Origin of the sequence: Leisingera sp. NJS201, from assembly GCF_004535885.1 — a bacterium.
Taxonomy (GTDB): domain Bacteria; phylum Pseudomonadota; class Alphaproteobacteria; order Rhodobacterales; family Rhodobacteraceae; genus Leisingera.
On sequence record NZ_CP038234.1, the window covers coordinates 429,774 to 1,326,411 of the forward strand.

At 62.3% G+C, this 896,638-nt stretch carries 815 protein-coding genes, 12 tRNA genes, 82 pseudogenes and 3 riboswitches (2 of these 912 only partly in view); of the genes and pseudogenes, 479 read left to right on the forward strand and 430 right to left on the reverse strand.

The features are described from left to right. From ETW23_RS02120 to smpB, 3 genes are all read left to right on the forward strand, one after another. On the forward strand, positions 1-552 hold the 3' portion of the coding sequence (locus ETW23_RS02120; RefSeq protein ID WP_129372119.1) for a helix-turn-helix domain-containing protein. 9 nt of this gene lie to the left of the window's left edge; the window shows 552 of its 561 coding nt (coding positions 10-561); its start codon lies off the left edge, out of view; its stop codon occupies positions 550-552. Positions 553-634: 82 nt separating this feature from the next. Further along, entirely contained in the window at positions 635-1,489 is an 855-nt protein-coding gene (locus ETW23_RS02125; protein ID WP_134828972.1) for a DMT family transporter, read from the forward strand. 45 nt (positions 1,490-1,534) lie between these two features. Beyond that, the gene (gene smpB, locus ETW23_RS02130) at positions 1,535-2,017 is read left to right on the forward strand and encodes an SsrA-binding protein SmpB (RefSeq protein ID WP_129372117.1); all 483 of its coding nucleotides are present in this window, start codon (positions 1,535-1,537) and stop codon (positions 2,015-2,017) included. Positions 2,018-2,355: 338 nt separating this feature from the next. Here the strand turns inward: smpB and ETW23_RS02135 are convergent, their stop codons facing one another. Further along, the gene (locus ETW23_RS02135; RefSeq protein ID WP_254695114.1) at positions 2,356-3,288 is read right to left on the reverse strand and encodes a leucine-rich repeat domain-containing protein; all 933 of its coding nucleotides are present in this window, start codon (positions 3,286-3,288) and stop codon (positions 2,356-2,358) included. Further along, positions 3,252-3,563, reverse strand: a complete 312-nt coding sequence (locus ETW23_RS25605; protein ID WP_254695115.1) for a hypothetical protein — start codon at positions 3,561-3,563, stop codon at positions 3,252-3,254. The genes ETW23_RS02135 and ETW23_RS25605 overlap by 37 nt, the downstream gene beginning before the upstream one ends. Positions 3,564-3,727: 164 nt before the next feature. Between ETW23_RS25605 and sseA the strand changes: the two genes are divergently transcribed. Both sseA and ETW23_RS02145 read left to right on the forward strand, forming a co-directional pair. Beyond that, a complete protein-coding gene (sseA, locus tag ETW23_RS02140) occupies positions 3,728-4,582 on the forward strand; it encodes a 3-mercaptopyruvate sulfurtransferase (RefSeq protein WP_134828973.1) in 855 nt (284 codons plus the stop codon). Next, positions 4,582-5,766: an amino acid aminotransferase gene (locus ETW23_RS02145; protein ID WP_129372115.1), complete on the forward strand. Its 1,185-nt coding sequence runs from the start codon at positions 4,582-4,584 to the stop codon at positions 5,764-5,766. Before sseA ends, ETW23_RS02145 begins: the two co-directional genes overlap by 1 nt. Positions 5,767-5,948: 182 nt before the next feature. Here ETW23_RS02145 and ETW23_RS02150 read toward each other — a convergent pair whose 3' ends face one another. Together ETW23_RS02150 and ETW23_RS02155 are read right to left on the reverse strand one after the other, a co-directional pair. Continuing rightward, a complete protein-coding gene (locus ETW23_RS02150) occupies positions 5,949-7,283 on the reverse strand; it encodes an ammonium transporter (RefSeq protein WP_134828974.1) in 1,335 nt (444 codons plus the stop codon). Positions 7,284-7,309: 26 nt separating this feature from the next. Beyond that, complete coding sequence (locus ETW23_RS02155) at positions 7,310-7,663, reverse strand: P-II family nitrogen regulator (protein ID WP_134828975.1); 354 nt, start codon at positions 7,661-7,663, stop codon at positions 7,310-7,312. A 285-nt stretch (positions 7,664-7,948) separates the two neighbouring features. Between ETW23_RS02155 and ETW23_RS02160 the strand changes: the two genes are divergently transcribed. After that, entirely contained in the window at positions 7,949-10,168 is a 2,220-nt protein-coding gene (locus ETW23_RS02160; RefSeq protein ID WP_134828976.1) for a transglycosylase domain-containing protein, read from the forward strand. A 266-nt stretch (positions 10,169-10,434) separates the two neighbouring features. Here the strand turns inward: ETW23_RS02160 and ETW23_RS02165 are convergent, their stop codons facing one another. Continuing rightward, entirely contained in the window at positions 10,435-11,031 is a 597-nt protein-coding gene (locus ETW23_RS02165) for a phospholipid-binding protein MlaC (RefSeq protein WP_129372111.1), read from the reverse strand. 2 nt (positions 11,032-11,033) lie between these two features. Beyond that, positions 11,034-11,795, reverse strand: a complete 762-nt coding sequence (locus ETW23_RS02170; protein ID WP_129372110.1) for a VacJ family lipoprotein — start codon at positions 11,793-11,795, stop codon at positions 11,034-11,036. 162 nt (positions 11,796-11,957) lie between these two features. Between ETW23_RS02170 and ETW23_RS02175 the strand changes: the two genes are divergently transcribed. The 6 genes from ETW23_RS02175 (at position 11,958) to ETW23_RS02200 (ending at position 17,905) form a co-directional block, all read left to right on the forward strand. After that, positions 11,958-13,691, forward strand: coding sequence for a type I secretion system permease/ATPase (locus tag ETW23_RS02175; RefSeq protein WP_134828977.1), 1,734 nt, complete (start codon positions 11,958-11,960; stop codon positions 13,689-13,691). Then, a complete protein-coding gene (locus ETW23_RS02180; protein ID WP_134828978.1) occupies positions 13,688-14,992 on the forward strand; it encodes an HlyD family type I secretion periplasmic adaptor subunit in 1,305 nt (434 codons plus the stop codon). Before ETW23_RS02175 ends, ETW23_RS02180 begins: the two co-directional genes overlap by 4 nt. A 143-nt stretch (positions 14,993-15,135) precedes the next feature. Further along, complete coding sequence (locus tag ETW23_RS02185) at positions 15,136-15,594, forward strand: RidA family protein (RefSeq protein ID WP_129372107.1); 459 nt, start codon at positions 15,136-15,138, stop codon at positions 15,592-15,594. After that, entirely contained in the window at positions 15,591-16,364 is a 774-nt protein-coding gene (locus tag ETW23_RS02190) for a glycerophosphodiester phosphodiesterase family protein (RefSeq protein ID WP_134828979.1), read from the forward strand. The genes ETW23_RS02185 and ETW23_RS02190 overlap by 4 nt, the downstream gene beginning before the upstream one ends. Positions 16,365-16,412: 48 nt before the next feature. Further along, positions 16,413-17,600, forward strand: coding sequence for a GNAT family N-acetyltransferase (locus tag ETW23_RS02195; protein WP_134828980.1), 1,188 nt, complete (start codon positions 16,413-16,415; stop codon positions 17,598-17,600). Continuing rightward, positions 17,597-17,905 (forward strand): 4a-hydroxytetrahydrobiopterin dehydratase, encoded by a 309-nt coding sequence (locus ETW23_RS02200; protein WP_129372104.1) that lies wholly within the window; start codon positions 17,597-17,599, stop codon positions 17,903-17,905. The genes ETW23_RS02195 and ETW23_RS02200 overlap by 4 nt, the downstream gene beginning before the upstream one ends. A 147-nt stretch (positions 17,906-18,052) precedes the next feature. Here the strand turns inward: ETW23_RS02200 and ETW23_RS02205 are convergent, their stop codons facing one another. Then, positions 18,053-18,541 carry a peroxiredoxin gene (locus ETW23_RS02205; RefSeq protein WP_129372103.1) on the reverse strand — a complete coding sequence of 163 codons (489 nt, stop codon included), beginning with the start codon at positions 18,539-18,541 and terminating at the stop codon, positions 18,053-18,055. 95 nt (positions 18,542-18,636) lie between these two features. Between ETW23_RS02205 and ETW23_RS02210 the strand changes: the two genes are divergently transcribed. From ETW23_RS02210 to ETW23_RS02220, 3 genes are all read left to right on the forward strand, one after another. Continuing rightward, positions 18,637-19,848 (forward strand): NAD(P)/FAD-dependent oxidoreductase, encoded by a 1,212-nt coding sequence (locus ETW23_RS02210; protein ID WP_134828981.1) that lies wholly within the window; start codon positions 18,637-18,639, stop codon positions 19,846-19,848. Beyond that, entirely contained in the window at positions 19,845-20,399 is a 555-nt protein-coding gene (rsmD, locus tag ETW23_RS02215) for a 16S rRNA (guanine(966)-N(2))-methyltransferase RsmD (RefSeq protein WP_129372101.1), read from the forward strand. The genes ETW23_RS02210 and rsmD overlap by 4 nt, the downstream gene beginning before the upstream one ends. A gap of 286 nt (positions 20,400-20,685) precedes the next feature. Continuing rightward, on the forward strand, positions 20,686-21,597 hold the full coding sequence (locus ETW23_RS02220; RefSeq protein WP_129372100.1) for a LysR family transcriptional regulator: 912 nt from the start codon (positions 20,686-20,688) through the stop codon (positions 21,595-21,597). A gap of 272 nt (positions 21,598-21,869) precedes the next feature. Here the strand turns inward: ETW23_RS02220 and ETW23_RS02225 are convergent, their stop codons facing one another. Genes ETW23_RS02225 through ETW23_RS02240 form a run of 4 tightly spaced genes read right to left on the reverse strand, consistent with a single transcriptional unit; the run spans position 21,870 to position 24,813 of the window. After that, on the reverse strand, positions 21,870-22,766 hold the full coding sequence (locus ETW23_RS02225) for an OmpA family protein (protein ID WP_134828982.1): 897 nt from the start codon (positions 22,764-22,766) through the stop codon (positions 21,870-21,872). A gap of 26 nt (positions 22,767-22,792) precedes the next feature. Continuing rightward, positions 22,793-23,365, reverse strand: coding sequence for a peroxidase-related enzyme (locus ETW23_RS02230; RefSeq protein WP_134828983.1), 573 nt, complete (start codon positions 23,363-23,365; stop codon positions 22,793-22,795). A gap of 3 nt (positions 23,366-23,368) precedes the next feature. Next, positions 23,369-24,094 carry a GNAT family N-acetyltransferase gene (locus ETW23_RS02235; RefSeq protein WP_134828984.1) on the reverse strand — a complete coding sequence of 242 codons (726 nt, stop codon included), beginning with the start codon at positions 24,092-24,094 and terminating at the stop codon, positions 23,369-23,371. Continuing rightward, a complete protein-coding gene (locus tag ETW23_RS02240) occupies positions 24,091-24,813 on the reverse strand; it encodes a molybdopterin-binding protein (RefSeq protein WP_134828985.1) in 723 nt (240 codons plus the stop codon). Before ETW23_RS02240 ends, ETW23_RS02235 begins: the two co-directional genes overlap by 4 nt. Positions 24,814-24,861: 48 nt before the next feature. Between ETW23_RS02240 and sfsA the strand changes: the two genes are divergently transcribed. After that, entirely contained in the window at positions 24,862-25,566 is a 705-nt protein-coding gene (sfsA, locus tag ETW23_RS02245) for a DNA/RNA nuclease SfsA (protein ID WP_134828986.1), read from the forward strand. A gap of 17 nt (positions 25,567-25,583) precedes the next feature. Here sfsA and ETW23_RS02250 read toward each other — a convergent pair whose 3' ends face one another. Continuing rightward, positions 25,584-26,471, reverse strand: coding sequence for a mechanosensitive ion channel family protein (locus tag ETW23_RS02250; RefSeq protein ID WP_129372094.1), 888 nt, complete (start codon positions 26,469-26,471; stop codon positions 25,584-25,586). A 155-nt stretch (positions 26,472-26,626) separates the two neighbouring features. Between ETW23_RS02250 and map the strand changes: the two genes are divergently transcribed. Continuing rightward, positions 26,627-27,436 (forward strand): type I methionyl aminopeptidase, encoded by an 810-nt coding sequence (gene map / locus ETW23_RS02255; protein ID WP_129372093.1) that lies wholly within the window; start codon positions 26,627-26,629, stop codon positions 27,434-27,436. Positions 27,437-27,517: 81 nt separating this feature from the next. Here map and ETW23_RS02260 read toward each other — a convergent pair whose 3' ends face one another. The 3 genes from ETW23_RS02260 to ETW23_RS02270 form a co-directional block, all read right to left on the reverse strand. Next, positions 27,518-27,688, reverse strand: a complete 171-nt coding sequence (locus tag ETW23_RS02260) for a hypothetical protein (RefSeq protein ID WP_254695116.1) — start codon at positions 27,686-27,688, stop codon at positions 27,518-27,520. 36 nt (positions 27,689-27,724) lie between these two features. Next, on the reverse strand, positions 27,725-28,387 hold the full coding sequence (locus ETW23_RS02265; protein ID WP_134828988.1) for an HAD family phosphatase: 663 nt from the start codon (positions 28,385-28,387) through the stop codon (positions 27,725-27,727). A gap of 126 nt (positions 28,388-28,513) precedes the next feature. After that, positions 28,514-28,849 carry a hypothetical protein gene (locus ETW23_RS02270; RefSeq protein WP_129372090.1) on the reverse strand — a complete coding sequence of 112 codons (336 nt, stop codon included), beginning with the start codon at positions 28,847-28,849 and terminating at the stop codon, positions 28,514-28,516. A gap of 117 nt (positions 28,850-28,966) precedes the next feature. On the opposite strand from ETW23_RS02270, the gene ETW23_RS25475 reads away from it, so the two are divergent. The 3 genes from ETW23_RS25475 (at position 28,967) to ETW23_RS02285 (ending at position 29,832) form a co-directional block, all read left to right on the forward strand. After that, on the forward strand, positions 28,967-29,080 hold the full coding sequence (locus tag ETW23_RS25475) for a DUF4399 domain-containing protein (protein WP_217621250.1): 114 nt from the start codon (positions 28,967-28,969) through the stop codon (positions 29,078-29,080). 77 nt (positions 29,081-29,157) lie between these two features. Then, positions 29,158-29,478, forward strand: a complete 321-nt coding sequence (locus tag ETW23_RS02280) for an NIPSNAP family protein (RefSeq protein ID WP_134828989.1) — start codon at positions 29,158-29,160, stop codon at positions 29,476-29,478. A 9-nt stretch (positions 29,479-29,487) separates the two neighbouring features. Beyond that, entirely contained in the window at positions 29,488-29,832 is a 345-nt protein-coding gene (locus ETW23_RS02285) for an antibiotic biosynthesis monooxygenase (protein ID WP_134828990.1), read from the forward strand. Between the two features lie 256 nt (positions 29,833-30,088). Here ETW23_RS02285 and ETW23_RS02290 read toward each other — a convergent pair whose 3' ends face one another. Continuing rightward, complete coding sequence (locus ETW23_RS02290) at positions 30,089-32,116, reverse strand: NADPH-dependent 2,4-dienoyl-CoA reductase (RefSeq protein ID WP_134828991.1); 2,028 nt, start codon at positions 32,114-32,116, stop codon at positions 30,089-30,091. A 136-nt stretch (positions 32,117-32,252) separates the two neighbouring features. Between ETW23_RS02290 and ETW23_RS02295 the strand changes: the two genes are divergently transcribed. Together ETW23_RS02295 and ETW23_RS02300 are read left to right on the forward strand one after the other, a co-directional pair. Further along, positions 32,253-32,735 (forward strand): RNA pyrophosphohydrolase, encoded by a 483-nt coding sequence (locus tag ETW23_RS02295; protein WP_134828992.1) that lies wholly within the window; start codon positions 32,253-32,255, stop codon positions 32,733-32,735. 138 nt (positions 32,736-32,873) lie between these two features. Then, complete coding sequence (locus ETW23_RS02300) at positions 32,874-33,335, forward strand: hypothetical protein (protein WP_254695117.1); 462 nt, start codon at positions 32,874-32,876, stop codon at positions 33,333-33,335. Positions 33,336-33,341: 6 nt separating this feature from the next. On the opposite strand, the gene ETW23_RS02305 is transcribed toward ETW23_RS02300, so the two are convergent. Continuing rightward, positions 33,342-34,217 (reverse strand): EamA family transporter, encoded by an 876-nt coding sequence (locus ETW23_RS02305; RefSeq protein WP_134828993.1) that lies wholly within the window; start codon positions 34,215-34,217, stop codon positions 33,342-33,344. A 75-nt stretch (positions 34,218-34,292) separates the two neighbouring features. Here ETW23_RS02305 and ETW23_RS02310 point away from each other — a divergent pair, with 75 nt between their 5' ends. Then, on the forward strand, positions 34,293-34,778 hold the full coding sequence (locus ETW23_RS02310; protein ID WP_129372085.1) for a MarR family winged helix-turn-helix transcriptional regulator: 486 nt from the start codon (positions 34,293-34,295) through the stop codon (positions 34,776-34,778). 182 nt (positions 34,779-34,960) lie between these two features. On the opposite strand, the gene ETW23_RS02315 is transcribed toward ETW23_RS02310, so the two are convergent. Together ETW23_RS02315 and nth are read right to left on the reverse strand one after the other, a co-directional pair. After that, positions 34,961-35,953: an adenosine kinase gene (locus tag ETW23_RS02315; protein WP_134828994.1), complete on the reverse strand. Its 993-nt coding sequence runs from the start codon at positions 35,951-35,953 to the stop codon at positions 34,961-34,963. A gap of 60 nt (positions 35,954-36,013) precedes the next feature. Continuing rightward, positions 36,014-36,658, reverse strand: a complete 645-nt coding sequence (nth, locus tag ETW23_RS02320) for an endonuclease III (protein WP_134828995.1) — start codon at positions 36,656-36,658, stop codon at positions 36,014-36,016. A gap of 281 nt (positions 36,659-36,939) precedes the next feature. Between nth and ETW23_RS02325 the strand changes: the two genes are divergently transcribed. From ETW23_RS02325 to ETW23_RS02345, 5 genes and pseudogenes are all read left to right on the forward strand, one after another. Beyond that, positions 36,940-37,809 carry a bifunctional helix-turn-helix domain-containing protein/methylated-DNA--[protein]-cysteine S-methyltransferase gene (locus tag ETW23_RS02325; RefSeq protein ID WP_129372082.1) on the forward strand — a complete coding sequence of 290 codons (870 nt, stop codon included), beginning with the start codon at positions 36,940-36,942 and terminating at the stop codon, positions 37,807-37,809. 269 nt (positions 37,810-38,078) lie between these two features. Continuing rightward, positions 38,079-38,768, forward strand: coding sequence for a YafY family protein (locus ETW23_RS02330; protein WP_129372081.1), 690 nt, complete (start codon positions 38,079-38,081; stop codon positions 38,766-38,768). Positions 38,769-38,902: 134 nt separating this feature from the next. After that, positions 38,903-39,561 (forward strand): annotated as a pseudogene (locus ETW23_RS02335) (OmpA family protein). A 177-nt stretch (positions 39,562-39,738) separates the two neighbouring features. After that, positions 39,739-40,281, forward strand: coding sequence for an NADPH-dependent FMN reductase (locus tag ETW23_RS02340; RefSeq protein ID WP_134828996.1), 543 nt, complete (start codon positions 39,739-39,741; stop codon positions 40,279-40,281). Between the two features lie 36 nt (positions 40,282-40,317). Further along, on the forward strand, positions 40,318-41,139 hold the full coding sequence (locus ETW23_RS02345) for an acyl dehydratase (protein ID WP_247676751.1): 822 nt from the start codon (positions 40,318-40,320) through the stop codon (positions 41,137-41,139). A gap of 232 nt (positions 41,140-41,371) precedes the next feature. Here the strand turns inward: ETW23_RS02345 and ETW23_RS02350 are convergent. Next, a pseudogene (locus tag ETW23_RS02350) lies at positions 41,372-42,411 on the reverse strand (NAD(P)/FAD-dependent oxidoreductase). A gap of 58 nt (positions 42,412-42,469) precedes the next feature. On the opposite strand from ETW23_RS02350, the gene mnmD reads away from it, so the two are divergent. Together mnmD and ETW23_RS02360 are read left to right on the forward strand one after the other, a co-directional pair. Continuing rightward, positions 42,470-43,138, forward strand: a complete 669-nt coding sequence (gene mnmD, locus ETW23_RS02355; RefSeq protein WP_134828997.1) for a tRNA (5-methylaminomethyl-2-thiouridine)(34)-methyltransferase MnmD — start codon at positions 42,470-42,472, stop codon at positions 43,136-43,138. Beyond that, positions 43,135-44,025 carry a DMT family transporter gene (locus ETW23_RS02360; RefSeq protein ID WP_134828998.1) on the forward strand — a complete coding sequence of 297 codons (891 nt, stop codon included), beginning with the start codon at positions 43,135-43,137 and terminating at the stop codon, positions 44,023-44,025. Before mnmD ends, ETW23_RS02360 begins: the two co-directional genes overlap by 4 nt. Here ETW23_RS02360 and ETW23_RS02365 read toward each other — a convergent pair. After that, complete coding sequence (locus ETW23_RS02365) at positions 43,999-45,957, reverse strand: lytic transglycosylase domain-containing protein (RefSeq protein ID WP_134828999.1); 1,959 nt, start codon at positions 45,955-45,957, stop codon at positions 43,999-44,001. The two genes, ETW23_RS02360 and ETW23_RS02365, sit on opposite strands and share 27 nt — an antisense overlap. Before the next feature lie 139 nt (positions 45,958-46,096). On the opposite strand from ETW23_RS02365, the gene dapA reads away from it, so the two are divergent. Further along, positions 46,097-46,969: a 4-hydroxy-tetrahydrodipicolinate synthase gene (gene dapA, locus ETW23_RS02370; RefSeq protein ID WP_134829000.1), complete on the forward strand. Its 873-nt coding sequence runs from the start codon at positions 46,097-46,099 to the stop codon at positions 46,967-46,969. Positions 46,970-47,101: 132 nt separating this feature from the next. On the opposite strand, the pseudogene ETW23_RS02375 reads toward dapA, so the two are convergent. The 9 genes and pseudogenes from ETW23_RS02375 to ETW23_RS02415 all read right to left on the reverse strand — a co-directional run bounded on the left by ETW23_RS02375 (position 47,102) and on the right by ETW23_RS02415 (position 58,576). Beyond that, positions 47,102-47,982 (reverse strand): annotated as a pseudogene (locus tag ETW23_RS02375) (sigma-70 family RNA polymerase sigma factor). Next, the gene (locus ETW23_RS02380; protein WP_129372072.1) at positions 47,979-48,440 is read right to left on the reverse strand and encodes a carboxymuconolactone decarboxylase family protein; all 462 of its coding nucleotides are present in this window, start codon (positions 48,438-48,440) and stop codon (positions 47,979-47,981) included. The pseudogene ETW23_RS02375 and the gene ETW23_RS02380 overlap by 4 nt, the downstream one beginning before the upstream one ends. 120 nt (positions 48,441-48,560) lie before the next feature. Then, on the reverse strand, positions 48,561-49,448 hold the full coding sequence (locus ETW23_RS02385) for a DmsC/YnfH family molybdoenzyme membrane anchor subunit (protein WP_134829001.1): 888 nt from the start codon (positions 49,446-49,448) through the stop codon (positions 48,561-48,563). Further along, a pseudogene (locus ETW23_RS02390) lies at positions 49,448-50,265 on the reverse strand (4Fe-4S dicluster domain-containing protein). Before ETW23_RS02390 ends, ETW23_RS02385 begins: the two are co-directional and overlap by 1 nt. Positions 50,266-50,344: 79 nt before the next feature. Then, positions 50,345-53,166 (reverse strand): annotated as a pseudogene (locus ETW23_RS02395) (molybdopterin oxidoreductase family protein). A 96-nt stretch (positions 53,167-53,262) separates the two neighbouring features. After that, positions 53,263-54,291, reverse strand: a complete 1,029-nt coding sequence (gene pta, locus ETW23_RS02400) for a phosphate acetyltransferase (RefSeq protein ID WP_254695118.1) — start codon at positions 54,289-54,291, stop codon at positions 53,263-53,265. A 40-nt stretch (positions 54,292-54,331) separates the two neighbouring features. Beyond that, positions 54,332-55,078 (reverse strand): sulfite exporter TauE/SafE family protein, encoded by a 747-nt coding sequence (locus tag ETW23_RS02405; RefSeq protein ID WP_129372067.1) that lies wholly within the window; start codon positions 55,076-55,078, stop codon positions 54,332-54,334. Between the two features lie 5 nt (positions 55,079-55,083). Continuing rightward, on the reverse strand, positions 55,084-56,856 hold the full coding sequence (xsc, locus tag ETW23_RS02410; protein ID WP_134829003.1) for a sulfoacetaldehyde acetyltransferase: 1,773 nt from the start codon (positions 56,854-56,856) through the stop codon (positions 55,084-55,086). A 259-nt stretch (positions 56,857-57,115) separates the two neighbouring features. Beyond that, positions 57,116-58,576 (reverse strand): PLP-dependent aminotransferase family protein, encoded by a 1,461-nt coding sequence (locus ETW23_RS02415; RefSeq protein WP_129372065.1) that lies wholly within the window; start codon positions 58,574-58,576, stop codon positions 57,116-57,118. Between the two features lie 107 nt (positions 58,577-58,683). On the opposite strand from ETW23_RS02415, the gene ETW23_RS02420 reads away from it, so the two are divergent. After that, a complete protein-coding gene (locus tag ETW23_RS02420) occupies positions 58,684-59,427 on the forward strand; it encodes a hypothetical protein (protein WP_167738057.1) in 744 nt (247 codons plus the stop codon). A gap of 198 nt (positions 59,428-59,625) precedes the next feature. Further along, positions 59,626-60,381: an SDR family oxidoreductase gene (locus tag ETW23_RS02425; RefSeq protein WP_134829004.1), complete on the forward strand. Its 756-nt coding sequence runs from the start codon at positions 59,626-59,628 to the stop codon at positions 60,379-60,381. Between the two features lie 81 nt (positions 60,382-60,462). On the opposite strand, the gene ETW23_RS02430 is transcribed toward ETW23_RS02425, so the two are convergent. Next, positions 60,463-61,860 (reverse strand): aspartate aminotransferase family protein, encoded by a 1,398-nt coding sequence (locus tag ETW23_RS02430; protein ID WP_129372063.1) that lies wholly within the window; start codon positions 61,858-61,860, stop codon positions 60,463-60,465. Positions 61,861-62,153: 293 nt separating this feature from the next. Here ETW23_RS02430 and ETW23_RS02435 point away from each other — a divergent pair, with 293 nt between their 5' ends. Continuing rightward, on the forward strand, positions 62,154-62,930 hold the full coding sequence (locus ETW23_RS02435) for a 3-keto-5-aminohexanoate cleavage protein (RefSeq protein WP_254695119.1): 777 nt from the start codon (positions 62,154-62,156) through the stop codon (positions 62,928-62,930). Between the two features lie 2 nt (positions 62,931-62,932). After that, positions 62,933-64,261: an aspartate aminotransferase family protein gene (locus tag ETW23_RS02440; protein ID WP_134829005.1), complete on the forward strand. Its 1,329-nt coding sequence runs from the start codon at positions 62,933-62,935 to the stop codon at positions 64,259-64,261. Positions 64,262-64,331: 70 nt separating this feature from the next. On the opposite strand, the gene ETW23_RS02445 is transcribed toward ETW23_RS02440, so the two are convergent. Next, the gene (locus ETW23_RS02445) at positions 64,332-65,000 is read right to left on the reverse strand and encodes a DsbA family oxidoreductase (RefSeq protein WP_134829006.1); all 669 of its coding nucleotides are present in this window, start codon (positions 64,998-65,000) and stop codon (positions 64,332-64,334) included. Positions 65,001-65,287: 287 nt separating this feature from the next. On the opposite strand from ETW23_RS02445, the gene ETW23_RS02450 reads away from it, so the two are divergent. Beyond that, positions 65,288-66,316 (forward strand): D-cysteine desulfhydrase family protein, encoded by a 1,029-nt coding sequence (locus ETW23_RS02450; RefSeq protein ID WP_134829007.1) that lies wholly within the window; start codon positions 65,288-65,290, stop codon positions 66,314-66,316. A 143-nt stretch (positions 66,317-66,459) separates the two neighbouring features. Here ETW23_RS02450 and eda read toward each other — a convergent pair whose 3' ends face one another. Genes eda through zwf form a run of 3 tightly spaced genes read right to left on the reverse strand, consistent with a single transcriptional unit; the run spans position 66,460 to position 70,432 of the window. Next, a complete protein-coding gene (eda, locus tag ETW23_RS02455; protein ID WP_134829008.1) occupies positions 66,460-67,113 on the reverse strand; it encodes a bifunctional 4-hydroxy-2-oxoglutarate aldolase/2-dehydro-3-deoxy-phosphogluconate aldolase in 654 nt (217 codons plus the stop codon). A 1-nt stretch (position 67,114) separates the two neighbouring features. After that, positions 67,115-68,923 (reverse strand): phosphogluconate dehydratase, encoded by a 1,809-nt coding sequence (gene edd / locus ETW23_RS02460; protein WP_134829009.1) that lies wholly within the window; start codon positions 68,921-68,923, stop codon positions 67,115-67,117. A 48-nt stretch (positions 68,924-68,971) separates the two neighbouring features. Continuing rightward, positions 68,972-70,432 carry a glucose-6-phosphate dehydrogenase gene (gene zwf / locus ETW23_RS02465; RefSeq protein ID WP_129372057.1) on the reverse strand — a complete coding sequence of 487 codons (1,461 nt, stop codon included), beginning with the start codon at positions 70,430-70,432 and terminating at the stop codon, positions 68,972-68,974. A 287-nt stretch (positions 70,433-70,719) separates the two neighbouring features. On the opposite strand from zwf, the gene ETW23_RS02470 reads away from it, so the two are divergent. The 6 genes from ETW23_RS02470 to ETW23_RS02490 all read left to right on the forward strand — a co-directional run bounded on the left by ETW23_RS02470 (position 70,720) and on the right by ETW23_RS02490 (position 75,871). Continuing rightward, a complete protein-coding gene (locus tag ETW23_RS02470; protein WP_134829010.1) occupies positions 70,720-71,328 on the forward strand; it encodes a DUF4178 domain-containing protein in 609 nt (202 codons plus the stop codon). Next, positions 71,325-72,659: a DUF4178 domain-containing protein gene (locus ETW23_RS02475; RefSeq protein WP_134829011.1), complete on the forward strand. Its 1,335-nt coding sequence runs from the start codon at positions 71,325-71,327 to the stop codon at positions 72,657-72,659. The genes ETW23_RS02470 and ETW23_RS02475 overlap by 4 nt, the downstream gene beginning before the upstream one ends. After that, positions 72,659-72,817, forward strand: a complete 159-nt coding sequence (locus tag ETW23_RS24995) for a hypothetical protein (protein ID WP_167738058.1) — start codon at positions 72,659-72,661, stop codon at positions 72,815-72,817. The genes ETW23_RS02475 and ETW23_RS24995 overlap by 1 nt, the downstream gene beginning before the upstream one ends. A 12-nt stretch (positions 72,818-72,829) precedes the next feature. Beyond that, a complete protein-coding gene (locus ETW23_RS02480; RefSeq protein WP_129372054.1) occupies positions 72,830-73,054 on the forward strand; it encodes a DUF350 domain-containing protein in 225 nt (74 codons plus the stop codon). Continuing rightward, a complete protein-coding gene (locus tag ETW23_RS02485) occupies positions 73,051-74,604 on the forward strand; it encodes a polyamine aminopropyltransferase (RefSeq protein ID WP_134829012.1) in 1,554 nt (517 codons plus the stop codon). Before ETW23_RS02480 ends, ETW23_RS02485 begins: the two co-directional genes overlap by 4 nt. A 163-nt stretch (positions 74,605-74,767) precedes the next feature. Then, positions 74,768-75,871, forward strand: coding sequence for a CaiB/BaiF CoA-transferase family protein (locus tag ETW23_RS02490; RefSeq protein ID WP_134829013.1), 1,104 nt, complete (start codon positions 74,768-74,770; stop codon positions 75,869-75,871). A gap of 33 nt (positions 75,872-75,904) precedes the next feature. Here the strand turns inward: ETW23_RS02490 and ETW23_RS02495 are convergent, their stop codons facing one another. Beyond that, positions 75,905-76,693 (reverse strand): helix-turn-helix transcriptional regulator, encoded by a 789-nt coding sequence (locus ETW23_RS02495; protein ID WP_134829014.1) that lies wholly within the window; start codon positions 76,691-76,693, stop codon positions 75,905-75,907. 141 nt (positions 76,694-76,834) lie between these two features. Between ETW23_RS02495 and ETW23_RS02500 the strand changes: the two are divergent. From ETW23_RS02500 to ETW23_RS02515, 4 genes and pseudogenes are all read left to right on the forward strand, one after another. After that, positions 76,835-78,819 (forward strand): annotated as a pseudogene (locus ETW23_RS02500) (CocE/NonD family hydrolase). 202 nt (positions 78,820-79,021) lie between these two features. Continuing rightward, complete coding sequence (locus ETW23_RS02505; RefSeq protein WP_129372049.1) at positions 79,022-79,999, forward strand: glycosyltransferase family 2 protein; 978 nt, start codon at positions 79,022-79,024, stop codon at positions 79,997-79,999. A gap of 2 nt (positions 80,000-80,001) precedes the next feature. Then, positions 80,002-80,382 (forward strand): GtrA family protein, encoded by a 381-nt coding sequence (locus tag ETW23_RS02510; protein WP_134831238.1) that lies wholly within the window; start codon positions 80,002-80,004, stop codon positions 80,380-80,382. 81 nt (positions 80,383-80,463) lie between these two features. After that, complete coding sequence (locus ETW23_RS02515) at positions 80,464-81,936, forward strand: hypothetical protein (protein WP_205879930.1); 1,473 nt, start codon at positions 80,464-80,466, stop codon at positions 81,934-81,936. Between the two features lie 45 nt (positions 81,937-81,981). Here the strand turns inward: ETW23_RS02515 and nadC are convergent, their stop codons facing one another. The 3 genes from nadC to nadA are packed head-to-tail and all read right to left on the reverse strand — an operon-like array spanning position 81,982 to position 85,456. Further along, entirely contained in the window at positions 81,982-82,836 is an 855-nt protein-coding gene (nadC, locus tag ETW23_RS02520; protein ID WP_134829015.1) for a carboxylating nicotinate-nucleotide diphosphorylase, read from the reverse strand. Between the two features lie 10 nt (positions 82,837-82,846). Beyond that, positions 82,847-84,400: an L-aspartate oxidase gene (locus tag ETW23_RS02525; protein ID WP_134829016.1), complete on the reverse strand. Its 1,554-nt coding sequence runs from the start codon at positions 84,398-84,400 to the stop codon at positions 82,847-82,849. Between the two features lie 3 nt (positions 84,401-84,403). After that, positions 84,404-85,456, reverse strand: coding sequence for a quinolinate synthase NadA (gene nadA, locus ETW23_RS02530; RefSeq protein WP_129372043.1), 1,053 nt, complete (start codon positions 85,454-85,456; stop codon positions 84,404-84,406). A gap of 289 nt (positions 85,457-85,745) precedes the next feature. On the opposite strand from nadA, the gene ETW23_RS02535 reads away from it, so the two are divergent. From ETW23_RS02535 to ETW23_RS02545, 3 genes are read left to right on the forward strand one after another with little or no spacing between them, the layout of a single operon-like run. Beyond that, complete coding sequence (locus tag ETW23_RS02535; protein ID WP_129372042.1) at positions 85,746-86,450, forward strand: ABC transporter permease; 705 nt, start codon at positions 85,746-85,748, stop codon at positions 86,448-86,450. Further along, on the forward strand, positions 86,450-87,160 hold the full coding sequence (locus ETW23_RS02540; RefSeq protein ID WP_129372041.1) for an ATP-binding cassette domain-containing protein: 711 nt from the start codon (positions 86,450-86,452) through the stop codon (positions 87,158-87,160). The genes ETW23_RS02535 and ETW23_RS02540 overlap by 1 nt, the downstream gene beginning before the upstream one ends. Continuing rightward, positions 87,157-87,960 (forward strand): substrate-binding domain-containing protein, encoded by an 804-nt coding sequence (locus ETW23_RS02545; protein WP_134829017.1) that lies wholly within the window; start codon positions 87,157-87,159, stop codon positions 87,958-87,960. The genes ETW23_RS02540 and ETW23_RS02545 overlap by 4 nt, the downstream gene beginning before the upstream one ends. A gap of 258 nt (positions 87,961-88,218) precedes the next feature. Here ETW23_RS02545 and phnF read toward each other — a convergent pair whose 3' ends face one another. Then, complete coding sequence (gene phnF, locus ETW23_RS02550; RefSeq protein WP_134829018.1) at positions 88,219-88,932, reverse strand: phosphonate metabolism transcriptional regulator PhnF; 714 nt, start codon at positions 88,930-88,932, stop codon at positions 88,219-88,221. 107 nt (positions 88,933-89,039) lie between these two features. On the opposite strand from phnF, the gene phnG reads away from it, so the two are divergent. From phnG to phnN, 7 genes and pseudogenes are all read left to right on the forward strand, one after another. Further along, positions 89,040-89,492: a phosphonate C-P lyase system protein PhnG gene (gene phnG, locus ETW23_RS02555; RefSeq protein WP_134829019.1), complete on the forward strand. Its 453-nt coding sequence runs from the start codon at positions 89,040-89,042 to the stop codon at positions 89,490-89,492. After that, positions 89,492-90,076 (forward strand): phosphonate C-P lyase system protein PhnH, encoded by a 585-nt coding sequence (phnH, locus tag ETW23_RS02560; protein WP_134829020.1) that lies wholly within the window; start codon positions 89,492-89,494, stop codon positions 90,074-90,076. The genes phnG and phnH overlap by 1 nt, the downstream gene beginning before the upstream one ends. A 3-nt stretch (positions 90,077-90,079) precedes the next feature. After that, positions 90,080-91,179 (forward strand): annotated as a pseudogene (locus tag ETW23_RS02565) (carbon-phosphorus lyase complex subunit PhnI). Beyond that, entirely contained in the window at positions 91,176-92,036 is an 861-nt protein-coding gene (locus ETW23_RS02570) for an alpha-D-ribose 1-methylphosphonate 5-phosphate C-P-lyase PhnJ (protein ID WP_134829021.1), read from the forward strand. The pseudogene ETW23_RS02565 and the gene ETW23_RS02570 overlap by 4 nt, the downstream one beginning before the upstream one ends. Beyond that, positions 92,033-92,803, forward strand: coding sequence for a phosphonate C-P lyase system protein PhnK (phnK, locus tag ETW23_RS02575; protein ID WP_134829022.1), 771 nt, complete (start codon positions 92,033-92,035; stop codon positions 92,801-92,803). Before ETW23_RS02570 ends, phnK begins: the two co-directional genes overlap by 4 nt. 10 nt (positions 92,804-92,813) lie before the next feature. Beyond that, complete coding sequence (phnL, locus tag ETW23_RS02580) at positions 92,814-93,497, forward strand: phosphonate C-P lyase system protein PhnL (protein ID WP_134829023.1); 684 nt, start codon at positions 92,814-92,816, stop codon at positions 93,495-93,497. Continuing rightward, complete coding sequence (gene phnN, locus ETW23_RS02585) at positions 93,494-94,054, forward strand: phosphonate metabolism protein/1,5-bisphosphokinase (PRPP-forming) PhnN (protein WP_134829024.1); 561 nt, start codon at positions 93,494-93,496, stop codon at positions 94,052-94,054. The genes phnL and phnN overlap by 4 nt, the downstream gene beginning before the upstream one ends. On the opposite strand, the gene ETW23_RS02590 is transcribed toward phnN, so the two are convergent. After that, complete coding sequence (locus ETW23_RS02590; RefSeq protein ID WP_134829025.1) at positions 94,036-94,719, reverse strand: DUF1045 domain-containing protein; 684 nt, start codon at positions 94,717-94,719, stop codon at positions 94,036-94,038. The genes phnN and ETW23_RS02590 overlap by 19 nt on opposite strands. Before the next feature lie 50 nt (positions 94,720-94,769). On the opposite strand from ETW23_RS02590, the gene ETW23_RS02595 reads away from it, so the two are divergent. Beyond that, on the forward strand, positions 94,770-95,912 hold the full coding sequence (locus ETW23_RS02595) for an alpha-D-ribose 1-methylphosphonate 5-triphosphate diphosphatase (RefSeq protein WP_134829026.1): 1,143 nt from the start codon (positions 94,770-94,772) through the stop codon (positions 95,910-95,912). Positions 95,913-96,003: 91 nt separating this feature from the next. Here ETW23_RS02595 and ETW23_RS02600 read toward each other — a convergent pair whose 3' ends face one another. From ETW23_RS02600 to ETW23_RS02630, 7 genes and pseudogenes are all read right to left on the reverse strand, one after another. Next, positions 96,004-96,483: a class I SAM-dependent methyltransferase gene (locus ETW23_RS02600; RefSeq protein ID WP_134829027.1), complete on the reverse strand. Its 480-nt coding sequence runs from the start codon at positions 96,481-96,483 to the stop codon at positions 96,004-96,006. Then, positions 96,484-97,242, reverse strand: coding sequence for a polysaccharide deacetylase family protein (locus ETW23_RS02605; RefSeq protein ID WP_134829028.1), 759 nt, complete (start codon positions 97,240-97,242; stop codon positions 96,484-96,486). Further along, on the reverse strand, positions 97,239-98,375 hold the full coding sequence (locus tag ETW23_RS02610) for a glycosyltransferase family protein (protein WP_134829029.1): 1,137 nt from the start codon (positions 98,373-98,375) through the stop codon (positions 97,239-97,241). Before ETW23_RS02610 ends, ETW23_RS02605 begins: the two co-directional genes overlap by 4 nt. After that, a pseudogene (locus tag ETW23_RS02615) lies at positions 98,372-98,958 on the reverse strand (histidine phosphatase family protein). Before ETW23_RS02615 ends, ETW23_RS02610 begins: the two are co-directional and overlap by 4 nt. Next, a complete protein-coding gene (locus tag ETW23_RS02620) occupies positions 98,955-100,043 on the reverse strand; it encodes a glycosyltransferase family 4 protein (protein WP_134829030.1) in 1,089 nt (362 codons plus the stop codon). The pseudogene ETW23_RS02615 and the gene ETW23_RS02620 overlap by 4 nt, the downstream one beginning before the upstream one ends. Before the next feature lie 6 nt (positions 100,044-100,049). Beyond that, positions 100,050-101,294 carry a glycosyltransferase family 4 protein gene (locus ETW23_RS02625; RefSeq protein WP_134829031.1) on the reverse strand — a complete coding sequence of 415 codons (1,245 nt, stop codon included), beginning with the start codon at positions 101,292-101,294 and terminating at the stop codon, positions 100,050-100,052. After that, positions 101,291-102,511 carry a glycosyltransferase gene (locus tag ETW23_RS02630; RefSeq protein ID WP_348773116.1) on the reverse strand — a complete coding sequence of 407 codons (1,221 nt, stop codon included), beginning with the start codon at positions 102,509-102,511 and terminating at the stop codon, positions 101,291-101,293. The genes ETW23_RS02625 and ETW23_RS02630 overlap by 4 nt, the downstream gene beginning before the upstream one ends. 395 nt (positions 102,512-102,906) lie before the next feature. Between ETW23_RS02630 and ETW23_RS02635 the strand changes: the two genes are divergently transcribed. Next, positions 102,907-105,291 (forward strand): mechanosensitive ion channel family protein, encoded by a 2,385-nt coding sequence (locus ETW23_RS02635; protein WP_134829032.1) that lies wholly within the window; start codon positions 102,907-102,909, stop codon positions 105,289-105,291. A gap of 219 nt (positions 105,292-105,510) precedes the next feature. Here the strand turns inward: ETW23_RS02635 and ETW23_RS02640 are convergent, their stop codons facing one another. From ETW23_RS02640 to ETW23_RS02660, 5 genes are read right to left on the reverse strand one after another with little or no spacing between them, the layout of a single operon-like run. Continuing rightward, positions 105,511-106,857 (reverse strand): CoA transferase, encoded by a 1,347-nt coding sequence (locus tag ETW23_RS02640; protein ID WP_134829033.1) that lies wholly within the window; start codon positions 106,855-106,857, stop codon positions 105,511-105,513. Beyond that, a complete protein-coding gene (locus tag ETW23_RS02645) occupies positions 106,854-108,008 on the reverse strand; it encodes an ABC transporter permease (RefSeq protein WP_134829034.1) in 1,155 nt (384 codons plus the stop codon). The genes ETW23_RS02640 and ETW23_RS02645 overlap by 4 nt, the downstream gene beginning before the upstream one ends. Continuing rightward, on the reverse strand, positions 108,005-109,033 hold the full coding sequence (locus ETW23_RS02650; protein WP_129372020.1) for an ABC transporter permease: 1,029 nt from the start codon (positions 109,031-109,033) through the stop codon (positions 108,005-108,007). Before ETW23_RS02650 ends, ETW23_RS02645 begins: the two co-directional genes overlap by 4 nt. Further along, a complete protein-coding gene (locus ETW23_RS02655) occupies positions 109,033-110,946 on the reverse strand; it encodes an ABC transporter substrate-binding protein (RefSeq protein ID WP_134829035.1) in 1,914 nt (637 codons plus the stop codon). The genes ETW23_RS02650 and ETW23_RS02655 overlap by 1 nt, the downstream gene beginning before the upstream one ends. Next, on the reverse strand, positions 110,939-112,720 hold the full coding sequence (locus ETW23_RS02660) for an ABC transporter ATP-binding protein (RefSeq protein WP_134829036.1): 1,782 nt from the start codon (positions 112,718-112,720) through the stop codon (positions 110,939-110,941). Before ETW23_RS02660 ends, ETW23_RS02655 begins: the two co-directional genes overlap by 8 nt. Before the next feature lie 436 nt (positions 112,721-113,156). On the opposite strand from ETW23_RS02660, the gene ETW23_RS02665 reads away from it, so the two are divergent. Next, positions 113,157-113,822, forward strand: coding sequence for a TetR/AcrR family transcriptional regulator (locus ETW23_RS02665; protein ID WP_134829037.1), 666 nt, complete (start codon positions 113,157-113,159; stop codon positions 113,820-113,822). 30 nt (positions 113,823-113,852) lie between these two features. Here ETW23_RS02665 and ETW23_RS02670 read toward each other — a convergent pair whose 3' ends face one another. Then, on the reverse strand, positions 113,853-117,275 hold the full coding sequence (locus ETW23_RS02670; protein ID WP_134829038.1) for an indolepyruvate ferredoxin oxidoreductase family protein: 3,423 nt from the start codon (positions 117,273-117,275) through the stop codon (positions 113,853-113,855). Positions 117,276-117,420: 145 nt separating this feature from the next. Here ETW23_RS02670 and ETW23_RS02675 point away from each other — a divergent pair, with 145 nt between their 5' ends. Further along, on the forward strand, positions 117,421-117,879 hold the full coding sequence (locus tag ETW23_RS02675; RefSeq protein ID WP_129372015.1) for an Lrp/AsnC family transcriptional regulator: 459 nt from the start codon (positions 117,421-117,423) through the stop codon (positions 117,877-117,879). Between the two features lie 133 nt (positions 117,880-118,012). Here the strand turns inward: ETW23_RS02675 and ETW23_RS02680 are convergent, their stop codons facing one another. Continuing rightward, entirely contained in the window at positions 118,013-118,405 is a 393-nt protein-coding gene (locus ETW23_RS02680; RefSeq protein ID WP_129372014.1) for a DUF3307 domain-containing protein, read from the reverse strand. Between the two features lie 197 nt (positions 118,406-118,602). Between ETW23_RS02680 and ETW23_RS02685 the strand changes: the two genes are divergently transcribed. Together ETW23_RS02685 and ETW23_RS02690 are read left to right on the forward strand one after the other, a co-directional pair. Then, entirely contained in the window at positions 118,603-121,599 is a 2,997-nt protein-coding gene (locus ETW23_RS02685; RefSeq protein ID WP_205879931.1) for an ABC transporter transmembrane domain-containing protein, read from the forward strand. Between the two features lie 28 nt (positions 121,600-121,627). After that, positions 121,628-122,476, forward strand: coding sequence for a fumarylacetoacetate hydrolase family protein (locus ETW23_RS02690; RefSeq protein ID WP_134829039.1), 849 nt, complete (start codon positions 121,628-121,630; stop codon positions 122,474-122,476). A 178-nt stretch (positions 122,477-122,654) separates the two neighbouring features. Here ETW23_RS02690 and ETW23_RS02695 read toward each other — a convergent pair whose 3' ends face one another. From ETW23_RS02695 to ETW23_RS02750, 12 genes and pseudogenes are all read right to left on the reverse strand, one after another. Further along, positions 122,655-122,939, reverse strand: coding sequence for a helix-turn-helix transcriptional regulator (locus ETW23_RS02695; RefSeq protein ID WP_129372959.1), 285 nt, complete (start codon positions 122,937-122,939; stop codon positions 122,655-122,657). Between the two features lie 123 nt (positions 122,940-123,062). After that, positions 123,063-124,295, reverse strand: coding sequence for a mandelate racemase/muconate lactonizing enzyme family protein (locus tag ETW23_RS02700; protein ID WP_134829040.1), 1,233 nt, complete (start codon positions 124,293-124,295; stop codon positions 123,063-123,065). 3 nt (positions 124,296-124,298) lie between these two features. Continuing rightward, a complete protein-coding gene (locus ETW23_RS02705; protein WP_134829041.1) occupies positions 124,299-124,667 on the reverse strand; it encodes a hypothetical protein in 369 nt (122 codons plus the stop codon). Positions 124,668-124,691: 24 nt separating this feature from the next. Further along, positions 124,692-125,779: pseudogene (locus ETW23_RS02710) on the reverse strand (Zn-dependent alcohol dehydrogenase). Positions 125,780-125,868: 89 nt separating this feature from the next. Further along, positions 125,869-127,098 (reverse strand): TCR/Tet family MFS transporter, encoded by a 1,230-nt coding sequence (locus ETW23_RS02715; protein WP_134831240.1) that lies wholly within the window; start codon positions 127,096-127,098, stop codon positions 125,869-125,871. Positions 127,099-127,140: 42 nt separating this feature from the next. Beyond that, on the reverse strand, positions 127,141-128,478 hold the full coding sequence (locus tag ETW23_RS02720) for an adenylosuccinate lyase family protein (protein ID WP_134829042.1): 1,338 nt from the start codon (positions 128,476-128,478) through the stop codon (positions 127,141-127,143). Beyond that, positions 128,478-129,188 (reverse strand): alpha/beta fold hydrolase, encoded by a 711-nt coding sequence (locus ETW23_RS02725; protein ID WP_134829043.1) that lies wholly within the window; start codon positions 129,186-129,188, stop codon positions 128,478-128,480. The genes ETW23_RS02720 and ETW23_RS02725 overlap by 1 nt, the downstream gene beginning before the upstream one ends. Then, positions 129,181-129,971, reverse strand: a pseudogene (pcaD, locus tag ETW23_RS02730) (3-oxoadipate enol-lactonase). The gene ETW23_RS02725 and the pseudogene pcaD overlap by 8 nt, the downstream one beginning before the upstream one ends. A gap of 133 nt (positions 129,972-130,104) precedes the next feature. Beyond that, entirely contained in the window at positions 130,105-131,301 is a 1,197-nt protein-coding gene (locus tag ETW23_RS02735) for an endonuclease/exonuclease/phosphatase family protein (RefSeq protein WP_134829044.1), read from the reverse strand. Positions 131,302-131,346: 45 nt separating this feature from the next. Further along, the gene (locus tag ETW23_RS02740) at positions 131,347-132,324 is read right to left on the reverse strand and encodes a threonine/serine dehydratase (RefSeq protein WP_134829045.1); all 978 of its coding nucleotides are present in this window, start codon (positions 132,322-132,324) and stop codon (positions 131,347-131,349) included. Beyond that, positions 132,321-133,151, reverse strand: a complete 831-nt coding sequence (locus tag ETW23_RS02745) for an alpha/beta fold hydrolase (RefSeq protein WP_134829046.1) — start codon at positions 133,149-133,151, stop codon at positions 132,321-132,323. The genes ETW23_RS02740 and ETW23_RS02745 overlap by 4 nt, the downstream gene beginning before the upstream one ends. Before the next feature lie 10 nt (positions 133,152-133,161). Then, complete coding sequence (locus tag ETW23_RS02750) at positions 133,162-133,848, reverse strand: haloacid dehalogenase type II (protein WP_134829047.1); 687 nt, start codon at positions 133,846-133,848, stop codon at positions 133,162-133,164. A 136-nt stretch (positions 133,849-133,984) separates the two neighbouring features. Here ETW23_RS02750 and ETW23_RS02755 point away from each other — a divergent pair. Next, a pseudogene (locus ETW23_RS02755) lies at positions 133,985-134,412 on the forward strand (peptidylprolyl isomerase). A gap of 271 nt (positions 134,413-134,683) precedes the next feature. On the opposite strand, the gene ETW23_RS02760 reads toward ETW23_RS02755, so the two are convergent. From ETW23_RS02760 to fabA, 3 genes are read right to left on the reverse strand one after another with little or no spacing between them, the layout of a single operon-like run. Beyond that, complete coding sequence (locus tag ETW23_RS02760) at positions 134,684-135,475, reverse strand: enoyl-ACP reductase (RefSeq protein WP_129372001.1); 792 nt, start codon at positions 135,473-135,475, stop codon at positions 134,684-134,686. A 6-nt stretch (positions 135,476-135,481) separates the two neighbouring features. Further along, entirely contained in the window at positions 135,482-136,711 is a 1,230-nt protein-coding gene (gene fabB / locus ETW23_RS02765; RefSeq protein ID WP_129372000.1) for a beta-ketoacyl-ACP synthase I, read from the reverse strand. 36 nt (positions 136,712-136,747) lie between these two features. After that, complete coding sequence (gene fabA, locus ETW23_RS02770) at positions 136,748-137,257, reverse strand: bifunctional 3-hydroxydecanoyl-ACP dehydratase/trans-2-decenoyl-ACP isomerase (protein ID WP_129371999.1); 510 nt, start codon at positions 137,255-137,257, stop codon at positions 136,748-136,750. A 218-nt stretch (positions 137,258-137,475) separates the two neighbouring features. On the opposite strand from fabA, the gene irrA reads away from it, so the two are divergent. Then, a complete protein-coding gene (gene irrA / locus ETW23_RS02775) occupies positions 137,476-137,892 on the forward strand; it encodes an iron response transcriptional regulator IrrA (protein ID WP_129371998.1) in 417 nt (138 codons plus the stop codon). Here irrA and ETW23_RS02780 read toward each other — a convergent pair. Continuing rightward, on the reverse strand, positions 137,857-138,789 hold the full coding sequence (locus tag ETW23_RS02780) for a LysR family transcriptional regulator (RefSeq protein ID WP_134829048.1): 933 nt from the start codon (positions 138,787-138,789) through the stop codon (positions 137,857-137,859). The genes irrA and ETW23_RS02780 overlap by 36 nt on opposite strands. A gap of 99 nt (positions 138,790-138,888) precedes the next feature. On the opposite strand from ETW23_RS02780, the gene ETW23_RS02785 reads away from it, so the two are divergent. Then, positions 138,889-139,686 (forward strand): phytanoyl-CoA dioxygenase family protein, encoded by a 798-nt coding sequence (locus ETW23_RS02785; RefSeq protein WP_134829049.1) that lies wholly within the window; start codon positions 138,889-138,891, stop codon positions 139,684-139,686. Positions 139,687-139,783: 97 nt separating this feature from the next. Here ETW23_RS02785 and ETW23_RS02790 read toward each other — a convergent pair whose 3' ends face one another. The 10 genes from ETW23_RS02790 to ETW23_RS02830 all read right to left on the reverse strand — a co-directional run bounded on the left by ETW23_RS02790 (position 139,784) and on the right by ETW23_RS02830 (position 150,537). Then, positions 139,784-140,824, reverse strand: a complete 1,041-nt coding sequence (locus tag ETW23_RS02790) for a radical SAM/SPASM domain-containing protein (RefSeq protein ID WP_134829050.1) — start codon at positions 140,822-140,824, stop codon at positions 139,784-139,786. A gap of 535 nt (positions 140,825-141,359) precedes the next feature. Further along, positions 141,360-142,190, reverse strand: a complete 831-nt coding sequence (locus tag ETW23_RS02795; RefSeq protein WP_134829051.1) for an energy transducer TonB — start codon at positions 142,188-142,190, stop codon at positions 141,360-141,362. After that, positions 142,187-142,570, reverse strand: coding sequence for a biopolymer transporter ExbD (locus tag ETW23_RS02800; protein ID WP_129371993.1), 384 nt, complete (start codon positions 142,568-142,570; stop codon positions 142,187-142,189). The genes ETW23_RS02795 and ETW23_RS02800 overlap by 4 nt, the downstream gene beginning before the upstream one ends. Before the next feature lie 10 nt (positions 142,571-142,580). Then, entirely contained in the window at positions 142,581-142,958 is a 378-nt protein-coding gene (locus tag ETW23_RS02805) for a biopolymer transporter ExbD (RefSeq protein WP_129371992.1), read from the reverse strand. A 4-nt stretch (positions 142,959-142,962) separates the two neighbouring features. Beyond that, positions 142,963-143,868, reverse strand: a complete 906-nt coding sequence (locus ETW23_RS02810; protein ID WP_134829052.1) for a MotA/TolQ/ExbB proton channel family protein — start codon at positions 143,866-143,868, stop codon at positions 142,963-142,965. After that, positions 143,865-144,164 (reverse strand): hypothetical protein, encoded by a 300-nt coding sequence (locus ETW23_RS02815; protein WP_134829053.1) that lies wholly within the window; start codon positions 144,162-144,164, stop codon positions 143,865-143,867. The genes ETW23_RS02810 and ETW23_RS02815 overlap by 4 nt, the downstream gene beginning before the upstream one ends. Positions 144,165-145,306: 1,142 nt before the next feature. After that, positions 145,307-146,962, reverse strand: coding sequence for an OFA family MFS transporter (locus tag ETW23_RS02820; protein ID WP_254695120.1), 1,656 nt, complete (start codon positions 146,960-146,962; stop codon positions 145,307-145,309). A 249-nt stretch (positions 146,963-147,211) separates the two neighbouring features. Then, complete coding sequence (locus ETW23_RS26655; RefSeq protein WP_368075866.1) at positions 147,212-148,132, reverse strand: sensor histidine kinase; 921 nt, start codon at positions 148,130-148,132, stop codon at positions 147,212-147,214. A 64-nt stretch (positions 148,133-148,196) separates the two neighbouring features. Further along, the gene (locus ETW23_RS26660) at positions 148,197-149,174 is read right to left on the reverse strand and encodes a cache domain-containing protein (protein WP_368075867.1); all 978 of its coding nucleotides are present in this window, start codon (positions 149,172-149,174) and stop codon (positions 148,197-148,199) included. Positions 149,175-149,178: 4 nt separating this feature from the next. Continuing rightward, on the reverse strand, positions 149,179-150,537 hold the full coding sequence (locus tag ETW23_RS02830) for a sigma-54 dependent transcriptional regulator (protein WP_134829054.1): 1,359 nt from the start codon (positions 150,535-150,537) through the stop codon (positions 149,179-149,181). 268 nt (positions 150,538-150,805) lie between these two features. Between ETW23_RS02830 and ETW23_RS02835 the strand changes: the two are divergent. The 4 genes and pseudogenes from ETW23_RS02835 to ETW23_RS02850 form a co-directional block, all read left to right on the forward strand. Then, positions 150,806-151,012, forward strand: a pseudogene (locus ETW23_RS02835) (transposase); the annotation flags it as partial. A 109-nt stretch (positions 151,013-151,121) separates the two neighbouring features. After that, positions 151,122-151,349, forward strand: coding sequence for a hypothetical protein (locus tag ETW23_RS25000; RefSeq protein ID WP_167738059.1), 228 nt, complete (start codon positions 151,122-151,124; stop codon positions 151,347-151,349). Beyond that, a pseudogene (locus ETW23_RS02845) lies at positions 151,336-151,829 on the forward strand (transposase); the annotation flags it as partial. The gene ETW23_RS25000 and the pseudogene ETW23_RS02845, both read left to right, overlap by 14 nt. Before the next feature lie 267 nt (positions 151,830-152,096). Further along, positions 152,097-154,975, forward strand: a pseudogene (locus ETW23_RS02850) (Hint domain-containing protein). Positions 154,976-155,105: 130 nt separating this feature from the next. Here the strand turns inward: ETW23_RS02850 and ETW23_RS02855 are convergent. From ETW23_RS02855 to ETW23_RS02895, 10 genes are read right to left on the reverse strand one after another with little or no spacing between them, the layout of a single operon-like run. After that, positions 155,106-155,930 carry a 3-keto-5-aminohexanoate cleavage protein gene (locus ETW23_RS02855; RefSeq protein WP_129371969.1) on the reverse strand — a complete coding sequence of 275 codons (825 nt, stop codon included), beginning with the start codon at positions 155,928-155,930 and terminating at the stop codon, positions 155,106-155,108. 4 nt (positions 155,931-155,934) lie between these two features. Further along, positions 155,935-156,816, reverse strand: a complete 882-nt coding sequence (locus ETW23_RS02860) for an intradiol ring-cleavage dioxygenase (protein ID WP_134829056.1) — start codon at positions 156,814-156,816, stop codon at positions 155,935-155,937. Between the two features lie 4 nt (positions 156,817-156,820). Then, complete coding sequence (locus ETW23_RS25610; RefSeq protein ID WP_254695121.1) at positions 156,821-157,135, reverse strand: hypothetical protein; 315 nt, start codon at positions 157,133-157,135, stop codon at positions 156,821-156,823. After that, positions 157,108-158,604 carry an FAD-dependent monooxygenase gene (locus ETW23_RS02865; protein WP_254695122.1) on the reverse strand — a complete coding sequence of 499 codons (1,497 nt, stop codon included), beginning with the start codon at positions 158,602-158,604 and terminating at the stop codon, positions 157,108-157,110. The genes ETW23_RS25610 and ETW23_RS02865 overlap by 28 nt, the downstream gene beginning before the upstream one ends. Before the next feature lie 2 nt (positions 158,605-158,606). Continuing rightward, positions 158,607-159,707: a branched-chain amino acid ABC transporter permease gene (locus ETW23_RS02870; RefSeq protein WP_134829057.1), complete on the reverse strand. Its 1,101-nt coding sequence runs from the start codon at positions 159,705-159,707 to the stop codon at positions 158,607-158,609. Next, positions 159,707-160,570: a branched-chain amino acid ABC transporter permease gene (locus ETW23_RS02875; RefSeq protein WP_134829058.1), complete on the reverse strand. Its 864-nt coding sequence runs from the start codon at positions 160,568-160,570 to the stop codon at positions 159,707-159,709. Before ETW23_RS02875 ends, ETW23_RS02870 begins: the two co-directional genes overlap by 1 nt. Continuing rightward, on the reverse strand, positions 160,567-161,274 hold the full coding sequence (locus ETW23_RS02880) for an ABC transporter ATP-binding protein (protein WP_134829059.1): 708 nt from the start codon (positions 161,272-161,274) through the stop codon (positions 160,567-160,569). Before ETW23_RS02880 ends, ETW23_RS02875 begins: the two co-directional genes overlap by 4 nt. After that, positions 161,274-161,993: an ABC transporter ATP-binding protein gene (locus tag ETW23_RS02885; protein WP_134829060.1), complete on the reverse strand. Its 720-nt coding sequence runs from the start codon at positions 161,991-161,993 to the stop codon at positions 161,274-161,276. The genes ETW23_RS02880 and ETW23_RS02885 overlap by 1 nt, the downstream gene beginning before the upstream one ends. 58 nt (positions 161,994-162,051) lie before the next feature. Further along, positions 162,052-163,323: an ABC transporter substrate-binding protein gene (locus ETW23_RS02890; protein ID WP_134829061.1), complete on the reverse strand. Its 1,272-nt coding sequence runs from the start codon at positions 163,321-163,323 to the stop codon at positions 162,052-162,054. 30 nt (positions 163,324-163,353) lie between these two features. Continuing rightward, on the reverse strand, positions 163,354-164,415 hold the full coding sequence (locus tag ETW23_RS02895) for a maleylacetate reductase (RefSeq protein WP_134829062.1): 1,062 nt from the start codon (positions 164,413-164,415) through the stop codon (positions 163,354-163,356). A gap of 91 nt (positions 164,416-164,506) precedes the next feature. Between ETW23_RS02895 and ETW23_RS02900 the strand changes: the two genes are divergently transcribed. Beyond that, positions 164,507-165,457: a LysR family transcriptional regulator gene (locus ETW23_RS02900; RefSeq protein WP_134829063.1), complete on the forward strand. Its 951-nt coding sequence runs from the start codon at positions 164,507-164,509 to the stop codon at positions 165,455-165,457. Positions 165,458-165,539: 82 nt separating this feature from the next. On the opposite strand, the gene ETW23_RS02905 is transcribed toward ETW23_RS02900, so the two are convergent. Next, the gene (locus ETW23_RS02905; protein WP_254695123.1) at positions 165,540-166,244 is read right to left on the reverse strand and encodes a GntR family transcriptional regulator; all 705 of its coding nucleotides are present in this window, start codon (positions 166,242-166,244) and stop codon (positions 165,540-165,542) included. A gap of 17 nt (positions 166,245-166,261) precedes the next feature. After that, positions 166,262-166,618: a hypothetical protein gene (locus tag ETW23_RS02910; protein WP_134829064.1), complete on the reverse strand. Its 357-nt coding sequence runs from the start codon at positions 166,616-166,618 to the stop codon at positions 166,262-166,264. A gap of 215 nt (positions 166,619-166,833) precedes the next feature. On the opposite strand from ETW23_RS02910, the pseudogene ETW23_RS25615 reads away from it, so the two are divergent. Next, positions 166,834-167,311 (forward strand): annotated as a pseudogene (locus ETW23_RS25615) (hypothetical protein); the annotation flags it as partial. 215 nt (positions 167,312-167,526) lie between these two features. Here ETW23_RS25615 and ETW23_RS02920 read toward each other — a convergent pair. Together ETW23_RS02920 and ETW23_RS02925 are read right to left on the reverse strand one after the other, a co-directional pair. Next, positions 167,527-167,919: a hypothetical protein gene (locus ETW23_RS02920; RefSeq protein ID WP_134829065.1), complete on the reverse strand. Its 393-nt coding sequence runs from the start codon at positions 167,917-167,919 to the stop codon at positions 167,527-167,529. 23 nt (positions 167,920-167,942) lie between these two features. Continuing rightward, on the reverse strand, positions 167,943-168,224 hold the full coding sequence (locus ETW23_RS02925) for a sulfatase-like hydrolase/transferase (RefSeq protein WP_247676731.1): 282 nt from the start codon (positions 168,222-168,224) through the stop codon (positions 167,943-167,945). 190 nt (positions 168,225-168,414) lie between these two features. On the opposite strand from ETW23_RS02925, the gene ETW23_RS02930 reads away from it, so the two are divergent. Together ETW23_RS02930 and ETW23_RS02935 are read left to right on the forward strand one after the other, a co-directional pair. Continuing rightward, entirely contained in the window at positions 168,415-169,617 is a 1,203-nt protein-coding gene (locus tag ETW23_RS02930; protein ID WP_134829066.1) for a GTP-binding protein, read from the forward strand. Beyond that, positions 169,610-169,879 carry a DUF6525 family protein gene (locus ETW23_RS02935; RefSeq protein ID WP_134829067.1) on the forward strand — a complete coding sequence of 90 codons (270 nt, stop codon included), beginning with the start codon at positions 169,610-169,612 and terminating at the stop codon, positions 169,877-169,879. The genes ETW23_RS02930 and ETW23_RS02935 overlap by 8 nt, the downstream gene beginning before the upstream one ends. A gap of 49 nt (positions 169,880-169,928) precedes the next feature. Here the strand turns inward: ETW23_RS02935 and ETW23_RS02940 are convergent, their stop codons facing one another. Further along, the gene (locus ETW23_RS02940; RefSeq protein ID WP_129371956.1) at positions 169,929-170,309 is read right to left on the reverse strand and encodes a helix-turn-helix domain-containing protein; all 381 of its coding nucleotides are present in this window, start codon (positions 170,307-170,309) and stop codon (positions 169,929-169,931) included. 124 nt (positions 170,310-170,433) lie between these two features. Here ETW23_RS02940 and ETW23_RS02945 point away from each other — a divergent pair, with 124 nt between their 5' ends. The 10 genes and pseudogenes from ETW23_RS02945 to ETW23_RS26665 all read left to right on the forward strand — a co-directional run. Further along, positions 170,434-171,075, forward strand: coding sequence for an NAD(P)H-dependent oxidoreductase (locus tag ETW23_RS02945; RefSeq protein ID WP_134829068.1), 642 nt, complete (start codon positions 170,434-170,436; stop codon positions 171,073-171,075). 276 nt (positions 171,076-171,351) lie between these two features. Then, the gene (gene rpsA / locus ETW23_RS02950; RefSeq protein WP_129371954.1) at positions 171,352-173,034 is read left to right on the forward strand and encodes a 30S ribosomal protein S1; all 1,683 of its coding nucleotides are present in this window, start codon (positions 171,352-171,354) and stop codon (positions 173,032-173,034) included. 600 nt (positions 173,035-173,634) lie between these two features. Continuing rightward, positions 173,635-173,844: riboswitch (cobalamin riboswitch) on the forward strand. Between the two features lie 155 nt (positions 173,845-173,999). Next, positions 174,000-175,883 carry a TonB-dependent siderophore receptor gene (locus tag ETW23_RS02955; RefSeq protein ID WP_247676732.1) on the forward strand — a complete coding sequence of 628 codons (1,884 nt, stop codon included), beginning with the start codon at positions 174,000-174,002 and terminating at the stop codon, positions 175,881-175,883. Positions 175,884-175,892: 9 nt separating this feature from the next. Then, positions 175,893-176,723, forward strand: a complete 831-nt coding sequence (locus tag ETW23_RS02960; protein WP_254695124.1) for an ABC transporter substrate-binding protein — start codon at positions 175,893-175,895, stop codon at positions 176,721-176,723. Beyond that, complete coding sequence (locus ETW23_RS02965) at positions 176,720-177,703, forward strand: iron ABC transporter permease (protein WP_129371952.1); 984 nt, start codon at positions 176,720-176,722, stop codon at positions 177,701-177,703. The genes ETW23_RS02960 and ETW23_RS02965 overlap by 4 nt, the downstream gene beginning before the upstream one ends. Beyond that, the gene (locus ETW23_RS02970; protein WP_134829070.1) at positions 177,700-178,455 is read left to right on the forward strand and encodes an ABC transporter ATP-binding protein; all 756 of its coding nucleotides are present in this window, start codon (positions 177,700-177,702) and stop codon (positions 178,453-178,455) included. Before ETW23_RS02965 ends, ETW23_RS02970 begins: the two co-directional genes overlap by 4 nt. Continuing rightward, the gene (locus ETW23_RS02975; protein WP_134829071.1) at positions 178,455-179,111 is read left to right on the forward strand and encodes an adenosylcobinamide amidohydrolase; all 657 of its coding nucleotides are present in this window, start codon (positions 178,455-178,457) and stop codon (positions 179,109-179,111) included. The genes ETW23_RS02970 and ETW23_RS02975 overlap by 1 nt, the downstream gene beginning before the upstream one ends. Beyond that, a complete protein-coding gene (locus tag ETW23_RS02980; RefSeq protein ID WP_134829072.1) occupies positions 179,104-180,105 on the forward strand; it encodes a hypothetical protein in 1,002 nt (333 codons plus the stop codon). Before ETW23_RS02975 ends, ETW23_RS02980 begins: the two co-directional genes overlap by 8 nt. Positions 180,106-180,284: 179 nt before the next feature. After that, positions 180,285-180,656 carry a biopolymer transporter ExbD gene (locus ETW23_RS02985; protein WP_254695125.1) on the forward strand — a complete coding sequence of 124 codons (372 nt, stop codon included), beginning with the start codon at positions 180,285-180,287 and terminating at the stop codon, positions 180,654-180,656. Positions 180,657-180,682: 26 nt separating this feature from the next. Further along, a pseudogene (locus ETW23_RS26665) lies at positions 180,683-180,829 on the forward strand (energy transducer TonB); the annotation flags it as partial. On the opposite strand, the gene ETW23_RS02995 reads toward ETW23_RS26665, so the two are convergent. From ETW23_RS02995 to ETW23_RS03015, 4 genes are all read right to left on the reverse strand, one after another. Further along, entirely contained in the window at positions 180,806-181,072 is a 267-nt protein-coding gene (locus tag ETW23_RS02995) for a transposase domain-containing protein (RefSeq protein WP_134829074.1), read from the reverse strand. The pseudogene ETW23_RS26665 and the gene ETW23_RS02995 sit on opposite strands and share 24 nt — an antisense overlap. Before the next feature lie 178 nt (positions 181,073-181,250). Beyond that, positions 181,251-181,400, reverse strand: a complete 150-nt coding sequence (locus ETW23_RS26670; protein WP_205879932.1) for a transposase zinc-binding domain-containing protein — start codon at positions 181,398-181,400, stop codon at positions 181,251-181,253. 931 nt (positions 181,401-182,331) lie between these two features. Further along, positions 182,332-182,529, reverse strand: a complete 198-nt coding sequence (locus ETW23_RS03010) for a hypothetical protein (protein ID WP_129371948.1) — start codon at positions 182,527-182,529, stop codon at positions 182,332-182,334. A 113-nt stretch (positions 182,530-182,642) separates the two neighbouring features. Further along, complete coding sequence (locus tag ETW23_RS03015; RefSeq protein ID WP_134829075.1) at positions 182,643-184,016, reverse strand: ammonium transporter; 1,374 nt, start codon at positions 184,014-184,016, stop codon at positions 182,643-182,645. A 620-nt stretch (positions 184,017-184,636) separates the two neighbouring features. Between ETW23_RS03015 and ihfB the strand changes: the two genes are divergently transcribed. The 4 genes from ihfB (at position 184,637) to trpB (ending at position 187,649) form a co-directional block, all read left to right on the forward strand. Continuing rightward, positions 184,637-184,921, forward strand: a complete 285-nt coding sequence (gene ihfB, locus ETW23_RS03020; protein ID WP_129371946.1) for an integration host factor subunit beta — start codon at positions 184,637-184,639, stop codon at positions 184,919-184,921. Beyond that, complete coding sequence (locus ETW23_RS03025; protein ID WP_129371945.1) at positions 184,921-185,271, forward strand: LapA family protein; 351 nt, start codon at positions 184,921-184,923, stop codon at positions 185,269-185,271. Before ihfB ends, ETW23_RS03025 begins: the two co-directional genes overlap by 1 nt. Before the next feature lie 7 nt (positions 185,272-185,278). Beyond that, on the forward strand, positions 185,279-185,932 hold the full coding sequence (locus tag ETW23_RS03030) for a phosphoribosylanthranilate isomerase (protein ID WP_134829076.1): 654 nt from the start codon (positions 185,279-185,281) through the stop codon (positions 185,930-185,932). 457 nt (positions 185,933-186,389) lie between these two features. After that, positions 186,390-187,649: a tryptophan synthase subunit beta gene (gene trpB, locus ETW23_RS03035; RefSeq protein WP_134829077.1), complete on the forward strand. Its 1,260-nt coding sequence runs from the start codon at positions 186,390-186,392 to the stop codon at positions 187,647-187,649. A gap of 56 nt (positions 187,650-187,705) precedes the next feature. Here the strand turns inward: trpB and ETW23_RS03040 are convergent, their stop codons facing one another. The 3 genes from ETW23_RS03040 to ychF all read right to left on the reverse strand — a co-directional run bounded on the left by ETW23_RS03040 (position 187,706) and on the right by ychF (position 189,827). Then, complete coding sequence (locus ETW23_RS03040; protein ID WP_134829078.1) at positions 187,706-188,026, reverse strand: antibiotic biosynthesis monooxygenase; 321 nt, start codon at positions 188,024-188,026, stop codon at positions 187,706-187,708. A gap of 152 nt (positions 188,027-188,178) precedes the next feature. Then, a complete protein-coding gene (locus tag ETW23_RS03045) occupies positions 188,179-188,556 on the reverse strand; it encodes a DUF2237 family protein (protein WP_134829079.1) in 378 nt (125 codons plus the stop codon). Between the two features lie 173 nt (positions 188,557-188,729). Continuing rightward, a complete protein-coding gene (ychF, locus tag ETW23_RS03050; RefSeq protein WP_129371940.1) occupies positions 188,730-189,827 on the reverse strand; it encodes a redox-regulated ATPase YchF in 1,098 nt (365 codons plus the stop codon). A gap of 206 nt (positions 189,828-190,033) precedes the next feature. On the opposite strand from ychF, the gene ETW23_RS03055 reads away from it, so the two are divergent. From ETW23_RS03055 to ETW23_RS03085, 7 genes and pseudogenes are all read left to right on the forward strand, one after another. Continuing rightward, positions 190,034-190,531, forward strand: a complete 498-nt coding sequence (locus ETW23_RS03055; protein WP_134829080.1) for an acyloxyacyl hydrolase — start codon at positions 190,034-190,036, stop codon at positions 190,529-190,531. Positions 190,532-190,624: 93 nt separating this feature from the next. Then, positions 190,625-191,416 carry a tryptophan synthase subunit alpha gene (trpA, locus tag ETW23_RS03060; protein WP_134829081.1) on the forward strand — a complete coding sequence of 264 codons (792 nt, stop codon included), beginning with the start codon at positions 190,625-190,627 and terminating at the stop codon, positions 191,414-191,416. 140 nt (positions 191,417-191,556) lie between these two features. Further along, a complete protein-coding gene (locus tag ETW23_RS03065; protein ID WP_134829082.1) occupies positions 191,557-192,723 on the forward strand; it encodes an alpha-hydroxy acid oxidase in 1,167 nt (388 codons plus the stop codon). Positions 192,724-192,849: 126 nt separating this feature from the next. Then, a pseudogene (locus ETW23_RS03070) lies at positions 192,850-193,484 on the forward strand (50S ribosomal protein L25/general stress protein Ctc). Positions 193,485-193,622: 138 nt separating this feature from the next. Next, on the forward strand, positions 193,623-194,864 hold the full coding sequence (locus tag ETW23_RS03075) for an FAD-binding oxidoreductase (protein ID WP_134829083.1): 1,242 nt from the start codon (positions 193,623-193,625) through the stop codon (positions 194,862-194,864). 75 nt (positions 194,865-194,939) lie between these two features. Further along, positions 194,940-195,617: an aminoacyl-tRNA hydrolase gene (pth, locus tag ETW23_RS03080; RefSeq protein ID WP_134829084.1), complete on the forward strand. Its 678-nt coding sequence runs from the start codon at positions 194,940-194,942 to the stop codon at positions 195,615-195,617. A 16-nt stretch (positions 195,618-195,633) separates the two neighbouring features. Further along, entirely contained in the window at positions 195,634-196,554 is a 921-nt protein-coding gene (locus ETW23_RS03085; RefSeq protein WP_134829085.1) for a nucleoside hydrolase, read from the forward strand. A gap of 1,147 nt (positions 196,555-197,701) precedes the next feature. Here ETW23_RS03085 and ETW23_RS03090 read toward each other — a convergent pair. Both ETW23_RS03090 and ETW23_RS03095 read right to left on the reverse strand, forming a co-directional pair. Next, positions 197,702-197,833 (reverse strand): annotated as a pseudogene (locus ETW23_RS03090) (transposase); the annotation flags it as partial. A 189-nt stretch (positions 197,834-198,022) separates the two neighbouring features. Next, positions 198,023-199,166 (reverse strand): annotated as a pseudogene (locus tag ETW23_RS03095) (IS3 family transposase). A 94-nt stretch (positions 199,167-199,260) separates the two neighbouring features. Here ETW23_RS03095 and ETW23_RS03100 point away from each other — a divergent pair. After that, entirely contained in the window at positions 199,261-200,127 is an 867-nt protein-coding gene (locus ETW23_RS03100) for an IS110 family transposase (protein ID WP_167738060.1), read from the forward strand. A 222-nt stretch (positions 200,128-200,349) separates the two neighbouring features. On the opposite strand, the gene ETW23_RS03105 is transcribed toward ETW23_RS03100, so the two are convergent. The 8 genes from ETW23_RS03105 to ETW23_RS03135 all read right to left on the reverse strand — a co-directional run bounded on the left by ETW23_RS03105 (position 200,350) and on the right by ETW23_RS03135 (position 208,265). Then, positions 200,350-201,479, reverse strand: a protein-coding gene (locus tag ETW23_RS03105) for an IS3 family transposase (protein ID WP_134828802.1) whose coding sequence is annotated in 2 segments (ribosomal slippage) — positions 200,350-201,245 and positions 201,245-201,479 — 1,131 coding nt in all. Because the reading frame shifts where the segments join, the coding sequence is not laid out codon by codon here. Between the two features lie 95 nt (positions 201,480-201,574). Then, positions 201,575-202,102, reverse strand: a complete 528-nt coding sequence (locus tag ETW23_RS03110; RefSeq protein WP_134829086.1) for a sigma-70 family RNA polymerase sigma factor — start codon at positions 202,100-202,102, stop codon at positions 201,575-201,577. Positions 202,103-202,303: 201 nt separating this feature from the next. After that, on the reverse strand, positions 202,304-203,608 hold the full coding sequence (locus tag ETW23_RS03115; protein WP_134829087.1) for a lysine N(6)-hydroxylase/L-ornithine N(5)-oxygenase family protein: 1,305 nt from the start codon (positions 203,606-203,608) through the stop codon (positions 202,304-202,306). Continuing rightward, complete coding sequence (locus ETW23_RS03120) at positions 203,605-204,678, reverse strand: GNAT family N-acetyltransferase (protein WP_205879933.1); 1,074 nt, start codon at positions 204,676-204,678, stop codon at positions 203,605-203,607. The genes ETW23_RS03115 and ETW23_RS03120 overlap by 4 nt, the downstream gene beginning before the upstream one ends. Before the next feature lie 195 nt (positions 204,679-204,873). Further along, complete coding sequence (locus tag ETW23_RS03125; protein ID WP_134829088.1) at positions 204,874-205,593, reverse strand: alpha/beta hydrolase; 720 nt, start codon at positions 205,591-205,593, stop codon at positions 204,874-204,876. Further along, positions 205,590-205,745 carry a hypothetical protein gene (locus ETW23_RS25005; protein WP_167738061.1) on the reverse strand — a complete coding sequence of 52 codons (156 nt, stop codon included), beginning with the start codon at positions 205,743-205,745 and terminating at the stop codon, positions 205,590-205,592. The genes ETW23_RS03125 and ETW23_RS25005 overlap by 4 nt, the downstream gene beginning before the upstream one ends. Next, positions 205,742-206,929, reverse strand: coding sequence for a PLP-dependent transferase (locus tag ETW23_RS03130; protein ID WP_134829089.1), 1,188 nt, complete (start codon positions 206,927-206,929; stop codon positions 205,742-205,744). Before ETW23_RS03130 ends, ETW23_RS25005 begins: the two co-directional genes overlap by 4 nt. Positions 206,930-206,972: 43 nt before the next feature. After that, positions 206,973-208,265: an MATE family efflux transporter gene (locus tag ETW23_RS03135; protein WP_134829090.1), complete on the reverse strand. Its 1,293-nt coding sequence runs from the start codon at positions 208,263-208,265 to the stop codon at positions 206,973-206,975. 157 nt (positions 208,266-208,422) lie between these two features. Here ETW23_RS03135 and ETW23_RS03140 point away from each other — a divergent pair, with 157 nt between their 5' ends. Together ETW23_RS03140 and ETW23_RS03145 are read left to right on the forward strand one after the other, a co-directional pair. Beyond that, on the forward strand, positions 208,423-208,620 hold the full coding sequence (locus ETW23_RS03140; RefSeq protein WP_134829091.1) for an MbtH family NRPS accessory protein: 198 nt from the start codon (positions 208,423-208,425) through the stop codon (positions 208,618-208,620). After that, entirely contained in the window at positions 208,617-212,483 is a 3,867-nt protein-coding gene (locus ETW23_RS03145; protein ID WP_134829092.1) for a non-ribosomal peptide synthetase, read from the forward strand. Before ETW23_RS03140 ends, ETW23_RS03145 begins: the two co-directional genes overlap by 4 nt. 86 nt (positions 212,484-212,569) lie before the next feature. Here ETW23_RS03145 and ETW23_RS25630 read toward each other — a convergent pair whose 3' ends face one another. From ETW23_RS25630 to ETW23_RS03175, 5 genes and pseudogenes are all read right to left on the reverse strand, one after another. Then, the gene (locus ETW23_RS25630; protein ID WP_254695126.1) at positions 212,570-216,037 is read right to left on the reverse strand and encodes a TonB-dependent siderophore receptor; all 3,468 of its coding nucleotides are present in this window, start codon (positions 216,035-216,037) and stop codon (positions 212,570-212,572) included. A gap of 11 nt (positions 216,038-216,048) precedes the next feature. Further along, on the reverse strand, positions 216,049-216,846 hold the full coding sequence (locus ETW23_RS03160; RefSeq protein WP_134829094.1) for an ABC transporter ATP-binding protein: 798 nt from the start codon (positions 216,844-216,846) through the stop codon (positions 216,049-216,051). Further along, positions 216,846-217,780: pseudogene (locus ETW23_RS26675) on the reverse strand (FecCD family ABC transporter permease). The gene ETW23_RS03160 and the pseudogene ETW23_RS26675 overlap by 1 nt, the downstream one beginning before the upstream one ends. Before the next feature lie 77 nt (positions 217,781-217,857). Continuing rightward, positions 217,858-218,894: pseudogene (locus ETW23_RS03170) on the reverse strand (FecCD family ABC transporter permease). A 1-nt stretch (position 218,895) separates the two neighbouring features. Then, positions 218,896-219,810, reverse strand: a complete 915-nt coding sequence (locus tag ETW23_RS03175; protein ID WP_254695130.1) for an ABC transporter substrate-binding protein — start codon at positions 219,808-219,810, stop codon at positions 218,896-218,898. Positions 219,811-220,367: 557 nt separating this feature from the next. Between ETW23_RS03175 and ETW23_RS03180 the strand changes: the two are divergent. After that, positions 220,368-220,934: pseudogene (locus ETW23_RS03180) on the forward strand (transposase); the annotation flags it as partial. Between the two features lie 71 nt (positions 220,935-221,005). Here the strand turns inward: ETW23_RS03180 and ETW23_RS03185 are convergent. The 7 genes and pseudogenes from ETW23_RS03185 to ETW23_RS03220 form a co-directional block, all read right to left on the reverse strand. Further along, positions 221,006-222,014: pseudogene (locus tag ETW23_RS03185) on the reverse strand (IS5 family transposase). Between the two features lie 561 nt (positions 222,015-222,575). After that, a complete protein-coding gene (locus tag ETW23_RS03190) occupies positions 222,576-224,222 on the reverse strand; it encodes an amidohydrolase (RefSeq protein ID WP_134829096.1) in 1,647 nt (548 codons plus the stop codon). Positions 224,223-224,320: 98 nt separating this feature from the next. Further along, positions 224,321-225,771: pseudogene (locus tag ETW23_RS26680) on the reverse strand (amidase). Then, a complete protein-coding gene (locus tag ETW23_RS03205) occupies positions 225,758-227,467 on the reverse strand; it encodes an ABC transporter ATP-binding protein (RefSeq protein ID WP_134829099.1) in 1,710 nt (569 codons plus the stop codon). Before ETW23_RS03205 ends, ETW23_RS26680 begins: the two are co-directional and overlap by 14 nt. Before the next feature lie 3 nt (positions 227,468-227,470). Beyond that, on the reverse strand, positions 227,471-228,265 hold the full coding sequence (locus ETW23_RS03210) for an ABC transporter permease (protein WP_247676951.1): 795 nt from the start codon (positions 228,263-228,265) through the stop codon (positions 227,471-227,473). Between the two features lie 77 nt (positions 228,266-228,342). Next, complete coding sequence (locus tag ETW23_RS03215; protein WP_134829101.1) at positions 228,343-229,290, reverse strand: ABC transporter permease; 948 nt, start codon at positions 229,288-229,290, stop codon at positions 228,343-228,345. 64 nt (positions 229,291-229,354) lie between these two features. Then, positions 229,355-230,890, reverse strand: coding sequence for an ABC transporter substrate-binding protein (locus tag ETW23_RS03220; RefSeq protein ID WP_167738064.1), 1,536 nt, complete (start codon positions 230,888-230,890; stop codon positions 229,355-229,357). 124 nt (positions 230,891-231,014) lie between these two features. On the opposite strand from ETW23_RS03220, the gene ETW23_RS03225 reads away from it, so the two are divergent. Then, a complete protein-coding gene (locus tag ETW23_RS03225; protein ID WP_134829103.1) occupies positions 231,015-231,833 on the forward strand; it encodes a helix-turn-helix transcriptional regulator in 819 nt (272 codons plus the stop codon). Between the two features lie 428 nt (positions 231,834-232,261). Here the strand turns inward: ETW23_RS03225 and ETW23_RS25655 are convergent, their stop codons facing one another. From ETW23_RS25655 to ETW23_RS03235, 5 genes and pseudogenes are all read right to left on the reverse strand, one after another. Beyond that, positions 232,262-232,837, reverse strand: coding sequence for a hypothetical protein (locus ETW23_RS25655; protein ID WP_247676950.1), 576 nt, complete (start codon positions 232,835-232,837; stop codon positions 232,262-232,264). 72 nt (positions 232,838-232,909) lie between these two features. Further along, positions 232,910-232,981: pseudogene (locus ETW23_RS25660) on the reverse strand (hypothetical protein); the annotation flags it as partial. Between the two features lie 99 nt (positions 232,982-233,080). Continuing rightward, positions 233,081-233,902, reverse strand: a complete 822-nt coding sequence (locus ETW23_RS25665; RefSeq protein WP_247676949.1) for a recombinase family protein — start codon at positions 233,900-233,902, stop codon at positions 233,081-233,083. Positions 233,903-234,434: 532 nt separating this feature from the next. Then, the gene (locus tag ETW23_RS25010; RefSeq protein ID WP_167738065.1) at positions 234,435-234,590 is read right to left on the reverse strand and encodes a hypothetical protein; all 156 of its coding nucleotides are present in this window, start codon (positions 234,588-234,590) and stop codon (positions 234,435-234,437) included. 177 nt (positions 234,591-234,767) lie between these two features. Beyond that, positions 234,768-235,823: pseudogene (locus ETW23_RS03235) on the reverse strand (IS5 family transposase). A 135-nt stretch (positions 235,824-235,958) separates the two neighbouring features. Between ETW23_RS03235 and ETW23_RS03240 the strand changes: the two are divergent. Then, positions 235,959-236,637: pseudogene (locus tag ETW23_RS03240) on the forward strand (hypothetical protein); the annotation flags it as partial. 38 nt (positions 236,638-236,675) lie between these two features. Here ETW23_RS03240 and ETW23_RS03245 read toward each other — a convergent pair. Beyond that, positions 236,676-237,844 (reverse strand): IS3 family transposase gene (locus tag ETW23_RS03245; protein WP_134829104.1). Its coding sequence is split into 2 segments (ribosomal slippage): positions 236,676-237,598 and positions 237,598-237,844, totalling 1,170 coding nucleotides; the frame shifts between segments, so codons are not numbered across the junction. 199 nt (positions 237,845-238,043) lie between these two features. Between ETW23_RS03245 and ETW23_RS03255 the strand changes: the two genes are divergently transcribed. From ETW23_RS03255 to ETW23_RS03290, 8 genes and pseudogenes are all read left to right on the forward strand, one after another. Then, positions 238,044-238,463, forward strand: coding sequence for a PRC-barrel domain-containing protein (locus ETW23_RS03255; protein ID WP_134829105.1), 420 nt, complete (start codon positions 238,044-238,046; stop codon positions 238,461-238,463). Positions 238,464-238,580: 117 nt separating this feature from the next. Further along, a complete protein-coding gene (locus ETW23_RS03260; protein ID WP_247677004.1) occupies positions 238,581-239,219 on the forward strand; it encodes a DUF998 domain-containing protein in 639 nt (212 codons plus the stop codon). Between the two features lie 62 nt (positions 239,220-239,281). Further along, positions 239,282-239,788 (forward strand): DUF421 domain-containing protein, encoded by a 507-nt coding sequence (locus ETW23_RS03265; protein ID WP_134829106.1) that lies wholly within the window; start codon positions 239,282-239,284, stop codon positions 239,786-239,788. Positions 239,789-240,188: 400 nt separating this feature from the next. Continuing rightward, a complete protein-coding gene (locus ETW23_RS03270) occupies positions 240,189-241,022 on the forward strand; it encodes a YihY/virulence factor BrkB family protein (protein ID WP_368075868.1) in 834 nt (277 codons plus the stop codon). A 170-nt stretch (positions 241,023-241,192) separates the two neighbouring features. Next, positions 241,193-241,367, forward strand: a pseudogene (locus ETW23_RS03275) (YqaE/Pmp3 family membrane protein). Beyond that, a complete protein-coding gene (locus ETW23_RS03280) occupies positions 241,357-241,692 on the forward strand; it encodes a DUF4112 domain-containing protein (protein ID WP_134829107.1) in 336 nt (111 codons plus the stop codon). The pseudogene ETW23_RS03275 and the gene ETW23_RS03280 overlap by 11 nt, the downstream one beginning before the upstream one ends. After that, a complete protein-coding gene (locus ETW23_RS03285) occupies positions 241,689-242,696 on the forward strand; it encodes an endonuclease/exonuclease/phosphatase family protein (protein ID WP_247677005.1) in 1,008 nt (335 codons plus the stop codon). Before ETW23_RS03280 ends, ETW23_RS03285 begins: the two co-directional genes overlap by 4 nt. Continuing rightward, positions 242,697-243,821, forward strand: coding sequence for an AI-2E family transporter (locus ETW23_RS03290; protein WP_134829108.1), 1,125 nt, complete (start codon positions 242,697-242,699; stop codon positions 243,819-243,821). Between the two features lie 402 nt (positions 243,822-244,223). On the opposite strand, the pseudogene ETW23_RS03295 reads toward ETW23_RS03290, so the two are convergent. From ETW23_RS03295 to ETW23_RS03325, 8 genes and pseudogenes are all read right to left on the reverse strand, one after another. Beyond that, positions 244,224-244,361, reverse strand: a pseudogene (locus tag ETW23_RS03295) (IS5/IS1182 family transposase); the annotation flags it as partial. A gap of 46 nt (positions 244,362-244,407) precedes the next feature. Further along, positions 244,408-245,853, reverse strand: a pseudogene (locus ETW23_RS03300) (IS66 family transposase); the annotation flags it as partial. A gap of 177 nt (positions 245,854-246,030) precedes the next feature. After that, positions 246,031-246,189: a transposase gene (gene tnpB, locus ETW23_RS25670; protein ID WP_254695131.1), complete on the reverse strand. Its 159-nt coding sequence runs from the start codon at positions 246,187-246,189 to the stop codon at positions 246,031-246,033. Between the two features lie 82 nt (positions 246,190-246,271). Beyond that, a pseudogene (gene tnpB, locus ETW23_RS26685) lies at positions 246,272-246,451 on the reverse strand (IS66 family insertion sequence element accessory protein TnpB); the annotation flags it as partial. Beyond that, entirely contained in the window at positions 246,445-246,855 is a 411-nt protein-coding gene (locus tag ETW23_RS03310) for a transposase (protein ID WP_247677011.1), read from the reverse strand. The gene ETW23_RS03310 and the pseudogene tnpB (ETW23_RS26685), both read right to left, overlap by 7 nt. Positions 246,856-247,014: 159 nt before the next feature. After that, positions 247,015-247,879: pseudogene (locus ETW23_RS03315) on the reverse strand (transposase); the annotation flags it as partial. A 331-nt stretch (positions 247,880-248,210) separates the two neighbouring features. Then, on the reverse strand, positions 248,211-249,212 hold the full coding sequence (locus ETW23_RS03320) for an App1 family protein (RefSeq protein WP_134829109.1): 1,002 nt from the start codon (positions 249,210-249,212) through the stop codon (positions 248,211-248,213). A 100-nt stretch (positions 249,213-249,312) separates the two neighbouring features. Continuing rightward, positions 249,313-250,098 (reverse strand): hypothetical protein, encoded by a 786-nt coding sequence (locus ETW23_RS03325; protein ID WP_134829110.1) that lies wholly within the window; start codon positions 250,096-250,098, stop codon positions 249,313-249,315. Positions 250,099-250,201: 103 nt separating this feature from the next. On the opposite strand from ETW23_RS03325, the gene ETW23_RS03330 reads away from it, so the two are divergent. Then, a complete protein-coding gene (locus ETW23_RS03330; RefSeq protein WP_134829111.1) occupies positions 250,202-251,437 on the forward strand; it encodes a putative DNA modification/repair radical SAM protein in 1,236 nt (411 codons plus the stop codon). Further along, positions 251,437-252,905: pseudogene (locus tag ETW23_RS03335) on the forward strand (UdgX family uracil-DNA binding protein). The gene ETW23_RS03330 and the pseudogene ETW23_RS03335 overlap by 1 nt, the downstream one beginning before the upstream one ends. Here the strand turns inward: ETW23_RS03335 and ETW23_RS25675 are convergent. The 3 genes and pseudogenes from ETW23_RS25675 to ETW23_RS03345 all read right to left on the reverse strand — a co-directional run. Next, positions 252,902-253,168, reverse strand: coding sequence for a hypothetical protein (locus ETW23_RS25675; RefSeq protein ID WP_247677001.1), 267 nt, complete (start codon positions 253,166-253,168; stop codon positions 252,902-252,904). The pseudogene ETW23_RS03335 and the gene ETW23_RS25675 overlap by 4 nt on opposite strands. 9 nt (positions 253,169-253,177) lie before the next feature. Beyond that, positions 253,178-253,615, reverse strand: a complete 438-nt coding sequence (locus tag ETW23_RS25680) for a mechanosensitive ion channel domain-containing protein (protein WP_247677002.1) — start codon at positions 253,613-253,615, stop codon at positions 253,178-253,180. Then, positions 253,589-254,772, reverse strand: a pseudogene (locus ETW23_RS03345) (IS110 family transposase); the annotation flags it as partial. The gene ETW23_RS25680 and the pseudogene ETW23_RS03345, both read right to left, overlap by 27 nt. 137 nt (positions 254,773-254,909) lie before the next feature. Here ETW23_RS03345 and ETW23_RS03350 point away from each other — a divergent pair. Continuing rightward, a pseudogene (locus ETW23_RS03350) lies at positions 254,910-255,168 on the forward strand (transposase); the annotation flags it as partial. A 304-nt stretch (positions 255,169-255,472) separates the two neighbouring features. Here the strand turns inward: ETW23_RS03350 and ETW23_RS03355 are convergent. Beyond that, the gene (locus ETW23_RS03355) at positions 255,473-256,231 is read right to left on the reverse strand and encodes an IS110 family transposase (protein WP_254695132.1); all 759 of its coding nucleotides are present in this window, start codon (positions 256,229-256,231) and stop codon (positions 255,473-255,475) included. On the opposite strand from ETW23_RS03355, the pseudogene ETW23_RS03360 reads away from it, so the two are divergent. Further along, a pseudogene (locus tag ETW23_RS03360) lies at positions 256,217-257,345 on the forward strand (IS3 family transposase). The gene ETW23_RS03355 and the pseudogene ETW23_RS03360 overlap by 15 nt on opposite strands. Before the next feature lie 524 nt (positions 257,346-257,869). Here the strand turns inward: ETW23_RS03360 and ETW23_RS03365 are convergent. The 5 genes from ETW23_RS03365 to ETW23_RS03380 form a co-directional block, all read right to left on the reverse strand. Next, positions 257,870-258,505: a tyrosine-type recombinase/integrase gene (locus tag ETW23_RS03365; protein ID WP_167738067.1), complete on the reverse strand. Its 636-nt coding sequence runs from the start codon at positions 258,503-258,505 to the stop codon at positions 257,870-257,872. Between the two features lie 170 nt (positions 258,506-258,675). Then, positions 258,676-258,990: a hypothetical protein gene (locus ETW23_RS25015; protein WP_167738068.1), complete on the reverse strand. Its 315-nt coding sequence runs from the start codon at positions 258,988-258,990 to the stop codon at positions 258,676-258,678. A 181-nt stretch (positions 258,991-259,171) separates the two neighbouring features. Then, entirely contained in the window at positions 259,172-260,833 is a 1,662-nt protein-coding gene (locus ETW23_RS03370; RefSeq protein ID WP_134829114.1) for a hypothetical protein, read from the reverse strand. Continuing rightward, complete coding sequence (locus ETW23_RS03375; RefSeq protein ID WP_134829115.1) at positions 260,830-262,692, reverse strand: site-specific integrase; 1,863 nt, start codon at positions 262,690-262,692, stop codon at positions 260,830-260,832. The genes ETW23_RS03370 and ETW23_RS03375 overlap by 4 nt, the downstream gene beginning before the upstream one ends. Before the next feature lie 213 nt (positions 262,693-262,905). After that, a complete protein-coding gene (locus ETW23_RS03380; protein WP_134829116.1) occupies positions 262,906-263,421 on the reverse strand; it encodes a hypothetical protein in 516 nt (171 codons plus the stop codon). Between the two features lie 1,036 nt (positions 263,422-264,457). Here ETW23_RS03380 and ETW23_RS03385 point away from each other — a divergent pair. Next, positions 264,458-265,111, forward strand: coding sequence for a cytochrome c biogenesis CcdA family protein (locus ETW23_RS03385; RefSeq protein ID WP_134829117.1), 654 nt, complete (start codon positions 264,458-264,460; stop codon positions 265,109-265,111). Between the two features lie 705 nt (positions 265,112-265,816). After that, on the forward strand, positions 265,817-266,482 hold the full coding sequence (locus tag ETW23_RS03390) for a L,D-transpeptidase (protein WP_134829118.1): 666 nt from the start codon (positions 265,817-265,819) through the stop codon (positions 266,480-266,482). A 22-nt stretch (positions 266,483-266,504) separates the two neighbouring features. On the opposite strand, the gene ETW23_RS25685 is transcribed toward ETW23_RS03390, so the two are convergent. Next, complete coding sequence (locus ETW23_RS25685) at positions 266,505-266,744, reverse strand: hypothetical protein (RefSeq protein ID WP_245596825.1); 240 nt, start codon at positions 266,742-266,744, stop codon at positions 266,505-266,507. Positions 266,745-266,973: 229 nt separating this feature from the next. Here ETW23_RS25685 and ETW23_RS03400 point away from each other — a divergent pair. Together ETW23_RS03400 and ETW23_RS03405 are read left to right on the forward strand one after the other, a co-directional pair. After that, a pseudogene (locus ETW23_RS03400) lies at positions 266,974-269,324 on the forward strand (heavy metal translocating P-type ATPase). A 63-nt stretch (positions 269,325-269,387) separates the two neighbouring features. Further along, the gene (locus tag ETW23_RS03405) at positions 269,388-269,897 is read left to right on the forward strand and encodes a murein L,D-transpeptidase family protein (RefSeq protein WP_134829119.1); all 510 of its coding nucleotides are present in this window, start codon (positions 269,388-269,390) and stop codon (positions 269,895-269,897) included. A gap of 223 nt (positions 269,898-270,120) precedes the next feature. On the opposite strand, the gene ETW23_RS03410 is transcribed toward ETW23_RS03405, so the two are convergent. Genes ETW23_RS03410 through ETW23_RS03440 form a run of 7 tightly spaced genes read right to left on the reverse strand, consistent with a single transcriptional unit; the run spans position 270,121 to position 274,741 of the window. Next, on the reverse strand, positions 270,121-270,576 hold the full coding sequence (locus ETW23_RS03410; RefSeq protein WP_134829120.1) for a DUF411 domain-containing protein: 456 nt from the start codon (positions 270,574-270,576) through the stop codon (positions 270,121-270,123). A 2-nt stretch (positions 270,577-270,578) separates the two neighbouring features. Further along, positions 270,579-271,952, reverse strand: coding sequence for a M23 family metallopeptidase (locus ETW23_RS03415; protein WP_134829121.1), 1,374 nt, complete (start codon positions 271,950-271,952; stop codon positions 270,579-270,581). After that, positions 271,949-272,575, reverse strand: a complete 627-nt coding sequence (locus ETW23_RS03420) for an SCO family protein (RefSeq protein WP_134829122.1) — start codon at positions 272,573-272,575, stop codon at positions 271,949-271,951. The genes ETW23_RS03415 and ETW23_RS03420 overlap by 4 nt, the downstream gene beginning before the upstream one ends. Then, complete coding sequence (locus tag ETW23_RS03425) at positions 272,575-273,039, reverse strand: copper chaperone PCu(A)C (RefSeq protein ID WP_134829123.1); 465 nt, start codon at positions 273,037-273,039, stop codon at positions 272,575-272,577. The genes ETW23_RS03420 and ETW23_RS03425 overlap by 1 nt, the downstream gene beginning before the upstream one ends. A 27-nt stretch (positions 273,040-273,066) precedes the next feature. Next, the gene (locus tag ETW23_RS03430; RefSeq protein WP_134829124.1) at positions 273,067-273,726 is read right to left on the reverse strand and encodes a thioredoxin domain-containing protein; all 660 of its coding nucleotides are present in this window, start codon (positions 273,724-273,726) and stop codon (positions 273,067-273,069) included. Beyond that, positions 273,723-274,148, reverse strand: a complete 426-nt coding sequence (locus tag ETW23_RS03435; RefSeq protein WP_134829125.1) for a disulfide bond formation protein B — start codon at positions 274,146-274,148, stop codon at positions 273,723-273,725. Before ETW23_RS03435 ends, ETW23_RS03430 begins: the two co-directional genes overlap by 4 nt. Further along, a complete protein-coding gene (locus ETW23_RS03440; protein WP_134829126.1) occupies positions 274,145-274,741 on the reverse strand; it encodes an SCO family protein in 597 nt (198 codons plus the stop codon). Before ETW23_RS03440 ends, ETW23_RS03435 begins: the two co-directional genes overlap by 4 nt. Positions 274,742-274,916: 175 nt before the next feature. On the opposite strand from ETW23_RS03440, the gene ETW23_RS03445 reads away from it, so the two are divergent. The 3 genes and pseudogenes from ETW23_RS03445 (at position 274,917) to ETW23_RS03455 (ending at position 277,259) form a co-directional block, all read left to right on the forward strand. Further along, a complete protein-coding gene (locus ETW23_RS03445) occupies positions 274,917-275,345 on the forward strand; it encodes a helix-turn-helix domain-containing protein (RefSeq protein WP_027236534.1) in 429 nt (142 codons plus the stop codon). A 237-nt stretch (positions 275,346-275,582) separates the two neighbouring features. Next, positions 275,583-276,353, forward strand: coding sequence for a transglutaminase family protein (locus ETW23_RS03450; RefSeq protein WP_134829127.1), 771 nt, complete (start codon positions 275,583-275,585; stop codon positions 276,351-276,353). Beyond that, a pseudogene (locus ETW23_RS03455) lies at positions 276,343-277,259 on the forward strand (cation diffusion facilitator family transporter). The gene ETW23_RS03450 and the pseudogene ETW23_RS03455 overlap by 11 nt, the downstream one beginning before the upstream one ends. A 297-nt stretch (positions 277,260-277,556) precedes the next feature. On the opposite strand, the gene mntR reads toward ETW23_RS03455, so the two are convergent. Next, complete coding sequence (gene mntR, locus ETW23_RS03460; RefSeq protein WP_134829128.1) at positions 277,557-278,015, reverse strand: manganese-binding transcriptional regulator MntR; 459 nt, start codon at positions 278,013-278,015, stop codon at positions 277,557-277,559. A gap of 109 nt (positions 278,016-278,124) precedes the next feature. On the opposite strand from mntR, the gene ETW23_RS03465 reads away from it, so the two are divergent. The 4 genes and pseudogenes from ETW23_RS03465 to phnE all read left to right on the forward strand — a co-directional run bounded on the left by ETW23_RS03465 (position 278,125) and on the right by phnE (position 282,344). After that, complete coding sequence (locus ETW23_RS03465; protein ID WP_134829129.1) at positions 278,125-279,978, forward strand: cytochrome c peroxidase; 1,854 nt, start codon at positions 278,125-278,127, stop codon at positions 279,976-279,978. After that, positions 279,978-280,834 (forward strand): annotated as a pseudogene (locus ETW23_RS03470) (phosphate/phosphite/phosphonate ABC transporter substrate-binding protein). The gene ETW23_RS03465 and the pseudogene ETW23_RS03470 overlap by 1 nt, the downstream one beginning before the upstream one ends. Next, positions 280,831-281,601 (forward strand): phosphonate ABC transporter ATP-binding protein, encoded by a 771-nt coding sequence (locus tag ETW23_RS03475; RefSeq protein ID WP_134829130.1) that lies wholly within the window; start codon positions 280,831-280,833, stop codon positions 281,599-281,601. Before ETW23_RS03470 ends, ETW23_RS03475 begins: the two are co-directional and overlap by 4 nt. An 8-nt stretch (positions 281,602-281,609) precedes the next feature. Beyond that, on the forward strand, positions 281,610-282,344 hold the full coding sequence (phnE, locus tag ETW23_RS03480) for a phosphonate ABC transporter, permease protein PhnE (RefSeq protein ID WP_254695133.1): 735 nt from the start codon (positions 281,610-281,612) through the stop codon (positions 282,342-282,344). A 158-nt stretch (positions 282,345-282,502) separates the two neighbouring features. On the opposite strand, the gene ETW23_RS03485 is transcribed toward phnE, so the two are convergent. Together ETW23_RS03485 and ETW23_RS03490 are read right to left on the reverse strand one after the other, a co-directional pair. After that, the gene (locus ETW23_RS03485; protein ID WP_247676742.1) at positions 282,503-282,829 is read right to left on the reverse strand and encodes a YnfA family protein; all 327 of its coding nucleotides are present in this window, start codon (positions 282,827-282,829) and stop codon (positions 282,503-282,505) included. Then, positions 282,826-283,197: a helix-turn-helix domain-containing protein gene (locus ETW23_RS03490; protein ID WP_254695134.1), complete on the reverse strand. Its 372-nt coding sequence runs from the start codon at positions 283,195-283,197 to the stop codon at positions 282,826-282,828. The genes ETW23_RS03485 and ETW23_RS03490 overlap by 4 nt, the downstream gene beginning before the upstream one ends. Before the next feature lie 117 nt (positions 283,198-283,314). Here ETW23_RS03490 and ETW23_RS03495 point away from each other — a divergent pair, with 117 nt between their 5' ends. The 3 genes from ETW23_RS03495 to merA all read left to right on the forward strand — a co-directional run bounded on the left by ETW23_RS03495 (position 283,315) and on the right by merA (position 285,779). Further along, positions 283,315-283,707 (forward strand): mercuric transporter MerT family protein, encoded by a 393-nt coding sequence (locus ETW23_RS03495; RefSeq protein WP_134829133.1) that lies wholly within the window; start codon positions 283,315-283,317, stop codon positions 283,705-283,707. Between the two features lie 57 nt (positions 283,708-283,764). Next, positions 283,765-284,034, forward strand: coding sequence for a heavy-metal-associated domain-containing protein (locus ETW23_RS03500; RefSeq protein WP_205879961.1), 270 nt, complete (start codon positions 283,765-283,767; stop codon positions 284,032-284,034). 320 nt (positions 284,035-284,354) lie between these two features. Next, positions 284,355-285,779, forward strand: coding sequence for a mercury(II) reductase (gene merA / locus ETW23_RS03505; RefSeq protein WP_134829135.1), 1,425 nt, complete (start codon positions 284,355-284,357; stop codon positions 285,777-285,779). Between the two features lie 475 nt (positions 285,780-286,254). On the opposite strand, the gene qatD is transcribed toward merA, so the two are convergent. The 10 genes and pseudogenes from qatD to ETW23_RS03550 form a co-directional block, all read right to left on the reverse strand. Further along, positions 286,255-286,998, reverse strand: coding sequence for a Qat anti-phage system TatD family nuclease QatD (gene qatD, locus ETW23_RS26690; protein WP_134829136.1), 744 nt, complete (start codon positions 286,996-286,998; stop codon positions 286,255-286,257). Then, positions 286,995-288,275 carry a Qat anti-phage system QueC-like protein QatC gene (gene qatC / locus ETW23_RS03515; protein ID WP_348773113.1) on the reverse strand — a complete coding sequence of 427 codons (1,281 nt, stop codon included), beginning with the start codon at positions 288,273-288,275 and terminating at the stop codon, positions 286,995-286,997. Before qatC ends, qatD begins: the two co-directional genes overlap by 4 nt. Beyond that, positions 288,272-288,421 carry a hypothetical protein gene (locus ETW23_RS25020; protein ID WP_167738069.1) on the reverse strand — a complete coding sequence of 50 codons (150 nt, stop codon included), beginning with the start codon at positions 288,419-288,421 and terminating at the stop codon, positions 288,272-288,274. Before ETW23_RS25020 ends, qatC begins: the two co-directional genes overlap by 4 nt. 744 nt (positions 288,422-289,165) lie before the next feature. After that, on the reverse strand, positions 289,166-291,052 hold the full coding sequence (locus ETW23_RS03520; RefSeq protein ID WP_134829138.1) for a P-loop NTPase fold protein: 1,887 nt from the start codon (positions 291,050-291,052) through the stop codon (positions 289,166-289,168). 116 nt (positions 291,053-291,168) lie between these two features. Continuing rightward, positions 291,169-291,296: pseudogene (locus ETW23_RS03525) on the reverse strand (IS5/IS1182 family transposase); the annotation flags it as partial. A 69-nt stretch (positions 291,297-291,365) separates the two neighbouring features. Then, positions 291,366-291,992 (reverse strand): hypothetical protein, encoded by a 627-nt coding sequence (locus tag ETW23_RS03530; RefSeq protein ID WP_134829139.1) that lies wholly within the window; start codon positions 291,990-291,992, stop codon positions 291,366-291,368. Continuing rightward, entirely contained in the window at positions 291,989-292,744 is a 756-nt protein-coding gene (locus tag ETW23_RS03535; RefSeq protein ID WP_134829140.1) for a hypothetical protein, read from the reverse strand. The genes ETW23_RS03530 and ETW23_RS03535 overlap by 4 nt, the downstream gene beginning before the upstream one ends. 569 nt (positions 292,745-293,313) lie before the next feature. After that, positions 293,314-294,736 (reverse strand): annotated as a pseudogene (locus ETW23_RS03540) (IS1182 family transposase). A 504-nt stretch (positions 294,737-295,240) separates the two neighbouring features. After that, entirely contained in the window at positions 295,241-296,308 is a 1,068-nt protein-coding gene (locus tag ETW23_RS03545) for a site-specific integrase (protein WP_254695135.1), read from the reverse strand. Between the two features lie 630 nt (positions 296,309-296,938). Continuing rightward, complete coding sequence (locus ETW23_RS03550; protein ID WP_134829141.1) at positions 296,939-299,170, reverse strand: AAA family ATPase; 2,232 nt, start codon at positions 299,168-299,170, stop codon at positions 296,939-296,941. Positions 299,171-299,273: 103 nt separating this feature from the next. Here ETW23_RS03550 and ETW23_RS25025 point away from each other — a divergent pair, with 103 nt between their 5' ends. Continuing rightward, positions 299,274-300,152 (forward strand): hypothetical protein, encoded by an 879-nt coding sequence (locus ETW23_RS25025; RefSeq protein ID WP_167738070.1) that lies wholly within the window; start codon positions 299,274-299,276, stop codon positions 300,150-300,152. 149 nt (positions 300,153-300,301) lie between these two features. On the opposite strand, the gene ETW23_RS03560 is transcribed toward ETW23_RS25025, so the two are convergent. Then, the gene (locus tag ETW23_RS03560; protein ID WP_247676740.1) at positions 300,302-300,793 is read right to left on the reverse strand and encodes a hypothetical protein; all 492 of its coding nucleotides are present in this window, start codon (positions 300,791-300,793) and stop codon (positions 300,302-300,304) included. A gap of 438 nt (positions 300,794-301,231) precedes the next feature. On the opposite strand from ETW23_RS03560, the gene ETW23_RS03570 reads away from it, so the two are divergent. Then, a complete protein-coding gene (locus tag ETW23_RS03570) occupies positions 301,232-303,157 on the forward strand; it encodes a plasmid recombination protein (RefSeq protein WP_134829144.1) in 1,926 nt (641 codons plus the stop codon). A gap of 384 nt (positions 303,158-303,541) precedes the next feature. On the opposite strand, the gene ETW23_RS03575 is transcribed toward ETW23_RS03570, so the two are convergent. Both ETW23_RS03575 and ETW23_RS03580 read right to left on the reverse strand, forming a co-directional pair. After that, positions 303,542-303,901, reverse strand: a complete 360-nt coding sequence (locus ETW23_RS03575; RefSeq protein ID WP_134829145.1) for a hypothetical protein — start codon at positions 303,899-303,901, stop codon at positions 303,542-303,544. Between the two features lie 519 nt (positions 303,902-304,420). After that, complete coding sequence (locus ETW23_RS03580; protein ID WP_247676739.1) at positions 304,421-304,984, reverse strand: EF-hand domain-containing protein; 564 nt, start codon at positions 304,982-304,984, stop codon at positions 304,421-304,423. 172 nt (positions 304,985-305,156) lie between these two features. Between ETW23_RS03580 and ETW23_RS03585 the strand changes: the two genes are divergently transcribed. The 18 genes and pseudogenes from ETW23_RS03585 to ETW23_RS03670 all read left to right on the forward strand — a co-directional run bounded on the left by ETW23_RS03585 (position 305,157) and on the right by ETW23_RS03670 (position 323,499). Beyond that, positions 305,157-305,882 (forward strand): response regulator, encoded by a 726-nt coding sequence (locus tag ETW23_RS03585; RefSeq protein WP_134829146.1) that lies wholly within the window; start codon positions 305,157-305,159, stop codon positions 305,880-305,882. Next, the gene (locus ETW23_RS03590) at positions 305,879-307,279 is read left to right on the forward strand and encodes an ATP-binding protein (protein ID WP_134829147.1); all 1,401 of its coding nucleotides are present in this window, start codon (positions 305,879-305,881) and stop codon (positions 307,277-307,279) included. The genes ETW23_RS03585 and ETW23_RS03590 overlap by 4 nt, the downstream gene beginning before the upstream one ends. A 13-nt stretch (positions 307,280-307,292) precedes the next feature. After that, positions 307,293-307,619, forward strand: coding sequence for an SHOCT domain-containing protein (locus tag ETW23_RS03595; protein ID WP_247676738.1), 327 nt, complete (start codon positions 307,293-307,295; stop codon positions 307,617-307,619). Between the two features lie 176 nt (positions 307,620-307,795). Then, positions 307,796-308,382 (forward strand): annotated as a pseudogene (locus ETW23_RS03600) (L,D-transpeptidase). 392 nt (positions 308,383-308,774) lie between these two features. Beyond that, the gene (locus ETW23_RS03605) at positions 308,775-308,867 is read left to right on the forward strand and encodes a twin-arginine translocation signal domain-containing protein (RefSeq protein WP_134829148.1); all 93 of its coding nucleotides are present in this window, start codon (positions 308,775-308,777) and stop codon (positions 308,865-308,867) included. Then, positions 308,864-310,168, forward strand: a complete 1,305-nt coding sequence (locus tag ETW23_RS03610; RefSeq protein ID WP_134831252.1) for a multicopper oxidase family protein — start codon at positions 308,864-308,866, stop codon at positions 310,166-310,168. Before ETW23_RS03605 ends, ETW23_RS03610 begins: the two co-directional genes overlap by 4 nt. Positions 310,169-310,257: 89 nt before the next feature. Then, positions 310,258-310,637: pseudogene (locus ETW23_RS03615) on the forward strand (cytochrome c). Between the two features lie 5 nt (positions 310,638-310,642). Continuing rightward, on the forward strand, positions 310,643-311,374 hold the full coding sequence (locus ETW23_RS03620) for a DsbA family protein (protein ID WP_134831253.1): 732 nt from the start codon (positions 310,643-310,645) through the stop codon (positions 311,372-311,374). Positions 311,375-311,713: 339 nt separating this feature from the next. Further along, positions 311,714-312,274, forward strand: a complete 561-nt coding sequence (locus tag ETW23_RS03625; protein WP_134829149.1) for a TVP38/TMEM64 family protein — start codon at positions 311,714-311,716, stop codon at positions 312,272-312,274. Positions 312,275-312,818: 544 nt separating this feature from the next. Beyond that, on the forward strand, positions 312,819-313,193 hold the full coding sequence (locus tag ETW23_RS03630; protein ID WP_167738071.1) for a DUF5676 family membrane protein: 375 nt from the start codon (positions 312,819-312,821) through the stop codon (positions 313,191-313,193). Positions 313,194-313,253: 60 nt separating this feature from the next. Then, positions 313,254-314,639, forward strand: coding sequence for an MBL fold metallo-hydrolase RNA specificity domain-containing protein (locus tag ETW23_RS03635; protein WP_134829150.1), 1,386 nt, complete (start codon positions 313,254-313,256; stop codon positions 314,637-314,639). Next, positions 314,636-316,141 carry a thymidine phosphorylase family protein gene (locus tag ETW23_RS03640; RefSeq protein ID WP_134829151.1) on the forward strand — a complete coding sequence of 502 codons (1,506 nt, stop codon included), beginning with the start codon at positions 314,636-314,638 and terminating at the stop codon, positions 316,139-316,141. Before ETW23_RS03635 ends, ETW23_RS03640 begins: the two co-directional genes overlap by 4 nt. A gap of 59 nt (positions 316,142-316,200) precedes the next feature. Next, on the forward strand, positions 316,201-317,040 hold the full coding sequence (locus tag ETW23_RS03645; protein ID WP_254695196.1) for a ribose-phosphate diphosphokinase: 840 nt from the start codon (positions 316,201-316,203) through the stop codon (positions 317,038-317,040). A 110-nt stretch (positions 317,041-317,150) separates the two neighbouring features. Further along, positions 317,151-319,447, forward strand: a pseudogene (locus ETW23_RS03650) (copper-translocating P-type ATPase). Positions 319,448-319,688: 241 nt separating this feature from the next. Beyond that, positions 319,689-321,074: an APC family permease gene (locus ETW23_RS03655; protein WP_134829153.1), complete on the forward strand. Its 1,386-nt coding sequence runs from the start codon at positions 319,689-319,691 to the stop codon at positions 321,072-321,074. Then, the gene (locus ETW23_RS26695) at positions 321,071-321,361 is read left to right on the forward strand and encodes a DUF2933 domain-containing protein (RefSeq protein ID WP_082649436.1); all 291 of its coding nucleotides are present in this window, start codon (positions 321,071-321,073) and stop codon (positions 321,359-321,361) included. Before ETW23_RS03655 ends, ETW23_RS26695 begins: the two co-directional genes overlap by 4 nt. A gap of 320 nt (positions 321,362-321,681) precedes the next feature. Then, positions 321,682-322,230, forward strand: coding sequence for a ubiquinol-cytochrome c reductase iron-sulfur subunit (gene petA, locus ETW23_RS03665; RefSeq protein ID WP_205879936.1), 549 nt, complete (start codon positions 321,682-321,684; stop codon positions 322,228-322,230). A 115-nt stretch (positions 322,231-322,345) separates the two neighbouring features. After that, positions 322,346-323,499 (forward strand): IS3 family transposase gene (locus ETW23_RS03670; RefSeq protein WP_254695136.1). Its coding sequence is split into 2 segments (ribosomal slippage): positions 322,346-322,624 and positions 322,627-323,499, totalling 1,152 coding nucleotides; the frame shifts between segments, so codons are not numbered across the junction. A 190-nt stretch (positions 323,500-323,689) separates the two neighbouring features. Here ETW23_RS03670 and ETW23_RS03675 read toward each other — a convergent pair. Beyond that, a complete protein-coding gene (locus tag ETW23_RS03675) occupies positions 323,690-323,887 on the reverse strand; it encodes a heavy-metal-associated domain-containing protein (protein ID WP_027258020.1) in 198 nt (65 codons plus the stop codon). A gap of 177 nt (positions 323,888-324,064) precedes the next feature. Between ETW23_RS03675 and ETW23_RS03680 the strand changes: the two genes are divergently transcribed. From ETW23_RS03680 to ETW23_RS03715, 8 genes are all read left to right on the forward strand, one after another. Further along, complete coding sequence (locus tag ETW23_RS03680) at positions 324,065-326,575, forward strand: heavy metal translocating P-type ATPase (protein ID WP_134829155.1); 2,511 nt, start codon at positions 324,065-324,067, stop codon at positions 326,573-326,575. A 23-nt stretch (positions 326,576-326,598) separates the two neighbouring features. Further along, positions 326,599-327,000, forward strand: a complete 402-nt coding sequence (cueR, locus tag ETW23_RS03685; protein ID WP_134829156.1) for a Cu(I)-responsive transcriptional regulator — start codon at positions 326,599-326,601, stop codon at positions 326,998-327,000. Between the two features lie 1,082 nt (positions 327,001-328,082). Continuing rightward, complete coding sequence (locus ETW23_RS03690) at positions 328,083-328,307, forward strand: hypothetical protein (RefSeq protein ID WP_134829157.1); 225 nt, start codon at positions 328,083-328,085, stop codon at positions 328,305-328,307. After that, positions 328,307-329,767 carry a TolC family protein gene (locus ETW23_RS03695; RefSeq protein WP_134829158.1) on the forward strand — a complete coding sequence of 487 codons (1,461 nt, stop codon included), beginning with the start codon at positions 328,307-328,309 and terminating at the stop codon, positions 329,765-329,767. The genes ETW23_RS03690 and ETW23_RS03695 overlap by 1 nt, the downstream gene beginning before the upstream one ends. A gap of 14 nt (positions 329,768-329,781) precedes the next feature. Beyond that, entirely contained in the window at positions 329,782-331,140 is a 1,359-nt protein-coding gene (locus tag ETW23_RS03700) for a multicopper oxidase family protein (protein ID WP_134829159.1), read from the forward strand. A gap of 41 nt (positions 331,141-331,181) precedes the next feature. Continuing rightward, positions 331,182-331,877, forward strand: a complete 696-nt coding sequence (locus ETW23_RS03705; protein ID WP_134829160.1) for a copper-binding protein — start codon at positions 331,182-331,184, stop codon at positions 331,875-331,877. Positions 331,878-331,977: 100 nt separating this feature from the next. Next, the gene (locus ETW23_RS03710; RefSeq protein WP_205879938.1) at positions 331,978-333,273 is read left to right on the forward strand and encodes an ABC transporter ATP-binding protein; all 1,296 of its coding nucleotides are present in this window, start codon (positions 331,978-331,980) and stop codon (positions 333,271-333,273) included. Next, positions 333,270-333,710, forward strand: coding sequence for a cytochrome c (locus ETW23_RS03715; protein ID WP_134829161.1), 441 nt, complete (start codon positions 333,270-333,272; stop codon positions 333,708-333,710). Before ETW23_RS03710 ends, ETW23_RS03715 begins: the two co-directional genes overlap by 4 nt. A gap of 40 nt (positions 333,711-333,750) precedes the next feature. On the opposite strand, the gene ETW23_RS03720 is transcribed toward ETW23_RS03715, so the two are convergent. Together ETW23_RS03720 and ETW23_RS03725 are read right to left on the reverse strand one after the other, a co-directional pair. Next, positions 333,751-335,034, reverse strand: coding sequence for an MFS transporter (locus tag ETW23_RS03720; RefSeq protein WP_058284630.1), 1,284 nt, complete (start codon positions 335,032-335,034; stop codon positions 333,751-333,753). After that, entirely contained in the window at positions 335,021-336,049 is a 1,029-nt protein-coding gene (locus tag ETW23_RS03725) for a lysylphosphatidylglycerol synthase domain-containing protein (RefSeq protein WP_167738072.1), read from the reverse strand. The genes ETW23_RS03720 and ETW23_RS03725 overlap by 14 nt, the downstream gene beginning before the upstream one ends. Positions 336,050-336,138: 89 nt before the next feature. Here ETW23_RS03725 and ETW23_RS03730 point away from each other — a divergent pair, with 89 nt between their 5' ends. Then, positions 336,139-336,564, forward strand: coding sequence for a MerR family DNA-binding protein (locus tag ETW23_RS03730; protein WP_134829163.1), 426 nt, complete (start codon positions 336,139-336,141; stop codon positions 336,562-336,564). A gap of 217 nt (positions 336,565-336,781) precedes the next feature. Beyond that, on the forward strand, positions 336,782-337,456 hold the full coding sequence (locus ETW23_RS03735; protein WP_247676973.1) for a hypothetical protein: 675 nt from the start codon (positions 336,782-336,784) through the stop codon (positions 337,454-337,456). Positions 337,457-337,668: 212 nt separating this feature from the next. On the opposite strand, the gene ETW23_RS03740 is transcribed toward ETW23_RS03735, so the two are convergent. The 3 genes from ETW23_RS03740 to ETW23_RS03750 are packed head-to-tail and all read right to left on the reverse strand — an operon-like array spanning position 337,669 to position 343,411. Further along, positions 337,669-338,010 (reverse strand): copper-binding protein, encoded by a 342-nt coding sequence (locus ETW23_RS03740; protein ID WP_247676972.1) that lies wholly within the window; start codon positions 338,008-338,010, stop codon positions 337,669-337,671. A gap of 35 nt (positions 338,011-338,045) precedes the next feature. Continuing rightward, positions 338,046-341,225 carry an efflux RND transporter permease subunit gene (locus ETW23_RS03745; protein ID WP_134829164.1) on the reverse strand — a complete coding sequence of 1,060 codons (3,180 nt, stop codon included), beginning with the start codon at positions 341,223-341,225 and terminating at the stop codon, positions 338,046-338,048. Next, positions 341,225-343,411, reverse strand: coding sequence for an efflux RND transporter periplasmic adaptor subunit (locus ETW23_RS03750; RefSeq protein WP_134829165.1), 2,187 nt, complete (start codon positions 343,409-343,411; stop codon positions 341,225-341,227). The genes ETW23_RS03745 and ETW23_RS03750 overlap by 1 nt, the downstream gene beginning before the upstream one ends. Before the next feature lie 749 nt (positions 343,412-344,160). Here ETW23_RS03750 and ETW23_RS25690 point away from each other — a divergent pair. Next, positions 344,161-344,313, forward strand: a pseudogene (locus ETW23_RS25690) (IS6 family transposase); the annotation flags it as partial. Positions 344,314-344,572: 259 nt separating this feature from the next. On the opposite strand, the gene ETW23_RS03755 reads toward ETW23_RS25690, so the two are convergent. Further along, on the reverse strand, positions 344,573-345,007 hold the full coding sequence (locus ETW23_RS03755; RefSeq protein ID WP_134829166.1) for a hypothetical protein: 435 nt from the start codon (positions 345,005-345,007) through the stop codon (positions 344,573-344,575). Positions 345,008-346,264: 1,257 nt separating this feature from the next. On the opposite strand from ETW23_RS03755, the gene ETW23_RS03760 reads away from it, so the two are divergent. Continuing rightward, positions 346,265-346,352 (forward strand) — tRNA-Ser (locus ETW23_RS03760). Between the two features lie 248 nt (positions 346,353-346,600). After that, positions 346,601-346,861, forward strand: coding sequence for a hypothetical protein (locus ETW23_RS03765; protein WP_134829167.1), 261 nt, complete (start codon positions 346,601-346,603; stop codon positions 346,859-346,861). A 187-nt stretch (positions 346,862-347,048) separates the two neighbouring features. Here ETW23_RS03765 and ETW23_RS03770 read toward each other — a convergent pair whose 3' ends face one another. The 6 genes from ETW23_RS03770 to ETW23_RS03795 all read right to left on the reverse strand — a co-directional run bounded on the left by ETW23_RS03770 (position 347,049) and on the right by ETW23_RS03795 (position 350,958). Further along, the gene (locus ETW23_RS03770; RefSeq protein ID WP_134829168.1) at positions 347,049-347,429 is read right to left on the reverse strand and encodes a hypothetical protein; all 381 of its coding nucleotides are present in this window, start codon (positions 347,427-347,429) and stop codon (positions 347,049-347,051) included. A gap of 128 nt (positions 347,430-347,557) precedes the next feature. Beyond that, positions 347,558-347,794, reverse strand: coding sequence for a hypothetical protein (locus tag ETW23_RS03775; RefSeq protein WP_134829169.1), 237 nt, complete (start codon positions 347,792-347,794; stop codon positions 347,558-347,560). 282 nt (positions 347,795-348,076) lie between these two features. Further along, entirely contained in the window at positions 348,077-348,679 is a 603-nt protein-coding gene (locus ETW23_RS25345; protein WP_205879939.1) for a hypothetical protein, read from the reverse strand. Between the two features lie 12 nt (positions 348,680-348,691). Further along, positions 348,692-348,997, reverse strand: a complete 306-nt coding sequence (locus tag ETW23_RS03785; RefSeq protein ID WP_134829170.1) for a hypothetical protein — start codon at positions 348,995-348,997, stop codon at positions 348,692-348,694. A 20-nt stretch (positions 348,998-349,017) separates the two neighbouring features. Beyond that, the gene (locus ETW23_RS03790) at positions 349,018-349,929 is read right to left on the reverse strand and encodes a site-specific integrase (RefSeq protein WP_254695137.1); all 912 of its coding nucleotides are present in this window, start codon (positions 349,927-349,929) and stop codon (positions 349,018-349,020) included. 717 nt (positions 349,930-350,646) lie between these two features. Beyond that, positions 350,647-350,958 carry a hypothetical protein gene (locus tag ETW23_RS03795; RefSeq protein ID WP_134829172.1) on the reverse strand — a complete coding sequence of 104 codons (312 nt, stop codon included), beginning with the start codon at positions 350,956-350,958 and terminating at the stop codon, positions 350,647-350,649. A gap of 191 nt (positions 350,959-351,149) precedes the next feature. Here ETW23_RS03795 and ETW23_RS03800 point away from each other — a divergent pair, with 191 nt between their 5' ends. From ETW23_RS03800 to ETW23_RS03990, 38 genes are all read left to right on the forward strand, one after another. Then, positions 351,150-351,449 (forward strand): hypothetical protein, encoded by a 300-nt coding sequence (locus tag ETW23_RS03800; RefSeq protein WP_134829173.1) that lies wholly within the window; start codon positions 351,150-351,152, stop codon positions 351,447-351,449. A 443-nt stretch (positions 351,450-351,892) separates the two neighbouring features. Next, entirely contained in the window at positions 351,893-352,330 is a 438-nt protein-coding gene (locus tag ETW23_RS03805) for a helix-turn-helix domain-containing protein (RefSeq protein ID WP_134829174.1), read from the forward strand. After that, positions 352,327-353,487, forward strand: a complete 1,161-nt coding sequence (locus ETW23_RS03810) for a primase-helicase zinc-binding domain-containing protein (RefSeq protein ID WP_134829175.1) — start codon at positions 352,327-352,329, stop codon at positions 353,485-353,487. The genes ETW23_RS03805 and ETW23_RS03810 overlap by 4 nt, the downstream gene beginning before the upstream one ends. After that, positions 353,471-355,093 carry a phage/plasmid primase, P4 family gene (locus ETW23_RS03815; protein WP_134829176.1) on the forward strand — a complete coding sequence of 541 codons (1,623 nt, stop codon included), beginning with the start codon at positions 353,471-353,473 and terminating at the stop codon, positions 355,091-355,093. The genes ETW23_RS03810 and ETW23_RS03815 overlap by 17 nt, the downstream gene beginning before the upstream one ends. After that, the gene (locus tag ETW23_RS03820) at positions 355,090-355,461 is read left to right on the forward strand and encodes a hypothetical protein (protein WP_134829177.1); all 372 of its coding nucleotides are present in this window, start codon (positions 355,090-355,092) and stop codon (positions 355,459-355,461) included. The genes ETW23_RS03815 and ETW23_RS03820 overlap by 4 nt, the downstream gene beginning before the upstream one ends. A 591-nt stretch (positions 355,462-356,052) precedes the next feature. Further along, positions 356,053-356,289: a hypothetical protein gene (locus ETW23_RS03825; protein ID WP_134829178.1), complete on the forward strand. Its 237-nt coding sequence runs from the start codon at positions 356,053-356,055 to the stop codon at positions 356,287-356,289. Between the two features lie 527 nt (positions 356,290-356,816). Next, positions 356,817-357,539 (forward strand): hypothetical protein, encoded by a 723-nt coding sequence (locus tag ETW23_RS03830; RefSeq protein ID WP_134829179.1) that lies wholly within the window; start codon positions 356,817-356,819, stop codon positions 357,537-357,539. Between the two features lie 123 nt (positions 357,540-357,662). Further along, entirely contained in the window at positions 357,663-358,064 is a 402-nt protein-coding gene (locus tag ETW23_RS03835; protein WP_134829180.1) for an HNH endonuclease signature motif containing protein, read from the forward strand. A gap of 61 nt (positions 358,065-358,125) precedes the next feature. Further along, positions 358,126-358,605 carry a hypothetical protein gene (locus ETW23_RS03840; protein WP_134829181.1) on the forward strand — a complete coding sequence of 160 codons (480 nt, stop codon included), beginning with the start codon at positions 358,126-358,128 and terminating at the stop codon, positions 358,603-358,605. Continuing rightward, positions 358,605-360,323 (forward strand): terminase large subunit, encoded by a 1,719-nt coding sequence (locus ETW23_RS03845; RefSeq protein ID WP_134829182.1) that lies wholly within the window; start codon positions 358,605-358,607, stop codon positions 360,321-360,323. Before ETW23_RS03840 ends, ETW23_RS03845 begins: the two co-directional genes overlap by 1 nt. Positions 360,324-360,336: 13 nt before the next feature. Beyond that, on the forward strand, positions 360,337-361,653 hold the full coding sequence (locus ETW23_RS03850; protein WP_167738073.1) for a phage portal protein: 1,317 nt from the start codon (positions 360,337-360,339) through the stop codon (positions 361,651-361,653). Next, complete coding sequence (locus tag ETW23_RS03855) at positions 361,646-362,239, forward strand: HK97 family phage prohead protease (RefSeq protein ID WP_134829184.1); 594 nt, start codon at positions 361,646-361,648, stop codon at positions 362,237-362,239. The genes ETW23_RS03850 and ETW23_RS03855 overlap by 8 nt, the downstream gene beginning before the upstream one ends. A gap of 58 nt (positions 362,240-362,297) precedes the next feature. Next, a complete protein-coding gene (locus ETW23_RS03860; RefSeq protein WP_134829185.1) occupies positions 362,298-363,578 on the forward strand; it encodes a phage major capsid protein in 1,281 nt (426 codons plus the stop codon). Between the two features lie 105 nt (positions 363,579-363,683). Beyond that, complete coding sequence (locus tag ETW23_RS03865) at positions 363,684-364,082, forward strand: hypothetical protein (protein WP_134829186.1); 399 nt, start codon at positions 363,684-363,686, stop codon at positions 364,080-364,082. Between the two features lie 6 nt (positions 364,083-364,088). After that, complete coding sequence (locus ETW23_RS03870) at positions 364,089-364,670, forward strand: hypothetical protein (RefSeq protein ID WP_134829187.1); 582 nt, start codon at positions 364,089-364,091, stop codon at positions 364,668-364,670. After that, a complete protein-coding gene (locus ETW23_RS03875; RefSeq protein ID WP_134829188.1) occupies positions 364,667-365,023 on the forward strand; it encodes a phage head closure protein in 357 nt (118 codons plus the stop codon). The genes ETW23_RS03870 and ETW23_RS03875 overlap by 4 nt, the downstream gene beginning before the upstream one ends. Next, on the forward strand, positions 365,020-365,418 hold the full coding sequence (locus tag ETW23_RS03880; RefSeq protein WP_134829189.1) for a hypothetical protein: 399 nt from the start codon (positions 365,020-365,022) through the stop codon (positions 365,416-365,418). The genes ETW23_RS03875 and ETW23_RS03880 overlap by 4 nt, the downstream gene beginning before the upstream one ends. Continuing rightward, complete coding sequence (locus tag ETW23_RS03885; RefSeq protein WP_134829190.1) at positions 365,411-365,827, forward strand: DUF3168 domain-containing protein; 417 nt, start codon at positions 365,411-365,413, stop codon at positions 365,825-365,827. Before ETW23_RS03880 ends, ETW23_RS03885 begins: the two co-directional genes overlap by 8 nt. A gap of 80 nt (positions 365,828-365,907) precedes the next feature. After that, positions 365,908-366,321 (forward strand): phage tail tube protein, encoded by a 414-nt coding sequence (locus ETW23_RS03890; RefSeq protein ID WP_134829191.1) that lies wholly within the window; start codon positions 365,908-365,910, stop codon positions 366,319-366,321. After that, positions 366,322-366,759, forward strand: a complete 438-nt coding sequence (locus tag ETW23_RS03895; protein ID WP_134829192.1) for a GTA-gp10 family protein — start codon at positions 366,322-366,324, stop codon at positions 366,757-366,759. A 174-nt stretch (positions 366,760-366,933) separates the two neighbouring features. Then, positions 366,934-369,000 carry a hypothetical protein gene (locus tag ETW23_RS03900; protein ID WP_134829193.1) on the forward strand — a complete coding sequence of 689 codons (2,067 nt, stop codon included), beginning with the start codon at positions 366,934-366,936 and terminating at the stop codon, positions 368,998-369,000. Beyond that, complete coding sequence (locus ETW23_RS03905) at positions 368,978-369,676, forward strand: hypothetical protein (protein WP_134829194.1); 699 nt, start codon at positions 368,978-368,980, stop codon at positions 369,674-369,676. Before ETW23_RS03900 ends, ETW23_RS03905 begins: the two co-directional genes overlap by 23 nt. Before the next feature lies 1 nt (position 369,677). After that, the gene (locus ETW23_RS03910) at positions 369,678-370,337 is read left to right on the forward strand and encodes a hypothetical protein (protein ID WP_254695138.1); all 660 of its coding nucleotides are present in this window, start codon (positions 369,678-369,680) and stop codon (positions 370,335-370,337) included. Between the two features lie 2 nt (positions 370,338-370,339). Then, positions 370,340-370,765, forward strand: coding sequence for a hypothetical protein (locus tag ETW23_RS03915; RefSeq protein WP_134829195.1), 426 nt, complete (start codon positions 370,340-370,342; stop codon positions 370,763-370,765). A gap of 8 nt (positions 370,766-370,773) precedes the next feature. Further along, positions 370,774-375,882, forward strand: a complete 5,109-nt coding sequence (locus tag ETW23_RS03920) for a phage tail protein (protein ID WP_167738074.1) — start codon at positions 370,774-370,776, stop codon at positions 375,880-375,882. Further along, positions 375,879-376,271 carry a hypothetical protein gene (locus ETW23_RS03925; RefSeq protein WP_134829197.1) on the forward strand — a complete coding sequence of 131 codons (393 nt, stop codon included), beginning with the start codon at positions 375,879-375,881 and terminating at the stop codon, positions 376,269-376,271. Before ETW23_RS03920 ends, ETW23_RS03925 begins: the two co-directional genes overlap by 4 nt. Then, complete coding sequence (locus tag ETW23_RS03930) at positions 376,271-376,699, forward strand: hypothetical protein (RefSeq protein WP_134829198.1); 429 nt, start codon at positions 376,271-376,273, stop codon at positions 376,697-376,699. Before ETW23_RS03925 ends, ETW23_RS03930 begins: the two co-directional genes overlap by 1 nt. Continuing rightward, on the forward strand, positions 376,699-377,628 hold the full coding sequence (locus ETW23_RS03935) for a GNAT family N-acetyltransferase (protein WP_134829199.1): 930 nt from the start codon (positions 376,699-376,701) through the stop codon (positions 377,626-377,628). Before ETW23_RS03930 ends, ETW23_RS03935 begins: the two co-directional genes overlap by 1 nt. Continuing rightward, positions 377,625-377,975 carry a hypothetical protein gene (locus ETW23_RS03940; RefSeq protein WP_134829200.1) on the forward strand — a complete coding sequence of 117 codons (351 nt, stop codon included), beginning with the start codon at positions 377,625-377,627 and terminating at the stop codon, positions 377,973-377,975. The genes ETW23_RS03935 and ETW23_RS03940 overlap by 4 nt, the downstream gene beginning before the upstream one ends. A gap of 110 nt (positions 377,976-378,085) precedes the next feature. Beyond that, a complete protein-coding gene (locus ETW23_RS03945) occupies positions 378,086-378,835 on the forward strand; it encodes a M15 family metallopeptidase (RefSeq protein ID WP_134829201.1) in 750 nt (249 codons plus the stop codon). Positions 378,836-378,843: 8 nt separating this feature from the next. After that, positions 378,844-379,293, forward strand: a complete 450-nt coding sequence (locus tag ETW23_RS03950) for a bacteriophage spanin2 family protein (RefSeq protein ID WP_134829202.1) — start codon at positions 378,844-378,846, stop codon at positions 379,291-379,293. Continuing rightward, entirely contained in the window at positions 379,287-380,525 is a 1,239-nt protein-coding gene (locus tag ETW23_RS03955; RefSeq protein WP_134829203.1) for a sigma factor-like helix-turn-helix DNA-binding protein, read from the forward strand. Before ETW23_RS03950 ends, ETW23_RS03955 begins: the two co-directional genes overlap by 7 nt. Further along, a complete protein-coding gene (locus ETW23_RS03960) occupies positions 380,525-380,758 on the forward strand; it encodes a hypothetical protein (RefSeq protein ID WP_134829204.1) in 234 nt (77 codons plus the stop codon). The genes ETW23_RS03955 and ETW23_RS03960 overlap by 1 nt, the downstream gene beginning before the upstream one ends. After that, complete coding sequence (gene ssb, locus ETW23_RS03965; RefSeq protein ID WP_134829205.1) at positions 380,745-381,188, forward strand: single-stranded DNA-binding protein; 444 nt, start codon at positions 380,745-380,747, stop codon at positions 381,186-381,188. Before ETW23_RS03960 ends, ssb begins: the two co-directional genes overlap by 14 nt. 334 nt (positions 381,189-381,522) lie before the next feature. Next, positions 381,523-382,536 carry a hypothetical protein gene (locus ETW23_RS03970; RefSeq protein WP_134829206.1) on the forward strand — a complete coding sequence of 338 codons (1,014 nt, stop codon included), beginning with the start codon at positions 381,523-381,525 and terminating at the stop codon, positions 382,534-382,536. Between the two features lie 393 nt (positions 382,537-382,929). Beyond that, positions 382,930-384,168, forward strand: a complete 1,239-nt coding sequence (locus ETW23_RS03980) for a site-specific integrase (RefSeq protein WP_123619028.1) — start codon at positions 382,930-382,932, stop codon at positions 384,166-384,168. A 194-nt stretch (positions 384,169-384,362) separates the two neighbouring features. After that, complete coding sequence (locus ETW23_RS03985) at positions 384,363-385,526, forward strand: AAA family ATPase (RefSeq protein WP_123619029.1); 1,164 nt, start codon at positions 384,363-384,365, stop codon at positions 385,524-385,526. Between the two features lie 105 nt (positions 385,527-385,631). Continuing rightward, a complete protein-coding gene (locus tag ETW23_RS03990) occupies positions 385,632-385,880 on the forward strand; it encodes a hypothetical protein (protein WP_096870596.1) in 249 nt (82 codons plus the stop codon). A gap of 16 nt (positions 385,881-385,896) precedes the next feature. Here the strand turns inward: ETW23_RS03990 and ETW23_RS03995 are convergent, their stop codons facing one another. The 10 genes from ETW23_RS03995 to ETW23_RS04040 form a co-directional block, all read right to left on the reverse strand. Beyond that, positions 385,897-386,211 carry a hypothetical protein gene (locus ETW23_RS03995; RefSeq protein WP_096870597.1) on the reverse strand — a complete coding sequence of 105 codons (315 nt, stop codon included), beginning with the start codon at positions 386,209-386,211 and terminating at the stop codon, positions 385,897-385,899. Then, positions 386,208-386,642 (reverse strand): hypothetical protein, encoded by a 435-nt coding sequence (locus ETW23_RS04000; protein ID WP_134829207.1) that lies wholly within the window; start codon positions 386,640-386,642, stop codon positions 386,208-386,210. The genes ETW23_RS03995 and ETW23_RS04000 overlap by 4 nt, the downstream gene beginning before the upstream one ends. Before the next feature lie 128 nt (positions 386,643-386,770). Beyond that, positions 386,771-387,900, reverse strand: a protein-coding gene (locus ETW23_RS04005; protein ID WP_134828802.1) for an IS3 family transposase whose coding sequence is annotated in 2 segments (ribosomal slippage) — positions 386,771-387,666 and positions 387,666-387,900 — 1,131 coding nt in all. Because the reading frame shifts where the segments join, the coding sequence is not laid out codon by codon here. Beyond that, complete coding sequence (locus ETW23_RS04010; RefSeq protein WP_134829208.1) at positions 387,881-388,234, reverse strand: hypothetical protein; 354 nt, start codon at positions 388,232-388,234, stop codon at positions 387,881-387,883. The genes ETW23_RS04005 and ETW23_RS04010 overlap by 20 nt, the downstream gene beginning before the upstream one ends. Positions 388,235-389,230: 996 nt before the next feature. Next, positions 389,231-389,305, reverse strand: a tRNA-Gln gene (locus tag ETW23_RS04015). A gap of 299 nt (positions 389,306-389,604) precedes the next feature. Beyond that, positions 389,605-391,536 (reverse strand): acyl CoA:acetate/3-ketoacid CoA transferase, encoded by a 1,932-nt coding sequence (locus ETW23_RS04020; protein ID WP_134829209.1) that lies wholly within the window; start codon positions 391,534-391,536, stop codon positions 389,605-389,607. A gap of 240 nt (positions 391,537-391,776) precedes the next feature. Continuing rightward, positions 391,777-393,876, reverse strand: a complete 2,100-nt coding sequence (locus ETW23_RS04025) for a peroxidase family protein (RefSeq protein WP_254695139.1) — start codon at positions 393,874-393,876, stop codon at positions 391,777-391,779. Between the two features lie 220 nt (positions 393,877-394,096). After that, on the reverse strand, positions 394,097-396,475 hold the full coding sequence (locus ETW23_RS04030) for a response regulator (RefSeq protein ID WP_134829211.1): 2,379 nt from the start codon (positions 396,473-396,475) through the stop codon (positions 394,097-394,099). Between the two features lie 25 nt (positions 396,476-396,500). Beyond that, entirely contained in the window at positions 396,501-397,502 is a 1,002-nt protein-coding gene (locus ETW23_RS04035; RefSeq protein ID WP_134829212.1) for a cytochrome-c peroxidase, read from the reverse strand. A gap of 107 nt (positions 397,503-397,609) precedes the next feature. After that, positions 397,610-398,818 carry an NnrS family protein gene (locus ETW23_RS04040; protein WP_134829213.1) on the reverse strand — a complete coding sequence of 403 codons (1,209 nt, stop codon included), beginning with the start codon at positions 398,816-398,818 and terminating at the stop codon, positions 397,610-397,612. Between the two features lie 241 nt (positions 398,819-399,059). Here ETW23_RS04040 and ETW23_RS04045 point away from each other — a divergent pair, with 241 nt between their 5' ends. Then, positions 399,060-399,755 carry a Crp/Fnr family transcriptional regulator gene (locus tag ETW23_RS04045; protein ID WP_134829214.1) on the forward strand — a complete coding sequence of 232 codons (696 nt, stop codon included), beginning with the start codon at positions 399,060-399,062 and terminating at the stop codon, positions 399,753-399,755. 213 nt (positions 399,756-399,968) lie between these two features. Here the strand turns inward: ETW23_RS04045 and ETW23_RS04050 are convergent, their stop codons facing one another. From ETW23_RS04050 to ETW23_RS04065, 4 genes are all read right to left on the reverse strand, one after another. After that, positions 399,969-400,166, reverse strand: a complete 198-nt coding sequence (locus ETW23_RS04050) for a hypothetical protein (RefSeq protein WP_134829215.1) — start codon at positions 400,164-400,166, stop codon at positions 399,969-399,971. A 112-nt stretch (positions 400,167-400,278) separates the two neighbouring features. Next, positions 400,279-400,509: a DUF982 domain-containing protein gene (locus ETW23_RS04055; RefSeq protein WP_134829216.1), complete on the reverse strand. Its 231-nt coding sequence runs from the start codon at positions 400,507-400,509 to the stop codon at positions 400,279-400,281. A gap of 144 nt (positions 400,510-400,653) precedes the next feature. Further along, the gene (locus ETW23_RS04060) at positions 400,654-400,860 is read right to left on the reverse strand and encodes a cold-shock protein (RefSeq protein WP_129371830.1); all 207 of its coding nucleotides are present in this window, start codon (positions 400,858-400,860) and stop codon (positions 400,654-400,656) included. A gap of 176 nt (positions 400,861-401,036) precedes the next feature. Continuing rightward, a complete protein-coding gene (locus tag ETW23_RS04065) occupies positions 401,037-401,249 on the reverse strand; it encodes a hypothetical protein (RefSeq protein WP_129371829.1) in 213 nt (70 codons plus the stop codon). A 124-nt stretch (positions 401,250-401,373) separates the two neighbouring features. Between ETW23_RS04065 and ETW23_RS04070 the strand changes: the two genes are divergently transcribed. The 6 genes and pseudogenes from ETW23_RS04070 (at position 401,374) to ETW23_RS04095 (ending at position 406,275) form a co-directional block, all read left to right on the forward strand. Beyond that, entirely contained in the window at positions 401,374-401,826 is a 453-nt protein-coding gene (locus ETW23_RS04070; protein WP_129371828.1) for a cytochrome c, read from the forward strand. 12 nt (positions 401,827-401,838) lie between these two features. Beyond that, positions 401,839-403,181 (forward strand): annotated as a pseudogene (locus ETW23_RS04075) (cbb3-type cytochrome c oxidase subunit I). 3 nt (positions 403,182-403,184) lie between these two features. Beyond that, complete coding sequence (locus ETW23_RS04080) at positions 403,185-403,979, forward strand: CbbQ/NirQ/NorQ/GpvN family protein (protein ID WP_134829217.1); 795 nt, start codon at positions 403,185-403,187, stop codon at positions 403,977-403,979. 4 nt (positions 403,980-403,983) lie between these two features. Beyond that, on the forward strand, positions 403,984-405,861 hold the full coding sequence (locus ETW23_RS04085) for a nitric oxide reductase activation protein NorD (protein WP_134829218.1): 1,878 nt from the start codon (positions 403,984-403,986) through the stop codon (positions 405,859-405,861). Position 405,862: 1 nt separating this feature from the next. Beyond that, complete coding sequence (locus tag ETW23_RS04090; protein ID WP_134829219.1) at positions 405,863-406,054, forward strand: hypothetical protein; 192 nt, start codon at positions 405,863-405,865, stop codon at positions 406,052-406,054. After that, positions 406,051-406,275, forward strand: coding sequence for an NnrT protein (locus tag ETW23_RS04095; RefSeq protein WP_134829220.1), 225 nt, complete (start codon positions 406,051-406,053; stop codon positions 406,273-406,275). Before ETW23_RS04090 ends, ETW23_RS04095 begins: the two co-directional genes overlap by 4 nt. A gap of 117 nt (positions 406,276-406,392) precedes the next feature. Here ETW23_RS04095 and ETW23_RS04100 read toward each other — a convergent pair whose 3' ends face one another. The 9 genes from ETW23_RS04100 to ETW23_RS04140 all read right to left on the reverse strand — a co-directional run bounded on the left by ETW23_RS04100 (position 406,393) and on the right by ETW23_RS04140 (position 414,946). After that, positions 406,393-406,641 carry an EF-hand domain-containing protein gene (locus ETW23_RS04100; protein ID WP_129371822.1) on the reverse strand — a complete coding sequence of 83 codons (249 nt, stop codon included), beginning with the start codon at positions 406,639-406,641 and terminating at the stop codon, positions 406,393-406,395. Positions 406,642-407,044: 403 nt separating this feature from the next. Then, positions 407,045-408,187, reverse strand: a complete 1,143-nt coding sequence (locus tag ETW23_RS04105; protein WP_134829221.1) for a M56 family metallopeptidase — start codon at positions 408,185-408,187, stop codon at positions 407,045-407,047. Beyond that, positions 408,177-408,593: a BlaI/MecI/CopY family transcriptional regulator gene (locus ETW23_RS04110; protein ID WP_237456562.1), complete on the reverse strand. Its 417-nt coding sequence runs from the start codon at positions 408,591-408,593 to the stop codon at positions 408,177-408,179. Before ETW23_RS04110 ends, ETW23_RS04105 begins: the two co-directional genes overlap by 11 nt. Before the next feature lie 323 nt (positions 408,594-408,916). Further along, the gene (locus ETW23_RS04115; protein ID WP_027259960.1) at positions 408,917-409,195 is read right to left on the reverse strand and encodes a DUF2160 domain-containing protein; all 279 of its coding nucleotides are present in this window, start codon (positions 409,193-409,195) and stop codon (positions 408,917-408,919) included. After that, complete coding sequence (locus tag ETW23_RS04120) at positions 409,195-409,992, reverse strand: carbohydrate ABC transporter permease (RefSeq protein WP_129371820.1); 798 nt, start codon at positions 409,990-409,992, stop codon at positions 409,195-409,197. Before ETW23_RS04120 ends, ETW23_RS04115 begins: the two co-directional genes overlap by 1 nt. Before the next feature lie 11 nt (positions 409,993-410,003). Beyond that, a complete protein-coding gene (locus tag ETW23_RS04125; RefSeq protein ID WP_129371819.1) occupies positions 410,004-410,867 on the reverse strand; it encodes a carbohydrate ABC transporter permease in 864 nt (287 codons plus the stop codon). Next, the gene (locus ETW23_RS04130; RefSeq protein ID WP_134829222.1) at positions 410,867-411,961 is read right to left on the reverse strand and encodes an ABC transporter ATP-binding protein; all 1,095 of its coding nucleotides are present in this window, start codon (positions 411,959-411,961) and stop codon (positions 410,867-410,869) included. The genes ETW23_RS04125 and ETW23_RS04130 overlap by 1 nt, the downstream gene beginning before the upstream one ends. Before the next feature lie 7 nt (positions 411,962-411,968). Next, the gene (locus tag ETW23_RS04135; RefSeq protein ID WP_129371817.1) at positions 411,969-413,045 is read right to left on the reverse strand and encodes an ABC transporter ATP-binding protein; all 1,077 of its coding nucleotides are present in this window, start codon (positions 413,043-413,045) and stop codon (positions 411,969-411,971) included. A gap of 167 nt (positions 413,046-413,212) precedes the next feature. Next, positions 413,213-414,946 (reverse strand): ABC transporter substrate-binding protein, encoded by a 1,734-nt coding sequence (locus ETW23_RS04140; protein WP_129371816.1) that lies wholly within the window; start codon positions 414,944-414,946, stop codon positions 413,213-413,215. Positions 414,947-415,222: 276 nt separating this feature from the next. Between ETW23_RS04140 and ETW23_RS04145 the strand changes: the two genes are divergently transcribed. After that, positions 415,223-416,341 (forward strand): class I SAM-dependent RNA methyltransferase, encoded by a 1,119-nt coding sequence (locus ETW23_RS04145; protein ID WP_134829223.1) that lies wholly within the window; start codon positions 415,223-415,225, stop codon positions 416,339-416,341. 68 nt (positions 416,342-416,409) lie between these two features. Here ETW23_RS04145 and ETW23_RS25030 read toward each other — a convergent pair whose 3' ends face one another. Then, positions 416,410-417,744, reverse strand: a complete 1,335-nt coding sequence (locus ETW23_RS25030; protein ID WP_167738075.1) for a hypothetical protein — start codon at positions 417,742-417,744, stop codon at positions 416,410-416,412. Positions 417,745-418,218: 474 nt separating this feature from the next. Here ETW23_RS25030 and ETW23_RS04155 point away from each other — a divergent pair, with 474 nt between their 5' ends. Both ETW23_RS04155 and ETW23_RS04160 read left to right on the forward strand, forming a co-directional pair. After that, positions 418,219-419,118, forward strand: a complete 900-nt coding sequence (locus ETW23_RS04155) for a hypothetical protein (protein WP_254695140.1) — start codon at positions 418,219-418,221, stop codon at positions 419,116-419,118. Between the two features lie 91 nt (positions 419,119-419,209). After that, positions 419,210-420,010, forward strand: coding sequence for a TIGR03084 family metal-binding protein (locus ETW23_RS04160; protein ID WP_134829225.1), 801 nt, complete (start codon positions 419,210-419,212; stop codon positions 420,008-420,010). 249 nt (positions 420,011-420,259) lie between these two features. Here ETW23_RS04160 and ETW23_RS04165 read toward each other — a convergent pair whose 3' ends face one another. After that, on the reverse strand, positions 420,260-421,102 hold the full coding sequence (locus ETW23_RS04165) for a 2-dehydro-3-deoxygalactonokinase (protein WP_134829226.1): 843 nt from the start codon (positions 421,100-421,102) through the stop codon (positions 420,260-420,262). A 350-nt stretch (positions 421,103-421,452) separates the two neighbouring features. Here ETW23_RS04165 and ETW23_RS04170 point away from each other — a divergent pair, with 350 nt between their 5' ends. The 4 genes from ETW23_RS04170 to ETW23_RS04185 all read left to right on the forward strand — a co-directional run bounded on the left by ETW23_RS04170 (position 421,453) and on the right by ETW23_RS04185 (position 426,020). Then, entirely contained in the window at positions 421,453-422,469 is a 1,017-nt protein-coding gene (locus tag ETW23_RS04170) for an AraC family transcriptional regulator ligand-binding domain-containing protein (protein ID WP_134829227.1), read from the forward strand. A 468-nt stretch (positions 422,470-422,937) separates the two neighbouring features. Further along, positions 422,938-423,633 carry a sugar transferase gene (locus ETW23_RS04175; RefSeq protein ID WP_134829228.1) on the forward strand — a complete coding sequence of 232 codons (696 nt, stop codon included), beginning with the start codon at positions 422,938-422,940 and terminating at the stop codon, positions 423,631-423,633. A 150-nt stretch (positions 423,634-423,783) separates the two neighbouring features. After that, positions 423,784-424,638, forward strand: a complete 855-nt coding sequence (locus ETW23_RS04180; RefSeq protein ID WP_348773157.1) for a CpsD/CapB family tyrosine-protein kinase — start codon at positions 423,784-423,786, stop codon at positions 424,636-424,638. A 131-nt stretch (positions 424,639-424,769) separates the two neighbouring features. Next, positions 424,770-426,020 carry a DUF874 domain-containing protein gene (locus ETW23_RS04185; protein ID WP_134829230.1) on the forward strand — a complete coding sequence of 417 codons (1,251 nt, stop codon included), beginning with the start codon at positions 424,770-424,772 and terminating at the stop codon, positions 426,018-426,020. Positions 426,021-426,022: 2 nt separating this feature from the next. On the opposite strand, the pseudogene ETW23_RS04190 reads toward ETW23_RS04185, so the two are convergent. Next, positions 426,023-427,392, reverse strand: a pseudogene (locus ETW23_RS04190) (oligosaccharide flippase family protein). A 235-nt stretch (positions 427,393-427,627) separates the two neighbouring features. Between ETW23_RS04190 and ETW23_RS04195 the strand changes: the two are divergent. Next, positions 427,628-428,833 carry a glycosyltransferase gene (locus ETW23_RS04195; protein ID WP_134829231.1) on the forward strand — a complete coding sequence of 402 codons (1,206 nt, stop codon included), beginning with the start codon at positions 427,628-427,630 and terminating at the stop codon, positions 428,831-428,833. 177 nt (positions 428,834-429,010) lie between these two features. On the opposite strand, the gene ETW23_RS04200 is transcribed toward ETW23_RS04195, so the two are convergent. The 8 genes and pseudogenes from ETW23_RS04200 to ETW23_RS04235 all read right to left on the reverse strand — a co-directional run bounded on the left by ETW23_RS04200 (position 429,011) and on the right by ETW23_RS04235 (position 447,727). Next, positions 429,011-429,847: a glycosyltransferase family 2 protein gene (locus ETW23_RS04200; protein WP_134829232.1), complete on the reverse strand. Its 837-nt coding sequence runs from the start codon at positions 429,845-429,847 to the stop codon at positions 429,011-429,013. Further along, positions 429,844-432,368, reverse strand: a pseudogene (locus ETW23_RS04205) (hypothetical protein). The gene ETW23_RS04200 and the pseudogene ETW23_RS04205 overlap by 4 nt, the downstream one beginning before the upstream one ends. Next, a complete protein-coding gene (locus ETW23_RS04210) occupies positions 432,365-433,303 on the reverse strand; it encodes a hypothetical protein (protein WP_247676843.1) in 939 nt (312 codons plus the stop codon). The pseudogene ETW23_RS04205 and the gene ETW23_RS04210 overlap by 4 nt, the downstream one beginning before the upstream one ends. Further along, on the reverse strand, positions 433,300-433,989 hold the full coding sequence (locus ETW23_RS04215) for a 4'-phosphopantetheinyl transferase (protein ID WP_134829233.1): 690 nt from the start codon (positions 433,987-433,989) through the stop codon (positions 433,300-433,302). Before ETW23_RS04215 ends, ETW23_RS04210 begins: the two co-directional genes overlap by 4 nt. Then, positions 433,986-438,561: pseudogene (locus ETW23_RS04220) on the reverse strand (MupA/Atu3671 family FMN-dependent luciferase-like monooxygenase). Before ETW23_RS04220 ends, ETW23_RS04215 begins: the two are co-directional and overlap by 4 nt. Further along, positions 438,558-439,574: a glycosyltransferase family 2 protein gene (locus tag ETW23_RS04225; RefSeq protein WP_134829234.1), complete on the reverse strand. Its 1,017-nt coding sequence runs from the start codon at positions 439,572-439,574 to the stop codon at positions 438,558-438,560. The pseudogene ETW23_RS04220 and the gene ETW23_RS04225 overlap by 4 nt, the downstream one beginning before the upstream one ends. A gap of 5 nt (positions 439,575-439,579) precedes the next feature. Next, positions 439,580-446,010, reverse strand: a pseudogene (locus tag ETW23_RS04230) (beta-ketoacyl synthase N-terminal-like domain-containing protein). Positions 446,011-446,263: 253 nt separating this feature from the next. Continuing rightward, a complete protein-coding gene (locus ETW23_RS04235; RefSeq protein ID WP_134829235.1) occupies positions 446,264-447,727 on the reverse strand; it encodes a hypothetical protein in 1,464 nt (487 codons plus the stop codon). 193 nt (positions 447,728-447,920) lie between these two features. On the opposite strand from ETW23_RS04235, the gene ETW23_RS04240 reads away from it, so the two are divergent. Continuing rightward, the gene (locus ETW23_RS04240; RefSeq protein ID WP_134831258.1) at positions 447,921-448,673 is read left to right on the forward strand and encodes a WecB/TagA/CpsF family glycosyltransferase; all 753 of its coding nucleotides are present in this window, start codon (positions 447,921-447,923) and stop codon (positions 448,671-448,673) included. A 152-nt stretch (positions 448,674-448,825) separates the two neighbouring features. Here the strand turns inward: ETW23_RS04240 and ETW23_RS04245 are convergent, their stop codons facing one another. Beyond that, positions 448,826-449,776, reverse strand: coding sequence for a glycosyltransferase family 2 protein (locus ETW23_RS04245; RefSeq protein WP_134829236.1), 951 nt, complete (start codon positions 449,774-449,776; stop codon positions 448,826-448,828). Then, positions 449,773-450,765, reverse strand: coding sequence for a glycosyltransferase family 2 protein (locus ETW23_RS04250; protein ID WP_134829237.1), 993 nt, complete (start codon positions 450,763-450,765; stop codon positions 449,773-449,775). Before ETW23_RS04250 ends, ETW23_RS04245 begins: the two co-directional genes overlap by 4 nt. A gap of 198 nt (positions 450,766-450,963) precedes the next feature. On the opposite strand from ETW23_RS04250, the gene ETW23_RS25695 reads away from it, so the two are divergent. After that, the gene (locus tag ETW23_RS25695; protein ID WP_254695141.1) at positions 450,964-451,566 is read left to right on the forward strand and encodes a glucokinase; all 603 of its coding nucleotides are present in this window, start codon (positions 450,964-450,966) and stop codon (positions 451,564-451,566) included. After that, positions 451,545-451,925 (forward strand): glucokinase, encoded by a 381-nt coding sequence (locus tag ETW23_RS25700; RefSeq protein WP_254695142.1) that lies wholly within the window; start codon positions 451,545-451,547, stop codon positions 451,923-451,925. Before ETW23_RS25695 ends, ETW23_RS25700 begins: the two co-directional genes overlap by 22 nt. Here ETW23_RS25700 and ETW23_RS04260 read toward each other — a convergent pair. Genes ETW23_RS04260 through ETW23_RS04265 form a run of 3 tightly spaced genes read right to left on the reverse strand, consistent with a single transcriptional unit; the run spans position 451,909 to position 457,333 of the window. Further along, the gene (locus tag ETW23_RS04260; protein WP_368075869.1) at positions 451,909-454,362 is read right to left on the reverse strand and encodes a translocation/assembly module TamB domain-containing protein; all 2,454 of its coding nucleotides are present in this window, start codon (positions 454,360-454,362) and stop codon (positions 451,909-451,911) included. The two genes, ETW23_RS25700 and ETW23_RS04260, sit on opposite strands and share 17 nt — an antisense overlap. Further along, on the reverse strand, positions 454,347-455,534 hold the full coding sequence (locus tag ETW23_RS26700) for a hypothetical protein (protein WP_368075870.1): 1,188 nt from the start codon (positions 455,532-455,534) through the stop codon (positions 454,347-454,349). Before ETW23_RS26700 ends, ETW23_RS04260 begins: the two co-directional genes overlap by 16 nt. Beyond that, positions 455,531-457,333, reverse strand: coding sequence for an autotransporter assembly complex family protein (locus ETW23_RS04265; RefSeq protein WP_134829238.1), 1,803 nt, complete (start codon positions 457,331-457,333; stop codon positions 455,531-455,533). Before ETW23_RS04265 ends, ETW23_RS26700 begins: the two co-directional genes overlap by 4 nt. Positions 457,334-457,817: 484 nt before the next feature. Between ETW23_RS04265 and ETW23_RS04270 the strand changes: the two genes are divergently transcribed. Further along, complete coding sequence (locus tag ETW23_RS04270) at positions 457,818-458,162, forward strand: hypothetical protein (protein ID WP_348773134.1); 345 nt, start codon at positions 457,818-457,820, stop codon at positions 458,160-458,162. Between the two features lie 64 nt (positions 458,163-458,226). Further along, complete coding sequence (locus ETW23_RS04275; RefSeq protein ID WP_134829239.1) at positions 458,227-458,835, forward strand: hypothetical protein; 609 nt, start codon at positions 458,227-458,229, stop codon at positions 458,833-458,835. 52 nt (positions 458,836-458,887) lie between these two features. Here ETW23_RS04275 and ETW23_RS04280 read toward each other — a convergent pair whose 3' ends face one another. From ETW23_RS04280 to ETW23_RS04290, 3 genes are all read right to left on the reverse strand, one after another. After that, the gene (locus tag ETW23_RS04280) at positions 458,888-459,871 is read right to left on the reverse strand and encodes a type I glyceraldehyde-3-phosphate dehydrogenase (protein WP_205879940.1); all 984 of its coding nucleotides are present in this window, start codon (positions 459,869-459,871) and stop codon (positions 458,888-458,890) included. Positions 459,872-459,992: 121 nt separating this feature from the next. Beyond that, a complete protein-coding gene (locus ETW23_RS04285) occupies positions 459,993-460,307 on the reverse strand; it encodes a hypothetical protein (RefSeq protein ID WP_134829241.1) in 315 nt (104 codons plus the stop codon). 83 nt (positions 460,308-460,390) lie between these two features. Beyond that, a complete protein-coding gene (locus tag ETW23_RS04290) occupies positions 460,391-461,167 on the reverse strand; it encodes an IclR family transcriptional regulator C-terminal domain-containing protein (protein ID WP_134829242.1) in 777 nt (258 codons plus the stop codon). 212 nt (positions 461,168-461,379) lie between these two features. On the opposite strand from ETW23_RS04290, the gene ETW23_RS04295 reads away from it, so the two are divergent. The 3 genes from ETW23_RS04295 (at position 461,380) to ETW23_RS04305 (ending at position 464,268) form a co-directional block, all read left to right on the forward strand. Continuing rightward, positions 461,380-462,828 carry a glutamine synthetase family protein gene (locus tag ETW23_RS04295; protein WP_134829243.1) on the forward strand — a complete coding sequence of 483 codons (1,449 nt, stop codon included), beginning with the start codon at positions 461,380-461,382 and terminating at the stop codon, positions 462,826-462,828. Between the two features lie 229 nt (positions 462,829-463,057). Then, entirely contained in the window at positions 463,058-463,417 is a 360-nt protein-coding gene (gcvH, locus tag ETW23_RS04300) for a glycine cleavage system protein GcvH (RefSeq protein WP_134831259.1), read from the forward strand. A 134-nt stretch (positions 463,418-463,551) separates the two neighbouring features. Then, positions 463,552-464,268 (forward strand): flavodoxin family protein, encoded by a 717-nt coding sequence (locus ETW23_RS04305; protein ID WP_134829244.1) that lies wholly within the window; start codon positions 463,552-463,554, stop codon positions 464,266-464,268. 124 nt (positions 464,269-464,392) lie between these two features. Here the strand turns inward: ETW23_RS04305 and ETW23_RS04310 are convergent, their stop codons facing one another. The 3 genes from ETW23_RS04310 to truA form a co-directional block, all read right to left on the reverse strand. Then, positions 464,393-465,328 (reverse strand): glyoxylate/hydroxypyruvate reductase A, encoded by a 936-nt coding sequence (locus ETW23_RS04310; RefSeq protein WP_134829245.1) that lies wholly within the window; start codon positions 465,326-465,328, stop codon positions 464,393-464,395. 99 nt (positions 465,329-465,427) lie between these two features. Further along, a complete protein-coding gene (locus ETW23_RS04315) occupies positions 465,428-466,168 on the reverse strand; it encodes an NYN domain-containing protein (RefSeq protein WP_129371783.1) in 741 nt (246 codons plus the stop codon). Between the two features lie 192 nt (positions 466,169-466,360). Next, entirely contained in the window at positions 466,361-467,128 is a 768-nt protein-coding gene (gene truA / locus ETW23_RS04320; protein WP_134829246.1) for a tRNA pseudouridine(38-40) synthase TruA, read from the reverse strand. 112 nt (positions 467,129-467,240) lie between these two features. Here truA and ETW23_RS04325 point away from each other — a divergent pair, with 112 nt between their 5' ends. From ETW23_RS04325 to ETW23_RS04335, 3 genes and pseudogenes are all read left to right on the forward strand, one after another. After that, on the forward strand, positions 467,241-468,656 hold the full coding sequence (locus ETW23_RS04325) for a YcjX family protein (RefSeq protein ID WP_134829247.1): 1,416 nt from the start codon (positions 467,241-467,243) through the stop codon (positions 468,654-468,656). Then, a pseudogene (locus ETW23_RS04330) lies at positions 468,653-469,107 on the forward strand (GNAT family N-acetyltransferase). Before ETW23_RS04325 ends, ETW23_RS04330 begins: the two are co-directional and overlap by 4 nt. Then, positions 469,104-470,093, forward strand: coding sequence for a YcjF family protein (locus ETW23_RS04335; RefSeq protein ID WP_134829248.1), 990 nt, complete (start codon positions 469,104-469,106; stop codon positions 470,091-470,093). Before ETW23_RS04330 ends, ETW23_RS04335 begins: the two are co-directional and overlap by 4 nt. A 104-nt stretch (positions 470,094-470,197) precedes the next feature. On the opposite strand, the gene ETW23_RS04340 is transcribed toward ETW23_RS04335, so the two are convergent. Further along, the gene (locus tag ETW23_RS04340; RefSeq protein ID WP_134829249.1) at positions 470,198-470,620 is read right to left on the reverse strand and encodes a group III truncated hemoglobin; all 423 of its coding nucleotides are present in this window, start codon (positions 470,618-470,620) and stop codon (positions 470,198-470,200) included. A gap of 160 nt (positions 470,621-470,780) precedes the next feature. Here ETW23_RS04340 and ETW23_RS25705 point away from each other — a divergent pair, with 160 nt between their 5' ends. The 7 genes and pseudogenes from ETW23_RS25705 (at position 470,781) to ETW23_RS04370 (ending at position 479,049) form a co-directional block, all read left to right on the forward strand. Beyond that, the gene (locus ETW23_RS25705) at positions 470,781-471,242 is read left to right on the forward strand and encodes an NAD(P)H-binding protein (protein ID WP_254695143.1); all 462 of its coding nucleotides are present in this window, start codon (positions 470,781-470,783) and stop codon (positions 471,240-471,242) included. Continuing rightward, on the forward strand, positions 471,164-472,087 hold the full coding sequence (locus ETW23_RS04345) for an SDR family oxidoreductase (protein ID WP_254695144.1): 924 nt from the start codon (positions 471,164-471,166) through the stop codon (positions 472,085-472,087). Before ETW23_RS25705 ends, ETW23_RS04345 begins: the two co-directional genes overlap by 79 nt. Position 472,088: 1 nt before the next feature. Further along, positions 472,089-472,576: pseudogene (locus ETW23_RS04350) on the forward strand (DUF2269 family protein). 236 nt (positions 472,577-472,812) lie between these two features. Next, a complete protein-coding gene (gene ileS, locus ETW23_RS04355; RefSeq protein WP_134829250.1) occupies positions 472,813-475,755 on the forward strand; it encodes an isoleucine--tRNA ligase in 2,943 nt (980 codons plus the stop codon). Positions 475,756-475,890: 135 nt separating this feature from the next. Then, complete coding sequence (locus tag ETW23_RS04360; RefSeq protein WP_254695145.1) at positions 475,891-476,784, forward strand: hypothetical protein; 894 nt, start codon at positions 475,891-475,893, stop codon at positions 476,782-476,784. 148 nt (positions 476,785-476,932) lie between these two features. Beyond that, entirely contained in the window at positions 476,933-478,012 is a 1,080-nt protein-coding gene (locus ETW23_RS04365; protein WP_134829251.1) for a transporter substrate-binding domain-containing protein, read from the forward strand. An 11-nt stretch (positions 478,013-478,023) separates the two neighbouring features. Further along, positions 478,024-479,049, forward strand: coding sequence for a transporter substrate-binding domain-containing protein (locus ETW23_RS04370; RefSeq protein WP_129371773.1), 1,026 nt, complete (start codon positions 478,024-478,026; stop codon positions 479,047-479,049). A gap of 456 nt (positions 479,050-479,505) precedes the next feature. On the opposite strand, the gene ETW23_RS04375 is transcribed toward ETW23_RS04370, so the two are convergent. Further along, positions 479,506-479,892: a hypothetical protein gene (locus tag ETW23_RS04375; protein WP_129371771.1), complete on the reverse strand. Its 387-nt coding sequence runs from the start codon at positions 479,890-479,892 to the stop codon at positions 479,506-479,508. Positions 479,893-480,086: 194 nt separating this feature from the next. Between ETW23_RS04375 and ETW23_RS04380 the strand changes: the two genes are divergently transcribed. Beyond that, positions 480,087-480,539 (forward strand): methylated-DNA--[protein]-cysteine S-methyltransferase, encoded by a 453-nt coding sequence (locus ETW23_RS04380; RefSeq protein ID WP_134829252.1) that lies wholly within the window; start codon positions 480,087-480,089, stop codon positions 480,537-480,539. Between the two features lie 112 nt (positions 480,540-480,651). On the opposite strand, the gene ETW23_RS04385 is transcribed toward ETW23_RS04380, so the two are convergent. From ETW23_RS04385 to fsa, 6 genes are all read right to left on the reverse strand, one after another. Next, entirely contained in the window at positions 480,652-481,362 is a 711-nt protein-coding gene (locus ETW23_RS04385; RefSeq protein ID WP_129371769.1) for a phosphatidylcholine/phosphatidylserine synthase, read from the reverse strand. A 39-nt stretch (positions 481,363-481,401) separates the two neighbouring features. Then, positions 481,402-481,614, reverse strand: a complete 213-nt coding sequence (locus tag ETW23_RS04390) for a hypothetical protein (RefSeq protein WP_134829253.1) — start codon at positions 481,612-481,614, stop codon at positions 481,402-481,404. A 114-nt stretch (positions 481,615-481,728) separates the two neighbouring features. Further along, complete coding sequence (locus ETW23_RS25710) at positions 481,729-481,956, reverse strand: GDCCVxC domain-containing (seleno)protein (RefSeq protein ID WP_134829254.1); 228 nt, start codon at positions 481,954-481,956, stop codon at positions 481,729-481,731. A 51-nt stretch (positions 481,957-482,007) separates the two neighbouring features. Beyond that, positions 482,008-482,928 (reverse strand): tyrosine recombinase XerC, encoded by a 921-nt coding sequence (locus ETW23_RS04400; protein WP_129371766.1) that lies wholly within the window; start codon positions 482,926-482,928, stop codon positions 482,008-482,010. Then, positions 482,925-483,623 carry a DUF484 family protein gene (locus ETW23_RS04405; protein WP_129371765.1) on the reverse strand — a complete coding sequence of 233 codons (699 nt, stop codon included), beginning with the start codon at positions 483,621-483,623 and terminating at the stop codon, positions 482,925-482,927. Before ETW23_RS04405 ends, ETW23_RS04400 begins: the two co-directional genes overlap by 4 nt. Before the next feature lie 396 nt (positions 483,624-484,019). Continuing rightward, positions 484,020-484,673: a fructose-6-phosphate aldolase gene (gene fsa, locus ETW23_RS04410; protein ID WP_134829255.1), complete on the reverse strand. Its 654-nt coding sequence runs from the start codon at positions 484,671-484,673 to the stop codon at positions 484,020-484,022. Between the two features lie 81 nt (positions 484,674-484,754). Here fsa and ETW23_RS04415 point away from each other — a divergent pair, with 81 nt between their 5' ends. Beyond that, entirely contained in the window at positions 484,755-486,950 is a 2,196-nt protein-coding gene (locus ETW23_RS04415; RefSeq protein WP_134831261.1) for a primosomal protein N', read from the forward strand. A gap of 138 nt (positions 486,951-487,088) precedes the next feature. Here the strand turns inward: ETW23_RS04415 and ETW23_RS04420 are convergent, their stop codons facing one another. Then, positions 487,089-488,150, reverse strand: coding sequence for a YeeE/YedE family protein (locus ETW23_RS04420; protein ID WP_134829256.1), 1,062 nt, complete (start codon positions 488,148-488,150; stop codon positions 487,089-487,091). Positions 488,151-488,272: 122 nt separating this feature from the next. Here ETW23_RS04420 and ETW23_RS04425 point away from each other — a divergent pair, with 122 nt between their 5' ends. From ETW23_RS04425 to ETW23_RS04435, 3 genes are all read left to right on the forward strand, one after another. After that, on the forward strand, positions 488,273-489,508 hold the full coding sequence (locus ETW23_RS04425) for an MFS transporter (RefSeq protein WP_129371761.1): 1,236 nt from the start codon (positions 488,273-488,275) through the stop codon (positions 489,506-489,508). A gap of 146 nt (positions 489,509-489,654) precedes the next feature. Next, positions 489,655-490,527 carry a 50S ribosomal protein L11 methyltransferase gene (locus ETW23_RS04430; protein WP_134829257.1) on the forward strand — a complete coding sequence of 291 codons (873 nt, stop codon included), beginning with the start codon at positions 489,655-489,657 and terminating at the stop codon, positions 490,525-490,527. 103 nt (positions 490,528-490,630) lie between these two features. Next, positions 490,631-490,975 carry a hypothetical protein gene (locus ETW23_RS04435; RefSeq protein WP_134829258.1) on the forward strand — a complete coding sequence of 115 codons (345 nt, stop codon included), beginning with the start codon at positions 490,631-490,633 and terminating at the stop codon, positions 490,973-490,975. A gap of 169 nt (positions 490,976-491,144) precedes the next feature. Here ETW23_RS04435 and ETW23_RS04440 read toward each other — a convergent pair whose 3' ends face one another. After that, positions 491,145-491,363 (reverse strand): DUF1127 domain-containing protein, encoded by a 219-nt coding sequence (locus ETW23_RS04440; protein ID WP_129371758.1) that lies wholly within the window; start codon positions 491,361-491,363, stop codon positions 491,145-491,147. A gap of 326 nt (positions 491,364-491,689) precedes the next feature. Here ETW23_RS04440 and ruvC point away from each other — a divergent pair, with 326 nt between their 5' ends. The 18 genes and pseudogenes from ruvC (at position 491,690) to folD (ending at position 508,607) form a co-directional block, all read left to right on the forward strand. Then, the gene (ruvC, locus tag ETW23_RS04445; RefSeq protein WP_129371757.1) at positions 491,690-492,187 is read left to right on the forward strand and encodes a crossover junction endodeoxyribonuclease RuvC; all 498 of its coding nucleotides are present in this window, start codon (positions 491,690-491,692) and stop codon (positions 492,185-492,187) included. Positions 492,188-492,200: 13 nt separating this feature from the next. Continuing rightward, a complete protein-coding gene (gene ruvA / locus ETW23_RS04450) occupies positions 492,201-492,890 on the forward strand; it encodes a Holliday junction branch migration protein RuvA (RefSeq protein WP_129371756.1) in 690 nt (229 codons plus the stop codon). Positions 492,891-493,034: 144 nt separating this feature from the next. After that, entirely contained in the window at positions 493,035-494,066 is a 1,032-nt protein-coding gene (ruvB, locus tag ETW23_RS04455) for a Holliday junction branch migration DNA helicase RuvB (protein ID WP_129371755.1), read from the forward strand. 323 nt (positions 494,067-494,389) lie between these two features. Continuing rightward, a pseudogene (locus tag ETW23_RS04460) lies at positions 494,390-495,057 on the forward strand (hypothetical protein). After that, a complete protein-coding gene (thpR, locus tag ETW23_RS04465; RefSeq protein ID WP_134829259.1) occupies positions 495,057-495,599 on the forward strand; it encodes an RNA 2',3'-cyclic phosphodiesterase in 543 nt (180 codons plus the stop codon). The pseudogene ETW23_RS04460 and the gene thpR overlap by 1 nt, the downstream one beginning before the upstream one ends. Positions 495,600-495,660: 61 nt before the next feature. Then, positions 495,661-496,044 (forward strand): tol-pal system-associated acyl-CoA thioesterase, encoded by a 384-nt coding sequence (gene ybgC / locus ETW23_RS04470; RefSeq protein WP_134829260.1) that lies wholly within the window; start codon positions 495,661-495,663, stop codon positions 496,042-496,044. A gap of 105 nt (positions 496,045-496,149) precedes the next feature. After that, positions 496,150-496,845: a protein TolQ gene (tolQ, locus tag ETW23_RS04475; RefSeq protein WP_129371751.1), complete on the forward strand. Its 696-nt coding sequence runs from the start codon at positions 496,150-496,152 to the stop codon at positions 496,843-496,845. 3 nt (positions 496,846-496,848) lie between these two features. Beyond that, positions 496,849-497,340, forward strand: a complete 492-nt coding sequence (gene tolR, locus ETW23_RS04480) for a protein TolR (protein ID WP_134829261.1) — start codon at positions 496,849-496,851, stop codon at positions 497,338-497,340. 15 nt (positions 497,341-497,355) lie between these two features. Further along, positions 497,356-498,501: an energy transducer TonB gene (locus tag ETW23_RS04485; RefSeq protein ID WP_134829262.1), complete on the forward strand. Its 1,146-nt coding sequence runs from the start codon at positions 497,356-497,358 to the stop codon at positions 498,499-498,501. Next, on the forward strand, positions 498,498-499,823 hold the full coding sequence (tolB, locus tag ETW23_RS04490; RefSeq protein WP_134829263.1) for a Tol-Pal system beta propeller repeat protein TolB: 1,326 nt from the start codon (positions 498,498-498,500) through the stop codon (positions 499,821-499,823). Before ETW23_RS04485 ends, tolB begins: the two co-directional genes overlap by 4 nt. Positions 499,824-499,914: 91 nt before the next feature. Then, positions 499,915-500,424, forward strand: a complete 510-nt coding sequence (gene pal, locus ETW23_RS04495) for a peptidoglycan-associated lipoprotein Pal (protein WP_027259881.1) — start codon at positions 499,915-499,917, stop codon at positions 500,422-500,424. Positions 500,425-500,428: 4 nt separating this feature from the next. Then, positions 500,429-501,259 (forward strand): tol-pal system protein YbgF, encoded by an 831-nt coding sequence (gene ybgF, locus ETW23_RS04500; protein ID WP_134829264.1) that lies wholly within the window; start codon positions 500,429-500,431, stop codon positions 501,257-501,259. Beyond that, the gene (gene tilS / locus ETW23_RS04505; RefSeq protein ID WP_134829265.1) at positions 501,256-502,509 is read left to right on the forward strand and encodes a tRNA lysidine(34) synthetase TilS; all 1,254 of its coding nucleotides are present in this window, start codon (positions 501,256-501,258) and stop codon (positions 502,507-502,509) included. The genes ybgF and tilS overlap by 4 nt, the downstream gene beginning before the upstream one ends. Positions 502,510-502,587: 78 nt before the next feature. After that, a complete protein-coding gene (gene ftsH, locus ETW23_RS04510) occupies positions 502,588-504,501 on the forward strand; it encodes an ATP-dependent zinc metalloprotease FtsH (protein WP_129371745.1) in 1,914 nt (637 codons plus the stop codon). A gap of 226 nt (positions 504,502-504,727) precedes the next feature. Continuing rightward, entirely contained in the window at positions 504,728-505,303 is a 576-nt protein-coding gene (locus tag ETW23_RS04515; RefSeq protein WP_134829266.1) for a sulfurase, read from the forward strand. A gap of 188 nt (positions 505,304-505,491) precedes the next feature. Further along, positions 505,492-507,168, forward strand: coding sequence for a formate--tetrahydrofolate ligase (locus ETW23_RS04520; protein ID WP_134828728.1), 1,677 nt, complete (start codon positions 505,492-505,494; stop codon positions 507,166-507,168). Positions 507,169-507,362: 194 nt separating this feature from the next. Then, positions 507,363-507,668 (forward strand): chorismate mutase, encoded by a 306-nt coding sequence (locus ETW23_RS04525; protein WP_134828729.1) that lies wholly within the window; start codon positions 507,363-507,365, stop codon positions 507,666-507,668. A 36-nt stretch (positions 507,669-507,704) separates the two neighbouring features. Beyond that, positions 507,705-508,607 (forward strand): bifunctional methylenetetrahydrofolate dehydrogenase/methenyltetrahydrofolate cyclohydrolase FolD, encoded by a 903-nt coding sequence (folD, locus tag ETW23_RS04530; protein WP_134828730.1) that lies wholly within the window; start codon positions 507,705-507,707, stop codon positions 508,605-508,607. Between the two features lie 150 nt (positions 508,608-508,757). On the opposite strand, the gene ETW23_RS04535 is transcribed toward folD, so the two are convergent. The 17 genes and pseudogenes from ETW23_RS04535 to ETW23_RS04610 form a co-directional block, all read right to left on the reverse strand. Then, positions 508,758-509,165 (reverse strand): PaaI family thioesterase, encoded by a 408-nt coding sequence (locus ETW23_RS04535; protein WP_134829267.1) that lies wholly within the window; start codon positions 509,163-509,165, stop codon positions 508,758-508,760. A 74-nt stretch (positions 509,166-509,239) separates the two neighbouring features. Next, the gene (pdeM, locus tag ETW23_RS04540; protein WP_134829268.1) at positions 509,240-509,890 is read right to left on the reverse strand and encodes a ligase-associated DNA damage response endonuclease PdeM; all 651 of its coding nucleotides are present in this window, start codon (positions 509,888-509,890) and stop codon (positions 509,240-509,242) included. A gap of 37 nt (positions 509,891-509,927) precedes the next feature. Continuing rightward, positions 509,928-512,344: pseudogene (locus tag ETW23_RS04545) on the reverse strand (ligase-associated DNA damage response DEXH box helicase). A gap of 90 nt (positions 512,345-512,434) precedes the next feature. Beyond that, complete coding sequence (locus tag ETW23_RS04550) at positions 512,435-513,742, reverse strand: ATPase (RefSeq protein ID WP_134829269.1); 1,308 nt, start codon at positions 513,740-513,742, stop codon at positions 512,435-512,437. 151 nt (positions 513,743-513,893) lie between these two features. Continuing rightward, positions 513,894-514,391, reverse strand: coding sequence for a prepilin peptidase (locus tag ETW23_RS04555; RefSeq protein WP_134829270.1), 498 nt, complete (start codon positions 514,389-514,391; stop codon positions 513,894-513,896). 3 nt (positions 514,392-514,394) lie between these two features. Then, entirely contained in the window at positions 514,395-515,243 is an 849-nt protein-coding gene (locus ETW23_RS04560; RefSeq protein WP_129371735.1) for a lipopolysaccharide assembly protein LapB, read from the reverse strand. 30 nt (positions 515,244-515,273) lie between these two features. Beyond that, a complete protein-coding gene (locus ETW23_RS04565; RefSeq protein WP_134829271.1) occupies positions 515,274-515,864 on the reverse strand; it encodes a tetratricopeptide repeat protein in 591 nt (196 codons plus the stop codon). 11 nt (positions 515,865-515,875) lie between these two features. Next, positions 515,876-516,847, reverse strand: a complete 972-nt coding sequence (locus tag ETW23_RS04570) for a type II secretion system F family protein (protein ID WP_129371733.1) — start codon at positions 516,845-516,847, stop codon at positions 515,876-515,878. 10 nt (positions 516,848-516,857) lie between these two features. Beyond that, positions 516,858-517,826, reverse strand: coding sequence for a type II secretion system F family protein (locus ETW23_RS04575; protein WP_129371732.1), 969 nt, complete (start codon positions 517,824-517,826; stop codon positions 516,858-516,860). Continuing rightward, on the reverse strand, positions 517,826-519,262 hold the full coding sequence (locus ETW23_RS04580; protein ID WP_129371731.1) for a CpaF family protein: 1,437 nt from the start codon (positions 519,260-519,262) through the stop codon (positions 517,826-517,828). The genes ETW23_RS04575 and ETW23_RS04580 overlap by 1 nt, the downstream gene beginning before the upstream one ends. A 23-nt stretch (positions 519,263-519,285) precedes the next feature. Beyond that, complete coding sequence (locus ETW23_RS04585; RefSeq protein WP_167738076.1) at positions 519,286-520,515, reverse strand: AAA family ATPase; 1,230 nt, start codon at positions 520,513-520,515, stop codon at positions 519,286-519,288. Positions 520,516-520,669: 154 nt separating this feature from the next. Next, complete coding sequence (locus ETW23_RS04590) at positions 520,670-521,299, reverse strand: OmpA family protein (protein WP_129371729.1); 630 nt, start codon at positions 521,297-521,299, stop codon at positions 520,670-520,672. Positions 521,300-521,314: 15 nt separating this feature from the next. After that, positions 521,315-522,721, reverse strand: coding sequence for a type II and III secretion system protein family protein (locus ETW23_RS04595; RefSeq protein WP_134829273.1), 1,407 nt, complete (start codon positions 522,719-522,721; stop codon positions 521,315-521,317). Between the two features lie 215 nt (positions 522,722-522,936). Beyond that, the gene (gene cpaB / locus ETW23_RS04600) at positions 522,937-523,794 is read right to left on the reverse strand and encodes a Flp pilus assembly protein CpaB (RefSeq protein ID WP_134829274.1); all 858 of its coding nucleotides are present in this window, start codon (positions 523,792-523,794) and stop codon (positions 522,937-522,939) included. Between the two features lie 98 nt (positions 523,795-523,892). After that, positions 523,893-524,069: a hypothetical protein gene (locus ETW23_RS25035; protein ID WP_167738077.1), complete on the reverse strand. Its 177-nt coding sequence runs from the start codon at positions 524,067-524,069 to the stop codon at positions 523,893-523,895. Positions 524,070-524,382: 313 nt separating this feature from the next. After that, positions 524,383-524,595 (reverse strand): Flp family type IVb pilin, encoded by a 213-nt coding sequence (locus ETW23_RS04605; RefSeq protein ID WP_134829275.1) that lies wholly within the window; start codon positions 524,593-524,595, stop codon positions 524,383-524,385. A gap of 394 nt (positions 524,596-524,989) precedes the next feature. Beyond that, positions 524,990-525,202 carry a Flp family type IVb pilin gene (locus ETW23_RS04610; RefSeq protein WP_134829275.1) on the reverse strand — a complete coding sequence of 71 codons (213 nt, stop codon included), beginning with the start codon at positions 525,200-525,202 and terminating at the stop codon, positions 524,990-524,992. 397 nt (positions 525,203-525,599) lie between these two features. Here ETW23_RS04610 and ETW23_RS04615 point away from each other — a divergent pair, with 397 nt between their 5' ends. Next, positions 525,600-526,367 (forward strand): lytic transglycosylase domain-containing protein, encoded by a 768-nt coding sequence (locus tag ETW23_RS04615; protein WP_247676754.1) that lies wholly within the window; start codon positions 525,600-525,602, stop codon positions 526,365-526,367. Here ETW23_RS04615 and ETW23_RS04620 read toward each other — a convergent pair. Continuing rightward, positions 526,292-526,597 carry a TetR/AcrR family transcriptional regulator gene (locus tag ETW23_RS04620; protein WP_247676752.1) on the reverse strand — a complete coding sequence of 102 codons (306 nt, stop codon included), beginning with the start codon at positions 526,595-526,597 and terminating at the stop codon, positions 526,292-526,294. The genes ETW23_RS04615 and ETW23_RS04620 overlap by 76 nt on opposite strands. A 271-nt stretch (positions 526,598-526,868) precedes the next feature. On the opposite strand from ETW23_RS04620, the gene ETW23_RS04625 reads away from it, so the two are divergent. Then, complete coding sequence (locus ETW23_RS04625) at positions 526,869-527,345, forward strand: hypothetical protein (protein ID WP_134829277.1); 477 nt, start codon at positions 526,869-526,871, stop codon at positions 527,343-527,345. 76 nt (positions 527,346-527,421) lie between these two features. On the opposite strand, the gene ETW23_RS04630 is transcribed toward ETW23_RS04625, so the two are convergent. The 5 genes from ETW23_RS04630 to tldD all read right to left on the reverse strand — a co-directional run bounded on the left by ETW23_RS04630 (position 527,422) and on the right by tldD (position 534,898). Next, positions 527,422-528,066: a 3-oxoacid CoA-transferase subunit B gene (locus ETW23_RS04630; protein ID WP_129371721.1), complete on the reverse strand. Its 645-nt coding sequence runs from the start codon at positions 528,064-528,066 to the stop codon at positions 527,422-527,424. Further along, positions 528,066-528,788, reverse strand: coding sequence for a CoA transferase subunit A (locus tag ETW23_RS04635; protein WP_129371720.1), 723 nt, complete (start codon positions 528,786-528,788; stop codon positions 528,066-528,068). The genes ETW23_RS04630 and ETW23_RS04635 overlap by 1 nt, the downstream gene beginning before the upstream one ends. Before the next feature lie 444 nt (positions 528,789-529,232). Then, a complete protein-coding gene (gene topA / locus ETW23_RS04640; protein WP_134829278.1) occupies positions 529,233-531,860 on the reverse strand; it encodes a type I DNA topoisomerase in 2,628 nt (875 codons plus the stop codon). Between the two features lie 195 nt (positions 531,861-532,055). After that, entirely contained in the window at positions 532,056-533,237 is a 1,182-nt protein-coding gene (gene dprA / locus ETW23_RS04645) for a DNA-processing protein DprA (RefSeq protein WP_134829279.1), read from the reverse strand. A 239-nt stretch (positions 533,238-533,476) separates the two neighbouring features. After that, positions 533,477-534,898, reverse strand: coding sequence for a metalloprotease TldD (tldD, locus tag ETW23_RS04650; protein WP_134829280.1), 1,422 nt, complete (start codon positions 534,896-534,898; stop codon positions 533,477-533,479). Between the two features lie 198 nt (positions 534,899-535,096). Between tldD and coxB the strand changes: the two genes are divergently transcribed. The 11 genes and pseudogenes from coxB (at position 535,097) to ETW23_RS04705 (ending at position 545,108) form a co-directional block, all read left to right on the forward strand. Continuing rightward, on the forward strand, positions 535,097-535,942 hold the full coding sequence (gene coxB, locus ETW23_RS04655) for a cytochrome c oxidase subunit II (RefSeq protein ID WP_129371716.1): 846 nt from the start codon (positions 535,097-535,099) through the stop codon (positions 535,940-535,942). 96 nt (positions 535,943-536,038) lie between these two features. Further along, the gene (gene cyoE, locus ETW23_RS04660) at positions 536,039-536,980 is read left to right on the forward strand and encodes a heme o synthase (protein ID WP_129371715.1); all 942 of its coding nucleotides are present in this window, start codon (positions 536,039-536,041) and stop codon (positions 536,978-536,980) included. Position 536,981: 1 nt separating this feature from the next. Then, positions 536,982-537,146: a cytochrome C oxidase assembly protein gene (locus ETW23_RS04665; protein ID WP_129371714.1), complete on the forward strand. Its 165-nt coding sequence runs from the start codon at positions 536,982-536,984 to the stop codon at positions 537,144-537,146. Continuing rightward, positions 537,146-537,733, forward strand: coding sequence for a cytochrome c oxidase assembly protein (locus ETW23_RS04670; RefSeq protein ID WP_129371713.1), 588 nt, complete (start codon positions 537,146-537,148; stop codon positions 537,731-537,733). The genes ETW23_RS04665 and ETW23_RS04670 overlap by 1 nt, the downstream gene beginning before the upstream one ends. 24 nt (positions 537,734-537,757) lie before the next feature. Beyond that, complete coding sequence (locus ETW23_RS04675; protein WP_129371712.1) at positions 537,758-538,567, forward strand: cytochrome c oxidase subunit 3; 810 nt, start codon at positions 537,758-537,760, stop codon at positions 538,565-538,567. A gap of 133 nt (positions 538,568-538,700) precedes the next feature. Next, positions 538,701-539,369: an SURF1 family protein gene (locus ETW23_RS04680; RefSeq protein ID WP_134829281.1), complete on the forward strand. Its 669-nt coding sequence runs from the start codon at positions 538,701-538,703 to the stop codon at positions 539,367-539,369. Positions 539,370-539,381: 12 nt separating this feature from the next. After that, positions 539,382-540,768, forward strand: a pseudogene (gene thrC, locus ETW23_RS04685) (threonine synthase). Beyond that, on the forward strand, positions 540,765-542,027 hold the full coding sequence (locus ETW23_RS04690) for a pitrilysin family protein (RefSeq protein WP_134829282.1): 1,263 nt from the start codon (positions 540,765-540,767) through the stop codon (positions 542,025-542,027). Before thrC ends, ETW23_RS04690 begins: the two are co-directional and overlap by 4 nt. Then, the gene (locus ETW23_RS04695) at positions 542,027-542,617 is read left to right on the forward strand and encodes a GNAT family N-acetyltransferase (protein WP_129371708.1); all 591 of its coding nucleotides are present in this window, start codon (positions 542,027-542,029) and stop codon (positions 542,615-542,617) included. Before ETW23_RS04690 ends, ETW23_RS04695 begins: the two co-directional genes overlap by 1 nt. A gap of 206 nt (positions 542,618-542,823) precedes the next feature. Next, positions 542,824-543,648 carry an MBL fold metallo-hydrolase gene (locus ETW23_RS04700; RefSeq protein WP_134829283.1) on the forward strand — a complete coding sequence of 275 codons (825 nt, stop codon included), beginning with the start codon at positions 542,824-542,826 and terminating at the stop codon, positions 543,646-543,648. Positions 543,649-543,689: 41 nt separating this feature from the next. Continuing rightward, on the forward strand, positions 543,690-545,108 hold the full coding sequence (locus ETW23_RS04705) for an FAD-binding oxidoreductase (protein WP_134829284.1): 1,419 nt from the start codon (positions 543,690-543,692) through the stop codon (positions 545,106-545,108). Positions 545,109-545,320: 212 nt separating this feature from the next. Here ETW23_RS04705 and ETW23_RS04715 read toward each other — a convergent pair whose 3' ends face one another. From ETW23_RS04715 to ETW23_RS04730, 4 genes and pseudogenes are all read right to left on the reverse strand, one after another. Further along, a complete protein-coding gene (locus ETW23_RS04715) occupies positions 545,321-545,860 on the reverse strand; it encodes an adenine phosphoribosyltransferase (protein WP_134829286.1) in 540 nt (179 codons plus the stop codon). A gap of 174 nt (positions 545,861-546,034) precedes the next feature. Beyond that, positions 546,035-547,045, reverse strand: coding sequence for a DUF418 domain-containing protein (locus ETW23_RS04720; RefSeq protein WP_134829287.1), 1,011 nt, complete (start codon positions 547,043-547,045; stop codon positions 546,035-546,037). A gap of 127 nt (positions 547,046-547,172) precedes the next feature. Further along, a pseudogene (locus ETW23_RS04725) lies at positions 547,173-548,035 on the reverse strand (S-methyl-5'-thioadenosine phosphorylase). A gap of 495 nt (positions 548,036-548,530) precedes the next feature. Next, positions 548,531-549,175 carry a PRC-barrel domain-containing protein gene (locus ETW23_RS04730; RefSeq protein ID WP_167738078.1) on the reverse strand — a complete coding sequence of 215 codons (645 nt, stop codon included), beginning with the start codon at positions 549,173-549,175 and terminating at the stop codon, positions 548,531-548,533. A 238-nt stretch (positions 549,176-549,413) separates the two neighbouring features. On the opposite strand from ETW23_RS04730, the gene ETW23_RS04735 reads away from it, so the two are divergent. Continuing rightward, the gene (locus tag ETW23_RS04735; protein ID WP_134829289.1) at positions 549,414-551,054 is read left to right on the forward strand and encodes a SulP family inorganic anion transporter; all 1,641 of its coding nucleotides are present in this window, start codon (positions 549,414-549,416) and stop codon (positions 551,052-551,054) included. 100 nt (positions 551,055-551,154) lie between these two features. On the opposite strand, the gene ETW23_RS04740 is transcribed toward ETW23_RS04735, so the two are convergent. Continuing rightward, positions 551,155-551,796, reverse strand: coding sequence for a CatB-related O-acetyltransferase (locus tag ETW23_RS04740; protein ID WP_134829290.1), 642 nt, complete (start codon positions 551,794-551,796; stop codon positions 551,155-551,157). 8 nt (positions 551,797-551,804) lie between these two features. After that, positions 551,805-552,410, reverse strand: coding sequence for a flavin reductase family protein (locus ETW23_RS04745; RefSeq protein ID WP_129371699.1), 606 nt, complete (start codon positions 552,408-552,410; stop codon positions 551,805-551,807). A 121-nt stretch (positions 552,411-552,531) separates the two neighbouring features. Here ETW23_RS04745 and ETW23_RS04750 point away from each other — a divergent pair, with 121 nt between their 5' ends. The 4 genes from ETW23_RS04750 (at position 552,532) to ETW23_RS04765 (ending at position 555,076) form a co-directional block, all read left to right on the forward strand. Then, entirely contained in the window at positions 552,532-553,020 is a 489-nt protein-coding gene (locus ETW23_RS04750; protein ID WP_129371698.1) for a GNAT family N-acetyltransferase, read from the forward strand. 48 nt (positions 553,021-553,068) lie between these two features. Further along, entirely contained in the window at positions 553,069-553,842 is a 774-nt protein-coding gene (locus ETW23_RS04755; RefSeq protein WP_134829291.1) for an EcsC family protein, read from the forward strand. A 68-nt stretch (positions 553,843-553,910) separates the two neighbouring features. Continuing rightward, on the forward strand, positions 553,911-554,420 hold the full coding sequence (locus ETW23_RS04760) for a DUF1178 family protein (protein ID WP_134829292.1): 510 nt from the start codon (positions 553,911-553,913) through the stop codon (positions 554,418-554,420). Positions 554,421-554,434: 14 nt separating this feature from the next. Beyond that, positions 554,435-555,076: an SDR family oxidoreductase gene (locus tag ETW23_RS04765; protein WP_129371695.1), complete on the forward strand. Its 642-nt coding sequence runs from the start codon at positions 554,435-554,437 to the stop codon at positions 555,074-555,076. A gap of 294 nt (positions 555,077-555,370) precedes the next feature. Here the strand turns inward: ETW23_RS04765 and ETW23_RS04770 are convergent, their stop codons facing one another. After that, positions 555,371-557,143, reverse strand: a complete 1,773-nt coding sequence (locus tag ETW23_RS04770; RefSeq protein ID WP_134829293.1) for a trypsin-like peptidase domain-containing protein — start codon at positions 557,141-557,143, stop codon at positions 555,371-555,373. Positions 557,144-557,400: 257 nt separating this feature from the next. On the opposite strand from ETW23_RS04770, the gene ETW23_RS04775 reads away from it, so the two are divergent. The 11 genes and pseudogenes from ETW23_RS04775 to glmM all read left to right on the forward strand — a co-directional run bounded on the left by ETW23_RS04775 (position 557,401) and on the right by glmM (position 570,006). After that, a complete protein-coding gene (locus ETW23_RS04775; RefSeq protein WP_134829294.1) occupies positions 557,401-558,333 on the forward strand; it encodes a glycine--tRNA ligase subunit alpha in 933 nt (310 codons plus the stop codon). Further along, the gene (locus ETW23_RS04780) at positions 558,330-558,980 is read left to right on the forward strand and encodes an FkbM family methyltransferase (protein WP_167738079.1); all 651 of its coding nucleotides are present in this window, start codon (positions 558,330-558,332) and stop codon (positions 558,978-558,980) included. The genes ETW23_RS04775 and ETW23_RS04780 overlap by 4 nt, the downstream gene beginning before the upstream one ends. A gap of 3 nt (positions 558,981-558,983) precedes the next feature. Next, entirely contained in the window at positions 558,984-559,511 is a 528-nt protein-coding gene (locus ETW23_RS04785) for a DUF6446 family protein (RefSeq protein ID WP_134829296.1), read from the forward strand. A 33-nt stretch (positions 559,512-559,544) separates the two neighbouring features. Continuing rightward, a complete protein-coding gene (gene gltS / locus ETW23_RS04790; protein ID WP_134829297.1) occupies positions 559,545-560,753 on the forward strand; it encodes a sodium/glutamate symporter in 1,209 nt (402 codons plus the stop codon). A gap of 9 nt (positions 560,754-560,762) precedes the next feature. Then, positions 560,763-562,901: a glycine--tRNA ligase subunit beta gene (gene glyS, locus ETW23_RS04795; protein WP_368075872.1), complete on the forward strand. Its 2,139-nt coding sequence runs from the start codon at positions 560,763-560,765 to the stop codon at positions 562,899-562,901. Beyond that, positions 562,864-563,016, forward strand: a complete 153-nt coding sequence (locus tag ETW23_RS26705) for a DALR anticodon-binding domain-containing protein (protein WP_368075873.1) — start codon at positions 562,864-562,866, stop codon at positions 563,014-563,016. Before glyS ends, ETW23_RS26705 begins: the two co-directional genes overlap by 38 nt. Before the next feature lie 135 nt (positions 563,017-563,151). After that, positions 563,152-565,769 (forward strand): annotated as a pseudogene (locus ETW23_RS04800) (putative PEP-binding protein). 171 nt (positions 565,770-565,940) lie between these two features. Continuing rightward, positions 565,941-566,594, forward strand: coding sequence for a cell wall hydrolase (locus tag ETW23_RS04805; RefSeq protein ID WP_237455669.1), 654 nt, complete (start codon positions 565,941-565,943; stop codon positions 566,592-566,594). Positions 566,595-566,724: 130 nt separating this feature from the next. Next, complete coding sequence (locus tag ETW23_RS04810; protein WP_129371688.1) at positions 566,725-567,645, forward strand: dihydroneopterin aldolase; 921 nt, start codon at positions 566,725-566,727, stop codon at positions 567,643-567,645. Next, complete coding sequence (gene folP, locus ETW23_RS04815; RefSeq protein ID WP_134829298.1) at positions 567,642-568,637, forward strand: dihydropteroate synthase; 996 nt, start codon at positions 567,642-567,644, stop codon at positions 568,635-568,637. The genes ETW23_RS04810 and folP overlap by 4 nt, the downstream gene beginning before the upstream one ends. Before the next feature lie 22 nt (positions 568,638-568,659). Then, entirely contained in the window at positions 568,660-570,006 is a 1,347-nt protein-coding gene (glmM, locus tag ETW23_RS04820) for a phosphoglucosamine mutase (protein WP_134829299.1), read from the forward strand. A gap of 15 nt (positions 570,007-570,021) precedes the next feature. Here the strand turns inward: glmM and ETW23_RS04825 are convergent, their stop codons facing one another. The 3 genes and pseudogenes from ETW23_RS04825 to ilvC form a co-directional block, all read right to left on the reverse strand. After that, positions 570,022-570,927, reverse strand: a complete 906-nt coding sequence (locus ETW23_RS04825) for a DMT family transporter (RefSeq protein ID WP_134829300.1) — start codon at positions 570,925-570,927, stop codon at positions 570,022-570,024. Positions 570,928-571,020: 93 nt separating this feature from the next. Beyond that, positions 571,021-571,928, reverse strand: a pseudogene (locus ETW23_RS04830) (DMT family transporter). A gap of 90 nt (positions 571,929-572,018) precedes the next feature. Further along, positions 572,019-573,041 (reverse strand): ketol-acid reductoisomerase, encoded by a 1,023-nt coding sequence (gene ilvC, locus ETW23_RS04835; RefSeq protein ID WP_024090926.1) that lies wholly within the window; start codon positions 573,039-573,041, stop codon positions 572,019-572,021. 132 nt (positions 573,042-573,173) lie between these two features. Between ilvC and ETW23_RS04840 the strand changes: the two genes are divergently transcribed. The 3 genes from ETW23_RS04840 (at position 573,174) to ETW23_RS04850 (ending at position 575,398) form a co-directional block, all read left to right on the forward strand. Beyond that, a complete protein-coding gene (locus ETW23_RS04840) occupies positions 573,174-573,629 on the forward strand; it encodes an Lrp/AsnC family transcriptional regulator (RefSeq protein ID WP_129371683.1) in 456 nt (151 codons plus the stop codon). Further along, positions 573,626-574,084, forward strand: a complete 459-nt coding sequence (locus ETW23_RS04845) for an Lrp/AsnC family transcriptional regulator (RefSeq protein ID WP_129371682.1) — start codon at positions 573,626-573,628, stop codon at positions 574,082-574,084. The genes ETW23_RS04840 and ETW23_RS04845 overlap by 4 nt, the downstream gene beginning before the upstream one ends. 189 nt (positions 574,085-574,273) lie before the next feature. Continuing rightward, the gene (locus ETW23_RS04850; RefSeq protein WP_134829301.1) at positions 574,274-575,398 is read left to right on the forward strand and encodes an aminotransferase class V-fold PLP-dependent enzyme; all 1,125 of its coding nucleotides are present in this window, start codon (positions 574,274-574,276) and stop codon (positions 575,396-575,398) included. Here ETW23_RS04850 and ETW23_RS04855 read toward each other — a convergent pair. The 4 genes and pseudogenes from ETW23_RS04855 to ETW23_RS04870 form a co-directional block, all read right to left on the reverse strand. After that, entirely contained in the window at positions 575,395-576,099 is a 705-nt protein-coding gene (locus ETW23_RS04855) for a M50 family metallopeptidase (RefSeq protein WP_134829302.1), read from the reverse strand. The genes ETW23_RS04850 and ETW23_RS04855 overlap by 4 nt on opposite strands. Positions 576,100-576,114: 15 nt before the next feature. Next, entirely contained in the window at positions 576,115-577,311 is a 1,197-nt protein-coding gene (locus tag ETW23_RS04860) for a UbiH/UbiF family hydroxylase (RefSeq protein ID WP_134829303.1), read from the reverse strand. A 79-nt stretch (positions 577,312-577,390) separates the two neighbouring features. Then, positions 577,391-577,639 (reverse strand): hypothetical protein, encoded by a 249-nt coding sequence (locus tag ETW23_RS04865; RefSeq protein ID WP_129371678.1) that lies wholly within the window; start codon positions 577,637-577,639, stop codon positions 577,391-577,393. 163 nt (positions 577,640-577,802) lie between these two features. Then, positions 577,803-578,446: pseudogene (locus ETW23_RS04870) on the reverse strand (pyrimidine 5'-nucleotidase). Positions 578,447-578,588: 142 nt separating this feature from the next. Here ETW23_RS04870 and ETW23_RS04875 point away from each other — a divergent pair. After that, positions 578,589-579,233, forward strand: coding sequence for a GntR family transcriptional regulator (locus ETW23_RS04875; RefSeq protein ID WP_027259808.1), 645 nt, complete (start codon positions 578,589-578,591; stop codon positions 579,231-579,233). Here ETW23_RS04875 and ETW23_RS04880 read toward each other — a convergent pair. Next, a complete protein-coding gene (locus ETW23_RS04880; protein WP_134829304.1) occupies positions 579,193-581,127 on the reverse strand; it encodes a glycosyltransferase in 1,935 nt (644 codons plus the stop codon). The two genes, ETW23_RS04875 and ETW23_RS04880, sit on opposite strands and share 41 nt — an antisense overlap. Positions 581,128-581,236: 109 nt before the next feature. Further along, complete coding sequence (carA, locus tag ETW23_RS04885; protein WP_134829305.1) at positions 581,237-582,397, reverse strand: glutamine-hydrolyzing carbamoyl-phosphate synthase small subunit; 1,161 nt, start codon at positions 582,395-582,397, stop codon at positions 581,237-581,239. A gap of 179 nt (positions 582,398-582,576) precedes the next feature. Between carA and ETW23_RS04890 the strand changes: the two genes are divergently transcribed. Then, positions 582,577-583,050, forward strand: coding sequence for a GatB/YqeY domain-containing protein (locus tag ETW23_RS04890; protein WP_129371674.1), 474 nt, complete (start codon positions 582,577-582,579; stop codon positions 583,048-583,050). 94 nt (positions 583,051-583,144) lie between these two features. On the opposite strand, the gene ETW23_RS04895 is transcribed toward ETW23_RS04890, so the two are convergent. Together ETW23_RS04895 and ETW23_RS04900 are read right to left on the reverse strand one after the other, a co-directional pair. Beyond that, the gene (locus ETW23_RS04895; RefSeq protein ID WP_129372939.1) at positions 583,145-583,627 is read right to left on the reverse strand and encodes a DUF2244 domain-containing protein; all 483 of its coding nucleotides are present in this window, start codon (positions 583,625-583,627) and stop codon (positions 583,145-583,147) included. A 156-nt stretch (positions 583,628-583,783) separates the two neighbouring features. Beyond that, positions 583,784-585,457 (reverse strand): cytochrome c oxidase subunit 1, encoded by a 1,674-nt coding sequence (locus ETW23_RS04900; protein ID WP_134829306.1) that lies wholly within the window; start codon positions 585,455-585,457, stop codon positions 583,784-583,786. A gap of 236 nt (positions 585,458-585,693) precedes the next feature. Between ETW23_RS04900 and ETW23_RS04905 the strand changes: the two genes are divergently transcribed. Continuing rightward, complete coding sequence (locus tag ETW23_RS04905) at positions 585,694-586,119, forward strand: HIT family protein (RefSeq protein WP_134829307.1); 426 nt, start codon at positions 585,694-585,696, stop codon at positions 586,117-586,119. 354 nt (positions 586,120-586,473) lie between these two features. Further along, positions 586,474-588,168, forward strand: a complete 1,695-nt coding sequence (locus ETW23_RS04910; protein ID WP_134829308.1) for an alpha/beta fold hydrolase — start codon at positions 586,474-586,476, stop codon at positions 588,166-588,168. On the opposite strand, the gene lipB is transcribed toward ETW23_RS04910, so the two are convergent. After that, on the reverse strand, positions 588,165-588,815 hold the full coding sequence (lipB, locus tag ETW23_RS04915; RefSeq protein ID WP_129371670.1) for a lipoyl(octanoyl) transferase LipB: 651 nt from the start codon (positions 588,813-588,815) through the stop codon (positions 588,165-588,167). The genes ETW23_RS04910 and lipB overlap by 4 nt on opposite strands. Positions 588,816-588,943: 128 nt before the next feature. Between lipB and ETW23_RS04920 the strand changes: the two genes are divergently transcribed. The 10 genes from ETW23_RS04920 (at position 588,944) to ETW23_RS04950 (ending at position 599,288) form a co-directional block, all read left to right on the forward strand. After that, positions 588,944-590,554 carry a peptidoglycan-binding domain-containing protein gene (locus ETW23_RS04920; RefSeq protein ID WP_134829309.1) on the forward strand — a complete coding sequence of 537 codons (1,611 nt, stop codon included), beginning with the start codon at positions 588,944-588,946 and terminating at the stop codon, positions 590,552-590,554. Between the two features lie 208 nt (positions 590,555-590,762). Next, the gene (locus tag ETW23_RS04925; RefSeq protein WP_134829310.1) at positions 590,763-592,379 is read left to right on the forward strand and encodes a caspase family protein; all 1,617 of its coding nucleotides are present in this window, start codon (positions 590,763-590,765) and stop codon (positions 592,377-592,379) included. Between the two features lie 171 nt (positions 592,380-592,550). Beyond that, positions 592,551-592,637 (forward strand) — tRNA-Leu (locus tag ETW23_RS04930). Positions 592,638-592,848: 211 nt separating this feature from the next. Then, the gene (locus ETW23_RS04935; protein WP_368075874.1) at positions 592,849-594,558 is read left to right on the forward strand and encodes a glycosyltransferase family 2 protein; all 1,710 of its coding nucleotides are present in this window, start codon (positions 592,849-592,851) and stop codon (positions 594,556-594,558) included. Beyond that, positions 594,555-595,124, forward strand: coding sequence for a hypothetical protein (locus ETW23_RS26710; RefSeq protein WP_368075875.1), 570 nt, complete (start codon positions 594,555-594,557; stop codon positions 595,122-595,124). The genes ETW23_RS04935 and ETW23_RS26710 overlap by 4 nt, the downstream gene beginning before the upstream one ends. Positions 595,125-595,232: 108 nt before the next feature. After that, the gene (locus ETW23_RS25715; RefSeq protein ID WP_254695146.1) at positions 595,233-595,835 is read left to right on the forward strand and encodes a hypothetical protein; all 603 of its coding nucleotides are present in this window, start codon (positions 595,233-595,235) and stop codon (positions 595,833-595,835) included. Beyond that, on the forward strand, positions 595,832-596,800 hold the full coding sequence (locus ETW23_RS25720) for a class I SAM-dependent methyltransferase (RefSeq protein ID WP_254695147.1): 969 nt from the start codon (positions 595,832-595,834) through the stop codon (positions 596,798-596,800). Before ETW23_RS25715 ends, ETW23_RS25720 begins: the two co-directional genes overlap by 4 nt. A gap of 143 nt (positions 596,801-596,943) precedes the next feature. After that, positions 596,944-597,564, forward strand: coding sequence for a hypothetical protein (locus ETW23_RS25725; RefSeq protein WP_254695148.1), 621 nt, complete (start codon positions 596,944-596,946; stop codon positions 597,562-597,564). Continuing rightward, positions 597,471-598,313: a hypothetical protein gene (locus ETW23_RS25730; protein ID WP_254695149.1), complete on the forward strand. Its 843-nt coding sequence runs from the start codon at positions 597,471-597,473 to the stop codon at positions 598,311-598,313. The genes ETW23_RS25725 and ETW23_RS25730 overlap by 94 nt, the downstream gene beginning before the upstream one ends. Positions 598,314-598,385: 72 nt before the next feature. After that, positions 598,386-599,288 (forward strand): hypothetical protein, encoded by a 903-nt coding sequence (locus ETW23_RS04950; RefSeq protein WP_134829311.1) that lies wholly within the window; start codon positions 598,386-598,388, stop codon positions 599,286-599,288. Here the strand turns inward: ETW23_RS04950 and ETW23_RS04955 are convergent. From ETW23_RS04955 to ETW23_RS04980, 6 genes are all read right to left on the reverse strand, one after another. Then, the gene (locus ETW23_RS04955) at positions 599,272-600,210 is read right to left on the reverse strand and encodes a hypothetical protein (protein WP_134829312.1); all 939 of its coding nucleotides are present in this window, start codon (positions 600,208-600,210) and stop codon (positions 599,272-599,274) included. The genes ETW23_RS04950 and ETW23_RS04955 overlap by 17 nt on opposite strands. A 4-nt stretch (positions 600,211-600,214) precedes the next feature. Then, positions 600,215-601,525 (reverse strand): TRAP transporter large permease, encoded by a 1,311-nt coding sequence (locus ETW23_RS04960; protein ID WP_129371662.1) that lies wholly within the window; start codon positions 601,523-601,525, stop codon positions 600,215-600,217. A 5-nt stretch (positions 601,526-601,530) separates the two neighbouring features. Then, a complete protein-coding gene (locus tag ETW23_RS04965; protein WP_134829313.1) occupies positions 601,531-602,064 on the reverse strand; it encodes a TRAP transporter small permease in 534 nt (177 codons plus the stop codon). A gap of 73 nt (positions 602,065-602,137) precedes the next feature. After that, positions 602,138-603,112 carry a TRAP transporter substrate-binding protein gene (locus tag ETW23_RS04970; protein ID WP_129371660.1) on the reverse strand — a complete coding sequence of 325 codons (975 nt, stop codon included), beginning with the start codon at positions 603,110-603,112 and terminating at the stop codon, positions 602,138-602,140. Between the two features lie 49 nt (positions 603,113-603,161). Then, positions 603,162-604,415: an FAD-binding oxidoreductase gene (locus ETW23_RS04975; RefSeq protein ID WP_134829314.1), complete on the reverse strand. Its 1,254-nt coding sequence runs from the start codon at positions 604,413-604,415 to the stop codon at positions 603,162-603,164. Further along, positions 604,412-605,539, reverse strand: a complete 1,128-nt coding sequence (locus ETW23_RS04980) for an enolase C-terminal domain-like protein (RefSeq protein ID WP_254695150.1) — start codon at positions 605,537-605,539, stop codon at positions 604,412-604,414. The genes ETW23_RS04975 and ETW23_RS04980 overlap by 4 nt, the downstream gene beginning before the upstream one ends. Positions 605,540-605,641: 102 nt before the next feature. Between ETW23_RS04980 and ETW23_RS04985 the strand changes: the two genes are divergently transcribed. From ETW23_RS04985 to ETW23_RS04995, 3 genes are all read left to right on the forward strand, one after another. After that, the gene (locus ETW23_RS04985; protein WP_129371658.1) at positions 605,642-606,556 is read left to right on the forward strand and encodes a LysR family transcriptional regulator; all 915 of its coding nucleotides are present in this window, start codon (positions 605,642-605,644) and stop codon (positions 606,554-606,556) included. An 83-nt stretch (positions 606,557-606,639) separates the two neighbouring features. After that, entirely contained in the window at positions 606,640-607,332 is a 693-nt protein-coding gene (locus ETW23_RS04990) for a GntR family transcriptional regulator (protein WP_129371657.1), read from the forward strand. Positions 607,333-607,340: 8 nt separating this feature from the next. Next, positions 607,341-608,075, forward strand: a complete 735-nt coding sequence (locus ETW23_RS04995; protein WP_134829315.1) for an aspartate/glutamate racemase family protein — start codon at positions 607,341-607,343, stop codon at positions 608,073-608,075. 87 nt (positions 608,076-608,162) lie between these two features. Here the strand turns inward: ETW23_RS04995 and ETW23_RS05000 are convergent, their stop codons facing one another. From ETW23_RS05000 to ETW23_RS05030, 7 genes are all read right to left on the reverse strand, one after another. Continuing rightward, complete coding sequence (locus tag ETW23_RS05000; RefSeq protein ID WP_134829316.1) at positions 608,163-609,095, reverse strand: AEC family transporter; 933 nt, start codon at positions 609,093-609,095, stop codon at positions 608,163-608,165. A gap of 153 nt (positions 609,096-609,248) precedes the next feature. Next, the gene (locus ETW23_RS05005) at positions 609,249-610,046 is read right to left on the reverse strand and encodes an MBL fold metallo-hydrolase (RefSeq protein WP_134829317.1); all 798 of its coding nucleotides are present in this window, start codon (positions 610,044-610,046) and stop codon (positions 609,249-609,251) included. After that, entirely contained in the window at positions 610,046-610,855 is an 810-nt protein-coding gene (locus tag ETW23_RS05010) for a TatD family hydrolase (protein ID WP_134829318.1), read from the reverse strand. The genes ETW23_RS05005 and ETW23_RS05010 overlap by 1 nt, the downstream gene beginning before the upstream one ends. A gap of 41 nt (positions 610,856-610,896) precedes the next feature. Further along, a complete protein-coding gene (locus ETW23_RS05015; RefSeq protein WP_134829319.1) occupies positions 610,897-612,015 on the reverse strand; it encodes a DNA polymerase III subunit delta' in 1,119 nt (372 codons plus the stop codon). Next, positions 612,012-612,659, reverse strand: a complete 648-nt coding sequence (gene tmk / locus ETW23_RS05020) for a dTMP kinase (RefSeq protein WP_134829320.1) — start codon at positions 612,657-612,659, stop codon at positions 612,012-612,014. Before tmk ends, ETW23_RS05015 begins: the two co-directional genes overlap by 4 nt. Continuing rightward, complete coding sequence (locus tag ETW23_RS05025; RefSeq protein ID WP_134831263.1) at positions 612,656-613,870, reverse strand: D-alanyl-D-alanine carboxypeptidase family protein; 1,215 nt, start codon at positions 613,868-613,870, stop codon at positions 612,656-612,658. The genes tmk and ETW23_RS05025 overlap by 4 nt, the downstream gene beginning before the upstream one ends. Then, a complete protein-coding gene (locus ETW23_RS05030; protein WP_368075876.1) occupies positions 613,854-614,612 on the reverse strand; it encodes an SPOR domain-containing protein in 759 nt (252 codons plus the stop codon). Before ETW23_RS05030 ends, ETW23_RS05025 begins: the two co-directional genes overlap by 17 nt. 412 nt (positions 614,613-615,024) lie before the next feature. Here ETW23_RS05030 and ETW23_RS05035 point away from each other — a divergent pair. Continuing rightward, positions 615,025-615,114: transfer RNA gene (locus ETW23_RS05035), tRNA-Ser, on the forward strand. 56 nt (positions 615,115-615,170) lie between these two features. Here the strand turns inward: ETW23_RS05035 and cobF are convergent. The 6 genes and pseudogenes from cobF to cbiE all read right to left on the reverse strand — a co-directional run bounded on the left by cobF (position 615,171) and on the right by cbiE (position 620,365). Continuing rightward, on the reverse strand, positions 615,171-615,923 hold the full coding sequence (gene cobF, locus ETW23_RS05040; protein ID WP_134831264.1) for a precorrin-6A synthase (deacetylating): 753 nt from the start codon (positions 615,921-615,923) through the stop codon (positions 615,171-615,173). 26 nt (positions 615,924-615,949) lie between these two features. Next, the gene (gene cobA, locus ETW23_RS05045) at positions 615,950-616,672 is read right to left on the reverse strand and encodes a uroporphyrinogen-III C-methyltransferase (RefSeq protein ID WP_129371646.1); all 723 of its coding nucleotides are present in this window, start codon (positions 616,670-616,672) and stop codon (positions 615,950-615,952) included. Beyond that, positions 616,669-617,988 carry a cobyrinate a,c-diamide synthase gene (locus tag ETW23_RS05050; protein WP_129372935.1) on the reverse strand — a complete coding sequence of 440 codons (1,320 nt, stop codon included), beginning with the start codon at positions 617,986-617,988 and terminating at the stop codon, positions 616,669-616,671. The genes cobA and ETW23_RS05050 overlap by 4 nt, the downstream gene beginning before the upstream one ends. Positions 617,989-618,004: 16 nt before the next feature. Then, complete coding sequence (gene cobM / locus ETW23_RS05055) at positions 618,005-618,799, reverse strand: precorrin-4 C(11)-methyltransferase (protein WP_134829321.1); 795 nt, start codon at positions 618,797-618,799, stop codon at positions 618,005-618,007. After that, positions 618,796-619,172 (reverse strand): annotated as a pseudogene (locus ETW23_RS05060) (cobalamin biosynthesis protein). Before ETW23_RS05060 ends, cobM begins: the two are co-directional and overlap by 4 nt. Then, positions 619,169-620,365, reverse strand: a complete 1,197-nt coding sequence (gene cbiE, locus ETW23_RS05065; protein ID WP_134829322.1) for a precorrin-6y C5,15-methyltransferase (decarboxylating) subunit CbiE — start codon at positions 620,363-620,365, stop codon at positions 619,169-619,171. Before cbiE ends, ETW23_RS05060 begins: the two are co-directional and overlap by 4 nt. Here cbiE and ETW23_RS05070 point away from each other — a divergent pair. Next, a complete protein-coding gene (locus tag ETW23_RS05070; RefSeq protein ID WP_134829323.1) occupies positions 620,364-621,104 on the forward strand; it encodes a cobalt-precorrin-6A reductase in 741 nt (246 codons plus the stop codon). The two genes, cbiE and ETW23_RS05070, sit on opposite strands and share 2 nt — an antisense overlap. On the opposite strand, the gene cobJ is transcribed toward ETW23_RS05070, so the two are convergent. From cobJ to ETW23_RS05105, 7 genes and pseudogenes are all read right to left on the reverse strand, one after another. Continuing rightward, on the reverse strand, positions 621,073-621,864 hold the full coding sequence (gene cobJ, locus ETW23_RS05075; RefSeq protein ID WP_134829324.1) for a precorrin-3B C(17)-methyltransferase: 792 nt from the start codon (positions 621,862-621,864) through the stop codon (positions 621,073-621,075). The genes ETW23_RS05070 and cobJ overlap by 32 nt on opposite strands. Next, complete coding sequence (locus tag ETW23_RS05080; protein WP_134829325.1) at positions 621,861-622,589, reverse strand: precorrin-2 C(20)-methyltransferase; 729 nt, start codon at positions 622,587-622,589, stop codon at positions 621,861-621,863. The genes cobJ and ETW23_RS05080 overlap by 4 nt, the downstream gene beginning before the upstream one ends. Positions 622,590-622,592: 3 nt before the next feature. Continuing rightward, positions 622,593-623,222, reverse strand: coding sequence for a precorrin-8X methylmutase (locus tag ETW23_RS05085; protein ID WP_129371640.1), 630 nt, complete (start codon positions 623,220-623,222; stop codon positions 622,593-622,595). Position 623,223: 1 nt separating this feature from the next. After that, a complete protein-coding gene (gene cobG, locus ETW23_RS05090) occupies positions 623,224-624,387 on the reverse strand; it encodes a precorrin-3B synthase (RefSeq protein ID WP_134829326.1) in 1,164 nt (387 codons plus the stop codon). Then, a pseudogene (gene cobN / locus ETW23_RS05095) lies at positions 624,384-627,626 on the reverse strand (cobaltochelatase subunit CobN). Before cobN ends, cobG begins: the two are co-directional and overlap by 4 nt. Before the next feature lie 143 nt (positions 627,627-627,769). Beyond that, positions 627,770-628,804 (reverse strand): cobalamin biosynthesis protein CobW, encoded by a 1,035-nt coding sequence (cobW, locus tag ETW23_RS05100; protein WP_134829327.1) that lies wholly within the window; start codon positions 628,802-628,804, stop codon positions 627,770-627,772. Positions 628,805-628,806: 2 nt separating this feature from the next. Further along, the gene (locus ETW23_RS05105) at positions 628,807-629,217 is read right to left on the reverse strand and encodes a DUF1636 domain-containing protein (protein ID WP_129371636.1); all 411 of its coding nucleotides are present in this window, start codon (positions 629,215-629,217) and stop codon (positions 628,807-628,809) included. 95 nt (positions 629,218-629,312) lie between these two features. Further along, positions 629,313-629,516, reverse strand: a riboswitch (cobalamin riboswitch). A 50-nt stretch (positions 629,517-629,566) separates the two neighbouring features. Between ETW23_RS05105 and cobO the strand changes: the two genes are divergently transcribed. Then, on the forward strand, positions 629,567-630,202 hold the full coding sequence (gene cobO / locus ETW23_RS05110) for a cob(I)yrinic acid a,c-diamide adenosyltransferase (RefSeq protein WP_129371635.1): 636 nt from the start codon (positions 629,567-629,569) through the stop codon (positions 630,200-630,202). A gap of 105 nt (positions 630,203-630,307) precedes the next feature. On the opposite strand, the gene glpD is transcribed toward cobO, so the two are convergent. The 12 genes and pseudogenes from glpD to metG all read right to left on the reverse strand — a co-directional run bounded on the left by glpD (position 630,308) and on the right by metG (position 642,523). Further along, the gene (gene glpD, locus ETW23_RS05115; protein ID WP_134829328.1) at positions 630,308-631,885 is read right to left on the reverse strand and encodes a glycerol-3-phosphate dehydrogenase; all 1,578 of its coding nucleotides are present in this window, start codon (positions 631,883-631,885) and stop codon (positions 630,308-630,310) included. Next, on the reverse strand, positions 631,878-632,663 hold the full coding sequence (locus ETW23_RS05120; RefSeq protein ID WP_134829329.1) for a DeoR/GlpR family DNA-binding transcription regulator: 786 nt from the start codon (positions 632,661-632,663) through the stop codon (positions 631,878-631,880). Before ETW23_RS05120 ends, glpD begins: the two co-directional genes overlap by 8 nt. 139 nt (positions 632,664-632,802) lie before the next feature. Then, positions 632,803-633,880, reverse strand: a pseudogene (locus ETW23_RS05125) (DUF1513 domain-containing protein). 1 nt (position 633,881) lies between these two features. Then, positions 633,882-634,727, reverse strand: coding sequence for an imelysin family protein (locus ETW23_RS05130; RefSeq protein WP_254695152.1), 846 nt, complete (start codon positions 634,725-634,727; stop codon positions 633,882-633,884). Between the two features lie 178 nt (positions 634,728-634,905). Then, positions 634,906-636,467: pseudogene (locus tag ETW23_RS05135) on the reverse strand (di-heme oxidoredictase family protein). Further along, positions 636,424-636,912 (reverse strand): bacterioferritin, encoded by a 489-nt coding sequence (bfr, locus tag ETW23_RS05140; RefSeq protein ID WP_027259753.1) that lies wholly within the window; start codon positions 636,910-636,912, stop codon positions 636,424-636,426. Before bfr ends, ETW23_RS05135 begins: the two are co-directional and overlap by 44 nt. Continuing rightward, complete coding sequence (locus ETW23_RS05145) at positions 636,860-637,153, reverse strand: bacterioferritin-associated ferredoxin (RefSeq protein WP_129371629.1); 294 nt, start codon at positions 637,151-637,153, stop codon at positions 636,860-636,862. The genes bfr and ETW23_RS05145 overlap by 53 nt, the downstream gene beginning before the upstream one ends. A 211-nt stretch (positions 637,154-637,364) precedes the next feature. Beyond that, the gene (locus ETW23_RS05150) at positions 637,365-638,378 is read right to left on the reverse strand and encodes a porin (RefSeq protein ID WP_134829330.1); all 1,014 of its coding nucleotides are present in this window, start codon (positions 638,376-638,378) and stop codon (positions 637,365-637,367) included. Positions 638,379-638,469: 91 nt separating this feature from the next. Beyond that, positions 638,470-639,738 (reverse strand): imelysin family protein, encoded by a 1,269-nt coding sequence (locus ETW23_RS05155; protein WP_134829331.1) that lies wholly within the window; start codon positions 639,736-639,738, stop codon positions 638,470-638,472. 28 nt (positions 639,739-639,766) lie between these two features. Next, positions 639,767-640,246, reverse strand: a complete 480-nt coding sequence (locus ETW23_RS05160; RefSeq protein WP_134829332.1) for a hypothetical protein — start codon at positions 640,244-640,246, stop codon at positions 639,767-639,769. A gap of 10 nt (positions 640,247-640,256) precedes the next feature. Continuing rightward, entirely contained in the window at positions 640,257-640,436 is a 180-nt protein-coding gene (gene hemP / locus ETW23_RS05165) for a hemin uptake protein HemP (RefSeq protein ID WP_129371625.1), read from the reverse strand. 368 nt (positions 640,437-640,804) lie between these two features. Then, positions 640,805-642,523, reverse strand: coding sequence for a methionine--tRNA ligase (gene metG, locus ETW23_RS05170; protein ID WP_205877273.1), 1,719 nt, complete (start codon positions 642,521-642,523; stop codon positions 640,805-640,807). Between the two features lie 233 nt (positions 642,524-642,756). Between metG and ETW23_RS05175 the strand changes: the two genes are divergently transcribed. Together ETW23_RS05175 and ETW23_RS05180 are read left to right on the forward strand one after the other, a co-directional pair. Continuing rightward, positions 642,757-643,527 (forward strand): OB-fold-containig protein, encoded by a 771-nt coding sequence (locus ETW23_RS05175; protein WP_134829333.1) that lies wholly within the window; start codon positions 642,757-642,759, stop codon positions 643,525-643,527. 46 nt (positions 643,528-643,573) lie between these two features. Next, entirely contained in the window at positions 643,574-645,286 is a 1,713-nt protein-coding gene (locus ETW23_RS05180; protein WP_134829334.1) for a flotillin family protein, read from the forward strand. 140 nt (positions 645,287-645,426) lie between these two features. Here ETW23_RS05180 and ETW23_RS05185 read toward each other — a convergent pair whose 3' ends face one another. The 4 genes from ETW23_RS05185 to ETW23_RS05200 form a co-directional block, all read right to left on the reverse strand. Next, on the reverse strand, positions 645,427-646,650 hold the full coding sequence (locus ETW23_RS05185) for an MFS transporter (RefSeq protein WP_134829335.1): 1,224 nt from the start codon (positions 646,648-646,650) through the stop codon (positions 645,427-645,429). A gap of 108 nt (positions 646,651-646,758) precedes the next feature. Beyond that, positions 646,759-647,364, reverse strand: a complete 606-nt coding sequence (locus ETW23_RS05190) for a YceI family protein (protein WP_247676802.1) — start codon at positions 647,362-647,364, stop codon at positions 646,759-646,761. Between the two features lie 211 nt (positions 647,365-647,575). Beyond that, positions 647,576-648,400 carry a hypothetical protein gene (locus ETW23_RS05195; RefSeq protein ID WP_205879941.1) on the reverse strand — a complete coding sequence of 275 codons (825 nt, stop codon included), beginning with the start codon at positions 648,398-648,400 and terminating at the stop codon, positions 647,576-647,578. A 508-nt stretch (positions 648,401-648,908) separates the two neighbouring features. Next, complete coding sequence (locus tag ETW23_RS05200; RefSeq protein ID WP_129371620.1) at positions 648,909-649,310, reverse strand: rhodanese-like domain-containing protein; 402 nt, start codon at positions 649,308-649,310, stop codon at positions 648,909-648,911. 122 nt (positions 649,311-649,432) lie between these two features. On the opposite strand from ETW23_RS05200, the gene ETW23_RS05205 reads away from it, so the two are divergent. Then, positions 649,433-650,476 (forward strand): aldo/keto reductase, encoded by a 1,044-nt coding sequence (locus ETW23_RS05205; RefSeq protein WP_134829336.1) that lies wholly within the window; start codon positions 649,433-649,435, stop codon positions 650,474-650,476. A 238-nt stretch (positions 650,477-650,714) separates the two neighbouring features. Here the strand turns inward: ETW23_RS05205 and ETW23_RS05210 are convergent, their stop codons facing one another. Further along, complete coding sequence (locus ETW23_RS05210) at positions 650,715-651,698, reverse strand: GlxA family transcriptional regulator (protein ID WP_129371618.1); 984 nt, start codon at positions 651,696-651,698, stop codon at positions 650,715-650,717. Between the two features lie 133 nt (positions 651,699-651,831). Here ETW23_RS05210 and ETW23_RS05215 point away from each other — a divergent pair, with 133 nt between their 5' ends. The 3 genes from ETW23_RS05215 (at position 651,832) to ETW23_RS05225 (ending at position 655,099) form a co-directional block, all read left to right on the forward strand. After that, the gene (locus ETW23_RS05215; RefSeq protein ID WP_134829337.1) at positions 651,832-652,749 is read left to right on the forward strand and encodes a 3-keto-5-aminohexanoate cleavage protein; all 918 of its coding nucleotides are present in this window, start codon (positions 651,832-651,834) and stop codon (positions 652,747-652,749) included. A 107-nt stretch (positions 652,750-652,856) separates the two neighbouring features. After that, on the forward strand, positions 652,857-654,329 hold the full coding sequence (locus ETW23_RS05220) for a carnitine 3-dehydrogenase (protein WP_134829338.1): 1,473 nt from the start codon (positions 652,857-652,859) through the stop codon (positions 654,327-654,329). Beyond that, positions 654,326-655,099 carry an SDR family oxidoreductase gene (locus ETW23_RS05225; protein WP_129371615.1) on the forward strand — a complete coding sequence of 258 codons (774 nt, stop codon included), beginning with the start codon at positions 654,326-654,328 and terminating at the stop codon, positions 655,097-655,099. Before ETW23_RS05220 ends, ETW23_RS05225 begins: the two co-directional genes overlap by 4 nt. 117 nt (positions 655,100-655,216) lie before the next feature. Here the strand turns inward: ETW23_RS05225 and ETW23_RS05230 are convergent, their stop codons facing one another. Beyond that, a complete protein-coding gene (locus ETW23_RS05230; RefSeq protein WP_129371614.1) occupies positions 655,217-656,080 on the reverse strand; it encodes a helix-turn-helix domain-containing protein in 864 nt (287 codons plus the stop codon). Between the two features lie 114 nt (positions 656,081-656,194). On the opposite strand from ETW23_RS05230, the gene ETW23_RS05235 reads away from it, so the two are divergent. The 3 genes from ETW23_RS05235 to ETW23_RS05245 are packed head-to-tail and all read left to right on the forward strand — an operon-like array spanning position 656,195 to position 658,229. Next, positions 656,195-656,401 (forward strand): DUF2061 domain-containing protein, encoded by a 207-nt coding sequence (locus tag ETW23_RS05235; protein WP_129371613.1) that lies wholly within the window; start codon positions 656,195-656,197, stop codon positions 656,399-656,401. After that, positions 656,394-657,308 (forward strand): fatty acid desaturase, encoded by a 915-nt coding sequence (locus ETW23_RS05240; RefSeq protein WP_134829339.1) that lies wholly within the window; start codon positions 656,394-656,396, stop codon positions 657,306-657,308. Before ETW23_RS05235 ends, ETW23_RS05240 begins: the two co-directional genes overlap by 8 nt. An 18-nt stretch (positions 657,309-657,326) precedes the next feature. Beyond that, positions 657,327-658,229 carry a DMT family transporter gene (locus ETW23_RS05245; RefSeq protein ID WP_134829340.1) on the forward strand — a complete coding sequence of 301 codons (903 nt, stop codon included), beginning with the start codon at positions 657,327-657,329 and terminating at the stop codon, positions 658,227-658,229. A gap of 34 nt (positions 658,230-658,263) precedes the next feature. On the opposite strand, the pseudogene ETW23_RS05250 reads toward ETW23_RS05245, so the two are convergent. Both ETW23_RS05250 and ETW23_RS05255 read right to left on the reverse strand, forming a co-directional pair. Further along, positions 658,264-658,994, reverse strand: a pseudogene (locus ETW23_RS05250) (DNA mismatch repair protein MutT). Positions 658,995-658,998: 4 nt separating this feature from the next. Continuing rightward, positions 658,999-659,433: a DUF983 domain-containing protein gene (locus tag ETW23_RS05255; RefSeq protein ID WP_134829341.1), complete on the reverse strand. Its 435-nt coding sequence runs from the start codon at positions 659,431-659,433 to the stop codon at positions 658,999-659,001. A gap of 200 nt (positions 659,434-659,633) precedes the next feature. On the opposite strand from ETW23_RS05255, the gene ETW23_RS05260 reads away from it, so the two are divergent. The 4 genes from ETW23_RS05260 to ETW23_RS05275 all read left to right on the forward strand — a co-directional run bounded on the left by ETW23_RS05260 (position 659,634) and on the right by ETW23_RS05275 (position 661,620). Then, entirely contained in the window at positions 659,634-660,110 is a 477-nt protein-coding gene (locus ETW23_RS05260) for an EF-hand domain-containing protein (RefSeq protein ID WP_129371608.1), read from the forward strand. Positions 660,111-660,177: 67 nt separating this feature from the next. Further along, the gene (locus ETW23_RS05265; RefSeq protein WP_134829342.1) at positions 660,178-660,759 is read left to right on the forward strand and encodes an RNA polymerase sigma factor; all 582 of its coding nucleotides are present in this window, start codon (positions 660,178-660,180) and stop codon (positions 660,757-660,759) included. Further along, positions 660,752-661,120, forward strand: coding sequence for a hypothetical protein (locus ETW23_RS05270; protein ID WP_134829343.1), 369 nt, complete (start codon positions 660,752-660,754; stop codon positions 661,118-661,120). Before ETW23_RS05265 ends, ETW23_RS05270 begins: the two co-directional genes overlap by 8 nt. Continuing rightward, positions 661,117-661,620, forward strand: coding sequence for a periplasmic heavy metal sensor (locus tag ETW23_RS05275; RefSeq protein ID WP_134829344.1), 504 nt, complete (start codon positions 661,117-661,119; stop codon positions 661,618-661,620). The genes ETW23_RS05270 and ETW23_RS05275 overlap by 4 nt, the downstream gene beginning before the upstream one ends. Before the next feature lie 117 nt (positions 661,621-661,737). Here the strand turns inward: ETW23_RS05275 and ETW23_RS05280 are convergent, their stop codons facing one another. Continuing rightward, positions 661,738-663,132 (reverse strand): diguanylate cyclase, encoded by a 1,395-nt coding sequence (locus ETW23_RS05280; RefSeq protein ID WP_134829345.1) that lies wholly within the window; start codon positions 663,130-663,132, stop codon positions 661,738-661,740. Between the two features lie 116 nt (positions 663,133-663,248). On the opposite strand from ETW23_RS05280, the gene ETW23_RS05285 reads away from it, so the two are divergent. The 5 genes from ETW23_RS05285 (at position 663,249) to ETW23_RS05305 (ending at position 668,151) form a co-directional block, all read left to right on the forward strand. Continuing rightward, entirely contained in the window at positions 663,249-663,533 is a 285-nt protein-coding gene (locus tag ETW23_RS05285) for a DUF3572 domain-containing protein (RefSeq protein WP_129371603.1), read from the forward strand. Between the two features lie 57 nt (positions 663,534-663,590). Next, on the forward strand, positions 663,591-664,280 hold the full coding sequence (locus ETW23_RS05290; RefSeq protein WP_129371602.1) for an HAD family hydrolase: 690 nt from the start codon (positions 663,591-663,593) through the stop codon (positions 664,278-664,280). 234 nt (positions 664,281-664,514) lie between these two features. Then, positions 664,515-666,074: a trimethylamine methyltransferase family protein gene (locus ETW23_RS05295; protein ID WP_129371601.1), complete on the forward strand. Its 1,560-nt coding sequence runs from the start codon at positions 664,515-664,517 to the stop codon at positions 666,072-666,074. A gap of 443 nt (positions 666,075-666,517) precedes the next feature. Further along, positions 666,518-667,105: a heme NO-binding domain-containing protein gene (locus ETW23_RS05300; protein WP_129371600.1), complete on the forward strand. Its 588-nt coding sequence runs from the start codon at positions 666,518-666,520 to the stop codon at positions 667,103-667,105. Continuing rightward, positions 667,102-668,151 carry a GGDEF domain-containing protein gene (locus tag ETW23_RS05305; protein WP_134829346.1) on the forward strand — a complete coding sequence of 350 codons (1,050 nt, stop codon included), beginning with the start codon at positions 667,102-667,104 and terminating at the stop codon, positions 668,149-668,151. The genes ETW23_RS05300 and ETW23_RS05305 overlap by 4 nt, the downstream gene beginning before the upstream one ends. Before the next feature lie 304 nt (positions 668,152-668,455). Here the strand turns inward: ETW23_RS05305 and ETW23_RS05310 are convergent. Then, a pseudogene (locus ETW23_RS05310) lies at positions 668,456-668,749 on the reverse strand (transposase); the annotation flags it as partial. Here ETW23_RS05310 and ETW23_RS05315 point away from each other — a divergent pair. From ETW23_RS05315 to ETW23_RS05345, 7 genes and pseudogenes are all read left to right on the forward strand, one after another. Beyond that, positions 668,724-669,833: pseudogene (locus ETW23_RS05315) on the forward strand (IS66 family transposase); the annotation flags it as partial. The pseudogenes ETW23_RS05310 and ETW23_RS05315 overlap by 26 nt on opposite strands. 271 nt (positions 669,834-670,104) lie before the next feature. Next, positions 670,105-671,124 carry an IS110 family transposase gene (locus ETW23_RS05320; RefSeq protein ID WP_134829347.1) on the forward strand — a complete coding sequence of 340 codons (1,020 nt, stop codon included), beginning with the start codon at positions 670,105-670,107 and terminating at the stop codon, positions 671,122-671,124. Positions 671,125-671,511: 387 nt separating this feature from the next. Beyond that, the gene (locus tag ETW23_RS05325; protein WP_134829348.1) at positions 671,512-672,225 is read left to right on the forward strand and encodes an IS110 family transposase; all 714 of its coding nucleotides are present in this window, start codon (positions 671,512-671,514) and stop codon (positions 672,223-672,225) included. A 77-nt stretch (positions 672,226-672,302) separates the two neighbouring features. Next, positions 672,303-673,494: pseudogene (locus ETW23_RS05330) on the forward strand (IS3 family transposase). Positions 673,495-673,533: 39 nt separating this feature from the next. Next, a pseudogene (locus ETW23_RS05335) lies at positions 673,534-673,845 on the forward strand (transposase); the annotation flags it as partial. 723 nt (positions 673,846-674,568) lie between these two features. After that, positions 674,569-675,783, forward strand: a complete 1,215-nt coding sequence (locus tag ETW23_RS26545) for a hypothetical protein (protein ID WP_302658003.1) — start codon at positions 674,569-674,571, stop codon at positions 675,781-675,783. Further along, positions 675,780-676,835: a calcium-binding protein gene (locus tag ETW23_RS05345; protein ID WP_134829349.1), complete on the forward strand. Its 1,056-nt coding sequence runs from the start codon at positions 675,780-675,782 to the stop codon at positions 676,833-676,835. Before ETW23_RS26545 ends, ETW23_RS05345 begins: the two co-directional genes overlap by 4 nt. A 177-nt stretch (positions 676,836-677,012) precedes the next feature. Here the strand turns inward: ETW23_RS05345 and ETW23_RS05350 are convergent, their stop codons facing one another. Next, positions 677,013-678,092 (reverse strand): helix-turn-helix domain-containing protein, encoded by a 1,080-nt coding sequence (locus ETW23_RS05350; protein WP_134829350.1) that lies wholly within the window; start codon positions 678,090-678,092, stop codon positions 677,013-677,015. A 743-nt stretch (positions 678,093-678,835) separates the two neighbouring features. Between ETW23_RS05350 and ETW23_RS05355 the strand changes: the two genes are divergently transcribed. Continuing rightward, a complete protein-coding gene (locus ETW23_RS05355; RefSeq protein ID WP_134829351.1) occupies positions 678,836-679,375 on the forward strand; it encodes a hypothetical protein in 540 nt (179 codons plus the stop codon). 277 nt (positions 679,376-679,652) lie between these two features. Here the strand turns inward: ETW23_RS05355 and ETW23_RS05360 are convergent, their stop codons facing one another. Then, positions 679,653-680,099 (reverse strand): hypothetical protein, encoded by a 447-nt coding sequence (locus tag ETW23_RS05360; RefSeq protein WP_134829352.1) that lies wholly within the window; start codon positions 680,097-680,099, stop codon positions 679,653-679,655. Between the two features lie 267 nt (positions 680,100-680,366). Here ETW23_RS05360 and ETW23_RS05365 point away from each other — a divergent pair, with 267 nt between their 5' ends. The 4 genes from ETW23_RS05365 to ETW23_RS05375 all read left to right on the forward strand — a co-directional run bounded on the left by ETW23_RS05365 (position 680,367) and on the right by ETW23_RS05375 (position 682,058). Further along, positions 680,367-680,930: a hypothetical protein gene (locus ETW23_RS05365; protein ID WP_134829353.1), complete on the forward strand. Its 564-nt coding sequence runs from the start codon at positions 680,367-680,369 to the stop codon at positions 680,928-680,930. A gap of 109 nt (positions 680,931-681,039) precedes the next feature. Continuing rightward, entirely contained in the window at positions 681,040-681,372 is a 333-nt protein-coding gene (locus ETW23_RS05370; RefSeq protein ID WP_167738081.1) for a phage integrase family protein, read from the forward strand. Continuing rightward, entirely contained in the window at positions 681,369-681,515 is a 147-nt protein-coding gene (locus ETW23_RS25045) for a hypothetical protein (RefSeq protein WP_167738082.1), read from the forward strand. The genes ETW23_RS05370 and ETW23_RS25045 overlap by 4 nt, the downstream gene beginning before the upstream one ends. Positions 681,516-681,608: 93 nt before the next feature. Next, the gene (locus ETW23_RS05375) at positions 681,609-682,058 is read left to right on the forward strand and encodes a hypothetical protein (protein ID WP_134829355.1); all 450 of its coding nucleotides are present in this window, start codon (positions 681,609-681,611) and stop codon (positions 682,056-682,058) included. Between the two features lie 59 nt (positions 682,059-682,117). On the opposite strand, the gene ETW23_RS05380 is transcribed toward ETW23_RS05375, so the two are convergent. Beyond that, positions 682,118-682,405: a hypothetical protein gene (locus ETW23_RS05380; RefSeq protein WP_134829356.1), complete on the reverse strand. Its 288-nt coding sequence runs from the start codon at positions 682,403-682,405 to the stop codon at positions 682,118-682,120. 89 nt (positions 682,406-682,494) lie between these two features. Between ETW23_RS05380 and ETW23_RS25050 the strand changes: the two genes are divergently transcribed. Then, positions 682,495-683,436: a hypothetical protein gene (locus tag ETW23_RS25050; protein WP_167738083.1), complete on the forward strand. Its 942-nt coding sequence runs from the start codon at positions 682,495-682,497 to the stop codon at positions 683,434-683,436. 283 nt (positions 683,437-683,719) lie between these two features. Here the strand turns inward: ETW23_RS25050 and ETW23_RS05390 are convergent. From ETW23_RS05390 to ETW23_RS05415, 6 genes are all read right to left on the reverse strand, one after another. Next, a tRNA-Glu gene (locus ETW23_RS05390) sits at positions 683,720-683,794 on the reverse strand. Positions 683,795-683,965: 171 nt separating this feature from the next. Then, a tRNA-Glu gene (locus ETW23_RS05395) sits at positions 683,966-684,040 on the reverse strand. 104 nt (positions 684,041-684,144) lie between these two features. Beyond that, positions 684,145-685,884, reverse strand: coding sequence for a single-stranded-DNA-specific exonuclease RecJ (gene recJ / locus ETW23_RS05400; RefSeq protein WP_134829358.1), 1,740 nt, complete (start codon positions 685,882-685,884; stop codon positions 684,145-684,147). Positions 685,885-685,993: 109 nt separating this feature from the next. Further along, positions 685,994-686,980, reverse strand: coding sequence for a class II fructose-bisphosphatase (gene glpX, locus ETW23_RS05405; RefSeq protein ID WP_129371597.1), 987 nt, complete (start codon positions 686,978-686,980; stop codon positions 685,994-685,996). A gap of 156 nt (positions 686,981-687,136) precedes the next feature. Beyond that, entirely contained in the window at positions 687,137-688,423 is a 1,287-nt protein-coding gene (locus ETW23_RS05410; RefSeq protein WP_134829359.1) for a homoserine dehydrogenase, read from the reverse strand. Positions 688,424-688,539: 116 nt separating this feature from the next. Next, on the reverse strand, positions 688,540-688,794 hold the full coding sequence (locus ETW23_RS05415; RefSeq protein WP_134829360.1) for a hypothetical protein: 255 nt from the start codon (positions 688,792-688,794) through the stop codon (positions 688,540-688,542). A gap of 177 nt (positions 688,795-688,971) precedes the next feature. Here ETW23_RS05415 and ETW23_RS05420 point away from each other — a divergent pair, with 177 nt between their 5' ends. Both ETW23_RS05420 and ETW23_RS05425 read left to right on the forward strand, forming a co-directional pair. Then, positions 688,972-689,559, forward strand: coding sequence for a TetR/AcrR family transcriptional regulator (locus ETW23_RS05420; protein ID WP_134829361.1), 588 nt, complete (start codon positions 688,972-688,974; stop codon positions 689,557-689,559). Beyond that, complete coding sequence (locus ETW23_RS05425; RefSeq protein WP_129371593.1) at positions 689,556-690,035, forward strand: GNAT family N-acetyltransferase; 480 nt, start codon at positions 689,556-689,558, stop codon at positions 690,033-690,035. Before ETW23_RS05420 ends, ETW23_RS05425 begins: the two co-directional genes overlap by 4 nt. Before the next feature lie 14 nt (positions 690,036-690,049). Here ETW23_RS05425 and ETW23_RS05430 read toward each other — a convergent pair whose 3' ends face one another. From ETW23_RS05430 to ETW23_RS05440, 3 genes are all read right to left on the reverse strand, one after another. After that, entirely contained in the window at positions 690,050-690,352 is a 303-nt protein-coding gene (locus ETW23_RS05430) for an antibiotic biosynthesis monooxygenase (protein ID WP_129371592.1), read from the reverse strand. 231 nt (positions 690,353-690,583) lie between these two features. Next, positions 690,584-691,495, reverse strand: coding sequence for a pirin family protein (locus ETW23_RS05435; RefSeq protein WP_129371591.1), 912 nt, complete (start codon positions 691,493-691,495; stop codon positions 690,584-690,586). A 148-nt stretch (positions 691,496-691,643) separates the two neighbouring features. Next, positions 691,644-692,519, reverse strand: coding sequence for a LysR family transcriptional regulator (locus ETW23_RS05440; RefSeq protein WP_134829362.1), 876 nt, complete (start codon positions 692,517-692,519; stop codon positions 691,644-691,646). 121 nt (positions 692,520-692,640) lie between these two features. On the opposite strand from ETW23_RS05440, the gene ETW23_RS05445 reads away from it, so the two are divergent. Next, the gene (locus ETW23_RS05445) at positions 692,641-693,597 is read left to right on the forward strand and encodes an NAD(P)-dependent oxidoreductase (protein WP_134831267.1); all 957 of its coding nucleotides are present in this window, start codon (positions 692,641-692,643) and stop codon (positions 693,595-693,597) included. A gap of 102 nt (positions 693,598-693,699) precedes the next feature. After that, a complete protein-coding gene (locus ETW23_RS05450) occupies positions 693,700-694,173 on the forward strand; it encodes a hypothetical protein (protein ID WP_129371589.1) in 474 nt (157 codons plus the stop codon). 16 nt (positions 694,174-694,189) lie between these two features. On the opposite strand, the gene ETW23_RS05455 is transcribed toward ETW23_RS05450, so the two are convergent. The 3 genes from ETW23_RS05455 to ETW23_RS05465 are packed head-to-tail and all read right to left on the reverse strand — an operon-like array spanning position 694,190 to position 696,898. Then, positions 694,190-694,813 (reverse strand): TadE/TadG family type IV pilus assembly protein, encoded by a 624-nt coding sequence (locus tag ETW23_RS05455; protein WP_247676914.1) that lies wholly within the window; start codon positions 694,811-694,813, stop codon positions 694,190-694,192. 4 nt (positions 694,814-694,817) lie between these two features. Beyond that, entirely contained in the window at positions 694,818-695,354 is a 537-nt protein-coding gene (locus ETW23_RS05460; protein ID WP_134829363.1) for a TadE/TadG family type IV pilus assembly protein, read from the reverse strand. Next, a complete protein-coding gene (locus tag ETW23_RS05465; RefSeq protein WP_247676915.1) occupies positions 695,351-696,898 on the reverse strand; it encodes a TadE/TadG family type IV pilus assembly protein in 1,548 nt (515 codons plus the stop codon). Before ETW23_RS05465 ends, ETW23_RS05460 begins: the two co-directional genes overlap by 4 nt. Positions 696,899-697,281: 383 nt before the next feature. Between ETW23_RS05465 and ETW23_RS05470 the strand changes: the two genes are divergently transcribed. From ETW23_RS05470 to ribD, 18 genes are all read left to right on the forward strand, one after another. Beyond that, positions 697,282-698,712: a Glu/Leu/Phe/Val dehydrogenase gene (locus tag ETW23_RS05470; RefSeq protein ID WP_129371585.1), complete on the forward strand. Its 1,431-nt coding sequence runs from the start codon at positions 697,282-697,284 to the stop codon at positions 698,710-698,712. A gap of 272 nt (positions 698,713-698,984) precedes the next feature. Further along, positions 698,985-700,238, forward strand: coding sequence for a sarcosine oxidase subunit beta family protein (locus ETW23_RS05475; protein WP_134829365.1), 1,254 nt, complete (start codon positions 698,985-698,987; stop codon positions 700,236-700,238). A 66-nt stretch (positions 700,239-700,304) separates the two neighbouring features. Continuing rightward, positions 700,305-700,574, forward strand: a complete 270-nt coding sequence (locus ETW23_RS05480; RefSeq protein WP_134829366.1) for a sarcosine oxidase subunit delta — start codon at positions 700,305-700,307, stop codon at positions 700,572-700,574. Beyond that, positions 700,571-703,516 (forward strand): sarcosine oxidase subunit alpha family protein, encoded by a 2,946-nt coding sequence (locus ETW23_RS05485; protein ID WP_134829367.1) that lies wholly within the window; start codon positions 700,571-700,573, stop codon positions 703,514-703,516. The genes ETW23_RS05480 and ETW23_RS05485 overlap by 4 nt, the downstream gene beginning before the upstream one ends. Then, on the forward strand, positions 703,509-704,054 hold the full coding sequence (locus ETW23_RS05490) for a sarcosine oxidase subunit gamma (RefSeq protein WP_129371581.1): 546 nt from the start codon (positions 703,509-703,511) through the stop codon (positions 704,052-704,054). Before ETW23_RS05485 ends, ETW23_RS05490 begins: the two co-directional genes overlap by 8 nt. Positions 704,055-704,091: 37 nt before the next feature. Next, positions 704,092-704,430, forward strand: a complete 339-nt coding sequence (locus tag ETW23_RS05495; protein WP_134829368.1) for a hypothetical protein — start codon at positions 704,092-704,094, stop codon at positions 704,428-704,430. A gap of 1 nt (position 704,431) precedes the next feature. Then, entirely contained in the window at positions 704,432-706,438 is a 2,007-nt protein-coding gene (gene dnaG / locus ETW23_RS05500; protein ID WP_134829369.1) for a DNA primase, read from the forward strand. Between the two features lie 134 nt (positions 706,439-706,572). Continuing rightward, the gene (gene rpoD / locus ETW23_RS05505; RefSeq protein WP_129371578.1) at positions 706,573-708,558 is read left to right on the forward strand and encodes an RNA polymerase sigma factor RpoD; all 1,986 of its coding nucleotides are present in this window, start codon (positions 706,573-706,575) and stop codon (positions 708,556-708,558) included. A gap of 83 nt (positions 708,559-708,641) precedes the next feature. After that, positions 708,642-709,253, forward strand: a complete 612-nt coding sequence (locus tag ETW23_RS05510; protein WP_134829370.1) for a hypothetical protein — start codon at positions 708,642-708,644, stop codon at positions 709,251-709,253. A gap of 22 nt (positions 709,254-709,275) precedes the next feature. Next, complete coding sequence (locus ETW23_RS05515) at positions 709,276-709,704, forward strand: thiol-disulfide oxidoreductase DCC family protein (protein WP_134829371.1); 429 nt, start codon at positions 709,276-709,278, stop codon at positions 709,702-709,704. Further along, on the forward strand, positions 709,701-710,246 hold the full coding sequence (locus ETW23_RS05520) for a DUF4166 domain-containing protein (RefSeq protein WP_134829372.1): 546 nt from the start codon (positions 709,701-709,703) through the stop codon (positions 710,244-710,246). Before ETW23_RS05515 ends, ETW23_RS05520 begins: the two co-directional genes overlap by 4 nt. A gap of 85 nt (positions 710,247-710,331) precedes the next feature. Then, positions 710,332-710,628: a hypothetical protein gene (locus tag ETW23_RS05525; protein WP_134829373.1), complete on the forward strand. Its 297-nt coding sequence runs from the start codon at positions 710,332-710,334 to the stop codon at positions 710,626-710,628. A gap of 106 nt (positions 710,629-710,734) precedes the next feature. After that, positions 710,735-711,136, forward strand: a complete 402-nt coding sequence (locus ETW23_RS05530; protein ID WP_134829374.1) for a hypothetical protein — start codon at positions 710,735-710,737, stop codon at positions 711,134-711,136. Positions 711,137-711,457: 321 nt separating this feature from the next. After that, positions 711,458-711,865, forward strand: a complete 408-nt coding sequence (locus ETW23_RS05535) for a hypothetical protein (protein ID WP_247676916.1) — start codon at positions 711,458-711,460, stop codon at positions 711,863-711,865. A gap of 49 nt (positions 711,866-711,914) precedes the next feature. After that, positions 711,915-712,340: a hypothetical protein gene (locus ETW23_RS05540; RefSeq protein WP_134829375.1), complete on the forward strand. Its 426-nt coding sequence runs from the start codon at positions 711,915-711,917 to the stop codon at positions 712,338-712,340. Between the two features lie 60 nt (positions 712,341-712,400). After that, complete coding sequence (locus ETW23_RS05545; protein WP_134829376.1) at positions 712,401-712,817, forward strand: secondary thiamine-phosphate synthase enzyme YjbQ; 417 nt, start codon at positions 712,401-712,403, stop codon at positions 712,815-712,817. 122 nt (positions 712,818-712,939) lie between these two features. After that, a complete protein-coding gene (nrdR, locus tag ETW23_RS05550) occupies positions 712,940-713,407 on the forward strand; it encodes a transcriptional regulator NrdR (RefSeq protein WP_134829377.1) in 468 nt (155 codons plus the stop codon). A 20-nt stretch (positions 713,408-713,427) separates the two neighbouring features. Beyond that, positions 713,428-714,504, forward strand: a complete 1,077-nt coding sequence (ribD, locus tag ETW23_RS05555; RefSeq protein WP_247676920.1) for a bifunctional diaminohydroxyphosphoribosylaminopyrimidine deaminase/5-amino-6-(5-phosphoribosylamino)uracil reductase RibD — start codon at positions 713,428-713,430, stop codon at positions 714,502-714,504. A gap of 181 nt (positions 714,505-714,685) precedes the next feature. Here ribD and ETW23_RS05560 read toward each other — a convergent pair whose 3' ends face one another. The 3 genes and pseudogenes from ETW23_RS05560 to ETW23_RS05570 form a co-directional block, all read right to left on the reverse strand. Next, positions 714,686-716,698, reverse strand: a complete 2,013-nt coding sequence (locus tag ETW23_RS05560; protein WP_134829378.1) for a capsular polysaccharide biosynthesis protein — start codon at positions 716,696-716,698, stop codon at positions 714,686-714,688. Positions 716,699-716,704: 6 nt separating this feature from the next. Further along, positions 716,705-717,837 (reverse strand): annotated as a pseudogene (locus ETW23_RS05565) (polysaccharide biosynthesis/export family protein). Positions 717,838-717,932: 95 nt separating this feature from the next. Beyond that, positions 717,933-719,224 (reverse strand): annotated as a pseudogene (locus ETW23_RS05570) (capsule biosynthesis protein). 163 nt (positions 719,225-719,387) lie between these two features. Between ETW23_RS05570 and ETW23_RS05575 the strand changes: the two are divergent. Then, positions 719,388-719,975: a riboflavin synthase gene (locus ETW23_RS05575; protein WP_134829379.1), complete on the forward strand. Its 588-nt coding sequence runs from the start codon at positions 719,388-719,390 to the stop codon at positions 719,973-719,975. A gap of 139 nt (positions 719,976-720,114) precedes the next feature. On the opposite strand, the gene ETW23_RS05580 is transcribed toward ETW23_RS05575, so the two are convergent. Further along, the gene (locus ETW23_RS05580) at positions 720,115-721,167 is read right to left on the reverse strand and encodes a proline racemase family protein (RefSeq protein WP_134829380.1); all 1,053 of its coding nucleotides are present in this window, start codon (positions 721,165-721,167) and stop codon (positions 720,115-720,117) included. Between the two features lie 194 nt (positions 721,168-721,361). On the opposite strand from ETW23_RS05580, the gene ribB reads away from it, so the two are divergent. The 5 genes from ribB (at position 721,362) to ETW23_RS05610 (ending at position 724,852) form a co-directional block, all read left to right on the forward strand. After that, entirely contained in the window at positions 721,362-722,489 is a 1,128-nt protein-coding gene (gene ribB / locus ETW23_RS05590; RefSeq protein WP_129371564.1) for a 3,4-dihydroxy-2-butanone-4-phosphate synthase, read from the forward strand. Position 722,490: 1 nt separating this feature from the next. Continuing rightward, on the forward strand, positions 722,491-723,042 hold the full coding sequence (locus tag ETW23_RS05595; RefSeq protein WP_129371563.1) for a 6,7-dimethyl-8-ribityllumazine synthase: 552 nt from the start codon (positions 722,491-722,493) through the stop codon (positions 723,040-723,042). Further along, complete coding sequence (gene nusB / locus ETW23_RS05600) at positions 723,039-723,521, forward strand: transcription antitermination factor NusB (protein WP_134829382.1); 483 nt, start codon at positions 723,039-723,041, stop codon at positions 723,519-723,521. The genes ETW23_RS05595 and nusB overlap by 4 nt, the downstream gene beginning before the upstream one ends. A 168-nt stretch (positions 723,522-723,689) precedes the next feature. Beyond that, positions 723,690-724,019, forward strand: coding sequence for a hypothetical protein (locus tag ETW23_RS05605; RefSeq protein WP_134829383.1), 330 nt, complete (start codon positions 723,690-723,692; stop codon positions 724,017-724,019). A 350-nt stretch (positions 724,020-724,369) separates the two neighbouring features. Continuing rightward, positions 724,370-724,852 carry an MmcB family DNA repair protein gene (locus tag ETW23_RS05610; RefSeq protein WP_134829384.1) on the forward strand — a complete coding sequence of 161 codons (483 nt, stop codon included), beginning with the start codon at positions 724,370-724,372 and terminating at the stop codon, positions 724,850-724,852. A gap of 170 nt (positions 724,853-725,022) precedes the next feature. Here ETW23_RS05610 and ETW23_RS05615 read toward each other — a convergent pair whose 3' ends face one another. Further along, a complete protein-coding gene (locus ETW23_RS05615; protein ID WP_044008416.1) occupies positions 725,023-725,208 on the reverse strand; it encodes a DUF6324 family protein in 186 nt (61 codons plus the stop codon). A gap of 89 nt (positions 725,209-725,297) precedes the next feature. Here ETW23_RS05615 and ETW23_RS05620 point away from each other — a divergent pair, with 89 nt between their 5' ends. Beyond that, a complete protein-coding gene (locus tag ETW23_RS05620; RefSeq protein ID WP_247676964.1) occupies positions 725,298-725,804 on the forward strand; it encodes a GNAT family N-acetyltransferase in 507 nt (168 codons plus the stop codon). A 171-nt stretch (positions 725,805-725,975) separates the two neighbouring features. Beyond that, a tRNA-His gene (locus ETW23_RS05625) sits at positions 725,976-726,052 on the forward strand. 346 nt (positions 726,053-726,398) lie between these two features. On the opposite strand, the gene ETW23_RS05630 is transcribed toward ETW23_RS05625, so the two are convergent. After that, on the reverse strand, positions 726,399-726,716 hold the full coding sequence (locus ETW23_RS05630) for a hypothetical protein (RefSeq protein ID WP_247676963.1): 318 nt from the start codon (positions 726,714-726,716) through the stop codon (positions 726,399-726,401). Positions 726,717-726,912: 196 nt separating this feature from the next. Here ETW23_RS05630 and ETW23_RS05635 point away from each other — a divergent pair, with 196 nt between their 5' ends. Further along, positions 726,913-727,494: a hypothetical protein gene (locus ETW23_RS05635; RefSeq protein WP_129371557.1), complete on the forward strand. Its 582-nt coding sequence runs from the start codon at positions 726,913-726,915 to the stop codon at positions 727,492-727,494. A 9-nt stretch (positions 727,495-727,503) separates the two neighbouring features. Here ETW23_RS05635 and ETW23_RS05640 read toward each other — a convergent pair whose 3' ends face one another. After that, positions 727,504-727,809, reverse strand: coding sequence for a DUF6476 family protein (locus ETW23_RS05640; protein WP_129371556.1), 306 nt, complete (start codon positions 727,807-727,809; stop codon positions 727,504-727,506). Here ETW23_RS05640 and ETW23_RS05645 point away from each other — a divergent pair. From ETW23_RS05645 to ETW23_RS05655, 3 genes and pseudogenes are all read left to right on the forward strand, one after another. Further along, positions 727,808-728,833 carry an RluA family pseudouridine synthase gene (locus ETW23_RS05645; protein WP_134829387.1) on the forward strand — a complete coding sequence of 342 codons (1,026 nt, stop codon included), beginning with the start codon at positions 727,808-727,810 and terminating at the stop codon, positions 728,831-728,833. The two genes, ETW23_RS05640 and ETW23_RS05645, sit on opposite strands and share 2 nt — an antisense overlap. A gap of 161 nt (positions 728,834-728,994) precedes the next feature. Beyond that, a complete protein-coding gene (rpoH, locus tag ETW23_RS05650) occupies positions 728,995-729,891 on the forward strand; it encodes an RNA polymerase sigma factor RpoH (RefSeq protein ID WP_129371554.1) in 897 nt (298 codons plus the stop codon). 516 nt (positions 729,892-730,407) lie between these two features. Then, a pseudogene (locus tag ETW23_RS05655) lies at positions 730,408-730,676 on the forward strand (DksA/TraR family C4-type zinc finger protein). 12 nt (positions 730,677-730,688) lie between these two features. On the opposite strand, the gene ETW23_RS05660 reads toward ETW23_RS05655, so the two are convergent. The 5 genes and pseudogenes from ETW23_RS05660 to ETW23_RS05680 all read right to left on the reverse strand — a co-directional run bounded on the left by ETW23_RS05660 (position 730,689) and on the right by ETW23_RS05680 (position 734,981). Further along, positions 730,689-731,150 (reverse strand): DUF995 domain-containing protein, encoded by a 462-nt coding sequence (locus tag ETW23_RS05660; RefSeq protein ID WP_167738084.1) that lies wholly within the window; start codon positions 731,148-731,150, stop codon positions 730,689-730,691. A 117-nt stretch (positions 731,151-731,267) separates the two neighbouring features. Beyond that, entirely contained in the window at positions 731,268-731,747 is a 480-nt protein-coding gene (locus ETW23_RS05665) for a GNAT family N-acetyltransferase (RefSeq protein WP_134829389.1), read from the reverse strand. After that, positions 731,747-733,566: pseudogene (locus tag ETW23_RS05670) on the reverse strand (M3 family oligoendopeptidase). The gene ETW23_RS05665 and the pseudogene ETW23_RS05670 overlap by 1 nt, the downstream one beginning before the upstream one ends. 162 nt (positions 733,567-733,728) lie before the next feature. Continuing rightward, on the reverse strand, positions 733,729-734,691 hold the full coding sequence (locus ETW23_RS05675; RefSeq protein ID WP_129371549.1) for an alpha/beta fold hydrolase: 963 nt from the start codon (positions 734,689-734,691) through the stop codon (positions 733,729-733,731). Continuing rightward, complete coding sequence (locus ETW23_RS05680) at positions 734,691-734,981, reverse strand: SCP2 sterol-binding domain-containing protein (protein WP_129371548.1); 291 nt, start codon at positions 734,979-734,981, stop codon at positions 734,691-734,693. Before ETW23_RS05680 ends, ETW23_RS05675 begins: the two co-directional genes overlap by 1 nt. A 100-nt stretch (positions 734,982-735,081) precedes the next feature. Here ETW23_RS05680 and ETW23_RS05685 point away from each other — a divergent pair, with 100 nt between their 5' ends. The 5 genes from ETW23_RS05685 (at position 735,082) to ETW23_RS05705 (ending at position 740,117) form a co-directional block, all read left to right on the forward strand. Continuing rightward, on the forward strand, positions 735,082-735,648 hold the full coding sequence (locus ETW23_RS05685; RefSeq protein ID WP_134829390.1) for a tetratricopeptide repeat protein: 567 nt from the start codon (positions 735,082-735,084) through the stop codon (positions 735,646-735,648). 26 nt (positions 735,649-735,674) lie between these two features. Next, positions 735,675-738,521: a helicase-related protein gene (locus ETW23_RS05690; RefSeq protein ID WP_134829391.1), complete on the forward strand. Its 2,847-nt coding sequence runs from the start codon at positions 735,675-735,677 to the stop codon at positions 738,519-738,521. Positions 738,522-738,528: 7 nt separating this feature from the next. Continuing rightward, positions 738,529-738,903: an RNA-binding S4 domain-containing protein gene (locus ETW23_RS05695; protein WP_129371545.1), complete on the forward strand. Its 375-nt coding sequence runs from the start codon at positions 738,529-738,531 to the stop codon at positions 738,901-738,903. 62 nt (positions 738,904-738,965) lie between these two features. Then, complete coding sequence (fdxA, locus tag ETW23_RS05700; RefSeq protein WP_024090808.1) at positions 738,966-739,304, forward strand: ferredoxin FdxA; 339 nt, start codon at positions 738,966-738,968, stop codon at positions 739,302-739,304. Positions 739,305-739,604: 300 nt separating this feature from the next. Beyond that, positions 739,605-740,117, forward strand: a complete 513-nt coding sequence (locus tag ETW23_RS05705; RefSeq protein WP_024090807.1) for a CarD family transcriptional regulator — start codon at positions 739,605-739,607, stop codon at positions 740,115-740,117. Positions 740,118-740,189: 72 nt separating this feature from the next. Here ETW23_RS05705 and ETW23_RS05710 read toward each other — a convergent pair whose 3' ends face one another. Beyond that, a complete protein-coding gene (locus ETW23_RS05710; protein WP_134829392.1) occupies positions 740,190-740,948 on the reverse strand; it encodes an adenosylcobinamide-GDP ribazoletransferase in 759 nt (252 codons plus the stop codon). Positions 740,949-741,049: 101 nt separating this feature from the next. On the opposite strand from ETW23_RS05710, the gene cobT (ETW23_RS05715) reads away from it, so the two are divergent. After that, positions 741,050-742,066 (forward strand): nicotinate-nucleotide--dimethylbenzimidazole phosphoribosyltransferase, encoded by a 1,017-nt coding sequence (gene cobT / locus ETW23_RS05715; protein WP_134829393.1) that lies wholly within the window; start codon positions 741,050-741,052, stop codon positions 742,064-742,066. A gap of 53 nt (positions 742,067-742,119) precedes the next feature. Here cobT (ETW23_RS05715) and ETW23_RS05720 read toward each other — a convergent pair whose 3' ends face one another. From ETW23_RS05720 to ETW23_RS05730, 3 genes are all read right to left on the reverse strand, one after another. Beyond that, complete coding sequence (locus ETW23_RS05720; RefSeq protein WP_129371542.1) at positions 742,120-744,012, reverse strand: cation:proton antiporter; 1,893 nt, start codon at positions 744,010-744,012, stop codon at positions 742,120-742,122. A gap of 134 nt (positions 744,013-744,146) precedes the next feature. Next, the gene (locus ETW23_RS05725; RefSeq protein WP_134829394.1) at positions 744,147-745,367 is read right to left on the reverse strand and encodes a PAS domain-containing protein; all 1,221 of its coding nucleotides are present in this window, start codon (positions 745,365-745,367) and stop codon (positions 744,147-744,149) included. 66 nt (positions 745,368-745,433) lie between these two features. Continuing rightward, positions 745,434-745,889 carry an Lrp/AsnC family transcriptional regulator gene (locus tag ETW23_RS05730; RefSeq protein WP_027259655.1) on the reverse strand — a complete coding sequence of 152 codons (456 nt, stop codon included), beginning with the start codon at positions 745,887-745,889 and terminating at the stop codon, positions 745,434-745,436. Between the two features lie 153 nt (positions 745,890-746,042). On the opposite strand from ETW23_RS05730, the gene hppD reads away from it, so the two are divergent. After that, complete coding sequence (gene hppD / locus ETW23_RS05735; RefSeq protein ID WP_134829395.1) at positions 746,043-747,143, forward strand: 4-hydroxyphenylpyruvate dioxygenase; 1,101 nt, start codon at positions 746,043-746,045, stop codon at positions 747,141-747,143. A gap of 141 nt (positions 747,144-747,284) precedes the next feature. On the opposite strand, the gene ETW23_RS25745 is transcribed toward hppD, so the two are convergent. The 3 genes from ETW23_RS25745 to ETW23_RS25755 form a co-directional block, all read right to left on the reverse strand. After that, positions 747,285-747,857 (reverse strand): hypothetical protein, encoded by a 573-nt coding sequence (locus ETW23_RS25745; protein WP_254695153.1) that lies wholly within the window; start codon positions 747,855-747,857, stop codon positions 747,285-747,287. Between the two features lie 98 nt (positions 747,858-747,955). After that, on the reverse strand, positions 747,956-748,501 hold the full coding sequence (locus ETW23_RS25750) for a hypothetical protein (RefSeq protein WP_254695154.1): 546 nt from the start codon (positions 748,499-748,501) through the stop codon (positions 747,956-747,958). Beyond that, entirely contained in the window at positions 748,498-749,943 is a 1,446-nt protein-coding gene (locus ETW23_RS25755; protein WP_254695155.1) for a hypothetical protein, read from the reverse strand. The genes ETW23_RS25750 and ETW23_RS25755 overlap by 4 nt, the downstream gene beginning before the upstream one ends. A gap of 176 nt (positions 749,944-750,119) precedes the next feature. Here ETW23_RS25755 and ETW23_RS05745 point away from each other — a divergent pair, with 176 nt between their 5' ends. After that, a complete protein-coding gene (locus tag ETW23_RS05745) occupies positions 750,120-750,839 on the forward strand; it encodes an SIMPL domain-containing protein (protein WP_134829396.1) in 720 nt (239 codons plus the stop codon). A 62-nt stretch (positions 750,840-750,901) separates the two neighbouring features. Here ETW23_RS05745 and ETW23_RS05750 read toward each other — a convergent pair whose 3' ends face one another. Both ETW23_RS05750 and ETW23_RS05755 read right to left on the reverse strand, forming a co-directional pair. Next, positions 750,902-752,194, reverse strand: coding sequence for an O-acetylhomoserine aminocarboxypropyltransferase/cysteine synthase family protein (locus ETW23_RS05750; RefSeq protein ID WP_134829397.1), 1,293 nt, complete (start codon positions 752,192-752,194; stop codon positions 750,902-750,904). A 228-nt stretch (positions 752,195-752,422) separates the two neighbouring features. After that, positions 752,423-753,388, reverse strand: a complete 966-nt coding sequence (locus ETW23_RS05755; protein WP_134829398.1) for a hypothetical protein — start codon at positions 753,386-753,388, stop codon at positions 752,423-752,425. Between the two features lie 166 nt (positions 753,389-753,554). Here ETW23_RS05755 and ETW23_RS05760 point away from each other — a divergent pair, with 166 nt between their 5' ends. Next, positions 753,555-754,052, forward strand: a complete 498-nt coding sequence (locus ETW23_RS05760; RefSeq protein WP_134829399.1) for a hypothetical protein — start codon at positions 753,555-753,557, stop codon at positions 754,050-754,052. Positions 754,053-754,165: 113 nt separating this feature from the next. Here the strand turns inward: ETW23_RS05760 and ETW23_RS05765 are convergent, their stop codons facing one another. After that, entirely contained in the window at positions 754,166-755,041 is an 876-nt protein-coding gene (locus tag ETW23_RS05765) for a hypothetical protein (protein ID WP_129371535.1), read from the reverse strand. 354 nt (positions 755,042-755,395) lie between these two features. On the opposite strand from ETW23_RS05765, the gene ETW23_RS05770 reads away from it, so the two are divergent. Continuing rightward, a tRNA-Thr gene (locus tag ETW23_RS05770) sits at positions 755,396-755,471 on the forward strand. 74 nt (positions 755,472-755,545) lie between these two features. Here the strand turns inward: ETW23_RS05770 and ETW23_RS05775 are convergent. The 15 genes from ETW23_RS05775 to ETW23_RS05835 all read right to left on the reverse strand — a co-directional run bounded on the left by ETW23_RS05775 (position 755,546) and on the right by ETW23_RS05835 (position 763,569). After that, positions 755,546-756,637 carry a tyrosine-type recombinase/integrase gene (locus ETW23_RS05775; RefSeq protein WP_134829400.1) on the reverse strand — a complete coding sequence of 364 codons (1,092 nt, stop codon included), beginning with the start codon at positions 756,635-756,637 and terminating at the stop codon, positions 755,546-755,548. Beyond that, a complete protein-coding gene (locus tag ETW23_RS25055) occupies positions 756,631-756,804 on the reverse strand; it encodes a hypothetical protein (RefSeq protein ID WP_167738085.1) in 174 nt (57 codons plus the stop codon). The genes ETW23_RS05775 and ETW23_RS25055 overlap by 7 nt, the downstream gene beginning before the upstream one ends. Positions 756,805-756,806: 2 nt before the next feature. Beyond that, positions 756,807-757,844, reverse strand: coding sequence for a DUF5131 family protein (locus ETW23_RS05780; protein ID WP_134829401.1), 1,038 nt, complete (start codon positions 757,842-757,844; stop codon positions 756,807-756,809). Further along, positions 757,844-758,212: a hypothetical protein gene (locus ETW23_RS05785; protein ID WP_134829402.1), complete on the reverse strand. Its 369-nt coding sequence runs from the start codon at positions 758,210-758,212 to the stop codon at positions 757,844-757,846. The genes ETW23_RS05780 and ETW23_RS05785 overlap by 1 nt, the downstream gene beginning before the upstream one ends. Next, positions 758,209-759,867, reverse strand: a complete 1,659-nt coding sequence (locus ETW23_RS05790; RefSeq protein ID WP_167738086.1) for a DEAD/DEAH box helicase — start codon at positions 759,865-759,867, stop codon at positions 758,209-758,211. The genes ETW23_RS05785 and ETW23_RS05790 overlap by 4 nt, the downstream gene beginning before the upstream one ends. Beyond that, complete coding sequence (locus ETW23_RS25060; RefSeq protein WP_167738087.1) at positions 759,864-760,223, reverse strand: hypothetical protein; 360 nt, start codon at positions 760,221-760,223, stop codon at positions 759,864-759,866. The genes ETW23_RS05790 and ETW23_RS25060 overlap by 4 nt, the downstream gene beginning before the upstream one ends. After that, positions 760,216-760,482 carry a hypothetical protein gene (locus tag ETW23_RS05795; protein ID WP_134829404.1) on the reverse strand — a complete coding sequence of 89 codons (267 nt, stop codon included), beginning with the start codon at positions 760,480-760,482 and terminating at the stop codon, positions 760,216-760,218. Before ETW23_RS05795 ends, ETW23_RS25060 begins: the two co-directional genes overlap by 8 nt. Beyond that, positions 760,482-760,709: a hypothetical protein gene (locus ETW23_RS05800; RefSeq protein ID WP_134829405.1), complete on the reverse strand. Its 228-nt coding sequence runs from the start codon at positions 760,707-760,709 to the stop codon at positions 760,482-760,484. The genes ETW23_RS05795 and ETW23_RS05800 overlap by 1 nt, the downstream gene beginning before the upstream one ends. Continuing rightward, entirely contained in the window at positions 760,702-760,917 is a 216-nt protein-coding gene (locus ETW23_RS05805) for a hypothetical protein (RefSeq protein ID WP_134829406.1), read from the reverse strand. Before ETW23_RS05805 ends, ETW23_RS05800 begins: the two co-directional genes overlap by 8 nt. A gap of 3 nt (positions 760,918-760,920) precedes the next feature. Then, the gene (locus ETW23_RS05810; RefSeq protein WP_205879942.1) at positions 760,921-761,202 is read right to left on the reverse strand and encodes a hypothetical protein; all 282 of its coding nucleotides are present in this window, start codon (positions 761,200-761,202) and stop codon (positions 760,921-760,923) included. Positions 761,203-761,246: 44 nt separating this feature from the next. Then, a complete protein-coding gene (locus ETW23_RS05815) occupies positions 761,247-761,522 on the reverse strand; it encodes a DUF2312 domain-containing protein (protein WP_134829408.1) in 276 nt (91 codons plus the stop codon). Between the two features lie 109 nt (positions 761,523-761,631). After that, the gene (locus tag ETW23_RS05820; RefSeq protein WP_134829409.1) at positions 761,632-762,177 is read right to left on the reverse strand and encodes an NYN domain-containing protein; all 546 of its coding nucleotides are present in this window, start codon (positions 762,175-762,177) and stop codon (positions 761,632-761,634) included. A gap of 88 nt (positions 762,178-762,265) precedes the next feature. Next, a complete protein-coding gene (locus tag ETW23_RS05825; protein ID WP_134829410.1) occupies positions 762,266-762,607 on the reverse strand; it encodes a hypothetical protein in 342 nt (113 codons plus the stop codon). Continuing rightward, a complete protein-coding gene (locus tag ETW23_RS05830; protein ID WP_134829411.1) occupies positions 762,607-762,975 on the reverse strand; it encodes a hypothetical protein in 369 nt (122 codons plus the stop codon). The genes ETW23_RS05825 and ETW23_RS05830 overlap by 1 nt, the downstream gene beginning before the upstream one ends. Before the next feature lie 279 nt (positions 762,976-763,254). Continuing rightward, the gene (locus tag ETW23_RS05835) at positions 763,255-763,569 is read right to left on the reverse strand and encodes a helix-turn-helix transcriptional regulator (protein ID WP_254695156.1); all 315 of its coding nucleotides are present in this window, start codon (positions 763,567-763,569) and stop codon (positions 763,255-763,257) included. Between the two features lie 108 nt (positions 763,570-763,677). Between ETW23_RS05835 and ETW23_RS05840 the strand changes: the two genes are divergently transcribed. The 35 genes from ETW23_RS05840 (at position 763,678) to ETW23_RS06005 (ending at position 786,050) form a co-directional block, all read left to right on the forward strand. Further along, entirely contained in the window at positions 763,678-764,001 is a 324-nt protein-coding gene (locus tag ETW23_RS05840) for a hypothetical protein (protein ID WP_134829412.1), read from the forward strand. A 78-nt stretch (positions 764,002-764,079) separates the two neighbouring features. Next, positions 764,080-764,532 carry a hypothetical protein gene (locus ETW23_RS05845; protein WP_134829413.1) on the forward strand — a complete coding sequence of 151 codons (453 nt, stop codon included), beginning with the start codon at positions 764,080-764,082 and terminating at the stop codon, positions 764,530-764,532. Then, entirely contained in the window at positions 764,529-764,666 is a 138-nt protein-coding gene (locus ETW23_RS25065) for a hypothetical protein (protein ID WP_167738088.1), read from the forward strand. Before ETW23_RS05845 ends, ETW23_RS25065 begins: the two co-directional genes overlap by 4 nt. Next, complete coding sequence (locus tag ETW23_RS05850) at positions 764,656-765,165, forward strand: DUF1937 family protein (protein ID WP_134829414.1); 510 nt, start codon at positions 764,656-764,658, stop codon at positions 765,163-765,165. Before ETW23_RS25065 ends, ETW23_RS05850 begins: the two co-directional genes overlap by 11 nt. Then, positions 765,162-765,941 carry a site-specific DNA-methyltransferase gene (locus ETW23_RS05855; RefSeq protein ID WP_134829415.1) on the forward strand — a complete coding sequence of 260 codons (780 nt, stop codon included), beginning with the start codon at positions 765,162-765,164 and terminating at the stop codon, positions 765,939-765,941. The genes ETW23_RS05850 and ETW23_RS05855 overlap by 4 nt, the downstream gene beginning before the upstream one ends. Then, complete coding sequence (locus ETW23_RS05860; RefSeq protein WP_134829416.1) at positions 765,938-766,240, forward strand: hypothetical protein; 303 nt, start codon at positions 765,938-765,940, stop codon at positions 766,238-766,240. The genes ETW23_RS05855 and ETW23_RS05860 overlap by 4 nt, the downstream gene beginning before the upstream one ends. Beyond that, positions 766,240-766,653, forward strand: a complete 414-nt coding sequence (locus ETW23_RS05865; RefSeq protein WP_134829417.1) for an ASCH domain-containing protein — start codon at positions 766,240-766,242, stop codon at positions 766,651-766,653. Before ETW23_RS05860 ends, ETW23_RS05865 begins: the two co-directional genes overlap by 1 nt. After that, positions 766,650-767,039 carry a hypothetical protein gene (locus ETW23_RS05870; protein WP_134829418.1) on the forward strand — a complete coding sequence of 130 codons (390 nt, stop codon included), beginning with the start codon at positions 766,650-766,652 and terminating at the stop codon, positions 767,037-767,039. Before ETW23_RS05865 ends, ETW23_RS05870 begins: the two co-directional genes overlap by 4 nt. Further along, the gene (locus ETW23_RS05875) at positions 767,036-767,686 is read left to right on the forward strand and encodes a hypothetical protein (RefSeq protein WP_134829419.1); all 651 of its coding nucleotides are present in this window, start codon (positions 767,036-767,038) and stop codon (positions 767,684-767,686) included. Before ETW23_RS05870 ends, ETW23_RS05875 begins: the two co-directional genes overlap by 4 nt. 32 nt (positions 767,687-767,718) lie before the next feature. Further along, positions 767,719-768,522: a hypothetical protein gene (locus tag ETW23_RS05880; protein ID WP_167738089.1), complete on the forward strand. Its 804-nt coding sequence runs from the start codon at positions 767,719-767,721 to the stop codon at positions 768,520-768,522. Then, on the forward strand, positions 768,519-769,178 hold the full coding sequence (locus ETW23_RS05885; protein ID WP_134829421.1) for a transcription termination/antitermination protein NusG: 660 nt from the start codon (positions 768,519-768,521) through the stop codon (positions 769,176-769,178). Before ETW23_RS05880 ends, ETW23_RS05885 begins: the two co-directional genes overlap by 4 nt. Positions 769,179-769,537: 359 nt before the next feature. Beyond that, positions 769,538-770,164, forward strand: coding sequence for a phage tail protein (locus ETW23_RS05890; protein WP_254695157.1), 627 nt, complete (start codon positions 769,538-769,540; stop codon positions 770,162-770,164). A gap of 215 nt (positions 770,165-770,379) precedes the next feature. Then, on the forward strand, positions 770,380-771,114 hold the full coding sequence (locus tag ETW23_RS05895) for a helix-turn-helix transcriptional regulator (RefSeq protein WP_134829422.1): 735 nt from the start codon (positions 770,380-770,382) through the stop codon (positions 771,112-771,114). Then, positions 771,114-773,081, forward strand: a complete 1,968-nt coding sequence (locus tag ETW23_RS05900; protein WP_134829423.1) for a phage terminase large subunit family protein — start codon at positions 771,114-771,116, stop codon at positions 773,079-773,081. Before ETW23_RS05895 ends, ETW23_RS05900 begins: the two co-directional genes overlap by 1 nt. After that, positions 773,078-774,661, forward strand: coding sequence for a phage portal protein (locus ETW23_RS05905; protein WP_134829424.1), 1,584 nt, complete (start codon positions 773,078-773,080; stop codon positions 774,659-774,661). Before ETW23_RS05900 ends, ETW23_RS05905 begins: the two co-directional genes overlap by 4 nt. After that, complete coding sequence (locus tag ETW23_RS05910) at positions 774,658-774,927, forward strand: hypothetical protein (RefSeq protein WP_134829425.1); 270 nt, start codon at positions 774,658-774,660, stop codon at positions 774,925-774,927. The genes ETW23_RS05905 and ETW23_RS05910 overlap by 4 nt, the downstream gene beginning before the upstream one ends. 17 nt (positions 774,928-774,944) lie before the next feature. Beyond that, on the forward strand, positions 774,945-775,706 hold the full coding sequence (locus ETW23_RS05915; protein ID WP_167738090.1) for a head maturation protease, ClpP-related: 762 nt from the start codon (positions 774,945-774,947) through the stop codon (positions 775,704-775,706). Continuing rightward, a complete protein-coding gene (locus ETW23_RS05920) occupies positions 775,619-776,002 on the forward strand; it encodes a hypothetical protein (RefSeq protein ID WP_134829427.1) in 384 nt (127 codons plus the stop codon). Before ETW23_RS05915 ends, ETW23_RS05920 begins: the two co-directional genes overlap by 88 nt. Before the next feature lie 3 nt (positions 776,003-776,005). After that, a complete protein-coding gene (locus ETW23_RS05925; protein ID WP_134829428.1) occupies positions 776,006-776,386 on the forward strand; it encodes a head decoration protein in 381 nt (126 codons plus the stop codon). Positions 776,387-776,396: 10 nt separating this feature from the next. Next, positions 776,397-777,410, forward strand: a complete 1,014-nt coding sequence (locus tag ETW23_RS05930) for a major capsid protein (RefSeq protein WP_134829429.1) — start codon at positions 776,397-776,399, stop codon at positions 777,408-777,410. A gap of 113 nt (positions 777,411-777,523) precedes the next feature. Continuing rightward, positions 777,524-777,910 carry a hypothetical protein gene (locus tag ETW23_RS05935; protein ID WP_134829430.1) on the forward strand — a complete coding sequence of 129 codons (387 nt, stop codon included), beginning with the start codon at positions 777,524-777,526 and terminating at the stop codon, positions 777,908-777,910. After that, positions 777,910-778,281, forward strand: a complete 372-nt coding sequence (locus ETW23_RS05940) for a hypothetical protein (protein ID WP_134829431.1) — start codon at positions 777,910-777,912, stop codon at positions 778,279-778,281. The genes ETW23_RS05935 and ETW23_RS05940 overlap by 1 nt, the downstream gene beginning before the upstream one ends. Next, positions 778,281-779,057, forward strand: a complete 777-nt coding sequence (locus ETW23_RS05945; protein ID WP_134829432.1) for a hypothetical protein — start codon at positions 778,281-778,283, stop codon at positions 779,055-779,057. The genes ETW23_RS05940 and ETW23_RS05945 overlap by 1 nt, the downstream gene beginning before the upstream one ends. Further along, positions 779,057-779,530: a phage baseplate assembly protein V gene (locus tag ETW23_RS05950; RefSeq protein ID WP_134829433.1), complete on the forward strand. Its 474-nt coding sequence runs from the start codon at positions 779,057-779,059 to the stop codon at positions 779,528-779,530. The genes ETW23_RS05945 and ETW23_RS05950 overlap by 1 nt, the downstream gene beginning before the upstream one ends. Positions 779,531-779,556: 26 nt before the next feature. Next, the gene (locus ETW23_RS26715) at positions 779,557-779,820 is read left to right on the forward strand and encodes a PAAR domain-containing protein (RefSeq protein ID WP_368075893.1); all 264 of its coding nucleotides are present in this window, start codon (positions 779,557-779,559) and stop codon (positions 779,818-779,820) included. A gap of 23 nt (positions 779,821-779,843) precedes the next feature. Continuing rightward, positions 779,844-780,071 carry a hypothetical protein gene (locus ETW23_RS05960; RefSeq protein ID WP_134829435.1) on the forward strand — a complete coding sequence of 76 codons (228 nt, stop codon included), beginning with the start codon at positions 779,844-779,846 and terminating at the stop codon, positions 780,069-780,071. Between the two features lie 6 nt (positions 780,072-780,077). After that, positions 780,078-780,467 carry a GPW/gp25 family protein gene (locus ETW23_RS05965; RefSeq protein ID WP_134829436.1) on the forward strand — a complete coding sequence of 130 codons (390 nt, stop codon included), beginning with the start codon at positions 780,078-780,080 and terminating at the stop codon, positions 780,465-780,467. Next, a complete protein-coding gene (locus ETW23_RS05970) occupies positions 780,464-781,420 on the forward strand; it encodes a baseplate J/gp47 family protein (RefSeq protein ID WP_134829437.1) in 957 nt (318 codons plus the stop codon). Before ETW23_RS05965 ends, ETW23_RS05970 begins: the two co-directional genes overlap by 4 nt. Continuing rightward, positions 781,413-782,174 (forward strand): phage tail protein I, encoded by a 762-nt coding sequence (locus tag ETW23_RS05975; protein ID WP_134829438.1) that lies wholly within the window; start codon positions 781,413-781,415, stop codon positions 782,172-782,174. Before ETW23_RS05970 ends, ETW23_RS05975 begins: the two co-directional genes overlap by 8 nt. Next, a complete protein-coding gene (locus ETW23_RS05980) occupies positions 782,174-782,689 on the forward strand; it encodes a phage tail protein (protein ID WP_134829439.1) in 516 nt (171 codons plus the stop codon). The genes ETW23_RS05975 and ETW23_RS05980 overlap by 1 nt, the downstream gene beginning before the upstream one ends. Positions 782,690-782,700: 11 nt before the next feature. Beyond that, positions 782,701-783,462 (forward strand): hypothetical protein, encoded by a 762-nt coding sequence (locus ETW23_RS05985; protein ID WP_134829440.1) that lies wholly within the window; start codon positions 782,701-782,703, stop codon positions 783,460-783,462. A gap of 14 nt (positions 783,463-783,476) precedes the next feature. Beyond that, entirely contained in the window at positions 783,477-783,875 is a 399-nt protein-coding gene (locus ETW23_RS05990) for a hypothetical protein (protein WP_134829441.1), read from the forward strand. 106 nt (positions 783,876-783,981) lie between these two features. Next, positions 783,982-785,160 (forward strand): phage tail sheath subtilisin-like domain-containing protein, encoded by a 1,179-nt coding sequence (locus ETW23_RS05995; RefSeq protein ID WP_134829442.1) that lies wholly within the window; start codon positions 783,982-783,984, stop codon positions 785,158-785,160. 83 nt (positions 785,161-785,243) lie between these two features. Further along, positions 785,244-785,750: a phage major tail tube protein gene (locus tag ETW23_RS06000; protein ID WP_134829443.1), complete on the forward strand. Its 507-nt coding sequence runs from the start codon at positions 785,244-785,246 to the stop codon at positions 785,748-785,750. Between the two features lie 12 nt (positions 785,751-785,762). Further along, entirely contained in the window at positions 785,763-786,050 is a 288-nt protein-coding gene (locus ETW23_RS06005) for a phage tail assembly protein (RefSeq protein ID WP_134829444.1), read from the forward strand. A gap of 163 nt (positions 786,051-786,213) precedes the next feature. On the opposite strand, the gene ETW23_RS06010 is transcribed toward ETW23_RS06005, so the two are convergent. Then, the gene (locus ETW23_RS06010) at positions 786,214-786,417 is read right to left on the reverse strand and encodes a hypothetical protein (protein ID WP_134829445.1); all 204 of its coding nucleotides are present in this window, start codon (positions 786,415-786,417) and stop codon (positions 786,214-786,216) included. A gap of 66 nt (positions 786,418-786,483) precedes the next feature. On the opposite strand from ETW23_RS06010, the gene ETW23_RS06015 reads away from it, so the two are divergent. The 5 genes and pseudogenes from ETW23_RS06015 to ETW23_RS06030 all read left to right on the forward strand — a co-directional run bounded on the left by ETW23_RS06015 (position 786,484) and on the right by ETW23_RS06030 (position 790,519). Continuing rightward, a complete protein-coding gene (locus ETW23_RS06015) occupies positions 786,484-788,139 on the forward strand; it encodes a phage tail tape measure protein (protein WP_134829446.1) in 1,656 nt (551 codons plus the stop codon). Positions 788,140-788,413: 274 nt separating this feature from the next. Then, a complete protein-coding gene (locus ETW23_RS25350; RefSeq protein ID WP_205879943.1) occupies positions 788,414-789,877 on the forward strand; it encodes a hypothetical protein in 1,464 nt (487 codons plus the stop codon). 26 nt (positions 789,878-789,903) lie between these two features. Beyond that, positions 789,904-790,086: pseudogene (locus ETW23_RS25765) on the forward strand (phage tail protein); the annotation flags it as partial. A 74-nt stretch (positions 790,087-790,160) separates the two neighbouring features. Then, a complete protein-coding gene (locus ETW23_RS25770) occupies positions 790,161-790,307 on the forward strand; it encodes a hypothetical protein (RefSeq protein WP_254695219.1) in 147 nt (48 codons plus the stop codon). After that, positions 790,307-790,519, forward strand: a complete 213-nt coding sequence (locus tag ETW23_RS06030) for a tail protein X (RefSeq protein ID WP_134829447.1) — start codon at positions 790,307-790,309, stop codon at positions 790,517-790,519. Before ETW23_RS25770 ends, ETW23_RS06030 begins: the two co-directional genes overlap by 1 nt. On the opposite strand, the gene ETW23_RS25070 is transcribed toward ETW23_RS06030, so the two are convergent. Beyond that, on the reverse strand, positions 790,520-790,690 hold the full coding sequence (locus ETW23_RS25070) for a hypothetical protein (RefSeq protein ID WP_167738091.1): 171 nt from the start codon (positions 790,688-790,690) through the stop codon (positions 790,520-790,522). Between the two features lie 158 nt (positions 790,691-790,848). Between ETW23_RS25070 and ETW23_RS06035 the strand changes: the two genes are divergently transcribed. The 10 genes from ETW23_RS06035 to ETW23_RS06080 all read left to right on the forward strand — a co-directional run bounded on the left by ETW23_RS06035 (position 790,849) and on the right by ETW23_RS06080 (position 796,608). After that, a complete protein-coding gene (locus ETW23_RS06035) occupies positions 790,849-791,718 on the forward strand; it encodes a phage late control D family protein (protein ID WP_254695199.1) in 870 nt (289 codons plus the stop codon). 20 nt (positions 791,719-791,738) lie between these two features. Beyond that, the gene (locus tag ETW23_RS06040; RefSeq protein ID WP_134829449.1) at positions 791,739-792,041 is read left to right on the forward strand and encodes a hypothetical protein; all 303 of its coding nucleotides are present in this window, start codon (positions 791,739-791,741) and stop codon (positions 792,039-792,041) included. Further along, a complete protein-coding gene (locus tag ETW23_RS06045; RefSeq protein WP_134829450.1) occupies positions 792,034-792,480 on the forward strand; it encodes a hypothetical protein in 447 nt (148 codons plus the stop codon). The genes ETW23_RS06040 and ETW23_RS06045 overlap by 8 nt, the downstream gene beginning before the upstream one ends. Before the next feature lie 67 nt (positions 792,481-792,547). After that, complete coding sequence (locus ETW23_RS06050) at positions 792,548-792,943, forward strand: hypothetical protein (protein WP_134829451.1); 396 nt, start codon at positions 792,548-792,550, stop codon at positions 792,941-792,943. Between the two features lie 43 nt (positions 792,944-792,986). Continuing rightward, the gene (locus tag ETW23_RS06055; protein ID WP_134829452.1) at positions 792,987-793,802 is read left to right on the forward strand and encodes a peptidoglycan-binding protein; all 816 of its coding nucleotides are present in this window, start codon (positions 792,987-792,989) and stop codon (positions 793,800-793,802) included. 1 nt (position 793,803) lies between these two features. Then, positions 793,804-794,049, forward strand: coding sequence for a hypothetical protein (locus ETW23_RS06060; RefSeq protein ID WP_134829453.1), 246 nt, complete (start codon positions 793,804-793,806; stop codon positions 794,047-794,049). Further along, positions 794,046-794,408, forward strand: coding sequence for a hypothetical protein (locus ETW23_RS06065; protein WP_134829454.1), 363 nt, complete (start codon positions 794,046-794,048; stop codon positions 794,406-794,408). Before ETW23_RS06060 ends, ETW23_RS06065 begins: the two co-directional genes overlap by 4 nt. Then, positions 794,341-794,649, forward strand: coding sequence for a hypothetical protein (locus tag ETW23_RS06070; protein ID WP_134829455.1), 309 nt, complete (start codon positions 794,341-794,343; stop codon positions 794,647-794,649). Before ETW23_RS06065 ends, ETW23_RS06070 begins: the two co-directional genes overlap by 68 nt. Beyond that, complete coding sequence (locus ETW23_RS06075) at positions 794,646-795,119, forward strand: hypothetical protein (protein WP_134829456.1); 474 nt, start codon at positions 794,646-794,648, stop codon at positions 795,117-795,119. Before ETW23_RS06070 ends, ETW23_RS06075 begins: the two co-directional genes overlap by 4 nt. A 310-nt stretch (positions 795,120-795,429) precedes the next feature. Further along, entirely contained in the window at positions 795,430-796,608 is a 1,179-nt protein-coding gene (locus tag ETW23_RS06080) for a DUF6538 domain-containing protein (protein WP_134829457.1), read from the forward strand. A gap of 1,152 nt (positions 796,609-797,760) precedes the next feature. Here the strand turns inward: ETW23_RS06080 and ETW23_RS06085 are convergent. The 7 genes and pseudogenes from ETW23_RS06085 to ETW23_RS06115 all read right to left on the reverse strand — a co-directional run bounded on the left by ETW23_RS06085 (position 797,761) and on the right by ETW23_RS06115 (position 807,062). Next, positions 797,761-798,438, reverse strand: a complete 678-nt coding sequence (locus tag ETW23_RS06085; protein ID WP_134829458.1) for a hypothetical protein — start codon at positions 798,436-798,438, stop codon at positions 797,761-797,763. A 503-nt stretch (positions 798,439-798,941) separates the two neighbouring features. Beyond that, positions 798,942-802,052: a type I restriction endonuclease subunit R gene (locus ETW23_RS06090; protein WP_134829459.1), complete on the reverse strand. Its 3,111-nt coding sequence runs from the start codon at positions 802,050-802,052 to the stop codon at positions 798,942-798,944. Beyond that, a complete protein-coding gene (locus ETW23_RS06095; RefSeq protein ID WP_134829460.1) occupies positions 802,049-802,660 on the reverse strand; it encodes a hypothetical protein in 612 nt (203 codons plus the stop codon). Before ETW23_RS06095 ends, ETW23_RS06090 begins: the two co-directional genes overlap by 4 nt. Beyond that, positions 802,660-803,451, reverse strand: coding sequence for a restriction endonuclease subunit S (locus ETW23_RS06100; protein ID WP_134829461.1), 792 nt, complete (start codon positions 803,449-803,451; stop codon positions 802,660-802,662). Before ETW23_RS06100 ends, ETW23_RS06095 begins: the two co-directional genes overlap by 1 nt. A 541-nt stretch (positions 803,452-803,992) precedes the next feature. Next, a pseudogene (locus ETW23_RS06105) lies at positions 803,993-804,937 on the reverse strand (class I SAM-dependent DNA methyltransferase); the annotation flags it as partial. A gap of 38 nt (positions 804,938-804,975) precedes the next feature. Next, positions 804,976-806,105 (reverse strand): IS3 family transposase gene (locus tag ETW23_RS06110; protein ID WP_134828802.1). Its coding sequence is split into 2 segments (ribosomal slippage): positions 804,976-805,871 and positions 805,871-806,105, totalling 1,131 coding nucleotides; the frame shifts between segments, so codons are not numbered across the junction. A gap of 12 nt (positions 806,106-806,117) precedes the next feature. Beyond that, positions 806,118-807,062, reverse strand: a complete 945-nt coding sequence (locus ETW23_RS06115) for a class I SAM-dependent DNA methyltransferase (RefSeq protein ID WP_254695158.1) — start codon at positions 807,060-807,062, stop codon at positions 806,118-806,120. A gap of 655 nt (positions 807,063-807,717) precedes the next feature. Here ETW23_RS06115 and ETW23_RS06120 point away from each other — a divergent pair. Continuing rightward, the gene (locus ETW23_RS06120; RefSeq protein WP_134829458.1) at positions 807,718-808,395 is read left to right on the forward strand and encodes a hypothetical protein; all 678 of its coding nucleotides are present in this window, start codon (positions 807,718-807,720) and stop codon (positions 808,393-808,395) included. 1,651 nt (positions 808,396-810,046) lie between these two features. Here ETW23_RS06120 and ETW23_RS06125 read toward each other — a convergent pair. From ETW23_RS06125 to thiC, 8 genes are all read right to left on the reverse strand, one after another. Further along, complete coding sequence (locus tag ETW23_RS06125; protein ID WP_134829462.1) at positions 810,047-811,405, reverse strand: amidase; 1,359 nt, start codon at positions 811,403-811,405, stop codon at positions 810,047-810,049. 113 nt (positions 811,406-811,518) lie between these two features. Further along, positions 811,519-812,223 carry a PfkB family carbohydrate kinase gene (locus tag ETW23_RS06130; protein WP_134829463.1) on the reverse strand — a complete coding sequence of 235 codons (705 nt, stop codon included), beginning with the start codon at positions 812,221-812,223 and terminating at the stop codon, positions 811,519-811,521. Then, positions 812,220-813,188, reverse strand: coding sequence for a HesA/MoeB/ThiF family protein (locus tag ETW23_RS06135; RefSeq protein WP_134829464.1), 969 nt, complete (start codon positions 813,186-813,188; stop codon positions 812,220-812,222). Before ETW23_RS06135 ends, ETW23_RS06130 begins: the two co-directional genes overlap by 4 nt. Beyond that, positions 813,185-813,790, reverse strand: a complete 606-nt coding sequence (locus ETW23_RS06140; protein ID WP_134829465.1) for a thiamine phosphate synthase — start codon at positions 813,788-813,790, stop codon at positions 813,185-813,187. The genes ETW23_RS06135 and ETW23_RS06140 overlap by 4 nt, the downstream gene beginning before the upstream one ends. Further along, positions 813,790-814,557 (reverse strand): thiazole synthase, encoded by a 768-nt coding sequence (locus ETW23_RS06145; protein WP_134829466.1) that lies wholly within the window; start codon positions 814,555-814,557, stop codon positions 813,790-813,792. The genes ETW23_RS06140 and ETW23_RS06145 overlap by 1 nt, the downstream gene beginning before the upstream one ends. Position 814,558: 1 nt before the next feature. Continuing rightward, positions 814,559-814,756, reverse strand: coding sequence for a sulfur carrier protein ThiS (thiS, locus tag ETW23_RS06150; protein ID WP_134829467.1), 198 nt, complete (start codon positions 814,754-814,756; stop codon positions 814,559-814,561). Continuing rightward, complete coding sequence (locus tag ETW23_RS06155) at positions 814,725-815,693, reverse strand: FAD-dependent oxidoreductase (RefSeq protein WP_134829468.1); 969 nt, start codon at positions 815,691-815,693, stop codon at positions 814,725-814,727. Before ETW23_RS06155 ends, thiS begins: the two co-directional genes overlap by 32 nt. Next, the gene (thiC, locus tag ETW23_RS06160; RefSeq protein ID WP_134829469.1) at positions 815,690-817,510 is read right to left on the reverse strand and encodes a phosphomethylpyrimidine synthase ThiC; all 1,821 of its coding nucleotides are present in this window, start codon (positions 817,508-817,510) and stop codon (positions 815,690-815,692) included. Before thiC ends, ETW23_RS06155 begins: the two co-directional genes overlap by 4 nt. Positions 817,511-817,644: 134 nt before the next feature. Next, a riboswitch (TPP riboswitch) is annotated at positions 817,645-817,772 on the reverse strand. 214 nt (positions 817,773-817,986) lie between these two features. Between thiC and bioB the strand changes: the two genes are divergently transcribed. From bioB to ETW23_RS06220, 12 genes are all read left to right on the forward strand, one after another. Continuing rightward, on the forward strand, positions 817,987-818,964 hold the full coding sequence (bioB, locus tag ETW23_RS06165) for a biotin synthase BioB (RefSeq protein ID WP_129371525.1): 978 nt from the start codon (positions 817,987-817,989) through the stop codon (positions 818,962-818,964). Continuing rightward, positions 818,964-820,103, forward strand: coding sequence for an 8-amino-7-oxononanoate synthase (locus tag ETW23_RS06170; RefSeq protein WP_134829470.1), 1,140 nt, complete (start codon positions 818,964-818,966; stop codon positions 820,101-820,103). Before bioB ends, ETW23_RS06170 begins: the two co-directional genes overlap by 1 nt. Further along, the gene (gene bioD, locus ETW23_RS06175; protein ID WP_134829471.1) at positions 820,100-820,726 is read left to right on the forward strand and encodes a dethiobiotin synthase; all 627 of its coding nucleotides are present in this window, start codon (positions 820,100-820,102) and stop codon (positions 820,724-820,726) included. Before ETW23_RS06170 ends, bioD begins: the two co-directional genes overlap by 4 nt. Beyond that, positions 820,723-822,021, forward strand: a complete 1,299-nt coding sequence (gene bioA / locus ETW23_RS06180) for an adenosylmethionine--8-amino-7-oxononanoate transaminase (RefSeq protein WP_134829472.1) — start codon at positions 820,723-820,725, stop codon at positions 822,019-822,021. Before bioD ends, bioA begins: the two co-directional genes overlap by 4 nt. Positions 822,022-822,024: 3 nt before the next feature. Continuing rightward, complete coding sequence (locus ETW23_RS06185; protein ID WP_134829473.1) at positions 822,025-822,645, forward strand: pimeloyl-ACP methyl esterase BioG family protein; 621 nt, start codon at positions 822,025-822,027, stop codon at positions 822,643-822,645. Further along, positions 822,642-823,433: a methyltransferase domain-containing protein gene (locus ETW23_RS06190; RefSeq protein ID WP_134829474.1), complete on the forward strand. Its 792-nt coding sequence runs from the start codon at positions 822,642-822,644 to the stop codon at positions 823,431-823,433. Before ETW23_RS06185 ends, ETW23_RS06190 begins: the two co-directional genes overlap by 4 nt. Before the next feature lie 183 nt (positions 823,434-823,616). Beyond that, complete coding sequence (locus ETW23_RS06195; RefSeq protein ID WP_134829475.1) at positions 823,617-824,585, forward strand: ABC transporter substrate-binding protein; 969 nt, start codon at positions 823,617-823,619, stop codon at positions 824,583-824,585. A gap of 396 nt (positions 824,586-824,981) precedes the next feature. Beyond that, complete coding sequence (locus tag ETW23_RS06200; RefSeq protein ID WP_129371518.1) at positions 824,982-825,947, forward strand: ABC transporter substrate-binding protein; 966 nt, start codon at positions 824,982-824,984, stop codon at positions 825,945-825,947. A gap of 10 nt (positions 825,948-825,957) precedes the next feature. Then, positions 825,958-827,022 carry a glycine betaine/L-proline ABC transporter ATP-binding protein gene (locus ETW23_RS06205; RefSeq protein WP_254695159.1) on the forward strand — a complete coding sequence of 355 codons (1,065 nt, stop codon included), beginning with the start codon at positions 825,958-825,960 and terminating at the stop codon, positions 827,020-827,022. Beyond that, positions 827,022-829,058: a proline/glycine betaine ABC transporter permease gene (locus ETW23_RS06210; protein ID WP_134829477.1), complete on the forward strand. Its 2,037-nt coding sequence runs from the start codon at positions 827,022-827,024 to the stop codon at positions 829,056-829,058. The genes ETW23_RS06205 and ETW23_RS06210 overlap by 1 nt, the downstream gene beginning before the upstream one ends. Before the next feature lie 124 nt (positions 829,059-829,182). Next, positions 829,183-829,845 (forward strand): NnrU family protein, encoded by a 663-nt coding sequence (locus ETW23_RS06215; protein WP_134829478.1) that lies wholly within the window; start codon positions 829,183-829,185, stop codon positions 829,843-829,845. 62 nt (positions 829,846-829,907) lie between these two features. Then, complete coding sequence (locus ETW23_RS06220) at positions 829,908-830,426, forward strand: DUF2478 domain-containing protein (protein ID WP_129371514.1); 519 nt, start codon at positions 829,908-829,910, stop codon at positions 830,424-830,426. A gap of 143 nt (positions 830,427-830,569) precedes the next feature. Here the strand turns inward: ETW23_RS06220 and ETW23_RS25075 are convergent. Continuing rightward, positions 830,570-830,653 (reverse strand) — tRNA-Tyr (locus ETW23_RS25075). Between the two features lie 120 nt (positions 830,654-830,773). Between ETW23_RS25075 and rlmB the strand changes: the two genes are divergently transcribed. The 3 genes from rlmB to ETW23_RS06235 all read left to right on the forward strand — a co-directional run bounded on the left by rlmB (position 830,774) and on the right by ETW23_RS06235 (position 832,789). After that, a complete protein-coding gene (gene rlmB, locus ETW23_RS06225; RefSeq protein WP_129371513.1) occupies positions 830,774-831,550 on the forward strand; it encodes a 23S rRNA (guanosine(2251)-2'-O)-methyltransferase RlmB in 777 nt (258 codons plus the stop codon). A gap of 112 nt (positions 831,551-831,662) precedes the next feature. Next, positions 831,663-832,112, forward strand: a complete 450-nt coding sequence (locus tag ETW23_RS06230; RefSeq protein ID WP_254695160.1) for a YHS domain-containing (seleno)protein — start codon at positions 831,663-831,665, stop codon at positions 832,110-832,112. 206 nt (positions 832,113-832,318) lie between these two features. Further along, positions 832,319-832,789 (forward strand): CoA-binding protein, encoded by a 471-nt coding sequence (locus ETW23_RS06235; protein WP_134829480.1) that lies wholly within the window; start codon positions 832,319-832,321, stop codon positions 832,787-832,789. 238 nt (positions 832,790-833,027) lie between these two features. Here ETW23_RS06235 and ETW23_RS06240 read toward each other — a convergent pair whose 3' ends face one another. The 3 genes from ETW23_RS06240 to ETW23_RS06250 all read right to left on the reverse strand — a co-directional run bounded on the left by ETW23_RS06240 (position 833,028) and on the right by ETW23_RS06250 (position 834,630). Continuing rightward, a complete protein-coding gene (locus ETW23_RS06240; protein WP_129371510.1) occupies positions 833,028-833,345 on the reverse strand; it encodes a phosphoribosyl-ATP diphosphatase in 318 nt (105 codons plus the stop codon). An 11-nt stretch (positions 833,346-833,356) separates the two neighbouring features. Then, entirely contained in the window at positions 833,357-834,118 is a 762-nt protein-coding gene (hisF, locus tag ETW23_RS06245; RefSeq protein WP_134829481.1) for an imidazole glycerol phosphate synthase subunit HisF, read from the reverse strand. 104 nt (positions 834,119-834,222) lie between these two features. Continuing rightward, a complete protein-coding gene (locus ETW23_RS06250) occupies positions 834,223-834,630 on the reverse strand; it encodes a hypothetical protein (protein ID WP_134829482.1) in 408 nt (135 codons plus the stop codon). Positions 834,631-834,882: 252 nt separating this feature from the next. On the opposite strand from ETW23_RS06250, the gene ETW23_RS06255 reads away from it, so the two are divergent. After that, positions 834,883-835,329: a DUF302 domain-containing protein gene (locus ETW23_RS06255; protein WP_134829483.1), complete on the forward strand. Its 447-nt coding sequence runs from the start codon at positions 834,883-834,885 to the stop codon at positions 835,327-835,329. Positions 835,330-835,359: 30 nt separating this feature from the next. Here ETW23_RS06255 and ETW23_RS06260 read toward each other — a convergent pair whose 3' ends face one another. Then, positions 835,360-835,650 (reverse strand): hypothetical protein, encoded by a 291-nt coding sequence (locus ETW23_RS06260; protein ID WP_134829484.1) that lies wholly within the window; start codon positions 835,648-835,650, stop codon positions 835,360-835,362. Between the two features lie 25 nt (positions 835,651-835,675). Continuing rightward, complete coding sequence (gene hisA, locus ETW23_RS06265) at positions 835,676-836,398, reverse strand: 1-(5-phosphoribosyl)-5-[(5-phosphoribosylamino)methylideneamino]imidazole-4-carboxamide isomerase (RefSeq protein ID WP_129371506.1); 723 nt, start codon at positions 836,396-836,398, stop codon at positions 835,676-835,678. 135 nt (positions 836,399-836,533) lie between these two features. Between hisA and ETW23_RS06270 the strand changes: the two genes are divergently transcribed. Further along, entirely contained in the window at positions 836,534-836,920 is a 387-nt protein-coding gene (locus ETW23_RS06270; RefSeq protein WP_129371505.1) for a DUF2147 domain-containing protein, read from the forward strand. Positions 836,921-836,938: 18 nt separating this feature from the next. Here ETW23_RS06270 and ETW23_RS06275 read toward each other — a convergent pair whose 3' ends face one another. Together ETW23_RS06275 and ETW23_RS06280 are read right to left on the reverse strand one after the other, a co-directional pair. Next, positions 836,939-837,190, reverse strand: a complete 252-nt coding sequence (locus ETW23_RS06275; protein ID WP_129371504.1) for a WGR domain-containing protein — start codon at positions 837,188-837,190, stop codon at positions 836,939-836,941. Between the two features lie 99 nt (positions 837,191-837,289). Further along, positions 837,290-837,795 (reverse strand): annotated as a pseudogene (locus ETW23_RS06280) (peroxiredoxin-like family protein). 132 nt (positions 837,796-837,927) lie between these two features. Between ETW23_RS06280 and ETW23_RS06285 the strand changes: the two are divergent. Beyond that, positions 837,928-838,658 (forward strand): annotated as a pseudogene (locus tag ETW23_RS06285) (AraC family transcriptional regulator). Positions 838,659-838,723: 65 nt separating this feature from the next. Here ETW23_RS06285 and hisH read toward each other — a convergent pair. Together hisH and hisB are read right to left on the reverse strand one after the other, a co-directional pair. Then, the gene (gene hisH / locus ETW23_RS06290) at positions 838,724-839,362 is read right to left on the reverse strand and encodes an imidazole glycerol phosphate synthase subunit HisH (protein ID WP_134829485.1); all 639 of its coding nucleotides are present in this window, start codon (positions 839,360-839,362) and stop codon (positions 838,724-838,726) included. Position 839,363: 1 nt separating this feature from the next. Beyond that, positions 839,364-840,127: pseudogene (hisB, locus tag ETW23_RS06295) on the reverse strand (imidazoleglycerol-phosphate dehydratase HisB). Between hisB and ETW23_RS06300 the strand changes: the two are divergent. After that, a complete protein-coding gene (locus tag ETW23_RS06300; protein WP_129371499.1) occupies positions 840,126-840,365 on the forward strand; it encodes an Lrp/AsnC family transcriptional regulator in 240 nt (79 codons plus the stop codon). The pseudogene hisB and the gene ETW23_RS06300 overlap by 2 nt on opposite strands. A 40-nt stretch (positions 840,366-840,405) precedes the next feature. Here ETW23_RS06300 and ETW23_RS06305 read toward each other — a convergent pair. The 7 genes and pseudogenes from ETW23_RS06305 to ETW23_RS06335 form a co-directional block, all read right to left on the reverse strand. Then, a pseudogene (locus ETW23_RS06305) lies at positions 840,406-841,757 on the reverse strand (aminotransferase). A 163-nt stretch (positions 841,758-841,920) separates the two neighbouring features. Continuing rightward, positions 841,921-841,995: transfer RNA gene (locus ETW23_RS06310), tRNA-Gly, on the reverse strand. Positions 841,996-842,139: 144 nt separating this feature from the next. After that, a tRNA-Gly gene (locus tag ETW23_RS06315) sits at positions 842,140-842,214 on the reverse strand. 90 nt (positions 842,215-842,304) lie between these two features. Continuing rightward, positions 842,305-842,718, reverse strand: a complete 414-nt coding sequence (locus tag ETW23_RS06320) for a very short patch repair endonuclease (protein ID WP_134829486.1) — start codon at positions 842,716-842,718, stop codon at positions 842,305-842,307. After that, on the reverse strand, positions 842,703-843,605 hold the full coding sequence (locus tag ETW23_RS06325; RefSeq protein ID WP_129371496.1) for a NaeI family type II restriction endonuclease: 903 nt from the start codon (positions 843,603-843,605) through the stop codon (positions 842,703-842,705). Before ETW23_RS06325 ends, ETW23_RS06320 begins: the two co-directional genes overlap by 16 nt. Before the next feature lie 114 nt (positions 843,606-843,719). Continuing rightward, positions 843,720-844,679 carry a DNA cytosine methyltransferase gene (locus ETW23_RS06330; RefSeq protein WP_134829487.1) on the reverse strand — a complete coding sequence of 320 codons (960 nt, stop codon included), beginning with the start codon at positions 844,677-844,679 and terminating at the stop codon, positions 843,720-843,722. 143 nt (positions 844,680-844,822) lie between these two features. Further along, positions 844,823-844,897: transfer RNA gene (locus ETW23_RS06335), tRNA-Gly, on the reverse strand. A 157-nt stretch (positions 844,898-845,054) separates the two neighbouring features. On the opposite strand from ETW23_RS06335, the gene ETW23_RS06340 reads away from it, so the two are divergent. After that, positions 845,055-845,240 carry a hypothetical protein gene (locus ETW23_RS06340; RefSeq protein WP_134829488.1) on the forward strand — a complete coding sequence of 62 codons (186 nt, stop codon included), beginning with the start codon at positions 845,055-845,057 and terminating at the stop codon, positions 845,238-845,240. Between the two features lie 218 nt (positions 845,241-845,458). On the opposite strand, the gene ETW23_RS06345 is transcribed toward ETW23_RS06340, so the two are convergent. From ETW23_RS06345 to ETW23_RS06355, 3 genes are all read right to left on the reverse strand, one after another. After that, on the reverse strand, positions 845,459-848,902 hold the full coding sequence (locus tag ETW23_RS06345) for a pyruvate carboxylase (protein WP_134829489.1): 3,444 nt from the start codon (positions 848,900-848,902) through the stop codon (positions 845,459-845,461). Positions 848,903-849,225: 323 nt separating this feature from the next. Next, on the reverse strand, positions 849,226-850,386 hold the full coding sequence (locus ETW23_RS06350) for an alpha-hydroxy acid oxidase (RefSeq protein WP_134831272.1): 1,161 nt from the start codon (positions 850,384-850,386) through the stop codon (positions 849,226-849,228). Positions 850,387-850,458: 72 nt separating this feature from the next. Beyond that, positions 850,459-852,252, reverse strand: a complete 1,794-nt coding sequence (locus tag ETW23_RS06355; protein WP_134829490.1) for a diguanylate cyclase — start codon at positions 852,250-852,252, stop codon at positions 850,459-850,461. 225 nt (positions 852,253-852,477) lie between these two features. Between ETW23_RS06355 and ETW23_RS06360 the strand changes: the two genes are divergently transcribed. Next, positions 852,478-854,859: an ATP-dependent helicase gene (locus ETW23_RS06360; protein WP_134829491.1), complete on the forward strand. Its 2,382-nt coding sequence runs from the start codon at positions 852,478-852,480 to the stop codon at positions 854,857-854,859. 388 nt (positions 854,860-855,247) lie between these two features. On the opposite strand, the gene ETW23_RS06365 is transcribed toward ETW23_RS06360, so the two are convergent. After that, positions 855,248-855,457, reverse strand: coding sequence for a DUF1127 domain-containing protein (locus ETW23_RS06365; protein ID WP_129371489.1), 210 nt, complete (start codon positions 855,455-855,457; stop codon positions 855,248-855,250). A 363-nt stretch (positions 855,458-855,820) separates the two neighbouring features. Here ETW23_RS06365 and ETW23_RS06370 point away from each other — a divergent pair, with 363 nt between their 5' ends. The 9 genes and pseudogenes from ETW23_RS06370 (at position 855,821) to murD (ending at position 867,241) form a co-directional block, all read left to right on the forward strand. Continuing rightward, on the forward strand, positions 855,821-856,885 hold the full coding sequence (locus ETW23_RS06370) for an Mrp/NBP35 family ATP-binding protein (RefSeq protein ID WP_134829492.1): 1,065 nt from the start codon (positions 855,821-855,823) through the stop codon (positions 856,883-856,885). 840 nt (positions 856,886-857,725) lie between these two features. After that, complete coding sequence (gene mraZ / locus ETW23_RS06375) at positions 857,726-858,229, forward strand: division/cell wall cluster transcriptional repressor MraZ (RefSeq protein WP_205879944.1); 504 nt, start codon at positions 857,726-857,728, stop codon at positions 858,227-858,229. A gap of 3 nt (positions 858,230-858,232) precedes the next feature. Further along, positions 858,233-859,225 carry a 16S rRNA (cytosine(1402)-N(4))-methyltransferase RsmH gene (rsmH, locus tag ETW23_RS06380; RefSeq protein ID WP_129371486.1) on the forward strand — a complete coding sequence of 331 codons (993 nt, stop codon included), beginning with the start codon at positions 858,233-858,235 and terminating at the stop codon, positions 859,223-859,225. Further along, complete coding sequence (locus ETW23_RS06385; protein ID WP_129371485.1) at positions 859,222-859,572, forward strand: cell division protein FtsL; 351 nt, start codon at positions 859,222-859,224, stop codon at positions 859,570-859,572. The genes rsmH and ETW23_RS06385 overlap by 4 nt, the downstream gene beginning before the upstream one ends. Then, positions 859,569-861,353 carry a penicillin-binding protein 2 gene (locus ETW23_RS06390; protein ID WP_129371484.1) on the forward strand — a complete coding sequence of 595 codons (1,785 nt, stop codon included), beginning with the start codon at positions 859,569-859,571 and terminating at the stop codon, positions 861,351-861,353. Before ETW23_RS06385 ends, ETW23_RS06390 begins: the two co-directional genes overlap by 4 nt. A gap of 19 nt (positions 861,354-861,372) precedes the next feature. Next, a pseudogene (locus ETW23_RS06395) lies at positions 861,373-862,859 on the forward strand (UDP-N-acetylmuramoyl-L-alanyl-D-glutamate--2,6-diaminopimelate ligase). Further along, positions 862,856-864,256 (forward strand): UDP-N-acetylmuramoyl-tripeptide--D-alanyl-D-alanine ligase, encoded by a 1,401-nt coding sequence (gene murF, locus ETW23_RS06400; protein WP_134829494.1) that lies wholly within the window; start codon positions 862,856-862,858, stop codon positions 864,254-864,256. Before ETW23_RS06395 ends, murF begins: the two are co-directional and overlap by 4 nt. A 21-nt stretch (positions 864,257-864,277) precedes the next feature. After that, the gene (mraY, locus tag ETW23_RS06405; RefSeq protein WP_129371481.1) at positions 864,278-865,360 is read left to right on the forward strand and encodes a phospho-N-acetylmuramoyl-pentapeptide-transferase; all 1,083 of its coding nucleotides are present in this window, start codon (positions 864,278-864,280) and stop codon (positions 865,358-865,360) included. 483 nt (positions 865,361-865,843) lie between these two features. Continuing rightward, positions 865,844-867,241 carry a UDP-N-acetylmuramoyl-L-alanine--D-glutamate ligase gene (gene murD / locus ETW23_RS06410; protein ID WP_134829495.1) on the forward strand — a complete coding sequence of 466 codons (1,398 nt, stop codon included), beginning with the start codon at positions 865,844-865,846 and terminating at the stop codon, positions 867,239-867,241. 207 nt (positions 867,242-867,448) lie between these two features. On the opposite strand, the gene ETW23_RS06415 is transcribed toward murD, so the two are convergent. After that, positions 867,449-867,898 carry a MarR family winged helix-turn-helix transcriptional regulator gene (locus ETW23_RS06415; RefSeq protein ID WP_134829496.1) on the reverse strand — a complete coding sequence of 150 codons (450 nt, stop codon included), beginning with the start codon at positions 867,896-867,898 and terminating at the stop codon, positions 867,449-867,451. Positions 867,899-867,903: 5 nt separating this feature from the next. Next, positions 867,904-868,197, reverse strand: a complete 294-nt coding sequence (locus ETW23_RS06420; RefSeq protein WP_129371478.1) for a putative quinol monooxygenase — start codon at positions 868,195-868,197, stop codon at positions 867,904-867,906. A gap of 83 nt (positions 868,198-868,280) precedes the next feature. On the opposite strand from ETW23_RS06420, the gene ETW23_RS06425 reads away from it, so the two are divergent. The 17 genes and pseudogenes from ETW23_RS06425 (at position 868,281) to ETW23_RS06505 (ending at position 887,877) form a co-directional block, all read left to right on the forward strand. Next, positions 868,281-868,496 (forward strand): transposase, encoded by a 216-nt coding sequence (locus ETW23_RS06425; protein ID WP_134829497.1) that lies wholly within the window; start codon positions 868,281-868,283, stop codon positions 868,494-868,496. A gap of 61 nt (positions 868,497-868,557) precedes the next feature. After that, positions 868,558-868,764, forward strand: coding sequence for an IS66 family transposase (locus ETW23_RS25775; RefSeq protein WP_247676840.1), 207 nt, complete (start codon positions 868,558-868,560; stop codon positions 868,762-868,764). 334 nt (positions 868,765-869,098) lie between these two features. Next, positions 869,099-870,270, forward strand: a pseudogene (locus tag ETW23_RS06435) (NAD(P)/FAD-dependent oxidoreductase). A gap of 594 nt (positions 870,271-870,864) precedes the next feature. Continuing rightward, positions 870,865-872,030: pseudogene (ftsW, locus tag ETW23_RS06440) on the forward strand (putative lipid II flippase FtsW). 23 nt (positions 872,031-872,053) lie between these two features. Then, positions 872,054-873,145 (forward strand): UDP-N-acetylglucosamine--N-acetylmuramyl-(pentapeptide) pyrophosphoryl-undecaprenol N-acetylglucosamine transferase, encoded by a 1,092-nt coding sequence (locus tag ETW23_RS06445; RefSeq protein ID WP_134829498.1) that lies wholly within the window; start codon positions 872,054-872,056, stop codon positions 873,143-873,145. Between the two features lie 5 nt (positions 873,146-873,150). Next, positions 873,151-874,548, forward strand: coding sequence for a UDP-N-acetylmuramate--L-alanine ligase (murC, locus tag ETW23_RS06450; RefSeq protein WP_134829499.1), 1,398 nt, complete (start codon positions 873,151-873,153; stop codon positions 874,546-874,548). A 97-nt stretch (positions 874,549-874,645) separates the two neighbouring features. Continuing rightward, positions 874,646-874,894: a DUF2484 family protein gene (locus ETW23_RS06455; RefSeq protein WP_134829500.1), complete on the forward strand. Its 249-nt coding sequence runs from the start codon at positions 874,646-874,648 to the stop codon at positions 874,892-874,894. Positions 874,895-875,289: 395 nt separating this feature from the next. Beyond that, positions 875,290-876,209 (forward strand): annotated as a pseudogene (gene murB, locus ETW23_RS06460) (UDP-N-acetylmuramate dehydrogenase). 352 nt (positions 876,210-876,561) lie between these two features. Further along, on the forward strand, positions 876,562-877,482 hold the full coding sequence (locus tag ETW23_RS06465; RefSeq protein ID WP_134829501.1) for a D-alanine--D-alanine ligase: 921 nt from the start codon (positions 876,562-876,564) through the stop codon (positions 877,480-877,482). Continuing rightward, positions 877,470-878,369: a cell division protein FtsQ/DivIB gene (locus tag ETW23_RS06470; RefSeq protein ID WP_129371467.1), complete on the forward strand. Its 900-nt coding sequence runs from the start codon at positions 877,470-877,472 to the stop codon at positions 878,367-878,369. The genes ETW23_RS06465 and ETW23_RS06470 overlap by 13 nt, the downstream gene beginning before the upstream one ends. Position 878,370: 1 nt before the next feature. Then, positions 878,371-879,705: a cell division protein FtsA gene (gene ftsA / locus ETW23_RS06475; protein WP_129371466.1), complete on the forward strand. Its 1,335-nt coding sequence runs from the start codon at positions 878,371-878,373 to the stop codon at positions 879,703-879,705. A gap of 375 nt (positions 879,706-880,080) precedes the next feature. After that, entirely contained in the window at positions 880,081-881,781 is a 1,701-nt protein-coding gene (ftsZ, locus tag ETW23_RS06480; protein ID WP_134829502.1) for a cell division protein FtsZ, read from the forward strand. A gap of 212 nt (positions 881,782-881,993) precedes the next feature. Next, entirely contained in the window at positions 881,994-882,929 is a 936-nt protein-coding gene (gene lpxC / locus ETW23_RS06485; protein WP_134829503.1) for a UDP-3-O-acyl-N-acetylglucosamine deacetylase, read from the forward strand. A gap of 236 nt (positions 882,930-883,165) precedes the next feature. After that, entirely contained in the window at positions 883,166-884,014 is an 849-nt protein-coding gene (locus ETW23_RS06490) for an outer membrane protein assembly factor BamD (RefSeq protein WP_134829504.1), read from the forward strand. A 27-nt stretch (positions 884,015-884,041) separates the two neighbouring features. Beyond that, positions 884,042-885,691: a DNA repair protein RecN gene (gene recN / locus ETW23_RS06495; RefSeq protein ID WP_134829505.1), complete on the forward strand. Its 1,650-nt coding sequence runs from the start codon at positions 884,042-884,044 to the stop codon at positions 885,689-885,691. A 103-nt stretch (positions 885,692-885,794) separates the two neighbouring features. After that, complete coding sequence (locus tag ETW23_RS06500; protein ID WP_134829506.1) at positions 885,795-887,477, forward strand: chloride channel protein; 1,683 nt, start codon at positions 885,795-885,797, stop codon at positions 887,475-887,477. Between the two features lie 208 nt (positions 887,478-887,685). Beyond that, positions 887,686-887,877: a hypothetical protein gene (locus ETW23_RS06505; protein WP_129371460.1), complete on the forward strand. Its 192-nt coding sequence runs from the start codon at positions 887,686-887,688 to the stop codon at positions 887,875-887,877. Positions 887,878-888,103: 226 nt separating this feature from the next. On the opposite strand, the gene ETW23_RS06510 is transcribed toward ETW23_RS06505, so the two are convergent. The 6 genes from ETW23_RS06510 to ETW23_RS06535 form a co-directional block, all read right to left on the reverse strand. Continuing rightward, positions 888,104-888,445 carry a DUF427 domain-containing protein gene (locus tag ETW23_RS06510; protein ID WP_129371459.1) on the reverse strand — a complete coding sequence of 114 codons (342 nt, stop codon included), beginning with the start codon at positions 888,443-888,445 and terminating at the stop codon, positions 888,104-888,106. A gap of 74 nt (positions 888,446-888,519) precedes the next feature. Next, positions 888,520-890,310: an aminopeptidase P family protein gene (locus ETW23_RS06515; protein ID WP_134829507.1), complete on the reverse strand. Its 1,791-nt coding sequence runs from the start codon at positions 890,308-890,310 to the stop codon at positions 888,520-888,522. Positions 890,311-890,661: 351 nt separating this feature from the next. Continuing rightward, on the reverse strand, positions 890,662-892,539 hold the full coding sequence (cobT, locus tag ETW23_RS06520) for a cobaltochelatase subunit CobT (RefSeq protein WP_134829508.1): 1,878 nt from the start codon (positions 892,537-892,539) through the stop codon (positions 890,662-890,664). Positions 892,540-892,735: 196 nt separating this feature from the next. After that, a complete protein-coding gene (cobS, locus tag ETW23_RS06525) occupies positions 892,736-893,722 on the reverse strand; it encodes a cobaltochelatase subunit CobS (protein ID WP_129371456.1) in 987 nt (328 codons plus the stop codon). 390 nt (positions 893,723-894,112) lie between these two features. After that, positions 894,113-894,481, reverse strand: coding sequence for a BLUF domain-containing protein (locus ETW23_RS06530; RefSeq protein ID WP_134829509.1), 369 nt, complete (start codon positions 894,479-894,481; stop codon positions 894,113-894,115). A gap of 239 nt (positions 894,482-894,720) precedes the next feature. Beyond that, the gene (locus ETW23_RS06535) at positions 894,721-895,344 is read right to left on the reverse strand and encodes a DnaJ domain-containing protein (RefSeq protein WP_027258359.1); all 624 of its coding nucleotides are present in this window, start codon (positions 895,342-895,344) and stop codon (positions 894,721-894,723) included. A gap of 108 nt (positions 895,345-895,452) precedes the next feature. Here ETW23_RS06535 and ETW23_RS06540 point away from each other — a divergent pair, with 108 nt between their 5' ends. Next, positions 895,453-895,707 (forward strand): BolA family transcriptional regulator, encoded by a 255-nt coding sequence (locus ETW23_RS06540; protein WP_134829510.1) that lies wholly within the window; start codon positions 895,453-895,455, stop codon positions 895,705-895,707. Positions 895,708-895,726: 19 nt separating this feature from the next. Here the strand turns inward: ETW23_RS06540 and ETW23_RS06545 are convergent, their stop codons facing one another. Together ETW23_RS06545 and gatB are read right to left on the reverse strand one after the other, a co-directional pair. Next, positions 895,727-896,224, reverse strand: a complete 498-nt coding sequence (locus ETW23_RS06545; protein WP_129371453.1) for a DUF4177 domain-containing protein — start codon at positions 896,222-896,224, stop codon at positions 895,727-895,729. Positions 896,225-896,441: 217 nt separating this feature from the next. Next, positions 896,442-896,638: the 3' portion of an Asp-tRNA(Asn)/Glu-tRNA(Gln) amidotransferase subunit GatB gene (gene gatB / locus ETW23_RS06550; RefSeq protein WP_134829511.1), read on the reverse strand. 1,315 nt of this gene lie beyond the right edge of the window; the window shows 197 of its 1,512 coding nt (coding positions 1,316-1,512); the start codon falls outside the window, past its right edge — the gene reads right to left on this strand; its stop codon occupies positions 896,442-896,444.

Here is an 896,638-nt window from a genome sequence, read left to right on the forward strand (position 1 = left end):
GAAACCATCACCCTGAACCTGCGGAACATCCGTACGCAGGCGGGGCTTAGCCTGTCCAAAGCGGCGGAGATCACAGGGGTCAGCAAGGCAATGCTGGGGCAGATCGAGCGCGGCGAATCCAGCCCGACGATTGCCACCCTGTGGAAGATCGCCAAAGGGTTTCACCTGCCGCTGACCGCGTTGATCGGCGAAGCGACGCGACCCGTGGGAGAGGCGGCGGGTGTCTATGAAACCGTGCAGTTTCCCGGCAGCATCGGTGTGAAAATCGTTTTTCCCTTCGATCCGCTGCTGGGGGCCGAGACCTTTAAGGTCACGCTGCGGCCAGGGCAAAGCCACCAGTCCCAGCCGCATGACACCGGTGTGACCGAGGAAGTGTTTGTGCTGCACGGGTCAATGGAGGTGCTGCGGGGCGGCGAATGGGTGCCGCTGGAGGCCGGGCAGGGCTTGCGCTTTGCCGCCGACCAGCCGCATGGCTACCGCAGTGCCGGGACCGGCGCGGCTTTTCTCAACATGCACCATTACCGGCAGGCAGGTCTGACGCAGCGGGACTGAAATCCTTCACTTGTGCATTGTCTGCGGCGGGCCTACCACTTGCCCAAGTCATTGAGTTTTCTGGATTTGAAAGGGCACCGGAATGGACACGCTGCGCGGAAGCCTGTTGATGGTGCTGGCCATGGCCACTTTTGCGCTGGAGGATATGTTCATCAAATCCGCGGCCCGCGACATTCCTGTGGGAGAGATTCTGATCCTGTTCGGGTTGGGCGGCATGGTCATCTTTGCCGCGATGGCGCGTGCGCAGGGTCACGCTCCCTGGCACCCGGGTTTCGGCACGCGCCCGATGCTGCTGCGGTCTGTGGCAGAGGTCGCAGGACGCCTGTGTTACACGCTGGCGATTGCGCTGACGCCTTTGTCCTCGGCCTCGGCCATCCTGCAGGCAACGCCTTTGGTTGTGGCTGCAGGTGCTGTGGTGTTCTTTGGCGAAACGGTGGGCTGGCGGCGCTGGCTGGCGATCGGGCTGGGGTTTGCCGGGGTGCTGCTGATCCTGCGGCCGGGGCTAAGCGGGTTTGAACCTGCCTCGCTGTTTGCGGTTGCCGGCACTTTGGGCTTTGCGGGCCGTGATCTGGCCACCCGCGCGGCGCCTAAGGACATGAGCAACAACCAGCTGGGGTTCCTTGGCTTTGCCATGCTGGTGGTTGCCGGTGTGGCCGCGCTGGGCTGGACGGGCGGGGCGGTCTGGCCAAGCCTGGGCAATTCGCTGCAAATCACGGCAGCCACGGTGATCGGCGTCATTGCCTATAACGCTTTGTCCGGGGCGATGCGGGCGGGCGAAATCTCGGTGATTGCGCCGTTCCGCTATACCAGGCTGATCTTTGCCATGGTGCTGGGGGTGCTGGTTTTTGGCGAACGGCCCGATATGCTGACCCTGATCGGCAGTGCGGTGATTGTCGGCAGCGGTGTTTTCACGCTGCTGCGCAGCCGCAAGGCGTGATGCGCGCCTTGCGCCCGCCGCCGCGCCGCCTTACATCTGCCTCCCATGGCCAATAAGAAGCAGACATCCGACCCGAATTACAAAGTGATCGCCGAAAGCCGGCGGGCGCGGTACGATTACGCGATCGAAGATGATATCGAATGCGGCATCATGCTGGAGGGTTCCGAGGTCAAGGCGCTGCGCGGGGGCGGATCCAACATCGCCGACAGCTATGCCGCGGTGGAGAACGGCGAGCTGTGGCTGGTGAACGCCTATATCCCGCCTTACGAGCAGGCCAAGCTGTTCAAGCATGAAGAGCGCCGCCGCCGCAAGCTGCTGGTATCGCGCAAAGAACTGTCGGATCTGTGGAACGCCACCCAGCGCAAGGGGATGACCCTGGTGCCGCTGGTTTTGTACTTCAACCACAAGGGCCGCGCCAAGATCAAGCTGGGCATCGCCAAGGGCAAGAAGAACCACGACAAGCGGGCGAGTGAGGCCAAGCGCGACTGGTCCCGCCAGAAGCAGCGGCTGCTGAAGGACGCGCGCTGATCAGGGCAGGGCGCTGCCCTCTTGGCCTGGCGGCCAATTCACCCGAGGGTATTTCCAACCAGAAAGAAGCAGGGTTTGTGCGCCTGCAAGCTGATACCGATGCGTGTCATGGCATTGGTGTTTTTCTGCCTGACAATCCCCTGCAGCCGGCCGGTGCCGCCGGGGCTGGTCCCGGGGTCCTGGGGGTGCTTTGGGTATCTGACTGGTTAAGTCAGATATGCGTTGCCCTGCAGGTTTGCTTTTGGATCAAGCCCGGACAGAGACCGCGGCCCGGCGGGACGTGCCGCTGCCGGTGCTGAAGATCAGCGCCAGTGCAGACAGCATTGAAACTGAACCTGTTAGGGGGTGGCTGCGATGTACTGGGCTATATTCTCTTTCCCAAGCAGGCGCCTGTGCGTCTCGAAGTCAGGGCCGGCAAAGACAATCCGCAGGTTTTTAACCTCCAGCAGCGGCTGCAGCGCCTCGACGGGCAGACCGATCGCCCGGAGAATCGAAAGCTCTTTAAGGTTCTTAAGCGGGGTGAGATCGGTGACGGCTGTTCCGGAAATGCTGAAGTCCCAAAGGGTCTCCATGTCCTGCACCGCAGCAAGGCTGGACACGGCAGTATTGGTGAGCGACAGCACACGCAGGTTTTTGCCCGCCAGAGGCGCAAGGCTGGAGACAGCCGTGTCTGTCAGGTTCAGCTTGTGCAGCGCATCCAGCCCTTTCAGCGGTGTGATGTCGCTGATCCGGGTTCCGTCCAAGGCCAGCTCCTTCAGACCGGTTGCCCCTTTTATCGGGATCAGGTCCGCCACCTGCGTGTCTGACAGGATCAGGGTGTGCAATGCAGGTTTTCCCTCCAGCCCCTCCAGGTTTTTCAGCTGGGTTCCATCTGCGCGCAGCATCTCCAGCCGGTCGGAGGCGGCCAGTGCAGCCACGCTTTGGACCGGGCAATTGGAGATCCAGGCCACCTGCAGGTTGGTGCCTGCCAGCGGGCTGAGGTCAGAGACCTGAGTGTTGAAGGCAAGAAAGACTGCCAGATCGGCAAGGCCTGACAGCGGGCTTAGGTCGGAGATACCGGAATCCGCGATATTCAGGCTTTGCAGCCGGGTCAGGCTGCTGGCAAAGGACAGATCGGTGACGTCCCCGGCGCCCCAGACCGAGAGGTGTTCAAGCTGTGTCATCCGGGCCAGCGGGGTGAAATCCGGCGCGCGGACAGAATCAAGGCTGAGCCGCTTCAGCTGCGGCAGCCGGGTCAGTGGCGCAAGGTCTGGCGCGGTGATGTTGACCAAGGCCAGCCTTTCCAGCTTTGGCATCGCGGCGAGGGGGACAGATCGACAGGCTCCTTGAACCGCAGGTCGGCCATCAGTGTAAGATCGGTCAGCTCAGTGAACTGGATCAGCCCCTGCAAGTCCGGCGTGTGGTTTCCAATCCGGACTTTTGCCTTCAAGTCGTTGCTGCCAATGCATGTTTTGCCGATATCCACGCATTCCGCGCGCAAGGCACCGGGGCAGCACATGCCCGCTGCAATCAGAAATGCTGCAAGGAAACTGGGGAAACCGGACATACAATGGGCCTTTGCAATGATATGCTGAAACTGGGGTCCATGTTATTACCGCTCCGTTAAAGCCCCGCAAGATTTTTGTAACCGCAGGTAGAGGGCGGCGCGGTCTTGCACCGCTGCGCCGCCGGATGTACCCATGGCGCATGCGCAGAAAGGGAGACGCTTTGATGCAGGATGATCCGAAGACGCTGGTTTCCACCGACTGGCTGGCCGCCCATCTGAAGGATCCGGACCTGCGGGTGCTGGACGCATCCTGGTATTTGCCGCAGGAAGACCGCGACCCCAAGGCTGAGTATGATGCGGCCCATATCCCCGGCGCGCGCTTTTTTGACATTGATGATATCTCGGACCACCGCTCGGAATTGCCGCATATGGTGCCGCCGGTTGAGAAGTTCATGTCCCGCCTGCGGGCGATGGGTGTGGGCGACGGCCATCAGGTTGTGGTCTATGACACTGCCGGGCTGAAATCCGCCGCCCGGGTCTGGTGGCTGTTCCGGCTGATGGGCCAGCACAACATCGCAGTGCTGGACGGCGGCTTCCCGAAATGGCAGGCCGAAGGCCGCCCGGTTGAAGACTTGCCGCCGGTGATCCGCGACCGCCATATGACCGTGCGGGTGCAAAACCACATGGTCCGTGATGTCACACAGGTGTCGTCTGCTGCCAAACTGGGCGACCATGAAATCATCGACGCCCGCGCCGCCGAGCGGTTCCGCGGCGATGTGCCGGAACCCCGCGAAGGTCTGCGGGCAGGGCATATCCCCGGATCGAAAAACGTGCCCTTTGGCAGTTTGCTGAATGCGGATGGCACCATGAAAGATGCTGATGGACTGGGCGCCGTGTTTACCGCGGCCGGTGCCGATCTGAACAAACCTGTGATTACCACCTGCGGGTCGGGCGTCACCGCCGCCGTCCTCAGCCTTGCACTGGAGCGCATCGGCAAGACCGATCATGCGGTCTATGATGGGTCGTGGTCGGAATGGGGTGCCTTCCCGACCCTTCCCGTTGCTACCGGAGAGAACTGATGTTCGAGACCCTGAAACCCCAGCCCGCTGACAAGATCCTGGCGCTGATGCAAATGTACCGCGACGACCCGCGCGCGGACAAGATCGACCTTGGCGTCGGTGTTTACAAGAACGCCGAGGGCGTCACCCCGGTGATGCGCGCGATCAAGGCGGCTGAGCACAAGCTGTGGGAAGAACAGACCAGCAAGGCCTACGTCGGCCTGGCCGGCGATCCGGCCTATGCGGATGCGATGATCAAGCTGATTCTGGGCGATGCGGTGGCGCGTGGCAATATCGCGGCAGCCGCGACCCCCGGCGGCACCGGCGCGGTGCGCCAGGCGTTTGAGCTGATCAGGATGGCCAACCCCAAGGCCCGGGTGTTTGTGTCGGATCCGACCTGGCCGAACCATGTGTCGATCCTGAACTATGTCGGCATTGAGACCATCACCTACCGCTATTTCGACCGCGAAACCCGCGGTGTGAACTTTGATGGCATGATGGAAGACCTGAAAGGCGCGCAAAAAGGCGACGTGGTGCTCCTGCACGGCTGCTGCCACAATCCGACCGGTGCCAACCTCAATGAAGTGCAGTGGAAAGAGGTCATCGCGCTGCTGAACGAACGCGGGTTGATCCCGATGATCGATATTGCCTATCAGGGCTTCGGCGACGGTCTGGAAGAGGATGCGCTGGGTGTGCGCCTGGTCGCCTCCAGCTGCCCCGAGGTGCTGATTGCGGCCAGCTGCTCCAAAAACTTCGGCATCTACCGCGAGCGCACCGGCCTGTTGATGGCGGTGTCCAACGATGCGGGGGCGCAAGGGTTGAACCAGGGCACGCTGGCGTTTCTGAACCGCCAGAATTACTCTTTCCCGCCGGATCACGGCGCGCGTCTGGTGACGATGATCCTGAACGATGAGGCTTTGCGCGCCGATTGGGCGGCAGAGCTGGAAGAAGTGCGCCTTGGCATGCTGGACCTGCGCCAAAACCTTGCGGATGAATTGCAGCGGCTGACCGGCTCGGACCGGTTCGGCTTCATCGCCCAGCACCGCGGCATGTTCTCGCTTCTGGGCACCACGCCGGATCTGGTCGAGAAGATGCGGCAGGACAACGGCATCTACATGGTTGGGGACAGCCGCCTGAATATCGCCGGTCTTAATGCGCAAACCGTGCCGGTGCTGGCCAAGGCGATCGTCGACGCCGGCGTCTGAGGCCACGCCGTCAGGACAACCCGAAACGCGCTCCTTCCGGGGCGCGTTTTTCTATGGCGGCTGTAGATCCAAGACTTTTGGAAAAGTCTTGGCAAAAGTTTTCCAAAACTTTTGTGCGCTGCAAATGCACAGACGGCGCTCCATGAAAGCGCCGTCCTTTTGTTTCAATGCTGTGCAATGGGTCAGCTTGGCGAGAATTCCGGATAGGCCTCCATGCCCAGCTCCGCCATGTCCAGCCCGTTGACCTCATCCTCTTCCTCCACCCGGATGCCGGTGGTGGTGCGCAGGATGATCCACACTATGGCCGAGGCGGCGATGGTGAAGACCCCCACCACGGCAATCCCGGTCAGCTGTTTCAACAGTGTTGCATCAGGGTTCGACAACACGACCGCAACAGTGCCCCAGATACCGCAAAGCAGATGCACCGGGATGGCGCCGACCACGTCGTCGATCTGCAGCTTGTCCAGGAACGGTACTGCAAAGACCACGATCACGCCGCCAATGGCACCGATCAGGGTGGAGAGCCCCAGACCCGGCGTCAGCGGTTCGGCAGTAATCGCCACCAGACCGGCCAGCGCGCCGTTCAGGATCATGGTCAAGTCCGGCTTTTTGAACAGCAGTTGCGTCAGCACCAGCGCGGCCACCGCGCCACCCGCTGCGGCGGCATTGGTATTGGCGAAGATCCGGCTAATGTCAGCCACATCCCCAATCGACCCCATCGCCAGCTGCGAGCCGCCGTTGAAGCCGAACCAGCCCATCCACAGGATGAACGTGCCAAGCGTTGCCAGCGCCAGGTTGGAGCCGGGCATCGGGACGGTCTTGCCGTCCTTGTATTTGCCAATGCGAGGCCCCAGGATCAGCGCCCCGGTCAGCGCCGCCCAGCCGCCCACCGAATGCACCACGGTCGAACCTGCGAAGTCCAGGAAACCCATCTGCTCCAGGAAGCCGCCGCCCCATTTCCAGCTGGCCTGGAACGGGTAGATCACCGAGGTCAGAACGATGGTGAAAATCAGGAAAGGCCACAGTTTGATGCGCTCTGCCAAAGTGCCCGAAACGATCGAGGCAGTGGCGGCACAGAACATCAGCTGAAAGAAGAAGTCCGAGCCGGTGGCGGCATAGGAATAGTCATCTGCACCTTCCGCGGTGATCCCCACCGCCTCCAGCACGCCGGGGCCGAATACTCCGGACAGCACACCGTCAACCGCCCAATTGCCCAGCGGATACATCAGGTTGTAGCCGATCAACCAGTAGAATACGGCAGCCAATGAAAATAGCGCCATGTTCTTGGTCAGCTGCATGGTCACGTTCTTGGAGCGCACCAGGCCGGCCTCCAGCATGGCAAAGCCAGCGGCCATCCAGAACACCAGGCAGCCGCCGATCAAAAACAGCAGCGAGTTCAGGATGAATACGGTATCGGTCGCGGGGTTCACGCCCGGCGCAGGGCCGTTTTGGGCCAGTGCCAGACCCGGCAGCGCGGCCAGTGCCAGCGCCGCCAGGGGAAGTTTCAGGGTATTCATAAGTCTTTCCTCCATGCCGGGCGCCTTCAGAGCGCCTCGAGGTTGGTTTCGCCGGTGCGCACCCGCACGGCCTGTTCCACGTCCAGAACAAAAATCTTGCCGTCGCCGATCTTGCCTTCACCCAGCTTCCCTGTGCGGGCGGACCCGGAAATTGCGCTGATGGCCTGGTCGGCCTGATCGGCGGGCACCACCAGTTCCAGCTTCAGCTTGGGGACAAAATTCACCTCGTATTCGGCGCCGCGGTAGATTTCCGTGTGCCCGGCCTGCGCGCCAAAGCCCTTGATTTCGGTGACCATCAGCCCGCTCACGCCAAGACCGGTCAGCGCCTCGCGGACCTCGTCCAGCTTGAAGGGCTTGATGGCGGCTATGATCATTTTCATCTCTGCATCCCTTGGTTTCCGCGCTGCTCCGGCCCTGAGCATCATGTCTGGGCCGATGCATTGTGCACCTGCAGCAAAACCCCCGGCCCGAGTCGTGCAAAGCCCAAGGCCAGCAAGTTTCCGCGTGTCATTCTGCGCACGCACAATAATTTTGCGCCTTTTGCCTGCTTCGCTTAAAAACCGGCCATCTGGCAAAGGGGGAAAGCTCCGGATTCTGCCCCCTCTACAAACCGGGGCGGGCAGGGTATTGTCCCGGGAAACGGGCAAACCGGGCAGGACATGACGATGGCACAAGGATCCGGGCGCAAGCCTTTGGTGGCAGAAAAACGCTATTCCGCGGGCGGCAAGGGCAAACCTTCCGCTGCGAAAAAGCCTGCGCGCAAGAAACCCGCACGCAAGGCCAAACCCAAGAAGACCGGCCTGTTCGGCCTGTTTTCCCGCAAAAAGACACGGGCGAAACCAGCGCCAAAGAAGCGCGGCTTCATCGGTCTCTTGCTGGCGCCTTTTGTCTGGGCGTTCCGGCTGGTCTGGGGCTTCAGCTGGCGCGTCGGCATGGTGGTCTGCCTGCTGGTCGGTCTGGCGGTGGCGCTGCAATATGCCAAGCTGCCCGAGGTCTCGGCCTATCTGGACGGGCGCGCGCGCGGGTCGGTCACCCTGCTGGACCGCAAGGGGGACGTCTTTGCCTGGCGCGGCGATCAGTTTGGCGGGGTTATTCGGGCAGATACCGTTTCGCCGCACCTGAAGAACGCGGTTGTCGCGACCGAGGATAAGCGGTTTTACCGCCACTTCGGCATCTCCCCGCGCGGCGTCGCCAGCGCCATCCGCATCAACCTGCGCGAAGGCCGCGGTCCGCTGTCGGGCCATGGCGGTTCCACCATCACCCAGCAAGCCGCCAAATTGCTGTGCCTGGGCCGGGTCTATGATCCGGACGAATGGAAAAGCGAAAGCGCTTATGAGGCCGACTGCCGCAAGGGCTCGCTGTGGCGCAAGGGCACCGAGGCGATCTTTGCCCTGGCGATGGAGGCAAAGTACACCAAGGACGAGATCCTCTCGATCTACATGAACCGCGCCTACATGGGCGGCGGTGCATACGGTGCCGAGGCTGCAGCGCAACGCTATTTCGGAAAGTCCGCCAACCAGCTGAACCCGGCCGAAGGTGCGATGCTGGCGGGTCTGCTGACTGCGCCCTCGACGCTGGCGCCCACCAACAACCTGCAACGTTCACAGGACCGGGCGGCCACCGTGCTGCGGCTGATGCGGGAGCAGGGCTATCTGACCACCGCCGAGATGCAGCAGAACCAGAACGCCCCCGCCGTGCTGAGCGAAGCCGCGGCGGCACGGGCAGGGGGGTACTTTGCCGATTGGGTGATGGATTCCATCCCGGATTTCCTGGGCGATCAGACCACCGAGGATGTGGTGATCCGCTCGACCCTGGATCAGCGCCTGCAGGGCGCGGCAGAGGAAGCACTGAAATACATCTTTGAGAATAAGGTCCGCCCGGGCTCCAAGGCACAGGCGGCCATTGTGGTGATGAGCGCCGATGGCGCGGTGCGCGCGATGGTGGGCGGCCGCAAGACGCGGGTCTCCGGCGTGTTCAACCGCGCGACCCAGGCCAAACGGCAAACCGGATCGGCCTTTAAACCTTTTGTTTACGCCACGGCACTGGAGTTGGGCTATTCCCCCTACGACCGGGTGCTGGACGCAAAATACTGCATGAATATTCCCGGCTCCGGCCAGTGGTGCCCCGAGAATTATACCCGGAAGTATTATGGTGAAGTCACCCTGGCACGGGCGTTGCGGGATTCGCTGAATGTGCCGGCGGTGAAAGTCTCCGAGGCGGTGGGCCGGGACAAGGTCAGCATCGTGGCCAAGGATTTCGGCATCGACAGCGATCTGGCCGCAGGCCCGGCGCTGGCGCTGGGGGCCTCGGAAAGCACTCTGCTGGAGATGACCGGAGCCTATGCGGGCATCCTCAATGGCGGTTCGTCGGTGACGCCCTATGGGGTGACCGAGCTGAAACTGGTGAACGACAGCGACGCGCTGATGGGTGCCAGCGGCGGCATCGGCGAGCGGGTGATCCGCCCCGAAGCCGCCCAGCAGCTGGTCTGGATGATGGAGAAAGTGATTTCGGGCGGCACCGGCAAGCGGGCGCAGATCCCGGGCTGGCAGGCGGCTGGCAAATCGGGGACGACTTCTGCCGCCAAGGATGCCTGGTTCATCGGGTTTACCGCGGAGTATGTGGCAGGGGTCTGGATGGGCTATGACGACAACACGCCGCTATCGGGTGTGACCGGCGGCGGCCTGCCGGCCGAGATCTGGCGCGAGACCATGGTGCGGGTGCATGACGGACTTACTCCCAAACCGCTGCCGATGCTGGAGCCTGCCCCGATCGCCCCGCCGCCGCAGCAAGCCCGGCGCGAGCGCCGCCGCCGTCAGGGGCCGCAGCTGGGCAAGGAACTGGGCCGCGCGGTGGACAACATCCTGCGCGACATCCTCGGAAACTGACCGATTGCAGCAAACGTGGGGCTCCCGCCCGGTGCAGGCCCCCTGAGGGGGGCCTCCGCCAGTTGGGTCCGGCGCCGCACCTGACGGTGCGGCGCACGTCCTGCCCGCCGGGCAGGACGCCAGGCCCAACGGGAGCGCAGCATCCTGGATGCTGCAGCGACGGGCGGGAGCCTTTGCCTTTGCTCCGCAATGCGCCAGGCCGGACTGCAAACAAGAAAAGGCTCCCCGAAGGGAGCCCTTTGACTGTCATTCTTTGTGTGCCTGTTTCAGCTCAACCGCTTCAACTCTGCAATCAGCGCGTCGATGTCGCCCTTATGGCTGTCCAGAATGGCGCCGATCTCGGTGCGTTCGGTCAAGAGCAGGTTCACGCCTTCGATGAACATATTGAAGAACAGATCCCGGCCGGAGCGGTCCGACACCAGGAAGGTCACTTCAAACGGCGACTGGCCCTTGAGGTAGGCAATGGTGCTCACCTCATACCATTTCTTCACCTTCTTGACGCCTTTGACTTCCAGCTTGCCGCCGATGAATTCGCGAAAGCGCTTGCCGTATTTGCGCGAGATGTAGCCCTGGAACGCCTTGGAAAAGGCCTTCTTCTGGGACGCAGAAGCCCGGCGCCCGTCCACACCCAGCGCATAGGCTGCGATATAGGATGTGTCGCTGTAGCGCTTGAAGATCCGCTCGAACTCGCGGAACATGGCGTTCTCACCCTTGCCGGAATCGATCACCCGGTTGATGTCGCCGACCAGGCCGTTGATCAGCGTGCTGGCTCTGTTTTCGGTCAGCGCCCACAGGGCTTGCGGTGCGGCAATCAGAGCAGCGGCTCCGGCGCCCAGGCCGGTCAGGAATTTGCGGCGGTCCATATTCAAAATCCTTCAGTGTTCAGTTCGAACGGATCGATCTCCTGGATCTCCTCTCCATCCCCCAGCTGGAACCGGCGGTTCTGCAGATAGATCAGGCGTGATTGCGCATAGCTGTCGGCGCTCTCGTAGAGAATCGAGTCGATCGTGTCGGAATAGTTGCCACGATCGCCCATGCGGCGCACGATCTCAGCGTAAATTGTGATATTGTCGGCAGTATTCTGCTCGGCGTAGCCCAGCGGGTTGGTGAAGAAATCGACAGCGACCCCCACGGCATCGCGGCTGGTGGAGGGGCCCAGCAGGGGCAGCTCCACATAGGCGCCTTCGCCGACGCCCCAGGTGTGCAATGTCTCGCCGAAATCGGTATCGACTGCGGGCACGTTGAATTCGCTGGCCGGGTCGGCAAGCCCGGCAAATCCGACGGTGGAGTTGATCACAAACCGCGAAAATGCATTGCCGGCCAGTTTCAGATCGCCCTGCAGCAGCGCATTGACCATTTGGCCGGGCATCGACAGGTTCTCGGCAAAATGCGAGAAGCTGGTCACCATCGGCGCCGGAACAATTGCCACATACCCTTTGGAGGCAGGCCGGAAGGCCAGCCGGTCAACGCCGCGGTTAAAGCTGTGAATGGTGCGGTTGGTGCGCTCATAAGGATCAAAGACTTCACCCGAGGCCCGTGCAACCGGATCCTGCGTTGCGCAGCCGGCCGCAAAAACGGCCAAAATCAGCGCAGATACAAATTTCAGCGGTCGCAAAAGAAAAGGCATTCGGGTAAGTGTCCAATTGATGCTGGAACAGACGGGTCGGAGGGCAAATAAGGGTTCCTCAGCCTATTTCCAGTGCGATTACATTTATTCACCAGCTTGTGTCTGTTCTGATACAAATTCAGGCACTACCAATGGCCCGGGAACTTCTATTGCAGACTGACCATGAATAAAAGCATTTATAAGAGCGGTTATGATGAGCTTCGGGCTGTGCGTCAGCAGAGCCGGGGGCTGTACTGGTTCACCGGGATTTTCAGTTTCTTCGTGAACCTGCTGATGCTGACCGGGCCTTTGTACATGATGCAGGTCTATGACCGGGTGCTGGGCAGCCGCTCGGAGGCGACGCTTTTGGCGCTGTCGCTCCTGGTGGTGTTCCTCTACGGCATGATGGGGCTGCTGGATTACGCCCGCGGCCGGATCATGGCGCGGGTCGGGGCGCGGCTGCAGGCGGCGCTGGACCACCGGGTGTTCGATGCGATGATCCGGCGCTCGGCGGTGGCGCAGGATCCGGCGGCGCAGACCGGGCTGCAGGATCTGGAATCGGTGCAGCGGCTGATCTCCTCGCCGGTGCTGACCGCCGCCTTCGACCTGCCCTGGACCCCGGTCTTTCTGGCGGGCATTGCCCTGTTCCATCCCTGGCTTGGGCTGCTGGCCCTGGGCGGCGGCGCAGTGCTGGTGATGATTGCGATCCTCAACCAGCTGTTCACCAGGCTGCCGGTGCAAAAGGCCAATATGACCGGCCACAAGGCCAATCTGATGTCCGAGGAGATCCGCAACGAGGCCGAGATGATCCAGTCGATGGGCATGCGCGGCGCTGCTTTCGGGCGCTGGAAGCAAGGCCGCGATGCGGCGCTCACCGACAGTGTGACGGCCAATGACACCGGCGGCGGCTTCACCACGCTGACCAAGACGCTGCGGCTGTTCCTGCAGTCGGCGATGCTGGGGCTTGGCGCCTATCTGGTGCTGCAGGGCGAGGTGACGCCGGGGGCGATGATCGCGGGGTCGATCCTGATGGGCCGCGCCCTGGCGCCGATCGAACTGGGCCTGGGCCAATGGGCGATGGTGCAGCGGGCGCTGAAGGGCTGGCACAGCCTGGCCGAACTGCTGGCCAAAGTGCCGGAGGAGGCCGAGCGCACGGCGCTGCCGAAACCCAAGGCGCTCTTGGATGTGCAGGGCATGGCGGTGGTGCCGCCGGGCAGCAAGACGCCGCTGTTGCGCAATGTCAGCTTCCGGGTGCAGCCGGGCCAGGCAATCGGGGTGATCGGGCCGTCGGGCTCGGGCAAATCGACCCTGGCACGGGCGCTGACCGGGGTCTGGGCGCCGGCCGCGGGCTCGGTGCGGCTGGACGGGGCGGCGCTGGATCAATACGCGCCGGATGTGCTGGGCGGCCACATCGGCTATCTGCCGCAGCGGGTGCAGGTGTTTGACGGCACCATTGCCCAGAACATCGCCCGGCTGCAGCAGCAGCCGGATGCCGAAAAGGTGGTGGAAGCCGCCAGGAAGGCCGCCGCCCATGAGATGATCCTGAAACTGCCCGAAGGCTATGACACCAAGGTTACCGCCACCGGCGGGCGGCTGTCGGGCGGCCAGATGCAGCGGGTCGGCCTGGCCCGGGCGCTTTATGCCGATCCGGTGATCGTGATCCTGGACGAGCCGAACTCGAACCTCGACAATGAAGGCTCGATCGCGCTCAATCAGGCGATCAAGCAGATCAAGGCCGAGGGCCGCTCGGTGCTGATCATGGCGCACCGGCCCGCGGCGATCCAGGAATGCGACATGCTGCTGGTGATCGACAAGGGCACCCAGACCGCCTTTGGCCCCAAGGACAAGGTGCTGCAGGAAATGGTCGCCAACCACCAGAACATCCGCCAGGCCACTGGCACAGGAGGCGTGCGATGAGCGGGCAAAGCAACTGGCCGGCCCGGCGGCCGCTGATCATCGGCCTTTTGGCGCTGCTGGTGCTGGTGGGCGGCTTCGGTTCCTGGTCGGTGCTGTCGTCGATTTCCGGCGCGGTGGTGGCGACGGGGCGCATCGAGGTCGACCGCAACCGCCAGATCGTGCAGCATCTGGACGGCGGCATCGTGGCTGAAATCCTGGTTGATGAGGGCGACACCGTGGCCGAAGGCGCCACGCTGATCCGGCTGGACGCCAATGAGCTGACCTCGCAGCTGGTGATCACCGAGGGCCAGCTGTTCGAGCTGATGGCGCGCCGCGGCCGGCTGGAAGCCGAGCGCGACACCGCCGCTGCGATCACCTTTGAGCCGGAGCTGCTGCAGGCGGCTGAAGTGCAGCCGGATGTCAGCGATCTGGTGCAGGGCCAGCGCCGCCTGTTCCAGGCCCGCAAGGACACCACCGCCCGCGAGATCGAGCAGCTGGAGAAGCGCCGCACCCAGATCCAGGAGCAGATCCGCGGCGTCGAGGCGCAGCAGACCTCGATGAATGTGCAGCTGGGGCTGATCGGCGAGGAGCTGGAGAGCCAGCAATCGCTCCTGGACCGCGGGCTGGCACAGGCGGCGACGGTGCTGAACCTGCGCCGCACCCAGGCCGACCTGCAGGGCCGGCTGGGCGAGCTGGTGGCCTCGGAAGCACAGTCCGAGGGCCGCATCACCGAGATCGACATCGAGATCCTGAAGCTGGCCACCAGCCAGCGCGAGGAGGCGATCAGCCGGCTGCGCGACCTGCGCTACCAGGAGCTGGAGCTGGCCGAAAACCGCCGCTCGCTGCAGGGCCGCCTGGCGCGGCTGGATATCACCGCGCCGGTTTCCGGCATTGTCTACGGGCTGCAGGTGCAGACGCCGCGCTCGGTGATCCGCCCTGCGGATCCGGTTTTGTACCTGGTGCCGCAGGACCGGCCGCTGGTGATTGCGGCGCAGGTGGCGCCGACCGATATCGACCAGCTGTACACCGGCCAGGAGGTCACTTTGCGGTTCTCGGCGCTGGACCAGCGCTCGACGCCCGAGCTGTTTGGCCATGTCACCCAGGTCTCGGCGGATTCCTTTGAGGATCAGGGCAGCGGGATTTCCTATTACCGCGCCGAGATCGAGCTCAACCCCGGCGAACGCGGCCGCCTGCCTGCGGGCACGGTGCTGATTCCGGGGATGCCGGTGGAAAGCTACATCCGCACCGCCGACCGCTCGCCGCTGGCCTATCTGGTCAAGCCGCTCGCAGACTACTTCAACAAGGCCTTCCGCGAAAGCTGAAGGCTGCCTGCCCCGGGAAAACGGCGTCCCTTCAACGGGGCCAAGAATGCGCAAAGCCGCACTGGTGCTTCGCATTTGCTCTTTCCGAATTCCATCTGTCCGGGTAGCGTCCCGGCCAGCAAAGACTCGGAAGGAAATCGGCCATGAGCATTGAAGCAAAACTGAAGGAGCTTGGCGTAACCCTGCCCGAAGCACCGGCACCGGCGGCGAACTATGTGCCTTATGTGGTTTCGGGCGATATGGTTTACATCGCGGGCCAGATCTCGGCTGATGAAAACGGGCTGATCACTGGTAAGCTGGGCGCTGATCTGGACGTCGAGGCCGGCCAGGCTGCGGCCAAGCGCTGTGCAATCGCGCTTCTGGCCCAGCTCAAGGCAGCTTGCGGCGGTGATCTGGACCGGCTGGTGCGGGTCGTCAAGCTGGGCGCATTTGTGAACTCGGCCCCTGACTTCACCGGCCAGCCGATGGTTGTGAACGGCGCCTCCGACTTCCTGGTCGAAGCCCTGGGCGATATCGGCCGCCATGCGCGTTCGGCGGTCGGCTCGGTGTCGCTGCCACTGGGTGTTGCAGTGGAAATCGACGGCGTTTTCCAGATCAAATGAAGCCTGCCCTGCCTGCCGCTATCCTGACTGTCCCGCTGGCCCATCGTGCGCTGCATGATGCCGCGGACGGGCGCCCGGAAAACAGCCGCGCTGCCATCCGGGCAGCGATTGCGGCGGGTTATGGGATTGAGATCGATCTGCAGCTGTCCAGTGACGGCTGCGCCATGGTCTTTCATGACAACGATCTGGACCGGCTGGCGGAAGCCTCGGGGCCGGTCCGCGCCAGGACCTGCAGCGCGTTGCAGGCAATTCCGTTGAAAGGCGGCGACGGGGAAGGCATTCCGGAACTGGCGGAAGTGCTGGAGTTGGTGGCAGGCCAGGTGCCGCTGCTGATCGAGCTGAAGGATCAGAACGGGGAAATGGGCCTTACAGATGGTGCGCTGGAGCGGGCCACGGCAAAGGCGCTTAAGGGCTATGCCGGCCCTGTGGCCGTGATGTCCTTTAACCCCAATTCAGTTGCGGAACTGGCCCGGCTGGCGCCGGATATTGCCCGCGGCATCACCACCAGCGCCTATGATCCCGCGGAATGGCCGGAGCTGCCCAGGGCGGTCTGCGACGGCCTGCGCGGCATTCCGGATTTCGCGCGTACCGGGTCGAGCTTTATCAGCCACGAGGCCGGCGATCTGCCCCGTCCGCGGGTGCAGGCGCTGCGCAACGATGGGGTGCCGGTGCTATGCTGGACCGTGACCTCTGCGGCGGAGGAAACCGCGGCGCGTGTCTTTGCCGACAATGTGACGTTTGAACAGTACCTCTCGCCGCTAACACCTTGATCCCGCAGGCGCAGACCCCACATCTTTGAAGCGGTGCGGAGGAATTGCATGACCCAGGCGCAAATCGAAATCCGGATGCTGGCCTCACTGTCGCAGATCGCGGCAGAGGACTGGGATGCCTGTGCCTGTCCTGAGGCGGCAGACGGCACCCGTCCGCTGGACCCGTTCACCACCCACCAGTTTCTGAGCGCGCTGGAAGACAGCGGCTCGGTCGGGCCGGGCACCGGCTGGCAGCCGCAATATCTGACAGCCTATCAGGACGGGCTGCTGATCGCCTGTGCGCCGCTTTACGCCAAGGGGCACAGCCAGGGCGAATATATCTTTGATCACAATTGGGCGCATGCTTACGAACAGGCCGGCGGGCATTACTACCCCAAGCTGCAGGTCGCGGTGCCCTTTACCCCGGCCACGGGACGGCGTTTTCTGGTGCGCCCCGGCTTTGACGGTATCGGCCATTCGGCGCTGGTTCAGGGGGCGGTGCAACTGGCAGCCGACAACAAGCTATCCTCGCTGCATGTGACCTTCTGCACGCAGGACGAGGCAAGGATGGGGGCGGAGATGGGGCTGATGCGCCGCTCTACCCAGCAGTTTCACTGGCAAAACGACGGTTATGCCGATTTCGAAGGTTTCATGCGGGCGCTGTCCTCGCGCAAGCGCAAGAACATCCGCAAGGAGCGGATGCAGGCGCAGTGCTTTGGCGGCGAGATCCGGGTGTTTCAGGGCAGCAGCCTGCAGCCTGAGCATTGGGATGCCTTCTGGGAATTCTATCAGGACACCGGTGCGCGAAAATGGGGTGCGCCTTATCTGACGCGGCAATTCTTCGATATCGCCCATCACACGATGGCGCAGAACATGGCGCTGATTCTGGCGGAGCGCAACGGGCGCTATGTTGCGGGCGCCTTGAATTTCATAGGCCGCGAAACGCTTTACGGGCGCTATTGGGGCTGTGTTGAGCACCATCCCTGCCTGCATTTCGAGCTGTGTTATTATCAGGCGATAGAGCTGGCGATAGCCCTGGGGCTTGACCGGGCTGAGGCGGGCGCGCAGGGTGAACACAAGCTGGCGCGCGGCTATCTGCCGTGCGAGACGCACAGCTTGCACTGGATCGGCGATCCCGGGTTTGCCGGGGCCGTTGAACGCTACCTCAAGGCTGAACGGGCCGCCACCGAGGAAGAGATTGAAATCCTGACCGATTACGGCCCGTTCCGCAAAGCCCAAGTGGAGGAGCAAGAATGACGGAGAAACTGTCCGACGCCACCCGCGGTCCGCTGCTGGAGCCGCTGTTTGCCACCGGCTGGGAAATGGTGGAGGGCCGGGATGCCATCACCAAGATCTTCAAGTTCAGCAATTTCGCCGATGCCTTCGGCTGGATGACCCGGGCCGCGATCTGGGCCGAAAAATGGAACCACCACCCGGAGTGGAGCAATGTCTACAATCGGGTGACGGTGGTTCTTACCACCCATGATGTGGACGGGGTCAGCGCGCTGGATGCCAAACTGGCGCGCAAGATGGACGGGCTGTTCGGCGAGCCGCAGACGTGAACGGACGCTCTGACGAAAAGGTCAGCAATTGTGTCCAAATGTTTCGCGCGCGAAACATTCCGGCAGGCATGCTGACCTTATTTTTCACCGTTTATTAAGGGGTTGCCCTGCGGCCGCCGGGGCAGGCAGCCGCAGCCGGAACAGGGGTCAGCCCATTGATTCCAGCAAACCCTCGCCCGCGGAAAGTTCGCACTGGCCGGGGTTTTCTTCCTTGTTGAGAACTTTCACTTCACCGTCCTCCACCAGCATCGCATAGCGCAGCGAGCGGCCGATCAGACCGGCTGAGGGCACGTCCAGACGCATGCCGATTGCCTCGGTCAGCGTGCATTCGGCATCCGACAGCATGGTAATCCCGGCCTCGGCCGCACCGGTGTTTTCGCCCCAGATGTTCATGACAAACGGGTCATTGCCCGCCAGGCAGATGATTTCCTCAACACCTTTGGCCGCGAACTGATCCTTGGTGCGGATGAAGCTGGGCACATGCGCCGAATGGCAGGTGCTGGTAAAGGCGCCGGGAACCGCGAACAGCACGACTTTGCGCCCCTTCAGCTTGTCTGACAGCTGCACCTGCTCGGGGCCGTTGTCTCCGATGAGCGTCAGTGTCGCGTCCGGCAGTTGGTCTCCAACAGAAATCATCGCAGGTTCCTCTTTCTCATGATTGCGTTTTGGAGCCCCGGGTATATAGGGTCCGATGAAAGCGTGACGGGAACTGCTGAGGGAGGCAAGGGATTATGTCCCACATCGTCGTTATTGGAGCAGGGCAGGCGGGATCGTCGCTGGTGGCAAAACTGCGCAAGGACGGGTTTGACGGGGAGATTACCCTGATCGGCGCTGAAGCGGCGCTGCCCTATCAGCGCCCGCCCTTGTCCAAGGCCTATTTGCTGGGCGAGATGGAGCTGGAACGCCTGTTCCTGCGGCCAGAAAGTTTCTATGCGGACAACAACATCACCCTGAAGCTGGGCCAGCGGGTGACTGGCATTGATCCCGCAGCCAGAACTGTGAGCCTGGGCGATGAGCTGATCCCTTACGACCAGCTGGCGCTGACCACCGGTTCCGACCCGCGCCGCTTGCCGGCGGCAATCGGCGGCGATCTGGACGGCGTCTATGTGGTGCGCGGATTGACCGACGTGGATGCAATGGCGCCGCATGTGACCGAGGGCAAGCGCGCGCTGATCGTCGGCGGCGGCTACATCGGGCTGGAGGCAGCCGCGGTCTGCGCCAAGCGCGGCGTGCAAGTGACGTTGGTCGAGATGGCCGACCGCATCCTGCAGCGGGTGGCGGCGCCGGAAACCTCGGACTTCTTCCGCAGCCTGCATTCCTCCCACGGAGTGGACATCCGAGAAGGCGTCGGGCTGGAGCGGCTGGAAGGCGAGAACGGCAAGGTGACCCGCGCAGTGCTGAGCGGCGGTGAAGCCGTTGAGGTGGATTTTGTCGTCGTTGGCGTCGGTATCACCCCGACGTCGCAACTGGCTGAAATGGCCGGGCTGGAGCTGGACAACGGTATTAAGGCAGACGCCAAGGGCCGCACTTCGGACGCCGCGATCTGGTCGGCGGGCGATTGTGCCTCCTTCCCGTTTCAGGGCAAGCGCATCCGCCTGGAAAGCGTGCCGAACGCCATTGATCAGGCCGAAGTGGTGGCGCAGAACATGCTGGGTGCGGACAAAGAGTATATTGCCACACCCTGGTTCTGGTCCGATCAGTATGACGTCAAATTGCAGATCGCGGGCCTGAACACCGGCTATGACAATGTAGTCACCCGCCAGGGCGAGGGCCGGCAGGTGTCGTTCTGGTATTACAAGGGCGATCAGCTGGTGGCAGTGGACGCGATGAATGACCCGCGCGCCTATATGGTGGGCAAACGCCTGATCGATATGGGTAAGACAGCGGATAAAGCGGTGGTTGCCGACCCGGCTGCCGATCTGAAGCCGCTGCTGAAAGCGTGAGGATCATCGCAGGAGACTTCCGCGGCCGTGCCTTGGCCGCGGTGGGCAAGGGCGATGCGGGCGCCCATCTGCGCCCGACCACCGACCGGGTGCGCGAAAGCCTGTTCAACGTGCTGATGCACACCGGGGCCATTCCCGGCGCCCGGGTGCTGGACCTGTTTGCAGGCACCGGCGCGCTGGGGCTGGAGGCGCTGTCACGCGGCGCGGCTGAGGCGGTTTTTGTGGACGACGGGCGCGTGTCAGGCGGTTTGATCCGCAAAAACATCACCATTTGCCGCGCCGAAAACCGCTGCACCCTGGCCCGCCGCGACGCGCTGAAGCTGGGGCAGAACCCGGCGGCACCCTTTGATCTGATCTTCCTTGATCCGCCTTATGGCAAGGGGCTGGGGGAAAAGGCCCTGGCCGCAGCTGTGGCCGGCGGCTGGGTGGCGCAAGACGCTCTGGTGGTCTGGGAAGAAAACGCACCGGTCGCCGCACCGGAAGGATTCGAGCTGCAGGACAGCCGGAAATACGGCGATACCCACATTTCGCTGATGTGGAAAGCCGCCTGAGGCAGCCTTCCTGAGGCAATTTGCTGCAAGTCCTGCACGGATAGTGGAAAACAGGGCATTTTCCGTGCAGTTTACAGCCGCTGGTCCGGCGCGTTTCCCAGTGCAGGGCCGCAGTCTTTTGGCGCATCACTGCTGCGGAACCCCGGCAGGTTTTGCCAAGGCTGTTGCCGTTTCCACAGCGAATACGATCCCGGCGAAACCTCGCAATTATCCCACCCTTGCCCCGATCTTGCCCGATTTCACCCGCATCACTGGGGGCAACACGGATACACGAGGATGGGTGAATATGGACCGACTGACCGAGATGGAGGCCTTTGCCAATGTGGTGGACCAGGGCGGCTTCACCGATGCGGCACGCAAGATGGGGATCTCGAAATCCGCAGTCTCCAAGCATGTTTCAAGCCTGGAAACCCGGCTTGGCGCGCGGCTTTTGAACCGTACCACCCGCCGGGTGTCCCCGACCGAGATTGGCCTCGCCTATTATGACCGTGCCCGCCGGGTGCTGAATGACGCAGGCGAAGCGGATGCGCTGGTCACCTCGATGCAATCTGCCCCTTCGGGTCTGCTCAGGATTTCGGTCGCCACTGATTTCGGCGTCAATCACCTGTCGCCGGTGCTGTCGGACTTCCTGCAGGATTTCCCGGACATCACCGTCAACATGGTGCTGAATAACCGCTATGTAGAGCTGATCTCCGAAGGCTTCGACATGGCGGTCCGCATCGGCGAGCTGGAAGACAGCTCCCTGCGGGCCCGCAAGCTGACCGAAACCACCAAGCGGATGATCGCCTCTCCCGCCTATCTGGAGAAATACGGCCGCCCGCAAAAGATTGATGAATTGAACAGCCACAAGCTGCTGCATTACTCCAGCCAGTCCAGCGGCAACGTCTGGAAGATCACAGCGCCGTCGGGTGAAAAACGCCAGGTGCGCACCTCAGGCTGGTTGTCGGTGAATGACGGGCAGTCACTGCTGAATGCGGCGATCTCCGGCCTCGGCATCGCCTACCTGCCCAGCTTTCTCTACTCGGAGGCGCTGGAAGAAGGGCTGGTCGAAGACGTGATGCCCAGCCTGCCGGTGGAAACCCAAGGCATCTATGCGGTCTACCCGCCCGGAAAATTCACCCAGCCAAAAGTCCGGGCCTTCATTGACTTTCTGGTGCAGGCCTTTGCCGACCGCGACCCGTCGGAATGGAAAACCTGAACCGGTACTACGGAAAACCGGACCAAGATATCCCTCGAAGACCTGCCCCCGCACCGAATGCGGGGGCCTTTTTTGGGTCGACATTCTGCCGTCCGCGAAAAACACAGCCGGAAGGCTCCCGCCCGTCCCGGATCAATCACAGATTGACCCGCGCCCGTTGGGCCTGGCTCGGCGCACAGCGCCGAGCCAGGTCCAACGCCGCCAAGGGGTCTTGGCAAAGCCAAGGCACCTGCGGTGGCGGGAGTTTTCCGGTGCGCATCTTTTGCAGCGCCTCATTCGCCGAGCAGCACCGCTTCCACCCGCCGGTTGGCTTCTCGGCCTTTCGGGATCAGATTGCTGGCAATCGGGGCCAGGAAACCGGCGCCGGCGACCTCGATCCGTGCCGCATCCGCGCCCAGCTCTTTGATCAAACGGTCTTTCACCGATTGCGCGCGGCGTTTGGAAATACCGATGTTCTGCTGCTGCGAACCCACCGTGTCGGTATGCCCCACCAGCAGCAGGCGGTATTGCGGATTGGCGGCCAGATAGTCTGCAAGCGCGCGCAGGCTGGCATAGGAGCCGTCCTGCAGCCGGGTGGAGCCGCTTTGAAACACCAGATCCGTCAGAACAGCGTGGCCGCGCACCTCCAGCAGCTTGGCCAGTTCTACCGGCCGCACCGTTCCGGACGTCCCGGCGTCAGGTTTCACCACTGCCGGCGCGGCTGTTGCCGTTGCAGCCGATCCAGGCGGATGCACTGTGATCATTTGCAAAAAAGCCGCGCCGCCTGCGCGCGACACCAGAAGCGAGACCGCCTCATCCCCCTTGGCCGCAGACAGGAAGTGATAGCTGGAGATATCCACCATCATGTCCGGCGACGGCACCACCTCGATCCCGAAGCGGAAGCCGAAACCGCCGCAATCGCGCGCGGCACAATCCAGCAGCACCTCATAGCCATCAGCCTGCAGCTGGTCCCGCAAGGGCGCCAGAATCTGCAGCACGGTGCTGTTTCCCTCGACCCGCCAGGTGCGGCGCAGAATCCGCCCTTCGAACCGGCGCGAGGGGACTTTGTCCGCCTCTTCCGGCCCGGTCGGCAGCTGGTAGACACCAAGTGCCGTGATCCGTTCCGAAACAGCAGACGCGCCGGCCGGCAGGGTGATCCCAGCCGCCGCCGGCAAAGCCGGAAGCAGCATCACCGCGGCTGCCCAAATCAAACGTCTTAGCGGCACTGGCTGTGGTATTCCGGGTTGGGAACCATGGCAGTGGCGCTGGCCACCCGGTTGGACATGTTGAAAAAACCGGCAACGTTGGCAATGTCCCAGATGTCCCGGTCGCTGAAGCCTGCATCCCGCAGGTCTTGCCGGTCCGTCTCCCCGATTTCCGCGCTGGCAGTGGTCATCCTGGCTGCAAAATCCAGCATTGCGCGCTGACGCGCCTCCAGAGGCGCCACCCGGTAGTTCATCACCAGCATTTCACCCAGAGCCGGATCGCCCGACAGCTGCCGCACTGCTGCGCCATGCGCCACCAGGCAGTAGAAACAGCGGTTGATCGCCGAGACCACCACCGCGATCATCTCCCGCTCCAGCTTGCTAAGGCCGCTGTCCGCCAGCATCAGGTCATTGTACATGGCGGTAAACGCATTCAGCTTTTCGATATCAAAGGCATTGGCCTTGAGCACGTTGGGCACAAAGCCCAGCTTTTCGACGCAGATATCGAAATACTTCTGCGTCTCAGGCGGCAGCGGATCCGCCATCGGCAGATCCAGGGCTGTGGGCGGGGTCTGATCCGTCATTGTTCAATGACCTTCCTGTAAAATCCGGTAGTGGTACTGTCCGGCGCATTTCATGCCGAGGGAAGCATAAAGCCCGTTGGCGCCCTCGTTACGTTTCGTGCACAGCACCGCCAGCTCGGTCGCGCCGTTTTCCAGCGCCCAGAATGCCGCCTGGCGCATCATCCAGGCGCCCATGCCGCAGCGGCGCTGGTGCGGCAGGATTTCCAGTGCGTGGACCATTGCCACCCCATTGTGAATGGCGACAAACCCGGCGCCTGCCGGTTTGTCCTTGTGACGGGCCAGCAGCCCGGTCTTTGGCCCCTGTACCCGCTGCATCACCGCCAGGCGTTCAGGCCCGATGCCGCCCTGCGCCCAGATCTCGCGCTGGATCGCCAGCGGTTCCCAGACGCAAAAGGCGGTGACCCGCGGCACCGGGATGTCCGTCAAATGCGCGGCCGGGCAGGTCCACAGGCTGACCGGATCCTTGACCGCATAGCCGCGTGCAGCCAGCTGCGCGTCCAGGTCCGTCTCGCCATCGCGGATCATGAACAGGCAGTTCTGGCCCATCGCGCGCATTGCGTCCTCAGCGGCGGCAATTTCCGCATCCGAGGCAGTGCCGTGTACGGTCGCCGCCGACACCCGGCTGCCGCCGCCCTGACCGTCGCGCAGGGTCACGGGGCCCAGGCTGCGGGTGGCGGCAGGCGGCCATGTCGCGTCGGTCACGGCGTAGTAACGGTGATCGGTGGTCACTGATCCAGCTCCTTTGCCAGTTCTGTCATTGCCGCATCAATGCGCGCGCCATCGGTGCCGCGGATCACGATATTGGCGCCAAAGGCGCCGTCTTTTTGGAACGGATAACAGCCGACTGACAGATCCTCGTAAGCCTCGGCCAGTACGCGCAGCGGTCCGGCAATCTCCCCTTCGCCGCGCAGCACCCGCAGGGTCTGCGACAGCATCGGCTGGCCGCCGGTCAGGGTCGGCATCACGCTGGCCACCATCGCCTGAAAGATCAGCGGCACACCGGCCATCACATGCACATTTCCAAGGGTGAACCCCGGCGCGGCCGAGACCGGATTGTCGATCAGCGCGGCGCCCTCCGGAATGCGTGCCATCCGCAGGCGGGCCTCGTTCAATTCCAAGCCTTGGGTGTCGTAATGCGCCTGCAGGATCGCGCGGGCGTCATCGCGGACACCCAGATGCGCGTCAAAGGCTTTGGCGATGCAATCGGCTGTGATGTCGTCATGTGTCGGCCCGATGCCGCCGCTGGTGAATACATGGCCGTAAGCACCGGCCAGCGCCTGTACTGCGGCTATGACCGCGGTCTCAGTATCGCTGACAATGCGCACTTCCATCAGATCAATGCCGTGTTTGGCCAGCTCGCCCGCCAGATAATGCATATTGGCATCGCGGGTGCGGCCCGACAGGATTTCATCCCCGATGACCAGCATGGCAGCCGTTGGATTGGCCATGATCTTCCTCCCTTGATACCTCGTCTTTGCAGATATAGGCCTAAGCCCATGCGCTTTGAAACCCCTCTGATCCCCGCCGTGCTGATCCGCCGCTACAAACGTTTCCTTGCCGATTGCCGGCTGGAGGACGGGCGCGAGGTTACCGCCCATTGCGCCAATCCCGGCAGCATGATGGGGCTGGCAGAGCCGGGCATGAAGGTCTGGCTGGAGCCGAACGACGACCCGAAGAAAAAGCTGAAATACGGCTGGCGCCTGGTTGAGCACGCGGACGGCCATTTCACCGGCGTTGATACTTCGGTTCCGAACCGCGCCCTGCGGGCTGCGCTGGAGGCTGGAGAGATCGCGGAACTTAGCGCTTATAATACCGTGCGCCCCGAGGTGAAATACGGCGCGAACAGCCGCGTCGACTTTCTGTTGCAGCAAGGCGGTCTGCCGGATTGCTATGTCGAAGTGAAAAGCGTGACGCTGTCGAGGGAACCGGGCCTGGCGGAATTCCCGGACAGCGTCACCGCCCGTGGCACAAAACACCTTGGCGAATTGGCCAAAATGACGGCCCAGGGCCACCGCGCGGTGATGCTGTATCTGGTGCAGCGCACCGACTGCGACCGGTTTCAACTGGCTGCAGATATCGACCCGGCCTATGCCGCCGCCTTTGCCAGCGCCTATTCTGCCGGGGTGGAGCGGCTGGTACTGGGCACCAGGATCACGCCGCAAGGGGTCGAGGCCGGCGCACCGATCGCCGCTGCACCTTAGCAACGCCGGCCTGCTGGTCAGGCGGCCTTGCTGGCCTCGTCTTCCTGGCTGGCAGCTTCGGCGTGAACCAGTGTCCGGGTCGGGAAGGGAATATCGACCCCGGCTGCATCCAGAGCTTCTTTGACCTTGCGCTTCATGTCGGCCTGATACTGAAAGTACTCGGCTGCATCGACCCAGACACGCACCAGAAAATCCACCGAACTGCTGTTCAGCGCATTGACCTGGATGAAGGGTTCCGGATCGCTGTGCGAGCGGCTGTCGGCCATGATCGTGTCGCGGATCACCTGTTCTGCCGTGGCCAGGTTGGCGCCATAGCCGACACCAAAAGTCCATTCTGCCCGGCGGGTGTCGAAAGACGAGTAATTGGTGATCGTATTGCCCCAAACCTCGGAGTTGGGAATGATCACCTTCAGATTGCTGAGGCTGGCGATGACAGTATTGTTCAGGGTCATTTCATGCACCGTGCCCATTTCGCCGTTCACATCGATGAAATCACCCAGCTTGAACGGGCGGAACAGGATGATCATCACGCCTGCTGCTACATTCGATAGCGCACCCTGCATGGCCAGGCCGATCGCCAGGCCGGCGGCACCGATGGCCGCCACAATCGAGGTGGTCTTGACGCCAAAGGTATTCAGAACAAACAGCACCGCAAAGGCGAGAATAACATAGCGCGCAAGATTGCCGAGGAAATGAAACAGGGTCACGTCGAGTTTGGCGTGGGTATCGCCCAGTGCCACGATCCGCCGCTTGACCCAGCGCGCAGCGATGAAGCCTGCCAGAAGAATGACAGTTGCGGCCAGCACGTTGCCCAAGGCCTGCGCCAGAAATTCCAGCGTCACCAGATCGGCCAGTGATTTTCCTCCGTAAATCTCAGTCTTCATCAGGTCATCAATGTTATCCATGCTGCTGCATTCCTCCTGGCTTGTGCTGTTTCCGCTCTCCCGGTCCAACGCAGCAAGGTTGAAAAAGTTCCACCAAGCCGCCGCTGCCCCCTCTGGCCCTTTTGGCCAAGACCCCTTAGATAGCTACGGAACAAAACCCGATGGAGCTCCGCCTGATGAGATCGAAAGACGGCCGCACAACCAAGGACGGCATCCGCATTCATGAAGCCGGCGATTTTGCCGGCATGCACAAGGCGGGTGCCTTGGCGGCGCGTATTCTGGACGAGATTGCCGCGCATGTGTTTCCGGGCCAGACCACTGGCGAGATCGACCGCCTGATCACCCAAAAGGTTGAGGATGCCGGCGCCAAGTCCGCAACCATCGGTTACAAAGGCTATCAGCATGCCAGCTGCATCTCGGTGAACCATGTGGTTTGCCACGGCATTCCCGGCGACAAAAAGCTGAAGGATGGCGACATCCTGAATATTGACGTGACTGTGATTGTCGACGGCTGGTTCGGCGACACGTCGCGGATGTTTGTGGCGGGCAAGCTGCCGCGCAAGTCCGAGCGTCTGATCCAGGTCACCCATGATTCGCTGATGAAAGGGATCGAGGCGGTGAAGCCCGGCAATACATTTGGCGACATCGGCCATGCGATCCAGGTGTACGCCGAAAGCCAGCGGATGAGCGTGGTGCGCGATTTCTGCGGCCACGGATTGGGCACGGTCTTTCACGCGCCGCCCAACGTGCTGCACTATGGCCGCCCCGGTACCGGCCCGGTGCTGGAAGAGGGCATGTTCTTCACTATTGAGCCGATGATCAACATCGGCCGCCCGGAGACCAAGATCCTGGCGGATGAATGGACCGCCGTCACCCGCGACAAGTCGCTGTCGGCGCAGTTTGAGCATTCGATCGGGGTCACCGCGGACGGGGCCGATATTTTCACCCTGTCGCCGGCCGGGAGATTCCACCCGACCTACGGGTAAGCTGTCAGGGCGGCGGCGGGGGCCGGCCCCCGCACCCCCGGGGTATTTTCAACCAGAAAGAAGCAGCAGCGGGCTGCGGCTTTAGCTGTCCCGGTCCTCTGCTTCCTGCTGCTGCCACAAGGCCAGCAGCATGGTGCTGCCTGCCCATGGGGTTACCGCGTCCTGAATGAACAGCGGTGCCCGCAACGGTTCCGGCTTGGGTCTTGCCCTGGTTTCAGTCTCTGCAAGGGAGGGCAGAAACGGGGTGCGCAATGTCTGCTCCATGCGGGCGACAATACCACAACGGCCTCAGATCGACAAAAGGGCCGGCACCTCTGCCATATCGTTGAACACTTCAGCCCCCAGCGCGGCAAGCCTGCTGCCGCTGCCTTGCGGAGCATACCCGAGGCAGCGCATGCCCGCGCGCACCGCAGCGGTGACGCCGCTGCCGCTGTCCTCGATCACCAGGCAATCGCGCGCCTGCACACCGAAGTGGCTGGCTGCGGCCAGGAACAACCCCGGTTCCGGCTTGGCCACACCCAAGGATTGGGCTGAGAACATCGCCTGCGGGTGGAACCGCTCCCACAGCCCGTTCTGGCCCAAAGTGATGCGCATCTTTTCCTCGCTGCCATTGGAGGCCACGCAGACCGGGATGCCATGTGCATCAAGCTGTGCCAGCAAATCGGGAATACCCGCTGTGAGCGGTATGCCCTCTTTCAGCCGGGCATAGGTCTCGGCATGGATTTCCGCGACCCAGTTTTCCGGCAGGTCCGCGCCCAGGCTGCGGGCCTTGGCCATCACATCCGCCATGGTGCCGCCGGTAAAATAAGCCATTGCCTGCTCTAAGGTCAGATCCAGCCCGTGGCGCGCAAGGTTGTCTGCCATCGCCTGGTTCGAGGCCGGCTCACTGTCTACCAGCACGCCGTCGCAGTCGAAGATCACCAGTTTCGGGGTCGGATAGGTCTTGGGCAAGGTGGTCTGCCTCTATTCGGGAATGGCTGCAGGTCACAAGCTTACCCGTCATGCCCGGCTGCGGCAAAGCCGGAAACAAAAAATGCAGGAAGAAGACCCCCTGCATTCCTGTTTATACCCCGAAGTTCAAGCGGCTTCGAACTTGCAACGCTTCTTCTTTGCCAGACCGACCAGCACTTCGTGACGTTTGTTTGCCGCCTCCAACGCCTCGTTTGCGTTGGCATAGTTCCCAATCACGGCGGGCCAGAACAGCAGTGCCGCCGCAACGTTCTTTCCAGATGCCGTTTTGCCTTTCTTGGCTTCGGCACGGATTTCATCAAGCTGGCCCATCTGGGTCTTGATCCCTTCGCAGGTCAGCGAAGCGTCATCGACATTATTTGTGGTGACAACGTCCGGTGAAACGCAGCCCGACAGGAGCAACGAACCTGCTGCGAGCAGGCCAAGAAACGATGCAGTTTTCATATTGGATCCTTTTAAACCGCAGGAAAAGGCCGCGATTTGGGTTAATTCACCTGCTAACTACAATCTGTGATTTGATCCTGCAAACAAAAATCACGCATTCGGAGAAAGCCCCATCAGATGGTACGGGCTGCGCTCTGGCGCCGCACGCTGCTGCTGGTGGCGGGCGGCGCTGGCCATGTGCCGCACGCCACGCCGGATGTTTCGGAACTGATCACCATCATCGTCGCGTAACGTTTCGGTCTGGACCGAAGCATCCAGGAGGCGGTGCGGGCTAGACAGGAGGTTCCGAAGAAACAGAGGACTTTCACATGCTGACCTGCATAATCCGTTACCGTATCGACCCTGCCAAGAGGGCGCAGTTCGAACACTACGCCCGCAACTGGGGGCAGGCGATCCCGCGCTGCGGCGCGGATTTGGTCGGGTATTTTGCGCCGCATGAAGGGTCGTCGACACTGGCTTATGGCATCTACAATGTGGAGAACTTAGCTGAGTATGAAGCTTATCGTGCCCGGCTGGCGGCGGACCCCTTAGGGCGCGAGAACTATGAGTTTGCGCAGAAAGAGCGGTTTTTGCTGTGCGAGGACCGGACCTGGCTGAAACTGGTCTCGGCACCGCATGGGGCTGGTTGAGGGGTAGATATGATAGCCGTGATGTTCGAAGCGGAGATTGCTCCGGGACAAAAAGAGTCTTATCTGCAGGCCGCGGCCGCGCTGCGAGAGCTGCTGGAGCAGGTGGACGGCTTTATCTCGGTTGAGCGGTTCCAAAGCCTGAGCGCGCCGGAGAAGCTGTTGTCACTTTCTTTCTGGCGGGATGAGGCAGCGGTGCAGCGCTGGCGCGAGGGCGCAGAGCACCGGGCAGCGCAAGGCAGCGGCCGGAAGGGTGTCTTTGCGGATTACCGGCTGCGGGTGGCTGGAGTGATCCGGGACTATGGTATGGCCGACCGGCTGCAAGCGCCGGCGGACAGCCGGTCAATGCATGGTTGACCGGGACTGAATTACAACAGATGCCCGTTCCGGGGGAACCCGGCCGGGAGGCAGCCTGTGGCGGCTGCGGAATAAGGCAGCGCACCGGGTGGCGGCTCCCGCCCGGCTTAGGAGCATGAAACATGCTCTGCGCCCGTTGGGCGTGGCAGCGCGCCTTTGCGCGCTGCCATCTGCCGCGCCGCAGGCGCGGCCGGGCCCAACTGCAGGCCGGGTCCGTCAGGGCCTGGAGCGGCAGGCGGGAGCGCCTTGCCTGCTTTTAGAGTTCCGCCGCCAGCCGCGTGCCCTGGTTGATGGCGCGCTTGGCGTCCAGTTCCGCGGCGACGTCGGCGCCGCCGATCACATGCGCAGTGATGCCATGCTCAGCCAGATCATCTGCAAGCGACCGGTCGGAGATCTGTCCGGAGCATAGGACGAGGGTGTCCGCCGGAACCAGAGTGGGATTTTCGCGTGCGTCGCCAAAGGAGACATGCAGACCGTCCTCATCGATGCGCTCGTAGTTCACGCCGCCCAGGAATTCCACGTCCTTCATCTTGAGTGTGGCGCGGTGAATCCAGCCGGTGGTCTTGCCCAGCCGCTTGCCATGGCGTTCCGCCTTGCGCTGCAGGAGTGTTACACGGCGGGCAGGGGCGGCAGGCTGCGGGCCTTCAGGGGCGAGGCCCGCGCGGTGCTCTGCCGGGTCGGTGACGCCCCATTCCTTCATCCAGGCGGGCAGATCGGTGGCGGGGCTGTGGCCCTCTTCCAGCAGGAATTCCGAAACATCAAAGCCGATGCCGCCGGCGCCGATCACCGCAACCCGCTGTCCGGCCGGTTTCTTGTGGCACAGCACGTCGATGTAGCTGAGGACATTGTCCCCGTCCTGGCCGGGAATGGCCGGATCGCGCGGGATCACACCGGTGGCGACAACGACCTCGTCAAAACCGGTCAGGTCCCCGGCGGAAACGTCGCGGCCCAGTTCCAGCTTGACGCCGGCCTCGGCCACCATGGTGCGGTACCAGTCGACCAGGCCCCAGAATTCCTCTTTGCCCGGAACCTGTTTGGCCATGTTGAGCTGGCCGCCGATTTCATCTGCCCGGTCGAACAGGGTGACCTGGTGGCCGCGCTGGGCGGCGGTGACGGCAGTGGCAAGGCCGGCAGGGCCTGCGCCCACGATGGCCACGGTTTTCACCGCGGCGGCGGGTTCGATCGCCAGCTCGGTCTCGTGGCAGGCGCGCGGGTTGACCAGACAGGACGTCAGTTTGCCGCTGAAGGTGTGGTCGAGACAGGCCTGGTTGCAGGCGATGCAGGGGGCGATGCGATCCGAATGGCCCGCCGCGGCCTTGGCCACGAAATCCGCATCTGCCAGCATCGGCCGCGCCATCGACACCATGTCTGCGCAGCCCGTTGCCAGCACGTCTTCGGCCACTTCCGGGGTGTTGATCCGGTTCGAGGTGATCACCGGAATGCCAACTTTGCCCATCAGTTTCCTGGTAACCCAGGCAAAGGCGGCACGGGGAACCGAGGTGGCAATGGTCGGTATGCGCGCCTCGTGCCAGCCGATGCCGGTGTTAAGGATGGTGGCGCCGGCCTTTTCAACCTCTTGCGCCAGCTGCACAACTTCCTCGTGGGTGGAGCCCTCAGGCACCAGGTCGATCATCGACAGCCGGTAGATGATGATGAATTCCGGGCCCGCAGCCTCGCGGGTGCGGCGTACCACTTCGATGGGCAGCCGCATCCGGTTTTCATAGGACCCGCCCCAGCGATCGGTCCGTTTGTTGGTACGGGTGACCAGGAACTGATTGAGGAAATAGCCCTCGGACCCCATGATCTCGACCCCGTCATAACCTGCCTCCTGCGCCAGGCGGGCGGCGTTAACGATGTCGGCGATCTGCTTCTCAATCCCGTCCTCGTCCAGCTCATGCGGCGGAAAGGGGGAGATCGGCGATTTCACGGGGCTGGGGCCAACGCATTTCGGCCCATAGGCATAGCGGCCAGCGTGCAGGATCTGCATGGCGATCTTGCCGCCTGCCTGATGCACGCGATCCGTCACCACACGGTGGTTCTCGACGTCTTTGGCACAGGTCATCATTGAGGCACCGGGCAGCACCGAGCCTTCGAGGTTCGGGCCGATTCCACCGGTGACCATCAGTGCGACCCCGCCGCGGGCACGGGCGGCGTAAAACTCAGCGACCCGGTTCCAGTCGCCGGTTTCCTCCAGCCCGGTGTGCATCGAACCCATCAGCACCCGGTTCTTCAGCGTGGTAAAGCCCAGATCCAGCGGGGCAAGCATTTTGGGGTACGCAGTCATCTGAAACTCTCCCTGGCAGTTGCGCCTAGGATCGTGGGCGCGGGCCGCCTTGTCACGTGCAAACGCCGCGTCACCCCCTTGCGTGCCCCGGCGGCAAGCGGTCTAAGGTTGAGCAATGTATGGTTAGGAGAGCCTGATGACGCCGGAAGAGATTGCCAAGCTGCCCTACCGCCCCAATGTCGGGGTGATGCTGATCAATGCCGAGGGCGCGGTGTTTGTCGGCCAGCGCAAGGACCGCTATAAGGACGCCTGGCAGATGCCGCAGGGCGGGATTGATGCGGGCGAGGACCCGCGCGCGGCGGCCTTGCGTGAACTGGAAGAGGAAACCGGCGTGGTGCCGGAACTGGTGGAGATCATCGCCGAGAGCGATGGCTGGCTGCCCTATGACCTGCCGCATGACGTGGTGCCCAAATTCTGGGGCGGCAAGTACCGCGGGCAGGAGCAGAAATGGTATCTGATGCGGTTTCTGGGGGCGGATGATCAGGTTGATATTGAGACGGATCACCCGGAATTCTCGGCCTGGTGCTGGCAGCCGGTGGCGCAGCTGGTGGAGAAGATCGTGCCGTTTAAGCGCGAGGTTTATGCGCGGGTTGTGGATGAGTTCAGGGAGTATTTGTGAGATGGGATTGCGACGGCCTCTCCTAAGCTTTTCAGCCTGGCCGAAAGGCCGGTTAACGCCTGACCTTCCCGCGGGACGGCGCTTTGCACCTCGCCAAGGTCAGGCGCTGCCCTAAGCGTTCTTATCGCAACCATGGTTGTGACAATATTCGCCAACTCAGCTGCCGCCCTCAGCTGCCTTCCTTGGGGACCTGCGGACGCCTATCTGCAGGCCGCAAAATCGGACAGCGTCTACAATGTCATCGCGGGGGAGCTGAGGTTCGACGAGAATCTGCTGCCGCAATCCCATGCTGACAACCCGAATGACACGCCGCCGCTGACCCGCATCCCGGCGCAGCTGTCAGGCAAGATGCTGGACGGCAAGTATTTCTCCAAACGGGTCAACGTGCAGGCAGTGCTTGAGGTGGAATGCCTCGGCCCCTGGTGCGGCGGCATGGCCTCGGGCGCGGGCCAGGTGTTCTTTGCCGAACAGCGCGGGGGCGAACTGGTGATCCGGGCGGGTGCCTGCGGCGGTTTTGTGTTTGCCGATACGTCTGAGGTGCGGCGGCAGGTTCTGGATTGCCACCGCGGCAAGGCGTGCGAGCCCGCAATGCCGCGGTGACCGGGGTTACTCCGCCGGGGCTGGGTGCCGTTTGGCGCGCAAGCGCAGCCGCGACTGGCCAAGCCACAGGCTGAACAGGGCCAGCAGGGCGCCCAGCATCTGGTTGGGCGTCAGGGTCTCAGCCAGCAGCAGCCAGCCCAGGATCACGGCCGACAGCGGGCTGAGCACACCGAGCAAAGACACCTGCGACGGCTCGATCCGGGCCAGGCCGCGGAACCACAGGATATAAGTCAGCGCGCCGCCGATCAGGCTCATATAGGCGAGGCCGGCGATGTTGGCGGCGGTGAAAACGGGGATCTCCGGCACCATCCACAGTGTTACCGGCACCAGCAGCAGCCCGCCTGCAGTCAGCTGCCATGCAGTGAAGGTGAGCGGCGGCACAGGCGGCTGCCATTTGCGGCTTAGAACCACACCGCCAGCCATTGACAGCGCCCCGCCTAGGCCGGCCAGCACGCCCCATGTGTCGAGTCCGGCCGCAGGGGTCAGCACCAAAAGAGCAACGCCGGCGATGCTCAGCAGGGCGGCGGCAACGGCGGCGGCGCGGATCTGCGATTTCAGCAGCAAGGCCGACAGAAACACCACGATCAGCGGCTGCACTGCGCCCAGCGTCGCGGCGACGCCGCCGGGCAGGCGGTAGGCGGATACAAACAGCAGCACCCAGAACAGCGAGAAATTCAGCGCCCCCAGCACCGCCAGGCGCGGCAGCCAGTTGAGCGGCGGCAGCCGGCGCACCAGCAGCAGCAGCAAAAGCCCCGCAGGCAACGCCCGCAGCAAGGCCACCACCAGCGGCGAGTGGCCGGGCAGCAAAGAGGTCGTCACGATATAGCTGCTGCCCCAGATGGCAGGGGCAAGCGCGGTCAGCAGAAGGGTCAGGATGGGCATGGGGTTCTCCTTATCTTGATGTCGAGATAATGAATTTTATCTTGACGTCAAGATGCAATCTTCTAAACCGGGGATATGGACCATGTGGATTTTATTACCCAGCAATGGGAACGGGAGCGGCCGGACCTTGATGTCACGGCCATGGGCGTGATTGGCCGGGTGGCGCGGCTGTACCTGGCGTATCAGCGCGGAATGCACACGACCTTTGCAGAGTTCGGGCTGAATGCGGCCAAATTCGATGTGCTGGCCACGCTGCGCCGTTCGGGAGATCCTTATACATTGTCGCCGGGCGAATTGCTGAAGGCAACAATGGTGGCCTCGGGCACGATGACCAACCGGATCGACCGGCTGGAAGCGGACGGGCTGGTCAAGCGCGACGTGAATCCGGAGGACAGCCGCAGCTTTCTGGTGGGTCTGACTAAGGAGGGCCTTGCCTTGGTTGACCGGGCGGTAACCGCGCATGTGCAGACGCAGGCGCGGCTGCTGGAGGGGCTGGGGACACAGGAGGTTGAGACCTTCAAGACGCTTTTGAGCAAAGCCCAGGCGGCGGCTGACAGCTGACGCCAAGAGTTCAAAAAGTCCAAATGCGCTGAAGTAAGAGGGCTGCGCGGGCTGGCGCCCTTGCGTCCTGCGGACGGCGGGGCGGGGGTGGCGCAGAGCGGCAAAGCCGCGCTGCGCCACCCCCAACGGGAGAAACTGCACCGTCAGGTGCTGGTTCGACGGGCGGGAGAACGCCGCTGAATTCAGGCCAGTCCGGCTTCTTCAAGCAGGTGCAGAACATTGGTTTCCGGGCGCGGGCCGATGTGGCGGATCACTTCGCCTGCACAGATGCAGCCCATCCGGGCGCAGACTTCCAGGCTGCGGCCAGTGGCCATGCCGAACAGGAAGCCGGCGGCAAACTGGTCGCCCGCGCCGGTGGCATCGACCGGCACAATGGCTTCGACCGGGACGTCGATGCGCACGCCGTCATTCAGCACGGTCACCCCGTCGCTGGACCGGGTGCAGACCACCAGCGGGCAGATTGCGGCGGTCGATGCCATCGCGGCCTCCAGGTCATCGGTCTCAAACAGCGCGCAAATTTCGTCCTGGTTGCCGATCACAAAATCCAGTTCGTTGCCGATCAGGCTCAGGAAGCTGTCCCGGTGCCGTTCAACGCAGAACGGGTCGGAAATCGACAGGCCGACCCGGCCGCCGCCCTCGCGGCACTTGCGGGCCGCTTCCATGAAGGCGGTCTTGCCCTTGTCCTTGTCGAACAGATAGCCTTCCAGGAACATGATCCTGGCCTTCCCGGCGGCGTCTTCGGGAACATCCTCCGAACTCAGCTCGGAAGAAATCCCCAGATAAGTGTTCATTGAGCGTTCACCGTCGGGCGACACAAAGATCATTGACCGTGACGTCGGCTGCTCGCCATCGGTAACCGGCGGGTTCACAAAGGCGACGCCTTCGTTGTTCATCGCGTCGGCATAGAATTGTCCCAGCGCATCGCCGCGGACCCGGCCGATAAAGGCGGCCTGCAGCCCCAGCGCGCCGGCGCCGGCAATGGTATTGGCGACCGAGCCGCCCGGGGTCAGCACCCGGTTGCCCATCGCAGCATAAAGATCCTCGCAGCGGTCGCGCTCGATCAGCTGCATGATGCCTTTTTCGATGCCCTGTTCGGCCAGGAAGCTGTCTTCGCATTGTGCAATCACATCGACGACGGCGTTGCCGATACCGACGAGCTGATAGGTTTTGGTCATGGTCCCTCCTCGGGAAAATCCGGAGCGGTTCCGGTTCGGAAAATATGCCGCGCCAAAGGTTTATAGGTTCTTGTCTTCATACATGCACAGATCGCGGATCAGGCAGCTGCCGCACATCGGTTTGCGTGCCTTGCAGTGATAGCGGCCATGCAGGATCAGCCAATGGTGGGCGTGCTGCTGGAAATCCGCCGGGATGTTATCCTCCACCGCGCGTTCGACGGCGTCCACATCCTTGCCCGGGGCAATGCCGGACCGGTTGCCAACGCGGAAGATATGGGTATCCACTGCTTGTGCGGGCTGTTTCCACCACATGTTCAGCACCACATTGGCAGTCTTGCGGCCCACCCCCGGCAGCGATTGCAGTGCGGCGCGGGAATTGGGCACCTCGCCGCCGTAGTCATCAACCAGGATCTGGCTGAGCTTCATCACGTTCTTGGCCTTCTGACGGAACAGGCCGATGGTCTTGATGTGGTCGGTCAGCCCTTCAAGGCCCAGATCCAGCATTTTTTGCGGGGTATCGGCGATCTTGAACAGCGCGCGGGTTGCCTTGTTCACGCCGGCATCGGTCGCCTGCGCCGACAGCGCCACTGCCACCACCAGCGTGTAGACATTGACATGTTCCAGCTCGCCCTTGGGTTCGGGCTCAGCTGCCTGGAAGCGCGTGAAAATCTCGCGCAGCGTATGATAGTCGAGTTGCTTTGCCATGGCAGCGCTTATGTACAGGTCAGACCTTAAAGAGCAATTGAAATTGCGGTGCCGGGGCAGTTTGCGGCGGCATGTAAGAGAGCAGTCGGGCAGCTTTTAATGCTGCGTTTGCGGCAGCGGATTTTACAGAATTTTTCCGGTCCGGCCCGGCACTTCTGTGATTGCCGCTCCGGTCCCGCTTTTCCAAGCGAGTGCGCGGGGCAGGGGATTTCGCAAGTTCCGGGTCGAACGGCCGGAGCGGGCGTAGTAAGTTGGTCCGTAAGTCAGAACAGGTTGGGCCGATGAATATCGAAACACGGGAAAACACCTATCATTACGGCGTCATGCGCCGGGCGATTGAGCTGATCGACGACGGCGGCGAGGATCTGACGCTGGAGCAGCTGGCCGCCCGCATGGATATGAGTCCGGCGCATTTTCAGCGGCTGTTTTCCTCCTGGGTCGGTGTTTCGCCCAAACGCTACCAGCAGTATCTGCGGCTGGGCCATGCCAAGGCGCTGCTGCGCGAGCGGTTCACCACGCTGGAGGCCTCGCACGCTGTGGGGTTGTCGGGGTCCGGCCGGCTGCATGATCTGTTCCTGCGCTGGGAGGCGATGAGCCCCGGCGAATATGCCCGCAAGGGGGATGGCCTGCGGATCTTTTGGGGCTGGTTCGACAGCCCCTTTGGCCTGGCGCTGGTGATGGGCACGGAAAAGGGCATCTGCGGGCTGGGGTTCGCTGCCGAAACCGGGGCGGAACCAGCCATGGCAGACATGCGCGCGCGGTGGCAGCAGGCGGAATTCGTCGAGGATCCCGCAGCCCTGCGCCCGCTGGCAGAGGCTGCATTTGCCCAAAAAGGCGAGACCGCGCTGCACATGATCGGCGCGCCGCTGCAGATCAAGGTCTGGGAAGCGCTGCTGCGCATCCCATCAGGTCACGTCACCACATATTCCGAGCTGGCGCAGGCAATCGGATCCCCAAAGGCAGTGCGCGCGGTTGGAACTGCCGTCGGGCGGAACCCGGTCAGCTGGCTTATCCCCTGCCATCGGGCCCTGCGCAAATCCGGGGCGCTGGGCGGCTATCACTGGGGCCTGCCGGTCAAGCGCGCGATGCTTGCTTATGAGGCGGCGCGGGACGAGGAGGCTGCGGCAGATGATATGCGCGCTGCCGGCTGAACAGGCGCCGCAGCAGGCCCGGATGTGACGGTTTGGCCGGTAACCGGGCTTCGTGGCGCTGGCGGGCGGCTTCGCGTTCCGCTTCATAAGGTTTCGGCAGATGGTGCTGCGTGTCCCAGCGGTCCTTGCCCAGGGTGATCATGGAAATCCATTCATAAGTCAGCATTGTGTGTCTCCTTCTTGGAGGTGCAGACAACCAGACCACTGCTGACAGCCTGTTGTCAGTGGATTGTGCTAGGGTGTCAGCAGACTGTCACAGGAGCCTGCCCATGCCGCGCACTGGCCGCTTGTTCGAAATCATCCAGATCCTGCGATCCGCCGCAGCCCCGCTGCGGGCCGAGGATCTGGCAGCGAAGCTGGAGGTTTCCAAACGCACCATCTACCGCGATATCTCTGCCTTGCAGGCGATGCGCACCCCGGTCGAGGGGGAGGCCGGGATCGGTTATATTCTGCGCAAAGGCTATGATCTGCCGCCGCTGAATTTTGACGAGGAAGAGCTGGAAGCGCTGCACGTGGGTCTGGCGATGCTGATGCGCACGGGGGACGGCGCCTTGCAAAAGGCCGCGGAACGGGTCAGCCACAAGATCAAGGACGTGCATGCCACCGCCGACTGGTTGCAGGTGGCTCCTTGGGGGGCACCGCTGGATGATCCCGAACTGGGCTGTGTGTCCAAGGCGCTGCTGCGCCAGGCGGTGCGGGACAGCTGCAAGCTGCACCTTACCTATCTAAGCCCGGAGCGGGGTGAAAGCCGCCGGACCTTGCGCCCCCTGGCGCTGATCTACCACATTGAATGCACCATGCTGGCTGCCTGGTGCGAGCTGCGCGGCGGGTTCCGGCATTTCCGCACTGACCGGATGCTGGCAGCGGAGTTGCTGGAGGATAGTTTTGCACCAGAGGCCGGCGCCTTGCGCAAGCTGTGGATGGAGCAGGAAAGCTGGGACTTTGCCTTTGCGCCATAACAAGGGCTTAGGCGGATTTTGCGCGGTATTTCGCCCATGATTGCGGATCCTGACTTGAGATGGCGGCGCCGCACCCCGATATTCGTTCGGAATACCGGGCGTTGCCCGGGACTGAGAAAACAGAAGGCAATTTGATGATGCAGATGAAACTCACCACGGCAGGTATTGTTGCCGCAGCACTGGGCCTGGGCGCCTGCACCGATCCGGCAACCGTTGGCACGCCGGGCAGCAACACCCAGCAGGGCGCGATCCTGGGCGGCATTATCGGCGCCGGCGTCGGCGCTATTGCCAATGATTCTGACCGCGGCCTGGGGCGGTGACCGGTGCACTGGTCGGGGCCACTGCGGGCGGCGTGATCGGCAACCAGCTGGACGCGCAGGAACGCGAGCTGCGCCAGACCCTGGCCAATGACGATATCACCATCGTCAACACCGGCGACCGGCTGATTCTGTCCTTCCCGAACGATCTGACATTTGCCACCGACAGCGCCGCAGTGGCGCCGGCTGTGCAGGGCGACCTGCGCCGGGTGGCCGACAGCCTGGTGCGCTATCCCAACAGCACCATCCAGGTGATTGGCCATACCGACAGCGATGGCGATGCCGGCTATAATCAGGGCCTGTCCGAGCGCCGCGCCAATGCGGTGGCCAGCCAGATCCAGGCTGGCGGGGTGCCCTATCACAGGATGCGCATCATCGGCCGCGGCGAAGAGCAGCCGGTGGCCTCGAACCTGACGCCCGACGGCAAGGCCCGCAACCGCCGCGTCGAGGTGGTGGTGATCCCGCAGGCGGCCTGATCCGCCGGCCCCCGGCATGTTTCGCAGCCCGCCCCTTCCCCGGGGCGGGCTTTTTCCGTCTCAGGGGCACCGGCTTACGTAACGCTGCACATGGCCTGCGCGGTGAAAGCTGTTTCTTCGCGGGGCCTGCCTCCTGCATGATGGCCGCAACAGAGACGCGAACAAAGAGGTACTCCTATGGCTGACCCTGTCTTGCTGACCCTTTCCGGCTCCCTGCGCCGCGAGGCCACCAACCGCAAACTGCTGGCCGAAGCTGCGCGGGTATTCGGGCCTGCGACCGTGGTCGAGGCGGATCTGCACCTGCCGCTGTATGACGGCGACGCCGAAGCGGCGGACGGCATCCCGCCTGCTGTGCAGCTTTTGGCGGATCAGATCGCGGCAGCAGATGCGGTGGCGATCTCTACCCCGGAATACAACAAAGGCCCGTCCGGCGTGCTGAAAAATGCGCTCGATTGGGTAAGCCGCACCGAGGGCAACCCCTGGGCGGACAAGCCGGTGGCGGTGATGTCGGCGGCGGCAGGCCGGGCCGGGGGCGAGCTGGCGCAGGCGCTGCTGCGCGGTTTTCTGGTGCCGTTCCAGCCGCGGATCCTGACTGGGCCGGGGGTGCATCTGGCGGGATCCAGCAAGGAGTTTGATGAGACCGGCAGGCTGACCAGCGATCACTATGAGGCGACGCTGAGCAAGCTGATGCTGAAGCTGCGCGGTGAACTGGACCGCTGAGCTTGCCTTGCCGCAGCGCGGGGTTAAGGTGACGGCATGAAACGTGATATGGCCTTCACTTCCGTGCAGCATTCTATGGACATGATAGACCCGGCCCGGGCGGCTGCCTTTCAGGCGGCGCTGGGGCGGCGTATGGACATTTCGGCGGGCAGTGTGCTGCCACCGTTTTTTCATCAACTCTACTTCTGGAAGCCGCTGCCGCCCGCGGATCTGGGCCGCGATGGCCACCCTAAGGTGGGCGGCGCCGGGCTGATCCCGGACATGGGCCTGCCGCGGCGGATGTGGGCCGGCGGGCGGCTGCGCTTCGCGGCGCCCTTGCGGGCCGGGATTGCGGCAGAAAAAACGTCCGTGCTGGAAAGAGCTGAGAAAAAAACGGGCCGCACCGGGCCGTTGGGGCTGGTCACGTTGCGTCATGAGATCCGCCAGCAGGGGGCGCTGTGCCTGACGGAATGGCATGATCTGGTCTACCGCGAAGACCCGGATCCGGCGGCCGCCAAACCGGTGCCGCCGACAGCCCGCACTGATGAGACAGAGGTGCGGCAGATCTCGTTCAACTCGACCCTGCTGTTCCGGTATTCTGCGCTGACTTTCAATGGGCACAGGATCCACTATGACCTGGAATATGCCCGCGAAACAGAGGGCTACGCGGGGCTGGTTGTTCACGGCCCGCTGCTGGCGCAGCATCTGATGCTGCTGGCGGAAGAACTGATGGGACCGCTGGCGGAGTTTTCCTTCCGGGCGTCTTCACCGCTGATGCATTTCGAGACCGCCAGCCTGTGCTGCAATGGCCAGGACCTGTGGGTGCGCGGCCCGGACGGGCGGCAATGCATGAGCGCAGTCGCAGTGCCCAGAGGCTGAAACGGGAGGCTCCCGCGCCCCAAGCTGCCCTTGCCGGGCAGATTAGCGGCTTGGGCGTGGCGCTGCTGCGCAGCGCAGGGAATATTGCTGAGAAGCGCTTGACGGGCAATGCTGCCCCTCAAGGCGCGAATTCAATTGTGAACTGCCCGTTGACGCCTCAAGGGTGAACCGCGCGTGCCGCGCGACGGCTGCGCCGCCCTTGACCCGCCAAAGGGCAGGAGGCGCGCGCAGGTCAAAGATTGTTTTCGACGCGGAAACCTTCGGGGATGCTGTCCGCATCCTCCAGCAGCAGGTCAGCCATCACTTGGGCCGCTTTGGGGCCATGCCAAAGCCGATCTTGAAGCCGCCGTTGGCGATGAAATGACGGTCGCGGCCTGGCCAGGCACCCAGCATCGGGGCGCGGGACTTGGCGCGAGGGCGCACGCCGGCCCAGCGTTCGATCACCTCGGCGCCGTGCAGCACCGGCACCGCGGTGCGGGCGCGTTCGACGATATCGTCGAGCTGGGCGTCGGTCGTCTTGCCGTCCTCAAATTCACGCTCGCTGGTGGAGCCGATGGCCAGGGTGCCGTCGGCGTGCGGAATGATGTGCAGGCTGTCGGCGTAAAGCTGCGGCACCGCACCCTCGTGAAAGCGCAGGAGCGCGGCCTGGCCCTTGACGCCGCCGCCCACAGTTTTGCCGAACGCCTCGTTCAGCTCCAACAGGCCGGCGTAGCCTTTGGCATGGACCACCTTGCCCTGATCGGCGGCCTCCGGCTGCACCTCGACCCCCATCACAGCCAGGGCAGAGACCAGTGCCGCACAAGCGCGGCGGGGGTGCATCCGGGCGCTGAGAGTGTCGTGAATGACATAGCCCGTTGCGCTGGGCGGCACCCAGGGGCCGAGGCTGTCCGCCTTGCAGACGCGCCATTCGGCGGCGTCCTTCCACAGCTCGCGGGCGGTGATTTCGCGTTGGCGGGCAAGTTCCAGCGTGCGCGCGTCATTGATCGGCTGCAGCCGCCCGGTGCGGCCATAGCCTGCGGAGACGCCGCCGGCCGCCTCGACCCCGGCCCAGAAACCTTCGGCCATCAGCAGGCTTTCCAGCTGAAACTGCTTCTTGGCGTTCCAGTTCTCCGGCACATGCGGTGCCAGCGCACCGACAAGACCACCGCTGGAACCGGCGCCTGCTCCGAACGGGTCCGCGACCTGCACATGCGCGCCGCGCCGGGCGCAGATCCAGGCGATGGACAGGCCGAATATGCCAGCCCCGCGCACCGTTACATCTGCCATTGCCATTTGAGGATCCTTTCGCCAGTGTCGCGCCGTTCCGGATAACCACTTAGGGGATTATAGCATGGCAGACCAGCAGGCCCGCCTCAGCTGGCGCGATGGCACCGTGCCGGTGTCGGACCAGTTCGATGATCCCTATTTCTCGCTTCAGGACGGGCTGGCGGAAACTGAGCATGTGTTTCTGGCCGGCAACGACCTGCCTGCGCGCTTTGCGCCCGGATTCCGCATTGCCGAACTGGGGTTCGGAACCGGCTTGAACATGCTGGCTGTCTGGCGCGCCTGGGAGGCGGCAGGGCAGGCAGGGCCATTGCACTTCACCAGTTTCGAGGCTTTCCCGATGGCGCCCGCCGACATGGCCAAGGCGCTGGAGGCCTTCCCCGCGGTTGCCCCCTGGGCCGCGCGGTTTCTGGAGAAATGGCAAGGCACTGGCACCTGTGATCTGGGCAGCCTGCGGCTGGAGGTGATTGCCGGCGACGCGCGCGTGTCGCTGGCGGAGTGGACAGGGCAGGCGGATGCCTGGTTTCTGGACGGGTTCTCTCCGGCCAAGAACCCCGAATTGTGGGAAGAGGCACTGATGGGCGAGGTTGCGGCGCATACCGCGCCGGGCGGTTCGGCGGCGACCTACACGGCGGCAGGTTTTGTGCGCCGCGGGCTGGAGGCCGCAGGATTTGAGGTGACCCGCATCCCCGGTTACGGGCGCAAGCGGCATATGACAAAGGCAGTGAAGCCATGACACAGGCAGCCCCGGCCCGGGCCCAGACCAATAACGTGCCGCTGGGCATTCTGCTGATGATTGGCGCGACGGTTGTCTTTGCATTGCAGGATGGTATTTCGCGCCATCTGGCGGGCACCTACAATACCTACATGGTTGTGATGGTACGCTACTGGTTTTTTGCCGCCTTTGTGATGTTCCTGGCAGCACGGGCGCCGGGCGGCATCCGGGCTGCGGCGCGGACCGATCAGCTGTGGCTGCAGATATTCCGCGGTGTTTTGCTGGTCGGTGAAATTTGCGTGGCGGTTTATGGCTTTACCGTGCTTGGCCTGATTGAGAGCCAGGCGGTGTTCATCTGCTATCCGCTGCTGGTGGCGGCTCTCAGCGGGCCGGTGCTGGGCGAAAACGTCGGCTGGCGGCGCTGGGCGGCGATTGGCGTCGGGTTGATTGGCGTGCTGATCATCCTGCAACCGGGCATGGGGGTGTTCAACCCGGCAGCAATCATCCCGTTTGTCTCGGCGCTGATGTTTGCCGTCTACGGGCTGGTCACCCGCTATGCGGCGCGCAAGGACAGCACCGCCACCAGCTTCTTCTGGACCGGGGTTGCCGGCATGGTTTTCATGACCGCCATCGGTATCTGGTACTGGGAACCGATGAGCCAGACCGACTGGTTCTGGATGGCGCTGCTGTGCGTGTCCGGCGTGACCGGCCATTGGCTGCTGATCAAATGCTACGAGATGGCCGAGGCCAGCGCGGTGCAGCCTTTTGCCTATTTCCACCTGATCTGGGCGGCGATGCTGGGCATGGCTGTGTTCGGCGAGGTGATCCGCACCAATGTCGCCATCGGCGCCGGTATCATCATCGGGGCAGGTCTGTTCACCCTATGGCGCGAACGCGTGAAGGGTTGAGCCGCGCAGTTCCTCTGAGAACGGGACGGGCAGCGGCGCCTTGCCCAGCCGGGCGCGATAGACCGGCAGGCTCTCAGTAACCCGCATTACATAGTTGCGGGTCTCGTTGAACGGGATGTGCTCGATCCAGTCGACAATATCAGGACTGCCGCCGCGCGGATCGCCATAGCGCTGCATCCACGCTGCGGGCCGGTGCGGCCCGGCATTATAGCCTGCTGCCATCATCACCACATTACCGCGGAATTTGCCGGCCAGCCCAGCCAGGTAATTGGCCCCCAGCTTGGCGTTGTAATCCCATTCGGCGGTCAGGCGGGAGGTCTTGTGGCCTGCCAGGATGCCCAGCTCAGTCGCCACCAGTTTCGCAGTGGCGGGCATCACCTGCATCAGCCCGCGCGCGCCGGCATGGCTGATCACGGCCGGGTCGAACTCGCTTTCGCGGCGGGCGATGGCCAGGGTCATTTCCTCGGCCATCGGCAGTTGCCGCTTGGCCACCGGGTGCAACGGGTAGTAGGCGCCTTCCAGCTCCACCCCGCCGCGCGCCGCGCGTTTGGAGATCATCACTGCCAGATGCGGCTGGTTCAGCTCCACCGCCATCTGCCCCAGCTGGCGCGCCTGCACCGGCGGCAGGGTTTCGACCAGATGGGTGAAAAAACGCTCAGCCAAGGCCAGATCGCCAGCTTTCAGAAGTTCGAGCCCGGCCCTGGTGACCGAGGATTTGGCAAAACCGGCCTTGCTCCAGTCCGGCAGGTCTGCTGGTTTCACCAGCGCCGGATCAAACGGGCGGCCCAGCTGTTCGGCGGCCAGCAGCCCATAGAATGACGTCTGATACTCCGCACCCTTGGCATAGGCCTCATGCGCCTTGTCCGGCTGGCCCATCGCCGCATAAGCGCGGCCCAGCCAATAGCCGCCGCGTCCGATCGAAATCGGGGTCTCGACCGAGGCCAGGAAGCGCTGAAAATGCACCGCGGCCAATTCCGGGTCCCGCAGTTTTTGCAGGGCGATGTATCCCGCCAGCCATTCACAGTCCGAGTAGCCATAACCGTCCTCGGGTGAGGAGAAATGATAAGCGGCCAGCTGATAGGCGCGTTCGTAATCCTTGTCCCGCATCACTTGCCGCGCCAGATCGCGGCGGCGGCGCAGCCATTTGGCTGGCTCGCCCAGTTTTTCGGCACTGGTGCTGCGTTCCATCAGCATCTGAATGGCGCCATCCTGCAGCCGCTTGCGGTCGCGCCAGGCAAACCGGTCATAGGCAAGGCCTGCAGATCCCTTCAGCCGGTCCGGAACGGCCTCGATTTTGGCATCCACTCCGGGCGCGCGTTCCTGCAGGGCGATGCGTGCCTCCGCCAGCTTGCGCTCGCCCTCGGGCACCAGTGGCAGCATCCGTTTGGAACTGACCAGATGATCCTCCCACAACAGCCGGTCCAGCCGCGCCGCATGATGCGGTTTCAGCAGCTTGGAAAAATCCCTCAGGTATGCCTTTTGAATTGCGCTGCCCATTGCCTTGGTGCGCCAGGCCAGAACGATCTCCGCCTCGCCATCGCCGCGCCGCCCGGCGGCAATCAGCGCCTTGCCCAGGCTCAGCGCGCCTTCGGCGGTCTGCGGGCGTTCATCCGCGTAAAACGCCAGAATGGCATCGCGGCCGGCGGCCGCAATCGCATCCTCGTTCCGGCGCCGCAGATAGGCGAGACCAGGCCAATCCCGCCGCCGCTCCAGAAACGCCATCACGTCGCGGGCCGAGCCCAGCCCGGCCCGCAGCCGGTGCCATTCGATGATATCGCGGGCGGTGCTGTGCCGTTGCCCGGCTTCGCGGGCGGCCAGATCCCATTTCTCTGCCCGCATCAGATCCAGGGCGGACCCAAGGCCGCGCGCCAAGGCAGGCGACCCGGGAAGGGCCGCCGAGATTAGCAGAATAAGGGCCAGGATGCGTGTCATCTCTTGCATTTTCCAGCGGTCCGGGGATAGAGGCTTGAACGTTACTCATTGGCGTGCCGGTATCAACTCAAATCCCCGGCATTCTATATCTTGACGGCGGCGGATTGCCGCCTGCACCTGCAGCAAAGGGAGCGTGCCCATGTTCAAAGGCTCTATGCCAGCACTCGTCACCCCGTTTTCGAACGGCGAGCTGGATCTGGATGCGCTCAAACGCTTGGTGGAATGGCTGATTGCCGAAGGCTCCACTGGTCTTGTGCCCGTCGGCACCACCGGCGAAAGCCCGACGCTGACCCATGACGAGCACGAGCTGGTCATTGCGGAAACGGTCAAGGCGGCAGCAGGCCGGGTGCCGGTGATTGCCGGTGCCGGCTCTAATAACACCGTCGAGATGATTCGATTCGTCGAGTTCGCCAAAAAGGCCGGCGCCGATGCGGCGCTGGTTGTGACCCCCTATTACAACAAGCCGACCCAGCGCGGGATGGTGCAGCATTTTACCGCAGCCCATGACTGCGCGGATCTGCCGATCATTATCTACAACATCCCGGGCCGTTCGATCGTCGACATGACCCCTGCCACTATGGGCGAGCTGGCCAAGCTGCCGCGCATTGCGGGTGTGAAGGATGCCACCGGCGATCTCGCCCGTGTCAGCCAGCAGCGCGCCTCCTGCGGTGCGGAATTTGTGCAGCTGTCCGGCGAAGACGCCACCGCGCTGGGCTTCAACGCTCATGGCGGGGTGGGGTGCATTTCGGTCACCGCCAATGTGGCGCCGAAACTTTGCGCCGAATTCCAGGCCGCGACCCTCGCAGGCGATTACACATCGGCGCTGGCCTATCAGGACAAGCTGATGCCGCTGCATGAAGCGATCTTCATCGAGCCGGGCCTGGTTGGTGCCAAATACGGCCTGTCGAAACTCGGCATGTGCAGCGAAGAGGTCCGCTCGCCGCTGACTACGCTGGAAGACAGCACCAAGGCCGCCATCGACGCTGCCATGGGGCATGCCGGCCTGCTGTAAGCCTCGGGTCACTGTCACAAAATCAAGGGCGGCCTCCGATGGAGCGCCGCCCTGTTTGCTTCTTTCTGGTCTTCAATACCCCGGGGTGAATTGCCCCTTGAGGGGCAAGAGGGGCTGGCCCCTCTCTCCCGCTCAATCCAGTGCTTTGGCCAGATGCCGCGTCTTGTCGGGATTGCGGGTCACGTAGATCCGGGAAATCCGGCCATCCCGGATTTCCAGCGCTGTTGCTTGCAGAATGCCGTCCTCTGCCCAGTTCAATATGGCCGGCTGGCCGTTCAACTGGCAGAACCGCCAGCGGTCCGGCGTCCTGCGGCCGGATTTGCGGGCAAGCCCCTCAAGCAGCCGCAGCACCTTGTGCCGCCCGTAGATCGGGTTGAGGGCCGCCATTGCCTTGCCGCCGCCGTCAGAGATCAGCTGAACCTCCTGGGTCAGCAGCCGGGTCAGCGCCGCTGTGTCGCCGGTCTTGGATGCGCGGAAAAAGGCTTCGGTCAGATCGCGTCCCTGGTCCGGATCCGCGGGGCATGCGGCCGAAGCTTCTGCACCTTGCGCCGGGCCCTTGCCGCGAGCTGGCGGCAGGACGCCGGGGTTCGGTTCAGCGCCGCGGAAATGTCCTCATAGGCGTTGTCGAAGATATCGTGCAGCAAAAAGGCGGCGCGTTCCAGCGGCGACAGGGTTTCCAGCGCCAGCAGCAGGGCAACGGTGACATCGTGATCCAGAAGCTCGGTCGCGTCTTCTGTCAGAATCGGTTCGGGCAGCCATTCACCGGGGTAGGTCTCGCGCCGGGCGCGGGCCGATTTCAGCTGGTCCAGGCACAGACGCGTGGTGATCCGTATCAGATATCCGGTCGGATCCTGCACCTGCGCTTGCGGGGCTGCCTGCCAGCGCAAAAAGGCATCCTGCAGGATGTCCTCGGCGTCGCTTACGCTGCCCAGCATCCGGTAGGCGGCCGCAAATAATCGCGGCCGCGCTTTCAGAAACGCATCGGTTTCGTCTGTTTCGGGGTTTGCAATCACGCGGCAGTGGCCTCCTGTCCGGCAGGATGCGAGGTGCGGAAGCCGATTGCAATCCGGTTCCAGGCGTTGATGGTGGAAACCACCAGTGTCAGCGCCGCCTGTTCACGGGGGGAAAACTGCTGTGCGACCAAATCATAATCCGCGTCCGGCGCCGCAGTGGCTTCAATCCTTGTCAGGGCTTCGGTCCAGGCCAGGGCGGCCTGTTCCCGTGCGGAGTAAAGCGAGGACTCCCGCCAGGCATTCAGCAGATGCATCCGGTCTTCGCTCTCACCTTTCGAGCGCATATCATGCGTGTGCATGTGAATGCAGTAAGCACAGCCGTTGATCTGCGAGGCCCGCAGTTTCACCAATTCAATCAGGCTGTGTTCCAGCCCGCTGTCTTTGAGCGTGGCTTCAAGCGTCAGCATCGGCTGAAACAAGTCGGGGGCGGCTGCGAAGTAATCAAGGCGCTGGGTCATCATTCTGTTCCTTTTCAGATGGCTTCAGGAACAGGACGAGACAGCAGGGGCGTTTGTGACATGCCGCCGTAAAAATACACAAAAAAAATCGGGGCGCCGCAGTGGGCGCCCCGGAATATGTCAGCGTTTGCCGTAATAGAGGCCGACCACATGTTCGGCCTGCGCAAAGAACAGCCAGCGCGATACGGCGATGCCTGCGATGTGCGAAATGACCGCAAGGGCTGCAAAAAGATGTTTGATCGCAACGCCCTGAACCGGGGTCAGGATCAGCAGCAGGGGCAAGGCAAAGCCCAGCACAAATGCAATCATCCGCAGCTTCTGCGCGTGTTTGCGGCCCACCACATGCACAAATTCGCGCAACAGGTAGTTGGAGCCGGTGTGCGGCGGTTCAAAGGCGCGGACCGCGCCGCGCTCACCCAGACCGGTGGCGGTGCCGATGTCGGTGCCGGAGGCTTCCAGCGCGCGGTCGCCCTTGGCCCAATAGGCCAGTTGCACAGCACCTGCGATGGCCAGCAGCCAGGGCGCCACGGCCTCGGCCCCCGCCAGCAAGGCGCCGCCAGCAAGGCTGAAGGAGAGGAACATCACCGGTGTCAGTTCCATATTCCAGCGCGGGATGGTCTTGAGCTGTGTGTAGATCATCGAGGTGGTGAATACCGTGGCAAGGCTGAGAGCGGCGCCGATCCAGCCCAGCAACGTCCATTGGCTGTCCAGGAACACCGCGCCAAGCGCGTAAAGCCCTATGACCAGCAAGGCACCGACGGCGCAGACACCCTCGCGCGACAGCCAGCTGGTTTTCCACTGGGTGAATGCACGCCAAGCACGCTCCGGGCGGCCAAGGTGGAAGGTCGAGGCCATCAGGCCGCCGCAAGCCAGGCCAAAGGCGATGGCGTAAAAGACAAAGGCCACTGTGCCGGTCACCGCGGGCTGGCCAAGACCAAGGAATGCCAGCAGGCCAAAGCCCAGCCCCGACAGTGTGGTGAAGATGATGACGGATGGTGCGGGATGCATCAGTTCGCCCCCCCTGAAGATCGGCCTGAAGATCGGCCTGAAGATTGACCTGGAATTTTGTCGAGTGCCTTGTCCAGCCAGCCCAGGAAACCCTGAGGTTCTTCAGCGACTGGCGCCAGCAGCGGGGCGAGGATGTCGATCTCTTCTTCGATTGTGTCCTTGGGCCGGGGCGGCAGGTATTTATTCACCGGTTTGGTGCCCATTTCCGGCATCAGATCCATGCCGCCGCGCTCCGCCACCAGTTTGGAGACATCGCTGCCGGGATCGCCAAGGTCGCCGAAATGGCGCGCACCTGCCGGACAGGTCCGAACGCAGGAAGGAACGCGGTCCACCTCCGGCAGGTTTTCGTTATAGATCCGGTCCACGCAAAGCGTGCATTTCTTCATCACACCTGCGGCCAGGTCCAATTCGCGTGCGCCGTAAGGGCAGGACCAGGCACACAGGCCGCAGCCGATGCAGTGGTCCTCGTTCACCAGCACGATGCCGTCTTCCACCCGTTTGTAGCTGGCGCCGGTGGGGCAGACGGTGACGCAGGGCGCGTCTTCGCAGTGCAGGCAGGATTTGGGGAAATGGATCAGCTGCGCTGCCGGGTCCGGCTGACTGCTGCAAGGGGATGGCTTCACCTCATAGGAATGCACCCGGTTCAGGAAGGTGCCCGAAGGGTCGCTGCCGTAAGGATCCTGGTCCGACAGGGGGCACCGTAGTTTTCGGTGTTCCAGCCTTTGCAGGAAATCACACAGGCATGGCATCCAACGCAGGTGTCCAGGTCGATGACCAGACCCATTTTGCGGTCGGTCTTGGCGGGAAGCTCAGTCATTGCATACTCCGTGTGCGGCTTGCGGAGCCAAGAAAATTTGAATTTTCCTGGCAATTTTCTTCGAAGAAAATTGCGCCCGTCATTTGCCTACTTTCCACTTCAGTTCTTTCGGGCCGGTGCCAACGGGCGACACCTGAGCAGGGAAGGCCGGCTGGCTTTCCTGCAGGTCAGCCGGGGCGGCGGCCTTTTCGATTTTGACTTTCAGGTCGAACCAGGCCGCCTGGCCGGTGATCGGATCCGAGTTTGCCCACCGCATGCCGTCGCCCTTGGGGGCAGCAGTTCATGGATCAGGTGATTGAGCAGGAAACCCTTGGTGGCCTCCGGCGCGTCTTCTTCCAGCGCCCAGGCGCCCTTGCGCTTGCCGATGGCATTCCAGGTCCAGACGGTGTTGTCGTTGAGCGCCGCCATTTCCATCACCGGCACGGTGATCGACCCATGCGGCGAGGTGACCTTGGCCCAGTCACCGTCCTGCAGGTTGTTCTCGCGCATCAGCTTGGTTGGAACATACAGCGGGTTGCGGCCATGCAGCTGGCGCAGCCAGGCGTTCTGCGTGCCCCAGGAGTGGTACATCGCCATCGGGCGCTGGGTCAGCGCGTTGACAGTGAAGCCCTCGTTTCCCTGCTGGTCGGTCTCGTACCAGATCGGCAGCGGGTCCATCACGTCCTTGACCCGCTGGCGCAGATGTTCGGGCGGCTGGCGGTCGCCATGGCCTTCGGCAGCCAGCTGGAACTTGCGCATCGGCTCGACGTAAAGCTGGAACAGATAGGGCTGTGGGCTGTCATAGATACCCATGTCCACGGCCCAGTCCTGATAGGCGGTGTTCCAGGGTTTGTAATACCCTGCCTCTTCGGGGATGTGGGCCACATGGAAGCCGCCGTTTTCGATGTATTGGTTCAGCTGCTCCGGGTTCACTTCGCCGCGGCCGGTCTTGCTGCCGTCTGTGCCGCGGAAACCGGACAGCGGGCCAATCCCCGGCTTGCGCTCGTGGTTGACGATGTAGTCGGCGTAGTCTTTCCACTTGGCGGTGCGGTCTGCATTGGTAAAGCCCGGCAGCTTCATCCGGTTGGCGAGCTGGACCAGCACTGTCTGGAAGCCGCGCACATCGCGGTCCGGCTCAATCACCGGCCAGCGGATGGCATCGGCTGCGGCATCCGCCTCGCAGATCGGGCGGTCCAAGAGCGAAATACAGTCGTGGCGCTCCAGATAGGTGGTATCGGGCAGGATCAGGTCGGCAAAACTCACCATCTCCGAAGAATAGGCGTCCGAATAGATGATGTGCGGGATCTTGTAGTCGCCGTTTTCATCCTTGTCGGTCAGCATCTCCATCACACCTTTGGTGTTCATGGAGGAGTTCCACGACATGTTGGCCATATACATGAACAGCGTGTCGATCTTGTAGGGGTCGCCCGCATGCGCGTTGGAGATCACCATATGCATCAGCCCGTGGGCCGACATCGGGTTTTCCCAGGTGAATGCCTTATCGATCCGCGCCGGGCTGCCGTCTTCTTTTAGTGCCAGATGTTCCGGTCCGCGCACGAAACCCAGGTGCGGACCGTCCAGCGGGGTGTCGGGGGTTGCCTTGCAGTGCGGGGTCGGGTGCGCCTCGACCGGTTTGGGGTAGGGCGGTTTGAAGCGGAAGCCGCCGGGGACCTCAACCGTGCCAAGGATGATCTGCAGCACATGCAGCGCGCGGCAGGTCTGGAAACCATTGGCATGGGCCGAGACACCGCGCATCGAGTGCATCGAGACCGGGCGGCCGGTCATCTTGGTATGTTTTTCGCCGCGGAAATCGGTCCATTCAACGTCCAGCTCAAACGCCTCGTCAAAGGCGACTCGGGCCAGCTCGCCCGCAATTGCGCGGATGCGCTTGGCCGGGATGCCGCATTTTTCCGCGATGGCTTCGGGGGCGTATTCATCGGCCAGATAACGCTCGGCCATCTGGTGGAACACCGGACGGTGGGTGACGCCGTCTGCCTCGTACACAGCCGACAGGTCGGGCCGCACGCCGGGCTGGTCAAACGGGGTCAGCTTGCCGGTGTTGCGGTCGATCACCAGCATCTTGCCGTCATCGTCCCGCAGGAACAGGCCCTTGTCCGGCCCTTCGGAGGCATTCACCAGCACCGGAGCATTGGTGTAACGGCTGAGATAGTCGAGGTCGATCTTGCCGGCCTTCATCAGCACGTGGATCATCGACAGAATGAACAGCCCGTCGGTGCCCGGCGTGATACCGACCCATTCATCTGCAATCGCGTTATAGCCTGATCGGATGGGATTGACGCCGATTACCCGCGCGCCGCGTTTCTTGATCTTGCCCAGACCCATCTTGATCGGGTTGGAATCGTGGTCCTCGGCGACGCCGAACAGCATGAACAGCTTGGTGTGGTCCCAGTCGGGCTGGCCGAACTCCCAGAACGCGCCGCCCATGGTGTAGATGCCCGCGGTCGCCATGTTGACCGAGCAGAAACCGCCGTGCGCCGCATAGTTCGGAGTGCCGAAGCTTTGCGCCCAGAAGCTGGTGAAGCTTTGCGACTGGTCGCGGCCAGTGAAGAATGCCAGCTGCTCGGGCGCCTCGTGGCGGACCGGCTCCAGCCAGCCCACCGCAATTGCCAGCGCCTCGTCCCAGGAGATTTCCTTGTATTGGCCCGAGCCGCGCGGGCCGGTGCGGATCATCGGCGCCTTCAGCCGTGACGGCGCGTTGACCTGCATAATGCCGGCCGAGCCCTTGGCGCAAAGCACGCCCTTGTTCACCGGGTGGTCGCGGTTGCCCTCGATATAGGCGACCTTGCCGTCTTTCATGTGCACGTTGATGCCGCAACGGCAGGCGCACATGTAACAGGTGGTCTGCCGGATCTCGTCCGAGACCTTGGGCGACGTGTTCAGGATTGGCTGCTGATGGGTCATGGGCGGGTCCTGTTGGGTGTTTCGGGCGACCGTATGACGGAAAGCCTCAATTTGGGAATAGTGTTCTGCGAGGGTTCGGATTTTTGGGAGGATGGTTCAAATATCCGGACCCGGGGCGCCTGCGGCCTGCAGGATGGTGACGGCGATGATCTGGGTGACGTCTTCGGCGCTGCAGCCGCGCGACAGGTCGTTGGCGGGTTTTGCCAGCCCCTGCAGCACCGGGCCGATGGCGGAATAACCGCCCAGCCGCTGGGTGATCTTATAGCCGATGTTGCCGGCATCCAGATTGGGGAAGATCATTACATTGGCCTGGCCCGCAACGCTGGAACCGGGCGATTTGCGTTCCCCGATGGCAGGCACAAAGGCGGCGTCGAACTGCAGTTCGCCATCAGCCTGCAGATCAGGATGCGCATTCTGAAACAGCCCTAAAGCCTCGGTCACCTTGTCCACCGCCGGATGCTTGGCGCTGCCTTTGGTAGAGAAGCTGAGGAAGGCCAGTTTCGGATCCACCCGCAGCAGCGCGCTGGCTGACCGGGCCGAGGCGGCGGCGATTGAGACCAGCTCAGCCGGGTTCGGATCAATCACCAGGCCGCAGTCGGAATAGAGCATCGCCCGGGCATCCTGCGGGGCGCCGCCGGGCGGGTACATCAGAAAGAAAGAGGAGACCATGCCCGCATCCGGCGCCATGCCGATCACCTGAATGGCACTGCGCACCACATCGCCGGTGGTGTGGACTGCACCGCCAACGGTTCCGGTGGCGTGGCCCAGACGCACCAGCATGGCGGCATAGACCAGCGGGGTTTCGGCAGCGGCGCGGGCCTTGGCCTCATCCACGCCCTTGTGCTTGCGCAGGCTGTGGTACTCAGCCGCGAAGGCCTCGGTCAGCCCGGATGCGGCCGGGTCATGAACCGCGACACCCTCGCTTGCGCTGGCACCTTCGGCTTGCAGGGCGGCGGTGACGTCGGCTTTGCGACCGATCAGGATCACATCGGCGATGCCGGCCTGATGCGCGGCCAGGGCACCCGCCACGACGCGGGGATCGCTGCCCTCGCTGAGCGCGACAACAGGACGGATGGCCGGGGCTTCGGCCTGCAGCAGTTCGAGGGGCGAGAGTGTTTTGGTCACGGGCATTGGTCCTGTAGCTGCGGTTCGGGGCGTCGGGCGTTCAGAACGCCAGCCGCGCAATATTGATCAGCGAAAAGGCGGTCAGCATCAGCACCACCGCGCGCCGGAACAGTCTTTGCGAGACCGCATGAAAACCGCGGGAGCCGGCCCAGATGCCAAGCCCCAGAATGGGAAAGGCCAGCAGGATGCCGGTCAGCGTTTCCGGACCAACCAATCCGTTTGCGGCCATCACCGGCAGCGCCATCAGGTCGATACCGGTCAAAAATACGATCATCGTGGCGCGGAACACCGCAGGCGGCACCGGTTGTGCGGTCAGGAAGGCCGCCACCGGCAGCCCGCCGACCCCGGCGCTGTTGGCGATGCCTGCAATGGCGCCGACGCCTGCGGTGCCATTGCGCCCGACCGGGCGTTCCAGTTGCCAGCCGCTCAGCAGTACCAGGCTCAGCACCAGGATCAGGCACGAGATCGCCAGCCTCGCCTCATACTCTCCCAGCCGGGCCATGATGGCGATGGCGGGTACAGTGGCGACCGCGGCACCGGCCAGCAGGGCAAAGGCGCGGCGCCAGTCGATATGCGGGCGGATGCCGCGCGCCTGAAAGACGGTCATGGCGATTTCGCAGGAAAACACCACCGGGATCAGCGGCAGCGGATTGGTGGTCAATGCTGCCAGAATGATAAAGATCGCGGAAAATCCAAAGCCGGAAAAGCCGCGGATCAAGGCCGCCGCGAATAACGCGGCGGCCAGATAGGCCCCCTGGCCCATTGAAAGGTCAAAGGGCAGGGGCATCAGGTTCAGACCTGCTGCGGACGCATGTCGTCCTTGCTGATGCCAGCAACGGCGACCGGTTTCTTCATTGCGTCGCGGCGGAAGGGCTCACCCAGTTCCTGGTTGATCATCGCTTCGATCAGGGTGGTGATGCCTTTCTTCTGGTTTTCGCAGGCCTGACGCAGGGCGTCGGTCAGCTCGTCCTGGGTGCGGGCAATCACACCTTTCAGGCCGCAGGCATTGGCGATGCCGGCATAGGAGACCTGCTGGTCCAGTTCTGTGCCGACAAAGTTGTCGTCGAACCACAGGGTGGAGTTACGTTTTTCCGCGCCCCACTGGTAGTTGCGGAAAACAACCTGGGTCACGGCGGGCCATTCCTCGCGGCCGATCGCGGTCAGCTCGGTCACTGCGATGCCGAATGCGCCGTCGCCCGAGAAACCAACAACCGGAACGTCCGGGCAGCCGATTTTCGCGCCGACAACCGCCGGCAGGCCGTAACCGCAGGGGCCGAACAGGCCGGGGGCCAGGTACTTGCGGCCGTCTTCAAACGACGGGTAGGCGTTGCCGATGGCGCAGTTGTTGCCGATGTCCGAGGAGATGATCGCATCTTTCGGCAGGCCGGCCTGGATTGCACGCCATGCGCGGCGCGGGCTGAGCCAGTCGGGCTTGGCAGCGCGGGCACGTTCGTTCCAGGTGGTGCCGGGATCGTCCTGCTCGCTGTCCATCGAGGACAGTTCCTGGGCCCAAGCCGACTTGGTGTGCGAGATCAGCGCCTTGCGCTCATCGCGGCCCGCGTCGCCTGCAGTGTCTGCCAGTTGGCCAAGGATCGTGTCTGCAACGGTTTTTGCGTCGCCGACGATGCCCACGGATACTTTCTTGGTCAGGCCGATGCGGTCCGGGTTGATGTCAACCTGGATGATTTTCGCGTCGGTCGGCCAATAGTCGATGCCGTAGCCGGGCAGGGTCGAGAACGGGTTCAGGCGGGTGCCAAGTGCCAGCACTACGTCAGCCTTGGAGATCAGCTCCATGCCGGCCTTGGAACCGTTGTAGCCCAGCGGGCCTGCAAACAGCGGGTGCGAGCCGGGGAAGGCGTCGTTGTGCTGGTAGCCAACGCAGACCGGGGCGTCCAGACGCTCGGCCAGGGCCATGGACGCGGGGATCGCGCCGCCGATGACAACGCCGGCACCGTTCAGGATGACCGGGAACTTGGCGTTCGACAGCAGCTCGGCTGCCTGGCTCACCGCATCCGCGCCGCCGGAGGGCAGTTCAAAGTCGACGATTGCAGGCAGGTCGATGTCGATCACCTGGGTGAAATAGTCGCGCGGCACGTTGATCTGGGCCGGCGCCGAGTTGCGCTTGGCCTGCATGATCACGCGGTTCAGGACTTCGGCCATGCGCGAGGGGTCGCGCACTTCTTCCTGGTAGCAGACGCAGTCGGCAAACATGCGCATCTGTTCCATTTCCTGGAAACCGCCCTGGCCCATGGTCTTGTTCGCGGCCTGCGGGGTGACCAGCAGCAGCGGGGTGTGGTTCCAGTAGGCGGTTTTCACGGCGGTCACAAAGTTGGTGATGCCGGGGCCGTTCTGGGCAATCATCATCGACATCTTGCCGGTGGCGCGGGTGTAGCCGTCCGCCATCATGCCGCCGGAACCTTCGTGGGCGCAGTCCCAGAAGGTGATGCCTGCCGGCTCAAAGATATCGGAAATCGGCATCATGGCCGAGCCGATGATGCCAAAGGCGTGTTCGATGCCGTGCATTTGCAGGGTTTTGACGAAGGCTTCTTCGGTGGTCATTTTCATGGCGGGTTCTCCTGAGTGAGACGCGGAATTCCCCCGGGCGCAGTGCCGGGAATTGACTCTGGTTTAGGGGGCGGGGGAGGCCGGGTTAGGGCCAGTTACCAAACCCGGATAGGTCCAAAAATGGCAAGATGAAAATAGCAAAGGTGGATTTTCATATACGCTTCAGCCGGTCACGCTGTGCAGGCGCATGAATGCAGATGGCGCGGCAAATGATACGTTTGGTATCATTTGCCGCGCCATGCTCTGCTGGATTCCGGGTTCAGCCTTGCTTCAGTGCCTTGGCGATCAATGCCAGGCCAGGCTCGATCCTTGTGACGGGTATCGAAGAATAGCCAAGCCGGTAATAATTCTGCTGCCGGTGCTCGGCGCCAAAAAACGGTGCGCCGGGCTCAATGATAACGCTCTTTTCTTTCAGCCGTTCTGCAACAGCGGTGGTATCCACCCCGTCCGGTGCCCGCATCCACAGGGCCGAGCCGCCAAAGCTGCCGACGCCGGCAATGGCGAGGCCGTGCTTGCGGATGGCATCCTCGATCACTGCGCGGCGGTCATGCAGTACCTTGGCGGTACGCCGGATCTGGGCGTCGTAATGGCCCAGCGACAGGAAATAGGCGACGGTGCGCTGGACATGGCCCGGCGGGTGCCGCAGCACGCTGGCGCGCAAGGCCCTGGCCTGGCGGATAAACGGTTCCGAGCCGACCAGATAGCCAAGCCGCAGACCGGGAAACAGCGATTTGGAAAAACTGCCGGCATAAATCACCCGCCCTTCGGTATCGAGAGACTTCAGCGAAGGGGAAGGCGCGCCCAGAAAGGACATTTCGAATTCGTAGTCATCCTCGACGATCACCGCGTCGATTTCACCGGCCCGCTGCAGCAGCTCCTTGCGCCGTTCCATCGGCATGGTGAAGGTGGTCGGGCTTTGATGGCTGGGGGTGCAGAAGATCACATCGGTGTCTTGCGAAATCTGCTCGGGCGGCAGCCCGCCGTCATCGACCGGAATGCAATCCACCTGGCAGCGGGTCTGCACCACCTGGTCGCGCAGGGTGTAATAAGCCGGATCCTCCACCGCAGCCCGCCGCCTGCGGTTCAACAGCAGCTGGCAGGTGATCCACAGCGCATTCTGGGCGCCCAGGGTGATCAAAACCTCTTCAGGCCGCGCAGTGATCCCGCGCCGCGGCAGCGTGTGGCGGGCGATGTACTCGATCAGCAGCGGATCGTCCTGGTCAAAATAATCATTTGCCAGCGCGGCAAAATCCTTTTGCCCCAGCGCCCGCAGCGCGCACAGCCGCCAATTGGCATGGTCAAACAGCGAGGCATCGGCTTGCCCGTAGATGAACGGATAGCGGTACTCGCGCCAGTTCTGGGGTTTGCGCGGGGTGTCGCCGCCGGTAAAGCTGCGCGCCAGCACCTTGCCCCAATCCATCGCATCGCCGGACTTCTGCTGCGGCGTGTAGGAGGGCGGCACCGGCGCATTGTCGGAAACAAAGTACCCCGACCGCCCGCGCGAGGTAAGGTAGTCATTGGCCAAAAGCTCGGTATAGGCCAGCGTCACGGTGATCCGGCTGATCCCCAGATGCGCCGCCAGTTTGCGCGACGACGGCAGCTTTTCCCCGACCCGGAACCGGCCGGACAGAATGCCCTCGGCAATCATCTCCTGGATCTGCGCTTGCAGAGTGCCCTGGGCGTCAGGGTTGAGGAAAAAGGTATCGACGGAAATGCCCATGCGCGCCACCTTAGGGTGGACTTAAACGCGGTGCAATCTGGACTTAGGGCCAGTTTCGGAAAATCTGCGGCTTGCTTTGGTCTAGCTGGGAGTGGCAGCTTGCCGCCATGCTTAAAGTATTAGGCCATTTGGCAATTGTTGTTCTTTTTACGATTCTCAGCCAGTTGGGCGGCATCGCCTGGTTGACCGCGCTAATCTTCCGGCGGCGGCTGTTGGCGTTCCTGATCTTATACACAGGCCTCAGCATGGCTGCCGTTTGGGTAGCGCCGCATTTCGGCCGGGTAGCACTCAGCTGCGGGGGGCGCGGGCCTTTGCATGTGCAATCCTGGGTCTACTGCGCCTTGAACCGGAACTACGTGACGCCAGAACTGGCAGAGTTGCTGCAGGACACCGCCGTGGCTATGAACCAGGCCTTTCCCGGCACGGTGACACAAGTACTGGACGCGAATTTCCCCGTGCTGCCCGGGTTCCCGCTGCTGCCGCATCTGTCCCATGACGATGGCAACAAGGCCGACCTTGCCTTTTACTATGCGGATGCCGAGGGGTATGCGCCTGGGGTTACCCGGTCGCCCTTGGGCTATTTCGCATTTGAGCAGGGGCCAACGGACTGTCCCGGCAACTGGCTGACTCTGCGCTGGGATATGGGCCTCTTGCAGCCGCTCTGGCGGGATTTGAAGGTCGACGCCGACCGGACCGGCCATCTGCTGCAGGTCTTGGCAGCGGATAAGCGGGCCGGAAAGATTTTTTTGGAACCGCATTTGCAGGACCGCTTAGGGGTTCGCTCCAGCAAGTTGCGCTTCCAGGGTTGCCGGGCGGCGCGGCATGACGACCATATTCACTTGCAACTCTGATCCGTGCTGCCTGCTTATGCTTCTCCGGGCGCAGCGTCTCATGCGGCCAAGAAGTATCAGGTGAGCCGGGCGGCACTGGTGTTTTGACCCGTTTCTTGCGGTTTTAAACACCCGGCGGCGGCAAGCGCAAGAAACGGGTCGAGCGCAGCTGGGCGGGGCGTTTAGGTCAAAGCCATTCAACCACTGGAGGCTTTGACGATGGAACTGAAAAACAAAACGCTCATCATTACCGGCGCCAGCAGCGGCATAGGCGCCGCCGCGGCACTGCTGTTTGCAGCAGAAGGGGCCAATGTTGTGCTGGGGGCCCGGCGGCAGGCCGAACTGCAGACCCTTGCCGGGCAGATCAATCAAAGCGGCGGCAAGGCTGCCTGTCTTGCCGGCGATGTCACCAGCGAAGCTTACTCGGCAAACCTGGTGGCCCTTGCCGTGGAAGAATTCGGCGGGCTGGACGGGGCCTTCAACAATGCGGGCATGATGGGCGATATGGGGCCGGTGGAGCAGATGGACGCCGCCAATTGGAACGCGGTAATCGCAGCCAATCTGACGGGGGCATTTTATTCGGCCAAGGCGCAGATACCTGCCCTGAGGGCGCGGGGCAGCGGTTCGATTGTCTTTACCGGGTCCTTTGTCGGCATCAGCAACGGCGGCATGCCCGGCATGGGGGCCTATGCCGCGTCCAAGGCCGGGCTGGTGGGGCTGGTCCAATCGCTGGCCTCTGATCATGCGGCCGAAGGCATCCGGGTGAATGCCCTGCTGCCGGGCGGGACCAAGACTGCGATGGCCGGCGATGATCCGGAGACGCACAGCTTTATCGCCGGGCTGCACCCGATGAAGCGGATGGCCGCCCCGTCTGAAATTGCTCAGGCCGCGGTGTTCCTATTGTCGGACCGGTCCAGTTTTGTGACCGGAACGCCAATGGCTGTGGACGGCGGGGTTGCCGTGCGGCTGGTCTAGGCCCCTGCACCTAAAACCTAAAACGAAAAAGCGCCCCGGAATTTCCGGGGCGCAGTTTGTTCGTCCAACAGGGAGAGGTTGTCAGCCGAATACTTTGGTCAGGGCCTTGTCGACCGCATCGCAGATCTGGTCGATGTCATCCGCAGTGGCGATCAGCGCCGGGCTGAAGCACAGGGTGTTGTTGCGGCCCGGCAGCGAGCGGTTGGTGACACCGATGATCACGCCCTGCGCGCCGCATTCCGCGACAACCTGCTGGGCCAGCTTCTCGTCCACCGGCTCCTTGGTTTCGCGGTCGGCAACCAGCTCGGCGCCCAGGAACAGGCCCTTGCCGCGCACATCGCCGATCACTGCGTGCTTTTCTTTCAGCGCGGCCAGGTTGCTGAGCATCCGCTCGCCCATGGCGGTGCAGTTGTCCAGCAGGTTCTCTTCTTCGATGATGCGCATGTTTTCCAGCGCAGCAGCGGGACCTGCGGTGCAGCCGCCAAAGGTCGAGATGTCGCGGAAATAACCCATCGGGTCCGAGGCATCTTCCTTGAACATGTTGAAGACTTCCTCGGTGGTCACCATGCAGGCAATCGCCGCATAGCCCGAAGCCACGCCTTTGGCCATGGTCACAAAGTCGGGTTTAATGCCGTACTGCTGGTAGCCGAACCATTTGCCGGTGCGGCCAACGCCGCAGACCACTTCATCGATGTGCAGCAGCACGTCGTGCTTCTTGCAGATCTCCTGCACGCGCTCCCAGTAGCCTTCGGGCGCTTCGATGACACCGCCGCCTGCGGTCACCGGCTCCAGGCACAGGGCGCCCACGGTTTCCGGGCCTTCGCGCAGGATCACTTCCTCAATGGCGTCTGCCGCGGCAATGCCGAACTCGCGGCCGGACAGATGTTCCAGGCCCAGCTCATGCTTGCGGTATTCCATGCAGTGGGGGACGCGGACAAAGTCCGGCGCAAAGGGCCCGTACTGCGCGTTGCGCTCGTCCTGGCCGCCTGCCGACATGGTCGCCAGGGTAGAGCCGTGATAGTCGCGGTCGCGGTACAGGATCTTGGTTTTCTTGCCGCCGTATTTCTTGTGGGCGATCTGGCGGATCATCTTAAAGGCCTTCTCGTTGGCCTCGGATCCGGAGTTGGTGTAGTAGACGCGGGTCATGCCCGGCATCTTCTCGATCAGTTTTTCGGCAAACAGCGCACCGGGGATGGAACCGGCGGAGTTGGCGAAATAGCAGATCTTCATCATCTGTTCGTAGACAGCTTTGCAGACGCTTTCGCGGCCATAGCCGACGTTGACGGTCCACACACCGCCAGAGACCGCATCCAGGAACTCCTTGCCGTTCTGATCCCAGACGCGCATGCCCTTGCCCTCGACAATGATGCGCGGGTCAGCAGTTTCCAGCGCCTTGTGCTGGAACAGGTGATGCCACATGTGGGCCTTGTCGGCCTCAACCACACGGGAGAGATCGTTTTCGTTGAACGTGCCGTCCATGACATGTCCTTTCGGCGTTAGAAGTGAAACTGGCTGCCCGGAACCCTACAGGGCTTCTGAGGCGTATTATGTACCAGAAACGTCAGATTCCGGGAATTCGTTAGGGCCAGAGCATGTGCTTGCTTAGGTCCAGAGACGTCCGGTTCAGCGAATTAGCGGCGCGGCGACGGCTGCGGATTGCCCTGGAACAAATGTTCTGAAGTTACCGGCTTGAGAGCGGATGTCCCAAAGGAGCAAGCTGCAGGCATCCTGGGCGCAAGTCGCGGCTGGGCAGACCGCAAAGGAGGTAACCGGTGGCGGAATACAGATTGATGGTGGCCCCGAACGGCGCCAGGCGCGGACGCGGCGATCATCCTGAATTGCCCGTGACGCCGCAGCAGACGGCAGCGGCGGCTGCAGCCTGTTATGCGGCCGGCGCCCAGGCGCTGCATCTGCATGTGCGCGACGATGCGGGGCGCCATTCGCTGGATGCGGGCCGTTACCGCGAAGCCCTTGATGCGGTGCGGGAAAGCGCGCCGGGAATGGCGGTGCAGATCACCACGGAAAGCGCCGGTGTCTACGACACATCCGCCCAGCTCGCCTGTTTGGAGGCGGTACGCCCTGCTGCGGCTTCGGTTTCCATCCGGGAAATGGCCCGGGACACCAGCGTCGCCGCGCGGGCCTATGCGCTGTGCGCGGAGGCAGGGACGCAGGTGCAGCACATCCTGTATGGTCCGGACTGCATCGCTCAGCTGCGCGTCTGGTATCAGGACGGCACCGTGCCGGGCCGTATGCGTGATGCGATCTTTGTTCTGGGCAAATACACCCCGCCGGTTCTGGCGCAGCCTGACGGGCTCGCGGCCTTCCGTGACGCGGCGGCAGATTTGCGCCTGAACTGGACTGTCTGCGCCTTTGGCCGCCACGAGCACGCCTGCCTGCTGGCCGCCATCGCCGCAGGCGGGGATGCGCGAATCGGATTTGAGAATAACATCGAAACACCGGAAGGCGGGCTGCTGGCCGACAATGCAGCCTCGGTTGCCGCCTTCGTTCAGGCCGCGCGGGATGCGGGCCATCGCCTTAAGGAGTGCTGATCATGTCCCACGTCTTTCCCCGCCACACCAAGGCTGCGCTGCCCACCGCCGTCGCGGGCGAGGGCTGCTATCTGATCGACGCAGACGGTAAGCGCTATTTCGACGGCTCTGGCGGTGCTGCGGTGTCCTGCCTCGGCCATTCCGACGCTGATGTGATCAAGGCGGTTCAGGATCAGGTCGGCAAGCTGGCCTTTGCCCACACCGGTTTCCTTACCTCGGATCCCGCCGAGGAGCTGGCGGATCTGCTGGTGGCCAACGCGCCCGGCGATATCGACCGGGTGTATTTCGTCTCCGGCGGCTCCGAGGCGACTGAGGCGGCGATCAAACTCGCCCGCCAGTACCATCTGGAACGCGGCGAGCCGCAGCGCTGCCGCATTATCGCCCGCAAGCAGAGCTATCATGGCAACACCCTTGGGGCGCTGGCCGCAGGCGGCAACGAATGGCGCCGCACCCAGTTTGCCCCGCTGCTGATCGAGATCTCCCACATTTCGCCCTGCTACGAATACGTGGGCCGGGGTGAGGGAGAGAGCAGTTTCGACTATGGCCAGCGGGTGGCAATTGAACTGGAGGCGGAAATCCTCCGCCTTGGCCCCGAGACCGTGATGGCCTTCATGGCGGAACCGGTGGTCGGTGCAACCTTGGGTGCGGTGCCGGCGGTTACGGGCTATTTCAAACGCATCCGCGAGATCTGCGACAAATACGGCGTGCTATTGATCCTGGATGAAGTCATGTGCGGCATGGGCCGCACCGGCCATCTGTTTGCCTGCGAGGCGGACGGCGTGGCGCCGGATATCCTGTGCATCGCCAAGGGGCTGGGCGCCGGTTATCAGCCGATTGGTGCAATGCTTTGCACCCGCCAGATATATGAGGCGATCGAGCACGGCTCAGGTTTTTTCCAGCACGGCCACACCTATATCGGCCACCCGGTGGCGACGGCTGCCGGCCTTGCCGTGGTCAAGGCGATGCTGGAGCGCGGGCTGGTGCAGCGTTGTGCCGACATGGGAGAAAAGCTGCAGGCAGCGCTGGAGGACCGGTTCGGCCGGCATCCCAATGTCGGCGATATCCGTGGGCGCGGGTTGTTCCGCGGGGTCGAGCTGGTCGCCGACCGCGACACCAAGGAACCTTTTGATCCGGCGCTGGGTCTGGCCAAGAGCATCAAGAAGGCAGCGTTTCAGGCCGGTTTGATCTGCTACCCGATGCCGGGCACCCGCGACGGTCAGAACGGCGACCATATCCTGCTGGCACCGCCGTTCATCATCACCGGGGAACAGATTTCCGAGGTGGTGGATAAGCTGGAGGCCGCCATCACCCAGTGCCTGCCGCAAGCTTAAGCCGCTCAAAGAAATACTAACCGCCTGGCCGCAGGCCGGGCAGCGCCCGCCCCATGGGCGGGCGCTGCCCTCAGCGCATTTTGCTCCCGGTGTCGCCTAGCTGATCCAGAATACCGGCGTAATTCTCCACCCCTTGCGCCCCGGTCACCAGATGGCGGCCATCAAGCACCATCGCAGGCACACCGCGGATGCCCTGGCTCACCCAGAACGCTTCGCGCTGGCGCACGCTGTCGGCATGATTGCCGCTGTCCAGCGCAGCACGGGCTTCTGAACCGTCCAGGCCTAGGTTGCCGGCAGCTTGCGTCAGAACCTCCGGATCGGAGACATCTTTGCCATCGGTGAAATAGGCCGCCAGCAGCGCCTGTTTCATCTCATGGCCTTTGCCGCGTTCTTCCGCCCATTCGATCAGCTGATGCGCCTGGAATGTATTGTAGATCCGCATCCCGTCAAAGAAGCGGAAGGTGAAGCCCAAGGCCTCCCCCAGTTCCGTCAGTTGCCCCCTGACCTGCGCCGATTGTTCCGCCGTGCTGCCGTATTTCGCGGCCAGATGCTCCCTCAGGTCTTCACCTTCCGCCGCCATGTCGGGGTTCAATTCAAACGGCTGCCAGTGGATGTCGAGAACCGCCCCGGCGCGGCGGGCGGCAAAGGCCAGTTGGTTGTACCCCACCGCGCACCAGGGGCAAACCACGTCCGAGATGATGTCCACCCGAAGGGCGGGGCGGGATTCGGAAGTTTCCATGAGGCGGGTCCTTTAATTTTCAATGCGTTGAAGGGGAGATGGGGGCGGCGCATTCGGAAAGCAACCTGCGAGCGGCGCCCCATCTATGCAGAATAGGCCTGGTTACGGGCTCGCCGCGAAAGGATCAGCGGACTGGAGCGGTTTGGGCGTGGCGGTATCCTTGCCGGCGGCGGCCTCGCCCGGGCCGCGATTGCGCCGGCTTGCCAGGATTGCAAATTGCGTACAGCCTTAGTTCAGGCCTGACTGCAAGCCGCCTGCTCTGCCCGGCCCCGTCAAAGGAGACTGCTATGCCCCGGATCGACACGCTCCTCTCTGCCTTCCCGCGCGCAAGCCTGCTGGCAGGACCGACACCCCTGGAACGTCTCAACCGGCTGTCCGCTGAGCTGGATATCGACCTGTGGATCAAGCGTGACGACCTTACCGGTCTGAGTTTTGGCGGCAACAAGACGCGCCAGCTGGAGTTCTATATCGGTGCTGCGCGCGCGGCTGCGGCCGACACCATCCTGATCACCGGGGCGGTGCAATCGAATTTTACCCGCACGGCCGCCGCCGCGGCTGCGAAATACGGCATGCAAGCGGTGCTGCAGCGAGAGGAGCGGGTGCCGGGCATGGATCCGCTCTACCATAGTTCAGGCAATGTTTTCCTGTCGGACATCCTTGGTGCCGGGGTGATGATCTATCCCGGGGGCGAGGATGAGACCGGCGCGGATGCCGCGCTGGAAACCCGTGCCGAAGACCTGCGCGCCGAGGGCCGCAACCCCTACATCATCCCGCTTGGCCTTGGCCATCCGCCGCTTGGCGCGCTGGGCTATGTGCAGGGCGGGGCGGAACTGGCAGCGCAGATTGGCGGCTTTGATGCAGCCGTGGTGCCGTCGGGCAGTGGAGCGACCCACGCCGGGTTTCTGACCGGAGTGCGTCTTGCGGGCATCACCTCGCCTGTCTTTGGCATCTGCGTGCGCCGTGATGCTGCGTTGGAGAAGGCGCGATTGGAGGCAGTGGCGGATGCGCTGGCAGACCTGATAGGCATCCCGCGCCCATTTGGCAGCGACGGAATCCTTACCTGGGACGGTGCGCTGGCACCGGGCTATGGCCGCGCAGGTCCCGCCACCCGCGCCGCACTGCAGCGCATGGCCAGGGCAGAAGGGATCCTGCTGGACCCGGTCTATTCTGCCAAGACCTTTGCCGGTCTGCTTGGCCTTTTGGAGGAGGGCAGCATCCGCAAGGGCCAGAAGGTGCTGCTGCTGCACACCGGCGGGCTGCCGGCGCTGTTTGCCTATCAAAACGACCTTGGATTTGGTGGCGCGCAGGCACCATGACCAGCTGCCAACGGATATCGTGCAGGCCCTGGGCTGATCTTTTGCACCGCTGTCCCCGCGGGGACAGGGCGGAATAACGACGGGCCGTGAAAAGGCCGCCGGTCATGGCAGGAGCGGAGCTGACTGGTGGGCTTTGCGGTGGCTTAACTCTTGCCCAGCTGGCTTGCGTCCCGGGCAACTGCTTCGATTGCGGCCCAGTTGCCAGCCTTGACCAGATCGGCAGGCGCCACCCAGCTGCCGCCGGCGCAGACCACGTTGGGCAGGCTCAGATAGGTTTCCGCATTGGCGGGGCTGATGCCGCCGGTGGGGCAGAAGGAGATTTGCGGCAAGGGCGCGCCGATCGCTTTCAGCGCGGGCACGCCGCCTGAGGCTTCTGCCGGGAAAAACTTAAGCATCCCATAACCGCGCGCCAGCAGGCGCATCGCCTCGGTTGCTGTCGCAGCACCGGGTAACAGCGGCAGGCCGATGGATTCGCAGGCGTCCAGCAAGTCATCCGTCGCGCCGGGAGAGACGCCGAACTGCGCGCCGGCCTCCTTGGCGGCTTCGGCGTCTTCGGGGGTGATCAGCGTGCCGGCCCCGACCACACCGCCCTTGACCTGTGCCATCTCGCGGATCACATCCAGCGCAGCACCTGTACGCAGGGTGACCTCCAGTGCCGGCAAGCCGCCCGCGATCAGCGCTTCGGCCAAGGGGCGGGCATGGGCCGCGTCGTCGACCACCAGCACCGGCATTACCGGCGCCAGGGTGCAGATCCCGCATGTGCGCAGGCTGGCGTCCTGAGGGGTTATCCGCGTCATTTCAAACTCCAAAAACGCTGGCGCCTTCGTCGGCCGAAGCGACCGAGCGGCGGAATAGGGAAAACAGCTCACGCCCGGTGCCGTGCTGATAGGCGCTGAGGTCGGCAGTGGCGGTATCGCGCTCCAGCACGCCTTCGGTGAGGATTTCCATCGTGCCGCGCACCGCGTCCAGCCGCAGCATGTCACCGTCCTTGAGTTTGGCTATCGGGCCGCCGTCCAGCGCTTCGGGCACCACATGGATCGCGGCAGGGATCTTGCCGGAGGCCCCGGACATCCGCCCGTCGGTGACCAGCGCCACCTTCTGGCCCTTGCCCTGCATGATGCCCAGCATCGGGGTCAGGCTGTGCAATTCCGGCATGCCGTTGGCCTTGGGGCCCTGGAAGCGCACCACAACAATCACGTCGCCGGTCAGCTCGCCTGCCTTGAAGGCGGCCTTGGCTTCTTCCTGGTCATGAAAGACGCGGGCGGGGGCCTCGATCACTTGGTGCTCCTTGGCCACTGCCGAGACCTTGATCACTGAAGTGCCCAGGTTTCCGGTCAGCCGCTTCAGCCCGCCGGTCGCCTGGAACGGCGCATCTGCCGGGCGCAGCACCGCGTCGTTCAGGCTTTGCCCCGGACCGGCGCGGAAAGTCAGGCCGTCTTCGGACAGGAACGGTTCCATCACGTAATTTTCCAACCCGTCGCCTGCCACGGTTTTGGTGTCGGGGTGCAGGCAGCCGGCCTTCAGCAGTTCGCCGATCATGTAGCCGAGGCCGCCGGCCGCGTGGAAATGGTTCACGTCAGCAAGGCCGTTGGGGTAGACCTTTGCCAAAAGCGGCACCGCTTCGGACAGATCTGCAAAGTCCTGCCAGTCCAGCAGGATGCCGCCCGCACGGGCCATTGCGATCAGATGGATCAGCAGATTGGTGGAACCGCCGGTGGCCATCAGCCCGACGATGCCATTGGCATAGGCTTTCTCGTCCAGAACGTCGCAGACCGGGGTATAATTGTTCCCCAATGCACTGAGCGACAGCGCACGTTTGGCGCCCTCAACCGTCAGCGCCTCGCGCAGCGGTGTGCCGGGTGTGACAAAAGAGGAGCCGGGCAGGTGCAGGCCCATGAACTCCATCAGCATCTGGTTGGTGTTGGCAGTGCCGTAGAAAGTGCAGGTGCCGGGCCCGTGATAGGCCGCCATTTCTGCCTTCAACAACTCTTCGCGGTTGATTTCCCCGGCCGCAAACTTCTGGCGGATCTTGGCTTTTTCATCGTTGGCAAGGCCGCTGGTCATCGGACCTGCCGGCAGGAAAACCGCCGGGATGTGGCCGAACGCCTGGGCGCCGATCACCAGCCCCGGCACGATCTTGTCGCAGACGCCAAGAAAAACCGCGGCGTCGAATACATTATGGCTGAGCGCGATGCCTGCGGCCATGGCAATGGTGTCGCGGGAAAACAGGCTCAGCTCCATGCCGGCCTCGCCTTGGGTGACGCCGTCGCACATGGCAGGCACCCCGCCCGCCACCTGGGCGGTGCCGCCGGCCCGGCGCACAGCGTCGCGGATCAAGCCTGGGTAGGTTTCAAACGGCTGATGCGCCGACAGCATGTCATTATAGGCGGTGACAATTCCCAGATGACCCTTGGCGCCCTGGGCCAGTGTCTGCTGATCCGCCCCGGTGGCGGCATAAGCATGGGCCTGGCCGGAGCAGGACAGATGCGCCCGCGCAGGTCCCTTGCCGCGGGCAGCAGCCATCCGTTCCAGATAGGCCGAGCGGGTGACCTCGCTGCGGGCGATGATACGGTCGGTGACGGCGGCCAGGGTGGGGTTCAGGGTCATGGGGTGCCTTTGTAGCAAACTGCGGGGGCAAAGGGGAGGGCAGTCATCTCAGGTTCCGATACTGCGCCAGCGGCGGCCGTCGCGGTGGATCAGCAGCAATGAGTCATCAGGTCCGGTGCTGCCGCTGTCATAGGGCTGCGGCGCTTCGCCCGCGTCCTCCCAGCCGGCGATGATCGGGTCGGCCCAGGCCCAGGCGGCCTCAACCTCGTCGCCGCGCATGAACAGGGTCTGGTTGCCGCGGATCACATCCATGATCAGCCGCTCATAGGCGTCCTGCGGGCGGCCCGATTCTGGCAGCTCATCCGCAAATGTCATGTCCAGATTGGCCCCCGTCAGGCGCATGCCGCCCGGACCGGGGTCCTTGATGGTGGTCTTCAGCGTAATGCCCTCATCCGGTTGCAGACGGATCACCAGCACATTGCCATGCACGGTGCCGGAACCTTCGAAGATGTTGTGCGGCGGGTCGCGGAAATAGACGGCGATCTCGCTCACCCGCTCGCGCAGGCATTTGCCGGTGCGCAGGTAGAAGGGGATCCCGGCCCATCGCCAGTTCGCCACTTCAACTTTGAGCGCGATATAGCTTTCGGTGCGGCTGGACGGGTTGGCGGCGTGGTCTCTGTAGCTGCCGCCGGCTTTGCCGCCGTTCCGGCTCCGGTACTGGCCGCGGGCGATGCTGGATTGGGGCACCGGGCGCAGCGCCTCGATCACTTTGACCTTTTCATCGCGCACGGCGTTTGGGGTGAATTGCGCGGGCGGCTCCATCGCAGTGAGGCACAGCAGCTGCATCAGATGGTTCTGCACCATGTCCCGCATGGCGCCGGATTTATCGTAGTATTCCCCGCGCCCTTCAACGTCGATGCTCTCGGCCACGGTGATCTGCACATGGTCGATGTGCGAGGAGTTCCACAAGGGTTCAAACAGCGAATTGGCAAAGCGCAGCGCCATCAGGTTCTGCACGGTTTCCTTGCCCAGATAATGGTCGATCCGGTAGATCTGCCGTTCCTCGAAATGGGCCCGCAGCGCGGTGTTCAGGGATTGGGCTGAAGCCAGATCATGGCCAAAGGGTTTTTCCAGCACGATGCGGCTGTCCGGCGTGGCAATCCCTGTCTCGCTGAGGCGGCGGGCAATGTCGGTGAACAGCGGCGGGCCGACCGAGAGGTAGAAGGCGCGCACCGCATCGTCGCGCAGTTTCCCGTGAATCACATCCCAGCCGGCATCGCCGCGTGCATCCACCGCGACATAGTCCAGAAGGGCGGTGAAAGCGGCGATTTCCGCAGGCGTGGTCTCCACATCCTGGCCGAAATCGCGGATAGCATCGGCGGTCTGGGCGCGGAATTCTTCGGCGGTCAATGTGCTGCGCGAGCTGCCGATGATACGGCACGCATCGCTGAACTGACCGATCTGGAAGCGGTGAAACAAGGCCGGCAGGATCTTGCGGCGGGCCAGGTCGCCGGTCGCGCCAAACAGCACGAGGTCAAAGGGTTCAACGGGGATGACGCGGGAAACCATTGATTTTACATCGCTGTTCTACAGAGGCCAGGCCATTGTGCCGCTTGGGGCGGGGCAATTCAATTGCCTCTGTTGCCATACGGCTGGTTAAAGTTGAGTTATCGCTAACATATGGGGCCGGTGAGGGCCATCCGGAAAAACACGGCGGCCCGTCCGCTTGCAAACAGGTCAGCCTTGCTGCCGGAATGTTTCGCGTGCGAAACATTGGGTCAACAGTACTGATCAATTGTTGCCCTGTCCCGGACTTCCCGCTTGAATTGACCGCCGGCTTGGGGAATTGGGAAGCCATGAGCATGTTTCACTGCCCCAATTGTGCCAGCCCGGTGACCCCGAAGGCCGCCACGGTCAAGCTGACCGCTTGCGAGGCCTGCGGCACTACCCTGTTCATCGAGGATGCGCGGGCGCGGCTCGCAGGCGACGCAGGTGTCATGCATGACACCCCGCTGCTGTTCGGCCTTGGCAGCGCCATCCGGTTAGGCGGCCACCAGTTGCAGATCCTGGGCCACGCGCGGTTTTCCTATGGGCGCGGATATTGGGACGAGTTTTGGGCGCTGGATGTCAAAGGCGCCCCCTGCTGGGTCTCGATAGATGAGGGCGACATCGTGATGCAGCGGGTGCTGCAGCGCGCTGCCTGGCCGCGGTATGACGGCTATCTACGGCTGGGGCAGCGCATTGACCATGACAGCGTGGAGTTCGCAGTTGCCGAAGAAGACGATGCCGAATGCATCGCAGTGCGCGGCAGTTTCGATCAGCACCTGCTGGTGGGCGAGCGCTATCGCTTTGTAAACTTGCAGGGCGATGACGGCACGCTGTTGTCAGCGGAGTTTCAGGGCAGCCGCCGCGAATGGTACCATGGCCAGTGGTATGACCCGTTTGAGGTCGAGGTGCTGGCATGACCCGGAACGCTGAATTGAAGGCGGTCAACTGCACCTCCTGCGGCGCAGGGCTGGATATCCTGGGCGGCGGCCGGGTGACGGTGCATATCTGCCCCTATTGCGGCACTGAACTGGACGCGTTGGACAATTACCGCGCTGTTCGCACGTTCAACGATATCAAACGCCCGATCAGCCCGTTCGCAATCGGCATGACCGGCACTCTGTTCGGTGCAGACTACACCGTGATCGGCACATTGCAGCACGAGGAACGCTGGGGCGTGCGGACCTGGATCTGGGTGGATCACCAGCTTTTTTCCCCGACCCACGGCTATGCCTGGCTGACGATTGAAGATGGCCATTTGGTTTTCACCCGCCGTTACCGCCGCCCGGTGTGGATGTCGGTGCATTGGGTGGAACGGGCGGAACACCGGCCAAAGGTGCATGCGGGACCCCGCACGTTTCAGTATTACGGCACCTCTACCAGCCGGATCACCTTTGCCGAAGGGGAGTTCACCTGGTCCCCGAAAAAGGGCGAAAAAACCACAACGGTCACTGCGCTTGCTGATGACGCGATGCTGAGTTTCGCCCAAACCGGCAGCGAGCGTGAAACTTGGCTGTCGCAATACTTGCCTGCCGGGGATGCTGAAGCAGGATTTGGCATCCAGACCGGGTTGAAGCCGCATGGCACACATCCGTTGCAGCCCTTTAAGACCGGGCCGGATTTCGACTTCATAAAATGGGCCTCTGCCGCCTGTGCCGTGGTGTGCCTGATCATCGGAATGAACCTGCAGGGACGCTCTGGCGAGACTGCGCTGAAGCGGACGGTTCTGACGGCTGCTGACCTGCCGGCAGAGCTTCCTGTGATAGTCAGTGAAGCCGGCAAGCTGACACGCATCAGACTCGCAGGAAATACAAATAACAGCTGGGCTTTTGTCGGGATTGAACTGACCGACCCGGAGGATGAACCCGTGTTCCAAGCTGGACGCACGGTTGAGTATTACCATGGCCGCAGCTCGGATGGGAACTGGAGCGAAGGCGACAACAAGGCGCAGCTGACCTTCCGGCCGCTGATGGCCGGCACCTACACGCTGAGCCTGGAGGTTGAGGAAAGCGGCCACTGGACGGAGCTGAGCTACCCGCAATCCACGCAAGCGCGCCCGAAAACTGCGGCACAAAACCGGCCGGCGCTCAGCAAACTTACGGTTTCAGCGAAATCCGGATTGTCCTCCGGGCTATACATGGGCTTTCTGGCCATCGCATTCGGCCTGCTGGCCGGGCAGGGTTTCCTGCGCGCCTGGTGGCACCGCAAGGCGCGCTGGCGCGGCAGTGATTGGGTGGAAGACGACGACTAATGAACCTGTTCCGCATCATCTTTCTGGTCATGTCCGGCCTCTCCATCGCCGGGGCTGCTTATGTCTCGTATCAGGGCTACGGCGGCGAGAGCCGCGATCTGGACACATCCATCCGCGCCGCCAGCGGCGGGCGCTATTCAAACGGTAACGTCAAATAACCGGGGGACCCCATGGAGTATTTCTCTGCCATCCAAGCCGCTGAGCTGATCAGCACTGTGTTTTATACCTTTGTCGGCGTGGCGCTGATGGGGGCGGTCTGGAAAGTGATCGACTGGATGACGCCCTTTCCGATCATGAAGGAGATCGAACAGGACCAGAACATGGCGCTGGCGGTGCTGATCGGTTTTCTGTTCCTGTCCATCTCGATCATCATTGCGGCTGTCATCCTGTCATGACCGGCGCGGCCCCTGACAGCGGGGGCGTGCGGCTGCGCGAGTTCTGGCTGCTGGCGGCGACCTTTCTGGTGGCGGTCTCGGGGCTGATTTACGAGCTGATCGCGGCGACGCTGTCCAGTTACCTGCTGGGAGATTCCGTGCGCCAGTTCTCGCTGGTGATCGGGGTGTTCCTGTCGGCGATGGGGCTGGGCGCCTGGCTGTCGCGTTTTGTCGGTCAGGCGATGAGCGGCTTTATCTGGGCGCAGATCGGGCTGGGGGTGGCCGGCGGTTTCATGGCGCCGGCGATCTTCTTTTCCTATGCCTGGATGGAGAGCGTTTCGGTGCCCCTGTACGGGCTGCTGGTGCTGGTTGGTGTGCTGTCTGGGATGGAAATCCCGTTGATTGCGCGGGTGCTGAAACAGATCGGCGCGCCGGAGTTCCGGTTCGAAAACGTGCTGAGCGTGGATTATGCCGGCGCGCTGGCGGCCTCGGTCGCCTTTCCGCTGCTGATCATTCCGCAGCTGGGGCTGATGTCGGCCAGCCTGAGTTTCGGGGCCTTGAACCTGGGTGTTGCCGGCCTGTCGCTATGGGTGTTCCGCGCTGATGCCAGCCGGGCGCAGGCCGCAGTCTGGACCGTGGTTTTTACCGCCACGCTCGCGGGCCTGTGGCAATCCGAGCGGCTGGTGTCGGTGGCCGAAGCCGATCTGTTTGAGGACGACATCATCCTGAGCGAGGCAACGCTGTATCAGCAGATCACCGTGACCCGCTACAAGGACCGGGTGCGGCTGTTTCTGGATTACTCGATCCAGTTCGATACGTTGGATGAGCACCGCTATCACGAAAGCCTGGTGCATCCGGCGATGGGGCTGGCGCCGCGGCGCAAGGATGTGCTGATTCTGGGCGGCGGCGATGGCATGGCAGTGCGCGAGGTGCTGCGCTGGGCGGAGGTGGAAAGTGTTACGCTGGTGGATCTTGACCCGCGGGTGACGGAGCTGTTCCGCGGCCATCCGCAGTTGTCGGCGCTGAATGGCGGGGCGCTGAAGGATTCACGTGTAACCATCCGCAACATGGATGCGTGGAAGTTTGTAGAGGGGACGGATCGCGTCTTTGACGTAATCATCGCGGATCTGCCGGACCCCAAGAATCTGGCGTTGTCCAAGCTGTATACCCGTCAGTTTTATGGCGCGCTGATGGAACGGTTGAGCGCGCAAGGGGTGGTGGTGACCCAGGCCGGCTCGCCCTTGTTTGCCCGCAGCGCTTTTTGGTCGGTGGCGGGGACGCTGAAGGCGGCGCGCAATCCCTACCGTCCGGGCGAGGGGCTGCAGGTACTGCCGTATCACGCCTATGTGCCAAGCTTTGGCGATTGGGGATTTGTCCTGGCCACGCCGCAGGCGCTAAGGCCGCGGGAACTGACACTGCCTGCGGGGCTGAAGTTCTTGAATGCCGCTGTGTGGCAGGCGGCGCAGGTCTTTGGGGATGACACCGGGCCGGTTGACGTGGCGATCAACTCGCTGCAATCCCATGCGCTGGCCGGGTATTACCAGGACGGCTGGGACCAGTGGTTTGAGTAAGGCCGTATCCCGGCACGGGAAACAGCCCGGAACATATCTGTTTTTGGCAGCCGGCCTGTCACGGGACCCGGGCAAGCGTTGATTTGATCAAATCTTGCCCGGAGCTGTTTCAGCCGTTAAGCATATCCAGCAAAGACCAACGCACCAACAGGGAGGAATGCCCATGACCCCGCTAGCCGGCCTTAAGGTGGTTGAGCTTGCCCGTATCCTGGCCGGGCCCTGGATCGGCCAGTCGCTGGCGGATCTGGGCGCTGAGGTTGTAAAGGTGGAAAGCCCGGACGGCGACGATACCCGCAAATGGGGGCCGCCGTTCATTGAGCGGGACGGCGATAAAACCGCCGCTTATTATTATGCTGCCAACCGGGGCAAGGACTGTGTCGTTGCTGATTTCCGGACTGAGGAAGGCAAGCAGACTGTCCTTGACCTGATCCGTGACGCAGACATTCTGATCGAGAACTTCAAGGTCGGCGGTCTGAAGAAATACGGACTGGATTACGACAGCCTGGCCCAGATCAACCCGCGGCTGATCTACTGCTCGGTCACCGGTTTTGGCCAGGACGGGCCTTATGCCAAGCGGGCGGGCTATGACTTTCTGCTGCAGGGCATGTCAGGCTTGATGTCGATCACCGGCGCGCAGGATGGTCAGCCGCAGAAGGTGGGGGTGGCGATCACCGATATTGTCACCGGGCTTTATGGCACGATCGGCATTCTTGCGGCGGTGGAGCAGCGCCACACAACGGGCCGCGGCCAGCATCTGGATATGTCGCTGATGGACTGCGCGACGGCCTTGCTGGCGAACCAGGCGATGAACTATCTGGCGACTGGCGACAGCCCGGTGCGGTTGGGCAATGACCATCCGAATATCGCGCCTTATCAGGTGATGGCAGTGAAGGACGGCCATGTGATCCTGGCGGTGGGCAATGACGGGCAGTTCCTGCGGCTGTGCGATGTGCTGGGGCTGGCCGAGGCCAAAGCGGATGCGCGGTTCCAGACCAACCAGCTGCGGGTTGCCAACCGCAAGGTGCTGACGGCGGTTCTGGAGGAGGTGCTGGCGGCCTGGACGCAAACGGATCTGCTGGCAGCGCTGGAGGCGGCAACAGTGCCCGCGGGGCCGATCAACACCATCGGGCAGGCATTTGAGGATCCGCAGATCCAGCACCGGCAGATGCAGATCGCGCCGGAAGGCGTACCGGGGGTGCGGGGGCCGTGGACGTTTTCGGAAGCGGAGCTGGCGCTGGAGAAATCAGCGCCGACGCTGCCGGAGTAACCCGCAGCCCGGCACGCGGCAGAGCGGGTGCGGTTAAACCTGAGGGCCTGCGCTCAGGCTCAGCGGCGGTTGTTCTCCCAGCAGGCGCCGTACCTTCGGGTCAATGCGGGGGCTGGCCTCAGGGTAAGCACCGGTTGCGGCAAGCGCCTCGCGGGCCGAGGTCCTTTCGCCGATCCGCACCCAGACGGTGTTTGTGGCGAAGGGCGCCTGGCCGGGGCCTGCGGAGATCCCCAGGGTCAGCCCCTGCAAGTAGGAGACCTGCTGCGGATGGGCGGGCATCAGCACTGTTTCGGACAGGTAGCCGCCGCCGCGGCGGGGCGTTTCATACATGCAGATCCGGTTGTTGCGGAGGGTAGCCATGCCGGCATAGCGGCTGCGCTGGCGAATACTGCCGTCGCGGGCAATGGCGCGCTCAAACGTGTGGGTAACGGCGCAGCCGTCCTGCGGGCGCAGCCAGATCAGCGTGCGCAGAATCTGGCCGGGCCAGGTCGGGGTGCGGAAATAACCGTGGTAGACGCCCATGAAACGGCTCAGCCGCCGGGCCTGATCGCGGAACAGGCTGCCGAATTGCACGGCCGGGGCCGACACCGCGGCGGCAGCACCCCTTTGCTGGCGAAAGTCCTGATGCGGGGTAAACAGCGCCTCCTCCTCCAGCCCGAAGTAACGCGCGATGCGGTGCAGATTGTGGGCCGAAGGCAGGCCGTGCCCGTTGAGATACCGGTTAAACTGCTGCCGGTTCATACCGATCTCGCGGCAGACTTGAGCGATGCTGCCGGTATCGGCGCACAGCCTTCGCAAATTGCGGGAAAAATCGTCGGGCATCGGTGCGGGCTTTCACGGAATGGCTGTCTGACTGCGTACACTCGCTTACATATGCGTACAAGTGATCACTTTTCTTTCGATGCCGGTTTGGCAAGAGTACCGCCAAAGGGCACCGCCCGGAACTGAGACAAGGAAGACCAAATGCCCGGCACATTCAGCATCATTGAAAACACCTGGATCACCCTGCCGGACGGGCGCAAGCTGGCGGCGCGGATGTGGATGCCCGAAGGCGAGGGCCGTTTCCGGCAATTTTGGAGTATTTGCCCTATCGCAAGCGCGACGGCACAGCGCCCCGCGATGAAACCACGCATCCGGTTTTCGCCACCGAAGGCTATGCCTGCATCCGGGTGGATATTGCCGGCACCGGCGACAGCGAGGGCGTGTTTGACGATGAATACTCCGAGCAGGAACTGAGCGATGGCGAGGCGGTTCTGGCCTGGATCGCAGCGCAAGACTGGTGCGATGGCAATATCGGCATGATTGGCATCAGCTGGGGCGGTTTCAACGGGTTGCAGCTGGCGTTCCGCCACCCGGAGGCGTTGAAAGCGGTGGTCTCGGTTGCCTCGACCGTGGATCGTTATGCCGATGATATCCACTACATGGGCGGTTGTCTCCTTAGCGACAACGCCAACTGGGGCAGCCAGATGTTTGCCTATCAGTCGCGCCCTGCGGATCCTGAGCTGCGCCCGGACTGGCGCGCGGATTGGATCAAGCGGATCGAAGAGATGCCTTTCATGGCCGCGGACTGGCTGCGGCAACAGACCAGGGATGGCCAGTGGAAGCATGGATCGGTCTGCGAGGACTGGCCGGCGATCCAGGCACCGGTGCTGGCAATCACCGGCTGGGCGGATGCCTATGTGAATGCGCCGCCCGCGCTGGCCGCCAATCTGACCGTGCCGGCCAAGGCGATGATCGGCCCGTGGGAACACCGCTATGCCCATATCGCCAAGCTGGATCCGGCGGATTTCCATGGCGAGGTGCTGACCTGGTTCGGCAAATGGCTGAAGGGCGAGGAGACCGGGGCGGAAGACCTGCCGGACTACCGTGTCTACATGCAGGAGCATTTCAATCCGTCGATGCAGAACAAACCGCGTCAGGGGCGCTGGGTGGCGGAAGCCGCGTGGCCCTCACCCAATGTGCAGGAGCGGGTGATGCATCTGGGCAAGGGCGTGCTGGCCGGAGAGGCTGCAAGCGGCACTCAGACAGTCAGCAGCCCGGCGACGGTGGGGCAGGCGTCGGGCTATTTCTGTCCGGGGATGCGGTTCGACAATGAACTGGCGGGCGATCAGGCTGGCGACGATGCGCTGTCTGCCTGTTTCGACAGCGCGCCGCTGGCAGAACCGCTGGAGCTGCTGGGCCGGCCGCGGGTCAAGGTGGCGTTCAGCGTCGACAGGCCGGTGGCGCAGCTGGTGGCGCGGCTGTGTGATGTCTCTCCTGAAGGTGTCTCGCAACGGATCACCTTCCGGCCGCTGAACCTGACCTGCCGCACCGGGTTTGAGGCGCCGCAAAACCTGGTGCCGGGTGAGCGGTATGAAGCGGAGATCGAGTTGAATGAATGCGCGCACCGTCTGAAGGCGGGGCACGTGCTGCGGCTGGCGCTGTCGACGTCCTACTGGCCGATTGTCTGGCCCGCGCCGGAGGCAGCAAAAGTCACGCTGCATCTCGAAGCTTGCACGCTGGTGTTGCCCGAGCGGCGGGTTTCGCAAGAGATCGACCCGCAGGCCCCTGGCGCGCCGCGGGACTATCCGGTGCTGCAGGCGGAGCAGCTGCGGGCGGCTGGCGGCACCTCCAGGACCTGGACCCGGGAAGACGGCGCGCTGGTGCTGGATACCTTTGACGATTACGGCAAGGCGGTGGATCCCAGCCACGGCATGAGCGCAGGCAGCCATGTCTCCATGCATTACGAAGTGCATCCGGATGATCCGGCCACTGCAGCCTTTGCCAGCGACTGGAACTTCGAATTCGAGCGTGGCGGCTGGCAGGTTGCAATTGACACTGAAAACAAGGTGACCTGCGACCGGGAGAATTTTTACCTCTGGCGCCGGGTGACGGCCTATGAGGGCGCAAACAGGGAAGTGGTCCTGACCAAGGAATGGCAGGAAGTGATTCCGCGCGGCGTGCTGTAATCCAGGGCGGGATGCGGGCGGGTTTTCGGCAATTCGTCCGCATTTGCCTTGGTTTTGACATAGTGCGTTACCAAAAACACACAGGCCTTTAACCATTTGATTGCAAATTAAACCCTCAGCGGGCTGCCGTTGCCTTGGCCGTGCCGGATCGGCCAGTATCTTGGTTAACGAGCGGTTAACAAACAGTATTGGGGGCGAGAAAGTGCAGCTTTCCGTTGTTGTGCCCTGCTACAATGAAGAAGAGTCGGTCCCCATGCTGGTGGAGCGGCTGGTGCAGGCCATTGAACCATGGGCGCAGGACGCCGAGATCATCCTGGCGGATGACGGATCCAGCGACCAAACCTGGGCGGCGATAGAGGCGGCCCATGCCAAATATCCTGTGGTGCGCGGCATCCGCCTGTCGGCGAACCGCGGTCATCAGGTGGCGCTGACCGCGGGGCTGGAGGCTGCGCGTGGCGCGCGTGTCTTTATGCTGGACGCCGACCTGCAGGACCCGCCGGAAATCCTGCCGGACATGATGATGATGATGGACCGCGGCTATGACGTGGTTTACGGGCGCCGGGCCGAACGGCAGGGGGAGACCCTTTTCAAGAAGATCACGGCCTATGGGTTCTACCGTTTCCTGAATACGCTGTCGGATGTGGATATCCCCAAGGACACCGGCGATTTCCGTCTGGTCAGCCGCCGCGCGCTGGACGCAGTGCTGGCAATGCCCGAGCGCGCGCGGTTCATCCGCGGCATGTTTGCCTGGGCAGGCTACAAACAGATCGGGTTGGAATATGTGCGCGATGCGCGGGTTGCCGGTGTCACCAAATACCCGTTCCGGGCCATGCTGCGCTTTGCGACGGACGCGCTGACCGGGTTCTCCACCAAGCCGCTGAAAATGGCGACACGGCTGGCGTTCCTGAGCCTTTATGTGACTTTCCTGATGGCGGTCTATGTGTTCCTGTCGCTGATCCTTCACAACACCGCGCCGGGCTGGGCGTCGATGCTGCTGGCGATTTCCTTCTTCTCGGGCATTCAGCTGCTGACGCTGGGGATCATGGGGGAATACATCGGCAGGCTCTATATGGAGAGCAAGCAGCGGCCCATGTACTTTTTGTCGGAAGAAACCGGCACTGCGGCGGCAGCAGATCCGGTGAACATCGAAACGGCCCCCCGGCACAAGGAAGCGTCGTGACAATGCGCGATTGGGGCCAGATCATCCGGTTCTGCATCGTCGGCACCTTGGTCGCCGGCATCTATTTCTCGGGCTACCTGCTGTTTCTGGCAGCCGGGCTGGCACAGGGTTTTGCCAATGCGGCGGCCTTTGCCTTTGCGGTGACGGTGCAATACGTTTTGCAAACCTGGTGGACGTTCCGCCGTCCGCTCAGCCTGCCGGATCAGATGGTGCGGTTTGCCTGCTCCATTGGTGCCGGGTTTGTTGTGTCGGCCATGATAACGGCGGTGCTGGGGCCGGCATTGGGGTGGCCGGATTGGGTTTCCGGTGCCTTGGTCACCGTTTGGCTGCCAGTGCAGAATTACATCGTCTTTCGTGTTTGGGTTTATGCCGCGGCCTGTTGAGGCCGCGCTTGGAGCTGAAATGGCACCTGATCAGCCTGCCCAAATCCCCCAGTTACCACGCTACCGGCCGGAGACCGCAGCATGACCATGTCCCTCAATTACAGCGATGTTTCCAGAGTGAAGCCATCTGCCCGGCTGTGGCAGCTGATTGCTGCCGTGTTTGCCATGCTGCTGCTGAGCGCGCTGTTTCAACTGCCGGACCCGATGATCCGGCATGATGATTACCCGGCACTGCTCGCTGATCCTGAGCTGTTTTATTCCAAAACGCTGACCGAAGGGCGCTGGGTCAATTACCTGTGGCATCTGCGCGGCGTGGTGACGCCGGCCTGGGTCAATTTTGTGCTCTATCAGCTGTTTTGGGCCATTTACCTGGGCTGCCTGGTTCACAATGCCCTGGATCGTGAAGCGGAGGTCTGGCAGCAGGTGATGGTGGCGCTGATGGCGGGTCTCTGCCTGCCGTGGGTACTGATCTCGCTGTGGTTCAACACATTGATTCCGGGGCTGGCAGTTCTGGCGCTCTATGGCTGGCTTGCCACCCGGCTGAGCGAACGGGCGTGCCGCTGGCTGATGCTGGTCTTTGTTCCGGCGGCGCTGATGTCTTATACGACCTACCCGTTTTTGATCCTCGCGATGAGGCTGACCCGCGCAGACGCCGCACGTTCGGCAAAGGACCTGGCGGGTTTGCTGGTGCTGTTCATTGCCAGCTTTGCCCTAGGAATGCTGGCAATCTACGCGCTGAACTACGCCGAGCACGGGGTGTTCGGCGTGCCGATGGCAGACTGGCGCAATCCCAGCCCTGCGAAGGATCTGGCCTCGGCATTGAAAAATTCCAAACTGGCCGCGGATTTCCTGGTGAACCTGGTGCTGAAAGGCGGTTACAGCATCACCGGGCTGGCGCTGCTTCAGACTGCGGTGCTTGGCTGTGCCGTTTGGGCCGTGTGGAGCCGGGACAAATGGCGGGCGCTGTACATGCTGTCCGGAGCCGGGCTGGGGCTGGCGCTGATCTGCCTGCAGGTCATTCGCAGCGGCATCGACATGCCGGTGCGGTCCGGCGGGTTTCTGTGGGCATTTGGCGCAATCTTTGTCGGCTTGTTCGCCCTTCAGTTGCGTGACGGCGGGCGGGCCCGGCTGAGCCGCAACCTGCTGTTTGGCTTCACGGCCCTGTATGTGATCTTTGCCGGGCTGACCCACTATTTCTCTACCGAATGGAACCGGTTGAGCCAGGACATGGCGGCAGAGCTGGCTGGCGGGGAGGGGACGGTTTATGTCACCGGAACCTATCTGTCCCTGGAAGCGGCCAACAAGTCGGACCTGCAAAAGGATCAGTCAGTCGAATTCCGGCTGAATTACCTGACGGGGCGGGACATCGTGATGTGCGAAAGCCGGCCTGAAGCCTGTGCCGGCCTGCCCGGGGAGTTGCGCGGCGGCTTGCTGGAGGGGCAGGGCTATGAGGTGCGCCATATTGATGGCGGTTCTGTGCTGATGCTGTCGCCCAAGGCGCTGCGGGAAGGCAAGCTGGAGGCCGCCCGGAAGAACCGCCAGGCTGACGAATAACGCCGGGCACTGGCCCGGCGGTATGTCCGGCGGTTCGGGGCTGCCTTAGAAATCAAGGCCCAGATCCAGGGTGCGCGCCGAATGGGTAAGCGCGCCGGAGGAAATGTAATCAACCCCGGTTGCAGCCACTTCGGCAATGCGGTCAAGGCGCATGTTGCCAGAGGCTTCGGTCACCACCTGGCCCTTGGCGATCTCCACAGCCTTGGCCAGGGTAGGGGTATCCATGTTGTCCAGCAGAACCACATCTGCACCGCCGGTGGCGATGACTTCGGTCAGCTGGTCCAGAGTGTCGACTTCGATTTCCACCTTCATCATGTGGCTGACGCTGGATTTGGCGGCGTCCAGAACGGCGCGCACCCCGCCAGCCGCGGCGATGTGGTTGTCCTTGATCAGGATGGCATCCGACAGGCCGAAACGGTGGTTGTAACCGCCGCCATGCAGAACTGCCTGCTTTTCGGCGATGCGCAGGCCCGGCGTGGTCTTGCGGGTGCAGGTGATGCGGGTGGCGGTGCCCTTGGTCTCGGCGGCAAAGGCAGCAGTAAGGGTGGCAATACCGGTCAGCCGTCCGGCAAAGTTCAGCGCCACACGCTCGCCCGACAGGATCGAGGCGGCAGAGCCGTCGATGGTCATCAGCGTGTCGCCCTTACGGCAGGGGCTGCCGTCGGGCAGGAGCGTTTCCACCTTCAGCCCGGCATCCACCAGGTGAAAGGCGATCCGGGCGATCTGCATGCCGGAGACCACGCCGTCCTCGCGGGCGTTAAGCCGGGCGGTGTAGGCGGCGGTGGCCGGGATCACAGCGCGGGTGGTGATGTCGCCGTTCTGGCCTAGGTCTTCCATCAGCGCTGCACGCACCATCGGTTCCAGGATCAAGTCGGGCAGGGTGGCGAATTGAGTGCTCATGTCGGCTCCTTCACGGCCCGGGGGCAATCCGGTCACGGATCGCCATGGCCTCGTCCAGGGTGATGCGGGTGCGGTGGGCCTGCGCAGGGTCGGCCGTGGGGAAGTCGTCGCGGAAATGACCGCCCCGGCTTTCCTTGCGCTGAAGCGCAGCGGCGGTGATCAGCGTGGCGGTAGCGCACATATTGGCGAAATTCTCGTCTGCGGCCTGCCCGGCTTCGAGCCGGGCAATGGCTGCCAGCGCCTGTTTCAGGCCTTGGGCGGTACGGCGCACGCCGGCATGCGCGGTCATGGTTTCCCGCAGGTTTTTGACCGCTGCAGCGTCCAGATTCTGTCCGCCCGGCGGGAAGCTCGGGTGGATCTCATCCACATTTACGGGGGTATCCAGCGACGCGATGTCCTGAGCTGCGTTGCGGGCATAGACCAGCGCTTCCAGCAACCCGTTAGAGGCCAGACGGTTGGCGCCATGCAGGCCGGTGGAGGACGCCTCGCCGCAGACCCAGAGGTTTTTCAGGCTGCTGCGGCCCTGCATGTCGGCCTCGACCCCGCCCATGTGGTAATGTGCGGCGACGGCAACCGGGATCGGGTTGTGCACCGGGTCGATGCCTGCACGGGCGCAGGTTTCTGCGACCGTGGGGTAGCGGGTCAGCACCTCGGCGCCGAGTGCTTCGGTTGTGTCAAGCATCGGGCGGCGGCCGCCTTGGGTCTCGGCAAAAATCGCGCGGGCAACGATGTCGCGGGGGGCCAGTTCGGCGTCCGGGTGCTCAGCCAGCATGAAGCGTTCACCATCCGCGTTGATCAGCACCGCGCCTTCGCCGCGCAATGCTTCGGTCGCCAGCGGGGCCGGGTCCTCGCCGATGTCAAAGGCGGTGGGGTGAAATTGCACAAATTCCGGGTCGGCGATGCGGGCGCCGGCGCGGGCGGCAAAACCGATCACCTGACCGCGGATGCGGGGCGGGTTGGTGGTATGGGCATAAAGCCCGCCGGAGCCGCCGCCGGCCAGCAGCACGCCAGGGCATTTGACCAGCACCGGGGCAGAAGGCGTATCGGCGCGGGTGATCCAGATGCCGGTAACGGTATTGCCTTCGGTTTCCAACCGCACTGCCTGGGTGTTTTCCAGCACCTGCACGGACGGCGCTGCGCGCACGGCAGAAATCAATGTCTGCATGATCTTGCCGCCGGCCTGGTCGCCCTTTACGCGCACCACGCGGGCGGCGGAATGGGCAGCTTCGCGGCTCATCACATAATTGCCGTCCGCATCGCGGTCAAATGGCGTGCCAAGGTCGGTCAGGTCGACGATATGCGCGCGCGCGACCCGTGTGACCATCGCGGCCACCTTAGCATCGACCGTGCCGGCGCCTGCCTGCAGAGTGTCGGCGGCGTGGGCCTCGGGCGTGTCGTGGTTGGCCATGGCTGCCGCAACGCCGCCCTGCGCCCAGGCAGAGCTTGCGCCCTTGCCCAAGGTTTCCGGTGAGATCACCAGAACCGGCCGCGGTGCCAGCTCAAGCGCGGCGTAGAGCGCGCCAAGACCTGCGCCGGCAATAACAATGCGGCCGGTTTCGATCACAGATCAGACGCCAAGTTTCTGGCTGAGGTCAATCATCCGCTGAACCGCCACACGGGCCTTTTCGGCCACAACTTCATCGACCACGACCGGCTCGGACATGGTGTGCAAAGACCAGAGGATTTTCTCCAGCGTGATCTTCTTCATGTAAGGGCACATGTTGCAGGGGCCGACAAAATCCACCTCGGGCAGCTGATCGGCGATGTTCGAGGCCATCGAACATTCAGTGATCAGCATCGCCTTTTCCGGCTTTTCATCAGTCACGTATTTAAGAATGCCGCTGGTGGAGCCTGAGAAATCGGCCTCGTTCACCACATCGGGCGGGCATTCCGGGTGGGCGATCAGCCGCGTGCCGGGATTCCATTCGCGGAAATCGCGAAGATCCTGGGCGGTGTATTGCTCGTGCACGATGCAGGAGCCTTCCCACCAGACCACGTTTTTCTGCGGCACCTGTTTGGCGACGTTCTGGGCCAGATACTGGTCCGGTGTCATGATCACGGTGTGGCTGTCTTGCGCCGCGACGATCTGTGCCGCGTTCGACGAGGTGCAGCAGATGTCAGATGCGGCTTTCACCTCAGCTGTTGTGTTCACGTAGGACACGACCGGTGCGCCGGGGTATTTGGCGCGCATTTGTTCGATGCCCTCGGCGGTGATTGATTCCGCCAGCGAGCAGCCGGCCTCCATGTCGGGAATCAGCACCGTCTTGTCCGGGCTGAGAATCTTGGAGGTCTCAGCCATGAAATGCACGCCGCACTGGACGATCACATCGGCCTCGACGTTTGCCGCCTCGATCGCCAGCTGCAGGCTGTCGCCAACTACGTCCGATACGCCGTGATAGATCTCGGGCGTCATGTAGTTATGCGCCAGGATCACCGCATTGCGCTGCTTTTTCAGCTCAAGGATGGCTGCAACATAGGGCGCATGGGCGACCCATTCGATGGGGTTCACCACACGGTTCATCCGCGCGTAAACATCCGTCATCTTTTCGGCAAGGGCAGGATTGGGCGCCAGATCATACTGGCTGGCGAGTTGATCCCGCATGGATTGCAGGTCGAACATGGCAAGTCCTCAAAGTTGCGTCCAAGGGGACACTTTGGACGGGGGTTGTTTCATGTTCATTTGGCGCACGCAAGCACGCGAGAAGGCTTTTGCAGCCAAAAGCGGTGATTTGGCGCTAACAGGCGGCATCTTCGGGAAGCCGTTACTTCTCAAATGGGTATCGGGGGCAGAATTTTCCAGCCGGATTGCCGTTTTTGGCTGTCCCGGCGTCTGCTCCTGTGATTTGGAGCCGCGCAAAGCCATGTTAGACCGGGCCGGCAGTTGGCCTTTGGGAGAGTGACCGGACGCGATGAATGATCTGTGGGCAGGACTTAGCCAGGCCTTTTGGTTGCTGGCGGCGCTGGACGCGGATCTGGTGGAAATCACCCTGCGCTCGCTGCGGGTGACGCTGACTGCGCTGGCTATTGCCTGTGCCATTGCGCTGCCCTTGGCGGCGTTTCTGGCGGTGCGCAGGTTCCGGCTGCGCCGGGCCACAATTGCGGTGCTGAATGCGCTGATGGGGCTGCCGCCGGTCGTAGTGGGGCTGGTAGTCTATGTGTTCCTGTCGCGGGCCGGACCGTTTGGCGTGTTTGGCCTGCTGTTCACGCCCACAGCGATGATCATCGCGCAGGTGATCATTGTTGTACCCTTGGTAGCCTCGATTGCGCATCAGTCATTGCGGGAACTGTGGAGCGATTACCATGATCTGCTGATCTCGATGAACGCAACCCAGCTGCAGCGCATTCGGGCGCTGTTGTGGGACGGGCGGCGGGCGCTGCTGACTGCGGCGCTGGCGGGCTTTGGCCGGGCGATTGGCGAGGTTGGCGCGATCATGGTGGTGGGCGGCAATATCGACCACGCAACGCGGGTGCTGACTACGGCAATAGCGCTGGAAACCGGCAAGGGCGAGTTTGCCATGGCGCTGGGGCTGGGATTTGTGCTGATCGCGCTGGCAATTGCCGTGAACCTGGCGATCCACTGGCTGGGCCGGACGGAGAGCGAGGGGCGCTGGTGATGCAGATGTTCCCGCTGGTGGCCAAGGGCGCCATGGTGCGCCGCCGCAGCAAGGTTCTGGTCGGGCCGGTGGATCTGACGCTGGGCGGGCAGGGTACCTCGATTGTGGTGGGTCCCAATGGGGCGGGCAAAACGACGCTGCTGAAGATGCTGCATGGCATAGTGCGGATGAACGGCGGCAGCCTGGACTGGGCCTGCCCGCTGGAAGAGGCGCAAAAGCACCAGGCCTTTGTGTTCCAGACCCCGGTGATGATGCGGCGCTCGGTGATCGAGAACATCGCCTATCCGTTGCGGTTGACCGGCCTGGCCCGCAAAGAAGCGCGTGCACGGGCGGCGGATTGGGCCGGCCGGGTGGGGCTGGGGGCAATCCTGGAGCGCCAAGCGACTATGCTGTCCGGCGGTGAGCGGCAGAAGCTGGCTCTTGCGCGCGCCCTGGTGCGTGAGCCGCAGGTCCTGTTCCTGGATGAGCCCTGCGCGGCGCTGGACGGCCGCGCCACCCGCGAGATCGAGGATATTCTGGCCCATGCATCGGAAAGCGGCACGCGGCTGGTGATGTCCACCCACAATATGGGCCAGGCCCGGCGGCTGGCGGATGAGGTGATCTTTGTCCTGCAGGGCCGCATTCATGAATTCAGCCCGGCAAAAGATTTCTTTGCCGGACCCGGAACCCCTCAGGGACGCGCATTTCTGAACGGAGATATTGTAGAATGAAACATCTGATTATTGGTGCGGTTGCCTCAATGGCAATGGCCACGGCAGTGCTTGCGGAAGAGATGAAGATGGCGGTGACCACTTCCTTCCACAATTCGGGCCTGGCCGGGATCCTGCTGCCGGAGATCAAGAGCGATCTTGGTCTGGATCTGCAGCTTTTGGTTGTTGGCACCGGTCAGGCGCTCAGGCTGGGCGAAGCCGGTGACGTTGATGCGATTCTGGTGCATTCCAAGACGGCTGAGGGAAAGTTCCTGGCTGGCGGGTACGGCACCCACCGCCGCGAGATCATGTATAATGATTTTGTCTTCATTGGTCCAAAAGCGGATCCGGCCGGCGTGTCCGGTGCCGCGGATGCTGCAAGCGCGCTGCAGAAGATTGCAGGCGCAGAGACCGCCTTTGTCAGCCGCGGCGACGACAGCGGCACCCACAAGAAAGAGCTGAGCCTGTGGGCATCGGCCAGCCTTGATCCTAAGGATTTCGGCGACTGGTACCGTGCGGTTGGTGCGGGGATGGGGGCTGCTCTGAATACGGCGTCAGGCATGGACGGTTACATCATGTCGGACCGTGCAAGCTGGCTCAACTTTGGCAACAAAGGCGGCTTGGCGCTGCAGTTTTCAGGCGATCCGGTGCTGTTCAACCAATACGCCTATATCCCGGTGAACCCGGAAAAACATGGTCACGTGAAGAACAGCCTGGCGGTGCAATTGGAGGCTTGGCTGGTTTCTGACAAAGCACAAGAGCTGATCAACGGGTATCAGATCAATGGCGAGACGCTGTTTGTGTTCAACGCCAAACCATAGCGATTTTCGATCTGCACGCTGAGCCTCCGCTGTCTGCGGGGGCTGTTCCATTGCGGTGGTACTCCCGCCCATTCCGGGTATCAAAGATACCCTGCAATGGTTGGGCGTGGCAGCCGCGCTGCGCGCGGCAGGGGGCGTTGCAATCGAACACACTGCAGTTGCGGCTGAAGCGGTTGCGCGCCGCGCGCCAGCGCGGTGCCCGGCCCAACTGAGAGGTGCATTTTCAAAATGCGCCGGAACAGGCGGGAGCTTTTTGCTTCAGGCCTCGCCGCCGACGGTCAAGGTGACCCGGTCGCCGGCAAACCAGGTTCGGCCAAACTCGACGGGGCGGTTCTCAGGATCTGTATTGATGCCGGTGGTGCGCAGGATCGGGCTGCCTTCGGCAATCTTCAGATGCAGGGCCTGGGTCGCGTTGGCGAGTTTGGCCGTGATCCGGGTTTCGGCGCGGGTGTAGTCCTCAACACCCTGTTTTTGCAATGCCGCCGTAACCGAGCGCAGATCTTTCAATGCGTTCAGAATTCCCGGAAACCGGTCCGCGGGAAAGATGCTTTGAAACAGGGCAATGGGCTGGCCGTCAGCAAGGGACAGCCCGTCATAGACATGCACCTGGGCGCCGGGATCCAGCTGCAGCGCATTGGCTTCACGGGGCGCCGCGGCGCGGGTCTCCAGCATCAGGATCTGTTTGGCAGGGCTGCGCCCCTCGCGAGTCAGGTTCTGGTGAAAGCGCACCCGCTTGCCGATTGGATAATCCGTCGGCTTGGCCGCCACGAACACCCCGGCGCCGCGGCGCGGGTGCACCAGGCCCTGTTCCGCCATATCGGCCAACGCCCGGCGCACAGTGTGGCGGTTCACTCCGAAACGGGCCGACAGCTGCGCCTCGGCGGGCAGCTTGCCGCCAGTCTCGTAGCGGCCCTGTGCGATGTCGTCTGTCAGGGCAATGGCGATGGACTTCCAAACGGGGGTGCGGGCCATGTCATGTAACTTTCACAAGTCTTGGATTGCGCCGGCAGGGGCGACTCAGATAGCATTTGTCTAGTTGTATAGTTTTTATAGACAACCTGGCCAAGAGACTTAGACAAATGAACAAGAAATTTCCCGCAGAAGACCGCAAGGGCTGGATGAGCTTGCTGGCCTCTGCTGATGAGGTCCGGCTCGCTGAGCTGTGGCAAGAATACGGGGCCGATCCCGCCTGTGAATGGCTGCGCGCGCCGGAGGCAGGCGGCGTTATGGTCCGGGGCCGGATTGGCGGGTCCGGCGCCTCGTTCAATCTGGGTGAGATGACCATCACCCGCTGTGCGCTGTCATTGGAGGACGGAACGGTTGGTCACGGCTATGTGCAGGGCCGCAGCAAGGCAAAGGCCGGAGTGGCCGCCAAGATCGACGCGTTGATGCAGACCGGTGCGGCGGCGGCCCTGCGTACTGCAGTGCTGGAACCGCTGGCCGCCGAACGCAAGGCCTGCAAGACGGCCCGGGCCGCCAAGGCTGCGGCAACCAAGGTTGAGTTTTTTACAATGGTGCGGGGGGAAGACTGATGCCTCGGCAGTCTCAGAACACGGCCTATGCCGGCGGGTTCAGCAATCCGCCGGTGGTTTCGGCCCAAGCGTTTCGCGCAGCGATGAATGCGATGGCACGGCCTGGCCGGATCGAAGATATCACCGGCGCCATACCGCCCGACGGGATATCGGTTGCTGCTGGAAGCCTGCTGCTGACCCTGTGCGATCCGGAAACCGGTGTCTATCTGGCCCCGGACGTGGACAGCGAAGCCTTGCGCTGCTGGCTGTCATTTCACACCGGCGCGCCTATCGTGGCGGCGGAACAGGCGGATTTTGTCCTTGGCAGCTGGGCTGCGCTGATGCCGCTTGACCGCTTCCGCATCGGGACGCCGGAGTATCCGGATCGCTCTGCCACCCTGATTGTGGAAGTGCCGGCGTTCGGCGCGCCCAATGCCGTCCTGTCCGGGCCCGGTATCAAGGATACCGCAAAGATGGCGCTGCCTGAGCTGGAAGCCTTGCAGAACAACGCGATGCTTTACCCGCTGGGGATGGACTTTTTTTTTACCTGCGGGGCGCAATTGGCTGCGCTGCCCCGGTCCACCCAAATCAACGCGGAGGCCTGAACGATGTATGTTGCAGTAAAAGGCGGCGAGCGGGCGATTGACAACGCCCACGCCTGGCTGGCGGAAGAGCGCCGCGGTGATAGGGATGTGGCGGAGCTGTCTCTTGCCCAGATCCGCGAACAGCTAAGTTTGGCGGTAAACCGGGTGATGGCGGAAGGGTCTCTTTATGATCCGGATCTGGCGGCGCTGGCGATCAAACAATCGCGCGGCGACCTGATTGAGGCGATCTTTTTGATCCGAGCTTACCGCACCACCTTACCGCGGTTCGGCTATACGCTGCCGGTGGAAACCGGCGGGATGGCCTGCGACCGCCGGATTTCCGCGACCTTCAAGGATGCACCGGGGGGCCAGGTGCTGGGTCCGACGTTCGACTATACCCATAGGCTTCTGGACTTTAAGCTGGCTGCGGACGGCGAAGTGCCCGAGGCTCCGGTTGCCGACCCGCGCATGGAAGAAACGCCGCATATCACCGGATTTCTGCAAGGCGAGGACATTATCGAGCGTGAGCCGTCCTCGGACGCTGCGCCGGGCGATCTGACCCGCGAGCCGATGTCCTTCCCTGCTGGGCGTGCCCTACGCCTGCAGTCGCTGACCCGCGGGACGAGGGCTTTATCCTTGGCATGGCGTACTCCACCCAGCGCGGCTATGCACGCAACCACGCCTTTGTCGGTGAGCTGCGCATCGGCACGGTGCCGGTGGAGATGGAAATCCCGGAGTTGGGCTTTGCCATCGAGATCGGCGAGGTGGAGCTGACCGAATGCGAAACGGTGAACCAGTTCAAGGGTTCCAAGACGGTGCCGCCGCAGTTCACCCGCGGCTATGGCCTGGTGTTCGGGCAGTCAGAACGCAAGTCCATCGCCATGGCGCTGGTTGACCGCGCGCTGCGCTGGAAGGAACTGGGCGAGGACAATGTCGGCGCGCCTGCGCAGGATGAGGAATTTGTCCTGAGCCATGCCGACAACATTCAGGCCACCGGGTTTCTGGAGCACATCAAGCTGCCCCACTACGTGGATTTCCAGTCCGAACTGGAACTTGTCCGCAAACTGCGCCGGGAAGCGGCGGAACTGGCAGAGACGCTGGCGGCACGGGAGGCTGCGGAATGAACGACTACAACTTTGCATATCTGGATGAGCAGACCAAGCGGATGATCCGCCGGGCAATCCTCAAAGGGCTGGCGGTGCCGGGCTATCAGGTGCCTTTTGCCAGCCGTGAGATGCCGATGCCCTATGGCTGGGGTACAGGCGGTGTGCAGGTCTCGGCAGCCACGCTGACGCCGGATGACACGCTGAAAGTGATCGACCAAGGAGCCGACGACACCACCAACGCGGTGTCGATCCGCAAGTTCTTTGAAAAGACTGCGAGTGTTGAAACCACCGAGGAAACCGAGAAGGCCAGCATCATCCAGACCCGCCACCGGATCCCCGAGGCGGAGCTGACCGAAGATCAGATCCTTGTTTATCAGGTGCCGATCCCGGAGCCGCTGCGGTTTCTGGAGCCGCGGGAAACAGAAACCCGCAAAATGCATGCCTTGCAGGAATACGGGCTGATGCATGTGAAACTGTATGAGGACATCAGCCAGCACGGTGCAATTGCCACCGCCTATGCCTATCCGGTGAAGGTCGAAGGGCGCTATGTGATGGATCCCTCGCCGATCCCGAAGTTCGACAACCCCAAGATGGAAATGGCGGCGATCCAGCTGTTCGGCGCAGGCCGGGAACAGCGCATTTATGCAGTGCCGCCCTATACCAAAGTCGTCTCGCTGGATTTTGAGGACTACCCGTTTGAAGCCAGCAAAGCGGATCACGCTTGCGATCTATGCGCGGCGGAAGACAGCTATTTGGACGAGGTGATCCTGGATGATGCGGGCAGCCGGATGTTTGTCTGTTCCGACACTGATTACTGCCGCTCGCGGCGCGGCGCAGGCCATACTGGCCGCCTGGGTGAGGAGGCAGCGCAATGATACCTTTGCTGCAAGTGAAAAACGTTGCCAAAATGTATGGCGCGCGGGTCGGCTGCACGGATGTGAGCTTTGATCTCTACCCCGGCGAGGTGATGGGGATCGTGGGTGAAAGCGGCTCGGGCAAGTCGACGCTGCTGAACAGTCTGGCGGGCCATCTGACGCCGGACCGGGGAGAGGTGATCTTTGACACCCGCGGTGATGGTCCTGTGGATACCGTCACCATGTCCGAGCCGGAACGCCGGATGCTCGGCCGCACTGACTGGGCGTTTGTGCATCAGCACGCCCGCGACGGGCTGCGCATGTCCGTCAGTGCCGGCGGTAACATCGGCGAACGGCTGATGGCAGTCGGGGACCGCCATTATGGCGCGATCCGGGAACGCGCTGCGGACTGGCTGGGCCGGGTGGAGATTTCCGGCAACCGCATTGATGACCGTCCGTCAGCCTTTTCCGGCGGCATGCAGCAGCGGCTGCAGATCGCCCGCAATCTGGTAACCGGCCCACGGCTGGTGTTCATGGATGAACCGACCGGCGGCCTTGATGTCTCGGTCCAGGCGCGATTGCTGGATCTGTTGCGGGGGCTGGTTCGCGAGATGGGGCTGAGCGCCATCATCGTCACCCACGACCTGGCGGTGGTGCGTCTTTTGGCGGACCGGCTGATGGTGATGAAGGACGGCCATGTGGTTGAAACCGGGCTGACCGATCAGGTGCTGGATGATCCCCAGCATGGCTATACCCAGCTGCTGGTCTCCAGCGTGCTGCAAGTCTGAGGACAGGGTGATGATTGAACTGAATAAGGTAAGCAAAAGCTTCACCCTGCACAATCAGGGCGGCGCAGTGATCCCGGTGATGGAAAACGCCACGCTGCGTGTAAAGCCGGGTGAGTGCGTTGGCCTGACCGGCGCGTCCGGGGCGGGTAAGTCCACCCTGATGCGGGTGATCTACGGCAACTATCTGGCAGCGTCCGGCAGTGTGATGGTCGGCGGGGTGGATGTTGCCAAAGCCGCGCCGCGTGAGATTCTGGCGTTGCGCCGCGAGACCTTGGGATATGTCAGCCAGTTCCTGCGCGTGGTGCCGCGGGTTCCGGCACTGGATGTGGTGGCTGAGCCGCTGCTTGCGGTTGGCACGCCAATAGAACAGGCGCGTGATACGGCGGCCTCGCTGCTGGCGCAGCTGAACATTCCGGAACGGCTGTGGAGCCTTAGCCCGACCACATTTTCGGGCGGGGAGCAGCAGCGGGTGAATATCGCCCGCGGCTTTGCCTATGGCTATCCGGCGCTGCTGCTGGATGAGCCGACAGCGAGCCTTGATGCCAGGAACCGCGCCATCGTGCTGGGTTTGATAGAAAGTGCCAAGGCGCGCGGGGCGGCGATCATCGGCATTTTTCATGATGAGACGGCGCGCCAGCAGGTTTGCGACCGGTTCGTGGATGTGTCGGGCTTTGCGACCCAGGCCGCGGCATGAGTGCGCCTTCTGAAAAGGGACCCGTCATCGCGGTGGTCGGGCCATCGGGGGTGGGCAAGGATAGTTTAATGTCTGCCCTGGCGGTATCCGGCCCGCAGCTGCGGCTGATGCGCCGGGTTATCACCCGCGCGCCAGAGGCGGGCGGAGAGGACTATCAGGCGGTTACGGAACCTGAGTTTTCGGCGCTGGCAGAAAATGGGGTCTTTGCCCTGCACTGGCGGGCACACGGGCTGCACTATGGCATTCCACGCGACATTGAAATGCTGCGGGAAGGATCGGGCGGCGTGCTGGTGAACCTTTCGCGTTCCGTGCTGCTGAAGGCACAGGACGTGTTCGGGGATTTCATCGTGCTGTCAGTGACAGCCGCGCCGGAGGTTCTGGCCGACCGTCTGCTGGCACGCGGGCGGGAAGATGCGCAAGAGGTGCGGCGCCGTCTGACGCGCGCCGCCAATCCGCTGCCTGAGGGGCTGGCCCGTGTGCATGAGATTGACAACAGCGGTGCGCTCAGCGCGGCGGTGCAGGCCGCGCTGGCCGCCATTCAGCCGGAAAGGGGGTAGCGATGGATCAGGTGGAACCGGCCGTCCGCTGCTTCGCCCACCAGCGCCAGATCCCGGATCACGAAGGGAGCAGGCAGCAGCGGGAGGAGATGCGTGTCGAGCGCGTCCTGCACCGCGGGCAGCTGCGGCTTGGGCAGCTTGCCGGTCAAGGTGACGTGAAAACGGAACTGGTCAAGAACATAAGGGTAGCCCCAGCGGCTGAGGTTTGCGTCCTGCTCCGGGGGCAGCCCCGCGCCGCGGCGGCGCTCCAGCTCAGCCTCAGAGGCAGGCGCGCGGAACCGGTCAAGCTCTGTCACGCAGGCGGCGGCCAGCGCCTTCAGCGCGGTCTCGTCTCCGGCCGGGCGCAGGGCCAGGAAACGGCCCAGCCGCGCCAGTTGCAGACCGTCCAGCGTGACCGGTTTATGCGTGGCGGCCAGCGCCGCGCAGGCGTCTTCAAGCGCCGAACGGGTCTGCCCCTCGGCGAGGCGCATCGGCGGCTTCAGGGTGGCGTGCAGCCCGTATTTGCGCGGGACATCGGTGATTGCCGCCACATCCAGCCCGTGAACCTGCGGGTGAGGCATGTCCAGACCCGCTTCCATGTCCCAGCCCAGCCAGCCGGCGGCAAACCGGCTCCATGCTGCCCCGGCAGGCGGGGCGTAATAGATCGCGTATCGCGTGAATGTCACATTGGCCTCCTAAACGTGGCCTTCCATAGCTCGAAAGATGTGAAGTTCAGATGACAGAAGATTTAATCTTTGCCAATGCCATGCTGGTGCTGCCGGGCGAAACCCGGACAGGCAGCGTTAAGGTCACCGGCGGTGAAATCACTGATATTGCCGAAGGGGCTTCGATCCCGGCAGGCGCAATTGACTGCGAGGGCGACTGCGTCTGCCCGGGGCTGGTGGAGTTGCACACCGATAATCTGGAACGCCACATCCAGCCCCGGCCCAAGGTGGACTGGCCGCATGCCAGCGCCATCATCGCCCATGATGCGGAACTGGCGGGCACTGGGATCACCACGGTGTTTGATGCCATGCGCGTGGGGTCGATCAGCCGCTGGGAAAGCCGCTATGGCGCCTATGCCCGCGGACTGGCGAGCGAGCTGCTGGAGCTGCGGGCGGCAGGCGCGCTGAAGATCTCGCATTTTTTGCATCTGCGGGCCGAAGTTTGCAGTGATACTCTGGTAGATGAATTGAATGCATTTGGAGATGCGGACCGTGTAGGGCTGGTTTCGCTGATGGATCACACGCCGGGTCAGCGGCAATTTCGCGATCTCGCAAAGCTTGAGCAATATGTGAAGGGAAAGCATGGGTTTGATGATGCGGCTTTTCAGGCCCATGTCGCGCATCTGAAAGGGCTGCGCGAAACCTACGGCGACGTGCATGAAGCTGAGGCGGTGAAAGCCGCCAGGCGGTTCGGTGCGGTGCTGGCCAGTCATGACGATACCACCGCGGGTCAAGTGGCTGTTTCAGCCCGTCATGGCATCAGCCTGGCGGAATTTCCGACAACGGTAGAGGCGGCGCAGGCCTGTCATACGAATGGGATCAAAGTCATGATGGGGGCGCCGAACCTGATCCGCGGCGGTTCGCATTCCGGCAATGTGGCGGCGCATGAGCTGGCGGAGCTGGAACTGCTGGACATTCTTTCGTCAGACTATGTCCCTGCGGCTTTGCTGATGGCGGCAGTTCAGCTGGGCGATCTGTGGGGCGACATGGCGCGCGGCCTGGGCACGGTAACCCATGCGCCGGCCGATGCAGTTGCGCTGGGTGATCGCGGGCGGTTGGAAACCGGTCAGCGCGCGGATCTGATCCGGTTCCGGCTGAAAGCCGGCGCACCCGTCCTGCGCGGGGTCTGGTCGCGCGGGGAGCGTGTGGCCTGAGCGGCCCAGAATCCGGAAGCGGGAGGAGCGCCCGCCCTCTTGGGGCGGGGGCGTGCGCTGCCCGGCCTTCCGGGCCGGGCGGTGACCCGGATCAGCCGGCCCGGTAGAACATGTAGCGCCCCGGCTGGATGCCATCGGGGCCGTCCAGTTCTTCAAAACCAACCAGCGGCTGGCCGGAGACGATGATGCCGCCAGGGGCCATGACCTGCGCAATGACGGGGGAGAGGCCAGCGGCCTCGGCGACGTCCTTTTCCTTGATCCCGAAGCCGAAGTCATAATGCGCCAAGGCGATTTTGCGCCCCTCAGCCGCCAGCCGTTCCAGCATTGGTTTTGCCTCGCCTTGCAGGAAATCCTGCTCCGGCGGCACGCAGGAGGGATGGCATTGCAGCAACCGGTCAATGACCCAGATCCGCCGGCTGGCGAGGGTTTCGCGCAGGTGATCATAGGTGCGGCCGTTGCCAAGCCCCATGTCCAGCACATCGCCCTGCAACGGGGCGACCTGATTTGCGGCCCAGTTCAACCCGTCGCGCTGGGCGGTTAGGCGGCGCAGCATGGAATCAAGACGGCTCATTCAGGACATCCTTTCGTCATAGATCCAGGCCTCTGCCGGGCCATCCAGCAGGCGCACTGCAAGAGCGGCGGCAAAGTTCCAGACTGCCTCGTCATGCACCAGGTGGTGGGTCAGCAGCCCGTAAGGCTCTGCATTGTCGGCATCGCCAAGCCGGCGGTCGCGCAGCTGGCGCGCCACTTGCGCAATCAGCTGCTCCGGTGGCAGCAAGCTGCGGCCGCCTTTCCAGTCGATGGGATCCAGGTGGGTGTTCACCCGCAGCAGGCCGGAGGCGGGTTTGGCGCTTTTGCGCGGTGTAAAAGTGGAAACTGCGGTGAAACCGGTACCCGCCAGCCATGTCAGCATTTCCGGAGAGACCCGGTTCCAGGGCGGCACGAACATAGGGCGCAGGCTGGTGCCGAATATCTCTTGCAGAGAGATCAGGCCGCGCTCGGCATCGTCCAGCAGTTCCTCCAGCGGGCGGTGCGCTCCAAACTCGGCTTTCTTCTCGCCGGCGGGCGCGTGGTTCTGATGCGTCCAGCCATGCACCACCGGGATCAGTTGCGGATGATCTGCAACAAAACGGCCAAGATCCGGGGTGACGCCGTGCGGGATCACCGCGAGATGCACCGGCAGGTCCAGGTCCGCAGACAGTGCTGCCAAACGCTCCAGCTCGGTTGAATGGGACATCGCGTCATCATCCCGCCACCACAAAGGCAGCGTCAATCCTGCCGTCTGCCAGTGCTCCAGTTCCCGGTCCAGACCGCTCCAATCCGGTGTCATTCGCGCCCTCCCGCAAGTTCTGCGGCAATCTCCACACTCCGGGCGGCGCCGTCAAACCTGAAACCGCCTGCAACCCGCGGCGGTGCGTGCAATACCGCCTTGACCGCAGCGCATAGCGTCTCAGCTGAGAGATCTGCGGTTTTGACCACTTGGACGCCGTTCAGGGGCGCAAGGCTGGCGGCGCGCAGACCCTGTTCGGTTTCATTCCCGGCATCAAACGGGATCAGCACCGCAGGCGTGCCGGCTTGCAGCAGATCCAGAGCAGTGTTGTAGCCGCACATGCTGACCGAGGCCGCGGCATGGGAGAGCATTTGGCGGAAATCCTTGCGCGCTGGTTCCAGCAGGGCGGGGGAGCCTGTTTCGGCAAATTCTGTGATGCGCCGGGCGGCGTTTGATCCGCCAACCAGCAACCGCCAAGGCGTGTCCGGCATCAGCTTTGCCGCGTCAAGTGCTGCCTGGTATAGCGGCGTTCCTACGCTGCCGCCGCCAGCACTGACCAGCACCTCGCCTGACCCTGCCTGTGACGGATGCGGGCCGGCAGCCGGAGGGGCAACGTAACCGGTATAGCGCAGCTTGCCTGCAAGCATGCGGGTGACCGGCCAGCTGGCCTCCAGCTTGGTTGCTGCGGGGTCGGAGTGGACCAGAACCGCATCATAAAATTGGGCGATTACAGCATCGGCTTTGTCCGCTTTCCCGGGTTTGGAAGGCGGGGCGAGAATGTCGCGGATAGAGGACAGGATCACCGGCCGCCGGGGCAACGCATGGGCGGCATCAAGCAGCGCAAGAAACTCCTTGCGCAGCGAGCGGCGGCCAAAAGGGTAAAGTTCGGTAATCAGCACATCGGGCTGCATTTCGTTCAAAGCGGCACAAAGAACGTCTTGGCGCCGGATCAAATAGGCCGCGTCCGCCAGCCCTCCGCCCTCTGCCAGCAGCCGGGTGAAATCCACTCCATCGGAACGCAACGGCGGCAACTGGATCAGATTGATTCCATCCGTGTCGAGCTGCGGGGCAGGGAAGCCGCCGGAAACCACCTGAACCTGATGGCTGGCAGCGGTGAAAGCGCGGGCCAATGTCAGCGCACGGGCCAAGTGGCCGGTGCCAAGCAGATGGGTTACGGCGATCAGGACTTTCATGGCGCGGCCTTGCGGATCAGCCGGACCGGTTCGGGCCAAGGCATAAGGGCGGAGCCGCTGATTTCCACCACAAACAGCCGGTTGCGTTTGATGCGGAAGGGGCGGGGCCGTCGAAATCCCAGCCATGGGCGCGTGCCAGGATCATCCGCATGATGCCGATGTGGCAGACCGCTACTGTATCCCGCGTCAGACTGCGCAGCCAGGGTTCTATACGGGTCCAGACCTCGGCAGGGGTTTCACCGCCGGGCGGGCGGTAGTGCCAGCCCCAGTTCTCGATATCGCGGAAACCGCTTGCCGGGTCGGCCTTCAGGTCCTGCCCATGCAGCCCCTCCCAGTCGCCCCAGTCCATTTCGGTCAGTTCATGTGCGGTGCTGGGTGCGCGGCCTGTAATCAATTCTGCGGTCTCCGCCGCGCGCATCAGCGGGCTGGACCAGAGGTCTGCCTGCGTCCAGTCAGCGGGCAGGGCGTAGCCGCGCAGCTCTTTGCGGGCCTGATCATCCAGCGGGATGTCACTGCGGCCCTGGATGCAGCCGGCGCGGTTCCAGGCGGTGTGGCCATGACGCAAAAGGGCGAGGCGGATCATACGCGGGTCTCCATTAGCGGCAGAACGGTTGCCCAGAACTGCCGGGCAGCGGCGGGAGCAAGGTGGCGGGACAAAATGAGGTCACGTGCATCCTTGCCAGCCTCAACGCGCAGTTCGGGGTTTGCAAGCAAGCCTGCGGTAAAACCTGCGAGAGCCTCGGCCCCTTGATCCGGAGCGGGATAGCCAGCGGGCAGCAGCACATCCCGCACGCCGGGCCGGTCCTGGGCTGCGATGGGCAGACCATGGGCCTGGGCTTCCAGATAGACCATGCCAAAAGCTTCGTTCACGCCCGGCCAAAGGAACAGGCTGGCGTTGCCATAGGCGGCTGCCAGCTCCGCGCGGGAAAGCTGGCCGAGGAAGCGCACTTTGTGTCCGAAAGGGGCCATCAGTGCTTCAACCTCGCTGCGGGCGGGGCCGTCGCCGGCAATGTCCAGCCGCCAATCGCCAGGCAGATGAGACAGCATTTCCGAGATAATTTGGTAGGAAGCCAGCTTGTCACCCGGACGCATCATGCCGGCGGTCAGCATCGGGCCGTCCAGCGACGAGGCTTCGGGCAGCTGATCCAGCGGCAGGAAGGGCGGCAGATGGGCCACTGCCTGCGCGCCGCAGCGGTCGCGGTTCAATGCGAAATGGTCCTGCTCGGTGAAATAGAAGATCGCCGCGGCAACGTCGGCAGCGGCATGGGCCGCTACAGCAAAACCGGCCCATGGTCCGGTCAGGCGTTTCTTGGCGCGGGTGGATTCGATCTGCACATAGGGAATTCCACGGGCGCGGGCGACAGCGGGGCCGATCAGATCCGGCGCCTTGTAATAGTTGTGATAGCTGACCCAGAGGTCCGCGCCGGGCAGGTTGCGGATCAGTCGTTCAGCCTCGGCCTCGGCCTGATTGCGCAGGCTGGACTGCAACGCCGCGTCGCCGGTCTTGTCATAGATCCGCAAGTCTGAAACCAGCTGCACCGCCGCACCGCTGGCGGTGAGCAGCTCCATCAGGTTGCGGGCAATCTCGCGGTCGCCGGAGGGCACCGGGTGATGCGGCGGCTTCATCGGTGCGTAGAAGGCGACCCGCTTTCCGGCTCCCGGCTGCATGGCCGGTCAGCTTTCTTGCAGCATGGCATGCAGCCGCCTGGACAGCTGGGCGATGCCGGGATCCATGCCGAAATCAGTGCGCAGGCGGGCAAGTGCTGCGCCGGCCATTGCTGCCAGCCGTTGCGGGTGCCGGGCCGCATACAGCAGGGTCTCGGCCAGCGTCTCGGGGCGGTCCTCGCTCAGCAGGCCATGGGTTCCATGAGTGATGAACTCCGGGATCGCAGAAACCGGCGTCGACAGGATTGGCAGGGATTGCGAGGCCGCCTCCATCAGCACATTGGGCAGCCCGTCGCGGTCGCCGTCCGCAGCCACCCGGCTGGGCAGCACAAACAGATCCGAGCGGCGCATTTCCTCGATCACTTCGGGCTGGTCGCAGGCGCCGCGCCAGGTGATGCGGTTGGCAATGCCAGCATCCTCAGCCATGCCCTGCAGCAAATCGCCCAATCCGCCGCCGCCGATATGGGTCCAGTGCCAATCAAGCCCTGGGGGCAGCAGAGCCAAGGCGGCGATCAGCCGGTCAAAGCCCTTTTTCTCGACCAAACGCCCCACGGACATGAACTGGATCGGTTCCTGCGGCCGGCGCAGGCCGCGTTCAGGGGGGGCGGGGAACCGCGACAAATCCAGCCCGTGGTAAACCAGATCGACGCGGTCGGGCGTATCGGCCATCTGTTGCAGGTGTTTGGCGCCAAAGCCGGTGCAGGTGGCGCCGAAGGCCGCGCCGTAGTGGGCGGCGGAGAGCTTTTCCTTAAGCTCCCAATCGGGCGAGGTCCAAATGTCCTTGGCGTGGGCCGAAAAGCTCCAGGGCAGCCCGCGCATGATCGCGGCATAACGCGCAACCGAGGACGGCGTGTGCAGGAAGTGGGCGTAAAGCCCCAGCACGTCCGCGGGCATTTCTGCGGCCAGCACACAGGCCTGGCCAAAGCGGCGGATGCGGTTGGGTGTCAGGTCACGGCGCAGATCGGCGCGCCAGATGCGGTAGGCCTCAGCATAACCGGGCAGTTGTTGCGCCATCGTGCGTGCGCGCCAGACCCGCTCCGGCTCATCATGGAGGTATTCGGGAAGGTAGTTCACGCGCGCCTGCAGCTGCGCATGCAGCGGGTGGCGCTTGATGTCGGTGGGGTGGCGCAGCGACCAGATCTCAAGCGCGTGGCCGGCGGCCTCCAGGGCAACCAGTTCCTGTGCAATGAAGGTCTCGGACAGCCTCGGCCAGCCCTTTACCACCACCGCGAGCGGCGGGCGGGGCGTGCTCATTCGGCGGCCTCCTGATGTGTGTCCTGCAGCAGTGCGTCCACCCGGCGGGTGACATAGTCCAACCCGTCCAGCAGCCCCTCAGACCCGGCGGCAGAGGGCGGCGGCTGGGTGGCCAGCGCGCGGATCGCCTTGGCCAGGGATGGGGGTGTCCAGCCGTCACGGGATTCGTCCAGCATGGTGGTCAGGCCGATTTCCTCGGCCCGGCTGGCGCGGATCCATTGCTCCAGCCGCGGCGTGGTGCGGGGCACGATCACGGCGGGTTTGTCAAAGGACAAGACCTCGCAGAACGTGTTGTAGCCGCCCATGCAGACCACCCCTTGGGCGCCGGCAAACAGCGTCTCGATCTGTGATTCAAAGCCAACTGCGGTAACCCTGCCATTCAGGCGGGCGACACGCTCCTCGAAATCCTCCCGGGTTTCCCCGGACAGGAAAGGGCCATAGACAAGCACGGCGCGCGGGGAGAGCTCCGCGTCGGCTTCATAGGCCGACAGCACCAGGTCCACCATCATCTCGCCATCGCCGCCGCCGCCAGGAGTGACCAGCAAATAGGGCTGTTCGGGCGGTTCCCCCACCTGGCCAAGATCGCGGCGCAGGTAGCCGGTCCAATGCATCCGGGCCTGCATCTGCGGGGTGAAGGGCAGCCCCGCGGTGGGATCGTACACGGACCGCGGCCCGTAGACCCAAATCTCATCATAGAAATCGCGAGTGGCCTCAACCGCGTGCTTGCGCTCCCATTCGGCGGCCAGCACTTCGGGCTCGTCCAGCACATCGCGCAGGCCCAGCACCATCTTGCAGCGGCCCCGTGATTTCAGCAGGTCCAGCGCCGGCATCAGCTCACCGCGAAAGCCGGTGGGTTCCTTGTCGGCCACCAGCACGTCAGGGTCGTATTGCTCTACTGTAGAGCGGATCAGCGCAGCGCGCAGATCAGCAGTTTCTTCGATGCTCATGCCCATGGTGCGCGAGGCATAAGAGCCGTCGGTACGCTTGATCACACCCGGCAGGCGGACATGATCGACCCGGGTCGGAAAGGAAAACCGCCCCGCAACCGGTGAACCTGTCAGGATCAGCGCCGAGGCGTCGGGATTGGCTGAGGTGAGTGCACCTGCCAGCGCACGTGAACGGCGCAGATGCCCCAGTCCGAAAGTGTCGTGGCTGTAGAACATGATCCGCGGCCCGCGGGTGCACGCCGCTGCCGGTGTGGTGCTTGCGGTCGTCATTGAATCGCCTGATCGGGTTGCCGGGCGGCGGATGGCCGAAATCCGGGGCCGGCGGCGCAGGAACCAGGCCAGCCGGTTTTGCCGCTCGTCCCCGGGCGCGTGCTCGTGTGCTCCGCCATCTTCCGCCTCAGTTTGCGCGCCCCTGAAGCCGGTTGCGGCGGGGGCACGGTCAGTGTTTGCTTTTGCTGCCGCTCAAGCCCGGAGGGTGTTTGCCAGTCCAGTCTCTGCAGCAGTCCGCCCAAGGGGCGGGTATATGAATTGGTATAGCCCGGAGCCTGTGTGCATGCAATCATGCGCCTTTGTTGCCTGCCGCACAGGAAATTGCGTCCGCGCCATTTGCGCAACGCTCCGCTGCGTGGTTAATTTGACGCAAGTTTCCAAAAGGATAGGCGGTCATGCTGCAAGTTTTGTTCCGGGTTCTCATTTGCGGCCTGCTGAGTTTTGGCCTGGCCGCTCACGCAGGCGCGCAGGAAAGTGAAGCGAGCGGAGCAGATACATTGTCCCGTGCGATCGAACAGGCGGCGGAAAGCGGTGTCAGTGTGGTCGTGGTGGACAGCAGCGGCAAGTTGCTGAACGCGCCGCCGGACGCGGAACAGGCAGCGGACCATCCTGCATCCGACACGATGGAGCAGCCCTCGGCGCTGATGAAAGCGCAATCCAGGGTCGGCGCCTTCCGGGCTGAATTGAGCAGCCGCCTGGAGGCGCTGCCCTATTCGCGGCTGGAGGTGGAATGGATCCTGCGGGAAACCAGCCCGGACGGCCGGATCATGACCTATGTCGAGGTGCTGTTCTGGAGCGTGCTGTTCCTGCTGATCGGCCGCTGGCTGTCGACGGAAATCTACGGAAAGCGTTTTGCCAAGCGTTTCGTCGTGGCGCGGATCCGGCAGAACCCGGAAGGTTATCAGGAAAAGATGCCCTTCCTGGTCTACCGGTTCCTGATGGGGATTGGCGGGACCGTCTTTGCGATGGTCTTTGCGGCGCTGATTTCCTATCTGATCTTCGGTGCTTCGGGCGACCCCTCAATCGAATTCACGGCAACTGCTGTCTACACGGCGTTTTTCCTGGCCCGCACGGTGTCCGATCTGTGGCGGATGGTGCTGTCGCCGTTCCTGGCCCAGTACCGGATACCGGTGTTTTCAGACCGGGACGCAAAACGGCTCTATATCTGGGCGTCCCTGCTGGCGACCTATGACATTTCCTCGACGCTGTTTGCCACCTGGGTCGGCGATTTCGGCCTGAATTACAATGTCTATGCACTGGTATACGGGGTATTGGCACTGGTCGGGATGCTGGGCAACCTGCTGATGGTGCTGGTCAACGGGCGCGCCATATCCAATGCCATCCGTGCCGGCCGAATGCCGGAAAAATGTTCCTGGCTGGTGCGTGTTCTGGCAGTTGCCTGGGCACCGGTTCTGATGGCTTACATGGCTTTTGGCTGGCTTAAGCTGGCCTTTGATCTGGTGCTGGAAAGGGATGTTTCGATCCCGTTGATGGCGGGCAGTTATTTCGTTCTGACCACGATCCTGATTGTCTATGGCGCGATCAACTACTTCATCGAGCGCTATTTCAACCGCACCCGGCGAATGCAGGCTGCCATGGCAGCAACCGGGCAGGAAGGAGCCGCCACGGAAGCGGAGGGTATTTCTGAGCAACGGGGTGAAGAGGCTGCTCCGGATGAGGCGGAGACCGCTGCGGAAGCCGCAGATGCACCGGCCGCAAGACATCCTATTGGCACGTACCAGGATCTTGCCCGCAGAGTGGCAGGCATTCTGGCTTTTGTAGTCGGGGCCTATTCACTGGTGATTGTCTGGAACCCGGACGCCCAATGGACCGAAACCACTGCGGCTGAACGGGTGATCGATGTGACGGTGATCCTGTTCATCGGCTTTATCGTCTATCACCTGTTCCGGATTTGGATCGACAGCAAGATCGATGAGGAAGCCGGCGATGTTTCGGAGGCAGAGCTGGGTGATGAAGGCGGGGCCGGGGGTGCCAGCCGTCTGGCCACTTTGCTGCCCTTGTTCCGGGGCACGATCCTGGCGGTTGTGCTGGTCTCGATCGTGCTGATCGTTCTGCTGGAACTGGGTATTAATGTCAGCCCGCTGTTCGCCGGTGCCGGTGTTGTCGGTCTTGCGGTTGGCTTTGGTTCGCAGACGCTGGTGCGGGATATTTTCTCTGGCGCCTTTTTCTTGATCGATGATGCCTTCCGCAAGGGCGAATACATCGACATCGGCGACGTGAAGGGCACGGTCGAGAAGATCTCGGTGCGGTCTTTCCAGCTGCGCCATCACCTCGGGGCGCTGCACACGATCCCCTTCGGCGAGATCAAGGTTCTGACCAATTATTCGCGTGACTGGGTGATGATGAAACTGCCGATGCGCGTGACCTATGATACTGACGTGGAGAAGGTTCGCAAGCTGATCAAGAAGCTTGGCCAAAAGCTGATGGATGACCCTGTTGTCGGACATACCTTTATTCAGCCGCTGAAGTCCCAGGGTGTGATCGAGATGCAGGATTCAGCGATGATTATCCGCGTGAAATTCATGACCAAACCGGGGGATCAGTGGATTGTCCGCAAACGGGTGTACCAGGAGATCCGTGAATTGTTTGCCCGCGAGGGCATCAGATTTGCTCATCGCGAGGTCACCGTGCGGCTGGCGCCGGACCAGGCTGATGAGATGACGCCGAAGCAGAAAGAGGCTGCCGCAGGGGCAGTGCAGGCGGCGATTGACGACGATCTTCTGGACGAAATGGGCGGCCCGGGCGGCGATGACCGCTGAGCAGATGCCTGACCGGCGACCTCCCGCCCCCGCGCTGGACCGCTAGCGCGCTCCGCTTGGGATTGGGCGTGGCGCCGCGCTGGCGCGCGCCGCTGCCTCCGGCGGAGGTATTTCTCCCAGAAAGAAGCCGCCGCTGCGGAATCCGGTTTTGTCCTGGTTGAGAATTTGCCGGGGTGAACTGGTTGCAAGCCAGGAGGGGCAGCGTCCCATTTTCATTGGTTATTCCGGCCAGCATGCCGGGGCGCTGCCGCAGTGGGAGGCGGGCCGGCCCCAGCGCATTTTGCTGGTGTCCAGGGCAAGCGGCGCAGCAAGGCGGCGGCCCGGCCCCCAGCCGCTGTTTTCGATCTCCTGGGTGAAGTCGCTGTGTGCCGGTTTGGCGACATACGGTCCTTTGGCACATTTCTGCATTCCACCAAGCAGTTCTGCGGTGCGGGCAAGCGATAGATGCGCTGCGGGCACCGCCGCCTTTTGGGCAGCAGTTGCCAAGGCCGAGAGCACCGCTGCTGCCATCAAATAACCCGTGGCATGGTCCAGCGCTTGTACCGGTAAAGGGTGCGGATCGTCCGCCTTGGCCTGGACGCGGCCTGTATCGGCGATGCCTGCACTCATCTGCACAAGGCTGTCAAAACCGCGCCGCTGGGCCCAGGGGCCGGTCCAGCCATAGGCATCCAGAGAGGCTTCAACCGCATTGGGAGCGATCCGGCGGCGGGCGTCCGCGCCGTAGCCCAGACCATCCAGCGCACCGGGACGGTAGCCATGCACCAGCACATCGGCCTTGGACAGCAACGCCTCAAACCGCTGGCGGTCCACTGTATTGCGCAGATCCAGGGAAGCCATGCGTTTACCCAGCGCAACATCGGTGATGACACCAGGTTCGTCCCAGCCAGGCGGGTCGATACGCAGCACATCGGCGCCAAATCCGGCCAGAGTGCGGGTGGAAACCGGACCGGCCAAAACCCGCGTGAGGTCCAGCACTTTCAGTCCGGCCAGCGGGCGTTCGGCTGTTGCCTTTGGCCGCTCACGCAGTTGGATGACACGGGGCGACTGCCATAGGATCAGCGGTTCCGCCGCCACAGAAAGACCTTGCGGATGCGTCAGCCAAGCCGCTCGGCTGCGCATGGCGGCGGCCACACCACCTGCGTTTACGATTTCGTTTTCGAGATGACTGGCCTGCCATTGTTTTACGGCAACTGCCGCGGCCGCGCGGTCGCCTGCGCAGTCCAGTACTTTCAGGGCAGCTTGCCGGTGGTGCGGCAGGTTGGTGTGCAGGCGGATCCAGCCATCTGCGGTTTCATAATTGCCGGCCACCGGATCCCACAGGCTGGGAAGCTCCCAGCCCTCGGGGCGGAAACTATAGCTGAACCAAAGTGATGCCAGGCGCTGGTCCACCGTGACGTCCGGTGCAACGGGCGCAAGGTTCAGCGCCTTTACCAGCCGCGCCAGCTCCAGCCCCACGGCGGCGACTGAGGCATTGGCAAGTTCCGTAACCGCAAAGGCGCTGCGCCAGTGTCCTGTGCCGGTCAGGCGGTAGCTGCCAGGCGCCGGCAGGGCAGTGAGCAGGGTCATTGCTGGTAAGGATCCAGGCTGTCGCGCAACCCGTCACCGAGGAAATTGAATGCCAGAACGACAATCACAATCGGCAGCATCGGGATCGCGGTCCAAGGGTAGATTTCGATCGAGGCCAGGTTTTGCGCGTCATTCAGCATGACGCCCCAGCTGACCGCCGGCGCGCGCAGGCCAAGGCCGAGGAATGACAACGCGGTCTCGCCCAGGATCATCGCCGGGATTGACAGGGTGGCCGAGGCGATCAGGTGCGACATAAAGTTCGGCAGCAGATGCTTGCGGATTACCCGGCCTGAAGATGCGCCCATCATTTCGGCGGCGCGCACGTATTCCTCTTCGCGCAGGGACAGGAATTTTGCCCTCACCGATCTTGCAAGCCCCGGCCAGTCGAGAATGCCAAGGATGATCGAGATGACAAAGAACACCGCAACCGGCGACCAGTTCGAGGGCACCGCGGCAGACAGCGCCAGCCACAAAGGCAGCTCGGGCAGGGATCGCAGAACTTCGATCACCCGGTTGATCAGCCAATCGGTTTTGCCGCCAAAATATCCCGCCAGCGAGCCAAAGAAGATACCGAGCACAAAGGACACGGATATGCCGATCAGCCCCACGGTAAGCGACAGCTGCGCACCATAGGAAACGCGGCTGAAGATGTCGCGGCCCAGCCGGTCGGACCCCAGGATAAAGATTGTCGCCTCTTCGGTTGCGCAGAACAGGTGGCGGTTGCTTTCGATGAGACCGGCCAGTTTATAGGTCTTGCCCTCACAGAAAAATTCAAGCTTCAGCGGGCGCGAGGTGTCGGGACTGAACTCCCACTGGAAGGTTTCCAGGTTGGCCTCGGAGGTCATTGGATAAACGAAGGGGCCCACGAATTCGCCCTCGTGGAACAGCTTGATCGATTGCGGCGGGGAATACAGATGCTCTGAAAAGCGCTGGTTTGGTCCGTAGGGCGCAAGGAAGCCGGCGAACGGGATCATGAGGTAGGCGATCAATAGGAACAGGCCTGAAATCAACCCCAGCTTGTGGGTCTTGAATTTGCGCCAGACCAGCAGCCAGTTCGGCGCGTCCAGGTCCTTGCGCTCCAGCTCCAGCAGCGAGGCCTGCGGGTCGAAAGCTTCATCATCGACATAACGTCCATCAGGCAGCCGGGTCATGCGCCGCGCCCCTCATACCGGATCCTCGGGTCAAGCAGCACCAGCAGAACATCTGAAACCATGGTGCCGATCAGCGTCAGCAAAGCGACGAACATCAACACAAAGCCCGACAGGAACATGTCCTGGGTTTTAAGCGCCGTCAGCAGGGTCGGCCCGATGGTTTGCAGCCCCAGCACCACCGACACCAGCACCGAGCCTGAGATCATTGCCGGCAGCAGGTTGCCGATGTCGGCGACAAAGGGGTTGAAGGCGACGCGCAGCGGATACTTGGCCAGCATCCGCGAGGGTTTCATGCCCTTGGCGATGGCAGTTTCCACATATGGTTTACCCAGTTCGTCCAGCATGTTGGCGCGCAGCCGCTGCATCATCGCGGACGCACCGGCGGTGCCGATCACGAAGGTTGGAACGATCAGGTGGACGAGAATGGACTTCACTTTGTCCCAGTTCATCGGCACGCCTTCGTATTCGGGGGCCATCAGCCCGCCGATCGGCAGGTCGAACCAGCGGTGGCCATAGTAGAACAGGATCAGCGCCAGCAGGAAGTTTGGCGTAGCGAGACCCAGGTAACCGATGAAAGCCGAGGTGTAATCAATCCAGGTGCGGGCCCGCGCGGCAGCCAGCACCCCCAACGGCAGCGCCACTGCATAGACAAAAACCACGGCGGACAGGTTTACCAGAACTGTAAGCCACAGGCTGTCGCCGACGATATCGGCAACCGGGCTGTCGAATTCGAATGACCAGCCGAAATTTCCCTGGATCATGCCGGAGAACCCGTGCGGGCCGGGCATGAAGCCCATCCAGATCATGTATTGCTGCCACAGCGGTTTATCGAGCGCATATTCCTGCCGCAGGAATTCCGCCTTGGCGACGCCTGCGGACTGGCCGGTGGCCTGCAGCTCGGCAATCTGGTTCGACAGATAGTCGCCCGGCGGCAGGTTGATGATGGCAAAGACCAGCACCGACACCACCAGAAGCGTAAGCAGCATGGTGCCAAACCGGTAAATGGCGTAACGCAGAATTTCCATCAGCCCTGGCCATCCTCAAAAAAGAACTCATCCGGACGGTAAAGGCCGAAATGGGCGCCGGGGTCCCAGGCCCATATTGCCTGTTTGGGCACATTGCGCAGGCGGTTGCTGACCACGACGGGCTGCGGTGCGGCGGCCACGACGCCGATGGCATAGACCTGATCAGCGTGGATCTGCAGCATGGCGCGCCAGGCGGCGGCACGCTCGGCATCTGTGGTGGCCATGTTCCAGTCCTGCATCAGATCCATCAGTTGCTGAGCCGGAGCCATGTCTGGCGGCTCGCCTGCGTCGCCGCCGGTTTGATAGAATTGGCCCCACTTCGGCCAGGACAGGAACACCTGGTCTGTTGGCGCCAGATAGGCAGGCGAGGTATAGACTTGCGGCAAGCCATTGTCCCAGCCGAACCAGGCAGACGCCATGGTGCTGCCGGAAAACACCCGGTTGCGCAGGATGTCGCGGTCCAGCGGGCGCATCACCAGTTTGACCCCGACATCGCGCCAGTCGTCCGAGATTATCTGAAGTGCATTCTCGACTTCCTGACGCTCACCGGCTGTTTCCACCACCAGCTCCATCAGCCGCCCGTCGGCCAGATAGCGGATGCCGTAGGCGTCTTTCTTTGTAAGGCCGGCCTCGTCCAGCAGCCGGTTGGCCTGCTCCGGGTCGAAATCCGCCCAGGCGGCACGCAGGGCGGGGTCGAAAAATTCGCTCTGCTCCAGCACCGTCATGGCGCCGGACTTGGCCAGATTGAAATAGAGCGCCCGGTTGATGGCCCGGCGGTTGATGGCCAGGGACAGCGCCCGGCGCACCCGGACATCGCGCAGCACCTCGCGCCAGACCGGATCCTTGGCATTCAGGTTCGGATAGATTGCAATCTGCGAGGCGGCACCGGAGCCCCAAAGATAAGTCTTGTAGTTTGCGCCGTCTTTTTCGCCTTTGCGCAGGATCGGGATATCCCGGAACCCCAAACCGCGGGCCTGCAGGTCGGCTTCCCCTGCGTTGGACTTAGCCGCTACCAGCCCGGCAGTCACAATTTCCATTTCCACGGTGTCGATATAGGGCAGCTGCACGCCGCGGCTGTCGATCCGGTGGTAATAGGGATTGCGCACGAACTGGTGGCGGATCTTCTTACCTGGCGAGGCGTTGATCCAGGGCTGCAGCGTCGGAAGCTCGTGGTTATCGAACTTGTACATGTTGTCGTATTTGTTGTGCAGCGCGGCCCAGCTTTTGACGCGGGCGTAGTCGACTTCCTCTTCCAGCGCATCCGGGTCGGCGTAATCGGCGTGGAATTGTTTCAAGTATTCTGCAGGCCGGTAGATGAAAGGCGGGCGCGCCTGGGCCAGCATGTGCAAGAAACTGGGGTTCGGGTCGTCCCATTCGTAGATGATTGTGGCTTCGTCCGGGAAGCTTACGCGCGGCAGCTTGCCGTTGACGCGCAGGAAATCCGGCGGACCGGCCGGGCTGAGCAGCTCGTGGTTGGCGACATCCTCCCACCAGTAGCGGAAATCGGCAGAGGTGAAGGGATCGCCGCTGGACCAGCGGTGGCCGCGCCGCAGTTTGAGGGTGTAACGCCGGTTTCTTTCGTTCTCATAGCCCAGCAGAATGTCAGGCTGCAGGCGGTAGCGTTCGTCATAGCCCGCCAGGCGGGCATAGCCGTACACCACCATCTGGCGGATATCCTTGGAACGGGTCACCATGGTGTTCAGCGTGCCGCCTTCGGTGCCAAAGTCCCGGCCCTTGGCTGCCAGGTCGACCACCAGCGGCACCTCTGGCAGGCGTTTGGCCACCGGGGGCAGATAGCCCGCCTTGACTTCGGAACTCCAGAACTTGCTTTCCTGGACCTCGGGGCCGCACAGGGCAGAAAGCGGGGCAAGGCAGAAGGCAGCCGTCAAAAGGGGTTTCAGGGCATCAAGCATGGCAGCGCACCTTATGGCCGGGTTCCAGGTGTTTCAGGTTTACCAGTCGCGGGGCATCAGATCCGTTAAAGCGGAATTCCTCGGGCCAGCAGTCCGGCGCGCCTGCGCCCTGGGCCACCAGTTTCAAGTCGATGGGCCGGTCGATATCGGGTTCCGGCTGGGCTGCGATCAGCGCCTTGGTGTAGGGGTGCTGAGGATTATAGAACAAGGTTTCCGGCGGTGCCTGCTCGACAATCAACCCGCGCCGCATCACGGCGACCTCATCTGCGATGCGGGCGACCACGGCCAAATCATGGCTGATGAACAGATAAGACAGGTTTTGCCGGTCGCGGATTTCCTCCAGCAGCAGCAGGATCTGCTCTTGCACTGAAACATCCAGCGCCGAGGTCGGTTCGTCGCAGACGATCAGCGCCGGCTCCAGCATCAGCGCGCGCGCGATCGACAGCCGCTGGCGCTGACCGCCGGAAAACGCGTGCGGGTAGCGTTTCAGCATGTCCGGCGACAGGCCGACCAGCCGCAGCATGTCCGCCGCCTTGTCCCGGCGTTCGGCACGAGAACCGATGCGATGGATGTCCAGCGGCTCGGCCAAAGTGTCCTGAATGCGCATCCTGGGCGAAAGCGAGGAGTAAGGGTCCTGGAACACCATCTGGGCCTGCCGCTGAAAGGCGGTGCGCGCGGCGCGGTCCATGCTGTGCACGGTGACCGCCGGCTGATCCGGATCAGGGCGGAACAGCACCTCGCCGCCGGGATCCGGAAGCTCTGCCCCCAAGGCAATTCGTGCAGCCGTGGTCTTGCCCGAGCCGCTTTCACCGACAACTGCCAGGGTTTTCCCGCGGGCTAACCGCAAATCAACCTCGCGGCAGGCGTGGATCAGGGTCGGAGCTTGCCAGCCCTTGCTGGCTCTTAATGTGTAGGTCTTGGAGACCGACTTCATTTCCATGATCAGGTCATCGCGTGACGGCGGGATGGCGACGACCGCTTCATCCGGAATTGCCGGTGCAGCGTTGAACAGGGCCTTGGTGTAGGGGTGGGCAGGGGTGCGCAGCATCGGTTCCGCACGGCCGGATTCCATCACCCGGCCCTTGTGCATCACCACCACTTGCTCTGCCATATTGGCAACCACCCCCAGATCATGAGTGACCAGGATCATCGCCATACCGGTTTCGCGCTGCAACTCTTTCATCAGCCCCAGAACCTGGGCCTGTGTGGTCACGTCCAGCGCCGTGGTCGGCTCATCCGCGATCAGCAGGTCCGGCTTGGCCACCATGGCCATGGCGATCATCGCCCGCTGGCGCATCCCGCCGGACAGTTCGAAGGGATAAGATCTGTAGGTGCGTTCCGGATCGGAGAAGCCGACCCGCTCAAAGCATTCAAGAACCTCCTTGCGTGCCTTGCGTTCGGACTTGCGGCCATGCAGCCACAGCACTTCGGACACCTGATTGCCGATCCGGTGCAGAGGCGAAAGCGAGCGCATAGGCTCCTGAAAAATCATCGCGACGGTATTGCCGCGAACGTCGCGCATCCGCCGTTCGTCGAGCGTCGCAAGGTCAAGTTCGCTGCCGCGGGTGTTCAGCAAAATGCGCCCGGAGCGCAGCTGCGCCACCTTCGGCAGGATGCGCAGCACGGCCCGGCAAGAGACCGTTTTCCCCGAGCCGCTTTCCCCGACCAAGGCGAGTGTTTCGCCTGGCTGCACAGCAAAGCTGACGTCCTTCACGACGGGGTCGCCCTTGCCAAACCCAATGCTGAGATTTTCAACGGAAAGCAGCGGGTGCATTCAGAATTGTCCGCCCGGCTGGTTCAAGGCACTCATGAGATCTTGTTTTCCCCTGTTTTTTGGCCTCACCTTCGCGCGCTGAAGGCTGCTTAGTCAAACCCCATTTGCCCAGATGCCCGTTGTGCAAGGAAAAATTGATGGGCTTCCCGGTTGCACTGCGGGCACTTCACCAGTGCCGTCATCCCGCAATCGCCCTGCATATCCGGTGTTTTCGGTCCGGTGTCCCAAGGAGGAATAACAGTTTCTCACATTAGCGTGCCGGCACGTGTTTTATGGTGCAATGCTAAATTCCGCCCTCCGGACGCTGCGGACCTGCTGTGGCCCCGGCGCCACTCGGTCCTTGCCGCAAATGGCTGCTGACAGGATTGCCTTGTTGGCGCCGGCAGTCAGCCCGGCATAGGATGCCAGGGAACGCACGCATTCCGAAAGGCCGCACATGGCGCAAAAAACTGTTCTGCACCGGGACGATCCGGAAGCCGAGCCGCTGGTCGGCAATATTAAGGTCACTCGCAACGACTGGTTGAATGTCGCGATGGACGTGCTGATCTCGGACGGGGTGGAGCAGGTGAAAGTGCTGGCGCTGGCCGAGCGGATGCAGGTTTCGCGCTCGTCGTTCTACTGGTATTTTAAGTCACGCCAGGACTTGCTGGATGCGCTGCTCAAGACCTGGGAGCAGACCAATACCGCCGGCATGGTCCGCCAGGCCGAGGCGCCGGCCAAGGCCATCACCGGGGCAGTGCTGAATGTGTTCCAGTGCATCGCCAACCCTGATCTGTTCAACACTGCGCTGGACTTTGCCGTGCGTGACTGGTCGCGCCGTTCCGGCAAGGTGCGCAGCCTGCTGGACCGCTCGGACCGGCGCCGGGTCGAGGCGCTGACGGCGATGTTTGCCCGCTACGGCTATGCGGACCGGGAAGCAGTGACCCGGGCCAAGGTGCTGTACTACATGCAGCTCGGCTATGAGATGGCGGATCCGAATGAAAGCCACGCGCACCGGCTGGAAGTGACGCCCGAGTACCTAAAGGTCTTTACCGGGCGCGACCCGTTGTCCGAAGAGATGGCGGACTTCACCGAATTCACCAAGCAGCACTGGGACGTCTGATACACCAGCCGTGGCCGCGGGCGTGTGGTGTTACAGGCTGCGGAGAATACCCTCAGCCTGCGTGCGCGCCTCCTCAGCCGCTTTCAGCCGGACCGGGCCATAGCCGCGGATATCCATCGGCGCTTTCAGTACCTTCAGGCAGGCCTCATGCGCATCGGCACGGTAACGGCTGGCGATGGTCTTCAGCGCTGCCTCGAACCAGGCCAGCAGATCGCGGTGCAGGCGGGCTTCTTCGTGATAACCGAAGATATTGAAGGCCGAACCGCGCAACGTCTTGCCCTTGGCCAGCAAGTGCATCGCCGGTCGCAGCCAGGCCCCAAAGGCCCGTTTTGCCGGGCGTCCGCGGGCGTCCTTTTTCCAGTTCAGCAAAGGCGGCGCGAGGTGGTATTTGACACTGAAATCCCCCTCGAACTCATCCTCAAGCTGGTGCTGGAAGGCGTCGCTGGTCAGGAGCCGGGCAACTTCATATTCGTCTTTGTACGCCATCAATTTGAACAGCGCCCGCGCCGCGGCTGCGGTCAATTCTTCCTGTGCCTCCGCAGGCAATGCGTCGCGGAACCGGCTCAGGGCAGCGGTGTAGCGTCCCGCATAAGCCATGTTCTGATAGCCGGTGAGGAAAGTGGCGCGGCGTTCGATCAGCGCGTCCAATGTTTCCGTCTTTGCGGGTGTCTCCTCAAAGTGGCTGGCGACCAGTTTCGGGTCCTCCGCCATGGCACGGCCTATGGCAAAGGCGAGGCGGTTTTTTTCAATGGCAACGCCGTTCAGCTCAATCGCCTGGTCCAGCGCCCCGGCACTGACCGGCACCAGCCCTTGCTGCCAGGCAAAACCCAGCATCATGACATTTGCCAGCACAGCGTCGCCCAGCATTGTCTCGGCGGCTTCATTGGCGTTGAAACCGGACAGGTTTTGCGGTCCGACGGCCTCGGCAATGGTTTTCTCGCGCAGGCCTGCCATCAGATCAGCATCGCGGCGCAGCACCAGATCGCCAGTGGGCATTTCCGCCCGGTTCAGCACCACCTTGGTGCCTGCGCGGTAATGGGCCGAGGCCTTGGGCGCCGAGCTGACCACCACGTCGCAGCCGATAACCGCATCCGCGCCGCCTTGTTCGATGCGCACCTGGTTCAAGGTGCCGGGTTCTTTGGACAGCCGGATGTAGCTGAGGACAGTTCCGAACTTCTGCGCAAAGCCGGTGAAATCCAATACGCTTGATCCCTTGCCTTCCAGATGCGCCGCCATGGTGATCAGAGCGCCGACCGTGACAACACCGGTGCCGCCGACTCCGGTGACCAGCAGGTCGAACGGCGTCTTGAGAGAGGGCAGTTCCGGCGCCGGCAGCTTGGCGGTCAATGCGGCGGCGTCCAGACCAGCGGGTTTTTTCTTCTTCCGGCTGCCCCCTTCGACAGTGACGAAAGAAGGGCAGAAGCCGTTCAGGCAGGAGAAATCCTTGTTGCAAGTGGACAGGTTGATCTTGCGCTTGCGGCCAAAGGGCGTTTCCTTCGGCTCGACGCTCAGGCAGTTGGATTCAACCGAGCAATCGCCGCACCCCTCACACACCAGGTCGTTGATGAAGGCAAAGCGTTTCGGGTCCTCCATCTTGCCCCGCTTTCGGCGGCGGCGTTTTTCAGTTGCGCAGGTTTGTTCGTAGATCAGAACAGTGACGCCGGAGATGTCGCGCAATTCCCGCTGCACCGTGTCCAGCGCGCTGCGGTCATGGAAGGTGGTGCCGGCGGGGAAGTCGCTGCGGACAAACTTGCCAATGTCGTCCGAGACCAATGCAATCCGTTCCACTCCCTCGGCGCGGCAGGTCTGGGCGATGCCATGCACCGAGACCGGCCCGTCCACCGGCTGGCCGCCCGTCATCGCCACTGCGTCATTATACAGGATTTTGTAAGTGATATTGGTGCCGGCCGCGACTGCCTGGCGGATCGCGAGGCTGCCGGAATGATACCAGGTGCCTTCGCCCAGGTTCTGGAACACATGCTTGTTTCCATTGAACTGCGAGGCCACGGTCCAGGGCACGCCTTCGCCGCCCATCTGCGCATAGCCGGCTGTATCGCGGTCCATCCAACTGGCCATCACGTGGCAGCCGATGCCGGAAAACGCCTTGGATCCTTCGGGCAGCTTGGTCGAGCTGTTGTGCGGGCAGCCGGAGCAGAAATAGGGCGTGCGGGCGGCGCCGGGCACGTTCAACAGCTTCGGCGGTTCCGCCGTGAGTGCTGCGGCTTTGGCTGGCAGGTTTTCCTCCGGGAAAAAACTATCGAGCCGCGCGGCAACAATGGGGGCAAGCAGCAGCGGGCTCAACTCCCCGGTCCAGGGGATCAGAGGTTCCCCTTGGCTGTCGTATTTGCCGACCATTTTTTCGGGCTTGCTGCCGGGCCAGTCATAGAAGTTTTCCTTGAACTGGCTTTCAATGATACCGCGCTTTTCCTCGACAACCAGCACTTCCTGCTTGCCTTTGACGAACTTCAGCGCGTCGGTGCGGTCCAGCGGCCAGACCATGCCGACTTTGTAAATGTCGATCTTCAGGCGGCGGCAGGCGGCCTCATCCAGCCCAAGAAGGCGCAGCGCTTCCATCAGATCAAGATGACCCTTTCCGGTGGAAACAAAACCAAAACGCGCGTCCTTGATGTCGTAAATCCGCTTGTCGATCGGGTTGGCCTCGGCAAAGGCGCGAACGGCATCCAGCTTGGCGTGAATGCGGGTCTCAATCTCGGGCGAGGGCAGGTCGGAGCGGCGGATATGCAGCCCGCCCGGGTAATCCGCCAGCTCCGGGCAGATGAATTCACGGTCCGGCTGCAGGTCCACCGAGCGCGCGCTCTCAACGGTCTCCGACACCGCCTTGAAGCCGACCCAAGTGCCGGAGTAGCGCGACAGGGCAAAGCCGTATTCGCCAAAAGCCAGATACTCCGACACATCTGCGGGGTTCAGCACCGGCATGAACCAGGACATGAAGGCCACATCCGACTGATGCGGCATCGAGGAGCTGACACAGCCGTGGTCGTCACCAGCCACCACCAGCACACCGCCCTTTGCGGAGGAGCCATAGGCGTTGCCGTGCTTCAGCGCATCGCCGGAGCGGTCGACGCCCGGCCCCTTGCCGTACCACATGGAAAACACACCCTCGACCTCGCAATGCGGGTCCAGCACGGCCTGCTGCGCACCCAGGACAGCTGTGGCGCCAAGATCCTCGTTCACCGCGGGCATGAACTTGATCCGGTTTGCCTGCATCCGGTCCTTGGCGCGCCAGAATTCCAGATCGACTGCCCCCAAAGGCGAGCCGCGATAACCTGAGACAAAGCCAGCGGTATTCAAGCCGGCTTCCTGATCGCGGCGCGCCTGATCAAGCATAATCCGGGCCAAAGCCTGAGTGCCGGTCAGGAAAACCCGGCCCTGGGTCATTTCGTACCGGTCGTCCAGCTTGTAGCTGCGGAAATCGTGGCTCAGCTTGGTCATCTCGGGGAGTCCTTGCGCGGAAAATGTGCTTTCCGGAAAAGTAATCCACAATGTTTGAAAAGATTTGCCCGAGTTACTGTTATTGCGGGAATTTATGGTTAGAATTTCCGAATGACAGTTATCTGGTGAAGAAAGTGACCGGAACATGAAGCTTGACGACCGCGATTCCCGTATCCTCACCTTGCTGCAGGAAGACTCCCGCATTTCCAACGCTGATCTGGCTGAGGCCGTGGGCATGTCGCCGTCGGCCCTGTGGCGCCGGGTGCGGGCGTTGGAGGAGGCGGGCATTATTGAACGTTACGGTGCGGTGGTGAACGCACCGGCAATGGGGCTGGGGTTCCAGGCTATCGTGCATGTGCATTTAACCCGCCACGATCCGGACAAACTGGTGGAGTTCATTCGCGCGGTTGAGAGCAGTCCGCTGGTTCAGGAATGTTACGCAACGACGGGGCAGTCCGACTATCACCTACGGGTTCTGGCGCCGGACCTGGATGCTTATAACCGGTTTCTGGAGGGTTTCCTGTTCCGCCTGCCAGCGGTAGCCAGCGCCCAGACCAATGTGGTGTTGCGCACGATCAAACGGGACAGGCCTGTTGTGCCTTAGAAAGTCCGCCTGCGGCGGGAGCATTGCTGCAAGAAAGACCCGCAAGATTGGCGGGAACGAGGACCGCCCTTCAATTTCATCTTTGCAAAAATACTCCGGGGGTCTGGGGGCTGGCCCCCAGCGTGCGGTTTTTTCACATCGCCGCGTATTTCACCCAGGCCCAGGCCATGGCGATATAGGTCAGCTGGTGCAGTGCCTGATCTGATCCCATGGCCTGCCAGAACATCGCTTGCTGCGGGTTCAGCTTTTTACGCTCGGAAAACCGGGCCTTGCCGAAGTCGATGTGAAAATGCACGACCCATTCCAGCGCCGCCAGCACCAGGATGAACGGCACAGGTGCGCTGAACAACGCGTAGACAATGGCTGAGCCGATCACGTGGACACCCGCATGCTGGGCACGGCCCATATGGACATAGGCGCAGCGGCCGGACAGCATCTTGGGGGTTTGCAGAAAGAAGTCGGCAAACAGGTGTTTGACCTGCAACGCGCAGAGCAGCAGCAGAACGGATCCGACATATTCCGGCAAACCTATTGACCTCCAGCATGGATACCTCGCTGGAACCTTACGGATTTTTCGCCGTCTGGCAAATGCCGCGCCGGCAGGGTGCCGCAACGGGACAAGGCGGTCTTCTGCCCATTGCCTGTTCCTGCCAAACCGCGCTACCCATAAGGCAGACCACATCCGAAGCCGCCAATTATGGAGCTTTCCCCATCGAACGCTCTTTGTTCCGTTTCATTTGGAAGTACTCGAAACGCGACCAGCTGGTGCTGCTGCTGGTCACGGCCTGCCTGTTTCCGCTTCTTTACCTGACGCTGGAGCTGCCGAAACGGATCATCAATGATGCAATCGGCGCTGAGACCTCCACCATAACCCTGATGGGGCAAAGCTTTGATCAGCTGACCTTCCTGTGGATTCTGTGCGGCGGCTTTTTGTTGGCGGTGCTGTGCCACGGCCTGCTGAAAATGCGCATCAACACCATGAAGGGGGTGCTGGCCGAGCGGATGCTGCGCCGCTTCCGGTATCAGCTGATTGCCCGGGTGCTGCGCTTTCCGCAACCATATTTTGAGCGGGTCAGCCAGGGTGAACTGGTGTCGATGGTCACCTCCGAATCCGAGCCGATGGGCGGGCTGATGGGGGATGCGGTCAGCCAGCCGGTGCTGCAAGCCGGGCAGATGCTGACCATCCTGTTTTTCCTGTTCCTGCAGAATTTCTGGTTCGGAATGGCAGCCATCGCGCTCATTCCTTTGCAGGGCTGGCTGATCCCGATGCTGCAACGGCAGATCAACCTGCTGAACAAGAAACGCATCAAACAGGTGCGGGCGCTGGCGACTGAGATCGGCGAAAGCGCCGCGGGTGCTGCGACGCTGCGGATCAATGGCGGCTGGCGCTACCGGATGGCGATCATCACGGCGCGGCTGGGGCGGCTGTATGACATCCGCTTCGAGATTTACCAGAAAAAATTCTTCATGAAGTTTCTCAACAACTTCATCACCCAGCTGACGCCGTTTTTCTTTTACGCCGTCGGCGGCTTTCTGGTGCTGCAGGGCAAAGTCTCATTGGGCGCATTGGTGGCGGCGCTTGCCGCATACAAGGATCTGGCGTCGCCCTGGAAAGAATTGCTGACCTATTACAACCAGACCCAGGACATGGGGTTGCGCTGGGACGTGATCCTGGAGCGCTTTGCACCGCAGGGCATGGTGGATGAAAAACTGCTGGTCGGCGAGCCGGAGGAGCTGGAGCGCCTGCGCGGAGATGTGGTCCTGGATGCGGTCAATGTGCGTGACACGGATGGTAATCCGGTGCTGGAGGAGCTGAGCGCAACCTTCCCCGCAGGGCAGGTCATCGGTATTGCGGCCCCCTCCGAAGAAGACCGCCGGGCCCTGGCGGAACTGCTGACGCGGGAAATCCTGCCCGCAACAGGGACGGTGACGGTGGCCGATCAGAACCTCAGCGGGCTGCACCAGGCAACGGTGGCAGCGCGGATCGGCTATGCCACCTCGCGGCCGGTTTTGTTTAAGGGATCTTTTGGCGACAACGTGATGATGCCAATGCGGCTGCGCCCGTTGGGCGCGGCCCACAACTTGCAACAGCTGGAAATAGCCAAACGCGCGGGCAACAGCCCGGACCCCTTTGATGCGCCCTGGCTTGATCCCAAACTGGCTGGCTTTTCCAACGAGGCGGAACTGCGGAGCTGGTGGCTGCAGCTGGTTGAGGGGATCGGATCCGATACCGCCCTGTTCCGCCGGGGTATCGAACAGTGTTTCGAGGCACCCGCCCACCCGGATCTGGCGGAGCGGCTGGTCGGATTGCGCGCGTCGGTGCGCAAGGCCATTCTGGACGCCGGTCTGGATGTGCACGTGCATTTTCTGGAACCAGAAGCATACAACCCGGCGCTGCCGGTTGCGGAAAACCTGCTGTTTGCAGCCTCGCAGCAGGCCATGACCGGCGAGGTCTTGCATGGTCATGCGGAATTTCTCGACCAGCTCAAGCAGCTGGGGCTGGACGAAGGGCTGGTGGCGCTGACCCGTGACGTGGTGGAGATGCTGCGCCAAATCTTCGGCATGGATGGCACTGGCCACCCGCTGTTCCGCAAGTTGGGATTGGATGTGGGCGCCTATGAAACGGCACTGTCGCTGGTCGACCGGCCCGGTACCGTCAATGCGGCGGCGCTCAGCCGTGAGGAGCTGGCGCAGCTGCTGATCGTGCCTTTCACCATCTCGGCGGAACAGATCGGTCCGGCCTTTGAAGAGGAAATGAAAGAACGGATCCTAGGCTTTCGCCGCAGCCACGGGCAAAGCTTGCTAAAAGCTTTGGGCGCGGGCTTTGTGCCGTTTGCAGAAGAGGCCATCGCCCCCACGCTGACGGTTCTGGAAAACGCTCTGTTTGGCAAAATATCGGACGCAGCCGGGGCCAAGGGCGATGAGGTGCGCAAACTGGTTTCCGAACTGATGGTGCGCGAAGGCTTGCGGGACAAGGTGGTGGAGCTGATCTTTGACATGCCGATTGCGGTGGGCGGGCAGGGGCTGGCCGCCAGTTTTGCCGAGCCGCTGGCCTTTTGCCGGGCCACAATCAAGAAACCGGATATCCTGATCCTCGATTCCGCGATGGCAAGCTATGATCAGGACACCCGGGTCGCGGTGCATAAGAACCTGCGAAAGCTGTTGCCCGGCACCACGCTGATCTATCTTGCCCCAAGCTTCCAAAGTCCGGATGTCTTTGACGTCTTCTTTGAACTGCGCCAGGGCCGTCTGGTCAGCGACGAGGCGCAGGCCGCGGCAGCGGGCGACGGGGCGGCCAGCCAGGACCTGGCCCGCAAGCTGAGGGCACTGGAACAGACTGAACTGTTCTCCGGCTTGAACCGCCGCCAGCTTCGTCTTCTGGCCTTTGGCGCCCGCTGGTATGATGCCAAGGCGGGCGAGGTGGTGTTCCTGAAGGATGATGAAGCATCGGACGGGGCGTATATGATCCTTGATGGCGAGGCAGAGCTTTTCTTGCCGCAGCCGGGCGGCGAGGACCGGCTGATTACCACGGTTGGCCCCGGGCGGCTGGTGGGGGAACTGGGTCTGATCCGGCATGAAGCCCGGGCGCTGAGCATGATTGCGGCGACGGACCTCAGCTGCCTGCGGATCGGCGAAGAAGAATTCCTGGCAGTGGTGGAAAATGACGCTTCTACGGCATTCAAGCTATTGCAGGTGGTGGCGGGCTACGTCTCCAATTGATCCAGGAATTGAGACAGGGAACAAGAACATGAAACTGCTGCGGTACCGCGCGGGCGGGCAAGTACGGCCTGGCCTTCTGGACAGTACAGGCGCAGTCCGGGATCTATCGGCGCATGTGCCGGATATCACCGGTGCGGTGCTGGGGGACGAAGCCTTGGGCCGGCTGGCAGCGTTGGACCCGGCAGAACTGCCGCTGGTGAAAGGACATCCGGAGCTGGCGCCTTGTGCCGGGCAGACGGGGAAGTTTCTTGGCATCGGCCTCAACTACACCGATCACGCCGAGGAGATGGGCATGGCGCTGCCGGAGCATCCGATCCTGTTCCTCAAGGCGTCCTCGTCGATTTGCGGACCGGATGATGACGTGATCCTGCCGCGCGGCTCAGTGGCGGCGGATTGGGAGGTCGAGCTGGGCGTGGTGATCGGCACCGCAGCCAAATATGTCTCCGAAGCAGAGGCATTGAACCATGTGGCGGGGTATTGCGTGGTTAACGATGTGTCCGAGCGCGACTATCAGACCAAGCTGACCGGCCAATGGACCAAGGGCAAGAGCTGTGACACCTTCGGGCCGATCGGCCCCTGGCTGGTGACGCGGGACGAGGTGCCGGACCCGCAGAACCTGTGGCTGACCTGTGATGTGAACGGCGCGCGGCGGCAGACTGGAACCACGGCCACGATGGTGTTCACCGTGGCACAGATCATCTCGCATCTCAGCCAGCTGATGACCTTGCATCCGGGCGATGTGATCGCCACCGGCACCCCGCCGGGCGTCGGCAAGGGGTGCAAACCGCAACCGGTCTATCTGCAGCATGGCGACGTGATGCGGCTGGAGATCGAAGGACTGGGAGTGCAGACCCAAACGGTGCGGGCTGACTGCTGACAAGCTGCTGGCGGGGTCTCCCGCCCGTTCCGGCGCATTCGCAGAATGCGCCTCCGCGGTTGGGCGTGGCGCTGCGCCATGCGCAGCGCGGGCCTGCGTGCAGCAACGTTGAAGCGGGCTGAAAGGAAGGTGCCTGGCTGCCAGATTGACCGCCGCCAGCACCCGCGGAAACAAACGTTCAAGCGCCGCTGCAGAATTGCTTGTAAAGCAAGGCTATCAATTCTTGTGTGTTGCCGTCGGTCAGAGAATAGAAAACCGTCTTGCCTTCCCGCCGAGTGGCAACCAGATCATCTTCACGCAGCCGGGCGAGCATTTGGCTGACCGCGGCCTGGCGCATATTTAACAGGGCTTCCAGCTCGCCCACGGATTTCTCGCCGGTGCCAAGATGGCACAGGATCATCAGCCGCCCTTCATGGGCAAGCGTTTTGAGGAAAGCAGCCGCTGCTGCGGCGCGCTCCTGCATGTCGACTGGCGTTTCCGGGTCGATGAGGTCGTTGATCTGGGCAGGCAATATGCGGCATCCTGGCTGGTCGTCTGCCGCATATTGCCTCTATTTTCCGGACCAAGTCACCCAGGAATTACGGCCTCAGTCCACGATCGGCGGAGAGCCACCGGCAAAGGCGTTGCCATTGGCGTAATCACAAGGCGCTTCTTGCATATTGAGGTGCAAGTCAGTTCCGGTGAACGGATGGGCGCGGGCAAGGTCTTCGTCCACCTCGATGCCCAGCCCCGGTGCCTCTGGCGGGGTGACAAACCCGTTCTCTACCCGGATAGATCCCTTGATCAGCTGATCGTGAAAGGGGGTCTCGATGGTTTCCAGCAGCAGAATGTTGGGGATCGAGGCGGCGAGGTGGATGTTGGCAGCCCATTCCACCGGTCCGGCATAAAGATGCGGCGCCATCTGCGCGTTGAACACTTCGGCGATGGCCGCGACCTTTTTCATTTCCCAGATCCCGCCGGCGCGGCCCAGGGCGGGCTGCAGAATCTCGGCGGCACCAGCCCGCAGCACTGCAGCGAATTCCGCCTTTGTGGTCATGCGTTCGCCGGTGGCCACAGGAATGCGCAGGTTGCGGGCAACGCGGGCCATGTCTTCGATATTGTCAGGCGGTGTGGGTTCTTCGAACCAAAGCGGAGAATAGGGTTCTATTGCCTGGCCCAGGCGGATGGCACCGGCGGTGCTGAACTGGCCATGGGTGCCAAACAGCAGGTCCGCCTTGTCGCCCACGGCATCGCGGATCGCCTTGCAGAACGCCACCGACATGGAGATGTCCGACATCGCAGGCATATGCCCGCCGCGCATCGTATACGGGCCTGCGGGGTCGAATTTAACCGCAGTGTAGCCTTCGCTTACCTTTTGCGCTGCGGCCTCGGCAGCCAAGTCAGGCGAAGTCCAGAACTCCGTGATGTTCTGATGCGGCAGCGGGTAGAGATAGGTATAGGCGCGGATGCGGTCATTCATCCGCCCGCCAATCAACGCATGAACGGGACGGCCGCGGTCCTTGCCCAGAATATCCCAGCAGGCGATTTCCAGGCCCGAGAAGGCCCCCATCACCGTGAGGTCCGGACGCTGGGTGAAACCCGAGGAATAGGCGCGGCGGAACATCAGTTCGATGTTTTCCGGGTTTTCCCCGGCCATGTGGCGCGCGAATACGTCGCGGATCACATGGGTCATCGCATCGGGGCCCACTGACGACGCGTAGCATTCGCCCCAGCCGGTGATGCCGGTGTCCGTGGTGACTTTCACCAGAATCCAATAGCGTCCGCCCCAGCCAGGGGCAGGCGGGGCGGTTACGATGATATCCAGATCTTGCAGTTTCATGGTTCAGGTCTCCGAAGCCTCGGCAAAGGCGGCTAGTTCCTTGCCGATCTCATCAACTGCGGCCCCTGTGCTGAAAAAGGCCAGGTCAGGGGCCTCTGCATCGTCCATGAAAACCTCGATCTCGATCTGCACCCGCGATCCGTCAAATGCGCCGTCAATCCGCCAGCGGCGGGCTTCGTTCAACGCCATGTCCTGGATCGCGCCGGTAACGGAAGTGGTGAAGTCCGCAGGCAGGCCGAAACGGGGGTTGTTGGCCAGCCGGATCAGGAATGGGCCGACACTGCCGGCTTCAAAATTCATCGAAGTCTCAGAGGTGATCGGCGGCGCCTTGGAGGCCTCGGGTTTGAAGAGATCGGTCAAAAATTTCAGCACGCCCTGCGCTCCGCCTTGAAAGTGTCAGCCGAAGACAATCACATTGCGTTTGGCTGAACCAGTCTTGGTGTCGGCAATCGCCTCGTTTATCTGGTCCAGACGCCAGCGGCCCGAGATCAGCTCATCCAGTTTCAACCTGCCCTGCTGGTAGAGGTCCACCATCCAGGGGATATCGCGCTGGATCACCACATCGCCCATTTTGGAGCCGATCAGCCCCTGGCCAACAGCTGCCAGAACCACCGGTTCATAAGCAGCCTTGGCGCCTGAATGCGGCATCCCGATCAGCACCGCCTTGCCGCCGCGCGCCAGGTAGCGGGGGCCTGGTCATAGGCCGGGATGGCGCCAACGGTGATCAGCACCGCATCAGCGCCGCGGCCGCCAAGCGCCTTGTATGCGGCCTTCCATGGCTTTTCTTCGGTGGCGAGCACCCCGTGGGTGGCGCCGAACTCCTTGGCGATCTCCAGTTTCCCGGGGCTCATGTCCACTGCAACGATGCGGCGGGCGCCGGCAATGCGGGCGCCCTGGATGGCGTTGAGGCCGACGCCGCCGGCACCGATCACCACCACATCCTGGCCCGCACGCAGCTGCGCCGCATTGACCACTGCGCCCACGCCGGTGATCACCCCGCAGGAAACCAGCGCCGCGGCGTCCTTACCCATGTCTTCCGGGATTTTCACGATCTGGCGCTGGTCCACCACAACCTTCTCGGCAAAGGCGCCGCAAGCCATGGCCTGGTCCAGCGGCTTGCCGTCCGCGGTTTTCAGCGGGCCGCGCAGGGTGTCATGCGGCGTTTCGCAGATCACCGGCCTGCCGCCAGCGCAGGAGGGGCAGGTGCCGCAGCTGCGGATCAGGGTCACCACAACAGAGTCGCCCCCGGTAAACCCCTGCACACCGGTGCCGACTGCGGTGATCACCCCTGCGGCCTCATGCCCGTAAACTGCGGGCAGATGCCCGCCCCAGGCGCCCTCGGCATAAGAAATGTCGCTGTGGCAGATGGCAACCGCGTCCAGCGTGACCTCGACCTCGCCCATTCCAGGCGGCGCCAGCTGCACCTCCTCGATCACCAGAGGAGCGCCGAATTCATGGCAGACGGCGGCTTTGATGGTTTGCATGTTCTTTCTCCCCGTTTTCAGGCAGCGTGGCGCGGTGGGCACCCGGCAAGCAAGCTGGAATGCGGCAGCAGCCCGGCAGAGCGGCGCTTTTACGCGACGGAAGTTTTGCTGCGCAGGAACACTGCGCAGCCGATCGCCATCATCAGCAGCGCCAGCAGGAACGGCGCGCCAGGCAGGTAGAGGCCGGCGCCTTCGCCGGTGAAGCGGGCAAACACCGCCGTCATCATCAGCGGTGACAGGATCATCGCCAGCGCATTGACGGCGGTCACTACGCCTTGCAGTTCACCCTGCTGGTTGTCCTCAACCGCCTGTGCCATCATTCCTTGCAGCGCGGGCTGGACAACTGCCCCCAGGGCCGAGACCGGGATCAGCAGCAATGCAAGGGTGCCGCTGGAAATAAAGGCGAGAATGCCGAGGGCAATAAACTCAAACAGCTGCCCCCAGATCACCGTCCGCCGCTCGCCGAACCAGATCACTGTATAGCGCAGCAGCCAGCCCTGCACCAAAGCCATCGAGATACCGTAGACCGCCAGCGACAGGCCGATCACCTGCGGCTGCCACCCGAAACGTTCCAGCGTGAAATAGGCCCAGATCGCAGGGTAGACATAGATCGCAACAGAATAGAGGAAATAGACCCACAGCAGCGGTTTGACGCCCGGAATGCGCCCGACTGCGCGGAAGGCACCAAACGGGTTGGCGCGGCGCCAATCAAAGGGGCGGCGGTTCTTGTCCTGCACCGTTTCGCCCATCACAAACCATCCGAGGGTGAAATTTGCCAGCACCAGAACCGCGGCGGCATAAAACGGCGCCCGCGTGCCCAACTCGCCCAGCAGCCCGCCCATCAGCGGCCCCAGCACAAACCCGGCACCAAAGGCCGCACCCAGCAGGCCGAAATTGGCGGCCTTTTTCTCCGGCGGCGAAATGTCGGCGATATAGGCGCCCGCTGTCGAATGCGTCGCGGCGGTGATCCCGCCCAGAATGCGGCCCAGAAGCAGCAGCCACATAGTGCCGGCAAGGGCCATGATCAGATAGTCCAGCGCCATCGCAAACAGCGACACCAGCAGCACCGGCCTGCGCCCCACCGCGTCGGACAGGCTGCCGAGGATCGGGCTGAACAGAAACTGCATCACTGCAAAGACAGTGCTGAGCACACCGCCCCAAACTGCTGCCTGCGCCAGCGAACCGCCCTGCACCCCGGTGATCAGGCCAGGCATCACCGGCATGATCAGCCCAATGCCCATGGCATCGATCATCACGGTCGCCAGGACAAAGATGAGGGACAGGCGGCTATGGTGTTCAGCCCTGCCGCATTCGTCCATTTTTGCCGGCAGCACAGGCAATTATGCTCTCCTTAGCGGGTTCTATTCGCCGCCCGGTTTTTCTGTCTTCTTGGCAAATTGCAAGGCTTCCCACGGGGCCCGGCCCATCTGCTGTGCCGGATCAAACAGGGCTGCCGCGTCCAGTTCCGGGTACGCCCGCGCTACCAGCTCCTGCAGCGGCGTTTGTGTGGACTGCGCTTCCTGGCACAGCATCTTGACCGCCGCCTGCGCATCAGGCCGCGGCATCTTTGCGGCGAGGGCAAAACTCAATGCCTCGGCGTGGATCATGCCCAGCCCGTCCGACAACGCGGATGCCATGGCCGCCGCATTCGGCGCGAGGCCGGCGCTGAGCGCCCGTCCGGTCTTTGCGGCACTGGCTGCACCCAGCACGATTTGGGGCAGGCACATCCATTCGGTGAACCAGGCCGCCCCGTCACGCTGATGCTGCTGGATTGAAGCGCCTTGCAGGACGGAAAGCAGACCGCTGCCCTGCCGCGCCAGCGCCGCCAGAACCGAAGGCGCCACCGGGTTCTGTTTCTGCGGCATGGTTGAGGACGCGCCGGCTCCACCCAGCGAAATCTCCCCGATACCGCTTTGCACCAGTGCAATGCAGTCTTCGCCTAGCTTGCCGAATGCCAGCGTCACGCGCACCAGCCAGTCCGCAATCCGCAGGACCGGGGTGCGGTTGGTGTGCCAGCTGTGTCCGGGATCGCCCAGCCCCAGCCCATTGGCCATGGCCGCGCGTACCTCGGCTGCTTGCGGCCCCAATGCAGATGAGGTTCCCGCAGCGCCCGACAAGGACACCAGCAGGCAGGAGCGGCGCAAGCCGGGCAGTTCCTCCAGCAACCCCAGCAGCGGCGCACCCCAGCCCGCCGCCACCGCACCGAAGCTGGTCGGGGTGGCGTGCTGGCCATAGGTGCGGGCGGCCATCGGCAGCTCTGCATGTGTTTTGGACAATGTGCCAAGCGTTTTTACTGCTGCGGTCAAATCCGTTTCTATCAGCGCCAGCACCTGGCGCAGCCGCAGCATCAGCGCGCTGTCCATGATGTCCTGCGAGGTGGCGCCCCAATGCACATACTGCGCGTGCTCTGGCGCTTTCATTTCTTCCCGGAACGCTGCGACCAGCCCTGGCACCGGCACGCCGTTCTGCCCTGTGGGCCGCTTCAAAACACCGGGATCAATGGCGATTTCCACCACGGCCCGGCTGATTGCGGCGGCGCTCTCCTGCGGGATCACTCCGGACGCGCCCTGCGCCTTGGCCAGCGCGCCTTCCACCAGCAGCATGGCGCGCACCTCTGCGCTGTCAGAGAACAGGCGGCTGGCCTCGCCGCTGCCGAAGAGATTACCGTAGACTTGGCTGTCAAAGACGGAACCTGCCATCAGAAGTCCTTTGCGATTTGCCCGATCAGATCGGCGAGCCCGTTGGGGTCCGCAAAGAAGGGCGAATGGGATGTTTTCATGTCATAGACCCGCTGCGGCGGCAGCTGCGCTGCCATTTGCGCCTGGTATTCCGGAGGGATCACCCGATCGCCTGAGCAGCGGATATAGGCCTTGGGCACGCTTTCGAACCGTTCAGACAGCTGGATCGCTGTGTCCTGAGGCCGGATCGGCTGAAGGCAGAGGTTTTGCAGAGCAAAGCGAACAGCCTCCGCCGGGCAATCGTGATAAAATAAGTCCGGCGCGGTTTCGGGCAGGAAAGTGTAGCCAGTGCCGGTCTGGTTCTTGGCGGCCGTGCCCGTCAGCGTTTGCCGTGGCCCGGCCTTGCGCATACCGATCAAGGACATGCCGTTGACAGGGATGTAGGCGCAAAGATAGATCAATCCACGCAGGTTTTCAGGTGCTGCCTCAGCCGCGGCGGAAATGGGAAAACCGCCCCAGGAATGCCCCAGCACGAGGGTGTCCGGAGTGGAGGCTGCTGCGATGACCTCAGCCGTTTCTGCCAGCGTGACGCCTGCCGGATCCCGGCCATCGCCATGACCGGGCAGAGTGATTGCACGGGCGCTGTGGCCGCTGGCTTCCAGTGCCGGGATCACATCGCGCCAGCACCAGGCGCCATGGCAGGAACCATGGATCAGAAGAACCTCAGCCAATGTGCCCGGTCTCCTGCAGAAAAGCGGTCAGGCGCGCTGCGTATTCTTCAGGTTGCTCAACGCAAGGGATATGACCTGCGCGGCGGATCAGGTGGAACCGGCTGCCGGGGATAAGATCGACCGTCTCGCGCACCAGATCGGGCGGGGTGGCACCGTCCTCCGATCCCGCGATGCCCAGGCAGGGAAGCCGCAGACCGCTGGTGGGTGTATAGAAATCAGTGCCCGCAATTGCCGCGCAGCAGCCGGCATAGCCATCGCGGGACTGTTGAACCAGCATGTTGTGCCAAAGCTGCAGTTGAGGCGACGCGCGATAGCCGCGGGAAAACCAGCGCTCCATCACGCTATCGGCCAGTGCCCCGATACCCTGCGCTTGCACCATCTGCACGCGGTCCTTCCACATCTCGGCGGTGCCGATCTTGGCCGCAGTGTTCGACAGCACCAGCGCCCGGATCTGGTCCAGCCGCTTCATTGCCAGCCCTTGTGCAATCATGCCGCCGATTGACAGCCCAACAAAGACGCAATCGCGTACCTCCAGAAGATCCAGCAACCTTTCCGCATCGCGCACCAGCGCGCCCATCGAATAGGGGGCAGGCGGGCAGGACGACAGCCCATGGCCGCGCTTGTCATAACGGATAACGCGCAGGCCCGCGGGCAGCCGCTCTACCACCGCATCCCAGACCCTCAGGTCCGTGCCCAGCGAATTGGCAAAAACGATGGGGCGCCATCCGCATTTCCGTCAATGCGGTAGTGAAGCTGGACATCGCCCAGGTCTGCGATCTGCATGAAATGCCTCATTTCTGTTCCGCCGCAGTCTACCTGCGCCTGGGCGGCGAGGTAAACCAACCGCCTGCCGCAGGCGGTGGAATTTTCTTGAGGAAGAAAATTGGCCGGGAAAATCGGATTTTTCCGGCCCCCCTCAGCTGCGCAACTCCATATGGGCCATGATCTGCCCGTGATCGGAAGCGAGTTTGTTGTAAGGCGCCTCCGGATGGCTGCCGTCGGTCAGATGATCGTTGAAGACACTGTAGTACTGCATCTCCCCCAGTGCGCCGTTCCAGGCAGGGTCGAAATGGCGGGACATGTAGATCTGGTCGATGCTTTCATGCACGCCGCCAAAGGCGGTGGTGTAGACCACATCACGCAAGCTCTTCTTCAGAAACATCTTCTCGGCCGAGCGCAACCGCACCCGATCGATTGCTTCGCGGATCTGCCTGTCTTCTTCTTCGCTATAGCGGTCGCCGCCGTGCCGGGCGTCATGGCGCAGCATCCAGGCGTAGTTCCTGAATGGTGCTTCGCCCGAGATGATTTCGCTGCTGACCGCGTGTTCGCCGTCATTGAAATCCCCCAGCACCATGACCGGGCGGCCTTGTTCCAGCTCGTCCAGCACCGCACGGCGCAGCACCCAGGCTTCTCCCATCCGCCGCAACGCTGCGCGCAAGGCCCCCAGGGCACGGCCCGCGGCGTCATAAGCTGTCAGCACGGATTCCGGGGCGTAATCCGCCCCTTGCGGCGTGATGTATTCACCCAGCTTCGATTTCAAATGGCAGTTGAAGACGGTGATAACCTGATCGCCAACCGGCACGCGCACTTTCAGAACCGGGCGCGACAGGCGGCGCAGGGTATAGAACCCAGCGTCGTCATCTTCGCCCAGGCAAGCCATCGGAATGTCCAGCGGCTGAGCCAGCTCCTGGATCACCTCTGCTTCGCCTTCGAAGCCGAACCGCGACAGCACCGCAAGACCCGGGCGCCGCTTTCCAGGCTCGCCCGTGTCATTGACATTCGGAGCGAATGCCAGCGCAGCCTCAGCATAAGACCCATAGGCCAGCTTCTGAAAAATCGCCTTGCGGTGATAGCGCTTGGAGGGGGCGGGGATGCTGGCTGCATTCGCCTCTGCCCCGCGCCGGTCCGCTTCGGCAATCACCTGGCGCAGCGGGGCCTCTTCAAAGATCTCTTGAAACCCAACGATATCCGCATTCAGTGTCAGCAGCTGGTCGGCCATCCAATCTGCTTTCCACGCATATTCCTCGGGCGTGTAGCTTTGGAAACGGTAGTATTCCCGCTCGGGTCCGATCAGATTTTTGACGTTGAACGAGGCGATGGTGAAACGTGTCATGAACGGCCCCCTTGGCTGCCGGACGGATTGCCGTGCGGTCAGAGTTCAAGCATAACGCGCCAGCGCCTCCTGGAACAGCGTTGCATCCACATTGCCGCCAGTGGCGACTGCAATCACGGCCTCGCCGCCGATCTTGCCAGGGTGGAACAGGGCCGCCGCCAGCGACGCAGCCCCACCGGGTTCCAGAACGATCTTCAGCCGCAAAAAGGCCAGCGCCATTGCCCGCAGCGCCTCTTCTTCGGTGATGACCAGGCCCGGCCCGCACAGGCGGCTGAGGATGGGAAAGGTGATCTCACCCGGCTGCGGTGTCAGGATCGCGTCGCAGATGGAGCCTGATTGGCTGGGGTTCTGCCGGATTTCACCAGCGGCCAGCGAGCGGGTCACGTCGTCGAACCCTTCCGGCTCCACCGGGCGCACCCGCAGGCCTGGCGCGTGTGCCTCCAGCGCCAAAGCGATCCCCGACGACAATCCGCCGCCGCCGCAGTTGACCAGAACATCCGCTCTGGTGACGCCTTCGCCAGCTGCCTGCTCTGCAATCTCCAACCCGCAGGTGCCTTGACCGGCAATTACCAGCGGTTCGTCATAGGGTTTGATCAGAGCCAGCCCGCGTTCTCCGGCCTGCCGGGCGCCAACGGTTTCGCGGCTTTCCCCGCCGGCGCGGTCGTACAGCACAACCTCGGCTCCCAGATCACGGGTGTTCCGGATCTTCAGCTGCGGCGCATCAGCGGGCATCACGATCACAGCAGGCGCATTGTGCGCTTTGGCTGCCGCAGCCACGCCTTGCGCATGGTTGCCGCTGGAATAGGCAAGCACGCCCCGCGCGCGGGCCTCTTCCGGCAGCGCCGAGACCGCCGACCAGCCGCCGCGGAACTTGAAGGATCCGGTGTGCTGCAGGCATTCCGCCTTCACAAACAGACGCCGTCCGGCGATTTCGTCCAGAAACGGCGAAGACAGCAGCGGCGTGACGCGGGCATGGCCTTTCAGCCGCGCTGCCGCAGCTTCGATCATGGCGATTGAGGTCATTTGATTTGGTCCAGTACAGCATGGATGAGGGCAAGCGCCTCTGGCTCGTCCAGAAAGGGCACATGGCCGCGGTTCGGAATTTCCACGGCTTGCAGTGCAGGCAGGCGGCGCTGCATTTCCACATAGGTTCCGGCGCTCAAAATGTCCGAATTTGCGCCGCGGATGATTCCGCAGGGCAGCCCGTCCAGGGTCATGAAGAGAGGCCAGAGATCCGGGGGAGGGCCAGCCGCCGCTTGTGCCAGCAGCGCGTCCCGCAGACGCGGATCATAGCGCAAGCTGAGCCCGCCGGCATCTTCGTCATAGAATGCCTCGGCCTCCTCGCGCCAGCGTGCAGCCGGAACACCGGGAAAGGCCGGCGCCATCAGGGCAGAAAGTGCTTCTGCAGCCTGTGCATGTGTCTTTGCAGCCGGGCGCCTGCCAACGTAGTCCATGATCCGGGAAATGCCATCTGCGGGGATCTCGGGGCCGACATCATTCAGGATTACCGCTACGAGCCTGTCTTTGGCGATGGCGGCCAATGTCATCGCCACCAGGCCGCCGCGCGAGGTGCCCAGAATGGCAGCGCGGCCCAATTCCAAATGATCCATCAGCTCCAGCACATCCTGTGCCTCGCGCAAAACATTGTAGGTCATGAAGTCCGGATCATGATCCGACTGCCCCCGTCCGCGGGCGTCCAGGGTGATCATCCGGCAGCCTGCGGCATGCGGCGCGAAATAGCGGAAATCGCGGCCGTCCCGGGTCAGGCCAGCCAAGCACAGCAGCGGTACACCCTCCCCGGCATCGGAGTAATGCAGCTGCAACCCGTCTGAGGTCTCAAAAAACGGCATGTGTGAACGTTTATTCCTTGGCCAGATCGGGAATTGTGGTGAGGTCCGGAAGGATATGCGCCGGCTTCCAAGGCAGCCTGTCAACAGGCTCGCCCGCCCGGTTGACCCAGGCGGTGACAAACCCGTAGCCGGATGCCCCCGCCGCGTCCCAGCCGTTGGAGGAGACAAACAGCACCTCCTCGCGGGCGCAATTGAACCGGGCGCCAACCATATCGTAGACGCGGGCGTCGGGCTTGAAGATGCCGACGCTCTCCACCGACAGCACGCCGTCCAGCACATTGCCCAGCCCGGCTGATTGTACTGCACCATCCAGCATGGCAGGGGATCCATTGGACAGGATTGCGGTGTTCATGCCGGCGGACTTCAGCGTGTTCAGCATTGCGGGCACTTCCGGATAGGCCTGCAGCTGCCAGTAAAGATCAAGCAGCCGCTGGCGCAAGGCGGCATCTGCTGCCAGCCCGGCCGCCTCCATCGCCCAATCAAGCCCGTTCTGCGTCACATCCCAGAAATCGGCATGGGCATTGGTGATCGCCCGCAGCCAGGTGTATTGCAACTGCTTCAGCCGCCAGTTGTTGGCCAGCTCCGCCCAACTGTCCTGCAGATGCGGAAATTCCGGCTCGCTGGCGGCCTGCCGCGCCGCAGCGGTCACATCGAACAAGGTCCCGTAGGCGTCAAAGATACAAGTTGTAATTGGCATGGGGCGCTCCCTTTGCTGAAGCGTTGCACGAAGCCCCGGGCGGGCAAAGCGTGAAATTGTATCCATACGGGTTTACATCACATTCGCGGACGCTAGGCTGCGCTCCTTTATCAACCCGCAACCGATTGGAGGTCATATGACCGGGGTAAAGAACGGCGACACCGTGCGCATCCACTACACAGGCAAGCTGACGGATGGCACCGTTTTCGACAGTTCCGAGGGCCGTGATCCGCTGGAATTCACCGTCGGTGCGGGGCATGTGATCGCGGGCATGGATGCGGGGCTTGAGGGCATGTCCGTGGGGGAGAGCAAGACGCTGGAAATCCCCTGCGCCGAAGGATACGGCCCGATCAACCCCGCCGCACGCCAGGAGATCCCCGCGAAGGCATCCCCGAGGATATCCCGCTGGAACTGGGTACTCAGCTGCAGATGCAAAGCCCGGACGGCCAAGTGCTGCCGGTGACCGTGGTCGAGGTCGGCGACGAGACAGTCACTCTGGATGCCAACCATTTCCTGGCGGGCAAAGATCTGGTTTTCGATATCGCGCTGGTCTCGGTATCCTGATGTCTGGCCTGCGGGCAGGCGGTACTCCCGCGCCCGCAGGTCTTCCGGCTGTGCCGGAAAACACCTGGCGGCCTTGGGCGTGGCACTGCGCCACGCGCAGTGCCACGCCCAACGGAAGCGGGCTTTGCCAAAAGTCCGGCGACGGGCGGGAGTGCGCCGGGTAAAAGGCAGGCGAACGCATTGCAAAGCCCCGGCGTCCTGAAACCACTGGTGAATAAGAAAAAAGGCGCCTCCCGGGGCGCCTTTCCAGATGTCAGCGGCTTCTGGCTGCTTACAGATAATCCTGCTGCGGCATTCCCAGCACGTGGAAGCCGCCATCGACCCGGATGACTTCACCGGTCGTGCAAGAGCCTGCATCAGACGCAAGGTATACTGCGGTTCCGCCTACCGCCTCCAGCGTGGCGTTGTCACGCATTGGCGCATTCTGGGCTGTGTGCTTGAAGGTCTTGCGCGCGCCGCCGATGGCAGCACCGGCGAGTGTCTTCATCGGACCGGGCGAAATTGCATTCACCCGGATGCCCTCGGGGCCCAGGTCATTGGCCAGGTAGCGGGTCGCCGATTCCAGCGCTGCCTTGGCCACGCCCATCACATTGTAGTTCGGCACCACCTGGTTTGATCCCTGATAGGTCAGCGTCAGCAGGGTGCCGCCGTTTTCCTTCATCAGCGGATGTGCCCGGCGCGCCACTTCGATGAAGGAATAGGCCGAGATATCCAGGGAGTTCTTAAAGTTTGCCCGGCTGGTGTCCAAGAACCGCCCGGTCAGTTCGGATTTGTCCGAATAGGCAATCGCATGGACCACGAAATCGATCGACGGCCAGCGGCTGCCAAGCTGTTCGAACGCCGTATCAAGCGAGGCGTCGTCGGTCACATCCACGTCGACCATAAAGTCCGAGCCGACGCTCTGTGCCAGCGGCTCCAGCCGCTTGCCAAAGGCTTCGCCCTGATAGGTAAAGGCCAGCTCGGCACCGGCTTCGGCCATGGCCTTGGCAATGCCCCAGGCGATGGAGCGGTCATTGGCAACGCCCATAATCAGGCCGCGTTTGCCGGTCAGCAGTCCCGCCATCGTCACTTATTCCTTGTATTTGCTCAGAACCATCGAGCCATTGGTGCCGCCAAAGCCGAAGCTGTTGGTCATCACCGAATCGAGGCCTGCGTTTTCCACCAGTGCGGTGGCAATCTCGCCCGGCTGAATGCCTTCGGCGAGGGTATCAACATTGATCGACGGCGTGATGAAATCATTGTCCAGCATCAACAGGCAGAAGATCGCCTCTAGCGCGCCGGCAGCGCCCTGGGCGTGGCCGGTCATCGACTTGGTCGAGGAGATCGGCGGTACCTGGCCTTCGCCGAATACACGGCGCGCGGCCTCGACTTCGCCGACGTCGCCGACCGGGGTCGAGGTGCCATGCGCATTGATATAGTCCACCTTACGGCCTTCAGGCAGGGTCGACAGCGCTAGCCGCATCGCCCGCTCGCCGCCTTCACCGGAGGGGGCCACCATGTCGTGGCCGTCAGAAGTGGCGGCAAAACCGGTCACTTCGGCGTAAATTTTTGCACCGCGGGCCAGCGCGTGGTCGAGGTCTTCCAGCACCACAATGCCGCCGCCGCCGGAGATCACGAACCCGTCGCGGTCCTGGTCAAAAGCCCGGCTGGCCGCGGTGGGGTCGTCGTTCTTCTTCGAAGACATTGCGCCCATAGCGTCGAACAAGCAGCTAAGGGTCCAGTCCAGCTCCTCGCCGCCGCCGGCAAACATCACGTCCTGTTTGCCCATCATGATCTGCTCGGACGCATTGCCGATGCAATGCAGCGAGGTCGAGCAGGCCGAGGTGATCGAATAGTTGACGCCCTTGATCTTGAACGCCGTTGCCAGGTTGGCGGAAATGGTCGAGGACATGCATTTTGGCACGGCGAAGGGGCCGATGCGCTTGGTGGCGCCTGTTTTGGCGACCACCTGATGCGCTGCCAGCATGGCCGAGGTCGACGGGCCGCCGGAGCCTGCCACCAGACCTGTACGCTCGTTCACCACCTGATCTTCCGAGAGACCTGCATCGGCAATTGCCTGGCTCATCGCGATATGGGCGTATGCCGCACCTGGCCCCATGAACCGCAGGGTGCGCTTGTCCACATGCTGGGCAGTGTCGATTTTCAGCGTGCCGGCCACCTGGCTGCGAAAGCCGTGCTCAGCCATCTCGGGGCTGGCTTCGATGCCGGACTTACCGGCTTTCAGCGCGGCGGTGACCTCTTCAGCATTGTTCCCGATGGAGGAGACAATCCCCAAACCGGTGACGACGACGCGACGCATAGGCGTACTCCTTGGATTCGATCAAACGGATAGAGGTCAGCTTTCGTCTGCCAGCCCGACCTTCATGTCCTTGACTTGATAGATTTCTTCACCATCCGCCAGCACACGGCCATTGGCAACGCCAAGCTTGAGCTTGCGGTCAATGACACGGGTGAAATCCACGAAATAGGTGAGCATTTTGCGGTCGGGTTTGACCATGCCTTTCAGCTTGACCTCGCCAACGCCCATGGCCATGCCCTTGCCGGTCATGCCGCGCCAGCCCAGATTAAAGCCGGTCAGCTGCCACAGCCCGTCCAGGCCCAGGCAGCCGGGCATGATCGGGTTGCCAGGAAAATGGCAGTCGAAGAACCACAGGTCCGGGGTGATGTCGAATTCCGCAACAACATGGCCTTTGCCGAACTCGCCGCCATCCGCACTGATGTCTGTAATGCGGTCCATCATCAGCATCGGCGGTGCCGGCAGCTGGGCGTTGCCCGGCCCAAACAGCTCGCCCCGCGCGCATTTCAGCAATTCGTCCTTGTCAAAGCTGCTCGGGTAATCGGCCATTCGGGCGCATCTCCTGCCTGGGGTCTGGTCTATAAGTATATCTGGTTTCCTGTAACACCCGGCCAAAGGGTCCTGCAAGGGGACCCCGCGTCACTTCCTGCGCTGAATGTGCCACACGCACACAAGAAACACCTGCCTAGCTGCGAATGAATTTCATTTGAAAAACCCTGGGTGTTGCACCTATATATACGGTCAGCAACGCGATGCAGGATCTGCTCATGACGCCAAACAGCGAAGACACGGCCACCCGCTGGCTGACAGAGGCCGGGCTAAGACCCACCCGGCAGCGGGTAGCGCTTGCCGAATTGCTGGTCGGCGACGGCAAACACCGCCATATCACCGCCGAAAGCCTGTTCGAGTCGGCCAAGAAGAAAGGCGCCGCCGTATCGCTGGCCACCGTCTATAATACTCTGCGCGCCTTTTGCGACGCCGGCGTGCTGCAAGAGATCCCGCTGGACGGCTCCAAAAGCTATTTTGACACCAACACCCATGATCATCCGCATTTCTTCTGGGAGGATGAAGGCCGCGTCAGCGACGCGCCCGCACAGGAACTGGTGATTCACAAACTGCCGGAAGCCCCTGACGGGATGGAGATCGCCTCAGTCGATGTGGTGATCCGCCTGCGCAAGGTCTGACCTGCCGGCACTTAGCACTGTGCGCAGAATGTCACGCGCCTTAAAGGCCGGCGAAGCATCCGGCAATTGCGTATGCGCCGCCAGAATCACCGGCTCTTCTGCGGTCTGGTCCGTGATCCGAACAGCGCACAATGGCTTGCCATCGTAACTCATCCCGCCAGGCGGCAGGCTGTAGCTGATGCCGACACCCTCGCCATTGGCGGCCAGGCTGCGCAGCAATTCCAGCGAATCCGCCCGGTGGGCAATCCGCGGCACCAGCCCCTGCGCCTTGAACAGTCCCAGCATGTGCTGCACAGATAAGCCTTCCTGTGACAGTACCAGCGGATGCAGCACCACCTCTGCCAGGGTAAGGCCGCTGCGCGTTGCCAGCGGATGTTCAGGCGGCACCAGCGCGTGGGGTGAAAACCGGTCCAGTTCCGCCCGGCTGAACCCGGCATCCAAACCCAGGTCATAGGTGATGGCCAGATCCGCCTCGCCTTCGGTCAGCGCATTGATCAATGGGTCTAACTCGCAGGCACGGTGGCGGACCTCCACCTCTGGCAGCGCTTGGCGCAGAGCCTTCAGCGCCGGTGCCAGCAGGAACGGCGCAAGGTCTGAGAAACAGGCCAGCATTAGCCCTCTTTGCCCGGCACCGGACCCCTTCGGGTCTTCCAGCCGCCGGGCATGATCCAGCAGTTCCTGCGCCTGTGCCGCGAAGTCCCGGCCCTGCGGTGTCAATGTCAGTGCCGTTCCGCGGCGGCGCAGGAACAATGAATAACCAAGGTGGTCTTCGATCCGGCTGAGGGCTGCAGACAGGGCAGGCTGGCTTACATGCACCGCCTCGGCCGCTGCGGACAGGCTGCCATGCTGCACTACGGCGCAGATATATTCGTAATGGCGTAACGTAAGGTATAACATGAAGTTAAATGTATAATAGAAAGATATGATTTGAAACTATGTCCGTTGACCGGCAGGAATGACGAAACAGAATTGCATCATTCAGCAGCGGAGGCCGCCATGGTCCACCCCCTTATCACCTCTGAACACATCGAACAGTTTCAGCGCGACGGCGTTGTCCTTATCCGCGGGTTGTTTGCCGAACAGGTTGAGCTGCTGCGCGCCGGGGTGGCCGCCAATATGGAAAACCCTGGGCCATATGCGTCCAATAACGAAAAGGCCGGCCAGACCGGGCGCTTCTTTGACGACTACTGCAACTGGACCCGCATCCCCGAGTTCCAGCAGGCGATCGAACAATCGCCAGCGGCCGAAGTCGCCGCTGACCTGATGCAATCCCAGTCAGTGCAAATGTTCCACGATCATGTTCTGGTCAAGGAACCGGGCACATCAATGCCGACCCCGTGGCATCAGGACGGGCCATACTATTTTGTCGAGGGGCAGCAGACCATCAGCTTCTGGTCGCCGCTGGATGAGGTGAAGGACGCCGCATTGCGCTGCGTCGCAGGCTCCCACAAATGGGAAAAGGAAGTGCTGCCGACCCGCTGGGTCTCCGAGGAGGATTTCTTTGCGGACGAAGGGCAGTATATGGCTGTTCCTGATCCTGACGCCGAAGGCATGACCGTGGTGGAATACCCGATGCAACCGGGTGATGCGATCGCCTTTAACTACAAGACGCTGCACGGATCCCGCGGCAACACCTCAACTGCGCGCCGCCGTGCGTTTTCGCTGCGGCTGGTGGGCGATGATGCACGCTATGTTGAGCGTCCCGGCCCCACATCGCCGCCCTTCCCGGGGCATGAAATGCAGCCCGGCCAGCGGCTGCGCGAGGATTGGTTTCCGGTCCTGCTGCAGCGGTAACAGGGGAGGGGGCTTTGCCCCCTCAGGCCTGGCGGCCTTCACCCCCAGGGTATTTTTGACCAGAAAGAAGCAGAAGCGGGCAGCCTTGGCCGCACGGTTATTTTTTCAGATCACGGCGGATGCCCATGTTTTCGGCGTTGGAAAACGAACAGGTTTTGCAGATGCCGAACTGTTTGAGAAAGCCGCGCTTGCGGGCGCGGGCGGCCTCGTCCGAACGGTAAGCGGCGAGGAAGCCGTCCTGCTCGACATTGGGCAGCTGGATCACCTGGTCATAGTCGATACAGCACAGGCCCAGATCGCCGTTCCAGAACACCACCGACTGAAACAGCGGCACCGTGCACATCGCATGGCTGGTGTGGCGCGGGTGGCGGCGCAGCTCTTTCTGACGCGGCAGGAAATGCGCAAACTCGCGTTTCTGGTCGGCGGAGGTATAGGAGCCGATCGAGAATGTCTTGAACCGCACCCGGTCAAAACCTGCGTTGCGCGCCCAGGTCTCCATTTCGTCCATCTGCGGTTCGGAATAGCTGGTCAGCAGTGTCTGCAGCACTGTGACCGGGGTTTTGAAGCCCAGGTCCTTTTTGATGTTCAGGAACTCTTCAATGCTGACCTTGACCTTATCAAAGTCGGAATTGACCCGGTAAGTTTCCTGAGCCTCCTTTGAAAAACCGTCCATGCACAGATTTACGCGGGCAAGTCCCGAGCGGATCAGCCGTTCACTCATATCCGGAGTGAGGCGGGTGGCATTGGTCGACAGATAGGTGTCATGGCCGTTTTCATGGGCGTAGGCGATGAAATCGGGCAGGTCTTTGTGCAGGGTCGGCTCACCCGAGAAGCTGAAATAGATCGCAGGCTTTTCCCGCTGGTCCTTGAAATCGTCGATGATCTTGCGGAACACGTTCGGTTTCATCATGCCGCGTTTGCGCTGCATGGCAAAGGTGACCGGGCACACCGGGCAACGCAGGTTGCAGCTGTTGGTGGCGTCGATGATGATGATCTTTGGAGGGCGGCGGAAGTACGCCAGTGGCAGCAGCCGGGCCAGCACATGCAGTGCCCGTTCATGCAGTGCCGGCGGTTTGGCGGGCAGGTCCGGCTGCGCTGTTTCCGGCTTCAGGTCCGGAACGGGGGCTAGATCTTTCATGCGTTGGCCTCAGTATGCTGCGTACGGGATCCACCTTAAGGTCCGGGAGAGGCGAGGCAAGCCTTTGCGGGGTCACATCGCGTGAGCATTACGTGAGCGGCCAAGCAGCAAAGTGCACCCGGCCTGTTCGGAGACGAAGCCCGCAGACAGCAATTAAAAGCTGCATTGTGTGGAAACGGAAATTCTACACTGCGGTCACCGCCGGTTTTGGACGGAATTGCTGCCTTCAATTGGTGTCAGCTGTGCGCCGCAAAGGGCAGCAATATGCTGAATGACAAGCGACGGCTGGCGGTTGCAGGCCCAGCAATGCGGCCACACCTCGGCAGAAAAGGCATCTGTGGCTGATCCAAGATAGCGTCCGGGAGCCGATCCCGGCGCCTGCCAATAACACCGGCAGCGATTGATCAGATACACCGAAGACGCCATGTGCACCGGTTGCGGCCTATGCCAGCCTGCGCCGGAACTTTCGGATTGACCTTGAGCCTCGGGATCCGGCCCTCCGGCGGGGCTGGCTGGAGCGGCAGCCTTCCGGGGCTTATTTCGAGAAACTCATAGGCAGGTTAAGGCTGATTTGATTGATCTGCAGCTTTTTCGGCGCTGATGGGAACTTGCCGGCCCGGGCGACGGCTTGCAGGGCTGCCTGATCAAAGGCTGCGACACCTGAGGATCTGGCAATCCGGTGGCTCAGCAGCTGGCCTGACCGGGAGACGGTAAGACGCACCACAACCTGGCCTTTGCCGCTGGTGCCGGCGGGGTAGCGTTTGCGCCGTTCCACACGGGCGCGGATCTTGGCGCCCCAGATACTGCGCAGCTTGGCCCGGCGGCCGGACTCTGCCGTTGCCGCCTGTGCTCCGCCGGATTGCCCGGCCTGAGCGCCGCCGCCCGATCCGGCGGCCCGCTGTTCAGCCCGGCCGGCCGAGGCCTGTTCGGATTTACGGGCCTGCTGCGGTTGCGGTTCAGGCGCGGGTTTAGGCTGCGGTTCCGGCTTTGGCTCTGGTTTCTGCGGTTTTGGCGGTGACGGCGACGCAGTGTCGATTTGCAGATTTTCCGTTCTTGCAGGCGTGGGTATTGCAATCTGTGCTGCAGCCCGCGGTGCCTGGTCAAGTGCCAGCTGCGGCAGGGAAGGGACGTTGGCCGGCGGCAACGGTTCAACGCTTTGGGCTGCGATCTGCGGGGAAGTCTGCGGCGGCTTCTCCCAGGCCTCGGCCATTTCCGCTACAGCTTCAGGCGCCGCCTGGATTGACACCATCGCCGTGCCGCCCGCGCCGCTGGATTGCGCGCCGGAACCGGGCACGCGGGCAAACAGCGCCACATGGATCAACACGGCAAGGCAGGCAAAAACGGTGAATTCAGCGGCACGTTTCATGGCTGGCGGACCACCAGTTCGGCCTGGCTGAAGCCTGCTGCCGCCAGCTGGCGCAGGAGGCGGGCCAGGGCCGTTGCCTCCAGCCGGGCGTCGGCGCGCAATTGCAGAACCGGGGTGCCGCCGCTGACTGCAGCCAGCCGTGCGAGGGCTTCGCCGCCTTCGGCCCCATCGAAATGCATCCTGCCTTCGGCATTGATGTACAGCACAGGCCCGGCTCCGGGATCTGCCTCGATTGCTGCGTCCGGCGGCGTTACCTCAAACGGATCAGGCTGCGCCAGGCGCGAGGTCATCAGGAAAAAGATCAGCAGCAGGAACACCACATTGATCATCGGTACGATGGATTCGGTCCGCGGACGGCGGGGCGCCTCTGTCAGGTCCATGCGCGGTTCCTTATTCCACCAGCACAAAGTTGCTGTAGCCCGCCTGCCGCAGCAGCCCGGTCACATCGGTGATACGCTGCAAGTCGGCGCCGTCGCGGCCGCGCAGGATCAGCATATCGGTGGGTTTTCCCATTAGCGGTGCCAGTGCCTGGGTCAGGTTGCTGTCTGCCACCGGCACGCCATTCACATCCAGATTTCCCGCACCGATTCCGACCAGCCGCGGCGGCCCCGAGTAGCTGCCGCCCTGGGCCGCCAGTGGCAGCTGCAGCACCGCATCGGTGCCAAAGCGCGACGCCAGCATGAAGAACACCAGAAGCAGAAACACCACGTCGATCATGGGCGTCAGGCTTGGCTTGCGCCGCGGTTTCAGGGTTTCGGTGAACTCCATGGCTCTACTCGGCCGCCAGTTTCATCGGCTGCGGGTCATGGGCGATAAAGATACGGGCGGCACTGTCCTCAAGGTCACGGCGGATGCGGGTGATCACCGCTTCAAACCAGGTCAGCGCGGCAGAGGCGGGGATCGCCACTGCCATACCAGCGGCAGTGGTCAGCAACGCCTCCCAGATGCCGCCCGCCAGCAGCGCAGGGTCAGCCTTGGAGCCGGCCGCTTGCAACGCCTGAAAGGCTGCAATCATGCCCAGAACGGTGCCCAGCAGGCCCAGAAGCGGGGCGATGGTGGCAATCAGCTCCAGCGCGCCAAGACCGGTGGCCACGCTGGCAAGGTGCAGTTTGGCCACCCTGGCGGTTTCCTCGCGGGCGCGGTCCTCGGGCAGGGCAGCGGCGGCGGTCAGCGCTGCGCTGACGACTTTGGACCGCACCCCGATCCGGTTTTTGACGATCGCTTGGGCCGCGGTGCGGTCCCCGCGTTCAAACGCTTGCACGGCCTGTCCTGCCTTGCCGCGCGACCAGGCGCCGATCAGCGCCAGGCGCCAGATCTTCCACAGAATCAGGGCCATTGTGATCACCGACAAGACGGTGATCGCCCAGATTGAAGGGCCGCCATCGCGCAGAAATATCAAGGCCTTGGATGAAGCGTCACGTGCCGCCTGTGTCAATTCATCCTGACTGGCGGGCGGGACTGATGGGGGCATCGGGCCGGCCTTGGGTGCTGTCACCGGGTTCCCGCTCCCCTCGGGCACTTCAGGTCCCGGCGCGCTGGCTGGAAGTTGAGTCACAGAGGCCACGGGTGCGTCCAATGCAATCTCCGGCACCGGCGCGGCAGGGGTTTCCTGGGCTGCCGCCCAGGCCGCGGTCAGCATCAAAAATGCTGCCAGCGCTGCAGGGATACGAATGGTCATGTCTGGCTCCAATTTGCTGCGGTGTAATTGGTTTTAGGATCTGCCCGTTCTGGCTTGAGCGCTGCGCGCGGGTGCTGGGTTTCGGCCTTATCACAGGCAAACAAAAAGGGAGTACCCAGAGTATTGCCCCCGCTCCGCCAGCATTCCGCTGACATCCCGGCTGAGCCACGTGAATTTGATGCTGTCATCACACCGGCCTGCATGTTGCCTCGAAACAGTGGTAAGCGGCCCAAGAGATCGGCGGCGGTCAGCAGCTGGGCGCCGATCACGGCAGACAACAGCATCACCCAGCGCATACCCGCGCCGCACAGCAGCATAATGGCAATTCCGCCCGCCCAGGCCAGGGGGCGCTGGCGCCTTCCCACTCGGGGTGCTCCCGCGGATGACGGATACCCGGCTCCCGGTCCGGGTGATGACAGTCTCGGTGCGTCCGGAAGTTCCTGTGGCGGCGCCATGCGTGTGCAGCATCTCCTGCCAGGGCGTGCCATAGGAGCCGAACTCAGCCCGGGGGGCGTCTCCCATCGCACCATGGCCCCAAGGCCACACGCCGGAGCAATCGTTGCCATGCCAATTGAGAAAATTGATTGGCGTCTGGCCCGGGGCCGGCAGAAAACTATGCCCGAAAAAGCTGACAGAGACGATGCGCTCGGGTTTGGCAGGCACGGCGGCCAAACCGGACAGGTGTTGTATTTCTACCGGAAACGTATCTGTTGCCGCGGGCAGAGCGGTGGCCAGCAGCATGGCCGCCGCCTGTACCGTCATTCCAGTTGTTCGGCGCAGCAGGCCACAGCAGATCGGCTGCGCGGGATTGGCACCCGGAGGTTTCAGCCACAGCCTCAGCGTCACAACATCTCTCCAGCCGGCTGCCTCAGGAGGTTCCGAAGGCCATGTTCTTTGGGGATGGCTGGACTGACGGCGGGAAAAACCGCCCACGTCTTGCTGAACTCGCGCCCGTATGGCGCGCGGGAATCCGTAAGAAATCCTAGTGGTTTTGTCAAGAATGTTTCGCATGCCAGCAGGCAGGGCACGGTTTCAAGCTGGTGTTCGAGGAATGCCAACACCATTTTGCCATCGGCTTTATCCACCGGCTGTGCCGTCGCGACTTTGCTGGTACGATCAATGGCCGCAAAGAGATGGAGCTTTCAGCCATTTCGCAACCGTCTTCGGGGTAATGCCAAGCTCCCGGCTCAGCTCTGCGATCGAAGCCTGCGTATCCCGGGACATTGCTGTGCAACACCCCGCCGGGTGACAGGGTGCGGCGCTGCCATCACGACGTCTGTCCCATAGTGTTTCCGTCCACTCCTACGCAAGGATCACACCATCAAACTGCGGGATCATATAGCCGGGGCGCAATGGGCGCCCCGGCTGCGGATTTATTCGCCGGGAACTGCCTGAAGCTCCGGCTCATCATGGTGGTGATGCTCTTTGACCGGGCGCATCAGCAGGTTGGCAAAGAAGGCCACCGCCAGCAGCGCCGCCATGCAATACATGGTGGTATTGTAGAGGCCGGGGTCGGATCCAGAGTGCCGGCCGGGGCGATCTCCATCAGTTTGGCGATGGTCACGGTTTTGGCCGCAACCAGCTGATCCAGCTGCGCCACGGGGGCGCCGAACTTGGCCGCAAAGGCAGCCGGGTCGACTTTGGCTGCCAGATCCTGAACCGCGCTGGTCACCGACATCTGCCGCAGCGAGGTGATGGCCAGCGGTCCAAGGACCCCTGCGGTCGACCAGGCTGTCAGCAGCCGGCCGTGGATGCCGCCCACATGCATGGTGCCGAACATGTCGGCCAGATAGGCCGGGATGGTGGCAAAACCGCCGCCATACATCGAGAATATCAGCATTGTCGCCAGGTAGAAGCCCGCCAGATAGATCAGCGACGGATTGGCTGCAGCGGCAGAGGCGAAATAGGGGATCGACAGATACAGCGCGGTGCCCAGAATGAAAAAGAACATGTAGGTGGCTTTGCGTCCGATATAGTCTGACGCAGAGGCCCAGAAAAACCGCCCGACCATGTTGAACACGGAAATCATCAGCACATAGGTTGATGCAAAGGCGGCAGTCGCCACCAGCGGCATCACCGAGCCGAAGATCTCGGACATCATGGTCTTGGCGACGCCGATCACGCCGATGCCGGCGGTCACGTTGAAGCACAGCATTACCCACAGCTGCCAGAATTGCGGTGTCTTCAGCGCCTGGTCGATATGCACGTCGTTCTGTGTCACCAGCCCCGAGGCGGCGGGTTTCGGTGTCCAGCCTTCCGGCGTCCAATCCTTGGCAGGCACCCGGTACTGGAAGGCGGCCAGGATCATCACCACGAAATAGACGATGCCAAGCGTCATGAAGGTCTGCGCAGCGCCGGTGCTGCCGGTGCCTACCGCATAGGCGCCGGCTTCGCCGCCAAAGGCAGCTGCCTGGGTGGCGCTGGCAAGCACCACTTCGACCTGTCCCTGGGCTGTCTGGGCAAACACCCGGCCGTTCTCGACCACCGTCTGCAGTGTGTCCTGGGTGCCAAGATAGGTGGGCGCGGTCTGGTACAGGCTCAGCAGCCAGCCTTTGACCGGTGCGGCGATCATCGCGCCGCCGCCAAAGCCCATGATGGCCATGCCGGTGGCCATTCCGCGGCGGTCGGGGAACCAGCGGATCAGCGTCGAGACCGGCGAGACATAGCCCAGACCAAGCCCGCAGCCGCCGAGCACGCCGTAGCCGAGATAGACCAGCCACAGCTGGTGGCTGGATATGCCGAAAGAGCCGACAATGAAACCGCCGCCCCAGAGCAGCGCGGCCACCACGCCGACCATGCGGGGGCCGACCTCTTCCAGCCATTTGCCGGCAAAAGCTGCGGCCAGGCCCAGGCAGACGATGGCCACCGAGAAGATCCAGACCACCGAAGCCAGGCTCCAGTCGTCGGCGCTGGAGGCGATCACCCCCAGTTCGCGGGTCAGCGGCGGATTGAAGACCGACCAGGCATAGACCGAGCCGATGCAGAGGTGTATGGCGATGGATGCCGGCGGCACGCGCCAGCGGTTAAAGCCGGGTCCGGCGGTGATGTGGGCCTTGTGCAGGATCCCCAGCCCGCCGGGTGATCGGTTGCTCATGTGTTGTCCTCCCTTGTGCTGTTCCGGCTGCTGCAACCTCCTATTGCGGCGGTCCGGAATGGCGTTCGGCAATGTGCCGTGGCTTGACAAAGGCGGAGGATTGCCACAGCTGTCAATTAAATAATTTAGTAATAACAACAGCTTATCGTGACACTTTGTCTGCCGGGGTAAGGGCCGCGGGGCGGTGCCGGGACATTTTGTCCGCACCTGTACAGCGGTGGCGCCGAAATTTGCGCCAAATTGTCCGGATCAGGCAACAGCCGGGCAGGGCAGAAAAATCTCGAAGCGGCTGCCTTGTCCGGGCTCCGACTGGACAGTGATCCGCCCGCCTGCGCGACTCACCAGCTGGTGGCTGATCGACAGGCCCAGCCCGGTGCCCTGCGCCTGTTTAGTGGTAAAGAACGGATCAAAGATGCGGTTCTGCAGCTCGGGCGGAATACCGGTGCCGGTGTCTGTGGCGGTCAGCAGCACGCCCTCCGGGGCATCTTCAGCGGTCAGAGTCAGGCGGCCGCCGGCGGGCATGGCCTGCACTGCGTTGAGGATCAGATTGACCAGCACCTGCTGCAGTTCTGTGCGCGACATCCGCACCTCGCGGGTGCTGGTCAGACGGGTCTCGGCCTCGACCGAACAGGCGTCGAGCTGATGGCGGGTCAGCACCAGGCAGTCCGACAGCACTTCGGCCGGGGAGATCAGCCCGGAGGCGCCAGAGTATTCTTCCGGGCGGGCGAATTGCAGCAGTTTCGAGACGATCACGCCGATCCTGTAGACCTGATCGTCGATGAGGCGGAATTCTTCCTCGACCGGGGCGGCGTGTTCGCCCAGCACCGAGCGGGCGAGGTCGAGATTGCCCTGGATCACCGCCACCGGGTTGTTGATCTCATGCGCGACGGAGGCAGTGATTTCACCAACCGCGGCAAGCTTTTCAGAGACAATCAAACGTTCGGTGGTCTGTTCCAGCCGCCGGTTTGCCTCGCGCAGGTCGGCCGTGCGTTCTCCGACCTTGGCTTCAAGGCTTTCGCCCCAGTGCCGCAATTGGCGGTCGCGCTCCTGAACCTGGTCCAGTAGGCTGTCGAAATGGGCGGCCACGCGGGCAATCTCACCGCTGGCAGCCTGCGGGCGGTTGCGCGCGGTGAAGTCGCCCTGTTCGACACGGGCGATGGTCTGGTTCATGCCCTCAAGGGGCGGAAAATACGCCCGGCCCACCGCAGAAAGATCGGCACCGACAAGGCAGCGATCAGCAGGAAAGCCCCCCCAGCGCCAGCACCGAGCTGCGCTTGGCCTGGCGGAACGGGGTTTCCAGAAAGCCGACATAAAGCATCCCGGCCCGGCTGCCGCGGCTGTCGAGGATCGGTTCATAGGCGGAGATGTACCAGTCATTCACCACAAAGGCGCGGTCGAGCCAGATGTCGCCACGCCCCAGTACCTGGCCGCGCACCTCGGCCGAGACCCGGGTGCCGAGGGCACGCACGTTTTCGAACAGCCGCACATTGGTGGAGATCCGCACGTCTTCGAGAAACAGCGTGGCGGTGCCCTGACTGCCTTCCGGCAGGCTTTGCTCGCGATAGACCAACGCGTTGATAGTGTCGATGAAACCGAGATTGCGGTTCAGCAGCCGCCCGCCGGCCAAAAGCGCAGGACGGCCATCCGGCAGGGTGACCGGGGCGGCCGAGTGAATGATCATGCCGCGGGTTTCGGCGCTGCGGCTGGTGGGCACCGCAGCTTCGGTTGCGACCAGCGGGATGGCGGCGCGGGCGGCAAGGCCGGGGACCAGCGTATCAAGCTGGGCGGCGTTCAGAATGTCGACGGCGCTTTGCCATCGCCCGGCCAAGGCACCGCTCAGAACCGGCCAGTCGGTGGGGGTAAACCCGGGCTGGCCGCCGGGGCCTGTAAGATACAGGAAATCAAGGCCGAGCCGGGCCTTTTCCTGCGCCAGGAAATCCGCGGTACTGCCCGCCGTCAGCGCGCTGCGGAGGCGGACCGATTGCGCCACCGCGTCCAGCTGCTCGCCCGAGGTGGCGGTCAGCCGAGCCAGATACTGGTCGGCAATGGTGAGATCGCCGGTCACCTTGCTGATCAGCAACCCGTCGATTTTGTCCGACCAGCGCCAGGTGGTGAAACCCAGCAGCAGCGGCATCAGCACCAGCATCGGCATCAGGGCAATCACCAGCAGCCGGACCCGGACCGATTGCAGCAGCGGGCGCAGGCGGTTCATGGGCTTACAGTCCCCAGGCCGCGCATTTGCGGTCGATTGTCTTGCGCGAGACACCCAGCTGCCGCGCTGCTTCGCTGCGGTTGCCGCCAACGGCCTCCAGCGCCTGCAGGATCTCGCGGCGTTCGACCTCCTCCAGTGGCAGGATACTGGCCGCGGGCCGGGCGGGCGCAAGCGTGTCCAGGGAGAAGCTGCCGAAGATCAGGGAGCGTTCAATGAAATTCCTGAGTTCGCGGATATTGCCGGGCCAGTCATGCCGCAGCAAAGCCGATTTGACGCCGGCGGGCAGCACCAGCGGCGGCAGCTGCAGCTGGGCGGCGATTTCAGTCAGGAACAGTTCGGCAAGGTCAATTATGTCGGAGCCGCGTTCGCGCAAGGGCGGCATCGCAATGTCGATCACATTGATGCGGAACAGCAGATCGGCGCGGAAACTTCCGGCGTTCACGGCTTCGGCCAGCGCGCGGCTGGAGCTCATCACAAAGCGCAGATCAAGCTGCACCGTGCGTTCGGTGCCGATCGGGCGGATGCGCCCGTCTTCCAGCACCCGCAGCAGCGTGCTTTGCGCCGAAGGGCTGAGCTCGCCGATTTCGTCAAAGAACACAGTGCCGCCCTGCGCCGAGGCCAGCAGCCCTTCGCGGCCTGCCGGAGCACCGGGAAAGGCGCCGGGGGCATGGCCGAACAGCTCGTATTCGATCACATCAGCAGGGATGGCGCCGCATTGCACCGGCACAAAGGGCGCCCCGGCGCGATTGGAGCGCATATGCAGGTGGCGGGCGGCGACCTCCTTGCCGGTGCCGGAGGCGCCGGTGATCAGCACCGGCGTTGAAACCTGTGCGACCCGGTCCAGGGTGCTGCAGACCCGGGCAATTGCGGGGGAGGTTCCGACCAGTTCGCGGCGGCGGCGGCGGCCGGCGCCGGTGGTTTCCAGCTCGCGGCGCAGCAGCATGTTTTCCCGCTTAAGGCGGGCGGTTTCCAGACAGCGGCGCAGGGCATTGAGGATCTGGTTCGAGCGGAATGGCTTAAGGATAAAGTCCGACGCACCGGCGCGCAGGGCGTCGATTGCGGTTTGCAGATCGGCATAGGCAGTGATCAGTATGGTGTCGGTAAAGCCGCCGTCACGGCGTTGCTCCGCCAGCCATTCGAGGCCTTTCTGGCCAGGCATGATGTTGTCGAGAATCATCACGTCATATTGCCCGGTGTTGAGCAGGGCGGCGGCAGCTTCGGTGTTTTCGGCTTCGTCCACCAGCCGGCACAGAGGGCGCAGGGTTTTCACCAGGAAATTCCGCATGCCCGGCTCATCGTCCACTATGAGTATGCTTGCCAGTTCAAGCGGGTCGGTCAGCGCTGCCAAATCTGTAACTGTCATACCTGCCGCTTTTCGGTGGGGGCGGGAACGGACTATTGTCGCTTTCCAGCGGTTTGTCGAGAGAACAGATCCATCAGCCGGGGCTGGACTGATTTGCGTAGCTGGAATGAAGCAACGAGGCTGCCAATGTGTCTCCGCAATGAGCGGCGTGTTTGCAGCAAGCCGTCACAATACCAATGCCTAGCGCGGCTAGATGCGTCAGGGCGCCGTTGCAGAAATTTGCGCCCGCAAGTTTCACATTTAGAAACCAAGAAGTTAAAGGGATTCCATGGTCAAGCCAACGCCTGCCCGCTACCATACGGCAAACTGGTCCAGCTGCAACCAAGCGCACAGGGCGCTCGGGGTTCTGCTGATCCGGGTGGACAAGAAGATGGCTTGGTACGCTCAGCATGAAGGCTGCCCAGGCCGGCCGCCGATCTTCTCGAATGCAGCAATCCAGTTCTGCCTGTCGATCAAGGTATTGTTCAATCTGCCGCGGACGCGCCGCGCCCGGGCAAGGAAACCGTCACTACGGCTCTGCCACCCTATCACATCTTCGCACTGACCTTGAACCTGCTCAGCTGCTTTTCAGTCGGCGCCAAAACGTGCTCATCGCCAATCCGCTTGACATGGGCGAGTTCATGGAAACCATGAAGAAGCATCCCTTCAGCGTCATCACCGGTGTGAACACGCTGTTCGGAGGCATGTTGCAGCATCCCGAATTCGGCAAGCTGGATTTCTCGAACTACCGTGGCGCGATCGGCGGCGGCGCGCCGGTGTTGTCCTCGACATCGGAGAAATGGCGCAAGATTACCGGTGCCGATACTGCCTGAACTGCTGGACCAGATCGAAGCGGATCAGGACATCGCATCGGTCACCGCCCCTCTCGTGCATGTAAACATGCACTGCCGGGCAATGGATCGGGCTTACGATACCCGAAAGTGCCACGAGGCAATCGCCCCCGAAATGCAGTCGCTGCCATCCCGCCCCGCAAGAACGCCAAGCCATGGAAGCCGACAAGCCCGGGTGCCGCCGCACGCAACGAAGCTCTGCGGGCCTCAAAGTACTTGGGCCGCGCTATCTGGCGGCGATGGAACGGCTTTCACCGCCGGAGCCGTGTCGAGATATGAGGAGGATCAGAAAAGGATCTGGGGGATCCTTTTCCCGACGATTGGATGAACTGCATCAAGCTGCTTGGTCAGTCATTGATGGTCCGAGACTTCGATCGCCAGATCGCGGAGCTGCAGGTCCGTATCGCCATGCTGAACGGCTGCACCGGGTTCGGCATACCTGTCACAGAGCCCGTAGGATAAATCCGTCCGGGGATAGGGGACGTCCGGCCCCAACCGGTTTGTACAACAAAGCCGGTCTGGTGGGCATTTCCGGCGGCCTAGCCCGCATCGCTGGGCCAGTCTCCCAGAAGGCAGTTCATTTGTAATTTCCGGTGAGTTTACGGTTTGTTTTCCTGCACTCGCGTATCGGTCTTTGCGACGCAAACGGCAACCACCGGCAAGGCAGCCGGCATCCGGAGGAATTTGGTTGCTCTTTTTTCACAGTAAAATTGAAAGCCGAACAAGATTATGCCGATACCAGACTGGGTCCTTGACCTCGTAGCTTCCAAAACCGGCACGAATGCTGGTGACAAATTGGATGGAACCACCGGCGACGACACAATCGAAGCCGGTGCAGGCGAGGATACTGTTGCCGGTGAAGAAGGCAGCGACCTGATTGACGCCGGCGATGGCAACGATACCGTTTATGGCGACATGGGCGATGGGTTCGACCAGGGGGTGGACGCCACGCCGCTGGTGCTGGATATCAACAACATCCAGAGCATTTCCCACGACGGCTGGTCAGGATCCACAGGCAATAATGCCGTTTTCAGCGACGTCGCCACCTTGGAGGACGGGACTAAAGTCTGGGGCAGGCTGGTGCTGGTGGAGAAATCCAACCCGGACATGTCAGTGCAATTCGGCTACACAGCCGGCGCGGAAATTCTGCTGGGCGGTGACGATCCGGGTGACCAGGCGACCTTCCGGCTTGAGTTCTTTGATCCTGACACCGGTGAGCCGGTCTACCTGAATTCAACGGCAACCTTCAATGACGTGGATGACAACAGCGGCTATGGCGATGCCGAGGCAGTCATAATCGACGGCGACAGTTTCACCTCTTTCGGGGTGTCTTCGGACACGTCGCTTGGCACGGCTGTTGACGGCAGCTTGGTCACCGCAACCGGATCCGACTACAACGATTATACCGATCAGGATGCCTGGTTTTCTGCCGGTTTCGAGGATAAATCGTCGATCGAATTCACGCTGCAAACACGCGAAGGCTGGGCGGGATTTACCCTTTCGGGCAGCACGATTGATGACCCGGTCACCACCGCCTTAGAACAAGGGGCCGATACTGTTTTGGCCGGTGACGGCAGCGACGTGGTCTATGGCCAGGGGGGGGATGACTCTCTGTTCGGCGAGGCTGGCGATGACAGTTTGGATGGCGGCGACGGCGACGATGTTCTGGATGGCGGCACCGGTGCGGACACTCTGATCGGCGGGGCCGGGGGCGACACGCTCTCTGGCGGCGAAGGCGACGATTACATCGAAGGGGGCGCAGGCAACGACAGCCTGACCACCGGCCTTGGCAACGACACGCTGATCGGTGGCGAAGGCGATGACACGCTGATGAACTCTGCCGGTGATGACAGCCTGGTCGGCGGCGTGGGCAACGACAGCATCGTGGCAACCGACGGCAACGACACGCTGATCGGGGGTGATGGCGCCGACACCATGTACGGCGGCAACGATGACGACCTGCTGGTTGGCGGCAACGATAACGATCTGATGTACGGCGAGTCAGGCCATGACAGCCTGGAGGGCGGCGGCGGCGATGATGTGATGGACGGCGGCCTCGGCAACGACACCCTGATCGGGGGTATCGGCGCCGACACGATCGCCGGTGGCGATGGCGACGACTACATCGAAGGCGGCGACGGCAACGACAGCCTGACCACCGGTCTTGGCAATGACACGCTGATCGGCGGTGCGGGCAATGACACGCTGCGGAACTCTGCCGGTGATGACAGCTTGGTAGGCGGCACCGGTGACGACAGCATCGTCGCAACCGATGGCAATGACACTCTCGAAGGCGGCGACGGCGCCGATACCATGTACGGCGGCAACGACGATGACTTGCTGGTGGGCGGCAGCGGCGACGATCAAATGCACGGCGAGGCTGATGCGGATACGTTCCAGATGTCCGACGGGTTCGGCAATGACACCCTGACCGGCGGCGAGGCGGGAAACGACTACGATACGGTCGACGTCTCGGCGGTCACCACCGGGGTCACGGTCACCTATACCGGCGATGAGGCCGGCACGATCACCGACGGCACCGACACAATCACCTTTTCCGAGATCGAGGCGCTTAAGCTGACGGATCAGGCGGATGTGGTGGATGCTTCGGCTGACAGCGCCGGGGTGTCGATCGACGCTGGAGCAGGCGATGACACGATCACGCTTGGCGCGGGCAATGATTCCATTACCACCGGGTCCGGCTATGACGAACTGATCCTGACCGGGGCGGGCGGCATCGACACTGTCAGCGATTTCAGCATTGCCGACGATGACAGCGACGGTTTCTTCAATGACCAGCTTGATGTTTCCGATCTGACCGGCGGCACCGGACCCGACGGGGCTGTCCGCACCAGCGATATCTCGGTGACAGACGATGGATCCGGCAATGCGCTGCTCACGTTTCCGGGGGTGAAAAACTTGTTCTGCAGGGGGTGGCCCCGTCACAGATCACAACCACCGCCCAGCTCATTTCTGCAGGCATCCCCTGTTTCACGCCGGGTGTGCTTCTTGCCACCAGACGCGGTGCAGTGCCTGCGGGCGGGATCCGGGTGGGCGACATGCTGCAAACCGCCGACAATGGTTTTCAGCCAGTAATCTGGGTCGGCAAGCGCACGCTGAGCCCGGCAGAGCTGGCGCAGCACCCGCATCTAAGACCATATTGTGTCCGACCGGGCGGCCTGCTGTCTCCGGAGCGCCCGATGCTGCTGTCCCCCCAGCACCGTCTGTTAACCGGCCCCAAAGCAATTGGACAAGACACGCAGCTTGGCGAAAGTTTTCTCTCGGCGAAACTGCTGGCAGCAGTTGACGAAAACTGCACACAACAGGCCGGGGCAGCCAATCCGGTCACCTATGTGCACCTCATGACCGAGCGGCATGAGGTGATTTTCGCAGAAGGTATCGCAACTGAGACATTCTGGCCCGGTCCCGAAGCCATCCGCGGGTTGTGCGCTGCAGACCGGCGGGAACTTTTCGGTCTCTTCCCTGAACTGGCTGCGGTTCATGGCTTGGCTGGTGAACACGGGCGCGGGCTGGTCCGCAGGGCTTACGGCGACCTGGCCCGCCAGGCGCTCAAGCGGCGCAACCTGCCAAACTTGCACGCCGCCTGACAGCATCCGGGCCTAGCCGTGAAGTGCCCCGCGTGGCATGCCAGGGACCTGCATTTCCGCCATCGGGTCTGCTCAGTTGATTTCGCGGCTTCAATATTGACCCGCCGCAGGTCCATGCCGAATTCCAGTGTCACGCCAAGCCGAGAATTTGCCGCGCCTGGGCCGGCGTGGCGACCGGGCGGCCGTGCCGGTGGCAGATCTCTGTCACCCTTGCCACCAGTTCGGCGTTGGACGAAGCGAGCCGGTCTTTGCCGAGACGGATGTTGTCCTCCAGTCCTGTCCGCGCGTGGCCGCCATTGGCGACGCACCATTCGTTCAGGGTCAGCTGGTCCCGGCCGATCCCCGCAGCGCACCATTCTGCACCGGGCAACAGGCGGTTTACGGTCTTCACGTAGTAGTCAAAGACATCGCGGTCGGCGGGCATGGCGTTTTTCACCCCCATCACGAATTGAATGTACAATGGCCCCTTCAAACGCCCGTCCGCCTGCATCCGTGCAGCCTGGTGAATGTGGCTGAGGTCAAATGCCTCGATCTCGGGTTTCACACCGTGGGTGATCATCTCAGCCGCCAGCCAGTCCACCAGATCCGGCGGATTCTGGTAGACGCGGGCGGGGAAGTTGTTCGACCCCACCGAAAGCGATGCCATGTCCGGCCGAAGGTGCAGCATGCCGCCCCGTTCCTTGCCCGCACCCGATCGCCCGCCGGTGGAGAACTGGACCACCATTCCGGGGCAGTGCTTTTCCAGCCCTTCCTTGAGACGCGCGAACCTCTCCGGATCCGATGAGGGGGACTCGTCTTCATTGCGCACATGCGCGTGGCAGATGCTGGCCCCGGCCTCAAACGCCGCATGGGTGCTTTCGATCTGTTCTTCGACCGTGACCGGCACTGCCGGGTTGTGCGCCTTGCGCGGCAGGGAGCCGGTGATCGCGACGCAGATGATGCAGGGTTTGCTCATGCCGTCAGCCCTTAGCCAGAACAAAGTCGTGCTCTACCAGGTAGAAAGCCTCATCGAAACCGGCCTCCTGCAGCGCTGCCGGGTCTTCGATCAGGTCGAATTTGGCCATCAGGCTTTCCTTCACACCAAAGACCGCGTCGGAGTTGATGTAGGGGTCATCCGGGTCGAAGATGTGGGTGGTCAGGCTTTCAAACCCGGCGGCCTCAAGGATGTAGTGGAAATGCGCAGGCCGGTACGGGTGGCGGCCAAGGTCGCGCAGCAGCTTGCCCACCGGGCCATCGTCCGGGATCGGGTAGAATTTCGGCTTTACGGCGCGAAAGCTGTAGCTGCCATCGGCACCGGTGCGAAACACGCCGCGCAGGTTGAAATCGGGCTGGATGCCCTTTTGCTGCACATCGTAAAACCCCTCGTCATTGGCCTGCCAGACGTCGATCTTGGCACCCGCGACCGCGTTGCCATCCGTGTCGAGGATCCGGCCCCTGACCAGCATCGGCTCGCCCTTGCCATCAAGGCAGATGTTCGAACCCATCGGCAGTTCCGGCGCCTCGGCCACGTGGAAGGGGCCAAGCACCGTGCTTTCGGAGGCGCCGGAGGGTTTGCGGTTGTTGATCGCGTCCACCAGCATGGAAACGCCCATGATGTCCGACAGCAGGATGAACTCCTGCCGCCAGTCATCGCAGGTATGGCCGGTTTCCGTCAGGAACATGATGGTCTTGAACCACTCTTCCTGGCTGGGTTCCATTTCCTTAATCGCGGCATGGACATGCTTCACCAGGATATTGACGCAGTCGCGCAGCCGCTCGTTTTCGGCCTTGGCGTTGCGGGCGGCAACAGCCTCGGCGCTGGTTTCTTCGGTGAAATAACCCTTTTCGTGTTCATCAAGCATATTGTTACTCCGCTGCCATGGAGGCCGCCGCGCCGCGGCCGAAAATATGGGAAAGCACCCGGCGCAGTTCGCCCTCGGGATCCGAGGCCATTTCTTCGGCGCGCCAGCAGACGTGATGGTCGGGACGGACCAGGATACAGCCGGAATCAGTAATTTCCGAAGCCCGCGCCCAATCGCCGGTATGGTCTGCGAATTTGCGCCGCGGTCCGATCAGACGTACCGTCAGCGGCAGACCGAACTCCGCCCCCACGGCCTTTGCCGCCTCTTCCCAGGCCTCGCCGCCGATGCCGGTCAGCAGGGTAAAGGCCCCTTGCCGCATAGATCCAGAGTTGAATGCTTTTCTCCGGTTTCAGGGTCGAAAACCCAGACATGCGGCAGCCGCGCGCCGGGCCAGGTGGTGGGCTGGTAGTGCAGTTCCGCGTCCAGCTCGAATGCCGGTTCCATCTGCCCGTCGGTGACCACGGCATCGGATTTGTAGCGCTGGTTCATTTCCACCCCATGAGCGTCGAACTCGTATTTCTTGAAAGCGATTGCGTCGCGGATTGCGGCGCGCTGCTTTTCCGCCTCCGGCGTTGTTTCGCAGCGGGCCGCGACGCTGGAGCGGATCTCCTCAAGACCGGTGCCGCCGGTCATGCCGAGGGAGTCAAAGATCGGGCCGAATTCGCTGATGGACTGGTTGGCGCGGGTCACGATCTGCTTGGCAACCGGTGCGCGCTCGGCGGTGTAACTGTCCAGCAGCGCAGGCGCGGCCTGGCCGTTCAGCACCGCGGCCAGTTTCCAGGCGAGGTTGAAACTGTCCTGGATCGAGGTATTGGAGCCAAGCCCGTTCGAGGGCGGGTGCCGGTGTGCCGCATCGCCCATGATGAAGACACGGCCGTTGTGCATCCGGGGGGCATAGGCGTTGTTCACGGTCCATGTATTGGCTGAGATCAGCTCGATTTCCAGCTCCGGGTCGCCGACCAGCTGCCGCGCGACCTGTGTTGCCATTGCCTCGTCCACAACCGGTGCGGGTTCATTGATGTCATAGCCCCAGACGATCAGCCATTCGTTCCACGGCCGCACCATGCGCACCAGCCCCATGCCGATGCCGCCGACGTCGGCGCCGGGCTGCATCACCCAGTACAGCACGCTGGGCCGGTGAGCGACGTATTTCGACAGATCCGCGCGGAACAGGATGTTCATCGACCCGCCCACGCCCATCTTGCCTTCGATCGCAAGGTTTTCGTTCTGCGCCACTAGCGAGTTGCCGCCATCAGCACCGACAAGGTACTTTGACCGGACCGTGAATTCGCGGCCAGACAGGCGGTCGCGGCAGGTGGTGGTCACGCCCTCCGCGTCCTGCGTGTGGCTCAGGTATTCGGTGCTCATCCGGGCCTGGGTGCCGCGTTTGCAGGCGGTTGCAAACAGGATCGGCTCCATGAAGGTTTGCGGCAGGTCGTTCATCATCGTCGGGCTGGACAGCAGATGCTCGGCCTTGGACAGGGGATGGTTGCCCCAGCTTTTCATACGGCCGATCTCTTCGCCGGCAAGGCTTTCGCAAAAGACATTCTCGCCCATCAGGTCCTGGTGGGCCGCATGCATATAGGCCTCCGCTTCGACATCCTGCCCCAGATCGCGCAGCACCTCCATTGTGCGCTGGTTGGTGATATGCGCGCGCGGGGTGCTGGCCAGCCAGCCGTAGCGGTTGATCGCCATATTCGCGATGCCGTAACTTGACAGAAGCGCCGCCGTTGCAGAGCCCGCAGGCCCGGTGCCGATGATAAGCACGTCGGTTTCGATCTCAGCCATGGTTATTCCTCCTTGAGTGTGCCGCCGTTCAGACGCCGCTGAACGGGAAAAAGCTGAATGCCGGTCCGGTCGGAGAAAAACCCCCATAGGCCGCGCGGCGCCAGGAGCATGACCGCGATTCCGATAAGACCAAGCGTGAACAGATACCAGCTGCCAAAGTCGGCCAGCAGCGATTGCAATGCGAAGAAAATGAGCACGCCCAGGATCGGGCCCTCGATTGTGCCGATGCCGCCGATCACCACAATGAAAATCACGTAAGCCGTCCAATCGGTGACGCTGAAGGCGGCATCGGGGCTGATGCGGGCTTTCTGCACATAGATCAGCGCCCCGGCCAGCCCGGTGCCAAAGCTGGCCGCCAGGAACACCAGCCATTTGATCCGGCCAGCATCGACGCCGACGGATTTCGCGGCTTCCGGGTTGTCGCGCACAGCCGACAGTGCCAGTCCGCGGCGCGAGCGCAAAAGCGCGTAGATCGCCGCGATCACTACCACTGCCAGCAGCAGCGCCAGCCAGTAGGTCAGGATATCGCGCGCGGCGGCGGTCTTTACATCCAGTGCGGATTTGATCCAGTCGGTCGCCCACATCCCGCGGGTGGCGGTGCGGGGCAGGGAGGTGCCGGTGCCGCCGCCAAGTGTTTTAACCTGCGCAAGGAGCAGCCGCGCGACTTCGGCCATGACCCAGGTGCCAATGGCGAAATAGGCGCCGGCAAGGCGGAAGGCGAAAAAACCCATCGGTACTGCAAGGACCGCTGCCGCCAGCCCGCCCAGCAAGATTGCAGCAATCGGATCGATGCCTGCGATGATGACGCCGCCGAACATCGCATAGGCGCCGATGCCGGCAAAGGCCTGTTGGCCGATGCTGACCAACCCGCCGTAGCCTGCAAGCAGGTTCCAAAGCTGCGCCAGCACCAGCATGGTCAGGATGAAAAACAGATCCTGGATCAGCCCGCGCCCGGCAAAGAACGGCAAAACGGCCAGCAGAAGGATCACGCCGCAGGCCAGCAGGCCGAACATATTGGACGCCTTTGTGCGGGTCGTTACGCGAAACGGTGCCGCCGCAGAAAGTGCCTCAGATTGTGCCGGAGAGTGTGTAAGATCAGCCATCAGTCCACCGCCCTTGGAAACAGCCCGCGCGGCTTCACCAGCAGCACGAGGAGGAAGGCCAGGTGCCCGGCCAGGATTTGCCATTCTGGGTTCACGGCGGCGCCCAGCGTCTGTGCGACGCCAATGATGATACCGCCCGCCAGCGTGCCCCACAGGCTGCCAAGGCCGCCGATGATCACAGCCTCAAAAGCATAGATCAGGCGGGCAGGGCCGATTGCCGGATCAAAATTCGCCCGCATCCCAAGGTAGAGCGCCGCCAGCGTCATCACCAGCATGGCAATTGCCGTAGCTGTGGCAAAAATGCGCCCGGGGCGGATGCCCATCAGGCTTGCCGTGACCGCATCATCCGAAGTGGCACGGAAGGCGCGGCCCAGCGCGGTGCGGTAAAACAGCTGATTCAGCCCCAGGATCACTAGGACGGCGGAGGCAAAGGTCAGAAGCGGCAGCACTCCGATGCTGAGATCGCCCAGCTTCACCGAGGCGGTGGCGATCGCACCGCCCGGCAGGCGCTGGCTGTCGGCGCTGAACCCTTCGAGCAGGGCGTTCTGCAGCGCGATCGACAGGCCGAACGTCACCAGCAGCGGCGGCAGGATATCCGTCCCCAGCGTGCGGTTCAGCAGGTGCAATTGCAGCAGCCACCCGGCAGCGAACATCACCGGCGCGGCCATCAGCGCCGCCGCAAACGGCGGCAATCCCAGAAGCGTTACCAGAACAAGGATCAAGTAGGCCGCGCATACAATCAGGTCGCCATGGGCCAGGTTCACCAGCCGCATAATACCGAAAACGAGGCTGAGACCAGCCGCGAACAGCGCATAAAGCCCGCCCAGCAGGATGCCCTGCAGAATTGTGTCGATCCAGATCATGCGGCGGCTCCGAAATAGGCTGCGTGGATATCCTCGCGGCGCAGATCTTCGGGCCGCCCTTCAAGGGTGATGCGACCCTCCATCATGCAGCAGACCCGGTCGGCGGCTGCCATTGCCTGGCCGATATCCTGTTCCACCACGATCAGGCTTGCGCCGCTGGCCTGGATTTTCGGCACGGCGGCATAGATGTCCCGGATCACCACCGGCGCCAGGCCGAGGCTGATTTCATCACACAACAGAACCTTGGGGTTCGACATCAGCGCGCGGCCGATGGCCACCATCTGCTGCTGCCCGCCCGAAAGCGCAGTGCCCGGATGGTGCCGCCGTTCTGCAAGGATCGGGAACAAGTCGTAGATCGCTTCCAGGCTCCAGTACCCTTGGATCTTGCGCCCGTAGGTGCCGATCAGAAGGTTCTCCTCGACCGAGAGAGACGGGAACAGTTTGCGCCCCTCTGGCACCATCGCAAGACCCAGCGGCATGATCTGATCCGCACTCAGGCCCCCTACGGGCCGGCCCGCCAGATGCACCATGCCGGGGGCCGATGGCAGTACACCTGCCAGCGCCCGCATCAGGGTTGTTTTTCCCGCGCCGTTGGCACCGATGATGGCAAGGGTTTCCCCTTCGTCCAGCCGCAAGTCGATGCCGAACAGCGCCTGAAAGTCACCGTAACGGGCGGTAAGGCCGCGTGTTTCCAAAATGGGCATCAGACGCCGGCCCCCAGATAGATCTCCCGGACCTCGGCCCGGTTCATGATTTCATCCGGCGCGCCAAGGCCGATCACCTTGCCGAAATTCAGCACCAGCAGCTGCTCCACCACCGAGTTGAGCGCATGCAGAACATGTTCGATCCAGATAATGGTAACGCCGCGGGCATGGATGCTGCGGATGGTGTCTACCAGAGACAGGCATTCGCCCTCGGTCAAACCGCCGGCGATTTCGTCAAGCAGCAGCAGCTTGGGATCCGTTGCCAGCGCACGCGCCATCTCCAGCCGCTTGCGCTGCAGCAGCGCGAGGCCGCCAGCCGGTTGGTTGGCCGCCTGCAACAGACCGCATTGGCTTAGAATGCGGGCGCAATCAGCCTGCACATCCCGTTCGGAGGCCTTGCGGCCGTGGGTGGCGGCCACCAGCAGGTTCTCGAACACGGTCATGTTGCCGAAGGGCTGCGGCACCTGGAAGGAGCGGCCGACACCGGCAAGACAGCGCTGCATGGCGGGAACCGCCGTCACGTCGCGCCCGTCAAAGCGGATGGTTCCGGCGTCGCTGCGCAGATTGCCGGTGATGAGGTTGAAAAGCGTCGACTTGCCCGCGCCATTGGGCCCGATGATGCCAAGCGCCTGGCCCGCCGGAATCTCCAGGGTGACGTCATCAGCCACTTTCAGCTGGCTAAAGCTTTTCGAAACGTTGCGCAATGAGAGAAGGGTCATGTCAGCAGCTCCACCCGCCCCATCGCGCCGATGCGGCAATACAGGGTTCCTTTCAGCATCATGAAATGGGTTCCATCACGCCGCCCGGCGGCACCTCGGGGGCGGTGGAACTGTCAACGATCACAAGGTCATAGCTGCCGCTTTCTGTCAGCCGCCATTGACCGCCCACCAGCGGTGTCTTGGCCACGTTCGCCTGCGCAAACGGCGGCAGGCCGGTGCCGTCAAAGGCGATGCGTCCGACGATGGAGGCAAGCTCGGTGGCGGCGATTGCTTCGGACACGGAATCGGCATCCCCTGCATCATCCACGCGGGCCATCACATCAGCGGCCATCTCGAACAGCGCATGGGCAAAGCCGATCGGCTGGGTCCACTGCCGCCCGGTTGCAGCGGTGAAGCCGTGGGCAAGACCGGCTGCGGACTGGCCCGTCAGTGAGGAGCTGAACGGATGGTTCGGGGACCACCAGACTTCGGAGCTGAGGTTGTGGCCTGCCTCCCCCAGTGTTTCGACAGCTTGCGGAAACAGGACCGCCTTGCCGATGGTGGCAGCCTTGGGCGCAAAGCCCTGCTGTTTGGCCTGGGTCCAGAATGTGGTGAAATCAGGCGGGACCGGCACGCCTGTCACGATCTCCGCTTCGGCCTGTTTGAAGGCGTTGATCTGGGCGGAGAAGTCATCCGTCAGGTTCTGGTAGCGCCCAGGGTCGGTCAGCCTGTAGCCGCTCTGCTCCAGTGCCGGCGGGAAGCCCAGCACCGGGTCGCCCCAGGCATTGCCGTCGCCATCGTTCGGGTAAAGCGCACCGACGGATTTGTTGGTGTCCAGCTGGCTCCACATGGCATTGAAGACCGCGATGATGTCCTCCAGCCCCCAGAAGAAGTGATAGGCATAGTGAAACCGCTCCCACGACCCCGGATCGCCGGAGTCGCCCTGTTGACCGGCGAACCACGGCTGCCAGGGGGCAACGGTGGAGATGCAGGGAATTTCCTCAGCCTCGCAGGTTGTGGCAACCGGGTTGGTTGTTTCCGGCGTAGAGGCGACAAGCATCAGGTCGATGCCGTCATCCACGATCAGCTCGCGCGCCACATCCGCCGCGCGGTTCGGGTTCGATTGGCTGTCTTTGACGATGACCTCGAAATTCCGGCCCGCGTCGGTTGCGGCAAAGCCGTCCAGGATGAACCGGTCCGCCTCGGAAAAGGCCGCGAGCGGGCCTGATTGCGGGCTGATGTAGCCCAGTTTGATTTTTGCGCCCCGGGCCAGGGCGGGCGCGGCAAGTCCGCTTGTGCTCAGCAGCCCGGCAGCGGTGCCTGTTTTCAGCAATGTTCGGCGGTTGATCATGGGGTCTCCTCCCTGATGACAGCTCATGGTTCAGTTACCCGGCGCGTCTCCTCCCCAGGCGCGCGCCAGCAGGTCCCGAATGCCCGGCCGGGTGATTTCTTTTGGGTTCCAATAGGGGTTCTGCACTGCCAGATCGGCAGCGCGGTCCAGATCCGCCTCTGCCAGCCCCAGATCGCGCAGCGCCATCGGGGCGCCGTGATCCTTGGCGAATTGCCACAGTGCGGCCGCCGGATCGGCACTTCCAAAGATTTCGCCAACGGGGGCCAGCAGGCCGGGCACGGCAGCAGCGTTATAGGCGGCGGAGTGCGGCAGCACGATGGCATGGGTTTCTGCGTGCGGCAGGCCGAAGCTGCCGCCAAGTGTGTGGCAAAGCTTGTGATGCAGCGCCATGCCCACCTGTCCCAGTACCGTGCCGCAGGCCCAGGCACCCTGCTGCGTGGCAAGGCGCGCTTCCAGACCGGCCGGATCCTCCATCACCCGCGGCAGGGCGCCGGCAAAGATACGCAGCCCGGTCAGCGCCAGTTCAGTCGACTGTGGATTGCGGTCCTGCGCATAGAGCGCCTCGACGGCATGGGCCATGGCATTGAGCGTGCTTGTCACGGTCATCGGTACCGGAAGGGTTGCCACCAGTTCCGGGTCATAAAGCACGGCGGCCGGGCGCAGATTGCTGTCATTCACCGTGGTTTTCACCCCGTTCTCAGTCTGGCCGAGGATCGGCGTGCATTCGCTGCCGGCATAAGTCGTGGGCAGGGCAATCTGGGTGACGCCGATGCGCAGAGCCAGCGCCTTGCCAAGCCCGATGGTCGAACCGCCGCCGGCCGCCAGCACTGTGTCCGCGCCGACATCCTGCAGATGTGCCAGGGCTTCCTCGGTCACCTCGACCGGCGTATGCATGGCGGCGCGGCAGAACACACCTGCCGCCTTGGCGCCCAGCTGCGCCGCCAGCTCCAGCCCGAGATCCGATTGATGCGGTGTGGTCAGCACCAGAACGCGGTTGGCATCCAGCGCAGAAACATGACGGTCCAAGGCGCGGTGCAGCCCCGCCTCAAAGATGACGGTCTGATCTGATCCGTATTTTGCAGTGTCGAACATGCCGGGTGCCTCCAAACCGGGTGTGACACCAATATGATGGATAATTTTTCGAACTTGATCGAACTTGAGGGCGTTAATATAACCTTTCGGTATGAAGCTTGATCCCCGTCACCTTGAATTGCTGTTTGCCATCGTTGATCGCGGCGGATTGACTGAAGGGGCAGAGCTGCTTGGCAAGTCGCAGCCAAGCCTGTCGCGATCGCTTGCGATGCTGGAGGAGCGAGTCGGCGCCCCCTTGTTTGAGCCGGGCAGGCGCCCGCTGCAGCCGACCGAATTGGGCCTTGCCCTGGCCGAGGAAGGCAGGAAGGTCTTTCTGGCAGTGCGCGGCAGCGGTGCGGTTCTGGAACAATTCCAGCGCGGCAAAAGCGGCGCAGTGCGGGTTGCCGGCACGCCTGTGTTCCTCGACGGGGTGATCTCGCCCATGATCGCCGAGTTTCAGATGGGCTACCCGGGCGTGCGTATCGACCAGAGCTACGGCTACCCCGGCGACCTGATGCCGAAGCTCAAGGAGGGAACCCTTGATCTGGCCGTTCTGCCGTTGCGGCAGGCGTCAATTCCCGAAGGGTTCTCCTTTGATCAGATCCTGCCTGGCCGCAATGTAATTGCCTGCCGGGCAGGGCATCCGTTGGTCCGGCGCGGTGCAGTGAAGCTGCCGGAAATTGCGCAGTATTCCTGGATCGCGCCACCGGCGGACAGCCCGCTTTACCACGACCTGCGCGCGGTGCTTGAAGGGATCGGAGTGAAGGACTTCAAGGTCAGTTTCTCCGGCGGCTCCCTCAGCGCGGTGGTTAGTATCCTTACGGGGTCCGACGCGCTGACAGTGCTGCCGTTTTCCGTGGTGTTCATGATGCGGCGCCAGAAATCAATCAGCGCCTTGCCGGTCCGCATTGGTGATCCGGACCGGCATTTGGGCATTTTACGCTATGAAGCCCAGCCAATGCGGCCCTCTGTCAAGCGGTTCGCGGGCTATATCCGGAGCGAGTTCAAGACCCTGTCCGCCAGTATCACCCGTGTGGGCCAGGATGCTGTCTGGCGGCCCTAAGATGCAGGTTGCAGGCGCTGGGCATTTCCAATTCCGAACCTGGTGCCAGCACCGCAGGCCGCCAAGCGTGCCGGCGCAAACCTTACAGATGAGTGGTCATTTTATATCCGGGAGCAAAAAACAGCTTTGCCAGCGTTACAGGCTTGGTGCGCAGCCAAGTAATCCTTTCCGCCGTGAACAACGGGTCCCCCAGAGGGGCGTCCAGAAATTCGGACACTGTCTGATCGGCCTTGGTCGCCATGAAGCTCAGCTCAAGATTTGTGAAGGGAACTTTTTGCACCAGCCAGTCATTCGGACCGGATTTGGTGAAATCCGCCTCCAGTACTTCAGGGATGCTGTCTGTCACAACCCAGCGCACTTCATACTGGAACGGAGCATTGCCGGCATAATGCATACATCTGATATGCAGAACCTCCTGCTTTTGAGGGATATCAAGCCGGGCTGACAGCCATGCCGGGGCGGGCATGATACGGCTTTCCACCAGGGAATACCGGTAGGCGGCGCCTGTTTCAGCAATTTCATCCCGCACCAGGGGGATGGAAAACTGGGCTTTGCGGACCGGTGAATTCAAAACCCGCGTCCCGGCCTTCCGCTTGCGTTCCAGATAGCCTTCTTCGGCCAGCTCCCGCAGTGCCCGGTTCACAGTGGTGCGCGTGCTTGAAAATTCAACTGCCAGGTCCGTTTCGCTGGGCAGCAGACTGTCCGGCGCCCAGATTTTGTTTTGGATCCGGTCCAGAACGACCTGCTTGATATCCCTGTAGCTCATGTTCTCGCGGGGGGCTGGCATTCGGATTCCCAATTCGATTAAAGAATTTTAATGACTATATATATACACATAATGTTCGGGCGGGAAAGCGTGATGAACGACTGAACAGCCTTGTTCGGCCGGATCTGTTGCCCGGCCGAACAAGGCCTGCAAGTACGCGCGCAGAAGTGTGGCTGGCCTTTTCCGGCAAAATAGTTGGCAATGTCAATTAGCGTGACGGTCTGGCGCTCCCAGGTCCACAACTCCCTGGGTTGCAGGATCACCCTGCTGGCACGGGTGATCGAGCGCCCTTTTGTATAGCGGAATGCCGGACGCAGGCTGACCCGCGTCACCTGGTGCGTGCTGCGTTTGACCGCCGCCAAACTGTTGCTGGTTGGGCCGCGCATCGTCGCCAAGCTGTAACACATCAGGGGCAAACCAGGGGGTGAACTGTTTTCCTGCCGCAACCGGCTTGTGCACCCGTTCGATACCCTGAAAAACGTGGCGGATCCCACCTCTATATCAATGAGGCGAACGCCGCCCGGGTGCCGGAACGGGCCGGCCTGTTCGCTCGCTCCCTGTTCGGCTATCTCGGTAAGGGCCTGCAGGAGGCCGCCAAAACGGTAGTTACGTCCGCAATCTCGGCTATCCTGCGCGAGTGCATTCGGTGATGGATGGCGGAGTGCTGCAACCGCCCTTGCTGCTGTTGTCCAGCCTCGGTGACGTTTCCCGCATCGGCGAGGTGATGCTGTACCCCGTCCTCGGCCCCCGGCTGAAATCCGGCGCCATGTGCAGCCGTTGCAGGAAAACCTGTCCCTGGAAACTCAAAGAGCTGTTTGCGGAGCTGCCGTTCCGCTGGGCTGCGAGGAACCTGCCGGGCAGCGCGCCCCTGTTGGCGAAACCAGCGGCCCGCTCAAAGTACCAGATCGCAGTGCTGTACATAGACATTGGCCGCGGCGGTTCCAAGCTCATGCACCGGATCTTCGAGGAAGGCTGGATGGTGTTCAACTCCAAGCCCATCAACCACTTCGCGCTGGTCGAGGATGCCGCCAATTCCTATTTGATACGCCGTGACGCATCGCCTGCAGGCCTTGGATAGAGACTTTGAATTCCGCTGCTCATGTTCGGAAAGGCAAACGAGAGTTTGTTGAGGACCCGCAGGCCGTGCCCTGGGTTAAAAAATACATCTGCATTTCTCGAACCAAGGCTCCCGCGCCGGCGAACCGGACGGTGTGCAGGAAATCGACCTCTAGGCGGGCGGCGCAATTTTCTTAAGTAAGAAAATTGCCAAAAGTTTTTGCAAAACTTTTGTGCGCGGCAGCGGTTAATACGGCTGCCGCTCTCCCAGCAGATACCGCGCCGCATCCACATAATCAAAGGCCAGCGAAATTGCGATCACTGTGCAGACAGCCAGAATGATCCGCCGTGGCCAAACGGGCATACCGGGCTGCGCCCGCTGCCGCCACAGCCAGATCAGCAGAGGTGTCCACAGGACTATATGCGGCAGTCCCAAGAGGCGTACATATCCAAGCTGCCCGTATAGCCAATAAACTCCGGCCCCCGCCAATACACTGGCCGCCACGGTGGCCAGCCCGGCCACCCGGCTGGGCTTCCAGATCAGCAGAGCCAGCGGCAGGACAAAAGCACCCAGGAACAGAATGTTGACCCAGATTTGCACCCAGAGCGGCTGGCTTCCGATCGCTTCGTTCAGTGTCATTGCAGACCCTCCCGTTCACGAGCCTAGGGAAAGGCCGGATCGTCAGCAAGCACTACAGCGGCGATCCGGCGGCGCTGGCCGGCATAGGCGCGGGCATTGACCTCTTCCGGATCGCAGGTCGCCCGCAGCCGCCGCCCGTGCCGGCACGCACATGGGGAGGGCGTATAGGCCGAGGTGAGCATCGTGCCGCGTGCGGCCAGCGCATCCGGGTTCGGGGTTTTCACAATCGGATGGCCGGCGCAACCCATCGCATCCTTGCGGTGCTCGCCGGAGATGATGACAAGGAAATTCAGTTGCTGGCTCATATTGTGCCCGCTTTTGACTGCCGGTCCAGACTGCAAGCGAAACACAGCGGCTGAATGCCGTTTTGCGTTATCCGGAAAGCGGAAGACACCCATTAGCCATGGCCCGTCTGCAGGTTTCAGGGTTGCGGGTTGCGATACAGGCTGCTATCCAGCCTATGATTTGTTATGATATAACACTTAGAGATCCCGCATGATAGATAAGAGGCTGCCGGTTACGGTCCTGTCCGGCTTTTTGGGGGCGGGCAAGACCACGCTCTTGAACCACGTCCTGAACAATCGCGCGGGCCGCAAGGTTGCGGTGATCGTCAATGACATGAGCGAAGTGAATATCGACGCAGACCTGGTGCGCGGCGGCTCCGAACTGTCGCTGCAGGACGAAAAACTGGTTGAGATGACCAACGGCTGCATCTGCTGCACCTTGCGCGATGACCTGCTGCAGGAGGTGCGCCGCCTCGCGGGGGAGGGGCGCTTTGACTATCTGTTGATCGAAAGCACCGGGATTGCCGAACCCTTGCCGGTGGCCGCAACGTTTGATTTCCGGGATGCCGATGGCGCCAGCTTGTCGGATGTTGCCCGGCTGGATGCGATGGTGACGGTGGTCGATGCGGTGAACCTGTTGCAGGATTTCAGCAGCCACGATTTTCTCAGCGACCGCGGCGAAAGCCTGGGCGAGGAAGACGACCGCACATTGGTCAACCTGCTGACCGACCAGATCGAGTTCGCCAATGTCATTATCCTGAACAAAGTGTCGGATGCGGGGCCGGATCAGACCGCCGCAGCCATGGCCGTCATCAAGGCGCTGAACCCGGATGCCGAAGTTATTCACGCGGATCATTCCAAGGTGGACGGTAGTAGGATCTTTAACACCGGCCGGTTCGATTTCGACCGCGCGCATGAGCACCCCCTCTGGGCCAAGGAACTCTACGGGTTTGATCGCCACGTGCCGGAGACCGAGGAATACGGCATTTCCTCCTTTGTCTACCGCGCCCGGCGGCCTTTTGATCCCGCCCGGATCCACCCGGTGCTGAATGGCGATCTGCCCGGCGTGATCCGGGCCAAAGGGCATTTCTGGCTGGCAACCCGTCCCGAATGGGCTGCTGAGTTTTCGCTGGCCGGGGCAATTTCCTCGGTCCGGCCGCTGGGGTTGTGGTGGGCCGCTGTGCCAACAGACCGCTGGCCAACCCATCCCGAAGCCCGGCGCGAGTTTCTGCAGAACTGGGATGAAACCTGGGGCGACCGCCGCCAGGAACTGGTGTTTATCGGGGCGGGCCTGGACAAGAACGCGATCACCGCCAGTCTGGACGCTTGCCTGATGCCGGAACCCGCAGGCGGCTTCGATCCCGCTTGGGCCGCGCTGGACGATCCTTTCCCGGGCTGGCGCCGCAATGGCTGACGGCAAGGCAGGCCGGAACCTGAATTCCGGCCTGAAACGCCGGCGCCGGGCAGGGGACCCGATGCAGGCCTATGACGCATTGCCGCCCGGGCTGCGGCGCTGGCTGGCCTCTGCCTGCCTGCCTTGGAGCCCGGCATCGGCCCTGAGGATCTGGAATAATGCGGGCGGCAGCAAGGATCCCGGTGCCGCCGCGACCCGGCTGAACGCCGCGGAACAGTCCCTAATGCGGCGCGATGCCGGGGTCTGGAATATCCGCAAGTAGCAAACCCTCGCGGTAGGCACTGATCCGGGTACCCTGCCATTCAGCGCCATCAGGCGGATTTCTTTTCCGCCTCCGCAGCCGCATCGAACTCCGCCCGTGCGGCATCGATCACCGGCAAATGCTCCAGCGCCCAAAGCCCCAGCGCGCGTAATGGCTCGCGGAACGACTCTCCCAGAGGTGTCAGCGCGTATTCCACCTTGGGCGGGATCGTCGGGTAATAGGTGCGGCTGACCAGCCCGTCGCGTTCCAGGCTGCGCAGGGTCAGGCTCAGCATCCGCTGGGAAATCCCCAGGTTCCGCTTCAGCTCGTTGAACCGCAGCACCCCGTATTGCGCCAGCGAGATCACCACCAGCACGCTCCAGCGGTCCCCGACCCGTGACAGCACCTCGTTTATGCGGCTGCAGTCCGGGCATTTGGCGGCGTCTGCCATGGCGGTTCCTTCCGTGTTACCGGGGCTCAAACCTGTGCCTTCTTGCGCCCCTTCCGGTACCCCTTATATAGCCAGTCACAAATGTATACCACCCCTGGCAGTCTGCCGAGAAAGGACCCAAGACATGAGCAAGAGCACCCTGATCGAGAAACTGAACTGGCGCTACGCAACCAAGAAGATGGACCCGGCAAAACCTGTGCCGCAGGAAAAGGTCGAGCAGATCATCGAGGCGATCCGCATGGCGCCGACTTCCTCGGGCACCCAGCCGTTTGAGGTGTTTGTCATCACCAACCCCGAAATCCGCGCGCAGATCCGCCCGCACGCCTGGGATCAGGCCCAGATCACCGACGGTTCGCACCTTCTGGTCTTTGCCGCCTGGGACAACTACTCGGAAGACCGTATCGACGCCGTCACCCGCCAGATGACCGAGGAGCGCGGCGAGGTACCGATGCTGAACCAGTACTATGATAACCTCAAGGCGACCTATCTGCCGCGTGAAGAGCGCACCAACCACGACCACGCTGCCCGCCAGGCCTATATCGCGCTGGGCTTCGCCCTTGCCGCCGCCGCCGAACTGGAGGTCGACAGCACGCCGATGGAAGGCTTCACGCCGGAAAAAATCGACGAAATCCTGGGGCTCAAGGACCGTGGCCTGCGCTCGGTCCTGCTCTTGCCGCTTGGCACCCGCGCCGAAGAAGGCGACTGGCTTCTGCCGATGAAAAAGGTCCGCAAATCCCGCGACACCATCGTGACCGAAATCGCCTGAGGCGTGAACAATGCGGCAAGCGGCAATCCAGGCCGCTTGCCGCAGCTCTGATCAGCTTCCTCTTGCACGCACCCGGGAATCCGCCTATACGCGCGCTGTCGGTACAAGGGCGGTCAACGTCCGGATGACACATCTGAGCAGGGCTGGGGCACACCTCGGCCCTTTGTGTTTGTTTGATCAGATGTGATCCGGGCCACGTCCTGTGCGGCTGAACCAAGACCGGCGGAGACAACCGCATGGCCAGAAAAACCGTATGAAAAGGAAATCTGAGACCTCATGGCTCAAAACGTATCAATGGAGGATTTCGAAGCCCTCCTGAATGAAAGCTTCGAAATGGACACTCCGGACGAGGGTTCGGTTGTCAAAGGCAAAGTACTGGCAATCGAAGCCGGTCAGGCCATCATCGACGTCGGCTACAAAATGGAAGGCCGCGTTGATCTGAAAGAATTCGCAAATCCCGGCGAAGCTGCTGAAATCGCTGTCGGCGACGAAGTGGAAGTCTTCCTGCGCTCGGCTGAAAACGCCCGCGGCGAAGCCGTCATCTCGCGTGAGATGGCCCGCCGCGAAGAAGCCTGGGACCGCCTGGAAAAAGCATACGCAGACGATCAGCGCGTCGAGGGCGCGATCTTCGGCCGCGTCAAGGGCGGCTTCACTGTCGACCTGGGCGGCGCTGTTGCGTTCCTGCCCGGTAGCCAGGTTGACGTGCGCCCCGTGCGCGACGCGGGCCCCCTGATGGGTCTGAAGCAGCCGTTCCAGATCCTGAAAATGGACCGCCGCCGCGGCAACATCGTTGTCTCGCGCCGCGCCATCCTGGAAGAATCGCGTGCCGAACAGCGTGCCGAAGTCATCGGCAACCTGACCGAAGGCCAAGCGGTCGACGGTGTGGTCAAGAACATCACCGAATACGGTGCGTTTGTTGACCTGGGCGGCGTTGACGGCCTGCTGCACGTCACCGACATGGCATGGCGCCGTGTGAACCACCCCTCCGAGATCCTGTCGATCGGCGAAACCGTCAAGGTTCAGGTCATCAAGATCAACAAAGAGACCCACCGTATCTCCCTCGGCATGAAGCAGCTGCAGGAAGATCCGTGGGATCTGGTTGGCGCCAAGTACCCGCTTTCCTCGGTCCACAAGGGCCGCGTCACCAACATCACCGATTACGGTGCATTTGTTGAGCTGGAGCCGGGCGTCGAAGGTCTGGTGCACGTCTCCGAGATGTCCTGGACCAAGAAGAACGTCCACCCGGGCAAGATCGTCTCCACTTCCCAGGAAGTCGACGTCATGGTTCTGGAAATCGACGGTGCCAAGCGCCGCGTGTCCCTGGGCCTCAAGCAGACCATGCGCAACCCGTGGGAAGTCTTCTCCGAAGCCAACCCGGAAGGCACCGAGGTCGAAGGCGAAGTCAAGAACATCACCGAATTCGGTCTGTTCATTGGCCTCGACGGCGACATCGACGGCATGGTTCACCTCTCCGACCTCAGCTGGGACGAGCGCGGTGAAGATGCGATCCAGAACTACCGCAAGGGCGACATGGTTTCGGCCGTTGTTTCCGAAGTGGACGTCGACAAAGAGCGTATCTCGCTGTCGATCAAAGCTCTGGGCGGCGACAAGTTTGCAGAAGCGGTTGGCGGCGTGAAGCGCGGCTCGATCGTGACCGTGAACGTGACCGCGATCGAAGACGGCGGCATCGAAGTGGAATATGAGGGCATGAAGTCCTTCATCCGCCGCTCCGACCTGGCGCGCGACCGTGCCGACCAGCGCCCCGAGCGCTTCTCGGTTGGCGACAAGGTCGACGTCCGCGTCACCAACGTCGACTCCAAGACCCGTCGTCTGGGCCTGTCGATCAAGGCACGCGAGATTGCAGAAGAGAAAGAAGCAGTGGAACAGTATGGCTCCTCGGACTCCGGCGCATCGCTGGGCGACATCCTGGGCGCCGCACTGAAGTCGGGCGACGAGTAATCTCCCCGGCCTCACGGCTGCTGAAAACGAAAGCCCCGCAGGTGTCTGCGGGGCTTTTTTCTTGGTTGGGAGGGCTGGTTCGAGCCCATTGCGGAAGTGCCGGATTCTCGCGGCGCGCGTGCAGCACGACGGCCCGCTGCACTTCCGGAAACCGCCCGCTGCATGGCAGAAGGAAGTGCGGAGGGTTAGGCATGGTGCAGGGACGTTTTGGCGGGCAGTGCCCAAGGCGCGCAGACGCCTTTCCTTCACCGCGGCTGCAAGCAGACAGGGCAAGAGGAAACACTTTTGCCACTAATCGCAGAAAGTGAACCTTCCAGTTTTCAACTGGCATTGGAAAGGAGCAACGACGGGCTTGCCTGCATTGCAAAAGCTCGCCTCATAGGTCCCGCATGAGATTGAACAGCAGTATCGGCCGCGGTTCGACATACTCCCTTTCAGACTTAAGCCGCATCCCCGGTGCTCAAAGCCGAATTTTCTTCACGAAGATTCTCGGACGTAAGTGTATAAATTTAAACAATTGTTTTTTCATTTCACCTTGCAGTCAATCCATAGCAATCTCGATTGAGTTTGCTTCCGCTTGACAGAACAAATCCGGTTTGCCTAAGTCGCGCCTATTCTGGTCCGGCTGGGAAACCACCCGGGTAAAAGGGAACACGGTGAAGTGTAGCCAACAGGCGCTGAATCCGTGACTGCCCCCGCAACTGTGAGCGGAGAGCAATGCTGCGAAATGCCACTGCCCCAAGGGGCGGGAAGGCGCGGCAAAGCTTCGACCCGCGAGTCAGGAGACCTGCCAGGATGATCACCCTATCCCGGTGCGGGGCGCGCCGTAGATAACGGATTTCCGTAGTGGTGGCAGTTTTCACCGTCTGCGGAGGCAGTGCCTTCCAAAGACCCGACCCGAATACACTGCCCGCTTGGGCAGTCACTTGGCCTGCGTTTGTTGCGCGGGCCGGGAGGAATGGAATATGCGCAAGGCAAGCTTGTCCCTGGCCGCGGCCCTGGCCGTCACCCCTGCAATCGCAACCGCCCAGGATTCAGAGGTCACTGACCTGGCGGAGATCATCGTCTCCGGCGGCCTGACGCCGATTGAGGCCCAAAAATACGGCCGCTCCGTCTCAGTTCTGACCAGCGAAGAAATCGAAGATCGCGGTATCACCACTGTCCAGGACGCGCTGCGTTCGGTCCCCGGCCTGATGATAAACGGCTCCGGCGACAGCTTTACCCAGGTCCGCATCCGCGGCGCCGAAGCAAATCACACGCTGATCCTGATCGACGGTGTCGAAGCCTCTGGCGGTGACAGCGAGTACATCCTGTCCGGCCTGGACACTGCCAACATCGAGCGGATCGAGGTCCTTCGCGGCCCGCAGTCGGTGTTCTATGGCTCCAACGCCTCAGCCGGTGTGATCAACATCATCACCAGGACCGGCGGCATCGGCACCGAATATGGCGGTAGCGCCGAGGCGGGTTCGGACGGCTACCGGGCGTCGGCGCGGATCTCGTCACGGACCGAGCGCGGCGGCATTTCCTTCAGCTTCGCCCATGACAATGACGACGGCTACGATACCTCCGGCGATGGCGGTGAAGAGGACGGCATCCGCCGCAGCACCTTGCAGCTGAAGGGCGATTACCTCGTCACCGACCGGCTGAAACTTGGCTTCAACGTCCGCACCTCGGATGAGCGCCATGACAGCGACAGCACTTCTTTCACCGCAACAGACGCAGCCAGCTATGTTGTGGATGATCCCACGCAATTCAGTGACCGCGATGAGCAACTGGCCCAGATCTACGGCGAACTGGACACGTTGGGCGGCCGCCTGAAGCATCGGTTGTCGCTGGAACGCACTGACTTTGACCGCGCTTTCAATGGCGGCACCCCGACAGAGACCAAGACCGAAGCAGCAAATTACCTGCTGAGTATTGGCCTGGACGGGCAGCCGGCGGATCAGGCAGACCACCTTTTGAACGCAATGCTGGAATGGGAAAAGGATTCCAGCAGTTCCAACCCGGCCTTTGCGCGCGAAACCAGTTCGATTGCCCTGGAATACCGCGGCAGCTTTGCCAACGGCCTGGATCTGCAGCTTGGCGTGCGCCACGACAACAACAGCGTATTCGAAGATGCCACCAGCTGGACGGCCAGTGCCTCTTATACTTTCGCAGGCAGCGGTGTGCGGCTGCACAGCTCCGCCGGGACAGGGATCGTGAACCCGTCTTACTTTGAGCTGTTTGCCAACAGTACATTTGGCGCCACCACCTACCTGGGCAATCCGAACTTGCAGCCGGAGGAAAACCGCAGCTTTGATTTCGGGGTAGAGGTGCCGTTCCTGCAAGGGCGCGGTCTGGTTGATGTGACCTATTTCGACGAGACGCTGACAGGAGAGATCGAGAGCTACATGGTGAACGCAACCACGTTCTCCTACCGCAATCAGGCAGGCGACAGCGAACGCAAAGGCGTTGAGTTGGCGGCAAGCCTGGATGCCACAGAAAACCTCTATCTGAACTTGTCCTACACCTATCTGGACGCCACCAACCCGGATGGTTCGGTTGAGGTTCGCCGTCCGGAGCACGAACTGCTGCTGAGCGCAACTCTGAAAACCTTCAACGGCCGCGGCTCTGTGACGACTGATGTCCGCCATGTAGCAGGCAACTGGGATACTCAGTTTTTCGGCTCTTTTGCTACTGCTGAACTGCCGGAATACACCACCGTCAACGTCTCGGCCCAGTATGACTTGACCGACAAAGTGGTGCTGACCGGGCGCGTCACCAACCTGTTCGACGAGGACTACGCCGACGTCTGGGGCTACGCCAAGCGCGGCCGTGCCGCCTATATCGGCGTAAGGGCCGCGTTCTGACCCATGCGCATGCTGCCCGGCATAGTCCTGGCTCTTTTGTGGGCCGCCACCGGTGCTATTGCCGGGCCGTCGCGCGTGGTCACGATGAATCTTTGTGCCGACCAGCTGGCGATGCTGCTGGCGGCCCCCGGCCAGCTGGCCTCGGTCTCCTATATCGCGCGGGACACACGCGCCTCGGCCATGGCTGACGCAGCAATGGCTTATCCCGTCAATCACGGGCTGGCTGAGGAGATATACCTGCTGCAGGCTGATCTGGTGATTGCCGGCGCCTATTCAACACCTGCCACCACGGATATGCTGCGCCGTCTTGGCGTGCCGGTGGTGGTGTTCCAGCCTGCCAGCTCACTGCAGGATGTGCGCGCACGTATCCTGCAGATGGGTCAGGTTCTGGGCCGCGAAGAGGCGGCCCGCGCATTGCTGGCAGACTATGACCAGCGGCTGGAAAAGTTCGAGCAAGCTGGGCCGGAGGCACCACGCGCCGTGCTTTATGCCGCCAACGGGTTCACTTCCGGCAGCATGACCCTCGCGGGCCAAATCCTGCGCGCGGCGGGACTGCGCAATATCGCGGATGAGCTGGGCTATGCGCACTCCGGTCATATGCCGCTGGAACTGCTGGCGTTGGCCGCGCCGGATCTGCTGATCGGCACGTCGCCCTATCCGCGCGCCTCCCGCAGCGAGGACAATCTGGCGCATCCGGTGGTGCGGCAGCTGGCCGCCCGCAGCGGTGCCGGGCAGATCCGCGATGCGGATTGGGTCTGCGGCACCCCGCATGTGCTGCGCGCGGTGGCGGCGCTGGCGGAGGAACGCCGCATTTTTCTGGAAAAGGAGGGCCGGGAATGACCCGTCTGATGCTGATGCTTGCCACGGCCGTTCTGGCGTTGTTCCCTCTGTCGCTGACCGTGGGGCCTGCGGATGTGGGCATCGGCGAAAGCCTCGCGGCCCTTTTTGACAACAGCTATGGCCCGCTGACGCTGGTGATGCGCGAAATCCGGCTGCCGCGGGCGCTGCTGGCGGTGATTATCGGCGGAGGTCTGGGGCTGACGGGGGCCGCGATGCAGGGCTATCTGCGCAATCCGCTGGCGGAGCCGGGACTGATCGGCGTGTCCTCCTCGGCGGCGCTGGGGGCGGTTTTGGCGATCAACACCGGACTGGCGGCCAGCCTCACCCTGGGCCTGCCGCTGGCCGCTCTGGCCGGTGCTTTGGCGGGTGTGTTTCTGGTGATGGCGCTGGCCGGGCCGCAGGGCGGCTCGCTGACGCTGATCCTGGCAGGGATCGCGATTTCGGCGATGGCGGCGGCGCTCACCTCGCTGGTGCTGAACCTGTCGCCCAACCCCTTTGCCGCCAATGAGATCGTGTTCTGGATGATGGGCTCGCTGGCGGACCGTTCGATGCTGCATGTCTGGCTGGTGCTGCCGTTTGCGCTGACCGGGGCCGCGATCCTGATGACGCTGTCGCGGGGTCTGGATGCGCTTACTCTGGGCGAAGATGCGGCGCAGACCATGGGAATGAACCTGAACCGCCTGCGGCTGCTGTTGGTGGTCGGGACTGCCGCCATTGTCGGCGGCGCCACTGCTGTGGCGGGCGCTATCGGCTTCATTGGCCTGGTGGTGCCGCATATCCTGCGCCCGCTGGTTGGCGGCCAGCCGTCGCGGCTGTTGTGCGCCTCGGCGCTTGGCGGGGCCATCATGCTGCAACTGTCTGATATCGCTGTGCGGATCATCCTGCCGTCGCGGGATCTCAAGCTGGGGGTGGTCACTGCGCTGGTTGGCGCGCCGCTGTTCCTGCACCTGATCTACAAGACGCGGAAGGGGCTGGCATGAGCGTGCTTTCAGTCCGGAACCTCGCTGTCACATTGCGGAACCGTCCGGTGCTTCGCGATGTGTCGTTTGAAATCCAGGCAGGTGAATTCGTCGGCCTGTTGGGGCCGAATGGCGCAGGCAAAAGCAGCCTGATGCGCGCCGCCCTGGGGCTGATCCAGGCGCAAGGGCACAGCTCGCTGGCAGCGATGAGCGCGGCGGAGCGCGCCCGCGCGGTGGCCTGGATGCCGCAATCGCGCGAGATCGCCTGGCCGATCCCGGTGGAGCGGCTGGTGGCGCTTGGCCGCCTGCCGCATCTGCCGCAGGGGCTGCGGCTGCCGCCTGGCGATCAGGCGCTGGTCAATCAATCGATTGGGCGCATGGGACTGGATCCGCTCCGCCAGCGTGCTGCATCGCGCCTCTCGGGCGGCGAGCAGGCCCGCGCGCTGATTGCCCGCGCGCTGGCGCAGGATACGCCGCTTTTGATGGCCGATGAACCTGCCGCAGGGCTGGACCCGGCGCATCAGATCTCCACTATGGAGGTCTTTGCCAGCCTCGCTGCCGAAGGCCGCGCCGCGCTGGTATCTCTGCATGATCTGGGGCTGGCGGCGCGCCATTGCACAAGGCTGATCCTGCTGGCCGAAGACAGCATCCTCGCCGACGGGCCGCCCGCCGAAGTGCTGACACCGGACTTGATGGCCCGCGCCTTTGGCATCTCGATCTGGCATGAGACCACGGCGCAAGGGCCGGTATTCCAGCCGCTGGAGGTGCTGTGATGGGCAGGGTCACCCTGGAACACCCCTGGATCGAGTTTGACCTCGGTGCAGAGATGCAAGTGCTGAGCTTGGCAGTGAACCGCCCCGGCTTGGTCACCGCCCGCCGCATCCTGTGGCGCGAAGTCCGCAACAGTGACCTGCCGCGGGATCTGGATGTCACCGAATGGTTTGCCGGTGAACTGGCACAGCGGGGTGGCGGGGATGCCGTGGCCTTTCTCACCTCGCGCGATGTGCGCCGCTACTGCGAAGCCATGGCTGAGGTGGAGGGCATCCAGGCCCATGCGGTAGCCACCGTCGGGCTGTCCAACGCCGAGCGGGTTGGGAGCCGGATGGACTACGCCGGCCGCAACTGGGGCACCATCAATGTCGCACTGCGCCTCTCCGAAGGGCTGACCCACGCCGGGCTGATCGAAGCGATGAGCATCGCGGTCCAGGCCCGCACCGCGGCCGTGATGGACGCTGGCATCATTTTGCCAAGCGGAACCGCGACCGGCACCGGAACCGACTGCGTCGCGGTGGCCGCCCTGGCCGGCGCAAACCCCTATGCAGGGCTGCACACCGCCACCGGCGAAGCCATCGGCAAAGCCGTTTATCAGGCCGTCCACACCGGCGCTCTGGAGCGGAAAACAACCAACAGGTGGGCCGCAGATGCCTAAGCTTCAACAAGTGCTGAAAGACGCGCTGATGCAGGAAGACTGCGGTTGGAACATGGGGTCTTTTGGCGCCATAGGTGAGTTCCACCACGTCTATGGCGACCCGGCGCCGCAAGAACATGCCGGGCTTATGCAGGTCACGGACCGCGGCGGGGTGCGTATTGATACGCTGGAGGGCGTGCGCCCGGTGGCCTATGAGATCCTCAGCCCCAAGCCGCACCGCTGGACCCAGGCGGTATCCCTGTGCCTGCCGCATGACGCCGCCGCGATGAACCAGCGCGATGTGCTGACCGCGCTTGGCCCCGACGAAGATGCGCTGCGCGACGAAGACCGCGGCGCCCAGTTGTTCGACATGGGGCTGGGCCAGTACCAGGCGGATTTCTGCATCCGCACCGCCGACCCGGAACTGCTGGAAGTTTTGAACGAAAACGCCGGCCGGTCGCTATTCGAGCACGGCAACCCGGCGATGGGTGCGATCCTGAAGCACCATCCGCATCGGGTGCTGCTGACCCGCCTTGGCCGGGTCGAAGTTTATCAAATGATCTGCGGTCCCGACACCGGTGGCAAATCCCCCGAAGGCCCGCACACCCATGTGCTGCCCAAGCTGCTGCGTGCCGAGCGTACCCATTCCGCCAACACCCCGATCCCCGAGGGCTGGGTGCCCTGTTGCGGCGTGCATCCGGAGAACCCGGTGGTCAACCGGCTGGGCGAGGACAAGGTGTTCAACCGTGCCGCCTTTGATGCCTTTCAGGAGCTGCTGGGTGCTTGGGGCGCCGAAGCATATTGCCAGGGTAAGCAGGCAGTGTGGGGGCTGCTGAATACAGAAACACCTGCTGAGGATGCCGAAGAGCCCGGCACCCGCGAAGGCCGGGCAGGCTGGCGCAATGGCATCCGTCAATGGCGGTTGCTGCACGGCCCCAGCCGCCTGAGCGTATCCTATGCCGAACGCTTTGACCGCGGCGCAGAGCAAACCGACCCGGAAAACCCGGGCCACTGACGGAGGCTGCGCTGTTCCTTGCCCCTCTCCTTGTTTTCATGGCCCGCGGCGGCCCCGCCCTGTGGGTGATTGCAGGGCTGTCGGTGCTGACCCCGCGCTGTTTTTCTGGTGTGCAACCCGGCTTGCGCTGGCGGGCGCCTGGCACAAACCGCTGACCGAAGCATGGCTTGTTCAATGGGGTGAGGGGCACGCGGCGCCTAGCCACCGCAGGACGCACACCGCTGGACCGGGTAACGCTGTCTGCGATGCGGGCCGCGCTGAAGCCTGAATTCACTGCGGAGACGGCAGAGAAGGAAACCACCCGCACCGCCAAGGCGGAACTGGCCGCCCGGCATTGCGGCACGCTGCAGAATGAGGCTGGCCTTTGGACCACCGCGCTCAAAAAAAAGCGCCTCAGCTTCACGCCGATGATCGACGTGGTGTTCCTGCTGCTGATCTTCTTCCTGCTGACCTCGCAGATCGCTCCGCGGGCACCTACTCCGTTTGCGCCGCCCAGGCTTGAGAACGGAGACAGCGCAACACCGGGAATTCTGCACGTGAAGACCGGCTGAAGCGACGGTAGGGTGCGGCTGTACTCTCCCGAATCGTACCTCAGATGCGGCTGCCCCGGGGAGGAGAACAGGGGAAAGCAAGGGTGCGTTTAAGGGTCTCGGCCCAAGGGCCGCTGACTGCGGCGGCGATTTCCAAAAGTTCCGGCAGTTCAAACCTGGACCGGGCTGCGTAGCAGGCCGCACAGAAGGCCGGGTATCCACGCGCTTCTATGGCGCTCGCCCCTGGGAGTTATGCATTCGAATTTCCGCCCTGTTTCACGAACTGGAACAAGCGCCTCGGCGCTGCCTTGCGCGGCGCGGCTTGACGCGGGCGGGAAGTTCCTAGGCATGAGGTCGTCGATGCGGCTTCTGGGATGGCCGTCGAGCAACGCGCGCAGCGTGCCGGAAAGGCAGCTGACCGGATCGACGTCGCACATTTTGCAATTCGCAATCAGGCTGGCGCGCAATGCCCAGTTCTCAGCGCTGATCCCGTCTTGTCGAAGACGCGCCCCGGCACGGTGTGTGTCGTGTCGAAGACGCGCCTCGCGCACAGTGTATGCAGCATGCTGGCCATACCGGTCCGTGCGCCAAGGCGCTTGGGGGCCGCAGCGATGGTCACGACCGTTTGTGCCGGCGCCCGGAACAGCAGGCCGCCCGCTTTTTCCAGAAGGCGATCTGCGTGATCCCGGCGGGCATGGTGAAGACCAAGTGGAAATACCAGGCCGGCAGCAGGTCCTCGACCCGCGCCGCCATCCAGTCGCGCACGGCCGGCCCCTGGCACCTCGGGCAGTGCCCCGCTCTCGGCAGCATGCTTTGTATGCGTCTGCCGCGCAATGGCGTCTTGAAGGAGTAATAGGCGATGTGCTTGTGACCGTACGTGGTGCAACCCGCCACAGGCCCGCCGGGCGCCTCGGTCCGGCACCCGGGCAACCTGTCACTTCAAGCTTCGCCCGAGTGTCTGATCCTGCAACTTCGCCAACATCCCGTAGGGGCTGACGTGCCGTAGATCCTCCTGGCGGCGGCATCGGTGTACTGCGCTGCCGTGCTCAGCTTAGCATGTGTGCGGAACTGAATGTAGCGTTTCGTCTCCCCGCGCCCGAAGGCCATGCCGAAGCAGGTCCTGAGCGTCACGGTCCAGGCGTTGAACGTTGCCGGCGTTATCCCAGTATCCGTCAAGTGCAATTGATAGGCGCGAAGCGCCTGCGGCGTGGCAGTATCTGCGGGTGCCCGGGGAAGACGGCAAAATCCTTGATCGCCCGGATGTGCGCTTTCTGCGCCGTACCGCCCATCCCGCGGATGCGCATGTCCTCGATCATCCGCTCTCGGAGCGGGGTCGATCTTGGGCATGATGCAGCCATTCGAACGCCGGCCACTCACACTGAAAGCGACCGTCTGTTTGTTACCTCTTCCAAAGCCATCACTGTCCCGCGTCTGGACTGTTGAGACTGACTGCAGCGAATGGGCAGATTTGATAATCTGCGCTTCAGCCTGGCCCTCAACGACCGCTCTGCCGGTAATGTTGCTTCATAGCGGAAACCATGCCGCGCCCGCGAGCGGATGCTGCGCAAGCAATAGCCGCACGGGCAAACGTCCGAAAAGTGCCGCACCGCGGACCTTAACAGCCACCGCAGCGGCCGGCGTTTCAGCCGCGTCCGAGCCAGTGCCGGGCCAGTGCCGCGCCTGTCCGCTGCGCCCGCTAGTTCGGCCGAACGGCCACCAGCACAACGCCCAGTTCCGCTTCCAGCTCCTGCAGTTTCTTCAGCTGGTCTTCGGGCAGGGAGGCGGTGTTTGCCTCGACACCCGCCAGCGCCACCACAGGGCTGCCGATGTCCTTTTCCAGACTCTTGATCGCGTCCAGTTTGTCGGCCTCAAGCGAGGCAAGCGGGTACAGCATGGCGGTCTCCTCTTTGTTGATGAGAGTGACTATAGCCGATTCCCGCCGTATCAGGGGCGCGAACGTAAAAGGCCCCGGCTCCCGCCAGGGCCTCTCTCTCGCTCCCGGCGCGATCAGGCGCGCTGCAGGCTGTCCGCGTGGGTGACCACATCCGGCTCTAGGTCCCAGTTCTTGCCGTCCAGCCCGTCGATCTGGTCGTCCTCCGGCACCCGCAGCCCCACGGTCCGCTCCAGGATGAAGGACAGAACCAGCGCAGTGACAACACCGGTGCCGATGCAGACAGCCGTGCCCGCCAGCTGCATCACCAGCGAAATTTCCCCGTGCTGGAACGCATAGGCGCCTTCCTCAACCCCGAAGTAGCCGCCGCGCGGGGTGCCGGCCTTGAACAGGCCCAGCATCACCATGCCCAGGGTGCCGCAGCCCAGGAACAGCGGGAACAGCTTGTGCTCGTCGATGCCGCGCTTCAGCGTGAACTCATAAACCGCATAGGCCGCAAAGGGCGCCACAAGCCCGACAATGAACGCCTGCCAGGGCAGGTAGACGTCGAACCCGGACGCGCCGGCGACATAGCCCGCCAGCGGCCCCAGCAGCGTATAGGCGTATTTGCCGGTCGCATAGGCGATCAGCAGGCCGGTAACCGCACCGCCGGCCCAGACCAGCGCGTAATTGTTGATCGCAATGCCGACGCTGGTGTCGGCCATGGTGATGCTGACTGCCAGCGCTTCGGGATCAAAGAAGAACAGGCAGGACAGGATCACCATCGGCAGGCCGGCAAAGATCAGCAGAAGGCCCGGAGCGCACAACCCGATGCTCGGTGCCAGATAGGCCGAGATCCGCGGGTGCGGCGCCATCATGCCGGGGCGCGCGCCCAGCTTGGGGGTGAATACCAGCGCCATTCCGGCCGGGAACAGATACACGAAACCCACACCAAAGAAGTCGTGGAAGCCCGCATTGGTCAGCGGCCCGACCGACCCCCAGGTCGCCCAGCTGAGGGCTGAGGACACCACCGTGGCCACAATGCAGGTGATGAAATAGGCCGAGGCCTTCATCCGTTCCGACACCGCGAAATGAAGCAGAATGTTGATGATGCCGGCAAACACCGCCAGGAAAAAGATGAAGATCTGGAAGGTGTTCAGCCCCGGAAAGGTCCCCGGATCCGTATGATGCGCCATCGCATTGGTCAGGGCGCCGCCCAGCCACCAATCTTTGATGGAGTCCATCATGGTCGCGCCTTCCATGATGTAATACTGCCCGGCCCACAGGCCAAAACCGATGATATAGTAGGTCGCAAACCCCAGGAAGAATCCCAGTGTCTTTTCAATCGTCGAGTTGAACAGATTCCTGCGCCGGGCAGTGCCTGCGTCGATCAGCAGCAGGCCGACGACGACCAGAATGGCTCCGACGATCCCAGAAGCGTACAGAATATTCTGCACCAGTGAATTCAGCGTAACTTGCTGAGCGTGTATCGTGCTCACGTCCAATGGCATTTCCAGTTTTCTCCAAGTTGGTTTGTCTTCCCGCCGGTTGTTTGCCACCAGCTTTGACAGGCCGGCCTATGCTGCCGCCAATGGGCCGAGCATGCCGGTTCGAAACGCACCGGGCGGGTCAGGTCCTCTGACACGCCTGGTTCACGGAAAGGATGGCGGATCCAGGGCGCTTTACAACAAATTATTTTACCTTGTGGAAATAAAGTTTCATTTGCGGCGTATGCGGCGGCTGCATGCCGCATCCTGCGCTGCCGGTTAAGTGAATGGTTTAGGCTTGGGCAGTCCTTGGCGGCGGAATCAACCGGTCTCAGCAGATTTGGCGGCAGGGAAAAATCACGCCGCTGTGGCCGGTGCACCGCAGTGGGGGGCGGGGAGCCTGTGTGATCCGGGGGCTGTTTGCCGCTCCGAATCAAGTCGCCGCAGCGCGCCTGGCAACGGGGATTGCTGCACTGCGGCGGCAGCTTGCAGCCCCGAAATGGCAGCCTGGAGGCGGAAAACCCGGTGAACTCCCGCCGATTAAGCTGCCGGACCGGCGGCATTTTGTTCCCCCACGCAAGAATTTTTCCTATACTCTCAAAATAATAGCCAGAACATACCGGCAGCCTGGGAGGAAATTGAACATGATCCGCTCTGAGTTGATTCAGATGATTGCAGACGAAAACCCGCACCTGTATCAGCGGGATGTGGAGAGGATCGTGAACACGGTGTTCGAGGAAGTGACCGATGCGATGTCCCGCGGCGACCGGGTTGAGCTGCGCGGCTTTGGCGCCTTTTCGGTCAAAAAGCGGGACTCGCGGACCGGCCGCAATCCCCGCACCGGTGAAACGGTCCATGTCGATGAAAAACATGTGCCGTTCTTCAAGACTGGTAAGCTCTTGAGGGACCGCCTGAACGGGAAAGCCTGATGCGTTACATTCGCTACGCGGTTCTGGGGTCTCTGGCCATTGTGCTGGTGTCGGTTGCCCTTGCAAACCGGTCTTTTGTTGAGCTGAAACTGATGCCCTCGGCACTGGGCGAGCTTTTTGGTTTCAACTTCACCATTGCGCTGCCGCTGTTTGCGGTGGTGCTGGGCGGGGTTGGCGCCGGGCTGGTGATCGGCTTCCTGTGGGAATGGCTGCGCGAGCATAAGCACCGCAGCGAAGCCGCGCAGAAGACGCGCGAGGCGCGCAGGCTGAACCGCGAAGTGAGCAAGCTGAAAAAGCAGAAGAACGAAGGCAAAGACGAAGTTCTGGCGCTTTTGGAAGACGCAGGCTGACACCGCCATGACAGAGATCCGGGTCAAGATCTGCGGCCTCAGCGCGCTGCAGGATTTTGCGGCCGTTGCCGGGGCAGGGGCGGCTTATGCCGGTTTTGTGTTTTTTCCCAAATCCCCGCGCCACGTCAGCATCGAACAGGCTGCAGCTTTGGCTGTCGAGGCCCCCGCCGGTCTGTGCAAGGTGGCGCTGACAGTTAACGCCTCAGATGCAGAGCTTGATGCGATCACAGCCGCGGTGCCGCTGGATATGTTGCAGCTCCATGGCAAAGAAAGCCCGCAGAGGGTGGCCGAGGTGCGCGCCCGCTACGGCCTGCCGGTGATGAAGGCAGTGGGCATCGCCGATGCCGCCGACCTGCCGCAGATTGCGCTTTACGAACAGGTGGCCGATCAGCTCTTGATCGACGCCAAACCACCCAAGGAAGCCACGCTGCCCGGTGGCAATGGCCTGGCCTTTGACTGGCGGCTGCTGGCGGGCCGCAAGTACTGGCAGAAACCCTGGATGCTGGCCGGCGGCCTGACCCCGCACAATGTCGCCGAGGCGATCCGCATGACCGGTGCGCGTCAGGTCGATGTCTCCTCCGGTGTTGAAAACGCGCCGGGACAGAAAGACGCCGCGCTAATCGAAGTTTTCACCCGGGCGGCGCACGCTGCCCGCGGCTGAAGCCCCGCACAGCAGCAGCCTATGCAAATGCGGCAGCCGGCGGGATTTGAGTATTTAGAGAAAGATGAAGATGCATCGTCCCATGTCTTCATCTTTCCAAAAATACTCACTTCGCGACCGTGCCTGCCTGGTATGCCATCCGGGTGTTGCGCAGCCGGCGTAGGCCGCCCTCACGCAGTCTTAAACCCGTCCTGCCATGCTCTCCCCTGATTGCGGTCACGCTGGTCCTGACACTTCCGGCACCTAGGAACAGGGCCTCATTCATTTGGGTCGTGCGAGACAGCGTTTAGAACGCAGGCGTATCCTCTGGATTTTCAGGACCGGCAGCAAGCAGCAGCAGACTGCCATTCCGGCAGGGCATCGGCCTTCGCCGGATGTGCCTGCTTGCTTGAACCCCTCTTTACCATGGCAGCGGCGCGCTATAGTCATTGCGGGCGCTGCGAGAGAGGGAAGAACCATGGCCGACGATCTTTTCAACAGCTTCATGAACGGTCCGGATGAACAGGGGCGTTTTGGCATCTTTGGCGGGCGGTTTGTCTCGGAAACCCTGATGCCGCTGATCCTGAGCCTTGAGGCGGAATACAACCGGGCCAAGGACGACCCTGCCTTTTGGGCGGAGATGAAGGATCTGTGGACGCATTACGTCGGCCGTCCCAGTCCGCTCTACCACGCCGAGCGTCTGAGCGCCGAATTGGGCGGCGCCAAGATCTATATGAAGCGTGACGAGCTGAACCACACCGGTGCGCATAAGGTGAACAACGTGCTGGGCCAGATCCTGCTGGCACGCCGTATGGGCAAGACCCGGATCATTGCCGAGACAGGTGCGGGCCAGCACGGGGTGGCCACCGCCACCGTCTGCGCCAAGTTCGGCCTTAAGTGCATCGTCTACATGGGCGCCCATGATGTGAAACGCCAGGCGCCGAACGTGTTCCGCATGCGCCTTTTGGGTGCTGAAGTGATCCCGGTCACCTCGGGCCGCGGCACCCTGAAGGACGCGATGAATGACGCGCTGCGCGACTGGGTGACCAATGTGCGCGATACCTTCTATTGCATCGGCACCGCAGCAGGTCCGCACCCGTATCCGGCGATGGTGCGCGATTTCCAGTCGATCATCGGAAAAGAGGTCCGCTGGCAGCTGGCCGAGCAGGAAGGCGAAGGCCGCCTGCCGGACACCGTGATCGCCGCAATCGGCGGCGGCTCTAACGCCATCGGCCTGTTTCACCCGTTCCTTGATGACCCTTCGGTGAAAATCATCGGGGTTGAGGCCGGCGGCAAAGGTGTGGATGACCGGATCCAGCATTGCGCATCGCTGACTGGCGGACGCCCCGGCGTGCTGCATGGCAACCGCACCTATCTGCTGCAGGATGAAGACGGGCAAATTCAGGAAGGTTATTCGATTTCCGCCGGTCTGGATTATCCGGGCATCGGCCCCGAACATTCCTGGCTGCATGAAACCGGGCGCGCTGAATATGTCTCGATCACCGACAAGGAAGCGCTGGAAGCCTTCCAGGTCAGCTGCCGCACCGAAGGCATCATCCCGGCGCTGGAGCCCAGCCACGCGCTGGCCCATGTGATGAAGATCGCGCCCAAGCTGCCGTCGGACCACATCATTGTGATGAACATGTGCGGCCGCGGCGACAAGGACGTGTTCACCGTTGCCAAGCATCTGGGCTTCGATATGTCCGACACCGAAGAAGGCCGCAGCTTCGAGGAGTAACGGCAACATCCCAGTAACACAAAAGGCGCCCCGCAGGGCGCCTTTTTCAGTTTAGCTCAGGCCTCATGCAGGACGGTTTCGAACCCTTCGAACTGCGGATGCCCCAGGATCGGGCTTTCGCCTTCGCGCTTGCCTGCATCGCGGTGCGCAGCGCGGAACTGTTCGGATTTGGTCCAGGCCTCAAGATCTTCGCGGCTGTCCCAGATCACATGGCTGGAATAGAGAAGGTGATCCTTGCCTTCCGGGCCTTTCAGCAGACGGAATTCGCGGAACCCCTTCAGCTCTTTCAAGCGGCTTTCCCGCTGTTTCCAGATGGTCTCAAAATCGGCTTCGCGGCCCGGGCGGATCTTGAAGCGGTTCATGGCGATGTAGCTCATGCAGGAGCCTCCTTGTCGGTGTGGTGAAATGCAGGGAGGCTGGCGCAGGCGAGGGTCCGGCGGGCTGGCTTGACGATGCAATAACGGTATTTCCCGCTGCCGGTCAATCCGGGAGGGCAATCGGGCAGGTCAATCCAGCAAGCCGGGCCGGTTCAGGCCGGATCGGCGGCATAGCTTTGCAGAATGCTGAGCGGCACAATATCGAGTGCTCGCTGATGGGTGGCCTCAAGATGCACCTTGGGGGCGCAGCCCTCATCCGCTGCCTGCAGGAACCGGGCTGCGCACAGGCACCAGCGGTCGCCGGGCTGCAGGCCGGCAAAGCCGAACTCGGCCCGCGGGGTCGACAGGTCATTGCCGACGTATTTGCTGAACGCCAGGAATTCCGCGGTCATCACCACGCAAACTGTATGGCTGCCCTGATCCTCGGCGCAGGTATTGCAATGCCCATCGCGGAAAAATCCGGTCACCGGCGCAGTGGAGCAAGGCGCCAGCGGGCCGCCCAGAACATTGATGCTGTCGTCTTTTTCCATGAGGCCCGTCCTTGGCGCGTTCAGGGGTAAGGATAGCGCGTTTGCGCCGCCGGTCCCGTAGGTTCCGGCTTGAAATGCCAGGTTTGCACAGGATTGCCGCAACTGGCTGCAAAACGCAAACCGCCCGCCAGGCTGCCTGGCGGGCGGTTGAAAATCAGGCTGCAATCCCCGGGTTACTTACTGAACAGGAAGTGCAGAACATCGCCGTCTTTGACGACATAGCTTTTGCCTTCCGCCCGCATCTTGCCGGCTTCCTTGGCGCCTTGCTCGCCATTGCAGGCGATGAATTCGTCATAGGCGATGGTTTCGGCGCGGATGAAACCCTTCTCGAAATCGCCATGGATCACGCCGGCCGCTTGCGGCGCTGCGGTGCCGGTGCGGATGGTCCAGGCGCGGGCTTCCTTGGGGCCGACAGTGAAATACGTCTCCAGGTGCAGCAGCTCGTAACCTGCGCGGATCAATCGGTCGAGACCGGCCTCGGCCAGGCCCATTTCCTCCAGGAACATCTGGGCTTCGTCGGCGTCCAGCTGGCTGATCTCTTCCTCGATCTGGGCCGAGATAATCACATGGGAATTGCCCTGCGCCGCGGCCATTTCGGCCACTTTGGCGGAATGCGCGTTGCCTTCGACCGATTCCGACTCGCCCACGTTGCAGACATAGAGCACCGGCTTGGTGGTCAAAAGCTGCAGCATCTTCCAGGCCTTGGCGTCATCGGCGTCAACCTCGACCAGGCGGGCGGGCTTGCCGTCTTCCAGCATCGCTTGCGCGGCGGCCAGCAGCCGGTCCTGCTGCAAAGCCTCCTTGTCGTTGCCCTTCAGCTTGCGCACCAGATTGGCGCGGCGCTTCTCGATGCTTTCAAGGTCCGACAGCATCAGCTCTGTCTCGATCACCTCGGCGTCCGCGACGGGGTCGACGCGGCCCTCTACATGGGTCACGTCGCCGTCTTCAAAACAGCGCAGCACATGGGCAATTGCGTCGGTTTCGCGGATGTTGGCCAGGAACTGGTTGCCCAGGCCTTCGCCCTGCGACGCGCCTTTGACCAGACCGGCGATGTCGACAAATGTCATCCGGGTCGGGATGATCTGCTTGGAGCCGGCGATTGCCGCCAGCTTGTCCAGACGCGCGTCCGGCACGCCGACCTCACCCACATTGGGCTCAATCGTGCAGAACGGAAAATTGGCCGCCTGCGCCGAGGCGGTTTTGGTGAGCGCATTGAACAGCGTCGATTTACCCACATTGGGCAGGCCGACGATTCCCATCTTAAAGCCCATACCGGCCTCCTGATACCACTTGGGAGCTGCTTCTAGGCAGCATTGGGCCTGCACGCAAGGCAAGGATGGCTGGCATATGTGCCACAATCGCTCTCTGTGCGGGGCCGCACAGTGAACCCTCATATTGCTTTTTCGTGAGGTGGCTAGGAAAAGCAGCAAATTAAAATATCTTGGTGCAAAGAAAATAATTCTGCGAGGGGCTAGAAATGAAACAGACAGCTTTGCTGGCGGCCGCGTTTTGTGCTGCTGCAGCCATGCCTGCTGCCGCCCAGGAAATGACGCTGGGGCTGGGCTATTCCAATTACTCCCGTGCGGGTTCCGAAGACAGCGCGCTGTTTGCGGTGGAGTATCTGCACGCGCCGTTCCACGAGGGGCGGCTGCTGTCGGCGCGGTTCGGCGCCGCGCTGGAGGTACAGGAGACCGGCGATGTATTTGCCGGCGTCGGCATCAGCGGCGTGGTTGACCTGAACAACAACTGGTTCATTGAGACCAGCGTGATGCCGGGCGCTTATCACGAAAGCTCGCTGGGCAATGATCTGGGCTCCACCTTTGAAATCCGCAGCCTGCTGGCGGTTGGCAAGCGGTTTCACAATGGCAAGGCGGTGTCGCTGGCGTTTAGCCACAAATCCAACGCCTCGACCGCGGATCAGAACCCGGGCGTGAATTCGCTGACGCTGCGCTGGCATATTCCGCTGAACCGCTAACAAGTGCATTCCCGGGCCTGCGCGCGGCCCGGGATTGATTTCCCGCGCAACATTCGGCACACCATGGCGGAAACCTGAATAAAAGGCCCGCCCATGACCCGCATTGATGCCAAATTCGCCGACCTGAAAGCCGCCGGAAAGAAAGCCTTTGTCACCTATGTGATGGCGGGCGACCCCGACTATGACACCTCGCTGGAAGTGGTCAAAGGGCTGCCGGGCGCCGGTGTGGACATTATTGAGCTGGGCCTGCCGTTCACCGATCCGATGGCTGACGGGCCGACAATCCAGCTGGCAGGCCAACGCGCGCTGGACGGCGGTATGACGCTGGAGAAGACGCTGCAGCTGGCGGCAGATTTTCGCAAAACCGACGACACCACCCCGATCGTGCTGATGGGCTATTACAACCCGATTTATAACCGTGGCGTCGATACCTTCCTGGAGGACGCCAAGGTGGCCGGCATTGACGGTCTGATCGTGGTGGACCTGCCGCCGGAAGAAGATGACGAGCTGTGCATCCCGGCGCAAAAAGCTGGGCTGAACTTTATCCGCCTGGCGACCCCGACCACCGATGATGCGCGCCTGCCCAAGGTGCTGCAGAACACTTCGGGCTTTGTCTATTACGTCTCGATCACCGGCATCACCGGCGCGGCAGAGGCCGAGGCCACCGACGTCGGCCCCGAGGTTGCCCGCATCAAGGCGGCCACCGATCTGCCGATTATCGTGGGCTTTGGCATCAACACGCCCCAGAAGGCGCAGAACATCGCCTCAATCTCGGACGGCGCCGTGGTGGGCAGCGCCATTGTCAGCCAGATCGGCGCAGGCAAGTCGCCGGATGAGGTGCTGGCATTTGTGAAATCGCTGGCGGATGGCGCCCATAGGGGCTGAGTTTCAAAGCGCAAATTGACTGTAAAAACCGCACCCTCGGGTGCGGTTTTTGCGTTTCCGGGGTGCGGCAATCGCGGCGTTGCCTTTGCTTTGATGAATTGGTAAGAAAACCTTACCAAATGAAAGCGGGAGAGAGTCCGGTGCCGGTGATCACAAATATCAACGACCTGAAGCGCATCTATGAACGCCGTGTGCCGCGGATGTTTTTCGACTATGCCGAAAGCGGCAGCTGGACCGAACAGACCTTCCGCGAGAATACCTCGGATTTTGAGCAGATCCGCCTGCGCCAGCGGGTGGCGGTGGACATGACGGGGCGGACAACCGCGGCCCAAATGATCGGTCAGGATGTGGCGATGCCGGTGGCGCTGGCACCGGTGGGGCTGATGGGGATGCAGCACGCCGATGGCGAGATCAAGGCGGCGCGGGCCGCCGAGGCGTTCGGGGTGCCGTTCACGCTGTCCACCATGTCGATCAACTCGATCGAGGAAGTGGCGGAAGCGACCTCCAAGCCATTCTGGTTCCAGCTCTACACGATGAAGGACGAGGACTATATCCGCCGCCTGATCCAGCGGGCCAAGGATGCCAAATGCTCGGCGCTGGTGATCACGCTGGATCTGCAGATCCTGGGCCAGCGCCATAAGGATCTGAAGAACGGGCTGTCGGCGCCGCCCAAGCTGACCCCCGCGACCATCGCCAACCTGATGACGAAATGGACCTGGGGGTTGCAGATGCTGGGTGCCAAGCGGCGCAACTTCGGCAATATCGTCGGCCATGTGCACGGCGTTTCGGACACCTCGCAGCTGGGCGCCTGGACGGCCGAGCAGTTCGACCCGGCGCTGGACTGGGGCAAGGTCGAAAAGCTGATGGAGCTATGGGGCGGCAAGGTGATTCTGAAGGGGGTCCTTGACGCCGAAGACGCCAGGATGGCCGCCAAACTGGGCGCCGATGCCATCGTTGTGTCGAACCACGGCGGGCGGCAGCTGGACGGCGCGCTGAGTTCGATCCGGATGCTGCCGGAAATCATGGATGCTGTGGGCAGTGACGTCGAGGTGCATCTGGACAGCGGCATCCGCTCTGGCCAGGACGTGCTGAAGGCACTGGCGCTGGGGGCCACCGGCACCATGATCGGCCGCGCCTTTGTTTACGGCCTGGGGGCAAGGGGCCAAAAGGGTGTTGCCGAGGCGCTGGAGGTGATTCGCAAGGAGCTGGACACCACCATGGCGCTGTGCGGCGAACGTTCGGTTGACGGCTTGGGGCGCCATAATCTGCTGGTGCCGCAGGATTTCGGCGGGCGCTGGCAGGAATAACGCGGCCCCGGAACCGGGCAGGGGGCTTTGCCCCTTCCCAAATTGCCGCAAGCGGTCTATAGGCACCGCTTCACGCGGGGTGACAGCCTTGGAGGCACTCCGCCCTAGATACATTGGAGAATTGACATGGCAAAAGAGATTCCTGATCTCGTCGCCGAAGTACGTGCGGGGACGGGCAAGGGCGCCGCTCGCGCTGCGCGCCGCGCAGGCATGGTACCGGGCGTTGTTTACGGTGGTGACGTGGATCCCGTTGCGATCCAGATCCCGTTCAACGTTCTGCTGAAAAAGCTGAAAGCCGGCCAGTTCAAGTCCACTCTGTGGAACCTGAAAGTGGAAGGCCAGGACGACGTGCGCGTGATCTGCCGCGACGTTCAGCGCGATGTGGTGAAGGACCTGCCGACCCACCTCGACCTGATGCGTCTGCGCCGCACCTCGAAAGTCAACCTGTACATCCCGGTTGAGTTCATCAACGAGGACGAAGCACCCGGCGTCAAAAAAGGCGGCATGCTGAACGTGACCCGCCCGAGGTTGAGCTGGTCGTGACCGCCGGCGACATCCCCGAGAAGCTGGTTGTCGATCTGGCAGGCCTGAACATCGGCGACGTTGTCACCATCTCGTCGATCGAGCTGCCGGCCGGCGCCAAGCCGACCATCGACCGCGACTTCGTGATCGCCAACATCGCATCCCCGGGCGGCCTGACCGCATCGGATGACGAAGAAGGCGAAGAAGGCGAAGCCGAAGCAGTGGCTGCCGAAGAATAAGCACCGCGCCCATTGGGGTAAGGTTGGCGGGCTCCCTTTGCGGGGGCCCGTTTTTTGTTTGCCGGTCCTGCAGGCGAGTGATTGACTTTTCCCTGCGCCGCTGCCCCATTTCCGCCTGAGGACAGGGGAGGGACGGGCATGGCGGATTTTGACATTGCCATAGCGGGCGCAGGCGCGGTGGGGATGAGCTGCGCGCTGTGGGCGCAGATGCGCGGGCACAGGGTGCTGCTGATGGACCCGGAGCCGCCCGGATCCGGCACCAGTTACGGCAATGCCTGCACCTTGGCGACTTATGCCTGCCTGCCGGTGAATGACCCGTCGGTGCTGACGTCGCTGCCCGGCCTGATGTTTTCCAAGGACAGCCCGCTGTCGCTGTCTTATGCCCATGCGCTGCGCAATCCGCGCTGGATGCTGTCGTTTCTGGCCAATTGCCGCGCCGCACCTTCGCACCGGATAGCGGGCCACCTGGCGGATCTGTTGTCCCATGCCGATGCCGGAATAAACCCGCTGATCGAGGCCGCAGGCGCCGGCGATCTGGTGGTGGCGCGCGGCCAGCTGTCGGTCTGGTCCACCGGGAGGGCCGGGAAGGCCGCCACAGCAGGGCTGGAGCGCCGCCGGGCGCTGGGCGTGCCCTGGCGCGAGGTCGGACCGGATGAAGCGCTTGAGATGGAGCCGGGCCTGCATCTGCCGATCAAACGCGCGGTGCATTTTCACGCCGCACGGCACTTGCGTGATCCGCAGGAATTCATCACCCGGATGCACCGGGCCTTCACTGAGCTGGGCGGTTCAACATTGACGGCGGCGGTTGAGGCCGTGAGGCCCTCAGCCTGCGGGGTGGAGTTGCAGGCAGAGGGGCAGTGCCTCACCGCTGGCCATGCGGTGATTGCCTGCGGCGCCTTCTCCCGCCGGATCGAGGGCACGGGCACGCAGAAACTGCCGCTTGGCACCGAGCGCGGCTATCATGTGATGTTCAGGGACGAGGCGCACCGGGTGACCCGGCCCGTCGGCTGGGGCGAGGCCGGGTTTTACGCGGTGCCGCACGCGAACGGTTTGCGGCTGACAGGAACGGTGGAGATCGCCGCGCTGGACGCCCCTGCGAACAAGCGCCGCCTGGCCTATATCGCCCGCAAGGGCGCAGAGATGCTGGGCGCATTGCCGGAACCGGACAGCGAGTGGCTGGGCTACCGCCCGACGATGCCTGACTCGCTGCCGGTGATTGGCCGCAGCCCGCAGTCGGAGCGGGTGCTGTATGCCTTTGGCCATCAGCACATCGGCCTGACCCTGGGCGGTATCACCGGGCGGCTGATTGCCGATCTGGCGGAGGGGCGGCAGCCCAATGTGGATCTGGCGCCCTTTGCGGCAGACCGGTCCTATGCCTGAAGCCGGCGGCACTGGATTCCGCAGCCCAAATAGGGCATCAATCGGCTTCCTTGAAACGCAGATTGAGCTCCGCCCATGAAACTCTTTGTCGGCCTTGGCAATCCCGGCCCGAAATACGAGCGCAACCGCCACAACATCGGGTTTATGGCGCTGGACAATATTGCCGGCGATCACCGGTTCAGCCCCTGGAAGTCCAAGTTCCAGGCGCTGATCTGCGAGGGCAATCTGGGTGGCGAAAAAGTGCTGCTCTTGAAGCCGCAGACCTTCATGAATCTCTCTGGCCAGTCGGTGGGCGAGGCGATGCGGTTTTACAAGCTGACGCCGGCCGACGTGGTTGTGCTGCATGACGAGCTGGACCTGGCGCCGGGCAAGGCGCGCATGAAACAGGGCGGCGGTCATGCCGGCCACAACGGTCTGCGCTCGATCCATTCCCATATCGGCGCGGAATATGCGCGGGTGCGGCTGGGGATTGGCCATCCGGGCCACAAGGACGCGGTGGCGGGCTATGTGCTGCGTGACTTCCCCAAAGCGGATGAGGGCTGGCTGGACGACGTGATGCGCGGCATCTCGGACGGCGCGGCGGACCTGGCCAGGGGCGACGGCGGCAAGTTCATGAATGCAGTTGCGCTGCGCGTGGCGCCGCCGCGCAGCTCCACCACCAAGCCCAAGGCGGAGGCGGAAAAGCCCTCCCGGGAGGAGCCTGCGCCCGACACCCGCTCAGCGATGGAAAAGCTGATGGACAAGTTCAAGTAAGCCGGGAGGCAAACAGATGGTGAAACTGATTATCGACACCGATCCGGGCATCGACGATGCGATGGCGATCTTTTATGCTGCCGCGGCGCCGGATATTGATCTGCTGGGGCTGACCACGATTTTTGGCAATGTCACGACGGCCACTGCCACCCGCAATGCACTGCGCCTGCTGGAGGCCGCCGGGCTGGATGTGCCGGTGGCCGGCGGCGCCGCCACGCCGCTGGTGCTGCCGCCGTTCAAACCCTCGGCCTATGTGCATGGCGAGGAGGGCTTTGGCGATATCCCCGCCGCTGAGCCAAAAGGCCGGGCGCTGAACGAGGAGGCTGCGGATTTCCTGTGCCGTATGGCGCGTGAGCACAAGGGCGAACTGGTGGTCTGCCCGATCGGACCGCTGACGAACATTGCGCTGGCAATGCAGCGCGATCCGGAGTTCATCGGGAACGTCAAATCCATCGTGGTGATGGGCGGTTCGCTGGAAGAGGGCGGCAATATCACGCCCCACGCCGAGGCCAATATCTATCACGACCCGCATGCTGCGGACGTGGTCTGCCAAGGCGGCGCCAAGGTGGTCTTTGTGGGTCTGGATGTTACCCACCGGATCCTGTGCCGGCCGGAGGATTTTGCCGCCATCGCCGCCAAATCTCCGGACCTGGGCGGCCTGCTGCAGCAGATGTCGCATTTCTATATCAAGTTCTACAGGGAGGTTGCGGGCCTCAACGGCTGTTCGCTGCACGACCCGGCGGCGGTGATTGCCTGCACCCATCCGGACCTGTTCGCAATGCGCGACGTGCCGCTTGAGGTGTCCTGCGAGGGCGAAACCTCTGGCGCGACCCTGGCAGCACCGGACAGCGGACGGGCGCCAGTCAAGGTCTGCATGACGGTGGAGGCGGATGCGGTGAAATCACTGTTTCTGCGGCGCCTGGCGCTGTTGCCCTAAGCCGGGACCGGACCGGGGCGAGCTCCATTGTTGGGCACTGCCCCTGAAAACTGGACCGTTTGAAGCTGGAGTTTCCCGAAGATACCCCGGCTGGGAGAGTGAGGCGGATCAGGAAACAGTCCAGTGGACTGTTTTCCCGCTGAACCGGAAATGCCTGAAGGCATCAAATTTCACGGACGCGCAGAAGGCGTTCATCATCAAGCAGACGGAGGACGGCAAGTCCGTTGCCGAGGTTTGCCCAATATCGATGCAGGCCCTCGGCCCGATTGAAGGCGCGCTTCGGTACTCTGTGTGGCTACCGGCCAGATGCTGCCTGGAATCTGCTGAAAACCCAAAACGCTCGACAGCCTTGCGGTTTCAGATTGCCGGTCCCTCAGATTGGTGTTCGAGGCCAACGTATGCCCCTCAAGGGCGCGCACCTGCCAGTTGCCGACTGTGACGTTTGATCGTTGATGCTCATAACCAGCCCTCCGTTCTCTGGAGGGGGTCGGTTCGCGGCTCGAAAGGCGGAAACACTCAACCACATGAATTGGGACCAGGGGCGCGCTCGGGAGCTTGAGTGCCGGGGATAGTACCTCTGGGTGATCCTAGGGTGGAGACGCGATCAGGGAATACACGCTTTGGGAGATGATCGAGTCTTGCCCATAACCATCGTAATTCCAGGCCTTTTGGCATCATTTCAAGGGGGTGGAGCCGCCGGTGCGATTTGTGAGAAAAAGGGAAACTTGGCTTTGCATTCCGTATGCTTGCGCAGATATACGGGTCAGCGGAGACGTGGCCGAGTGGTCGAAGGCGCTCCCCTGCTAAGGTGTATGTTCTAGTATCTAATACCCTTAAAAAACTACTAAAAATGCGATCTGCACGAGTTTTGCACGGGTTTGCTCGCCTCAAGCTTGCCGCACTCCGTCAGCGGGTGTTCCCTGCTGGAAGCTCCGCCTGCTTCCGGCAGCCTGTTCCGGACTGTCTCATTGGAGCATAGGGTGCTGTGTCGGCTGATCTGGACAATCATCACGTTAGCAGTACGTCATGCACTCCTTGAAGGCGAAAGGATGGTTCTTGTCGCGTTCTCTTACCCAATCGAATTACCGGGCTGAAGGCGCTCGAGCTCCTTCAGCCGCTTCATTTCGGACGACATCAGGCCGGCCTATTTTTTCTTCCAGTTGAAGAAGGTCGCCGTGCTGATCCCGGCCTTCCGACAGACTTCGGCGACAGTCGTGCCGTCCTCTGCCTGTTTGATGATGAACGCCTTCTGCGCGTCCGTGAACTTCGATGCCTTCATGGAATTCTTCGCGGAAATCTCTAACAAGCTTCGAGGATGTTTTCGAGGATCACATCATGCAGCGCATCCATTCGGTGATGCAGCGAATTCGCCGAACCGGACCTGAGCTACTCCCCAATTGTTGGACAGGTTCTGGCGTAATTTAAGCTACTCTCTGCTCCTGCTGATCGGGTTGGGTTTTGTGTTTTCTCAGCCAATAGACCACGGCCGGGGTTTGCCGCCAAGGGCGGAATGTGGGCGTTTTCGGTTGTAGAACTCGATCCACTTTCCGACGCCGACCTTCGCCTCTGATCCGGTCTCCCAAGCATGCAAGTAGACGCATTCGTATTTCAGGCTCCGCCAAAGCCGCTCGACGAAGATGTTATCGAGGAACCGGCCTTTGCCATCCATCGAGATGCGCACACCGGATCGCCGCAGCCTGTCCGTCCAGGCGAAGGACGTGAACTGGCTGCCCTGATCTGTATTCATGATCTCGGGCGGGCCGAACTTGTGGATGGCCTCGTTCAGCGCCTCGACACAGAAGTCCGCTTCCAGCGTGTTCGAGATGCGCCAGGCCAGCACCTTGCGGGTGTGCCAGTCAATGATCGCCACCAGATACAGGAACCCCTTGCGCATTGGCAGATAGGTGATGTCTGCCGCCCAGACCTGGTTCGGGCGCCCCACCCGCAGACCACGCAGCAGATAGGGGTAGGTCTTGTGCCCCTTCGCAGCCCTGCCCCCTTTCGCACATGCTTTGCATGTGCTGCCGGGCAGCGGGTGTTGGGCTTCTGGTAGATCGGCATGAGCCCCATCACCCTCATCAGCCGCCTGATCCGCTTTTCGTTCACCAAATGACCTTCATTGCGCAGATGCCAAGTCATCTGCCGCACACCGAAGAACGGCGTTTTCAGGAACTGTTCGTCGATCCGGCGCATCAGCATCAGGTTCAGAGCCGTCTCGCCTTTGGGCTGATAATAGAACGACGACCGCGAGATCGACAGCAGCTTGCACTGCTTGCTAATGGGCAGATTGGCATTGGCAGGCTCGATCATTTTCCTCCTCACTTGCCGATCCACGGTTTGAGCTTTCGTGACAAAAAATCGTTGGCAACGGCCAGCTCCCCAATCTTGGCGTGCAGCTCTTTGACCTGTTCTTCGTCAATCTCCTGGGGCTTCCTGCCGCCGCGCTTGAACACGCCGGACGCGCCCTCCAGAAGAGCCCGCTTCCAGCTGTGGATCATCGTTGGGTGAACGCCAAACTGGCTCGCCAGCTCAGCAACAGTCCGCTCGCCCTTCAGAGCCTCAAGCGCGACTTTCGCTTTGAAATCGGGCGAATGGTTCTTCCGTTTCGACATCTCTGATCTCCTCTTCGTCGAAGATCAGCAGACAGCAAATCGCAGCTTACGTCAGTGTCCGAAATTCAGGGGGTAGCTCAGCAAGCGTGTGAGGGTGCCGAACAACATTGAGGGTCATAAGCAAGTTGCCGGACTGGCTCGGGACCTGGATGCGCTCGGTTGTTTCGAGGCCACTGGTGGTCAGGAATGGCGGTTATGGGCAACTTTGGATGGTGCGGGTTTGACAACACGGCAATTGCCGCCTGCACAGATAAAAGCCTTTGCCGCCAGCCGAGGCACACGGGCCAAGACTGACAGGATTGACGCCGGACTAATTGCCCGGTTCATGGTGTTCCGGCCAGATTCCGGGCGCAGCCTTCCGCATGAGAAGTTACGTCTTCTCAGAGCCTTGGTGTCCGAACGTGGGCAGATCGTCGAAACACGCAAGCGGCTTCTGGCGCAGATCAAAGCGCACAGAAAGCTGGGATCATCTGAAGTGTTTTCAGATATGGACGCCGACTTGAAAGACCTTCTGGATCGTCAGATCGCTGAGTTGGAAGCCCAGATTGAGCAAATCATCGCGGCTGATGAAAACCTTGCGGAGACCTCAGAAATCTTGCGGTCAGTTCCAGGAATTGGGCCAGTCGCCAGCACAATGCTCATAGCGGAAATGCCGGAACTTGGACACATATCCGGTGAACAGGCCGCAGCTCTCACAGGCCTTGCTCCCATCGCGCATGACAGCGGTGCCCTTCGCGGAAAACGTGCCATTGGCGGAGGCAGAAGGCTATTGCGCCACGTCCTACTCCAGGCCGCACTCGTTGCCAGCCACCACAATCCGGTTCTCAAGCCCTTCGCCGATCGCCTGCGCGCGGCCGGAAAACCACACAAGGTTGTCATCAAGGCGGTCGCCCGGAAGCTCGTAACAATCGTTAACGCGCTCTGCAAATCTCGCCAGAAATGGACCTATCAGACCGTCTGAACAATACAGTTGCTAGTGCGCTCGCCATTGTGCTCGAACCAACGCGCATCAATGGCTCGTTGTACGATGGCCAGTTCGTGATCTTGTACCTCGTCGGGGACCAACTGCTCATGGTTCCCAGCTATCATGCTGGATCCGCAAGATGAATCTCATCACCCGATTTGCGCGACAAAGCTGATCGAAGTGGACCTGCACCGTTTTCGTTCCGGTGTGTAGCTCATGTTAGGCGGCGATCTTTTCGAAAGCCACGGGTGATTTCCAGCCGATGGCCGAATGCCGTCGGCGTGGGTTGTAGAAGCCGTTGATGTATTCGAAGACGGCCAGTTCGACCTCTCTGCGGGTCTGCCAGGTCCGGCGCCAGATTAATTCGGCCTTCAGCGACTTGAAGAAGCTCTCGACGGCCGAATTATCATAGCAATTTCCCTTTCCGCTCATCGACGGCACCAAGTCGTGCTTGCGCAGACGCTTTTGATACTCGTGGGCACAGTATTGGGCGCCGCGATCAGTGTGGTGGATGCAGCCCGGGGGCGGCTTTCGTAGGGCAATCGCCATGTCCAAAGCGCGCAAGGCCAGATCCTGTTTCATGCGGTTGCTCAGGGCCCAGCCGATCACCCGTCGCGAATAGAGGTCGATGATCACAGCAAGATAGGCCCATCCCTCGCGGGTCCAAATATAAGTGATGTCTCCCGCCCACTTCTGGTTCGGGGCGCTTGCGGTGAAATCCTGACGCAACAGGTTGGGCGCGATATTGAAGGTGTGATTGCTGTCGGTCGTGCGCTTGAACTTGCGGCTGCGCAGCACCTGGATGCCGTTATCACGCATGATCCGCGCCACACGGCGTTGCCCGACATGGATGCCCAGTTCATTGAGTTCCTGCGTCATGCGCGGACGACCGTAGCTGCCCAGGCTCAAGCGATGCTGCTCTCGAATATGCGCCAAGAGCACCATATCCCGACGTTGGCGGCGTGACGGCGGCCTGTGCCGCCAGGCCCGAAGACCACGATCCGTCACCTGCATCAGGCGACACAAATGGCTGCGTGGCAAATCCCCGCGGTAATCCGCAATGAACTGAAATCTCATTGCTTTTGACCCGCGAAGAAGATTGCCGCCTTTTTTAACACCTCCCTCTCCTCCCGAAGAATGCGGTTTTCTTTGCGTAGGCGTTCGTTCTCGCGCCGAAGCTCAGAATCCTGGGTCGCGGTAGAAGGATCGTCCGAGAACTGACGTATCCATTTGCCCAAGGTCGAAAGGCCGACCCCCAGATCCGACGCGACTTGGCGACGCGTCAGCCCGCTGCTTGTCGCGATCCGAACCGCTTCGCGTTTGAAATCGTCACTGTGTTTGGGTGCCATTTCCGGTCTCCTCTATGGCGAGCATTGCTCGCAGAAAACCGGAACAAAAGTGAAGCAGGTCCAAAGCCATTCAATGGGAGAAGCTTGACGCCAATTCAACTTGCCCCCTTCAGTCCGTCGGCACAGCGCTGCTGGACATTGCGTACGATCACATTGATCAACGCGCGGGAGACTTGAAGCTCCTCTGCAATTTCCTTTTGTAGCACGCCGGCCAGCCGGTGACGCAGGAATACGTCGCGGTTCCGCGGCGTGCTGTCTGCAAGGCTCTGGACAACCGCTTGCAGCGCCTGTTTGCTTTCAAGTCTTGCCCGTCCGCACAATGGAGTCACGCCGACCGCTGCCAGCTGGCCCTCGTCCTCGAAATCCGTGGGGATCTCACGGCGCGATTTGCGCAGGTAGTCGATGGCCGCATTGCGCACCATCCGCGCCACATAGGGCCGGGGTCTGTCCGGCAGGCTGCCGGGCTTGAAAGACAGGCATTTCAGGGCAGTGTTCTGGATCACGTCTTCGGCGGCGTCTAGCGAGCCTACCAGTTTCAGGGCGGAACACAGATGCAGCCTGCGGTGGCTGACAAGTTCTTCAATCAAGGCTTCACAGACGCGTGGTCGTGGATGATCCGGCATGGCAATCCCATCGGTATGAACCCGGATAAATGTCCGGAAAGGTGATGTTTTTTTGGGAAAACTGCCTTTGGGCGTGCAGGCCCTGGGTTGCGCTCCCGTTATCAACCAGGTGGATTGCAAGGTCAATCTTCGCGTGTGAAATTGGCGGGTAATTGCCGTTAACGGGTGTGCGGCCCGCTGCTGCGGGCCGCCGGAGGCGAGCTATTCCGCGGCGGCGAGTTGTGCGGGCTGCGGCGTCAGGAGTGCTTCGGCAATCTCATCCACGCGCACCGCCAGAACCGACAGCAGGGTATCGCTCAGCCCATGGGTCTCCTCGCAGTAGCCTTGCAGGAAGATGCGGGGGCGGAAGGTCCCGCAGGTCCGCATCCGGTAGTTCCGGTCCGGGCTTTCAAAATGCACGTGCGGCTCGAGCCCGGCCAGCAGGGTTTCTCCCAGACGGCGGCGGTAGCCCGTTGCCAGGATGACCAGGTCATAAGCGCCGCTGCGGGATTCGCCGCCCTGGGCCGGTTGCAAGGTCAGCAGCGTCTGTTGCCCGCTGGCTGCTGCAGCCATGACGCAGGTGCTGCGCAGCAGCCTGTAGGCAGAGCCTCCAGCCACTTCCTGTTCGTAGAACAACCCGTAAACCTGGTCGATCAGATCACCGTCCACGACTGCGTAGTTGGTGTTGGAATACTCCGCCATCAACGCCCGGCGCTGGTCTGCAGGCTGCTGGTAGACGTGGGAAGTGAAGCTGGCGTCGAAAATCTCGTTCACGAATGGACTGTCGTCCGAAGGCTTCAGCGCGTGGCTGCGGAAGATGAAGTCCACTTGGGGCCGGGCCGGGTCCTTGGCGAGGTCCATAAAAATCTCGGCACCGCTCTGGCCCGAGCCGATGACCGCTACTTTCAGCGGCTTGCCCGCTGCCGCCAGCCTGGGCTTGACGGCACTGAGGTAGCTGGAGCTGTGGACCACGCCGGGGTGGTCCTGCAGTGCAGCAAAAGTGTCCGGGATGGCGGGTTTGCCGCCGATGGCCAGCACCAGATCGCGGGTCAGGTAGCGGGTCTGCCTGCCGGTCTCGTCCTCGGCGGTGACGGCCAGCACCTCACCGCTGCCGCCGGGTTCCTGGACGGGTTCGGCACCGGTCACCCGCTGGCCATAGCGGCAGGTATCCTCCAACTGCGCGGCGGCCCAGGCGAGGTAGCTGTTGAACTCCTGCCGGCTGGGAAAGAAGCTCTTTCGGTTGACGAAACGCTCAAGCCGGCCCTGGGCATGCAGGTAGCTGAGGAAGGAGTAGGGGCTGGCTGGATTGCGCAGGGTGACCAGATCCTTGATAAAGGAAACCTGCATGTCCGAGCCTTCAAGCAGCATGTCCGGGTGCCAGGCGAAGCGGGGTTTGGCCTCCAGATAGAGGGCGTCCAGCTTTGGCGCCCCGGCCTGCGCACGCTCTTGCAGGGCGATGGCCAGGGCCAGGTTAGAGGGGCCGAAGCCCACGCCGATCATGTCATGGATGTGTTGCGGTTCGCTCATCGGGTTTCTCCGGGTTTCAGTTGGGCAAAGGGGGATAGTTGCAGCGGACGGCCGGGATTTGCGGCGCTGGGGCGGGACCAGAGGCGGGCCTGAAAGAAATGCTCCCGCTCCAGCCGCACCAGCGTTGCGCGCTTGTGGGCAAAGTCGAATTCCTTGACTGCGGCAAAGCCGGATCGGGTCAGGTTGCGCAGCTGCTGGGTGTGGCTGGCCGCGGGTTCGCCGACCAGCGCCTGGGTGCGGGGCTCCGCCAGGAACATGTAGTGCATCAGCGAGGGCAGCCAGGCGGTGATGTAGTCGGCGCCGCGGGCTTCGGGGTCACCCACCAGCACATGCCAGCCGCGGTCCCAGTCCCCGGCAGGGTAATGGGCACCAATGCGGTTTTCACGGGCCCAGTAGAGTTCGAAGTAACAGAAGGGGCGTCCGTCGAGGCAGCCAAAGACCGGCATCATATGCGGATCAACCTGCATCCGGGAGAGGTAGTTCCGGTGGTATTCCAAGGTTCCGGATTCCTCGAAGAAGGCGGCGACGCGTGTGTCGTTCATCCAGGCGTGGAACAGCTCCAGGTCCGCAGCAGGATCCAGCGCGCGCAGCGAGAAGGTCTGCTGCAGCCAGGGGATGCGGCGATGGTAGAGGAGGCCTGACGGCTTAGGCGGCCGCAGGGGGTGGCTGCCATGCGGCCCGGCCACCTGCGCCTGCGGGTAGCTGCGGGGCGGCTGCGCCAGCCATAGGTCCGGAACCTGCCAGAGCATCTCTGGAAAGACTGCTAGCCAGCTGCCGTCCAGCAGGCTGGCAGCACCGGTGGAGAGTAGTTCTTGTTCGAGAAAGGCGAAGTCTTCCCGTTTCAGCAGGACCAGCACTTCCTCGGCCGCGTGGCTGGTCAGGGCCTCGCAGGCAGCCAGCAGGGCGGCCAGGCTGAGCGTGCTGGCGGGCGCCGCGAGCTGCAGTTTGCCACCGCCATGGTCCGTGACGGCGATCTCTTGCGCGGTGCCCTGGCTGTAAACCGTGACACCGCCGGGTCCGGGCCGGGCCCAATGGGGCGGGCTGTGATCTGAGGCGTTATCCAATGACACGCAGGGTCCTCCGTTTGCTGGCCGGCGCGGGCGTGCGCCGGCACTGCTTTGAGAACGCTGCAGGGCGGAGGAAATTTACAAAAAATATCAGGTATTCTGTATTTTCCGGATTTGCACGGAGGAGCCTGTTTGGAAACCTGAAAACCCGGCGCCTGAAGACAGGGCCGGGAGACAGTTTCACAGTGAAATCGGGTGTTAACTGAGGGAAAACACCTTCTGAATGGCGCGGTTTACTGCCACAGACAGCACCGACATATGGTTTTCTCCGGCATAGGTTTCATAGTCAGATTTAAACCCCGGAAGCTGGTTCAGAGCGGCGGCCATGTCCTGTGCTGCGGCGATAGTCCGGGTCTTTTCCTTCTCGGCCAGCCGTTCGGAGGCATCTGCGGCCTCCGTCTGGAAAGGGGCGAGGTGCGCGCCCTCCCATTCGCCTGCGGAGAGATGCACATAGGGGCTGTGCGGTCCGGGATCGAAACGGATCAGATGCTGCAACAGGAAGCTGTCTTCCCAGGTGATCGCAGGGCTGGCAGCGATCCAGTGGCTGAAAGTGCCCGGCTGGTTGAACAGCAGCCACAGGGCAAACAGCCCTCCAAAGGAATGCCCGAACAATCCGCGGTGCGCAGGGTTGAGCGGCGCACAGGCCTCTGCCAGCGGCAGAACCTGTTCCAGCAGGAAGCGGGCCATTTCTTCTCCACCGCCGGTGCGCACCGGTTCGCCGCCTTCGTGGAACGGAGGATAGGTCTGCCCTGGCGGCGGACCGAGGTCCCAGCTGCGCCGGAAAGGGTCATAGGCGCCGTCCGTCGGGTAGCCGATGGCGATCAGCACGCCCCAGCCGACATTGGTGCCTGAGGGATAACAGGCTTGTGCCCGCATTGCGTCGATTGCGGTGCCGATCACTGCATTGCCGTCTGTCATGAACAGGGCGGGCCAGCCGTCGGCGGGGGCTCTTCAGGTGGCACCCAGATGAAGATGCGGCGGATGACGCCGGTCATGCTGTCGGCCACGTCGTGCCAGCGGGCGCCTGTCCAGGTCTCGCCGGTGGCGCAGGCAGGGGGCAGTGGTGTCATTGGCGCGCCTCCGCGATGGCTTGCAGGACATCCGCCACCAGGTCATCGGCGTTTTCCAGGCCGGCAGCAAGGCGCACCGATCCGGCGGGGGTGCCGAAGCGCTGGAACACATTGGCCGGCCCGGAAAGGCTCAGGGCGGCCTGAGCGGGGATCACCAGGCTTTCCGGGCCGCCCCAGCTGACGCCGATTTTCACTACTTTCAGCGCATTGGTGAAACGGGGAATGTCGACGCTGCTGTCCAGATCAAAGGCGAACAGCCCGCCATAACCCGACAGGCAGGCGTTGCCCGGGTTGGCCTCAAAGGCAGGATGGCGGACGCGGGCGACGGCGGGATGGGCAGAAAGGGCCCGCCCCAGAGCAAGCCCGTTCTGCATGTGGCGGGCCATTCGAAGATGCAGGGTGCGCATGCCTCGCAGCACCAGCCAGGCGTCGAAGGGGGAAAGCTTTCCGCCGAGAAAATGATAAGCCTCGTGGTCGATACGGGCAAGCAGCGCCTTGGGGCCTGCAATCAGGCCTGCCAGCGTGTCGGAATGGCCTGCGAGATATTTGGAGGCGGCGTGAACCGTCAGGTCGATGCCGAACTCCGCCGGGCGCTGGTACAGCGGCGTGGCCCAGCTGTTGTCGATCACCGAGATCACCCCCAGCCGGCGCGCCTCGGCACCGATGGCGCGCAAATCCTGGGTGGTGAAGCTCCAGGAGGCCGGGCTTTCCAGATAAATCAGCGCGGCGCCTGGCAGGGCATCAAGCACTGCCTGGGTATCGGTGCCGTCTACATACTGGGTGGTCACACCAAACTTCTTCAGCAGGCATTCGAACAGGCGGAAAGCGTCGGAATAGAGGTTCTCAACCGCCACAACACGATCGCCGGATTGCACAAAGGGGATCACCGCGGCAGCAATGGCCGCCATGCCGGAGGCAAAGCCGCGCGCTGCCTCCACGCCCTCCATCCGGGCGATGAGGCTTTCCAGCTCAGCCACCGTGGGGTTGTTGCCGCGGCTGTAGACATAGCGGCTGGACTCGCCTGCAAAGACGGCGGCCAGGTCCTCGTAGCGGTCGAACAGAAAGGAAGAGGTCTGGAACACCGGCACCGAACAGGCGCCATGCGGCATGGGATCATGCGGGGCGATGAGATCGGGTGTGAGCCGGTCGGACGCGGCGGGCAGGGTGGGCGAGTAATCGTTCATGCGGGAAGACCTTTCAGAGTGGTGTGCGGCAGGCGCAGCAGGATCAGAACGGCGGCGAGGCCAGTGAGGAGCGCCGCAAGCGACAGTGCTGGGGCAAGCCCGGCGAAGCCCAAAAACCGGCGGCAGTGAACAAGAGCGGCAGGAACAGCCAGCCGAGCGGTGCGAGGCCCAGGAGAGCTGCATCGCGGGCGCGGGCGGTGGCTTGCAGGCTGACTTGGGCCGCGTGGCGCAAGGCGGTTGCGGGCAGCGACAGAGCGAACGCTGCCAGCGCGGGTTCGGCAAGGGACTGAACCGCAGGATCAAGGGTGAACAGGGCGCTGATTTGCGGCGCTGCCAGCAGACCCGTCAGCAGGAACAGGCTGGCGGTTGCGGCGGCGATGGCTGCGGTGGTGAGCGCCGCGCGGGCAAAGCGGGCGGTATTGTTTGCGCCGGCGGCATAGGCCAGCACCGCCTGCGCGCCGAGACAGAAACCCTCGACCGGCAGAGTTGCGAGCACCCAGAGCCTGAGGGCGATGCCCATGGCGGCCTGGCCAGCGGTGCCCTCGTGCTCGCCGGCCAGGCGGTAGAGCAGCAGAAAGGCGAGGCTGGCCCCCAGCACTGAGGCAGCCTCAGGCAGGCCGATGCGCAGAACCGGCCAGAGGCGGGCAAGGGCGCTGCCGGAAAGGCGCGGTCGCAGCCGCAATGGGGTGCGGGAAGACGTGAAATACCAGCCATAGAGGGCGAGAGTGGCAATCTGGGCCAGTACGGTAGCCAGCGCGGCACCGCGCACGCCGAGGCCCACGGTGAAGATCAGCAGCGGATCCAGCGCCATGTTGAGCGTGAAGCAGAAGATCAGGCTGAAAAGGCTGAAACGGGCATGGCCGCTGCCGATTGCGGTAAAATCGCACAGGATTTGCACCATTCCCAGCCCCGCCGAGAGGGTAAGGATGCTGATGTACTGCAGGGCAGGCTCCCGCACCGCTCCCGTGGCGCCAAGCACATCCAGCAGCGGTAGCCGGGCCAGCCAAAGCGCAGCAGCGGACAGAGCTGCCAGCAGCAGGCAGAGCGCCATGGCGGCGGAGGCTAGACGGGCGGCCTCCTGCTTGCGGCCGGCGCCTAGGGCACGGCCGGCCGCGGCGGCGGTGCCGATGCCGAGCCCCACGCCAATCGCGGCGGTGAGGCCGGTGAGGGGCAGGGCCAGGCTGACGGCGGCCAGCGCCTCTGGTCCGAGCTGGCCGACAAAGTAGCTGTCCACTCCTTGGTGGGCGGCATTGATCGACAGGCCGCCTGCGGTGGGCAGGCCTGCGCGCAGCAGCGTCCGGAGGAGATCCGGGCTGGCAAGGTTCAAGGCGGTCATGGTCTGGGGCTTCTATCTGATGAGGGTCTGTCCTGACCTTTGACGCAGGCGGGGCGGGGAAATTCACAAGCCAGGTGCAAGTTTTCTGCTGGGAGGGGTGAATTGCGGGCGATGTGCTGCGTCTTTCCGGGGACAAGAGATGAATGGAGACCCGAAGATGACCCAACCTGGACCCGATCAATGGATCTGCGTCAGCAACAGTGAAGGCCGCTGGTCCGTCTGGCCTGCAAACCTGCCGGTTCCTGCGGGGTGGCAGGCCAAAAGCACGCCAGCGGACCGCAGCGCCTGCCTCGCGGAGATTGAGGTGCGCTGGGCCGACCCGCGTCCCGAAGCACTGCAGGAGGCGATGGCATGAGCGGCACGCTGGCGCTTGAAGATGCGGTGATGGAGCTGACACCGGGGGAAAAACAGGTTTGCGCCCATGATCAAGTGGGGCAGCTGGCGCCCTACGGGATGCAGGTGCTGCTGCTCAGGGCGGATGCGCGCTGGCAAATCGCAGAGGTCCGTCAGGCCGCGGAAGCCGTCCTGGAAGCGCATCCGGTTTTTTGTGCCCGCCTTCACCGCCAGGCGGGCGGCGAGATGCGCCGCTCTGAACAGGAGAGGAACCGGATTGGACTGGCGGAACGCCCGGCAGAGGGGTTGGAGGCCGCGCTGGCCGGGATGCGTTTTGATCTGGACGGCGGTGCGGGGGCCTTTGCTTGTGTCGCAACGGATGACAGGGACCATCTGTTCGGCGTGGCTTTGCACCCTGCCTTTGGCGATGCAGGGGTGCTGAACGCTGTGGCTCTGGGCTTTGCCCGGGCGTTGACGGGAGAGGCGGATGTTGCTGTTTCAGCGGTTGGGGCTGCAGCTGAAACGGGCCGGGATCAGCTGCCTGGCTGGCGGGAGATGCTGGAGGATACGGCCTGTGCGGTTGCCCGCTTACCGCACCGGCACGGCGGCAGCGAAGGCGTCGCACGGGGCCGTGCAGAACATGTGCTGCAGCCGGCGCTGGCGGAAACCCTGCACAGTGAAAGCACCGGAGCGGAAGCCCGGTTCGCTGCGGTACTTGGTATTGTGCTGTCGCGCTGCAGCGGGCAGGGGGATCTGCGCTTTGCAACCGGTTCCGTGCAGGCGCAGGCTGGGCGGCGCAGTGAAGACATCCTGCCGCTGCGGCTGCGAATTGATCCGGGCAGCACTGCAGGGGCAGTGCTGGCACAGGTGCAAACGGAATTGGAGCTGGGCAGGGCGCGAGCAGTGCCTTCGGAACTCCTGGTGCAGGACATGCTGCGCCGCGAGGGCGCGGACCGGCATCCTTTGGGAGCCGTCACCCTGCATGTGCGCAGGGATGTGCCGCTGCCGGACGGGCTGGCGTTCTGCGCTTTGCCGGAACCTGCGGCGCAGGGGGAGTTGATGCTGCTGGTGCGTCTGAGCGGTGATGGCAGGGTGATCCTGCGGGCCAGCTATGCGCGGGACTTGTTCGAGCCTGCCTTGATCGGGCGTTTTCTGGCGCATCTGGAGCGGGTGCTGAATGCCGGGCTGGCGGACCCGGAGCAAGCGGCAGGGCGGATTGCCTTGCTGAGCCGCGAGGAACTGGACACGCTGTCGGCGCCATATGAGGACAGCGTGGTCAACGATCCCCGCATGGTGCATGAGATCATCGCCGGCCACGCCTGCCAGACGCCGGACAAAACGGCGCTGATCTGCGGTGGCGAGGCCTGGAGCCACGGCACCCTGAACCGCAGGGCCAACCGGCTGGCGCACCGGTTGCGGGCGCTGGGGGTTGGCGCCGAAGTGCCGGTGGCCGTCATGGTCGAACGCGGCAACGAGGCGGTGATGGCGATCCTGGCGGCGCTGAAGGCAGGCGGCGCCTATATCCCAGTGGAGCCGGATCATCCGGAAAGCCGCAATCACCACATTCTGAGCGACGCAGGTGTGCAGGCGGTGATCACCCGCCGCTGCCACCTGGGCAAGCTGCCCGAGGGGCTCAAGGCCCGGATCCTGTGCCTGGACGATGATCCCGGGGCAGGTCAGCCGGAGGTGGACCCGGATGTCCCTATCCACCGGGACCAGATGGCCTATATCATGTATACTTCCGGCTCCACCGGTAAGCCGAAAGGCGTTGCAGTGGAACATGGTCCGCTCAGCGATCATCTGCAGGATACGGCGCGTGTTTATGAGATGAGCAGCGAAAGCCGCGAGCTGCCGTTCCTGCCGTTCTCCTCGGATGGCGGGCATGAGCGCTGGATGAATCCTCTGATGATGGGCGGGTCGGCGGTGATCCCGGACGGGGTGCTGTGGACGCCGGAGCAGAGCTTTGCGGCGATGCGTAAATACGGCTGCAATAATGCCTCTATCCCGACGACCTACCTGCAGCAGCTGGCGGAATGGGCGGAGGAGACCGGCGAAGCGCCGGATATGCGGCTCTATTCCTTTGGCGGCGAGGGGCTGGCGCAAGCGACCTTTGACCTGCTGTCGCGGGAGCTGCGGGCGCCCCTGCTGATCAACGGCTACGGGCCGACCGAAACCATCATGACGCCGATGGTCTGGAAGGTGCGGGCAGGCACCCGTTTCGAAGGCGCTTATGCGCCCTTGGGCCGGGCAGTGGGCAACCGCCGCGCCTATGTGCTGGATGCGCAGCTGATGCCGTGCCCCGTCGGGGTGGTGGGAGAGATCCACCTGGGCGGCGAGGGGGTTGCGCGCGGCTATGTGAACCGGCCCGGCACCACCGCGGACCGGTTCATCCCCGATCCTTTTGCACCGGAATTGGACGGGCGGGATGGTGCGCGGATGTACCGGTCCGGCGATCTAGGGCGCTGGCGCGAGGACGGCACCATCGAGTTCCTCGGCCGGGTGGATCACCAGATAAAGCTCAATGGCTACCGGATCGAGCCGGGCGAGATTGAGGCGGTGCTATTGCAGCAGCCGGGGGTCTCCGAAGCGCTGGTTCTTCTGCGCGAGGATGGCGGCGAAAAGCGGTTGGTCGGCTATGCTGTGGCGCCGCGGGAAGTGCGGGAGGAGCAACTGATGCGGGCGCTGGAGGCGCAGCTGCCCCGGCATATGGTGCCCTCGGCCATTGTTGTGCTGGAGCGGATGCCGACCAATCCCAATGCCAAGGTTGACCGGGCGGCACTGCCGCTGCCGGGGGTGCGGCGGCGGGCCGGCGAAGGTGCCGCACCAGCCGGGGAGGCCGAAGCCGCGGTGCTGGCGGTTTGGCGGGAAGAGATCGGCAATCCGGAAATGGGCGTGACCGATGACTTCTTTGACATGGGCGGCAGGTCCCTGACCGCGTTGAAGGTGCTGGCCCGCATGCGCAAAGCCTGGCCGGGCATTGCGCTGACCATTGCGGACTTGTTTGATGCGCCGACGGTCCGGGCCCTGACACGGCGGCTTGTGGCTGGGGATGCCACCGGGCGGCAGGCGATTGCGCTGCGCAGTACCGGCTCAAGGCCGATGCTGTATTGTTTCCCCGGGCTGCTGGTGTCGACCCGTGAATACCTGCGGCTGACGGCATTTCTGGGAGAGGATCAGCCAGTGACCGGCTTCCTGTGCCATTCGCTCAATGAAGAGAAGCATTTGAACGTGTCAGTGCAGGATGTGGTGGCGCCTTATGTCGAACATATCCGCCGGGAAAGCGCCGGGCGGCCCTGCGCATTTCTGGGCTGGAGCTGGGGCGGTCTTCTGGCCTGGGAGGCGGCGCGGCAGCTGCAGGGCGAGGTGGATCTGCGGATGATCGGCATGGTGGATGTCTGCGATCTGGGCCGCGATTTTGCCCCTGGCGCGGTGCCGCGCTTTGCTCTGGACGAGCGGGCGAAGCTGGAAGCGGAGCTGCAGGCGTGGCTGGGCAAGACCAGGATGCGGTCACAGTGGGACGCCCTGATCGGGGCGATGGATGCGCTCTGCTATGACCAGTTCCTGCGATTCATCGGCAACGAGGCAGAGCCGCTGCCCTTTGACGGCCCCGAGGTTTCCAGCCGCGAGCATACATTCTGGGTGCTGATCGACAACGCGCTGGTGTTTCGCCAGTACCAGATGGCACAGCTGGATGTGCCGGTGGCCTCCTTTAGTGCAGGGGACACGCTGAGCCGGGGTCTGAACCTGGTGGACTGGCGGCAGGTATCCCCGCGCGCCGAACCGGCGGAAGTGGTGCCAGGCACCAACCATCTGCACATCATTGGCGACCAACTGTTCCATGGCCGCTTCAAGGCGGCGCTGGAGCGGGCTTTTGCAGCCGTGTAATGGCAGCAGCCGGGGCTGAAAAAGCCCCGGCTGCCGGCCGGACAAAGGCGGCACGGGTTATCCCCGTGCCGCTGTTTTTTGTTTGATCAGAAAGATCTGCCGATAGTGAAGGACACGGTGCGGCCTTCACCGCGGGAGCAGCCGTAGCCGTCGTAGCAGACGCTGTCGTAGCCCTTGTCGAACAGGTTGGAGACCCGCAGGTTTACCTCCATTTCCTTCCATTCATAGCGCAGGGCCAGATCGGCAAGCGTGTAGGAGGGTGTCACCCGTGCGTTGCTTTGGGTGGCGAAGGCATCGTCATTGTAGCGGATGCCGCCGCCGATGCTGAGACCCGGCAGCAGGGCCGCGGCATCATAGTCCAGCCACAGCGACAGCTGATGCGGCGGCGCCATGGCGTTGTCGTTTCCGGTGAGGCCTGCAACCAGAGATTTGGTGATCTCGGTGTCCAGGTAAGTATAGCCGAACACACCTTGCAGATTATCCGTGATCCGGCCCCGGGCCTCCAGCTCAAACCCGCGGGAGCGGATTTCGCCTTCCTGAGTAAAGCTGCTCCAGGTCGGGTCGTTGCGGTCGTAGTCCTTCACGTTGGTCTTGCGCAGGTCAAAGATGGCGGCGCTGAGCATATAGCTGCCGTGTTCCGGCAGATAGCGCAAACCGGCTTCCCACTGTTTGCTTTCGGAGGGGTCCAGAGGCGCGCCGGCGATGGTTTTACCGAAGTTCTGGACGAAGCCCTCGGTATAGCTGACGTAGGGGGTCATGCCGTTGGCCATCTCGTAGGTCAGACCCAGCATGCCGGTGGTTGCCGCGTTCTTCTGCGACTGGGCGGTGGAATTCAGCAGATCGTCAATTTCATTTTCGAACCAGCCGCGGCGCAGGCCAGCGGTGACAGCCAGGCCGTTGCCGAACTTGTGGTGGTTCTGCAGGTAGATCCCTTTTTCAGTATACTCTTCCCGGTTATGTGCCGACAGCGGCGGGTAGGCGACGTCGAAATCGAACACCGGATTGGCGAAGCTGACGGAATAAGCGCCATAGGCCAGGTGCTGGCGGTATTCGGTTTTGCGGCGCTGGTAGTCGGCGCCGACGATCAGGCTGTTACCGCCGCGTTTCCATTCCAGGTAGTTGTCGAAGCCCAGGTTATAGGCCTCTTCGGTGTTGGCCTGTACAGTATAGCCCATGTTGCCGGTCGCAAAGTCGGTCGAGGCGAGGTACAGGTGCTGGTAGTCGATCTTGTCGCGGGCATAGCGGGTCTTCTGATTGAAAGTGAAGCCGTCGCCGAAGCGGTGCGAGAATTCCCAGCCGATGGAGCCGCTGTCGCTCTCATAGGAATTGAAGTCCGACTGCCGCGTATAGAAGTTCTCGGGCAGGCTGCCGAGGGCCGCGTCATACTCTACACCCGCTTGCGGCACCCATTGCAGCGGGGTCCGTTCGTCCTGCTGCAGATGCAACAGCACCGTCAGGCTGGTGTCATCGCTGGGCGCCCAGGTCAGGCTGCCCGCAACCAGATTCCGGTCGTTGTGGGAATTGTCCAGTTCAGTTTCGCCGTCGCGCAGCAGCACCGTCAGCCGCCCAGCCAGCGTGCCCTCGGCATTCAGCACCCGGGACACGTCCACGCCGGCCTCGGCGGCGCCAAAGCTGCCATAGCCGGCATAGGCAGAGCCTTCGTTTTCAAATGTGGGACGCTTGGTGACCAGGTTGACCAGGCCGCCTGCGTCGTTGGAGCCATAAAGAACACCCGCCGGGCCGCGCAGCACCTCGACCCGGTCCAGCATGTAGGGGTCGATCTTGAAACTGGCGAAATTGTGCGCCTTGTTCGGCAGCCCGTCGCGGTAAAGCGCACTGGTGCCCATGTCGAAGCCGCGGATCGAGAACTGGTCGAACCGGTCATCAGTGCCCCAGGTGGAGGGGTTGATGCCGGGAGTGAACTTGATTGCGTCCTCGACCTGGGCGGGCTGGCGCCGTTCCAGCTCAGTAGAGGTTACGACGGAAATCGACTGCGGCACCTCGGCCAGCGGCACGCCTGATTTGACGCCGGTCTCGGAGGCGGGCGCGAGGTAGCTGTCGACGGCGCCGGCATATTGCAGCTTGTCACGCACGATGATCGGCGCGAGCTCCAGCACGTCCTCTTCCTGTGCTGTAGCGGGTTGGGCGGCGAACGCAGAGGCGCTAAGCGCGGTGCCGCAAAGCAGCGCTCGCAAAGCGGGCCGACCGGTAGCGGCCGGGGAGGGTAGGGTTGTCATCACTGTAGTCCCAGGTTTTTCGGCCAGGCTGCGCTGCAGCAGGAAACCGGCCCTATTGGTTGGCAAATTGCAAATGTTGCCTGGGACGTTCCTGGGTGGCGGCACCATACATTTAACGGGTGAAGAGTCAACGGTGGCACCGCCGTAACTCTTGATTTGGAGCGGTTTTTCCGGCTCTTCATTTTCCGCCAGGTCCGCAGGCAGAGAGATGGAGCGCCCTGCAGACCAGAGCCTCGCCGCGGCGTTGCGGCGGCAAGACGTTGGGTTACGGCAGGCTCCAATAGGCTGCGATATAGCTTTGGCCAGGCGGCACGCCGGCGGTCCGGGCGGCGGCGCGCAAGGGTTGCGCCTCGGATTTTTCGCCGGCGAACCAGAGGAAGGCGCCGGGGGCTGCGGGAAGCCCGCCCGGGCACAGCGGCCGAGGCTGTCTCCGGCCCGCCGGTCCAGCCAGCGCAAGGAAATGCCGGGCGGGGCGGTGACCGGATACCCGCAGGCGGCGCCGCCATCCGCAAGCAGCGTGGCGCTGCCGCAAGTACCGGGCGGCAGGGTTTCGAGAATGCGGGCTGCTGCGGGAATGGCGGTCTCATCAGCGTAAAGCAGGATCTCTTCCGTATCCGGAATGCCGCCGCCGCCGGGGCCTGCGATAGCCAGCTTATCACCCGCTCCAGCGTTTTGCGCCCAGGCAGAGGCCCGGCCGCCGGCATGCAGGAACAGGTCGAATTCCAGCAGACCGCTTTGGGTGCAGACGTTGCGGGCGGTATAGACCGGCCGGTGCAGCGTCTTGGCGCCTTTGGGCCAAACTGTCCGGCCACCGGCATCGAGCTTCGGGTACTCAGGATCGGTGCAGCCCGCGGGCGGCAGCAGCAGGCGAAAGTGGATGGCATCATCGCCAAAGCCGGACAGATTCTGCGCCTGCAAGCGGATGCGCAGAAAACTGCGGCCCAGCGGAATGACGGAGAGCAAGGTGGTGAATTGCACATCCGGAGGCCGTGTGCTTGCTACGCCATTATCCGGCCAACGGAGTGAAGCCGCCGCGCCAGGCTGCAGGTGTTCGAGGTGTTCAGCAAAGCCCTCTTTCAGCATGTGGAGCCGGTCCGGCAGCGCAGCTGATACCCGGATCGCGGTGCCTGTCCCCTCCGCGGTAAAGCGGTAGCGGCCAAAAGCGGGGACTTCGATCGTGAGGCTGGCTTCAGTATCGTCGACGACCGGCAATTCATGCTCTTGCGCCATGCCGCGCAGTGCCGGCCGGGCGGCGGCAAAGGGCAGGGCAGGCAGATTGGCCTCGGCCCGCAGGGGGAAGCTGGGAAGGCTGTTCATCGGTGCGGGCCTCATTCCGGGATCACGTGGGGGGTGCCATGCAGCGGATCGGGGATGATCCGGCAGGGGAGACCGAACACCTCCTGCATGACGGTCTCGGTGACCACTTCGGCCGGAGTGCCCTGGCAATGAACGCGGCCGGATTTGAGAGTGATCATATGGGTGGCAAAGCGCGCCGCGAGGTTGATGTCGTGCAGCACCATCGCGATGGTGCGCCCGGTCTCGCGGTTGAGTGCCTGCACCAGTTTCAAAAGCTCGATCTGATGCGGCAGATCAAGGTAGGTGGTGGGTTCGTCCAGCAGCAGAATACCGGTGTCTTGGGCTAGCGCCATGGCAATCCAGGCGCGCTGGCGCTGGCCGCCGGAAAGCGCCTCAAGCGGCCTTGAGGCAAGGGGGGCCATGCCGGTGCGCTCCAGCGCTTGATCAATGGCGGCGGCATCCTGGCGGGACCATTGCCGCAACGGGGACTGATGCGGAGTGCGGCCGCGGGCGGCAAGGTCGCGGACGGTCAGCCCTTCGGGGGCTGCGGGGGATTGCGGCAGGATCGCCAGCCTTTGCGCGACAGAGCGGCTGGGCTGACGGTGGATTGCCTTGCCGTCCAGCACGACCTGGCCCGCGGCGGCAGGCTGCAGCCGTGCCAGGGCACGCAGCAGGGTGGATTTGCCGCAGGCATTGGGGCCGGCGATGACCGTAATGCTGCCATCGGGGATTTCTGCGTTCAGGTCAGTGAGCACTTGTGTCCCGGCATAGGCAGTCGACAGGTTCTCTGCACGCAGGCGGGCGTTTGGGGCGTTGGAGGCTTTGAGCATCAGAACGGTCCTTTGCGGAAGTGGCGCAGCAGCATCCAGATCAGCAGCGGTGCGCCGGCAAGGGCGGTAAAAACGCCGGCGGGCAGCTGGATCCCGGGCAGAGCACGGGAAGCGGTGTCGGCAAGCAGGGTGATCAGCGCGCCTGCAAGAGCCGCGCCTGGCAGGGCAGGGTGCCCGCCGGGTCTAAGCGCGCGGGCGAGGGGGCCCGCGGCAAAGGCCACAAAGGGCAGCGGCCCGGCGGTGCTGACCGCCAGTGCCGCCAGCAGGGTGCCGGTCACGGTGAGCGCCAGCCGCAGCGCAGGCAGGTTCAGGCCCAGCCCGGCGGCGGTCTCCTCGCCCAGGGTCAGCCGGGCGAGCGGGAACTGCAGCCAGAGCGCCAGGGGCGCCAGCAGGGCCAGCCCGGCCCAGACCTGGACCGCGTCGTCCCAGTTGCGTGCGTTCAGCGAGCCGGTGAGCCAATGCGCCATGCTGACGGCGCTTTGGATGTCAAGGCGGCTGAGCAGCAGGTCGGCGGTGGCACTGAGCGCGAGACCGGCACCGATGCCGGTGAGGATCAGCCGGGCGGGGACAACCCGCCCTTCCACGCCAGCAGGGTGACGGCGGCGGCGGTCAGCAGCGCCCCGGCGATTGCGCCGGGCAGCACCAGGCCGCCAGTGAGGATCAGCGCCGCCAGGGCACCGCAGCTGGCGCCGGCGTTGAAGCCGATCACATCGGGCGAGGCGAGCGGGTTGCGCAGCATCGCTTGGAAGATAGCCCCGGAGAGGCCAAATGCGGCTCCGGCGCCGAGAGCTGACAAGATGCGCGGCAGACGGAGATCAAGCAGAACCAGTTGTTCCATGGCGCTGCCCTGACCTGCAAGCATCTGTAAGCTGCGGGTGAGGCCAAGAGGGTAGCTGCCAAGCTGTGCTGCAAATGCGGCCAGCGCCAGCAGCATGGCCAGCAGCAGAGCACCTGCCAGAAGGGCCTGACGCGGGATCTGCAGCGAGAGGGAGGCGATACGAAAGGTCCAGTTCACAGGCTTCGGGCTCCGTTCCGGCGTACCATCCAGATCAATGCGGGCCCGCCCAGCAGCGCGGTCATCACCCCAGCCTGCAGGCTGCCGCCAAAGAACGGCAGACGACCGGCCAGATCGGCTCCAAGCAGAAGAATGGCACCAAAGGGGCAGACAGGGCAAGGCCCCAGCGCAGGCCTGGCCCAGCGGTCCAGCGGGCCAGATGCGGCACGATAAGACCCGCAAAAGCAATCGGGCCTGCCAGGGCGACGGCACTGCCGCTTAGCAAAACGATTGCGGCGCCGGCCAGCAGCCGCGCCGCGCCGGTGCGCACGCCCAGGCCACGGGCGCTGTCTTCGCCCAGCAGCAAGGCGTCGAGGCCTGACGCCGCCGCCAACGCCGCCAGCGTGCCCAAAACGAAAAAGGGAGCGAGCGCTGCGATTGTCTGTATTTGGACTCCCTCAAATCCGCCGAGTACCCAGAAACGGTAAACATCCAGCGCCTGCTGGCTGGCCAGCAGCAGCGCCCGGGTAAGAGCAAGGAACAGAGAGCTGATGGCGGCGCCGGCCAGCAGCAGCCTCAGCGGGCTGGCCAGAGCACCGCCGCTGAGCACGGCCACCAACAGGGCTGCCGCCAGCGCGCCGCCAAGGGCGGCCCAAACAAAACCCGCAGGATCGGTGATGCCCAGCAGCAGGATGCATCCGGTCACCGCCAGCGCGGCGCCGCCGTTGATGCCGAGAAGGCCCGGGTCGGCCAGAGGGTTGCGGGTCAATCCCTGGATCAGCGCTCCGGAAATTCCCAGCGCGGCTCCTGTCAGGACAGCGCCGAACAGCCGCGGCAGCCGCATCTGCCGGATGACGATCTGTTCGGCGCTGGCCGGGTCATAAGCGATCATAGCCTGCCAGACCTCGGCCCAGCTGACAGGGCGCAGGCCCAGCCGCAGCGATACTGCGGCTAGCAGTACCAATGCCACAAGCGATCCAGTCAGCCAAAGCGCACGGCTGGAGAGGGCGGCGCGGCGGCGAGGAGCTGCCAGGGCAAGTGCGGTGTCAGGCATCTCAAGATCCCCCAGGCAGAAGCCCGGCCTCAGCCATTCCGGGAACCGGTGTCGCAGGGGTCCCGTCCGCTGCTGCCTCCAGCAAAGGTACCAGGCGGTCGAGCGCGTAATCCAGGCTGAGCGGGCTGGAGTGGGAGAGGGCAGCGGCCAGTAGCGGATCGGCGTGGATTTCCCTGCCCTCCCTGTAGGCGCGCAGGGTCGGGCGCAGCGGCATCCGGGCAATCTCCGGTGCAGAACCGCCGTAGTCGAGCCAGATCAGCACATCCGCGTCGATAGGTGCGGGGGCCTCGGCCGGGATCAGCGCGTGAAAACTGTTGACGCCTGCGGCAGTGTTGATTTCAGCGGGCACTTGAAAGCCGAGATCTTCCAGGAAGCGGCCGCGGATATCGCGGCTGGTGAATGCTCCGGTCTGCCCGGCCCAGACCATGGCAGCGCTGGCGCCTTGCCAATCGGGATGGCTTGCACGCAGTTCCTCGAAACGCTTGCCGATGCGTGCGATTACCGCCTCCGCCCGGTCCGTTGTGCCAGTGGCAGCGCCGAGCCGCCGCAGCATCAGTTGCCAGGGGGTACCGTAATCACCAAACCCGGCCGGTGGTGCAAGGGTGGGGGCAATGCGGGACAAAAGGGCATATTCCCGTTCTGTGATGCCAGACCACTGGGCGGCGATCAGATCGGGTTCAAGCGCGGCAACCGCCTCGATATCTATGCCGCCCCGTAAGACCGCCGGGCGGCTCTCTCCCATTACCTCCAGTGCCCAGGGCCAGACGCCGGAAGGATCGTTGCCATACCAATTCCGCAAGGCGGCCGGGGTTTCACCAAGCGCCAGCAGGAAGTCATGGCCGATAAAGCTGATCGAAACGATGCGGCGGGGTTTTGCCGGGACGGTTGCGTCCCCGAAACGGGTTTCAAGCCTCACAGGGAAGCTTTGTGCCGCAGCAGCAACAGCAAACAAGGAAACCATAAGGCAGGCAAAGGCAAGACGCATAGCCGGTTATATGTCCAAAGGCGGGCATCGCCCGTTGTTAAAGTTTCGTTCAGCTGTCTTCAGCAGTAGAAAATTTAACGTTTTACTGGACTCTGCACCTTCGTTCAGGTGGCTGTAATCTTGCTAATACGCTTTTGATGTGTGGTGTTGACCCGATATAGACTCTCGATTCCCCGGTCAAGGAGCTTGCGGCACCAACTCTTGCCAGGGGCACGAAGCGAATGCCATTCTGCTTGTTCAGGCAAGACCGGTTGATGCTGTTATTCCGGCCGCTACTGAACAGAGGTGGTCGCGCTTTTTTGACCTGTTTGCAGCCCGTTTAAGGTGGATCAGGGTTTCACATCAGGCTGCCATTCTCATGGGTTCTATTTTGCTTTCACAGGCCTCATCCGGGTCAATATGCCATGGGCTGATGTCGTTGAAAAACTCCTACTTGATCGGCGATTAAGTGGCTGATTCAATATCCGCATTGAGCGGGAGGGTTGGCGATGACGGGACCGAGGCAGGAGGCGCAGGCCGAACTCTTTTACGAGTTCTCTCTGGAGGAGCATGTCCCGTAAGATCATCTGCTGCGATCGATTGACCGGCATCTCGATCTGAGCGGCATCCGGGGTCATCTGGCGGGTTTCTACAGCCGCACGGGCCGACCATCGGCCGATCCTGAACCAATGATCCGCATGCTTGTGGTTGGCTACTGCTTTGGCATCCGATCCGAACGGCGGCTTTGCGAAGAGGTGCATCTGAACCTGGCCTGTCGCTGGTTTTGCCGCCTTGATCTGACTGACCGCATCCCGGATTACTCGGCATTCCCCAAGAACCGGCACGGCCGCTTCCGCGACAGTGATCTGCTGCGTCATGTTTTTGAGACGACTGTTGAAAGATGCGTGTCGGAAGGGCTTGTCGGTGGCCAGTGAGTCGCCGTGGATGCCAGCCGCTCGATCCGGCAGGCAGAGGTGGGTGCCATGCGCAAGATGACCGACCGGACGGCAGAGCGCTTTGGCCTGAAGCCTGATTGGGTCGCAGCGGACACCGCCTATGGCTCATCTGATAATCTGGTTTGTGACCTGCCCCCGGCTCTGTTGCACAAATCGGAGCGTGAGCGTATTTTCCCTTTCCCCAGATGAACTTATCCTACGGTCACAGTGACGGGTAAGCCAAGAGCGGTGTAGCGGTTGAGCACCGCAATCCGGATTTGGAGCTCGGCTGCCTGCCGTTCAAAGTCCCTCGCCATGAGGCCCTGGCCGAGTAGTTTGACGCAGTGCATCTTTGTCACTGCGCGGCTGCGGCGGTGATAGCCGGTCAACTTTCGCCAGAGTGCCCGTCCAAGATACTTGCAGGCTCTCACGGCTTCGTTTCGCGCGATAGCTCCCGCCGTGGCTGGCTTCCAAAGCTGGGCATTCCTGCGCGGCGGGAGCGAGCCATTGATGCGCCATTGGTTCGAGCACAATGGCGAGCGGCTGCGGCTCCCCGAGCGGCAATCACATTGTGGCACTTGCGAGTGTCACAAGCCCCGTCAGCGGTGACGCTGGCATCCCCTGGCCGGGCGGGATTTGTTCCAGCAAGTCAGGTAGAATGGGTGCGTCGCCGACGTTGCTTGTCGTTACACCGACCGCCCGGATTTCCAGTGTTTCCTCATCCATCCCGAGGTGTAGCTTGTGCCAAAGGCGCTTTTTGCTACCGCCATGCTTGCGAGCGTTCCACTCGCCCTCACCTTCGGCCTTAATCCCTGTCGCATCAATCAGCAGATGCAGCGGCCCCTTTCCGCCACGGTAGGGGATGGCGACTTGCAACTTCTCTTGGCGACGGCAAAGAGTGCTGAAATCCGGGACCTTCCAGTCGAGCCCTGCCAGATGTAGCAGGCTTTCAACGAAGCCGCCTCGCCATGGTCTCTCGGACCAGTGGCGTTCCCATGGCTCGATCTGACGAAGTGGCATCCCGAACAGCACCTTAATCGTCAAACAAACTTGGATCGAGGCGTCGCTGAACTCAGGCTGACGACCACGCTTGCCGGTCGGAGGTGCATGCCAAGGCATCTCAGGATCAAACCAGATAGATAGCGAACCGCGCTGCTTTAGCGCTGTGTTGTACGAAGGCAAGTTCCTGGTCGTGTACTTCGTAGGGGACCAACTGCTCATGTTCGCCAGCTATCACGCTGGTTTCATAAGGTGAATCCCCTACGGATTTGTGCAACAAAGCCCACCACCATCAAAACGAGCAACCATCATCTCCTTCAAGAGATGCGCCGTCCCCATTTCAGCTTGCTGAGAAGGGGGCGGTGTCAGATCACATCAAGACTAATTCAAGTCAGCCCATTATTTCCGATTACTGCGTCTTGCTTGAACTAGCGCGAAGCTCGCAATACTGACGTTCGCCACGGAAAGCTCGGACCTTTACGTTCTCACACCGGTTTCCCGGGGCACCGTTGTGCAGCCCTCCTTGGCGGACTTTCGCTGCAGTCTCGAAGCTGTTGGCAGCGTGACCTCATGCTTAATCATCTAAGGTGGTTGCACATTCATGGATGATTAGATGAAATCTTGTCTGTGAGTAGCCAACTGCCGCCATTGAAATTCGTTTCGCAAGATGATGTGGCTGCGCGTAGCAGGAGCCCTCGGAATGGATGAATTGAAGCACGCGTTTTGTCCCAATACTGTGTCAGGAGCATGCAGAGTTGGATTCGTCCCAAAGAACGGCAAACGTCAGGCTTCGAAGGTAATCTGACCGCCGCAGATTGTCAGTGCCACCCTTGCCAAACTGAGCTGGCCTGCCTGCTGCGCCTCAAGGTCGCGGTCCATGACAGCCACATCTGCCATCATGCCCGCACGCAGCCTGCCCTTGCGGTGTTCGTTGAATTCGGCCCATGCCCCGTCGCAAGTATAGGCTGCCAGCGCATCACGCAGACTGTGGCATTGATCCTGCCAGGCGTCCGGCAGCGCCTGGCAGTCCACCGCGCCCTGGATCGTGGGCATCACATCCACCGGAACCACGGGCCAATCGGTTGAGAAAATGACCTTGGCGCCGCTATCACGGAGTGTCCGTGACGGGAAAGCCAGTGGGATCTGGTGACCGTGCAACAAGGGGGCGAGCTCAGGGATTGCCTCCGGGCTGGTATGCGGCGCGTGCAAAGGCTGCATGGAGGCGGTGACGCCAAGCTCTGCGAAGCGCGGGATGTCTTCGGGGCTGATGGTTTCGATATGTTCTATCCTGTGCCTGCTGTCGCGGGCGCCATTGGTACGCCGGGCGGCCTCAAACGCATCCAGTGTTCGCCGGACACCCGCGTCGCCGCAGGCGTGAACGGAAATCTGCAGCCCCATGGCATCGGCGCGGATGCAGGCTTCCTTGAAATGCTCATCGGAAAACAGTGGCGCGCCCCGGTCGTCAGTGCCTGGATAGGGCTGCAGCATGAAGGCGGTCCTGTTTTCAATCACACCGTCGATGAACATCTTGACCCTGGCGGACCAGAGATGGCTGCTGGCGTAGGTCCGGCGCATGAACCCGGCCTCCTCCAGCCGCTCCAGCGGGTCGGTGTGTTTGAGGTGCAGCGGCACTTCGGCCCGGCACAGCAGTTTGCCTTCCCCCTCCAGTTCCGAAAGCAACTCCAGCTGGTAAAGGTTGCCATCCATATTGTGCAGCCCGGTGATACCGTGCGACGCGCAGTGCAGCAGCCCTTTTTCCAGCACTGCCTTATCGATTGCGCGTTGCGCGGGTGTTGGTGCGGGAACCGGATCGGCGCCGGTCATCGAGCCTTCCTGATCGCGCCCGCCCAGCGGTGTGAACTTCATCAATGGCGCCAGCGCGCCGGCCTCACGCAGCTCTCCGGTTGCGGTGCCATCGCTGCCCAGGACGATTTCGGAGCCTGCCTCTACGGTTCTGCCGTGCAGAAGCCCAGCCAATTCAAGTGCCCTGGTGTTGGCCCAGGCGGTATGGCAATCCGGCGCCATGCAGGCAAAGGGGCGGTCCGGCAGGACTGCGTCCAGGTCGTGGCGGGTCAGTGAGCGGTTCCCCATCGCGTGGTAGCTGGCTGCATATGCATACAGCAGAACGTCATCCGGACGCTGTGCCGAATAGGCACGGATAGCTTGCGTCAAGGCGTCCAGTCCGGCGATACCGGTCAGATCCAGATATTCCAGTTCCGCTGCACCTTGGAACAGGTGAACATGGCTGTCGATGAACCCCGGCAGGACCGTGTTGCCCTGGGCATCGAACACGCGGGCCGTTCCGGCCATGGCCCGGATTTCGGCATTGGTCCCCACTGCGGTGATGAGGCCGCCCTTGATCGCCAAGGCCTCAGCATCGGGGCCGTCGAATGTCAGAACTTTGCCGTTCAGGATTACCAGGTCGGTCATTGCTGCCTCTGATCTTGCAAAAGTATCGGGACCGGGAGAGGTGTTTTCTCCCGAGGCTTCAGTTTGAGTATTGAAGAAGTGTGCCTCGCGGCGTTCTGCTACAGCGCTGGCCGCCGGGATGCCTGATCCAGCCAAGGCATCTTCTCTTGCAGGACCGAGGCCACATGAAACGCCCTGGGGTCGTCAAAGGCCCGCGCCACGATCTGCACCCCGATCGGCCGACCGTTTTCACCAATCCCGGCGGGCACGGCCAAGGCCGGCAGGCGCGACAGCATGTTGAACACAGCCAGCGTGTTCAGGTCGTATTCGCTGTCGAAGTCCCGGTCTCCGATTGTGATGCGGTCCCAGGGTTTTTGCTCCGCCAGCATCTCGTAGCTGGCAAAGGACGGGCAGATGAAGGCGTAGTAGCCGTTCTCCATCATCGGCCCGAATCGGCTGTAGATGTCCGCGGCGGTGTCAAATGCAGCCAGAAATTCCTCCGCCGTGGTTTCCGCCGCGCAGCCGGCAAAGTACTTTGTGTAGTCGCAGACCTGATCGGGGTGCGCCTCGACCTCGCGGGTCAGGGCGGCCCCCATCAGATGGTTGAGGTAGTTCTTACACCCCTCCCGCACCTCATGGCCCCAGCCGAGCTTGACCTCTTCCACAATGGCGCCGGCATCCGACAGCGCGTCCAGCACCTTGAAGGTCTGATTGGCAACGTCTTTCGTGACGACCTCATTGCTGATGTCCAGGCTATAGCCAATGCGTTTGCCGCTGAGGCTGCCGTATTCCATCGGAATGGTCATCTTCTGCCGCACCGTTGCGATGTCCTGCGGATGGTGGCCGGAAATCACATTCTGCATCATTGCGCAGTCATTGACCGTACGTGCCATGGCACCGACATGGCAATAGGGATCCAGATTGAAGGGGGCTGCATCCGGCACCCTTCCGTAGGGCGGTTTAAAACCGACAACCCCGCACATCGCCGCCGGGCCCCGGATTGAGCCGCCAATATCCGATCCGGTCGCCAGCGTGGTAGTGCCCGCAGCCAGCGCCGCACCGGCGCCGCCTGACGATCCCGAGGGGTATATTCCGGGTTCCAGGGATTGCGGGTCACCCCGTGCAGGCGGGTTTCGGTGGTCCAGGCACTGCAGAATTCAGGCGTGGCCGAACGGGCATGGAAAATCGCACCCGCATCGCGCAACCGCTGTGCCACGGGGTGGGTTTCGTCAGCAATATGATCCTTGTAGATCAGCGAACCCTGGGTGTTGCGCTGGCCTTTGACATCCATTTCGTCCTTGATGGCAACCGTGACACCTTCGAGAGGGCGGGCGTCGCCGGGGCGGTTCATATAAACCTCTTCGGCCGCCCGGGCGGCATCCATTGCCGCCTCGCAGTAGATGTCGGTGAAGGCGTTGATCACCGGTTCGACTGCTTCGGCACGTGCAAACTGGGCTTTCAGCACATCCACCGGGGACAGCTCTCCGGATTTGAACAGCGCAATCTGCTCCGTCGCGGGCAGGTAGCACAGATCAAGATCGGACATGGCAAGGGTGTCATTCAACGGCATGGAGTTTTCTCTCTTGGTTTGGTGACTGTTGGTCCGGCAAGGCGTGAAAAGACGCGGCAATCAGCCTGCGGGTGTATTCGTGACGTGCGCCGGCAAAGAGCTGCGCCGTGGGGCCGGTTTCAACCAGTTCGCCTTTCAGCATGACAATCATACGGTCGGCAGCGTGGCGGACGACGCTCATGTTGTGGGTGATCAGCAGGATCGACAGGCCCATCTGCTCCTGCAGAGCATTCAGCAGGTTGACGACCTCTCCCTGGACAGAGACATCCAGCCCCGCAGTCGGTTCATCCGCTACGATCAGGGACGGCGACAGCGCCAGAGCGCGCGCAACGCCGGCGCGGCGGGCCTGCCCGCCGGACATTTCATGCGGATACCTGTCGGCAAACGACGCATCCAGCCCGGCTTGGGTCAGCAGATCGATTGCCCGCGCGCGGGTTGCTTCGGATCTGCGCCCGTGGACGGCAAGAGGTTCGACCACCTGCTCGGCGATGGTGACCCGCGGCGACAGCGAACCGGCCGGGTCCTGGAACATCATCGCAACCTGCTCGCGCGCTTGGTTCCAGCCGGCGGCATCCGCCGCAGTCAACTCAGTTCCATTGAGGGTTATGCTTCCGGCGCCCGGGCGGACCAGTCCCATGATGCTGCGTGCAACCGTTGTCTTGCCCGATCCGCTCTCCCCGATCAGCGCCAGCGTCTCGCCCCGGCGGATGTCAAAGCTGACATCCTGAACCGCTTGGATGATTTCGCGCCAGCCACCCAGGGTCGGCGGCAGAATACCGGCCCGGGTGAATGAAACCGACAGGTTCCGCACGTTCAGCACCGGTTCTGCGTCCGTTTCAATCCGCCCCGCCCGGCCTTGCACGATACCGACAGGCTGTTTCAGCGCCTCGTTCATGGTCGGCAACCGCCTGGTCGGGGTATCAATCTGCGCCGGATCGCAGCGCAGCAGCGCTTTGGTGTAGTCGTCCTGCGGTTCAGTGAACACCGATTGCACGGGCCCTGCCTCGCGGATTTCGCCGGATTTCATGACCAGGACATCATCACAAAGCGACGCAACGACGCCGAGGTGATGGGTCACAAACACGACGGCACATCCAGTCTCCTGTTGCAATCTCCTCAGCAGCTCAAGGATCTCCACTTCCAGCGTCGGATCCAGCGCGGTGGTGGGCTCATCTGCCAGTACCAGGTCAGGCCCCAGCATCAGCGCCATCGCGATGGAGACCCGCTGGCGCTGACCGCCGGACAGTTCGTGCGGGTACATGTTCATCCGCGCCGCCGGGTCCGGCAGGCTGACCCAGTCCAGCGCATCGATGGCGCGCTGCCACTTCTCGCGCTTGGGCCAGGGCTCGCGGTAGAGAAGGTCTGTCATCTGCTGGCCGATGGTCAGCCCCGGCGCCAGTGATGTCATCGGATCCTGGGAGATGTAGGAGATCCGGGAACCGCGCAGCGCCCGCATCCGGGCGGGCGGCTGGCGCAGCAGGTCGTCACCGTCAAACCAGACCTCGCCCGAGTTCAGAGTGGCAGCATCCGGCAGCAGCCGTGTCAGCGCCCAGAGCAGTGTCGATTTGCCAGAACCGCTTTCCCCGACAATGCCCAGGGTGCGGCCCTTCTGCAGTGTGAAGGACACCCATTTCACCGCCTGAATGGGACCGAACCGCACGGCGAGATCGACAACTTTCAGAAGCGTATTCGTCATGGCTCAGCCCTTTCCGCCAAGTTTCGGGTCAAAGGCATCGCGGAGCGCTTCGCCAAGGAAAGTGAAGCCAAGGGTCGCCAGCACCAGCGGGATGCCGCCCGCCACCACCAGCCAGGGGGTGTGGCCGACAAAGTCGAACCCGTCCTGCAGCATCAGGCCCCAGCTGGAAGCAGGGGGCTTGACGCCCACGCCGAGAAAGCTGAGGCCGGCTTCGGCGGCAATGAAGGCGGGGATGTCCATCGATGCGACGATCAGCACCGGGCCGATAACATTGGGCAGGATGTGGCGCGCCACAATACGCACCCGCCCGGCCCCCATCGCGCGCAGCGCCTCGACATATTCCGCATTGGCCTGCGCCATCACCGACGCCCGCATGATCCGTCCGTAATAAGGCACTGAGGTCGCCACCAGCAGCCCCACCAGCACCACCATGCCGCCGCCGAAGATCGGGCCGATGGCCAGCGCCAGGATGATCACCGGATAGGCGCGCACGGTGTCGAACCCCAGCGTCAGCACATAATCCAGCCAGCGCGGCCCCATCGCCGCCATCATGCCAAGGATACCGCCCAGAATAACCGACAGCGCAGTGGATATCAGCGCCACGCTCAGCGCGATCCGGCCGCCGTAAAGGGCGCGGGACAGCACATCGCGGCCCAGCTGGTCGGTGCCCAGCCAATGGGCGGCGCTTGGCCCTTGCAGCTTGGACGGGATGTCCATGGCATTGGGGCCGTAGGGCGCGATCCAGGGGGCCAGCAGAGCCGACAGGATCAGCAGCAGCGCAAGCAGCAGCCCGAACATACCCATCGGGTCATGGAGCAGATTTGTGAACCCGCTGGGCCGCACGGGCCTGCGGGCGGGTTGAATATCAGCCGCAGTCATTGCTCCTGGCCCTCCTTGAAGCGGGGATCGATGATGGCGTTGAGGATGTCGGCGGCGGTGGTTGCCGCGATCAGCAGCGCGCTGGAAGCCAGCACCGCCCCCAGCGTCACCGGGTAGTTGCGCAAGATCACCGCGTCATACATCAGCTTGCCGATGCCCGGCCGGGCAAAGACGATTTCGGCAAAGACCGCGCTGCCGAGCATGTAGCCGACCCCGACCCCCAGCACGGTGATCGTCGGCGCCACCGCCACCCGCAGCGCATAGCGGTAGATAATGCGCGGCTCGGTCAGGCCAAAGGAGCGGGCGTTGCGGATGTAGTTTGCCGACAGCACCTCGATCATCGAGGCCCGCACCAGCCGCGCCAGATAGCCGACCCAGCCGATGCCGACAGCCACCGCGGGCATGATCAGATGATGCAGTGTGGAGCCGAAGCTGCCCTCGCCGGCACCGATGGCCGGCAGCCAGCCCAGCCGGGCGGAGAACAGCAGCATGCCGTAGATTGCGATGATCACCGAAGGCACCGCGATGACGCTGACCGACAGCACCCCGATCAGCCGGTCGAACAGCCCGTTGCGGCGCACCGCCGCCAGGCAGCCCAGCGGAATACCCAGGCCTGCCGCCAGCAGCATCGCTGCCGTGATCAGCTGCACAGTATGCGGAAGATGCGCCATCAGCACTTCGCTGACAGGGCGGCGGCTGCGCAGATCGGTGCCCAGATCGCCCTGGGCCACTGCCCCCAGATATTTCACGATCTGCACCGGCATCGGCTGATCCAGCCCCAGCCGCTCGGCAAACTCGGCTTTGATGGCAGGTGTTGCCCGTGGCCCCAGCATCGCGCTGGCCGGATCGCCGGGGGCCAGTTGCACCAGCACAAACAGCGTCGAGACTGCCAGGATCAGCACAGTCACCCCTAGACAGGTGCGGCGGAGAATATAGCCAAGCATTTCGGTGTTTCCTCAGAAGAAAAATCCGGGCGGGGCTGCAGGCCGCCGCCCGGTAGGAGGGAGGTCAGTTTGCGGTCTTCTTGAAGCCGGCAAAGACTGGACGGCCGTCCGGCAAAGTGGCCGGCACGATCTTGTCGTTCCACAGGATGGTCAGGGGTTCATTGGTCAGGAACAGGAAGTTGCCGGATTTCTCCATCATCTCCTGCATCTGTGTGTAAAGTCGGCCGCGCTCTGCGTCATCGGTGCTGCGGCGCGCCCTTTCGACCAAGGCGTCATAGTCCGGGTTGCTCAAACCTTCCCAGTTCCAGACGCCGACCTGATCGGAGGTGAAATATTGCATCGTGTAGATGCCGTCGGGATTGCCGGTCCAGGATTTTACATGCAGCTGCAGATCCGCCGCGCGGGCTTCGTCAACGCTCCAGAAGGTGCCTTCGTCCTGGCCGTTCAGCTCAACAATCAGCCCGATCTCGGCCAGGTTGGCCTGGACGATCTGGGCAATGGTGGCGCGGTTGGCGGTATTGACGAAATCCAGCCGCAGCACGGTTCCTTCGGCCCCCGCCTCGGCAATCAGCGCCCGGGCGCCCTCGAGATCCCGCTGCTTTGGCGCGGCATCGCGGTAGCCCAGCAGCCCCGGCGCCACGATACCGGTGGCGTGATCCGCCCGCCCGTTTGAGATCGCTGCCAGAATGGTGGGCACATCCACGGCCTTCTGGATGGCCTGGCGCACGCGGATATCCGACAGCCCCTCATAAGTTTCGGAAATGCCCATCCACAGCGGATCAAGCGAAGACCGCAGTTCGGTGTTGCCGGAACTCTTGGACCAATTGTCATACTCCAGCGCCGAAGCGGCATAGGTGTAGTCTATCTCGCCCGCGTCAAAGGCCACCCGGGCAGCGTTGTCATCGGCAATGGCGATGATGGCCACTTCCTCGAACTCTGCCGCCGCGCCGCTCCAGTCCGGGTCTTTCTCCAGCATGAAGGGCTGGCCCGGCTCATGCGACTTGAACCTGTAAGGGCCCGCAGTTGCGACCGGGGTGGCCTCGAAATATCCCTCCGAGGCCTCGGCTGCCGCCTTGGAGATGATCGCACCCGAAGTGTAGGACAGCGTCGCGCTCCAGAACGCAGGCGACGGCGCGCTCAGATGAATGATGCCGGTGTATTTTCCGGTGACTTCAACATCTTTCAGCAGGGAAAACTCAGCGGAAACGCCAGACTCCAGATCCGGGTCCAGATGGCGTTCAAAGGAGTATTCCACGTCCTCTGCAGTCAGCTCGCCATAGCCGCCGGACCACATGATGCCGGGCTTCAGCTCAAACGAGATGTGCTGCGGGTCTGAGAGATCGACGGATTGCGCCGCGTCCAGTTCCGCCTTCCAGCTGTCCCCGGCCGCGTATTTCGCCAGCCGCGGATACAGATTGTCGATCAGCAGCTGTTCGGAGCTGGATCCCCAGTAGGCCGGATCCAGATAGCCCGGATCGGCAGCAACCGCGATGCGGAGGGTGTCAGCAGAACCTGCACCTACTGCAGCGGTCCAGATGGCAGCAGCCACGCTTGAGCATATCGAAACCTGCCGGGCCGGCTTTGTCGGAATTCTGGTCATCTTCCACTCCATCTGTTGGCATCTTTTCCAACAGTCTAGAGGGCGCGCGACCTGCAAAGCACGCACCGTTAGACCCCAAAAATTAGGCTGGACGCAGCTATAATGCATAAAGTAGCGTAAACGCATGCCTGAAACTAATCTCTCCGCCAATCTCAGGATGCTGTGCAGCTATGGGCGTTCCGTCTCGGAGGTTTGCCGCCGAATCGGCATCAACCGGCAGCAATTCAACAAATACCTCACCGGTCAGACTGCCCCGTCGCTGGCCACGCTGCGCCGGGTCTGCGATTTTTTCGGAGTGGATGAGGCCGAGATCCTGCAGGATAAGAAGGCCTTTGCCAAACTGGTCCGGCTGCGGCCGCCGGTTCTGGCCCGGTCGGATGATCCGCTTTCGGAGCAGATGGAAAAGGTCATCCGCCGCGACCGCCGCAATGCCGGCCTGCTGGAGCGCCATGAGGGATATTACCATATCTACATGAGCCCAGACCCGTCCAAGCACAATCTCCTGAAGAGTATCGGGCAGATTTTTGGCAGCGGGAAGGACTGGTTCTCAAAGGAGCTGGAGCGCTATGAGAATGACGAATTCGCCATTCCCTCGACACTCAAACACTCTGGCCTGGTGTTTGAAGCGCACAACCGGATCTTCATAACCAGCCGCGAGCAGGGGCAAGGAAACGGCATGTGGACCACTGCCCTGATTGCTTCGGATTATGAGGAGCCCTCGTTTCTTCCCGGGCTTCTCCAGGGGATCGAACCGGAAGGCGGGCATATGCTCTATGGCACCCGCGTGGTATGGGAGTATTTGGGCAAATCACCGAACTTACGGGAAATTCTAGAGAGATGCGGGGCCTACAATAGTGACGACCTGGAAGTGCCCGAATTCGTGCGCAATTCCATTTTTTCAATGGAGGATTCTCACACGGCAACTTTGACAGCCGCTTTTTAGTCGCTGGGAAACACCCCCTATCGCAGCAGCCGGAGCGGACACAGAGGAACCAGATTATCTCTCAGATAATGGCCGCCACACAGGCCTTTTCATGCGATTTCTTTCAGACACATCGTTCAACATCCAGCGTCTACTTTAACGGTCTGTTTTAGTCATTCTTGCAACTTCGGCGAGTTATCAATTTCCGTCCTCCAGTGCATTGTCGCAAACACAATGCGCAGTTTTCCGCCATTGTGGCAGCTTGCAGCGAACGGCGGCTCCGTCCGGCACTATGTGAGCTCACCGGCTGCAATCCTCGCAGTCGCAGCGAATGGCCGGAACTGCGGGCTGCTCCGCAGCAGAAACCCTCGGTTGGTTGCGTCAAACGGCCGAGTTTGCAAAGGGCGCTCCCTGCGCAAAGGTGTCGTTAGCTGTGCGCTATCATGTGTTTATGCGATTGCGGAGAGGGCAGGTAGGATACGGCGGTTGCCTGCTCCCGCAACCAACGCCTCGCACTCATCTGGGTTAAGGTCGGACAAATCATCTGCAATGGATGAACTGTCACGCTCAGAGGCGAGAGACAGTATTCCTGCCAAATCACCAACAAGATCGATAATTGAGCCGTCACGGTCTTCTGCAGGGGTGAGCACAATGGCTTCGATCATCGACCGGATCAGGTCTGAAGCTTCGCTCCGGTGGCTTTCGCTGTTGAGCAGGTCGATCAGCCTTGCCACTTCCTTGCGGTAACGCGCAGCCATGCCAGGCTCGAACAGGACAGGCCGCTCGGTGACTCCTTCCAGTTTCCGGTTCAGCTCTTTCATGCGCCCGTCGATGCGAACCGCGTCATCCTTCAGAAGATCGCCGGGCACCCCGTTCAGGATAGACTTGACCAGAGCACTTTTTTCTTTCTCCAGTTGTGCCAGCTCCGCTTTGTAGAGATGCAGTGCAGAATTGTGGCGCTTGTTGAGATCGCTCAGATGCCGCGTGTATTCCTCGCAGAAGAGCTTGCAGAGCTCTTCGTCCATAAGATGTTCCCGCAAAGAACCCAGAACCGCTTCTTCAAGCGTGTCGCGCTTGATGGTCTGCCGGTTGCCGCAAGTGCCCTTGTTGCGGGCGTTCGAGCAACCGATACGCCCTGTTGAGACCGTGGAACAGCCGCCGCCGCACACACCGCATTTGATCAGGTAGGCAAACAGGTTGCGGGGGCGGTTGGTCTGCCAAAGCTCAGATTTGCGGGTGAGCGCAGCTTGGCGCGACTTAACCTGGTCTCACAAGGCCTGATCTAAGATCCTGAGTTCCGGAACGTCCTGAACAATCCATTCTTCTTCGGGATTGAGCTCTGACACCCGCTTGCCTGTTTCCGGATCTTTGACATAGCGCAGGCGGTTCCAGACCATTCGCCCGATATAGAGCTCGTTGTTTAGAATACCGGTTCCGCGCTGGCGGTTGCCATTGATAGTGCTTTGTCCCCAGCCTTTACCTGATGGCCCCGGAATATTTTCCCGGTTCAACTGAACGGCGATGGCTTTGGGCGACTTTCCATCTGCGTAATCTTCGAAGATCCGCTTGACGATTGCCGCATGGACGCCGTTGATGACGCGTTCGCCGCGTTCTTCACCGGGCACAACATCATAGCCAAAGCACTTTCCGCCGCCTGATTTTCCGGCTTCTACCCGGCCTCTCAGGCCACGGCGGGTTTTGTCGGCCAGATCCTTGAGAAACAGCGCATTCATGGTGCCCTTGAGGCCGATATGCAGGTGGTTTATTTCCCCTTCGGAGAGGGTGACGATTTTTACCCCTGCAAAGCTGAGCCTTTTATAGACTCCTGCGATATCTTCCTGGCCACGGCTGAAGCGGTCCAAGGCTTCCGCGTAGATGACATCCACCAATCCCGAGGCTGCGTCCTGCAAAAGCATTTGAATGCCGGGACGCATCAAGGACGCCCCTGAGACCGCGTGATCGGTGTAGCTTTGGAAGAGATTGTCCCCGTTTGCCTCCGTACGCTCTGTGCACAGCAAAATCTGGTCTTCGATGGAAGACTGTTTTTGCATGTCAGTTGAATAACGGGCGTAAATGGCGGCGCGTGGCATGGTGTGTCTCAATCCTTGTTTTTGGGTTCCTCTGTTGTTTTGGAGCGCTGGCGCGCAACGAAGCGGCCAAAATCCTCTTCAGCGGCGCGGCGCGCCAGATACCGGACCAGCTCTCGTAAATGTGGGGCCGTGCGCGCGTTGCGCAATGCCTCACGCCAGCTATTGTCTAGCCGCCGGGTCATAATATGCCACTTTCAGGACCATCCAGGTCCAAAATTCCTGTGGATAACTTTTGACCCCTCATAAGCGGCTTAGGAATGGTGTCATTGCCTGTATCGTTCATTTCGAGCCCTTTCAGCGTTTCATCAGGCCGCAGCAGACGGTTCACGCAAGTTTGCTCGGCCAGGACGTGTTTTGATCTGGTGCTTGTCTGTTGGCGCGTCTCACCCCCTTCGAGGTCGAACGCTCCGGCTCTTTACATGGGTGGATCAGACCCCGATGCGAGCCTCTTGGCGTCTATCCAGCGCTCAGCGCGGGAGATACGCCTTTTGTACATTTTCATAATGACATTCATAGGTTGAGTTGTGCAAACTTACCTCTCGCGTCCTTCGCGCTCAGAGCGCGCCTGCCGTCGGAATTCCTTCCGGCCATCGGCGGATTTGGAGCGCAGCCGTGCGCGTAAGGTCTCGATCATCTCGCGGTGTTTCTTGCGTGCCTGCGCGTTGGAGGCAGCACGGATGTCGTCCATCTCGAAGCGCAGTTCCGATGCGGGTTCTTTCGGTTCATCCCGCGCCAGCTTATCGAGATGGGCGTTGGTGAGGGTTCCTGCAGGCTGGATCGTGCCTTGTGCTTTGTTCCGATCCCGCGGGCGGGCATTGTTGCAGAACCCGCTCTTGAGGCCTGCCTCCCCCTTTCCCCTCCGAACTTAGGCGACGCGGATGATCTCGGCGGTGCCGAGTGCGTTGAAGCGGTTGATGAGTGCGATGCGGATGTGGATTTCGGCGGTTTGGCGGTCGGGGTCTCTTGCGGCAATGCGCTCGCCGAATGCCTTTAAGCAGCGCATCTTTGCCTCGATCCGGCTCCGGACGTGGTATCCTGTCCAGCGCTTCCAGAAGGCTCGACCGTAGCGTCGGGTGGCTCGCAGAGTTTCGTTTCTGACCCGCGCAGCCGGACAATCTTCTTTCCACAACCGACCATTCTTGCGGATCGGGATGATCGGGGCCGCGTCGCGTTCGAGGATCGCGGCATGGCAGCGTCGCGTGTCATCGGCACCATCGGCGATCACGGTGCCGATGTCTTCGTCCTCGGGGAACTGACCCAACAAGTCCGGTGAGACCGGGCTGTCGCCGTCGCGGCCGGGGGTGAATTCGACGGCACGGATGCCGGACGTGGCAGCATCCATCGCAAGATGAACCTTGCGCCCCTCTCATTGATTGCTTTGCAATCAATTGCCGGGCAGTGATTGGCGCCGCCCCTGAACGCCGTGCTTGCGGGCCTGCCACTCACCATCGCCAAGGAACTTGATCCCGGTGCTGTCCGCTGCCCGGCAGTGCATCACGCAGTGATGTCACGAGAGGGGACCAGCAGGTTCAGCGGCCCGTCGGCGCGGCGATATGGGATCTGGACGGCCAGCGTTCGATGGGCTTACGCGGCCCCGCTGGGGCCACGGTCCCAACTCACTCTGTCGGCGGCACAGCGTAGAGAAATCCGGAACGGGCCAATCCAGACCCGCCAGGTGCAAAAGGCTGGTGACCATCCCGACGGTCTGCCGGAGTGGCAGCTTGAACAGAACCTTGATCGACAGGCAGAACTGGATCGCCGCATCCGGGAAAACCGCAGGGCGGCCGGGGCTGCCATCATGCGGCGCGAGCCAGGTCATCTCTTTGTCCAACCAGATCAGAAGCGACCCGCGCTTTCTGAGCGCATCATTGTAGCTGGACCAATTCGTCGTACGGTAGCGGGCAGGTGCGGGCTTGCTCATCTGCCCCGTCTAACCGCATGGATTCGTGATGTGAATCCTTAGCACTCAGAGTTCTGCAGCAACGCCCATTGACGCCAGCCTCATCAGCGAGAGCGAGCCTTGTCCGCCATTGGTCCGAGGACAATGGCGAGCGCGGTGGCCGAGGAGAACCGGCGGCTGAAGCGCATGTACGCCGACGTCAGCATGCAGAACGACCTGCTGAAGGAGGCGCTCGGATAAGTGCGATCCTCAACGCCACTGGTTCGAGAGAAGGATCGAACGATCCGGCCATCCACTGCCCGGCAGGGCATTGCGAAGCAATGTCCCGAGAGGGGCAACGCCGAGAGTTGGCCGTGAAAGCGGTGGCGATGAAGGGCGTCAGCATTGCGCTGGCATGCCGGGCATTCGATGTCAGCGAGACGTGCTATCGGTACAGCCCGAAGCTGGACGGGGAGAACGAGCAAATCGCCGGCCTGCTCCTCGGCCTGACAGCTGCAAGGAAGACCTGGGGCTTTGGCCTGTGTTTCCTGTATCTGCGCAACGTGCAGGGTCACAGGTGGAACCACAAGCGTGTCTACCGGATATACCGTGAGCTGGAGTTGAACCTTCGGAGTGAGCCATTGAGGCGCCATTGGTTCAAGCTCAATGGCGAACGCCGCGCAAGCGTCTGAAGCGGGAAAAGCCGGACGAACTGGCTGTGCCTGACGCCCCGAATGAGGTCTGGTCGATCCCTGCCCGGCAGGCGATGCCAGCATCGCCGATAGGGGACTTCATGGCCGACAGGCTGGGGGATGGACGGCAATTCCGGCTGCTGAACGTTCTGGACGACTTCAACTGGACCTGTCGCGTTTTCGTGCCGCCCCAAGTGCTCGTTTAAGCCACTTTCCGTTCGAACGCGACTGGGCTTTTCCAGCCTAAGGCAGAGTGCCGTCGGCGCGGATTGTAGAAGCCGTTTATGTAGTTAAAGATCGCCATCTCCGCTTTTCGTCGCGTTGGCCATGACCTTCGCCAGATCAGCTCTGCCTTGATCGTCTTGAAGAAGGTCTCGACGGCCGCATTGTCATAGCAATTTCCTTTGCCGCTCATCCACTGCCCCGGCAGTGCATGTTTACATGCATGAGAGGGGGACACGCTGAACCCGTGTTGTCGCAGGATTATCTGATAGTCATGAGAACAGTATTGCGATCCACGATCCGTATGATGAATGCAGCCCATAGGCGGTGATCTGAAGGCTATAGCCATGTTCAGCGCCCGGATCGCCAAGTCCCGCTTCATCCGATTGCTGATGGCCCAACCGATGACCCGCCGAGAATGCAGGTCCAGGATGACAGCGAGGTATAGCCAACCCTCACGGGTCCAGACGTAACTGATATCGCCAGCCCATTTTTGGTTTGGTTGGTCGGCAATGAAGTTCCGATCCAGCAGATTGGGTGCGATGTTGAACTTGTGGTCGCTCTCCGTCGTGGCCTTGTGTTTGCGGGTCCTGACAACGGATATGCCGTTCTGTCGCATCAATCTGCCCACACGCCGATGCCCAAGATTCAGGCCGATCTCCTTCAGCTCTTCAGTCATGCGTGGCCGACCATAGCTGCCCAGGCTGAGACGCGATTGCTCCTTGATGTGGGCTAATGTCACCAGATCAGATCTCTGCCTGCGAGTGGCAGGGCGGCTGCGGAATGCACGCAAACCACGCGCACTCACGTCCATAACCTTACACAAGCGTGCTGTTGGAAACTGATTTCGCTGTTCTTCAATGAACCTGAACCTCACGGCTTTTGGCTCGCGAAGAACACCGCGGCCTTTTTTAAGATTTCCCTTTCCTCCTTAAGAATGCGGTTCTCGCGCCGAAGCCGATCATTCTCTTGGGCAAGGCTCAAATCCTCCTTCGACACTACACCGGTGTCTCGGTGCGCCGTGATCCATTTGTTCAGCGTCGACATCCCGACACCCAGATCGTCAGCCACCTGCTTGCGCGTCAGCCCACTGGTCAACGCAATGCGCACCGCGTCCTTGCGGAATTCGTCAGTCCTTCCACGTCCCATAGTTCGTCTCCTTTGTTGCAGTAAATGCTATCAAAGGAGCGGCATCAAACCGCGACAGGTCCACTGTCCACCAACTGTTGAATTGGGTGCTCGAAACTCTTGTCCGGTCTGCACGACTTCGACGGTAGGTAAATTTTCTCGGAACAAAAGTCATCTTCAGAATGTTCAGTCTGTGAAGCAAACAGAAAAGGAACATCACATGTCTCGCCTTGCCTCTATTGCCCTTATCGCTGGCATGACCGCGGCGCCGGCCGTTGCGGAATCCCTGATGGATACCGAAAATCTGATCCGGACACGCGACATCACCGGTGGTGACATCTACACGCTGAATGGTCCCATGGACGAAGATACCTGGGGGAACTGGGAAGCTGATGGTGTCGGCCCGGACTGGAATGACATCGGCGAAATCGAAGATGTGATCCTTGATCGCGGTGGCAAGATGATTGGTATTGTGGCCGAAGTCGGCGGCTTTCTCGACATTGGCGACAAGCACGTGCTGATCCCCGTTGAAGACATTCGGCTCACGCCGGTGGATGACAAGAGCTATGTCATCGTAACCCGCAAAACTGAAGAGCAGCTCGAAGAGATGGAATCGGTGGATGAAGGCTGGTGGGACTGATCCGGCCCTTATAACGGCATATCAAGCGAAGGGGCTGTCGCGAGCCCCTTTGACCTTATTCACTGGGTCTCACTCCTCAGGAGTTGTTACCCTGGCGCGATCAGGCGGTGATCCGACATGAATGACGAGACAAAATCTCCGAAGTTAGAGAATGCCCCCACGCTGATGATAGTGCTTGGTTGGTATGCGATTATTGGCTGTCTTGTGTTTTCCGCCGCCATCATTGCGGCTGACTTTATTGTCCCTGATCACGATTGGATCGCTGATACGATCAGCGACCTGGGCGCAGGCAAATACGAGTTCATTGTCGATATCGGCATATACGCTTTCTCGGGCTCTCTGATTTCCGTTGCGCTGCTGGCTGCGCATGTTCACATGGGCGGATGGGGCTGGAGTTGCGGGATCATCGGCCTCGCCCTGCTGGGGCTCATCGTCTTTCTTGTCGGGGCACGGAATGAATATGGCGACAATGACAGTGACGGCGTGGTGATCCATATCTATCTTGTCTACGCGCTGGGTCTGCTCATGGCGATCATTCCCTGGTTGATGTCCCAAGGGGCCGCCCGAGCGGGACGCTACTATGGTCAGGTGCTCGTCGGTATTTCAATCGTCTGGGCGATCTCTGCACCGGTCTTCTTTTTCCTGCCTGACGAAATTGATGGCATTTATGAACGCTATCTCGGGCTCATAGCCTTCGCATTTGTTTTTGTGCTTGCCAGACTCTTCATCAGGCGCGGGCGAAAGCTCACAGGGTAACGCCATTGCCAAGATGCGGCGCCGATTTCGTTTGCGGCGCTCATTAGGCGAAAGGACAGATTATGCTGTACGATCTCTTAGAGATACTTTTCCGCGCGGCCGTATGTGTCGCCACGGTTGTCGCACTCACCCGGCTGAACGGCCTGAGATCCTTCTCGAAGATGTCCAGCTATGATTTTGCGGTCACGGTTGCCTGCGGATCAGTCATTGCCAGTTCAATAATCTCGCCAAAGGAGAATTTGCTTCTCGGGGTTGGGGCGCTTGTTGCGCTGTTCGCCGTGCAAAGCCTGATCTCCTTCGTTCGGACGGCGTCTCCGAAGGTCCGCAAGAGTATTGAGAACGATCCAGTGCTCGTCATGGAAAACGGCGAGATTCTACATCAGAACCTCCGCGATACGCGTATGACAGAAGCTGATCTATTCGGAAAACTGCGGGAGGCGAACGCATTCGATCTGCGCCGCGTTCATGCGGTCATCCTTGAGCCGACCGGTGATGTCAGCGTTTTACATGGCTCTGGCGACGAGGACGAGGAAGTGAGCGCGCGGGTGCTGGAAGGCGTGCGAAGGTAGGCCCTTGGCAAGCTGAGAGACGATCCCGGTCTGTTGATGCGGTGATATTGCTGCGAGTCCGCTGTCTTATTACTTGGCGGAGCCACGGTTCTGCAGCCCTCTTCGAAAAATCCCAGGAACCAAAACAGGCAGCCAGGAGTTAGGTACTCATAAACGAGCCAGTCAATCCGAAGGGTGCTCAATGCGTAGCATTTCCACCCGATAGGTTTTGAATTGCTGCCCTGGCCTTCCTGAGGTTTTTTGTTTTGAGTTCGGAGAGACCCTTGATGGCCGCGAAAGGCATGAAAATCCGGTGTCGGCGCGCTTTCGGATACGTTCAAGCCGACAGGAGCGGACCTGAGCCAACTGGGGGCGGCGTTAATGCCGGCCTCTCGCACTGTCAATTCCAGCGGAGACAGACATGACACGCGGCCGCAACGCTTCAGCACCCCATGAAATTCCAAAGACCGGCTGGAAAGACATCGCCCTGCGCTTGAAAGACGAGATCGCGGAGGATCATGTCGGCCTGATTGCGGCTGGTGTGGCATTCTATGGATTGCTCGCCCTGTTCCCCGCGATCACCGCGGTTCTGGCAATCGGCGGGCTGTTGGTGGAGCCCAGCCAGATTATCGATCAGCTATCGGCCTTTGCCGGCATCGTGCCAGACGAGGTCATGACCATCGTCACCAAACAAGCCACTGAGGTTGCCGGATCACGCGAAGGCGGTTTGGGCCTCGCCGCAACAGCGGGTATCCTGATCGCGATCTATTCGGCCTCCAAAGGCATGAAGAGCCTGATTGAGGGAATGAATGTGGCATATGACGAGAAGGAAAGCCGTGGATTTGTCGTCAAGACCGCGACGACGCTGCTGCTGACCATCTTCCTCATCGCGGGCCTTCTGATCGGTCTTGGTGCAACGCTGGTTGTCCCCTCCGTGGTCGCCTATCTCCAGGCTGGGGTGATTGCCGAGATGCTTGGCACAATTGTCGTCTGGGCACTGCTCCTGTTGTTCACGCTGTTTGGACTGGCGGTTCTCTACCGCTACGGGCCGTCTCGGGATGCACCCGAGTTCCAGTGGGTATCGCCAGGTGCAGTTGCTGCCTGCCTGCTCTGGATCGTCGGCTCTGCCGGGTTTGCGTTCTATGTGGGCCATTTCGGCTCCTATAACGAAAGCTTCGGTGCGCTCGCGGGTGTTGTCGTGCTGCTGATGTGGTTCTGGATTTCGGCCTTCATCATTTTGATGGGGCGGAGTTGAATGCCGAGATCGAGGCGCAGACCCGCCATGACACGACTGTCGGCAAAGACCAGCCCATGGGGCAACGTGATGCCGTTAAGGCGGACAAGCTGGGTGAGGCAAGTCAATCCTGATCAGAGCACGTGCCGCGCGGCGGCTTCTTCCAGTCCAGAGGAGTGAGATAGAGGCCAATGGACCTTGCTCGCATCATCCTGACGGTGATTAAACCGCCGCCCGGTGTGTTCTTCAATGTGGGTCTGGGAGGTCTTTTGGCTGATTGTTCTTCTCACCCTCCTCGGCTTCATTCCGGGCACCGTTCATGACCTGTACATCATCGCCGGGAAACAGCCGGGATATGCTGTATGAACTCGACCATCTTGACCGGATCTCCACACTTCTAGACATCAAGTTCCCTCTGCCGGGCACACAGATCCCGTTTGGTTGGGATACAGTTGCGGGGCTGATCCCAAGAATTGGCGACGCGGTGACTTTGTTACCGGCAGGCTATCTGCTCTATAAAGGGTACTGGTTGGGCGCGGGAAAGCGGACAATGGCCCGCATGGCCATGAGCATCGGTCTGGACGCTAACGCCGGCGCGGCTCCGGTGGTGGGGGACGTTTTTAACAAGTTCTTCAAGTCCAAGAACCGAACCGTCACAATTTTTCGGCGCGCGCTGGAGAACCGCCAATGAAAAGCAACATGATGGAGGGCGTGGACGTGCTACTTGTATTAATGAAGACTGTGATCTGGCTGCTGAGTCTCCTTGTCCTCGCAGTCACGGTTCTGCCGCTCTTCAACTCGCATCAATGGTGGATCCGGATGTGGGACTTCCCGCGGCTGCATATACTGGTCGTTGCAGTTGCGCTTGCAGTGCTTGCATTCTTAACCTGGCGATCGGGAGCGCTGATCCTTCTTCTCATCCTTGCGGCCAGCGCGCTCAACCAGGCGCGGATGATCTTTCCGTTCACGCCCTTGGCTCAGGTCGAAATCGAACTGGGGAACTTCTCTGGCGGGGCGGAAATTTCGATCTTGTCGGCCAACGTGCTGATGGAAAACAAAGAGCATGACCAGTTAGCCGCGCTGATAGAAGAAGAAGATCCCGACGTGCTGTTTCTCATGGAGACGGATTCAAAATGGGTCGAAGGGCTGGAGCACACACTATCAGGTTTTGACACTGTGCTTACACATCCATTGGATAATCACTACGGGTTCATTTTCGCGACAAATCTTGAAGCACCATCTGCCGAGACCATTTTTCTCTCAGACGACAACACGCCAACACTTCTGGCTGAACTCAAAGCACCGGATGGCCGGGGGTTTAATTTCATCGGCATGCACCCACGTCCCCCGGTTCCGGGCAACGATACCGAAGAAAGGGATGTGCAGATCAGGCGCGCGGCGACATTGACAAAAAACTCTGCTCTCCCGGTTATCAGCATGGGCGACTTTAATGATGTCGCTTGGTCTTGGACGGCGAAGCGCTTCAAACACCACGGCAAGTACCGTGATCCGCGCGTCGGCCGTGGCATGCTGCCGAGCTTTGACGCGGAACATCCGATCCTCAGATTTCCGATTGACCAACTGTATGTGACCGAAGGGGTGGATCTCATTTCCTTCGAGCGCAAACGCGCAGTGGGATCCGATCATTTTCCGATGGGTGCAGTTGTGGCAATCAGCGGCGGGAGCGAGAAGTAAATGTCCGAATTCAAAACCCAAACAGACTCTGATCAGGATCATCGCGCGGGAATTCTCCGCGGTATCAAGCTGGCTGGCTTCGGGATATTCTTTCTGCTTCTCATACAAACACTTGTTTGGGCCAGTGATTTTCTGATCCCGGTGACAGGCGCTGTGCTTGGATACTTTGTGCTGAACCGCCCGCGGCGCTGGCTAAGCCGGATCGGCATTCCACCTGTGGTGAGCGCAGCTATGTTCACACTTTTCCTGATTTCCGCAGTTGGCTTTGCGATTGTGACACTGAGCCAGCCTGTCTCGGATTTCATCGCGGATCTGCCGGCCATAGTGAAACAAATAGACGAAAAACTCTCTACAAAAGGAGGCGCCTTTCAGGCCGTCAACGATGCGGCAGATGCCGCTGGCGAAATCCTGAATCCCAGAGAAGGCGAGACGGTAGAGGTGGAGGTCGTATCAAAGACCGGCTTCGCAACCGTGATCGCAGGTCTGGCGCCGTCGTTGCTCGGCCAGATTGCTTTTGCCATCCTGCTGCTCTTTTTCCTGATCTCTTCCGGGGATATGTTCATCCGCAAGACGCTCCAAAGCCTCGGCGGGTTCAAAGACAAGCGCCGCGCCGTCAGCGTTGTGCATGATATTGAGGACCGTCTGGGCCGGTATTTAGGGGGGATCACGGCGATAAACGCCGGTCTCGGCCTCAGCGTCGCTGCGGCGATGGCTCTCTGGGGGCTGCCTAACGTTCTGATGATCGGTGTGATGGCTTTCGCATTCAATTTCATCCCGTTCGTGGGCGCAATCCTGGGGACCGCGATCGTAGCCGTGCTGGCATTCGTATCTCTCGAAGGTCTCTGGTCGGCGCTGGGTGTCGGACTGACATACATGGCCTTGACGTCTGTTGAAGCACAGTTGGTGACCCCGGCGCTGATCTCGCGCCATATGAAATTGAACACGACCGTTGTTTTCCTCAGCATCGCCTTCTTTGCCTGGATCTGGTCGGTAATGGGAATGATTGTTGCGTTGCCGGTTCTAACGGTCATCAAGATAGCGTGCGACGAGATCGACGGCTTGAAGACGATCGGACTGTTTCTGGGGCAGGACGAAGCGGTAGAAGACAAAAATCCCGATAGCTGATTTGTGATGCCTTCTGCCAGCAAAGACGTCCCGTTTGGCGACCAACTCCACAACGAAAGTTCGTATGCAGGCCAGGCGCATTCACAAGGCCACCAGCAGCGCGGACACTCCCGATGATTTTCGGCTCAAAGCCAAAGTCAAAGCTGCGGTTAGAGTGGTGCAAGCGAATTTTGGCCGTTGGGTTCATTTTTCTCTTGGTTCCACTTGAGGAGCGGCTGAAAATCAGCGCAATACTCAGATGCCTGATTGCCCAAGGAAGCAACACGAGCAGTGCAGGTGCCGACATCGGCGCTGCTGCCGTCCGTAAAGGTGATGCGCAGCGGAAGCTCCCTTTTTATAGATGAGCGCGGCCTTGTTGCACAAATCGGGGTTTGACCGTAGTTCCCCTTTCCCCGGACGAACTTATCCCACGGGCCGCGTAACAGGTATGCCAAGCGCAGTGCAGCCGTTCAGCACGGCGATACGAACCTGCAGCTCGGCGACCTGGCGTTCGAAGTCTCGTGCCATCAAGGATTGGCCATGGAGTTTGATGCAATTCATCCAATCGTCGGGAATAGGGTAAGCGGTGTCTGCGCCCCACGCGGGATCAACTTGACGGGTTGAAGTTCCAGGGAAGCAGATCGTCGATCTGGCTGGCTGGGTGACCGGCGGCGATCACCTCAAGGCTCGCCTTGAGATACGCCAAGGGCTCCACGCCGTTGATCTTCGCGGTGGCGATCAGGGAAGCGATGCGGGCCCATGTGCGACCGCCTTCGTCATGTCCGGCGAAGAGCGCATTCTTTCTCGTCAGGGCAATCGGGCGGATCAGGTTCTCGATGGGGTTGGAGTCGATCTCGACGCGGCCGTCATGCAGGAAGGTCTGCAGGCCGCCCCACTGTCGGTGGATATAGGCCAGCTTCTCGCCCAGCTGCAACTTGGCCGGGACACGCAGGCGTTGCGCCTGCAGCCAGTCGCCGAACCCGGGCGACAAGGGGCGCGCTGCGGGCTTGGCGGGCAGACAGGCGCTGACCGGGGCCCATGCCGCGGATCTCGGCCTCAATGCGGTAGAGCTCGGCGATCCGGCGTAGCCCCTCGCCAGCGATCTCGGAGACGTCGCGGTCGAATATCTCCTTGAGCTTGCGACGAGCGTGTGCCCAACAATGCGCAACCGTGATCGGCGCGCCGCCCTTGCGGGAGGGGCGCGTCAGCCGATCGTAACCGGTGTAGCCATCCAACTGCAGGATCCCGCCGAAGCTCTGCAGGATTTGCTCGGCATGCGCGCCGGCGCGGCTGGGATGGCAGGTAAACACCACGCCGGGCGGGTCCTCTCCGCCCCATCCACGGTCATCGCGCGCCAAGGCCCATAGGTAGCCGGTCTTGGTTCGGCCTCTGCCCGGGTCGAGGACAGGAGCCGTCGTCTCGTCTATTACCCGGCAGGCGCATGCGAAGCATGCTGCCGAGAGGGCATGAAGAGCTTGGCCGATCCCTTCAGCTGCTCGGACAGCCGGTCGACCACCGGGCCAAGGTGGAACGCGGCTGTCCCGGCCCAGTCCGCCAGGGTGCTGCGGTCGATCTGGAGGCCGGAGCGGGCAAGGATCTGGCTCTGTCTGTAAAACGGAAGGTGGTCCGCGAACTTGGACACCAGGACGTGGGCGATGGCACCTTCTGTCGGCAGCCCGCCCTCGATCAGCCGCGGCGCGGCGGGCGCTTGGGTGACACCGTCCGAGCAAGCGCGGCAGGCATACTTCGGCCGGATGTCGACCAGCACCCGAAGCTGCGCGGGCACGATGTCCAGACGTTCGGTCCGATCCTCGCCGATCCGGTGCATGCGGCCGCACCCACAGGGGCAATCGAGGCTCGCCGGTTCGATGACACGTTCGATGCGCGGCAGATCCGCGGGCAGATGGCCGAGATTGCGCTGCCGCGTCCGGCGCGGCGTCGTGGTGGATGGCGCGGCCTGCTCCTTGCGGGCCTCGACCTCCGCGGCGGCGGTTTCCAGGTCTTCGAAGGCCAGCTGCCGGTCGTCTTCGCTCAGCTTCTCGGACCGTTTGCCATGCACGACATGGTTCAACTCTGCCACGAGATGCTCGAGCCGCCGGTTGGCGTCCTTCACGCACCATTCTCCTGCAGCAGCGCCAGAACGGCGGCGCGCTGGCTCTCGGGGATCGCGGACAGGTCGATGGGCGGGGCGCTGGACATGCGCGGATGCCCTATCATTCCCTGGGGCGAGTCACTCTGCCACAGCTGGTCTGCGCACCTCCAGCGATCGCACACGGCGCCAGTCCAAGCCGGCAAACAGGGCTTCGAACTGCGCACGGTTCAGCGTCATGGCCCCGTCGCGGATCGCCGGCCAGGTGAACGTGCTTTCTTCCAGCCGCTTGTAGGCCATGACCAAACCGCTGGGCTCCGCCCGTTCTTGCCTCAAACTGTCCCCCGGACAGTTTGCTGCGTTTCACGCAGGCCGGCGCAAACTCCCAGAACAGGATCTTCATCCGGTCGGCGCGCTTTGAGCGGAAGACGAAGACCGTGCCGGTGAATGGATCCTCGGCCAGCGCGGATTGAACCAAAGCCGCGAGACCATCATGGCCCTTCCGGAAGTCGACAGGCTTCGTCGCCACCAGGATCCGCACGCCCTGCGAGGGCATCAGCATGGATGCGCCTCCAGCGCGTGGACGATCTCCGCTACTCGGGCGACGGGGATGTCATGCGCGAGTTCGATCACAACAGCACCCCGAATGATCCTGATCGAGGCCGCCTGCGATGCGACTTCCGGATGCGCTTCCTCCTCGGCGACCTCGCAGACGACGAGAGGCGCAAAGACAGGTTCCTCAACTTCGGCCGCAGGCAGCACAAGCTTGCCTTGCTTGGCCTCTCGACGCCAGGCCGAGAGCTGATTGGGCAGAATGCCAAACCGTTCCGCCACGGCATTCACCGTCGCACCGGTCTCCAAGGTCATCGAGACGGCCAGGGCCTTTGCCTTATCCGGCCAACGGCGGTGACCCGACGCGTAGATCTCGACGCCCAGTGATTTGAGAAACGAATTTGTAGCGCACATTGCGAAACGCACTCCCCATCATGAGATGGAGATCACCTCGCATCCGAACCTATCATCAGCAACGTGGGGTCGAGACGCCGCTTACGGAAAAGGATCCCCCGGATCCTTTTCTGATCCTCCTCATATCTCGACACGGCTCCGGCGGTGGCAGCCGCTTCACCGTCGCCAGACGGCACGGCCCAAGTACTTCGAGGCTCGCAGCGCTTCGTTGCGGGCGACGGCGCCGGGACCCGTTGGTTTCCAAGGCTTTGCGTTCTTGCGTGGCGGTATGACAGCGGCAGCATTTCGGGCAGCGATTGCCTCGTGGCAATTTCTTGTGCCGCAGGCCCCGCCGGCTGTGACCGGCGCGATGTCCTGATCCGCTCCGGTCTGGTCCAGCAGTTCCGGTAGTATGGGGGCGTCGCCGATATTGCTACTGGTGACATCAACCGCCCGAACTTCCAGCGTTCCTCATCAATTCCCCTCTCGGGATCATGCTGTGCATGACCCTGACGGGCAGGGGATGTGTGTATTGCGCCAGATGCGCCGCTTGGAGCCACCCGCTGCCCGGCAGCGCATGCATGGCATGTGCGAGAGGGGGGCTTTCGGGCATTCCACTCACCTTCGCCCTCGGCCTTGATCCCGGTGCTGTCCGCTGCCCGGCAGTGCATCACGCAGTGATGTCACGAGAGGGGATCAACAGGTTCAGCGGGCCTTTCCCTCCACGGTAGGGGATGGCCACGTTCAGCTTCTGCTGGCGACGGCACAAGGGGCTGAAGTCCGGGACCGGCCAGTCCAGCCCGACCAGCCGCAGGAGGCTTTCGGCGAACCCAGCCGTCTGTCGCAACGGCATCGCGAACAGCATCTTCATCGTCAGGCAGGTCTGGATTGCGGCATCGCTGAAGCTCGGCTGCCGTCCCGTCGGCGCAGGTCTCCACACCATGTCGGGATCAAACCACACCGTCAGCGAACCGCGCCGCCTTAGTGCCTCATTGTAAGCCGGCCAGTTCGTGGTCTTGTACTTCCTCGCGGCCCAACTGCTCATGGCTCACAGCTACCATGCTGGTTTCACGCAGTGAATCCCTCGCCCGATTTTTGCAACAAGGCCGTCCGCTAAGGAAGATGGCAAGGGACAACGGGAGAGAAACGTGCCCTTTGCTTAGGTTCTTTCGCGCGCGATATTCGGGCGTGTTCGATAAAGCTCTGCCGCGGTACATCGCCGGTTGGCGGCAATGCTCTGAGACCATGGGAACAGCGGCGCTGGACATGGCGGAAAGCGAAGGGAATTAAATCACCTGCGCGGAAACACCGCAGCCTCTCAGGCATCCTACGGGACGGGGCTGTCACAGGCACTCAAGGAGAGCGGCCGAAGCGCCTTAGAAAACTTCCCGCTCCATTTTCAAAATGGCGCTCTGAAAGCTCGACCCGGCAAACACCATCACCCCAGTATCCTTCAACTCGGCGAGCCCGCGCTCGTCGTTCGTACTTAGACCGTCTTCGGAAATCCGAATCAGCACTGCGGCTATACGCCCTGGGTGGCGGCGCACCGCGGCGCAGTAAACCGAGGCGTCCTCCTGCCCGGTGTCGCCGATAAGAATTGCGGTCAATTCAGGATGCGCCTTCAGCAGAATGCCGATGCTTTGACCTTTGTGGCTGCCGTGGCCTGCAGAGATAAACTGGGTCTCGCTCAGGCCGAGATCCCGCAGAAACATCGGGCCGCGCAAAAGCTCCGCCTGATTGAAGACCTGGGCCAGAAAGGCGTGCATATTCCACGGGGATGAACTGACGTAATAGACCGGATTCCGCCCCTGCTCAGACAGCCGCTGCAGTAAGGCGGCGGAGTCCGGGTAGATGCGCCGCGTCAGCGCGTTGCCGCTGAAAGTTGTCCATAGGTTACGGAGCAGGGAATAGGCGGAGGTATGCAGCACAGTGTCATCGATATCGGAGATCACCATAAACCTGGCATCCGGCCGGGGCACGAACACCGGACAGGCTGCTGGGGTGCCGCCGTCTGCAACCGACACCTCAATTTCATGCCAGCCCGGTGCCCGGCCAGCCGGGAGCGGCAGCTGGAAATAGCCTTCCTCGTCGGTGATGGCTGTGGTGCCGCCGTGGCTTACCGTGACCCCGGCAACCTCATCCGTCAAAAAAAGTGAGGTCATTTGCATAAAGTTCCGCAGCACGCTTTGCCCGCTGACGGCAGCTTTGCTGCGCGCCCCAGCCAGGACGCGGCCCCGTAGGATCAGGTGCTCCGGGGTGGCGTATCCGATATACGGATCGATAACCAAGGTGCCGCTTCCATGATTGCGGCGCGGCTGCAGCCGGTCCAGCAAACGTTCGGCACCAAGGGCGGTCCGGTGCAGGACTTTTTTCAGCATGGCTTTCTCGGCTCCCATTTTTTGGCTCTAATTTGCGATGCGGTAAAATGCTGTTCCGCCGTTTCTTCCGGTGGCGGCCGCCTGACTGCCTTGCGGCTGTTCAAAAAGAGAACTGCCGCGACCACTCCTCAAGCCGGGCCAGGAAGGCCCGGTCGCCGGCGTCCTCGGGCGGCTCGAAATTCGGCAGCCCGCGGAGAATGGTCCTCAGGCCGCGCAGGTTCCCTTCGCGATCCAGCCAGTTCGCCGAGAACCGCGCCAAGCCTTCAGGCAGGCGGTAGTCAGGATCGGGGGTAGAGTAGTAGAGCGCGTGGGGAACGCTGGTCAAACCTGCCACGAGATCGGCAAGCGCGTGCAAATCCCAGGCGCGGCTGCTTTCAAAATCCTGGCAGGCTGCGGCATGGGCGAGGAACGCGCGCCCGGTCTTGACGGTTTGTGTTGTGTTCAGAACAAAGCTCACCGACAGCGTCATCACGATCATTCCATTCACGGCGACAAGCACAGTCGCCAGCTCCCAGCCTGTCGACCCCGGGCTGCTGTTGCCTGCGCCCAATGTGGACAGTGCTTCACCGATAAAACCAAGATCCATCACCCATCCGGCTGGCTGGCGGGTGTCCGTGACCAGAACTGAAGTGTCGGAGGCTTGAAATATCAGCAGCCACGACAGCGCGGTGCCGGCTATCCAAAAACCGGCAATCGATGACATCACCAGCGGGCCGATCAGGATGCGACCGCCCGGAACATGCCGCAAAACCCGTTTCAGTATCTGCCAGGCAGCCCGGGCAACCCGCCGCGACGGCAGGCGGCGGCCGGTAATCCCCACTGTTGTCAGGAGGAAGTCGCCGCAAACTGATATCAGCCCGCATATGCCAAGAAGAGCAAACCCCATAACATCTCAACGTTGGCACCCCGCTCCGGGTTCCCGGTGGTTTTTCGCCCAAGCCGGTGGGGGCAGGCTTGCCTGTTGCGGGATGGGAACATAAAGTGAACAAATGGCTGGAATGAGTATTCAAGACAAGTTAGCGATTCTAAGCGATGCCGCTAAATACGACGCCTCCTGCGCGTCGTCAGGCTCCACCCGGCGCGACTCTCGGGATGGCAAGGGGCTGGGGTCGAACACCGGCGCGGGGATCTGCCATGCGTATGCGCCGGACGGGCGCTGCATCAGCCTGCTGAAGATCCTGATGACGAATTTCTGCATCTACGACTGCGCCTATTGCATCAACCGGGTGTCGTCGAACGTCCCGCGGGCGCGGTTCACTCCGGATGAGGTGGTCAAACTGACGGTGGAGTTCTACCGGCGCAATTTTATCGAGGGTCTGTTCCTGTCGTCGGGCATCATCCGCTCGCCCGATGCAACGATGTCGGACATGGTGCAGATCGCCCGCAAGCTGCGGGAGGAGGAGAATTTCCGCGGCTATATCCACCTGAAGACGATCCCCGACGCGGCGCCGGAGCTGATTGCGGAGGCCGGGCGGCTGGCCGACCGGCTGTCGATCAATGTGGAGCTGCCGACCGATGCCTCGGTGCGCCAGCACGCGCCGGAGAAAAAGCCGGAACAGATCCGCAAGGCGATGGCCGATGTGCGGCTGCGCGGCGAAGCCGCTAAGGAGCGCAGCCATACCGGCAAGCGGCCGCCCCGGTTTGCGCCTGCCGGGCAGTCGACGCAGGTGATTGTAGGGGCCGATGGCTCCAGCGATGCGGTGATCCTTGGGCAGTCCACCCGGCTTTATGGCAGTTACGGGCTGCGGCGGGTCTATTACTCGGCCTTTTCGCCAATTCCCGATGCCTCGGCCCGGCTGCCGCTGGTCAGCCCGCCCTTGGTGCGGGAGCACCGGCTCTATCAGGCGGACTGGCTGCTGCGGTTTTACGGGTTCGGCCTGGAGGAGATCACCAGCGCCGCGCCGGACGGCAATCTGGATCTGGAGATCGACCCCAAGCTGGCCTGGGCGCTGGCGCACCGGGGGCTGTTTCCGCTGGATGTGAACCGCGCCAGCCGCGAAGAGCTGCTGCGGGTGCCGGGGTTCGGGGTCAGGACCGTGAAGCGGATCCTCAGCACCCGGCGGCACCGCAGCCTGCGGTATGAAGACCTGCAGCGGATGGGGGCGCTGCTGAAGAAGGCGCGGCCGTTTATCACCGCGGTTGGCTGGACGCCGGGGGCGCTGGCAGACACCGCGGATCTGCGGGCGCGCTTTGCGCCGCCGCCCCGGCAGCTGAGCCTGTTCTGATGCAGGTTGCGGCCCTGCCGCCCATCGGCACCGCGGCCGCCTGGCGGGAGGCCGCGCGCGGCTATCTGAGCGCCGGGGTGCCGCCGGAGGAGCTGCGCTGGCACTGCGGCGCGCAAGCTGAGGCGGGGCTGTTCGACATTGCCGCAGCGCCGCCCGCACCGGCGCGGCAAGTGGCGGTGCCGCGCAGCTTTGTCAGCCTGGCGGAAAGTGTCTCCTGGCATTCGGACCCGGCGCGGTTTGACCGGCTTTATGCGTTCCTGTGGCGGCTGAAGGACACGCCGCAGCTGATGAGCGACCGGGGCGATGCGCAGCTGGCGCATCTGCGGCGGATGGAGAAGGCGGTGCATCGCTGCCAGCATAAGATGAAGGCCTTTGTCCGGTTCCGCGAGACCGGCAGCCCGGAGGCGGCGCGGCGCAGCTTTGCCGCCTGGTTCGAGCCGGAGCACCGCACGGTCGAACCCACGGCGCCGTTCTTTGCCCGCCGGTTCGGGGACATGGACTGGCGCATCCTGACGCCGGAGGTCTGCGCTGTGTTCGAGGACGGCGTGCTGCGGTTTGAGCCGGGCGCGCCCAAGCCCGGCATGCCGGAGGATGCCAGCGAGGGGCTGTGGCTGACGTATTTCCGCAACATCTTCAACCCGGCGCGGCTGAAGGTGAAGGCGATGCAGTCGGAGATGCCGAAGAAATACTGGCGCAACATGCCCGAGGCGGCAGCGATCCCGGAGCTGATCGCCACCGCGCCGGCCCGGGCGCGGGCAATGGCGGAGGCGGCGCCGACGCTGCCGCCCGCCCGCACGGCGCGGGTGCAGGCCGCGGCAGAGCAGGCGGCCAATGCGCATTGGCAGGGACCGCAGGACGGGCTGGCGGCGGCGCTGGCGGGCTGCACCCGCTGCCCGCTGCATGGCTCGGCCACCCAGGCGGTGCCGGGAGAAGGTCCGCAGGATGCGGCGCTGATGCTGGTGGGGGAGCAGCCGGGCGACCGCGAGGATCTGACCGGACGGCCCTTTGCCGGTCCCGCCGGGCTGCTGCTGAAAGAGATTGCGGCTGAAGCCGGGGTGGAGCGCGGTGCGGTTTATCTGACCAACGCGGTGAAGCATTTCAAGTTCCGCCCGCAGGGGCGCCGCCGCCTGCATCAGCGCCCGGACGCGGGCGAGGTGCAGCGGTGCCGGTGGTGGCTCGATGCCGAAGTTAAGCTGGTGCAGCCACGGCTGATTGTGGCGATGGGGACGACGGCGGCGCTGGCCCTGACCGGCAGCGGCGACAGGCTGATGGCACGACGCGGCACGGTGGAGACCGGCCGCCAGGGGGGCCGGTTCTGCTGACGCTGCATCCGGCGCATATCCTCCGCACGCCGGACCCCGCCGCCCAGGCCCGCCTGCGCGAACTGCTGCGCAGCGACCTGGCGACGGCGCGGGACCGGGCCGGGCTGGCAGCTCAGGCAGGGGAGGCGGGGAAGGGGGCGGCTTAGGCGGCTTCGGCCGGGCGGACCTTGGGGAAGATGTCGATATTGCGCTCTTCGGCAATCCGGTTGCCGGCCGCAATGATCATCTCGCGGGCCTTGCAGGCGACATCCCAGGAGGTGTTGGGATCGGCGCAGGGCAGGGCGAACCAGACGTCCTTGGCGAACACATCCTGCCCGGCCACCTGCACTTTGGCGTCATCGGGATCGCCCAGCTCGTCCTTGTCCAGTTTGCCGACGATGTCGTCAAACGCCTCGCGCAGCGCGTCCACATCGGCATTTTAGGCGCATTTCAGCTTTATAATGCGCAGCATCTTCGGCTCTTTCATCGTCCAGTTTTCAAACGGCGTGGAGATGAACTCCTCCACCAGCACGATGAGGCGGATGCCGTCCCAGTCGCGCAGCTGCACATAGGTGAAATTGATCCGCTCCACGTGGCAGAGGTAGTCGTTATAGACGATCCGGTCGCCGATCTTGGCGGATTGATTGAGCGCGATCTGCAGCGAGGCAATGATTTTGCCCAGCACCCGGCGGGCGGCGAAGCCCAGGATCAGGATCAGGGTCAAGGTACCGGCGGTGCCCAGAATGGTAAAGCCGAGGTTCCGGAAGATGTTGCTTTGGCTCAGGAAAACACCGCCGCCGATCAGCACCGCGGCCACCACAAAGGCGCGGCGGGCCGCCGCCAGACGGGTGACCACGGCGTGAACAGTGCGCGCCATCTTGGCAGCAATCGCGGTATAGGCCTTGCGGCGCAGATGGGCATTGTGCCGGTCTTTTGAGGTGTAACGCTCGAACTTGCCGCGGAAGCTGTTCGTCTTCTTCAACGCGGCCGTCTGGCCCGCCATCCAGAGCGTGCGCCGGCGCCGGGCATTGCCATATTTGGAGATCTTGCTTTGCCCGCGGAACATCCCGGACTGTACGGTGGCAAGATCGCTCTCGGCAGATTGCTGCGCAATCGCCTTCCGGGCAATGCATGCCGCAGATCTTAAGGAACTGGCGGTGATGCCGGAAACGGCGCAGGTCACCTGCTTCAGCCAGGATGGTCATTGCGTTGATCGGGCCGATACCGGGGATGGTCGTCAGCAGCTGATAGTCAGGCAGATCGGACAGGAGCTCGACGGATCGGGCCTCAATCTCATCGCGCTGCCGGATCAGGCTGCGGCCTTCGGCGGGAACGAGGCGGAACATGCGCACTGCGTCGGAATCCGGGCGGACAGGAAGCCCGACTAGATCCGCGGAAGTCGTGTAAATATCTGAAAGCAGGCGTTCTTTGAAAAACTTGCGGCCAACGACTTGCCAGGCATCGGCGATGAAAGCCTGCCGGCTCATGGCCGAGATCATGTGTGGCGACGGGTACTTCTCGAGAAACGCCAGGAACCAATCCGTCCGGGAGCTTCTGTGAAACCGCTCGGCCTCGGGAAAATACAGAGGCAGGTAATGGGTCAGGATGCGGTGCCAGAGTTCGGTCTTCGACCGCGAAACGATCTCATGGGTCTTTGACAGTTCCTGAATGTCAGCGGTTCCGGTGGCCAGCGGATCATGGAAGAACTGCACGGCCCGATCTCCAGCTGTTGTGCAGGGCCTCCCGCGTCCGGACCAAGCCCACGGAGGACACGAGCTTCAGCTCGAAACCGGCCTGGCCGAGATGATGCGCCAATGTCCGATGATAATTGCCGGTTGCTTCGAACCCGATCCTAACCGGCAAGCCGTAACCGGAAAGAGCCGCCACCAAACGCCCGAAGTCATCCAGAGTATTGGTGATGGTCATGCGGCGGCGGCGCTTCTTGCCGGGAGCGCCAATCAGAACTTCGTGGCGGTGTTTGGAAATGTCGATGGCGACCAATAAGGTCGGCGCAGTAGAATAGGTGGCGGTTATAGCCGGTCTCCTCAGCGGTGTGGGTTACGCAAAACCACTGTTGAGACCCGAGACCCGGTTATGGCCACCCGCTGCGCGATTGGAGGGCTGCGCGCGTTGCTATAACCTCTCGGCGGCTAGTCCTCCCGACGTGCTATGGCCCGGAGTTTATTGCTCAGGCTGTTCGGGATTGGATCGCGGCTGTCGGTGCCAGGACGGCTTACATCCAGCCAGGAAGCCCCTGGGTAAATGGATACTGTGAAAGCTTCAACGCAAGGTTCCGGGATGAGTTTCTGAACGGAGAAATCTTCTACAGCCTGCGTGAGGCACAAATCCTGATCGAAAGCGGAGAAAACACTACAACACCAAACGCCCCGCAGTGCTCTGGGCTACCGCCCACCTGCGCCAGAGGCCATCGTCCTGATGGACCAAAGGCCAATCATGCATGTAAGGATGCCCCCTGGTGTGCAAGAAGTTTATGAACGGCTCGGGTATGTGATCGGATGCGGTCATGTATCAGGCCTCCTCATGCGGCAACTGTTTACTTGGCCGCGGGCCGGTATGGCGATGCGCAGACCGGGTCCAATTCACTAACGCGAGCTTTTTGCTCTGTGCATGCGGATGGTTTTCCCGGTCCGGATCTGGTCGATCCATTGCCCTTACAGTTCTTTGACCTCCTCACCTTCCGGCAGCTTCAGCACAGGTTCGCTGTTTACGCTGTTTATGCTGCCACGGCCGGATTCCGGTAATCTTCATCTTTCGTAAGCATTGCCCAGATTGACCGGGCCATCTTGCTGGCCACAGCAATGGCAACCAGCATTCGAGGTTTGCGCCCCAGCATTCTAGCAAGCCAAGAATCCTTTGCCGCGCCGTGCCGCAAGGCCGCGCGAACCACCGCCATTGCCCCAATAATCAATAGCTTCCGAATGTCGCGCTGACCCATCTTTGATGTTCGCCCCAGCCGTGATTTGCCGCCAGAGGAATGCTGCCGCGGCACGAGGCCAACCCACGCGGAGAAGTCGCGCCTGCATCTAAAGCCTGACATGTCAGGAGCGAAGGCTTCAATCGCCAGCGCCGTTACCGGCCCAACACCTGGTGCGGTCTGCAGACGCCTCAATGTCTTCGATGACTTCGAAGCTGCCCGCGTTTTTTCCTCGAGCCTGGCAATATGGATGTCAAGAGTGGCCACCTGTTCGAGAAATTGATGCCCCAATTCACGTCCCATTTCTGGCATGTCGGCGTCATCGCAGGCCAGCGCTTCAGCCAGAGCCTTGAGATGCACACGCCCGTTTGGCGCGATCATACCGAATTCGGCCAGGTGCCCGCGCAATGCATTGATCACCTGCGTGCGCTGGCCAACCGGCATTTGCCGTGTCCGGAAAAGCATCGCATGCGCCTGATGTGGACCTGCTTCACTTTTGTTCCGGTTTTCTGCGAGCAATGCTCGCCATAGAGGAGACCGGAAATGGCACCCAAACACAGTGACGATTTCAAACGCGAAGCGGTTCGGATCGCGACAAGCAGCGGGCTGACGCGTCGCCAAGTCGCGTCGGATCTGGGGGTCGGCCTTTCGACCTTGGGCAAATGGATACGTCAGTTCTCGGACGATCCTTCTACCGCGACCCAGGATTCTGAGCTTCGGCGCGAGAACGAACGCCTACGCAAAGAAAACCGCATTCTTCGGGAGGAGAGGGAGGTGTTAAAAAAGGCGGCAATCTTCTTCGCGGGTCAAAAGCAATGAGATTTCAGTTCATTGCGGATTACCGCGGGGATTTGCCACGCAGCCATTTGTGTCGCCTGATGCAGGTGACGGATCGTGGTCTTCGGGCCTGGCGGCACAGGCCGCCGTCACGCCGCCAACGTCGGGATATGGTGCTCTTGGCGCATATTCGAGAGCAGCATCGCTTGAGCCTGGGCAGCTACGGTCGTCCGCGCATGACGCAGGAACTCAATGAACTGGGCATCCATGTCGGGCAACGCCGTGTGGCGCGGATCATGCGTGATAACGGCATCCAGGTGCTGCGCAGCCGCAAGTTCAAGCGCACGACCGACAGCAATCACACCTTCAATATCGCGCCCAACCTGTTGCGTCAGGATTTCACCGCAAGCGCCCCGAACCAGAAGTGGGCGGGAGACATCACTTATATTTGGACCCGCGAGGGATGGGCCTATCTTGCTGTGATCATCGACCTCTATTCGCGACGGGTGATCGGCTGGGCCCTGAGCAACCGCATGAAACAGGATCTGGCCTTGCGCGCTTTGGACATGGCGATTGCCCTACGAAAGCCGCCCCGGGCTGCATCCACCACACTGATCGCGGCGCCCAATACTGTGCCCACGAGTATCAAAAGCGTCTGCGCAAGCACGACTTGGTGCCGTCGATGAGCGGAAAGGGAAATTGCTATGATAATTCGGCCGTCGAGAGCTTCTTCAAGTCGCTGAAGGCCGAATTAATCTGGCGCCGGACCTGGCAGACCCGCAGAGAGGTCGAACTGGCCGTCTTCGAATACATCAACGGCTTCTACAACCCACGCCGACGGCATTCGGCCATCGGCTGGAAATCACCCGTGGCTTTCGAAAAGATCGCCGCCTAACATGAGCTACACACCGGAACGAAAACGGTGCAGGTCCACTGAGATCTTTAAGGGGGTCGTGATGTAGGTCGAACATTGTCGTTCTCCTCTGCAGCACCCTCGCAAAATGCTCGGGTTTCAAGACGCCTGATTTCCTCCTTGGATTTGCGCAATTGTCTGTTCGGAGAGGCTGCGGTCTCTCGGCTGGTCGAATTTTCTGGTTTGTTTGTCCTTGTTTGGGGCTTCCTAACGACTGCCCAGAACAAGGAAAAACAAGCCAAGATGCAGGAAATATTGAAAAACCCAAGGTCTTCCCATCAATCTACGGACGCTTGCTGATGACGTCAGAAGTTAGTGAAGGAGGGCACTTGCGGTGAAGCAACGGCGCGGCCGCAAGCGCGCCCGGGGCTATCGAACGCCAATGCCCGAGGCCACACAACCCAGCCAGCGCTGCCTCTGGATTTTCTGGCGGACATTGCTGTCAGTACAGGAGGCATTGCATCTCCCTGCGCCGTGTTTGCCTGCAAATCTAAAAGAGCAGCCCCCTATTTTTCGGATCTGTCCCTTGGGGACTTTTTCGTGTTCCTGAAGCTGGGCGAGACCGAAATCAGTTCTCCGAACTTCACCGGCTTTCCTGGATCTGCACGAAAATCCCAGCCATGCGCGAACAGTTTGTTACCGAGGTTTTTCGGGGCGAGTTTGCGGTATCTGTTTGCAGTGTCGGACCGGCTCCAGCCGCCCTGATCCAGCAGAGCAGCCCAGTCCCTTGTTTGAGCGTAGAACCAGGTCGCCCAAGTGTGCCTAAGTGTGTAAGGCACGACGTCCTGGCCAAGACCGGCAGCCTTACGAATTTTGCTGAATGCGACGGCCATTTGTCCGCCGCGGTTGTCCCTTAGTATATACGCTTCGCCATTTGGTGCGGGAAATGCGGGCCCGGATCCGGGAATCTCACCAATCAGTTGGACCACCCGTTCGGGCAAAGTAACATAGCGTGCGCGATAAACCGTTTTTGTCCCCGGCAGCCACCATTCCCGTGTCTCTGGATCCCAGCCCGAGGCCGTCAAAGACATGGTTTCTCCTGGTCCCGCACCTGTCCCCAGCATGAAGGCGATTTTTCGCAATGTCTGCTTTTGCCGGTCCCGCAGACCTGCGTCTTCCGGGTTTGCGGCTGCAACAAGCAACCGCTCGGCTTCCTCCGGGCTGAGCCACCGAGTTCGCCGGACGTCGAAAGATTTTTGCCGGCGTTTTCCCTGCGCAAAATTCTGGACGGCTCTGACTGGGACACGGACCTGCCGCCTGAGTGTATCAGGCCGGGCGTTAGGGTAGATAGATTTTGCCGCTTTGGCGATTTCTATCTCGTCGATTTCGTTGGCAAGTCTTGTCTTGCCAAAGTGATGCACGAGTTTTGGTAAAAAGCGTTCTTCCCCCCGGCCTGTACATACAGGTCCGCGGCTTCAGCAAAGGTAACCTTTTTTGTCGAAGCAGACGGAGCAAGTTCCTCCGCCCATGCGTCTCGGTAGATGCCCTCAGCCAACCTGGTGGCCAGAGCCTGCATCTTGATGTCTTTGATGGGCAGGCGTCGGCGGTACCGCTTGCCGCCGACCCTGAAATCCACCGCCCATACTCCAGGTTTCTCCAGCCAGAAGGGATGCCAATTTTCTGCCACGCGGGAGGTTTTCCTCTTTCTTGTTTGTGCCGGAGAAGGCCGTTGAGGCACCTCCCGGAGTAAAGATTGGCTAAATCTCAAAATCCGAAGTGCTTCCGTTAAAAAAAGGCAGCTTCAGACCTTCCTTCAATTTGATAAGCGCCTGTTTTTTGTTTAGGGCGGTGGGGGCAGTGCGATGGGTTCATTCGACTTCGCTGGCAATCTCAACGAGCTTCTCAACCGCCAGAGTGATCCTGAGTTTCGCTGCAAGAACCTCGTACTCCTCCTGGGAGATCAAAGACTTGTGCTGCAGCACGATTGAAACCTTCAAACGGTCTGCGCCTTGTGCAACCAAATGGTCAGCCCAAATGGTTCTCAAAAGGTGGGGAGAGTACCCGACCAGGTTCTGGAAATGCTGCGTCAGCAAACTTCTGGAATGCGGCTGCCCAGTTTTCCAATCGGACCAAAGACATTGCCCCGTTCGCCGCTCGTAAGCCGGCCACAGATGGTCCGGGTCGTCTCCTTGCAGCAAAGCAGCGTCGAGAATTGGCGTGACTTCAGGTGGAAGGCGGAGGGGTTCCGTCAGCATACCTGTCTTTTGTGTTGGCAGGCCGGTGAGACACCAGCCGGTTAACACGCGATGCAACTCATGGCCAAAGCGCAACCGGATAACGTCTGCCCGTCGCAAGGGGTAGAAGCAGAGCAGTACCAGAACGGCTGCCGTATTCGACAGCCGGCTGCGGCTCTTGGCACTTGCGTTCTCAGCTTTAGCAGCCAGGTCTCGCGCCTTCAGGTAAAGGGCCGGAAGCGTAACCGGCTTTTCCGCCAGAATACGTTCCTTGCGCTTGGGTTCTTTCGCAGCTTCCACGTGATAGTCCCGTGCATCGTGCAAAATATCTTGTTTCAGTGAAACATCCTCAACAAACAGCGCCAGCTTTTCCAGAGTGCGGGCGATATAGACAGCGCTCCAGCCGCCACTGCCAGCGCGTTGAGCGAGAAACTGGTTGTTTGCATGATCCGCAAACATGTTCAGCGCTTCCCGATCAAGGCGGAAGGATTGGCCTGACGCGGCAAGCAGATCGTGGACAATGAAGAGTGCTTGCCTTTGCGCATTCTTCGTCCGTTCAGAATAGCGCCGGCCGCGGGAACCGCGTTTTTTCTGACGGGCACTCTCCACCAGTTTTTCGATATCGGCCGGGATGTCACGCCTCGCCTTTCTGACGGGATTGCGCGCTTGCCTGATTGACCTTTGGGTGATGCGGAGAAGCCCGGCGTCGGGGGAACCGGGGAGTAGCATGTCAAGTGCATGCGCCGCATATCCAAGGATTGCGCATTGCCGAAGTTTTGCAGGCGGGTGAAACCAAAATGCCTCGGCAACCCTCTTGGGGTCTTTGGGCAGAGCGCCCTCACGGTCGATGACACGCGCGTAGAGATCGAGTGCCAAGATATGCTGGCGCGTCAGCGAGCCGGCCTCAACAGCCCGCAGGGCCAGTCTCCGAATTTGGTGCGGCATATATGGCTCGGTTGCCATTTCCTCGATGCTGCGGGTGTCGATGAAGTGTTCGCGTATCTGATCACGAAGTGTGGCATTATCTCCTTCGAGGGCGATCCGGGCCAGAGCACTGGCATAGCTGTTCGCAACCGAATAAGAGATTGATGCCCACATTTGTTCCCGGTGCGCGATGAGGGTCTCGAATTCCAGGAAGCCGTGTCCAGATGTCTTGCAATAGCTGACATGGCGCCGTGCGGCATAGATAGTCTGCCTCCGGATTTGCTTGCTTTTGGCGTTGGCAAGCGCGGCCTCCAGTGCGCGCTGCCACTTTTCCGGCCAGCCCTGAGGGGCGTCCTGTTTTTTGCAGCTCACAATCCCAACTCCCTGTAGATGGTTGCGATTTCGTCGGCGGCTTGTTGCATGAGTTTTGCCCGCTCAATGTCGACGTAATTGTTAAGTACGGTATGCTCACTTATTCCGAGCAGTTCCGCGATGAAGTCGGTCTTCACCCCGCGCGCGTAAAGAACCGACCCCGCAAGGTGCCGAACCATATGCGCATCGAGCCGAAGGCCTGCTTCCGCGGTGTAGCGTTGAAACTTGCGCGCCATTGGCTCGCGTGAGATACCTCCGAAAAGCAGGTTCGGATTCCTGTTTTCTCCGCGGACCTTGTGTTCGACCACGCGGTGATGGGCCTCGCGCAGATACCAGCTGATGATCTCCGCTGGATCCACCGTCTTTGACTTGAGCAGCGGCACACCGGAGAACAATCGGTCGTTCTTGACGATGTGTCCGGGGACATGAACCCGGAGAGGGTTCTTTGAAGACGGCTCTGGAAGAACAATGTGCGGAGCCGGACCCGAAGATCTCAGTTTAATCCGTGTCGCCAGACGCAGAGGAAAACGTGTTGTGATTGCGAGATCAACGGCGAGCATGGAAAGGTCGAGCGCGCGGCCCTGCAATTTCGAAAGGCGCCCTTTCCCGGCAACCGGTCCGATTTCATCCCATCGCTGGACCAGTTCTCGGGCTTCGGAAAAAAACCGCCCAGGCATGCCGTAGAAGATTGCTTGCAAAGCGGGGCTGTCGACGAAGGAAAGGGTAGTTTCACGTTTCCACTTTGCCTTCTCATTTTCGGCGTTAGATGGTCTGTTTAGCTCTGAGTGCTCATAAAATGCCGTATCGACCCCGGATCTGTATCCTTGGAATACCGTATCCAGGAACGTCACGACCGCTTTGATCCGGTTTGCCCGTGTTTCCTCATTTGTCGATCGATGCATTGCACCGGCAACATCAAGCTCGACAATGTGATTGAGGAGGGCTGGATCGGCCACGGTATTCCATGGGAATGGCCGCTCCAGGTCGACGAGATTGCCGGCAACCAGGCCGTGGTGAAACCAGTCGATGGCTTGGCGCAGTGATTTGGCTCGGGCTGGGCTGATTTTGTTGCGGGTCGTGATTTCGACATTCTTCGAACCAAGGCGAGCACACCGGTTTCCGGAGAGACGGTCATCGAGGTATCGATCTCGTTCCTCGGCGAATTCAGGGTGAACCGCCGGGGTCTCCCAGTACCCAGCGTAGCGCACATCGGACAAGCTGCCGAACCGTTCCGGCGGCAGAAGCTCGGACGGAATTCTTGCGTCTTCGTGGAACTGGTCTAATTGAGCGGCCGCATCTTTCATTGACCGCACTTGCTCTGACGGCAATTGCACCAGAGCATTTCGCAACCAAGACGGCGTTGCAGTCCGGATTTCGATCCGGTGCTCTCTGCAAAGCCTGTCAAAATTTGTGACCGGAATGATTTCCGCGCCGGAGAGGATCGGCTCCTTGCCGTCCTTGCCTCCGAGCAACTGGAGAAGCCGGCTGCCGCTATCATCCGAGGCTTTCCGCCGCAAATGCATGTCGCGGCGTCCGGAGATGAGGTCAAAGAAACTCTTGGTTTGAGAATGCCACGCATAAAACGACTCGAAGCTGGGAAACTTGCAATTGGGCGGGGTGGATTTCGATTTCAAATAGGGTTCGGCAAGGGTCCTCAATTCATCCGGATCGCAAAGGATTTGCCGATCGGATGCTGTACCGGCCAGCACCCGGTAAACGCGGGTGGCGGTGGTAAGCGATCCGCGAATTTTTTTCCACCTGGAGTCTTTCCAGGGGATTTCGATTTCTCCGGCCTCAACGGCTGCGCGGGCGTCGGAAAGGGTAATTTTGGGCAATGCGGTTGTGTCTTGGTAGGTCACTGTTTTTTCTCCTGCGAGGGCGATGAAAACGACGCTTCATGGAAAAGTGTCGTGCTTCGTCGGGTGAGCGTGATGACGAAAAAAATGCTTGTTGACGGGGTTGTGGACACGGATGACGAAACCAGTCGGGCGGATTTCCGATGTGAACCCGCTTGAGTGTTTTCGTCACTGTCGTGCGGTGATGCGGGGTTTGGGCATTGATGGAACATGTCGTCACATTCCGCCCGGATGACCGGGGGTGAGCAGGCGCAGCCGTTCGAGATCGGAAATTTCCGGCCGGAACAGCCAGCGGTTTCCAAGCTTGAATGCGGCGCGTTTTCCGGCTCGCGCCCGCCGCCGAAAGGTTTCCAGACTGCGGTCCGAAAGACAGGGGTCGAGGAGCTGGAGATCTTCAATACTGAGGAGGGGGGCCGAGAAAATCCTGCGGTCATCGTCAGAACCAAGTGCCCAAGCAGCTTCGGGGTCCGGAATTTTTTCGATTCTAAGGATATCGATCAGATCGAAGCGCGGATGCTCGTCGGCGGGGCCGGAAGATTTCAGTTGGTATTTCTTTCTGAACCTTTCGACGGATGACCGGCTGCATTGCCAGCGCGTTACGAGGTCAAAGATGCTGAACTGGGGCGGAGGGAAGAGTTGTAAGGCCCGTGCGATTTGGCGCAGTTCGCTTGCGCCGGACTTCCTACCCGCTGCTGCCTGCGGGATCTGATCTTTTTGGTCTGGCTGTGACATGCTCTACCTCCGTTCACCGAAGGAGGTGTGTTCATGTCCGCATTCACGGAAGCCGGAGCCGGGACAGTTGCCTTTCGACCGCAGGTGATACGTTTGCAAGAAATCTGATGCCTGCCTTCCCGCCAAACCTGTTCGGTTGGATCTGTAGGCTGGCGGCAGCAAAAACGGCGCTTTTAGAAGCCTTTCCGCTTCCTTGAAGGCGGGTAAAAGTTGACCAAATCTTGCCCAAATCCAGTGCCGCAGAGTGCTATTCTGTGCCATTCCAACAGGTTCCGGCTGTTCCGAAAAAAAACCGGCCTGAGGCAGAATTGGCCTTGTACCCCCGTGACTTGCTGGGCTATACGCGTCGACGGAGACGTGGCCGAGTGGTCGAAGGCGCTCCCCTGCTAAGGGGCATGCACCCAACAGATAACACCTCTAAAACAATCGGAAAAACCAGACTACACGTACCCCTTTGCACGGATTTTGCACAGGTTTGCTCGCAGTAGGCCTACCGCACCCGGTCAGCGGATGTTCCCTGCTGGAAAGCCCCGCTTGCTTGCATCAGTCTGTCCTGATCTTCTCATTTGAGCATGCGGAGCTGCACTGGCTGACCTCATTCATCATCACGTTGGCAGTACGTCAATCACTCCATGAAGGGGAAAGGGCGGTACTTGTTGAGTTCTCTTACTTAATCCAATGACCGGGCTGAAGGTGGCCGGGCCCGAAATAGCTGGCTTGACCGGCACGTGCATTGGGGACGGGGGACGCCGGATAGGCGTGCGACGGAGCTTCTTTTGAAGGACGTGGAAGAGCAAAAAATTAGTACTGGGGTGTGTTTTTCCGAAGCGGGTGATTTTCTGAACCATTGGCGCGGCGATGCTCAATGCGGAACCAGGATCCGGCATTTTTTGATGCGGGCAGACTTCAGGAACGTGCCGACCCGTCGGATGGAAGCTGCCGGGGAGATCAGAAACTAACTTTCACCATCCCTGCCACAACTCACACAGTGCGGAACTTTGCAGCCGTTGCCTTTTCGGGTGTTTGCTGACGCAGCATCCGCTCGCAACCGCGGCACGCTCATCGCAGCTTTCCAGCCACTGCTGGTGATGTCGAAGAGGTCAGCCAGGCTCAGACCCTTTGGCTCAGCCTCTGCTTCGTGCTCGGGTTCTCAACGATATTCATGGCACTCGGGGCTTCGGCAACGGCCCTGGGTCAGGCACTGTTGCGGTGGCGTTATGAACTCAACCTCGTTGGCGGTGGCATCGTGATTCTGTTCGGGCTGTTCATGATCGGCGCGGCGCGGATCGGCGCCATGGAACGGGATCTTCGGTTCCATCTCGACGTCCCCGGCGGCAGGCCGGCCGCGTCCTATGTTCTGGGCCTCGCGTTTGGCTTCGGCTGGACCCCCTGCATTGGCCCAATTCTCGGCGCGATCCTCACCGCCAGTGCGGCGAGCGCCATGGTTGGGCAAGGGGTCTTGCTACTGGCGATTTATTCTGCAGGCCTCGGCGCGCCGTTCCTGATTGTTGCGGGTTTCACCGATCGGCTTGTCGGCCGATTGCGCGGCGCCAGACGGGTCGGGCGCCGCCTGCATCAGGCCGCGGGCGCGGTCATGGTTGTGATGGGACTGGCGATGATGACCGGGCAGCTCACCGCGTTGTCCTACTGGCTGCTGGATGTTTTTCCAGTCCTCGGGCGGATCGGCTAACAGCCAAATGATTGTCAAATTCCTAGCATCGATCCTGGGATCAAACCTGTCTGTTCCACCGCCACGAGCACAAGGCCGGAATCACAGGTGCATTCTATTTGCACAAGCCGGCAGTCGGCCAACCAGTCAATCCTCGCGGTTGGATCCAGCGCATGAACGTTCCGGGCGAGTTGGCCGTAGTCCGCTTCGCCCGTATAAAAAGGGACATCAATGATCAGCTTCCGGTTCATTGACAGACACAATGCAGCGTTCCGGCGCTGGAGGGTCAAGACTTATCCGGTAGGGCACAAGAGCTGCGCCACGTCTATAACGATGGTCTGCGTGTCAATCGGCATGATATCGGGACGCGTCATAGGCACTCAAAACGGCTCTGAACGATTTTGGCACATCTTCCCCGTCTCGAAGGTCAGAATACTTGAACGAGCCGTGACTTGAGCAGCCGATGTTCGCCCTGCCATCGAAGCCGCCGCGTGGCGCAATGGGCCGAAATCTGCCATTCAACTTCGCTGTTAGAAACCTCCATGTGATGAACTGAATAATTTTCCCTACCCACGGAGGCCTTGCCAGGTTGGGACAGTAAGCAAAAATAGCTCGGTCCAGAAATCTACGATGGCCTCGGAAACCCCTTGACCCTTTAGTAGCTGTAGATCTTATCGGAGTGGGGTAGTTTGAAGCTATCAAAGGGCACAGGAGAAAATCTCAGATATGATTACGAGACGCCATTTTGTCGCAAGTTCGTCAGCACTGTTCTCTACTGCAATCGCAGAACCGGTGTGGGCCGGATCTTGGCCGACTGCCACACAGAAGGCAACTTGGGACGCTAAAATCACACCGCCAAACTATGATCCGGCAACGTCTAATCCATGGGGGCTGCACCAACGTTTCCTTCCCACCCGGGTCGTTGCAAACGACGGGTTGGTGCCGGGGGACATCCATGTCGATGCCATTGCGAGATACCTTTACCACATTGAAGAGGGGGGAACTGCCATGCGCTATGGTGTGGCCATAGCCCGTGGCAATTTGTACGAACCTGGCACTTACACCATCCGGCGAAAAGTTGAGTGGCCGCATTGGACGCCTACTCAATCCATGATCGAACGCGACCCGGAGGCCTATTCCCAGTATGCAGATGGGCAGGAACCAGGCCCGAAGAACGCGTTAGGTTCCCGCGCTCTCTATTTGTATGTCGGAAACCGCGATACCTACCTGCGTATTCATGGAACGCCATGGCCGCGTTCGATCGGTGGCAGGGCAAGTTCAGGATGCGTCCGAATGGTGATGGCGCATATCAACGATCTCTACCCAAACGTGGAACCTGGTTCGACGGCCTTTCTATACGAGGCCGAAGACGGCATCACAGCGCAGAGTTGAGGCGGAGGTCTCTTGATCTGTACTATGCCGCCGGTTTCGAACAGATCGGGTTTCCCGCCGTTGTTCTAAGCGGCAGTAACGTGGTTTCAACTGGCCCGCTATGCTCATACCAGTAGCAGCCGTCTTCAGGCAGAAGCCGTGCAGACGCAAGATTTTGTCCCGGAGCCGCGAGATCAACGACGGCGTCAGGCACGTTTCCGACCCGCGTTGCGGCGTTTCCGGAGACACTAGTAGAGGAAGAACATCCTGCCAGAATTAGCATTGTGGCCACGATTGCCGCATTTCGTTTCTGCATCTGAACCTCTGCCGTTTGCTTTTTTGTTTCCCGTCGGCAATCTGGCATACGGTATGTTTCGCCACAAGCCAGAGGTCGGACCCTCGCAATTACGGCGCATTTGAGCGTCTAGCGAAAAAACGGGTTTGACCACTTGAAGCTCTAGGTGCTGTAGGAATTAGGTTCGAAGGATCTCGTCGAATCTGAAGGTCCGCCTATGCCGCTCGAAACCCGCCGTAACGATGACAATAGCACCTGCACGCAGGATCATGAATCTGCCTGCTGCGGCGGTGCTTCAACCTGCGGGGACATTGGTCCGGCAGGCCCGCCGCCTGCCAACGGGCGCAGTTTCCATATCTCCGGACTCGACTGCGCTGAAGAGGTGGCAATTCTGAACCGGGTGGTGGGTCCGAATGTGGGCGGTACCGGACATCTTGCGTTTGATGTGATCAACGGACGCATGACGATCCTTGATACCGCAAGAGCATTATCCAACTCAGAGGTCGCCAGGTTGGTCGCCAGTACCGGGATGAGCGCAAAGCCCTGGGACGCCGAAAACGCAGCGGAGGATCAGGCGGCGCATCTGGCACGTCAATGGCGCTTCACCGCGTTGAGTGGCAGTTTCTGGGCAGCAGGTTTCCTCTACCACATCGTCGAGACCGGTATGAGCGGGGCTATAGGGCTGTTCGCTGGCCATGGGGAGGCACCGATGCCGATGGCCGAAGCCGGGCTCTTCGCTGTTGCGATCCTCTTTGGCGTCTGGCTCGTCGCTCCCAAGGCGTGGTCCTCAGCGCGGCGGCTCTCGCCTGACATGAACCTCCTGATGGTCGTCGCCGTGGCCGGCGCCATCGGCCTCGGCGAATTCTTCGAGGCCGCGACGGTCGCCTTCTTCTTCTCGCTTTCGCTCTATCTCGAGAGCTGGAGCGTCGGCCGTGCGAGGAACGCAGTTTCGGCGCTGCTGGACCTCGCGCCCCCACGGCAAGGGTGCTTTACGACGATGGATCGGAAGCGGACATACCGGCTTCCGCTGTGGCGCTTAATGCAAAATTCATTGTGCGCGGCGGCGACCGCATTCCGCTTGACGGTGAAGTCGTAGGGGGAGCAGGTGCCGTTGATCAGGCCCCCATCACCGGTGAAAGCGCCCTGGTGCCAAAGGAACCGGGCGACGAAGTCTATGCCGGCACCATCAATGGCGAGGGAACGCTCACTGTGCGCGCAACGAAGGCGGCATCGGACACAGTGCTTTCGAAAATCATACGCATGGTTGGCGACGCGCATTCCCGCCGCGCTCCTGTGGAACAGTGGGTGGCGAAGTTCGCGCGGATATACACACCGGTAGTCATGGCACTGGCAATCGCTCTCGCGGTTCTTCCGCCACTTGCTGGCGGCGCATGGGGCTTCTGGTTCTACAATGCTCTGGTGCTCCTGGTCATCGCCTGTCCCTGTGCGCTGGTGATTTCGACGCCTGTCTCGATCGTTGCGGCGCTGGCCTCTTCGGCGCGGGCGGGCGTGCTGATCAAGGGCGGCGCCTATGTCGAGGCACCTGGCCGCACGACGGCGCTGGCCTTGGACAAGACCGGAACGATCACCGAGGGCCGACCGGAGGTTGCGGCAATCCATCCGCTTGGAATGGTGGAGGCGCGGGACCTGCTTGCGCTGGCGTCGTCGCTGGAGATGCGCTCCTCGCACCCGCTAGCGCGCGCTATCCTCGAGCGCGCCGGGCGGGACGCCGTTTCAGTAGCCGCTGCGGAGGATACCCGCACGGTGCCGGGGCGCGGGCTCGAAGGTCGCATGGGTGACCGGCCCGTCTGGCTTGGTTCTGACCGGTTCGCCGCGGAGAAAGGTTTTGGGGATGCCATTCCTGATGAGTTGCGGGACCGGATCGAAGGGGCGGGGGCGACGCTGGTCGCGTTGGGCGACGAGACGGGCGTGTTGGGCGTTCTTGAACTGCGCGACCGGATCAGGCCTGACGCCAAAGGCATCGTCTCTCGATTACACGCACAGGGTGTCAACACCATCGTCATGCTGACTGGCGACAACGAGCGCACGGCGCGCGCGGTAGCAGCCGAAGTCGGCATCGACGAGGTTCGCGCTGAACTGCTGCCAGAAGACAAGGTAACCGCCATCGAGGAACTGGTGGACAGCCATTCGGTTGTTGCCATGATTGGGGACGGCGTAAACGATGCCCCCGCCATGGCGCGGGCGCATTACGGCATCGCCATGGGCGCCGTAGGCTCGGACGCGGCCATCGAGACGGCGGACATCGCGCTGATGACAGATGACATTGCCAAGGTGCCGTGGCTGATTGCCCATTCGCGCCGCACGATGAGCATCATCCGCCAGAATATCGGCCTTTCGTTAGCGACGAAAACCGCCTTTGTCGTGGCGACTGCATTCGGAATGGCCTCGATGTGGGGGGCCATTGCTGCGGACGTGGGTGTGTCGTTGCTGGTGGTGGCCAATGCGCTGCGGCTTCTGAACGCGGACGGCCGCCACAAGTCGCCGCCGGAAGGCGGCGAGCCAGCAGGTGAACAAATGGCGAAGGGCGCTTTGGCACATGGTCATTGATTTGGTGCCGGCCCTTCAACTAGGGTTGTGGTAACAAGCCGTCAATAATGGCACCGAGCAGCGATGATCAACAGAATCCCGAGACGCAGAATTCTACTGGGCGGCATTGCCGTCCTCCTATCCGGCTGTGCAAGCAAGTTCCGTAGTTATACCGGGCCCAAAGTTACCCGTTTGCGGCTCTACAAATCAGAACGTTTGCTTGTTCTGGATGGCGCTGAGGGTGTTTTGCGCACCTACCCGGTCGGGCTGGGGTTTGCACCGGAAGGTCATAAGCAATTTGAGGGGGATGGACGAACACCCGAAGGCGCCTACCTCATTGACCGGCGCAATCCTGACAGTCTGTTCCACCTCTCCATCGGCATCTCTTATCCAAACGAGGCGGACATCGCATTTGCAGCGGCGCAAGACAAGTCTCCGGGTGGTGACATCTTCATACATGGCGGGCCGCGACGGGGCATTGACCCAATGAACAAACGCGACTGGACCGCAGGCTGTATCTCTGTGTCCGACCGCCAGATCGAAGAGGTCTATGCAATGGTGCGGGACGGGACGCCCATCGAAATATATGCATAGACCGCGCTCGACGGCGGGCAGTCACGCAAATGGTGCTTGAATTGCGGCATTTAAGGCCGAGATTGCAAACACCATCACGATCACCTCGCAGGCATCGGTATACTCCGTCCGTAGAAACGAAACCGGTCTGTGATCATCAAGTGATTTGGCTGCAAGGTAGCCTGAACGGCCAGGCGCACAGAGGAATACAGCTCCGTTCTCAGCCCGCGTGCAATCGTGCTGATCAGTTGCCGGGGTAATTGGCGTAGACTTCGGTCGAGCCGTCATTGTTGATAAGGAACACATCGTAAGCCTCTCGCCGGCTGCCCTGATCCATACCAGGCGATCCGAGCGGCATGCCGGGTACGGCAAGACCCACTGCGTCGGGACGCTCGGCAAGGAGCCTGCGAATGTCGGCCGCGGGCACATGCCCCTCAATTACGTAACCCTCGGTGAGACCTGTGTGGCAAGAAACCATGCGCTGCGGCACACCGTTGTCGAGTTTGAACCGCACGAGCAGCCCTGCGAACATGTTTTTTCCGCTTGGAACAAACCCGCTTTCCCCCAGATGTTCCATCCAGGCGAGGCAGCAACCGCAGCCATTGGTCTTTTTAACCTCAATGGGCGTCGATTGGGCCAGCACCTGTGCGGCGGGGAGCAGGGCAAGAGCACATGCCAGGGCGGCGATCGGTCGTTTCATGGTCAAAGCCTTTCATTGGGGTTCGCGGCGATCACGCTGGCAAGCTGCTCCTCCAGCCTGGCGCGTGCCGCCCTCAGGCGTGTAAGCGCCGCTGTGTCCGGTGTCGCGCGTCCGGCGGCCTCGGCGAGCCGGTCATCGGAGAGCGGGTCAGTGGGCCGGCCGTCTACGCGCACCTCGTAATGCAGATTGGGGCCGGTCGCAGTGCCCGTCGCGCCGATCCGGCCGATGGTATCCCCGGCCGACACGCGTTGACCCTCAGCAAGGCCCTCGGGCACGGCGCTGAGATGAGCATAGCGGGTCAGTGTGTCTGCGCCATGGGCGATTTCGACAACACGGCCATAGCCGCCGCGCCATCCAATAAACGCAATACTTCCGGGCGCAGTGGCGCGGACAGGCGTTCCACGCGCTGCAGCAAAGTCCACACCAGTGTGCATGCGGACATTGCCAAAGACCGGGTGTTTGCGGCGGCCGAAGACGGAAGTTAGCCGCGCGCCCTCTACTGGCTGGGAAAAGACACGCAGCACTTCGCCGTCGAGATAGATTGTAGCCTTGCCGGTTCCATCCTCTGGCCAGGCTATTTCATAGAGAGCGTCTCCAAGGTCCAATGCAGCGAACGAAATTTCGGGCTGGCGGACAGCCTTGTTCGCAACCCGCGCCTCGCGCCAGAGAAGGCGCAGCGTCTCGCCACCACTCAGTTCGCGCCGGAAATCCACTGTGCCGCCCAGCATTTGCGCCAGATCGACGGCGAACCGGGCTGGTATCCCGGCATCGTCCAGTGCCCCGAAGATCGAGGTTTCGATCCTGGTCTCGCCAGCAAGGGTCACGATTTCGGGTTCAGGGGCCACAACCCGGGTGGCGAGCTGCTCTCCAAATAATGCCTCGATCCGTATGCCCTCTTCGACAACAAGGGTCACATTGCGAGGGCTTCCATCTGTCGTGGATATGACAGTGATTGCGTGACCGGGGCGCAGTCGGCGGAGATCGTATTCTGCGCCAATCGCAAGGGCGATCTCTGCGCGGTCTGTGGCGGCAAGCCCGGCCTCGGCCAGAACCGCATCAAGCGTCTCACCCGGAGCTATTTTGCGTGACCATGTGATGAGTGGCGGTTCTATGGCAGTCAGCGGAGCATCGTTCCTTACCACGGCCGGAAGGAACGGCGGACGAAAGTCCGGCGCACTTCCAGGCCGCGTGCGGGCAAGCCTGTAAGAGGGGCCTTCCACAAACCGAGGCGGCGTGAGGGGCGCAGGTTCCCAAACGCCAGCTTCGGCAAGGGTCGGCAGTACAGGCTCTGTTGAGTAGGAGGTGGCGACCACTGCGACCGCCGCCGAAACCCCGCCCGCGGCCGCCAGCCCGGTGATCAGGCACTTCATCCTCATGTCGCTCCCCCGGGCTTCTCTTTCATTGCGCGCCGGATTTTCGGAACTGCGAATTCTCTCGGTTCGTGATAGTCGACAGTGCTGACGAAGCGCCCCTCGGCGTCGAACAGGAAGACGCTCGCCGTATGGTTCATCGTATATCCCCCATCCTCGCCCGCTACCTTTTCATAGGTCGCGCGGAAACCCTCGATTGCACGCTTGATCTCCGCTTCTGGACCGGTCCAGCCGCGGATCGCCGAATGGAAGTAGCCGACATACTCTGCCATAGCGTCGACAGTGTCGCGCTCGGGATCTACCGTGATAAAGATGGTGTTCAGCCGCTCGGCGTCCTCGCCCATCATGTCCAGCCAGCTTGAGATGTCCGAGAGCGTCGTGGGGCAGACGTCAGGACAGTAGGTGAAGCCGAAGAATATCATCGACGGGCGCCCGACAAGCGTATCAGGGCCGACAGGCTGCCCTTTGTGGTCAGTCAGGCGGAAGTCCATCGCCGTAAGCGGCAAGGGCCGCTGGCCCATGGGCTCTGGTGCGCCGGGGCCGTCCACACGCCACCAGCCCAGCAAGAGTGTCAGGCCAATCGCACCAAATGCCGCCGCGCCATATCCGAGAGCTGAACGCCGCCGCATCAGTTTCCCGGGCCGCGCGCTGCGATGCCAAGAACCGGCACGTTGACCGTTACCCAGCCACCGTCCGAAAAAACAAGCGAAAGCGGAAAAGTCTCCCCTTCCTTCATCGGGCGCTGAAGTTTCATCAGCATGGCATGCAGATCGCCGGGCTCCAGCGCGACGGTCTCTCCTGCCGCAATAGACACGTCACCCGCGGGAGCCATTGAACTGACGCCTTGTTCGTTCGTCGAACTCCGATGAATTTCAGGCATCATGGCAATATCAGTCTTGATACCTGTCAGTGTGACCGGCTCATCGCCTTCGTTCACTATCTCCATGTAGGCAGCTCCGGGACGGCTGGTGCCGATAGATGCCCGCGACCAGGCATTCTCGACGCTTACTTGGCCGGAACCGGCCAGCGCGGCGGAGGCGGCGCCGAATGGCAGCACGAGTGCTGCAAAGCCCGCATGAAGTACCAGTTTCATTTCGCCAGTTTCCTTTCAGATTGTCACTCAGCTATTGGTTGCCGCGACTTCGGCTGCGACCAGCGCGCGCAATTCTGCCTCGCCGAAAGTAGCGAGCGGCTTGCCGTTCACAAAGAAGGTCGGCGTCTGGCGCACACCCACGGCTTCGACATCGGCACGGTCCTGATTGAGGATGCCTACAATATCCGGCAGGCGCATTTGCGTCCGCGCGGCTTCTGCGTCGAGACCTGCGACCGCAGCGATATTGAGGATGAGGCCCGGCTCGGGCGCACCGTGGGACGCCCAGCGGGGCTGATCCCGCAGTATCGCTTCCAGAACTTTCTCAAAGACCCCCTGTATGCGCGCAGCTTCGAGGACCTGGATCGCTTCTTCCGAAGCTTCCCCGTGAAACGGTGTGTAGCGGATCACCACACGCACTGTATCGCCATGTTCGGCCATAATATCCTTCACGACCGGGTAGAAAGCTCGGCAGGCTTCGCACGCAGGATCGAAGAACTCCACGATCGTCACTGGGGCGTCCTCGGCACCGAGAACCGGCGAATAGGGCCGGATCAAAGCGTCGGCAATCTCCGGGGTGACTGAAGTGGCCTCCCCAATAGGCTCTGATCGCGTTGCATACCAAGAGGCGCCAGAAAAGGCCGCAACTGCGAGAGCAGAAACGGAAAGGATCAATGAGCGGCGGTTCATTCGGTATTTTCCTTCAAAGAAGCGGCTGACAGGGCAGCGGTGAGGGCAAAGGCCAGGAACGAGAGCAGCGGGATTGGCACGCTGAGGACAAGCTGGCCTTGGTCTGTGCAGGACGGACCTGCCGCAGTACAGGGCTGGATGCGTTCGGGAATGAGCCCCCAGAAAAGGCCGAGATGCCACAATGCGATGGCTCCGCCGGCGAGAGAAAGCGCGACACCGTAGCGGCCGGCCCTCCTGTCCCGCCACCAGAGCCCGCAACCCAGCACAACCGCCAGCGGGAACATGAATGCCCGTTGAAACCAGCAGAGGACACAAGGCGTCTGCCCCAGAACCTCGCCAATGAACAGAACGGCAAGTGAGGAAACTAGTGCGACGATCCACGCGGCTGCGAGCGCCGCATCGGATGTGAGCCTGAGTGTCATAAGGAAATCCTCTCTCTCAGATCGGATAGGATTTCCTCAGCCTGCGTGCCATAAGGCCACGCCGTGACATAGCCACCTTCAGGATCGAAGAGGAACAGCTGTGAGGAATGCCCCATCGTGTAGCCTTCGGGGGCCGCGGCCTCCTCAATTTTTTCGTAAAAGATGTGAAAGCTCTTCGCTGTCCGGTCGATCTGGTCCGGGGTCCCCGTGAGACCGATGATGCCGGCCTCAAAGCGCGGTACGAAATCTGCGAGCGTCATTGGTGTATCGCGCTCGGGGTCGATCGAGATGAAGAGCGGCTGGATCCGCCCGGCGTCCGGACCTAGGCCTTCCATCACAGCGGCGACCTCAGCGAGAGTCGTCGGGCAGACATCGGGGCAGTTCGCGAAGCCAAAAAAGACTAGCATCCACCGCCCGGCGAAGTCTTCCTGCGTCCGTGTTATTCCTTGATGGTCCGTGAGTTCGAAGGCCGCACGGAAAGCCGACTGCGTCTCACGTGCCTGATCCGCACGATAATCCGCCCAAAGCAAAAGCCAAATTAGCGCAACAGCCGCCAGCGCCCAGAGAACTTTCCGAAGGAGTTTAAGCTTCAAAGCAAGCAGCCCGTTTCTGATTCTACGTATTTTTTGCGCGTCTACACCCTGCAGCTACTAGAGGTTCAACCGTTTTTTTTCAGGAGAGGGACTTTGTCGCGTGTCTGTGAATTGAGTTGTGGCCAGTGCCAGACCCAATTAAACCTACCAGAACTGTAGCGTCCTGGGGGTGCGTATGCTCACGATTGGCAGTTTGGGAAAGAAGACTGGCACCAAAGTCCAGACCATCCGCTACTATGAACAGATTGGCCTGATGCCCGAACCAGGCAGGACCGAAGGCGGTCAGCGGCGCTATGGTGAAGCCGAGCTTGATCGCCTATCCTTCATCCGTCACGCGCGCCAGCTCGGCTTTTCTCTGGATGCAATCCGGGAACTACTCGATCTGAGCGACCATCCGGAACGGTCCTGCGACGAAGCCGATGCTATAGCACGGCGGCAGTTGAAGCAGGTGTATCAGCGGATCGCCAGACTTGAGGCGCTGCGCACTGAGCTAGAACGCATGGTGCATGAATGCAGTGGCGGCAAGACATCTGATTGCCGGGTCCTTGAGGTGCTCCGTGATCATGCCGAATGTCTGACGGAGCACGACGAAATCGGCGCATGAGTGCAGCTCTCAACTATCCGGGGCGTTGTGCTTTTAAGCACTGACATGCCTTCTTTCGAAGGCAGCCGCTGCGAGCACGAAGTCTGGAGGCTCACAGCCTGCAAAAGGAGTGGACCACATAACAGCTTAAAGGCAAGTGATCCTGACAATCCTGGATAGCGATTGCAGGATTAGGGCTTGAAGCTACAGTTACTGTAGCGGTTACACCCCTTCTTGCAAGATTCGAGGAGAAATGCAGTGTATCCGGCAGATCCGCTTCTTAAGCCTACGAGGCTATTGGACTTTGACCATCCGTCAATTGCCAGGCTAATAACGAACCGCGGGTGGAAGGAACTGGCCCAGCATGAGCAAATCGGCGCGGTGTACGGCTTCGTCCGCAACGAGATTGCCTTTAGTTACAACCACGCGGATGACATCCCAGCCTCCAGGGTTCTCACCGACGGCTACGGCCAGTGCAACACCAAGGGCACACTGCTCATGGCGCTTTTACGCGGAGTGGGTGTGCGGTGCCGACTGCATGGCTTCACGATCCACAAGGCGCTGCAGCGGGGCGTGGTACCAGAGATCGTTTATCCAATTGCTCCAGACGAGATCTTGCATTCATGGGTGGAGGCCGAGACAGAGGAAGGTTGGGTCAATCTCGAGGGTTTCATCCTTGACGAGGCATTCTTAGGGACGCTCCAGGCCGCCTTTTCCGGTGCCGAAAGCCTATGCGGCTATGGTGCCGGAACCAATTGTTTGAGCGCGCCACCAGTCGATTGGACAGGTGGAGACACTTACATTCAGAAAACTGGTATTGCCCGGGATTTTGGAACTTTCGGCACGCCGGACGAATTCTACCGGGACCACCGGCAGGCGTTCGGAATTTTGCGTGACTGGCTCTATCGCAAAGTTATCCGCCACTGGATGAATGCTCGTGTCCGCGCAATACGGTCCGGGCACGTGCCGCACATCCCGGGACTGGGCCTAGTGAACCACCGCCACGAGAAAAACCAAGATGCCGCATGATCATGGCCATGCTCATATCGATCCTGCTTCTGGAGACCGTCGGATTTCCATCGCGATCTGGGCGAATGCCCTTCTGACCATCGCTCAAGTCGTCGGCGGAATTTTCGCGGGCAGCCTCGCTTTGATCGCGGACGCGCTGCACAACTTTTCAGATATGGCATCTCTCCTCATCGCGTTTGCCGCGCGCAAGATCGCCCGGCGGCCCGCCGACGAGCGTATGACTTTCGGCTACGGCCGGATCGAGATTGTCGCTGCGCTGGTCAACTACACAACGCTCATACTGGTTGGTGTCTATCTCATCTACGAGGGGGGCATGCGGATGATAGACCCCCCGAGGTTGCGGGCTGGACTGTCGTAATCCTCGGCGGCATTGCGCTAGTGGTGGACACGTTAACCGCATTGCTCACTTACTCGATGCAGAAAGGCAGTGTTAACATTCGAGCACTCTTCCTGCACAACCTTTCTGATGCGCTGGCTTCAGTCGCCGTAATTATCGGTGGCTCGCTCATCATTCTCTATGACATGAAGTGGGTTGATCCTGCGATCACAATTGGTATCGCGCTTTACATTCTCTACCTCGCTGTGACCGAGATCGGCCGCCCAATCCGGACGCTGATGCTGGGCAGCCCGCCGGACATAGACGGCAAGGGGGTCGTGGAAGTGATCCGGAGCGTGGACGGTGTTGCCGATGTTCATCACGTGCATCTTTGGCAAATGCAGGAACACGAGGTCGCGCTCGATTGCCATGTGGTAGTCGAAGAGGGATGCCTTGCCAATGCTGAGCAGATCAAGTCGGATATCAAATCGTCTCTCGCAAAACACTATGGCATCCGCTATTCCGTTCTGGAGTTTGAGGCATCCGCCAACATGCACACCGGCGCGGAGTTGTTTGGACATGGTTCATGACAGTCGATGCAAGGCACACCGGTTCCAGCGGAAGCCTTGGAAAGCGTCTCATGCCGAGGAAGATTGGATGCCTCTTGCCGGTAGACAATAGATCTCCTCGTCTCCCGGCAATAAATCACTCACGGATGCTTCCAGCCTGCAGATTGATAGGGGTAAAACCGGAAGGCAATCGCGCGGGCAGCTGTATTGCTGTGCTGAAAGCCCGCCTAAATTAGCCGCACTCGTCATGGGCAGCACGATCTCATCGGGAATTTTGTGGGCTTTCTAGCCGCCCCAGTCAATAGCGCCAAAAATAGCTCAGCTTTTTGTCCGTTCACTGGTAAACGCGTGGAATACAGATAAGGTTTCTTCGCTGACGTGGTGCTCGATCCCTTCGGCATCATATTCGGCCACCTCTTGCGACACGCCAAGAGCCACAAGGAAATCCACAACGATTCTGTGCCGTTTGCGGCAGGCTTCGGCCAGCTGGCGGCCTTCTTCCGTCAGGCGGATCGAACGGTAGGGCTCCTGCAGAATCAGCCCTTCCCGTTTCAGGCGGTTCAGGTTCTTGGAGACCGTGGGCTGGGTCACGCCTAGACGCTCGGCGATTTCAACAGGCCGCGCTGCGCCGTTCATGTGAATCAACTCGGCAATCAGCTCGACATAATCTTCGACCATCTCGCTTTGATGAGCCGTGCGTACGGCCTCAAAACCGCTTGCCTGTTCATCTGGGCTTCGGCTGAGGGCGTTTTCATCTGTTTCGGTCATGTCGCTCATCAGATCGCATGTCAGTTTGGCCTCCCTGTATGCCTGCAACAAAGCGGGTTGACAACGGCATAGAAGAAACTACACAATTTAGCCAAATCTAACTTTTGTAGGTTCGACCATGAAAAACCTCATATCAGCGGCATTAGTCGGCCTTTTGCCGGTGGCCGCCGGGGCCACAGCGATTGAGCAAGCCCCATGGGCGCCGCGCTCTGCCGCTTACCGCCTGACACTGTTCATGGGGAACCTGACCCCGGTTCCCTGGGAAAAAATCGAAAACAGCTGGACCGCACCGGCACCGGGCAGCGCATTGTCTGAAGATGCCATGTCGCGGGTGAGCCCGGATGAGGCCCGCGCAATCAGCGCGGCTCTTGCAGCACAGGACCGCCAGGCACTGTTCGAGGCAGCCACGGCAGCCGTGGCCCAGGGTATCCTGCGTCACTTGGCAGCGGCAGAGACTGCGCTTGGTCAACCCAGCGCAGCACATGAGGTTGCCAATGCCGAAGCGCTGTTCCGGGCGTTCGAGGACGGCATCAAGGCGGCCGATGCGAAGGCCGCGCGCGATCTGGGGCGGGCATGGCTCGCCCTGAACTCCTCGCTTGGCACTTCTGGCGTGCTTGGCCATGGGGCACAAGAGACCGATGCAGAGCGCTTTGCCGCAGCACGTGCAACGCTCGAAACCTATCTTACGGAGAATTATTTGCCTGCCGCCTATGCGGAACGCGAAAAGCTGACCCCGGTCCCCGAAAGCGCGGTGCGCTCGGGAACGCCGGTGTCGCCGCCTGCAACCTTGCCTCCGGGGTCGAATATCGCCGATCAGCGGGAACTGCCCCGGCTGGTGCTGCAATTCGAAGAAGCTGGCGAGGATGAGGCAAACCTACCGCTGGTTGCCTATGGCGACATGCTGTTCGACAGCCCGGAAATTTTCGGCGGCCCGGCCCGCGAACTGGGTATTGCCTGTTCCACCTGCCACAACCGTTCGGATGTGAACCGGGACTTCTTCATCCCCGGACTGTCAAAGTACGCGGGCGGCATGGATGTGGACGGCTCCTTCTTCAACCCGATGTTCAATGACCGGGTGGACGACCATCTGGATACGCCTTCGATGCGGGGCATCCGCTTTACTGCGCCTTACGGGCGCGACGGGCGCGAGCCCAGTCTGCGGCGGTTCATCCGCAATGTGATCGTGACCGAGTTCGCAGGCGATGAACCGACACCCTTCCAGCTGGACGCGCTGGAAGCCTATGTCAAACAGTTCGATTTCCTCCCGAACCCGAAGATTGACCGGGCGGGCAGGCTGACGGATCTGGCCTCGGATGCTGCCAAGCGCGGGGAAGAACTGTTCAACACTGAATTTACCGGACTGGGAGACCGCTCCTGCGCCTCGTGCCACACGCCCGAGCGTAACTTCCGCGACGGTCTCACATACGACATCGGCACTGCCGAACCGCCCTTCCCGGGCGGCACGCCAATCCACTTTGAAACCCCCACCCTGCGCAATATCAACTTCACTGCGCCCTATCTGCACGACGGGTCGCTGCCAACGCTGGCCAGCGTGGTGGACTGGTTCGATGCAAGCAAGAAACTGGGGCTGGATGAGGCGCAGCGCGCCGATCTGACCGCCTACCTCGAGGCTGTCGGAGATGGCGAGGAACCCTATCAGGCGTTTGAAGGTCGCGACAGCGTGTTCCGCCTGTCCTGGGAAGAGCTGACCACCTTTGCAAGTACCCTCGACACGCTGCTGCCGATGCGGGATGCGCAAAATATCGCCCTTCTGGTGGATACGGTCGCCCCTGATCTGGCGGCAGATGCAAGCGTCATGGTTAATCAAAACTCCAAGCCGGAGATCTATAAATTCGCGGCCATCCTGCGGGCTGTCGGCGATGCAAGCGCTGCCGGCGATTGGGACGAGGCAGGCCGCCAGTGGAGCCAGTTCAAGGCAATGCAGGCTGAAATTGACGAGAGGATGTACTGATGCTGTCGCGCCGCAATTTTCTGGCCGTATCGGCCGCAATTCTCGCCGCGCCAGCCTTGGCAGCGGGTGAGGAACTGAAACTGGCCTTCATTCCGCAAGAAAACCCCGAAAAGCTGCTGGGCGACGTCAGGGCAATCACCGGCTGGCTGTCCGAACGCATGGGAATGACGGTGACAGGGTTTGTGACCTTCGACCATGCCGCCGCCGTCGAGGCGCTACGCAACGGTGATGCAGACATATCTTTCATGGGCGCCCTGCCTTATGTTCTGGCCGAGGATCAGATTGGTGCCGTGCCACTGCTGTCAGAGGTCTACCGCGGGCAGCCGAGCTATGCGGGCCGCGTGTTTGTCCGCAAGGACAGCGGCATCGAGACTCTGGCCGACCTCAAAGGGCGCGACATTGCCTTTGCCGATCCTGTGTCGGAGTCGGGCTATCTCTACCCGCTTGATCTGTTCGTGCGCGAGGGGCTCATTGCCGATGCAGCCGATGCGGACAATTTCTTTGGCCGGAAGTTCTTCGCCGGGGCTATCAGCAGGCGATGCAAGCCATGGCGAATGGCCTCGTGGATGCCGCCGGCGCCAGCCAGTATGCCGATCTTCTGCTGACACCGGATCAGCAGGCAGAAGTCAAAGTCCTGGCCGAAAGCGAACAGATCCCAAGCCACGCGGTTGTTGCCCGGCCCGGCTTGGATCAGGGTGTGCAGGCCAGGTTCGTCGAAACCATGCTGCAGCTCAATGAGCCCGGCAACCGCCACCTGCTGGCGTATCTCTATGGGCCGGACGGCTACATCGCGGCGGACCGGGACGTTTACGAAGGCGTGCGCGAGACCGCCCGGCGCTACGGGTATCTGAAATGACAGCAGCCTTCACCCTGAATGCAGTGTCCCACCACTTCGACGGCGCCGCGGCGCTGCGCGAAGTGTCGCTCAGCGCTGCACCGGGTGAACGGGTGGCACTGCTTGGCCCGTCGGGCGCCGGAAAATCCACCCTGCTCGCACTGCTCGACGGCCGCCTGCGCGGCTGGCACGGCGAGGCCGAGGTTCTGGGGGTGCCGCTTTCGGCAACGCACGCTCCGCCGCGTGAGCTGCGCACCAGTGCCGGGTTCATCTTTCAGGAATTTGCGCTGGTTGACCGGCTGACTGTCTATCAGAATGTGATGAACGGGCGGCTTGCCCGGATGCGGACCTGGCCCTCCCTTTGGGGACGGTTCGGCGAGCAGGATCACCTCAAGGTGGCCGCGGCGCTGGAAGACACCGGCCTTTCCGGCCTGGCCCGGCGCCGGGCGGACCAGCTTTCGGGCGGTCAGCGGCAGCGGGTGGCAATTGCCCGTTGCCTGGCGCAGGATCCCAGGCTGATCCTTGCCGACGAACCGGTGAGCAACCTTGACCCGGCTCATGCGGAACGGATCCTCGGCCTGATCACAGGCGCAGCTGACAAACGCGGCATCGGAGTCGTCTTCAGTTCGCATCAGCCAGAACTGGCGCGCCGATTTGCCGACCGGATTGTGGGGCTGCGGGCCGGCGCAGTGCAGTTCGACAAACCCTCCGCTCAAGTGACCAGCGATGACATCGCCGAACTTTACCACGGCACGGTTCCCGGCGCCGGGCTGCGCGTGGTCAGCTGATGAGCCAGGTGCTGACTTGGATCTTGCTGGCGGCGGCCATTCTTTGGTCCGCCACAAGCGCAGATATGGGGCTGGATAAGCTTCCCGGTGCAGGGCCTCGCCTGGGCGAATTCCTCGGACGGATGATGCCGCCGGACCTGTCGATCTGGCGCGAAGTCATGCGGGGTCTGGCAGAAACCCTGCGGATTGCCATCCTCGGTACTTTCTTTGCGGTTATCCTGTCGGCCGGGCTGGCAGTTCTCGCAGCCGAGACCTTGGTGCCTGCTGCCGTCTGGCGCCCGGTTCGCGGCCTTCTGGCGATGATCCGCTCCATTCCGCTGATCCTGGTGGCGATGCTCATGGTTGGTGCGGTGGGGCTTGGGCCCTTGCCCGGGATCCTCGCCATCACCTTCCATGCAACGGGGATGCTGGCGAAATTCTATGCCGAAGCGATCGACAATGTGGCCGCCGCCCCGGTGGTAGCACTGGAAAGTGCTGGCGCCAGCCGCACGCAGCAGCTGCGATGGGCGATCTGGCCTCAGATGGCGCCGGTCATCCTGCGGGACACCGTGTTCCGTTTCGAACTGAACCTGCGCGAAAGCCTGATCCTCGGCATTGTCGGTGCGGGCGGCATCGGGCTTTATGTCCAGACCTACGTTCGCTCGTTCCAATATGACAAGGCCGCGACGGTGACCATGGCCATTGTTGTGCTTGTGCTTGCGTCGGAGGCGGTCAACTCCGCCCTGCACAAGCGGTTTTCCTGAGCGGATCCTTACAGTTTATGACTACGGTTATAGGCGGCTGAAATGCTGAGTGGCCGGCGCCCCTCCACAGCGCGTAGCAAGGGTTTCCGAACTGAAGGCTGGAGCCAAGGGAAACAGAAGGGCTCCAGCCTTCTTCTAAGATTGCTTGCCGGCGGACGTTAACTACGCAACGGCATCAAAATGAGAGCGCTACCGATCAGGCATATCATCATTCCTGCTATATCCCAGCGGTCGGGGTGATTGCCTTCGGCCAGCCACATCCAGAACATAGAACTGGCGATATAGACGCCGCCATAGGCGGCGTAGGCCCGCCCGGCAAATGCGCTGTCTGCGCGCGTCAGAAGATACGCGAACAGCACAAGGCTTGCTATGCCGGGCACCAGCCATAACGGCGACCGGTCCAGGCGCAGCCACGCCCAGAAGGCAAAACAACCGGCGAATTCCGCCAGGGCTGCCAGGGCAAAGATCAGAAACGTCCCGGTCAAGATGCCAGCGCCTCCAGCACCGGGCACTCCGGGACATCCTCGCCGGAACATTGGCCTGCTGTTGCGGCCAGTACTTTTTCGATCCTGCGAAGGTCTTCAATTTTCCGGCGCACATCGCTGAGATGGCGTTCAGTCAGGGCTTTCACTTCGCCGCAAGTCTGGGTGCCGCCATCCACGAGGCCAAGCAACCCTTTGATTTCATCAATGGCAAAGCCGAGTTCGCGGGCTCGCAGGATGAAACGCAGACGCTGAACGTGGCTCTGCCCGTAGATGCGGTGGCCCGCAGCCGTGCGCGGCGGGTCCGGCATCATGCCGGTCTTCTCGTAATATCGGATGGTTTCAAGGTTGCAGCCCGTTGCTTTGGCCAACTCCCCCGAGTGAGAGATGTCGCGTTTTTGTGATCTGGCATCGAAAACAACCTCCTTGCCCCTGTAGTTACTACAGGCCTTACACAAGGTGCCAGCCCTATTCGCGAGGAGAAAAATATGAGGATTGCTGAAAAGCAAACCGGAGAAGTGGACACGGGTGTGAACCGGAGCAGCAAAGGCTGGCTTGCCGCGGGCGGTCTGCTTGGCGCGGTTTTTGCGTCCGCCTGTTGCGTCGGACCGCTGGTATTGCTCACGCTCGGTATCTCGGGAGCCTGGATTGGTAACCTGACCGCACTTGAGCCCTACAAGCCGGTATTCGCTCTGATCGCGCTTGGCTTCATCGGCGCCGGCTTCCGGCAAGTCTATTTCCGCAGGCCAGCCACCTGCGAACCTGGCTCCTACTGCGCCAAGCCTTCTTCGGCACGCATCACCAAAACCGCACTCTGGATCTCGCTGGTTCTTGTTGTGGCAGCTCTGACCATCATTTGGTGGGCGCCGCTCTTCTATTGAAAGGAATATCTCATGAAAAAAATGCTCGCCGCGGTTCTCGGCTTTGGCCTTCTCGGAATGGCGTCCATCGCCTCCTTTGCACTGCCCGCTGCCGCCCAAAGCGTTGCAGCGGAGGAGACTGTAACCTTCGCAGTTGAAAATATGACCTGCGCGCTCTGCCCGGTGACTGTGAAGCGCGCCATGGCGGGGGTGGAGGGCGTGCGCTCTGTAGACGTGGATTTTGAAGCAAAGACTGCCACGGTTGTTTTTGACAGCGCGGCAACAAGCGTTGAAGCTATTTCGGCAGCCTCCGCAAATGCTGGTTATCCGGCAATGGAGAAGAGCTGATCCTATGCGCGACAGTCTGATGGGAGGCCTCACCGCGACAATCCTGGCGGCACCGCTGGTGATAATCTGCTGTGGCGGCGGTGTCCTTTTGTCTGCGCTCGTCGGAACTGCTGGCGGGTGGCTGACCGGGTACGGCGTGATTGCCATTGGGCTGGCGGCTGCGACTCTTGCATTGGTCTGGCGTTCGATGCGCTGCGGCTGTTTCTGCCCCACTAGGATGGTGCTCCTTTGGGGCTGAATCTGATCCCGGCAAAGTTCGCCGGAGCATGAACCAATCACAAAACAACGGCGCCCGCGCGCGCCCTGAAAAGGATCAAAAAATGAACAGCGACTGCTGCACGCCGAATGGAGAATATGACCTTGCTGTCATTGGGGCCGGATCGGCGGGTTTCTCGGCCGCGATTACTGCGGCCAAAGGCGGCAAACGCGTGGCGCTGATCGGGCACGGCACCATCGGCGGCACCTGTGTGAATGTGGGTTGTGTGCCTTCGAAAACGATGATCCGTGCCGCCGAGGCGGTGCATGGCGCGATGGCCGCGCATCGCTTTCGCGGTCTGAAAGCCAGCGCAGAAGTCACAGACTGGGCTGCGATAATCGGGGCCAAGGATGATCTGGTCGCTATGCTGAGGCAGAAGAAGTATGCCGATTTGCTCCCAGGATACGAGGGTGTCACCTATATCGAAGAAGGCCCCGCGCGGCTGGTTGCGGGCGGTGTCGAGGCAGGAGGCCGGTTTATCCAGACGCCGAAGGTGATCATCGCAACCGGCGGGAGGCCAGCACAGCCAGACATCGCGGGAATTGAAACTGTGCCGTCCCTGGACAGCACGTCTCTGCTGGAATTGGAGCATTTGCCTGAACGCTTGATTTTTCTGGGCGGCGGATTCATCGGCGTTGAATTGGCGCAGATGATGTCCCGGATGGGCGTCAGTGTGTCTCTTGTCTGCCGCTCCCGCCTGCTGCCGCAGGCTGAGCCAGAGGTCTCCGAAGCGCTGGCGGATATCCTGCGCGACGAAGGCATTACGATTTTGGAAGGCGTTAGCTACGAGGGTAGCCACCGTGAAGGCAGCGAAGCAGTTCTGCACGTGCAAAAGGACGGTGCGGTGCAGGATCTGGAGGCAGATTATCTCGTCCTGACAACCGGGCGCACCCCGAATACCGAGGGACTTGGCCTTGCGGAGCTGGGGGTTGAAACGGATGCGCGAGGGGCCATTGCTGTCGGCGTGGATATGCAATCCAGCCGCCCCGGCGTCTATGCGGCTGGGGATGTGACAGACCGCGATCAGTTTGTCTACATGGCAGCTTATGGTGCGAAACTGGCGGCACGCAATGCAGTTTTGGGCGGTCATGAGACCTACGATAATGCCGCGATGCCCTGGGTTGTATTTACCGACCCGCAGGTGGCAGGCGTCGGCCTGACCGAAGCCCAAGCCCAAACCGCGGGCCACGAAGTGAAAACCAGCATTCTCACGCTCGACAACGTGCCTCGCGCGCTTGCGGCTCGGGACACGCGCGGCCTGATCAAACTGGTGGCCGACGCCAGGACAGACCAGCTTCTGGGAGGTGTTATCATGGCGCCGGAAGGCTCCGACAGCGTCCAGACACTGGCTATGGCCTTGAAGTTCAGAATGACTGCCAAGGCACTTGGAACTACGATCTTCCCCTATCTCACTACCGTAGAAGGGCTGAAACTCGCAGCGCAGACCTTTGACATGGATGTAGGTCAGCTCTCCTGCTGCGCAGGGTGAATTGGGAGCACATCGGATGACCGGTATTGAAGCTCTCCTGCAAGACATTGACAGCCTGTCGCTTATCACGGTCGGTCTGCTGCTTCTCGCCGGTTTGGTGGTGGCATAGGGGCTCAAAACTGACCTCGGATGGGGTGCGGCACGTGCGCGGTCGCGGTCGTTATGCGATGCAAGGACGGCCCATTGCGGCCGTTCAGGTCACGCGCACCGAATGGCAGGAATCAGCCCCATAGCTACTCGCCCCGCTATGAGCTGCACTATAGATTCAGCATAGGAGCGAGGGCGATTGCCGGGTATCATCTCTCAGCCAAAGCTATTAGAGATAACGCGGGGGAAGACCGCCGCTTTCCAGCGGCTGGTAGGCGCATTTCCTCAATACTCCCACGAAGCCCCGCACAAGCTCTAACGATCGTCACAGATCCTACGTCCGCGATCTACCCAACTACAGGCTGAAGAATGACGACGAAATGAAGTGCTAGAATGCATTGCTAGATCGTTTCGGAAGTGACCGCAGATTGTCGAGGATTTGAGTTCTAAGCTCATCAGTCTCTGCTCCCGTAATCGAACCAAGTTCGACCAAACAGTCGTATGCCTGCCACGGCATTAGCGGTTTTGAACCGGAACGGGCGAATGGCGCGTCGGTCTCAGTAAGAACTCGTTTCAGAGGCATCCTCGATGCGAGTTCCCGCCCCTTTCGTGATTTTAGCATAGCCGGGCCGATGGAAAACCAGCAGCCCATAGCGATCGCGCGCTCAAGTTCTCGATCTGTCCCGCTAAACCAATGAAGGATTGGGACGCCAGCGCCCCGATGTTTCTCCAGCGCATCCAGGACAAGCGTCGCTGCTCCGCGAGAATGAATGGACATGATCCTGCCACCCTGTTTCGCGGAAGCTTCCAGTATCCGCTCAAAGACGTCATGCTGTAGATCCAAGCTGCCACGATGTACCGAGCTGCCATCCAGACCGATTTCCCCAACAAAGCGAGCCTCTGGCAAGAGGCCACAGAGCAGTGCGACCTCGCTGTAACGTTGTGTCGCCAACTCTGGGTGCAATCCCAAGGCGACTCGCACGCGTTTTCTGGTCCCTACGAGCTTTCTGGTGCCGCGCCAGGCCTTAGGCGTCGTCGTTACTGCGAGGACATAGGTCCCGCGAACATCGACCTCATTGAGGACCGACGCCGGATCGGGGTAGAGGTCGATATGGCAGTGGAAATCTATCAAGTAACCCCCAGATTCGTATGCAACGCTGCGAGTTCGGCTATGCCATTTTCCACGACTAGGCGGTAGGGGGTCGGATCACCCAGGAGCTGTCCATTCATCGATCCTCCTATCAGAGCGTCGACACCATGGAGTCGTACAGTCTCTATGGCAATTGCAACCGAGCGAACGTCGTCAAAACCTGCGTGACGCGCATCCCTCAGACCAAGATCACCGTACTTGTAACCCTTGATCGTTTGGTCTGGTTGGCCCCATGCGAGATAGGCGCCACGACGTACCTGACATGGAACGCAACGACCACAGTGCTGGAAGCCGGTACGGGAGTAGCGGCCGCAGCTGGTCGACGCATCAACGAGCGCTGCGAGAAGGGCTGGATCCTTGCAGCCATTCAGCATCTCACCCTTGGTCTGAAGCTCATAGGGGTTCCTGATATGCACCCGCAGGCTGGCTGCATCCAACGTTTCTTGGACGAGCCGGAGGAAGTAGGGATGTGTCGTACGCGTAGAAAGAGAACCTGTACGTAGAGGCGTAAGAGGCACATTCTGGCTGATGAAGCCATTTTCGGGCACCCTAAGCTCAACGGTAGTGCCATCAGCGTGGCGTTCGAGGCATGTCGCCGCCATGACACCAAAGCCCAGGAAAGCAATCGAACGCGCTCTTTGGGAACGTTCAGACGTGCAAGGTGGTCGTGCGTGATGATTGAGTTGAAGGTGCAAACTGTGAGGGGCCACGCTATTGGCGAACGTCTTCTGGTCTTGAGTGTCGCCTTTTGCCATTTGGCTGACCAGCAGCGGACGATAACCTTCACTTACCGCATCGATCGCTCCAATGAGGCTATCCATCCCTCCAGAGAGGAGGCAGATCATATCCTCAGGTCGCGGGCGTCTAGGGCTGCGGGGGAACGGCATTCCACCGCCGGAAATAAATTGGACACTCCATATATCGCCCGACAAAAAGCGAAGTGCTTGAGTAAGGCGCCCACTTTCCGAGTTCCAGAAAACTGGATCAGAAACGGCAACCGTCAGATCAATCTTCCGCGTCCACCCATCCGGGCTTCGCACCCTCGAAACTGCCTCATCTGCTGCGACAACTGCCATAGCGAAAGACATGAAATCCCACGCAGCCCCGGACGGAAAAAGACCGAGCCGACGCAGTCGCCGCGGCACGAGATCCCCCACTCGCCCGCGACCGGGTGTTCGAGAATTCGTATAGATGTCGAAACGAATATCCGTGCCCGGAATGTCTGGCAGATCCTGCGGAAGGCAAGCTACCCTCGTCATAGGCCGGCCTCCTCTTCAAAAACCTCGAATGTCTGCTGGATTGCCTCCCGCGATATGCGTTCGATGCTGCCGTGTCCGACGACACCCCCACGTGCTCGTTCAGCCGCGTATTCAGCTGCCACAACTTCGCGAATGTAGTCCTTCATTTCCTGGAGCCTCTCCAGTCCTTCCCCTTAGTCGGAGCCTTGTCGATGATAGCCTTCCCAACGTCGAGCTCGATACGATGCGCAACATCGTAGCCAAGCGTCGATGCCGTGACCTGGTCAACCTGTTCAGGGTAAGGTTCGTGAGATCATTGTGTTGAGCCAGGATATCCGAAAGCGCCCGCGCAACGGAGTCTCGGGTCACCTCAGCATCTTGGGAGCCATCGATCGGCCTGATGGCATCCACCAGAATGTCTGCAAGTTCGGCCGGTGTCCGGCCTGCAAGCGTCTGGGGGTCGATCCCGAGATCTTGGGGAAGAGGCTGCCCGCTTGCGAGTGAGGTCAGGGCTCCATGCAGAACACTTGCCGCCTTCGCAGAGCCTCCCATTCTACGAGCCGCATTCCTGCTCCCGCCCATACCGCTGCGTGAGTAGTGGCCGAGCCCTCTCTTCAGGTGCTTGTCGCGGCCGTCACCACCACCCGCGAATTTGCCGAGCAATGTTCTTGCCCCTCGCCAGCGACCAGGCTGCGAGGGTGTTGGAGGTTCCTGAGGAGGCACCTGCGGTTGCTGCGGGGCTACAGGCGGTTGCTGAGGCGCCGACGCAGGGCCACCTGGCGCTGGCTGAACGGGAGTTCCCGGCTGAGGCTGAGGCTGTTTGGATTGCCTTGGAGGATCGTCAACCCACGGCGGGACGATCGGAATATCGGGACCGGCACCAGGGCCACGACTAGAAGCTGAAGTACCCATTACTTAAATTTTCCTGCTTTACCAATTGCGTTCTTAGCTTGAGTCGTCAGGTCAGGACGCGCAAGAAACTCAGTCAGAACGCGTTTTCCCCAATCAGCGTGGCTCAAGCGTGGCACGATGCTTGGCTTGACTTGGCTTGAAGGGACTTCGCTAAAAAATGCTACGATTGATGCTTCAGCCGACTTAGATGCGCTCGCAAGTGACTGCAGGGCATTGAGGATTTTCGGAACCCCCCATGATGTCTCCTGCCGTGCCTTCGCGATGACCTTATCGGTAAGGCGCCCAATTTCCTGGTTGGTCAGGCGCGCGACCTCCGCATCGACCGTTGTGCTTGCAGATGTCATACGCAGCAACATGTCCAAGGCCTCAAGCGCCTCGGAGGATAGCTCATCGGCACGTGTGATGACCGGGTGGCTTTCTCGACCAACGTACAATGCCCCGCGCAAATCTTTTCCTGCCAGTGGAGGATCTAGTGCCAGCCAGTTTTGGTGGAACGCGTCGTTCCAAGGCTTTTCCAAGGGCGGCGTCTCGCCCTCGCCACGCGCACGCGCTTCTTTATCCGCGAGAAATTCAGCCAACCCGTCCTCAGATTCGTTTACTGCGCGCAGAAGTTCCGCGTAGGCATCCTTGTCTCCGCACCGCTCGAAAAGCAGCAGCTTCACCAAGACTTCTTCGACCACCGCCACCTCTTGAATCCGCGCCATGGAGGATCGCAACGACAGCGTATTGAGGAAGCGCTTGATCAGTCGCGGATTGCCCTGGATATTCGGCGAGGTCGTAAGGAGCGGCGCAACCCGCTCCGCGAGAGAGAGCCGGTTAAGTAGCCCCGGGGGACAGCTCTGCATGAGCCCGGAAACAAAAGCCTTATCGACCCGCTCGCCCTTCCAGGTTCTCCCCAGGCGACGGCAGACAGCGATACGGATCTCCTCCTTCTGCTCCGGCTCCAGCGAAGCCTCTGCATCAACGAAGAGCATCATGAGATATGCCCGGACCTCGTGTGTACCGAGCGGCGGGACCCGAATTGGAAGTTGGATGAGCTTGTCGAAATAGTTGGTGACCAGATCGTCGTTGAGCGCGACATCCTCGAAATGCGAACGAACAGCCTGCCGGATCATCCGCTCATCGGCCGCTATGACAAATGCAGTATGCTTCAGGAAGAGGAAGAGACGCATTGCCTCGAGCGTAGCGATGGCAGTCTTCGGCAAGCAACGGTCTAGGTCGTCGATCATCACCACCAAGGTGATGTCCAGATCGGCGAGCGTAGCCTCCAGATCGTCACGGAACGCTTGGATGGCCTTGCGTGGCGTTTCAGCGCTCACCTCTGCGTCGTCGCCATCCTCGATTAGTTCCTTACCGTTCTTAATTCCCTCTGCGGCAAGCTCCTTCACCTTCTTCAGGTCATCGCCTGTGACATCACCATCGAGGAGGCCTCTTACCGCCGAGATCCCGCCAGCAACGAAGGGCGTTACATGCCCATGCGTCAAGTAGTCGAAGAGGGCCGATCCTGCGATGCCCAGCACGCGGAGCTTCTTGACCCGTCCGAGAAGAGACGCGGCGCGTTTGAGCGCCTTCTCACTTAGAGTGTCCTTCTTCTCCAACGCCTGATCAACCACGGCAGCGGTAATCGTTTCCATGAGTGCGGCACGGGCATCATCGTAGTTTTGGTAAAGCCACGCATTGAACTCCACAAAACGAATATTCACATTGTCGCGCTCCTCCAGAGAGGTGCGCAACAATTTCATCATTGAAGATTTCCCAACTCCCCAATCACCTGAGATTCCAAGCGACAAGGGCTCGCCTTTTGCCCCGATAATCCTCTCTGCAGCAATCTCAGCTACATGTGAGAAGTTAACTAAGTCACGAATTGTTTCGTTATCAGACCACATTCAGAGCTCACTTATCCTGAGGGAAATTGAACAAAAATATGCCACTTTAAGTCAAGTAAATAACAATTTTAGATCATCGTCGAAATGGAGGCAGTTTCGCCTTCTAGGCTAAGGAATTACAGCCTAAACCGCACGGTGGCGGCGTAAGCGACAGCTGAGATAAAAACCTTCGGGCACGTATCGTAGCGGATCGCCACGCGCTGCCAGTTTTTTTCCGACCGAACATGATCTCTATCCGTCTGCGCACTACTGCCGTTGGTGGGCTCGCGGCGAGCGTCAGTAACCCGCCCGTTACCGATGATGAAGAGCCGAGTCATCCGGCCGCACTGGGCTGCGGCGGGAGGCAGAGACTGGCTTCTACCTTGGCGAGGGAGTCGTCGACCTTGCTGAAAACGTCGCCGGGTCCGGCCCGCAGGATCTCATGCACTGGGGCGACGATGAGTTCTCGTACACATTTCGTGTCGGTTAGAAGATTGAGCGGCACGGCATAGAACCAGCTCTTGTCCTCAGTGTCCTCTCTGCGCCAGAAGCGCCTCTCTGCGACCCACTCTTCACAATAGCCCGCGTCGTTGGGTCCGTCCGTCGTGAAGACCCATGCACCGTCGTCCATTCCGTTAGGCCAATACCCGACGATGACCTTGGACCGCTTGCCGTCCGCCCAGTCGGACTCGGTGCCTTCGTCCGCTGTGAGCTGGATCGCGATCGTCACGATGCCTTTTGCCTTCGAGTTGGAGCGAGCGTTCCGCCGGTGGACGAAATAGGTATTCCAAACGGGCTGGAGAAACTCCCCATCCGACCCGTCCTCTTCGAGCTCCTCGATTTTTAGCCCTGAGTCGCTGCATTCGACCTGCCAGAACGCTTCGTAGAGCTTGTTCAGGTTCTCTTGCGCGTCGAGTAAGTTCCTCGCGGATTGCCAAAGAATAGCGTCCTGATCAATCATTCGTTCTCTCTGAAATTATATTGGGTTGCTGGCACAGCGGTAATCGGCGGCAGGGCGAACCTCTCCTCGGCATCGAAATAAAAGCTGCCTTTCATCGGCATTGTCATCGTCGGCCAGGCCCCTAGCACAGCACCCTGCGGTTGCCCTGCGAGGAAGTCAGCGGACAGCCGCGACCATGACTTGAGACCCGGATCGCCTGCTTCACGTTCGAGGGTCCGCAGTTTTTCGACAGCAGCGGTCCACTCCAGCGATCTGATGCCTGCAACGGGGACGGTTTCCAGCCCGTTCCGGACTTTAAGGCGCAGGTCAGCCACCGCCTTCTGGTGCTTGGCCTCGGCCCCGAGGAGCGTGTAGCCATGCACGTTTCGCTCACCCGCGGGCACACCGCCGCGGCGGCACCGTCCACGCGCTACGGTTCGGATCTCTCGAGCGCATTGGTCCGCGCCGAGCGGCGCTCCCCATTTCACCTCGATGACCCAGAAGGCCCGCCGCCCGTTTTCCATGAACTCCAGCACGACATCGGGTTCGGAGTTCTCGCCTCTGCCGATAAAGAACGGCCAGAGATAGATTTTGGCGTCGCTCGGCAGCGGGTGGTCGCATAGGACTGAAAGCGCCGCCTGCCGCGCCTCGGGCGCTAGAAGCCGCAGCATCCCGAAGAGAGAAGAGGTTACAAGGTCCTCGCGGGGATTACGCTTCGCGTCGTAAAGGATCTTTTCCATTCTCGCTTTCTTCGCGATCACGGCATCGAACATAAGCACTTGCCCCATAAAAGGAAATCCACGACGCCGAGGCTATGAGCGACTCGCCCCGTGCGCAAGCAAATAGGCCTCTTTTTTCGGGTTTTGGCGATGAGGTCGGCGCCGTCGTCCCCACTTTGACAGCGACTAGGGCAATGACCGCGAGCAGCAGCGCTTGCGCCACCTCCGTTGATCTAGCCCCATTCCCTTACCATTCCTCGCCGGTCGGAGGCGGTATTGCATTAGAACTAGCCTGTCAGCGGGCTTGCCAGCAACCAACTCATGCTATCCATGTAGTTTCCAATCAAAGTGCTGCCCCGGTGCTTCACAGCTGCGCCTAGCGACCAACCAAAACCTGCCCATCCGAGGCTGCTACCTACACCGTCCGGCCCATCTTGGGCGGCGCCTTCAGCTACAGATCGCGCCTAGCTGGCGACTATTTGCCCCGCTGAGTGTCAGCTATGCGCATCTCTGCCATTCGTTCAAGCCGCAGCGAACGGCAGCTCTCCGCCGATTCCGTGGAAAAACACCCGTTCGCGGGCGCAGAATATGGGTGCCCGAAAAGAGCGTGAGCGCCTTTCTTTTCAGGCTTTCTGCGGTTGCTGCGGTGCGGGAATGACCTTGGCCATTTTGCGGAGGTTTTGGGCGGTGGCGGCGAGGAGGAATTCGTCGTTTGCGCCGCATGGGCCGCGTAATCGGAGCCGACTGAGTCCAAGGATGCGCTTGAGGTGGGCGAAGAGCATCTCGACCTTCTTCCGCAGCTTCATTGAGATGATGTATTGGTCGGTCTTCGCCCCTCTCGTGCATGTAAACATGCACTGCCGGGCAGTGGATGTCGCGAGCGACTTGCCGCGCGTCTTCATGCTCCTCTCGGGTGATCGACCGGAAGTCCATGTTAGGGCAGCAACGCGACTTCGAGGGGCAGGCCTGGCACGTGTGCTTTAGGCACCGGTATTTCGCGACACCCTTGCCGGTCGGCCCTCGGTTCGGATCGGAATAGTTCCGGCGGAATTGCTTCAGTTCGTGGCCTTCCGGGCAGATGTATTGATTGTTCCCGGCATCCCACTCGAAGTCCGCGCGGGTCCAGGTTCCGTCGCTGCGCCCCGACTTGTCGAAGACGGGGATGTGCGGGGCGATCTTGCGGTCGACCAACCAGCCAAGCATCGGCGCGGTGCCATAGGCGGTGTCTGCGATCAGGCGCTCAGGGTGGAGGTCGAACCTGGCCTTCACGCGCTCGAGCATGGTCTTGGTCGACCCAACTTCGGCTTGGCAGATTGATCTCGTCGCCTCCACGTCCACAATGACGCCGTGGTCCGTGTCGATCAGGTAATTGTCGGAATAGCTGAAGAAGGCCGGACCCTTGCGGGCTGCGGTCCATTGGCTGGCAGGGTCGGAATGGGACGTAAACTTTGGCTGAACCTCGCTGGCCGCGCCGAAGGCAGCCTCGTCCAGGGTGTCGAGATACTCACGGACCGCCCGAGGCGCATCGGCGGGATCGATCTGCCTGACGTCCCATTCTTCCTTAGGCGTAGAATTTTGCTTGTTGGCATCGGCTTCGATCAGGCTGGCATCGATGGCCATGCGCTGCCCGCTGACCAGACCCTCTTCGATACACCGCGCGACGGTTGTCTCGAAGAGATGCCGCAACAGTTCGCTGTCACGGAACCGACCATGGCGGTTCTTGGAGAAGGTCGAGTGATCCGGGACCCGGTCGCTCAGATCAAGGCGGCAGAACCAGCGATAGGCGAGGTTCAGGTGGACCTCTTCACACAGCCGCCGTTCCGACCGGATGCCGAAGCAATAGCCGACCAGCAACATGCGGATCAGCAGCTCGGGATCAATCGAAGGCCGACCTGTGTGGCTGTAAAAATCGGCAAGGTAGCTACGGATCCCGGACAGATCCACAAACCGGTCGATGGAGCGCAGGAAATGGTTTTGCGGGACATGATCCTCGAGCGAGAACTCGTAAAACAGCGCCGGTTGCGCCTCTTGCCGCGGTCCCATCATCGCCGATCCTCCCACCCAATGAAGGAATTGAATCAGCCGCGGGCACCTCAATCAAGAAGGAGTTTTTCAACGGAATACGCCCTTACTTCGGGACGGCTCTAGTGCTGCGTCTGCACAAGGCATGCCCGCTTGGGGCTGACACCGGACTGATGCGTATACAGTTCCCAGACAGGGTGTCAGTGACCGCAACGGGCTCGAAACTCGATTTCGCCGCACGCAGCATGGAACGTCTGCTTGCTCCGATGGCAAACCAATGAGTTAATAATGAAGACTGGTGCGAGAGCGGGGAGTCTGCTGAAAAAAAAGATTGAGGGGTTAGTGGCGCCTTAGTGAAAAAAACTATGTGTCACCCTTCACCAATTGACGCAATCTGACGGATGAGCGCGTGGCTAGCTTGCCGCACCCCGCCTGCGAAAGTGAATGCGCTCATGGCTAAAAATGGCGTATATGCGGAGCCTAGGCTAACCAAATCAACTTTTTCACCCCGGCATCCTACCTACTTTATCACCCTGATCTTTGCCCCGAAAATAGCTTTCTGCCCCTGATCGGCCTGCAACTGTGTACGGAAGTCCCAGCCGTGCGCCAGAAGCTTTTCTGGCAGATCGGCGGGGCCAGCTTGGCATACTTGAGCGCCATATCTGGTTTCTTCCAGCCGCCACGCGTCATCAGCAGAAGCAAGTCCTTGTTCATCGCATAGTGCCATGTGGCAAAGGTATGCCGCAGCGTGTGCGGAGTCACATCGCCGCCTAGTTTGGCCGCAACACGCGCCTTGGTGAAGGCAGCTTCAATCTGACCGCCGCTGCCGGTGCTGAGCTTGTATGCCTTTCCCTTCGGCGTGCGGAAAACGGCCCCGGTTTCCGGCAGTCCTGAAGCAGCAAGCAGACGCATCACACGCGCCGGAAATTCGGCCATTTTCAGCTCGCCATTCTTGGATGTCGGAATGAGCGCTTGACGGGTTTCTAGGTGAAGGTTTTCACTTTGCAGCCCCAGCGCCTCGCTGGTGCGGCAGCCGGTTCCAAGCAGGAATGTCACGATCGGGAGCAGGTGTGGCTCGCTTGCTTCCAGTAGATCCTCGGCCTCGCCAGGTGTCAGCCAGCGGATTTTGGACTGGGGCTCCTTGCGACGGCGGAACCGGCGCGGAGTCACATGGCCATCGTCAGCGGCTAGATTGTAGATGGCGCTGATGGGGGTGATGATCTGCCGGTTGATAGTGGCGGGTGCAGCGTCGGGCATCAGGATCGCCCGTGCCGCTTTGTTCGCCGCGTCATTGTCGACGTCGGCCAGCCGTGTCTTTTCCCCGAAGTGAATCAGCAGCGGTCCGATGAACCGGGTTTCCCCACCACTTTCCATGTAGGTAAGCGCAGCCTCGGCAAAAGTCAGGGTTGCCGACTTACCAAGTGTCGCACGCTCGATGATTTCGGCTGACCGTCTTACACGGATGATTTCTGCGGCTTTTTTGTCGCTAACTCCAGTGCTCTCATAAATGCTTTGTCCTGCGAGGGTACCCCGGATGACGAAATTTCCGGTGGGTTTGCCTTGGCTGTTTTTGCGCCGAAAGAGAATGAGGGGCATCTCTGAACCTCCCCCTTAAAGAATGCGTTTAGCAGATCCGGCGGACGGTAGAGGATGCGAACTCGTCCGCTCACCTCAACCCGTGCGAGGCTGCCGCTTTTGAATTTGGAGTCCAGCCCGCTGCGACTGGTGAAGATTTTGAAGCGGGCGAGATAGGCTATAGCTTCCTCTGTGGTCAGCAGATGCTCCTCGGACAGTGCATGCATCGGATGATCCTCAAGCAGGCAGTTGATTGTGGCCGGGCGGCCGGGTGCTTCCGGCGCCTGCTGGCATTCGGCATGTCTCTTCCGGTCCCGTGCCATTGGCCGTGGTCTCCTGTCTCCGGTGGGCGGTGGCCGCCCGCGTGTGCTGATCGAGACAGTTTACTGCGCCGGATTGGGTTGGAGCGACCCAGGTTGTAACCCTGCGGAGATGGATATTGTGGATAAGGGCCTAGAAATACGGAACTTTCCCTCTGCAGAAGGAGCTGGGAAGGGATGCGGGCATAGACCGACCCGGCGGGGCTTTGGGACAAAGTATTTCCGGGAGGGAGTTTTCCGGATTTTGGGCCAACTGAAGCCTGCGCCGCGGAAGTTTGCACATAAGCTTTGTGCAAATCCGGTGGCTGGGCGGCTTGTTTGGCGGGCGCATCTACTGGTCCAGGACCGGCTTTGGACCATTTTTGCACGGCACATCGCGAAGCCAGGACCGGACCGCCTTGGTATCGAACTCTCGTTTCTGCACCAGGTCTGCAGCCATGTCCTTAAGCAACTGCTGATGGGGGTACAGCAGTGCGCGTGCGTGGTCCTCCGCATAGTCGAGCTTCTCACGGAGGCGTTTGCGGTCGGGTTCTGCAAGTTGGGCTGGATCCTGCGGTCCAAACCAGCCGTTGCCGAAGGCCCCTAAACCCAGTTCAAAATCCATCGCCAGGACCATCCGCGCAGCCTGTGCCAAATCGGACGTCGCGCCCCCGCCGGCTCCGGCCGAAACAGTCCCGAAGATGAGCCGCTCCGCCGCCCGCCCTGCGAGGTGGATATACAGCTGGCATTCAATGTCTGCCGGCAGACCTGCGTTCGGGGGAACATCCCGCTCAATTGTGCCGCCAGATGGAGACAGGCCGATCCGTGTGATCGTCTCGCCGTAGCTCCACGAGGTGATGGCGTGACCGACTTCATGAATGGCGATGCGGTAAAGCAGGTCGTGGTTCTCCTCCTGTGCCATGACTTGCAAATGGCGGCGCAGAAGCTGCAGATCGAGCGGGCAGCCGCTGTGCCGGGCTTCACTGCGGGCAGAGCGCACCGCCGCGTCCACGTCGGCAGCGGTTTTGCCAATGCAGTCCCGCGCCAGCTCCAACATCGCATCCTCGGGGACTGCGTCCTGCAGCCGCTCGGCAAGGAGGTGCTGCAGCATCGCCATGCTTGGCAGCGGCATCTCGATCTTGATGTCAAACCGTCCGGCTCTCAGAATCGCGGGGTCGATGTGCTGCGGGTGGTTGCAGGCACCGACGACCATGATCCCTGCCTCCCGGCTGATCCGGTCCATCTGCTCCAAGAAACCAGCAACCACTTGGCGCCTGTAGCTGACACTGTTGTCGCCGGCGCTGTCGCGGGAACCGATCGCGTCGATCTCATCGATGAAAAGGATACAGGGCGCATTCTTCCGGGCTTCATCGAAGCTTCTTCGCATCGCGAGCAGCAGGTTGCCCAAATGACCGGCGCTTTGCCACTCGGCGCAGCTGGTCTCGACGCAATTGACAGCGGCGCTCCGGCCCATCGCGCGCGCGAGGTGGCTCTTGCCGGTGCCCGGCAGGCCAAAAAGCAGCAAGGAGTGCGGGATCTCATTCCAGGCCACTTCGTCTTCGGCCCACAGGCGCAGGTCTGCGACCAGTTGCCGGGCGGTGTCATAGGACCGGCCAATGCCTGTGATCTCTTCCCTCGGCGCGTGGGCTTCGGGTGGTGAAGCGGCAGCGGCAGCAAGCGCCTGGGACAGGCGTTGCGCCATCTTCTTCGCTGTGGGCGCACGCAGGGCGAATGAGAGTGCGGGGATGGAGAGCTCCTGCAACTGGCCGTTCCGGGGCAGCGCGGCACGGGCGGCGGCTTCATCAATGCGGCCCGTGCAGCTGTGGGTCTGACGCAGCAGGGCGATCAGAAAATCCGCGTCCACTTGCGGCACTGTCAGTTGATGACAGTGCTCCGCCACCAGCGGCGCCGGCAGTGCCATCTCATCCGGCAGGCAGATCCACAAAGGCTGGCTGTGCGCCAGACCCTTGATGATCAGATCCTGCAGCTCATCAATGTGTTGCTGTTCAATCGCACCATCGCGGGCACTGGGGACAGCGAGGGTCACGCGCTGAGGCAGCTGCACCTGGCGCCGGGCGTCATAGGCCTGCCAGCCCGGCGGCAGCAGGGCGTGGTTAAGGAGGTTTTCCACGCTTGAAAAACCGGAAGCAGGAACGTTGCGAAGGATCAGCACGGCGCCACGGGCAAGCTGCGCGTCCACTGCAGCCGGGGTGCCGAAGGCCGCGGCGATCCGCAGCAGCAGAAGCAGCTTGTCTGCCGGCAGGTCTGTGTCCGGCAGCCATTGGCCTGTGTCGTCACAGGCATAGGGGTCTGCACCTTCCTGCTCCAGCGCTTCCCAGAGTTCCGGGGGCAGGTGCTGCACGTCCGAGTTCTCGCTCAGATGCTGCAGCAAAGAATGGGGCTGTTCCGGTGCAGGGGGCACAAGGGGCTCCTCGGCGCCAGCACTGTCGTCTGGCGCGTCTTCTTTGAGTGTCTTGCGGCGCGCCAGCTGCAGCTCATGGTAATAGAGATGATAGCGGCGGGCGCAGTCTTCGGCGAACTGCCACCAATCAGGGCGCGCGGGGGAGTGGTTGGATTGGTTCATGGCAAGCCTCCTGTGAACAGGCAAAAGGGATCGGGCGCCCGGTGAAACCGGGCGGGAAACGTTGAAAATTGAAGGGTAGGGGCGTTTAGCTGTCTTCTTCCGCTTGGATGGCGTCGAGCATCGCGAAGATCACTTGGCACACATCCGGAAAATAGACCTCACTTTTGACCCTCAATTCACCGGCGTAGAGGTCTGGCGGCGCGACGCTGTCGGGGTGCTCTGCCTTCAACCGCGCATGCAGGCCTTTTTCAATTTGCACAGCTGTGTGGCCGGAGCTGATGGGAACTGTCCGCAGGACCTGCGCCTCCGTCTCCCTGCTCCTCAAAATCTGGTGGTAAAGGCGGGAGACGGGATCGCGGCTGTAGCCCAGCTTGATCAGCTTGGCGCCATTGGCGAGTTTAAGCTGCATGACGTAGAGAAAGCTTGGCGCACTGCTCCAGCCCTCGCCGCAGTTGCTGCATTGAAACCGGCCAGTCTGCATGTTGGCACGGGCGATCCGCTGAACATGGCCGCAGGCCTGGTGCTGGTACAGGCGGTAGTTCTGGTTCCTGTTCGGATCCGGTCCAATCAGCTCCCAACCCTGCGCGGAGGCTTCTTCTTGCTCCTTCTGTTGCTGGCAGAGTTCGCAGCGTACGTCGCAGGTCCCGGCGGCAGCTCTTTTGATCAGCTCAAACTGGCGGCGCAAACGGTGTCGGCAGTCCGCGATGTAGAAGCCGTGATGGCGGCTTTGCGGGTCGCGGCCTGCCCACTGCAGCCCGGCGGCTTCGGCATCGGCCTGCCACCGGTCTTGAATGCAGTGCGGGCACTGCGGCTGGCTGTTCATCACAACGAAGAGCTTGCAGGCATGTGTCCGTCGGCAGGTGTGGCAGGACAGGAGCAGGTGATAGCGGTCTTTGATGCGCTGGACGATTTTGAAACCTTTTGCGCTGGCGGCGGCGCGCCAGTGGGGATGGACCGTTTGCGGGAAATGTTCGCAGGTTGAGTGGGGCATGGCAGCCTCCGCATAGGCAAAAAGGGGCAGGGCAGGCGCCGGAACTGGCGCTTGCTGAACCTTCAGAAATGGCATGGCTGAGCCGGGCGCAGCGGCGTGTCCGCCGCGGGCCGGGTCAGAAGAATGCTGGGAGGTTGGGTTTAGATCGGCAGGAAGTTCTGCGCTTCAGCCGCTAAGGAGAGTTCGACGAGTGCGTTCATCTGACGTGCGGCTGTTTGCATCAGGGGCCGACGTACAGCGTCCTCGACGCTGAACAGCTCCTGGTTCTCAAAGTACAGCTGCTGAAATCTGCGAGCCTCTTCCGGCCCCGTGGACTCGATGAGGAAGTGCAGCAGCATGCTCATGCGCTGCAAAGGCAAGTCGCTGGCCCGGACCACCTGTGCCGTCAGGATGTCGCCGCTGAGTTGAAGACAATCCTGCCAGCGGGCTTCGGCAGCCTCCTGAAAATTAGTGCAAGCGGGATCCCAGGACAGTGCGTGCGAAAGATCACGCTCCAGTCCGAGGGCTTTGTCCACTGCCTTGGTCAGCGTGTCGAAGGTGCGGGTGATGAAGGTGGGGCTGCCATCTGCGACAGATGCGGGCTGCAGGGCTTTCAGCGCGCATTCGCGCGTGATACGGCAAGTATCAGCCATAGTCGGTCTCCTTCCGCGAGATCGGTTTGGTTAGGGCCGGGCGGGGAGCTTCCACCTTCCCCTCGGCCCGTTGCAATTGTGTGCAACTAAATGCAATATGCACCCATTGAATCTGAATGTCAACTGCACACAAGTGAACACATGGCCAGAACATCAGCGATATCTGTACGAGTGACTGAAGAAACCAAGAAAGCCGTAGAAAAGGCAGCGGCGGAGGATGATCGGTCTGTAGCCTCTTTTGTGGAACGGCTTCTGATCGCGCACCTTAAAGAACAAGGGTATCTGCAAAAGTAAGTGCGGGCGCCTGGAGGAAATGACCCAGGTGTCTGGTTCCAACTTCGCATGATCGGCTTGCTGCCCTTCCAGATTATCGAAAAACAATAAGTCATCCCAGGCCCCCGGCAGGGCGGGTCCAGCAGGCTGCTGGCCGCAGGAAGCATGTTTGGGCGGAGCCCGGACTGCGACCGAGGAGGGGATCGAAGGGGGTATCCCCCTCGCGAACGGCAAGTTGCAATCCTGGGGCCCAGCCAGGATTGCAACTTGCATAGTGAGTACAAGCCTCACAAAAACAAAAATAAGCCTATCGGGATTTTCTTCGTCTTCGCGGAGACTCAGATCAGAGAAGCAGATCCGAGCAGCAAGATGACAGTACAGCCCAAGTTTACCAACTCAAAGCCAGTAATAATTGATGAAGCACCTGTCGTGCTGCGCTTTGCAGGCTTGTTCCCGCAGGGCCTCGGCAAGTTCAAGATGCATGACGAGCGCGGCGGCGGCGACCTGGATCATGTCGACCAGGAGCTGTCGCGGCTGAACCAGGTGCTGGCCGGCGAGCCGGGCTGGCAGCAGCAGATACGCGGCGAAATTGCTGAGATGCGCCGTCACAATCACGAGGAGCATTTGCGTGCCCTCAGAGCCAAGTCACGCATGAAGGACGCGAGGAAGCTGGAGGCGGAAGGGCCTGCAGACCCCTGGCGGTCCTGCAGCAGGGGCCCGCTTCGTGAAGGGATCATCACTGTCAATAAAGACTGGTTTGGCGGGGCAGGTCTGTTGGAATGGGATCCGGAACGTGTCTCTGCTTTCCGCAAAACGGCCATGTCGTTCCTCTGTGAAAATTTTCCAAGCGGGCAGCTGCGCTATGCAAGCGCCCACGTCGATGAAGAAGCTTACCATATCCACTTTGTCGTGGCCGTTTGGACCGAGAAACCATCCGCCAACCGCGGGCATCAGATTCTGCTGCAGGCATCTGAGAACCCGCTCATCAAAAGCTATGAGCATGCCCAGGATCTTGCCGGAGAAGCTTTTGAGACAATTGGGCTCGCCAGGGGGGAGCGCCGTGCCGAGGCCCGGCGTCAGGCGCGGGCAGAGGGAAAACCTCTGCCCGAAAAGCGACAGCATGTGCCGCCGTCAAAATGGCGTGCCGAGGAGCGCCAAAAGGCGCAGGCGGAGAAGAAACGCATCCTGGGCGATGCCCAGGATGAAGCAAAGGCGACCGTTGAAAACGGCCGGGACCTGGCCAAGGCCACGGTCAAGAAATCGCGCAAGCGCGCCATCAAAGAAGCGCGGGCCCGCAAACAGCGGACCGCGCAGGAAACGGCAAAGATGATCCGCCGCCGCAATACGGCGGAGGCAGAGGCTGTGCAGAATAAAAAAGCGGCTGACGCCGCGAATGCTCTGAAAAGGGAAATTGTGGCCGAGGTCGGGGCATTGGAGCCGAGGGTAAAGGGGTATGAGGCAAGGGCGGAGGAAGCTGCAGAAAAGTTCCGGGCCGAGACGGCAGCGCGGAAGGCCGAAGAGGAAAAACGCGCACGGGTTATCCAAGAAAGGCAACAGGCCGAGCAGGTGCTGAACGCCAAGAAGGCGGAGAAATCTGATCTGGCCGCTCAACTGCGGCTGCTAGTTCAGCACCGCCGTCAGGCAGAGAAAGCAGTTGCTGAGGCTCAGGCTGCCCGGCTGGCTGAGGAGAAGAGGCTGCAGGAGGCAGAAGAAAAGGTCCGGTTGAAGGCAACGGAGGCAGAGGTCATCACGGATGCCATCGAGTCCGGGTTGGATCTGGTTGCTGATGGTGCGATTTGCTGGCGGGAGGCGTCTGCGGATCAGCAGGCAGGCTTGACTTGGGGCGCGGCCGCCCCGGATACCAAGGGTGCGCGGGCCGAAACGCTGAAAGAAATCCGTCCAGCGATGCCGATGGTCACGCGCATTGCTCAACTGGTGGCCCGGACCTTGAAACGCGTCCTCGCCAAGGAGCGGCAAAAGCTGAAGCAGGACGCGGATTATGTTCGCGCCCTGCGTCAGAAATGGGAACCGGAAGATGCAGCGCGGCTGTCGAGGATCTCGCTCGGTGGGATAGACAGCGGACCGAAATAGGGCCGATTGCTGCCTTTTGCTGCGTGAAAAGCCAAGGTTTGCTGTGCCGGACAAAACCGACCTTGGATTTTTCTCTTCGCTGGCGCAGCATCGCTCTGCGCATGCGGCGGGCTTCTCGCTGCATTGCAACCCTAGTCACGGAAGCGGTCATTGCTTGCTGGGTTCGAACGGTAGATCGAAACCGCGCTTTCTCTGCATGGCGTTTGGACACGAAAGACGCGGGACTAATTGCCGATCGGTGCAACTATTCAAACGACCGCCTTTTTAGCATGTGTACGCAGTGACGCGTTATGAGAGAGTGGAAGACTTACTCCATTGCGATTGGCGAAAGTGAAAGAATATTTCCGAGCCGACTTCAGGGTTGATCTGACGCTTTGCTGGCTTTCAGGATGTTGCTGTTGTGCAGAGCATAGCCCAAAGGTCGTGCTGCCAATCGCCGTTGGAGGTGGCTGTGTTGATCATGAATCTTTTGAGACCAGTGTCGACATATGCTGGTTCTCCGCATTTAACCCGAACCGGGTGTTTCCTAGTGTCGTCGTAGAGAACTGTGCCGTTCGCATCTGTTTGAACCAGTTTGATGGCCACTTCAAAGTCGAAGTCTTCCTCGCTGGTGACCTGGTAATGGGTCACGCTCAATTGAACCATGGTGGCGTCCGGGAAACTGGCTGTGTGAAAGACTGTCTGTTGACCCGCGCTAGGCGTGGCAACAAGAAGAAGGCCAAACACTATTGGAAGGATATACATATCCCAACTCCCGCAGCGCTCGCCTCGTGACAAAAATAGCACAAATTGCCGCTGCGCACGATTCGAAAATTTGAAACGTAATGAGCTGTTCCTATCTCCGATGCGCCCCGCGTTGGACCCAGATGCCGCAGGCCGGCGCCAGAATGTTTAACAAACGTAGCATTTTAGAGCTTTCGCGCCGACAGGTCGGATGAGCTGTCCGGAAAGACGTGACGGCCGGTAATCTGCTCCACGGTCCACCGGGAACGCGTCCAGCAGCTGCGTGTTTCCGTGTCTCGGAAACGGTGCGAATGCATCATTTGCGGAAATGACACGGGTACGGTTATGGGGCGAGAAAAGGGATCTACTTTGCATTAGCAATCTGCAAGCGAGTAGCTGTTCGATCACCCGCCCCAAGCTTGCCGCTGCTTAGAAGTACAGCAAAGATGCCCAGCTTTTAGGGGATACGTTGAGATACTTGCCCCTAGAAAGGATGCCATCAGGCTGTGCCAGGTGGCATCCAGTAAAGTGTCTTGAGGATCAGTTATCCTTTGGCTGGTCCATCATGCCGTCGCCAGGCTGATCGCTTTCGGCTTGCGGGCCGCTGTGGGCCATGCCGGATCCTGCCATCATCTGCTTCATGCGGGCAGTCTGGGCAGAGATCTCTTCCTCGGACACCGCGCCGTCGCCGTCCGCATCCAGGTGTTGAAAACGGTCTACCATTTGTTCGCGGATTATAGCGCTGTGAAAGGATTCGAACTCATCGATCGAAAGCGTGCCATTGTTGTCCGCGTCGTACTCCTTCAGAGCGGATTGAAGTTTTTCCGCCAACATGCCGGGTTTGCCCATGCCCAACATCTGGCGGTCCATCATGGCGCTGCCCATGGCGTGCCGCCCGTGCATCTGCATCATCATGTCATGCATTCGCTTCATATCAGACATCATACCTCGGCCCATCATCTGCGAATCTGCATTTTGTTGCATCATGCCTGATGTATTGGCGCCGGGTTTGCCGCCGTGGCCGTGGCTGGCCTCTGCCAGTGCTGCGCCCGCCATTGTGCCGGATACCGCGAGAGTGAGCGCGAGAAGTTTCAAATTCGTCATGTCCAGACCTTTCCCAGAGTGTTTGGATACAGCCAATCTGGGATGTCAGGGGTGAGCTTGCCAGAGCGCGGGGGCGGGGAATTGTATCGCTCTGTCACAGCCGAAGCAGTTGATACATTCTGCGACAAAACTCTGCAGGACCATTTGCAGCAATAACCTATAATCGATGCAAATGAATGAAATGCCTCATATTCTCGTCGTTGACGATCACCGTGAAATCCGGGCCGCGGTAACACGATACCTGGAAAAGAACGGCATGCGCGCAACTGCAGCGCAAGACGCGGCGGAGATGGATGCGAAACTGGCAACCGGGCATTTCGATCTGATTGTTCTGGACGTGATGATGCCGGGCGAAGACGGGTTGTCGGTCTGCCGGAGACTGTCTGGGGAAGGCGGTATCCCAATCCTTATGCTGACGGCCCTTGGGCAGGATACAGACCGTATAGTCGGCCTGGAAATCGGTGCCGACGACTATTTGTCCAAGCCTTTCAATCCGCGTGAGCTCTTGGCACGCATCAAAGCGATCTTGCGCCGCACCGATCGTTCCGAACCATTGGCAGGCCGCTTGGCTGGTAAAAACGTTCGGTTTTCCCAGTGGGTGCTGGACAGCGACCGACGTGTCCTCATTGACGACATCGGGCAGGAAACTGCCCTGACCGGTGCCGACTTCAAGCTGTTGACGGTTTTGCTGGAGCGGGCGCGTTTGGTCCTGAGCCGGGATCAGCTTATGGACTTAACCGCGGGCCGGCGGGCGCCGCCGCTGGATCGGACAATAGACAACCAGATCAGCCGCTTGCGCCGCAAGATTGAGCAGGACCCCATGCAACCGCGCCTGATCATCACCGTGCGCAACGGAGGCTATAGCCTGGCCGCAGATGTGGAGGTGATGGACCGATGAGGCGTGTCCTCAACAGTCTGCGCGGCCAACTGGTGCTGTTGGTGATCCTGGCGCTGGCCGCCGCTCAGGCGGTCAGCCTTTGGCTATTTGTCGACGAGCGCAGTTTGGCGGTACGCGCGGCTCTCGGAGCGGAAACTGCTGGGCGTGCCGCCAATGTTGCCCGGCTGATCGAAGAAGCGCCTGCAAGTCTGCACGCCTCGATTCTGCGGGCTGCGAATTCGCCGCTGGTACGGTTCGGTATCGCACCGGAGCCCGAAGTCGAACATATGACGCATAACGGCAATGGGATTGTCGAAGAGCGAGTGCGGGCACTGCTGGATGGTAACTTCAGCCGCGAGATCCGGGTTGAGCTGCATGAGGTTGATGGCGCGGATCTACCGCTGCCGCACCTCGATCAGGAAATGGCCGCCATGCACCGGGAAATGATGCGCGGGCACATGTCGGCGATTGAATTGAAGCTGTCCCTTGCGTTGTCTGGCGGCCAATGGCTTAATGTTGGTACCCGGTTCGAACGTCCGCCTCTGCAATGGCCGCTTTATTCGACACTGACTTTTGCGCTTACCGCGGGCTTCATTCTAATTGTTGTATTCTGGTTCCTGATGAGCCGGGTAACGGGGCCGCTGCGCAGGCTTTCCGTTGCTGCTGACCGGTTGGGGAGGGGAGAAGATGTGGACGCACTGCCTGCGGTTGGGCCATGCGAAGTGCAGGATCTGACTGGTGCGTTTAACCGGATGCAAGAACGGCTGAAACGATTTGTTGCAGATCGTACCCGGCTGCTGGCGGCGTTGGGCCATGACCTTCGATCGCCTTTGACAGCTATGCGGGTCAGGGCTGAATTTGTCGACGAGGAGGAAACCCGGGACAGCCTCATTTCTTCGATCGAGGAAATGCAGAGCATGGTAGACTCGGTATTGGCTTTCGCCCGGGGGCTGGCGGTATCCGAGCCGCAAGAGGTGTGTGAACTGGGCCAGTTCCTGGAACAGCTGCGCGCTGATATGCTTGATCGCTTCGATTTACATCCAGGGGCGACGACAAAAGTCGGCCTGCGGCCAAATGCGATGCGGCGGGCTTTGCGCAACGTGATCGAGAACGCGCTGCGCTATGGTGGCTGGGCGCGGGTTGGATATGGGATCGATGGCAAAAACGCTTTGATCACGGTGGTAGACTCCGGCCCAGGTATCCCTGAGGAAGATTTGGAGCGGGTGTTTGACCCGTTTCTGCGGCTGGAGGCGTCGCGGTCGCTGGAAACCGGCGGCTACGGGCTTGGCTTATCCATCGCCCGTACGATTACGCGGGCTCATGGCGGCGACATTACCTTGGTCAACCGTCCAGATGGCGGGCTGCTGGCGACGCTCGCAATCCCTCTTGCGAAGGATCAAACCGAAATTGAAACGTGAACCGGAGACAAAGATGAAACGACAGGTTGCAACTCTGGCAATTGTGCTTCTGCCCTTGGCTTCTGCTGTGGCTTGGGCGGATACTTCGGGTGACTGGGACCGGGGATATGGCCACATGATGTGGGCAGGTGGCTTCGGTATGCTCGGCGCCCTGATGATGCTGCTGTTCTGGGGGGCGTTTATTGTTCTCATCGTAGTGGCGGTGCGATGGCTGACTGACAAGCGTAGCGCGGGCCCGGACACCTCCAGTGACGCGCTGAAGGTGCTGCGCAGCAGGTTCGCCCAAGGTGAAATTGACGAAGAGGAGTTCAGGCGCCGCAAGGCCGCACTCGACGAATGACATCTCATGCTCCGCGTATTGCGGCGCGTGTCAGGGACTGAGCTGGAAGCCGGGGCTCGCGAAGAAATGGCCGGCAAACAGATGTGCTGATTATCGAAGGTGCAGGGCGGGTGTTAATCTCTGGCAGGGGCTCAGAGGACTATACGGTACCGGTGAAACAGCCAGAAGGAGGAGTTATGCTGAGACGGGATTTCATTGCCGGGGCAGGGGCGTTGACGGTGCTGGGTTCAAAGGGCAGCGCGCATACGCCAACGCTTCCGGTCTACGATATGCCCGAAGAGCTTTTGCCGCGCGAGGTGCGCATCCAGAACGACCTTACGCCATATGAGGTGCATGTGGATCCAGAGCAGTTCGCGCTGTACTGGACGCTGCCTGAGGGCCGCGCGATCCGTTTTGCGGTCGGGGTTGGCCGGCCTGGCCTGTATGAGGCGGGTGAATTCTATGTCGGCGCCAAAAAGGTGTGGCCCAGCTGGAAGCCGACACCGGATATGATACGGCGCGAACCGCACCGCTATGCCAGGTTTGCCGATGGCATGCCCGGCGGTCTCGGTAATCCACTTGGCTCACGCGCGCTTTATCTGTTTCAGCCCGGGCGCGGGATACGTTTCTGCGTATTCACGGCACCAATGAACCGGACACAATCGGACGGCGCGTGTCGAATGGTTGTGCAAGGTTGGTAAACGATCAGATGATCAACCTCTACGACAGGGTGCCGTTGGATACCCGGGTTGTGCTTCACCCCGTGGTGAACTTGCCTACCTGAGGTTGCGCATAGGACTTGCCGGTTGTCGGGTAGGCAGAGTTCGGTCCGAGATGCAGAGAGATGCGTCCCCAAACGTTCACTAACCGCACCACGGCCTTGGCAGGGGCGCGGTGTGGGAGCTCTAGAAGCCTGTCATGGAAAAGCAGGCGCGCGGGCCCGTCCTAAGAACTTGGGCGAATGTGTCTGGGATACTCTCGGATACGAAAATGGTGATGAGGCGGCATTGACGTTCCCATGCTGGAAGGCGGCAGTGCAAAGCCAAGGGAGACGCGGTTTGGAAGCAGTAGAGGCATACCGCCCTCCGCCAAACTGAGTGAATGTTCTGATTATTGAGATAATCAGAACATCAGTGAACCGTCCCTCGCGGTTCGCTTGTCTGAGAGGAAAGAGAAATGTTTTCAAGACGAGGGTTTCTGACAGCGGCGGGTGCCGCTGGCGTGTTGGCGGAATTGCCGGTCCGGGGGATGCCCTGGTGCCGGACATGATGGAGTTGCGCGCCACCGTCAAAGCGGTGCAGCTACTGCCGTCAGACTACCCAAAAACTGAGATTTGGGGTTATTCAGACGGCACGCCGGGACCGGAAATCCGGGTGCCCCAAGGCGGCCGGGTGCAACGGCGTTTTGTCAACGATCTGCCGCAGGCAAGCACGGTCCATTGGCACGGCATCCGCGCGGCGAATTCGATGGATGGGGTTGCTGGGCTTACCCAGGCACCGGTTCAGCCACGGGGCAGCTTCGACTATGATTTCACCGTTCGGGATGCAGGCACCTATTGGTATCACGCGCACAACCGGTCCGTCGAACAGGTGGCGCGCGGACTGCACGGCCCGCTCATTGTTGACGAAAAGGCACCTCCGGATATTGACCGGGATGTCACACTGGTACTCGATGACTGGCTGCTGGAGCCGGATGGCGGGCAGCTAAATCCAGACTTCGAGACGCGCCGCGACCGTTCACATGCTGGCCGGTTGGGCAATTTTATTTCGACCAACGGACAGTCAGCTTGGGCCAGGACGGTGAAGCGGCACGAGCGGCTTCGGCTCCGGCTGATCAATGCCTCCAACGCCAGGTTTTTCCTGCTGGCGCTGGTCAACTTCGAGGGCTGGGTGATGGCGCTGGACGGGATGCCGCTGCCAGCACCCAAGACTGTTTCGGGAGATTTACTGCTCTGTCCCGGCCAGCGTGCTGATCTCCTTGTAGACGTCACAGCCGGAGACGGCGAAGAGGCGTTTCTCGCGCGGATCGAGGACAATCAAGGCTATGCCCAGGCTGCCTTCCCGGTGCGCGGCGTGTCCAGTAGCGCCCGGCGCGGCTCCCCGGCGCCGCTTCCGCCGAACCCGGCGATGCAGGTGACGGGGTTGAATGCCGCGAGGGAGCTGCGGCTCGACATGGCTGGCGGAGCAATGGGTTCGCTGCGCAGTGCTGTTCTTAACGGGCAGAACACCGGGTTCCAGCGAATGGTGGAGGCGAACCAGTTCTGGGCCTTCAACGGTACTGTTGGCATGACGCAGACTCCGCTGGCCACGGTGGCGCGGGGCGAGACTGTCCGGGTCACAGTGTCCAACGACACAGCATTCCCGCACGCTATGCATCTGCACGGGATGCATTTCCGCACCGTAAATGCCGATGGCTCGATGGGCCACCTGCGCGACACGCTTCTCAGCTTTGCCGGCGAAAGCCACGAGATTGCATTTGTTGCCGATAATCCCGGCGATTGGGCATTCCACTGTCACATGCTTTCGCATGCGGCCTCTGGCATGATGACCTGGATCCGGGTGCAGGCATGACGCGGGCGGTCATCAGTGCGGCGGCGGTGCTGGCGGTCGCCGGAGTTGCGGCGGCGTGGGTTTTCCGGCCTTCTTTCCCGGTCGCGCCAATGGCTGATGCGGTGTCAGTTGCACAGGGAAAGGTGCTCTATGCGGAGTACTGTGCGTCTTGCCACGGGGCAAATCTTGAGGGCCAGCCGAATTGGCGCAGCCCAGGGGAGGATGGCCGCCTGCCGGCGCCTCCGCATGATGAGACGGGCCACACTTGGCACCATTCTGACCGAATGCTGTTCGAATATACCAAATTGGGGGGCAGGCTGCGCTAGCAAACAGCGGAGTCGCCTTGGACAGCGGCATGCCAGGCTTTGGCAGCCAGCTGAGTGATGCGCAAATTCGCGGTATCCTGAATTTCATAAAATCAGCTTGGCCCGAGCGCGAGCAGCGGTACCAAGCAGAAAGAACAGAAGTAGAAGCCCAGCAAGAAGGATGAAACCAATGATCCGTCCTAAACGTATATTGCCGGTACTCTGTCTTACCTTTTTGCCTTTGCCCGGCTTGGCCAAAGAATTGACAGAGGCGGAGATCAAGCAACTGGTCTATGAGGCAATCCTGGAGCGGCCCGAAATCATCATGCAGGCGGTCGAAATGTTGCAGCGTGACCAGGACGCCGCCAAAGCTGAAGCTGCTCGGGTGGTTCTTGACAACAACCGTGCCACGCTGGAACGCGATCCCAACGCCCCGGTTCTGGGCAATCCCGAAGGGGATGTGACGGTTGTCGAGTTCTTCGACTACAACTGCCCCTATTGCCGCCGTGCGATGGCTCCGGTGCAGGGGCTGCTGAAAGATGATGCCAATATCCGGCTGGTCTACCGCGAGTGGCCCATCCTGGGTGACGGGTCTGTCTTTGCCGCACGTGCCGCTCTGGCTTCGCGCAAACAAGGAAAGTACGAAGAATTCCATTGGGCTCTGATGGGAATGCAGGGCAGGGCTACGGAGGCTTCGGTCATCCGTATCGCACGTGAAACCGGGCTGGACGTGGAACAGCTGCGCCGGGACATGGAAACGCCGGAAGTGGAGGAGCACATTGCGACTTCCATGGCGCTGTCACGTAAACTTGGTTTTAACGGCACGCCATCGTTCGTGATTGGCGAAAACTTAGTTCCCGGCTTTGTTGAGCAACCGCAACTGCAAGAATTGGTAAAACAGGCACGCGAAGCTGCGGAGTGACGACGATTGCTCTATTGCGGTCAACAGCACTTAGGGCCGGTGCAATATTGCTTGGAAAACTCGCATGTTTTGTATCCGACTGTCGCAAAGCGCTTCGCTACGACTGAGCGATACATTTGCCCATCCGGGCAAGGTGGATCGGCCAATCCTAAATGTCCTAGTCTGTGGAAGATGGCGATACATCAATAAACGCGCCAACGATTTCGACGAGGAAGGCACATGCTGCGCATAGGACGATTACCGGATTTCCGTCGCCGCCACAGGTCGGTGCTAGCGGTTGTGGCCGTCGCTTTGTTGCTGGTGCTTGTTCTTTGGAGGGCTGATGCTTTGCCGCCTGCAATGACGCGTGCAGACATAACAGCCTGGGTCGATGCAGCTGGCATCTTGGGGCCGCTGGTGATCGTAGGGCTCATGACTATGGCGATCGTTGCCAGCCCTTTGCCTTCAGCTCCTGTAGCGGTGGCAGCCGGGGCGGCCTACGGGCATGTGCTGGGTACCGGTCTCGTTGCACTGGGGGCCGAGTTGGGAGCGATCATCGCCTTTCTGATTGCCCGGCGGTTGGGGCGCTCGGCTATCCAGCGCTATCTGGGTGCTAAGCTTGAGACAGGTCTCATGGGATCGCAGAATGCACTGATGCTGACGGTGTTTGGCAGCCGTCTTTTGCCCTTCGTTTCATTTGACTTGATCAGCTATGCAGCAGGGCTGACTGCATTGCGGTTCTGGCGCTTCGCACTCGCAACCGCGGCTGGCATTTTGCCAGCGAGCTTCATCCTGGCGCATCTTGGCAGTGAGCTGGCCGGGCCTGATGGACCTGGTGCCATCTGGGCAGTGCTGGGGCTAGGGCTGATGACCGGAGCACCTCTTCTTTGGGCAACCTGGAAGCGAGAGCAAGGCGGTTGAGGCAAATCAAGGCCTCCGGGCAAATAACATGTAGACTTGAGTAGTCATTTGGAGAAGCGGATCGTGGGAGTTGCAGGAGTAACGTACAGGAGAATTGGACTGCGGCGGCTTCGCTCGGCGCTTCACCTGACTCTGGTCCTGCTGTTGTCTGCAATTCTGATGGCGTCTGCGGGGGCGGACCGAACGGTAGGTGCAGAGCATTCAGTATCTGGCTATTGCCATGTTCAGGCCTTAGCTGCGGATTATGGGCTGCAAGAGTCTATTCAGCACGATCGAAGCCTCTACAGCGTGCCTGCGTCTTTGGGTGGCTGTGGACTGCATGCAATGTGTCACGCTGTAGCTCTATTCCCAATATTCCTGATGCCTGAATGGAAGCCGGAAATGTCGGTTGCCGTACTCAATATCCGGCTGCTTGCGGACGGAATAGCCCTTTCACCGTCTCCACACCCTCCGAATTTTTCCTGAACCAACAACCCGGTCCAGTTGAGCGCCCAGCCAAGCGGCCCGGTTCACATGCTGTGTGGTGTGTTCAGGAGTTCGAGAAGTGTTTTCCATACTCTATTTTGCGACTGCAGCGCTGCTAGTCTTTGTTGTGCTGCGGCTTGGATGCGGCCCTTGCGCAACGGGTCAAGTTTCTGAGGTCGGCCCCGAAAACGTGATGGCGCCCCCGCGTATCCCTGTCGTCAAGCTGGGCTGGGCGCTGAGCATATTCCTGGCCGTGACTTATATGCTGTGTGTCGGCTTCGATCTGATCTTTCCGCAGTATGCGATGTACCGCGCTTGGATCTCGCTGATGCCTGGCATGACGTGGCTCACAGCAACTTCCTTCCTGATCGGTCTAGCAGAAGCCTTTGCCTACGGTTGGTTCGTGGCACTCGTATTTGGGCCAATTTTCAACGTGATCGCCGCGCGTGGATGAGGCGCAACAAGTCACCTTGCTACCCTAAAGCGTTCGGAGCAAAAGAAGAGGAGACGTGCAATGAGCAAGTCACAGCAACCGACCCTGCGCTTCCTCGGGGCCACCGGGACCGTCACTGGATCCCGCTACCTCGTTGAATGGCGCAGTCGCAGGATCCTGATCGATTGCGGACTGTTTCAAGGGTTCAAGCAGCTCCGCTTACGCAATCGGAAGCCTTTTCCGGTCCGGCCTCGATCTATCGATACTGTTCTCCTGACACATGCACATCTCGATCATTCCGGCTATATCCCTGCGCTGGTTAAGGCAGGGTTCGCGGGCAAGGTCATTTGCACACAATCGACTAAGGAATTGTGCGGCTTGATCCTGCCCGACAGTGGACATCTGCAGGAGGAAGAGGCGTCCTTTGCCCGCCGTAAGAAGTTTTCGGTCCATGCCCGCCCGACCCCCCTTTACACGCGAAAGGATGCGCAGAAGGCGCTGAGCAAGCTGGAAACTGTGCCATTCGACATGCCAGTCGATTTAGGCGACGGGATCACGGCCAACTTCATCCCGGCAGGGCATTTGCTCGGAGCGGCGCAAATACGATTATGCCTTGGTAGCACGGAATTGCATTTCAGCGGTGACCTCGGCCGTCAAAGCGACCCTTTGATGCGCTCTCCAACCCCGTTTGCGGGGGCGGACGTCCTCGTGTGTGAATCCACCTATGGCAACCGCCAGCATGAGCCTGTCGATGCCGAAGCGCAGCTCTCCCGTGTTATCCGCCGAGTTATCGGGCGGGGCGGAACAATCCTAATCCCGGCCTTTGCGGTAGGGCGGGCACAGGGGCTGATGTATCACATCGCGCGGCTTCGCAAACGCGGTGATATTCCCGAAGTGCCGGTCTTTCTAAACAGCCCGATGGCAACAAATGCCACCGAGATTTATCACCGCCATCACAAGGAGCATAAGGTCAGCTGGGCCGAATGCTCGGATATGTTTGAGCTCGCCAAGCGTGTGCGTTCTGTCGAAGAATCCAAGCAGCTCAACACCATGCCTTTCCCCAAAATCATCATTTCAGCCAGCGGCATGCTGACTGGAGGACGTATTCTGCATCACGTTCTTTCATATGGAGGAGACCGCCGGAACGCGATCCTGTTGTCGGGGTTCCAGGTCGGCGGCACGCGCGGTGCCGCGCTTGCCGCCGGAGCGGATCACTTGCGCATCTTTGGGCGTGACATCCCGATCGAGGCCGAGGTGATCTCTCTAGGCAGCTTGTCCGGCCATGCCGATGCCGACGAGCTGCTTGAATGGCTGGGCGCTGCGCCGGTTCCTCCCCGGATGACCTATGTGACTCACGGTGAGCCAGAAGCGGCGGACGCGCTGCGTTTTCGCGTCAACCATGAACTGGGCTGGAAAGCGAGGGTGCCAGAGCATCTCGAAACAATCCGTTTGGAGACGCCGCGATGACACGTGAGAGACATTGCCTTCCGCTAGTACGGGCAGAAATAGACACTTACAGCCAGCCTGTCGTCTTCATGCATCAGGACTGCCATGTTTGCCGCGCCGAAGGATTTCGTGCGCTGACCCGGGTGCGGATCGCCTGCGGCGGACGGTCGGTGATTGCATCGCTGAACGTTGTCACCGGGGCAGGATGGCTGGGGCCGGAAGCGGCAGCGCTATCCGACGCGGCTTGGGCAGCATTGCGGCCAAGGCTGGGTGATATGGGCCAGTTCTCTCACCCCGAACTGCCAGAGGCGGCTTCGCTAATCCGCGCCAAGGTCTATGGTGAGCGGCTGCACCAAGCGCAATTCGCCACGATCATAAAAGATGCGATGGCACACCGGCTGTCGGATTTGGATCTGGCTGCCTTCGTAACGGCTTGTGCAGGAGAGCATCTGAGTACCTGTGAAACCATCGCTTTGACCCGTGCCATGCAGGAGGCTGGCAGATCACTGGAATGGGGCGAAGGGCCTGTGCTGGACAAGCATTGCGTTGGCGGATTGCCCGGGAACCGCACCACACCGATCGTAGTGGCCATCGCCGCGGCAGCAGGGCTTGTGATCCCCAAGACATCCAGCCGTGCCATTACTTCGCCTTCAGGGACCGCTGACACAATGGAGGTAATGGCTCCGGTGGCGCTCGATACTGCTGCCATGCGCAAGGTTGTCGAAGCGCAGGGTGGCTGCATCGTTTGGGGCGGTGCCTTGGGGCTTAGCCCGGCCGACGACATTCTGATCCGCATTGAGCGGCCTCTCGACTTTGACAGCGACGGGCAATTGGTTGCCAGCATTCTCTCCAAAAAGGCGGCGGCCGGATCGGACCGTGTCGTGATCGACATCCCTGTGGGCCCCACCGCGAAAGTGCGTTCGGAAAATGCGGCCGAAGCCCTGTCGGCGCGGCTGCGCGCCACAGCCCGGGAGATTGGATTGGACCTGGCGATTCATGTCAGCGACGGCAGCCAGCCAGTGGGCTACGGGATCGGTCCGGCACTCGAGGCAATGGATGTGCTGAAGGTGCTGCGCCATACACCGGATGCGCCGGGCGATCTGAGAGAACGGGCGCTGGTGCTGGCTGGGCTCCTGCTGGAAATGAGCGGAGAAACCGCAGGCGTTGAGCGGGCGAGGGTTTTGCTCGACAGCGGCGCAGCGGAGCATCGGTTCATGGCGATATGCGCGGCTCAGGGCGGGTTTGCCGAGCCGGCTGAGGCCCCCTACCGGATACCTGTTGAAGCCCCTCGCGATGGAGTGATCACAGCTATCGACAACCGCCTTATTGCCCGGGTGGCAAAACTGGCCGGCGCCCCGCAGCAGGCCCGCGCAGGGGTGTTGCTTATGGCGCGGCCCGGGACACTGGTCCAGCGCGGACAACCCCTGTTCGAAATCTGGGCCGAGACGCCAGGCGAATTGGCCTATGCCCGCGATTTTGCCAACGCGCAGAAAGAGATTTTCCGCATTGAGGTGCCAAAATGAGACCCGTTCTGATCCCTTTTCACAATATGCGTCCACTGGCGGATCAACTGGCGGGGCTGATGGGGGCTGATGTGGCGCCTGTGGACTTGCACCGGTTTCCGGATGGCGAGAGCCTGATAACCTTGCATAGTGATCTCGAAGGCCGCGAGGCGGTGATCTTATGTTCTTTGTGCGACCCGGACCGGCATGCGCTGCCGCTGCGCTTTGCTGCGGATACTGCGTGTGAGATGGGCGCTGTACACGCCGGTTTAGTTGCGCCCTATTTGGGGTACATGCGCCAGGACCGGAGGTTCCACTCTGGAGAGGCGGTTAGCGCCAGATTGTTCGCCCGTTTCCTCGAGGAAAGCTTTGACTGGCTTGTGACGGTGGATCCGCATCTGCATCGGATCCAGGCCCTTGATGAGTTGTTTGCCATTCCCACTGGCCGGGTTTCTGCTGCGCCACTGCTGGCACAGTGGATCGCGGAGACTGTTGATAATCCGGTGCTGGTTGGCCCCGATAGCGAAAGCCGGCAATGGGTTGCGGAGGTCGCTTCGCTCGTCGGCTGTCCATACGAGGTTTTGCGCAAGGTGCGTTCCGGCGACCGCAGAGTTGAGGTTAGCAAATCCGGCCGCCAGTGGAGATGTTCCGGCACACCAGTTCTGGTCGATGATATTGCGTCCTCGGGGCGAACATTGGTGGGGGCAATCGAAGGGCTGGTGGAATCCGGGGCCAAGCCGCCCCTGTGTGCGGTAATCCATGCAGTCTTTGCCGGGCAAGCTCACGCCGAGATTCTGGCCGCCGGGGCAAGCCAAGTCGTGACCACCGATACGATTCCTCATGAAAGCAATGCTATCGGCATCGCCCCGCTTCTAGCTGAGGCGGCAAATCATACGCTGGCTGCGTTGACCTTACAGTGACTTGAAGACTCACGATGGCGGCATTCCCCAACCGGAAGGGCAATAACATGAAAGAACTTCCCAACAAGAAAAGATCCAGTTTAGCAGACGAAGACAAATTTGTTTGTCTGATGCACCCGCACATTCGGAGCGCTGAAGCTGAAAACTGCCCGATTTGCGGCATGCACCTTGTCCCAGAAGCTGGCAAGGAAACGGCCGGTCATGCTCACCACCATGGGCACGCAGCTTTCGGGCATGGAAAAACTGCTCCGAGCGGAGGTTATGACAAGGTTCCCATTGGCTGGGAAGGCCCTGTGTATACTTGCCCAATGCACCCGGAAGTTCGGCAAACCGAGCCGAGCGCGTGCCCCCTTTGCGGGATGGGGCTGGAGCAAGAAGCAGGTTCTGCTGCGGAGGAGGGTCCAAACCCCGAACTCACCGATTTCACCCGGCGGTTCTGGGTCGGTGCAATGTTGACCGCTCCGCTGCTGGTTCTAACCATGGGGCCTTATACCGGCCTGGCAGGTGTCCGGGAAATATTCGGGGAACGCACCACGCTGTGGATCGAGCTTCTGCTTGGCACGCCGGTTGTCTGGTGGAGCGGCTGGCCGTTTCTTGTTCGCGGCTGGAACTCTTTCCGCACCATGAACCTCAATATGTTCAGCTTGATCAGCATGGGGGTGGCGGCGGCTTGGCTGTTCAGCGTTGCAGCAGTGCTTGCACCGGGCATGTTCCCTGACGGCTTCCGTGACGCCGAAGGGCATGTCGGCGTCTATTTCGAGGCTGCGGCAGTGATTGTCACGCTTGTTCTATTGGGGCAGGTAATGGAATTGCGGGCCCGGGAAGGTACCGGGCGGGCGATCCGCGCGCTGCTGGATATGGCGCCCAAGACCGCACGGGTGATCCGCATCGGTGGACAGGAAGAAGAGATCCCCCTGGATGAGGTGCAGGTGGGAGACCGGCTGAGGGTGAGGCCGGGAGACAAGGTGCCAGTGGACGGCACGGTGTTGGAGGGACGCTCCTCGGTCGACGAAAGCATGATTTCCGGAGAGCCTGTCCCGGTCGAGAAGGTCGAGAGCTCCAGTGTTACCGGTGCGACGATCAATGGCACCGGGTCATTGGTAATTGAAGCGACGAGGGTAGGGGCCGACACGATGCTGTCCCAGATCGTCGATATGGTCGCCAAGGCCCAGAAAAGCCGCGCACCCATCCAGAAATATGCCGACAAGGTGGCAGGCTGGTTTGTGCCGGCCGTGATTGCTGTTGCGGTTCTGGCTTTTGCCGGATGGGCGATCTGGGGCCCGGCTCCTGCGCTGAGCTATGGGCTGATCGCCGCGGTTGCCGTGCTGATCATCGCCTGTCCCTGTGCGCTTGGCTTGGCAACGCCGATGTCGATCATGACTGCGACCGGCCGGGGGCACAGGCCGGGGTGCTGATCAAGAACGCCGAGGCGCTTGAGCGGTTCGAAAAGGTGGACACGCTGATCGTCGACAAGACCGGCACCCTGACCGAGGGCAAGCCGCGGCTGATCGCGGTTCTGCCGGAGCCGGGCCATGACGAAGCGGAAGTGTTGCGGCTGGCGGCGACGCTGGAGAAAGGCTCGGAACATCCTTTGGCCGAGGCCATCGTGACCGGCGCGCTGGAGCGGGGTATCGGACTTGGTGATACCACGGAATTTGATGCAGTCACCGGGAAGGGGGTGCAAGGGCGTGTGGACGGTCATGCTGTGGCGCTCGGCAACCTGCGCCTGGTGGCGGACCTGGGGCTGGAGGCTGCCGGTCTGACGGCCACGGCTGATGCCCGCCGGGATCAGGGTGAAACCGTAATGTTCGTGGTGCTGGATGGCGCCGTGGCCGGCCTGGTGGCCGTTGCCGATCCGGTGAAGGAAACCACCCCCGCCGCGCTGAAGGCGCTGCATGACCTGGGCTTCCGCATCATCATGGCCACCGGCGACAATGAACGCACGGCCCGCGCCGTGGCCGGGAAGCTGGGCATCGACGAGATTCGCGCCGATGTGCTGCCGCAGGACAAAGCCCGCATCATCCGCGAGTTGCAGGAACAGGGGCGCAGCGTCGCCATGGCCGGAGACGGCGTAAATGATGCGCCCGCGCTGGCGCAGGCGGATGTCGGTATTGCCATGGGCACCGGCGCCGATGTGGCCATCGAAAGTGCGGGTTTCACGCTGGTTCAGGGCAACCTGGACGGCATCGTGCGGGCCCGCCGGCTGGCGCGGGCCACCATGCGCAACATCCGGCAGAACCTGTTCTTCGCCTTGATCTACAACGCTTCCGGGGTGCCGGTCGCGGCGGGGATACTGTTTCCGGTCTTCGGCATTCTGATCAGTCCGATGTTCGCCGCTTTTGCAATGAGCGCGTCATCAGTTTCCGTGGTGCTCAATTCCCTGCGCCTGCGTGGGGTGAAGATATGACCGGACATATTCTCATTTCCCGCGCCTCTCTCCCCGGCGTTAAAGGCGCTGCCGGACGTGGCCGCTGTGTTCAGGGCCAGACGGCCGCCGGCAGTTGTTGTAGCACTCGGCAAGTGAAAAACCGGGGCCGGGCCGCGAGCGGAGGGCGTGTCGGTGCAGGACGTCGAGCAGGCCCGCGCCGGATCGCAGACGCCACAGCAAACAGCACAGAAACCAGGCAATTAGTTCATAGGAGCCCGCGATGAGCGAGGAAAGTGAAGGACGCACCCAGGCTGCGGAGTACAAGTCCGGTTCGATCTCCCTGACCGGGGCTGTCGCCATGGGCACCGGCGTGATGATCGGGGCCGGTATCTTTGCGCTGACGGGGCAGATTGCTGGACTGGCAGGACCCTGGTTCCCTCTGTCGTTTGCCGCAGGTGCCCTGGTCACGTTGTTCAGCGCCTACAGTTATATCGCGATGTCCAATGCCTGGCCTTCTGCCGGCGGGATCGCGATGATCCTGACCAAGGCATATGGTCCGGGCACGGTGGCGGCTGCGGCCTCGGTTCTCATGGCGCTGTCGATGGTGATCAATGAGAGCCTGGTGGCGCGTACCTTTGCGACTTATGCGCTTCGGCCTTTCGGTATCGATGGCGGACCGTTGGTGCCGCTGATCGGCGTGGCGCTGATCATCTTCGCCTACATGGTCAATGTTTCCGGAAACCGCTCGGTCGGGCGCTGGTCGATCGTGATGTCCGCCGTAAAGATCGCGGGCATCGCGTTGTTCGGTATTGCGGCACTCTGGGCCAGCGGCGGGGAATGGCAATCCGGGAACGGCGGTGCAGAGACCGGCGCGCTGGGCTTTGCCGGCTCTGTGGCCCTGTCGATCCTGGCGTTCAAGGGTTTCACCACAATAACCAACAGCGGCGCGGAAATCACCGATCCGCACCGCAATGTCGGCAGGACCATCCTGATCTCAATCGCGATCTGTACCGCAGTATATCTGCTGGTGGCCTTGGCCGTCGCCACCAGCCTCAGCACGGAACAGATCCGCGCAGCGCAGGATTATGCCCTTGCGGAAGCGGCGGGCCCGGTGCTCGGGCAGGTTGGATTCTATCTGACCGTGGCGCTGGCGCTGGTGGCAACTGCGTCGGGGCTGATCGCCAGCATATTCGCCGTTTCCCGCATGCTCACTATGCTGACCGACATGAAGATGATCCCGCACAGCCATTTCGGCATGTCCGGCTCCATCCGTTCCCACATGCTGATTTATACCGTGTTTGTTGCCGGTGCATTGACCGTTCTGTTTGACCTGGGGCGCATCGCCTCGCTGGGGGCGTTCTTCTATCTGGTCATGGATATGGCGGTGCATTGGGGCGTCTGGCGGAACCTGCGGGACAAGATCGAAGTGCGCGGCTGGATCCTGCTGACTGCATTGGCTCTCGACGCGGCGGTTCTGGCGGCATTTTCGGCGATCAAGTGGCAATCGGATCCATTGATTGTGGTGATTGCCCTGGCGGCCATCGCCTTGGTGCTGCTGGCTGAGCGGTTGTTTCTTGCCCGCAACGGGCAGCGCGACAATGCAGCCGGCACACACAGCCAGCACCCCCAGCCATCTGAACATAAAGAAGAAAGGAACCTGCAATGAGTAGCGAAACCGGACAGGACAGCATCGTTCGAAACACCCCGAAGCCATCCATCTGGCGCAAATGGGGGCCATTGGCTGGGTCACTTGCCCTTGGCGCACTTGTACTGGGATGGGAATACCGTGAGTTCGTATTGCCGCTTATCTGGTCGCCGGCCTCACTTTTGGTTGCCTGCCTGGCAATGCATTTCTTGATGCACCGGGGGCATCGGGGCCACGCGGGGACACACAGTTCCGGAAGGCGCGAAAAGGAAGGGGAGGGCGCAGATGGGCCCGGCGATCCATCATAAGGGCCATCTCCGGGCGCTGTATCGGGTCAATTTTGGAGAGCGGTCCGTTGCTCCCGGGCCAACGGGGGCGGTGTGCCGGACCGTCTTGAGCTCCCGTCCGGGACCGACGGACAGATGGATGGGTGCCGTCTCACGGCATCTTGAAAGTAAGCGGAAGCTCCTTCGAAAATTGCCATACCCAGACATGGGATGAGCACGATGCGTCGCCAAGGCGAAGCCAATCGAAGCACAAAAAGGACTGGAGAGGGGGGGCACTATAACAGTTGGGCACAGCCGCTGAGGCTCGCCCGGCTGTCACTCAAATGGAAGGGAGATTGACAATGGTACAGGACAATGCCCATCCGGAACATTCCGGCCCCGGCACCCGGCGCGACATCCTTTACTATGCAACGGGAGGGACCGCAGCCGTGGCAACAGGAGCCGTCGTCTGGCCACTGATCGACAGCATGAACCCGAGTGCAGATGTATCGGCGCTTTCGGTTGTGCAGGTCGACCTTGAGGGTGTCGAGCCAGGCAGCCGGATCACGTTGAAATGGAAAGGCAAACCCGTCTTCATCGACCACCGGACCGAAGTCCGGATTGCTCAGGCGCGCGCGGATGACGCAGAGACGCTGATAGATCCGGAATTGGACGCCGAGCGGGTACAGAAGCCCGAGTGGCTGATAGTGGTCGGCGTGTGTACTCACTTGGGCTGTATCCCGTTAGGCCAGGGAAGTGGCGATCCGACTGGCGGATACGGGGGATGGTTTTGCCCCTGTCACGGCTCGCACTATGATACTTCCGGCCGTATCCGAAAGGGCCCGGCTCCGCGCAACCTGGATGTGCCGACCTACGAATTTGTTACCGACACGCTGGTGAAGATCGGCTGATGCCGCGGAATTCTGCTGTGGTGCTTTTGCCTGTTGTGAGCTACCCCTGAATTTCGGACACTGACGTAAGCTACGAATTGCTGTCTGTTGATCTTCGACGCAGAGGAGATCAGAGATGTCGAAACGGAAGAACCATTCGCCTGAGTTCAAGGCCAAGGTCGCGCTTGAGGCTTTGAAGGGCGAGCGGACTGTTGCAGAGCTGGCAAGCCAATTTGGCGTTCATCCGACGATGATCCACAGCTGGAAGCGGGCGCTCCTGGAGGGCGCGTCCGGCGTGTTCGAGCGTGGCGGCAAGAAAACCCCGGAGATTGACGAAGAGCAGGTCAAAGAGCTGCACGCTAAGATTGGGGAGCTGGCCGTTGCCAACGATTTTTTGTCACGAAAGCTCAAACCGTGGATCGGCAAGTGAGGCGGAAAATGATCGAGCCTGCCAATGCCAATCTGCCCATTGGCAAGCAGTGCAAGCTGCTGTCGATCTCGCGGTCGTCGTTCTATTATCAACCCAAAGGCGAGACGGCTCTGAACCTGATGCTGATGCGTCGGATCGACGAACAGTTCCTGGAAACGCCGTTCTTCGGTGTGCGGCAGATGACTTGGCATCTGCGCAATGAGGGTCATTTGGTGAACGAAAAGCGGATCAGGCGGCTGATGAGGGTGATGGGGCTCATGCCGATCTACCAGAAGCCCAACACCAGCAAGGCAGCGAAGGGACACAAGACCTACCCCTATCTGCTGCGTGGTCTGCGGGTGGGGCGCCCGAACCAGGTCTGGGCGGCAGACATCACCTATCTGCCAATGCGCAAGGGGTTCCTGTATCTGGTGGCGATCATTGACTGGCACACCCGCAAGGTGCTGGCCTGGCGCATCTCGAACACGCTGGAAGCGGACTTCTGTGTCGAGGCGCTGAACGAGGCCATCCACAAGTTCGGTCCGCCCGAGATCATGAATACAGATCAGGGCAGCCAGTTCACGTCCTTCGCCTGGACGGACAGGCTGCGGCGATCCGGTGTGCGCATCTCGATGGATGGCAAAGGCCGGTTCCTCGATAACATCTTCGTCGAGCGGCTCTGGCGGAGTCTGAAATACGAGTGCGTCTACCTGCACGCTTGGAAGACTGGATCAGAGGCGAAGGCAGGCGTCGGCAGATGGATCGAGTTCTATAATCGAAAACGCCCACATTCCGCCCTTGGCGGCAAGCCTCCTGCCGTGGTCTATTGGCTGAGAAAAGACGAAACCCAACCTGGTCAGCAGCGGCAGAAAGTAGCTTAAATTACGCCAGATCCTGTCCAACGATCGGGGAGTAGCTCAGTTGTGCGAAGGGCAACGGAACTGTCGAAGGACTGATGGCTGCCCGGAAAGCGCTGGCGAAACCATGGCTTGTTCGGCAGCGGGAACGCAGGAAAAATGTGTCCCGAGCCAGAAACAAGGGTGCCGCCATTAGCGGCACCCTTGAACAGTGTCAGCAAACTTCGGAAGCGTAGCCTTCCTCCTTGAGCGCCGCCTGGATGCTCTCACGAGCAGCTTTGCTTTCGATCCGGACTTTCCGCGCACCCATATCAAACTCCAGTGTCGCGCTGCTGTCCAGGTTGGTGACTGCTTTCTCAATTGCCGCTTTGCAATGGCCGCAGCTCATGTCGTTGATCTTGAATGTGATCATGCTTGGTTCTCCTTGGTTCCATGCCAGCCGCTACCGGATTACCGCACGGGAAGGTCAAGCGGGCAATGCACTGTCAATCACCGGATGAAATTTTTGCAAGCAGGCAGGGGAATTATCATTGACCTTCCAGTCACTGGAAGCCCCATATAGCTGCAAACAACCAGCTTTGGTGATGAAATGACACAGAACGAAACAGTCCGGTTCCAAGTTGAAGGCATGAGCTGCGCATCCTGCGTGGGACGCGTGGAACGCGCGCTGCAGGCCTTGCCCGAAGTCACCGGTGCCACGGTCAATCTCGCGAACGAGACTGCGCAGGTCAGCCACGACGGGTCGCTCTCTGCCGCTGGCCTGGCTGCAGTGCTGAAGGAGGCCGGATATCCCGCTGTGACCGATGAAGCCACACTGGAAGTCCAAAACATGACCTGCGCCTCCTGTGTCGGCCGCGTGGAACGGGCGCTCAAGGCGGGAGCGGGGGTTTTGGACGCCGCCGTCAACCTGGCTACAGAAACCGCGACGGTGCGGTTTGCAGCAGGCGCCACAACACCTGCCGAACTTGCAGCGCTGGCTACGGCAGCTGGGTATCCCGCGCAGCCGAAATCCAGTGTGCAGAACAACGCAGAAGAGCGCAAAGTGGAGGAAGCCCGGCAGCTGGCTCGGCGGACGCTCTTTGCAGCCGTTCTTGCCCTGCCGGTGTTCCTGATCGAGATGGGCAGCCATGTGATTCCAGGCATGCATGAATTCGTAGCGGGCGCGGTCGGGATGCAGACCAGCTATTTCCTGCAATTCCTGCTGACCACGATCGTCCTGTTCGGGCCGGGCCTGCAATTCTACACCAAGGGCTTTCCGGCTCTCCTCAAAGGCGCGCCTGACATGAATTCGCTGGTGGCACTGGGCACATCGGCGGCCTACGGGTTCTCGCTGGTGTCGACCTTCGCGCCCTCTTTGCTGCCTGCGGGGACGGCCAATGTCTATTACGAGGCCGCCGCGGTGATCGTCGTTCTGATTCTGCTGGGCCGGCTGCTGGAAGCCCGGGCCAAGGGCCGCACGGGCGAGGCGATCCGCAAACTTGTCGGGCTGCAGGCGAAAACCGCGCGGGTTGAGCGTGGCGGCGAAATTGCGGAGCGCGCGGTCGAGGACATCGTGGTGGGCGATATCATCCACGTGCGGCCGGGCGAAAAAATCGCGGTCGATGGGGTGGTTCTGAGCGGCTCCTCTTATGTCGATGAAAGCATGATCACAGGTGAGCCCGTCCCAGTGCAGAAATCCGCAGGCTCCGAGGTCGTGGGTGCCACTGTGAACGGCACCGGCGCCTTGACCTTCCAGGCGGCGAAAGTGGGCAGCGACACCATGCTGGCGCAGATCATCCGGATGGTCGAGCAGGCGCAAGGCGCAAAGCTCCCGATCCAGGGGCTGGTGGACCGGATTACCGCCTGGTTCGTGCCCGCCGTGATGGCGGTTGCAGTGCTGACGGTTGCTGTCTGGTTTCTGTTCGGCCCGGATCCCGCGCTCAGCCTCGCTCTGGTCGCAGGGGTAGCTGTACTGATCATTGCCTGCCCCTGTGCCATGGGTCTTGCAACACCGACCTCGATCATGGTCGGGACCGGCCGTGCCGCCGAAATGGGCGTTCTGTTCCGCAAGGGGGACGCGCTGCAGCTGCTGCAGGAAAGCACTGTGGTTGCGCTCGACAAGACCGGCACGCTTACCGCTGGCCGGCCGGAGCTGACCGACCTGATCCTGGCCGGCGGCCAGGTCGAAGAAGAGGTGCTGCGGCTGGTCGCCGCCGTAGAAAAAAGTTCGGAGCATCCAATTGCCAAGGCTATCGTTGCGGCAGCGGAAGCGCGAGGGATCAAGCTTCCGGACGCCGACAGCTTTGACTCAATCACCGGCTTTGGCGTCCAGGCATCGGTCGGAGGCCGTCAGGTGCTGATCGGCGCGGACCGGTTTATGGAACGCGAAGGCGTGTCACTTGATGCGCTGGCCGGACAAAGCGATGCGCTGGCCAGCAAGGGCAAGACACCGCTTTACGCTGCTATTGACGGACGGATTGCCGCCGTGATTGCCGTGGCCGACCCGGTCAAGCCGACAACGCCTGGTGCCATTGACGCGCTGCACAGGCTGGGCCTCAAAGTTGCCATGATCACCGGCGATAACGCCGTAACGGCTCAAGCAATCGCAAGCGATCTGGGGATTGATCATGTGGTTGCCGAAGTGCTGCCCGAAGGCAAGGTTGCGGCGCTTGACAACCTGCGTGCGGACGGCAGCAAGCTGGCTTTTGTCGGGGACGGTATCAATGATGCACCGGCCCTTGCCGCTGCGGATGTAGGTATCGCTATCGGCACAGGAACCGATGTGGCCATTGAGACTGCGGATGTGGTGCTGATGTCTGGTGACCTCAACGGAGTTGTTAACGCCTTTGCAGTAAGCCAGCGCACCATGCGCAACATCCGGGAAAACCTGTTCTGGGCGTTCGGCTACAATACTCTCCTGATCCCTGTCGCAGCGGGGGTGCTATACCCATTCGGTGGGCCGTTGTTGTCACCGGTGCTAGCAGCAGGCGCTATGGCACTGTCCAGCGTATTTGTTCTGACCAATGCGTTGCGCCTGCGCTGGATTAAGCCAGCGGCAGGAAAGCACCATGTGGTAATCAGAGGGCCGAAAGCCGCATTGCAGTCCGCGCCAGCTGAATAAGGCTGACCGAAGGGAGAAATAGCATGAATATCGGGGATGTTGCAGAACGGTCGGGCGTGCCGGCCAAAACCATCCGATATTATGAGGATATCGGATTAGTCAAACCCACGCGCGGTCGCAATGGATATCGCGAATTCGAAGAGAGAGAACTGCACCGTCTTGCATTTATCGGTCGGGCCCGGTCACTTGGGTTCACGATTGAGGACTGCCGTGACCTATTGGCGCTTTATGATGACGCGTCCCGCGCCAGCGCCGAAGTAAAGCGCGTTGCGGAACAAAATCTGCAAGAGATCGACGCAAAAATATCAGGTCTGAAAGCCATGCGAGACACACTCAGGTACCTTGTTGAGCAATGCTCTGGCGACCATCGGCCCGATTGCCCGATCCTGAAATCGCTCAGCAACGGCCCCGCTCACAACTTATGAACAAAATCAAAGGGCGTCCCTCGCTAAACCGCGGGCACTAGTGATGGGCCCACAGGGCCGCAAGGGTCATAAAGCCTGTCATGCGCCAGACTACTGCCTACCGGTCTTAGGCCTGTGATCAGTGTGGAAATTACTTCGGTCATGCAGCAGCAATCAAGCCAACCCAGGGTACACCCGGCATTAGTCCTCGAAATGCATGTCAAATTTGCTGCGCAGCTCACTCCGGCTAAATTTTCTGTAGAGTAGTGATCGAAGCCGGCCTTGTCTCCAGCCGCTGGCAGACAGGGCTTACCATCTGGAAGCTAGCTTGAAAGCAAGCCGGTTAGGCCACATTTTGCATGATATTATGTGTGAGGCGTCGAGGCATGCACAGTCTCCGAAAGCTGACGGATCTCTGCGGTTGTTTCGCACCCTTCACTTAACTGTTGCTTCTCAAATGTTTCCGGTTTCGGTCACCCCTCCCGCGCGGGAAGGTTTGCTGGAAGCAATGCATGCATTGGCGGAATGTTGCGCAAAATCCAGAATTTCCTTAGAGGCACGGAAATTTGTGCAATTGATGCATCATTCCTGCCTTGACGCGGGCTACTCCCCTTGTGAGAAATGTCCGCATGGCGTGTTTGGCACATATCTTCCGGCTGGTCAGGGTGGCTGCTGTATTTACAGTGATCCTTGCGCTGGGGTTTTCATTGCCATCCGCTGCGCATTCCCTCGCTGACCATCACGGCAATGCTGCGGTTTCGCAGAATGGGCACAGTCATGCCGATGCTGCCATCTTAGACGTAGCGCATGGCGCTTCCCAGACCGGCGCACACGATTCCCCGGGCGACCCCGGAAACGCCGCCGACGCGGGGAACTGCTGCGCAGGTGCCTGTATGGCACTGGCCGTGCTGTCCTTGCAACCGGGTGAGTTTGTCCTGAAGCGCCCTGTCCGTTGGAAGCTGGCGCATGCTCAGCTGCCCTCCCATCCCCGGCTTGCGCTGCTGCGTCCCCGAGAACCTGAGTTTCTGAACCGTTTATGCGGGCACTAACCAACTCCTGCACGCAAGTGCAGGAAACGTGCAGATATTCCTCAGGAACACCATATGAAATCTTTCTTTCTGGCCGGGGCGGGTGCCCTGCTGCTGGGGGCGTGCGCCAAAGCACCGGCGGCGCTGCCTGATACCGCAGCCTTGCAAAGTGCCGCCGCGCAATCCGGCCCTTACCGCACAATGAATTACCAGTCCCCCCTCGCAGGATTTGAAACCTACGAGCCGAGCGGCCCCGCGTCCTGGCGCGGCGTCAACGAGCAGCAGCAGGAGAATCACTGATGTCAGCGAAAACTTGGCGCGTCCTCCTGGCGTCGCCCCTGGTGCTGGCCGCCTGCTCGGCTGCGGTGCCGGAGAAATACACCAGCCCGCAGGCCGGGTTTCAGGAAGTCGCCGGCCAGACCTCTGCCGCCATCGGAAAGCGCACGGCCTTCGCCCAGACACAGGCCCAGAATGAGGCGCTGGCCAAAGAGGTCCGGCAGCTGGTGCAGGGCAAGACGATCTCTGCCGATACCGCGGTGCAGGCCGCGCTCTTGAACAACAAGGGTCTGCAGGCGTCTTTCGCTGCGGTCGGCCTATCGGCGGTGGAGACCTGGCAGCAGATGACACCGGAAAACCCGGTGGTTTCGATCGGCCTGATGGGGATCGGCGCGCCGGAGCTGGGCCTGTACCGGGCGCTGGAATCCACCATCGCCGTGAACCTGCTGGACGTGAAGACCCGCAAGCAGCGCATTGCCGTGGCTGAGGCGCAGTTTCAGCAGGCCCAGCTGAACGCGGTGAACGACACTCTGGCGCTGGCGGGGCAGACCCGGGAGGCCTGGATCAATGCGGTGGCCGCCTTTGAGCGGCTGAGCTATCTGCGCCAGGCCAGCGGAACAGCTGCAGCAGGGGCGGAGCTGGCCAGCCAGCTGGGCAAGACAGGTGCGCTGAACAAGGCGGGACAGGCGCGGGAGTTTGCTTTTAATGCGGAGCTTGCGGGGCAAGTTGCCCGCGCCCGGCTGGAGGCAAAGCTCGCCAAGGAGGAGCTGACCCGGCTGATGGGCCTGTGGGGCAGCGATGCCAACTACTATGTGCCGGACGCGCTGCCGCCGCTGCCGAAGTCTCTGCCGCGGGTTTCGTCGATCGAGACGGCGGCATTGCGCAACCGCGTCGATCTTAAGGTCGCCAAGCTCGGGCTGGAGGCGCAGGCCCGCGCTTTTGGTCTTACCGACCGGACCCGGCTTGTCACCGACCTGGAGCTGATTGCCGGTGCCGAGGCAGAGCGCGAGCGCGAGGACGGGGAGACCCGCACCGAAACCCTGCCGCAGTTGGAGCTGGAGTTCGCAATTCCAGTATTCGACACCGGCAAGGCGCGGATGCGCAAGGCTGAACTCAGCTACATGCAGGCGGCCAATACGCTGGCGGAACGGGCGGTGAATGTCCGCTCGGAGGCCCGCAGTGCTGAGCTGGCGTATCACTCCTCCTATGAGATCGCGCGCCACTACCGAGATGTGCTGGTGCCTCTGCGCAAGTCGATCGAGGAGGAAGGGCTTCTCAGCTATAATGGCATGATCACCAATACCTTCGAACTGCTGACCGACGTGCGCGAAAAGCTGTCCAGCTCGCTGGAGGCGGCCAATGCCAAGCGCGACTTCTGGCTGGCGCAGGCCAATGTCACTGCCGCGATCTATGGCGGTGGCGCAGGATCGGCCCCGCAGGGCGGCGGCGCGGAGATCGCCGCCGGCGGCGGTGCAGGCCATTGAAAGGAACAACTGACATGATGAACCGACGTCAAATGCTTGGGGCCGGTGCCGCAGGGGCTGCGCTGGTCTCCAGCCAGGCCTGGGGCCAGACCTCCAACATGGGCCTGCCCGATGCCGCCACAATGGACACCGCGGCGACCCAGCCGCCGCTGGCCCCCTCCACGGGGCCGGACTACAACCCTGTGGTCACCCTGAACGGCTGGACGCTGCCGTTCCGGATGAACAACGGGGTGAAGGAGTTCCACCTGGTGGCCGAACCGGTCGAGCGCGAGCTGGCCGACGGCATGATCGCCCATCTGTGGGGCTATAACGGCCAGTCCACCGGCCCCACCATCGAAGCGGTGGAGGGCGACCGGGTCCGCATCTTTGTCACCAACAAACTGCCGGAGCATACAACGGTGCATTGGCACGGGATGATCCTGCCCTCCGGCATGGACGGGGTTGCCGGTCTCAGCCACCCGGGCAACCCGCCAGGCAAGACCTTTGTCTACGAGTTCGACCTGATCAAGTCCGGCACTTTCATGTACCACCCGCATGGGGACGAGATGGTGCAGATGGCGATGGGCATGATGGGGATGTTCATCGTGCATCCCAGGGATCCGTCCTTCATGCCGGTGGACCGGGACTTCCTGATCATGCTCAATGCCTTCGACATCGACCCAGGCTCCTATGTGCCGCGGGTGATGGAGATGACGGACTTCAACCTGTGGTGCTGGAACAGCCGGATCTTCCCGGACATCGACCCGCTGGTGGTCAACCAGGGCGACCGGGTGCGGGTGAGGGTCGGCAACCTGACCATGACCAACCACCCGATCCACATGCACGGCTATGACTTCGAGGTCACCTGCACCGACGGCGGCTGGGTGCCGGAAACAGCCCGCTGGCCGGAGGTGTCGATCGACATCCCCGTCGGCGCCATGCGCGCTTATGAGTTCGACGCGGTGCATCCGGGCGACTGGGCGATCCATTGCCATAAGTCGCATCACACGATGAACGCGATGGGCCATGACGTGCCCACCTTCATCGGCACCGACAAGCGTAAGCTGACGGGCCAGATCCGCAAGCTGCAGCCCGAATACATGCCGATGGGCACCGCAGGTATGGCCGACATGGCCGAGATGTCGATGCCGCTGCCCGACAACACCGTGCCGATGATGGCTGGCTGGGGCCCGTACGGGCCGCTGGAGATGGGCGGCATGTTCTCGGTCGTGAAGGTGCGCGAAGGCATCGATGCAAACGACTACAGCGACCCCGGCTGGTACGAGAACCCGCCCGGCACCCAGGCCTATGAGTGGACCGGCGAACTGCCGGACTTTGCCCGCGCCGAAGACGCGCAGACCCGCATTACCCCGAAACCAACCGCCAAAGGCTGAACGGCCCCAGGCACCCCCCCAAACCTCACGAGGAGACAGACATGAACAAGATCCTTTCCGCAGCCCTGATTGGAGCTCTATCCGCTGCGCCGGCCTTTGCCGGCGGCACCCACGGCGGCGGCCATGGCGGCATGGAAGTGGGCAAGCCCGGCGATGCCGCCCATGCGGACCGGGAAGTCGCCGTCACTATGAAGGAAACCGATGACGGCGAAATGCTGTTTGAGCCGTCCAGCTTTTCCTTTGCCAAGGGCGAGACGGTCAAATTCGTGATCACCAACGCCGGAGAGCTGGAGCATGAGTTTGTGCTGGACACGGCAGAGCGCAATGTCCACCACAAGGAGCTGATGGCCAAGATGGAGATGGAGCATGACGACCCGAACTCGGTGCGTCTGGACCCGGGCGCCAGCGGCGAAGTGGTCTGGACCTTCTCCAACCCCGGCACCTTCGAGTTCGCTTGCCTGATCCCCGGCCACTACGAATCCGGCATGCACGGCCCGGTTGCCGTGCTCGAAGGCAGCGGCGGCACCTTCACCGCGGGAACGGTCAAGAAGGTCGATCCCAAGTCCGGCAAGGTCACCATCATCCATGAGGAGCTTGTGGATCTGGACATGCCGGCGATGACCATGGTGTTCCGGGTCGCCGATGACACGATGCTGGAGCAGCTGAAAGCCGGCGACGCGATTGAGTTCGTCGCCGAACGGGTCAAAGGCAAACTGACCCTGACCGCCCTGAAATAACCGGTGGCGGAGGCCGCCCGCCGGCCTCCGCCTTTTTCAAACCCCAGCGGTCCCAGCCAGCGCCCAGGAGCAGAAAAACACTTACTTTTCGGCGCCGCTGGTGAACATCAGACAACAGGCAATCATTCACGCGATGCTGGATCTGCATACTCTCACACACGACGCCGCGGGCGCTTTCGGGTTCTGGTATGATGATACCGCACCCGGATGGCTGCACCCGGTGATGCATCTGGTTCTGGTGCTGGCGCCCGCGCTGCTTGTGCTGACCCTGGCAGGTCAGGCCGCCTGGCTGCTGCGCCAGCGTTTTCTGCGGGGGCGGGTGCCGTTTGCGCCGCCCCAGTTCGCGGCGGGCGGTCTGGAGCCGGGATTGCCCCGCTATATCCTGCGCACGACCGGGCCGCAGCAGAAGATCCTGATCCTGTTCAGCCTGACAGCGATGCCGATCCTCTATCTGACCCTAGAGCTGCCCAAGCAGATCGTGAACCGCGTGTTTGAAAATGGCAGCAGCCCGGTTGTGGTGTTTGGAGCCGAGCTTTCGCAAGTTTCGCTGCTGTTTCTGCTTTGCGGCGCCTATCTGGCGGCCATCACGCTCAACGGTCTCAACAAATACTGGCTGAACATCCGCAAGGGCCTGGTTGCCGAAAGCTTCGTGCGCCGGCTGCGGCTGGCCATCTACCGCCAGTGGAGGCAGGATCAGCCCGCGGAGCGCCAACCGGCCATCATGCCGGTTCTTGGCCCCGAGGTTGAACCTGTCGGCGGCTTTGCCTCCGAACTGCTGGCCGTCCCGCTGCTGCAGGGCGGAACACTGGCTACGATCCTTCTGTTCATGTTTGTGCAGGATCCCATCCTCGCCGCGGCTGCGCTCACGGTGCTTCCCCTCCAGCTGATCATCGTGCCGCGGCTGCAGCGGCGGGTGAATGCGGTGTCCCGCAAACGGATCCGCGAGATGCGCCTTCTCGGCGGGCACTTGGACCGGCAATTACGGGCGTCCGGGCAAGGCGCGCTGCCGGTTGCGCGCAGTTTCCGGCAACTACAAGAACTGCGCCTGCAGATTCACCGGCTGAAATTCCTGGCCAAGGCGATCAACAACTTCCTGACCGCCCTGACACCCTTCCTGTTCTATTCTCTGGGCGGATATTTCGTGCTGCAGGAGCGGGTCTCGCTGGGCGCGCTTGTGGCGATGCTGTCCGCCCACAAGGAGTTTTCCTCACCGCTGAAGGATCTGTTCCGTTTCTATCAGCAAAGCGAGGATGTGCGGATTCGCTATCAGGAGATCCGCGCTTTCGCGTCCGGCTCCCGCGGGGCGCCCGGACCGGCGGCGGCAGCCCGGAACCAGTACGGCCCTAGCCCGGCTCACGGCAATTCATTCACCTATGAAAGAAAGAGACCATCATGAACAAGAACCTTGCCATCGCAGCTGCCGCAGCCGTGTTAGCGGCGGCGGCCTTTTTTGTGTACAACAGCGCCGGCGGAAACGATGCGACCGCGCAACGCTCTGTTCTGGAGCCCAGTGCGCCGCTCACCGCGGTTCAGTTGCCACCGGAGTTGAGCGAAACCGCAGTGATCGGCAAGCGCGCCTTTGACGCGGTCTGCGCCGATTGCCATGGAGAGAATGCTGCGGGGCGCAACGGCATGGGGCCGCCGCTGGTCCACAAGATCTATGAGCCCTCGCACCATGGCGACGACGCCTTCTTGCTCGCCGTCCGCAACGGCGTGCGCGCACATCACTGGGATTTCGGAAGCATGCCCGCTCAGCAAGGGCTGACCGATGGCGACGTCAAAGGCATCACCCAGTACGTGCGGGAGCTGCAGCGTGCCAATGGCATAAATTAATCCGCCGGGTCGCCGGGCCAGAGGCAATGTGGATGTGGGATCAAGGTTCGGCCTCCCCGGCCAGCCGGTCCAGTTGTTTCAGCACCGCAAACTGGGCAAGAGCGGCGGTGATTGCCGCCGCAAAAACCGCGGGCGTGGCGATCAGGCTGACGAGGATGGCGCCCAGCAGGGGGGACAGGGCGGCAGGTGCAGCGAAGGTGTTGAACCACGCTGAATAGGCAGGACGTCGGTCATCCGGCGAGATTTCCATGAGAAAGCTCAGGTAGCTGATAGTCACGCCATTCATCATTGCGCCGATGACAAGATAAAGCGCCGCAAAGCCCAAAATTCCCGCTCCGGCGGCGAGCAGGGCAAGCATGAGGGTGGGCGCCAGGAGGCGGAGGAGCGTCACGCACCACAATAATGGCAGCTTGCCCATGCCGTCGCCGATGCGGCCCCAAAGCGGGTTCGAGACCAGTGCTCCTGCGGTCTGCGCGGCCAGGAGCGTGCCAACCCCGGCCAGCCCGATTCCGCTTTCACGTGCAGCTACGATGTAGAAGGGCAGCGCCATCAGCGTGGCGGAGCCAAGCCAGTGAAAGATCAGAAACAGGCGGAACGCGCGGTTCTGCCGGAAGGTGACCAGCCCCTCGCGCAGGAAGTCAGCCGCTCCCCCGTTCCGGGCGGCGGGACGCCTGCCGGGCGATGAAGGTGGCTCTCCTGCCGAGACAAACAGTGCTGAGGATAGGAACATCAGCGCCGAACCCAGCGCAAACATGAACGCATAGGCCTGCAACGGGGGCATCACTTCGAGGGCCAGACGCAGCGCCCCCGCGGCGGCGATGGCGAGCAGCCCGCCGCCGAAGAACCGCCACGCCAGCATCCGGCTGCGGCGGCTGGAGGGGATCGCACGCCCGACGATATCGTTGTATGGAACCGCAACCACACCGCTGATACAAGCATAGACAGTCCAAAGCGCAAGAAAGCCAGCGGCGAGCGGCTCCGGCGGCCAGTCAACTTGCGGCCAATCCGCTCCCCACCAGAGCAGAAGAGCGATGGCTCCGGCTGCTGCAGCCCGGCCAAAAGCACCAAAAACATAGAACGGCATCCTGCGCTTGGCGCGTTCGGCGAGGTAACCCACCGGCAGCTGCGGCAGAAGCCATCCCAGCCGCAGCACGGCGCTGGCATAGCCGACGGCCAGCGCGCTGCCTGTCAGCATGTGGGTCAGGCTGGCGACAACCGTTGCGCTGTCCACTGCCGCGGATCCGCCCTGAAAAGCAGCGCCCGCACCGGCAATCCGCCAGAACCGCCGCCGGCGTACGGCTTCTTGCGCTTCATGGCCCGGCATTGCCTGTCTCCGCCTTTACACGCACATGGCGGATGTCGAGACCCGATTGCCAAAGCACAACAAACCCGATGCCGACCACAAGGATAATCGTGAGGATATAGCTGAAGAGGATCATCAGAAGCGCAGGCTCGTCAGCAACCCCAAGCGCCTTGAGCGCAAAGCCCGCTCCGAACACAAAGCCCGCCGGGATCCGCACGAACCGCCCGAGGACCATGGCAAAGCCTGCGAATACCATCAGAAAGAGGTAGTCCCAGGGCCCCAGGAGTACTCCCACCGCAAGTCCCGCCCAAAGGAAATGCGTCGCCGCCACCAGCTTGCCCGCGACGGCCGCGATGATCGCCGCGATGCGCCGCTTGCGCGCCCTTGGCCAGACGATGCCCGCGCCAAGTGATGCCCGCAGCCCCGGACCGCTCGCGCCCATCTGCCCGGTGATCCAGTCGAAGAGGCGGCATATTAGCAGTTCCTCGCGGTTGAAGAGGCCACGGAAACGAAAGAGCACCCAGAGCAGCCCGCCGAAGAGCAGCAGATTCAAGGCACCCGCAACGCTAAGGCCTAGGCGCAGATCCCCCTCAATCTGCGGAATGCGTCCCGCAGCAGCCACCGCTCCGGCAAAAAGCGCAAACACGACTCCGTCGAGAAATCTGGCGATGACTGCTGTCGAAAGCACCGTGGCCATTTTCAATCGGTGCAGGCGCGCGACCAGCCAGGCTCGCACTAGCGGGCTGATACCCAGCGGTACAAGCACGTTCACGCCGTATCCAGCGAGCAGCGCACCTGTTAGTGGCAACGAGCCGACCGGTTTCAGATCATAAAGGATTTGCCGCCACTTCCAACCGCTCAACAGCTGTTCAAGCAGGATCGTGGCCGCCAGCACAGATAGCCAAACCGGATTGGCATGGCGCAACCCGTCAAGGAAGCGTGGGAAGTTGAGGCTCCCGTACAGTTGGAAGATCAGCCAGAGCGCCAGTGCTGCACCGAAGACAGGAAGAAGCCAGCGTTTGATGAAAAGTCCCATGCAAATCCCGCTTGCAGCCCCGCTTGCCGGATATGCTACCCTCTGTATCATGGTACGGAGTCAATGGTCGATCCTGAGAGGAGGCTGCCATGGCAGCTCTGACGATTGGAAAAGCCGCTCGTTCGGCGGGGATAGGAGTGGAAACTATTCGTTTCTATGAGCGCAAGGGGCTCATCCGCCAGCCGCCGCGGCCAACCGCCGGCGGCCCGCGGGACTATGGCGGGGGAACGCTGCAGCGGCTCAGGTTCATTGCCGGGGCCAAGCGGCTCGGCTTTTCGCTGGCAGAGACCGCCGGCCTGCTCGCGCTTCTGGAAGCGCCCGGCGCGAGCTGTAAGGACGTGCAGGCGCAGGCAAAAGCCAAGCGCGGCGAAGTTCAGGCCAAAATCGAAGGTTTAATCCGCATCCGGGATTCGCTTGACCGCCTCCTTGGTGCTTGCCCTGGAAAGGGAAGTCTTGCGGACTGCGCGATCCTCGAGGCAATTGAGAGTGCTGAGAACTCAGGAGGCACTTCCTGACAAGAGTACTAGTTGATGACGATGGTATGATAACTGGCTGTCAGGGACGGAAGCAGCTTCGCTGCCGCAGCGGATGAGTGCTTTCGTCAATGCCGTTCTCTGCCCGCCGTTTCCTGAATATATTGACGGATAACCTAACTGGTAGAACAAAACGTTCTGAGGACTATGAGCGCCGCCCATCGGCTTCGTGCCGGAATGGGTGGCAATGCGCTGTGCAATGAATACATACTTCAGCATCAACATGCCTGCCTGGAAATTTGTCCGCAACACATTGGTTGTCAGTTGTGCAGGCCTGTTTCCGCTACTGCTGCTCTATATCGCCCTCACGCCGGGCTTCGGGGCATTGCTATTGGAAAGTGGGCCCGCGTTCAGCCGGTTTCTGCGGCAGGTCGTGACAAATGGTTTACTTGTTGTATTTGCCGTCAACTACGTGAGCTTCTTTCTTTTTGCCGTAAGGACCGCCAAGAAGCGTGAAGCAGCCGTGCCGGCCCGTATCCTCCTGATCGACCTGCCTGCAAGGGTCGTCATTTTCGTCCTGTTGCATGGAGTAATATATTTCATTTCGGCTGACTGGTTCGGCTCGTTCGGAGGGGATCACTGGCAGGCGTTGCAGGTGGTTGGGCCCACACTTGTCCGGTCCGCCTTTTTTGAGAACATTTCCGGTGTTTACCTTTACGCGACGCTGGTCAGCGCCTTGCCCCTATACGCAACAGTGATCGACAGCAGTCTTGAAAGGTGCTCCGGGCGATGGGAATGGCTGCGCGGCTTGGTATGCAAGCTGCCGGGCAAGCTCGGGCCGATCCTGCTTGCGCTGGTTTTCTTCGCAATATTCACACTGGCTTTGACGGGTGCCGCAGCGGTGATCATGAAACTGCAATCGGTTTGGATTTGAGGCGCACGGATCCTTCAGCACATGAAGTGCAGAGCGGGTTTGGGCGGTGGCGGGCAATACTGCAACGGCTGGCAGCGCCGCCGCAAATGTGAACGCCGCGCATGACGGGTGATCCATACCGGTTTTACCGGTGGCACCGGATCAGCAGCGCGGCGTTCAACGCCTCGAGGGCGGGCTTCGGGGCTTCAGGTGCGGTTTCGATGCCGCGCCGGTCAATTCGGCATCATGGCACCGATTGCATACATTCCGTCAGAGCCCTTGAGCAGCATGAGGGTAACCTTGTCGCCGGGTGCAACGTCTCCCATGATTTGCGCGTCGGCCAGGAGTGGCAAGTCCATCGTCATGCCGGGCCAGCCGATTTCGGGAATGGGGTCGTGGCTGACATTTGCGGAGCCATCGCTGATTGAGTTGACGAGGGCGGTGGCGTGTACTGCGCCCTCCATTTGGCTATCACTCATGTGCATGCCGGAGTGATCCATACTGTGGGTTGTTTGAGCGAATGCGCCGCTGGCGCAAAAGGCAAGGACAATACTGGCGAAGGTGAAGCTTTTCATTGGATATCCTCTCAAGGGTTAGAGTTTCGTGGGTTTCATTCGGCCGGAACGGCCGTTTCGCCCGCTGGTGGAGGACTGCCGATCTCGCGATTAACGCGCCGCAAAGCCAGACGCTTCCAGATGACAAAGACTGCAGGGATGACGAAGAGCGTCAGCAGCGTCGCCGTGACCATGCCTCCGACCATCGGCGCCGCAATGCGCTGCATGATTTCTGATCCGGTGCCGTGGCCATACATGATCGGGATTAGACCGGCGAAAATCGTCGCAACCGTCATCACTTTAGGACGGACACGCAGCAGTGCCCCCTCGAAAACGGCTTCCTCGATGTCGAGTGGCGCCAGGGTGCGGTTTTCCGAGATGGCAAGTTTCTTACGCTTCTCCCAAGCCAGATTGAGGTACAGAAGCATCACGATCGCAGTTTCGACGGCGACACCGGCCAGCGCAATGAAACCCACCAGCACGGCGACCGAAATGTCGAAGCTGAGGTACCACAGGAACCAGACCCCGCCTGCCAGAGCAACTGGCAGCGCGGCAAGGATGATGCCCACCTCGATCACGCGGTTGAACGCCAGGAACAGCATCAGCGTGATGAGAAGAAGTGTGGCAGGTGCCACCAGTGTCAGCCGCTGCTGCATCCGCTGAATGTATTCGTACTGGCCCGACCAGGTGATGGAGTAGCCTGGTGGAAGCGCTACCTCATCCGCGACGCGGGCGCGTGCCTCGGTCACGTAGCTGCCAAGGTCTCGGCCAGCGATGTCGATGAAGACGAAGCCGGTGCGCCGGGCGTTTTCGGACCGGATCATGCCCGGGCCGTCGACGATGCGGACCTCGGCGAGGGCACCAAGCGGGATGTGTGCCCCCGAGGGGGTCACAACCGGCAGACCCTGAAGGCGTTCAGGGCTGTTTCGCCATTCCTGCGGATAGCGCAGGTTGATCGGGAAGCGTTCGAGGCCCTCGACCGTTTCCGAGACCTGCATGCCCCCGATCGCGGTCTGCACGACATCCTGAACGTCGCGCACACTCATCAGGTAACGCGCAGCGGCCTCGCGGTTGACATCAATTTCGATGAAACGCCCGCCCACGGGCCGTTCGGCGTAGGCCGATGCCGTGCCCTCGATACCGGCCACGGCACGTTCGATTTCGACCCCGATCCCTTCGATGACCGAGAGATCTGCACCCGAAATCTTCACCCCGACAGGCGTCTTGATACCGGTCGCCAGCATGTCGATCCGGTTCTTGATCGGCTGAATCCAGACGTTAGTCACTCCGGGCACCTGAACCGTACGGTCGAGCTCTTCGCGGATACGTTCCATTGTCATGCCCGGCCGCCATTCGGACTCGGGCTTCAACTGGATTGTCGTCTCGATCATTGTCAGGGGCGCCGGGTCGGTCGCGGACTCAGCGCGGCCGAGCTTGCCGTGGACCGTCTTGACCTCGGGCACCGTTGCGATCAGCCGGTCCGTCTGCTGCAGGATCTCGCGCGCCTTGCCGATGGATACGCCCGGATACAGCGAGGGCATATAGAGGAAGTCGCCTTCGTTGAGTTCCGGCATGAACTCGCTGCCTATGCGCTGAAGCGGCCACCACATCGAGGCGACCAGCGCCACCGACAGCAGCGTCGTTGCCCAAGGCCAGGCAACCGCGGCGTCGAGAAACGGGCGATAGGCCCAGATCACCGCGCGGTTAAGCGGGTTTTTATGTTCCGGCATAATCCGCCCACGCACGAAGTACCCCATCAGGACCGGAACCAGAGTAATCGACAGGATCGCCGCCGCAGCCATAGCGTAGGTCTTGGTAAAGGCCAGCGGTTTGAACAGTCTACCCTCCTGGCTTTCCAGCACGAAGACCGGGAGAAAGCTTACTGTGATGATCGCCAGCGAATAGAACAGTGCAGGCCCAACTTCCGATGCGCATTCACCGACGATCCGCCATCGGTTCTGGTCGGTCAGCTTTTCGCTTTCCAGCCTGCGGTGCATAGCCTCGATCATAACGATCGCTGCGTCCACCATGGCTCCGATGGCAATGGCTATGCCACCCAGTGACATGATGTTGGCATTCACTCCCTGCAGCTTCATGATGATGAAGGCCGCGAAGATCCCAAGAGGCAGAGACAGCAGGATCACCAGCGACGAGCGCATGTGCAGCAGGAACGCCGCACATACCAGCACAACAACGATGAACTCCTCGGTCAACTTGTCCTGCAGGTTGTCAATGGCGCGCTCGATGACGCCAGCACGGCTGTATGTTGTCACCAGCTCTACGCCTTCAGGAAGGTTCGGGCGGATTTGCTCTATCCGCTCCTCGACGTTCTTGATCGTGGCAAGCGCGTTGCCGCCCCAACGCAGGATCACAACGCCGCCCACTGCATCGCCTTCGCCGCCAAATTCTCCGACGCCGCGGCGAAGCTCTGGGCCAAAACGGATATCGGCGACATCTCCAAGTGTGACTGCCGCGCCGCGCTCGTTCACCATTAGCGGTGCGCGAGCGAGATCGGCCAGTTCATCGACATAACCGGTCGAGCGCACCATGAACTCGGCTTCGCCCATCTCGATAACACTGCCGCCTGTTTCCCGGTTCGCAGCCTGAATAGCGTCCCGCAATTGCGGAAGCGTGATGTCGTAGGCACGCAGCTTGTCCGGGTCGACCACGACTTGGTACTGACGGACCATGCCGCCGATGGTGGCGACCTCCGATACGCCGTCGACGGTCTGCAGTTCGTACTTCAAGAACCAATCCTGCAAGGTCCGGAGCTGTGCCAGATCGTGGTTCCCGCTCCGGTCGATCAGCGCGTACTGGTAGATCCAACCTACGCCGGTCGCGTCAGGCCCCAGCTGCGGAGAAACTTCTTCAGGCAGGCGGGATGCGATTTGCCCGAGGTATTCCAGGACGCGGGTCCGCGCCCAGTAAAGGTCAGTGCCGTCCTCGAAGACAATATAGACATAGCTGTCGCCGAAGAACGAAAAGCCGCGCACATCGCTAGCGCCAGGGACGGCAAGCATCGCGGTGGCAAGCGGGTAGGTGATCTGGTCCTCGACAACCTGCGGCGCTTGCCCGGGGTACGGAGTGCGGACGATCACTTGGACGTCCGAAAGGTCGGGGATGGCATCCACCGGGGTTTCGCGGATTGCCCATACCCCGGTAATTCCGATCATCACGGCAAGCGCGAGGATCATGAACCGGTTGGCCAGGGAATGACGGATGATAGCGGGTATCATTAGCTCACCTCCGGCACAGAGGTGATGCCGACCAGCGTCAGCGAGAAGTCGGGGTTACGGCGGAACAGTAGGCCTACTCTCTCGCCGATCGGAAGGGTTGCCTGGTCCAGGGTCTCTTCCACGGCGAAATCCATCGTCATTCCCGGCATTCCGAGCTCGACCATGGCGTCATGAGTGATGTTCACCATGCCCCGGCCGGGATCTGTCGAGTTGATAGTGCCAGCAACTTTCATCGGGGCGATGACAGGTTCGGCGCTCGCCAGCAATAGCGTCATCCCGTCCGGCCGAGCAAAGGTTAAGGTCATCTCGGTTCCAGTGGCCAGTGCCGCTGGTTCCAGTTCCTCCGAGACGGAAAAGTCCATCGTCATGCCGGGCATCCCGAGTTCGGTCATCGGTCCATGGCTTATCGTCGCCGTGCGAGCAGCCGGGTCAACGGCGTCAATTGTGCCGCGGACGACAATTGGAGCCGCCTCGGCCATCGCGGTTTCCCCGGACACCGGCACGGCAGTGGCTGCTTGTTCCCGGACCGCAATAATGCTGAACATGCCCGCGTCGTCCTTGGCCAGATCGAACTCGACTGGTCTGTCCAGAACCACCGAGTCGGGATCCAGCCCGGCCACGTCGAATTCCATCTCCATCGCGGGCCAGCCAAGCGCAGGAATCGGAGCGTGCGACACGGTCAGTGTGCCGTCCGGGTTCACGGCGTGGATAGTGCCAGTCCCCGTGGCGGCAACCCCGTCATCGGCACCGATCTCTATCAGGGCAAGAAGGTTATCCGCGCCCCGGGCAACCGTGAAAGCGATCCCGGAATCTTCGGCCAGAGGATCAAGCGGAACATCCGCCCGCACTGGGAAAACGGAGGTCATTGCCGGCCAGTTGAGGCTGTCGAGGGGGCCGTGCTTGATCGTCGCCAGCCGGGTCTCGCTGTCCAGCGTGACAAGCCTGCCGGTACCGCGCGCTGGCGCCTCGTCAATTGGCGCCATGCGCATAAGACCTGCGCTGAGGGCGCTTTCGCTGTCGATCAGGAACTGCGCCGACGCGACGACTTCCTCGCCCGGCGCGAGCCCTTGGACGATTTCGGTCCGGCCGCCCTCGCCGAAATTGTCACGCAGGCCGGATGTAACCAGCCGCGGCTTGAAGGTTCCTTCACCGGTCTTCAGAATCACGCGTTCGGCCGAACCGGTCCGAATAACCGCCTCCGACGGCACTGTCAGCGCCGTTCGCGTCCGGGACGGAACTAGACTTACGGTTCCGAACATATTGGGCCTCAAGAGACCCTTCGAGTTGTCGAACCTTAGCCGCACCGGCAGCGTGCGGGTTTTGGGGTCAAGTTCGGGATAGATGTAATCGATCTCTCCCTCGAACGTGCGCCCGCGCAGATGCTCGAAGCGGGCGACCGCGCGCATGTCTTCGCCGAGGCGCGCGATGTCCCGCTCGAATACGTCAACGATCAGCCAGACGGTTTTCAAGTCGCTAAGTGCAACTGCAAGCGTCCCAGGCTGAAGATACATGCCATCGGCAGCCGAAAGCGCGATCACGACGCCGTCTTGCGGAGCTTCGATCCTGATGCTCCGTGCAAGTTCACCGCTAGCTTCGATCTCCGCAATCTGAGCCTCCGACATACCGTGGCTAAGAAGCTTGTTCCGGGCGGCGTCGAGAATTCTGGCGTCTCCCGCCTTGACGGCGCGGACCAAGTCGCCGGTCGCCGCGCTGATCACTGGCGAGAACATCTCGAACAGGACGTCGCCTTTGAGCACGCGATCGCCGATGGCTCGGGTTTTTAGTTTCTCGATCCACCCGTCGGCGCGGGTGTGGACATGGCTAGTCCGATGCTCGTCGTATCCCACGAAGCCGACGGTCTCTATCCTCGCCGATATGTCCGACATCCGTGAAACCGCGGTGCGCACACCGATTGCATTGACTTCGGCCGGTGAGAGCGACACTTCAGCGGGATCACCTGCGGGCTCCTGACCGGCATAGACAGGGATCAGGTCCATGCCCATCGGTGATTTCCCGGGGTCGTCGCGCCGGTAGTTCGGATCCATCGGAGCAACCCAGTACAGGATCTCAGGGCCGTCCGAGGCCGGGCTTTCAGTGAAGTTAAGGTATGTCCGTTCCAGAAGAACCCCGCCCACCGTTCCTGCGGCAAGCGCAAGGATGCTGAGCGCTGTGTAACGTCCGCGCATGATAACCTCCAGGCTGTTCTTCCCGAAGCAGCCTATGTTGTTGACAAATTACCGGCGCGTCTCAGGACCGCCGCCGGAAGCGAAATTTGTCAAACGTGCTTGGGAGGCCGGACCGGAGGCGGTGTTTCCAGATGAACACCGAAATTGCTCGCTCCGGCTTTAAGGTGGAGCGAGGAAGCTATCATCGCGGCAGGCGGGATAGCCGCGGAGGACAAGTCGGTGCTGAAGCATGAGCCGCCGATGCAACGGGCAGAGACCGGATCGTATGCACACCCGTCGCGATCATCACTTTGCGATGGAGACACCGGTCGAAGGGAGTGATCGGACCCGGAATTTGACGAGTGACCGGCTTCTTCCGCGAGGCTTGCCTGATGTGACATGTCCATGGCCATCGCGGACATAAAATTCGTCGCAAAGGAAAAAGCCAGTGCGACGAAAATGATGGTCACGCGCCGTGCCAGACATATCAAGAATCTTCTGCCCACGATCCGCATATAGCTGCGCTTTGTCTGGTTGCCAAGCTGTCCCGCTAAGGATCCTATCTCCCAGAGTGCCTACCGCTGTCACAAACCGAGCGGCAGTTCACTTCGCGCTCTTCCAATGGGATGTGTTTCGTGAGTTGGAGCTGCAGGGGAATCTGGCGTGAGTTAGAGTGAGAAGAGGCCGCGCAAGGAACGTACCGGGAAGCTCGGTCAGATTTTGGTAGCTGGGCGTCGAGGCAAGAGTCCTTTCATTGTTACGAACAAAGCATCGGGTGCCCGCTTTTAGGATTTCGGTTTGCGCGATCCGTGATTTTCTATGCCCTTTGGGTTTGCCGTCGTTTCGTGCTGAGACTACGTGGCCTTAACGATGTGTGGGTGGAACGGGGTGTAATCTCCTCGTATGGATCTATCCGCTCGTGGTACAGGTGTTTCGGGTTTGATTTCGCTCTGTGGACACTCTCGGTGCATGCTGAAGCTGCGCAAACACCTCGCGGCTGCGACGACCATGTTTCCGCTCTCCTTCGAACCAGATCGGGCCAAAACTCGCCAGTTTGTACACCGCCCGCGGCTAGGCCATGGATTCGCTGCCCTGGCAGGCTTTCGCACCGCTGCATTCTCCCCCATGGCCTGTTGCGCGTTGATGCCGCTCCAAGCGTTGCGCTTGTTCAGTCACCGTTCACTACATGGCACTGTCTTCTTCCCATTCTTCTGTCCAGAGTTCCTCTTCGGCCTGGATTTCGCAGATAACCCGATAGTGCTCTTCGTCGTTCCAGCCATCTGCAACAAGTTTCACCAACTTGCTGAGGTTGCCGGAATCCCGCACCGCGTCCAAAAGGGTCTCAAAGGCCTCAGGGCTCTCAGAAACATTGTAACGGGTCATATAATGCTGGTCATTTCCGGCAATTTCTGAAGAAATCAGGACACCCCAGTTCACCTCGATATCACCATCGCTGGTTGCTTCTGCGATCTTGTCTACGAACAGGAACTGGGTGGACAGCTTGGTGATGGCAGCGTCACGGCTACCGCACTCCGCTACATATTCGGATAGTGCGTCCTCGCAAACCTGGTGGAGCAGATGTTCCGCGCGCATGATACGGACAAGGTTTTCGTTCATCTGGTGGTTCACCTTTCAACCTGATTTTAGTCTCGGGGGTAATGTGGGTCATGAGGTTGAAAACCAAAAGCGGCATTTTTCAGTTCTCCACAATTCCGGAAAGACATGAACCGCAGCCCTCCTCAGCCTTCGAGGGTTCCTTTGCCGAGACCTGCTGCTGTTGCGGCAAGACCAGGGCAGGCTGCCTTTCAAGCCGACCTTTGCCCCCAGTTGGCGCTTTCCCTTCTGTTCAACACGGGCATCAGGGCTCGATTAGCATGCAGGTTCCGTTACATCTTTGAAAACATTTGGTGATTGTCTTTATTTCATTAGCCGCCATACACCGAGGAGCTTGAAAATGCGATGTTCCTACCGTAGGCGGGGGCAGTGGCTCTGAAAAAAAATCATTTAAAATCAATGATGTAACGGTGTTACGCTGAGCGTTACACGCCTGTTACGGGGTTAAGTTGTTGAAAATACTGGAAGTTTGTATGTATGTCTATGTATGTAACACATAAATAGTTATATATATATAAAGAGAGAAAGAGATATCCTGCCGGAGAGAGTAAGAGGTATACACTCTCCCCCGCCGTTACAGGCGTTACGGCGTTACACTTCGTCTAAGCCATTGAAATTATTGAGGCGGTCCGTAACGCCCCAGCTCGATAAACATGAACGTAACCCCTGATATGTAACGCGGGGGTAGCTTCCCGCTGTACCGTGGCGACCAAATCACCGCCCTTCATGCACAGAGGGGATTGCGGATGTTTCCCAAGACGACGGAAGGCAGCCCTTCTATTATCCGTACCAAGCGCACACTTCTGCAGACGCGGCATTCCCGGGTCGCCTTCCCGGAAGCGGAGGCCCGGTGAGGCGGTACAGCATACTTTGATGCTGTCGGCTGCAATGGCGTCAGCGAAGCGCAATAGGCGTGCATTACATGGTCTAGGTGCAAGTACCTATCTGCCGAAGCGCTTGCAGCGATGGCCTGCGGTTTCCACTATCGCCAGGGGATAGTCTTTCGTCTCCATGTGCGGCCTTTGGAATGCGGTTTGGTGATTTGGCGACTCTCATTGCGACCGGAGCAGGGGAGGGAATCAAGTTTAGGTCGACTGCCGTGAACATTGCGCGAACACGGCTGCACGGATTTTGCACGTGAATCACGTGCAGTTCCGCAAAGGTTCCCTGAAAACCGGGGAAACTCCCTGTTTTGCTGGCGCGGAAAAAAATTGAAAAAACGCCTTGTTTCTCTGGTTTGCGGCACATATACGGGTCAGCGGAGACGTGGCCGAGTGGTCGAAGGCGCTCCCCTGCTAAGGGAGTAAACCGCAAGGTTTCGTGGGTTCGAATCCCATCGTCTCCGCCATTAACCTCATGAAATGGCTGGATAAATTTGCACCCAAAATGGGCTGTAGTGCAAAACGGTTTACCGTGCATTGCATTATGGTGTATGGCACTTTCCCGGATTTCCTGGGGAACCCGTGCAAAATCCGTGCATCCTTTGACGTCCGCTATCCGAATCACAGGGCGCTTTTTTAGCCGCGGCAGCACGGTTTAACGTGCGAATACGTCATGCACGTTAAACCGTGAATTGCATTGCAGTGAGGAAATCCCATGAGCTTCTTTAAGAAAAATAAACCGGCCACCGTTGCCGAGGCCCTGGCACCGTTCAAAGCCGCCCAGGCTGGCCTGGCGGACGTGATTGCCACCGCCCAGACCCGATGCAAGGATGCGCGGGCAGAAATCGCCCATGCCGAGGCTGTCGCCCGCCAGGTGCAACGTGAAGGCGGCGCGGTGATTGCCTCGGCAGATGCTGAGGAGGCAAAGGCCAAGAAAGTGCAGAATGCCCTGGCCGCCATTATCGGCAAAGCCTAGCGGCAGCGCGCCAGGCAGCGGCGGGTGCCGCTGCCTGGCCTGCAATGGTTCCGGGCTTGTGCAGAGTTTATGCGCCAGCCCGCCGCCGGTTTGGCCTTGTCCTGCATGTGATGGCCTCGGCCGTGTTCGGTCCTAAAAATGAAAAGGCCCCAGGTGATCCCTGGGGCTTTTCTGCTGGCCGGGCGGGTTAATGCGGCGCCAGGTGTATGTCCCGCAATTTCCACCGGCCGGTGCTGGCCTGATATTCAACATCGGCGCTGAAATTGGTGCGCCGAATGGCCCCCAAAGCGTTTTGCGCATCGACCCATGCGGAGACGCCAAACAGGCATTCGCCCTTGGTTGCAATTAGCACGTCCTCGCTAACGTGCATCGGCGCGGGCGGGTCTGCCGGAAATTCGGCGGTGCCGGGGGAGGACAGGCGCCTGGTGACTTCGGCCTGAGTGAAGTTATAGGCGGCCAGCTTTGTGCATCCGTCCTCGGCCTCGTCCGTGCTCATGGCGAATAGTACGGCGCTGGCGCCCAGCCCCGCGGCGAAAATGCCCGCCGCGGCGGTTTGCAATGGTTTCATGAGGCTGCAATCCCGTGCTGGAAATTCAGCGGAACTATGCCGCAGCCCCTGGGCTGTCGCAAGGAAAAGGCCCCAGGTGATCCCTGGGGCCTTCTGGTCGCTGCTTGGCGCTCCGCGCTAGGCGGTCCTTATTTGGAGGGCTGCCAGGGTTTAATCCCGGCGTCTTTGCGTGCCTGGTTAATGTGGATATTCCTTGCACCCGGCACTGGCGTGAGGCTGGTATAAAGGTGGCTGGATTTAAGCCTTTCGGCGCCCTTTTCGCGCCAGACTTCACCGCCAATCTTGGCGCCGTAGTGCTTGGCCAACGCCTTTTCATTGTAGGTTTTGCCTGTGCGATAATCGCCGTGAATTACAATCGGTGTCATGTGTTGGTCCTTTTAGTAAGCGGGGGTGTGCCGTTTGCCGCACCGGCGGCAGCGGACGGTGTAGAGGCGGCCAAAACGGCCGCATGATCCATCTGGCGATGCGTAGTCCAAGCGAATTTCACCGTGATAGTCGTGGCCGTGGCGGCACGGTGCGATCCAGTTGAGAAGGTGTTTCAGCATTCCGGCAGGCCATTCCATTTTCTATTGACGGTTAGTAACAAGTAATGCGTTGCACGGTTTAACGTGCAGTGCAAGCAATAAGTGAGCATGACCACGGCGGCTTCAATTCACGCGGATTGCATAGACTTCGACCGGATCGGCGCCGAAATGCGGGTGCGTGATGGTGGTTTTGCGCCAGCTGTACCAGGGGCGGCTGATGCGGCCTTCCGTGCAATCTCGGCGCGGATATCCCTTTGTAAGGATGATTTCCGAAAAGGTGCGGCCCTCCAGCCGTTTCCGCCAGTAGGGGGTGGCCTTGCGGTATTCCTCCACCTTCTCTCCGCTCTTGATTTGCTCAAAGTACGCGGCCTGGAGGGGGAGGTGCAGCGCCTTCAATTGGTGCTCCTTGTCAAGTGACATTTTCAGGGCTGCGCCTGCGTTTTGATCGGCCTTAAATGCCTTAAAGCCCTTGAACATACCGTCTGTGGAGCCGTTGTTTTCGTCCAGGTGTCCAACTACCAGGACGCGGGGTGTATCCTGCGGTCCGCCGTATTTAACCACTAGGTCGGCGCCGCAGCCGGGGGTTTCGCAGTAGTGTCCGAGGGCTTCCCAATCTGGGTAATTGCCCCCGTAATCCAGGCCGTTGTGGAATGCATTATGCCAGCCGGGTATTCCTGGCTGCTGGCAGTGTGGGCAAATCCAAAGGTTGTATCGAATGTCTTTCATTTCTGCGGCCCTCTAGGCATTGATGATTTGGCGGTTGACGCTGTAAACCATGCAGGGGCTTATGCTTTCCCCGCTCTTGGAGATAATCCAGCCGCCATCCCAGCCGTGAAAGGTGAAAGTGGCTTCGCGCGCATTGCAGCTGGCTTTGGTGGCCCGCATTTTGTCGCCAGGCTTCAAAAGGCCGCGCAGCAGTTTCTCAGCTTTTGGCCGTCTCTCCGCGAAAACTGCCTTTTTCTGTTCGAACGTCAGACTTTCCCAATCTGCATAAATTTCGCGGATGGTTTGGCCGGTTTTTGTGTTTCCCGTTTCGGTGGTCATCTGTTGGGTTCCTTTCGTGTTCACACGGCCCGCAGCCCTGCGCGCCGTTCCATTGTGTCCGGCAGATCGGCGCCAAGGCGCTGGAAGTTCCAGCCCGCTTTCAGCAGTTTAGCGGGTAGGTCGGCGGGAGAGTTCTTGCGGTAGCGTTCTGCTGTGCTGGCGGTGCGCCACCCGCCCAGATCGAGCATCCGCCCGTAATCCTTGGTGGCGGCATAGAACCAAGTGGCCCAGGTGTGGCGGATCACATGCGGAGTGACTTCCGGCCCCAGCCCGGCGTTGTCTCTGGCGAAATTGAATGCGGTTTGGATTTGCCCGCCCCCATTACTGCGCATGACATATCCTTGGCCCTTCGGGGTTTGGAGCAACTGGCCGTCCTCGGGCACCCCTTCCGCCAGGATCAGGTCGCGCGCACGCTCTGGCATCTGCACCATGCGGGCGTGCCCGTTTTTGGTTTCAGGCAGCCAAAGCTCGCCAGTAGCCGGGTGCCAGTTCTCGACCTCGGCACCCAATGCCTCGGAGGCGCGGCAGCCGGTGCCGATCAGGCAGGCCAGGATGGGCACAAGGTGAGGCGCCGCGTTGGATAGCAGGCGTTCAAATTCCGCCGGTGTCAGCCATCGGGTGCGCGCGTTGCGGACGGTTAGGCGGCGGAACTTTCTGGGAATTGCGCGGCCGTTCTCGGAGGCCATGCCGATCACTGCGGAAACCGGGCCGATCAGCTGACGATTGACGGTTGCAGGCGCCGCGTCCGGGTAAATCGCATCTGCGGCTTCCAGCATTGTGCCGTTGTCAATATCCGCCACGCGGGTATCGGGTCCGAAGTATTCCAGAACCTTCTTTAAGAACCTGCCTTCGCCGCCGGACAGCATGTATTCATGCGCCGCCTCGGCAAAGGTCAGCGTTGCCGAGGCACCAAAGGCGTGACGTTCCCGCATTTTCGTTTCAAGCCGGTTAGCCCAGGCTTCCGCTTCGCCTCGGATGCTAGTGCCAGTGCTTTGGTAAACAGACTGTCCGGCGACTGTGCCGCGCGCGAAGTAGTTGCCGCTTGGCTTCCCCGCTTTGTTTTTGCGTCTGATGAGCTTGAGGGGCATTCTGATTGCTCCTTTAGAAAAGTGGCCCGGAGGCTGGCAGGGCGGAAAAGGAATTTCACCCGGCCGTGGGTTGCTATGTAGGGCACGCCGCCAGATTGGCGCAGGCTGTCCAGTTTCCGCCTGGAGGTTTGAACCCCCTGGTTCTTGAGGTATTCCACCGCTTCATCGGTGGAGAGGTTGCGTTCGTCGCCAGGCTGATCCATCAAAATCCCCCTGTGAAACGCGCCGCTGCCGCAGCTGCGGCGACAATGGCGGTTAGCAGGATCACAGGTTGCGTAATCTCCAGGACTGCCTGGGCGAACCTGTCACGGCCTGATGCGCTTCTGTTCTGTTTCATGTGCAATGCCCTTTTTACCGTGCGCCTTGGGTAGCACTCAAAAAAGTGCGCTTGCAAGTTAAAAAGGGTATTGCATGGTTTACCGTGCAATGGCTAAGACTAAGGGGGAGAGCAGCGCCCCGGCGGCTTCACCCCGCCAGGGCTAATGAGAGAGAGGTGCCGTTATGGCGCAATCCTTTTCTGCCGCCCGTCCGGCGGTGTGTCTGAATTGGGGTTTGGTCCGGTTAGGCTTCCACAGCGTCCAGCGCCTGCTGCAGCTTGTGTTCTGGCAGCCGTTCAAGCCGCTGGTAAAGCCGGATGCGGTTTTCCGTAATGGCATCGGCGCGGTGGATTACGCCAATGGGGAGGTTTAGAGCGTCGCAAGTTCTCAGCATGTTTGCATAGGTCAGTCCCGTGCGCCCGGTGACGAATTGGCTAAGACCGTTTCGGGCCATTCCCGCCTCAACTGAGGTGGCTGATAAACTTGTTCTTCGAAATGTAACAGCCATGCGCAGGTTGTTGCGGGCAATGTCTATCCGTGGATCGGTTTTTTCCATCCGTCTAATCCCTGGTAGTATGTTCGGTATAGCGTGCATATCCCACAAAAGCGGGAAGTGCACACGAAATCAAGCGCAAGTTGGTTAAATCGGGCGATGCACAGAACAACGTGCGTTGTGCGCATTATATTGAGTGCAATGCACGGTATAGCGTGCTGTTAGGTAAGTCATAACAACATATTGGGGCGGCTTTGCCCCACAGCAAAATGGAGGCTGTTGTGCAAGTAAGGAATACTATTCCCGTTTATAACCCGCCGCCGGAGGATTTCCGGGCCTGGGTCCAGGATAGTCTGGCCCTGCTAAAGGGTGTTTCGGCCACATCCCTGGCGGTCAAGTGCAAGCTGGGCAAGAATGTCCTGCAAACCTTCCTGACCACGCCGGACCGCGATATCGCCTTGTCCACTACGCACGTTTTAACGTGCAAGCTGCACGAGTTGGCGGCGGATCAGCAGGTGCAACTCCCTCAAGTGGAGGTGCGCGCCAATGGCTGACCTGTTGAATTCCCTCCCGCCTCCCGACCGGCGCCTGGTGCGTGCGATGGCCGCTGATGCAGGCAGTAATCCCGAAGCTATGGCGGCGGAAATCGTCCGCGCTTACCTCGGCCTTGTGCGCGGTGCTCCTGATGCAATGCCGAATGATCCGTTGCGCCGTATGGCATCCAGCGCCCTGCGCAAGTCTGGAAGGTAGGCCATGACCTGTATTCTGGATGATGATGTTCTCTTGAAAAGGTGGGTCAACACCCGGCCCGCCGAGGAAAACCCTTTTGATCCCCGCTGCCAACTGCATTTGCAGCGCATCTGCGGCACCTGTGAGCACTTCCAGGGGGCTTTGCGTGGTGCAACGCCGCATGGTGCTTGTGCTTACTATGACCTGACCAAGCACCGCCGCGCCGGGGCGGCCCATTGCCCCCGCTGGGTGCGAAAGGCGGCCCCTGATGCATGATCCCATGGCCCCGATCCGCGCTGAGGTTTTGGCGCAGCCCGAGCCTGAACAGGTGGAGTATGCGCTGGACCTGATGGCCTATTACCTGGCGCCTCTGCCAGCCTTCTATGAGGGTTGCGCCGATATGGGGCTGGCGCTGGCGAATTCGGAACTGCGGATGCTGCACGCAATGGACGCCAAGCGTGGCCGCTATGTGTCGTTGGATGCTCTGCTGGCGGCGCGCTGTGTTGACGCGCACACCGATGACTGGCCATCGCCTGACCGGGTGGTGAGCGGTGTGGCAATGATCCGCAGGCGGTTGGAAAAGCTGCGCCTGCCGGTGGAAATTACCACCTGGCGCGGGGTGGGGTACTGCTTGGAGGCCCCTAATACATTCCGCTTTGAGGAGGGGGTGGTGCCGCGGCCAGCTGCGCCAGCCGTGTTGAAATGACCGGCCTGGCGGATGACGGCCGCCGCCATGAGGCTAAGGCCATCCCCATAATGGAGGTGGCCGCCCGCCTCGGCATTGAAGGGCTGCGCCGGGCCGGGCTGGAGTTTGAGGGGCCTTGCCCGGTCTGCGGCGGCCGGGACCGGTTTTCGATCAACCCGAACCGCGGCTTGTTCAACTGCCGCATTTGCGATGATGGTGGCGATGGGCTGAAGCTGGTGCAGTTCGTCCTGGCCTGTGATTTTGTCAAGGCGCTGGACTACTTGGTGGGTAAGGCGGACGTTGCGCCCGATCCGGCCGTGGTGGCCCGACGCAAGGCTAAGGCTGAGGCAGCAGAGCGCCAGCGTCGGGAAGCAGAGGAAGCGGCCCGCGCCCGTGCGATCCGGGATGCCCGCGAAATCTGGCACGCCGCATTGACTGGGGAGGGAACCCCGGCGGAGGAATACCTGGCCGCCCGCGGCGTCTGGTTTCCGAACGGTTGGCCTCCCACGCTGCGGTTTCTGCCGGATCACCCGTACATGAAGTTCTGGCCCGGCCGCGGCACAGTGGCCTGGATGCGCGGCCCCTGCATGATTGCGGCCGGTCAGAATGCGCAGGGCCGGATCACGGCCGTGCATCAAACCTGGTTTGACTTGGAACGCCCCGGCCGGAAGGCGCAAATCATCGCACCGGATGGCAGCCTGTCGGATGCCAAGGGCAAGGCGTGGCCTGCCAAGATGGTGCGCGGCAGCAAAAAGGGCTGTGCTATCCGCCTTACCCCGCTGGGCACCTCGGGTGTGATGATCATGGGGGAGGGTATCGAAACCACCGGCAGCGCGCTGGCGGAGGGTATCCGGCCTGCGGCTGCGTTCTGGGCCGGGATCGACCTCGGCAACATGAGCGGCCGTATGTTGAAAGTGCCCGGTATCCGCTGGAGCGGCCAGCCGGACCTGGAGGATGCGGACGCCTGGCGGCCGCCGGAGTGCATCAGTCAGCTGGTGTTTATCCAGGACGGTGACAGCCACCCCAAAGCTACCCGTGCAAAGTTGTTGTCGGGTTTGGAGCGGGCGGCCCACTACAGCCCCCATCCCGATTTCAAGGGCTGGATTGCCGCGGCCGCCGAGGGTGCGGACCTTAATGATATGCGAATGAAGGAAGTGAAAAATGCAGGGACAGCCTGAAACTATCCGTGACGCCTTCGTGGCCGCCGAGGCCGTTGTGGGCGGGCCGACTGAGGATTTCCCCGGCGAACTGCCACCCGATGAGGTGCCGCCAATGGAGGCTTACGAGCCCGAGAGCCTGGAGGTGAAGGGGGTGGAGTTTCCGCGCAATGACTTTGGCAACGGCCAGCGCCTGGTGCTCTATTACGGGGACAACTTCCTGTTTGTGCCCCGCCTCGGCTTCTTCCGCTGGGACGGCCGCCGGTGGGCTTCGGATGAGGATGAAATTCTGGTGCGCCGGGATGCGCAGAATATCGCTGCGCGCATCATGCACGAAATACCGTTCATTACCCTTGATCATGACGGGAAAGACGCGGAGCGCCACGCGGCGCACGCAAAGAACAGCGGCAACACAGGAAAGATTACCAACATGCTGGCAGAGGCAAAAACGGCAGTGGCCGTATCGGTTGAGGATTTGAACAAAGACCCGATGATGCTGTGCGTTGAAAACGGCGTGCTGCATTTCACCCGCCGCCCGGATGCGCATGGCGCGGCTTGGGGTGGTGCGTCTGAAGTGCCGCAAGTGGACCTGCTGCCGCACGACCGGCGCCACCGGATTACCAAAATGGCCCGCGCCAAATACCACCCAAGGGCGAAATGCCCGGCCTGGGATGCCTTCCTGGCCCGTGCGCTGCCTGACCCCGATGTGCGCGCTTTCTTTAAGCGGTGGTGCGGCTACAACCTGACTGGCTTGACCACTGAGCAAAAGCTATTGTTCCTCTTTGGGCAGGGCCGCAACGGCAAGTCCACTGCGGTGGATACGATTGCCCGCATCATGGCGGATTACTCAACCACCCTGCCAATTGAAAGCCTGACCGGTGCTGACCAGGGCAAGGGCGGTGAGGCTACCCCGGACCTGGTGCGACTGCCTGGCGCCCGATTTGTCCGCGCCTCTGAGCCGGAGCAAGGCCAGAAGATGAAGGAGGCCCGCATTAAGGCGCTGACCGGGGGTGAGCCTATCCCGATCCGCCGCTTGCACCAGGAGGCGGTGGACCTGATCCCGGAGTTCAAGCTCAACATTTCGGGCAATTACAAGCCCGATGTGCGGGGTGCTGACGATGGCATTTGGCGGCGCATTATGCTGATGCTTTGGGGGGTGCAAATTCCGGCCGATGAGGTGGACCCGTTGCTGCCCGAAAAGCTTTGGGGTGAACGCGACGGCATTCTGCGCTGGATGGTGGAGGGCTGCCTGGAGTGGATGGCAGGCGGGTTGCGGCCGCCCGCGGTGATTGATGAGGCTACCAAGGAATACCGCGCGGAAAGTGACCCTATGCGCACTTTTCTGGAGACAGAATGCCGGATCAGCGGCAGCCCTGACAACTTCGAGACAGCCCGCGATTTGGGTGATGCTTTCAATGCCTGGCTGATGGAAAGCGGCACCTCGGCCTGGACGCCGCGCCATACCTCTAACAGCCTGTTGCGCCGTGCCAATAATGTGAAGGGTGAGGATGGCGCGGTGTTTACCAGGGTCAAGCGGTCCACAACCGGATATCTGGGTATTGTTCTGCTGCCCAAGGCGCAGCAGCGAAAGACAGACTACGAGTATCAGCTGGGGCGGCTGAAATGAGCCTGCGCCCGATCTTGGAGGGGGCCAGGGACTGGCAGGTGCCTGGGGATACTGCGGCGCGGTATGGTAAGTGCCATTTCGCCAGCCAGGCAGCGGCACGCGGCGTGCGCTCCATTCCTGGGCATTTGCTGATGTGGGTGGTGAAGGAGGCGCTGCGCCTTGGCCGGGATGATATGGTGGAATGGGTTTACGATGTGGGGGACGGCGCCGCACTTTATCGCATTCTGCTGCCCGAGGGTGCCTATTACCCTGTAGTGCGCAATTCGCGGCTGGTGACGGTTTTCAGTGCGCATGAAAAGCGCGGGCAGGCGTCAAACCGGAAATTCCGCAAGCGTTGTTTTGGCACCCGCAAGCGGAGGGTGGCATAATGGCCGGCCGCATGGATGCTGCGACGCTGGCGGTACTTCCCTGTGACTTTTGCAGCGATCCGGTGGCGCCTTTTGGATTCGCCCCACCGCCCCGCTTGGGTATTCCGGTTCGGCGGCCGCTTAAAACCTGCGGGTGTAAAGCGTGCAATGAGCGTGCGGAGGCACGGGTGGCGGCTCTGATCGAAAAGAACGACCCATTATCACCCGGCCGCCGCCGTGCGGCTGCTGACGCAGGAGTGAGTCGCCAAGGAAATCTATTCTAAGTTCTGATTATTGATGCAAATCCCGGTTTTCCGTTAAACGTCTGCATTTATTTGCAGGCGTTTTTCTCAATTTTTGCGGGCGATTTGCGGTTTTCCAATCCTCCTCGGTTGCGCCCAGGGGTTGACCCTGACGCCCGAGCGCATCATGCATGGACGTGCGCTGTAGCGCGCTGGGAATTGGCGTTCCCAATCACACAGTTCTGCCCCTATGGCCGGGGGCATTGCGGGGCTGTTCCTGTGGTGGGAACAGCTGCCGTCTCTGTGTGCGGTAACGCCAACCCCTTTGCGCCCGGCCACCAGGATTAAACTATTTCCGTCTGGGGGAAGAATGCAGGATTTGAAGAAGCCCGCGCTTGCGGCTGTACCAACCAACTCTGAGAGTATTGCGGGGGAGCTATTGCCGGACCTGGAGAGGCTTGCAGTTTTGTTGCAGGCAATTGAGGCTCTGGCCAGCGGTGCCGCGGCGTTGAGTGAGGAGGGGCCGCTGGATCAGATTGAAGCGCTGGCCAGCCTGATGGGGTCCAGGGTTGAGGATATGCGGTCACGCCTTGAAGGTGTCCCTTAATATACCGGCGCGTTTCTTCCTGGCGTGCTCTGCCAAAGCGTGACTGGCCCGCCCCGGCGGGCCTTTCGCTTGTCCGCTTGGCGGCTTCCCGCGCCTGCTGCGGCCGCCGCCGCGCCTCCCGCGCACCCCGCACCCCTCCCGCTTTAAGGGGCAGCATGCATAGATTGATCCCATTAAGCGGGTGTTGGGGATCAGCTTAAGGGCCGTTTCGCTTAATGATTTCTGTTTATTTCCAACGGGATAAATCAGGGGTCTGGGTTCAATGGGGCCAACCGCTCAATATTCGGGGTTGTCTTTGTGTACGTGAAGGGGTTCGGGGTGCGTTGCGTATTACCTTGAATTATTGATCCCGATAATCCCGTAAGAGTAATAATATCGTTATATATCTGTTGGTTAAGTGGATTTTCCCTGTGCCTGCTAATCCCGGTCCGGTCCCTTGGTGGTCCCGTTCTGTGTGTATTGATCCCGCATAATTTCAACATGTTGCGGATGCTATGAATGGGCCTTCTAAATCTGGAGGCTCTTGCATGACTGAATTGGTAACCAGCGCCCGCGGCCGCGCCTCGGCCTACCTGGCGGGCAGAAACCTGGCGATTGTGAAGGCGGTGGCCGTGCGGCGCCAGCGCCAGGGCCAGGGCGCCGGGAAGCGCTTGCCTGCGGCCCTGGCGGGCGCGCCGGTGCAACTGGTGGAACTGTCGCGACCGCTGCCTGGCACAAAGGCGCAGAAAGAGCGGATCACCCTACCGGGCCAGCAGACCGCGCGCCGGGCATTGCCGCCGCTTCTGGCCAAGCTGCCGGAGAACGATCCGCGCAGCCGCGCCGCCAAGATGCTGGGGGATGCGGTGGAGCGCGTGGGGGCTGTGCGGGGGGCTGATCTGGCCGGGGCGGATAGTAAGGGCGGCGTGTCTGACGGCGGCGCCACCACCCGCGTAAAGCACGCTGCCCGGCTGCGCATGATAGAGGCTCTGGCTAACCGCTGGCCTGTTGACCGCCGCCACGGGCCGCAGCGCAGCGTCCCCCGCGTGTTGCTGACTGTTAAGCGTCCCAGCGAAAAACGCCGTAATATCAGGGCCTTTGATGCGCTCATGGCGGTTTGTGTTGATGGTGACAGCGTGGATGCGATCCTGAGGGCGCACGGCTGGAGCGCGCAAGCCTTCAATCGCAACCCGCTGCGCGATGCGATCCTGGCGGCGCTGGCAGACGTGGCAGAGGGTCTTGGCCTCGGCCGTGTGGCAGAACAGCAGGGTTGACGGCTGCTAACTGCCCGGCCATAGCTGGAAACAACGGTGCAGAAATGTGCCAAGGCAACGGCCCGCCCGCAACAGCGCGCGGGCCGTAAGTATTTCCAGACATTCAAAACAGGCGGGCGCGCAATGGCCAGGCTCAAGGGCTTGCCCAAACGCTTGGCGGCGGCGCCGCGGGCTGTGGGCTATTCGGACCGGCAGGCGGCGGAGCGTGCCCGCAACCGTGCCAGGGCGGCGGGCAATCGTCTGCGCAAGCTTTACTCCACTAAGCCCTGGCGCGATCTGCGCCTGGTGATCCTGGAGCGGGCCGGATGGATGTGCCAGGGCTGCGACCGCCCGCACCTGCTTACCGGCAAGGCGCCAGCGCCGCACAGCCCGGTGGTGGATCACATTGAACCGCACCGCGGCAACTTGGCGCTGTTCTGGGATGAAAGCAATCTGCAGGCCGTCTGCAAGGCTTGGCATGACAGTGAAAAGCAACGCCAGGAAAAGGCTGCCCGCCCTGACGGCAAGGGGGAGGGGTGGGGCTGATCCCTCTGGGGTCCGGCGCCGCTAACCCGCACATACCCGCATTCGGAGATTTTTTTTTCCCATGAATGACGAATTTCATCCAGATGAGCATCCCCGCGACCTGCTGGGCGATCCGGTGGATCAGAACCGGGAAAGCTGGGGGCGGCCGAGTTTTGAAAAAACGATTGAAAAACAAGAGCTTGTCACCGCTTTGGCTGCAGCGGGCTGGCGCCCGGCCCGCATCGCAAACCATTTGGGCTGCGATGTGAAGACCTTGCGGAAACATTTTTCCCTAGAAATGGCCAACGCCGCGGACGCGGCCGAGGCAGAGGCCATTCTGGCGATCCATAAGAGGATGCGCGAAGGGAACGTGACGGCGGCAAACCGGGTAATTGCCATGTCCGAAAAGGGCCGTGCTGTGCCGCCGCCGCCCAAGCCGGTTGAGGCACCGGAGAGCGATGGCGCAGCAGACGCTGGCAAGCCGCAGAAGCTGGGCAAGAAAGAACAGTTGGCCGAGGCTGCGAAACAGCCCAGCGGCCGCTGGAGCACTTTGCTTAACTGATGGCGTTTGATTTTGCCTGCCCGGATTGGGAAGCCCGGTTGAAAGACGGCCGGGCGCCAATCCCTGATTTGCCGCTGGATGAGGCTGCCGCGCAGAAAGCGGTGGAGATATTCAACGAATTGCGCCTGCCGGACGTGCCAGGGCAGCCTTTCATGCGGGATGCCTGCGGCGATTGGTTCCGTGCTCTGGTCCGGGCGGCCTTTGGCAGTGCTGATCCTGAGACGGGCGAAAACCGGGTGGGGGAAATCTTCTGCCTGGTGCCCAAGAAGAACAGTAAAACCACCAATTCCGGCGCCCTGGGGATTACCGCGCTGCTGGTGAACGAAACTCCAAACGCTGAAATGCTGATTGTAGGCCCGACCAAGGATGTAGCGGATACCTGTTTCAGCCAGATTAAGGGGATGATTGAGGCCGATCCCGAAGACCCGGAAACTGGCCGCAGCTATCTGCAGGACCGGTTCAACATCCGGGAGGGGTCACAAGAGATTGTAGACCGGGACAACGGCGCCAAACTGTCCGTCAAGTCTTTTGATACAAAGGTGGTCACCGGCAAAATCCCCAAGCTGGTTATCATTGATGAGTTGCACGTTCTCGGCGGCAACGCCAAGGCGGCCAAGGTGATGGCGCAGCTGCGCGGCGGGATGATCACCCAGCCGGACACGCTGCTGCTGATCATCACCACCCAAAGCGATGAGCCGCCGAAAGGCATTTTCCGGCAGGAGTTGAAATACGCCCGCGAAGTCCGGGACGGCCAGCACAAAGACGGCAACCTGCTGCCAATGCTCTATGAGTTCTCCGAAGCGGTGCAGCAGAGCGAGGACAAGCTGTGGCGTGATCCGCGGCTGTGGCCGATGGTGCTGCCGAACCTCGGCCGATCTATCACCATTGAACGCCTCATGCGCCTGTACCGCCAGGCGCTGGCCAAGGGCCATGAGGAAGAAATGGTATGGGCCACCCAGCATCTGAACATTCAGATCGGCATGGGCACCCATTCGGAAACCTGGATCGGGGCCAGGCTGTGGCCGGTGAAGGCTGATCGGGTTTCTCTGGATCAGCTGATTAAGCAATCAGATTGCATCACCGCGGGGATTGACGGTGGCGGGCTGGATGACCTGCTGGGGCTGGCGCTGATCGGGCGCCATGCAAAAACGCGGAAATGGTACGGCTGGGCGCGTGCCTGGGCGCAGCCCGAGGTGCTGGAGCGCCGCCAGGATATTGCTACCCAGCTGCAGGACTTCGCGGCGCAGGGCGATGTAAGGCTGTGTGAAGACCCCTCGCAGGACTTGCGCGAAGTTGCTGCCCTCTGCGCCCAGGTGCATGAAGCCGGTTTGCTGCCGGAAAAATATGGGATCGGCCTGGACCCGATGGGCGTTGCCGCGCTGGTGGATGAGCTTGGGGCGGCAGGTATGGAGGGCGATCTGCTAACCTCCGTAAACCAGGGCACCCGGCTGTCACCTGCGGTCTGGGGTCTGGAGCGCAAGCTGAAAGACAAGAGCTTTGTGCCTTGCGGCCAGGAAATGCTCACCTGGTGCGTGGGTAACGCCAAGACCGAACAGCGCGGCAATGCGGTGATGATCACCAAGGCCGTGGCAGGCAAGGCGAAAATTGACCCGCTGATCGGGATTTTCAATGCGGCCATGCTGATGAGCCGCAACCCGGAAGCGGCCGGGGCGTCCACGTCGCCCTGGGATGACCCGGCCTATTCTCACGGCCAATAAGAGGGAACCACCCATGTTTTTCAAGAAAAAGCGCCGCGCGGCCTCCACCGCGGCGGCTTCTGCCGTGAGCGATCCCCAGGCGGAGGCCCGCGCGGCGGATGATGTGCAGCGCATTGCCTCCAGCGATCCGGGGATTGTGGCCTTTTTCGGCGGCGCCATGGGCATTACCGATGAGGTGGTGACGGTGCAAAGCGCGCTCAAGGTACCGAGCGTCCTTGCCGCGGTGTCGTTTCTGTCGCGCACCATGGCCGGGATGCCCCTGAAGGTCTACGGCAAGGGCGAAAAAGGACGGGAGACGCGGCCGGATGACCCAGTGGCAGGGTTGCTGAACAGGGCCGCCAATGACGAAACCAGCGCCCTGGAGTGGCGCCGCGGGGTGTGGCAGGACGTGCTCACCTCGGGCCGCCATATTTCTTTCATTGAGCGCGACGGCCGCGGCAAGCCGATCAACCTATGGCCGCTGGACGTGTCCAAGGTGACGGTGGAGCGCCGCCAGGGCCGCACGCTCTACCACTACCAGGACGGTACCCGGCGCGTGACCTATGCCGCTTCCGAGGTGCTGGACCTATGTTTTATGTCCTCGGGCGACCGGCTGTCCTCTTACAGTCCGGTGTACAACAACGCCGATACAATCGGCTTGGCTATGGCGGTGACGCGCTACGGCGCGCGGTTCTTCAAGAATGGCGGCATTCCGCCCTTCACTCTGTCCGGCCCGATCAAGACGCCCGGCGGTGTACACCGGGCAGCTAACGATCTGACAGCCGCTGTGAAAGATGTGGCCGAGGGCGGCGGCAACGCGATTACGGTGCCGGAAGGGCACACGCTAGCGCCCCTGGGTCTGGACCCCGAGAAAATGCAGATGGTGGAGGTGAAGCGGTTTCTGGTGGAGGAAATCGCCCGGATTTACGGCCTGCCGCCGGTGTTTCTGCAGGACCTGACGCACGGCACGTTTTCCAACACCGAACAGCAGGATTTACACCTGGTTAAGCACCTGGTGGCGCAATGGGCGGCTGTTTTTGAAGCTGAGATTAATCTGAAACTCTGGGGCCGCGATGGCGGCGAGGTTTACGCGGAGCACGTCCTGGACGGGCTGATGCGGGGCGATTTGAAAACCCGCGTGGATGCTGCAGGGCGCCGCATCGCCACCGGCCAGACCACGATTAATGAAGAGCGTGAAATCGAAAACCGGCCGCCAGTAACCGGCGGCGGGGCGCCGCTTGTTCAGGGGGCTATGGTTCCGGTTACGTTGGCCGGGGCGCACTTGAACCAGGCGGGAACGGGTGAACCTGCGGCCTCTGGCGCCAGTGAAGAAGGGCAAGAAAATGACTGAGACAAAGGAATTCCGTGCATCGCTTCCGGTGGAGGTGCGCGCCGCTGATGAAAACGGCATCAAAGTGGCGGGCTATGCGGCCGTTTTTGACGAATGGGCCGATATTGGCGGCTATTTCCAGGAGCGGATCATGCCCGGCGTCTTTGAGGGCCGCCTGGAAGATGATGTGCAATTCCTCGTGGATCATCGCGGCTTGCCGCTGGCCCGCAATAGCGCGGGCAACCTGTCCCTGTCGGTGGATGAGCGCGGCCTGGCGGTTTCGGCCACACTGCCCGCAAAATCGCCCACTGCCCAGGACGTGGCGGCCCTGCTGGAGGCGGGCACCCTGTCGCGTATGTCTTTTGCCTTTACCGTGGCCAAGGGCGGTGATGAATGGGACGAAAGCGGCCCGGTGCCGCGCCGTTCAATCCACAAGCTCAAACGGCTTTATGACGTTTCGGTGGTGAGCGACCCCGCCTATGCCGGAACCGAAATTGGCTTGCGCAGCTTGGAGGCGGCCCGCGCTGCCCTGACTGCCGGAAATCCGCAGAAACAAGCGCGTGCGCGCCGGATGCGGATGGACCTGGCCCTGGCTGGCCTGTCCTGAAACGGGGCGCGACGGCGCCCGACACTCACAAAACTGAACCGACCAAAGAGGTAGTCATATGACCCCCAAGGAAATGCTGGCCAAACGTGCCAATCTGATCACCGAAGCCCGCGGCCTGCGCACCGAAATCGAGGCGGACGGCACCACCGAGGCCCGCGCCGCGGAACTTGAAACCCGGTTTGACGCCATGATTGCCGAGGCGGAGGGGCTGGCCGCCCGCGCCCGGAAAGAGGAACAGCTGGCGGGCCTGGAGGCATCGCTGGACGCAGGCGACCCGCGCCGTCCGAATGGCCCCGAGGGCCGCGGCCAGCCTGGCAGCCAGCCGGAGGCCGTCACCTACCGCGAAGCCTTCCATGAATACCTGGCCTGCGCCGGTGACGTGCATTCTATGTCGCAAGAGGCCCGCCGGGCGCTGCGTCATGGCGGTGTGGATGTGATGCCGGAAGAGCGTGCCCAGACCGTCGGCGCCGCATCTGCAGGCGGCCACCTCGTGCCGGATGAGGCGAATACGGAAATCGTCCGGGCGATGCTGGCCTGGGGGCCGATGTTTGATGATGGCTTTGCCCGCGTGTTCAAAACCACCGGCGGCGCAACCATTCCGCTTCCGGGTGTCGATGATACCGGCAAAATGGCCGCTGACAGCGGTGCCGAGGGCAGTGCTTTCGCTGATACCGGCACCAAGGATGTGGGTTTCACCAAGAACACCTTGGATGACTACATGGCGGACACTGAATGGCTGAAAGTCTCCATTCAGCTGGCCACCTCGGGCATGGTCGGCATGGAGGCGCTGCTGGGCGATCTGCTGGGTGAGCGTCTGGGCCGCAAGGCAAACCGCGCTTTGACCCTGGGCACCGGCGTGGGGCAGGCGCAGGGTATCGTGACCGGTGCCACCGCCTCGGGTGTGACCGTGGCCAGCAATGCCGCGATTGCCGCTGATGAGCTGATCAAGCTCTATCATTCGGTCAACTCCGCTTACCGCAAGTCTCCGAAATTCGGCTTTATGTTCAACGACAATACCCTGTCGGCTATTCATACGCTGAAAGACGGGCAGGGCAACTATCTGGTGGATGAGGCGCCGGACGGTGCTGGCCGCCTGAAAATCGGCGGTGTGCGTGCGAAATACACCATCAATGACGATATGCCGGACATTGGCGCCAGTGCCCGTTCGGTGGTTGCGGGCGACATGGGCAAATACTACGTCCGCAAGATTGGAGGCACCAACATTCTGGTGGCCCGTGACAGCAAGTTCCTGCCCGGTTTCGGTATTTCCGGTTACGTCCGCTTTGACGGTGTGGTGGCTGATCCGCTGGCTATCAAGGCCCTGGTGCACCCGGTCTAAGCTGTGACGGCTTAGCACGGTAAAGCGTTCAATGCCCTGAAAATGCGGCGGCCTGGCGAACCTGGGCCGCCCCTTTCCCCCCCCCCCTGAAAATGAGGTGACGAAATGGATACCTGTAAGGTGAAACTGACCATTTCCCGTTCTGGCCCCAATCTGGACCAGAAAGCGGGCAGTGTGGTTCCGGTGTGCCTCTTGGAGGCCGGGCGTCTGGTGCGCCAAGGCGCGTGCGAGGAACCTGACGCCAAGACCATGAAAGCGATTACCGCCGCCGAGGCGGCCGCGGCTGTGGAAGCCGCCGCCGTAGTAGCCCAGGCGATGCCCGCGGATGTGGAAAAGCGCGCAGAGGTGGCCGAAAAAGCGGCCTCTGAGGCGGAGGCCCGCGCCACTGCTGCCGAGGAAAAGACGGCTGAGGCGGAGGCGCGCGCTGCCGCGGCGGAGGGACTGCTGGCCGAGGCGGCAAAGCAGCCCGCCAAGGATGGTGCCACCGCGGAAAAGGCGGAGTAAGCGCGCATGTGGGCAAGCGTCACGATAAAGAGCGCCGGGGCGCTGCCCCTGTCCGCGGAGGAATTGCGGGACCGCCTGCGGATCGACACGGCGGCGGAGGATGATCTGCTGGCGGCCTTCCTGGCGGCCGGGGCCTCTGAAATTGACGGGCCGGACGGCGCAGGGGTGGCGATGATGGCCCAGACCTGGACCCGCACCCTTGACGGCTGGGCGCAGGAAATTGTGCTGCCGGGCTGGCCTGTCACCGGGGTGTCAGAAATCCGCTATCTGGACCCGGAGGGCAATCAGCAGACCCTGGCCCATGCCGCCGCCTTCCGCGTGGTTCTCGGCCGTGATCCGGCCCGCCTTGTGCGCAAGCCTGGTGCGCCGTTGCCCGCTCTGCTGTCCGGCCCCGGTGTGGTCGAGGTGGACTATACCCTGGGCCGCACGGATGCCGCAGAGGTGGACGCGGGGCTGGTGGCCGCTTTAGCGCTGCTGGCCGGGCATTTCTATGAAAACCGCGAAGCCACCGCACCGGGCCAGGTTGTGGAGGTGCCCCTGGGCGCCCGTCATATCCTGGACCGCTTCCGCCGCGGGGTGGTGGCATGAAGCGGGCGCGGCAATACCGGGACCGTGTGAAGGTTGAGCGCAAGAACAGCGACGGCACCCGCGACAAATACGGCAATCTGTCCGGGGATTGGGCGGATTTGCAGCCGATCAGCGAATTTTGGGGAAATCTGCGCGAAACCACTGGTAAAGAGCGTGTTGCGGCGGGCCGGTTGGAAGATGCCGCCACCGGCACACTGCGGCTGCGCAGCGGCCCGGAAACGCGCTCTATCAACGGCGCGGACCGGATTACTGCCCGCGGCCACATTTGGACCATCAAGGGCGCCCCGGTTGATCCCGATGGCACCCGCCGGGAAGTGGAGTTTCTGCTGGAACGCGGGGGTGCTGTGGAATGAAAACCGACGCGGCCAAGCTGATTAAGAAGCTGAAACAGCTTCCCGGTGCGCAGCGGAAGCATATCACCTCGGCCATTCAGAAATCCACTGAGGAAGGTGCGCGGGTGGCGCGGGTTCTGGCGCCGGAGGTGACTGGCGAAACCCGTGACGGGATCACCACGGAGTACCGTGACGACGGGATGACCGGGGAGGTTGTGGTTATCGCCTCGGATGCGCCGCGGGAAGAAAAGGACCGGGCCTATTCAATCGAGCACGGCCGCAAGAAGGGCGGCCGGGGCACTACTGAGGGCTTTCATCATGTTCACCGCACCCGCCAGTTTCTCGGCAAGAAGCATAGGAACCGGATCAAACGCGCGGTGAAGAAGGCAGCGAAAGAGGTGGCTGGAAATGGCTGATGGCTATCTGACGGCCGCCCAGGTTGGGCTGCGTGCAGCGCTGGTTGCGGACATTGGGGTGGCGGGCCTGGTTGGCACCCGTGTGGTGGATGAACCCGGCGAAAAAATCCAGCTGCCTTATGTGCGGTTCGGGCGCAGCGAGTTGGTTGCGGATGACGCGGGCAGCGAACGCGGGGCAATTGTGCAGTTCGGCTTGGAGGTTCACTCCCGGCCGGGGGCCGCCGGAAAGGTGGAGGCTTCGCGTATCTGCGAGGCTGTTTCTAATGCTCTGCACTTGCGGCCTGCAGCGGTGACCGCCGAGGGCTTTACCGTCACTGAGGTTGAAATTCAAACCTGGTATGTGGAGCGCGCCCGGAACGGCCGGGACCATGAGGGCCGCATGGCCCTGCAGGTTCACCTGGATGCCTGACACGCGGAGATAGGCGCCGCGATTTCCTGTGCCTAGACGGCACGCAAAACCGTGCAATGCACTAATAAATGAGGTAACACATGGCGAAAATTCTGGGCCGGTCCATTCTGCTGCTGGTGAAAATTGATGCGGCCTTTGTGCCAATTGCGGCGCTGACCGGGAAAAACCTGTCTGTCAACAATGAACAGATTGATGCGACGGCGCCGGACCCTGACACGCCCGAGGGCGTGCAGTGGCGTGAGTCGCTGGCGGGAACCAAGGCTGTGGATATGAGCGGCGATTACACACTGGTTTCCGGCAATGCGGCGCAGGCCAAGGCGATTGAAATTGCCATGGCTGAAAATCCTACTGCCGAATTCCAGATGTTCTATCCGACCGTTGGCACCTGGGAAGGTGTTTTCTTTGTCAATCTCCAGCTTGGGGAGGACGGCAAGGGCACCGGGTCCATTTCGCTGTCCAGTGACGGCGCTGTGACCTTCACGGCGGTCGCGTAAATGGCGATTGCAGGAACAGAGGCGCGGGACGGCGGTGCAGCCGTCGCCGCGCCGCGGGGCGGCCTGGCGGAAATGCTGGGCCAAACCCGCCGTGCCATGGTGCTGGGAAACGGCGAAATTGAGCGTTTCGAGGATCTGCACCGCGGGATTTTTGACCTGCACGACGGTTTTTTTGGCCGGGCACAGAAGCCCACCGCGCGCGAGGTGCGCGACCTGGTGGCCCTGGGCCTGGTTGGGGCCGGAGTAAGGGCAGCCGAGGCCGACGCCCTGGTAGCAGCGCTTACCCCCGGCGAAAACATGCACCTTTACAAGGTCGCGCAGGGCCTGGTCGGCATTGCGTTTTTCCCGGACATGGCCGGGCCTGGCGGTGGTGATGAACCGCCCGATGAAAATGCGGAAACCCCTGAAAAAAAGACGAAACCCGCGCCTGGGGAGTGAGGCGGATTATCCGCAGCGCGGCGCCGCTGGGGATAATGCCCGATCAGGTGCGGGGGATGATCCCGCGGGACTGGATACTGATTTCACGCGGCTATGCGGATCAGGCCAAGGCGGGAAAGCCTGGTGCGGATGCACCGAGCCGGGCGGAAACTGATGAACTTGTGAGGCTGTATTATGAGCGGCACTGACTTGGAGCGGCTGAATATCATTCTGGCGGCCCGCGACCGCGAGTTTGCCAAGGCGATGGACCGCAATATCCGGCGGGTTGAGCGCTTTGCAAAACGGTCTGATAAGCACCTGTCCAATGTGTCCCGCAAGTTCGACGTGATGGGGTTCGCCGCTAAGCGTGCTGGCGGCCTATTGGCGGCTTTTGGGGCGGCCAAGGTGATAGGCAAGCTGAAAGGCACTGTTGCGGCGCTGGATGATATCGGCAAGACCGCGGATAAAATCGGCCTAACCACCGACGCGCTGCAGGAATTGCGGACTGTTGCCGAAAGCGCAGGGGTTGCGCAGGGGGCATTGGATAGCTCGCTGGAGCGGTTCAATAAGCGGCTTGGGGAGGCGGCCCAGGGCAGCGGGGCCGCCGCCAAAACGTTGAAATCCCTGGGGCTGGAGGCCAGCGATCTGGCCACCATGGGTCTGGATGCCTCGCTGTCGGTGGTGGCTGACCGTATTGCGGCCCTGCCCGATCCGACACAGAAGGCTGCGGCCGCGGCGGCGCTGTTCGGCCGTGAGGGGGTGGCTATGGTCAACCTGCTGCGTGAAGGCAGCGACGGCATGGCCAAAATGCGCCAGGAAGCCAGGGATTTGGGTATCATCATTGATGAAGACCTGATCCGCGGCGCCGAGGATGCGCAGACACAGCTGGACCTGATGGGCCGGGTGATCAGTGCGCAGTTGAACAGCGCCTTGATTGAGCTTGCGCCGCTGCTGGTTGCCGGGGCTACGGCCACGGCCGATTTGGTTCGGGCGATTAACTCCGGCATTGATGCGTTTCAGAACTGGCTCAATCCGCAGTCCAACTTGCAGATTGCCACCGAAAACCTGGTGCTGGCCATGGGCGATGAAATCCGCCAGTCCCAGCTGCTGGACCAGGCATTGGGCAAGGGGATCACATTCAGCCAGGCGGCGGCAAAGGCAAAGCTGGAGGAAGCCACCGCCCGGCATGAAAACGCCAAGGCAGCCGTTGCCGAGCATAAAGCGATGGTGCTGGGGTCTGAGGATTGGGCAAATCTCTCCACCCAGATCAGCCAGGCGCAGGGCGCGATCAGAGCCACGGAAGGCCCCCGCGCTGACGATACGGTCAGCCGGATGGGGGATGCCTATGAGCAGCAGCAGCTGGTGCTGGCCCAGCTGATCAAAGACCGCCAGGAAATGCTGCGGCTGGATAATGAGCTGGCGGACCAGCTGGAGCGCACCGGCCAGAATATGGCCACGCTACAGGAAGCCATCGGCAATTCCGGCGGCGGGCTGGTGAAGGTTGACGGCACGGCGATAAATCCGATTGAGCCGAGCCAAAAGGGCGGGTTTCAGAGCGCTGGGGATGCGGCAAAGGCGTCTGTTCCAGAGTTGACCGATTACGCGGCCGTTGTTGAGCGGATCAAAGGTGCCTTGGGGGATGCTGTCCAGGTTGGCGGCAGCTATCAGGATATGCTGGCCCAGCTGCAGGCGCTGCATGAGGCCGGTCTGCTGAGTGCGGAAGATTATGAAGCGGCGGTGGGCACGGTTGAGGACAGGTTTGCCCAAACTAAGAACGCCTCGGACAGCCTTCGCTCCAGCGCGGCGCAAACCTTTGCGGACATTGTGACCGGCGCCCAAAGCGCTAGTGACGCAATTTCCGGGTTGTTGAGCAACTGGGCGCAGATGTTCGCAAATGCCGCTTTTACCGGCTTTCTGAAAGATACGGGGATCACTGACTGGGCGGGCGATCTGCTGAGCTTTGACGGCGGCGGATACACCGGCAGCGGGCCGCGTTCCGGCGGGCTGGATGGCAAGGGCGGTTACCTTGCCATGGTGCATCCGAATGAAAGCGTAATTGACCACACCAAAGGCCAGTCTGGGCCGTCTGGCGGCGGTGGTGGTGCGGTCAATATCAACGTGAAAGTGTCCGGCGCCCGCGGCAACAGCGAAATCCGGGACATGGTGGAGACCGGCGTGCGCCAGGGCCTCCAGCATTATGACCGCAAGCAGCTGCCGCTGTCGGTCCAGCAAATCAACAATGACCCGCGGAGGATTGGCTGATGCCGATTACTTACCCCTGGCGCTGGCCGGGTTCATGGACCATTTGCGGGTGCAGCAGGCCAGCCTGGTGCTGGAGCGTCCGCAGCAATTCAACAGCTTGGGCGGCGGGGAGTTGCTGGCGGCCGAATTGGCACCGCCGTACTGGCGCGGCTCTGTAACGCTGACGCCTATGCAATCGCGTGATGCGGATCAGCTGACCTCACGTCTGGAGGCTTTGGCCGTACCTGGGCGGTCCTTCGAAATCTGCCACCCGCACCGCATCGGCCCGCGCAGCGATCCCTTGGGCGCGGCGCTGGCGGGTTTCAGCCCGGTGATTGAGGAAGTGCCGGCCGATCCTGGCAGTCTGAAACTGGGCGGGCTGCCCTCGGGTTATGAGCTATCGCCGGGCGACCTGTTGGCCTTCAGCTACAATCCTGGCACCGGCCAGCGCCGGGCGCTGCACCGTGTTGTGGAGGGTGCCACTGCCAGCAGCGCCTCTGCCCATGGCGGCTTTCAGGCTGGGCCGTTTGAGGTGGCGCCTTACGTCCGGCCGGGGGTGGCAGCCGGTGCCTCTGTCTCGCTGATCCGGCCCGCTTGCCTGGCTGTGCTTGTTCCGGGTTCGGTTAGCAGCGGCATATCCAGAGGCAGCGTCACCTATGGGCTGACGTTCAATTTTCGCCAGAAGCTGAGGGCCTGATTTGCGTATCTATGACAGCGGCACAGCCGCCGCACTTGCGGCCCGCGACGGCCTGGTGGCGGGCAGACTGGTGTGGATCACTGCCCGCAAACGGTCCACCGGGCTGCTGGAAACCATCGGGATTTGGAGCGGTGAGGATGATCTGACGCTGGAAGTTGGCGGCCAGCCGCGTCCTTACACTGGTGCGGGCGCGCTGATGCGGTCTGATCCGATCACCGCGGGCACCGGGTTGGCCGTGCGCACCTACCAAATCGGCCTGGCAGCCGTGGCACCTGAGGTTGAGGCGCTGGTTAAGGGGTATGAAACCCGCCTGGCGCCGCTGGAAATCCACCGCGCTTTGTTTAATCCGGCTACCCGTGCGCTGGCCGGGCCGCCGCACCGCGTGTTTTCCGGCTTTATCAACGGGATCGACTTTCCCACCGCCGAGCCGGGCGGCACCGCCAGCTGCACGCTGGAACTGATCAGCGAAACCCGCGCTTTAACCCGTACACTGGCCAGCAAGAAGTCGGACGAAAGCCAGCAGCGCCGGGGCGGTGACCGCTTCCGCCGCTATGGCAATATATCCGGTGTTGTGCCGGTCTATTGGGGGGAATTGCGCATTGCTGCGCCCGCTGATCCGGCCCCCGTCACTGTCAAACCTGAAAAAACCGGGAACGCATGACAATGGATTTTCCTGCCCCTTCTCCGCGGCTGCCGGACTGGCGCCCGCGCTTGACCCAATATCTCGCCCGCGTTGCGGCGCTGCCGTTCCGCCCTGGTGCGCATGATTGTGTGCTGTTCGCAGCTGGCGCTGTGGAGGCCATGACCGGCACCGACTTGGCGGTCTCCTGGCGCGGTACTTACCGCCGCCTGGAGGACGGCCAGGCTGCCCTCCAGGGCCTCGGCTTTGAGGATCATCTGGCGCTTGCTGCGGCCCTCTTTGCCGAGGTGCCGCCCAGCTTTGCCCAGGCCGGAGATTTGGGCGTTTTTGAAGGTGGTGGCCCCGGCGGTGCGCTGGGGATCGTCCAGGGGGCCGCTGCCTATGTGCTGCGCCCCGAGGGAATGGCGGTTGTCAGCCGCCTGCATATGCAAAGGGCGTTTCGCGTATGAAAGATAGAGTGACATTTTCCGCCATCCTGATTGTGGCGCTGCTGGCGCCGGTGGCTGCTGCGGCGGACCCGATTACGGCCTGGGTGGCCACCACTCTTGCGGTGAGCACGGCCACGGCGGCTTTTATCGTGCGGATTGGGATTTCCCTGGTTCTGTCGTCGCTGTCCGCAGCGCTTCGGAAGAAGCCGGGGGCACCCCGTCCGCCGGGGATCAAGACGGAAAGCACCACCTCAGGCGGCAGTAATCCGCAAAGTTTCATACTCGGCAAATACGCCACCGCGGGCAACATGGTGGCGCCGCCTTATTCGCACCCGAATGAGGGGAACGTGCCGAATAAGTGGCTTACCTACGTCGTGGATGTGTCCGACATGCCGGGTGCCCAGCTGTCGCGGGTTATGGTTGCGGGTGAATATGTCACCGATCTGGAGGAAAACCCGGAAGAAGGCCCGGCGGAAAACCCGGACGGCAAGCATGGCTTGCGCGGGATGCTGGAGGATGGCCAGAACCACCTATACATGACCTGGCACGATGGCACCCAGACCGCTGCGGACGCCTATATGCTGGAGCACTACGGCGAGCATCCGGACCGGCCGTGGAATGCAGATATGGTGGGCACAGGCGTGGCCTATGCGGTTGTGACCTTTCTTTATAACCGCAAGCTGTTCAATCAGCTGCCCGGTGTTCGGTTCGAGGTTCTGGGTATCCCGCTGTATGATCCGCGCAAGGATGATACGGCGGGCGGCGCTGGTGCGCACCGTTGGGATGACCCGGAAACCTGGGAAATCAGCGCTAACCCCATTGTGATGGTCTATAATATTTTGCGCGGGATCACCCTGCCAGACGGCCAGCGCTGGGGTGGCAAGGTGTCTGCGTCAAACCTGCCCCTGGACAACTGGTTTGCGGCCATGAATGAGTGCGACGTGTCCATTGCGCTGGCGGACGGCGGCAGCGAGCCGCAGTATCAGGCAGGGCTGGAGGTGTCGCTGGATGAAGAGCCTGCGGAGGTTATCGGGGAGTTTCTGAAAGCCTGTTCTGCTGAGATTTCCGAATTTGGCGGTGCTTACAAGGTGCGCGTGGGTCCGCCCGCGCTGCCGGTCTATTTCTTCACCGATGAGGATGTGGTGCTGGAGCATCCGCAGAACCTGGCGCCTTATCCGGGGCTGGAGGGGGTGCATAATGCGATCCACGCCACCCACCCGGACCCGGAAAGCCTTTGGGAGACCAGGGACGCGCCGCCGCGCTACAATGCAGAATGGGAGGCCGAGGACGGCGGCCGCCAGCTGGTGGCGCAGGTGGATTTGCCCCCGGTTGCCTCGGGCACCCAGGCGCAACGGCTGATGAAGGGCTGGATTGAGGATGAACGCCGTTTCCGCCGCCACAGCCTGACCCTGCCGCCGGATGCCGCTGTGCTTGAGCCTCTGGACGCTGTTGCCTGGACAAGTGCCCGAGAGGGGTACACCTCCAAGCTGTTTGAGGTGGGGGAACTGACCGATGATCTGGTGACATGCGTGCAGGCTGTATCCTTGCGTGAGCGTGATGCCGGGGATTTCATCTGGCTGCCGGGCACCGATGAGGTGCCGGTGGAGCACCCGAGTACCGCGGTAACAGTTCCGGGGCCGCGTTTGCTGCCTGGTTTCGATCTGCTGGCGCATAGCCTGCCGGATGGTGGCGGCACCGCCCGCCGCCCGGCTCTGCGGATGGTCTGGACTGCTGAGGATTTGCTGCCCGATGACGTGGTGGAATGGGAAGTGCAGCTGGCTGATGAAACCCTGGTGGCAGCCGGAACCGCCGCCAGCCCGTTGACCGGAGAGGCGGTTTTTGCATCCGGCATTTTACCGAGCACGGTTTACCGTGCAAAGGGGCGTATCCGCGGCCGGAACGATGGGACTTGGAGTGGCTGGCAGACTGCCGCAACGGGCGATGTGCGCCTGGGTTACACTGATCTTGCAGACCAGATTTCCAATGAGATCGACGCGGCCCAGGCAGAAGCTGAAAATGCCGCAATGGACGCCCAGGCGGCAAACTCTGCCGCGGCGGCAGTGCAGGGTGAGATTGACGGATTGCTGTTGGGGTATTCCGGCAGCACGCTGAAAGGCTCGCTGGATAGTTTGCTGGGCAGTGCGACGGCTTACACCGATGTTTCCGAACAGAACCTGTCCGTGAAGGTGGGGAACGCCCAGGCCCAGTTGTTCCCGTCTGACTTTGTTGATGGGTTTGAGTTCTGGCAGACCTCGGCAAGCGGAGTGCCTGGAGCTTACACAGTGAATGGCGCCTATTATGCGATCCACCTGAGCGGCGGCAAAAATGTCGCCCGGTGTCTCTACGGCGCGGGCAACTTTAATCTTTGCCCGCGTGGGGTGATTGCTCCTGTTGTGGGGCGGACTTACCGGCTTACCGTGCGCTACCGGGTGACCGGGACTATTACTTTCTCAACCGGCACGCGCGTGATGAACGCGCATTGGCGCAAGCTGGACGGCAGCTACGTCTATACGGCAGCGGAAGTCAGCGTGAGCGGCTACGCCCCGAATGCGGCTTGGCAAACTGTCACTCTTGATTTTGTCTGCACATCCGCAAACGTGACGCCATTCATTCGCCCAAGTATGTACTTCCGCCGCTCCGACTTTACAAACACAGGGGTTTGCGAAGTTGAGGACTTCCGTGTCGAGGATGTAACGGATACAGCAGGCATCAGTGCCGATCTGAAAAACAACTACTATACCGCGGCCGACGCTGACGAGGCTATTGCGGCCCGTGAACTGGCTCTGCAGTCGCAAATAAACAGCACTAATGCAAACCTGCAAAACAATTACTATACTGCGGCCGACGCTGACGAGGCTATTGCGGCCCGTGAACTGGCTCTGCAGTCGCAAATAAACAGCACTAATGCAAACCTGCAAAACAATTACTATACCGCGGCTGACGCTGACGAGGCTATTGCGGCCCGTGAACTGGCCCTGCAATCGCAGATAAACAGCACTAATGCAAACCTGCAAAACAACTACTATACCGAGGCCGATGCTGACGAGGCTATTGCGGCGACACAAAGCACGTTGCGCGCCGAAGTTGACAACGCTGTGGCGGCAAATTTGCCGGACGATTTCAGCGAGGACGGGCTGTATTGGCAGTCCAGCACGGGCGGCGCGCCTGGGTCCGACACGCTGGATGCAGTTTGGGACTTCCAGACGGACGGCGGCGAGGGGCGTGTGGCCTTTATCGCCCCTGAAAACACCTTTTCGGGCGTTCATTGGCTGTTGACCCGCGGGACGTTCCGCCCCGTGGTTGGCCGCCGCTACCGGATCACGGCACGCGTCAAGGTTGAGGGTTCAATCACCGGGAGCGGCACAAAGCAGTTCAGCCTGTTTTTCCGCAGTATGAACCTCAGCTATGTCTATGAGGCTGCACACGGCTTCCAGGACTTCGGCAGGATTGATCCGAACTGGAACGATTATTCAATTGAGATTGAATGCACCACCGCCAATCAGGCCGAGCACTGGCGCGCCGGGATGTATTTTCGCTGCAATGACTTCACAACCACTGGGAAATGCAAAGTGGTTTCCCTGCTGGTGGAGGATATCACTGAGGCGCACGCGCTGGCTGCTTCTGTAGACATTCAAGCCACTGCCATTGCGGATCTTGAGGGTAATGCCACGGCCGGATATCTGATCAAGGCGCAGGCGGGCAGTGAGGTGTCATTGCTGCAGCTGATTGCGGCGGACGGGTCCGCGGGGTCCGTGTCCGTTGCCAAGTTGCAGGCGGAACATATCCTGCTGCAAGGGTCTGTTAGCATGGATATGCTGTCGGTTGGGGTTGGCCGTAACCTTCTGGAAAATCCCGATTTCACTCAAGGTATGGTTGGCGTGACCGCTGGCGGCTGGGGCAACATCGGCGATAGCGGCTCGGTCAGTATCAGGAGTGATGGCAGTTATTCTGAGACGTTTTCCCCGACCCTGAGAATTGAAACGGATTGGGCGGGCACAGGCGTGTCCGGCGCCAAGGTTGCCTATATGCGGCCTGTAAATGACGACGGCAGCGCGGGCCGCGGTTATCCGGTGGGTGGCGGTGTTTGGTATGAATTCAGCACGGCCCTTAAGGTCCGCCGTGCCAGGGTTGGCGCCCGCCTCTATTGGTACAAAGCGGACGGCAACTACTCCGATGTGACGACTTACACAACGGTGTTTACTGAGAGTTCGTCGGGCGGCGCCTCGGATACGCCGCCGCGGCATTGGGCGCGGTATGGCGGCTTGGCGCAGGCGCCCAGCGATGCGGCATACTGCATGGTCCGGTTTCATATTGATCAGACGCTAGAAAACAGCGGCAACCGGGACGTGCATATTTTCCAGCCCATGCTTGCCGAGTCGGCCGAGGGTGCGCAGTTGTCGCCATATGCCCCAGGCGGCAACACCTACATGCATGGCGGCCGTGTTGTAACGGATAGCCTTTATGCCGATGCGGTGAATACAGCATCTTTCGCGGCGGCGGGTCTGTCGTTGTTTGGCGGTGCGATGAAATCGACCAATTTCAACGGCACGATAGATGCCAGCGGTGAAATCACCGCCGAGGGGTCTGCGGGCTGGGTTATCAGTAAATCCGGCGGCATGGTGCTGAATAACCTCGTGGCGCGGGAGTGGGTCAAGGTGGGGGCTGTATCTGACGGAGTGGCCTGGAGCCGCGACGGGCATGCAGCATCGCTGGACAGCGTGAACGTGACCAGCCAAACGCTGGGGCCGTTTGGTCTGGGGCACTTCTGGCAGATAGCCTGCCGGGTCATGTACCGCACGCGCTCTGCCCATGATGTTTGGGTGCCGCCCGAGGGGAAGGCGGACGGGCATAATTCCAAAGAGTGGAATTTCACCAATGTGAAACTTCAGTGGCGGACCAAAACCGGCGGCAGCTGGAGCGGCTGGGGCACTTTGCACGACTTCGGAACAACCGGGGAGAACCTGAATTGGCAGGACAAGGAAGTGCTGATTTCCAAGATGGGCAACTATCAGGACGTGCAGGTCCGTCTTCGCACCTATCTGATTTTTTCCAGTGCGCCCGGCTACACCGGAGTAACCAACGGTTACTACAATAATATTGATGAAATGACTCTCTACGCAAAGGCGCTGATCAGATGACCCTGGCATTTTTGCAGCTGGATGAAACCGGCGTTTATGTCACTGGGGCGGGCTATGCCCCCGCCCTGGGTGAAAACATGGTGGCGGCCCCGGAGGGCCGCGATCCGTCCGAATTTCTGCGGCACTACTACCTGGACGGCTTTCTGGTGCCGCGGCCGCAGCCGCCGCTGCCTGTGAGAATTCCAGGCGGGTGGCAGGTGGGTGGCTGTCCGCTGGGAACAGGAATTGCCGTCTATGACGTGACCGGCGGGGAAATCCTGGATTACTTCACGGCATCGTCTGGCGGGCAGGATTATGAATTCGCATTGCCGGACGCAGGCACTTACCGCCTGGAGATTGACGCGCCGGACCCCTTTACCGATGTGAAACTGACAATTGAGGTTCCTTGATGCTGACGTTGAAAAGAAGCCAGGCCAGCCTGGACGCACCGTTGCGCGCCGCACAGGCGATTGCCCGCCAGCGGGTGGTGGAGGTGACTGATACCGTCCGCGGCAAGTTCCTGACCAGGGCCATCGGCCAGGAATTGACCTATGGGGAAAAGGAGGCCCAGGCCCAGGCGTTCCTGGCGGCCAGCCCGGAACCGCAGGAGCCTGGCACAGAATACGGCTTTGTTTTTGGGGAAGTGGGTATCACTGCGGACACGCCCCGCGCGGTAGCTGAGGCGGTGCTTGCCAAGGCGTTTGCGTACCGTGCGCACATCGGCCCGATGATTGAGCGTCTGCGGCTTCTGGCGGGCAAGCAGATCAATGAGGCCGCCACCGTTTCAGATGTGGAGCAATCGGTGGCTGAGTTCATAGAAGACATGGGGGAAATCTGATGCGTTACAGCTGTCATGCGCTTTCGGCGCTGCGGGGCCGCTTTCGGGAATTGGCTGCAATCACTGGCGGCCGGGATCAGGCAGAATACAGGCAATTCCTGCGCAGCATGGCCCAGGCCGGGCTGCACGTTTGGATTGCCGAGGATAAGGGCCGCATTGCCGGTTCCCTGGGCTTCACGCCGGAGCCGGGCCGCCTGGGAGTGCGTATTGAACCGCAGCTTGCCTTGGCCGTGGAGGCGGCCGGGCAGAACATGGGCGCGGTCCAGGTGCGGACGCTGATCTATGTCAGCCCGGAATACCGGGGGCATGGCATCGCCAGCGCTCTGGAGGCCCGCGCGGATGAGCAGGCTGCGCAAATGGGGTTCCGCCATGTTCTGGCCTATGGCTTTGACAGCCCGGAAATCAGCCAGTGGCTTGCCCGGCACGGAAACGCAATTGAACTGGGGGTGTCTGATCCGTCCGGCCTGCCGTGCTTTCTGGTGCCCATCGGGGCGGAGGTGCTGGCGGCGCCGGACACTGTGCTGGCGCTGCTGCGGCGCGATTTCACGTATTCGGCCGATGGTGTCCTGGATGCCTGGGAAATCCACCGCCGCCCTGGCCCTGTGACCGGGGATTGCGAGGACTTTGCCTTGGCGTTGGCCTGGCGCCTTGCTGGGTGCCGCTGGCCGCCTTTCCTGTGGCACCTGCTAACGTGCAAAAGCGTGGTTTGGCATACCACCAGCCGCGCCGGGATTGGTCATGCTGTGCTTTGGCACCGGGGCGCGGGCTGGGCAGATAACATCAGCCCGCACTGGACGCCCAGGACGGTACACCGCCGCCGGTTTCCATGGGGTGCGCCTCTGCTGATCTTAAAGCTCGCCGCCGGGCCGCTTTTCGCGTGGGTGAATAGCACGGTAAACCGTGCAATAGTCAAGAAAGGTATGCAATGATTTTGCGTGGTCTTGGGGCGGCTGACTTGGCTGCCTGGCTGCAAAGCGATGCGGGCGCGGCGGCGCTTGCGGGGGCGGCTGGGGGGTTAGTGCGCTGGCTGACCCTGCGGGAAAACTGGCGTGATGGCGTGGTGTCGCTGGTGGTGGGCAGTATCTGCGCCATCTACCTCGGCCCGCTGGTGGAGCCGGTGCTGGCGCCGGTGGTCGGCAAGATCACCGCAGGCGGTGACGCCGCGGGGTTTTCCTCTTTTGTGGTCGGTCTGGGCGGCATCGGGTTTTCGGGGTTTGTGATTGAAACCCTGCGCCGCTTCCGCGCCGAGAAAGCGGGCGCCGATGGCAAGAAGTGAGGCCGCCAAGAGGGCCGCCAAGCGCGCGGCCGGGCGGGAACTGCGGTTCCTGTTTGTGGCGCTGCTGGCCTGTGCGGGCTGGCTGATTTTTCAATATTTCAGGGGTAGGAATGTATTCTGACAGGATAAAGAATGCGCAGCGGCTGCTGCGCGCGGGTGCGAATTACCGCGGTGCAATCGACGGTGACGCAGGACCGCAAAGCCTGGCAGCCGCCTGGCGCGTCACCGGCGTTGAACAGCTGGCCATTGCGGGTGAATGGCCGGCGGTGCGCAGGGTCATTGCGGCCGCGCAGCTGGTGCTGGAGCGGGCGGGCCATGATCCGGGCCGGATTGATGGTTTTTGGGGGCCGTCCACCGATACCGCCTTTGCGGCCTGGCGCGGTGCGGCGCTGCCGGTGCGCGGCATGGATAAGGCGGCCCGGTTCGGCCCGGCCGGGTCTGCCGCCTGCACGGCGGGCATTGTGCGGGTGCCCTGGCGCATGGTGCTGGCCTGGGATGACACGCAGGTGATTACCAGCTTCCGCTGCCATGAACTGGTGGCGCCAAGCGCGCAGCGGGCATTTGACCGGATCGGAGCGGCGCACAGCCTGGTGCAAATCCGCGACCTCGGTCTGCACCTGTTCGGCGGCTGTTTCAACCACCGCACCATGCGCGGCGGCTCCAGCCTGTCCACCCATGCCTATGGCATCGCCATAGACTTTGATCCGGCCCGCAACCGGCTGCGCTGGGGCCGTGATCAGGCCCGTCTGGCTCAGCAGGACGCCGTCCGCTTCTGGGAAATCTGGGAGGATGAGGGCTGGACCAGCCTGGGGCGCGAAAAGGATTTTGACTGGATGCACGTCCAGGCGGTGCCGGTGTGAGGGGCGCCATGCTGGGCGGCCTGGGGTTCGAGCATCGCCGCCCCGGCCGGGCTATGCCACGCCTGATCCTGGCCTGGTGCCTGCTGGCCTGCCTGGCCCTTCTGGGCGCCTGCAGCGGCCCGGTAGGTCTGGCGGGCAAGGCGGTGGGGGCGGCTCTTGGCGGCGGCCCCCAGGTTGCGGCCAATGTGCAGGCGGGCAAAGCAAATGCCCAGGTGCTGGGGCGGTCGCAAATCAATGAGCAAAAACTGCTGCGCCCGCGGGCGCGCACGATCGAGCAAAGCGCCGGTGAGACGGCCGTGCGGGCCGAGGCGGTGCAATCCGTCACGGTCCGCAATGGGGTGCCGTCCTGGATCCTGCTGCTGGCCCTTGGGGCGGCAGTGGTGGCTGGTGCGTCTTTGAGTGATGAAATCCGCGGCCTGCTGGCGCGGCGAAAGAAAAGGGAGGGGCGCCCATGCTGACGGACAGGCAGCGCCAGGTGGTGGATTTGAAGGATGGCAGGGGGCTGACCTTCAAAGAGATTGGCAAGCAGCTGGGCGCGGATAAAGCCAGCGTCCATAAGAGCTATCACGCGGCAAAGAAAAAGCTGGCGGATAAGCAGGCCCGGCTTGATCCGGGTATCCGCAAGACGCTGGACAAGCTGGGTATGGGTGAATTGCCGGGGATGCATTCCGGCTGGGTTCACAAGGAAGATGCTGAAACCGGCGAATGGGCCAGCAGCTATTTCTTTCTGGGCAAGGATGGTGCGCCGGAGGCGGCGGACCTGGAGGCAGTGCTGGAGGATGCGGTGGCCAAGGTGTTCCGCGGCGATCTGGCGGAACCGGCACGGCCGCAGCCCGCGGGTGATAATCTGCTGGTGGTGGATATTGCTGATTTGCATATCGGCAAGCTGTGCGTGGAGTCTGAAACCGGCTTTGCCTATGACCGGGCCGAGGCGGTGCGCCGCGGGATTGAGGGCACCCGCGCGCTGCTGGACAAGGCGCAAAAGCATGGCGTGGCGCATATTCTGTTTGTCCTCGGCAATGACGTGATCCACATCGACAAGCCTGGCCGTACCACCACCAGCGGCACGCCGCAGGATACCGATGGCACCCTGGCGGTGATGTTTGACGACGCCCTGGCCTTCTATGTGGCCTGCATTGACATGTGCCGCCGGGTGGCGCCGGTGACGGTGCTTTACTGCCCGTCCAATCATGACTGGTTCACCGGCTTTGCCCTGGCCCGTGCGGTGCGCGCTTGGTTCCGGGATTGCCCGGAAGTGAATGCCAGCGATTACAACACGAGCCACAACCACCGCAAATATTTCCGTTTTGGCGCCAATCTCCTGGGCTTCACCCATGGCGATGGCGCAAAAGAGGCCGATTTGCCTGCGCTGATGCTGGATGAGGTGCCGCAGCATCTGGACGGCGGCCGCCGCCGGTACTGGTATCTGCACCACCTGCACCACAAGATCGGCAAGCGTGGCCGCGGCAGTGCGAGGCGCCAGACAGAAAAAGACCTGATCGGCATGACAGTGATGCGCGATGATGCCGGGCTGGAGGATACCCAGGCCCCGCAAATCGAATATGTGCGTTCACCCTCGCCGCCGGACGGCTGGCACCACCGCAACGGCTATGTGAACCGCCAGGCTGTGGAGGTGTTCCTGCACTGCCCGCATGACGGCCAGGTGGCCCGCTTCACCGGGTGGTTCTGATGGCGGCCGGGCAAAGCCGCCGGGGCAGCCTGCTGGAGGCGCTGGCCAATGTGGTACTTGGCTGGGGTGTGGCGGTGCTGGCAAACCTGGCGGTTCTGCCCGCCTTTGGCTTGCCGGTGACGCCAGGCCAGGCGGCCGGGATCGGAGCCGCTTTTTCCGCAATATCGCTATGCCGTAGCTATGTGCTGAGACGGATTTTTGAGAGGTTCGGAAAGCAGAATGGGACGGATTAATAAGGTTATTCTTGTGGGCCACCTCGGGCGCGATCCCGAGGTGCGCACCTTCCAGAATGGCGATAAGGTAGCAAACCTCAGCATTGCCACCACTGAGCGCTGGAAGGACCGCAATAGCGGGGAGCAGCGGGAAGAGACCGAATGGCACCGGGTGGCGATCTTTGGCAGCCTGGCGCGGGTTGCGGAGCAGTATCTGCGCAAAGGCTCGCATGTGTACCTGGAGGGCAAGTTGAAAACCCGCAAATGGCAGGACCAAGGCGGCCAGGACCGCTATTCCACTGAGGTGGTGCTGAAACCCTACGACGGCACCATGGACATGCTGGACAAGCAGGACGGCGGACCCGGTGCGGGCAGCACTCAGGGCGGCGGATATGGCCATCAGGGCGGCCAAGGCGGCGCTGGCGCCCTTGATGATGAAATCCCGTTCTGATGCGATGGAAGGGTGAAACAGATGAGCAGTGGAAGGCCCGCATTCGGCGGCCGCACCGCCGCTTTGCCTGTCTTCCGCAGCAGATGAACTGCGGCACATGGATCTGGCTGGAATGGTATTGGGCGGCTTGGGTGCCGACCCACAGCGGGCGCGGCTTCTGGAGCCAGGCGCTGACCTTTGCGGCGGCGCTGCCGCCAAGGCCATCCGGCCCGCCTCCGCCCAAGGGTGGCGGCGTTGTGTCTGCCGCCTATAGGCCGCCGCCTTTATCGGACCCGGCCGGTTGCTCAGTCTCCGCCAGGCGGTTGGCACAATCCACGGAAAATGAGGTTTGAATATGGATAAGAACGAATTCGGCTGCCCGATCAAGTGGGCGCCGATGTTTGGCTATGATTGCCTGGCCTGCGGTGCTTCCGACTATGCTGGCGGGAAGGATACTTGCGCCAGTCGCGCGGAGAGTGCCGAGCGGCAGGTGGAAGCTGCGCGGCTGGCCGGATGGCAGGCGGATCAGCTGACCGGTAGCAAGGCGGATACTGTCCTTTGCGATGAGGTGGAGGACGCCCGCCTGGGCCTGGCCGCGGCGCTGGACGGTCTGATGGCGGCGCTGGTCAAACAGCATTTTGACGGTGCGCTGCGTGTGGGCCTTGACCTGGCGTCCGGGCCGGACCGCACGGTGCATGTGGAAATCACCCGCCGGGACGATGCAGAGCCGGAATTTGCGGCCTGCCGCCATGCCGCCCCGGCCGCCTTTGATACGGCGGCGCCGGAGCCGGTGCTGGAGGTGCCGGTGGATGCGCCGCGGGTGATCGGCCTGTGCGGCCTGGCCGGATCGGGCAAGACCACCGCGGCGGAGTTCCTGGAGGGGCTGGGCTATACCCGCATTGCCTTTGCTGATCCGCTGAAAGCCATGCTGCGCGCCTTGATGGCCTCGGCCGGGGTGCCGGAGGGCTACGCGGAGCGGATGCTGGCGGGCGACTTGAAAGAGGCGGAAATCATTAACCTGGGCGGCCGCAGCCCGCGCTATGCCATGCAGACGCTGGGCACCGAATGGGGCCGCAAGCTGATGCACCCGGATTTCTGGGTGCAAATCGCTGCGCGGCGCGCGGTCGATATCCTGGATGCGGGCGGCCGGGTTGTGTTTGACGATGTGCGGATGGCCAATGAGGCCGCGGCCGCCCGCCAGCTGGGCGGCGGCCAGGTCTGGCAGGTGAAGGGGCGCGCCGTCATGATTGCCAAGGATGGCGAATTCCACGAAAGCGAGCGGCTGGAAGTGGAGCCGGACCTGGTGCTGGATAATTCCGGCTGCTTGGAGCGCTTGGAGGCCCAGGTGCTGGAGCATATTCTGGGCTGATCAGCGCGCACGGTTTACCGTGAATTGCATTATGACGGCGGCGGCTCCTGCGGGTTCCGCCGCCCCGGCCGGGGCTTTGTGAGGCCCCGGCTTTTTCGTGCAGGGCCGGGGTGCTGGAATGTGCATTCCGGGAAACCCGTGCAAAATCCGTGCAGCCCTGTTTTTCTCCCCTGTAATTGTAAATGAAATCAGCGCCTTGGCTTCGCAAGTAACTCCCCTGCTAAGGGAGTAGGCCCGGAAGGGTCTCGAGGGTTCGAATCCCTTCGTCTCCGCCATCATCCCAAATTTTGGCGCATTTTCAGAACTGAGCAGCGGCTCAGGCTTTGAAATCGCTTGATTTTTCCCATTCGTCGGATCCAGTGTGGATGCGATTATTGTGGGGTGAATTGTGGGGTGGAAGATTTGAGTACTTCAGGTATTGGCAAAGGCGCGCCGGGCGGCAAGGCGAAGGGGCGCCATTTTGAACGACGCCTCAAAGCTTCTATGATCAAGAAGGCACCGCCTGGAAGGCACACCGACGGGGGTGGGCTATATCTTGTTGTCGATCCTTCCGGCGCAAGCCGTTGGTTGCTGAGAATAACTGTGCAAGGGCGGCGGCGTGATTTCGGCCTTGGTTCGACCTCAGTGGTGAGTTTGGAGGAAGCCAGGCAAAAAGCGGATGAGTTCCGAAGGATGGCGCATGGGGGTGGCGATCCGATTGAACAGGCCGAAACTTCAGCAAAGCTTTACATCACATTTGATGAGCTGGCTGAGCGCGTTCATCAGGAATGGATCATCCCGAAGAGCAGCAACGGAAAGCATGTCGAACAGTGGATCAACACACTGCGGACCTATGCTTCGCCTGTTATCGGAAAGAAGCCAGTGCATCTGATTTCGCGGGCGGACATTTTCACTATCCTCAACCCTATCTGGAAGACCAAGCATGAAACGGCCCGCCGGGTTCGGCAAAGAATGGGGGTGGTCTTTGACTACGCGCTCGAAACGGAAATCAGGACTGATGGGAACCCTGTAGCGGATGTTCTAAAAAATCGAAGGAACGAGGCCCCTAAGGTTCAGCATTTCAGAGCCGCCGATTGGCTGGAAGCCGCGTCGATCTTTGATGAATTCAAGGCAAAGGAAGAAATTGGCGCGCTGGCGCTGTGCTTCACTATTGCCACTGCGGTCCGTTCGGGAGCGGTGCGAAAAGCGCGTTGGAATGAGATCGACGAATGCAAGTTTGTTTGGGACATTCCTGAAGGCCACATGAAGACCCGTGAACCCTTTTCAGTGCCTTTGAGCATCCAGGCGCAACTGCTCCTCGAACGAGCCGAGAAGTTCAAGACTGGCCCTGACAGCCTCATTTTCCCTTCCCCGACCGGCCCCGACAAGATGTTGTCGGAAAACACTATGCGAAAGATCCTGCAAGCGAGCCGCCCTGGGTTGACTGTGCATGGATTTAGAACGTCGTTTCGTCAGTTCGCAGAGGAGCACACGAAGTTCTCTCGGGAAGTGAAAGAGTATTCGTTGGCGCACAATGTAGGGACCAAAGTCGAGCGCGCATATAATCGCGGCGACTATTTCGAGGAGCGTTCCGAGCTGATGGAGCTATGGGGCAAAGCCCTTGCTGAAGCAGGCGTGTTGCCTCCTCAGTAGTGGCGTTGCTCAGGATTGCATTTTTGCCTTTCGGACGGACTGGACGCCCTCCCTTTAGGGGAGGCGTCCAGTCCGTCCAAAAAAATGTTCTTGTTTTGTTTTTGTCCGGACGCAAACGGACCCAATTACTTTTTGGCCACCGAGGAAACCAGACCGCAGGCCGCCAAGAAGCAACGAACATTGAGGTAAATATAGTGAAAGCCAAACAAGATACCAACTCAAACGATGGCATGCCCGCCCCGACATTCCGGGGATGTCAGCCCGTTCGAGTCAATGAATTCAAACCCGACCTGAACCGCCCATACATTGTGAAAGGCTTGCTCCTGGCGGGGCAGGTAGGAATGTTTGCTGGCCCATCAAACAAGGGGAAATCGTCCATCTCGGCTGGTGTCGCTGCGCATGTAGCGATGGGGCGCGATGTGGGAGAAACGCGGGTCAATCGATCTGCGGTGATTTACGTGGCAGCTGAAGATGCCGAAGGCATTTCCGAGAGGGCATACCCTTTCATGAGCAATGCTCCGGCTGGCAGCGCTCCATTTGAAGTGTTCGATCTGGCCCTGGACTTTAAGGACAAGGATCAGATTGCGGATTTTGCCGAATATGCCACCGCCTCTCGCGTGCGCTGGGGGTGCGAGCGGTTGTTGATCATCATCGACACTTACAATCTGAGCATTGGCGACGGGGATGAGAACTCTGCGCGCGATACAAGCCTGGTCGTAGGCAACGCGCAATGGTTGGCTAAAACTACGGGCGCGCATGTGCTGTTTATTCATCATGTTGGGACCAACGACAATGGACGCCCGCGCGGCTCCTCAGCGATGACAGCAAATGTAGATACCTTGCTCACATTGCAGCCAGCCGAGGGTGCCGGGTCTGAGAATGTAGTATTTGTTGTTCAAAACAAGCAGCGACGCATTCCAAAGGGGGCACCGATTGCCTTCCGGATTGAGCCTTACGAGGTTGGCTTTGACGCCGATGGAGACAAGGTGACTGTCCCTATGGCGGTGCCGTTTTCACCAGGCTCCTCCTTGGTTCCAAAGCAGCCGCAAAAGCGAGGAGGGACAAGCAAAGAGGCTGCTGGGAATGAACGCGCTGAAGACATCTTGAGGGTTCTCCGGGATCTGAGAGCCGCAGATGGCGGAAAGTGGCACACCCCGACCGCGATTAGAGATCTGGCTGGAACGCCGTTCAACGACGCGAGGAGGAGGAGCGCCGACGCCCTGAGGAAGGCCGTCAAGAGGGCTCTGGACGCGCTCAAAGATGGCGGCAAAATCGAAGCTAATGCCCAGGGTGGCTATCGGTTTGCCTCATCTAACACGCTGCCTGATGCAACAGACTGCCACGGCACGCTGCACTGATTTACCACCACCCAACGCTACGCCCTTCACAAAGCAATACTCGAAAAGGAATACCATGTCGAAAAACATCCCAACTACTGCCAGCCCCAGCAAGAGCTGGCTTTGATGGCCGCGCCAGCGGTCGCAGGCCGCACATATGCAGACCTGTTGACGCCGATTGAGAAGGCTGAGGCCGACGAAATGGCTCGCAATTGGATCGCAAAACACGGGGACAATGTCTGGGCTGAGGTTCTGCGTGTTATCGAAGTCCTGAAACATCCGAAAACAGACACGCCCTTCGCCGGGCGACGAGTTCTACGCGCATATATCGACAGCTTGCTTGATGAGACGAAGACGAAGCAAGGAGGCGAATGACTGCCCGCGCCTTGGGCTACTCGCCCAGGGCGCTAAGCCTCCCCTGACGATCCCAGGTCAGTGGCACTGATACCGCGGAGCGGATCAGGTCATCCCGGAGATGAGCAATCCGCTGATCCTCAGAATGGTATTCATTGCGACCGAGCCAGATGGCTTCGGAGGCAACATCCTGAGGGCGGGCTATGGGCATCAGCTTTCGCAGCTCTTTGTAGAGCTGACACCCTGCTTTCCGAGATGATGACTTCGCAGGATCGCAATCCTTCAGGATGACATTCAACGCTTCCCGCATTTTGTCCGTATATTGGTCCGGCTCAACCTGCCTGCCCTTCATCTCTCATCTCCCTCTATCGCTTTGAATGCGGCATCCACAGCCAGGGAAGCCTTCTGCGCTATGGGTGCGGTTCTGGGCGCGCGCACGGCGGTTGAATGCCCCTGCGAGCGTTTCAGACGTTCTCGCAGGCCTTTCAGCCTCTCAGCTCCCTGCGAGTCTCCTTGTCGCTTCGCCAATTCTTCCGCCGCTGCCAGCGCGGGGGCGGCTTCGGATCGTTGCTCTGCCAGCCTGTTTGCCTCGGCTGCATTCCTTGCCGCCTGTTCCTGGTTTCGTTTTCGTGCCAGCTGATCCGCCCGGAGGAGCTTCCGAGCGTTATTTTGCAGCTTTTGGCGATCCTTTCGCAGTGCAAGCTCTTCTGGCTCCACCCGGTCTTTGGCTGTGGCCTTCTTCTTCTCTGGAGGCAGAACATCGAGATTCATCTCGTCGCGCATATATTCAAACCAGGCATCTTGCAGAGCTGACCCCTGCGCCCGGCGATCCTGCTGGCCATATCGTCGCTGAGCCTCTGCCTTGGTGTGTTTTGGACCTGCACCGTTTTCGTTCCGGTGTGTAGCTCATGTTAGGCGGCGATCTTTTCGAAAGCCACGGGTGATTTCCAGCCGATGGCCGAATGCCGTCGGCGTGGGTTGTAGAAGCCGTTGATGTATTCGAAGACGGCCAGTTCGACCTCTCTGCGGGTCTGCCAGGTCCGGCGCCAGATTAATTCGGCCTTCAGCGACTTGAAGAAGCTCTCGACGGCCGAATTATCATAGCAATTTCCCTTTCCGCTCATCGACGGCACCAAGTCGTGCTTGCGCAGACGCTTTTGATACTCGTGGGCACAGTATTGGGCGCCGCGATCAGTGTGGTGGATGCAGCCCGGGGGCGGCTTTCGTAGGGCAATCGCCATGTCCAAAGCGCGCAAGGCCAGATCCTGTTTCATGCGGTTGCTCAGGGCCCAGCCGATCACCCGTCGCGAATAGAGGTCGATGATCACAGCAAGATAGGCCCATCCCTCGCGGGTCCAAATATAAGTGATGTCTCCCGCCCACTTCTGGTTCGGGGCGCTTGCGGTGAAATCCTGACGCAACAGGTTGGGCGCGATATTGAAGGTGTGATTGCTGTCGGTCGTGCGCTTGAACTTGCGGCTGCGCAGCACCTGGATGCCGTTATCACGCATGATCCGCGCCACACGGCGTTGCCCGACATGGATGCCCAGTTCATTGAGTTCCTGCGTCATGCGCGGACGACCGTAGCTGCCCAGGCTCAAGCGATGCTGCTCTCGAATATGCGCCAAGAGCACCATATCCCGACGTTGGCGGCGTGACGGCGGCCTGTGCCGCCAGGCCCGAAGACCACGATCCGTCACCTGCATCAGGCGACACAAATGGCTGCGTGGCAAATCCCCGCGGTAATCCGCAATGAACTGAAATCTCATTGCTTTTGACCCGCGAAGAAGATTGCCGCCTTTTTTAACACCTCCCTCTCCTCCCGAAGAATGCGGTTTTCTTTGCGTAGGCGTTCGTTCTCGCGCCGAAGCTCAGAATCCTGGGTCGCGGTAGAAGGATCGTCCGAGAACTGACGTATCCATTTGCCCAAGGTCGAAAGGCCGACCCCCAGATCCGACGCGACTTGGCGACGCGTCAGCCCGCTGCTTGTCGCGATCCGAACCGCTTCGCGTTTGAAATCGTCACTGTGTTTGGGTGCCATTTCCGGTCTCCTCTATGGCGAGCATTGCTCGCAGAAAACCGGAACAAAAGTGAAGCAGGTCCACAGCGACCGAGCGCTCCGGATCGTCCGCCCACGCCATGTAGAGGTCCAAAAGGATGGTTCGCAGCTGGGTTTGCGCATCGGCCTTGGGCTTCACGCCACCTTTTCGCGGGTCTGCATTCTCGGGCTGGCCGAAGCACTTGCTCCAGATAGGCTTCACTAAGTGTGAAACGCTGGAATGCTCCGAATACCTGTGAAAGTCTAATAGCTTCGAGTATCGGGGCTTTGCGATGACGCCATCCTCGAGGGTCGCACCACTTGTGATTTTTTCCATACGCCATGTCGTCCTTACCTTTGACTCCGGGCGTGATCGAACACGCCGGATTGAGGCTCAGGCAGCTCAGCAGACAGCACAGTCCGCGAGATACACTTCGCCTGTCGATTAAATTTTCGGTTGGATTGGGAGGCTCTTGTTGAACCTCATAGCGGTAAGGGCCGCTATAGCGCCTCTAGGCGCTGATCATGGTGCCCACGGAATGCGGGCGGGTTAGGAAGACCGTATCTAGAAATGTTTCCGCTAACATGCAAGAGGCGAAGTGCAGATTTCTCTGTTCTTGCTGAACTTTGCACATTGGCAGGCTGGTGATGATGTTTCTGCGGCCTAGGGGCTTGAGCCTGAGGACCGGGCTGCTAAAAGCAAGTTCATAGCTGACACCAATAAGGCATGTTCTCAAAAGAAGGCCCCGGAAGAAGGGTTTTTACCGCAGAGAGAGTTTCTTGTTGGGTCAGTAGGTTATTGAGGTTAACCGAGTAAGAGATCAGGGGGCGACCAGCGGTCGCTCCTGCTATCCCTTAGCCACATCCCCCAGCCTAGTCGACGATTACCTTCAGATACGCCACCGCCCTCGCTGCCATGCCTTTGAGGTTCGTCAGCGTCGGTTCAGGGAACGCCTAGCCTATCTGGAAACTCAGGGCGGGGGTGGGTGAGCGGCCATGGTGTTTGCTTCTCTGCTTACCTGATCCGCTGAACCGGTTGTTTCTTTGGTTCTTTGATAAGGAAGAACTTGTGGGTTGTTCGGGTGGAAGCTTCCCTAGCTAGCGGGGCGTTTTCCATTACTTATCCCTATGCCGACTATACTCAGCCATAACGCTAATGGCCTCTCCCGCGACTAGGGGGAGGTCAGATCCAAGTACAGCCTTACCCAAGATCTGAGCTAGCTAGCGGCCTCCTCAGCTTACCGAAATCGTCCAGGAAAACTGGGGCCGAAAACGGGGGCAGTTCGGCTATTTCAAGCTCGTCAGCGTCTTGTTCTATTGGAGGAAAGGCCGATGGCTGGGGTGGTAGGATTCGAACCTACGATACACAGTACCAAAAACTGCTGCCTTACCACTTGGCTACACCCCATCGGTGAGGCGCTGTCTAAAGTTTGTTGCGAGGGGGTGCAAGAGGGTTTTTAAAAAAAATGCAGTTCCTGTCCGGCTCTCGTTAGAAAATCTGCATGGCCCCGGGCTTTCATCAGCTGGCGGCAACCCGATGCCCTTGGAAACCGTATTTACCTTAAGGGCTTACGGATCTTTTACATGACATGTTTTGTGCGCCTGCCAAGTGCTGGAACGAACGGCCGGACCGGTTCTCCGGCGCGCGCGGATGGGTGCGGAAGGGGTGGCCAGCCCGATACGGGCTGGCGCGGGCTTGTGTCCGCTTCAGGACCCCCAAATGGCCTGATGCGCTTCTTCGCCGCTCTCAAAAATATGCGGTTGCACGCTGCGGCTGGCGAGGGTGCCTTGCATCTTCAGGCGCATGAAGGCGCTGGTGGTGTAGTGGGCAATCGAGGCGCTGTGGCGCTCCAGTGTCCGGCCGACCGAAGCCGCATAGGCATCCTGCAGATCCTCGGCAATGCGGAAGCCGTTCTGGTTTATCACCATGTTCACATCCTGGCCGCTTTTGACAAAGGCATCCTGCAAGACACGGGTCAGGTCCTCGATGTCGCGCTTCTTCTTGACGCTCCAGCCTTCGAGGTTGAGGAACATGGTGTGGCGTGCGGCATCATAAGTGACCCGCTCCGACAGGTTCAGGTTCAGCAGGTCATTCATCAGCCCCATCTGCTCATCCTGGAAAATGCGCGGATCCATCGGGCTGACGTTCTCGATAATCGGCTTGAACTCCATCTGATCCAGGATATCGCGCTCCAGGTCGATGCCGGGCGCAATCTCGATCAGTTCCAGTCCCTTGGGCGTCAGCTGCAGCACGCAGCGTTCGGTTACGTAAAGCACCGGCTGCGAGCGCTGCGAGGCGTAAGGGCCGGAGAAGGTGATCTGTTCGATCAGGCGGACGAACTTCTTGTTGCGGCCTTCCTGGACGATGCGCAGGTTGCCGCCCTCAACCGCAACCTTCAGCCCGCCAGCGGTGAACGTGCCGGCAAAGACCACCGCGCGCGAGTTCTGCGAGATGTTGATGAAGCCGCCGCAGCCGTTCAGCCTGCCGCCAAAGCGCGAGGCGTTGACACTGCCTTCGGCGTCGCATTCCGCCATGCCGAGACAGGTGAGGTCGAGCCCGCCGCCGTCGTAGAAATCGAACATCTGGTTCTGGTCGATGATGGCATCGGCATTGGCTGAGGAGCCGAAGCTGGAACCGCCTGCCAGCACACCGCCGACCGCGCCGGCCTCAGTTGTGAGGGTGATATAGGGGGTGGCCTTTTCCTCGTTTGCTACCGCCGCGACGCCGTCGGGCGCGCCGACGCCGAGGTTCACAGCGCCGTTGGGCGGCAGTTCAAAGGCGGCGCGGCGGGCGATGATCTTGCGCTGATCCAGCGGCATCTTGGCGATGCCCTCCACCGGCACCCGGATCTCTCCGGACAGGGCAGGGTTGTGCTGCACGCCGTAATTCATCCGGTGCATGTCCGGATCGTCCGCCAAGCAGACGCAGTCCACCAGCAAGCCGGGGATCTTCACGTCCTTCGGCTTGATCGAGCCGTCCTCGACGATGCGCTCCACCTGGGCGATGACGATGCCGCCGTTGTTGTGGGCGGCCATGGCCTGGGCCAGGCAGTCCAGCGTCAGCGCCTCGCGCTCCATGCTGATGTTGCCGGAGCGGTCGGCGCTGGTGCCGCGGATAAAGGCGACGTCGATCTTGGTGGCCTTGTAGAACAGCCATTCCTCGCCATCGACTTTGTGGTAGCGGACAATGTCCTCCTCGGTCACCTTGTTGACCTTGCCGCCGCCATGGCGGGGATCGACATAGGTGTGCAGGCCGACCTTGGAGAACAGCCCCGGCTGGCCCGCCGCGCAGGCCCGGTAAAGCTGCGAGATTACCCCCTGCGGCAGGTTGTAGCCGCAGATCTTGTTCTCTTGTGCTGCTTGCGCAACCTTGGGCATGCGGCCGAAATTGCCGGCAATCACCCGGCGCAGCAGCCCGTCGTGGTGCAGCCGACCGGTCCCCAGACCCTTGCTGTCGCCGGCGCCTGCGCACATGATCAGTGTCAGGTCGCGGGGCGCGCCCTCCTCGATGAACCGCTTTTCCAAGGCCGCGTGCAGCATTTCCGGGATGCAGCTTTGCACGAACCCGGTGGTGGTCACGACATCCCCGTCCCGGATCAGTGCCATGGCCTGTTCGGTGGTGGTTGTCTTGTCTTTCATGGCGGCGCGTCCTCCCCGATGCCTGTCGCCTTCCGCTTGGGCTTTGCGGCCTTGCGGAAACTGATCGGGCATTCTAGCCGCGGGCCAGACGGTGCCTGTCCTTTGATTGCGTCAGCGGATGGGGGACATACGACATCACGCCCCGCGGGCCGTGGCGAAGTTTCCGATCGGCGGCCGGCTGTTGCCGATGCGGCGGGCGGCGGGTCTCATCCAGGTGGCCGCGCATCAGGCCGGTTGCGGTCAGAACAGGCTGTCGCCGGATTGAAACCAGTCGCCCATGCTGATGTCCTCCAGCAACACGGACCAGTTTTCACCATCCGAGAATTTCAGGCCGCCTTCTGTGTCCTCAATAGACAATGTGCGGCGCATTGGGCCTGTCACTTTGATTTCATCAAGGCCCAGTTCGAAATCCGTAATGGTGTCATCCCCATGGTGCCGGGTCCGGAACAGAAAACAGTCGCCGCCAGCGCCGCCGGTCAGCAGGTCATTCCCGGCGCCGCCGGTCAGAGTGTCGGCATGCAGGCCGCCGTCAAGCGTGTCGTTGCCCTTGTTCCCGGACAGTCTGTCCATGCCGCGCCCGCCTGACAACTCGTCGTTGTCCTGCCCCCCTGTGAGATGATCTTTTCCAGTGCCGCCAAAAACAAAGTCTTCCCCGGATCCGCCATTCAAGCGGTCCCGGCCAGCGCCGCCGTCCAGGCAATCGTTCCCCTGGTTGCCAGCAAGCGTGTCCTTGCCGCGGCCTCCCTGAAGGTCATCGCCGCCGGCCCGGCCAGCCAGGCTGTCTGCACCATCGCTGCCGAATAGGAAATCGCGTCCGGCACCGCCTTCAAGGGTGTCATCGCCCATTGTGCCGGCAGCCCTGTCCATCGCCATAAAGATGTCTTTTTGAATGGCGCTGATATCGGTGTTACGCACAATGATATCGGACAGGCTTGTCTCCCATAGCGCCTTCATCTCGCTGGCGGGAATACCCTCGCGTCCTTCGCTCCAGAATGGATCGCCGTCGCGCAGGCGGGTGAACTGGTCCACCATGACCGTGGTAAAGGTTTCCCCAAGCAGCCCGTCGCCGGACGGGTCTTCGGCCAGCCCGCCAATCCAGGCATCGACCAGATCGGTGTCGCCATAGGCATCTTCCAGTCTGGCCGCCAGACCGGCATCCTTCGTGATATCGGTAAAGCTTTCTGCCCGGGCAAGGCCAAGCGCTTCGCGCAAGTCATTATAGCTGGCGACACCCAGGTCGCGCCCGCGTTGAATGTTCAGCGCTGCCAGGTCCAGCCCGCCTGCGCCAGGCGGCCCGAACAGGAACGAGCGCACATCCTCCACCACCATAGTGTCTACAGCTTCGGCTGCTTGGGTTGCAGCACCGCGCATGACGTTTTCGATCATGTCCGGTTCCTTCAACAGATGCGGCTGAAAGAACGCGTCCCGCAACGCCAGCAGACCGGCGGTTCCGTCAGCTGCCACCAGCTGCAGATTGGCCGGCAAAAGCGTATGCCCCAGCCGGAACACGGCAGTAGAAAACTCGATTGCAATGCCGGGGTTCACGTCCGGGTCATAGCCCTGATAGGCCTCAAGCGTGTTTTGGCCGATCAAAAGGGGGAGAAACTCCTTGAAGGTGACACTTTGCACCAGCGCTTCGACCCTGGCGCGGGCCGCCTCAAACAGCTGGTCGTCTGTCAGGCCGGGATCCCTTGCGGCCAGATCCTCAACCAATCGGTTGTGCTCGCGGGTGAAAATCGTGTGCATCGAGGACAGGGCCACATTTTCCGCGGCGCGGACGTCCCCGGTCAGGAAGCCGTCGCCATCCCGGCCCAGATACCCGTCCTTGGTCATCCGCAGCCTGCCGCCTTCGTCCCGCATTGCTGCGACAGTTTCCACCGTCGAGCCATAGATCATGGAGGCATCAATAAATGCTGTGATCTCATTGAGATACTCACCGTCCTGCTGCGCTATCCGGGTAAAGGGAATGACCGCCTCACCGGTGCCGAAAGGATCAAAAAACGGATCTCCCGCCGGGACTTCGATATCTGCCCCGGTCTCGCTTTCGGTCCCGGTCAGCGACAGATCATGATCCAGAAACTGCCCCCAGATCCACAGGAAGTCCGACGCGCCTGCAGCATTCACAGTGCCGCCGTCTTGCGCAGACAGGATATTGGAAATCTCACGCGGGTTGGGCCGGTCCGCCCCGGCCATGCCGCCGTCAGAAGTCAGGCCGCTGGGCGCTAAATGCAGCAGGCCGGTGCCGGTTGCCCCCAGTCTGGATTTTCGGAATGTGCGGCATAGCCATCGGCGGGGCGTGCGGCCCCGATCTGTAAATTGGACATGTGATCCCCCAATCACTCATTAACTTTCACCAAAACTGCCATTGTGTGCGGCTCGCCATCCCTGCGCGAGCGGTGCCGGTAAACGCCTTCCCAGGTTCCGGAAATGCACTCAAACCGGGACACAGGCAGGCGCTCATTATATCACGATTTAGTGTGGTTTTGTGTATTGTCGTGATTTTCATGGCGGATCAGCGCCATCGCGTCACAGGTAAAGCAATAGGCCGGGACCCTGCGTGTCAGGCTTGCCGGACCTGCAGCGTTGCATCAGTGGCAGACGGCGTATCAGTCCACTTGGCAATTTGTTCCAGCAGCAGCTGCTTGCGCATCGGCTTGGAAAGAAATTCAACCATGCCTGCAGCGCGGCAGGCCGCTTCGTCGGTGCTCAGCACATTGGCGGTCAGCGCAAGGACAGGACAGGGCGCCCGGCCGTTTTCCTGTTCCCAGGCCCGCAGGCGGCGGGTGGCTTCAATGCCATCCATCACCGGCATCGACATGTCCATCAGCACCAGATCGAAATGATGTGCGGCGAAGGTGTCCACCGCCTCCTGCCCATTGCTGCAAATGGTCAGCTGAATGCCGGAAGGGGCCAGCATTTTCTGCAAAACCAGTTGGTTGGTACGGTTGTCCTCAGCCGCCAGAAGGCGCAAGTGGCTGAATTGCCCGGCTGTTTGCCCGGCGCTGGGCGGCACCGCGGCGGCAGCCTGCGGCGCACCGGAGTTCAAGACCTCCTGCAGGGTCTGCAAAAGCAGTTTGTTGCGCGCCGGTTTCATCAGCACACGCAACGTCTTGCACTCCTTCAACACTTCATATTCGGCCAGCATCTGACCGCCGGTGCAGAAAACGATCGGCATCTCCCGGCACCCGGGCAAGCTGTGCAGGCTCCGGCAAAGGTTTCTGGCTTGCTCCAGCGGCAGGCTGGTTTCAACCAGCACCAGATCCGGCTGCCGCTGTTCCGCAGCCATTGCCGCCACTTTTTCCAGCAGCCCGTCCATGCCGTGAAGCGCGATTGTGTCTGCCCCCCAAAGAGCCAGCTGGCGCTGCCGCACGTCGCGGGCAAAGGCCAGATCCGCGGCCACAGCCACCAGTTTGCCCGCAAGCGGCCGGGAAAGGACCGGCGCAGGAGCGGCAACAGGCAGCGTCAGGCAGACAGTGAAACAGGACCCTGTGCCGCTCTCCGAGTCCACATCGATCCGCCCGCCCATGGCCTGCGCCAAACGGGACGAGATGGCCAGGCCCAGACCGGTGCCCTCAAATCGCCGGGCGGTGGTGCTTTCGACTTGCTCGAAGGCATGAAAGATCTGGCCGATACAGTCATTGGGGATGCCGACCCCGGTGTCGCGCACATCAATGCACAGTGGAATAGCATGGCCGGCGTCGTAGTTGAGTGTGATACTGATAAAACCTTCCAGAGTGAACTTTACCGCGTTGCCCACCAGGTTCATCAGAATCTGCCGCACCCGGCCGCTGTCGCCGGTAAAGACGGCAGGCGTGTTCTCCGGGATGTCGATACAGATTTCCAGCCCCTTGGCGGATGCGCTGGGCGACATCAGCGTGGCGACGTCATAAATCACGTCGCGCAGGTTAAAGGGCTGCTCCAGCATCTGCTCTTTTCCGGCCTCCAGCTTGGAGAAATCGAGAATGTCGTTGACGATGCGCAGCAGCGCCTCGGACGATGCCAGAATGGTTCCGGTGCAGGATTGCTGTTCAGATGTGAGGCTGGTTTCATTCAGCACTTCCGCCATCCCCAGGACCCCGTTGATCGGCGTGCGGATCTCGTGGCTCATGGTTGCCAGGAAGCGGGATTTGGTCTCGGTGGCAGCTTCTGCCCGGGCTTTTTCCTGCTGCAGACGCTCGGCGATCCGCTTCTTTTCCTCCAGACTGGTTTCCAATGTGTCCAGCGCCGCAAATACGGCAGAAATCTCACTTGCTTCCTGTGAGGGCGCAAATTGCTCGCGGCTTGCCAGCCGCCGCAGCTTGGAAGCCGCCAATTGCATCGCGCCGGAGACGGCATGCGCCTTGCGAATGGCAAAAATCAGTGCTGCAAGCATAAGCAGCGCGGTGCCGGTCAGCCCAAGAACAAAAATACGGGACAACGCCCGGTTCGCCGCCGCGATGGCCTGTTCCGCATGCACAGCCGCCAGGCCGGTCACAGTGGCAGCTTGCCGGGTAACCGCCTCGCTGCTCATCATCAATGTGCTGAGAGTGGGAATGTCTTTTGCAGGTTTGATGCCCAAAAGCACAACCGCCAATTCGCACCACTCCGTCAGCGTCTGATTCAGGGTTTCAGCCTCGGCCCGCAGCGGTCCAGGCAGCGGTTGCTTCAGCAAGGCGCTGAGATCGCTGTTGATTTCCTTGAGGTAAGATTGAAACTGGCTGGCCACGTCTTCCTGCGGGATCAGCCGCGTCATCGCCAGAACGTCTTGGGCAAAAACTTCGGCGGCCGTGATGCCGGTGCTGACGCCGCTGGCGCGCCGGGTCACCTCAAGCGAGGCTTCCAGCACCGCGTCTTTCCGGCTGGAGGCATACATCGCCATGCTGCCGATCAGCAGTGCCGCAAGCAGTGCTGCAACCGCAATCACCAGAACCGGCAGCACGGTGGACCGTTTGATATTCATAAGCGGGGACCCTCAGCCATGCGCATCAGTTTGCCGGCAGAATAGGGGTTGGCGCATTGGTTCCGGTATCCGTCAGCGTCTGCAGAAAGGCAATCAGGTCGGTGATGTCCGCTTCGGTGGCGGCAAAACCTTCGATATCCGGCATTCGGGATGCCTTGGCGCTGCCGCCGTCGGCATAATGGCGGACCACCTCCCGCAACGAGGTGAGCGAACCGTCGTGCATATACGGCGCCCGCAGAGCGATGTTGCGCAGTCCGGGGGTCTTGAAGCGGTAGTTCATCTCCGGGTCCGGCGGTGTCAGGCCGCCGCCGCCAAGATCGGTTGTTTGAATTCCGATGTCATGCAACTGGTTGTCCGTGAACATCCAGCCGGAATGACAGGACACGCAATTCGCCCGCCCGTTAAACAGCGCAAAGCCGCGTTTGGCGGCCTCCGGCACTGCAGTTGCATCCCCGCTTACCCAGCGGTCGAAACTGGCCACGCCGCTGACAATCGTGCGCTGATAGGTGGCGAGTGCGGTCAGGACGGTCTCCTTGCGGATCCCCCGCCCAGGGAACAGGCGATCGAACCAGGTTTTGTATTCATGCACCGCAGTCAGGCGGGCGGTGATGCCGTCAAAGGTTGCGTTCATCTCATCCGGAGCGGTGATCGGCCCAATGGCCTGCGTTTCCAGGCTGTCCGCGCGCCCGTCCCAGAACAGCGGGGTGATCCAGGCCGCGTTCAGGAGTGTCGGCGCATGGCGGCGCACGGGTTTGTTTGCAGCGCCGATGGCTTTGGGCACCGGGGTTTCCCAGCCGAAAGAAGGGTTGTGGCAGCTTGAGCAACTGATGTTCTGGCCGCCGGACAGGCGCGGATCAAAGAACAGCATTTTGCCCAAGGTGGCAATTTCACGGCTGTAGGGCGCAGCCGCCGGGAATGGCACGGCAGCGGGCCGCTTGAATGCGTCAAGCCCGGCGGGTTGCGCCAGGCTTTGGACGGCCCATAGCAGCAGCGGCACTACAGCAGCGGCAGCAGCTTTCCACTGCATTTAGGACCTCCCCACACTATCCAAGGCCTAGTTACCCGGAATAACACTCTCTGAGAAGGCTGTTAAATTTGCGTAAGCTTTGCCGCCTTTAAGGCCTTACATGCGCTCTAGGTCCGGTTGTGGGCCTGCGTTCCTGACACTTTCTTGGATCCCGCACTCCGGGTTGCCAGCCAAGGCCCGGTTTTCAGCACCATCAACGCGAACCCTGCGGTCCATAAACCTCCGGAAACGGTGATGCCGGTCCAGCCCGCGGCCAGTTCAGTGCTGCCTGCAACCCGCAAAGCGGCAGACGCAATGACCAGCGCAAAGGCAGCGGTCAAAGCCGGGCCTGCAACCAGCGGCCGGCCGCTGTGACCCATGGTGGCGCGCATCATGACGGCCAATGTCATGCCGCCAACAGCACCGATACCCAGGATATGCGCGGCTGCGGCGGGTTCGAGCAAGCCAAATGGCACTGCCGCGGCGGCGATCAGCCCTGCAGGCACCAGCGCATAGGCCGCATGCAGCATGAACAGCAGCGGCTCACCCAGGCTGGCCAGCCCGCACCAGCGTGCCAATCGCAGGACGTGCAACAGCCCGGCTGCCAACAGCAGCACACCGCTGACGGCAGCCCAGGGCGCTGCGGTCCAGGCGAGCAAAGCGGCAGCACCCGACGCGAGGGTCACGGCATCGAATTTGCCGAATGGGACCGGCATCTTCTCTGCGCCGTGCTTGGCCAGCCAATTGCGGGTGAAACTGGGGATGATCCGCCCGCCGATCAGCATGATCAGAAAGATCAGCACGGCAATTCCCAAACGGCGCGAGATATCAGCCGCCCCCTCGGTCATCGCCTCAATATGGAAGCAGGCATTGGCCAGGCCCAGCAGGGTGATCGGCACCAGAACCTTGAGGTTGCGCCAGTTTTCACCCGCGATGATTTCGCGCGCGATCATCACAACCACAGCGGCCAGAAAGGCGCAGTCCGCAACCATCACCCCAAGCGCCGGCAGCCCCAGCCAGCCGGCAGCGGCGATCCGGCCCAGCAGCCAAAGGCCTGAAAGCAGCGCCAGCGGCCAGCCGCGCGCAGGCATCCGCCCGGTCCAGTTGGGCACTGCGGTGAACAGGAAACCAGCCACGACCGCTGCGCCGTAGCCAAAGATCATCTCATGAATGTGCCAGTCGGTTGGCAGAAACGGTCCGCTGTACTCCAGCGTGCCCTGCCAGATCAGCAGCCAGGCGGGGATCGCCAGCAGTGCAAACAGGCAGGCCCCAAGAAAGAACGGCCTGAAGCCAAAGGAAAACAGGACGGGTCCAGAATAGTCGGTTCGCGCAGCCATTTCGGCCTCCAAGTGTCCAATCAAAGAAAGGCGGGCGGCACTGGTCAGGTGCCGCCCGCCGGTTCGGCGTAAGGGACGCAATCTTTCGCCGAACCCCGTGGATCAGCACCGGCGGGCAGGGGTGAGGGAGGCTCCCCCGGATCCGGGTTCCCGTTTTTCCCGCACAGTTGTTTCCTCTGGCGTCACTATGCGATAACGGCGGGGTCATCTCTTTGTCCTTCAGCAAACTTGCGGTGCATTCTTGTCCAAGCTCGACGAAAGCCTCCTGACCGGGCTGCCGCCCTTCAACCTTCTGGAGCGCGGCCAGATCCGCGAGATACTCGATCAAGCCCTGCCCAGGCGCTATGACGAGGGCAATGAGGTTTTTCACGAAGGCCATGACGCCGACCGCTTCCACCTGCTGCTGGACGGCTACATCCGTGTTGTGAAAACCACTGAAGGCGGCGAGCAGATCATTGCGCTGCATATCTCGCCGGGCCAGTTGTTCGGCATAGCGCCCGCGCTGAACCGAGACACCTATCCGGCGACGGCTGTGGCGGCTTCGGAATCGCTGGCGCTGTCCTGGCCGGTGCGGCTGTGGGCTGAGTTCACCGCCAAGTACCAGGGCTTTGCCACCGAAAGCTACAGCACCCTGGGCAAGCGCCTGGGGGAGATGCAGACAAGGATCACCGAACTGGCGACGCAAGCAGTGGAGCAACGGGTGGCGGCGGCGCTTTTGCGGATGGTGACCCAGTCGGGCCGCAAGGTGGAGGAGGGGATCGAGATCGCTTTTCCAGTGACCCGCCGCAATATCTCGGAGATGACCGGCACCACGCTGCACACCGTCAGCCGCCTTCTGTCGGCCTGGGAAAAGGACGGCATCGTTCATTCCACCCGCAAGCATATCGTTGTCACCGACCCGCACCGGCTGGTGGTCCTGAGCGGCGCACAGGGGTAGGGGCGGCTGAAAGACCGGGAGGTGTCCCGCTGGCAGCGCAGGTAACTTTTAGGGCAAGAAGCCGGAACGCCAAGCGGGGCAGGTTTCCTTGAAGCGCAGGCAAACGTTGCACACAAAAACTGCACAAGCCATTCGCTGCGATTGCCGCCTGGCCGGCCTGCGGGCGGGCTATGCCCGGTGTTCAGCAGGCACGATACTTCTTGGCCGGTGTCATTATTGCTGAGTGTCTTCGGGGTGCTGACTACCGTGCTCATATTGAAGCCGGGTCCGTTTAAGACGCTCAATTTTTCTGCGCCGAAGCTCGTTTTCGTCGCCGAGGATTTCACGCGCTGCACGTGAGGTCTTTTCGATCGCTGTTTCCTTGCGGGACAGACCGGCCAGGCCCAATTCTTCGATGTTTAGCTTGGTCATCTGGTCACTCTAACTGGATTGATTCCGGGGCAGGATTTACTTTAGCGGACGAACGTTCAGTATATTTTGTCTCTCAGGTGCGGCAGGGACCGGATGAGTAAGGCGCGGCGGTCTAAGCGGCGGTGCGGGAGTCCGTTTGAAACCCAGCAGTGTCAACAGCAGAGAGTAAAGCTGCGCGTGCGGCGCCGACGGGGGCGAGACAGTCCATGACGGCATCAATTTTCTCAAGCGCAATGTTTCTGTTGCGATCGGAAACCGGCCAGGCTTTCTGCAGCCAGAAGTGGGCTTGTTCAATCGTCGAGATTTTTTGTGTCCGGCCTTCCGAGGGCAGGAAAATGGTCATGGGAGAACCCCAAGAGATTTCTATCAAGATTGTTCTTTCGGTAATTTTTGGAAGAGAACCGCATCTGCAGTTTAAACAGGGCAGATGCAGGAAACGGGGGCATCGCAAGAATGCTCCCGTCAATAGTTTCATGCCTGCAATGACTTACGCAAGTGCAAGATTGCTGGCGGACTCACGTCCGTCGCGGCCGCTTTCGATGTCGAAAGTCACGGCTTGGCCATCGTCAAGCTGCTGGATGCCAGCGCGTTCCAAAGCGGAAATGTGGACAAAGATGTCCCGCGATCCCTGCTCGGGCGCGATGAAACCAAAACCTTTTTGCGAGTTGAACCATTTCACGGTGCCATTGGCCATCGTGTCGTCTCCTTGATAAATGCTATCCGCAACACGCGATAGCCCGGCCCAGTGTCGACATAGGAACAACTGGGGCCGTTAGGAAACAGAAGGTCTAAGAAGAAGCTTTGCTGGACCGAGATGGGGTATGCGATCCATGATTGCAAGAGAGCTGCAGCGATATCTTGCAAATAGTTTTATTTGGCTCCTATCATTCCCCGCAACTGCTCTCGAAAATCCATCTCCTCCAGCCCGTATTCGCCGCAGGCATCGATCAGCGTGTGAAAGGGGGCGATCGGGCAGCCGGGGCAGATCATCTGACGGCGCATGAATTCGGCCGCGCAGGCGGGCCAGTGATGAAACAGGTCTGCCAGGGGCAAATCCGGGTTGTCGAAATCGGGGCGTCGCATGGCGTGTCCTCCTTTTCTTGCATCTTGCGTGCAGCAATGGGTCCGGTCTTTGCGCTTTAACAACATACGCGGCGGTGCGCGGGTTTAGGCAGATCCCATCCGCAACTGTACTCAGGACCGCGATATGTCAGAGATACTTACCAAGTCGCGGGCCAGGAACGTGTTCTACGGGGGCTCCTTGTTCTTCGTTGTCGTGTTCGTGGCCATGACCGCGCACAGCCACCGCTACATCGTCAAGACCTCCACTGCTGGCATGGAACTGACCGACGCGGTGCGGCTGGGAAAACATGTGTGGGAGCGTCACTCCTGCATCAACTGTCACACCCTGCATGGCGAGGGCGCTTATTTCGCCCCTGAAGTCGGCAACGTTATGACCCGCTGGGGCGTGCTGGACGAACCCGAGGACGCCTATGAAATGCTGAACGGCTGGATGGAAGCCCAGCCATCAGGTGTCGAGGGCCGCCGCCAGATGCCGCATTTCGAGATCACCGAGGAAGAAATGCGCGGCCTTTCTGAATTCCTGCGCTGGGCGGATCAGACCGATACCCAGAACTGGCCTCCGAATGACGCGGGCTGAGGGAGAGAAACAATGAAGTATCAATCACAAAAGGTGGCCTATGCCTATTTCATGGTGGCAATGGGCCTGTTTGCAATCCAGGTCCTCGGCGGGCTTTTGGCGGGCTGGATCTATGTCTGGCCCAACACGCTGAGCGAGCTGCTGCCCTTCAACATCGTGCGCATGCTGCACACCAACGCGCTGATTGTCTGGCTGCTGCTGGGCTTCTTCGGCGCCGCCTATTACCTGATCCCGAGGAGTCCGAACGTGAGATTTTCTCGGTGAAGCTCGCCTATATCCAGCTGGCCATTCTTGTCGTCGGCACTCTGGGCGCGGTCGGCTCTTACCTCGTGGGCATCCACGGCGGGCGGGAGTTCCTGGAACAGCCCCTGTGGGTCAAGTTCGGCATTCTTGTCGCGGCAGTGATATTCCTCGTGAACATCTCGCTGACCGTGCTGGCGGGCCGCAAGACCGCGATCACCAACATCCTGCTGATGGGCCTGTGGCTGCTGTCGCTGTTGTGGGTTTTTGCCTTTATCAACCCGGACAACCTCAGCCTTGATAAAATGTACTGGTGGTTTGTTGTGCACCTCTGGGTGGAAGCCACCTGGGAACTGGTGATGGCCGCAATCCTTGGCTACCTGATGCTGAAACTGACAGGCGTTGACCGCGAAGTGGTCGAGAAATGGCTTTATGTCATCGTAGCCCTGGCGCTGTTCTCCGGCATCCTGGGCACTGGCCACCATTTCCTCTGGATCGGCACACCGGGTTACTGGCAGTGGGTCGGCTCGATCTTCTCAACTCTTGAGGTGATCCCCTTCTTCGCGATGATGAGCTTTGCCTTTGTCATGGTCTGGAAAGGCCGCAAGAACCACCCGAACAAGGCCGCACTGCTGTGGTCGCTGGGTGCATCGACCGTGGCTTTCTTTGGCGCCGGCGTCTGGGGTTTCCTGCACACGCTGCACGGGGTGAACTACTATACCCACGGCACCCAGATCACCGCCGCCCACGGGCACCTCGCGTTTTACGGCGCCTATGTGGCGATGAACCTGGCGATGTTCACCTATGCGATGCCGCATCTGCGCAACCGCGATCCCTATAACCAGGTGCTGAACATGGCGTCCTTCTGGCTGATGACCGGCGGCATGGCCTTTATGACCTTTGTCCTGACCTTTGCCGGCACCATCCAGACCCACATGCAGCGCATTGTCGGCGACTACTACATGGATGTGCAGGACCAGCTGGGACTGTTCTATCTGATGCGTCTCGGCTCTGGCGTGGTGGTGGTTTTGGGCGCGCTCTTGTTCATCTACGCAACCGTCGTGGTCCGCCGCGAAGTCATCAAACCCGGCCCCGCGGCCGTACCGGGAGAGTAAGCCATGAATGCGATGAACATGCCTTCCGTGCCCTTCTACCGTCCCGCAGGCGATGAATGCACCGTCTTCGAGATGGCCCAAGCCAACGGTCTGCCCCTTCTTCTGAAGGGGCCGACCGGCTGCGGCAAGACGCGGTTTGTGGAACATATGGCAGCCCGTCTGGGCCTGCCGCTGCACACCGTTGCCTGCCACGATGACCTGTCCGCCGCTGACCTGATCGGGCGCTACCTGCTGAAGGGCGGCGAAACCGTCTGGGTCGACGGGCCGTTGACCCGCGCCGTGCGCGAGGGCGGTATCTGCTACCTGGATGAAGTGGTTGAGGCGCGCAAAGACGTGGCCGTGGTGCTGCACCCTTTGACCGACGACCGCCGCCGCCTGGTGATCGACCGCACGGGCGAAGAACTGTCAGCCCCAAAACCCTTTATGCTGGTCGCCAGCTACAACCCCGGCTACCAGAACATCCTGAAAAAGCTGAAACCTTCGACCCGGCAGCGGTTCCTGTCGATCAGCTTTGATTTCCCCAAAGCCACTGCCGAAACCGCCGTGGTCGCGTCTGAAAGCGGGCTGGACGCGGACCGCTCTGCCGCACTGGTGCGGTTGGCGGGCCATATCCGCAAGCTGTCGGGCATGGACCTGGAGGAGGGGGTTTCCACCCGCCTCTTGATCTATGCCGCGACGCTGATTGCCAAAGGCATGAGCGTGGAGCGCGCGGTAGAGGCCGCCATCATCGAACCCCTCAGCGACGAGGCTGACGTGAGCCAAGCGCTGCGCGACCTTGCCGCCAGCGTCTACGGGTGATGCCATGATCCACGCTCTCGACCTTCTGGAACCCGAAGAAACGGTTGGCAACCTGTGGCATGGCATGGCCACACGGATCGGCGCCGCCGGGGACGAAGCGGAACACACCGTCCGGTTTGAGGACATGCGCGCCAGCCTGGCAGCGCTGTTCCGGGCGCTGGGCGGGGCCGGGGGCGTGGAAATCCAACCGGCGCCCTCGGTTCTGTCGGACCACCGTCCGGACCGGCTGCGCCGCATCGGCACCCCGCGGGAGATGGCGCATATGGCCAGCTTCGACGGCGAGCGCTTGCGCCTGCCGCCGGAAATGGCTGCCTTTCCCAGCAGGGCGCTGAACCGCAAGGCCTATCTGTGGCTGGCGGCGATGGCCGCCACGATAGACCTGCCGGAACGCAACGAGGACCGCTATCAGGCCGACCAGCTGGAGATCGCGGCCAATGCCCGCGCAGCCGATCGGGTGTTTGCCGCCTGTCCGGGGCTGCGGTCTGCCTATGGGGCGTTCTGCGCCCATATGGCCGAGACCCGGAAGCGCAGCGGCCTGCCGCGGTCCGAGGCGCGGATTGAACGGATGGTGCTGGATCAGATCGGTTCCGACTGCCGGATCGCCGAACCCTGCACCTGCACCGAACCGCGCGGCTACCGGACCTATCAGCCGGTGCCTTTCTGGCTGCGCCTGCCAGTTCCGCAGGCGGGCAGGGGGGCAGCGCCTGAGGCGGAAGAGATGAAAACCCCCGGCCTCGCCGTCTCCACCCGCAAAACGGCCAAGCGGCAGGATCAGGACCAGACCACCCGCAAGGACAGTTTCATCGTCCACCGGTTTGAATCCATCCTGTCCTGGGCTGAAAGCCTGAATATCAACCGGATGGTGGATGACGACGACAACGAGAACGCCCAGAAAGCGGCAGAGGATCAGGACAATCTCACCCTCTCGCAGCATATGAAGCGGGCTGCCTCGCGCCTTCGGATCTCGCTGGACCTGTCGCCGCAGGACGCCGAACATGAACGGCTGGCGGGGCAGTTCACCTATCCCGAATGGAACCACCGCCTGGGCAAGCACATGCCTGATCACACCCGTGTGCTGGAGGCCGAGGGCAAGCCCGCCGACAGCTTTCTGCCCGACCCCAGGCTGGTTGCCCGGGTGCGCCGCCAGTTCGCACCGCTGCACCCGCGCCGGGTGATGCTGCCGCGGCAGCTGGACGGCGATGAGCTGGATCTGGAAGCGGTGGTGAAGTCCCACGTTGACCTTGCCTGCGGCCAGCAGGGCAGCGACCGGGTCTGGCAAGCCAGCCGCCCGATGGCCCGCGACCTGAGCGTGGCAGTGCTGATGGACTGCTCGCGATCCACCGAGGCCACGGTCGGCGACCGCCCGGTGATTGAGACCGCGCGCGAGTCGCTTGCGGCGCTGGCAGGCGGCATTGCCACCGCGGGGGACCGGCTGGGCATTTGGGGGTTTTCCTCCCTGCGCCGCGACCGGGTGTTCCTGACCCGCGCCAAAGGGTTCGAGGACGGGATGTCCGAGGCGGTCACCGCCCGCATCGGCGGCTTCAAACCCGGCCACTACACCCGGCTTGGCGCCGCGATCCGCCATGCCTCGGCCCAGCTGTCAGCAGAAGGCGCCGAGCGCCGCCTGCTGCTGGTCATCACGGACGGCAAGCCCAATGATCTGGACCATTACGAAGGCGTGCACGGCATTGAGGACAGCCGAATGGCGGTGCGCGAGGCCCGCGCCCTGGGCCAGTCGGTGCATGGCGTGGTGATCGACGCTGACGGGCAGGACTGGTTTGCCCGCATCTTTGGCCGTGCCGGCTTTACTCTCTTGCCCGACCCGGCCCGGCTGCCGCGCGCCTTGCCGGAAATCTATCAATCCCTGACCATGGAGCACTGAGATGAAACGCATCCTCGCCCCTACTCTTTCCCTCTGCCTGCCCTTGCTGGCCCCCTCCAGCGCCTTTGCCGCCGCATTCGAGCGCCCGATCCCGCAGCCGCAGACCGAAACCGCGGAGTTCTGGTTCCTGGTGGGCTCCATCGCGCTGATCATCAGCCTGGGGTTTGTCCAGTACCTGGTGAGCCGGCGATGACACCGCAGCCCTCCTGGCGGCTGCTGGCGGCGCTCTACCCGTTCGGGGCGGGGGCTGCCGCGGTCAATATCTTCTTTGCCTCGCTGATTGGCAGCTGGATCGGTTGGCGGGTGCTGACCCCCTATGAATCGGTCGCCTGGGGTCTGCTTCTGGGCCTGCCCGCCACATTTATCTTCGCCCGTCACATCGCCCGGCTGATGCAACAGGCAGACAAAGGCTAAGCAGCATCATCACACGTAAAAAGGCCCGCAACGCGGGCCGTGGCACCATTTAACAGTGGGGGAGACACGAAGTGGCAAGGCGGCCCGGTTTCGGGGGAGAGCCGCCTTGCCGCGGGTTCAGCCGGCCGCTGCCAGCAGGCCGGCATCCGCCGCTGCCTTCACCTCGGCCAGGTCAGCCTCGCCATCGGCATTGGCGTCAATGGTGGCAAAGGTTTCTGCAGTCAGATCAGGAAAGGCCACCTGCAGCTCTTCCAGCGAATAGGTGCCGTTACCGTCCACGTCGGCCTCGGTGATGGATTCCATTGCGGCCAGCGGCGCAGCGGTCAGAACAGCAAAGGCGGCGGCGGTCAGTGCGAATTTTTTCATGTGAGACACTCCATTTATTTGTTTGGCTCGTTACCAGCGGCCACGGTGTTCCGTGTGCCGTGGCATAGAGCTAGGCTGCCGCAGAGCCAGGTTCTATCCCCTTGAGCCATAGGCGCAATTTCCGGCGCCGGACTGCCAGAACCGGCCTGTCTCCTAGGCGCTTTGCCGCCCTGGATTCTTCCTGGTCCTTTCTCCGCTCAAGCGCCGCAGCCGGTCCTGCAGAAATCTGCCTGTGCCGGCTGCGATACCTGTTCGCGTCTTGAAATCCAAGAGCGGGGAACTGCCGTGCCCTGTCCGGGAGACGGGGGCGCCAAGCAGCCGTTGCCGGTCACTAATGGCCGATCAGGCGGTGCATTTCAGAAAAACTGGGCGACTGTACCGGCCGGTACCTGAAACCGGCTGCCTACTGGGCGGGGACAGCAAAACCGCCGTTCAGCGCGCTGACGGCAAGTGCAGGTGACGTGTTACGGCTGGCCATGCGTTCCAGGTTGACGATGGTCGACAGCATGATGCGGTCATGGCTCCAGTCGCTGGGCCGCTGCAGCAGCATGGCCGTGGCCAGCACCGCCCCGGCCATGGTCAGGTACACCAGGCCCCAGCCCAGCGAGTTTTGCCCCTGCGGCTGAGCGGCAGTAACCGCAATGATACGGCGTTGCAGCGAGGCGCCGCGGCGGGTTTCGCGGCGGTCGACCAGGGCCACCGCCGGGCTGCGGCGGGTAAACAGGGCCGGGCCGCGGGCGGCATGGGCGCAGGCGCGGATCAGGCACTCGCAATAAGCACGAACTTCAAACCGGGGCCGCGCCATCAGCGCCTGATCGCAGGCAAACTCGCGCAGCAGCCGCACCTCGTGCCGCCACAGATAAAACGCCGGATTCCAGAACAGCAGCGGGCGCAGCATCTCCAGCAGGAATTCACATTCGATATCCCGCTGGCGGAAGTGCTGCAGCTCATGCGCAACGGTCAGGCGCAGATCGCGCGGATCGCTCAGCAGAGCCGAAGGAAGCACCACATAGCGGCAAAACAGCCCGCGGGTGGAATAGGCAACACGGACGGTGTCAGAGACCATCAGCTGCACCCGGCCGATCCGTTTCCAGACAAATGCGCAGCCCAGGTTCTGGCGCAGGCGGAAGATGGAAACAGCCACATGGGCGAGACAGAACAGCGCTCCGGCGGCAAACGCGGCGGACAGGGCCTGGGCCCAAAACGGCTGCAGGCTGGTGAGGCCGCGCATGGCATCCTCACGCAAGCCCAGAAGCGTCTCAAACGTGCCTGCGCTCATGCTGACATTGCCCTGCAAGTATTGCGAGACCAGCATGTCGGAGAAATTCGGCGGATGGGGGGTGACGAAATGCGTGAAGGCAATGATCAGCACTGGCGTCGCCGCCAGCAGCACCGTCATCCCGTTCAGCAACCGCAATTGCGGCCGGTAAGCGCGGCCAAGTTTGCTGCGCGCCAGCAGCTTGCGGGCTAAGAGCCACAACGCAACCCCTGCCAGCAGCAGGATATTCAGGTCAAAATAGGCATTCAGCAGAGCATCAGTTGGCATTGTCCCCCAGCCTTTCCTCCAAGAGCGCCCGCATCTCCTCGAGCATCTCGTCGGTCACATCCTCATCATCGACCAGCCGCGCCACCAGGGCGGCGGGCGCGCCGTTGAAAAGCTTGCTCGAAAGGTTTTTCAGAGATGTTTTCTGATACTCTGCCTTGGGAACGACGGGGCGGTAAACCAAAGAGCGGTCCTTGCGCTCGCTGGTCAGGAAGCCCTTTTGCTCCATGATTTTAAGAACCGTGGCCACCGAGGTATAGGCGCGTTCCTGTACCTGGTTCAGCTTGGCCAGGATATCGCGCACGGTGCCGCCGCCCATGTCCCAGACGGCGGTCATGAATTCCAGCTCCACTTCGGTGAGCAGGGAATTGTCGTGTTTCTTGCGCATTGCCTCGGCTGTCCGGCTCATTTGATGGTTCCAGTCATGCTAGGGGAAGGGGAGGCTGGTGAAAACTATTTTTTTAGGAGGCGTGAGGCGGCTGGGGCCGAAGGTGTCAATTTGTGCGCTTCCGCGCGCTCTTATTCTGAGTGTTGAGACGTGACGCGCCGGCCTTGGGGCGGGGCTTGGCGTGTCCGCTGGTGTTTTGGCTGAGAAGGCCTTGAAGGGCAGGTTTGCCTTCAAGGCCTGTCCCGATTGTGTTTGGTTTCGCGCGTCAAGGGCAAGCCGCCTGCGGCGGGGCCTTTGGCCCCCTTGACCCGCAGGGGCAGTACCGGAATTGACCCGCTGGGCAGTCAGACCTTCCAGAAGCAGAAGACGCCCCAGGCGATTGCCAGTCCCAAGGGCCACCAGAGCGGCATTCCCACCAGGCCCAGCCATGCCAGGAATATATAGGAGGTGCCAAGCAAGCTGATGAACAGCCGGTCGCCGCGGGTGGTGGTAAGGCCGAGCACACCCTTGCGGGCCGCGCCGCCGGGGTGGCGGATTTCCACCGCGATCAGCACGCCGATGGCGCTGAAGATGCCGATGAACAGCAGGGCAGTGGGCCAGGTCCAGGCCATCCATGAAAACATTACACCCTCCCCATCGCGAAACCCTTCGCGATGTAGTTGCGGACAAACCAGATCACGATGGCGCCCGGAATGATTGTCAGAGTTCCCGCAGCCGCCAGCAGGCCCAGTTCATAGCCCGCGGAGGACGCGGTTTTGGTCATGGTGGCGGCAATCGGCTTGGCGGCGACAGCGGTAAGCGTTTTGGCCAGCAGCAGTTCCACCCAGGAGAACATAAAGCAAAAGAACGCTGCCACACCTACGCCCGCCTTGATCGACGGGATAAAGATCGTCGCAAAGAAGCGCGGGAAGGAATAGCCGTCGACAAAGGCGGTTTCGTCCAGTTCTTTCGGAATGCCGCCCATGAAGCCCTCAAGGATCCAGACCGCCAGCGGGATGTTGAACAGGCAGTGTGCCAGCGCCACCGCCAGGTGGGTATCGAACAGCTCCACCGCGGAGTAGAGCTGGAAGAACGGCAGGGCAAACACCGCCGCCGGTGCCATCCGGTTGGTCAAGAGCCAGAAGAACAGCTGCTTGTCGCCTAAAAACCGGTAGCGGCTGAACGCATAGGCTGCCGGCAGCGCCACGGCGATCGAGATGCCTGTGTTGATCGTGACGTAAAGGATCGAGTTGATATAGCCCCAGTACCAGCTGGGATCGGTGAAGATGGTCGCGTAATTCTCCAGCGTGAAGGTCTGCGGGAACAGCGAGAAGCCCGACAGGATTTCGTTAGTGGTCTTGAAGCTCATCGCTACCAGCCAATAGATCGGCAGCATGAGGAACAGGATATAGATAATGGGGACGATGGATCGTTTCTGCATGTTCCCCTCCTTTAGTTCAGATCGTCCTTGGTCATCAGCGTGTAGAACAGCCAGGAGACCAGGAGCGTGATTGCGAAATAGATGAGCGACATGGCGGCTGCGGGGCCGAGATCAAACTGGCCAAGTGCAATTTTCACCAGATCGATGGACAACAGCGTGGTGGAGTTGCCGGGGCCGCCACCAGTGAGCACGAACGGCTCGGTGTAGATGTTGAAACTGTCCATGAAGCGCAACAGGATGGCGATGGTCAGGACCGTCTTCATCTTCGGCAGCTGGATGAACCGGAACACCGCCCAGTTGGAGGCACCGTCGATCTTGGCCGCCTGGTAATAGGCGTCGGGGATCGAGACCAGGCCCGCGTAGGACAGCAGCACCACCAGCGAGGTCCAGTGCCAGACATCCATGGTGACGATGGTGACCCAGGCCGCAATGGGATCTTGTGTCATGTCATAGTTGATGCCCAGCGTGTGGTTCAGGAAATACCCCAGCAGGCCGATGTCGGGCAGGGTAAAGATGTTCCACATTGCGCCAACCACGTTCCACGGGATCAGCATCGGCAGCGCCATCAGCACCAGGCACACGGGCACCCAGAAGCCGCTGCGCGGCATCGACAGGGCAATGGCGATGCCCAGCGGCACCTCGATGATCAGGATCAGGAAGGTGAACATGAACTGGCGGCCAAGCGCTGCATGGAAGCGGTCCGACCGCAGGATCTGCTGGAACCAGTCCAGCCCCTGCCAGAAGAACACGTTGTCGCCAAAGGTTTCCTGCACCGAATAGTTGACCACCGTCATCATCGGGATCAGTGCGTTAAAGGCGACCAGCAGCAGCACCGGCAGCACAAAGAACCAGGCTTTCTGGTTTTCGGTTTTCATCAGGCTGCTCCTTGTTCGTCTGCAGCGGGGGAGGTGGCAAGCCAGCCATCCACGTAAAGCCGGGTCATGTCCTGGCGGAAGGCAAGGTGCACGGCGCTGCCCTTGGCCGGGGCGTTGGCTTCGACAACGGCATTGACGCGCTGGCCGCCGGCCTCGCATTCCACCACCGTATGGCGGCCCACGTCGGAAACCTTGGTGACCGTGGCGGGCAGGCCATGGTCCGCCAGCGCGACAAACTCCGGACGGATGCCGATTTCAGTCCGGCCTTGCGCAGCGCCCTGAACGGGGCCTTCCAGCGCAACGGCCTTGCCGGCAAACATCGCAGCGCCATTCTGCAGCTCGCAGGGCAGGATGTTCATCCCCGGCGAGCCGATGAAATGGCCCACGAATGTATGGGCAGGGCGTTCGAACAGCTCGACGGGGGTGCCGATCTGCACCACTTCACCCAGTTGCATCACCACCACCTGATCGGCAAAAGTCAGCGCCTCGGTCTGGTCGTGGGTGACGTAGATCATCGTCGCCTTAACCCGCTGGTGCAGCTCCTTCAGCTTGGAGCGCAGCTTCCACTTCAGATGCGGGTCAATGACGGTGAGCGGTTCGTCGAACATCACCACGTTGACATCCTCGCGTACCAGCCCGCGGCCCATGGAGATCTTCTGCTTGTTATCGGGCGACAGGCCGGCTGCTTTTTGCTCCAGCATCTCGGTGACTTCCAGCATTTCGGCAATTGCCATTACACGCTGGTGCACGGTGGCCTCATCCCGGCCGCGGTTGCGCAGCGGGAAGGCCAGGTTGTCGTAGACCGTCATGGTGTCGTAGATCACCGGGAACTGGAACACCTGGGCGATGTTGCGCTGGTCCGGCGGCAGCGCGGTCACGTCGTTGCCGTCAAACAGGATCTGGCCCTCGGAGGGCACCAGCAGGCCTGAGATGATGTTGAGCAAGGTGGATTTGCCGCAGCCCGACGGACCCAGCAGCGCATAGGCGCCGCCATCGTTCCAATCCAGATCGATTTCCTTCAGCGCGTAGTCCGAGTCGGTCTTTGGCGTTGAAAGATAGCTGTGGCGCAGTTTTGAGAGTGTTATTTTAGCCATTGATGCCTCACGCCGCGCGGCTGCCGTCAGGGGCAAAGAAGTAGGCCTGCGCGGGGTCCATGTAAAAATCGTGCAACTCACCCACGCGGTAGGGGTGAACGCCGTGGGCCAGCGATACCCAGCTGCCGGCAGCTGGGCCGGAACCCATGTCGAAATGGGCAGAGCTTTCAGAGCCGGAAAGCTCGGTCACCTGAACCTGGCCTGACAGCCGCACCTGAGCGCCGTTTTTGGCGACGGGCAGCACGTGGTGCGGGCGGATTGCGATGGTATAGGTGCCATCGTTGAGGTTCGCAGCATCACCGCTCAGCTCCCAGGTGACGCCTGCGCCAAGGCGGGCCGTGCTGCCCTGCTTGATGATCTCGGCGGTGTTGATCGGCGGGTCGGAGAACACCCGCGCCGCATCGACATTGCCGGGGTTGCGGTAGATCTCGGCGGTGGGGCCGAACTGGGTGACGCGGCCGTCACGCATCAGCGCGGTCTTGCCGCCCAAAAGCAGCGCCTCTTCGGGTTCCGAGGTCGCATAGACCACCACGGCACCGCGGCCTGCAAACAGCTCGGGCAGCTGGTCGCGCAGCTCCTCGCGCAGCTTGTAATCGAGGTTGGCCAGCGGCTCATCGAGGAACACCGCGCGGCTTTCCTTGGCAATCGCGCGGGCCAGCGCGCAACGCTGCTGCTGGCCGCCCGACAGCTCATGCGGGCGGCGGTGCAGCATCGGCTTCAGCTGCAGAATGTCTGCGGCTTCCTCAACCCGGCCGGCAACTTCCGACTTGGCCATCCCGGCCACTTTCAGCGGTGAGGCGATGTTTTCATACACCGTCATATGCGGGTAGTTGATGAAAAACTGATGCACCAGGCTGATGTTGCGTTTCTGGGTGCTAAGACGGCTGACATCCTCGCCGTCCATTATCACCTGTCCGCTGGCCATCGGATCGAGGCCCGCCATCAGTTTGATCAGTGAGGTCTTACCGGAGCCGGTGGCGCCGAGGAGAACGTTAAAATGACCGGGTTCCAGCACCAATGAGGTGTCCTTGATGTGCTGGATCGCGCCGACGCGCTTGGTCACACCCTTAAGTTCGAGTGCCATCTTGCTTTGACTTTCTGGCAGGCGGCCTGTTTGCGCCCAGGTGCGAATGGGGGCAGGGGCGCGCAGTCTTTTGGGGAAGAAGGCCCCGGAAGACGGGAAAGTGTCTCCGGGGCCTGGGTTCAGCCCGGCCGGGCGATGGGGAGCCTGGCCGGACCGGGAGGAGAGCTTTACTCAGTCGCCCAGCGGGCCACCAGCTCGTCATAGTTGACGGTCTGGCCTGCGGGTTTCTCGTTCTCCAGCGGCGGCTTGGCGCCGCCATTGGCATACCACCACTCCGCGTCTTTCTCTTCGTTCAGGCGCGGGCCGCAGCCGCCATAGACGCTGGCCTGCTCGTCCGCACGCTGCATCCGGGCCATGGTGATGTCCATTTCCTCGGCCAGACGGTTCATCGCTTCCTGCGGGGTGAAGGCGCCAGAGTTGACGTCACCGATCTGCTGCCACCAGATTTGGGCCAGCTTCGGATAGTCAGGCACGTTCACGCCGGTCGGCGACCATGCAACACGGTCGGGCGAGCGGTAGAACTCAACCAGGCCGCCCAGCTTGGGGGCACGCTCGGTGAAGCTTTCGTGGTTGATCGAACTGTCGCGGATGAAGGTCAGACCCACATGCGATTTCTTCACGTCCACGGTTTTCGACACCACGAACTGGGCATAAAGCCAGGCCGCCTGCGCACGGTCCACCGGGGTGGACTTCAGGAAGGTCCAGGAACCCACGTCCTGATAACCGACCTTCTGGCCTTCTTCCCAATAGGGGCCATGCGGGCTGGGCGCCATCCGCCACAGCGGCGTGCCCTCGGCGTCGACAGTGTTGTTGCCTTCGGACTGCGGCTTCACCATGTCGGCGGTGAATGCGGTGTACCAGAAGATCTGCTGCGCAACGTTGCCCTGTGCCAGTGCCGGCAGCGACTGGTAGAAGTCATAAGACGCCGCACCGGGAGGCGCGTATTTGCGCAGCCATTCGTCCCATTTGCGGATTGCATAGACAGCCGCCGGGCCGTTGGCAGCACCGCCGCGGGTGACGCTGGCACCCTGCGGGTTGCAGGTGCCTTCATCCATACGGATGCCCCATTCGTCGATCGGCACGCCGTTCGGCTCACCCTTCGATCCTGCACCAGCCATCGACAGCCAGGCATCGGTCATCCGCCAGCCAAGGTCCGGCGCGCGTTTGCCGTAATCCATGTGGCCATAGATCGCGGTGCCGTCGATTTCCTTGACATGATCGCTGAAAAACTCGGCGATGTCCTCATAGGCCGACCAATTGACCGGCACACCCAGATCATAGCCGTATTTTTCCTTGAAGGCCGCCTGCAGGTCTTCGCGGTCGAACCAGTCCTTGCGGAACCAGTAGAGGTTCGCAAACTGCTGGTCGGGCATCTGGTACAGATCGCCGTCCGGGCCAGTGGTGAACTGGGTGCCCATGAAGTCATCCAGGTCCAGATCCGGGTTGGTCACGTCCTTGAAGTCGCCTGCCATCATGTCGGTCAGGTTATAGGCCAGCTGCAGACGCGAGTGGGTGCCGATCAGGTCGGAGTCATTGACATAGGCGTCATAGAGATTCCGCTTGGTCTGCATCTGGGTCTGCACGGCCTGAACGACCTCGCCTTCACCCAGGATCTGGTGGTTCACCTTGATGCCGGTGATTTCCTCAAAGGCTTTGGTCAGCACTTCGGATTCGTAGGAATGCGTCGGAATACCTTCCGACAGCACGTTGATTTCCATGCCGCTGAACGGCTGGGCCGCCTGAATGAACCACTGCATCTCAGACAGCTGTTCATCCTTGGTCAGCACCGACGGCTGGAATTCTTCATCAATCCATTTTTTGGCTGCCATTTCGTCGGCATAGCCATTTGATCCGGCAACCATCGCGCAAACGGCGGCTGCGGACAAAAGATACTTACGCATCTTTTCCTCCCTGAAAGTCGCTTAAGGCCAGTTGTGCGTGATCTGCACCTGACTGCTATAGAGCTTTCATAGGTTGGAATATCTTGTCAAACTAATTTTTTAGTAATGCGTATGCATCAGTTTTTACAGGGAATTTTTAACCACCTCCGGTCGGGAAAGATGGTAAAAAGAATGCCGCATTGCAGCATCAGCGGTTGTGACGCGACGGTACTTTCCGCTTATGCGGTTGCGGAAAAAACAGTCGCCGTGCGCAGGCTTTGCAGCTAAGGAGGCGGCATGACGCAAGAAAGCACATTTGAGATCTTCCTGACCGCACCGCCGGGACTGGAACAGGCGCTGCTGGCCGAGGCCAAGGAGCTGGGATTTGCCGCGCCCAAGGCAGTGCCGGGCGGGGTCACGGTGCAGGGCGGCTGGGCGGATGTCTGGCGCGCCAACCTGGCGGTGCGCGGCGCCGCGCGGGTGCTGGCCCGGATCGGTGAATTCCGCGCCTTCCACTTGGCCCAGCTCGACAAACGGTCGCGCAAGTTTCCCTGGGGCGACGTGCTGCGCCCGGATGTACCGGTCAAGGTGGAGGTGTCCACCAACAAAAAGTCCAAGATCTACCACGCCGGCGCCGCCGCCCAGCGGGTGGAAAAGGCCATTGCCGAGACTCTCGGCGCGCCGGTCACCAAGGATGCGGAACTGACAGTGAAGCTGCGGATCGAGGACAACCTTTGCGTCTTCAGCGTCGATACCTCGGGCGAGGGGCTGCACAAGCGCGGCCACAAATCCGCTGTCGGCAAGGCGCCGATGCGCGAGAATCTCGCCGCGATGTTCCTGCGGGAATGCGGATTTGACGGAAATGAACCTGTGGTGGACCCGATGTGCGGTTCCGGCACCTTTGTGATTGAGGCGGCCGAGATCGCCAAACACCTGTTGCCCGGCCGCAGCCGCAGCTTTGCGTTTGAACAGCTGGCCACCTTTGATGCGGCGGCCTGGGCTGCGCTGAAAAAGCAAGGTGAGGCCCGCGAAACAGATCTGCTGTTCCACGGCTCCGACCGCAACGAAGGCGCAGTTGAGATGGCCGCAGCCAATGCGGACCGCGCCAGCGTGGCGGATTGCACCCGTTTTGCCCAAGCCGCAGTCAGTGACCTGCAGCGCCCGGACGGCCCGCCGGGCCTGGTCATCGTCAACCCGCCTTATGGTGCCCGGATCGGCAACAAAAAGCTGCTCTTTGCCCTTTATGGGGCATTGGGGCAGGTACTCAAGGAACGGTTCTCCGGCTGGCGCGTCGGCATTGTCACCTCGGAAACCGGGCTGGCAAAGGCTGCAAACCTGCCGTTCCTGCCCTTTGGTGCCCCTGTGGCGCATGGCGGATTGAAAATCCGCCTGTTCAAGACGGGTCCGCTGCCCTGACAGGGCTTTAACGTCAAGAGGGCGCTCTGTTGCGCCCTCCTGCTGGATGTGTGGAACAGGTCAGGCCGTCAGGCGAACTCATACATATCTTCGGCCCCGCCCTCGGTTCCGCTGCCGGGCATGGTGCCGCCCACCGGCTGGTTCATCAGCGCCATGATATCCTCGGTGCCGGGTTCGCTTCCGCCCTGGAACTGGCCGCCCAGATTGGCGTCATACCAGTTGCTCAGCCCGTCGCCGGTCACCCCGCCATTGGCATAAGACGCACCGCTGCTGGCAGCAGCTGCCGGATCATAGCCGCCCTCCAGAACGTGCTGCGAGCCGTCCGGGTTGCTGACCACCAGCGACATGCTGCTAAGGTCGATATCGTCCAGCGTCAGCCCGGCATCGGACCACAGGGTGAAGTTGGCATTGGTGACGGTGCCATCGGTGCTGTCCGGCGCCTGGCCGAATTGCACCATGCCGTCAAAATTGCCGGGCACGGTGGTGCCGGTGTCCAGCGCATTGACCGCATTGGCGCTGGCCGCATGACCGGTGACCGGCAGCGCGTTCTCATCCGGAAAGAAGTTCAAACCGTCGACGCTGGCGTCATCCGCCATGTTGAAGAACAACCCGTCGATATCGGCAACCTCGCCATCCCAGGAGGTCGGCTCCATCTTGATGAACAGCTGCCCCTGCGGAGTCTGCAGCACCTCGACCGAGACGCTGGGGTCGCCATTGCCGCCGATCTCAAATGTGACCGAGGTTTTGCCGGTATCGCCGCCGCCATTGCCACCGCCGTCTCCGGTGCCCTTGGTTCCGCCTGTTCCCTTAGTCCCGCCGCTCCCTTTGGTGCCGCCCGTACCCGAACCGCCCGTACCCGAACCACCCGTGCCCGAACCACCTGTGCCCGTACCCTTGGTGCCGGAGCCGCACCCATGCGTGCCGCCTGATCCACCGGAACCTCCGGTGCCGCCCGATCCTCCGCTTCCATTGCTGTTCCAATCGTCTTCTTCGCGGTGCCACCAATGCTTCTTGCCGTGATGGCCCTTGCCGCCCCAGCCTTTGGAACCACCACAGCCTTTTGTGCCGCCCGATCCTTTTGTGCCACCGGAGCCCTTGGTGCCGCCGGACCCTTTGGTGCCGCCAGACCCATAGGAGCCGCCAGATCCCTTTGTGCCGCCAGACCCCTTTGTCCCACCGGATCCCTTGGTGCCACCGGTTCCGTCCTGGTCCTTGTCTTGCCACCAGGTTTTGCTGCCCTTGCCCTTCCAGCCATAGCGGTCAGACAGGTTGCTGTCGTACCAGCGGCCGAAATGCCCGCCTTGCACGCCGCCGTTGTAATAACTGTTGCCGCCGCAAGCCTGCTTGCCGCCCCAGGACGCATTCCCGCGCCCCCAGCCATATGAAAAATGTCCCCGGCCCATGTTTTTCTACCCCAGAAAAATCTTGAATCACAGTGGCGCTGCAGCTTTCCGCCAGCCGCAAACGCGAATTGCATGAGAGTAGGAAAACCGGCCGGAGGGGCCAAACTTCCACCGCATTTTAGTCAAAATTTCAACTAAGGAGGCCGGGTGCGGAAACAAATGGACTGATGGGGGCGTCATTGTTTTATTAAAGCCTCCAATTGACCCGTGCGTCCCGGTTGCTGCCGTCCGAATCAGCCAGTGGAGCGCGGGAATTGCCCAAATCTGTCCCGAAAAGCGCCGCCTTTTACTGCCAGGGTGTTAACTCACAAATGGGAATCCGCACCGGTTTCGGGCGGCTGGCTTGGAATGGGGACCGGGAATGGCTGATGGCAGATTTGACGAACGCTCAGCATATATTGCGGGGCGGCCTGGGAGGTTCTGGGCGAAGAGCCGCGGGAAATCTCGGCACCGGGCGGGAAGTCGCGGTCCTCCTTGCGGCTGCATTTCAAGGACCGCACCGTCATCGCCACCCTGCGTGCCAACTTCCGCCGCACCCATCTGGAGGCCTTTGTGCTTGAGCAGCTGGCGCCCCATTGCGATGACATTCCGCGGGTGCTGGGCGTTCACAATGATGTGCTGTTTCAATCAGACACCGGTCAGGTCCGGCTCAGCGAAGAAATTATCGAACATGCGCCGGGCGACCAGCTGGAACTGGCGGCAGAGGCCTGCGCCGCAATCTTCCGGATCCAGGCAGCAGCCCGCAAAACCGAACTGCACAGCGTCCTGCCGCATCTTGGTGCCAACCGCAGCTGGATCCGCAATTTTGTCAGCTCGGTCGGGGCTCTTGAAGCCTTTTCCATGGGCATCCCCGATTCATTCGACTATCCGGCAGTCGCCGAATTCATGGAACAGCCCGGAGTTCAGTTTCTGAAGTGGGACTGCCGCGCAGGCAACGCCGCGATCGGGGAAGACGGGTTCGTGCGCTGGTTTGATTTCGAGTATGCGGGCCTGCGCCACGGGGCCGAGGATTTCGCTTGGCTGATCGGCGATGAGACCTGGCCCATCGCTCCCGATCAAATGGCCGATGTGATGATCGAGACTTTTGACCCTGGCTGCGGCCATGAGATCGGCGCTTATCTTGAGTATCTCTCGGCCTATACCGCCTTGCATTGCATCCAGCGGCTGGAGCTGATCCAGAAAGAGGTCAAGAGCCGCGGCTGGCTCAGCCAGGAGCGGGTGCGCAAGTACGATGATGCCGGGGTGCACCCGGAGTTTGCCGCGCAGCTGTGCCGCACTGGTGCCTACTATGCCGCGCAGTCCAAGCTGACCGCGCCGCTTTGCCGCAACTTCGAGGCTGCCGGGCGCGCGTTCCAGTCAATGTCCGGGGTCTGAACGCCTTTCTTCCGTTTGTGACGTGCGGTCCAGGGTTCTGGCCTGGTGGCCCGGCCGCTAGTCTGCGGCCGTACACAACCGGGGAACAGATATGCAGCAGGCCGAAGATTTCCGTGCCGAAAGCCGCGCCTTGGCGGCCTTTCTGGAGGATCTGCCAGAGGCGGAGTTCCGCCGCGCAACCCAGTTCAAGGGTTGGACCATTGATCATGTGCTGGGGCATCTGCACCTGTTCAACGCCGCAGCGGAGGCGGCGTTGCAAGGAGACGAGGCATTTGCCGCCTTCATCGCCCCGGTGCTGCGGCACATGCAGGCGGGCCAGCCCATCCTGGACTGTCAATTCCCCTGGTTGAACGGCCTGTCAGGCCGGGCGCTGTTTGAAGCTTGGCGGCTTGGGGCGGAGTCCTGCGCCGATGCCTTTGCCAAGGCGAATCCAAAACAGCGGTTGAAATGGATCGGGCCGGACATGAGCGCGCTCAGTTCGGTCACTGCCCGGCAGATGGAGACCTGGGCGCATGGCCAGGAGGTGTTCGATCTCTTGGGGCTGGAGCGGCAAGAGCAGGACCGCATCCGCAACATCGCGCATCTGGGCGTGGCGACCTACGGCTGGAGTTTCCGCAACCGCGGGCTGGCGGTGCCGGAGCCTGCGCCTTATGTGCAGCTGACCGGGCCGTCCGGAGCAGTCTGGGACTGGAACGCGCCGCAGGACAGGGAATTTGTCAAAGGTTCGGCGGTGGAATTTGCCCAGGTGGTCACGCAGGTGCGCAGCATTGCAGACAGCGGGCTGCAGTTGTCAGGCGAAACTGCCGCCAGCTGGATGAACATCGCCCAGTGTTTTGCAGGCCCGCCGGAAACTCCGCCCGGCAAGGGAATTCGTTACAAGACAGAAGCTTGAATAGTCCCGGCATCCGCGGAGCGCTCCCGCCCGGCTTCGGCCTTCCTGACGGAAATCCTGTGCCCGTTGGGCGTGGCGCCGCACTTTGTGCGGCGCCACGCCCAAGGCTGCCAAGGGGCCCCGGCACAGCCGGGACACCTGCAGGCGCGGGAGAGCTTCGGTTTGTCTTGGAACTTCCGGGTTTGCTGCCCTCATGAAACAGTCTTGGACGCCGGTTGCCGCGGCAGCGAAGGCTGGCAGGCGGTACACCTAACCTGGCCAGGCGCCAATCAGCCCTTGCAGTGTCATGCGGCCAGGATCCGCCAAGGTGACCGGCAGCGCTTGGGCGTCCAATGCCGCGGCATAGCAAGCCTGCAGAGTTGGATCGGCGATCAAGGCCAGGTTCTGACCCAGCCAGTAAGGCCGGGCGGCTGCCAGTTCGGCGCCCAGAAGATGGCCCCAAATCTGCGCCCGCGCAGCTTCTTCAGGCAGTTGCCCCAGCGCCGCGGCGGCCTGAACCGAAGCCAGCCGCGCTGCCAGCTGCTCGGGTTTGGCAATGCCGTCTGTCACCGCCTCTGCCAATACTGCCTTGTCCCAGGTTCCTGCCGCCTCCAGCGCCATGCCCTGTATCGCAACCTGTGCCAGCTGGGCGGTCAAAGCGCTTTGAAAACTGACAGCTTCGCGGGCGCTGATCTGCACCCAATGGGTCACAATGCCCGGCAGGCAGATCACCCCGTCCCAATCCGGGTTCAGCTGCAAAAAGCCGCTGACCGCAGCCGCGGCGCCCTGCATCAACCCGCAGGGTGCGGTCTGGCTCAGCCCTGGCAGGACATGAACCGGCATGCCGTCCAACACCGTTTTTGCCACGGGCAGCTTGGCCGGCTGCACCGGAACCGGATGCGGCGGCGCCAGAGCAGTGCCGCCCAGCAGCACCGGGCGCGGCGCGCCGCCCAGCACCTGCCGCAACGCTGCCGCCAGCGCGGGCGGACGGCTGTCCTGCAGGCGCAGCATTTGTGCCGGCCCCGCCGTGCTGCCAGCCATTTCCCAGGCTGAAAGCGTGTCTCCGTCCAGATTTGCGGCCAGCCAGCCGGTGCCGTTGCGGGGAGACTGCATGATGCCCTCACTTCCTTTGCCATTGCGTTACCGGGCTTATGGCGCTGATTCTCTGCTCCGGCAAGCGGGCGCCCCGCCCGCCGGTATGGGGCTGAATACCCGTATGGCGAAGGTACTGTCCGAACGTATGCGCGTCATGGGCTAACGCGCGCAGGATTTGTGCAAAAGACAGCCTATCCAGCTCTGCGCCCGGTCCCCAAAATCCATTAGAGTTCAGGCATCGGCGGCCCTTCGGCCCATCGGTCCCGCCAGGGACGGCGGCGCGGAATACGGGAACCTGCAGCCCGGTGGCTTGTGCCGCGCCGGAACAAGGCGGCGCACGCGTAACAGTGACAGGAGGTACTGCAAATATGCCCGGCACTCCGGCACCGCATAATGCGATTTTTGCCCAGTTGGCCGCGCGCCATCTTCTGGCCCGCGACTATACACCTGCGGCAGTATTTACGGGAACAGGTTTCGGCCAGGCACTGCTGAGCAAGGAAGACCCCGCAGCACCGTTTTCGGCAATCGCGGGCTTCTTTGAACACGCGGCGGAACTGACCGGCGACCCGTTATTCGGCTTCCATCTCGGCTGTGCAACGGATTTGCGGCAGGCTGGGCTATTGGGCTACATCGCGCGGAGTTCGCCGTCTGCAGGCTGTTTCTTGCGCAACATCGCGCGTTATGCCGGCGTCATGAGCGAGGTCTGGGAATTGGAGACCTCCCGGCTTGCCTCGCACGGCGAGTTCACCTGGACGTGCAGAGCGGAGCCCGGTTTGCACGCGCATCAGTACATTGAATTTCTGGCAGCGGTGTTCTTTGCCGCCCTTCGTGATGGAACTGAATCCCGGATTGAACCGCAAAAGGCAGCCTTCAGCCATCAGCGCAGCGGCGGAAGGGATGAAGTCTCGGCATTCTACGGCTGCCCGGTGGAATTCGGCGCCCCGGTCAGCCGGTTTGTCTTCAGGCCGGAAGATCTGGAGCTGCCGCTGATCAGTGCCGACGGTGTTCTGCTGCGCGTGCTGCGGTCTTATGGGGATCAGCTTCTGGAGGGCCAGGCTCGGGGCCGCAAAAATACAGGTCTTGCAGCACAGGTCGAAGACGCGGTTTCTGCGCGGCTGTCCAGCGGATCGGCCACGCTTGGCACTGTGGCGGCGGACCTGGGGATGAGCCCGCGGACCCTGTCGCGCAAACTGGCGCAAACGGGGACCAGCTATTTCACCATTCTTGAGGAACTGCGCAAGGCGCTGGCAATTCGCTATCTGCGCGAAAGCGGCCTGGCCCTGGCCGAAATCGCCTTTCTCCTGGGCTACTCCGGGCTGAATAGTTTCAGCGATGCGTTCCGGCGCTGGACAGGCCAAAGCCCGGGGCAGTTCCGGGGTAAATAAACCGGCCCGAGGCTCCGCAGATCCCCGCAGTCCAGAACAGGCATCGCGCTCCCGCGTAAACAATGGCTTGCAATAGGTCCGAATTGTCTCCGGGCAATCTGTATTCAAATGGGGTTTCCGGGTTTTTTCCGGCCTGTTTTCACATTTTGTGCGGAATTTCTAAAATTTGCTTTAAATAAGACGGGCTGCAGAAAGGCGCAGCACTGAACTGCCGCCGGGGAATTGGGCGGTTTCCAAAATAGATGCGGGCGCGTGGGGGCGTGGCCGGTTCTGAATCTGAAAATCAGTAATGGCATTTCGCTGTCAAAGACTTGCGGAATGCAGGGTTGAGTTTGAACGGCCGTCTATTGAGGCGGCGGTCCAGCAGGATTTAAGGCTGGAGAGCGGGGGTTTTCGAATGAAAGACATGGTTCCCGGAGGGCGGGGCTGTCTTTTATGCGGGCTGAAATCGAACGGCAGCGGCCAGCAATGGCCGCGCAACAGATGCAAGCAGCCAACATAAATGCGGCTTTGAAGGGCATCGCGCAATCGCGACGGCCCAGGCAGGGGTCACGCGGTGCCTATGCCGTAGCAGGCAAGCGGGGGCTGGATCTGCTGCTGGTGATTCTAAGCCTGCCGCTGGTGCTGCCGCTGATTGCGCTGTGTGCGGCAGCGCTTTGGCTGGAGGGCGGTCGGCCGTTTTACACGCAGGCCCGTCTGGGCCGCGGCGGGCGGGTCTTCCGCATCTTGAAGCTGCGCACCATGGTGCGCGACGCGGACCACCTGCTGCAGTATTATCTTGAGACCGACCCGGCGCTGCGGCGGGAATGGGACGACACTCAAAAGCTGAAGAACGATCCGCGTATCACAGAGGTTGGCCGCTTTCTGCGTGCGACCTCGCTGGACGAGCTGCCGCAGCTGTGGAACGTGGCGACCGGCGATATGAGCCTGGTCGGCCCGCGCCCGATGATGCCGGAGCAGCTGCCGCTGTATGGCGATGCCGGCGCCTATAACGAGCTGCGCCCGGGTATCACCGGCATCTGGCAGGTTTCGGTCCGCAATGAGGCCGGCTTTGCCAGCCGCATGCATGCGGATTTCGAATACCGGCGCAGCCTGTCGCTGAGCCGGGATCTGGGGCTGATCTGGCGGACCGCCGGCGTGGTGCTGAAAGGGACGGGATATTAATTATTGTCTGATCCGCTGCAGGCCTCAGTCCGAGTGCCCGCTGCAGCCCGGTCAGCCATTGCGGGGAACGCGGTTGTGAAGCATTTTGCACGATCAGGGGAATGTGCTGCCAGTCCGGCAGGCAGCCCGCAGGAGGGAGAACAAAACGGCATGAGCGAGCAGGGCTTCAAACGGTTCCGCCGCCGCGGCGCTCCGGCGGGTGCCATGCCTTTTGCCGCTGACGTTGGCGGCAGCCAGCCTTCATCAGCGCCTCTCGCTGCCACTGCTGCTGCGCCGCCTGCGCAATTGCCCGCGACCCTGCCAGAACCCTGGGACAGGATCCGCCAGGTGCCATTCGACGCCGCAGCACAGGCGCAGGCGCGGCTGCCTCTGGTCAGCCGGTTCCGCGCAGATCCTTCCGCCAAGTCGTTTGACCTGCTGCGCACCCGGCTGTTGCACACGCTGAAGGCCCGCGGCTGGAAACGGGTTGCCCTGACGGCGCCCGCCGCCGGCTGCGGCACCACCTTTACGGCTGTGAACCTGGCGCTGAGCCTGGCTCGGGTGCCGGACAGCCGCACGGTGCTGATGGATATGAACTTCCGCCGCCCCGGTGCCGCGCGGGCCTTGGGAATGACAGCACCTGGGGAACTGGCGGGCTTTTTGTCCGGCCGCGTTCAAATGGAGGATCAGCTGCTGCGCCCGCTGCCCTCGCTGGCCGTTGGTCTGAACGGTGCCGTGGATCAGGACGCCGCCGAAATCCTGCATGGCCGCAGCTGTGCCGGGGTGCTGGACGACATGATGCTGCGGTTGGGCGCCGATACCGCTCTGTTCGACCTGCCGCCGGTGCTGGAGCATGACGACACCGCCGCCTTCCTGCCGCAGGTGGACGGGGTGCTGCTGATTGCGGACGGCACCCGCACCACTGCAGCCCAATTGGCCGCCTGCGAGAAGATGCTGGCGGGCCATACGCAAATGCTGGGCGTTGTTTTGAACCGGGCCCGCAAGGCGGACAGCCCGCTGAATTGACGGCCACGCAGCCGGGGGTCATAGTTTTGCCCGGTTGCTGTGGTCAAAATCCGGGTAATGGCGGCCGGCGGGCCGTCTGAAGGCATGGATGGCAACCGGCTGGCACGCATCAGCCGCAAGAGAGCAGACAGATGGGGCCGATATACACGCTTGGCGATTTCCTGGACATGGTGCGGCGCAGGCTGTTCACCATCGCTTGCGTCTTCATTCTGGGCTGCCTGCTGTCGCTTTGGTTTGCCGCCCGGCAGCAACATGAATTTGAAACTGCTGAAGTGTTGCAAATCACCCAGCCGCAGATCGCCGGTGAATTGGCCAAGTCAACGGTCGAAGGCTCCTCTGCCCGCCGGATGCAGCTGATTGAACAACGTCTGATGGCGCGCGGCACGGTGCTGGAAATCATCGAAAAATTCGGCCTGTACGCGAACATGGCTGCGCTGACCCCCTTGCAGAAGGTGGCGCTGCTGCGGGACTCGGTCCGCATCACCGGTGTCGCCGCCGCGCGTGAAGGCTTTGCCGATGACGGCACTATTTCGGTGCTGACCATCACCGCCCGGATGCCCACCGCCGTGCAGGCGCAGCAAGTCGCCAGCGAGTTCGGCCGCCGCACCATCGAACTCAGCGTCGCCACCCGCATTGACCAGGCCCGCGAGACCCTCAGCTTCTTTGCCGAAAAGGAGGCCGCACTTGCGGATCAGGTTGCGGCTCTGGAAGACGAAATCGCGGCCTACCGGAATGAAAACGACGTGACCTTGCCCGGCACCATCGAATTCCGCCGCGCCGAAATCGCCACCATGAACGAGGGGCTGCTGGAGATCGCCCGCGAACGCATCGAAATCCGCCGCGCAGCCGATCAGGCCCAGGCCACGGAACGCCCGGCCACGGCCCGCCGGTTGCTGGCGGAGGCGGACCAGCAATTGGCCACGCTGGACGCCCAGGAGCAGCTCTTGTCCCAGCGCAAGACCGGGCTTGAGGCCTCCTTGCAGACCACGCCCGAGGTTGAACGCCGGCTGGGCGCTTATGACCGCCGCCTGGAGCAGGCGCAGGGGGAATTGTCGCAAATGACCGCCCGCCGCAACGAGGCCGAGGTCGGGTTTCGCCTGGAAACCGGCCGTCAGGCCGAGCGGCTGACAGTGATCGAACCCGCACCGCTGCCGGACTTTCCTGTAACCGGCGCCCGCAAGACCAAGGCCCTGCTGGGCGCCGCGGCCAGTGTTATCGCGGCGCTTCTGGCGGCCTTCCTGCAAGAGCTGCGCCACCCGGTTTTGCGCACTGCCGCGCAGATGGAGCGGGAAACCGGCCTGATGCCGGTGGTCTCAATCCCGGTTATGGACGCCCGGCGGCCCCAGCGCGGGCTGTCCAGACTGTTCAGGCGCGGGGCCTGAGGTCAGGAAAAGCTCATCGCGGCTGCCATCGCCGTTACAGCATCCCAGTGCCAGAGCAGGGCTGCCCCCCGGCCGCAAGGGTCAGCAGCCCATAGCCCGCATCATGCAGCGGATCCCAGACATGATGCCTGCGCGCCAGCCGCACCAGCACCGGATAGGCCGCCAGCATTGCCAGCCCCAGCGCCGCAATGCCGCCCGCCAGCCCGAACCAGGCCACCCCGCCCAGGAACATGCCGGTTTGCAAGCAGGCCCGCGCAGCCGAGAACACAAAGAACCCGCGGCTGTCGCCTGCTGCCAAGGCTGCCTGATCATAGGTCATGGTGATCACCGCCGGCGCCAGCGCCAGCGCAATCAGGACGATCATCGGCCCCGCTTGCAGGTACCGGTCATCATACAGGAACTGCACCAGCCAGGGTCCGGCCCAGGCCATCGCAATCAGCATCGCCAGAATTCCTGCCGTCAGCCCGCCGCGCAGCTGCCGCTGCCGCTGCAGGTTTTCCGGCGCCTCCCTGGCTGGCTTGTCGCGATAGACCGGGATCATCAGCCGCTGGTTCACCGCATGGCCCAGCAGCATCGGAAAGCTCGCCAGGAAATAGCCGATGTTGTAAATGCCCAGCACCTCCAGCGGGACGAACTTGCCCAGGATCGCCCGGTCGCCTTGCGAGGTTAGGAACCAGAAGGCGGTCGACAGGAATATCCATTTACCGAAATGGATCAATTCCCCTGCGGCCGCCGTCTCCCAGCGGAACCGGTTTGCAGCACCGGGCAGGCCGTAATGGCACAAAATCAGCTTGGCCGCCGCCTGGATCACCCCGCCCAGCACCAGCGCGATCACCGACTGCGTGGCCAGTGCCAGCGCAACCATTGCTGCCAGCCCAATGACCTGGCCCGCCAGATCCAGCACCGTGACCCGTCCCGCCAGCAGATGCCGGTGCGCGGTCTCGATCCTAGTCGGGTTGAAACCGGCAATCGCCAATCCGGCACCGGCAATAGGCAGATAGATCAGCAGCTCCGGAGCGCCATAAAACTGGGCCGCAGGCCAGGCCAGCAGCGCCGTTAATGCCCACAGGCCAAAACCCCGCATCACCTGAATGGTCCAGGCCGTGTCCAAGAATTCCGGATCATCACCGCGCTTGTTCTGGGCAATCGACGGGCCGATGCCAACGTCTGAAAACAGCGACAGCCCCACCGTCACCACCGAAACCAGCGCCATCAGACCAAAGGCCTCGGGAAACAGGAGGCGGGTCAGGATCAGGTTTGAGGCCAGCCGCAAGGCCTGGCTGCCGCCATATCCGATCATCAGCCAGGAGGCTGAGCGCAGAACCCGCGCCATCATCCCCTGACCGGTAAAGAGCGAAGCAACCCGCTGCATGTCCGCGCCAATCCCCAAACGTCCGGTTCCGCAGGCTAGGCGGCAGGGCAGAGGGCGTCAATCACAGGGCCGCTTGCAACAGGAATGCGGGATACAGGGTAGAAAATACTTTAACAATCATGGCCCTCGCAGCCCATTCTCCACATCTATGCGACAAGCGCAACAGGACGCTGGGCAAGCTGCTCAACCGCCGTTAACCTGCCGCAGACCCAAGATTTGCACGGAACAAGCCGCGTTGAAAATTGCCTATGTCCTGAACACGTATCCCCAGCCCTCGCACAGTTTCATCCGGCGTGAGCTGCAGGCGCTGGAACATCAGGGCGTGGAGATCCTGCGCCTGGCAATGCGCCCCTCGGCTGCGGCTTTGGCGGATCCGCAGGATCAGGCTGAGGCAGCCCGCACCGGCTACGTGCTGCAGGCCGGCGCCTGGCGCCTGCTTGCAGCACTCGCCAGGGAGGCAGCGTCGCCCGTTCGATTTGCCCAAGCGCTGCGGCTGGCGCTGAAACTGGCGCATGCCGCCGGCACAGGCCTCCTGCGGCACCTGATCTATCTCGGCGAAGCGGCCTATGTGAAACAGCGCTGCGCTGCGGCAGGCGTACAGCACATGCACGCCCATTTTGGCACCAATGCCGCGGCGGTGGCGATGCTGGCCCATGCGCTGGGTGGGCCTGGCTACAGCTTTACCGTGCACGGGCCCGAGGAGTTCGACGCGCCGCAGGCGCTGTCACTGGGCGAGAAAATCAACCGTGCGGCTTTTACTGTGGCGGTCAGCAGCTTTGGCAAAAGCCAGCTGAGCCGCTGGGCCGCTTTCGGTAAATGGGACAGTCTCAAGGTAGTGCATTGCGGGATTGAGCCGGACCGGTTTGCCGATCCTGCACCGTTGCCGCAGGGGCCGCTGCGGCTGGTGGCGATCGGGCGGTTTGTGGAGCAGAAAGGCCAGATGGTGCTGGTGAACGCCATGGCACGGCTGGTGCAGGAAATTCCGGATGTGCATCTGTCGCTGGTTGGCGACGGCGGCATGCGGCCTGCGCTGGAGGCCGCAATTGCAGCGCATGGTTTGCAGGGCAGCATCACCTTGACCGGCTGGCTTGCCGAAACCGAGGTGCAGGCAGAGCTGGCAAGTTCCCATGCGCTGGTGATGCCATCTTTTGCCGAAGGCCTGCCGATGGTGGTGATGGAGGCAATGGCCGCCGCGCGCCCGGTGATCGCGACATTTATCGCGGGCACGCCCGAGCTGGTGGTGCCGGGGCAAACCGGCTGGCTGCTGCCGGCCGGGGATGAAGGCGCCCTGGCACAAACGGTCATCACCCTTGCGCAGACCCCGCATTCGCAGCGGACCGCCATGGGTCAGGCGGGCCGCAGGCGCGTGCTGGGCCGTCATGACAGTGCCGCAGAGGCCGCCAAACTCGCCGCCCATTTCCGCAAGGCCATCGCCGGGTAAAACCGGCGCACTCCCGCCCGTCGCCGGCGCATCTGCAGATGCACCGCTTCCGTTGGGCGTGGCCCGGCGCCAAGGCGCCGGGCCACGCCCAAGGCTGCCAAGGGTGCGCTGGCGCAGCCAGGGCACCCTGCGGGCGCGGGAGCACTACCGGGATAGATCAGCAGCAAAGCCCAGGCCTCAGCGGCCGCGGGTCCAGCGGCTGCGGGACGCAAACAGCGGTGTTTTTGTGGCCAGGCCGACCATCGCATAGACCGCAAAACCGGCTGGATCCGACAGCAGCAGCTTCAGCACGGCGCCGGCGCTTGGCGGGATTTTGTCCTCGTTCTGCAGCAGGCCTGGGAATTTGCTTGCCACCTCAGCCACGCCTGCGTTTTGCCGCCGCCGCACCCGGACCAGATTGCGGAAACCCTCCACCATCGGCCAGCTGTAAACCGCAGGCACTTTCACCCGTTCAGACGGTGCAAAATTCAGCCGGGCAAAAATGTCATCGGCGATGATATCCGGCCAGTCCCCCCAGCGCTGCCGTCCCGCGCAGGTCATGGCGAAGACACCAAATCCGGGCACGCCGCCGGTGACAAACGGCAGCCGGGTCCAGAGCCGTGCATAGGCGCGGGTCACCGCACTGCGCGCCAGTGCCACTTGCGGGCAGCCGCTGGCATAACGCGGCTCGTCCTGCGGCAGTGCTGCAGCAAGTTGCGGGATCAGTGCCGGGCTGACTGCAACATCCGCATCCAGATAGATCAGGATACCGCCGCGGGCTGCCGCATCGCCGGCATTCAGCGCGCCAAGCTTGCCGCCCTCCGGCAATTCCAGAATCCGCAGATCCCAGCCTGCTGGAGGCTGCTGAACCCGCGCCAGCGCGGCCGTTTCATCGCGGCAGCCATTTGCCAGCACCAGAACCTCAGCGGCCATACCCGCAGGCAGCGGATCCGAGGCAAAAACCGCTTGCAGGCACCCCGCGATATACTCCGCTTCATCATGGGCCGGGATCAGGACCGAAACACCTCTGGTCACTTCACGGCCTCCAACGCGTTCCAGCGCGGGTTTTCGTCGCTCAGCACCCGCAAGGCGCCCCAGCTCCCCCACTTTCCAGGCACGCCAACATCGGCATAGGCGGTGAACAAGCCCCGCCAAGGGTGCTCCAGCCTGTCAGAAGTTCCTGGTACAGCCTGCCCATCTCGGGCGTATAGTTGAAGTGGGTGAAGAACCCGGTCAGTGTCTCATCCTCCACCAATGGGCCGATACCGACCACATGGCTGCCGCCCTCATACATGATCAGCTCCAGCCCGTGTTTCTGCGCAACCTGGGCATGATAGGGCAGCACACGCCCCAGCAAATCGGTCAATGTATCGGTGCCGTCCCCCGAGATCAGCCCGTCGCGCAACTCCGCTCCGGCCTGGGCAGAGGCTGCATCATATTGATGTTCCTTTGCAAATGCGCTTGCCGTCGGGCCAGACAGCCCGCGTTCCGCTGCCACCGCCCGGGCCTGCTCCCGGCTGTCGGCGATCCAGGCGCGGACGTGCCCGGCGCGTTCCGGGATGCCAAGGATGCCGCCGAAGTACCCCGTAACCGCATAGGCATCGAAATAGGCAGCAGGCGCTTGGCGCCCCGCCTGTTCCGCCTTCCACAGCGGCGCCGTCAGAACCTGCTCTTCCAATCCCAGCCAGCCGGTCTGCGAGGAGATCACCCGCACCAGACGCTTGCTGTCAGCACCAAAAATCTGCGTCCAGATCTGCGCAATCTCGGCGGCACGGCCGCCGTAGAACTGCATCCACAACCCATCGCCGCCCCAGCGTGCCTGCGCCTGCGCATCAGCCCAGGCCGCCTGCTGGAACTGCCAGTTCCAGACCTCGTTGGAATACTCCACGTAGGCGCGCAGATCCTCATCCAAGCCGCGCTCTGCTGTCCGTGCAAACTGCCGGACATAAGTGTCATCCGCCATATGCGGCATGGTGAACCAGGGATCGGCCCCCAGCGTGTTGGCCAGCGCCAGCATGATCTCGGCCGGAACGCCCTTCAGCGCCCAAGTGTATTCAGGAACCCGCGGCCGGTCCTCCCAGCCGGTTTGCTCTGAATCATTGGCGGCCATCCAATCCATGAACCGCAGCGCGGCAAACCCGTCCAGCCGGTCCAGCCACAGCGGGTTGAACAGCGCGCCTTGCTCATAGGCCTCCAGGTGCTCTTCCTTCACCACCCGGATGTTGCGCACATAGTCATCGCCGCTGCCGCCGCGCCGTCCTGTCCGCTGGATGCGGATTTCCACCGGACCGGGGCCGGGGGCATAGTCGAACCGCACTTCGCCCTTGCCGTAGCGCACATTCTCAGCCCGGCCGGCAACCTCGACAATGCCCTGACCGTCGAACCGCAGCACATAGCGGCCCGCAAGCGAACCGGCCTCCTCTGGCAGATCGGTCAGGATCACCGTGCCGATTGATGTCAGCTCAGGCGGGATAGCAGTGGGCCAGCCCTCCGGGTCCAGATACCCGGCGGCCAGCAGATCCTGGTGGTCCGCACCACCCCAGCGTTTCGGCAGATGCCCGATCCAGGGGCGCGCAGTTTTAAAATGATCCAGAAACGGCGCCTGGGTGCTCCAGTCGGCAATGGCTGCCAGGTTGATGGCGACGGGTTGCCGGTTGGGGCTGGCCATCGGTGCGGTCCTGTCAGCCCTGTCAGCGGCCTTCACCGAGTTGAGCGCAGGCAGGGCAGGCTCCCGCGGCATGGCAATAGGGCCGGGAGGCAGGGCTGCCGTGCGCACATCGGTTCCTTGGGCCGCAGCCCAGGCAATGTCCTGCAGCCGCGCTGCCAGGTCCGGCGGCTGCGCGGGATAGGGCTTGCCCCAGCGGTCGCTCAGCTGATGCGGCAGGCCAGCCGGGTCTTGCCCGGTCAGCACCGCAAATTGCAGCAGCGCCAGGAAATAGAACCCAGTGGCATTGGGATGGATGTCATCGGCAAACACATCGCGGATGCTGCTGAGGCCGGGCATGGTGCCGGCCAGAATTGCATCCTCCAGCCGCGCCATGGCCTGCCCCGCAGGCAGCAGTTTCACGGTGCCGCTGGTGGCTGTGTTAACCTCATCTACTACCGCTTGCCAGCGCGGCAGGTCATGCCTGATCCTCTCGCGCCAGGGAATATCGGCACCCTTGTCAAAGGGCACCTCGGCGCCGGTGCCGCTGTCCAGACTGTGCCAGGTTTCCTGCAGGTAAAAGTCCACATCCGGGTTCGCGGCCCGCGCCAGCTGGTAGAATTGGGTGACAGCGCCTTCGGTATCGCTCCACTTCAGGTGATTGGCCAGCGGAATGGCTTCGGTCGCAATCACCGCATCCGCCGGGCGGCGCAGCCTTTCACGTGAATCAACCCCTTCGGCGGTGCTGCTGTGCTGCCAGTTATAGCTCAGCGGCGCGCCATTGATGATCTGCGCCTCGACCGTGGCCTGCCCGCGCGCATTCAAAAGCTGGTCCAGCATCTGCGGGTTGTCCGGCCCGAACAGCGAATGGCCGACCATGACCACGGAGGTAATCAGCGCCTCCAGCTTCATGACGGTGCTCCCCCGGTGGCGATACCTGTACGGGGCAGGGCGCGCACCACGTCCCAGACGATCTGCTGCAGTTTGGCGGCGGCCTCAGCTGAAAACGCCTGCGCCGGGCTGCCATCGGCGCGGGTCAGCTGATGCGGCAGCCCCAGGGGCGAGCGCTGGTACAGCACCGCATAGTGGGTCAGCGCAACCGCATAGGCCCCCAGATCATTGACATGTATCGTGTCCAATTCCCCCGCCGGCGTGCGGGCAAACAGCGATTCACGTGAAGCCAGGCCAGGGATCCCTCCGGCCTCCGCCGCCCGCGCCAGTGCCGCCAGTACCTGCCCGCCGGGGATCAGATAGACCGGGTGCTGCGGGTTGCGGCGGCTGCCCGGACCCAGCAGTTTGCCTACCCACAGCGCCTCAAGATCGCCGTCGATCCGTTCCAGCCAGCCGTCCGGGTCGTCCAGCCTGTGCCAGGTCTCATAGAGATACATACGTGTGCCAGGCGAGGCTTGCCGCACAAGCCCGGCCCAATTCGTCAAGTATTCGGCGGCGCTGAAATAGCGGAGGGCGTCGCGCAGCTCGACCATCTCGGTCAGCACCAAGGCATCGTATTCACCGGATTTGACGGCCTCCCGCGCGTCCCGGTAAGCGGGCGGCTGATTGGCGGTCTCAAAATCGAGGATATCTTCCCCCGGCTCCCAATGCGCCCGCAGCGATGTGCCCGAGCCCAGCTGGCTGTTGAACCCATGCCCCGCAGGCGCCAGCTGCGCCAGCATATGCGGCATGTCAGACCCGACCAGCGAATGACCCAGATGGAAAACCTTCAAGGGTGCCTCAGGCGGCGCCAGCGGCGGTGGAACCGGCACGCCGCGGCTGCGTGTTGCAAACCCCATCAGCCCCAGCGCCGCACTCAGCGCGCCAAAAACCAGAAATCCGCGCCGCCCCATCATCCGCGCCCCCGGATTTCCGCCGTGGTGATGATCAGGCCGGCACCAATTGCAAAGCGCCCGCTGACAGCTTCTCCGCGCACAAAAGGCGGCCGGTCAGCGGTAAACACGGCCCGGTACGCAGCTGCCGCCAGATCAAACTCCAGCTCCATCCCGTCAAAGCCATAAAAAGCCCGGCTCAGCGTGTATTGGCATTTGTAGGCCGCTTCCTTGGCGGAAAAGATCATCTTGGCCATCTGTCCGGGGTTGTCCTGCCGTTTCAGCCAGGCCTGTTCCCGCTCCGAGCAGATTGCAGGCAGCAGTTCGTCCTTCAGCGGCGTGTCCTCTTCCACATCGATCCCCAGACCCTGAACGCCGCCCTCATGGGCCAGCACGGCCATGGCGCAGCTTTTGGTGTGGGTGATCGAGCCGACCAGCCCCTTGGGCCAGACCGGCGCCCGGTCGCGGCCCACCGTCACAGGAGCAGGCGTCAGCCCAAGCTGCCGCATCGCCTGATGCGCGGCACTGCGTCCCGCGGCAAATTCGGTGCGCCGTTTGATCACCGCGTTCGGCGACAGCCCCGCGGCTTCCTCTGCCAGCGGTGCGGGCGGGGCGCCCAGCGGATCTGCCCCGGCCAGCGCCACATCGGCGGCAAAAAGCGGCCGGACCAGTGCCAGCCGCTTTGCCAGTTTGTTTTCGGCCTCTGTCATCCGGTCCTTGCTTTGCGGTTTGCACGCATGGCCCGCCGTTTCGACATGGTGCCGGCGCGGTCGGGCCCTTCGCTGTCCTGCGGCTGTTGTTCCGCATTTGCAGGTGTGCCTGCAAGCCCTTCGATATGGGCCGCCAGCCCCGCCAGCGTCGGGAAGCGGAAGATATCCGTGATCGACAGGCTCGCAGTCCCCAGTGCCTCGCCCAGTTCGGCGCGCAATTCCCGGTGCGCCTGCACCGCCAGCAGCGAATGGCCGCCAAGCGCAAAGAAATTGTCCTGTGCGCCGATGCCGCTGATGCCCAGAATGCGGCTCCAGACGGTTGCGATCCTGGCTTGCGCGCCTGCATCCAGCGCAACAGCCGCAGGGGCTTCGGCCCGTGCCGGCTGCGGATCAGGCAGTGCCTTGCGGTCGATTTTCTTGTTTGGTGTCAGCGGGAAGGCCTCCAGCGTGACGATCCGCGCAGGCACCATCGCCTCGGCCAGTCTGGCCGCCAAGGCTTGTTTCACAAGGCTCTCGTCAACAGGTGCAGCGGTGGTGACATAACCTACCAATTGCCCGGCGCCGCTTTCGCCGCGCGGCACAACCACAGCCCCCGTCACACCGGGGAATGCGGCCATCGCGGCTTCGATCTCGCCCAGCTCAATCCGCTGGCCGCGGATCTTAACCTGATGGTCGGTGCGGCCCAGAAAGGCCAGCGTGCCGCCGGCTGTCCAGCGCACCAGATCCCCGGTGCGGTAAAGGGGGTATCAGCGAACGCTGTGTTTACGAACCGTTCAGCAGTCAGCTCTTGCCGTTGCCAGTAGCCCGCCGTGACACCCGCGCCGCCGATATACAATTCCCCGGCTGTCCCCGCGGGGACAGGCATCTGTTTTTCGTCCAGAACGTAAACCTGCGTGTTGGCAATCGGCGTGCCGATCCCGGTTGTCCCCGCCGGGACAGCCGTGACTTTCTCCACTGTCGACCAGATCGTCGTCTCGGTCGGGCCGTACATGTTGTGGATTTCGGCGGGGTAGCCTCGCGCAGCGCCTGCACCAGATCCCCGGGCAGCGCCTCGCCCCCCACCAGCAGATGCTGCAATTGTGCCAAACAGGCGCTGGCGTCTTCATCCGCGGCAATCATCCGCGCCATCGACGGGGTGCACTGCATGTGGCTGACGCCATGGCGCACGATCTGTGCAGCCAAAGAGAAGTCATCCGCCGCCAGTTCCTGCGGGGCGTTGGACAGGCGCAGCACTTCGGCCAGGGGTTTCAGCCCCTCCAGCACCACGTCCGGCGCGATGCCATAGTCGATCAGGCAGGCGATCTCATCCACGCCGATGTGTTTCAGTTGCTCGACCCGCTGGCAGGCATCCTGAATGGTGCCGAACAGGCCCGAGTCCTCAAAATACCGTTCAAAGGCGAAGTCGAGGATCGCTTCCAGCTCCTCCTCAGACAGCGATCCCAGATCCATCTCGAACGGGTTTTTGACGCCTTCGGGCTTCTTGAACGCCGGGAAGGCCCAGGCATATTGCTTGATCAGCCCGGCGGCCGAGCGCAGGTAGTTCTTCATCGGCTCGCGCGCCACTTGGCGGGCTTCCTCGCGGGTTGCTGCCAGATAGCTGTGCAGCATCAGGGTAACCTTGAAATCCGCAGGGTCATGGCCGGCTTTGCGCAACGCGTCATGATAAATACGGATTTTGCCCGCGACCTCGTCGATGCTTTGGCCCAAGAGATGGGTCAGCACATTTGCCCCGATCGCCCCGGCCTCGCGCCAGGTTTCCGGGTTGCCAGCAGTCGTGACCCAGACCGGCAGTTCGGCTGAAACGGGGCGGGGCTGGGTGACAACGGCGTGATCGCTGCCGTCTTTGCGGGCAAAGGCAACCTCCTCGCCGCGCCAGAGTTTGCGCACGGTTTCAATGCTCTCAAACAAGGCAGGCTTGTTTGCTGGCGGCGTATTTTCCGGCCGCAGGATGAAATCATCCGGTTGCCAGCCCGAGGCAAAGCCGATCCCGGCGCGACCTGCTGTCAGGTTGTCGATCACCGCCCATTCCTCGGCAATCCGCGCACAATGGTGCAAGGGGGCCACGCAAGAGCCGGCCCGCACGCCGATGTTCTGCGTCACCGCCGCAACGGCAGCACCTGTTACCGACGGGTTCGGATAGGGGCCGCCAAAAGCGTGGAAATGCCGTTCCGGCGTCCAGACCGCGTTGAAACCGTGGCTATCGGCAAACTTGGCGCCTTCCAGCAGCAGATGGTATTTCTGCGGACCCGGCCCATCGTCATTGCCCCAGTAGAACAGGTTGAAATCCATTCTGCGGTCTGATTTCGCAACCGGGCCTTTGGACAGCTCCAGCCGGCTTTCATCGCTGGACAAGACCAGCTTCAGCCCGCGCGACAGGGTCCAGAACAGCTCCAGCACCGAGATGTCAAAGCTAAGGCTGGTGACCGCCAGCCAGGCATCGCCGGGCTGATGCGGGATGCGCTGATCCATGCCGGTGAAGACGTTCGAGACATTGGCGTGGGTGACCATCACCCCCTTGGGCAGACCGGTCGAGCCGGAGGTGTAGATCAGATAGGCCGGATCGCTGCCCGTGGCGCCGCCATTGATGTTACCGTTGGCTGTCCCCGCGGGGACGGTTTCGATTTCCAGCACCTGTGCCCCGGAGGCGGGCAGGGCGCCGGCCAGTGCGGATTGTGTCACGATCACCTGCGCCCGGCTGTCGCTGATGTAATGGGCAATCCGGTCCGCAGGATAGGCCGGGTCGAGCGGCACATAGGCGCCGCCGGCCTTCATCACGCCCAAGGCGGCAAACACCAGCTCGGGAGCGCGGCGGATATGGATGCCTACATGAACTCCAGGTTTCACGCCCATTTCACGCAGGCGTGCGGCCACGGCATTGGCGCGGGCGTTGACCTGGGCATAGGTGAAGCTTTGGTTCTCGAACACCAGTGCAGCGGCGTCGGGGGTGCTGGCGGCCTGCGCCTCGAAAGCGGCGTGAATGGTCAGACCTGCTGGATAGTCCGCGTCGGTCTGATTCCAATCCTCCAGCAGCAGCTTGCGCTCGGCTTCGGGCAGGATGGGGAGGTCTGCGACCGCTAGGTCCGCATCACCGGCCAGGGCGCCCAGCACCAGAGCCAGCCGCGCGGCCAGCAATTCTGCGGCCTGTTCGTCCAGCTGGGCGTTGTCCGTGTGCAGCGCCAGTGCGCCATCGCAGAAAGCGACGGTGGCGGCGCAGCCTGAAACCGGGCCGTCCCTGTCCAGAGACAGGCCTATGGCTGGTCGAGAGAACGCCGGAATCTCGGGTGCCCGCGCGGCCAAATCTTCGGCAAAGCCGCCGTATTTACGCGCTTTTTCAATGCCCTGAATTGCTTTCTCTTTGAGGTCGGACACGGTCTGTTCCCGCCGTGCCTGCAGCGGAACCCAATCGGAGATCAGCCCAGGAACCGCGTTCATACCGGCGATGGACAGCGCCACATCAGCGGATTTCTCGCCGCTGCTGAGCAAGGCCCAGGCCAGCACCCCGGCGGCGGCCTGTTCTTCGCTGAGGGCGGCAGGCATGGCGATCTGCTGGCGGGTTTCCCCTGCGCCGCCGGTATCAGTTGCAAGCGGTACCTGGACTGGCTGCATCGCGGCAAGCGCCTTGCGCCAGTGGCTTTCGCCACCCTGTACGGCTGCCATCTGTGCAGTGAGGGTCCCGGCGTCTTCCGCGGTCAGCGCCGGCAGCACATCGCCGGCTTTGACCAGCTCGGCTGCGTCCAGCGGTTTGCCTGCCGGCGTGGTCAGCCGCGACAGCATCAGCGCGCCGTCCGCGGTGGCGATTGTCACGCTGTCTTTGCGGACGTCAAGCACTGTGCCGGGGGCGCCGGAGCCTTCTGCTGTTTCCGCGGCCCCGGTGAGAGCGACCTGCCCGCAGATCCGCAATTTGGCGGCGCACAGCGGGTTCCAGTATCCGCCGGTGTCCAAGGCACGGACCAGCCGCGCCAGTTCGGCGGCGGGGCGGGAGACGTCCAGCAGTCCCCCTGCGGCGGGGCGGTCGGATCTGGCAAACACGCGGCGCTGGCTCAGGTCCTGCGGCTGGCGGTTCAACTCGCCGGTTTCCAGCTGCGCCATCACCTCGTCAAAGCTGTCCATCGCGGCGGCGTAGCATTTGGAGTTCAGGCTGAACGCAGTTTCATCCGCCGCTACATCGAACAGCCGCCGGGCCAGGATGTCACCCTCATCGATGCCGCTGGTCATCAGGTGCCAGGTGACGCCATGCTGTGTTTCGCCATTGATCAGCGCCCAATTCGGGGTGTTGAGGCCCGCGTAATGGGGCAGGGGGCCGTCGTGGAAGTTCACCGCGCCTTTGGCGGCCAGCGCCAGAACCTCATCAGGGATCACTGTCAGGTTGGCGATTGACAGCAGCCAGTCGAAGCCGCCTTGCAGCTGCTGCTGGGTGTCCAGCAGGGGCAGGCCCTTGCCATCGGCCCAGCTGCGGATATCGGGGTCTTGCGACGCCACGGCCCGGATCTGGTGGCCGCGTGCCAGCAGCGCCTCGGCACAGCCGATCAGAAGGGATTCATTGCCAATCAGGGCACATGTGAAGAACGTCATTTCTGCTCCTTTGCAATCGGAGAGGGGGCGCGCGTTTTTGGTGATGGTTTTGGCTGCGGCGCAAATACCGCACGCAGGCTGTACAGGACCAGATCGCGCAGGAAATGCGGCGGATCCGCCTGTGGTTTATCCGAGATCAGGCGGCGCAGCCCATAGATCAGGCTGCCAGTGATACGCGCCAGCGTGGCGGCGGCGGCATAGGCGTGCCCGTGGTGTTTGACGAAGTAATGCCGCCGCGAATTGAACCAGTATTGCGGCGTGCGCTGCCAGGCTTTCATCCCGGTGGACGCCGACCCCACGTGGGCGATTTCGCTCGTTGGCACATAGTGGGTGCGCCAGCCCGCACGGGCGGCACGGCGGCAGAGGTCGGTTTCCTCAAAATACAGAAAGAAGGTCTCGTCAAAGCCGCCAACGGCCTCGATGACTTCGCGGCGGATCATCAGGCTGGCGCCGGCGGTCCAGTCGACCTGCAATTCGTCCTGCGGCATGTCCATGGCGACCACCCAGGGTTTCAGAAGCCGGGTGAAAATGCCGGTGCGCACGCTGGCCTCGAATTCTCCGGCGATGGAGGGGAAACGGAAGGCGGTGCGGTGCGGCGCGCCGTCGGTGCCGCGCACAAAAGAGCCGGCCAGCCCGGCGCCGGGACGTTCCAGCAGGAAGTCGCGCAGGGTGCCGATGGTGCTGCCCTGCACAAAGGCGTCGGAGTTCAGCAAGTAGTAGAATTCCGGCGCGCTGCCGTCCGACAGGCCGGTTTTCAGCCCCAGGTTCATGCCCGCGCCAAAGCCGCCGTTCACAGGCGAGGCGATCACCCGCAACCGCCCGCTGCCGAGCCAGCCGCGTTTGTCTGCTTCGGCGCGGATCTGATCATAGGAGCCGTCGCCGGATCCATTGTCGATGATCAGCAGTTCGCCCGGCAGGTCCTCCATTTCGCGCAGGGCGGCCTCGGCGGCCTGCAGGGTCATCTCCGGCGTGCGGTAGTTGAGGAGGATGGTGAGGATGCGCTGCGGGTTCATTGGCGTCACTCCGCGGCCGTGGCATAGCGGGGCCGGCCTGCCGCCGTATCGGCGGCGTCGAGCCGGGCTTTGACACCGGCGGCCAGCACGCTGACATTCGGCACCAGCACCATGCTGTCGTGGTCGCCCGGCACTTCGGCCACCTCTGTCTGCGCGGCCCAGCGGGTCCAGCTGTTGTCATCAAACACATATTCGCGCGCAGCGCTGACCCAGTTGCCGCCGCTGACCTGCCAGTTGCGGTCCAGAGGCGGACGGAACAGCGTGAGGGGGCCGGTCCAGGGGCGCAGGGCGTAAGTTTCTACGGCGGTGCGGAAGGCCAGCTCAATCTTGCGGTTGTTGAATTCGGGCAGGGCGCCGCTCTCGACCGGAGCGGCGCGGCGTTTTTCAACCTCCCAGGCGATGCGGTTTCTGGCCCATTCGCCAATGTAGCCGGCCCCTTTGCTGCGCAGTTCTGCCAGTTTGATCAGTGCCTTGTCGCGGCGGCTGAGTGGCGGGCGCATGGGCAGGGGCGTGTCCAGCAGGATCAGCGCGGCGGTTTCCTGGCCATGATCCTTCAGCTGCTGCGCCATCTCATAGGCGGTGATACCGCCGCCGGAAAAGCCGCCCAGAAGATACGGGCCCTCGGGCTGGATCCGGCGGATTTCATCCAGGCAGCTTCGGGCTGCGTCCTCGATCCGGGAGTGCGGGGCGTCATTGCCGACCAGCCCCTTGGCCTGCAGGCCATAGACCGGGCGGTCCTTACCCACGAGCAGGGCCAATTGGCGCAGGTTCAGCACATTGCCGAACATGCCTGCCACCAGAAAGAAGGGCCGCCGTCCGGTGCCGTCGCCCGGATGCAGCGGCACCAGATGGGTGAAGGATGGTGTGTCCTCTGCAGCTGCGGCGGGTTTCCCTGGTTCCGCAGCGATACCGCCGCCGGTGCGGTCTATGATCCGTTCTGCCAGCGCGGCGACGCTAGGGCCTCAAACAGCACCGACAGGGGGAATTCCACACCAAAGCCGCGTTTGACCTGGGCAAACAGCCGCACCGCAATCAGCGAGTGGCCGCCAAGGTCAAAGAAACTGTCCTCGATCCCCACCTGCGACACCCCAAGGAGGGCGGCAAAGAGGCCGGCCAGTTCCTCCTCCACCGGGTTGCGGGGGGCGACGTAGTCAGTATCCAGTTGCGGGCGCTCGAACGTCTGGGTGTCCTCCGCGGCGGCAGTCTGCCCTGCCTGTGCGATCAAAGCGGGCAGGTCCAGCGAGGAGACCACCACCTGCGGCAGGCCGGTGGCCAGGGCGCGGGCCAGCGCCTCGCCGCCTTCAGCGGCTTTGATGCCGTTGGAGATGTTCAGCTGCAGGCGCCGTTCCTCGGGAGACAGAGGCTGCGTGCCGGCGGCAGGTTCCAGGCCCAGCTCAGCGGCGGTGGCGTCGGCTTGCCCTTTGGCTGCTGCGGCGTCGAATCCGCCGGTCAGGCGCTGCATCCGGAAACCTTCGATCCGGACCAGAACAGTGCCGTGCGGATCTGTCAGGGTGACGTCAAAACCGGCAGAGCTGCCATCCGGCGCATCCGTCAGCCGCACATGGCTGCAGATGCTGGAGGTGAGCGGTGCGAAAACCCGGATCAGGTGGTAGGACACCGGCACCCAAAGCGCGCTGGCGTCATATCCGGGGATCAGGCCAATCGCCCAGCCGGTGGCCAGGTCCAGCAGGCCGGGATGCAGCAGACAGCCGTCCTGCGCCGCGATGTCCGGGAGTGAGAGAGTGGCGAGGCCCTCGCCATTGCCCAGTGCCGCGCGCCTTAGCACATGCCAGCGCGGACCAAAGCGCAGATGCGCCTCCTGCGCGGAGCGCAAGCGCCCGTCGATTGGCGCCTGCTCCTCCGGGCAACGGGTGAAAATATTCTGGAGGTTGAGTGCGGCGGGGCATTCTGCCGCCGCCGCTGAGGCCAGCATAGCCTGACAATTTAGAGAGTAACCATTTGTACATGCCGAGTAAACAAACAGTTCATAACCATTTTCATTAGCTTCGAGTTTTACCGCAAGCTTTGCCGGGGCTTCACTTTTTGCAACCAGAGGGCGCATGAAGTAGAGGTCGCGGATTTCGATTGGCCCTTCAAAACCGGTTTCTGCCAGCGCCTCTGCCGCCATTTCGATGTAGCCGGTGCCGGGCACCAGGGCGGTTCCATCGGCGGTCCGGTGTTCGTCCAGAAGCCAATCCGCGGTTTCAAAACGCGGTGTGAAGATGCGGTTGCCGGCCGTGTCATAGCCGCATTGCTGTAACAGCGGCTGGGGACAGGGGGCCATCGTGCCGGCGGCGGTGGCGCCGTTGCGGCTGGCCATGGCGTCGGCGGCCATGCCGGTATCGGACCAGACACCCCAATCCACTGCCATCACACGGGTGAGGCCGCCGGTGCGGTGCTTGGCCCAGGCGTTGAGGAATTCATTGGCGGCAATGTAATCCACTTGGCCCGCAGGCCGGGTCACGGCGGAGGAGGAGGAAAACAGCACCATCAGCTCCAGGCTGCCATCGGGGAATACCGCATCAAGCGCCCGCAGTCCGCTGACCTTTGGAGCCAGCACCTGGGCGATCTGGTTCTCGTCTTTGGCCAGCAGCGGGCCGTCATCGATGACACCGGCGCCGTGGATCACGCCGGTGACGGGACCAAAGGCAGCTTCGCCTTGCGCGCGGGCGCGGCGCAGCTCACCGCTGTTGCAGACGTCGGCGGCCAGCGGCAGGATCCGGCCTTTGCCGGTCTCCTCAAGCGCCATTACCGCGCGGATGCGCAAAGCGGTGCGGTTGGCCGGGCTGTGGCTGCGCAAGTAGCGCTCCCAGGCGGCGCGCGGGGGCAGGCCTTCGCGGGAGATCAGTGAGATTTTGGCGCCGTATTCGCGCATCAGATGGCCCGCGACGGTCAGGCCGATACCGCCATAGCCGCCGGTTATCAGATAGTGGCCGCCCTGTTTAAAGGGCGGCGTTTCCGGCGCGGGCAGCGGCAGCGGACGCCACGTGAGTTCTAGCCGCTTTTCACCGCGCCAAGCGGCAGAGGTGTTTGCGGGATCCGCCATCAGCTCTTCCAGCAGGCGCGGGGTAATGTCTGCTTGTACCGGTTTGCCGCGCGTAAACAGCGCCTTGGGCGGCTTTGGCAGTTCGATGTCGATGGCGGCGCAGGTGATGCCGGGCAGCTCACGCGGGATCACCCCCAGCGGCCCCGCGATCATCGCCTTTTCGGGATAGGGCAGCGCTTCGCTGCGGACCTGTGCTGCACCAGTGGTGAAGACGCTGATATGCAGCGGGCCGGGCAGACCGGCATTGCCCAGTTCCTGCGCCAATGCGGTGAGGGAGTGAAAGCCCATCTCCAGATTGCGGTCAAAGAAGGAAGAGCCGGGGCGATAGGTTTCTTCCCCGGTCACCAGCCAGAAATGGGCGATGCGGTCCGGCAGCAGCCCGGCGCCTGCCAAGTCTGCCAGCAATGCGCCATAGGCGGCGCGGCCCTGTTCCGGCGGCAGGATGTATGAGACCGGGGACAGCTGCGCATAAGTGTCGCCGGCGCGGACGCGGGTGACGCTGTGGCCAGCGGCCTGCAGCTGGTCTGCGGCGCGGGCCGCGTGGCCTGTTTCATCCTCGAAAATCAGCCAGGTGTGCGGTGCCTGGTCCAGTTCATGTTCCACGTCCAGGGTGCAATCGGCGAACCTGGGCCGCCAGGCAGGGCGGTAGCCCCAATCGGCCAGATCTTCGCGCCGGGCGGGGGGCGTGTCTTCTTCCACGGCAGGTTTGCCGGGTTCGATGAAATAGCGGCTGCTCTGAAAGGCGTAACCGGGCAGGGGCAGGCGGTTGCGCCGCGCTTCGCCCCAGATCTGATGCCAATCAGCCTCAACCCCGCAAGCCCAAAGCCGGCCGACGACGCCGAAGAAGTAACTGTCATCCATCACGTCCTGATCCGGGTGGCGCAGCGAGCTGAGCACCTGGCCCGGTTGCACTGCGGGCGACATTTGCGCCAGCGCGCTGAGGGCCTTGCCGGGGCCGGTCTCAAGGAACACACGGTTCGGGGTCTTGGCGAGGGTTTCAATGCAGTCGGCATAGCGCACGGTGTTGCGCAACTGACCGACCCAGTAATCGGCGCTGGTGGCCTGTTCGGCGGTCAGGGCGGCGCCGGTGCGGTTGGAGATCACCGGCAGGTTCGGCGCTGACAGGGTCAGCGAGCGGATGAAATCGCCATACTGCTGCAGGATGCCGTCCAGCATCCGCGAATGGGCGGCAATGTCGATCTGGATGCGCTGGTGCTCCACCTCGCGGGCGGTCAGGTCGGCGGACAACCGGTCCAGCGCCTCTTGCGGGCCGGATACGGCGGTAAGCGCGGGCGCGTTGACGCTGGCAATGTCCAGATCATCGCCGATGATCGCTTCAACTTCGGCCAGCGGCAGGGCAATGGACAGCATGCCGCCTGCGGGAACGGTATCAAACAGCCGTCCGCGCAGCAGGACCAGATCAATGCAGTCCTCGAAACGCATAACGCCGGCCAGGCAGGCGGCGGTGTTTTCGCCCATAGAATGGCCCGCAAGTGCCGCGGGTTTGACGCCCCAGCTGATCCACAGCTGCGCCAGCGCGTATTCCACGATCATGATCAGCGGCAGCTGCACTGAGGGCTGTTGCAGCCTGGCGTTTGCCGCGTCCTCTTCGCCCGCTTCGGGCAGCCAGATGGCGCGGATGTCGTAATCCAGGCTCTGTTGCAGGTGGTCCAGCCCGCGGTCCATCCAATCGGCAAAGACCGGTTCAGTCTCGTACAGATCGCGGGCCATGCCGGCATATTGCGCGCCGCCGCCGGGAAACAGGAAGACCACCTCGGGGGTGTCGCCGAGACGGTCATGGGTGAAGACCTTGCGCGGGTCGTTTTCTGTCAGAATATCAATCGCTTCAGCGGTGGTTTCCGCCACCAGCACGCGGCGTTTGGCAAAGCCGCGGCGGCCTTCCTTCAGCGTATAGGCCACGTCGGCCAGATCGGCATCCGGGTTTGCCTTCAGGTACTCTGCAAGGGACTGTGTGTTGGCATCCAGCGCGGCCTTGGACTGGCCGGAAACACAGAGGATCTGGAACGGAAAATCGCTTTCTTCCGAGGCTGCACGCTCTGGCGCTTCCTCGAGGATCACATGGGCATTGGTGCCGCCGACGCCCAGTGAGTTGATGCCGGCGCGGCGCGGTCCCTTGTGCGGTTCCCATGGCGTGAGGGCGGCGTTGACTTTGAAGGGTGACGTCTCGAAATCTATTGCGGGGTTCGGCGCCTCAAACCCTAGCGAGGGCGGGATTTCCTGATGATGCAGCGCCAGCGCGGTTTTGGTCAGGCTGGCGACACCGGCGGCGGTGTCCAGATGGCCGATGTTGGTCTTGACCGAGCCGATGCGGCAAAAACCGTTGTCCTGGGTGGTGGCGCGGTAGGCGTCGGTCAGGGCTGTGACCTCGATCGGGTCGCCCAGATAAGTGCCGGTGCCATGGCATTCGACGTAATCAATGGTCTCTGCCGGGGTGCCTGCCGCCTGCAGTGCGGCCTGTACCGCTGCCGATTGGCCGCCGACCGAGGGCGCCAGATACCCGGCCTTGTCTGCGCCGTCATTGTTGATGGCGGAGCCTTTGATGACGGCCCAGATGTGGTCGCCATCGGCAATCGCATCCTCCAGCCGCCTCAGCGCCACCGCGCCTGCGCCGGAGCCGAAAACCGTTCCTTGCGCCCGGTGATCAAAGGCGTGGCAGTGGCCGTCCGGGCTGAGGATTTCGTTTTCCTTGTAGAGGTAGCCGCGGCCCTGCGGCAGCTCGATGGTGACACCGCCGGCCAATGCCATATCGCACTCGCCCTCCCGCAGGGCCTTGCAGGCGTAATGCACCGCAACCAGCGAGGTGGAGCAGGCGGTCTGCACGTTGACCGAGGGCCCGTGCAGGTCGAACACATGGCTGACGCGGGTCGACAGGAAGTCCTTGTCGTTGCCGGTATGGCGCAGCAGGAACATGCCGACATCGTCCACAAGGGCCGGATTCGAGCAGATGTTGAAATAGAAATAGCTGCCCATGCCGCAGCCTGCATAAACGCCGATGGGGCCAGCGATGCTTTCGGGCGGGTGGCCCGCGTTCTCCATGGCTCCCCAGGCCACTTCCAGGAATTTGCGGTGCTGGGGGTCGAGGATGGCGGCTTCCTTGGGACTGAAGCCAAAGAACTCGGCATCGAATTCATCAAACCCCTGCAGCCGGGCTGCGGCAGGCACATAGTCCGGGTCGGCCAGCACAGACGCCCGTTCGCCAGCCGCCAGCAGGGTGTCGCGGTCCAGAACCTCAATCGATTCAATGCCGTCGCGCAGGTTCTGCCAGAAGGCGTCAGCAGAATTTGCGCCGGGGACTGTCACTGACAACCCGACAATTGCTATATCTCCGGCAGCGCCCCCGCTGCGGGTTTCCCATCCTGCATCGCCAATACCTGACCCACTGGCCCCTTAAAAACAGTCCGGCACAACGTTGCCAGACTGCTTTGCAGAGCTGGCAGGCGCCCGCCGGACGGGTTGATTTATGGTGCCGGAGTTCTCCCCGGCGGGTTGTCCCGGCCTGGCAGCACCAGATCCCCATCTGTGCTGCAAACCGGATTTATTCAGTTTAATTTCGTCAATCCATAGGGCCAGCCTGTGGACGCAATGTGTTGAATTGGGCCTGAAAAGCGGAAAGATTGCGGCATCACAGAATACTTCGCTTCTCTGGCCCGGCGGTGTCAGGCATCAGCGCCTGCGCCCCGCCGAACAGGGCTGGTTTCCGGCTGAACAGATTCGGGTAGAGCAACCGCTCGGCGTAGCCCAGCACCGAGCCGGCGCACATCCAGGTGATCGGGATCAGGGTGGCGTTGAGCAGCATATCCACCATGGTTGCGGCCAGGATGAGGGCAATCGGCGCGGCAAACGGCGAGACACTGCCCTGCGGCGCGCGCCGCGCGGCTTGTGCCAGCAGAACCAGCGGCGCTGCCAGCAAGCCCATCTCGGCAATATAGCCCAGCCAGCCGAAGGTGCCGAACACAATGATCCAGCGCCCGTCCGGGATCGACAGGATCTGCCCGGTCTCGGCGTGGCGCACCAGATTGCGGCCCCAGCCGCCCCAGCCGAACCAGGGTTTCTCCGCAGCCCGCGCCAACAGCTGTGTCTCGTTCTCGAACCGGTAGTTCAGCGACTGCGCCCGCTCGGCGCTGATTGCCTCGGCCTGCGCCACCAGCGCCTCGGTCGGCACCAGCCCGGTGTTGCGCAGCATCGGATAGACCACTGCGATCAGCGCCAGCAGCAGCGCCGCCCGCAGCTGCCAGCGCATGGGCGCCAGCGCCACCACAGGCGTGAAGGCCAGCGCATAGGCCAGCGCGGCGAGGCTCTTGCACAGCACCAGAACGGCAAACAGATATACCGCCGCCAGGATCAGGCGAAGCCTTTGGCCGGAAGCGGCCGCGCGGGCCAGGGACGTAGCGGCCAGCAGCGCCGACAGCATGAAAAACGCCAGCCACAGGGCATGGGGCAGGAATACGATGGGGCGGAAGCCGCCCTGGCGGATCATCTGGCTGAAGTCATGCTGGAAGAAGCCGTATATCCAGACGTTCATCTGCGGGCTGAGCCGGATTTCAATCAGCGACGGGACGGTATAGGCCAGCCCGCCGATCATCAGCGCCAGCAGCAGCTCGCGCTGCGCTTCGGGGGTGGAGAGGTAACGCCGCGCCAGCAAAAAAGGTATCAGCACGATCATCTGGTTGATGATCACCGATCCCATGTCGCGCCAGCGCAGTCCTGGCAGCTGATCGGTCAGAAAGACAATCGGATCGGAATTGGCGATCCTGCGGAACAGGATCGGCTCGCCATTGGTCAGCACTGTTGGAATAACGCCGAACACAAACAATAGCGCCAGAACCCGCACCGCCGGATGCCGCGGCAGCAGCGGCACCGGCCTGCGCAGCAGCAGCAGGCACAACAGGAATGCCATCACGGATGGAATGGCGAATTTGTCCATATCCGGCACCAGCGGCAGGTCGAACTCGGCCAGCGGCGGCAGCAGCAGATAGCCTGCGATGATGCACCACAGGATTGCCCGCTCCAGCGGCAGGCGCCGGAACAGGATCAGGCTGGCCAGCGGCCAAGCCAGCAGCATCAGATAGGCCAAAGCGTTGGGCAAAGCCTTCGTGCCCCCTCAATTCCCCGGATTTGCATCAAAGTTTACCGGTTGCGGACGTCCCTGTCCCGCGGATTTGCAAGAAGAGGTAAACAGCGTGCAGCTTTGCCACGCTCAGGGCGCAGCGGACGCGGGTCTGCTGGCCTGGCCGCCGTGCCGGCGGTATGAGGAAACGGCATTGTCGTTGGAGGCTGCATTGTATTTCGAATTTCACGGCCGCCGGGTTGCGGTGACCATGCCGGCGCGTTCCATGCTTGAGGCCGAGGTCCGGGCCCGGTTCAAAGCCTCGCAGGGGTTTGCGCTGGCCACGGTAAATCTGGACCACCTGGTCAAAATGGCGGAGTCCCCGGGCTTTCTGGCGGCCTATCAGGCGCAGGATCTGGTGGTTGCAGACGGGCGTCCGGTTGTCTGGCTGTCGCGGCTTGCCCGCCGCCCGCTGGAGCTGATGCCCGGCTCGGACATGGTATTGCCGCTGTGCCGCCTGGCGGCAGAGGCCGGAGTTCCGGTGGCCCTCGTGGGCAGTACGGATGCGGCGCTGCAGGACGCCAAGGCCGCTTTGCTGGCACAGGTGCCGGGCCTCGAAATCGCCTGGGTCGATGCGCCATCAGGCCGGTTTGACCCGGACGGGCCAGAAGCGGATCAAATCCTGCATCGCCTGGAAGGGACCGGCATTGCATTGTGCTTCCTGGCGCTGGGCGCGCCAAAGCAAGAACAGTTTGCCCAACGCGGCCGCCGGGTGTCGCCGCGCACGGGGTTTGCCTCCGTCGGAGCCGGGCTGGATTTCCTTGGCGGTCATCAAAAACGGGCGCCTGCCTGGGTGCGGGCGGTGGCGATGGAGTGGCTGTGGCGGGCGCTGTCCAGCCCGGCGCGGCTGCTGCCGCGCTATGCCAAATGCCTGATGATCCTGCCTGGCCAGATGCTCAGGGCTTGGCGCATCCGGGCGCGGTAACGGGCGGCAATGCCCGGTCTTTCGGCGAGGATATGCCGCGTGCTTAGCGACATTTAAGGGCCAGATGAGACTTGGATCCTTTATTCTTCTGGCCGTAAACATCCTGGGGTGAATTGGCCGCGAGGCCAAGAGGGGCAAAGCCCCGGCCGGCGCTACTTATACTCGAGAATGCCGCGAGCCCTGCCATGCAAGCGGCGCCAGTAGAACTCTACAGCTCCAGCAGCTTCGGCGAATTTTCCGATGACGGCAAACAGCGCCTGCGTGTATCCCATGCGACGGGCCAGGCGCAGACACTGCGCCGGGTAGATCAGTATAGCAGTCATCAAGAACGGGTTCATCAGACCAGCCAGAATGATACCCGTCGGCAGAACCGCCCCCCAGAACAGCGCGCGGCGGGTTTCGGCGGCCCAATGGCGTTCCGGTCCCGCCCCATGCAAGGCCGCGCCTTCGGCGAAAGCATGGCCGGCCCGGCGGCTGCGCCGCCACCACTGGCCAAAATGCTGCATCTGCGCGTCATGCAGGGTCATCTCCGCATCTATCCGCCAGATCCGCCAACCGTCCCGCCGCAACCGCAGGCACAGTTCCGGCTCTTCCCCGGCGATCAGGCTTTCGCGGTATCCGCCCGCCGCCCGCACCGCCGCAACCCGCATCAGCGCATCGCCGCCGCAGGCCTTGGCTTCGCCCAGTGGGGTGTCCCATTCCGCATCGCACAGCCGGTTGTAGACCGAGACATCGGGAAACCGCTCCCGCCGCCGCCCGCAAACCACGGCCGTCTGGGGGTGCGCCTGCAGAAACGCTGCTGCGGTGGTGATCCAATCCGGGTCCACCTCGCAATCGCCGTCCACGAACTGCACGTAGCCGGCTCTGTCATCCAAAACTGCCAGCCCGGCATTGCGGGCACGCGCCGCAGTGAAGGGCCGGCTGAGGTCCAGATCCACCACTTCGGCGCCAATCGCCCGGGCTGCAGCTGCCGAGCCGTCGCTGGAGCCGCTGTCCACATAGATCAGCGGCTGCGCCTGGCCTTGCAAGGAGCGCAGGCAGCGGATCAGGCGTTCGCCCTCGTTGCGGCCAATGACCACTGCAGCGACGGAGGGCGCGGTCATGTGCTGCCGCCCGCCAGAAAGGCGCTGTAGTCAGCCGACCGGCGCAGGAACCCGCGTTGCTGGAGGGTTTCGATACCGGCGTTTTGCAGGGCTGCATCCGACCACAGGCTTACCTCAGGCCGGGCCTGAAGAACACCGGAACGCAGCCTGTCCTCGCCATGTTCGGACCGGGCCTCGGCCTGGGATTGCAAGTCGCGCGCCAGGCTGTCGCCGGCAAATTTGTAGTGGCGGATCAAGCCGTCCATATCCGCCAGCCGCAGACCGGCAGAGAGATGCGGATGCACTGCCGCTTGCACGCCCGGCCCGTTGAAGATCAGCGGGTGCTTGCTTAGACAGCAATTCTCGCCGAAAACCTTGCCGCGCACGCCGCCGTACAGCATCCTTGCGCCGCCCGGCGGCAGGCGGTTCTGGCGCAGATAATAGGCCAGGCGCGTGTCCTTAGACCCGTAGTCCACCGCCCGCACCGCACTGATGTCGGCATAGCGGAAGGCGTCCACAGCCTCGGCGTAGCTGAGACCGCAGGCTGCCGCCAGCGGGCCTTTGGGAAACATCTCCAGCATTTGCGCCTGCAAGGCGGTATAGTTTTTCCGTGTCAGGTAGCGGGTCAGCCCGGCCAGCCCCGCGGTGCGGCTGCCTTCGAATTCAAACAGCTCGTCCATATCTGCAAACAGGCACCAGCGGTCCCGGCCATAGCGGTTGGCGGCATATGCGCGGAAGGTGTTCTCGTATTCCAGCCAGGGCAGGGGCGAGCGCAGCACCGCCGTGTCCGGTTCCTGCCGGATGCGGTTCAGCGTGCCATCGGTTGAGCCATTGTCGAAGAACACAAAAGCCGAAACTCCCAGCCTCCGGTAATGCTCAAAGAACACATCAAGGTAAAAGGCGCCGTTGCGCACCAGGGCGATCAGCACCACCTGATCCGCTGCGGCAAAGCGGCGGGCGGGCCCATGCAGATGGCGCAGCGACGCGCGGAACCTTGCGGCATGCGTCATGCGCCCGCTGCGGGCTGCCAGCCTTTGGACGAATGTTCTTTGCACAATGCGTTCCGTGTTGCGGTTGCCTGGAATTTTCCTGTCAAAGTGCAGACTTCCGCCGATGGCCGCAAGCACTGCGGGTGCGCTCAATTGCAATTGCGGCGGGATTGCTGCAGTCTTGATCGTACGAAAGTGATCAGAAAAGGACCGCGGCAGATGGCGGCTGAGCTGACCGTTTTGGCTGGCGATGTTGGTGGCAGCCGGACCCGGCTGGCCCTGGCGGCCCCTGGCATCGGGGTCACAGCATTGCAGAGCTTCGCCAATAGCAGTTTCACCAGTTTGGAGGATGTGCTGAAGGCCTATTGCGCGCAGCCGGGGTTTCCGCCCCTGCAGGGGGCTTGCCTGGCCGTGGCAGGTCCGGTCCGGGAAGGGCAGTTTCACCTCAGCAACCGCAATTGGCAGGGCGATGCAGGCAGCATAGCCGCCGCATTGCAACTGCCGGCAAGTGCCAAGGCCAATGTAATCAACGATCTTGCAGCCCTGTGCCATGCCTTGCCTGCGTTGATCCCGGGACAGCTGTCCTGTCTTCACCAGGGGCGGCATAGCGGCGGCCAGGCACTGGTTGCCGGCATCGGCACCGGGTTCAATGTCTCAGCCGCGCTGAACGGCGAGGTGCTGGCAGCTGAACTTGGCCGCACCAGCCTGCCGCAAGCCGTGCACCGCCGCCTGCAGGGGGGCTGGACCATGAGCCGGAGAACGCAGCCAGCACCGAAATGCTGTTCTCGGGTGCTGGACTGGTGCGGTTTCACCAAGCCCTGACCGGCTCGGCGGCCAGCAGTGCCGAGGGGATCGTGGCCGCTTGCCTCGCAAGCCCGGACTCGCCCGAGGCACGGACGGTCTGCGAATGGGCGCATTTGCTGGGTCTGATGGCGCGCGAGCTGACAGCGGCCTACCTGCCGGCGCAGGGTCTATTCTTTGCCGGAAGCGTCGCGCGCGGTGTGCTGAACTCCCCCGCGCGGTCGCGTTTCCTGGAGAGTTATACGGCGCCGGGCGGCCAGCTGGGGACTGTCTGTGCCGGGACGCCGTTGTGGCTGATCACGGATGATGCGGCGGGTGTCGGCGGGGCTGCGCGGGTGGCGCTGGCCGCCGCCGGGGCAGACGTCAGTAGTCGCGTTTGAAGAACAGGCCAAATCCGGTTTCGCCCTCGCTGTCCACCGTGCCTTGCACCGTCAGGCTGTCGGTCATGTCAAGGTTGATGCTCAGCTCGCTGTCGCCGCGGGTGTTGACGTTGAAATCGGTATAGACGTTTTCCGCCACATATCCGCCGAGGCCCAGCTGCCCGGCCCCCAGATTATCGGCGCCGATATCGACGTCATCCGCACCGGTGGCATTGCGCAGCTTGTTCTGCGCACCGCCACCGCGCCCGCTGAGGGTCAGCGCTGACCCCGCCAGACGGGCCAGCGCCAGCGGTGAGATGTCCTGGATATTGTCGCCGAACAGCAGCAGCGCCAGGGCTTCCTCGCTGGGGCGGGGCGGGTCCGAGGTGACTTTGATCTCGGGCGCATCGACCCGGCCCGAGATTTCCAGCGTTGCGGTGCCTTGATCCGTGGCCGCCGAGGATTTGAACTCCAGATAGGGTTTCAGATCCCCCAGCAGGGTGATCCGGCCTTCATCCAGCTCCAGCCGCCGCCCCAGAATATCAAAGGTGCCGCGGATCAGGCTGATCTGGCCGGAGGGCGACAGCCGTGCGGTGGTGCCGCGCAGGCGGATCTCGCCGCCCAATTCCGAGCGCAACCCGCGGCCGCGGGCAAAGATCCTGGAGGGCGCGCTGATCAGAATGTCCAGTTCGGTTCTGCCGGAGCCGCCACCGCCGCCGCTGCTGCCGGTCAGCCCGGCGCGGGCCAGTGTCCGGCGCACATCGCGCGGGGTTCCGACATGGCGGATTGGCGGGATCGGTGCCGCTGAGACCGAACCGCCGGCGGTGTTCAGGTTGATATTGGTCTCGCCCACATCGATCCGTCCCTCGATCCGGTTGTTGCCCGCCATCGCACCTGACATCGCCAGGCTGCCGTTCAGCAGGGTTTCATAAGACAGGTGGTCGGTCACCACCACATCGCCGATGGCAATCTGCAGGTTGCCGTTGAACGGCGGCTGCAGCCCGACCGGGCCGCTGATCCGCACCGTGCCGCCGTCGCGCGGGCGGGCCGAGACCTGCAGCTGCGCGCTGGAGCGGGCGATGGAAACGGTGGCGTTGATATCATCCACCCGCTGTGCCGCCGACGGGATGGCGAGCGAGGCGCCGGGTACCGAGATAGTACCGCTTAAGCCATCCAGTGCCGGGACGCCCCGCAAGGCCATGTCGAAATTCGCAGGGCCCTGCATCAGGTTGGGAGAGATGAACGGGTTCAGCCCTTCCAGCCGCAGCGTGCCCTTGGCGGTCACATCTGCGGTGCCTTTGGCTTCGCTCCAGCTGCCGGCAACGCGGCTGTCGATGCCGGCGGGGCCGCTGGCGGTGCTGTCGATGGTCCAGGTGCCGTCCCGCCGCGCCGCAGTGCCCTTGGCGGCGAGGCGGCCGGGAAGATCAGGGACCAGCCGCTGCAGCTGGCCGATCGCCGCATCAAAGCGCAGATCTGTGCTGCCGTTGTTTTCGGTAAAGCGGCCCTCGATATCCGCGGTGATGGCGGCTGGACCCACCGCTTTGCCCGCAATCTGCCATTCCCCGTTGCGGCGCGCGGCGGTGCCTTGGGCGGTCAGCTTGCCCGCCAACTGCGGCACAAACCGCTCCAGCTCGTTCAGGGCGGCGGCAAAGGTGAAATCGGCATCGCCTTCCAGCGTGACCGAGCCATCCAGTTTGGCGCTGGAGGTGTGCGGTCCCTTCAGCTCTGCCACCCCTTTCAGGGTATCGCCATTGCGGGTGAGGGTGGTGGCCAGCTCCAGCGCGCCGGGCGTTTGCGGCAGCAGCACCTCCAGCCGGTTCAGTTTGGCGGTGATCTCCATCCGTCCGGCATCGCTGTTGAGCGTGCCTGCGGCGCTGGCCAGCAGCGCGCTGCCTGCCAGCTCAAAGCGGTCGATTGCGATGCCGTTCTCATCCCGCGCCGCCTTCAGCGCCAGCGTGGTTGTGCCCTTCAGCAGCTCATCCGCCTGGGCAATGCCTGCCGACAGGTCCTGCGCCTGCATAGAAAGGTCGGTGTCAAACGCCCCCGAAAGAGGGGTGAAGGAACCTTTGACCGCGGCCTGTACCGCGCCGCCCAGCGAGTGCCCGGCCAGGTCCGAGAACCGGGCCAGATCAGCCAGGTCCGCAGTCAGGTCGGTGCTGACTTTCAGGCCGTCTTCCAACCCGTCAAAACCCACATCCCCCGCGGCTTGGTAATCGCTGCCCCGCAGTTCCATATCCGTGATCTGCAACGCGCCGGGGCCTTCGGTGGTGAGCGTGCCTTCAAAGCGGATTTCATTGCCGGTGGCCTTGGCCATCGCCGGATCACGCGGCTGCAAACTGCTGAGGCCGGCAGTCAGCCGTCCCGTCAGTGCAAAGCCGGTGCTTTGGTCCAGCGTGCCCCGTCCGGAAATCTCGGCCCGGCCCACCAGGGCGCCGGGGTGGCTCAGCTGGTCCAGCACCCCGTCCAGGGTCCAGTTGCCCCGGCGGTCTTTTTCAGTTGCAGGTCTGCCGCCGCCAGCGTCGTCTGCCCGCCGCCAAAGGGCAGGGCGACGGCGGCCTGGCCTGGGGGCGGGGTGATGGCGGTTTTCAGATTTGCAGTGTCCAGCTTGCCGCCCGCATCCAGCGCTGCTGCGCCGGTGACCTGCAGCGCATTGCTGCGCAAGGCCAGCGTGTCCAACGCCACCGCGCCGCTGCCTGCGCGCGTGCCCTTTACATTAAGCCGCAGACCGGGGCCAAAGAACGGCCGGTGCACCGGCGGCAGCAGCACGTCGATATTGCCGCCCAGGTCGGCAGAGAAGCCGATATCGCGCGGAGCGTCCGGCGCGGCGTCTGCGGGCAAAGGCACAGCCGCCAGCACCACCTGGCCTGCCAGCCGTTCCGCGCCATTGGTGCTGAACCGGATATCGGCGGTGAAATCACTGACCGGGCCGCTGCCTTGGGCAGCCAATTGCAACTCGGGGCTGCCAGGCAGATCCAGGCTGCGCGAGATCAGACCGCCCGCGCTTTCCTCCACTGCCAGATCCAGGGTGATTTGCCGGGTTTCATTGGCAAACCCCGCCTCCAGCCGGAAATGGTCGCCGGGTTTGTCCAGCCGGGTTGCTGCCAGTTTGGTATCCAGTGCCCCGTCCGCCAGCATCAGCGAGCCTTCGACCGACAGGCTGGCCGCCGAACCGGCCAATTCCTCGCCCAGTTCGATCCGGGCTGCCTTGATCCGGCCCAGCTCAATTGCCACCGGCAGTTCCGGGAGGGCAAACGGCGTGGCCTCAGGCTCTGGCAGTTCGGGGTCCGGCGGCAGCGGTTTGGGCGCGCGCGCCACTTCGATGCGTTCAGCCGACAGCTCATTGACCGAGAACCGTCCGCGCAGCAGCGCCAGCCGGTTCCAGTCCAGTTCGGCGCCCTCAACGGTCAGCCAGATGCCGTCTTCATCCGCCACCGTGATCTGCTTGATCTTGGCCTGCGAGGAAAACGCGCCCTCAAGACCTGTCACGCTGATATAGCGGCTGTCGCCGGACAGCGTATCCTCCAGGAAATCGACCAGCAGCCCGCCGGCGTCCTCCGTCGTGGTGTCCTGCGCCGCTGCGGGCGCAATCGTCAGCCCAAGGGCCAGGGCAAGGCCAAGAAACTGTCTCAAAACGCTTGTCCGATCCCGATATAGAATTGCAGCCCGTCCTCGGACCCGCCGTCCACCGGATAGGCGAGGTCAAGCCGGATCGGGCCGATGCCTGCCACATCATAGCGCAGGCCAAAGCCCGCGCCGGCATGGCGCGCAGATGAGCCGGAGACAAAACTGTCTGCATCGACAAAACCAAGGTCGTAAAACCCGACCAGTGAGATCTTGTCGGTGACTTTGCCCCGGACCTCGCCCGAAAGCGCCAGAAAACCGCGCCCGCCGGCGGTGCCGCCATTGGCGGGCACGCCCAGCGACTGGAATTCATGCCCGCGCACCGACCCCGCGCCGCCGGAAAAGAACAGCAGGGTGGGGGCGGTCCCGCTTAGGGACGGTCCGATCACCGACCCCATCTGCAGCCGCCCGGCCAGCACGATCCGGTCATCGGCGCCCAGCCCGTAATAGGCACGCCCGTCAGCTTTGATTTGCAGGCCGGAGTCGTTGCCGTCAATGCCGATGAAAGGGGTTGCGCCGCCCTGAAGGAAATAGCCGCTTGCCGGATTCACCCGGCTGTCGCGGCCGTCGTATTCCGCACGGATCCGGCCTGCCAGATATTTGAAGCGCCGCTTGCCGAAGACATCCTCAGCCAGGATGGACGTCACGCCCAAGGCGGCCTCGGCATAGAACTGGTCCGAAAACGTCCGCCGCACGCCGATGGCCCCCAGCACCTGGGTGGCGCTGTAGTGTTCCTCGTCCAGCCGTTCGGCCTCGGCCAGATAGAAGATACTGTCATCCGGCCCCAGTGCTGCGGGCCGGTCCAGCCGAATGGCGATACGGCCGTCAATGTCATTGCTGCTGCCGATACCGCTGAGCCGCGCCTCGATCCGCAGCTTTTCTGCAGCACCGAACAGGTTGCGGTGCATCCAGCTGCCCGACAGTTCAATTCCGTCGGAGGAGCTGATCTCGGCCCCGAAGGTCAAGCGGCGCGGCGGCAGATCCTCGACCCGGGCTGTAAAATCCAAGGTGCCGTCCGGGTTCGGCTGCTCGGCCTCGCGCAGGACCACGGTGGAAAACGTGCCGGTGCGGCGCAACCGGGTCGCGGATTTGGAGACCAGATCAGGGTGGAACGCGCCGCCTTCCGGGAACCCGGCGATCCGGCGGATGGCATCCTCGCGGACGTTGGTTTCGCCAGTAATCCGCAACTTCCCGAACCGCAGCTGCGGACCCGGCGCCAGCCGGAGTTCTGCATCAAGCCGGGCTTGCACGTGGTTGGCGGTGATCTTCTGATCCGCCACCGTTGCCTTGGCGTGGCCGTTGCGGCGCCAGGCCCGCACGCCGGCAATCGCCGCGTCGCGGATCGCGCCGGTGCTGGCGGGCTGGCCAGGGGCAAAGCCTGCAGGGATCTCCACGTCGCTGGTTTGCGGCAGCGGCGCCAGCTCGGCCCGGCCAAAAGCGAACCGCGGGCCGGGCTTTACGGTGATTTCCACCTTGCTGACGTTCTTTGGCGGGTTCAGCGGCTGGATCCGCGCCGCCTCGCGCCCGTCCAGGCGGATATTCACCACCGGCGAAAAATGACCCGCGTCATACAGCACCTGCACCAGTGTGCGGTAATCCGACAGGGCCGCCGCCAGCAGCTCCTGCACATTGGTCTCGCCGCTGGCGGCCACCGAAGACGAGGCGCCGCGCAGCCGTCCGGCCAGGGCTTCATCCGCACCGGGCGCCTGCAGCGTGGCCTCGGCGCCAAAGGCGGCAGGCGGCAGCAATGTCAGCAGGTTGAAAGCAAGGGTGCTCGCCAATAGTCGCGGGCGGAAAGGAAAATTCATGTCTGCTCCCGGCGGCGGGCGGAAAATCGGCCTCTAAGCCCGGCAGGGCCGCAGGCGGCTGGGTCAAAGCCTAACACGGGAAAAATGCAGGATGGAACAGGTAAAGCAGCAGCTTTCCGCCGGGGTTCGGTCGCTACCGGCTGGCAGCGGATTGCCGCGCATGGCGGCAGCTGGCAGGCGGCGGCACTGGAAGGGGAGTGCAAAGCCGCGGGCACAATCCTGCCGGTTTGGCGTGTGCGCGGTGAAATTGGCTGCAAAGGTGATTGGCAACCGGTAAGGAAACTGTACTATTCAGTTCAGCTCCGGCAGTTGAAACTGCCGGAGCCGGCACTGGTTAACAAAGCTACTTCGAGTAACGTCAGGCGCAGCCACCACTCACAATGCAGCCCAGCCTGACGGGAATGATACCACGCGGAATTGAACTGTCCAGATAATTGTCGGATTGATAATTTTCGCGTGGTGTCATCTTATACTGGCAGATTAAATGGTGCTGGAGCAGCAGCTTGTGTTCCCCGGAGGTGCAATTGTGGATCGGTTAAAGTCAATTTTTGAACTTCGGGATATGCTCCATAAAATGGAACGCGACATCGGTCTGGACCGGTTGAACCGGGCTGAACGGGATGTGTTGCTGGCCGCGCATGCGCTGACCAGCGTGCCAGGCGCCCCGGTTCAGTCCGAGCAAATCCGCAGCCACCGGCTGGTGACGGAAATTGCCCAGGCAACTTTTCACAGAACACTGAAGTCGCTGCTGGCCTTAGGATTGCTGGAGCGGGCGGGCGGCAGCAAGGCCAAGCATTACGTGGTTTGCTTTGATCCCGCCGCAAGGTGACCGCAGCCTGTCAGCCGCCCAACATCTGATTGCAGCTTCTCTGCACGCTGTCTAAACGGGCGGCATGATACGCGTATTGCAGTTCCTGCCCGGTTTTCAGAGTTTTGCGGTGATCACCGCGGCTTATGTCATTTGCCATGGTCTGACGGCCTGGGCCGTCACGCCGGTGCAGAATATGTTTCTGCCGGAGATCACCGTCTTTGCCAGCCTGATCTACTTGCCGCACGGGGTGCGGGTGCTTAGCGTCTGGCTGTTCGGCTGGAGAGCGGTTTTGCCTCTCGCCTGTGGCGCGTTTCTGTCTGAGCTGATGTTCACGTCAGCCAATGTTCAGCAACTGATGGAGCCGGTGCTTTTGCAGTCCATTGCTGTCGGCGCCTTTGCCGCATTTGCGGGTTTTGAAATCGCATGGCTCTTCGGTTGGGATCTTTATGCCGGCCAAGCGCGCCGGATCGCCTGGACCGGGCTGCTGGCCGTGGGGGCGCTGGCCTCTGTCATCAATTCGCTGGGGCAATCAGTGGTGTTTTCCGGTCTGATCTTTCCCAGAGATCAGCTGCCGGTCATGGCTGTTTATGCGGCTGGCGATCTGATCGGTCTTGCGGTCTGCATGGTTGCGCTGATGCTGATTTTCCGTTGGATCCGGCTGTCTGGAGCAGGGCGGAAACCGCAGGAATAGCAAAGCCCGCCAATGGCGGGCCTGCAAGCCGGTCTGGGGACATGGGCGGATCTTATCCCGCCATCAGCCTGGCCACATCCAGCATCCGGGCCGAAAAGCCCCATTCATTGTCATACCAGCCGAACACCCGCGCCTGATGTTCGCCGGCCATGCGGGTTTCCGGCCCGGCAATCACCAGCGATTCAGGCCGCGCCCGCAGGTCAGAGGATACCAGCGGCATATCGGTCCAGCCCAGCACCTTGGATACTGCCACGCCTTCGCGCAGGGCGGCGGTGAACGCGTCTTCGCTCATCGGGGTCTTCAGCTGCGCCACCAGATCCACGGCGGAAACGCTGGCCGTCGGCACCCGCACTGCGGCACCGCTGACCCGGCCTTTCAGATGTGGCAGCACCTCGTCGATCAGATGCGTCGCCGAAGTCGTTGTGGGCACCATCGATTGCGCGCCGCCGCGCGAGCGGGCAAAATCGCCGCGCGGCGCGTCCACCATCGGCTGCGAGTTGGTGTAGCAATGGATGGTGGTCATATGTGCCGTATCGATGCCGGCGATCCGGTCCAGCAGCTTGACCAGCGGAGTGAGGCCATTGGTGGTGCAGGAGGCGTTGGAGACAATGCGCGCATCGCCCAGCTGCTCCTCGTTGGCGCCCAGCACCACGGTCAGCTCAGCCGCCGGGGAGGGGCCGGAGATCAGAACCTTGGACGCACCTGCCTTGATGCCGCGCTCGGCCACATCAGATGTCCGCGCGATGCCGGTGCATTCCAGCACCAGGTCAACGCCGGACAGGTCCACCGATGTCAGATCCGGTGCATGACTGACGGGGATCGAGCGCCCCATTACCTGCAGCGCCTCACCGCCATGCTCCACTGGGTGGGCAAAGGGGCCGAAGGTGCTGTCGTACTGGAACAGATAGGCGCACATATCCAAGGGTGCGATATCGTTGATCCGCACCACGTCGATGCCGTCTCCGCGCGGGGTCGTCAGAATCTGGCGCAGGATGGCGCGGCCGATGCGGCCGAATCCGTTGATTGCAAGTCTCATGCGCAATCTATGGCAGGCGCGCCGGGGCCGCTCAATCCATGGCCTCCCGGAAAATGATCACATTTCCCAAGAGGATGTTTCAGAAATACGCCGCAAAACTGCAGGGCCGTCAGCCATACCTTTAATTGCGGCAGATCACGTGGGCGTAATAGGTGCTGTTGATGCTGCGCACCATCGTGTCCATGTTGACGCTGCAACCGGTGGCGGTGCGCAGGGCCTGCACTGCCTGGCGGGCGGTCAGCACCGCAGGCGGGCGGAACGGCAAATGCTCCAGATTCATCCGCGTGGCGCTGTAGCGGCCCGGTGTGTCCGCGACCGGGAAAACCGCCCAATCGCGGCCCAGAACGGTGACCATGGTGCCTTCGGCATCCGCGGCCGATGCAGCCGGGGCAAGCGCGGCGCACAGGGCCGCTGCCAATGCAGTCTGTTTGATCATCAAAATTGCTCCTGCGGAAATATCTTGATTCAGCCTAGCAAGGGCGGCGTGCAATGCAAAGCAGGCTTTCCCGCAAGGCGCGGTTACAGGTGGTCCACGGCCTCGGCCTGGCGCAGCTCTGCGGCGCAGAGCTGCAATCCGCGCAACAACCGTTCGGCATCCGCCTCCGGCTGCAACCCGCGCGGCGCTGAACAACCGGCGACAATCGGCGTCTGCCCGGGCCGCGAGACGGGCACGGCGTAACCGGTGATCCCGGCTTCGAATTCGCCGCTGGTGAGGCAATAACCCTGCGTGCGGGCCTCATCCACGCGGTCCAGAATACGGCCGGGACCGGTGAGCGAGGCCTCGGTATGGCGCGGGATTTCTGTTGCGGCCAGCACCGCGGCCGCCGCGGTCTCCGGCAGCCCGGCCAGCAGCATCCGCCCCAGACTGGTATGGGCCAGCGGAATATGGGAACCGGCGGTGAAGCCATAGGTGATATGGCCATGCTCGACGGTGGATTGCGCCAGCAGCAGCACCCGGCCCTGATCCAGCATTGCCAGCGTCACCTCGATTTCCATTTGCCGCGCATGGCGGTTCAGAACCGGCTGCACCCGGCGTCCGAACTGATTGGCCTGCAGGAAACCGCCCGCCAGTGCCAGCACCCGCGGGGTCAATGACAGCATCCGCCCGTCCTGGCGCAGATAGCCTGCCTGCACCAGCGTCAGCGCCCCGCGCCGGGCAGTGGCCCGGTCCTGGCCGGTGCGCCGGGCGATCTCGGCCAGGGTCATGCTGGGGGAGGCCGCGTCAAACACCGCCAGAACTGCCAGCCCTTTGGCAAAGCTCGACGAAATATTCCTGTCCTGTTCAACTGCTGTCATCTGAAACCGCTGTCCTGATCTTGAATGGCACCGCTCGGGGCAGTGGCTTTGTGCGAATGTTCGACACAATGTTCGCCCTGCGAATGCTGTCAAGGCGCAAAACCCCCGCAATATCCGGATTACGCACCGGGTTGCGTCAAAATCTGCCGTGGACTGGACGCCGGGGTATTTCCGGTGCAATTTCAAACAGCTCGCTACCCAGGAGGCCGCCCATGGCACAAGATTTCACATCCGGTAAACTGGCCCGCCTGGGGCTGCTGTCGCCCGAAGATTGCCGCAAAGCAGCCGAGATCACCTCCCGCGCGCAGTTTGACGGGATAGAAACGGTGCGGGTGCTGTTCCCCGACCAGCACGGGATCCTGCGCGGCAAGACAATGATGGCCGAGGCCTTTGGCAGCGTCTTTGACCGTGGTCTCAACATGCCGGCAACCTTGCTGCTGAAAGACACCTCCCACCGAAATGCCTTTCCGGTCTGGGACGGCGGCACCGGCCTGTCCGGCCCGATGCAGGGTGCCGGCGACGTGCTGCTGGTGCCGCGCCCCGAAACCTTTCGCGCGCTGCCCTGGTCCGGCCATTCCGCCTGGATTTTCTGCACGCCGGTCTATCCGGATGGCAGCCCGGTCCCGTTTGCGTCCTGCGGCGTGCTGCAGCGGGCAGTCGATGCGCTGGAGGTGCAGGGGATGGCGGCCATCTTTGGCTTGGAGGTGGAATTCCACATTTTCGAACTGGCGGACAAGGCATCGGCCCATGAACAGGCCACCCGTCCCGGCGCGCCGGTACAAACCCGCAACCTGACGCAAGGGTACCAGTACCTGAGCGAAACCCGCTATGGCGAAGCGGAGGGGGTGCTGGACCTGTTGCGCCGCAACGCCCAGAAACTGGGCCTGGCGGTGCGTTCGGTGGAAATAGAAATGGGTCCCAGCCAGGTTGAATTCACCTTTGCCCCGGATGGCGCCATGGCCCAGGCCGACGCGATGGTGATGTTCCGCACGATGGTCAAGGAGGTCTGCGCCCGCAACGGGTTGCACGCCAGCTTCATGGCCAAACCACGGCTGGCGGGTGCCATGGCCAACGGCTGGCACGTGCATCAGTCGCTGCTGGACCCGGCCACAGGGCGCAATCTGTTCATGCCGGAAACCGCCGGACTGCTGAGCCCGCACGCCAGTGCCTGGATGGCGGGCCTGTTGAAATACGCCCCTGAGACCTCGCTGCTGATCGCGCCGACGGTGAACAGCTACAAACGCTATCTGCCGTTCCAGCTGGCCCCGAACCGCATCGGCTGGGGCGAGGACAACCGCGGCGCCATGCTGCGGGCGCTGATGCAGCCGGGCGATACCGCCAGCCGGATCGAAAACCGCGCGCCGGACAGCACTGCCAACCCCTATTACGCGCTGGCCGCCCAGATCATCGCAGGCATGGCCGGCATCAAAGAAGGGCTGGAGGCGCCCAGGCCCACAGTGTCGCCCTATAGTGAAAACGCCGAGCGCCTGCCGCGTTCGCTGGGCCAGGCGCTGGAGGGTTTCGGCGGCTCGCAGATGTGCCGTGCAGCGCTGGGGGAAGAGACCGTCAGCTATTTCCTGCAGCTCAAGCAGTTCGAATGGGAACGTTACCTGGACACTGTCAGCGAATGGGAGCAGGCGGAGTATTTCAATCTGTTCTGACCGCACAGGGCCGCACAGGGCATTGGGGGCCTGTGCCCAAAAAAACGCAAAAATCCCATGATTTGCCATCTTGATCGGAGACCGGCACCGTTGGTAGCGTATACCCGCGCATGCAGGGCCCGGCAGGACCGGCTTTCTTCTTCCCGCGGTATCCGTTACGGCGGCATAACCTGCACTGAATACCAACCTGCACTGAAAACCCAAGCCTCTTCCAAGGGAATACACGATGATGAAATACACCGAAGAACACGAGTGGCTGCTGCCCGAAGACGATCTGATCACCGTTGGCATCACCGCCCATGCCGCCGAACAGCTGGGCGAAGTGGTCTTTGTGGAACTGCCGGAAGTGGGCACCGAGGTTTCCAAGGATGAAGAAATCGTGGTAATTGAATCGGTCAAAGCCGCCTCCGACATCCTGTCGCCGCTGGACGGTGAAGTGGTCGAGGTGAACGAGGCGCTGACCGATGATCCCGGCAAGGTGAACGAAGACCCCGAAGGCGGCGCCTGGTTCTTCAAGCTGAAGCCATCGGATCTGTCGCCGATGGACGACTACATGGATGAAGCCGGCTATAAGAAGTTTATCGGCTGATTTTCCCGCCCGCCGTGTTTTCCAACTGGCGGGCGGTTTCCGTCTGGCATCACGATCCCGCCAGCGCGCCTGTGCAGCCGCAGGCGATGTCCTATCATCCGGTCCATACCTGCAATCCAGACGGGAGACGCGCTATGACCGGTTTTCCGGGCCTCAAAGCCCTTTTCATCAACACCTCCCTCAAGAAAGACGGCAGCAAAAGCCACACCCGCCTGCTGATGGAGGCGTCATCCTCCATTATGGAAAAGAACGGCGTGGAGGTGGAGCATCTGCATATCCTGGACCACATTGTGCCGCCCGGCGTCTATCCGGACATGACAGAGCATGGCTGGCCGCAAGACGATTGGCCGGAGCTGTGGCAGAAGGTACTGGCAGCACAGATCCTGGTGGTCGGCACCCCGATCTGGCTGGGCGAGGAAAGTTCGGTCTGCCGCATTCTCATTGAACGCCTTTACGGTATGAGCGGCGAGCTGAACGATAAAGGGCAGTCGGTTTTCTACGGCAAGACCGGCGGCACCGTCATCACCGGCAACGAGGACGGCATCAAGCATACCGCGATGACGCTGTGTTATGCGCTCAGTCACTTGGGCTTTACCATCCCGCCGCAGGCCGATTGCGGCTGGATCGGCGAGGCCGGGCCGGGACCGTCTTATGGCGACGAGGTGGAGGGCAAGCCCGCCGGCTTTGAAAACGAGTTCACCCAGCGCAACACTACGATCATGACTTGGAACCTGATGCATCTGGCGGCGATGCTGCGCGATGCCGGCGGCTATCCGAATGAGGGCAACGACCGAAATGCCTGGTCTGCCGGCTGCCGGTTCGACTATGAAAACCCGGACTACCGCTCCTAGCCGGCCCGCTGCGTTTGCGGCTGGCGCAGTTGGCCGCCTTGTTCCCTGCCGGAAAAATGGCGGTGGCCCGGGCGGGAGTCTTCAAGGTCCGAATAAAGCAGGGGGCGGGCGGCTGCAGGCCGGATCAGTAGCCCCGCTGCCGGTCCACCTCGTGCAGCAGATCTTTCCCGGCTTCCAGCCGCCGGTAGTTCTCCACCACATCGCGCAGCGCATCGCCCAGATGCCAGCCCGACACATGCGGGGTGATCGTCACCTGCGGATGCGTCCACAGCGGGCTGTCTGCGGGCAACGGTTCCTTGCTTACCACATCCAGCACCGCATGGCCCGGCGTGCCTTTGTCCAGTGCTGCCAGCAAGGCAGGTTCATCGACCAGATCGCCGCGGCCTGCGTTGATCAGTGTCGCGCCCGGTTTCATTGCGGCCAGCATTTCCGCATCCATCAGCCCGCGGGTTGCCGGGGTGGACGGCAGGATTGAGCAGACATAGTCGCATATCCCCAGCATCTGCGGCAGCGCCTCTGCGCCATGGCGGCAGTCCACCCCGTCGATCTCCTTGGGGGAGCGGCTCCAGCCCAGCACCCGGAACCGCATGTCCCGCATCAGCCGCGCGGTCATGCCGCCGATATGGCCAAGCCCCAGCACGCCTATGGTGGTTTCCGCCGGGCGCCCCGGCGCCCGTGGCTCCCAGGCGCTGCGGGATTGGGAGACTGCGTGGGCGGACATGTTGCGCTGGCCGCGCAGCACATAAGCCAGGCAGTAATCTGCAATCTCATACGCCGGCTCTTGCGGTTTCAGGCGGGTCACACGCACATGCGGTGCGACGCTGGGGTGCGCCACGATGCTGTCCACCCCGGCGCCCAGCTTTTGCACCAGCTGCAGGTTCGGCAGCTGCGCGGCCAGATCGCCCTTCAGTGCGGACACCGCCAGCATGGTGATGTCTTCCAGATTGCCGGGGTCAGAGATAGGCCGGATGTCGGTCCCGGGGGCCACCGAGCGAAGCTCATCTGCCAGCTGTTCCTCGGTGTACCAGCCGTCGTGGCCGATGCTGATCAGCAATGCCATGCGCGTTCTCCCTGTCCGCGTCCCTTTTGCCGGACTAAGCCACGGTTCAGGACCAAGGGAAAGCCGGATTTCGCGTTTGGGCTGACCTTGGCGGGGGCTTCAGTCCAGCCGCCGCACCAGGATCTGGTTGCCGTCGCCGCGTTTGGTCTCAAACAGTTTCAGCGAGGCAATCAGGTCGCTCAGCTTGCGTTTGCCATAGCTTCGGGTGTCGAAATCCGGCGCGGCTGCGGTGATGTACTGGCCAATCTGGCCCAGCGTGAACCATTCGTCATCCTGGTCGATCGCATCCATCGCCCGGACCACCAGCTTGGTTGGATCCGCCAGTTCCGACGGAGCATTGCCGTTGCCGGCGCCGTCTTCTTTCTTGGGCTTAGGCTTCGGTTTGCCCGGCTCTTCCAGCAGGTTTTCCACATAGATGAACCGCTTGCAGGCCTGCACAAAGGCCGCCGGTGTCTTGCGCATGCCCATGCCGAAGACATCCACGCCTTGTTCGCGGATGCGGCTGGCCAGCCGGGTGAAATCGCTGTCGGATGAGATCAGCACAAACCCGTCGAACCGGCCCGAGTGCAAAATATCCATCGCGTCGATCACCAGCGCGATGTCCGAGGCGTTCTTGCCGGTGGTATTGGCAAATTGCTGATGCGGCACAATCGCCAGGGCTGCCAGTTTTTCCTTGTTCCACCCCTGCGGGCTGCCGCCGGCAAAATCGCCATAGATGCGGCGGATGCTGGCCTCGCCGAAGGAGGCGATTTCCTCGAACATTGCCTCGGCGAATTTGGCCGAAATATTGTCGGCGTCGATCAGGACGGCCAGAAGCGGCGGTTTGGTTGGATTTGCCATTGCGGATGTCTGCCTGTGTGTTTTGCGGGCAGACCGCCAGCGATTGAGCTGCCGAAAGGCCCTGATGGGGAGGTTGCGCCGATTATGCGGTGTGCCCGCAGTTATGCAAGCGGGCTGCGGCTGTGGCTGCTGCTTTCAGCGGGTTCAGTCAATGCCCGGGGCGCGCAGGAGTCGCCCGTCCCCGGCGGCGGTTCAGGCAAAGGGGTCTTCCGGGTACCCCACCCGCGCCAGATAGAGGCCGTGTCCCGGGCAAACCGGTCCGCAAGCGGCGCGGTCGCAGGCCTCCAGCACGGTCTTTACATCCTCCGGCTCCCAGGCCCCTGCGCCGACCCGCTCCAGCGTGCCGACAAAGCTGCGGACCTGGTTGTGCAGGAAGCTGCGGGCGCGGACGTGGAAATGGATCTCCGGCCCGGAAAAGCCCTGTACACGTTCCACCGTCAGCTCATCCAGCGTCTTGACCGGGCTTGCCGCCTGGCAGATCGAAGACCGGAAGGTGGTGAAATCATGGTTGCCGATCAGATGGCTGGCGGCTTTCTGCATGGCGCCGGCGTCCAGATCATGGCTCAGCTGCCAGACCTGGCCTGCCTCATGGGTGGCCGGCGCGCGGCGGATCAGAATGCGGAACAGATACTGCCGTTCAATGGCCGAGAACCGCGCGTGCCAGTCGCCGTCCACCCGGGCGCAGTCCACAATTGCGACAGGATCGGGTTTCAGATGGTAATTCAGCGCCTCCGACAGCCGGAAAGGGTCCCAGTCCTTGGCCATGTCGCAATGCGCCACCTGTCCCAGCCCATGCACACCGGTGTCGGTGCGCCCGGCGGCAGCAATCGTATGCTCCCCCGGCTCCAGCCGTGCCAGCGCAGCCTCGATCGCGCCCTGCACCGAGGGCTGGTCCTTCTGCCTTTGCCAGCCGGCAAAAGGCTTTCCGTGATATTCGACTTTCAAAGCAAAACGCGGCATGGACGGGCACCTAGCAACAGGGCCGGGCCGGGGCAAGCCCCGTGTGCGCTCTGGTATCTCAGCACCATGCTGCCTATCTTGTCAGCAGCAAGAACAGAGCAGGATCAGGGCCTTGGTGATAACTTCCCTCGCTGATGGGGTGATGAGCAGTGTGGAACGTGCCGCCAGCGGTGTTTCGGCGGCGCTGTTCGACCGGCCCTTGCGGCTGGGCGTCACCGGCCTCGCACGCTCCGGCAAGACCGTGTTCATCACCTCGCTGGTGGCCAACCTGATGGACCGGGGCCGGATGCTGCAACTGGGCGCCGCGCGTGAGGGACGGATTGAGGCCGCATTTCTGCAGCCCCAGCCTGACGACACCGTGCCGCGGTTTGACTATGAAAACCACCTGGCAGCCCTGACCGGGCCGTCACCCCATTGGCCGGACAGCACAAGGGCGGTGTCTGAGCTGCGTCTCAGCCTGAAGGTGCGGCCCGCCGGCCTGCTGGCCGGATTTCAGGGGCCGCGCACGCTGCATTTGGATATTGTCGACTACCCCGGTGAATGGCTGCTGGATCTGGCACTGCTGGACAAGTCCTACAGCGAATGGTCCGCCGATGTGCTCTCCCGTCTTGCCACCCGCCGGCAGGCACAGGGGTTTCTGGCGGAGAAATCCAAGGCTGCCCCTGCGGGAACACATGACGAACCGCAAGTCCAGGCGCTTGCTGCCGCCTTCACGCAGTATCTGGCCGCCGCCCGCGCCGCCGGGTTCTATGACTGCACGCCGGGCCGCTTCCTGTTGCCCGGCGATCTTGAGGGCTCGCCCGTACTGACCTTCGCGCCGCTGCCGCCTGAGGCCAGCCCGCCGCGCGGCTGCCTCTGGCGCGAGATGGAGCGGCGGTATGAGGCCTATAAAACCAAGGTCGTCAAACCCTTCTTCCGCGACCACTTTGCCCGCATCGACCGCCAGGTGGTGCTGGTGGATGCACTCTCGGCAATCCATTCCGGTCCGCAGGCGGTAGAGGATCTGCGCCTGGCGATGGCGGACATCCTCAGCACGTTCAAACCGGGCCGCAATCACTTTCTGACCCGGCTTCTGGGCGGCAAGCGGGTCGAGAAGATCCTGTTTGCCGCCACCAAAGCCGACCACCTGCACCACGCCCAGCACCCGCAAATGACCGCCATCATCGAGGCGCTGACCCGCGAGGCGCAGGACCGCGCCCGTTTTGCAGGCGCTGAAACCGCGGCTCTGGCGCTGGCTTCCTTGCGCTCCACAACCGAAGAGAAGCGCGCCCACAACGGAACTGATCTGCCCTGCGTGCGCGGCACTCTGCTGGACAGCGGCAAACAGGCGGCGTTCTATCCCGGAGCCTTGCCCGAAGATCCCGCGCAGCTGCTCACCCCGGCGCGGCAAGGGGCTGAGAAATGGCTGGAAGGCGACTATCAGGCGATGGGTTTTGCGCCCGCACCGCTTACCCTGAAGCACGGCAGCGGCCCGCCGCATATCCGGCTGGACCGCGCCGCTGAATTTCTGATCGGAGACGCCCTGTGACACTCTCCCTGCGCCCCGCAAACCCTCTGGATGCCGGAACCGCCGGCGGGATCCTCTACCGCTTCCAGCAGGGCACGGAATGGATGCCTGAACTCTATACCTGGGCCGAGGCGATCGCCTTTTGCGGCGTCATGATTGATCGCGGCTGGGTCACGGTGGCCGTGCGGGATGGCCGCGTGCAGGGTTTTCTGGCCCGTGACGGCGCGGAGGTCTGCGCGCTCTACCTCGCGCCCGGTGCCTGCGGGCGGGGGCGGGCAAGGCACTGCTGGACGCTGCCAAGGCCGCCGTGCCGCGGCTGACGCTGCGGACCTTCGCAGCCAATGAAATGGCGCAGCGGTTCTACCGGCGCGAGGGTTTTGCCGAGACAGGCCGCGGTGACGGCACAGACAACGAGGAAGGCTTGCCCGACATCGCCTATGAATGGCGCAGCAGCCTGGAGGCGGCGGCATGAGCAAGAAGCCGGTTCTGTTTGACCTTGAGGACGAGACGGATGCACCTTCCGTAACTGAGGCGCCGCCGGTGCCCGAGCCGCAATCCGCCGCACCCCAGCCGTCAGCGATGGAGCAGGCGGCCCGGATTGCCGCCCGCCGCCCGTCGCGGCTGGCCCGCTGGTTCTGGGCGCTGCTGGTTGCGGTCATTGGCGCCATCGCCTCGGTCGCGGCCTGGGATTTTGCGGCCGGGCTGATGGCAAGGGTTCCGCTGCTGGGCTGGGCAGTAAGTGCCGGGCTGGGGGTTCTGCTGCTGCTGGCCCTTGCGATGGCGCTGCGTGAACTGGCGGCGCTGTCCCGGCTGCGGCGCGTCGATGCCTTGCGGCATCAGGCAGAGGAGGCCGCAGACCTGGCTGCGGCCCGCGCCTTCACGGCCCGGCTGGAAAACTTCTACAAGGCCCGCGAGGATCTCGGCTGGCATCAGGCGCGGCTGGCTGAGCGCAAGGCAGAAGTCATGGACGCCGATGCCCTGCTGATGCTGGCCGAGGAAGAGCTGCTGGTGCCGCTGGACGCGCTGGCCCTGCGCGAGGTCGAGGCCGCCGCCCGGCAGGTCGCCACGGTGACCGCGCTGGTGCCGATGGCGCTGGCGGACATTCTGACGGCGCTGGTCTCTTCACTGCGGATGATCCGCCGGGTGGCGGGGATCTATGGCGGCCGGCCCGGCTTCTTCAGCTCCTGGCGGCTGACCCGCGCGGTGCTGGCGCATCTGGCTGCCACCGGCGCGGTGGCTGCGGGTGATGACCTCTTGGAGCCGGTGCTGGGCGGATCGGTGCTGTCGAAACTCTCCCGCCGCTTCGGCGAGGGGCTGGTCAATGGCGCGTTGTCAGCGCGGGTCGGCATAGCTGCAATGGAGGTTTGCCGCCCGATGCCGTTTTCAGCGCAGCACAGACCTGGGACGCGCAAGGTGATTCAGCGGGCGCTGACCGGTCTGTTTTCCAAGGATAAGTAGCGCGCTTACAGGCTCATGCGCAGCATGAGCCATGCCTAAGGCTGCTGAGGTGTTCTGGCAAGGCCAGAACACCGGCAGGCACGGGAGCGCCCCGCTGGCGGTGCTCAGAACAGCTTCGGCGGCTGGTCTGCGGGCTGGCGCATCGCCACGATGCCGGTGCGGAAACCTTCGCCGATCCGGTCGGCCAGGGCACCCCATTGCAGCGCAGTGCGCTCCGGCAATTCGGCCCGCAGCACCTCGTGGAACAGGCCCAGCCACAGCGGGAAATGCTCTGCTTTCACGTCCGGCCGTGAGACATGCACCCGCATTGGATTGCCGCTGTAGCTCCGCTGCCGCAGAATCGCATTGCGCCAGAAGCCGGCGATCTTCTCTTCATGCTCCGGCCAATCGGTGACATGCGCGGCAAACACCGGCCCCAGCACCTCATGGGTCCGCACGCGGGTGTAGAAGACGGCCACCACGCGCGAGATCTCTTCTGGGCCGATATCGAACCGCGCCAGCGGGTTTGCGGTATCTGCGTCGGTCATTGGATGCTCCGGTCTGAGTGGCCAGAGGCAGAAATAGGCGAAAGGCGGGGAAAGAGGAAGAGGCCGGGCGCATCTGCCGCAGAAACGGGAGACGGCCTCGCTGGCACCGGGCGGCATTGGCGCTATGGTGGGCGGGGAATTTGCCAAAAGGTATTGAATTATGGCGGAGAAAATCGGGCGGGTTCTGGTTCTAGGTGCATATGGCTTTATCGGCGCTGAAGTGGTCCGGTCCTTGCAAACCTCCGGGTTTGCTGTGACGGGTCTTGGCCGCAGTGCTGAACAGGCGGCGCGGGTGTTGCCGGGCGTGCCGTTCGTGGCGGGCAATTTGCTGCAACTGCTGCAGCCCGAAGACTGGACGCTGTTGTTGCAGGGCGTGGATGCAGTAGTGAATTGCGCCGGCGTCTTGCAGGACATGGCACCAGGAGAGCTGGAGGCTGTGCATCACTTAGCTATTGCCGCTCTTGCTGCGGCTTGCGCTGACCGCGGGACAAAGGTGGTGCAGGTCTCCGCTGCCGGGGCAGGGCCGGGGCTGCAACAGAGTTCATGCGCAGCAAGGGCCGGGGCGATGCGGCCTTGCGGGCCTCCGGAGCGGCGGCCTGGATCCTGCGCCCCGGGCTGGTGATCGGACAGGGCGCCTTTGGCGGCACCCGGCTGTTGCGGATGCTGGCAGCGGTGCCGCTGGTGCAGCCGGTTGCGCTGGGCCAGGCACCGGTTCAATGCACCGGGATGGCGGATTTGCCCGCAGCGATGGGTGCGGCACTCTGCGGTAAGCTGCCTCAAGGTACTTATGATCTGGTGGAGGATCAGGTGAATACGCTGGAAGAGGTGCTGACAGAGACCCGTAAATGGCTGGGGTTTGCACCTGCCCGGATGGCACTGCGGATGCCGGATTGGCTGCTGCCGCCGATTGCAGGCTGCGCTGATGCTCTGGGCCGCCTCGGCTGGCGCTCGCCCATGCGCAGTACAGCGATTGCCGAAATTCAGAACGGCGTGCGCGGTGACCCGCAACCCTACCGCGCGGCGATGGGGCAGGGATTGGCCCCTTTGCAGTCTATCTATCAATCGCTGCCTGCGGGCCGGGAACAGCGGCTGGATGCGCGGATGGCACTGATTATGCCAATTGCTGTGGCGGTGCTGAGCCTGTTTTGGCTGGCGTCGGGCCTGATTGGCCTGTGGCAGCTGGAGGCGGCGGCGAATGTGCTGCTGGCCAGGGGCTGGGGAAGTTTCCCGGCCAAGACAGGTGTTGTCTTCTGGTCGCTCGCGGATATTGCCCTGGGGCTGGCGATCCTTTGGAGGCCCTGGGCGGCGTGGGCCTGCCTGGGGATGGCAGGGGTCTCGTTGTTCTATGTGCTGGCAGCAAGCGTCATAGCACCGCAGATGTGGGCGGATCCGCTGGGGTCTCTGGTCAAGGTGCTGCCGGGCACCCTTCTGTCGCTGATCACCCATCAATTGCTGCAGGAGCGCTGAGATGGATGTGGATCTGATCCTGCGCTGGCTGCATGTGATCGGTGCCTGTGTGCTGCTGGGCACCGGGGCAGGCATCGCCTTTTTCATGCTGATGGCGCACCGCACCTGTGATGCACGGCTGATTGCCCATACCGCAGGCGTGGTGGTGCTGGCGGACCTGCTGTTCACCGCCACGGCGGTGATTGCGCAGCCCTCACCGGCGGATTGCTGGCCTGGCGGTTGGGGTGGCCGTTCAGCGAAGGCTGGCTGGCGCTGTCGCTGGGGCTATATGTGCTGACAGGAGCATTCTGGCTGCCGGTTATCTGGATCCAGCTGAAGCTGCGCGATCTGGCGCGGGCAGCCGCTGCGGCAGGCGAGGAACTGCCCGCGCGCTACCAACGCTTGTTTGCGATCTGGTTTTCTTGCGGCATTCCTGCCTTTGCGGCGGTGCTTGCAATCATCTGGCTGATGCTGGCGCGCCCGGATCTGGGTATCTGGTTGATACGCTGACGGAGGGCGGGCTATTCCGCCCGCCGCAGCCCTCATCCCAATGCGGCATATCTGCCGCTTTACCCTCCGGCGGGACCATCCTATAAGGCGGTTCATGTCCCTATTCGCGGCCATCATTATTCGAATTATATCCCCGGCGCTCTGAAAGCATCGAGCCGCCGGGCAAAGGCGCTTGAGCCATCGCGCCGAACCGAATATCCCGATTTCCAGCCTTGATCATCCAAAGGACGCAACGCATGTGCGCCGACACGCCCCAGACGCCTGACTATAAAGACACCCTGAACCTGCCGAAAACCGATTTCCCGATGCGCGCAGGCCTGCCCAAGCGCGAGCCTTCATGGCTGGAGCGCTGGGCGCAGATCGGGGTCTATGACCGCTTGCGTGATAAGGCCGCCGCAGCCAAGGGCAGTGACGCCGAGCGCCAGCCCTTCACCCTGCATGACGGCCCTCCTTACGCCAACGGCCACCTGCACATCGGCCACGCGCTGAACAAAACCATCAAGGACATGATCGTGCGTTCGCATCAGATGATGGGGTTTGACGCGCGCTATGTGCCGGGCTGGGATTGCCACGGCCTGCCGATCGAGTGGAAGATCGAGGAGCAGTACCGCAAGAAGGGCAAGAACAAGGATGCGGTGCCGGTGGTTGAATTCCGCCAGGAATGCCGCGCCTTTGCCGACAGCTGGGTCGACATCCAGCGCGAGGAGTTCAAGCGGCTGGGCATCACCGGCAACTGGGATGATCCGTATCTGACCATGAACTACCACGCCGAGGCGGTGATCGCGGATGAGTTCATGAAATTCCTGATGAACGGCACGCTGTATCAGGGTTCGAAACCCGTGATGTGGTCGCCGGTCGAGAAAACCGCCCTGGCCGAGGCCGAGGTGGAGTATCACGACAAGGAAAGCTTCACCATCTGGGTGAAGTTCAAGGTGGCTGAGCCTGCTGATCACAAACTGGCCGGCGCCAATGTCGTGATCTGGACCACCACGCCCTGGACCATGCCATCGAACAAGGCCGTGGTTTACGGCGAAGAGATCGCCTATGGCCTCTATGAAGTCACCGGCACCCCGGACGAGTGCTGGGCTGCTGCGGGCGAGAAATACATTCTGGCCGATAATCTGGCAGCAGATGTGTTCAAGCGCGCGCGCCTGTCTGAGGATCAGTACACCCGCGTCTCTGATGTTCCGGCCTCTGATCTGGCAGGCATCGGCCTGACCCACCCGCTGCACGGCGCTGAAGGCTCCAACGGTGAATGGGACGATATCCGCGACTTCCGCGCCGCTGAATTTGTCACCGACACCGAAGGCACCGGCTTTGTCCACTGCGCGCCGTCGCACGGGATGGAGGAATTCGAGCTGTACCGCGATCTGGGCATGCTGGAGCAGGTCATCACCTATAACGTGATGGACGACGGCGGCTTCCGCGCCGATCTGCCGTTTTTCGGCGGCAAATACATCCTGAACCGCAAGGGCGGCGAGGGCGATGCCAACAAGGCGGTGATTGATAAGCTGACCGAGGTCGGCGGCCTGTTGGCGCGCGGCAAGATCAAGCACAGCTACCCGCATTCCTGGCGCTCCAAGGCGCCGATCATCTACCGCAACACGCCGCAGTGGTTTGCCTCTGTCGACCGCAAGATGGACGACGGAATGGACCAGATGGGCGATACCATCCGCGAACGCGCGCTGCGCTCGATCGATGAGCTGGTGAAATGGTACCCGCAGACCGGCCGCAACCGCCTGCATTCGATGATCGAAAGCCGCCCCGACTGGGTGCTGAGCCGCCAGCGCGCCTGGGGCGTGCCGCTCACCTGCTTCACCAAGAAGGGCGCGCTGCCGACCGACGCTGACTTTTTGCTGCGCAATGACGAGGTGAACACGCGTATCGTGGCTGAGTTCGACGCGCATGGTGCAGACGTTTGGTATCAGGACGGCTTCAAGGCCAGGGTGCTGGGCAACTCCGTGGATCCGGACGCCTATGATCAGGTGTTCGACGTTCTGGATGTGTGGTTCGATAGCGGCTCGACCCATGCCTTTGTGCTGCGCGACCGCGAGGACGGCACCGAAGACGGCATTGCCGACGTCTATATGGAGGGCACCGACCAGCACCGCGGCTGGTTCCACTCCTCGCTGCTGCAGGCCTGCGGCACCAAGGGGCGCGCACCTTACCGCAACGTGGTGACCCACGGGTTCACGCTGGACGAGAAGGGCATGAAGATGTCCAAATCGCTGGGCAACACCATCGTGCCGGAAAAGATCGTGCAGCAGTACGGCGCCGATATCCTGCGCCTGTGGGTGGCCCAGACCGACTATACTTCTGACCAGCGGATCGGACCGGAAATCCTGAAAGGCACTGCCGACAGCTACCGCCGTCTGCGTAACACCATGCGCTTCCTGCTGGGCAGCTTGAAGGATTTCACTGAAGAACAGCGCGTGGAGCCGGCGGATATGCCGGAGCTGGAGCAGTGGGTGCTGCACCGGCTGGCGGAACTCGACCACAAGGTGCGTACCGGCTATCAGACCTTTGACTTCCAGGGTGTGTTCTCGGCGGTGTTCAACTTTGCTACCGTGGATTTGTCGGCCTTCTATTTCGACGTCCGCAAGGATGCGCTCTATTGCGATGGCGACACCCTGAACGCCCGCGCCGCGCGCACGGTGCTGGATATCCTGTTCCACCGGCTGACCACATGGCTGGCACCGGTTCTAGTGTTCACCATGGAAGAGGTCTGGCTGGAGAAATACCCGGGCGAGGGCAGCTCAATCCATCTGCAGGACATTCCCAACACCCCCGCTGACTGGCTGAATGAGCCGCTGGCGGCGAAATGGTCCAAGATCCGCCAGGCCCGCCGGGTGGTGACGGCAGCGCTTGAAGTGCAACGCACCGACAAGGTGATCGGTGCCTCGCTTGAGGCCGCCCCGGTGGTGCATGTGCGCGACGGCGAGGCGCTGGAGGCGCTGAAGTCGGTGAACTTCGCCGATATCTGCATTACCTCGGACATCATGCTGACCAATGATCCGGCCCCGGCCGAAGCTTTCCGTATGCCCGAGGTCGACGGTGTTTCGGTGGTGTTTGAGAAAGCCGACGGCGGCAAGTGCCAGCGCTGCTGGAAGATCCTGCCGGATGTGGGCAATCACGTCCATGACGGTGTTTGCGGCCGATGCGATAGCGCGCTGGGATAACCCGGCTTTCAGCTTTGAATTGTGATTTGCGCCCGGCCTAATTGCCGGGCGCTGTCATTTTTACGCTATTGTTGCGGGATTTCCTGCACTTTTTCCGGGTGCGGCCTTGTGTGTTGGCAAATTGAATTCCTCTAGATGTTGACCGGTTTTCTACAATTGGTTAAGAATTCGTTAATTCCATGTAGGTTTTCAGCCGACTTAAAAATATGGCATGGGGCAGGGGGGCAGTTTATTATGCTGAAGCGGAAAGCGGACGCGCAACCGGCAGGTGAGCCGGGCAAGCCGCGCAGTGCATCTATCCGGATAGACGGGGTATCGGCCCCAAAGAACATGAAAATCGGGCTGGTCGCGGACAGCACCGGGGCCAAACCGGAACCCGCGGCAGCAATTGCAAAGCCAGCCGCGCCCAAAACCGCTGCTGTCAAAGCGGCCAAAACCGCCAAGACGGCGAAACCTGCCAGTGCCGCAGCGGATGAACAGAAAATTGTGCCAGGTCCGCAGCCCTTTGCACCGGTACCCGCGGACGGCGGCAGTGCGCTGCCAAAGCTGGGCCTCGCGGCAGCTGGTCTGGCGGTGGCCGCGGCGATGCTTCTGTATTTCCAATTCAGTGGCGGCACCCCGGTTGAAACGGCTGAACAGACCAGTCTGCAAACGGCGGCAGAAGCGGAGCTTTCTGCCGGTACCGTGCAGCCGGCCGGTGCCGCTGCGGCGGCGGGGCTGCAAAAGGACGATGCCGGCGCCGAAGACGCCATGGTCGCCCGCATCACTGCCGGAACCCTGGCCGCGCTGCGCAGCAAACAGGCAAATCCGGAAAGCCTGAACCAGGCGGCAGCTGCGGCGCCGGCGGCAGGAACTGCGCTCTATAAAATGGTGCTGACCGCCGCGGCACAGGGCCAGTCCGAAGCCTATATCGACCAGCTGGTGAACGGCGCTTATGAGCGCAAGGAAATCACCGTGCCCGCCAGCCTGATCGGGGCTGACGGGCGGGTTGACACGGCGACGCTGCTGGCCCTGTTTGTCGGCAACTGATCTTTTTGCTCCGGCGGCTGCGCCGGGGCCGTTCCCGTTTGCCCCTTGGGCGCGCTGCCGGTGCCGGCCGGGGACCTCTCATAACAACCAGAACGACGGGCGCCGCAGACCGGAACCGGCTGCGGTGCAGACTATTTCCCGGGGGACTATGAAGACATACATTGCAGCCGCTGCCATGGGCCTGTTTGCCTTTGCAGCCAATTCTGCTGCGGCTGAGACTTGCGGCGGGGTCTATTCCGTGCAGCCGGGCGACAGCCTGTCGGTGATCGCTGATAAACTGTATAAGGATGCGGGCAAATGGAGCGCGATCCACAGCCGCAACATTGATACCATTGGCCCCAAACCCAGTGCCCTGCGCGTCGGCATGAAGCTGTCGCTGGCCTGTCTTGAGGGCCTGCCCCTGGGTCTGGAAGGCGGCAAGGAAATCTCTGCCAGCGTGCCGGTGGCCGCCAAACCGGTGCAGATCGCCTCAGGCAGCGCCGAGGTGCGCCACCGCATCAACCTGCTGACAGCGGATGACTTTGCCCCCTTTACCGGCAAGGACCTGCACAACGGCGGCATGATGACCGACGTGCTGAACGCGGCAATGCGACACGCCAATCCTGAGCAGGGGTACGCCGTTCATTGGGTCGACCTGTGGACGTCGCATGAAGAACCGCTGCTGTCCAATGCACTGCTGGACGCGGGCTTTCCCTGGTACAAGCCCGACTGCGAAAACAGCCCCGAAGAGCCGCGCTGCAAAAACTTCCTGTTCTCCGATCCGATGTTCGAAGTGCTGGTGCTGATGTTCACCGACAAGACGCGGCCCCTGACCTTCACCAAGGACGAAGACCTGTTCGGCAAGACATTCTGCCGCCCGCAAGGCTATGAGACGTATCTGTTCGAACAGCAGGGCCGCCACTGGCTGCGCGACGGCAAGGTTGAGGTGGTGCAGCCGCTGACCACAGCCGAATGCTACGAGATGGTGCTTGAGGGCAAGGCGGACGCGGTCGTGATGAACGAATTCACCGGCCGCGCGCAGATCAAGGAGCTGGGCTTGTCGGACCGCTTTGATGTGGTGCCCGAGCCGATCTCGATCCAGGCACTGCACGTGATTGTCCACAAAACCCACCCCCAGGCACAGCAGCTGATGCAGATGGTCAACGCGTCGCTGCAGGGTATCCGCGAGGACGGCACCTATCAGGCGATCATCGAAGACCACATGGCCCGGGTCTGGGCCGGATTTTGAGGGGGAAAAGCATGCTGAACAGCTTCTGCCGCCACTTGCTGGGCCTGGGGCTGCTGCTGGGGCTGCTGCCCTCGGCGGCCCTGGCGATCTGCGATGTGGACTATGTCGTGCAGCCGGGGGACAACCTGTTTTCGATCGCCGAGACCCATTACGGCGACCGCGAGCGCTGGACCATGATTTACTACCGCAACCAGGATGTTCTTGTCGGCTCGTCGGTGGTGCCGGGCCGCAAGCTGCAGATACCCTGCATCAAACAGGCGACCGCCCCGGACGCCACCCCGCTGCGCAGGCAGGAGGCCGAGATGACGCTGCTGACCGGCGGCGGCTATGCGCCCTTTACCGACCGCGGGCTGCCGGGCCAGGGCATGGTGACCGAGCTGGTCAATGCGGCGCTGGAACTGGCGCCTTCGCCGGTGTCTTATGCGATCAACTGGGAGGACGACTGGTCCAAGCATCTGTTCCCGATGCTGGACCAAAAAGAGTTCGATATGGGCTTTCCCTGGTATAAGCCCGATTGCGCGGCGGAGCCGGACAATGAGCGCTGCGTGAACTTTCACTTTTCCGAACCGGTGATGGCACTGCCGATCATGCTGTTTGTGCGGGTGCAGGACCAGTTCGTCTATGCGGAAGACAGGGATATCGAGGGCAAGACCCTGTGCCGCCCCAAGGGCTATTTCACCCACGATTTGAACCGGCAGGGGCGCCGCTGGCTGGATGACGGTAAAATCACCCTGGTGCAGCCGCAATCACCGGCCGACTGTTTCCGCATGGTGTCCGAGGGCCAGGTGGATGCGGTGGCGGTGAACTTGTTCCTGGGCGCCAGCACCATTGTCCGGGAAGGTCTGCGCGACACCGTGCTGCCGCTGGAAAAACCGCTCTCCGAAGAGGGCTTGCACGTGGTGATTTCCAAGCGTCACTGGCGCGGCACGTCGCATCTATACCGGATCAACGCAGGGCTGAAAAAGCTTCGCGACAGCGGCCGCTTCGAGGAGATCATGTCACGCCATCTGGAGCTGTTCTGGGCTCAGCTGCAGTAACTTCAGGCCGCCAGGCCGACATGGACCTGGCGGCTTCATAGCCATGAAAGGCAGCTTCGGATCCTGCCTCGGGATGCGGGTCTTGCCCCGCACGCTGCAGCAGCAGATGGGCAGCCAGAACGTCGTTTTCCTGAAACAGGGCCGGTTTCCGGTCTGTATCGCGCTGGTGCTCTCCCGCCCGGATACGGCGGCTGCCCTGATCGCCGGGCGGGTCTTGCGAATGGCCGTCCGGGTGCCGGTCACGCGGACTGGTACTGGCAGATTCGCTGCGCTCCGTATCGTCCGAGCGGACAACCGGGCGGGCGGTCAAAAGACCGCGGTTCGGTTTGGCAGGACTTACTCGTCCTGAAACTGGTATAAACATTGAGCGGAACCTTCGCGGTGGCTGAGAACCGGTCTTGCAGGAAAGTTAACATAGCGTGTTTAACAGCGGGTTAATGCGGTCCGCAGGGCGGATCAGCCGGTGATACGCCGGGCTTCGGCATATTGGTTTTCCGCCTCCAGGGCACTGACCGGCTTGGGGCCGGCCTGGCAGCCGCTGGCCAGATCCAGGAAATAGGCAGCCATGTCGATACCATTCATCTGTCTGAGGTCCAGCGCCGCGGTGCGGGCTGCTGCGCGGGCAGGGCCGACGTACTGGGCTGTCAGGGCATCCGGGCGTTCGCCGCTCAGCGCCTGTTCGCGGGCAGCGGCCCGGGCGATCCCTTGGGCAGTGCCCTCGATCAGCGGTGTATCCGCCGGCTGGCCGCCTGCTTGCGCGACTGCCGGCTGGCGCTGATAGGCGGCCTGCATCTGTTTCATGCTGTTGTACAGGCTGGCGGTGCTGGAAACTGCAGTAATCATCTTGCTGACCTTTAGGATCGTTCTTGAAACTCACTTTATTATAATTTGATGCAATGTGGCGGCGAAACCTTAACACTGGTTAATATAGTGTTAATGCGGTGCGGCGGGGGCCGGCCGGCCCGGCGGAGATGCCCTTGCTTCTGATGCTATTCCTGCAGAAGATGCGCAGCCAGTAGACGCTCCGGAGAGGACCCATGATTTCAGCGAGCCTTGATACACCCGTGGGTGCGCTCAGCGTGACAGAGCGGGACGGCGCCATTGTGCGTCTTGCCTGGTCAGCTCAGGCGGACGGGCAGTCGGCGCTTCTGGACAGCGCGCTGGCGCAGTTGCGTGCCTATTTTTCCGGTGAGCTGACGGGCTTCGATCTGCCGCTGTTTGTAGAGGGCTCGGACTTTCAGCGCGCGGTCTGTGCTGCGATGCTGGCGATCCCGCTTGGCGAAACCCGCACTTATGGAGAAATCGCCAAGGATCTGGGCGCTCCGCCGCAGCCGGTTGGCAATGCTTGCGGCGCCAATCCGATCCCGGTGATCATTCCCTGCCACCGGGTGCTGAGCGCCACGGGTCTGGGCGGCTTTTCGGGCCAGGGCGGGGTGGAAACCAAAGTCACGCTTTTGAAACATGAAGGCGCTGCGGGCCTGCTGATCTGAACGCAGGGTCCGGCCTGCAGCGCTCCTGCTGCTTCTTCCGGCCGGAAGTATCCCGGGGTGAATGCGTCCTGCCAAGGGCGCAGAGGGGCAGCGCCCCATTGTCAGCGACGTATCAAACCGCTGTGGATTTGCGCCGCCGTTCCGGCACGATCTGCTGGGCAATGCCGACAAACAGCAGGTAGACCGACGTCACCACCAACCCCCAATGCGCCCAGCTGGCGGGGTGGAAATCAACCCAGGCGGCCCAGCCTGCAAAGAAGGTCCAGGCCAGCGCCATGGGCAATGACACCTTGCGCCAGCGCGCGGTGCGCACCGGGTGAATGAACTTCAGCGGCAGGAACATGGCGGCGGACAGCAGGGTCACCAGTACCAGGATGGTCCAATGGCTCGGCTCCAGCGCAAAGATCACCAGCACCAGCATGTTCCAGCAGCCGGGAAAGCCGGCAAAGGAATTGTCCTTGGTCTTCATCCTTGTGTCGGCAAAGTACATCGCGCTGCCAAAGGTGATGACGATGATGGCAAACCAGCCGGTCCAGCCTGCCATCAATCCCGATTGGAACAGCGCAAAGGCCGGAATGAAGACATAGGTCAGGTAGTCGATGATCAGATCCAGCAGCACCCCGTCGAATTCCGGCGAGTAGCGTTTGACATGGTAATGCCGGGCCAGCGGGCCATCGACGCCGTCAACGGCAAATGCGATCACCAGCCAGACGAACATCAGGCTCCACTTGCCGTCCGCCGCTGCCAGCATCGCCAGCATGGCGAACACGGCACCGGTTGCAGTCAGCAGATGAACGGAGAGGGCACGGATCTGAGGTGTCATGCGCCCCTGATGGCGAATTTGGCCGAATCCCGCAAGCATTCAATGCAGCTTTGGGCGGAAATCCGTACCGTTGGAGAACTGGATGCGGGCCATGCGCTGGCCAAAGGGGGCTGGAGCGGTGATGTCAGGCGAGGAGAAGGGGGCATTGGAAGGCATATCGCGTGCCCGCTCCCAGGGTTGCGTTCCGGGCGGCGGGGCAGGGGCTGCAGGGGCGCCATCGGCAAACAAGGCTGAATAGCCGTAACAGGTCATAGCAGAATCCTTTCTGGATCGGTTTCTGCCATCAAGCCCGCAGCGCCTTAACAGCAGCTTTCCCGCTGCCGCGAAAATAGAACGCATTTTAGCGAATGCATATGCGCGGCCACGCTAGCCGCAACAGTTGCCGCCTGTCTGTACCGGCGGGCAGGGAATGCTGCCGTAGGAGCAGAAAACGCAGCAATCCCCATGTTTTGGCCGCAGCAGGGCGCGGCAGGCCGGGCATTCATGAAACCATTGGCAGGCGTCTTGCGGCATCTCTTCTGCGGCCTCATGCCCGCAAGCAGGACAGGTAAGAACACTGGTCAAAACGGGTGTTGCGGGTTCAGTTGCAGACATGCGGCAGGCCTCCCTGGCTTCAGCAAAGGCCAGTCAGGCTTTGGGGTCAAGTCATGCCTTGGGGTGCGACCGCATGTAGACGTCCATCAGATGCGTGGTATCCACCGCCGTATAGGCCTGGGTGGTCGACAGGGACGCGTGCCCCAGCAACTCCTGAATGGCCCGCAAATCGCCGCCTGCTTCCAGCAGATGGGTGGCAAAGCTGTGGCGCAGCGCGTGCGGCGTTGCCGTTGCGGGCAGCCCCAGCTGGGCGCGGGTCCGGGCCATCACCCCTTGGATCTGGCGCGGGTTCAGCGCACCGCCCCGCACACCGCGGAACAGCGGTGCTTGTGCCTCCTGCGGATGCGGGCAGAGCGCAAGGTAGCGGTCCACCGAGTCGCGCGCTGCTGGCAGAACCGGCACAATCCGTTCCTTTTTACCCTTGCCCAGGATACGTAGCACCGGCGGCAGCGGCGCGTCGGAGCCTGTCAGGTTCAGTGCTTCTGAGATCCGCAACCCGCAGCCGTACAGCAGTGTGACTACCGCCACGTCACGGGCTGCAACCCAATCGGTTTGCGATTGCAGCTCCACCGTTTCCAGCACCGCCTTGGCGGCATCCGGCGCCAACGGGCGGGGCAGTTTCTTTTGGAATTTCGGCGCCCTGGCAGAAAGCACTGCAGCGGGTTCAAACCCTTCTCGCTCCGCCAGCCAGCGGTAGAAGGTTTTCACTGCCGATAGCTTGCGCGCCAGCGAGCGGGCACCGGTGCCCGAACCGCGCTCCGAGGCCATCCAGGCACGCATATCGGCTGTGGTGATCCGCGCCAGCGCACCCAGCCCTTGCGGGCCGCCGGAGTGTTCGGTCATGAAGGCCAGGAAAGCGCTGACATCGCTGCGGTAGGCGGCCAGCGTGTTGGCCGAGGCAGCCTCCAGCCCGCCCAAGCGCTCCAGCCAAAGCTGCAGGGCATCGCGGCAGGCCGGGGAGATCAATGTCATGACAGCCAGCAGCGCATCGCGCGTTCAAAGACGCCGGCAAAGAAAGCGAGCAGATCGGTGCCCTGCATCGGCGAGAACTGATGCGGATCTTCGGAACCCATCACCAGCATTCCAGGCAGGCGGCCCTCGCCCAGATCCAGCATCAGGCAGGCCTCGGAGCGGATCCATTCGGCTTTTGCTCCGTAAACACGCGGGCTGCCGCTTTGGGTCTGGCGCAGGGTCACAATGCGCTGGCTGCCGGGCTGGCCGGCATAGCTTTCGGTAAAACCGGGGCCTGACAGCTTCAGGGCGCCGGACTTGCGTTCAATCTCGGCACCGCCGGGCTGGGCGGTCTCAAGCACCAGCGCCAGGGACTGCACGCGCAGGATCTCCGGCATCTCCTGTTCCAGGCAGGCCAGAAAGCCGGCAAAGTCCTGCGGTTCCAGCAGCCGCAGGACGGCGCGGTGAATCAGGTTGGTGCCGGCCAGATTGTCATAAGCCGCGGCAATCACCGAGCGGTGGGTATCCTCCAGCCGGTCTAGCCGTGCCGCCATCCGCTCCATCGCGATGCCGCGCAGATCGACGACGTTGGAGCCCATTGCCCGCTCATTGGCGGCGACAAGGGCATTCATCAGGTGCTGGTCTTGCAGCACTGCATCGGGTTTGGCGAGGATCGCCTCGCGCAACTGGGTTTCCAGGTTGGCTGAACTGCTCATGTCAAAAACTCTTGCGGATCCGGACCTCTGACGGGTTTGGTGACCTGTATAGCATGGGAGCCGGGCTTTGCTGCGGAAAAATGCAGTTGCAGCGGAAATTGCAGCGGCGGTGCTGCTCCCGCCCGCCGGCAGTGCATTTACATGCACAGCGTCCGTTGGGCGGGGCGCCGGGCAGGTGCCCGGCGCGGCGGCGTGAAACGCCCCTGCAGCGCGCCGCAGGTGCACTGCCGGGCCCAAGACCCCATGCGGTCCGGCGTCAGCCGAGGCGTGCGGGGACGCGGGAGTGCTTCGCTGCGGTTAGGAAGGTGCTTGTAAAAACACTGGTACTAAAGTTTGCAAAGAAAAAGGCGCCTCGATCAGGGGCGCCTTTCACGGTCCTGGATCCGCTAAGCGGGATCAGAGGATCTTGATCTCCGCCGCCTTGATATCGGCGAGGAATGCATCCAGGCCTTTGTCGGTCAGCGGATGGTTCACCATTGATTTGATCACGGCCGGCGGCGCGGTGATCACATCGGCGCCGATCCGGGCCGAGTCCAGCACGTGGTTCACCGAACGGATCGAGGCGGCCAGGATCTGGGTTTCAAAGCCATAGTTGTCATAGATGGTGCGGATGTCCTCGATCACTTCCATGCCGTCCAGGTTGATGTCATCCAGACGCCCGATGAAAGGGGAGATGAAGGTTGCACCCGCCTTGGCCGCCAGCAGCGCCTGATTGGCGGAGAAGCACAGGGTCACGTTCACCATGTGGCCGTCATCGGACAGGGTTTTGCATGCTTTCAGGCCGTCCCAGGTCAGCGGCACCTTCACCGCGATGTTCTCTGCAATCTCCACCAGCTTGCGGCCTTCGGCAATCATCGTATCGGCATCGGTTGCGGTGACTTCTGCCGATACCGGGCCGTCGACCAGGGCGCAGATCTCTTTGGTCACTTCGATGATGTCGCGGCCGGATTTCTTGATCAGCGACGGGTTGGTGGTGACACCGTCCACCATGCCCAGATCGTTCAGCTCGGCAATCGCGTCGATCTCGGCGGTATCTACGAAGAATTTCATGGGGCAGTCCTTTGGATGGGTTGGCCTCTGTCGCTTCTGCCTTTACCTCATGGGATTACGGGCGGCAACATGGGCAGCAGCATGAGCGGGCAGGAGTTCTTTCAGGCAGGCGAACGGGTCGGGGTGCTGACGACGCAACCCCTTGACCGGCTTCTGGATTACCGCGCACCGGAGGGCGGCTGTTACTTAGGCGCCTATGTCGAGGTGCCGCTGGGGCCGCGCAAGGTTCTGGGCGTGGTCTGGGGGCCGGGTGCAGGCGATTTCGATTCGGCCAAGCTGCGTGCGGTGATCCGGGTTCTGGACGTGGCCCCGATGCGGACCGAGATGCGCCAGTTTCTGGGCAAGGCGGCTGACTATACGCTTACCCCGGTGCCCGCGATGCTGCGGCTGGCGACCCGGGCGCCGGGCCTCAGCGATCCGCCGTCGATGCGCAAGATCCTGCGCCGGGGCGAGGGCGTGCCGGACCGGATGACCGATGCCCGCACAAGGGTGCTGGAGGTGCTGGAGCAATACGGCGGCCTTGCCTTCACCCCGCGCGAGCTGGCGGATATGGCCGATGTGACGCCCTCGGTGGTGAAGGGGCTGGTGAAGCAGGGCGCCTTGCGCGAGGAGGAGGCGCCGCGCGACACGCCTTATCCGCTGCTGGACCCGGAGCTGCCCGGCAAACAGCTGACCGAGGATCAGGCAAGTGCCGCCGCCGCCTTGGCCGAAGGCGTCCACAGCGGGCGCTACGGCACCACATTGCTGAAAGGTGTTACCGGGTCGGGCAAGACCGAGGTTTATTTGGAAGCGGTCGCCGCCGCCTTGCGCGCCGGGCGGCAGGCGCTGGTGCTGCTGCCGGAGATCGCGCTGACAGCCGAATTTCTCACCCGCGTTGAGGCGCGGTTCGGCGCCAATCCTGCGGAATGGCATTCCGGCGCCACAATGACCGAGCGCCGCCGGGTCTGGAAAATGGTGGGGCAGGGGGCAGCGCAGCTGGTGATCGGTGCCCGCTCGGCGCTTTTTCTGCCGTTCCGCGATCTGGGCCTGATCATCGTCGATGAGGAGCACGACACCTCCTACAAGCAGGAAGATGGAGTTCTTTATAACGCCCGCGACATGGCGGTGCTGCGGGCGGCGATGTGCTCGGCGCAGGTGGTGCTGGCCTCCGCTACACCCAGCCTGGAAAGCTGGGTCAACGCTGAGGCGGGCAAATACAAACGTCTGGACCTGACAGCTCGCTTTGGTGCCGCGGTGCTGCCGGAGATGCGCAGCGTCGATATGCGGTCAGAGGATCTGCTGCCCGCCACCTGGATCTCGCCCACTCTGAAACGGGCGATGAAATTGCGGATGGAACGGGGCGAACAGTCGCTGCTGTTCCTGAACCGCCGCGGCTTTGCCCCGGTCACCATCTGCCGCGCCTGCGGCGCCCAGGTGGCTTGCGACCATTGCGACGCGCGAATGGTCGAGCACCGTTTCATGAAACGGCTGATGTGCCATCAATGCGGTGAAACCAAACCGGTGCCGGAGGCCTGCCCGTCCTGCGAGGTGGAGGGCAAGATGGCCCCCGTCGGCCCCGGCATCGAACGGCTGGCGGAGGAAGCCACTGCCCTGTTCCCCGAGGCCCGGATCGCGGTGCTGAGTTCCGATCTGTTCGGCTCCGCCCGTGCCCTGAAGAGCCGGATCGAGGAAATTGCGAAGGGGGAGGCCGACATCATCCTCGGCACCCAGCTGGTAGCCAAGGGGCACAACTTTCCGCTGTTGACGCTGGTGGGGGTGATCGACGCCGACCTGGGCCTGCAAGGTTCGGACTTGCGTGCAGCCGAACGCACTTTTCAGCTGATGCGCCAGGTGGCGGGCCGGGCCGGGCGGGCAGAGCGGCCCGGCGAAGCATTGATGCAGACCTTTCAGCCTGAACATCCGGTGATCCGGGCAATTCTGTCGGGGGACGAGGAGAGCTTCTGGAAAGCCGAGGCTGCTGAGCGCCAGGCCGCCGGCGTGCCGCCTTATGGGCGCATGGCAGGCATCATTCTGTCGGGGCCGGACTTGGCAGCAGTCTTTGACCTGGGCAATGCGATGGCCCGCAACGACGGTCCGTTGCGCCAGATCGGTGCGCAGGTATTCGGCCCGGCCCCAGCACCCATCGCCCGCGTCCGCGGCCGCCACCGGGTGCGGCTGCTGATCAAGGCGGCAAAGGGCGTGCCGTTGCAAGCGGCGATCGCCCGCTGGACCGCGCCCTTGCGTCTCAAAGGGGACTTGCGGCTGAGCATTGATATTGATCCTCAGAGTTTCTTTTGATGCCGGGATGAAAGGGGGCTCCGCCCCCGGCCTGCGGCCTCCCCCGGGATATTTTGAGCAAGAAGAAGGCTGGCCCCCTTGTTCTTCTGGTTTAAAATATCCCGGAGCGCGAGGCAGAGCCTCGCATCTATCGTTTGATCAAACCCGCAGACTTTCGGCGTGATCTCTGATCAGCAAGCTGGTAGCGACCGCCCCGGCCCACATGCAGAACAGCGCGGCCCAGGCGGTGCCAGTGAAAATTGAACCGCCGGTGACACCTGCTCCGATCGCGCAGCCGCCGGCCAGCATGCCGCCAAAACCCATCAAAGCCGCGCCAATCATTGCCTTGCGCATGGTGGAGGGGCTGTCAAAGGCCTGCAGTTTCATTTCTCCGGCCAGCGCCGCGGCCAGCATTGCGCCGATGAACACGCCGGGAACCAGGCCGATGTCAAACTCGAGAACTGCATTGCGGTCAAGGAAGAACATCAACGTGTGCGCCGATGGTCCGGTGAAGGTGGCGCTCTCGATTTGCACCGGATCAAAGCTGACCTGACTGAGCGCATAAGTCAGCACCCACCCCAGCGCGACAGCAAACCCAACGCCGGAGGCAAAGATCAGTCTTTTCGCGCCGATCCGGTTGCGCTGCGCTAGCACCAGCGCCAAGGCGGCGGTGGCTAGGCCCAGTGCCAGCCCGCCCGCCTTTGGCAGACCAAGCGCAGCCAGGAGATCCAGATTGCGCCCGCCTTCGGTTATCCAGAGCCCGGCAAGCCAGTCCCGGGAAGGCGACAGCAGGCCGGACAGGCTCATTTGCGCGACAACGGCGAAGATCAGCCCCGACACAACCGAGCGCAGGTTGCCGGTGGCTGCCAGCACCAGCAGCCGCCCTGAACAGCCGCGCGCCAGCACCATGCCGCCGCCGAACATCAGCCCGCCCAGGATGGCACCGGACCAACTGCCGGGCACCGCCATCATCCTTGCATCGGCGCTGTCCATCAGGTCAAGCATCTGCGCCGCCTGCACCCAGACAACAGCCGTGGAGAAGGTCAGCAGCCAAACCGCAACCTTGTCCCCCAGGCGGCCGCTGGCGAATTCCACCGTAGCTGCGCGAAGGCAGAAGCGAGATCTTTGCGCCGCCACCCCGAAGACAGCGCCAGTCAGAAGCCCGAACAACGCGGCGGCAGGGGCCTCACCGATATGTTCAACCAGAGGAACCAGATCCATCACAAATCTCCCATTCACGAATGGTGATATGTTTATGCGGCCACCTCTGCATTGATGCAGATCAGATGTGCATTGGCCGCTGCCCTCTCGCCAAATCCCGTTGGGGAGCGTAGATGCTGGATATGTTCAAGCCCATGCCCCTGCTTGAGGCGCAAAGCCTCCCCTTCTGGCGCCGTCCCATGGTGCTGCTGTTTGTGATGGCGCTGGCGATGCCGATCGCCTTCAATGCCTGGAGCGCGTTGCTCAACAATTTCGTAATCGAGGCAGCGCAATTCGACGGCGCCGATATCGGCCTGTTGCATACGGTGCGGGAGATCCCGGGTTTCCTGGCGGTCGGCGTGATTGCGGTGATCCTGTTTGTGCGCGAGCAGGTGCTGGGGCTGATCTCGCTTGCCTTGCTGGGAGTGGCCACAGCTGTCACCGCCTGGTTCCCCTCTCTGGGCGGGTTGCTGATGGTGACGCTGCTCAGCTCCATCGGCTTTCATTATTATGAGACGGTGAACCAGTCGCTGCAGCTGCAGTGGCTGTCCAAGGAGAAGGCGCCGCAGACGCTGGGCTGGCTGGTGGCTGCTGGATCAGCGGCGACGCTGGTGGTCTACGGCCTCATCGTGCTGACCTGGGACCGGTTTGATCTGGCCTATAATACTGTCTTTCTGGCCGCAGGCGGGGCAACGGCGCTGATCGCGCTGTTTGCGCTGGTTGCCTACCCGCAGTTTGATGCGCCGCATCCGCAGACCAAGAAGCTGATCCTGCGCAAACGCTATTGGCTGTACTATGCGCTGCAGTTCATGGCCGGCGCGCGGCGGCAGATCTTTGTGGTTTTTGCAGGCTTCATGATGGTCGAAAAATTCGGCTTTGATGTGCATGAGCTGACCGGGCTTTACCTGATCAACCTGGTGATCAACATTGTCTTGGCGCCAATGCTGGGCAAGGCAGTGGCCATGTTCGGCGAGCGCCGGACGCTGATTTTCGAATACACCGGGCTGGCGATTGTCTTTGCGGCCTATGGCGGGATCTACTGGTTCGGCTGGGGGGTGGCGGTTGCGGCGGTGCTCTACGTGATCGACCATGTGCTGTTTGCCTTGGCGCTGGCGCTGAAAACCTATTTCCAGAAAATCGCCGATCCCGGGGATATCGCACCAACCGCAGCGGTGGCCTTTACCATTAACCATATTGCAGCGGTGTTTCTGCCGGTGCTGCTGGGTCTTTTGTGGGTATTGTCGCCCGGAATGGTCTTTGTCCTGGCGGCGGCCATGGCGCTGGTGTCGCTGTCCCTGTCGCTGCTGATCCCGCGCCATCCGGAACCTGGCAATGAGACCATTTTCAGCAAATACGCAAGCCCGGCGCCGGCAGAATAGTCCAGCAGCCCCGTGGCGCCAGCCGCGGGGCGAGCGCCCGCGCTCACTGTGTGCGCGGGCGCTGCCTGGCCTGCGGCCAGGCCGGGGTGCTTGACGCGGGCGGCGCGGCGACCTAGGCGCTGGGCAACAGTTTCAGGAGAGACGCCATGCCCACATACACTGCCCTCACCACGCTCACCGGAAAAACCCAGGCCGAAGCGCTGGGCGAAGCCATGGAACGCCTGACCCCGGAACCCAGCGGTGTGGGCGTCTTTGAGATGGAGGACGGCTCGGGCCTGTGGGAAGTTGGCGGCTACTTTACCGATGCTCCGGATGCGGCCGGTCTTGCACTGCTGGCCTCGATGCATGAAGCCAAGCCCTTTGTGGTTTCGGAACTGCCGGAAACCGACTGGGTCGCCCATGTGCGCCGCGAACTGGCACCGGTCGAAGCGGGGCGCTTTTTTGTCTATGGCTCGCATGACGCGGACAAGCTGCCTGCGGACCGGATCCCGCTGCTGATCGAGGCGGCGATGGCCTTTGGCACCGGCCACCACGGCACCACGCTGGGTTGTCTCAAGGCGCTGGATCATCTGTTGGATCAGGGCTTTCATGGCGAAAAGGTGGCCGACATCGGCTGCGGCACCGCGGTGCTGGCAATGGCGGCAGCCCGGGTCTGGGACGGCACCATTCTGGCCAGCGACATTGACCAGGTGGCGGTTGAAGTCGCCGAAGCAAACCTTAAGGCCAATGGCATGGAAGGCCAGGTTGCCTGTGTGGAAGCCGCCGGTTTTGATCACCCGGATCTGCAGGCGCAGGCGCCGTTCGACCTCATCTTCGCCAATATTCTGAAGGGCCCTCTGGTGGCATTGGCGCCGGATGTCGCTGCGAATCTGCGGCCCGGCGGCTATGCGATTCTCTCGGGCATTCTGAACGAGCAGGCCGAGGACGTGGTTAACGTTTATGCGCAGAACGGCATCAATCCCGAGCGCCGGGATGAAATTGGTGAATGGACAACGTTACTTCTCCGTAAAGCGGGCTGATTGACTTAACTTTGCGGCGAATTTGAATGGTTTGCCGCATTTTCGCCCCAATTCGAGCCAAAGATGGGCCATCCGCTGGTGGGGGCCAGTTCGGAGGCTCGTAATGGGCGAACATCGTGATCAGTTCCAGGCGCGTTTGAAGCACATCAACCGCAAACATGAAGCCCTTTCCGCGGGCTATTCCGCAAAGCTGCGGCCGGACGGGCTGCTGGTGGTAAAGCCGCAACGGCTGCAATCCCGGATTTCAGGACGCTCGCTGATTTTCTTCGCGGCGGCGTTTTTGCTGTTCAAGGGCTTCCTGATGGCGGCGCTTGGCTTTGGCAGCTATGACGCGCGGGTGCAGACGCTGGCCGGCGGCAGCGGCATTGAACGCGCGGGCGCCTTCCTGATGCAGGCAGACCCGGTGTCAGTCTTCTTGGCCCGGAAAATCGGGCCCGTTCTGCGCTGACAGCAATGCGGGCAGGGGGCAAAAAGGCCGCTGGCAGGGGGAGCCGGCGGCCTTTTTTTGCGGCGCGGTCTTGCCGCGCAATCCGGCAACAAAAAACGCCGCGGCCTTGTCAGGTCCGCGGCGTTTCCCTAGTCGCCCCGAGGGAGGAGGCAGGGCGGAAAAAGAGGGCTCAGAAAGCAGTTTTGCCAGTGGCAACGGCTTCGATGTCGCCGCGCGACATGCCGATGTCGGCCAGCTCGCGGTCGGTCAGGCCCGACAGGGCGTTGCGGGTTGCACGGGCGTCATTCCAGGCAGCAAACATGCCGGTTGCGGTTGCAACCAGTGCGCCGAAGCGGCCAAACAGGCCGGTGGAGCCATAGGTGGTGCGGGTGGTGTCAAATGCGGCCATATCCGTGTCCTCTGATCTGGTGTTGGCTTCGTCGCGATGTTGCGATGGCGGGCATCTAGTGAGGAAAATCCAACCCGGCAAGATCCGAAATTGCATGCGTCATATGCACAGCGCGCATAGCTTTGCGCCTTAATAACAAGGGCGCTTTGCCTGCGCGCTGCTTTTGCCGGGAAATGTCGTTCCGCCTATTGCTGAAGGTCGGTTTCAGGACAGGATTTGCCTCCCTGGCGGCGCGCGGCGCGCAGGGAAAGCAATTGGACATGTTCGCGTTTTGTGCTAATCGTTGGGAAAATAATTGCAAAGAGCAGACGGGGACCGGGCACATCATGCGGATTCTGGGAATTGATCCGGGGCTGCGCACCCTTGGATGGGGGGTCATCGAATCAAATGGCCCGCGGCTGAGCCATGTTGCCAACGGCCATTGCTGCTCGGATGGCGATGATCTGGGCGAGCGTCTGTTGTCGCTGCACAATCAGGTCACCGAAATCATTGAGGCCTATGCCCCGGATCAGGCCGCGATCGAACAGACCTTTGTGAACAAGGACGGTGCCGGCACCCTGAAACTGGGTCAGGCGCGCGGAGTGGCGCTGCTGACGCTCGCCAAGGCAGGCTTGCCGGTGGGCGAATATGCCCCCAACCGGGTCAAAAAGACTGTGGTGGGCGTGGGGCACGCCGAAAAGGAGCAGGTCATGCATATGGTCAAACTGCAGCTGCCCGGCTGTGCGCCCAAGGGTGCCGATGCAGCGGATGCACTGGCGATTGCCATCTGCCATGCTTATTACGGCGGCACGTCGCAACGGCAGCTGAAGGAGAAACGCGCATGATTGGCAGGCTGGCATGATCGGCAAACTGACAGGCCGCCTCGACTACCGGTCGCAGGACCACGTGCTGATCGACGTGCGCGGTGTCGGCTATATCGTCTATTGCTCCGACCGCACCATGGCGGCGCTGCCGGGCACAGGCGAAGCGATCGCGCTTTACACTGAGATGGTGGTGCGCGAAGACCTGATGCAGCTTTATGGTTTCACCTCTTTGGTGGAGAAGGAATGGCACCGGCTGCTGACCTCGGTGCAGGGGGTCGGGGCCAAGGTTTCGCTGGCCATTCTCGGCACGCTGGGGCCGGACGGGGTGAGCCGGGCGATTGCTTTGGGCGACTGGGCCTCGGTGAAGGCGGCCAAGGGCGTCGGCCCCAAGACCGCGCAGCGCATCGTGCTGGACCTCAAGGACAAGGCGCCGGGTGTGATGGCCATGGGGGGCGCTGTGGCGGATGCGATGGACGGCCCCGGGCTGGAGGTGGTCGAGGACGCCGGGCCGGCACCTGCTGCCAAACCGGCCCGCAAGGCGCCGCCAAAGAAACCCACTGGTGCCGCTGCGGCGTCGGCCGGGGCGCTGTCGGCGTTGGGCAATCTCGGCTATGGTCCGTCGGACGCGGCGGCAGCGGTGGCTGAGGCTGCGGCCACCTATCCGGATGCGGATGAAGCAGAGCTGATCCGCGCGGCGCTGCGGCTGCTGGCGCCGAAGGGGTGAAGATGAAACACCAAGGGCAGCGCCCGACGCTGGGCGGGTGCGAAGCGCCCTCCCGTCAAACCAAAGGTTTGCCTTCGGCAAAACGGGAGGGTCGGGCGCTGCCCGGCCTTCAGCCGGGTGGGACATATCAGAGAGACCTGTACCATGATTGACGCCGACCCCGCTCTGCGCCCCGAACCGCTGCCTGAGGACAGTTCAGCCGAAAACGACCGTGCCTTGCGTCCGCAGGGGCTTGGTGAATTCATCGGCCAAGCCGAAGCCCGCGCCAACCTGAAGGTCTTTATTGAATCCGCCCGCCGCCGCGGCGAGGCGATGGACCACACGCTGTTCCACGGCCCTCCCGGCCTTGGCAAGACCACTCTGGCCCAGATTATTGCCCGTGAACTGGGGGTGAATTTCCGCATGACCTCCGGCCCGGTTCTGGCCAAGGCCGGCGACCTGGCAGCGATCCTTACGAATCTTGAAGCCAGCGATGTGCTGTTCATCGACGAAATCCACCGGCTCAACCCGGCGGTGGAGGAGGTGCTTTATCCGGCGATGGAGGATTTCGAGCTGGATCTGGTGATCGGTGAAGGCCCTGCGGCGCGCACCGTGCGGATCGAGTTGCAGCCCTTTACCCTGGTCGGGGCCACCACCCGGATGGGCCTGCTGACCACACCGCTGCGCGACCGCTTCGGCATCCCGACCCGGCTGCAGTTCTATACCATTGACGAGCTGTTCGAGATTGTCCGCCGCAATGCCCGCAAACTGGGCGCGCCTGCGGATGATGCAGGCGCCCGCGAGATCGCGCGGCGCGCCCGCGGCACCCCCAGGATCGCCGGGCGGCTCTTGCGCCGCGTTGTGGACTTTGCGGTTGTGGAGGGCGATGGCAGGATCTCCCGCGAACTGGCCGATGGCGCGCTGACCCGGCTGGGGGTGGATCAGCTGGGGCTGGATGGCGCCGACCGGCGGTATCTGAACCTGGTGGCCGAGAATTATGGTGGCGGGCCAGTGGGGATCGAGACGATCTCCGCGGCCTTGTCCGAAAGCCGCGACGCGCTGGAAGAGGTGATTGAACCCTTCCTTCTGCAGCAAGGGCTGATACAGCGCACCCCGCGCGGGCGGATGCTGGCGCAAAAGGCCTGGACCCACCTGGGGATGGCGCCGCCGCGTTCCCGGAACGATCTGTTCGGGTAGGCGGCGGAGTATCTACCATAAGCTGTACCCCCCGTGCTTGCCTATACTATGGGGGCGGAAGGTGGAGGCGATGTGCCTGTGTGATGCTCCGGCCAGGTGCTGAGCTGCAGCGCGGCGTTGCCTCCGGCGGGGGTGTTTTTGACCAGAAAGAAGCCGGACCGCATCTGTTTCACGCAATGCTGGATGCGCCGCGCCAGCGGCGCCCGGCCCAAGGCTGTTTGCGGCGGCCTGGCGCAGCCAGGGGGCCGGGCTGGCGCAGGAGCCTCCCCCTTGCCGATGCGCGGCACAGTCGGCATAGACAGAACAGGATCAAGGAGACGCATATGACCGCCCAGCTGCCAGACCTGACGCCCGAACAGATCGAAGCCCTGTTCACCCGCCAAGACGGCTCATACGCTTGTGCCCGCTGGGGCCGGCCGGTAGCGCCGATCGTTTTTGGCGTTCAGGACGAGACGCTGAAAACCGTCAAGGGTGCGTTGGAGGCAGTGATGACGCTGGCGGGCCATCAGATGGCGGAGACCGACCCTGAGCTGGGCTCGAACCTGATGTTCTTCTTTTTCCTGGATTGGGATGAACTGCTGGAAGTGCCTGATCTGGACCGGCTGATCCCCGGGCTGGCGCCGCTGGTGGCACGGCTGAAGGCGGCGGATGCCAGCCAGTACCGGGCGTTCCGGTTTGACGATCAGGGGGCATCAAGGCGGCGTTTGTGTTCCTGCGGATGCAGGGGGCGATGGCGCAGATGCCCGCCGAGACACTGGCGCTGACCCAGGCGGTGCAGGTGGCGCTGATGTGGGGCGATGCGGCCTTTGCTGAAACCTCCCCCTTGGCGGTGCTGCCGGAGACCGGCGCCACTATCCTGCGCCCCGAAATTGCAGGGATCATCGCGGCAGCTTATGACCGGATGATGCCGCTGGCGGCGGACGACAAGTCCCACGCCCTGCGCTTGTTTGCACGGTTGCAAGCGCCGGCGGCGGGGCAACCGCAGTCCTGATGCGGTCTTTCGCGGGCTTGCCGCTGCCTGATGCAGCCCGGATTGCGCTGGAGCGCGTGCAAGAAGAGCTGACCGCAGGGCGGCCGGTGCCTGCAGAGAATATGCATCTGACGCTGGCATTTCTGGATGATCAGCCGGAACAGATGCTGCAAGCCCTGCATCAGGAACTCGCCGCCATCCGCGCGCCGGTTCTGACCCTCAGAATTCAGGGGCTGGAGACCTTTGGCGGCAGGCAGCCGCGGGTGCTGGCTGCCGCGGTGCAAAAGACGCCGGAGCTGAGCCGCCTGCGGAACCAAGTGCGCAGTGCCTGTCAGGCGGCGGGAATTGCTTTGGCGCGGGAACGGTTCCGCCCGCATGTGACGCTGGCCCGGTTCCCGCGGTATCTGCAGCCGGGTCAGCTGGAGAAGATCGCCGGTTTCCTGCAAGCGGCGGCGGGCTTCCGGCTGCAGACCGATATGGACTGCTTTGCGCTATACCAGTCTACGCTGGCCCCCGACGGCGCGCGCTATGATGTCTTAGCGGAATACCCGCTGGAGAGCTGAGGCGCTTGCGGCGGTCCGGCCCCAGCCATAGATTGCCCGCCAAATCACAGGAGTGCAGAGCATGATCCACGAATTCCCGGTGCGGGTCTACTACGAGGACACCGACATGGGCGGGATCGTCTATCACGCCAACTACCTGCGGTTTATTGAACGTGCGCGCAGCGACTGGGTGCGCGGCATCGGTGTCGATCAGAACGCCATGCGCGAGGCCGGGCGGATCTATGTTGTGCGCCGGATTGAGGCGGATTACCTGGCGCCCGCCAAATTCGACGAGGAGCTGCTGGTCACTACCGCGCTGCACAATGTGACACCGGCCCGGATGGTGCTGTTGCAAGAGGTCACGCGCGGCGGCCAGCCGCTGTTCCGGGCCCAGGTCACCATTGTCTGCATCACCACAGGCGGCAAGCCTGCGCGGCTTCCGGCAGAGATTCGCGCATTGCAGTAACATTTGGCGCAGTAGCGCCTGTTTTAATGGCCTTTGACATTGAACTGGGCTAGCCTTTGGCCAAATAAGGCCGGAGAAACGGCCGGGAAATCGTAGAGCAGGCGAATGGAAGCAGAAACTCTGGCGCTGGCGCAGGAGATTGATTTCTCCATGTGGGGCCTTTTCGCGCGGGCCACCGTAACCGTGAAACTGGTGATGCTGATGCTGATCGGGGCTTCGGTCTGGTCGTGGGGCATCATCATTCAGAAAACCATCAACTACCGCAAGGCGCGCGGCGAGGCGGATGCCTTTGACCGCGCCTTCTGGTCCGGCAATCCGCTGGATGAGCTGTTCGACCAGGTCGGGGCAAGGCCGCCGGGTCAGGCAGCCCGGATCTTTTCCGCAGGCATGACGGAATGGCGGCGCAGCCACCGCAGCGACGGCGGGCTGATCCCTGGCGCGCAGGCACGCATTGACCGGTCGATGGATGTGGCCATCGCCAAGGAAACCGAAGGGCTGCAAAGCGGCTTGTCGGTTCTGGCTACCGTTGGCTCCACCGCGCCGTTTGTGGGGCTGTTCGGTACTGTCTGGGGCATCATGACCGCCTTTATCGAGATTGCAGAACAGCAGAACACCAACCTTGCCGTGGTGGCGCCCGGTATTGCCGAGGCGCTGATGGCGACCGGGCTGGGCCTGCTGGCGGCCATTCCGGCAGTGGTTTTCTACAACAAGCTGAGCGCGGACAGCGACCGCATCATTGGCGGCTATGAGGGCTTTGCCGATGAGTTCGCCACCATCCTCAGCCGCCAGTTGGATTCCTGAGCTATGGGTGCCGCAGTCCAGCAGCCTTCAGGAGGCAGCAACCGCCGCCGGGGACGCCGCCGCGGACGCGGCAGGGTGATGTCGGAAATCAATGTCACGCCTTTTGTGGATGTGATGCTGGTGCTGCTGATTATCTTTATGGTGGCGGCACCGCTGATGACGGTCGGCGTGCCGGTAGAGCTGCCCAAGACCGCAGCGGGCGCCTTGCCCGGTGATGAGGAAGAGCCGCTGACTGTCACCATGACTGCCGAGGGCGGTGTTGAAATCCAGACCACGCCGGTTTCGCGCGATGAACTGGTGCCCAAGCTGCGGGCGATTGCGGCCGAGCGCAGCTCGGACCGGGTGTTTCTGCGGGCGGATGGCAGGATCGCCTATGCGGATGTCATGCAGGTGATGGGCGCTCTGAACGCAGGCGGGTTTTCCAACGTGGGGCTGGTGACGGACACCGGCGGCCCGGCCCTGGACGGGCAGCCGTCTGAGGGCACAGGGCAGTAAGCGGGGACGCGGGCGGTGCAGACCGGAACCAGGATCTCTCTTGCCGGACATGGGCTGTTGATGGGGTGGGTTGTCTTTGGCGCCTGGTTCCCCTCCGAACCCTTGCCGTCCCGGGTGCAGCAGGTGGCGCTGATATCGGCCGAGCAGTTTGAAAAGCTCAGCCAGCAGCGCCAGGCGCCGCAAGTCGCCCCCGAACCTGCACCGTTGAATGAACCGGCCGAAGTGCAGCCCGCACCCGAGCCCGCGCCGCAGCCGGACCCGGAGCCGGAAACCGTTCAGCCAGAACCGGTCGCGCCGGCGGCGCCGGATCCGCAAGTGACAGAGATCCCCGAGCCGCAGCCCGAGCCGGATGTGCCGGACACGCCGCCTGCAGCGGCTGAGGAGCCGGAGATAGCTGCGCTGGTGCCGCAGGTGCGCCCTGAAACTGCGCCGCGCCCGGTGGAGCGTGTCGCGCCTGAGCCTGTTGCGCCACCAGAACCGGACACCAGGGTTGACGATGCTGCCCAGCCGGAAGTGGCACCGGAAGAGGGCGCCGAGACCGAACAGGAGGTGCAGGAGGCCACTGCGCCCGAGGCTGCCAGCGACCGGATTGTGACCGAAGAAAACGAAGGCGAGGACGTTGCAGCCTCCGCTGCGCCGGCAGTATCGGTGCGGCCCAGGACACGGCCGGCCCGGCCGCAGCCGCAACCGGAAGAGGCCGTGGAAGCGGCCCAGCCGGCCGAGCAGGCGCAGCCGGAGCCGGAGCCGGAGACGGCGGATACGCCCTCCGCAGTGGAGGATGCCTTGGCAGAAGCCCTGGCAGGCGGTGCCGATGTTGAGGCCCCGGAACCATCCGGCCCGCCGCTGACGCTGGGCGAAAAGGATGCCCTGCGGGTTGCGGTGTCGCAGTGCTGGAATGTGGGGTCGCTGTCGACGGATGCGTTGAACACCACGGTGGTGGTGACGGTGTCGCTGGCGCAGGACGGCAAGCCGGACAGCGGCAGCATCCGGATGCTGTCAAGCACTGGCGGCTCGTCATCGGCGGCACAACAGGCCTTTGGGGCCGCTCGGCGGGCAATAATCCGCTGCGGAGCCAAGGGGTTTCAGCTTCCCCCTGAAAAATATGCGCAATGGCGTGATATTGAGATGACATTCAATCCGGAAAGGATGCGGATCAAATGAGGAAAATTCTGGCAGCTGTGCTGATCGGGGCTTCGGCACTGGCCGGGGCGGGCGCCGTTGCGGCGCAGACCGGCCCGCTCCGTATCGAGATCGATCAGGGTGTGATTGAGCCGTTGCCCTATGCGGTGCCGGATTTTGTGCCCGAGACCCCTTCGGCTGCGGAGCATGCGGCGCAGATCGCGCGAGTGGTGGCGGCGGATCTCAGCGGCACCGGACTGTTCCGCGAAGTGCCCGCCAGCGCTCATATCTCCAAGGTGACCGGCTTTGACAACCCGGTGAAATATGCCGACTGGAAAGCGGTGAACGCTCAGGCGCTGATCACTGGCGCTGTCAGCGTCACCGGCAACCGGCTGACGGTGCGGTTCCGCGGCTATGACGTGTTTGCGGAAAAGGAACTGGAAAGCGCGCTGCAATTCTCCGGCACCACCGGCGGCTGGCGGCGGATGGCGCATAAGGTGGCCGATGCGATCTACAGCGAAATCACCGGCGAAAGCGGCTATTTCGACAGCCGGGTGGTCTATGTCTCTGAAAGCGGTCCCAAGAACGACCGCCGCAAGCGGCTGGCGATCATGGATTACGACGGCGCCAATGTGCAGTATCTGACCAACAGTGCGTCTCTTGTGCTGGCACCGCGGTTTTCGCCCACTGGCGACCGGGTGCTGTACACCAGCTATGAGAGCGGCTTTCCCCAGATCCATGTGCTGGATGTCGGCCAGGTGCAGCGCAAAATCCTGTCCAGCGGCGACGGCATCATGAGCTTTGCGCCGCGGTTTGCGCCGGACGGGCGCACGGTGGTTTACTCGCAAACCCAGGGCGGCAACACCGATCTGTTCTCGATGGATATCGGAACCGGGGGCAAGACCCGGCTGACCTCGGCGCCCTCGATCGAGACCGCGCCGTCGTTTTCGCCCGACGGGTCGCAGGTTGTCTTTGAAAGCGACCGCTCGGGCAGTCAGCAGCTTTATGTGATGCCCGCAAGCGGCGGCGAGGCGCGCCGGATCAGCTTTGGCCAGGGGCGCTATGGCACGCCCGTATGGTCGCCGCGCGGCGACATGATTGCCTTTACCAAACAGAACAAGGGCCGGTTCCATATCGGCGTGATGCGCACCGACGGCAGCGAGGAGCGCTTGCTGACTGCCTCGTTCCTGGACGAGGGGCCGACATGGGCGCCCAACGGCCGGGTGATCATGTTTACCCGTGAAAGCCAGGGCAGCACTGGGCGGGCGTTGCTCTATTCGGTGGACATTACAGGGCGCAATCTGAAGCCGGTACGGACGCCGGACGGGGCCTCGGACCCGGCCTGGTCTCCGCTGCAGCAGTAAATGGGCCGTTAAGGCGGGGATACCCGCATAGTACCACCCCCGGGCTTATGCTAGTTTCGGGTTAAGAAACGCAAAGGGATAGGCAGACGATATGAGCGGTTTGAAATTGGCAATGGCGGCGGTGGCCGTGCTGGGGCTGACAGCTTGCAGCAGCAATCCATGGAACGACGATTTGAACGGCGGCGGGGCCGGGGCAGGCGGTGCAGGCGCCGGTGCAGGCGCGCTGGATCCGGCCAGCCCGGCCTATTTCCAGCAGACCGTGGGCGACCGGGTATTGTTTGCAATCGACCAGTCCACCCTGTCGCCTGCAGCCCAGGCAACGCTGCAAGGCCAGTCGCAGTGGCTGGCCCGGAACGCCGATTATGTGGTCACCATCGAAGGCCACGCAGACGAGCAGGGCACCCGCGAATACAACCTTGGCCTGGGTGCGAAACGCGCCAATGCCGCCCGCGAATACCTGATGTCCCAAGGTGTCGCCGGCAGCCGCATCAAGGTGGTAAGCTTCGGCAAGGAACGCCCGCTGGAAATTTGCTCGGACGAGGTCTGCTATTCCAAGAACCGCCGCGCGGTGACGGTTCTGGCAGGCGGGTTGACGGGGTAACGCCATGAAATCTTTGCGCATTGCGCTTTTGGCCTCTGTACCGCTGCTGCCGCTGCCGCTGGCGGCGCAGAATCAGCAGACCCTCGCTGATATCCGTCAGGAGCTGACTGTATTGCACGTCGAAATCCAGCGGCTGAAGCGGGAGCTGTCGACCACCGGCGCGCCCTCGGCGGATCTATCCGGCAATACCGTTCTGGACCGGGTCGGCGCGATTGAAAGCGAGCTGCAGCGGCTGACCCTGCAGACCGAGGAGATGAACCACCGGATCGACCGAATTGTCAGCGATGGCACCAACCGGATCGGTGATCTTGAATTCCGGCTGGTCGAGCTGGAAGGCGGCGACATCGGCGCCCTGGGCGAGACAACCACGCTGGGCGGCGGTGAGCTGCCGGTTGCAGGCGCCGGCGCCATTGAGGCGGAGGGCGCGGGCGGCCCGGCATCAGGTGAGCTGGCAATCGGCGAGCAGGCGGACTTTGACGCTGCTGAAAAACTGCTGTCCGAGGGGCTTTACCAGGATGCGGCGGAGAAGTTCGCGGCTTTCAATCAGGTCTATCCGGGCAGCCCGCTGGCGCCGGCCGCCGAATTCAGCCGCGGCAAGGCGCTGGACGGGCTGGGCGACACCCGCGAGGCCGCGCGGGCCTATCTGGCGGCGTTTTCCGGCAATTCCGCCGGGCCGGTGGCCCCCAAGGCGCTGTTTGAGCTGGGCTCGGCACTGGGCCGCCTTGGCCAGACCGATCAGGCCTGCGTGACGCTGGCCGAGGTCGGCGTGCGCTTTCCGGGTGCGGCAGAAGAGGCCGAGGCCGCGGCGGAAATGGCCAAGCTGGGCTGTTCTTGACGGGCGTGCGGCGCGATATCCTGCCCCTGGTGCAGAGCCAGTTCCGCTCCGCCCTTCCTGACCGGCTGGGAATCGCTGTCTCGGGCGGCGGTGATTCGATGGCGCTGCTGCATCTGCTGCACGACTGTTTCGCCGGCGGCGAAGTCACGTTGTTTGCAGCCACTGTGGATCACGGGCTGCGTCCGGAAGCGGCGGCAGAGGCAGAGGTTGCAGGGGCGGCGGCAGCCCGGCTTGGCATCAGCCATGCGGTGCTGCGCTGGGAAGACGGGCCGCAAGAGGGCAATCTGCAGAATCAGGCCCGCGAGGCGCGCTATGATCTGCTGACCGGCTGGGCACGGCGCCACGGCATCCCGGTGCTGGCACTGGGCCACACAGCCGATGATCAGGCCGAAACGGTGCTGATGCGGATGGCGCGTGCCTCGGGTGTGACCGGGCTGTCGGGCATGGCAGAGCGGCGCACGCACAACGGCGTGACGCTGCTGCGGCCGCTGCTGGATGTAACCCGCTGCGAATTGCGGGACTATCTGGAAGGCCGTGGCATTGCATGGTCAGAAGACCCGAGCAACGAGGATACCAGATTCGAACGGGTCCGGGTGCGCCGGGCGCTGCAGGAACTGGCGCCGCTGGGCCTGACCCCTGCGGTTTTTGCCAAGATTGCCCGCAACATGGCCAAAGCCCGTGAAGCGCTGGACTGGTACGTGTTCCTTGCCGCCCGCGACCTGGCGCATGTTCAGGCGGGGGCAGTTGTCCTGTGCCAGCGCAAATTCCGCACTTTGCCCAGTGAAATCAGCCACCGGCTGCTGGTGCGCTCCATTCAGTGGATTTCCGGCACTGCCTACCCGCCGCGCCGCGTGCCGATGGAAAAAGCCGTTCTGGCGGCCCGCAACGGCGGATCGGCCACATTGGCGGGCTGCCGTCTGGTCACCACCAGCAAACAAATATGGATCTGCCGCGAATATAATTCCGTGCGCGGCGAGGCCTCTCTGCCGGGGCAGGCCTGGGACGGCAGGTGGAAGGTTTTTGGCGGCGACGCAAAGGGTTGCGAGATTCGCGCGCTAGGCCAAAAGGGTCTGCAACTATGCCCGGACTGGCGTGCTGCAGGGATGCCGGGCGCCGTGCTGCAGGCCACTCCGGCAGTGTGGCGGGGCGGGGAATTGGCGGCTGCACCAGCGGCTGGATTTGCCAATGGCTGGTCGGCGGAAACCGCCGGAACCGAAGAAGAGTTCTTTGCATCCCTTTTATCGCATTGAACCTGCTCGAATGATCCTTATTTTAAGCACAACGCAGGCGGCCCGTGTGGCGCGCCTATCTGATAGGGAGAACTTTCCTTGGGCAACGCTCGCAATATCGCCTTCTGGGTTGTTCTGTTTCTGCTGATTCTGGCGCTGTTCAATTTGTTCAGCGGTTCCGGCAGCACGATGCAGAGCCGTGAACGCACTTTCTCGGACTTCGTCAGCTCGGTTGAGACCGGCAAGGTCAGCACCGTCACTTTGGACGGGGAACAGGTGCGCTACACCACGACCGATGGGCAGAACTATGTCACCATCAAACCGGCCGATGCCGAAGTCACAGCACTTCTGATCGACAAGAACATTCCGGTGCGCGCCGAAAAACAGCAGCAGTCGGGCTTTCAGTCCTTCCTGATCACGCTGCTCCCTTTCATTCTGCTGATAGGCGTCTGGATCTATTTCATGAACCGGATGCAGGGCGGCGGCAAAGGCGGTGCCATGGGATTCGGCAAGTCCAAGGCCAAGATGCTGACCGAAAAGCATGGCCGGGTGACCTTTGACGATGTGGCCGGCATTGATGAGGCCAAGGAAGAGCTGGAAGAGATCGTCGAATTCCTGCGCAACCCGCAGAAATTTTCGCGCCTCGGCGGTAAGATCCCCAAGGGTGCGCTGCTGGTCGGCCCTCCGGGCACCGGCAAGACGCTGCTGGCGCGCGCGATTGCTGGCGAGGCCGGCGTGCCGTTCTTCACCATCTCTGGCTCCGACTTTGTGGAAATGTTCGTTGGTGTCGGCGCGTCCCGTGTGCGCGACATGTTCGAGCAGGCGAAGAAAAACGCCCCCTGCATCGTCTTCATCGACGAGATCGACGCCGTGGGCCGCCATCGTGGCGCCGGTTATGGCGGCGGCAATGATGAGCGTGAGCAGACGCTCAACCAGCTGCTGGTTGAGATGGATGGTTTTGAGGCCAATGAGGGCGTGATCATCCTGGCCGCGACCAACCGTAAGGACGTTCTGGACCCCGCGTTGCTGCGTCCGGGCCGATTTGACCGCAACGTCACCGTTGGCAACCCGGATATTAAGGGCCGCGAAAAGATCCTGGGCGTGCATGCCCGCAAGACGCCGCTGGGGCCGGATGTGGATCTGCGCATCATCGCCCGCGGCACGCCTGGTTTCTCGGGTGCGGATCTGGCCAACCTGGTGAATGAGGCGGCACTGATGGCGGCCCGCGTCGGACGCCGCTTTGTCACCATGGAAGATTTCGAATCGGCCAAGGACAAGGTGATGATGGGGGCCGAGCGCCGCTCGATGGTGCTAACCCAGGATCAGAAGGAAAAAACCGCCTATCACGAAGCCGGCCATGCGGTTGTCGGCCATATACTGCCGGAATGCGATCCGGTTTATAAGGCGACAATCATTCCGCGCGGCGGCGCGCTGGGGATGGTGGTGTCCTTGCCTGAAATGGACCGGCTGAACTGGCACCGTGATGAATGCCAGCAGAAGCTGGCTATGACGATGGCAGGCAAAGCGGCTGAAGTGATCAAATACGGCGAGGACCATGTGTCCAACGGCCCGGCCGGCGACATCCAGCAGGCCAGCCAATTGGCCCGCGCCATGGTGATGCGCTGGGGCATGTCCGACAAGGTCGGCAATATCGACTATGCCGAAGCGCATGAGGGCTATTCGGGCAACACTGCCGGCTTCTCGGTCTCCGCAAATACCAAGGAGATGATCGAGGAAGAGGTGAAGAGCTTCATCCAAGCCGGCTATGACCGCGCGTTCCAGATCCTGACCGACCATCATGATGAGTGGGAACGCCTGGCGCAGGGTCTCCTGGAGTACGAGACGCTGACCGGTGAAGAGATCAAGCGCGTCATGAATGGCGAGCCGCCGCAAGCCGGCGATGACGAAGATGGCGGCGAGGATGAGGGTAATGCCTCGGTCACCGCAATCCCCAAGGCCAAGCCGAAAAAATCCCCGCCGGAAGGCGGCATGGAGCCTGAGCCGACAGCGTGAGGATCCTAACCTGAAAATGAAACGTCCCGGAAACCAGCTGCGGTTTCCGGGACGTTTGTTTTTGGGACGGGTGGCGGGGGCCGCGATAGCGATCCGATCCTTTGGCCGGCTGCGCCATTTCCTCATCCGGAAACAAAGGGGTATCAGGCCTTTTCGCGCTGGCAACCGTTGTCAGAGCGTGTAGCCTCCGCCGGGATTGATCAAACTTCAGCAGGAGAAACAGGCAATGCCGGTATTGCGGGACAGCGGATTCAAAGGGGAAATCATCTGGCTGGGCATGGTTCCAGCTGGCGATAGTCTGCGGGCGGAACCGGCCGGCCAGTTGCAGCTTGGGTTTTCCGGCATTGCCGGCGGGCGCCACGAAGGGGAAAACCGCGCCTCCTGCGTGCGGGTCCGCAATCTCTATCCGGAAGGCACCGAAATCCGCAATGTCCGCCAGCTGACGATCCTGTCCGAGGAAGAGCTGGCTGTGATTGCCGCGGAAATGGGGATGGAGCGGCTCGACCCGGCCCATCTTGGCGCCACAATCATCCTGCGCGGCATCCCGGACTTTACCTTTGTGCCGCCTGGTTCCCGGCTGCAGGGACCGGATGGGGTGACCTTGACTGTCGACATGGAAAACCGGCCTTGCGTGCTGCCAGGGCGGGAGGTTGAAAAAGATCACAGCGGATGTGGCGCCCGGTTCAAGCCTGCCGCAAAGAACCGCCGGGGAATCACCGCCTGGGTTGAACGGCCGGGAAGTGTGGACCTTGGCAGCAAATTTGCCCTCTTTGTGCCGGATCAACGCGCCTGGGCGCCGTGAAACCCTTCCTTAAAGGGAAAGCGTTTCCTTTAAGGAACCTTTGCAGGGCCTGCGAGAGACCTCACGCCGCTTCAAGGCAGGATAATGTCGGAAATCACGCGCGTGTTTTGCCGCATATTGGCTAAGTCTATCGCGAAACCGGCATCTCTGTGCCGGCGATTGTATGCAAACTCAGCAGGAACCTTGCCATGAGCTACAAGAGTGACATCGAGATTGCGCGTGAAGCGCAGAAGAAGCCGATCCAGGAGATTGGTGCGAAGATCGGGATTTCCAGCGATGATCTGCTGCCCTACGGCCACGACAAGGCAAAGGTGTCCCAGTCGTTCATCAACTCGGTTCAGTCCAAGGAAGACGGCAAGCTGATCCTGGTGACCGCGATCAACCCGACGCCTGCGGGCGAAGGCAAGACCACCACCACCGTGGGTCTGGGCGATGGTCTGAACCGGATCGGCAAGAACGCGATGATCTGTATCCGCGAGGCCTCGCTGGGCCCGAACTTCGGCATGAAGGGCGGCGCTGCAGGCGGCGGTTACGCGCAAGTGGTGCCGATGGAGGAAATGAACCTCCACTTCACCGGCGACTTCCACGCCATCACCTCGGCCCACTCGCTGCTGTCGGCGATGATCGACAACCACATCTACTGGGGCAATGAGTGCGAGATCGACACCCGCCGCGTTGCATGGCGCCGGGTTGTGGACATGAACGACCGGGCCCTGCGGGTGATCACCGCGTCGCTGGGCGGTGTCTCCAACGGTTTCCCGCGCGAAGCCGGTTTTGACATCACCGTGGCCTCCGAAGTGATGGCGATCCTCTGCCTCGCGAACGATCTGAAGGACCTGGAAAAGCGCCTTGGCGACATCATCGTGGCCTACCGCCGCGACAAGACCCCGGTCTACTGCCGCGACATCAAGGCCGAAGGCGCGATGACCGTTCTGCTGAAGGACGCGATGCAGCCGAACCTGGTGCAGACCCTGGAAAACAACCCGGCGTTTGTGCACGGCGGCCCGTTCGCCAACATCGCGCATGGCTGCAACTCGGTGATTGCCACCAAGACCGCGCTGAAAGTCGCAGACTATGTGGTGACTGAGGCAGGCTTTGGCGCTGACCTCGGCGCCGAGAAGTTCATGAACATCAAATGCCGCAAGGCAGGCATCGCGCCGTCCGCGGTTGTGCTGGTTGCCACCGTGCGCGCGATGAAGATGAACGGCGGCGTCGCCAAGGCGGACCTGGGTGCTGAGAACGTCGAAGCTGTGAACAACGGCTGCGCCAACCTGGGCCGCCACATCGAGAACATCAAATCCTTTGGTGTGCCGGTTGTGGTTGCGATCAACCACTTCGTCACCGACACCGATGCCGAAGTGGACGCTGTCAAAGCCTACGCCGCCACCCATGGCGTCGAGGCGGTGCTGTCGCGCCACTGGGAGCTGGGCTCGGAAGGCTCTGCGCCGCTGGCCGAGAAGGTTGTGGAAATCGTCGATGCGGGCCAGGCCAACTTTGCGCCGATCTACCCGGACGAGATGTCGCTGTTCGACAAGATCGACACCATCGCCAAGCGCATCTACCGCGCCGACGAGGTGCTGGCCGACAACAAGATCCGCAACCAGCTGAAGGAATGGGAAGACGCAGGCTACGGCAATCTGCCGGTCTGCATGGCGAAAACCCAGTATTCCTTCTCGACCGACCCGAGCTTGCGCGGCGCGCCCACCGGCCATTCGGTTCCGGTGCGTGAGGTCCGCCTGTCAGCCGGTGCCGGCTTCATCGTCGCGGTCTGCGGCGAGATCATGACGATGCCGGGCCTGCCGCGCAAACCGGCCTCGGAAACCATCCGCCTGAATGACGACGGCCAGATCGAAGGCTTGTTCTAAGACAGGATATGCGACATTCAGCGGCCCGGGACATCCCGGGCCGCTGGAGTTTCAAGCGCAATCCGAAGTCTGAGGCACCGCCACTGGTCCGAGGGGACGAAGACGGGAACCGGTTTTCGGAATCAATTGCGCGACCACCAAAAATGGTCAGAACCTCACATGGCCCAAAGCAATGAAAGCCGAGGTTCTGACGCATGAGCACAGAGACACCGCCGCAGGACTGCCAGTCGATGGCAGAGGTGCGGGCCCAGATTGACCGGCTGGATATTGAGCTGGTGCAGCTTCTGGCCGCCCGGGCGGGCTATATCGACCGGGCGATCCGGCTGAAGCAAGCCAACGGCTGGCCGGCGCGGATCCCGGAACGGGTTGAGGAAGTGGTCATGAATGCCCGCGCCGCCGCGGAAGGGGAGGGGCTGGACCCCGATCTGATCGAAGGCCTGTGGCGGCAGCTGGTGGACTGGTCGATTGCCCGCGAGGCGCGGGTGATCCGGGAAGAGTAAGGCGGGCCGAATGCCTGCACAAAAAGGAAGAGAGCAATGGCAGCAACTCTGATTGACGGCAAGGCCTTTGCGGCCAAGGTGCGCGGCCAGGTGGCCGGGCATGTGGCGCGGCTGAAAGAAGAGCACGGCATCACCCCCGGCCTGGCCGTGGTTCTGGTCGGCGAAGACCCGGCAAGCCAGGTCTATGTGCGCTCCAAGGGCAAGCAGACCGTTGAGGTCGGCATGAACTCGGTTGAGCACAAGCTGGATGCGGACACGTCCGAGGCGGATCTGCTGGCGGTGGTTGATCAGCTGAACAACGACCCCTCGATCCACGGCATTCTGGTGCAGCTGCCGCTGCCGGGGCATATGAACGAGGATCTGGTGATCAATTCGATCGCGCCGGAAAAGGACGTGGACGGGTTCCACATCTCCAACGTCGGCCTGTTGGGCACCGGTCAGAAATCGATGGTGCCCTGCACGCCCTTGGGCTGCCTGATGATGCTGCGCGACTATCATGGGTCGCTGTCGGGCATGGATGCGGTTGTGATCGGCCGTTCCAACATCGTCGGCAAGCCGATGGCGCAGCTCTTGCTGGGCGACAGCTGCACCGTGACCATCGCGCATTCGCGCACCAAGGACCTGGCCGAAGTGGTGCGCCGCGCCGACATCGTGGTGGCCGCCGTGGGCCGCCCGGAAATGGTGCCGGGCGACTGGATCAAGGAAGGCGCCACCGTCATCGACGTCGGCATCAACCGGATTGATGCGCCCGAAAAAGGCGAAGGCAAGATGAAGCTGGTCGGCGACGTCGATTTTGCCAGTGCCGCTGAGCGCGCCGGCGCCATCACCCCGGTGCCGGGCGGTGTCGGCCCGATGACCATCGCCTGCCTGCTTGCGAACACCGTCACCGCCTGCTGCCGCGCCAACGGTCTGAAAGAGCCCGAAGGCCTGACCGCCTGAGGCAGCGCAGAACGCTGAAACCTGTACCAAACAGCTCCCGCCGGACGCCTCCGGCGGGAGTATTTTTTGGAAAGATGAAAAAGGGGCCGGGCGTTCATTCCGGAGCTTGGCTGCGACTCTGTGAAAACGTGCAGAACGCGGGGCGGTTCCTCAGGCCGGGACGGGCACCATCGTGCCCTGGAGGATGGCAATCAGCTTTTCCTGGCTGCCCTGCAGCGCGTGGACCTCAGCCGTGACAATGACCAGCCGGCGCCCCGGTTTGATGACCTTGCCGGTCGCCCGAAAAGAGTCTCCGGCACCTGGCGCCAGCAGGTTGATCTTCATCTCAGCTGTCATCACTTCGCTGTCTTCCGGCATTTTTGTCAGCGCTGCATATCCGGCAGCGGTGTCGCCGATGGCAAAGCTCAGCGCTGCATGTGCCGCATCGTGCTGCTGGCGGCTGCCGGGCAGGATCGGCGCAGTGATCACCACTTCCCCATCCGAGACGCTTTGGATGTTTGCGCCCAGGGTTTGCATCATGCTTTGCTTGGCGAAACTGCTGCGGATGCGGTGTTCCATTTTGAGTGTCCTTCTTTTGCTGAGGCCAAGCATAGAAGAGAAGGGGCGGTCCCATGGCGGTGACGCTGCGCCACTTAGCGGGGCATCGGTATCGGCAGTGCTTGCGGACCGGTCAGAATGGCCAAGGCATTCGGCGCCATCAATGATGCAAGCGCCGGATCGCTGCTGCGCAATCCGCCGGTATAGGTGCCGAAGGCGGGCAGGATCAGGCGGGAGGCGTCGAGCAGGAAACAGGGGCGTGAATTGCTGCGGACGCGGGCCTTGGGATGGTAGTGGCCGGAGACTTCCGCCGTTGCCGGCGGATCAGCAATGTGGCGGAAGGTGAGGGGGCCAACCCGCAAGTCCGCCAAGTGCTCCCCGCCTAGGCTGGTGGGGGCGGGGTCGTGGTTTCCCTCGATCCAGATCCAGCGGCGGTTTTGCATCAGGTCTAGGGTTTGGATCCTTTCAGTGGCCGGCAATTCTGTGGCTGCGGTATCATCGTCGAAACTGTCGCCGAGGCAAACCACAGTTGCCGGGTTGAGGTCTGCGACCAGTCCCTCAAGGCGGTTGAGGGTGTCACGGCCTTCGTAAGGGGGCAGGGCACTGCCGCCGCGCCGCGCATGGCGTGCGGATTTTCCAAGATGCAGGTCGGAGACGCAAAGCAGCCGGTGGTCCGCCCACCATAGCGCGCCGGAGCCGAGCGCGGTCAGGCGGGTGCCTGCGAGGTTGAAATCAAATCCGTTCATGCTGTGGTCTTAGACGCGCAGGCCGAACAGGCAAGCGCTATTGCACCAGCCGGTCCAGTCCGGATAGCCGCATCAGCGCTTCGGCCTCGCGTTGCAGCAGCTTTTCCTGTGCTGCGCCTTTGACCGGAACCTTGCCAGCCTCCAGCAAAAGCGGCGCTGCAAGCGGCGAGATCCGGTCCAGCCGCCGCAGGGTGATCCGGCCATTGATCCGAGCCAGCATCTGCTCGACGCGGCCAAAGTCCACCAGCCCGCGCAGGGCTTCGTCGCGGGTGATTCCCATCAGCAGGTGGTCCGGGTCGTATTTCCTGAGCGTGTCATAGAGGATGTCGGAGGAGAATGTTGCTTGGCGCCCGTTCTTGCGTTGCCCGGGTGTGTTGCGTTCAATCAGCCCGGCGATGGTTGCCGCGCCGCGGAAGGCGCGTTTCATTACTGCGTTGCCGGCCAGCCAGCCGTCCAGTCCCTCGCGCAGGGCAGTGACATCGAACAGCGGGGCCGGGTCGGTCAGCGGCTCCAGACCCCAGATCAAAGTGGCGTAGTCGGTCGAGACAAAGCCAAGCGGATCGAGGCCAAGCTCCTCCATCCGCTTGGTCAGGAGCAGCCCCAGCGTTTGCTGAGCGTTACGGCCGGCAAAGCCGTAAATGCAAGCATGCTCGCGCCCGTCGCGGGGGAAGCTTTCGATCAGCAGCGAGCCTGCGCGGGGAAGATCCGAGACGTCGCGCTGCAGTTCCAGCCATTCGGCGGTGTGGCGGGGCAGATCTGGCCAGCTGTCCTGTTTGAACATCTCCAGGATGCGGGCGCTGAGCTGGGTGGAGGTGGCGAATTTGGTGCCGGAGAATACTGCGATTTTCGGTTTCCTGCCGGGGGTGCGGGTAACCTCGACGGTCATTTCGCGCAGGCCCTCATAACGCACGGTCCGGCCGCCGATCAGGAATGTGTCGCCGGGGGTGAGGGTGGCGGCAAAGGCCTCTTCAATCTCGCCCAGGGGCTTGCCGCCGCGGCTGCGCTTCAGGCGCACCTTGATGAGGTCGGCGTCCTGAATGGTGCCCAGGTTCATGCGGATGCGTTGGGCGGCGCGCGGATCGCGCAGCTGCCATTTGCCGTCCGGGCGTTGCAACAGGCGCTGCCACTGGTCGTAGGCTTTCAGCGCGTAGCCGCCGGTGGCACAGAAATCGAGACAGGCATCGAAACCGGCGCGGGTGAGGGTGGCATAGGCGCCGGCGCTGGTTATTTCGGTGTAGAGTTCATCCGCATCAAACGGCCCGGCACAGGCCGTAATCAGGATGTGCTGGCAAAGGACATCGCGGGGGCGGGGCCGCGTGCCTCGCCGTCCAGATCCCCTGCACGGACGGCGTCCAGCGCGGCATGGCATTCCACCACCTCAAACCGGTTGGCGGGGACCAAAAGCGCCTTGGACGGGACGTTGTAGCTGTGGTTGGCGCGGCCGATGCGCTGGACCAGGCGTTTCACGTTCTTCGGTGCGCCGATCTGGATCACCAGATCCACATCGCCCCAGTCGATGCCGAGGTCCAGTGAACCGGTGCAGACAATGGCGCGCAGCTCGCCGCGGACCATGGCGGCCTCGACCCGGTCGCGCTGGCCCCGGTCGAGCGAGCCGTGATGGATCCCGATCGGCAGCGCATCGTCATTGGCGAGCCAGAGATTGCGAAAGAATATCTCGGCCTGGGCGCGGGTGTTGTGAAAAATCAGCGTAGTTTTATGCGCCTGGATCTGTTCCATCACCGCCGCGATGGCATAGGCCGCGCCGCCGCCGGCCCAGGGCGGGGCTTCTGCGGTTTCCAGCATCCGGATGTCTGGCGCCGGGCCGGGGTCGGCCTGCACGATATTGCAGGGATCCGGGTGGCAGGCCAGATAGCTGGCAATGGCCTGCGGGTCGTCCACCGTGGCTGACAGGCCCACCCGGCGCAGGTTCGGGCAGAGCGTTTGCAGCCGCGCCAGGGCCAGCATCAGCTGGTCGCCGCGCTTGCTTTCGGCCAGCGCATGGATCTCGTCCACCACCACCCGCTTCAGCCCTTTGAAAGTGCGGGCTGCATCCTCGTAGGAGGTGAGCAGCGCCAGGCTTTCCGGTGTGGTCAGCAGAATATGCGGCGGATCGGCGCGCTGGCGCCTTTTGCGGGAAGACGGCGTGTCGCCGGTGCGGTCGTCAATGCGGATGGGCAGGCCCATTTCCTCGACCGGGGTGCGCAGGTTGCGTTTGATGTCTGCAGCAAGGGCCTTGAGCGGTGAAATATAGAGAGTGTGCAGCCCGTCATGAGGGCTTTCTGCCAGATCGGCGAGGGTGGGCAGAAAGCCGGCCATGGTCTTGCCGCCGCCGGTGGGGGCGATCAGCAGGGTTGCCGGATCCCCGGCACGGTCCAGCATGGTATGCTGGTGCGGGTGGATGGACCAGCCGCGGGCGGTAAACCAGCCTAAAATGACCTTGGGAAGTTTGCTCATCCCTTCCTTTTAGGGGAAGGCCCAAAACTTTTCGAAAAGTTTTGCAAGAGTTTTTGAAAACTCTTGCTGCCGCCTGTCTGCCGGCGGGGATCACTTCACGATATCTTCGTCCTTGACGAACATGTTAGCCCAGGCGCGGTCGATCAGCTCGGGGGACATCTGATAAGGGATGCCCTCAAATTCGCAGATTGCGATGATCTGATCGATCAGAAACACCGGCTGGTAGTTCGCATAGACGTTATCGATCGACGGGTATTTCTTTTTCAGCAGGTGCACCAATGCGCCTTCGTCCAGCGGCATGCCTTTCTTGCGGGCCACCATGGCAAAGATCTTGAGGTAGTTTTCCTGGTCCGGGCCGTCGATTTTGATCTTGAAAAAGATCCGCCGCAGGGCTGCCTGGTCAAAGATTTTGTTCGGGTGGAAGTTGGTGGAGAAGATCACCAGGGTGTCAAAGGGCACTTCGAACTTCTCGCCTGACTGCAATGCGAGGATGTCCTTGCTTTCCTCCAGCGGCACAATCCAGCGGTTGACCAGCGACTGCGGCGGTTCCGCCTGGCGGCCAAGGTCGTCGACGATGAAAATGCCGCCGGTGGATTTCAGCTGCAAGGGCGCCTGATAGGTGCGCGCGGTAGGGTTATAGACCAGATCCAGCATGTCCAGAGACAGTTCACCGCCGGTGATTACGGTGGGGCGCTGGCACATGACATAGCGTTCGTCGAATCTGCGGCGGCGGCGCAACGCGTTGGGGTCTTCCGGTTCCTGCGCGACTTCGGTGTGGACGATCGGGTCATAGACTGTGATCACCTGGCCCGAATATTCAATGGCGCGCGGCACATAGACGTGGTCCCCCAGGGCGTCGCGGATACCGTTGGAGATTGAAGACTTGCCGTTGCCCGGCGGACCGTACATCAGGATCGAACGGCCCGCGCTGACGGCCGGGCCAAGGTGGTCCAGCAGGCTGTTTGGCAGAATCAGATGCCCCATGGCATTGGTCAGCTGGTCGCGGGACACTTGGATGTTGCGGATCGACTGGCGTTTCACCTGCTCTCGGTAGACGTCCAGCGGCACCGGCATCGCCCCGAAGTATTCCGACTGGCTGAGCGCATCCAGCGCCCGCGATTTACCCGCATCGGTCAGCTGGTAGCCCATTTCGTTGCCGTTGTTGGCGTTGAGCGTGCCGGTGGCTTCCAGCAGCTTTTGCTCACGGGCGATATCCACCAGTTCCTGGGTAACGGCGCCAGGCAGGCAGATTGCCTCGGCGATTTCCGTGACGTTCTCGACGTTTTTGCGGAAGATGGTCTTCAGCAGGATGTCCCGCATCATCACCAGCGGCAGCTGCATCTGCGCCAGCCCTTTGGGGGCGGGCGGGGCCATCACGGTGAGGTTCTGCATGTTCATGGCGGTGCCTGTCCCTGAGATCGGATCCGTGCCCCGGCGGCCGGGGCGTTCAAGGAAACAGACTATTCAGGACTGTGGCAACAGCGGGGCAGAGCTGCAGCAATTCCGCGGAGGCGGCGGAATTCCGGCGAAGTTTTTGCAGCGGATGCAGTCAGCTGCCAAAGCGCGCTGCCAGCACCAGGTAGAGGGCCAGGGTGCCGCCCAGGCACAGGCCCATCGGGAAGCTTTTGCCGGTGTCCCAGCTTTGCCATTGCGGCGCCAGCCGGCGCAGGGGGGTGTATTTGGCGATCCGGTGGGCGGTGAACCCGGCCAGCAGGGTGGCAGCAAAGATAATCATCAACAGCCGCAGGTCGCCAAGCGCAAAGAAGGGGGCGGCGGCACCTGCAAATTTGGCGTCGCCCGCGCCGACAGCGCCGGCTGCATAGAACAAGTAGCCCAGGCCGATGCCGACCGGCAGGTGCAGCAGATGCCAGCCGTAGTCCGCCCAGCTGGGCATCAGCATCGCGCCTGCAACCACATAGATCACCGCCAGCAAATCGACGGCCCAGTTGGGGATGCGCATGCCGCGCAGATCTGTCAGCGCGACTGTGTAGCACAGCGGCAGCACCAAAGGCAGGAACCACAGGGCAGCATGGGCCGGGAACTGCATGGATCAGCCGTTCTCCAGGGCCGCCAGCGAGCGCGAGGCTTCCTCAAAGTGCTGCGGGTGGGTGTCAATCGCTTCGCGCAGCAGATTCTCGCCGGTCTTGACGTCGCCTTGCTTTACTGCCGACAGCGCCAGCGTGTGCAGCAGCAGTGCGCGTTCAGTCTGATCCATCGGGATCACCGGCAGGGTGTAATTGCGTTGCGCGCCGCGGGCCAGAACCAGGTTGTTCTTGGCTGTGAACAGGCGTTGATCCTGGCGGATTGCTTCGCCGAACAACCGCTCAGAGCCGGCGAAGTCGCCGCGGGTCAGCTTGGAATAGCCCCAATTGTTCATCACTTTTGCGGGTTTTGTCGTCAAACCCACTGCAATTTCATAAAAGCTGTCGGCGCGTTTCCAATCTTTGGCGGCATCCGCCACAACTGCCTCCAGGCGGTAGCGCTCATAGGTCTCATGGGTTGGGGGAACCCTGTCCAGTTCTGCCTTGGCCCCGTCCCATTCGCCGCTGCGCACAAGCGCGCCTGCCAGCTGAACATGATCCTCGCTGGTGGCCCCCTTCATCGAGACAACTTTCTTCCAGGCGGTGGTGCCTTCGGTGGTGCGCTTGGCGCGGATCAGCGAATAGGCCAGCCCGCGTTGCAGCTCAATCCGGTCCGGGCTGTTCTTCAGCGTCCGCTGGAAATGGGCAACCGCCTCGTTCGGGTCGGCGACCGAGAGCATGACGTCATTCAGATTGCTCTCGTCGATGACATTCACTTCCTGAAAAGCCCGTTCCACGGTTTCATCGGCTTTCTCTGCGCAGGCCGACAAAAGCAGCGCCCCTGCCAGAGAAGCGGATAGGAAATACTGCTGGCGCATTGGTGCGTCCTTTTTACTGCTCTGCCTCTGTCATGGTGCTTGGCTTATCAGGTAGCTGCCGCCGCCTTGCCGCACCAATTTATAGTCTTGATTTTGAGGGTCAGTATGCGCAGGATTTTCAAGCTTTGCGAGAGCAAGGCGTAAATTATCGCGGATTGCGTCACTTTCGCCATTGTCAAGCGCATAGGCGCGCTGGAACACCTGCACGGCTTCGGCGGTTTTGCCGCGCTCCATCAGCACGACGCCCAGGTTGTTCATCGGTTCAGGCCAGGTGCCGTCCGCATCCACCGCCTGGCGCAACAGATCTTCTGCCTGGCCAAGCCGCCTGAGGCCCAGTTTGGCACTGCCCATGCCGGTCAGAACTTCGGGCGTGAGCCCGTGGTCAAGGGCCGCGCGGGTGAAGGCGTCCAGTGCCAGTTCATGCTGGCCCGCTGCCATCAGCCGGTGGCCGACTACCAGCCCGTCCTCGGCCTGCTGGCGGTGATTGCCGCCTGGCGCCCAAGGGCTGCCCTTGTCCTGTTTCAGCCCGCCCGGCGCGCAGGCCGCCGCCAGCGCAACAACGCTGGCGGCGGCAATAGCACGGCAGAGACGGCCCGGCCCGGCCCGTCCTGATGAGTTCATGTTCGGTTGCCTCAGTTGCCCATGTTCATGATGCCCTGCACCGACGGGCCGACCAGAATGATCAGCAGCGGCGGGACTGTCAGGCCCATTGTGGCAAGGGTCATCTTCACGGGCAACTTGTTTGCGGCCTCTTCCGCGCGCATCACACGCTTGTCGCGCATTTCCCCGGCATAAACCCGCAAGGCGTCTGCGATCGAGGTGCCGAAGCTGGCGGACTGGATCATCACAGTCACAAAGGAGGAGACATCCTGCACCCCGCAGCGGGTGGCCATGTCCCGCAGGACCTTGTCCTTTTCCTTGCCTGCCTTCATTTCTTGCGCGACAACCTCGAATTCTTCGGCCAGATCCGGGAAAGAGGCGTGCAGCTCCTTGGCGACGCGAACAATCGCCTGGTCCAGCGACTGGCCGGCTTCGACACAGACCAGCATCATGTCCAGCGCATCCGGGAAGCCTTCGGTGATCTTTTGCTTGCGCTCTTCAATCCGGCGGGTGATCCAGTATTTCGGCAGCAAATAGCCGGCCGCACCGGGGCCGATGATGCGGATCGCCATTTGCTGGCTGTCATAATCGATATCGGCCTTCAGCACATAGACAAAGAACAGCCCCGCCAACAGACCCAGAATGCCCAGAGCAAACTGCAGGAAATGAAACAGGCGTACCGAGTCCTTGGAGTGATACCCTGCCTGGCGCAGCTTCAGTTCCATCGCTGACAGTTCGTCTTCGTTCTGCGGTTCCAGAAAGCCTGCGAATTTTTGCAACTGCTCGTTGCGGTCGGCCTGGCGCAACCGCTGCTTTTGCGGTTTGTTCCGGGTTTCGGGCGCCATGTTCTTTTGCAGCTTCTTCAGCGGATCCTCGGGCTGGTTCAGCAGCAGCGGAACCGCCAGCAGGATCATGAACAGCCCGGCAATGCCAAGCGCCAGGAGCGGGCCGAACTCGCCGAATTGCGATGTCAGGTAATCGTTTATTCCGGTCAGAAATTCCACGGTCCCCTCCTTACACTTTGATGTTGGTCAGCACGCGCATGACGATCAGATTGGCAGTCAGCATCACACCCACCGCAAAACAGGCGGGGATGAACCAGGGATGGTCCAGCACGCCGTCATAATAATTGGGATCCTTGACCAGGATCCCGATCAGGCAGAACAGCGGGAACCCCGACAGGAATTTGCCCGACCACTGCGCCTCGGCGGTGATGGCCTTGACCCGGCGGAACAGGCGGAAGCGGGCGCGGATCACCTTGGCCAGACCTGCCAGAACTTCGGCCAGGTTGCCGCCTGATTGCTGCTGGATGGTAACGGCAACAGCCAGAAAGCGCATGTCCTGCATGTCCAGCCGTTCCGCCATTTCCTTGAGCGATTCGCCGACATCGCGGCCATAAGCGCATTCGTCGGAGATAATGCCGAACTCAGTTGCCAGCGGATCCTCGACCTCATTTGCGACGATCTGCACAGCCGAGGTGAACGGATGGCCGACGCGCAAGCTGCGCACCATCAGTTCCACCGCATCCGGCAGCTGTTCTTCGATCATGGCCATCCGCTTGGCGGCTTTCTTGTTAACCCAGAAGAACACCGCACCAACGCCGATGATGACGGATCCCAGGATCCGGACGGGCAGGGGGGCCGAAGTACCGATGCTGAGGCCGGCAAAAGCAACGGCAGCAAGGGCGGCCATGATCAGGATCAGCTGCTTGGGCGAAAAGGCAATCGCCGCTTTCTGCGCCCGCTCCGACAGCAGTGAATAGAGCGGGATAGACTGCGATTTGGCGTGCTGGCCCAGCTCTTTACGCAGCTGCTCCAGCACCTGTTCGCGGTTGCTGCCCTTCTCCATCATCTCCAGCCGGCGGTTCACCTTGCTGTTGAGGCTGATGGATTTGCCGAAGGTGAACAGATACAGGCCTTCGACCAGGGCCAGAACCCCAAAGAAGATCGCGCCATAAATAAGCGGCTCGGCACTCAGTTGCATCAGCGTGCCTCCATCACGGTGGGTTCATAGATCGACGGCGGCAGATCAAAGCCCCACAGGCGGAAGCGCTCAGAGTAATGGCTGCGCACGCCGGTGGCGGTGAAATGGCCGATGATTTTGTTGTCCGGGGTCAGCCCGACCCGCTGGAAGCGGAAGATTTCCTGCATCGAGATCACGTCGCCCTCCATGCCGGTGATTTCGGTGATGGAGGTCATCCGGCGGGAACCGTCCTGCAGACGCGAGGCCTGCACAATGAGATTCACAGCCGAGGAGATCTGGCTGCGCACCGCTTTGAGCGGCATTTCAATACCTGCCATCGCAATCATGTTTTCCAGGCGTGAAATCCCGTCGCGGGCTGAGTTGGCATGGATCGTGGTCATCGAGCCGTCATGGCCGGTATTCATCGCCTGCAGCATGTCGATGACTTCCTCGCCGCGGGTCTCGCCGACGATGATGCGGTCAGGGCGCATCCGCAAAGCGTTCTTCAGACAGTCGCGAGGGGAGACCTCGCCCTTGCCTTCAACATTGGGCGGGCGGCTTTCCATCCGGCCCACATGGGTCTGCTGCAGCTGCAGTTCCGCGGTATCCTCGATCGTCAGGATCCGCTCGGAATTGTCGATGAAGCTGGACAGCGCATTCAGTGTGGTGGTTTTACCCGAACCGGTACCGCCCGAGACGATGACATTCAGCCGGGTCGAAACTGCGGCCTGCAGAAAGGCGGCCATCTCCTCGGTGAAGGCGCCGAAATTCACCAGGTCGTCGATGCCCAGCTTGTCTTTTTTGAATTTCCGGATCGACACCAGCGAGCCATCCACCGCAACCGGCGGCACCATCGCGTTGAAACGCGAGCCATCGGCGAGGCGGGCGTCCACATAGGGGTTGCTCTCATCAACACGGCGGCCCACAGCCGACACGATCTTGTCGATGATCCGCATCAGATGCTTCTCATCCTTGAAGGTGATGTCGCTGATCTGCAGCTTGCCATCGCGTTCAACAAAGATCTGCTGCGGGCCGTTCACCAGGATATCGCTGACCGTGTCGTCCTGCAGCAGCGCCTCAAGCGGGCCAAGGCCGGTGACCTCGTCATACAGCTCCTTGTTCAGCTGCTGGCGGTCTTCGCGGTTCAGGACGATGCCTTTTTCCGCCAGAATCTCGGTTGCAATCGTGGCGATCTCAGATCGCAGCTCTGCCTCGCCTGCGCGTTCCAGCGCGGCCAGGTTCAGGTTCTCCAAAAGCTCCCGGTGCAGCTGGATCTTGATCTCGCCCAAACGCTCCTTGCGCTTGCGGTCCTTATCCATCGGCTGCGCCTCGGCGGCCTTGCGCTGGACCGGCCGCCGCAGACTGGCAGCAGGCGCGGCAGCAGCCGCCGCGACCGGAACCGGCGCAGGCGCAGGTGCGGCAGGTTTGGCCGCTTGCTTTTTGTACTTGGAAAACATCAACTCACCCCCGGTTCAGCCGCTTAGGCGGCTTCGGCTTCACTTCGGCCCAATGCGTGCAGCGAGGCTGCAAGCTTGGCGATTTCTTTGCGCAAGGGATTCTTCGCTGCCGAAACGGCCAGCGGCAGCCCGTGGTCGCAGCTCTGCAGAACCTGCTTGCCGCCATCGGGCAGCTGCAGGTCGATGGAGATGCTCAGGGATTCGGCCATCCGTTTGACCCGGCTTTTGCCGGCAAGATCGGTGAACTTCGGCGCCCGGTTCAGGGCAAAGCGCAGTTTTTCGAACGGCAGGTCCTCGGACTGCAGCGCCCGCTTCATGCGCAGCGCGTTCTGTGCCGAACGCATGTCCAGTTCGATCATCGCGAAGTAAACATGCGCCATGTTCAGAACGGTTTCAGACCATTGCACCAGCGTATGGGGCATATCGACGACAACAAAGTCGAAGTGGCTGCGCGCCATCCCGATCACCCGTGTGATATCCTCGGGCGACAGCAGATCCAGCGGCACCAGCTCGGACGGAGCCGTCAGAACCTGCAGCTTTTCCTGAAACGGCAGCAGCGCCTGGCCGAACAGATCCGCGTCCATGCTTTCAGTTTCGCTGAGCATTTCCATCACCACCTCGCGGCGGGGCAGGTCAAGGTAGGTCGAGACCGAACCGTGCTGCAGATCCAGATCCAGCAGGCACACGCTGGGTTCGTCATGTTCGCTGAGCGCTGCAAGCTCCCAGGCCAGGTTGACAGCCATGGTGGTCGATCCGGTGCCGCCTGCCAGCCCGTGACAGACGATAACCGCGCCTTCGCGCTGGCTGCCGGACTGCAGCTGGTGCGGGTTCTGCGCGACTTCCGGTTCCGGCGCCTGCAGCCGTTCGATGGCAGCCTGCAATTCCTGTTCAGGCAGCGGGTAGGGCACAAACTCGTCCGCGCCCTGGCGCAGCAGCGTATGCAGTGCCGCCGGGGTCACGTCCTCGGCGATCAGGATCACCTTGATGCCGCGCGCCTTTGCCTGGCTGATAATCTCTCCCATCAGCGGCAGATCGCCCTCATCGGCGTTGTCGATGGCCAGGGCCACAAACTGCAGCGGCTCTGCCTCGGTCTGGCCAAAGAAAGCCAGCGCTTCGGTAAAGCCCAGATCGCCCCAGGCCTCTCCCAGGACGGCTTCCATATCTTCGATAAGGAGGTCGAAGTTCTGCACGTCCCGGCTGATCGTGCAGGCAACAATCGCAGGTGTGTCTGTTTGCGGCATTCCGCTGCTCATCGCCATCATCCTTGTTCACTTGGGCAGACCGGGCTTTGGGCACAGTCCGCCTCTTGGAAACAATGTCGGTGGCAATCTAGGCGATATTGGGGCCAAAAATCCCCAAATCTGGGGAATTGTTACTACTTCGTAACCAGCTGGCCGCGTCTTCTGCCTACTGCAGCGTGCGCTCCAGCGACTGCTGTTCGGTCAGGGTGGTGCCCGGAATCGCGCTTTCCAGATATTCGCGATAGATGATCTGGGCGTATTTCCCGTCCAGCACCGTCGGGTGGCGCTTAAGGAAACCGCTGACCTCGGTCACCGTCCGGCGGTTGCGGCGTTCGCGCTCAGGTGTCGGGACCAGCGGCTGGGTTTCACCGTGCGACACCACTGCTTCCAGCCGGCTGCGGCTGATGCCGCGGGAAACCAGATAGTTCACAGCCGCGCGGGCCCGGCGCAAGCCGAGGGATTTGTTATAGCCGTTGCTGCCGACCGCGTCGGTGTGGCCGAAGACGCGGAATCGCACCTCGGGGAATTGCTTGATCCAGACCGCCTGGCGGTCCAGAACCGTCCGCGCCGTCTGATCCAGCCGGGCGCTGTCAAAATCGAAGTTGATCGTCGTGGGCACTTCTTTGGCGAACCGGCTGGCCAATTGGATGGCAAAATTGCGTTCCCCGCTCATCACCGCCGCATTGCTAAGGGTCGCCTCGCCAAAGTCGCCTGAGCGGTTCAGCTCGCGGCCGGCCTCCCGTTCGCAGGCGGCTGCGGCCAGAAGAATAGCGAAAATTGCAGCGGTTCTGATCATCTGTGCCACTCCCTATCAGTCCAGCACGTAGCCGTATGAGCCGTTGAAATCCTGCTTAGCCACTTCGGCCGCCGGTCCGTTTTTGGTGCGGGAGGTGCGCCCGAACAGGAACAGGTCCTTTTCGCTTGGCGGCGCCACCCGGTCGGTCGGCAGGGTCAGCGCCTCGCCGCGGGTCGGGGTCACCAGGTGGGCGCTGACGATGATCACCAGTTCGGTCTGTTCGCGCTGGTAATCGGCGCTGCGGAACAGCGCGCCCAGCACCGGCACGTCGCCAAGCCAGGGCAACTGTGAAGAGTTGTCGAGAAATTCATCACGGATCAAACCGGCGATGGCAAAGCTCTCGCCGTCGCGCATTTCCACCGTGGTCGAGGTCTCGCGCCGCGAGAAGGCGTCGATGGTCAGGCCAGCCAGCTCCAGCGAGTTGGACGGGTCGATGGCCGACACGGCGGCATTCAGTTCCAAATTGATCAGGTCGCCGTCGATCACCCTGGGAATGAAGTTCAGCTCAATGCCGAAAGGTTTGAAGTCAACAGTGATCACACCGTCTTCCTGGGCAATCGGAACCGGGTATTCGCCGCCAGCCAGGAATTTCGCCTCCTGTCCTGACAGAGCGGACAGGTTGGGTTCTGCAAGCGTGCGGACAACGCCTTTTTGCTCAAGTGCTTCCAGCAGCAGGCTGACCTGGACTGACCCTGCGTTGAAGCCGAACAGGAAGGCGCCGGTGTTTTCGTTGGCGGCGGGGATGTTGCCGGCCAGAGAGTTGGCCAGCGCGCCGGACGTGTTCAGTGTGTTGATTCCGCCGGTGCGGCCATTGCCGGTGCCGCCGTTGAAGCCCAGCGAGGCGCTCAGCGATTTTGAGACCGAGCGCTGCATTTCGGCAAAGCGGACCTTAAGCATGACCTGCTGCACACCGCCGACCGACATCAGATTGCTGACCCGCTCCGGTGCATAACGCTCTGCCAGGTCCAGCGCCCGCTGCAGCCGCGCTGCGCTGGACACGGTGCCGGACAAAACGATGCCGTCGTTGGCGGTGCGGACTTCGATTTTTTCATTGGGCAGGATCTGGCGCAGACGTTCTTTGAATTCGGTCACATCTGCCGCCACCCGCACGTCCACATTGGTGATCAGCCGGCCGGAACCATCAAGCAGCGTCAGCGTGGTCAGGCCGGGCGACTTGCCCAGCACATAGATCGTGCGGTCAGAGAGGGAGGAGATATCTGCAATGCCGGGGTTGGCGATGCTGAGCTCAGCAAAAGGGGTTTCGCTTTCCACCACCACGGCGCGGTTCATCGGCACGTCCAGTCGTGAAGCCGTGCCTTTTTTAACCACCCGCAAGGATTGCGCTGATGCCCCATCTGCCTGAGGCATACCAATAAGCGATAGCCCCAGCAGGGCCGCCGCTACGAACCGTCCAATTGCCATGTGACCTGCCTTTCCGATCACGCCTCAAAATCCGGGTCTTTTCGCCCGCTCTTTCGGGCACTGTGGTGCAGATCCCGAATTATTGCAAGAATCAATGGCTTCGGGGGTGTTCCTGACCAAAGGCTATTGTGGGGCCTGCGCAACAGGCAAAACAGCCGCCCTTCGTTTGAGTGGGGCGGCTGAGCCTGTTAACGATCTGCGCGGAAATGAAATTCCTAGTTTGTGCAGGGGATCGGAATTTCCACAACCTCGGCGCCGCGGCGGGTGCGGATGGTGCAGACTTTTTTCTTTTCCACTTCTTGCGGCGCTTCCAAGGCCCCCAGGCCGAGCAGGCTGCGCTGGTCCACTTCGACAACCGAGGCGATGGTGTCATCGCCGGCGCCGACCAGGGCTAGCGACAGCCGTCCGGTGGTTTGCGCCTGTGCCAGCGCGGCGACCTGCCTGGGGTGGGCTGCAACAGTGACGGTGCGGGCGATGACGGCTTCGTTGATATCGCCGCCGGCGCTTTGGTCAACGGCCACCAGTTCCACATTGGTCTGAATCAGACGGGTGACCTCGCCGCGGTTGCCGGCCGATCCAGGCATCATGCCGGTCCAGTAGACGTCCACTTTGTCGCCAGGCCGCAAGAAACCCGAAACACCTGAGGAGACATCGACCTTGATTGCAAAGGCACGCATACCGCGCTGCAACCGCGAGGTGATGCCGGCATCTTCACCAGGTGCCGTGACCTTGAGGGCCATGATGGCTTCATCCGTTTCCATGGCGCGCAGAACCACTCTCAGCTGATCACCGGCATGCGGCGGAAACAACTCTTCATGGGTGATATAGGCACCTTCGGGAATGGCATCTTCGGGCCAGCGCACGGTGCGCACTGCGTCCTGGGACAGCCGCTCGCCGTATTTCAAGGGTTTGGTGGCGACAAAAACATCCACCAGCGGCACCGCTTCGGCACGGGCCGCGCGCTCGCGGGCCAGTTCATTCTGATAGGCCGAGATATAGTTTTTTGCCATCATGACGGCGCCGCCCGCGAGGGCCACACCGACGATCAGCACCAGTCCGAAAACTGCACGCATTGTGTTACCTCTCATAGATTTCAGCCGACGCCCCGCGGGGCGGAACCGGCTGCTGGATCACTCGAACTGCGGCGGCAATTGATGGTGTCCGCCAAGCCTCAGCCAAAGTTCCAATTGCTCATATAGTCTGCCAGCCCCTGGGCCAGGCCAAGCGCGCCGTCTTGCGTCATCCCAGCAATCAATACGGCCAGCCCGATTGCGGCGGCGGCCAGGATAACCCAGTCAACGGTTATCGCTCCGTCGTCACTGGCAATGAATGACCATAGTTTCTTCATGTTGCGGACCTCGCTGCCCAAAGGGGTTCAAGGAACGGACCGGCCCGTCCTGAGCCGCCCCGTATGCTTAGGATCATTAAGCTTTATGAATGGGGCGTTAATTGGGCGTAATCCTGTGCATTTTGCCCAATAGCCAAGGAATGTGCATGGCCGTGCCGGGCGCTTCCCCTGGCAGTTCGAGGGAGTGACGCCTCGCTTTTCCATCTGAAGCGGGAAGCTGTGCTGCTAAGGCTGCGGCTGACTTTCAACAGGTCTGAACAAAAAAAGCCGCCCTCCGAAGAGGGCGGCCAGCATTGCGACTAAGCGATGCGGATCAGGTGGTGCCGCCGGAAGCGTCGGACGGTGTCTTGCCTTTCAGGTAGGAGCCGGTGTCGCTTGCCAGGTCGGATGCGCCGTCCTGCACTGCGGTGTAAACCACGCCGCCCAGTGCGGCGACAGCTGCGGTCAGCACGACCCAGTCAACGGTCACGGCGCCGGATTCGTCTTTGCGGAAGTCTTTGCGGAAGCTTTTGAAAAACTTGATCATGGTTTGGTCCCTCCAAAGGATCTCTGAATTAATGCTGTCCCGCCGTTCTGCCAGGGCCTGCTCTCTCACCTGCTTGGCCGCCGACCGGCTTGGATGAGTACATATAGCCAGTGGAGCGTGGCAGGATTGGGGCGAGAATTCGGAAATCGCTGCCTAATTTTAACTTTTTGGCAAGAAATGGCGGGCGGGCGAGGCTGCTCCTGCCTTCGCCGTTGTGTAATCTGCATTTGATGAAACTTGGCGCCTGCCAGGCCGCCGGCGATCTGCAAGCACAAGATGTAAGGCTTCGACAGAGGCAGGTCTGTTCAAGGCCGCGCTTAACTTGCAAGCCGTCTGAACAAAAAAAGGCCGCCCTCCGAAGAGGGCGGCCAGCATTGCGACTAAGCGATGCGGATCAGGTGGTGCCGCCGGAAGCGTCGGACGGTGTCTTGCCTTTCAGGTAGGAGCCGGTGTCGCTTGCCAGGTCGGATGCGCCATCCTGCACAGCGGTGTAAACCACGCCGCCCAGTGCGGCGACAGCTGCGGTCAGCACAACCCAGTCAACGGTCACAGCGCCGGATTCGTCTTTGCGGAAGTCTTTGCGGAAGCTTTTGAAAAACTTGATCATGGTTCGGTCCCTCCAAAGGATCTCTGAATGTGTAATCCCGCCATCTCGCCAGGGTCTGCTCTCTCACCTGCTCGACCACTGTCCGGCTTGGATGAATACATATAGCCAGTGCAGCGTGGCAGGATTTGGGCTGAAACCCGGAAATTGCTGCCCAATTTTTACTTTTCGGCAATACCTTGTGCATCTCATTGTTTTTGCAGTATTAATTTTTTGTTACCGCGGCGTGTCCCGTGATATTTCAGCGCCAGTCCAGGGCAAATAAGGCGGTTGCGCCAGATTCCGGGGCAGGAATACTGGCCTTCGGGCGTCAATTTTCACAGACTGGAGCGAACTGAAACCGCAGGCAGGCAGGGCAATGTCGTTCGGGAACACTGTATTGGCGCTGGCAGCCTGTGCCATGCCACTGGCTGCAGTGGCTGAGGAGGTGCAGCCCCGGCCTTTTCCGCAGTTTGAGGCCAAACGCATCAAGCCGCCGGCGCCCGGCAGAGGCAAGCGCATAACCATACAGATTGAGCCGGAACCTGAGCCAGCCCCCCCGGCGCCTGCGTTGAAAGCAGCCGCAGACAGCAGCGCAAAGCCGGCCGGCCGTTATGGGTGGTTCTGGGATAAGGTTGCCTTTGGACTAGAGGGATCGGGGCCGGGGCGTCTGGATGACGCCCTGCAGGCCTTGAGCGGAGCCAAAGGCCCGGCGGCCCCGAGGTTGCAACTGATGCAGGATATTGTGCAGGAACGCGGGGTGCAGATCCTGACCGAAAGCCTGGGCACCGAGGTGTCGCCGGCCTTGGTCCTGGCAGTGATCGCTGTCGAATCCGCCGGCAAGTCCGATGCGGTCAGCTCTGCCGGGGCGCAGGGGCTGATGCAGCTGATGCCCGATACTGCCAAACGTTTCGGAGTGAGTGACGCGCTGGAAGCGCGGCAGAACATTGCTGGCGGTATTCAGTATCTCGACTGGCTGATGGGGGAATTCGGCGGCGATCCGATTTTGGTGCTGGCTGGCTATAATGCCGGCGAAGGGGCTGTGCGCTCGCACCAAGGGGTGCCGCCCTTTGCCGAGACACGCGACTACGTGCCCAAGGTTCTGGCCGCCTATCAGGTGGCGCGCGGCCTATGCATGACACCGCCGCAGTTTTTGTCCGACGGATGCGTTTTCAGGTTGGGCAAGTAAGGCGCGATCAGCTGTCCCGCCGGTGTGTCCGACAGGTCCTCCATACGGCCATAGAGCCAGTTGCGGAAGTTCTCGTCGCGCAGCGGCAGAACAGCAATGATCAGGTCATCCTTGGTGCGGAATTGCTTGTACATGGAAGTCTTTGAGACGCCGGTTTCCCCGACCGGCTTGTCCATTTCCGCCGTGTGAAATCCGCTGCGGTAGAACACGTCCAGGGCTTTGCGGACCAATTCGTCCTGTTTGTGCGGGCGGATGATTCATCTCTGTGTGTACCGGTCTGTTCATTTTGGCGACGGAAGGGGCTGGCAACTCAAATCAATTTAACAAGCGAAAGCAGGGCATAACCGGAGTTCTGCCAGCCTGCCCAGCGGCCTGTCCGCAACGTCTTGAAATGGTGTGTTTTCTGCAAAGTTTTTGTTCTTTTCCTGTCACCGCGGCTATGGTGCAGGAATTGACAGGATTGAGCCGCATCATTTGGCTTTGAGAAATTGGAGACAGGAATTGGAATTGGGAATTGATCCGGCGGCTCTTGCCGCGGGTTCGCAAGAGGCCACCAGCACACTTACAATGCTCGGCCTGATCGCTTTTACCGGGATTTTCGGGCGGATGATGTTTGTCGCCTTTGCTCCGGGGCTTGCAAAGGTCAACCCGTTCAGGAATTTCTCGGGCCTGGGTTTTGTGCTGCTGGCCGCGGGCCTGTTTGCAGGTGCTTTGTATGTTTCGGGCAAACAGACCAAGGCAATCGTGCTGTTCAACCGGCATTTGGTGGATCCGGTCATCGTTACCTTGCTTGGCCGCGACAGCTGTGATCCGGCCAGGGGCAGTTTTTGCGTGGTGGTGTTCGAAGACGGCCAGGAGAAGATCGTCAATTGGTACGATAAGCGTGTTTACATGTATGAAATCGTCAACCCGCCCGAAGGCGCCATCTGGCACACGCAGCGCCCGCGCGCCCGGCCTGGGTCTGCTGCCGGGGTTTGACTGCAAACCAACCGGATGTGCAAAGAAAAGGCCCGCCGGAAACCGGCGGGCCCTGGTTGTCAGAACTGGTCCGGGATCAGTCCACCAGGGTGGCCTGGGTCGCGCTGCGGATCTCGTCTTCGCTGACACCATCCGCCAACTCAACGATCTTCAGGCCGCCGTCCACGACGTCCAGAACGCCCAGGTTGGTGATGATCCGGTCGACCACGCCCTTGCCGGTCAGCGGCAGGGTGCAATCCTTCAGAACCTTGCTGTCGCCGTGTTTGTTGGTGTGATCCATCACGACCACCACACGGCCGACACCCGCGACCAGATCCATGGCGCCGCCCATGCCCTTTACCAGCTTGCCGGGGATCATCCAATTTGCCAGATCGCCGTTCTCGGCCACTTCCATCGCACCCAGGATCGCCATGGCAATCTTGCCGCCGCGGATCATCGCGAAGGACTGCGCAGAATCGAAATAGGCGGTCTGCGGCAGCTCGGTTATGGTTTGCTTGCCCGCGTTGATCAGGTCGGCGTCCTCTTCCCCCTCGATCGGAAAGGGACCCATGCCCAGCATGCCGTTCTCCGACTGCAGGGTCACTTCCACACCTTCGGGGATGTAGTTGGAGACCAGGGTCGGGATGCCGATGCCAAGGTTCACATACCAGCCGTCCTGCAGCTCCTGCGCGGCGCGTGCTGCCATTTGATTACGGTCCCAGCCATTAGTATCTGCAGGCATTATGCTTCCTCCCGCTTGCGCACGGTGCGCTGTTCGATGCGTTTCTCGTGCTGGCCTTGGATGATGCGGTGCACATAAATGCCGGGCAGGTGAATCGAATCCGGATCCAGCGAGCCGGTCGGCACGATCTCCTCCACTTCAACGACACAGACCTTGCCGCAAGTGGCGGCAGGCGCGTTAAAGTTGCGGGCCGTCTTGCGGAACACCAGATTGCCGGTCTCATCCGCCTTCCAGGCCTTAACGATGGCGAGGTCGGCAAAGATGCCTTCTTCCATGATGTAGTCCTCCATGGCGCCGTCCGCACCGGTGGGGAACTGCTTTTCAAACTTGCCGTCGGCGATCACGGTGCCAACGCCGGTCTTGGTGAAGAAGCCCGGAATGCCTGCGCCGCCCGCGCGCATGCGCTCCGCCAGGGTGCCCTGCGGGTTGAATTCCAGCTCCAGCTCGCCGCTCAGGTACTGGCGCATGAATTCCGCGTTTTCGCCCACATAGGACGAGATCATCTTTTTCACCTGCCGGGTCTGCAGCAGGATACCAATGCCAAAATCATCGACTCCGGCGTTGTTGGAGGCAAAGGTCAGATCCTTGGTGCCTGCGTCCTTGATCGCCTGCAGCAGCAGTTCGGGGATGCCGCAGAGGCCGAAGCCGCCCGCAGCGATGTACATGCCGTCGTGAAGCAGCCCGTCGAGCGCTTCAGCAGCGTTGGAATATACCTTCTTCATGGAGTTCTCCCAGTATGCCGGTTGCGGGATTTCTGGCTGCCAGCTGGAGCAGAGTCAATGAATACGGAGACGGGCACGTATTTCTACGGAGAACTAGAAAGGGCAAGGCTCCCGCGCCCTCCCGGAGCACTTGCCTTCGGCAGATGCTCCATCAGCCTTGGGCGTGGCGCCGCTTTGCGGCGCAAAAGAAAGCCTTGCTGATAAGCCAATAAGGTCAGCTTTGCCCTTATTGGGCCGTCGCGAGAGTGAAACTGTTCTGCGCTGCGTCAAGGGCAAGCCGCTGACGCAGCAGCAGAGCCGTCCTTGACCCGTTGCAAAGCAGAGAAGGACGCGCGCATGACATGACCCGCGCCGCGTTAGCGGCGCCGGGCCCAACGGTGAGGGCGCATGGCAATGCGCCTGGAACCGGCGGGAGCGCCCCGCCCAAATCCACACCGCCGGTTGTCAGTCTTTCGCTGCGGCCTTTTTAGGGGCGGCCTTTTTCTTGGCTGCGGGCTTTTTGGCGGCGGTTTTCTTCTTGCCGCCCTTTGCGGATTTTTCCGCAATCAGCTCCATCGCCATCTCCATGGTCACGTCCTTGGGTTCCACGTCCTTGGGCAGGGTGGCGTTCACCTTCTCCCATTTGACGTAAGGCCCGTAGCGGCCGTCCATGATGTTGATAGCACCGCCGCTGTCGGGGTGATCCCCCAGCTCCTTCAGCGGTTTGGCAGCAGCCCGGCTGCCGCGGCGGCCCGGATTGGCGCGCTTTTCCGCCAGCAGTTCCACCGCCCGGTTCATGCCGATTTCAAAGACGTCGTTGGGGTCCTTGAGGTTGGCGTAGACCGGTTTTTCCTCATCTGGCAGCTGGTGCATCAAATAGGGGCCGAAGCGGCCGAAGTTGGAGACGATCACACCGCCTTCGGGGTGGTCGCCGATCTGGCGCGGCAGGCTGAGCAGGGTCAGCGCTTTTGCCAGGTCCATATCGTCCTTGCTCCAGCCCTTGGGCAGGCTGGCGCGCGGCGGCTTTTTGTTTTCCGGCGTTGCTTCGCCGCGCTGGACGTAAGGCCCAAAGCGGCCGGCCTTCAGATGGATCTCATCTTCGCCATCCATCCCCAGCAGCCGCTCGTCGCCATCAGCGCCTTCGCCGGCAATGGGGCGGGTGTAGGTGCATTCCGGGTAATTGCCGCAGCCGACAAAGCCGCCGGTGCGCGAGGTTTTCAGGTGCAGCTGGCCCGCCCCGCATTTGGGGCAGACGCGCGGGTCGGTGCCGTCTTCGCGCGGCGGATAGAGCTGCGGTGCCAGGGCGTCATCCAGCACATCCAGCACTTCGGTGATCCGCAGTTCGGAGGTTTCCGAAATGGCAGCCGAGAAATCGCGCCAGAACTTGCCCAGCAGTTCCTTATAGTCGCCATTGCCGGCACTGACGTCATCCAGTTCTTCTTCCAGGTTGGCGGTAAATTCATAGCCCACGTATTTGCGGAAGAAATTCAGCAGGAAGATGGTGACGATCCGGCCTTTGTCTTCGGGGAACAGGCGGTTCTTGTCCTTGCGGACGTATTCGCGGTCCTGGATTGTGGTGATCACGGAGGCATAGGTCGAGGGGCGGCCTATGCCCAGCTCTTCCATCCGTTTGACCAGTGTCGCCTCGGTATAGCGCGGCGGCGGCTGGGTATGGTGCTGCAGGGCCAGCACAGCGCCGTCCTCGGAGAGCACGGAGGCCTCTTTGCCGGCCTTATCAGCCTGCGCGGCCAGCGAAGACGCAAATTTCAGCGCTTCGCCCTGCATGATCTGCGGCAGGCGCTTGTCATCTTCGTCGGCCACATCATCGCGGCCTTCTTCGTAAACGCGCATGAAACCGTCAAACAGCATCACCTGGCCAGTGGCGCGCAGCACCACCTGTTTGTCATCCGAGCCGATGTCGACGGTGGTGCGCTCCAGACGGGCACCTTCCATCTGGCACGACAGTGTGCGCTTCCAGATCAGGTCATAGAGCTTGCGCTGATCGTCGTCCGTCACCTTCAGGCTGGCCGCATCGCGGCTCATATCCGTCGGGCGGATACATTCGTGCGCCTCCTGGGCGTTTTTCGCCTTGTTCTTGTAGATCCGCGGGGACGAAGGCACATACTCAGCACCATACCGCGTTTCGATCTCGGCGCGCGCGGCCTGCACTGCCTCAGGCGCCATGTCGATGCCATCGGTCCGCATATAGGTGATGTGGCCCGCCTCATACAGGCGCTGCGCGGCGTTCATTGTCTGGCGCGCACCCATGCCGAATTTGCGGCTGGCTTCCTGCTGCAAGGTCGAGGTCATGAACGGGGCAGAGGGGTTGCGGGAAGCGGGTTTTGCTTCGACCGACAGTACTGACAGCTGGCGCGAGGCCACGGCCTGCACCGCGAGTTCGGCAGCGGTGGAATTCTTCAGGCTGTATTTGTCCAGCTTGTCACCGCCCAGCACCGTCAGGCGGGCTTCGAACTCCTGGCCGCGCGGGGTCGCCATCTGGGCGCGCACGGACCAGTATTCCTGGGCGTTGAAGGCTTCGATCTCCATCTCGCGCTCGACGATCAGGCGCAGGCAGACGGATTGCACCCGGCCCGCGGACCGCGCGCCCGGCAGCTTGCGCCACAGAACCGGCGACAGGTTGAAGCCCACGAGGTAGTCCAGCGCGCGGCGGGCCAGATAGGCCTCGACCAGTGGCATGTCGACCTGGCGCGGGTTCTGCATCGCTTCGGTCACCGCTTCTTTGGTGATCGCGTTGAAGGTCACCCGGCTGACCGGCGTGTCCTTCTTGATCGAGCGCCGTTTGGTCAACGCCTCCTGCAGGTGCCAGCTGATCGCCTCTCCCTCGCGGTCGGGGTCGGTAGCGAGAATCAGCGCATTGTCCTCTTTCAGCGCGTCGGCAATCGCCTTGACGTGCTTGCGGGAATCATTGCCGACCTCCCAGGTCATGTCGAAATCGGCGTCAGTATCGACCGAACCATCCTTGGCCGGCAGGTCGCGCACATGCCCGTAAGACGCCAGAACCGTATAGTTTGAGCCAAGATATTTGTTGATTGTCTTTGCTTTGGCCGGGGATTCGACAACGACTACTGGCATAAATTCTGTAACCTCTTCGGACCGCTTCTGCGGGTTCTATGGCGGGGCAGGATGTGGGGCGCAAGGGGAGATTGTCAATCCAGGTGCATTGGACGCGGCGGGAAGCGGGATGTTTACGGTGATATTCCGACGGTTCGCGGCAGCCTGTTACTGCGGTCCGGCGCGGCAGGCAGGCGCAAGGCAAGGCACGCAGGGTCAGTCTTCATTTTCCGGAAAGGCCTTGGACAGCAACCCGCCCGGCTGGCGCCGGATCGCGCCTTCCAGCTCCAGATCCGTCAGCGCCGGGGCCAGCAGCTGCGGCGGCAAGGAAAGTTCGCGCAGCAGGTCGGACTCAGATGTGGGGGAGGGCCCGAGCCTGCCGAGGATCTGCTGATGCAGGGCGTTGGTCTGCGCAAGGCTGCGCCGTTCGGGCGGTTGCTGCGGCAGGCCGGCCAGGGCCTGCTGCGGGCTGCCAGCTGCCGGCGCCTGTTCCTGCGGCAGGTCTTGCGGCGGCAGCGCCTCCAGCACGTCAGCGGCACTGCGGACCAGCAGGGCGCCGTCGCGGATCAGCCTGTTGCAGCCGGAACTGCGGGCATCAAAGGGATGGCCGGGCACCGCCAGCACCTCGCGGCCGTAGTCCAGCGCGTCCCGGGCGGTGATCAGGCTGCCGGATTTAGCGGCCGCCTCCACCACCACAACGGCGCGGGACATGCCGGCGATGATCCGGTTGCGTTTGGGGAAGTCGCGGGCCTGCGGTGTCTTGCCCATCGGCTGCTCTGACAGGCGCAGCCCGGTTTCGCTGATTTCTTCGGCAAGCCGGGCGTTTTCTGCCGGGTAGATCACATCGGCGCCGCCCGCCAGAATGGCAATTGTTCCTGTTTGCAGCGCTGATTGATGCGCGGCAGTGTCGATACCGCGGGCCATGCCGGAAACAACGGTATAGCCAGCTTCGCCCAAGTTTTGCGCCAGCGATCTGGCCATGCGCAACCCCAGCGAAGACGCGTTGCGGGCGCCGACCATGGAAATCATCGGACGCCGCACTGCCGCAAGGTCGCCAATGGCCCACAACAGCGGCGGCGCATCTTTCAGGCTGCGCAGGAGTTCAGGGTATTCCGGGTCGGAAAAGCACAAAAGCCGCGCTTTGGCGGCTTTTGCGGTCCTAATTTCAGCGTCTACCGCCTTGGCGGGGCATGTTTCATACCCTTTGATACCTGCGGAACGTGCCACTTCGGGCAACGCATCCAGCGCGTTCTGCGCTGAACCATATTCGGCGAGCAGCCGGTGAAAGGTCACCGGGCCGACCCGTTTAGAGCGCAAAAGGCGAAGCCAGGAAAACCGGGTATCTTCCGTGGTGGGTGGGAGTGGGGGGTGAGTGGAAGAAAGTGTTTCTTCGGTCATCCGCAGCTCCGCCTGTTTGCAGAACCAGAATTAACCTTAAGGGGGTTAACAGGTGGTGAACGCCGGAGGGTTTTCGGCCAATTCCCCGAAAATTTTCTTAAGTAGCCGGAAAATGGGGGAAATTACCTTTCGCTCACAGTTCGAACGGGGAGGCATTGCCGTAATCCGGGCCGGCAGCACTGGCGGGCGGCCCGGATTTTTACGGTCAAAACATGGTTTTACCGAGAATTTGCGCTGCCTCAGGCCGCCGAGCCGCCCACCGTCAGGCCGCCCATCAGCACCGAGGGCTGGCCGACGCCGACCGGCACCCATTGGCCTGCCTTGCCGCAATTGCCCATGCCGGGGTCCAGCGCCATGTCGTTGCCAAGCCCGCGAATCTGCTTCAGCGCGGTGGCGCCGTCGCCGATCAGCGTGGCGCCTTTAACCGGTGCGCCGACCTTGCCGTCCTTCACCCGGTAAGCCTCGGTGCAGGAGAACACGAACTTGCCATTTGTAATATCCACCTGGCCGCCGCCAAATCCCACAGCCCAGATGCCGTCCTTGATGCCTGCGACCAGATCACCGGGATCGGCCGCGCCGCCCAGCATATAGGTATTGGTCATCCGCGGCATCGGCGCGTGGGCGTAGCTTTGACGCCGCCCGTTGCCGGTGGGGGAAACCCCCATCAGCCGTGCGTTCTGGCGGTCCTGCATGAAGCCCACCAGAACACCATCCTCGATCAGTGTGGTTTTCTGGCTGGGCGTGCCTTCGTCATCCACGGTAATAGATCCGCGCCGGTCGGGGATGGTGCCATCGTCCAGTACCGTAACGCCCTTGGCGGCGATCTGCTGACCCATCAGACCGGCAAACGCGGAGGAGCCCTTGCGGTTGAAGTCGCCCTCCAGCCCGTGGCCGATTGCCTCGTGCAGCAGGATGCCGGGCCAGCCGGGGCCAAGCACCACATCCATCTCGCCCGCAGGTGCTGGCACCGCATCCAGGTTCACCAGCGCAATCCGCAATGCCTCCTGCACCTGGGCCTGCCAGTGCTTGGGATCGACCAGCCCGTCCAGCCCCAGCCGCCCGCCGCCGTCGGCCGAGCCGCTTTCGCGGCGGCCGTCCTTTTCGACGATCACCGACACGTTGAACCGCGCCATGGGGCGGATGTCGCGCACCCGGGTTCCGTCCGCCCGCAGGATCTCTACCTCCTGCAGCGAGGCGGCCAACGATGCAGAGACTTGCACCACGCGCTGGTCCAGATCTCGCGCATAGGCGTCAACCTCGCGCAGGGTCTCCACCTTCACTGGAAAGGGCATAGCGCTGATCGGGTCGGCATCGGTGTACAGCTTGGCGTTGGTCGCCTGCGGCGCATCCGAATAGGTGCCGCCGCCGGTGCCGACTGCCAGCTTGGCCGTTTCTGACGCCCGCTTCAGTGACGCAATGGAGACATCGGTGGAATGGGCATATCCGGCCACATCGCCGTTCACAGCGCGCAGGCCAAAGCCCTCGGAGGCGTCATAGCTGGCACTGCGCAGCCGCCCGTCGTCAAAGGAAAGCGCTTCGGATTTGCGGCGCTCTGCAAAAATCTCGCCATCCTCCGCACCATTCAGCGCATCGCGCAAGCTGGCGAGGGCCTCATCCTCGGGGAGCGCGGTTTCAAAGGGACGGAAGGCTGGGTTTTCCATGGCACGGTCCTCGGATTTTTTTGATCTAAATCAAGAAAGCGACGGTTTGACGCTTGGCTGCCTCTTTATCTGTGTCCCCGAATATGATTTTAACCAGCGTCAAAGACAACGGGGCAGGTGCGTTTTGTGGGAATCAATCGATTCCCCCGTATTTCGTGCTGCCGCAGGAACAATGCGATCAACCGATCAGGACAGAACATGAAAAACGCTTTGATGCTTTCGGGCCTTTTCGCCGGCCTTTCAAGCCTTCCAGCAATGGCGCAAGAAGGTCTGAAAACCATTGGCAAGCCGGTTGACGGCGGCCTGAACTTCCAGCCGGCGGCGACTTCGCTGGCGGATGGCTTGCAGAGACTGGATTACATGATCCTGGTGATCATTACCGTGATCTGTGTTTTTGTTGCCGGTCTGATGCTTTACGCCATTGTCCGCTTTAACAAGCGCGCCAATCCAACCCCGGCCAAGTTCACCCACCACACCCCGGTTGAGATCGCCTGGACCATTATCCCGATCCTGGTGCTGGTGTTTATCGGTTCCTTCTCGCTGCCGCAGCTGTTTGCCCAGCAGGAAATCCCCAAGGCCGACATCACCATCAAAGTGACCGGCTACCAGTGGTACTGGGGCTACGAATACACCGACCACGAATTCGGCTTTGAGAGCTTCCTGCTGCCCAAGGACCAGCTGGCTGCAAACGGCTATGCCGAGGACGAGTGGCTGCTGGCCACCGACACGGCTGTTGTTGTGCCGTCGGGCAAGACCGTTGTGATGCAGGTGACTGCGGCTGACGTGATCCACTCCTGGACCATTCCCGCATTCGGCGTGAAACAGGACGCGGTGCCCGGCCGTCTGGCGGAACTGTGGTTCAACGTCGACGAAGGCAAGGAAGGCATCTACTTCGGTCAGTGCTCTGAGCTTTGCGGCAAGGACCACGCCTATATGCCGATCACCGTCAAGGTTGTGACCCAGGCAGAATATGACGCCTGGCTGGCAGGCGCCAAAGAAGAATACGCGGGCCTGCCGCAGACCTATCAGGTCGCCTCCAACTGAGACCTGGCCTTACGGAGCTTAAGAGCGCTTCGTGTGGTATAGTCAAACGACCGGGGTGCGCAGCAATGCGCACCTGTTGCTGCCAAAGGACCCAAGATGAGCGACGCAAGCATCAACGCAAGCCGTGCATATGAAGACGAGGCCAGTTTCGGCGACTACTTCGCCCTGCTGAAACCCCGTGTCATGTCGCTGGTGGTGTTCACCGCTCTGGTCGGGCTGCTGGCCGCGCCCGTTTCCGTGCACCCCGTCATCGGTTTCTGTGCCATCCTGTTCATCGCCATCGGCGGCGGTGCGTCCGGTGCGCTCAACATGTGGTGGGACGCTGACATCGACAAGGTGATGAAGCGCACCCGGGGCCGCCCGATCCCTGCCGGTAAGGTTGAGCCGGGCGAGGCATTGGCGCTGGGTCTGGCGCTGTCGGGCCTGTCGGTGATCATGCTGGCGCTGGCGGCAAATGTTTTTGCCGGCGTCTTCCTGGCCTTCACTATCTTCTTTTACGTGGTGGTCTACACCATGTGGCTCAAGCGCGCGACGCCGCAGAACATCGTGATCGGCGGTGCTGCGGGGGCCTTCCCGCCGGTGATCGGCTGGATTGCCGCCACCGGCACAATGTCGGTGGAACCCTGGCTGATGTTCCTGCTGACCTTCATGTGGACGCCGCCGCATTTCTGGGCGCTGGCGCTGTTCATGCGCTCGGACTATGACGATGCCGGCGTGCCGATGCTGACCGTGACCCACGGCCGCCGCGCCACCCGCGTCCATATTCTGGTATACACAGTCCTGCTGGCGGTTCTGGCTATTGGCACTGCATTCTCCGGCATCGGCGGCCCGCTGTATCTGGCCGCAGCGCTGGTCATGAACGCGCTGTTCCTGCATGGCGCCTGGAAGATCACCCGCCGCGATGAGGACGATTCCGAAAACGACAACTTCAAGGTGGAGCGCAGCTTCTTCAAACTGTCGTTGCTGTATCTGTTCCTGCATTTCGGTGCGATCCTGGCCGAAGCCCTGCTTAAGCCCTACGGGCTGGGAGGCTGGTAAGATGGCATTGCGCAAAGAGCATGAAATCCACAAGCGCCGCTCCGGCCTCAACAAAGGGGTCGGCATCCTGCTGGGCGCCTTTGTGGTGCTGGTGATGGCGCTGACCATGGCCAAGGTGACCTCGGCCACTTTCAAATTCCCGGACGCCCAGGGAGAGCAGAACTGATGGCGCTGCAGGGGCCGCAGAAAACTGTTGTCCAACTGGTGGGCGTTGTTGTCCTGATGGGCGGCCTCTCGTGGGCCTCGGTTCCGTTTTATGACTGGTTCTGCCGGGTCACTGGCTTTGGCGGCGTTACCGGCGTTGCCAGCACCGGTTCGGACAGGATTGTGGATCAGACCATCACTGTGCGCTTTGATGGCTCGAAACAGCGCGGCATGCCGTGGGAGTTCAAGCCGTCCCAGCGCGAGATGGAGATCAAGCTGGGGGAAACCGGACTGGCCTTTTATGAGGCCTACAACCCGACAGACCGCCCCGTGGCAGGGCAGGCGTCTTACAATGTGACGCCCTATCAGGCCGGCGGGTTCTTTGAAAAAATAGACTGCTTCTGCTTTACCGAGCAGGTGCTTCAGCCGGGGGAGCGGGTGCAGATGCCCGTGACCTTCTTTGTCGATCCCGAAATCATTGACGACCGGGACGCAAAATACGTGCATACGATCACGCTTTCGTACACGTTTCATGAAATCGATCTGCCCGAGGGCTATGCCGCCCTCGACACCGGGAATAACACCGGGGCAGGGGCAACCACGAACTAGGCCGCTTTGGTGAGGGACACTTGAATGGCGCACGCTAAAAATCACGATTATCATATTCTGCCGCCGTCGATCTGGCCGCTGGCCGCATCGCTGGGCACTTTTGTCATGCTGGTCGGCGCGGTCTTCTGGATGAAGGGCATCACTGCCTGGGCGTTCTGGATCGGCCTGGTTGCAGTTCTCTACTCGGCCTTCGCCTGGTGGTCCGAAGTTGTCGCCGAAAGCAAGGTCGGCGATCACACCAATGTGGTGCGGATCGGCTTGCGTTATGGCTTCATCCTGTTTGTGATGTCCGAGGTGATGTTCTTCTTCGCCTGGTTCTGGTCATTCTTCAAACATGCCATCTACCCGATGGAGACCTATATCGGCACCGAATACGTGGCGCCGGAGATCCTGCCGGTCGACCCGTTCCACCTGCCGCTGATCAACACCCTGGTCCTGCTGCTGTCGGGCTGTGCCGTGACCTGGGCGCACCACGCGCTGGTTCACAACAACGACCGCAAGGCGCTGATCCAGGGCCTGTCCATCGGCATCCTCTTCGGCATCCTCTTCACCTTCCTGCAGGGCTATGAATATGCCCACCTGCTGCACGAAGGCTGGCAGTTCGGCGGCGATGAGTTCTACTCGAACTTCTTCATGGCGACTGGCTTCCACGGTTTCCACGTTGTGATCGGCACCATCTTCCTGACCGTCTGCCTGATCCGCGCGATGAAGGGCGACTTTACCCCTGAGCAGCACGTCGGCTTCGAGGCCGCCGCCTGGTACTGGCACTTTGTGGACGTCGTCTGGCTGTTCCTGTTTGTCGCTGTCTACATCTGGGGCACTTCCGGCCTTTAATGGGCGGCCTCTAACGGGCGGTTTGTAACGGTTACATGTTTGCGGTTCCAAAAGCCGCAGACAGACCTTAATGAGCAAGGCGCGCAGGGCATCACGCTCTGCGCGCCTTTACTGTTGAAGCGGAGCGGCCCGGATGCGGCATGTCGGTTTTTTGGTGGTGGTCAGCGGTCTGGGGATCGCGATCCTGCTGGGCCTTGGCACCTGGCAGCTGCAGCGGCTGGCGTGGAAAGAGCAGGTCATCGAGGATATAATCTTCCGGCTGGCCGGATTGCCTGAATCCTTGCCAGCCTCCCCCGATGCGGCAGAGCACAAGTACCAAGCTGTGGATCTGTTCGGGACAATCTCGGGTGCGGAGCTGCACGTTTTGGTCAGCTCCAAGGAAACCGGTACCGGTTTCCGGATCATTCAGGCTCTGACGGAAGATAAGACAGGCCGCCGTATTCTGCTGGAACGCGGTTTCGTGCCCGAGGCAGCAAAGAACGCCGAACGCAGCACCGGCCCGGTCTATGTCGCCGGCAACCTGCATTGGCCGGTTGAGCGCGACAGTTTTACCCCGAAGAATGATCCGGACAACAATTTCTGGTACGCGCGCGATCTGGCCGAGATGGCCGCCGCGCTGAAGACAGAACCGGTGCTGGTGATCTCACGCGAGCCTCTCGGGGAAAATGTCCGGCCGATGGGGATCAGCACCAGCACCATCCCGAACAACCACTTGCAATATGCGATCACCTGGTTTTCGCTGGCCTTCATCTGGGCTGCGATGACTGTCTACTTCCTGCGGCGCAACCGCGCCAATTCCTAGAGAGCCAAGGCGATGAAATATATCTCGACCCGGGGCCAAGCGCCCGAGCTGACCTTTGAAGACGCGATGCTGACCGGGCTTGCCCGTGACGGCGGCCTCTATGTGCCGGCCGAAATCCCGCAGATGTCCCAGGATGACATCGCCGCACTGGCCGGTCTCTCCTATGAGGAAACCGCCTTCCGCGTGATGCGCCCCTTCCTTGGCGACTGTTTCACCGACGAGGAATTCCGCGCCATCATCGCCCGCGCTTATCAGGGCTTTGGCCACGCTGCCCGCGCGCCGCTGAAACAGCTGGCGCCGAACCATTTCCTGCTGGAGCTGTTCCACGGTCCGACGCTGGCGTTCAAGGATTTCGCCATGCAGCTGATCGGCCAGCTGTTCCAGACCGCACTGGAACGCCGCGGCGACCGGGTGACCATTGCAGGCGCCACTTCAGGCGATACCGGCTCGGCGGCGATGGAGGCTTTCCGCGGTCTCAGCAATGTGGATGTGTTCATCCTGTATCCGCATGGCCGGGTGTCCGAGGTGCAGCGCCGTCAGATGACCACGCCTGCGGATGCCAACGTTCACGCGCTGGCTGTCGATGGCGATTTTGACGATTGCCAGGCCCGTGTAAAAGACATGTTCAACGACTTCGGTTTCCGCGACGGCGTGAAACTGGCCGGCGTGAACTCGATCAACATCGCCCGCGTGCTGGCCCAGGTGGTCTACTATTTCTCCGCCGCTGTCTCCTTGGGCGCGCCGCAGCGCAGGGTCAGCTTCACCGTGCCCACCGGCAATTTCGGCGACATCTTTGCAGGCTTCATCGCCAAGCAGATGGGCCTGCCCATCGACCAACTGGTGGTCGCCACCAACCAGAACGATATCCTGCACCGCTGCCTGTCGGGCAGGGCTACTACAAGGGCGATACTGCGCCCTCGATCTCACCCTCGATGGACATCCAGGTGTCGTCCAACTTCGAGCGCGCGCTGTTCTATGCCTACGGTCAGGACAGCAAGGCTGTGGCGCTGTTGATGGATGAGCTGAGGAACGGCGGTTTTGACGTCTCCCAGGGCGCGATGCAGGCGCTGAGCGAGACCTACGTCTCGGGCCGCACCTCCGAAGAGGAGACCCTGGCGACCATCAAGTCCGAACTGGCCGCCTCGGGTGAACTGCTGTGCCCGCATGGCGCCGTGGCTGTGAAGGTTGCGAATGAGCACCGCACGGCCGATGTGCCGATGATCACGCTGGCCACAGCGCACCCGGCGAAATTCCCGGCAGCGGTCGAAGATGCCAGCGGCATCCATCCGCCTCTTCCCCGCGCATGGGCGACCTGTATGACAGGCCGGAACGGGTGACCCGGATCGCCAACGATCTGGCCGCCCTCGAGGATCACATCAGAAAGAATATCGCGAATTGACAGTTCAGCAGCACACACTCGCCAACGGGTTCCGCATCGTCTCCGAACACATGCCGGGACTGGAATCCGCGGCGGTCGGGATCTGGGTCAACGCCGGCGGCCGCCACGAGCGGCTTGAGCAGAACGGCATCGCCCATTTCCTGGAGCACATGGCCTTTAAGGGCACCAAGACCCGCTCGGCCCTTCAGATCGCCGAGGAGATCGAGGATGTGGGCGGCTATATCAACGCCTACACCTCGCGTGAGGTGACGGCATATTACGCCCGCGTGCTCAAGGGGGACGTGCCGCTGGCGGTGGATGTGATCGCGGACATCCTGCTGAACCCGGTGTTTGATGCCCGCGAGATCGAGATCGAGCGCGGGGTGATCCTGCAGGAAATCGGCCAGTCGCTGGACACGCCGGACGATGTGATCTTTGACTGGTTGCAGGAAGAAAGCTACCGCGGCCAGCCTTTGGGCCGCACCATCCTGGGTCCGGCAGAGCGCGTCAGCAGCTTCAACCGCGAAGATCTGCAGAGTTTCGTGGCTGAGCATTACGGCCCTGGCCAGATGATTCTGGCTGCGGCCGGCGGCGTCGATCACGATGTTCTAATCAAGTTGGCCGAGCGGCTGTTCGGCCACATGGAAGCCAAGCCCGATTTCACCGCTGAAGGCGCGCGGTTCACCGGCGGCGAGGCGCGGCAGGTAAAGGATCTGGAGCAGGCGCATTTCGCCCTGGCGTTTGAGGGCCCCAGCTATCGCGACCAGTCGATGTATACCTCGCAGATCTACGCCAGCGCACTTGGCGGCGGCATGTCCTCCCGGCTGTTCCAGGAAGTGCGTGAAAAACGCGGTCTGTGCTACACGATCTTTGCGCAGGCCGGGTCTTATGCCGATACCGGCGCGATGACGGTCTATGCCGGCACCTCTGGCGAGCAGCTGGAGGAACTGGCAGGCATCACCATCGACGAGATGAAACGCGCCGCGGACGACATGACCGAGGCCGAGGTCGAACGCGCCCGCGCCCAGATGAAGGCCGGGATGCTGATGGGGCTGGAAAGCCCGTCGAACCGGGCTGAACGGCTGGCGCGACTGGTGCAGATCTGGGGCAATGTTCCGTCGCTGGAGCACACGGTTGAGCGGATTGAGGCTGTGAGCACAGGCGATGTGCGCGGCATGGCCGAGGAGATGGCGGTTTCCGCACCGGCGGCTCTTGCGCTTTATGGCCCGGTTGCAGACGCCCCGGCGCTGGAGAGGCTGCAGGAGAGGCGCGCCGCCTGATGCTGCTGAACCGCCGCAAGGTCCGCATTGAAACCGAGCGCCTGACTCTCAGGCCGCCGGTGCATGCGGATTTTCACGGCTGGGCGGCGCTGCGGCTGCAGAGCCAGCCGTATCTGACGCCGTGGGAGCCCAGCTGGGCGGCGGATCATCTCAGCCGCAAGTCGTTCACCAACCGGGTCTATTGGGCCCGCCGGTCGGTGTCTGGGGGCACGGCGCTGCCGCTGTTCCTGATCCGGCGGTCCGACAATATGCTGATGGGCGCGATCACGCTGGACAATATCCGCCGCGGGCCGGCCCAGGCAGGAACACTGGGGTACTGGACCGGGTTGCCCTTTGCCCGCCACGGCTACATGCGCGAGGCGATCGGCGCGGTGGTGCATCACGCCTTCAGCAAACTGGATCTCAGCCGGATTGAGGCTGCATGCCTGCCGGAAAACCAAGCTTCCCGCGGGCTGCTGGAGAAATCCGGCTTCAAATACGAAGGCGTCGCCCAGTCCTATTTGCAGATCAACGGCCGCTGGCGGACCCATGTTCTGTACGCTTCGCTGCGCCACGACCGCCGCGGCAAAACCCTGACGGGCCAGGCATGACCGCAGGCGCACAGGCAGCCGGGAACTCCCGCCCGTCGCTGGTGCATTGAAATGCACCGCTCCCGTTGGGGGCAGCGCCGCACCTGCGGTGCGGCGCTGCCCGGCCTTGCGGCCGCAAAGATTTCCGCGGCCTGCCGTGGCCGCGCCCGGCGCAAATTTCCGCCCCGGGGGCTGACAACTGCGGTTTGCGCCCTAGAACCTGCTTCATGCGCGGCTTTTGCTGTCTCCTTTGGCTAATCCTCTGTGCCACTGCCCTCCAGGCCCAGGAGCGGCGGGCGAGCCATTGTATCGCGCTGGCCGGGGCAACCCCTGGCCTGGAGTATCTGCACCAAGCCGGCTGGCAGGATCCTGTTGCCCAGGACAGCGTGCAGATCCGCTATATCGCGCATGCTTCCTTCCTGCTGCGCACCGAAGGCGGGCTGAATGTGGTCACCGATTTCACCGGCTTCACCGGCGCTGCGCCGCTGGTCCCGGATGTGGTCACCATGAACCACGCCCATGAAACCCATTGGACGGCGCATCCCGATCCAGCCATTCCCCATGTGCTACGGGGCTGGGGGCCGCTTGAGGACGGGATAAAACATCATCTGGACCTAGGCGAAATGCTGATCCGCAATGTCTCCACTGACATCCGCAACATGTTCGGAGGCGTGGCAGCGCACGGCAATTCGATCTTCGTTTTTGAGGCGGCTGGCCTCTGCATCGGCCATCTGGGCCATCTTCACCACGTGCCAACCCCGGAACAATATGCGGCGCTGGGGCGGCTGGATGTGGTGATGGCGGCGGTGGATGGCGGCATTACCCTGCCGCTGGATCAAATGCTGGAGGTGCTGGGGCGGTTGCGTTCCTCCGTCATTATCCCGATGCATTGGTTCAGCGACGCATCGCTGCAGCGCTTCCTGGCCCGGGCCGGCCCTGAGTTTGATGTCGTGAATGAAGGCAATAGCGCCCTTACGGTCTCCCTGCGCAGCCTGCCCGGCCGTCCGACGATCCACGTGCTGCAGCCGAAGTACCTAGCTGAAGAAGGGTGACCTGCCTTGCCAGCCGGTGCCGCTTCCGGCATGGATGAGGCATGATGCTGAACTCTGCAGATACTGCTTTTGCCAACCACCTCTCGAACCTGCTGCCGGAAGGCGTGCTGAGGCCGCCGGAGCCGCGATATCTTGAGGAACCGCGCGGCCGCTACCAGGGGCAGGCAGGGGTGCTGGCCTTGCCGCAGACGGTGGAGCAGGTCTCACGGCTGATCCGCGAGGCCAATGCCGCCCGGGTGCCGGTTGTGCCCTATGGCGGCGGCACCAGCCTGGTCGGCGGCCAGGTGATGCCGGATGGCCCGGCGCCGCTGGTGCTGTCGCTGGAACGGATGAAGGCAATCCGGTCGGTCCACCCGCAGGAAAATGTCCTGATTGCCGAAGCGGGGGCCATTCTGGCGGATGTCCAGACAGCGGCGGAAGAGGCAGGGCGGTTGTTTCCCCTGTCGCTGGCGGCAGAGGGATCAGCCAGGATCGGCGGCAACCTTTCGACCAATGCCGGCGGCGTCAACGTGCTGCGCTATGGCAATGCACGCGACCTCTGCCTGGGGCTGGAGGCGGTGCTGCCTTCTGGAGACATCTGGCGCGGGCTGTCGCGTTTGCGCAAAGACAACACGGGTTATGACCTGAAAAACCTGCTGATCGGCGCCGAGGGCACGCTGGGGGTTATCACTGCCGCCGCGCTGAGGCTGTCGCCGATCCCTGTCACGCAGGGAACCGCGCTGTTCACAGTGAAGGACCCTGCTGCTGCCATTGCGCTGCTGGCTCTGGCCCGCGACCACGCCGGCGAAACCGTCAGTGCTTTTGAACTGATCCACCGGCAAGGTCTGGCGTTTCTGGCGGAGGCTCTGCCGGAGATCCGCCAGCCGTTTGACGAGGCACCTGAGTGGTGCGTGCTGATCGAATTGGGCTTGCCGCAGGGCGTGGTTGCTGAGGACACTCTGGCAGAGTTGTTCGAAGCCGCAGAGGCGGCAGGACTGGTTGCGGATGGCGTGATTGCCCAGTCCGGATCCCAGCGGCAGGCGCTGTGGGCGGTGCGCGAGAATATTCCGCTGGCCAACAAGGCAATCGGATCGGTTTCCAGCCACGACATCTCGGTGCCGATCTCGGATATTCCTGCCTTCATCGAACGGGGCAGAGAGATGGTCGCAGGCCTTGGTGATTTCCGCATCAACTGCTTTGGCCATCTGGGGGACGGCAACCTGCACTACAATGTGTTCCCGCCAAAGGGGCAATCCCGCGACCAATTCAGGCACCTGCGTGAAGCAGTGAAAACGGCGGTGCATGATCTTGTTCATGCCTTTGGCGGCTCTTTCAGTGCTGAGCACGGGGTCGGGCGGATGAAAACGGGCGACCTGGAACGCTATGGCGACCCGGTCAAGCTGGCGGCCATGCGGGCAATCAAGCAGGCACTGGATCCCAACGGCATCATGAATCCTGGCGCGGTGCTGAAGGCCGGCTGACCCGTCCGGGCATTTCCAAGATCTCCCGCAGCCGCATCAGCCCGGCTGCGCCGGACCGCCTGGCGGCTTTGGGCCCGGCGCCGCGCATCCGCGCGGCGTGCCCTTTCAGGCCCATGCGGGCCGGAAAGGGCTATGCCCAACGGGAAGAGCCGTTCGCAAGAATGGCGTTTGACTCGCGGGAGCCCCCGGCCCGGACGCTGTCCTTACAGTGCTCAGAGGCCGTCGAATTCGCATAGCACATGCACTTCCATGCCCATGCTCTCCAACAGCTTGCGGCCACCGAGTTCCGGCAGGTCGACGATGAAGGAGCAAGAGACAATCTCGCCGCCCAGCCGCTCGATCAGCTTGATGCCCGCGCCCGCAGTGCCGCCGGTTGCCAAGAGGTCATCAACTACCAGGATCTTCTCGCCCGGCTTGATGGCGTCGTCGTGGATCTCGACAATCGCCTCGCCGTATTCCAGCTTGTACTCTTCGCTGATGGTGGTGCCGGGCAGCTTGCCTTTCTTGCGGACCGGCACAAAGCCGACGCTCAGCTGATGCGCAATGGCGCCGCCCAGGATAAAACCACGTGCTTCAAGCCCGACCACTTTGTCGATCCGTTCGCCGGCATAGGGATGCAGCATCTGGTCGATCGCCATGCGGAACCCGCGCGGATCGGCAAACAGCGTGGTTACATCGCGGAACAGGATCCCTTCATGCGGGAAATCAACGATGGTGCGGATGTAATCCTGGACGGCGGGCTTCTTGGGCATCGGCTTGGTTCCCCTTGGCGCAACTGAGACAGCAGCCCGGCAGCGTTACCAGGCCATGGGCGGTTTGGCCGATGCAGCGCTGTCATGCAAGGGGAACCGTGAGCATGCGGTTCGGGGCTGCCGCAGGAGGCCTGCTGGCACTGGCCGCGGGCGGGGGCAGCAGCGCGGGATAGGTCACCGGGGAAAACGGGTGCTCCAGCGCATCAGCGCTTCCAGCGGTCCGTTTCTCGCAAAGATGTTCCAGATCCAGACCAGAACCATCGACAGGGCGCAGAAGCCAAGCGAGTAGCCGAAGATCCGGGAGGTGCCGAGCGAACCGTCCAGCTGGCCCATGGCTTCCAATGTGCCCATTCCCAACAGGATATGCGCCGCATAGAGGCTCAGCGCTTGCCGCCCTGGTGCTGCCAGCCATTCCCCCAGCCCAGCCTTGTCCAGCGCCGGGCCGATCGCCAGCATCAGCCCGGTCACGGCAACCGCGGTGCCGGAGGCTGCGATAATGTAGAACGGGCCAGGGGGAATGGCGCTGGTGCCGAAGAGTTCGGCCAGCTCAGGATCCTGCAGCAGCATCCCGGGCAGGGCGCCCAGCACTGCCGCTGCCACGCCCCAGACGATCATGCGGGCCTGAACCCGGCGGCTGGCCAGATCCAGGCGGCCGATCCACATGCCCAGAAACAGGAACGCGGCCCAGGGAAACACCGGATGCCAGCCGTTGAAGAAGGAATGGCGCAGAAAACCTTCCAGCGTCCAGAACTCCGCGTAAGTCAGTGTGTCCCAGTTCCAATGCGCCTCGTAATCCAGCAACAGCAGCCCTGCCAGCCCGATCACCAGCGTGCCCGCAGCGGCCCAAAGCAGCGTCCGGCTGGAGACGGTCAGGAACGGCAGCGCCACCAGGAAATACAGCGCATAGAAGTGCAGGATGTCGGCGTCGAATATGGTCAGGTTCAAAAGGCCGATCGCAAACAGGAACACAGCGCGCCGGAACATCGTTGCCCGGTCCGGCGTACCCAGCGACACCCCGATTCCTGCCAGCACCACAAACAGCGCGGCTGCGCGGCCCTCCAGGCTATTGGTGAACAGAGAGATTGCATCGGTTCCCGGCGCCACCTGCGCCGCAATGCGGAAGTTGACCAGTACCATGCCGCAAAAGGCAAGGAAGCGGGCGATGTCCAATCCGTGAAGGCGCATGAAAGAGGTCCTGAAATCAGCTACGTCGAAGCAAGGTCTGCTGCAGGATAAAGGGACGCAGCCCGGTAAAGAAAAGAGGCGGCCCTGAAAAGACCGCCCGATAGTTCAAAACTGTTGCAGCCTTGGATCAGCCCAGAACCCGGCCCGCCACTGCATCCAGTTTGGCCAGCAGAGCAGGATCGCGTTTCCCGGGTGCAGTCATGATCGCATATTCCAGCGCCTTGTCGCAGCCATGCGGGCAATCCGCACGATCCTGGCCCAGCAGACCGGGCAGGCGGCGGACCAGTTCGCGGGCATTGGCAGAGTTGCCCTGCAATGTTGCAATGATATCAGTGATTTCCACCGCGCCGTGTTCCGGATGCCAGCTGTCGTAATCGGTGACCATTGCCACCGAGGCATAGCATAGCTCCGCCTCACGGGCGAGTTTGGCTTCGGGCATGTTGGTCATGCCGATCACATCGCAGCCCCATTGCGCGCGGTACATCTTGCTTTCCGCCATGGACGAAAACTGCGGCCCCTCCATGCACAGGTAGGTGCCGCCGCGGTGGATGTTGATACCTGCATCCTTGCCCGCTGCTTCGGCGGCGTCCGAGAGCCGCTCGCAGGTCGGATGCGCCACGCTCACATGGGCCACGCAGCCGGTCCCGAAGAAGCTTTTTTCGCGCGCGAAGGTCCGGTCAATGAACTGATCCACAACAACAAAATCGCCCGGCGCCATTTCTTCGCGAAACGACCCGCAGGCAGAGACCGAGAACACGTCTGTCACCCCCAGCCGCTTCAGCGCGTCGATATTGGCGCGGTAGGGAACTTCGGTCGGGGAATGCACATGGCCGCGGCCGTGGCGGGGCAGGAAGGCCATTTTCACTCCGTCCAGGGAGCCGGTCAGGACCTGATCCGACGGCGCCCCCAAGGCGTTTCGACCGAGACCCACCCGGCGCCTTCCAGCCCGTCGATCTCGTATATGCCCGAGCCGCCGATCACGGCAATCATGGTTTCACGGGGTTCTGATGCGGTCACGTGCTGCCCTCCTGATGCTGCTCGTTGGGATATGCACAAGCGGGGCCGGATTTGGCAAGAGCAAGGTGATCAACAGCGGACGGCAGGTGTGCCCCCCTGTGCACCGGTGTGTGCCGATGGCGCGGGAGCCTCCGGCGGGAGTATTTTTGAAAAGATGAAACAGCGGGAGCCACTCGCGCCGTATAATCCCAGCAAGCGCTGCGGCGCGGGCAGCGCGAGGAGAGGGACAAAGCGAACGCCCAAATCTTAACGAGCGCTAAAGTTAAGCGTCAGCCCTTTTGACCAAATGTTTCGCGCGCGAAACATTGCGGCAGAAAAGCTGACCTATTTGAGGTGTCGCAGGGCCGAACCCAATCACAGGAAAGCCGAATGGCCATCTGTGGTCAGCGGCGCGGTTGCGGTGGCGTTCGGCAGGCAAAGGCGAAAACCCGCCATCTGGCGGGTTCTCCGGTTTCGCATATCCCGGGCTCAGCCTTCGTAGTCGGGCAGGGCTTTCAGCTCGTCTTCGGTCATCGAGATGTAGACGCGCAGGTCCGAGCCGTCGTCGGCACGCAGGATGTCGATCTTCGACAGTTCCAGCTCAACCGGTTTTTCGCCCAAGCCAAGGAAACCGCCAACGTCGATAACGGCGGCCTTGACCTCGCCGGCATCAGTCAGCAGAAGTTCGGAGACTTCACCGATCCACTCGTCATTAGAGTCATAGGCTGCTGCACCAGTCAGCTTCTCGGCGGTCAGATCGGTCTCTTCCGCAGTCATGTATCCTTCGCGCTCTACCGGCACCCGGGGCTGCATTGCCGCTGTGGCTTCAGTGTCGGTCATGTGTTCAGTGGACCCGGTTTCTGCGGTGCCGGTTACCTCAGCCTCTGCTTCAACCTCTGCTTCGGCTGCGGCATCTGCGGCTTCTTCAGCTGCGGCTTCGGCTTCCGCGGCGAGCTCGCCTGCTTCCTCGGCAACCGTATCAGCAGCCCCTTCTGCCGCAGCCCCGGCTTCTGCAGCAATCTCTGCGCCTTGTTCGGAGATCGCCTCGGCAGCCTCTTCGGTGGCCGTATCGGATGCGAAGGCAGGGAAAGTTGTCACGGCGGCCAGCGCCGTGGAGAGTAGCAGCTTTTTCATGACCATTCTTCCTTAATCTAAAGTGGCTCGTGGGTGAGCACTCGATGGAAAAACGCCCGGCAGGGGTGTTCGGTTCCCAGAGGGCTGCGAAAAACCGCTGGAGGCGCTTCAGGTCCGGGCAAAGGGCCGTGTCCAGGCATTGGCCGGGTGCCGTGAATATCCCGTACCCTTGCCCCATTGGCGTATTTCCGCTAGGGGCGGGCTGCGGACACTCCCCTTCCAAGTACAGGTACACCCAATGAGACGCGCAGCCATGGCTTTGCTGGCCAAGCAGATTTCCCCGCCCAACCTCTCCATCATGCAGGACGAGGGCTTTACCGTGGCCCGCGTGCGCACCGAATTGCTGTCCGGCCTCACCGTGGCGCTGGCGCTTGTGCCCGAGGCGGTGGCCTTTGCCTTTGTCGCGGGCGTGCATCCGCTGGTCGGGCTTTATGCGGCCTTTATGGTGGGGCTGATCACCGCGGTGTTTGGCGGCCGGCCGGGGATGATCTCGGGCGCTACGGGTGCGCTGGCGGTGGTGATGGTGGCGCTGGTGGCGCAGCACGGGGTCGAGTATCTGTTTGCCACAGTGGTGCTTATGGGGATTTTGCAGATCATCGCGGGTGTCATGCATTGGGGCAAGTTCATCCGCTTGGTGCCGCATCCGGTGATGCTGGGCTTTGTGAACGGCCTGGCAATTGTGATCTTCCTGGCGCAGCTGACCCAGTTCAAGGACCCGGAAAACACCGAAGCCTGGCTGGCAAGCTCGCAGCTGGTGATGATGCTGGGTCTGGTGGGGCTGACCATGCTGATCATCTGGGGCACGCCAAAGATCACCGCGATCATTCCGGCACCGCTGGCCGGGATCGGCATTGTGGCAGGGCTGGTGATAGCCTTTGGGATTAATGTGCCGACCGTTGGCGACATGGCGTCGATCAAAGGCGGGCTCCCGGCGTTTCATAATCCGTTTGGCACCGGCGAGGGGCTCTATGGCACTGCTTTGGCGCCGTTCACGCTGGAGACGCTGTGGATCATCCTGCCTTATGCGGTGATCCTGGCGGCGATTGGCCTGATTGAGAGCCTGCTGACGCTGAACCTGGTGGGCGAGATCACCGGCAAGCGCGGCGGTGCCAGCCAGGAGTGCATCGCGCAGGGCGCGTCGAATGTGGTCACAGGCTTTTTTGGCGGTATGGGCGGCTGCGCGATGATCGGTCAGTCGATGATCAACGTGAAATCCGGCGGCCGGACGCGGATTGCGGGCATTACCGCGGCGCTGTTCCTGCTGGCGTTCATCGTTGTGGCCTCGCCGCTGATCGAGCAGATCCCGCTGGCGGCCCTTGTGGGCGTGATGTTCATGGTGGTGATCGGCACCTTTGCCTGGAACAGCTTCAAGGTGATGACCAAAGTGCCGCTGATGGATGCCTTTGTCATCGTGCTGGTGACCGTGGTGACGGTGATGACCGACCTGGCGATTGCGGTTGTGGTGGGCGTGATCGTCTCGGCGCTGGCCTATGCCTGGAACAATGCGCGCCGCATTCACGCCTATACCCGCGAATCTGAGAGCGACAAGGGCGCCAAGGTCTATGAAATCGAAGGCCCGCTGTTCTTTGGCTCTACCGATGGGTTCATCGAGCTGTTTGATGTGGCAGGTGATCCGGATCATGTGATTGTGGATTTTGCCCGCAGCCGGGTGGTCGACCAATCAGCCTTGCAGGCAATCGAGGCATTGGCGGGCAAGTATGAGGCCGAGGGCAAATCTCTGGTGCTGCGCCATCTGAGCCGGGATTGCCACCAGCTGCTGACAAAGGCGGGACATCTGATGGTCGATAGCGATGATGACCCGGACTATGAGGTTGCGGTGGACTACTCGGTCAAAACCGGGGTTCTGGGCGGCCATTGACGCCTGATCGTTTGAAAGAGAAACCCGCGGGTCTGGCGAGCCGCGGGTTTTTTTGAAATGGGCTCTGGCTCACCATACCAGCAAATACCAGTGGCAGGGCTTAGTCGGGGGCGAGGGTTTCCAGCATGTCGAGGTCGCCGGAAAGAAGCGCGGGTTCAGCGGCGGCGATCAGCTCAGGCGGCCAGTCCCACCATTTGAGGCTCAGCAGCCGGGCGATCTGCGGCTTGGGGAAACGGAAGCTGTGCACCGTGCCGGGGTTGCCGGTGATGACGGCATAGGGCGGGACAGAGCCGCGCACCACCGCGCCCGCGCCGATGATAGCTCCGTCGCCGATACGGGCGCCGGGCAGGATCAGCGCGCCATAGCCGATCCAGACGTCGTTGCCGATCACCGTGTCGCGGGTGTCCGGCTGAAACCCTGTCATCAGCGTCTGATCGAACACCGGGAAGGGAAAGCAGCTCAGTCCGTCCTGGGCGTGGTTGGCTGAGGCGGTGATGAAGCGCACACCGTCCGCGATTTGGCAGAACTTTCCGATCACCACACGCTCGCGCGAACCGGGAAAGAGGTAGGGCGCAAGATGGCCGGCCCAGTCCTTTGGCGGCTCAAAGGCGGAGGCATAGGTAAAGGCGCCGATGGAGAAATTCGGGTGATCAACCGCTTCGGACAGCATTACGGTGCCGGCATGGGCGCTGCCGTCCGGCAATGTGATCGGATTGCGTTTTTTCGGGTCAGGCAATGGCATGTCGGGTCTCAATCATCGGGGCGGGTGAGCGGGAACAACTCGCGCACCACTGAATAGTCGCGGTAGCCGAGGCGGGCCAGCGGCTGGAATGCGGTGACATCAAAGGTGCCGTCGCGCAGGCAGTCATCGCGCAGATGCACGCCGGTCACCTCGCCGAACACCACCTTGTTCGCCTCGCCCGGCAGGGTCACGATCCGGGTCAGTTTGCACTCCAGCGCGGCCGGCGCTTTGGCCACACGGGAACAGGCGATGGTTTCGCAGTCTGTGGCTTCAAGCCCTGCATGGGCGAATTCGTCCGCCTCCTTGGGCAGCGCGGCGGAGCTGGCGTTCATAGCCTCCCGCAGCGCGTAAGACACCACATTGACGCAGAACACGCCGGTTTCCTCGATATTGGCAACGCTGTCCTTGGTGCCCTCTTGGTCGGGCTTGCTGCTGGTGGAGGCAAACATCACCTGCGGCGGACTGTAAGCCACTGCGTTGAAAAAGGAATAAGGCGCCAGATTGTTCACCCCGCCGGCGGAGCGCGAAGAGATCCAGCCGATTGGCCGCGGTGTGACGATGGCATTAAACGGGTTGTGGGGCAGGCCGTGGCCGTCCTCGGGTCGGTAGAACATTCGTGCTTCCTGCTCAGGGGATTTCAGGGGCTTAGGTGTTTGCCCAAGGCTTACGCCCGTGTTAGGCCGAATGCCAGCCTGCAGGGGGAAAATGCGGAGGCCGGAACAGGGACATGGCGGCGTGATCGAATTGATGGCAGAGCAGCCGGAAGACCGGTGGGAGGTTGAGGCGCTGTATGACCTGTGCTTTGCGCCGGGCCGCGAGGCGTTGTCGTCCTACCGATTGCGCGACGGGGTGCCGCCGGTTGCGGGTCTCAGCGAGGTGGCGCGCGACAGTGACGGCATCCTGGCCGCAGCCATCCGGTATTGGCCGGTTCTTATTGGCACGGCGCCTGCGCTGCTGCTGGGGCCGGTTGCGGTGCATCCGACACGGCAGGGCGAGGGGCTGGGCGGGTCTTTGATTCGCGACAGCCTCGCCAAGGCAGAGGAAACCGGATGGGCACGGGTGATGCTTGTGGGCGATGCGCCCTATTACCGGCGCTTTGGTTTTACGAAACTGACCGGGGTTGAAATGCCGCCGCCCACCAACCCGGACCGGGTTTTGGGAATGGCGCTGCAAGACGCGGCCTGGGACGGCATCCAAGGGCAGGTGCGCCGCTGGCGGGGTTGAATTCCCGCCCCTGGCTGCCGATCTTTAGGAAGGGCAGAGGAGGCGCTTGTGGCGGACGTTTTATCAACAGCACGGGTATTTACCCCGCAGGATATTGAAGCTGAACTGGAGGCGCTGGCTCAGCGGCACCGGGCGGCGGGCGGCTTTGGCGTGGACCTTTTGAACCGGCTGGGCGGCAGCGGCGAAAGCCTGTTGGAGCGGCTGCCGGAGCCAGTGCGGGCCGGGCTGACAGGCGCCACTGAGACCGCCCTCCGGGTTGCCATGAAGGGGGCCAGCCAGTCACGCCGCCTGGTGGCGGATCAGAAACCGGGCGTCGACCGGATGGTGAGCGCAGCCATGGGCGCTGCGGGCGGCGCCGCGGGCCTGCCGGGCGCATTGGTAGAGCTGCCTGCGACAACCGCGTTTTTGCTCCGGACCATCCAGGGCGCCGCAGCTGCGGAGGGGTTCGACCCGGAGGCCGACAGCGTGCGTTTTGATTGCATTCAGGTGTTTGCAGCGGCTGGCCCATTGGCCGAAGATGACGGTGCGGATCTGGGCTTTGTCTCGGTGCGGCTGGGGCTGCCGGGAGGCTTGCACAAGCTGATTGCCCAGGTGGCGCCCAAGCTGGGTGCAGTGCTGGGGCAAAAGCTGGCAGCCCAGGCGGTGCCGATCGCCGGGGCCGTGGCCGGGGCCGCGGTGAATTACGTCTTTGCGGGCTATTACCGCGAGATGGCGCATGTGCATTTCGGGCTTCGGCGGCTGGCGGTGGATGCAGATATGCCGCAAGAGGAGCTGGCCGCAAAGCTGCGTCAGCGGCTGCACAGCCCAGGTGCGGCACAGTAGATACAACAGACCTCTTGCACTTGCCGGGGCGGGAGATTTAATCAACCCTTCCTGCTAAGAGGGAAAGCATGATTCAATACAGCCTCAAATGCACTGATGGCCACAGGTTCGACAGCTGGTTCCAATCGGCGGCGGCCTTTGACAAGCTGGCAGCGGCGGGTCTGGTGTCCTGCGCTGTCTGCGGCGGTGCACAGGTGGAGAAGGCGATTATGGCGCCACGGGTCCGCCCCGGGCGCAAGGCGGTGTCTGCTGTCGGGGAACCGGAACCGCAGGCTGCTGCGCCCTCCGCTCCGGCTGCGCTCCCCGCAGCTGCGCCGGCGGCTGCTGCAGGACCCGGCATGCTGAGCCGCCCTGCGGGCGCGGTGGAAAAAGCGATTGCTGATCTGCGCAAGAAGGTTGAGGAGAACTCCGATTACGTCGGCGGCAGTTTTGTTCAGGAAGCACGGGCAATGCACCTGGGCGAGGCGCCGGAGCGGGCGATCCATGGCGAGGCCAAGCTGGAAGATGCGCGGGAGCTGATCGAGGAAGGCGTGCCGGTCATGCCGCTGCCGTTCCGTCCCGGGCGCAAAACAAACTGAAGGGCAGAGCAAAAATGCATGCAGTTGTAACAGGAACCAGCCGCGGCATCGGCAAGGAGCTGGTGAAACGGTTGCAGGAGGCGGGCTATGAGGTGACAGGCACCTCGCGCGATCACTCCTCGGGCGTCAAGCTGGATGTCTCCGATCCCGGCCAGCAGGCGCGTTTCGCCGCCCAGATCAAGAACCGGCCGGTGGATCTGCTGGTGTGCAATGCCGGGGTCTATATCGACAAGGCGATGGGGCTTGAAGACTACTCGGCCGAGGTCTGGGCCAAGACCCTGGCCGCAAATGTGACCGGCGTGTTTCTGACGGTGCAGGCGATGCTGCCCAATTTGCGGCTGGCAGAAGAGCCGAAGATCGCCATCCTGTCCTCGCAGATGGCCAGCCAGTCGCGCGCACCCGGCGGCAGCTATGCCTACCGCGCGTCCAAGGCCGCGGCGCTGAACATCGGCCGCAACCTGGCCACTGATCTCCAGCCGGAAGGAATTGCCGTCGGCATCTATCACCCGGGCTGGGTACGCACTGACATGGGCGGTTATGAAGGCGATATCACGGTGGAAGAGTCCGTCGCCGGGCTGATCAATGAATTCGCAGTGCTGAACCTGGACACCACTGGCTGTTTCCACACCTGGGACGGCCGTATTCAGCCTTACTGACATTACTTTCGCACAGCAGGCTAAGGCTCCCGCACCCGCAGAGGCCTGGCTGCGCCAGCCCCGTTTGCGGGCTTGGGCCGGGCGCCGCGCGGATGCGCGGCGCGGCACCGTGCATTGGCACGGTGCTATGCCCAACGGGCATAGGGCCTGATAAGGCCCGTTGCCGGGCGGGAGTGCCTGCCTGTGCTCAAGCTGCCGCGCATTAAAGGTACAGCTTGCATGAAAAAACCGGCGCAGGTTCTGCGCCGGTTTTTGTCTTGTCGGTCAGGTCTGCCGCGAGTGACGGCCAGCCGGTCACTCCCAGCAGCTGACCAGCACGGTCATGCCGGACGCCAGCCGGGTCATTGCCGCATTGGGCAGGCTGCCTGCCGGCGCGCTCTGTGCTGCCGGGGTCATGCCTGCGGTGTTCAACGCGCTGCGGATGGCTTCGGCGTTGACGGCAAAGCTGACGCCTTCGGGCAGTTGCTTGCCCTCGATCTGGCGCGGCAGCAGCATCCCCAGAACAGCGCCGCTGCTGTCCAGAACCGGGCCGCCCGCATCGCCGGGTTGGGCTGACAGTTCCAGCCGGGCAACGCCGGTGTTGCCATCCAGGCTTTTGACGTCTGCGACTTTGCCCCAGGTCAGGCTTGGTGCGCCCAGCACACCCTCATAGGAGAAGCCGGAAACAGCGATCTCAGACTGCAGCCGCGGCGAGGCGGTGCTGAGTTCACCAACTGCGGCAGGCGCCAGCGCCTGGACCGGGCGCAGGATGGCGATGCCGTCGGCGGTGTTGTTGGCCGCCACTTCGGCCCTGTAGCCGTGGTCCAAGGTGATGCGGGTACAGCCCGCCACCACGTCTGAGGTGGTCAGCACACTGCCGTCGCCATCGACAAAGAAGCCGGAGCGCGACAGTTTCGGCTTACGGATTTCCAGGCCGGAAACCAGGTCGATGTTCTGCACAGCATCGCCGCCAGCTGCCGGGTCCAGCACGCCGTCGAGGCGGGTGAAGCTGGCTTGCATTGCCGCCAGAACGCGGGCGCGGCGGTCTTCGTCACCGGCTGGCCAGATCAGGGTAAAGCCCTTCACTTCGCCGTTTTTCAGGCTGGCTTGGGTAAAGGAGACGATCTTGCTGTTGCGGCCTTCGATGGTGAAGCTGTCCTTGCCGCGCTGGCGCGGGCCTTCCAGCGGCACAATCGCCAGCGTCTGCATAATGTCATAAAGGCCGAAAAGGGTGCGTTTGTCGCCGGGCTGGCTGATCAGCAGCACCTCAGCGCCCAGGCTGCCCTTGGCGGCGTAATGGGCAAAGGGCGATTCATAGCGGTCGAACGCGACCTCATCCGCAGGGATCTGCAGGGCGATGCCGGCTTTGGTGTCTTCCACGCGGGCCATGCCGACCGAGATCAGCGGCGCGTTGTATTCATCCATCAGCACCTGGCGCTGGGCGGTGGTCAGCACGCCGGTGGGTTCAAATCCGCGCGCCGTTTGCCAGTCGCTCATCGAGCCGCGGGTGCCACGGCCAAAGGCGCCGTCAATGGACGAGCTGTAGAAGCCTGCGGCCTTCAGGGCGACCTGCAGTTCCATCCGCTGTTCACGCGACAGCACGCGTTCGCTGCGCCGCGCCTCGGCGGGGGTCTCATCCGGCAGGTTCGACTGCACGGCTGCCTGCTGCTGCGGCGCGGGATCCGCCGCCGCAGGGGCCGCCGGTGCAGGGGCAGGCGCTGGTTGCGCCGGGGCGGTTGCATCTGCCGCCACCGGGTAGAACTGGTTGCGCAGGTTGCGGCGGAACGCGATGAAGCTGTCGCGCGGGATCTGGTTTTCGGCGCGGTAGACTTGCAGCACCCGTTCGGCATCTTCGCGGGCGTAGGGGCCGATCACCACCCCGTACCAGCCGCCGCCAAGCGCATAACCGGAGACGTCGGGCAGGCGGGCGGCATAGGTGCGGGCCTCGGTTTCGGCCTCGCGAAGGGAGGGGCGGGCGGCGATCTGGATCCACACCGCATCGCGGCTGCTTTGCGCCGAAACCGGCGCGGTGAACGCAATGGCCAGCGCAATCAGCGGCAGCGCCAGAGCGGCAAACAGTTTTTTCATTGTCAGGGCCTCGTATCCCGGAAGGTCTCTTATTCTTTGCCGCGGAGGTTAAGCATTTTGGCACGGCAAAGGGAACTCCTCATCGCAGGGGGAATTCCCGCCCCGTTGCCGCATTCCCGCACTTTTGTTGCCGATGCGCTGCACAGCGCAGGGCTGCCGCTGCGGTGTAAGCCCCCGCAGGGCGTTGACCCTGCCCATTGCCTTGCATAGGAAGATCCCCGCAATTGCTGCCCCAGCTGCCCCAAAAGGGATACGAGATGACCCAGACCAACGGCGCGCCGCGCTCCTTCCAAGAGATTATCCTGAGGCTTCAGAATTACTGGGCCGCCAAAGGCTGCGCGGTGATGCAGCCCTATGACATGGAAGTCGGCGCCGGCACCTTTCATCCGGCGACAACGCTGCGCTCGCTGGGGTCCAAGGCCTGGGCCGCTGCTTATGTGCAGCCCTCGCGCCGCCCCACCGACGGGCGCTATGGTGAAAACCCGAACCGGCTGCAGCATTATTACCAGTACCAGGTGCTGATCAAACCCTCGCCGCCGAACCTGCAAGAGCTGTATCTGGGCAGTCTTGAGGCCATCGGCGTTGATATGGCGATGCATGATATCCGCTTTGTCGAGGACGACTGGGAAAGCCCGACGCTGGGCGCCTGGGGCCTGGGCTGGGAAGTCTGGTGCGACGGCATGGAAGTTTCGCAGTTCACCTATTTCCAGCAGGTCGGCGGCCATGACTGCCATCCTGTGTCGGGCGAGCTGACCTATGGTCTGGAGCGTCTGGCGATGTATGTGCTGGGTGTCGATCACGTGATGGACATGCCCTACAACGATCCGGATGCGCTGATCCCGCTGACCTATGGCGATGTGTTCAAGCAGACCGAAGAAGAATACGCCCGCTGGAACTTTGACGTGGCCAATACCGAAGTGCTGCTGCGCCATTTCGAGGAAGCCGAGGCCGAATGCGCCGCGATCCTGGCACAGGAGCATCAGGACCCCAAGACCGGCAAGCGCATCATCATGGCGCATCCCGCCTATGACCAGTGCATCAAGGCCTCGCATATCTTCAACCTGCTGGATGCGCGCGGTGTGATCTCGGTTACCGAACGGCAGGCCTATATCGGCCGGGTCCGGGCGCTGGCCAAGCAATGCGCCGATGCCTTTGTGCTGACCGAGGCCGGCGGATATGTGCCGCAATGAGCCGTCAGGCGGAAATAAAAGCTGCTGAAGCGATTTTCGCAGAACATCTTGCGGGAATGAAGCCTGGCGACTTTGCGGTCGATTGCGGGGCCAATGTTGGCCGGGTCACGGAGCAGCTGGCGCAGACCGGCGCGCATGTTGAGGCTTTTGAGCCGGACCCGGTTGTGTTTGAAAGTCTGCGGAAGGCCTGTTCCGGGTTTTCGAACGTGACGCTGTTGCAGGCGGCCGCCGGGGTTGAGACTGGCGAAGCCGAACTGCTGCGCTCGCCGTACTTCGACGAGGATCCGCTGAAAGAATCCGAGAAGAACACGATCTGCGCTGAAGCCGTAACCGGCCGCAAAGAGGGCGGTTGGCAGCCGATGGATAGGGCAAACGCGGTTAAGGTGCCGGTTGTCGATCTGCCTGCCTATTTGGAAGAGAAAATCGCCCGGCATGGCCGCATTGCGGTTCTGAAACTGGATATCGAAGGGATGGAAGTGCCGATCCTTAACGAAATGGACCAGCGGGGCCTGTTTGCAGGTATTGGCCTGACAGTTGCAGAGCTGCATCCTTGGCGGTTTCCGGATCAGGCAGCGGAGATCAAAGCCATGCGCGAGACCTTTGGGGCGCGCTATCCGTTGACCAAAGTCAACTTGAATTGGGGCTGAGGCATGGGAAAATTTCTTGCTCTTATCCTGATCGTCTCCGGCCTCGCGGCCGGCGGGGCGATGTATTACCTGCAGGTCTATGGCTTCTACGAAGAGGTTCAGTTGCAGCCGGGCCGCGACGTGATGCTTATGCCGCTGGACGGCGGTGAGCCGCAGCCCGTGGCCTATTCGGATTTTGAGGCGATTGACGCCGGCAGCTCGCCGATCCGCTACCGCGCCTGTTTCACCACCAGGGTTTCGCCGGACGAGTTGGCGCAGATCTTCACCCTGACGGACAAGCTGGAACCGCGCAACGCGCCGGGCTGGTTCGATTGCTTTGATGCCGCAGCCATCGGCGAACAGCTAGCGGATGGCTCGGCCAAGTCCTTTCTGTCGGTCAAGAACATCTCCTTTGGTGTCGACCGGGTTGTTGCCGTCACTGACGATGGCCGCGGTTATGTCTGGCACGAGCTGAACAAATGCGGCCAGAAAGCCTATGACGGCACTGTGGTGGGCGAGGAATGCCCGGCCCGGCCGGCAGCAGGCGAATAACCGGAACGTTCAGAGGTAAATCCCGCGCGGGACATGGAAACCCATATCACCATACCTGACTTCATCTCAGTAACGCTGGGGTTTGCGGTCTTTCTGCTGGGCGCACGCCTGAATGCCAAGGTTGCAGCGCTGCGCCGGTTCAACATCCCGGAACCGGTGACCGGCGGGCTGGCGGCCTCGGTTGCGGTGCTGCTGGTCTACAGCCTGACCGGTCTGCAAATCGAGTTCGAAATGCAAAGCCGCGACTACCTTTTGGTGCTATTCTTTGCCGGTATCGGCCTTAACGCGCGGCTTTCCGACCTGGTCGCCGGTGGCAGGCCGCTCGTTATCCTGCTGGTGCTGACCCTGCTGGCCATTCTGGCCCAGAACGTGATCGGCGCGACCGGGGCCGTGCTATTCGGATATCCGGTTAAGGCAGGCGTTCTGTTCGGCTCGGCCGCACTCATCGGCGGGCACGGAACGGCCATTGCCTGGGCGCCCGATGTGGCCGCCGCGGCAGGGCTGGACGGGGCTACCGAATTGGGCGTGGCGGTGGCCACCCTTGGGCTGGTGCTGGCAGCACTGGTAGGCGGGCCGGTTGCCCGCCACCTGATCAACCGCCATGGGCTGACGCCTGCGCGCCCGGAGGAGGAACAGACAGTCGGCCTTGGGCATGACGAGGCAGAGACAGCAAGCGTCGGCCACCTCGATCTGATGCGGGTGATGCTGTACCTGAACCTTGCCATAATCCTGGGATATGCCGCCTCGATCAGCCTGGACGCCGCGGGGGTGAAGCTGCCGCTGTTTGTGCCCTGCCTGATCGCGGGCATTCTGCTGGCGAACCTGCGCAGCCTGATTGCGCCCGCTGCGGACCCCGTGGCCCGCACCCCGGCGCTTGCTCTGATCTCGGAGTTCTCGTTGGGCGCCTTTCTGGCCCTGTCGCTGATGGCCCTGCAGCTGTGGACCATCGCGGGGCTGGGATTGGCCATTGCCGTCATCATGCTGGCACAGACGCTGTTCACCGTGGCCTTTGTGCTGTTTGTTCTGTTTCCGCTGCTGGGACGCGGCTACCGGGCTGCGGTGCTGGCCGCCGGGTTCGGCGGCTTTGCCCTGGGCGCCACCCCCACTGCCATCGCCAATATGACCGCTGTGACCAAACGCTACGGGCCGTCGCCTATTGCCTTTGTTGTGCTCCCCCTTGTATCCGCCTTCTTTGTTGATATCGCCAATGCCATCGTCATCCAGGCGATTGTGAATTTCTGAGGACCCCCGATGCCCGATCTGCTGATTGAACTCTTTTCCGAAGAAATCCCGGCCCGCATGCAGGCGCGTGCGGCTGAGGACCTGAAGAAACGCGTGACCGATGGCTTGGTCGAGGCGGGTCTCACCTATTCCGGTGCCGCAGCGCTGTCGACACCGCGCCGCCTGACACTGGCGGTTGACGGTCTTTTGGCGGAAAGCCCCACCATCCGCGAAGAACGCAAAGGCCCCAAGGTCGGCGCGCCGGACAAGGCAATCGAGGGCTTCCTGCGCGGTGCAGGCCTGACCCGTGATCAGCTGGAAGAGCGCGAAACCCCCAAGGGCGCGGTCTACTTCGCCCTGATCGAAAAGCCCGGCCGCCCGGCGGCGGAGATCATTGCCGAAGTGCTGGAAACCACCATCCGCACCTTCCCCTGGCCCAAATCCATGCGCTGGGGCGCAGGGTCCTTGCGTTGGGTGCGCCCCTTGCATTCGATCCTCTGCATCCTGTCGGATGAGGCAGGCGCGACCGTGGTGGATCTGGACATCGACGGTATTAAATCCGGCAACACCACCCGCGGCCACCGCTTCATGGCGCCGGACCAGATCACCGTCACCGGCTTTGACGACTATGCCGCCAAGCTGAAGCGCGCCCATGTGGTGCTGGACCCCCGCGAACGGGCCGAGGCGATCTGGCAGGAGGCCACCAATCAGGCCTTTGCCAGCGGCCTGGAGGTGGTCGAAGACAAGGGCCTCTTGGCCGAGGTCGCCGGACTGGTGGAATGCCCGGTGGTGCTGATGGGCGCCATCGACGCCGAATTCCTGGAGCTGCCGGCGGAGGTGCTGCAGACGTCCATGAAGGAGCACCAGAAGTTCTTCTCGGTCAAAAACCCCAAGACCGGGCGGATCGAGAAATTCATCACCGTTGCCAACCGCGAGACGGCGGACAATGGCGCCACCATTCTGGCGGGCAACCAAAAGGTGCTGTCGGCGCGGCTGGCCGATGCCAAGTTCTTCTGGGAGAACGATCTGCGCACCGCCAAGTCCGAGGCGGGCATGAGCGCTTGGGTCGAAAACCTCGGCAATGTGACCTTTCACAACAAACTGGGCACCCAGGCGGCGCGGATTGACCGCATCGCCGCGCTGGCCCGCGAGATCGCACCGGTGGTCGGCGCCGATGCCGGTCTGGCAGAGCAGGCGGCGCGGGTCGCCAAGGCCGACCTCAGTTCCGAAATGGTCTATGAATTTCCGGAACTGCAGGGCCTGATGGGCCGCTACTATGCCCAGGCCGCGGGTCTGCCTCAGGAAGTGGCGAACGCCTGCGAGCAGCATTATTCGCCGTTGGGGCCGGGCGATGATGTGCCGTCTGAACCGGTGTCGGTTGCGGTGGCACTGGCCGACAAGCTGGACACGCTGACCGGCTTCTGGGCGATTGATGAAAAGCCCACCGGGTCGAAAGACCCCTTCGCCCTGCGCCGCGCCGCGCTGGGGGTGATCCGGCTGGTGCTGGAGAATGATGTTCGGATTTCTCTTGAGCGGTTCTCTGATCTTGGGTTGTTGCGTCAGGAAAAAAACTGTGAAAGCGGTGGCATCGGCGATCAAGAAATTACTGGGCTGCAGGATTTGCTTGAGGAGATAGCCGAACACGGTGTGTACGGAGCCACAATCCGTGAGGTACGTGCCTACTTTGACCAAACTCGCGGAGAGGAAGAAAGCCAGGTGCTTCTTTTGAAGAAGGCTGCCGCCTCAGTGCCAGATACTTCGATTGACCTCCTCTCCTTCTTCCACGACCGCCTCAAGGTCTTCCTACGCGATCAGGGCATCCGCCACGATGTGATCGACGCCTGCATCGCGATGGACGGCAACGACGACCTGACCCTGCTGGTGAAACGCGCCCGCGCGCTCGAAGACTTCATGAAGACCGAGGACGGCACCAACCTGCTGCAGGGCTTCAAACGCGCCAACAACATCCTGTCCCAGGCGGAGGAAAAGGACGGCGTCGAATACTCCTATGGCGCCGACCGCAAGTTTGCCGAGGACGACACCGAAAAGGCGCTGTTCGATGCGCTGGAGGCGGGCGGGGGGCGATCTCTCCGGCCATCGAGGCCGAAGATTTCGCGGCTGCCATGCGGGCATGGCCGCCCTGCGCGCGCCGATCGATGCGTTCTTTGAGGCAGTGCAGGTGAATGCGGACAGCGAAGTGGTCCGCCGCAACCGCCTGAACCTCCTCAGCCAGATCCGCCAGGTCTGCGGCCAGGTTGCGGACCTCACCAAGATCGAAGGCTGAGAGAGCCGCCCGCTCTTTCACCTTTCCAAAAATACTCCCGCCGGAGGCACCGGCCTTGCCGCAAGGGAAGGCCGGTTTTCTTTTGCAGAACCGCGCTCAGTTGCCGGAGGGCGGTTACAAGCCCCTTGCGCGATCATGTCTTGTCCTTATGGTGACTTGCAAAGGAGACGTGCTGCAGTGCAGAAAGATTTCGAACAGATCCCGCCGGCTTCCCTTATCACCGCGACCGCACCGATTGCCGCAACCACCCATGGCGGGCGGGCGAAATGCCTGCAGCGGCTGGAGCGGCTGGACCTGCCGGTGCCGCGCACAGTGGCGCTGTCTTTTGACGCGGTGCATTCCATTGCCGAAGGCCAAATGCCGGACCTGACAGCGGTGCTGAGCGAATTCGACCCGGAGGCGCTGCTGTGCGTTCGCCCGTCTTCCGAGGATCCGGATTGGGGCGGACCGGGCGCGATCCTGAACATCGGCATGAACGACGCGCGTTATGTGGACCTTTGCGACAGTCTGGGCCGCGAGGCTGCCGCGGCTTTGTTCCTGCGCTTTGTGCAATCTTACGCAGTGCATGTGGCGCGGCTGGACCCGGATGTGTTCGACGATGTCGAGGATGGCGGCCCGGACGCGCTGAGCGAGATCCTGCACGCTTACGAGGCGGAAACGGATGAGCCTTTCCCGCAGGATCCAGGCGAACAGCTGGCGGCGGTGCTGCGGTCGATGGCGCGTGCCTGGGAAGGCACCTCGGCGCGGCTGTTGCGCCAGGCCAAGGGCGCACCTGCTGATGCAGGCCTGGGGCTGGTGGTGCAGGAAATGATCCCCGGTGTCGGCCAGGGCGAATGCGGCTCCGGCGTGCTGCAGCTGGTGAATTCGACCACCGGCAGCCCCAGGCTGACCGGACGCTACCTGAGCCAAAGCCAGGGGCGCGATGCGTTGGGGCAGGGGCCAAGGCGCTGTATCTGGCCAGGGACACGCGCGGACTGTCGCTGGAGGAGCTGGCGCCGGAGGCTTTTGCGGACATTCAATCCCATGCCGCGCTGATGCGTGAGAAGCTGCGTGAGGAAATGCAGCTGGAGTTTGTCATTGAAAACGGGCGTGTGCATATCCTGGACGGGGTGCGGGTGGCGCGCTCGGCGCAGGCTGCGGTGCGGATTGCTGTGGCGCTGGCCGAAGACGGCATTATCCCGCGGGAAGAGGCGCTGTTGAGAGTGGATGCGCATATCCTGAACGAGATGCTGCACCGCCAGGTGGCGCCGGATGCGGAACGGGATGTGATTGGCAGCGGCATCGCCGCCAGTCCGGGGGCTGCCACGGGCAAGCTGGTCTTTACCGCCGCCGGGGCGCAGGCCAGCGCGTCCCGCGGGGAGCCCTGCATTCTGGTGCGCCGGGAAACCTCTCCTGAAGATGTGCGCGGGATGCATGCCGCTGCCGGGGTGCTGACCGAAAAGGGCGGCATGACCAGCCACGCTGCGGTGATCGGCCGCGGGCTGGGGCTGCCGTGTATTGTCGGCGCCCTGAACATGAAGTTCCACAGCAAGCGCAAGATGCTGGAGGCGGCGGATGGCCGGGTGTTCCGGGCTGGCGACATCATCACGATCGACGGCAGCAGCGGCCATGTGCTGGCGGGCCAGCCGGCGATGCTGGAGGCGGCCCAGGACGGGGCGCTGCAAACCTTGCTGGCCTGGGCCGACGAGGCCCGCGATATTGGCATTCGCGCCAATGCTGATACGCCGGAAGATGCTGAAACAGCAAGGAAATTCAATGCGCAGGGCATCGGGCTCTGCCGCACGGAACACATGTTCTTTGAACCCGGCCGCCTGACGGTGATGCGGGAGATGATTTTTGCCGAGACACCGTCGGGGCGGGCTGCGGTGCTGGAGCGGCTGCTGCCGATGCAGCGTGACGACTTCCGAGAACTGTTCCGGATCATGGAGGGGATGCCGGTCTGCATCCGCCTGTTCGACCCGCCGTTGCATGAATTCCTGCCTGCCACCAAATCCGGCCAGCGGGAATTGTCCGAAGCACTGGGCATCCCGGTCAGCGATGTCACCCGCCGGGTTGAGGAAATGGGCGAATACAACCCCATGCTGGGCCTGCGCGGTGTGCGGCTGGGGGTCACGGTGCCGGAAATCTACGACATGCAGGCGCGGGCGATTTTTGAAGCCACATTGGAAGCCTCGGAAGAAGGCGAGCCTGTGGTGCCAGAGATCATGATCCCGCTGGTCTCGGCCAAGCGCGAGGTGGAGCTGGTCAAGGCCCGCATCGATGCGGTGGCCGCGGCGGTCAAGGCAGAGCGCGGCGAGGACTTTACCTACCGGCTGGGCGTCATGGTGGAAACACCGCGCGCGGCGCTCAGGGCGGGCGAGATTTCACCGCATACCGCGTTCCTCAGCTTTGGCACCAATGACCTCACCCAGATGACCTATGGGCTGTCGCGCGACGATGCCGGGCGGTTCATGTCGGACTACGTGAACCAGGGGGTATTTCCCGAGGATCCGTTCCATGTGCTGGACACCGACGGGGTGGGAGAGCTGCTGAAACTGGGGGTTCAGCGCGGCCGGGCGGAAAACGGGGAGATCACTCTTTCAATCTGCGGCGAGCACGGTGGAAACCCCGAATCGATTGCCTTTTGCCGTGACGCGGGCTTTGATTACGTTTCATGTTCCCCGTTCCGGGTACCGGTTGCGCGTTTGGCCGCAGCCCAGCTGGCAATTTCCGGAAAAACCGGGCAGACAGCGCCAACATACACAAAATATTAAGAAAAATTGGGCCATCCAGCAGCCGCCGATGTAACACCGGCGGTGGGCTTGTGTTCCTCGTGAGTGCGGTTGCTGCCCGAACGCTGGACGTTTCGGGTCTTTTACCTTAAGGGATGCGACCGCATGTGCCGGGGGAACCGGGCACAAGCTGCTAGGACGGGGGAACCCTGAATGAAATTGTTGACTATGATTGCCGTGATGGCTGCCACCATCGCGATGGGTAAGAGTGTTGCTGCCGAAACCGGTCTGGGTACGCTGATCGAGCGTGAACAGGCCAGTTTGAGTGCAGTTCCTGCGCGGAAGTTCAGCGGATTTTTCGGGATCCGCAACAACGCGTTCAAGAGCCGCAAGGCACGGCCGCAGATCGAATACAGCAAGGCGTGGCTGGATGCCCAGCCGAAAGCTGCCGGCGGCGAGCAATTCGCCTGTCTGGCCGAAGCGCTGTATTTCGAGGCCCGCGGCGAAACCGTAAAAGGCCAGTTCGCAGTCGCCGAAGTGATCCTGAACCGGGTCAAGAGCGCGCAATTCCCGAATTCGCTTTGCGGTGTGATCAAGCAGGGAACCGGGCGCAAGTACCAGTGCCAGTTCACCTACACCTGCGATGGCCACAAGGAAGTGATCAACGAAAAGAAGGCGTATCAGCGGGTGGCCAAGGTGGCACGCGCCGCGCTGAACGGGCTGAAGTCAGAGCTGACCGGCGGTGCGACCTACTATCATACCACCGCGGTCCGGCCGCGCTGGAGCCGCACCTTTACAAACACCACGCGCATTGGTGTGCATCTGTTCTACCGGGACGAACGTTACCGGACGGCGCTGAGCAACTGACCGCCTGAAGGCGGCACGCCAGTGCCGCTTTCAGCCACTGGCGTGGCGTTTGCGGGCCTGTTATGACGGCGCTGAAATACTATTGTTGGGTCCCATCACCTGACACTGCCAGCCAAAGGCCCGTTTTCCCATGCCCTCTGAAATCCGCCTTGCCTTTGCGCACCCGTCCGAGCGTTCCGTGGCCACTGCTGCGCCCGGACCGCTGGACCGCATATCCTTGCGGGATCACACTGTCGAGGTGGAGATCGGCGCGTTTCAGGCCGAGCGCGGCACCACCCAGCGGATCTGTTTCAATGTGGTGGTGGAAATCTCGCCGCTGCCGAAGGACCTGGACGATGATGTCGACCGGATCCTGTCTTATGACAAAGTATCCGAGGCAATCGCGCATGAGCTGGCGGCCGAACGGCTGAACCTGCTGGAAACCCTGGCCGAACGCGTGGCCGAGCGGATCCTGCTGGAGCATCAGGCCGTGCGCGCCTTTGTGCGGATCGAGAAACTGGACCGCGGACCCGGGGCGCTGGGCGTCGAGGTGGTGCGCTCCAAGGATCAGATCACCCATCCGGTGGACGAGGAAGAGCGCCCGCATCCGCGGCTGATGTATCTGTCTAACGAAGCAATCAACAGCGGTAACCTGACTGCCTGGATCGACCAGATGGAATGCCGCCAGCGGCCGCTGATCCTGTGCGTTGGCGCCCACCTGCTGGAGGTTCCCACCACCGGCCACAAATGGACACAGCGCCGGATCGATCTGCTGGCAATCGAACAGAATGCCTGGCGTCTTGCCGCCAAGGATGACCGTTGCGTGGTGGTCTCGACCCGGACCGAGCTGGACTGGGCGATGAAGAACGGCCAGATTTGCGTCTGGGCGCCGTCCAAGATCGTGCTGGACGCGGTGGAAGGCCCCTCGGCGCCGCCGTCGAACTCGGTTGCGCTGGCGGCCTGGTTTGCTGCGACCTTTGAGGCGGGTGAAATGATTGTGCTTGGCGGGGATTTGCCTGATAATCCCGGTGTCCCCTTGCGGGCCGTCAGCGTGGAGCAAACACAACTGTGATATATTACCGGCCATTGGTTCAGCATGGCGAGGCGCGCCCCGAAGGTGCGGTCCCGCTGGCAGGCAGTGCCCTGTGGTTTACCGAGGTTGAAATCCTGAGCCGCGACGCACCGCCGCGGATTGCACCGGCGGGGCTGGTGCCTGAGAAGGAGCGCCGCCGCTTAAGCGCGCGGCGTGCGTCGATCGCCGGGCTGGATATGACCCAGCCGCAGATCATGGGCATTCTCAATGCGACTCCGGACAGTTTTTCGGACGGCGGCCGGCATTCCGGTGTCGAGGCCGGCAAGGCGGCTGCCTTGCGGATGGTGGAGGAGGGCGCCGCGATCATCGACGTGGGCGGCGAATCCACCCGCCCGGGCGCCGAAGAGGTTTCCGAGGCTGCGGAAATAGACCGCACCGCGCCGGTAATCGCCGCAATCCGGGCGGCCAGCCCGGTGCCGGTCTCCATTGATACCCGTAAGGCCACCGTGGGCATGGAAGCGATGGAGGCGGGGGCCAACCTGCTGAACGACGTCTCAGGCTTTACGTTCGATCCGGCGCTGGCACCGTTGGCGGCCCAGGCCAGCGTGCCGGTCTGTATCATGCATGCGCAGGGCGATCCGGCCACCATGCAACAGGACCCGCATTACGCCAATGTGCTGCTGGACGTTTATGACTTCCTGAGCGATCAGATCGACCGGCTGGAAGCCATTGGCGTGGTCCGCGAACAGATCGTGATTGATCCCGGCATCGGCTTTGGCAAGACGCAGGCGCATAACCTGACGCTGTTGCGCAATCTCAGCCTGTTCCACGGGCTTGGCTGCCCTATTTTGCTGGGCGTGTCCCGCAAAGGTTTCATCGGTAAAATCGGCAAGGAGCCGCGCGCGGATGCCCGTGCTCCCGGCTCAATCGCCGTGGGGCTTGCGGCCCTGGGGCAAGGCGTGCAATTCCTGCGGGTGCATGACGTTGCTGAAACGGTTCAGGCACTGCGACTTTGGCAGGCCGTCCGCTGAGGCTTTTGGCAGGAAAAGCATAATGCGTAAACTCTTTGGCACTGATGGCGTGCGCGGCACTGCCAATACCCATCCCATGACCGCCGAGATGGCGCTGCGCATCGGCGCCGCCGTCGGGCGTTACTTCCGGCGTGATGGCACTGGTGTGCACCGGGTGGTGATCGGCAAGGACACCCGGCTGTCCGGCTACATGTTCGAGAACGCGCTGACGGCGGGCCTGACCTCCACAGGCATGAACGTGCTGTTGCTGGGTCCGGTGCCGACGCCCGCAGTGGGGCTGATGACGCGGTCGATGCGGGCCGACCTGGGGGTGATGATCTCGGCCAGCCACAACCCTTCCGAGGATAACGGCATCAAATTCTTCGGCCCCGACGGTTTCAAATTGTCGGACAGCGCCGAGATGGAGATCGAAGCCCTCATCGATGCGGGGGTCGAAGCCGCGCAGGCCGCCAATATCGGCCGTGCCAAGCGGATTGACGATGCCCGCTTCCGTTACGGTGAGCGGGTCAAAAGCTCGCTGCCGCGCAATCTTGGCCTGAACGGGCTGAAGGTGGTGATCGACTGCGCCAATGGTGCGGCCCACCGGGCGGCGCCCGAGGTCCTGTGGGAGCTGGGCGCCGAGGTCATTCCGGTTGGCGTCTCGCCGGATGGTTTGAACATCAATCGCGGCTGCGGCTCGACCCAGCCGCAGACCGCCGCTGAGGCAGTTGTGGCACATGGTGCCCATGCCGGTATTTGCCTGGATGGCGATGCTGACCGGGTGATTGTGATTGACGAAACCGGCACCGTGGCCGATGGCGATCAGCTGATGGCCTTGCTGGCCACCCGCTGGGCGGAGCAGGGCCAGCTGGCAGGCGGCGCGCTGGTCGCGACGGTGATGTCGAACCTCGGGCTGGAACGGCACCTGGAAAGCAAGGGGCTGGGACTGGAGCGCACTGCCGTCGGCGACCGCTATGTGGTGGAGCGGATGCGCGAGGGCGGCTTTAACCTGGGCGGTGAGCAGTCGGGCCATATCGTGATGAGCGATTACGCCACCACCGGCGACGGTCTGATGGCGGGGCTGCATTTCCTGGCTGAGATGGTACAGACCGGCAAATTGGCGTCTGAGCTGGCGCATCAGTTCCAGACCGTGCCGCAGCGGCTGCGCAACGTGCGCTTTCAGTCCGGCCAGGCGCCATTGGAAAATGAGCGCGTGCAGGAGGCGATTGCCGCTGCCGAGAAAGCACTGACCGGTCAGGGGCGTCTTTTGATCCGCAAGTCCGGAACCGAACCTCTGGTGCGGGTAATGGCGGAATGCGAGGACGCGGGGCTGATGGCGCTGGCAGTTGACAGCGTGGTGGCTGCGGTAGAGGCCGCCGTCGCAGAGTAACTTGGCTGGGGGCGCTTAGCCGCCTTTGGTGAACAGACGGCTTAGTTTGCCGAACTGGCTGAGGCCGAGACCGCCCAGGATCATCCCCATTGCCAGCAGCATCGAGGGCGGCAGGTCCTCGCCCAGGAAGACAGCACCCAGCACCACGGCCCAAACCGGCACCTGATAGTTGGTCAAGGTCATGAAAGTTGGTCCCGCTTCCCGGACCACGATGACCCGCAGCAGGTTGGCAGCAGCAGTGGGGATCAGGCCGAGGATGGCGGCAATCGCCAGTGTCTTTGTGTCCGGCATCGCTGGCGGGCCTTCGGTGAGCCAGGCCACAGGGAAGATGATGAAGCAGCCGATCACCAGGAAGATTGCCGCCAGCCCCAACGGGTCCGCCGGCGGCAGGCGCCGGGTCAGGATCGAGCTGACCGAGTAACAGGCTGCTGCCGACAGGCAGGCGGCCCGGCCATAGGGCTCCAGCGCGGCGCCGCTGGTCTCAAACGCCTTGCCGCCGATCAGCAGTGCCACACCGGCAAAACCGATTGTAAAACCAATCAGGCGGCGCAGGGTCATCTGCTCTCCTGGCACAAAGAAATGCGCCAGCGGCAGCACCATCAGCGGGATCGCCGCCATGCTGACGCCGGTAAAGCCCGAGGAGACATGCTGCTGGCCCCAGGAGATCAACATGAAAGGCAGGGCGGTGCTAAGGATGCCGATGATGATGATAGAGGGCCAGTTGGCCTCGCCCCGGAACAGCTTGAACCCGCGCCAGCCCCAGATTGCGCCGAGCAAAAGGGCAGCAAATCCGATCCGCCCGGCGGCCAGCCAGAACGGTGTGATGCCTTCCAGTGCCAGCTTGATCAGCAGAAAGGTGGCCCCCCAGACCAAGCCAAGTGTGGCAATCATCAGCCAGTAGCGCGGTGCGATGCCGGGCATGGGTTTCTCCTGCGGTTCACGGGGCGAAAAGACCCCGCCGGGCGGACGGGGTCAATGGTAATTGCTTTGTTATCGATCGAAGTGTTTTTGCCCCTAGACCGCGCGCGGGCGGCGGTTGCGGCTGAGGAGCAGCCCGCCGAGGATCAAAGCCAAAGCTGCAAACAGCTGCGGCGGCAGGGTCTCCCCCAGCAGTGCTGCGCCAAAGATCACCGACCAGACCGGCACCTGATAGTTCACGGTCGACAGGAACGCAGGACCTGCGCTGCGGGCGACCTGGACCAGCAGCACCTGCGCCAGCGCCGTGGGCAGCAGGCCGAGGTAGATGACGGCGCCCAGCGGCAGGGCGGCGGGCAGTTCCGGCACGCCTTCGGCCCAGAGGGCTGCCGGGATCATCATCGCAGCACCGCACAGCAGCGCCGCGGCAGAGAGCGACAGCATGTTCACTTGCGGGCAAAGCCGGGTGATGATGGATCCGATGGCATAACACAGCGACGCACCAAGACAGGCGAGGCGGGCCAGCGATTCAAAATCGGTTCCGGCAGAGCGGAAGGCGTCGAGACCGATCAGCACCACGACGCCGGCAAAGCCGATCAGGAAGCTGAGGGTGCGGCGCAGGGTCATATGCTCACCCGGCACCAGCACATGCGCCAGCGGCAGCACAAACAGCGGCACCACGGCCATACAGACCCCGGCAAAGCCGCTGGCCACATAAGTCTGCCCCAGCTGAGCAGGGTGAACGGCAGGGCGTTGGTGAAAAACCCCATGCCAATGGCGCAGGCCCAAATGATCCGGTCCTCGCGGTTGCGCAGGGTGGGCAATCCGATCCCCATGGCGGTGATCACACCGAGAAGGCAAAACGCGCCAATGGAAATCCGCAGCGCGGCGATGGTCATTGGCGGAAAGCCCCGCAGCGCCAGCGACACCGCCATGAAGGAAGCACCCCAGATCACTCCGAGGAACAGAAGTTTGGCCCAATTGGCGGCGCCGGGAGAGTCTGGCATGGAAATGTCTCAATGTCTCGGAGCAAAAAAGGGCGCCCCAAAGTGGAGCGCCCTGCAGAGGTAAAGTCAGCGGAAATGTCCGCAGGCGCCTTAGTTCTTCTCTTTGTCGACCATCTTGCCGGCCGAGATCCAGGGCATCATGCCGCGCAGCTTGGCGCCGGTTGCCTCGATCGCGTGCTCGTCGTTGGCGCGGCGGGACGCTTTGATGGTCGGCTGGCCAACCGCGTTTTCCAGCATGAAGTCGCGGACGAACTTGCCCTGCTGAATGTCGTTCAGCACTTCTTTCATGCGGGCTTTGGTTTCGTCGTACTTCAGGATGCGCGGGCCGGTGACGTACTGGCCGTACTCGGCGGTGTTGGAGATCGAGTAGTCCATGTTGGCGATGCCGCCTTCATAGATCAGGTCGACGATCAGCTTCACTTCGTGCAGGCACTCGAAATAGGCCATTTCCGGCGCGTAACCGGCTTCAACCAGGGTCTCGAAACCGCAGCGGATCAGCTCAACCAGGCCGCCGCACAGAACTGCCTGCTCGCCGAACAGGTCGGTTTCGCATTCTTCGCGGAAGTTGGTCTCGATGATGCCCGAACGGCCGCCGCCAATGGCGGAGCAGTAGGACAGGCCGGTTTCCAGCGCTTTGCCGGTGGCGTCGTTGTGAACCGCGACCAGGCAGGGCACGCCGCCGCCTTTGGTGTATTCGCCGCGCACGGTGTGACCAGGGCCTTTGGGCGCCATCATGATGACGTCGACGCCTTCTTTCGGCTCAATCAGGCCAAAATGCACGTTCAGGCCGTGGGCGAAGGCAATGGCTGCGCCCGGACGGATGTTGTCGTGGACGTATTTCTTGTAGGTCTCAGCCTGCAGTTCGTCGGGCATGGTGAACATGATCACGTCACACCAGGCGGCCGCTTCTGCAATGCCCATGACTTTCAGGCCTTCGCCTTCGGCTTTCTTGGCCGAGGGGGAGCCTTCGCGCAGCGCAACGACAAGGTTCTTGGCGCCGCTGTCGCGCAGGTTCAGCGCGTGGGCGTGGCCCTGGGAGCCATAGCCCAAGATGGCCACTTTCTTGTCTTTGATCAGGTTCACATCGCAATCGCGGTCGTAATAAACGCGCATGATCCACGTCCTTTCCATTGGTGTTTGAGGGCATCATAGGCATGTGGGCGGCGAACGCGATTGCTGTTGTGCATGAATTTCGCATTTTCTTTGCAGTAGTCATTCGCTGTTTTCCCTGATAATGAAGAAATCATGCTTGATGACCTCGACCGGCGCATTCTGCGCTATATGCAAAGCGACCCGGAGCAATCGATTCCGGATCTGGCCGAACGGCTGGGCCTCACGGCCTCGCGCCTGTCGCGGCGGCTGGAGAAGCTTCGTGAGGCACGCGTGATCCTGGGCCAGCGTGCGGTGATCGACTGGCGCGCCCTGGGGTATGAGGTCGAGGTGTCGCTGCGGGTGACGCTGGACAAGACCAATCCGCGCGCCTTTGATGAATTCATTGAATCCGCCCGCGGCATTGCTGAGGTGATCGAGATCCAGACCTTCCTTGGCCAGGTCGATGTGCGGCTTTCGGTGATTGCGCGCGACATGCCGCATTACCAGCAGATCTACCGGGCCGCCATTCTGAACCTGCCGCACATCACCGATATCGAGGCGCTGATGCATGTGGCGCGGATCAAGTCGGATGAGGTGCTGCCGGTATGAGCGCGCTGGATGATCTGGATTTTGCCATTCTGCGGGCGCTGTCTGAGGATGCGACCCTGTCGGCAGGCGCGCTGGGGCGGCAGCTGGGCCTCAGCCAGCCTGCCACCTGGCGGCGGATCAAGCGGCTGCAGGAGGCGGGGATCATCGCGGGCCGCAAGCTGGATCTCGACAAGGAGAAGCTGGGGTTCGGCGTCACCGTTTTTCTGGGCGTCAAACTGGCCACCAAGGGCCGGGTCAGCCTGGAGGATTTCGAACGCGCGGTTTCCGCCATTCCCGAAGTGCAGACTGTGGAGCATGTGCTGGGCATGTATGACTACCGCCTGCGGGTGACAGCGCGGGACATCTCGGATTTCGAACGCGTGCTGCGCCGCCGGGTGATGACCCTGCCGGGAGTGGGCAATGTCGAGGCCAACGTGCTGCTGAGTGAGGAGCGCAGGCCGGGGCCGCTGGGCTGACACTTGTTTCCAATGGGAAACCGGCTTGGCGCAAATCCGGGTGGTTTTTGTCGTGACTGAGCTGTCTTTTTGCCAAGCTGCCGTCAGTATCCCCCTCCGGAGAACGGCCCGCGCTGTATGCCAAGGTAGGCTTTGCCAAATCCATCGGCACCGGCTAGCCGTTTCATTAGGAATACTAGGGAGGCCCAGATGGCACTGCTCGATACCGTGGACCCGCAGGGTCTGGATGAATTTTCAGTGGTTTTCACCGACCGCTCGCTCAATCACATGTCCAAGACCTTCCAGCAGGTGATGCTGGACATCAACGGGATGCTGAAAGAGGTCTATAACGCCGATGCCGTGGCGCTGGTGCCGGGCGGCGGCACCTATGCGATGGAAGCCGTGGCGCGCCAGTTTGCCCGCGGTGCAAACGCGCTGGTGGTGCGCAATGGCTGGTTCTCCTACCGCTGGAGCCAGATATTCGAGGCCGGCGGCTTTACTGCGTCCTCGACCGTGATGAAGGCGCGCCGCACCGGCAATGAGAGCGCCTCGCCGTTTGAGCCTGCACCGATTGCGGATGTGGTGGCTGCAATCAGGGAGCAGAAACCGGATATCGTCTTTGCCCCGCATGTGGAAACCGCCGCGGGTGTGATCCTGCCCGATGACTATGTGACCGCCATGGCGGCCGCTGCGCATGAAGTTGGCGCGCTGGTGGTGCTCGATTGCATTGCCTCGGGCTGTGCTTGGGTCGACATGAAGGCAACCGGTGTGGACGTGTTGATCTCCGCGCCGCAGAAGGGCTGGAGCGCCTCGCCCTCTGCCGGGCTGGTGATGTTCTCGGAACGCGCGCTGGCGCGACTGGAAGAGACCGCTTCGGACAGCTTTGCCCTGAACCTGAAACAGTGGCGCACCATCATGAAGGCCTATGAGGACGGCGGCCACGCCTATCATGCCACCATGCCTACGGACGCGCTGAAGGCGTTCCGCGATACCATGCTGGAGACCAAGGAATACGGGTTCGACCGCCTGCGCGACGCGCAATGGGCGCTGGGCAATGGCGTGCGGGCGCTGCTGAAGGACAAGGGCATCACCTCGGTTGCCGCAGATGGCTTTGGCGCGCCGGGCGTGGTGGTGAGCTATACCAGCGACCCGGATGTGCAGAACGGTAAGAAGTTTCTGGCGCTGGGCACCCAGATTGCGGCGGGCGTGCCGTTGCAGTGCGATGAGCCTTCGGATTTCCGCACCTTCCGGCTGGGGCTGTTCGGCCTCGACAAGCTCTATGATGTGGATGCCACCATTGCGCGGCTGCAATCGGTCGTGGATCAGGTGCTTTAACGAAGAAACCGGATTGGGCTGCGCAAGGGAATATTGCTTGTGCGGCCCAGCCCATGGCGCAGGGTGAGGCAGATCACGCCAAGGCTGATTGCCAGCCATATTCCACCCCACAGCATGGTTGCGCCGCCGAATTCCTCGGCCATCATCCGCGCGTCGGAGCGCAGGTAAGAACGCGCAATCGTGTCGTCCCAGATGTCGAGCGGCGCGTAGATCATGCTGCTGACCCCGATCAACCGCAGGATCATGTCGTTGATGTTGAGGCTGAGGTAGCGCGAAGCCGCCAGCATCAGTGCGCCGGTGGCAAGGGTGAAGCCAAGCGCAAACAGATCCCGGACGTAGAAGACTGCCACCGCCAGTGTGACGGCGCCGAAGAGGGCAAGAACCTTGCGGTCCCAGTCGGTGCGAAGGGCGATCACAAACAGGGCGGCGCCGATCAGCAGGGATCCGGTGTAGCCTGCGGACAACCCCAGAAACCGGCTGCCGCCGCGCGAGACAACCATACCACCCTCATACGGGTCGATGGTAAGGCTGACCACATCACCGCCGCTGAGCAGGGTGGCGGCTGCATGCGACAGCTCGTGCAGAAATACGGTCAGAATGCGCAAGGGCAGCAGCGCCGGGGTTTGCCAAAGGGTGGCGATTGCCAGGGTCAGGCAGAGGAGCTGCCAGTGGCCTTTGAGGAAACGTCCGGCAGCCCGCATGTTACTTGGCACCCATCATTTAACACCCAGACCCATCTGCATCAGCGTCTTGCGCACCGGCGCCAGCGAATAAAGCGCGTTGAGGCCAAAGGCGCGCAGGTCACGCAAGGGGCGCGGCGCCAGCATCGATGTGCGATTGAGCAGGTCGATGCCTTTCACCCGCAGCATGATCTCATTGTGGCGGGCCTTGTGGTAGGCCGCCAGCATCTGCGCATCCCCCAGACCTTCGGGGCGGGCCTCGGCCAGCTCCAGCAGGCTGCGCAGATCGCCCAGCGACATGTTCAGCCCTTGGGCGCCGATGGGCGGCACCACATGGGCGGCTTCGGCCATCAGCGCCAGCCGTTCGCCATTCAGCCGCTCTGCCGACTGGCTGATGATCGGCCAAATGGTGCGGCGCGAGGCCAGTTTCAGATCACCGAACAATCCGCAGCTGCGTGTCGTCATCGCGGCCTCAAAGGCGGCGGGTTCCAGGTTCAAGAGTTCCTGCGCCTTGGGGCCGCGCTCCATCCAGACAATGGCTGAAGACGGCTGGCCCTGGTAGTCGGGCAACGGTACCAGGGTGAAGGGCCCGCCGGAGCGGTGGATCTCGGTTGAGACATTTTCATGCGGCACCGGGTGGGTGACGGCAAAGGCCAGCGCCTTTTGCCCGTAGCGGGTTGTCTTGACCGGAATGCCCGCCGCCTCGCGCATCGGCGAGTTGCGGCCGTCGCAAGCCACCACCATTTTGGCGGTCACCTGGCTGCCATCGCTGAGGGTGACGCGCGCCTCATCGGTGCGGGTGAACAGGGCGGTGGTGGCGGTGCCGAACCGCAGATCCACATTGGGCAGTTCCGCCAGCCGGGCAATCATCTCGCGCCGCAACAGCCAGTTGGGCAGGTTCCAGCCAAATGGCTGGCCGGAGATATCGGCGGCGTTGAAATCCTTGACCACCCGCGGCTCGGGGCGCGCACCGCCGGCATCGACGATGCGCATGACCTGCAACGGCGCGGCGTGGTCCGCCAGCCGCGCCCAGATCCCGCAGCGCTCCAGCAGAGCCTGGGCGGGCTGCAGAAACGCGGTGGTGCGCAGGTCGGAGCCTTCGGCGTCACGCTCTGTCACCGGCGGGGCGGGATCGGCGCAAATCACGCTGAAGCCGCTGGAGGCAAAAGCGGCGGCCGCGGTCAGACCCGCAATGCCGCCGCCGGAAATCAGGATATCGCAGGTATTGGCCATCGTCTCAGCCCTCCGTTCTGCCGCCAGAAATAGGCCCGGACAGCGGGGGAAGACAAGCCGATAGCGGCAGACAGGGCGCTTAGCCGCGGGTGATGGAGATCAGCAGCGTGAACACCACCGGTACCATACAGACCGCCGGGATGTAGAGGCCGGGAATGCCGAACAGCAGGATCGAACAGCCCCAAAGGCTGACCAGCGTTGCAATGGCGTAATAGAGGTTTTCATCCGGGCCGTAAGCGACCTCTTTGATCATCCGTCCCAGCAGCGGCACGGCAAACAGCATGCGCTGGATCAGGGTCAGGCGTTCGGGAAGGGCATATGCGCTCATCGGTCGGGCTCCAAGCATTCGGTTTCGGGGCGCATATAGGGAGGAAAACATGCGGCAAACAGGTATATTTTGCCGCAGTTGCAAAGATTTGCCGGTGTGCAGTTGTACACATCCCTGAAGGCGGCAAAAGACGTCTGAATGCGCCGCCTGCAAAGACGGGAACTCATGTCAGAGCAGCCAGAAAATCCGTCAAATCTTCCGAATGATGATGAATGTGCGCGGCCCTGACCGGTTCCGGCGCCACATGCACCGTGCGCATTCCCATCTGATGCGGGGCGGCAAGGTTGCGGGCGTCATCCTCGAACATTGCCGCTTGTTCCGGGGTTACGCCGGCGCGGGCAAAGACCCGGTCAAAGGCGCGCCGCTCCGGCTTGGGGTGGTAGTCCGCGTGTTCCACGCCATAGACGCCGTCAAACAGCCCCGACAGCCCGCGTGCGGCCAGTACCCGCTCGGCATAGGGGCAGTGCCATTGGTATAGACGAACTTCCGGCCAGGCAGATTGCGGATGTTCGCCGCCAGGCCAGCGTCCTTTTCAAGAGGCTCCATCGAGATGTCATGCACCGCAACCAGATAGGGTTCCGGGTCCAGATCATGCTCGCGCATCAGCCCGGCCAACGTGGTGCCGTGTTCGCGCCAGTAGTGGCTGCGCAGGTGGTCGGCCTTGGCCTTGTCCACGCCAAGGGCCTGCATCACATAGGCCGTCATCTTGACCTCAATCTGGTCAAACAGCCGTGCCGACGGCGGATACAGGGTGTTGTCGAGGTCGAACACCCATTGGGTGACATGGGAAAAGGAGTGCTTGGGCATGGTGCCGGATTAGGGGGCGGATGCCGCTATTGCAATCAAAAGCGCATTTTGACTGCGGGTTTTCAGCGCTTTAGCGCCATCAGGGTTGATTGCTGCCCCTTGCGCTGTAGAGATTGGCCAACTGAAAAAGACAGGAAGACCCATGAGCCAGAGCCGCAGCAACCAGAAAGATGCTTATGCGCTGATCCTCGAGGCGATCGACGTTGGCGTTTACAAGCCCGGCGACCGGCTGGTGGAGAGCGATCTAGCCGAACGCTTTGGCGTCTCGCGCACTCCGATCCGCGAGGCGCTGCAGCGGCTGGAGACGCAATCGCTGCTGGAGCGCGACGGGCGGTCGCTGATTGTCGCCTCGCTTGACCACAATCAGATGGCCGAACTGTATGTGGTCCGGCGCGAGCTGGAAGGGCTGGCAGCACAGCTGGCGGCGCGCCATGCCACCGAAGAAGAGATCAAGGTGCTGAAGGAAATGGTCGAGGCCGATGATCAGCTGATCGGCGATCCGTCGGCGCTGTCCAAGGCCAACCGCCGGTTCCATGAACAGATCCATTTGGCGTCGCACAACCGCTATCTGGTGCAGCAGCTGGACCTGGTGCACCGGACCATGGCGCTGATGGCGACCACATCTCTGGCCGCCGAAGGGCGCAGCGAGATTGCCCAGTCAGAGCACAAGGGTATTGTTGATGCGATCGGCCGCCGCGATGAGGCGGCGGCGGGCGAGGCGCTGAAGGAACATATCTCGATCGCCTTCATGACCCGGCTGAAGCAGGACGCCAGCGGGCGGGGATAAACCGCCAGAACCCAAGCCATGCACCGCGGCATTTGGATGCGGGTTTGATGCCGTGCGCCGTCTTGTCCCAGAAAAACGGCCGGACAAGCAGCTCATGCGCGGCTTTGGTGACAGCAATGGCGCCCATCGGATAGTAGAGGATCATCGCCGGCGCCCAGGCCGCCAGCCTGGGCCGACCCATGGCAAAGGCGGCGGTGACGCTGATGACCAGTCCCAGTAACTCGAAAAACACCAGCGCCGCGGCCGCCAGCGACAGCAGCAGCGGCGAAGCCGTCCCGGCGCTGGGGTGCGGCAGGCCAAGCGCTATCAGCCAGAACGACCACAAAACCGGCGCAAACAGGAACTGCCCGATGGTGCCCAGGAAGAACGCCTGAAAACCCAGGAACCGTTTCCAGCCAAGGTCACCCAGCAGTCGCAGCGGCTGGCGCATATGCACCAGATAGGTCACCATGAACCCTTTCAGCCAGCGCGAGCGCTGCTTAACCCAGGGCCAGGGACGGCAGTTGGCTTCCTCAAAAGTGGTGCTGGGCAGCATGCCGGTGCGGTAGCCGGCGCGGTAGAGCCGGACACCCAGATCCGCATCCTCGGTGACGTTATGGGCATCCCAGCCGCCCAGTTCCTCCAGCACCTTGCGGCGGATGAACATTGTCGTGCCGCCCAGCGGCACCACCAAGCCAAGCCGGGAAATTCCGTGCAGAACGATGCGGAACCAGCTGGCGTACTCCAGCGTGAAGCAGCGGGAGATCCAATTGGTGGCGGGGTTGTAGTAGTCAAGAACACCTTGAAAACAGGCCGTGTTTCTGTCGGCGCGGGCAAAGGCCTGCGCCACCTGGTCCAACTGATCCGCCTGCGGCGCATCCTCGGCATCCCAAACACCGATGATGTCGCCACAGCAGAAGTTCAGCGCATAGTTCAGCGCCCGCGGCTTGGTGGTCAGCCCGCCAAAGGCCGGAACCTCAACCACCCGGATCCAAGGCGGCAGGCGGGTGCCTGCAAGGGCTGCCCGAGTGACGGCGTCATGTTCTTCCAGCACCAGGATCACATCGGTCAGGGCCGGCGGGTAGCTGAGCTTGCGGATGCGGGCAAGCAATGCACGGCTGATCTCGGCCTCCTGGTAAAGCGGCACCAGGATCGAGATGACGGGCCGGTTGCCCAAGCCGGTTTGACAGGCCAGGGGCATCTGCGCCGGAGGCCGGCAGCGGGTCCGGCCGGACCAATAGGCTGCAAGCCCGCAAAGCTTCAGCATGGTGAACAGCAGCACCGACAGCAGCGCCAGCAGGCTGAGAGCGGTGAAGACCGCCGCAGGGGCGGTCCAGCTTAGGTAAAGCGCGGGTAGGGCACTGACTGTCAGCAGTGCGCGGCCCCGTGCAGGCTGCAGGCTGCGGCAGCTTTGCCGCGGAGCCACGCTGCAGCAGGCCTGGCGCACCAGGGCGGGGCTGAAATGCGCAGTCAGCAAAGCGGTGATCTGCGCTTCGCAGGCCAGCACTGGCGTGATGCAGCCAAAACTGTCCTGCAGTTCGCCGCGCAGCATCTCGAATTGGTCCGGGTGGGCAATGGCAACGGTGACGGTTTGGCCGAATTGCATCCACGGAAGCGCAGAGTGGCGCAGCCAGAACTGGGCGGGTTTTCGGGCCAGCAGCCGGGGATTGACAACCTGGCCGCTGAGGTCGGCGCGCTGCATCCGGTATTGCCGGGCCAGCGTGTCCTGGACCTGGTCTTCACTGGCCAGCCCCTCGGCCACCAGCACACGCCCAAGGGCGGCCTTCTGGTGCTGGCGCAGCACCAGCGCCTTCATCATGCCGCGGCCATTTACCGGCGGCGGCAGCCCCGGAGAATACTCCCCGGCGGGCCGCGGCGGGCGGAACTGCCGCAACGGTTGAGACACAAAACCCATCGCCACCCCGTAACAAAAACACCTGAGGGCTTCAGGCTGGCGGCGGGGGTTTAAGAATTGGTAAATGCAGTGTTAACCATGCCGTCCGGCAGCATGGTTAACAGCTTTTTTACGCAGATTTGCGTGCGGCCATGGCCTCGGCAAAGCGTTCGAACAGATAAAAGCTGTCCTGCGGGCCGGGGCTGGCCTCGGGGTGGTGCTGCACCGAATAGACCGGGCGGCCGGAAATGCGGATACCGCAGTTGGAGCCGTCAAACAGCGAAACATGGGTTTCTTCCACGCCTTCCGGCAGGGTCTGCGCGTCCACCGCAAAGCCGTGGTTCATCGAGGTGATCTCAACCTTGCCGGTGGAATGCTCCTTGACCGGATGGTTGGCGCCGTGGTGGCCGTGGTTCATCTTGATGGTGTTGGCACCCAGTGCCAGTGCCAGCATCTGGTGGCCCAGGCAGATGCCGAAAACCGGCAATTCTGTCTTCAGGACGTCCTTGATCATCGGCACTGCATATTCACCTGTCGCGGCGGGGTCGCCAGGGCCGTTGGACAGGAACACCCCGTCGGGATTATGCGCCAGTACTTCCTCGGCGGTGGCGGTGGCGGGCAGCACTGTAACGTCGCATCCCGCGCTGGCCAGGCAGCGCAGGATGTTGCGCTTGGCGCCATAGTCGATGGCCACAACCTTATGCGCGGGCGCTTCCTGGCGGGCATAGCCGTCCGGCCAGGCCCAGCGCATTTCCTCCCAGCGGTAGCTTTGCGCGCAGGACACGTCCTTGGCCAGATCGAGGCCGACAAGACCCGGCCATTCACGCGCCTTGGCAACCAGCGCTTCGACATCGAAATTGCCGTCGGGGTCATGTGCCAGTGCCACATGCGGCGCGCCCTGCTGGCGGATCGCGCGGGTCAGGCGGCGGGTGTCGATGCCGCCAATTGCGATGCGGCCGGTGCGGGTCAGCCAGGATTTCAGCTCTTCGGTGGCACGCCAGTTGGAAGCCAGGGTCGGATCCCACTTCACCACCATGCCGGCCGCGACGGGATCACCGGTCTCGTCATCCTCGGGCGTCACACCTGTGTTGCCGATATGCGGGAATGTGAAGGTGACGATCTGGCCGGCGTAGGAAGGATCGGTCATGATCTCCTGATAGCCGGTCATTGCAGTGTTGAAGCAGAGCTCGGCCACGGTGTCGCCGGTGGCGCCGAAACCGGTGCCGTAAAAGACGGTGCCATCGGCGAGCGCCAGGCATGCGGTGGGCTTGGACGGGGCGGAAGCGGCCATTGCGCGAGTCTCCATGCGGTGAAATTCATCGGCTTGTAAGGGGAGCGCCCAAGCGGGTCAAGCCTGCAGCGGCGGGCAGGCAGACGCAGGGTCAGGAATAGGAAATTTATAGTAAACTTGCACAGCGGGTGCAGAATGGATAACCATCGGTGTCCGGCAACCATGGGATGCTTACTACGATGGATACGCGCACACAGGTCAATCAGGCCTTGAAGCAAGCGATGAAAGACAAGGCGGCGGAGCGGCTGTGTACGCTGCGGCTGATCAACGCGGCAATCAAGGACCGGGAAATCGCCGCCCGCGCCGATGGTGAAGAGGGCGGTATCGGGGAAGGGGAAATCCTTGCCATCCTGGGAAAGATGACCAAGCAGCGCAACGAAAGCGCACGCGCCTATGAAGAAGGCGGGCGGCTGGATCTTGCGGAGCGGGAACTGGGCGAAATCGCCATCATCGAGGAATTCCTGCCGCAGCAGCTGAGCGACGAGGAAGCCGGCGAGGCGATCACTGCGGCGGTGGCGGAAACCGGCGCCGAATCGATTCGCGACATGGGCAAGGTGATGGGGGCGCTGAAGGCGAAATACACCGGCCAGATGGATTTCGGCAAAGCCGGGCCCCTGGTCAAAGACCAGCTTTGCAGCAAAGGCGACTGCTGATAAAAAGGCGCGCTGGCGCGCGCTGCCTCCGGCGGGAGTATTTTTGCAAAGATGAAACGGGCAGGTCCGCGTTGCGGGCCTTTTGCTTTTCCGGTCAATGCGAAAAAGCAGACTTGAGGTCGCCATAAAGCGCGACCCGTTCGTCTTCAGACAGGAAGGCGCCGATCTCCACTTCGCGGCCGCCGCCCTGCAGGGTGACATAATGCGGCACCGGGCCGTCGTGGTCGTGCATCTCGACGCGGGTCCAGTAGCGGTTGCAGCGCCAGTTTTGACGGCCGCCATCGGGATTGATCCGCTCCAGATGGGCCTCTTCTTTTCCGATGGTCAGCACCTCCAGGATCTGGTGGTCATGGCGGCTGCGGTCCAGCGCCCATTTCATGCCGAACAGGGCCAGCAGCAGGAACGGCAGCAGCCCCCACAGCAGGAAAGATCCCAGGACAGGGATCAGCGGCACGCAGATCAGTGCCGCTGTCAAGCCAAGGAACCGCACATAGCCCTGCGGTGGCAGCGATTGATGCGGCCAAAGGTGCAGCTCGCGTTCGGCGTCTTGCTGCGGTCGGGTCCAGTTGTAGGGCATCTGTTCAACGCCTGCTGCGCAAAGTGGGTTCCTCATAAATGATGTGCCGGAAAGTCCGGATTTCCACTGCGGGTTATTACCGCGGGGCGCGCGCATGAAAAAGGCCCCGGAGCATCTGCGCCGGGGCCTTTTTTTTGATGTCAGTGTCGCAGCCGCTTAGTGCGAATGCGAGCGGTCCCAGTCTTCCTGCTTGGGCAGGATTTCAAAGGTGTGCTCGGGCGGCGGGCAGGGCAGGGTCCACTCCAGGGTATCCGCGTATTCGTTCCAGTAGTTGTTCTGGGTGATGCGGGCGCCGCGCAGCAGCGAATAGATCACCACGCCGAAGAACAGCAGGAAGGATGCAAAGGACAGGAACGCGCCATAGGACGAGATCTTGTTCCAGTAGGCGAAGCCTTCCGGATAGTCGATGTACCGGCGCGGCATGCCCTGGCGGCCCAGGAAGTGCTGCGGGAAAAACGTCAGGTTGGCGCCGATGAAGAACATCCAGAAGTGGATCTGGGCGCCCAGCTCGTTGTACTGACGGCCGGTCATCTTGCCGAAGTAGAAGTAGATGCCCGAGAAGATCGCAAAGACAGCGCCCAAGCTCATCACGTAGTGGAAGTGCGCAACCACATAATAGGTGTCGTGATAGGCGCGGTCCACGGAGGCCTGCGACAGCACCACACCGGTCACACCGCCGACGGTGAACAGGAACAGGAAGCCGAAAGCAAACATCATCGGAGCTTTGAATTCGATCGAGCCGCCCCACATTGTGGCGATCCAGCTGAACACCTTAACCCCGGTCGGAACCGCGATGACCATTGTGGCCAGCATGAAGTAGGCCTGCTGGTTCAGCGACATGCCGACGGTGTACATGTGGTGCGCCCAGACAACAAAGCCCAGAACACCGATCGCGATGATCGCCCAGACCATCGGCAGATAGCCGAACACGGGCTTGCGCGCGAAGGTGGCGATGACGTGGGAGATGATGCCAAAGCCCGGCAGGATCACGATGTAGACTTCCGGGTGGCCGAAGAACCACAGGATGTGCTGGTACAGGATCGGGTCGCCGCCGCCTGCCGCGTCAAAGAAGGTGAAGCCGAAGTTGCGGTCCATCAGCAGCATGGTGATGGCGCCGGCCAGAACCGGAAGGGACAGCAGGATCAGCCAGGAGGTGACGAAGATCGACCAGGAGAACAGCGGCACCTTGAACAGGGTCATGCCCGGGGCGCGCATGTTCAGGAAGGTGGTGATCATATTGATCGCACCCAGGATCGAGGACGCGCCCGAGACGTGCACGGCAAAGATCGCCAGATCCATCGAGTAGCCGCCTTCGTTCACCGACAGCGGCGGGTACAGAACCCAGCCCACGCCGGAGCCCAGCTGGTCATTGCCGCCCGGGGAGACAACCGAGAGGACCGCCAGCGAGGTGCCTGTGACATACATCCAGAAGCTGAGGTTGTTCATCCGCGGGAACGCCATGTCCGGCGCGCCGATCTGCAGCGGCATGAAGTAGTTGCCGAAACCGCCGAACAGCGCCGGAATCACCACGAAGAACATCATCAGGATGCCGTGGGCGGTGATCATCACGTTCCAGAGATGGCCGTTCGGGGTGCATTCCGCAGAGGCGTCTGCGAACATGCGCGCGCCCTCCAGGCACATGTACTGAACGCCGGGATCCATCAGTTCCAGCCGCATATAGACGGTGAAGATGACAGAGATAAGACCGGCGAACGCCGAAACGATCAGGTAGAGAATGCCGATGTCTTTATGGTTCGTGCTCATGAACCAGCGGGTGAAGAAACTCCGCTCGTCCTCGTGGCCGTGACCATGAATGGCTGCGTCTGCCATTTAGGTGCCTCCTGCTGCATAACGAAAGGCCCCCGGAGACGGACTCCGGGCGGCCTGGATTCCTTCGGAGTATTAGTGTGGCCCGCCAGAGCCTTCAATGGCGGAGTTTGATCTGGATCAAGATTTATTGCCGCAGGGGCTTGAATGCCAGGCACCCTGCGGCGCCGCAGGGTGCTTGACCTGGCCGCACGGCACGCGCACAACCGGAACAATGCCAAAATCAGGAGGCCGGACGCATGCCCGCTTATGATCCCGACAATATCTTTGCCAAGCTGTTGCGCGGTGAGATTCCCTCGGCCCGTGTCTATGAAGATGACGATACGCTGGCCTTCATGGATATCATGCCGCGCAGCGACGGGCATCTTCTGGTGATCCCGAAAACCCCGTGCCGCAACCTGCTGGACGCCAGCCCTGCGCAGTTGGCAGCAGTGATGCAGACGGTTCAGAAATTGTCGCATGCGGTGATCAAGGCCTTTGGCGCGGACGGGGTGACCGTGCAGCAGTTCAACGAGGCCGCGGGCGGGCAGGAAGTCTTTCACCTTCATTTGCATGTGCTGCCGCGCAAGGAGGGCGACCGGCTGCGCCCGCCGGGAACGATGGGGAATCAGGCGCTGATCCAGGCCCAGGCGGAACAGATCCGCGCAGCACTTGCCGGACATTGATGCCGGCTTGGCGGCAGGGCTTTTGAGAAAATGAAATCACCTCTGTAATTAGAGTGGTGATTTCAATATGAATTTGTGCATTCGAAATAAATGTTGAATTTTAGTTGAATTTGATCATAGCTGTTTCGCAAATTAGTTGTAGGTCAAAGAGGGCGCCCGCGCCCAAGCGTATGGGGACCCAAGAATTGGGTGGTCCGGCACGGTATGCCAGCCCGGATTAGGGCGGCAACAGCCGGGAATTTTCAGTTGCCAGGCTGACAGCCTGAAACATGCGGGCAAAACGCCCGTGCCAGAACGTATGCTTGCAGGGCGCGCCGTCGCATTGACGCGGAAAGCAGTATTGGAGGGAGCGAAGTGACGCTCTTGTGCCGCGCGCAGGCCTTGTCGCAGGACCAGGTTGTTGCCGCAATTTATGAAACGATGATCCGGGCGGAGCAATTCGACCGGTTTTCTGCTGGTCCGCCAACCGGGGGGCGCGCCGGAGAGGGCAATGGACGCTGGCGCGCCTTTGGGCAGCCCAGGCCCGTGCCGGCACTCAAGGCGCATTTCTCGCGGGCGGCCCAGATCCAGGAACAGCAGTGGGAGCGGGCGGGGCGGCCGCACCCCGGTGAATACTCGGGCGAGTGCTGCCGGTTCTGGCTGTTGGCTGGTGGCGGATCCGAGGGACGCCTGCTGAATGCGTCGCAGCGCGCTGCCCGGCAGCTTGTCAGCGGCGGCGATCTTGCCGCAGCCATGGGGCTGACGCGGGCCGCAACAGACCGGTGGAGCATCTTTCTGGAGCAGGTGCGCGAGGGGGAGTTTTCCTGGCAGGACGTTCTGCTTCTCGGCACCGGCCGCCCGGGCGAGCGGTATTTATGCCGCCCTGTCCGGCTGAAGGGGGCAGGCGGCCCTGTCGCAGCCGTCATGGCAGAGCGGCTGGATTGCGAATGGAGCGCAGAGGCCGCAGGCCCCGTGGCGTCTGCTTTCGGACTGCAGAAATCTGATCTTGACCCGCTGAAGGCGGTGATGAGCGGCGCCGGCGGCCGGGTGGCAGCGGAGCTGGAACAGATTGCAGCAAGGGCCGGAGCGCCGGGGACAGCCGAATTGATCCGGCTGGCCGCATTCCTGATCAACGAGCATGTGCGGGACTTGAAAATTGCCCGGGGTGAGCTGCTGCCGCCCTCTGAGGAGATTGAGGACAGAAGCGGGCGGCGCAGCCAGTTTTTCCGGTTTGGTGCGGAAACCGGACAGCCGGTTATTTTTGTGCACGGGGTGCTGGACGGGATCGTGCCGCTGCAGCGCCTGCAGCCGCAGCTTAGAACCCTTGGGTTCCGGGTCTATGCGCCGATGCGCGCGGGCTACGGCGGCTCGGTGCCACTGCAGCGGGGGCAGGACCCGGCGGATGCCTTTGTGCAACAGCTGGATGCGCTGATCACCCGCGAAAATCTGCAAAGACCAGTATTGCTCAGCCACCGTGGCGGCGCATTGTACGGCTGTGCGGCGGCCAACCGGCTGCACAGCCGGATCTCCGGGCTGGTGGCTGTCGCCTCGAATTGTTCAATTACTTCGCCGCGGCAGTTCTCCGGGCTCAGCGGTTATGCCTGGCTGGTGGCCTTTTCCGCTGCCCGTGCCCGCTGGATGCTGCCAGTGCTGATGAAGGCCTGGTCGGGCGCCCTGCACTGGTACGGGCACAAGGCGCTGCTGAAGTTCCAGACTGTGCGCAACAGCCGGGAAAGGGCCATGCTGGATCAGCTGGGCCTGCTGCCGCTGCTTAAGCAAAGCCAGCTGCTGTTCCGGCAGCAGGGCGGTGCCGGCTTTCTGGCAGATGTGCAAATGATTCGGCAGGGAACGCAGAAGATGGCGCTGACACGGCATACGCGGGCGGTCTTTGTGCATGGCGGCGAGGACCACGTCGCACCGCTGTCCGATATCCGGGATACTTTCGGCGGTCAGCAAAACGCTCAGCTCTGTGTCAGCCAGGAGGCGGGCGCGTTACTGTTCTACACCCTTCCGGAACTGGTGCTGACGGCGCTGCAGGACTGCGTTTCGGCGGCGCAGGGCAAGGGTTAGCCGCCGAACACCTGCTCAAAACTGCGCTTCAGGGCAACGTCCACATCCGCCATGGTGACCGGCAAACCCAGGTCCACCAGGCTGGTTACCCCGTATTCAGTAATGCCGCAGGGCACGATGCCGGTGAAATGCTCCAGCTCCGGCTCCACGTTGATCGAGATGCCGTGGAAGCTGACCCATTTGCGCAGGCGGATGCCGATCGCGGCAATCTTGTCCTCGGCCATGCCGCCCGCAACGGTTTGCGGCTTGTCCGGGCGTTCGACCCAGACGCCGACCCGGCCGTCGCGGATATGGCCCTTGATGTTGAACTCATCCAGGGCGGCGATCACCCAGCTTTCCAGCTGCTGCACGAACCGGCGCACGTCGTGGCCGCGCTGGCCCACGTTCAGCATCACATAGACCACCCGCTGGCCCGGCCCATGATAGGTGTATTGGCCGCCCCGTTTGCTGTCATAGACCGGGAAACGGTCCGGATCGGTCAGGTCCTCGCGCTTGGCCGAGGTGCCGGCGGTGTAAAGCGGCGGATGTTCGACCAGCCAGATGCATTCTTCCGCCGTGCCCGCAGCAATCAATGCCGCGCGCTCCTCCATGAAGGCAACCGCTTGATCATATTCAACAAGACCGTCCGATGCGATCCATTCAACCATGGTTTCTGCCGTCCTTTTCCGTCCCGCCTTGGAGGCCCGCCGCAAAAGTGATCGTAAAATCCCTAGGTGGCAGCCCTGACTGTGGGGTATCGTGATTCCATTGTTTGTATCTATAGGGGGCGAGTATCATGCTTTCCAAGCCGCTTAAGCCGGCATTGACGGCCGCTTTTCTGGCAACGTCATTCACCAGCCCTGCGACCGCGAGCGATTTGGGCGCCGCAATTGTCGGAGGGGTGATTGGCGGGGTTATCGTCAATGAAGTTCACAGGAATAAACAGCGCCAGCGCCGTGCCACCACTTACCGCCGCGCGCCGGCAAGTTCCGCCACCAGGGCGCAGAACCGTGAAACCCAGGTTGCCTTGAATTACTTCGGTTTCCATTCCGGTACACCGGATGGGGTGCTGGGCAGGCGGTCCCGCGCAGCCATTTCACAGTATCAGGTTCACATGGGCTATCCGGCCACGGGCTATCTTGCCCCGTATGAACGCAATTTCCTCGTCAGCTCCTACAGCCGGGCGCAAATCGGCGGCCCGCAGGTGATCAAGGCGATGCAAGGCCCCAACGGAGTGCGGGGATTGCTGCACAGCTGGCGGAATGAAGCCGCGGGCGTCAGGACCGCAGGAAACGGCTACAGCGGCGGCGGCTACGGCGGGTTGCCGTCCGAAGTCAGCCAGGCGGTGGATGAGATCGCCGCCAGCTCCGAGCCGACCGGGGAACAGTTGTTGCAGCGCACCGGCTTCATGCAGCTGGCGGATCTGAACGGCGATGGCCGGAACGATTATGTGCTCGACACTTCGGTCTCCGGCTCCTCCTTCTGGTGCGGTGCCTCGAACTGCTCGGTGATGGTGTTTGCCTCCACCCCGCAGGGCTATCAGCGCAATGACTTCCTGGCGCGCGGCGTGACACCCGCCAGTTTTGCCTGCCATCAGGGCACCTGCAGAATGGCGGATACGGGCGAAACCGCTCCGGTCCAGGCCGCACAGCAAAACCGCAGCACAGTGACAGCCTTTGCCGGGCAGGAAAGCGCATCGCTGGGCGGCATCACCCTGTTTGACCAGCCGGCGCAAAGCGCCTCGCTCACCAGCTATTGCAGCAAGGTCAGCCTGCTGACCAGCTCCAACGGCGGCTTCATGACGGCGGCAAGCATGACCGATCCGGAGCTGGCGCTGGGTGAGCAGTTCTGCCTTGCCCGCACCTATGCCATCAATGCGGGCGAGACCCGGGCCGGCAAGGTTCAGGGCGTTTCGCAAGCACAGATCGACAGCCAATGCGATGCATTCGGCCCGGCTGTGCAGCCCTTCCTGGCCAAACTGGGAACCGCGGGCAGCGGCGAAGTGATGGGCGATGTGCAGAAGTTCGTGCTGCAATCCGGCATGTCGCTGGAGCAGCTGGCCAATACTGCCGGGATTTGCCTGTTCTCCGGCTACCGCCGCGATGACATGGACGTGGCGCTGGGCGCTGCGCTGATCCTGACAGGCACCGGCCAGCGTCCCTATGCTGAGCTGATCGGCCACCATCTGGCTCTGGGTTTTGGCGCGCCGGTCACGGCAGAGCGGGCGCAGGACTGGTACGGCATGGCCGTGATTTCGCTGGAAAGCGGCGCGGCACCTGTCTTTGCTCCGGGACAGCCTGAGCGGGCAGAGCTGATCAAGACAGCTTCGGCCAAGCTGGCAGGCGGCCGGGTGCAGCCGGTGCAGGCCTCTGGCAGTACGGCCCTGCCGTCGTTCTCCACTGACTGACCGCTGTTTGCCGCAGCTGTTGAATGCAAGTGGCCGGCAGAATTGCCGGCCATTTTTTTGCATAGAATTTCTATACTGCCGGGACCCTGGGGCGTCCTGGCGGCTGTGGCCGGTTTTTTCCATTAAATGCTGGATTTCAGCCTTTGACTCCGCGCGGTCTTGAATGCAATTTATGCAATCAAAAAGTGCATTGTCTTAGGGGGTGTTTATGCGGTTCAAGCTGCTTTCCACATTCATTATCTGTTCTGCGCTGGCAATGACGCCGGCCGCCCGTGTTTCTGCTGATGCGGGTGATTTTGCTGCCGGCGCCATCCTTGGCGGCATCATCGGCGGCGCCCTGTCCAAGAATCAAAGGCGCTCGGGCAGTAAGGCGCCCCGGCGTTCCCGGCTGCCGTCCACTCAGGAAGGCCGCCAAATTCAAGAATCGCTGAACTACTTCGGCTTCCCCGCGGGTGCAGTCGACGGTCAGCTGGGCCGTAAAACGCGCGAGGCGGCTTCCACCTATCAGGCTTACCTGGGTTACCCGGTCACCGGGCAGTTGAATGAGTTCGAGAAAGACCTTCTGATCAGTTCCTTTCAGCGGGCGCAAACCAGCGGCTATCTCGCCAGCCAGCAAGCGATGGCACATCCCGACGGGCCGCGCGGGCTGCTGAAGATCTATTTGGCCGAGCGGATGGCACCGCAGCCACAGCCGCAGCAGCCCTATGGCTTGCCCCAGGCCACCATGGCCGGGAACAGCACCGGCACCTATGGCGTGCCGCAGCAATACGGGCAGAGTGCGCAGCAGCAATACGGCCAGCAGCAGATGGGGTTTGCAGCCACCGCCCAGACATACGGCATTCCGCAGCAGCCTCAGTTTCAGGGCCAGCAAGGGCAGTTCGTGCCGCGGTCACAAGTGCAAGGCCAATTTATGCCGCAAGGCCAGCAGCAGGGCCAGTTCATGCAGCAGGGGCAGTTCGTGCCGCAGGGGCAGGTAATGGCCGCCGCACAGGGGCAGGCGCTGATCCAGAACGGGGCGGCCGTCCAGGGCAGCGGAACTGCAGCAACCCCGGTTCTGCTGCAGCAAAACGATAGTGCTGCCCCTCTGATCAGCCGCCGCGCATTGGTGATTGGTGTTGACGGCTACCAGAACCTCACCGCCTTGCAAAAGGCGCGCAACGATGCTCTGGCGGTCAGCAATACGCTTGGGGCGCTCGGTTTTGAGGTGACCACGCTGTATGACGCGGGGCGCCGCGACATCAACAGCGCGGTCTCGGCCTTTGCCAATCAGATCAAGCCGGGGGATGAAGTTCTATTTTACTTTGCCGGCCACGGGGTTGAGATCGACGGTCGCAATTACCTGCTGCCTTCTGATGTGCCGATGGTGAATTTCGGCGATGAAAGCTTCCTGACCGGGGAAAGCATTGCCGCTGACCGGGTGCTTGGCACTTTCCAGCGCAAAGGTGCGCGTTCAACCATCATGATCCTGGACGCCTGCCGCAACAATCCCTTCCCGAAGGACGGCCAGCGTTCGGTCGGCGGCACCCGCGGCCTGGTGCGGATGGAGCCGCCGGAGGGCGCCTTTATTCTGTATTCCGCCGGGGCAGGGCAAACCGCGCTGGACCGGTTGTCGGACAATGACGCCAATCCGAATTCGGTGTTCACCCGGGCGCTGCTGTCGCGCCTGAACCAGCCGGGCATGACGCTGCACCAGCTGGCGAAACAGGTGCGCCGGGATGTGCAGGATCTGGCCGCCACCGTGAATCACAATCAGTTCCCGGCTTATTATGACCAGATGTCGGGCGAGATGGTGCTGCGCCGCCAGCTGGCAGCCCAGGGCAACTGAGGCTGCTCCCAAGGGGCGCAGAGAAACCGGAGGCAGCCGGATACCCGGCTGTTTTCCAACGCTTATGCTGCGTCGCCTGCCGCGGCGTATATTCTGTTCAAAAAAGATGATTTTCAGCTTCACATCGCATCCGGGCTGGTCTATACGCCTCGACACCAAGCCTAAGACAGTGCGGTCGTGGCGGAATTGGTAGACGCGCAGCGTTGAGGTCGCTGTTCCTTAACCGGAGTGGAAGTTCGAGTCTTCTCGACCGCACCAACTTATACCTGAAAATTTGTTGAAACGCCGATGCGATTGTGCGTCGGCGATATACGCGCGCCGGTCTGTTGCGGGAATATCAGCTGCCGGACCCTTTGGCGGGTGCTGGCGGCGTTTCCCGGTTCCGGCAGATCTGCGGGCCGGCTATAAACGGCTGCGTTCCTTGTGCCTGGCATTCGGAGCCAACAACGCAAAAACGTGATGCAGCAGTATGTCCAGTTCAGACCCCGGAAATTGCGACGGCATGATCCTTGAACGCGAACTCAGCGCGTTGTCCCTGGCGGGAAATACCCTGCTGGACGCCGTGGAATTGCGTGCGTCCAATGGACGGGTTGCCCGCCTGTTCTTCAAATCCGGAACCGCGCGGGAAGGGCTGGGTATTGCGTCCCCGGCAGACAAGACAGTTCTGCACAACTATGGCGGCGCGCCGGTTCTGGAGGCTGAGATTCCGGACGGCCCCAGCGTGGTCACGGTTTCTGCTGAAGGGGCGCTTTACAACGTTCCGCTCCACCCGGAGGAGACAGACCTGTTTGCCGGGCTCAATGTACTGGCCGCTGTCCGCAATGGTGAAACGGCTCGAACTGCGGCCGAATGGCTGCGGTTCCATACGGCGCAGCATGGTCTGCAGGGGGCTGTCATCCTCGACCGGGCGCATCCGCAAGACAGCCGCCGTTTTATAGAGGAGTTGCAAACGCTTGCTGGCTCCATCAAGGGGCTTGAACGGGTCGTGGTGGTGCATTCCAAACTGCCCCTGGGCAAGGATAATCTGCCGGCAGAGGCGCATCCGTTCAACGTGCCGGGGGCGCCAGGCAAAGACCGGATGGAGATCCCGCCTGCCGATCCCTGGCAGGCACCGCTGGGTGAGTTTCTGATCTATGAGATCCTGCGTGCCCGCTTCTTGGCGCGGGCACGGGCAGTGGCCAACATCGACCTATTCGACCTGCTGGCGCCGGATGAGGGTCCGAATGTCTTTGACCGGGCTGTCGCCGCGCCGACGGGCTGTCTGCGGCTGGGCGGAGTGCAGGCCTATCCATGGCGGGTGCGCAGGGGCGACCAGGCGTCTTTTGCGGATCACATCTGCACGCAGTTTGATGCCACCGGGCTGCGGCCGCGCTGGTGCGTGGCACCGGCCACAGCCGGAGGGAACTGCATTTGGCGGCTGATCCGGGTGGTCGGGGCAGAGCCTGATCCGGCGGAGGATCTGCGGTTCTATCGTTGCATGGCTCTGCGGCATCCAACCGACACGGTGTCCAAGATCGTGCCAAAGACCAGCCTGGTGGAAACACCGGAACTGCTGGCGCTGGCCACGGGCTATTTCAACGCCAAGCCCGTGCGTATCCCTCCTGAGGATGCGATTAAGCGGCGTCGTGGCAAGCCCAGGACCGCCATCGTCACCACGATGAAAAACGAAGGTCCGTTCATTCTGGAATGGCTGGCCTACCACCGCGCAATCGGGGTGGATGATTTTCTCGTCTACACCAATGACTGCACCGATGGCACCGATACGATGCTGCAGCTGCTGCAGGACAAGGGCATCGTCCAGCACCGCGAAAACCCGTTCCGCAATACGGATCTGAAGCCGCAGCACGCGGCCTTGCAGGCGGCGGAGGAAGAGCCGGTGATCCGGGACGCAGACTGGCTGGTCTGTATGGATGTGGATGAGTTCATCAACATCAAATGCGGCGATGGCCGGCTGTCCGACCTGTTTCAGGCCGTGGGCAACGCCAATATGATCGCAATGACCTGGCGGCTGTTCGGCAACAATGACGTGCGCGATTTCACCGGCGATCTGATCACCCGGGAATTCACCCGCTGTGCCTTTGAAGTGACCCGCAAACCGCACCAGGCCTGGGGGTTCAAAACCCTGTTCCGCAACACCGGTATCTTCAAGAAGCTGGGGTCCACCGCCCCAAGGGGTTGAAACCGCAGCTGTGGGAGGACATCCGCTGGGTCAACGGCTCCGGCCAGGACATGCCGCGGGAGATGTTCCGCAACGGCTGGCGTTCGTCGATGGATACTTATGGCTATGACCTGGTGCAGCTCAATCATTACGCCGTGCGCAGCGCCGAGAGCTTTCTGGTCAAGCGCGACCGCGGCCGGGTGAACCACGTGGACCGCGATCAGGGGCTGTCTTATTGGTTCCGGATGAACAACAACGCCGAGGATGAGAGGTCAATCCAGCGCATGATCCCGGCGCTGGAGGCAGAGATGGCGCGGCTGCTGGCAGACCCGGATATCGCCACGGCACATGAATACGCCAGCCGCAAGCACCGCGAGAAGATCGAGGAGTTGAAACTCCGCGATGACATGCTGGAGCTGTTCCAGGAACTGACCGGCGGTAAGCTGTGCAAGCTGTCTCGGATGCACGCGCATTTCGGCGCCAATGTCTTTCTGAGCGGCCCCGGAGTTATCCCTGACGAGATCGCCGAAAAGGAGCCGGGCAGCGATTTCTGGTTCACGGTAGAGCGGGGCGAAACCAACCATTGATGCCTGTGGTCTGCACATTGACAGGACTCCGGGCCGCGGGCTAAATTCCGTTAACAAAGAAGCACTGATAAACAGCTGCATTAATTAGTTTTTTGAGGGGCAGTCATCATGGCACTTCCGGCCATTGCGTCACTATGGGTGGGTCCAGAACTCAGCTGGCTGGAGCAGCTTTGCCTGCAGTCCTTTCTGGATCACGGCCACGAGGTGGTGCTATTCACCTATGACGAGGTCAAGGGCGTGCCAGACGGGGTGCAAGTAGCAGATGCCAATGAGATCCTGCCTGCCGACCGCATCATCCGCCACGCCCGCACCGGCAGCCCGGCCTATCATGCCGATGTCTTCCGCCTGCATTTGCTGCGCAAGACCAATTACATCTGGGCTGATACCGATGCCTATTGCTGCCAGCCCTGGAACATCAAGGGCAAGCATTTTCATGGCTGGATCTCAGACGATAAACCGATGGTCAACAACGGGGTTCTGCGGCTGCCCAAAACCTCCAAGACCCTGGCGGCGATGCTGCGCTTCACCAGCGATGAATATCCCGTCCCGCCCTGGTACAGCGCTGAAAAACAGGCCGAACTGCAGGCGCTTAAGGACAGCGGGCAGGGGGTTCATGTCTCGCTTTTGCCCTGGGGGGTCTGGGGCCGGACGCGCTCACCTGGTTCCTTCAGGAAACCGGAGAGGTCAAGAATTCCCGTCCTGGCCATGTGATTTATCCTGTACCGTTCAAGCGGGCCGGTGTGGTGCTGAACCCGAACCGCCCGAACCAGGCACGCGGCCATATCCGCAGCGACACGCTGTCGATCCACTTCTGGGGCCGCCGCTTCCGCAACATCGCGGCCAAATACGGCGGCGTGCCCGCCAAAGGCTGCTATGTCCATGATTTGCTGGCCCAGCACGGGATTGATGCGGAAAAAACCCGCCACCTGCTGCAACCGGCCCCTGAACCGGAAGAGATACCCGTGGAAAAAACCGACCCGGCAGCGCTGGATTACTCGATGTTCAGCGACCAGGACGTCGCCAACATCCTGCTGCAACGCTCGGAATTGGCAAGTTCCGGCCAGACCATCAAGGACTGGATGGCAGGTGACGAAGAACTGCTGCTGGCAGAAGCCCGGTCGCAGCGGCAGCACATTCTGCATGAATCGATCCGGATCGCGGAACGGGAATGCGATTTCTTTCTGAAGGCCACCGATCCCATAGCGCCCGAACGGGCCGCGGACATCGGCTGCGGGTATGCCTTTGCCAGCCTGCTGCTGCACCGCCGCTATGGCTGCAGCATCGCGCTGATTGATATCGAAGAGGGCAACAGCCGTCATTTCGGCTTTGAGGGGGAGGGCGCAGGGTATACCAGCCTTGAGACCGCCCGCGCGTTTCTGGAAAAGAACGGCGTGCCGGCCGGAAAAATCACCACCATCAATCCCAAGACCGAAGACACCGCAGCGCTTGGTGCCTTTGATCTGGTGATCAGCCTGGCGTCTTGCGGGTTCCACTATCCCGTCGGCACCTATCAGGATCTGTTCAGCAGCCAGATCAGCCCTGGCGGCGGGATTGTTCTGGATATCCGCAAGGGGTCCGGCGGCATTGGCGCCATGAAAAGTTTCGGCACCGTCAAGGTCCTGGCCAAGCACGGCAAATATTCCACAGTTCTGACCCGTGCCGGACAAGAGGCGTGACCGGTAACCGGATCCTTAATCTTTTTCGGATAGAGCAGCGCAAACGAAGGCTGCGGAATTGCGGTGTTTTCCACGGGCAGATAGCTGCCGGCACGGGGCGGCCCGGTGCCGGGGGTTCCCTGAAGGGCAGTTGACGACGGATGATGAGTGAAGGATTTGATTTCAAAGGCGTGCTGCCGGCACTGGATGCCGACGACGTTCGCACGGTCGCCGATATCAACGGCCGGGCGCCGGAGTTGTGCATCCTTCTGTATCGGCGCTACGGCTGCACCATCGATCTGGTTTCCTGCGACCGCAAGGGGCAGGCCAAACAGCCCGATGCGGCGCAGCTGAAAACCTGGAAGGCGCGGCTTGAACAGGGCGGCGTGGACCGGGACGCGATCCGGGTTGTGGCACCTTCGCAGGACTTGGGCAGCTATGACGTTATCCTGACGCTGAACAGCTTTGGCGCGCGCCACAAGATCCAGAACGCCGCGCCCATATTGGACCGCGCGCTGCATCCGCTTAGCCGTCTGGTGATTGAAATCCGCAAAGGGTCGGGCAGCTACCCGTTCCTCAAGGCCTATGGCAGCTGTAACACGCTGGTGCCGCCGGAGGCTGGCAAGAACGGCCTGGCAATCCTCTCCGCCGAACCGCAGGAGGTGCTGCCGCCCTCGGGGAGTGGTCCAAAGTGGCCCGCCAGCTGGCCGGCAAGGAAGGCTTCTTTGACGAGCTGGAAGAGCATTCCTTTTTGTTCATGCCGCGTGGCGAAACGCTGGTGGTGACCTTCGACAACCTTGATATTGCGATGACCAAACGCGATGACCGGCGGCCCTGGGGCTTCAGCTTCATTGAGGCACAGGGCTGGTCGATGCTGGGGGTGATGGCCAATGGCTGGACCTGGTTCCGCCATCAGGAAGTGTCCGCCAAGTTCGAGGAACTGCGCGACAGCGGTTTCTTTGCGCAGTTTTCACGGGTGGTGTTCTACGGCGCCTCGATGGGCGGCTATGCAGCGGCGGCCTTTGCGGCGGCGGCGCCCGGATCGACGGTGTTTGCAATCAGCCCGCAATCCACCCTCGACAAGACCTTGGTGCCTTGGGAAATGCGCTACAAGAAGGTGTGGGACAGGGATTTTTCCGGACCCTTCGGGGATGCCTCCCTGGCCAGCCAGGCGGCGGGTGATGTGCATATCATGTTCGACCCATACGTGGCGCCGGACGCGGCCCATGCGGCGCGGTTTTCCGGGGCAAATGTCACCTTCTGGCGCTGCCCGCTGCTGGGCCACCGGCTGGGATCCTCGCTGCAGCAGATGGGCGTCCTGCAGGAGATTGCCCGCGGCGCCATTTCCGGCGACCTGACACCGCACCAGTTTCATGGCCTGCTGCGCAAACGCCACCAATTCCCCCGGTTTCAGCGGGAGCTGGCCAATCTGGCCTTGGACCGCGGCCATCCGCGTCTTGCGAAACAAGCCTGCGAGTATATTTTGCGCCAACGGGATGACAGGTTCTTCCGCCGGATGAAGGCGCGGTTATGACATGTGAAATCTGCCGGACCGCGCGCCGGGACCAAATGCTGAGCAGGGAAAGGGCGAAGACCGGACAGGACGATGAACCAGGCAGAAACTGACATGCGGGACATAACCCTTGCTTTCCACGTCGGGGCGCCAAACACCGACAACGGCCAGCTGACCTGGTCGCTGCGCAAGGATGCGCAGCGGCTACTGGCGCAGGGCGTGATGATCCGCCGCCCGGGCACCTATATGGCAGCGCTCAATCAAATGCTGCGCAAGCAGAACCAGGACACCGTCACCGAGCAGGAACGCGCGGCGCTGCTGGACGGCATGGTCAAGGATCAGAGTGTTTCGCGGATCATCCTGACCAACTCCGGTTTTCTCGGGGTGCCGGGCTGGATGCTCAACGGCGGGCGGCTCTATCGCAATGCGGGCAGCAATACCGCGGCGCTGAGAACAGTCTTCCCGGGCAATCCGTGCGAGTTTTTCCTGGGCCTGCGCAATCCGGCCACGCTGATCGGACCGGTGTTTAAATCCCAGTCCAACCGCACCTGGGAGCAGTTTGCCGCAGGCACGGATTTTCTGAATCTGCGCTGGTCGGACGTGGTTGCAGATATTCAGGACAGCAACCCCGGCTGCCGCATCACGGTCTGGTGCAACGAGGAAACGCCGGTGATCTGGCCCAACATTTTGGGGCAGGTGACGGGTTTGGGCGACGGTTTCCGTTTTGACGGCGAACTGGATATTACCCGCGGCATCATTTCGGAGGCGGGATACGAGCGGCTGGAGGCCTATCTGGCAAACCGCCCCGGCCTGTCGGAAGACCAGCGTGAACGGGTGCGCGCACTGTTCCTCAGCTACTTCCACTCGGAGGAGGCGGTGGAGGAGGAAATCGATCTGCCGGGCTGGTCGCAGCCGCTGGTGGATGAGATGAGTGAAAGCTACCAGGCTGATGCCGAGCTGATCCGCCGGATGACTGGCGTTACATTTCTGTCCTGAGTGCTGCGCGACCGTATAGCGGCTTCATCAGGATTGCGGTCAGATACATCGGGATCTGGTAGCAGCCCAGAAAGATCAGCAGCGGATCGGTTGTGGCTGCGGGCAGGGCGATCAGAAACAGAGCGAAGTTCCGGTTGCCGGCGACAACGGAGACTGGCACGGCCCCACTGCCCGCGCGGCGGCGCATCACTGCGAATGTCAGCGCCTGCAGGCCGAGGTTGGCAGCCAGCGCAAAGCCCAGCCATTGCAGCACCAGCAAAGGCATGGCGCGCAACGCAGGCCCCAGCGCCGCCATCAGGCCAACCACGATCACTGCCAGCGCGATCACTGTCAGCCCATCGATAGCCTTGGCCTGATCCTCGCGCAGTTGCGGCAGGGTCAGGCGGCGCAGCAGGAAGGCGCAGACCACGGTGATGCCAATCACGCCAATGAACCGCCCTGCCGCGCGCAGCACATCCCCAAGGCCTCCCAGGCCGGGGGCCAGCAGAAATACTGGAATTACTGTCAGCGGCATCAGCGCGGTGCCAAGGATCAGCAAGCGAAAGGCAGGTTCCGGCGCATGCCCCATCAGCGCGGTGATATTGGGGCTGCCGGTGACCGAAGGCGCGCTCAGCATCAGGATCAGCGCCACGGCGGCGGGCGTCTGCGCCACGCCGAACAACGATGCCAGCCCCAAGGCCAGCAGCGGCAGCCCCACTTGCAGCAGCGCAATGGCTTTGACGGTGCCAATCCCGTCCGCCAGCCCGCCGGCAGCCTTGCGCAAGCCGATCCTGTAGGCGTTCAAAAACAAAAGCCCGGCCACCATTTCCGGCAGCCAGGGCTGAAGCGTTGCGGCAAGACCGGGCAGCAGCAGCCCGGCCAATAGCCCCAGAACCAGCGCGGCCCGCCCATGCCGGGCGGCAAGGGCGAGAGCGCGCACCATGGGGCTAGGCAGGCCCTGGCCGCAGGTTGTTCGGCAGGTAGGTCGCCAGCTCCGGGAAGGCGATCAGCACAAACACCATCAGCACCATGATCAGGAACATCGGAATCGCGGCACGGGCGATATAGCTCATCTCGTGGTGGGTCATGCCCTGCATCACAAACAGGTTGAAGCCGATCGGCGGGGTGATCTGCGCCATTTCCACCACAACCACGATGAAGATGCCGAACCAGATCAGGTCGATGCCCGCCTGCCGGATCATCGGCTCTACCACCGCCATGGTCAGCACCACCGAAGAGATGCCATCCAGGAAACAGCCCAGCACGATGTAGAACACCAGCAGCACCATCAAAAGCTCCAGCCGCGTGAGCTCCCAGCCGGCGATCAGATCCGCCAGCCCGCGCGGCAGGCCGGTGAACCCCATCGACAGCGACAGGAAGGCCGCGCCGGCCAGGATCAGCGCAATCATCGCACTGGTGCGGGTGGCGCCCATCAGGCTTTCGGTGAAGGTCTTCCAGTTCAGCGAGCCTTGGCCCAATGCCAGCAGCAGAGAACCGATGACCCCGAATGCTGCGGCCTCGGTCGCGGTGGCAATACCTAGGTACATTGACCCGATCACCACAATGATCAGCGCAATCACCGGCGCCAGGAAGCGGGAGTTCTTCACCTTCTCGGCAAAGCTCAGCTTGGCCTCGGGGGTTGGGTTCCAGTCCTTGCCGACCTTGGAGTAGATCGCCACATAGCCCATGAACATCGCTGCCAGCACCAGCCCCGGCAGGATGCCGGCAAAGAACAGCTTGGTGATCGATTCATTGATGGTGACGCCATAGACAATCAGTGTCAGCGACGGCGGGATCATCAGGCCCAGCGTTGCAGCACCCGTCAGCGTGCCGATCACCATGGTTTCGGGATAGTTGCGTTTGCGCAGTTCGGGGATCGACATCTTGCCCACGGTGGTCAGTGTTGCCGCGGACGAGCCGGAGACCGCGGCAAACACCGTGCAGCCGACGATATTGGTATGCACCAGCCCGCCGGGCAAAGGCGCCATCCAGGGCGCCAGCCCTTTGAACATGTCCTCGGACAATCGCGTCCGATAGAGGATTTCCCCCATCCAGATGAACATCGGCAGTGCCGTCAGGGTCCAGCTGGAAGACGCCGACCAGATCGTGGTCAGCATAACATCGCCCACGGGGCGGGTGGTGAACAGCTCCATGCCGACCCAGGCCACGCCCATCAGCGCCAGGCCAACCCAGACGCCGGACCCCAGAAGGGTGAACAGCACGAAGAGAAACAGAATGATGACTGAGATATTTTCCATGGGGCTTACTCCGCGTGGCTCTGGTCGTCCAGATCCCGGGTGATGCGGTGGTCGCCGCGAAAGATCACATGGATCAGATGATCGGTGAGGGCGACGGCCAGAACGGCGCCGCCGAACAGCATCACGCTTTGCGGTATCCACAAGGGCGTGCGGTCCTGGCCCTGGCTCACGTCATTGAATTTCCAGCTCCAGTAGACAAAGCGGTAGGCGTAATAGGTGAAATACCACATCACCGCAGTGCCGATGCCAAAACACCAGATCTCCAGCATCCGGCGGAAACCATCGGGCACTGCATTCAGCAGGATCGACACCCGGATATGGCTGCCCCGGTTCAGCGCATTGGCAAACGCCAGAAACGACGCCGCAGCCATTGCATAGCCAGCGTAATCCGGCGCGCCAGGGAAGACTTCACCGGTCCAGCGGGCCAGCATCTGGACAACGATCAGGCCTAAAATGGCAATCAGGCAAAGGGCGGCCAGCACCCCCGCCGCAAAATACAGAAAATCGAGTCCGGAGCGCAGCCCCCTGAGCACAGTCATATCATCCCCATCAGTCGTTCTTATATGAGAATACGGGCGGCACCTGCCGCGCCGCCCGTATCAATCGGTCTGATTAGTCGGCGCGGAAGGCGTCGACGATGGCCTTGCCCTCGTCACCTGCGGCTTCCAGCCATTCATTGGTCATGGTGACGCCGATTTCCTTCAGCTCGCCCGCCATCTGATCCGAAGCCGGGCCGACAGTCATGCCGCCATCACGCAGACCTTGCAGGGTGAACCCGGTGTATTCCTTGGCGCGCCAGTTGCCCGCGTATTCGGCCAGCTTGGCGCAGCCCTGGATCACGTTCCGGTTGGCCGGGGATGTGCCGTTCCAGATTTCGGTGTTCACAAACACGTAGTTGCGCGGCAGCCAGGCGTCCACTTCATAGAAATAGCTCAGGCTTTCCCAGACTTTGCGGTCGTAACCGGTGGAGCCGGACGAGACCATGGATTCCGCAACACCAGTGGCAAAGGCCTGGCTGATCTCAGCCGCCTCGATGGTCACCGGCAGCATGCCCGTCAGCTCTGCCAGCCGCGAGGTGGCATTGTTGTAGGAGCGGAACTTGATGCCCTTCATCTCGGCAACCGAATTCACCTCGTTTTTGAAATACAGCCCCTGCGGCGGCCACGGCACGGCATAAAGCAGTGTCAGGTTCTGCTCGGCCAGCAGCGTCTCAATCGCTGGTTTGGCGGCTTTCCACAGCTTGTCGCTGTCATCAAACGAGGTCGCCAGGAACGGGATCGAGTCAAAGCCGAACAACGCGTTCTCATTCTGGTGGCCGGACAGCAGCCGCTCGCCAATCGGTGCCTGGCCGGTCTGCACCGCGCGTTTGATGTCGGCGCCTTTGAACAGCGCGCCAGACGGATGCGTCTTGATCTCAACTTCGCCGCCGGTGCCGGTGGTCACGCATTCAGCAAACTCGGCGCCTGTGGCCGAGTGGAAGTTGGAGGCCGAATAGGCCATCGGCATGTCCCAGGTTTCCGCAGCGGCGGGCAGGGCAGCAGCCGCCGTCAACGCGGTGGCGGCGAGCAGTCTGGTCAATTTCTTCATGGTCTTCTCCCTGTTTCAGTTTCGGCCCCTTCAGGGGCACTGGTTGGTTTCAAATCGCATAGCGCGCCGGGTCATAGGCGCCCATATCCATGTTCGGGGTGCGGCCCGAAATCATCTGCGCCAGCAGGCGACCGGTCTTTGGCCCGCCGGTCAGGCCGATGTGATGATGGCCAAAGCCGACAAAGGCGCCTCTCAGGCCCGGCACTTCGCCGATCACCGGGATCGAATCTGCCGGCGCCGGGCGGTAGCCCAGCCATTCCTCTTCGTGCTTCCAGGTGACACCGGGCAGGATCCGCCGCGCGTTCCTGCGCAACAGCTCAAGCGGGGCTTTTGACGGCCCGGCCTCCAGCCCGCCGAATTCCACAATGCCCGCAATCCGGATCCTTCCCTCCATCGGGGTCACCACGCATTTGGCCGCTGCCACCATCACAGGCGCCTTTGGCATCGCCGAAGGCTCCCATAATTCAAGATGATAGCCGCGTTCTGCTTCCAGTGGTACGGAAATTCCCAATCTCTCTGCCAGCGGCTTTGACCAGACGCCGGTGGCAACAACAACGGCATCGCAGGGAATGGTCTCACCGCCAGCCAGTACGCCGGTCACTTGTCCGTTCTCGCGGGCCACATCAGTAACAAAAGCCTGGATCAACTGGCCGCCATTGGCCACCACATGTGCCGCCAGATCCTTCACATACTGGCCGGGATCCGAGATGATCCCGTGATCCTTCAGCCGCGCGGCAAAGCCAAGTTCCGGCGCATAGATAGCATCATAGGCCCGGACATCCGCACCCTCCAGTTCATCCCAGGCAAAGCCGTGCGTCTTGCGCAAACCCCAGCCAAAGGCGTCCTCTGCGAAATGCGCCCGGTCATTGTAGAGGAACAGGTAATCGGACGGTTTCAGGTGCCGTTCCGCCGAGGTTCCCGCTGCCAGCGCCTGATGATCGGCCAGCGCATCGCCTACAACCGGCGCGAGGGCCGCAGCAATGCGGCTGGTATCTTCGGCATTGGCATGGCTCATGTATCTCATCAGCCAGGGCGCCAGCCTGGGCAGGTATCCCCAGCGCATGAATAGGGGCTGGTTCGGGTCCAGCAGCATCTTCGGCGCTTTTTTCCACAACCCCGGACCCGTCACCGGCACGATCGAGCAGGAGGCCAGAATGCCGCCATTACCGTGACTGGTGCCTTCGCCCGGACCCTTGCCGTCGACCAGGACCACCTGATGCCCGTCGCGTTGCAGCTCAATCGCTGCCGAAACACCGACAATACCGGCGCCGATGATGGCAACAGTTTTCTTCTCCCGTGTCATGCCGAGACTTTCTTGGAAACCGCATAGCGGTTCAGCTTACCCACGTCAGGTTTGATGCCCAGTCCAGCCCCGTCCGGTACCACCACCTGGCCGTCCACCACCTGGAAAGGCGTTTCCAGAATGTCTTCCTTCAGGAAATAGCTCGCCTGATAGAACTCGCAGCCCAGCCGGATCTCCGGCGTCGCTGCGATCATGTGGGTGCCCGCCAGATGCGCCAGCCCTGCCTCGAACATGTCGCCGCCATAGGCCGACAGCCCGTTTGCCGCAGCAATCCGCGCCACCGTCTGGCCGCGGGTCAGCCCGCCCGATTTCATGATCTTGACTGAAACTCCGTCGCAGATGCCCTCGCGCGCGGCCCGCACCATGTCCTCAGGGCCGAATACGCTTTCGTCCGCCAGCAGCGGCACGTCGATCATCCCGCGCAATTTGGCCATCATGCCAAAATGATGGAACCGCACCGGCTGCTCGATGAAATCCGGCTTGAACTGCGCGACATCCCGCACCTGGCTCGGCGCATCTTCAATGCTCAGGCCCTGATTATAATCCACCCGCACCCGGAATTCCGGAAAATCCTTGGCGATCCGTTCCAATCGCATGATGTCGAACGCGTGATCCTTGAATCCGGTTTTCAGCTTGATCAGCCCCACCTTGTCGGCGCGCAGCCTGTGCAGCAGCTCGATGTCCTTGTCAAAATCCGGATCGGCAATCGAACAGCTGAGCGGGATGGTATCGCGGCACTTGCCGCCTAGCAGCGCCCAAACCGGCGCACCGGTGATCCGCCCGGTCAGGTCCAGCAGGGCGCTTTCCAGCGCCGCCTTGGCCTCGGTGCAATGGGCGACGGCCTTGGCAGCATCCTCCATGATCGCTGCGCGGTCTGCCACCCGGCGGCCCTCCACCAGCGGGCGGATATAGCGGTCAAGTGCTGCCAGGCTCGCTTCCGGCGTGCCGGTGAACACCGACCAGGTCGACGCCTCGCCGAACCCTTCCGCCCCGCCTTCACTGCGCAGCCGCAGGATCACGACCTCGCAAGAGCCCTCGACAGAGCCGATCCCATGGTCGCGGCGCGACAAAACGGGCAGCGCGAGATGCCACAGATCCATCCCGGCAATCTTTTGTTCCAGCACTTTGCTCTTCCTCCCAGAAGCTGGTCAAAGCTTGCCTTGACTTGTTCATCATTACCAATACAAAGAATTCAATAGAGTATCATAAAAAATGATGTGCTGCCGATGTCCCTCCGCTTCCGCCAGTTGCAGGCATTCCACGCGATTGTCGAAACCGGCACCGTCACCGGCGCGGCCGAGCAGCTGGGCATCTCGCAACCCGGTATTTCCAACCTGCTGTACCAGCTCGAACGCCAGACCCGCCTCAAACTGTTCGAGCGCAGCAAAGGCCGTCTGATCCCGACACCCGAAGCAGGCGTCCTGTTTCAGGAGGTCGATACCGTGGTGCGCGGTTTTGATCATGTGGCACAGGCGGTAACCGACCTGCAGAACAAACAGGCAGGGCAGCTGCAGGTCGCCTCGCAGCACTCCTTGTCCTTCGGATTCATGCCCGCGCTGATCGCCCGCTTCGCCCGTACAAGGCCGGACCTGTCGATCTCCTTTCAGGCGCAGTATTCGCTGAAGATCCAGGAATGGGTGATCGCGGGCCTTTTCGAAATCGGTGTTTGCGAAATGCCCCTGATCCACGACGGGCTGGAGGCGCATCCTATCAACGTCGAAACCCTGCTGGCGATGCCCGCTGACAGTCCGCTGGCGGAACATGACGTGCTGACGCCTGAACTGTTGGAAGGCGTGCCGTTCATCGTCATGGGCCCCGATCACATGACCCATCGCCGCACCCGCGAGGTATTTCAGCAGGCCGGTATCCCGCTGAAAACCCGTGTGCATTCGCATTTGTTCAAGAACCTCCTCAGTTTTGTGCAGGAAGGCATGGGGGTTTCGATCCTTGATCCCTTTGTGCTGGATTTCGAGATCGGCGGCGGCTTTATCTCCCGCCCGTTCCGGCCGCGGATCATGATGGAAATGGCGGTGATCACATCCAGGTCCCGGCCGCTGTCTGCGGTGGGGCAGGAGTTCCTGGCGCTTCTGAAGCAGGAGCTGGCGCCATATACTGCAGGCGGTGCCCAGACGGCCGTGTAAATTGTATGCAAACCAGAATTCAATATTGCACGAAGTTGATGACTCACCTAGTCTGCACTGCGGAATGAACGAATGGCGGGAACATGGCCAAACGCGAAAGCAATGTGGACAGGGTCTATGAGGCGCTGCGCCGGATGGCAGCGGATTTTGCCTTTAAGCCGGACCAGCGGATCAACGAAAGCGCCTTGTCCGAGGTGCTGGGTGCCAGCCGCACGCCGCTGCGCGAGGCGCTGAACCGGCTGGTGGCCGAAGGGTTCCTGACCTTCCAGAACAACCGCGGCTTTTTCTGCCGCCCGCTGACGCCCAGCTACATCATGGACCTCTATGAGGCCAGGGTGGCAGTGGAATGCGAGGCGACCCGGCTCGCCTGCACCCGCGCATCGGATGACGACATCGCGGCGCTGGCGGATTACCTCAACCGGATGGAGCCGGAGTATCAAAGCGCGACGGATCCGGAGGCGCTCCTGGCGATGGATGAAAGCTTTCACGCCCGCCTGGCGCAGCTTTCGGGCAACAGCGAGCTGCAGCGGATCCTCAACAATCTCAATGGCCGGATCCGCTATATCCGCCTGATTGACCTCAAACGCATGCGCGACCGGGCAGGGGGCAAGGCGCCGGGCGATATCTCGGCTCACCGCCAGATCGTCGAAGGCATCGCCGCCCGCAATACTGATGCTGCCACAGCGGCCATGCGCAGCCACATCGAAAAACGCCGCGAAGAGGCGACGGAAGCCGTTCGCATCGCATTCTCTCAGCTTTACGTGCCGGATGAATAGGGGATCCCATGGAACACGGTGGTAAGACGGTTTTTGGCGCAGCAGTCGGCATCCTGATGCTGGAAACCCGTTTTCCCCGCATCCACGGCGATATGGGCAACGCAATGACCTGGGACTTTCCGGTGCATTACAAGGTGGTGCGTGGCGCCAATCCCGAAAACGTAGTGCGTGGCAACCCCAAGGAACTGGTTGATCTGTTTGTGGATGCGGGCCGCGATCTGGTCGCCATGGGCGCCGACGGCATTACCACCAACTGCGGTTTTCTGGCGCTGATCCAGGACGAGGTGAAACAGGCGCTGGGGGTGCCGGTGGCAACATCTTCGCTGATGCAGGTTCCGATGGTGCAGACCCTGCTGCCCGCAGGCAAGCGTTGCGGCATCCTGACGATTTCCAAGGCCACTCTGACGCCTGCGCATCTTGAGGCCGCAGGCGTGCCGCTGGACACGCCGATTGCCGGCACTGACGGTCTGCGCTGTTTTACCCGCGATATCCTGGGCGATGCGCCGGAAATCGACTTTGCAGCCTGCCGGCTGGATATGATCGACGCCGCCCGCGCGATGGTGGCGGACATTCCGGATCTTGGCGCCATCGTGCTGGAATGCACCAATATGGTGCCCTATGCCCGCGACGTGCGCAAAGCCACCGGGTTGCCGGTATTCTCTATCCACTCCTTTGTGAACTGGTTCCAGGCCGGCCTGCTGCCCAAAGGCTTCCCGCTGGAATTGGACGACCCGCGCTGGTGACCTGTCACCGGCGCGAGCGCCCGCCGACACTGTGACGGCGGGCGCTGCCCGGCTGATGCCGGGCGCAACGCTGCTGCGCTGCGGCTGTCAGCTCAGCACCAGAAGCCAGAACCATACGGTCAGGATGCTAGCCCCGGTGGCAATCAGTACCGAAGACGCCGCAACCCGCTTGGCCCGCCCGTACATATTGGCAAAGATGTAACCGTTGAACCCGGTCGCCATTGCCGCATTCAAAACACCCGAACGGAACAGATCCTGCGGCAAGGCCAAGGCCGAGCCCAGCATCCAGACGATCGCCGGATGGATCATCAAAGAGATGAAGCAGACAAACAGGATTGCCCGCAGATCGCCCTCGGGGCGGTATTTTACCAGCACGCCGCCAAGGGCAAACAGCGCGCAGGGCAGGGCGGCCCGGATGATCAGCGACAGGGCTTCACTGACAACCATCGGAATGGCCAGCCCTGAAAGGTTCACCGCAAACCCCAGCGCGATGCCCAGGATCAGCACATTGCGGAACATTGCGTTCAGCACAGCCGAGACGGTCTTGATCCCTCCCGCGCCGCGATTGCGCACGATCTCCATCACGGTGATCCCGACGCCGTAGCAGAACGGCGAATGGAAAGCGATGATCGCATAGTTGCCGGTCAGGTTCTCCGGCCCAAAGGCGCGTTCAGTGATCGGCAGACCCAACAGCACCGAGTTGGAGAACAGGCAGCAGAACCCGATGGCAATGCAGTCCTCCCACTCCCGCTTGAACAGGATCCGCGCGCCGAACACGCCAATCAGGAAGCAGGTGAAGGCGCCGGTATAAAAGCTCGCCAGCAACCGCGGGTCAAAGCTGGATGACAGATCCAGCTCCGCCATCGCCTTGAACAGCAGGCAGGGGATGGCAAAGCCTTGCGCGAATTTCATCACGCCTTCGATATGTGTCTGGGTCAGCACGCCCCGCGCGGTGGCGGCGTAACCCGCGCCGACGACCAGAAATACCGGCAGGATGACGTCGATCAGGCTTTGAAACATCAGCCTGTCCCTTGTAGGCAAGGGATGCTGCCGTTCAGGGGGCCTTGCCCGGCTTCTGGCCGCAGATGCCTCCGGCGGGAGTATTTTTGCAAAGATGAAGTCTGCGGTCTGCCCAAAGGGCCTGGGCGCACGGCGGCAGACCTGGGCATTGCGCTATAGCTCAACCCGGATCACCATGCCGTCATAGGCCGGCGTGATGTGGTCCGGAGTCTCGGCTTCGACCGTGGCGTAATCCATGTCGATATGCATGTTGGTTATGATGCCGCGTTTGGGGGACATCTTCGCGAACCACTCCAGCGCTTCGGAATAACTGAAATGCGTAGGATGCGGCGTGCGCCGCAGCCCGTCCAGGATCCAAGTATCCAGCGCCTCCAGCTCTGGCAGGGCGGTGTCGGGAATTCTGGACACATCCGGCAAATAGGCCAACCCGCCGATCCGGAACCCCAGCGCGTCGATCGAGCCATGGCTGACCTCGAACGGGCGGAAGGTGATTTCGCCGCCGGGGCCGTCTATTGTGAACGGCCCGCCAATGGTCTTCAGGTCCAGGATCGGCGGATAGGGAGAGCCATCCGGCTGCGCAAAGGCATAGCCGAAGCGGTTCAGAAGGTCGTTCTGAGTGGCACCATCGGCATAGACAGGGATGCGCTGGCGCATATTGAAATAGACCATGCGCAGATCGTCGATGCCATGCAGATGGTCGGCGTGGGAGTGTGTGTAAACCACCGCATCCAGGCGGTTGACGTCTGCATCCAGCAATTGGCTGCGCATGTCCGGTGTTGTGTCGATCAGCACGGATGTGGTGCCGCCCTCATCAACACGCTCCACCAGCATTGAACACCGCTGGCGCCGGTTCTTCGGGTTCTCGGGGTCGCAGTCGCCCCAATGGCCGCCGATCCTCGGCACCCCGCCCGAGGACCCCGAGCCGAGGATGGTGAACCGCATCTCAGCCATCAGGCGGCGGCCTCATACTGGGCAGCCTTCCAGAACAGCCGGTCGAAATTTGCCTGCGTCTGCGCGGCAAAATCGGCGTAGTCCATGCCGAAAACCTCCGCGCCCGCCTTAGCGGTAAAGGCGGAATAGGCCGGTTCATTGCGTTTGCCGCGATAGGGCGGCGGTGCCAGATAGGGGGCGTCGGTCTCAACCAGAATGCGCTCCACCGGAGCGGCGGCAAAGATATCGCGCAGCTCCTGGCTTTTGGGGAAGGCAGCAATGCCGGACATCGACAGGTAGAACCCCAGATCCAGTGCTGCCTTGGCCAGCCCGGCCGAGGAGGAGAAGCAGTGCATCACGCAAGAATATGCGCCGTTCTTCATCTCCTCGCCCAGAATGCGGGCCATGTCGTCATCCGCCGCGCGGGCGTGGATGATCAGCGGCAGGCCGGTTTCGCGGGCGGCCGCGATATGAATGCGCAAAGACTCCTGCTGCACGTCCTTGCTGTCGGCGGTGTAGTGGTAATCTAGGCCCGTTTCACCGATGCCGACAAATTTGGGGTGTTTGGCCAGCGCCACCAGTTCGTCAACCGGGACCATCGGCTCATCCGCCGCGCTCATCGGGTGGGTGCCCGCAGCATAGAACACCGGCGCATGCGCATCGGCAATGGCGCGCACCGCGGGTTCATTCTTCATTTTGGTGCAAATCGTCACCATCCTGGTCACGCCGGCCTCTGCTGCGCTGGCAATCACCTCATCCAGCCGGCCCTCGAAATCGGGGAAGTCCAGGTGGCAATGGCTGTCCGTTATCTGGGGGGTCGCTTCGGTCATCTATCCTCTGCCGCCGTAAGTGCCGCGGGGCCATTCCGGCCTCAGCGCGACGCGGTTTCCTGCATCTTGAAAACCGTATCTAGGACAAGCGCGGCAGGGTCAAGGTTCACCGCCTGCCCGTGGCGGGCGCGGGCGGTCACTTCTGCTGCGAGGTCAGCCCAGGCGCGCGCCTTGCGCGTGTCAGGCGACAGCCGCGACAGCATCGCTGCCTCCTGCGGTGCTGCTTCCGGCGCTGGCGGCGCACCGGTGGCGCCTGTACGCGCGAGCCGGGCCAGCGCCATCTCAGTCAGCGTGAGCAGCAGTTCAAAACGCGCGGATGCCCCGCGCTGAGCGGCCGCTTCGGCCAGTGCCATGGCGCGCTGGCGGTCCAGCTGCGGCATGGAAGCAAGGATCTGCACCAGCTCGGCATAGATCCTGAGTCCGCCAAGATTGATCAGCCGCAGCGCAGCACCCACGGAACCGCCGGCCAAAGCGGCGAGATTTTCCATGTTCTGAGGCAGTTCCACGCCGGATTGCGCCAGCGCAGCCTCCATATCCGGAGCTGACAAAGGCCCCAGCCGCAAGGTGCGGCAGCGCGAACGGATGGTGGGCAGCAGCCGCGAAGGCTGGTGCGAGATCAGCAAAATCGTGGTGCGGGCCGGCGGCTCCTCCAGCATCTTCAGCAGCGCGTTGGCAGCGCTGATGTTCATATCGTCGGCGGCGTCCACAATGACCACCCGGCGCCCGCCGTCCGTCGCCGACAGGCCGAAGAAGCGGTTCAGCTTGCGGATATCGTCCACCACAATCTGGCTGCGCAGCTTGCCCTTGTCGTCATAAGAGCGGGTGATCGGCGCCAGACCCGGTTCCGCCAGCGCCTGAATACGGTGCGAGACCGGGTGTTCGGGATCTATGTCCAATGTCTGCGGCGGGGGCGGGGCGCCGAACAGGCCTTCCTCCGCCGGGGGGGTGGCCAGCAGAAAACGGGCTATCCGCCAGGCCAGCGTGGCCTTGCCGACACCTTGCGGGCCGGTCAGCAGCCAGCCGTGGTGCAGCCGGCCGGAGGTGTAGGCGGTCAGAAAATCCTGTTCCGCCGCGTCCTGGCCGATCAGCTGCTGGGTTTCGCGCGGATGCGGGGCGCCTTCGGCCTGATCTGCGCGCGGCAGGTTGTCATCGGTGCTCATACCCGGGATCCTTCCAAGGCCGCATCCGCCAGCCGGCGCACATCTGCGGCAACGGCCTCCACCGGGCGGGCGCCATTGACAACCCGGAAGCGGTCCGCAAACTCCTGCGCCAGCGCCAGGAAGCCCGCGCGCATCTTCTCCTGCAGCCCGATGCCGAAATCCTCAAAGCGTTCTTCCTTGCCCTGCCGCCCCCTGGCACGGGCAAGGCCTGTGGACGGGTCCATGTCGATAAGCAGGGTCAGGTCCGGCTCGCGTGTGATCATCAGCTTGTGCATCTGGTCCACTGCCGCACGCAAATCACCGCGGGACAACCCCTGATACATTCGCGTGCTGTCTGCAAAACGGTCGCAGATCACCACCTTGCCCGCCGTCAGAGCAGGCTCAATGGTGCGCTCCAGATGGTCGCGCCGCGCTGCCATGAACAACAGCAGTTCAGTTTCAGCCGACCAGCGGTCGGGATCACCTTCCAGCACCAGGCGGCGGATTTCCTCGGCGCCGGGAGAGCCGCCCGGCTCGCGTGTCAGCACAACGTCGCGGCCTGCGTCGCGCAAGGTTTCCGCCAGCAAGCGGCACTGCGTTGATTTCCCGGACCCGTCGATGCCTTCAAAGGTGATGAACAGGCCGCGCCCTGCGCCAGCCGTCACAGCGCCCCCTCGGGACCGGTCAGAAACTGCTTGATCAGCACCTGTGCCGCGGTTTTCACACGGACTACAAAACCGCCGGCGGGTACGTCAGCTTCGGCCACCAGCGGCAGCCGGACCTCCGGCAGCTCCTCGGGCTGCAAAACCAATTCTGCCAGGCGCTGGCCCTTCGCGACCGGCGCCTCGATCGGGCCGTTATAGACAACTTCGCCTTGAATGGTCTTGGCCGACAGCGACGGCAGCAGGATCTCCAGATCCTTGGCCGGCACCAGCCCTACCGATTGCTCGGCCCCGCGCCAAATTTCGGCTTCGGCGATGGCGACGCCCTCCTGGGCAACGGTTTTTTTGGTAAATTGGCGAAACGACCAGTTAACCAGGGCCTCGGCCTCCTCTGCGCGCCCGCGCTCGCTGTCCAGCCCGGAGACCACAAAGATCACCCGCCGGTCGCCCTGCTGGGCAGAGCCGACCAGGCCATAGCCTGCTTCTTCGGTATGGCCTGTCTTCAGCCCGTCCGCGCCGATGCCCAGCTTCAGCAGCGGATTGCGGTTGCGGATGTTGGACGGCGCACGGCCATCGAATTCGAACTTGGTTTCGGCAAACAGCGGGTAATATTCCGGGAAGTCCTCTATCATCCGCTCGGCCAGAATTGCCAGATCATGCACCGACATCCGGTGCCCGGCAGCAGGCCAGCCGTTGGAGTTGGCAAAGGTCGAGGCGGTCATGCCCAGATCCTGGCCGCGCTTGGTCATATAGCGGGCAAAGCCGGCCTCGGTTCCGTCCGGGCTCAACGCCTCGGCGATCACCACACAGGCGTCATTGCCGGACAGCACGATGATGCCGCGCAACAGGTCCTCAACCCGCACCCGGTCCTGGGTGTCCAGGAACATGGTGGAGCCTTTGTAGCTCATCGCGTGCTCGCTGACCGGCAGCGTCTCGTCCAGCGTCAGCCGCCCGTCGCGCAGGGCCTCAAACGCCACATACAGCGTCATCAGCTTGGACATCGAGGCAGGCGGCAGCGGCACATCGGCGTTCTTGGACAGAAGCACCGTGTCGGTGCCTGCGTCCAGAACATAGGCGGCGCGCGCTTTGGTATCAAAGGCGGCGGCCGGCAGCGCCGGCAGGCTGACCGCCAGTCCCGCGGCCAAAGCCAGCTGCAGCGAAGAGATCAGAGTGCGCCCCTGGCGCTTGGCGCCGGGATCAATTGGTGACAGCATAGGCATCCGCAAATCCGGTTTCCTTTACGCTTTTCAACAGCTGGCTGCGTTCAGTCTTGTTCTGCGCCGGGCCAACCAGAACCCGCCAGAACGCTTTGCCGCTGGAGGCTTGCTCGCGCACCACTGGCACCATGCCGGCGCTGCGCATCATGTTGGCCGTCCGTTTGGCATTGGCTTCAACGCTGAAGATGCCGATCTGGATGTAGGGTTTGTCCAGGGTGGATTTTTGCGCGCTGGCTGCCGGCGCGGCAGCAGGCTTTGCCTGTGCGGGCGCTGTTTGCGCCGGAACGGCCGGGGCAGAGGCTTCAATCGCGGCGGCGGCGCCGGCAATCGGTTCCAGCGGTGTTTCAGAGATTTCCTGTCCGGCGGCTGCGGCCAGCACCGCGGCAGGATCCGCCTCCGCCTCGGCCTCTGCCGCAGGCAGCTCAGCTGTCTGATCTTCAGCCGGGGGCTCGTTGCTGACTTCTTCGCGCCGCAGGGCGGTGACGTTCAGCTCAGCCGGGGCGCCAGCCAGCATTCCCAGCGCGGCGGCCGCGTCGGAGGACACTTGCAGCCGCGGACCCGGTATTTCCCGTTCGCGCCGGAACAGGGCGCCGATCACAAACTGGCCATTGGCATTGTTGCGGATGATCACCCGCTCCGGGTCCTTGGTGTCGGGATGCGCGACCCAGACCCCGCCGATCGACGGGCGCCCGTCCCACAGCCCCGCTTCGGTCACTTGGAACACATCAGGGGCTTCCACGTCGCGCTCGACCAGCTTGGTGCTGCTGGAGGCCTGAACCTCCCCCCGGCTTTGGCTTTGGGCTGCAAAAAGGCCAGTTTCGGACCGTCTTCACAGCCTGCCATCAACAGCAGGCCCAAGACCGCCGCGGCAATCCGCGGGCCGTCTTTGCTGTCGACATGGTGTCTTTCATGCTCTCATCCTTGCCTGTGCCCGCGGCGCTTTTGCGCCCCCGCCGGAATGCCCGGTCTTCTTGATTTGGCGGCATGATAGCCTGCGCATACGGCCATGAAAACCCTGACGGGCCGCGGTACAAGGGAAACCCGCAAGGACGGCATGAATCCGCGCGGCCGGGGCAGGGCTGAGATTTCCCTTGCGCTGTGGATTTCCCCTTGCCTCATCCGGTTTTGCGTCCTAAACCGCTGAACGGACCGGGGAGGTGGCAGAGTGGTCGAATGCGGCGGTCTTGAAAACCGTTGAACGTGAGAGCGTTCCCAGGGTTCGAATCCCTGTCTCCCCGCCACTCAATCCTGCAGCCGCCTCCATACCCTGTCTCCTTCTCAGGAAGGCATTCGTCTCCTAGGTCTTGCGCAGCAGGTAGATGTCCATGATCCAGCCATGCTCGGCCCGTGCCTTGGCGCGGGTTTCAATGATCTGCTCCGCAACCTCCGCCAGCGGGCCGGCAACGGAAATCTGGTTTTCCATGCCCGCGTAGGCGGTCCAGAAGATTTCCACCCCCTGCGCATCAATGGACTGGAACGAACATTCCCCGTCCAGCATGACCACCAGCGTATTCGCGCTGTCCGGCCAGCCGGCCTCGCGCAATTGCCGCCCGGTGGTGATGGTGAAGGGGGCGCCGATCTCATTCACGGGAATCGCGTGCGCCGCGGTCAGCGCCTGGACCGAGGTGATGCCGGGGATCACGGTCAGTTTGATGTCCGCCTGGGTCTTCAGCCGCTCGGCGATCCGCATGGTGCTGTCATACAGCGACGGATCGCCCCAGACCAGAAACCCGGCCTTGCCGCCCGCAGGCAGATTGGCGGTGATGGTCTGCCACCAGATCCCGGCAATGGCGTCGTGCCAGTCATCCACCCGCTGGCGGTAGCTTTGGGTGGCCTCGTCGCGGACCGGCAGGGCGAATTCGACAATCTTCGGGCCATCGCCCTTGAATGCCCGGTTGCAGATTGCGCGCCGCAGGCCGGCCAGATCGTCCTTGCCGGCACCTTTGTTGGGGATCAGGATCAGGTCCTGCGCATTCAGCGCGTCGATCGCCTGCAGCGTCATGTGCTGCGGGTTGCCGGTGCCGATGCCGATCAGGCTAAGCTCTATCATGGCTGTGTCTTTCTCAAGGTCCGGTCTCATTCCGGCTCTGCCAGCGGGCCGTAAAGGATCAGCACCGGCGCAGAGGTTTTCATCTCCCGCAGCAGGCCGGGCAGCTCGCCCACAGTGTGGCGGTGCAGCGACTGTTCCGGCGTCGAGACGCCAAGCGCCACCAGCGCCGGTGTGGCGTCCGGCAGGCCGGCTTCCATCAGCTTTTCCGACAGGTCGGCAAAGGTGCGCTTGCCCATATACACAACCGTGGTGGCTTCGCCATCTGCAAGGGCTGCCATGTTCAGGTCATCCGGCAAGCCGCCGGTCACGTCATGGCCGGTGATGAATTGCAGCCGCCGTGCCGTCTTGCGCCGGGTGAGCGGGATGTTTGCCGCCGCCGCCGCCGCCGAGGCTGCGGTCACTCCGGGCACGATCTCAAACGCTATGCCTGCTTCGCGCAGCGCTGTCATTTCCTCCTCAAGCCGGCCGAAAACGCCCGCGTCGCCCGACTTCAGCCGCACCACATTGAGACCGGAAGAGGCATAATCCACCAAAAGCCGGCTCACATGGTCCTGTTTGGGCGAGGGGCGGCCGGCGCGTTTGCCCACACCCACCAGATCGGCGTCTTCGCGGGCATGGCTCAGGATCGGCCCCGACGACAGATCGTCAAACAGCACCGCATCCGCCGCCTCCAGCCGTTTGACCGCCTTCACGGTCAGCAGCTCCGGATCGCCGGGGCCGGAAGAGACAAAGCTGACAAAGCCGCTCATGCCTGCTCTCCGGTGATCAGGTGAAAGAAGGTGCCGGTGACATTGCCTTTGATCGAGCCGGTCTCGGGCACTGGCCCGCCGTCAGCATCCATGACGTTGGCCAAGGGCGCGTCGGGTTCTTCCAGAATGGTGGAATAGTGGAATTCATGGCCGCGCAGCGCAGTACCTGCGTCAAAGCCCGGCATGCCCGCCTGCAGGATCGCCCGGCGGTAGCCGAGGTGGAACTTGCGCTTTTCGTAAGAGGTCACAAGACCCAGAAGGCCCAGCATCCGGTGGCGGTTGCCTTCCTTGTCGATCAGCGCCTCGCCCAAGGCCATGTAGCCGCCGCATTCGCCATGCACCGGCTTGCTCTGCGCGTGTTTGCGAAGCCCTGCGCGAAAAGTCTCTGCCGCCGCCAGTGTGCCGCCGTGCAGTTCCGGATAGCCGCCGGGCAGCCAGACCAGATCGGCGTCCGCAGCGGGCGCCTCATCCGCGAGCGGCGAGAACGGCAGGATTTCTGCCCCCGCCGCGCGCCAGCCGGTCAGCAGATGCGGGTAAGTAAAGGAAAACGCCGCATCCCGTGCCAGCGCAATCCGCTGTGCGGGCGGCTGGGGCAGGCTGGCCGGTGCAGGCGCCTGACCGGCCAGGGCTGCAGCCTTGATTGCCTCCAGATCGACATTCTCGCGCAGAAACGCCGCATAGCCTGCAATCGCCGCTTCCAGATCGGGATGCTCCACCGCCTGGATCAGCCCCAAATGCCGCTCCGGCAGCGCCAGATCGCCGCGCCGGGGCAGGGATCCCAGCACCTTGATGCCGGCCTTTTCCATCCCCAGACGGGTCAGCCGCTCATGCCGCGGGCTGGCCACCCGGTTCAGAATGACCCCGGCAAAGGGCACTTCGGTGTCATAATTCTTAAAACCCAAAGCGGTGGCCGCTGCCGATTGCGCCTGTCCGCCCACATCCACCACCAGCACCACTGGCCAGCCCATGCGCTTGGCGGTCTCGGCAGAGGAGCCGAAACCCGACTGCCCGCGCGTGGCAACACCGTCATAAAGCCCCATCGAGCCTTCACCGATGCAGATTTCAGCACCCGCCGCCTGACTGGTGACCGCATCCAGCAGGCGTGCGTCCATCGCCCAGGTGTCGAGGTTGAAGCTGGGCCGCTTGGCCGCTGCCAGATGGAAAGCCGGGTCAATATAGTCCGGCCCGCTCTTGTAGGGCTGCACCGCAAGGCCGTCTTCGGCCAGGGCACGCAGCAGGCCCAGCATCACGGTGGTCTTGCCGGTGCCCGAAGAGGGCGCCGAGATCATCAATCCGGGAGGGTTCATATCTGTCATGGTCTCAATCGTCCCCTCAATCGTCGCCATGGGTCCAGCTCGACCACGGGCTTTCGGCGCTTTGCGGCCGGTAGCGGCGATCGTATTCGGTGGCGTACAGACAGCTCTCGTCAAAACCTTCGCCCTTCAGCACCGGTCCCACCAGGATCAGCGCAGTGCGCGAAATCTTCTCGTCCAGCGAGGCCTTCAGGGTTTCCAGTGTCGCCCGGATGATCTGCTGATCCGGCCAGCTGGCGCGGTAGACCACGGCCACCGGGCAGTCCGCGCCGTAGTGGGGCGTCAGGCTGTCCACCACATGGTCCAGATTGCCGATCGACAGGTGGATCGCCAGCGTGGTGCCGGTCCGCGCGAAATTCTCCAGCGACTCGCCCGCAGGCATCGAGGACGCCCGCCCCGGTGTCCGTGTCAGGACCACCGACTGGCCAAGGCCGGGCAGTGTCAGCTCGGTCCCCAGCGCCGCAGCCGCCGCGGCAAAGGACGGAACACCGGGGGTGACGCTGACTGGAATGCCCACGGCCTTCAGCCGCCGGATCTGCTCACCCATTGCGGACCACACCGACAGATCGCCGGAATGCAGCCGTGCCACATCCTGGCCTGCCGCATGCGCCGCTTTGATTTCACCCACAATGGCGTCCAGATCCATCGCCGCGGTGTTCACCACCTTGGCGTCCGCCGGGCAGTGACTCAGGATTTCCTCCGGCACCAGCGAACCCGCGTACAGGCACACCGGGCAGGAAGCGAGGATATCGCGCCCGCGCAGGGTCAGAAGATCGGCAGCGCCCGGTCCGGCGCCAATAAAGTGAACGGTCATGGCTCAAGTCTCTCTGCTATGGCCGCGGTGGCAAGCCCATCCGCGGTGACAACTCTGGGGCGAGCAGGCGTGATTTTGCGCCCGCTGCCCCATGGCGCGCGCCGGCCAGCGCCGCGGCTTCCGCCAGCGACCCGGTGCCGAACCGCGCCTTGATCCGGGGCGAGCAGGTCAGCGTCTGCTCCCCGGCAATATCCTGCTCCTGCAATGTGATCACCGGCAGGCCGATGGTTTGGGCAAACGCTTGCATGACGGGCGCACCGGCTTTCTCCGCAACCGAAGCCAGCGCATCCACCCGCTCACCGGTCAGCGCCAGCGCGGCCTGCAAATCCGCCGCTGTGGCGGCGGCGCGAAAGCCGATCCCCGCCACTTTCATCGCGTGACGCTCCACTGAATAACGGGCCGCGCCCGTCGCCAGTCGCGCATGGATCCCAGCGGCCCGGCCTCGGCGATCTCGGCCTTCAGCAGATGACCGCCGCGCAGCCCATGGGCCTGCATCAGCAGGGTTTCCGTTTCCAACGTGACACCATTGGCCACCAGCCGGGTGCCTTCGGGCAGGATGTCCCACAAGTGGTCCAGCAGCGCCTGCGAGCCGCCACCACCGATAAATACACAATCGGGCAGCGGCTGGTTCTTCAGTACATCCGGCGCTTTGCCCAGCACAGCCTGCATCCGGTGGTCCAGCCCGAACGCCGCCGCATTGGCGTGGATGTTTGCCAGCCGACTCTCGCGCGGCTCGAACGTGACGGCCTGCGCCCCCGGCGCCGCCAGACACCACTCGACAGAGATTGAACCGGAGCCGCCGCCAATATCCCACAGCAATTCACCGCTGCGCGGTGCCAGCGCCGACAGGGTCAGCGCCCGCACCGGCCGCTTGGTGATCTGCCCGTCGCTGGCGAAATGTGCCTCCGCCAGACCCGAAGCCTGCGGCAGCCCGGGCCGCATGGCCTCGATGGCCATAAGGACCGGAGCCCCCCCCGGCGCCAAATCCCAGCGTTCAGCTGTGGTGCGGTGCAAGCGTTCCCTGGGGCCGCCCAGTCGTTCCATCACACACAGCTGCGCATCCGGCTGGCCATTCGCAACCAGCCAGGCCGCCAATTCCGCAGGCGCCGCCCCATCCCGCAGGGTGCAGATCACCCGCACACCCCGGCCCAGCAGTGGCAGCAGCCGCGTGTAAGGTGCTGCATGCAACCCCAGGCACAGGACCTCTTCCAGCTTCCAGCCCAGCCGGTTTGCCGCCAGCGCAAAACACGATGGCGCCGGGTGCGACACCCATTCACCCGCCTCCAGATCCCGCATCAGCGAGCCACCAGCGCCATGCCAGAATGGATCACCCGAAGCCAGCACAGCGACACGCCGTCCGCGTGCGGCCAGGACGGGTTCAGTGGAAAACGGCACCGGCCAGGGCTGCCCTTTGGCGCCAGCCTCCACCAGCTCCAGGTGCCTTGGGCCGCCAACGATAACTTCGGCCCCGGCCAGCGCCTTACGGCTTGCATCATTCAGGCCTTCCAGTCCATTTTCGCCCAGACCGATGATCGTTAGCCACTGTCTCAAAGGGCCATCAGACATGACACGCATCCTTCTTCTGGGCGGCACCACCGAGGCCTCGGCCCTGGCCAAGATCCTCGCCGAGGGCGGCGCGGATGCGGTGTTTTCTTATGCGGGGCGCACCGCCAAGCCGGTCAGCCAGCCGCTGCCCACCCGCGTCGGCGGTTTCGGCGGCGTGGAAGGGCTGTCTGCCTATCTGAAGGCCGAAAGCATCACCCAAGTGGTGGATGCCACCCATCCGTTTGCTGCACAGATGAGCACCAATGCGGTTCACGCGTGCACGGCGGCAGGCACGCGCCTGTGTGCTTTTGAACGCCCGGCCTGGCAGGCTGGCGAAGGCGACAACTGGATCCATGCCAACAGCATCGACGAGGCCGTAAATGCTCTGCCCATGGCAGCGGCGCGGGTGTTTCTGGCGATCGGCAAGCAGAACCTGACCCAGTTCGCAGCCAAGCCCCAGCACCACTATCTGCTGCGGCTGGTGGATGCGCCGGAGGCCCCTCTGCCGCTGACGCATGCCACTGTCGAAATCGCCCGTGGGCCGTTTGATGCGGCGGGCGACACCGCCCTGATGCAGCGCCATGGTATCACTCATGTTGTGGCGAAAAACGCTGGCGGCGCGGGCGCGGCGGCCAAGCTCACTGCCGCGCGCGACCTCGGCCTGCCGGTCATCATGATCGGCAGACCACAGGTGCCCGTGCGGCCCATAAAGGGCAGCGTGGCAGAGGTTATGGCCTGGCTGTCCCATTCCCCCGCTTAACCCTCAGCTGCGTAGCGGGGGTGTAGACATAATTGCCGACCCGCCGCGTGTCGCGGTTCCCGACAATCACCACGGTGCGCATGTCGGCCATCTCGGGTGTTGCATCCTTCAGCGGCACCGTCAGTAGCTCTTGCCCCGGCTTGGTCACATCACGGGCAAAGGTGATCAGCGTCTCCGCGCCGCAGGCTTCGCGCAGGATTTCCAAAGCGCGGGCAAACTGATGCGGCCGCGACTTCGAGCGCGGGTTGTAAAACGCCATCGCCAGACCAGCCTCACCGACCAGCTGCAGACGCTTCTCAATCAGGCTCCAGGGTTTCAGGTTGTCGCTGAGGTTGATGGCGGCAAAATCATGCCCCAAGGGCGCGCCAATGGCGGCCGCGGCAGCCAGCATGGCGGTGATTCCGGGCAGCACCTTGATTTCCAGATCCAGCCACTCGGGGTGGGCTTCCGCACTGTTTTCCAGCGCCTCGAACACGGCAGAGGCCATCGCGAAGACCCCCGGATCGCCGGAGGAAACCACGACAACGCGCTTGCCTTCGGCGGCCATCTCCAGCGCATGGGTGGCGCGGTCGACCTCGACCCGGTTGTCACTGGCGTGCAGGGTCAGCCCCTCACGCGGCTCGATGCGTTTTACATAGGGAATATAGCCAACGATATCAGTAGCTTCGTCAATGGCATCGCGGACTTCCTGCGTCACCAGCGCGTCGTTTCCGGGGCCGAGGCCGGCAATCACCACCCAACCGTTTTGCGATAGTTTCATGGCCGGCGCCCCTGTCCGTGAACCAATACGATGGAGAAGTAAGGCACCTCACCGTCGATCTCCGACAGCTTCTGCACAGTCTGCCCCGGCATGGTGCCGCGTTCAACCAGCCAGGCGTCATCTGCGCGGCCCGCACGCTCCAGCGCGCGGCGCAGCTTGGGCAGGTTGCGGCCGATTTTCATGACGACCAGCGCGTCGGTTTCCGCTGCGCGTTTGGCCAGCTCATCCTCGCTGAGGGTCGCCATTGCCACGGTCAGCACATCGTCCCCCCAGGTAATCGGCTGGCCGGAGGCGGTCCAGCAGCCGGACATGCCGGTGATGCCGGGGATAATCTCCTGCGCGGCGCGGCCCTGCAGGCGGGTGTAGAGATGCATATAAGAGCCATAAAGGAACGGATCGCCCTCACAGAGCACCACCACGTCCTCGCCTTTGGCAATCTCGGCCAGAGTGTCTGCCCACTGATCATAAAACTCCGACAGAACCCGGTTGTACTCGGGGTCCGAGAAATGGATCTCGGTCGTCACCGGGTATTCCATCGCGTGTTCGGTGACCCCGTCTGCCAGCATCCCCTCGACAATGGCGCGGGCCTGGCCCTGACGGCCGGCTTTGCGGAAATAGGCGATGTGGCGCGCGCCGGAGATCACCCGGTGCGAGCGGACGCTCATCAGGTCGGGATCCCCGGGGCCAAGCCCGGCGCAGATGACTTTACCCTTGGAAACGGTCATGGGTTACTCTTTCCAGCTCGCCAGCGCGTTGACGGCGGCGACGGTGATTGCGGAGCCGCCAAGGCGGCCTTTGACGATCATTGACGGCACCGGCAGGTCCTGCATCAGCGCATCCTTGGATTCCATAGCGCCGACAAAACCCACCGGGCAGCCGATGATCGCGGCAGGGCGGGGGCAGGCGGGGTCTTGCAGCATATTCAGCAGATGGAACAGCGCGGTAGGGGCGTTGCCGATGGCGACCACGGCGCCTTCCAGTTTAGGGCGCCACAGTTCCAGCGCCGCCGCCGAGCGGGTGTTGGACATCTCCTTGGCCATCTCAGGCACCTTGGGGTCGCGCAGGGTGCAGATCACCTCGTTGTCCGCGGGCAGGCGCGGGCGGGTGATGCCTTCGCTGACCATATAGGCGTCGCACAGGATCGGCGCGCCTTTGGCAAGTGCTGCGCGGGCGGTCTCGGCCATGCCGTCGGAAAAGCGCACGTGTTCCTCCAGACCCACCATGCCAGCGGCGTGGATCATGCGCACGACGACGCTTTCCTCGTCCTTGTTGAAGCGGGCCAGATCGGCCTCGCGGCGGATGGTGGCAAAGCTTTCGGCGTAGATCGCCGCGCCGTTGGTTTCATAGGTGTGGCGCATGTCAGCTGCCCTCTGTCAGAAGTTCGGGAGCGGCGCGCAAGGCATCGGCGCTCAGGTGGGTCTTTAGCGGCTGATCCGCGGCGGTGCCATGGCGGATCAGGGAGAAGTCGTCGTGACCGGTTGCGGTCAGGGTGAGCTGCGCCGGACCGGGACTGGCACAGCCCTTGGCGCAGCCGGATATATGCAGGCGGGTCCCCGCGGGGACATGCGGCGCTAAGTCCCGTGCGAGATCGCGGGTGGAAGACAGCGCCTGCAGGCAGCCGGGTGCGCCGGTGCAGGCGATGACTTGCAGGCGCGGATCCGTTGCATCCAGGATCAGGCCGGGCAGGGGCGGCAGGCTGGCGGCTCCTTCCACCAGCAGCGCGCGCCAGGGGGTCAGGCGGATTTCGCCGTGATCCGCAAGGTCTGCCAATGTGGCGGCGGGCATCTGGCCGAATTCCAAAGCGGCGAGTGTCCCCGCGGGGACAGCGCCCGGTTTTGCGGTGAATCCGGCCCCTGCCACCGGTGCGGCATGCGCCGCCGGCGGCCCGCGGCGCGCGATGAGACGGTGCATCCTGCCACGGCCTTCGGGCGCGCCGCCTTGTTTCAGGAACCAGCGGGCAAGGGCGAGGGCTTCGGCAACGGCGGATTCACGTGTGACGGGCAGGCCGGTGCCGCAACCGTCGGCGCGCAGGATGAGGGCCCCGCCTGTGCGCTCAACGCGGATGTCGGCGGCGGTGTCCCGCAGGACCGGCGCCGCGCCGCAGTCGACAGCAAAGCCGAACTTGCCGGGCAGGGTGAGGTCTGCGGCGGCGGTCAGTGCGGCGCTGAGATCAGTGGCGATGGCGTGGGTGTCGTCGCCCGTTGCCCAAAAAGGGGCGAGGAGGACATTGCGGCGGGCTTCGGCGCTAGCGTCCGGGTCGATCAGGCCAAGATCGCGCAAGGCTTCGATCAGCTCTGCGTGGGCGTCTTCGCGGATGCCGCGCATCTGCAGGTTGGCGCGGGCGGAAATGTCCAGCAGGCCGTTGCCGAACTCTTGCGAAAGTCTTGCCACACCGCGCGCCTGGGTTACGGACAGTTTACCAAGCGGTGCGCGCACCCGCACCACCAGCCCGTCGCCGGACATCATCGGCCGCAGCGCGCCGGGGCACCAGCCGTAGACCTTGGGTTCGGGCGCGCCGCTCATGCCGCGCCCTCCAGCTCTGCCATGATCGAGTTGCGCCGGGTGCTCCAGAGGCCTGCGTCGAACAGGGCGCGGAAGCGGTCGCGCATGGCGGCGAGGGCTTCGGGGTTTTCGCGCTCCATAAAGTCGACCAGATCATCGCGGCCCAGCGTTGCCTCGAAATAGAGGTCAAACAGATGCGGCTGCACCACCTGCGCCAAATGGGCAAATGCGGCCATGTGGTCGAGAGTTGCCGCAACCTCTGCCGCGCCGCGGAAACCGTGGTTCATCATCGAAGTGGCCCAGTCCGGGTTGGCGGCGCGGGCGCGGGTGACGCGGGCGATTTCCTCGCCCAAGCTGCGCGCCTGCGGCTTGTCCGGGCGGGTCGCGTCCATGTGGTAGAGAGCGGGCGCCTTCTGGCCGATGCGGGCCATTGCGGCAGCAAAGCCCGCCTCATGCGCGGCATAGTCAGACGCGACCAGCAGGTCGGTTTCCGGTAGGTCCTGCAAATGCACAAAGCTGTCGGCGCCTTGCAGGCGGGTCTCCAGTGCCTCGCGGGCGTCGCTTATGGCGCCCTTGGCGTCGATGGCGTGGGAGGAGGCGTTGAGCCAGGCCTCGCCTGCGGCAGCGCGGGCCTCGTCGGTGTAGTCGTCCAGATGCGGGTTCATCGAAAGGCCGTACTGGCCCGGCTTGGGCCGAAAACGCGCGGGATTTCGGTGAGATAGGGGTTGTCCGTTTGCGCTTCCTCGCGCTGGGCGAGGGCGGCGGCGGCACTTTCGAACATTTGCGCCAGCCCGGGGAACACGTCGCGGAACAAGCCGGAGACCCGCAGGGTCACATCAATGCGGGGGCGGTTCAGCATTGAGAGCGGCAGCACCTCGAAGCCGGAGACGCGCTCGGAGTTTTCATCCCATTTCGGGGTGAGCCCTGCGAGGTGCAGGGCCATGGCGAATTCCTCGCCTGCGGTGCGCATAGTGGCGGAGCCCCAGAGGTCGATCACCAGCCCCTTGGGCCAGTCGCCGTGGTCCTGAAGGTGGCGGCGCAGCAGCTCTTCCGCCAGCTTGACCCCTTGTGCATGCGCCGCCCGCGACGGCACCGCCCGCGGATCGGTGGTAAAGAGGTTGCGCCCCGTCGGGATCACATCGGCGCGGCCGCGGAACGGCGAGCCGGAGGGGCCGGGCGTTACGATCCGGCCATCAAGGGCGGTGATCAGCCCTGCGCGTTCCTCAGCCCCGCATTGGCCGGTGCCGAAGATATGCAGGCCCTCGCCGTACTGGCTTTCCTTGATGTCGCAAACAAAGGCGTCGATGCGGGTGATCGCCTCGGCGGGGGAGGTGCCGGGAGTGAGGCCAAGGTCAGCCTCGACGCCGGTGCCTTGCGCCTCGGCGCGGATGTCGCCGATCAGCCGGTCGCGGCGGGCCGGATCAAGGCCGTCGGCGGTGGAGTATTCGTCGAGCAGGCTTTCAAGACGCGCCATGCCCTCAGGCAGGGTGGTTTGTGCCAGTGGCGGGGCAGGTGGCCGATGGTGACGGCGCCGATGCGGCGCTTGGCCTGTGCTGCCTCGCCCGGGTCGTTGACGATGAAGGGGTAGGCGACGGGCAGCGGGCCGGTCAGGACTTCGGGCCAGCACGCGCCGGAGAGGGCAACCGCCTTGCCTGGAAGCCATTCCAGTGTGCCGTGGGCGCCGATGTGGATGAGGGCGTCAGTCTGGGTGCGCAGCCACAGGTAAAACGCCACATAGGCGTGGCGCGGGGTGCGGTCGAGGTCGTGGTAATCATCGACGCGGGTCTTTACTTCGCCGCGTTCGGGTTGCAGCGCGATCAGGGCCTTGCCTGCGCGCAGGGCCTTGAAATGAAAAGCGCCATCGCGGAAATCTGCGTCTTTTTCCGGGCTGCCCCAGGCCTCGCTCAGGGTGTCCTGCAGCTCTTGCGGCAGGGTGGCGAGGGCTTGATGGTAGTCCTCCAGCGGAACGCTGAGGGTCTCTTTCATCAGCCGCAGGCCGGTGTTCTCCTGCGGCTCGACCGTATAGCCTTGATCCCAGAGCGCGCGCAGGATCTCGTCGCAGGAGGCCAGCGCGTCGAGGCCGACGGCATGGGCGAGGTTGTGGTCTCTGCCGGGTAGGTGGAGAGGATCAGAGCGAGGCGTTTCTCTGCATTCGGCAGTTTTGCCAGCCGCAGCCAGCCGTCGACGCGGTCAACAGCGGCTGTTACGCGGTCCGCATCGGCGCGGTGGGCAAAGCGGGAATACTGCAGGTCCGGGTCTTTCCGGCCTGGGGATTTGAAGCTGATAACGCCTGCGAAAATGCGGCCGTCGACTTCGGGCAGGACGACATGCATGGCGAGGTCAGCAGGCGACAGACCCCGGTCGGCCTCGGCCCAGTCTTTCTTGCGGGCGGTGGAGAGGGCGACCTGGAACACCGGGCAGCCGGTGGTTGAAAGCGGCGAGGCGCTGCCGTCGGTGCCTTGGGCGGAAAACGCAGTGGCGTTGACGATCGCGGCAGGGTTCAGTTCGGGGAGCCTCTCGCGCAGCCAGTCTGCGGCGGCGGGGGCCTTGAGGCTGGCGGCAAAGAGACCATAGGCAGCATAGCCGCGGGCGCGCAGATCTGCGATCAGCGCATCCACCGGGGCGGTGTCGGCGGCGGTGAGGTAGGAACGGTAGAAGCTGACCAGAACCAGCGGTTTGTCAGGTGCCGGAAGGTTGGCCAGCACGCCTTTGGCTGGGTCGTAAAAGCCATGCTGCGGCATGGATTTGAGGCCCAGAACCGGGCCGGCATAAAGCCCTGCAGCGAGGGACAGCTGGGCCAGAGCGGCCTGTGCAGCAACGGCGCCGCCAGCGTCGCACAGCGCCTGAAGGCGGCGCAGGGTGGAGACCGGCAGGGTGGACAGCTCATCCAGCCGGGCATCCTCGCGCCCGTCAGCAGGCAGGATCGCCAGGGCAATGCCCTTGCGGCGGGCGAGGTCCTGCAGGGTGGCAAGCCCGTAGGACCAATAGCTTTCGCCGCCGATCAGGCGGACCAGGATGCCCTTGGCGCCCTCCAGCGTCTGTTCTGCATAGACGTCAACCGAGAGCGGGTGTTTGAGCGCGACCAGATTGGCGACGCGCAAGGAGGGCAGCGCGCCGTCCGCGCGGTGCCATCCCGCCGCAAAAGCGCCCAGATCGCTGTCGGAGAAGGACAGCACCACAAGATCGCCGGGCGTCTGCCCGAGGTCCTGCGGGGTATCGGTCTCGTCAAGGCCGTGGCTTTCGCGGAAGACAACATGCATGGGTCAGGCCCTTTCGGAAAGAAGAGCAGAGGGCAGTGCCCGGCCTCGGGAAGAAGCGAAGCGCCCTCCCGTGGGGGAGGTCGGGCGCTGCCCGGCGTTGCCGCCGGGCGAAACCTTTAAAGTTTCGCCTTGGGGCATCAGCTTCAGGCCCCCAGCTCGGCGCGGATGGCCTGTTCGTCGATATCGTCATGCTCGGCGATGACCACCAGAGCGGTCTTGCGCGGCTGCGCGCCCCATGGCTGATCGTATTGGGCGCGCAGGCGCTCGCCCACGGCCTGAACCAGCATCCGCATCGGTTTTCCTTCCACCGCGACATAGCCTTTGACGCGCAGGATGTTGCGCTCGCGGGCGAGTTTCACGATGGCATTCTGCAGCGCTTCGGGGTCGGAGACTTCGCCCATTTCGACAACGATGCTTTCAAAATCGTCATGCTCGTGGTCGTGGTGGCCGTCGTGGTGGCTGGGGCGGGCGTCCAGATCGTCTTCGGCAGCAGCACCCAGACCCAGGATGATGCGCGGGTCGATGACGCCTTCGCTCATCGGCAGGATCGGCAGCTTGCGCGGGGCTTCGGCTTCGATCACCGCGCGGGCCTTCTCGACGCCTGCGTCGCCGGCCAGATCGGCCTTGGACAACAGCACGATGTCAGCGCAGGAGATCTGGTCCTCGAACACTTCGGACAGCGGCGTTTCGTGGTCGATGCTGTCATCCGCCTCGCGCTGGGCCTGAACGGCGTCCAGATCAGGGGCGAACTGGCCTTTGGCAACCGCCTCGGCGTCCGCCAGGGCAATCACCCCGTCGACAGTGATGCGGGAGCGGATCGCGGGCCAGTCAAACGCCTTCAACAGCGGTTTCGGCAGGGCCAGGCCAGAGGTCTCGATCACGATATGGTCGGGTTTTTCGGGCAGGGCCATCAGCTGTTCGATGGTGGGGATGAAGTCATCGGCCACGGTGCAGCAGATGCAGCCGTTGGCCAGTTCCATGATGTTTTCCGCCGGGCAGTTGTCATCGGCGCAGGATTTCAGGATGTCGCCGTCCACGCCGGCAGTGCCGAATTCGTTCACCACCACGGCCAGGCGCTTACCCTGCGGGTTCTGCATCAGGTGGCGGATCAGCGTGGTTTTACCTGCGCCCAGAAAACCGGTGATGACGGTGACGGGGATCTTGTTGAGATCGCTCATGATTACTCCTCGGAGAAGAACTTGGCCGGCGGGATGCGGGCAACGGATTGTTTGCGGAAGGTCTGCGGGCGCTGGCGCCACGGCACGACTCCATCAGCGGTGCCGGCATAAGCCGCAGCACCTTCCAGAATTTCGGGGACATGCTGGTCCGGGTCGAGGTCGCCGTAGACATAAGTCCAGCGTTCTTCGCCGCCGATCAGCGCAACAGCGCAGCCGCGCTTGCACGACGACAGGCATTCGACGCCACGCAGACGGACGCCTTCGGGCATTCCGGCTTCTTCCAAGGCTGCATGCAGGATGGCGCCGGGGCGTGCTGCCTCGGGGTCGGCGCCCTCGCGGCGGCAGGTGAGGCAAACGGTCAGGGTGACCGGTCCCGGGGTGCTGGCAGATTGGCCTGCCATGTCGTCAGCCATTGGCGCGTCTCCTGTCGCGGCAGGGCGTGCGGGATGGCCGAAAAGGGGCCAGTCGTGCGAGCCCCTTACCCGGTCGCAGAACACCCCGTCTGCCCGTTGATCTCTCCTTCGCTGGCAGGTCTCCCGGCTTGCGGATGCCAAGGCGTGCGCCTTGCCGGCCATCCTGCCTTCCCGGGGATCACCCAGTGGCATGGCGGCCTCATCCGGTCACGGTCGCGGGGGCGGCTGTGCTTCGGCCCGAAAGCCTTCACATTCCCTCTTCGCCTGTTTTCACAGGAACCAGCTGAACCCCCTTGCGCTATCGTGCCCTTCTTTGTCAAGACATGGGTCAAACAGCTGGAGAGCCCCAATGAGCGAAAAGTCTGAAACCGGCATCTCAGAAGAAGAAGCCGCCCGTCATACGTCCAAGATGGCCAAGAAAAAGGCCGCGCGCGACCGGATGATGAAGACCAAGGAGGGCGAAAAGGGCCTGATTATCGTCCACACCGGGCCGGGCAAGGGCAAATCCTCCTCCGGGTTCGGGATGATCATGCGCTGCATCGCGCATGGGATGCCGTCAGCCGTGGTGCAGTTCATCAAGGGCGCCTGGCAGACCGGCGAGCGGACATTGATCGAGGAGAATTTCAGCGATCGGTGCCAGTTCTACGCAATGGGCGAAGGCTTTACCTGGGAGACCCAGGACAAGGCCCGCGACATTGCCGCCGCGCAGAAGGGCTGGGAAAAGGCCAAGGAGATGATCCTGGATGAGCGCAACACCATGGTGCTGCTGGACGAGATCAACATTGCGCTGCGCTATGACTATCTGGACCTCGAAGAAGTGCTGGAGTTCCTGGTGGAGCAGAAGCCGCCGATGACCCATGTAGTGCTGACCGGGCGCAACGCCAAGGAAGAGCTGATCGAGATTGCCGATCTGGTGACCGAGATGGGGCAGGTCAAACACCCGTTCCGCGCCGGTGTGAAGGCGCAGAAGGGCGTGGAGTTTTAAGACGCTTTCAGAATGTCCCGCCCGGCCGATAGGCCGGGCCGCGCCAACCCGCCCCCACGGGGCGGCGCGATTGCGCCTCCCCTCGGGTTGGCCCGTCCCTTAGCTCTAAGCCGCCAGCCTGGCGGCTTTCTTGCTGATATAGGCATCCACTGCCGCGCGCTGCGCCTCGTCCAGCCGCAGGCCCAGCTTGGTGCGCCGCCACAGGTAGTCGTCGCCTGACCGCACCCATTCGCGGGCTATCGCCCAGTTGAGTTCCTGCGCGGTGATGGTTGCGCCAAAATCCCGCCCCAGATCACCGGCGGATTTGACGTCCCCTAGCACGTCCCAGGCTTCGGTGCCGTAAGCACGGATCATCCGGGCGGTCCAATAGGGCGTCAGGAACGGATAATCTGCCGCCAGTTTGGTTTGCAGTTTTTCCACATCCGCCACCGCAAAATCACCGCCGGGCAGGGCCACGCCTGCGGTCCAGTCAGACGGCACATGCGGGAACACCTCGCCGATTTTCGCCAGCGCGGCCTCGGCCAGCTTGCGGTAGGTGGTGATCTTGCCGCCAAAGACATTCAGCAGCGGCGCCTGCGCGCGGTCTAGCGTCAGCACATATTCGCGGGTGGCCGCAGTGGCCGAGCTGGCGCCGTCGTCATAGAGCGGGCGCACGCCGGAGTAGGTCCAGACGATGTCTTCGCGGCTGAGCGGCTGTTCGAAGTATTGCGATGCGAAATCAACCAGATAGTCCTGCTCGGCCTCGGTGCAGTGCGGTTTGGTTTCCGGATCGGGATGGTCGGCGTCCGTTGTGCCGATCAGGGTGAAATCCGTCTCGTATGGAATCGCAAAGATGATCCGCCCGTCGGTGCCCTGGAAGAAGTAGCAGCGGCCATGGTCGAACAATTTCGGCACCACGATATGGCTGCCGCGCACCAGGCGGACGTTTTCGCGGCTGTTCTGGCCCAGCTTCTGGTGCAGCACGTCGGCTACCCACGGCCCGCCGGCGTTGACCAGTATTTTTGCGCGGTGCTGCTGCTCGGCGCCGGTGGCGTGATCCTTGGTGCGGATCACCCAATGGTCTGCAAGGCGTTCGGCTGAAACTACCTCGGTCCGGGTCAGGATTTCGGCACCGCGGGCCTGCGCATCGCGGGCGTTCAGTACCACCAGGCGGGCGTCTTCGATCCAGCAGTCGGAGTATTCGAACGCGGTCTGAAACTTGTCCTTCAGCGGCCTGCCTGCGGGGTCGTGCGACAGGTCCAGTTTCGCGGTGCCGGGCAGGATGCCGCGTTTGCCCAAGGAGTCATACAGAAACAGCCCCAGCCGGATCAGCCATGCGGGGCGGCGACCCTTCATCCAGGGCATGAAGGTCGTCAGCAGCTTGGACGTCGGTGTTTCGCTGTCAAACCGCATGTCCTTGTGGAACGGCAGAACAAACCGCATCGGCCAGGAGATATGCGGCATCGCCTTCAGCAGTACTTCGCGCTCGATCAGCGCCTCACGCACCAGGCGGAATTCAAAGTATTCCAGATAGCGCAAACCGCCGTGGAACAGTTTGGTCGAGGCCGAGGAGGTGGCGGAGGCAAGGTCGTTCATTTCGGCCAATGTAACCGACAGGCCGCGGCCGGCGGCGTCGCGGGCGATGCCGCAGCCGTTGATGCCGCCGCCGATGATGAAAAGGTCCGTAACAGGCGTGTCAGTCATTTTCGTTGCTTTCGTTTTGTCCTGCGGTCAGGATCCGGGTGCCGGCGGCCTGCGCGGCCTCGGCAAATTCTGCGGGAACCGGGCGGTCGGTTATGACGATATCCAGATCGGAGACATCGCAAATACGCACCGGGGCGGAGCGGGCGAACTTGCTGCCGTCGCAGACCAGCACCTTTTGCCGGGCGTTCTTGAGGATGGCGCGGGCGACCGAAACCTCTCGGGCGTCATGGTCCATCACGGCGCCGTCGGGATCCAGTGCCGAGGCGCCGATGACGGCGAAATCGACCTTGTAGCGGGACAGGAATTCAACCGCATCCTCGCCCACAATAGCGCCGTCGTTTTGCCGCACTGTGCCGCCGACCAGGATCAATTCCTTGGCCTGACCGCCCATCATCAAGTTGATAATGTTGATATTATTGGAAATCACCGTCAGGCCGCTGTGGCCGGAAAGCGCCCGCGCTACCTGTTCGGTCGAAGTGCCGATGTTAAGGGTGAGGGAGCAATTGTCGGGGATCAGCTCAGCCGCCAGTGCGGCCATCGCCAGCTTGTTGCCCGCGTTCAGCTTGCGCCGGTCCTCGTATCCCTGGCTGGCGGCAGAGCTTATCCGGACGGCACCGCCATGCACGCGGGACAAGGCGCCGCGCGCAGACAGGTCGCGCAGGTCTGCGCGGACCGTCTGTAAAGAGACGCCAAAGCGCTGGGACAGGTCGTCAACCTCGACCCGGTCCTGCCGGTTCAGCAAGGTGATGATTTCGCTCTGACGGGCCGTGGCATCCATTTGCTTTCCTTTCACCGCGATTCCATAGCGGAGTACGGGTGAAATGTCACCTTTTGTTTTCGTTATGAATTCTGTGATACGCAAAACGAAACGGCACGCGGTTGCGGGCACGCCGGGGCTGCTGTCAGCCAGGGTCTTCTCAGGTGAGCGGGATCAGGTGGTTGTCCCAGGCCAGATCCGACCGGTGCAGCGGATGTTTGCCGGATGCTGAAACCCCGAAAAACTGCCCGCCGCCAGTGCTTGCGGTAAAGCCTGCATCGGACATTGCAAGGCCGCAGACATCCGTCATGCGGTGCTCCTGCAGCAGATCCCCGGTTCCGGTATCCATTACCTGCAGCACCCCGCCGCGCGGAGAGGTGACACCGATCTGCGCTCCGTCCGCTGAGAAGGCGACGGAACCGCCATAGCCATTGAGGTTCAACACCCGCGGGTCGCCATCGGCCATCAGGCGGGGCGGGCTGCCGGGCTGGTGCAGGCCCACGATAGGCAGGGCCTCGCCCGGATCCCCTGCCATTGCATGGCAAAACCAACGGTGCCGTTAGCACGCATGGCGAGGTGACGGATGGAATTCAGGTGCAGCGCTTGCGGCAGTTCCATCTGCTCCTGCAGGGTGCCGTCAAAGCCCAAGTAGCTGAGGTTCGGGCGCATGTCCGGGAGGTTCAGCTTGGCGCGGCCGCTATCAGGGTGGGTCTCAATGCCGCCATTGGCAATGACCAGTCCCGGCGCGTCCCGGCGCAGCAGCATTTCGTGCGGGCCAATGCCGCCGGAGGCGAAGGCGGTAATGCGTTTGTAGCCGTCCGTTGCGTCCCAAACGCCGACCACACCGCGCGCATTCCAGAAATCGTTTTCCGTGGTGAACAGGCGGCTGCCATCGGGGAGAATGTGCCGTGGCCATAGAAATGGTGCCCCGCAGGCGGCTCCAGCCGGGCGAGGGCGGTGCCCGTGCGGCAGTCGATCACATCGGCAAAGCGGCCGGGGCGGCGGGCAAAGGCGACGGCTTCGGGCCGGACCGGATGCGCCGCGGCGGCGTGGCCGCGGGCAGGCAAAGGGTGACGGAACAGGATTTCGCCGTCTTCTGTAAGACCCGCAAGCAGGAAGGCGCCGCTGGCGTCCTTGCCGGCAGACAGAAAAGCGGGGCTGCCGGCGTTGGCCCAACTGGCCTGCGGGGCAAGGCCTGTGGCCAGAAGACCGGCCAGAAAGCCGCGGCGGGTGGCCATATCAATCGCCGTCCAGGGAATTAAAGCCTGCCGCAACACCCAGGGCCGGCCCCAGTTCGCCGGTCACCAGCGCGCGCAGGTTCTTGATCTCCTGCTGCAGGGATTCGATGCGGAAGCGGCTGGCGGGATCCGCCACGCCGGCAAAGACCGGATCGTTCAGGGTCCCGGCCTTCTTGCGGGCTTTGGCAAAAGCGGCAGTGATCTTGGCTTGCAGGTCCTCGCGGCTGTCTGCCAGCGCCAGGGCCAACGGTTCCAGCGCGTTCAGCGACACCTGCACATGGCGCAGGCTGCGCCCCGAGCGGCGGGCCTCGGCGCGGTTGGGACGCGGGCGGTCAAAGGTGCCAAGCGGGCGGCCCAGGCGCATGTCGTCCAGCACTTGCAGCCCGGTGGTGAGCGCCTTGAGCAGCTCCTGGGTGATTTCCTCGTCGCTTTGGTAGCGGCTGGCGGGGCTGTGCATTTCGGCGGCGTAGGTCTGTTCCCAATCCACTTTGATGGACTGGGTTGTGGCTGCGATGTCGATGCTGATGGCGCGGGTCAGGGCGCAGCGGTAGTCTGCGCTGCCGGTGGTGGAAAGCTGCGGATCATACAGCAGGTATTCCAGCGCATAAAAGCCGCGGGACGCGATGGAGTAGCTGGCGAATTGCGCCGGGTCAGAGATGCCGGGGTCTTCGCTGCGGATCAGATTCCCAAGTGCCTTGGGCGTTTTGCTGCGGCTGTCGGGCCAGAAAGCCAGCGCAAAGGCGCGGCTGTCTGTTTCGGTTGGACCAAAGCGGTAATGGCTGGCGGCGATCCAGGCATCGAAGGCATCGCTGTAAGCTGCGCGCAGGGGGGTGATTGCGGATTGCAATCTGCCTGTGCGGTTTCCGCTAGTGTTTGCGCGTCCTCTGCAAGTTCCTGAAAGGTCGGGAGGATCAGTTGATCGGTGATGCTGCCGGACAGCTCTGATGCGGCGGCAGGGGCTGCGGCCAGCGCAAAGGTCAGGACAAGGGGCAGGGCAAGGGGCAGGGACGGGGCAAAGGCGCGCATCAGAGGCTCTCCAGAAAGGCGATCAGGGCAGCGCGGTCTTCCGGCCGCAGCTTTACCACGCGGGTTTTGGCCGCCTCCGCTTCGCCGCCGTGCCACAGGACCGCCTCCAGCAGGGTGCGGGCGCGGCCGTCATGCAGGAAGGTGGCACGGGGCGAAACCTGCTGGGTGAGGCCGATACCCCAAAGCGGCGCTGTGCGCCATTCGCGCCCCGTTGCGCGGGCTTCGGGGCGGTTGTCGGCCAGGCCTTCGCCCATGTCGTGCAGCAATAGGTCGCTGTAGGGCCAGATCAGTTGAAAGCTTTGCTCGGGGCGGTCCTGCAGCCGGTGGGTCACGTGTTTCGGCACGTGGCAGGACGCACATCCGGTGTTGTAGAACACCTGCTTGCCGCGCAGCACCTGGGCGTCGCTGGTGTTGCGCCGTGCGGGAACGCCGAGGTTGCGGCTGTAGAAGGTGACCAGATCCATGTTCGGCTGGTCGATCTCGGTTTCACGGGAATCAGCGCCGCCATGCGGGGCGGATTGGCAGGCGGTTTGCAGATCGGTGCATTCGCCCGCATGGGCCGGGAACAGCGGGGTGGAGATGCCGATATCGCCGGAAAACGCACCGGCGGATTGTTCGTGGACGGTCGGCATTCCGGCCTTCAGGCCAAAGCGGCCCAGCATGACCCGGTTGAATTCGCGCGACCAGACCAGATTTGCTCGGCCGGAAATGCCATCGCCGTCGGTGTCTTCCTCATCCGCATGGGCAAGGATATCGGCGGCGGGGATCGCCTCCAGCAGGCCAAGGCCGATCATCGGCGGCGCGACGCGGGGTGACAGCATGGCGCCATCAGCCAATGGGCCGTAGCCGAGGTTTGCAGCCGTGTAGCCGGGACGGCGCAGGGTGGCCGTTTCACCGCCGTTCAGGGCAACCTCGAACTCCTCATACTCGACCTGCAGCTTGTACTCCGGCGCGATGCCGGGGCGGAGAAGTCCTGCAACTGGGAGCCATAATCCGGATCGGGCGCGGTGCCGATGTAGTCATGGACTTCCTGCAGTTCCGCCGGAACCGGGCCGGGAATGGAAACCCGCAGGAACATGGTGGTGGAGGCGTAATCCGGCTGCGCCACCACATGGCCGCGCCCGTCCTTCAAGTGGCAGCGCTGGCAGGAGCGCGCGTTATAGAGCGGGCCAAGCCCGTCGGACGCCTTGGTGGAAGATGGCGAGAACACCCAGATCTTCTTGAACAGCCCATTGCCCAGTTTGAACTCCAGTTCCTGCTCGAAGCTGAGGTTGGCAGAGTGCTGGGAGAACGCCTCGTCATCTTCCCTGGCGCGCACGGTGGCGGCGCCTGCGGGCAGGTCCTCGAAGCGTTCTGGTGCGGAGAAATCCGTGGCCGGTGCGGTGACGGCCTCAATCCGGGTGCGTTCGGCGTCAGTGCGGGGGAGGGGAGAGAGGTGCGGCTCTGCCTGATACTGGCTGGCCAGGTCCAGCGCCGCAACGGGGGTGGCCGCCGCAAATGCGGCAGCCAGAAACAGTTTAGTCTTCGATCTCTGCCATCTTGGTGGCGTTGAGCTGGGCATAGTTTTCGGCGCCGATCCGGTCGTGCAGTTCAAGCTGCGTTTCGAGGAAATCAATGTGGCCTTCTTCATCCGCCATCAAGTCTTCAAACAGCTTTTGCGTGACGTAGTCACCCGCTTTGTTGCAGGCGTCGCGGGCTTCCTTGTAAAGCGCGCGGGCGTCCACTTCGGCGGCAAGGTCGCATTCGAGGGTTTCTTTCGGGGTCTGGCCGATCCGCAGCGGGTCAAGCTTCTGCAGGTTCGGATGGCCGCCGAGGAACAGAATCCTTTCAATCAATTTGTCCGCGTGCTCCATCTCTTCGATGGATTCTTCGCGGCTTTTCTTGGCCATGCTGCCCAGGCCCCAATCGTCTTGCAGCCGGTAATGCAGCCAGTACTGGCTGACCGCTGTCAGCTCATGTCGCAATGCTTTGTTGAGATAGTCGATGACCTTGGCGTCGCCCTGCATATTCACTCTCCTGAATTCGGCCTGCGCCTAAATTCTGAAGCTGCGCAGGGACTTCCAGATTAGCATTCGCGCGCATGGTGTCGAGGAAAAGCGGCATGCATCCGCCGCAATCAGCGGTTTTCCCCAAGGCGTGATAGATCTTGCCAGGGGTGATTATCGTTTCGGGATCGGCATTTCGCATCCAGTCGATGGCTGCGCGGATGTCGTGGTCCGAGATCTGTGTGCAGTGGCAAACGATCATGCTGCTCGCGTCCTTGCCCGGTGGCGCCAAGGCCAAGTGATTCCGTTGGGAAATATATCCGACAGAATTACTGGGTTTTCAAGGGTATCCAGAGTAAAATACTTGGGAATATGTACCGGGCGGGACCCGGTCTGGCAAAAAAAGGGGCCGCAATACGCGGCCCCAAGGTGTGGCTCTGTTCAGGGGATGCCAAACGTCACCGAGGGAAATCTCATGCACCAAGCGGGATGATCAGGTTCACGCCCAGAACCGTGCTTTTGGTGCCGGCCTCATCAACGCGGGCCAGGCCGCCGCCCAACGTGAAGCCATTTTCAAATTCGTAATCCGCGCCGATGGTGATCAGGTCGGTTTCGCCCGCGCTGTCCAGATCGCGATGCACCAGCCCGCCGGACAGGGTCACGTTGCCGATGGTGTAGGCGCCGGTCAGGGTGGCATACAGCGCATCATCCGCCGAGCCGCCGGCGTTCGAGAAGGAGGCCACCTCGCCATAGACGTCGAAACCGCCATCAAAGGCATGGGCGAGGCCTGCGACAAAGCCCTGCTCGTCATCCATGTCGCCTGTGCCGGCGCTCAGGTGGCGGGCGCCGATGTGGTAACGGGTATTGCCGGTTTCCTGCGTCCATTGGATGGCAAAATTGTCCAGCTCGCCAGTGTTGCCAGCGCCGCCGTCGGCTGTTGCGATGCGGCCGCGGTCATAGCCAACAGAGCGGCTGAGGCCGGAATCATCGGCGTAAAACACACCGAAGGACAGGGTGCCCGCGCCGTTCAGCTCTACGTCCGCCAGTATGCCGATCTGTTCGACCAGCTCGTAATCTTCGGCGATGGAACTGCCGAAATAGCCTGCGGCGTCGTCCCAGGCGGTACCAAACACCGGGTGCAGTTTACCAACTGAGACGGTGGTGGCGCTGCCGATACCAAAGGAGACGCCGAGTTCTTCGATATAGACGCCCATGTCATCAAAGGTGCGGTCCTCGGCGGCGTCCGTCAGCGACTCGGCGGTGACGGTGGCAAAAAGTTCAACACCGTTGCCGAATGTATAGGCGCCGGAAGCGGTGATCATGGCAAAAGTGTCGCGGATCTCGGCAGTGGCGTCATCAGACGACAGCACGCTTTCATTGGCGATCTCGATCTCGCCTTCCCAGCTGAAGCCCTGGGCCAGGGCGGCGTTTGCGCACAGGAAGACGGGCGCGCTGAGGGCCAGCGCCGCAGAGGGTTTGATTTTCATGGGGGTTCTTCTTTCTGTTGAGGGACCTGGCCGCTGATGGCGGCCAGGTCCCTTTATTTTGGTTTTGTTATTTTATTGTATTTGCAGTGTTTTATTCGAAGACTGCCGAAGGATTATCAAGGCTGTCAGAGCCTTCGATGGCAACGCCGCCCAGATCCAGGGTAGAGACCACGCGTTCGATAGAGCGGGTCTGGTCGATCAGCCCGTTGACGCCGCCCATCACCAGCGCTTCGCCGGCTTTGTTGCCCTGCGCCAGCATCTGGTCATAGGACAGGCCTGCTTCGGCTGCGGTCTTGATCCGGCCAAGCGCCTGCATGGTGCCCGCCAGCTTGCTGCGCATCTCGGCGTCCAGATCCGCGTCCTTGGCGGCCACCAGATCGGCCAGCGACGCGCCCGAGACCAGCTCGCCGTTCACCCGCACATATTCGCCCAGATAGACGTTCTGCACGCCCAAGCCGTCGTAGTAGTGGCTGTTGTGGGTGTTGTCGGAAAAACAATCGTGCTCTTCCTCGGGGTCGTTCAGCATCAGGCCCAGACGCATCCGTTCACCCGCCTGTTCGCCGTAAGACAGCGAGCCCATGCCGGTCAGCATCGCGGTGATGCCGGCGTTTTCATCGCCCAACAGGGCAGTGCGGGCGTCGCCTTCGGCGCCCCACTGCGCGGCGATCCATTCCAGGTCGGTGATCAGCAGCTCGGTGGCGGCCTGCAGGTACTCGCCGCGGCGGTCGCAGTTGGCGCCGGTGCAGGCGTCGCCGGTGGCATAGTCGGTCCACGGGCGGTCGCCGGCGCCATGTTCGGTGCCCTTCAGATCCTGGCCCCACAGCAGGAATTCGATGGCGTGATAGCCGGTGGCCACATTGGCCTCGACCCCGTCGGCCTCATGCAAGGCGCCTTCCAGAAGTTCAGGAGTGATCTTGGCGGCGTCGATGGCTTTGCCGGACAGCTCAAAGCTGGGATTGGCGATGATGTTCAGCGATGCCAGGGTGTTCTCGTCGGTCGGCCCGCCATAAGAGGCGTCCACATAGTCGATCAGGCCTTCGTCCAGCGGCCAGGCGTTCACCTTGCCTTCCCAATCGTCGACGATGGCGTTGCCGAAACGGAAGACTTCGGACTGCTGATAGGGCACGCGGGCGGCGATCCAGGCGGCGCGGGCAGCCTCCAGGTTTTCGGCTGAGGGATGCGAGACCAGCGCGTCTACAGCGGTTTTCAGCACCTGCGCGGTGGCCAGGCTGTCCTGGTACTTGGCCTCGGCGATATTGGCATAGTTGGTCAGCACTGCGGCCTTGTCAGCGGCAAAGGCTGTGGTGGCGCCAAAGGCGAGACCGGCAAGGGCAGTGCCCGTGAGAAACAGGGATTTCATCAGCTAAGTCCTTAGTTATATAGTGAATTCAGTGAAGGGTGGCGGTGGCGGGCCGGGCCGGTTGCAGCGGCGGGCGCGGCGCCATGATCTGTTGCATCAGCAAGCCGCAGTCAGATGCCAGCTGCGTCAGCTCGGACGCTTTGCGCGGGGTGACGATCAGCGAGGCAAGGATTTGCGCATCGTCCTGCTGGCCTTCGGCAGCACAGGCCAGAAGATTAGCAAAGCAGTTCTCATCCGCGCCCAGGCATTTGCAGGTCATGCCGTGGCGCACCAGCGGGCGGCGGCCATGGGTGGCGCAGAAGTTGCAAAGAGTGCCAAAGGCCTCAAACGCGGCATCGGCCATTTCGGGGCCGAAGTTCACTTCGAAATCCCGGCGCATCTGGTCGCGGGTCTCGGCGCCGGAAAACCAGTGGCGCAGATAGATCACCGCGCCGGCTTCCAGCGGCGGCAGCTCGGACAGGGTGCCGACGGTCACGCCGCCGCGGGGCGAAGGGTGCGCAGTGCTCATGGCCGTCCGCTCACTTGGTCAGGATCAGCTTGCCTGCGCGGGTGATGCGCAGCGAATAGATCTGCCCGTTCAGCAGAATACGGGCCTGCACGCCGCCGCGGGTCAGATCCTCGGCGTGATAGGTGGGGAACACTTCGGTGGTTGCGGTGGTTGCGGTGGCCGGCACCGGCTTGGAGGCAATCTGGTTCATATCTTCCGCCCATTGCTGAATTCCGCCCTGTCCAGAAGACATTCCAGACAAAAACCGGACAGAGCGCCGGACGGCGCAAAGACCTGCGGCCACAATTGGCGCATGTCCTCGGGTTCCAGCTCTTGGGTCTGCGGGCCGCGATGGCGGCTGTCTCTGGTCGGCATGGGGGCGATCTCGGTTGATGAAATGTCACTCGGGCTCGCCTGATCCGAGTCAGGCTGGCTGGAATGCCGTATACCTGAATTATTCACTCAGGTATGTCAATCTGAGTTTTTTAGTAAGAAATAATTTTTGCGATGGCAGAAGAGGATAGGGGAACAGAAAAGGCCGCCCGATGGGCGGCCTTTCAGAATTCTATGTGCAACGGATCAGGCGCGGGTGCCGGAAAACCGCGCCTGCCAGTCCTCGCGCTGCTCGTCGGTGATTTTGGCAAACAGCACCTCTGGCACGGTGAAGCTGTGGCCTGCGGGCAGGGCGGAGAGGGCAGCCGCCGCATCTTCGGGCCAGTTGCGGTCGTCCGAATTCATCGCCGCCATCAGCGTGTCTGAGGCCTGCGGGATGAAGGGGGCCGACAGTACGGCGTAAAGCCGGATCAGGTTCAGTCCCAGACGCACCTGGGCTGCGGCGCGGTCGGGATCTTGCTTGAACACCGACCAGGGTGCTGCGGACTGCAGGTATTCATTGCCCGCGACCCAGATCGCCCGCAGCTCCTGCGCCGATTTGCGGACCTCCATCGCTTCCATGTGGCCCTCATAGGCGCGGATGCGGGTGGTAAGTTCAGCAATCAGCGCCTGTTCCTGTTCGCCGTATTCACCGGCTGCGGGAACTTCCTCGCCGAACTTGGAACGGCAGAATTTGGTGATGCGGCTGACAAAATTGCCCAGCACGTCGGCCAGATCCTTGTTCACCGACTGCTGGAAGTTCTCCCAGGTGAATTCGGAATCGCTGCTTTCCGGCGCATGGCTGAGGAGCCACCAGCGCCAGTAATCGGCCGGCAGGATCTCCAGCGCCTGATCCATGAAGACGCCGCGCCCTTGGCTGGTGGAGAACTGGCCGCCGTCGTAGTTCAGGTAGTTGAAGCTTTTCAGGTGGTCGACCATTTTCCACGGCTCGCCCGATCCCAGAATGGTTGCCGGGAACGACAGGGTGTGGAAGGGGACGTTGTCCTTGCCCATGAACTGGACGTATTTCACATCCTCGGCGCCCTTGTCGGTGCGCCACCAGCGCTGCCAGTCGGCGTCGGATTTGCCATTCGCCTCGGCCCATTCGCCAGCGGCGGCGATGTATTCAATCGGCGCGTCGAACCAGACGTAGAACACCTTGCCCTCCATGCCCGGCCAGTCTGCGCCGCCCTTTTTGACCGGCACGCCCCAGTCCAGATCGCGGGTGATGCCGCGGTCCTGCAGCCCGTCACCGTCATGCAGCCACTTCTTGGCAATCGAGGTGGTCAGGATCGGCCAGTCGTGTTTGCTGTCGATCCAGGCGTCCAGCTGGTCCTTCAGCTGCGACTGGCACAGATACAGATGCTTGGTCTCGCGCACTTCCAGATCGGTGGAGCCGGACACGGCTGAGCGCGGGTTGATCAGGTCGGTCGGGTCCAGCTGCTTGGTGCATTCCTCGCACTGGTCGCCGCGGGCGCGCTCATAGCCGCAGTTGGGGCAGGTGCCTTCGATATAGCGGTCGGGCAGGAAGCGGCCGTCAGCATTGGAATAGACCTGTTTCTCGGTTACTTCGCGGATCAGCCCGGCCTCGGCCAGCTTGCCTGCGAAATGCTGGGTCAGCGCGTGGTTCTGCGGGCTGGAGGAGCGGCCGAAGTGATCAAACGACAGCGCAAAGCCCTTGGCGATTTCCGACTGGATGCCATGCATTTCAGCGCAGTATTCCGCCACCGGCTTGTCCGCCTTGGCGGCGGCCAGTTCCGCCGGGGTGCCGTGCTCGTCAGTGGCGCAGAGGAACATCACCTCGTTGCCGCGTCCGCGCTGGAACCGGGCATAAAGGTCGGCCGGCAGCTGCGAACCCACCAGGTTGCCCAGATGCTTGATCCCGTTGATATAGGGGATCGCGGAAGTGATCAGAATGCGTGCCATGCTATCCATCCAGGTAATGTGTCAAACGCCCGTCTACCGCATGGCGCAGGCGGCGGAAACCCCGGCGGCGGTTTTCCCTGAAAATTGGAGAAACAGCGGCAGTTCCCGCTTGAACTGAACAGGGGGCTGGCGCACTCATTGGTTGCGAAAACCGGTTTCAAACCCTTGAAAGTTCACGAGGGCGTTACCATCTGCATTGTATACCAATGCATACAATTAGGGGCTGCCCATAGGTGTTTGACTTTCTTCTCGATAGCGCATTTGCGCCGTTTACCCTTGCCCTGGCCCTGTTGGGCGGACTGGCAGTTCTGGAGCTGCTGGCGCTTTTGCTGGGCGGCAGCCTGATCGGCGGCGATAGCGACGCGGGTCTGGACGGCATGGATGGCGGAGATATCGGGGAGTTCCCGGATGCCGGCGACCTGGGTGATTTGGGTGATTTGGGCGCTGATGCCGCCGCGGACGCATTGGGTGATCTGGGAGACATGGATCTTGCGGATCTGGACGGGGCCGAAGCGCTGGATGGCTCCGGGGCGGCGGATGCCACGGGCAGCCTGGCGTCGTGGCTGGGGCTGGGGCGGATGCCGACGCTGATCTGGCTGGCGGCCTTGCTGATGGGTTTTGGCCTCAGCGGTATTGGCCTGCAGATGCTGCTGACGTCTTATCTGGGTTTTGCCGCACCGGCCTGGATGGCGGGGCTGCCTGCCGGCGCCTTTGGCCTGTGGTTCGCGCGCGGCTTTGGCGGGATGTTTGCCCGGCTGCTGCCGCAGACCGAGACCGAGGCCCTTTCGGTGCGCAGCCTGGGCCGCCGCCGCGGGGTGATCACCCAAGGTACCGCTGCGCAGGGCCGCCCGGCCGAGGTGCGGGTCACTGATGGCTACGGCAACGCCCACTACCTGCGCGCCGAACCTTTCGCAGCGGGCGAGGAATTATCGCAGGGCACCGAAGTGCTGGTGATGCGCGACCGCCGCAAGGACCGGTTTGTGCTGATCGCGCTGTCTGAATAACCGGAACCAAAACTTATAAATCCAATTATCCAAGGGAGTATTCCGCATGGAATTTCAATTCCTGCTCATCGTCGTGGCGAGCATTCTTATCTTTCTTCTCATCTTCGGCCTGGTTCTTGGCCGTCTCTACCGCCGGGCCACCCGTGAAATCAGCCTGGTCAAAACCGGTGCCGGCGGCAAGAAGGTGATCATGGACGGGGGCACCATTGTCGTGCCGCTGCTGCATGAGGTCAGCCCCGTCAACATGAAAACCCTGCGCCTGGAAGTGAAGCGGGACGGCGACGCAGCGCTGATCACCCAGGATCGGATGCGGGTGGATGTTGGCGTTGAATTCTACGTCTCGGTGATGGCCACGGCTGAGGGCATTGCCCGCGCCGCGCAGACCCTGGGCGACCGTACGTTTGATGTCGAACAGCTGCGCGAAATGATCGAGGGCAAGCTGATCGACGGCCTGCGCGCGGTGGCTGCGCAGATGACCATGGACGGGCTGCATGAAAAACGCGCCGACTTTGTGCAGGAGGTGCAGAATGCGGTCTCTGAGGACCTGCTGAAAAACGGTTTGTCGCTGGAGTCTGTCTCGCTCACCGCATTGGACCAGACGCCGTTTGAGGCACTGGACGAAAACAACGCCTTTAACGCCGTTGGCATGCGCAAACTGGCCGAGGTGATTGCCCAGTCCAAAAAGGAGCGCGCGCAAATTGATGCGGATACCCAGGTCTCGGTGCGCCGTGCCGCGATGGAGGCTGAGCGTCAGCGTCTGACCATTGAACAGGATGAAGAACAGGCCAAGATCTCGCAGCTGCAGCAGATCGAAACCATGAAGGCCGCGCAGGAGTCCGAAGTGGCGCAGCGGCGCGAGGATTCGATGCGCGAGAGCGAGCGTGCGCGGATTGCACGTGAAGAGGCCATCCGCTCTGCCGAGATTGAACGGGAGCGGAAGATCCGCGACGCCGAAATCACCAAGGAGCGCGAGCTGGAGGTTGCCGAACAGGAACGCCAGATCATCATCCAGCAGAAATCCGAGGAGGAAAGCCGCGCCCGTGCGTCGGCGGATCTGGCGCGGGCCGAGGCCACCAAGGCGACTGAGGCAGTGGCAACCGCCCGTGAAGTTGCTGAGGCGGAACGCCAGAAGCAGATCACGCTGATCGAAGCCACCCGCGAAGCCGAACGCCAGGCAACCGGCATCCGCTTGGCTGCTCAGGCTGAGAAAGACGCGGCGGCTGACCGGGCCGAAGCGCGGCGTGAAGAAGCCCAGGCCGAGGCTGATGCGCTTAACATCCGGGCCGAGGCCAAGAAGAACGACATGCTGGCCGAGGCGGAAGGCAAACGCGCAATTGTTGAATCCGAGAACGCGCTGTCGGCTGAGCTGATCCGGATGAAGATCGACATGGCGCGGATCGAGGCGATGCCTGCGATCATCACCGAGATGGTGAAACCGGCCGAGAAGATCGATTCGATCAAGATCCATCAGGTCAGCGGCATCGGCGGCGGCGCGCCTTATGCGGCGGCTGGGGCCGGCGCTGGCGCCGAGAAACCGGTGGTCAATCAGGCGCTTGATTCAATCATGGGCATGGCGGTGCAGATGCCCGCGCTGAAGAAGCTGGGCGAGGAGCTGGGCCTGTCGATGGAAAACGGTGTCAGCGGTGTTGCCAGCCAGGCGCTGGGCGCTGAGCCGGAGGCGGTTGAAGGTTCTGATGTGCCGCTGCTGAATGGCGCTGCGGCAGGTCCGGCGCCAAATGACGCCGCGGCTGAAAGCTGATTGTTCAGCTTCCCGGAATATTTATAGGGGCCGGAGTTTTCCGGCCCCTTTTTTACATTCGTAAACAGATCCTTAAAGGGTCAATGCTGCTGTCCGAATGTTTCGCGCGCGAAACAATCAGGCAGAGATGCTGACCCATTTCACTTCCTCTTGCGCGAGCGTTTCAGCAGTCGGCCGATGGTGAAGGAGGTGCGTGGCGCGTAGACATAATTGGTGCGCTCTTCGGGCGTCGGGCGCACTTTCATCCGGCTGAGACCAAAGGCGATCAGCAGCACATGGCCGCAGGCCACATAGGCAAACAGGGCAGGCGGCCCGTAAAAGCTGATCAGCGTTGAGGAGACATAAGGGCTGGCGATGGCGCCCAGGGCAAAGAAGAACATCAGCGCTGCTGCCAGCTCCACCCGTTCTTCCGTTGTTGCAAAGTCGTTGGCGTGCGCGGCGGAAACCGAAAAGATCGGGAAGGTGGTGAAGCCGAAGAACCCTGCCGCCAGCATCACCCCCAGGGTGCCGGTGCCGCTGGCAGCCATGGTGACAGCGCAGCTGAAGATGGCAGCCACGGAAAGCCAGATCAGCACCCAGCGGCGGTCGTATTTGTCGGCCAGCCAGCCCATCGGGTACTGCGCCAGCGCGCCGCCCAGCACAAAGGCGGCAAGGAAAAAGGCGATCTGGCCGATTTCCAGGCCAACCTCCTGGCCATAGACCGGGCCGACCATCCGGAACGAGGCTGAGCTGAGTGCCGCCACGATCACCCCCGCCACCGCCAGCGGCGAACAGCGCCAGGCCAGTTTGGGGCGCAGCCGCGGCGCATCGGGGGTTTCCGGCTGGCTGGCCTTGGTCAGGGTCAGGGGCAGCAGTGCCGCGCAGCAAATCACCGCCAGCAGATTGTAGGAAATATAGACCGCAGGCGGCAGCACCGCGATGATCAGCTGCGCCGCCAGCGAGGCGCTCATATCGGCAATCCGGTAGGTGCCCATGGCGCGGCCGCGGTTCTCGTTGGTGACTTTGGCGTTGAGCCAGGCCTCGATCACCGTGTAGGCGCCGGCTACGCACAGGCCCGAGGCAATCCGCATCGCCGCCCAGGCATAGGGGTTTTCTGTCAGCGTATGGCCCAAGAGCCCCATCGCCCCAAGGGCTGTGCAGACCGCAAAGGCGCGGGAATGGCCGACATTGCCCATCAGCCGCGGCGCCCACCAGCAGCCGATGAAGAAGCCAAAGAAATGGGCCGAGCCAAGCAGGCCGATCTGTTCCCTGGTGAAATTCAGCGTCAGACCCGAGATAGCATCGAGTGGGCCGACGCCTCCGGTCGACAGCTGCAGCAGGATGACAGAAAGAAACAGGGCGGCAAAGGAGATGATCAGGCGCATAACGCTGCGACCATGACAGGCTGCGGCTGCATTGCCAGCCGGTTTCCGTCATTGCGGTGTCGTATTCTTGCGCGGCGGTGTTTTTCGGCACCGGGCGCGGCCCGGGGTTCAGCCCGCCTGGCGGATGCGGGCTTTGATGGCGAGGGTGACCCGGTCGGCGACCAGATCCGGATAGCCGGTGGCGCCAAAGGCCGCGCGGCTGAGGCTGCCGCTGAGATGCACGTCGAGTTCGCGCAGATCGCTGGCGGCGGTGCCGGGCCGGCGGTAGAGCGCTGCCTGCAAGGTCAGCGGCCGGGTGGTTCCGCGCAGGGTCAGTTCGCCGCCGATCTGCGCGCCGCCTGAAAGCCGTCCGTCAGGCCCGAGACGGACACGGGTGGAGCGGAAACGGATTTCCGGGAAGCGCGCGGTGTTGAGCACGCCGGGGCTTTTCAACGCCTCGGTGGCAAAGATCAGCCCGGTCCGGGCGCGGCTGGCGTCAAGCGTGATATCGGCCTGGCTGCGGGCAAGGTTCTGCGGATCGATCCGGATGCGGGCGGCGCGGACCGGGATCCGCCCTTGCTGCGGCTGGCCGCTGAGCCGGAAGGTAAAGCGCACGTCTGTGGCATCGGGAATGAGGCGGTAAGGCAGGATCGCTGCGGGCAGCCTTTGCGGGGCCAGCAGGCTGGCCGCAAGGCAGGCGATCAGGCTCCGCCGGTGCATCCTGTGGTTGCTCATGGGGGTTTCTTCTCCGGTTGCATAGCGTTTTTACATGGCGTTTGCGATGCCGCAGCTTGAGCTTATCCGGATTTTCCGCCGCAGGCTGCTCACTTTCGCGGGGGGAGCCTGTGACGCGGCGGCGGGCTCCCGCCAGGCATCAGCTTTTTGGCAAAAGCCTCTGCCTGTTGGGCCCGGCACCGGGCATAGCCCGGTGCCGGGCCCAAGGCCGCTAAGGCGGTGCTGGCGCAGCCAGGTCCGCCTGCGGGCGCGGGAGGGCATCGTCAAGGCGCTGGGGCCGGTCTAGGCGCTGGGGCTCGTCTTGGGCGTGCGGGTCTGCGGTGCGGGTGGCAGGGCGGCACGAAGCAGAGCGGAGCAGGCAGCTGCCAGCGGCCTGGGTGATCTGCCAGCTGCGGGGCGGCAGGGTGCGGGCGCGCAGGCGCTGCAAGGTCCAGAACTTCCGGGTCTTTGCTGCGCCATCCCCGGCCGGGCCGGGCGCGGGGCCGGGCGGGAGGCTGTGTGCAGGCACGTCAGGGGGGAAGAGATCATGGGGCAAAGGGGTATGGGCAGGCGCCAGGTGCCAGCGGCTTTCGATGCCCTGGGCGCCGCCTGTGCCGGGGGTCAGCAGCAGGCCCAACGGCGCCGGGCCGAAGCGCCCGCCTGCCTCTGCCGCCAGATGCAGCCGCCGCACCGGGGTGATGGCGGGCGGCTCAGCCAGTTCTGCCACCACCAGCGCCGCAGCACCGCTGCGCAAGGCTTCCTCCATGGCCCAAAGCTGATCCTCGGTCCGGGCGGCTTGCAGGAACAGGAACCGGGCGGGGCTGGCAAATTCCGCCATCCCGTCCGGGTTCAGCTGCTTGCCGCCCTGCGGCGGCGGCAGCCACAGGACCGGCCCCGGCGCAATGTCTTGCGCGGCGGCGGCCAGCCACAGCGCAAAACTGTGGCGGGCGGGGCCGCAGGCCTCGTGCACGCGGCCATGCTCCAGCGCAACCCCCTCCATCAGGGACAGGGCCGGGCGGGATCTGTGGCGGCGGCGGGTGAGCAGGTGAGTCGGCATGAGAATAAAATGACATGTTTCCGCTTTGTTCTCAAGCGCTGAGCCGGACCGGGCTTATGGCAGGCCGGGCTTGCGGCGGGCCGGTACAGATGCCGTCAGGCCAGGGCAAGCGTGTCCTCAAGCGCCTGGAAGAACACAGCTCTCGCATGCCGTTCAATCCAGGGCTTGCGGCCGCAGCGTTGCAACAGGCGGAAGCTGAAGTCCGGAAGGATCTTGCGCAACGGCAGTTCCACGCCTTATGCCGGGTGGTGGCCGTGATCACCGTGAAGCACCGTTACCGGGCAGCGGATCCTGGCCGCCTCGCGCAGCAAGGCGCCGGAACGGCGCAAGTCTGCAGCTGCCGGCCAGACGCTGGTGAAAACCTCCCGGTCAAAAGAAAGGGAAGGGCGGGGAAGATCCGGCAGCAGTTTGCAAGCTTCCGATTTCTCCAGGAGGTGCAAGGCCTGCGCCAGTCCCGCCGCCGGATGGTATGGATGGCAGGTTTCACTGCAGGCGGCCCCGGCAGGTCTTAACCCTCGCGGGGGACAACCGGGCCGCCCTGTTTGGCCCATTCGGTAAAGCCGCCCTCCAGATGCACAACCGGTTTCAGACCCATCTCAATCGCGGCTTTGGCGCTAAGGGCTGAGCGCCAGGCGCTGGCGCAGTAGAACACATAGGTTTTGTCCTGGTTGAACACCGGCTTGTGATAGGGGCTGTCGGGATCGATCCAGAATTCCAGCATGCCGCGCGGGCAGGAAAACGCGCCGGGGATCATGCCGCTGCGCTGCAGCTCGCGGATGTCGCGCAGGTCGATGAAGACGTAATCCTCGTCCAGGACCTTCTGCTTGGCCTCCTCGACAGCCATGGTTTCGACGAGGCTGTTTGCCTCGGCCAGCAGCGCCTTGACGCCCTTGGTTATGGTCTGCGGCATCGGGTATCCTTTCCTTAGGTTGCACAGAGGCTGGCCGGTTTGCCGCCTATGTGCAAGCGGCTTGCACTTCCCGGGCAGGGCCTTAGGGTCGCAGGCAAATCCAGGACAGGGGAGCGCGCGGCATGAAACTGAACCCATTGGGACGCACCGGTATGATGGTGTCCGAACTGTGCCTGGGCACGATGACATTCGGCACTCAGACGCCGGAGGCCGAGGCCCATGCCCAGATCGGCCGGGCGCTGGAGGGCGGCGTTAATTTTGTAGATACCGCAGAGATGTATCCGGTGAACCCGGTGAGTGCGGAGACCCTGGGCAACAGCGAGCGGATCATCGGCAATTGGAATGCGCAGACCGGGCGGCGGGGCGAGTACATCCTGGCCACCAAGCATTCCGGCGCGGGGATGCAGCATGTGCGGGACGGGGCGCCGATTTCGTCCAGGACTATCGCGCCCACAATTGAAGCCTCGCTGAAGCGGCTCAAGACCGATTACATCGACCTCTATCAATTCCACTGGCCGAACCGGGGCAGTTACATGTTCCGGCAGAACTGGAGCTATGATCCGTCCTCCCAGAACCGGGAAGCGACGCTGGCCCATATGGAGGATTGCCTGGAGGCGCTGCAGCGCGAGGTGGAGCGCGGCACCATCCGCGCCTTTGGCCTGTCGAACGAGAGCGCCTGGGGCACCGCGCAATGGCTGCGCATCGCAGAAGCGCGCGGCGGGCCGCGGGTTGCTTCGATCCAGAATGAATACTCATTGGTTTGCCGGATGTATGACACTGATCTGGCAGAGCTGAGTGTGAATGAAGATGTAGGGCTGATGGCGTTTTCACCGCTGGGCACCGGGCTGCTGACCGGCAAATATCAGGACGGGGCGGTGCCGGACGGCTCACGCAAGTCGATCAATCCGGACCTGGGCGGGCGGCATTCGCCGCGGGTCTATGACGCTGTGGCGGCCTATCTGGAGATTGCCAACCGGCACGGGTTGGATCCTGTGCATATGGCGCTGGCGTGGTGCCGCACACGGCCGTTCATGGCCTCGGCGATCTTTGGTGCCACGCATCTGCCGCAGCTGGAGCATGCGTTGAAATCGGTGGAACTGGAGCTGAGCCAGGACGTGCTGGACGAGATCACTGCCGCGCACCGGATGCATCCGATGCCGTATTGAGCTGAGGTCCTGCGCCTAGGGGCGGAGGCTCTCCCGCCCGGCCTGCGTGCATTGAAATGCCCTTGGCCGGTTGGGCCGGGCGCTGCTGCGCAGCGCGGAAAGATGGCTGAGAAGCGCTTCAGGTGCAGGTTTGCCCTGAAGCGCCTTTGCCAGTGTATTCAAGAGGTGCGCGTCAAGGGTGAACAGTGCTGGCGCACCGCCGCTGCGCGGCCCTTGACCCGCGGGGCAGGGCTGCCGGTCAATGCGCCGTCGGCCGGGCCTGTTCCTGGCGCAGGTCGCGGGCAGAGGTGCCGTGGGCGGTGCGGAAGGCGCGGGCGAAGCTTGACTGCGAGGTGAATCCGGTGGCAATCGCAACCTCCATCAGCGGCAGATCGGTGTCGGTCACCAGACGGCGGGCTTCGGCCAGGCGCAGCTGCAGGTAGTGGTCCTGCGGCGTGGTGTTGAGCCTAAGCCGGAACTGCTGCTGCAGGCTGCGCGGGCTGGTGCCGAGGGTCTCGGCCAGGGCGCTGAGCGGCAGCGGCTCGTCCAGGGCGGCCTCCATCAGCGCGTTGGCCTTGGCTGTGAGCGCATTGTGCTTGTGGCCGCCCAGGCGGCTTTGCGGGCGCGGTTCTGCGGCGGGGCCATCATAGAGGAACAGCCCGGCGACGCGGGCGGCAAAGCCGGCACCGTGGCGGGCGCCGATGATATGCAGCATCATCTCAATCGCCGGGGTTGCGCCGCCGGAGGTCAGGCGGCCATCGGAGACGGTGAAACGGTCGTTGCGGACGTCAACCTCGGGGAAGCGGCTGGCGAAGTTTTCCAGGTCTTCCCAATGATTGGTGGCGGGGTGGCCGTCCAGCAGCCCGGCCTCGGCCAACAGCCAGGGGCCGCCGTCGATGCCTGCGATGGTGGCGCCGGTGGCGGCGATGCGGCGCAGGCCTGCCAGCAGGCTGGGGGTGGCGTGGCGCGCCAGCTGAAAGCCGGCCACGACGATCAAAAGCTCGCAGCCCTGCAGCCGGGCTAGCGGAAAGCTGGGCACGGTGAGACCGCTGGTCAGCATCGGCGGCTCATTTGCGGCGCTGACATAATCCCAGTCGAAGGCCGCGCGCCCGGCCAGCCGGTTGGCGGCGCGCATCGGGTCAACGGCAGCCGCAAAGGACAGCGTGTTGCATTCATCCAAGACCAGCACCGCGGTTTTCAGCGGCTGATGCTCGGGCTGCAGGATGTTTTTTGCGGATTTCATCAACTTCGATTCGCCTGATGTAAAGTTCAGGCCCAAAGGCTGCGGCAAGGTCGCCCTTAGCGCAAATCAGAATCTGGGGAAGAGCCTGGGGATAACCCGCGGCAAAACCCTGTACATTGAAGGGAAAAGCAAAATGCCTCTGGAAATGAACCGGGACGTCTTTATCACCTGTGCTGTGACCGGCTCTGGCGGCACCCAGGACCGCAGCCCGCATGTGCCGCGCTCGCCTGCGCAGATCGCCGGCAGCGCCATTGCCGCGGCCAAGGCCGGCGCCGCCGTGGTGCATTGCCATGTGCGCGATCCGGAGACCGGCGCACCGAGCCGTGATCTGGCGCTGTACCGCGAAGTCACCGACCGGATCCGCGACGCTGAGGTTGATATGGTGCTGAACCTGACCGCGGGCATGGGCGGCGACATGGTGTTTGGCGATACTGAAAATCCGCTGCCGGTGAACCCGGCGGGCACCGATATGGTGGGTGCAACCGAACGGATGGCGCATGTGGCGGAATGCCTGCCGGAGATCTGCACGCTGGATTGCGGCACGATGAATTTTGCCGAGGCCGATTACGTGATGACCAACACGCCGGGGATGCTGCGGGCGATGGGGCAGATGATGACCGATCTGGGCGTGAAGCCCGAGATCGAGGCCTTTGACACCGGCCATCTGTGGTTTGCCAAGGAGCTGGTGAAGGAAGGTATTCTGGACAGCCCCGCCCTGGTGCAGCTGTGCATGGGGGTGCCCTGGGGCGCGCCGAATGATCTGAATACATTCATGGCGATGGTCAACAATGTGCCCGGCGATTGGAACTGGTCGGCGTTCTCGCTGGGCCGGGATCAGATGGCCTATGTGGCGGCGTCAGTTCTGGCGGGCGGCAATGTGCGGGTTGGTCTGGAGGACAATTTGTGGCTCGGCAAAGGTCAGCTGGCGGAGAACTGGCAGCTGGTGGAGCGGGCTGGCACCATCATCGAGAACATGGGCAGCAAGCTGATGGGACCGGCGGAGGTGCGCGAAAAGCTGGGGCTGACCAAGCGCGCGCCGGCGGCGCAGTAAGCGGCGGCCAGCGGTTTCGTTGAATTGAAGGAATTGGGGGCAAACCCCCAAGCCCCCAGGATATTTGGGGCCAGAAGAAGAGCCGGGCGGTTCTCAAAGGGAAGCAGATGAAAACAGCAGCAATCATTGGCGGCGGCGTAATCGGCGGCGGCTGGGCCGCGCGGTTCCTTCTGAACGGCTGGGATGTGCGGGTCTTTGACCCGGACCCGGAAGCAGAGCGCAAGATCAGCGAAGTGCTGGGCAATGCGCGGCGCTCCTTGCCCGGTCTGGGCAATGTGGCGCTGCCGGCAGAGGGCAGCCTGACATTCCACAAAACCATTGCCGAAGCCGTGGACGGCGCGGAGTGGATCCAGGAAAGCGTGCCGGAGCGGCTGGATCTGAAGCAGAAGGTCTATGCGCAGTTGCAGGCTTGTTGCGCGCCGGATGCGGTGATCGGCTCTTCGACTTCCGGCTTCAAGCCGTCGCAATTACAGGACGGGCGCGAGGCGCCGGGGCAGATCGTGGTGACGCATCCCTTCAACCCGGTTTACCTGCTGCCGCTGGTGGAACTGGTCACAACGGCAGCCAATCCGGCAGGTGTTATTGAACGGGCCAAGGAGATCCTCTCGGGCCTGGGCATGTACCCGCTGCATCTGAAGAAAGAGATCGACGCGCATGTGGCCGATCGTTTCCTTGAGGCGGTCTGGCGCGAGGCGCTGTGGCTGGTGAAGGACGGCATCGCCACCACCGAGGAGATCGACAACGCGATCCGCTACGGCTTTGGCATCCGCTGGGCGCAGATGGGGCTGTTTGACACTTACCGCGTTGCGGGTGGTGAGGCCGGCATGAAGCATTTCATGGCACAGTTCGGCCCCTGCCTGTCGTGGCCCTGGACCAAGCTGATGGATGTGCCCGAGTTCAATGACGAGCTGGTGGATCTGATCGCAGGCCAGTCGGATGCGCAATCCGGCCATCTGCCGATCCGCAAGATGGAGCAGATCCGCGACGATAATCTGGTCGGCATGATGCGCGCACTGGGCAACAACGACTGGGGTGCAGGCGCGTTGCAGAACGCCCATGACAGAGGCCGCGAGGGCGAGGCCGGGCTGGTGCGCTCGGTTGCGGAACTGGAGGACCTGAGCCAGCCGGTGCTGACCCAGAGCCGCGTGGTGCCGCTGGATTGGACCGATTACAACGGCCATATGACCGAGAGCCGCTATCTGGATGCCTTTGCGCAATCCACCGACCGGCTGATGATGATCATCGGTTGCGATGCTGAATACATCGCCAACGGCGGCAGCTACTTTACCGCCGAAACCCATATCCGCCACATCGACGAGGTGCATGCGGGTGATGCGATCCAGGTGCGGACGCGGGTGATTATGGGCGCGGGTAAGAAAATGCATCTGTGGCACGAGATGTATTCCGGCGAGCGGCTGCTGGCGACGGGTGAGCATATGCTGCTGCACGTGGATCTTGCGACCCGCCGCTCGGCCCCGCCTGCGGCGCATATCGAGGCCAATCTGGCGAAGCTGGCTGAGGCGCATGCCGTCTTGCCCGCGCCGGAGGGGCTGGGCCGCGCGATTGGAGCGCCGAGATGAGTGCGGACCGGGTGAGCCGGGTTCTGGTCACGGCCGGGGGCTCCGGCATCGGCCGCGCGATGGCCGAGGGCTTTGCTGCTGCCGGGCATCAGGTCTGGGTCACGGATGTGAGTGCGGTCAGCCTGTCGGATCTTCCGGCGGGCTGGCGCAGCACCGCTGTGGACGCCACCGACGAGGCCGGGGTCAAGGCGCTGTTTGCGGAGATCGCCGGGGAGTGGGGCGGGCTGGATGTGCTGTGCGCCAATGCAGGTGTTGCCGGACCGACCGCGCTGATTGAGGATATCGCGCTGGAGGATTGGCGCAAATGCGTCAGCGTCAACCTGGAGGGCTGTTTTCTGGCGGCGAAATATGCGGCGCCTTTGATGAAGGCCGCCAAGGCCGGGTCGATCATCGTGACGTCTTCGACCGCCGGGCAGTACGGCTATCCCAACCGGGCGCCGTATGCTTCGGCGAAATGGGCGGTGATCGGGCTGATGAAGACCTTGGCGATGGAGCTTGGCCCTTTTGGTATCCGCGCCAATGTAATCTGCCCCGGCGCGGTGGAAGGCCCTCGGATGGAGGGCGTGCTGGAGCGCGAGGCGGCGGCCAAGGGCATGACCCGGGATGAGGTTTATGCGGGTTATGCCGCGGGTACCTCGATGGGGCGGTTTGTCGAGGCGCGGGACATTGCCAATATGGCGGTGTTTCTCGGGTCCGATGCGGCGCGGCTGGTGTCGGGGCAGGTGATCGCGGTGGACGGCCATACCGAGAACCCGGATCCGAAAGTGTGAGGCGCGCCCCTGGAGGGGCGCGGGCTGCCGGTGGCTCAAGATGCTGGCGCATCTCGAGCCTGGGCGCCCCTGCGGGGCGCGGCCCGGCTGTTGGACGGACCGCCTGTGAAGCGCTTGCTAGCCGCTGATTGCCGCCCGCAGCGCCCGGAGCCGCCCTGGCAATTGCCGCGCCGTAATGTCCGCCTCGCGCACCAGATTGTCGAAGTGACTGGTGAAGGTCGCGATCCGCTCTTTGTCGCGAAAGGCCAGGTAATGCGTGCCGGCATAGAACACGCATAGAAGCGGGCCGAAGAGCGTAACCGGTGCCGAGTAAAGCCGCTTGGCATCAAACAGGTAGATGCGCAGGCGGGGGTAGAGCTGCTCGCAAAGGCGCTCGAATTGCTGCAGCTGTTCCAGCCGGATCGCCAGCGGCAGGCCTTCGTAGTATCCTACGCCATGGGCAAAGCTGTCGAGCTCATAGAGCGGCATGGCGATTTCATAGTCCGAGGGCGACTGGCGCATCCAGGTGAGCCGGTCCTCGGAGGCGCCGATGGCCTGATCGGCGGTGCGGCCCAGATGGGGGGAGTATTCCCATTCCAGCAGCGCCCGGGTTTTCAGCATGTCGGGCAGGGCGGCGGGCACGTGGCGGATCTTGTAGCCAAGCGCCTCCTGATGCCACTCAAAGATCCGCTCATCCACCAGGGCGCGCGGCGCTTCGGTCAGCGACAGGCTGGAGGCCAGCAGTTCCGCCGCGCTTTCGGGCCGGTCGGAGAGGCTGAGCAGCCAGTCGGCAGAGACCCCTAGGGCGCCTGCACAGGCGCCGACCACATGGGCGTTCGGCAGGCGCGCGCCCTCGTCCGTCAAAAGCTGCGAAATCGTGGAGCGGTCGACGCCAACGGCGCGGGCCAAGGCGCTTTGGCTGAGGCCGCTGTCGCGCAGCGCCCGGTTCAGTCTTTGCCGGAACTGTGCAGCCCGCACCCGTTTGTCGATATTTTCTATCATATGTTTGAAAATATCACATTTGCTGGGTTTTGTTAACTGCATTCGGAATTCTGCACAGCTGCGGTCCGGGGTAGTTTGGAAACAAGCACTTATCGGAAAACAGCAGGAGGCAGAATGGAAACGCGCAGGCGTTCAATTGTGAAGGCGGTGATTTGGAACATCCTCGGGCTGGTGATGATGACACTGGTGGGGCTGATCGCGACCGGGTCGGTCAAGGCGGGCGGAATGATGGCGCTGGTCAATACGGCCATTGGCTTCACTGTTTATCTGATCTACGAGCGCGCCTGGTCGAAGATCCAATGGGGGCGCAGCCATGTCTGAAGGATGCCGGGACTACATGCCGCGCGGCGTTGAGTGGAGCACGCTGGCGCTGATCCTGGCCTGCCACGGCGGCTGGCTGGCGGCGTTGTGGCTGCTGCCTTCGGTCAGTCCGGCCCTGACGGTTGCCGCAGTTGGCCTGATGGCGGCGCTGCATTCCTCGCTGACCCATGAGGCGCTGCACGGGCACCCGTTCCGCAGCCGCTGGCTGAACGAGGCTTTGATGTTCTTCCCGCTGAGCCTGGCGATCCCTTACGGCCGCTTTCGCGACACCCATCTGGCGCATCACGAGGACGAGGCGCTGACCGACCCCTATGATGATCCGGAAAGCAATTTTCAGGATCCGGCGGTCTGGGCCCGGCTGCCCGGCTGGCGCAAGGTGCTGCTGCGGATCAACAACACGCTTTTGGGCCGGGTGGTGCTGGGGCCGCTGATGGGTCAGATTTGCTTCATGGCGGGCGACTGGCGGCTGGCGCGCAGGGGCGTTCCGGGGATTGCCCGCGATTGGATCCTGCATGCCCTGGGGCTGGTGCCGGTGATCTGGGTGGTGCTGCAATCGCCGGCGCCGCTGTGGGCGGCGGTGCTGGGGGCCTATCTGGGTCTCGCGATCCTCAAGATCCGCACCTATCTGGAGCACCGGGCGCATGACACCGCCCAAGGCCGCACTGTGGTGATCGAGGACAAGGGGCCGCTGGCCTTTCTGTTCCTGAACAACAATCTGCATGTGGTGCATCACATGCACCCCGGCGTTCCCTGGCATGCGCTGCCGCGCCTTTACCGCACCCGCCGGGCGGAGTTCCTGGCCGCGAATGACGGCTATGTCTACCGCAATTACCTGCAGGTTTTCCGCAACTATCTGCTGCGGGCCAAGGACCCGGTGCCGCATCCGCTCTGGCAGCAGGGGGAATAAGCGCGCATAAGCGGGAGCATGTTAGCCTGGATCCCCGTTTCCATCGCCGCTGCCTCCTTTCAGACCGTGCGGTTCATGCTGCAGAAGGTCCTGAGCAGCGTGACACTGTCGCCGGGCGGAGCCACCTTCGCCCGGTTTGTCTATTCCGCGCCATTCATCCTGGCGGGGCTGGCGGTGTATCTGGCCGTCTCGGGCCGGTCCTTGCCAGTTCTGCCGCCCGCGTTCTGGATGTTTGCCGCCATTGGCGGCACCGCGCAGATCCTGGCGACCGTCTGTGTGGTTGCCCTGTTCAAGCAGCGCAATTTTGCGGTGGGCATCACCTTCAAGAAAACCGAAGTCATCCAGACCGCCATTGTTGGGCTGGCAGTGCTGGGCGATCCGGTCAGCCTTGGCGGCTGGGCGGCAATCCTGATCGGGCTGGCGGCAGTGCTGGTTTTGTCCCGGGCGCCGGACGCAACGGGCGCCTGGTGGCGCCATCTGACCAACCGCGCCGCACAGCTGGGACTGGGATCTGGGGTGCTGTTTGCCTTTTCCGCCGTCAGCTACCGCGGGGCGTCCTTGCAGCTGGGTGATCTGGAACCGGTGTTTCGCGCCGGAGTGACCTTGGCGGCGGTGGTCAGCTTGCAGACGCTGTTCATGACTGTCTGGCTGGGGGTGCGGGACCGGGGCGAGCTTGCCCGGGTCTGGGCCGCCCGCCGGGTGGCGGTCTGGGTGGGGCTGACCAGCATGGGCGGCTCGTTCTGCTGGTTCTGGGCATTCACGCTGCAAAACGCCGCCTATGTGAAGGCGGTGGGGCAGGTGGAGCTGCTGCTGTCGCTTTTGGCTTCGGTGCTGTTCTTCAAGGAGAAGGTCACGGGGCGCGAGCTGGCGGGCATGGCGCTGCTGATTGTGTCGATCCTGGTGCTTGTTCTGGCCCTGTGAGCGGAGGCGCCAGCGGCAGGGGCGCCGGAAAAGGTTACCCGTCGGCTGGCATCGGGTAGCCTTTGAGACGCAGGAACAGGCTGGCTTCGTCGTTGTTGTGGAAATAGGGCACGCTTTGCGGCGGCTCGGCGTCGCGGACGCGGGCGGTGACTTCGGCCAGCACCACCTCGGTGATGAAGGGCAGATCAAAGCTGCGCACCTGGCTGAGCGGGATCCATTGCAGATGCGACAGCTCATCCGCGGCGCGGGAGAAGTCATCCAGATCGCCGGTGATCTGATCGGCATCAATCAGAAAGAACCGCGCATCAAACCGGCGCGGGCGGCCCGGCGGGGTGAGGGCGCGGAACACGAACTGCATCGCCTTGGCTGATGGCAGATGGCCGGTGGCGGCAAACTCCTGCCAGTCTTCGGGAATGTCTCCCTGCCACTCGCCTGGTTCGCCCAGGATCAGGCCGGTTTCCTCCCACAGCTCGCGCACCGCGGCGACGCTGAGGAGGTGATGCACGCCAGCAGGCGCCTTATCTGCGAGGCGCTCCTGGCAGAGGGGGAGAGCGGCGAGGCCAGAGGGATCCCGGCATCTGCCAGATCGACGGCACCGCCGGGAAAGACAAATTTATTCGGCATGAAGGCCGCCTTGGCGCCGCGCTGGCCCATCAGCACCTGCGGGTCATCGGACATCCGGCCGCGCATGGCGATGACGGTTGCCGCATTGCGGATTGCGGTCTTGTCGGTGGTGGTCTCACCGCTGGGAAATGTCTTGCTCATCGTTTTACTGCCCTTTTACTGCCGGGTTGCCCTTGTCGAACCCATGCATGCGCCGCGCCCATTGATAGGCAATGACAATCCCCTTCATCCGCGGCAGCAAATACAAAGAGGAGGCGACGCAGCCAATCGTGAAAACCGTGAACATCACCAGCGGTTCGGGCCGCCAGGAGAAATAGACCACATGCATCAAAGGCGCCATGATGTGGCCGACGATCAGGATCGTCAGATATGCAGGCCCGTCATCGGCGCGTGCATGGGTCAAATCCAACCCGCAGCTGCTGCAGCTGCTGTTCACCTTGAGATAGGAATGCAGCAGCTTGCCTTCGCCGCACCGGGGGCATTTGCAGCGCCAGCCCTTGGCCAGGGCGGGCATAGCCGGGCGTTCACTCTCTGCGTCTGAGGTTATTGCGGCCTGGGGTTTGGCCTGCGACTCGGTCATGAAGATATCCTGTGTGCTGAACATATCATTGCGCGCTTCACCGCCGCGGTGAAAGGGGAAAGGCCTGGCATTGCGCCGGTTTGCCGCAACGTGCGGGACGGAAGAATTATTTGGGATTTCCGCGACGGATCTGCCGGGCAGCTGCGTTTTTCCTATGCATCAGGCAGCAAGAGGCTGCCGCAGAACAAAGGAAAGACGACATGAAACACGTCAACTTCATCGCCGTGATTGTTGCCGCCGCAGGTGTGGCCGCGGGCGGCGCGGCCCTGGCCAAGGGCTATGGCCACCACGGGCCGAAGATGTCCTTTGAGGAAATCGACACAGACGGCAATGGCGAGGTCACCAAGGCAGAGATCCAGGCCATGAAAGAAGCCCGTTTCAGCAAGGCGGATGCTGACGGCGACGGCAAGCTGACGCTTGAGGAAATGCAGGCGCGGGCGCAGGAACGGGCCAGTGAACGCGCCGCCCGGATGCTTGAACGCTTTGACACGGACGGCGATGGCGCGTTGAGTAAAGACGAACTGCCAGGGCCGCGCCGGGCGGGCAGGATGTTTGACCGGATGGATGCGGACGGCAGCGGCGGGATCTCGAAGCAGGAATTCGACGAGGCCCGGATGCGCCACGGCGGCAAGCACCGTCATGGCCAGGGGAACGGGGACGAAACGGAGCAGAACTGATCGCTGAGACGTGCTGCACAAAACGGAAATTTCCCGGCGCCGGGCCCCTGATGCGGGCCCGGCAGCCATGAGCGCCACGGCAGAGGAGGTCTCTGACGATGCGCTTTTGGTGCTGTTTGCCAATGGCGACGGGCGGGCAGCGGCAGAGCTGACGGCACGGCTGGGGCCGCGGGTCTTTGGCGTGGCGATGCGGGTGATGGGGATCCGCGCCGAGGCCGAGGACGTGACCCAGGAGGCGATGCTTCGCTTATGGAAGATGGCGCCGGAGTGGCGGCCGGGAGAGGCGCAGGTCTCCACCTGGCTGTACCGGGTGGCGATGAACCTGTGCATTGACCGCAAACGGCGCGCCCGTGGCGGCTATGTGGATCTGGATGCGGTGCCCGAGCCGCCGGACCCGGCGCGTTCCGCTGCCGAGGCGCTGCAGGAGGGGGCGCGGCAGGATGCGTTGCAGACGGCGCTGATGCAACTGCCCGAGCGGCAGCGTCAGGCAGTGGTGCTGCGGCATCTGGAGGAACTGTCCAACCCGGAGATCGCCGGGATCATGGACATCAGCGTCGAGGCGGTCGAAAGTCTGACCGCCCGGGGCAAGCGGGCGCTGGCAGCGGCTTTGGCCGGGCGGCGCGAAGAATTGGGGTATAATGATGGCTGACACGGATAAAACACTGCAAGAGCTGGACAATCTGTTTGCCGCCGCACGCAGTCAGCCGCCGGTGCCGGCGGACCGTCTGAATGCGGCCATTCTGGCTGATGCGGAGCGGGTGCAAGCGGGCTTTCAGGCGCCGACGCAGGCGCCCCGGCAGCCGCTGTGGCGGCAGCTGATCGAGGCGCTGGGCGGCTGGCCCGCGCTGGGCGGGCTGGCGGCGGCCAGCGCGGCGGGGTTGTGGATCGGCATTGCGCCGCCCTCCTTTGTGCCCGACCCCGTGGCGCTGGCGGGGTATGAGGACAGCAGCACCGCGCTGCCCGATGACAGCTATGACATGGCGGTGATGTTGAGCGGGGATCTGCAATGAGCACTGCATCGAACACCGGGGGCCAACCCGGAATGAAGCTATGGCTGAAACTGCTGCTGGCGGCGTCGCTGGCGCTGAACCTGGCAGTGATCGGCATCGCGGCAGGGGCGGCCTGGCGGTACAGCGGCAAGGACCGGCACTGGCAACGGCCGCCAACGGTCGGGGCGATGATCTTTCGCGAGCTGGACCGCGACACCCGCAAGGCCTTGCGGGCGGAGGCGGGCGGCGGGCATGGCAGCTATTTCAAGCGCCGCCATGCCGAAGGCGCGGCGGTGATCGACGCGCTGCGCAGCGCGGATTTCGATGCTGCCGCATTGCTGGCGGTGCTGCGGACCCAGTCAGACGCGCGCCATGTGTTCCATACCAAAGTGCAGGAGGCCTGGGTGCGCAAGCTTGAAGCGATGACCGCGCAGGAGCGGGCTGCCTTTGCCGATCGTATGGAAGAGCGGATGCAGCGGCGCGGCGGGCGCTGGCATGAGCGGCGGAAGGGACGCGATTAAGCCCGCAGGCGTGCAGCGCAGCCGTTTCCCCCTTCCCCCCCTGTGTGTCTTATACACAGAAGGCAGCCCGTTTGGGCTGCCTTTTTCAGGCCGGCAAAGCTATATCGTCCAAGGGCCTTAAGCGGCCTGGATGCACTCTGGCGACAAGGTCACCTGATTGCGGCCCGCATCCTTGGCATTGTAGAGCGCCTGATCGGCTTTTTCGACCAGTGCGGCGGTGCTGTCTTCATTGCCGCCGCCGCCCATGACGGCGCCGATGCTGATGGTGATCCTGACCGGATCGCCGGCGCCGGGCACCTGGAACGGGGTGCTGTTGATGGCATTGCACAGGGCAATGGCGGCCAGGCCTGCCTCGGCCTCGGTGGCGCCGGGCAGCACCGCCATGAACTCCTCGCCGCCGACGCGGGCCAGCAGGTCTGCCGGGCGCAGCACCGCCTGCATCCGGCGGGCGGCCTCGATCAGCACGGCGTCCCCGGCCGGGTGGCCATAAAGATCGTTGATCCGCTTGAAGTGATCGAGATCGGCCAGCATGACGGCAAATTTTTCGCCATTCGCAGCGGCGGAATGGGCTACCCGGTCCAGGAAAGGTTTGGCATAGCGGCGGTTGTAAAGGCCTGTCATCGGGTCCAGCACGGCTGCCCGCAATCCGTTTCGGACACTGTCGCGCAGCCGGTCCTTGCGGGCTTTTTGCTGCAACTGGGCAGTAAGGCGCAGCTGCAGCTCCTCGGCATCAAAGCCGGACTGCAGCACGTCATGGGCGCCGCGGTCCAGGGCCTCGGCGGCGATATGCGGGTCAGCCGGGTTGGGCACGGCAATCACCACCGATTTGCGGGTGGCGGCGCGGGCGCGCAGGTCAGCCAGCAGGCGCAGGCCGGGGCCGGCCGAAGCCTCGGTCAGTTCGATGATGATGGCATCGGCCACCGGCGCCTGCATCAACCCTTGGATGTCGCTGATGGAATGGGTGCGCAGGTCATAGGGCAGGCGGGTGGCGAGCCGGTCGCGCCAGGCCATTGCGTTGCGGGGATCCTGCGCCACCAGGGCAACGGAAGCACTGCGCAGATCCTCGGCGCAGGTGCGGTCGCTGAGCGGCAGGATGAAGCCGTTCGATGCGTCGCGCTGCAGGTTCAGCTCCTCGGTGCTGCTGCGGGCGCGCAGCAGGCTGCGGATACGGGCCTGCAGGATCACGTCGTCCACCGGCTGCTGCAGCACATCGTCGATGCCGGCGGCCAGTGCGGCCAGCCGGGCCTTGGAGCCTTCCCAGTCGGAGACTGCGATCACCGGCAGATCGCCCAGTGTTTCATCCCCGGCTAACTCGCGTTTCACATCCGCAGCGCTTCCATCGGGCAGCGACATCGCGCAAAGCACCAGATCGGGGCGGTGGCGGCGGGCGGCCTGCAGCACTTCAGCGACGCTGCCGGCCTGGACCACATCGTAATAGGCAGCCGCCAGCTGCACCTTCAGCATGATGCGGTTGGTGGAGACGCCGTCGATGACCAGGATGGTGCCTTGCACGCGGTGTCCTTTCGCCTCTTGCAAATCCTATGCCTTACAGTTTTTGCTGAGACTGGTTAAGAAACCCTTTCGGATTTTTACTAAATTGGCCGCAATGCGGCAGGAGTGTGGAGAACATGCGGAATTCCGCCGATGGAGCAGAGACGCTGGCGCTGAAAGCTTTGGCCTGGCTGGCCGGGAATGATGAGCTTTTACCGGTGTTTCTGGGGGCAACCGGCGCCAGCGAGGCGGATCTGCGCGCACAGGCGTCCGAGCCGGCGTTTCTGGGGTCGGTGCTCGATTTCTTAACGATGGACGACAATTGGGTGATGCAGTTCTGCGATTCCGAGGGCCTGGCCTATGAGGCGCCGATGCAGGCGCGGATGTCGCTTCCGGGCGGTGAGCAGGTGAACTGGACTTGAGATTGACCGGCCCTGTGCCTAGGGTCCGGTCCGAATCCAGCGGAAAAAGGACCCGCCATGCCTGTTGATGCTCTTCTGTTTGATAAAGACGGGACCTTGTTTGACTTTGCAGCGACTTGGGACGGCTGGGCTGCAGACCTGCTGGAAACCCTGTCCAAGGGCGATCGGGGCGCCAAACAGGCAATGGCCAAGGCGATCAGTTACGACCTGGAGCGTGCGGCATTCAATCCGGACAGCCTGGTGATTGCCTGTTCCAACGATGAAGTGGCAGAAGCCCTTGCGCCTTATGTTGCGCATATGGATCTGGCGGAGCTGACGGATTTCCTGGCGGAAAGTGCTGCCGGGGCAGAGCTGACGCCGGCAGTGCCGCTGGCGGCGTTTCTCGACAGCCTGCTGGCGCGCGGCAAGGTGCTGGGGGTGATGACCAATGACGCCGAGAGCTCTGCCAAGAGCCAGCTGCAGCGGGCAGGCGTGCTGGACCGTTTTGCCTTTGTCGCAGGATGCGACAGCGGCCATGGGGCCAAGCCGGCGCCGGATCCGCTTTTGGCCTTTTGCAAGGCTGCGGGAGTCTCTCCCGGCCGGACGGCCATGGTCGGCGACAGCCGCCATGATCTGGAAGCGGGCGCGGCGGCGGGAATGCAGCGGATCGGCGTGCTGACCGGCATGGCCCTGCGCGATGAGCTGGCGCCGCACGCCGATATCGTGCTGCCCGATATCGGCCATATACCGGCCTGGATGGACCGCTGATCCTCCATTGATTCCCGCGTTTTGAAACGGGGGCGCCCGTTTTTGCCGGCGTGCAGTCTTGTACGCCGGTTTTTGCTGCGGCATACTGGGCACAAGTGTACAGAAATATCCTGAACCGCCGGATCGCACGGCAAAAACGACAGCGATAGTCGGGTTTGGACTGTTTTCGACGGGCGGGATTGGCACAGTGGGTGGCTATCGGCATTTTTGAAATTCGGATCCAGGGAGACCGGCATGGCAGACACAGGCACGCGCAAGAGGCGGGGCGGAGGCAGGGCAGGCGCAGCGGCCCGGCGCGGCAGTGCTGCGCTGGAGCAAATGCCCTGGCAGATCCCGGTCAATATCGACCGGCCGACCGAGCCATTGAGCGAGGAAAGCGTGATGGCGATCCACGAGGGCGCCATGCGTATCCTGGAAGAGATCGGCGTGGTTTTCCTGAACCCGGAAGCGCTGGAGATCTTCAAGCAGGCCGGCGTCAAGGTCGAGGGCGAACTGGTCAAAATGGACCGGGACTTTGTGATGGAGATGGTGGGCAAGGCCCCGCGCGAATTCTCGATCACGCCGCGCAACCCGGACCGGACAATCCCGCTGGGCGGCAACCACATCCTGTTCGGCAATGTGTCTTCGCCGCCGAACTACTGGGACATGGAGTTGAACAAAAAGGTGGCAGGCAACCGCGAGCAATGCCGTAACCTGCTGAAACTTACCCAGTATTTCAACTGCATCCACTTTGCCGGCGGCTATCCGGTGGAGCCGGTGGACCTGCATGCCTCAACCCGGCATCTGGATGTGCTTTACGACAAGCTGACCCTGACCGACAAAGCGATGCACGCCTATTCTTTGGGCAAGGAGCGGGTCGAAGACGTGATGGAGATGGTGCGGATTGCCGGCGGGCTCAGCCATGAGGAGTTCGACGCCAAGCCGCATATGTACACCAACATCAATTCCACCTCGCCGCTGAAGCACGACTTTCCGATGATCGACGGCTGTCTGCGGCTGGCGCGGCGCGGCCAGGCAATTGTGGTGTCGCCGTTCACGCTGGCAGGCGCGATGGCGCCGGTGACCATGGCCGGTGCAGTGGCGCAGTCGATTGCCGAGAGCCTTTGTGCCATTGCGCTGTTCCAATATGTGCGCCCCGGCACTCCTTGCGTGATCGGTACGTTTACGTCGAATGTGGACATGAAATCCGGCGCCCCGGCCTTTGGCACTCCGGAATATATGCGCTCGACCCAGATGACCGGGCAGATGGCACGGTTTTATGGCTTGCCGATGCGGTCTTCAGGCGTTTGCGCCGCCAATGTGCCGGACGGGCAGGCGATCTGGGAGACCTCGAATTCGCTGTGGGCGGCGGTGCAGTCGGGCACCAATATGGTCTATCACGCGGCTGGCTGGCTGGAGGGCGGGCTGATTGCCAGCCCCGAGAAATTCATCATGGATTGCGAGATCCTGCAGCAGATCGAACGCTATATGCAGCCGCAGATTTCGGCCACCGGCCCGGAAGAGATTGCCCTGGATGCAATCAGGGAGGTCGGCAATGACGGCCATTTCTTCGGCATTCAGCACACCCAGGACCGCTATTCCGAGGCCTTCTATCAGCCGTTCCTGAGCGACTGGCGCAACTACGAGGCCTGGGAGGCGGCAGGTGCGACCTGGACTGCTGAGCGCGCCCACAGGCTGTTCAAGGAGATCATCGCCGATTTCGAGGAGCCACCGATGGATGCAGCGGTCCGTGACGAACTTGCGGATTTCGTCGCCCGCCGCAAGGCCGAGGGCGGCGCACCGACAGATTTCTGAGCCACCTGGCCTATCACCAGCAGGAAAAGCGGAGGCAGCCCCTCCGCTTTTTTTTATGCGCGTTTATGCACGGGCTGCAGGTTTCGAACACAGCGTGCCGGCGGCAGGTTGGAAGCCGCCGGTTCGGCGCGGATGCACAGCAGCAGGCTTGCCTCCTGGCGCCAGCCGGTCCAGTAGGGAAAGGCGCCTGAACGGTCCAATGCGGCAGTGCAGGTGCGTGCAAATTTGAAGTTGGTATCAGATGCGGCTGGCCGCAGGGCCGGCTGCCGGACTATGGCCGCGCTGCGTATTGGGCCGGTCTCTGCTGCCGGGGGTGCAGGGTTCGTGCAAGAGTTGATAATGTCAGAAGAAACGCGCGCGGCTTATCACACAAGCTCGCTTTGTTGGTTCTTTCTTAACCTGCAGGCGTCAAGACTGTGGCAAAGGCAAAGAGGGGCCATTGTATGCACGGTCTGATCAATAGGGCGATTCAGGCTTTTGTGACCAGTACCTACGGGGCCGACCGCTGGGAAGAGGTTATGGAAGAGGCAGGGCTTGGGTTTACCGAGTTCGAGGCGATGCTGTTCTATTCTGAAGAGCAATCGAGCCAGATGCTGACAGCGATGGAAAAGGTTCTGGCGCGCCCGCTGCCGGAAATGCTGGAGGATATGGGCACGTTTCTAGTGTCCAATCCGCAAGTGGAGGCATTGCGGCGGCTGCTGCGTTTCGGCGGCGTGAATTACGTCGAGTTTTTGCATTCGCTGGACGACTTGCCGGACCGGGCGCGGCTGGCAGTGTCGGATTTGCACCTGCCGGGGCTGGAGCTTCTGGAACAGGCACCGGAACAGTTCGAGCTGGTCTGCCAGCCTGGACTGCCTGGCTATGCCTATGTTCTGATGGGGGTTCTGCGGGCGATGGCCGATGATTACGGTGATCTTGTTTTTCTGGATCACAGCGGCAGTCAGGACGGGGCAGAGGTGATTGCGATCACCCTTATCGAAACCGAGTTCGCCGCCGGGCGTGAATTTGATCTGGGGGCGCATTCCTTATGATGACTCTCGAGCAGCTGACACAGATGGCAGGCGTGGTCTGCCCGATGTACGTGATTGCCGATGCCAAGGGGCGGATCACCTCTGCCGGGCCGACGCTGAAAAAACTGCGCCCGCAGCTGACCTGGGAAGGGCGGCGGTTCTTCCGGGTGTTCGACCTGTCGCGGCCGCGTTCGGTGCGGTCCATAGAGGATCTGGTGAGAACCTCGGGGAGCAAGCTGCATCTGCAGTTCCGGGACGGGCCGCAAACCGGCCTGAAAGGCGTTTGCACGCCGCTGCCCGGCGGTCAGGGCGCTTTCATCAATCTGTCCTTCGGGATCTCCGTGCTGGAGGCGGTACGCGATTACGATCTGACCAGCGCTGATTTTTCGCCAACGGATCTGACCATCGAGATGTTATATCTGGTGGAGGCAAAATCGGCCGCGATGGAGGCGTCGCGCCAGTTGAACACGCGGTTGCAAGGGGCCAAGATCGCAGCCGAGGAACAAGCCTTTACCGACACGCTGACCGGGTTGAAGAACCGCCGGGCGATGGATCATGTGCTGGGCCGGCTGATCAACGGCGGCCGCGAATTTGCGCTGATGCATTTGGACCTGGACTATTTCAAGCAGGTCAATGATACGATGGGCCACGCGGCTGGGGATGCGGTGCTGCAGCAGGCGGCGCGGATCATGGTGGAATGCACCCGCCAGTCCGATACTGTTGCCCGTGTCGGCGGCGATGAATTTGTTATGATTCTCGAAGGTGTTCTGGACACGGCCAGGCTGGCTGCTATTGCCAAACGGCTGATCCAGCGGCTGGAAGAGCCGGTTCCGTTTGGCGCCTTGACGTGCCGGATCTCGGCCAGTGCCGGCACAACGCTGTCCACTTGGCAAAAAGTTCCGGATGCTCATCAACTGCTGAATCAAGCGGATATAGCGCTGTATGCCGCCAAGCGCGCCGGACGGGCGCAGCACTTTTTTTACCGCGAAGGCATGGAAAAAGAAGACGCATGCGGCATCAGCGAGGCTGCTCAGCCGCAAGCAGCGGCACGGGGCCCGGCAGCCTGAAGGTTACCGGTTTATGAGATTGCGAGCAGGCAGTGCAGCGGCTGTCTGCCCCGCTCCTTGATTTCAGGGCCTGGGAGGAGAGCGATTTTCCTGAATCTCAGCCGCCGGGGTGCGATTTGCGACCGCGTTTTGCGCGCCATCGGGGTGTACGATGGCAAGCGTTGCGCTAAGTGCGGCATGCCATTTTCCTTATGGAAGGTTTCGGGCTGTGCTGGTTTTCAGTATTGAGAACACCCGGTACAAGGTTAGACGGGCCTTGTTGCAGAACCCATCAACTGAGCGAGTTTTCCCTTTCCCATTGAGTTCAGGCCATGCCGAGTTCGTTGAAGCGGTTCATGAGAGCGATACGGATGTGGATTTCGGCGGTCTGGCGGTCAGGGTCTCGTGAGGCGATGCGTTCGCCGAAGGATTTCAGGCATCGCATCTTTGCCTCGATCCGGCTTCGGGCATGATAGCCGGTCCATCGCTTCCAGATGGCTCGCCCGAGGTGCCGGGTGGCGCGCAGGATCTCGTTGCGAGCCGTCGCGGCCGGACAGTCTTCTTTCCACAGGCGCCCGCTCTTGCGGATGGGGATGACGGCGGCGGCGCCTCGATCCAGGCTGATCGAGGGCGGGCTGCCGACAGAAGGTGCCATCGCCCACGTCCTGGTGTCCAAGTTCGCGGACCACCTTCCGTTTTACAGACAGAGCCAGATCCTTGCCCGCTCCGGCCTCCAGATCGACCGCAGCACCCTGGCGGACTGGGCCGGGACAGCCGCGTTCCACCTTGGCCCGGTGGTCGACCGGCTGTCCGAGCAGCTGAAGGGATCGGCCAAGCTCTTCATGCCCTCTCGGCAGCATGCTTCGCATGCGCCTGCCGGGTAATAGACGAGACGACGGCTCCTGTCCTCGACCCGGGCAGAGGCCGAACCAAGACCGGCTACCTATGGGCCTTGGCGCGCGATGACCGTGGATGGGGCGGAGAGGACCCGCCCGGCGTGGTGTTTACCTGCCATCCCAGCCGCGCCGGCGCGCATGCCGAGCAAATCCTGCAGAGCTTCGGCGGGATCCTGCAGTTGGATGGCTACACCGGTTACGATCGGCTGACGCGCCCCTCCCGCAAGGGCGGCGCGCCGATCACGGTTGCGCATTGTTGGGCACACGCTCGTCGCAAGCTCAAGGAGATATTCGACCGCGACGTCTCCGAGATCGCTGGCGAGGGGCTACGCCGGATCGCCGAGCTCTACCGCATTGAGGCCGAGATCCGCGGCATGGGCCCCGGTCAGCGCCTGTCTGCCCGCCAAGCCCGCAGCGCGCCCCTTGTCGCCCGGGTTCGGCGACTGGCTGCAGGCGCAACGCCTGCGTGTCCCGGCCAAGTTGCAGCTGGGCGAGAAGCTGGCCTATATCCACCGACAGTGGGGCGGCCTGCAGACCTTCCTGCATGACGGCCGCGTCGAGATCGACTCCAACCCCATCGAGAACCTGATCCGCCCGATTGCCCTGACGAGAAAGAATGCGCTCTTCGCCGGACATGACGAAGGCGGTCGCACATGGGCCCGCATCGCTTCCCTGATCGCCACCGCGAAGATCAACGGCGTGGAGCCCTTGGCGTATCTCAAGGCGAGCCTTGAGGTGATCGCCGCCGGTCACCCAGCCAGCCAGATCGACGATCTGCTTCCCTGGAACTTCAACCCGTCAAGTTGATCCCGCGTGGGGCGCAGACACCGCTTACGGGAAGCTGTTCGGACGGTGAAATCAGATAAAGGCAGCTGAGAACTGCTTTCTGTCTTGTTGACGACCTCAAGGCCTTTTGGCGCGCCATGATGCTCCCGGCCCAGAGCCGTCGTTGATCATCACCCTCCACCGCTGCGGTGCGGCCCGTCAGACCGGATGGTGTGGATAGCTCCTGCTCCAATCGGCGTCGCGATGCGCCATACTGCAGTTGTTATCTACTGCTTATGAGAGGAGCTACCCAATGCAGGTTACAACAGTCGGCCTCGATTTGGCCAAGAATATCTTTCAGGTCCACGGCGTGAGTGAGAATGGCGAAGTCGCTTTCAACCAAGCTTTGCGACGCGCGCAGTTGTTCGCATTCTTTGAGAAACTCCCACCCTGTCTGGTCGGAATGGAAGCCTGCGGTTCCAGCCATTATTGGGCACGGCAACTGAGTAAGTTGGGCCATGATGTGCGCCTGATCCCCGCGATGTATGTGAAGCCCTATGTGAAACGGGGTAAATCGGATGCGGTCGACGCCGCTGCCATCTGCGAGGCGGTGACGCGTCCAACAATGCGGTTTGTCTCGATCAAATCTGAAGAGCAACAGGGCGTTCTCTTTCTTCACCGCGCTCGCGATCTGATTGTCCGGCAACGAACCCAGCTGAGCAATATGCTGCGTGGCTTGCTGGGCGAGTTCGGTATTGTGATTGCGCAAGGGATCGGCAGTGCGATTAAGTTCGCAAAGAATGTGCTGGATGGAGACAAACCCGGTATTCCTGAAGTCGCCGTTGATGTGCTCAACAACCTCAGCAACCAACTTGTTGCTCTGCACCTGCGTGTGCGCTGGTACGAGATGCGTATGCAGCTTCAGGCCAAACAGGACCCGCGCGTGATGTTGCTGCGCACGATCCCCGGCGTTGGTCCAGTGACCGCGTCAGCAATTGTCGCAACAGCAGGTGATGCCAGTCAGTTCAGGAACGGTCGCGAATTTGCCGCCTGGCTGGGGCTAACGCCGCTCAACCGATCAAGTGGTGGCAAGGAGAAACTTGGACGTATCACAAAGATGGGGGATCGATATATCAGACGCCTGCTGGTCACCGGGATGACTTCTCGGCTGAGGCAGATGAAAACACATCCCGAACGCGTTGATCCGTGGTCCCGAGCGTTGCTTGAACGCAAACCAATCCGGCTTGCCACTGTGGCAATGGCGAACAAGACAGCGCGGATCATCTGGGCCGTTTTGACCAAGAACGAATACTACAGACCACATACGGTCTAAACTGAGGAGAACAGACCACACGAGACAGCAAGACCATTGAAATGATGGAGCACAGTCAGCCCATCAGCCGAGACACCCCGTCGAATGTCAGGGACATCACTTGTCCGCAGACCGGTTTGGGACTTGGTTTGCGGAAACCATCAGGGCCAGCGGCCGCGTGCGCCGCGCAAACAGGCCGGACACACGTCTGCTTCTGGCCAGTGCAAAATTAACTTCTAATATGTCTTGCTTTGCAGCAGCTATCCACACAGGACTTTCGCGGCACCCGCGAAATCTCAGAGGTGGCGAATTCACACAACGCGGATGGAGTGGATGGCGCCTGTCCCCAACTGTCGCGCAATGCGGCATAGTGCGGATGTTTTCATCAGTTAGGAATGGAGCTCCACCATGGAAGTTCCGACAATAGGGTTGGATCTTGGAAAGGACGTTTTCCAAGTTCACGGTATCACCGCTGACGGCAAAGTTGTCTTCAATCGTTCGATCCGGCGCAAACAATTGCTCAATTTCTTTGAGACTTTGCCAAACTGTCTTGTTGGGATTGAGGCCTGCGGGTCCGCGCATCATTGGGCGCGGGAACTATTGGAAATCGGTCATGATGTGCGGCTGATGCCTGCGGCCTACGTCAAACCGTATGTCAAACGCGGAAAGACAGACGCTGTCGATGCGGAGGCGATTTGCGAGGCTGTCACACGCCCCACCATGCGGTTTGTCGCGATGAAGTCGAAGGAACAGCAGGCGCTGCTGACCATCCACCGGGTGCGGCAGCTCACCGCCCGCCAAAAGACCCAGATGTTGAACGTAATCCGCGGTCTTCTTCGTGAATTTGGCCATGTGATCGGGAACGGACCGGTTGCTGCGATGCGTTTCATTAAGACATTTCAGACGGGTGACTGCCTAGACATGCCTGATGTGGCCAAGAGTATGCTCAAAACACTCTGCGAACAGGTTGTTGCTCTCGATGAGCGAGTGACCTTCTATGACAAGCTGATCGAATATCATTCCCGGATCGATGATCGTGCAAAGCGCATCAGGACAGTTCCTGGAGACGGCCCCATCACCGCCTCGGCCGTTGTGGCCACCATCGGCGACGGCAAGAACTGAGCTACCCCCTGAATTTCGGACACTGACGTAAGCTGCGATTTGCTGTCTGCTGATCTTCGACGAAGAGGAGATCAGAGATGTCGAAACGGAAGAACCATTCGCCCGATTTCAAAGCGAAAGTCGCGCTTGAGGCTCTGAAGGGCGAGCGGACTGTTGCTGAGCTGGCGAGCCAGTTTGGCGTTCACCCAACGATGATCCACAGCTGGAAGCGGGCTCTTCTGGAGGGCGCGTCCGGCGTGTTCAAGCGCGGCGGCAGGAAGCCCCAGGAGATTGACGAAGAACAGGTCAAAGAGCTGCACGCCAAGATTGGGGAGCTGGCCGTTGCCAACGATTTTTTGTCACGAAAGCTCAAACCGTGGATCGGCAAGTGAGGAGGAAAATGATCGAGCCTGCCAATGCCAATCTGCCCATTAGCAAGCAGTGCAAGCTGCTGTCGATCTCGCGGTCGTCGTTCTATTATCAGCCCAAAGGCGAGACGGCTCTGAACCTGATGCTGATGCGCCGGATCGACGAACAGTTCCTGGAAACGCCGTTCTTCGGTGTGCGGCAGATGACTTGGCATCTGCGCAATGAAGGTCATTTGGTGAACGAAAAGCGGATCAGGCGGCTGATGAGGGTGATGGGGCTCATGCCGATCTACCAGAAGCCCAACACCCGCTGCCCGGCAGCACATGCAAAGCATGTGCGAGAGGGGGCAGGGCTGCGAAGGGGCACAAGACCTACCCCTATCTGCTGCGTGGTCTGCGGGTGGGGCGCCCGAACCAGGTCTGGGCGGCAGACATCACCTATCTGCCAATGCGCAAGGGGTTCCTGTATCTGGTGGCGATCATTGACTGGCACACGCGCAAGGTGCTGGCCTGGCGCATCTCGAACACGCTGGAAGCGGACTTCTGTGTCGAGGCGCTGAACGAGGCCATCCACAAGTTCGGCCCGCCCGAGATCATGAATACAGATCAGGGCAGCCAGTTCACGTCCTTCGCCTGGACGGACAGGCTGTGGCGATCCGGTGTGCGCATCTCGATGGATGGCAAAGGCCGGTTCCTCGATAACATCTTCGTCGAGCGGCTTTGGCGGAGCCTGAAATACGAATGCGTCTACTTGCATGCTTGGGAGACCGGATCAGAGGCGAAGGTCGGCGTCGGAAAGTGGATCGAGTTCTACAACCGAAAACGCCCACATTCCGCCCTTGGCGGCAAACCCCCGGCCGTGGTCTATTGGCTGAGAAAGCACAAAACCCAACCCGATCAGCAGGAGCAGAGAGTAGCTTAAATTACGCCAGAACCTGTCCAACAATTGGGGAGTAGCTCAAAATTCAAGAGCGGACGTGAGTTTGCTGCCTGGCTGGGACTTACGCCGCTGAACAGATCGAGCGGTGGCAAAGAGCGTTTGGGGCGTATCAGCAAGAAAGGCGATCGTAATCTCCGACGATTGCTCGTGATCGGCATGACCTCTCAAGTTCAGCGTGCCCGTGGATATCCGGGACGTGTGCATCCATGGATCATGCAGCTTCTTGAACGCAAACCCGTCCGCCTCGCAACAATTGCTATGGCGAACAAGGCGGCCAGGATCATCTGGGCGATCCTCACCAAGGGTACGTACTACCGCCAAGCAGCGGCATAGAAAGAGCCAAACAAAACCGAATTGCAAGACGAGTGCCCCCTCTCGGCAGATTTGCTGCGCAAATCGCCTGCCGGGCAGCGGATGGCACGTGCGGTCATCCGAAAACCTGAAATCCCGTGCTTTGTCCTGAACTCACAGGTTCGCGTCGCCGATTGGGAGCAGGTTTGCGGAACCCATCAAGGCCAGCGGCAAGTATCGACGCCGCGATCAAAGGCCGGACACAGGACTGTACTGACCAACCGCGCAGTCAACGCATTTTTTCCTTGCAAAGCAGGCGCCATCCACACAAGGACAACGCCGCCTTTTGCTCATATAGCTATTGCTGCCGCAGAAAACCCTCGCCCCCGCAGCGCGAAATCTTCCGCAGCGCAGCGGACTTCCCGTTTGCAGACATCCGGACCCGCGTAAATCGGCAGAGCTTAAACCGCCCTATCGATAGGCACGCAGAGCACCGCACGCGCCGACGCAGCTATTCCCCAGGTGATGGAACGCACTGTCAACAAAGTGGAACGCTCTGCCATGTTCTTTAAAACCCCAGCAAAGTAATGGTCTAGCAGGTCGGTGCCTGTCAGGAACACGCGCACTGCGTCGACCGTCGCGCCGGATGTCAGGACACCACGTCCGGGCACATCCGTTTCCTTCGGCGTGACTGCGCGCTAATTTGAAAGGTACCTCATGGCTGAACCACTTCGTGTTATAGGCAGCGACGTAATTGACTATTTGATGCTGGACATCGACACTTCGATTGAGCCTACGCTGTACTTCAACCGTTTACCTGACACCGGTGCTGTCATCGAAGTTGACGTAAATGGCACCGTGTTCACCTTCGACGGCCCCTTTGAGACCGGATACACCCAAGTCGCTGAAGGCTTAGAGGTGTACGTGGGCCCAGATGAAGGGCAGACCGCGCAGATTATATTCTTTTTCGATCTGCTGGTGCATAGGGACATTTTCACCGTCGGCCAGCAGTTCGACCTGAAGGTGACAGGGGATGGAGCGAATTTTGATGAATCGTTTGAGTACATAGTTTCCGACCAGCTCGCCTTGAGTTCCCCCGACGCCGTCATGCCTGATTTAGAATTCGTCAACCAGGACGGTGAGACTGTGGACCTTCTGGACTCCAAGGACACGCGACCCGCGATCATCGAGCTTGGCGCCACCTGGTGCGCCCCGTCGCGGGAACTGGGATATCTCGAAGACGCCTACAGCGCGGCACTGGGAGACGAGTTCGTCGCAAAAACACTTCTGCTGCAAGGCAAGTATGCGCTCCTCGACGCGACTGTCGAGGATCTGGCCGAATACGCAGTCCGGTTCGGTATAGACCGAAATGTCTATGCAATCGGTAACTCCTCCGATGTGGAAGAGTTTTCGCGGATTAACGACATAGACCTGTTTCCCACGTTTCTTGTGATCGATCAGGTGACAGGTGAGATTCTGGGCCACTTCACAGGCTTTGGCGGCGTAGAAGACACGCTGGCCAGTGCGCGCGCGATCATGGATGAGCTGGCCGCTGACCCAGAGGCATACGGCTATGAAATGGAGGTTGACGACTCTGGTGCTTCGGTGTTCGGCACCGTGCGCGACGATCTTATTCTCGGCGGAGAAGGGTCCGACAGGGTGAATAGTGGGCTCGGTGACGACGAGATACGCGGCGGCCTCGGGGACGACTATCTGTTCGGCGGCGGCGGCGATGACTTGGTTCGTGGCGGAGCAGGCAACGACTCTCTTTATGGCAGCGAAGGCTTCGATACCTTAAGAGGCGGCGAAGGTTCCGATCTCGCTGACTTCCGCGCGATCAAGGGGATGCCCTTGTCAGTTTCGATAATAACGGCCGTGGGACAGTCACCACGGAGAGCGGCACTTCAGTTGTCTCGGGTGTCGAGAAAATCGCTGTCGGAAACGGAAACGACTGGCTGCAAACTTCGGCAGAGAACATGACAATTCTTACGAGTCGTGGTGACGATGAGGTTATCGCCACCGGAAATTTGATTTCAGTCCATGCCGGACCGGGGAATGATACGGTGCAGATGCTCGGCGATTCTGGATGGGTTCACGACAACCTCGGCGATGACCGCGTCATGATCCAAGGGGACCACACCGACTACTTCTCCAACTCGGGCAGCAATACGGTGCTCGTGCAGGCCGATGATTTTTGGTTCTATGGTGCTGAAACATTGCAGGGCTCCTACGAAAGGCTGGTGTTGTTTGACAGCGCAGAAGCAGTCATTGGGCAGGGCAATACCGCGGTGACGCTCGACTTTTCCAGAACCAACGGCGCTGTGGCTTTCGAGACGAGCTTAGACTCCATGTCAACCATAAGCTACGTCACTGACAGCGGGGGATCTGGTGATGTCTCGGCTAATGTGGTGAAAGTGATTGGCAGCGCGTTCGACGATCAGCTGTTGGCCGACCAGACCGGCGCGGTCCTGCGGGGCCGCTTTGGCGCGGACACGCTCTACGGCCAACGCGGCGACGACGAGCTTTTCGGCGGACGTGACGCTGACAAGCTGCTTGGGCACGGCGGTTCGGATAGGCTCTACGGCCAACGCGGCGACGACGAGCTTTTCGGCGGACGTGGCGCTGACAAACTTGTCGGCGGGTACGGTGCAGATACGCTGCTAGGCGGTGGCGGCGCGGACACGCTCAATGGCGGCATCGGGAACGACGTGCTTGCCGGTAGGAACAGCGCTGACCACCTGCAAGGGGGGGGCGGCGACGACACGCTAAACGGCGGACGCGGCGACGACGTGCTTGTCGGCGGCAACGGAGCCGACACATTTGTCTTCAACAGTCTATTCGCCAGTGACCAAGTTATTGATTTCGAAGATGGGGTCGACCGGCTGAAATTCTCAATTGAGGACATTACGTTCGGGGATGTTGTTATCTCAGACATTTCTGGTGATGCGCACCTAACCATTGCGGACCATGGCACGGTGGTGCTTCAGGGGGTAAACGCCACGCTTATCTCCGAAGACGATTTCCTTTTCTGAGGCCTGCCGGGTTGGCTTTCGGCCCTGCTTTATTGTGCAACGCGAATGGAATGACCGCTGTCTTCTAGCGGTCATTCCATCATGGAGTAGACTGGTTCGAGGCGCCCTTTCCCGGGCAAATCGAGTGTATAAAGCGCGAGTCATGGCTAAGGCAATGTTCGCAAGAGCATCACACCGTCAGCGCAGCTCAAGCAACCAGCGCTCCAACACGGTGTCAGGCTGGTCCATATCCAAGCAAGACTGCGACCGCGCGAGAGAGCGCGCGATGCGCGCGTCACGGGGCGCCATGCCAAAACGCCGACGGAAAGAGCGGGAATAGCCGCTTTCGCTGGAGAACCCCCACTTCAAGGCAATTTGATAGATGCGAAGATGCGATTTGCACGGATCGAACAAGTCGCGCACGCTACGTCGAAGCCGCTGGTCACGGATGTAACTTGCAACTCCGCCTCTTGTGGCGAACAACCTGTAGAGCGCTGCCCGCGAGAGCCCGAGGGCCTCAGCAATACTCTGAGGCGAGAGGCCCGGATCTGTGAGATGCTGGTCGATCATTCGCCGCGCGACCAGAAACATCGCCTCATTGACATGCTCGCGGTCAATGTCCGGCTGACGCCCGCTCTTCGTATTCAGCACCGCTGTCACAATCCCTGCGGTTGCGGGCACGATTTGCTCGGCTTCATGCTGCGTCATTGTGGAAACACTTTCGGCAAGGCTCTGCAGATAGGCTGCGAATAACCGGGCAATCGGCAGGTCCTGCGGAATCATACGCAGGTGCTGCAGGGAAGGTGTTGCGCCTGAATCGAGCAGAGATCGTGGAAGAACCAGTGTGTGGTTGGCAAAGGCGCTGTTCGTCGCGTTCAGGTCTTCGGCCATATCAAGGATCCACACGTCTCCGGGCCCGGCCGCCAGCCGCTGCCGCCCGCAGTCGGCTTCGGTGCTGCCGCACTGAAAGATTTGAAGCAGGAGATGGTCGTGCGCGTCCTCGGATGCTTTCAGATGAGACCGTTCAAAAACCTGTGCAGACGCAGCACAGCGTCCAACGATGAGCTGATCGACAAGCGCCACGTCGATCTGTGCATGAAAGCAAGAACTCAGGCCGCTGCCCGGCATCGTAACATCGAAAAACGGCTCTATATACGCCTTCCATAACCGGAAACGTTGCTCGGGATCGGTGTGTTCCGCGATGGCGGTGGTTCTGGCGACGAGCTGATCCGGTGTCATGATCGAAAGAAAAACAGTTATCAAGTCTCTGTCAAGCATAACAAAATGCTGAAGCCAGCCTGCTTCGATGATCACTATATGGAAGGATAGCGCGTTGAACGAGATGCTGCGGTGGAAGGCGGGGTGCAAAGGCAGCGTCGGCTCAAAGTTTGGCGCAATTGCCCCTCACTAAGTCATGCTTGCAAATGGCACCGCCAGAGGCGGATAGATGTGGTATCGACGAAGCCTAGGAAACTCCCAGGATTCGTGTCGTTGGGGAGGCGAATCTTCGGGGCATTGATGCTGTACCCCCTACGGCATCAGCGTACCAAGGTTCCCCTTAAAGCCATCGCTGCAGGCCACCTGCCAGCCGGGTCGACGAGCTCTCACCGTTGAGCTTCCAGCCCGCAAGCTGGCCTCGCGAGAGGTGTGGGCAGCGCTTACTCATGTCTGAGTGAAACCGGGATTTCAGATTTGCAGCAGGACGCCGGAATGGCAGCATTTCAATCTGCCGTACAGCGAGTGAAATTCGGCAGTGCAGAGGTTTGGCCCGCTGCGAGCGCGCGCAGCATGAAAATCAAATTCACAGTCCGGGCTCGCAGCTGACCTGCGGCGCTGCGGAACAGAAACCTCATGTGGCGTTGACTGAAGGTCGGCTTCCATCGTTTCGCCATGATCGGCTCGCGCCTGCAGAGAAGGTCCGGTTCCCGCCCTTCTTCCCAATCGGAGGTCTTCGACAAATTGTGAAAACGATTTTACGATTTCAAACTTAGCTCCATCTCCTCCCCAGTAGAGGAGAGCAGATGACACATTTAGAGCCAACAATTGAAAAGCCGGACTTGGCGATGGTCGAAGAACTTGCCGAATTTTTCCGCTTGGATCGCACCGTTGTGCGGGATGTAATGACAGCAATGGGTGTTCCGAAGCGGGGCCGGGGTTATCCCTGGATCAGGATCTGGCGCGCGCTTGGTTTTGACCTCAAGACTGCAGAAAATCTGGCGGATCTCAAAATCCTATTGCTGAAGCTGAAACAGGTGGCCGCAAAGCTGGGAGAGAGCGCAAAGACAACGCGCCGTCGCAGTAATGGTGAACACCGGGACAATTCCATTCCGACGTATATCGAGTTTTGTCCGCGAAAGCGCTTGTTTTTCCCGGCAGAGATCGAAAGCTGGCTCCTGGGTGAACCGCTTCCCTTCCGCCGGGAACAGAAGAACCTGTCGTTCATCCCAGGACAGGCAAAAAGAACTGGAGCGCCCAAAGCAGCACGCAGAGAGGCCGAGGTCACATTGTCTCCGTCGCCCTCAGCAGCTGCCTTGTTCATGGCGCCGCGCAAATTAGGCTGAACCAGAACCGGGATTTCCTGAAACTCCTCCCGAGACCTACCTCCTTTCCGCACCCGGAAAGGAGGTTTTCTTTTGTCTGTCAGCAGGGTGCCGCCATGCCCATTTCATCACCAACACTCCCGCGAAAATGACATCTGGGCAGGGAATTGGCCGAACAACGGACAGATGACAGGCCGAGCGGACAAAATGACAAACGCCCCGAAACTTCGGCAGCGGCAAGTGGAGGATTATTTGTCATTTTCGGCTTCGGTTTGGGGAATAACGGCCAATTTGTCATTCAGCGGACAAGATAAGAGGCCTTCATGAGCTTTTTAAACCCATCGCGCCGATGACATTCCAGAACGTGCTGGAATGGACCATCGCGCAAGACAAGAAAGACTACGTCTCCCCGGTCAAGCGGTGCCGCGAGTTGTACAACAATCGGCACCTGCAAGAATTTCCGGCCGTTCTCGATGAATTCTAGCGACGCTTTCCGCTGGGCGGTTTCGATCCCCGGCATTTCAGGACCGAGAAGGCCTGCAAGGCCTGGCGCCGGAAAGTGTCCGCCGCCATCAAGGGGGCCACCGGGCAGCTGCAGGAAGAACAGGAGCGCCGGGCGCGGCAAGACGCCTGGGCGGAGCTGATCGATGCTCTGGACCCGCTCACCGGCATACCCGAAGAGGCGATGTATCCACACCAAGTGCTGATCCCAATCCGGAAGCTGGCCGATCTTGCCCGGCAGCATGGCAGAGACCCCAGCCGAATTTCCCAGGAATGGCTGTGGGGGCTGCGGACACGCTTGGGATCAAATGAATGGAAACCCCTGCAATCCGCTCTTCGGCAACTGAATCATTTCCGGTACCTGTCTTCGGTCCGGCCGCTGCTTCCGCCTGAGCCGTTTGCCGAACCCGCGGTTCTGCGCGCCAACATCCTGCCGGGTATCCCTGCTCACGTCGCAGATAAATACGAGGAAGGGACCTCTCAGGATGACAAGTCCTTCAAGACCGCGGCGTTGCGCAAGTATGTCAGCACCCTGTCGGAAAGCGCTGATCCGGTGGCGGAGCTTGGGCTGAGGGAACTCCCTTCTCCTGCTTATGCAATCCAGGTCGTGCGCGGGCGGTCGTGCAACAAGGATGGGGCTGGCAAGATCGCCGCCCGGACGGCACATGACTACCTCAAAGCCATCTACGTCGTGATGACGCGCAACGGCCTGCCGCCGTATGCGATGAAGGCGCAGCTCGCAAACAACCGGTTTTTGAAGCAGGGGAAGAAGCAGGGCAGCCATATGTCACCGGGTGCGAGGACCTTCTGTGAAACTCTGCTGGGATCGCAGAAACTGACCCTGACCTTCCTTTCCCTGCACGTGCAGCTGCGCAACCGGGCCCAAGAGCTTCTCAACAACTTCACGGCGGATGGGCGGGCGATGACCGGGAGTGAAATCGAGGATTTGCGTTCCATTGGTTCGGTGGCGGCCGTCTGCGCTCTCGAAACCCGCGGCGCACCGATCCGCATCGAAAACGCGCTGGCGCTGGCAAGCCGCGGCGATAACATCACACCCATCTGCCGGGTAGGATGACCGATCACGCGACAATCACGCTGTCGCCGGAGCACACCAAGAACGACAACGAGATCTGGGCGCCGATCGAACGCGGCAACCTGAACGGGCTCGAGTGATCGAATGGTACATGGAAACGATCCGTCCGCTGTATCCGGGTGCGGATAGCAGCGATTTCCTGTTCCCGGGGATTATTGCGGAGGGCAATCTGCCCTATGAGACCTTTCTCGGCTGGTTCAAGCGCGAAACCCGTGCTGCCGGCTTGCCGATGACCCCGCCTAATTTCCGCCACGGCTTGGCCTCGCTGCTGATCGAAGTCAACCCGGTAAGGTGGGACCTGCTCGAGCGGCTGCTCGACGACACCGTCGGCACTGCCAGGAAAAACTATGGCTGGGTCAACAAACGCGTGCAGCGCTCCGAGGTGCAGAAATACGTGCTCGATCTGACGAGGCTGAAGGCATGAAGAAACCTGATCGCCGGACCGTCCAGAAAATCCTGCAGCACCCGCGATGGGATCCCTTGGCCGCTAAGCTGGACATGGGGGCTGTTACCGCGCCGCAATTGCGTGTCCTCGATGATTTCCTCGCCTTCATTGAAAACAGGTAGATTGCTTCGATATGGGAACTTTCGGTTTCGGACTGCCTGTCATTCGATGCCGGGTATCGGTCCGCCAACCGCCTGCGCGCCTTGAAAAAGGCGATGCAGGCTGTCTTCCCGGCCCAGCCCGCCATCCTCGTTCTGACTGACGCCATCCGCCGGAAAGAGGCGCAGACCCGGAAGTCGACGGCCACGGCGCCAAGGCAGCGCAGGCTCAGGGTGTCGATTCCGGAGGAGGAATTGCCAGAGCATTGGAAAAAAGCGCTGGCAGACATGGCGGCAGGCTTTGATGGGTACGGTGTCATCGCACCGTCTCCAAGAATGATCCCGACATACAGAATGAAGCTGAGGCAGCTGGCCTGTTCGGCCAGAAAGGCCGGGGTGCCGGAGGAAATCTCGGTTGAGGCAGTGAAGGCCTTCACTCGCGACATGCGTGGACGCGGGCTGGCCGCCGCGACACAGCTGGCCTCTTTCTCTGCATTGAAGAAATGTGCCCGCTATGTCGGCGCCGACCCGGAGGCGCAGGAGCTCTTGTCGCAGCTCCTGCGATAGGCTGAGGATCAAGCCCGCAAGGCTCCAAAGAAGAAGTATGAGAAGCTGCAGAAAACCGGTTATTCACCGGTCGCGATCATCGGCTGCGCGGAGGAATTCCTGAAGGAGGCGGAAAGTCTGTCATGCCCACGCTCGCGCCAAGCGTTGAGAAACACCGCCGCTGCTTTGGCGCTGTTTTCTGTGCTGCCGGTCCGTCTGGCCGATATCCGCGAAAAGAAAGAAGAAAGGGGCAAAGAATGCCCGCAGCAAAGCCTTCCCAAGCTTCTATCGCCAACACCATTAAAGCCACCGTCGCGGCTGACCTCATACCGGGGGCAGTCCACGTCGATGCAGATGGCGGATTTCACGTGGATATCATTATCGCGGACTCCCTTGTCGTGGCCGCTGACCAGAACCCGGCGGCAAATGACGCGGCACTGGCCTGGGAGGACGTGGCATGAAAGTCAATGTCCACTTCCCCGGCCTTTGCGAAGAGGAAACGCCTGCAGACAACATGCGTTGGTGTGTCCGCGTCGAGGGCGAAAAACAGCGGAAGATCACAATCCCGGTTGGCCCGGGGCATCCGGATTTTCTGCTGCATTACGACGCCGCTCGGATTGGCGAGAAACTGCGACGGGATCACGTTTCCAAACCAGTTGGAGGCTCGCTGGATGAGTTGAGGGAGCGGTATGTGGCCTGGATGCGAGTTCAAGTGAAGGCGAGCAACCTAGACAAGAAGGCGTTGGAAAGCCGTGAGCGCGGCCTGCGCCAAGCCTGTGATTGCCTGACCCGAAATCGTAAGGCTCGCATGGGGGCAGTAAAAGCGTCGATGCCTATGGAGGCCTTCACGCACATCCGGGATTCTTTCGGGCCCCGGTCTGGGGCCGCGGCTACCTGCCTCAAGGCCTTGCGGGCGGCATACCGGTGGGGCTCGGAATGCGGTTTTCACCACGAAGGTCATGTGTATGACGTAAAAAATCCGCATGTATTCAAAGGTGGGGCCGTGCCCTGGACAGCGGAGGACAAGGCCGCATTCCTGAAGCGTCACGGGCCCGGAACAATGGCGCGCCGCTGGTTCTTGCTTGCCAATGATACAGCAGGGCGGATCGGGGACACGCACCTTCTTGGCCCTGTTAATGAACTCTTCGAAGGCGACAATCAGATAATTTCCTGGCAGCCCGGAAAGAAGGGAGCGCAGCCGGTGCAAGTACCAATGAGTGCGGAATTGATAGTTGAGCTCTCGGGGCTTCCCGAGGACGCACCTGCTTACCTGCTTACCTGCTTACCTGCTCACCGAACGGGGCAAACCGTTCGCATCGGCTGGAAGCCTCGGCAACCGGGTGAGAAAATGGATTATCCAAGCCGGCCTTTGCACCATCGAAGCCAACTCCGCTGGTGAAAAGGTGAAGAAAGCCACCCGCCCACAGCATGGGGTCCGCAAGGCGCGAGCTGAGGAGATCGCGGAGCAGGGCGGCTCGGTTTATGAGGTGATGGCTCTTCTCTCGCACAGCGATGTGAGAACCGCTGAGATCTACACCAAAAAAGTAGATCGGGCCCGCCTTGCGAAACAGGCGGCCGGGCGCCGGAGCCGGGCTGGCTGAGCAGCCGGTGTCCCACGGCACGGAACACGTGGGCCACTTCCTATCGAAAGAGCCTATAAAACATGGGTTTTAGGAAGGAAGTGGCAGCCCGTAGGGGAATCGAACCCCTCTTTCCAGGTTGAAAACCTGGCGTCCTAACCGATAGACGAACGGGCCACGCTGTCTGTGAGGCGGTGTTTACTGATTGCCATGACCGGGCGCAAGAGGTTTTTTGCCGAAGGTGCAAAGTTTTTCCATCGCCCGTGTTCAGTTGCTAAGCGGATGAAAGAACAGGAAAAAGCCATGCTGCAGCGGCTTGGGGAAGGCGTCATTCATATGTGGGGAAAGTGGCAGCCCGTAGGGGAATCGAACCCCTCTTTCCAGGTTGAAAACCTGGCGTCCTAACCGATAGACGAACGGGCCACTCTATGTGTGAGCGGGTATTTAGTCGCAACAGCCGGATCCCGCAAGGGAAAAAGCGGGCCTTAGTGAAGTTTCTTGCCCGCAGAGGGTAAGTCTTTGAAAAATCAAGCTTCGGCGGCATCTTCCAGGCGCAGCTGAGGGCTTTGGCGACCGCCCCAACTGTTCACTTCCAGCCGCCCGGCGAAATGAAAGCGCGCGCCGCCGTGTTCCAGCAGGCGGGGACCAAGCGCGGTGTCAAAGGCGCCAAAGCAGATCCCGTCCAATCCGCCGCCCATACCGTCGCTGAGGGAAATCTTCAGATGGCTTTCCCCCACCTTCTTGGCAAAACGCACCTGCAGATCCGGCAGCGCATAGCGCGGGGCAGGGGCGCCGGCGCCAAACGGGCCTGCCTGTTCGATCTGCTCGATCAGGTCTACTGTCGCGGCACCGGGCATCAGGGCGCCGTCCAGCTTCAGGCCGGCCGGACCGCCCTGTCCGGCGCCTTGTCTTTCCAACAGCTCCGACAGCCGTGCCATCGCCGGCTCCAGCTTGTCCCGCATGACAGTCAGGCCTGCCGCCATCTTGTGGCCGCCGCCTTTGACCAGCAGCCCCTCGGCTGCAAGCCGCTGGATCGAGGCGCCCAGGTCGACGCCGGACACGGACCGGCCGGATCCCTTGCCTTCCTCGCCATCAAAACCGATCACAACGGCGGGGCGGTTGGCGGATTCTTTCAGGCGCGAGGCGACGATGCCGACCACGCCGGGATGCCAGCCTTCGCCAGCGGCCCAGACCAGCGGAGCCTCCAGCCCGCGGTCTTCCGCTTGTTCCAGGGCGGCGGCACGCACGGCGTTTTCAATGTCACGGCGTTCGGTGTTCAGCTCATCCAGCCGTTCGGCCAGGGCAGCAGCCTCATGCGGGTTGTCCGTTGACAATAACCGTGCGCCAAGATCGGCCTTGCCGATCCTCCCGCCGGCATTGACCCGCGGCCCCAGCAGAAAACCGAGGTGATAGGTCGAGGGCGCCGAATCCATCCGGCTGACGTCGGACAGGGCCACCAGGCCGGGGCGTTTGCGCGCGCCCATGACCTTCAGCCCCTGGCGCACCAGCGCCCGGTTGGCGCCGATCAGCGGCGCCACATCTGCCACGGTGGCCAATGCCACCAGATCCAGCATGGCCATCAGATCCGGCCCCTTGGCGCCTGCTTGGCGCAGCTGCCGCCCGGCCTCAACCAGCATCAGAAACACCACACCTGCGGCGCAGAAATATCCAAGGTCACCGCTTTCGTCCTGGCGGTTGGGATTCACCACCGCCACGCAGTCCGGCAGCGTCTCACCGCCCAGGTGGTGGTCCAGCACGATCACATCCGCGCCTTTGGCGGCAGCAATCGGCTCATGGCTAAGGGTCCCGCAATCCACGCAGAGGATCAGGTCGTGGGTGGCGGCCAGCGCTTGCATGGCGGGCACATTGGGGCCATAGCCCTCGTCAATGCGGTCGGGGATATAGAGCGTGGCCTGCAGCCCCATCTGCCGCAGCCAGACCAGCAGCAGCGCGGCCGAGCTGCCGCCATCGACGTCATAATCGGCAAAAACCGCAATCCGCTCTTTGCGCCGCACCGCGTTCAGAAACCGGGAAGCTGCCGCTTCCATGTCCTTCATTTCACGCGGATCGGGCAGCAGCTCCTTCAGCCGGGGTTCCAAAAACCCCTTGGCCTCCATCGCCGGAACCCCGCGCCGGGCCAGCACCTGGCAGACAGACCGGGGCAGGCCGGTCTGCTGCGCCATCATCTCGGAGGCGCGGTCCATCTCCACACCGGGGCCGATCCAGCGCCGCCCGGTCAAGGACTGCTCAACACCCAAAAAGCTCATGCGTTTCCCCCCATATGCAAAGGCCGGACCCAAACGGACCCGGCCCTTTCATCTTTCTTCAAATACTCCCGCCGGAGGCAGCGGCGCAAGCCGCTACCAAGCGCAACGCTCAGCCCTGATGCGGCGCCAGCGGCGTGCGGTAGGACATGCGCCGCACCGAACCGGTCTTTGAGCGCATCAAGAGGGTGGTGGTCTCAACCCAGCCCGGTGTGCGCTTGATGCTGGGCAGCAGCGAGCCGCCGGTGACGCCGGTGGCGGCAAAGATCACGTCCTGGGTGACCATCTCGTCGCGGGTATAGACGCGGTCCAGGTCGGTGATGCCCGCCTTGGCGGCACGGCCCTTTTCGTCGTCATTGCGGAACAGGAGGCGGCCGAAAATCTGGCCGCCCATGCATTTCAATGCTGCGGCTGCCAGCACGCCCTCAGGCGCGCCGCCCTGGCCCATATACATGTCGATGCCGGTAATCTCAGATTCGGCGCAATGCATGACGCCGGCCACATCGCCGTCGGTGATCAGGCGGATCGAAGCGCCGGTTTCGCGCACCTCGGCGATCATCGCTTCATGGCGCGGGCGTTCCAGAATGCAGACGGTGATGTCGGAGGGCGCGCAGCCCTTGGCCGCGGCCAGCGCCTCAACCCGTTCGCGCGGGGACATATCCAGAGACACAACGCCGTCTTCATAGCCCGGGCCGATTGCCAGTTTGTCCATATAGGTGTCCGGCGCGTGCAGCATCGAGCCGCGCGGGCCCATGGCAATCACCGTCAGCGCGTTCGGCATGTCTTTGGCGGTCAGCGTGGTGCCTTCCAGCGGGTCCAGCGCGATGTCGACGCCGGGGCCGTTGCCTGAGCCGACTTCTTCGCCGATGTACAGCATCGGCGCCTCGTCGCGTTCACCTTCGCCGATCACCACGACGCCGGCGATGTCCAGCAGGTTCAGCTGCTCGCGCATGGCGTTCACAGCCGCCTGGTCGGCAGCCTTCTCGTCGCCGCGGCCGATCAGCGAGGCAGAGGCCAGCGCGGCCTGCTCGGCAACGCGGGCGAGGCCCAGCGACAGCATGCGGTCATGAAAAGGCGCGTCAGAAGTGTTCGATGTCATACCGGAAATCCTGTCTCAACGGGTCAGATGTGAATTGGGCGTTTAAAGCCGAATAGCGCGGGGCAGGGCAGGCTCGCAAGGGGCGATAGCGTTCACTGCGGCAGGAAAATCCAGCCGCAGGGACCAAAACCGCTGATTTCCGGCCTATCGCGAGGCTCAAACCTCTTCAATGCGCAGCGCAACCGGGGTGCCGTCGACCACATCGGTGGCGGTGAGGCCGTCCAGTGCCGCATCCAGTGCAGCGCGGGTGCATTTGTGGGTGACAATCAGCACCGGTGCGGTTGGTTCGGAATGGCCGTACTGGCGCATCCGGTCGATGGAAACACCGGCATCGCCCAGCACTGCGGCAACTTTGGCCAGCGCGCCGGGTTTGTCCAGCAACCCCATGCGCAGATAGAACGGTGCGGGCAGGCCGGTCTGGGCGGCGGGCACTTCCTGCAGCGTTTCGGCGGGTTGGCCGAAGGTTGCAATCCGCAGGCCGCGGGCCAGGTCCAGGACATCGCCCATCACTGCGCTGGCCGTCGGACCTTCGCCGGCACCGGGGCCGCGCAGCACCACTTGTTCGATGGAATCACCCTCGATCACCACCATATTGGTGCCGCCTTCCAGCTGGCCGAGCGGGGAATTCGCAGGCACCAGGCAGGGCGACATGCGCTGTTCCAGACCGCGGGCGGTGCGTTGCGCCACACCCAGCAGTTTGATGCGGTAGCCCATGTCGGCGGCGGCGTGGATGTCTTCCAGCTGGATGCGCTGGATGCCTTCCAGCTGCACGTCGTTAAAGGCGGGCTTGGTGCCGAATGCGATCGAGGACAGCAGCGCCAGCTTGTGGCCTGCGTCGATGCCGCCCACGTCCAGGTTCGGATCGGCCTCCAGATAACCGAGACGGCCGCATTCCTCAAACAGGGCATTGTAGCCCTGGCCGGTGGCCTGCATCTGGGTAAGGATAAAGTTGCAGGTGCCGTTCATCACGCCCATGACGCGGGTAATCTCATTGCCGGCCAGACCTTCGGTCAGCGATTTGATCACCGGGATGCCGCCGGCCACTGCAGCTTCGAACCGGATCACCCGGCCTGCGGTCTCGGCCTGTTCGGCCAGCGCCTGGCCATGGATTGCCAGCAGCGCCTTGTTGGCGGTGACCACATCCTTGCCCGCGGCAAGTGCGGCCTCGGTTGCGGCTTTGGCGGCGCCTTCATGGCCGCCCATAAGCTCGACAAACACATCCACGTCGTCGCGCACGGCCAGCGCCACCGGGTCGGTTTCCCAGGCGTAGTCCTTAAGCGACACACCACGGTCCTTATTGGCGTCGCGGGCAGACACCGCGGTGATCACAACGGGGCGTCCGGTCCGTGCCTCCAGCAGCGCAGCATGGCGGCGGATGATTTTCACCACGCCGATGCCAACCGTGCCCAAACCTGCAATCCCAAGACGAAGCGGTTCTGTCATAGCTGGAGGTCCTTTGTTCCGAAATGCTCAGGCCCCGCCTTAGCGGGTTCGGCGCGGGCGTGCAACGCTGCTGCCGCCTGCCTGCAGCACATGCGGAAGGGAAAGCCGGGAACGGCCTAAGATTCGGCGTTTTTCACCGCCTCGGCGCGGCGTTTCAGCCGGGCGCTGCGGGCGTCAAGCTCATCCTGCAGGTCTGCGCCGGCCTGCTGCGGCGGGTCGAGCGGTTCCAGCGCGTCATCCAGCGGCAGCAGTTCCGGGTATCCCGCGCCACGCAGATCCGGGGTCAGCCGGTCCTCCAGCTCGGGCACGCGGGTGCAGGCGGCTGCCGCCGTCAAAGCCAGAAGACATATAATCCGGACCCAAACCTGCATTGTACGAAATCCTGTGTTTTATCCTGGAGGTTCTAAGGTGTCCGGAGCCGCCGTACAATTGCTTTCCCGCCTGCATGTGCCGGGATTGGCCTGGCCGGGCCGCCGGGTTCAGGAACAGGACATCTTTCGGGCATTCTCTCTCTTTTTTCTGAACGCGTGTTCAGTTACGGTCCGGGTATGGCACGTACCCAAGGCTCACATTCCGATATCACCGGACCCAAAATCCGCGAGGCCGCATTGCGGCTGTTCGCGCAGCATGGCTATGCCGCCGTCTCAATGCGTCAGATCGCCAAGGAGGTGGGGGTGCAGGCCGGGGCGCTGTATAACTACACACCGGACAAGCAAAGCCTGCTGTTCAACCTGATGCAAGGACATATGGTGGAACTGCAGGCGGCGTGGGACGCGGTGCCGCGGGCCGTGGGCGCGGCAGAGCGGCTGCGGGCCTTTACCGGCTTTCACATCCGCTTTCACCTGGAGCGCCCGGATGCGGTGTTCATCGCCTATATGGAGCTGCGCAACCTGACGGAGGAAAATTTCTCCGCCCTCGAATCGCTGCGCCGGGATTATGAGAACGGCGTGGAGGCGATCCTGAAAGAGGGGGTGGAGCAGCGTGTGTTCCGTATTCCCGATACCAAAATCGCCACACTGGCGGTGATTGCGATGCTGAACGGGGTCAACACATGGTACCGTTCCGAGGGGCGCCTGACGCTGGATGAGGTAGAGAAGGTCTATTGGGACATGGTGCAAAAAGCGGTCAGCGCATGAGCTTGCTGGATCTGCAAACCAGCCGTCTGCGGGCGGTGCCATGGCGGAATCTGACTGATGCCGAAATGGCGGAGCTCTTTGCGCCGAAAGTGGTGCAATGGCTGCCCTCGGGGTTTCAGACCCCAGAAGACGATGGCGCCCGCCGGGCGTTTCTGGAGGCGGTCTCGCAGCAAGCCGAGGTGATTGCCCTGCGCGAAACTGCGGGGCAGGGTATCGGGCTGGTTATTCTTTCTTTTCCTGACAAAGGCGCAGCCATCCGGAACCTTGGCTATCTGTTTGCCGAAGCTGCCTGGGGCCAAGGGCTGGCCAGCGAGCTGCTTGGGGGCTTGCAGGCTCATTTCCGCGGCAGCGGCGTGACGATCAGCGGCGGGGTCATGCAGCAGAACGCGGCCTCGGCCAGGGTGCTGGAAAAAGCCGGTTTCACACCCGGGCCGTCGGGCACCGAAACTGTTTACAGCTGGCGTGCCGGCGGCTGACTGCGGCAGGTCTGTCAGCTCAACAGCCCGATCATATCGTAATGGTCGATCTGGCGGCTTAGCACCATCGGGTCTTCCTCCGGCAGCACATGCGGTTGCTCCCAGTTCTCGCCTGCAAAGGCCTGCAGCGCCTCGATGCTCTCCCAGACCATGACGACGCAGAAGGTGGCAGGCGAGTCCGGCCGCGGCAGCCCGGCGGTGACCGAGACCAGCCCCGGCTGGCGGCGCACATGCGGAATGGCGCTGCCGGTCAGAAAGGCCTTGAAGTCCTCGATCCTGTCCTCGCGGACGGTGGCACGGAACACCCGGATAATCATCACTCCCCCCAACGCTTATTGGCGCAGGGAGTATAGCATACCGCGTCCGTTTTGGCGGGCGCGGTTTTCCCTGTGCGCGGGCCTGCGCCGCGCACAGGGAATAGCGGGCAGCGGTTTTCCGGGTCAGTGCGCGGGCCTGCGCCGCGCACAGGGAAAAGTGGGCACCGGTTTTCCGGATCAGTGCGCGGGCCTGCGCCGCGCACAGGGAAAAGTGGGCACCGGTTTTCCCGATCAGTGCGCGGGCTTTATAAATGTCCCGTTGCGCAGGTCGCGGAAGGCCTGTTGCAGCTCTGCCTGGGTATTCATCACGATGGGCCCGTGCCAGGCCACCGGCTCGTGGATCGGCGCGCCGGAGATCAGCAGGAAACGCACGCCCTCGGGGCCCGCCTGCACGGTGATCTCATCGCCGGTGCCAAAGCGGATCAGGGTACGGTCGCCGGACAGGTCGCGGATGTTGACCTCTTCGCCTGCCACTTCTTTTTCCAGCAATACCCCTTGCGGCGCTGAAGCGTCAGCAAAAGCCGCCTGGCCTTCGAACACATAGGCAAAGGCGCGGCGGTAGGTGTCGATCGGCAGGGTCTTTTTCACGCCCGCCGGAATAAACACATCCAGATACTGCGGATCGGCGGCAATACCGTCCACCGGGCCGCGCTTGCCCCAGAAATCTCCGACAATCACTTTCACCCGTGTGCCGTCGTCGTCGATGATTTCAGGGATCTCGGTGCCGCTCACATCCTGGTAGCGCGGCGCGGTCATTTTCTCGCTGGCAGGCAGGTTGCCCCAGAGCTGGAAACCATGCATCTGGCCTTGCGCGTTGCCCGACGGCATCTCCTGATGCAGGATGCCGGAGCCGGCGGTCATCCACTGCACGTCGCCTGCGCCCAGGGTGCCCGCATTACCCAGCGAGTCGCCATGTTCGACCGTGCCGGACAGCACATAAGTTATGGTCTCGATGCCCCGGTGCGGATGCCAGGGGAAGCCGCGCAGATAGTCTTCGGGGTTTTCATTGCGGAAATCGTCGAACAGCAGGAACGGGTCCAGCTCGGACGGATCCTGAAATCCGAAGGCGCGGTGCAGTTTCACGCCGGCGCCCTCGGTATGGGGCTGTGCCGGACGGGTTTCGAGTATCGGTCTAAGGGACATCTGCCTGTCTCCTGGGTTTTAATGACTGATGGCAAGATAGGCTGTGCGGTGCCGCTGGAAAACGGGCGTTGAAACACGGCTTCTGTGCGTGTGCGAACGGAGCGCTCCAGCCCGCAGGCGCCAAGGCCGGACAAGGGGCCATCGCTGTTCAGCCGAACAGCGATACAATCCAATCGCGTGCCAGGGATACTTCGGCGCTGTTCGGGGCCTCTCCGGCGGCTGGCATCAAATAGTGGCCCTGACCCATGGGGATTTCTGCACCAAGAACCCGTGCCAGTCGGCCCTGCGACAGCGGCAGTTCGGCATAGCGGCGCATCAGCATGGCTACACCAGCACCAGAGGCCGTCATTTCTATCGCTGCCAAAGAGGTGTCCACATAGAGCGGCGCGGTGCGGTCCTTCAGCGGCACGCCTTCTTGTTCGGACAGCCGCAGCCAATGGTCCTGATAACCGTGGATATGGATCAGCGTCTGGTCGAACAGCTGATCCACGGACCGCATCCGTCCTGCCAGCTGCGGCTGCGCCACGGGGATCACGGTCTCAGCTGAAAGCAGATGCGCACGGCGGCCGAACCAGCCGGATGGCCCGAGCCGCAGGTCGATATCCACGTCCTCGTCCTGGGTGCTGTCGGCCCAGACGGCAGAGATAAGCCGGATGCGGATATGCGGATTGGCGGCGTGGAACACCCCCAGCCGCGGCGCCACCCATAGGACAGCAGTCGAGACCGGTGCCCGTATCGTCACCGTGCGGGTCTGCGCATGCCCCAGCAGCCCGCGGGTGGAATACGCGATGTCGGTCAGCGCCTGCGCCACCGAAGGGTAATAGGCATGGCCCAGCTCTGTCAGTTCCAGATGGCGCGACCGGCGGGTAAAAAAAGTGATGCCAAAGCTTTTCTCCAGGCTGCGCACCTGATGGCTGACGGCGGCCTGGGTCAGCCCCAGCTCCTCTGCCGCAGCGGTGAAGCTTTTCAGACGGGCGGCGGCCTCAAACGCGCGCAGCCAGACGAGATTGGGCAGGTCGGACATTAGTGCTGCAAATTTTCCTAGGGTCAGACCGCTTTATTATTCGTTTTAATTTTGGCGGAGGTCAAGCTAGCCATATCGCAAAGACATACCCCGGGAGGAGACATTCGACATGGCGACGGACATGAAAGTCGGCTTTATCGGCCTTGGCAACGTTGGCGGCAAACTGGCCGGCAGCCTGGTGCGCAACGGTCTGGACGTGACCGTGCACGATCTGGATGCGGATCTGGTGCAGTCCTTTGTGGCGCGCGGTGCCAAAGCAGGCGGCAGCCCGGCGCAAATGATGCAGGATTGCGATGCGGTCATCACCTGCCTGCCAAGCCCGGCGGCATCCGATGCGGTGGTCACCGAGATGCTACCGCATGTGCAGCCCGACAAGGTCTGGATGGAAATGTCCACCACCGATGTGGCTGAGGTAAAGCGCTTGGGCGCCTTGATTGCCGAACGCGGCGGTCAGCCGGTCGACTGCCCTGTGTCCGGCGGCTGCCATCGGGCTGACACCGGTAATATATCGATCTATGCGGGCTGCGAGCGCGCGACGTTCGACCGTATTCTGCCGATCCTGACAACCATGGGGCGCCGCATTCTGCACGTGGGCGAGGTCGGCAATTCGTCGGTTCTGAAAGTGATGACCAACTATCTGGCCAATATCAACATGCTGGCGGTCTGCGAGGCGCTGACGGTGATGAAGGCCAGCGGCATGGATCTGGGCATGACGTTTGAGGCGATTTCGATGTCGTCGGGCACCTCTTTTGCGCATGAGACCGAAAGCCAGCTGATCCTGTCCGGATCACGCAATGTGAACTTCACCATGGATCTGGTGATGAAGGACATCGGCCTGTTCCAGACCCTGGCGGACCGCAGCAATGTGCCGCTGGAGCTGTCGCCGCTGATGATCGAGATGATGAAGGACGGCCAGCGCCGTTATGGCGAGCGGGCGCAGTCCGACCGGATGATCGAGCGTCTGGAAGAGGCCACCGGCCTCTCCGTCACCGCGCCGGGTTTCCCGCAGGAATTGATTGACGACGAACCGGAAGAGCCGGGCTATGAGGTGGTCGTGCGCCGCGCTGCTGCGGAGTAAGTTTCCCTGCTTGCACGGCCGCATCCAGCCCCTGCTTCGGCGGGGGCTGTTTTCTTTGGCAAATCCGGTTTATGCCCGGCGCAGCAGCAAGGGGAGCAGCGGATGAGCAATGAGGTCCTGGCCACAATAGAAGCCTCCGGCGGGCGGCGGATCATGGGCACGGCGATGCTGGGATTGACCGGCTGCCTGCTGCTTTATGTCGCCTTCGCGGCGCCGCCGTCTCCGGCATGGCTGGTGTTTCTGCTGGCGGTTGGCGCAGCGGCACTGTGGCTGGCGGTGCGGATGTGGCAGGCAACCGTGCACCGGATCGAGCTGACAGCAGAGGAGCTGCGCTGTTCAAATGGCCAGCTGATTGCCAGGGTTGAAGATATCAAGGCCATCGACCGCGGCTTTTTTGCTTTTAAGCCGTCCAACGGTTTTTTGATCCGGACCGGCGCGCAAGGCTCCAGGATCTGGATGCCCGGGCTGTGGTGGCGGTCGGGCCGCCGGATCGGCATTGGCGGGGTAACGCCGGGATCGCAAGGCAAGGCGATGTCGGAAATCCTGGCGGCGATGATGGCGCAGCGCGGCCAATAAGGCCGCGCCAGGCGCTTTAATCGGTGCCTTGTCCGCCATCATCATGGCTGCCTGAGCCGGTAGCGCCGCCCTCAAAGGCGACAAGCGGGGCAAAACGCGGCCGGGTGAAGACAAAGTTTTGCAGGTCCATCAGCGGAATGCCGATATTGAAGGCAGGGTGTATCTCATTCCAGGTTTCTACCAGAATGACGCGCTCCTGATCCGGCATGGTCGGCAGTTTTTCCTTGACGGTGTTGATCGAGCCATCGGCCCATTCCTGAAAGGCGCTGCCCCGGACCTTGGACCAGTCGACATAGTAGCGCTGATCGTCTTCGTCCCAGCGCACGACCGAGATGCGGGTGGACAATGACGTGTCGCCGCGCACCAGTTCCGTGGCCAGCGCATGCATGCTGTCGATATAGTTGTCGTTCAGGGCATTGGTTTCCCGTGATATCAGATCGGACACGGTATACGCAGCCTTCAGGTTGATGCTTTCCTGTCGGAAGGCGTCAAAGAAGGTGTAAACTGCAGTAAACATGCCCAGCAGAAGCGGCAGATAGATGGCGAATTCGACCGAGACGTTGCCGCGGGTTCCGGTCAGAAAACGGCGGGCAGGACCCGGCAGGCGGCCGGACAGACGGCGGGAGAGGAGTGTCAGCATAGCGTTACCTCGGTTCCTGGACGAATGCAGATGAAGCGAGCAGGTTGATCCGGCCGTCTTCATCCTTGCTCAGATGACTGCCGAGACCCCAGGTGGGGAAGATCGGGTTGAACTTCATGCAGGCGCGAATGAACATCAGTTCGTTGGACTGGCCGTTCTCGAATGTCCGGACCGGTTGAATGTCTGCAACGCGGTTCACGCAGTCCGGAGTCGGATCTATGGCGGTCCAGTTGTAGGGGTCAATCTGCACCATTTCCAGGCGCAGGGAAGTCTCGCAATCCTCAATAAAACCGGAGCGGTCGCAGACTTCGTCGCGCAGCGCATCGTGCTGCATATTGCCGCCGGTGCCAAGGCGGATAGTCCGGACGGTCTCATCCAGGGCCCGCTCAAGCTGTGAGTGGCGGAGATTGATCATGCCCAGTTCAACGGTGGACATGAGGATCATCATGAAGGCAGGAACGATGACAGCGAATTCCACAGTGGAGTTGCCATCTTCGCGCTGCCTGAAACGGCGCAGGGCTTGTGTGGTACGGCGGATCATTGGGTGAGCCTCAGCTGACGGATGGACGTTGCGATCGAGGCAAAGGCATCGCTGATTTCCAGCCCGTCGACGTCAAAGTAATGGGCGTCAGAGCTGGCGCAATCCTGCAGCACTGCCACCCCGTCGCTGGGTGCCTCGAAACCGATGGTGTAGACAATAATGCCCTGATCTTTGGCAGCCTGGCAGATGCTTCGGGTGCGGGCATTCTTGGTTGAATTGCCGTGATAGTCGTAGACGCCGTAATACCATTCACTGCGGGCAGCAGAGATGCCCATCCAATCGCCAAAGAGATTGTAGTAAAGATATTTGAGCGGTGTTTTCGCAAACAGATCCACGTTGGTGAGGCGTTCGGCGTTGTCACCGCCTTTGGGCGTGTTATGCCAGTAGGAATACCCGTCCCGGCGGAACTTTCCTGTGGAAGGGTTAAGTGTGGAATACACGCCGCTGGCCGCATCGTACCAAACGTTTGAATCCCCCTCGCGGTGGTCGTTCTCGACATAGTATTGCGAGGTGTTCTGGCCATCTGTCATCAGCACGATAACCTTGACGGTATCTGTGTCGGTATAGGCAGACGGACGGGCGGAAAAGTCACTTGGAATGATCGCGCCGGCGCCGGAGGAAAGAGCGCTGATGGCCGGACGTGCGGAAGGGTCCAGCAAGGCGGTGCCCCATTTCATGCCGATGTCAATGGACGTGTTTCCGCGCCCCACAAGGCCGTCGATGAAGCCTTTGAGAGCCGTGGCATCCTTCTGTAAAAGCATCATCTCCCGGTGCGCATGTTCTTCGCAGACGGGTGAACCGACCAGGCCCGGCCGGTCGTCCCAGCGGTCCCAGGGAGAAAACTGCATCGTTTGCTCCAGGGAGGCCGAAGTGGACAAGCCGGCTGAATTGAAATCGGAGGCGGAGAAATTCACGCAGTTGGAATAGGTGTGCAGCCTATCGAGGTTGTATTGATCCAAAAGCTCCTCAGGTGCGGAGACCTGGGTTGCATAGGGCACAATGGAAATCGACATTTTGCCGTCGGTGGTGTTTGCCACCATGGTATCGACAAAATCCTTGGCCGCGACCTTCAGGTTGGTCAGGCGGCTGTTGCGGGTCATCGAGCCGGATACGTCCAGCACCATTGAGATTTCGACGCCGTCGATGCTTTCTTCAGCGCGGGAATTTGCATAAATCGGCAGGCTGCTGACACCCGAGAAATTCAGCCACAGCGCATCGAAGTCGGTGTTGATCGTCGCTTCAACGCTTTTGTACCCAAGGCTCTCGCTGTCGATCGGGTTGGAGTAATATTGTTCAAGCCCGACCTTCGTCAGGTAATCCAGAACAACGGCGTCAGCCGCAAGGGTTTGATCAAGATCCGCAGCTGCCAGCACCGCCCGGTCCAGAGTGTATTGCAAATTGGTGCGGTCGCGTTCCATCCGCATCAGGTCAATCCCGATGCCGCCGATTGCAACCATTGCCAAAACGGTGAAGCACGTCGGTGCAGCCATCACCCCGTCTTCTTCTTTCAGGAAGGCTTTTGCCTTGGCCAGACAGCGCTGCATGAGCGGGCTGCTCAGCGCTGTGGACCCCTTGTGACGTCTATGCATTTAAACACCCCCCGCCGGTTCTTGAACAGATCAGCCCGGCTCTAGACGCGGAATTTACACATAATTAATGGCTGCCGAACGTGGCGGAATTGGGGCGGGTTTGCGCCGAAAAACATGTGATTGTAGTGATTTGGGGTTTCAATTGCCGGGTATCCTGCGGAGTTGTTGCAGTCTGCGGAACAATGGTTCCGGGCAAGCGGCGAATCGTGAGTCTTTCGCTAAAATGCGAATCTTTTTGGCAGGGAATGGTCAAAAAGGTCGCACTCCTTAATCTTCTCTGCATAGAGTGAAGGCATCATCGGCATCGAGTCGATGTTTGAGCACGGAGAAGATTTTAGATGAGCAGCCGCACAGAGCCGAGCTTCCGCGAGAGCGTGGACCTGATGTTTAACCGGGCCGTGTCCCTGATGGATTTGCCGCCGGGGCTGGAGGAAAAGATCCGGGTCTGCAACGCGACCTATACGGTGCGGTTCGGGGTGCGCCTGCGCGGCGCCATGCATACATTCACCGGCTACCGCTCGGTCCATTCCGAACATATGGAGCCCGTCAAAGGCGGCATCCGTTATGCCACCGGTGTCAACCAGGACGAGGTCGAAGCGCTGGCGGCGCTGATGACTTATAAATGCGCCCTGGTGGAGGCGCCGTTCGGCGGCTCCAAGGGCGGGCTTTGCATTGATCCGCGCGAATATGAAGAGCACGAACTGGAATTGATCACCCGCCGCTTTGCCTATGAACTGGCCAAGCGCGACCTGATCCATCCCTCGCAGAACGTGCCAGCGCCCGACATGGGCACCGGCGAGCGTGAGATGGCCTGGATTGCGGACCAGTATGCGCGCATGAACACCACCGACATCAACGCCAAGGCTTGTGTCACCGGCAAGCCGCTGAATGCCGGCGGCATCTCGGGCCGGGTCGAGGCCACGGGCCGCGGCGTGCAATATGCGCTGCAGGAATTCTTCCGTTACGAGGAAGACAAGGCAGCAGCTGGCCTGAGCGGCAAGCTGGATGGCAAGCGGGTCATTGTTCAGGGGCTTGGCAACGTGGGCTATCACGCGGCCAAATTCCTGTCCGAGGAAGATGGTTCGCGGATCACCGGCATCATCGAACGGGACGGCGGATTGTCGAACCCCGATGGCCTGGACGTCGAGGCGGTGCGCAATTGGATCGTCAAGCATGGCGGCGTGGCTGGTTACCCTGATGCCCAGTATGTGGAAGACGGCGCGCTGCTGCTGGAAGAAGACTGCGACATCCTGATCCCGGCGGCGCTGGAGGGGGTGATCAACCTGTCCAACGCTGAACGCGTGAAGGCGCCGCTGATCATCGAGGCTGCAAACGGTCCGGTGACTGCCGGTGCGGATGACATTCTGCGCAAAAAGGGCACCGTGATCATTCCCGACATGTATGCCAACGCGGGCGGTGTGACGGTGTCATACTTCGAATGGGTGAAGAACCTGTCCCACATCCGTTTCGGACGCATGCAGCGCCGCCAGGAAGAGGCGCGCCACCAGCTGGTGATCGACGAGCTGCAGCGTCTGGACGACGTGATGGGCAATACCTGGTCGATGTCGCCGAATTTCAAGGACAAGTACCTTAAGGGCGCGGGTGAGCTGGAACTTGTGCGCTCGGGCCTCGATGACACTATGCGGGTGGCCTACCAGTCGATGCGTGAGGTCTGGCACAGCCGGGACGATGTCACCGACCTTCGTACTGCCGCCTATCTGGTGTCGATCGACAAGGTCGCCAAAAGTTATCACGCCAAGGGTCTCTGACCAGCCAGCGGGCACATTGATTATAGCCGGGGCGGAGGGAAAACTCTCCGCCCCGTTTTTAATTTGCTAGTGAACCGGAATACGTCACGACCTGTCGCAATTACTACTAGACACATATGATCAGTTCGTGTGTTTTGCAGCAAAGCCGGGCCGGACTGCCGCAAATTGATCCTTGGGGCTAGGAGCGGCAGGCGAAAGCGGGTAGCAATGCCGCCAGGGTCCGGGTCACCTTTTTTCCGGGCACCGGAAGTGATTTGACGGGGAGGGACGACATGCGGTTTTCGGGATGGCGTGTGCTCAAAGAGGGGCTCACCGGAAACAAGGGCTGGACGCCGCACTGGCGCGACCCCGCGCCCAAGTCCGAATATGACGTGGTAATCATCGGCGGCGGCGGCCACGGTCTGGCGACCGCCTATTACCTGGCCAAAGAACACGGCATTACCAATGTTGCAGTGCTGGAAAAGGGTTATCTCGGCGGCGGCAATGTGGGGCGCAACACCACAATCGTGCGCGCCAACTACTACCTGCCGGGCAATTCCGAGTTTTATTCCCACTCGCTGAAACTGTGGGAAGGGATGGAGCAGAACCTGAATTACAACGCGATGATGTCGCAGCGCGGCATCCTCAATCTCTACCACAATGACGGTCAGCGCGACGCCGCAGTGCGGCGGGGCAACGCGATCATCAACCAGGGTGACGATGCTGAGATCCTGAGCCGCGAACAGGTGCGCGCGCTGGCGCCGTTCCTGAATTTTGACAGCAACCGCTTCCCGATCATGGGCGGGCTGATGCAGCGCCGGGCGGGCACTGCGCGCCATGACGCGGTGGCCTGGGGGTATGCCCGCGGTGCCGATATGCGCGGGGTGGATCTGATCCAGAACTGCGAAGTCACCGGCATCGACGTGGAGAACGGCAAGGTTGTTGGCGTGCAGACTGCACGCGGACCGATCCGGGCCAAGAAGGTGGCGCTGGCCGCTGCGGGGCGCTCCGGCCAGGTGGCGGCGATGGCGGGTCTGACCCTGCCGATTGAAAGCCACGTGCTGCAGGCCTTTGTTTCCGAAGGGCTGAAACCCATCGTGGATCATGTGATCACCTTTGCCGAAGGGCATCTCTACATCAGCCAGTCGGACAAGGGCGGGCTGGTGTTTGGCAGCTATCTGGATTTCTACAGCTCTTACGCCGCGCGGGGGAACCTGCCGATGGTGGAGCACACGATGGAGAGCTTTGTGGCGATGGTGCCGGCGGTCAGCAAGGCGCGGCTCTTGCGCAGCTGGGGCGGCATTATGGATATGACGCCAGATGGCTCGCCCATTATCGATCATTCGCCGGTTGACGGACTCTATCTGAATTGCGGCTGGTGTTACGGAGGCTTTAAGGCGACGCCGGCGTCAGGCCATGTCTATGCCCATCTGATCGCCACGGACCGCCCGCATGGGGCAGCAACCAAACTGAAGCTCGACCGTTTCCGCAGCGGTCATGGCCTGATGGATGAGGAGGGGACCGGTGCGCAGCATAACTTGCACTAAGCGTTTTGAATGCGCCGGGTTTGCCTCCGGCGGGAGTTTTTTCAGAAAGATGAAAGGGCGCTGGTCATGAGGATTGCCTGTCCGCTCTGCGGCGAAAGGGACCGCCGCGAATTCTATTACAAAGGTGCAGCAGTAGTGCGCCCGGCTGAAGGCGCTGGTCTGGATGCCTGGCACGAGTATGTGAACCTGCGGCAAAACCCGGCGGGGCCGCTGGATGAGCTGTGGTATCACGAGATGGGCTGCAATTCCTGGCTGAAGGTCACTCGCAATACGTCGACCCATGAGATTCTGGCGGTGCAGCTGGCGTCCGAGGCCAGGCTGGGAGGTAAGGCATGAGACTTCCAGGCAAGGGGCTGAACCAGGGTGCGAAGCCGGTTACGTTCTCATTTAATGGCCGCCACCTGATGGGGCTGGAAGGGGACACGCTGGCCGCTGCCTTGCTGGCCAATGATGTGCATCTGATGGCGCGGTCGTTCAAATACCACCGCCCGCGCGGGGTACTGACCGCGGGCAGCGAAGAGCCGAACGCACTGGTGACCACCGGCACCGGCGGCCAGCAGGATCCGAACGTCCGCGCGACCCAGCAAGAAATATTCGAGGGGCTGGAGGCGCGCAGTCAGAACTGCTGGCCCTCGGTCGAACGTGACGTGATGGCGGTCAATGACCTGGCGGCGCCGTTTTTTACTGCAGGGTTCTATTACAAGACTTTCATGTGGCCGGCTGCGTTCTGGGAAAAGCTCTATGAGCCGATGATCCGCAATGCGGCAGGGCTTGGTGCGCTGTCGGGCGAGGCGGATCAGGACCGGTATGAGAAAGCCTTTGCCTTTTGCGATGTGCTGGTGATCGGTTCGGGTCCTGCCGGGCTGATGGCGGCGCTGACTGCCGGCCGGGCCGGGGCCGATGTGATTCTGGCAGAGGAAGACAGCCGCATGGGCGGGCGTCTTTTGGCGGAACGCGAAGACGTCAGCGGCAAACCGGGCCATGAGTGGGCCGCGGACGTGCTGGCTGAGCTTGAGGCGATGGACAATGTGCGGCTGATGACCCGCACTGCTGTCACCGGCGCCTATGATCAGGGCACTTATGGCGCGCTGGAGCGGGTTTCGCACCATTTGCCGCGGCGCCATTCGCTGAAAGGCAGCCACCTGCCGCGCGAATGCTTCTGGCGGATCGCTGCCAAACATGCGGTGCTGGCAGCAGGCGCGATCGAGCGTCCCGTGGCGTTCCGTAACAATGACCGGCCTGGCATCATGATGGCGGGCGCCGTGCGCGCCTATCTGAACCGCTGGGGTGTGGCGCCGGGGGAGCGGGTCACCGTCTTTGCCAACAACGATCAGGCGCACCGCACCGCACGCGACCTGCATAATGCAGGCGTCCACATCGCGGCGGTGATCGACAGCCGCCATGAGGCGCCGGACAGCGGCCCGTATCAGGTGATCAAGGGCGCGCAGGTTTGCGGTTCCGCCGGACGGCATCGGGTGGACAGCATCACTGTGCGCTCGGTCAAGGGCGAGGAGAAGATCCAGACCGACTGCCTGGCGATGTCCGGCGGCTGGAACCCTTCGGTGCATCTGACCTGCCACCTGAACAGCCGCCCCGTTTGGAAACGCGATGCGCTGGCCTTTGTTCCCGCAGAGGGCGCCGTGCCGGGGATGGTCACGGCGGGCGCCTGTAAAGGTACGTTCTCCACCGCAGGCGCGCTGCGCGAAGGCGCGGATGCTGCGGCTAAGGTGCTGGAAGCGCTGGGCCTGAAACCCGCTGCCGGTGATCTGCCGGATGCGGAGGATGATCCCTACCGTATTGCGGCGCTGTGGGCGGTGCCGGGCAAGGGCCGCGCCTGGCTCGATTTCCAGAACGACGTCACCGTCAAGGATGTGAAGCAGGCAGCGGTTGAGAATTTCCGCTCGGTCGAGCATATGAAGCGCTACACCACCCAAGGGATGGCAACCGATCAGGGCAAGAACTCAAACGTTGCAGCGCTGGCGGTGCTGGCGGATGCGACGGGGCGGACGATCCCCGAGACCGGCACCACCACCTTCCGGCCGCCGTTTGTGCCGGTGGCCATTGGTGCCATCGGGGCAGGGGCCACGGATGAGGGCTTTAAGCCGCAGCGCTTCCTGACGTCGCACGGCGAGAGCGACACCCGCGGCGCGCATCAGCTGGAGGTCGGGCTGTGGTACCGCGCCGCCTATTATCCGAAGCCGGGGGAGACCAATTGGCGCCAGTCCTGCGACCGGGAAGTGACGTGCGTGCGCAATGCGGTGGGCATTTGCGATGTCTCCACCCTGGGCAAGATCGACATTCAGGGCGCCGATGCAGGCAAGTTCCTGGATCATCTTTATACCAACACCTTCAGCACGCTGAAGGTTGGCAAGGTCCGCTATGGGCTGATGCTGCGCGAAGACGGCTTTGTCATGGATGACGGCACCACCGCGCGGCTGGGTGAAAACCATTATGTCATGACCACCACAACCGCCGCGGCGGGGCAGGTGATGGCGCATATGGAGTTTGTTTCCCAGGCGCTCTGCCCGGATTGGGACGTGCGGTTCACCTCGGTGACGGAGCAATGGGCGCAGTTTGCCGTAGCAGGCCCCAAGTCGCAGGAGCTGCTGAACGGGCTGCTGGACGAGGAGGTCAACGGCGAAACCTGGCCTTTCATGGGCTGCGGCGAGGCGACCGTGCTGGGCGTCAAGGGGCGGCTGTTCCGGATCTCTTTCTCGGGTGAGCATGCCTATGAGGTGGCCGTTCCTGCGCGCTATGGTGAAAGCCTGTTCCGCGAGTTGTTGAAGCGGGCCGAGGCGATGGGCGGCGGTGCCTATGGGATGGAAGCGCTGAACGTGCTGCGGATCGAAAAGGGTCTGATCACCCATGCCGAGATCAACGGCACAGTGACCGCCTTTGACCTGGGGCTGCAGGGAATGATGTCCAGGAAGAAGGATTTTCTGGGCAAGCCGATGTCCACCCGCGAGGGGCTGATGGCCGAGGACCGGATGCGCCTTGTGGGCCTGAAGCCGGTTGGCGCGGCTAAGGAGATCACTGCCGGGGCCCATCTGTTCACGCCGGGCGACCCGGTCGAGCGGATCTATGATCAGGGTTACGTGACCTCGGCCGGTTATTCGCCGGCGCTGGGGTGCCCGATTGGCCTGGCCTTTCTGAAAGAAGGACCGGAGCGGATCGGCGAAACTGTGCGTCTGGTTGACCACATGCGCGGTGTTGATACCCTGTGCGAGGTTGTTTCGCCCGTGTTCTTTGACCCCGAAGGAGGGCGTTCCCGTGGCTGAACTGATTGCAAAAAGTCCCTGTGAAGGACTGGTTCCGGCAACCATCGGCGGCATGAGCCTGACCGAGGAACATCCCGGTGCGATGTGGACCGTGGCCCCGTTCAAGGGCCAGCAGGAGGCGCTGAGCAAGGCGCTGGAAACGGCCCATGGCATGGCCTTCCCGGCGGCAAACCGTGCGACTGGCAAGGCCGGCAGCCGCGCGGTCTGGTTCGGGCGGGACATGGCATTGCTGATGGGGCTTGCGCCGGATGCCAAGCTAGCGGGGCACGCCGCGCTGACGGATCAGAGCGACGCCTGGGCCGTGGTGCGGCTGGAAGGCGCTGGCGCTGAGGACGTGCTGGCGCGGCTGGTGCCGGTGGATCTGCGGAACCAGGTGTTCAAGCGCGGCCATACTGCACGGACCGAGCTGAAGCACATGATGGCCTCGGTGACCCGCACCGGGCCGCAGGCGTTTCAGATCATGGTGTTCCGCTCGATGGCGAAAACGCTTGTGCATGATTTGAAAACAGCGATGGAAGCTGTCGCGGCGCGGGGGTAACCTTTGGGGATCACCAACTGATTCCCGGAGCGCATCTATGATCCGCATCGCCCTTGCAGCCGCCCTACTGGCGGCTCCGGCCTATGCTTCTGAAACCAAAGAACAAAGCTGCAAGTACCAGGGCCAGGTCATGGCCGCGGTGCAGCAGGCGCGGCTGGACCGGGTGAAACAGGAAGAGGTGGAGCAGGTCATTCTGGACAGAGAACCGGAATGGCCCGAAGCCTTCTCCAACGCGATCCCGCAACTGGCCCAGCACGTTTACGCGATGAAGCGGCGCGACCTGAAGGACGCCGACCTCGGCGCGCTGTTCGAGGAACAGTGCCTGCAGAACTGGGATCAGATCCAGGCGATGCAGAAACAGCTGAAGTCGAACTGATATGTCCCTGCCGCCCGGCTTTCTGGATGAATTGCGCACCCGAGTCAGTATCTCTGATGTTGTCGGGCGCAAGGTCATGTGGGATCAGCGCAAGTCGCAGCCGGGCAAGGGTGACTATTGGAGCCCGTGCCCCTTTCACCATGAGAAAACCGCATCCTTCCATGTAGAGGACCGCAAGGGGTTCTATTACTGCTTCGGCTGCCACGCCAAAGGCGACGCGCTGAAATTCATCCAAGAGACCGAGAACGTCGGTTTCATGGAGGCGGTGGAGATCCTGGCGCAAGAGGCTGGCATGGAAATGCCCAAGCGCGACCCGCGCGCGCAGGAAAAGCAGGACCGCAGGGCACTGCTGGCCGAAGTGATGGAGCAGGCGGTACAGTTCTTCCGCTTGCAGCTGAAAACCAACGCTGCCCATGACGCCCGCTCTTATCTGCAGCGCCGCGGCCTGACACCGCCGGCGCTGGACCGCTGGGAAATCGGCTTTGCCCCTGATGGCTGGCAGGCCTTGTGGGACGGGTTGCGTGGCAAGAACGTGCCCGAGGATCTGATCATCGGCGCCGGGCTGGCCAAACCCTCGAACAAGGGCGGCAAGCCTTATGACACTTTCCGCAACCGGATCATGTTCCCGATCCGCGATGCGCGCGGCCGCGCAATTGCCTTTGGCGGCCGGGCGATGGATCCCAATGACAACGCCAAGTACCTGAACTCGCCCGAGACCGAGCTGTTCGACAAGGGCCGCAGCCTGTATAACCACGGGCCCGCGCGGGCGGCTTCGGGGCGGGGGTCCTCGCTGGTCGTGGCTGAGGGCTATATGGATGTGATTGCGCTGGCCGAAGGCGGGTTTCAGTCGTCGGTGGCGCCGCTGGGCACTGCGATCACCGAAAACCAGCTGCAGATGCTGTGGCGGATGTCAGATGAGCCGATCATCGCGCTGGACGGCGACAAGGCGGGCATCCGCGCCGCCATGCGGCTGATTGATCTGGCGCTGCCCTTGCTGGAGGCCGGGAAATCCCTGCGCTTTGCCATCATGCCCGAAGGCAAGGACCCCGACGACCTGATCCGCAGTAAAGGCCCGGAGGCGGTGCAGGCGGTGCTGGATCAGGCGATGCCGATGGTCAAACTGCTGTGGCAGCGCGAGACCGAGGGCAAAGTCTTCGACAGCCCCGAACGCAAGGCGTCGCTGGACAAATCCTTGCGCGAGAAGATCAAGCTGATCCGCGACCCGTCGATCCGCAAGCATTACGGCGAAGACGTCAAGGAGATGCGCTGGCAGCTGTTTCGCGGCAACCGCAGTAATCGCGACGGCGGCGGCGGCGGTTTCCAGCAGCGCGGATCCCGCAGCGGCGGCTTTCGCGATGGCAGCCGTCCGCCGTGGAAACCCGGCAAGGGCTTTGGCCCGATTCCGCAGCCGCGCGCAACCACCCGTGCCTCGCTGGTGGCAGGTGCCGAAGACGAGTTTTTTGCCGCCATGCGCGAAGCGGTGATCCTGGCCACGGCAATCACCACCCCGGCTGTGATCCCCGAATTCGAGACCAGCCTTGAGCGCCTGCAATGCGCCGATCCGGATCTGGCGGTGCTGCGGGATATGGTGCTGCGCTTTGGCATCAGCGCGCCGGAGCGTCTGCGCGAGGAAATCGACTGGTCTTTGGGACCTCATGCCCTTGAAAACCTCTTTGGCCTTCGCCATGTCGCAATCACCCCCTGCCTGCGCAAACCCGGCGACACCGAACTGGCCAGCATGACCCTGGCCGAGGAGCTGGCAAAGCTTGAGGCGCGGCGCGGGCTGGACGCGGAACTGGCAGAGGCCGAAGAGGATCTGGACGGCCTTGCAGATGAGGCGCTGACCTGGCGGTTGCGGCAGGCAGCCGAGGCCAAGAACAAGGCGGTGCGCAGCGAGAATGAGGACCAGGCGCAGTATGATGTGGGCGAGAACGGCGCGCGGCTCAGCCGGGATGAGCGCGACGCGTTCGGCGCCCTTTTGGATCGGATCGGCTTTTCCGGTAAATGACACAGATTGCCTGATTCTGCGTTTTGCTAAGGAAGAGCACAGGAAAATTGGGTAAACGGGGTGACGAATCAGAGAATCGCGCTAATGATTCGCGCGACCCGAATCGCCCCGCAGCCCCTGAGTAGGAGCAATGAATGGCCGCCAAAGACACCGACGACCGCAAACCTGATGATCAGGACGCCGAAATCTCACTCGACATGAGCCAGACTCAGGTCAAGAAGATGATCGCGGAGGCCCGCGAGAAAGGCTACATCACCTACGATCAGCTTAATCAGGTTCTGCCGCCGGATCAGGTCAGTTCGGAACAGATCGAAGACGTGATGTCGATGCTCAGCGAAATGGGCATCAACATCATCGAGGACGAAGAGGCCGAAGAAGAAGAGAACAAGGGCACCACCGACCTTGTGACCACCGAAGGTCCGCGCGAGGTTGCGCTGGCCGGCGCCCAGGCTGAAAAGCTGGACCGCACCGATGATCCGGTGCGCATGTACCTGCGCGAGATGGGCTCGGTTGAGCTGCTGAGCCGTGAAGGCGAGATTGCCATCGCCAAGCGGATCGAAGCCGGCCGCAATACGATGATCCTGGGGTTGTGCGAAAGCCCGCTGACCTTCCAGGCGATCACCATCTGGCACGACGAACTGTTGTCCGAGGACATCCTGCTGCGCGACGTCATCGACCTGGAGGCCACCTTTGGCAACCAATTGGACGAAGACGGCGAGGAGGAAGCGCCGGTCGTCGATACATCCGCTGTGGCTGCGGCCAAGCCGGTTAAAGACGAAGGTCCCGAGCTGGACGCCGACGGCAATCCGATTGCCAGCGATGACGACGATGACGAGGATGAACAGGCCAACATGTCGCTGGCCGCGATGGAGGCCGCGCTCAAGGACCGTGTTCTGGTCACGCTGGAGCGGATCTCGACCGACTTTGCGCAGCTGTCCGAAATGCAGGACAGCCGGATCTCGGCAACCCTGAACGAGGACGGCTCCTTCAGCACTCAAGACGAGGCGACCTATCAGGCGCTGCGCTCGGAAATCGTCGAACTGGTGAACGGGCTGCATCTGCACAACAACCGGATCGAGGCGCTGATTGACCAGCTTTACGGCATCAACCGCCGGGTGATGCAGATTGACAGCGCGATGGTCAAGCTGGCCGACCAGGCCCGCATCAACCGCCGCGAGTTCATTGATGCCTACCGTGGCCGCGAGCTGGACCCGAACTGGCTGGCCGACATGGGCGGCAAGCCCGGCCGCGGCTGGCAGATGTTCATCGAACGCTCTACCGACAAGGTCGAAGAACTGCGCGCCGACATGGCCCAGGTCGGCCAGTATGTCGGTCTGGATATCTCGGAATTCCGCCGCATCGTGCAGCAGGTGCAAAAGGGTGAGAAAGAAGCCCGCCAGGCCAAGAAGGAAATGGTGGAGGCGAACCTGCGCCTGGTGATCTCGATTGCCAAGAAATACACCAACCGCGGCCTGCAGTTCCTGGACCTGATCCAGGAAGGCAACATCGGCCTGATGAAGGCGGTGGACAAATTCGAATACCGCCGCGGCTACAAATTCTCGACCTATGCGACCTGGTGGATCCGTCAGGCCATCACCCGCTCGATCGCGGATCAGGCCCGCACCATCCGGATCCCGGTCCACATGATCGAGACCATTAACAAGCTGGTCCGCACCGGCCGCCAGATGCTGCATGAGATCGGCCGCGAGCCGACCCCGGAAGAGCTGGCGGAAAAGCTGCAGATGCCGCTGGAGAAGGTCCGCAAGGTGATGAAGATCGCCAAGGAGCCGATCAGCCTTGAAACCCCGATCGGGGACGAGGAAGACAGCCAGCTGGGTGATTTCATCGAGGACAAGAATGCCGTGCTGCCCTTGGACAGCGCCATTCAGGAAAACCTCAAGGAAACCACTACCCGGGTTCTGGCGTCGCTCACCCCGCGCGAGGAACGGGTTCTGCGGATGCGCTTTGGCATCGGCATGAACACCGACCACACGCTGGAAGAAGTCGGCCAGCAGTTCAGCGTGACCCGCGAACGGATCCGCCAGATCGAAGCGAAAGCGCTCAGGAAATTGAAGCACCCCAGCCGCAGCCGCAAACTGCGCAGCTTCCTGGATCAGTAATCAAAGGGCGCCCCGCGGGGCGCCTTTTTCTTGCCTGATTGACCTGTAACCTGCCCAACAGATTAGTTTGGGGAATTCAGAAGATGTTGCTTAGATTCGTGTTAGTTGCGCTGGTGGCCAGTGCTCATTCCGCGCGGGCAGACGTTCCCGATTTCTTTCAGATCCCCTTCCTATCGGATGTCGTCAGCGCCAGTATTCAAAGGGATTATGAACGGGTCCGCTGCAAGCAGACCTATATGGTGGCCGTGTCGCCGAACGGGCATTGGGCGTCCCGCTGCAGCGGCAACAAGCTGTCGTCGACAATAACCCGTGCTGTATTGCAAAAGTGCGAGCACGCGGCGGGTCAGGCTTGCGGCATGGCCATCGCAAAGGGGCAGAACATACCGGATTGGCAGGCAAGTCCTTCCTTGGTCTATGCCGGGACCGTAAGTCCTGAGACTATTCCGTTTGTTGCTGATTTGCGGGGCAGGGACGTGGTGTCCCGCTATTCTGCGGCCAGACGGAATAAGGCGCTGGCGCTCAGCCGGAACGGAGCTTGGGCTTATGCGTCGGGGCGCTTGACCATGCGCGAGGCTGAACAGGTTGCGCTTAGTAAATGCGAAGAAAATGATGGTAATCGCAGACGATGTTTTTTGTATGCTTCCGGCGATGATGTGGTGTTTGGGCCTGACACCAACATTTTCCCCGAACGCTGACCAATATTGGGGCATGACTTGAATGAGAAAGAAGGAAGAGAGCACAGACCTCATCGTCTTCGACGGCGAATGCGTGCTGTGCTCGGGATTCTTCCGCTTCATGCTGCGCCATGACCGGGCCGGACGGTTCCGCTTTGCCACCGCGCAGTCGCCGCTGGGGCAGCAACTTTACCGCCAGCATGGCCTGCCGACGGATGCGTACGAGACCAATCTGGTGATTGTGGATGGCCGCACCTATCAGCGGCTGGATGCCTTTGCCGCGGCGATGCGGGCGCTGCCCTTGCCTTGGCCAGCCTTGTCTGTCTGCCGGTTCCTGCCGGGGCGGCTGAAGGACGCGCTCTACTTCAGTGTCGCCCGCAACCGGTACCGGCTGTTCGGCCGCTTTGATACGTGCCTGATCCCTGGCCCAGAGGTTCGCGCCCGGTTTGCCGACGGAGGCTTTGAGCTATGAGGGATGCCTTTGGCGACATTATCGCGGCGCAAGACCTGGAGGTGCCGCCGGTCCTGCTGCGGTTCCATGCGCAACCGCCGCAACGCAGCCACGGCATGGTCAAGGTTGAGGGCGGCAACCGCTGGGCGCGGCTGCTGGCGGCACTTGCAGGGTTTCCGCCGCCGATGGCAGAAACCCGGTTCCGGCTGGACGTCGCGCCGCAGGGCAAGGGCCATGTCTGGCGGCGCAGTTTCGGCAAATTCCTGACCCGCTCGCACCTGCGCTACGATCCGCAAACAGGCAGGGCGGTGGAACGTTTCGGCATGGTCGAGCTGGACCTGGCCGTCTCGGTCCAGCAAGGCGCAATGGTGGTCTCGGTGGAGAGGGTCCGGCTGTTCGGCCTGCCGCTGCCCCAGGCCCTTTGCCCGCAAAGCGCCGCTGCCGAATTTGAGACGCCGGAGGGGCACTTGGGATTTGACATCTCTGCCAGCCTGCCGCGCATCGGTCTGCTGGTGCGTTACAGCGGGTTTCTGGTGCTGCCCGAGCTGGACCTCAGGCGTTAACCATTTGCTAACCCTGTCATTGCCCGGCGCGGCATCCCCCCTTAAAATCGGTGCTGTTGCCCATTGGCCTTCCGGGGGGAAGAAAATGTCTGCACATACCAATATGAACACGGCACTGCTGGCGCTGACTGCAAAGCTTCAATCGTTGAATGATCTGGTGACTGCCAACCAGTTCATGGTCGAGGTTTTGGCGGATCAGGGGGATGCGCTTAAGCAAATGGATGGAGCCGGGACCAAGGATATGCTGCGCCGGCAGGCGCGCGAAAAGTTCCACCCTGACACTGGCACCGTGCCGAATGCTGCAGCGCTTGCCATTCTTGAAGGCGTGCTGAGCCATAAGCGGGACAGTGCAGAGATCATTCCATTCCCGCCCCGCGCCTAAGGCGGGCGTTCACACATCTGCGAGAGGTCGTTACAAAGGTGCTGCCGGTCTATTGGAGCCGCTGCGGCACATCCCTATGTTGAAGCGAACACAGGGATATTTCCGAATGAAGAACCTCCTTTGCGCAGCAGGCCTGGCTTGTCTTTCTTCCATTCCCGCAGCTGCGGATGCCTTCTTTGCCAACCGCGGTGTGCGGGTGCTGCCGGTCAATGACACGGTCTATGAGGTGGTGCCGCGCGGATCGGGCGGCACCTGGGATTACTGGTGCGCAGCTGCCGAATACGCCCGCCGCGAGCTGGGCGCTGGCTGGATGGACCGGTTTTACGTGGTGCGGGGCCGGGATGTCAGCGTCACCACCGGGCGCCGGTCCTCGGTGCAGTTCACGCTCTACCCGAAGCGCAGCGGTGTCGAACCCAAGACAGGCTGGCTGTCGCTGGGTTTTCGCCCCGGGGAAAGCATGTCAGTGCAGCAGGGATATGGCTATTGCGTGGAGGCAGCAGCTTTTTGAGGGTGCGGTCACATTGTTCCACAAAAATGTGTCTCACTGCGTGAACTGCAAGCCGACGCAGCCTGCCGGTGCCGCCGCGGAGGGCAGGCTGCTTGTGCAGGAAGATGATCATCAGCCGGTCCAGCTGGACCGCGGCCAAGGTACTGTAAATACTGGATGTACGCTGTTGGCAGCAGCGCCGATTGAGGCCGGCCGGAGCAGCCAGCTGCCGCTTGCCGGCCCTTGCACGGCAGTGTGACTGGCTTGTGTTTCAATTTTCCCTACCCTTGGAGAGGCGCAGCCTGAACAGGCATGCGTCCCGCTGAACGAAAGGGAAATGACATGAAACTTGCCGCCGCCGCACTTTTTGCAACGTCTTTGATGATGGCTCTTCCAGACAGTTCAGCTGCCAATACCAGCCGCCACAGTATCCGGGTCTATCCGGTATCCGAAGGCGTATTCGAAGTCATTCCGAACACCGGCAACGGATATCTCTTCTGGTGCGGGGCGGCGGATTACGCGCAGCGTGTGCTGCGGGTGCCCTGGAACAGCAATCTGCACATCACCCGCGGGCTGGGCCCCAGCGAAACGACCGGGCGCCGCTCGGCAGTTCAGTTCACGCTGGACGCAAATTTGGCGGCCGCAGCGCCGGCTGGTGGATACGGGTCTGTCAACAGCCTGCAATCTGGTGATACAATGCGTGTTCAGGAGGCATTCGGATATTGCTTCATACCGTTCGGGCGGCCGTGAAATCAGACTGATCCGCTGCCAGTCCGGGCCGGAGAAGAGGGAGGTTGAGATGACGCGCAAAAGACTGTGGCTGACAGGGATGCTGGCCTTGGCTCTGGCTGTCCCAATGCCCGCGTCCGCCTGGCGGGCAATCAACCGCCATGAAGTGCTGCCAGTGTCCGAAGGCGTCTGGGAAGTGGTGGCCCGGGTCGGGACTGGCGCGCAGGATTATTGGTGCGGTATCGGTGATTTTGCGATCCGCCAGCTGCGGGCGCCGGTGAACCAGCGGATCTATGTCTGGCGCGGGGTCGGGCCTTCGGTCAACCGGCCGGGGCGCAAAGCGGTGCAATTTGCCTTTGGCCTGCCGCCTGGTGTTCCTGACCGGTCCTCCAGCCTGTCGCTGAATGTGCGCGAGGCAGGTGACAATCTGCATGTGTCGGCTGCGCAAACCTATTGTTATGACCGGCTGCCCGGGCGGGACCGCTGGTTGCCTTGATTTCCAGCTTCACCGGCTGACACTGTTGCCGGCCGGGCTGTGTTCAGCCAAAAGATCTGCATGATGCATGAGTTCACCATTCCGACGCGCGGGCAGGGCCTTTATGAGTTCACCCGTGACGTGCAGGCCTGGGTTTCCGGGGCCGGCCTGCAGGATGGGCTGCTGACCCTGTTTGTCCGCCACACGTCCTGTTCTTTGCTGATCCAGGAAAATGCCGACCCCGAGGTGCAGACCGACCTTCGGGCCTTTTTTTCGCGCCTGGTGCCGCCTTCCTCCGATCCCGCAATGGCCTATCTGCGCCACACCTATGAGGGGCCGGACGACATGCCCGCCCATATCAAAGCGGCGATGATGCCAGTCAGCCTGCCGGTCCCTGTCAGCCGCGGAGTACTGGTGCTGGGCACCTGGCAGGGGATCTACCTGTTTGAACACCGCGATCGTCCGCACCAGCGGCATGTGGCCGCGCATCTGGCCTGAACCTCTTTATCTAGCGGCCATAAATCACCACTACCCAAATTCTGGAGGGTAGCCTATAGTTGTGGATAACCGGGCAAACACCGGCACAAACAATAGGCTGACAGGATTGAGGGAGCAGGCGGATGCGCTGCCCATTTTGCGGAAATATCGACACTCAGGTCAAGGATTCACGCCCCGCCGAAGATCATGTTTCGATCCGGCGGCGCCGGTTCTGCCCGGCCTGCGGCGGCCGTTTCACCACCTACGAACGGGTGCAGCTGCGCGATCTTGTGGTGATCAAAACCAGCGGCAAGCGCGAGGATTTCGACCGCGACAAGCTGGAACGCTCGATCCGCATTTCGATGCAGAAACGCCCGATAGAACCCGAACGCATTGATCAGATGATCTCCGGTATCGTGCGGCGGCTGGAAAGCATGGGCGAGACTGATATCGGGTCGAAGAAAATCGGCGAAATCGTGATGGAGGCGCTGGCCCGGATCGACACCGTGGCTTACGTGCGCTTTGCAAGCGTTTACAAAAATTTCCAGGCGGCGGATGATTTCGAGGATTTTGTTCACGAGCTGCGCCCGCCAATTGCACCGGAAGAATAATGGACGCTGATCACCGTTTCATGGCGCTGGCGCTGTCCCTGGGACGGCGCGGGCAGGGCAACTGCTGGCCCAACCCGGCAGTGGGCTGTGTTATCGTGCAGGGCGGCCGCGTTTTGGGCCGCGGCTGGACCAGGCCGGGCGGCCGCCCCCATGCAGAAACCGAAGCACTGGCGCAGGCCGGCGGAGCGGCGCGCGGCGCCACGGCTTATGTGACGCTGGAACCTTGCGCCCATCACGGCGAAACGCCGCCTTGCGCGCAGGCGCTGATTGACGCCGGTGTGGCGCGGGTTGTTGCCGCGATCGAGGACAGCGATCCGCGGGTGTCAGGGCATGGATTTCAGATGCTGCGCAATGCGGGCATTGAGGTGGCCACCGGAATATGGGGGGCACAGGCAGCGCGGGATCATGCTGGTTTCTTTCTGAAGACTGAGCAGGGCCGCCCGCTGGTGACCCTGAAGCTGGCCGCCAGTTTCGACGGGCGCATTGCAACCGGATCGGGCCAAAGCAAATGGATCACAGGACCGGAGGCCCGCCGCGCCGTGCACGCGATGCGCGCGCGCCATGATGCGGTGATGGTGGGCGGCGGGACTGCGCGGGCTGATGATCCCTCGCTGACCGTGCGCGATCTGGGGGTGGAGCACCAGCCTGTGCGAGTGGTGATCTCGCGCCATCTGGACTTGCCGCTGATGGGTCAGCTGGCCCGCACCGCCAAGGACGTGCCGGTCTGGCTCTGCCATGGCCACGGCGCTGATCATGAGCGCATTCAGGCCTGGGAAGGGCTGGGTGCCAATCTGATCCCCTGTGCGTCGCACGGGGTACAGCTGGACGCGGCGGATGTGCTGCAGCAGCTGGGGCAGGCGGGGCTGACGCGGGTGTTCTGCGAAGGCGGCAGCGCGCTGGCAGCCTCGCTGCTGGCGTTTGATCTGGTGGATGAGCTGATCGGCTTCACTGCTGGTCTGGGGATTGGTGCCGAGGGTCTGCCGTCGATCGGTGCGCTCGGCATCGGCCGGCTGGAGGAAGCGCCGCGGTTTGAGCTGGTTGAAACCCGTCCCCTCGGCAAAGACATCCTGCACCGCTGGACCCGTGCGCTGCGCTGACCATCCTATGCCGTGCAGAACCGGCTCTCCCGCCCGTCACTGGAGCATATTTCATGCTCCGCTCCCGTTGGGCGTTGCCCGGCGCTGCGCGCCGGGCCACGCCCAAGGCCGCCAAGGGCGGGCTGGCGTCAGCCAGGATGTCCTGCGGGCGCGGGAGGGCTCCCGATCAACTGGCCGCCGTTCAACGCCAGAGATGGGCGTAGGTGGCAAACAGCCCCTGCAGCTTGGACAGCAGCCGGTTGCTTAGCCCCGGATGCGGCAGATGGCCTTGGCGAAGGCGCATCACTGCAACCTCCACCGGACAGGGCTGGGCGGTCAATGGGTCGAAGTAGCGCGGGTAGTCGATCAGCGCCGCATGGGCGAGGCCCAGTAGCGTGACACGGGCTTGCCGCCACGGCGGCGCCGGAGCCAGATCGGCCGTCAGGCCCCAGCCTGCATAAAACGGTGTTCCCAGCGTTGTCACCGGCACCCCGCGCAGCAACGCTTCGAACCCCAGAAGGGAGGTCATCGTCCAGACCTCCTGCACGTCAGCCAGCAGGGCCATGGGGTCCGCGTGGGACGCAACCGCATCCGCCAGCCCCTCTGCTGCAACCCGGCCTTTGCGCAGGCCCGCCTCCACGTCCGGATGCGGCTTGTAGACAATCACCGCGTCCGGGTTGGCCTGCCGCACCGCGCGCAGCAGATCCAGGTTAGTCTTCACGGCTCCCGCTCCGCACTGGATTGAGGCGTCATCCTCCACCTGGCCCGGCACCAGGATACGGCGGCCCTCGGGCAGGGCTGGGGCGGTGCCGCCAAGATTGTATTTCGACACCCCGTGCTGGATCAGAGACCGCACCAGATGCTCGGCCCGCAACTCCTCGGCCTGGGTCATCTCAACCCTGCGGGCAATCAGCGTGTCCAGATCCGAGGGCTGGCGCGGGTCATAGTAGATCCCCTGGCGGTCAGCCACCAGCGACAGGGGCGGCACCAGTTCCGCCCCCAGCCCGCGGGACCGCAGAAAGCCGTCCTCCACCCGGACCGCACCGTCATGCGCCGCGTTCGCCTTGCCGGCCCAGACCAACCGCTTGCGTCCGCTGGCTTGTGCCTTGGCCGGGTCTTCAGTGAACAGCACCCGCGTCTCGGCGCCAAAGAATTTCTGCAGCGGCTTGCGCTTCCACATACGCATACCAGAAGCGGCCCAGCCGGGATGGTCGTCCCGCCAGGCCCGCACCCGGGCTTCCAGGTTATCCAGGACTGTCTCCAGTCCGCACAACTCGTCCCGGAAGGGATCGTACCACTTCGGATAAAGGATCATCGCTGCTGCGAACAGCTGTGCCCGCGTCAGCCGCCGCTGTCTGCGGGCGGGCGGGGCATCGTCAATGCTCAGCCCCCAGCCTGCGTAGAACGGCTGGCCGAAGACCCGTGGCTTGTGGCCTGCCAGGATCGCTTCGAACCCCAGTTGCGAAGAGACAGTATAGACGCCCACGGCCCCCTCAAGCAGCGCCCAGGGCGACACGCTGCCCGTGAACAGTTCCACCCGCGCGCTTGCATCTGCGGCCTCATAGTACCCGGCCCGGTAGCCGCGCAGCGTCTCTGGATGCGTCTTGATCAGCACCCGCGCGCCGGGGTGTTCCTCCTGGGCAAAGGCGAGCATTTCCAGAAACCGCGCCCGGTCGCCGCGCGATGCAGTGACTGAGGCATCGTCGCGTGCCTGGTCCGCAACCAGCACATAGCCCGGATCCGGCACCGCCGCCGCAGGATCAAAGACGTTGTATTTGCTGAGATGCGCGTTCTTGAGCCGGGCAATCGCATCACGCGCCCGGCGCATCAGATCGGCATCATCCAGCGGATGGCTGGCCAGCAGCTGTTCCAGCTCTGACGGCTGCGCCGCATCGAAATGCATGCCCGAGTGGTCCAGCAGCAGCCCCATGGGCGGCTCGCCGGCCCGGCCGGGGTGAAGCGAGCGCAGAAAGGCATCCTCGACCCGCAGCAGACCGCAGCCGCGCTGTTCGGCGACTGCAAGGCCCCGGTGCGCTGTGGGCGAGGCGCCCCAGATGCCAACCAGATCTTCGGCCTGCGGCAGTCCCAGCCGGATGTGGCAGCCGCAAAGCTGCAGGATCCGCCGCACCCGGCGCTGGGTCAGGAAACCGCCATTGTAAACAAAAAGCCGGGACGCAGTGCTCCCGGCTTTGTGCTGGCCAGCGCTTTGACGCACGGCGGTTTAACCGCCAACGGCGCTGGAAACGCTTGACAGCGACCCCACTGGTGTCACCAGCAGCGAAATGGTCTTGGTCCACTGGGTATACGGCGCCTCAGTCACATACAGGGTGTCATCGTCGCGGATCACGAAATCCCGGGCGACAAACAATCCGTTCGGCTGAGTCAGGTTCAGCACATAGACCAAACGCTGCGCCCCGATCAGATCATCGCGGCCCAGCACCTGGTTGGCAATCTCGGCCGGCTCATTGCGCAGCACAAAGACGCCGGTCGGATCAGAGGCGGTGGAAATCAGCCCGCCAACCTGGGCAATCGCTTCCAGCGCTGACAGGTCCTGGCTTTCAAATGGCACCCGCGCCTGGGCCGAGGTCGCCCCCAAGGCGGTGAAGGAGCGGGTGTCTTCCTCAACCAGAATACGGTCGCCGCCGCGCAGGGCTACATCCAGCTCCGGATGGTCGAACAGGTCCTGGAACCAAATCTTGCCCTTTTCCTGGCCGCGAATCACGGTGACCTGGGCAATTTCCGGCTGGATCGTCACGCCGCCGGCCTGGGCCAGCATCGACGACAGGGTGCGGGTCGGGCGTTCGATCGGATAGACGCCCTGGCCGCCCACGGCGCCTGTCAGGCTAACGGTGGCACCGTCACCGGCCAGACGGCGCACCTGCACCTGCGGGTCGGGGTCTGGTCTTCAAGCTTTTTGGTGATGGTCTCGCGCAGCTGGTCCGGTGTGTTGCCGGAGGCGCGCAGGCGGCCCGCGTAGGGCACAAAGATATAGCCTGCGCTGTCGACCTGCACCTCTTCCAGCACGGTGGAATTGGTCGCCTCGGCGGCCAGCAGCCCGTCATCCACGTTTTCCCATACCGTCAGGCCCAGCACATCGCCGGGACGGATGGTGTCCGAGGTCAGCCGGCCGGCAGACGTAAAGCCTGACGAAAAGCCAAGGGCCGGCACCACGGCGGTGGCACGGGCGACGCGGTCGTTGACGGAGACGATGAAGGCATCGCCTTCCCGCTGCACGGAACCGGCAAAGATCTGGCGCTTGTTGGGGCCGACCTTGGGCAGGCCGCATGAGGCCGCAAGGGTCAATGCTGCGAGCATCGCCACTGGACGCGCCCAGCGAAGGGGAACGGATTTCACTGCTCGGTCTCCTCGACCAATTATTGTTTGCCTCAAGTTTTAGGGGCAACCTAACCTGCCAGCAGGGAAAAATCCAGTCTTTGGGCGCAGCTGAGTCAGGTCACCAGACGCAACTGTTGCCGCGGTGCCGCTGTGCCCAGGCGCAGCGCGTCATAGGGGTCTTCGTCCGCCAGCATCATGTCCGCCACTTGGCGCAGCAGCTGGCGCCGCCCCTCGCGGGAGTAGTAGCCGCCGGGCACCTGCGAGGTTTCCAGCAGGAACCGCCGGTAATCCTTGTAAGCGCGGCTGTCCGGGCGGCTGGCGGCGGCAAAAAACTCTGCCAGGGGCTGCTCGGACACAAACTCAGGCTTGCCATAGACAGCCCGCCCGAACACCCGCAACGGAATGCCGCGCCACAGCACCTGCTGGCCGGCGGTGGAATTGACCGTCACCGCGGTGCGTGCTTCGTTCAGCAGCTGCGCCAGCTTGCCGCCGCGCACATAATGCACCCTGTCTTCGATGCTGTGCTCGCGCGCCAGCCGGCGCAGCGTGCGGCGCACTTGGGCACGGCCGTCCTCAAGCGGATGCGCCTTGATCACCAGATGATGGTGGCGCGGGGCGCCTTCGGCAAAGCCGCGGATCACCTCCTCCAGAAACTCGCCCATGCTGGAGAACGGCGAATGCATCTGAAACGAGCTGTCATGCTCCAGCTGCAAGAGCGCCAGATGATAGGGAAACCCGCCATTGCGGATGCGCCGCTCCGCCAGCCGCCGCTCCAGTGCCTGAACGGGCATCAGCAGCAACCGTTTCAAATACAGCCGGAACTCCTTGGTCACCGTCAATGAACGGTGCGGCCGGAAATTGCGGTACTTGCGGTTCCGGAACATCACGAACCAATGGTACAGCGCACCGTAAAACACGTGCTGGCGCATATCGCCCCAGTGTGCGGGGGCAGCGGTGCTTCCATGTCGGACAGCGCCAGCGCCTCCTGCATGTCCGGAACGTCCATCTCCATCAGCCGCGAATGGCCATTGGCGCCGCCGCGCTCGTAAGTCACCCAATAGGGGCGAAGATAGCCTTCCTCGAAAACATGCACGGTGATACCGCGTTGCTGCGCGGCTTTGATCGCGCTGGCGTGAATAGGGCGGGTGTCGCCATACAGCACGATGTCGGTGATGCCGCGGCTTTCCAGCAGCCCGGCCAACACCTCCGGCCAATCTTCAGGGCCGCCGGTGAAGGGCAAATAACTGTCTTTGCCGCGCCAGAAGGCCTGATCGCCCGCATTGAACCCCACCCGCGCCACATCACAGCCCGCAGCCCGCAGCAATCGTCCAAGGGCGGCGAAAAACGGCCCGTGCGGGCCTTGCAGGAACAGAAAGCTGCGGTGTTTCATCAGGTGGCGTGACATCCCGGTGTCAGAAATACGGTGGCAGTCTCAAGGATTGATTAACAATTGACTGGGGCGAAACTATGGCCGCGAAGGGCGGTAAGGCAAGCCGGGGCTTGTAGAGCGCGCGCGGCTTGGCTACCTCTGCGGCAGCATCGGCACATCATCTGCGGGGAGCGGACCCATGTTTACAGGCATTATCACGGACGTTGGCACCATCGCCGAACTGGAGCAGCAAGGCGACCTGCGCGCCCGCATCCGTACCAGCTATGACACCGCCAGCATCGATATCGGCGCCTCCATCGCTTCTGACGGGGTCTGCCTGACAGTGATTGCGCTGGGCGAGGACTGGTACGACGTGCAGATCTCGGCCGAGACTGTCTCCAAGACCAACCTGGACAGCTGGACCACAGCCAAGCGGATCAACCTCGAGCGCGCTTTGAAGGTGGGCGACGAGCTGGGCGGCCATATCGTGTCCGGCCATGTGGACGGCGTCGCTGAAGTTGTGGAGCTGAAAGACGAGGGCGACAGTACCCGCGTTACGCTGCGCGCACCGCAGGACCTGGCCCGCTTCATTGCCTCCAAAGGATCGGTTGCCCTGAACGGCACCTCCTTGACAGTGAATGATGTGGATGGCTGTGATTTCGGCATCAATTTCATTCCGCACACCAAGGAGGTCACCACCTGGGGCGATGTGAAGCTGGGCAGCCGCATCAACCTGGAAATCGACACCCTGGCCCGCTACGTCGCGCGTCTGCAGGAAGCCGGATAAAACGGCGCAGCCTCTTCATCTTTCCAAAAATACTCCGGGGTGAGGCCGCAAGGCCGAGGGGCAGCGCCCCTCATCCCGCCACACTCATAAGCTCCCGCCCCCTTGAGCAGCACTGAAGTGCTCCCCAAGGCGGCGCGCGTCACCACATGTCGCCGACGGTATAGCCCAATGGGAACGGGTCGCTGGGGTCCAGCGTGTAATGGCTCAGCCCGTAGATCCATCCTTGGCCGGACAGGGCGGGGATGATGGCCTTGTATGGTCCGACTTGCGTCTCCGCTGTGATGCGCCCGGTGAACGTGGTGCCCAGTGGCCCGGCATTCACATAACCCTGCCCAATCCCCAGCTTGCCGCGCGCATGCAGCACCGCCATCTTGGCGCAGGTGCCGGTGCCGCAAGGTGAGCGGTCCAAGATGCCGCTGGCGTCCTGCGGGTGCTCCGGGTCGAACGGACCTGTCGAGATGGTGACCGCCCCGCGGCCGTGGGTGCCATCTGCCACCGGAGCGCCCCACAGGTTGGTGATCGTAGGGCCGGTGATTTCCGGATTTTCAGGATGCACTACGGGCAGCTGCTCGGCAGTGGCATGGCGGATCGCTTCCGACACCCGCACGATCTCTGCGCCATTGTCTGCATCAAGGGTAATCCCCAGCCTCCCGGCCTCAGCCAGCACAAAGAACATCCCGCCCCAGGCCACATCCACGGTGACCGTGCCAAGGCCTGCAACCTCCACCGGCGCGTCAAGATGCACCGCAAAGGCCGGCACATTCTCGAACTCCACCCGCGTCACCTTGCCATCCCGGCATTCGGCCCGCACCCGGATCAGCCCGGCGGGCGCCTCCAGCACCAGCTCGGTCACCGGTTCCATCATCGCCACCACGCCGGTCTCCAGCAGGACCGTCACCACGCAGATCGTGTTGGAGCCCGACATCGGCGGATACTCGGTCTGCTCGAAGATGATAAAACCGGCGTCCGCTTCCGGGTGGCACGGGGGGACAATGGCATTGCCGCAAAGCCCAGGATTGCCGCGCGGCTCACGCAGCATCTGCAGGCGGATATCATCATGATTGGCCGCCATGTCCTGCATCTTTTCAAACACCGAATTGCCGCGCAACAGCGGCATGCCGCCGGTGATCACCCGGCCCGGCTCGCCCTCGGCATGAGCCTCAACCGCCTGGATAATGCGGGATGCGCGCATCTGTCTTTCCCTTCCCGATGAAGCCCTGGCCCTATGGATTGGATCCAAAATCATTTGTGCACAGATGCACAAGCCGCGTCCAGACCCCTCTGTGCCGTTTGCGGGACTGGCATTTGCCCCGTCTGTGGGCTATCTGGCAGGGAAAGAACCCGCAGCGCCAGGCGTGCTGCCTTTGCGCATCGAAAGGCTGCTACATGAGCTTTGAAACACCGGGGCCGGTTGAGGCGCAATTGCGCGACGCCATCAGCCCGATTGAAGACATCATTGAGGAGGCCCGCCAGGGCCGCATGTTCATCCTTGTCGATCACGAGGACCGCGAGAACGAAGGCGATCTGGTGATCCCGGCGCAAGCTGCGGATGCGGCGGCGATCAATTTCATGGCCACCCATGGCCGCGGGCTGATCTGCCTGACCCTGCCTGCTGATCGAATCGAAGAGCTGGGCCTGCCGATGATGGCGCTGCACAATTCGTCGCGCCATGAGACTGCTTTCACAGTTTCGATCGAGGCGCGCGAAGGCGTTTCCACCGGCATCTCTGCCGCCGACCGGGCGCTGACCGTGGCCACCGCCATCGACCCCGACAATACTGCTGCCGATATTGCCACCCCCGGTCATGTCTTCCCGCTGCGCGCGCGCCGGGGCGGGGTGCTGGTGCGTGCGGGCCATACCGAGGCCGGCTGCGACGTGGCCCGGCTTGCCGGTCAGTACCCGTCGTCGGTGATCTGCGAGATCATGAAGGAAGACGGCACCATGGCACGGCTGCCCGATCTGGTGGAATACGCCGCGACGCACGGGCTGAAGATCGGCACCATTTCCGACCTGATCACCTACCGCGCCCGCAACGACAATCTGGTGACGGAAACCTCGCGCGAGACCGTGACCTCGGAAATCGGCGGCGAGTGGGAAATGCGGCTGTTCACCGACCAGACCCACGGTATCGAGCATGTGGTGATGATCAAGGGCGACATCACCACGCCAGAGCCGGTGCTGGTGCGTACCCATGCGCTGCATGAGGCGACCGACATTCTGGGCCTTGGCCCGAAATCGGCCCGCCAGCTGCCTCGCGCGATGGAGATCATTGCCGAAGAGGGCCGCGGTGTGGTGACCCTGTTCCGCCAGCCCCGCAATGCGCTTTATGCCAATGAGGAAGACGGCGCGCGGACAGTGACCATCAAACAGACCGGCATCGGCGCGCAGATCCTGTCAAGCCTGGGTTTGAACGAATTGGTTCTGCTGACCGACTCGCCCTCGACCAAATATGTCGGGCTGGATGCCTATGGGCTGTCCATCACCGGCAGCCGCCCCATTCTGAAGGACGATTGATATGGCTGGACATGAAACCCATTACACCCTGCCGCGTGCGGAATTCGACAAGCCGGTGAAGATGCTGATTGTTGTGGCGCCTTATTACAAGGATATCGCCGACAATCTGGTCACCGGCGCCGCAGCCGAGATCGAGGCCGCAGGCGGAACTTTCGAGATCGTCGAAGTGCCCGGCGCATTGGAAGTGCCGACCGCGATTGCAATTGCCGACCGGACCTCGAATTTCGACGGCTACGTGGCGCTGGGCTGCGTGATCCGCGGTGAAACCACCCATTATGACACTGTCTGCAACGACAGCAGCCGCGCGATCCAGCTGATGGGCCTGCAGGGGCTTTGCATCGGCAACGGCATCCTGACGGTGGAAAACCGCAAACAGGCCGAAGTGCGGGCTGATACGGCCGATCAGAACAAAGGCGGCGGCGCGGCAGCTGCGGCCTTGCATCTGATCGCACTCACGCGTAAGTGGGGCGCCCAGACCAAAGGCATCGGTTTCAAGGCGCCCACCGGGGCGTACCAGGTCGCCGGTACAGACAACGGATCCACCAGCGTATGAGCACCCAGGACAGCCGCCCCAAGGGCAATGGCAAGAATCAGATGAGATCGGCAGCGCGGCTTTATGCTGTGCAGGCGCTGTTCCAAATGGAACACAGCGGCCTCACCTTTGACAAGGTGATCGTCGAGTTTGAGGACCACCGCTTTGGCGCTGTCTATGAGGGTGACGAGATGGCGGAGGGGGATAACAAGATCTTCCGCAATCTGATACGCGAAGCCGTGAACCATCAGGCGCAGATCGACCAGATGACCGACCGCGCCCTGGTGGCGAAATGGCCGATTGCCCGGATCGATCCAACCTTGCGCGCGCTGTTCCGCGCGGCCGGGGCCGAGCTGAGCCAGTCCGACACCCCGCCCAAAGTGGTGATAAACGAGTTTGTCGATATCGCACGTGCCTTTTTTCCTGAAGGCAAGGAGGCGAAATTCGTCAACGCCGTGCTGGACCACATGGCACGCGAAGCCAAACCGGAAGCCTTCTGAGGCGGCAATTCCGGACCTCGATGAAAAAAAGGCGCGCTGCAGAGTGCGCCTTTTTTTTTGGGAAACTGCCAATCGCAAAGGGTGCGGCAAATTCCGCTTATTTCTCCGGAAGCGCTGGACGGCGCTGTAGAGACTGATAACCTCCTATTGCATATCTGGAGGACACAGATGCCTGAACTGGTGAAGATGTATATCCGCAACGTCGTGATCGGCTTTGGGATTGCTGCCGTATTTGTGGCGATGCTGCTTTGGTTCAATGTGATGAACCTTTGGGGGCTGGTTTCCACATCCGACGCGGGCCTCTTGGCGGTGTTCCTATTATGGTTCATGCATGGCATCGTCTTTGCCGGTGTGCAGTTTGCCTGGGCGGTGATGGCCATGGCTGAAAAGGACGGCGGGCCCCGCCGCGGCACTCCTGTGGTTAATGAACTCCAGCCGGTGCGTGTTCCGGCTGACGAGCTTTCCCAGCGTGAGCGCCAGCTGCGCAGCCGCCGCTGATTCATTGCAAAACGCAATCCGCCCGCGCTTTCCATCCGGAAGGCGCGGTTTTTCCTTGGCGGTAAGGGAAAATGCGGCGGGACCACCAATCAACCGTGCGGCTTTGATTCCCGGGGACCTGTTTGTACAGGTGGGCGCCAGGTAAACGGACCAGGGTCCGAACAGAGCCAGCTCCCGTGGAATTGCTTAAGGCCACTGGAATGCTGCCTGTCACAAGAAGGGCAGAACCCGCCAAGGCCGTAAATAGTCTGCCCGGCGCGCTGTTACAAGGGGAACACAGTGCTGGCGGGTTGTTTCCGGTTAAAACCGCGGGATTGCAACTTGTTCCCTAATTGTTCACATTTGCCCGTATGATGGATGATCTGCAGCCTGGACAGAAGCTCGCCCGCGGGGTGTCGCGCTATCTGCGCTCGCTGGGCTATGCACCGCTGGAGGAGTTTGTGCCGGCCCGCGGCCTGCGCGTGGATGTGATGGCGCTGGGTCCCAAGGGGGAGCTGTGGGTGATCGAGTGCAAGTCCAGCCGCGCTGATTTCCAGTCCGACAGCAAATGGGAGGGCTATTTGGATTGGTGCGACCGCTATTTCTGGGCGGTGGATCTGGCGTTCCCAACCGAGCTGCTGCCGGACGGCACCGGGCTGATTATTGCAGACCCGTATGATGCCGAAATCATCCGCATGGCGCCGGAGGACAAACTGCCGCCGGCGCGCCGCAGAAAGCTGATCCAGAAATTCGCGATGGATTCCGCCCGCCGCCTGCAGGCCCTGCGTGACCCGCGCCCGGGCCGGGACGGGCAGCTGCTGGGCGGGGCCGGAGATCAAGAGCCTGAGGATTGAGCGCTGGCGGCAACTCCCGCGCCCGCAGGTGCCCCGGCTGCGCCGGAACCCCTTGGCGGCCTTGGGCCCGGCAGCGTGCCTGCGGCACGCTGCCGGCGCTTGTTGCGCCGCTTTGCCCGGCCATCGGGTTCAGCGCGGAAGGGCGGGGGCGGAGTGCCGGAAAGGCTGCGCTACTTGACGCTGCGCGCGGCTTGCGCAGCGGCGCGGATCTCTTCGGCGATCTCCTCGGCTTCTTCCGGGTCAAAGTCCATCGGGATTTCAACGCTGCCGGTATCAATGAAAATCCGCACCATACCCTGATCGGTCGGACCGATTTGCATGTTTGCCTCAATGTCGCGTTCGGTGTTGATACTCATTGCACACTCCAATGCCGGTCAGCGGATTGCAGCTGGTGCTAGCCCGGGGCAGGCTGAAAGGCAAGCCGGCTTTACGCTATGCTGTTCGCATGATGGATGTGACCCTGCGCCGATTCGCTCCTACCGACATGCACTGGCTGGCCGCCCGCCACCAGGATCTTTACGCCCGCGAGGCCGGGTTTGATGAAACTTTCGGACCGCTGGTCGCCGATATTCTGCACAGTTTCTGCGCGGGCCACGATCCGGCCTGCGAACGCGGCTGGTTGGCGGAAAGCGGCGGCGAGCGGCTGGGCTCGGTATTTTGCATGAAAAAGGATGCCGCCACAGCGCAGTTGCGTCTGTTCCTGCTGACGCCTGCGGCGCGCGGCAAGGGGCTGGGCAAGCGGCTGCTGCGGGAATGCATGGAGTTTGCCCGTGCAGCCGGGTACCGGGGCATGATGCTGAAAACCCATGAAAGCCACCAGACCGCTTGCGCGCTTTACCGGGCTTTCGGCTGGCAGTTGACGGACAGCCATCCGGTGCACAGCTATGGCCAGGACCTGGTAGAGCAGACCTGGCGGTTGTCTTTCCCGGAACCAGAGGGCGGACCGCTCTGAGTGAAGCGGGAAATTTCGCATGATTGCAAGCGTTTGTGGATAACTTTCAGCCGGCGTTATGGCCGGATCCGGGCCATTGAACCGGGCAATCGGAAGTGGCGGATTTCTGCAGCGGAAAGGCAAAAAAACTTCTTGCGCGCCTCCGGGACGTGCTATAAATGACCCCACAGTGCCGCCTTAGCTCAGTTGGTTAGAGCGCCTGATTGTGGATCAGGAGGTCCCCCGTTCGAGCCGGGGAGGTGGTACCACTCAATCAAACACCTTGGGCAGTCCCAGCTGCGGCAGCAGTCCGGCGTTTCTGCCGGGCACGGCTTTGCAGTCTCAATTCTATTGCGGGTTCCCGCCGCTAGCCCAGGTTTTCCTGGCCGCTGATCGGCCGGCCTGTTCATGCCCCCGTTGGGCGCCAGCAGCCGGGACCGCGGTTGTGGTGCTTTATTCAGGGATTTGCCTTTGGGCCGCGCAATTCCGCGCGGCCCTTTGACCTTCTGCAAGCGGGGCAGGCAAAAGCAGTAGCGCTGTGCCGGCCGCTGCATGCCATTCTGCTGGAGCACGCAATGGATGTGCTCCAGCAGAACGGGCAAAAGGGACCTGGCCTCAATCGGTTGTGCTGGTGGTTGTGGTCGTTGTTGTGGTCGATGTGCCATTATCGTCATCGGCGATCAGAACCAGGAACAGCACCCCTGCAACCGCTCCGGCGGCGGCTCCGGCGGACAGTCCGGTTTCGGGCAAGCCGCTTGCGGCGGCCTGGGCCACGGCCTCGGCGCCCTGTGCCTGGCAGGTCACCTGCAGCGTGCCGTTTGCCAGATAGGTGGCGGAGACCGGAACACCGGCACCGCAGGCCACGCGCCGCTTGGCTTCGTTCAATGCGGCGTCCGCGGTCTGGGCAAATACGGGCTGTGCGGCAAGAGACATGGGGATAATCAATGCCGCTGCCCGCAAGATACTGGTGTACATGATAAAACAACCTTATGCTTTGGAACATCTTAAGGTTAATGAAGGCCCGGGTGCCAAGCAACATAACGATGCTGCAGCAGTGAAGATCCGGCAAAATGCCGCGCAGCTGCCGCACCGCAATGCGTGGTTCTTCGGGATATGCGAGGGTAACGATATGTTTAAGACAGCCGCCAAGAGCTTGACCGCAGGGGTTTCCTGTCTGGGTCTGGCCGCAGCACCCGCACTGGCACAGGGCGCCGGACCCCTGACTTATACAGTCGTGGTTCCGGCCGGAGAATTCGGTTCGGCTGCCTTTCTGACCGAGCTGCTGGGCACCCTGTCCGCAGCCAAGGCCTTCTGCCGCGCCACCGGTGATTCGGCGCTTCAAGTCGATTGCCTCTCGGAACGGCTGGAAGCAGCTGCAGATGGCATCCCTGCGGGCACCGATTACGACGAGGTGCGCGACGTGCTGCAGGACACCTCGGCCCGGCTCAAGCGGCTGGCCCGCCAGAACAGCGACCCGGGCCGGAGCCGGGTCAGCGTCACCAGTTCCGCAAACCCGGCTGAACGCACCACCCGGCCGCTGACGCCTGTCAGACCGTCCGCGCAGGCTGCAGTGAACCGGGAAGCTGTCCGCATATTTGAAGACGCAGGCACAGTTTTGCTGCGCAGCGCGGAATCCGCGCAGGAACGGCAAGCGCAGTATGCCCAGATCGCCGCGGCGATTGATTCCAACAAGGTTCTGCTCAGGTCCTGACCCGCGGGGCTAGTCCTTGATCCGCACTTCCTGGCGCAGCGCGCCGGACTCGCGGTCGAAAATCAGGATGCGGTTGTCCTGACTGACCACAGCTATCCAGCCGCGTCCCAGTGTGACCGCCTCGGCCTTTACCCCGTCGGGCAGGGCGATTTCTGCGGGCAGCGGCGTATCACCTGCCTGCAAGCGGATGACAAGCAGCGAGATTATCACTACAAGCCCGCCAATCATCACCACGGTCAGCGTGGTCACCAGCCGCCGCAGGAACCGGATCTGCGGCGGCTCCGTTTGGATTTCGGTCTCGGAAGGATCAGTCATGGGCAGCCGCCGGATTGAATTTGTCATCGCGGAAAACCCGCCTAAGCGGCTTGATAAAGCGGTTTCGCGCGATGTGCCAGAGGAGGCGTCTTTGTCGCGCACCCGTCTGGCCCGGCTGATCGAAGAGGGCGCGCTTACGGTGGACGGCGCCGTGGTGCAGGACGCCAAGGCCAAGGTCGAGGCCGGCGCGCAGATCGCGATCACCGTGGAGGAAGCCGAGGACAGCCATATCGGCCCCGAGGACATCCCGCTGGAGATTGTCTTTGAAGACGATGACCTGATTGTCATCAATAAACCCTCCGGCATGGTGGTGCATCCGGCGCCGGGCTCGCCCTCCGGCACTTTGGTCAATGCGCTGCTGCATCATTTCGGCGGCAACCTTTCGGGAGTAGGCGGCGTCAAGCGCCCTGGCATCGTGCACCGGATCGACAAGGAGACCAGCGGCCTGCTGGTGGTGGCCAAATCCGACGCCGCCCACCAGGGGCTGGCGGTGCAATTCGAAAAACACACGGTAGAGCGCTATTATCAGGCGGTCTGCTATGGTGTGCCGGACGGCAACGACCCGCGGCTGCGCGGCGTCAAGGGGGCTAGCTTCGAACCGGGCAATATCCTCAAGCTCACCACCCAGCTGGCCCGCCATAAGACCGACCGCCAGCGCCAGGCGGTGCTGTTCCAGGGCGGCCGCCATGCGGTGACCCGGGCCCGCATCTGCGAAGGGTTCGGCAACCCGGCCTGCGCGGCGCTGGTTGAATGCTGGCTGGAAACCGGCCGTACCCACCAGATCCGGGTGCATATGGCCCACGCCGGTCACGGGCTGGTGGGGGATCCCACCTATGGCGGGCGCCGCAAACTGGCGGCCAAGGCCTTGAGCGAAGCCGCGCATGCGGCCGTCCAGCACTTTCCGCGCCAGGCGCTTCACGCCGCTGTTTTGGGATTCAACCACCCGGTGACGGGCGCGCCGCTCAGGTTTGAGGCGCCGCTGCCGCAGGATATGGCGGAATTGCTGGCGGCGTTGCGCCAGTAAATTGCCGGCAAATAAGCGTGTTCACGCTTGTGATGCAATTCACAGACGCATTCCGCCGGGGTAACATACAACAATTCCTTAAGCGGTCCTTGAAAAGGATTTGGCGCTAACACATATGCGCTAATGTTAAGTCCTTATACATTTTGGGAGGGACACTTTATATGGCGAATTATGCAAACCTGCCTGCCCCGACGCCCGAAGGCGGTCTGAACCGGTATCTCCAGGAAATCCGCAAGTTTCCACTGCTGGAGCCGGAAGAGGAATATATGCTGGCCAAGCGCTGGGTCGAAGAACAGGATGCGGCCTCGGCACACAGGATGGTGACGTCCCATCTGCGGCTCGCGGCCAAGATCGCCATGGGGTACCGCGGCTATGGCCTGCCGCAGGCCGAAGTGATCTCCGAGGCGAACGTCGGCCTGATGCAGGCGGTTAAGAAATTCGATCCGGAAAAAGGTTTCCGGCTGGCGACTTATGCGATGTGGTGGATCCGCGCGTCGATCCAGGAATATGTCCTGCGGTCCTGGTCGATGGTCAAACTGGGCACAACGTCGGCGCAGAAAAAACTGTTCTTCAATCTGCGCAAGGCCAAGGCCCGCATCGGCGCGCTGGAAGATGGCGATCTGCGCCCCGAGAACGTCAAACGGATCGCAACCGACCTTGGCGTGACCGAGGACGAGGTGATCTCGATGAACCGCCGCATGTCGGGCGGTGATGCGTCGCTTAATGCCACCGTCGGCTCCGAGGGCGAGGGCACGATGCAATGGCAGGACTGGCTGGAAGACGAAGATGCCGACCAGGCCGGCGATTACGAGGCCCGCGACGAATTGGAAGCCCGCCGGGAGTTGCTGGCTGCGGCACTGGACGTGCTGAACGACCGCGAAAAGGACATCCTGACCCAGCGCCGCCTGATGGACCAGGTGGTGACCCTGGAGGAGCTGAGCGCGCAATACAATGTCAGCCGCGAGCGGATCCGCCAGATCGAGGTGCGGGCGTTTGAAAAGCTGCAGAAGAAGATGCGCGAATTGGCGATGGAGAAGGGCATGCTGACCGGCGCCTGATCCCCGCGCCCGGCAGCAGACTGTAAAGGCGGTGCTTGGCGCCGCCTTTTTTTGTCAGCTGACAATGATGCTGGCTTTACGGCAGCAGTCCTGCCGGACTGTTTCGCGCGCGAAACACCGGGTCAGAAAAATGACCTGAAAAGCTGGCGGAAGCTGGCTGTAAAACCTGTCTGGCATGGGCCTGGCAAAATGCTGGGTACGCGGCTGAATGGGAGGCTGGCAAAAATGCTGGCTGGCAGACATGCGCGTGGCTGGCTGAAATCACTCTGGTTGCTGGCGTTGCTTGCGGTCTGGCTGTCCCGGGGGATGGCTGGAGTGCTGGCTGCTTGCGGCCTGGTGATTCTGGCTTGCGTGCAATTTCTGTATTCTGTTTAGCCGTGCCTACGCCGCAGGTCAACAGAAAATGTAATGAAATCAAATAGTTGATAGATTTGCTCGGGAATTGCTTTCAGGCAGCCCTAGGCAGAGCGCCTGTACGGCCTTACATTCACCCCCTCTGGCACAGGAGGACGGTCCATGGCAGGCGGCTGGGCGCAGGACGGCGCGGTGAATGAACAGATAGAAGCGTCGATCAATGATGAATTGGCGCGGCTGAAGGCGGTGCGGCGCCCGGTGGGCGAAAGCCTGACCCATTGCGCGGAATGCGAGGAACCGATCCCGAGAAACGCCGTGTGGCCATTCCTGGCGTGAAGCTGTGTATCGACTGCCAGCAGGAGCGCGACGGTGCCCACCAGGCACGCGGGGGCTTCAACCGGCGCGGCTCCAAGGACAGCCAGTTGAAGTAGGGCACGCTGCGATCAGATGCCGTATTTCCTGCGCAGCTTGCGGACTTGAGAGCGGATCTTGTTGCCGGGCTTAATGCGTTCTGCGAATTCCTTTTTGGGCTTGTACCAGGATTTGTCCTTTTCGTTGTATTTCCACAGTTGCCCTTCGCTGTCGGCAACATGCCGGTAGCATTCTTTACGTGGTTCGCCAGGAACACCCTTTTGGTAATACCAAGTGGCTTCGTAGCATAGGCTGCCCTTGGATGTCGCATACCACTTTCCAAGCCCGACGTTGTCTTCCCAAACAGCCTGAAAACTGCCGTCCGGTCCCCAGTAGGAGCCTCCTTTGCTCCAGATCCAGGTTTTCCCAGCATATAGCTCGGCTGTGGTTTGACCGCTGACGGGTTTCTTGCGGTCCGGGCCGGCAGCTATAGCACTGGTGGCGGTCAGGGCCGCAGCAATTACGAGCGCAGTGAGCTTTGAAAGCGGTGCCATGGTAACAACTCCCCTACTGGTTAACGGGCTTAGTTTACCACACATTGAATCTGTATTCTAAAAATTTCCCCTAAGTGGTGTTCAATTGCACGCAAAGGGGTGGGGCTGGTGTACCGCTTAGGATTTATTCAAATCCATCCGCAGAATGTGCTGCGGGCCGGCGATGCCGTGGGGATGGATGCCGCCGGTGTCTGCAAAACCGCCCTTGCAGTAACAGCGGATGGCGCCGAAATTCTGCATATTGACGGTCAGCACCACCGCGCGCCGCGCCGGATACTGTGCAGCCAGATAGGGTGTCAGCGCGGCAACGGCAGCCGTGGCGTAGCCTTTGCCTTGCTCTTCGCGGTCGATCATGAAGGCGCGCAAACCCAGCTCATCCGGCCCGGCAAAACTGTAGGTTTCGTGATACAGCCGGTCGATCTTGAAGAAGCCCACCGCGCGGCTGCCGTCAAGGATGGCGTGAAAATCCGCGCCGTCCTCATTCTCTTCAAACGCCTGCGCAACGGTGCCGCTATAGCGGATCTGATCCGGCTCCACCTGAATATGGGAGACCAGATCAAATTCGTTTCGCGGCACCGGTCGCAGGCTGATGGGCATCAGCCCTCCATCGCTTCCAGTTCATCAATGAAGCCGGAGATCATCGACAGGCCCTTGTCCCAGAATTCGGGGTCAGTGGCATCAAGGCCGAAGGGTGCCAGCAGTTCCTTATGGTGTTTGGAGCCGCCTGCCTTGAGCATCTCGAAATACTTGTCCTCGAACCCTTCGGCGCCAGAGGCGTAGACCGAGTACAGCGCGTTCACCAGCCCGTCGCCAAAGGCATAAGCGTAGACGTAGAAGGGGGAATGCACGAAATGCGGGATATAGGCCCAGAAGGTCTCGTAGCCGTCCATGTACTCGAACGCCTCGCCCAGGCTTTCGGCCTGCACCGACATCCAGATGGCGTTGATGTCATCGGGTGTCAGTTCGCCCTCGGCGCGGGCGGCGTGCAGTTTGCATTCAAAGTCATAGAACGCGATTTGGCGCACAACCGTGTTGATCATGTCTTCGACCTTGCCCGCCAGCAGCACCTTGCGCTGTTCCTGGGTCTCGGCCCCGTCCAGCATCTTGCGGAAGGTCAGCATTTCGCCGAACACAGACGCGGTTTCCGCCAGGGTCAGCGGGGTGGAGGACAGCATCTCACCCTGTTCCGCCGCCAGCACCTGATGCACGCCGTGGCCCAGCTCATGCGCCAGGGTCATAACGTCGCGCGGTTTGCCCAGGTAGTTGAGCATCACGTATGGGTGCACATTGGTGACGGTGGGGTGGGCAAAGGCGCCCGGTGCCTTGCCGGGTTTGACACCTGCGTCGATCCAGCCGTCCGAGAAGAACGGCGCGGCGATTTCACCCATACGGGGATCAAAGGCGTTATAGGCGTCCATCACGGTCTTTTCCGCCTGCTCCCAGCTGATGGTGCGGGGGTCTTCCAGCGGCAGCGGCGCGTTGCGGTCCCAGACCTGCATCACGTCGAGACCCAGCCATTTGCGCTTCAGCTCATAATAGCGGTGGGAAAGCTTGGGGTAGGCGACAACTACGGCTTCTCGCAGGGCCTCGACCACCTCGGGCTCCACGTCGTTGGACAGGTGGCGGCCGGTCTGGGCGCTGGGCATGCCGCGCCAACGGTCGATAATTTCCTTTTCCTTGGCCTGGGTGTTGTGGACGCGGGCAAAGGTTTTGACGTTTTCGGCAAAGACTGCGGCCAGCTCCCGCGCCGCCGCCTCGCGTTTGGCGCGGTCCGGGTCGGTCAGCAGGTTCAGGGTGCCCTCTATGGTCAGCTCTTCACCATCGACGGTGAATTGCAAACCGGCGATGGTTTCATCAAACAGTTTCTCCCAGGCATCGCCGACAATGCCGAGGTCATGCATGAACCGTTCCAATTCATCCGACAGCTGATAGGGCTTCATCGCGCGGATACGGCGGAACACACTGGCATAGCGGGCAAGGTCTGCATTGGCGGCCAGATGCGCCTGCATCGCGCCGTCGTCAATACGGTTCAGCTCCAGCGTGAAGAATACCAGCGGCGTGGTGGCCACCGTCACCTTTTCCTGGCAGTCCGACAAAAAGGCGGCGCGGTCGGCATCGGTGGTCAGCTGATAATAGCGCAGGCCCGCAAAAGACATGATGCGGCCGGCGATATTGTTGATCTTCTCGTTGCGCTCAACACAGTCCAGCAGACCGGCGGCGTCCAGACCGGCCAGCTTGCCCTCGTAATCGGCAGCAAAAGCGGCGCATTCCTGCTCCAGCCAGTCCAGATCGCGGGCCAGTTCGGGGCGTCCTCAGACGCGTAAAGATCGCTGAGGTCCCATTCCGGCAAGTTGCCAAGACCGCCGGAACCGGCAGAGGCGTTTGCGTCGCGAACGGGGAAGGGAAGCTGGAACATGGGGGCTCCTGTCATGAGAAATTCATTGACCCAACATCTAAGCGGCGGCTTGCTGGATCACAAGCAGGCGGGCGTTGATCATCTGCAGATCACCGGGAGTTTAACGAAAGCTGGTAAGGGGCAGGTAAAGGCACGGCGCTTAGTCGGCGCAACGCCGGGCGATCAGCCGCGGTACTGTTCAAACAGGCGGCACATGCTGGAAAACACATGTGCGCGGATTTCCGGGGTTTCCATCAGCACCTCGTGCCGGGCACCCTTGATCAGGTCCAGCTCGCCGCCCGGCCAGCGCGCCATCCGGTCGTGGATGGCCTCGGTGTTGACGATCTGCTCGTCCGAGCCAACAAAAGTGATGCAGGGCAGGGCGGGCGAGGGCTGCCCGGCCAGCCAGGCGCAGTCCTGCAGGCTGACGCGCAGCCATTGGACTGTGGGGCCGCCAAGCGCCAGATCGGGCTGTGCCGCAAGCTGGGCATGCATCATCCGGTACATGTCCGGATCGGTGGTCAGCGTGTTGCCGTCAAAGGGCGTGATCTGGACATATTGCTCCAGCGCCGTGGTCGGCAGCAGCAATTTGTCGAGACGCAAAAACGGCGCAACGCCGCTTAGAAAACTGGCCAAGGGGCGCAGCAGCGGCGGGATCTGGATGCCCCACATCGGGCCGGTAAAACAGCAGGCATTGACCTTCAGCCCCTGCATCAGCGCGCGCAACCCGATGGCGCCGCCCATGGAGTGGCCGACCAGAAACCAGGGTTCCGGCAGATCCAGCTGTTCGGCCAGCCCGGTCAGCGCCTGCACGTCCTTCTGGAAGTCGCTGAAGTCTTCGACATGGCCCAGGCGGCGTTCTGCCAGGGTCCGGTCCGCCAGCCCCTGACCGCGCCAGTCCACGGTGAGGGTCGCAAAACCGCGATCGGCAAATTCCGCCGCGGCCAGACCATATTTTTCGATATATTCCGTGCGACCGGGAAACAGCAGGACGGTGCCCTTTGCCGCTCCTTCCGGTCGCCAGTGGCCTGCGCGGATACGCAGGCCGTCCGAGGTGTGCACCCAATGGGCCTGACCGCCCGCAGGCCCCTGCGCGATATCCGCAAACAGGGGGGCAGGCTGCAGCTCCACCGGGGCGCCGTCCATCAGGACAGGGCCGAGGCCAGCTTCATCGCGGTGCCCATGTCACCATCGATGGTCAGCTTGCCGGACATGAAGGCGGCGGTGGGGTTCAAATCGCCCTCAAGGATCGACTGGAACGTGTCGGCGTCGGCCTTCATGGTGACATCGGTGTCTTCGTCGCCGACGCGGGCGCCTGCGCCGTCAAGCACGATGGAGCCCAGCCCCTCGATCTCGAATTTTGCGGAGGCGTCGAATTCGCCTGCGTCCAGTTTGCTGTTCAGGGTCTCTGCCGCCTGTGCCAGGGTATCGCTCATGTCAGTCCTCAATCTGTTTTGCGCGCTTCATAGCACAAATCTGTGAAGCATTTGCATCCAATACTGGAAATTGCCGCGCGCTGGATTACACTGGGGCATCATGCTGGCAAATCTCCCAAAGCTCAAAGCTATCGTGGCGGCAACGGCAGTCACAGTCACGTATTCCTTGCCTGGGGCCGGCGCGGCACAGCAGCATTCCGCCGATGCGCTGCTGCAGGACCTGGCCGTGTCGGAACTCTCCGAGGCGGCGGCCATCGACCGCGAGCTGCAGGCGCTTTGGGCCAAAAGCGGCTCGCCTGCGATGGATCTGCTGCTGCGGCGCGGCACCGACGCGCTGGAGCGGGGCGATTTGCAGCAGGCAGCGGAGCATTTGACCGCGCTGACCGATCATGCGCCGGAATTTGCCCGCGGCTGGTACGAAAGGGCCCGCGTCTATTTCGCGCTGGGGCTTTACGGGCCGTCGGTGGCGGACCTGGAACGCGCGCTGGCGCTGAACCCGCAGGATTACAATGCGATCTACGCGCTGGGCGCGTTGTTCGAACAATTCCGTAAACCCGAACGCGCCTATCAGGCCTACCAGCGGGCCAAGGCTATACATCCGCACCACGAGGAAGTAAGCAGCGCCCTTGAACGATTGGCGCCCTTGGCCGAGGGCCGGGAACTGTAAGCCCCATCGGGGCGGGGGCTGAAGCAATGGCAAGCGCATCGCGGATCGTGGCCGTTCTGGGCCCGACCAATACCGGCAAAACACATTACGCCATCGAACGGATGCTGGGCTACCGCACCGGCGTCATGGGCTTTCCGCTGCGGCTTCTGGCGCGCGAGGTCTATGACAAGGTGGTGGCGGCGCGCGGGCCGTCGGTGGTGGCGCTGGTCACCGGCGAGGAACGCATCGTGCCGCCGCGCGCGAAATACTGGATCTGCACGGTGGAGGCGATGCCCGAGGGCATGGGCTGCGACTTCCTGGCGATCGACGAAATCCAGCTCTGTGCCGATCCCGAGCGCGGCCATGTCTTCACCAACCGCCTGCTGCGCGCCCGCGGCACGCTGGAGACACTGTTCCTGGGCGCCGACACCATGCGCGGGCCGATTTCGGCGCTGGTGCCGGGGGTAGAGTTCCATCGCCGCGAGCGGATGTCGGATCTGGTCTATGCAGGTTCGAAAAAGATAAGCAGGATGCCGCCTCGCACTGCAATTGTCGGGTTTTCGGTTGATAATGTCTATGCGATTGCCGAACTGATCCGCCGTCAGAAGGGCGGCGCGGCGGTGGTGATGGGGGCGCTCAGCCCCCGCACACGCAATGCGCAGGTGGAACTGTACCAGAATGGCGAGGTGGATTACCTGGTCGCCACCGATGCCATCGGCATGGGGCTGAACCTGGATATCGACCATGTGGCGTTTTCCTCGACCGCCAAATTCGACGGCCGCCGGATGCGCGAGCTGGCCCCGAATGAGCTGGCCCAGATCGCAGGCCGGGCGGGCCGCGGGATGAGCCACGGCACGTTTGGCGTGACCGGCGATGCGCGGCCCCTGGACGAGGGCACGGCGTCTGCCATCATGAACCACCAGTTTACGCCGCTGAAAAAGCTGAACTGGCGGTCTGCGGATCTGCAGTTCGGCACGGTTGAAACGTTGATCCACTCGCTCGAATCAAGCCCTTCGGATGAAAACCTGATCAAAGCGCGCGAGGCGGACGACCTGGGCGCGCTGAAAATGCTGTCGCGCGAATCCGCCGTGATCTCGCGCACCACCAACGCGCAATCGGTGCGGCTGTTGTGGGATATCTGCCGGATTCCCGATTTCCGCGGCATTTCCCACGCCGAACATGCCTCGCTTCTGGGGGTGATTTTTGAACATCTGCATGGCGGCGGCGTGGTTCCGGACGACTGGATGGCTCGCCAGATAAAGCGAATTGACCGCACCGACGGCAACATCGACACATTGTCCAAGCGGCTGGCATTTATCCGCACGTGGACTTATGTCGCGCAAAGGATTGGCTGGCTGCGTGACGAAAGCCATTGGCGCGGAGAGACGCGCGCTGTAGAAGACAGGTTGTCGGATGCTCTGCACGAGCGTTTGACTCAGCGATTTGTGGACCGGCGCACCTCAGTGCTGCTGCGCCGGCTCAAACAGAAGGAGGCCCTTTTGGCCGAAGTGAATGACAAGGGTGAAGTGACGGTTGAAGGCGAATTCGTCGGCCGTCTCGAGGGGTTCCGGTTCAGCCCGGATAAAAGCGCGCAGGGTGCCGAGGCCAAGGCCTTGAAGGCGGCCTCGCTGCAGGCGCTGGCGCCGCAATTCCATCTGCGTGCGGACCGGTTCTATAACGCGCCCGATACCGAGATCGATTACACCGAACAGGGCGGCCTGATGTGGGGCGAACATGCGGTGGGCAAGCTGGTTGCCGGCGCCGATGCGCTGACCCCGCAGATCGAGGTCTTTGTGGACGAGTCCGCCGGGCCGGATGTCGCCCAGAAGGTGGAACGCCGCCTGCTGCATTTCATCACCCGCAAGATCAACGCGCTGTTCGAGCCGCTGCTGGCCTTGCAAAAGGACGAAGAGCTGACCGGCCTGGCCCGTGGTTTTGCTTTCCGCATGGTCGAAAACCTTGGCGTGCTGCCGCGCGCAAGCATCGCGCAAGAGGTGAAAGACCTGGATCAGGACGCCCGGGGCGCGCTGCGCAAGCATGGCATCCGTTTCGGCCAGTTCACCATTTTCATGCCGCTGCTGCTGAAGCCCGCGCCGACCCGTCTGCGGCTGGTGCTTTGGTCGCTGGCCAACGGTCTTCAGGATTTCCCCGAATCTCCGCCTCCCGGTCTGGTCACGGTGCCGTCCGCCAAGGGCGCGCCCGACGGCTATGACACCATGTCCGGCTATCGCGCGGCGGGTGAGCGGATGATCCGCATCGACATGCTGGAACGCCTGGCCGACATGCTGCGCGGCGAAGACAGCCGCGGCGGCTTTGAAGCCAAGGCTGACATGCTGTCGATCACCGGCATGACGCTGGAGCAGTTCGCCGACCTGATGCAGGGCCTGGGCTACAAGGCCGAAAAGGGCGAGCGCCAGAAGGTGAAGCCGGTTGCGGCGGAAGCGGAAGTCAAACCTGCTGAAGATGCCGCTGCCGAAACTCCCGCCGCCGCTGAGGCCGAGGCCGCATCTGCACAAGACACGGCACCTGCGGAAGAAAATGCAGAAGCCAAGCCCGAAGCGGCTGCTGAGGCGGAGGCTGCTGCTGCTGAACCGGAAATGGAAGTGTTCTTCACTTTCACCTGGGGCGGCAACCGGGGCGGACGCCAGGGCGGCCAGCGCCAGCAGAACCGCCGCCCGCAGGGCGACGGCAAACCTGCCGGCAAGGGCAAACCGCGCGGCGCCAAAGGCGGCGATCGTGACGGCGGCCCGCGCGGCAAACCGGGCCGCAAGGGCGGTCCGCGTCAGGACCAGGGCGCCAAGACCTATTCCGCGCGCCCTGCCAGGAAGGAAAAGCAGATCGACCCCGACAACCCCTTTGCCGCCGCGCTGATGGGGCTGAAACAGGGCGACTGATCCTGCCATGACTGGGGGCGCGCCCAAGATCCGCATCGACAAGTGGCTATGGCATGCGCGGTTTTTCAAAACCCGCAGCTTGGCTGCAAAACAGGTCAGCGCGGGCCATGTGCGCCTCAACGGTACCAAGACCTTAAAACCGGCTCAGAACGTCGCCCCGGGTGACGTTCTGACCTTTGCCCAGGCCAAAGTGATCCGCGTGGTCCGGGTAGAGGCCATTGGCGAACGCCGCGGCCCGGCACCTGAGGCGCAGGCACTGTACTTCGATATGACGGAAAAGCAGGAAAAAATTCCGGCCAATCCCAGGTTCGAAGGAAAAGGCCGGCCGGACAAAAAAGCCCGCAGAGCGCTTGATCTTACTCGCAAGCAGGATACCCTTTGACGGCTTGAAGCCGTCGCCGGTCTGGATTAGCTAGGCGCAAACGGAAAACGGGACTCGGTATTATGACCTATGTCGTGACGGAAAACTGCATCGCCTGCAAATACACCGACTGTGTCGAGGTATGCCCGGTGGATTGCTTTTACGAGGGCGAAAACACCCTGGTGATCCACCCCGACGAATGCATCGACTGCGGCGTCTGCGAACCGGAATGCCCGGCGGATGCAATCCGCCCGGATACCGAACCGGACATGGACAAATGGGTCGAGTTCAACCGCAAATACTCTGAACTGTGGCCGGTCATCGTCTCCAAGAAAGACCCGATGCCGGGCTACGAGGAACGCGACGGCGAAGAGGGCAAGATGGAGAAGTATTTCTCTGAGGCGCCCGGCGAAGGCGGCTGATTCTCTGTCCACTGCGTCCGGTGCCGCAAATTTGCGGGAAACCGCCGCATTGCATGGGGTTTTAACGAAGCCTGTTCAGCTGGCCGCCTTTCGGGCGGCCCTTTTTTGTGGTATGCTAAAAGCACAAAAGACATAAACAATCGGAGTCCGCCCCTGGCGCACGCCAGCAGTGGTGCGCAGATTGGGCGGTATTTCTGCGGAAAAAATGTCCTGGGGCTGGTCAAATCAAACTGACCGGGGCCGGGCATTTTGTTCGCTAAAATGCCGGAGCCGCCCGGCTATGAGTAAGGAATAACCTGTATGACCAAATCGAAGAAGCTCGAATTCCGCCCCAATGAGTATGTAGTCTACCCGGCGCATGGCGTGGGCCAGATCATCTCGATCGAGGAGCAGGAAGTGGCCGGCTTTGCGCTGGAGCTTTTCGTGATCACCTTTGAAAAAGACAAGATGACCCTGCGGGTGCCGACCAACAAGGCAACCGAAGTTGGCATGCGCTCGCTCAGCTCGCCGGACGTGATTGCCCAGGCGATGAAAACGCTGAAGGGCAAGGCCAAGGTCAAACGCGCCATGTGGTCGCGCCGCGCCCAGGAATATGAGCAAAAGATCAACTCTGGTGATCTGATCTCGATCGCCGAAGTGGTGCGCGACCTGCACCGCACCGATGATCAGCGCGAACAAAGCTACTCCGAGCGTCAGTTGTACGAAGCCGCACTTGAGCGTCTGACCCGCGAAGTCGCGGCTGTGTCCGGCAACGACGAGATTGCGGCCGCCAAGCAGGTGGATGAGGTTCTGACCTCCCGCGTTGCAGCATAAGCATCTGCCCTAGTCTGTAATAGAAAGGCCGTGCCCCCCTAGGGTGCGGCCTTTTTTATGCCGCGGCCCGGCTTAGCTGCAGAGTGCGAGAAGGGTGAGTAGGCCGGAAATCTCGGCGATTTGCTGCGACGCTCCCAGAATGTCCCCCGTCTGGCCGCCGATTTTGATCTTGGCCAACGCGCCCAAACCCAGGACCGCCACGCCCATGGCCAAGGCAGCCGCAAAGGCCGTTGAGCCAATCAGCGGCAGCGACAGGACGATGGCCAGCAAAGCCGCCAGAAAACAGGGCAGGGCGCGGGGACGGCCCACGGTTTGCGACAGCCCTGCCGTCCGTGCGTTCGGCAGTGCAGACATCAGTGCAGGCATCACAGCGCGGCTCATCATAGCCAGCGCCAGAAGGGGCCAGACGCCAGCTGCCGCGAACACCGCAGCCAGCGCGCTCCAGCGCAGGCCGAACCCAAGGATCAGGGCAATCACGCCGTAAGCACCGATGCGGCTGTCCTTCATAATCTCCAGCCGCCGGTCCCGGGTGAACCCGCCCCACAGCCCGTCGGCAGTATCGGCCAGCCCGTCCTCATGCATGGCGCCTGACAGCATCACCTGAACCGCCAGCGCCAGGCCCGCGGCGACCGCGGCGGGCAGGCTCATGTGCAACGCAAAAGATGCAACCAGCGCCGCCGGCAGGCTGACGGCAAGCCCGGCCAGCGGAAACGCCCAGACCGCCTTGGCCTGCCGCTGGAAAGCCTTCGCAGGCAGATGCGGCAAGGGCAGCCGGGTCAGCAGCACCAGCGCCAGCAGGATGTCTTTTGCCTGGATGTCGTTTTTTCGCATTTACGGGCCTATTGCGGGGCTTGCGGCACTGCCGCCAGCCGTTAAACAGATTGCCATCCGCTTTATCCGCGTCCCCCGACCTGATGCAACGAGGCTTTCTCATGCTGCCACAGCTTTCCTCTCTTGATGACTTCCGCGCCGCACTGGCCAGCGCGCCCGCGCAGGACCAGGCCGCGCTGGACGGTGCGGCTGCGCGCAACACCCAGCTGACCAAACCGCCCGGTGCCTTGGGCCGGTTGGAGGAGCTGGCCATCTGGTACGGCGGCTGGCGCGGCAGCGATAGGCCGGAAATCACCGCACCGCAGGTGATCGTCTTTGCCGGCAACCACGGCGTGACGGCACAGGGGGTTTCCGCCTTTCCGCCGGAAGTCACCGCCCAGATGGTAATCAACTTCGAACACGGCGGCGCGGCCATCAACCAGCTGGCCAGGCTGGCCGGCGCCCGCATGGATGTGCATGCGCTGGAGCTGGAGCGCCCGGCCGCTGATTTCACCCAAGGGCCGGCGATGAACCAGATTGACCTGCTGGCTGCGCTGAAAACCGGCTGGGATGCGGTGGACCCAAGCGCTGACCTGCTGGTGGTCGGCGAAATGGGCATCGGCAATACCACCCCTGCCGCCGCCCTGGCCTGTGCGCTGTTCGGCGGCGAGGCGGCGGATTGGACCGGGCGCGGCACCGGTGTGGATGAAGCCGGGCTTGCGAATAAAATCCGCGTGGTGGCCGAAGGCGTTGCACTGCATCGGGACAGGATCAACGATGGGCTGGATGCGCTGGCCTGCCTGGGCGGACGCGAAATTGCTGCCATGGCGGGCGCCATTGCTGCCGCGCGCGTGCTGCATATCCCGGTGATCCTGGACGGATTTATCTGCTGCGCTGCGGCGGCCTGCCTGATGCAAACCGCAGACGGCGCGCTGGACCACGCAGTGGCCGGCCATCAAAGCGCCGAGGGGGCGCATCCGGCGCTGCTGGCGAAACTGGGCAAGCAGCCGCTGTTGTCGCTGGGCCTGCGTCTGGGCGAGGCCTCCGGCGCGGCGCTGGCGATCCAAGTGCTGAAAGGCGCGATCGCCTGCCACAGCGGCATGGCAACCTTTGCCGAGGCGGGGGTGGCGGACGGCTGAACAGCCCCGTCCAGATCTTTTCCGCAAGGCCCGGATCCACCCCGGGCCTTTGGTCATTCCGCGGCTTTTGCGGACTTCTTGCGCTTGCGTTCGGCCATCTCGAAAATCGCGCTTTCGATGGCTTTCTCCAGCTCCCGCGCGCGGTCTATATAGGCCGGGTTCTGGCTGGCGGGCACTCCGGGGATCCAGTGCTGGGCAAGGTCGCGCAGGTTGGCGCGGTCATGCGCATAAAAGGTCTGCGCCGCCTGCGCCGCTTCATATTCGCTGAGGCCGACGTTCTCCAGCACATAGCGGCCTGCACGCACCGAGCTGTCGAACATCTCGCGCACGATGTCATCAGCGCCGGCCTTGTACAGCTCATAGACATGGTTGCGGTCTTTGGCGCGGGCGATGATGTGCAGATCCGGATAGGCCCGACGCACATAGGTGACCATCTTGACCACGCCTTCCGGGTCATCCAGCGCCACCACAAAAACCTTGGCTTTGGCAATGCCGGCGGCTTTCAGAAGTTCCGGCCGGGTGGGGTCGCCCAGGAAGCTTTTGACCCCGAAGCGGCGCATCAGCTGCACCGCCTCCATATCATGGTCCAGCACCACGGTTTTGAAACCGCTGGCCTGCACCAGCCGGTTGACGATCTGGCCGAAACGGCCGATGCCCGCGATGATCACCGGTCCTTCCTCGTCAATCTCGTCGGGTTCATGCTCCTGCCGGGCGTCGCCCATGCGTTTGGACAACAGGTCATAGGCGATGAACAACAGCGGGGTGATCAGCATCGACAAGGCAATCACCAGCAGCAGCTTTTCTGAAAGCGCCGCTGGAATCACGTTCAGCTGGGTGGAAAAAGCCAGCAGCACAAAGCCGAACTCGCCGGCCTGGGCCAGGCTGAGGGTGAACAGCCACAAGCGGCGGCGGCGCAGGCCAAAGGCGCGGCCGACGGCAAACAGCACCGCCCCCTTGGCAAAGATCACCAGCAGCGCCAGGCCGATCAGATCGCCAGGGTCGGCTAGAAACTGGCGGTAGTTGATGCCCGCGCCGACGGTGATGAAGAAGAGCCCCAAAAGCAGCCCCTTGAAGGGGTTAAGGTCGCTTTCCATCTCGTGCCGGAATTCGGAGTTGGCCAGAACCACCCCGGCCAGAAAGGCGCCAAGCGCCGGGGAAAGGCCGACCAGCGTCATCAGGAAGGAGATGCTGACCACAATCATCAGCGCCAGTGCTGTGTACATTTCACGCAGGTTGGAGGCGTGGATGAACCGGAACAGCGGCCGCGTCAGGTAAATGCCCGCCAGGATGATAAAGGCGATGGCGGCCAGAGTGACCAGCGCCACCGCCCAGCCGGGCAGCCCGTCCACCAGCGACAGCGACCCGTGGCCGCCGCCATGGCCGTCTGCGCTATCCCGGCTGATGGAGCCATCAGAGGCAAACTGGGGGATCGCATAGCTGCCCAGCAGCGGCAGGAAAGCGAGGATCGGGATCACTGCGATATCCTGGGTCAGCAGCACCGAAAAGGCAGAACGGCCGCCGCCGGTGCGCATCAGCCCCTTTTCCGACAGTGTCTGCAGAACAATCGCCGTGGAAGACAGCGACAGCGCCAGCCCGACCGCCAGGCTGACATGCCAGGGTTCGCCCGCGGCCATGGCTGCGCCCATCAGGACAGCCGTTGAGGCCGTGACCTGCATGCCGCCCAAGCCGATCAGCTTATCCCGCATTGCCCAGAGGGCGCGCGGTTCCAGCTCCAGCCCGATCAGAAACAGCATCATCACCACGCCGAACTCGGCGAAGTGGCGCAAATCCTCGGTTTCGGTGCCGGTCAGGCCGAAGATCGGGCCAATGGCAATGCCTGCCGCAAGGTACCCCAGAACTGATCCTAGCCCAAGGCGCGCAGCCAGAGGCACCGCAATGACTGCGGCGCCCAGATAAATGGTTGCTTGATAAAAAAACTCTTCCATCTTTCAGGTATCGCAAGCCTGCCGGTGCCTTGGCAATGGCTTTGCCGGCCGCGGCGGTCTGTTACGGCAATCCGGTGCCTGCCAGCAGCAGTCATTGACGGCTTTTTGAGCGGGCTTGCTATTCTCCGGGGCTGCTATTGTTCGAGCAGGCGGATCTCTTCGCTCAGCTTGCCGATCCGGTCAAGCCGCCGCGAAATCCGTTCCTGGAAACCGCCCAGCTGATCAATGATATCAGCCAGTGTTTCGCCGGAATCGGTCAGCCTTGCGCTTTCGATCTTAAGCAGCACCCGGGTGGAGCTGAGACCAAGAAAATGCCGGTGCATGATCTGGCAGGCGCTGGTGATGCGCGCGGCTTCTTCGTCGACTTCCTTCATGCCGTCCTGCGAACGCTTGACCTGGTCTTTTACCAGATCGCCCAGGATTTGGCGCTCGGTTTCCATGTCAGCCTCGCCCAGATCGCGGCGTTCCTTCTGCAGCTGATTGTCGCATTCGACCAGAATACGCGCCATGCCTTCGACAAACAGGCTGCTGTTCACCGAAGCCTTGATTTTGGCGAAATTGCTGTTTTCGCCCATCACATGGGCGCCGAACCAATCCGACATCTCGCGTGACATGGAGCCGTAGTTCTGTGACAGCACCGTGACCGGGCCGCCCGAAGGTTCAATCCGCGACGCCAGCACCCGCAGGTTATGCGGGATCGTGTGCATTGCGTCGAAATCGGTGATCAGCCCTTCGGTCTCTTCCACCAGGGTTTCAGCGTTGCGCAGCATGCCCGTCAGCTCTTGGATCCGGGCGTGGGGCGGCTGGTTCAGACCCTTATCGCGCGAGATCAGCTCTTGGCTCAGCGCGTGAGCGGCAAACTGGTGGTAGCTCTCGTAGCCCTGGCTGTTCAGCCAATCGAGCAGATACTGGGCGCTGTCCTGCGGGGTGACGGCCTCTTCGGTCTCCCGCTTGAGCATCGCCGCATAAAGATTGCGCACCTCGGTGAACAATGCGCTGCTTGGCTTGATGCGGGCGGAAAGATAGCCGTCCTGGCAGGGCACCACCACGGCAAATACCCAGTAGTACAGCCCGTCCTTGGACTTGTTCTTGACGTAGGCACCCATGAAATCGCCGCGCTGGATGGTGTCCCAGAACAGTGAGAACACCCCCTTGGGCATGTCCGGATGGCGGATCACCTTGTGCGGAGCGCCGAGCAGCTCTTCCCAAGGGTAGGCGCCGACCCGGCGGAACACATAGTTGCCGGCTTGGATTATGCCGCGGTCGTTGGTCCTGGAAAAGAACACCTCATTTAGGCCAAACGGGGCCTCGCCGCTGGTCGGGCGCGTTTCAACTCGGCGGTCAACAAAAGACACGGCACGTTCCACTTTCGGTTACAAAATTCGTTAGTGCATCTTTACCGCCAATTCCTTCCCGGATGGTTAAGTCGGCAGTGGCGCATCGCGTTTTAATTGTGCCATTACGATCTGGCTCTGGACCCTGGAAACCGCGGGATGGGGCAGCAGGATGCCGTGGATGAGCGTATTCAGCGCCTCCAGATCGGCGCAATAGACGCGCAGCAGGTAATCGGCCTCTCCGGTCATCGTCCAGGCCGAGGTGATTTCCGGCTGGCTTGCCACCAGCCGGGCGAACCCCTTGGATTGTTCGGGGCCGTGACTGCCCAGATGAACCTGCACAAAACCCTGCACCGACAGCCCCAGCCTGGCGGGGTCAAGCCGGGCCGAATACCCTTGGATATACCCTTCTGCCTCCAGCCGCTGCCGCCGCCGTCCGGCCTGGCTGGGGGAAAGGTTGAGCATCTCGCCCAATTCCTGCGCGGTGAGATGGGCATTTTTCTGAAGCGCTGCAAGCAGCTTGGTATCTGTTGGGTCCAGCATGCGTGTTTTTTCCACTTTTGACCACCATGGCGCGAATGATACGCACATTTCAAGTTTCCGGTGCGAAACAACGCGGAAAACCTGCGCCGGATATGCGGTATTCTTGATGCAAGAATTCACTTGGCTTTCCGCATGATCCGAAGGAGACACGCAATGGGTCCGTTCCCGCATAACGCCCCGAAATCCGAAATTACCCCGGAAAACCCGGCTGGCACCGATGGTTTTGAGTTTGTTGAATTTGCCAGCCCCGACCCGGACGAGCTGCGGGCGCTGTTCACCCGTATGGGCTATGAGCTGACCGGCCACCGCAAGGATCAGCCGCTGGTGGAACTGTGGCAGCAGGGCGATGTCACCTATATCCTGAACGCCGACCCCGAGAGCTTTGCCGCCAAATTCGTGGAACAGCACGGCCCCTGCGCCCCGGCGATGGGCTGGCGGGTTGCGGATGCTCAGAAGGCTTTCGAACACGCGGTGTCCAAAGGCGCCGAGGCCTATGACGGGCCGGGCAAGGTGATGGATGTGCCCGCGATCAAGGGGATCGGCGGCTCGCTGATCTACTTCATCGACCAGTATTACGACACCTCGCCCTACAACGCGGAATTCACCTGGCTGAAACAGTCCAAGCCGCGCGGCGACGGGTTCTTCTATCTCGATCACCTGACCCACAACGTTTACAAAGGCAACATGGACAAGTGGTTCAAGTTCTACGAGGAGCTGTTCAACTTCAAGGAGATCCGATTCTTTGACATCCAGGGCAAGTTCACCGGCCTTCTCAGCCGCGCGCTGACCTCGCCCTGCGGCCGGATCCGGATCCCGATCAACGAGGACCGGGGCGAAACAGGCCAGATCGTTTCATATCTGAAAAAATACAACGGCGAAGGTATCCAGCATATCGCGGTCGGCTCGGACGACATTTATGCCAGCACCGATGCAATTGCGGAAAAGGGCCTGAAGTTCATGCCCGGCCCGAATGACGCCTATTATGAGATGTCCAAGGAGCGGGTGCAGGGCCATGACGAACCGCTGGAGCGGATGAAGAAGCACGGCATCCTGATCGACGGCGAAGGGGTTGTGGACGGCGGAGAAACCCGGATCCTGCTGCAGATCTTCTCAAAAACCGTGATCGGGCCGATCTTCTTTGAATTCATCCAGCGCAAGGGCGATGACGGCTTTGGCGAGGGCAACTTCAAGGCGCTGTTTGAATCGATCGAACGCGAGCAGATCGAAAACGGCGAGATCCAGGCTGCGGAATAAATAACCTGAGAAACGCAAAAAGGCCGGGCCTGCCATGCGGGTCCGGCCTTTTTGCGTGCGGGGAGCAAGACGGCCTGCACCAGGCCCATTCGCCGGAGCTGCAGTTTTATGAGTTAAGCGCGGGAAGGGAAGGGCTTGATCCTATCCCTTGGGCATTTCCAGGGTGCGGTTGCGGCCGCCTTTCTGGTACTGCAGCCGGCTTTCACCAATGGCAATCACCCGGCCGCCGTCGATACGGTCGCCGACCTGCACCTTCTTGTAACGTCCCGAGGGCAGCCGGACCAATGCGCGGCGGTCCGAGGCGGTGCCATAAACTCCGATCAGGTTCAGCTTGCGCAGGTTGATGGCGTTGCTGACGGTGGCGCGGCGGGCAACCGATGCGGCTGTCGGGATGCGGGGGGCCGCCGCGGCTGCAGCGGCGGGCACGGCAGCGGCGGTTTGCACCTGGTTCTGCGGATTGCGCCGGGCGCGGTCGACCAGATTGGCGAAATTGGCGGGCCGGGCGCGCGGAACAGCCGAGGCGGCGATGGCTTGGGCTGTGACCGGCAGCTGCTCTTCCCCGGCGGGCTTCAGGCTGGCGGGGCGCTGGCGCGGGCGCATGCCGGCCAGTTCTGTCCGGCTGAGACCGCCAAGCTGTGCGCGTTCCACCTGTTCCTCCAGATCTGCAGGCCGCGCCTTGGGGCGTTTGCGCGACAAGACCTGATTGCGGGCCACTTCTTCAGCCAGCGCTTCGGCGGCGGGGTCGCTGCGATCCGGCGCGGGCGGCGGCAGCTTTTTCGGGCGGCCAAGGTAGACAGTGATGCCATCGGGGTTCAGCGTGCCTCCGGGGTGGCCTTGACCAGCCCGCGCGCGTCCAGATCAAACGCAGACCCTGCCGCGGCAGGAGAGGCAACGGCGCCGGGTTCGTCATCCCCGGCAAAAGTTTCCGGCGGCGGCAGGGCCACCGCGTCGGCGGCGATTTCAGTGCGGTCAACGGATGCCGTGTAAAGCTCGTCCAGGCGGGGCGCGGCGGGGATGCCACCCAGGCCGGGGGCAACCGGCCAGACCCCGGTTGCGGCATAGCGCGCGGCCTGGGCCAAGTCATCCAGCGGCTCTGCTGTCAGAGCCTCAGCCGGCGCCGGGGCCGGTTGGGTGTCCTCAGCACCGCCAGGCTGCAGGGCGGAAGGGTCCAAAAAGGCGGTGTCCGTGCCCTCTTCGGGCAGTTTTACACCATCGGCGGCGGCTTCATCCTCGACCGAAGGGAGCACGCCTGTGCCGCCGGTCTCAGCCAGGGCGGTGTTTTCCTGCGGCTCCCCCTCTGCAGGCGCTGCGCCGGTCTCCTGCAGCCCGGGATCGGGCTGGTCTGCCAGGACGCTCACCTGCGGTGCGATGGCGGCAGGGGCGGTTTCTGAACCGGGGCTTCCAGCCGCAGGTGCGCGCGCCGGCCGGGGGCGCCTTCCTCCGGCTGCCCGTCTTCGGAGCTGACCGCAGGGGCGGGTGCCAGGCCGGGACCCTGATCCGGGGCCGCGGAAAAAAATCCGCCTTTGCCAAACACTGCCCAGACCGCAACTGTTGCCATGAACAGCAGCAGCACCGCTGTCAGGATCACCCCAAGGTAGCGCGGCTTGCCCTTGGCGGCCTTTTCGGGGGCCGGGGACTGTGACGCCGCGGGCGCGGCGGCTGCCGGGGTACTGTCGCGCAATGCTGCCGGCGCTGGCGGAATTGCCAATGGAGAAGCCGCATCAGTTGGCAACGAAGCTGGCGGTAATGGCAAATGGGCCGCCGGAGTGTCCGCGGTGTCAGGTTTCCGGACCGGAATTGCTGCGCCGACCGGCTTCACGGCGGCTGGAGCTTTTGGCACTTGGCGCCCGGCGGCCAGCGGCGCGGAGGCTTGCGCGGACGGCGCGGATGCGCTTTCAGCAGGGGTTGCCTTGTCCCCTTGGCTGAGAAGGCCTGAAACATCCGGTAGCGGCGCATCAGAAGCGTCAGATGCGTCAGAAGACGGCGAAACAAGCGGTGGCAGGCTTGCAGGCTCCTCGGCCCCGGCTGCCTTGGCAGACGGCGGCACCGGAGTGTCCTCGGGGGCAGCCAGCGGCGTGCTGTCCTGCTTAGGTGCTTGTTTGGCGGCGGCAGCCATATCTTCTGCCTCAGCAAGAACCGCCGGTTCTGCTGGTTCTGCCAAGGGTTCGGTAATAGCGGCAACCGCTGCCGGTATTGGGCTGTCTTCCGCCAGTGCTAAGGCGGCTGGGTCATCCGCGCTGTCTTCGGTCAAGAGGGCTGGCAGCGCTGCAGGCCCGATCGCCTTAACCACAGTATCGTCCGGCTCAACCTCGGTGCCGCGGATTGCCCGGGTGGTGCCAAAGAACGGCTCTCCCAGAAAGCCGCTGTCTTCCGGCGCCGCAACAAAACTGACCGGCCCGAACCCGTGTTCGACGGCAAAGGTCTCGGCCTCGTCCAGGGTTTCCAGCGCCACCGCCGCAACATGGGTCCGGCTGCCCTCGATGGAGATATCAAAGGCCAGCTCATCCACCGGATAAGGCGTGGCCCCTTCCAGCGCCTGCCGGGCCGCTTCAATCCGCGCCTCGACAGGCAGATCACCGGTCTCGGCGGTCAAATAGCGGATCTGATCGTCGGGCAGGATCAGCTTGCAGAAGATGCCCTCGGGGGCCAGCCGCAGCGCATCAGCGCGCATCGCGGCCAGTGCCGCAGGCAGGTCTTCAGTGTCAAACGGCGTGCTGGCCACACTCCGCCAGCCGTCTTCAGCGCGAAATAGCAGCGCAATGCCGTCAGCGGAAAGTGAAAGAGCAAAAGCCGGTTTCATGCCTTGGGTCAAACCATCAAAATCCATACTGCCCGGGGCCGCCTGACGCGCCCGGTGTTTTGACGCGGACCTTAAAGCAGGAACCTGCCGAGTTAAAGGAAAAGACGTCTGCCAGGACTTGCAGGCGGCAGTTTGCCATCCCCATCTAGAAGGCATTGCAAAAGGAGCTTTTCCGTATGAAGGCAAAGAAAATTCTGGCAGCCGCGCTGATGCTGTCGATGGGCGCCGGGACCCTGGCGGCAAGCGAGACCGCGGCGTTGCGCCAAATCACCGTGAACGGCGAAAGCACGCTGCAGGTGGCGCCGGAACTGGCGACAATCACGCTGGGTGTCACCGAGGAGGCCGAAGAAGCCGCCGTCGCAATGGCCGCCGTATCTGACGCAATGGGCGCGGTGATTGGACGGCTGAAGGACGGCGGTATTGCCGCCGAGGACATGCAGACCCGGCAGATCTCAATGCATCCGGTCTGGTCGCAGGACCGGTCTTACGACAGCGGTGGCCGGCGTGAGATCACCGGCTTTCAGGCGTCGAACACCCTGATGGTGCGGGTGCGCGACCTGGACCGGCTTGGCCCGGTTCTGGATGCGGTGCTGACGGCTGGCGCCAATCAGTTCCAAGGGCTGAGTTTCGGGGTGGCAGATCCGTCTGCGGTCACCGATAAAATCCGCGGTGAAGCCGTCAAGGATGCCATCCGCAAGGCACAGCAGCTGGCAGACGCGGCGGGCATGGAGCTGGGACCGGTACGCTCGATCAATGAGCACGGCGGCGGTGGCGGACGCCCGATGATGGCGATGGAAATGGCCCGCAGCGACGCGATGCCGATTGAGGCAGGCGAGCTGACGTTCAGCCACAATGTCTCGGTTGTCTTCGACATGTCCGTGCCGGACAGCGAGTAATCTGCGGCAACAAGAAAGGCCGGGCAGGGCGCCCGGCCTTTCTGTATGACGGTTGCTGGTCCTCAGCCGCAGGCTTTGGCCAGCGCCTGGTCCAGATCGCGGATCAGGTCGTCTGCATCCTCGATGCCGATGGAGATGCGCACCACATTCGGACCGGCACCTGCGGCTTCCTGCTGCTCCGGTGACAGCTGCCGGTGGGTGGTGGAGGCCGAATGGATGATCAGCGACCGGGTGTCGCCGAGGTTGGCTACATGGCTGAAGATCTCCAGCGCATCCACCAGTTTGGTGCAGGCCTCATAGCCGCCCTTGACCGCAAAGGTGAACAAGCCGCCGGTGCCCTTGGGATAGCAGGCCTGAGCGCGCTCGTAATAGGGAGAGGAGGGCAGGCCTGCATAGGTCACGTAGTCAACGCGGCTGTCGTTTTCGAGCCAGGCGGCGATTTTCTCGGCGTTCTCGCAGTGTTTCTGCATCCGCAAGGACAGCGTCTCAACTCCCATCAGCGTGTAATGCGCCCCTTGCGGGTTCATCGTCATGCCAAGGTCGCGCAGGCCGATTGCAATGCTGTGGAAGGTGAATGCCAGCGGGCCGAAGGTTTCGTGGAATTTGAGACCGTGATAGGCGTCCTCGGGTGCTGACAGGGACGGGAACTTGTCATTCGCCGACCAGTCGAAATTGCCGCTGTCAACGACGCAGCCGCCGGTCACGGTGCCGTTGCCAGTCAGGTATTTGGTGGTGGAGTGCACCACCAGCGTCGCGCCGTGGTCAACCGGTTTGCACAGGTAAGGCGTGGCTGAGGTGTTGTCGACGATCAGCGGGATACCTGCGCCGTCGGTGATATCCGCCAGGGCGCGGATGTCGGTCACATAGCCGCCGGGGTTGGCGATGGATTCGCAGAATACCGCACGGGTGTTTTCGTCGATGGCAGCACTCACTGCGTCCAGATCGTCGGTGTCGACGAATTTGGCTGACCAGCCGAAACGCTTGATGGTCTGGCTGAACTGGGTGATGGTGCCGCCGTAAAGACGGGTCGAGGCGACCACATTGCAGCCCGGTGCCATTAGCGGAAACAACGCCATGATCTGCGCCGCATGGCCTGATGAACAGCAGACCGCGCCAACGCCGCCTTCGAGTGTTGCCAGACGTTCCTGCAGCACTGCGACAGTGGGGTTGGTCAGGCGCGAATAGATGAAACCGACTTCCTGCAGATTGAACAGCGCGGCGGCGTGTTCGGCATCGCGGAACACATAGGCGGTGCTTTGGTAGATCGGCGTCTGCCGCGCACCGGTTGCCGGGTCCGGCTTGGCGCCGGCATGGATCTGCAAGGTGTCAAAACCGTATGTCGGAGCGTCGGTCATGAATGGGTCTCCCTGAAAGCTCTGTTATTCCGGGCGCACAACAGCATGGCTGCGCCGGGAAGGCAATTGCGGGAATGCCGCAGCAAAAGGCTCCCGCCCGCCGCCGGCCCCTGGCGGTGCCTGCGCGCGCCGCGCGCAGCGCGGCGCCGGGCCCAACTGCGAAGGGCCTCTGCCAGAGGCCCGTGAGCGGGCGGGAGCCCTGCGTTCTTAACGACCCGAAGGGCGCGGTCAGCGCATCCAGAAGCCTTCGGATTTGATCCGGTTGCGGATCGCCTGTTCGCGGCGGGGCAGGTTTGCATGGTCAAACAGCGCCCGCACCTTTTCGCCGCGCCCCTGATAGACCATCCGCTTGATCGGCTCGTAGCCTTTCAGCACCTTCTTGATCCGGTTCGGTGCTGCAATCTGATGCAGCAACTCCACCACCCGGTCGCTTTCACGCGCATAGAGCAGCGGAAACAGCCGGTAATGGCAGCTGGTCTGCCCGTCCAGAAAACCGCCGGGCAGCGCATCGCGGCCGCCACCGAAGGAGTGGATCACCAGCGGCAGCACGATCTGGTCCAGCCAGGGCTCCAGCGTCTGGCCAACCAGCTCAACCGGCGGGTCGTTGCGAACCGATTGCGCGTAGACCAGAAACCGCTTGCCAAAGGCGCGCGGGCAGGCGCCGTAAAAGAAGCCTGCGTTGAAATAGAGATAGCGTTTCCAGTACTCATCCGGCTGGCCGAGGTCGAGACTGGACAGGAAGTCGAGGCCGAACCGGCTGTAGAGCGATTGCCAGATGCCGCTGTAGCCCGGTCCGTACAGTGTCGGCTTGGGCCAGGTGCCCTCAACCCGCAGCGACGCCGAAGGACGGCTGAAATCAAACGGCACATCGGCCAGCTCTCCGGTGATCAGCGTGTCTGTGTCGAAAAACACAAACGGCTCGCCCTTTGGCATCGCCTGCAGCGCTTCGATCTTGTTGCCGTAAGGGTAGGCGGCGCCAAAGGCCTTGCTCTCGAACGGCAGAATTTCGGCGCCAAGGTCCGCCAGCGCCTGCAGCACCTCCTGATTGCGGATCCCGGGGTCCTTCTCCCACAGCGGCCCTTGCTGCGGCACTGCCACAAACAGCCGTCCGGAAAAACCGGGCGAGCAATGGCGCAGCGAGGCGGCAAACAGCAGCGCCTCATACTGCAGCCGGCCGGCTTGGCCGACGATCATCACATTGAAGGGGCATTTGCCATGGTTTTCCCCGTGTTCCGTCTCTTCCGGGCGGATAGGACTGCCTGATAGATTAGCTACAAGCCTGCAAGGCGCCGCGCAACCGGCCTGCAGACAATTTCAGACGGTCTGTGCCGCCAGAGGCGCAAACCGGGGAGAGACAAAGATGAATAACGTGATCCTGGCCCTTCTTGCGGCAACAGTGCTGCCAGCGGCGCAGTCCGGTGTTCCGGAAGCTGCAGCTGCTTTGGAGGCGGTGCAAACAGCATCAGCCCAAACGGCACTGGCCGCTGAGCCGCAGCAGGCCACCGGGCGTTTTACAACTGCGTTGGAAGTGAAGCCGATTCTGGCAGCGACCCGGGCCAACTGGATCCATGTGCGCGAATTCAATGGCCAGGATCTGCTCTATGTGACCCACCTGTGGTCCTGGCGCTGCGGGCTGGTGCAGGTCAAGCTGGGGATCAACGGCAATCCGCCGGAAATCTGGCCGCTGCCGGACTGCCACCTGGAGGAAGGCTTTCCGAATATGATCAAGGACGAAGACGGGATGCCCTACCGCAGCTATCCTCTGGGTTCCATCCAGCAGATCGCGGTCGAGGTTACCTATGATGACCTGAGCACTGAAGATTTGGTTTTTGGACGCAACGGCCAACCCCAGCAGTGAGCCTGGCGCGGGTCCTGCTCCCAGGGCCCCGGCGGCGGCAACGCAATCCATTTCTGCTATGCGCGTTCCACCTCGCAGAGGCAGGGCAGGCAGGGCAGCCCGCCTGGCAGCAATCAGGGCGCAATCAGGGTGACGCCGGGCATCCGCTGGATGAGATAGAGATCTTCTTCGTACCGCTCGCTCATCTCTTCCACCAGCACGGTGGTCCAGCCGGGAAGGTCCAGCTCCTCCTCCAGCGCGTCTTCCATCGCAAACTTGTCCAGAAAGGCGGCATAGACACGGCGTTTGTGGATTTCCGTAAGATCCGGATTTTCTGCAAGATAGGCGCGCAACCGCTCCATGCCGGCAGGCTGCATCAGGGTGGCCAGCAGGTCCATCCCGCCTTTGACCGGCGCATTGATCTCCATCCCGCCGAGGTCCCGCAGCACCTGGCCCCAGATCAGCGGCAGATCCTCATAGCACCAGACGGTGACCGGCATGCCGGGCACCATATCCCGCATCTGCGCCAGCAGTCCGGACCAGCGCAGCTGCACCGGGTCGCTGCCCTGCAATGCGTTCTGCACGATGGACCGGCTGGACTTTGCAAACATCGCGGGCAGGAATGTCGCCGGGTTGCGCAGCGCCATGAAGATTTCCGGCTGATCATAGGGAAACAGCGCCTGCAGCGCCTGCAGCCGGTCCCCGGCCTCAGGATACAGGCGTCCGTCCTGCAGCGCATGCCGCGGCGAGCCGAAGAAATGCGGATTGGAGAGAATCACCCGGTCCGCCTGGCGGTCATCCAGGATCGCGTCCCACAGCATCTCCGGCGCGTCCTTGGCGGCGCTGCCGTTTTTCATCGCCGCCAGGCAGTCTTTCAGCAAAGACCGGTAGCGGCCGGGCCCTGGCACCGCCGTGCCCTGTTCCGACAAGGCGCCGGCATTTTTCAGCAGCGCCTTCAGCAGCAGATCTTCTTCAGTGGCGTGCGCCCCGCAGTGAATGATGACCTGCATGATCCGACCTGTTTATCCGGGTTTATTGTCTTCAGAAGTAATGCGCAGCAGCAGGGAGGTCAAACCTGCGGTTTGCGCTGGGATTGCGCCGGTTTTGCGTTACGGGGCTGCCGCGCTGCCGCGGCGGCCAGTCCCGGCTGACGGCGTTCCCCCGGAGGACTGCTGCGTTTGGTTCTGCGCAGCCTGGCGGGAGGTTTTCGCAGTTTCGCGATTTGGGTTTCAAACCGGCTTGACGGTCATTCTGTACTTTAGTACCAGTCGCCCAGCAGGCCCGGCGGGGAGATCTTTTCCATCGGACATGCTAGCTTCATGGTCGCGCGCCGGCCCCGGATCTGGATGCCTGTGATTGTGAGTGCCCCTATAGCTCAGCTGGTAGAGCAACTGATTTGTAATCAGTAGGTCCGCGGTTCGAGTCCGTGTGGGGGCACCATATACTTCACAACACGTTGATAAAGTTAGAAAAATCCAGATTGTGGACCATGCTGAAATGGTCCGTGGTCCACACTACCATTCGAAACCGTTGATGGTCCGCATTGCTTCAGCCGCCAGAACGCGGCGTTCGGCGTCTTTGGTGTAGATGGCTGAAGTGCTGGGTTGGGTATGCGAGAGAACTGCCATGATCTGGTGTTCACTGCAGCCTTCTTCGGCCAAAAGTTCGGCTAGAGCCTTGCGTATGCCATGGGAAGATTTGCCTATCAGTCCGGCTTCGTCACAGCGCTTTCTGAGCCAGTTGCGATAGCTGTCGGCATTCTTGAATGGCTTGCCGTGCTCATTCAAAATGAATGCGTCACCAATCCGGGCGACCGCCGCCACCGCTTCCCGAAGCGGTGAGGCCATCGGGATTTCCACATATGCGGCCCCTCTTTTGCGGGGTTGCCAGCCAAGCCAGCGCATTCCGTGGCTTTCAAATTCCTGATTGCGTCCTAGCCAGATTGCATCACCTGACCTCGCGCCCGTGAACATATGGAGGGTGAGCGCTAGGTGAGCCATAGTTCCTTTGGGGTGGCGTTCCTTGAACCTTTTCAGGTCGCTTGTTGTCCACGGGGTTGCCCCGCCTTGGCTGCGATGGATTTTGGCGATTCCGACCGGCGGGTTAACCTCCGCGTGCCCGACGTCGCAAGCCCATTTGTACATCGCTCGCGCCGCTTTGATGATGTTGTCCGCTTCGGCTGGGGTGGCGGCACGCGCGTCCCGCGCCCGAACGAAAGCCGCGCTGGGGGCGTTAAGGCTCATTTCACCGTATGCGTCGCCATCTTCCGTTTTGAAGCTGCATAGCCAGTGCAATTGGCTCTTGCGCTTGCGAAGCGTGGTGGGGGATGCTTGGCGGGCTTCCACCATGTTTTCTAAGTGTATCAGGTACTTGTCAGTGAGCCATTGGATTGAGTGGCGGACTGCGGTGGTTTCCGATTCGAACGGCAGCTGAATTCCCGCTCGTGCGCTCCAGTAGTGTTCAGAGAACTTCGGATGGTCCAGATCGACGTTTAGGCGGATTTTGCGATTCGGCTTCCCTTCGACACGAACGCGCAACCGCTGCTTTCCGGACGGCAGCGTTTCAATCGTTAGGCCGGGATAGTTCTTCCGCACATCGGTCACCATTGTTTTGGACCCTGACCTTTGCGTTTTTCGGGCGCTACGTCTACCGGGCAGCATATCTTGATGGTGCCGTCAGGGCCGATTTCCACGGCGGTGACAATCAAATCACAGGCTTTGGCGGCTTCCACCGCCCGTGTGATTTCTGCCTTTGTGAACCGTGTTGCTGGCATGATTACTCTTCCCGGCCTGAAGTGTGCACTACCGCGCGTTGGGTGGCATCGCCTGCTAGCGGGCCGCGTGGCACCCCGTCCCATTTCTGCCCGTCCAGCATGCGGCCAGCTGCCGCTTTTGGGCTGCTTTTCATGAGGCAGACCCGTTCGCCGTGAAAGCCGTGACCGCCCTGCAGGTTCAGGATGCGATAACGACTGTCTGTGAGCAGCCTGCTGTATTCTGCGCTCCAGTCAGGGTCATCGCGGTCGCGGTCTATGGAAACGGTCCACGATCCCCACTGTTTAAAGAAAAAGGAAGTGCCGGCCGCATGGCATTGGTCGCGCAGGCTGCGTGCCCAATCGGGGTGCATGGGCCGAGCCTTCGGACCGCTTTCGCCGCCGCAGATAACCAAATGCAGCCGCCGGGGGCCGGGGCCGCTGATGGTCTGGCCGGTAAACGATTCCATTTCTTCTCCGCGCAGTGCATCCAGCACCGTTCCGCCGCGCAGTTCCAAGTGCGAAAGGTTTACCGGCCCCAACAGTGGTTCTGCGCTGACAAAGCGGACGATGGCGGGCGCGGCCAGCAGGTGCGGGATGTTCAGTTCAGCGGTTTTCTGGGTTCCTGCACTGGTGCCAAGCCAGACATGGGGCCAGCCATCGCCCCAGTCGGCGGGCAGCATCTTCGCGATGTTCTGCGGGCGCTTGGTCAGCAGCTGCCAGTCCAGCTGGTCGCATTCGCGAATGAGCGCCCAAAGGTCATCGCGCCATGCCGGGGGCACAGCGTTGTCAAAGACATCCGCCAAAGAGGCGCAGAAGACGCGCTGACGCCGCCCGTGGGCATCAAAGAAGGCTTGCGCCTGCCGCTGCCACTGGCGGGGCTTTCGCCAGTTCTGGGCGCTTGTTCTGCGCCGTGGAGCCTTCGGCCCCCAGTGGGTGCCGCCGGTAAACCGCTGGTCGCGGGCCTCTGCATAGCAGTGGTCGCATTCAATCGCGACTTTCTGGCATCCTTCCCACGGGTTGAACGTATGGTCCGTCCATTCGATTTTCGACTGTTCAGCCATCACAGAATTTCCTCTGTTTCGTGCCGGGTTAAAGCGCCCGGTTCTTCCCAATGGAAAGCGCCATCTATCGTCGTCTCGAGACGGTCGCGGGCGATTTCCAAGATTTCGTGCACGATGCGGCCCCGGATTTCCTTGGCTATCCGGCGCTCACGTATGGCGGGGTGTTCAATTGCCGGTGTGATGCCATCGTGGGTCTGCACCAGCCGTTCCAGTTCGGTCCAAAGGGCATCGCAGCATGCGCCGTGGTGCCCAATCTGTTTCTCCGGTGCTCTAGCCCATGCGGCGGCGTCATCGCGGGCAGCAATGGCACGCTTGGCCAGCGCAAGAATGCGCTGCAGGTCATCGTGGATTTCGGACGGTTGGGTCATTCGCCTGCCTCCCGACCAAGCACTGCCATGGCCAGCTTCCGCATGCGGCTGTCATCCATCTGTTTGGCGTCGAAGCCCTGCATCGGGTCGATGATGCCCCGGCTTTGGTCGGCCTTGACGCCTAGCATGTCCATGATGACCGGATCGCTGCCGCCTGCGGTATGCAGGTAATGCGCGGTGACCTGTCGGGTTTGACCGGGGCGGCGCAGCCTGCCGATGACCTGTTTGTGCACCTGCGGCGACCAGTCCAGTTCTCCAAACACCACGTCGCTGCAGTATTCCTGCAGGCCATCAAGGCCCGCTCCCGACCGCAGGGAAATCATCATCACGCGGGCATCGCCCTTGGTGAAGCGTTCAACGTTTCGGCGCTTGCCTGCGGGGCTTTCGGTGCCGGTGTACATGACCGGGTTGTGGCGCTGCAGGGCGCGGTTCCATATGTCGTAGACATCACGATGCCATCCCGCTAGCAGCACGCGCGGACTGTCGCGAAGCAGCAGGTCCACATATGCGGCAACGGATTCGGCCTTGGCCACGCCCGTCAGCAGGCGCATCTTCATGTCCAGTTCCCGCGCGGCCTGACCGGCCTTCACAAAAGATCCTTCCAGCACGGTCATCGCCAGTGTCTTGAACAGGTCTTCGGCGTCTTGCGCGGCTCCCACGTTCCATCCCACTTCCCAATCGACCGTGTTCAGGGGCGGCATTTGTGCCGACACCGTTTCATCAAATTCGGTGCGGCGCAGGAAATACCCCTTGTCGCGCAGGTAGGTGCCAAGAGCGTCTGGGTTCTTGACTGTCTTTCCCCAGTCGCACCATTCGCGCATGAATTCATCGCGGTCGCCCAAAAGACCCGGTTCGATGAACTGCATCACGTTGAAAATTTCATCGCCGTAGTTGTAAATCGGCGTGGCAGTCAGCCCCATCGACACGTCTGCTGTCGATGACAATAGCGCAGCTGCGACGCCCTTGGCGGTTCCCCTGCCAGTTCGCAGTTCCTGCACCTCGTCATAGATGACGGTGCGGAACAGGCCGGTGTTGATGACATCGGTCCAGCCCGCGATGTTCGAGTATTTAAGGATATAGGCGTCGGCCATCGGCAGGTCATAGGGCTTGGTGCCCTTGATGATGTGCGTGCGCAGGTTGGTGAATTCTTGCGCGCGGTCGGCCCACTGCCCGGCAAGATGGGGCTGCACCACGATGGCGGCTGGCATGGGCGCACCGCTGGTCAGCGTGCAAAGCGCAGAAATCGTTTTGCCAAGGCCAAGGTCATCGCCTAGCAGCAGGTTCGGGTTCTGGATGGTCAGGGCTGCGGCTTGCTGCTGATAGCCATAGGGCTGTCGGCCCTCCGCAAAGCCGGATGCCATGGCAGGTTTCCAGTCCGGCATCAGGATGCGTTCGCGTTCGGCGGCTTTCGTCGTGATGCGTTCGACCCCGGCCTGCAGGTCGGCTGCGTGGGTGTGCTTCAGCGGGAAGCGCTGCATGAACCAATGCAGGTCTGCGCGGTTTTCATCGGTGTCGGTCAGGATGATTTCCTGCGCGGTCTTCGGCACCTTGGTGAACAGGCGCTTGAACGCAATGGCGACGTGCGGCTGAAGCTCTGTGATGCGCCAGTGTGGCGGGTTGTCGCCAAGGTTCAGGTTGCCATAGGTGATGGTCACAGTGCGCCCCTCCCCAGCGAAACAAGGAACAGCGGAACCCCGTGGATTTGATCGGGAAGGCCAAGGTATGTGCCGCTGACAAGTATCAGGCCGGACAGCCTGTCGCCTTCGCAGTAGCGTTCCAGCTGACGATAGATTTGGCGGCGCGGGTATCGGGTTTTGACCTCGATACCGATGGTGCCTGCAACCATGAAGTCGATGCGGTCCTTCGGCCCCATGCGCACTTCGCGTTCGAACGGCATGCCACTGTCGGTCAGCCATTTTTCTAGCGCGTCCTGAAGCGCCAGTTCGGTGGTCACCGGCATACGCAGGCCGCGCAGCTGGCGGGTAAGGAATGCAGGCGTGATGTCAGACATCTTCCACCTCCCGCGCCGGGTCCAGCAGGTTGCGGGGCACGGGCGCAAAGGGCCAATCTTCGCCTCGAGTAGTTGCGCGGCTGCGCAGAGTTTCGGCTTGGTGGTTATAGCCAAGCCATGACCACGTGACATCGGTGGTGGTGCCTTGCCCGGACAGGTGCAGCAGTTCGCCTGTCTGCGGGTTTCGCAGGCGTACCTTGTCCTTGGCCAGCAGGGTCTGGAGCGCGCGTTCCTTGGGGTTAGCGAGTTGCACCGGCATCAGAAAGCAATCTCTTCGCCGCCGCAGCGGGCCGCGAAATCGCAATCCATCAATGCGAAGTCGCGCGTGCCGTTCTTTTCGTGGTCGAAGCCTTCCAGCAGCCATTGCGGCTGCGGGTGATACTTGGTCGCGCCCCAATAGATGCGGATCGGGGTGACCTTGCGGATGGCAAACTGGCCGCGCCAGTTGACGTAACCGAATTCGATGATGCGGGGGTGGTCAGGCATATCGCTTTTGGCTCCAGTAGTGTTCCCGCGCCCATGCCACCTGTTCAGCGACGATTTGCGCGGCGGTTTTGGCAGTGCGACCGGTGCCGTTGCACTGGTTGCAGGGAATGTCTGTGGACCCGAAGGCCGTGCGCTGCCGGTCGGCTTCGCGGCGCAATTCGCAAGCTGGGCAGTTTTGGCCATTGCCGTGCAGCGTCGGGTCGGGCATCGGTCAAACACCATTTTCCTTAGTCCAGCCCATGACCTTGAATTTCAGGAAATCACCGATGCGGGCTGCAGCGTCGCAGTGCGCTTTGTTCAATCCATACGTGGTGACATGTTCGCCGCATGGGGCAGGTTTTTCGCCCACGCGGCGGGCGATGATGACCACTTGGTCATAGCCGTAGGATTTCGCGATGCGTTCGGCGGCGCTGATGGGGATGGGTTTCATAGCCGCTACGCTCTTCACGCCGCTGGCGCGTCGATGTTTCCGGTTGAAAAACTCCGGTTCCATTTCTGTTGTGGTTTCTGCCGGCGCTCTGGTCGGGCGACATTCCATCACGCCATCCCCAGTGCTTCTTTGTACATATCCAACACCGCCTCTTCCTCTGCGATGTCGTCTTTGTCCCGCTTGCGCAGGGCTATGATCTTACGCATCACCTTGGTGTCGTAACCACGGCCCTTGGCTTCGGCCATCACCTCCTTTTGCTGGTCCGCGATGTCTTTCTTTTCGGCATCCAGCCGTTCAAAGCGTTCGATAAATTGGCGCAATTCGGCGGCGGTGACGCGGTAGGAATTGTCCGCCGCTTGGTCGAATGTCGGATCTGGTTTCATGGGGGCTTCCCTTGCTGGCGGCGCAGTTCGTCTGCGCGGGCCTTCATGGCAGCGACCGTGGTTTCCACCGAATGGTCGTCTGCCGTTATTGTGATGCGGGTTTCACTCATCAGGCCGCAGCGCCGTCACGCGCTTTGCGGGCGATGGCATCGCGCAGCGTGTCCAGTTCCACGAAAGCGTCTGCGGCGCGGCGCAGATCGTCGGAAATCATGGGCGGCTGTGTGCGCAGGCTGGACACCACGGTGACGCGGGTGCCGCGTTCCTGCAGGAAGGCGACCAGCGGGGTGAAATCGCGGTTGCCGGAACACAGGACGGCATGGGTAATGGCTGGTGCCAGCTTCATTGCTTCCACGGCGAGTTCCACATCGGTGTTGCACTTGATGCGCTGCCGTCCGTCTTCGCTCTCATAGATTTTCGCGGGCTTGGTCACCACGTGCCAGCCGTTGTACTGCATCCAGTCCACCAGCGGGCGAATGGCCACGTGGGCTTCGGTGTCTGCCATCGGGGTGAAGTAGCTGGCCCGCAACAAGCGCCCCTTGGTCTGGAATGCTTCCAGCAGGCGCTTGTAGTCCACGTCAAAATTCAGGGCGCGGGCGGTCGAGTAAAAGTTCGGGCCGTCAATGAAGATCGCCAAATTTTCGTCTTTGTAGAACATGATTTCTCCGGTGGCGGATGACTTGTTGGGGGGGGCGGGAAAATTGCCGGGGGTCCGCAGGATGGACGCCCCGGCAGTTGCGCCGGTTTCATACGGCGTGGGGGAGAGGCTGGCGGGGGATGACGGGGCTGCGCTTCATGCGGGTCAGGTCCGGGTGGACCGTGACAAATCCATCATCTTCGATGTCGGGCGGCGTGATATGCCGGCGCGCTATGCGCTTCCAATTGGCAATCGCTTCTTCGGCGGTTGCGCCATCAGCGCAGATGCCCTGAAGGTCCAGTTCCCAGCGGTGCGTCCGGTCGCCTGCGGGGGCATCAACGCGCCCGAAAGTTTCCAGCACTTCGTTTACGAAGGCGTCGTGCTGCCCGTTTGCGTCTAGGCGCTCCAAGTTCAGCAGGAAGGCTGCAAGGCGCTTTGGGGTATCCAGCATCACGCGCGCCCTTGCGCTTGCGCCATCACATCTGAAGCGGTGGCGCGTTCGGCAGCGTTGGTGGAAAGGCGCATGACGGTTTCGCAGGCGCGGACCACTGTTCGCGGGGTGTGCGGGGCTGGCGTGCGCATGATGTTGCGCGACCTTTTCAGAGCCGCTTCGCGCGCGGTGGCCTGCAGACTTTCTCTGCTGGCTTCATCGTTCCGCCGCCGCTTCAGCAGTTCGCTGCAGATTTCGGGGAGAGCGACGGCCAGCATCGCGCAGGATACCTCGTCGAACTCGCCCAACTGTTCCTGTGCGGTGGGGTTGGCAAGGCGTTTCAGCAGTTCGTCGCTGATGGTTGGGCTGGTTGTCGCTGAATCCTTCATTGGCTCCCTCGTCTGCGCTGGACATTGATGGTCTGCGCAGATTTGGTAGCTCATAAAAAATGAGTGAGCAAGAATAAAAGCTCAAAAATTATGAGTTGAGAACAAATAGGGTTTCCCGCATAAGGCGACAAGTAGGGTGTACGCCCCCGACTCAGCAGAAGAGGGGCGGTTTTAGATTTCACCTAAGAGGTTAGGATTTGACTATGACGGCAGTAACTTTCCGCGTCGCATCGTACCTGCGCGGGCGCTTTGGCCTGAACCTGAACTGGGTATTCGACCCTATTGGCTCTCTTCGTCCTTCAGGGCGGAGAAAAGCCGATCCTGCACATCGGAAGGAAGCTGCTGGAAATCGCCGTGGATGATGTAATTAAAGTCTATTCTGTGTTCTCTATGCAGGTAGAGCATGACTTTTCGCGACGGGAAGCTAAGTCCCGCTTCTGAATTTAGATAGGAGGTCAGGCTGACGCCGGCGTTCTTGCAGAATTCTGTCTTCGTCAGCCCGGTCGCTATGCGGGCAGCTTTCAGTCTGAATGCGCACGCTTCGCGCGAGGCGTCACCTAGACGCGACATGGCAAGTTTTCCTTTAAAATCCATTGAGGCGCCCTCGTTGTTTTGAGGGCAAGTTGCACCGTAGGTCAAAAAAAATGAACTTTCAATAAAATGAATTGTGGACCTCATAATTTATGAGGTTATAGTGCCCGCATGATGAACGTTAGGGCAATTTCGGATGCGGTTGGCATCCAAAACTTCGCGGCAGCGCTTGGCGTTAGGCCGTCGGCTGTATCCAACATGCGGTCGGCGAACAGCATTCCTGCAAAGAAGTATGCGATTGTTTGCTGGTTGTGTGAGGCGCGAGGGCTTCCAGAACCGGACCGCTCGCTTTTTTCCTTCGACGAAGTGGCCAGCCCCATTCTGTTTGGGGTGGCTGACGTTGAGCCAGTGGCAAAACTTCCAGATGTGCCGCATCGCGGTCCTAACCATGCTGCCAATCCGGCTGATGGTGACGGCGTGAAGGAGGCCAGCTGATGTTGGTTTCTGAGCGTTTTGTTCCATGCGCCCAATCTGCACCGCTTTTGCGTGTGCGCACAGGAAACGAGGTTTCGCATGCCTGACTTTCGCAAAATCGTTCGCGCCAACATGAAATCCCTTGTGGACTGGTTTGGCTGCTATGACGCGGTGGCCGAAACATTTAACGCCCGTTGGGGCGGCGGTGCCAGCAAGGGCACCGTCAGCAAAAAGGTAACCGGCAATCTGGATTGGACGGTGGCAGATGTCATCGCGCTGGAAGATGCCGCCGGGCGCTATCCCGTTACCCGCATGATGGCGCGCCGTCTGGACCGCCGTCCGGATGTAACCGGCGGCAGTCTGCTGCAGGACGGGTCCAGCATCGCCAAGGAAAGCGGTGAAGCCATTGCGGCCATTTTGGCGGCAGAACAATCCAGCTGCGCCGATGATCGCGCAGCCGCAATCAAAGAGGCGCTGGAAGCAAGGTCGGCCATCGACCGGGCGCTGGCGCGGCTGGAAGGTGCGCCGGTGGCCCATGGGGGGGCGGCATGATGGATCTGCTCACCCTTCCCATTGAATTTCCGCTGTGGTGGGCGCTGCTGGCCATTGCCGCGCTGTTTTCCTGCGCGGCGCGGGCTGTCGCGGGTATCCGGCTGATGATGCGGGGGGCGCAGGATGGGCATTGATTTCCGGTTCCCGCGCAACCCTGATTGGGGATGGCTGAAAGCGGCTTATCCCGGCAACGTGTTGCTGCATGTGGACTGCCCGTTTCTGGATGTGGTGCGCCGCATCGGCGGGCGGTTGGCTTATCTGGCCACGCCCTACACCCGGCAAGTTCTGAATGATGATCTGCAGTGGGACTATGGCCTGTCGCTGGATATTGAAACCCGGACGGCCAGATGGGCGCGGGCCTTTGCGATTGAAGGTGTCACGGTTGCCTCGCCTATCGTGATGGCCTGCGCGATGTGCAACGCAGATGTTGAACGGCATCTGGACCCGTTGGATGATGGGTTTTGGGCGCGCTGGTGTCAGCCCATCCTGTCGGCCAGCGGTTCGGTGGTCATCCCGGCGATGGAAGGGTGGAGCCGGTCGCGCGGCGTCTGGCGTGAAGCCTGCTGGGGGCTTCAGCACAATGTTCCGGTGTATCTGGTGGCCGAAGGGTCGGAATTCGGGGTGCGCCTTTGACCGATGCCATCCTGAAAGACGTGACCATTGGCGGTTGCCGCCTGATTTTGGGCGATGCGATGGCGGTGATGCCGGATCTTGACCCGGTGGACCACCTGCTTTCCGACCCGCCCTATGAACAGTCGCTGCATGACGCCAAAAATGGCATCACGAACCGAAAACTTCGTACTGATGGCGGTGTGCGGTTGCGGGGGCTGGATTTCGCAGGGATTGATGAAATCCGCGCGGAGTTCACGGAACTGTCGTCGCGGCTCTGCGGCAAGTGGTTCATCGTCTTCTGTACCATCGAAGGTGTCGCCAGATGGGCCGATGCCATCAACCCGTCCGCCATGAAATACAAGCGCGGCTGCATCTGGGTGAAACCGGACAGCACGCCGCAGCTGAATGGTCGGGGGCCAGCCCAAGGGGCCGAATGCTTCGTCACCGCATGGTGCGGTTCTGGACATGCCAAATGGAACGGCGGCGGCAAACGCGGTGTCTATACCCATCTAACGAACCCGCCCGACCGGCATGGCGGGCACCCGACCGAAAAGCCGTGGCGGCTAATGCGGGACATCGTGCTGGATTTCACCAATCCGGGCGAAACTATTCTCGACCCTTTCATGGGGTCGGGCACCACGCTGGTGGCAGCTGCGCTGACGGGCCGCAAGGCGGTCGGCATCGAAAAGAATCCCGAATATTTCGCAATCGCTGAACACCGGGTCCGCCAAGCCACGGCATCGGCCCATGCGTTGGGGCCGCAGCTTTCAGCCGAAGTTCAAGAGGCCCTGCTATGACATCCAAAGCGGCACAAAAATCCGGGCGCTCACCTGCCGACCCTGCGGCTAAGGCGCGGGCGGCGAAGAAGCTGGAAACGATCTTTCATCCCCGCTGGTCGCCGCGCGATGACCATCAGCTGATGACGCTTCGCGACGAGGGTGTTTCCTTTGACCGCATTGCGGTGGGCCTGATGCGCGACCGCCGCGCGGTGGAGCAGCGCTGGCACCGGCTGCGGGTTATTCCCCGCATCGACAAGCTGCTGGAAGAGTTCGGCCTTACTTCGCGGCTCTATTCGATGAATGGCGAGGGGCTGTGATGGTCGCCTACAACTTCCAGCAGGACTTCGGGCCGGACATTCTGGCGGGCTGCAAGCAGTCCACCATCCGCCCAAATGGCAAGCGTCGCCATGCGGTGGCGGGCGATGAACTGCAGCTGTACACCGGAATGAGGACATCCGATTGCCGTCTGCTACTGCGGGTGCCTTGCCTTTGGTCGCGGCCAATTTCCATCCATCAATTTGCAGTGGTTCGCCAGGGCGGGTTCACTAATCAGTTCCGGCACCTAGAGGAACTGGCCCGCATCGAAGGCTTCGCATCGTGGGCTGATATGCGCGATTGGTTCGGCAACCGCTATGGCCTTCCAGCGGTCGGCTTCACGCAAATCCGGTGGGATTTCAGCGCCGCTACTTTTGTCGCAGACAGCGCAGCAGCAGGGGGTTCAGCACCATGACCCTTGCTGCACCCCGCTTCGCAAATGCACCGGCAGCGCATTTTGACCTAGAGCCGTTCCATGTGACTGCCCATGCCGAATTGGCGGATTTTCCGATGGCTGCGCCGGGCGTTTGTCTGAACCCGATGTGTTCACGCCATTTCGCGCCGACGCGCAGCTGGCAGCGCTATTGCTGCGAAACCTGCCGAAAGATGGATGAGGCCGAAATGCGCCGGGTCGGGCAGAAGGCCGCGCCAGCACTGCTGGCATGGCGCATGGGTAAATACGAAAAACAGGACGCCGCCTTGCGGGCGCTTTCCCGCGCTGGCCGCAATTATATCACCCGGCTGCAGTCGGAATGGTATTGCGACCGGATCCGGCGCGCGTCCGAAAGGAGGCAAGCATGACTGAAGCGGCAAAGACCATCAGGCTGGTTGATAGCGAAGACCTGTTTGACTACCCCATCCCATCCGGTGAGCGGCTGGATAGCCATTTCTTCATGACGTGGCGCTTCGACTGGTGGCTGCATTCTGAATTCCGCCTGCTGGCGGACAAAGAGGTCCGCGCGGTCGGTTTCGACCTGTTCAACATCGCGCAGAAAGAAGACCCGGTGGGCACGCTGCCCGTCGATGAACGCCTGCTTGCACGTCTTGTGGGCGAAGCGCTGGAAGAGTGGCGCCGCCTGATAGAGCGCCCGATTGGCCCGCTCTACAACTGGAAGCAATGCCGATGCGACAACGGTCATGTGCGGCTGTATCACCCGGTGGTGCTGAAGATCGCGCAGGACGCCTTGGGCCTGCGCGAAGACCGGCTGGCCAAGCGCGAGGCCGAACGCGAGCGCAAGCGGCTGGAAGCCCTTCCGGAAAAGATGCTGCGGGCTGGTGCACCGAAGGGGATGACCGAAGATGCCGTGATGGTTCTGCGGTTCGATCAGTTCCTTGTGGACCATTTCGATGCCAACGGGCAGCGCCGTGCGCCGATGATCCGGAAGGCGCTGGAAGCCTTTTCGCTGGCGCAGGAAGGCATCGACTGGAAGGCCGAATTGCCGGTCTGACAACCTTCCGCGTTTCTTCCGCCGGAAGGAACTTGGAAAGAATTCGGAAAGAAACCGGAACAAACGCGGAAGAAATCCGCCGTGATTTGGACTGTTCTGGCTTGTTTTCCACCTTTTGCGCTCCGGTTTCTTCCGGGCTGAAAGGAAAGAAGACGAAAATAAAAAAAACGAAATTGCCACAAGCGCCCCAATACCGACCGAAGCGCCATTTGAGACCGGGGCAGATGCAAAGAAGAAGGGCAAGACGCATGGACAGTGCTGAACAGGCAAACGGTGAAAAGAGGGTCAAGGCGTTGCTGATTGAACCATTGCTAGCGCGCGGGCTGGCAAAGCCAAAGGGTTTCACGAAACAGGCTGACTTTGACGCGATGGTTGCAAAGGTGCTGTGCCCCAAGCTGGCCTATATGACCGAACTGAGCCTTGCGGCCTTGGAAGAGGAAGTGGCCGCCAATCCCAAGGGCAAGGGGCGCGACCAGATGATGATCCCGAATGAAATCCTTGAGCGGGCCGCGAAGATTCAGCCGCCTGCCGCTGAGGCGTCGCCGCTGATGCGCGCGGTCTTCGCCGCTGCCTTGGGCCGGGATGCCATGGCCGGGAACTGGGGGCCGGAACTACTGCGGTTCCTGCGGAAAAACCGCGCTTGGCCAACCGCCTTGAATATTCAGGGCATCAAGGCGGAGTCGGAATCGGCGCTGCGCAAGGTGGAAGACATCCGCCAGCGGCAGACATCCGGCAGGCTGGTGTCTGATGCTGATCTGCAGTGGATCGCATCCCGCGATGCTGCACAGAAGAAGTGCGAGGCTATCCAAGCGATTGTGTCGGGGGGCGCGGCATGATGATGGGCAAGATCGAGGCGCAGGACATGATTTGGCTGCTGGTGCGGGTCAAGCGCCATCAGGTCGGCGGTATCAAGAAGGTCACTGTTGGCGGTGAGTTCGAAACCTACCGCGACCGCCAGCGCCGGGTGCGTAAGCGCCGGATACAGGGCACTGGCGACCGGGTGTTTCTGCCTGAGCACCTCTTGCGTAAAGCCGGGTTTGAAGTCTTCCTGCCGGTCCGGTGGGACAAGAAGCGCAAGAACCGCTTCAGCCCGGAAAAGGAGTTGGTGGCGCAGCCCTTGTTGGTGGACTGGATGTTTGTTGGTTGGCCCGCTGACCAGAACCGCTGGGAAGACTTGATGCGGCTGGATGTGGTCATGGGTGTAATGGGCACTGGTGGCCGGCCTATCATCATGAAGGCCAGCACTGTCATCGGTCTGATGCGCCGGTGGGGTGGAGGTATGCTGTCGCCAAAGTGCCACCAGATGGCCAGGAATAGTCATGACTTCGAAGCGGGCGACGCGGTGCGGATCGACCGTGGGGCGTGGGCGGACTTCGAAGCCAAGGTGGTGGAGGTGAAGGGGGCGAACGTGTCCGTTGTGCTGGACTTGTTCGGTCGGGAAACACCTGCCGAATTCAGCTGGATGGACCTGACGCCTGTTGCCCCGCGCTAACGTTAAGCGCCACTCGATATTGTTAAGGGGGTTGACGCATCACATCATCTTCCCTTAACAGTCAAAATTGACGAAGGTTCGGTGGCCTCTGTTGAAAGATACATGCCACGGTTCCGGGCGGTCGAAAGCGCATGTGATGCACCCGTTTTCGACTGTATGCCGTCAAGTCCGGGCGACCACGCGATAGCGCTTCCGCCTGTGACACTGCTGCTGCAATGGATGACAAAGGCCCGGCTGAAAAGCGCGGGCCTTATTTGTATCTGAACCTGTCGAAGTGATCGGACAGAATTGCAGCATGGGAGGCAGCAATGAAGCGCATCTGATTTCCAAAGAACCCTTTGGTGTGAAGGCCAGTCGCAATGGGCAGCGGCTGGCCTTTTTTGGTAAAGGCGGCGGATCTCTTGGGGGTGGCAATGTTCAGCGTGGGCGAAGTCAATGTGAAGGGCCTGCTGCAGTTCGAAAACATGCTGGGGGCCTTGGGGGAAGATGCGCCAAAGGCGGTGAACCGCGCCATCAACCGCACCGGCGACATGGCGCGGACGCAGGTTGTCCGCACGCTGGCAAAGCAGACCGGCCTGCCGCAGAAGACCATCCGCAAGTCCGTGAAGGTCAAGCGGTCCTCTTGGGATGACCTGACTTACACGCTCAAGTCGGCGGGCGGTGATGTGGCGCTGAAGTATTTCCAGAAGCGCGAGACCAAGAAGGGCGTGGTCGCCAATCTTGGCACAGCCCGTGGCCGCGTTCTGTTCCCCCGCACCTTCTTCCGTGGCGGTGCTTTCCCCCGCCGTGTGGATCTGAGCGCCTTCGGCGGGCACGTGATGGACCGGATGAGCGAACAGCGCTTCCATCTGAAGAAGGTGAAGTCTGGCGTGTTCATCCCCGAAGAGATGGTGGAAGGCGCGACCGCCGACGCCTTCGAGCGCAGCGTGCAGCAGAACCTGCCGCGCCGACTGGATCACGAAATCAGCCGCCTTTTGGGGCTGTGACCCGGCGATATGAGTACAAGCATAGGGGGCCGAAACAGGTCAAAATCGACCCCTGAAAAAAGGGACCGTACCCCCATTCTGAAAGCACGCGGTGGTGGAACCGCCCGGGGGTTCGGTAGTCAGACGGGTTTGGGAAAGCCTTAACACAAGGGGGTTCGCTTAACGCTGGGGGCTTAACAATAGGCCCGACTGGCAACGGACTGAACAGGTCAGGCATGGAAGCTGCACATCAGGAAATGTCGCAGGCCGATTTCGCGCGGGCCATGGGTGTCAGCCGGGCGGCTGTCAGCCAATGGAAGTCGAAAGACATCCTGCGCGATGATGCGTTCACCAAGCCCGGCAAGAAGGGCAAGGTTATCTACCCGGTCGCCGTGGAACAGGTCCGCCGCAACCGGGACATCGGCCAGTCGCTGGGCAATGGAATTGCCACGCGAACCACGGTGGACGCTGAGGCGAAAGCGGAAGTGCCGGCTGCACCGATGTCAGTGCCACCGGCGGTTTCGGAACCGCAACCTGACTTGCCGATGCCGCAGCCGGAACCGGCTGAAGCGACGCCGCCGGATGATGCATCCCCCGGCCTGACGCCCGCCGTGCAGCCCAAGGCTGACAGCGTGGAAGACATGCTGAAGCGGGCAAAGCTGGAAGAGCAGCTTCGCCGTAACAGAATTCAGGCAACCGAAGAGGCCGCGCAGCTGGGCAAGCTGGTGGCGGCTGACGATGCGCGGGAACAGCTGGCCCGTGTTGCAGGCATGATGATGCAGATTTTTGAAGGCGCATTGACCGACTTCGCAGCGGCGATGGCGTCCCAGTTTGACGTTCCGCAGCGCGATGTCTTGCATCTGCTGAAGAGCGAGTTCCGGAACGTCCGCCAGACCGCGACCATGAAACAGCGTGCGATTGCAGAAGGCACGCCAAAGCAGGTCAACACGAACGTGGAGCTAGACGCCTGATGCTGGATGTCCCTGTCACCAGTGCCGAATGGATGGTGCACGATGTTCTGGCTGAAGTATTGGACCCGCCGCCGCCGGTCGATTACCTGACTTGGGCGGAACACAACATTGAATTTTCGGAGCGGGAAAGTGAATTTTCCGGCCCCTATAACCGCCAGCGGTTCCGCTATTTCGACGCCATACTGATGGCGCTGTCGCCGGAAGATCCATGCCGGATAGTCACGCTGGCGAAGTCGGCGCAGCTGGGCGGCACGGTGCTGGCGAACATCTTCACCGGCGGTTCCATGGATATGGACCCCGGCGATTTTCTGTATGTCCACCCGACTGAAGAAAACGCGCGGCGCTGGTCGAAGATGAAGCTGCAGCCGATGCTGAAAGGCACCACGGCGCTGCGCAAGATTTTCCCGATGAAGGCCCGCGACGGGCAGGACTCGGTTTTTTACAAAGAGCGCCGCGACGGTCGCGGGGCCATCCTGATTTCCGGGGCCAACTCCCCGGCCTCGCTGTCGCAGGTTTCCATGTCCCGTCAGGTGCAGGATGACCTTGCCAAGTGGGACATGAACAGCGCGGGCGACCCTGAGAACCAAGCGGACAGCCGCAGTCAGGGCCGCGAGTTCGCCAAGATTTTCAAGATTTCGACGCCCATGGTTGTGCCGGGGTGCCGTATCACGACCAATTTTGAAGCGGGGTCGCAGGAATATCCTTATGTGCCCTGCCCGCACTGCGATTTCATGCAGGTGCTTGAATGGGAAAACATGCTGCGCAGTCTGGATGAAGATCATCCGGAGCGCGCGCATTTCACCTGTCCGGAATGCGGATGCGCCATCGAAGACCACCATCGCGCGGAAATCATCCCGCGTGTGGAGTGGCGGTCCGCAAATCCCAAGATGAAGCGGTATCACCGTTCGTTTTACCTGTGGTCGGCCTATTCGCCGCTGCAGTCGTTCGAGCGGGTCGCGCGGTCATGGCTGGCTGCAAAGGGCGACCCGCCGAAGGAGCAGACGTTCTGGAATGACGTGGTGGGCAAAGCCTATCGCGTATTGGGCGAGGCCCCGCCGTGGGAAGACATCCGCGACCGCGCTTCGGAATCGGATTATGCCCACGGCACCATCCCAGCGGGCTATCCGATGCTGACCTGCGGTGTGGACTGTCAGGGCGACCGGGTGGAATGGCAGGTGGTCGCGTGGGGGCGGAATAAGCGCCGCGCGATTGTGGAATATGGCGTGTTCAGCGGGCACATTTCCGATGAACAGTGCCAGACCAAACTGAACGGCCTTCTGCGTCAGGGGTTCCGGAATGCCTATGGGCGCAAGGTTGAAATCGACCTGCTGGCCATCGACGGCAACGCCTACACCGAAGACGTTTGGGACTGGGCGCGTAAGCATCTGGCCAGCCGGGTCATCATGGTGCGCGGTGTGCATCCGGAAAGCGCCCCGCTGCTGGCGCAGGTGAAGAAAGAACGAAACCGCCGGGGCAAGGTTGTCCGCTATTCGAAGCGGTTCTTCAACTTCGCTTCGTCGGTTCTGAAAATGGGGCTCTACCGCAACCTGAAGAAGACCGACCCGGAAGAGCGCGGTTTCATCGCCTTGCCCAAGGGGCTGGATGATGAATTCTACCGGCAGCTGACTGCGGAAACGCGCAAGGCGCAAAAGGCGAAGTCGGGCTTCACCCGGTATCTGTGGGTCAAAGACCCGAACCAAGCCAACGAGGGTTTGGATACTCACCTGCAGGCGGAAGCTGCGGCAATAAGGTTGGGGGTTCGGAGCCTGCCGGACACCGAATGGGACCGGCTGATGGCGGAACGCGAGTGCCCGCCGGAAGATGTGCAGGGCGATTTCGAAGACTTGCTGATGGCGGCGCAGCCACAGGCAGCACCGGCGCAGAAAGTTGCGCCGCAGAACGATGAACCAGCCGAAGCGCAGGCCAAGGCCCGTGCGCGGTCGAAGTGGAGAAACCGGACGCGATGAGCGGACTAGTGAAATCAGACGGTGTGACACCATTGGTCGCGGCCAGCCGTTCTCCGCGCCCGACCGCCCGTTATCTGCGTGACACCAGCAGCGGTGTTATCGCATCGCGGGTGGCCCCGGTGACCAGCCACAGGGACGATGTGCGCCGTTCATGGTCGCGTGCCGCCGGGCTGGCCATGGATCTTATCCAGAACAGTGGACGCCTGAAGGGCGCAACCGACCAAGTTCTTGCGGATACCGTTGGGGTCGGTCTAACGCTTTCGCCTGACCCGGACCTGACCGGATTGGGCTATGACGACAAGGAAAAGGCGGACTGGATTCGCATCGTCAAGCGGCGCTGGACGGCTTACTGGAAGAAGGCCCGTGAATGCGACATGCGGGGCAAGCTGACCGGTCCGCAAATGGTGGACATCGGCCTGCGCTGGCATATCGCCTATGGCGAGGTCACCGGGGTCTTCGATTTCTTTGCGGATGACCGCCGCCGCAAGTACAACCTGACCACCGGCACCAAGCTGTTGCTGTATCCGCCGACCCGGCTGGTGCAGGACACCAGCGAGTTGGAGGGGCTGTTTCAAGGTGTCCGGCATGACGAAAATGGCCGCGCTGTCGCTTATCGGTTTCAGACATCGGCAAGCGGCCTGAAGGCAAAAAGGGACTATCCCGCCTTCGACACCGATGGCCGTCCAGTTGTCATGCACATCTTCGATCCGATGGATTCGGAAGATGTGCGTGGCATTTCGCAGCTGGCCCCGGCCTTCCGCAAGCACATTCAGGCGGAAATGCTGGATGATGCCACGCTTCAGATGGCCATTCTGCAAACCGTTTTTGCCATTACGCTGACCAGTGAGCAGCCAAGCCAAGACGCCTACGAGGCGCTGGAAGTTCTGAAAGAGAGCGAGGGCGGGACCGGGTACGCGCAAGAGTATCTGGATTTCCTTGGCGCGCAGCTGGATCGCGCTGCCGAAAGCCGGATTTCGGTTGGGGCCGACCCGCAGGTGTCGCACCTTGGCCCCGGTGAAAAGCTGGGGCTGGAAACCGCGAACGTGCCGGGGCGGGACTTCCTGCCGTTTTCGAACAGCCTTGCCCGCGACATGGCACGGACCATCGGCTGCACCTACGGGGGGCTGACGATGGATTACACCGACGCCACCTATGCCAGCGTGCGCATGGAGGGGTCCAGCATCTGGCCCGTGGTTCTGCGCCGCCGGGAGCGGATCGCCGCGCCGATGTGCCAGTTGGTCTATGCGAATTGGCTGGACGAAGAGGTTGGCGAGGGCCGTATACCCTTCAAGGGGGGTTACCGCGCCTTCCGGGCAAATCGCGACCGGGTGTCAGCCGCCAATTGGCAAGGCCCTGCGAAGCCCACGGCGGACGATCATAAGGCCGCGCGGGCATCCACCGAACGGCTGAAAAACGGCACCAGTTCCATCGGCATCGAAACCGGGGATTTGGGTGTAGATCCGGACGCCTTGTTTGAAGAGCGCCAGCGCGAGCATCAGCGCTATGTCGATGCGGGGATGGAATCGCCATACGCGGTGCGGCAGGCGCAGCCCATCATTGAAACGGAGCCAGCCCCATGACCGTGGCGAACACCGTGCGCATTGGCGCAGACACCATCGACATTTCGCGGCCCTGCGATGTCGTGACTGCGCTGAAGAAGATGCAGTTGAAGCTGGCAACCGGCGGGGTGCGGGAAACCGTTCGCATCGACGGTGAAGAGGTAACGTTTCAGCGGGCCAATGACCGCCGTCTGGCGGCGCTGATCGCCACATATGAAACGGAATGCGCGCGGGCCACGGGCAAGCGCAGCCGGACCAGATACGCGAAGCGGTTCCGCTTCACCTGATCAACAAGGAGACAGTCATGACCATCTTGGTGGATGGCGAACTCGTTCTTTACGGGTTCGTCGGGGATGACTTTTGGGATGAAGGGTTCACCGCTTCCCAAGTCATCGACGCGCTGGCGATGCTGGGGCGTGATGCGGACATCACCGTTCGCATCAATTCGGGCGGTGGCTACACCGATGACGGCATTGCCATCTACAACGCCCTGAAGGCGCATCGCGGCGACGTGGCGGTGGTGGTTGATGCTATCGCGGCATCGTCGGCTTCGGTCATCGCGATGGCCGGTGACACCATCACCATGCGGTCCGGTGCCCTGATGATGATCCATGACCCTGCGAAGTTCACTTGGGGCGATGCTGGTGACCACGAAAAGTCCACGGAACAGCTGAACAAGCTGGCCGACCTGATGGCCGACATCTACGCGGAACAGACCGGCGAAGATGCTGAAACCATCCGCGAAGACATGAAAGACGAACTGTGGCTGACCGGCGAAGAAGCGGTGGCGCGCGGTTTTGCCACGGACACCGAAGGGGGGCGTGCCAAGGCCGTCGCCGCGTTCGACTACCGGGTGTTTGCCCGTGCCCCAAGAAACTCGTGGCGAAGGCCAAGAGGGAAAAATGGTCCTTCGAAGCCGTCGCCCGGAATGCGGCGTCCGCCGCGCAATCCCCTGACCATGAAGAGGAGACACCGACCATGGCAAAGAAACCCGTGGCGGCGGACACGACACCCGCCAGCCCGACCACGGCGCAGGATGCGCCGGGCAGCAGTGCCGCCGATGTGAAGGCCCGCATCAAGGCCATCACCGAAGACGATGCTGCGAAGGATCATGAGGCGCTTGCCAAGCATTTGGCGTTCGACACCGACATGCCCGCTGATGAAGCGATTGCCGCGCTGGTGGCCGCTTCGGCGGATGCATCGTCGTCGGCTGAAGACGCGCCGGACCCGGCCAAGTATCAGGCCAGCCGCAGCGCCGCGACCGACCTTGCCCAGCCTGCAGGCGGCAAGCCTGCGAAGGCGCGGGCATCCATCAACACCGGTGGTATCTATGCCGCCCGCCGTTCCGGAAAGGAGGCGTAACCCATGGAAAGCGCAACCATGCAGACCCGCAATCTGTCGTTCCTGCTGTCGGAAGCCGCAGGCCGCCGTTCGCGCAGCATCGTCACCATCGCCAACGCATCCGGCAAATTGGCTGCTGGCACGGTTCTGGGCAAGGTGACCGCCTCGGGCGAGTATGTTCCGTCGCCTGATGCCGTGGTGGCAGGCAAGGAGGGGGCCGAAACCGCCGTAGCCATTCTGGCCTATGGCGTCGATGCGACCGACCAAGCGGTGGAGGTGACCGCCATCGACCGCGACGCAGAAGCCAAGCTGCCGGGGCTGTCCTTCGACGCCTCGGTGGATGACCAAACCAAAACCGATGCCAAGGTGGCGCAGCTGAACGCTGTCGGCATCCGCGTGCGCTAAGGAGGCACACATGGAAGAAGAATTCACCATTGTTGAACTGACGGCGGCAATCAACAATCAGCCGTTTGTTCCCGGTCAGGTCGGGGCGCTTCGTGTCGGTGACCAGCCGCTGTTTGATGAAGACGGGGTTGCGACCGACTCCATCAAGGTCGAAGAGCAGGAAGGGAAGCTGGACATCATCGAGCCGACGCCGCGCGGTTCGGCTGGGAATGCGCTGGATGATGGCGAAGGCCGCCGCCGCCTCACTTTCGAAATCGACCACTTCGAAATCCCGGATTCCGTCAACGCTGACGAAATTCAGGGCGTCAAAATGTTCGGTTCCGATGACCAGCTGGAGGTGATGGAAAACCGCATCGACGCCAAACTGGCGCGGCACGCCCGCTCGCTGGATGCCACGCTGGAACATCAGCGCGTCGGTGCCATCAAGGGCATCATCGTGTCCGGTAAAGGCAAGGTGCTGCACAACCTCTATGACCGGTTCGGCCTTGCAGTGCCCGCACCCATTGCGCTTGGCATTGACCAGCAGGTGGCCGGTATCGCCAGCAAGATCAAAAAAGATGTGGTCTACGCTGTCGAAGATGAACTGGATGAATCCTATGATCACATCCACGCGATGTGCGGGCGGGACTTCCACGATTTCTTGTGGGAACAGAAGGAAGTGCGCGAAACCTTCCTTGCTGACAATCAGGGCTACCAGCTGCGCGACGGTGCGCCGGATGTGTTTCGGGTCGGCAAGGTCACCTTCGAGCGCTACCGCACCGGCAAGAAAGCGACCGCTGCCAATGGCGGCGCGGCCTTCATTGCCACGAATGAAGCGCGGGCGTTCCCGGTTGGTGTGCCTGATCTGTTCATTACGCGCTTCGGTCCCGGTGACTGGAACGGCCTGCCGAACACGGTTGGTCTTCCGCGCTACACCCGGATGAAGGCCAAGTACAATGACAAGGGCTATCATCTGGACAGCCAGATGAATGCGATTTCGCTCTGCACCCGTCCCGGCGTGCTGAAGAAGCTGACCATTAACTGAACCCTGAAATTCAGGCCATTGAAGCAAGGCCCGGCGGGAAACTGCCGGGCCTTTGGCTGCATCCCCAAGCGCCCGCGCGGCGTTTCGGAATTCAGCCTGTGAAGGAGACAATCATGGCGCAGTCGAAAAAGAAGTGGGTGGCCTTCAAGAGCAATGCCACCGTGCCTGCAGATGTGGTGGGCGAAGAGGAAGACCGGAAGATGCAGGTGGGTGAACCTGTCCAGCTGCCGGAATCCTATGCCAACCATGTGGTGCAGGATGGTTTTGCCGCGTTCTGCGATGCCCCGAAGAAGACTGCCCCGAAGAAATCGGGTGGCGGGCAATCTGCCGCAGAAAAGGCGGCAGCAGAGACCGCGCAGAAGCTGGCCGCTGCGAAACAGGCGGTGTCCGACGCAGACCTGCATCTGAAGTCTGTGGCAGGCACTGCTGATGAGGAAGAGGCGCGTGAAGCGCTGGCAGCGGCTGAAACTGAACTGGCCGCGCTGCAGCCCGCATCCTGATGGACCGGTCGCTGCGGGAAGACCTGATGGCGGAGGTGGATGACGTTTGGTCTGAAACTATCCGCCATCTTCCGCTGGCCAGCGGGCAGCAAGATCCGGAGCGGGACACGGCGGAAATCGCCGCCTGTTTGCGCACCGGTGACCGCGACGCCGAACGCCTTAACTTCGGACGCGGCAACAAAGGGCGCGCAGGCGTGATGGCCGATGGCGGGGATCTGCGCATCGACCGGTCCGCCTATCCGGATCTGGTGGTGCGCAAAGGTGACAAGGTGGTGGCGCTGGACCGTGACGGCCAGCCGGTGTTCGAGGTGCAGGCGGTCGATGACCGGTCGCACCTTCGGCTGATTTGCGAACTTGGGGATGCGAACTGATGTCGTTGACGATGATGGCCCTGCGGATTGCGGCGGTTCAGGCGCTGAAGGCTGGCGGAACGCTGGTCGGTGACAATGTGTTGGACAGCCAGATTTCCGCCATCGACCAGACGGCGGACGGCCAGCTGCGCAGCGACCAGCAGCGTCCCTTCATTGCGGTCTATACCGACGCGGCCAAGTCGCAGGATTTGGGGCAGACCGGCCTTCGGTCCAATGGCCGGGTGGATATCATGTTCAACTGCGGCGTGTCGCTGACCATGGCGCAGACTGACAAGGAAACCGGCGAAGCCAGCATTGTTGAAGGGTTCCCGGCGACGGATGCCCATTTTGAAGCGGTTCTGGATGTTCTGGACGTACAGATTGGCCGCGTTCTGAGCGATCCGGACAGCCCGTGGGCGCAGGTCTTCGGTGATTTTGTGCAGTCCTATGTCGCCAAGGAGCATGTGCGGTCCAGCAGCGCGGCGGAAAACGTGCGCCTTGCCGCCGGACAAACCAAGCTGACGGTCGAAGTTTTCGCGGACCCCCGACTTGGCCAGCCCTTGCCTGATGGCGGGCCTTGGCCGCGTTTTATGGCGCTGATGGAAGAGTACGACGTCCCGCAGCTGGCGTTGTTCCAGCAGCTGTTGGGCGAAGCGGCCTCCGGCCCCTATGCTGAATTTGAGCGCCTGACCGGAATGACCACGCGCGATGCGCAGTCATTGCAGCTTTACACCTTTGGCGGTGTCGCGCGCGATGTCGTCGTGACGGATGCGGTCAGTGAAGCGGTGCCGTCCTGATGGCAGGGCTTCCGGAAATCATTGATGACCTGCGCCGCCGGGTTGGAGAGTTGGAACGCCGCACGCGCTCGCAATCCCGCACCGGCGTGGTGGCGGAAGTGGATGCCGCAAAGGGCGTTGCGCGGGTGAGGCTTCTGGACGGTGACCAGCCATTTCTGACGGGCTGGATACCGTGGGAAGAGCCTGCAGCGGGTGCGAACAAGACGCACAACCCGCCGTCCGTTGGGCAGCAGGTCAAGGTCTATTCGGAGTCGGGCGACCTGTATGATGCCAGTATTCAGGGGAGCCTGAATTCTGATGCGAATGGCCGGCCTTCCGGGGCTGGGGATGAATATGTGCTGGCGTCGGTTGGAGCGGCTAGCGTGACAATCAGCGGCGGAGGGGCAACCATGGTTTTGAAGGTTGGGGCCAGCACGATAACCATGACCAATGGTGGCATTGTTCTGAGCACGCCGCGCCTCGATCTGAACTGATGCCAGCAGTTACCCGATGGGGCGACATGTGCACTGGTCACGGTGCATTCCCGCCTAGAAATAGCACCGGCGGCAGCCCGGATGTCTTTGTCAACGGCATTCCGGTGCACCGTCAGGGGGATGGTTGGGCTGTTCATTGTGACCCATTGCCAAGCTGCCATGGCGGTTCATTGGCTGCCGGGTCTAGCACGGTCTTTGTCAATGGCATGCAGGTTGGCCGGGTCGGTGACCCGGTGGACTGCGGGTCAAGTGTTGCCAGCGGGTCTGGCAATGTTTTTGCGGGCGGTTGACGCCTTAATCCAAGGAGAAAACGATGAGTGATGAGAAAACCGCTTTGGCGGACTATGAGGTGACGCAGGCCCGCGAAATTGGCGGGGTGTTTCGCAGCAAGGGCGAGGTTCTGCCGATGACGGTGCGGCAGGCGAAATATTATCTTCCGCCCTACGGAACCGGGCTGAAGCCGGTTGCCGGAAAAGGTGCAGCGAAGCCCAAGACCAATGACGCCAAGCCCGCGGCTGCGGCTGACAAGGTGAGCGCCTGACCCGGTATGGACCTGAACCACGATACCGGGGGCGCGGTCGAAGGGTGGGCGCATGTGGTGCAAAGCATCCAGACCATCCTTTCCACCCGGATAAACGCCCGCGTCTTCCGGCGTGAATACGGGTCCGAAGTCCCGGCGCTGGTTGATGCGCCGATGAATGAAGAGAATGTTCTTGCGCTGTATGTGGCCGTGGCCGAAGCGCTGGAACGGTGGGAGCCGCGTTTCGAACTGACCGATGTTCGGGTGAAAGGCGCGGCAACCGGGGCCATCACCATGACACTGACCGGAAACCACCGGCCCAATGCCCATACGGGCGACCTGACAACCGTTGCCGATGAAAACCAAACCATCCGCGTTTTGCGCGACCGGGTGGACAATTGGAGTGTTGCCGCATGAGCCGCTTTGCCGCGCTGGACCTGACCACACTGCCAGCCCCGACCGCGATAGGTGTTCTGGACTTCGATGCCATTCTGGAAGCGCGTCTGGTGGAGCTGGAAGCGCAATTGGCGGAGGTCTTTGAAGCGCCGAAGGTGGCTGAAGTCATGGCGCTGGCCCGAAACATTGCGTCCAGCCCGATGCGCTATCTGAATGAGGCTGCGGCGGCGCGGGAATTGTATCTGGAAAACCGCATCAATGAGGCAATTCGGTCGGTTTTCCTATCCACTGCGCGGGGTGGCGACCTTGACCAGATCGGGGCTAATCGCGGCGTGCTTCGCAAAGTTCTGGATGACAGTGACCCGGACAACCCGGTCATGGAAAGCGATGAAGCGTTTCGCGCCCGCATCCAACTGGTCATTGAGGCATGGTCGCCGCACGGCACCGAAGGGTCGTATGTATATTGGGCGCTGGATGCTGATGACCGGGTGGTGGATGTCGCGGTCTATGGGCCGAACCACGGGCTGGACCCGGCCATTCCTCCTGCGGAACCCAAGATGGTCATCTTGTCCAGCGAAGGAGACGGGACGGCAGATGCCGCGCTGCTGGACGCGGTGTTTCAGCACTGCACGGTGGATAAGCGCCGTCCGGTTGCCGATAAGCTGACCGTGGAATCCGCGCAGCCTGTGCCCTACGCCATCGAAGCGGTTCTGCATGTGACCACGCCGGAAACAGCATCGGCTGTTCAGGCGGCGGCGCAGGCGGCGGCGGAAGCCTTTGTGAATGGCCGCATCCGGATTGGCCGAAAACTTTACCGCACGTCCATCGCGGCGGCGCTGAGCGTGCAGGGGGTGGTCGATGTCGAACTGGTGTCGCCCGCCGCAGACTTGGAGATCGGGCCGTTCGATGCCCCTCACTGCACCGGCATCACGCTGACGCTGCAGTCCATCACCGGGGGGTGGCGAGATGTTTGACGTGAAGAACACGCAGCTGCCGCCCACTGCAACGCCGCTGGCCAAGGCGCTGGACATCTTGGAAGAACGGCTGTTCAGCCTGCCGGTCCAGATGATCTCCAAAGACCCGGCCACAGTTGGCGTCGCTCTGCTGGATCATCTGGCTTGGGAGCATTCGGTTGATGTCTGGGATCTGGACTGGCCGGAAGATGTGAAGCGCAGCGTCATCGCGGTCAGTGCCGAAGTGCATCGGTTCAAGGGTACGCCCCACGCCATCCGCACCGCGCTTGCAGCCTTCGATGTTGATTCCGAACTGCTGGAATGGTTCGAACCTGAAGGTGTGGCGGACGGCATGGAAGCGGGCAGCTTCCGCGTCACGGCCTATGCCGGCCGGTCGCTGTATGGGCCGAATGAAAACACCATCGACAACCGGATGGTGCACGCGATGAATTCTGTGGTGCAGCGGGTGGCCCCTGTGTCGCGGAAACTGGTTTTCCGCCTTGGGGAGCGATTTCGCACTGAAGGCTATCTGCGCACCGGCGCGCGACCCGCACATCTGCATCAGGCCGACATCGACCCCGGCCCGCGCCCGGCGCAGGTTGAAGGCGGGGCAATGCTGCGCACGGGGCAGCGCATTCGGCGGGTGTGCAGCGAAACCCATGAACCGCAGCCGCGACCGGCCCCCGCGCCCGTTGCGGCCTTTGTGCGACTGGCGGCGCGTGTTCTGGCCGTCAGTCAGGAATTCCACGATGTTCAAAGGAGGGCAGCAGGCTAATGCCGACAACACTTCTGACCGATATTGCAGAGGCGAAAATCACCGCCGCCGCTGGGTCGGGAACAGCGGTCGCCATCACGCATATCGCGCTTGGTGACGGCAACGGGGCAAACTATGCCCCCAGCTATTCCCAGACCGCCCTGCAACGCGAAAAGGCGCGGCAGGCAATTCAGACCCGGCATATCACTGGCAGCAATGCGTGGCGTGTGAAGGCGGAATTTGATCCCGACACTCCGGCGTTCGCAGTGCGTGAAATGGGGTTCTTCGATGCGGATGGTGATCTGATCGCCATCTGGGCGGGCAATGACGTGGTGCCACGCCAGACCGGGGCCATCACCTATCTGGTCGATCATGTACTGAGTTTCAGCCGGGTTGCGGAAGGGGTGGTCATCGTGAACGCGCCTGACGATGCGCTTTACGAACACGCGCTCGCTACCACCGCCACCCTCGCCACACTTGCCCTTGAGCAATTCCATCAGGCCGAGCGCCTGCGCGCCCTGCACGGGCCTTTCTGAAAGGAGACACCATGACATCCACCGAACTTCTGACTTCGGCAACCACGGCGCTGCAAGCCGCCGCCGACGCCTATAACGCCCGCGTTGATGAGATTTCTGCGAAGATGAACGATCTGCGCGGCATCGTTGGCGATGAGATGACCTTCATCGGCTATGTCACGCCCAACGAGGTCAACCCAACCCGCGTCGATGGTGGCACTTTCCTTTCCATCAAAGAAGTCATTGATGCCTCTCCGGACGCGGCGAATGTGCATGTCTACCTTCCTTCCGATGCGACGTTCCAGCTTGATGTGAATATCGCGACCGGGCGGCGGCTGGTGCAGATCCGCAAGGACGGGGCGGGGGCAAACCCGATCTTGCAGCCTGTGCCTTATCTCAATGTGGCGAACAATTATTCCCGGTATTTCTTCAGCCGTGCAGGCGCGATCATCTTCAACGAGGTTGATCTTGACCTGACCTTGCCTGCGGTCGATGGCGGCACGCCCTTCATCGTCGCGCGGGCTAGCGTCGTGACCTATGACAGCGCGATGCCCGCCGTGGTTGCGGTCATCAATGCGACGGTGACGGGTATCGGCGATGGCCGGGGCGTCGTGGGTATCGGCGTCGGCGCGATGGCGCAGTTGGGGCTTTCCAACGTCACTCTCGACAACGCGACGGGTATCGCTGGCGCGGCGAATGGCGTGGCCATCGTGAGCCAGCAGGCGGTCACACTGGTCAATGGCGGAGTGCTGAATGATGGCGGCACCTTGGGCCAAAACCTCATTAAAAACTGATCGGCAGGTGACCCATGATTTCTTTTGAACACAACGGTAGCCAATACCTGAACTTCACACCTGAGGAAGCCCGTGCGGCTGGCGTTCCTGAAAACGTGATCCTAGCGGCAGAGTCCAGTGTGCGCCGGAAGCTTGTCAGCGCAGAGTGCCGCCGCCGCATTTATGATGCCGCGTCAGCTGAAGCGCAGATGAACATGGCGACTGCGGTCGCGGTCATCTCCGGAAAAGCGGAGGCTGATCGCTCCGCTGATGACAGTATGGTGCTGGATGGCGCGCGGTTGGCACTTGCTTGGGTGGCGGATATGCGCGCAGCGTTTGAGGCTTTGGCCGCTGACCCCAGCGCGGACTTTTTGAGCGATGCGGCATGGCCTGCGCTTCCGCCTGAAGTGCTGCCCATGATCGAGCGGTTCTAAGGCCGCACGCCGCGCGCATCAGGCGCAACCTTAATACTATCCCGGCGGATGCCGGGGCATGCCCGGCAGGTGTGTGCCGGGTTTTCTTTTGTCAAAGGAGACGAAGATGAGCTTTCTTAGCTTCCACCACGGCACCCGCCTGCAGGAGTCCAATGAAACCCCGGTGCTGGTGCAGATCGCGCAAACCGCAGTGGTCGGCCTTTTGGGCACCGCGCCCGATGCGGACGCGACCAAGTTTCCGCTGAACACCCCGGTGCTGCTTACGGGCAATCCTGCTGCGGCGGCTGACCTTGGGGATGCGGGCACCTTGAAGGATGCGGTCGATGATGTGTTTGACCAGATCGGCGCATACACCATCGTCATCCGTGTCGATGAGGGTGTGGACACCGCCGCCACCATGTCCAATCTGGTGGGTGATGAGACACAGCTGACCGGTGTGCACGCTTTGAAAAAGGCCGAAGCGCAGCTGGGCATCAAGCCCCGCCTGATCGCCATTCCGGGCTTCACCAGCGGCGATGGCGTAACCGCCAATCCGGTGGTAGCCGAACTGGTCGGCGTGCTGGACCAGCTGAAGGCCGTCGCCTTTGTCGATGGCCCCGACACCACCGATGCCGATGCCATCGCCTACCGCGACCAGATCGGGTCGCAGCGCGTCTATGTTGTGGACCCCAAGGTGCTGGTCTGGGATACCGCTACCAGCGCCTATGTGGCCCGTCCGGCATCGGCCCGCTTCGCCGGTGTGCAGGCCCGCGTTGATACCAATCTGGGCTTCTGGCACTCGTTGTCGAACAAGAACATCAACGGCATCGGCGGGGCGTCCCGCACCATCACCTACGGGCTGCAGGCGAACTATCTGAACGAAAACCATGTGGGCACCATCATCAACATGGGTTCCGGGTTCATCACGTGGGGCAACCGCGCCGCGACCACCGATGACCTGTGGGTGTTCTTGTCCGTGCGCCGGACGGCGGACTTCATCAATGAAGCCATCGAAAAAGCGTATCTGGAATTCGTGGACAAGCCGTTTTCGGCAGGGAACCTGAAGTTCATGCTGGAAAGCGGCAACGCCGCCATGCGGACCTTCAAGGCATCGGGGGCCATTCTGGGCGGTCGTGTCTGGATTGACCCGACCCTGAACGAACCGACCGAAATGGCGGCGGGGAAAATCACCCTGTCCATGGAATTCGAGCCGCCTGCCCCGATGGAGGACATCCGGTTCATCGCGCACCGCAACATCCAGTATTATCTGGAACTGACCAAGGAAGCGCTGAAATCGGCGGGGTAAGCCTGCACCGACAGTGAACGAATAGCGCAGATGCGCCGCCGGTGCATCTGCCCGAAACCTCGCGCTGACAAGGAGTAACAGCCATGAAATCTACCCCCGCATATATCCTGCGGAACTGCGCCCTGTGGGCAAACGAGGACGTGAAGGTCGGACAGTTTTCCGAAGTCACGATTTCGATGCCGAAGGAGAAAAACGAAGGCTTCCGCAACGGCGGTATGATCAAGGAACGCAAGGTCGCCATGGGCTATGAGCACGATGACCTTGAATTCACCCTGACCGCCTTCGATCCCGAAACGCTGAAGCTGATGACCGGCAAGCCCGGCACCGAACATGCGTTCATGGTGACCGGTGCCCACGTCGATGAAGATGGCGTGACCCACAGCGCCGTCTACTACGTGCGCGGTCGCCTTGTCACCGGTGACGCCGGGAACTGGAAGCCCGGCGACAAGGCCGAACTGAAATGCACCGTGGTGCAGAACTACGCCAAACTTGAAATCGACGGGTCGGAAATCTTCGAGATTGATGACTTCGATTTTTCGGTTGGCGGTGTCAGCCAGACCGGCGACATCCGCGCCGCGCTGCTGCTGTAAGGGGGAAGTGGAATGGACTATCCCATTGAAGTGGCTCTGAAGCGGCCTGTCACCGTCGATGGCCAAACTCATGACAAACTGGTCTTCGATGAACCCGACCTCGGCACCAGTATCGCGGTTGAAGAGGCCAAGTCGTCTGCTGAACAGACCGTCCTTCTGCTGGCCGGAATGGCTGGGGTGGACCGGTCGGTGATGATGAAGGTGAAAGAAAGCGACTTCCGCGAAATCGGAAAGCGTGTTCTTGAACCGTATCAGGCTCAGATCGCCGGCCAGCAGGGATCTGATGCGGGAAACGGGTAAATGGCAAAGTAGCAAAAGACCTGCGCTTTGCCGCGGGGTTTGTGGCCAAAGCGCTGGCGACCCCGCTTCCGCAGGTTCTGGCCATGAAGGTCAGTGAATTCCGCGTCTGGCAAGAGACCGCCCGTGATGTGTGGGATGCGACCCGGCTGAAGTTCGAATGATGTCAGTCGTCTGACAGCGGGCGCTGGAAAGCGTTCAGCTTGTCGCGCTTCATCGGGCGGGTTGGACCGCTTTGATGCGTTATGGCGCGATAGGTCAGCACTAGCAGCGCACCGAAAGTCAGTGCGCCCCAAATCCCCCCGGCAAACATGCCGACGGCGATTGTCGCTGCTATGGCGGCGGCAATCATCAGGATGGCAAAGATCATCGCAAAGATTTCCATGCCTTAGATATAGGCAAATTCCCCTTTGAATTCAACGTGAGTGCAGGGCCAATGGCGACCAAGCGCATCGAAACGCAGCTGACCATCAAAGCAGTTGACCGGTACTCCGGCATGCTGCGCAATATGCGGACTGTCACCGGTCGCTTCGCGGATGGTGTGCGCACCGAAATGGGCCGTCTTCAGGGGATGCGCGGCCCGCTGCAGCTAATCGAAGATTTCCGCAAGCAACAGCAGGTTGTGCGCCGGTCCGGTGACGCGCTGGAAGCTGCCCGTGAAAAACAGCGCCGCCTGCTGGCGGAAATCCGGGCGACCCGGCACCCGACCGCGCAAATGCGCCGCGAGTTCGAGCGGGCGCGGGGCGCGGCAGATAGTCTTGCGCAGCAGCATCATCGGAACCGGCGTGCCCTTCACGGGCTGCAGGGAAAGCTGCGCGAAGCGGGCGTGAACACTGGCGACCTTGCTGGTGAACAGCGGCGGCTAGCCAGTGCGCTGGATGGCGCTAGCACCGCCTTCGGTCGCCAGATGGAGCGCATGCGTCGTCTGGAGGCGATGCAGGCTCGCATCGCGGAAGCGCGGGAGCGTATGGACCGGTCGCTGGCCACGGCGGCAAACCTGTCGTTTGTCGGCAATGCGTCGATGCAGACAGGCCGCCGCATCCTGACTGGGTTGTCCGGTCCGGTGCAACAGGCCATCGCGTTCGAAACCGCCATGTCGGATGTCCGCAAGGTGGTGGATTTCGATACCCCGGAAGGTTTCCGGCAGATGTCAGATGACATTCTGCAGCTGTCCACCCGTATCCCTATGGCGGCGGATGGTCTGGCGCAAATCGTGGCGTCAGGCGGGCAGTCGGGCCTCGCGCGTGGGGAGCTGACCCGCTTCGCTGAAATGGCGGCGAAAATCGGTGTGGCCTTCGATATTTCGGCGGAACAGTCCGGCGACTCGATGGCGAACATCAAGACGGCCCTAGGTCTGACACTTGATGAAACCGGGCTTCTGTTCGACGCGATGAACCATCTGTCGAACAAGATGGCTTCGACCGCGCCGAAGGTGCTGGATTTCACCAACCGCGTGGCTGTTGATGGGGCCGTCAAAGGCTTTTCACCGACCGAGACCATGGCCTTCGGGTCGGCGATGATCGCGGCTGGTGCGGGCGCTGATGTTGCCGCGACTTCATTCCGGAACATGGGTAAGGCGCTGGCGCGTGGTGAGGGAGCGACCGACCGTCAGTCGGCGGCATTCGAAAAGCTGGGGTTGGACGCTGAAGCAGTTGCGCGCGCGATGCAGGACGATGCTGTCGGCACCACCATCGACGTGATGCGGCGCATCAACGAATTGCCGAAGCATCTTCAGTCTTCTGTGACTTCTGACCTGTTTGGCGATGAGGCGCGGGCGCTGGCTCCGCTGATCAAAGACCTCGATCTGCTGCGCGATGCCCTTGGTTTGGTTTCCGAAGAGCAGGAATATCAGGGCAGTGCGGAGCGTGAATACGCGGTCCGTGCAAAAACCACGGCGAACAATCTTCGGCTGATGCGTAACCACATGACGCGACTTGGAATCAGCATCGGGGATGTGGTCCTGCCGCCGCTGAATGACCTGCTGGAATTGTCGCAGGGCGTCATCAACCGGATGGTGGCTTGGACCAAAGAGCATCCGAAACTGACCAAGTGGCTTGTCATCGGCGCTGCCGCTGTCGGGGCTTGGCTGTAGCTGGTGGCGCGCTGCTGACCGCCGCAGCGGGCCTTATCGGGACGATGGCAGTTCTGCGCTTCGGCCTTGTTGGGCTTGGGGCGCGGGCGGCGTTCGCGGCTGGCGACCTGATGGGAATCGGCGGCGCATTCCGTGGTTTGACTCGACTGCCGCGCTTCAGGCTGTCGAGCCTCCTGACCCCGGTTCGGTGGTCGTCGCGTCTGGTGTCGCGCGTCCCGTGGGCTGTGCTGGCCGGTGGGAAGTTTGCTCTGTCAGGCTTGCTGGCCCCGGTCCGTTGGACGGCGCGGCTTATACCGGCCATTCGCTGGTCTTCGCTGGCCGGGGGCTGCGCTGGTCTTCCCTCATCAAGCCGTTGTCTTGGCTTGGCCGTGGCGCGGCGCGTTTCATTCCGGTCATCGGATGGGCTGTGCTGGCGGGTGAGTTGGCATGGCATCTTCTGATTAAGCCGTTGGGGTGGGACGAATACCTGCCGTCCATCGACTGGAAGCGAGTTTGGGGGGCGTTTTCGTGGGAAGGCTGGTTGCCAGAGGTGGACTGGTCGGAATTCGTTTCGGCCATTGACTGGCCGCAATGGATTTCGGATGTGGATTGGTCCCGCTGGCTGACGTTCGACTGGGTTGCTTATGTCAGCCCGATATCTTGGGTGCGGTTCTTGCCGGAAATCCCGTGGTCTGACTGGTTCGGTTTCGAATGGTCTGACCACCTTCCGAATTGGAGCTGGGACTTCATCAGCGAGTTCGATTTGTCCGGCCTCATCAAGTGGCCGGAGCCGCCCGACTGGTTAAAGTGGCTGATGGGGCGGGAAGATGAGCCGGAGGCTCTTGCTCCGACTGCCGCAGATGCACGCGGCTTTGACCAACTGCCGGCGGACCAGCAGGCAGCAACGCAAACGGTTATTGCCGCAACCCAATCCGGTCCACTTCCGACGCCTGCACGTCTCCAAGAGCTGCGCGACTACGCGGCCAGCCTGCGCGATGAAATTTCGGGCATTCAGGGCGAAATCGACAGCCTCGGCCAAGGTCCAATGGCGGACACCATGTCCATTCCATTGCGGCAAGAAATGGATTCGCGGCTGCGCGAATTGCAGGGGGTCGAAGAAGAGCTGGCCAGTGCTAAAGCGCAGGCGGGTGAACTGTCTGCTGCGCTGCAGATGCTGCATGGATCGGAGGCTGTGCCGGAAATCAGCACCGCTTCCATCGACCGGGCTAATGAAAAGGTGGCGCTTCTGTTGTCGCAGCTGGGGGCGGTGCCTTCAGCTGGGACGGGCGCGGTTCCATCACCGAAGCCAGCGGGCGCGCGGGCTTCAGGTGGCCCCGTCCGCACGGGGTTGCCTTACTTGGTGAACGAAAACACTCCCCGTTCGGAGTGGTTCGTTCCGTCGCGTTCGGGTGGTATTCTGAACGTGTCGCAGGCGCAGGCGGCGTTCCGGTCATACCTGCCCGCAGCGGCACCGCGCCCCGTGAGGGGCAGTCCGGAACTTGCGCGGCTGAATCGTGGTGCGCAGGGGCTTCGAGCGGCGAGCCTTGCAGTCTTGGCCGGTTCGGCACTTGCATCCCCTGTTGCGGCGCAACCCGCGCAAGCTGCCAAGCCGGGGGGCGGTGCGGTGACAGTGAAGATCGACAACTTCACCGTTCACGTGCCGTCCGGTGTTTCTGACCCTGAAGCAATTGCCGATCTGGTGGCCGACAAGCTGGGCCAGCGTGTCGAAGCAACGATGTCGGCCAGCTTTTCCGACTAGGAGGTACTATGGCTGGACCAGTCACCATGGCCCTTGGGCCATTTAAGTTTCGCGCTCATGGCTTCGGTTACACCGGGGTTGGGCGGAAACTGGACACCACATGGGCGGAGATCGAAACTGCAGGGCGTCTGAACGCCCTGCAGTGGACCGGCCCGCGCAGCGAGGTGGTGACGATCAATGGGGTGCTGTTTCCGCGCGAGTTCGGCGGGGCGGACACGCTGGAAGGGCTGCGGCTGGCGGCAAAGTCAGGTGTTCCGCTAATGCTGGTGTCATTGGGGGTAAGGTGTTCGGCTTCCACGCCATTCAGAAGGTGGATGAAGACCGGGCGTTCCATGACCGCAATGGCGCGCCCGGCCGGAACGCCTACACCATCGAGGCAAAGCGTATCGGTTCCGGGTTCTCTCTTCTTTCTCTGCTGGGGGTCATTTGATGGCGGGCGTGTACGTAACAGCTGCAGGCGATGCGCTGGACCTGATTTGCTTGCGCACATATGGCGCGCAGGCGGGCGCAGTTGAGCGGGTGCTAGAGGCTAACCCGCATATCAAGGATATGGCCCATGCATTGCCTGCCGGTGCCGAAATCACCCTGCCTGATATGGTCGTTCAGGATAAGGCGGGACAGCCGCTAAGGCTCTGGGACTGATCAATAGAACTGGGTTCCGGTGACGAAGCAAATCAGCGCCAGCAAGAGCGAGCCGGTCGTTGTCCATAGCGCTTTCCATGTTGGTCCCTTGGTCAAGACAGAAAGAACTTCTGCCGCTGCGGACAGCAGGAAGAGAACGGCAAATCCTATTGCCACATAGTAAATGACCATCTTCAAAATCTCCGCAAATCAACTTCGGGGCGAACATGACACACCCACAAATCGTTGTCACGGTCGATGGCGTGCCCGTTTCGGGTGCCTTCTTTGACCGGCTTGTCAGCCTGACCATTACCGACCGGGAGGGTATCCGGTCGGATACGCTGGATTTGGTGTTCAACGATGCGCCGCCTCACTTCCAGTCGCCCCGGCGCGGGGCAATTGTCGAAGTGTCCATCAAGAGCGGGATCTCTGCTGGGTTTGTAGGAGCCTATGTTGTCGACCGTGTGGAGTTCTCCTGTCTGCCGCACACGATCACAGTCAAGGGCCATTCTGCGGACCTGCGTTCAGAAATGAAGGCAAACAAGACGAAGCACTGGGATAGTCCCTCGGTGAAAGACATCGTGGAAGAAAAGGCCGGCGGTTATGGTCTGCAGGCCAAAATTTCCGACGCGGTGTCAGGTCACGTCTATGACTGGATCGGCCAACAGGATGAATCGGACCTGAACTTTCTGGAACGTCTGGCGCGTCGGCATGGGGCACTGTTCAGCATCAAGAATGGCGTTCTCATGTGGTTGGAGCGGGGCACCGGGAAAACGGCAGACGGAACGGTCATTCCGCCTGCGGTAGTGCTTGCTCCTTCCATTATTGAGGGCAGCTGCCGTGTCACGGAAACTGATGTGGACCGCTTTGCCAAGGTCAAATGCTATTGGCAGGACCGGAAAGGGGCGAAGCGGCAAGAGGTTGTCGTGGATGCAGATCCGGAAGCCACTGGCGAACACGTTCTGCGCGACCCCTACAGTTCAAGGGAAGAAGCGGAGGCAGCTGCCAAGGCGGCGGCGCGGGAAATGGTTCGCGGGCTGATTGAAACCTCGTGTTCGATCATTGGGAGGCCGGGGCTTATGGCCGGTCAGCCTGTCATCTATTCGGGGGTGCGACCCTTGGTCGATGGTCGCCAATTCATCCTTGATCGGGTGACGCACACCTTCACGAAATCCGGCGGTCTGCGCACCGCCTTTACAGGCAAATTGAAGGCTGTATAGCAGTCAAGGGGGCAGGCTTGTTGGGCAAAAGTCTTGAGTTTTGGGCCGTGGTCATTGGCATGGTTTTCTATGTCATGAGCCGCGATGCCGAGCGGGAACCGCTTGCACGCCGGGCGGTAAAAACCGTGGCGTCTGCGTTCCTGTCCTATGGGTTGTCGCCCACGTTGGCCCCGTTGGCGCGTGGGTCTGAGGTTCTAGCGGCGCTGGCCATCATGGCCTTTGCCTTGGTCCTTCTGGACACCATCACCGCGCTGTTCGCGGATCGTGAATTTGTCAAGGACATGGTGCGTCGGCGGGTTGGTGGAGGGTCGAAAGGTGATTAACACCCGCGCGGCCTTGCGCCAAAACCTTACGATGATTGTGCTGCTGCTGATGGTCGCGGTCATCAGCGGATTTTCCGCCGCGTGGGATGCTTTTTCGGGCAAGCGGTGGTTTCGCGATATCACGATGCAGACCCCGTTCTATGCGGTGACCGTCGAAGCCGAACCGGTCTCTGGCGGGCTGGTCGTGCGAGGCACGATGGTCAAGCGCCGGTGCGAGTATCAGGGGCTGCGGGCCTATGTGGTCCAAGCCAGTGGTTTGCGCTTTCCTGTCGCGCTGGACCTGTCGCCGGAAACCGATGTCTGGGGCGGCGGGTCGCGTCCGCCATCCGAAATCGCTGAAGCGTGGGGCCGTGGATCATATCCGCGCCGGGCTACGGTCGCGCGGCAGAGTGGGAAATCTTTGCGTTCCATCGGTGTCCGGACGGTCGGATGCATGTGAACCTGTTCGCCGCAGGCCCGTGGCTGTCTGCGGACTAACCTGAATTTCACAATCGAAGGAGGCGGCAATGGCTGCTGATGCTGTTCAGGCGTCCCTGAACGGGCGCTTCACCTATCGTGCGGACAAGGGCGAAAGCTGGCGCATCATGGGTGGTGATGGCCCTGTGTCGGGCGACTGCGAAGACTATTCGCTGACGCTGGTCTGGCTCTATGAAGGCCGGTCGATGTGGCGTTTCTGGTGGGCGCTGGTCACCTTCAAATACGTGCTTTGGCATTGCCTGTCGCCGGGTGGTGCGGGGCATGCCGTGGTCTGGTGCCGTGGGCGCGGCTGGACCGATAACATTCAGCGCCAGCTGGTGTCGCGCGGCGACCTGAAGGCCAAGGGCTATCGGCTGCGCTTTCCCTACCTGTTCCCGCTGGTCGCGCTGAAGTTCCTGCTGCGGCCATTGCTGCAGCGCATCTGACGCGCGGTCTTTCCTGAAAATCGAAACTGAAGCGAGGTGTGACATGCAAGTGTCGGACATCCAGATGCTGCTGGCCGATGTCGGCTGGTACACGGGCGCAATCGACGGTGATGCCGGGCCGAAGACGTGGGCGGCAGTGTCGCGGGCAGAGCAGCTGCAGGGCACGAATTACCGCGATGCGCCGTCGCGCTGGTCGAAGAGTCGCCGCCTGATTGGTGCAGGTCAGGCGGCGCTGGCAGTTCTTGGCTATGAACCCGGCGTCATCGACGGTTACGCCGGCCACAATACCGCCGAAGCACTGACCACTTGGCGCAGCGCCAAGGCGGGCGTGTCTGCTGCGGTGGAACGGTTGCCAGTCACCGGATCGCGCAGCCATCCGAACCAAGGCGCTTTCCCGCGCCAGCGCGACATGGCCGATTTTTATGGTGAAGCCGGTGGTGCGCAATGCACGACGGGCAAGGTGGACCTTGCCTATCCCATGGTCATCGCTTGGAACAAGCGCCAGACCATCCAGCGGTTTTCCTGCCATGAAAAGCTGGCGCAGCCGCTGACAGACATCTTCCGCCATGCCCTGCAGCACTATGGTCAGGCCGACGTCGAACGGCTGCAGCTGAACGTCTTCGGCGGGTGTTTCAATTTCCGCAAGAAACGCGGCGGCAGCACGCTGTCCACCCACGCCTATGGCGCGGCGGTGGACCTGAACCCGGAACAGAACCAGCTTCGCTGGGGTGCTGACCGGGCGCAGTTCGCCCGGTCGGAATATGAACCGTTCTGGAACATCGTGATGGCCCATGGCGGCACGCCTGCGGGCTACGCATGGGGCAAAGACTGGATGCACTTCCAATTCGCGAGGCTTTGACATGCTGAAGTTCTTCGGGCGGTTCATCATCGGCGGTCGGTCGGGCAAGCGGGAACAGGCGTGGGCCGTGTTCCTTTTGTGGTGCTTCGCCTTCGCGTGGATGGCGGCAAAGGAAGCCGCTGGCGTGGCCGTGGATGGCACGCAATCCATCCTGTCGCTGGCTTTCCCCATGGTCATTGCGAACCTTGCGCTGGCCCACGGCATGGAATGGGTCAGCACCCAAACCGGATGGGGTGACGGGCAATGATGGCGGTGGTTCTTCGATATGGCTGGCGGTTACTGACAAGCCGCATCGGTCTGGCGGTCGTGGTCTGCGCCCTTCTGTGGGGTTGGCACGTCTATGACAAGGGGCAAGCGGTCAGCGCGGCCCGCGAAGGATTTGTGCGGGAATTCGAACTGACCGCTGTTCAGACCGAACTGGACGCGATGCGCCGCAGGATGGCAGCGGCGGATGAAGCGAGCCAAGCTCTGCAGGAAAAGGTGCTGGTGGCAGAAGGCGAGGCCCTGCGCTTTGCCGCCGAACTGGAGGCATATGAACATGACACGCAAGTCAATCCTGAAGGTGTTGTGGATACCGGTCTACTTGAGCGCCTGCGGGCAAACTGACATCGCCCGCATCCGGGCCGCTGGTGAAGCGGTCGGAGATGCGCGGGCGGAACAGGTTCTGCCGGACCTTCCGGAAGACTGCCGCCGCCTGTCCTATAGCGGCGTGCGTGAAGGCGACCGGCTGGATGTGGCGGTGCTGAAGGCTGACGCGGCGCTGGTCCGTCAGAACGCCCGAACCACGCGCTGCGCCGATTGGTATGACCAGCTTCAGGCCGGTCTTCAGCAGGATGGCCCCCTATGATTTCGCTGGCCTTCTATAAGGGGCTGGCCACCGACCCGTGGCATCGTGTGCAGGATGCGGGCATACGCTTTGCGACCCGTGGCCGGTATAGCCATGTGGAATTCATTGCCGGGGCTGCTGACTTCGGTCAGCCGCTTGAATGTCTGTCATCATCCGGTCGTGATGGCGGCGTGCGGTCGAAGATGATGGTGCTGAAGCCTGTGCATTGGGATCTGGTCCAACTGGCCATCGAACCTGAAGGCCCTGCGGATTTTATCCGATCGCGCATCGGTGCCCGGTATGACTACACCGGGCTGCTTCTGTCGCATGTGCTGGCGTTCGGTCGCCACGATGAAGACCGGTGGTTCTGTTCCGAAATCATCGCTGCCGCGCTTGGCCTTCCGCACCCGCAGCGCCTGTCACCACAGCTTTTGTTCGATGTGGTGACGTGGCGTTCCGACGTGTCATGGCAGTTGGAAAAGCCGTCCTAACTCATTGATGCCAATAAGGTGAATTTCAGCTTGGTTTGACAAAGACCCTTTTGGTTTCAAATCTTTGACGCGGCCTCCAAAACCGTTGGTCGCGGTGGGGTTGTCGGTCAAATATCGTGGTCCTTTCGTGGTCCACCTGCATTGTAACCTATTGATTTGTTTAAGCGCTTATCCCGCTTTTTCGTGGTCCACATAGGCCATAAAAATATGGTCAGATTGGCAATAATTGTTGACCGTGTGGGGGCACCATCACTTCAGCTAACGCATTAGTTTTGCTCCAGCTTTTTGCACGTGCAAGGAGCCGTAGACCATGTCGGAGACCATTTCGCCCGCGTTCACCTTCGTGAAGGATGGCGTCTTCTATTTCAGCCGCCGCATCCCCAAGGACCTGAAGAAGCATTATTCCTCCCTTCGGATTGCATATTCTCTGCGAACAAGGGCCGCTCGTGTGGCGGAAGCTCGGGCCAGGAGGGCTGCGGATCAGCTCGACGAGTACTGGTTCCACCTCCGCTCTAAAGACGCGGACCTGCCCGGCAAACACATGCTCAGGCTAAAGGGAGACGGGCGTGTCGTAGCAAGCTCACCGCCGCTGGAGGTTTCTTCGGCCTCTGTGAAGCTGTCCGAAGCGGTGGGCATCTACCTGCGTCTCAAGGGACAGGGGCGGCCCGATACCTTTCACCGGGCTGCTGAGAGGTCCTGCGGCTATGTCATCGACGCTTGTGGTGACAAGCATCTCGACGCCTACACCAAAGCCGATGCCAACAAGTTCAGGGATGCACTGATCATACGAGGTCTGGCTGGCAGCAGCATCACCCGTATCTTCGGAACCGTGCGGGCTATCACCAACTTTGCTGCAAGCGAGCTTGGTCTGACCCTGACCAACCCGTTCAACGGGGTTTACTATGACCGAGAGGCCGGGGTCAGTGATCGAAACCCGATCCCCGCCGATGCCCTCAGTGAGGTTCAACGCCAGTGTCGCAAGATGGACGACGACATCCGGTGGCTCGTTGCCCTGGTCTCCGACACGGGGATGCGTCTCGCTGAGGCGGCGGGCATGGTAAGGGAGGACATTGAGAGAAGGTCAGATGGGACGCTTGTTGCCCAGGTGCGCCCCCATCCGTGGCGTCGCCTGAAGACCAAGGGCAGCGAACGCATTGTGCCGCTTGAGGGTGAAGCCCGATGGGCAGCCGAACGCCTTATGGCAGCGGCAACCGACACCAAGTTCTTGTTCCCGCGCTACAACAAGAAGGACCAGACAAACGCGAACGCGGCCAGCGCTGCCTTGAACAAGTGGATCAAGCAGATGGCACCTGAGGGATGCACCATGCACAGCTTCCGCCATTCGATGCGGGACAGGCTCCGTGCAGTTGAGTGTCCTGCCGACATCGTCGATCAGATCGGCGGCTGGCAAACCGATGGCGTGGGCCACGGATATGGGGCTGGTTACCCTGTCGAGGTGCTGCAGAAGTGGATGAAGGCCGTCACATGAGCCGACATGGTCTACGGCTCCTTGCACGTGCAAAAAGCTGGAGCAAAACTAATGCGTTAGCTGAAGTGATGGTGCCCCCACACGGATGTTGTGTTCCCGTTACAGGCACTGCTTCAGCCGGTAGCCCCAGCGAAACAAGGGCTATCCGAGGTTGCGGGTGCAGGTCAACAGGCGCGGCGTGGTCTACGCTGTGGTCTACGGTTCTGTCTCCCTCTTATCTGTGATCCTTCGACCAATCTCGCTGGCCCTGCGGTGAGCGCGGTCACCCCATAGGGGGGAAACCACAGTTGCGCATATATGTGTGGGCCGCTCAGATTTCTGACCCTTGAAGTATTCCAACTTGTCTAGGCGGCTTGAAGGACGTGTTCGAAGACTTCACCCGTCGGTGGATCGGGGGTTCCTCCGCGAACAACATCTTGCACCGATGCGCCCCAAGGGGAGCTGAGGCAGTATCTGTTGGCGGCCTGGGCGATGGTGCAGTAGGCATGGCTTCGCCGCCAGAAAAGGTGCTTCTCGACGGGGTTCGGTTTGACGAGATGAGGGTTCGTCAGGACCTTGCGCAGTTTGGGGTGCTCACCGTTTCGGGCCATCTGGACCAGCCCTTCTATGTAGCCAAGCCGCCTGGAAGGTGGCAGGGAATAGAGGGTCTCAGCGAGACGCATCGCCAGATCAAAGACCTCAGCTTGCTCGCGCCGAACGCTAGGGCTGTAGGCCGCATTGGCGGGGATTTCTTGCCTGTATTTCTTTCGGTGTTGTGCTTTTCGACACGTAGCGGAGCAGACGCGCTTGTTGCTGCGATAGGCGAACGCTCGACCACACACCGGGCAGGTTGATGTGATGGGGGATGTCATGCTTGGTTGTGTAGGGGTTGACTTCACGCAACAGCAGAAGCTCTCCGCTGGGACCAGCTTGGCTAGTCCTGCAGAGCAGCTCGACATGATGTGCGCGGAGGCGATGACAGCCAGAAAAGCGTCATCAGTATAAATATAGGAGAAGCGCTAGTAGTGCTGATGCCGGAATCACCAGCTACCACTGCGTGGGAAGACCTCCATCAAGATGGTCTCCGACACGGATATTGCTTCATGTTCAGGGTGAACGGCATGAGGCTGCCGCTCAACTTGTTCAGGGCCATACGCCAGCGGCGTCTTGCTATTAGCGGTGAAGTTCCCAAGCCTCTACGGCCATGATTATCATGTATGGCATGTCTTCAGTAACCTGCAGTTCCTGGAATTGCTTGGCGATCCGCCCGAAGCGTTTGCGCGATGCTTGTTGACGGAACCGAGCCAATTTGCGGCCTCCATTTGTGCGCCATCCAGCATCCAGTTTAAGTTCCTTGATGGTAGCGCCAGGCAGCTCTAGGAGTGCCCCATTCAGGTCAGTGAAGAAATCACCTTGCTCGCGGATCGTAGGGAGGACGCTCCCTGCCAGCCACAGCTGATGTTTCTCCGCAATGCCGCCGAAGCTTTCCTTTGGGTCAAGGACCAGATCCGACGCAGTGCCGCCATCCTCTTCTCCCGCAACATAGAAACGGTCGATCACAACAGCAGGCAACACGCAGTGAAGGACCCAGTTCTGGAACTGGCGAGCAACTTTTGCCCGTGAGGTGAAGGCCAGCCAGTAGAACCCTTCTTCGGAGACCACATGGTGCAGCTGACCTTCCTTGTCTGCGACAACACAGAAATAGTCTTCTACGCCAGCAGGCAGCTCCTTCAAGCGGAGTTGCTCAAGAAGGTTGCTGGCAAGAAAGACAAGACCACCCTCAGCGCTTGCAGCGTAGAGGGTGAGCAGGCCGATTTTGATCTCAGCGAAATTCGAGTTGATGACGTCCATGACTGGGCCTTTCGAGAATGTTGTTGGGTTCTGCGAATTCCCGTGCCGTCGCGGACCTGGTCCACGGGCAGTTTCGGGTATTGCGATGGTGGAACTTAATTCCCGCTCCAGCCCTGCGAGGGTCACATCACGTCACAGGCGGCATGGGGACAGCTTGCCCTTTTGCCCCATGGCAGCCACCGCATCCCGTCAAGCCGGGATCGGCAGACTAGGACACCAACATCAAGATGATCAGGGCCGTGGTCTTCCCATTCCGGGGGCGAGACTGCTGAGGTGGATGATGGGGATGCATGACCCGTCAGCCGTATCGCGCAAGTTAGCGACGACATCAGGCAGGGCCTCAAACTGCGGCTCGACTGGGGTCATGCCACACGCATAGAGCGTGACCTCGAGGTCAGTGAGGACCTAGTCCGACGACAACGAAGTGGTCGAACATCGTGATGATCTCGTAGCTGCGGGAAGCTACGGATCGCCACACAGGGGCAGACAGCAGGTCCTCCGGCTCAACGCCCCTGCCGAAGCTTCTCCCACAGCTGACCACGGCCCAGCAGAAGCGACAATAGACCTGCCCGAAGCTCTTCACTCTCAAGGGCCTGTTTGCTCATGGTCGAGTGAGCAGCGTAGCTTTCGATGATGGCATCGGTCAGTTCAGCGGGCAAATTAGGAGAGGCTGCGAACTGCTCCTTCTCGTTGCTCTCAGCCTGCCTCGCCAAGACTTCAGACGACAGAAGCTTCGTCATCAAGGTTCCGAGTACGTAGTTCACCTTGTCGTCGTCAGTCACATCTCCGACGAATAGCTCGTTCAATGTCTCAATGATCTCGCGCAGTGCAACTTTGTCCTCGTCCCGCAGCGTTCCTGACCCCGGTGCGGTGACTGGCGGCAACTTCGGCCCACCTTGCGGAACAATGTGGCGTTTGCCTTTCGCAGACAGTTTATGATGGGTGAGTCTGACTTGCGATAAGTCTACGCCTTCGCGCTCCCTCCCGAACTTCAGCAGCGGAACGAGACGCCGGTAGAATATAGAGCGCTTCTCGACAGCCGTGCTGCCGTAGTCGAAGATCTGGGACAGGAAGGCGTACATCCGCAAAAAGGCCTGCATGTCGGAACGGAACAGCTCGAGCTGGGCCATCTCGTCCTTCGCGGCCTTCGCTCCTTCTTCGTCGCCGTTCTCGAGTGCGATCTTCCAGGAGGTCTTCGCCGCCGCGTAGCGGTCGAGCAGGCGTTTCGCCACCGGCTCGATGGCTTTCGACAAGTCGCCCTGCTGCGAGGTTGGGTCCATCTCAATCTCGACAACCCGGTCGATTTCGTAGTCGTCATAGTGCCCGGCGTCGTCCAGCTTCGCCTTCAAGTCGAAGATCAAATCGGGGTCGGTTACCGCCTCCAGTTCTGCCTTGCCATAGTACTGGCTGAAGGCCTGCAGTACCTCGGCGGAACTGTCGGAGAAATCGAGAATGTAGGTGGTATTCTTCTCGATGGACCCGCTCTTGTAGGCTCGGTTGAGACGTGAAAGCGTTTGCACCGCCTGCACCGCCTGCACCCCGGCAAGCCGCCGGTCGATGTACATGGCCGACAGCAAGGGCTGGTCAAAGCCGGTCTGGAACTTGTTCGCTACGAGCAGGATGTGGAAGTCGTCGGTGTCGAAGACCTCCTTCAGCTCTTGCCCCTTCAGATCCGGGTTCACGGTTTGGTTGGTCTCGGTGAACGGATCGGGGCCGCTTTCGAGGTCTCGTACCTCGCCGGAGAAGGCGACTAACGTGCCCACCGAGTACTTCTTTTCACGGATGTAGGCGTCGATGGCGAGCTTCCAGCGCACCGCTTCCTTGCGGGACTGAAGCACGACCATGGCCTTCGCCTTGCCGCCTAGCAGGTCCGCGACGTTTTCCCGGAAATGCTCGACGACGATCTTAACCTTCTGGCTGATGTTGTAGGGGTGCAGGCGGACCCATTCCATCAGTCCGCGCATGGCGGTGCTGCGCTCGACCTCAGTGTCGCTGACCTCCGCCCCATCCTGCGCTAATTTGAAAGCGAGGCTGTATGGCGTGTAGTTCTGCAGCACGTCGAGGATGAAGCCCTCTTCTACCGCTTGCCGCATAGAATACAGATGGAATGGCTCCGGCAGGTTGCTATCTCCGGCGGGCTGATCCGGCTTCGGGCAGCGGCCAAAAAGTTCCAGCGTCTTGGTCTTGGGGGTCGCTGTGAAGGCAACGTAGGTCACGCCGCGCTCGTCCGCCCTGGCCTTCATCTGAGCGGCAAGGATGTCCTCGGTGCCGATCTCACCACCATCCTTCAGCTCTTCCAGTTCCTCGGGCGACAGCGTCTGCTTTAGCTTTGTAGCTGCTTCCCCGGTCTGCGAGCTGTGTGCCTCGTCAGCGATCACCGCGAACGTCTTGCCCTCGGTCGCCGACAGCTGCCGCACCTCCTCAAGCGCGAACGGAAAGGTCTGGATCGTGCAGACGACGATTTTCTTTCCGTCCGCGAGGGCCTGCGCCAGTTCGCCGCTCTTGCTCCCGCTCTTGCCCTTGATGGTCTCGACCACACCACGCGTCCGTTCGAAGGCAAAGATCGCCGACTGAAGCTGCCCGTCGATCACCTTGCGATCCGAGACCACGATTACCGTGTCGAACACCTTGCGGTGCTCACCGTCATGCAGATCCGCTAGGAAATGCGCGGTCCAGGCGATGGAGTTGGTCTTCCCTGAGCCTGCTGAGTGCTGGATCAGGTACTTCTTGCCGGGTCCTTCCTCGTAGACCTTAGCCACCAGCCGCCGGGTGGCATCGAGCTGGTGGTAACGGGGGAAGATCAGCTTCTTCGTTTTTCCCTTCTTGTCCTTCTCCGGGATGACGTAGCGCCCGATCAGCTCAAGCCAGCTGTCCCGCTGCCAAACCTCCCGCCACAGGTACGCTGTGCGATGCCCTTCGGGGTTCAGCGGATTGCCTGCGCCGCCTTCCTCAGTTCCCTTGTTGAACGGCAGGAAGAAGGTGTTCTTGCCCTCCAGCCGGGTGGTCATGAAGACCTCGCTCGTGCTCACCGCGAAATGCACCAGCGCCCCGGTCTCGAAGGCCAGCAGCGGCTCGGCTCCGCGTCCCGGAGTGCGCGGCGGGCGGTCGAATCGGTACTGGTCGATGGCATCTCCAACGCTTTGAGTGAAGTCGGTCTTTAGCTCGACCGTAGCCACTGCGATACCATTGAGGAACAGCACAAGGTCAATGCTGTCGCCCTTCGCCGTCGAGTAGCGCACTTGCCTAACCACACGCAGGCGGTTGGCGCGGTAGCGCTCCATGATCTCGGGGTTCTCGGCGAGAGCGGGCTTGAACTCGGCCAGCTTTAGCGGAGAGCGAAGACCCATCGCCTCGATGCCATGCCGCAGCACCTCCAGAGTCCCGCGCTGGTCGATCTGCTTACGCAAGCGGTCCAACAAGGCATCTGCTCCACGCTTTTCCAGCGCCTCCCACACCTTTGGTTGCGACGTCTGCACCCACTCCAACACATCCGCCGGGAACATCGCCCGCTCTGCGTCGTAGTCCTTCGCATCCGCCGGGTCATACTCCCAGCCATGCTCGGCCAGATGGGCGCAGATCTCGTCCTCGAAACGGATTTCCCTATGCAGGCTCATTCTTCTCCCATCTCCGTTGCCGCGTCTTGGACACCCGCTCCGACTTGGGTGAACGCTGCGCAGTATGCTTCCCCTAACGCTTGCGCAATCTTGGTCATCCCATGCCGCGTGAGGTAAAGCCTGTATTGGCTGCCATTTTCCCACCGTTCCGCGCTTTGGCCTCTGGGTTTACGGCATTCGAAACGGAACCCGATCAGGAAGCCGCGTCGGTTTACAGGATACACACGCAAGTCTTCTGGGTGCGCCACTGAGTCGCGAAGAGAGATAAGGACCTCGAGCACTCCAAGCGGTTGCCCGTCTTGCGTTGTCAGATTGCTTAGATCATCGAGCGATGCTCCGTGAGCTTCATCTTCAGCGCCCAGGTTTCCATCATCGTAAGAGTGCGCCGTAAGATCGCAAAACTCGGTGATGTCCCGAGTGCGAAGTGTCTCTTGGAGAGGCGTTACAGGATCTGCACCGGAACGGATGCGCTGTAGGGTCCAGCAAAGGATCGTGTTGAAGGCCGCGTAGCATTCGGTTGCTTTGAACTCGGAGTCGTCGAATGGCATTTGCGAGCACAGGCGCTGGATGACTGCAAATTCGCGCTCGGGGTGCGGGATACCTCCCATCAGGCTGCCTCCTCTTCATCAATCACGGTGTCCCGGACATCCACCTTGCCAGTGACGGCGGCAGAGATCAGCGCCGCGCGGCGTTCCTTAAGCAGGGCAATGGCGCGGGTGGCCTCGGTAGTGAGCGCCGAGAACTTTTCTTCCTCAAGTAGCAGGAAGGCAAGCAACTCAACCTGCTCAGCTTTCGGCGGGAGCGGAAAGGCCAAGTTTGCAACGACGCTCGAATTCAAGCCGCTGAGAATGGCGCCTCGCTTCGTGAGGTCGAGCTGTGTGCCAATGAAGCCAGCATCCTGGCAGCACGCCTGAACATACTCGGGCAAGGCGATGTCGGTGTCGACACGCACACGGATGGTATCGCTGTCGGCAATGCCAGGGCAGGCATCGGAAGGGACGATCTGGCAATTTCCGATACTGCCCTTACGCGTAAGTACAAGATCGCCAGCTTTCAGCTCATAGGATTTCAGCTCCTCATATCGCTCAGGCTCGATCCACCTCGAACCCTTTTCGAAGTCACCGCTGATAGTGTTTTCTTGTCCGTAGAGCTTAAAGCCGGTCTCTTCGCTTGGCAGATCCTTCAGCATTCCGCCAAACGGCCCGATCTGAATGCCCTGTCGAGAGAAAACGAGGTGTTTGACGCGCTTCATCTCCCAATGCGCCGGGATGTCGCCGAGCCAGTCGATACCGCTGGGTTTGAGCGGGGCGGTGGGGTCGAGGCCCTTGGTGACAGCATGAGAGATGACGGCCTGCCGCTTTTCCTTCAGCAGCGCGATCAGCCGCCGCTGCTCCTCCACCAGCGCATCCAGCTTCGCCGTCTCCCGCTCAATAAACGCCGCGATGGCCTGCTGTTCGGGAGAGGGGGGAGAGGAATCGGCAACCTTGAAAGGTGCTGAGGCTCAAGATCCCATTGGTTGACCCGAATGCCTTTCGAGATAGTCATGTATCCGGTGATGTAGCGGAGCGATCTTAGCAGGTAGTGCAGGAACCCAGCATCTTCGGTGTGGTGTGCCTCAAGTACGAAGTAGGCGGGGCTAACGATTCCGCGAAATTTCGATACGCCAAGAGACCCTTGCCAAGCTTTCATCTTGTTGATTACCAGATCACTCGGCTGAACGAGTTGATAAGTGGACAAATCTTCGGAAGCATTGTTGTGATTGTCGTCGCGCGATTTCTTCTTGATGACGCCGAAATCCCTGTAGACAGACAACAGCTCTTCGTTTGGGAAGCCTGTGCGTTTCGAGCGTGAGTATAGAGTCCATAGCGGAACAGTCTGCCAGTGCGAGGGGATTCTCCCGAGCCAGTCACGTTCGGTTCCCTTGTAGTCAGAATGTGGCTTCATCCCGCCAACTCCACCAGCATCCGCTGAATGTTCCGCGTCACCTCGGACAGGTCCTCGTCGATCTCCTCCAGCTCACGCGGCGGCTCGAAGACGTAGAAGTGTCGGTTGAAGGGGATCTCGTAGCCGGTCTTCGTCTTCGATTCGTCGATCCAGGCGTCGGGCGCATGAGGGATCACCTCGCGCTCGAAGTACGTCTGTACGTCCTCGCTCAGCGGCACGATCTCGGTGTCGCGCAGGGCGCTGTCGGGCTGCGGTTTGCCCTTCGCCTTGCCGCGCTGGCCCAGCACGATCTCTCCGGTCTCGTCCCGCAGGGGTCGTTCCACCGTGATTTGACGGAAGCCAAAGGCCTTGTTTGGCAGCAGCTGCGACAGGGGCCGCAGCTTGACCTTGCCGCCCTCGGAAGCTTTGGGCACGGGGTTGTCCACCGTGACGACCTCGCGCCCGGTCTCCTTGCCCTCAGCGTCGAAGAGCATGGCCATCTGCGCCTCGGCACAGTCTCCAAACAGTCGGGTGACGATGTCGATGCCCTCGGGGCTGATCTCGCGCCGCTTGGAGCCGAGCGACTTGCGCATCTTCTGCCAGAGGTCGGAGGCGTCTATCAGCTGGACCTTACCCTTGCGGTGGGCGGGCTTCTTGTTGGAGATGATCCAGATGTAGGTAGCGATGCCGGTGTTATAGAAAAGGTCCGTGGGCAGGCCAATGATTGCCTCGACCAGATCGCTTTCAAGCACATGCCGCCGGATCTCGCTTTCGCCCGAGCCAGCGCCGCCAGTGAAGAGGGGCGAGCCGTTCAGGACAATGCCGAAGCGCGAGCCACCGTCCTTGGCGGGGCGCATCTTGGACAACAGGTGCATGAGGAAGAGCAGCGAGCCATCCGACACGCGCGGTAGGCCGGGGCCGAAGCGCCCATTGAAGCCCTTGAGCTTGTGCTCCTGCTGGACTGGACCTGCACCGTTTTCGTTCCGGTGTGTAGCTCATGTTAGGCGGCGATCTTTTCGAAAGCCACGGGTGATTTCCAGCCGATGGCCGAATGCCGTCGGCGTGGGTTGTAGAAGCCGTTGATGTATTCGAAGACGGCCAGTTCGACCTCTCTGCGGGTCTGCCAGGTCCGGCGCCAGATTAATTCGGCCTTCAGCGACTTGAAGAAGCTCTCGACGGCCGAATTATCATAGCAATTTCCCTTTCCGCTCATCGACGGCACCAAGTCGTGCTTGCGCAGACGCTTTTGATACTCGTGGGCACAGTATTGGGCGCCGCGATCAGTGTGGTGGATGCAGCCCGGGGGCGGCTTTCGTAGGGCAATCGCCATGTCCAAAGCGCGCAAGGCCAGATCCTGTTTCATGCGGTTGCTCAGGGCCCAGCCGATCACCCGTCGCGAATAGAGGTCGATGATCACAGCAAGATAGGCCCATCCCTCGCGGGTCCAAATATAAGTGATGTCTCCCGCCCACTTCTGGTTCGGGGCGCTTGCGGTGAAATCCTGACGCAACAGGTTGGGCGCGATATTGAAGGTGTGATTGCTGTCGGTCGTGCGCTTGAACTTGCGGCTGCGCAGCACCTGGATGCCGTTATCACGCATGATCCGCGCCACACGGCGTTGCCCGACATGGATGCCCAGTTCATTGAGTTCCTGCGTCATGCGCGGACGACCGTAGCTGCCCAGGCTCAAGCGATGCTGCTCTCGAATATGCGCCAAGAGCACCATATCCCGACGTTGGCGGCGTGACGGCGGCCTGTGCCGCCAGGCCCGAAGACCACGATCCGTCACCTGCATCAGGCGACACAAATGGCTGCGTGGCAAATCCCCGCGGTAATCCGCAATGAACTGAAATCTCATTGCTTTTGACCCGCGAAGAAGATTGCCGCCTTTTTTAACACCTCCCTCTCCTCCCGAAGAATGCGGTTTTCTTTGCGTAGGCGTTCGTTCTCGCGCCGAAGCTCAGAATCCTGGGTCGCGGTAGAAGGATCGTCCGAGAACTGACGTATCCATTTGCCCAAGGTCGAAAGGCCGACCCCCAGATCCGACGCGACTTGGCGACGCGTCAGCCCGCTGCTTGTCGCGATCCGAACCGCTTCGCGTTTGAAATCGTCACTGTGTTTGGGTGCCATTTCCGGTCTCCTCTATGGCGAGCATTGCTCGCAGAAAACCGGAACAAAAGTGAAGCAGGTCCAGACCTCCTTCTGCACCTTCTTCCATTCAACACCAAAGGGTGGGTTGGACAGCATGTAGTCGAACTTGGCGTCGGGGTGCCCATCATCGGAGAGAGTGTTACCCGCCTTGATGTTGATAACGTTCTGCCCCTTGATCAGCATGTCCGCCTTGCAGATGGCGTAGGACATGTCGTTCAACTCCTGTCCGAACATGGTCAGGGCGGCATTGGGGTTGTGCTCCATCAGGTATTCGTCGGCGACCGAGAGCATCCCGCCTGTGCCCGCCGTCGGGTCGTAGATTGTGCGCACGATGCCGGACTTAGACAGGATGTCATCATCCTCGACGAAGAGCAGGTTGACCATGAGGCGAATGACCTCGCGCGGGGTGAAGTGCTCCCCGGCGGTGTCGTTGGAGGCTTCGGCGAACTTGCGGATCAGCTCTTCGAAGACGAGGCCCATCTGGGAGTTTGTGACCCGTTGCGGGTGCAGGTCGAACCCGGCGAACTTCTCGGTCACCATGTAAAGGAGCTTGTTCTTTACCAGCCGGTCGACCGCTTCGGCGAAGTTGAACCGCTCGAAGATGTCGCGGACCTCCGGGGAGAAGGCCTCGATGTAGGTCATCAGGTTGGTGTCGATGTTGTCCTGGTCGCCGATGATCCGGCCGAGGTCGAGGGTAGACGCGTTGTAGAAGCTGGCTCCGGAGGCTTTTCGCATAAAGGGATCCGGGTTGAGGCCCATTGCGGTTTTCTCACCTTTTTCCTTTAGGACAGCCTCCTTTGTCGGGGCCAACACGCAGTCAAGGCGGCGTAGTACGGTGAATGCGAGGATGACACGCCCGTACTCTGACTGACGGTAGTCGCCTCTGAGCAGATCGGCAACGGACCAGATCAAGTTGGACAGCTCGGATTGGGACATGCTCTTTCGCCTGTTTTTGAACTTATTCGTTTTCGGGACGCTACCTTGCCCGGATCATGGCGGCAAGAACACGATGAGAGCTTCGGGCAGGTCTATTGTCGCTTCTGCTGGGCCGTGGTCAGCTGTGGGAGAAGCTTCGGCAGGGGCGTTGAGCCGGAGGACCTGCTGTCTGCCCCTGTGTGGCGATCCGTAGCTTCCCGCAGCTACGAGATCATCACGATGTTCGACCACTTCGTTGTCGTCGGACTAGGTCCTCACTGACCTCGAGGTCACGCTCTATGCGTGTGGCATGACCCCAGTCGAGCCGCAGTTTGAGGCCCTGCCTGATGTCGTCGCTAACTTGCGCGATACGGCTGACGGGTCATGCATCCCCATCATCCACCTCAGCAGTCTCGCCCCCGGAATGGGAAGACCACGGCCCTGATCATCTTGATGTTGGTGTCCTAGTCTGCCGATCCCGGCTTGACGGGATGCGGTGGCTGCCATGGGGCAAAAGGGCAAGCTGTCCCCATGCCGCCTGTGACGTGATGTGACCCTCGCAGGGCTGGAGCGGGAATTAAGTTCCACCATCGCAATACCCGAAACTGCCCGTGGACCAGGTCCGCGACGGCACGGGAATTCGCAGAACCCAACAACATTCTCGAAAGGCCCAGTCATGGACGTCATCAACTCGAATTTCGCTGAGATCAAAATCGGCCTGCTCACCCTCTACGCTGCAAGCGCTGAGGGTGGTCTTGTCTTTCTTGCCAGCAACCTTCTTGAGCAACTCCGCTTGAAGGAGCTGCCTGCTGGCGTAGAAGACTATTTCTGTGTTGTCGCAGACAAGGAAGGTCAGCTGCACCATGTGGTCTCCGAAGAAGGGTTCTACTGGCTGGCCTTCACCTCACGGGCAAAAGTTGCTCGCCAGTTCCAGAACTGGGTCCTTCACTGCGTGTTGCCTGCTGTTGTGATCGACCGTTTCTATGTTGCGGGAGAAGAGGATGGCGGCACTGCGTCGGATCTGGTCCTTGACCCAAAGGAAAGCTTCGGCGGCATTGCGGAGAAACATCAGCTGTGGCTGGCAGGGAGCGTCCTCCCTACGATCCGCGAGCAAGGTGATTTCTTCACTGACCTGAATGGGGCACTCCTAGAGCTGCCTGGCGCTACCATCAAGGAACTTAAACTGGATGCTGGATGGCGCACAAATGGAGGCCGCAAATTGGCTCGGTTCCGTCAACAAGCATCGCGCAAACGCTTCGGGCGGATCGCCAAGCAATTCCAGGAACTGCAGGTTACTGAAGACATGCCATACATGATAATCATGGCCGTAGAGGCTTGGGAACTTCACCGCTAATAGCAAGACGCCGCTGGCGTATGGCCCTGAACAAGTTGAGCGGCAGCCTCATGCCGTTCACCCTGAACATGAAGCAATATCCGTGTCGGAGACCATCTTGATGGAGGTCTTCCCACGCAGTGGTAGCTGGTGATTCCGGCATCAGCACTACTAGCGCTTCTCCTATATTTATACTGATGACGCTTTTCTGGCTGTCATCGCCTCCGCGCACATCATGTCGAGCTGCTCTGCAGGACTAGCCAAGCTGGTCCCAGCGGAGAGCTTCTGCTGTTGCGTGAAGTCAACCCCTACACAACCAAGCATGACATCCCCCATCACATCAACCTGCCCGGTGTGTGGTCGAGCGTTCGCCTATCGCAGCAACAAGCGCGTCTGCTCCGCTACGTGTCGAAAAGCACAACACCGAAAGAAATACAGGCAAGAAATCCCCGCCAATGCGGCCTACAGCCCTAGCGTTCGGCGCGAGCAAGCTGAGGTCTTTGATCTGGCGATGCGTCTCGCTGAGACCCTCTATTCCCTGCCACCTTCCAGGCGGCTTGGCTACATAGAAGGGCTGGTCCAGATGGCCCGAAACGGTGAGCACCCCAAACTGCGCAAGGTCCTGACGAACCCTCATCTCGTCAAACCGAACCCCGTCGAGAAGCACCTTTTCTGGCGGCGAAGCCATGCCTACTGCACCATCGCCCAGGCCGCCAACAGATACTGCCTCAGCTCCCCTTGGGGCGCATCGGTGCAAGATGTTGTTCGCGGAGGAACCCCCGATCCACCGACGGGTGAAGTCTTCGAACACGTCCTTCAAGCCGCCTAGACAAGTTGGAATACTTCAAGGGTCAGAAATCTGAGCGGCCCACACATATATGCGCAACTGTGGTTTCCCCCCTATGGGGTGACCGCGCTCACCGCAGGGCCAGCGAGATTGGTCGAAGGATCACAGATAAGAGGGAGACAGAACCGTAGACCACAGCGTAGACCACGCCGCGCCTGTTGACCTGCACCCGCAACCTCGGATAGCCCTTGTTTCGCTGGGGCTACCGGCTGAAGCAGTGCCTGTAACGGGAACACAACATCCGTGTGGGGGCACCATCTTTTCAAAGGCTTAGGTGTGACGTTGTAGATTGCTCTTAGGGCCATTGAACTTGACCTATGCCGGCTTCGACCAAAGACCGACAAAATTCGTCTTAGGCACTCGGAGCAGCACCTTCAGTTAGAAGGCTGGTGTTTACCTGAACCGTGGCTGACAGAGCCGCTGAGCCATCCGAGACAAGGTTGCGGCGGCGCATGCCGATGTGTTGCGGCGTCAGGCCTGTTTGCAGGCTGCGCTGTTCAATTTCGGGCTTCTTACGGAAGGGCTGGATCATGACTTGCGTACCTCGCTTGCCAGCAAGGCCCCAGCACTGGAAACGACCGTAAGATCACCGGTGATATCGCCCTGGCACTTGGCTGCGGTTTGGGGGGTGAATCCGGCTTGACCCTCCGACAGGAAGTCACCGGTGAGCACGATGGCCAGGAGGTTGTTTTAGACTTCGGTTACCGCCCATTTCTCTTTCACTGCGGCCTGTGTGAACGGCCGCTGTTCCCTCAGACAAGGCAGCGTGAAATTTGCCGTGATTGCAATGAAACGGCTTGCCCTCCTGCATTTATTGCCAGTGGCTCAGGTCCGGCCCGAACGTTCAATACTGCGGGCGAATTGCAGCAGCCGCGCATCCGAGCCCTTGGGGCCGGTGATATGCAGCCCGGCAGGCATTCCGTCCGACGAGGTGCCAAAGGGGATCGAAATGGAAGGCAGCTCCAGCGGCGGGGTAAGCGTCACGGTGCGCCAGTCTTCGGTCAGTTCGCCGTCACGCAGGCCGGCAGAGAAGGGCATCCCCGTGGCCGTGGGCCAGAGGGCAAAGTCGTAGCGCTCGAAAAAGCTGGTGACATCCGCCCAAACCGCGGCGCGGGTCTTCTGGTAGGCGATCAGCTCGGCCAGGCTGCGTCCTTCGGCCTGGGCGCAGGCGGTGCGGAAACTCTCGCCTGCCAGTGCCATGTCCGGCTGCAGCTGCGTTTGGATCTGCAGCGCGCATTGGCCGCGGATGATACCGCCATGCGCCAAAAGCGGCGCCAGACCGGGGGCGTCCGCCGCGACCTGCCAGCCGAGGCCCCGGCACAGAGCCTCCGCCGGGGCAATTGCTGCCTGCACCGACGCGTCAACGCAGGCGCCAAAAGGGGACAGCGACAGGGCAACCCTGCCTGCGCTGCGGGGCGGCGCCTCTTCCAGGCCGGCAAGCCGCGGCAGGTCCTGCCAGAAGCCCAGCGGCTGGCGGGGTGTATTGCCCTGCATGGCTTCCAGCATCAGCACCAGATCGCGCACGCTCCGCGCCATCGGACTGGGCACCGACAGCCCGTCAAACGGCGCCGGGTTCGGGTCATAGGGGATAAGGCCCGGGGTCGGCCGGTAGCCCACGACACCGCACCAGGCGGCGGGGGTGCGGGTGCTGCCGCCCAGATCCGAGCCATCGGCCAGCGCCACCATGTTTGCCGCCAGCGCCGCCGCCGCGCCGCCGGAGCTGCCGGCCACTGTCTTTTCCGGGTTCAGCGGGTTGCGGGTGGTGCCGGCCAGCAGATTGCTGGTCTGGCCGGAAAAGGTGAACTCAGGCGTGTTGCTTTTGCCGGTGATCACTGCGCCTGCCGCGCGCAGGCGGGCTACGTGATGGGCATCATAACCCGGCACATGGGCTTCAAAGCTCCTGGACCCCCAGGTGGTGCGCAAGCCCTTGGTCTCAAAGCAATCCTTGATGGCAACCGGCAGGCCGTGCAGCGGACCGGCAAATGCGCCCGATGCCGCCATCGCGTCCAGTTCTGCGGCGCGCGCCTCTGCCGCGTCCCAGTCCAGGGTGACAAAGGCGTTGACAGTGCTGTTGCGCGCCTCGGTCTGCGCCTTATGCGCGGCCAGAACCTCGCGGGCACTCAGGCTGCGGCTGCGCAGCCTGGCGGCCATGTCCTCGGCGGTAAGGGCGGTGATGTCGGTCATGCGGCTGGTTTCCGGTGCTGGCAGTTAAGGCACGCTTGCCAGACTAAAAAACTGTGTCCGGCGGCTCCGTTCCGAACCAGCCGCAAAACCGTCTGTCAGCGACCTGCCAGGCTTCAGCGGCCAAGCCAGCGGCGGACGGCGGCTTTGCCCAGGCGGCAGGCCTCCGGCAGAGTCTCTCCCCTGGCCAGGCAGCAGGCGATTGCGGTGGCCAGGCTGCATCCCGTGCCGCGTTTGGAACCCGGCAGCCGCGCCGCGGCAAAAGGTGTTACCGAGCCACCGGCGGTAAACAGCACATCAGTGCTTTCAGCTCCGGTGCCATGGCCGCCCTTGACCAGCACCGCCTGCACCCCCTGTGCCAGCAGCTGCGCCGCCTGCGTCTCGATGCTGCCGGCTGAGCCGGAAAGCACTTCCAGCTCTGCCAGGTTCGGGGTGACTAAGGCCGCCCGCTGCAGCAATGCGCCAAAGCCGTCTGCCGCCATCAGCCTGCCGCCGGAACTTGCTTTCAGAACCGGATCCAGCACGATAGGCATCTCCCGGGGCAGGGCCGCGTCAACCGCGCTGGCCGCTGCGGCAGACCCCAGCATTCCGATCTTGGCTGCCGCGGGTGCAGGCAATGCGGCCAAAGCTGCCTGCGCCTGGTCTGCAACGGCTTGCGGCGTGCAGGGGTGAATGGCCAGGACCGCCGCATCGGTCTGCACCGTCACAGCCGTCACCACCGGGCGCAGCGTCACCCCGAACTCTGCAGCCATGGCTGTATCGCGGGTGAGGCCGGCGCCGCCGCTGCTGTCGGTTCCGCCAATCGCCAGGATCGCGGTCATGCGCTGCCGCCAGCCGCCAGCAGGGCGAGGTCGCCAAAGCCCGCAGCCTTCAGATCCGAGGCCGCGCCCCAGGCGCGCAGGCCGGTGCGGCAGCACAGCACGATACGCCCCTTGCGCGGCAGCTCTGCCGCCAGCAGATCGGCGCGGGCAATCCGGCGGGCCTGGAACGCCGGCAATCCGGGCGCCTCAGCGGCATCGCGCAGTTCGATCACCGTATCCGCCGCAGTGATATGCGAGGCCGCGACAAAGGGCAGGGCGTCCGCCGGTTCTTCCGCCTCATCAAAGCAGAAGCTGCTGACCTGCAGGTCCTGGAGCCGGAAAACAAACAACTGTCCCCGCGGGGACGGCTGGTGATCCAGCAGGGACTTCAGTGCCAGCTGTGCCTGAAGCGCACCGATCATGCCAACGGCCGGCCCCATCACGCCTGCAGTTGCACAGGTCGCCGCCTGCGCGGGCAGGTCCGGGAATACAGCACGCAAGGATGGCCCGCCGCCGCAAAATCCCCCGGCATAGCCCGACTGCCCCAGCGCCGAGGCCGAGATTAGCATCTTGCCCTGCGCCCGGCATGTATCCGAAAGGATATAGGACACCGCAAAACTATCCGCCGCATCCACCACCAGATCCGCCGCATCCACCATCGCGGCCGCATTGGCCGCATCCAGGCAGTCAACCCGCGCTGTCACGTGCAGAGACGGATTGGCTGCCAGCAAGTGCCGCCGGGCGGCCGCTGCCTTGGGCTGGCCAAGGTCGCCCATAGTATAAAGGACCTGTCGGTGCAGGTTGCTTTCTTCCACCTTATCGCCGTCCATCACGGTGATGCACCCCACGCCTGCGCCGCCGAGATACTGCAGCACCGGACTGCCGAGACCCCCGGCGCCCACAATCAGAACGTGCGATCGGGCCAGCCGTTCCTGCCCCGCGGCACCGACCTCCGGCAGGATCATCTGGCGGGCGTAGCGGCTCATGCTGCCGCCTTGCGCCGGCAGGCCGCCACCCATTCGCGGGTGCGCGCTTCGGGATCATCAGCCAGTTGGATGTCTGTCACCACCGCAGCGCTGTCCGCACCGGCAGCAAACACCCCGGGCAACCGCTCGGGCGTCAGGCCGCCAATCGCCACCAGCGGCGTATCCCCGGCCATCTGTTTCCAGCGCGTCACCCGCTCCAGCCCCTGCGGGTCCCACTTCATCTTCTTCAGCAGCGTCGGATAAACCGGCCCCAGCGCCACATATTCCGGCCCCAACGACAGCGCGCGCTCCAGCTCGCTTTCGTCATGGGTGGACAGGCCAATGCGGACGCCCTTGCGGCGCAGCGCAGCGAAATCCGCCGTGTCCATGTCTTCCTGCCCCAGGTGCACAAAGTTGCAGTTCAGATCCAGCGCTGCCTGCCAATAGTCATTCACCACCAGCTGCGTGTCATGCACTGCGCAGAAATCCCGCGCCCGGGCAATCTGGCGCTGCACCTCAGTCTCAGGTTCGTCCTTGATGCGCAGTTGCACCAGCTTGGCCCCTTGGGGCACCAGCAGTTCCAGGCGGCCGACGTGGCCTGTGATCAGGTAGAAACGTTCCATCAGGCAAACTCCGCCAAGCCAAGTACAGGGGTTGAGGGCACCGCCATGTCACGCCGCTCCATCGGGTCGGCCTCATAGCCCGCGCGCCCGGCCTCAATTGCCAGCGCCATGGCCGCGGCCATCGCTGCCGGGCCGCCGGCCTTGGCCACGGCTGTATTCAGCAGCACCGCATCCATGCCCAGCTCCATCGCCTGTGCCGCATCCGAGGGCCGCCCGATGCCGGCATCCACAATCAGCGGCACGCCGGGAAAATGCGCCCGCATCGCCCGCAAGGCATCCGGGTTGCGCAACCCCTGGCCCGAGCCGATCGGCGCCCCCCAGGGCATCAGAACCTCGCAACCCGCCGCCAGCAACCGCTCGCCCACCACCAGATCATCGGTGGTGTAGGGAAAGACCTGAAAGCCCTCATTGCTCAGGATCCGCGCTGCCTCAACCAGCCCGAATACGTCCGGCTGCAGGGTGTCGGAATGGCCGATCACCTCCAGCTTTATCCATGGGGTATCAAACAGCTCCCGCGCCATATGCGCCGTGGTCACCGCCTCCTGCACCGAATGGCAGCCGGCAGTGTTGGGCAGGATCCGGCAGCCGGTTTCGCGCAAGGTCTCCCAAAACCCGGCGCCCGTGCCATCAGCGGTTTCGCGGCGCAAGCTGACGGTGATGATCCCGGTGCCGCTGGATTTCACGGCCTCCGCCAGCACGGCAGGCGAAGGGTATTGCGCAGTGCCCAGCAGCAGGCGTGAACCAATCTCTGTTCCGTAGAATTGCATCTCAGCCTCCTTGCATCGGTGCCAGGACTTCCAGTTGGTCGCCCTCAGTCAGCTGTACGCTGTCCCGGTTGCTGCGGGGCACAAAACGGCCGTTCAGCGCGGTCGCAACCGAGGAGCAGGCAAAGCCCAGCTCATGCAGCGCAGACTGGAGGTCGGTTGCGGATACGTCATGCGGTCTGGCGTTCACGATGATTTTCATCTGTGGTCTCCGGTAACAGTTGGTCCGCGGCTTGCTGCGCCATTGCGGGCGCCAGCAGAAAGCCGTGGCGGTAAAGCCCGTTGAGGTAGAGCGTGCCGTCCTGTTCGATCAGCCGCGGCAGGTTGTCGGGATAGGCCGGGCGCAGGCCTGCGCCGGTCTCTGCCACGCTGGCCTCGGCGAATGCGGGGTGCAGGGTAAAGGCGGCATTCAGCAGTTCGCTGAGTGAGCGCAGGGTGATGGCCCGGTCCGAGCTGCTTTCGATCATGGTGCCGCCGATCATGAAATGCCCGTCCCCGCGGGGCACAAGATACAGTGGCATCCGCGGGTGCAGCAGCCGCAGGGTGCGGCTGATCTGCACCTCGGGGCAATGCAGGATCGCCATCTCGCCGCGCACCGGGCGCAGGCCGGGCAGCGGGGCGGCGATGCCGGTGCAATCCAGCGTGACGCCGGCCGGGGCAGGGGTGCCATAGCGGATGTCCACCCCCATCGCCTGTACCTTGGCGCTGAGGTCCCGCAAGGCGCGGCGCGGATCCAGGTGGGCCTCGCCATCAAAGAACAATCCTTGCGAAAACCGCCCCTCCAGCGCGGGCTCCAGCCCGGTGATCTCTGCCCCGTCAACCCCCCGGTGGCCTGTGGTGCGGCGGGCAAAACGGGTAAGTTCTGCCCGGTCCCGGGCCGGCGCCACCACCAGCGTGCCGCGCCTGTGCACCGGGGTGACCCTGGCCCACCAGCCGAAGGCGCGGCTGCCGAGAGTTATCACTTGCTCCTCGGCGCTTTCGCGTTCGCACCAGGGCGCCAGCATGCCGCCGGCAAAGCGCGCGACGCTGCTGTCCCCGGGGGTATTCCCCCGTTCATAGACCGTGACCTTGGCCCCGCGCTGCGCCAGCTCATAGGCGCAGGCGAGGCCGGCAAGGCCTGCGCCTGCGATGGTGATCATTCCGCCGGTTCCGCCGCTTTCCCAGCTTCGTCGGGCGCAGGCACATACAGCTCGCCGCCCTCGCGGAACTTGGCGGCCATCGCCTCCATGCCTTCCTTCTGCGCCTCGGCGCGGATGTCATGGCTGATCCGCATCGAGCAGAACTTGGGCCCGCACATGGAGCAGAAATGCGCCACCTTATGCGCCTCTTTCGGCAGGGTCTGGTCGTGGAACTCGCGCGCGGTGTCCGGGTCCAGAGACAGGTTGAACTGGTCCTCCCAGCGGAATTCGAACCGCGCGCGTGACAGCGCATCATCGCGGCGCTGCGCACCCGGCAGACCCTTGGCGAGATCGGCCGCATGGGCGGCGATCTTATAGGTGATCACACCCACCTTGACGTCGTCGCGGTCGGGCAGGCCGAGGTGTTCTTTGGGCGTCACGTAGCACAGCATCGCACAGCCGAACCAGCCGATCATGGCGGCACCGATGCCGCTGGTGATGTGGTCATAGCCCGGCGCAATGTCGGTGGTCAGCGGCCCAAGCGTGTAGAACGGCGCCTCGTGGCAGCATTCCAGCTGCTTGTCCATGTTCTCCTTGATCTTGTGCATGGCGACATGGCCCGGCCCTTCGATCATCACCTGGCAATCCTTGGCCCAGGCGATCTTGGTCAGCTCGCCCAGGGTCTCCAGCTCGGCAAACTGCGCTTCGTCATTGGCATCAGCGATGGAGCCGGGGCGCAACCCGTCACCCAGCGAGAAGGACACATCATACTGGCGGCAGATGTCGCAGATTTCCTCGAAATGCTCGTACAGGAACGACTCCTTGTGGTGATGCAGGCACCACTTGGCCATGATCGAGCCGCCGCGCGAGACGATCCCCGTTACCCGTTCCACGGTCATCGGCACCATGTGCAGCCGCACGCCTGCGTGGATGGTGAAGTAATCGACGCCTTGCTCTGCCTGCTCAATCAGGGTGTCGCGGAACACTTCCCAGGTCAGGTCTTCGGCGATGCCGTTCACCTTCTCCAGCGCCTGATACATCGGCACGGTGCCGATTGGCACAGGGCTGTTGCGGATGATCCATTCGCGGGTGTTGTGGATGTTGCGGCCCGTCGACAGATCCATCACCGTGTCAGCGCCCCAGCGGATCGACCAGACCAGTTTGTCCACTTCTTCCTCCATCGAGGACGTGACGGCAGAGGTGCCCATATTTGCGTTGATCTTGACCAGGAAATTGCGCCCGATGATCATCGGCTCGATTTCCGGGTGGTTGATGTTGGCGGGGATGATGGCGCGGCCGGCGGCGATTTCATCGCGGACAAACTCCGGCGTCACGTAATCGGGGATATTGGCACCAAAGTCGTTGCCATCGCGGTGGCAAGGGGACAATTTGCGCAGCTGGTTTTCGCGGATGGCGATGAATTCCATCTCGGGCGTGATGATCCCGGCGCGGGCATAGGCCAGCTGGGTCACCGCCTTGCCGTCCTTGGCGCGCAGCGGAGCGGGTTTCACCGGGAATTCGGGCGTCAGCCGATCGCCCGCGACAAAGCCGTTGTCCGCAGGTGTCACATCGCGGCCCTGGTATTCCTCAACGTCGCCGCGCGCCTCGATCCAGTCGCGGCGCAACTGCGGCAGGCCCTGGCGGATGTCGGTCAGAACATCCGGGTCGGTATAGGGGCCGGAGCTGTCATAGACCGGCAGCGGTGCCTCGCCCGCCGTGGGGTGGGTGGCGATTTCCCGCATCGGCACGCGGATGTCCTTATGGACTTCGCCTGCGACATAGATCTTGCGCGACGCGGGCAGGGCGCCCGTGGTGATCTTGGGGTTGGGGACGTTCATTTTGGTGCTCCTCAAAGCCGAAAACTCAGAAAAGACACCAGATGAGTTTTGGCTGGGAAACCGGCAGGCAAAAGAGGCCTGCTTTACCGGAATGCGCCTGTTTCAAACGGCTGTCCCCGCGGGGACACGGGGACAAAAGGCGCGTCCTTGCTTCCTACGCCAGTATCAACTGGGTCAGGTTCAAAGGGTCGCGCCGCCGGCCCGGGTTGCCCGCACCTTGACGCCTCTCAGTCCCTTGGGCGGGACTCCCCTGCGTGGCTTTAGGGGTATGGGAGGCATAGGGTTCGCGTCAACCGGAATCTTTGTAGATTATTTTTTGGCATTAAAATCAGATTGATACTGGCGCTATGGACGCAAAAGCGGGTCAAATCGCTGCAGCGCAGCTTTGATGCTTGATCGAGGGTGGTGAAATTATCTATAAAAATCCGCAACGCCATCCGCGTATGGCCAACTGGTATACGAGAACAGGAGACAGCATGCTGGACGCTGCACCCATCCGCACCGACTGGACCCGCGAAGAAGCGGAAGCGATTTACAACAAGCCTTTCATGGACTTGCTGTTTCAGGCGCACTCTGTGCACCGGCAGTATTTCGATCCCAATCAGGTGCAGAAATCCAAGCTTCTCAGCATCAAGACCGGCGGCTGCGCCGAGGATTGCGCCTATTGCTCGCAGTCGGCCCGCAACGGCGCGCAGCTGTCGGCCTCCAAGCTGATCGAAGTGCAGCGGGTGATTGCCGAAGCCAGGAAAGCCAAGGAAGGCGGCGCCACGCGCTATTGCATGGGGGCGGCCTGGCGCTCGCCCAAGGACCGCGACATGGCCGCACTTGAGGCGATGGTGCAGGGGGTCAAGGATCTTGGGATGGAGACCTGCATGACCTTGGGCATGCTGGAGGAAGACCAGGTGTTCCGTCTGCGCGATGCCGGGCTGGATTATTACAACCACAACATCGACACGTCGGAGCGGTATTACTCCGAGATCATCACCACCCGCACCTTTGCCGACCGGATCGACACCCTGAACCGGGTGCGCGAAGCGGGCATCAAAGTCTGCTCCGGCGGCATCGTCGGCATGGGCGAGCAGCAGCTGGACCGCATCGACATGATGCTGGCGCTGGCGACGCTGGAGGTGCATCCCGACTCGGTGCCCGTGAACATGCTGATCCCGATTGCCGACACGCCGCTGGCGGATGTGGAAAAGCTGGACCCGATCGAATTCGTCCGTTCGGTGGCGCTGGCCCGCATTCTGATGCCGAAATCGCATGTGCGCCTGTCCGCAGGCCGCACCGACATGTCGGACGAGATGCAGGCGATGTGCTTCTTTGCCGGGGCCAACTCGATCTTTGTGGGTGACACGCTGCTGACCGCCGACAACCCGGAAGAGGACAAAGACCAGCAGCTGTTCGACCGTCTGGGCATCACCGCAATGGCGGTGGGATGTGACGGCAGCCGCTGATGGCGGGGGCCTTCCCGAGGCATGAGACATCGTTGGAAGCGCTGCGCAATCGCGGGCGTTACCGGCAGCTGATGCCGCGGGTCGGGCATGACTTTGCCTCCAACGACTATCTTGGGCTGGCGGGCAGCGATGTGCTGCGCGCTGCCGCCGCAGACGCGCTGGCGCGCGGTGTGCCGGTCGGGGCAGGCGGTTCGCGCCTGCTGCGCGGCAATGACGCAGAGCATCAGCAGTTGGAAGCTGAGGCGGCGGCGTTCTTTGGAACCGAGGCGGCGCTGTTCATGGGTGGCGGCTTCACTGCCAATCAGGCGATCTTTTCGACCCTGCCGCAGCAGGGCGATCTGGTGCTTTATGATGCGTTGATCCATGCCAGCACCCATGACGGGATGCGGCTGGGCCGGGCAGAGACCCGCAGCTTTGCCCATGGCGATGCGGAAGACGCTTCCCGGGTGCTGACGGACTGGCGCGCTGCTGGTGGCACCGGCCAGGTCTGGGTCGCGGTTGAGGCGGTCTACTCCATGGATGGCGACCTGGCGCCGCTGGATGCGCTGATGGCGCTGTGTGATGCGGACGGCGCGGTGCTGGTGGTGGATGAGGCGCATTCCACAGGTGTGTTCGGTGATCTGGGCCGCGGGCTGGCACACGGCATTGCCCACCGGCCAAACGTCCTGAGCCTGCACACCTGCGGCAAGGCGCTGGGTGCTTCCGGCGCTTTGATCTGCGGCCAGAAGGTGCTGACCGAGACGCTGATCAACAAGGCGCGCGGCTTTATCTTTGCGACCGCTCCGTCGCCCTTGAATGCGGCTTTGGTGCGGGCAGCTTTGCAGGAACTGCAGCAGAACACGGGCCGCCGCGAACAAGCGTGGCAGGGGATCACCCATGCCCAAGGCGAGGCCAAACGCCTCTGCGGGCTGGACGGTTTCCAAAGCCAGATCCTGCCGGTGGTGATCGGTGACGACAAGCGCACCATGGAGCTGGCCGCCGCGATGCAAACCCGCGGCTATGACATTCGCGGTATCCGCCCGCCGACGGTGCCGCGCGGCACCTCGCGGCTGCGGTTGTCAATCACGCTGAACACGGGGGCAGAGGTCGCCACCCGGATGTTCCAAGACCTCGCCCGGGAAATGGAGACAAACCCATGAGCGCGCTGATCGTCACCGGAACAGATACCGGCATCGGCAAGACCATCTTCTCGGCCGGCCTGGTGCAGGCGCTGGGCGCCACCTATTGGAAGCCGGTGCAATCGGGGCTGGAGGAGGAGACCGACAGCCAGATTGTTGCGCGCTTGTCAGGCCGCCCGGCGCTGCCTGAAGGGTATCTTCTGCAACTGCCAGCCTCGCCGCATCTGTCGGCAGAGGCTGAGGGCGTGGAGATCGACCCGGACGCGTTGCCCCTGCCTGAGGCCGATGGCGTGCTGGTCGCCGAAGGCGCCGGCGGTCTGATGGTGCCGCTGAACCGTGAGGTTCTGTATCTCGACCTGTTTGCCCGCTGGCGCGCGCCGGTGATCCTCTGTGCGCGGACCCAGCTGGGCACGATCAACCACACGCTGTTGTCGCTGAAGGCGCTGCGCGATGCGGGCTGCTCGGTGGTGGGCGTGGCCTTTATCGGCGATGCGGAGCCTGGGGTGGAAGAAACCATCTGCCAGTTCGGTCAGGTGGCGCATCTGGGCCGTCTGCCGGTACTGGGCGAGCTGACCTCTGACGCTTTGGCCGTGGCCTTTCAGGCCAGTATCCGGGTAGACCTGATCACGGAGGCTTTGGTATGAGCGCATCCGGCCTCACCCAGCTGGAATTCGACCAGCAGCACCTCTGGCATCCCTATACCAATGTGGCCAAACCCGGTCCGACTTTTGTGGTGAAGGAAAGCGAGGGCGTCCACATCACGCTCGACGATGGCACCCGGCTGATCGACGCTATGTCCTCGTGGTGGTGCATGATGCATGGCCACAGGCACCCGGCGATCACATCGGCCATCCACGACCAGCTCGACACCCTGCCGCATGTGATGTTCGGCGGGCTGACGCACGATCCGGCCATCGACCTGGGCCGCAAGCTGCTGGAGATCACGCCCGACAGCCTGACGCGGATCTTCTACTGCGACAGCGGCTCGGTCTCGGTTGAGGTGGCGATGAAGATGGCGGTGCAGTACCAGCACGCCATTGGCCAGCCCGCGCGCAAGGAGTTCGCCACCATCCGCTCCGGCTATCACGGCGACACCTGGAAGGCGATGAGCGTCTGCGACCCGGACACCGGTATGCACCACCTGTTCCAGGGCGCGCTGAGCGTGCAGCATTTCGTCTCCCGCCCGCCCATCCGCATTCATGAGGACTGGATCGACGATCCGGCGCAGAACGGCCTGGGCGAGCTGCGGGCAGTGCTGGAAGCCAATGCGCAGAAGATCGCCGCCTTTATTCTGGAGCCCGTGGTGCAGGGCACCGGCGGCATGTATTTCTATCACCCGGAATACCTGAACCAGGCCCGTGCCTTGTGCGATGAACTGGGCATCCTGCTGATTTTTGATGAGATCGCGACTGGTTTCGGCCGTACCGGCGAACTGCTTGCAACCGGGTTCTGCGAAGTGGAACCGGATATCATCTGTCTCGGCAAGGGGCTGACCGGCGGCCATATCTCCTTTGCCTGCACCATGACGAACGACCGCGTCGCCGAGGGTGTGGGCGGCGGCAACCCGGGTATTTTCATGCATGGGCCGACCTATATGGCCAATCCTCTGGCCTGTGCGGCGGCCAAGGCCTCGCTGGATCTGCTGACCGGGCAGGACTGGCGTGGCACGGTCTCGGGGATTGCAGAGCAGATGCAGTCAGAACTGGCACCGGTGCGCGATCTGCCCAATGTGGCGGATGTGCGGGTTCTGGGCGCCATTGGCGTCATCGAGATGAAACACGCGGTGTCCGCGGATGAGGCCCACGCCCGTGCCCATGATATGGGCGTGTTCCTGCGTCCCTTTGGCAAGAACATCTATACCATGCCGCCGTTCATCACGTCCCCGGATCAGCTGAGCCGGATCACCGCGGGCATGCTGCGGCTGGCGCGGGAGCTGTAAGCAATGGAGTTCCGCTGGATCAAGCAGAACAATGCAGCCGAGGCCATCGTGGTCTTCGGCGGCTGGGCTGTGGGGCCGGAGGTGTTCTGGCATCTGGACGGTCCGCAGGACATTCTGTTTGCCGGCGATTATACCGATTTGAACGCAGAGCTGCCGGATCTGTCCGGTTACAGCCGGGTCAGCGTCTTGGCCTGGTCCTTTGGTGTGGCTTCTTATGCCCACTGGCAGCAGGGACGGGCGGATGTGGTGTTCCAGCGCAAGGCGGCGGTGAACGGCAGCCTGCAGCCGGTGAACCGCGGCGCCGGTATTCCTCCTGCGGTCTTCCGCAGAACAATGGAAACGCTGAGCCTGGAAAGCTACCAGGACTTTCTGACCCGTGTATTCGGTGCCCCGCAAGAGGCAGAACCGCTGGATGTGCCTGCGCGCCGGGCTGAGCTGCTGGCGGTAGAGCAGCGCGGCGACGCGCCGCAGATGCGCTTTGACAAGGTCTGGATCAGCTCCGGCGACAAGATCTTTCCGCCCGCCAATCTGGCACGCGCCTGGGCGGGGCAGAACGTGACACAGATCGACGCGCCGCACGCCCCCTTTGGCCGCTTCTCGCAGTGGGAGGAGCTGTTCCAGTGAAAGACACGCTGCCGCCTCAGCTGGATCAGACCCGCGTGCGCCAAAGCTTCCGCCGCGGGCTGAACAGCTATCACGGCACCGCCTCTGTGCAGGCGGATATTGCGGCGCAGCTTGCAGGTCTGCTGCAAGCGCAGGGCGCGCCCCGCCGGTTCGGGGCGGTATTGGAGTTCGGCTGCGGCACCGGTCATCTGACCCGGCACCTGCTGCAGCGGTTCACGGCCGGCAGCCTGTTGCTGAATGACCTGGTGCCAGAGGCGGCGCAGGTGCTGCAGGCACTGGGCAGCGCAGCCCCGGCGCAGTCCCGGTTTGAGGGCGGCCCGGTCGAGGCCCTGCCGCTGCCGCAGCAGCTGGACCTGATTGCCTCAGCCTCGACCGTGCAGTGGATCCCGGATCTGCCGGCCTTGTCCGCCCGGCTGGCGGCGCGGCTGAAGCCCGGCGGCTGGCTGGCGCTGTCCGGCTTTGGCCGGGGCCAGTTCCGCGAACTGGCGGCGCTGGGGTCATCCGCCGCGGCGCCCAGCTACCTGGATGCCGGGGAGTGGCCGTCCGTGCTGCCGCAAGACCTGGAGATTCTGGCCATCGAGCAACGCCCTGCCGTGCTGGAATTCGATACCGCGCTGGAGCTGCTGAAACACCTGCGCCTGACCGGTGTCAACGGCCACGCCCAGCAAAGCTGGAGCCGCAGGCGGCTGCAGGACTTTGAAAGTGCTTACCGGCAGCGTTTCGGCAGTGGCGGCAAACTGCCGCTGACCTATGATCCGGTCCTGCTGGTGGCGCGCAAGACCGGCTGACCGGTCATAGCGGCTGACGTGCGCAGTCCGCACTTGAGGCAAGTTTTAGGTTTTTTACCAGCCAAAGCACTGCCGCATCCGGCCGCGTATTAATCTTTGTCAACTCCCGCCTGCTATGCCGGAACCAGAGCCGTGCCCGGGGGCGCGGAACTTGGAAATACTGGCAGTACGGGAGTGACGCCAATGAAATTCAAAGCGTTTGCCGCCGCTTTGGCGGCGCTGGCGGTTTCGGGGGCCGCCGAAGCAGCCGATATGGGGGATACCGGAACGTCGATCCGGCTGTCCCTGAACAACTGGACCGGCCAGCAACTGTCGACCTATATCGCGGGCGGCATGCTGGAGGAAGCGGGCTATTCCGTCGAATACGTCGAAGCCGATCAGGGCATTATGTATGACGACATCGCCAGCGGCGACGTGCATGCAATGGTGGAAATCTGGACCAGCAGCACCCCGGCGGATTACTTTGCGGCCCGCGATGAAGGCAGTGTGGAGGAGCTGGGCGACTTGGGCCTGGATGCCCGCAACGGCGTGGTGTTCCCGCCCTATGTGGCGCAGATGTGCCCGGGCCTGCCCAACTGGGAAGCCCTGCGCGATTGTGCGGGCATCTTTTCCAAAGACGGCAAGGGCAAGCGCGGCATTTACCTGGCTTACCCGGCCTCATGGGGCTCGCCCGGGGCGGACCGGATCCGGGCGCTGGATCTGCCGTTTGACGTGGTTGCGGCTGAATCCGAGGCGGCGATGATCGAGGAGTTTCAGAAAGCCTACAAGGAAAAACGCCCGGTTATCTCGACCTTCTGGGCGCCGCATTGGGCAATGTCGTCCTATGCGCTGCAGTTTGTACGCCTGCCAAAGCCGGAACCGGCCTGTTACACCGATCCCTCCTGGGGGCCGAACCCCAAGGCCACCGGCGACTGCGATTTTGCCCGCGGCGGGGTGATGAAGGCGGCCTGGAAGGGCCTGAAAGACCGCTGGCCCGCAGCCTACGAGATCCTGAAGAACTATCAGCTGAGCATTTGGGACCAGCAGCCGCTGATCGGCCTGGTGGATGTCCGCGGCGAAACCGTGCAGGGCGCCGCCCGCGGCTGGCTTGCGGTGAACCGGGCCAAATGGATGCCCGTTATCGAGGAAGCCACCGGCAAAGGCCGATCCTGACCCGCAAGGTCCGGGTTTCGATTTCGGCGCTCCCGCCCCAGGCGGGGGCGCTGTCTTTGCGTGAGGGGCAGGTCTTGAAGCCGGGGTCCCGGCCGCGCTATGCCGGGTGCGGGCGTTTGCCGCGCGGGGCAGGGTGATTCCGGAACTTGTCCGATTGGACAGAAACTTGAACCATCAATCAAAATTTTTCACAGTTTATGCCGCAATCGCTCGACAAACAGTCGTAATATGTTCCAATACTTGCATTATCCCCGGCCACACTTGGACCATGGGTGCTTGCTGACAAGAACAAGACCAGCCGCAAGGCCAGGCAGACGCCATGAACCGCCGGGTTCCAAAAAGGACGCGCCAAGCCGGACAATCGGCGGCGCAAGAACACTGACAGGGAGTAGAATAATGAACTTCAAAGGATATGCGCTGGCGCTGAGCGCCGCATCAATGACGGTTGCCGCGGGCTTTGCTTCGGCGGCGGAACTTGGTGATACCAGCAAACCGATCAAGCTGGCTGTGAACGAATGGACCGGCCAGCATGTGACCACCCATATTGCCGCCGGGATGCTGAAGGCCGCGGGCTATGAGGTGGAATTTGTCTCGGCCGGGATGATGAACCAGTTCCAGGCGATTGCTGACGGCGACATCCACGCGACGCTGGAAATCTGGTCCTCGAACGTCTCGGATGAATACGCCAAGAAGATCGACGAGGGCACTGTTGTTGAACTCGGCGATCTGGAGCTGAACGCGCGCGAAGGCATCGCCTATCCGGCCCATGTGGCCGAGCTGTGTCCCGGCCTGCCGGCCTGGGAGGCGCTGAAGGACTGCGCGATGCAGTTCGCCACCGCGGAAACACTGCCCAATGGCCGCCTGGTGGATTACCCCGCCGACTGGGGCACGCCGGGCGCCGACCGTATGACCGGGCTGGACCTGCCGTTCAAGGCGGTGCCTGCGGGTTCCGAGGCCGCATTGATTGTCGAACTGCGCGCCGCGACCGAGCGCAAGACACCGCTGCTGGTCACCTTCTGGCAGCCGCATTGGGCGATGTCGGCTTATGATGTGCAATTCGTCGACCTGCCTGCGGGTGAGGAGGCCTGTTTCTCGGATCCGGCCTGGGGTCCGAACCCGAATGCGGTGAATGACTGCGACTTCTCGCCCTCGCGCATCTTCAAAGCAGCCTGGTCCGGCACTGAAGAAACCTGGCCCGCTGCCTATGAGATCTTGTCGAACTACACTCTGGCAGTGGAAGACCAGCAGCCGATGATGGGCGCGGTCGATGTGGACGGCGGCAAGGTCGAGGAAGTTGTCGCCGAATGGATGGCCGAAAACGAGGGCAAATGGCGCCCGGTTGTCGACGCCGCCATCAAGTGAGCCGCGCCCAGTGAGTGGCTCTGAAACTGGCACGAACACGCCGGCCATCACCTGCCAGAATGTCTGGCAGGTGTTTGGCAATGACGCAGGCAGGGCCTTGAAAGAGGTGCTGGCAAACCATCACTCGCCGCATGACGCCGCCGGAGAGCTGCGCCGCAAGGGGTTGATCCCGGCGGTTCAGAATGTGTCCTTCCAAGTCCAGGAGGGCGAGCTGTTTGTGATCATGGGGCTTTCGGGGTCCGGCAAATCAACCCTGATCCGCTGCATTTCGCATCTGCTGCACGCAACCGGCGGCGAAATCCGCATCGACGGCGAAAATATCGTTGAGGCCAGCCCCAAACGGCTGATCGAACTGCGCCGCAAGAAGCTGGGCATGGTGTTCCAGCATTTCGGCCTGTTCCCGCATATGACGGTGGCCGAAAACGTCGCCTATCCCTTGCGGGTGCAGGGGGTGAAGAAAAAGCAACGTCAGGCCAAGGCGGAAGAGGTGATCAATCTGGTCGGCCTGCGCGGACGTGAAAACCATTATCCGCGCGAACTGTCCGGCGGCCAGCGCCAGCGTGTCGGCATTGCCCGCTCATTGGTGGCGGATTGCTCGGTCTGGTTCCTGGACGAGCCGTTCTCGGCGCTGGACCCGCTGATCCGGCGGCAGCTGCAGGATGAGTTTCTTGAAATTCAGGCCAAGCTGAAAACCACCATCGTCTTTATCACCCATGACATCAACGAGGCGCTGAAACTGGCCGACCGTATCGCCATTATGCGGGACGGCAGGATTGTGCAGATCGGCACCCCCGCCGATATCGTGCTGCGTCCGGCGGATGATTACGTGCGCGAGTTCTCCAAGGATGTGGCCAAGGGCCGGCACGCCCGTGTGGCCTCGGTGATGGAGACCGGCGCGGAGCTGGCCTATGGCGCCGATGATCCCGGCCTGCGCCAGGACATGACGTTGGACGCGGCCCTGGCGCGCTGCATGGAAATGTACGAGCCGGTGCCGGTGCGCTCTCCCGAAGGCAACGTGGTTGGGGTAGTGAACCCGGCAAATCTGGCGGCGGCGCTGCAGGTGGAGCAGGGGTAATGGCGGTTCTGACAAAAGGATCCGTGGCGGCGCTGATCGCGGCGGCGGCGGGCGCCCTGTGCCTTCTGCTGGAAAGCAGCCTGCCGTGGCTGGTTAAATTCCCTGCCGCCTGGATGCTGCCCGCAACCGATTGGGCCGGCGCGGTGATGGAGTGGCTGCTGGCGCTGATCAAACCCACTGCGCGTGGTTTTTCGGTGCTGATGTTCTATCCGATGGAAGCGGCGAATTATGTGCTGAGCAACACGCCCTGGCCGCTGGTCATCTGCGCCACCACGGCGCTGGCCTGGATCCTAGGCGGGGTGCGGATGGCGCTGATGGCCCTTGTGGGTCTCGGGTTTGTGCTGGCGTCGGGGTACTGGCCCGAAAGCATGAACACGCTGGCGCTGGTCGCTGTATCAGTACCGCTGGCGCTGATCATCGGCGGCGGCATCGGCATCCTGGCCAATGAATACCCGCGCGTCCGCAAACCGGTGCAGGCGCTGCTGGACATCATGCAGACGGTGCCGACCTTTGCCTATCTTACGCCCTTGCTGGTGCTGTTCGGCTTTGGCCCGGTTGTCGGCCTCATCGCCTCGGCCATCTATGCCGCGCCGCCAATGGCGCGCAATGTGCTTTTGGGACTGGAGCGGGTCGAGCCGGAGATCAAAGAGGCTGCCATCATGGCCGGCGGCACCCGGCTGCAGCAGCTGTTTCAATGCGAGATCCCCTCGGCCGGGCAGCAGATCATGGTGGGCGTCAATCAATGCCTGATGGCGGCGCTGTCGATGGTGATTATCGCAGCAGTAATCGGCGGCTTTGACGACATCGGATGGGAGGTCCTCTTGACCATGCGCAAGGCGCAGTTCGGTCAAAGCCTGCTGGCCGGCTCGGTGATTGTGGTCTTTGCTATCCTAATCGACCGGATGAGCGGCACCCTGACCGAAGAGCGGCGCGAAAAGCATGATCCGCGCATCGCCTGGGGCATTCTGGCCGTGGGCGCCGCAGCCAGCGCCGTGTTTTGGGGCTACATTCAGCAACCCGGCGCCTATGCGCTGTTCAACCCGGTCGCGGACAGCGTCGACAGGGGGCTGTCGGCCTTTACCACTGCCAATGCCGATGCGCTGACAGCGTTCAAAAACAACGTGCTGTTCTACGTGCTGCTGCCGTTGCGGATCGGGCTGGATCAGGCGGTGCTGCCCTTCACCTGGGGTTTCTCCTGGACCCCGGCGATGAGCCTGGGGGTGTTTGCGGCGGGTGCGGCTGCCGGTCTGGTCTTTGCATTGCGCGGGCAGGTGGCGCTGGGCGTGATGCTGCTGATTGCCGTCGGCATGCTGGAGACGGGTATTTCGCAGCTGCCCTGGCCCTTTGTGCTGATCGGTGCAGGCGCGCTGGCCTGGGTTGCCGGCGGGCGCGGTCTGGCCATCATGACGGTTTTACTGCTGGGCACCATTCTGGTCTCCGGCCTGTGGGAACGGGCGTTGCTGTCGCTGTATTTGTCGGGTGCGGCTGTCTTTGCCTGCGCGATAATGGGCGGCGCGATCGGGCTTGCCTCGGCGGTGTCGCCCGGTCTCTGGCGGCTGGTGCGGCCCATCTGCGACATGCTGCAGACGATCCCGCTGTTTGTCTTCCTGATCCCGGTGCTGATGGTGTTCCAGATCGGCGAGTTCTCGGCCTTCCTGGCGATTATTGCCTATGCCATCGTGCCGATGATCCGCTACACCCGGCACGGGCTGGTCTCGACACCAGAGGAGATGATAGAAGCCGCAACAGCCTCAGGTGCCACCACATGGCAGATGCTCAAGGATATCCGGGCGCCTTATGCGGCGCCGTCGATCCTGCTGGGTCTGAACCAGACCATCCTCTATGCCTTTGCAATGCTGGTGATTGCGGCGCTGATCGGCACCACCGGCCTGGGCCAGTCGATCTATCTGGCGCTGGGGCAGGCGGATGTGGGGCTTGGCATCTCCGCCGGGGCGGCGATGGCGATCCTCGCCTTGATCGCCGACCGCATGGTGCAGGGCTTTGCCGAGGAGAGGCGCAAGGCGCTGGGGCTGTAAGCCAGGCTGCCGCGAAGTGAGAAGGGCGCCCCAGCGGCGCCCTTTTTTGATCTGGGGCAACGTTCTGCGCTGTCCGCCCGCCTATAGCTGCATGACAGACTGATCTAAAGCAGGAGAGACCCCGATGGGCTGGCTAGAATTCACCGCCGCGCTGATGCTGTTTCTGGCCAGCCACGCAATCCCGGTGCGCCCGCCGGTGCGGCCCTGGCTGGTGGGCCGCCTGGGCCAGCGCGGCTACATCATCGCCTACAGCCTGCTGTCGCTGGCAATCCTGGCCTGGCTGGTCGTGGCGGCGGCACGGGCGCCTTATGTCGGCGTGCTGCCCTATTGGGACATCTTCCGCTGGGCGCCGCTTCTGCTGATGCCGCTGGCCTGCCTGCTGGCGGTGGCGGGCATGATGCGGCAGAACCCGTTCAGCTTTGGCGGCCTGGGGCTGCGGGCCTTTGATCCGGCTGATCCCGGCATTCTGGGTGTCAGCCGCCACCCTTTGCTTGCGGCCATGGCGCTCTGGGCCGGGGCGCATCTGCTGGCCAATGGCGATTTGGCACATGTGATCCTGTTTGGCCTGTTTGGCGGCTTTGCCTGGACCGGCATGGCATTGATCGACCGGCGCACACAGCGGCGGATGGGGCAGGGCGAATGGACCCGCCTCAGCCGCAATACCGCGCGGCTGAACCTGGCCCGCCTGCGCCCCTCTGCGGCTGAGGCCGGGCTGGCGGGCGCGGTGTTTCTGGCCCTGCTGATCCTGCACACCCCGGTCATCGGCTACAGCCCGTTGCCGTGGTAGGGGTTGACCCCGCCCGCTGCATGACCACCTATGAACTGAGACGAGACTGGAGAGAATGACCGATGCACCTGGCCTATGTGATGACCCAAGAACGCGGTGCCACTGACCGTTTGCTGAGCGAGCTTGCCGAACGGCTGCAGGCCAAGGGCATCCGCCTGGCCGGCATCGTGCAGACCAATGTCGAATGCTACGACAAGGAACTGTGCGACATGGATGTGCGGGTGCTGCCTTCAGGCGAAACCATCCGGATTTCGCAATCCCTGGGCGCGGGCGCCCGCGGCTGCCGCCTGAACCCGGAAGCGTTGGAACAGGCGGTCGGGCAGGTCTCTGCCACGCTGCAAACGGACCCGGCACCGCAGCTGATGATCGTCAATAAATTCGGCAAGCACGAGGCCGACGGGCGCGGCATGCGGCCCATAATCGGCGAGGCGCTGGCATTGGGCATTCCGGTGATTTCCGGCGTAAACCAGATGAATGTGGAGCCGTTCCAGACCTTTGCCGACGGTATGGCCGTGGAGGCAGGACCGGATCTGGACGCGCTGGTTGCCTGGGCGGAACAGGCCGTTTCTGAAACCGCCTGACTGGCGCATTCCCATTTCAAATCAAACGGAAAGCCCGCGAACTTCACGCGGGTTTTTTGCTGCGCCGGACAGCACAGGAGCGGCGCGCAGCCCATCCGGTCTGCAGCTGAGCCACCATCGTCCGGTCTGAATAGAAGAGAAGATGGTGGGCGACCCTGGAATCGAACCAGGCGTGCGTCTCCGCGAGGGAGTTACAGTCCCCTGCCACACCTTGCGGCCTGTCGCCCACTGTCAGTTGCATGTTGCACCTGATGTGGAGGCGTGATTACAAGCAGGCCAAAGGGGCGTCAACCGGAAAAACGCAAGTTTTCAGCACGCCTTGAAAATTCTTTCTGCCGGAGAGCAAAATGACCAAGAAGCCCAAATGGGTCGTCGCAAAAGAACAGTCCAAAAAGGCCGCCTCGGCAGAAACCGTGTGGCTGTTCGGGCTGCATGCGGTGCGCGATGCGCTGATGAATCCCCAGCGCGAGAAACTGCGCCTGATGGTGACCATGAACGCCGAAGTGAAACTGGCGGACGCCATCGCAGCCTCGGGCGTCGAGGCCGAGGTGATCGACCCGCGCAAGTTCAACCCTCCGATTGACGCACAGTCGGTGCATCAGGGTGCCGCACTGGAAGTGAAGCCCTTGAACTGGGGCGGGCTGGCCGACAATTGCATCGGCCGCGAGGCGCCGCGGGTGCTGTTGCTGGACCGGGTGACGGATCCGCATAACGTCGGCGCCATCCTGCGCTCGGCCGAGGTGCTGGGCGCCAGTGCGGTAATCGGCACCCGCCACCATTCGGCACCGGAAACCGGGGCGCTGGCCAAGACCGCCAGCGGCGCGCTGGAACGCCAGCCCTATCTGCGGATGCGCAACCTTGCTGATACCATCGCTGAACTGCAGAACATGGGCTTTGTCGTACTGGGCCTGGACGGCGAGGCGGAGGACACCATTGAGACCGCACTGGACGGCAAAAAGCACCTGCCGGTAGCACTGGTTCTGGGCGCCGAAGGCCCGGGCCTGCGCCAGAAGACCAAAGAAACTGTTGACGGGCTGGTTAAGATTGACGCCGCGGGCGGTTTTGGCTCGCTCAATGTCTCCAATGCAGCGGCCATCGCGCTTTACGCCTCCATCGCCCGGTAGGGCCGCGGTGCCGGCCGTCACGGGCTGATCACATCTGCGTATGCCGTCTTTGCAAGAGCACGGCGGTGCGGCAGAGTCGGAAGTCTGTTGCAAGAAGTGAATGGAGTGCAATGTGGCCTTGCGTCTGGTCCTGATGGCCGTTGCGGTGATGTTTGTGTCCCTGCCGGATAGGGCGCGGGCTGATGCTTCTGTTTTCTCTTCCCGTGCGGGCGTTGCTATCGGCGGGTATGATGCGGTTGCGTTTTTCGAACATGGCACGGCAGAACCCGGACGGCGCGGCCATGCGGTGATGTGGAAGGGCGTTGTCTGGCGGTTTGCATCAGCCCGCAATCAGGCGCAGTTCGAGGCCAATCCGCGGGCCTATGCGCCGGCCTTTGGCGGCTACTGCGCCTATGCGATGTCGCAGGGGCGGCTTCATGATGGAAACCCGCGAATCTGGGCCATCGTGGACGGAGAGCTGTTTCTTCTGAACAACCGCGGTGTCCACCATCTGTGGCAGGCGGACACCGTGCAGATGATTGCGGACGGCCGCGCGCATTGGCCTGCGGTTCTAAGGAAATAGCCTGTCACCTCACGATTGCGAGAGGTGCTCTTTTATTTTCCAGACTGTGGCCCATATTCAATAGGGACTGCGGAGTGGAACCACCGCAGATCTTTTTCACTGTCCCTCGTTCCATACCTAGCGCCCGGTTCGTCCGGGCGCTTTTTTGTTTGCCGGGCAGCGAATCCGGCTTTGCGAGAGCGGGCGCCGCAGCTAGGGTGCGGGCCATGACAGAATACAGCGATGAGCATCTGAAAACGATCCTGCAACGGACCAAAGTGGTGGCGGTGGTCGGCGTGTCGATGAACCCGGTGCGCCCCAGCTATTACGTTGCGCGCTATCTGGGGCTCAAGGGTTACCGGGTGATTCCGGTGAACCCCGGCCATGCAGGCAAGATGCTGTTTGGCGAAACGGTGCGGGCCAGTCTTTCTGAAATAGACGTCCCGGTGGACATGGTCGATATCTTCCGCCGCTCAGAGGCGGTGCCGCCCATTGCGGACGAGGCGCTGGAGGCATTTCCTGAGCTGCAAACCATCTGGATGCAGATTGGTGTGGAACATGCCGAAGCCGCCGCAACGGCTGAAGCACGCGGTGTCACGGTGATCCAGAACCGCTGTCCCAAGATCGAATACCAGCGCCTGTTCGGAGAGTTGCGTTTTGGCGGTTTCGCCACCGGGATCATATCCTCGAAGCTTTGAGGCGGCGGCGGGGCGGAGGTGCTCCCGCCCGTTCCGGCCGTCCTTTGGACAGCCTCCACGGTTGGGCGTAGCGCCGCTGCGCGGCGCAAGAAGAAGATTTTGCTGAGAGGCCCTGAAGGGCAAGTTTGCCCGTCAGGGCCTTATTGATTTTGTATAAGAGTGCGCGTCAAGGGCAAGCCGCGCTGGCGCGCGGAGGCTGCGCCTACCTTGACCCGCCGCCGCAGAAGCGGCCCTGGAATCAGCCTTTGGGGCGTGCGGCCTTCTCGGCAATGCCGCTGAGGCCCTGGCGTTCGGCCAGCACCTGCAGCACATCGTCCAGTGCCACGTCGCGGGCCGCCAGCATCACCAGGAAATGATAGAGCACATCGGCGCCTTCCGAGGCCAGCTTGCCGCTGTCGCCCTTTACCGCTTCGATGATCGCCTCGATGGCTTCTTCGCCGAACTTCTCGGCGCATTTCTCCGGCCCCTTTGCCAGCAGCCTGGCGGTCCAGCTGCTGTCAGGGTCAGATCCCTTGCGGGACAGGATGGTGGCTTCAAGATCGTGCAGCAGGCTCATCACGTGCCCCTTCAGTTCAGCCGCATCGGGATGCCGGCGGCGGCCATGTGGTTCTTGGCTTCCTGGATGCTGTATTCCCCGAAGTGAAAAATCGAGGCCGCCAGCACCGCGCTTGCGCCGCCCTTGGTCACACCTTCCACCAGGTGATCCAGGTTGCCGACGCCGCCCGATGCGATCACCGGCACGTCCACCGCATCGGAAATCGCCCGCGTCAGCGGCAGGTTAAAACCGGATTTGGTGCCATCGCGGTCCATCGAAGTCAGCAGGATTTCCCCGGCGCCCTTTGCCACCACCGTGCGGGCGAATTCCACCGCGTCGATGCCGGTTTCCTTGCGCCCGCCATGGGTGAAGATCTCCCAGCGGCCCGGTTCGACCGTCTTGGCGTCGATGGCGCAGACGATGCACTGGCTGCCGAACTGATCTGCGGCCTCGGCAATCACATCCGGGTTGGCCACGGCAGCCGAGTTGAACGAGACCTTGTCAGCCCCGGCCAGCAGCAGCGCACGCACATCGTCCTTGGTCCGCACCCCGCCGCCCACGGTCAGCGGCACAAAGCACTGCTCGGCGGTGCGGCGCACCACATCGAACATGGTGCCGCGGTTTTCATGGGTGGCGTGAATGTCGAGAAAGCAGATCTCATCCGCGCCGGCCGCATCATAGGCCTTGGCCGTTTCCACCGGGTCGCCCGCATCGCGCAGGCCGACAAAGTTGACACCCTTGACCACGCGCCCGTCGGCGACGTCGAGACAGGGAATGATACGGGTCTTCAGCATGGATCGGGCCTTTCGGACTGCTTGGCCCGTGGGTACGCAATGGACGCTGGAATCGCAACAGATATGGCGGTGGATGCGCGTTTTGGTCCGGGAGGGCGTATGTTTCAGCTGGTGGGTGCGTTCTTAAGGCGTATCCGGTAGGCTGCTTCTGTCGCGGTAAGAATGACGAAGGCAGGCATCAGGGTCGAGATCAGGTAGATGAAGCCAAAGAACATTATGAATGACGCGTATTGTCCCGCCGCATTGTGAATGTAGTAGCAGCGCGCGGCGCTGTGTTTGATCCCTCCTGAACAGCCGCCATATGTAAAGGTGATCCAGGCGCAGCAAAAGACGATCAAAAGCACAACAATCCAAGCGCCGCAGTATCCGGTCCAGCGGTTTGCAAACGGTGGGAACGTGGCATTGCTGGGCGCCCTAAGGACTATGTCGCGCACTGCAAGAATGAAACAGACCAGGAGAGGAAGGGTAGCAACCGTGAAATGTGCGACCAACGTGAAGTTTTCGGCGTCCATGGAATAAGCTTCTTTCAAATTGTTTTTAAGTAATTCCTCGGCACTGCCGTGTCGGCCATTCCGTCGAAGATAATAATCCTTCGGGCACTTTTGAATTAGTGCTTCAAATTTACTGGTGCTGCAATCATACGTTGCGGCTTGTGCGGCCGCAGGCTGGCAGCAAAGAACTGCCGATGCCGAAGACGTGAATTGCCAGCCGGGGTCTGTTGCCTTGTTTTCATCCTATCACAGTACATTTTCGGAGCAGCCGTTATGACAAAACCCCTTATTCTTGCCGGAGCCATCGCCCTTATGTCCGTATTGCCCGCCGCCGCCGAACTGATGAAATTGCCCAGCCAGAAACCCGTGGCTGAGACCATGGATGCGCTGCAGGCTGCGGTTGAGGGCGCAGGCGCCACCGTCTTTGCCCGCGTCGACCATGCTGCAGGTGCGCAGAAGGCAGAGCTGGAGCTGGGGGCCGCGCAGCTGTTGATTTTCGGCAACCCCAAGCTGGGCACCCCGGCAATGCAGGCGGACCCGCGCGCGGGGCTCTATCTGCCGCTCAAGGTGCTGGCCTATGAGGATGCGGAAGGCCAGGTCTGGCTGACCTATGAAGATCCGGCAGAGATGCTCTCTACCCTCGATATCCCTGCGGATGCCGGCTTTATCGCCAAGATGCAGGGCGCCTTGGGCAAGCTGACGGCTGCCGCCGCGCAGTAAGCCAAGGAGCCGTGCCGGCCCTCCCGTGCCTTATTGGCGCGGGCGGGACCGGTGGCGGTCAATCGCAACGGCAATCGCCCAAAGAAGCCCGGCCCCCATTGAGACCGGGCCGAAGATAAGCGGCCCCCAGGCGGCAAGGATACCCATGGAATAGGCAGTCTCGCTCAGGTCCCGGCCCAGCACAACGCAAGGGTTGGCAAAACCTTCGTTGATTTCGCAGCCAAAGCCGAACCCCAGCAGTATTACCAAGGCAATGCACAGCAGCCACACGGCAATGGGCCCCAGGGCCAGAATGGCAAGAATTCGGCGGATCAGGCGCATTTGGCCTCCCGGTTCTGTAGACGCCTCAGGCTTTCAGAACCGCCAGCGCCTCTTTCAGATCAATCGCCCCATCATACAGTGCGCGGCCCGAAATGGCACCGTTCAGCGGCGCACCGCAGGATTTCAGCGCCCTGAGATCGTCCAGCGAGGACACGCCGCCCGAGGCAATCACCGGGATGCTGACCGCATTGGCCAGATCCGCAGTCGCCTCCACATTCGGTCCCTTCATTGCGCCGTCGCGCAGGATGTCGGTGTAGATGATCGCGGCTACGCCCGCGTCCTCAAACGACTTGGCGAGGTCGGTGACCATCACATCGGTTTCTTCGGCCCAGCCTTTGGTTGCAACGCGGCCATTGCGGGCGTCGATGCCGACGGCGACTTTACCGGGGAATTCCCGCGCCGCCTCGCGCACCAGATCCGGGTTTTCTACCGCCACGGTGCCCAGAATGACCCGTGCCAGGCCCTTGTCGATCCAGCGCGCGATGGTTGCCATGTCGCGGATGCCGCCGCCCAGCTGTGCCGGCACTTTGGTCTGCTTCAGGATCTCCTCGACCGGCGCGGCATTCACCGGCTCACCGGCAAAGGCGCCATTGAGGTCCACCAGATGCAGCCACTCGCAGCCCGCCTCGACAAACTCCAGCGCCTGGGCGGCGGGGTTGTCGTTGAACACGGTGGTCTTGTCCATCTCGCCATGCAGCAGGCGCACGGCCTGGCCGTCTTTGAGGTCAATCGCGGGGTAGAGGATCATCCGGGCGGTCCTTCGTGAAATCAAGCTGGCGGTGTTTTGCACAAGGCGGGGCCGAATTGCAACGCGACCCGAAGTCAACCTTGCCTCAGCGGGCGCATCAGGGACAGGCTGCCTGAAAAACAGGGAGGACATGGAATGAAACATCTACTGGCAGGTCTGGCCGTTGCAATAGGGCTTACAGGCGCGGCAGCGGCGGACCCGGTACTGGGCGTCTGGAAGACGCAAGCGGATGACGGCTCTTATGCGCATATCCAGATGGAAAAATGCGGCGCTGCCGTCTGCGGCAAGATTGCCCGCACCTTCAACAGTGAGGGCGAATACAAGTCCCCGAATATCGGCAAGACGCTGGTGATCGGCATGGTGCCGAACGGCGATGGCTCTTACGAGGGCAAGGTCTGGCGGCCCTCCAATGATAAAATCTACATCGGCAAGATGGATGTTACGGGTCGCTCTCTTGCCCTGCGCGGATGTGTGGCGGGCGGGCTGATCTGCTCAAAACAGACCTGGACCCGGATCAAATAAGCCTGAGAGGGCCTGACCCTACAGCAGCCCCAGCTGCACCGGGATCGGCGCATAACCGCGTTTCATCTGCCGGTCCCGGAAGCGTTCAAAAATCGCCAGCGCCTCTGCTTGGGCGGCGAAATACGTCCGCTTCTGAACACCGCCCGGCGCATTCAGCGGTCCCGACACACGCTCAACACACCAGTCGCCGAACAGCGTTGGCGTCAGGCTCAGCTGGCAATAGCGGTGCTTGCCTTCAGTATGGTCGTATTTCTCGAAACGGATGTGCAATGGGGGACCTGAAACGCGAAAAAGGTCCGCCCCGTATGCATGGAAGCGGACCCCTTGTCCATTACCGGACGCAGCCGATTTTAAGGGCTGGCGCCAGTGCTACACCTCACCGGTGTATTCGCCGCGCGCCGGGTAGTTGTTGGGAATGGCAAAATCCAGCGCCGCCACCAGTTCCGCGAAATGGGGGCGCACAAACGGCATGGTCTGCACCGCGCCGTAATACAGCGTCTGCTCAGGCGTCACCAGGAACAGGCCGGGTTCCGAGAACAGCGCGGGTTCTTCGATTCCGATCGATGTCTTGCCGCGCGAGGTCGAGATATAGAGCCCCAGTCCTTGGCCGCCGGGAGAGGCAGGCCGTACCCAAATCGCAGGTCTTTGGCTTCGATCTTGTCGGCCATCGCGCGGGTGCGTTCTTCGCCGTCCGAGCTGATGGCGATGCAATCAACACCGCGCTCGGCAAAGGCTGCGGCCTTCTTGTCGAACTCCTTCAGATAAGTGGCGCAGATCGGGCAATGCAGGCCGCGGTAAAAGCAGATCACAGTGCCGCGTTCGGAGGTCTCCGCAGACAGGTCGAACAGGCCGTGGTCCAGCGTCGGCAGGGTCAGCTCCGGGGTCTTCTGGCGGGGATCAGCATGGCATTGGTCCTTTGTGAGTGGCGGTGCGAGTGGTGGTTGATCAAACGTATCGCGCAGGCTACTGTCTCATAAATCCGAAAAACCTGACTGTAACACCGGAATATGGACCGCCTTACCACCCTGATGGACCGCTTTCAGCTCGCCGTGCTGGCCGCCGGGCCTGGCGAGGCCAATCTGATTGCGCTGGCAGATGCGGCGGGGCAGCCGGTGCGGATCCTCTATCGCCCGCGCGGCCCGCTGGCGGATCCGGACCCCGGTGCGATCATGTGGGCTGCGCGGGTGGATTGGTCGGGCAACAGCAATCCGTTCCTGGCGGCCCTGCCATCGGTGGTGGACTACGGCATCAGCAGCAATGCCGAAGCACAGGGGCTGGTGCGTCTGATGCGGGACGAGGCAGAGGGCCGGCATTGCGGCGCGCAATCGGTGATCAACCGGCTGGGGAGGTGTTGATGGTGCGCCTCCTGCGCAACCAGATCCAGAAAGGCGCCACTGAACCGGGGCTGCTGGCAGGCCTCTCGGACCCGCGCCTCAGCAGGGCCATTGTCGCAATGCACGACCATCCTGGCCGGCTTTGGGCCAACGCCGATCTGGCGCAGGAAGCAGGCCTGTCACTGTCGCGCTTTGCGGAACTGTTTGCGTCGGAGGTGGGGGAAACCCCGATGGGGTACCTGCGCCGCTGGCGGCTGATCCTGGCGCATCAGGACCTCATCCGCGGCGACCGGGTCGAGGCGGTGGCGCGCCGCTACGCCTACAGCAGCCCCGAAGGCTTCACCCGCGCCTTCCGCAAGGCGTACGGCGTTGCGCCGGTCTCCCTGCGCACCGCGGCTGCTTGAACGCCGCAGCTTTCATCTTTCCTAAAGTACTCCCGCCGGAGGCAACGGCGCGCAGCGCCGTCCCCTTACGGTTTCCAGGCCAGGAAGTTGCCGATCATCCGCAACCCTGTCGCCTGGCTTTTCTCTGGGTGGAACTGCATGCCCAGCATCGTGTCCCGGCCAATAACCGCGGTCACGTCGCCTGCATAATCCACATGCGCCAGCCGCTCCGCCGGATCGGCGGCGCGGAAGTGGTAGGAATGCACAAAATACACGTGATCGCCGCTTTCGATGCCGTCAAACACCGGATGGTCCGTCTCGATCACCAGATCGTTCCAGCCCATATGCGGCACCTTCAAAGATGTATCCGCGGGCGTGATTTTCACCACATCGCCGCCGACCCAGCCAAGGCCCGGTGTTTCCTGGTATTCATGCCCGGTGGTGGCCATCAGCTGCATGCCGACACAGATGCCCAGGAACGGGCGGCCCTTCTGCTCCACCGCCTCGACCATGGCGTCATAAATGCCCTTGTGGCCGCGCAGCTCTGCCGCGCAGGCCGGAAAGGCGCCGTCGCCGGGCAGCACCAGCCGGTCCGCCCGCGCCACCACATCGGCGTCGGAGGTCACCACAACTTCGCCCGCGTCCATCTCCCGCGCCATGCGCTGAAAGGCCTTTTCAGCCGAGTGCAGGTTGCCGGATTCGTAATCAATAATCGCGGTCAGCATGTCACAGCGCGCCCTTGGTCGAGGGAATCGCATCCGCCTTGCGCGGATCGGTCTCCACCGCCAGCCGCAGCGCGCGGGCCACGGCTTTGAAGGCCGCCTCGGCGATGTGGTGGCTGTTGAACCCGTGCAGCTGGTCGATGTGCAGGGTGATGCCGCCATGGGTGCTGAGCGCTTGGAAGAATTCGCGTACCAGCTCGGTGTCAAAGGCGCCGATTTTCTGGGTCGGCAGCTCGACGTTCCAGATCAGGAACGGGCGCGCAGACAGGTCCAGCGCGCAGCGCACCTGCGCGTCATCCATCGGCAGGTGGCATTCGCCATAGCGCCGGATGCCCTTTTTATCCCCAGCGCCTGCACCAGCGCCTGACCCAGCGCGATGCCGGTGTCCTCCACTGTGTGGTGGTCGTCGATGTGGTAATCGCCCTTGGCGCGGATGGTCATGTCGATCAGCGAATGACGCGCCAGCTGGTCTAGCATGTGGTCGAAAAAACCGACCCCGGTCCGGTTGTCATAGATCCCGGTGCCGTCGAGATTGATCTCGACCGAGATATCGGTTTCCGCGGTCTGGCGGGTCACTGTGGCGGTACGCATCTGCGGGCTGTCCTTCGTCAAGCTGCAGGGGCGCTTATAGGGCGGGCAGGGGGCGTGGCTCAAGTGCGGCATTGTGCATGGGGGCCAATCTGTTGCAGCAATCCCGGTCTCTTGCGCCGCCTCCGCCGCCGTGCGAGCTTGGGCGCAAATTCCTGACCATCCAAAAGGGGCACCCATGTCCACCTGCGTCTTTGTCCAGATCCGCTGCAAACCCGGCACCACCTACAAGGTGGCCGAGGAAATCGCCCTGCGGGAAATCCACTCCGAACTTTACTCCACCAGCGGCAATTTCGACCTTTTGATGAAGCTCTACATCCCCACCGGCGAGGACGTTGGCAAATACATCAATGACCAGCTGCTGCAGATCGACGGGATTGAACGCTCGCTGACGACGATGACCTACAAGGTGTTCTGAAACAGAAAACGCCCGCAAACCGGGGCGTTTTTTGATTGGCTCAGGCGGCGATCAGCCCGTTGTCCTTGAGCTGTTCATAGGCCGTGCCGATGGCAGTTTTCAACCGCGCCAGCATGTCGTCAACCTCATCCTTGGTGATGATGATAGGCGGGCACAGCGCCACAGCATTGCCTGCCACCGCCCGCAGGATCAGCCCGTTTGCTTCGCAGGCCTTCTGCGCCGCAGCCCCGCGGCGCCTTTGTCAAAGCCCGCACCAGTGGTCTTGTTCGACACCAGCTCCAGCGCCGCAATCAGCCCCTTGCCGCGCACCTCGCCGACCAGCGGATGATCGGTGAAGATTTCGCGCAGCTGCGCCTGCATATAGGCACCCACATCCGCTGCGTGCTGAAACAGGTTGTCGCGCTCATAGATCTCCAGCGTTTTCAGTGCGGCCGCACAGGCCGCCGGGTGGCCGGAATAGGTGTAGCCGTGGCCGAACACGCCCACCTCGTTGGTCTGATCAATCATCGCCTCATACATCCAGCCGGGGATGACCGAAGCCGAAATCGGGAAATAGGCTGAGCTCAGCTGTTTGGCGAACGTCATCAGGTCCGGCTTGATGCCCATCGTAGTACAGCCGAAATCCGCACCGGTGCGCCCGAACCCGCAGATCACCTCATCCGCCCAGACCAGAATGCCGTGTTTGCGCAGCAGCGCCTGCAGCTTCTCGTAATACCCCTCTGGCGGCACGATTACGCCCGACGCGCCGGTGATCGGCTCCACAATCATCGCGGCGATGGTTTCGGGGCCTTCGGCCAGGATCTGTTCTTCAAGGTTATTGATGATCCGGTCAACAAACTGCGCCTCCGTCTCATTGCCCTGGCGCCCGGTGTAGTAATGCGGCGAATCCGAGCGCAGGATCGACAGCGCCTCCAGCGGTGCATCGAAGTGTGCCAAGTTCGCGGGCAGCGAGGTCAGCGACCCCGCCGCCACCGTTACCCCGTGATAGCCGCGCTCGCGGGTGATGATCTTGCGCTTTTCCGGCTTGCCGATGGCGTTGAAGTAATAGCGCAGCATCTTCACGTGGGTATCATTGGCGTCCGAGCCTGAGTTGCCAAAGAAGATATAGGCATCCTCCACCGGCACCATCGCGCGCAGCTTTTCGGCCAGCTGCATGATCGGCGCATGGGTCTTGCCACCGAAAGTGTGCGAAAACGGCAGCTTGTGCAGCTGTTCGGTGATCGCATCCACCACTTCGGTGTTGCTGTAGCCCAGCGAGGTGCACCACAGGCCCGCCAGCCCTTCGATGTATTTGTTGCCGTCCGTGTCGTAGACATAAATACCTTCGCCGCGCTCCAGGCACAGCTGCTCGGTCGCGGTGAAATTGGTGGTGGGATAGATGACAGGGGCCATGGCCAAACTCCTTGCGCGAAACACCCATGAACGTCCCATGGGGCCTATTGCCGATAGAATTGTCGCGTTTCACGAGTCGCGTCAAAGGAATTTGATCAAATTAAAGCGGCAAATGGCAGAAAAGCGAAAGGCCGCCCCGAGGGACGGCCTGTTCGGTTCCAAATGGAGCGGGCGAGGCGATTCGAACGCCCGACCCTAACCTTGGCAAGGTTATGCTCTACCCCTGAGCTACGCCCGCGCTGCCATTCGGTGAGGCGGTGAATAGGAAATCCGCGAGGTTGCTGCAAGCGGAAAATGACGGAACGGTAAAGAAAGTGCTGCAGGCCGAGGGGCTGCAAAACGCGAAAGACCGCCCCGAAGGGCGGCCTTTTCGGCTGTCGAATGGAGCGGGCGAGGCGATTCGAACGCCCGACCCTAACCTTGGCAAGGTTATGCTCTACCCCTGAGCTACGCCCGCGCTGCCATTCGATGAGCCGGTGTTTAGGGCGTTCCCAAACAGGCCGCAAGAGGAAATTTGAAGGTTTGCGCAGGTATCTGTGGATAAGCGTTATTCTTCATTTTCCAGAAATGACCTGAGCCGGATTCGCAAGGCATCCCGATCCTTGGTTTCGCATTCCCAGACGGTCAGCACCTGCCAGCCCGCGGCCTGCAGGGCGGCCAGCTGCTCCTCGTCGCGCTGGGTGTTGCGCAGCAATTTGGGTTCCCAATAGTCGCGGCGCGATGCTGGAATGCGCCCGTCGCGGCACTCATGCAGATGCCAGAAACAGCCATGCACAAAGATCACTTTGCGACGCGGGCCGAACACCAGATCAGGCTTGCCGGGCAGGTCTTTGCGGTGCAGCCGGTAGCGAAAGCCAAGCCCGTGCACCATCCGCCGCACCAGCATCTCCGGCTTGGTGTGCTTGCCGCGGATCTTTGCCATATTGGCACTGCGCCGCTCGGGTGTCAGGCTGTCGGCCATTCCACGTGATGCCTGGATTGTTCCACCATGCGGGCATGGTAGCTGCTTTCAATCCGGCAGGAAACAAAAGCACTGGCCGGGCAGGGCGGCAGCTCCAGCGCCTTGATCAGCTGGGCGTCCTTCTGACCCTCCAGCAGCACGATCTGCTCGCGGGCCAGAACATCGCGGGTGCCATGGCCGCCATCGGCCCGGATCCGGCGCATGAAGTCCTTCTGCTGCGCCACCGCCTCCACCACGTCGCGCGGAATCGGGCGCCCTCGGATCAGCCGGAACAGCTGCGCCATCCGTTCATTGCCCGTGGCGCCCGCAAAGATCTGCTCCACCGCCGCCTCGTCCGCGATACGCCAGAAATTGGCGGGGTAAGGCTGATCCTTCAGCAGCCACAGGATATGGCGGAACCCTTCCGCCGAAATGCTGCGCTTGGCGTCCTTGTTCTGACCAGCTGTCAGGTATTCACGCCGGGCAATGACCAGCCCCAGATAGCAGCGCGCCCGCACCTCATCCGCCGCCACCAGCAGGCAGGCGCAATCCAGCGCCTCGGTCGGGATCATCCAATTGCTGCCCATCGTGTGCTTGATGTCCACGTCCCGGCCCAGGATCTCGGTATCCAGCCGCCCCTTGCGCAAGCGCAGCAGCGCCCGCAGCTCAATCTCGACCCTGGTGCCGATATAGGTCTTTTCGGTCTTCTCAAGTTCTTCATAGGCGCGCCGCCCGGTCTTGGGCGTCATGATCACATCGTCAATGCACTGGCGCAGCATCTGCGGCACGTCGTGTTCCAGCGCCAAGGCACCGCCTGCACGCGTCGTGATCTCCTCCGCCAGTTCGCAAAGGACTGTGAAATCCGGGTGGCCGGGACGGACAAGACTGTCGGGAAGTTTCTGTTTCATACAGCGTTCCGCCCGGACAATAGGCCGGGCAGCGCCCGACCCTGCCCACGGGAAGACGCTTCGCTCCCGCCCAAGGCCGGGCGCTGCCCTTGGCTCTGGACTGACGGGGAGGCTTTAGGCCCGCACAGCATGCAGCTTCGGCTTGGCAATTGCCGCCCTCAGCTCGCGTGCAACAGCTTCGGCCACCGGCGGTGGAAAGGCGTTGCCGACCTGGCGGTAGGCATTGGTTTTCGCGCCGGTGAAATGCCACGCATCCGGGAAGCCCTGAATACGCGCCACCATCCGCACCGTGAGGCGCGGCATGTCGTTGTGGAACGGGTCCGGCGCCTCATAGGCGATGGTGCGCCCCTCAACCCCCAAGGCCGCCCAGGCCCGCCGCGCCCGGGTCGGACCCAAATCAGGCCCGCCGTGTTTCTTGGAGCCGCCGACGATGGTGGGGGCAATTTCATCCGCCTTGGCGGCCCAATCCTCGGCGCCGCGCCAGCCGCGTTCCTTCATCAGGTCGATGAGGGTGGCACCAACGGTCGGCGGGTTGTACGGCAGCGGCTCGGGCCAGTTGAATTGGCCTGCGAATTCGCGGCGCAGGGCGACAATCGCCACCCGCGGCCGCAGCTGGGGCACGCCGTAATCCGATGCATTCAGCAGCCGCCAATCGGTCTCATACCCCAGTTTCGACAGCTGTTTCTTCAGCTTTTCGCGGTAATCATGAAACACCGCATCCAGAAAGCCGCGTACATTCTCGATCATCACGGCCTTGGGCCGGGTCGAGTCGACGATCTCGATCGCATCGTCAAACAGGTTGCGTTCGTCTTTTTCACCCAACTGCTTGCCGGCAACGGAAAACGGCGGGCAGGGCAGGCCGCCGGCCAGCAGATCGATGCCTTTATAGTCACCCGCCACGTCTTTGAATTTGCGCACGTCTTCTTCCAGCACATTCCAGGCGGGGCGGTTGTGGCGCAGGGTGGCGCAGCAATGCTTGTCGATCTCAACCAGCGCCGTGTGGTCAAAGCCCGCCGCCTCCAGCCCCAAGGCCTGGCCGCCCGCGCCTGCGCATAGTTCTACCGATGTCAGCATTCTGCTCTGCCCGTGTGTTCGTGTTCTTGCTCTGTTCCTATGCGCAAAGGTGATTCCGCACAAGGATTTCTGCTCGGGGCAGGGTACGCGCAAATCGCCAAAAGCGAAAGGCCGCCCCGAGGGACGGCCTGTTCGGTTCCAGATGGAGCGGGCGAGGCGATTCGAACGCCCGACCCTAACCTTGGCAAGGTTATGCTCTACCCCTGAGCTACGCCCGCGCTGCCATCCGGTGAGCGGTGATTTAGGGCGTCGCCGTCCGCGCTGCAAGAGGAAAACCGGCGGCAGATGAAAAAAATCTGCACCCGCCGCGACGGAAGCGGCCAGACTGTGCGTTTCACTCACAAACAAGCGGAACTTTTCAGGAGGGATTGGATCATGCTTTGGAAGGACTGCCTGCGGATCACTGGCCTGGGTGCGGCAATTGCCTTGGGTTTGCTTGCGCACGGCGTGCAGCGCCACAGCACACCGCAAGCGGACAGCTGGGCCGGCCAGATTGATGGGATAAAGCCAGTGCAGTTTGAAACCGTAACCTTGCCGGACCCTGAAGCATTCAACGCCTGACATTGAGGTAAACCGTTTCCCGGCGCGGTAAACGGCCAAAAATCCTGCGAGGATTTTCGGGTGATCCCAGTTGCGGACCGCCCCGGTTTTCCGGGCGGAAAAACTGGCCGGAAAACCGGCCTGACTTCCCGCGCAATTCCGCATTGGCCGCGCAATAGAAAAAGGGCGCCCCTCCAACCGGCAAGGCGCCCCTTCTTTCTTTGTGACAGCTGAGAAGTTTACTCCAGCTCGACCAAAAGGTCCTTGGCGTCGATCTGGGTGCCGGCCTGGACGTGCACGGCCTTGACCACCGCGTCGCGTTCGGCGTGGATGCCGGTTTCCATCTTCATCGCTTCGATGGTCAGCAGCATGTCGCCCTCGTGGACCTGCTGGCCGACCTGCACCGCGACCGAGGCGACAACCCCCGGCATTGGCGCACCGACATGGTTTGCATTGCCAACTTCGGCCTTGGCGCGCTGTTCGGTCGAGGCCTTGACCAGACGGTTCGGCACCCGGATCACGCGGGGCTGGCCGTTCAGTTCAAAGAAGACCTTCACTTCGCCCTTCACGTCGGTCTCGGAAATCGCCTGCAAGCGGATCTCCAGGGTCTTGCCCGGATCGATCTCGGCGGTGATCTCCTCGCCTGGCTCCATGCCGTAGAAGAACGTGCGGGTCGGCAGGCTGCGCACCGGGCCGTACTGGCGGTGGCGGCCCATGTAGTCCAGGAACACCTTCGGGTACATCAGGTAGCCGTTCAGGTCCTCGTCATCGACGGTGAAGCCTTCCAGCTCTTTCGACAGCTCGGCGCGGACCGCTTCTAGGTCCACCGCGTCCAGATGCGCGCCGGGGCGTTCGACATTGGGCGCTTCGCCTTTCAGCACCTTGGAGACGATGCCCGCAGGGAAGCCGCCCGGAGGCTGGCCCAGGTTGCCGCGCATCATGTCGACAACCGAGTCGGGGAAGGCCACATCGCTTTCCGGGTTCTCGACCTCATCGCGGGTCAGGCCCTGGCTGACCATCATCAGCGCCATGTCGCCAACCACCTTGGACGACGGTGTCACCTTGACGATATCGCCGAACATCTGGTTCACGTCAGCATAGGTCTGCGCCACATCAGACCACTTCTCTTCCAGACCCAGACTGCGCGCCTGCGCTTTCAGGTTGGTGAACTGGCCGCCCGGCATCTCGTGCAGGTACACTTCCGAGGCCGGCGCTGCGAGGCCCGATTCAAAGGCCGCATACTGCGCCCGCACCTGCTCCCAGTAACCGGAGATTTCGCGCACTGCTGCGATGTCGATGCCGGTATCGCGGTCGGTGTTGCGCAGGCCTTCGACGATGGAACCCAGGCAGGGCTGCGAGGTGCCGCCGGAAAACGCGTCCATCGCCGCGTCTACAGCGTCTACACCGGCATCCGCAGCGGCCAGAATGGTCGCCCCGGCAATACCCGAAGTGTCATGAGTGTGGAAATGGACCGGCAGGCCGACCTCTTCCTTCAGCGCCTTGACCAGCTGGCGGGCCGCGGCGGGTTTCAGCAGGCCCGCCATGTCTTTCAGGCCCAGAACATGGGCGCCTGCGGCCTCCAGCTCCTTGGCCATGCCGACATAATACTTCAGGTCGTATTTGGCGCGGTTCGGGTCCAGGATGTCGCCGGTATAGCAGATGGTGCCTTCGCAGACCTTGCCGCTCTCGACCACGGCGTCCATCGCGACGCGCATGTTTTCAACCCAGTTCAAGCTATCGAAGACGCGGAACACATCGACGCCGGTCTTTGCGGCCTGGCGCACGAATTCCTGCACCACATTGTCCGGATAGTTGGTGTAGCCGACGCCGTTGGAGGCGCGCAGCAGCATCTGGGTCATCACGTTCGGCATCCGCTCGCGCAGATCGCGCAGGCGCTGCCAGGGGCATTCCTGCAGGAAGCGGTAGGCCACATCAAACGTCGCGCCGCCCCAGCATTCCACCGAGAACAGCTGGCTGAGGTTCTGCGCATAGGCCGGCGCCACCTTGATCATATCGATCGAGCGCATCCGGGTCGCCAGCAGCGACTGATGCCCGTCGCGCATGGTGGTGTCGGTGAGCAGCAGCTGGCGCTGCGCCTTCATCCAGTCAGCAACGGCTTGCGCGCCCTTTTGCTCCAGCAGGTTGCGGGTGCCATAGGGCTGGTTGCCCGGCTCCGCATGCGGTGCGCGCGGCTCCTTCAGGTCGGCGGCGGGCGCCGCGCGGCCTTCGGTCTCCGGGTGGCCGTTCACCGAAATGTCGGCAATATAGGTCAGCACCTTGGTGCCGCGGTCGCGGCGGCGCTTGAACTGGAACAGCTCCGGCGTCTCGTCGATGAACTTGGTGGTATAGGTGTTGTCGAGGAAGGTCGGGTGCTTCAGCAGGTTCTCGACAAAGGCAATGTTGGTCGACACTCCGCGCACCCGGAACTCGCGCAGCGCGCGGTCCATGCGGGCAATCGCTTTTTCCGGGGTCTGCGCCGAGGCGGTGACCTTGGTCAAGAGCGAGTCATAATAGCGGGTGATCACGCCGCCCGCATAGGCGGTGCCGCCATCCAGGCGGATGCCCATGCCGGTCGCGGACCGGTAGGCGGTGATGCGGCCATAATCGGGGATGAAGTTGTTCAGCGGATCCTCGGTGGTCACCCGGGTCTGCAGCGCGTGGCCGTTGAGGCGGATATCATCCTGGCTGGCTTTGCCGGTGGCCTCGGCCAGGGTTTTGCCTTCGGCGATCAGGATCTGCGCCTGCACGATGTCGATGCCGGTGACCTCTTCGGTGACGGTGTGTTCCACCTGCACCCGCGGGTTCACCTCGATGAAGTAGAACTTGCCGTCATTCATATCCATCAGGAATTCGACGGTGCCGGCACATTCATAATTCACATGCTGGCAGATCTTGCGGCCCAGGTCGCAGATCTCGGTGCGCTGCTCATCGGTCAGATAGGGGGCAGGCGCGCGTTCGACAACTTTCTGGTTGCGGCGCTGCACCGAGCAGTCGCGCTCAAACAGGTGGTAGATCTCACCATGCTTGTCGCCCAGGATCTGCACCTCGACGTGGCGGGCGCGGATGATCATCTTCTCCAGATAACCCTCGCCATTGCCAAAGGCGGCCTCCGCCTCGCGGCGGCCTTCCAGCACTTTCTCTTCCAGCTCATCCTCGCTGTGGATCGGCCGCATGCCGCGGCCGCCGCCGCCCCAGGACGCTTTCAGCATCAAGGGGTATCCGACTTCAGCCGCTTCCTTGCGGATCGCGTCCATGTCATTGCCCAGCACCTCGGTGGCAGGAATGACCGGCACGCCGGCTTCAATCGCAACCCGGCGCGCACTGGCCTTGTCACCCAGCGCGCGCATGGTTTCAGCCTTGGGGCCAATGAATGTGATGCCGTTGCGCGCACAGGCATCGACAAAGTCCGGGTTTTCCGACAGCAGGCCGTATCCGGGGTGGATCGCATCGGCGCCGCATTCCTTGGCAACACGGATGATTTCGTCAATCGACAGATAGGCGGCCACTGGGCCCATGCCTTCGCCGATCCGGTAGGCCTCGTCCGCCTTGAACCGGTGCAGGCCGAGCTTGTCTTCCTCGGCATAGACGGCGACGGTGCGTTTGCCCATTTCGTTGGCGGCGCGCATCACGCGGATGGCGATCTCACCACGGTTGGCAATCAGGATCTTTTTGAAGTCGGTCATTTCACCCTCGGGGTCCGTGCAAGTTGGTGCAGTGTTAGGCGGATACTAACGAACCGCACAACCGTAGTTCTGGGTATTTCCGGCATGATTGCGCTCTCAAGCGGCCTCTTTTGTCATTCCTCATCTGCTGTTTGCCTGCTGCCCGGTCTAATCGGGGGATTGGGGGCATGGCGCTAACAGGTGCAGATTCTGCTGAAATTCTGCACTTGCAGCATGATTTTGTAACTATTTTTCTGCGTCGCAGCGGGCAAATGATGCAACTGCTGCGTCATTTTGGCGCAATTCCTCGGATTTTGTCCGAATTGCGCCAAATCTGCGTGCAATCAGTCCAGTTCACGCTGCTGCAGGTTGCGGATTTCACCAAGGCCGGGCAGGCCAAGCTGGCTCATATTCGCCTGCATATCTTTGGCAAGCATATCAATCAGGTGGTCCGGTCCTACAGTGCCAAGTGCCGCCAGCGCATAGTGGAAGGCGCGGCCCAGCATGACAAAATCCGCCCCCAGCGCCAGCGCCCGCAGGATATCCAGCCCGCCTTCGATACCGCTGTCAAAGATCAGCGGCAGATCCACCGCGGCGCGGATGTCCGGCAGCAGATCGATGGCGGCGGGGCAGCCGTCGAACTGACGGCCGCCGTGGTTGGATATCCAGACCGCATCGGCGCCGGCCTCCTGCAGCTGCACGGCATCTTCGGCGCGCAGCACCCCTTTGATGATAAAGGGGCCGTCCCAGTTGCGCCGCAGCCAATGCACATAGTCCCAGTCCGGCGAGGTGCGCAGCAGATATCCGATATGGGCGGCTGGCGGCAAATTCACCTGCTCGCCTGAGATGTATTTGTCCAGCGTCCGCATCCGCGGCATGCCCCGCCCTTCAAGACGCCGGCGCGCCATTCCCAGCGCCCAGGCCGGGCGCTGCGCGATCTGCGCCAGCAGCCGCGGGGTCAGCCGCGGCGGCTGGGTCAGGCCGGATCGGGTCTGCCGTTCGCGGCGCGACGCTGCTGGCACATCCACCGTCAGCACCAGCGTCTTGAAACCGGCATCCCGCGCCCGCGCCAGCAGGTCGCTGCGGATGGCCTCGTCCTTGGGCGGGTAGAGCTGAAACCAGGCATCATCGCCCAGATGCGGCGCCAGATCCTCGGGCGATTGGCTGGCAACCGTTGACAGGCAATAAGGAATGCCGGCCGCAGCGGCGCTGCGGGCCAGGGTAGCTTCGGCATCGGGCCAGATCAGGCCGGACATGCCCACGGGCGCAATGCCAAAGGGCAGGGCAGGGCGGCGGCCAAGAAACGGCACCGCAAGGTCCGGCTCCATCGGGCCATGCAGCACCGAGGGCAGAAACCCTATGCGGTCCAAGCCCGTCCGGTTCCGGGCCCGCGCCGCCTCAGCCCCGGTGCCGCTGTCCAGATAGTCCCAGACAAAGCGGGGCAGCCGCCGCTTGGCGCGGCGCTTCAGGTCTTCAAGGCCGGGGTATCGCTGATGCAGATCCATGCGGGCATTGGTACGCGGCGGTGCGGATTCCGCAAGAAAAAGCGCCGCCGCCCGATGGTGCCGGGTCACGCCCTATGCAGCCGCGCCCTTGGCATCGTCCTGCGCGCCGCCGGTATCAGAACGGGCAGCCGGATTGCGGGGCACCGGTGCGGCGCTTTCGGCAACACAGACCTGGTTGCGGCCCTTTGCCTTGGCGTCATACAGCGCTTCATCCGAGGCGCGCAGCAGATCCTGCGGCATGGTGCCATGGGCCGGATAATGCGCAACACCCAGTGATATGGTGATCCGCGGCAGTGCCTTTTCGCCATAGCGCACAACAACGTCTTCCACGGCCTGGCGCACCATCTCGGCCTTGGTCATCACATCTTCCTGGCTGGCGCCCGGCACGATCAGCGTGAATTCCTCGCCGCCGGGGCGGCAGGCCACCTCGTCGCCGTCGCAGGCCTGTTCCAGCACCGACCCCACCGCGCGCAGCACCATGTCGCCGGCGTCATGGCCGTGGTTGTCGTTGAATTTCTTGAAGTGATCCACATCGATAGAAATAATGCTCAGCCGCTGGCCGCTGCTTTGGCTGGCATTGATGCTTTTGCGCAAGGTCTCCGTCATGTGGCGGCGGTTGAACAGCCCGGTGAGCGGATCGCGCACCGACTGGTCATGCAACTGGTCGCGCATCCGCACATTGGCAATCGCCATCGAGATCTGCTCGGCGCACATCTGGGCCAGCTTCTTGCTGCTGACGAATTCCGGGCATTCGTCCTTGATCGCCTGCAGGTGCATCAGGCCGACGGTCTCGCCATGGGCCAGGATCGGAAAGCAGTAATAGCGCCTGCCATCATGCGGCTCGGCGTGCTCGCAGACAAATTCAATCTCCGAAGATCCGAATTCATAGGTCCGGCCCCGGCGCAGGCCCCAGCATTCCTCGGGGTGGATGTGGTCCTTGTGGCTGCCGCCGTTCCAGCTGGCGCAGCCGTCCAGCACATCGCGCGAATTGGAGTAGACATAAACACTGCCCTCAGCGGTCGGCAGAATATGGGTCATAAAGCGGGCGACCATATCAAACAGCTCTTCCAAGGAACGGCTGGACTGCAGCCATTCATTCAGCTCCCCCAGCAGCTGAACTTCGCGCGCCAGCCGCAGCTGCTCGTCCAGAATGCCGCGCTCGGTCTCATTGCGCTGGCGCAGCTGATTCATGCTGAACCGGTTGGTTTTGAACACCACATAGACCGCAATGGTCATAGCCAGTAGTGCAATTGAGGTCAGCACGATCAGCGACAGCTGGGCGCGGCGGATGAAGGTCTGCCGCAGGTCGGTGATGTCGGTGTAAAAGTCGATGGCCCCGTCGAAATGCCCGTTATGCATCAAAGGCACATAGACCTGTGCAACTTCCCGTGTGATACTGCTGTCGTATCCGTTGCTTTGCAAAGGGAAGCCGTCCACCTCATACGCCGGCAGTGCGTTGTGCATGTAGTAAGACTCGCCGCGTGCAACCTGTGTGGAAAAAAACGCATTGGTTTCATATTCCCCGATCTCGTCGCTGCGCGAGGACCAGAAAATCTCACCTGCGGCTGTCAGCAGGCGGTAGCGGAAAACATCCGTCTCCTGTGGCAGCAGTGACAGCATGTGGGCATCATGAGGCTGGACGCTGCCCTCTTCAAAGGAGTCCTCGACATCGGCCAGGTGCAGGATAACCCGCTGCTGCCAATGCTGGGCTTGCTTGCGAATGTCGTCCTCCAGCATCCGGTCCACAATTGGAGCCGGTACTGCGAAAACGGCCCAGATAGACGCAGCCGTGGCCACGATCAGGACAAGGATCAGCGACATGCTGCGGATCTTTTCCGCAAGGCTGGATCTCAAATTATTTTTCATATTCCGGTGCCAAAAGTAGTTAGTATTAATGCGGTTGTGCGCTCCTGCGAGTGTAGGCGGGATTGATTGCGGTACCGTTAACCTGACATAAGCGTTAAGGAATTTTTCTGTGGCAGCATCCTTGGGCGGGGCTTGAAACGGGTCTGGCCGGGACCGACATCGACCCGTGAACAGACTGTGAACGTCCTCTTTCCGCCGCGCTTGAATCAGGCTAGGATCACCCGCATGAGCAGCTTTGACGAAATGGACGCCTTTGAAGGCGCATCATTGTCGGCCCGCGCCATGGGTGCGCGGCCGATGCCTTATCTGGACAGCCTTAACCCGGCGCAGCGCAAAGCGGTGGAGTGCCTGGATGGTCCCGTGCTGATGCTGGCGGGGGCCGGCACCGGCAAGACCAAGGCGCTGACGACGCGGATTGTGCATCTGCTCAGCACCGGCCGGGTGCGCCCGAACGAGATCCTGTCGGTCACCTTCACCAACAAGGCCGCCCGCGAGATGAAGGAACGGGTGGGCGGTATGCTGGGGCAGGCGGTCGAAGGCATGCCGTGGCTTGGCACCTTCCATTCGGTCTGCGTGAAACTGCTGCGCCGCCATGCCGAACTGGCGGGCCTGAAATCGAACTTCACCATTCTGGATACCGACGACCAGATCCGGTTGCTGAAACAGCTGATCAAGGCGGAAGGCATCGACGACAAGCGCTGGCCCGCGCGGATGCTGGCAAATATCATTGACGACTGGAAAAACCGGGCGCTGACACCGGACAAGGTGCCGGCCGGCGACGCCAGCGCCTACAACAACCGGGGCACGGAATTTTATGACCAATACCAGACCCGCCTGCGCGAGCTGAACGCCGTCGATTTCGGCGACCTGCTGCTGCACATGGTGACGATCTTCCAGAACCACCCGGACGTGCTGGAGCAATACCAGCGCTGGTTCCGCTACATAATGGTGGATGAATATCAGGATACCAACGTGGCGCAGTACCTGTGGCTGCGGCTGCTGGCGGGCAAGCATAAGAACGTCTGCTGCGTTGGCGACGACGACCAGTCGATCTATGGCTGGCGCGGCGCCGAAGTGGGCAACATCCTGCGGTTTGAAAAGGATTTTCCTGGTGCCATGGTGGTGCGGCTGGAACAGAACTACCGCTCCACCGGGCATATCCTCGCTGCCGCCTCAAACGTGATCCGCGGCAATCAGGGCCGCCTGGGCAAGGAACTGTGGACGGCTGCCGGCGACGGCGAAAAACTCCGCTTGATCGGCCATTGGGACGGCGAGGAAGAAGCCCGCTGGATCGGTGAAGAAATCGAGGCGCAGCAGCGCGGCACCCGCGGCCAGGCTCCGATTGGTCTGAACAGCATGGCTATTCTCGTGCGCGCCTCGCACCAAATGCGCGCGTTTGAGGACCGGTTTCTGACCATCGGCCTGCCATACCGTGTGATCGGCGGCCCGCGTTTCTATGAGCGGCTCGAAATCCGCGATGCGATGGGATATTTCCGCGTTGTGGTCTCCCCCGACGACGATCTGGCGTTTGAACGCATCGTCAACACGCCGAAACGCGGCCTTGGCGACAAGGCGCAGCAGACCATCCAGGGCCTCGCCCGTGAAAACGGTGTGTCCTTGGTCGAAGGGGCGCGGCTGGCGGTTGAGGGCGGGTATATCAAGGGCAAGGGCGGCGGCGCGCTGCGCCAGCTGGTCGAGGGCATTGCCCGCTGGGGCCGCATGGCCGGCGACGCCGACATCACCCATATGGAACTGGCCGAAATCATCCTGGATGAGAGCGGCTACACCACCATGTGGCAGAACGACAAAAACCCGGATTCACCCGGCCGTCTGGAAAACCTCAAGGAACTGGTGAAGGCGCTGGAAAACTTCGAGAACCTGCAGGGCTTCCTTGAACACGTCAGCCTGGTGATGGACAATGACAAGCAGGACGCCGACGAGAAGGTCTCGATCATGACCCTGCACGCCGCCAAGGGCTTGGAATTCCCCGCCGTGTTCCTGCCGGGCTGGGAGGATGGTCTGTTCCCCTCGCAGCGCTCAATGGATGAAAGCGGCCAGAAGGGGCTCGAGGAAGAACGCAGGCTGGCCTATGTGGGCATCACACGGGCCGAGCAGATCTGCACCATCTCCTTTGCCGGCAACCGGCGGGTATTCGGCCAATGGCAATCACAGCTGCCCTCGCGTTTCATCGACGAGCTGCCGGAGGAACACGTCGAAGTACTGACCCCGCCGGGCCTTTACGGCGGCGGCTATGGTGCTGCAGCGCCGGGTGGTACTATGGGCAGTACTATGGGCGGCGGGCAGGTGCGCTCCACCATCGATGAGAAAATGGCACAGGCCGATGGCTACAACTCACCGGGCTGGAAGCGGATGCAGGCCCGTGCAGGCGAGCGCGGGATGTCGCAGCCCAAGGAGAACAAGCATCAGGTGATCGACCTCACTGCCACGTCCAGCTTCACCCTGGGCGAACGCGTGTTCCACCAGAAATTCGGTTATGGGGCCATCACCGGTATCGAGGGCGACAAGCTGGAAGTGGACTTTGAGAAGGCAGGCATCAAGAAAGTGGTCGCCCGTTTCATCTCGGCCACCGACGACGTGCCTTTCTGATTAACCCCTTAACGCCGGATTGACCGGCGGATCGGATCGCGCAGCGATCCGATCCGGGCGTAGGCGCGGCGGGCAGCTTTGCTGCCCGCCGCGCCTACGCCGCGCCTTCCTTCCCGGTTTACGCAAAACGGACAGGGAAAGGCCTGGCTGCAAATGTTTGCGGCCTGCGGGTGGGGTGTTCGGGTGTTCAGAACGCAAAAACGGCGGTGCCCAGGGAGGAGGAGGGGCACCGCCGTTCTGTCAAACACCGGAATTCAGGGAGGAGGAGATCCCGGTGATCCAAGCCCGGCTGTTAACCGGCATAAGGTGCGGCGGCATCAGGGAGGAGGAGGATGCCACCGCCAAAGCCAGGCCCTTCAAGGGAGGAGGAGAAAAGGCCTGATCTCTATTAGTTGTTCTCGTAAGCGGCCTGATAGGCGACGCGCTGGATTTCGGACCGGTTCAGGCCCAGATCCGCCAGATCGCGTGCTGTCAGCGCCGACAGTTCATTGACGGTCTTGCGGTACAGCCGGTAGCGAACGAATTTCACCATCAGCGCATCCAGGAAGCCAACCGGGGATGCAATGTTCACCGCGGAGATCTGTTGTGCTGCTGCCATCGTTCTGTTCCTTCGTCTGACCGTATCGTCGTATCCGTCCGGCACCATCCCGGCGCCGCTTGAGGGGTAATTTAGGGATCTTGCGCAGAGTCGCAATCCCGTGCGTCGTCAATGCTGCTATGCAGCATTTGCATGGGTGACCCTAGGGTATGCCTTTGTAAAGGATCACTAAATTCAGCGTGCCGTTGCGCAGATGTATAATTTTCATGCGCGGGGCTGCAGTCCGCGCATGGCTGGCGGCGCGGTCTGTTGACGGATGCGGCCCTTGGCCCCGCAGCCGGGGCCGCGGCAATCACGCAACACGGGTTCCAAGGCGTATGGCGGACACATATATAGGGCCGGACAACACGCAGGAGAGCAGTCATGGCGGTCACTCAGGATCAGATTCGCGAAATACTGGAGCGGCTGGCCTTGCCGGACGGCGGCACGCTGGTGTCGCGCGATATGCTGCGCGCTTTGCGCATTGACGGCAGCAAGGTGAGCTTTGTGATCGAAGCGCCCAGCCCCGAGATCGCCAAGCTGATGGAGCCTTTGCGCAAGGCCGCCGAGGCCGCGGTGCTATCGCTGGACGGGGTTGAATCTGTCTCTGCCGCGCTCACCGCCCATGCCGCGCAGCAGCCCGCGCCTAGCCTCAAGGTCGGCGGCCACCCGAAACCGCAGGCCGGGCCGCTGAAACCCGCGGGCGTCCAGCGCATCCTGGCGATTGCTTCCGGCAAGGGCGGGGTGGGGAAATCCACCGTGTCGTCAAACCTTGCCGTGGCGCTGGCCAGGAAGGGCCGCAAGGTCGGGCTGCTGGACGCTGACATTTACGGCCCCTCCCAGCCGCGGATGATGGGCGCAACAGGCCGCCCTGCCAGCCCTGACGGCAAGATCATCGAACCGCTGCACGCCCATGGCGTCACCCTGATGTCGATCGGCTTTATGCTGGAGGAGGGCAAGGCGGTGGTCTGGCGCGGCCCGATGCTGATGGGGGCGCTGCAGCAGATGCTGGGACAGGTGAACTGGGGTGAGCTGGATGTGCTGCTCGTCGACCTGCCGCCCGGCACCGGCGATGTGCAGCTGACGCTTTGCACCAAAACAGAGCTGACCGGCGCCATCGTGGTTTCCACCCCGCAGGATGTGGCACTGCTGGATGCACGCAAGGCAATGGATATGTTCAAGACGCTGAAAACCCCGGTGCTGGGCCTGATCGAGAACATGTCCTTTTTCACCTGCCCCGATTGCGGCGGCGAGCATCACATTTTTGGCCATGGCGGTGTTGCGGCTGAGGCGGAGGCGCTTGGCCTGCCGCTACTGGGTGCCCTGCCGATTGACCTGGAAACCCGGCTGGCCGGCGACAGCGGCACACCCATCGCTGCGGGCGAGGGGCCAATGGCGCAGGCCTATGCGCGGATTGCCGAGGGTCTGATCGGCGGCGGCATGGCCTGACCCCCGGCAGGCTTCTGTCTCGTTCCCGATGCAATGTCCTGGATGGCCCGCCTGATTGGCGGGCCTTTTGCTGTTTGCTCCCTTTGATCGGGTGCAGGTGGGATTGCCCGCCCGGTTTGGGCTTCAGTGCGGCAGCCGGTCCCGCATCGGACCGCATGGGACCGGCGGGCGTGTATGGGGCAGCCGGGAATTCACGGGGCCTGCGGGAATTCATGGGCGCCATGGGAAATCATGGCCCGAATTGCCCCGCACCTCTCTTGAAGGTGCGAATCACGCGGTATTGAGGCGTTGATACCGGAGTATTCCGCCGCCTTCTTTGCGGACGGATGCGAACGTAAGGGGAATATCCGTAGCTGAAGCGAGTCTTCGTATCGAATCGCGGGAAACTATGGGAAAAAAATAAGAGGTGCAACTGGCCCCTATATATGGTGTTCACGATTGGTTAATGCACAACAAGTTTGCGATTTTGCCTCAATAAGGTCACGAATCTCTTGCGAATCCCTGTTGCTGTTGGCAGCCGTATCGATGATTTCTCGCAGAAAACAGTTGCAGGACCATCGTTTCCCATAGTATCCCTATTACATCGAATGAGACGAGGGACGGGGCGCCAAACGACCCCAAGCCAAACTAAAAGAGCAGGTTTCATACAGGCCTTCGCTTTCATCGAACCAAGAGATCCGGCGCGCGAGCGAGCAGACATCCCCCCAGGTGGCGTGCGCAGTCGGACATCCCGCATAGCGGGCCAAGGCGGCGGGTTGATCAGTGGCAGCAGATCAACCCGCCCCTTTTCATTCTGGGGATCGGAATTACGCGAGGGACGCGCGGAAAAGGAACGGTAAGTTGGGCCGCAGGTTCAGAGGCGAAAGCCACCACAAGGTGGACAGTAAGGGGCGGGTGTCAATTCCGGCCTCTTTCCGCCGTGTGCTGGAGGCCGCCGACCCCAACTGGAAATCCGGCGACAGCCCCGAACTGGTTATCGTTTACGGCGATCACCGCCGCCCGTTCCTGGAATGCTATACAATAGAAGCCATCGACGAGGTGGACGCCAAGATCGCCGCCCTGCCGCGCGGCTCCAAACCGCGCAAGATCCTGGAACGCATGTTCAACGGCCAATCCTTGCCGACCAACGTGGATGACACAGGCCGCCTTGTGCTGCCTGCCAAGCTGCGTCAGAAGATCGGCCTGGATGGCGAAGCTTTCTTTATTGCGTCCGGCGATACCTTCCAGATCTGGAACCCCGGGACCTATGAAGAGGTCGAAATGGCGGAAGCCGAGAAACTGATGGAAGACCTGCCCGAGGATTTCGATCCCCTGGAATTCCTAGATGGCGCCGGAGGCGTTTGACTCATGACCCAGGACCAAAACGCTGCCAATGGTCCCCACATTCCCGTCCTTCTGCGCCCGCTGCTGCAGGCCGTGGCTCCGGTCACGGGCCGCTGGCTGGATGGCACATTCGGTGCGGGCGGCTATACCCGCGGGCTGCTTGAGGCCGGCGCTGACGAAGTTACCGGGGTTGACCGCGACCCGCTGGCGTTTGAGATGGCCAAACCCTGGGCCGCGGATTACGGCGACCGCCTGATCCTGCAGCAGGGGGTGTTCTCCCGCATGGATGAATATGCGCAAGGTCTCGATGGTGTGGTGCTGGACCTTGGTGTCTCTTCTATGCAGCTGGACCTGGCCGAGCGCGGCTTCTCCTTTATGCGCGACGGGCCGCTGGACATGCGGATGTCGCAGTCGGGACCTTCAGCCGCCGATCTGATTGCCGAGCTGGATGAGGTGCAGATCGCTGACATCCTGTTCCACTACGGCGAAGAACGCGCCAGCCGCCGCATCGCCAAGGCGATTGTCCGTGAACGCACGATTGAACCGATCACCAGCACTTTGCGCCTCGCCAAGATCATTGAAAGCTGCCTGCCGCGCCCCAAGCCCAACCAGTCGCACCCGGCGACCCGCAGCTTTCAGGGCCTGCGCATCGCAGTAAACGCCGAGTATGACGAGCTGTTCGAGGGGATGCTGGCCGCCGAGCGCGCGCTGAAACCCGGCGGATTGCTGGCTGTGGTCACCTTTCACTCGGTCGAGGACCGGATGGTCAAACGCTTCTTTCAGCACCGCGCGGGCAAAACCGGCCGCGCCAACCGCTATGCGCCGGAGCAGGAAGATACGCCCAACCAGTTCGAACTGGTCACCCGCAAGGCCGTCGGCCCCGACGATCAGGAACTGGCGGAAAACCCCCGCTCCCGCTCCGCCCGCCTGCGGGTCGGACGCCGCACGGCTGCTGAACCCGGACCGATCTCGGCCAAGGAACTTGGAATGCCGCAGCTGAAAGAGGCGCGCAAATGAAGACCCTGCTGTATGCCGCAACCTGCCTGGCCGTCTTTGGCCTGGCCTTCTGGGCCTACCGCGAAAACTACGCCACCCAGCAGGTGCTGAAGGATACCCGCGCCCTGCAGGGCCAGATCGGTGCGGCGCAGGTGCGGCTTAGCGTGCTGCGCGCCGAATGGGCCTATCTCAACCGGCCGCAGCGGCTGCGCGAGCTGGCGGATATCAATTTCGACAGCCTTGGCCTGTTGCCGCTGCGCCCTGATCAGTTCGGCCGGGTGGATGAGGTTTCATATCCCGAACCCGAAGAGCTGGTGATCACCGAAGGCGTTGAGGTGTCGGGCCTGAACCTGAGGAGCCAGCCATGATCCGCACCCCGCTCCGCCCGCTGGCGCGGGTTCTTCATGCCCGCGCAACCGGCGAAAACCCGGATGTGATCGAAGAAGAAAACATCAGCCTGCGGCATCAGGAAATGCAGGTGCAGTCCCGTCAGCGCGCCGAGGGGCGGCTGCTGGTGCTGGGGCTGTTCTTTGTCTGTGCCTTTGGCGCCATCACTGCGCGCATGGGCATGACGGCGGTGTCGGAGCCGTCCGAGCCCGTCGCCAGCGTTGCCGGCAGCGTCATCGCCGCGCAGCGGGCCGACATTGTTGACCGCAACGGCAGCCTGCTGGCCACCAATTTCGAGACCCATTCCCTGTATGCCCAGCCGCCGCAGATGATTGATCCCATCGGCGCGGCAGAGCAGTTGGTGCAGATCTTCCCGGACCTTGAACTCGACCGTTTGATCCGGGATTTCACCGGCAAGCGTAAGTTTTTGTGGGTAAAGAAGAAAATCAGCCCCGAGCAGCTTCAGGCAGTGCATGACATCGGCGATCCCGGCCTGATGTTCGGCCCCCGCGAGATGCGTCTGTACCCCAATGGCAGCCTGGCTGCCCATGTGCTGGGCGGCGCCGGATTCGGCAAGGAGGGCGTCAACGCCGCCGAAGTGATCGGTGTGGCAGGCGTTGAACGCCAGTTCGACAGCTACCTGCGCAACCCGGCCAATGCGGGCAAGCCGCTGCAACTGTCGCTGGACCTCACCGTGCAGGCCGCAGCCGAGCAGGTGCTGTATGGCGGCATGAAGCTGATGAACGCCAAAGGCGCAACTTCGATCCTGATGGATGCCCATACCGGAGAGGTGATCTCGGTTGTGTCCTTCCCGGATTTCGATCCCAACGACCGTCCGCGCCCGCCGGCCTCGGGCTTTGATCCGTCGGTCAGCCCGCTGTTCAACCGCGCGGTGCAGGGGGTGTACGAGCTTGGCTCCACCTTCAAGATCTTCACTGCAGCGCAAGCGATGGAGCTGGGGCTGGTTGGCGCCGACACGGTGATCGACACCCGCGGCCCGTTGCGCTGGGGCCGCTTTGCGATCCGCGATTTCCGTAACTACGGCAACGAGTTGTCGGTGACCAAGATCATCGTCAAATCCTCCAACATCGGCACCGCACGGCTGGCGCAGCAGATCGGGGTGGAGCGGCAGAAGAGCTTCCTTGATACGCTGGGCATGCTGGAGCCGACCCCGTTTGAGATTTCCGAGGCCAAGGGCGGCAAGCCGCTGCTGCCGGCCAACTGGTCCGAACTGTCGGCGATGACCATTTCCTATGGCCACGGCATTTCCACCACGCCGATGCATCTGGCGGCGGGTTATGCGGCGATTGCCAATGGCGGGCGTTATGTGGCGCCGACGATTCTGAAACAGGCGGCACCGCAGCCAGGTGAACGGGTGCTGAGCGAAAGCACCGCCGCCGCCGCGCGCAAAATGTTGCGCAAGGTGGTCAGCGAAGGCACCGCGTCTTTTGCCGAGGTCGAGGGCTATCAGGTGGGCGGCAAGACCGGCACGGCTGACAAGCCCAAGCCGCAGGGCGGCTATTATGATGACAAGGTAATTGCCACTTTTGCCTCTATTTTTCCGGCACATGACCCGAAATACGTGCTGATCGTGACGCTGGACGAACCCTCTATCATTGCCCATGGCGAGGAGCGCCGCACCGCAGGCTGGACCGCGACCCCGGTTGCGGCTGAGATGATCGGCCGGGTCGCGCCGCTGTTGGGCCTGCGTCCGCAAGTTGAACCCGCAGAGGTGACTGGTATAACCCTCACCTCGAACTGAACCAGGGCAGAGGGCCGCCATGAGCAGCAGCAGACCAGACCAGCCGCTAAGCCAATTGGGGCTGACCGCCCGGGGCGGCGCCGACCCGCAGATCCGCGGCCTGGCGGTAGACAGCCGCGACGTGCGCGAGGGGTTCCTGTTTGCAGCCCTTCCGGGCAGCCAGGTGCATGGCGCGAAATTCATTCCTGCCGCGCTGGATAAGGGCGCCACCGCCATTCTGACCGATGCAGCGGGTGCGGGCATCGCCGCCAAACTGCTGGACGAAAGCCACGCAGCACTTGTGGTGGTCGAGGATCCGCGCCAGACGCTGGCTTATGCCGCCGCGCTGTGGTCCGGCGGCCAGCCGCAGACCGTGGTGGCGGTGACGGGCACCAATGGCAAGACCTCTGTAGCCACCTTTGTGCGCCAGATCTGGACTGAGCTGGGCCATGAGGCCGTCAATATGGGCACCACCGGAATTGAGGGCGCCTGGAGCCATCCGCTGGCCCATACCACGCCGGAGCCGGTCACCCTGCACCGCGCCCTGGCTGAGGCTGCCGCCGCAGGGGTGACTCATGCGGCGATGGAGGCGTCCTCGCACGGGCTGGACCAGCGCCGTCTGGACGGGGTGCAGCTGGCGGCGGCGGGGTTCACCAATTTCACCCAGGACCATCTGGATTATCACGAGACGTTTGAAGCCTATTTCAACGCCAAGGCGGGCCTGTTCCGCCGGGTGCTGCCGGACGAAGGCGTCGCCGTCATCAACCTGAACGACCCCCGCGGCGCTGAGATGCGCGCGGTGGCCGCTGCCCGCGGGCAGGAGGTGATTTCCGTGGGCCGCGGGCTTGGCGATCTGAACCTGATGGGGCTGCGCTATGACGGCACCGGCCAGGATGTGCGGTTCTCCTGGCATGATAAGCCGTATCAGGTGCGGCTGAACCTGATTGGCGGCTTTCAGGCGGAAAACGTGCTCTTGGCCTGCGGGCTGGTGATTGCCGGCGGCGAGGATCCGGAGCGGGTGTTTGAAACCCTGCCGCATCTGACCACCGTCCGGGGGCGGATGCAGCTGGCGGCGTCGCGTGACAATGGCTCAGCCGTGTTTGTTGACTACGCCCATACGCCCGATGCCGTAGCCAGCGCCATCAAGGCGTTGCGCCCGCATGTGCTGGGCCGGCTGATTGCCATCGTCGGCGCTGGCGGCGACCGCGACACCAGCAAGCGGCCGCTGATGGGGCAGGCGGCGCATCGGAACGCCGATGTGGTGATCGTGACGGATGACAACCCCGCAGCGAGGACCCGGCGGTGATCCGTGCCGCCGTCAAGGGCGGCGCGCCGGATTGTATTGAGGTCGGCGACCGCGCCGAGGCGATCCTGCGCGGCGCCGACATGCTGCAGGCGGGCGATGCGCTGATTGTCTGCGGCAAGGGGCATGAGACCGGCCAGACCGTGGGCGATCAGGTTCTGCCGTTTGACGATGTGGAGCAGGCCAGCATTGCTGCAGCCGCACTGGACGGGAGGCTGGCATGACGCTTTGGACCGCAACCGAGGCCGCTGCCGCCACCGGCGGGCAGGCGCAGGGCGATTGGGCTGTCTCCAGCCTGTCGATTGACACCCGCACCATCGAGGCGGGTGATATGTTCGTGGCCTTGAAGGCCGCGCGTGACGGTCATGATTTCGTGGCGCAGGCTTTGGCAAAGGGGGCGGGCGCTGCGCTGGTCTCGCGCATTCCAAAAGGGGTTCCCGCCGATGCGCCGCTGCTGATCGTGGACGACGTGCAGGCGGGGCTTGAGGCCCTTGGCCGGGCGTCCCGTGCCCGCACCGGGGCCAAGGTTGTTGCGGTGACCGGTTCGGTCGGCAAAACCTCGACCAAGGAAATGCTGGCGCGGATGCTGTCGGATCAGGGCCGCACCCATGCTGCTGTTGCCAGCTATAACAACCACTGGGGCGTGCCGCTGACGCTGGCGCGGATGCCGCGTGATACTGAATTTGCGGTGATTGAGATCGGTATGAACCATCCGGGTGAGATCGCGCCTTTGGCCAGGCAAGCCCGCCCGCATGTGGCGATGGTGACAGCGGTGGCCGCGGTGCATCTGGAGGCGTTTGAGAACGTTGAGGGCATCGCCCGTGAGAAGGCCGCGATCATGCAGGGGCTGGAGCCAGGCGGTGTTGCGGTGCTGAACGCGGATTTTGCCGAGGCCCATGTGCTGCGCGGCGCAGCGGAAGATCTGGACATCACTGCCCGCTGGTTCGGCGAAAGCGCCGGGGATTACCAATTGTTGTCAGCTGACAACAAAGGCGACGGGCTTGTTGCCCGTGCCACGGCGGGGGGCGGCGAGGTTGAGATGCATATCCAATCCCTTGGCGCACATTTTGCGATGAATGCGCTGGGGGCGCTGGCCTGTGTCGAGGCGCTGGGTGCGGATGTGGCGAAAGCTGTTGAAAGCCTGGCGCTGTGGTCGCCGGTCAAGGGCCGCGGCGTGCGGGAAACCATCCGGCTGGACAGCGGCGAGGTTACTTTGCTGGACGACAGCTACAACGCCAACCCGACCTCGATGGCGGCGGCGCTGGCGGTGCTGGCGGCAACACCCGGCGCGGGACGCCGGATTGCCTATCTTGGCGATATGGGAGAGCTGGGGGTGCAGGAAAAGGACCTGCATGCCGGGCTGGCTGCGCTGCAGGCCGTTGCGGGCATTGAGAAAATCCATTGCGTTGGGCCGTTGATGAAGTCGCTTTATGCGGCTCTGCCAGAGGCAAAACGCGGCGGCTGGCATGAAACCAGTGCTGAAGCCTTGCCAGGTTTGAAAGCCGCCATCAAAGGCGGCGACATCGTGCTGGCAAAAGGATCCAACAGCATGGGGCTGGCCAAGATCGTTGACGGCATCCGCGAAATGGGCCAATCCACCCCCACACAAGAAAACGTATAAAAGAACGAGGGAAGGGCCCAGATGCTCTATTGGCTGACCGCGTTGTCGGACGGAGGGGATTTTTTCAACCTCTTCCGCTATATTACATTCCGCGCTGGCGGCGCCTTTATGACCGCGCTGATCTTTGGCTTTTTGTTCGGCAAGCCGCTGATCAACGTGCTGCGCCGCAAGCAGGGCAAGGGCCAGCCGATCCGCGATGACGGGCCGGAGGGGCATTTTTCCAAGGCGGGCACACCCACGATGGGCGGGCTGCTGATTGTCGGCGCGCTGCTGTCGTCGACGCTGTTGTGGGCGCGGCTGGATAACCCCTTTGTCTGGATGGTGCTGCTGGTCACGCTGGCCTTTGCGCTGATCGGCTTTGCTGATGATTATGCCAAGGTTTCAAAACAGACCACGGCAGGTGTTTCGGGCAAGCTGCGGCTGGCCTTGGGGATTGCGATTGCGGCCCTGTGTTCGGTTCTGGCGGCGCGGTTCCACCCGGAGGCGTTGCAGAACCAGCTGGCGCTGCCGGTGTTCAAGGATACGCTGATCAATCTTGGCTTGTTCTATGTGCCGTTTTCGATCTGCGTCATTGTCGGCGCTGCCAATGCAGTGAACCTGACCGATGGGCTGGATGGCCTTGCGATCATGCCGGTGATGATTGCGGCCGGCACCCTGGGTGTCATTGCCTATGCGGTGGGGCGGGTCGACTTTACCGAATATCTGGACGTGCATTACGTGCCCGGCACCGGCGAGATCCTGATTTTCAGCGCGGCGCTGTTTGGCGCAGGCTTGGGCTTTCTGTGGTACAATGCGCCGCCGGCGGCTGTGTTCATGGGCGATACCGGCTCGCTGGCCCTGGGCGGTGCGCTGGGGGCCATTGCGGTTGCCACCAAGCACGAGCTGGTGCTGGCCATCGTCGGCGGGTTGTTTGTGGTCGAAGCGCTGTCGGTGATCATTCAGGTACTTTACTTCAAGCGCACCGGGCGCCGGGTGTTCCTGATGGCGCCGATCCATCACCACTATGAAAAGAAGGGCTGGGCCGAGCCGCAGATCGTGATCCGCTTCTGGATCATCTCGCTGATCCTGGCGATGATCGGGCTGGCGACGCTGAAAGTGCGCTGAGGCGCGCGGTTTTACCCGCCGCGCCGGGGTTTGCGGCGGGTGGTGAAGCTTTCCATTATTATGTGAACCGCGCGGGGCTTCAGGCTTGGCGCGGTTTTTCTTTTATAAGAAGGCGGCGCCGCCAAGGGGGGGCGGAGCACCGGATGGCCCTTGTCGGGGGCCATGTCTGTCTAGCGGCCTCTTGCGGATCCGCCCTGAACCCGATGAAGAAGTGGTTTGAGGGGGCCGGTCTCCTGGCCTTGTTGTTGCAACGGGGTAGAGGGTAGCTCGGTCGGGTGAAAATGCGGTGCGGGCTGCGTACGGTGGATGCGCAACGGGGGAATGCTCCCGCCAATTTCGGCAGGCTTTGCCTGCCTGCCAATTGTTGGGCGTGGCACGGGCCTGCGGCCCATGCCTGCTGCCTGTGCAGGGGCAGCGCTTGAAGCCCGGCTTGCACCTGTGCAATGTGCCGCGGAAGCAAATTCATCAAGATGAGGGCAGGCAATGATCCCGGTCAAAGGATATGAGGGCGCCAAGGTGGCGGTGCTGGGGCTGGGCCGTTCGGGGCTGGCGACGGCGCGTGCCTTGCGGGCAGGCGGGGCGGAGGCGGTCTGCTGGGATGACAATCCAAGCGCGCGGGAGACGGCGGAGGCGGAAGGCTTTGCCTGCTGCGACCTGCACAAACCCGGTGCCTTTGACGGGGTTGCGGCGTTGATCACTTCGCCCGGCATCCCGCATCTTTACCCCAAGCCGAACCCGGTGATCCGTGCGGCGATGGAGGCAGGGGTGCCGGTGGACAATGACATCGGCCTGTTCTTCCGCTCGTTTGCGGATGCCGAATGGCAGATGCATGATCAGCCGCCGCGGGTGGTGGCGGTAACAGGGTCAAACGGCAAATCAACCACGGTGGCGCTGCTGCATCACATCCTGCAGGAGGCGGGCCGCGAGAGCCAGCTGGCGGGCAATATCGGCCGCGGTGTGCTGGATATCGACGCGCCCGGCAATGGCGGCGTGGTGGTGCTGGAGCTGTCGAGCTATCAGACCGAGCTGGCCCGGGCGCTGACGCCGGATGTGGCGGTGTTCACCAATCTCAGTCCGGACCATCTGGACCGGCATGGCGGCATGGGCGGATACTTCGCCGCCAAGCGGCGGCTGTTTGCCGAGGGCGGGCCGGACCGCGCGGTGATTGGCATCGACGAGGATGAGGGGCTGTTTCTGGCGGGTCAGCTGTCGGAAGGGGCAGGCGATGACCGGGTGATCCGGGTGTCCGCCGCGCGCAAGCTTACGGGGGCGGGCTGGCAGGTTTTTGCCCGCAAGGGGTTCCTGTCGGAATACCGCAAGGGGCGGCAGGCGGCCTCGATTGATCTGCGGGAAATGACCGGGCTGCCGGGTGCGCACAACCACCAGAACGCCTGCGCGGCCTATGCGGCGGCGCGCACCCTGGGGCTGGCGCCGCGGCTGATCGGCGATGCGATGGCCACCTTCCCCGGTCTGCCGCACCGCAGCCAGACTGTCACTGAGGCCGGCGGTGTGCGGTTTGTTAATGACAGCAAGGCAACCAACGTGGACAGCGCGGCAAAGGCGCTGAGTGCGTTCAAGAACATCCGCTGGATCTGCGGCGGGTTGGAGAAGGATGGCGGGCTGGAGGCCTTGAAAGGGCGGGCTGGCAATGTGGTGAAAGCCTATGTCATCGGCCGCGAGGCGGCGGGATTTGCGCTGCAGCTGGATGTGCAGGCAGAAGTCTGTACCACTATGGCGGCGGCAGTGGAGCGGGCCATTCAGGACTCGCAGGATGGTGACACCGTGCTGCTGGCGCCGGCTGCGGCGAGTTTCGATCAGTATGACAATTTCGAACAGCGCGGTGAGGATTTCATCGCCGAAGTGAGGGCGCGGCTGGGGTAATGGGGGCTTCAGGTCTCACCTAAGCGGAAAATCCGCTTCAAACCCGCCTTCACCTGATCTTTGCCTGCCAGAGGTGCCGCACGCGCCCAAGAGAAATAGCGGTATCCGCCTGCGGCGGAACCTCCGCGATTTCTCTTGACCCCGCCCGTCACCCCCGGCTGTTCAAGCTCAAGCGAAGGCGGCTCCGAAGCGGAAAATCCTTGAGGGTCAGCTGTTGGCAGTGGACGGCTTGGCCATCTCCTCTGACAGGAGTTTGAAATAGCCGGGAAGGGCGTCTTGCAGCCGCTGATGGCCGTCGGGTGTCAGCGCGGCTGCTTTGGAGCGCCCGTCGGATGGGTTGTTCGAAAGGGTTATCAGCCCGTCTTTCTGCAGCGATTGCAGGGTGCGGGTCATCACCGGTTTTGACACGTCGATCCGTTGGGCGATCTCATTCGGGGCCAGCGAGGTGCGGTCCGGTTCGCGGTCGATCACGATCAGCACCAGGAACCGCAGCTGTGACAGCCCGTGGAGGGCAAAATAGGCGTCGAGGCTGCGGATCAGCAGGCTGGCGCGGCGCATCATCAAAAGCGCGCTGGTGATATGGTCCGGGTCGGCGCCGTAGGCCTTGGCGTAGGTGCCGACCATCTGCTGAGACGGCAGGTCCTTGAGGAAAAACATGAGGCTCAGGCCAGCGGGGTCATCTTGTGGATTTCCACCGGTGCTGCAAGCCAAGCCTCGTATTTGGCGAAGACCGGCGTGATGTAGTCCGCCGCGTAATGCGCCGCCAGGGCGTCGTCGCTGGCCCATTCTTCGTCGAGATAAAAGCAATCGCCATCGCGGCCTTCGGCCAGCAGAAACTTCAGGCAGCCGGGTTCGGCGCGGGTCGGTTCCAGAATATCCAGCAGGCTTTGGCGCACATCCTGCATGTGTTCCGGTTTCGGAGTGATCCTGGCGACCAGTTGGAAGGGGGCGGTCATGGTGTTTCTCCATTTATATTACCATGATAATTATATGAATGGCGCCGGGCGCAGTGTCAAGGTGGCTTCAGGTGCGGGCTGCGATGGCGGATACGCTTGAGCCGGGCGCGACAGTAAATGGCGTTGCGGCACGGTACGGAGTCGTAGCGAACCAGCTGACGGCCTGGCGCCGGCTGGCGAAACAGGGGAGGTTGGTATTGCCAGCGGCGGAGCTGGACGAACCGGTTTTCGCCCCGCAGGGGTCTGCGATGCGCCGGAGGTGCCACCGGAACCAGACCTTACCGCATCAGAAAAAGTGATCCGGATCGTCTCGGGCGCTGTCAGGATCAAGCTGGCGCCCGGCACTCCCGCACCCCGCCGCTGACCGCCGGGTTTGGAGAATGGCTGCAAAGCCAGCGCCGCCGGATCTCCTCAAAGTCACGTCTGGGAGAAAGGCCGGCCTGCATCCACCGGCAGAAGGACGGTCTGCAGACCTTTCTGCACGACGGCCGTATCGGGATCGGCTCCAATGCCCCTCTTGGCAGATTGCTGCGCAATTGCCTGCCGGGCTGTGGTGCGAGAATCTGATCCGTTCGATCGCTCTGACGAGGAAGAATGCACTTTTTGCCGGTCACGGCGAAAGCAGCCGCGCCTGGGGCCGCATTGCGTCGCTCCTCGCCATGGTAAAGATCAACGGCGTCGCGCCGTTCGCCTGCTTCAAGGCCGCCCTTGACGCCATCCCGGCCATTCCAATCCGCAAGAACGGGCGGGCGTGGAAAGACGACTAACCTGTCCGTTTTCGAATGCCTGAGAGCTGACACGGTCGAGGAAGCAGATTTCCTGCTTCTCCGTTGTGTCTGGAGCGAGGCGCATGATGCGATTGTCCCTTTTCTCCTCTGTCCGGGAGACGTAGAGGACGTGCATGGAATATGACGTAATTGTGCTTGGTGCCGGTGCTGCCGGACTGATGGCAGCCGCGATTGCCGGACAGGCGGGTGCGCGCGTGCTCCTGCTGGATCATGCAGACAAGGCAGGAAAGAAGATACTGATTTCAGGTGGAGGCCGGTGCAACTTCACCAATATGAGGACCGGGCCGGAATGTTTTTTGTCCGAGAACCCGCATTTCTCCAAGTCCGCTCTCGCACGGTATACCCAGTGGGATTTCCTCGCGCTGGTCGAACGCTACGGCATCGCCTGGCACGAGAAGACCTTGGGACAGCTCTTCTGCGACGGTTCTGCCCGGCAGATTGTAGCGATGCTTCTCGAAGAGTGTGCCCGTGGCGGCGTTGATATCCGCCTCTCGACGCAGATCGGCGAGATCGGCCATGGCGACGGGCTTTTCCGCGTTGCTGGGGCGACAGCAGCAAAACTGGTCATCGCCACCGGCGGCCCGTCTATTCCGAAGATGGGGGCTACCGGCATCGCCTATCAGATCGCGCAACGCTTCGGCCTGACGGTGGTGCCGCCGAGACCCGCGCTGGTGCCGTTGACACTGGGTCCGGACGCGCAGGCGTTCCGGGACATTTCCGGCGTTTCCAGCCCGATCACGGCGCGGGTCGGAACGGCCAGTTTCACCGAAGCGGGGCTGTTTACGCACCGGGGGCTATCGGGGCCTGCTATCTTGCAGGTGTCCTCCTATTGGACGCCCGGCAAACCCGTTGTCCTGACACTTGTCGACAATGCCTTGGAGGTGTTGCGCGAGGCTCGGCGGCGGGCCCCCGCACGCGGCTGAGATCCGCATTGAGCGAGCATCTTCCGAACCGCCTGGCCGAGGTGTTGTCAGCGCGTATCGGATTGGCAAAGGAACTGGGAAACAGTTCCGATGCAGACCTTGAGCGTGCCGCTGGCTACCTGTCGCAGCTGACATTCCATCCCACTGGCACCGAGGGTTTTGCGAAGGCAGAGGTGACGGTCGGAGGAGTTTCCACCGAGGCGCTGTCCTCGCGCACAATGGAAGCGAAGAACTTGCCCGGTCTTTATGTCATCGGCGAGGCTGTCGATGTCACCGGCTGGCTTGGCGGCTATAATTTTCAATGGGCGTGGTCTTCGGGCTGGGCAGCGGGAACAGCGATTGCTGAGCAGCGTGAGGGCTGATTGCTGTAACCGCGGTCATGCGGCCGCAACGCGGTTTCGCTGGTGCAGGGTGCTGAATGGTCATGGCAAAACCCTCTGTCAACCAAGGTGAGATTACCTCAGCCAACAGCACAAACCCGAAGTTGAAAACTGCGAAACTATTCCCGGTTCCGCGCGCATGCCAGCCACAGGCGCCCATACTGCTGAGCGGCATCGTGCATGGGCTTAGACTGCCAGTTCACCGGATCGGGCACCCGCAGCCGATCTAAGATAGGTCAGCTTTTGCTGCGTCGGGCACGAACTCATGCGCAGCGCGGGGCCTTCCGGACATTTGCCGCGGCTGCAGCCCGTGCCGGACCGCTGGCCGGAGCAAAGCCGTGATTTTCCGGCTCTTGAATGGCTTTCTGCCTGGCAACTGTATAGTTCAGACGGCGGGTTCCCGCGGAGCGTCGGCATCCGCTGGCAGCTTCCTGCCTGTCAAGATGGGCGGTCGGCGGGGCGGTGGTTTTCCGCCGAACTGTGTTCTTTTTCTGGCGCCGCGGCTCACGTTTCGTTACAGTTTCTGTGAGACCCCGAAAAATGGGGCGGAACGAGGCATATAGTGGCGGTATTCCCATGACTGAGATGGTCTATGGCGCGGTTCCCGTGCAGGCAGGTGAGCCGATTCTTCCGAAATGGTGGCGGACGCTGGATAAATGGACAATGTCCTGCATCCTGATGCTGTTCGTGATCGGATTGCTGCTGGGGCTGGCGGCCTCGGTGCCGCTGGCGGAGCGCAACGGGTTCGGCAATTTCCACTATGTGCAGCGGCAGGCGGTTTTTGGCCTGACGGCGCTGACGGCGATGCTGGTGACATCCGTGATGTCGCCGACGCTGGTGCGGCGGCTGGCGGTGCTGGGCTTTGCGCTGGCCTTTGTCGCCTTGGCTTTCCTGCCGATTTTCGGCACCGATTTTGGCAAGGGGGCGGTGCGCTGGTACTCATTGGGCTTTGCCTCCCTGCAGCCGTCGGAGTTCCTGAAGCCCGGCTTTATTGTGGTTGCGGCCTGGATGATTGCCGCCAGCCAGCAGATCAACGGGCCACCCGGCACGCTGATGTCCTTCGCGCTGTGCATGATGGTAGTTATGATGCTGGTTTTGCAGCCGGATTTCGGCCAGGCTAGCCTGATCCTGTTCGGCTGGGGGTGATGTATTTTGTGGCTGGGGCGCCGATGCTGCTGCTGGTGTGCATGGCCGCCGTGGTGGTGATGGGCGGTGTCTTTGCCTATAACAGCTCGGAGCATTTTGCCCGCCGCATTGATGGGTTTTTGAACCCTGATGTCGATCCCACCACCCAGCTGGGTTATGCCACCAATGCGATCCGCGAGGGCGGTCTTTTTGGTGTCGGCGTTGGCGAGGGGCAGGTGAAATGGTCGCTGCCCGATGCCCATACCGATTTCATCGTTGCCGTCGCAGCCGAGGAATACGGGCTGGTGCTGGTGGCGGTTCTGATCGTGCTTTACGCCTCGATCGTGGTGCGTTCGCTGTTCCGGCTGATGCGCGAGCGCGATATATTCATCCGTCTCGCGGGCACCGGACTGGTCTGCATGTTCGGCGTGCAGGCGATGATCAACATGGGGGTTGCGGTGCGGCTCTTGCCCGCGAAAGGCATGACTTTGCCGTTTGTCAGCTATGGCGGATCCTCGCTGATTGCCACCGGGATTGCGGTGGGTATGCTCTTGGCCTTTACCCGCACGCGTCCGCAGGGCGGGATTGCGGATTACCTGAACGGCCGCGGCCGCTGAGAGATGTGAAAGAGACCCCTGGGATGGCACAGAAATTGCTTTTGATGGCCGCTGGCGGAACCGGCGGTCATATGTTTCCGGCACAGGCGCTGGCCGAGATGATGCTGGCGCGCGGCTGGCGGGTGAAACTGTCGACCGACGCGCGGGGCGCGCGTTACACCGCGTCGTTTCCAAGCGCGGTTGAGATTTCGCAAGTGGCCTCGGCCACCTTTGCCCGCGGCGGGCTGCTGGCCAGGGCGCTGGCGGGTCCGAAGATTGCAGGCGGTGTGTTGTCGATGATGATGCAGCTGCGGCGCGAACGCCCCGATGCCGTCATCGGTTTTGGCGGCTACCCGTCGATCCCGGCCTTGGGGGCGGCAACGCTGCTGAAGCTGCCGCGGATGATCCATGAACAGAACGGTGTGCTGGGCCGGGTGAACCAGATCTTTGCTAAACGGGTCGCAGGGGTTGCCTGCGGCACCTGGCCAACCGTGCTGCCCGAAGGTGTTGCGCATGAGCACGTTGGCAACCCGGTGCGCAGCGCGGTAATGGAACGGGCAGGGGCTGCCTATATTCCGCCGGGCGACTATCCGATGTCGCTCTTGGTGATGGGCGGCAGCCAGGGTGCGCGGATCCTGTCCGACGTGGTGCCCGGGGCTGTAGCTGCTCTGCCGGATCAAATCCGCCGCTATCTGCGGGTGTCGCATCAGGCACGGGCAGAGGATTTGGACCGGGTCAATGCGTTCTATGCCGAACACGGCATCAACGCCGATGTGCAGACCTTCTTTACCGACGTGCCTGCGCGGATGTCGGAGGCGCAGCTGGTGATCTCGCGCTCGGGCGCCTCGTCGGTGGCCGATATCTCGATTATCGGGCGGCCCTCGGTCCTGATCCCCTTTGCCGCTGCGGCGGGCGATCACCAAAGCGCCAATGCCCGTGGGCTGGTTGACGCCAATGCCACGGTGGTGATCCCGGAAAGTGCTCTTGATATCCCGGTGCTGGCAGAGCATATGGGCGCAATTCTGAGTAACCCGCGGGCTGCCACGCAAATGTCGGCAGCCGCACTGAGCGCCGGGGTTCCCGATGCCACCGAACGATTGGCGGCACTGGTCGAGCAGCTGGCCGAAGAAGGATAACTGTCATGAACCCTGCAACCAAACTGCCCGGAGACGTCGGCCCGATCCATTTTGTGGGGATCGGCGGCATTGGCATGTCGGGCATCGCCGAGGTGCTGCTGAACCTTGGCTATATGGTGCAGGGGTCGGACCTGAAATCTTCCAAGATTACCGGCCGGCTGGAAGAGCTGGGCGCGCGGGTGTTTGTGGGCCAGAAGGCGGAAAATCTGGAGAACGCCGCGGTTGTGGTGATCTCTTCCGCCATCAAGCCGGGCAATCCGGAGCTGGACGAGGCTCGCCTGCGCGGCCTGCCGGTGGTGCGCCGCGCCGATATGCTGGCGGAGCTGATGCGGCTCAAGTCCAACATCGCCATTGCCGGCACTCACGGCAAGACCACCACCACCACTATGATGGCCGAACTGATGGTGGCCGGCGGCTTTGACCCGACCATCGTCAACGGCGGCATCATTCACGCCTATGGCTCCAACGCGCGGATGGGGCAGGGCGAATGGATGGTGGTCGAGGCGGACGAGAGCGACGGCTCGTTCAACCGGCTGCCTGCGACCATCGCCGTGGTGACCAATATCGACCCCGAGCATATGGAGCATTGGGGCGACTTTGACACTTTGCGCGACGGGTTCCTGGAGTTTGTCTCAAACATTCCGTTCTACGGTATCGCCGTTTGCTGCACTGACCATCCCGAGGTGCAGGCGCTGATCGGGCGGATTTCCGACCGCCGGGTTGTGACCTATGGTTTCAACGCCCAGGCCGATGTGCGGGCCGAGAACCTGACCTACAAGGGCGGTGTGGCGCATTTTGACGTGCATCTGCAGGCCGAAGACCGGGTGATCGAGGGCTGCACCCTGCCGATGCCGGGGGACCACAATGTCTCCAACGCGCTGTCTGCTGTGGCGGTGGCCCGGCATCTGGGTATGAACAGTTCCGAGATCCGTGAGGCCCTGGCGGCCTTTGGCGGTGTGAACCGGCGTTTCACCAAGGTGGGCGAGGTGAACGGCGTCACCATCATCGACGACTACGGCCATCACCCGGTGGAGATCGCCGCGGTGCTGAAGGCGGCGCGCCAGGCCAGCGAGGGCCGGGTGATCGCAGTGCATCAGCCGCACCGCTATTCGCGCCTGTCGAGCCTGTTCGACGATTTCTGCGCCTGTTTCAACGAGGCGGATGTGGTGGCGATTGCCGAGGTGTTCGCAGCAGGCGAAGACCCGATCGAGGGTGCCGGCCGCGATGATCTGGTTGCCGGGCTGATCCGCCACGGCCACCGCCACGCCCGCGCCATCCTCAACGAAGAAGATCTGGAGCGCCTGGTGCGCGAACAGGCGCGGCCCGGCGACATGGTTGTCTGCCTGGGGGCGGGTACGATCAGCACCTGGGCCAACGGCCTGCCGGAACGGCTGGGCAAATGAGTGTTGCAGGTGCAGCCGGGGCTCTGCCCCCGCCGCCTGTGGCGGCGCCCCCGGGATATTTTTGGCAAGAGGAAAAGGCGGGACGGGGAGGCCGGGCATGAGTGTGTCGCTGACCCTTGCCGCCATCTGGGCGCTGGCGGCCAATGTGCTGGCGATGATTCCGAGCCGGGACAACCATTGGCGGCGCGCCTATGTGCTGATTGCGCTGGGCATTCCGCTTTTGGGTTATGTCACATATGAAAACGGCCCCTGGTGGGGGCTGGCGGTGCTGCTGGCAGGCATGTCGGTGCTGCGCTGGCCGGTGATCTATCTGGGGCGTTGGGTCAAACGCTCGCTGAACCGCTGACCGGGCAGGAAATCACTGCGCGTTTACGGATTGTCTTCACAGCAAGTGCTACCTACGGGAGATTGTTTATGTTTCCTGCTGTTGCTTCGGTGCGCGTGTTGCCGGACGTGGAGGTTGGTAGTGACCGCTGTAATTGCAATTTGGATGGCCTTTGGCGCCGTTTGGCTGATTGGCTTCTATTATCTGGCCCGGTTCAAGTGGTACCGGCTGGCGCAAGCATTGGTGTTGCTTTGAGGGCTTATGCTGATCTGGCTGTCTCCGGACCGGTTTCACGAAAATCATGACCATGGCGCCGCGTTCACCCTTTATTTCGATGGCCATCTTGTATACGGACTGTGCGCGTTTATTGGCTGGAAGCTGGGGCGGCAAAAACGATGGCGGAGCAAACTGAAATCATCCTTCCGGCGGTTCGCGGGCGGCTTTCCTGGCAGAAACCGCTGGCGGAGCTGACCTGGCTGCGGGTTGGCGGTCCGGCGGACCATCTGTTCCAGCCTGCGGATATAGACGATCTGGCAGAATTCCTGCGCCGGCTGGATCCGGCGGTACCGGTGTTCCCGATGGGGTGGGGTCGAACCTGATTGTGCGCGATGGCGGCATGCGCGCGGTGGTGATCCGTCTGGGCCGCGGCTTTAACGGGATTTCGGTTGACGGGGATACCGTCACCGCCGGTGCGGCGGCGCTGGATGCCCATGTAGCAAAACGTGCGGCGGATGCAGGTGTTGACCTGACCTTCCTGCGCACAATCCCCGGTTCGATCGGCGGCGCGGTGCGGATGAACGCGGGTTGTTACGGCAGCTATACTGCGGACGTGTTTGTGTCGGCCACCATCGTGACCCGCGAGGGCGAGATCCGCGAGATCACCGCGCAGGAGCTGGATTTCCAGTACCGCCAGACCGCTTTTCCGGAGGGCGCGGTGCTGGTCTATGCCACTCTGCGCGGTCCCAAAGGCGATTCAGAGGACCTGAATGCCCGGATGGAGGCGCAGCTGCAAAAGCGCGATGAGAGCCAGCCGACCCGCGACCGTTCGGCCGGCTCTACCTTCCGCAATCCGGCGGGGTTTTCATCCACGGGCCGTGCGGATGACGTGCATGACCTGAAGGCCTGGAAGGTGATCGACAACGCCGGCATGCGCGGCGCAAGGCGCGGCGGTGCGCAGATGAGCGGGAAACATTCCAACTTCCTTATCAACACGGGTGGCGCAACTGCCGCAGATTTGGAAGGTCTGGGCGAAGATGTGCGGAAAAAGGTTTACGAAGATTCCGGCATCACGCTAGAATGGGAGATCATGCGGATTGGTGATCCGCTTCCCGAATAACTGGCCGAATAGCTGGAAAACTTGAGTGCTGACAAAGGCTTCGCTTGTCGCAGCTAGAGGTGGCAATAAAGCTCCGGAAGGGCGCGGGCAGCGGGAATTGTTAAACGTGGTAAAGGCATCATTAACGCCCCGGTAAGATTTTCGGCGGTAGGGTGCCGAAGAGGCGGCAATGCTATGCCGATGCCAAGGGGCGGATGCCGGGTAGTATCCGGGGCGGATGCCCGGCAGAATCCGGGGCAGGCTGCCCCGCAAAAATCAGCCGGACCTGACCGGCGCAAAGACATAATGCGGGCCTGTTCCAGGCTCCAAGAAACAGGGGCGCAAAGCCCCGCATGTATTGAGGCGCTTCGTGGTGAGTAAGTCGAGCAGGACACTCCCGAAAGTCGCGGTGCTGATGGGTGGCCCGTCAGCCGAACGCGACGTATCGCTGTCCAGCGGCCGTGAATGCACGGTTGCTTTGCGCGGTGAGGGGTTCGAGGTCATTGAGATTGATGCAGGCCGGGACCTGCACGCGCGTCTGGCGGATATCAAACCGGATGTGGTGTTCAACGCGTTGCACGGGCGCTGGGGTGAGGACGGCTGCGTGCAGGGCGTACTGGAATGGCTGGGGCTGCCCTATACCCATTCCGGGGTGCTGGCCTCGGCGCTGGCAATGGACAAGCAGCGCTCCAAGGAAGTGTACCGCGCCGCCGGCCTGCCGGTCGTCGAAAGCGGGCTGTTTGCCAAGGCCGACGTGATGGCGGGCCATGTGATGGCGCCGCCCTATGTGGTGAAACCCAACAATGAGGGCTCCAGCGTCGGCATCTATATCGTGCATGAGGCCGCCAACGGCCCGCCGCAGCTGTCGGAGCAGATGCCTGCCGAAGTGATGGTTGAAACCTACGCGCCGGGCCGCGAACTGACCACCACCGTGGTGGGGGACAAGGCGCTGACCGTGACCGACATTCTAACCGACGGCTGGTATGATTTCGACGCCAAATACAAGCCGGGCGGATCGCGCCATGTGCTGCCCGCCGACCTGCCGCGGGAAATCCATGACCTGTGCCTGGAATATGCGCTGAAGGCGCATGAGGTGCTGGGCTGCCGCGGCGTGAGCCGCACCGATTTCCGCTGGGATGAGGCGTGCGGCGCCGGCGGGCTGATCCTGTTGGAGACCAACACCCAGCCCGGAATGACGCCCACCTCGCTGGTGCCGGAGCAGGCAGCACATCTGGGCATGACATTCGGCGAACTCTGCGCCTGGATGGTGGAGGATGCCTCATGCAACCGCTGAAGGGGCGCTTGCGCCGCAGCAGCGGCGGCGAGGGACGGGCGGATCCGGCGCCGTCGCGGCTGAAGTACCGGCTGCAGCGCTGGATGCTGACACCGGGTATCCGGTTCGGCCTGCGCGTCGGGGTGCCGTTCTGCCTGATTTTTGCAGCCGGCAGCGCCTATCTTGCGGATGAGAGCCGCCGGGCCGCACTGCAGGGGCTGGTCAGCGATGCCCGCGCCGCAATCGAGGAGCGGCCCGAGTTCATGGTCAATGTGATGGCGGTGGACGGGGCGGGGCCCAGCGTGGCACAGGACATCCGCGTGGTGGTGCCGGCAGATTTTCCCGTCAGCTCCTTTGATCTGGATCTGGAGCAGATCCGCGATGTGATCACCGGGCTGGACCCGGTCAAGACTGCAAGCGTGCGGATCCGCCCGGGCGGCATCCTGCAGGTGGACGTCGAGGAGCGCACGCCGGCGCTGATCTGGCGCAGCCGCGAGGGGCTGGCGCTGCTGGATGAGAACGGCATTCACGTGGCCGAGCTGGGCCGCCGCAACCTGCACCCGGACCTGCCGCTGATCGCGGGCAAGGGGGCCGGGCAACACGCGTCACAGGCGCTGCAGCTGTTTGCTGCAGCCAAGCCGCTGGGGCCGCGGCTGCGCGGACTGGTCCGGGTGGGCGAGCGGCGCTGGGACGTGGTGCTCGACCGCAAGCAGCGGATCATGCTGCCGGCAGAGCAGCCGGTGCGGGCGCTGGAGCGGGTGCTGGCGGTAAGTGAAGTGCAGGATTTGCTGGAACGCGATGTGGCAGCGGTGGATATGCGCCTGGCTGGGCGCCCGACCGTGCGTATGACCGAAAACTCAGTTGAAAACTGGTGGCGGATCCGGCAGCTGAATGGGGGCGGGCAGTAGCATGACAGATCTCTATCAATCGCAGCGGGCGATGCGGCAGATGCGGCGCCAGGCGATGCAGCGCGGCGTGGTGGCCATTCTGGATGTGGGCAGCTCTAAAATCGCTTGCCTGGTGCTGCGCTTTGACGGCACCGGCCGCTTAAGCGAGGACGGGTCCATCGGTGCGCTGGCCGGGCAGTCGGGGTTCCGGGTGATCGGGGCGGCCACCACGCGGTCGCGCGGGGTCCAGTTCGGCGAAATCAATGCCATGCAGGAAACCGAACGCGCCATCCGAACCGCAGTGCAGGCGGCGCAGAAGATGGCAGAAGTGCGGGTTGACCACGTAATCGCCTGTTTCTCGGGCGCCAATCCGCGCTCTTACGGGCTGGATGCCAAGCTGGATCTTGAAGGCCAGGTGGTCTCGGAGCATGAGGTGGCGCAGGTGCTGGCGTCCTGCGAGGTGCCGGAATACGGCGCGGGCCGCGAGGTGATACATGCGCAGCCGGTGAACTTTGCGCTGGATAACCGGTCCGGCCTGGGGGATCCGCGCGGTCAGATGGGGCAGACGCTGGCGGTTGACATGCATATGCTGACGGTGGATGCCATCGCGGTGCAAAACCTGGTGCGCTGCATCCAGCGCTGCGATCTGGAGCTGGCGGGGATCGCCTCCTCGGCCTATGCCTCGGGGTTTTCGGCGCTGGTCGAGGACGAGCAGGAGCTGGGGGCGGCCTGTATCGACATGGGCGGCGGCTCAACCTCGATCTCGGTCTTTATGAAGAAACATATGATCTATGCCGATGCGGTGCGTCTGGGCGGCGATCACATCACCAGCGATATTTCGATGGGGCTGGGGGTGCCGCTGACCAACGCGGAGCGGATCAAGACCTTTTGCGGCGGGGTGCATGCCACCGGTGCCGACGACCGCGACATGATCGACATCGGCGGTGATACCGGCGATTGGGAGCACGACCGGCGCACTGTCAGCCGGGCCGAGCTGATCGGCATCATGCGGCCCCGCGTCGAAGAAATCCTGGAAGAGGTGCGGGCACGGCTGGATGCGGCGGGTTTCGAGTATCTCCCCAGCCAGCAGATCGTGCTGACCGGCGGCTCCAGCCAGATCATGGGGCTGGACGGGCTGGCCAGCCGCATCCTGGGTCAGCAGGTGCGTCTGGGGCGGCCCTTGCGCGTTCACGGCCTGCCGCAATCGGCGACCGGGCCGGGCTTTGCCTCAGCTGTGGGTCTGTGCCTGTTTGCGGCGCATCCGCAGGACGAATGGTGGGACTTCGAGATGCCCGCCAGCCGCCATCCGGCGGGCACTTTGGGCCGTGCCGTGCGCTGGTTCCGGGACAACTGGTAAGCCGCTTTTCAATTCTGCCTGACGGGTCAAAGAGGGCGTGACACCGCCGGCAGGACCCGTTAGGTTGTTCTTAACGTCCGCGGCAAACGCGGCGATTCAGCAGGCCGGGCAGTGGCCAGCCACGTATCAGGAAAGATGTCTTCTGCAGAAGTGATTTTGCGGATGCGACAGCTGTGTTGTGTGTGGCTTGTGTTGAATCCCCCATATCTGCTAGGGACGGCGAAATACCGCGGTTTAGACCTCAGAATGAGGCCGTATTTTGTGGCACATTGTGCTTTTTGGGATGACGAAACTCCCTCTGCGCGGTAGGATTATGGTGAATAGCACAGGAAAAAGCCCTTTGCGGGAAGGGCGGGTAACACAGGCGGTATGAGCATGACGTTGAATCTTTCGATGCCCGGGCAAGAAGAGTTAAAGCCGAAGATCACGGTATTTGGTGTCGGCGGGGCCGGCGGCAACGCCGTCAACAACATGATTGCCAAGGAGTTGGACGGCGTTGAATTCGTCGTGGCCAACACCGACGCGCAGGCGCTGCAGCAGGCCTCGGCCAAGAGCCGCATCCAGCTGGGTGTAAAGGTCACCGAAGGCCTGGGCGCAGGCGCCCGTCCGCAGGTGGGCTCGGCTGCGGCTGAGGAAAGCATTGAGCAGATCGTCGACCATCTGGCCGGCGCGCATATGTGCTTTATCACTGCCGGCATGGGCGGCGGCACCGGCACCGGTGCGGCGCCGATCATTGCGCAGGCTGCGCGGGAATTGGGCGTGCTGACCGTTGGTGTTGTCACCAAACCGTTCCAGTTCGAGGGTCTCAAGCGGATGCGCCAGGCTGAGGCGGGTGTCGAAAGCCTGCAGAAGGTTGTCGATACGCTGATCATCATTCCGAACCAGAACCTGTTCCGTCTGGCCAATGAAAAGACCACCTTCACCGAAGCGTTCTCGATGGCGGATGATGTGCTGTATCAGGGCGTCAAAGGCGTGACTGACCTGATGGTGCGCCCGGGCCTGATCAACCTCGACTTTGCCGACGTGCGCGCGGTGATGGACGAGATGGGCAAGGCGATGATGGGCACCGGCGAAGGCGAGGGCGAGGACCGCGCGGTCCAGGCCGCCGAAAAGGCGATTGCCAACCCGCTGCTGGACGAAATCAGCCTGCGCGGTGCGCGCGGCGTGCTGATCAACATCACCGGCTCGCATGATTTGACCCTGTTTGAACTGGATGAAGCCGCCAACCGCATCCGCGAGGAAGTGGACCCGGACGCCAACATCATCGTCGGCTCGACCCTGGATACCGGTATGGAAGGCAAGATGCGGGTCTCCGTTGTTGCCACCGGAATCGACGCTGTGGATGTGAACACCGAAATGCCGGTGCCGCGCCGTCCGATGTCGGCACCGCTGCGCCAGACCGTCAGTGTCGAAGACACCCGTCCGGCGCCGCTGGAGCTGGAAACCCCGGTTGCCCAGCCCGCAGCTGCGGCCGCACCGGCCCCGGAGCCTGTTCAGCCCGAAGCTGCCGCGCAGTTGGAAGAGCCTTCGCTGTTCGAAGAGATGAACGCGCAGCAGGCCGCCGCGCAGGAGCAGGCTGAAGACATCTTTGAGGAGCCGGAACTGGTGGACAATGACGGTCTGCCGCCGCCGGCCTATCAGCCGCAGGTTCCGGAGTTCCGCCCGCAGGCAACAGCAGCCGAGCCGCAGCCCGATGCTTTTGTGGCGCCGCGGGCACCCACTCCGGGCACCCCGTCGCCGCAAGCGCTGGAGCGCCTGCAGGCGGCAGCGCAGCGGGTCCAGCAGCCGCGTGCGGCGGCGGCCCCTGCCGCGCCGGCACCGCAGCAGCAACAGCAGCAGAATGCACAGCAGCAGCCCGACGGGCAGCGCCGCTTCGGGCTGAATTCGCTGATCCACCGGATGACCGGCACAGCCGATGCTCCGGCAGGCAAACAGCCGCCGCAGGCCGCACGCCAGCAGCCGGCCATGCAGGCCCCGGCCGCCGCAGCCCAGCAGCAGCCGGTGCAGGCGCAGCAGCATGACCCGGACCAGGAACGCATCGAAATCCCCGCTTTCCTGCGCCGCCAGGCCAACTGACGGATCACAAAACAGATTTAAAAAGCCGCCTTCGGGCGGCTTTTTGTTTTTGAGTTTCAGCTAATTAGGCCATTTTGAGCGGTGTTTTGCTTATCTGTTACAGCCATGTTTCAATCCGTTACAAAGATTGAGTTGTAGGTTTTTTTGCAAAACCTTAACTCTCGTTCGCAACACGGTCCCATGAGGCCGGAAACAGTGGAACGAGGCGCAACGTGCAGAATACGCTCAAGGCATCGGTAGCATTTGAAGGGCCCGGCCTGCATTCCGGCCAGCCTGCACGCATGGTCCTGATCCCGGCTCCGGCAGGGCATGGCATCGTCTTCAAGCGCACCGACATTGCATTGGGCAACACTCTGGTTCCGGCGCGCTGGGACCTGGTCGAGCGCAGCCCGCTGTGCACCCGGCTGATCAACACCTCCGGCGTCAGCGTTTCCACCGTCGAACATATCATGGCCGCATTGGCCGGTTGCGGCGTGCACAACGCGCTGATTGAAATCGACGGGCCGGAAGTGCCGATCGTTGACGGCTCCTCGGCGCCGTTTGTGCGCGGCATCATGCAATACGGCGTGCGCCGGCTGGGTGTGCCGATCATGGCATATGAAGTACTGAAGCCGGTGACGGTGGAGAAGGACGGCGCCCGTGCCACCCTGCTGCCCAGCGACCGGCTGAGTATTGAATTCCATATCGACTTTGCCGAGGCCGCCATCGGCCGTCAAAGCAAGGTGCTGGATATGCGCAACGGCAGCTTTGCACGCGAGCTGTGCGACAGCCGCACCTTCTGCCGTCAGGCAGACGTGGAAGCGATGCAGGCCAATGGCCTTGCTCTGGGCGGTGTGCCGGGCGAAAACGCGGTTGTGTTTGACGGAGAACGGGTTGAGAGCGGCGCGGGTCTGCGCCATTCGGATGAGCCTGTGCGCCACAAGATGCTGGATGCCCTTGGGGATCTGGCGCTGGCTGGGGGGCCGATCTTGGGGCGGTATGTTGGCGAGCGCGCGGGGCATGCGCTGACCAACACATTGCTGCGTGCCTTGTTTGCGGAGCCGGGCGCGGTCCGGGCCGTCGCCTGCGATGCGGCGATGACTGCGCGGCTGCCGGGGCAGGGTCTGATCTGGTCGGAAATTCCGGCCGAACAGCGGCGCGTGGCATAAGGCAAAAAACCAGGAACGAGCGGCAGACTGGCCCGGGGCGTGAGCGTCCCGGGTCTTTTCCTGTGCTGAGGGCGGCAGAAGGGAGCGGGAACAGCAGGGCGGACTTGACCATTGCCCGCTTTCTCTGCCATGTGAACGCGGAAGTGGCGAAAGGCGTTTTGCACGCCATTTGAATGTGCTAGAGACGGCATAACCGGGGCGGACACCCGTAAGTAAAGACGGTGAGGTTAGGCACTATGAACGGCATCAGGGCGGGAGCCAAAACCCTCGGCGCGGTCCTTCTGATGGCGGCCCTTGCGGGCTGCGGCGGAGACGGCGGCGCGGTCAAGAAAGGCGAGTCGCTGGAAGCCTTCACGCCCGAGCAGATCTATGGGCGCGGCGAGTTTGAGCTGGCCCAGAAACAGCCCAAGGACGCGGCCTATTATTTCTCCGAGATCGAGCGCCTTTACCCCTATTCAGAATGGGCCAAGCAAGCGGTGATCATGCAGGCCTTTGCCTATCACAGCACCAAGGATTACGAGAACAGCCGCGCCGCTGCGCAGCGGTTCATTGACTTTTACCCGGCGGATGAAGATGCGGCTTATGCCCAGTATCTGCTTGCCCTCAGCTATTACGATCAGATCGACGAGGTTGGCCGCGACCAGGGCCTGACCTTCCAGGCTCTGCAGGCGCTGCGCACGGTGATCGAGGTCTATCCCGACAGTGAATATGCCACTTCGGCGATTCTGAAATTCGACCTGGCCTTTGACCATCTGGCGGGCAAGGAAATGGAGATCGGCCGCTATTATCTGCGCCGGGGCCATTACACCTCTGCAATCAACCGGTTCCGGGTGGTGGTCGAGGATTTCCAGACCACCAGCCACACAGCCGAAGCGCTGCACCGGCTGGTTGAGGGGTATTTGTCGCTGGGCCTGACCGGCGAGGCGCAGACCGCGGGTGCCATTCTGGGTCATAACTTCCAGTCCACCGAATGGTATGACAGCAGCTATAAGCTGCTGACTGCAAACGGGCTTAAAATGCGGGACCGCGGCAATAACTGGCTGAGCCAGATCTACCGTCAGACGGTCAAAGGGCAGTGGCTGTAACGGCTGCTGCTGCACGGAGGCGGGGCTATGCTGCGCGCGCTTGATATCCGGGATATCCTGATCATTGATCATCTGGAGCTGTATTTTCAGCCCGGTCTCAATGTGCTGACCGGCGAGACCGGCGCCGGCAAGTCCATTCTTCTGGACAGTCTGGGGTTTGTGCTGGGCTGGCGCGGCCGCGCCGAGCTGGTGCGCCAGGGCGCTGCGCAGGGCGAGGTTCTGGCTGAGTTTGATCTGGCCGAGGGTCATCCGGCGCATGCGATCCTGGAAGAAGCCGGGCTGCCCGGCGGCGAGACACTGATCCTGCGCCGGGTGAACACGGCAGAGGGGCGCAAGACCGCTTGGGTTAACGACCGGCGCTGCTCGGGCGAGGTGCTTCGGGCCTTGTCGGAAACCCTGGTGGAGCTGCACGGCCAGCATGACGACCGGGGGCTGCTGAACCCGCGCGGGCATATGGCGCTGCTGGACCAATATGCCAATGTGCAGGGATTGCTGGCCTTGGTGCGGGCGGCCTGGACCGGCGCGGCCAAGGCGCGCAAGACCGTCGGGGCCACGCGGGCGGCACTGGATGCGGTGCGGGCCGAGGAGGAATTCCTGCGCCATGCGGTGGGCGAGCTGGACAAGCTGGACCCGCAGCCGGGCGAAGACGATGCGTTGGATACCCGCCGCCGCCAGATGCAGGCGGCAGAGCGCATCCGCGGCGACATCACCCGCGCCCATGCCCTGCTGAGCGAGGGTGCCGAGGGCGCCATGGGCGAGGCACAGCGCTGGCTTGAGGGTGTTGCAAGCCAGGAGAGCGATACCGGGCTGGAGGAGCCGCTGGCTGCCCTTAGCCGCGCGATGATCGAACTGGGTGATGCCCAGGACGGGGTTGAGCGGGTGCTGGGCTATCTGGAATTCAATCCGGGCGAGCTGGAAGACTGTGAAGAACGGCTTTTTGCGATCCGCGGGCTGGCGCGCAAGCATGATGTGCAAGCGGACGAACTGGCGGGCTATGCCGAAACCCTGCGCAGCAAGCTGGCCGCACTGGATGCCGGCGATCAGGACCTGGCCGATCAGGAGGCCGCTTTGAAGGCCGCCGAGGCCGCCTATACCCAAGCCGCAGAACAGCTGAACGCCGCCCGCCGGGAAAGTGCTGCGGCGCTGGATCAGGCGGTGATGGCGGAACTGGCGCCGCTCAAGATGGAACGGGCGGTGTTTGAAACCCGCATTTCCAGCTGCGCGCCAGGGCCCGAGGGCATAGACGCGGTGGCCTTTACCGTCGCCACCAATCCGGGCGCCCCGGCAGGGGCCTTGAACAAGATCGCCTCGGGCGGCGAGCTTAGCCGGTTTTTGCTGGCGCTGAAGGTCTGCCTGCGCGGCGAAGATGCCAGCAAAACCTTGATTTTCGATGAAATCGACCGCGGTGTCGGCGGTGCGACTGCGGATGCCGTGGGCCGCCGCCTGCGCAGTCTGGCGGCCAGCGGCCAGGTGCTGGTGGTGACCCATTCGCCGCAGGTGGCAGCGCTTGGCGGCCATCACTGGCAGGTGCGCAAACAGGTTGTGGACGGCATGACCCTGTCGCAGGTGGTGCCGCTGGCCGATACTGCGCGGGTGGATGAGCTGGCCCGTATGGTGTCGGGTGATACTATCACCGAAGAAGCCCGCGCTGCGGCCCGTGCCTTGCTGGCCGGGTAACCAGCCGGAATACTGCGACCGGAAAACTGTTGCGGGTGAGGGTTCTTTAACTGGCTTATGACAGTTGTAGGCTATTAAATAAGAAAAGACCCGCTGACAGGTTATGGTAGAAGAAATCCGTTCATCGCTTTCCTCAATTTCTGTGCAATGGCTGGCTGGCCTGAAAGACATCTGGCGGGTGCTGCGCCATCGCGGCCCCAGCCAGTTCCAGTTCTGGCTGATCGCCCTGCTGATCGGCGTCGCTGCCGGTTTTGCCGCGCTGTTCTTCCGCAAGGGGATCTCGGCATTGCAGGCCTGGGTCTATGGTGCGCCGGATCTTGATTATCTGCATTCCCATGCGCAAGAGCTTCCCTGGTATGTTCTGGTCGCCATTGCCGCCGGCGGCGGGCTGGTGGTCGGCCTGATCCTGGACCGCTTTACGCCGGACGGGCGGGTGCGCTCGGTTGCGGATGTGATCGAAGGTGCCGCACTGCATGACGGCAGGGTCGAGCACAAAGAGGGGCTGGCCTCGGCACTGGCGTCTTTCATTACGCTGTCCACCGGCGGATCCACGGGCCGGGAAGGGCCGGTGGTGCATATGGCGGGGGTGATTTCAGCCTGGGTCAGCAACCGGATCAACGCCGACGGCATTACCGGGCGCGACCTGTTGGGCTGTGCAGTCGCGGCGGGTGTTTCGGCCAGTTTCAACGCGCCGATTGCTGGCGCGCTGTTTGCGATGGAGGTGGTGCTGCGGCATTTCTCGGTCAACGCCTTTGCGCCGATCGTGGTGGCCTCGGTTGCTGGAACAGTGATCAACCGGCTGGAATACGGCGATGTTACAGAATTCACCCTGAACACCCCCGGTGCGTTGCAGTTCTATGTGGAGCTGCCGGCCTTTCTGATCCTGGGCCTGATCTGCGGCCTGGTGGCTGTGGCGCTGATGCGGGCGATCTTCTTTGCCGACAAAGTGGGCAACACTGTGCAAGAGCGGCTGCGCCTGCCGCGCTGGCTGCGGCCTGCGGTCTCCGGTGCGATGCTGGGGGTGATCGCTGTCTGGTATCCGCATATCATCGGTGTCGGTTATGAAACCACCGTGCTGGCGCTGACCGGCGGGCTGCTGCTGGGGCAGGCGGTGATTTTCACCGCAGTCAAAACCGCCGCCGTGGCGATCACCATGGGCGGGCGTATGGGCGGCGGGGTGTTTTCGCCGTCGCTGATGATCGGCGCGCTGACCGGGCTGGCCTTTGGCCTGATCGCGACTGCGGTTCTGCCGGATGTGTCCGGCACCCACACGCTTTATGCCTTTGCCGGCATGGGGGCTGTTGCCGCTGCGGTGCTGGGGGCGCCGATCTCCACCACCTTGATTGTGTTTGAGCTGACCGGCGACTGGCAGATCGGCCTGGCGGTGATGGTGTCGGTGTCGATGTCCACGGCTCTGGCCTCGCGGCTGGTGGACCGCTCTTTCTTCCTGACCCAGCTGGAAAAGCGCAATATTCATTGCGCCGCCGGACCGCAGGCCTATTTGCTGGCACTGATCCGCGCCGGTGCGGTGATGCGGCCGATGGGCGACAGCCGCTGTGCGCCGCTGGAGGACTGCCAGGCGCTGGTTGAGGAAGGGCTGTGCATCCGCGCTTCGGCGTCTCTGGAGGCTGCAATGCCGGTGTTCGACCGGGCCGAAGCGGCCTTTCTCCCAGTGATGATGGAGGAGGGCGGGACGGAGGAAATCATCGGCGCGCTGTACCATGTGGATGCGTTAAAGGCCTACAACCGTGCCTTGGCTGCAACCGCAGCGGAGGAACACAGATAGGCGGGACCGGGCTGCTGTGTATCTGATCACCGCATTCCGACCGGTGCATCCCTCGTCTAATACGGGGAAAAACACAGATTCCGTCCCCAAAGCTGTGCGATATCGGTGACACGTAAAGGTAAAGTTAAAAACCCCATTGCCCTGCAGTGGAGCCTGAACCAACACTGTAAGCGGATTATTGCTTAGCTTACTCAAACGGTAGGGAATCATGCGCAATTTCGAAATCGGCTCGCAAGAGGCTGGTGCGAACAACAAGGCAGACGAACGGGCAAACGAACGGGCAGCGCTGGAAGCAGTGATCAACTATGCGATCCAATGCGCCCGCGAAACCGACATTCTAGGCGCAGGTGATGCGCTGGAGGAAGCCAGGCTGAACCTCAGCCGCGCCGTTTTGGCCTGAACCCCGGCCTTTGCGGTACAATAGCTGCCCCAGCGGCGCCGGCTCCCGTTGCTGAACCGGGCCGGCTGTTGCTGCAGCGGGCATCTGGCTGCGGGAACGGGTTTCCCGCAAATGCAAAACACCGGCGCTGGTGCACCGGTGGGGGATCTTTTTTACGGGACGTTCTGCTCCTGCGGCCCGGGTGCGGCGCGTTCCGTGAAACGGCCCTGCAACCCGGATAACCGGCTTACACTTGTTCAACCTTGACAGAGTCGCTCAGCACGAACGCCAGGCAGCCCTTGATTTCAGCCGCCGCTTCAGCCGGGTCTTCATAGCTCCACGCCGCGTTTTCGGTGACAGACGACTTGTTGGCGATCGAAAAATAGCTGGCCTCGCCCTTGTGCCGGCACTGGGCGGTTTTGCTGGTGCGGTCCAGGAAGGCCATGGCGATGTCTTCGCGCGGGAAATAGATGACCGGATCCATATCGCCCTCTGTCAGCTCCAAAGCATTGGAGCTTTCCCCCAGTACGGCGCCGCCGGAGCGGACGGTCCAGGTGCCTTCGGCCTTACGGATACGGATAGTGGTCATGCGTGTTTTTCCATTCTCTTCGTGCGTGTCGACGTTGGTTCAGTCTATGTAGCAGCCTATGTAACACCTCAGTGTCACAAGGGGGCGGTTGCGGCATCAAGCCACGCCTTTGCGGCGGGGCTGAGCAGCGGTCCGGTCTTTGCCGAAACCTCTTGGTGATAGCTGTCGAGCCAGTCTTTCTCGGCGGCTGACAGCATCGCGGTGTTCACCAGCCGCCGGTCAATGGGGGCAAAGGTGAGCGTGCGCCAGCACAGCATTTCGCGCTCGGCGTCGCTGGTGTCAAGGGCCGGGGCCTGTTCAACCACCAGAAGGTTCTCGATCCGGATGCCAAAGGCGCCTTCGCGGTAATACCCCGGCTCGTTCGACAGGATCATGCCGGGTTCCAGCGGCACGTGGCTGGTGCGTGCCAGCCGCTGCGGGCCTTCATGCACGCTGAGGTAGGCGCCGACGCCATGGCCAAGACCGTGGTTGAAATCCTGGCCTGCCAGCCACAGCGGCATCCGGCCGATGCATTCGATATCGCGGCCTGCCAGCCCCTTGGGCCAGCGCAGGCGGGACATGGCGATCATGCCCTGCAGCACGCGGGTATAGGCGTCGCGTTCCTCGGATCCGGGGGTGCCGATGGCGATGGTGCGGGTGATGTCGGTGGTGCCGTCGAGATACTGGCCGCCGCTGTCCAGCACCAAAAGATGCCCGTCTTCCAGCCGCGTGTCGGTTTCCTCGGTCACCCGGTAGTGCATCACCGCGCCGTTCTCTCCGGTGCCTGCAATGGTCTCGAAACTGATGTCGCGCAGAGCTTGGTCTTCGCGGCGCAGCGCTTCCAGTTTCGTGACCGCGCCGATTTCGGTGATGGTGCCAGGGGGCTGCGCGTCGAGCCAGGCCAGCATTTCGACAATTGCCGCGCCATCGCGCAGATGGGCGGCGGCGCTGCCTGCAATCTCGGCTGCGTTTTTGCGCGCCTTGGGCAGGGCGCAGGGATCGCCTGCGGGCACCATCCGGCTGCCTAACGCGTCCGCCACGATCTGCGGCAGGGTTCCGGCGTCTGCGGCGACGGAGCCGTTGAGCGCCGCTGCGGCCTTGAGGAACGCTTCGGGCGGGTGCAGGGTGACGGTGCTGCCAAAATGATCCTGCAGTCCTGCCAGCTTGTCAGCAGCCATGAACAAATCCACCCGCGCGTCGCTGTGCAGGATGGCAAAGCCGTGTGCCACCGGGTTGCGGGCCACATCGGCGCCGCGGATGTTCAGCAGCCACATGATGCTGTCGGGCAGGGTAATGACCGCCGCCGCCTGGCCTGCATCGTGCAGGTCCTTGGCCAGCCGCGCGCATTTCTCAGCAGCGCTTTCGCCCGCGTAATCAAGAGGGTGCGCGGCAACAGGCTGCATCGGCGGTGCGGGCTGGTCCTGCCAGATCCGGTCCACCAGGTTGCCGCATTGTGTCAGGGTGATGCCGCTGCCCTTCAGATCCTGGGTCAACGCGGTGATCTGGCCCGCTGCATGCAGCCAGGGGTCAAATCCGATCTTGCCGCCTTCGGGAAGCTGTGCCTTCAACCAGCCGGCCAGCTGCACCTCGGGCCAGGGCACCGGCGTGAAATCGGCGGCCACCTGGCGTTTCACCTGGGTGCGGTAGCGTCCGTCGATAAATACACCGGCAATGTCCGTGAGGGCGGCACAGAAGCCGGCCGAGCCGGTAAAACCGGTGAGCCAGGCAAGCCGGTCATCGCGAGGCGCAACATATTCGCCCTGGTGGGCGTCGGCACGGGGCACCAGGAAACCATCCAGACCTTCGCCAGCCAGCTCTTTGCGCAGGGCCGCCAGCCGGGGCGGGCCCTGTTCCGGGCGGGCGGTCACATCGAATGTCTGGAACATGGGTATCTCTCCTGCTGAAAGGCGGGGCGGATTGGGGCGGATGGCCCTGGCAGCGCAAATGAAAAGGCGCAGCAGCGGTGCGCCCCTTCTTGTCCCAAATCGCCTTGCTGCTGGCAAGCCTGACAGCATGGGTTTGCTGCAGACCTTGCGGCACAGGGCAAGCGGGGCGCTCCCGCCCGGTGTCAGGTCATCTTGCGATGCCCTTCGCCCCGTTGGGCCGGGCACCGGGGGCTGCGCATCCGGTGCCGCCGCGCGCGTCTGCGCGCGGCCACGCCCAAAGCTGAGGGCAGCACCCTGGATGCCGGCCAAAGGCGCGGGAGGGCAAATTTGGCTGAAGGGAGAAGGCTGAGGTCAGCTGGCGCGTTTGATGCCCATCACCCGGGCGCGGGCGCGCGGGTCGCTGTCGAACAGCGCCGCCAGCTGCTCGGTCATTGCGCCGGCCAGTTGCTCCACGTCGGTGATCGTGACTGCGCGTTCATAGTAACGGGTCACATCATGGCCGATGCCGATCGCCAGCAACTCCACCTGTTTGCGTTTCTCCACCATGGCGATCACGTCGCGCAGGTGCTTTTCCAGGTAGTTCGCCGGGTTCACCGAGAGCGTCGAATCGTCCACCGGCGCGCCGTCGGAGATCACCATCAGGATCTTGCGCGCCTCCTGCCGGGCCGTCATCCGCCGGTGCGCCCATTCCAGCGCCTCGCCGTCGATGTTTTCCTTCAACAGGCCCTCTTTCATCATCAGGCCCAGATTGGTGCGGGTCCGGCGCATCGGCGCATCGGCGCCCTTGTAGATGATGTGGCGCAAATCGTTGAGGCGTCCGGGTTGCTGCGGGCGGCCCTCGTTCAGCCAGCCCTCGCGCGCCAGCCCGCCTTTCCAGGCACGGGTGGTGAAGCCAAGGACTTCGACCTTCACGTTGCAGCGTTCAAGCGTGCGCGCCAGCACATCAGCGCAAATCGCCGCGATTGAGATCGGACGGCCGCGCATCGAGCCGGAGTTGTCCAGCAGCAGCGTCACCACGGTGTCGCGGAATTCAGTGTCCTTCTCGCGCTTGAAGCTGAGCGGTGTTGTCGGGTTGGCGACGACACGGGCCAGGCGGCCGGCATCCAGCGTGCCCTCCTCAAGGTCAAACTCCCATGACCGGTTCTGCTGCGCCTGCAAGCGGCGCTGCAGCTTGTTGGCAAGGCGCGAAACTGCGCCCTTCAGCGGTTCCAGCTGCTGGTCGAGATAGGCGCGCAGGCGCTCCAGTTCGGCAGGCTCGGCCAGGTCCTCGGCGGCAATTTCCTCATCATTGGCGTCCTGAAACACCTTATAGTCCGGATCGGCCTCGGATGCGGGCGGCGGGGCGGGCGGCTCCAGCGGCGCTTCGCCGTCGGGCATTTCGGTGTCCTCGGCGAACTCGTCATCCGCCATCTCGTCCATCGAGACCTGGGCCTGGCTCTCGTCCTGCTGCTGTTCCTGGGATTGCTCGGGGCTGGCGTCGGCCTGTTCGTCCTCAGAGTCGTCCTGGCCGGTGCTGTCCGGATCGTCCTGCTCTTCGGTGTTGTCCTCAGCATCGTCATTTGCGTCGTCGTCCAGCTCATCCGGGTCATCACCCAGCTGGTCGCCATAGCCGAGGTCGGAAATCACCTGCCGCGCCAGTTTGGCGAATGCTGCCTGGTCGGCAATCGTCTCGTCCAGGTTTTCCAGCGTGCCGCCAGCCTGGGATTCGATGAAACCGCGCCACAGCTCCATGATGTTGGAGGCCCCTTCGGGCAGCGGGCGGCCAGTGGCCAGATGGCGGATCAGATAGCCGGCTGAGGCGGCCAGCGGCGCCTCGGAAGACGACTTCATCTGATCATATCCGCGGCGGATCGACTCGTTGCGGATCTTCACGTCGATGTTGGAGGCGGTGCCGGGCATGTGGCGTGCGCCCATCGCCTCGCAGCGGGCGGTTTCCATCGCCTCATAGAGGTCGCGGGCCATTTCGCCCTGCGGGGTATATTTGGCGTGGGTGGCGTCGTCGTGGAATTTGTGGCGCAGCGCCAGCGCGTCGGCGGTGCCGCGGGCCAGCAGAACCTCTTCGCGGGACATCCGGCGCGAGACCTGCGGCAGCCGCATTGAATCACCCGACAAGCCTGACGGGTCAACGGTATAACTGACGGACAGTTCCGGGTCGTTGGCCATCACCTTGGTGGCTTCGGCCAGCGCCTTTTTGAACGGATCGGCTGGGTTGTCTTTGGGCTTTTTCATGGTCGCAAGCAATCCTTAGTCCAAGCATTCCGTCTTGCGCGGCCGTTGTCCAGTATTCTCTCAGGACCTGATTGAGGGCGGTGCCCGGCCGCGGGCGGGAAACGAAGTGCCCGCTCCGTTTTGCCGAAGGCGAACCTTTTGGTTCGACAGGGCGGTCGGGCACTGCCCGGCCTGACGGCCGGGCGGCACTTTGCTGTTAGCCCAGCGAAACGCTTGCAGCGCTTTCCGGCAGCTCTTCGTCAAAGCAGCGCTGGTAGAACTCGGCCACGGTTTGACGCTCCAGCTCGTCGCATTTGTTCAGGAACGACAGGCGGAAGGCATAGCCCACGTTACGGAAGATCTCGACGTTCTGGGCCCAGTTGATCACGGTCCGCGGCGACATCACGGTCGACAGATCGCCGTTCATGAAGGCGGTGCGGGTGAGGTCTGCAACGGTGACCATCTGGCTGATGGTCTTGCGGCCTTCGGCGGTGTTGTAATGCGGAGCCTTGGACAGGATGATTGCGGCCTCGGCATCATGACTCAGGTAGTTCAGGGTCGAGACCAGCGACCAGCGGTCCATCTGGGCCTGGTTGATCTGCTGAGTGCCGTGGTACAGCCCGGTGGTGTCGCCCAGGCCAACGGTATTGGCAGTTGCAAACAGGCGGAAGAACGGGTTCGGAGTGATGATCTCGTTCTGGTCCAGAAGGGTCAGCTTGCCGTCATGCTCCAGCACCCGCTGGATCACAAACATCACGTCGGCGCGGCCCGCGTCATATTCGTCGAACACAATCGCAACCGGGTTGCGCAGCGCCCAGGGCAGGATGCCTTCGTGGAATTCAGTGACCTGTTTGCCGTCGCGCAGCTTGATCGCGTCCTTGCCGATGAGGTCGATCCGGCTGATGTGGCTGTCGAGGTTCACACGCACGGAAGGCCAGTTCAGGCGCGCCGCGACCTGTTCGATATGGGTCGATTTGCCGGTGCCGTGATAGCCCTGGATCATCACCCGGCGGTTGTGGCTGAAACCCGCCAGGATGGCCAGCGTGGTTTCCGGATCAAACTTGTAGGTGGGGTCCACGGCCGGCACCCGGTCCGAGGTCTCGGCAAAGCCCTTGACGGTCATGTCGGTGTCGATCCCGAACACATCGCGCACCGAAACTGTTTCGGTCGGTTTCGCATCCATATCCACAAAGCCGTCGGTCATCGCAGTCGATCCTTATCCCTCATCCCTGCTGTCAGGGGTCAATTCGCGGGATTGGTGCCTGATCTGGCGGGCAAGGGCAAGGGAAAGTAACGCCAGAAACCAGCTGAGGTTGCGATTGTTCCGGATCTGGACGGGCATGAGGGGAAAGGCTGGCAGCGTCCCATCTGAAGCACAGCGCCCCCAGCCGGGCAGCGGGGGGCGCGTTTTGCCGGCTCTTGCTGAGCTTTGGGGGGTAGGCTGCGGCCGGCACATCTTTGGGTAACCGGTCGTGGCAGCACACGTCAAAGAAATAAAAAGTCTATCTTAACGTTTCGGCGAAAGACCGCCCATAGCAGCCTGGCCTGAGGCGGTTTCCCGTGACACGGGCCGCGGGGCGGCCGGTGCAGGGCGTCAGGCGGCCAGCGCCGGCGGGGTGAACTCCAGCCCGGTCAGCAGGGTGATTGCGCGGCGCATCCCGTCGCCTAGGTTTTCCGGCCTCGCATAGGCCAGGCAGATTTTGTCGAAGACTCGGCAGCTGACTGGCATTGTGCTGGTGACGCCGGCAGACGCGAACAGCGGGCTGGATTTGGCTTGGCCGGCGGTGTTCTGCAAGGCGGCTTGTGGTCCTTCCAGGATGAAATACACCTGTTCACCGCTGCGGATCATCATGCCGGTGGCGCCGGCATCGCGGAAGGCCGGGCGGTTCCGGCTGATGAATTTGGCGATCTGCTGATGGCTGGTTCCGGCGGTCAGCCGGGCGGTGAGGATGAGGCGGTGCATGGGCTGTCTCCTGTTGGGGCAGGTAAGCGGATCTGGTGAGATCAATTTACGCGGGAAATGCCCGCTCTGCCTGCCTGCAAAAGGATAGAAATCCCGCTGCGGCGGCTGCAAAAGCGCTGCCGCCTGACCCAAAGGATAGCTGCCTGACCCTTGGCGCCTGCCTTGCCATGGCCGGGGGCCGCCTTCGGCAAAAAAAGAGCGGCCCCAGGCCGCTCTTTGCGCATCCGTGTTCCGGCCGCCTATTTGAAGCTTTTGCTGTCCTTGATCTGGTCCCAGGCCCACATGACTTCTTGCAGCTGCTCTTCCTGGCTGCGGTCGCCGCCGTTGATGTCGGGGTGCAGCACCTTGATCAGCTTCTTATAGGCCTTGCGGATATCGGCCTTGGTCCAGTCGTCCTTGGCTTCCAGGATCTCGATCGCGCGGCGCTCGGTGGGCGGCAGGCGGCGGCCCGCCTTGGCAGCCCGGCCCGGGTTCTGCGTCGCATTGACGCCCAGCACCTGATGCGGGTCCTCAATGCCGAGACGGGCCCAGGCGCGGGCCTCGGGGTCGCCCATCGGCTTGGTCTCGCGCTCCCAGACCTTGTCCTTGGACTGCTGCGCGTTCAGCTCGGCCTCGGTGGTGCCTTCAAAGAAGTTCCAGCCGTTGTTGTATTCGCGCACGTGCTCCTGGCAGAACCAGTAGAAATCATCCAGAACATCCGGCGCCTTGGGCGCGCGGAACTTGCCGGCTTCTTCGCAACCGTCCTTGTCGCATTGGCGGACGGAGGTTTCGGACGCGCCGGTGGCGGCCCGGCGTCCGCGCGGATTTTTCTTTTTGGCTGAGCGGATGGACATATCAAAGCCAAAGGGATCGGACTTGCTCATGGGGGCGCACCTTCTAGACGCATCTGTTCGACTCGGAGGCAGCAGTTTAGTCTAAGGTGCGCCAGATAGAAGGGGGCGCGCCGAAAAAATTATGGGGATGAGCGGAAAATGAACGTGAAGAATGAGATGGAAGCAGCGCTGCAGGCGGCCTTTGCCCCCAGCGCGCTGGAGGTGGTGAACGAAAGCCATAAACATGCAGGCCATGCAGGCGACGATGGCTCGGGCGAGAGCCATTTTGCAGTGATGATCCGCGCCGGAGCGTTCGAGGGCATGAACCGGGTGGCGCAGCACCGCGCCGTGCATAAGGCGCTGGGGGGTATTGTGCCGCGCATTCACGCGCTGGCGCTGGATATCGGGGTCTAGGCACCCGGGCGCGGGAGGATCAGTCCTCCCCGTCGCCTTTCTGTTCGGCGCGTTTCTTCAGCGCGGCAGTCATGCCGGCAACCGGGCTGAGTTCCTCGACACCGTCATCCGACTGCATCCTGGCGGCGCCCGGACCGGGCACCTGGGTTGCCTCCGGCGGCGCCTCCGGATCGCCGGCCGCCGCGGTGAGCGGCGGTGTGTGCGGCTCGGAATGGCGGAACTCGACTGAGGGGGCAGCGGGTTCCTTGCGGCCTGGTGCCGGCAATTCTGCCGGCTGATCCGCGGCCAGCGCCCGGCGGAAAACCATCACATTGCGCCAGTTGGTGGTGGAGCCTGTAAGGCCGGACCGCTCCTCGCTTGGCAGCAGTTCGGCGCGCTGGAATTCCCAGCCGCCGGCAGCCATCTCATTCAGCAGACTCTCAACCGAATTGGCAAAGCGCGCCTCCGGGGTCTTGACCCCTTTCGCCTTGGTGCCCTTGGCCGGGGCGGGGACAACTTTGTATTCGTAGGCTTGCATTTGCTTTACTCTTCCTGCTTGAGGGCTTGTAGCAAGCAATTTGGAGCGGGCCAAGACAGGTAATTGGCTTGATGACCGGGGGCGGCCTGCCGGAACGCAATCGTGGATGCGCTGGCGGAAGGCCGTGAAGCCGCCCAGTGGTGTCTGTTCAGACCCCGCCGGGGCAAACAAAAAGGGCGCCGGCGGCGCCCCTCTTAAAAACTGCGTCCGAAAGCGGTCAGCCGCCCAGTTTCTGGGCCACCAGCTTGTTCACGGCAGCCGGGTTGGCCTTGCCGCCGGTGGCTTTCATCACCTGGCCGACAAACCAGCCTGCCAGTTTCGGGTTCACCTTGGCCTTTTCCACCTGCGCCGGGTTGGCGGCGATGATCTCATCCAGGGCGGTTTCGATGGCGCCGGTGTCGGTCACCTGCTTCA

Excerpts from the sequence above, each read along its gene's own strand:
- ETW23_RS02125 (WP_134828972.1), top strand. The coding sequence starts at position 635 with ATGGACACGCTGCGCGGAAGCCTGTTGATGGTGCTGGCCATGGCCACT.
- smpB (WP_129372117.1), top strand. The coding sequence starts at position 1,535 with ATGGCCAATAAGAAGCAGACATCCGACCCGAATTACAAAGTGATCGCC.
- ETW23_RS25605 (WP_254695115.1), bottom strand. The coding sequence starts at position 3,563 with ATGTCCGGTTTCCCCAGTTTCCTTGCAGCATTTCTGATTGCAGCGGGC.
- sseA (WP_134828973.1), top strand. The coding sequence starts at position 3,728 with ATGCAGGATGATCCGAAGACGCTGGTTTCCACCGACTGGCTGGCCGCC.
- ETW23_RS02145 (WP_129372115.1), top strand. The coding sequence starts at position 4,582 with ATGTTCGAGACCCTGAAACCCCAGCCCGCTGACAAGATCCTGGCGCTG.
- ETW23_RS02150 (WP_134828974.1), bottom strand. The coding sequence starts at position 7,283 with ATGAATACCCTGAAACTTCCCCTGGCGGCGCTGGCACTGGCCGCGCTG.
- ETW23_RS02155 (WP_134828975.1), bottom strand. The coding sequence starts at position 7,663 with ATGAAAATGATCATAGCCGCCATCAAGCCCTTCAAGCTGGACGAGGTC.
- ETW23_RS02160 (WP_134828976.1), top strand. The coding sequence starts at position 7,949 with ATGGCACAAGGATCCGGGCGCAAGCCTTTGGTGGCAGAAAAACGCTAT.
- ETW23_RS02165 (WP_129372111.1), bottom strand. The coding sequence starts at position 11,031 with ATGGACCGCCGCAAATTCCTGACCGGCCTGGGCGCCGGAGCCGCTGCT.
- ETW23_RS02170 (WP_129372110.1), bottom strand. The coding sequence starts at position 11,795 with ATGCCTTTTCTTTTGCGACCGCTGAAATTTGTATCTGCGCTGATTTTG.
- ETW23_RS02175 (WP_134828977.1), top strand. The coding sequence starts at position 11,958 with ATGAATAAAAGCATTTATAAGAGCGGTTATGATGAGCTTCGGGCTGTG.
- ETW23_RS02180 (WP_134828978.1), top strand. The coding sequence starts at position 13,688 with ATGAGCGGGCAAAGCAACTGGCCGGCCCGGCGGCCGCTGATCATCGGC.
- ETW23_RS02185 (WP_129372107.1), top strand. The coding sequence starts at position 15,136 with ATGAGCATTGAAGCAAAACTGAAGGAGCTTGGCGTAACCCTGCCCGAA.
- ETW23_RS02190 (WP_134828979.1), top strand. The coding sequence starts at position 15,591 with ATGAAGCCTGCCCTGCCTGCCGCTATCCTGACTGTCCCGCTGGCCCAT.
- ETW23_RS02195 (WP_134828980.1), top strand. The coding sequence starts at position 16,413 with ATGACCCAGGCGCAAATCGAAATCCGGATGCTGGCCTCACTGTCGCAG.
- ETW23_RS02200 (WP_129372104.1), top strand. The coding sequence starts at position 17,597 with ATGACGGAGAAACTGTCCGACGCCACCCGCGGTCCGCTGCTGGAGCCG.
- ETW23_RS02205 (WP_129372103.1), bottom strand. The coding sequence starts at position 18,541 with ATGATTTCTGTTGGAGACCAACTGCCGGACGCGACACTGACGCTCATC.
- ETW23_RS02210 (WP_134828981.1), top strand. The coding sequence starts at position 18,637 with ATGTCCCACATCGTCGTTATTGGAGCAGGGCAGGCGGGATCGTCGCTG.
- ETW23_RS02220 (WP_129372100.1), top strand. The coding sequence starts at position 20,686 with ATGGACCGACTGACCGAGATGGAGGCCTTTGCCAATGTGGTGGACCAG.
- ETW23_RS02225 (WP_134828982.1), bottom strand. The coding sequence starts at position 22,766 with ATGCTGCTTCCGGCTTTGCCGGCGGCGGCTGGGATCACCCTGCCGGCC.
- ETW23_RS02230 (WP_134828983.1), bottom strand. The coding sequence starts at position 23,365 with ATGACGGATCAGACCCCGCCCACAGCCCTGGATCTGCCGATGGCGGAT.
- ETW23_RS02240 (WP_134828985.1), bottom strand. The coding sequence starts at position 24,813 with ATGGCCAATCCAACGGCTGCCATGCTGGTCATCGGGGATGAAATCCTG.
- sfsA (WP_134828986.1), top strand. The coding sequence starts at position 24,862 with ATGCGCTTTGAAACCCCTCTGATCCCCGCCGTGCTGATCCGCCGCTAC.
- ETW23_RS02250 (WP_129372094.1), bottom strand. The coding sequence starts at position 26,471 with ATGGATAACATTGATGACCTGATGAAGACTGAGATTTACGGAGGAAAA.
- map (WP_129372093.1), top strand. The coding sequence starts at position 26,627 with ATGAGATCGAAAGACGGCCGCACAACCAAGGACGGCATCCGCATTCAT.
- ETW23_RS02270 (WP_129372090.1), bottom strand. The coding sequence starts at position 28,849 with ATGAAAACTGCATCGTTTCTTGGCCTGCTCGCAGCAGGTTCGTTGCTC.
- ETW23_RS25475 (WP_217621250.1), top strand. The coding sequence starts at position 28,967 with ATGGTACGGGCTGCGCTCTGGCGCCGCACGCTGCTGCTGGTGGCGGGC.
- ETW23_RS02280 (WP_134828989.1), top strand. The coding sequence starts at position 29,158 with ATGCTGACCTGCATAATCCGTTACCGTATCGACCCTGCCAAGAGGGCG.
- ETW23_RS02285 (WP_134828990.1), top strand. The coding sequence starts at position 29,488 with ATGATAGCCGTGATGTTCGAAGCGGAGATTGCTCCGGGACAAAAAGAG.
- ETW23_RS02290 (WP_134828991.1), bottom strand. The coding sequence starts at position 32,116 with ATGACTGCGTACCCCAAAATGCTTGCCCCGCTGGATCTGGGCTTTACC.
- ETW23_RS02295 (WP_134828992.1), top strand. The coding sequence starts at position 32,253 with ATGACGCCGGAAGAGATTGCCAAGCTGCCCTACCGCCCCAATGTCGGG.
- ETW23_RS02305 (WP_134828993.1), bottom strand. The coding sequence starts at position 34,217 with ATGCCCATCCTGACCCTTCTGCTGACCGCGCTTGCCCCTGCCATCTGG.
- ETW23_RS02310 (WP_129372085.1), top strand. The coding sequence starts at position 34,293 with ATGGACCATGTGGATTTTATTACCCAGCAATGGGAACGGGAGCGGCCG.
- ETW23_RS02315 (WP_134828994.1), bottom strand. The coding sequence starts at position 35,953 with ATGACCAAAACCTATCAGCTCGTCGGTATCGGCAACGCCGTCGTCGAT.
- nth (WP_134828995.1), bottom strand. The coding sequence starts at position 36,658 with ATGGCAAAGCAACTCGACTATCATACGCTGCGCGAGATTTTCACGCGC.
- ETW23_RS02325 (WP_129372082.1), top strand. The coding sequence starts at position 36,940 with ATGAATATCGAAACACGGGAAAACACCTATCATTACGGCGTCATGCGC.
- ETW23_RS02330 (WP_129372081.1), top strand. The coding sequence starts at position 38,079 with ATGCCGCGCACTGGCCGCTTGTTCGAAATCATCCAGATCCTGCGATCC.
- ETW23_RS02340 (WP_134828996.1), top strand. The coding sequence starts at position 39,739 with ATGGCTGACCCTGTCTTGCTGACCCTTTCCGGCTCCCTGCGCCGCGAG.
- ETW23_RS02345 (WP_247676751.1), top strand. The coding sequence starts at position 40,318 with ATGAAACGTGATATGGCCTTCACTTCCGTGCAGCATTCTATGGACATG.
- mnmD (WP_134828997.1), top strand. The coding sequence starts at position 42,470 with ATGGCAGACCAGCAGGCCCGCCTCAGCTGGCGCGATGGCACCGTGCCG.
- ETW23_RS02360 (WP_134828998.1), top strand. The coding sequence starts at position 43,135 with ATGACACAGGCAGCCCCGGCCCGGGCCCAGACCAATAACGTGCCGCTG.
- ETW23_RS02365 (WP_134828999.1), bottom strand. The coding sequence starts at position 45,957 with ATGACACGCATCCTGGCCCTTATTCTGCTAATCTCGGCGGCCCTTCCC.
- dapA (WP_134829000.1), top strand. The coding sequence starts at position 46,097 with ATGTTCAAAGGCTCTATGCCAGCACTCGTCACCCCGTTTTCGAACGGC.
- ETW23_RS02380 (WP_129372072.1), bottom strand. The coding sequence starts at position 48,440 with ATGACCCAGCGCCTTGATTACTTCGCAGCCGCCCCCGACTTGTTTCAG.
- ETW23_RS02385 (WP_134829001.1), bottom strand. The coding sequence starts at position 49,448 with ATGCATCCCGCACCATCCGTCATCATCTTCACCACACTGTCGGGGCTG.
- ETW23_RS02405 (WP_129372067.1), bottom strand. The coding sequence starts at position 55,078 with ATGCCCCTGCCCTTTGACCTTTCAATGGGCCAGGGGGCCTATCTGGCC.
- xsc (WP_134829003.1), bottom strand. The coding sequence starts at position 56,856 with ATGAAAATGACCACCGAAGAAGCCTTCGTCAAAACCCTGCAAATGCAC.
- ETW23_RS02415 (WP_129372065.1), bottom strand. The coding sequence starts at position 58,576 with ATGGGCATTTCCGTCGATACCTTTTTCCTCAACCCTGACGCCCAGGGC.
- ETW23_RS02420 (WP_167738057.1), top strand. The coding sequence starts at position 58,684 with ATGCTTAAAGTATTAGGCCATTTGGCAATTGTTGTTCTTTTTACGATT.
- ETW23_RS02425 (WP_134829004.1), top strand. The coding sequence starts at position 59,626 with ATGGAACTGAAAAACAAAACGCTCATCATTACCGGCGCCAGCAGCGGC.
- ETW23_RS02430 (WP_129372063.1), bottom strand. The coding sequence starts at position 61,860 with ATGGACGGCACGTTCAACGAAAACGATCTCTCCCGTGTGGTTGAGGCC.
- ETW23_RS02440 (WP_134829005.1), top strand. The coding sequence starts at position 62,933 with ATGTCCCACGTCTTTCCCCGCCACACCAAGGCTGCGCTGCCCACCGCC.
- ETW23_RS02445 (WP_134829006.1), bottom strand. The coding sequence starts at position 65,000 with ATGGAAACTTCCGAATCCCGCCCCGCCCTTCGGGTGGACATCATCTCG.
- ETW23_RS02450 (WP_134829007.1), top strand. The coding sequence starts at position 65,288 with ATGCCCCGGATCGACACGCTCCTCTCTGCCTTCCCGCGCGCAAGCCTG.
- eda (WP_134829008.1), bottom strand. The coding sequence starts at position 67,113 with ATGACGCGGATAACCCCTCAGGACGCCAGCCTGCGCACATGCGGGATC.
- edd (WP_134829009.1), bottom strand. The coding sequence starts at position 68,923 with ATGACCCTGAACCCCACCCTGGCCGCCGTCACCGACCGTATCATCGCC.
- zwf (WP_129372057.1), bottom strand. The coding sequence starts at position 70,432 with ATGGTTTCCCGCGTCATCCCCGTTGAACCCTTTGACCTCGTGCTGTTT.
- ETW23_RS02470 (WP_134829010.1), top strand. The coding sequence starts at position 70,720 with ATGAGCATGTTTCACTGCCCCAATTGTGCCAGCCCGGTGACCCCGAAG.
- ETW23_RS02475 (WP_134829011.1), top strand. The coding sequence starts at position 71,325 with ATGACCCGGAACGCTGAATTGAAGGCGGTCAACTGCACCTCCTGCGGC.
- ETW23_RS24995 (WP_167738058.1), top strand. The coding sequence starts at position 72,659 with ATGAACCTGTTCCGCATCATCTTTCTGGTCATGTCCGGCCTCTCCATC.
- ETW23_RS02480 (WP_129372054.1), top strand. The coding sequence starts at position 72,830 with ATGGAGTATTTCTCTGCCATCCAAGCCGCTGAGCTGATCAGCACTGTG.
- ETW23_RS02485 (WP_134829012.1), top strand. The coding sequence starts at position 73,051 with ATGACCGGCGCGGCCCCTGACAGCGGGGGCGTGCGGCTGCGCGAGTTC.
- ETW23_RS02490 (WP_134829013.1), top strand. The coding sequence starts at position 74,768 with ATGACCCCGCTAGCCGGCCTTAAGGTGGTTGAGCTTGCCCGTATCCTG.
- ETW23_RS02495 (WP_134829014.1), bottom strand. The coding sequence starts at position 76,693 with ATGCCCGACGATTTTTCCCGCAATTTGCGAAGGCTGTGCGCCGATACC.
- ETW23_RS02510 (WP_134831238.1), top strand. The coding sequence starts at position 80,002 with ATGCGCGATTGGGGCCAGATCATCCGGTTCTGCATCGTCGGCACCTTG.
- ETW23_RS02515 (WP_205879930.1), top strand. The coding sequence starts at position 80,464 with ATGACCATGTCCCTCAATTACAGCGATGTTTCCAGAGTGAAGCCATCT.
- nadC (WP_134829015.1), bottom strand. The coding sequence starts at position 82,836 with ATGAGCACTCAATTCGCCACCCTGCCCGACTTGATCCTGGAACCGATG.
- nadA (WP_129372043.1), bottom strand. The coding sequence starts at position 85,456 with ATGTTCGACCTGCAATCCATGCGGGATCAACTCGCCAGCCAGTATGAT.
- ETW23_RS02535 (WP_129372042.1), top strand. The coding sequence starts at position 85,746 with ATGAATGATCTGTGGGCAGGACTTAGCCAGGCCTTTTGGTTGCTGGCG.
- ETW23_RS02540 (WP_129372041.1), top strand. The coding sequence starts at position 86,450 with ATGCAGATGTTCCCGCTGGTGGCCAAGGGCGCCATGGTGCGCCGCCGC.
- ETW23_RS02545 (WP_134829017.1), top strand. The coding sequence starts at position 87,157 with ATGAAACATCTGATTATTGGTGCGGTTGCCTCAATGGCAATGGCCACG.
- phnF (WP_134829018.1), bottom strand. The coding sequence starts at position 88,932 with ATGGCCCGCACCCCCGTTTGGAAGTCCATCGCCATTGCCCTGACAGAC.
- phnG (WP_134829019.1), top strand. The coding sequence starts at position 89,040 with ATGAACAAGAAATTTCCCGCAGAAGACCGCAAGGGCTGGATGAGCTTG.
- phnH (WP_134829020.1), top strand. The coding sequence starts at position 89,492 with ATGCCTCGGCAGTCTCAGAACACGGCCTATGCCGGCGGGTTCAGCAAT.
- ETW23_RS02570 (WP_134829021.1), top strand. The coding sequence starts at position 91,176 with ATGAACGACTACAACTTTGCATATCTGGATGAGCAGACCAAGCGGATG.
- phnK (WP_134829022.1), top strand. The coding sequence starts at position 92,033 with ATGATACCTTTGCTGCAAGTGAAAAACGTTGCCAAAATGTATGGCGCG.
- phnL (WP_134829023.1), top strand. The coding sequence starts at position 92,814 with ATGATTGAACTGAATAAGGTAAGCAAAAGCTTCACCCTGCACAATCAG.
- phnN (WP_134829024.1), top strand. The coding sequence starts at position 93,494 with ATGAGTGCGCCTTCTGAAAAGGGACCCGTCATCGCGGTGGTCGGGCCA.
- ETW23_RS02595 (WP_134829026.1), top strand. The coding sequence starts at position 94,770 with ATGACAGAAGATTTAATCTTTGCCAATGCCATGCTGGTGCTGCCGGGC.
- ETW23_RS02600 (WP_134829027.1), bottom strand. The coding sequence starts at position 96,483 with ATGAGCCGTCTTGATTCCATGCTGCGCCGCCTAACCGCCCAGCGCGAC.
- ETW23_RS02605 (WP_134829028.1), bottom strand. The coding sequence starts at position 97,242 with ATGACACCGGATTGGAGCGGTCTGGACCGGGAACTGGAGCACTGGCAG.
- ETW23_RS02610 (WP_134829029.1), bottom strand. The coding sequence starts at position 98,375 with ATGAAAGTCCTGATCGCCGTAACCCATCTGCTTGGCACCGGCCACTTG.
- ETW23_RS02620 (WP_134829030.1), bottom strand. The coding sequence starts at position 100,043 with ATGCAGCCGGGAGCCGGAAAGCGGGTCGCCTTCTACGCACCGATGAAG.
- ETW23_RS02625 (WP_134829031.1), bottom strand. The coding sequence starts at position 101,294 with ATGAGCACGCCCCGCCCGCCGCTCGCGGTGGTGGTAAAGGGCTGGCCG.
- ETW23_RS02630 (WP_348773116.1), bottom strand. The coding sequence starts at position 102,511 with ATGACGACCGCAAGCACCACACCGGCAGCGGCGTGCACCCGCGGGCCG.
- ETW23_RS02635 (WP_134829032.1), top strand. The coding sequence starts at position 102,907 with ATGCTGCAAGTTTTGTTCCGGGTTCTCATTTGCGGCCTGCTGAGTTTT.
- ETW23_RS02640 (WP_134829033.1), bottom strand. The coding sequence starts at position 106,857 with ATGACCCTGCTCACTGCCCTGCCGGCGCCTGGCAGCTACCGCCTGACC.
- ETW23_RS02645 (WP_134829034.1), bottom strand. The coding sequence starts at position 108,008 with ATGACCCGGCTGCCTGATGGACGTTATGTCGATGATGAAGCTTTCGAC.
- ETW23_RS02650 (WP_129372020.1), bottom strand. The coding sequence starts at position 109,033 with ATGGAAATTCTGCGTTACGCCATTTACCGGTTTGGCACCATGCTGCTT.
- ETW23_RS02655 (WP_134829035.1), bottom strand. The coding sequence starts at position 110,946 with ATGCTTGATGCCCTGAAACCCCTTTTGACGGCTGCCTTCTGCCTTGCC.
- ETW23_RS02660 (WP_134829036.1), bottom strand. The coding sequence starts at position 112,720 with ATGCACCCGCTGCTTTCCGTTGAAAATCTCAGCATTGGGTTTGGCAAG.
- ETW23_RS02665 (WP_134829037.1), top strand. The coding sequence starts at position 113,157 with ATGGCGCAAAAAACTGTTCTGCACCGGGACGATCCGGAAGCCGAGCCG.
- ETW23_RS02670 (WP_134829038.1), bottom strand. The coding sequence starts at position 117,275 with ATGACCAAGCTGAGCCACGATTTCCGCAGCTACAAGCTGGACGACCGG.
- ETW23_RS02675 (WP_129372015.1), top strand. The coding sequence starts at position 117,421 with ATGAAGCTTGACGACCGCGATTCCCGTATCCTCACCTTGCTGCAGGAA.
- ETW23_RS02690 (WP_134829039.1), top strand. The coding sequence starts at position 121,628 with ATGAAACTGCTGCGGTACCGCGCGGGCGGGCAAGTACGGCCTGGCCTT.
- ETW23_RS02695 (WP_129372959.1), bottom strand. The coding sequence starts at position 122,939 with ATGCAGGAGCGCGCCGCAGCAGCGGCTGCTTTCCTCAAAACGCTTGCC.
- ETW23_RS02700 (WP_134829040.1), bottom strand. The coding sequence starts at position 124,295 with ATGAAACTGCAAGATCTGGATATCATCGTAACCGCCCCGCCTGCCCCT.
- ETW23_RS02715 (WP_134831240.1), bottom strand. The coding sequence starts at position 127,098 with ATGGACGAATGCGGCAGGGCTGAACACCATAGCCGCCTGTCCCTCATC.
- ETW23_RS02720 (WP_134829042.1), bottom strand. The coding sequence starts at position 128,478 with ATGGCAGGTTCCGTCTTTGACAGCCAAGTCTACGGTAATCTCTTCGGC.
- ETW23_RS02735 (WP_134829044.1), bottom strand. The coding sequence starts at position 131,301 with ATGACACGTTTCACCATCGCCTCGTTCAACGTCAAAAATCTGATCGGA.
- ETW23_RS02740 (WP_134829045.1), bottom strand. The coding sequence starts at position 132,324 with ATGACCTCAATCGCCATGATCGAAGCTGCGGCAGCGCGGCTGAAAGGC.
- ETW23_RS02745 (WP_134829046.1), bottom strand. The coding sequence starts at position 133,151 with ATGCCGTTTTTTGAGACCTCAGACGGGTTGCAGCTGCATTACTCCGAT.
- ETW23_RS02750 (WP_134829047.1), bottom strand. The coding sequence starts at position 133,848 with ATGCCAATTACAACTTGTATCTTTGACGCCTACGGGACCTTGTTCGAT.
- ETW23_RS02760 (WP_129372001.1), bottom strand. The coding sequence starts at position 135,475 with ATGGCGGGACTGCTGACCGGCAAACGCGGCCTGATTATGGGCGTTGCC.
- fabB (WP_129372000.1), bottom strand. The coding sequence starts at position 136,711 with ATGCGTCGCGTCGTCGTCACCGGTTTGGGGATTGTCTCCTCCATCGGG.
- fabA (WP_129371999.1), bottom strand. The coding sequence starts at position 137,257 with ATGGCCGATTACCCGAGCAGCTTTGACAAGGACGAATTGCTGAAATGC.
- irrA (WP_129371998.1), top strand. The coding sequence starts at position 137,476 with ATGACGCCAAACAGCGAAGACACGGCCACCCGCTGGCTGACAGAGGCC.
- ETW23_RS02780 (WP_134829048.1), bottom strand. The coding sequence starts at position 138,789 with ATGTTATACCTTACGTTACGCCATTACGAATATATCTGCGCCGTAGTG.
- ETW23_RS02785 (WP_134829049.1), top strand. The coding sequence starts at position 138,889 with ATGGTCCACCCCCTTATCACCTCTGAACACATCGAACAGTTTCAGCGC.
- ETW23_RS02790 (WP_134829050.1), bottom strand. The coding sequence starts at position 140,824 with ATGAAAGATCTAGCCCCCGTTCCGGACCTGAAGCCGGAAACAGCGCAG.
- ETW23_RS02795 (WP_134829051.1), bottom strand. The coding sequence starts at position 142,190 with ATGAAACGTGCCGCTGAATTCACCGTTTTTGCCTGCCTTGCCGTGTTG.
- ETW23_RS02800 (WP_129371993.1), bottom strand. The coding sequence starts at position 142,570 with ATGGACCTGACAGAGGCGCCCCGCCGTCCGCGGACCGAATCCATCGTA.
- ETW23_RS02805 (WP_129371992.1), bottom strand. The coding sequence starts at position 142,958 with ATGGAGTTCACCGAAACCCTGAAACCGCGGCGCAAGCCAAGCCTGACG.
- ETW23_RS02810 (WP_134829052.1), bottom strand. The coding sequence starts at position 143,868 with ATGACCATTCGTATCCCTGCAGCGCTGGCAGCATTTTTGATGCTGACC.
- ETW23_RS02815 (WP_134829053.1), bottom strand. The coding sequence starts at position 144,164 with ATGCGCTGGGTGATGCTGTTGTCTGCCGTGATCGGCGCCCAGCTGCTG.
- ETW23_RS02820 (WP_254695120.1), bottom strand. The coding sequence starts at position 146,962 with ATGAGCAACCGATCACCCGGCGGGCTGGGGATCCTGCACAAGGCCCAC.
- ETW23_RS26655 (WP_368075866.1), bottom strand. The coding sequence starts at position 148,132 with ATGAACCAGACCATCGCCCGTGTCGAACAGGGCGACTTCACCGCGCGC.
- ETW23_RS26660 (WP_368075867.1), bottom strand. The coding sequence starts at position 149,174 with ATGAACCGCCTGCGCCCGCTGCTGCAATCGGTCCGGGTCCGGCTGCTG.
- ETW23_RS02830 (WP_134829054.1), bottom strand. The coding sequence starts at position 150,537 with ATGACAGTTACAGATTTGGCAGCGCTGACCGACCCGCTTGAACTGGCA.
- ETW23_RS02855 (WP_129371969.1), bottom strand. The coding sequence starts at position 155,930 with ATGAGCAAACCCTGCATCATCTGCGTCGCGATCACCGGCTCCCTGCCG.
- ETW23_RS02860 (WP_134829056.1), bottom strand. The coding sequence starts at position 156,816 with ATGCTTGATGAACACGAAAAGGGTTATTTCACCGAAGAAACCAGCGCC.
- ETW23_RS25610 (WP_254695121.1), bottom strand. The coding sequence starts at position 157,135 with ATGCGGCAAGGGGCCTTTACCCTGCTGACCGGCATCGGCGGCGAGGCC.
- ETW23_RS02865 (WP_254695122.1), bottom strand. The coding sequence starts at position 158,604 with ATGGCTGAGATCGAAACCGACGTGCTTATCATCGGCACCGGGCCTGCG.
- ETW23_RS02870 (WP_134829057.1), bottom strand. The coding sequence starts at position 159,707 with ATGGCTGATCTTACACACTCTCCGGCACAATCTGAGGCACTTTCTGCG.
- ETW23_RS02875 (WP_134829058.1), bottom strand. The coding sequence starts at position 160,570 with ATGATCTGGATCGACACAATTCTGCAGGGCATCCTGCTGGGCGGGCTT.
- ETW23_RS02880 (WP_134829059.1), bottom strand. The coding sequence starts at position 161,274 with ATGCCCATTTTGGAAACACGCGGCCTTACCGCCCGTTACGGTGACTTT.
- ETW23_RS02885 (WP_134829060.1), bottom strand. The coding sequence starts at position 161,993 with ATGACCCTTCTCTCATTGCGCAACGTTTCGAAAAGCTTTAGCCAGCTG.
- ETW23_RS02890 (WP_134829061.1), bottom strand. The coding sequence starts at position 163,323 with ATGATCAACCGCCGAACATTGCTGAAAACAGGCACCGCTGCCGGGCTG.
- ETW23_RS02895 (WP_134829062.1), bottom strand. The coding sequence starts at position 164,415 with ATGTTCGACACTGCAAAATACGGATCAGATCAGACCGTCATCTTTGAG.
- ETW23_RS02900 (WP_134829063.1), top strand. The coding sequence starts at position 164,507 with ATGAAGCTTGATCCCCGTCACCTTGAATTGCTGTTTGCCATCGTTGAT.
- ETW23_RS02905 (WP_254695123.1), bottom strand. The coding sequence starts at position 166,244 with ATGCCAGCCCCCCGCGAGAACATGAGCTACAGGGATATCAAGCAGGTC.
- ETW23_RS02920 (WP_134829065.1), bottom strand. The coding sequence starts at position 167,919 with ATGACACTGAACGAAGCGATCGGAAGCCAGCCGCTCTGGGTGCAAATC.
- ETW23_RS02925 (WP_247676731.1), bottom strand. The coding sequence starts at position 168,224 with ATGAGCCAGCAACTGAATTTCCTTGTCATCATCTCCGGCGAGCACCGC.
- ETW23_RS02930 (WP_134829066.1), top strand. The coding sequence starts at position 168,415 with ATGATAGATAAGAGGCTGCCGGTTACGGTCCTGTCCGGCTTTTTGGGG.
- ETW23_RS02935 (WP_134829067.1), top strand. The coding sequence starts at position 169,610 with ATGGCTGACGGCAAGGCAGGCCGGAACCTGAATTCCGGCCTGAAACGC.
- ETW23_RS02940 (WP_129371956.1), bottom strand. The coding sequence starts at position 170,309 with ATGGCAGACGCCGCCAAATGCCCGGACTGCAGCCGCATAAACGAGGTG.
- ETW23_RS02945 (WP_134829068.1), top strand. The coding sequence starts at position 170,434 with ATGAGCAAGAGCACCCTGATCGAGAAACTGAACTGGCGCTACGCAACC.
- rpsA (WP_129371954.1), top strand. The coding sequence starts at position 171,352 with ATGGCTCAAAACGTATCAATGGAGGATTTCGAAGCCCTCCTGAATGAA.
- ETW23_RS02955 (WP_247676732.1), top strand. The coding sequence starts at position 174,000 with ATGCGCAAGGCAAGCTTGTCCCTGGCCGCGGCCCTGGCCGTCACCCCT.
- ETW23_RS02960 (WP_254695124.1), top strand. The coding sequence starts at position 175,893 with ATGCTGCCCGGCATAGTCCTGGCTCTTTTGTGGGCCGCCACCGGTGCT.
- ETW23_RS02965 (WP_129371952.1), top strand. The coding sequence starts at position 176,720 with ATGACCCGTCTGATGCTGATGCTTGCCACGGCCGTTCTGGCGTTGTTC.
- ETW23_RS02970 (WP_134829070.1), top strand. The coding sequence starts at position 177,700 with ATGAGCGTGCTTTCAGTCCGGAACCTCGCTGTCACATTGCGGAACCGT.
- ETW23_RS02975 (WP_134829071.1), top strand. The coding sequence starts at position 178,455 with ATGGGCAGGGTCACCCTGGAACACCCCTGGATCGAGTTTGACCTCGGT.
- ETW23_RS02980 (WP_134829072.1), top strand. The coding sequence starts at position 179,104 with ATGCCTAAGCTTCAACAAGTGCTGAAAGACGCGCTGATGCAGGAAGAC.
- ETW23_RS02995 (WP_134829074.1), bottom strand. The coding sequence starts at position 181,072 with ATGTGCGACGTCGATCCGGTCAGCTGCCTTTCCGGCACGCTGCGCGCG.
- ETW23_RS03010 (WP_129371948.1), bottom strand. The coding sequence starts at position 182,529 with ATGCTGTACCCGCTTGCCTCGCTTGAGGCCGACAAACTGGACGCGATC.
- ETW23_RS03015 (WP_134829075.1), bottom strand. The coding sequence starts at position 184,016 with ATGCCATTGGACGTGAGCACGATACACGCTCAGCAAGTTACGCTGAAT.
- ihfB (WP_129371946.1), top strand. The coding sequence starts at position 184,637 with ATGATCCGCTCTGAGTTGATTCAGATGATTGCAGACGAAAACCCGCAC.
- ETW23_RS03025 (WP_129371945.1), top strand. The coding sequence starts at position 184,921 with ATGCGTTACATTCGCTACGCGGTTCTGGGGTCTCTGGCCATTGTGCTG.
- ETW23_RS03030 (WP_134829076.1), top strand. The coding sequence starts at position 185,279 with ATGACAGAGATCCGGGTCAAGATCTGCGGCCTCAGCGCGCTGCAGGAT.
- trpB (WP_134829077.1), top strand. The coding sequence starts at position 186,390 with ATGGCCGACGATCTTTTCAACAGCTTCATGAACGGTCCGGATGAACAG.
- ETW23_RS03040 (WP_134829078.1), bottom strand. The coding sequence starts at position 188,026 with ATGAGCTACATCGCCATGAACCGCTTCAAGATCCGCCCGGGCCGCGAA.
- ETW23_RS03045 (WP_134829079.1), bottom strand. The coding sequence starts at position 188,556 with ATGGAAAAAGACGACAGCATCAATGTTCTGGGCGGCCCGCTGGCGCCT.
- ychF (WP_129371940.1), bottom strand. The coding sequence starts at position 189,827 with ATGGGCTTTAAGATGGGAATCGTCGGCCTGCCCAATGTGGGTAAATCG.
- ETW23_RS03055 (WP_134829080.1), top strand. The coding sequence starts at position 190,034 with ATGAAACAGACAGCTTTGCTGGCGGCCGCGTTTTGTGCTGCTGCAGCC.
- trpA (WP_134829081.1), top strand. The coding sequence starts at position 190,625 with ATGACCCGCATTGATGCCAAATTCGCCGACCTGAAAGCCGCCGGAAAG.
- ETW23_RS03075 (WP_134829083.1), top strand. The coding sequence starts at position 193,623 with ATGGCGGATTTTGACATTGCCATAGCGGGCGCAGGCGCGGTGGGGATG.
- pth (WP_134829084.1), top strand. The coding sequence starts at position 194,940 with ATGAAACTCTTTGTCGGCCTTGGCAATCCCGGCCCGAAATACGAGCGC.
- ETW23_RS03085 (WP_134829085.1), top strand. The coding sequence starts at position 195,634 with ATGGTGAAACTGATTATCGACACCGATCCGGGCATCGACGATGCGATG.
- ETW23_RS03110 (WP_134829086.1), bottom strand. The coding sequence starts at position 202,102 with ATGCCGGATCATCCACGACCACGCGTCTGTGAAGCCTTGATTGAAGAA.
- ETW23_RS03115 (WP_134829087.1), bottom strand. The coding sequence starts at position 203,608 with ATGAGCGAACCGCAACACATCCATGACATGATCGGCGTGGGCTTCGGC.
- ETW23_RS03125 (WP_134829088.1), bottom strand. The coding sequence starts at position 205,593 with ATGACAGACGGCAATGCAGTGATCGGCACCGCAATCGACGCAATGCGG.
- ETW23_RS25005 (WP_167738061.1), bottom strand. The coding sequence starts at position 205,745 with ATGACACCACTGCCCCCTGCCTGCGCCACCGGCGAGACCTGGACAGGC.
- ETW23_RS03130 (WP_134829089.1), bottom strand. The coding sequence starts at position 206,929 with ATGAACGATTACTCGCCCACCCTGCCCGCCGCGTCCGACCGGCTCACA.
- ETW23_RS03135 (WP_134829090.1), bottom strand. The coding sequence starts at position 208,265 with ATGACCGCCTTGAACCTTGCCAGCCCGGATCTCCTCCGGACGCTGCTG.
- ETW23_RS03140 (WP_134829091.1), top strand. The coding sequence starts at position 208,423 with ATGACCCAACCTGGACCCGATCAATGGATCTGCGTCAGCAACAGTGAA.
- ETW23_RS03145 (WP_134829092.1), top strand. The coding sequence starts at position 208,617 with ATGAGCGGCACGCTGGCGCTTGAAGATGCGGTGATGGAGCTGACACCG.
- ETW23_RS25630 (WP_254695126.1), bottom strand. The coding sequence starts at position 216,037 with ATGAACAGCCTTCCCAGCTTCCCCCTGCGGGCCGAGGCCAATCTGCCT.
- ETW23_RS03160 (WP_134829094.1), bottom strand. The coding sequence starts at position 216,846 with ATGCTCAAAGCCTCCAACGCCCCAAACGCCCGCCTGCGTGCAGAGAAC.
- ETW23_RS03190 (WP_134829096.1), bottom strand. The coding sequence starts at position 224,222 with ATGACCGACCTGGTAATCCTGAACGGCAAAGTTCTGACATTCGACGGC.
- ETW23_RS03205 (WP_134829099.1), bottom strand. The coding sequence starts at position 227,467 with ATGACGAATACGCTTCTGAAAGTTGTCGATCTCGCCGTGCGGTTCGGT.
- ETW23_RS03210 (WP_247676951.1), bottom strand. The coding sequence starts at position 228,265 with ATGTTCGGGCTGCTGCTTGCGCTGCTGCTGATCCTGTCGGCTCTGCTG.
- ETW23_RS03215 (WP_134829101.1), bottom strand. The coding sequence starts at position 229,290 with ATGCTTGGCTATATTCTCCGCCGCACCTGTCTAGGGGTGACTGTGCTG.
- ETW23_RS03220 (WP_167738064.1), bottom strand. The coding sequence starts at position 230,890 with ATGACCAGAATTCCGACAAAGCCGGCCCGGCAGGTTTCGATATGCTCA.
- ETW23_RS03225 (WP_134829103.1), top strand. The coding sequence starts at position 231,015 with ATGCCTGAAACTAATCTCTCCGCCAATCTCAGGATGCTGTGCAGCTAT.
- ETW23_RS25655 (WP_247676950.1), bottom strand. The coding sequence starts at position 232,837 with ATGGACGAAGAGCTCTGCAAGCTCTTCTGCGAGGAATACACGCGGCAT.
- ETW23_RS25665 (WP_247676949.1), bottom strand. The coding sequence starts at position 233,902 with ATGCCACGCGCCGCCATTTACGCCCGTTATTCAACTGACATGCAAAAA.
- ETW23_RS25010 (WP_167738065.1), bottom strand. The coding sequence starts at position 234,590 with ATGGACGACATCCGTGCTGCCTCCAACGCGCAGGCACGCAAGAAACAC.
- ETW23_RS03255 (WP_134829105.1), top strand. The coding sequence starts at position 238,044 with ATGTCTCGCCTTGCCTCTATTGCCCTTATCGCTGGCATGACCGCGGCG.
- ETW23_RS03260 (WP_247677004.1), top strand. The coding sequence starts at position 238,581 with ATGAATGACGAGACAAAATCTCCGAAGTTAGAGAATGCCCCCACGCTG.
- ETW23_RS03265 (WP_134829106.1), top strand. The coding sequence starts at position 239,282 with ATGCTGTACGATCTCTTAGAGATACTTTTCCGCGCGGCCGTATGTGTC.
- ETW23_RS03270 (WP_368075868.1), top strand. The coding sequence starts at position 240,189 with ATGACACGCGGCCGCAACGCTTCAGCACCCCATGAAATTCCAAAGACC.
- ETW23_RS03280 (WP_134829107.1), top strand. The coding sequence starts at position 241,357 with ATGCTGTATGAACTCGACCATCTTGACCGGATCTCCACACTTCTAGAC.
- ETW23_RS03285 (WP_247677005.1), top strand. The coding sequence starts at position 241,689 with ATGAAAAGCAACATGATGGAGGGCGTGGACGTGCTACTTGTATTAATG.
- ETW23_RS03290 (WP_134829108.1), top strand. The coding sequence starts at position 242,697 with ATGTCCGAATTCAAAACCCAAACAGACTCTGATCAGGATCATCGCGCG.
- tnpB (WP_254695131.1), bottom strand. The coding sequence starts at position 246,189 with ATGGCCTACAAGCGGCTGGAAGAAAGCACGTTCACCTGGCCGGCGATC.
- ETW23_RS03310 (WP_247677011.1), bottom strand. The coding sequence starts at position 246,855 with ATGTGCGCTACAAATTCGTTTCTCAAATCACTGGGCGTCGAGATCTAC.
- ETW23_RS03320 (WP_134829109.1), bottom strand. The coding sequence starts at position 249,212 with ATGCTGAAAAAAGTCCTGCACCGGACCGCCCTTGGTGCCGAACGTTTG.
- ETW23_RS03325 (WP_134829110.1), bottom strand. The coding sequence starts at position 250,098 with ATGGGGTTTGCTCTTCTTGGCATATGCGGGCTGATATCAGTTTGCGGC.
- ETW23_RS03330 (WP_134829111.1), top strand. The coding sequence starts at position 250,202 with ATGGCTGGAATGAGTATTCAAGACAAGTTAGCGATTCTAAGCGATGCC.
- ETW23_RS25680 (WP_247677002.1), bottom strand. The coding sequence starts at position 253,615 with ATGGCGCGCACTGTTCACGCCGTGGTCACCCGTCTGGCGGCGGCCCGC.
- ETW23_RS03380 (WP_134829116.1), bottom strand. The coding sequence starts at position 263,421 with ATGTCACAGCCAGACCAAAAAGATCAGATCCCGCAGGCAGCAGCGGGT.
- ETW23_RS03390 (WP_134829118.1), top strand. The coding sequence starts at position 265,817 with ATGATTACGAGACGCCATTTTGTCGCAAGTTCGTCAGCACTGTTCTCT.
- ETW23_RS25685 (WP_245596825.1), bottom strand. The coding sequence starts at position 266,744 with ATGCTAATTCTGGCAGGATGTTCTTCCTCTACTAGTGTCTCCGGAAAC.
- ETW23_RS03405 (WP_134829119.1), top strand. The coding sequence starts at position 269,388 with ATGATCAACAGAATCCCGAGACGCAGAATTCTACTGGGCGGCATTGCC.
- ETW23_RS03410 (WP_134829120.1), bottom strand. The coding sequence starts at position 270,576 with ATGAAACGACCGATCGCCGCCCTGGCATGTGCTCTTGCCCTGCTCCCC.
- ETW23_RS03415 (WP_134829121.1), bottom strand. The coding sequence starts at position 271,952 with ATGAGGATGAAGTGCCTGATCACCGGGCTGGCGGCCGCGGGCGGGGTT.
- ETW23_RS03420 (WP_134829122.1), bottom strand. The coding sequence starts at position 272,575 with ATGCGGCGGCGTTCAGCTCTCGGATATGGCGCGGCGGCATTTGGTGCG.
- ETW23_RS03425 (WP_134829123.1), bottom strand. The coding sequence starts at position 273,039 with ATGAAACTGGTACTTCATGCGGGCTTTGCAGCACTCGTGCTGCCATTC.
- ETW23_RS03430 (WP_134829124.1), bottom strand. The coding sequence starts at position 273,726 with ATGAACCGCCGCTCATTGATCCTTTCCGTTTCTGCTCTCGCAGTTGCG.
- ETW23_RS03435 (WP_134829125.1), bottom strand. The coding sequence starts at position 274,148 with ATGACACTCAGGCTCACATCCGATGCGGCGCTCGCAGCCGCGTGGATC.
- ETW23_RS03445 (WP_027236534.1), top strand. The coding sequence starts at position 274,917 with ATGCTCACGATTGGCAGTTTGGGAAAGAAGACTGGCACCAAAGTCCAG.
- mntR (WP_134829128.1), bottom strand. The coding sequence starts at position 278,015 with ATGAGCGACATGACCGAAACAGATGAAAACGCCCTCAGCCGAAGCCCA.
- ETW23_RS03465 (WP_134829129.1), top strand. The coding sequence starts at position 278,125 with ATGAAAAACCTCATATCAGCGGCATTAGTCGGCCTTTTGCCGGTGGCC.
- ETW23_RS03475 (WP_134829130.1), top strand. The coding sequence starts at position 280,831 with ATGACAGCAGCCTTCACCCTGAATGCAGTGTCCCACCACTTCGACGGC.
- ETW23_RS03495 (WP_134829133.1), top strand. The coding sequence starts at position 283,315 with ATGAGGATTGCTGAAAAGCAAACCGGAGAAGTGGACACGGGTGTGAAC.
- ETW23_RS03500 (WP_205879961.1), top strand. The coding sequence starts at position 283,765 with ATGGCGTCCATCGCCTCCTTTGCACTGCCCGCTGCCGCCCAAAGCGTT.
- merA (WP_134829135.1), top strand. The coding sequence starts at position 284,355 with ATGAACAGCGACTGCTGCACGCCGAATGGAGAATATGACCTTGCTGTC.
- qatC (WP_348773113.1), bottom strand. The coding sequence starts at position 288,275 with ATGACGAGGGTAGCTTGCCTTCCGCAGGATCTGCCAGACATTCCGGGC.
- ETW23_RS25020 (WP_167738069.1), bottom strand. The coding sequence starts at position 288,421 with ATGAAGGACTACATTCGCGAAGTTGTGGCAGCTGAATACGCGGCTGAA.
- ETW23_RS03520 (WP_134829138.1), bottom strand. The coding sequence starts at position 291,052 with ATGTGGTCTGATAACGAAACAATTCGTGACTTAGTTAACTTCTCACAT.
- ETW23_RS03530 (WP_134829139.1), bottom strand. The coding sequence starts at position 291,992 with ATGATTGATCAGGACGCTATTCTTTGGCAATCCGCGAGGAACTTACTC.
- ETW23_RS03535 (WP_134829140.1), bottom strand. The coding sequence starts at position 292,744 with ATGTTCGATGCCGTGATCGCGAAGAAAGCGAGAATGGAAAAGATCCTT.
- ETW23_RS03545 (WP_254695135.1), bottom strand. The coding sequence starts at position 296,308 with ATGCCCCTCATTCTCTTTCGGCGCAAAAACAGCCAAGGCAAACCCACC.
- ETW23_RS03550 (WP_134829141.1), bottom strand. The coding sequence starts at position 299,170 with ATGAACCAATCCAACCACTCCCCCGCGCGCCCTGATTGGTGGCAGTTC.
- ETW23_RS03560 (WP_247676740.1), bottom strand. The coding sequence starts at position 300,793 with ATGGCTGATACTTGCCGTATCACGCGCGAATGCGCGCTGAAAGCCCTG.
- ETW23_RS03570 (WP_134829144.1), top strand. The coding sequence starts at position 301,232 with ATGTTTGGGCGGAGCCCGGACTGCGACCGAGGAGGGGATCGAAGGGGG.
- ETW23_RS03575 (WP_134829145.1), bottom strand. The coding sequence starts at position 303,901 with ATGTATATCCTTCCAATAGTGTTTGGCCTTCTTCTTGTTGCCACGCCT.
- ETW23_RS03580 (WP_247676739.1), bottom strand. The coding sequence starts at position 304,984 with ATGACGAATTTGAAACTTCTCGCGCTCACTCTCGCGGTATCCGGCACA.
- ETW23_RS03585 (WP_134829146.1), top strand. The coding sequence starts at position 305,157 with ATGAATGAAATGCCTCATATTCTCGTCGTTGACGATCACCGTGAAATC.
- ETW23_RS03590 (WP_134829147.1), top strand. The coding sequence starts at position 305,879 with ATGAGGCGTGTCCTCAACAGTCTGCGCGGCCAACTGGTGCTGTTGGTG.
- ETW23_RS03595 (WP_247676738.1), top strand. The coding sequence starts at position 307,293 with ATGAAACGACAGGTTGCAACTCTGGCAATTGTGCTTCTGCCCTTGGCT.
- ETW23_RS03605 (WP_134829148.1), top strand. The coding sequence starts at position 308,775 with ATGTTTTCAAGACGAGGGTTTCTGACAGCGGCGGGTGCCGCTGGCGTG.
- ETW23_RS03610 (WP_134831252.1), top strand. The coding sequence starts at position 308,864 with ATGATGGAGTTGCGCGCCACCGTCAAAGCGGTGCAGCTACTGCCGTCA.
- ETW23_RS03620 (WP_134831253.1), top strand. The coding sequence starts at position 310,643 with ATGATCCGTCCTAAACGTATATTGCCGGTACTCTGTCTTACCTTTTTG.
- ETW23_RS03625 (WP_134829149.1), top strand. The coding sequence starts at position 311,714 with ATGACGCGTGCAGACATAACAGCCTGGGTCGATGCAGCTGGCATCTTG.
- ETW23_RS03635 (WP_134829150.1), top strand. The coding sequence starts at position 313,254 with ATGAGCAAGTCACAGCAACCGACCCTGCGCTTCCTCGGGGCCACCGGG.
- ETW23_RS03640 (WP_134829151.1), top strand. The coding sequence starts at position 314,636 with ATGACACGTGAGAGACATTGCCTTCCGCTAGTACGGGCAGAAATAGAC.
- ETW23_RS03645 (WP_254695196.1), top strand. The coding sequence starts at position 316,201 with ATGGGGGCTGATGTGGCGCCTGTGGACTTGCACCGGTTTCCGGATGGC.
- ETW23_RS03655 (WP_134829153.1), top strand. The coding sequence starts at position 319,689 with ATGAGCGAGGAAAGTGAAGGACGCACCCAGGCTGCGGAGTACAAGTCC.
- ETW23_RS26695 (WP_082649436.1), top strand. The coding sequence starts at position 321,071 with ATGAGTAGCGAAACCGGACAGGACAGCATCGTTCGAAACACCCCGAAG.
- petA (WP_205879936.1), top strand. The coding sequence starts at position 321,682 with ATGGTACAGGACAATGCCCATCCGGAACATTCCGGCCCCGGCACCCGG.
- ETW23_RS03675 (WP_027258020.1), bottom strand. The coding sequence starts at position 323,887 with ATGATCACATTCAAGATCAACGACATGAGCTGCGGCCATTGCAAAGCG.
- ETW23_RS03680 (WP_134829155.1), top strand. The coding sequence starts at position 324,065 with ATGACACAGAACGAAACAGTCCGGTTCCAAGTTGAAGGCATGAGCTGC.
- cueR (WP_134829156.1), top strand. The coding sequence starts at position 326,599 with ATGAATATCGGGGATGTTGCAGAACGGTCGGGCGTGCCGGCCAAAACC.
- ETW23_RS03690 (WP_134829157.1), top strand. The coding sequence starts at position 328,083 with ATGAAATCTTTCTTTCTGGCCGGGGCGGGTGCCCTGCTGCTGGGGGCG.
- ETW23_RS03695 (WP_134829158.1), top strand. The coding sequence starts at position 328,307 with ATGTCAGCGAAAACTTGGCGCGTCCTCCTGGCGTCGCCCCTGGTGCTG.
- ETW23_RS03700 (WP_134829159.1), top strand. The coding sequence starts at position 329,782 with ATGATGAACCGACGTCAAATGCTTGGGGCCGGTGCCGCAGGGGCTGCG.
- ETW23_RS03705 (WP_134829160.1), top strand. The coding sequence starts at position 331,182 with ATGAACAAGATCCTTTCCGCAGCCCTGATTGGAGCTCTATCCGCTGCG.
- ETW23_RS03715 (WP_134829161.1), top strand. The coding sequence starts at position 333,270 with ATGAACAAGAACCTTGCCATCGCAGCTGCCGCAGCCGTGTTAGCGGCG.
- ETW23_RS03720 (WP_058284630.1), bottom strand. The coding sequence starts at position 335,034 with ATGCCGGGCCATGAAGCGCAAGAAGCCGTACGCCGGCGGCGGTTCTGG.
- ETW23_RS03725 (WP_167738072.1), bottom strand. The coding sequence starts at position 336,049 with ATGGGACTTTTCATCAAACGCTGGCTTCTTCCTGTCTTCGGTGCAGCA.
- ETW23_RS03730 (WP_134829163.1), top strand. The coding sequence starts at position 336,139 with ATGGCAGCTCTGACGATTGGAAAAGCCGCTCGTTCGGCGGGGATAGGA.
- ETW23_RS03735 (WP_247676973.1), top strand. The coding sequence starts at position 336,782 with ATGAATACATACTTCAGCATCAACATGCCTGCCTGGAAATTTGTCCGC.
- ETW23_RS03740 (WP_247676972.1), bottom strand. The coding sequence starts at position 338,010 with ATGAAAAGCTTCACCTTCGCCAGTATTGTCCTTGCCTTTTGCGCCAGC.
- ETW23_RS03745 (WP_134829164.1), bottom strand. The coding sequence starts at position 341,225 with ATGATACCCGCTATCATCCGTCATTCCCTGGCCAACCGGTTCATGATC.
- ETW23_RS03750 (WP_134829165.1), bottom strand. The coding sequence starts at position 343,411 with ATGCGCGGACGTTACACAGCGCTCAGCATCCTTGCGCTTGCCGCAGGA.
- ETW23_RS03755 (WP_134829166.1), bottom strand. The coding sequence starts at position 345,007 with ATGAACGAAAACCTTGTCCGTATCATGCGCGCGGAACATCTGCTCCAC.
- ETW23_RS03765 (WP_134829167.1), top strand. The coding sequence starts at position 346,601 with ATGAGCTTCTTTAAGAAAAATAAACCGGCCACCGTTGCCGAGGCCCTG.
- ETW23_RS03770 (WP_134829168.1), bottom strand. The coding sequence starts at position 347,429 with ATGAAACCATTGCAAACCGCCGCGGCGGGCATTTTCGCCGCGGGGCTG.
- ETW23_RS03775 (WP_134829169.1), bottom strand. The coding sequence starts at position 347,794 with ATGACACCGATTGTAATTCACGGCGATTATCGCACAGGCAAAACCTAC.
- ETW23_RS25345 (WP_205879939.1), bottom strand. The coding sequence starts at position 348,679 with ATGAAAGACATTCGATACAACCTTTGGATTTGCCCACACTGCCAGCAG.
- ETW23_RS03785 (WP_134829170.1), bottom strand. The coding sequence starts at position 348,997 with ATGACCACCGAAACGGGAAACACAAAAACCGGCCAAACCATCCGCGAA.
- ETW23_RS03790 (WP_254695137.1), bottom strand. The coding sequence starts at position 349,929 with ATGCGGGAACGTCACGCCTTTGGTGCCTCGGCAACGCTGACCTTTGCC.
- ETW23_RS03795 (WP_134829172.1), bottom strand. The coding sequence starts at position 350,958 with ATGGAAAAAACCGATCCACGGATAGACATTGCCCGCAACAACCTGCGC.
- ETW23_RS03805 (WP_134829174.1), top strand. The coding sequence starts at position 351,893 with ATGCATGATCCCATGGCCCCGATCCGCGCTGAGGTTTTGGCGCAGCCC.
- ETW23_RS03810 (WP_134829175.1), top strand. The coding sequence starts at position 352,327 with ATGACCGGCCTGGCGGATGACGGCCGCCGCCATGAGGCTAAGGCCATC.
- ETW23_RS03815 (WP_134829176.1), top strand. The coding sequence starts at position 353,471 with ATGCAGGGACAGCCTGAAACTATCCGTGACGCCTTCGTGGCCGCCGAG.
- ETW23_RS03820 (WP_134829177.1), top strand. The coding sequence starts at position 355,090 with ATGAGCCTGCGCCCGATCTTGGAGGGGGCCAGGGACTGGCAGGTGCCT.
- ETW23_RS03825 (WP_134829178.1), top strand. The coding sequence starts at position 356,053 with ATGCAGGATTTGAAGAAGCCCGCGCTTGCGGCTGTACCAACCAACTCT.
- ETW23_RS03830 (WP_134829179.1), top strand. The coding sequence starts at position 356,817 with ATGACTGAATTGGTAACCAGCGCCCGCGGCCGCGCCTCGGCCTACCTG.
- ETW23_RS03835 (WP_134829180.1), top strand. The coding sequence starts at position 357,663 with ATGGCCAGGCTCAAGGGCTTGCCCAAACGCTTGGCGGCGGCGCCGCGG.
- ETW23_RS03840 (WP_134829181.1), top strand. The coding sequence starts at position 358,126 with ATGAATGACGAATTTCATCCAGATGAGCATCCCCGCGACCTGCTGGGC.
- ETW23_RS03845 (WP_134829182.1), top strand. The coding sequence starts at position 358,605 with ATGGCGTTTGATTTTGCCTGCCCGGATTGGGAAGCCCGGTTGAAAGAC.
- ETW23_RS03850 (WP_167738073.1), top strand. The coding sequence starts at position 360,337 with ATGTTTTTCAAGAAAAAGCGCCGCGCGGCCTCCACCGCGGCGGCTTCT.
- ETW23_RS03855 (WP_134829184.1), top strand. The coding sequence starts at position 361,646 with ATGACTGAGACAAAGGAATTCCGTGCATCGCTTCCGGTGGAGGTGCGC.
- ETW23_RS03860 (WP_134829185.1), top strand. The coding sequence starts at position 362,298 with ATGACCCCCAAGGAAATGCTGGCCAAACGTGCCAATCTGATCACCGAA.
- ETW23_RS03865 (WP_134829186.1), top strand. The coding sequence starts at position 363,684 with ATGGATACCTGTAAGGTGAAACTGACCATTTCCCGTTCTGGCCCCAAT.
- ETW23_RS03870 (WP_134829187.1), top strand. The coding sequence starts at position 364,089 with ATGTGGGCAAGCGTCACGATAAAGAGCGCCGGGGCGCTGCCCCTGTCC.
- ETW23_RS03875 (WP_134829188.1), top strand. The coding sequence starts at position 364,667 with ATGAAGCGGGCGCGGCAATACCGGGACCGTGTGAAGGTTGAGCGCAAG.
- ETW23_RS03880 (WP_134829189.1), top strand. The coding sequence starts at position 365,020 with ATGAAAACCGACGCGGCCAAGCTGATTAAGAAGCTGAAACAGCTTCCC.
- ETW23_RS03885 (WP_134829190.1), top strand. The coding sequence starts at position 365,411 with ATGGCTGATGGCTATCTGACGGCCGCCCAGGTTGGGCTGCGTGCAGCG.
- ETW23_RS03890 (WP_134829191.1), top strand. The coding sequence starts at position 365,908 with ATGGCGAAAATTCTGGGCCGGTCCATTCTGCTGCTGGTGAAAATTGAT.
- ETW23_RS03895 (WP_134829192.1), top strand. The coding sequence starts at position 366,322 with ATGGCGATTGCAGGAACAGAGGCGCGGGACGGCGGTGCAGCCGTCGCC.
- ETW23_RS03900 (WP_134829193.1), top strand. The coding sequence starts at position 366,934 with ATGAGCGGCACTGACTTGGAGCGGCTGAATATCATTCTGGCGGCCCGC.
- ETW23_RS03905 (WP_134829194.1), top strand. The coding sequence starts at position 368,978 with ATGACCCGCGGAGGATTGGCTGATGCCGATTACTTACCCCTGGCGCTG.
- ETW23_RS03915 (WP_134829195.1), top strand. The coding sequence starts at position 370,340 with ATGGATTTTCCTGCCCCTTCTCCGCGGCTGCCGGACTGGCGCCCGCGC.
- ETW23_RS03925 (WP_134829197.1), top strand. The coding sequence starts at position 375,879 with ATGACCCTGGCATTTTTGCAGCTGGATGAAACCGGCGTTTATGTCACT.
- ETW23_RS03930 (WP_134829198.1), top strand. The coding sequence starts at position 376,271 with ATGCTGACGTTGAAAAGAAGCCAGGCCAGCCTGGACGCACCGTTGCGC.
- ETW23_RS03935 (WP_134829199.1), top strand. The coding sequence starts at position 376,699 with ATGCGTTACAGCTGTCATGCGCTTTCGGCGCTGCGGGGCCGCTTTCGG.
- ETW23_RS03940 (WP_134829200.1), top strand. The coding sequence starts at position 377,625 with ATGATTTTGCGTGGTCTTGGGGCGGCTGACTTGGCTGCCTGGCTGCAA.
- ETW23_RS03945 (WP_134829201.1), top strand. The coding sequence starts at position 378,086 with ATGTATTCTGACAGGATAAAGAATGCGCAGCGGCTGCTGCGCGCGGGT.
- ETW23_RS03950 (WP_134829202.1), top strand. The coding sequence starts at position 378,844 with ATGCTGGGCGGCCTGGGGTTCGAGCATCGCCGCCCCGGCCGGGCTATG.
- ETW23_RS03955 (WP_134829203.1), top strand. The coding sequence starts at position 379,287 with ATGCTGACGGACAGGCAGCGCCAGGTGGTGGATTTGAAGGATGGCAGG.
- ETW23_RS03960 (WP_134829204.1), top strand. The coding sequence starts at position 380,525 with ATGGCGGCCGGGCAAAGCCGCCGGGGCAGCCTGCTGGAGGCGCTGGCC.
- ssb (WP_134829205.1), top strand. The coding sequence starts at position 380,745 with ATGGGACGGATTAATAAGGTTATTCTTGTGGGCCACCTCGGGCGCGAT.
- ETW23_RS03970 (WP_134829206.1), top strand. The coding sequence starts at position 381,523 with ATGGATAAGAACGAATTCGGCTGCCCGATCAAGTGGGCGCCGATGTTT.
- ETW23_RS03990 (WP_096870596.1), top strand. The coding sequence starts at position 385,632 with ATGGCCGCGCCAGCGGTCGCAGGCCGCACATATGCAGACCTGTTGACG.
- ETW23_RS03995 (WP_096870597.1), bottom strand. The coding sequence starts at position 386,211 with ATGAAGGGCAGGCAGGTTGAGCCGGACCAATATACGGACAAAATGCGG.
- ETW23_RS04000 (WP_134829207.1), bottom strand. The coding sequence starts at position 386,642 with ATGCGCGACGAGATGAATCTCGATGTTCTGCCTCCAGAGAAGAAGAAG.
- ETW23_RS04010 (WP_134829208.1), bottom strand. The coding sequence starts at position 388,234 with ATGGAAAAAATCACAAGTGGTGCGACCCTCGAGGATGGCGTCATCGCA.
- ETW23_RS04020 (WP_134829209.1), bottom strand. The coding sequence starts at position 391,536 with ATGAAAGACAAGACAACCACCACCGAACAGGCCATGGCACTGATCCGG.
- ETW23_RS04030 (WP_134829211.1), bottom strand. The coding sequence starts at position 396,475 with ATGAATATCAAACGGTCCACCGTGCTGCCGGTTCTGGTGATTGCGGTT.
- ETW23_RS04035 (WP_134829212.1), bottom strand. The coding sequence starts at position 397,502 with ATGCAGTGGAAAGCTGCTGCCGCTGCTGTAGTGCCGCTGCTGCTATGG.
- ETW23_RS04040 (WP_134829213.1), bottom strand. The coding sequence starts at position 398,818 with ATGGCTGCGCGAACCGACTATTCTGGACCCGTCCTGTTTTCCTTTGGC.
- ETW23_RS04050 (WP_134829215.1), bottom strand. The coding sequence starts at position 400,166 with ATGACCAAGCTAAACATCGAAGAATTGGGCCTGGCCGGTCTGTCCCGC.
- ETW23_RS04055 (WP_134829216.1), bottom strand. The coding sequence starts at position 400,509 with ATGACCATTTTCCTGCCCTCGGAAGGCCGGACACAAAAAATCTCGACG.
- ETW23_RS04060 (WP_129371830.1), bottom strand. The coding sequence starts at position 400,860 with ATGGCCAATGGCACCGTGAAATGGTTCAACTCGCAAAAAGGTTTTGGT.
- ETW23_RS04065 (WP_129371829.1), bottom strand. The coding sequence starts at position 401,249 with ATGCGACGCCCCGATTTCGACAACCCGGATTTGCCCCTGGCAGACCTG.
- ETW23_RS04070 (WP_129371828.1), top strand. The coding sequence starts at position 401,374 with ATGTCAGAGATACTTACCAAGTCGCGGGCCAGGAACGTGTTCTACGGG.
- ETW23_RS04080 (WP_134829217.1), top strand. The coding sequence starts at position 403,185 with ATGAATGCGATGAACATGCCTTCCGTGCCCTTCTACCGTCCCGCAGGC.
- ETW23_RS04085 (WP_134829218.1), top strand. The coding sequence starts at position 403,984 with ATGATCCACGCTCTCGACCTTCTGGAACCCGAAGAAACGGTTGGCAAC.
- ETW23_RS04090 (WP_134829219.1), top strand. The coding sequence starts at position 405,863 with ATGAAACGCATCCTCGCCCCTACTCTTTCCCTCTGCCTGCCCTTGCTG.
- ETW23_RS04095 (WP_134829220.1), top strand. The coding sequence starts at position 406,051 with ATGACACCGCAGCCCTCCTGGCGGCTGCTGGCGGCGCTCTACCCGTTC.
- ETW23_RS04100 (WP_129371822.1), bottom strand. The coding sequence starts at position 406,641 with ATGAAAAAATTCGCACTGACCGCCGCCGCCTTTGCTGTTCTGACCGCT.
- ETW23_RS04105 (WP_134829221.1), bottom strand. The coding sequence starts at position 408,187 with ATGCCAACTGATGCTCTGCTGAATGCCTATTTTGACCTGAATATCCTG.
- ETW23_RS04110 (WP_237456562.1), bottom strand. The coding sequence starts at position 408,593 with ATGAGCCGGACAGCCGAGGCAATGCGCAAGAAACACGACAATTCCCTG.
- ETW23_RS04115 (WP_027259960.1), bottom strand. The coding sequence starts at position 409,195 with ATGTTTTCATGGATGGCCTGGACCTGGCCCACTGCCCTGCTGTTCATC.
- ETW23_RS04120 (WP_129371820.1), bottom strand. The coding sequence starts at position 409,992 with ATGCAGAAACGATCCATCGTCCCCATTATCTATATCCTGTTCCTCATG.
- ETW23_RS04125 (WP_129371819.1), bottom strand. The coding sequence starts at position 410,867 with ATGAAAACCGAAAACCAGAAAGCCTGGTTCTTTGTGCTGCCGGTGCTG.
- ETW23_RS04130 (WP_134829222.1), bottom strand. The coding sequence starts at position 411,961 with ATGGCTAAAATAACACTCTCAAAACTGCGCCACAGCTATCTTTCAACG.
- ETW23_RS04135 (WP_129371817.1), bottom strand. The coding sequence starts at position 413,045 with ATGGCACTCGAACTTAAGGGTGTGACCAAGCGCGTCGGCGCGATCCAG.
- ETW23_RS04140 (WP_129371816.1), bottom strand. The coding sequence starts at position 414,946 with ATGCGTAAGTATCTTTTGTCCGCAGCCGCCGTTTGCGCGATGGTTGCC.
- ETW23_RS04145 (WP_134829223.1), top strand. The coding sequence starts at position 415,223 with ATGACGCAAGAAAGCACATTTGAGATCTTCCTGACCGCACCGCCGGGA.
- ETW23_RS25030 (WP_167738075.1), bottom strand. The coding sequence starts at position 417,744 with ATGGGCCGGGGACATTTTTCATATGGCTGGGGGCGCGGGAATGCGTCC.
- ETW23_RS04160 (WP_134829225.1), top strand. The coding sequence starts at position 419,210 with ATGCAGCAGGCCGAAGATTTCCGTGCCGAAAGCCGCGCCTTGGCGGCC.
- ETW23_RS04165 (WP_134829226.1), bottom strand. The coding sequence starts at position 421,102 with ATGCAGTCTCCCCGCAACGGCACCGGCTGGCTGGCCGCAAATCTGGAC.
- ETW23_RS04170 (WP_134829227.1), top strand. The coding sequence starts at position 421,453 with ATGCCCGGCACTCCGGCACCGCATAATGCGATTTTTGCCCAGTTGGCC.
- ETW23_RS04175 (WP_134829228.1), top strand. The coding sequence starts at position 422,938 with ATGGCCGCGCAACAGATGCAAGCAGCCAACATAAATGCGGCTTTGAAG.
- ETW23_RS04180 (WP_348773157.1), top strand. The coding sequence starts at position 423,784 with ATGAGCGAGCAGGGCTTCAAACGGTTCCGCCGCCGCGGCGCTCCGGCG.
- ETW23_RS04185 (WP_134829230.1), top strand. The coding sequence starts at position 424,770 with ATGGGGCCGATATACACGCTTGGCGATTTCCTGGACATGGTGCGGCGC.
- ETW23_RS04210 (WP_247676843.1), bottom strand. The coding sequence starts at position 433,303 with ATGATGGGGCGGCGCGGATTTCTGGTTTTTGGCGCGCTGAGTGCGGCG.
- ETW23_RS04215 (WP_134829233.1), bottom strand. The coding sequence starts at position 433,989 with ATGACAGAGGCCGAAAACAAACTGGCAAAGCGGCTGGCACTGGTCCGG.
- ETW23_RS04225 (WP_134829234.1), bottom strand. The coding sequence starts at position 439,574 with ATGAACCCGCAGCGCATCCTCACCATCCTCCTCAACTACCGCACGCCG.
- ETW23_RS04245 (WP_134829236.1), bottom strand. The coding sequence starts at position 449,776 with ATGACCGCGCCCTCCGTCGCTGCAGTGGTCATTGGCCGCAACGAGGGC.
- ETW23_RS04250 (WP_134829237.1), bottom strand. The coding sequence starts at position 450,765 with ATGACGCATGCCGCAAGGTTCCGCGCGTCGCTGCGCCATCTGCATGGG.
- ETW23_RS25695 (WP_254695141.1), top strand. The coding sequence starts at position 450,964 with ATGGCGGCTGAGCTGACCGTTTTGGCTGGCGATGTTGGTGGCAGCCGG.
- ETW23_RS04265 (WP_134829238.1), bottom strand. The coding sequence starts at position 457,333 with ATGAATTTTCCTTTCCGCCCGCGACTATTGGCGAGCACCCTTGCTTTC.
- ETW23_RS04270 (WP_348773134.1), top strand. The coding sequence starts at position 457,818 with ATGGTGCTGGAGCAGCAGCTTGTGTTCCCCGGAGGTGCAATTGTGGAT.
- ETW23_RS04275 (WP_134829239.1), top strand. The coding sequence starts at position 458,227 with ATGATACGCGTATTGCAGTTCCTGCCCGGTTTTCAGAGTTTTGCGGTG.
- ETW23_RS04280 (WP_205879940.1), bottom strand. The coding sequence starts at position 459,871 with ATGAGACTTGCAATCAACGGATTCGGCCGCATCGGCCGCGCCATCCTG.
- ETW23_RS04285 (WP_134829241.1), bottom strand. The coding sequence starts at position 460,307 with ATGATCAAACAGACTGCATTGGCAGCGGCCCTGTGCGCCGCGCTTGCC.
- ETW23_RS04290 (WP_134829242.1), bottom strand. The coding sequence starts at position 461,167 with ATGACAGCAGTTGAACAGGACAGGAATATTTCGTCGAGCTTTGCCAAA.
- ETW23_RS04295 (WP_134829243.1), top strand. The coding sequence starts at position 461,380 with ATGGCACAAGATTTCACATCCGGTAAACTGGCCCGCCTGGGGCTGCTG.
- gcvH (WP_134831259.1), top strand. The coding sequence starts at position 463,058 with ATGAAATACACCGAAGAACACGAGTGGCTGCTGCCCGAAGACGATCTG.
- ETW23_RS04305 (WP_134829244.1), top strand. The coding sequence starts at position 463,552 with ATGACCGGTTTTCCGGGCCTCAAAGCCCTTTTCATCAACACCTCCCTC.
- ETW23_RS04310 (WP_134829245.1), bottom strand. The coding sequence starts at position 465,328 with ATGGCATTGCTGATCAGCATCGGCCACGACGGCTGGTACACCGAGGAA.
- ETW23_RS04315 (WP_129371783.1), bottom strand. The coding sequence starts at position 466,168 with ATGGCAAATCCAACCAAACCGCCGCTTCTGGCCGTCCTGATCGACGCC.
- truA (WP_134829246.1), bottom strand. The coding sequence starts at position 467,128 with ATGCCGCGTTTTGCTTTGAAAGTCGAATATCACGGAAAGCCTTTTGCC.
- ETW23_RS04335 (WP_134829248.1), top strand. The coding sequence starts at position 469,104 with ATGAGCAAGAAGCCGGTTCTGTTTGACCTTGAGGACGAGACGGATGCA.
- ETW23_RS04340 (WP_134829249.1), bottom strand. The coding sequence starts at position 470,620 with ATGACCGACGCAGATACCGCAAACCCGCTGGCGCGGTTCGATATCGGC.
- ETW23_RS25705 (WP_254695143.1), top strand. The coding sequence starts at position 470,781 with ATGGCGGAGAAAATCGGGCGGGTTCTGGTTCTAGGTGCATATGGCTTT.
- ETW23_RS04345 (WP_254695144.1), top strand. The coding sequence starts at position 471,164 with ATGCGCAGCAAGGGCCGGGGCGATGCGGCCTTGCGGGCCTCCGGAGCG.
- ileS (WP_134829250.1), top strand. The coding sequence starts at position 472,813 with ATGTGCGCCGACACGCCCCAGACGCCTGACTATAAAGACACCCTGAAC.
- ETW23_RS04360 (WP_254695145.1), top strand. The coding sequence starts at position 475,891 with ATGTTGACCGGTTTTCTACAATTGGTTAAGAATTCGTTAATTCCATGT.
- ETW23_RS04365 (WP_134829251.1), top strand. The coding sequence starts at position 476,933 with ATGAAGACATACATTGCAGCCGCTGCCATGGGCCTGTTTGCCTTTGCA.
- ETW23_RS04370 (WP_129371773.1), top strand. The coding sequence starts at position 478,024 with ATGCTGAACAGCTTCTGCCGCCACTTGCTGGGCCTGGGGCTGCTGCTG.
- ETW23_RS04375 (WP_129371771.1), bottom strand. The coding sequence starts at position 479,892 with ATGATTACTGCAGTTTCCAGCACCGCCAGCCTGTACAACAGCATGAAA.
- ETW23_RS04380 (WP_134829252.1), top strand. The coding sequence starts at position 480,087 with ATGATTTCAGCGAGCCTTGATACACCCGTGGGTGCGCTCAGCGTGACA.
- ETW23_RS04385 (WP_129371769.1), bottom strand. The coding sequence starts at position 481,362 with ATGACACCTCAGATCCGTGCCCTCTCCGTTCATCTGCTGACTGCAACC.
- ETW23_RS04390 (WP_134829253.1), bottom strand. The coding sequence starts at position 481,614 with ATGACCTGTTACGGCTATTCAGCCTTGTTTGCCGATGGCGCCCCTGCA.
- ETW23_RS25710 (WP_134829254.1), bottom strand. The coding sequence starts at position 481,956 with ATGTCTGCAACTGAACCCGCAACACCCGTTTTGACCAGTGTTCTTACC.
- ETW23_RS04400 (WP_129371766.1), bottom strand. The coding sequence starts at position 482,928 with ATGACATTGATCTCCCCGGCCTGCCGCGATGCCCTGCAGCTTTGGCTG.
- ETW23_RS04405 (WP_129371765.1), bottom strand. The coding sequence starts at position 483,623 with ATGAGCAGTTCAGCCAACCTGGAAACCCAGTTGCGCGAGGCGATCCTC.
- fsa (WP_134829255.1), bottom strand. The coding sequence starts at position 484,673 with ATGAAATTCTTCGTAGATACCGCCGAGATCGACGCGATTGCCGAGCTG.
- ETW23_RS04415 (WP_134831261.1), top strand. The coding sequence starts at position 484,755 with ATGAGCGGGCAGGAGTTCTTTCAGGCAGGCGAACGGGTCGGGGTGCTG.
- ETW23_RS04420 (WP_134829256.1), bottom strand. The coding sequence starts at position 488,150 with ATGGATCTGGTTCCTCTGGTTGAACATATCGGTGAGGCCCCTGCCGCC.
- ETW23_RS04425 (WP_129371761.1), top strand. The coding sequence starts at position 488,273 with ATGTTCAAGCCCATGCCCCTGCTTGAGGCGCAAAGCCTCCCCTTCTGG.
- ETW23_RS04430 (WP_134829257.1), top strand. The coding sequence starts at position 489,655 with ATGCCCACATACACTGCCCTCACCACGCTCACCGGAAAAACCCAGGCC.
- ETW23_RS04435 (WP_134829258.1), top strand. The coding sequence starts at position 490,631 with ATGGGCGAACATCGTGATCAGTTCCAGGCGCGTTTGAAGCACATCAAC.
- ETW23_RS04440 (WP_129371758.1), bottom strand. The coding sequence starts at position 491,363 with ATGGCCGCATTTGACACCACCCGCACCACCTATGGCTCCACCGGCCTG.
- ruvC (WP_129371757.1), top strand. The coding sequence starts at position 491,690 with ATGCGGATTCTGGGAATTGATCCGGGGCTGCGCACCCTTGGATGGGGG.
- ruvA (WP_129371756.1), top strand. The coding sequence starts at position 492,201 with ATGATCGGCAAACTGACAGGCCGCCTCGACTACCGGTCGCAGGACCAC.
- ruvB (WP_129371755.1), top strand. The coding sequence starts at position 493,035 with ATGATTGACGCCGACCCCGCTCTGCGCCCCGAACCGCTGCCTGAGGAC.
- thpR (WP_134829259.1), top strand. The coding sequence starts at position 495,057 with ATGCGGTCTTTCGCGGGCTTGCCGCTGCCTGATGCAGCCCGGATTGCG.
- ybgC (WP_134829260.1), top strand. The coding sequence starts at position 495,661 with ATGATCCACGAATTCCCGGTGCGGGTCTACTACGAGGACACCGACATG.
- tolQ (WP_129371751.1), top strand. The coding sequence starts at position 496,150 with ATGGAAGCAGAAACTCTGGCGCTGGCGCAGGAGATTGATTTCTCCATG.
- tolR (WP_134829261.1), top strand. The coding sequence starts at position 496,849 with ATGGGTGCCGCAGTCCAGCAGCCTTCAGGAGGCAGCAACCGCCGCCGG.
- tolB (WP_134829263.1), top strand. The coding sequence starts at position 498,498 with ATGAGGAAAATTCTGGCAGCTGTGCTGATCGGGGCTTCGGCACTGGCC.
- pal (WP_027259881.1), top strand. The coding sequence starts at position 499,915 with ATGAGCGGTTTGAAATTGGCAATGGCGGCGGTGGCCGTGCTGGGGCTG.
- ybgF (WP_134829264.1), top strand. The coding sequence starts at position 500,429 with ATGAAATCTTTGCGCATTGCGCTTTTGGCCTCTGTACCGCTGCTGCCG.
- ETW23_RS04515 (WP_134829266.1), top strand. The coding sequence starts at position 504,728 with ATGCCGGTATTGCGGGACAGCGGATTCAAAGGGGAAATCATCTGGCTG.
- ETW23_RS04520 (WP_134828728.1), top strand. The coding sequence starts at position 505,492 with ATGAGCTACAAGAGTGACATCGAGATTGCGCGTGAAGCGCAGAAGAAG.
- ETW23_RS04525 (WP_134828729.1), top strand. The coding sequence starts at position 507,363 with ATGAGCACAGAGACACCGCCGCAGGACTGCCAGTCGATGGCAGAGGTG.
- folD (WP_134828730.1), top strand. The coding sequence starts at position 507,705 with ATGGCAGCAACTCTGATTGACGGCAAGGCCTTTGCGGCCAAGGTGCGC.
- ETW23_RS04535 (WP_134829267.1), bottom strand. The coding sequence starts at position 509,165 with ATGGAACACCGCATCCGCAGCAGTTTCGCCAAGCAAAGCATGATGCAA.
- pdeM (WP_134829268.1), bottom strand. The coding sequence starts at position 509,890 with ATGAACGGATTTGATTTCAACCTCGCAGGCACCCGCCTGACCGCGCTC.
- ETW23_RS04550 (WP_134829269.1), bottom strand. The coding sequence starts at position 513,742 with ATGAACATGCAGAACCTCACCGTGATGGCCCCGCCCGCCCCCAAAGGG.
- ETW23_RS04555 (WP_134829270.1), bottom strand. The coding sequence starts at position 514,391 with ATGCAGTTCCCGGCCCATGCTGCCCTGTGGTTCCTGCCTTTGGTGCTG.
- ETW23_RS04560 (WP_129371735.1), bottom strand. The coding sequence starts at position 515,243 with ATGCGCCAGCAGTATTTCCTATCCGCTTCTCTGGCAGGGGCGCTGCTT.
- ETW23_RS04565 (WP_134829271.1), bottom strand. The coding sequence starts at position 515,864 with ATGAACTCATCAGGACGGGCCGGGCCGGGCCGTCTCTGCCGTGCTATT.
- ETW23_RS04575 (WP_129371732.1), bottom strand. The coding sequence starts at position 517,826 with ATGCAACTGAGTGCCGAGCCGCTTATTTATGGCGCGATCTTCTTTGGG.
- ETW23_RS04580 (WP_129371731.1), bottom strand. The coding sequence starts at position 519,262 with ATGTTTTCCAAGTACAAAAAGCAAGCGGCCAAACCTGCCGCACCTGCG.
- ETW23_RS04585 (WP_167738076.1), bottom strand. The coding sequence starts at position 520,515 with ATGAGCAGCGGAATGCCGCAAACAGACACACCTGCGATTGTTGCCTGC.
- ETW23_RS04590 (WP_129371729.1), bottom strand. The coding sequence starts at position 521,299 with ATGATCAGAACCGCTGCAATTTTCGCTATTCTTCTGGCCGCAGCCGCC.
- ETW23_RS04595 (WP_134829273.1), bottom strand. The coding sequence starts at position 522,721 with ATGGCAATTGGACGGTTCGTAGCGGCGGCCCTGCTGGGGCTATCGCTT.
- cpaB (WP_134829274.1), bottom strand. The coding sequence starts at position 523,794 with ATGCGTGCAGTTTTCGGACTGGTGCTGATCGTCGGTGTGGCCCTCGCG.
- ETW23_RS25035 (WP_167738077.1), bottom strand. The coding sequence starts at position 524,069 with ATGAAGAAACTATGGTCATTCATTGCCAGTGACGACGGAGCGATAACC.
- ETW23_RS04605 (WP_134829275.1), bottom strand. The coding sequence starts at position 524,595 with ATGATCAAGTTTTTCAAAAGCTTCCGCAAAGACTTCCGCAAAGACGAA.
- ETW23_RS04610 (WP_134829275.1), bottom strand. The coding sequence starts at position 525,202 with ATGATCAAGTTTTTCAAAAGCTTCCGCAAAGACTTCCGCAAAGACGAA.
- ETW23_RS04615 (WP_247676754.1), top strand. The coding sequence starts at position 525,600 with ATGCCACTGGCTGCAGTGGCTGAGGAGGTGCAGCCCCGGCCTTTTCCG.
- ETW23_RS04630 (WP_129371721.1), bottom strand. The coding sequence starts at position 528,066 with ATGCCTGCAGATACTAATGGCTGGGACCGTAATCAAATGGCAGCACGC.
- ETW23_RS04635 (WP_129371720.1), bottom strand. The coding sequence starts at position 528,788 with ATGAAGAAGGTATATTCCAACGCTGCTGAAGCGCTCGACGGGCTGCTT.
- topA (WP_134829278.1), bottom strand. The coding sequence starts at position 531,860 with ATGCCAGTAGTCGTTGTCGAATCCCCGGCCAAAGCAAAGACAATCAAC.
- dprA (WP_134829279.1), bottom strand. The coding sequence starts at position 533,237 with ATGACCGAAGAAACACTTTCTTCCACTCACCCCCCACTCCCACCCACC.
- tldD (WP_134829280.1), bottom strand. The coding sequence starts at position 534,898 with ATGGAAAACCCAGCCTTCCGTCCCTTTGAAACCGCGCTCCCCGAGGAT.
- coxB (WP_129371716.1), top strand. The coding sequence starts at position 535,097 with ATGAAAAACGCTTTGATGCTTTCGGGCCTTTTCGCCGGCCTTTCAAGC.
- cyoE (WP_129371715.1), top strand. The coding sequence starts at position 536,039 with ATGAGCGACGCAAGCATCAACGCAAGCCGTGCATATGAAGACGAGGCC.
- ETW23_RS04665 (WP_129371714.1), top strand. The coding sequence starts at position 536,982 with ATGGCATTGCGCAAAGAGCATGAAATCCACAAGCGCCGCTCCGGCCTC.
- ETW23_RS04670 (WP_129371713.1), top strand. The coding sequence starts at position 537,146 with ATGGCGCTGCAGGGGCCGCAGAAAACTGTTGTCCAACTGGTGGGCGTT.
- ETW23_RS04675 (WP_129371712.1), top strand. The coding sequence starts at position 537,758 with ATGGCGCACGCTAAAAATCACGATTATCATATTCTGCCGCCGTCGATC.
- ETW23_RS04680 (WP_134829281.1), top strand. The coding sequence starts at position 538,701 with ATGCGGCATGTCGGTTTTTTGGTGGTGGTCAGCGGTCTGGGGATCGCG.
- ETW23_RS04695 (WP_129371708.1), top strand. The coding sequence starts at position 542,027 with ATGCTGCTGAACCGCCGCAAGGTCCGCATTGAAACCGAGCGCCTGACT.
- ETW23_RS04700 (WP_134829283.1), top strand. The coding sequence starts at position 542,824 with ATGCGCGGCTTTTGCTGTCTCCTTTGGCTAATCCTCTGTGCCACTGCC.
- ETW23_RS04705 (WP_134829284.1), top strand. The coding sequence starts at position 543,690 with ATGATGCTGAACTCTGCAGATACTGCTTTTGCCAACCACCTCTCGAAC.
- ETW23_RS04715 (WP_134829286.1), bottom strand. The coding sequence starts at position 545,860 with ATGCCCAAGAAGCCCGCCGTCCAGGATTACATCCGCACCATCGTTGAT.
- ETW23_RS04720 (WP_134829287.1), bottom strand. The coding sequence starts at position 547,045 with ATGCGCCTTCACGGATTGGACATCGCCCGCTTCCTTGCCTTTTGCGGC.
- ETW23_RS04730 (WP_167738078.1), bottom strand. The coding sequence starts at position 549,175 with ATGAAAAAGCTGCTACTCTCCACGGCGCTGGCCGCCGTGACAACTTTC.
- ETW23_RS04735 (WP_134829289.1), top strand. The coding sequence starts at position 549,414 with ATGAGACGCGCAGCCATGGCTTTGCTGGCCAAGCAGATTTCCCCGCCC.
- ETW23_RS04740 (WP_134829290.1), bottom strand. The coding sequence starts at position 551,796 with ATGCCATTGCCTGACCCGAAAAAACGCAATCCGATCACATTGCCGGAC.
- ETW23_RS04745 (WP_129371699.1), bottom strand. The coding sequence starts at position 552,410 with ATGTTCTACCGACCCGAGGACGGCCACGGCCTGCCCCACAACCCGTTT.
- ETW23_RS04760 (WP_134829292.1), top strand. The coding sequence starts at position 553,911 with ATGATTCAATACAGCCTCAAATGCACTGATGGCCACAGGTTCGACAGC.
- ETW23_RS04765 (WP_129371695.1), top strand. The coding sequence starts at position 554,435 with ATGCATGCAGTTGTAACAGGAACCAGCCGCGGCATCGGCAAGGAGCTG.
- ETW23_RS04770 (WP_134829293.1), bottom strand. The coding sequence starts at position 557,143 with ATGAAAAAACTGTTTGCCGCTCTGGCGCTGCCGCTGATTGCGCTGGCC.
- ETW23_RS04775 (WP_134829294.1), top strand. The coding sequence starts at position 557,401 with ATGACCCAGACCAACGGCGCGCCGCGCTCCTTCCAAGAGATTATCCTG.
- ETW23_RS04780 (WP_167738079.1), top strand. The coding sequence starts at position 558,330 with ATGAGCCGTCAGGCGGAAATAAAAGCTGCTGAAGCGATTTTCGCAGAA.
- ETW23_RS04785 (WP_134829296.1), top strand. The coding sequence starts at position 558,984 with ATGGGAAAATTTCTTGCTCTTATCCTGATCGTCTCCGGCCTCGCGGCC.
- gltS (WP_134829297.1), top strand. The coding sequence starts at position 559,545 with ATGGAAACCCATATCACCATACCTGACTTCATCTCAGTAACGCTGGGG.
- glyS (WP_368075872.1), top strand. The coding sequence starts at position 560,763 with ATGCCCGATCTGCTGATTGAACTCTTTTCCGAAGAAATCCCGGCCCGC.
- ETW23_RS26705 (WP_368075873.1), top strand. The coding sequence starts at position 562,864 with ATGGCCGCCCTGCGCGCGCCGATCGATGCGTTCTTTGAGGCAGTGCAG.
- ETW23_RS04805 (WP_237455669.1), top strand. The coding sequence starts at position 565,941 with ATGAAATTGTTGACTATGATTGCCGTGATGGCTGCCACCATCGCGATG.
- ETW23_RS04810 (WP_129371688.1), top strand. The coding sequence starts at position 566,725 with ATGCCCTCTGAAATCCGCCTTGCCTTTGCGCACCCGTCCGAGCGTTCC.
- glmM (WP_134829299.1), top strand. The coding sequence starts at position 568,660 with ATGCGTAAACTCTTTGGCACTGATGGCGTGCGCGGCACTGCCAATACC.
- ETW23_RS04825 (WP_134829300.1), bottom strand. The coding sequence starts at position 570,927 with ATGCCCGGCATCGCACCGCGCTACTGGCTGATGATTGCCACACTTGGC.
- ilvC (WP_024090926.1), bottom strand. The coding sequence starts at position 573,041 with ATGCGCGTTTATTACGACCGCGATTGCGATGTGAACCTGATCAAAGAC.
- ETW23_RS04840 (WP_129371683.1), top strand. The coding sequence starts at position 573,174 with ATGCTTGATGACCTCGACCGGCGCATTCTGCGCTATATGCAAAGCGAC.
- ETW23_RS04845 (WP_129371682.1), top strand. The coding sequence starts at position 573,626 with ATGAGCGCGCTGGATGATCTGGATTTTGCCATTCTGCGGGCGCTGTCT.
- ETW23_RS04850 (WP_134829301.1), top strand. The coding sequence starts at position 574,274 with ATGGCACTGCTCGATACCGTGGACCCGCAGGGTCTGGATGAATTTTCA.
- ETW23_RS04855 (WP_134829302.1), bottom strand. The coding sequence starts at position 576,099 with ATGCGGGCTGCCGGACGTTTCCTCAAAGGCCACTGGCAGCTCCTCTGC.
- ETW23_RS04860 (WP_134829303.1), bottom strand. The coding sequence starts at position 577,311 with ATGGCCAATACCTGCGATATCCTGATTTCCGGCGGCGGCATTGCGGGT.
- ETW23_RS04865 (WP_129371678.1), bottom strand. The coding sequence starts at position 577,639 with ATGAGCGCATATGCCCTTCCCGAACGCCTGACCCTGATCCAGCGCATG.
- ETW23_RS04875 (WP_027259808.1), top strand. The coding sequence starts at position 578,589 with ATGAGCCAGAGCCGCAGCAACCAGAAAGATGCTTATGCGCTGATCCTC.
- ETW23_RS04880 (WP_134829304.1), bottom strand. The coding sequence starts at position 581,127 with ATGGGTTTTGTGTCTCAACCGTTGCGGCAGTTCCGCCCGCCGCGGCCC.
- carA (WP_134829305.1), bottom strand. The coding sequence starts at position 582,397 with ATGGCCGCTTCCGCCCCGTCCAAGCCCACCGCATGCCTGGCGCTCGCC.
- ETW23_RS04890 (WP_129371674.1), top strand. The coding sequence starts at position 582,577 with ATGGATACGCGCACACAGGTCAATCAGGCCTTGAAGCAAGCGATGAAA.
- ETW23_RS04895 (WP_129372939.1), bottom strand. The coding sequence starts at position 583,627 with ATGCCCTACAACTGGACCCGACCGCAGCAAGACGCCGAACGCGAGCTG.
- ETW23_RS04900 (WP_134829306.1), bottom strand. The coding sequence starts at position 585,457 with ATGGCAGACGCAGCCATTCATGGTCACGGCCACGAGGACGAGCGGAGT.
- ETW23_RS04905 (WP_134829307.1), top strand. The coding sequence starts at position 585,694 with ATGCCCGCTTATGATCCCGACAATATCTTTGCCAAGCTGTTGCGCGGT.
- lipB (WP_129371670.1), bottom strand. The coding sequence starts at position 588,815 with ATGGTTGAATGGATCGCATCGGACGGTCTTGTTGAATATGATCAAGCG.
- ETW23_RS04920 (WP_134829309.1), top strand. The coding sequence starts at position 588,944 with ATGCTTTCCAAGCCGCTTAAGCCGGCATTGACGGCCGCTTTTCTGGCA.
- ETW23_RS04925 (WP_134829310.1), top strand. The coding sequence starts at position 590,763 with ATGCGGTTCAAGCTGCTTTCCACATTCATTATCTGTTCTGCGCTGGCA.
- ETW23_RS04935 (WP_368075874.1), top strand. The coding sequence starts at position 592,849 with ATGTCCAGTTCAGACCCCGGAAATTGCGACGGCATGATCCTTGAACGC.
- ETW23_RS25715 (WP_254695146.1), top strand. The coding sequence starts at position 595,233 with ATGGCACTTCCGGCCATTGCGTCACTATGGGTGGGTCCAGAACTCAGC.
- ETW23_RS25725 (WP_254695148.1), top strand. The coding sequence starts at position 596,944 with ATGAGTGAAGGATTTGATTTCAAAGGCGTGCTGCCGGCACTGGATGCC.
- ETW23_RS04950 (WP_134829311.1), top strand. The coding sequence starts at position 598,386 with ATGAACCAGGCAGAAACTGACATGCGGGACATAACCCTTGCTTTCCAC.
- ETW23_RS04955 (WP_134829312.1), bottom strand. The coding sequence starts at position 600,210 with ATGGTGCGCGCTCTCGCCCTTGCCGCCCGGCATGGGCGGGCCGCGCTG.
- ETW23_RS04960 (WP_129371662.1), bottom strand. The coding sequence starts at position 601,525 with ATGGAAAATATCTCAGTCATCATTCTGTTTCTCTTCGTGCTGTTCACC.
- ETW23_RS04965 (WP_134829313.1), bottom strand. The coding sequence starts at position 602,064 with ATGACTGTGCTCAGGGGGCTGCGCTCCGGACTCGATTTTCTGTATTTT.
- ETW23_RS04970 (WP_129371660.1), bottom strand. The coding sequence starts at position 603,112 with ATGAAGAAATTGACCAGACTGCTCGCCGCCACCGCGTTGACGGCGGCT.
- ETW23_RS04975 (WP_134829314.1), bottom strand. The coding sequence starts at position 604,415 with ATGACACGGGAGAAGAAAACTGTTGCCATCATCGGCGCCGGTATTGTC.
- ETW23_RS04985 (WP_129371658.1), top strand. The coding sequence starts at position 605,642 with ATGTCCCTCCGCTTCCGCCAGTTGCAGGCATTCCACGCGATTGTCGAA.
- ETW23_RS04990 (WP_129371657.1), top strand. The coding sequence starts at position 606,640 with ATGGCCAAACGCGAAAGCAATGTGGACAGGGTCTATGAGGCGCTGCGC.
- ETW23_RS04995 (WP_134829315.1), top strand. The coding sequence starts at position 607,341 with ATGGAACACGGTGGTAAGACGGTTTTTGGCGCAGCAGTCGGCATCCTG.
- ETW23_RS05000 (WP_134829316.1), bottom strand. The coding sequence starts at position 609,095 with ATGTTTCAAAGCCTGATCGACGTCATCCTGCCGGTATTTCTGGTCGTC.
- ETW23_RS05005 (WP_134829317.1), bottom strand. The coding sequence starts at position 610,046 with ATGGCTGAGATGCGGTTCACCATCCTCGGCTCGGGGTCCTCGGGCGGG.
- ETW23_RS05010 (WP_134829318.1), bottom strand. The coding sequence starts at position 610,855 with ATGACCGAAGCGACCCCCCAGATAACGGACAGCCATTGCCACCTGGAC.
- ETW23_RS05015 (WP_134829319.1), bottom strand. The coding sequence starts at position 612,015 with ATGAGCACCGATGACAACCTGCCGCGCGCAGATCAGGCCGAAGGCGCC.
- ETW23_RS05025 (WP_134831263.1), bottom strand. The coding sequence starts at position 613,870 with ATGCTGTCACCAATTGATCCCGGCGCCAAGCGCCAGGGGCGCACTCTG.
- cobF (WP_134831264.1), bottom strand. The coding sequence starts at position 615,923 with ATGATAGAGCTTAGCCTGATCGGCATCGGCACCGGCAACCCGCAGCAC.
- cobA (WP_129371646.1), bottom strand. The coding sequence starts at position 616,672 with ATGAGCGGCTTTGTCAGCTTTGTCTCTTCCGGCCCCGGCGATCCGGAG.
- ETW23_RS05050 (WP_129372935.1), bottom strand. The coding sequence starts at position 617,988 with ATGACAGATATGAACCCTCCCGGATTGATGATCTCGGCGCCCTCTTCG.
- cobM (WP_134829321.1), bottom strand. The coding sequence starts at position 618,799 with ATGACCGTTCACTTTATTGGCGCCGGACCGGGCGCTGCCGATCTTCTG.
- ETW23_RS05070 (WP_134829323.1), top strand. The coding sequence starts at position 620,364 with ATGACACGCATCCTTCTTCTGGGCGGCACCACCGAGGCCTCGGCCCTG.
- cbiE (WP_134829322.1), bottom strand. The coding sequence starts at position 620,365 with ATGTCTGATGGCCCTTTGAGACAGTGGCTAACGATCATCGGTCTGGGC.
- cobJ (WP_134829324.1), bottom strand. The coding sequence starts at position 621,864 with ATGAAACTATCGCAAAACGGTTGGGTGGTGATTGCCGGCCTCGGCCCC.
- ETW23_RS05080 (WP_134829325.1), bottom strand. The coding sequence starts at position 622,589 with ATGACCGTTTCCAAGGGTAAAGTCATCTGCGCCGGGCTTGGCCCCGGG.
- ETW23_RS05085 (WP_129371640.1), bottom strand. The coding sequence starts at position 623,222 with ATGCGCCACACCTATGAAACCAACGGCGCGGCGATCTACGCCGAAAGC.
- cobG (WP_134829326.1), bottom strand. The coding sequence starts at position 624,387 with ATGAGCGGCGCGCCCGAACCCAAGGTCTACGGCTGGTGCCCCGGCGCG.
- cobW (WP_134829327.1), bottom strand. The coding sequence starts at position 628,804 with ATGAGCGATCTCAACAAGATCCCCGTCACCGTCATCACCGGTTTTCTG.
- ETW23_RS05105 (WP_129371636.1), bottom strand. The coding sequence starts at position 629,217 with ATGGCTGACGACATGGCAGGCCAATCTGCCAGCACCCCGGGACCGGTC.
- cobO (WP_129371635.1), top strand. The coding sequence starts at position 629,567 with ATGAGCGAAAAGTCTGAAACCGGCATCTCAGAAGAAGAAGCCGCCCGT.
- glpD (WP_134829328.1), bottom strand. The coding sequence starts at position 631,885 with ATGACTGACACGCCTGTTACGGACCTTTTCATCATCGGCGGCGGCATC.
- ETW23_RS05120 (WP_134829329.1), bottom strand. The coding sequence starts at position 632,663 with ATGGATGCCACGGCCCGTCAGAGCGAAATCATCACCTTGCTGAACCGG.
- bfr (WP_027259753.1), bottom strand. The coding sequence starts at position 636,912 with ATGCAGGGCGACGCCAAGGTCATCGACTATCTCAACAAAGCATTGCGA.
- ETW23_RS05145 (WP_129371629.1), bottom strand. The coding sequence starts at position 637,153 with ATGATCGTTTGCCACTGCACACAGATCTCGGACCACGACATCCGCGCA.
- ETW23_RS05150 (WP_134829330.1), bottom strand. The coding sequence starts at position 638,378 with ATGAAAATCAAACCCTCTGCGGCGCTGGCCCTCAGCGCGCCCGTCTTC.
- ETW23_RS05155 (WP_134829331.1), bottom strand. The coding sequence starts at position 639,738 with ATGAAATCCCTGTTTCTCACGGGCACTGCCCTTGCCGGTCTCGCCTTT.
- ETW23_RS05160 (WP_134829332.1), bottom strand. The coding sequence starts at position 640,246 with ATGAGCACTGCGCACCCTTCGCCCCGCGGCGGCGTGACCGTCGGCACC.
- hemP (WP_129371625.1), bottom strand. The coding sequence starts at position 640,436 with ATGAACCAGATTGCCTCCAAGCCGGTGCCGGCCACCGCAACCACCGCA.
- metG (WP_205877273.1), bottom strand. The coding sequence starts at position 642,523 with ATGGCACGCATTCTGATCACTTCCGCGATCCCCTATATCAACGGGATC.
- ETW23_RS05180 (WP_134829334.1), top strand. The coding sequence starts at position 643,574 with ATGGAATTTCAATTCCTGCTCATCGTCGTGGCGAGCATTCTTATCTTT.
- ETW23_RS05185 (WP_134829335.1), bottom strand. The coding sequence starts at position 646,650 with ATGCGCCTGATCATCTCCTTTGCCGCCCTGTTTCTTTCTGTCATCCTG.
- ETW23_RS05190 (WP_247676802.1), bottom strand. The coding sequence starts at position 647,364 with ATGAGCAACCACAGGATGCACCGGCGGAGCCTGATCGCCTGCCTTGCG.
- ETW23_RS05195 (WP_205879941.1), bottom strand. The coding sequence starts at position 648,400 with ATGCCGACTCACCTGCTCACCCGCCGCCGCCACAGATCCCGCCCGGCC.
- ETW23_RS05200 (WP_129371620.1), bottom strand. The coding sequence starts at position 649,310 with ATGCCGCAGACCATAACCAAGGGCGTCAAGGCGCTGCTGGCCGAGGCA.
- ETW23_RS05205 (WP_134829336.1), top strand. The coding sequence starts at position 649,433 with ATGAAACTGAACCCATTGGGACGCACCGGTATGATGGTGTCCGAACTG.
- ETW23_RS05210 (WP_129371618.1), bottom strand. The coding sequence starts at position 651,698 with ATGAAATCCGCAAAAAACATCCTGCAGCCCGAGCATCAGCCGCTGAAA.
- ETW23_RS05215 (WP_134829337.1), top strand. The coding sequence starts at position 651,832 with ATGCCTCTGGAAATGAACCGGGACGTCTTTATCACCTGTGCTGTGACC.
- ETW23_RS05220 (WP_134829338.1), top strand. The coding sequence starts at position 652,857 with ATGAAAACAGCAGCAATCATTGGCGGCGGCGTAATCGGCGGCGGCTGG.
- ETW23_RS05225 (WP_129371615.1), top strand. The coding sequence starts at position 654,326 with ATGAGTGCGGACCGGGTGAGCCGGGTTCTGGTCACGGCCGGGGGCTCC.
- ETW23_RS05230 (WP_129371614.1), bottom strand. The coding sequence starts at position 656,080 with ATGATAGAAAATATCGACAAACGGGTGCGGGCTGCACAGTTCCGGCAA.
- ETW23_RS05235 (WP_129371613.1), top strand. The coding sequence starts at position 656,195 with ATGGAAACGCGCAGGCGTTCAATTGTGAAGGCGGTGATTTGGAACATC.
- ETW23_RS05240 (WP_134829339.1), top strand. The coding sequence starts at position 656,394 with ATGTCTGAAGGATGCCGGGACTACATGCCGCGCGGCGTTGAGTGGAGC.
- ETW23_RS05245 (WP_134829340.1), top strand. The coding sequence starts at position 657,327 with ATGTTAGCCTGGATCCCCGTTTCCATCGCCGCTGCCTCCTTTCAGACC.
- ETW23_RS05255 (WP_134829341.1), bottom strand. The coding sequence starts at position 659,433 with ATGACCGAGTCGCAGGCCAAACCCCAGGCCGCAATAACCTCAGACGCA.
- ETW23_RS05260 (WP_129371608.1), top strand. The coding sequence starts at position 659,634 with ATGAAACACGTCAACTTCATCGCCGTGATTGTTGCCGCCGCAGGTGTG.
- ETW23_RS05265 (WP_134829342.1), top strand. The coding sequence starts at position 660,178 with ATGAGCGCCACGGCAGAGGAGGTCTCTGACGATGCGCTTTTGGTGCTG.
- ETW23_RS05270 (WP_134829343.1), top strand. The coding sequence starts at position 660,752 with ATGGCTGACACGGATAAAACACTGCAAGAGCTGGACAATCTGTTTGCC.
- ETW23_RS05275 (WP_134829344.1), top strand. The coding sequence starts at position 661,117 with ATGAGCACTGCATCGAACACCGGGGGCCAACCCGGAATGAAGCTATGG.
- ETW23_RS05285 (WP_129371603.1), top strand. The coding sequence starts at position 663,249 with ATGCGGAATTCCGCCGATGGAGCAGAGACGCTGGCGCTGAAAGCTTTG.
- ETW23_RS05290 (WP_129371602.1), top strand. The coding sequence starts at position 663,591 with ATGCCTGTTGATGCTCTTCTGTTTGATAAAGACGGGACCTTGTTTGAC.
- ETW23_RS05295 (WP_129371601.1), top strand. The coding sequence starts at position 664,515 with ATGGCAGACACAGGCACGCGCAAGAGGCGGGGCGGAGGCAGGGCAGGC.
- ETW23_RS05300 (WP_129371600.1), top strand. The coding sequence starts at position 666,518 with ATGCACGGTCTGATCAATAGGGCGATTCAGGCTTTTGTGACCAGTACC.
- ETW23_RS05305 (WP_134829346.1), top strand. The coding sequence starts at position 667,102 with ATGATGACTCTCGAGCAGCTGACACAGATGGCAGGCGTGGTCTGCCCG.
- ETW23_RS05320 (WP_134829347.1), top strand. The coding sequence starts at position 670,105 with ATGCAGGTTACAACAGTCGGCCTCGATTTGGCCAAGAATATCTTTCAG.
- ETW23_RS05325 (WP_134829348.1), top strand. The coding sequence starts at position 671,512 with ATGGAAGTTCCGACAATAGGGTTGGATCTTGGAAAGGACGTTTTCCAA.
- ETW23_RS26545 (WP_302658003.1), top strand. The coding sequence starts at position 674,569 with ATGCTGGACATCGACACTTCGATTGAGCCTACGCTGTACTTCAACCGT.
- ETW23_RS05345 (WP_134829349.1), top strand. The coding sequence starts at position 675,780 with ATGACAATTCTTACGAGTCGTGGTGACGATGAGGTTATCGCCACCGGA.
- ETW23_RS05350 (WP_134829350.1), bottom strand. The coding sequence starts at position 678,092 with ATGCTTGACAGAGACTTGATAACTGTTTTTCTTTCGATCATGACACCG.
- ETW23_RS05355 (WP_134829351.1), top strand. The coding sequence starts at position 678,836 with ATGACACATTTAGAGCCAACAATTGAAAAGCCGGACTTGGCGATGGTC.
- ETW23_RS05360 (WP_134829352.1), bottom strand. The coding sequence starts at position 680,099 with ATGCTGCCGGGCAAGATCGGCCAGCTTCCGGATTGGGATCAGCACTTG.
- ETW23_RS05370 (WP_167738081.1), top strand. The coding sequence starts at position 681,040 with ATGGAAACGATCCGTCCGCTGTATCCGGGTGCGGATAGCAGCGATTTC.
- ETW23_RS25045 (WP_167738082.1), top strand. The coding sequence starts at position 681,369 with ATGAAGAAACCTGATCGCCGGACCGTCCAGAAAATCCTGCAGCACCCG.
- ETW23_RS05375 (WP_134829355.1), top strand. The coding sequence starts at position 681,609 with ATGCAGGCTGTCTTCCCGGCCCAGCCCGCCATCCTCGTTCTGACTGAC.
- ETW23_RS25050 (WP_167738083.1), top strand. The coding sequence starts at position 682,495 with ATGAAAGTCAATGTCCACTTCCCCGGCCTTTGCGAAGAGGAAACGCCT.
- recJ (WP_134829358.1), bottom strand. The coding sequence starts at position 685,884 with ATGAGCTTTTTGGGTGTTGAGCAGTCCTTGACCGGGCGGCGCTGGATC.
- glpX (WP_129371597.1), bottom strand. The coding sequence starts at position 686,980 with ATGACATCGAACACTTCTGACGCGCCTTTTCATGACCGCATGCTGTCG.
- ETW23_RS05410 (WP_134829359.1), bottom strand. The coding sequence starts at position 688,423 with ATGACAGAACCGCTTCGTCTTGGGATTGCAGGTTTGGGCACGGTTGGC.
- ETW23_RS05415 (WP_134829360.1), bottom strand. The coding sequence starts at position 688,794 with ATGCAGGTTTGGGTCCGGATTATATGTCTTCTGGCTTTGACGGCGGCA.
- ETW23_RS05420 (WP_134829361.1), top strand. The coding sequence starts at position 688,972 with ATGGCACGTACCCAAGGCTCACATTCCGATATCACCGGACCCAAAATC.
- ETW23_RS05425 (WP_129371593.1), top strand. The coding sequence starts at position 689,556 with ATGAGCTTGCTGGATCTGCAAACCAGCCGTCTGCGGGCGGTGCCATGG.
- ETW23_RS05430 (WP_129371592.1), bottom strand. The coding sequence starts at position 690,352 with ATGATTATCCGGGTGTTCCGTGCCACCGTCCGCGAGGACAGGATCGAG.
- ETW23_RS05435 (WP_129371591.1), bottom strand. The coding sequence starts at position 691,495 with ATGTCCCTTAGACCGATACTCGAAACCCGTCCGGCACAGCCCCATACC.
- ETW23_RS05440 (WP_134829362.1), bottom strand. The coding sequence starts at position 692,519 with ATGTCCGACCTGCCCAATCTCGTCTGGCTGCGCGCGTTTGAGGCCGCC.
- ETW23_RS05445 (WP_134831267.1), top strand. The coding sequence starts at position 692,641 with ATGAAAGTCGGCTTTATCGGCCTTGGCAACGTTGGCGGCAAACTGGCC.
- ETW23_RS05450 (WP_129371589.1), top strand. The coding sequence starts at position 693,700 with ATGAGCAATGAGGTCCTGGCCACAATAGAAGCCTCCGGCGGGCGGCGG.
- ETW23_RS05455 (WP_247676914.1), bottom strand. The coding sequence starts at position 694,813 with ATGCTGACACTCCTCTCCCGCCGTCTGTCCGGCCGCCTGCCGGGTCCT.
- ETW23_RS05460 (WP_134829363.1), bottom strand. The coding sequence starts at position 695,354 with ATGATCCGCCGTACCACACAAGCCCTGCGCCGTTTCAGGCAGCGCGAA.
- ETW23_RS05465 (WP_247676915.1), bottom strand. The coding sequence starts at position 696,898 with ATGCAGCGCTGTCTGGCCAAGGCAAAAGCCTTCCTGAAAGAAGAAGAC.
- ETW23_RS05470 (WP_129371585.1), top strand. The coding sequence starts at position 697,282 with ATGAGCAGCCGCACAGAGCCGAGCTTCCGCGAGAGCGTGGACCTGATG.
- ETW23_RS05475 (WP_134829365.1), top strand. The coding sequence starts at position 698,985 with ATGCGGTTTTCGGGATGGCGTGTGCTCAAAGAGGGGCTCACCGGAAAC.
- ETW23_RS05480 (WP_134829366.1), top strand. The coding sequence starts at position 700,305 with ATGAGGATTGCCTGTCCGCTCTGCGGCGAAAGGGACCGCCGCGAATTC.
- ETW23_RS05485 (WP_134829367.1), top strand. The coding sequence starts at position 700,571 with ATGAGACTTCCAGGCAAGGGGCTGAACCAGGGTGCGAAGCCGGTTACG.
- ETW23_RS05495 (WP_134829368.1), top strand. The coding sequence starts at position 704,092 with ATGATCCGCATCGCCCTTGCAGCCGCCCTACTGGCGGCTCCGGCCTAT.
- dnaG (WP_134829369.1), top strand. The coding sequence starts at position 704,432 with ATGTCCCTGCCGCCCGGCTTTCTGGATGAATTGCGCACCCGAGTCAGT.
- rpoD (WP_129371578.1), top strand. The coding sequence starts at position 706,573 with ATGGCCGCCAAAGACACCGACGACCGCAAACCTGATGATCAGGACGCC.
- ETW23_RS05510 (WP_134829370.1), top strand. The coding sequence starts at position 708,642 with ATGTTGCTTAGATTCGTGTTAGTTGCGCTGGTGGCCAGTGCTCATTCC.
- ETW23_RS05515 (WP_134829371.1), top strand. The coding sequence starts at position 709,276 with ATGAGAAAGAAGGAAGAGAGCACAGACCTCATCGTCTTCGACGGCGAA.
- ETW23_RS05520 (WP_134829372.1), top strand. The coding sequence starts at position 709,701 with ATGAGGGATGCCTTTGGCGACATTATCGCGGCGCAAGACCTGGAGGTG.
- ETW23_RS05525 (WP_134829373.1), top strand. The coding sequence starts at position 710,332 with ATGTCTGCACATACCAATATGAACACGGCACTGCTGGCGCTGACTGCA.
- ETW23_RS05530 (WP_134829374.1), top strand. The coding sequence starts at position 710,735 with ATGAAGAACCTCCTTTGCGCAGCAGGCCTGGCTTGTCTTTCTTCCATT.
- ETW23_RS05535 (WP_247676916.1), top strand. The coding sequence starts at position 711,458 with ATGAAACTTGCCGCCGCCGCACTTTTTGCAACGTCTTTGATGATGGCT.
- ETW23_RS05540 (WP_134829375.1), top strand. The coding sequence starts at position 711,915 with ATGACGCGCAAAAGACTGTGGCTGACAGGGATGCTGGCCTTGGCTCTG.
- ETW23_RS05545 (WP_134829376.1), top strand. The coding sequence starts at position 712,401 with ATGATGCATGAGTTCACCATTCCGACGCGCGGGCAGGGCCTTTATGAG.
- nrdR (WP_134829377.1), top strand. The coding sequence starts at position 712,940 with ATGCGCTGCCCATTTTGCGGAAATATCGACACTCAGGTCAAGGATTCA.
- ribD (WP_247676920.1), top strand. The coding sequence starts at position 713,428 with ATGGCGCTGGCGCTGTCCCTGGGACGGCGCGGGCAGGGCAACTGCTGG.
- ETW23_RS05575 (WP_134829379.1), top strand. The coding sequence starts at position 719,388 with ATGTTTACAGGCATTATCACGGACGTTGGCACCATCGCCGAACTGGAG.
- ETW23_RS05580 (WP_134829380.1), bottom strand. The coding sequence starts at position 721,167 with ATGCGCGCATCCCGCATTATCCAGGCGGTTGAGGCTCATGCCGAGGGC.
- ribB (WP_129371564.1), top strand. The coding sequence starts at position 721,362 with ATGAGCTTTGAAACACCGGGGCCGGTTGAGGCGCAATTGCGCGACGCC.
- ETW23_RS05595 (WP_129371563.1), top strand. The coding sequence starts at position 722,491 with ATGGCTGGACATGAAACCCATTACACCCTGCCGCGTGCGGAATTCGAC.
- nusB (WP_134829382.1), top strand. The coding sequence starts at position 723,039 with ATGAGCACCCAGGACAGCCGCCCCAAGGGCAATGGCAAGAATCAGATG.
- ETW23_RS05605 (WP_134829383.1), top strand. The coding sequence starts at position 723,690 with ATGCCTGAACTGGTGAAGATGTATATCCGCAACGTCGTGATCGGCTTT.
- ETW23_RS05610 (WP_134829384.1), top strand. The coding sequence starts at position 724,370 with ATGATGGATGATCTGCAGCCTGGACAGAAGCTCGCCCGCGGGGTGTCG.
- ETW23_RS05615 (WP_044008416.1), bottom strand. The coding sequence starts at position 725,208 with ATGAGTATCAACACCGAACGCGACATTGAGGCAAACATGCAAATCGGT.
- ETW23_RS05620 (WP_247676964.1), top strand. The coding sequence starts at position 725,298 with ATGATGGATGTGACCCTGCGCCGATTCGCTCCTACCGACATGCACTGG.
- ETW23_RS05630 (WP_247676963.1), bottom strand. The coding sequence starts at position 726,716 with ATGTCTCTTGCCGCACAGCCCGTATTTGCCCAGACCGCGGACGCCGCA.
- ETW23_RS05635 (WP_129371557.1), top strand. The coding sequence starts at position 726,913 with ATGTTTAAGACAGCCGCCAAGAGCTTGACCGCAGGGGTTTCCTGTCTG.
- ETW23_RS05645 (WP_134829387.1), top strand. The coding sequence starts at position 727,808 with ATGGGCAGCCGCCGGATTGAATTTGTCATCGCGGAAAACCCGCCTAAG.
- ETW23_RS05640 (WP_129371556.1), bottom strand. The coding sequence starts at position 727,809 with ATGACTGATCCTTCCGAGACCGAAATCCAAACGGAGCCGCCGCAGATC.
- rpoH (WP_129371554.1), top strand. The coding sequence starts at position 728,995 with ATGGCGAATTATGCAAACCTGCCTGCCCCGACGCCCGAAGGCGGTCTG.
- ETW23_RS05660 (WP_167738084.1), bottom strand. The coding sequence starts at position 731,150 with ATGGCACCGCTTTCAAAGCTCACTGCGCTCGTAATTGCTGCGGCCCTG.
- ETW23_RS05665 (WP_134829389.1), bottom strand. The coding sequence starts at position 731,747 with ATGCCCATCAGCCTGCGACCGGTGCCGCGAAACGAATTTGATCTGGTC.
- ETW23_RS05675 (WP_129371549.1), bottom strand. The coding sequence starts at position 734,691 with ATGGACGGCGCCCCGGTGGAGCTGCAGCCTGCCCCCCTGTTTGCGGAT.
- ETW23_RS05680 (WP_129371548.1), bottom strand. The coding sequence starts at position 734,981 with ATGAGCGATACCCTGGCACAGGCGGCAGAGACCCTGAACAGCAAACTG.
- ETW23_RS05685 (WP_134829390.1), top strand. The coding sequence starts at position 735,082 with ATGCTGGCAAATCTCCCAAAGCTCAAAGCTATCGTGGCGGCAACGGCA.
- ETW23_RS05690 (WP_134829391.1), top strand. The coding sequence starts at position 735,675 with ATGGCAAGCGCATCGCGGATCGTGGCCGTTCTGGGCCCGACCAATACC.
- ETW23_RS05695 (WP_129371545.1), top strand. The coding sequence starts at position 738,529 with ATGACTGGGGGCGCGCCCAAGATCCGCATCGACAAGTGGCTATGGCAT.
- fdxA (WP_024090808.1), top strand. The coding sequence starts at position 738,966 with ATGACCTATGTCGTGACGGAAAACTGCATCGCCTGCAAATACACCGAC.
- ETW23_RS05705 (WP_024090807.1), top strand. The coding sequence starts at position 739,605 with ATGACCAAATCGAAGAAGCTCGAATTCCGCCCCAATGAGTATGTAGTC.
- ETW23_RS05710 (WP_134829392.1), bottom strand. The coding sequence starts at position 740,948 with ATGCGAAAAAACGACATCCAGGCAAAAGACATCCTGCTGGCGCTGGTG.
- cobT (WP_134829393.1), top strand. The coding sequence starts at position 741,050 with ATGCTGCCACAGCTTTCCTCTCTTGATGACTTCCGCGCCGCACTGGCC.
- ETW23_RS05720 (WP_129371542.1), bottom strand. The coding sequence starts at position 744,012 with ATGGAAGAGTTTTTTTATCAAGCAACCATTTATCTGGGCGCCGCAGTC.
- ETW23_RS05730 (WP_027259655.1), bottom strand. The coding sequence starts at position 745,889 with ATGCTGGACCCAACAGATACCAAGCTGCTTGCAGCGCTTCAGAAAAAT.
- hppD (WP_134829395.1), top strand. The coding sequence starts at position 746,043 with ATGGGTCCGTTCCCGCATAACGCCCCGAAATCCGAAATTACCCCGGAA.
- ETW23_RS25755 (WP_254695155.1), bottom strand. The coding sequence starts at position 749,943 with ATGAAACCGGCTTTTGCTCTTTCACTTTCCGCTGACGGCATTGCGCTG.
- ETW23_RS05745 (WP_134829396.1), top strand. The coding sequence starts at position 750,120 with ATGAAGGCAAAGAAAATTCTGGCAGCCGCGCTGATGCTGTCGATGGGC.
- ETW23_RS05750 (WP_134829397.1), bottom strand. The coding sequence starts at position 752,194 with ATGACCGACGCTCCGACATACGGTTTTGACACCTTGCAGATCCATGCC.
- ETW23_RS05755 (WP_134829398.1), bottom strand. The coding sequence starts at position 753,388 with ATGATCGTCGGCCAAGCCGGCCGGCTGCAGTATGAGGCGCTGCTGTTT.
- ETW23_RS05760 (WP_134829399.1), top strand. The coding sequence starts at position 753,555 with ATGAATAACGTGATCCTGGCCCTTCTTGCGGCAACAGTGCTGCCAGCG.
- ETW23_RS05765 (WP_129371535.1), bottom strand. The coding sequence starts at position 755,041 with ATGCAGGTCATCATTCACTGCGGGGCGCACGCCACTGAAGAAGATCTG.
- ETW23_RS05775 (WP_134829400.1), bottom strand. The coding sequence starts at position 756,637 with ATGGTGACCGATGTGCGGAAGAACTATCCCGGCCTAACGATTGAAACG.
- ETW23_RS25055 (WP_167738085.1), bottom strand. The coding sequence starts at position 756,804 with ATGCCAGCAACACGGTTCACAAAGGCAGAAATCACACGGGCGGTGGAA.
- ETW23_RS05780 (WP_134829401.1), bottom strand. The coding sequence starts at position 757,844 with ATGGCTGAACAGTCGAAAATCGAATGGACGGACCATACGTTCAACCCG.
- ETW23_RS05785 (WP_134829402.1), bottom strand. The coding sequence starts at position 758,212 with ATGACCCAACCGTCCGAAATCCACGATGACCTGCAGCGCATTCTTGCG.
- ETW23_RS25060 (WP_167738087.1), bottom strand. The coding sequence starts at position 760,223 with ATGTCTGACATCACGCCTGCATTCCTTACCCGCCAGCTGCGCGGCCTG.
- ETW23_RS05795 (WP_134829404.1), bottom strand. The coding sequence starts at position 760,482 with ATGCCGGTGCAACTCGCTAACCCCAAGGAACGCGCGCTCCAGACCCTG.
- ETW23_RS05800 (WP_134829405.1), bottom strand. The coding sequence starts at position 760,709 with ATGCCTGACCACCCCCGCATCATCGAATTCGGTTACGTCAACTGGCGC.
- ETW23_RS05805 (WP_134829406.1), bottom strand. The coding sequence starts at position 760,917 with ATGCCCGACCCGACGCTGCACGGCAATGGCCAAAACTGCCCAGCTTGC.
- ETW23_RS05810 (WP_205879942.1), bottom strand. The coding sequence starts at position 761,202 with ATGGAACCGGAGTTTTTCAACCGGAAACATCGACGCGCCAGCGGCGTG.
- ETW23_RS05815 (WP_134829408.1), bottom strand. The coding sequence starts at position 761,522 with ATGAAACCAGATCCGACATTCGACCAAGCGGCGGACAATTCCTACCGC.
- ETW23_RS05820 (WP_134829409.1), bottom strand. The coding sequence starts at position 762,177 with ATGTTCTACAAAGACGAAAATTTGGCGATCTTCATTGACGGCCCGAAC.
- ETW23_RS05825 (WP_134829410.1), bottom strand. The coding sequence starts at position 762,607 with ATGCTGGATACCCCAAAGCGCCTTGCAGCCTTCCTGCTGAACTTGGAG.
- ETW23_RS05830 (WP_134829411.1), bottom strand. The coding sequence starts at position 762,975 with ATGAAGGATTCAGCGACAACCAGCCCAACCATCAGCGACGAACTGCTG.
- ETW23_RS05835 (WP_254695156.1), bottom strand. The coding sequence starts at position 763,569 with ATGGATTTTAAAGGAAAACTTGCCATGTCGCGTCTAGGTGACGCCTCG.
- ETW23_RS05840 (WP_134829412.1), top strand. The coding sequence starts at position 763,678 with ATGATGAACGTTAGGGCAATTTCGGATGCGGTTGGCATCCAAAACTTC.
- ETW23_RS05845 (WP_134829413.1), top strand. The coding sequence starts at position 764,080 with ATGCCTGACTTTCGCAAAATCGTTCGCGCCAACATGAAATCCCTTGTG.
- ETW23_RS25065 (WP_167738088.1), top strand. The coding sequence starts at position 764,529 with ATGATGGATCTGCTCACCCTTCCCATTGAATTTCCGCTGTGGTGGGCG.
- ETW23_RS05850 (WP_134829414.1), top strand. The coding sequence starts at position 764,656 with ATGGGCATTGATTTCCGGTTCCCGCGCAACCCTGATTGGGGATGGCTG.
- ETW23_RS05860 (WP_134829416.1), top strand. The coding sequence starts at position 765,938 with ATGACATCCAAAGCGGCACAAAAATCCGGGCGCTCACCTGCCGACCCT.
- ETW23_RS05865 (WP_134829417.1), top strand. The coding sequence starts at position 766,240 with ATGGTCGCCTACAACTTCCAGCAGGACTTCGGGCCGGACATTCTGGCG.
- ETW23_RS05870 (WP_134829418.1), top strand. The coding sequence starts at position 766,650 with ATGACCCTTGCTGCACCCCGCTTCGCAAATGCACCGGCAGCGCATTTT.
- ETW23_RS05875 (WP_134829419.1), top strand. The coding sequence starts at position 767,036 with ATGACTGAAGCGGCAAAGACCATCAGGCTGGTTGATAGCGAAGACCTG.
- ETW23_RS05885 (WP_134829421.1), top strand. The coding sequence starts at position 768,519 with ATGATGATGGGCAAGATCGAGGCGCAGGACATGATTTGGCTGCTGGTG.
- ETW23_RS05890 (WP_254695157.1), top strand. The coding sequence starts at position 769,538 with ATGGGCAGCGGCTGGCCTTTTTTGGTAAAGGCGGCGGATCTCTTGGGG.
- ETW23_RS05895 (WP_134829422.1), top strand. The coding sequence starts at position 770,380 with ATGGAAGCTGCACATCAGGAAATGTCGCAGGCCGATTTCGCGCGGGCC.
- ETW23_RS05900 (WP_134829423.1), top strand. The coding sequence starts at position 771,114 with ATGCTGGATGTCCCTGTCACCAGTGCCGAATGGATGGTGCACGATGTT.
- ETW23_RS05905 (WP_134829424.1), top strand. The coding sequence starts at position 773,078 with ATGAGCGGACTAGTGAAATCAGACGGTGTGACACCATTGGTCGCGGCC.
- ETW23_RS05910 (WP_134829425.1), top strand. The coding sequence starts at position 774,658 with ATGACCGTGGCGAACACCGTGCGCATTGGCGCAGACACCATCGACATT.
- ETW23_RS05915 (WP_167738090.1), top strand. The coding sequence starts at position 774,945 with ATGACCATCTTGGTGGATGGCGAACTCGTTCTTTACGGGTTCGTCGGG.
- ETW23_RS05920 (WP_134829427.1), top strand. The coding sequence starts at position 775,619 with ATGGCAAAGAAACCCGTGGCGGCGGACACGACACCCGCCAGCCCGACC.
- ETW23_RS05925 (WP_134829428.1), top strand. The coding sequence starts at position 776,006 with ATGGAAAGCGCAACCATGCAGACCCGCAATCTGTCGTTCCTGCTGTCG.
- ETW23_RS05930 (WP_134829429.1), top strand. The coding sequence starts at position 776,397 with ATGGAAGAAGAATTCACCATTGTTGAACTGACGGCGGCAATCAACAAT.
- ETW23_RS05935 (WP_134829430.1), top strand. The coding sequence starts at position 777,524 with ATGGCGCAGTCGAAAAAGAAGTGGGTGGCCTTCAAGAGCAATGCCACC.
- ETW23_RS05940 (WP_134829431.1), top strand. The coding sequence starts at position 777,910 with ATGGACCGGTCGCTGCGGGAAGACCTGATGGCGGAGGTGGATGACGTT.
- ETW23_RS05945 (WP_134829432.1), top strand. The coding sequence starts at position 778,281 with ATGTCGTTGACGATGATGGCCCTGCGGATTGCGGCGGTTCAGGCGCTG.
- ETW23_RS05950 (WP_134829433.1), top strand. The coding sequence starts at position 779,057 with ATGGCAGGGCTTCCGGAAATCATTGATGACCTGCGCCGCCGGGTTGGA.
- ETW23_RS26715 (WP_368075893.1), top strand. The coding sequence starts at position 779,557 with ATGTGCACTGGTCACGGTGCATTCCCGCCTAGAAATAGCACCGGCGGC.
- ETW23_RS05960 (WP_134829435.1), top strand. The coding sequence starts at position 779,844 with ATGAGTGATGAGAAAACCGCTTTGGCGGACTATGAGGTGACGCAGGCC.
- ETW23_RS05965 (WP_134829436.1), top strand. The coding sequence starts at position 780,078 with ATGGACCTGAACCACGATACCGGGGGCGCGGTCGAAGGGTGGGCGCAT.
- ETW23_RS05970 (WP_134829437.1), top strand. The coding sequence starts at position 780,464 with ATGAGCCGCTTTGCCGCGCTGGACCTGACCACACTGCCAGCCCCGACC.
- ETW23_RS05975 (WP_134829438.1), top strand. The coding sequence starts at position 781,413 with ATGTTTGACGTGAAGAACACGCAGCTGCCGCCCACTGCAACGCCGCTG.
- ETW23_RS05980 (WP_134829439.1), top strand. The coding sequence starts at position 782,174 with ATGCCGACAACACTTCTGACCGATATTGCAGAGGCGAAAATCACCGCC.
- ETW23_RS05985 (WP_134829440.1), top strand. The coding sequence starts at position 782,701 with ATGACATCCACCGAACTTCTGACTTCGGCAACCACGGCGCTGCAAGCC.
- ETW23_RS05990 (WP_134829441.1), top strand. The coding sequence starts at position 783,477 with ATGATTTCTTTTGAACACAACGGTAGCCAATACCTGAACTTCACACCT.
- ETW23_RS05995 (WP_134829442.1), top strand. The coding sequence starts at position 783,982 with ATGAGCTTTCTTAGCTTCCACCACGGCACCCGCCTGCAGGAGTCCAAT.
- ETW23_RS06000 (WP_134829443.1), top strand. The coding sequence starts at position 785,244 with ATGAAATCTACCCCCGCATATATCCTGCGGAACTGCGCCCTGTGGGCA.
- ETW23_RS06005 (WP_134829444.1), top strand. The coding sequence starts at position 785,763 with ATGGACTATCCCATTGAAGTGGCTCTGAAGCGGCCTGTCACCGTCGAT.
- ETW23_RS06010 (WP_134829445.1), bottom strand. The coding sequence starts at position 786,417 with ATGATCTTTGCCATCCTGATGATTGCCGCCGCCATAGCAGCGACAATC.
- ETW23_RS06015 (WP_134829446.1), top strand. The coding sequence starts at position 786,484 with ATGGCGACCAAGCGCATCGAAACGCAGCTGACCATCAAAGCAGTTGAC.
- ETW23_RS06030 (WP_134829447.1), top strand. The coding sequence starts at position 790,307 with ATGGCGGGCGTGTACGTAACAGCTGCAGGCGATGCGCTGGACCTGATT.
- ETW23_RS25070 (WP_167738091.1), bottom strand. The coding sequence starts at position 790,690 with ATGGTCATTTACTATGTGGCAATAGGATTTGCCGTTCTCTTCCTGCTG.
- ETW23_RS06050 (WP_134829451.1), top strand. The coding sequence starts at position 792,548 with ATGGCTGCTGATGCTGTTCAGGCGTCCCTGAACGGGCGCTTCACCTAT.
- ETW23_RS06055 (WP_134829452.1), top strand. The coding sequence starts at position 792,987 with ATGCAAGTGTCGGACATCCAGATGCTGCTGGCCGATGTCGGCTGGTAC.
- ETW23_RS06060 (WP_134829453.1), top strand. The coding sequence starts at position 793,804 with ATGCTGAAGTTCTTCGGGCGGTTCATCATCGGCGGTCGGTCGGGCAAG.
- ETW23_RS06065 (WP_134829454.1), top strand. The coding sequence starts at position 794,046 with ATGATGGCGGTGGTTCTTCGATATGGCTGGCGGTTACTGACAAGCCGC.
- ETW23_RS06070 (WP_134829455.1), top strand. The coding sequence starts at position 794,341 with ATGACACGCAAGTCAATCCTGAAGGTGTTGTGGATACCGGTCTACTTG.
- ETW23_RS06075 (WP_134829456.1), top strand. The coding sequence starts at position 794,646 with ATGATTTCGCTGGCCTTCTATAAGGGGCTGGCCACCGACCCGTGGCAT.
- ETW23_RS06080 (WP_134829457.1), top strand. The coding sequence starts at position 795,430 with ATGTCGGAGACCATTTCGCCCGCGTTCACCTTCGTGAAGGATGGCGTC.
- ETW23_RS06085 (WP_134829458.1), bottom strand. The coding sequence starts at position 798,438 with ATGGACGTCATCAACTCGAATTTCGCTGAGATCAAAATCGGCCTGCTC.
- ETW23_RS06090 (WP_134829459.1), bottom strand. The coding sequence starts at position 802,052 with ATGAGCCTGCATAGGGAAATCCGTTTCGAGGACGAGATCTGCGCCCAT.
- ETW23_RS06095 (WP_134829460.1), bottom strand. The coding sequence starts at position 802,660 with ATGGGAGGTATCCCGCACCCCGAGCGCGAATTTGCAGTCATCCAGCGC.
- ETW23_RS06115 (WP_254695158.1), bottom strand. The coding sequence starts at position 807,062 with ATGTCCCAATCCGAGCTGTCCAACTTGATCTGGTCCGTTGCCGATCTG.
- ETW23_RS06120 (WP_134829458.1), top strand. The coding sequence starts at position 807,718 with ATGGACGTCATCAACTCGAATTTCGCTGAGATCAAAATCGGCCTGCTC.
- ETW23_RS06125 (WP_134829462.1), bottom strand. The coding sequence starts at position 811,405 with ATGACCGACATCACCGCCCTTACCGCCGAGGACATGGCCGCCAGGCTG.
- ETW23_RS06130 (WP_134829463.1), bottom strand. The coding sequence starts at position 812,223 with ATGACCGCGATCCTGGCGATTGGCGGAACCGACAGCAGCGGCGGCGCC.
- ETW23_RS06135 (WP_134829464.1), bottom strand. The coding sequence starts at position 813,188 with ATGAGCCGCTACGCCCGCCAGATGATCCTGCCGGAGGTCGGTGCCGCG.
- ETW23_RS06140 (WP_134829465.1), bottom strand. The coding sequence starts at position 813,790 with ATGGAACGTTTCTACCTGATCACAGGCCACGTCGGCCGCCTGGAACTG.
- ETW23_RS06145 (WP_134829466.1), bottom strand. The coding sequence starts at position 814,557 with ATGCAATTCTACGGAACAGAGATTGGTTCACGCCTGCTGCTGGGCACT.
- thiS (WP_134829467.1), bottom strand. The coding sequence starts at position 814,756 with ATGAAAATCATCGTGAACGCCAGACCGCATGACGTATCCGCAACCGAC.
- ETW23_RS06155 (WP_134829468.1), bottom strand. The coding sequence starts at position 815,693 with ATGATCACCATCGCAGGCGCAGGCCTTGCCGGCCTCGCCTGCGCCTAT.
- thiC (WP_134829469.1), bottom strand. The coding sequence starts at position 817,510 with ATGAACGTCCCCAACCCCAAGATCACCACGGGCGCCCTGCCCGCGTCG.
- bioB (WP_129371525.1), top strand. The coding sequence starts at position 817,987 with ATGCTGGACGCTGCACCCATCCGCACCGACTGGACCCGCGAAGAAGCG.
- ETW23_RS06170 (WP_134829470.1), top strand. The coding sequence starts at position 818,964 with ATGGCGGGGGCCTTCCCGAGGCATGAGACATCGTTGGAAGCGCTGCGC.
- bioD (WP_134829471.1), top strand. The coding sequence starts at position 820,100 with ATGAGCGCGCTGATCGTCACCGGAACAGATACCGGCATCGGCAAGACC.
- bioA (WP_134829472.1), top strand. The coding sequence starts at position 820,723 with ATGAGCGCATCCGGCCTCACCCAGCTGGAATTCGACCAGCAGCACCTC.
- ETW23_RS06185 (WP_134829473.1), top strand. The coding sequence starts at position 822,025 with ATGGAGTTCCGCTGGATCAAGCAGAACAATGCAGCCGAGGCCATCGTG.
- ETW23_RS06195 (WP_134829475.1), top strand. The coding sequence starts at position 823,617 with ATGAAATTCAAAGCGTTTGCCGCCGCTTTGGCGGCGCTGGCGGTTTCG.
- ETW23_RS06200 (WP_129371518.1), top strand. The coding sequence starts at position 824,982 with ATGAACTTCAAAGGATATGCGCTGGCGCTGAGCGCCGCATCAATGACG.
- ETW23_RS06210 (WP_134829477.1), top strand. The coding sequence starts at position 827,022 with ATGGCGGTTCTGACAAAAGGATCCGTGGCGGCGCTGATCGCGGCGGCG.
- ETW23_RS06215 (WP_134829478.1), top strand. The coding sequence starts at position 829,183 with ATGGGCTGGCTAGAATTCACCGCCGCGCTGATGCTGTTTCTGGCCAGC.
- ETW23_RS06220 (WP_129371514.1), top strand. The coding sequence starts at position 829,908 with ATGCACCTGGCCTATGTGATGACCCAAGAACGCGGTGCCACTGACCGT.
- rlmB (WP_129371513.1), top strand. The coding sequence starts at position 830,774 with ATGACCAAGAAGCCCAAATGGGTCGTCGCAAAAGAACAGTCCAAAAAG.
- ETW23_RS06235 (WP_134829480.1), top strand. The coding sequence starts at position 832,319 with ATGACAGAATACAGCGATGAGCATCTGAAAACGATCCTGCAACGGACC.
- ETW23_RS06240 (WP_129371510.1), bottom strand. The coding sequence starts at position 833,345 with ATGAGCCTGCTGCACGATCTTGAAGCCACCATCCTGTCCCGCAAGGGA.
- hisF (WP_134829481.1), bottom strand. The coding sequence starts at position 834,118 with ATGCTGAAGACCCGTATCATTCCCTGTCTCGACGTCGCCGACGGGCGC.
- ETW23_RS06250 (WP_134829482.1), bottom strand. The coding sequence starts at position 834,630 with ATGGACGCCGAAAACTTCACGTTGGTCGCACATTTCACGGTTGCTACC.
- ETW23_RS06255 (WP_134829483.1), top strand. The coding sequence starts at position 834,883 with ATGACAAAACCCCTTATTCTTGCCGGAGCCATCGCCCTTATGTCCGTA.
- ETW23_RS06260 (WP_134829484.1), bottom strand. The coding sequence starts at position 835,650 with ATGCGCCTGATCCGCCGAATTCTTGCCATTCTGGCCCTGGGGCCCATT.
- hisA (WP_129371506.1), bottom strand. The coding sequence starts at position 836,398 with ATGATCCTCTACCCCGCGATTGACCTCAAAGACGGCCAGGCCGTGCGC.
- ETW23_RS06270 (WP_129371505.1), top strand. The coding sequence starts at position 836,534 with ATGAAACATCTACTGGCAGGTCTGGCCGTTGCAATAGGGCTTACAGGC.
- hisH (WP_134829485.1), bottom strand. The coding sequence starts at position 839,362 with ATGCTGACCGCGATTATTGATTACGAATCCGGCAACCTGCACTCGGCT.
- ETW23_RS06300 (WP_129371499.1), top strand. The coding sequence starts at position 840,126 with ATGTCCACCTGCGTCTTTGTCCAGATCCGCTGCAAACCCGGCACCACC.
- ETW23_RS06320 (WP_134829486.1), bottom strand. The coding sequence starts at position 842,718 with ATGGCCGACAGCCTGACACCCGAGCGGCGCAGTGCCAATATGGCAAAG.
- ETW23_RS06325 (WP_129371496.1), bottom strand. The coding sequence starts at position 843,605 with ATGAAACAGAAACTTCCCGACAGTCTTGTCCGTCCCGGCCACCCGGAT.
- ETW23_RS06330 (WP_134829487.1), bottom strand. The coding sequence starts at position 844,679 with ATGCTGACATCGGTAGAACTATGCGCAGGCGCGGGCGGCCAGGCCTTG.
- ETW23_RS06340 (WP_134829488.1), top strand. The coding sequence starts at position 845,055 with ATGCTTTGGAAGGACTGCCTGCGGATCACTGGCCTGGGTGCGGCAATT.
- ETW23_RS06345 (WP_134829489.1), bottom strand. The coding sequence starts at position 848,902 with ATGACCGACTTCAAAAAGATCCTGATTGCCAACCGTGGTGAGATCGCC.
- ETW23_RS06350 (WP_134831272.1), bottom strand. The coding sequence starts at position 850,386 with ATGGATCTGCATCAGCGATACCCCGGCCTTGAAGACCTGAAGCGCCGC.
- ETW23_RS06355 (WP_134829490.1), bottom strand. The coding sequence starts at position 852,252 with ATGAAAAATAATTTGAGATCCAGCCTTGCGGAAAAGATCCGCAGCATG.
- ETW23_RS06360 (WP_134829491.1), top strand. The coding sequence starts at position 852,478 with ATGAGCAGCTTTGACGAAATGGACGCCTTTGAAGGCGCATCATTGTCG.
- ETW23_RS06365 (WP_129371489.1), bottom strand. The coding sequence starts at position 855,457 with ATGGCAGCAGCACAACAGATCTCCGCGGTGAACATTGCATCCCCGGTT.
- ETW23_RS06370 (WP_134829492.1), top strand. The coding sequence starts at position 855,821 with ATGGCGGTCACTCAGGATCAGATTCGCGAAATACTGGAGCGGCTGGCC.
- rsmH (WP_129371486.1), top strand. The coding sequence starts at position 858,233 with ATGACCCAGGACCAAAACGCTGCCAATGGTCCCCACATTCCCGTCCTT.
- ETW23_RS06385 (WP_129371485.1), top strand. The coding sequence starts at position 859,222 with ATGAAGACCCTGCTGTATGCCGCAACCTGCCTGGCCGTCTTTGGCCTG.
- ETW23_RS06390 (WP_129371484.1), top strand. The coding sequence starts at position 859,569 with ATGATCCGCACCCCGCTCCGCCCGCTGGCGCGGGTTCTTCATGCCCGC.
- murF (WP_134829494.1), top strand. The coding sequence starts at position 862,856 with ATGACGCTTTGGACCGCAACCGAGGCCGCTGCCGCCACCGGCGGGCAG.
- mraY (WP_129371481.1), top strand. The coding sequence starts at position 864,278 with ATGCTCTATTGGCTGACCGCGTTGTCGGACGGAGGGGATTTTTTCAAC.
- murD (WP_134829495.1), top strand. The coding sequence starts at position 865,844 with ATGATCCCGGTCAAAGGATATGAGGGCGCCAAGGTGGCGGTGCTGGGG.
- ETW23_RS06415 (WP_134829496.1), bottom strand. The coding sequence starts at position 867,898 with ATGTTTTTCCTCAAGGACCTGCCGTCTCAGCAGATGGTCGGCACCTAC.
- ETW23_RS06420 (WP_129371478.1), bottom strand. The coding sequence starts at position 868,197 with ATGACCGCCCCCTTCCAACTGGTCGCCAGGATCACTCCGAAACCGGAA.
- ETW23_RS06425 (WP_134829497.1), top strand. The coding sequence starts at position 868,281 with ATGGCGGATACGCTTGAGCCGGGCGCGACAGTAAATGGCGTTGCGGCA.
- ETW23_RS06445 (WP_134829498.1), top strand. The coding sequence starts at position 872,054 with ATGGCACAGAAATTGCTTTTGATGGCCGCTGGCGGAACCGGCGGTCAT.
- murC (WP_134829499.1), top strand. The coding sequence starts at position 873,151 with ATGAACCCTGCAACCAAACTGCCCGGAGACGTCGGCCCGATCCATTTT.
- ETW23_RS06455 (WP_134829500.1), top strand. The coding sequence starts at position 874,646 with ATGAGTGTGTCGCTGACCCTTGCCGCCATCTGGGCGCTGGCGGCCAAT.
- ETW23_RS06470 (WP_129371467.1), top strand. The coding sequence starts at position 877,470 with ATGCAACCGCTGAAGGGGCGCTTGCGCCGCAGCAGCGGCGGCGAGGGA.
- ftsA (WP_129371466.1), top strand. The coding sequence starts at position 878,371 with ATGACAGATCTCTATCAATCGCAGCGGGCGATGCGGCAGATGCGGCGC.
- ftsZ (WP_134829502.1), top strand. The coding sequence starts at position 880,081 with ATGACGTTGAATCTTTCGATGCCCGGGCAAGAAGAGTTAAAGCCGAAG.
- ETW23_RS06490 (WP_134829504.1), top strand. The coding sequence starts at position 883,166 with ATGAACGGCATCAGGGCGGGAGCCAAAACCCTCGGCGCGGTCCTTCTG.
- recN (WP_134829505.1), top strand. The coding sequence starts at position 884,042 with ATGCTGCGCGCGCTTGATATCCGGGATATCCTGATCATTGATCATCTG.
- ETW23_RS06500 (WP_134829506.1), top strand. The coding sequence starts at position 885,795 with ATGGTAGAAGAAATCCGTTCATCGCTTTCCTCAATTTCTGTGCAATGG.
- ETW23_RS06505 (WP_129371460.1), top strand. The coding sequence starts at position 887,686 with ATGCGCAATTTCGAAATCGGCTCGCAAGAGGCTGGTGCGAACAACAAG.
- ETW23_RS06510 (WP_129371459.1), bottom strand. The coding sequence starts at position 888,445 with ATGACCACTATCCGTATCCGTAAGGCCGAAGGCACCTGGACCGTCCGC.
- ETW23_RS06515 (WP_134829507.1), bottom strand. The coding sequence starts at position 890,310 with ATGTTCCAGACATTCGATGTGACCGCCCGCCCGGAACAGGGCCCGCCC.
- cobT (WP_134829508.1), bottom strand. The coding sequence starts at position 892,539 with ATGAAAAAGCCCAAAGACAACCCAGCCGATCCGTTCAAAAAGGCGCTG.
- cobS (WP_129371456.1), bottom strand. The coding sequence starts at position 893,722 with ATGACCGACGGCTTTGTGGATATGGATGCGAAACCGACCGAAACAGTT.
- ETW23_RS06530 (WP_134829509.1), bottom strand. The coding sequence starts at position 894,481 with ATGCACCGCCTCATCCTCACCGCCCGGCTGACCGCCGGAACCAGCCAT.
- ETW23_RS06535 (WP_027258359.1), bottom strand. The coding sequence starts at position 895,344 with ATGAGCAAGTCCGATCCCTTTGGCTTTGATATGTCCATCCGCTCAGCC.
- ETW23_RS06540 (WP_134829510.1), top strand. The coding sequence starts at position 895,453 with ATGAACGTGAAGAATGAGATGGAAGCAGCGCTGCAGGCGGCCTTTGCC.
- ETW23_RS06545 (WP_129371453.1), bottom strand. The coding sequence starts at position 896,224 with ATGCAAGCCTACGAATACAAAGTTGTCCCCGCCCCGGCCAAGGGCACC.